Annotated in this window: 813 protein-coding genes, 1 tRNA gene, 17 pseudogenes and 6 riboswitches (1 of these 837 only partly in view); of the genes and pseudogenes, 370 read left to right on the top strand and 461 right to left on the bottom strand. The window is 72.2% G+C overall.

Translation table 11 applies throughout. The features are described 5' to 3' along the window. From argH to AMK25_RS09425, 9 genes are all read right to left on the bottom strand, one after another. A protein-coding gene (gene argH, locus AMK25_RS09465) for an argininosuccinate lyase (protein ID WP_073827734.1) crosses the window boundary here: on the bottom strand, window positions 1-716 show its 5' portion. Its footprint begins 748 nt before the window's first position; the window shows 716 of its 1,464 coding nt (coding positions 1-716); the start codon lies at window positions 714-716; the stop codon falls past the left edge of the window. 14 nt (window positions 717-730) lie between these two features. Then, the gene (locus AMK25_RS09460) at window positions 731-1,936 is read right to left on the bottom strand and encodes an argininosuccinate synthase (RefSeq protein WP_073827733.1); all 1,206 of its coding nucleotides are present in this window, start codon (window positions 1,934-1,936) and stop codon (window positions 731-733) included. Further along, window positions 1,933-2,445 carry an arginine repressor gene (locus AMK25_RS09455; RefSeq protein ID WP_073827732.1) on the bottom strand — a complete coding sequence of 171 codons (513 nt, stop codon included), beginning with the start codon at window positions 2,443-2,445 and terminating at the stop codon, window positions 1,933-1,935. Before AMK25_RS09455 ends, AMK25_RS09460 begins: the two co-directional genes overlap by 4 nt. Further along, the gene (gene argF / locus AMK25_RS09450) at window positions 2,442-3,368 is read right to left on the bottom strand and encodes an ornithine carbamoyltransferase (protein WP_073827731.1); all 927 of its coding nucleotides are present in this window, start codon (window positions 3,366-3,368) and stop codon (window positions 2,442-2,444) included. The genes AMK25_RS09455 and argF overlap by 4 nt, the downstream gene beginning before the upstream one ends. After that, entirely contained in the window at window positions 3,365-4,597 is a 1,233-nt protein-coding gene (locus AMK25_RS09445; RefSeq protein WP_073827730.1) for an acetylornithine transaminase, read from the bottom strand. Before AMK25_RS09445 ends, argF begins: the two co-directional genes overlap by 4 nt. Beyond that, window positions 4,594-5,481 (bottom strand): acetylglutamate kinase, encoded by an 888-nt coding sequence (argB, locus tag AMK25_RS09440; RefSeq protein ID WP_073827729.1) that lies wholly within the window; start codon window positions 5,479-5,481, stop codon window positions 4,594-4,596. Before argB ends, AMK25_RS09445 begins: the two co-directional genes overlap by 4 nt. After that, a complete protein-coding gene (gene argJ, locus AMK25_RS09435) occupies window positions 5,478-6,650 on the bottom strand; it encodes a bifunctional glutamate N-acetyltransferase/amino-acid acetyltransferase ArgJ (protein WP_073827728.1) in 1,173 nt (390 codons plus the stop codon). The genes argB and argJ overlap by 4 nt, the downstream gene beginning before the upstream one ends. Next, window positions 6,647-7,648, bottom strand: coding sequence for an N-acetyl-gamma-glutamyl-phosphate reductase (argC, locus tag AMK25_RS09430; RefSeq protein WP_073827727.1), 1,002 nt, complete (start codon window positions 7,646-7,648; stop codon window positions 6,647-6,649). The genes argJ and argC overlap by 4 nt, the downstream gene beginning before the upstream one ends. Window positions 7,649-7,738: 90 nt before the next feature. Beyond that, window positions 7,739-9,019, bottom strand: a complete 1,281-nt coding sequence (locus AMK25_RS09425; RefSeq protein WP_073827726.1) for an amidohydrolase — start codon at window positions 9,017-9,019, stop codon at window positions 7,739-7,741. A gap of 148 nt (window positions 9,020-9,167) precedes the next feature. On the opposite strand from AMK25_RS09425, the gene AMK25_RS09420 reads away from it, so the two are divergent. Further along, window positions 9,168-9,344, top strand: a complete 177-nt coding sequence (locus AMK25_RS09420; protein ID WP_073827725.1) for a thiazolylpeptide-type bacteriocin — start codon at window positions 9,168-9,170, stop codon at window positions 9,342-9,344. A gap of 82 nt (window positions 9,345-9,426) precedes the next feature. Here AMK25_RS09420 and AMK25_RS09415 read toward each other — a convergent pair whose 3' ends face one another. Genes AMK25_RS09415 through AMK25_RS09365 form a run of 11 tightly spaced genes read right to left on the bottom strand, consistent with a single transcriptional unit; the run spans window position 9,427 to window position 25,672 of the window. After that, window positions 9,427-11,358 (bottom strand): TOMM precursor leader peptide-binding protein, encoded by a 1,932-nt coding sequence (locus AMK25_RS09415; protein WP_073827724.1) that lies wholly within the window; start codon window positions 11,356-11,358, stop codon window positions 9,427-9,429. Next, window positions 11,355-12,110: an ABC transporter permease gene (locus tag AMK25_RS09410; RefSeq protein ID WP_073827723.1), complete on the bottom strand. Its 756-nt coding sequence runs from the start codon at window positions 12,108-12,110 to the stop codon at window positions 11,355-11,357. The genes AMK25_RS09415 and AMK25_RS09410 overlap by 4 nt, the downstream gene beginning before the upstream one ends. Next, window positions 12,107-13,018, bottom strand: a complete 912-nt coding sequence (locus tag AMK25_RS09405; protein ID WP_073827722.1) for an ABC transporter ATP-binding protein — start codon at window positions 13,016-13,018, stop codon at window positions 12,107-12,109. The genes AMK25_RS09410 and AMK25_RS09405 overlap by 4 nt, the downstream gene beginning before the upstream one ends. Before the next feature lie 2 nt (window positions 13,019-13,020). Continuing rightward, window positions 13,021-14,205, bottom strand: a complete 1,185-nt coding sequence (locus AMK25_RS09400) for a peptidase M50 (protein WP_073827721.1) — start codon at window positions 14,203-14,205, stop codon at window positions 13,021-13,023. After that, window positions 14,202-15,254, bottom strand: coding sequence for a lantibiotic dehydratase C-terminal domain-containing protein (locus AMK25_RS09395; RefSeq protein ID WP_073827720.1), 1,053 nt, complete (start codon window positions 15,252-15,254; stop codon window positions 14,202-14,204). The genes AMK25_RS09400 and AMK25_RS09395 overlap by 4 nt, the downstream gene beginning before the upstream one ends. Further along, window positions 15,251-17,971, bottom strand: a complete 2,721-nt coding sequence (locus AMK25_RS09390) for a lantibiotic dehydratase (protein ID WP_073827810.1) — start codon at window positions 17,969-17,971, stop codon at window positions 15,251-15,253. Before AMK25_RS09390 ends, AMK25_RS09395 begins: the two co-directional genes overlap by 4 nt. Before the next feature lie 8 nt (window positions 17,972-17,979). Then, window positions 17,980-19,575 (bottom strand): nitroreductase family protein, encoded by a 1,596-nt coding sequence (locus tag AMK25_RS09385; RefSeq protein ID WP_073827719.1) that lies wholly within the window; start codon window positions 19,573-19,575, stop codon window positions 17,980-17,982. An 8-nt stretch (window positions 19,576-19,583) separates the two neighbouring features. After that, the gene (locus tag AMK25_RS09380; protein ID WP_073827718.1) at window positions 19,584-21,458 is read right to left on the bottom strand and encodes a TOMM precursor leader peptide-binding protein; all 1,875 of its coding nucleotides are present in this window, start codon (window positions 21,456-21,458) and stop codon (window positions 19,584-19,586) included. Continuing rightward, on the bottom strand, window positions 21,455-23,614 hold the full coding sequence (locus AMK25_RS09375; protein ID WP_073827717.1) for a TOMM precursor leader peptide-binding protein: 2,160 nt from the start codon (window positions 23,612-23,614) through the stop codon (window positions 21,455-21,457). Before AMK25_RS09375 ends, AMK25_RS09380 begins: the two co-directional genes overlap by 4 nt. Beyond that, a complete protein-coding gene (locus tag AMK25_RS09370; RefSeq protein ID WP_083664673.1) occupies window positions 23,611-25,362 on the bottom strand; it encodes an AfsR/SARP family transcriptional regulator in 1,752 nt (583 codons plus the stop codon). Before AMK25_RS09370 ends, AMK25_RS09375 begins: the two co-directional genes overlap by 4 nt. A 49-nt stretch (window positions 25,363-25,411) precedes the next feature. Then, window positions 25,412-25,672: a hypothetical protein gene (locus tag AMK25_RS09365; protein ID WP_073827715.1), complete on the bottom strand. Its 261-nt coding sequence runs from the start codon at window positions 25,670-25,672 to the stop codon at window positions 25,412-25,414. A gap of 397 nt (window positions 25,673-26,069) precedes the next feature. Here AMK25_RS09365 and AMK25_RS09360 point away from each other — a divergent pair, with 397 nt between their 5' ends. Beyond that, window positions 26,070-26,987 carry a LuxR C-terminal-related transcriptional regulator gene (locus tag AMK25_RS09360; protein WP_083664687.1) on the top strand — a complete coding sequence of 306 codons (918 nt, stop codon included), beginning with the start codon at window positions 26,070-26,072 and terminating at the stop codon, window positions 26,985-26,987. Between the two features lie 62 nt (window positions 26,988-27,049). On the opposite strand, the gene pheT is transcribed toward AMK25_RS09360, so the two are convergent. From pheT to rpe, 18 genes are all read right to left on the bottom strand, one after another. Then, the gene (pheT, locus tag AMK25_RS09355; RefSeq protein ID WP_073827713.1) at window positions 27,050-29,596 is read right to left on the bottom strand and encodes a phenylalanine--tRNA ligase subunit beta; all 2,547 of its coding nucleotides are present in this window, start codon (window positions 29,594-29,596) and stop codon (window positions 27,050-27,052) included. Between the two features lie 26 nt (window positions 29,597-29,622). After that, window positions 29,623-30,684, bottom strand: a complete 1,062-nt coding sequence (gene pheS, locus AMK25_RS09350) for a phenylalanine--tRNA ligase subunit alpha (RefSeq protein ID WP_073827712.1) — start codon at window positions 30,682-30,684, stop codon at window positions 29,623-29,625. A 167-nt stretch (window positions 30,685-30,851) separates the two neighbouring features. Further along, on the bottom strand, window positions 30,852-31,736 hold the full coding sequence (locus tag AMK25_RS09345) for a TrmH family RNA methyltransferase (protein ID WP_073827711.1): 885 nt from the start codon (window positions 31,734-31,736) through the stop codon (window positions 30,852-30,854). A gap of 32 nt (window positions 31,737-31,768) precedes the next feature. Next, entirely contained in the window at window positions 31,769-32,161 is a 393-nt protein-coding gene (gene rplT, locus AMK25_RS09340; protein WP_043324928.1) for a 50S ribosomal protein L20, read from the bottom strand. Window positions 32,162-32,193: 32 nt separating this feature from the next. Beyond that, window positions 32,194-32,388, bottom strand: a complete 195-nt coding sequence (rpmI, locus tag AMK25_RS09335; RefSeq protein WP_026267805.1) for a 50S ribosomal protein L35 — start codon at window positions 32,386-32,388, stop codon at window positions 32,194-32,196. Window positions 32,389-32,407: 19 nt separating this feature from the next. Continuing rightward, window positions 32,408-33,055, bottom strand: coding sequence for a translation initiation factor IF-3 (infC, locus tag AMK25_RS09330; protein ID WP_073827710.1), 648 nt, complete (start codon window positions 33,053-33,055; stop codon window positions 32,408-32,410). A gap of 324 nt (window positions 33,056-33,379) precedes the next feature. After that, window positions 33,380-33,853, bottom strand: a complete 474-nt coding sequence (locus AMK25_RS09325) for a PH domain-containing protein (RefSeq protein ID WP_198937476.1) — start codon at window positions 33,851-33,853, stop codon at window positions 33,380-33,382. After that, window positions 33,850-34,812 (bottom strand): DMT family transporter, encoded by a 963-nt coding sequence (locus AMK25_RS09320; RefSeq protein WP_073827709.1) that lies wholly within the window; start codon window positions 34,810-34,812, stop codon window positions 33,850-33,852. Before AMK25_RS09320 ends, AMK25_RS09325 begins: the two co-directional genes overlap by 4 nt. Beyond that, window positions 34,809-35,654, bottom strand: a complete 846-nt coding sequence (gene hisG / locus AMK25_RS09315; RefSeq protein WP_073827708.1) for an ATP phosphoribosyltransferase — start codon at window positions 35,652-35,654, stop codon at window positions 34,809-34,811. The genes AMK25_RS09320 and hisG overlap by 4 nt, the downstream gene beginning before the upstream one ends. A gap of 43 nt (window positions 35,655-35,697) precedes the next feature. Beyond that, window positions 35,698-35,961: a phosphoribosyl-ATP diphosphatase gene (locus AMK25_RS09310; RefSeq protein ID WP_013285536.1), complete on the bottom strand. Its 264-nt coding sequence runs from the start codon at window positions 35,959-35,961 to the stop codon at window positions 35,698-35,700. Between the two features lie 64 nt (window positions 35,962-36,025). Further along, window positions 36,026-36,718 carry an alpha/beta fold hydrolase gene (locus tag AMK25_RS09305; RefSeq protein ID WP_198937475.1) on the bottom strand — a complete coding sequence of 231 codons (693 nt, stop codon included), beginning with the start codon at window positions 36,716-36,718 and terminating at the stop codon, window positions 36,026-36,028. Between the two features lie 124 nt (window positions 36,719-36,842). Beyond that, entirely contained in the window at window positions 36,843-37,340 is a 498-nt protein-coding gene (gene ribH, locus AMK25_RS09300; RefSeq protein ID WP_073827707.1) for a 6,7-dimethyl-8-ribityllumazine synthase, read from the bottom strand. A 4-nt stretch (window positions 37,341-37,344) separates the two neighbouring features. Next, entirely contained in the window at window positions 37,345-38,610 is a 1,266-nt protein-coding gene (locus tag AMK25_RS09295) for a bifunctional 3,4-dihydroxy-2-butanone-4-phosphate synthase/GTP cyclohydrolase II (RefSeq protein ID WP_073827706.1), read from the bottom strand. Next, window positions 38,607-39,302 carry a nicotinamide riboside transporter PnuC gene (gene pnuC, locus AMK25_RS09290; RefSeq protein WP_073827705.1) on the bottom strand — a complete coding sequence of 232 codons (696 nt, stop codon included), beginning with the start codon at window positions 39,300-39,302 and terminating at the stop codon, window positions 38,607-38,609. The genes AMK25_RS09295 and pnuC overlap by 4 nt, the downstream gene beginning before the upstream one ends. Then, the gene (locus tag AMK25_RS09285) at window positions 39,302-39,913 is read right to left on the bottom strand and encodes a riboflavin synthase (protein ID WP_073827704.1); all 612 of its coding nucleotides are present in this window, start codon (window positions 39,911-39,913) and stop codon (window positions 39,302-39,304) included. The genes pnuC and AMK25_RS09285 overlap by 1 nt, the downstream gene beginning before the upstream one ends. A 1-nt stretch (window position 39,914) precedes the next feature. Beyond that, complete coding sequence (ribD, locus tag AMK25_RS09280) at window positions 39,915-40,976, bottom strand: bifunctional diaminohydroxyphosphoribosylaminopyrimidine deaminase/5-amino-6-(5-phosphoribosylamino)uracil reductase RibD (RefSeq protein WP_073827703.1); 1,062 nt, start codon at window positions 40,974-40,976, stop codon at window positions 39,915-39,917. 169 nt (window positions 40,977-41,145) lie between these two features. Continuing rightward, window positions 41,146-41,318, bottom strand: a riboswitch (FMN riboswitch). A gap of 73 nt (window positions 41,319-41,391) precedes the next feature. Further along, window positions 41,392-42,348: a response regulator gene (locus AMK25_RS09275; RefSeq protein WP_073827702.1), complete on the bottom strand. Its 957-nt coding sequence runs from the start codon at window positions 42,346-42,348 to the stop codon at window positions 41,392-41,394. Window position 42,349: 1 nt separating this feature from the next. Beyond that, window positions 42,350-43,030, bottom strand: coding sequence for a ribulose-phosphate 3-epimerase (gene rpe, locus AMK25_RS09270; RefSeq protein WP_043324939.1), 681 nt, complete (start codon window positions 43,028-43,030; stop codon window positions 42,350-42,352). Window positions 43,031-43,291: 261 nt separating this feature from the next. Here rpe and AMK25_RS09265 point away from each other — a divergent pair, with 261 nt between their 5' ends. After that, window positions 43,292-44,179 (top strand): septum formation family protein, encoded by an 888-nt coding sequence (locus tag AMK25_RS09265; protein ID WP_073827701.1) that lies wholly within the window; start codon window positions 43,292-43,294, stop codon window positions 44,177-44,179. Between the two features lie 69 nt (window positions 44,180-44,248). Further along, window positions 44,249-45,139 (top strand): septum formation family protein, encoded by an 891-nt coding sequence (locus tag AMK25_RS09260; protein WP_073827700.1) that lies wholly within the window; start codon window positions 44,249-44,251, stop codon window positions 45,137-45,139. A gap of 42 nt (window positions 45,140-45,181) precedes the next feature. Here AMK25_RS09260 and AMK25_RS09255 read toward each other — a convergent pair whose 3' ends face one another. The 20 genes from AMK25_RS09255 to pyrR all read right to left on the bottom strand — a co-directional run bounded on the left by AMK25_RS09255 (window position 45,182) and on the right by pyrR (window position 69,356). Further along, window positions 45,182-46,930, bottom strand: a complete 1,749-nt coding sequence (locus tag AMK25_RS09255; RefSeq protein WP_073827699.1) for a M28 family peptidase — start codon at window positions 46,928-46,930, stop codon at window positions 45,182-45,184. Between the two features lie 157 nt (window positions 46,931-47,087). Beyond that, a complete protein-coding gene (locus tag AMK25_RS09250; RefSeq protein WP_073827698.1) occupies window positions 47,088-48,593 on the bottom strand; it encodes an RsmB/NOP family class I SAM-dependent RNA methyltransferase in 1,506 nt (501 codons plus the stop codon). Further along, a complete protein-coding gene (gene fmt, locus AMK25_RS09245; protein ID WP_073827697.1) occupies window positions 48,590-49,516 on the bottom strand; it encodes a methionyl-tRNA formyltransferase in 927 nt (308 codons plus the stop codon). Before fmt ends, AMK25_RS09250 begins: the two co-directional genes overlap by 4 nt. A gap of 5 nt (window positions 49,517-49,521) precedes the next feature. Next, window positions 49,522-50,082 carry a peptide deformylase gene (gene def / locus AMK25_RS09240; RefSeq protein ID WP_043324943.1) on the bottom strand — a complete coding sequence of 187 codons (561 nt, stop codon included), beginning with the start codon at window positions 50,080-50,082 and terminating at the stop codon, window positions 49,522-49,524. A gap of 42 nt (window positions 50,083-50,124) precedes the next feature. Then, entirely contained in the window at window positions 50,125-51,357 is a 1,233-nt protein-coding gene (locus tag AMK25_RS09235) for a cytochrome P450 (RefSeq protein WP_443189904.1), read from the bottom strand. Between the two features lie 124 nt (window positions 51,358-51,481). Beyond that, on the bottom strand, window positions 51,482-52,462 hold the full coding sequence (locus AMK25_RS09230; protein ID WP_073827695.1) for an AAA family ATPase: 981 nt from the start codon (window positions 52,460-52,462) through the stop codon (window positions 51,482-51,484). A 229-nt stretch (window positions 52,463-52,691) separates the two neighbouring features. Then, window positions 52,692-54,686, bottom strand: a complete 1,995-nt coding sequence (locus tag AMK25_RS09225; protein ID WP_073827694.1) for a primosomal protein N' — start codon at window positions 54,684-54,686, stop codon at window positions 52,692-52,694. A gap of 59 nt (window positions 54,687-54,745) precedes the next feature. Beyond that, window positions 54,746-55,951: a methionine adenosyltransferase gene (metK, locus tag AMK25_RS09220; protein ID WP_073827693.1), complete on the bottom strand. Its 1,206-nt coding sequence runs from the start codon at window positions 55,949-55,951 to the stop codon at window positions 54,746-54,748. Window positions 55,952-56,032: 81 nt separating this feature from the next. Continuing rightward, the gene (gene coaBC / locus AMK25_RS09215; RefSeq protein ID WP_073827692.1) at window positions 56,033-57,241 is read right to left on the bottom strand and encodes a bifunctional phosphopantothenoylcysteine decarboxylase/phosphopantothenate--cysteine ligase CoaBC; all 1,209 of its coding nucleotides are present in this window, start codon (window positions 57,239-57,241) and stop codon (window positions 56,033-56,035) included. A 14-nt stretch (window positions 57,242-57,255) separates the two neighbouring features. Next, on the bottom strand, window positions 57,256-57,522 hold the full coding sequence (rpoZ, locus tag AMK25_RS09210) for a DNA-directed RNA polymerase subunit omega (RefSeq protein ID WP_025617742.1): 267 nt from the start codon (window positions 57,520-57,522) through the stop codon (window positions 57,256-57,258). A 3-nt stretch (window positions 57,523-57,525) separates the two neighbouring features. Beyond that, complete coding sequence (locus AMK25_RS09205; protein WP_073827691.1) at window positions 57,526-58,077, bottom strand: guanylate kinase; 552 nt, start codon at window positions 58,075-58,077, stop codon at window positions 57,526-57,528. Between the two features lie 25 nt (window positions 58,078-58,102). Then, window positions 58,103-58,420, bottom strand: a complete 318-nt coding sequence (mihF, locus tag AMK25_RS09200; protein ID WP_013285515.1) for an integration host factor, actinobacterial type — start codon at window positions 58,418-58,420, stop codon at window positions 58,103-58,105. A 175-nt stretch (window positions 58,421-58,595) separates the two neighbouring features. Beyond that, on the bottom strand, window positions 58,596-59,435 hold the full coding sequence (gene pyrF, locus AMK25_RS09195) for an orotidine-5'-phosphate decarboxylase (RefSeq protein ID WP_073827690.1): 840 nt from the start codon (window positions 59,433-59,435) through the stop codon (window positions 58,596-58,598). An 85-nt stretch (window positions 59,436-59,520) separates the two neighbouring features. Continuing rightward, window positions 59,521-60,795, bottom strand: a complete 1,275-nt coding sequence (locus AMK25_RS09190) for an adenosylmethionine--8-amino-7-oxononanoate transaminase (protein WP_073827689.1) — start codon at window positions 60,793-60,795, stop codon at window positions 59,521-59,523. 155 nt (window positions 60,796-60,950) lie between these two features. Further along, the gene (locus AMK25_RS09185) at window positions 60,951-61,964 is read right to left on the bottom strand and encodes a quinone-dependent dihydroorotate dehydrogenase (RefSeq protein ID WP_073827688.1); all 1,014 of its coding nucleotides are present in this window, start codon (window positions 61,962-61,964) and stop codon (window positions 60,951-60,953) included. A gap of 94 nt (window positions 61,965-62,058) precedes the next feature. Continuing rightward, the gene (gene carB, locus AMK25_RS09180) at window positions 62,059-65,406 is read right to left on the bottom strand and encodes a carbamoyl-phosphate synthase large subunit (protein ID WP_073827687.1); all 3,348 of its coding nucleotides are present in this window, start codon (window positions 65,404-65,406) and stop codon (window positions 62,059-62,061) included. Beyond that, the gene (carA, locus tag AMK25_RS09175) at window positions 65,399-66,571 is read right to left on the bottom strand and encodes a glutamine-hydrolyzing carbamoyl-phosphate synthase small subunit (protein ID WP_198937490.1); all 1,173 of its coding nucleotides are present in this window, start codon (window positions 66,569-66,571) and stop codon (window positions 65,399-65,401) included. Before carA ends, carB begins: the two co-directional genes overlap by 8 nt. 3 nt (window positions 66,572-66,574) lie before the next feature. Further along, entirely contained in the window at window positions 66,575-67,852 is a 1,278-nt protein-coding gene (locus AMK25_RS09170; protein ID WP_073827685.1) for a dihydroorotase, read from the bottom strand. Further along, on the bottom strand, window positions 67,849-68,775 hold the full coding sequence (locus tag AMK25_RS09165) for an aspartate carbamoyltransferase catalytic subunit (protein ID WP_073827684.1): 927 nt from the start codon (window positions 68,773-68,775) through the stop codon (window positions 67,849-67,851). Before AMK25_RS09165 ends, AMK25_RS09170 begins: the two co-directional genes overlap by 4 nt. Further along, on the bottom strand, window positions 68,772-69,356 hold the full coding sequence (gene pyrR / locus AMK25_RS09160) for a bifunctional pyr operon transcriptional regulator/uracil phosphoribosyltransferase PyrR (RefSeq protein WP_073827683.1): 585 nt from the start codon (window positions 69,354-69,356) through the stop codon (window positions 68,772-68,774). The genes AMK25_RS09165 and pyrR overlap by 4 nt, the downstream gene beginning before the upstream one ends. A 287-nt stretch (window positions 69,357-69,643) precedes the next feature. On the opposite strand from pyrR, the gene bldD reads away from it, so the two are divergent. Further along, on the top strand, window positions 69,644-70,132 hold the full coding sequence (bldD, locus tag AMK25_RS09155) for a transcriptional regulator BldD (protein ID WP_013285505.1): 489 nt from the start codon (window positions 69,644-69,646) through the stop codon (window positions 70,130-70,132). A gap of 70 nt (window positions 70,133-70,202) precedes the next feature. Here bldD and nusB read toward each other — a convergent pair whose 3' ends face one another. The 4 genes from nusB to aroB form a co-directional block, all read right to left on the bottom strand. Beyond that, entirely contained in the window at window positions 70,203-70,613 is a 411-nt protein-coding gene (nusB, locus tag AMK25_RS09150) for a transcription antitermination factor NusB (protein ID WP_174534511.1), read from the bottom strand. Window positions 70,614-70,636: 23 nt separating this feature from the next. After that, window positions 70,637-71,194 carry an elongation factor P gene (gene efp / locus AMK25_RS09145; RefSeq protein ID WP_073827682.1) on the bottom strand — a complete coding sequence of 186 codons (558 nt, stop codon included), beginning with the start codon at window positions 71,192-71,194 and terminating at the stop codon, window positions 70,637-70,639. 86 nt (window positions 71,195-71,280) lie between these two features. Continuing rightward, window positions 71,281-71,721 (bottom strand): type II 3-dehydroquinate dehydratase, encoded by a 441-nt coding sequence (aroQ, locus tag AMK25_RS09140; RefSeq protein ID WP_030502505.1) that lies wholly within the window; start codon window positions 71,719-71,721, stop codon window positions 71,281-71,283. Next, window positions 71,718-72,794, bottom strand: a complete 1,077-nt coding sequence (aroB, locus tag AMK25_RS09135) for a 3-dehydroquinate synthase (RefSeq protein ID WP_073827681.1) — start codon at window positions 72,792-72,794, stop codon at window positions 71,718-71,720. The genes aroQ and aroB overlap by 4 nt, the downstream gene beginning before the upstream one ends. Before the next feature lie 92 nt (window positions 72,795-72,886). Here aroB and AMK25_RS09130 point away from each other — a divergent pair, with 92 nt between their 5' ends. Next, entirely contained in the window at window positions 72,887-73,429 is a 543-nt protein-coding gene (locus tag AMK25_RS09130; protein ID WP_073827680.1) for a DUF2243 domain-containing protein, read from the top strand. Then, the gene (locus AMK25_RS09125) at window positions 73,426-74,214 is read left to right on the top strand and encodes a cytochrome c oxidase assembly protein (protein WP_073827679.1); all 789 of its coding nucleotides are present in this window, start codon (window positions 73,426-73,428) and stop codon (window positions 74,212-74,214) included. The genes AMK25_RS09130 and AMK25_RS09125 overlap by 4 nt, the downstream gene beginning before the upstream one ends. A 155-nt stretch (window positions 74,215-74,369) precedes the next feature. On the opposite strand, the gene AMK25_RS09120 is transcribed toward AMK25_RS09125, so the two are convergent. The 13 genes from AMK25_RS09120 to AMK25_RS09060 all read right to left on the bottom strand — a co-directional run bounded on the left by AMK25_RS09120 (window position 74,370) and on the right by AMK25_RS09060 (window position 94,448). Then, complete coding sequence (locus AMK25_RS09120) at window positions 74,370-74,879, bottom strand: shikimate kinase (RefSeq protein WP_073827678.1); 510 nt, start codon at window positions 74,877-74,879, stop codon at window positions 74,370-74,372. Further along, the gene (gene aroC, locus AMK25_RS09115) at window positions 74,876-76,054 is read right to left on the bottom strand and encodes a chorismate synthase (protein WP_073827677.1); all 1,179 of its coding nucleotides are present in this window, start codon (window positions 76,052-76,054) and stop codon (window positions 74,876-74,878) included. The genes AMK25_RS09120 and aroC overlap by 4 nt, the downstream gene beginning before the upstream one ends. A gap of 161 nt (window positions 76,055-76,215) precedes the next feature. Next, on the bottom strand, window positions 76,216-76,719 hold the full coding sequence (locus AMK25_RS09110; RefSeq protein ID WP_073827676.1) for a hypothetical protein: 504 nt from the start codon (window positions 76,717-76,719) through the stop codon (window positions 76,216-76,218). Between the two features lie 18 nt (window positions 76,720-76,737). Further along, window positions 76,738-82,863, bottom strand: coding sequence for an RHS repeat-associated core domain-containing protein (locus tag AMK25_RS09105; protein ID WP_241826289.1), 6,126 nt, complete (start codon window positions 82,861-82,863; stop codon window positions 76,738-76,740). Between the two features lie 258 nt (window positions 82,864-83,121). After that, window positions 83,122-83,946 carry a shikimate dehydrogenase gene (locus AMK25_RS09100; RefSeq protein WP_073827674.1) on the bottom strand — a complete coding sequence of 275 codons (825 nt, stop codon included), beginning with the start codon at window positions 83,944-83,946 and terminating at the stop codon, window positions 83,122-83,124. Further along, window positions 83,946-85,145 (bottom strand): endolytic transglycosylase MltG, encoded by a 1,200-nt coding sequence (mltG, locus tag AMK25_RS09095; protein ID WP_073827673.1) that lies wholly within the window; start codon window positions 85,143-85,145, stop codon window positions 83,946-83,948. The genes AMK25_RS09100 and mltG overlap by 1 nt, the downstream gene beginning before the upstream one ends. Beyond that, window positions 85,142-85,603 carry a Holliday junction resolvase RuvX gene (gene ruvX, locus AMK25_RS09090; RefSeq protein WP_073827672.1) on the bottom strand — a complete coding sequence of 154 codons (462 nt, stop codon included), beginning with the start codon at window positions 85,601-85,603 and terminating at the stop codon, window positions 85,142-85,144. Before ruvX ends, mltG begins: the two co-directional genes overlap by 4 nt. A gap of 127 nt (window positions 85,604-85,730) precedes the next feature. Further along, the gene (gene alaS, locus AMK25_RS09085; RefSeq protein WP_073827671.1) at window positions 85,731-88,412 is read right to left on the bottom strand and encodes an alanine--tRNA ligase; all 2,682 of its coding nucleotides are present in this window, start codon (window positions 88,410-88,412) and stop codon (window positions 85,731-85,733) included. Then, window positions 88,409-88,714: a hypothetical protein gene (locus AMK25_RS09080; protein WP_073827670.1), complete on the bottom strand. Its 306-nt coding sequence runs from the start codon at window positions 88,712-88,714 to the stop codon at window positions 88,409-88,411. Before AMK25_RS09080 ends, alaS begins: the two co-directional genes overlap by 4 nt. Window positions 88,715-88,745: 31 nt before the next feature. Next, window positions 88,746-89,207 (bottom strand): DUF948 domain-containing protein, encoded by a 462-nt coding sequence (locus AMK25_RS09075; protein WP_043324962.1) that lies wholly within the window; start codon window positions 89,205-89,207, stop codon window positions 88,746-88,748. A 146-nt stretch (window positions 89,208-89,353) separates the two neighbouring features. Beyond that, on the bottom strand, window positions 89,354-89,971 hold the full coding sequence (locus AMK25_RS33070) for a hypothetical protein (RefSeq protein ID WP_073827807.1): 618 nt from the start codon (window positions 89,969-89,971) through the stop codon (window positions 89,354-89,356). Window positions 89,972-92,673: 2,702 nt separating this feature from the next. Further along, window positions 92,674-94,161 (bottom strand): replication-associated recombination protein A, encoded by a 1,488-nt coding sequence (locus tag AMK25_RS09065; protein WP_073827669.1) that lies wholly within the window; start codon window positions 94,159-94,161, stop codon window positions 92,674-92,676. Window positions 94,162-94,235: 74 nt separating this feature from the next. Beyond that, the gene (locus AMK25_RS09060) at window positions 94,236-94,448 is read right to left on the bottom strand and encodes a hypothetical protein (protein ID WP_013285485.1); all 213 of its coding nucleotides are present in this window, start codon (window positions 94,446-94,448) and stop codon (window positions 94,236-94,238) included. Between the two features lie 144 nt (window positions 94,449-94,592). Between AMK25_RS09060 and AMK25_RS09055 the strand changes: the two genes are divergently transcribed. Then, window positions 94,593-95,333 carry a GNAT family N-acetyltransferase gene (locus tag AMK25_RS09055; protein ID WP_073827668.1) on the top strand — a complete coding sequence of 247 codons (741 nt, stop codon included), beginning with the start codon at window positions 94,593-94,595 and terminating at the stop codon, window positions 95,331-95,333. A gap of 591 nt (window positions 95,334-95,924) precedes the next feature. On the opposite strand, the gene AMK25_RS09050 is transcribed toward AMK25_RS09055, so the two are convergent. The 4 genes from AMK25_RS09050 to aspS form a co-directional block, all read right to left on the bottom strand. Then, complete coding sequence (locus AMK25_RS09050) at window positions 95,925-97,337, bottom strand: MFS transporter (RefSeq protein ID WP_073827667.1); 1,413 nt, start codon at window positions 97,335-97,337, stop codon at window positions 95,925-95,927. Continuing rightward, window positions 97,334-97,948 (bottom strand): winged helix-turn-helix domain-containing protein, encoded by a 615-nt coding sequence (locus AMK25_RS09045; protein WP_073827666.1) that lies wholly within the window; start codon window positions 97,946-97,948, stop codon window positions 97,334-97,336. Before AMK25_RS09045 ends, AMK25_RS09050 begins: the two co-directional genes overlap by 4 nt. 61 nt (window positions 97,949-98,009) lie before the next feature. After that, on the bottom strand, window positions 98,010-98,819 hold the full coding sequence (locus AMK25_RS09040; RefSeq protein ID WP_073827665.1) for a sugar nucleotide-binding protein: 810 nt from the start codon (window positions 98,817-98,819) through the stop codon (window positions 98,010-98,012). Between the two features lie 62 nt (window positions 98,820-98,881). Continuing rightward, complete coding sequence (gene aspS, locus AMK25_RS09035; protein WP_073827664.1) at window positions 98,882-100,687, bottom strand: aspartate--tRNA ligase; 1,806 nt, start codon at window positions 100,685-100,687, stop codon at window positions 98,882-98,884. A gap of 2 nt (window positions 100,688-100,689) precedes the next feature. On the opposite strand from aspS, the gene AMK25_RS33065 reads away from it, so the two are divergent. Next, on the top strand, window positions 100,690-101,355 hold the full coding sequence (locus tag AMK25_RS33065; protein WP_338013371.1) for a DUF998 domain-containing protein: 666 nt from the start codon (window positions 100,690-100,692) through the stop codon (window positions 101,353-101,355). A 58-nt stretch (window positions 101,356-101,413) separates the two neighbouring features. Here AMK25_RS33065 and AMK25_RS09025 read toward each other — a convergent pair whose 3' ends face one another. Both AMK25_RS09025 and AMK25_RS09020 read right to left on the bottom strand, forming a co-directional pair. Further along, on the bottom strand, window positions 101,414-102,463 hold the full coding sequence (locus AMK25_RS09025; protein ID WP_073827663.1) for a S1 family peptidase: 1,050 nt from the start codon (window positions 102,461-102,463) through the stop codon (window positions 101,414-101,416). 230 nt (window positions 102,464-102,693) lie between these two features. Further along, a complete protein-coding gene (locus AMK25_RS09020) occupies window positions 102,694-103,167 on the bottom strand; it encodes a winged helix-turn-helix transcriptional regulator (protein WP_073827662.1) in 474 nt (157 codons plus the stop codon). Window positions 103,168-103,222: 55 nt separating this feature from the next. Between AMK25_RS09020 and AMK25_RS09015 the strand changes: the two genes are divergently transcribed. Continuing rightward, window positions 103,223-103,723, top strand: a complete 501-nt coding sequence (locus tag AMK25_RS09015) for a PaaI family thioesterase (protein ID WP_073827661.1) — start codon at window positions 103,223-103,225, stop codon at window positions 103,721-103,723. 110 nt (window positions 103,724-103,833) lie between these two features. Here the strand turns inward: AMK25_RS09015 and AMK25_RS09010 are convergent, their stop codons facing one another. Genes AMK25_RS09010 through AMK25_RS09000 form a run of 3 tightly spaced genes read right to left on the bottom strand, consistent with a single transcriptional unit; the run spans window position 103,834 to window position 106,944 of the window. Then, the gene (locus AMK25_RS09010) at window positions 103,834-104,778 is read right to left on the bottom strand and encodes an acyl-ACP desaturase (RefSeq protein ID WP_073827660.1); all 945 of its coding nucleotides are present in this window, start codon (window positions 104,776-104,778) and stop codon (window positions 103,834-103,836) included. A gap of 51 nt (window positions 104,779-104,829) precedes the next feature. Further along, window positions 104,830-106,170 (bottom strand): histidine--tRNA ligase, encoded by a 1,341-nt coding sequence (gene hisS, locus AMK25_RS09005; RefSeq protein WP_073827659.1) that lies wholly within the window; start codon window positions 106,168-106,170, stop codon window positions 104,830-104,832. A gap of 54 nt (window positions 106,171-106,224) precedes the next feature. Continuing rightward, a complete protein-coding gene (locus AMK25_RS09000; protein WP_073827658.1) occupies window positions 106,225-106,944 on the bottom strand; it encodes an MBL fold metallo-hydrolase in 720 nt (239 codons plus the stop codon). A 236-nt stretch (window positions 106,945-107,180) separates the two neighbouring features. Between AMK25_RS09000 and AMK25_RS08995 the strand changes: the two genes are divergently transcribed. Both AMK25_RS08995 and AMK25_RS08990 read left to right on the top strand, forming a co-directional pair. Continuing rightward, window positions 107,181-108,050, top strand: a complete 870-nt coding sequence (locus AMK25_RS08995) for a peptidylprolyl isomerase (protein WP_073827657.1) — start codon at window positions 107,181-107,183, stop codon at window positions 108,048-108,050. Window positions 108,051-108,142: 92 nt separating this feature from the next. Next, window positions 108,143-108,985, top strand: coding sequence for a peptidylprolyl isomerase (locus AMK25_RS08990; protein WP_073827656.1), 843 nt, complete (start codon window positions 108,143-108,145; stop codon window positions 108,983-108,985). Between the two features lie 76 nt (window positions 108,986-109,061). Here the strand turns inward: AMK25_RS08990 and AMK25_RS08985 are convergent, their stop codons facing one another. The 8 genes from AMK25_RS08985 to ruvC form a co-directional block, all read right to left on the bottom strand. Beyond that, the gene (locus AMK25_RS08985; RefSeq protein ID WP_073827655.1) at window positions 109,062-111,533 is read right to left on the bottom strand and encodes a RelA/SpoT family protein; all 2,472 of its coding nucleotides are present in this window, start codon (window positions 111,531-111,533) and stop codon (window positions 109,062-109,064) included. A 223-nt stretch (window positions 111,534-111,756) separates the two neighbouring features. Then, on the bottom strand, window positions 111,757-112,323 hold the full coding sequence (locus tag AMK25_RS08980) for an adenine phosphoribosyltransferase (RefSeq protein WP_073827654.1): 567 nt from the start codon (window positions 112,321-112,323) through the stop codon (window positions 111,757-111,759). A 97-nt stretch (window positions 112,324-112,420) separates the two neighbouring features. Beyond that, entirely contained in the window at window positions 112,421-113,614 is a 1,194-nt protein-coding gene (gene secF / locus AMK25_RS08975) for a protein translocase subunit SecF (protein ID WP_073827653.1), read from the bottom strand. 1 nt (window position 113,615) lies between these two features. After that, window positions 113,616-115,517: a protein translocase subunit SecD gene (gene secD / locus AMK25_RS08970; RefSeq protein ID WP_198937474.1), complete on the bottom strand. Its 1,902-nt coding sequence runs from the start codon at window positions 115,515-115,517 to the stop codon at window positions 113,616-113,618. Window positions 115,518-115,740: 223 nt separating this feature from the next. Continuing rightward, window positions 115,741-116,085: a preprotein translocase subunit YajC gene (yajC, locus tag AMK25_RS08965; protein WP_073827651.1), complete on the bottom strand. Its 345-nt coding sequence runs from the start codon at window positions 116,083-116,085 to the stop codon at window positions 115,741-115,743. A gap of 140 nt (window positions 116,086-116,225) precedes the next feature. Next, on the bottom strand, window positions 116,226-117,290 hold the full coding sequence (ruvB, locus tag AMK25_RS08960; RefSeq protein WP_073827650.1) for a Holliday junction branch migration DNA helicase RuvB: 1,065 nt from the start codon (window positions 117,288-117,290) through the stop codon (window positions 116,226-116,228). A 13-nt stretch (window positions 117,291-117,303) separates the two neighbouring features. After that, window positions 117,304-117,906 carry a Holliday junction branch migration protein RuvA gene (ruvA, locus tag AMK25_RS08955; protein WP_073827649.1) on the bottom strand — a complete coding sequence of 201 codons (603 nt, stop codon included), beginning with the start codon at window positions 117,904-117,906 and terminating at the stop codon, window positions 117,304-117,306. Next, on the bottom strand, window positions 117,903-118,430 hold the full coding sequence (gene ruvC / locus AMK25_RS08950; protein ID WP_073827648.1) for a crossover junction endodeoxyribonuclease RuvC: 528 nt from the start codon (window positions 118,428-118,430) through the stop codon (window positions 117,903-117,905). Before ruvC ends, ruvA begins: the two co-directional genes overlap by 4 nt. Before the next feature lie 184 nt (window positions 118,431-118,614). Here ruvC and AMK25_RS08945 point away from each other — a divergent pair, with 184 nt between their 5' ends. Together AMK25_RS08945 and AMK25_RS08940 are read left to right on the top strand one after the other, a co-directional pair. After that, window positions 118,615-119,397 carry a 3-hydroxybutyrate dehydrogenase gene (locus tag AMK25_RS08945; RefSeq protein ID WP_073827647.1) on the top strand — a complete coding sequence of 261 codons (783 nt, stop codon included), beginning with the start codon at window positions 118,615-118,617 and terminating at the stop codon, window positions 119,395-119,397. A gap of 14 nt (window positions 119,398-119,411) precedes the next feature. After that, a complete protein-coding gene (locus tag AMK25_RS08940) occupies window positions 119,412-121,331 on the top strand; it encodes a helix-turn-helix domain-containing protein (RefSeq protein ID WP_073827646.1) in 1,920 nt (639 codons plus the stop codon). 25 nt (window positions 121,332-121,356) lie between these two features. Here the strand turns inward: AMK25_RS08940 and AMK25_RS08935 are convergent, their stop codons facing one another. The 3 genes from AMK25_RS08935 to AMK25_RS08925 form a co-directional block, all read right to left on the bottom strand. Continuing rightward, the gene (locus AMK25_RS08935; RefSeq protein WP_073827645.1) at window positions 121,357-121,962 is read right to left on the bottom strand and encodes a TetR/AcrR family transcriptional regulator; all 606 of its coding nucleotides are present in this window, start codon (window positions 121,960-121,962) and stop codon (window positions 121,357-121,359) included. 11 nt (window positions 121,963-121,973) lie between these two features. Then, window positions 121,974-123,539, bottom strand: coding sequence for an MFS transporter (locus AMK25_RS08930; RefSeq protein WP_073827644.1), 1,566 nt, complete (start codon window positions 123,537-123,539; stop codon window positions 121,974-121,976). A gap of 157 nt (window positions 123,540-123,696) precedes the next feature. Continuing rightward, entirely contained in the window at window positions 123,697-124,764 is a 1,068-nt protein-coding gene (locus AMK25_RS08925) for an FAD-dependent monooxygenase (protein ID WP_073827643.1), read from the bottom strand. A 54-nt stretch (window positions 124,765-124,818) separates the two neighbouring features. Between AMK25_RS08925 and AMK25_RS08920 the strand changes: the two genes are divergently transcribed. Continuing rightward, window positions 124,819-125,376: a TetR/AcrR family transcriptional regulator gene (locus AMK25_RS08920; protein WP_073827642.1), complete on the top strand. Its 558-nt coding sequence runs from the start codon at window positions 124,819-124,821 to the stop codon at window positions 125,374-125,376. 12 nt (window positions 125,377-125,388) lie between these two features. Here the strand turns inward: AMK25_RS08920 and AMK25_RS08915 are convergent, their stop codons facing one another. The 4 genes from AMK25_RS08915 to AMK25_RS08900 all read right to left on the bottom strand — a co-directional run bounded on the left by AMK25_RS08915 (window position 125,389) and on the right by AMK25_RS08900 (window position 129,334). Continuing rightward, a complete protein-coding gene (locus tag AMK25_RS08915; protein WP_241826287.1) occupies window positions 125,389-126,030 on the bottom strand; it encodes a transcriptional regulator in 642 nt (213 codons plus the stop codon). Between the two features lie 89 nt (window positions 126,031-126,119). Further along, window positions 126,120-127,196: an alcohol dehydrogenase catalytic domain-containing protein gene (locus AMK25_RS08910; RefSeq protein ID WP_241826286.1), complete on the bottom strand. Its 1,077-nt coding sequence runs from the start codon at window positions 127,194-127,196 to the stop codon at window positions 126,120-126,122. After that, on the bottom strand, window positions 127,193-128,635 hold the full coding sequence (locus AMK25_RS08905) for an aldehyde dehydrogenase family protein (protein ID WP_073827641.1): 1,443 nt from the start codon (window positions 128,633-128,635) through the stop codon (window positions 127,193-127,195). Before AMK25_RS08905 ends, AMK25_RS08910 begins: the two co-directional genes overlap by 4 nt. A 45-nt stretch (window positions 128,636-128,680) precedes the next feature. Further along, window positions 128,681-129,334 carry a TetR/AcrR family transcriptional regulator gene (locus AMK25_RS08900; RefSeq protein WP_073827640.1) on the bottom strand — a complete coding sequence of 218 codons (654 nt, stop codon included), beginning with the start codon at window positions 129,332-129,334 and terminating at the stop codon, window positions 128,681-128,683. Between the two features lie 87 nt (window positions 129,335-129,421). Between AMK25_RS08900 and AMK25_RS08895 the strand changes: the two genes are divergently transcribed. Next, complete coding sequence (locus AMK25_RS08895) at window positions 129,422-130,594, top strand: acyl-CoA dehydrogenase family protein (RefSeq protein WP_073827639.1); 1,173 nt, start codon at window positions 129,422-129,424, stop codon at window positions 130,592-130,594. A gap of 38 nt (window positions 130,595-130,632) precedes the next feature. On the opposite strand, the gene AMK25_RS08890 is transcribed toward AMK25_RS08895, so the two are convergent. Further along, window positions 130,633-131,670: an aminotransferase class V-fold PLP-dependent enzyme gene (locus tag AMK25_RS08890; RefSeq protein ID WP_073827638.1), complete on the bottom strand. Its 1,038-nt coding sequence runs from the start codon at window positions 131,668-131,670 to the stop codon at window positions 130,633-130,635. A gap of 367 nt (window positions 131,671-132,037) precedes the next feature. Next, a complete protein-coding gene (locus AMK25_RS08885; RefSeq protein ID WP_073827804.1) occupies window positions 132,038-132,913 on the bottom strand; it encodes a hypothetical protein in 876 nt (291 codons plus the stop codon). 847 nt (window positions 132,914-133,760) lie between these two features. Here AMK25_RS08885 and AMK25_RS33215 point away from each other — a divergent pair. Next, complete coding sequence (locus tag AMK25_RS33215; RefSeq protein ID WP_443189903.1) at window positions 133,761-134,711, top strand: golvesin C-terminal-like domain-containing protein; 951 nt, start codon at window positions 133,761-133,763, stop codon at window positions 134,709-134,711. 28 nt (window positions 134,712-134,739) lie between these two features. Here the strand turns inward: AMK25_RS33215 and dnaE are convergent, their stop codons facing one another. Continuing rightward, complete coding sequence (dnaE, locus tag AMK25_RS08875) at window positions 134,740-138,273, bottom strand: DNA polymerase III subunit alpha (RefSeq protein ID WP_073827636.1); 3,534 nt, start codon at window positions 138,271-138,273, stop codon at window positions 134,740-134,742. A 184-nt stretch (window positions 138,274-138,457) separates the two neighbouring features. Between dnaE and AMK25_RS08870 the strand changes: the two genes are divergently transcribed. From AMK25_RS08870 to AMK25_RS08855, 4 genes are all read left to right on the top strand, one after another. Next, the gene (locus AMK25_RS08870) at window positions 138,458-138,799 is read left to right on the top strand and encodes a PadR family transcriptional regulator (RefSeq protein WP_073827635.1); all 342 of its coding nucleotides are present in this window, start codon (window positions 138,458-138,460) and stop codon (window positions 138,797-138,799) included. Next, window positions 138,796-139,740, top strand: coding sequence for a permease prefix domain 1-containing protein (locus AMK25_RS08865; protein ID WP_073827634.1), 945 nt, complete (start codon window positions 138,796-138,798; stop codon window positions 139,738-139,740). Before AMK25_RS08870 ends, AMK25_RS08865 begins: the two co-directional genes overlap by 4 nt. Before the next feature lie 139 nt (window positions 139,741-139,879). Then, a complete protein-coding gene (locus AMK25_RS08860; protein WP_073827633.1) occupies window positions 139,880-140,419 on the top strand; it encodes an RNA polymerase sigma factor in 540 nt (179 codons plus the stop codon). After that, window positions 140,412-140,966, top strand: coding sequence for a hypothetical protein (locus AMK25_RS08855; protein ID WP_073827632.1), 555 nt, complete (start codon window positions 140,412-140,414; stop codon window positions 140,964-140,966). Before AMK25_RS08860 ends, AMK25_RS08855 begins: the two co-directional genes overlap by 8 nt. Before the next feature lie 9 nt (window positions 140,967-140,975). Here the strand turns inward: AMK25_RS08855 and AMK25_RS08850 are convergent, their stop codons facing one another. After that, entirely contained in the window at window positions 140,976-142,328 is a 1,353-nt protein-coding gene (locus AMK25_RS08850) for a serine/threonine-protein kinase (protein WP_073827803.1), read from the bottom strand. Window positions 142,329-142,447: 119 nt separating this feature from the next. Between AMK25_RS08850 and AMK25_RS08845 the strand changes: the two genes are divergently transcribed. After that, window positions 142,448-143,029 (top strand): hypothetical protein, encoded by a 582-nt coding sequence (locus AMK25_RS08845; protein ID WP_073827631.1) that lies wholly within the window; start codon window positions 142,448-142,450, stop codon window positions 143,027-143,029. A gap of 51 nt (window positions 143,030-143,080) precedes the next feature. Here the strand turns inward: AMK25_RS08845 and AMK25_RS08840 are convergent, their stop codons facing one another. After that, window positions 143,081-143,641: a GNAT family N-acetyltransferase gene (locus AMK25_RS08840; protein WP_073827630.1), complete on the bottom strand. Its 561-nt coding sequence runs from the start codon at window positions 143,639-143,641 to the stop codon at window positions 143,081-143,083. Between the two features lie 87 nt (window positions 143,642-143,728). Here AMK25_RS08840 and AMK25_RS08835 point away from each other — a divergent pair, with 87 nt between their 5' ends. The 4 genes from AMK25_RS08835 to AMK25_RS08820 all read left to right on the top strand — a co-directional run bounded on the left by AMK25_RS08835 (window position 143,729) and on the right by AMK25_RS08820 (window position 147,725). Further along, complete coding sequence (locus tag AMK25_RS08835) at window positions 143,729-145,018, top strand: sensor histidine kinase (protein ID WP_073827629.1); 1,290 nt, start codon at window positions 143,729-143,731, stop codon at window positions 145,016-145,018. Beyond that, on the top strand, window positions 145,015-145,692 hold the full coding sequence (locus AMK25_RS08830; protein WP_073827628.1) for a response regulator: 678 nt from the start codon (window positions 145,015-145,017) through the stop codon (window positions 145,690-145,692). The genes AMK25_RS08835 and AMK25_RS08830 overlap by 4 nt, the downstream gene beginning before the upstream one ends. 81 nt (window positions 145,693-145,773) lie before the next feature. Further along, the gene (locus AMK25_RS08825; protein ID WP_073827627.1) at window positions 145,774-146,667 is read left to right on the top strand and encodes an ABC transporter ATP-binding protein; all 894 of its coding nucleotides are present in this window, start codon (window positions 145,774-145,776) and stop codon (window positions 146,665-146,667) included. After that, window positions 146,664-147,725 carry an ABC transporter permease gene (locus AMK25_RS08820; RefSeq protein ID WP_073827626.1) on the top strand — a complete coding sequence of 354 codons (1,062 nt, stop codon included), beginning with the start codon at window positions 146,664-146,666 and terminating at the stop codon, window positions 147,723-147,725. Before AMK25_RS08825 ends, AMK25_RS08820 begins: the two co-directional genes overlap by 4 nt. Window positions 147,726-147,795: 70 nt before the next feature. Here the strand turns inward: AMK25_RS08820 and AMK25_RS08815 are convergent, their stop codons facing one another. Both AMK25_RS08815 and AMK25_RS08810 read right to left on the bottom strand, forming a co-directional pair. After that, entirely contained in the window at window positions 147,796-148,545 is a 750-nt protein-coding gene (locus AMK25_RS08815) for a YebC/PmpR family DNA-binding transcriptional regulator (RefSeq protein ID WP_073827625.1), read from the bottom strand. Between the two features lie 230 nt (window positions 148,546-148,775). Then, entirely contained in the window at window positions 148,776-149,072 is a 297-nt protein-coding gene (locus tag AMK25_RS08810) for a hypothetical protein (protein ID WP_073827624.1), read from the bottom strand. Window positions 149,073-149,174: 102 nt separating this feature from the next. On the opposite strand from AMK25_RS08810, the gene AMK25_RS08805 reads away from it, so the two are divergent. Beyond that, window positions 149,175-150,029 (top strand): helix-turn-helix transcriptional regulator, encoded by an 855-nt coding sequence (locus AMK25_RS08805; protein WP_073827623.1) that lies wholly within the window; start codon window positions 149,175-149,177, stop codon window positions 150,027-150,029. A 21-nt stretch (window positions 150,030-150,050) separates the two neighbouring features. On the opposite strand, the gene pdxT is transcribed toward AMK25_RS08805, so the two are convergent. The 6 genes from pdxT to pgsA all read right to left on the bottom strand — a co-directional run bounded on the left by pdxT (window position 150,051) and on the right by pgsA (window position 155,076). Beyond that, the gene (gene pdxT / locus AMK25_RS08800) at window positions 150,051-150,656 is read right to left on the bottom strand and encodes a pyridoxal 5'-phosphate synthase glutaminase subunit PdxT (RefSeq protein WP_073827622.1); all 606 of its coding nucleotides are present in this window, start codon (window positions 150,654-150,656) and stop codon (window positions 150,051-150,053) included. Between the two features lie 73 nt (window positions 150,657-150,729). Beyond that, the gene (gene pdxS / locus AMK25_RS08795; RefSeq protein ID WP_073827621.1) at window positions 150,730-151,641 is read right to left on the bottom strand and encodes a pyridoxal 5'-phosphate synthase lyase subunit PdxS; all 912 of its coding nucleotides are present in this window, start codon (window positions 151,639-151,641) and stop codon (window positions 150,730-150,732) included. A gap of 125 nt (window positions 151,642-151,766) precedes the next feature. Beyond that, complete coding sequence (locus AMK25_RS08790; RefSeq protein ID WP_225980512.1) at window positions 151,767-152,261, bottom strand: hypothetical protein; 495 nt, start codon at window positions 152,259-152,261, stop codon at window positions 151,767-151,769. 92 nt (window positions 152,262-152,353) lie between these two features. Further along, window positions 152,354-153,514: a glycosyltransferase family 4 protein gene (locus AMK25_RS08785; protein ID WP_073827619.1), complete on the bottom strand. Its 1,161-nt coding sequence runs from the start codon at window positions 153,512-153,514 to the stop codon at window positions 152,354-152,356. 12 nt (window positions 153,515-153,526) lie between these two features. Beyond that, the gene (locus AMK25_RS08780; RefSeq protein ID WP_073827618.1) at window positions 153,527-154,459 is read right to left on the bottom strand and encodes a phosphatidylinositol mannoside acyltransferase; all 933 of its coding nucleotides are present in this window, start codon (window positions 154,457-154,459) and stop codon (window positions 153,527-153,529) included. After that, window positions 154,456-155,076, bottom strand: a complete 621-nt coding sequence (gene pgsA, locus AMK25_RS08775) for a phosphatidylinositol phosphate synthase (RefSeq protein ID WP_073827617.1) — start codon at window positions 155,074-155,076, stop codon at window positions 154,456-154,458. The genes AMK25_RS08780 and pgsA overlap by 4 nt, the downstream gene beginning before the upstream one ends. A 252-nt stretch (window positions 155,077-155,328) precedes the next feature. On the opposite strand from pgsA, the gene AMK25_RS08770 reads away from it, so the two are divergent. After that, the gene (locus tag AMK25_RS08770) at window positions 155,329-157,485 is read left to right on the top strand and encodes an elongation factor G-like protein EF-G2 (protein ID WP_073827616.1); all 2,157 of its coding nucleotides are present in this window, start codon (window positions 155,329-155,331) and stop codon (window positions 157,483-157,485) included. A 122-nt stretch (window positions 157,486-157,607) separates the two neighbouring features. On the opposite strand, the gene AMK25_RS08765 is transcribed toward AMK25_RS08770, so the two are convergent. The 4 genes from AMK25_RS08765 to thrS all read right to left on the bottom strand — a co-directional run bounded on the left by AMK25_RS08765 (window position 157,608) and on the right by thrS (window position 162,040). Further along, window positions 157,608-158,609: an aldo/keto reductase gene (locus AMK25_RS08765; RefSeq protein WP_198937488.1), complete on the bottom strand. Its 1,002-nt coding sequence runs from the start codon at window positions 158,607-158,609 to the stop codon at window positions 157,608-157,610. Between the two features lie 182 nt (window positions 158,610-158,791). Beyond that, window positions 158,792-159,415: a CG0192-related protein gene (locus AMK25_RS08760; protein ID WP_073827802.1), complete on the bottom strand. Its 624-nt coding sequence runs from the start codon at window positions 159,413-159,415 to the stop codon at window positions 158,792-158,794. Between the two features lie 32 nt (window positions 159,416-159,447). Next, window positions 159,448-160,008 carry an HIT family protein gene (locus AMK25_RS08755; protein ID WP_030504554.1) on the bottom strand — a complete coding sequence of 187 codons (561 nt, stop codon included), beginning with the start codon at window positions 160,006-160,008 and terminating at the stop codon, window positions 159,448-159,450. Window positions 160,009-160,018: 10 nt separating this feature from the next. Continuing rightward, window positions 160,019-162,040 (bottom strand): threonine--tRNA ligase, encoded by a 2,022-nt coding sequence (gene thrS / locus AMK25_RS08750; RefSeq protein ID WP_073827614.1) that lies wholly within the window; start codon window positions 162,038-162,040, stop codon window positions 160,019-160,021. A gap of 202 nt (window positions 162,041-162,242) precedes the next feature. On the opposite strand from thrS, the gene AMK25_RS08745 reads away from it, so the two are divergent. After that, window positions 162,243-163,445 carry a YcnI family protein gene (locus AMK25_RS08745; protein ID WP_241826284.1) on the top strand — a complete coding sequence of 401 codons (1,203 nt, stop codon included), beginning with the start codon at window positions 162,243-162,245 and terminating at the stop codon, window positions 163,443-163,445. Window positions 163,446-163,831: 386 nt separating this feature from the next. Here the strand turns inward: AMK25_RS08745 and AMK25_RS08740 are convergent, their stop codons facing one another. Further along, window positions 163,832-164,761 carry an ADP-ribosylglycohydrolase family protein gene (locus tag AMK25_RS08740; RefSeq protein ID WP_073827613.1) on the bottom strand — a complete coding sequence of 310 codons (930 nt, stop codon included), beginning with the start codon at window positions 164,759-164,761 and terminating at the stop codon, window positions 163,832-163,834. A gap of 73 nt (window positions 164,762-164,834) precedes the next feature. On the opposite strand from AMK25_RS08740, the gene AMK25_RS08735 reads away from it, so the two are divergent. The 3 genes from AMK25_RS08735 to AMK25_RS08725 all read left to right on the top strand — a co-directional run bounded on the left by AMK25_RS08735 (window position 164,835) and on the right by AMK25_RS08725 (window position 167,446). Beyond that, window positions 164,835-165,524, top strand: coding sequence for a response regulator transcription factor (locus AMK25_RS08735; RefSeq protein ID WP_064448739.1), 690 nt, complete (start codon window positions 164,835-164,837; stop codon window positions 165,522-165,524). A 29-nt stretch (window positions 165,525-165,553) separates the two neighbouring features. Next, window positions 165,554-166,945 carry a HAMP domain-containing sensor histidine kinase gene (locus tag AMK25_RS08730; protein ID WP_198937473.1) on the top strand — a complete coding sequence of 464 codons (1,392 nt, stop codon included), beginning with the start codon at window positions 165,554-165,556 and terminating at the stop codon, window positions 166,943-166,945. Between the two features lie 225 nt (window positions 166,946-167,170). Next, the gene (locus tag AMK25_RS08725) at window positions 167,171-167,446 is read left to right on the top strand and encodes a hypothetical protein (protein WP_073827612.1); all 276 of its coding nucleotides are present in this window, start codon (window positions 167,171-167,173) and stop codon (window positions 167,444-167,446) included. On the opposite strand, the gene AMK25_RS08720 is transcribed toward AMK25_RS08725, so the two are convergent. Both AMK25_RS08720 and AMK25_RS08715 read right to left on the bottom strand, forming a co-directional pair. Beyond that, on the bottom strand, window positions 167,403-168,428 hold the full coding sequence (locus AMK25_RS08720) for an adenosine deaminase (protein ID WP_073827611.1): 1,026 nt from the start codon (window positions 168,426-168,428) through the stop codon (window positions 167,403-167,405). The genes AMK25_RS08725 and AMK25_RS08720 overlap by 44 nt on opposite strands. Further along, window positions 168,425-169,216: a trans-aconitate 2-methyltransferase gene (locus AMK25_RS08715; RefSeq protein ID WP_073827610.1), complete on the bottom strand. Its 792-nt coding sequence runs from the start codon at window positions 169,214-169,216 to the stop codon at window positions 168,425-168,427. Before AMK25_RS08715 ends, AMK25_RS08720 begins: the two co-directional genes overlap by 4 nt. Window positions 169,217-169,300: 84 nt before the next feature. Here AMK25_RS08715 and AMK25_RS08710 point away from each other — a divergent pair, with 84 nt between their 5' ends. Both AMK25_RS08710 and AMK25_RS08705 read left to right on the top strand, forming a co-directional pair. After that, window positions 169,301-170,284, top strand: a complete 984-nt coding sequence (locus tag AMK25_RS08710; RefSeq protein WP_073827609.1) for an aldo/keto reductase — start codon at window positions 169,301-169,303, stop codon at window positions 170,282-170,284. Between the two features lie 82 nt (window positions 170,285-170,366). After that, window positions 170,367-170,558, top strand: a complete 192-nt coding sequence (locus AMK25_RS08705; RefSeq protein ID WP_073827608.1) for a hypothetical protein — start codon at window positions 170,367-170,369, stop codon at window positions 170,556-170,558. A 92-nt stretch (window positions 170,559-170,650) separates the two neighbouring features. On the opposite strand, the gene AMK25_RS08700 is transcribed toward AMK25_RS08705, so the two are convergent. The 7 genes from AMK25_RS08700 to AMK25_RS08670 all read right to left on the bottom strand — a co-directional run bounded on the left by AMK25_RS08700 (window position 170,651) and on the right by AMK25_RS08670 (window position 174,969). Beyond that, entirely contained in the window at window positions 170,651-170,854 is a 204-nt protein-coding gene (locus AMK25_RS08700; protein ID WP_007075740.1) for a cold-shock protein, read from the bottom strand. 288 nt (window positions 170,855-171,142) lie between these two features. Beyond that, window positions 171,143-171,415 (bottom strand): DUF4235 domain-containing protein, encoded by a 273-nt coding sequence (locus tag AMK25_RS08695; protein WP_073827607.1) that lies wholly within the window; start codon window positions 171,413-171,415, stop codon window positions 171,143-171,145. Next, window positions 171,412-171,753, bottom strand: a complete 342-nt coding sequence (locus AMK25_RS08690) for a DUF3618 domain-containing protein (protein ID WP_073827606.1) — start codon at window positions 171,751-171,753, stop codon at window positions 171,412-171,414. The genes AMK25_RS08695 and AMK25_RS08690 overlap by 4 nt, the downstream gene beginning before the upstream one ends. Continuing rightward, a complete protein-coding gene (locus tag AMK25_RS08685; RefSeq protein ID WP_073827605.1) occupies window positions 171,750-172,184 on the bottom strand; it encodes a phage holin family protein in 435 nt (144 codons plus the stop codon). Before AMK25_RS08685 ends, AMK25_RS08690 begins: the two co-directional genes overlap by 4 nt. 260 nt (window positions 172,185-172,444) lie before the next feature. Then, window positions 172,445-173,644, bottom strand: a complete 1,200-nt coding sequence (locus AMK25_RS08680) for a mechanosensitive ion channel family protein (protein ID WP_073827604.1) — start codon at window positions 173,642-173,644, stop codon at window positions 172,445-172,447. Between the two features lie 78 nt (window positions 173,645-173,722). Continuing rightward, window positions 173,723-174,544, bottom strand: a complete 822-nt coding sequence (locus AMK25_RS08675; protein ID WP_073827603.1) for a DUF1206 domain-containing protein — start codon at window positions 174,542-174,544, stop codon at window positions 173,723-173,725. 65 nt (window positions 174,545-174,609) lie between these two features. Beyond that, window positions 174,610-174,969 carry a hypothetical protein gene (locus AMK25_RS08670; protein ID WP_073827602.1) on the bottom strand — a complete coding sequence of 120 codons (360 nt, stop codon included), beginning with the start codon at window positions 174,967-174,969 and terminating at the stop codon, window positions 174,610-174,612. Window positions 174,970-175,070: 101 nt separating this feature from the next. On the opposite strand from AMK25_RS08670, the gene AMK25_RS08665 reads away from it, so the two are divergent. Next, window positions 175,071-176,297 carry a cysteine desulfurase-like protein gene (locus tag AMK25_RS08665; RefSeq protein ID WP_073827601.1) on the top strand — a complete coding sequence of 409 codons (1,227 nt, stop codon included), beginning with the start codon at window positions 175,071-175,073 and terminating at the stop codon, window positions 176,295-176,297. Further along, on the top strand, window positions 176,294-176,581 hold the full coding sequence (locus AMK25_RS08660; RefSeq protein WP_073827600.1) for a GNAT family N-acetyltransferase: 288 nt from the start codon (window positions 176,294-176,296) through the stop codon (window positions 176,579-176,581). The genes AMK25_RS08665 and AMK25_RS08660 overlap by 4 nt, the downstream gene beginning before the upstream one ends. Window positions 176,582-176,626: 45 nt before the next feature. On the opposite strand, the gene AMK25_RS08655 is transcribed toward AMK25_RS08660, so the two are convergent. After that, window positions 176,627-178,126, bottom strand: a complete 1,500-nt coding sequence (locus AMK25_RS08655; RefSeq protein ID WP_073827599.1) for a glycoside hydrolase family 3 protein — start codon at window positions 178,124-178,126, stop codon at window positions 176,627-176,629. Window positions 178,127-178,265: 139 nt separating this feature from the next. On the opposite strand from AMK25_RS08655, the gene AMK25_RS32960 reads away from it, so the two are divergent. The 4 genes from AMK25_RS32960 (at window position 178,266) to AMK25_RS08640 (ending at window position 181,893) form a co-directional block, all read left to right on the top strand. Beyond that, window positions 178,266-178,388, top strand: a complete 123-nt coding sequence (locus AMK25_RS32960; RefSeq protein ID WP_255358596.1) for a hypothetical protein — start codon at window positions 178,266-178,268, stop codon at window positions 178,386-178,388. A 124-nt stretch (window positions 178,389-178,512) separates the two neighbouring features. Further along, entirely contained in the window at window positions 178,513-180,144 is a 1,632-nt protein-coding gene (locus tag AMK25_RS08650) for a RecQ family ATP-dependent DNA helicase (RefSeq protein WP_073827598.1), read from the top strand. Window positions 180,145-180,207: 63 nt separating this feature from the next. Beyond that, entirely contained in the window at window positions 180,208-180,711 is a 504-nt protein-coding gene (locus tag AMK25_RS08645) for a hypothetical protein (RefSeq protein ID WP_073827597.1), read from the top strand. 126 nt (window positions 180,712-180,837) lie between these two features. Further along, the gene (locus AMK25_RS08640; protein WP_073827596.1) at window positions 180,838-181,893 is read left to right on the top strand and encodes a helix-turn-helix domain-containing protein; all 1,056 of its coding nucleotides are present in this window, start codon (window positions 180,838-180,840) and stop codon (window positions 181,891-181,893) included. 163 nt (window positions 181,894-182,056) lie between these two features. On the opposite strand, the gene AMK25_RS08635 is transcribed toward AMK25_RS08640, so the two are convergent. Genes AMK25_RS08635 through AMK25_RS08600 form a run of 8 tightly spaced genes read right to left on the bottom strand, consistent with a single transcriptional unit; the run spans window position 182,057 to window position 190,753 of the window. After that, window positions 182,057-183,046: a DNA topoisomerase IB gene (locus AMK25_RS08635; protein ID WP_073827595.1), complete on the bottom strand. Its 990-nt coding sequence runs from the start codon at window positions 183,044-183,046 to the stop codon at window positions 182,057-182,059. Then, window positions 183,030-183,989, bottom strand: a complete 960-nt coding sequence (locus tag AMK25_RS08630; protein WP_073827594.1) for a glycosyltransferase family 9 protein — start codon at window positions 183,987-183,989, stop codon at window positions 183,030-183,032. Before AMK25_RS08630 ends, AMK25_RS08635 begins: the two co-directional genes overlap by 17 nt. After that, entirely contained in the window at window positions 183,986-184,687 is a 702-nt protein-coding gene (locus tag AMK25_RS08625; RefSeq protein WP_073827593.1) for an SDR family oxidoreductase, read from the bottom strand. The genes AMK25_RS08630 and AMK25_RS08625 overlap by 4 nt, the downstream gene beginning before the upstream one ends. Window positions 184,688-184,730: 43 nt before the next feature. Next, the gene (locus AMK25_RS08620; protein WP_073827592.1) at window positions 184,731-186,227 is read right to left on the bottom strand and encodes a PfkB family carbohydrate kinase; all 1,497 of its coding nucleotides are present in this window, start codon (window positions 186,225-186,227) and stop codon (window positions 184,731-184,733) included. Further along, window positions 186,224-186,916: a D-sedoheptulose-7-phosphate isomerase gene (locus tag AMK25_RS08615; RefSeq protein ID WP_073827591.1), complete on the bottom strand. Its 693-nt coding sequence runs from the start codon at window positions 186,914-186,916 to the stop codon at window positions 186,224-186,226. Before AMK25_RS08615 ends, AMK25_RS08620 begins: the two co-directional genes overlap by 4 nt. Beyond that, window positions 186,916-188,133 (bottom strand): glycosyltransferase, encoded by a 1,218-nt coding sequence (locus AMK25_RS08610; protein WP_073827590.1) that lies wholly within the window; start codon window positions 188,131-188,133, stop codon window positions 186,916-186,918. The genes AMK25_RS08615 and AMK25_RS08610 overlap by 1 nt, the downstream gene beginning before the upstream one ends. Beyond that, window positions 188,118-189,092: a glycosyltransferase gene (locus AMK25_RS08605; RefSeq protein WP_073827589.1), complete on the bottom strand. Its 975-nt coding sequence runs from the start codon at window positions 189,090-189,092 to the stop codon at window positions 188,118-188,120. Before AMK25_RS08605 ends, AMK25_RS08610 begins: the two co-directional genes overlap by 16 nt. Then, complete coding sequence (locus AMK25_RS08600) at window positions 189,089-190,753, bottom strand: HAD-IIIA family hydrolase (protein ID WP_073827588.1); 1,665 nt, start codon at window positions 190,751-190,753, stop codon at window positions 189,089-189,091. The genes AMK25_RS08605 and AMK25_RS08600 overlap by 4 nt, the downstream gene beginning before the upstream one ends. Window positions 190,754-190,936: 183 nt before the next feature. Between AMK25_RS08600 and AMK25_RS08595 the strand changes: the two genes are divergently transcribed. Together AMK25_RS08595 and AMK25_RS08590 are read left to right on the top strand one after the other, a co-directional pair. Next, a complete protein-coding gene (locus AMK25_RS08595) occupies window positions 190,937-191,383 on the top strand; it encodes an SRPBCC family protein (protein ID WP_073827800.1) in 447 nt (148 codons plus the stop codon). A gap of 91 nt (window positions 191,384-191,474) precedes the next feature. Then, window positions 191,475-192,242, top strand: a complete 768-nt coding sequence (locus AMK25_RS08590; RefSeq protein ID WP_073827799.1) for a polyprenol monophosphomannose synthase — start codon at window positions 191,475-191,477, stop codon at window positions 192,240-192,242. A 625-nt stretch (window positions 192,243-192,867) separates the two neighbouring features. Here the strand turns inward: AMK25_RS08590 and AMK25_RS08585 are convergent. Then, window positions 192,868-194,460 (bottom strand): phytoene desaturase family protein, encoded by a 1,593-nt coding sequence (locus AMK25_RS08585; protein WP_073827587.1) that lies wholly within the window; start codon window positions 194,458-194,460, stop codon window positions 192,868-192,870. Window positions 194,461-194,532: 72 nt separating this feature from the next. On the opposite strand from AMK25_RS08585, the gene AMK25_RS08580 reads away from it, so the two are divergent. After that, complete coding sequence (locus tag AMK25_RS08580; protein WP_073827586.1) at window positions 194,533-195,966, top strand: aldehyde dehydrogenase family protein; 1,434 nt, start codon at window positions 194,533-194,535, stop codon at window positions 195,964-195,966. 60 nt (window positions 195,967-196,026) lie between these two features. Here the strand turns inward: AMK25_RS08580 and AMK25_RS08575 are convergent, their stop codons facing one another. After that, complete coding sequence (locus tag AMK25_RS08575) at window positions 196,027-196,431, bottom strand: ChaB family protein (protein WP_073827585.1); 405 nt, start codon at window positions 196,429-196,431, stop codon at window positions 196,027-196,029. A 140-nt stretch (window positions 196,432-196,571) separates the two neighbouring features. On the opposite strand from AMK25_RS08575, the gene AMK25_RS08570 reads away from it, so the two are divergent. From AMK25_RS08570 to AMK25_RS08550, 5 genes are all read left to right on the top strand, one after another. Beyond that, window positions 196,572-197,624: a YihY/virulence factor BrkB family protein gene (locus AMK25_RS08570; RefSeq protein WP_073827584.1), complete on the top strand. Its 1,053-nt coding sequence runs from the start codon at window positions 196,572-196,574 to the stop codon at window positions 197,622-197,624. 57 nt (window positions 197,625-197,681) lie between these two features. Continuing rightward, complete coding sequence (locus tag AMK25_RS08565) at window positions 197,682-198,098, top strand: DUF2795 domain-containing protein (RefSeq protein ID WP_073827583.1); 417 nt, start codon at window positions 197,682-197,684, stop codon at window positions 198,096-198,098. Between the two features lie 56 nt (window positions 198,099-198,154). After that, window positions 198,155-198,616 carry an SRPBCC family protein gene (locus AMK25_RS08560; protein WP_073827582.1) on the top strand — a complete coding sequence of 154 codons (462 nt, stop codon included), beginning with the start codon at window positions 198,155-198,157 and terminating at the stop codon, window positions 198,614-198,616. Window positions 198,617-198,717: 101 nt separating this feature from the next. Further along, window positions 198,718-198,981, top strand: coding sequence for a hypothetical protein (locus AMK25_RS08555; RefSeq protein ID WP_073827581.1), 264 nt, complete (start codon window positions 198,718-198,720; stop codon window positions 198,979-198,981). A gap of 164 nt (window positions 198,982-199,145) precedes the next feature. Then, a complete protein-coding gene (locus AMK25_RS08550; RefSeq protein ID WP_073827580.1) occupies window positions 199,146-199,358 on the top strand; it encodes a hypothetical protein in 213 nt (70 codons plus the stop codon). Window position 199,359: 1 nt separating this feature from the next. Here AMK25_RS08550 and AMK25_RS08545 read toward each other — a convergent pair whose 3' ends face one another. Beyond that, window positions 199,360-199,806, bottom strand: a complete 447-nt coding sequence (locus AMK25_RS08545; RefSeq protein WP_073827579.1) for a hypothetical protein — start codon at window positions 199,804-199,806, stop codon at window positions 199,360-199,362. A gap of 162 nt (window positions 199,807-199,968) precedes the next feature. Here AMK25_RS08545 and AMK25_RS08540 point away from each other — a divergent pair, with 162 nt between their 5' ends. Further along, window positions 199,969-200,331 (top strand): DUF6401 family natural product biosynthesis protein, encoded by a 363-nt coding sequence (locus tag AMK25_RS08540; protein ID WP_073827798.1) that lies wholly within the window; start codon window positions 199,969-199,971, stop codon window positions 200,329-200,331. 96 nt (window positions 200,332-200,427) lie between these two features. Here the strand turns inward: AMK25_RS08540 and AMK25_RS08535 are convergent, their stop codons facing one another. Then, window positions 200,428-201,288, bottom strand: a complete 861-nt coding sequence (locus tag AMK25_RS08535) for a mechanosensitive ion channel family protein (protein ID WP_073827578.1) — start codon at window positions 201,286-201,288, stop codon at window positions 200,428-200,430. A 200-nt stretch (window positions 201,289-201,488) separates the two neighbouring features. On the opposite strand from AMK25_RS08535, the gene AMK25_RS08530 reads away from it, so the two are divergent. From AMK25_RS08530 to AMK25_RS08520, 3 genes are all read left to right on the top strand, one after another. After that, the gene (locus tag AMK25_RS08530; protein WP_073827577.1) at window positions 201,489-203,645 is read left to right on the top strand and encodes an ATP-binding SpoIIE family protein phosphatase; all 2,157 of its coding nucleotides are present in this window, start codon (window positions 201,489-201,491) and stop codon (window positions 203,643-203,645) included. Window positions 203,646-203,654: 9 nt separating this feature from the next. Then, complete coding sequence (locus tag AMK25_RS08525) at window positions 203,655-204,332, top strand: HAD family hydrolase (protein ID WP_073827576.1); 678 nt, start codon at window positions 203,655-203,657, stop codon at window positions 204,330-204,332. A gap of 99 nt (window positions 204,333-204,431) precedes the next feature. Further along, the gene (locus tag AMK25_RS08520) at window positions 204,432-205,721 is read left to right on the top strand and encodes a cation:proton antiporter (protein WP_073827575.1); all 1,290 of its coding nucleotides are present in this window, start codon (window positions 204,432-204,434) and stop codon (window positions 205,719-205,721) included. Between the two features lie 12 nt (window positions 205,722-205,733). Here the strand turns inward: AMK25_RS08520 and AMK25_RS08515 are convergent, their stop codons facing one another. Beyond that, the gene (locus AMK25_RS08515) at window positions 205,734-206,672 is read right to left on the bottom strand and encodes an NAD(P)/FAD-dependent oxidoreductase (RefSeq protein ID WP_198937486.1); all 939 of its coding nucleotides are present in this window, start codon (window positions 206,670-206,672) and stop codon (window positions 205,734-205,736) included. Between the two features lie 101 nt (window positions 206,673-206,773). Here AMK25_RS08515 and AMK25_RS08510 point away from each other — a divergent pair, with 101 nt between their 5' ends. Continuing rightward, a complete protein-coding gene (locus AMK25_RS08510) occupies window positions 206,774-206,998 on the top strand; it encodes a DUF3072 domain-containing protein (protein WP_013474820.1) in 225 nt (74 codons plus the stop codon). A 4-nt stretch (window positions 206,999-207,002) separates the two neighbouring features. On the opposite strand, the pseudogene AMK25_RS08505 reads toward AMK25_RS08510, so the two are convergent. Together AMK25_RS08505 and AMK25_RS08500 are read right to left on the bottom strand one after the other, a co-directional pair. Continuing rightward, window positions 207,003-207,502: pseudogene (locus AMK25_RS08505) on the bottom strand (metallophosphoesterase family protein). 85 nt (window positions 207,503-207,587) lie between these two features. Further along, window positions 207,588-209,390, bottom strand: coding sequence for a glycoside hydrolase family 15 protein (locus AMK25_RS08500; protein ID WP_073827573.1), 1,803 nt, complete (start codon window positions 209,388-209,390; stop codon window positions 207,588-207,590). Between the two features lie 112 nt (window positions 209,391-209,502). Here AMK25_RS08500 and AMK25_RS08495 point away from each other — a divergent pair, with 112 nt between their 5' ends. Further along, entirely contained in the window at window positions 209,503-210,090 is a 588-nt protein-coding gene (locus tag AMK25_RS08495; RefSeq protein ID WP_073827797.1) for a general stress protein, read from the top strand. A gap of 53 nt (window positions 210,091-210,143) precedes the next feature. Here AMK25_RS08495 and AMK25_RS08490 read toward each other — a convergent pair whose 3' ends face one another. Beyond that, window positions 210,144-210,728 carry a DUF1684 domain-containing protein gene (locus AMK25_RS08490; protein ID WP_073827572.1) on the bottom strand — a complete coding sequence of 195 codons (585 nt, stop codon included), beginning with the start codon at window positions 210,726-210,728 and terminating at the stop codon, window positions 210,144-210,146. Window positions 210,729-210,830: 102 nt separating this feature from the next. Here AMK25_RS08490 and AMK25_RS08485 point away from each other — a divergent pair, with 102 nt between their 5' ends. Next, window positions 210,831-211,313 (top strand): MarR family winged helix-turn-helix transcriptional regulator, encoded by a 483-nt coding sequence (locus AMK25_RS08485; RefSeq protein WP_073827571.1) that lies wholly within the window; start codon window positions 210,831-210,833, stop codon window positions 211,311-211,313. Between the two features lie 11 nt (window positions 211,314-211,324). Then, a complete protein-coding gene (locus AMK25_RS08480; protein ID WP_073827570.1) occupies window positions 211,325-212,311 on the top strand; it encodes a pirin family protein in 987 nt (328 codons plus the stop codon). 44 nt (window positions 212,312-212,355) lie between these two features. On the opposite strand, the gene AMK25_RS32955 is transcribed toward AMK25_RS08480, so the two are convergent. After that, a complete protein-coding gene (locus tag AMK25_RS32955; RefSeq protein ID WP_255292629.1) occupies window positions 212,356-212,484 on the bottom strand; it encodes a hypothetical protein in 129 nt (42 codons plus the stop codon). Between the two features lie 140 nt (window positions 212,485-212,624). Between AMK25_RS32955 and AMK25_RS08475 the strand changes: the two genes are divergently transcribed. Next, complete coding sequence (locus AMK25_RS08475) at window positions 212,625-214,214, top strand: phospholipase D family protein (RefSeq protein ID WP_073827569.1); 1,590 nt, start codon at window positions 212,625-212,627, stop codon at window positions 214,212-214,214. On the opposite strand, the gene AMK25_RS08470 is transcribed toward AMK25_RS08475, so the two are convergent. Further along, window positions 214,163-214,900: a hypothetical protein gene (locus AMK25_RS08470; RefSeq protein WP_073827568.1), complete on the bottom strand. Its 738-nt coding sequence runs from the start codon at window positions 214,898-214,900 to the stop codon at window positions 214,163-214,165. The two genes, AMK25_RS08475 and AMK25_RS08470, sit on opposite strands and share 52 nt — an antisense overlap. A 289-nt stretch (window positions 214,901-215,189) precedes the next feature. Here AMK25_RS08470 and AMK25_RS08465 point away from each other — a divergent pair, with 289 nt between their 5' ends. Then, complete coding sequence (locus tag AMK25_RS08465; RefSeq protein ID WP_073827567.1) at window positions 215,190-216,011, top strand: SigB/SigF/SigG family RNA polymerase sigma factor; 822 nt, start codon at window positions 215,190-215,192, stop codon at window positions 216,009-216,011. A gap of 132 nt (window positions 216,012-216,143) precedes the next feature. Beyond that, on the top strand, window positions 216,144-218,756 hold the full coding sequence (gene hrpB, locus AMK25_RS08460) for an ATP-dependent helicase HrpB (RefSeq protein ID WP_073827566.1): 2,613 nt from the start codon (window positions 216,144-216,146) through the stop codon (window positions 218,754-218,756). A 3-nt stretch (window positions 218,757-218,759) separates the two neighbouring features. Here the strand turns inward: hrpB and AMK25_RS08455 are convergent, their stop codons facing one another. Beyond that, window positions 218,760-219,485 (bottom strand): PP2C family protein-serine/threonine phosphatase, encoded by a 726-nt coding sequence (locus AMK25_RS08455; protein ID WP_073827565.1) that lies wholly within the window; start codon window positions 219,483-219,485, stop codon window positions 218,760-218,762. Window positions 219,486-219,699: 214 nt separating this feature from the next. Between AMK25_RS08455 and AMK25_RS08450 the strand changes: the two genes are divergently transcribed. Next, a complete protein-coding gene (locus tag AMK25_RS08450; RefSeq protein ID WP_073827564.1) occupies window positions 219,700-222,306 on the top strand; it encodes a glycoside hydrolase family 9 protein in 2,607 nt (868 codons plus the stop codon). A gap of 44 nt (window positions 222,307-222,350) precedes the next feature. Further along, on the top strand, window positions 222,351-222,671 hold the full coding sequence (locus tag AMK25_RS08445) for a DMT family transporter (RefSeq protein WP_069089914.1): 321 nt from the start codon (window positions 222,351-222,353) through the stop codon (window positions 222,669-222,671). 12 nt (window positions 222,672-222,683) lie between these two features. Here AMK25_RS08445 and AMK25_RS08440 read toward each other — a convergent pair whose 3' ends face one another. Beyond that, on the bottom strand, window positions 222,684-223,214 hold the full coding sequence (locus tag AMK25_RS08440) for a DinB family protein (RefSeq protein WP_073827563.1): 531 nt from the start codon (window positions 223,212-223,214) through the stop codon (window positions 222,684-222,686). A 381-nt stretch (window positions 223,215-223,595) separates the two neighbouring features. Between AMK25_RS08440 and AMK25_RS08435 the strand changes: the two genes are divergently transcribed. Together AMK25_RS08435 and AMK25_RS08430 are read left to right on the top strand one after the other, a co-directional pair. After that, complete coding sequence (locus AMK25_RS08435; RefSeq protein ID WP_083664670.1) at window positions 223,596-224,927, top strand: MFS transporter; 1,332 nt, start codon at window positions 223,596-223,598, stop codon at window positions 224,925-224,927. A 23-nt stretch (window positions 224,928-224,950) separates the two neighbouring features. Further along, on the top strand, window positions 224,951-225,484 hold the full coding sequence (locus AMK25_RS08430) for a GNAT family N-acetyltransferase (protein WP_073827562.1): 534 nt from the start codon (window positions 224,951-224,953) through the stop codon (window positions 225,482-225,484). Window position 225,485: 1 nt separating this feature from the next. Here AMK25_RS08430 and AMK25_RS08425 read toward each other — a convergent pair whose 3' ends face one another. Genes AMK25_RS08425 through AMK25_RS08405 form a run of 5 tightly spaced genes read right to left on the bottom strand, consistent with a single transcriptional unit; the run spans window position 225,486 to window position 230,053 of the window. Beyond that, window positions 225,486-225,743 (bottom strand): UBP-type zinc finger domain-containing protein, encoded by a 258-nt coding sequence (locus tag AMK25_RS08425; protein WP_073827561.1) that lies wholly within the window; start codon window positions 225,741-225,743, stop codon window positions 225,486-225,488. Then, entirely contained in the window at window positions 225,740-227,320 is a 1,581-nt protein-coding gene (locus AMK25_RS08420; protein WP_073827560.1) for a Na+/H+ antiporter, read from the bottom strand. The genes AMK25_RS08425 and AMK25_RS08420 overlap by 4 nt, the downstream gene beginning before the upstream one ends. 37 nt (window positions 227,321-227,357) lie before the next feature. Next, window positions 227,358-228,332, bottom strand: a complete 975-nt coding sequence (locus tag AMK25_RS08415) for a TIGR03885 family FMN-dependent LLM class oxidoreductase (protein ID WP_274534151.1) — start codon at window positions 228,330-228,332, stop codon at window positions 227,358-227,360. A 32-nt stretch (window positions 228,333-228,364) separates the two neighbouring features. Continuing rightward, window positions 228,365-229,777 (bottom strand): NADP-dependent succinic semialdehyde dehydrogenase, encoded by a 1,413-nt coding sequence (locus tag AMK25_RS08410; RefSeq protein ID WP_073827558.1) that lies wholly within the window; start codon window positions 229,775-229,777, stop codon window positions 228,365-228,367. Window positions 229,778-229,789: 12 nt separating this feature from the next. Beyond that, the gene (locus AMK25_RS08405; protein ID WP_043325060.1) at window positions 229,790-230,053 is read right to left on the bottom strand and encodes a DUF6343 family protein; all 264 of its coding nucleotides are present in this window, start codon (window positions 230,051-230,053) and stop codon (window positions 229,790-229,792) included. Between the two features lie 173 nt (window positions 230,054-230,226). Here AMK25_RS08405 and AMK25_RS08400 point away from each other — a divergent pair, with 173 nt between their 5' ends. Continuing rightward, a complete protein-coding gene (locus AMK25_RS08400) occupies window positions 230,227-230,820 on the top strand; it encodes an antibiotic biosynthesis monooxygenase (RefSeq protein ID WP_073827557.1) in 594 nt (197 codons plus the stop codon). Window positions 230,821-230,920: 100 nt separating this feature from the next. Continuing rightward, window positions 230,921-231,763 (top strand): GDSL-type esterase/lipase family protein, encoded by an 843-nt coding sequence (locus AMK25_RS08395; protein ID WP_073827556.1) that lies wholly within the window; start codon window positions 230,921-230,923, stop codon window positions 231,761-231,763. 38 nt (window positions 231,764-231,801) lie between these two features. Here the strand turns inward: AMK25_RS08395 and AMK25_RS08390 are convergent, their stop codons facing one another. From AMK25_RS08390 to AMK25_RS08385, 3 genes are all read right to left on the bottom strand, one after another. Beyond that, complete coding sequence (locus AMK25_RS08390) at window positions 231,802-232,542, bottom strand: EcsC family protein (RefSeq protein WP_073827555.1); 741 nt, start codon at window positions 232,540-232,542, stop codon at window positions 231,802-231,804. A 39-nt stretch (window positions 232,543-232,581) separates the two neighbouring features. Next, complete coding sequence (locus AMK25_RS32365) at window positions 232,582-232,728, bottom strand: hypothetical protein (RefSeq protein WP_166456378.1); 147 nt, start codon at window positions 232,726-232,728, stop codon at window positions 232,582-232,584. Window positions 232,729-232,821: 93 nt separating this feature from the next. Next, a complete protein-coding gene (locus AMK25_RS08385) occupies window positions 232,822-233,679 on the bottom strand; it encodes a peptidase M23 (RefSeq protein WP_073827554.1) in 858 nt (285 codons plus the stop codon). A gap of 393 nt (window positions 233,680-234,072) precedes the next feature. Here AMK25_RS08385 and AMK25_RS08380 point away from each other — a divergent pair, with 393 nt between their 5' ends. The 3 genes from AMK25_RS08380 to AMK25_RS08370 all read left to right on the top strand — a co-directional run bounded on the left by AMK25_RS08380 (window position 234,073) and on the right by AMK25_RS08370 (window position 236,249). Continuing rightward, complete coding sequence (locus AMK25_RS08380; protein ID WP_073827553.1) at window positions 234,073-234,993, top strand: proteasome assembly chaperone family protein; 921 nt, start codon at window positions 234,073-234,075, stop codon at window positions 234,991-234,993. A gap of 103 nt (window positions 234,994-235,096) precedes the next feature. Next, window positions 235,097-235,894, top strand: a complete 798-nt coding sequence (locus AMK25_RS08375) for an exodeoxyribonuclease III (protein ID WP_073827552.1) — start codon at window positions 235,097-235,099, stop codon at window positions 235,892-235,894. A 40-nt stretch (window positions 235,895-235,934) separates the two neighbouring features. After that, entirely contained in the window at window positions 235,935-236,249 is a 315-nt protein-coding gene (locus AMK25_RS08370; protein ID WP_043325067.1) for an antibiotic biosynthesis monooxygenase family protein, read from the top strand. A gap of 176 nt (window positions 236,250-236,425) precedes the next feature. Here the strand turns inward: AMK25_RS08370 and AMK25_RS32360 are convergent, their stop codons facing one another. Both AMK25_RS32360 and AMK25_RS08360 read right to left on the bottom strand, forming a co-directional pair. Next, window positions 236,426-237,127, bottom strand: coding sequence for a class F sortase (locus AMK25_RS32360; RefSeq protein ID WP_198937485.1), 702 nt, complete (start codon window positions 237,125-237,127; stop codon window positions 236,426-236,428). 404 nt (window positions 237,128-237,531) lie between these two features. After that, window positions 237,532-238,113, bottom strand: coding sequence for a hypothetical protein (locus AMK25_RS08360; RefSeq protein ID WP_073827550.1), 582 nt, complete (start codon window positions 238,111-238,113; stop codon window positions 237,532-237,534). Between the two features lie 83 nt (window positions 238,114-238,196). Between AMK25_RS08360 and trmB the strand changes: the two genes are divergently transcribed. Continuing rightward, entirely contained in the window at window positions 238,197-238,883 is a 687-nt protein-coding gene (gene trmB / locus AMK25_RS08355; protein ID WP_073827549.1) for a tRNA (guanosine(46)-N7)-methyltransferase TrmB, read from the top strand. 88 nt (window positions 238,884-238,971) lie between these two features. Further along, the gene (locus AMK25_RS08350) at window positions 238,972-241,476 is read left to right on the top strand and encodes a DEAD/DEAH box helicase (RefSeq protein WP_073827548.1); all 2,505 of its coding nucleotides are present in this window, start codon (window positions 238,972-238,974) and stop codon (window positions 241,474-241,476) included. A 27-nt stretch (window positions 241,477-241,503) separates the two neighbouring features. Here AMK25_RS08350 and AMK25_RS08345 read toward each other — a convergent pair whose 3' ends face one another. Next, a complete protein-coding gene (locus tag AMK25_RS08345; RefSeq protein WP_073827547.1) occupies window positions 241,504-242,229 on the bottom strand; it encodes a nucleotidyltransferase domain-containing protein in 726 nt (241 codons plus the stop codon). A gap of 166 nt (window positions 242,230-242,395) precedes the next feature. On the opposite strand from AMK25_RS08345, the gene AMK25_RS08340 reads away from it, so the two are divergent. After that, a complete protein-coding gene (locus tag AMK25_RS08340; RefSeq protein WP_073827546.1) occupies window positions 242,396-243,043 on the top strand; it encodes a hypothetical protein in 648 nt (215 codons plus the stop codon). 19 nt (window positions 243,044-243,062) lie between these two features. On the opposite strand, the gene AMK25_RS32185 is transcribed toward AMK25_RS08340, so the two are convergent. Then, the gene (locus tag AMK25_RS32185; RefSeq protein ID WP_158070666.1) at window positions 243,063-243,221 is read right to left on the bottom strand and encodes a hypothetical protein; all 159 of its coding nucleotides are present in this window, start codon (window positions 243,219-243,221) and stop codon (window positions 243,063-243,065) included. A gap of 219 nt (window positions 243,222-243,440) precedes the next feature. Here AMK25_RS32185 and AMK25_RS08335 point away from each other — a divergent pair, with 219 nt between their 5' ends. Further along, complete coding sequence (locus tag AMK25_RS08335) at window positions 243,441-244,700, top strand: Nramp family divalent metal transporter (protein ID WP_073827545.1); 1,260 nt, start codon at window positions 243,441-243,443, stop codon at window positions 244,698-244,700. Window positions 244,701-244,757: 57 nt separating this feature from the next. Here AMK25_RS08335 and AMK25_RS08330 read toward each other — a convergent pair whose 3' ends face one another. The 4 genes from AMK25_RS08330 to AMK25_RS08315 form a co-directional block, all read right to left on the bottom strand. Then, entirely contained in the window at window positions 244,758-245,702 is a 945-nt protein-coding gene (locus tag AMK25_RS08330) for an ABC transporter substrate-binding protein (RefSeq protein WP_073827544.1), read from the bottom strand. Between the two features lie 32 nt (window positions 245,703-245,734). Then, window positions 245,735-246,607, bottom strand: coding sequence for an ABC transporter ATP-binding protein (locus AMK25_RS08325; protein WP_073827543.1), 873 nt, complete (start codon window positions 246,605-246,607; stop codon window positions 245,735-245,737). Further along, a complete protein-coding gene (locus AMK25_RS08320; RefSeq protein WP_073827542.1) occupies window positions 246,604-247,599 on the bottom strand; it encodes a FecCD family ABC transporter permease in 996 nt (331 codons plus the stop codon). Before AMK25_RS08320 ends, AMK25_RS08325 begins: the two co-directional genes overlap by 4 nt. A 146-nt stretch (window positions 247,600-247,745) precedes the next feature. Further along, window positions 247,746-248,792: a FecCD family ABC transporter permease gene (locus tag AMK25_RS08315; RefSeq protein WP_073827541.1), complete on the bottom strand. Its 1,047-nt coding sequence runs from the start codon at window positions 248,790-248,792 to the stop codon at window positions 247,746-247,748. A gap of 104 nt (window positions 248,793-248,896) precedes the next feature. Between AMK25_RS08315 and AMK25_RS08310 the strand changes: the two genes are divergently transcribed. After that, on the top strand, window positions 248,897-249,256 hold the full coding sequence (locus AMK25_RS08310) for a YciI family protein (protein ID WP_073827540.1): 360 nt from the start codon (window positions 248,897-248,899) through the stop codon (window positions 249,254-249,256). A gap of 26 nt (window positions 249,257-249,282) precedes the next feature. Here the strand turns inward: AMK25_RS08310 and AMK25_RS08305 are convergent, their stop codons facing one another. Beyond that, window positions 249,283-249,756, bottom strand: a complete 474-nt coding sequence (locus AMK25_RS08305; RefSeq protein WP_073827539.1) for a cytidine deaminase family protein — start codon at window positions 249,754-249,756, stop codon at window positions 249,283-249,285. A gap of 137 nt (window positions 249,757-249,893) precedes the next feature. Between AMK25_RS08305 and hrpA the strand changes: the two genes are divergently transcribed. Continuing rightward, a complete protein-coding gene (gene hrpA / locus AMK25_RS08300; protein ID WP_073827538.1) occupies window positions 249,894-253,889 on the top strand; it encodes an ATP-dependent RNA helicase HrpA in 3,996 nt (1,331 codons plus the stop codon). A 36-nt stretch (window positions 253,890-253,925) separates the two neighbouring features. On the opposite strand, the gene AMK25_RS08295 is transcribed toward hrpA, so the two are convergent. Further along, entirely contained in the window at window positions 253,926-255,581 is a 1,656-nt protein-coding gene (locus tag AMK25_RS08295) for a D-glucuronyl C5-epimerase family protein (RefSeq protein ID WP_073827537.1), read from the bottom strand. Window positions 255,582-255,682: 101 nt separating this feature from the next. Further along, window positions 255,683-256,621 (bottom strand): LysR family transcriptional regulator, encoded by a 939-nt coding sequence (locus tag AMK25_RS08290; RefSeq protein WP_073827536.1) that lies wholly within the window; start codon window positions 256,619-256,621, stop codon window positions 255,683-255,685. 83 nt (window positions 256,622-256,704) lie between these two features. Here AMK25_RS08290 and AMK25_RS08285 point away from each other — a divergent pair, with 83 nt between their 5' ends. From AMK25_RS08285 to AMK25_RS08270, 4 genes are all read left to right on the top strand, one after another. After that, on the top strand, window positions 256,705-257,388 hold the full coding sequence (locus tag AMK25_RS08285; protein ID WP_073827795.1) for a succinate dehydrogenase cytochrome b subunit: 684 nt from the start codon (window positions 256,705-256,707) through the stop codon (window positions 257,386-257,388). A 1-nt stretch (window position 257,389) separates the two neighbouring features. Continuing rightward, window positions 257,390-259,324: a fumarate reductase/succinate dehydrogenase flavoprotein subunit gene (locus tag AMK25_RS08280; protein ID WP_073827535.1), complete on the top strand. Its 1,935-nt coding sequence runs from the start codon at window positions 257,390-257,392 to the stop codon at window positions 259,322-259,324. Beyond that, a complete protein-coding gene (locus tag AMK25_RS08275) occupies window positions 259,321-260,073 on the top strand; it encodes a succinate dehydrogenase/fumarate reductase iron-sulfur subunit (protein WP_073827534.1) in 753 nt (250 codons plus the stop codon). Before AMK25_RS08280 ends, AMK25_RS08275 begins: the two co-directional genes overlap by 4 nt. Before the next feature lie 129 nt (window positions 260,074-260,202). Continuing rightward, complete coding sequence (locus AMK25_RS08270) at window positions 260,203-260,910, top strand: TetR/AcrR family transcriptional regulator (protein ID WP_073827533.1); 708 nt, start codon at window positions 260,203-260,205, stop codon at window positions 260,908-260,910. On the opposite strand, the gene AMK25_RS08265 is transcribed toward AMK25_RS08270, so the two are convergent. Genes AMK25_RS08265 through AMK25_RS08250 form a run of 4 tightly spaced genes read right to left on the bottom strand, consistent with a single transcriptional unit; the run spans window position 260,896 to window position 265,051 of the window. Next, on the bottom strand, window positions 260,896-262,029 hold the full coding sequence (locus tag AMK25_RS08265; protein ID WP_073827532.1) for an acyl-CoA dehydrogenase family protein: 1,134 nt from the start codon (window positions 262,027-262,029) through the stop codon (window positions 260,896-260,898). The genes AMK25_RS08270 and AMK25_RS08265 overlap by 15 nt on opposite strands. 21 nt (window positions 262,030-262,050) lie before the next feature. Beyond that, window positions 262,051-263,079, bottom strand: a complete 1,029-nt coding sequence (locus tag AMK25_RS08260) for an LLM class F420-dependent oxidoreductase (protein WP_073827531.1) — start codon at window positions 263,077-263,079, stop codon at window positions 262,051-262,053. Next, complete coding sequence (locus tag AMK25_RS08255) at window positions 263,079-264,236, bottom strand: CaiB/BaiF CoA transferase family protein (protein WP_073827530.1); 1,158 nt, start codon at window positions 264,234-264,236, stop codon at window positions 263,079-263,081. Before AMK25_RS08255 ends, AMK25_RS08260 begins: the two co-directional genes overlap by 1 nt. After that, window positions 264,233-265,051: an enoyl-CoA hydratase-related protein gene (locus AMK25_RS08250; RefSeq protein WP_073827529.1), complete on the bottom strand. Its 819-nt coding sequence runs from the start codon at window positions 265,049-265,051 to the stop codon at window positions 264,233-264,235. Before AMK25_RS08250 ends, AMK25_RS08255 begins: the two co-directional genes overlap by 4 nt. Before the next feature lie 16 nt (window positions 265,052-265,067). On the opposite strand from AMK25_RS08250, the gene AMK25_RS08245 reads away from it, so the two are divergent. Continuing rightward, window positions 265,068-265,748 carry a GntR family transcriptional regulator gene (locus AMK25_RS08245; RefSeq protein WP_073827528.1) on the top strand — a complete coding sequence of 227 codons (681 nt, stop codon included), beginning with the start codon at window positions 265,068-265,070 and terminating at the stop codon, window positions 265,746-265,748. Between the two features lie 5 nt (window positions 265,749-265,753). Here the strand turns inward: AMK25_RS08245 and AMK25_RS08240 are convergent, their stop codons facing one another. Beyond that, window positions 265,754-267,241, bottom strand: a complete 1,488-nt coding sequence (locus AMK25_RS08240) for an aldehyde dehydrogenase family protein (RefSeq protein ID WP_073827527.1) — start codon at window positions 267,239-267,241, stop codon at window positions 265,754-265,756. Window positions 267,242-267,317: 76 nt separating this feature from the next. Between AMK25_RS08240 and AMK25_RS08235 the strand changes: the two genes are divergently transcribed. Continuing rightward, entirely contained in the window at window positions 267,318-268,469 is a 1,152-nt protein-coding gene (locus tag AMK25_RS08235) for an acyl-CoA dehydrogenase family protein (protein WP_073827526.1), read from the top strand. A 53-nt stretch (window positions 268,470-268,522) separates the two neighbouring features. On the opposite strand, the gene AMK25_RS08230 is transcribed toward AMK25_RS08235, so the two are convergent. Then, entirely contained in the window at window positions 268,523-270,670 is a 2,148-nt protein-coding gene (locus tag AMK25_RS08230; protein ID WP_073827525.1) for a 3-hydroxyacyl-CoA dehydrogenase NAD-binding domain-containing protein, read from the bottom strand. 9 nt (window positions 270,671-270,679) lie between these two features. Continuing rightward, window positions 270,680-271,894, bottom strand: coding sequence for an acetyl-CoA C-acetyltransferase (locus AMK25_RS08225; protein WP_073827524.1), 1,215 nt, complete (start codon window positions 271,892-271,894; stop codon window positions 270,680-270,682). A 183-nt stretch (window positions 271,895-272,077) separates the two neighbouring features. Between AMK25_RS08225 and AMK25_RS08220 the strand changes: the two genes are divergently transcribed. Both AMK25_RS08220 and AMK25_RS08215 read left to right on the top strand, forming a co-directional pair. After that, window positions 272,078-273,286, top strand: coding sequence for a TetR/AcrR family transcriptional regulator (locus tag AMK25_RS08220; RefSeq protein ID WP_073827523.1), 1,209 nt, complete (start codon window positions 272,078-272,080; stop codon window positions 273,284-273,286). A gap of 101 nt (window positions 273,287-273,387) precedes the next feature. Continuing rightward, window positions 273,388-274,551 (top strand): TetR/AcrR family transcriptional regulator, encoded by a 1,164-nt coding sequence (locus AMK25_RS08215; protein WP_192900137.1) that lies wholly within the window; start codon window positions 273,388-273,390, stop codon window positions 274,549-274,551. A gap of 12 nt (window positions 274,552-274,563) precedes the next feature. Here the strand turns inward: AMK25_RS08215 and AMK25_RS08210 are convergent, their stop codons facing one another. Then, window positions 274,564-275,781, bottom strand: coding sequence for an oxygenase MpaB family protein (locus tag AMK25_RS08210; protein ID WP_073827521.1), 1,218 nt, complete (start codon window positions 275,779-275,781; stop codon window positions 274,564-274,566). Window positions 275,782-275,932: 151 nt separating this feature from the next. Between AMK25_RS08210 and AMK25_RS08205 the strand changes: the two genes are divergently transcribed. Continuing rightward, window positions 275,933-276,904: an oxygenase MpaB family protein gene (locus AMK25_RS08205; protein ID WP_073827520.1), complete on the top strand. Its 972-nt coding sequence runs from the start codon at window positions 275,933-275,935 to the stop codon at window positions 276,902-276,904. Here the strand turns inward: AMK25_RS08205 and AMK25_RS08200 are convergent. Then, a complete protein-coding gene (locus tag AMK25_RS08200) occupies window positions 276,812-278,674 on the bottom strand; it encodes an AMP-dependent synthetase/ligase (RefSeq protein WP_073827519.1) in 1,863 nt (620 codons plus the stop codon). The genes AMK25_RS08205 and AMK25_RS08200 overlap by 93 nt on opposite strands. 208 nt (window positions 278,675-278,882) lie before the next feature. Continuing rightward, the gene (locus tag AMK25_RS08195; RefSeq protein ID WP_073827518.1) at window positions 278,883-279,650 is read right to left on the bottom strand and encodes an SDR family NAD(P)-dependent oxidoreductase; all 768 of its coding nucleotides are present in this window, start codon (window positions 279,648-279,650) and stop codon (window positions 278,883-278,885) included. Window positions 279,651-279,786: 136 nt separating this feature from the next. Between AMK25_RS08195 and AMK25_RS08190 the strand changes: the two genes are divergently transcribed. The 7 genes from AMK25_RS08190 to AMK25_RS08160 all read left to right on the top strand — a co-directional run bounded on the left by AMK25_RS08190 (window position 279,787) and on the right by AMK25_RS08160 (window position 286,576). Further along, window positions 279,787-281,016, top strand: coding sequence for an oxygenase MpaB family protein (locus tag AMK25_RS08190; protein ID WP_241826283.1), 1,230 nt, complete (start codon window positions 279,787-279,789; stop codon window positions 281,014-281,016). A 5-nt stretch (window positions 281,017-281,021) separates the two neighbouring features. Continuing rightward, window positions 281,022-281,651, top strand: coding sequence for a molybdopterin cofactor-binding domain-containing protein (locus AMK25_RS08185; RefSeq protein WP_241826282.1), 630 nt, complete (start codon window positions 281,022-281,024; stop codon window positions 281,649-281,651). Between the two features lie 72 nt (window positions 281,652-281,723). Beyond that, the gene (locus AMK25_RS08180; RefSeq protein WP_073827517.1) at window positions 281,724-282,908 is read left to right on the top strand and encodes a zinc-dependent alcohol dehydrogenase; all 1,185 of its coding nucleotides are present in this window, start codon (window positions 281,724-281,726) and stop codon (window positions 282,906-282,908) included. Beyond that, window positions 282,905-283,849 (top strand): SDR family NAD(P)-dependent oxidoreductase, encoded by a 945-nt coding sequence (locus AMK25_RS08175; protein WP_073827516.1) that lies wholly within the window; start codon window positions 282,905-282,907, stop codon window positions 283,847-283,849. Before AMK25_RS08180 ends, AMK25_RS08175 begins: the two co-directional genes overlap by 4 nt. Before the next feature lie 153 nt (window positions 283,850-284,002). Next, on the top strand, window positions 284,003-285,148 hold the full coding sequence (locus AMK25_RS08170) for an MBL fold metallo-hydrolase (protein ID WP_073827515.1): 1,146 nt from the start codon (window positions 284,003-284,005) through the stop codon (window positions 285,146-285,148). An 85-nt stretch (window positions 285,149-285,233) separates the two neighbouring features. Further along, complete coding sequence (locus tag AMK25_RS08165) at window positions 285,234-285,935, top strand: sugar transferase (RefSeq protein ID WP_198937471.1); 702 nt, start codon at window positions 285,234-285,236, stop codon at window positions 285,933-285,935. Then, entirely contained in the window at window positions 285,932-286,576 is a 645-nt protein-coding gene (locus tag AMK25_RS08160) for a NeuD/PglB/VioB family sugar acetyltransferase (protein WP_073827513.1), read from the top strand. The genes AMK25_RS08165 and AMK25_RS08160 overlap by 4 nt, the downstream gene beginning before the upstream one ends. A gap of 7 nt (window positions 286,577-286,583) precedes the next feature. Here AMK25_RS08160 and AMK25_RS08155 read toward each other — a convergent pair whose 3' ends face one another. Together AMK25_RS08155 and AMK25_RS08150 are read right to left on the bottom strand one after the other, a co-directional pair. Continuing rightward, entirely contained in the window at window positions 286,584-288,095 is a 1,512-nt protein-coding gene (locus AMK25_RS08155) for a deoxyguanosinetriphosphate triphosphohydrolase family protein (protein ID WP_073827792.1), read from the bottom strand. A gap of 48 nt (window positions 288,096-288,143) precedes the next feature. Beyond that, on the bottom strand, window positions 288,144-289,598 hold the full coding sequence (locus AMK25_RS08150) for a D-glucuronyl C5-epimerase family protein (protein ID WP_073827512.1): 1,455 nt from the start codon (window positions 289,596-289,598) through the stop codon (window positions 288,144-288,146). A 209-nt stretch (window positions 289,599-289,807) separates the two neighbouring features. On the opposite strand from AMK25_RS08150, the gene AMK25_RS08145 reads away from it, so the two are divergent. Beyond that, on the top strand, window positions 289,808-292,333 hold the full coding sequence (locus AMK25_RS08145) for a Tex family protein (RefSeq protein WP_073827791.1): 2,526 nt from the start codon (window positions 289,808-289,810) through the stop codon (window positions 292,331-292,333). A gap of 324 nt (window positions 292,334-292,657) precedes the next feature. Further along, entirely contained in the window at window positions 292,658-293,092 is a 435-nt protein-coding gene (locus tag AMK25_RS08140) for a hypothetical protein (protein WP_073827511.1), read from the top strand. On the opposite strand, the gene AMK25_RS08135 is transcribed toward AMK25_RS08140, so the two are convergent. Next, on the bottom strand, window positions 293,055-294,065 hold the full coding sequence (locus AMK25_RS08135; protein WP_073827510.1) for a DUF389 domain-containing protein: 1,011 nt from the start codon (window positions 294,063-294,065) through the stop codon (window positions 293,055-293,057). The two genes, AMK25_RS08140 and AMK25_RS08135, sit on opposite strands and share 38 nt — an antisense overlap. Before the next feature lie 215 nt (window positions 294,066-294,280). Here AMK25_RS08135 and AMK25_RS08130 point away from each other — a divergent pair, with 215 nt between their 5' ends. Genes AMK25_RS08130 through AMK25_RS08120 form a run of 3 tightly spaced genes read left to right on the top strand, consistent with a single transcriptional unit; the run spans window position 294,281 to window position 297,836 of the window. Continuing rightward, window positions 294,281-295,411 carry a DegT/DnrJ/EryC1/StrS family aminotransferase gene (locus AMK25_RS08130; RefSeq protein WP_073827509.1) on the top strand — a complete coding sequence of 377 codons (1,131 nt, stop codon included), beginning with the start codon at window positions 294,281-294,283 and terminating at the stop codon, window positions 295,409-295,411. Then, window positions 295,408-296,616, top strand: coding sequence for a glycosyltransferase family 4 protein (locus AMK25_RS08125; protein ID WP_083664669.1), 1,209 nt, complete (start codon window positions 295,408-295,410; stop codon window positions 296,614-296,616). Before AMK25_RS08130 ends, AMK25_RS08125 begins: the two co-directional genes overlap by 4 nt. Beyond that, entirely contained in the window at window positions 296,616-297,836 is a 1,221-nt protein-coding gene (locus tag AMK25_RS08120) for a glycosyltransferase family 4 protein (RefSeq protein ID WP_073827508.1), read from the top strand. Before AMK25_RS08125 ends, AMK25_RS08120 begins: the two co-directional genes overlap by 1 nt. Before the next feature lie 46 nt (window positions 297,837-297,882). Here AMK25_RS08120 and AMK25_RS08115 read toward each other — a convergent pair whose 3' ends face one another. Genes AMK25_RS08115 through AMK25_RS08090 form a run of 6 tightly spaced genes read right to left on the bottom strand, consistent with a single transcriptional unit; the run spans window position 297,883 to window position 304,621 of the window. Continuing rightward, on the bottom strand, window positions 297,883-299,241 hold the full coding sequence (locus tag AMK25_RS08115) for a glycosyltransferase (protein WP_073827507.1): 1,359 nt from the start codon (window positions 299,239-299,241) through the stop codon (window positions 297,883-297,885). 54 nt (window positions 299,242-299,295) lie between these two features. Next, window positions 299,296-300,618, bottom strand: a complete 1,323-nt coding sequence (locus AMK25_RS08110) for an oligosaccharide flippase family protein (protein ID WP_143194710.1) — start codon at window positions 300,616-300,618, stop codon at window positions 299,296-299,298. After that, window positions 300,615-301,904 carry an O-antigen ligase family protein gene (locus tag AMK25_RS08105; RefSeq protein WP_073827505.1) on the bottom strand — a complete coding sequence of 430 codons (1,290 nt, stop codon included), beginning with the start codon at window positions 301,902-301,904 and terminating at the stop codon, window positions 300,615-300,617. Before AMK25_RS08105 ends, AMK25_RS08110 begins: the two co-directional genes overlap by 4 nt. 38 nt (window positions 301,905-301,942) lie before the next feature. Then, window positions 301,943-302,950, bottom strand: a complete 1,008-nt coding sequence (locus tag AMK25_RS08100) for an SDR family NAD(P)-dependent oxidoreductase (protein WP_073827504.1) — start codon at window positions 302,948-302,950, stop codon at window positions 301,943-301,945. Window positions 302,951-302,999: 49 nt separating this feature from the next. Beyond that, window positions 303,000-303,896: an NAD-dependent epimerase/dehydratase family protein gene (locus tag AMK25_RS08095; RefSeq protein WP_073827503.1), complete on the bottom strand. Its 897-nt coding sequence runs from the start codon at window positions 303,894-303,896 to the stop codon at window positions 303,000-303,002. Beyond that, window positions 303,893-304,621: a sugar phosphate nucleotidyltransferase gene (locus tag AMK25_RS08090; RefSeq protein ID WP_073827502.1), complete on the bottom strand. Its 729-nt coding sequence runs from the start codon at window positions 304,619-304,621 to the stop codon at window positions 303,893-303,895. Before AMK25_RS08090 ends, AMK25_RS08095 begins: the two co-directional genes overlap by 4 nt. A gap of 146 nt (window positions 304,622-304,767) precedes the next feature. On the opposite strand from AMK25_RS08090, the gene AMK25_RS08085 reads away from it, so the two are divergent. After that, window positions 304,768-305,697, top strand: coding sequence for an NAD(+)/NADH kinase (locus AMK25_RS08085; RefSeq protein WP_073827501.1), 930 nt, complete (start codon window positions 304,768-304,770; stop codon window positions 305,695-305,697). A 3-nt stretch (window positions 305,698-305,700) separates the two neighbouring features. On the opposite strand, the gene pgm is transcribed toward AMK25_RS08085, so the two are convergent. Together pgm and glgC are read right to left on the bottom strand one after the other, a co-directional pair. After that, complete coding sequence (pgm, locus tag AMK25_RS08080) at window positions 305,701-307,344, bottom strand: phosphoglucomutase (alpha-D-glucose-1,6-bisphosphate-dependent) (protein WP_073827500.1); 1,644 nt, start codon at window positions 307,342-307,344, stop codon at window positions 305,701-305,703. Window positions 307,345-307,378: 34 nt separating this feature from the next. Beyond that, window positions 307,379-308,611, bottom strand: a complete 1,233-nt coding sequence (gene glgC, locus AMK25_RS08075) for a glucose-1-phosphate adenylyltransferase (protein ID WP_073827499.1) — start codon at window positions 308,609-308,611, stop codon at window positions 307,379-307,381. A gap of 94 nt (window positions 308,612-308,705) precedes the next feature. Here glgC and glgA point away from each other — a divergent pair, with 94 nt between their 5' ends. Beyond that, a complete protein-coding gene (glgA, locus tag AMK25_RS08070) occupies window positions 308,706-309,899 on the top strand; it encodes a glycogen synthase (protein WP_073827498.1) in 1,194 nt (397 codons plus the stop codon). Between the two features lie 96 nt (window positions 309,900-309,995). Here glgA and AMK25_RS08065 read toward each other — a convergent pair whose 3' ends face one another. Both AMK25_RS08065 and AMK25_RS08060 read right to left on the bottom strand, forming a co-directional pair. Beyond that, on the bottom strand, window positions 309,996-310,451 hold the full coding sequence (locus AMK25_RS08065) for a type II toxin-antitoxin system VapC family toxin (protein WP_073827497.1): 456 nt from the start codon (window positions 310,449-310,451) through the stop codon (window positions 309,996-309,998). After that, window positions 310,441-310,680: an AbrB/MazE/SpoVT family DNA-binding domain-containing protein gene (locus tag AMK25_RS08060; RefSeq protein WP_073827496.1), complete on the bottom strand. Its 240-nt coding sequence runs from the start codon at window positions 310,678-310,680 to the stop codon at window positions 310,441-310,443. The genes AMK25_RS08065 and AMK25_RS08060 overlap by 11 nt, the downstream gene beginning before the upstream one ends. A 61-nt stretch (window positions 310,681-310,741) precedes the next feature. On the opposite strand from AMK25_RS08060, the gene AMK25_RS08055 reads away from it, so the two are divergent. The 7 genes from AMK25_RS08055 (at window position 310,742) to glgB (ending at window position 320,304) form a co-directional block, all read left to right on the top strand. Further along, on the top strand, window positions 310,742-311,470 hold the full coding sequence (locus AMK25_RS08055; RefSeq protein ID WP_073827495.1) for a class I SAM-dependent methyltransferase: 729 nt from the start codon (window positions 310,742-310,744) through the stop codon (window positions 311,468-311,470). An 89-nt stretch (window positions 311,471-311,559) separates the two neighbouring features. Next, a complete protein-coding gene (locus AMK25_RS08050) occupies window positions 311,560-312,156 on the top strand; it encodes a TetR/AcrR family transcriptional regulator (RefSeq protein ID WP_198937470.1) in 597 nt (198 codons plus the stop codon). After that, the gene (locus tag AMK25_RS08045; RefSeq protein WP_073827493.1) at window positions 312,153-313,382 is read left to right on the top strand and encodes an NADH:flavin oxidoreductase; all 1,230 of its coding nucleotides are present in this window, start codon (window positions 312,153-312,155) and stop codon (window positions 313,380-313,382) included. The genes AMK25_RS08050 and AMK25_RS08045 overlap by 4 nt, the downstream gene beginning before the upstream one ends. 14 nt (window positions 313,383-313,396) lie before the next feature. Next, complete coding sequence (locus AMK25_RS08040) at window positions 313,397-315,112, top strand: 3-ketosteroid-delta-1-dehydrogenase (protein ID WP_073827492.1); 1,716 nt, start codon at window positions 313,397-313,399, stop codon at window positions 315,110-315,112. A 110-nt stretch (window positions 315,113-315,222) separates the two neighbouring features. After that, window positions 315,223-316,107: an SDR family oxidoreductase gene (locus tag AMK25_RS08035; RefSeq protein ID WP_073827491.1), complete on the top strand. Its 885-nt coding sequence runs from the start codon at window positions 315,223-315,225 to the stop codon at window positions 316,105-316,107. Between the two features lie 4 nt (window positions 316,108-316,111). After that, the gene (locus tag AMK25_RS08030; RefSeq protein WP_073827490.1) at window positions 316,112-318,214 is read left to right on the top strand and encodes an alpha-1,4-glucan--maltose-1-phosphate maltosyltransferase; all 2,103 of its coding nucleotides are present in this window, start codon (window positions 316,112-316,114) and stop codon (window positions 318,212-318,214) included. Beyond that, window positions 318,202-320,304, top strand: coding sequence for a 1,4-alpha-glucan branching protein GlgB (gene glgB, locus AMK25_RS08025; protein ID WP_073827489.1), 2,103 nt, complete (start codon window positions 318,202-318,204; stop codon window positions 320,302-320,304). Before AMK25_RS08030 ends, glgB begins: the two co-directional genes overlap by 13 nt. 90 nt (window positions 320,305-320,394) lie before the next feature. Here glgB and AMK25_RS08020 read toward each other — a convergent pair whose 3' ends face one another. After that, window positions 320,395-321,471 (bottom strand): App1 family protein, encoded by a 1,077-nt coding sequence (locus tag AMK25_RS08020; RefSeq protein WP_073827488.1) that lies wholly within the window; start codon window positions 321,469-321,471, stop codon window positions 320,395-320,397. Between the two features lie 82 nt (window positions 321,472-321,553). Here AMK25_RS08020 and AMK25_RS08015 point away from each other — a divergent pair, with 82 nt between their 5' ends. The 4 genes from AMK25_RS08015 to AMK25_RS08000 all read left to right on the top strand — a co-directional run bounded on the left by AMK25_RS08015 (window position 321,554) and on the right by AMK25_RS08000 (window position 325,737). Continuing rightward, a complete protein-coding gene (locus AMK25_RS08015) occupies window positions 321,554-323,158 on the top strand; it encodes a hypothetical protein (protein ID WP_073827487.1) in 1,605 nt (534 codons plus the stop codon). A 16-nt stretch (window positions 323,159-323,174) separates the two neighbouring features. Then, window positions 323,175-323,978, top strand: a complete 804-nt coding sequence (gene yaaA / locus AMK25_RS08010) for a peroxide stress protein YaaA (protein WP_083664685.1) — start codon at window positions 323,175-323,177, stop codon at window positions 323,976-323,978. 109 nt (window positions 323,979-324,087) lie between these two features. Beyond that, complete coding sequence (locus AMK25_RS08005; protein ID WP_073827486.1) at window positions 324,088-324,741, top strand: hypothetical protein; 654 nt, start codon at window positions 324,088-324,090, stop codon at window positions 324,739-324,741. 54 nt (window positions 324,742-324,795) lie between these two features. After that, entirely contained in the window at window positions 324,796-325,737 is a 942-nt protein-coding gene (locus AMK25_RS08000; protein WP_143194709.1) for a TAXI family TRAP transporter solute-binding subunit, read from the top strand. Between the two features lie 47 nt (window positions 325,738-325,784). Here AMK25_RS08000 and AMK25_RS07995 read toward each other — a convergent pair whose 3' ends face one another. Both AMK25_RS07995 and AMK25_RS07990 read right to left on the bottom strand, forming a co-directional pair. Beyond that, entirely contained in the window at window positions 325,785-327,254 is a 1,470-nt protein-coding gene (locus tag AMK25_RS07995; protein ID WP_073827484.1) for a sensor histidine kinase, read from the bottom strand. A gap of 10 nt (window positions 327,255-327,264) precedes the next feature. Beyond that, window positions 327,265-327,921, bottom strand: coding sequence for a response regulator transcription factor (locus AMK25_RS07990; RefSeq protein ID WP_073827483.1), 657 nt, complete (start codon window positions 327,919-327,921; stop codon window positions 327,265-327,267). Window positions 327,922-328,004: 83 nt separating this feature from the next. On the opposite strand from AMK25_RS07990, the gene AMK25_RS07985 reads away from it, so the two are divergent. Together AMK25_RS07985 and AMK25_RS07980 are read left to right on the top strand one after the other, a co-directional pair. After that, window positions 328,005-328,343, top strand: a complete 339-nt coding sequence (locus AMK25_RS07985; protein ID WP_073827482.1) for a DUF952 domain-containing protein — start codon at window positions 328,005-328,007, stop codon at window positions 328,341-328,343. A 65-nt stretch (window positions 328,344-328,408) separates the two neighbouring features. Beyond that, on the top strand, window positions 328,409-328,951 hold the full coding sequence (locus tag AMK25_RS07980) for an acyltransferase (protein WP_073827481.1): 543 nt from the start codon (window positions 328,409-328,411) through the stop codon (window positions 328,949-328,951). A gap of 56 nt (window positions 328,952-329,007) precedes the next feature. On the opposite strand, the gene AMK25_RS07975 is transcribed toward AMK25_RS07980, so the two are convergent. The 3 genes from AMK25_RS07975 to AMK25_RS07965 all read right to left on the bottom strand — a co-directional run bounded on the left by AMK25_RS07975 (window position 329,008) and on the right by AMK25_RS07965 (window position 333,787). Further along, window positions 329,008-330,756: a CDP-glycerol glycerophosphotransferase family protein gene (locus AMK25_RS07975; protein WP_073827788.1), complete on the bottom strand. Its 1,749-nt coding sequence runs from the start codon at window positions 330,754-330,756 to the stop codon at window positions 329,008-329,010. 185 nt (window positions 330,757-330,941) lie between these two features. Continuing rightward, window positions 330,942-332,225, bottom strand: a complete 1,284-nt coding sequence (locus AMK25_RS07970) for a nucleotide sugar dehydrogenase (protein WP_073827480.1) — start codon at window positions 332,223-332,225, stop codon at window positions 330,942-330,944. After that, window positions 332,222-333,787 carry a glycosyltransferase family 2 protein gene (locus AMK25_RS07965; RefSeq protein ID WP_073827479.1) on the bottom strand — a complete coding sequence of 522 codons (1,566 nt, stop codon included), beginning with the start codon at window positions 333,785-333,787 and terminating at the stop codon, window positions 332,222-332,224. The genes AMK25_RS07970 and AMK25_RS07965 overlap by 4 nt, the downstream gene beginning before the upstream one ends. 322 nt (window positions 333,788-334,109) lie before the next feature. On the opposite strand from AMK25_RS07965, the gene AMK25_RS07960 reads away from it, so the two are divergent. Next, window positions 334,110-335,276, top strand: a complete 1,167-nt coding sequence (locus tag AMK25_RS07960; protein WP_073827478.1) for a hypothetical protein — start codon at window positions 334,110-334,112, stop codon at window positions 335,274-335,276. Window positions 335,277-335,285: 9 nt separating this feature from the next. Here AMK25_RS07960 and AMK25_RS07955 read toward each other — a convergent pair whose 3' ends face one another. Together AMK25_RS07955 and AMK25_RS07950 are read right to left on the bottom strand one after the other, a co-directional pair. After that, window positions 335,286-337,163 (bottom strand): hypothetical protein, encoded by a 1,878-nt coding sequence (locus AMK25_RS07955; protein WP_073827477.1) that lies wholly within the window; start codon window positions 337,161-337,163, stop codon window positions 335,286-335,288. An 11-nt stretch (window positions 337,164-337,174) separates the two neighbouring features. Next, the gene (locus tag AMK25_RS07950; RefSeq protein ID WP_073827476.1) at window positions 337,175-338,635 is read right to left on the bottom strand and encodes a hypothetical protein; all 1,461 of its coding nucleotides are present in this window, start codon (window positions 338,633-338,635) and stop codon (window positions 337,175-337,177) included. Between the two features lie 176 nt (window positions 338,636-338,811). Here AMK25_RS07950 and wecB point away from each other — a divergent pair, with 176 nt between their 5' ends. Continuing rightward, window positions 338,812-339,900: a non-hydrolyzing UDP-N-acetylglucosamine 2-epimerase gene (gene wecB / locus AMK25_RS07945; RefSeq protein ID WP_073827475.1), complete on the top strand. Its 1,089-nt coding sequence runs from the start codon at window positions 338,812-338,814 to the stop codon at window positions 339,898-339,900. Window positions 339,901-339,976: 76 nt separating this feature from the next. On the opposite strand, the gene AMK25_RS07940 is transcribed toward wecB, so the two are convergent. The 4 genes from AMK25_RS07940 to AMK25_RS07925 are packed head-to-tail and all read right to left on the bottom strand — an operon-like array spanning window position 339,977 to window position 343,764. Next, window positions 339,977-340,582 carry a hypothetical protein gene (locus AMK25_RS07940; RefSeq protein ID WP_073827474.1) on the bottom strand — a complete coding sequence of 202 codons (606 nt, stop codon included), beginning with the start codon at window positions 340,580-340,582 and terminating at the stop codon, window positions 339,977-339,979. Next, on the bottom strand, window positions 340,579-341,961 hold the full coding sequence (locus AMK25_RS07935; protein WP_073827473.1) for a glycosyltransferase: 1,383 nt from the start codon (window positions 341,959-341,961) through the stop codon (window positions 340,579-340,581). Before AMK25_RS07935 ends, AMK25_RS07940 begins: the two co-directional genes overlap by 4 nt. Continuing rightward, complete coding sequence (locus AMK25_RS07930; protein ID WP_073827472.1) at window positions 341,958-342,521, bottom strand: hypothetical protein; 564 nt, start codon at window positions 342,519-342,521, stop codon at window positions 341,958-341,960. The genes AMK25_RS07935 and AMK25_RS07930 overlap by 4 nt, the downstream gene beginning before the upstream one ends. Window positions 342,522-342,549: 28 nt before the next feature. After that, window positions 342,550-343,764 (bottom strand): glycosyltransferase, encoded by a 1,215-nt coding sequence (locus AMK25_RS07925; protein WP_241826280.1) that lies wholly within the window; start codon window positions 343,762-343,764, stop codon window positions 342,550-342,552. A gap of 119 nt (window positions 343,765-343,883) precedes the next feature. On the opposite strand from AMK25_RS07925, the gene AMK25_RS07920 reads away from it, so the two are divergent. After that, window positions 343,884-345,530 carry a glycosyltransferase gene (locus AMK25_RS07920; RefSeq protein WP_073827471.1) on the top strand — a complete coding sequence of 549 codons (1,647 nt, stop codon included), beginning with the start codon at window positions 343,884-343,886 and terminating at the stop codon, window positions 345,528-345,530. A gap of 43 nt (window positions 345,531-345,573) precedes the next feature. Here the strand turns inward: AMK25_RS07920 and AMK25_RS07915 are convergent, their stop codons facing one another. The 3 genes from AMK25_RS07915 to AMK25_RS07905 form a co-directional block, all read right to left on the bottom strand. Beyond that, on the bottom strand, window positions 345,574-346,614 hold the full coding sequence (locus AMK25_RS07915) for a Gfo/Idh/MocA family protein (RefSeq protein WP_073827470.1): 1,041 nt from the start codon (window positions 346,612-346,614) through the stop codon (window positions 345,574-345,576). A gap of 17 nt (window positions 346,615-346,631) precedes the next feature. Beyond that, window positions 346,632-347,741 (bottom strand): DegT/DnrJ/EryC1/StrS family aminotransferase, encoded by a 1,110-nt coding sequence (locus AMK25_RS07910; RefSeq protein WP_073827469.1) that lies wholly within the window; start codon window positions 347,739-347,741, stop codon window positions 346,632-346,634. 149 nt (window positions 347,742-347,890) lie between these two features. After that, the gene (locus AMK25_RS07905; RefSeq protein ID WP_043325115.1) at window positions 347,891-348,523 is read right to left on the bottom strand and encodes a TetR/AcrR family transcriptional regulator; all 633 of its coding nucleotides are present in this window, start codon (window positions 348,521-348,523) and stop codon (window positions 347,891-347,893) included. Between the two features lie 154 nt (window positions 348,524-348,677). Between AMK25_RS07905 and AMK25_RS07900 the strand changes: the two genes are divergently transcribed. The 4 genes from AMK25_RS07900 (at window position 348,678) to AMK25_RS07885 (ending at window position 353,676) form a co-directional block, all read left to right on the top strand. Next, complete coding sequence (locus AMK25_RS07900; protein ID WP_073827468.1) at window positions 348,678-349,580, top strand: ABC transporter permease; 903 nt, start codon at window positions 348,678-348,680, stop codon at window positions 349,578-349,580. Further along, entirely contained in the window at window positions 349,573-350,373 is an 801-nt protein-coding gene (locus AMK25_RS07895; protein ID WP_073827467.1) for an ABC transporter ATP-binding protein, read from the top strand. The genes AMK25_RS07900 and AMK25_RS07895 overlap by 8 nt, the downstream gene beginning before the upstream one ends. 104 nt (window positions 350,374-350,477) lie before the next feature. After that, entirely contained in the window at window positions 350,478-351,980 is a 1,503-nt protein-coding gene (locus tag AMK25_RS07890) for a bifunctional cytidylyltransferase/SDR family oxidoreductase (RefSeq protein ID WP_073827466.1), read from the top strand. A 19-nt stretch (window positions 351,981-351,999) separates the two neighbouring features. Beyond that, the gene (locus tag AMK25_RS07885; protein WP_073827465.1) at window positions 352,000-353,676 is read left to right on the top strand and encodes a CDP-glycerol glycerophosphotransferase family protein; all 1,677 of its coding nucleotides are present in this window, start codon (window positions 352,000-352,002) and stop codon (window positions 353,674-353,676) included. Between the two features lie 7 nt (window positions 353,677-353,683). On the opposite strand, the gene AMK25_RS07880 is transcribed toward AMK25_RS07885, so the two are convergent. The 5 genes from AMK25_RS07880 to AMK25_RS07860 form a co-directional block, all read right to left on the bottom strand. Further along, complete coding sequence (locus AMK25_RS07880) at window positions 353,684-354,430, bottom strand: alpha/beta fold hydrolase (RefSeq protein WP_073827464.1); 747 nt, start codon at window positions 354,428-354,430, stop codon at window positions 353,684-353,686. A 210-nt stretch (window positions 354,431-354,640) separates the two neighbouring features. After that, window positions 354,641-355,474, bottom strand: coding sequence for a C39 family peptidase (locus AMK25_RS07875; protein ID WP_073827786.1), 834 nt, complete (start codon window positions 355,472-355,474; stop codon window positions 354,641-354,643). Window positions 355,475-355,678: 204 nt separating this feature from the next. Further along, a riboswitch (cyclic di-AMP (ydaO/yuaA leader) is annotated at window positions 355,679-355,819 on the bottom strand. Window positions 355,820-356,127: 308 nt separating this feature from the next. Continuing rightward, a complete protein-coding gene (locus tag AMK25_RS07870) occupies window positions 356,128-356,892 on the bottom strand; it encodes a hypothetical protein (protein ID WP_073827463.1) in 765 nt (254 codons plus the stop codon). A gap of 140 nt (window positions 356,893-357,032) precedes the next feature. Further along, window positions 357,033-357,356, bottom strand: a complete 324-nt coding sequence (locus AMK25_RS07865) for a hypothetical protein (RefSeq protein WP_073827462.1) — start codon at window positions 357,354-357,356, stop codon at window positions 357,033-357,035. A gap of 80 nt (window positions 357,357-357,436) precedes the next feature. Continuing rightward, a complete protein-coding gene (locus AMK25_RS07860; RefSeq protein WP_073827461.1) occupies window positions 357,437-358,645 on the bottom strand; it encodes an acyltransferase family protein in 1,209 nt (402 codons plus the stop codon). Between the two features lie 156 nt (window positions 358,646-358,801). On the opposite strand from AMK25_RS07860, the gene AMK25_RS07855 reads away from it, so the two are divergent. The 3 genes from AMK25_RS07855 (at window position 358,802) to AMK25_RS07845 (ending at window position 362,241) form a co-directional block, all read left to right on the top strand. After that, complete coding sequence (locus AMK25_RS07855; protein ID WP_073827460.1) at window positions 358,802-360,127, top strand: polysaccharide pyruvyl transferase family protein; 1,326 nt, start codon at window positions 358,802-358,804, stop codon at window positions 360,125-360,127. Window positions 360,128-360,166: 39 nt separating this feature from the next. Then, window positions 360,167-360,805: an alpha-ketoglutarate-dependent dioxygenase AlkB gene (locus AMK25_RS07850; RefSeq protein ID WP_073827459.1), complete on the top strand. Its 639-nt coding sequence runs from the start codon at window positions 360,167-360,169 to the stop codon at window positions 360,803-360,805. A 95-nt stretch (window positions 360,806-360,900) separates the two neighbouring features. After that, window positions 360,901-362,241, top strand: a complete 1,341-nt coding sequence (locus AMK25_RS07845) for a uracil-xanthine permease family protein (protein ID WP_073827458.1) — start codon at window positions 360,901-360,903, stop codon at window positions 362,239-362,241. Between the two features lie 594 nt (window positions 362,242-362,835). On the opposite strand, the gene AMK25_RS33060 is transcribed toward AMK25_RS07845, so the two are convergent. The 4 genes and pseudogenes from AMK25_RS33060 to AMK25_RS07830 form a co-directional block, all read right to left on the bottom strand. Further along, the gene (locus AMK25_RS33060) at window positions 362,836-365,163 is read right to left on the bottom strand and encodes a DNA topoisomerase (ATP-hydrolyzing) (RefSeq protein WP_338013370.1); all 2,328 of its coding nucleotides are present in this window, start codon (window positions 365,161-365,163) and stop codon (window positions 362,836-362,838) included. A gap of 423 nt (window positions 365,164-365,586) precedes the next feature. Next, a pseudogene (locus AMK25_RS33055) lies at window positions 365,587-366,375 on the bottom strand (LAGLIDADG family homing endonuclease); the annotation flags it as partial. Further along, window positions 366,364-366,624 (bottom strand): annotated as a pseudogene (locus AMK25_RS33050) (DNA gyrase subunit A); the annotation flags it as partial. The pseudogenes AMK25_RS33055 and AMK25_RS33050, both read right to left, overlap by 12 nt. Window positions 366,625-366,656: 32 nt before the next feature. After that, window positions 366,657-368,771 carry a DNA gyrase/topoisomerase IV subunit B gene (locus AMK25_RS07830; protein ID WP_198937468.1) on the bottom strand — a complete coding sequence of 705 codons (2,115 nt, stop codon included), beginning with the start codon at window positions 368,769-368,771 and terminating at the stop codon, window positions 366,657-366,659. Between the two features lie 290 nt (window positions 368,772-369,061). Between AMK25_RS07830 and AMK25_RS07825 the strand changes: the two genes are divergently transcribed. Further along, on the top strand, window positions 369,062-370,318 hold the full coding sequence (locus AMK25_RS07825; RefSeq protein ID WP_073827455.1) for a hypothetical protein: 1,257 nt from the start codon (window positions 369,062-369,064) through the stop codon (window positions 370,316-370,318). Between the two features lie 82 nt (window positions 370,319-370,400). Here the strand turns inward: AMK25_RS07825 and AMK25_RS07820 are convergent, their stop codons facing one another. Beyond that, entirely contained in the window at window positions 370,401-371,033 is a 633-nt protein-coding gene (locus AMK25_RS07820; protein WP_073827454.1) for a class I SAM-dependent methyltransferase, read from the bottom strand. Next, on the bottom strand, window positions 371,033-371,470 hold the full coding sequence (locus AMK25_RS07815; protein ID WP_073827453.1) for an RrF2 family transcriptional regulator: 438 nt from the start codon (window positions 371,468-371,470) through the stop codon (window positions 371,033-371,035). The genes AMK25_RS07820 and AMK25_RS07815 overlap by 1 nt, the downstream gene beginning before the upstream one ends. Before the next feature lie 155 nt (window positions 371,471-371,625). Here AMK25_RS07815 and AMK25_RS07810 point away from each other — a divergent pair, with 155 nt between their 5' ends. The 5 genes from AMK25_RS07810 to AMK25_RS07790 all read left to right on the top strand — a co-directional run bounded on the left by AMK25_RS07810 (window position 371,626) and on the right by AMK25_RS07790 (window position 376,496). Further along, entirely contained in the window at window positions 371,626-372,837 is a 1,212-nt protein-coding gene (locus AMK25_RS07810) for a globin domain-containing protein (protein ID WP_073827452.1), read from the top strand. Window positions 372,838-373,152: 315 nt separating this feature from the next. Next, the gene (locus tag AMK25_RS07805; protein ID WP_073827451.1) at window positions 373,153-374,370 is read left to right on the top strand and encodes a glycosyltransferase; all 1,218 of its coding nucleotides are present in this window, start codon (window positions 373,153-373,155) and stop codon (window positions 374,368-374,370) included. An 80-nt stretch (window positions 374,371-374,450) separates the two neighbouring features. Beyond that, complete coding sequence (locus AMK25_RS07800; RefSeq protein ID WP_073827450.1) at window positions 374,451-375,308, top strand: alpha/beta hydrolase family protein; 858 nt, start codon at window positions 374,451-374,453, stop codon at window positions 375,306-375,308. 70 nt (window positions 375,309-375,378) lie between these two features. Further along, complete coding sequence (locus tag AMK25_RS07795; protein ID WP_073827784.1) at window positions 375,379-376,008, top strand: hypothetical protein; 630 nt, start codon at window positions 375,379-375,381, stop codon at window positions 376,006-376,008. 104 nt (window positions 376,009-376,112) lie between these two features. Further along, the gene (locus AMK25_RS07790) at window positions 376,113-376,496 is read left to right on the top strand and encodes a hypothetical protein (protein ID WP_073827449.1); all 384 of its coding nucleotides are present in this window, start codon (window positions 376,113-376,115) and stop codon (window positions 376,494-376,496) included. A gap of 9 nt (window positions 376,497-376,505) precedes the next feature. On the opposite strand, the gene AMK25_RS07785 is transcribed toward AMK25_RS07790, so the two are convergent. Together AMK25_RS07785 and AMK25_RS07780 are read right to left on the bottom strand one after the other, a co-directional pair. Further along, entirely contained in the window at window positions 376,506-376,715 is a 210-nt protein-coding gene (locus AMK25_RS07785; RefSeq protein WP_073827448.1) for a GTPase activator, read from the bottom strand. A gap of 36 nt (window positions 376,716-376,751) precedes the next feature. Continuing rightward, window positions 376,752-377,642, bottom strand: a complete 891-nt coding sequence (locus AMK25_RS07780) for a DUF72 domain-containing protein (protein WP_073827447.1) — start codon at window positions 377,640-377,642, stop codon at window positions 376,752-376,754. Window positions 377,643-377,786: 144 nt separating this feature from the next. On the opposite strand from AMK25_RS07780, the gene AMK25_RS07775 reads away from it, so the two are divergent. After that, window positions 377,787-378,479, top strand: coding sequence for a hypothetical protein (locus tag AMK25_RS07775; protein ID WP_073827446.1), 693 nt, complete (start codon window positions 377,787-377,789; stop codon window positions 378,477-378,479). 24 nt (window positions 378,480-378,503) lie between these two features. Then, window positions 378,504-379,235, top strand: coding sequence for a Pr6Pr family membrane protein (locus AMK25_RS07770; RefSeq protein ID WP_073827445.1), 732 nt, complete (start codon window positions 378,504-378,506; stop codon window positions 379,233-379,235). Between the two features lie 56 nt (window positions 379,236-379,291). On the opposite strand, the gene AMK25_RS07765 is transcribed toward AMK25_RS07770, so the two are convergent. Both AMK25_RS07765 and AMK25_RS07760 read right to left on the bottom strand, forming a co-directional pair. After that, on the bottom strand, window positions 379,292-381,370 hold the full coding sequence (locus tag AMK25_RS07765) for an amylo-alpha-1,6-glucosidase (protein ID WP_073827444.1): 2,079 nt from the start codon (window positions 381,368-381,370) through the stop codon (window positions 379,292-379,294). After that, window positions 381,367-381,741, bottom strand: a complete 375-nt coding sequence (locus tag AMK25_RS07760; RefSeq protein ID WP_073827443.1) for an SCP2 sterol-binding domain-containing protein — start codon at window positions 381,739-381,741, stop codon at window positions 381,367-381,369. The genes AMK25_RS07765 and AMK25_RS07760 overlap by 4 nt, the downstream gene beginning before the upstream one ends. Before the next feature lie 133 nt (window positions 381,742-381,874). On the opposite strand from AMK25_RS07760, the gene AMK25_RS32650 reads away from it, so the two are divergent. Then, the gene (locus AMK25_RS32650) at window positions 381,875-382,099 is read left to right on the top strand and encodes a hypothetical protein (protein WP_241826279.1); all 225 of its coding nucleotides are present in this window, start codon (window positions 381,875-381,877) and stop codon (window positions 382,097-382,099) included. Beyond that, a complete protein-coding gene (locus tag AMK25_RS07755; RefSeq protein WP_338013369.1) occupies window positions 382,027-382,662 on the top strand; it encodes a glycoside hydrolase family 88 protein in 636 nt (211 codons plus the stop codon). Before AMK25_RS32650 ends, AMK25_RS07755 begins: the two co-directional genes overlap by 73 nt. On the opposite strand, the gene AMK25_RS07750 is transcribed toward AMK25_RS07755, so the two are convergent. Further along, window positions 382,649-383,155: a mycothiol transferase gene (locus AMK25_RS07750; protein WP_073827442.1), complete on the bottom strand. Its 507-nt coding sequence runs from the start codon at window positions 383,153-383,155 to the stop codon at window positions 382,649-382,651. The genes AMK25_RS07755 and AMK25_RS07750 overlap by 14 nt on opposite strands. A gap of 101 nt (window positions 383,156-383,256) precedes the next feature. Here AMK25_RS07750 and AMK25_RS07745 point away from each other — a divergent pair, with 101 nt between their 5' ends. After that, on the top strand, window positions 383,257-383,772 hold the full coding sequence (locus tag AMK25_RS07745) for a 2'-5' RNA ligase family protein (RefSeq protein ID WP_073827441.1): 516 nt from the start codon (window positions 383,257-383,259) through the stop codon (window positions 383,770-383,772). Between the two features lie 590 nt (window positions 383,773-384,362). Here the strand turns inward: AMK25_RS07745 and AMK25_RS07740 are convergent. Further along, window positions 384,363-384,836 (bottom strand): GNAT family N-acetyltransferase, encoded by a 474-nt coding sequence (locus AMK25_RS07740; RefSeq protein ID WP_241826278.1) that lies wholly within the window; start codon window positions 384,834-384,836, stop codon window positions 384,363-384,365. A gap of 175 nt (window positions 384,837-385,011) precedes the next feature. On the opposite strand from AMK25_RS07740, the gene AMK25_RS07735 reads away from it, so the two are divergent. The 9 genes from AMK25_RS07735 to AMK25_RS07695 all read left to right on the top strand — a co-directional run bounded on the left by AMK25_RS07735 (window position 385,012) and on the right by AMK25_RS07695 (window position 395,917). Beyond that, the gene (locus AMK25_RS07735) at window positions 385,012-386,121 is read left to right on the top strand and encodes a hypothetical protein (protein ID WP_073827783.1); all 1,110 of its coding nucleotides are present in this window, start codon (window positions 385,012-385,014) and stop codon (window positions 386,119-386,121) included. A gap of 23 nt (window positions 386,122-386,144) precedes the next feature. Beyond that, window positions 386,145-386,972, top strand: coding sequence for an MEDS domain-containing protein (locus tag AMK25_RS07730; RefSeq protein WP_073827439.1), 828 nt, complete (start codon window positions 386,145-386,147; stop codon window positions 386,970-386,972). After that, complete coding sequence (locus AMK25_RS07725) at window positions 386,969-387,931, top strand: anti-sigma factor RsbA family regulatory protein (protein ID WP_073827438.1); 963 nt, start codon at window positions 386,969-386,971, stop codon at window positions 387,929-387,931. The genes AMK25_RS07730 and AMK25_RS07725 overlap by 4 nt, the downstream gene beginning before the upstream one ends. A gap of 135 nt (window positions 387,932-388,066) precedes the next feature. Beyond that, window positions 388,067-389,539 carry a hypothetical protein gene (locus AMK25_RS07720; protein ID WP_073827437.1) on the top strand — a complete coding sequence of 491 codons (1,473 nt, stop codon included), beginning with the start codon at window positions 388,067-388,069 and terminating at the stop codon, window positions 389,537-389,539. Window positions 389,540-389,662: 123 nt separating this feature from the next. Continuing rightward, window positions 389,663-390,037 (top strand): hypothetical protein, encoded by a 375-nt coding sequence (locus AMK25_RS07715; RefSeq protein ID WP_073827436.1) that lies wholly within the window; start codon window positions 389,663-389,665, stop codon window positions 390,035-390,037. A 46-nt stretch (window positions 390,038-390,083) separates the two neighbouring features. Continuing rightward, complete coding sequence (pip, locus tag AMK25_RS07710; RefSeq protein ID WP_073827435.1) at window positions 390,084-391,088, top strand: prolyl aminopeptidase; 1,005 nt, start codon at window positions 390,084-390,086, stop codon at window positions 391,086-391,088. Then, window positions 391,085-391,909: a metallophosphoesterase family protein gene (locus AMK25_RS07705; protein ID WP_073827434.1), complete on the top strand. Its 825-nt coding sequence runs from the start codon at window positions 391,085-391,087 to the stop codon at window positions 391,907-391,909. The genes pip and AMK25_RS07705 overlap by 4 nt, the downstream gene beginning before the upstream one ends. Before the next feature lie 191 nt (window positions 391,910-392,100). Next, window positions 392,101-394,362 (top strand): catalase, encoded by a 2,262-nt coding sequence (locus tag AMK25_RS07700; protein WP_073827433.1) that lies wholly within the window; start codon window positions 392,101-392,103, stop codon window positions 394,360-394,362. Between the two features lie 181 nt (window positions 394,363-394,543). Continuing rightward, a complete protein-coding gene (locus AMK25_RS07695; RefSeq protein ID WP_073827432.1) occupies window positions 394,544-395,917 on the top strand; it encodes a glycosyl hydrolase family 18 protein in 1,374 nt (457 codons plus the stop codon). Window positions 395,918-395,960: 43 nt separating this feature from the next. On the opposite strand, the gene AMK25_RS07690 is transcribed toward AMK25_RS07695, so the two are convergent. Then, window positions 395,961-396,938, bottom strand: coding sequence for a DUF2804 domain-containing protein (locus AMK25_RS07690; protein ID WP_073827431.1), 978 nt, complete (start codon window positions 396,936-396,938; stop codon window positions 395,961-395,963). Window positions 396,939-397,008: 70 nt separating this feature from the next. Further along, window positions 397,009-397,767, bottom strand: coding sequence for a peptidylprolyl isomerase (locus AMK25_RS07685; RefSeq protein ID WP_073827430.1), 759 nt, complete (start codon window positions 397,765-397,767; stop codon window positions 397,009-397,011). 219 nt (window positions 397,768-397,986) lie between these two features. Here AMK25_RS07685 and AMK25_RS07680 point away from each other — a divergent pair, with 219 nt between their 5' ends. The 5 genes from AMK25_RS07680 to AMK25_RS07660 all read left to right on the top strand — a co-directional run bounded on the left by AMK25_RS07680 (window position 397,987) and on the right by AMK25_RS07660 (window position 401,560). Further along, window positions 397,987-399,141, top strand: coding sequence for an RNA ligase RtcB family protein (locus AMK25_RS07680; protein ID WP_073827429.1), 1,155 nt, complete (start codon window positions 397,987-397,989; stop codon window positions 399,139-399,141). Then, entirely contained in the window at window positions 399,138-399,743 is a 606-nt protein-coding gene (prfH, locus tag AMK25_RS07675; RefSeq protein ID WP_073827428.1) for a peptide chain release factor H, read from the top strand. The genes AMK25_RS07680 and prfH overlap by 4 nt, the downstream gene beginning before the upstream one ends. Before the next feature lie 94 nt (window positions 399,744-399,837). After that, window positions 399,838-400,077 carry a hypothetical protein gene (locus AMK25_RS07670; RefSeq protein WP_073827427.1) on the top strand — a complete coding sequence of 80 codons (240 nt, stop codon included), beginning with the start codon at window positions 399,838-399,840 and terminating at the stop codon, window positions 400,075-400,077. Next, window positions 400,074-400,703, top strand: coding sequence for a hypothetical protein (locus tag AMK25_RS07665; RefSeq protein ID WP_073827426.1), 630 nt, complete (start codon window positions 400,074-400,076; stop codon window positions 400,701-400,703). Before AMK25_RS07670 ends, AMK25_RS07665 begins: the two co-directional genes overlap by 4 nt. Window positions 400,704-400,732: 29 nt before the next feature. Continuing rightward, complete coding sequence (locus AMK25_RS07660) at window positions 400,733-401,560, top strand: DUF72 domain-containing protein (RefSeq protein ID WP_143194717.1); 828 nt, start codon at window positions 400,733-400,735, stop codon at window positions 401,558-401,560. A gap of 37 nt (window positions 401,561-401,597) precedes the next feature. Here the strand turns inward: AMK25_RS07660 and AMK25_RS07655 are convergent, their stop codons facing one another. Continuing rightward, entirely contained in the window at window positions 401,598-402,392 is a 795-nt protein-coding gene (locus AMK25_RS07655) for a DUF3152 domain-containing protein (protein WP_073827425.1), read from the bottom strand. Between the two features lie 136 nt (window positions 402,393-402,528). On the opposite strand from AMK25_RS07655, the gene AMK25_RS07650 reads away from it, so the two are divergent. From AMK25_RS07650 to AMK25_RS07640, 3 genes are all read left to right on the top strand, one after another. Further along, on the top strand, window positions 402,529-403,032 hold the full coding sequence (locus AMK25_RS07650) for a SigE family RNA polymerase sigma factor (RefSeq protein ID WP_073827424.1): 504 nt from the start codon (window positions 402,529-402,531) through the stop codon (window positions 403,030-403,032). A gap of 5 nt (window positions 403,033-403,037) precedes the next feature. Continuing rightward, window positions 403,038-403,757: a hypothetical protein gene (locus AMK25_RS07645; RefSeq protein WP_241826300.1), complete on the top strand. Its 720-nt coding sequence runs from the start codon at window positions 403,038-403,040 to the stop codon at window positions 403,755-403,757. A 574-nt stretch (window positions 403,758-404,331) separates the two neighbouring features. Next, window positions 404,332-405,378 (top strand): zinc-dependent alcohol dehydrogenase family protein, encoded by a 1,047-nt coding sequence (locus tag AMK25_RS07640; protein WP_073827423.1) that lies wholly within the window; start codon window positions 404,332-404,334, stop codon window positions 405,376-405,378. A 64-nt stretch (window positions 405,379-405,442) separates the two neighbouring features. On the opposite strand, the gene AMK25_RS07635 is transcribed toward AMK25_RS07640, so the two are convergent. Together AMK25_RS07635 and AMK25_RS07630 are read right to left on the bottom strand one after the other, a co-directional pair. Beyond that, window positions 405,443-408,673, bottom strand: coding sequence for an Ig-like domain-containing protein (locus tag AMK25_RS07635; RefSeq protein ID WP_073827422.1), 3,231 nt, complete (start codon window positions 408,671-408,673; stop codon window positions 405,443-405,445). Window positions 408,674-408,882: 209 nt separating this feature from the next. Further along, complete coding sequence (locus AMK25_RS07630) at window positions 408,883-409,437, bottom strand: winged helix-turn-helix domain-containing protein (RefSeq protein ID WP_073827421.1); 555 nt, start codon at window positions 409,435-409,437, stop codon at window positions 408,883-408,885. A 261-nt stretch (window positions 409,438-409,698) separates the two neighbouring features. Here AMK25_RS07630 and AMK25_RS07625 point away from each other — a divergent pair, with 261 nt between their 5' ends. Beyond that, window positions 409,699-414,096, top strand: coding sequence for a S8 family serine peptidase (locus AMK25_RS07625; protein ID WP_073827420.1), 4,398 nt, complete (start codon window positions 409,699-409,701; stop codon window positions 414,094-414,096). A gap of 178 nt (window positions 414,097-414,274) precedes the next feature. Here the strand turns inward: AMK25_RS07625 and AMK25_RS07620 are convergent, their stop codons facing one another. After that, on the bottom strand, window positions 414,275-414,793 hold the full coding sequence (locus AMK25_RS07620) for a winged helix-turn-helix domain-containing protein (protein ID WP_073827419.1): 519 nt from the start codon (window positions 414,791-414,793) through the stop codon (window positions 414,275-414,277). Between the two features lie 159 nt (window positions 414,794-414,952). Between AMK25_RS07620 and AMK25_RS33210 the strand changes: the two are divergent. Continuing rightward, window positions 414,953-415,279 (top strand): annotated as a pseudogene (locus AMK25_RS33210) (hypothetical protein); the annotation flags it as partial. A 30-nt stretch (window positions 415,280-415,309) separates the two neighbouring features. On the opposite strand, the gene AMK25_RS07610 reads toward AMK25_RS33210, so the two are convergent. Beyond that, window positions 415,310-416,344, bottom strand: coding sequence for a sigma-70 family RNA polymerase sigma factor (locus tag AMK25_RS07610; RefSeq protein ID WP_073827417.1), 1,035 nt, complete (start codon window positions 416,342-416,344; stop codon window positions 415,310-415,312). A 95-nt stretch (window positions 416,345-416,439) separates the two neighbouring features. Between AMK25_RS07610 and AMK25_RS07605 the strand changes: the two genes are divergently transcribed. Both AMK25_RS07605 and AMK25_RS07600 read left to right on the top strand, forming a co-directional pair. Further along, on the top strand, window positions 416,440-417,267 hold the full coding sequence (locus AMK25_RS07605; RefSeq protein WP_073827416.1) for an alpha/beta fold hydrolase: 828 nt from the start codon (window positions 416,440-416,442) through the stop codon (window positions 417,265-417,267). 66 nt (window positions 417,268-417,333) lie between these two features. Beyond that, on the top strand, window positions 417,334-417,561 hold the full coding sequence (locus AMK25_RS07600) for a hypothetical protein (protein WP_043330397.1): 228 nt from the start codon (window positions 417,334-417,336) through the stop codon (window positions 417,559-417,561). Between the two features lie 48 nt (window positions 417,562-417,609). Here the strand turns inward: AMK25_RS07600 and surE are convergent, their stop codons facing one another. The 3 genes from surE to AMK25_RS07585 are packed head-to-tail and all read right to left on the bottom strand — an operon-like array spanning window position 417,610 to window position 419,626. After that, window positions 417,610-418,440, bottom strand: coding sequence for a 5'/3'-nucleotidase SurE (gene surE / locus AMK25_RS07595; RefSeq protein WP_073827779.1), 831 nt, complete (start codon window positions 418,438-418,440; stop codon window positions 417,610-417,612). After that, the gene (locus tag AMK25_RS07590) at window positions 418,430-419,371 is read right to left on the bottom strand and encodes a 1-phosphofructokinase family hexose kinase (RefSeq protein WP_241826277.1); all 942 of its coding nucleotides are present in this window, start codon (window positions 419,369-419,371) and stop codon (window positions 418,430-418,432) included. Before AMK25_RS07590 ends, surE begins: the two co-directional genes overlap by 11 nt. Window positions 419,372-419,413: 42 nt before the next feature. Further along, on the bottom strand, window positions 419,414-419,626 hold the full coding sequence (locus AMK25_RS07585; RefSeq protein WP_073827415.1) for a hypothetical protein: 213 nt from the start codon (window positions 419,624-419,626) through the stop codon (window positions 419,414-419,416). Between the two features lie 195 nt (window positions 419,627-419,821). Here AMK25_RS07585 and AMK25_RS07580 point away from each other — a divergent pair, with 195 nt between their 5' ends. Beyond that, a complete protein-coding gene (locus AMK25_RS07580; protein WP_073827414.1) occupies window positions 419,822-420,526 on the top strand; it encodes a hypothetical protein in 705 nt (234 codons plus the stop codon). 40 nt (window positions 420,527-420,566) lie between these two features. On the opposite strand, the gene AMK25_RS07575 is transcribed toward AMK25_RS07580, so the two are convergent. Next, on the bottom strand, window positions 420,567-421,106 hold the full coding sequence (locus tag AMK25_RS07575) for a hypothetical protein (protein ID WP_073827413.1): 540 nt from the start codon (window positions 421,104-421,106) through the stop codon (window positions 420,567-420,569). A 63-nt stretch (window positions 421,107-421,169) separates the two neighbouring features. Continuing rightward, window positions 421,170-422,114 (bottom strand): FAD-dependent oxidoreductase, encoded by a 945-nt coding sequence (locus AMK25_RS07570; protein ID WP_073827412.1) that lies wholly within the window; start codon window positions 422,112-422,114, stop codon window positions 421,170-421,172. 147 nt (window positions 422,115-422,261) lie between these two features. Between AMK25_RS07570 and AMK25_RS07565 the strand changes: the two genes are divergently transcribed. From AMK25_RS07565 to AMK25_RS07540, 6 genes are read left to right on the top strand one after another with little or no spacing between them, the layout of a single operon-like run. Continuing rightward, the gene (locus tag AMK25_RS07565; RefSeq protein WP_073827411.1) at window positions 422,262-422,675 is read left to right on the top strand and encodes a YbaB/EbfC family nucleoid-associated protein; all 414 of its coding nucleotides are present in this window, start codon (window positions 422,262-422,264) and stop codon (window positions 422,673-422,675) included. Next, a complete protein-coding gene (locus tag AMK25_RS07560) occupies window positions 422,672-423,001 on the top strand; it encodes a hypothetical protein (protein WP_073827410.1) in 330 nt (109 codons plus the stop codon). Before AMK25_RS07565 ends, AMK25_RS07560 begins: the two co-directional genes overlap by 4 nt. A 3-nt stretch (window positions 423,002-423,004) precedes the next feature. Continuing rightward, window positions 423,005-423,499: a WXG100-like domain-containing protein gene (locus AMK25_RS07555; RefSeq protein WP_073827409.1), complete on the top strand. Its 495-nt coding sequence runs from the start codon at window positions 423,005-423,007 to the stop codon at window positions 423,497-423,499. Next, complete coding sequence (locus AMK25_RS07550) at window positions 423,492-424,019, top strand: endonuclease (RefSeq protein WP_073827408.1); 528 nt, start codon at window positions 423,492-423,494, stop codon at window positions 424,017-424,019. The genes AMK25_RS07555 and AMK25_RS07550 overlap by 8 nt, the downstream gene beginning before the upstream one ends. Next, complete coding sequence (locus tag AMK25_RS07545; protein WP_073827407.1) at window positions 424,016-424,552, top strand: hypothetical protein; 537 nt, start codon at window positions 424,016-424,018, stop codon at window positions 424,550-424,552. The genes AMK25_RS07550 and AMK25_RS07545 overlap by 4 nt, the downstream gene beginning before the upstream one ends. Then, the gene (locus AMK25_RS07540) at window positions 424,549-425,085 is read left to right on the top strand and encodes an SUKH-4 family immunity protein (protein ID WP_073827406.1); all 537 of its coding nucleotides are present in this window, start codon (window positions 424,549-424,551) and stop codon (window positions 425,083-425,085) included. Before AMK25_RS07545 ends, AMK25_RS07540 begins: the two co-directional genes overlap by 4 nt. Before the next feature lie 24 nt (window positions 425,086-425,109). On the opposite strand, the gene AMK25_RS07535 is transcribed toward AMK25_RS07540, so the two are convergent. Next, window positions 425,110-425,724, bottom strand: coding sequence for a dihydrofolate reductase family protein (locus AMK25_RS07535; protein WP_073827405.1), 615 nt, complete (start codon window positions 425,722-425,724; stop codon window positions 425,110-425,112). A gap of 160 nt (window positions 425,725-425,884) precedes the next feature. Here AMK25_RS07535 and AMK25_RS07530 point away from each other — a divergent pair, with 160 nt between their 5' ends. Further along, a complete protein-coding gene (locus AMK25_RS07530) occupies window positions 425,885-426,262 on the top strand; it encodes an ADP-ribosylation/crystallin J1 (RefSeq protein ID WP_073827404.1) in 378 nt (125 codons plus the stop codon). 5 nt (window positions 426,263-426,267) lie between these two features. Here AMK25_RS07530 and AMK25_RS07525 read toward each other — a convergent pair whose 3' ends face one another. After that, window positions 426,268-427,005 carry a VOC family protein gene (locus AMK25_RS07525; RefSeq protein WP_073827403.1) on the bottom strand — a complete coding sequence of 246 codons (738 nt, stop codon included), beginning with the start codon at window positions 427,003-427,005 and terminating at the stop codon, window positions 426,268-426,270. A 144-nt stretch (window positions 427,006-427,149) separates the two neighbouring features. Here AMK25_RS07525 and AMK25_RS07520 point away from each other — a divergent pair, with 144 nt between their 5' ends. Further along, window positions 427,150-427,575 carry an iron chaperone gene (locus tag AMK25_RS07520; RefSeq protein ID WP_073827402.1) on the top strand — a complete coding sequence of 142 codons (426 nt, stop codon included), beginning with the start codon at window positions 427,150-427,152 and terminating at the stop codon, window positions 427,573-427,575. A gap of 8 nt (window positions 427,576-427,583) precedes the next feature. On the opposite strand, the gene AMK25_RS07515 is transcribed toward AMK25_RS07520, so the two are convergent. Both AMK25_RS07515 and AMK25_RS07510 read right to left on the bottom strand, forming a co-directional pair. Next, a complete protein-coding gene (locus AMK25_RS07515) occupies window positions 427,584-427,877 on the bottom strand; it encodes an FAD-dependent oxidoreductase (RefSeq protein ID WP_241826276.1) in 294 nt (97 codons plus the stop codon). Window positions 427,878-427,963: 86 nt separating this feature from the next. Further along, entirely contained in the window at window positions 427,964-428,707 is a 744-nt protein-coding gene (locus tag AMK25_RS07510) for a hypothetical protein (protein WP_241826275.1), read from the bottom strand. A 160-nt stretch (window positions 428,708-428,867) separates the two neighbouring features. On the opposite strand from AMK25_RS07510, the gene AMK25_RS07505 reads away from it, so the two are divergent. The 5 genes from AMK25_RS07505 (at window position 428,868) to AMK25_RS07485 (ending at window position 431,372) form a co-directional block, all read left to right on the top strand. Further along, entirely contained in the window at window positions 428,868-429,329 is a 462-nt protein-coding gene (locus tag AMK25_RS07505; protein WP_198937467.1) for a MarR family winged helix-turn-helix transcriptional regulator, read from the top strand. Further along, entirely contained in the window at window positions 429,326-430,141 is an 816-nt protein-coding gene (locus tag AMK25_RS07500; protein ID WP_073827399.1) for an NAD-dependent epimerase/dehydratase family protein, read from the top strand. Before AMK25_RS07505 ends, AMK25_RS07500 begins: the two co-directional genes overlap by 4 nt. Before the next feature lie 85 nt (window positions 430,142-430,226). Next, window positions 430,227-430,559: an ArsR/SmtB family transcription factor gene (locus AMK25_RS07495; protein WP_073827398.1), complete on the top strand. Its 333-nt coding sequence runs from the start codon at window positions 430,227-430,229 to the stop codon at window positions 430,557-430,559. Beyond that, a complete protein-coding gene (locus tag AMK25_RS07490) occupies window positions 430,556-431,032 on the top strand; it encodes an SRPBCC family protein (protein ID WP_073827397.1) in 477 nt (158 codons plus the stop codon). Before AMK25_RS07495 ends, AMK25_RS07490 begins: the two co-directional genes overlap by 4 nt. Next, complete coding sequence (locus tag AMK25_RS07485) at window positions 431,010-431,372, top strand: nuclear transport factor 2 family protein (RefSeq protein WP_073827396.1); 363 nt, start codon at window positions 431,010-431,012, stop codon at window positions 431,370-431,372. The genes AMK25_RS07490 and AMK25_RS07485 overlap by 23 nt, the downstream gene beginning before the upstream one ends. On the opposite strand, the gene ftrA is transcribed toward AMK25_RS07485, so the two are convergent. Continuing rightward, window positions 431,345-432,337, bottom strand: a complete 993-nt coding sequence (gene ftrA / locus AMK25_RS07480; protein WP_073827395.1) for a transcriptional regulator FtrA — start codon at window positions 432,335-432,337, stop codon at window positions 431,345-431,347. The genes AMK25_RS07485 and ftrA overlap by 28 nt on opposite strands. Before the next feature lie 62 nt (window positions 432,338-432,399). Between ftrA and AMK25_RS07475 the strand changes: the two genes are divergently transcribed. Then, window positions 432,400-432,864, top strand: coding sequence for a rhodanese-like domain-containing protein (locus AMK25_RS07475; RefSeq protein ID WP_073827394.1), 465 nt, complete (start codon window positions 432,400-432,402; stop codon window positions 432,862-432,864). A 54-nt stretch (window positions 432,865-432,918) separates the two neighbouring features. Then, window positions 432,919-433,497: a dihydrofolate reductase family protein gene (locus tag AMK25_RS07470; RefSeq protein WP_073827393.1), complete on the top strand. Its 579-nt coding sequence runs from the start codon at window positions 432,919-432,921 to the stop codon at window positions 433,495-433,497. On the opposite strand, the gene AMK25_RS07465 is transcribed toward AMK25_RS07470, so the two are convergent. Continuing rightward, window positions 433,479-434,189, bottom strand: a complete 711-nt coding sequence (locus tag AMK25_RS07465; RefSeq protein ID WP_073827392.1) for a helix-turn-helix domain-containing protein — start codon at window positions 434,187-434,189, stop codon at window positions 433,479-433,481. The genes AMK25_RS07470 and AMK25_RS07465 overlap by 19 nt on opposite strands. 21 nt (window positions 434,190-434,210) lie before the next feature. After that, a complete protein-coding gene (locus tag AMK25_RS07460; protein WP_073827391.1) occupies window positions 434,211-435,086 on the bottom strand; it encodes a sulfotransferase domain-containing protein in 876 nt (291 codons plus the stop codon). 240 nt (window positions 435,087-435,326) lie between these two features. Here AMK25_RS07460 and AMK25_RS07455 point away from each other — a divergent pair, with 240 nt between their 5' ends. Then, window positions 435,327-438,599 (top strand): hypothetical protein, encoded by a 3,273-nt coding sequence (locus AMK25_RS07455; protein WP_073827390.1) that lies wholly within the window; start codon window positions 435,327-435,329, stop codon window positions 438,597-438,599. A 3-nt stretch (window positions 438,600-438,602) separates the two neighbouring features. On the opposite strand, the gene AMK25_RS07450 is transcribed toward AMK25_RS07455, so the two are convergent. Further along, window positions 438,603-439,592 (bottom strand): BtrH N-terminal domain-containing protein, encoded by a 990-nt coding sequence (locus AMK25_RS07450; protein ID WP_073827389.1) that lies wholly within the window; start codon window positions 439,590-439,592, stop codon window positions 438,603-438,605. Then, window positions 439,589-440,734: a DUF3800 domain-containing protein gene (locus tag AMK25_RS07445; RefSeq protein WP_241826274.1), complete on the bottom strand. Its 1,146-nt coding sequence runs from the start codon at window positions 440,732-440,734 to the stop codon at window positions 439,589-439,591. The genes AMK25_RS07450 and AMK25_RS07445 overlap by 4 nt, the downstream gene beginning before the upstream one ends. 93 nt (window positions 440,735-440,827) lie before the next feature. On the opposite strand from AMK25_RS07445, the gene AMK25_RS07440 reads away from it, so the two are divergent. After that, on the top strand, window positions 440,828-441,769 hold the full coding sequence (locus AMK25_RS07440; RefSeq protein ID WP_073827388.1) for an ATP-binding cassette domain-containing protein: 942 nt from the start codon (window positions 440,828-440,830) through the stop codon (window positions 441,767-441,769). Next, window positions 441,766-442,512 (top strand): ABC transporter permease, encoded by a 747-nt coding sequence (locus tag AMK25_RS07435; RefSeq protein WP_073827387.1) that lies wholly within the window; start codon window positions 441,766-441,768, stop codon window positions 442,510-442,512. Before AMK25_RS07440 ends, AMK25_RS07435 begins: the two co-directional genes overlap by 4 nt. On the opposite strand, the gene AMK25_RS07430 is transcribed toward AMK25_RS07435, so the two are convergent. The 9 genes from AMK25_RS07430 to AMK25_RS07390 all read right to left on the bottom strand — a co-directional run bounded on the left by AMK25_RS07430 (window position 442,496) and on the right by AMK25_RS07390 (window position 453,291). Next, window positions 442,496-445,633 carry a BTAD domain-containing putative transcriptional regulator gene (locus tag AMK25_RS07430; protein ID WP_073827386.1) on the bottom strand — a complete coding sequence of 1,046 codons (3,138 nt, stop codon included), beginning with the start codon at window positions 445,631-445,633 and terminating at the stop codon, window positions 442,496-442,498. The genes AMK25_RS07435 and AMK25_RS07430 overlap by 17 nt on opposite strands. A gap of 52 nt (window positions 445,634-445,685) precedes the next feature. Then, the gene (locus AMK25_RS07425) at window positions 445,686-446,372 is read right to left on the bottom strand and encodes a hypothetical protein (RefSeq protein ID WP_073827385.1); all 687 of its coding nucleotides are present in this window, start codon (window positions 446,370-446,372) and stop codon (window positions 445,686-445,688) included. Continuing rightward, entirely contained in the window at window positions 446,369-447,190 is an 822-nt protein-coding gene (locus tag AMK25_RS07420; protein ID WP_073827384.1) for an ATP-binding cassette domain-containing protein, read from the bottom strand. The genes AMK25_RS07425 and AMK25_RS07420 overlap by 4 nt, the downstream gene beginning before the upstream one ends. After that, entirely contained in the window at window positions 447,187-447,525 is a 339-nt protein-coding gene (locus AMK25_RS07415; protein ID WP_073827383.1) for a PadR family transcriptional regulator, read from the bottom strand. The genes AMK25_RS07420 and AMK25_RS07415 overlap by 4 nt, the downstream gene beginning before the upstream one ends. A 136-nt stretch (window positions 447,526-447,661) precedes the next feature. Further along, window positions 447,662-448,798 carry an acyl-CoA dehydrogenase family protein gene (locus tag AMK25_RS07410; protein WP_431899935.1) on the bottom strand — a complete coding sequence of 379 codons (1,137 nt, stop codon included), beginning with the start codon at window positions 448,796-448,798 and terminating at the stop codon, window positions 447,662-447,664. Between the two features lie 38 nt (window positions 448,799-448,836). Further along, entirely contained in the window at window positions 448,837-449,784 is a 948-nt protein-coding gene (locus tag AMK25_RS07405) for a hydroxyacid dehydrogenase (RefSeq protein WP_073827381.1), read from the bottom strand. An 8-nt stretch (window positions 449,785-449,792) separates the two neighbouring features. After that, window positions 449,793-451,220, bottom strand: a complete 1,428-nt coding sequence (locus AMK25_RS07400; RefSeq protein ID WP_073827380.1) for an aldehyde dehydrogenase family protein — start codon at window positions 451,218-451,220, stop codon at window positions 449,793-449,795. 2 nt (window positions 451,221-451,222) lie between these two features. Continuing rightward, complete coding sequence (locus AMK25_RS07395) at window positions 451,223-452,257, bottom strand: ABC transporter ATP-binding protein (protein WP_073827379.1); 1,035 nt, start codon at window positions 452,255-452,257, stop codon at window positions 451,223-451,225. Further along, window positions 452,257-453,291 (bottom strand): ABC transporter ATP-binding protein, encoded by a 1,035-nt coding sequence (locus AMK25_RS07390; RefSeq protein WP_198937466.1) that lies wholly within the window; start codon window positions 453,289-453,291, stop codon window positions 452,257-452,259. The genes AMK25_RS07395 and AMK25_RS07390 overlap by 1 nt, the downstream gene beginning before the upstream one ends. 120 nt (window positions 453,292-453,411) lie before the next feature. Here AMK25_RS07390 and AMK25_RS07385 point away from each other — a divergent pair, with 120 nt between their 5' ends. Genes AMK25_RS07385 through AMK25_RS07370 form a run of 4 tightly spaced genes read left to right on the top strand, consistent with a single transcriptional unit; the run spans window position 453,412 to window position 458,027 of the window. Then, a complete protein-coding gene (locus tag AMK25_RS07385) occupies window positions 453,412-453,942 on the top strand; it encodes an Lrp/AsnC family transcriptional regulator (protein WP_030499629.1) in 531 nt (176 codons plus the stop codon). A 19-nt stretch (window positions 453,943-453,961) separates the two neighbouring features. Further along, window positions 453,962-454,909, top strand: coding sequence for a nickel ABC transporter permease (nikB, locus tag AMK25_RS07380; RefSeq protein ID WP_073827378.1), 948 nt, complete (start codon window positions 453,962-453,964; stop codon window positions 454,907-454,909). Then, entirely contained in the window at window positions 454,899-455,804 is a 906-nt protein-coding gene (locus AMK25_RS07375; RefSeq protein ID WP_225980496.1) for an ABC transporter permease, read from the top strand. The genes nikB and AMK25_RS07375 overlap by 11 nt, the downstream gene beginning before the upstream one ends. A gap of 36 nt (window positions 455,805-455,840) precedes the next feature. After that, window positions 455,841-458,027 carry a thiamine pyrophosphate-dependent enzyme gene (locus tag AMK25_RS07370; RefSeq protein WP_443189902.1) on the top strand — a complete coding sequence of 729 codons (2,187 nt, stop codon included), beginning with the start codon at window positions 455,841-455,843 and terminating at the stop codon, window positions 458,025-458,027. 62 nt (window positions 458,028-458,089) lie between these two features. On the opposite strand, the gene AMK25_RS07365 is transcribed toward AMK25_RS07370, so the two are convergent. The 16 genes from AMK25_RS07365 to AMK25_RS07290 form a co-directional block, all read right to left on the bottom strand. Next, window positions 458,090-459,070 (bottom strand): D-2-hydroxyacid dehydrogenase, encoded by a 981-nt coding sequence (locus AMK25_RS07365; RefSeq protein ID WP_083664668.1) that lies wholly within the window; start codon window positions 459,068-459,070, stop codon window positions 458,090-458,092. Next, complete coding sequence (locus AMK25_RS07360) at window positions 459,067-459,267, bottom strand: tautomerase family protein (RefSeq protein WP_018786431.1); 201 nt, start codon at window positions 459,265-459,267, stop codon at window positions 459,067-459,069. Before AMK25_RS07360 ends, AMK25_RS07365 begins: the two co-directional genes overlap by 4 nt. 1 nt (window position 459,268) lies before the next feature. Further along, window positions 459,269-460,135 carry a tetratricopeptide repeat protein gene (locus AMK25_RS07355; RefSeq protein WP_073827376.1) on the bottom strand — a complete coding sequence of 289 codons (867 nt, stop codon included), beginning with the start codon at window positions 460,133-460,135 and terminating at the stop codon, window positions 459,269-459,271. A 64-nt stretch (window positions 460,136-460,199) separates the two neighbouring features. Beyond that, window positions 460,200-461,813: an ABC transporter substrate-binding protein gene (locus tag AMK25_RS07350; protein WP_158070665.1), complete on the bottom strand. Its 1,614-nt coding sequence runs from the start codon at window positions 461,811-461,813 to the stop codon at window positions 460,200-460,202. A 31-nt stretch (window positions 461,814-461,844) separates the two neighbouring features. Beyond that, the gene (locus AMK25_RS07345) at window positions 461,845-462,900 is read right to left on the bottom strand and encodes a dipeptidase (protein WP_073827374.1); all 1,056 of its coding nucleotides are present in this window, start codon (window positions 462,898-462,900) and stop codon (window positions 461,845-461,847) included. A 310-nt stretch (window positions 462,901-463,210) separates the two neighbouring features. After that, on the bottom strand, window positions 463,211-464,638 hold the full coding sequence (locus AMK25_RS07340) for an NAD-dependent succinate-semialdehyde dehydrogenase (protein ID WP_073827373.1): 1,428 nt from the start codon (window positions 464,636-464,638) through the stop codon (window positions 463,211-463,213). Continuing rightward, a complete protein-coding gene (locus tag AMK25_RS07335) occupies window positions 464,635-465,912 on the bottom strand; it encodes an iron-containing alcohol dehydrogenase (protein ID WP_158070664.1) in 1,278 nt (425 codons plus the stop codon). The genes AMK25_RS07340 and AMK25_RS07335 overlap by 4 nt, the downstream gene beginning before the upstream one ends. Next, window positions 465,905-466,678, bottom strand: coding sequence for an SDR family NAD(P)-dependent oxidoreductase (locus AMK25_RS07330; RefSeq protein ID WP_073827372.1), 774 nt, complete (start codon window positions 466,676-466,678; stop codon window positions 465,905-465,907). Before AMK25_RS07330 ends, AMK25_RS07335 begins: the two co-directional genes overlap by 8 nt. A gap of 180 nt (window positions 466,679-466,858) precedes the next feature. Beyond that, entirely contained in the window at window positions 466,859-468,874 is a 2,016-nt protein-coding gene (locus tag AMK25_RS07325; protein ID WP_143194708.1) for a nuclear transport factor 2 family protein, read from the bottom strand. Window positions 468,875-469,148: 274 nt separating this feature from the next. Next, the gene (locus tag AMK25_RS07320; protein WP_073827773.1) at window positions 469,149-471,182 is read right to left on the bottom strand and encodes a nuclear transport factor 2 family protein; all 2,034 of its coding nucleotides are present in this window, start codon (window positions 471,180-471,182) and stop codon (window positions 469,149-469,151) included. Window positions 471,183-471,548: 366 nt separating this feature from the next. Continuing rightward, window positions 471,549-472,262, bottom strand: a complete 714-nt coding sequence (locus AMK25_RS07315) for an IclR family transcriptional regulator (protein WP_158070663.1) — start codon at window positions 472,260-472,262, stop codon at window positions 471,549-471,551. 106 nt (window positions 472,263-472,368) lie between these two features. Continuing rightward, entirely contained in the window at window positions 472,369-473,442 is a 1,074-nt protein-coding gene (locus AMK25_RS07310; RefSeq protein WP_083664664.1) for an extracellular solute-binding protein, read from the bottom strand. 162 nt (window positions 473,443-473,604) lie between these two features. Beyond that, complete coding sequence (locus AMK25_RS07305; RefSeq protein ID WP_073827368.1) at window positions 473,605-474,738, bottom strand: ABC transporter ATP-binding protein; 1,134 nt, start codon at window positions 474,736-474,738, stop codon at window positions 473,605-473,607. A gap of 7 nt (window positions 474,739-474,745) precedes the next feature. Then, window positions 474,746-475,603, bottom strand: a complete 858-nt coding sequence (locus AMK25_RS07300) for an ABC transporter permease (protein ID WP_083664663.1) — start codon at window positions 475,601-475,603, stop codon at window positions 474,746-474,748. Beyond that, complete coding sequence (locus tag AMK25_RS07295; protein WP_073827367.1) at window positions 475,600-476,466, bottom strand: ABC transporter permease; 867 nt, start codon at window positions 476,464-476,466, stop codon at window positions 475,600-475,602. The genes AMK25_RS07300 and AMK25_RS07295 overlap by 4 nt, the downstream gene beginning before the upstream one ends. Before the next feature lie 40 nt (window positions 476,467-476,506). Beyond that, the gene (locus tag AMK25_RS07290; RefSeq protein WP_073827366.1) at window positions 476,507-477,289 is read right to left on the bottom strand and encodes an IclR family transcriptional regulator; all 783 of its coding nucleotides are present in this window, start codon (window positions 477,287-477,289) and stop codon (window positions 476,507-476,509) included. 360 nt (window positions 477,290-477,649) lie between these two features. On the opposite strand from AMK25_RS07290, the gene AMK25_RS07285 reads away from it, so the two are divergent. The 7 genes from AMK25_RS07285 to AMK25_RS07255 all read left to right on the top strand — a co-directional run bounded on the left by AMK25_RS07285 (window position 477,650) and on the right by AMK25_RS07255 (window position 483,524). After that, entirely contained in the window at window positions 477,650-478,573 is a 924-nt protein-coding gene (locus AMK25_RS07285) for a DUF6282 family protein (protein WP_073827365.1), read from the top strand. Beyond that, window positions 478,570-479,502 carry a 3-keto-5-aminohexanoate cleavage protein gene (locus AMK25_RS07280; RefSeq protein ID WP_073827364.1) on the top strand — a complete coding sequence of 311 codons (933 nt, stop codon included), beginning with the start codon at window positions 478,570-478,572 and terminating at the stop codon, window positions 479,500-479,502. Before AMK25_RS07285 ends, AMK25_RS07280 begins: the two co-directional genes overlap by 4 nt. A 30-nt stretch (window positions 479,503-479,532) precedes the next feature. Continuing rightward, a complete protein-coding gene (locus tag AMK25_RS07275) occupies window positions 479,533-480,450 on the top strand; it encodes a hypothetical protein (protein WP_198937464.1) in 918 nt (305 codons plus the stop codon). After that, window positions 480,447-481,247 carry an HpcH/HpaI aldolase family protein gene (locus AMK25_RS07270; RefSeq protein WP_073827362.1) on the top strand — a complete coding sequence of 267 codons (801 nt, stop codon included), beginning with the start codon at window positions 480,447-480,449 and terminating at the stop codon, window positions 481,245-481,247. Before AMK25_RS07275 ends, AMK25_RS07270 begins: the two co-directional genes overlap by 4 nt. Before the next feature lie 8 nt (window positions 481,248-481,255). Beyond that, window positions 481,256-481,714, top strand: coding sequence for an acyl-CoA thioesterase (locus AMK25_RS32180; protein ID WP_073827361.1), 459 nt, complete (start codon window positions 481,256-481,258; stop codon window positions 481,712-481,714). A gap of 20 nt (window positions 481,715-481,734) precedes the next feature. After that, the gene (locus tag AMK25_RS07260; RefSeq protein WP_073827360.1) at window positions 481,735-482,712 is read left to right on the top strand and encodes a cyclase family protein; all 978 of its coding nucleotides are present in this window, start codon (window positions 481,735-481,737) and stop codon (window positions 482,710-482,712) included. A 176-nt stretch (window positions 482,713-482,888) separates the two neighbouring features. Beyond that, on the top strand, window positions 482,889-483,524 hold the full coding sequence (locus AMK25_RS07255; protein WP_241826299.1) for a helix-turn-helix domain-containing protein: 636 nt from the start codon (window positions 482,889-482,891) through the stop codon (window positions 483,522-483,524). Between the two features lie 80 nt (window positions 483,525-483,604). On the opposite strand, the gene AMK25_RS07250 is transcribed toward AMK25_RS07255, so the two are convergent. The 19 genes from AMK25_RS07250 to AMK25_RS07160 all read right to left on the bottom strand — a co-directional run bounded on the left by AMK25_RS07250 (window position 483,605) and on the right by AMK25_RS07160 (window position 506,248). Beyond that, window positions 483,605-484,696, bottom strand: coding sequence for an alpha/beta hydrolase fold domain-containing protein (locus tag AMK25_RS07250; RefSeq protein ID WP_241826273.1), 1,092 nt, complete (start codon window positions 484,694-484,696; stop codon window positions 483,605-483,607). Between the two features lie 5 nt (window positions 484,697-484,701). Then, window positions 484,702-485,700, bottom strand: coding sequence for an LLM class flavin-dependent oxidoreductase (locus tag AMK25_RS07245; protein ID WP_073827357.1), 999 nt, complete (start codon window positions 485,698-485,700; stop codon window positions 484,702-484,704). Beyond that, window positions 485,697-486,026, bottom strand: coding sequence for a TIGR04076 family protein (locus AMK25_RS07240; RefSeq protein ID WP_073827356.1), 330 nt, complete (start codon window positions 486,024-486,026; stop codon window positions 485,697-485,699). Before AMK25_RS07240 ends, AMK25_RS07245 begins: the two co-directional genes overlap by 4 nt. Next, the gene (locus AMK25_RS07235; RefSeq protein WP_073827355.1) at window positions 486,023-487,027 is read right to left on the bottom strand and encodes an NADPH:quinone oxidoreductase family protein; all 1,005 of its coding nucleotides are present in this window, start codon (window positions 487,025-487,027) and stop codon (window positions 486,023-486,025) included. Before AMK25_RS07235 ends, AMK25_RS07240 begins: the two co-directional genes overlap by 4 nt. Next, window positions 487,024-487,437 carry a nuclear transport factor 2 family protein gene (locus AMK25_RS07230; RefSeq protein WP_064447407.1) on the bottom strand — a complete coding sequence of 138 codons (414 nt, stop codon included), beginning with the start codon at window positions 487,435-487,437 and terminating at the stop codon, window positions 487,024-487,026. The genes AMK25_RS07235 and AMK25_RS07230 overlap by 4 nt, the downstream gene beginning before the upstream one ends. Further along, a complete protein-coding gene (locus AMK25_RS07225) occupies window positions 487,434-488,699 on the bottom strand; it encodes an amidohydrolase family protein (protein WP_073827354.1) in 1,266 nt (421 codons plus the stop codon). Before AMK25_RS07225 ends, AMK25_RS07230 begins: the two co-directional genes overlap by 4 nt. Continuing rightward, entirely contained in the window at window positions 488,696-490,366 is a 1,671-nt protein-coding gene (locus AMK25_RS07220; RefSeq protein WP_073827353.1) for a hydantoinase B/oxoprolinase family protein, read from the bottom strand. Before AMK25_RS07220 ends, AMK25_RS07225 begins: the two co-directional genes overlap by 4 nt. Next, complete coding sequence (locus AMK25_RS07215; RefSeq protein WP_073827352.1) at window positions 490,359-492,047, bottom strand: hydantoinase B/oxoprolinase family protein; 1,689 nt, start codon at window positions 492,045-492,047, stop codon at window positions 490,359-490,361. Before AMK25_RS07215 ends, AMK25_RS07220 begins: the two co-directional genes overlap by 8 nt. Further along, window positions 492,044-494,095, bottom strand: coding sequence for a hydantoinase/oxoprolinase family protein (locus AMK25_RS07210; RefSeq protein ID WP_073827351.1), 2,052 nt, complete (start codon window positions 494,093-494,095; stop codon window positions 492,044-492,046). Before AMK25_RS07210 ends, AMK25_RS07215 begins: the two co-directional genes overlap by 4 nt. Beyond that, complete coding sequence (locus AMK25_RS07205) at window positions 494,092-496,125, bottom strand: ABC transporter ATP-binding protein (protein WP_073827350.1); 2,034 nt, start codon at window positions 496,123-496,125, stop codon at window positions 494,092-494,094. Before AMK25_RS07205 ends, AMK25_RS07210 begins: the two co-directional genes overlap by 4 nt. A gap of 2 nt (window positions 496,126-496,127) precedes the next feature. Further along, entirely contained in the window at window positions 496,128-497,015 is an 888-nt protein-coding gene (locus tag AMK25_RS07200) for an ABC transporter permease (RefSeq protein ID WP_073827349.1), read from the bottom strand. Further along, on the bottom strand, window positions 497,015-498,025 hold the full coding sequence (locus AMK25_RS07195; protein ID WP_073827348.1) for an ABC transporter permease: 1,011 nt from the start codon (window positions 498,023-498,025) through the stop codon (window positions 497,015-497,017). The genes AMK25_RS07200 and AMK25_RS07195 overlap by 1 nt, the downstream gene beginning before the upstream one ends. 15 nt (window positions 498,026-498,040) lie before the next feature. Beyond that, window positions 498,041-499,696 carry an ABC transporter substrate-binding protein gene (locus tag AMK25_RS07190; protein WP_073827347.1) on the bottom strand — a complete coding sequence of 552 codons (1,656 nt, stop codon included), beginning with the start codon at window positions 499,694-499,696 and terminating at the stop codon, window positions 498,041-498,043. A gap of 312 nt (window positions 499,697-500,008) precedes the next feature. Beyond that, entirely contained in the window at window positions 500,009-500,797 is a 789-nt protein-coding gene (locus tag AMK25_RS07185; protein ID WP_073827346.1) for an ATP-binding cassette domain-containing protein, read from the bottom strand. Continuing rightward, window positions 500,797-502,053 carry an alanine racemase gene (locus AMK25_RS07180; RefSeq protein ID WP_073827345.1) on the bottom strand — a complete coding sequence of 419 codons (1,257 nt, stop codon included), beginning with the start codon at window positions 502,051-502,053 and terminating at the stop codon, window positions 500,797-500,799. The genes AMK25_RS07185 and AMK25_RS07180 overlap by 1 nt, the downstream gene beginning before the upstream one ends. Before the next feature lie 19 nt (window positions 502,054-502,072). Beyond that, entirely contained in the window at window positions 502,073-503,053 is a 981-nt protein-coding gene (locus AMK25_RS07175) for an ABC transporter permease (RefSeq protein WP_073827344.1), read from the bottom strand. Continuing rightward, the gene (locus AMK25_RS07170) at window positions 503,054-504,031 is read right to left on the bottom strand and encodes an ROK family protein (RefSeq protein WP_073827343.1); all 978 of its coding nucleotides are present in this window, start codon (window positions 504,029-504,031) and stop codon (window positions 503,054-503,056) included. It lies immediately after the preceding gene. Beyond that, on the bottom strand, window positions 504,031-505,023 hold the full coding sequence (locus AMK25_RS07165; protein WP_073827342.1) for a phosphotriesterase family protein: 993 nt from the start codon (window positions 505,021-505,023) through the stop codon (window positions 504,031-504,033). Before AMK25_RS07165 ends, AMK25_RS07170 begins: the two co-directional genes overlap by 1 nt. Window positions 505,024-505,132: 109 nt before the next feature. Then, window positions 505,133-506,248, bottom strand: coding sequence for a substrate-binding domain-containing protein (locus tag AMK25_RS07160; protein WP_073827341.1), 1,116 nt, complete (start codon window positions 506,246-506,248; stop codon window positions 505,133-505,135). Between the two features lie 371 nt (window positions 506,249-506,619). Here AMK25_RS07160 and AMK25_RS07155 point away from each other — a divergent pair, with 371 nt between their 5' ends. The 12 genes and pseudogenes from AMK25_RS07155 (at window position 506,620) to AMK25_RS07100 (ending at window position 522,649) form a co-directional block, all read left to right on the top strand. Further along, complete coding sequence (locus AMK25_RS07155) at window positions 506,620-507,807, top strand: ROK family transcriptional regulator (RefSeq protein ID WP_073827340.1); 1,188 nt, start codon at window positions 506,620-506,622, stop codon at window positions 507,805-507,807. A 355-nt stretch (window positions 507,808-508,162) separates the two neighbouring features. Further along, complete coding sequence (locus tag AMK25_RS07150) at window positions 508,163-509,494, top strand: cellulose binding domain-containing protein (protein ID WP_073827339.1); 1,332 nt, start codon at window positions 508,163-508,165, stop codon at window positions 509,492-509,494. 284 nt (window positions 509,495-509,778) lie between these two features. After that, complete coding sequence (locus tag AMK25_RS07145; protein WP_073827338.1) at window positions 509,779-512,208, top strand: ricin-type beta-trefoil lectin domain protein; 2,430 nt, start codon at window positions 509,779-509,781, stop codon at window positions 512,206-512,208. 125 nt (window positions 512,209-512,333) lie between these two features. Then, window positions 512,334-514,073 (top strand): family 43 glycosylhydrolase, encoded by a 1,740-nt coding sequence (locus tag AMK25_RS07140; RefSeq protein WP_083664682.1) that lies wholly within the window; start codon window positions 512,334-512,336, stop codon window positions 514,071-514,073. A gap of 11 nt (window positions 514,074-514,084) precedes the next feature. Then, complete coding sequence (locus AMK25_RS07135; RefSeq protein ID WP_073827336.1) at window positions 514,085-515,209, top strand: RICIN domain-containing protein; 1,125 nt, start codon at window positions 514,085-514,087, stop codon at window positions 515,207-515,209. Window positions 515,210-515,316: 107 nt separating this feature from the next. Beyond that, window positions 515,317-515,736 (top strand): PPOX class F420-dependent oxidoreductase, encoded by a 420-nt coding sequence (locus AMK25_RS07130; RefSeq protein WP_073827335.1) that lies wholly within the window; start codon window positions 515,317-515,319, stop codon window positions 515,734-515,736. A 43-nt stretch (window positions 515,737-515,779) separates the two neighbouring features. Next, window positions 515,780-516,370, top strand: a complete 591-nt coding sequence (locus AMK25_RS07125) for a DinB family protein (RefSeq protein WP_073827334.1) — start codon at window positions 515,780-515,782, stop codon at window positions 516,368-516,370. Between the two features lie 88 nt (window positions 516,371-516,458). Continuing rightward, a complete protein-coding gene (locus AMK25_RS07120) occupies window positions 516,459-518,243 on the top strand; it encodes a hypothetical protein (RefSeq protein ID WP_073827333.1) in 1,785 nt (594 codons plus the stop codon). 61 nt (window positions 518,244-518,304) lie between these two features. Beyond that, window positions 518,305-519,288, top strand: a pseudogene (locus AMK25_RS07115) (glycosyltransferase family 2 protein); the annotation flags it as partial. A gap of 216 nt (window positions 519,289-519,504) precedes the next feature. Next, window positions 519,505-520,653, top strand: coding sequence for an SPFH domain-containing protein (locus tag AMK25_RS07110; RefSeq protein ID WP_241826272.1), 1,149 nt, complete (start codon window positions 519,505-519,507; stop codon window positions 520,651-520,653). A gap of 46 nt (window positions 520,654-520,699) precedes the next feature. Next, complete coding sequence (locus AMK25_RS07105) at window positions 520,700-521,788, top strand: hypothetical protein (RefSeq protein ID WP_073827331.1); 1,089 nt, start codon at window positions 520,700-520,702, stop codon at window positions 521,786-521,788. A gap of 162 nt (window positions 521,789-521,950) precedes the next feature. Continuing rightward, window positions 521,951-522,649, top strand: a complete 699-nt coding sequence (locus AMK25_RS07100; RefSeq protein ID WP_073827330.1) for a DUF4386 domain-containing protein — start codon at window positions 521,951-521,953, stop codon at window positions 522,647-522,649. A gap of 6 nt (window positions 522,650-522,655) precedes the next feature. Here the strand turns inward: AMK25_RS07100 and AMK25_RS07095 are convergent, their stop codons facing one another. Further along, window positions 522,656-523,453, bottom strand: coding sequence for an SDR family NAD(P)-dependent oxidoreductase (locus AMK25_RS07095; RefSeq protein ID WP_073827329.1), 798 nt, complete (start codon window positions 523,451-523,453; stop codon window positions 522,656-522,658). Window positions 523,454-523,539: 86 nt separating this feature from the next. Between AMK25_RS07095 and AMK25_RS07090 the strand changes: the two genes are divergently transcribed. After that, on the top strand, window positions 523,540-524,379 hold the full coding sequence (locus AMK25_RS07090; RefSeq protein WP_073827328.1) for a helix-turn-helix transcriptional regulator: 840 nt from the start codon (window positions 523,540-523,542) through the stop codon (window positions 524,377-524,379). Between the two features lie 107 nt (window positions 524,380-524,486). Here the strand turns inward: AMK25_RS07090 and AMK25_RS07085 are convergent, their stop codons facing one another. Then, window positions 524,487-525,758 (bottom strand): cellulose-binding domain-containing protein, encoded by a 1,272-nt coding sequence (locus tag AMK25_RS07085; protein ID WP_073827327.1) that lies wholly within the window; start codon window positions 525,756-525,758, stop codon window positions 524,487-524,489. A 411-nt stretch (window positions 525,759-526,169) separates the two neighbouring features. Between AMK25_RS07085 and AMK25_RS07080 the strand changes: the two genes are divergently transcribed. Both AMK25_RS07080 and AMK25_RS07075 read left to right on the top strand, forming a co-directional pair. After that, window positions 526,170-527,675, top strand: a complete 1,506-nt coding sequence (locus AMK25_RS07080) for a TldD/PmbA family protein (RefSeq protein WP_073827326.1) — start codon at window positions 526,170-526,172, stop codon at window positions 527,673-527,675. Continuing rightward, window positions 527,672-529,045, top strand: coding sequence for a metallopeptidase TldD-related protein (locus tag AMK25_RS07075; RefSeq protein ID WP_073827325.1), 1,374 nt, complete (start codon window positions 527,672-527,674; stop codon window positions 529,043-529,045). Before AMK25_RS07080 ends, AMK25_RS07075 begins: the two co-directional genes overlap by 4 nt. Here the strand turns inward: AMK25_RS07075 and AMK25_RS07070 are convergent. The 16 genes from AMK25_RS07070 to AMK25_RS06990 all read right to left on the bottom strand — a co-directional run bounded on the left by AMK25_RS07070 (window position 529,029) and on the right by AMK25_RS06990 (window position 549,296). Beyond that, window positions 529,029-529,811, bottom strand: coding sequence for a hypothetical protein (locus tag AMK25_RS07070; protein WP_073827324.1), 783 nt, complete (start codon window positions 529,809-529,811; stop codon window positions 529,029-529,031). The two genes, AMK25_RS07075 and AMK25_RS07070, sit on opposite strands and share 17 nt — an antisense overlap. A gap of 11 nt (window positions 529,812-529,822) precedes the next feature. Beyond that, complete coding sequence (locus AMK25_RS07065) at window positions 529,823-531,550, bottom strand: ABC transporter substrate-binding protein (RefSeq protein WP_073827323.1); 1,728 nt, start codon at window positions 531,548-531,550, stop codon at window positions 529,823-529,825. Next, entirely contained in the window at window positions 531,547-533,259 is a 1,713-nt protein-coding gene (locus AMK25_RS07060) for an ABC transporter substrate-binding protein (protein WP_073827322.1), read from the bottom strand. Before AMK25_RS07060 ends, AMK25_RS07065 begins: the two co-directional genes overlap by 4 nt. Beyond that, window positions 533,256-534,488: a DUF885 domain-containing protein gene (locus AMK25_RS07055; RefSeq protein ID WP_073827321.1), complete on the bottom strand. Its 1,233-nt coding sequence runs from the start codon at window positions 534,486-534,488 to the stop codon at window positions 533,256-533,258. The genes AMK25_RS07060 and AMK25_RS07055 overlap by 4 nt, the downstream gene beginning before the upstream one ends. Beyond that, entirely contained in the window at window positions 534,485-536,179 is a 1,695-nt protein-coding gene (locus tag AMK25_RS07050; protein ID WP_073827320.1) for an ABC transporter substrate-binding protein, read from the bottom strand. Before AMK25_RS07050 ends, AMK25_RS07055 begins: the two co-directional genes overlap by 4 nt. After that, entirely contained in the window at window positions 536,176-537,513 is a 1,338-nt protein-coding gene (locus tag AMK25_RS07045; protein ID WP_073827319.1) for an aminotransferase class V-fold PLP-dependent enzyme, read from the bottom strand. The genes AMK25_RS07050 and AMK25_RS07045 overlap by 4 nt, the downstream gene beginning before the upstream one ends. Window positions 537,514-537,874: 361 nt before the next feature. Then, on the bottom strand, window positions 537,875-538,528 hold the full coding sequence (locus tag AMK25_RS07035; protein ID WP_073827317.1) for a hypothetical protein: 654 nt from the start codon (window positions 538,526-538,528) through the stop codon (window positions 537,875-537,877). Window positions 538,529-538,591: 63 nt separating this feature from the next. Then, window positions 538,592-539,494 carry a homocysteine S-methyltransferase family protein gene (locus AMK25_RS07030; protein WP_073827316.1) on the bottom strand — a complete coding sequence of 301 codons (903 nt, stop codon included), beginning with the start codon at window positions 539,492-539,494 and terminating at the stop codon, window positions 538,592-538,594. Between the two features lie 38 nt (window positions 539,495-539,532). Beyond that, window positions 539,533-540,672, bottom strand: a complete 1,140-nt coding sequence (locus AMK25_RS07025) for a trans-sulfuration enzyme family protein (protein ID WP_073827315.1) — start codon at window positions 540,670-540,672, stop codon at window positions 539,533-539,535. A gap of 22 nt (window positions 540,673-540,694) precedes the next feature. Then, window positions 540,695-541,972 carry an aminotransferase class V-fold PLP-dependent enzyme gene (locus AMK25_RS07020; RefSeq protein WP_073827314.1) on the bottom strand — a complete coding sequence of 426 codons (1,278 nt, stop codon included), beginning with the start codon at window positions 541,970-541,972 and terminating at the stop codon, window positions 540,695-540,697. A gap of 248 nt (window positions 541,973-542,220) precedes the next feature. Continuing rightward, window positions 542,221-542,925 carry a winged helix-turn-helix transcriptional regulator gene (locus tag AMK25_RS07015; protein ID WP_073827313.1) on the bottom strand — a complete coding sequence of 235 codons (705 nt, stop codon included), beginning with the start codon at window positions 542,923-542,925 and terminating at the stop codon, window positions 542,221-542,223. 103 nt (window positions 542,926-543,028) lie between these two features. Further along, on the bottom strand, window positions 543,029-544,315 hold the full coding sequence (locus AMK25_RS07010; protein ID WP_073827312.1) for an ABC1 kinase family protein: 1,287 nt from the start codon (window positions 544,313-544,315) through the stop codon (window positions 543,029-543,031). Window positions 544,316-544,320: 5 nt separating this feature from the next. Next, window positions 544,321-544,962, bottom strand: coding sequence for a hypothetical protein (locus AMK25_RS07005; protein WP_073827311.1), 642 nt, complete (start codon window positions 544,960-544,962; stop codon window positions 544,321-544,323). Further along, on the bottom strand, window positions 544,962-545,858 hold the full coding sequence (locus AMK25_RS07000; protein ID WP_073827310.1) for a 50S ribosomal protein L11 methyltransferase: 897 nt from the start codon (window positions 545,856-545,858) through the stop codon (window positions 544,962-544,964). The genes AMK25_RS07005 and AMK25_RS07000 overlap by 1 nt, the downstream gene beginning before the upstream one ends. Before the next feature lie 128 nt (window positions 545,859-545,986). Then, the gene (locus AMK25_RS06995) at window positions 545,987-547,186 is read right to left on the bottom strand and encodes a DUF6004 family protein (protein WP_073827309.1); all 1,200 of its coding nucleotides are present in this window, start codon (window positions 547,184-547,186) and stop codon (window positions 545,987-545,989) included. A gap of 205 nt (window positions 547,187-547,391) precedes the next feature. After that, window positions 547,392-549,296 carry a BTAD domain-containing putative transcriptional regulator gene (locus tag AMK25_RS06990; protein WP_073827308.1) on the bottom strand — a complete coding sequence of 635 codons (1,905 nt, stop codon included), beginning with the start codon at window positions 549,294-549,296 and terminating at the stop codon, window positions 547,392-547,394. A gap of 368 nt (window positions 549,297-549,664) precedes the next feature. Between AMK25_RS06990 and AMK25_RS06985 the strand changes: the two genes are divergently transcribed. After that, on the top strand, window positions 549,665-552,148 hold the full coding sequence (locus AMK25_RS06985; protein WP_073827307.1) for an ATP-dependent Clp protease ATP-binding subunit: 2,484 nt from the start codon (window positions 549,665-549,667) through the stop codon (window positions 552,146-552,148). On the opposite strand, the gene add is transcribed toward AMK25_RS06985, so the two are convergent. Together add and AMK25_RS06975 are read right to left on the bottom strand one after the other, a co-directional pair. Beyond that, complete coding sequence (gene add / locus AMK25_RS06980) at window positions 552,139-553,128, bottom strand: adenosine deaminase (RefSeq protein WP_073827306.1); 990 nt, start codon at window positions 553,126-553,128, stop codon at window positions 552,139-552,141. The two genes, AMK25_RS06985 and add, sit on opposite strands and share 10 nt — an antisense overlap. Further along, on the bottom strand, window positions 553,128-553,928 hold the full coding sequence (locus tag AMK25_RS06975; RefSeq protein WP_241826297.1) for a helix-turn-helix domain-containing protein: 801 nt from the start codon (window positions 553,926-553,928) through the stop codon (window positions 553,128-553,130). The genes add and AMK25_RS06975 overlap by 1 nt, the downstream gene beginning before the upstream one ends. Window positions 553,929-554,342: 414 nt before the next feature. Between AMK25_RS06975 and AMK25_RS06970 the strand changes: the two genes are divergently transcribed. Genes AMK25_RS06970 through AMK25_RS06925 form a run of 10 tightly spaced genes read left to right on the top strand, consistent with a single transcriptional unit; the run spans window position 554,343 to window position 567,770 of the window. Then, window positions 554,343-555,314, top strand: coding sequence for a DUF1702 family protein (locus AMK25_RS06970; RefSeq protein WP_073827304.1), 972 nt, complete (start codon window positions 554,343-554,345; stop codon window positions 555,312-555,314). A 4-nt stretch (window positions 555,315-555,318) separates the two neighbouring features. Next, window positions 555,319-557,271: a CRTAC1 family protein gene (locus tag AMK25_RS06965; RefSeq protein ID WP_073827303.1), complete on the top strand. Its 1,953-nt coding sequence runs from the start codon at window positions 555,319-555,321 to the stop codon at window positions 557,269-557,271. Next, window positions 557,268-558,239 (top strand): enediyne biosynthesis protein, encoded by a 972-nt coding sequence (locus AMK25_RS06960; RefSeq protein ID WP_073827302.1) that lies wholly within the window; start codon window positions 557,268-557,270, stop codon window positions 558,237-558,239. The genes AMK25_RS06965 and AMK25_RS06960 overlap by 4 nt, the downstream gene beginning before the upstream one ends. 32 nt (window positions 558,240-558,271) lie before the next feature. After that, on the top strand, window positions 558,272-564,049 hold the full coding sequence (locus AMK25_RS06955; RefSeq protein WP_073827301.1) for a type I polyketide synthase: 5,778 nt from the start codon (window positions 558,272-558,274) through the stop codon (window positions 564,047-564,049). 1 nt (window position 564,050) lies between these two features. Beyond that, window positions 564,051-564,500, top strand: a complete 450-nt coding sequence (locus tag AMK25_RS06950) for an acyl-CoA thioesterase (protein ID WP_073827300.1) — start codon at window positions 564,051-564,053, stop codon at window positions 564,498-564,500. Next, window positions 564,493-565,056, top strand: coding sequence for a flavin reductase family protein (locus AMK25_RS06945; RefSeq protein ID WP_073827299.1), 564 nt, complete (start codon window positions 564,493-564,495; stop codon window positions 565,054-565,056). Before AMK25_RS06950 ends, AMK25_RS06945 begins: the two co-directional genes overlap by 8 nt. Next, window positions 565,053-565,616: a hypothetical protein gene (locus AMK25_RS06940; protein ID WP_073827298.1), complete on the top strand. Its 564-nt coding sequence runs from the start codon at window positions 565,053-565,055 to the stop codon at window positions 565,614-565,616. The genes AMK25_RS06945 and AMK25_RS06940 overlap by 4 nt, the downstream gene beginning before the upstream one ends. Beyond that, entirely contained in the window at window positions 565,613-566,311 is a 699-nt protein-coding gene (locus tag AMK25_RS06935) for a copper resistance CopC family protein (protein ID WP_073827297.1), read from the top strand. The genes AMK25_RS06940 and AMK25_RS06935 overlap by 4 nt, the downstream gene beginning before the upstream one ends. 26 nt (window positions 566,312-566,337) lie before the next feature. Continuing rightward, the gene (locus AMK25_RS06930) at window positions 566,338-567,231 is read left to right on the top strand and encodes a class I SAM-dependent methyltransferase (RefSeq protein WP_073827296.1); all 894 of its coding nucleotides are present in this window, start codon (window positions 566,338-566,340) and stop codon (window positions 567,229-567,231) included. Further along, window positions 567,228-567,770, top strand: a complete 543-nt coding sequence (locus tag AMK25_RS06925) for an EF-hand domain-containing protein (protein ID WP_030503321.1) — start codon at window positions 567,228-567,230, stop codon at window positions 567,768-567,770. The genes AMK25_RS06930 and AMK25_RS06925 overlap by 4 nt, the downstream gene beginning before the upstream one ends. Window positions 567,771-567,825: 55 nt before the next feature. On the opposite strand, the gene AMK25_RS06920 is transcribed toward AMK25_RS06925, so the two are convergent. From AMK25_RS06920 to AMK25_RS06910, 3 genes are all read right to left on the bottom strand, one after another. Next, complete coding sequence (locus AMK25_RS06920) at window positions 567,826-569,169, bottom strand: cytochrome P450 (RefSeq protein WP_073827295.1); 1,344 nt, start codon at window positions 569,167-569,169, stop codon at window positions 567,826-567,828. An 85-nt stretch (window positions 569,170-569,254) separates the two neighbouring features. Then, window positions 569,255-569,800: a pyridoxamine 5'-phosphate oxidase family protein gene (locus tag AMK25_RS06915; RefSeq protein WP_073827294.1), complete on the bottom strand. Its 546-nt coding sequence runs from the start codon at window positions 569,798-569,800 to the stop codon at window positions 569,255-569,257. 73 nt (window positions 569,801-569,873) lie between these two features. Further along, window positions 569,874-570,983 carry a DegT/DnrJ/EryC1/StrS family aminotransferase gene (locus AMK25_RS06910; RefSeq protein WP_073827293.1) on the bottom strand — a complete coding sequence of 370 codons (1,110 nt, stop codon included), beginning with the start codon at window positions 570,981-570,983 and terminating at the stop codon, window positions 569,874-569,876. A 474-nt stretch (window positions 570,984-571,457) separates the two neighbouring features. Between AMK25_RS06910 and AMK25_RS06905 the strand changes: the two genes are divergently transcribed. Next, window positions 571,458-573,212: a hypothetical protein gene (locus tag AMK25_RS06905; RefSeq protein WP_083664659.1), complete on the top strand. Its 1,755-nt coding sequence runs from the start codon at window positions 571,458-571,460 to the stop codon at window positions 573,210-573,212. 110 nt (window positions 573,213-573,322) lie between these two features. On the opposite strand, the gene AMK25_RS06900 is transcribed toward AMK25_RS06905, so the two are convergent. The 5 genes from AMK25_RS06900 to AMK25_RS06880 all read right to left on the bottom strand — a co-directional run bounded on the left by AMK25_RS06900 (window position 573,323) and on the right by AMK25_RS06880 (window position 578,369). After that, entirely contained in the window at window positions 573,323-574,438 is a 1,116-nt protein-coding gene (locus tag AMK25_RS06900) for a nucleotide disphospho-sugar-binding domain-containing protein (RefSeq protein ID WP_073827292.1), read from the bottom strand. A gap of 101 nt (window positions 574,439-574,539) precedes the next feature. Beyond that, window positions 574,540-575,526 (bottom strand): NAD-dependent epimerase/dehydratase family protein, encoded by a 987-nt coding sequence (locus tag AMK25_RS06895; protein WP_073827770.1) that lies wholly within the window; start codon window positions 575,524-575,526, stop codon window positions 574,540-574,542. Then, complete coding sequence (locus AMK25_RS06890; RefSeq protein ID WP_241826271.1) at window positions 575,523-576,275, bottom strand: class I SAM-dependent methyltransferase; 753 nt, start codon at window positions 576,273-576,275, stop codon at window positions 575,523-575,525. Before AMK25_RS06890 ends, AMK25_RS06895 begins: the two co-directional genes overlap by 4 nt. After that, a complete protein-coding gene (locus tag AMK25_RS06885) occupies window positions 576,272-577,504 on the bottom strand; it encodes a class I SAM-dependent methyltransferase (RefSeq protein ID WP_073827291.1) in 1,233 nt (410 codons plus the stop codon). Before AMK25_RS06885 ends, AMK25_RS06890 begins: the two co-directional genes overlap by 4 nt. A 40-nt stretch (window positions 577,505-577,544) precedes the next feature. After that, entirely contained in the window at window positions 577,545-578,369 is an 825-nt protein-coding gene (locus tag AMK25_RS06880) for an SAM-dependent methyltransferase (protein WP_073827290.1), read from the bottom strand. A gap of 160 nt (window positions 578,370-578,529) precedes the next feature. Between AMK25_RS06880 and AMK25_RS06875 the strand changes: the two genes are divergently transcribed. The 3 genes from AMK25_RS06875 to AMK25_RS06865 are packed head-to-tail and all read left to right on the top strand — an operon-like array spanning window position 578,530 to window position 580,887. Then, on the top strand, window positions 578,530-579,534 hold the full coding sequence (locus tag AMK25_RS06875; protein ID WP_073827289.1) for an ATP-binding cassette domain-containing protein: 1,005 nt from the start codon (window positions 578,530-578,532) through the stop codon (window positions 579,532-579,534). After that, a complete protein-coding gene (locus tag AMK25_RS06870; protein WP_073827288.1) occupies window positions 579,531-580,355 on the top strand; it encodes an ABC transporter permease in 825 nt (274 codons plus the stop codon). Before AMK25_RS06875 ends, AMK25_RS06870 begins: the two co-directional genes overlap by 4 nt. Window positions 580,356-580,410: 55 nt before the next feature. After that, window positions 580,411-580,887 (top strand): SRPBCC family protein, encoded by a 477-nt coding sequence (locus AMK25_RS06865; RefSeq protein ID WP_225980486.1) that lies wholly within the window; start codon window positions 580,411-580,413, stop codon window positions 580,885-580,887. A gap of 44 nt (window positions 580,888-580,931) precedes the next feature. Here the strand turns inward: AMK25_RS06865 and AMK25_RS06860 are convergent, their stop codons facing one another. Beyond that, window positions 580,932-582,335: an NDP-hexose 2,3-dehydratase family protein gene (locus AMK25_RS06860; protein ID WP_073827287.1), complete on the bottom strand. Its 1,404-nt coding sequence runs from the start codon at window positions 582,333-582,335 to the stop codon at window positions 580,932-580,934. 91 nt (window positions 582,336-582,426) lie between these two features. Between AMK25_RS06860 and AMK25_RS06855 the strand changes: the two genes are divergently transcribed. Together AMK25_RS06855 and AMK25_RS06850 are read left to right on the top strand one after the other, a co-directional pair. Further along, entirely contained in the window at window positions 582,427-583,155 is a 729-nt protein-coding gene (locus AMK25_RS06855) for a DUF899 family protein (RefSeq protein ID WP_073827286.1), read from the top strand. 17 nt (window positions 583,156-583,172) lie between these two features. After that, window positions 583,173-584,981, top strand: a complete 1,809-nt coding sequence (locus tag AMK25_RS06850; RefSeq protein ID WP_143194705.1) for a hypothetical protein — start codon at window positions 583,173-583,175, stop codon at window positions 584,979-584,981. Between the two features lie 33 nt (window positions 584,982-585,014). Here the strand turns inward: AMK25_RS06850 and AMK25_RS06845 are convergent, their stop codons facing one another. Together AMK25_RS06845 and AMK25_RS06840 are read right to left on the bottom strand one after the other, a co-directional pair. Then, on the bottom strand, window positions 585,015-585,878 hold the full coding sequence (locus AMK25_RS06845) for a DUF6745 domain-containing protein (protein WP_073827284.1): 864 nt from the start codon (window positions 585,876-585,878) through the stop codon (window positions 585,015-585,017). Then, complete coding sequence (locus AMK25_RS06840) at window positions 585,875-587,113, bottom strand: hypothetical protein (RefSeq protein WP_241826270.1); 1,239 nt, start codon at window positions 587,111-587,113, stop codon at window positions 585,875-585,877. The genes AMK25_RS06845 and AMK25_RS06840 overlap by 4 nt, the downstream gene beginning before the upstream one ends. Before the next feature lie 128 nt (window positions 587,114-587,241). Between AMK25_RS06840 and AMK25_RS06835 the strand changes: the two genes are divergently transcribed. Next, on the top strand, window positions 587,242-588,813 hold the full coding sequence (locus tag AMK25_RS06835; RefSeq protein WP_073827283.1) for a nucleotidyl transferase AbiEii/AbiGii toxin family protein: 1,572 nt from the start codon (window positions 587,242-587,244) through the stop codon (window positions 588,811-588,813). A 97-nt stretch (window positions 588,814-588,910) separates the two neighbouring features. On the opposite strand, the gene AMK25_RS06830 is transcribed toward AMK25_RS06835, so the two are convergent. Then, entirely contained in the window at window positions 588,911-589,807 is an 897-nt protein-coding gene (locus AMK25_RS06830; RefSeq protein WP_073827282.1) for an alpha/beta hydrolase, read from the bottom strand. Between the two features lie 44 nt (window positions 589,808-589,851). On the opposite strand from AMK25_RS06830, the gene AMK25_RS06825 reads away from it, so the two are divergent. Then, on the top strand, window positions 589,852-590,568 hold the full coding sequence (locus AMK25_RS06825) for a TetR family transcriptional regulator (RefSeq protein WP_158070662.1): 717 nt from the start codon (window positions 589,852-589,854) through the stop codon (window positions 590,566-590,568). Here AMK25_RS06825 and AMK25_RS06820 read toward each other — a convergent pair. Together AMK25_RS06820 and AMK25_RS31850 are read right to left on the bottom strand one after the other, a co-directional pair. Beyond that, entirely contained in the window at window positions 590,555-590,821 is a 267-nt protein-coding gene (locus AMK25_RS06820; protein WP_241826269.1) for a hypothetical protein, read from the bottom strand. The two genes, AMK25_RS06825 and AMK25_RS06820, sit on opposite strands and share 14 nt — an antisense overlap. A 919-nt stretch (window positions 590,822-591,740) precedes the next feature. Next, entirely contained in the window at window positions 591,741-592,370 is a 630-nt protein-coding gene (locus AMK25_RS31850) for a hypothetical protein (RefSeq protein WP_143194704.1), read from the bottom strand. Window positions 592,371-592,649: 279 nt separating this feature from the next. Between AMK25_RS31850 and AMK25_RS06815 the strand changes: the two genes are divergently transcribed. The 5 genes from AMK25_RS06815 to AMK25_RS06795 all read left to right on the top strand — a co-directional run bounded on the left by AMK25_RS06815 (window position 592,650) and on the right by AMK25_RS06795 (window position 599,540). Then, window positions 592,650-594,404: a hypothetical protein gene (locus AMK25_RS06815; RefSeq protein ID WP_073827280.1), complete on the top strand. Its 1,755-nt coding sequence runs from the start codon at window positions 592,650-592,652 to the stop codon at window positions 594,402-594,404. Further along, window positions 594,401-596,056, top strand: a complete 1,656-nt coding sequence (locus AMK25_RS06810; protein WP_073827279.1) for a hypothetical protein — start codon at window positions 594,401-594,403, stop codon at window positions 596,054-596,056. The genes AMK25_RS06815 and AMK25_RS06810 overlap by 4 nt, the downstream gene beginning before the upstream one ends. After that, window positions 596,053-598,575 carry a hypothetical protein gene (locus AMK25_RS06805; RefSeq protein WP_073827278.1) on the top strand — a complete coding sequence of 841 codons (2,523 nt, stop codon included), beginning with the start codon at window positions 596,053-596,055 and terminating at the stop codon, window positions 598,573-598,575. Before AMK25_RS06810 ends, AMK25_RS06805 begins: the two co-directional genes overlap by 4 nt. Before the next feature lie 180 nt (window positions 598,576-598,755). Continuing rightward, window positions 598,756-599,034 carry a hypothetical protein gene (locus AMK25_RS06800; RefSeq protein WP_073827277.1) on the top strand — a complete coding sequence of 93 codons (279 nt, stop codon included), beginning with the start codon at window positions 598,756-598,758 and terminating at the stop codon, window positions 599,032-599,034. A 101-nt stretch (window positions 599,035-599,135) separates the two neighbouring features. After that, window positions 599,136-599,540: a DoxX family protein gene (locus AMK25_RS06795; protein WP_073827276.1), complete on the top strand. Its 405-nt coding sequence runs from the start codon at window positions 599,136-599,138 to the stop codon at window positions 599,538-599,540. Between the two features lie 36 nt (window positions 599,541-599,576). Here the strand turns inward: AMK25_RS06795 and AMK25_RS06790 are convergent, their stop codons facing one another. Together AMK25_RS06790 and AMK25_RS06785 are read right to left on the bottom strand one after the other, a co-directional pair. Continuing rightward, window positions 599,577-600,704: a glycoside hydrolase family 53 protein gene (locus tag AMK25_RS06790; protein WP_073827275.1), complete on the bottom strand. Its 1,128-nt coding sequence runs from the start codon at window positions 600,702-600,704 to the stop codon at window positions 599,577-599,579. 11 nt (window positions 600,705-600,715) lie between these two features. Continuing rightward, a complete protein-coding gene (locus tag AMK25_RS06785; RefSeq protein WP_073827274.1) occupies window positions 600,716-601,897 on the bottom strand; it encodes a cellulose binding domain-containing protein in 1,182 nt (393 codons plus the stop codon). Window positions 601,898-602,073: 176 nt separating this feature from the next. On the opposite strand from AMK25_RS06785, the gene AMK25_RS06780 reads away from it, so the two are divergent. From AMK25_RS06780 to AMK25_RS06770, 3 genes are all read left to right on the top strand, one after another. Then, the gene (locus AMK25_RS06780; protein ID WP_073827273.1) at window positions 602,074-602,352 is read left to right on the top strand and encodes an FmdB family zinc ribbon protein; all 279 of its coding nucleotides are present in this window, start codon (window positions 602,074-602,076) and stop codon (window positions 602,350-602,352) included. A 21-nt stretch (window positions 602,353-602,373) separates the two neighbouring features. Next, window positions 602,374-603,627 (top strand): formamidase, encoded by a 1,254-nt coding sequence (fmdA, locus tag AMK25_RS06775; RefSeq protein WP_073827272.1) that lies wholly within the window; start codon window positions 602,374-602,376, stop codon window positions 603,625-603,627. 98 nt (window positions 603,628-603,725) lie between these two features. Then, window positions 603,726-604,055 carry a cupin domain-containing protein gene (locus AMK25_RS06770; protein WP_073827271.1) on the top strand — a complete coding sequence of 110 codons (330 nt, stop codon included), beginning with the start codon at window positions 603,726-603,728 and terminating at the stop codon, window positions 604,053-604,055. A 15-nt stretch (window positions 604,056-604,070) separates the two neighbouring features. On the opposite strand, the gene mraY is transcribed toward AMK25_RS06770, so the two are convergent. Beyond that, window positions 604,071-605,174 (bottom strand): phospho-N-acetylmuramoyl-pentapeptide-transferase, encoded by a 1,104-nt coding sequence (mraY, locus tag AMK25_RS06765; protein WP_073827270.1) that lies wholly within the window; start codon window positions 605,172-605,174, stop codon window positions 604,071-604,073. A gap of 174 nt (window positions 605,175-605,348) precedes the next feature. On the opposite strand from mraY, the gene AMK25_RS06760 reads away from it, so the two are divergent. The 7 genes and pseudogenes from AMK25_RS06760 (at window position 605,349) to AMK25_RS32645 (ending at window position 611,213) form a co-directional block, all read left to right on the top strand. After that, a complete protein-coding gene (locus AMK25_RS06760; RefSeq protein ID WP_073827269.1) occupies window positions 605,349-605,558 on the top strand; it encodes a hypothetical protein in 210 nt (69 codons plus the stop codon). Between the two features lie 917 nt (window positions 605,559-606,475). Next, a complete protein-coding gene (locus AMK25_RS06755; RefSeq protein ID WP_158070661.1) occupies window positions 606,476-606,775 on the top strand; it encodes a transposase in 300 nt (99 codons plus the stop codon). Between the two features lie 626 nt (window positions 606,776-607,401). Continuing rightward, window positions 607,402-608,832, top strand: coding sequence for a group II intron reverse transcriptase/maturase (ltrA, locus tag AMK25_RS06750; protein WP_073827767.1), 1,431 nt, complete (start codon window positions 607,402-607,404; stop codon window positions 608,830-608,832). Between the two features lie 54 nt (window positions 608,833-608,886). Beyond that, window positions 608,887-609,741 carry an IS3 family transposase gene (locus AMK25_RS06745; RefSeq protein ID WP_143194703.1) on the top strand — a complete coding sequence of 285 codons (855 nt, stop codon included), beginning with the start codon at window positions 608,887-608,889 and terminating at the stop codon, window positions 609,739-609,741. Between the two features lie 120 nt (window positions 609,742-609,861). Continuing rightward, window positions 609,862-610,596 (top strand): annotated as a pseudogene (locus AMK25_RS06740) (transposase family protein). A 57-nt stretch (window positions 610,597-610,653) separates the two neighbouring features. Continuing rightward, window positions 610,654-610,815 (top strand): annotated as a pseudogene (locus AMK25_RS33205) (IS3 family transposase); the annotation flags it as partial. 167 nt (window positions 610,816-610,982) lie between these two features. Then, window positions 610,983-611,213, top strand: coding sequence for a hypothetical protein (locus AMK25_RS32645; protein WP_241826268.1), 231 nt, complete (start codon window positions 610,983-610,985; stop codon window positions 611,211-611,213). Between the two features lie 15 nt (window positions 611,214-611,228). On the opposite strand, the gene AMK25_RS31840 is transcribed toward AMK25_RS32645, so the two are convergent. From AMK25_RS31840 to AMK25_RS06720, 3 genes are all read right to left on the bottom strand, one after another. After that, window positions 611,229-611,936: a hypothetical protein gene (locus tag AMK25_RS31840; protein ID WP_143194702.1), complete on the bottom strand. Its 708-nt coding sequence runs from the start codon at window positions 611,934-611,936 to the stop codon at window positions 611,229-611,231. Between the two features lie 344 nt (window positions 611,937-612,280). Further along, window positions 612,281-614,287: a hypothetical protein gene (locus AMK25_RS06725; RefSeq protein WP_143194701.1), complete on the bottom strand. Its 2,007-nt coding sequence runs from the start codon at window positions 614,285-614,287 to the stop codon at window positions 612,281-612,283. Between the two features lie 217 nt (window positions 614,288-614,504). Continuing rightward, the gene (locus tag AMK25_RS06720; RefSeq protein WP_073827266.1) at window positions 614,505-615,095 is read right to left on the bottom strand and encodes a toll/interleukin-1 receptor domain-containing protein; all 591 of its coding nucleotides are present in this window, start codon (window positions 615,093-615,095) and stop codon (window positions 614,505-614,507) included. A gap of 546 nt (window positions 615,096-615,641) precedes the next feature. On the opposite strand from AMK25_RS06720, the pseudogene AMK25_RS33200 reads away from it, so the two are divergent. Continuing rightward, a pseudogene (locus AMK25_RS33200) lies at window positions 615,642-615,842 on the top strand (helix-turn-helix domain-containing protein); the annotation flags it as partial. A gap of 210 nt (window positions 615,843-616,052) precedes the next feature. Continuing rightward, window positions 616,053-616,937, top strand: a complete 885-nt coding sequence (locus AMK25_RS06715) for a hypothetical protein (RefSeq protein WP_241826267.1) — start codon at window positions 616,053-616,055, stop codon at window positions 616,935-616,937. A gap of 559 nt (window positions 616,938-617,496) precedes the next feature. Here the strand turns inward: AMK25_RS06715 and AMK25_RS06710 are convergent. The 6 genes from AMK25_RS06710 to AMK25_RS06685 form a co-directional block, all read right to left on the bottom strand. Next, entirely contained in the window at window positions 617,497-618,126 is a 630-nt protein-coding gene (locus tag AMK25_RS06710) for a response regulator (protein ID WP_073827264.1), read from the bottom strand. A gap of 2 nt (window positions 618,127-618,128) precedes the next feature. Beyond that, window positions 618,129-619,391, bottom strand: coding sequence for a sensor histidine kinase (locus tag AMK25_RS06705; protein ID WP_073827263.1), 1,263 nt, complete (start codon window positions 619,389-619,391; stop codon window positions 618,129-618,131). A gap of 3 nt (window positions 619,392-619,394) precedes the next feature. Beyond that, window positions 619,395-620,135: an ABC transporter permease gene (locus AMK25_RS06700; RefSeq protein WP_073827262.1), complete on the bottom strand. Its 741-nt coding sequence runs from the start codon at window positions 620,133-620,135 to the stop codon at window positions 619,395-619,397. 9 nt (window positions 620,136-620,144) lie between these two features. Further along, entirely contained in the window at window positions 620,145-621,053 is a 909-nt protein-coding gene (locus tag AMK25_RS06695; RefSeq protein WP_073827261.1) for an ABC transporter ATP-binding protein, read from the bottom strand. Between the two features lie 145 nt (window positions 621,054-621,198). Beyond that, entirely contained in the window at window positions 621,199-622,413 is a 1,215-nt protein-coding gene (locus AMK25_RS06690; RefSeq protein ID WP_073827260.1) for an MFS transporter, read from the bottom strand. 101 nt (window positions 622,414-622,514) lie between these two features. Beyond that, complete coding sequence (locus tag AMK25_RS06685; protein ID WP_198937462.1) at window positions 622,515-623,378, bottom strand: aldo/keto reductase; 864 nt, start codon at window positions 623,376-623,378, stop codon at window positions 622,515-622,517. An 87-nt stretch (window positions 623,379-623,465) separates the two neighbouring features. Here AMK25_RS06685 and AMK25_RS06680 point away from each other — a divergent pair, with 87 nt between their 5' ends. Next, window positions 623,466-623,879, top strand: a complete 414-nt coding sequence (locus AMK25_RS06680) for a nuclear transport factor 2 family protein (protein WP_073827259.1) — start codon at window positions 623,466-623,468, stop codon at window positions 623,877-623,879. Window positions 623,880-623,887: 8 nt separating this feature from the next. Here the strand turns inward: AMK25_RS06680 and AMK25_RS06675 are convergent, their stop codons facing one another. Together AMK25_RS06675 and ygiD are read right to left on the bottom strand one after the other, a co-directional pair. Continuing rightward, entirely contained in the window at window positions 623,888-624,871 is a 984-nt protein-coding gene (locus tag AMK25_RS06675) for a phosphotransferase (RefSeq protein WP_073827258.1), read from the bottom strand. A 134-nt stretch (window positions 624,872-625,005) separates the two neighbouring features. Next, a complete protein-coding gene (gene ygiD, locus AMK25_RS06670) occupies window positions 625,006-625,851 on the bottom strand; it encodes a 4,5-DOPA dioxygenase extradiol (RefSeq protein ID WP_083664656.1) in 846 nt (281 codons plus the stop codon). 220 nt (window positions 625,852-626,071) lie between these two features. Here ygiD and AMK25_RS06665 point away from each other — a divergent pair, with 220 nt between their 5' ends. Both AMK25_RS06665 and AMK25_RS06660 read left to right on the top strand, forming a co-directional pair. Continuing rightward, window positions 626,072-627,160 (top strand): epoxide hydrolase family protein, encoded by a 1,089-nt coding sequence (locus tag AMK25_RS06665; RefSeq protein WP_073827256.1) that lies wholly within the window; start codon window positions 626,072-626,074, stop codon window positions 627,158-627,160. A gap of 415 nt (window positions 627,161-627,575) precedes the next feature. After that, window positions 627,576-628,370, top strand: coding sequence for a matrixin family metalloprotease (locus AMK25_RS06660; RefSeq protein ID WP_073827255.1), 795 nt, complete (start codon window positions 627,576-627,578; stop codon window positions 628,368-628,370). Between the two features lie 181 nt (window positions 628,371-628,551). Here the strand turns inward: AMK25_RS06660 and AMK25_RS06655 are convergent, their stop codons facing one another. After that, complete coding sequence (locus AMK25_RS06655; protein ID WP_073827254.1) at window positions 628,552-629,448, bottom strand: hypothetical protein; 897 nt, start codon at window positions 629,446-629,448, stop codon at window positions 628,552-628,554. Beyond that, a complete protein-coding gene (locus AMK25_RS06650) occupies window positions 629,445-629,828 on the bottom strand; it encodes a PadR family transcriptional regulator (RefSeq protein WP_030503351.1) in 384 nt (127 codons plus the stop codon). Before AMK25_RS06650 ends, AMK25_RS06655 begins: the two co-directional genes overlap by 4 nt. Before the next feature lie 91 nt (window positions 629,829-629,919). Here AMK25_RS06650 and AMK25_RS06645 point away from each other — a divergent pair, with 91 nt between their 5' ends. Further along, on the top strand, window positions 629,920-631,167 hold the full coding sequence (locus tag AMK25_RS06645) for an FAD-dependent oxidoreductase (protein WP_073827253.1): 1,248 nt from the start codon (window positions 629,920-629,922) through the stop codon (window positions 631,165-631,167). Between the two features lie 8 nt (window positions 631,168-631,175). Beyond that, the gene (locus AMK25_RS06640) at window positions 631,176-631,652 is read left to right on the top strand and encodes a MarR family transcriptional regulator (protein ID WP_241826266.1); all 477 of its coding nucleotides are present in this window, start codon (window positions 631,176-631,178) and stop codon (window positions 631,650-631,652) included. 167 nt (window positions 631,653-631,819) lie between these two features. Here AMK25_RS06640 and ileS read toward each other — a convergent pair whose 3' ends face one another. Continuing rightward, window positions 631,820-634,939: an isoleucine--tRNA ligase gene (gene ileS, locus AMK25_RS06635; RefSeq protein ID WP_073827251.1), complete on the bottom strand. Its 3,120-nt coding sequence runs from the start codon at window positions 634,937-634,939 to the stop codon at window positions 631,820-631,822. Window positions 634,940-635,371: 432 nt separating this feature from the next. Here ileS and AMK25_RS06630 point away from each other — a divergent pair, with 432 nt between their 5' ends. Further along, window positions 635,372-636,136, top strand: coding sequence for an aminoglycoside adenylyltransferase domain-containing protein (locus AMK25_RS06630; RefSeq protein WP_073827250.1), 765 nt, complete (start codon window positions 635,372-635,374; stop codon window positions 636,134-636,136). Between the two features lie 8 nt (window positions 636,137-636,144). Here AMK25_RS06630 and AMK25_RS06625 read toward each other — a convergent pair whose 3' ends face one another. Together AMK25_RS06625 and AMK25_RS06620 are read right to left on the bottom strand one after the other, a co-directional pair. Continuing rightward, window positions 636,145-638,616: an ABC transporter permease gene (locus tag AMK25_RS06625; protein WP_073827249.1), complete on the bottom strand. Its 2,472-nt coding sequence runs from the start codon at window positions 638,614-638,616 to the stop codon at window positions 636,145-636,147. Next, window positions 638,613-639,362: an ABC transporter ATP-binding protein gene (locus AMK25_RS06620; protein WP_073827248.1), complete on the bottom strand. Its 750-nt coding sequence runs from the start codon at window positions 639,360-639,362 to the stop codon at window positions 638,613-638,615. Before AMK25_RS06620 ends, AMK25_RS06625 begins: the two co-directional genes overlap by 4 nt. 244 nt (window positions 639,363-639,606) lie before the next feature. Here AMK25_RS06620 and AMK25_RS06615 point away from each other — a divergent pair, with 244 nt between their 5' ends. Beyond that, the gene (locus tag AMK25_RS06615) at window positions 639,607-640,137 is read left to right on the top strand and encodes a hypothetical protein (RefSeq protein WP_241826265.1); all 531 of its coding nucleotides are present in this window, start codon (window positions 639,607-639,609) and stop codon (window positions 640,135-640,137) included. Between the two features lie 44 nt (window positions 640,138-640,181). Here AMK25_RS06615 and AMK25_RS06610 read toward each other — a convergent pair whose 3' ends face one another. After that, window positions 640,182-640,865 carry an ABC transporter ATP-binding protein gene (locus AMK25_RS06610; protein ID WP_073827246.1) on the bottom strand — a complete coding sequence of 228 codons (684 nt, stop codon included), beginning with the start codon at window positions 640,863-640,865 and terminating at the stop codon, window positions 640,182-640,184. Further along, window positions 640,862-641,953: an ABC transporter permease gene (locus AMK25_RS06605; RefSeq protein ID WP_073827245.1), complete on the bottom strand. Its 1,092-nt coding sequence runs from the start codon at window positions 641,951-641,953 to the stop codon at window positions 640,862-640,864. Before AMK25_RS06605 ends, AMK25_RS06610 begins: the two co-directional genes overlap by 4 nt. A 172-nt stretch (window positions 641,954-642,125) precedes the next feature. Here AMK25_RS06605 and AMK25_RS06600 point away from each other — a divergent pair, with 172 nt between their 5' ends. The 3 genes from AMK25_RS06600 (at window position 642,126) to AMK25_RS06590 (ending at window position 645,234) form a co-directional block, all read left to right on the top strand. Beyond that, on the top strand, window positions 642,126-643,346 hold the full coding sequence (locus AMK25_RS06600) for a sensor histidine kinase (RefSeq protein ID WP_073827244.1): 1,221 nt from the start codon (window positions 642,126-642,128) through the stop codon (window positions 643,344-643,346). Continuing rightward, complete coding sequence (locus AMK25_RS06595; RefSeq protein WP_073827243.1) at window positions 643,343-643,981, top strand: response regulator; 639 nt, start codon at window positions 643,343-643,345, stop codon at window positions 643,979-643,981. Before AMK25_RS06600 ends, AMK25_RS06595 begins: the two co-directional genes overlap by 4 nt. Before the next feature lie 149 nt (window positions 643,982-644,130). Beyond that, window positions 644,131-645,234, top strand: a complete 1,104-nt coding sequence (locus tag AMK25_RS06590) for an FUSC family protein (RefSeq protein WP_073827242.1) — start codon at window positions 644,131-644,133, stop codon at window positions 645,232-645,234. Between the two features lie 20 nt (window positions 645,235-645,254). Here AMK25_RS06590 and AMK25_RS06585 read toward each other — a convergent pair whose 3' ends face one another. Then, entirely contained in the window at window positions 645,255-646,328 is a 1,074-nt protein-coding gene (locus tag AMK25_RS06585; protein WP_073827241.1) for an XdhC family protein, read from the bottom strand. 116 nt (window positions 646,329-646,444) lie between these two features. On the opposite strand from AMK25_RS06585, the gene AMK25_RS06580 reads away from it, so the two are divergent. The 8 genes from AMK25_RS06580 to AMK25_RS06545 are packed head-to-tail and all read left to right on the top strand — an operon-like array spanning window position 646,445 to window position 654,621. Further along, window positions 646,445-647,317 carry an FAD binding domain-containing protein gene (locus AMK25_RS06580; RefSeq protein WP_073827240.1) on the top strand — a complete coding sequence of 291 codons (873 nt, stop codon included), beginning with the start codon at window positions 646,445-646,447 and terminating at the stop codon, window positions 647,315-647,317. Window positions 647,318-647,319: 2 nt separating this feature from the next. Next, complete coding sequence (locus tag AMK25_RS06575; RefSeq protein WP_073827239.1) at window positions 647,320-647,868, top strand: (2Fe-2S)-binding protein; 549 nt, start codon at window positions 647,320-647,322, stop codon at window positions 647,866-647,868. Next, a complete protein-coding gene (locus tag AMK25_RS06570) occupies window positions 647,865-650,255 on the top strand; it encodes an aerobic carbon-monoxide dehydrogenase large subunit (protein ID WP_073827238.1) in 2,391 nt (796 codons plus the stop codon). Before AMK25_RS06575 ends, AMK25_RS06570 begins: the two co-directional genes overlap by 4 nt. 11 nt (window positions 650,256-650,266) lie before the next feature. Further along, window positions 650,267-651,133, top strand: coding sequence for an XdhC family protein (locus AMK25_RS06565; RefSeq protein WP_073827237.1), 867 nt, complete (start codon window positions 650,267-650,269; stop codon window positions 651,131-651,133). An 8-nt stretch (window positions 651,134-651,141) separates the two neighbouring features. Continuing rightward, window positions 651,142-651,714: a nucleotidyltransferase family protein gene (locus tag AMK25_RS06560; RefSeq protein ID WP_241826263.1), complete on the top strand. Its 573-nt coding sequence runs from the start codon at window positions 651,142-651,144 to the stop codon at window positions 651,712-651,714. Then, window positions 651,711-652,580 (top strand): AAA family ATPase, encoded by an 870-nt coding sequence (locus AMK25_RS06555; RefSeq protein ID WP_073827235.1) that lies wholly within the window; start codon window positions 651,711-651,713, stop codon window positions 652,578-652,580. Before AMK25_RS06560 ends, AMK25_RS06555 begins: the two co-directional genes overlap by 4 nt. Then, window positions 652,577-653,389, top strand: coding sequence for an SRPBCC family protein (locus AMK25_RS06550; protein WP_073827234.1), 813 nt, complete (start codon window positions 652,577-652,579; stop codon window positions 653,387-653,389). The genes AMK25_RS06555 and AMK25_RS06550 overlap by 4 nt, the downstream gene beginning before the upstream one ends. Next, window positions 653,386-654,621, top strand: a complete 1,236-nt coding sequence (locus AMK25_RS06545; protein WP_073827233.1) for a vWA domain-containing protein — start codon at window positions 653,386-653,388, stop codon at window positions 654,619-654,621. Before AMK25_RS06550 ends, AMK25_RS06545 begins: the two co-directional genes overlap by 4 nt. Here the strand turns inward: AMK25_RS06545 and AMK25_RS06540 are convergent. After that, window positions 654,546-655,502, bottom strand: coding sequence for a LysR family transcriptional regulator (locus AMK25_RS06540; RefSeq protein WP_073827232.1), 957 nt, complete (start codon window positions 655,500-655,502; stop codon window positions 654,546-654,548). The genes AMK25_RS06545 and AMK25_RS06540 overlap by 76 nt on opposite strands. Window positions 655,503-655,968: 466 nt before the next feature. Between AMK25_RS06540 and AMK25_RS06535 the strand changes: the two genes are divergently transcribed. Then, a complete protein-coding gene (locus AMK25_RS06535; RefSeq protein ID WP_073827231.1) occupies window positions 655,969-657,030 on the top strand; it encodes an SMP-30/gluconolactonase/LRE family protein in 1,062 nt (353 codons plus the stop codon). A gap of 27 nt (window positions 657,031-657,057) precedes the next feature. Then, complete coding sequence (locus AMK25_RS06530) at window positions 657,058-658,797, top strand: PQQ-dependent sugar dehydrogenase (RefSeq protein WP_083664655.1); 1,740 nt, start codon at window positions 657,058-657,060, stop codon at window positions 658,795-658,797. 478 nt (window positions 658,798-659,275) lie between these two features. Here the strand turns inward: AMK25_RS06530 and AMK25_RS06520 are convergent, their stop codons facing one another. Beyond that, window positions 659,276-660,499: an MFS transporter gene (locus AMK25_RS06520; RefSeq protein ID WP_073827229.1), complete on the bottom strand. Its 1,224-nt coding sequence runs from the start codon at window positions 660,497-660,499 to the stop codon at window positions 659,276-659,278. 165 nt (window positions 660,500-660,664) lie between these two features. Here AMK25_RS06520 and AMK25_RS06515 point away from each other — a divergent pair, with 165 nt between their 5' ends. Continuing rightward, window positions 660,665-663,940: a BTAD domain-containing putative transcriptional regulator gene (locus tag AMK25_RS06515; protein WP_241826262.1), complete on the top strand. Its 3,276-nt coding sequence runs from the start codon at window positions 660,665-660,667 to the stop codon at window positions 663,938-663,940. Between the two features lie 47 nt (window positions 663,941-663,987). After that, window positions 663,988-664,632, top strand: coding sequence for an NAD(P)H:quinone oxidoreductase (gene wrbA / locus AMK25_RS06510; RefSeq protein WP_073827227.1), 645 nt, complete (start codon window positions 663,988-663,990; stop codon window positions 664,630-664,632). A 308-nt stretch (window positions 664,633-664,940) separates the two neighbouring features. Here the strand turns inward: wrbA and AMK25_RS06505 are convergent, their stop codons facing one another. Next, window positions 664,941-665,309 carry a winged helix-turn-helix transcriptional regulator gene (locus AMK25_RS06505; protein ID WP_073827226.1) on the bottom strand — a complete coding sequence of 123 codons (369 nt, stop codon included), beginning with the start codon at window positions 665,307-665,309 and terminating at the stop codon, window positions 664,941-664,943. 64 nt (window positions 665,310-665,373) lie between these two features. Between AMK25_RS06505 and AMK25_RS06500 the strand changes: the two genes are divergently transcribed. Continuing rightward, window positions 665,374-665,997, top strand: a complete 624-nt coding sequence (locus tag AMK25_RS06500; RefSeq protein WP_073827225.1) for an NADPH-dependent F420 reductase — start codon at window positions 665,374-665,376, stop codon at window positions 665,995-665,997. Window positions 665,998-666,170: 173 nt separating this feature from the next. Here the strand turns inward: AMK25_RS06500 and AMK25_RS06495 are convergent, their stop codons facing one another. After that, window positions 666,171-667,100, bottom strand: coding sequence for an NmrA family NAD(P)-binding protein (locus AMK25_RS06495; protein ID WP_073827224.1), 930 nt, complete (start codon window positions 667,098-667,100; stop codon window positions 666,171-666,173). Window positions 667,101-667,194: 94 nt separating this feature from the next. On the opposite strand from AMK25_RS06495, the gene AMK25_RS06490 reads away from it, so the two are divergent. The 4 genes from AMK25_RS06490 to AMK25_RS06475 all read left to right on the top strand — a co-directional run bounded on the left by AMK25_RS06490 (window position 667,195) and on the right by AMK25_RS06475 (window position 670,380). Then, the gene (locus AMK25_RS06490; protein ID WP_073827223.1) at window positions 667,195-667,791 is read left to right on the top strand and encodes a TetR/AcrR family transcriptional regulator; all 597 of its coding nucleotides are present in this window, start codon (window positions 667,195-667,197) and stop codon (window positions 667,789-667,791) included. Window positions 667,792-668,027: 236 nt separating this feature from the next. Beyond that, the gene (locus AMK25_RS06485) at window positions 668,028-668,900 is read left to right on the top strand and encodes an SDR family NAD(P)-dependent oxidoreductase (RefSeq protein ID WP_073827222.1); all 873 of its coding nucleotides are present in this window, start codon (window positions 668,028-668,030) and stop codon (window positions 668,898-668,900) included. Window positions 668,901-668,919: 19 nt separating this feature from the next. Then, the gene (locus tag AMK25_RS06480; RefSeq protein WP_073827764.1) at window positions 668,920-669,393 is read left to right on the top strand and encodes a MerR family transcriptional regulator; all 474 of its coding nucleotides are present in this window, start codon (window positions 668,920-668,922) and stop codon (window positions 669,391-669,393) included. 216 nt (window positions 669,394-669,609) lie between these two features. Then, window positions 669,610-670,380, top strand: a complete 771-nt coding sequence (locus AMK25_RS06475) for a hypothetical protein (protein WP_073827221.1) — start codon at window positions 669,610-669,612, stop codon at window positions 670,378-670,380. Window positions 670,381-671,040: 660 nt separating this feature from the next. Here AMK25_RS06475 and AMK25_RS06470 read toward each other — a convergent pair. Next, the gene (locus tag AMK25_RS06470; RefSeq protein WP_240925884.1) at window positions 671,041-671,940 is read right to left on the bottom strand and encodes a hydroxymethylglutaryl-CoA lyase; all 900 of its coding nucleotides are present in this window, start codon (window positions 671,938-671,940) and stop codon (window positions 671,041-671,043) included. Window positions 671,941-672,018: 78 nt separating this feature from the next. Here AMK25_RS06470 and AMK25_RS06465 point away from each other — a divergent pair, with 78 nt between their 5' ends. Next, on the top strand, window positions 672,019-672,675 hold the full coding sequence (locus tag AMK25_RS06465) for a GntR family transcriptional regulator (protein ID WP_073827219.1): 657 nt from the start codon (window positions 672,019-672,021) through the stop codon (window positions 672,673-672,675). A 79-nt stretch (window positions 672,676-672,754) separates the two neighbouring features. On the opposite strand, the gene AMK25_RS06460 is transcribed toward AMK25_RS06465, so the two are convergent. The 18 genes from AMK25_RS06460 to hydA form a co-directional block, all read right to left on the bottom strand. Then, window positions 672,755-673,714 (bottom strand): ABC transporter ATP-binding protein, encoded by a 960-nt coding sequence (locus tag AMK25_RS06460; RefSeq protein ID WP_083664654.1) that lies wholly within the window; start codon window positions 673,712-673,714, stop codon window positions 672,755-672,757. Next, a complete protein-coding gene (locus AMK25_RS06455) occupies window positions 673,711-674,742 on the bottom strand; it encodes an ABC transporter ATP-binding protein (RefSeq protein WP_083664653.1) in 1,032 nt (343 codons plus the stop codon). The genes AMK25_RS06460 and AMK25_RS06455 overlap by 4 nt, the downstream gene beginning before the upstream one ends. Continuing rightward, the gene (locus AMK25_RS06450; protein ID WP_073827217.1) at window positions 674,739-675,605 is read right to left on the bottom strand and encodes an ABC transporter permease; all 867 of its coding nucleotides are present in this window, start codon (window positions 675,603-675,605) and stop codon (window positions 674,739-674,741) included. Before AMK25_RS06450 ends, AMK25_RS06455 begins: the two co-directional genes overlap by 4 nt. Next, complete coding sequence (locus AMK25_RS06445) at window positions 675,598-676,611, bottom strand: ABC transporter permease (protein ID WP_073827216.1); 1,014 nt, start codon at window positions 676,609-676,611, stop codon at window positions 675,598-675,600. The genes AMK25_RS06450 and AMK25_RS06445 overlap by 8 nt, the downstream gene beginning before the upstream one ends. Beyond that, entirely contained in the window at window positions 676,611-677,246 is a 636-nt protein-coding gene (locus AMK25_RS06440) for an isochorismatase family protein (protein ID WP_073827762.1), read from the bottom strand. Before AMK25_RS06440 ends, AMK25_RS06445 begins: the two co-directional genes overlap by 1 nt. A gap of 11 nt (window positions 677,247-677,257) precedes the next feature. Next, the gene (locus AMK25_RS06435; protein WP_043330443.1) at window positions 677,258-678,469 is read right to left on the bottom strand and encodes a CaiB/BaiF CoA transferase family protein; all 1,212 of its coding nucleotides are present in this window, start codon (window positions 678,467-678,469) and stop codon (window positions 677,258-677,260) included. A 155-nt stretch (window positions 678,470-678,624) separates the two neighbouring features. Then, window positions 678,625-680,046, bottom strand: a complete 1,422-nt coding sequence (locus AMK25_RS06430) for an FAD-dependent oxidoreductase (RefSeq protein WP_073827215.1) — start codon at window positions 680,044-680,046, stop codon at window positions 678,625-678,627. Next, a complete protein-coding gene (locus AMK25_RS06425; protein ID WP_073827214.1) occupies window positions 680,043-680,849 on the bottom strand; it encodes an alpha/beta fold hydrolase in 807 nt (268 codons plus the stop codon). The genes AMK25_RS06430 and AMK25_RS06425 overlap by 4 nt, the downstream gene beginning before the upstream one ends. A gap of 1 nt (window position 680,850) precedes the next feature. Continuing rightward, entirely contained in the window at window positions 680,851-681,372 is a 522-nt protein-coding gene (locus tag AMK25_RS32355) for a BMC domain-containing protein (protein ID WP_241826261.1), read from the bottom strand. Window position 681,373: 1 nt separating this feature from the next. Further along, complete coding sequence (locus AMK25_RS06415; RefSeq protein WP_043325403.1) at window positions 681,374-681,661, bottom strand: EutN/CcmL family microcompartment protein; 288 nt, start codon at window positions 681,659-681,661, stop codon at window positions 681,374-681,376. 20 nt (window positions 681,662-681,681) lie between these two features. Continuing rightward, a complete protein-coding gene (locus AMK25_RS06410) occupies window positions 681,682-682,314 on the bottom strand; it encodes a hypothetical protein (RefSeq protein WP_073827212.1) in 633 nt (210 codons plus the stop codon). A 1-nt stretch (window position 682,315) separates the two neighbouring features. After that, window positions 682,316-683,476, bottom strand: a complete 1,161-nt coding sequence (locus AMK25_RS06405; RefSeq protein WP_051611136.1) for a class I SAM-dependent methyltransferase — start codon at window positions 683,474-683,476, stop codon at window positions 682,316-682,318. Continuing rightward, the gene (locus tag AMK25_RS06400; RefSeq protein ID WP_051611138.1) at window positions 683,473-684,240 is read right to left on the bottom strand and encodes a hypothetical protein; all 768 of its coding nucleotides are present in this window, start codon (window positions 684,238-684,240) and stop codon (window positions 683,473-683,475) included. The genes AMK25_RS06405 and AMK25_RS06400 overlap by 4 nt, the downstream gene beginning before the upstream one ends. Window positions 684,241-684,274: 34 nt before the next feature. Beyond that, on the bottom strand, window positions 684,275-684,574 hold the full coding sequence (gene eutM / locus AMK25_RS06395; protein ID WP_104114777.1) for an ethanolamine utilization microcompartment protein EutM: 300 nt from the start codon (window positions 684,572-684,574) through the stop codon (window positions 684,275-684,277). Window positions 684,575-684,664: 90 nt separating this feature from the next. Beyond that, window positions 684,665-686,686, bottom strand: a complete 2,022-nt coding sequence (locus AMK25_RS06390; RefSeq protein ID WP_073827211.1) for a hydantoinase B/oxoprolinase family protein — start codon at window positions 686,684-686,686, stop codon at window positions 684,665-684,667. Further along, window positions 686,683-688,743 carry a hydantoinase/oxoprolinase family protein gene (locus AMK25_RS06385; protein WP_198937461.1) on the bottom strand — a complete coding sequence of 687 codons (2,061 nt, stop codon included), beginning with the start codon at window positions 688,741-688,743 and terminating at the stop codon, window positions 686,683-686,685. The genes AMK25_RS06390 and AMK25_RS06385 overlap by 4 nt, the downstream gene beginning before the upstream one ends. Window positions 688,744-688,877: 134 nt before the next feature. Next, the gene (locus AMK25_RS06380) at window positions 688,878-690,491 is read right to left on the bottom strand and encodes an ABC transporter substrate-binding protein (protein WP_083664652.1); all 1,614 of its coding nucleotides are present in this window, start codon (window positions 690,489-690,491) and stop codon (window positions 688,878-688,880) included. A gap of 145 nt (window positions 690,492-690,636) precedes the next feature. Further along, entirely contained in the window at window positions 690,637-692,016 is a 1,380-nt protein-coding gene (gene hydA, locus AMK25_RS06375; RefSeq protein ID WP_073827208.1) for a dihydropyrimidinase, read from the bottom strand. A 292-nt stretch (window positions 692,017-692,308) separates the two neighbouring features. On the opposite strand from hydA, the gene AMK25_RS06370 reads away from it, so the two are divergent. Beyond that, window positions 692,309-693,097, top strand: a complete 789-nt coding sequence (locus tag AMK25_RS06370) for a cupin domain-containing protein (protein WP_043325411.1) — start codon at window positions 692,309-692,311, stop codon at window positions 693,095-693,097. Then, window positions 693,094-693,552 (top strand): dimethylsulfonioproprionate lyase family protein, encoded by a 459-nt coding sequence (locus tag AMK25_RS06365; RefSeq protein WP_143194697.1) that lies wholly within the window; start codon window positions 693,094-693,096, stop codon window positions 693,550-693,552. The genes AMK25_RS06370 and AMK25_RS06365 overlap by 4 nt, the downstream gene beginning before the upstream one ends. A 40-nt stretch (window positions 693,553-693,592) precedes the next feature. On the opposite strand, the gene AMK25_RS06360 is transcribed toward AMK25_RS06365, so the two are convergent. The 7 genes from AMK25_RS06360 to AMK25_RS06330 all read right to left on the bottom strand — a co-directional run bounded on the left by AMK25_RS06360 (window position 693,593) and on the right by AMK25_RS06330 (window position 699,109). Beyond that, window positions 693,593-693,976, bottom strand: coding sequence for a hypothetical protein (locus AMK25_RS06360; RefSeq protein WP_073827206.1), 384 nt, complete (start codon window positions 693,974-693,976; stop codon window positions 693,593-693,595). A 101-nt stretch (window positions 693,977-694,077) separates the two neighbouring features. Continuing rightward, entirely contained in the window at window positions 694,078-695,370 is a 1,293-nt protein-coding gene (locus AMK25_RS32350) for a signal peptidase I (protein WP_083664651.1), read from the bottom strand. An 11-nt stretch (window positions 695,371-695,381) separates the two neighbouring features. Further along, complete coding sequence (locus AMK25_RS06350) at window positions 695,382-695,999, bottom strand: SipW-dependent-type signal peptide-containing protein (RefSeq protein ID WP_073827761.1); 618 nt, start codon at window positions 695,997-695,999, stop codon at window positions 695,382-695,384. A gap of 24 nt (window positions 696,000-696,023) precedes the next feature. Then, window positions 696,024-696,641, bottom strand: a complete 618-nt coding sequence (locus tag AMK25_RS06345; RefSeq protein WP_073827204.1) for a SipW-dependent-type signal peptide-containing protein — start codon at window positions 696,639-696,641, stop codon at window positions 696,024-696,026. Window positions 696,642-697,058: 417 nt separating this feature from the next. Then, complete coding sequence (locus AMK25_RS33045; protein ID WP_073827203.1) at window positions 697,059-697,385, bottom strand: hypothetical protein; 327 nt, start codon at window positions 697,383-697,385, stop codon at window positions 697,059-697,061. After that, window positions 697,382-697,720, bottom strand: coding sequence for a hypothetical protein (locus AMK25_RS33040; RefSeq protein WP_073827202.1), 339 nt, complete (start codon window positions 697,718-697,720; stop codon window positions 697,382-697,384). Before AMK25_RS33040 ends, AMK25_RS33045 begins: the two co-directional genes overlap by 4 nt. 177 nt (window positions 697,721-697,897) lie before the next feature. Continuing rightward, window positions 697,898-699,109 (bottom strand): helix-turn-helix domain-containing protein, encoded by a 1,212-nt coding sequence (locus AMK25_RS06330; protein WP_043325416.1) that lies wholly within the window; start codon window positions 699,107-699,109, stop codon window positions 697,898-697,900. A 578-nt stretch (window positions 699,110-699,687) separates the two neighbouring features. On the opposite strand from AMK25_RS06330, the gene AMK25_RS06325 reads away from it, so the two are divergent. From AMK25_RS06325 to AMK25_RS06290, 8 genes are all read left to right on the top strand, one after another. Then, window positions 699,688-700,395 carry a GntR family transcriptional regulator gene (locus tag AMK25_RS06325; RefSeq protein ID WP_083664649.1) on the top strand — a complete coding sequence of 236 codons (708 nt, stop codon included), beginning with the start codon at window positions 699,688-699,690 and terminating at the stop codon, window positions 700,393-700,395. Window positions 700,396-700,634: 239 nt separating this feature from the next. Then, a complete protein-coding gene (locus tag AMK25_RS06320) occupies window positions 700,635-701,525 on the top strand; it encodes a dihydrodipicolinate synthase family protein (protein WP_073827201.1) in 891 nt (296 codons plus the stop codon). Continuing rightward, on the top strand, window positions 701,525-702,526 hold the full coding sequence (locus AMK25_RS06315) for a proline racemase family protein (protein ID WP_064447291.1): 1,002 nt from the start codon (window positions 701,525-701,527) through the stop codon (window positions 702,524-702,526). Before AMK25_RS06320 ends, AMK25_RS06315 begins: the two co-directional genes overlap by 1 nt. Further along, window positions 702,523-703,929 (top strand): aldehyde dehydrogenase family protein, encoded by a 1,407-nt coding sequence (locus AMK25_RS06310; protein WP_073827200.1) that lies wholly within the window; start codon window positions 702,523-702,525, stop codon window positions 703,927-703,929. Before AMK25_RS06315 ends, AMK25_RS06310 begins: the two co-directional genes overlap by 4 nt. Continuing rightward, entirely contained in the window at window positions 703,926-705,341 is a 1,416-nt protein-coding gene (locus AMK25_RS06305; RefSeq protein WP_043325422.1) for an aminopeptidase P family protein, read from the top strand. The genes AMK25_RS06310 and AMK25_RS06305 overlap by 4 nt, the downstream gene beginning before the upstream one ends. Further along, window positions 705,317-706,486, top strand: coding sequence for an NAD(P)/FAD-dependent oxidoreductase (locus AMK25_RS06300; RefSeq protein WP_073827199.1), 1,170 nt, complete (start codon window positions 705,317-705,319; stop codon window positions 706,484-706,486). The genes AMK25_RS06305 and AMK25_RS06300 overlap by 25 nt, the downstream gene beginning before the upstream one ends. Beyond that, complete coding sequence (locus AMK25_RS06295) at window positions 706,473-706,727, top strand: (2Fe-2S)-binding protein (protein WP_073827198.1); 255 nt, start codon at window positions 706,473-706,475, stop codon at window positions 706,725-706,727. Before AMK25_RS06300 ends, AMK25_RS06295 begins: the two co-directional genes overlap by 14 nt. Next, window positions 706,724-708,109, top strand: a complete 1,386-nt coding sequence (locus AMK25_RS06290) for an FAD/NAD(P)-dependent oxidoreductase (RefSeq protein ID WP_073827197.1) — start codon at window positions 706,724-706,726, stop codon at window positions 708,107-708,109. The genes AMK25_RS06295 and AMK25_RS06290 overlap by 4 nt, the downstream gene beginning before the upstream one ends. Window positions 708,110-708,148: 39 nt before the next feature. Here the strand turns inward: AMK25_RS06290 and AMK25_RS06285 are convergent, their stop codons facing one another. The 5 genes from AMK25_RS06285 to AMK25_RS06265 form a co-directional block, all read right to left on the bottom strand. Next, window positions 708,149-709,519 carry an L-serine ammonia-lyase gene (locus tag AMK25_RS06285; protein WP_073827760.1) on the bottom strand — a complete coding sequence of 457 codons (1,371 nt, stop codon included), beginning with the start codon at window positions 709,517-709,519 and terminating at the stop codon, window positions 708,149-708,151. 106 nt (window positions 709,520-709,625) lie between these two features. Further along, the gene (locus tag AMK25_RS06280) at window positions 709,626-710,552 is read right to left on the bottom strand and encodes a proline dehydrogenase family protein (RefSeq protein ID WP_073827196.1); all 927 of its coding nucleotides are present in this window, start codon (window positions 710,550-710,552) and stop codon (window positions 709,626-709,628) included. Window positions 710,553-710,644: 92 nt separating this feature from the next. Next, the gene (gene glyA / locus AMK25_RS06275; protein WP_073827195.1) at window positions 710,645-711,913 is read right to left on the bottom strand and encodes a serine hydroxymethyltransferase; all 1,269 of its coding nucleotides are present in this window, start codon (window positions 711,911-711,913) and stop codon (window positions 710,645-710,647) included. 6 nt (window positions 711,914-711,919) lie between these two features. Next, window positions 711,920-712,297, bottom strand: a complete 378-nt coding sequence (gene gcvH, locus AMK25_RS06270) for a glycine cleavage system protein GcvH (protein WP_064447286.1) — start codon at window positions 712,295-712,297, stop codon at window positions 711,920-711,922. A gap of 32 nt (window positions 712,298-712,329) precedes the next feature. Continuing rightward, window positions 712,330-713,268, bottom strand: coding sequence for a glycine cleavage T C-terminal barrel domain-containing protein (locus AMK25_RS06265; RefSeq protein WP_274534154.1), 939 nt, complete (start codon window positions 713,266-713,268; stop codon window positions 712,330-712,332). On the opposite strand from AMK25_RS06265, the gene AMK25_RS06260 reads away from it, so the two are divergent. Together AMK25_RS06260 and AMK25_RS06255 are read left to right on the top strand one after the other, a co-directional pair. Then, window positions 713,169-714,161: a cytochrome d ubiquinol oxidase subunit II gene (locus AMK25_RS06260; protein WP_274534153.1), complete on the top strand. Its 993-nt coding sequence runs from the start codon at window positions 713,169-713,171 to the stop codon at window positions 714,159-714,161. The two genes, AMK25_RS06265 and AMK25_RS06260, sit on opposite strands and share 100 nt — an antisense overlap. Next, window positions 714,158-714,928, top strand: coding sequence for a hypothetical protein (locus AMK25_RS06255; RefSeq protein ID WP_043325455.1), 771 nt, complete (start codon window positions 714,158-714,160; stop codon window positions 714,926-714,928). The genes AMK25_RS06260 and AMK25_RS06255 overlap by 4 nt, the downstream gene beginning before the upstream one ends. A 345-nt stretch (window positions 714,929-715,273) precedes the next feature. Here AMK25_RS06255 and AMK25_RS06250 read toward each other — a convergent pair whose 3' ends face one another. Continuing rightward, complete coding sequence (locus AMK25_RS06250) at window positions 715,274-717,751, bottom strand: ATP-dependent Clp protease ATP-binding subunit (protein ID WP_069088804.1); 2,478 nt, start codon at window positions 717,749-717,751, stop codon at window positions 715,274-715,276. A gap of 600 nt (window positions 717,752-718,351) precedes the next feature. Between AMK25_RS06250 and AMK25_RS06245 the strand changes: the two genes are divergently transcribed. Next, entirely contained in the window at window positions 718,352-719,050 is a 699-nt protein-coding gene (locus tag AMK25_RS06245; RefSeq protein WP_198937459.1) for a DUF1345 domain-containing protein, read from the top strand. A gap of 87 nt (window positions 719,051-719,137) precedes the next feature. On the opposite strand, the pseudogene AMK25_RS06240 reads toward AMK25_RS06245, so the two are convergent. The 3 genes and pseudogenes from AMK25_RS06240 to AMK25_RS33195 form a co-directional block, all read right to left on the bottom strand. Next, window positions 719,138-720,385 (bottom strand): annotated as a pseudogene (locus AMK25_RS06240) (IS3 family transposase). A gap of 96 nt (window positions 720,386-720,481) precedes the next feature. Next, complete coding sequence (locus AMK25_RS06230) at window positions 720,482-721,675, bottom strand: low temperature requirement protein A (RefSeq protein ID WP_158070659.1); 1,194 nt, start codon at window positions 721,673-721,675, stop codon at window positions 720,482-720,484. 274 nt (window positions 721,676-721,949) lie between these two features. Continuing rightward, window positions 721,950-722,453, bottom strand: coding sequence for a DUF892 family protein (locus AMK25_RS33195; RefSeq protein ID WP_073827194.1), 504 nt, complete (start codon window positions 722,451-722,453; stop codon window positions 721,950-721,952). Between the two features lie 871 nt (window positions 722,454-723,324). Here AMK25_RS33195 and AMK25_RS06220 point away from each other — a divergent pair. The 4 genes and pseudogenes from AMK25_RS06220 to AMK25_RS06205 form a co-directional block, all read left to right on the top strand. Then, window positions 723,325-723,426, top strand: a pseudogene (locus AMK25_RS06220) (helix-turn-helix domain-containing protein); the annotation flags it as partial. 136 nt (window positions 723,427-723,562) lie between these two features. Continuing rightward, window positions 723,563-724,311: pseudogene (locus AMK25_RS06215) on the top strand (ABC transporter ATP-binding protein). Between the two features lie 150 nt (window positions 724,312-724,461). Then, the gene (locus AMK25_RS06210; RefSeq protein WP_143194696.1) at window positions 724,462-724,746 is read left to right on the top strand and encodes a hypothetical protein; all 285 of its coding nucleotides are present in this window, start codon (window positions 724,462-724,464) and stop codon (window positions 724,744-724,746) included. A gap of 345 nt (window positions 724,747-725,091) precedes the next feature. Further along, on the top strand, window positions 725,092-726,348 hold the full coding sequence (locus AMK25_RS06205) for a PP2C family protein-serine/threonine phosphatase (RefSeq protein WP_051611149.1): 1,257 nt from the start codon (window positions 725,092-725,094) through the stop codon (window positions 726,346-726,348). A gap of 30 nt (window positions 726,349-726,378) precedes the next feature. Here AMK25_RS06205 and AMK25_RS06200 read toward each other — a convergent pair whose 3' ends face one another. Both AMK25_RS06200 and AMK25_RS06195 read right to left on the bottom strand, forming a co-directional pair. After that, the gene (locus tag AMK25_RS06200; protein ID WP_069088806.1) at window positions 726,379-727,188 is read right to left on the bottom strand and encodes a SigB/SigF/SigG family RNA polymerase sigma factor; all 810 of its coding nucleotides are present in this window, start codon (window positions 727,186-727,188) and stop codon (window positions 726,379-726,381) included. Between the two features lie 179 nt (window positions 727,189-727,367). Continuing rightward, window positions 727,368-727,817, bottom strand: coding sequence for a MarR family winged helix-turn-helix transcriptional regulator (locus AMK25_RS06195; protein ID WP_051611151.1), 450 nt, complete (start codon window positions 727,815-727,817; stop codon window positions 727,368-727,370). 194 nt (window positions 727,818-728,011) lie between these two features. On the opposite strand from AMK25_RS06195, the gene AMK25_RS06190 reads away from it, so the two are divergent. Both AMK25_RS06190 and AMK25_RS06185 read left to right on the top strand, forming a co-directional pair. Beyond that, window positions 728,012-728,677 (top strand): NAD(P)-dependent oxidoreductase, encoded by a 666-nt coding sequence (locus tag AMK25_RS06190; RefSeq protein WP_052166232.1) that lies wholly within the window; start codon window positions 728,012-728,014, stop codon window positions 728,675-728,677. Window positions 728,678-728,784: 107 nt separating this feature from the next. Continuing rightward, window positions 728,785-729,009, top strand: coding sequence for a hypothetical protein (locus tag AMK25_RS06185; RefSeq protein ID WP_043325461.1), 225 nt, complete (start codon window positions 728,785-728,787; stop codon window positions 729,007-729,009). A gap of 347 nt (window positions 729,010-729,356) precedes the next feature. Here AMK25_RS06185 and AMK25_RS06180 read toward each other — a convergent pair whose 3' ends face one another. The 5 genes from AMK25_RS06180 to AMK25_RS06160 form a co-directional block, all read right to left on the bottom strand. Then, the gene (locus AMK25_RS06180; RefSeq protein ID WP_030275063.1) at window positions 729,357-729,617 is read right to left on the bottom strand and encodes a hypothetical protein; all 261 of its coding nucleotides are present in this window, start codon (window positions 729,615-729,617) and stop codon (window positions 729,357-729,359) included. Window positions 729,618-729,622: 5 nt separating this feature from the next. Beyond that, on the bottom strand, window positions 729,623-729,811 hold the full coding sequence (locus tag AMK25_RS06175; RefSeq protein ID WP_082931188.1) for a Fe-Mn family superoxide dismutase: 189 nt from the start codon (window positions 729,809-729,811) through the stop codon (window positions 729,623-729,625). A 223-nt stretch (window positions 729,812-730,034) separates the two neighbouring features. After that, window positions 730,035-730,814 (bottom strand): precorrin-6A synthase (deacetylating), encoded by a 780-nt coding sequence (gene cobF / locus AMK25_RS06170; RefSeq protein ID WP_030275065.1) that lies wholly within the window; start codon window positions 730,812-730,814, stop codon window positions 730,035-730,037. Continuing rightward, on the bottom strand, window positions 730,811-734,410 hold the full coding sequence (cobN, locus tag AMK25_RS06165; protein ID WP_073827193.1) for a cobaltochelatase subunit CobN: 3,600 nt from the start codon (window positions 734,408-734,410) through the stop codon (window positions 730,811-730,813). The genes cobF and cobN overlap by 4 nt, the downstream gene beginning before the upstream one ends. Continuing rightward, entirely contained in the window at window positions 734,407-735,051 is a 645-nt protein-coding gene (locus tag AMK25_RS06160) for a (2Fe-2S) ferredoxin domain-containing protein (RefSeq protein ID WP_013476143.1), read from the bottom strand. The genes cobN and AMK25_RS06160 overlap by 4 nt, the downstream gene beginning before the upstream one ends. 90 nt (window positions 735,052-735,141) lie before the next feature. Then, window positions 735,142-735,322, bottom strand: a riboswitch (cobalamin riboswitch). Between the two features lie 45 nt (window positions 735,323-735,367). Here AMK25_RS06160 and AMK25_RS06155 point away from each other — a divergent pair. Genes AMK25_RS06155 through AMK25_RS06145 form a run of 3 tightly spaced genes read left to right on the top strand, consistent with a single transcriptional unit; the run spans window position 735,368 to window position 738,407 of the window. Continuing rightward, a complete protein-coding gene (locus AMK25_RS06155) occupies window positions 735,368-736,246 on the top strand; it encodes a sulfite reductase subunit beta (protein ID WP_043325467.1) in 879 nt (292 codons plus the stop codon). Next, on the top strand, window positions 736,243-736,908 hold the full coding sequence (locus AMK25_RS06150) for a precorrin-8X methylmutase (protein ID WP_013476141.1): 666 nt from the start codon (window positions 736,243-736,245) through the stop codon (window positions 736,906-736,908). The genes AMK25_RS06155 and AMK25_RS06150 overlap by 4 nt, the downstream gene beginning before the upstream one ends. After that, window positions 736,905-738,407 (top strand): precorrin-2 C(20)-methyltransferase, encoded by a 1,503-nt coding sequence (locus tag AMK25_RS06145; RefSeq protein ID WP_013476140.1) that lies wholly within the window; start codon window positions 736,905-736,907, stop codon window positions 738,405-738,407. The genes AMK25_RS06150 and AMK25_RS06145 overlap by 4 nt, the downstream gene beginning before the upstream one ends. Here AMK25_RS06145 and AMK25_RS06140 read toward each other — a convergent pair whose 3' ends face one another. Both AMK25_RS06140 and AMK25_RS06135 read right to left on the bottom strand, forming a co-directional pair. Next, window positions 738,408-739,163: a cobalt-precorrin-4/precorrin-4 C(11)-methyltransferase gene (locus AMK25_RS06140; protein WP_013476139.1), complete on the bottom strand. Its 756-nt coding sequence runs from the start codon at window positions 739,161-739,163 to the stop codon at window positions 738,408-738,410. Then, window positions 739,160-740,368, bottom strand: a complete 1,209-nt coding sequence (locus AMK25_RS06135) for a bifunctional cobalt-precorrin-7 (C(5))-methyltransferase/cobalt-precorrin-6B (C(15))-methyltransferase (protein ID WP_064448784.1) — start codon at window positions 740,366-740,368, stop codon at window positions 739,160-739,162. The genes AMK25_RS06140 and AMK25_RS06135 overlap by 4 nt, the downstream gene beginning before the upstream one ends. A 54-nt stretch (window positions 740,369-740,422) precedes the next feature. Beyond that, window positions 740,423-740,566: riboswitch (cobalamin riboswitch) on the top strand. 47 nt (window positions 740,567-740,613) lie between these two features. On the opposite strand from AMK25_RS06135, the gene AMK25_RS06130 reads away from it, so the two are divergent. From AMK25_RS06130 to AMK25_RS06105, 6 genes are all read left to right on the top strand, one after another. Next, window positions 740,614-742,596: a magnesium chelatase subunit D family protein gene (locus AMK25_RS06130; protein ID WP_013476137.1), complete on the top strand. Its 1,983-nt coding sequence runs from the start codon at window positions 740,614-740,616 to the stop codon at window positions 742,594-742,596. Beyond that, a complete protein-coding gene (cobO, locus tag AMK25_RS06125; protein WP_069088809.1) occupies window positions 742,596-743,210 on the top strand; it encodes a cob(I)yrinic acid a,c-diamide adenosyltransferase in 615 nt (204 codons plus the stop codon). Before AMK25_RS06130 ends, cobO begins: the two co-directional genes overlap by 1 nt. Continuing rightward, window positions 743,204-744,565, top strand: a complete 1,362-nt coding sequence (locus AMK25_RS06120) for a cobyrinate a,c-diamide synthase (RefSeq protein ID WP_069088810.1) — start codon at window positions 743,204-743,206, stop codon at window positions 744,563-744,565. The genes cobO and AMK25_RS06120 overlap by 7 nt, the downstream gene beginning before the upstream one ends. 13 nt (window positions 744,566-744,578) lie before the next feature. Then, window positions 744,579-745,601 carry a uroporphyrinogen-III C-methyltransferase gene (cobA, locus tag AMK25_RS06115; protein ID WP_069088811.1) on the top strand — a complete coding sequence of 341 codons (1,023 nt, stop codon included), beginning with the start codon at window positions 744,579-744,581 and terminating at the stop codon, window positions 745,599-745,601. Beyond that, window positions 745,601-745,741: riboswitch (adenosylcobalamin (AdoCbl) riboswitch) on the top strand. It overlaps the preceding gene by 1 nt. Beyond that, entirely contained in the window at window positions 745,740-745,949 is a 210-nt protein-coding gene (locus AMK25_RS06110; protein WP_013476133.1) for a CbtB domain-containing protein, read from the top strand. Its footprint overlaps the riboswitch before it by 2 nt. A gap of 111 nt (window positions 745,950-746,060) precedes the next feature. Further along, window positions 746,061-746,843, top strand: a complete 783-nt coding sequence (locus AMK25_RS06105; protein WP_069088812.1) for a CbtA family protein — start codon at window positions 746,061-746,063, stop codon at window positions 746,841-746,843. A 22-nt stretch (window positions 746,844-746,865) separates the two neighbouring features. On the opposite strand, the gene AMK25_RS06100 is transcribed toward AMK25_RS06105, so the two are convergent. From AMK25_RS06100 to AMK25_RS06075, 6 genes and pseudogenes are all read right to left on the bottom strand, one after another. Continuing rightward, window positions 746,866-747,594, bottom strand: a complete 729-nt coding sequence (locus tag AMK25_RS06100; RefSeq protein ID WP_013476131.1) for a cobalt-precorrin-6A reductase — start codon at window positions 747,592-747,594, stop codon at window positions 746,866-746,868. Window positions 747,595-747,725: 131 nt separating this feature from the next. After that, a pseudogene (locus AMK25_RS32640) lies at window positions 747,726-747,920 on the bottom strand (nucleotide-binding protein); the annotation flags it as partial. Next, window positions 747,878-748,285 carry a hypothetical protein gene (locus tag AMK25_RS32635; RefSeq protein WP_069088813.1) on the bottom strand — a complete coding sequence of 136 codons (408 nt, stop codon included), beginning with the start codon at window positions 748,283-748,285 and terminating at the stop codon, window positions 747,878-747,880. The gene AMK25_RS32635 and the pseudogene AMK25_RS32640, both read right to left, overlap by 43 nt. 484 nt (window positions 748,286-748,769) lie before the next feature. Beyond that, window positions 748,770-749,277: pseudogene (locus tag AMK25_RS06085) on the bottom strand (ABC transporter ATP-binding protein); the annotation flags it as partial. Then, the gene (locus tag AMK25_RS06080; protein WP_073827192.1) at window positions 749,277-750,314 is read right to left on the bottom strand and encodes a FecCD family ABC transporter permease; all 1,038 of its coding nucleotides are present in this window, start codon (window positions 750,312-750,314) and stop codon (window positions 749,277-749,279) included. The pseudogene AMK25_RS06085 and the gene AMK25_RS06080, both read right to left, overlap by 1 nt. Window positions 750,315-750,340: 26 nt before the next feature. Then, window positions 750,341-751,324 (bottom strand): ABC transporter substrate-binding protein, encoded by a 984-nt coding sequence (locus tag AMK25_RS06075; RefSeq protein WP_069088814.1) that lies wholly within the window; start codon window positions 751,322-751,324, stop codon window positions 750,341-750,343. Between the two features lie 42 nt (window positions 751,325-751,366). Further along, a riboswitch (cobalamin riboswitch) is annotated at window positions 751,367-751,550 on the bottom strand. A 588-nt stretch (window positions 751,551-752,138) separates the two neighbouring features. Between AMK25_RS06075 and AMK25_RS06070 the strand changes: the two are divergent. Continuing rightward, window positions 752,139-752,378: pseudogene (locus AMK25_RS06070) on the top strand (MFS transporter); the annotation flags it as partial. A gap of 224 nt (window positions 752,379-752,602) precedes the next feature. On the opposite strand, the gene AMK25_RS06065 reads toward AMK25_RS06070, so the two are convergent. Together AMK25_RS06065 and AMK25_RS06060 are read right to left on the bottom strand one after the other, a co-directional pair. Beyond that, entirely contained in the window at window positions 752,603-754,672 is a 2,070-nt protein-coding gene (locus tag AMK25_RS06065) for an N-acetylmuramoyl-L-alanine amidase (RefSeq protein ID WP_073827191.1), read from the bottom strand. Between the two features lie 20 nt (window positions 754,673-754,692). Then, window positions 754,693-756,141 (bottom strand): FG-GAP repeat domain-containing protein, encoded by a 1,449-nt coding sequence (locus AMK25_RS06060; RefSeq protein WP_073827190.1) that lies wholly within the window; start codon window positions 756,139-756,141, stop codon window positions 754,693-754,695. Window positions 756,142-756,382: 241 nt separating this feature from the next. Between AMK25_RS06060 and AMK25_RS06055 the strand changes: the two genes are divergently transcribed. Continuing rightward, a complete protein-coding gene (locus tag AMK25_RS06055; protein WP_013476124.1) occupies window positions 756,383-757,447 on the top strand; it encodes a LacI family DNA-binding transcriptional regulator in 1,065 nt (354 codons plus the stop codon). Here AMK25_RS06055 and AMK25_RS06050 read toward each other — a convergent pair. From AMK25_RS06050 to AMK25_RS31820, 7 genes are read right to left on the bottom strand one after another with little or no spacing between them, the layout of a single operon-like run. Then, window positions 757,437-759,071 (bottom strand): fucose isomerase, encoded by a 1,635-nt coding sequence (locus AMK25_RS06050; protein WP_043325476.1) that lies wholly within the window; start codon window positions 759,069-759,071, stop codon window positions 757,437-757,439. The two genes, AMK25_RS06055 and AMK25_RS06050, sit on opposite strands and share 11 nt — an antisense overlap. Then, window positions 759,068-760,621 (bottom strand): FGGY-family carbohydrate kinase, encoded by a 1,554-nt coding sequence (locus AMK25_RS06045; protein ID WP_051611156.1) that lies wholly within the window; start codon window positions 760,619-760,621, stop codon window positions 759,068-759,070. Before AMK25_RS06045 ends, AMK25_RS06050 begins: the two co-directional genes overlap by 4 nt. A 14-nt stretch (window positions 760,622-760,635) precedes the next feature. After that, window positions 760,636-761,631 carry a substrate-binding domain-containing protein gene (locus AMK25_RS06040; RefSeq protein WP_073827189.1) on the bottom strand — a complete coding sequence of 332 codons (996 nt, stop codon included), beginning with the start codon at window positions 761,629-761,631 and terminating at the stop codon, window positions 760,636-760,638. 26 nt (window positions 761,632-761,657) lie between these two features. Further along, a complete protein-coding gene (locus AMK25_RS06035; RefSeq protein ID WP_198937458.1) occupies window positions 761,658-762,752 on the bottom strand; it encodes an ABC transporter permease in 1,095 nt (364 codons plus the stop codon). Next, entirely contained in the window at window positions 762,749-764,362 is a 1,614-nt protein-coding gene (locus tag AMK25_RS06030) for a sugar ABC transporter ATP-binding protein (RefSeq protein ID WP_073827188.1), read from the bottom strand. The genes AMK25_RS06035 and AMK25_RS06030 overlap by 4 nt, the downstream gene beginning before the upstream one ends. After that, window positions 764,359-766,482 (bottom strand): family 43 glycosylhydrolase, encoded by a 2,124-nt coding sequence (locus AMK25_RS06025; RefSeq protein WP_073827187.1) that lies wholly within the window; start codon window positions 766,480-766,482, stop codon window positions 764,359-764,361. Before AMK25_RS06025 ends, AMK25_RS06030 begins: the two co-directional genes overlap by 4 nt. Next, the gene (locus AMK25_RS31820) at window positions 766,482-769,766 is read right to left on the bottom strand and encodes a DUF2961 domain-containing protein (protein WP_143194695.1); all 3,285 of its coding nucleotides are present in this window, start codon (window positions 769,764-769,766) and stop codon (window positions 766,482-766,484) included. Before AMK25_RS31820 ends, AMK25_RS06025 begins: the two co-directional genes overlap by 1 nt. A 395-nt stretch (window positions 769,767-770,161) precedes the next feature. Here AMK25_RS31820 and AMK25_RS31505 point away from each other — a divergent pair, with 395 nt between their 5' ends. From AMK25_RS31505 to AMK25_RS33035, 3 genes and pseudogenes are all read left to right on the top strand, one after another. Beyond that, complete coding sequence (locus AMK25_RS31505; RefSeq protein WP_198937457.1) at window positions 770,162-771,688, top strand: VCBS repeat domain-containing M23 family metallopeptidase; 1,527 nt, start codon at window positions 770,162-770,164, stop codon at window positions 771,686-771,688. Window positions 771,689-771,703: 15 nt separating this feature from the next. After that, the gene (locus AMK25_RS06005) at window positions 771,704-772,699 is read left to right on the top strand and encodes an alpha/beta hydrolase (RefSeq protein ID WP_043325481.1); all 996 of its coding nucleotides are present in this window, start codon (window positions 771,704-771,706) and stop codon (window positions 772,697-772,699) included. A gap of 153 nt (window positions 772,700-772,852) precedes the next feature. Continuing rightward, window positions 772,853-772,930 (top strand): annotated as a pseudogene (locus tag AMK25_RS33035) (type B 50S ribosomal protein L31); the annotation flags it as partial. A 155-nt stretch (window positions 772,931-773,085) separates the two neighbouring features. On the opposite strand, the gene AMK25_RS06000 reads toward AMK25_RS33035, so the two are convergent. Continuing rightward, complete coding sequence (locus tag AMK25_RS06000) at window positions 773,086-773,733, bottom strand: response regulator (protein ID WP_069089884.1); 648 nt, start codon at window positions 773,731-773,733, stop codon at window positions 773,086-773,088. Window positions 773,734-773,742: 9 nt separating this feature from the next. Then, window positions 773,743-775,014 (bottom strand): sensor histidine kinase, encoded by a 1,272-nt coding sequence (locus tag AMK25_RS05995; RefSeq protein WP_041784246.1) that lies wholly within the window; start codon window positions 775,012-775,014, stop codon window positions 773,743-773,745. A gap of 141 nt (window positions 775,015-775,155) precedes the next feature. Between AMK25_RS05995 and AMK25_RS05990 the strand changes: the two genes are divergently transcribed. The 9 genes from AMK25_RS05990 (at window position 775,156) to AMK25_RS05945 (ending at window position 788,414) form a co-directional block, all read left to right on the top strand. Then, window positions 775,156-775,950, top strand: a complete 795-nt coding sequence (locus AMK25_RS05990; RefSeq protein WP_013476112.1) for a hypothetical protein — start codon at window positions 775,156-775,158, stop codon at window positions 775,948-775,950. Window positions 775,951-776,683: 733 nt separating this feature from the next. Next, window positions 776,684-778,108: a PepSY-associated TM helix domain-containing protein gene (locus AMK25_RS05985; protein WP_083664647.1), complete on the top strand. Its 1,425-nt coding sequence runs from the start codon at window positions 776,684-776,686 to the stop codon at window positions 778,106-778,108. Window positions 778,109-778,756: 648 nt separating this feature from the next. Then, the gene (locus tag AMK25_RS05975; RefSeq protein ID WP_030274719.1) at window positions 778,757-779,461 is read left to right on the top strand and encodes a tryptophan 2,3-dioxygenase family protein; all 705 of its coding nucleotides are present in this window, start codon (window positions 778,757-778,759) and stop codon (window positions 779,459-779,461) included. Window positions 779,462-779,519: 58 nt separating this feature from the next. After that, a complete protein-coding gene (locus AMK25_RS05970; protein WP_073827184.1) occupies window positions 779,520-780,791 on the top strand; it encodes a tryptophan 2,3-dioxygenase family protein in 1,272 nt (423 codons plus the stop codon). Continuing rightward, window positions 780,792-781,970: an aminotransferase class V-fold PLP-dependent enzyme gene (locus AMK25_RS05965; RefSeq protein WP_043325486.1), complete on the top strand. Its 1,179-nt coding sequence runs from the start codon at window positions 780,792-780,794 to the stop codon at window positions 781,968-781,970. After that, the gene (locus AMK25_RS05960) at window positions 781,967-782,998 is read left to right on the top strand and encodes a methyltransferase (protein WP_083664646.1); all 1,032 of its coding nucleotides are present in this window, start codon (window positions 781,967-781,969) and stop codon (window positions 782,996-782,998) included. The genes AMK25_RS05965 and AMK25_RS05960 overlap by 4 nt, the downstream gene beginning before the upstream one ends. A 601-nt stretch (window positions 782,999-783,599) precedes the next feature. Next, window positions 783,600-785,786 (top strand): hypothetical protein, encoded by a 2,187-nt coding sequence (locus tag AMK25_RS05955; RefSeq protein WP_143194694.1) that lies wholly within the window; start codon window positions 783,600-783,602, stop codon window positions 785,784-785,786. Between the two features lie 243 nt (window positions 785,787-786,029). Then, window positions 786,030-787,202 carry an IS701 family transposase gene (locus AMK25_RS05950; RefSeq protein ID WP_443189901.1) on the top strand — a complete coding sequence of 391 codons (1,173 nt, stop codon included), beginning with the start codon at window positions 786,030-786,032 and terminating at the stop codon, window positions 787,200-787,202. Window positions 787,203-787,475: 273 nt separating this feature from the next. Continuing rightward, window positions 787,476-788,414, top strand: coding sequence for a hypothetical protein (locus AMK25_RS05945; RefSeq protein ID WP_083664645.1), 939 nt, complete (start codon window positions 787,476-787,478; stop codon window positions 788,412-788,414). Window positions 788,415-788,454: 40 nt separating this feature from the next. On the opposite strand, the gene AMK25_RS31805 is transcribed toward AMK25_RS05945, so the two are convergent. After that, the gene (locus AMK25_RS31805; RefSeq protein WP_143194692.1) at window positions 788,455-788,703 is read right to left on the bottom strand and encodes a hypothetical protein; all 249 of its coding nucleotides are present in this window, start codon (window positions 788,701-788,703) and stop codon (window positions 788,455-788,457) included. 19 nt (window positions 788,704-788,722) lie between these two features. Between AMK25_RS31805 and AMK25_RS05940 the strand changes: the two genes are divergently transcribed. Then, entirely contained in the window at window positions 788,723-789,034 is a 312-nt protein-coding gene (locus AMK25_RS05940; protein ID WP_073827181.1) for a hypothetical protein, read from the top strand. Between the two features lie 99 nt (window positions 789,035-789,133). On the opposite strand, the gene AMK25_RS05935 is transcribed toward AMK25_RS05940, so the two are convergent. Then, window positions 789,134-789,544 (bottom strand): SMI1/KNR4 family protein, encoded by a 411-nt coding sequence (locus tag AMK25_RS05935; RefSeq protein ID WP_083664644.1) that lies wholly within the window; start codon window positions 789,542-789,544, stop codon window positions 789,134-789,136. Window positions 789,545-789,831: 287 nt separating this feature from the next. Here AMK25_RS05935 and AMK25_RS05930 point away from each other — a divergent pair, with 287 nt between their 5' ends. Both AMK25_RS05930 and AMK25_RS05925 read left to right on the top strand, forming a co-directional pair. Beyond that, window positions 789,832-791,628: a hypothetical protein gene (locus AMK25_RS05930; protein ID WP_073827180.1), complete on the top strand. Its 1,797-nt coding sequence runs from the start codon at window positions 789,832-789,834 to the stop codon at window positions 791,626-791,628. A gap of 151 nt (window positions 791,629-791,779) precedes the next feature. After that, entirely contained in the window at window positions 791,780-792,475 is a 696-nt protein-coding gene (locus tag AMK25_RS05925) for a hypothetical protein (protein ID WP_198937456.1), read from the top strand. Between the two features lie 130 nt (window positions 792,476-792,605). Here AMK25_RS05925 and AMK25_RS05920 read toward each other — a convergent pair whose 3' ends face one another. The 7 genes from AMK25_RS05920 to AMK25_RS05890 form a co-directional block, all read right to left on the bottom strand. Further along, entirely contained in the window at window positions 792,606-793,136 is a 531-nt protein-coding gene (locus AMK25_RS05920) for a hypothetical protein (protein ID WP_073827179.1), read from the bottom strand. Between the two features lie 380 nt (window positions 793,137-793,516). Beyond that, on the bottom strand, window positions 793,517-794,653 hold the full coding sequence (locus tag AMK25_RS05915; protein WP_073827178.1) for a tyrosine-type recombinase/integrase: 1,137 nt from the start codon (window positions 794,651-794,653) through the stop codon (window positions 793,517-793,519). A gap of 63 nt (window positions 794,654-794,716) precedes the next feature. Continuing rightward, window positions 794,717-795,019 carry a helix-turn-helix domain-containing protein gene (locus AMK25_RS31500; protein WP_083664643.1) on the bottom strand — a complete coding sequence of 101 codons (303 nt, stop codon included), beginning with the start codon at window positions 795,017-795,019 and terminating at the stop codon, window positions 794,717-794,719. 80 nt (window positions 795,020-795,099) lie between these two features. Next, window positions 795,100-795,582, bottom strand: a complete 483-nt coding sequence (locus tag AMK25_RS05905) for a hypothetical protein (protein ID WP_241826259.1) — start codon at window positions 795,580-795,582, stop codon at window positions 795,100-795,102. A gap of 148 nt (window positions 795,583-795,730) precedes the next feature. After that, entirely contained in the window at window positions 795,731-796,276 is a 546-nt protein-coding gene (locus AMK25_RS05900) for a DNA cytosine methyltransferase (protein ID WP_073827177.1), read from the bottom strand. 108 nt (window positions 796,277-796,384) lie between these two features. Next, window positions 796,385-797,383 carry a TRM11 family SAM-dependent methyltransferase gene (locus AMK25_RS05895; RefSeq protein WP_073827752.1) on the bottom strand — a complete coding sequence of 333 codons (999 nt, stop codon included), beginning with the start codon at window positions 797,381-797,383 and terminating at the stop codon, window positions 796,385-796,387. Continuing rightward, window positions 797,367-798,287: a hypothetical protein gene (locus AMK25_RS05890; RefSeq protein WP_073827176.1), complete on the bottom strand. Its 921-nt coding sequence runs from the start codon at window positions 798,285-798,287 to the stop codon at window positions 797,367-797,369. The genes AMK25_RS05895 and AMK25_RS05890 overlap by 17 nt, the downstream gene beginning before the upstream one ends. A gap of 828 nt (window positions 798,288-799,115) precedes the next feature. On the opposite strand from AMK25_RS05890, the gene AMK25_RS05885 reads away from it, so the two are divergent. From AMK25_RS05885 to AMK25_RS05815, 14 genes are all read left to right on the top strand, one after another. Continuing rightward, window positions 799,116-800,000, top strand: a complete 885-nt coding sequence (locus AMK25_RS05885) for a hypothetical protein (RefSeq protein ID WP_073827175.1) — start codon at window positions 799,116-799,118, stop codon at window positions 799,998-800,000. A 642-nt stretch (window positions 800,001-800,642) separates the two neighbouring features. Next, entirely contained in the window at window positions 800,643-801,035 is a 393-nt protein-coding gene (locus AMK25_RS05875) for a pilin (RefSeq protein ID WP_013285002.1), read from the top strand. 2 nt (window positions 801,036-801,037) lie between these two features. Further along, window positions 801,038-801,952 (top strand): conjugal transfer protein TrbL family protein, encoded by a 915-nt coding sequence (locus AMK25_RS05870; RefSeq protein ID WP_073827174.1) that lies wholly within the window; start codon window positions 801,038-801,040, stop codon window positions 801,950-801,952. Further along, window positions 801,949-802,911, top strand: coding sequence for a PrgI family protein (locus tag AMK25_RS05865; protein WP_073827173.1), 963 nt, complete (start codon window positions 801,949-801,951; stop codon window positions 802,909-802,911). The genes AMK25_RS05870 and AMK25_RS05865 overlap by 4 nt, the downstream gene beginning before the upstream one ends. Beyond that, window positions 802,908-804,749, top strand: coding sequence for a VirB4 family type IV secretion system protein (locus AMK25_RS05860; protein ID WP_073827172.1), 1,842 nt, complete (start codon window positions 802,908-802,910; stop codon window positions 804,747-804,749). Before AMK25_RS05865 ends, AMK25_RS05860 begins: the two co-directional genes overlap by 4 nt. 62 nt (window positions 804,750-804,811) lie before the next feature. Beyond that, window positions 804,812-807,259 (top strand): type IV secretory system conjugative DNA transfer family protein, encoded by a 2,448-nt coding sequence (locus tag AMK25_RS05855; RefSeq protein WP_443189900.1) that lies wholly within the window; start codon window positions 804,812-804,814, stop codon window positions 807,257-807,259. A 373-nt stretch (window positions 807,260-807,632) separates the two neighbouring features. Then, a complete protein-coding gene (locus AMK25_RS05850; protein ID WP_241826258.1) occupies window positions 807,633-808,472 on the top strand; it encodes a replication-relaxation family protein in 840 nt (279 codons plus the stop codon). A 469-nt stretch (window positions 808,473-808,941) separates the two neighbouring features. Next, window positions 808,942-809,745: a hypothetical protein gene (locus AMK25_RS05845; RefSeq protein ID WP_198937455.1), complete on the top strand. Its 804-nt coding sequence runs from the start codon at window positions 808,942-808,944 to the stop codon at window positions 809,743-809,745. Between the two features lie 408 nt (window positions 809,746-810,153). Further along, window positions 810,154-810,990 (top strand): hypothetical protein, encoded by an 837-nt coding sequence (locus AMK25_RS05840; protein WP_073827169.1) that lies wholly within the window; start codon window positions 810,154-810,156, stop codon window positions 810,988-810,990. Window positions 810,991-811,001: 11 nt separating this feature from the next. Next, entirely contained in the window at window positions 811,002-811,304 is a 303-nt protein-coding gene (locus AMK25_RS05835) for a hypothetical protein (RefSeq protein ID WP_143194690.1), read from the top strand. Between the two features lie 259 nt (window positions 811,305-811,563). Next, complete coding sequence (locus AMK25_RS05830) at window positions 811,564-812,715, top strand: FAD-dependent monooxygenase (protein WP_073827167.1); 1,152 nt, start codon at window positions 811,564-811,566, stop codon at window positions 812,713-812,715. Window positions 812,716-812,747: 32 nt separating this feature from the next. Next, window positions 812,748-813,098 carry a histone-like nucleoid-structuring protein Lsr2 gene (locus tag AMK25_RS05825; RefSeq protein WP_013284992.1) on the top strand — a complete coding sequence of 117 codons (351 nt, stop codon included), beginning with the start codon at window positions 812,748-812,750 and terminating at the stop codon, window positions 813,096-813,098. 177 nt (window positions 813,099-813,275) lie between these two features. Next, window positions 813,276-814,274 carry a hypothetical protein gene (locus tag AMK25_RS05820; RefSeq protein WP_073827166.1) on the top strand — a complete coding sequence of 333 codons (999 nt, stop codon included), beginning with the start codon at window positions 813,276-813,278 and terminating at the stop codon, window positions 814,272-814,274. A gap of 95 nt (window positions 814,275-814,369) precedes the next feature. Beyond that, complete coding sequence (locus tag AMK25_RS05815; RefSeq protein WP_073827165.1) at window positions 814,370-815,014, top strand: GGDEF domain-containing protein; 645 nt, start codon at window positions 814,370-814,372, stop codon at window positions 815,012-815,014. A 234-nt stretch (window positions 815,015-815,248) separates the two neighbouring features. Here the strand turns inward: AMK25_RS05815 and AMK25_RS05810 are convergent, their stop codons facing one another. From AMK25_RS05810 to AMK25_RS05800, 3 genes are all read right to left on the bottom strand, one after another. After that, window positions 815,249-816,265: an EcsC family protein gene (locus AMK25_RS05810; protein WP_073827164.1), complete on the bottom strand. Its 1,017-nt coding sequence runs from the start codon at window positions 816,263-816,265 to the stop codon at window positions 815,249-815,251. Between the two features lie 615 nt (window positions 816,266-816,880). Further along, entirely contained in the window at window positions 816,881-817,399 is a 519-nt protein-coding gene (locus tag AMK25_RS05805) for a hypothetical protein (RefSeq protein ID WP_073827163.1), read from the bottom strand. Between the two features lie 172 nt (window positions 817,400-817,571). Next, on the bottom strand, window positions 817,572-818,120 hold the full coding sequence (locus tag AMK25_RS05800; RefSeq protein ID WP_030501690.1) for an aspartyl/asparaginyl beta-hydroxylase domain-containing protein: 549 nt from the start codon (window positions 818,118-818,120) through the stop codon (window positions 817,572-817,574). 660 nt (window positions 818,121-818,780) lie between these two features. Here AMK25_RS05800 and AMK25_RS32535 point away from each other — a divergent pair. The 12 genes from AMK25_RS32535 (at window position 818,781) to AMK25_RS05745 (ending at window position 829,494) form a co-directional block, all read left to right on the top strand. Continuing rightward, entirely contained in the window at window positions 818,781-819,152 is a 372-nt protein-coding gene (locus AMK25_RS32535) for a hypothetical protein (protein WP_241826257.1), read from the top strand. A 69-nt stretch (window positions 819,153-819,221) separates the two neighbouring features. Further along, on the top strand, window positions 819,222-820,211 hold the full coding sequence (locus AMK25_RS05795; RefSeq protein ID WP_241826256.1) for a hypothetical protein: 990 nt from the start codon (window positions 819,222-819,224) through the stop codon (window positions 820,209-820,211). A 111-nt stretch (window positions 820,212-820,322) separates the two neighbouring features. Continuing rightward, a complete protein-coding gene (locus AMK25_RS05790) occupies window positions 820,323-821,393 on the top strand; it encodes a M23 family metallopeptidase (protein ID WP_073827161.1) in 1,071 nt (356 codons plus the stop codon). Between the two features lie 118 nt (window positions 821,394-821,511). Next, complete coding sequence (locus tag AMK25_RS05785) at window positions 821,512-822,183, top strand: hypothetical protein (protein WP_073827160.1); 672 nt, start codon at window positions 821,512-821,514, stop codon at window positions 822,181-822,183. A gap of 77 nt (window positions 822,184-822,260) precedes the next feature. Then, a complete protein-coding gene (locus AMK25_RS05780; RefSeq protein WP_073827750.1) occupies window positions 822,261-823,358 on the top strand; it encodes a DUF4314 domain-containing protein in 1,098 nt (365 codons plus the stop codon). 56 nt (window positions 823,359-823,414) lie between these two features. Continuing rightward, window positions 823,415-823,897 carry a hypothetical protein gene (locus AMK25_RS31495; protein WP_083664642.1) on the top strand — a complete coding sequence of 161 codons (483 nt, stop codon included), beginning with the start codon at window positions 823,415-823,417 and terminating at the stop codon, window positions 823,895-823,897. Window positions 823,898-824,249: 352 nt separating this feature from the next. Continuing rightward, window positions 824,250-825,425 (top strand): AAA family ATPase, encoded by a 1,176-nt coding sequence (locus AMK25_RS05770; RefSeq protein WP_073827159.1) that lies wholly within the window; start codon window positions 824,250-824,252, stop codon window positions 825,423-825,425. Window positions 825,426-825,455: 30 nt separating this feature from the next. Then, window positions 825,456-827,093, top strand: coding sequence for a VWA domain-containing protein (locus tag AMK25_RS05765; RefSeq protein WP_073827158.1), 1,638 nt, complete (start codon window positions 825,456-825,458; stop codon window positions 827,091-827,093). Window positions 827,094-827,389: 296 nt separating this feature from the next. Beyond that, window positions 827,390-828,001, top strand: a complete 612-nt coding sequence (locus AMK25_RS05760) for a hypothetical protein (RefSeq protein WP_073827157.1) — start codon at window positions 827,390-827,392, stop codon at window positions 827,999-828,001. Next, window positions 827,998-828,537 carry a hypothetical protein gene (locus tag AMK25_RS05755; protein ID WP_073827156.1) on the top strand — a complete coding sequence of 180 codons (540 nt, stop codon included), beginning with the start codon at window positions 827,998-828,000 and terminating at the stop codon, window positions 828,535-828,537. Before AMK25_RS05760 ends, AMK25_RS05755 begins: the two co-directional genes overlap by 4 nt. A gap of 104 nt (window positions 828,538-828,641) precedes the next feature. Beyond that, window positions 828,642-829,040 (top strand): hypothetical protein, encoded by a 399-nt coding sequence (locus tag AMK25_RS05750; RefSeq protein ID WP_073827155.1) that lies wholly within the window; start codon window positions 828,642-828,644, stop codon window positions 829,038-829,040. Beyond that, window positions 829,033-829,494, top strand: coding sequence for a DUF4262 domain-containing protein (locus AMK25_RS05745; RefSeq protein ID WP_073827154.1), 462 nt, complete (start codon window positions 829,033-829,035; stop codon window positions 829,492-829,494). The genes AMK25_RS05750 and AMK25_RS05745 overlap by 8 nt, the downstream gene beginning before the upstream one ends. A gap of 336 nt (window positions 829,495-829,830) precedes the next feature. Here the strand turns inward: AMK25_RS05745 and AMK25_RS05740 are convergent, their stop codons facing one another. The 8 genes from AMK25_RS05740 to AMK25_RS05705 all read right to left on the bottom strand — a co-directional run bounded on the left by AMK25_RS05740 (window position 829,831) and on the right by AMK25_RS05705 (window position 844,500). Continuing rightward, on the bottom strand, window positions 829,831-830,580 hold the full coding sequence (locus AMK25_RS05740; RefSeq protein WP_073827153.1) for a hypothetical protein: 750 nt from the start codon (window positions 830,578-830,580) through the stop codon (window positions 829,831-829,833). A 182-nt stretch (window positions 830,581-830,762) separates the two neighbouring features. Beyond that, window positions 830,763-831,776: a DUF2637 domain-containing protein gene (locus AMK25_RS05735; protein ID WP_083664641.1), complete on the bottom strand. Its 1,014-nt coding sequence runs from the start codon at window positions 831,774-831,776 to the stop codon at window positions 830,763-830,765. After that, entirely contained in the window at window positions 831,773-834,796 is a 3,024-nt protein-coding gene (locus AMK25_RS32950; protein ID WP_143194688.1) for a BTAD domain-containing putative transcriptional regulator, read from the bottom strand. The genes AMK25_RS05735 and AMK25_RS32950 overlap by 4 nt, the downstream gene beginning before the upstream one ends. A gap of 540 nt (window positions 834,797-835,336) precedes the next feature. Continuing rightward, window positions 835,337-837,451, bottom strand: a complete 2,115-nt coding sequence (locus AMK25_RS05725) for a family 16 glycosylhydrolase (protein ID WP_073827152.1) — start codon at window positions 837,449-837,451, stop codon at window positions 835,337-835,339. Window positions 837,452-837,460: 9 nt separating this feature from the next. Further along, the gene (locus AMK25_RS05720) at window positions 837,461-838,120 is read right to left on the bottom strand and encodes a glycosyltransferase (protein WP_241826255.1); all 660 of its coding nucleotides are present in this window, start codon (window positions 838,118-838,120) and stop codon (window positions 837,461-837,463) included. A gap of 266 nt (window positions 838,121-838,386) precedes the next feature. Then, complete coding sequence (locus AMK25_RS05715) at window positions 838,387-840,018, bottom strand: carbamoyltransferase C-terminal domain-containing protein (RefSeq protein ID WP_083664638.1); 1,632 nt, start codon at window positions 840,016-840,018, stop codon at window positions 838,387-838,389. 650 nt (window positions 840,019-840,668) lie between these two features. Beyond that, window positions 840,669-842,615, bottom strand: a complete 1,947-nt coding sequence (locus AMK25_RS05710; RefSeq protein WP_143194687.1) for an AfsR/SARP family transcriptional regulator — start codon at window positions 842,613-842,615, stop codon at window positions 840,669-840,671. 46 nt (window positions 842,616-842,661) lie between these two features. Beyond that, a complete protein-coding gene (locus tag AMK25_RS05705; RefSeq protein WP_073827150.1) occupies window positions 842,662-844,500 on the bottom strand; it encodes an Hsp70 family protein in 1,839 nt (612 codons plus the stop codon). 203 nt (window positions 844,501-844,703) lie between these two features. On the opposite strand from AMK25_RS05705, the gene AMK25_RS05700 reads away from it, so the two are divergent. Further along, on the top strand, window positions 844,704-845,654 hold the full coding sequence (locus tag AMK25_RS05700; RefSeq protein WP_143194686.1) for a DUF6745 domain-containing protein: 951 nt from the start codon (window positions 844,704-844,706) through the stop codon (window positions 845,652-845,654). Between the two features lie 193 nt (window positions 845,655-845,847). Here the strand turns inward: AMK25_RS05700 and AMK25_RS05695 are convergent, their stop codons facing one another. After that, window positions 845,848-846,522, bottom strand: a complete 675-nt coding sequence (locus AMK25_RS05695) for an HNH endonuclease family protein (RefSeq protein WP_073827148.1) — start codon at window positions 846,520-846,522, stop codon at window positions 845,848-845,850. A gap of 272 nt (window positions 846,523-846,794) precedes the next feature. Between AMK25_RS05695 and AMK25_RS05690 the strand changes: the two genes are divergently transcribed. Continuing rightward, on the top strand, window positions 846,795-847,739 hold the full coding sequence (locus AMK25_RS05690) for an endonuclease/exonuclease/phosphatase family protein (RefSeq protein ID WP_083664636.1): 945 nt from the start codon (window positions 846,795-846,797) through the stop codon (window positions 847,737-847,739). 423 nt (window positions 847,740-848,162) lie between these two features. On the opposite strand, the gene AMK25_RS05685 is transcribed toward AMK25_RS05690, so the two are convergent. The 4 genes from AMK25_RS05685 to AMK25_RS05665 form a co-directional block, all read right to left on the bottom strand. Beyond that, a complete protein-coding gene (locus AMK25_RS05685) occupies window positions 848,163-848,471 on the bottom strand; it encodes a hypothetical protein (protein ID WP_073827147.1) in 309 nt (102 codons plus the stop codon). A 224-nt stretch (window positions 848,472-848,695) separates the two neighbouring features. After that, the gene (locus AMK25_RS05680; RefSeq protein ID WP_073827146.1) at window positions 848,696-851,098 is read right to left on the bottom strand and encodes an ATP-binding protein; all 2,403 of its coding nucleotides are present in this window, start codon (window positions 851,096-851,098) and stop codon (window positions 848,696-848,698) included. Between the two features lie 28 nt (window positions 851,099-851,126). Next, window positions 851,127-851,972: a formyltransferase family protein gene (locus AMK25_RS05675; RefSeq protein WP_073827145.1), complete on the bottom strand. Its 846-nt coding sequence runs from the start codon at window positions 851,970-851,972 to the stop codon at window positions 851,127-851,129. A 766-nt stretch (window positions 851,973-852,738) separates the two neighbouring features. Further along, the gene (locus tag AMK25_RS05665) at window positions 852,739-853,071 is read right to left on the bottom strand and encodes a hypothetical protein (RefSeq protein WP_198937454.1); all 333 of its coding nucleotides are present in this window, start codon (window positions 853,069-853,071) and stop codon (window positions 852,739-852,741) included. Between the two features lie 334 nt (window positions 853,072-853,405). Between AMK25_RS05665 and AMK25_RS05660 the strand changes: the two are divergent. After that, window positions 853,406-853,594, top strand: a pseudogene (locus AMK25_RS05660) (IS256 family transposase); the annotation flags it as partial. A 312-nt stretch (window positions 853,595-853,906) separates the two neighbouring features. On the opposite strand, the gene AMK25_RS05655 reads toward AMK25_RS05660, so the two are convergent. From AMK25_RS05655 to AMK25_RS05615, 9 genes are all read right to left on the bottom strand, one after another. Further along, a complete protein-coding gene (locus AMK25_RS05655) occupies window positions 853,907-854,551 on the bottom strand; it encodes an N-acetyltransferase (protein ID WP_143194685.1) in 645 nt (214 codons plus the stop codon). A gap of 147 nt (window positions 854,552-854,698) precedes the next feature. Further along, complete coding sequence (locus tag AMK25_RS05650; protein WP_198937453.1) at window positions 854,699-855,517, bottom strand: hypothetical protein; 819 nt, start codon at window positions 855,515-855,517, stop codon at window positions 854,699-854,701. 97 nt (window positions 855,518-855,614) lie between these two features. Continuing rightward, complete coding sequence (locus tag AMK25_RS05645) at window positions 855,615-856,364, bottom strand: class I SAM-dependent methyltransferase (RefSeq protein ID WP_073827142.1); 750 nt, start codon at window positions 856,362-856,364, stop codon at window positions 855,615-855,617. A gap of 61 nt (window positions 856,365-856,425) precedes the next feature. After that, a complete protein-coding gene (locus tag AMK25_RS05640; protein WP_073827141.1) occupies window positions 856,426-857,571 on the bottom strand; it encodes a class II histone deacetylase in 1,146 nt (381 codons plus the stop codon). Between the two features lie 42 nt (window positions 857,572-857,613). After that, window positions 857,614-858,822: a histidine decarboxylase gene (locus AMK25_RS05635; RefSeq protein WP_073827140.1), complete on the bottom strand. Its 1,209-nt coding sequence runs from the start codon at window positions 858,820-858,822 to the stop codon at window positions 857,614-857,616. Then, window positions 858,819-859,589, bottom strand: coding sequence for a hypothetical protein (locus AMK25_RS05630; protein ID WP_241826254.1), 771 nt, complete (start codon window positions 859,587-859,589; stop codon window positions 858,819-858,821). The genes AMK25_RS05635 and AMK25_RS05630 overlap by 4 nt, the downstream gene beginning before the upstream one ends. 232 nt (window positions 859,590-859,821) lie before the next feature. Further along, the gene (locus AMK25_RS05625) at window positions 859,822-861,267 is read right to left on the bottom strand and encodes an APC family permease (RefSeq protein ID WP_073827139.1); all 1,446 of its coding nucleotides are present in this window, start codon (window positions 861,265-861,267) and stop codon (window positions 859,822-859,824) included. Between the two features lie 11 nt (window positions 861,268-861,278). After that, window positions 861,279-861,566 (bottom strand): hypothetical protein, encoded by a 288-nt coding sequence (locus AMK25_RS05620; protein WP_083664635.1) that lies wholly within the window; start codon window positions 861,564-861,566, stop codon window positions 861,279-861,281. Between the two features lie 212 nt (window positions 861,567-861,778). After that, window positions 861,779-862,609: an N-acetyltransferase gene (locus AMK25_RS05615; RefSeq protein WP_198937452.1), complete on the bottom strand. Its 831-nt coding sequence runs from the start codon at window positions 862,607-862,609 to the stop codon at window positions 861,779-861,781. 1,013 nt (window positions 862,610-863,622) lie between these two features. Here AMK25_RS05615 and AMK25_RS05610 point away from each other — a divergent pair. The 4 genes from AMK25_RS05610 to AMK25_RS05595 all read left to right on the top strand — a co-directional run bounded on the left by AMK25_RS05610 (window position 863,623) and on the right by AMK25_RS05595 (window position 866,930). Further along, a complete protein-coding gene (locus tag AMK25_RS05610) occupies window positions 863,623-864,513 on the top strand; it encodes a helix-turn-helix domain-containing protein (protein WP_073827136.1) in 891 nt (296 codons plus the stop codon). Then, window positions 864,510-864,728: a DUF397 domain-containing protein gene (locus tag AMK25_RS05605; protein ID WP_073827135.1), complete on the top strand. Its 219-nt coding sequence runs from the start codon at window positions 864,510-864,512 to the stop codon at window positions 864,726-864,728. The genes AMK25_RS05610 and AMK25_RS05605 overlap by 4 nt, the downstream gene beginning before the upstream one ends. 307 nt (window positions 864,729-865,035) lie before the next feature. Continuing rightward, a complete protein-coding gene (locus AMK25_RS05600; RefSeq protein ID WP_073827134.1) occupies window positions 865,036-866,349 on the top strand; it encodes a hypothetical protein in 1,314 nt (437 codons plus the stop codon). Between the two features lie 2 nt (window positions 866,350-866,351). Then, complete coding sequence (locus AMK25_RS05595) at window positions 866,352-866,930, top strand: GNAT family N-acetyltransferase (RefSeq protein ID WP_241826252.1); 579 nt, start codon at window positions 866,352-866,354, stop codon at window positions 866,928-866,930. 967 nt (window positions 866,931-867,897) lie between these two features. Here AMK25_RS05595 and ribD (AMK25_RS05585) read toward each other — a convergent pair. Together ribD (AMK25_RS05585) and AMK25_RS05580 are read right to left on the bottom strand one after the other, a co-directional pair. Beyond that, complete coding sequence (ribD, locus tag AMK25_RS05585) at window positions 867,898-868,785, bottom strand: bifunctional diaminohydroxyphosphoribosylaminopyrimidine deaminase/5-amino-6-(5-phosphoribosylamino)uracil reductase RibD (protein WP_073827133.1); 888 nt, start codon at window positions 868,783-868,785, stop codon at window positions 867,898-867,900. Beyond that, on the bottom strand, window positions 868,785-869,771 hold the full coding sequence (locus AMK25_RS05580) for a hypothetical protein (protein WP_073827132.1): 987 nt from the start codon (window positions 869,769-869,771) through the stop codon (window positions 868,785-868,787). The genes ribD (AMK25_RS05585) and AMK25_RS05580 overlap by 1 nt, the downstream gene beginning before the upstream one ends. Before the next feature lie 642 nt (window positions 869,772-870,413). Here AMK25_RS05580 and AMK25_RS05575 point away from each other — a divergent pair. From AMK25_RS05575 to AMK25_RS05550, 6 genes are all read left to right on the top strand, one after another. Continuing rightward, complete coding sequence (locus AMK25_RS05575) at window positions 870,414-870,548, top strand: FxLD family lanthipeptide (RefSeq protein ID WP_073827131.1); 135 nt, start codon at window positions 870,414-870,416, stop codon at window positions 870,546-870,548. 109 nt (window positions 870,549-870,657) lie between these two features. Further along, on the top strand, window positions 870,658-873,675 hold the full coding sequence (locus AMK25_RS05570; RefSeq protein ID WP_073827130.1) for a lantibiotic dehydratase: 3,018 nt from the start codon (window positions 870,658-870,660) through the stop codon (window positions 873,673-873,675). Beyond that, entirely contained in the window at window positions 873,672-874,934 is a 1,263-nt protein-coding gene (locus AMK25_RS05565; RefSeq protein WP_073827129.1) for a lanthionine synthetase C family protein, read from the top strand. The genes AMK25_RS05570 and AMK25_RS05565 overlap by 4 nt, the downstream gene beginning before the upstream one ends. Window positions 874,935-874,948: 14 nt before the next feature. After that, the gene (gene fxlM, locus AMK25_RS05560) at window positions 874,949-877,030 is read left to right on the top strand and encodes a methyltransferase, FxLD system (protein WP_073827128.1); all 2,082 of its coding nucleotides are present in this window, start codon (window positions 874,949-874,951) and stop codon (window positions 877,028-877,030) included. A 132-nt stretch (window positions 877,031-877,162) separates the two neighbouring features. Then, window positions 877,163-878,248 carry a hypothetical protein gene (locus tag AMK25_RS05555; RefSeq protein ID WP_073827127.1) on the top strand — a complete coding sequence of 362 codons (1,086 nt, stop codon included), beginning with the start codon at window positions 877,163-877,165 and terminating at the stop codon, window positions 878,246-878,248. A 263-nt stretch (window positions 878,249-878,511) separates the two neighbouring features. Continuing rightward, window positions 878,512-878,949 carry a hypothetical protein gene (locus AMK25_RS05550; protein WP_241826251.1) on the top strand — a complete coding sequence of 146 codons (438 nt, stop codon included), beginning with the start codon at window positions 878,512-878,514 and terminating at the stop codon, window positions 878,947-878,949. 672 nt (window positions 878,950-879,621) lie between these two features. Here the strand turns inward: AMK25_RS05550 and AMK25_RS05545 are convergent. Then, window positions 879,622-882,564 carry a tetratricopeptide repeat protein gene (locus AMK25_RS05545; protein WP_158070658.1) on the bottom strand — a complete coding sequence of 981 codons (2,943 nt, stop codon included), beginning with the start codon at window positions 882,562-882,564 and terminating at the stop codon, window positions 879,622-879,624. A gap of 518 nt (window positions 882,565-883,082) precedes the next feature. On the opposite strand from AMK25_RS05545, the gene AMK25_RS05540 reads away from it, so the two are divergent. The 12 genes from AMK25_RS05540 (at window position 883,083) to AMK25_RS05485 (ending at window position 895,474) form a co-directional block, all read left to right on the top strand. Further along, entirely contained in the window at window positions 883,083-883,574 is a 492-nt protein-coding gene (locus tag AMK25_RS05540; RefSeq protein WP_073827125.1) for a hypothetical protein, read from the top strand. Between the two features lie 238 nt (window positions 883,575-883,812). Continuing rightward, window positions 883,813-885,813 (top strand): KAP family P-loop NTPase fold protein, encoded by a 2,001-nt coding sequence (locus AMK25_RS05535; protein WP_073827124.1) that lies wholly within the window; start codon window positions 883,813-883,815, stop codon window positions 885,811-885,813. Continuing rightward, window positions 885,813-886,529 (top strand): hypothetical protein, encoded by a 717-nt coding sequence (locus tag AMK25_RS05530; RefSeq protein WP_073827123.1) that lies wholly within the window; start codon window positions 885,813-885,815, stop codon window positions 886,527-886,529. The genes AMK25_RS05535 and AMK25_RS05530 overlap by 1 nt, the downstream gene beginning before the upstream one ends. A 1-nt stretch (window position 886,530) precedes the next feature. Then, window positions 886,531-887,868 carry a Qat anti-phage system QueC-like protein QatC gene (qatC, locus tag AMK25_RS05525; RefSeq protein WP_198937451.1) on the top strand — a complete coding sequence of 446 codons (1,338 nt, stop codon included), beginning with the start codon at window positions 886,531-886,533 and terminating at the stop codon, window positions 887,866-887,868. After that, on the top strand, window positions 887,865-888,602 hold the full coding sequence (locus AMK25_RS05520) for a TatD family hydrolase (RefSeq protein WP_073827122.1): 738 nt from the start codon (window positions 887,865-887,867) through the stop codon (window positions 888,600-888,602). Before qatC ends, AMK25_RS05520 begins: the two co-directional genes overlap by 4 nt. 357 nt (window positions 888,603-888,959) lie before the next feature. Then, window positions 888,960-889,976, top strand: a complete 1,017-nt coding sequence (locus AMK25_RS05515) for a DUF4238 domain-containing protein (RefSeq protein ID WP_073827121.1) — start codon at window positions 888,960-888,962, stop codon at window positions 889,974-889,976. A 262-nt stretch (window positions 889,977-890,238) separates the two neighbouring features. Next, on the top strand, window positions 890,239-890,523 hold the full coding sequence (locus AMK25_RS32615) for a hypothetical protein (RefSeq protein WP_241826250.1): 285 nt from the start codon (window positions 890,239-890,241) through the stop codon (window positions 890,521-890,523). A 526-nt stretch (window positions 890,524-891,049) separates the two neighbouring features. Beyond that, entirely contained in the window at window positions 891,050-891,469 is a 420-nt protein-coding gene (locus tag AMK25_RS31790; protein ID WP_143194683.1) for a hypothetical protein, read from the top strand. After that, a complete protein-coding gene (locus tag AMK25_RS31785) occupies window positions 891,462-892,019 on the top strand; it encodes a hypothetical protein (protein WP_143194682.1) in 558 nt (185 codons plus the stop codon). The genes AMK25_RS31790 and AMK25_RS31785 overlap by 8 nt, the downstream gene beginning before the upstream one ends. Before the next feature lie 693 nt (window positions 892,020-892,712). After that, the gene (locus AMK25_RS05495) at window positions 892,713-893,522 is read left to right on the top strand and encodes a hypothetical protein (RefSeq protein ID WP_073827118.1); all 810 of its coding nucleotides are present in this window, start codon (window positions 892,713-892,715) and stop codon (window positions 893,520-893,522) included. A 54-nt stretch (window positions 893,523-893,576) separates the two neighbouring features. Then, window positions 893,577-894,305 (top strand): TIGR02391 family protein, encoded by a 729-nt coding sequence (locus AMK25_RS05490; protein WP_083664631.1) that lies wholly within the window; start codon window positions 893,577-893,579, stop codon window positions 894,303-894,305. 149 nt (window positions 894,306-894,454) lie between these two features. Continuing rightward, the gene (locus AMK25_RS05485) at window positions 894,455-895,474 is read left to right on the top strand and encodes a hypothetical protein (RefSeq protein ID WP_143194681.1); all 1,020 of its coding nucleotides are present in this window, start codon (window positions 894,455-894,457) and stop codon (window positions 895,472-895,474) included. A 284-nt stretch (window positions 895,475-895,758) separates the two neighbouring features. Here the strand turns inward: AMK25_RS05485 and AMK25_RS05480 are convergent, their stop codons facing one another. Both AMK25_RS05480 and AMK25_RS05475 read right to left on the bottom strand, forming a co-directional pair. Further along, the gene (locus AMK25_RS05480; protein ID WP_073827116.1) at window positions 895,759-897,450 is read right to left on the bottom strand and encodes a GNAT family N-acetyltransferase; all 1,692 of its coding nucleotides are present in this window, start codon (window positions 897,448-897,450) and stop codon (window positions 895,759-895,761) included. Window positions 897,451-897,669: 219 nt separating this feature from the next. Next, window positions 897,670-899,520 (bottom strand): hypothetical protein, encoded by a 1,851-nt coding sequence (locus tag AMK25_RS05475; protein WP_073827115.1) that lies wholly within the window; start codon window positions 899,518-899,520, stop codon window positions 897,670-897,672. Window positions 899,521-899,725: 205 nt separating this feature from the next. On the opposite strand from AMK25_RS05475, the gene AMK25_RS05470 reads away from it, so the two are divergent. The 4 genes from AMK25_RS05470 (at window position 899,726) to AMK25_RS33185 (ending at window position 902,321) form a co-directional block, all read left to right on the top strand. After that, window positions 899,726-901,675 carry an exodeoxyribonuclease VII large subunit gene (locus AMK25_RS05470; RefSeq protein WP_073827114.1) on the top strand — a complete coding sequence of 650 codons (1,950 nt, stop codon included), beginning with the start codon at window positions 899,726-899,728 and terminating at the stop codon, window positions 901,673-901,675. A gap of 109 nt (window positions 901,676-901,784) precedes the next feature. Next, the gene (locus tag AMK25_RS32340; RefSeq protein WP_198937450.1) at window positions 901,785-901,973 is read left to right on the top strand and encodes a hypothetical protein; all 189 of its coding nucleotides are present in this window, start codon (window positions 901,785-901,787) and stop codon (window positions 901,971-901,973) included. After that, window positions 901,931-902,071 (top strand): alpha-amylase family glycosyl hydrolase, encoded by a 141-nt coding sequence (locus AMK25_RS33190; protein ID WP_198937478.1) that lies wholly within the window; start codon window positions 901,931-901,933, stop codon window positions 902,069-902,071. Before AMK25_RS32340 ends, AMK25_RS33190 begins: the two co-directional genes overlap by 43 nt. Next, a complete protein-coding gene (locus AMK25_RS33185) occupies window positions 902,016-902,321 on the top strand; it encodes an alpha-amylase family glycosyl hydrolase (RefSeq protein ID WP_198937477.1) in 306 nt (101 codons plus the stop codon). The genes AMK25_RS33190 and AMK25_RS33185 overlap by 56 nt, the downstream gene beginning before the upstream one ends. A gap of 396 nt (window positions 902,322-902,717) precedes the next feature. Here AMK25_RS33185 and AMK25_RS05455 read toward each other — a convergent pair. Further along, window positions 902,718-902,789: transfer RNA gene (locus AMK25_RS05455), tRNA-Val, on the bottom strand. A 50-nt stretch (window positions 902,790-902,839) separates the two neighbouring features. Beyond that, entirely contained in the window at window positions 902,840-903,379 is a 540-nt protein-coding gene (locus AMK25_RS05450) for a TIGR02611 family protein (protein WP_198937449.1), read from the bottom strand. Between the two features lie 274 nt (window positions 903,380-903,653). Between AMK25_RS05450 and AMK25_RS05445 the strand changes: the two genes are divergently transcribed. Continuing rightward, on the top strand, window positions 903,654-904,085 hold the full coding sequence (locus AMK25_RS05445) for an SsgA family sporulation/cell division regulator (RefSeq protein ID WP_007457244.1): 432 nt from the start codon (window positions 903,654-903,656) through the stop codon (window positions 904,083-904,085). Between the two features lie 71 nt (window positions 904,086-904,156). On the opposite strand, the gene AMK25_RS05440 is transcribed toward AMK25_RS05445, so the two are convergent. After that, complete coding sequence (locus AMK25_RS05440; protein WP_073827738.1) at window positions 904,157-904,933, bottom strand: RhlG family 3-oxoacyl-ACP reductase; 777 nt, start codon at window positions 904,931-904,933, stop codon at window positions 904,157-904,159. A gap of 155 nt (window positions 904,934-905,088) precedes the next feature. Here AMK25_RS05440 and AMK25_RS05435 point away from each other — a divergent pair, with 155 nt between their 5' ends. Both AMK25_RS05435 and AMK25_RS05430 read left to right on the top strand, forming a co-directional pair. Then, on the top strand, window positions 905,089-906,006 hold the full coding sequence (locus AMK25_RS05435; protein WP_073827112.1) for a helix-turn-helix transcriptional regulator: 918 nt from the start codon (window positions 905,089-905,091) through the stop codon (window positions 906,004-906,006). Window positions 906,007-906,013: 7 nt separating this feature from the next. Further along, complete coding sequence (locus AMK25_RS05430) at window positions 906,014-906,469, top strand: RrF2 family transcriptional regulator (protein WP_073827111.1); 456 nt, start codon at window positions 906,014-906,016, stop codon at window positions 906,467-906,469. Here AMK25_RS05430 and AMK25_RS05425 read toward each other — a convergent pair whose 3' ends face one another. From AMK25_RS05425 to AMK25_RS32175, 7 genes are all read right to left on the bottom strand, one after another. Beyond that, window positions 906,470-907,081 carry a malonic semialdehyde reductase gene (locus AMK25_RS05425; protein ID WP_073827737.1) on the bottom strand — a complete coding sequence of 204 codons (612 nt, stop codon included), beginning with the start codon at window positions 907,079-907,081 and terminating at the stop codon, window positions 906,470-906,472. Then, window positions 907,078-907,641: a flavin reductase family protein gene (locus tag AMK25_RS05420; protein WP_073827110.1), complete on the bottom strand. Its 564-nt coding sequence runs from the start codon at window positions 907,639-907,641 to the stop codon at window positions 907,078-907,080. Before AMK25_RS05420 ends, AMK25_RS05425 begins: the two co-directional genes overlap by 4 nt. Further along, a complete protein-coding gene (locus AMK25_RS05415; protein ID WP_073827109.1) occupies window positions 907,638-908,972 on the bottom strand; it encodes an LLM class flavin-dependent oxidoreductase in 1,335 nt (444 codons plus the stop codon). Before AMK25_RS05415 ends, AMK25_RS05420 begins: the two co-directional genes overlap by 4 nt. An 11-nt stretch (window positions 908,973-908,983) precedes the next feature. Beyond that, a complete protein-coding gene (locus tag AMK25_RS05410; RefSeq protein ID WP_073827108.1) occupies window positions 908,984-909,835 on the bottom strand; it encodes an ABC transporter permease in 852 nt (283 codons plus the stop codon). Then, window positions 909,828-910,646 (bottom strand): ABC transporter ATP-binding protein, encoded by an 819-nt coding sequence (locus tag AMK25_RS05405; protein ID WP_073827107.1) that lies wholly within the window; start codon window positions 910,644-910,646, stop codon window positions 909,828-909,830. Before AMK25_RS05405 ends, AMK25_RS05410 begins: the two co-directional genes overlap by 8 nt. Then, window positions 910,643-911,671, bottom strand: coding sequence for an ABC transporter substrate-binding protein (locus tag AMK25_RS05400; RefSeq protein WP_073827106.1), 1,029 nt, complete (start codon window positions 911,669-911,671; stop codon window positions 910,643-910,645). Before AMK25_RS05400 ends, AMK25_RS05405 begins: the two co-directional genes overlap by 4 nt. 135 nt (window positions 911,672-911,806) lie before the next feature. Beyond that, window positions 911,807-911,947 (bottom strand): putative leader peptide, encoded by a 141-nt coding sequence (locus AMK25_RS32175; RefSeq protein ID WP_157539073.1) that lies wholly within the window; start codon window positions 911,945-911,947, stop codon window positions 911,807-911,809. A 201-nt stretch (window positions 911,948-912,148) separates the two neighbouring features. Here AMK25_RS32175 and AMK25_RS05395 point away from each other — a divergent pair, with 201 nt between their 5' ends. Both AMK25_RS05395 and AMK25_RS05390 read left to right on the top strand, forming a co-directional pair. Next, window positions 912,149-912,322, top strand: a complete 174-nt coding sequence (locus tag AMK25_RS05395) for a DUF4236 domain-containing protein (protein WP_064498970.1) — start codon at window positions 912,149-912,151, stop codon at window positions 912,320-912,322. Window positions 912,323-912,436: 114 nt separating this feature from the next. Next, window positions 912,437-912,955, top strand: coding sequence for a potassium channel family protein (locus AMK25_RS05390; RefSeq protein ID WP_073827105.1), 519 nt, complete (start codon window positions 912,437-912,439; stop codon window positions 912,953-912,955). Here AMK25_RS05390 and AMK25_RS05385 read toward each other — a convergent pair. Then, window positions 912,921-913,823, bottom strand: a complete 903-nt coding sequence (locus AMK25_RS05385) for a hypothetical protein (protein WP_073827104.1) — start codon at window positions 913,821-913,823, stop codon at window positions 912,921-912,923. The two genes, AMK25_RS05390 and AMK25_RS05385, sit on opposite strands and share 35 nt — an antisense overlap. Window positions 913,824-913,869: 46 nt before the next feature. Further along, the gene (locus AMK25_RS05380) at window positions 913,870-914,391 is read right to left on the bottom strand and encodes a VOC family protein (protein ID WP_043325531.1); all 522 of its coding nucleotides are present in this window, start codon (window positions 914,389-914,391) and stop codon (window positions 913,870-913,872) included. 50 nt (window positions 914,392-914,441) lie between these two features. Here AMK25_RS05380 and AMK25_RS05375 point away from each other — a divergent pair, with 50 nt between their 5' ends. After that, entirely contained in the window at window positions 914,442-914,912 is a 471-nt protein-coding gene (locus AMK25_RS05375; RefSeq protein WP_073827103.1) for a MarR family winged helix-turn-helix transcriptional regulator, read from the top strand. A 48-nt stretch (window positions 914,913-914,960) separates the two neighbouring features. Then, window positions 914,961-916,559, top strand: a complete 1,599-nt coding sequence (locus tag AMK25_RS05370; RefSeq protein WP_073827102.1) for a tetratricopeptide repeat protein — start codon at window positions 914,961-914,963, stop codon at window positions 916,557-916,559. 4 nt (window positions 916,560-916,563) lie between these two features. Here AMK25_RS05370 and AMK25_RS05365 read toward each other — a convergent pair whose 3' ends face one another. Then, entirely contained in the window at window positions 916,564-917,964 is a 1,401-nt protein-coding gene (locus AMK25_RS05365; RefSeq protein ID WP_073827101.1) for a sensor histidine kinase, read from the bottom strand. Next, window positions 917,961-918,617, bottom strand: a complete 657-nt coding sequence (locus AMK25_RS05360; protein ID WP_073827100.1) for a response regulator transcription factor — start codon at window positions 918,615-918,617, stop codon at window positions 917,961-917,963. Before AMK25_RS05360 ends, AMK25_RS05365 begins: the two co-directional genes overlap by 4 nt. A gap of 95 nt (window positions 918,618-918,712) precedes the next feature. Between AMK25_RS05360 and AMK25_RS05355 the strand changes: the two genes are divergently transcribed. Together AMK25_RS05355 and AMK25_RS05350 are read left to right on the top strand one after the other, a co-directional pair. Further along, window positions 918,713-919,834, top strand: a complete 1,122-nt coding sequence (locus tag AMK25_RS05355) for a LolA family protein (protein ID WP_073827099.1) — start codon at window positions 918,713-918,715, stop codon at window positions 919,832-919,834. A 241-nt stretch (window positions 919,835-920,075) separates the two neighbouring features. Further along, window positions 920,076-922,295 (top strand): HelD family protein, encoded by a 2,220-nt coding sequence (locus tag AMK25_RS05350; protein WP_241826292.1) that lies wholly within the window; start codon window positions 920,076-920,078, stop codon window positions 922,293-922,295. Between the two features lie 109 nt (window positions 922,296-922,404). Here the strand turns inward: AMK25_RS05350 and AMK25_RS33180 are convergent. Then, window positions 922,405-922,560, bottom strand: a pseudogene (locus tag AMK25_RS33180) (IS30 family transposase); the annotation flags it as partial. Window positions 922,561-922,746: the final 186 nt, after the last annotated feature.

Genomic DNA, 922,746 nt, shown 5'->3' with positions numbered 1-922,746 from the left:
AACGAGGTGCGGAATCCCAGCTCCTTGGCGACCGCCACCGGGTCCAGCGGCAGGCCCGAGCCGGCCAGCGCGCCCGCGCCGAGCGGGCTGATCGCGGTCCGCTCGTCCCAGTCGCGCATCCGTTCCAGGTCGCGCAGCAGCGGCTGCACGTGGGCCAGCAGCCAGTGCCCGAACGTCACCGGCTGGGCGTGCTGCAGGTGCGTCATGCCCGGCGCGGCGGTGTCCACGTGCCGCTCCGCCTGCTCCACCAGCGCATCGGCCAGCTCGACCAGCCGGGCCGCCACGCCGCGGGCGTGGTCGCGCAGGTAGAGCCGCAGGTCGGTGGCGACCTGGTCGTTGCGGGAGCGGCCGGCGCGCAGCTTGCCGCCGAGGCTGCCGAGGCGCTCCAGCAGGCCGCGCTCCAGCGCGGTGTGCACGTCCTCGTCGTCCACGGTCGGGCGGAACGCGCCGGAGGCGCACGCGGCCTCCAGGTCGTCCAGCGCGGCCAGCATCCGGCCCAGTTCGTCCGGGTCGAGCAGGCCGGCGCCGGCGAGGACCCGGGCGTGCGCGCGGGAACCGGCGATGTCGTACGGGGCGAGGCGCCAGTCGAACTGGACGCTCACCGACAGCCGCGCGAGCGCCTCCGCGGGGCCGCCGGCGAACCGGCCGCCCCAGAGGCTCGTCCGGTTGGCGGGGGCGCTGTTCTCAGTCAGGCTCTTGTCGTCCACCCCACCCATTGTGGTGCCCCCCATCAGGCTCCTCCCATCCGGGCGTCCCGCGCCGCGGCCATCCGGCTGGGCAGACCCCACAACTGCACGAAACCCTTCGCCAGCGACTGGTCGAACGTGTCACCGGTGTCGTACGTGGCCAGGCCGAAGTCGTAGAGGCTCGCCTCCGAGCGCCGGCCGGTCACCACGGCCCGGCCGCCGTGCAGCCGCAGCCGCACCTCGCCGCAGACGTGGCGCTGGGCATCGTCGATGAACGCGTCCAGCGACCGCTTCAGCGGTGAGAACCAGAGCCCGTCGTAGACCAGCTCACCCCAGCGCTGGTCGACGCCGCGCTTGAACCGGGCCAGGTCCCGCTCGACTGTGACCGCCTCCAGCTCCTGGTGGGCGGTGATCAGGGCGACCGCGCCGGGCGCCTCGTACACCTCGCGGCTCTTGATGCCGACCAGCCGGTCCTCGACCATGTCGAGCCGGCCCACGCCGTGCGCCCCGGCGCGCCGGTTCAGTTCCCGGATCGCCTCGTACGGGGTGACCGTCTCGCCGTCGATCGCGACCGGGACGCCGGCGTCGAACGTGATCACCACGTCGTCCGGGTCGCGCTCCGACGCCGGGTCGACGGTGTACGCGTAGAGGTCCTCGACCGGGGCGTTCCAGATGTCCTCCAGGAACCCGGTCTCCACCGCGCGGCCCCACAGGTTCTGGTCGATCGAGTACGGCGACTTCGCCGACACGTCGATCGGCAGCCCTTTCTCCTCGGCGAAGGCGATCGCCTTGTCCCGGGTCCAGGCGAAGTCCCGGGCCGGGGCGATCACCTTCAGGTCGGGCGCGAGCGCGCCCAGGCCGACCTCGAATCGGACCTGGTCGTTGCCCTTGCCGGTGCAGCCGTGCGACACGATCGTGCCGCCGTGGGCGCGGGCCGCAGCCACCAGGTGCTTGACGATCAGCGGCCGGGACAGCGCGGAGACCAGCGGGTAGCGGTCCATGTAGAGGGCGTTGGCCCGGATGGCCGGCAGGCAGTAGTCGGCGGCGAACTCGTCGCGCGCGTCGACCACCTCGGACTCGACCGCGCCGCAGTCGAGCGCACGCTGCCGGATCACGGCCATGTCCTCGCCGCCCTGGCCGACATCGACAGCCACCGCGATCACCTCCGCGCCGGTCTGCTCGGCCAGGTACGGAATGGCGACCGAGGTGTCCAGGCCCCCGGAGTACGCCAGCACGACCCGCTCGGTCACGTGGTGCTCCCTTCTGCGTTGTCGTCCCGGCGGGCCCAGGCGGCGAGCCGCTCGCCCAGCGCCGCCCCGCCGTCGGCCTCGCGGGCCACGACGAGGATGGTGTCGTCGCCGGCGATGGTGCCGACGATCTCGGTCAGGCCGGCGCGGTCCAGCGCGCTGGCGAGGTACTGGGCCGCGCCCGGCGGGGTGCGCAGCACCGCGATGTTGCCGCTGGAGTCGACGCCGTTGAGCAGCTCGCGCAGCAGCCGGACCAGCCGGGCCGGCGCGCCCTCGGCGTCGCGCAGCGGCCGGTGCCCGTCCTCCGGGATCAGGTAGACGCCCCGCCCGTCACCGCCGCGCGCGGTCACCGCCCCCAGTTCCTTCAGGTCCCGCGACAGCGTGGCCTGGGTGACCTGGATGCCGTCCCCGGAGAGCAGGTCGGCCAGCTCGGTCTGCGAGTGGATCGGGGTGTCGCGGATCAGCTCGACGATGCGGGCGTGCCGCGCGGCGCGGGTCAGCGGAGCGGTCATGCGGATTCCTCCAGGAGAAACGTCAGCAGCGCCTTCTGGGCGTGCAGCCGATTCTCCGCCTGGTCGAACACCGCGCTGTGCGGGCCGTCGAGCGCCTCGTCGGTGATCTCCTCGCCCCGGTGGGCGGGCAGGCAGTGCAGCACGATCACGTCGGTGTCGGCGTGGCCGAGCAGCTCGGCGTTGACCTGGTACGGCAGGAACGGCGTGATCCGGTCCAGCCCGTCGGACTCCTGCCCCATCGACGTCCAGGTGTCGGTGGCGATGACGTGCGCGCCGCGTACCGCCTCGGCCGGGTCGGTGAGCACCCGCACCGAGCCGCCGGTGGTGGCGGCGATCTTCTCCGCGCGGGCCACGATCTCCGGGTCCGGCTGGAACCCGGCCGGGCCGGCGGTCCGCACGTGCATCCCGGCGGTCGTGCCGGCCAGCAGGTACGAGTGGGCCATGTTGTTCGCCGCGTCGCCCACGTACGCGAGGGTCCGCCCGGCGGTGCCGCCGAAGCGCTCGCGGACGGTGAGCAGGTCGGCCAGCAGCTGGCAGGGGTGGTACGTGTCGGTGAGCGCGTTTACGACCGGCACCGTGGCGTGCGCGGCGACCTCGGCGATCCGGTCGTCGCCGTGGGTACGCAGCACGATCGCGGCGACGTAGCGGGACAGCACCCGGCCGGCGTCGGCGAGCGTCTCGCCCCGCCCGAAGTGGGTGACCTGTGTGTCCACCACCAGCGGGTGCCCGCCCAGCTCGGCGATGCCGACGTCGAACGAGATCCGGGTCCGCAGGCTCTGCTTGTCGAACAGCACCGCCACCGACTTCGGCCCGGCCAGCGGCTGGTGGCCGTACCGGTCGGTCTTCATCCGGGCGGCGAGGTCGAGCACGGCGGCCTGCTCGGCGGGCGTCAGGTCGTCGTCACGCAGGAAGTGGCGGATCATGCGGGAGCCTCCGTCGGAGTGGTGGCGGCGGGCGCGGCAGCGTCGGCAGGGGTGGCGTCGGCGGGCGCGGCGGCGGACAGCGCGGCGGGCAGGGCGGCGACGAAGGCGTCGGCCTGCGCCACGGTGAGGATCAGCGGCGGGGCGAGCCGGACCACGTCCGGCTGCACCGGGTTCACCAGGAAGCCCGCCTCGCGCAGCGCGGCCGTGACCGGGGCGGAGACCGGCTGGTCGAGCACGATGCCGAGCAGCAGGCCGGCGCCGCGCACCTCGCGTACCAGCGGGTGACCGAGCGCCTCGACGCCGCGCCGCAGCCGCTCGCCGACGCGCTTGACGTGGTCGAGCAGGCCCTCGTGCGCGATCGTGGAGACGACGGCGAGCGCGGCGGCGCAGCTGATCGGGTTGCCGCCGAACGTGGTGCCGTGCGAGCCGGGGGTGAGCAGGTCGGCGGCCCGGCCGAAGGCCAGGCAGGCGCCCAGCGGCAGCCCGCCGCCGAGGCCCTTGGCGAGCGTGATCACGTCCGGCTCGACGCCCTCGGCCTGGTGGGCGTACCAGTGCCCGGTGCGCCCGACGCCGGTCTGCACCTCGTCCAGCACCAGCAGCGCGCCGTGCGCGGCGGTGATCCGCCGGGCCGCGGCCAGGTAGCCGGGCGGCGGGACGACCACGCCGTTCTCGCCCTGGATCGGCTCGATGATCAGCATGGCGGTGTCGTCGGTGACCGCCTCGGCCAGCGCGTCCGCGTCGCCGAACGGCACGTGGGTCACGTCGCCGGGCAGCGGACGGAACGGGTCGGCCTTCGCCGGCTGCCCGGTCAGCGCGAGCGCGCCCATGGTCCGGCCGTGGAAGCCGCCCCGGGTGGCGACCACGTGCCGGCGGCCGGTGAGCCGGGACAGCTTGAACGCGGCCTCGTTGGCCTCCGCGCCGGAGTTGGCGAAGAACACCCGGCCGGGCCGGCCGGCCAGCGCCAGCAGCAGCTCGGCCAGCGCCACCGGCGGCTCGGCGACGAACAGGTTGGACACGTGCCCGAGCGTCGCGACCTGCTTGCTGACGGCGGCCACCACTGCCGGGTGGGCGTGGCCGAGCGCGTTGACGGCGATGCCGCCGAGCAGGTCGACGTACTCCCGGCCGGTCTCGTCGGTCACGACGGCGCCGGAGCCGGAGACGAGCGCCAGCGGCGGCGTGCCGTAGTTGTCCATCATGGTGGCGTGCCACCGCTGCACCAGCGTGCTCATGAGTCGATCACCATGGTTCCGAAGCCCTCCGACGTGAACACTTCCAGCAGCGTGGAGTGGGCGACCCGGCCGTCGACGACGTGCGCGGCCGGCACTCCCCCGCGCACCGCCCGCAGGCAGGCCTCCATCTTCGGGACCATGCCCGACTCCAGGGACGGCAGCAGCTTCGCCAGGTCGTCCGCGGTGATCTCGCTGATCAGGCTGGACGTGTCCGGCCAGTCGGCGTACAGGCCCGGCACGTCGGTCAGCACGACCAGCTTGCGGGCGTCCAGCGCCACCGCGAGCGCGGCGGCGGCAGTGTCCGCGTTGAGGTTGTGCAGCACCCCGTCGGCGTCCGGCGCGACTGTCGAGATGACCGGGATCCGGCCGGCGGCGATCAGGTCAGTGACCGCCGAGACGTTCACCGACTCCACGTCACCCACCTGGCCCACGTCGACGGCTTCCCCGTCCACGTACGCGGGGCGGCGCACCGCCGTGAACAGGCCGCCGTCCTCGCCGGAGAGGCCGACAGCGAACGGTCCGTGCGCGTTGATCAGCCCGACCAGTTCCCGGCCGACCTGGCCGACCAGGACCATCCGGACCACGTCCATCGCCTCCGGCGTGGTGACCCGCAGGCCGCCCCGGAACTCGCTGGTGATGCCGAGCCGGCCGAGCATCGCCGAGATCTGCGGGCCGCCGCCGTGCACCACTACCGGCTTCAGGCCGGCGTAGCGCAGGAACACCATGTCGGCGGCGAACGCCCGCTGCAGTTCCGGTTCGACCATCGCGTTGCCGCCGTACTTGACCACGACCGTCGCGCCGGAGAAACGGGCCAGCCAGGGCAGCGCCTCGATCAGCGTGGCGGCCTTGGTCTGGGCCCGGGTGAGGTCAGCGGAGAGGTTCATGTGGAGTAGGCCGAATTCTCGTGTACGTACGCGTGGGACAGGTCGTTGGTCCAGATGGTCGCGGCGTCGGCGCCGGCGTGCAGGTCGATCCGGACGGTGACGCCGCGGCCGGTGAGGTCCACCTTGGCGCGGTCCTCGGCGGCGGCCCCGCCCCGGCACACCCAGACGCCGTTCACCGCGACGTCGACGCCGTCCGGCTCGAACACGGCGGCGGTGGTGCCCACGGCGGCAAGGATGCGACCCCAGTTCGGGTCGTTGCCGAACAGCGCGGTCTTGACCAGGTTGTTGCGGGCCACCACGCGGCCCACCTCTACCGCGTCGTCCTCGCTGGCCGCGCCGACCACCTCGATCGCGACCTCCTTGGTCGCGCCCTCCGCGTCGGCCAGGAGCTGCTGGGCCAGGTCGTGGCAGGCGGCGGTGACCGCGGCGGTCAGCTCCTCGGCGGTCGGCTCGATGCCGGACGCACCGCTGGCCAGCAGCAGCACGGTGTCGTTCGTGGACATGCAGCCGTCGGAGTCGATCCGGTCGAACGTGATCCGGGTCGCGGCGCGCAGCGCGGCGTCCAGGGCGTCCGGCCCGGCCACCGCGTCGGTGGTGAGCACGCAGAGCATGGTGGCCATGGCCGGGGCGAGCATGCCCGCGCCCTTGGCCATGCCGCCGACGGTCCAGCCCGTACCCTGCGCCACAGTCGTCTTGGGCCGGGTGTCGGTGGTCATGATGGCCTCGGCGGCCGCCGGGCCGCCGTCGCGGGACAGGCCGCGCACCGCCTCGCGTACGCCGGGAAGCAGCTTGTCCATCGGCAGCCGCTCGCCGATCAGGCCGGTCGAGCACACAGCGACCTCGCCGGCGCCGACGATGAGCCGGGCGCTCGCCGCGGTGAGCGCGGCGGCGGTGTGCTCGGCGGTGGCGTGGGTGTCCTGGAAACCGGCCGGGCCGGTGCAGGCGTTCGCGCCGCCGGAGTTGAGCACCACGGCGCGCACGACGCCGCCGTGCACGACCTGCTGGCTCCACAGCACCGGCGCGGCCTTGACCCGGTTGGCGGTGAAGACACCGGCGACACCGGCGTCCGGGCCGTCGTTGAGCACGAGGGCGACGTCGGCGGCGCCGGAGGACTTCAGTCCGGCGGCAACGCCTGCGGCGCGGAAGCCACGAGGGACGGTGACGCTCATGGGGCCACTCCAAACACGGACAGACCGGTGGTCTCGGGGAGACCCACCATCAGGTTGGCGTTCTGCACGGCCTGGCCGGCCGCGCCCTTGCCCAGGTTGTCGATCGCGCTGACCACGATCACCCGCCCCGAGTCGACGTCCACGGTCGCCTGCAGGTGACAGGAGTTCGATCCGGCGGTGGCGGCGGTGTGCGGCCACGCCCCCTCGGGCAGCACGTGCACGAACGGCTCGTCGGCGTACGCGGCGGCCAGCACCGCGCGGGGGTCGGCGTCGCCGGTCGGCACGGCGGTGACTGTGGCCAGGATGCCCCGGGGCATCGGCGCGAGCACCGGTGTGAAGGACAGGCCGGTCGCGCCGGTGGCCTGCTTGATCTCCGGCACGTGCTGGTGCGCGCCCACCTTGTAGGGCGACAGGTCACCCATCACCTCGCTGCCGAGCAGGTGGGTCCTGGCGGCCCGGCCCGCGCCGGAGGTGCCGGAGGCGGCGACCACCACCACGTCGTCGGGGCGTACCGCGCCCGCCGCGATCAGCGGCGCCAGCGCCAGCGTGGTCGCCACCGCGTAGCAGCCGGTGCTGGCCACCCGCGTCGCGGCGGCGATCCCGGCCCGCCGGCCGGGCAGCTCGGGCAGCCCGTAGGTCCAGGCGCCGGCGTGCTCGCCGCCGTAGTAGCGGGACCAGGCGTCGGCGTCGCGCAGCCGGTGGTCCGCGCCCAGGTCGACCACCTTGACCGTGTCAGGCAACGCCGCGGCGAGCGCCGCGGACTGCCCGTGCGGCAGGGCCAGGAAGACCAGGTCCGCGTCGGCGAAGGTCGCCGGGTCGGTCGCGGCGAACACCAGGTCCAGGCCGGCGAGCTGCGGGTGTACGGCGGTGACCGGTTGACCGGCCTGGGTGTGCGCGGTGGCGGTGATCAGCTCGAACTCGGGGTGGCCGGCGAGCAGGCGCAGCAGTTCGCCTCCGGCGTACCCGCTCGCCCCGGCCACCGCTGTTCGAATGCCCATACTAACCTCCGCATGAATATGCGGAGAGATTACCAGCGAGCGCGGACCGGATGCAAGTTCATACGGTCCGTTGCATGATGCTTCGGCCGGTCACTCCGGCGCCAGTGCGGTGAGCGCGCCGGACGCGAGCGCCTCGACACCGGCCGGCAGCGCCAGCCCCGCGTACGGCGCGAAGGACGGGCTGTGGTTGCCCGGCAGGGCGGCGAGCTTCTCGGCGGCGCTGCCACCGGGCGCCGCCCGCCACTGGCGCGGGCCGACGACACCGAGCATCCAGTACCCGCTGGGGATCCCGTCGGCCAGCAGCGGGAAGTCCTCGGCCGCCAGCGACGACGGCCACCAGGCCACCCGGTCGGCGCCGAACGTCCGCTCGTGGGCCGCGCGCAACCGCGCGGCCACCTCCGGATCGCCCCGGTAGGCCGGGGTCCGCGACACCACCCGCAGCACCGGCTCCACCGGGCTCCCCGCGGCCTCGCAACAGCCCCGCACCGTCCGGACCACCCGGTCCCGCACGTCGTCCAGCACCCGGTCGGACAACGCCCGGATCGTGACGCCCAGCGTGGCCTCCTCCGGGATCACCCCCGGATGGTGGCCCGCCCGCAGCGAACCCACCGTCAGGGTCACCTGCTCGGCCGGCCCGACCTGCCGGGACACGACGGTCTGCAACTGGACGACGACCGTGGCGGCGAGCACCACCGGGTCGACACACAGGTGCGGGGTGGCGGCGTGCCCACCGCGGCCGGTCACTGTCACCTCCAGGGTGAGGCAGCCCGCCGTCATCGGACCGGACCCGTGCGCGACCATGCCCGCGGGCAGCGGCGCCGCGTGCTGCGCCAGCAGGAGGTCCGGCCGGCCGAACCGCTCGTACAGCCCGTCCGCGATCAGCGCCGCCGCGCCGGTCAGCGTCTCCTCGGCCGGCTGCCCGAGCACGAGCAGCGTCCCCCGCCAGCGGTCCCGGAAGCGGTCCAGGTGAGCCGCGGCGCCCACCGCCGCGGCCAGGTGCAGATCGTGCCCGCAGGCGTGCATCACCGGCACCCGGCGCCCCTCGCCGTCGAGGGCGCCGGCCGTGCTCGCGTACGGCAACCCGGTCCGCTCCGCGACCGGCAGCGCGTCGAGTTCGGCGCGGAGCATCACCGCCGGACCGACGCCGTTGGCCAGGACACCGACGACGCCGTGCCCGCCGATGCCGGTGGTGACCGCGCAGCCGGCCTCGCGCAGCGCGGCCGCGAACCGGGCCGCGGTGCGCTCCTCCCGCCCCGACAGCTCCGGGTGGGCGTGCAGGTCGCGGTAGAGCGAGCCGGCCCGGGCCAGGACACCCGCGTCGAGGGCCGGGCCCGGAGCGCGGGCGGTAGCGAGCGGGCCGGGTGACACCATGCCGCTGAGCCAACCGCAAACCGCTGTCACACCGCTCACCGCCGGTGACAGCGATCGGGGGTCCGGACGACGGCGATCGGTGAGCGCCGTGCGGTCTGCTTGTCCCAGGCCGGAGGAACCGGCCGGACCCAAACCCCTTGGAGTCATCATGGCGCCCGAAACCGACCTCAACGCCCTCGCCGAGGAAATCCTCGAGCTGGAGTCCGAGACCTTCGCGATCTCCGACTACGCCGACGCCTCCGAGGCGATCCTGGCCTCCTGCTCCTCGTCGGGCACCACCTCGACCTGCAGCAGCACCACCTCGACCACCAGCTGCAGCGCCTGAGCGGACCGGTCACGACGTAGGGCCGCCCCGGCAGCGGGGCGGCCCTACGTGCGCGTGTCCGGCCGCCGGCGCGGCGGTCGGCTCAGGGGAACGGGTGGGGAACGCGGCGCAGGTCGTCGTCGGTGAGCACCGCCCCGGCCAGCCCCGCCGCGTACGGGGCGGTGCGCAGGCGCGGCAGGTGCAGCGCCCGCTGTCGCAGCCAGCCGAAGTCGATCGGCAGCAGGCCGGGCACCACCACGCACACCGACCGCAGCCCGGCCGCCTCCTGCTCCGGGCTCGTCTGGTCGACCAGGATCGCCCGGTGACCGCGCCGGTGCAGGGTGTCCAGGACCCGGCCCAGGTCGTCGAGGAGGTCCCGGGCGCCGGCCTCCCGGTGACCGGCGAAGACGCTCGCGACGTCCCGCGCCGCCGCGTCGCGCAGGTACGTCGCGGCGTGCCGGGCCATCCGGGGCAGGCCGAACAGGGCGGAGTGGTCCGGCAGCCGGCGGACCAGGCCGTAGTCGTCGGCCATCCGCTCCAGCTCGCCCCGTCGCCGGCGCACCGTGGCCGGCTGGTGCGGAATGTAGGTGAGCGCCTCGGCGACCGCGCCGGCCACCGCCTGCTCCGGGTCGACGTGCGCGGCTGCCGCGAAGGAGAGCAGTCCGGGCCCACCGTCGTGGCGGACCGCCAGGCTGGTCACCACCGGCACGTCCAGGTCGATCCGGTTGTCGAAGGCGTGCAGCGCGTAACCCTGCAACTCGGCACGGTCGGCCATCGCCCGTACCGCCGGCGAACAGCTCGCCAGGTCGATCCTCGGCAGCGTCAGGTTGCCGTACCAGCCGAGCAGGAAGGCGTCCCGCTCGATCAGCTCCAGCAACCCGAACAGGGCCGCCTCGGCCAGGCAGCTGCCGGTGGCGCAGCCGCTGGAGGACGAGAGCACGAACGTGTCCCCGGCCGCCGGGGAGCTGTAGAAGCAGAGCCGCCGGGGCACCAGCACCGGCCGGCCGGTGCGCAGGTCCCGGCCCCACACCCAGGGGATCGGCCGGTCCGGGTCGAAGCGGCGCAGGATCGGGTCGTGGTCGTACACCTCGTCCGGATAGCTGCCGCACTCGTCCGGGTGCAGGGCGTGCTCGGCGACGTCCGCGTACGCGGCGACGACGGGGATGAGGTTGCGCCGCCGGTGGGTGCCCGCGTGCCGCTCCAGCCCCTCCAGGTACGCCAGCGCGTGGCTGGCGTCGTAGCCGGTGGACTGGCCGCTGAAGGAGACGTCGAGCAGCCCGCCGTAGCCCCGGATGAAGACGCTGCCGGTGACCGGGGCGGTGGTGGGTGAGGTGATGGTGAGCTGGGTGCCCGCGCCGAGCGCCCCGCAGACCGGGTTGACCAGGGCGGCGCGGGGCAGCGGGTAGTCCCCGGGGGCGCGCAGCCGGTAGGCGTCGGCGGCCGGTTTCGGCGCCGGCCCGTCGAGCTCCGGCACCTCGGCCGGCGAGTCGGGACGCGCCGTCGAGCACGTCGGGCAGCGCGGCTCCGCCAGCACCGGGTGGGTGCGTACCCGCAGCGTGTTCAGCTCCAGCCGGCTGACCCGGGCCAGCCGCCGGTCCGGGTCGTCCCACGTCGGCGGCGCGGGCCGGGCCGGCGTGGCGTGCACCGCGCGGTACAGGTCCCACACCGCGTCGAGCTGGTAGGCGGTGAGCCTGGGCCACGGCCCGACAGCTGTCGGAACGCCACCGGTCTCCAGCGCGTCGCGTTCGCTGCGGCCGCGCAGCCGCTGCCACCGGATGGCCAGGCAGTGCCCGCAGGCGGCCCCGGGCTGGGCGCCGGCGACCGGGCCGACCAGCACCGCGTCCGCGCTCAGGTGCACAGTGGCGTGCCGCCGGTGCGGCGCCGCCCCGGCCAGCGCGTCGCCGGCGCCCAGTGTGACCACCCGGGGCGCCGGGCCCGCCGGCCGCGCCGTCCATCGCCGGCGCAGGTGCGCGTCGAGCCGGGCCGCGGCGGCGGACAGCGGGACCGGGGGCGCCGACGCCGCGGGTGCGGTCACGAGCTGTGGCTCCACCGGAAGGTACGCACGCCGATGATCGCGAACACGACAGCGAAGCCGACCAGCGCGCCGCACGCCACCAGATAGTCGGTCATGGAGCCGAACCCGGTGAAGGCGTACGCCATGCCGTCGTTGACGTAGCGCAGCGGCAGCGCCCGGGAGATGCCCTGCAACCACCCGGGCATCAGCTCCAAGGGATAGAACGACCCCGACAGGAAGGCCATCGGCACCACGATGCAGTTGGCGATCGCGGCCACCGCCTCGGCGGTGTCCGCGCGCGAGCCGACGATCAGGCCCAGCGCCAGGAACGTGGTCACCGCCAGCAGCATCATCGGCAGGGCCAGCGGCCACTTCCCGTCCGGACGCATGCCCAGGAAGGGCAGCATGGCCACGCCGACGAAGAGCAGGCTCTGCGCGACGCCGATGGCGAGCGCGACCGCGTAGCGGGAGCCGACCACGGACCAGATGCTCGTCGGCGACAGCCGGATGATGCGCAGCAGGTCGTCGTTGCGCCACTGCATCAGCGTGAACGACACGCCGAACAGCGCGGCGCTGGCCAGGCCCCACGACAGCACACCCGGCGCGATGAAGTCGATGTATCCGTGGCCGGTCTCGGCGACCTCCTGGTTGCGGAAGATCAGTCCGAAGATGACCAGGAAGACCAGCGGGAACGCGAACGTGAAGAACAGCGTCGTGGCGTCCCGGACGCTCGCCTTGTAGCTGGCCCGGGCCAGTGCGGTGTATGCGCTCATGCCTGCGGCGCTCCCATCAGTTGCAGGTAGACGTCTTCCAGGGTGGCCGGGCGGGTCTCCACCTCGTCGAGGCCGCCCTCGGCGCCGAGGGCGGCCAGCACCCGCGCCGTCTGGGTGGTACGCAGGACGACCGCGCCGTCCTCGAAGTCGATCCCGTCGACGCCGTCGATCCGGCCGGCCTGCTCCGCGCTGAGCCGGCCGGCGGGTACGACGAGACGGGTGCCGACGCCGGATCGCGCGATCAGCGCCCGTGGGCTGTCCAGGGCCAGGACGCGCCCGGCGGCGAGGATGGCGACCCGGTCGCACAGCGCCTGCGCCTCGTCCAGGTGATGGGTGGTGTAGACGATGGTCTTGCCGCCCGCCTTCAACTCCCGCAGCAACTGCCCGAGATCACGTCGGGCCTGCGGGTCCAGGGCGGCGGTCGGCTCGTCCAGGAAGATCACCTGGGGGTCGTGCACGATCGCCGAGGCGATGGCGAGGCGCTGGCGCTGTCCACCGGAGACGTTCGTGACCCGGATGTCGGCCGAGTCGGTCAGCCCGACCAGCTTCAGCGCCCGGTCCGCGGCGGAGGGGGGCAGGCCGTAGAGCGCGGCGACGGTCACCAGGTGCTCCCGGGCGGTCAGCCGGGTGAAGAACGCCGACCGCTGGGTCTGCACGCCGATCTTCGGCAGCAGGTCGAGGTTGCGCGGCGTCGGCGACATGCCGAGCACCCGCACGGTGCCGCTGTCCGGGGTCCGCAGACCTTCGATCATCTCGATAAGTGTCGTCTTGCCCGCGCCGTTGGGCCCGAGCATGCCGAAGAACTCGCCGCGGCCGATCGAGACGGTGACGTCGTCCACCGCTCTCACCTCGCCGTACGACTTGCTCACGGAGTCCAGCACGATGGCCGGATCGTCGGTGGCTGGCATGGTCACGCCTTTCGCTTGTGGGCTTCGATGTGCTGCTGCTGTGACGGGGAGGAGCGACCCGCGGGGCCGGCACGCCGGGGCCGCGCCAGCCAGCCGGCGAGCGTCAGCGCGACGACCGCGGCGGGCAGGACGTGTCCGAACACGCCCAGTGTGGACTCCAGGAGCGCGCCGGCGAAGTAGACCACACAGGCGGCCACCGACGCGGCGGCGAACAGCCACCACAGGCCGTACAGACCGAGGCGTACGGCGGCCCGCCTCGGGTAGCGGACACGGCCACGGCGGGGCAGCCGGCCGAGGGCGGTGTACAGGTAGCGGCGGCTCTCCGGCGCCAGGTCCAGCGTGTCCAGGAGGTGGCTGGTCATCTTGTAGCCGTCCAACGGCGGGAGCGGAACGAAGTTGACCACTGTCTGCACGGCGGCGACCAGCACGTACGCGCTGAACAGCCGGCCGGCGAAAGCGCCCGGCAGGGCGGCGAGGAGCGCGCCGGCGAGCAGCAGCACCATCCCGTTCGCCACCCCGCCGGCGGCGGCGATCACCGCCTGGTCCCGCCGCCTCGGCAGGAAGGCGTAGTCCTCGATCCGGCAGGTGAGCGTGACCAGGTTGATCCGCTTGACGGTGGCGCCGAGACGGACCGCGGTCAGCGCGTGCGCGAACTCGTGGACGGCCGCGCCCGCCCAGGCGAGCAGCCCGAGCAGGAGCAGGCTCAGCGGGTCCGTGAACGCCGGGCGGGCCGCCTGCCACAGCGGGCCGACGTGCCAGGCGACGGCCACCAGCAGCGCCGCCACCAGCAGGCCCCACCCGGCGACCGACGCCGGGCTCAGCAGCCGACCCAGCAGCCGGGCCGACCTGTCGAGCCGGTCGTGACGCGCCACCGGCGCCGCCTCCGGCTCACCGGGTCCGCCGACGAGCAGGCCCCGCTGGTGCAGCAGCCACAACAGCCGCACCCAGTGGTCGTCGCCGAGCCGGCGGCCGTACGCGACCGCGTACTCGTCGCCCACCTCCCCCAGGGAACGGACCCCGTCCAGCCGGCGCACCAGGAACCGTTCCTTGTCCGACAGCTCGAACGCCCGGCCGTTGCGACGGTCCTTGACCAGGTGGACGGTGGCCGGGCCCCGGTTCAACGGGCGGGAGAAGAGCAGGTCGTCGCGCAGGCGGGGACGCTTGCCGAGCAGCGCCGGGCTGGTCACGCCGCCACCGCCGGCTCCCGCAGCACCCGGGCGAGCAGGTAGGACAGATACGCCTCGTCGCGGATGGTGGCGTGCAGCCGGTTGTTCGTCATGTGCAGGTACGGCGACAGGAGCGCGGCCAGCGCCTCGGCCGGGTCGGTGACCACCCGCTCCCCGCTGCCGTCCCACGACCGGAGCGTCAGCCGGCCGGACGCGGCCAGCCCGAGCACCCGCTCCCGAAGCTCCCCGGCGTGCTCGGCCCAACCGCGCAGGAAGCCGGGCAGGTGCGCGACATCCCCACGCGCCACGAGGTCGAGGATGCGTTCGACCCGCGGTCCCAGCTCCGGCGCGACCCCGTCGTACATCCGGCGATACTCCTCGGCCCCGATCAGCTCGGTGCCGGCGAAGGCCCGGTGCCAGAAGTGGTGGTAGCGGTCGAGGAAGTCGACCAGCTCCGCCCGGTCCGGCAGGAACGTGCCGGCCAGCACCGTCATCAACTGGGCGGCAGTACCAAGCAGCACCGGTCGCAGGTGCAGGTTCATCGTCGCGAGGGCTCGCAGCACGACGTCGCTGGAGTGCCGGAAGTGCCACTCGGCGACCTCGATGCCGTCCGGCCCGCCGTACTTTCCGTACTCCGGCTCGTAGGGCCGGTAGCTGACCGAGTTGTTGGGTTGCAGCAGCATCTGGCCGTTGTCGTCGACCAGTTCCGCCGGCCGTCCGCCCGGGAACTCCAGGGCGAACAGGATGTCGTAGAGCTCGCGCAGATAGCCGGTGCCCATGGCGTACAGGGCGGGGCGGGTGCTGAGGAACCGGTGGATCGCCGCCTCGGCCAGGGCCCGCACCGCCGGCTCGTCCGACGGGGTACGGGGCCGCAGGCGCAGGCGCACGTGCGGCCCCTCCAGCCAGTAGTTGATGAAGAAGTGCCCGGCGAGCAGGTTCCGGTCGGTGAGCTCGCGGATCAGTGGCGCCACACACTCCACGAGCAGCGGCTGCGGGTTGGCGGCGTAGAACACGTGCAGCGCCAGCCAGTCCCCGCGGGGGTCGGTGGGCGCGGCGGCCGACACGGTCATCGGATCCTCCCAGGGTCGGTGCGGAAGGTCTCCACGGCCAGCTCACAGACGTGGCCGCCGTGCTCACCGCGGGCCGTCAGCTCGTCGGCGGCCGGCAGCATCTCGCGCAGCACCACCCGGTCGTCGGGGGCGTCGAGCGAGGCCCGCAGCGCCTGCAGCGACAGCGGGCTGTCGAAGTCCACGTACTGCGGTTTCGGGTTGGTCCCGGCGCGGGCCGCGCCGGCCGGGTGGACGGTGGCGAAGACCCGGGCCGGCACGTCGTGCTCGGCCCGCCACCGCCGCCAGCGCAGGAATGCCTCGGCGTCGGCGCCCGGGTCGTCGGTCTGCGGCAGGTCGCTGGCGCGCGCCGACCAACTGCGGCGGCTGAGCACCACGTTGCCGGCGCGCAGCCGGGGCCGGGTCGTCACGCCGGCGCGGGCGGGTCCGGCGGGCACGCCCCGCCACGGGTCCAGCCGCACCATCGACGCCGGCGAGAGCAGCAGCAGGGTACGCGGGATCTGCGGCAGCGCCATCGGCACCAGATAGCCGAGATAGACCGGGATCACCTCGCGGTTCAGGCGGGTGGAGCGCAGCACCACCCGGTCCGTGTCGGGGTCGTGCACCAGGTGCAGGTCGTCGAGGGTGACCTGCCGGTCCGCCTCGACGTCGCTGGTCTCCCCCGGGCAGACGATGACGTGGTCGGTGAGCCGGTCGTGCAGGTTGAGGTTGGTGGTGGCCGCCCCGCCGGTCAGCTCGGCGAAGACCGCGCCCGGCGGTGCGACGGACCGGGCCTGCGCGCGCAGCCGCTCGGCGAGACTCGGCGCGTCCCCGGCGAAACAGTGGGTGAACCGGCTGAACGGGAAGGACAGCCCGCCGAAGGACTGGTTGAGCACCAGCAGCGGCTCCGATCCGCGCGACGCCACCTGCACGAAGTGCCCCTGCGGGCGGAACCCGCCGGCGGCGCCACCGAGCAGTTCGCCCACCTCGTCGAGGAGCGCCTCCGGCAGCGGCAGCTCGGTCCGTCCCGGGTCCGCCGCGACCATCCGGCGCAGCCGGTCGGCGAACGCCTGCCGGGCCGCGTCCAGCGCGGTCATCTCGGGCCGGCCCAGCCAGTTCTCCTCCGGCGTGTAGCTGCCGTCCTCGGCGAACGCCCGGCGGCCGGAGACGTAGGAGGCGTACTGGTCGTAGAGGTCGTCGTGGAAGTCCTCCACCAGACGCAGCAGGTCGTCGCACCGGCCGCCGACGCCGAACCGGGCCAGGAAGAAGCCGTGGAACATGATCCGGTGCGGCAGGTTCTGGTCGAAGGCGGGCAGCACCCGCTCCACCGCGGCCAGCCCGTCGCCGACCAGCCGACGCCAGGCCGACGTGCTCACCGGCAACGGCGCGCCGCCGATCCGGCTGTCCTCGTAGAGCAGGGTCTGCGGCAGCTGCGGGTCCGGTTCGCCGAGGTCCACCATGATCGCCCGCACCGCCGAGCGCAGCTCGTGCGTCACCTGCCGGCGCCGGGCCAGGTCCCCGTCCCGGTAGGCGTCCACCAGATCGCCGATCGCGGTGAGACGGGCGGCGGTCCGGGCCGCCCACTGACGGTCCAGGCCGGACAGCACGCCGGCCAGCGCCCGGACCGGGTCGGCGCGGTGCACGTCGACGTCCAGGCCGACCAGGCGCAGCATGCCCAGGCGCAGCAGGGTGGACAGGTACGCCTGCCCGTCGGCCCGCTCCGCGCCGGTCAGCTCGCACAGCCGGTCGACCAGTTCGCCCCCGCGGATCGTGCCCCGCCGCTGCAACAGCGCGGTCAGCTCGTCGAGGACCCCGCTGCGCCGCAGGAAGAACAACCCGTCCCGGACCGAGTCGAAGCTGACCGCGACGCTGTCGTCGCCGGCGGTCACCCAGTGCCGCACGTAGCGGATCCGCTCGGCGTCACGCCGCCAGCCCGGGCTCAGCGCCACCGGCAGGTCGCCGCGCCGCACCGGGTCGGCGCTGATCAGGTCCGCGATCCGGCCGACCAGCACGACGTTGAGCCGCACGTGCCGCTGCCACCGCTCCCCCACCTTCAGCCCGAGACCCTCGGCGGCGTCGTCGAACCGGCCGAGCGCGACCGCGGTGAAGGTGCTGAACGGGCTGGTCTTGCAGGCGGTGCGATAGAGGTAGGACAGCAGTGAGCGCTCGACGCGGCGGGCGCGCTTGTTCGCCGGGCGGGCCGGATCCGGCGGGACCCCGGTGGCGAGCTGCTGGTCCAGGGTGGGAGAGGCGAGCTGGAGCCCGCCGCGCAGCCGGGGCTCGTCGGCCAGCTCCCACAGCCGCCGGCGGGACCGGGCGACGTCGGCGGCGAACACGGCGGTGCCGTCGTGTTCCAGCCGGGCCAGCCGCTGCCGGCCGGCCAGCCACCGCCGCAGGTCCGACGCGGCCCCGGGCCGGAGGCGCTCGACCACGGCGAGAGCCGGCCCGGGGTCGGCGGGCAGCACGTTGTTGTGCACCTGCCGGCGCAGGCCCAGCAGCCGGCGGCGGGCCTCCTCGTCGTCGTTGCCCTTGATCAGGTCGTGCAGCAGGTCGCCGACCCGGGCACCGTCGGCGGCGAGCCGGTCCCGCAGCGCGAGGACCTCCTCGGCCCAGTCGGCCGCGCGGGGGCACCGCAGACCGTCGACTGTGGACAACGGCAACCCGGCGATCCGGGCGATGAACCAGTCGCCGGTGCGCCAGTCACTGGTCGCGGCGGACGTCCACGCGCTCGGCGCGGGCACGGTCGCCGTCACGACAGCTCGTAACGGTAGTCGCCGAGCCCTGGCCGGTCGTGCCCGGCCAACATGATCAGCAGCGGGAACTCACCGGTGTCCTCGAGCGCCAGTTCCTCCACGTAGGAGACGCTGTCGAAGCCCAGCGCCACCCCGGCGCCGAGGCGCAGCGCGGCGGCCGTCGTGTAGAAGGTCTGCGAGATCGCCCCGACGGTGGCGTTTACGAGGTTGTAGCCACGGTCGCCGGTGGCGTCCAGCACCGCGTGGGTGCGGACGGTGGGCACCAGGACGACAGCGGCCTGCTCCAGGTTGTAGTTGGCCAGGAAGTAGTTGCGCTGCAGGAACCGGCCGGGTGGCCCCTCGGTGACCGGGAGCAGGGCGTGGCTGCCCCGGTCGTACTCGTAGCCACCGGCGGGCACGCCGTCGACGTGGTTGACGAACGCGTAGAGCTTCGCCAGCGGCCGGTCCGCCGGGCCGTCGATCTCACTGGGCACCGTGGTGGCGGCGGTCGCGCTCAGAAGCGCGGCGAGCTGTCCGGCGGAGATTCGCCGGCCGGCCAGGAACCGGCCGAAGCTGCTGCGCCGACGGGCCAGGGCCGCGCCGACCGGCATGTCCATGGGCGCCGCGGGCGGCAGCGCGAGACGTCCGGCGCGGGTGGGCGCCGGATGCGCGCCGGCGTCGGCGAGCGCGCCGGCCGGCGGTCGCCGCACCGCCGCGGCGGCGGTGCTGCGGTTGACCCGTTGCAGGATGTCGAAGTCGAGCCGGGTACGCGAGCGATCCCGGTCGGTGTGCCGGACCCGGACCGGGCCCGGTGGCGCCCCCTCGGCCCGGTCGGCACGGTCGTGATCCGCCCAGGTGAGCGGCACGACGGCGAACAGCGCCTCGGCGTCGGGGTCCAGGCCGAGCAGGTCGGCGACGGCGGCCTGGTCGAACCAGAGGACCGGCCGGATCCGCCGGCCCTGGCCCCCGGCCCACAACCGCCAGGTCTGCAACACGGTGCCCACGTCCATCGACACGGCGTGGTACGAGAAGTTGTTGTACTTGAACGCGTTCTGCCAGAACTTGACGCCGATCACCAGGAACTGGGTGGCCGGCTCCGGCCGGTCGATCGCCGCGTTGAGCCGGTCGGTGACGTCCCCGGCCAGCAGCCGTTGCATGGCCTGCCGGGCGTGCGCGTAGTAGTAGACGCCGGGGACGACACCCGCCCCCGGCCCGGCGATCCAGTAGACGCTGCACGGGTAGAGACCGCCGCCCGAGGCGGTGCCCCGGTGCCAGTTGGCGTGCGCGTACGAGGGAAGCCCGGCCAGGTCGGTGTTGGCCTGCACGCCCAGCCGCCGGCCGAGCAGCCCGTAGGAGTCGCGCAGCATGCCGGCGAGCAGGCGCGTGGTGAACGGCTCGTCGGCGTCGCCGTCCGGCCGTAGCGCCGCATCCAGCGGGGCGTCCGCCGACGCCGGTTCCGGCAACGGAAAGGCTGCCGCGTCCGGGTAGTACTTGCCGCGGCGGGGCGCGTCCGCCCAGTCGGGGATGAAGTCGGCCGGGGGCATCGGCACCCGGCCGCGGCGCAGGATCGCCGTCGCGTACGCGTGGGCGTAGCCGGCGGGTTCGGACGTCATGGCGCACCTCACGGGAACGGGTGGGGAACGGAGTGGATCTCGTCGTCGCGCAGGTCGCGGTCGAGGAGTCCGGCGGCGCGGAAGGCGGTACGCAGCCGGGGCGCGTGGGGCGCGCGCTGGCGCATCCAGCCGAAGTCGATGGGCAGCAGGCCCGGCACCAGCACGCTCGCCGTGGCCAGCCCCAGGTCGTGCTGCTCGGGTGTGGTCTGGTCGACGGCGATCACGTCGAACCCGTGCCCGGTGACCGCCTCGAGGCAGTACTCCAGGTCGTCGCGCAGGTCGGCGGAGACCGGCGGGGCGGGACGGTCCGGCCCGTACAGTTCGGTCATCGCGACCGGCGGGCGGCCGTTGTCCAGCAGGAACCCGGCGTGCCGTCGCATCTCCGGCAGCCCGTACAGCAGCGGGTGGTCGTGCAGGCCGCGCACCTGGGAGAAGTCGTCCACCATGGTCCGCAGCCGCGGTTCGTCGGCGCCGGCGCGCAGCCGCACCATCACCGAGTCGGTGGCGATCTCGCACAGCGCCGCGGTGACGGCGGCCTGCGGGTCGAGGCTCGCGCCGCCGCCGAAGGCGAGGGCGCCGAGGCCGCGGTCCTCCCGCACGGCGACCGCTGTCACCACCGGGATGTCGAAGGTCATCCGGGCGTCGAAGAACCGGGCCCGGTAGCCGTACATGGCCAGCCGGTCGATCATCAGCCGGGTCTGCCGCCGGTCGATGGTGGCCGCGTCGATCTCCGGCAGGGCCCGCCCGCCGTACCAGGCCAGCAGGAACGCGTCGCGTTCGATCGCCTCCATCAGGCCGTGGTAGACGGCTTCCACCAGAGAGCCGCCCGACGCGCACCCGTTCGAGGTCTCCTGGACGAAGCGTTCCTCGACGCTGGCGGCGTGGTAGTAGACCAGGACCTCGGGCACCAGCACGGCCTGCTGGTCGCGCAGCGACCAACCCCAGACCCAGCTGATCGGCCGGTCCGGGTCGAAGCGGTGCACGTACGGGTTGGCCCGGTAGAAGTCGTCGGCGTAGACGCCGCACTCGCGCGGGTCGAGGGCGTCGTCGCCCAGCTCCCGCAGGGTCGCGGTGACCACCGTGCGCTTACGTCGCGGGCGCAGCCCGGCGGCGCGTTCCAGTCCCTCCAGCACCGCGACGCGGGCGCTGCGACGGAAGCCGTCGGTGTGTCCACCGTAGAGCGTCTCACGCAGGTACCGGCCGCTGCGCAGGGTGAACGAGCCGATCGCCGGCGCGGTGGACAGCGAGGTCAGGTCCTGCCACAGCGTCGAGCCGAGCGCCCCGCACACCGGGTTGGCGAAGGCCTCCACGTCCAGCGGGTAGTCGTCGAGGTTCCGGCCCCGGAAACCGGCCGGGTCGCTCTTGGCGGTGGACGCCAGCTCGATCGGGGCGAGATCGCGGGTGTCCGGGACGGCGCCGCCGCAGGCCGGGCACTGCGGGTCCGCGACCAACGGAACCCGGCGCACCCGCAGGGTCTGCAGGTCGACCTGGAGCACCACGGCCGGGCCGCCCGCCGCCGGGGCGCCGCCGTGGTGGGCCGCGACCAGGGCGGCCAGGAGGTCCGCGACGAGCGCGATCGCGTACGGCCACGGACCGGCCGCCCGGGTGTCACCGCCCAACTCGACAGCGTCCCGCAGGTCACTGTGCCGCACCGCCTGCCAGCGCCGCGCCAGGCAGGTCGCGCAGGCGCCCGAGGACGCCGCCGGGCCGAGCAGGACCACATGCCCGTAGACCAGCAGGCGGGGCCCACCGGCCGGGCCTGCCGGCGCGGCCAGCTCGTCCCGTACGCCCAGGGCGACCACCTCGGCGGGGCAGCCGCGCTCGGCCAGCAGCCGCGCCAGCCCGGCGCAGACCAGCTCGTCGGTCTCGGCGGTGTGGCTCACCGGCCCTCCTGGGCGGTCAGCAGCACCTTGACCGCGACCAGCCCGCCGGCGGCCAGGTCCGCGCCGCCCACCGACGCCACCAGCACGTCGTGTCCCCGCTCGCGCAACCCTTGGCGCACCTGTGACCAGCTCAGCGTGGCGCCGTCGGCCGGCGTCGGGTCCCCCACCGCGAGGGTGCCCGCGTCGAACTCGTCCAGCAGCGCGTCACCGGTGTCCGGCGTGATCGCCGGATCCTGTGCCCGCAGCGCCGCCAGGCCCAGCACGTCCCGCAGCGCCGCTCCGGCCGCGACCGCGTGGACCGGGTCACCCGCCACGGCGTACCGCCAGCGGCCGTCCGTCTGGTCGGGGTAGCGGGCCAGGAGCACGCTCAGCCCGCCCTCCGCCGCGCCGGAGAGGTCGAGCAGTTCCACGGCGATCCCCAGGTTCGCCGCCGACTTGCTCAGGAAGACCAGTTCCGGATCGGCTCCACGGGTGTCCAGGCGTACCTGCCGCGCGGCGGACCGGCCCTCGACGACCGCACGCAACGCGCGGTACGCCAGCGCCGAGGCCAGACCGCACCGCACCGCCTCGGCGAGGTCACCGCCGGCGCCGCCGCCGGCACGGGTCGGCTCCGCGCCGCGGGCACGGTTCGCAGCGCCGAACGGCTCCAGCACCGCGGCCGGCACCGCCGCCGCCGCGCCGGTCAGCAGTGAGCGGGCCGCCGCCCAGCCGCCCCCGTCCGGCTCGGCCCAGCCGGAGTCGAGGCCGAGCCGGGCGGCGTCCAGGCGCGGCGCGTCGGCGGCGGGCGGCCGGAGGACGGCCGCCTGCCCGGTGACAGTCACCGCGGCGGCCCGCAGCGCCCGCAGCCGGGCCGCGGCGACGTGGTGCACGTCGAACGCGTGGACGGTACGGCGGCGACCGCCCGGATCGGTGAGGTCGACCGCGCCGATCTTGAGCGGGGTCTGGTCCCAGCGTTCGTCGTCGTAGCGACGGAACACGCCCACGTGCGGCTGGAGCAGCGGCTGGTGGGCGGCGAGCCGCGCCACTGCCGCCTCGGCCCGCGCCGACTCGTCGGCGGCGTCGGCGGCCGGCTCGTCCAGCGCGAGATCCACAGTGGACGGTTCCGGCGACTCAGGCCGGCAGAAGGCGCAGCGCGGGTGGGTGAGCAGCGGCTCGGTCAGCACGTCGAGCGAGGCCAGGTGCTGCACGATCACCGCGCCGTCGGTCTCCCCGGGCAGCGCGCCGGTGGTGAGCCGGAAGACCTCGTACGCGAGCAGGTTGCCGACCATCGCGGCCAGCGGCCCGTCCGGCTCGGCGGCCACCGGCGCGGACCCGGCGGGCAGGGCGGCGGCCCGCCACACCGCAGCCGCCGCGCCGGTGTCGTCGTTGTCGGTGAGCCGGTTCATCGCGCAGCACCAGCACCCCGGGTGTCCTGCGCCCTGCACCGGGCCGACGAGCATCCGTTCCCCGCTGACCCAGGCCGGCAGGAGCAGCCGGCCGGCCGGGATCCCCGCCGCGAGCAGCCGCAGCGTGTCGCGGGGCGCGCCGTCACCGGCCGCCACCACCACGAGGTCGGCGTCGAGGTCGGCCCAGCCGACGTCGCCGTCGGGCAGTTCGTCGACGGTGGCCGGACATCCCGCCTCGGTCAGCGCGGCCAGCTCGTCGGCGAGGCCGGGCGCGACAGTGGCCCGCACTGTCACCCCGGCGGCGCCGTTGCGCAGCAGGGCGGTGGCGCAGGACCGGGCGACGGGACCGTCGCCGAGCACCGCCACCCGGGTGTCGCGGAAGGCGGCGAAGCGGTGCGCGGGCCGGTCGACGTAGTGGTCGACGTAGGCGACCTGGGCGGCGAACGCCCCGGCCACGGCCGGGTCGAGAACCGTCTCCGGATCCTCCTCGACCGGTACGTCCCGGGCGAAGCCGCGCCCGTAGAGCGCGTCGACCAGCTCGCCGATCATGTCGCGTTGCGCGGGCGGCAGCGGTCGGCAGATGTCGGCGACCCGGTTGCGCCCGTTGAGGTGCGGCACGAGCAGCGCCGCCAACCGGTAGGCGGTGCCGGAGGACAGCCGGAAGCCGCTGCTGGCGTTGTGGAACAGCACTCCGTCCTCGGTGCGGGTGAACAGCACGTCGTGTCGCATCCGCGGCCGGGTCTGAGCCACCGTCTCGTAGGCAGTGCTCATCCGTGGGTTCCCTTCTTCACTCGATCGGGGGTCGTTCTCCGGCCGGCCACGCCGAGCGCGTGCCGCCGCAGCAGGCCACGGATCCGGTACTGGTCCGCGGCCTCTTCCATCAGGCTCTGGTCGACGAGGTCGTCGAGCAGCTCACCGGCGCGGACCTGGTCGACGTCGAGCAGCCCGGCGGCGGCCGGGACGGTGATCGTCCCCGGCGCTTCGGCCAGCCGGAGGAAGACGTCGGCGAGCACGTCGCCGGCCCGGGTCAGCGCCTCGTCGAGGCGGCCGGCCAGGGACATCTCCGGGTCGCCGGGCAGGCTCAGCCGTCCGATCGGATCGGCGCTCAGCCATCCGACGGCCTCGTCGAGGCTCATCCGGGCACGCAGCAGGACGCGGGTGGCGGCGATCCGCAGCGCCAGCGGCAGGTGTTCGCAGAGCGCCGCGAGCTCGGCCGCGGCCGATGACTCGGCCTGCACCCGTTCCGCTCCCAGCACGACCCCGAGCAGGTCCAGTGCCTCCTGCCGGTCGAGCGGCTCGACCCGGTGCAGCCAGCCGCCGAGCCGGGCGACCAGGGCGGACAGGCTGGGCCGGCTGGTCACCAGCAGCACGTCGTCCGGCCCCAGCACCTCCGGCAACCGCCGGGCCAGCGTCGCGTCGGCGACGTCGTCGGCCAGCAGCAGCCGGCGGCCGGTGGAGGAGACCGCGGGAGCGGCGGCGTCCGGGTCGCTCGGCTCCACCTGCCGCACGCCGCCGGGGAAGTCCTCGGCGACGAGGCCGGCGACGTGCTGGGCGATGGCGGTCTTGCCGACGCCCGGCAGCCCACTGAGCACCACGATGCGGGTTCCCCCGCGCAGCCGGTCGGCGAGGGTGCCGCACAGCGCCGCCCGGCCGACGAAACCCGCGACGGAGGCGGGCGGACGGACGGATACCGCCGGCATGGGCCGGGGCGTCACCGTGACCACCGGCGCCGGCGCCTCTCCGCGCAGGATGGTCAGCTCCAGCCGCCGCAGCCCCGCGCCCGGGCCGACGCCCAGTTCGTGGTCGAGGTGCTCCTTGATCCGGCGCACCTCGGTGAGCGCGTCGGCCTGCCGGCCGGTGCGGTACAGCACCTCGACGAGCCTCGCGGCGAAGCGCTCGTTCGCCGGATAGAGGCGGGTCGCGGTCCACAGGTCCACCAGCACCGACCGGTCACGACCCAGCCCGATCTTGAGGTCGCAGAGTCGTTCGATGACCCGGACGCGTTCCTCGTTCAGCCGGGGTACGACGTCGCGGTGCAGCGCCTCCGACGGCACGTTCGCCAGCATCGGCTCGCTCCACAGGGCGAGCGCCTCCTCCAGCGTCGCCAGTTCCGTCTCCGGATCCGTCTCGGCGCGGGTCCGGCCGGTCAGCTCACGGAACCGCATCAGGTCGACGCTCTGCGGACCGGCGGTGATCCGGTAGCCGCCGGGCACCGTCCTTATCGCGTTCGCTGTCAGCCCGTGCCGCTGGAACAGCTGACGCAACCGCAACGCGCAGGTCTGCAACGCGGCCCGGGCCGAGACCGGCGGGTCGTCGCCCCAGATCGCCTGCTGCAGCATGGCCACGGACACCACCTCGTCGGGGTGCAACAGCAGCGCCGCCAGCAGACAGGCCACCTTCGACGGCGGCAGCACCAGAGCGTCGGCGTCCGTGGTCAGGGTCAGCGGGCCGAGGACGCGGAAGGCGACGGCCGGCGTGGACGCCACCGGCTCCGGATCACACCGGGGCGGACTCGCCACTTGCGCTTCCACCGTGATCCTCCCTTCGGGTTCATCCGAGGAGCACCGATCAGGTGACCGTCCACCCGCGTAACGCGGGTACGCTCCGGATCGCGCGCTCACAGACGCGCTGCACGATGTAGTCGGAGATCGCCTGTTCGGAGGCGACTGTGAAGACCGCTACGGCGAGCCGTCCGGCAATCTCACGGGCGTGGATGTGGCGGATGCCGTCGGCCACCGTGGCGTTGAGCCACAACAGGTCCGTCAGCTCGCCGGCGGAGAGGCCGCGGTCGTCATCCGGCGGCCGCAGCGCGAGCCGGGTGAGCAGCACGGCAAGCCTCCGGTGAGCCGGACCGCCCGGGTTCGCGCCTCGACGTCGCCCATCGTCGGCATGTCCGCATCGACGCCCCTTCCGCATCGCCCCGCCGGCCGGCGGGTGTTGCATCGAGAGTGGTACCTGGCAACCGGCGCGTCACGTCCCCGCGTACCGGCGGAACCGGCCGTGGCCGGTTCCGCCGCGCAGTCAGCCGCATAAATCCGGCATTTTCTGTCCGACCTTGTAGATGCCCCTGTCTAATGGCGACCATCACTGGAGTTAATGCCACGTACATCGATCTGTTATCTATCCCGAGGCTCGGCCTCCATTAGTGTGACCATCGACTCCGGGGGGAGGGAACGTGATCGAGAGATTGGGGCTGTCGGCCACCGACGAGGCCGTCTACTGGGCGATGGTTGACAATCCGACATGGGATGTCGAGGACCTCGTCACCGGCCTGGACATGCCGGAGACCGCGGTCCACGACGCCCTCGCCGCGCTTGCCGACCACGCGATGATCCTGCCCTCGTCGAACCGGCCGGGCAGCCTGCGCGCGGTGAGCCCGCAGCTCGGCCTGCTCGTCCTGCTCGACCAGGCGGAGCGGCGGACGGTCGCTGAGCAGGCCAGGATCCAGGCGACCCGCGCTTCGGTGCTGGCCCGCGCGGCCAGCCGGGACGACAACGAACGGGAGGAGATCGTCCGCCTGAAGGGGGTCGACGAGCTGCGGGACCGGCTGTCCGAGCACGCCCGCACCGCCACCGAGAGCGTCATGATGCTGACCGGTGGCCCGGCAATTCCGCCGCAGATCAGGGAAAGTGGCGGGGCGCTGAGCCGGATGGCACTGGATCGCGGCATCACCATCCGGCACATCTACCAGGAGACCGTTCTTCAGGACCCGGCCTCCTGCGCCTATGCCGAGGAGATGGCCAAATGCGGGGAGGACAGCCGGGTCCTGCCGGGGTCCCCGGTGCGGATGACGCTCGTGGATCGCAGAATCGCTCTCCTGCCGATTGAATCGCACCTCGGTAGGGGTGCGGTGGAAATCCGCAGCGTGCGCCTGGTTTCCGCGCTCTGCCTGTTGTTCGACCTGTTGTGGGAGAAGGGCGTCCCGTTCTCCCGGTGGGCCGGCAGCAGCATGGACGGGCTGACCAAGCAGGCGAGCGCCATCCTGCGGCTGCTGCGCTGCGGGCGTACCGACGAGGCGATCGGCCGCCAGCTCGGCCTGTCCGAGCGCACCGTGCGCCGTACGGTCGCCGACATCATGAAGCGCCTCGACGCCGAGAGCCGATTCCAGGCCGGTGTGGAAGCGGCTCTGCGCGGCTGGATCTGACCGCGCCGGCGGGCAACCAGCTCCGGGAGCCGGTTGCCCGCGACCTGCGGGCGGCGGGCCGGTCAGGCCCCGCGCAGGGTGGCGCCGAAGCGCTCGGCGGCGACAGCCACCGCCGCGTCCCGCGCGGCCACCGCCTCCTCGCCCGCGAGGGTCCGGTCCGGGGCCCGGAACGTCAGCTTGTACGCCAGCGACTTGCGCCCCTCGCCGAGCTGCTGGGAGGTGTAGACGTCGAACAGCCGGACGTCCTCCAGCAGCGGGCCCGCGCCCTCGACCAGTGCCGCCCGCACCTCGGCGGCCGGCACCGAGTCGTCCACCACAAGCGCCACGTCGATCAGGGCCGGCGGGAACGTGGAGATGGTCGGCCCGGCGGCCAGCGGCGCGGCGGGCAGCGCGTCCAGGTCCAGCTCCATGGCGCTGGTCCGCCGGGGCAGCTCCAGCGCGGCCAGCACGGCCGGGTGCAGCTCACCGGCGTGGCCGACGACCACGTCGTCCACCACCAGCTCGGCGCAGCGGCCCGGATGCCAGGGCGCCCGCTCGCCGGACCGTACCGTCACCCGGTCGGCGGGGATCCCGGCGGCGTCGAGCACGGCCCGGCCCGCCTCGATCGCGTCCGCCCAGCCGGCCGTGCGGCCCGCGCCCCACCAGCCGGCCGGCTCGATCTCGCCGGTCAGCGCGACCGCGACGTGCCGCGGCTGGGCGGGCACCACCGCGTCGGCGGCGGCGAACTCCTCGTCGGTGGGCCGCCGGTCCACGCCCATGGCGGGCGGGGCGCCCGCGCCGGGACGCGGGTGGAAGACGGTGCCGATCTCGTAGATCGCCACGTCCCGCTGACCGCGGCCGACGTTGCGCTTGACGATGCCGAGCAGCGGGCCGAGCAGCGTGGTGCGCAGCAGCGGCTCCTCCTCCGACAGCGGGTTCGCCAGGCGTACCGCCGGGCGGCGGGGGTCGTCGGCGGGCAGGCCGAGCTGGTCGACCAGTTCCGGCGCGACGAACGGCTGCGCCAGCACCTCGACGTAGCCGCGCTCCGCGAGGGAGCGGGCCACGGTGCGGCGGCGCTGCTGCTGCCAGGTCAGGCCCCGGCCGGGCGGCGCGGTGGGCAGCACCGACGGCACGCGGTCGTAGCCGTCGAGGCGTACAACCTCCTCCACCAGGTCGGCCGGGTCGGTCAGGTCGGGCCGCCAGCTCGGCGGCGTCACGGTCAGCACCTCGGCGGCACCGGCGGTCGTGCCGACGCTGCCCGGGTCCTCGGCGAGCCGGTCCGCGCCGCGGGTCACGGTGCAGCCGACCTGCTCCAGCAGCTCGACCACGCGGTCCGGCGAGTAGGCCACGCCGACGCGCCGCGAGGGCAGGTCCACCGGCAGCGTCACCGGCGTACGCGGCGCGACGTGGTCGATGTCGAGCACCTCCGCGCCGGCCGTGCCGCCCGCCAGGTCGGTGAGCAGCCGGACCGCCTTGTCCAGCGCGACCAGCGGCAGCGCCGGATCCACACCCCGCTCCCACCGCTTCGCTGCCTCGCTGAACAGCTTGTGCCGCCGCGCGGTACGCCCGACCGTGGCCGGGTCCCAGTGCGCCGCCTCGAACAGCACGTTCGTGGTGGAGGCGAGCACCTCGCTGGTCTCGCCGCCCATCACCGCCGCCAGCGAGATCGGACCGGTGTCGTCGCAGATGACGAGGTCCTCGGCGGACAGGGTACGGCTCACCCCGTCCAGCGTGGTCAGCTTCTCCCCCGCCTCGGCGCGGCGCACCACGAGCGCCCCGGCGATCCGGTCCGCGTCGAAGGCGTGCATCGGCTGGCCGAGCTCGAGCATCAGGTAGTTGGTGATGTCGACTGCGAGCGAGATGCTGCGCACCCCGGCCGCGGTGAGCCGCTGCCGCATCCAGCCCGGCGTCTCGACGGTCGGGTCGACGCCGCGCACCATCCGCGCCGCGAACCGGTTGCAGCCGACCGGGTCACGGACCTCCACCGGGTACGCCGGCTCGGCGGTCGCGCCGGGCGCGGGCGCGTCGGCCGGGTCGCGGAACGGCACGCCGAGCGCGTGCGACAGCTCCCGGGCGATGCCGCGCACGCTCAGCGCGTACCCGCGGTCCGGGGTGATCTCCATCTCGACCACGACGTCGTCCAGGCCGACGACGGGGCGCGCGTCGTCGCCGGGCTGGGCCTTGACGTCCTCGGGCAGCACGACGATGCCGGAGTGGTCGTCGCCGAGCCCCAGCTCCTGCGCCGAGCAGATCATGCCGTGGGAGTTGCGCCCGTACGTCTTGCGCGCGCCGATCGCGAACCCGCCCGGCAGCACCCCGCCGGGGAGGATCACCACGACCTTGTCGCCCTGGGCGAAGTTGCGCGCACCGCAGACGATCTCCTGCGGCTCGCCGGTGCCGTTCGCGGCGCCGACGTCCACCCGGCAGAAGCGGATCGGCTTCTTGAAGCCGGTCAGCTCCTCGATCTCCAGGACCTCACCCACCACCAGCGGGCCGGTGACCGACTCGCGCAGGTCCACCACGGACTCGACCTCGATGCCGAGGTCGACCAGCGCCTGCTCCAGGTCGCCGGTGGGCAGGTCGGCCGGCAGGTCCACGTACTCCCGCAGCCAACTGACAGAAACTCGCATGACTGTTAAACCACCGTTCCCGTAGCTCAGGCGCCGAACGCGCGGGTGAACCGCACGTCGCCCTCGGCCATGTCCCGCATGTCGCTGACGCCGTGCCGGACCATCACGGTCCGGTCGATGCCCATGCCGAACGCGAATCCGGAGTAGACCTCCGGGTCGATGCCGCAGGCGCGCAGCACCCGCGGGTTGACCATGCCGCAGCCGCCCCACTCGACCCACTGCGGACCGTCCCGGTGCTCCGGGAACCAGACGTCGAACTCCGCCGACGGCTCGGTGAACGGGAAGTAGTGCGGCCGCCAGCGCGTCTTCGCGCCCTCGCCGAACATGGCCCGGGCGAAGTGGTCGAGCGTGCCGCGCAGGTGCGCCATGGTGATGCCCTTGTCCACCACCAGGCCCTCGACCTGGTGGAACACAGGCGCGTGGGTGGCGTCCAGCTCGTCGGTGCGGTAGACCCGGCCGGGCACCACCACGTAGATCGGCGGCTTGCGGCTGAGCATGGTGCGCGCCTGCACCGGCGACGTGTGGGTGCGCAGCACCAGGCCACTGCCCTCGGGTGCGATGTGGAACGTGTCCATCAGACCGCGCGCCGGGTGGTCGGCCGGGATGTTGAGCGCGTCGAAGTTGGTCCACTCCAGCTCGACCTCGGGGCCCTCGGCCACCTCGTAGCCCATGCCGATGAACAGGTCGCTGATCTGCTCCATCAGCACGCTCAGCGGGTGGCGGGCGCCACGCGGCCGGCGGTCGTAGGGCAGGGTCACGTCGACGCGTTCCTCGACCAGCACCCGCGCGGCCCGTTCCCGGTCCAGGATCTCCTGCCGGGCGGCGTACGCGGACTCGATCGCCCGGCGGGCCTCGTTGACCCGCTTGCCGGCGTCGGCCTTCGCGGCCGGCGGCAGCGCGCCGATCTCCCGGCGGGCCAGCGACACCGGGGACCGGTCACCGAGGTGCGCGGGGCGCAGCGCGGTCAGCGCGTCCGGGTCGGCGGCCCCGGCGAACGCCTTCTCGGCGTCGGCCACTGCTCCGGCCAGGGCGGCCGGGTCGAGCAGGGCGACCTGCTTCGGGTCGTACGGATCGTTGCGGTAGCTCATGGTGAACGGGCACTCCCTCACGGCGGCGCCGACCCTCACGGGTGGCTAGGCGAGTCTACGGACGCGCGGCTTCGCCGCAGCCCGCCGGTGGGGAGTCGTGCAGGGGGAAGGTCAGGCCCGCCGCCCGCCGACACCGGCGGGCTGGCTAAACGAACGCCGTGGCGCGTTCATGACGAGGCGGACTCCCCTGCTGTGTCTCGCGTGCCCCGGGGGACACGCAGTGCTCTGGCGGAAGAATACAGGCACACGGCCGCAGCCGCAGCCAGGTTCAGGCTCTCCGCGCGCCCGTGCAGCGGCACCCGGACGCGGGCGTCGGCGGCGGCGGTCAGCTCGTCGGGCAGGCCGTGCGCCTCGGAGCCGAACAGCCAGGCGGTCGGGGCGGACAGCCTTCCTGCGTCGGCGAGGTCGTCCAGGTCGCTGTCGCCGTACCCGGTGGTGGCGAAGATCTCCAGGCCGGCGGCCCGCAGCGCCTCGACGGCCGCGAGCGGGTCGGCGGCGCGGACCACGTCGACGTGGAAGAGGCTGCCGGCGGAGGCCCGCACGCACTTGCCGTTGTACGGGTCGACCGCCTCGCCCGCGAAGATCACCGCGCCCGCGCCCGCCGCGTCGGCGGTGCGCAGCACGGTGCCGGCGTTGCCCGGGTCGCGGATCCCGGCGAGCACCGCGACCAGGCGCGGCCCGCGCGCCACGGCCGCCTCCAGCGGTACGTCGAGGTGCCGGCAGAGCGCCACCAGGCCCTGCGGGGCGACGGTCTCGGTGAGCGCGGCCAGCGCGTCGTCGGTCACCTCGGAGACCGGCACGTCGGCCCGGGCGGCGGTGGCGGCGAGGTCGGCGTACCGGTCCAGCGCCGCCGGGGTGCCGAACAGCTCGACCACGGTGCCGGCGCGGGCGAGCGCCTCCCGGACGGCCTGCGGCCCTTCGGCCAGGAACCGGCCGGCCTGCTCGCGGTCGCGCCGGCGGTGCAGCCGGCGGGCCGCCGCGACCCTGGGGGTACGCGTGGTGAACAGGCCGGGAACGGCGTCGAGGCGCCTCCCCTGCGACTGTGACTGCATGGGAGACGCCTCGATCTGCCGTACGGGGTGGGTCAGGCGGCCTGAGCCGCGGCGCCACCGGTGCCCTCGGCCGCCACGGCGGCGCGGGCCAGCTCGACGATCGCCGCGAACGAGGCGGCGTCGTTGACGGCCATGTCGGCCAGGATCTTCCGGTCGACCTCGATGCCGGCCAGGCGCAGGCCCTGGATCAGCCGGTTGTAGGTCAGGCCGTTGGCCCGGGCGCCGGCGTTGATCCGCTGGATCCAGAGCTGCCGGAAGTCGCCCTTGCGGTCGCGACGGTCCCGGTAGGAGTACTGCATCGAGTGCAGCACCTGCTCCTTGGCCTTGCGGTAGAGCCGGGAGCGCTGACCGCGGTAACCGCTCGCGGTCTCCAGCAGGGTACGACGCTTCTTCTGGGCGTTCACAGCCCGCTTGACGCGTGCCATCTCAACTCCTTCTTCGGTTCAGGTGGCTCGCGTCAGCGGCCGAGCAGCTTCTTGATGCGCTTGACGTCGGCCTTGGCCAGCTCGACGGTGCCGGTCAGCCGACGGGTCTGGGTGCTGGGCTTCTTCTCCAGGTTGTGGCGAAGGCCGGCCTGCTGGGCAACGATCTTGCCCTTGCCGGTCACCTTGACCCGCTTGCCCATACCCGTGTGGCTCTTCATCTTCGGCATTGGAACGTCTTCTCCCCTGTTACTGGCCGCTGGTCTCAGCGGTCGTGCCGGTCTCGCCGGCTGCTGCGGTCTCGCCCGCCGGGGTCTCGCCGGTCGCCGGAGCGCCCGATTCCTCCGCAGCCCGGTCGCGCGGTCCACCGCGGGACGCCGTGGCGGCGACCGCGGAGGCCTTCACGGCCCGGTGCGGAGCGAGAACCATGATCATGTTTCGGCCGTCCTGCTTCGGCGCGGCCTCGACGTATCCCAGTTCCGTGATCTCGGACTCGAGCCGGCGCAGGAGCCGGTAACCCAGCTCCGGGCGGCTCTGCTCCCGACCGCGGAACATGATCGTCACCTTGACCTTGTCGCCCGCCTTGAGGAACCGCACCACGTGACCCTTCTTGGTCTCGTAGTCGTGCGGATCGATCTTCGGCCGGAGCTTCATCTCCTTGATGACGGTCTGCTGCTGGTTACGCCGCGCTTCGCGCGCCTTGAGTGCGCTCTCGTACTTGAACTTGCCGAAGTCCATGAGCTTGCACACCGGCGGGCGCGCCATCGGCGCAACCTCGACCAGGTCCAGGTCGACGTCCGCGGCCAGCTGCAGGGCGCGCTCCAGCGGGACGATGCCCACCTGCTCACCCTCAGGACCGACCAGTCGGACCTCACGTGCCCGGATCTGCTCGTTCACGCGTGGTTCGACGCTGATGGGGCCTCCTCGAGTCGAGTCTTCTCCGTGCCGACTCCGCGGGCTCCCGGGCGGGAGCCGACCCGGAAAGCAGAAGGCCCCGGCGTATGCCAGGGCCCACTCGACCGGTCGGCACGATCACAGGATCGCGCATCCGGCGTCGGGACGTGCCCGAAACCGGGGACCGGACCCGGCCACCGTGGCGGCGACTCGGGTGGGAGCGGGCGCTCCGCTTCAAGACCGCCCGCGCGTCAGGGACGGGGGCAGTCTGGTCGACTCCGCAACACTACACCCTCGGCCCAGGCCCGCCCAAACCGGGCTCCCTGGTCAGCGGGGTGTCGACTGGCCGGCGGCCAGCGCCGCCAGGTGCGCCTGGTGCAGGCGGCGCAGCGCGCGGACCGCCTCGACCGCGCTCTCCTTGTCGGCGGCCTGCAACGCGACCATCGGCAGCAGGTCGTCGTCGTGCAGCTCCAGGCTGGCCCACGGGGCGCCCCTGTCGAACCGGACCCCGCGGATCACCTCCCAGGGCAGGTCGTACGAGCTGATCACGTTGCGGACCCGCACCCCCTTGGCGTCGGCGGTCACGCGGGGGCGGGTGAACAGCAGGAAGCCGAGCGCGCCGAAGACGCCCAGGCCGATCATGGCGAACTGGTCGCCGCGCTGGAACGTGCCGTAGCCGTTGCCGGTAGCGCCGGTCAGCGACGTCGCGACGAGGCTGAACACGACGAACAACGTGACGGCCGACACCCAGCAGACGACCCGGACGCGGCGGGGTCGCACGGTCACCACGGAATCGCTCACCCGACCAGTCTGCCATCCGGTTCGCGCGCGCCTTCGGCCGCCACACGGTCCGGGCCGCGCCGGCGCAGCCCGGTGACCACCACGGCGAGCAGCGTGAGCAGGGCGCCGGCCAGCACCGGCAGCCGGACGCCGGGGCCGCCGGGCAGGACCAGGTCCAGCAGCAGCGCGCCGCCGAGCTGCCCGGCCACCAGCGCCAGGCCGGTGCGCAGCACCCCGGCGGCGCGTACCCCGACCAGCAGCGAGAGCACGATGCCGACGCCGAGCAGGCCGCCGACGTAGAGCCACCACTGGCCGGGCCAGCGGGGCGCAGTGACGAGCGCGCCGGTCAGCGCCGCGACCGCGCCGATCACCACGGTGCTGACCGCGAAGTTGACGGCGAGGCCGGCGGCCGGGCCGACCGAGGCGGCGACCCGGCCGTTGAGCGCGGACTGCGTCGCCACCGCCAGCCCGCCCAGGACGCAGAGCAGCACCAGCCCGATCGCCAGGTCACCGACCGGGCGGCCGAGCTGGGCGAGGGCCACCGCGCCGACGCCGAGCAGCGCCCCGCCGACGCGGGGCACTGTGAGCGGCATCCGGCCGGTGGCGGCCAGCCCGGCCCGGTCCACCGCCAGGCCACCGAGGCTGCCGCCGGCCACCTGGGCGATCGTGAACACCGCCACCCCGAGCACGGGCACCACCACCGGCGCGACCAGCACGATCACCGCGCCGCCCACCCCGCCCAGGTAGGTCCACCAGGGCAGCCCGGAGCGGCGCAACGCGGCCAGCCCGGCGCGCATCGAGGGCAGCGCCACGATCCCGGCCAGCACCAGCAGGCAGCCGCCGAGGTTGTTGACCACCGCGCCGAGGACCGGATCGCCGGTCCGCTCCCCCAGCTCGGCGTTGACCACGCCCTGGGCGGCCGAGGCCATGCCACCCAGGACGACAACGCCCAGCGCGGCCGGGAGCGGCAGCGGCCTCACAGCCGGCAGGCGTGGATGTTGGTGACCAGGATCGCGCGGGCGCCCAGCTCGTACAGCTCGTCCATGATCCGGTGCACGTCGTCGCGGAGCACCATCGCCTGCACCGCGACCCAGCCCTCCCGGTGCAGCGGCGAGACGGTGGGCGACTCGATGCCGGGGGTCAGCGAGCTGGCCCGGTCGAGCAGTCCGGCCGGCACGTCGTAGGCGAGCATCACGTAGCGCCGGGCCACCAGGACGCCGTGCAGCCGGCGCTGCAGCTGCTCCTGCTGGGCGCCGGCAGGCGCGCCGGCGCGGCGCACCAGCACCGCCGAGGAGCGCAGCAGCGGCTCGCCGAAGACCACCAGGCCGGCCTGGCGCAGCGTCGCGCCGGTCTCCACCACGTCGGCGACCACGTCTGCCACGCCGAGGCGGATGGCGTTCTCCACCGCGCCGTCGAGGCGGATCACGTCGGCCTTGACGCCCAGCTCGGCCAGGTGCCGCTCGACCAGACCGGGGTACGCGGTGGCGATGCGGTGCCCGCCGAGCTGCTGGACCGAGGCGACGTCGTCGGGCCGGGCGGCGAACCGGAACGTGGCCCGCCCGAAGTTGAGGTCGACGATCTCCTCGGCCGGCGCGCCGGAGTCGATCAGCAGGTCGCGCCCGGTGATGCCGACGTCCAGGTCGCCGGAGCCGACGTAGGTGGCGATGTCCTTGGGGCGCAGGTAGAAGAACTCGATGTCGTTCTGCTCGTCCCGGCAGACCAGGTCCTTCGGGTCGGTGCGCTGGCGGTAGCCCGCCTCGCGCAGCATCCCGGCGGCCGACTCGGCCAGGGCGCCCTTGTTGGGTACTGCGACACGCAGCATGGGAGTGCTCCTTCGTTCGATCGGATGATCAGCGGACGGGCACTCACAGATGTCGGTAGACGTCCTTCAGTTCCAGACCGGTGGCGAGCATCAGCACCTGCGCCTGGTAGAGCAGCTGGGAGATCTCCTCAGCGGCCCGCTCCGGGCCCTCGTGCTCGGCGGCCATCCACGACTCGGCCGCCTCCTCGACGACCTTCTTGCCGATGAAGTGCACGCCCTTGGCGAGCGCCTCGACGGTGCCCGAGCCCGGGGTGCCGGCAGCGGCCTTGGCCTGCAGCTCGGCGAACAACTCCTCGAACGTCTTCACGGAAGGCGATTCTTCCAGCCTGCCTGGGTGAGCACGCCCACCGGGTCCACCCGCAGGGCCTGCCTCACCGGGGAAGCACGGCGAGGAAGTCCCGTACCGCGGTGGCGAACTCGGCAGGGCGCGCGGCCGGCACCGCGTGACCGGCCTCGACTGTCACCAGGCGAGCAGCGGGGATCCGGGCCGCCATCCGCGCCAGCTCGTGCTGCGGCAGGTGGCTGGCGGGGCCACCGGCCACCACCAGGGTGGGCGCAGTGATCTCGGTCAACTCCTCCCACCACGTGGGAGGCGGGGCGTTGAGTTCGGCGACGACCGCCTGCCGGGCAGCCCAGTCGTAGGGCAGCGGCCCGTCCGGCCGGGATGGCAGCCGAAGGCCGAGCGGCACCGGTGGAGGCGGCTCGACGAGCACCAGCGCCGCCACCCGGTCCGGATACGCTCGGGCGAACAGATGGGCCGCCACCGCCCCCGAGGAGTGGCCCAGCATCACGACCCGGGGCAGCGCCAGGGCGTCCAGAAACGCCAGCACGTCGTCGCGGACCAGTTCCAGCGAGTACGCCTCGGCAGGCCCGGTCGCGCCGTAGCCGCGCAGGTCGGGGGCGTACGTGCGGGTGGTCGAGCCGAGCGCCGCCGCGAGCGGGGCCCAGGTCTCCCCCGATCCGGCACCGCCGTGCAGCGCCACGAGTGGACGGCCGTCGGCCCGGCCCCAGGCCCGGTACGCCATCCGCAGCCCCGGCAGGTCCGCGTACCCGCTCTCCGTCACCGCGCTGCCCTCCCCGCACTCCCCGCAACGCGCCGATCATGAAGTTGGCGGCAATCGCTGTCCTTTTTGTCTCCGTCAACTTCATGATCGCCGGACTGGGCGCTCGCTCCGGAACGCCTGTGGGTCAGGCGAAGCCGACGCGGTGGACGGACTGGGCGTCGAGGGCACGCACGGCAAGGGCGGCGTCCAGCGCTGCCACCGTGGCCGACCAGCCCTTGTCCTCGGCCGAGCCGGGCAGCCCGGCCCGGTCCCGGGCCTGCTCGATGGTGTCGACAGTCAGCACCCCGTGCGCCACCGGCTTGCCCTCGTCCAGCGCCACCCGGGTCAGCCCTTCGGTGACCGACTGGCAGACGTAGTCGAAGTGCGCTGTCGCGCCGCGTACCACCACGCCGAGCGCGACGACCACGTCGAAGCGGCGCGCCATCGCCTGGGCCACCACCGGCAGCTCCACCGAACCGGCCACCCGGGCCACCACGGCCCGCGCCCCGCACGCCTGCGCGGCGGCCACCGCCCGCTCGGTCATGTGGTCGGTCAGGTCGCCGTGCCACCGGGCGGCCACCACGCCGACAGTCATCCCGGCGGCGTCCACCGCGGTCACGCCCGGCTCACCGAAACCCGCCATCGCCCTACGCTCCGATCTCGTCACCGGCGACCGGGCGGCCCATCGGCGCCTCGGTCACCTCGTCCAGTCCGTCCAGCAGGTGCCCCATCCGGTCCCGCTTGGTGCGCAGGTACCGCACGTTCTCCGGGTTGGACCGCACGGGCAGCCCCTCCCGCCCGGTCACGGTGAGCCCGTAACCCTCCAGCCCGGCCCGCTTGGCCGGGTTGTTGGTCAGCAGCCGCATCGAGCGGACACCGAGGTCGTAGAGGATCTGCGCGCCGGTGCCGTAGTCGCGGGCGTCGGCCGGCAGGCCCAGGTCGAGGTTCGCGTCCACGGTGTCGCGGCCCTGGTCCTGGAGCTGGTACGCCTGCAGCTTGTGCAGCAGGCCGATGCCCCGGCCCTCGTGACCGCGCACGTAGAGGACGACGCCGCGGCCCTCGGCGGCGACCCGGGCCAGCGCGGCCTGCAACTGCGGCCCGCAGTCGCAGCGCAGCGAGCCGAACACGTCGCCGGTGAGGCACTCCGAGTGCACCCGCACCAGCACGTCCCGCCCGTCGCCGAGGTCGCCCATGACCAGCGCGACATGCTCGGCCGGGTCGTGCTCGGCGCGGTAGCCCAGCGCCCGGAACACGCCGTACGGGGTGGGCATCCGGGCCTCGGCGGCCAGCTCGACCTGCTTCTCGGTGCGCCGCCGGTAGGCGATCAGGTCCGCGATGGTGACCAGCGTCAGGCCGTGCTCGGCGCAGAACTTCTCCAGGTCCGGCAGGCGCATCATGGTGCCGTCGTCGTTCACCAGCTCGCAGAGCACCCCGGCCGGGCGCAGCCCGGCCAGCCGGGTCAGGTCCACCGCCGCCTCGGTGTGCCCGGGGCGGCGCAGCACCCCGCCGGCGCGGGCGCGCAGCGGCACCACGTGACCGGGCCGGGCCAGGTCGGTCGGGCCGGTGGCGGCGTCGGCGAGCAGCCGGATGGTGTGCGACCGGTCGGCGGCGGAGATGCCGGTGCTGACGCCCTCCCGGGCGTCCACCGTCACCGTGTACGCGGTGCCGCGCCGGTCCTGGTTGGTGTGGTGCATCGGCGGCAGGTCCAGCCGGTCGCACTCGTCCTCGGTCAGCGGCACGCAGATGTAGCCGGAGGTGTAGCGGACCATGAACGCGACCAGCTCCGGCGTGGCCAGCTCGGCCGCGAAGATCAGGTCGCCCTCGTTCTCGCGGTCCTCGTCGTCGACCACGACCACGGGGCGCCCGGCGGCGATGTCCGCCACCGCCTGCTCGATCGAACCGAAAGTGGTCATGCCACTGCCTCCGAGTACGTCGCCGGGATCGGGGCGGGCGCGGTCGCGACGGCCCGGGAGGTGCGCCACCAGCTGTACAGGCCGGCGGCGCAGAACGCGCCGTAGACCAGGTACATGGCGGCAGACGGGTAGAAGCCGCCGCGCAGCAGCAGCGGCACGCCGACCGCGTCGACGGCGATCCAGATCAGCCAGAACTCGACCCACCCGCGGGCCATGCCGTAGGTGGCGAGCAGGCTGCCGACCAGGATCCAGGCGTCCGGCAGCGGGCCCCACGAGCCCAGCGCGGCCAGCACCGGGTACGCGGCGGCGGTGCCGACGACGGCTGCGACGAGCAGGCCGAGCCGCTCCCGCCAGGTGGCCCAGCGCGGCACCACGGCCGGCTCGTCCCCGCCGCCCGCGCGCCGGTTGCGCGACCAGCGCCACCAGCCGTACACGCTGACGGCGAAGAAGAAGACCTGCCGGCCGGCCTGGCCGTAGAGGTCGTGCGCCTGCGGGGTGACGAAGACGCCGCCGAGGAACACGGTGAGCAGCAGCGCGTTGCCGATCATGCCGACCGGCCAGGCCCAGACCACGCGGCGCAGCCCGAGCAGCGCCGAGGCGAGCCCGAAGCCGTTGCCGACGATCTCCCGGACCAGCACCGGCGAACCGGCCACGTGCACCTGGGCGTCGAGCAGCCAGCCGAGCGGGCCCATCACCGCACACTCCCCGCGCCACGGTCGCCGAGCAGCCGTTCGACGTACTTGGCCAGCACGTCGACCTCCAGGTTGACCGGGTCGCCGACCTGCTTCGTGCCGAGCACGGTGAGCTTCAGCGTGGTGGGGATCAGCCCGACGGAGAACCAGTCGTCGCCGGCCTCCGCCACGGTCAGCGACACGCCGTCGACGGTGATCGAGCCCTTCTCCACCACGTACCGGGCCAGGCCGGCGGGCAGGCGGAACCGGACGGTCTCCCACTGCGCGGCCGGCTCCCGGGCGACGACCTCGCCAACGCCGTCGACGTGGCCCTGCACCAGGTGCCCGCCGAGCCGGCTGTTGAGCGCGGCGGCGCGTTCCAGGTTGACCGGGTCGCCGGGGCGCAGCGCCCCGAGCGCGGTGCGGCGCAGCGTCTCGCCCATCACGTCGGCGGTGAACACGCCGCCGTCGACGTCGACCACGGTGAGGCAGACGCCGTTCACCGCGATGGAGTCGCCGTGGCGGGCGTCCGAGGTGACGAGCGGGCCGCGGATCGCGACCAGCGCGGAGTCGTCGCCGGTCTCGGTGCTCCGGACGATCTCGCCCAGCTCCTCGACGATGCCGGTGAACATGTCAGGCCTCCCTCTTCCGGGGCAGCGCGGTGATCCGCAGGTCGGGACCGACCCGCGTAACGTCGGTGATCTCCAGGTCGATGGCGTCGGCGATGGTGCTCACGCCGGCGTCGAGCAGCGCGGTGGGACCGGCGCCGAGCAGCTTCGGCGCGACGTACCCGACGATCCGGTCGACCAGGCCGGCGGCGAGGAACGCGCCCGCCAGCGTGGGGCCGCCCTCCAGCAGCGCGGCCCGCACGCCCCGGTGGTGCAGCTCCGCGAGCAGCGCCGCCAGATCGACCCGGCCGTCCGGCCCGGCGCCGACCTCCGCGGCCGTGGCCACCCACGTGCGTGCGGCGCCGTCGCGGACCCGGGCGTCGGCCGGGGTACGCCCCGAGCTGTCCACCACCACCCGCAGCGGCTGCCGGATGGCCATGGTGCCGTCGCGCAGGTTGCGGGCGGTGAGACGGGGATCGTCGGCGAGCACGGTGCCCACCCCGGCGAGCACCGCGTCGACGGTGCCACGCAGGGCGTGCACGTCCATCCGGGCCGCCTCGGAGGTGATCCACATGCTGGTCCCGTCGGCGGCGGCGGAGCGCCCGTCGAGCGTCGCCGCGTACTTCCAGATCAGGTACGGCCAGCCGCGGCGCATCGAGGTGAGCCAGGCGACGTTGCCGGCCTCGGCCTCCTGGGCGCGTACCCCGAGGGTCACCTGGACCCCGGCGGCGCGCAGCGTGGCGGCGCCGCCGGAGGCGACCGGGTTGGGGTCGGGCACGGCGACCACGACGCGGGCCACCCCGGCGGCGATGAGCGCGTGGCTGCAGGGGCCGGTGCGGCCGGTGTGGTCGCAGGGTTCGAGCGTGACGACTGCGGTGCCGCCGCGGGCGCGGGTGCCGGCCTGGGCCAGCGCGACGATCTCGGCGTGCGGGCCGCCGGCGTACGCGTGGAAGCCCTCGCCGACGACCTCGCCGTCGGCGTCGAGCAGCACGCAGCCGACGACCGGGTTGGGGCTGGTGGCACCGAGGCCGCGCGCGGCCAGTTCGATGGCACGACGCATCGCCTCGTCGATGGAGACGCTCGCCATGGCCGCCTGTCCTCCCGCTCGCCGGTCGCGCGCGGGCGGGTTCGGGAGGAACGGCCACGAAAGCCGCGGACACGCGGCGGCGGAGAACCCGGGGACGGCGACGCCGACCCCGGGGAGCCCACGCGGCGGCTGAGGGTGCTCAGCGGCCGGCAGGGGCCTCCCCCGTTCCGCGCGCTGTCTCCCATCCGGACTGTCTGGGGGCGGACGAGCCGCACCCCAACCGTCGGCCCCGGATTCTCACCAGGTCCACCGTCCGGCCGAAGCCGTCCGGGTCGCGGGCTTACCACGGTCGGACCGTGGATCACCGCCGGTTCGGAATTTCACCGAGCCCCGCCAGCGCGTGGTGGGTACACGGGAAGTCTTACACGTTCCGCCCGGGTGCGCGCCACAGAGGCGAGCTACCTCACAGACGCGCTCAGGTGACGCCGCGGCGTCGGTCCACCGCCACGTACGACCCGGGCTGGCTCTTGGCCACCGTCTTCATCTCCGAGGCCACCGCGATGGCCTCCAGCGGGTCGGTGAAGCGCTTGCCGGAATCCGACAGCGACACGCCGATGGAGAGCGTCACCAGCGCGGCGCGGCGGATGTTGCCGCGCCGGTCCTTCAGCTCGACGAAGCCGCGTTCCCGGTCGGTGGCGTCGTAGAGGGCGTCCGCGGCCTTCTCGAAGTCGACGACGGCCCGGCTGGTCAGTGGCCGCACCTGGCTGGGGGTGCAGACGATGACGAAGTCGTCGCCGCCGACGTGCCCCAGGAAGGCCGGCGGCAGCCCGATCGACACCACCGCCCGGTGCAGGCTGCGGGCCAGCGCCGAGATGAACTCGTCGCCGCGCACGAAGCCGTACCGGTCGTTGACGCTCTTGAACCGGTCGATGTCGATGTAGCCGACGGCGTAGTCGACGCCGTTGCGGACCCGGTCGCTGATCTCCCGCCGGATGCGGCTGTTGCCGGGCAGGCCGGTCAGCGGCGAGACCTCCCGGAACTCCTTGTTGCGCCGCAGCGTGGAGTTGACCCGGGCCACCAGCTCCAGCGTGTCGAACGGCTTGACCAGGTAGTCGTCGGCGCCGACGCTCAGCCCGTTGACCTTGTCCTGGGTCATCCCCTTGGCGGTCAGCATGATCACCGGCAGCGCGGAGGTCATCGGGTCGGCGCGCAGCCGCCGGGTCAGCTCCAGGCCGTCGACGCGCGGCATCATCAGGTCCACCACCGCGAGGTCGGGCCGCTGCCGCTCGATGATCTCCAGCGCCTCCTGGCCGTCGCTGGCGTGCAGCACCTCGAAACCGTGCAGGCGCAGGTTGAACTCGACGAAGCGGGCGATGTCCTCGTCGTCGTCGACGACCAGGATGACGTCGGGTCGCTCGTCGGCAGCGTCCACCTCAGGCCCCGGTCATCGCACGTTCCGCCAGGCCACGCAGGCGGCGTACCGCCTCCGCGGGATCGTCGGCGCCGTAGACGGCGGTGCCGGCGACGAACGCGTCGGCGCCGGCCGCGGCGGCCTGCTCGATGGTGTCCGCGGCGATGCCGCCGTCGACCTCGATGCGCAGCTCCAGGTGGCCGCTGTCGACGTGCCGGCGGGCGGCGCGCACCTTGTCCAGCAGCTGCGGCAGGAAACGCTGCCCGCCGAAACCGGCCTTGATCGTCATGATCAGCAGCGTGTCGAAGCTCGGCAGCAGCTCCAGGTACGGCTCGATCGGGGTGTCCCGGTCGATCGCCAGGCCCGCCTTCGCACCGGCCGAGCGCAGATCCTTCGCGAGCGCCACCGGGTCGTCGCACGCCTCGGCGTGGAACGTGACGTTGTACGCACCGGCGTCGGCGTACCCGGGCGCCCAGCGACGCGGATCGGTGATCATGAGGTGCACGTCGAACGGGATCTCGGTCACGGCGCGCAGGCTCTGCACCACCGGCAGCCCGATGGTCAGGTTGGGCACGAAGTGGTTGTCCATGACGTCGACGTGCAGCCAGTCGGCGGCGGGCTCCACGGCACGGACCTCGTCGGCGAGGCGGGCGAAATCGGCGGCCAGGATGCTCGGCGCGACGATCGGCGGCGGTACGGTCACCGGGCCAGTGTACGAACGCGGTGATCCGGAGGTCGCGGCACGGCTCCCGGAACGACAAGCGGTGATCCTTCCGTCACCCCCGGTGCACCATCCGGCCGTCCGGAGCAAAAATCGGCACGAATAGTCGCCGGTGACTGGCCGATCGATTGAAAGATGACGAAACTCCTACAGGGACGGTCACGTATGCTGCACGCCCGGGCGCGGGGGACGCCGGTCGGGCCTGTGGCGACCGGCTGTCATCTCTCCCGGAAGGGGCGGACGATGCGACGGTGGCTCCACGTGCTCGCGCTGGCCGGCGCCGCGACGGCGGTGCTCGCCGGCTGTGTGCAGGCGCACCGGGCCGACGGGGATCTGATCGACGACTGGGCGGCGCTGCCGGCGCCACGACTGTTCGTCCCGGCCACCGACGCGTGCCTGCCCCGCCTCACCACAGTGGTGGCCGCCGCCACGTACGAGACTGTCGACTGCGCGGGCAGCCATCTGGCCGAGACGGTGCACGTCGGCACGTTCACCGGGCCGGCCGCGCTCGGCGCCCGCCCGGAACCGGGCACCCCGGCGCTGCGGACCGCGCGCGCCGAGTGCGACCAGCGGGCCCGCGAGATGATCGGCGGGGACTGGCACGCCGCCCGGCTCACGCTGAACATCGCGCTGCCGACCGTCGCCGCCTGGGGCGCCGGCGCGCGCTGGTTCCGCTGCGACCTGGCCGAGACCGACAGCATCGACAACACCCGCCCGGTCAACCGGGTGGGCAGCCTGCGCGGCGCGCTGGTCGGCGACAATCCGCTCGTGCACAGGTGCTTCGACCCGAAGCTGATCGGCCAGAACCTCAACTACATGGCCCCGGTGCTCTGCACCGAACCGCACCGCGCGGAGTTCGTCGGCGTGTACGAGGAACAGGACATGAGCTGGGCGGAGTTCACCAAGGGCGCGCCCTCCACGCACCGGCGCTGCATGACGCTGATCGCCGCGTTCGCCGACGTGCCGGACAACGCGGAGCTTCCGTACCGGGCCGGGTCCATCTTCTACCCGCCCTCGCAACGGGAGTGGGAGGAGGGCGACCGGGGAGTGCGCTGTTTCCTGTGGAGCGACGACCGCAAGCTCAACCGCTCGGTACGCGGCGCCGGTCCCGAGGGACTCCCGGTGACCTGATCGACTGCCGTATGCTGCACCGCCGAGGCGTACCGGTCGGCTCCGGACGCGCGGGGGAGGTCGGTCGCGATGCGGCGTTGGTGGGTGGCGGTCACCGTGTCAACGGTGGCGGCGCTGGCGCTCGGCGGGTGCGCCGCGCCGGCCGGGGTGGACCGCGACCTGACCGACGACTGGCCCGCGATCGCCGCGCCGGTCGGCTTCGTGCCGCAGAGCGGCGCCTGTCACCCCACCGTCGCCGACGTCGGCTACCTCAGCGGCTACCAGCCGGTCGACTGTGCCGCCACGCACCGCGCCGAGACGCTGCACGTCGGCACGATGAGCGGCCCGGAGGCGGAACGTTCCGCTCCGCCGCGGGCCGGCTCGGCCGGGATGCGCGTCGCGCACGGCGACTGCGCCCGGCAGGTCACCCGGGCCCTCGGCGGGGACTGGCGCTCCGGGCGGCTGCGGCTGTCCGTGGTCTTCCCCTCCGCGCTGGCCTGGTCCGGCGGGGCCCGCTGGTACCGCTGCGACGTCGCCGAGGTGACCGACCTGGACCAGGGCGACGTGGCCGAGCGCACCGGCAGCCTGCGGGGCTCGCTGAAGCCCGGCTCGAAGCTGGCGCTGGGCTGCTTCAACCCGAAGATGAGCAAGAACGACGTGCAGGCGATGCGGCCGGTGTCCTGCACCGCGAAGCACCACGCCGAGTTCGTCGGCGTCTACCAGGCGCCGGACATCAGCTACGCCGAGTTCGAGCGCACGCCGCTGCGCACGCACAAGGCGTGCCGCGGGCTCATCGCCAAGTACGCGAAGCTGCCCAACGACGGCAACATGCAGTACCGGGCCGGCACCATCATCTACCACCCGTACGAGGAGCAGTGGCGCGACGGCGACCGAGGCGTGCAGTGCTTCCTCTGGGTCTCCGAGCGGGCGCTGACCCGCTCGGTGAAGGGCGCGGGCGCCAAGTCGCTGCCGATCACCTGAGCCACGGGCGGGGCGGCGTTCGCCCACCCCGCCCGTGTCCGCTCAGCCGACCTGCAGCGTCACGTCGTCCACGACGAAGCTGGTCTGCAACGAGGAGTCCTCGACACCGGTCCACTTCAGCGTGACCGTCTGCCCCGCGTACGCGGCCAGGTTGAAGGTGCGCTGGGTGTAGCCGGTGGCCTTGTTCAGGTTGGAGTACGTGGCCAGCGTGGTCGAGCCGACCTGCACGGTCAGCTTGTCGTACGCGGTCGAGCTGGTCGTCTCGGCCGTGTCGATGTGCAGCCAGAACGAGAACGTGTAGCTGCTGCACCCGGCCGGCAGCGTGACCGACTGCGACAGCGTGTCGGTACGCGAGGAGCCGTACCCGTTCAGCCACGCCTTGTACGACCCGGTGCGGGCCGCCTGGCTGGAGCTGTTGGTGATCACGCCGGAGCTGGCCGTCCACGGCGTGGTGCCGGACTCGAAGCTGCTGTTGCCGATGAGCTGCCCGCCGGTGCAGCCGCCGCTGCCGCCGCTCACGGTGATCGTGTAGCTGGCGGTGCGGGTGGCCGAACCGGTGCCGGTCACGGTGAGCGTGAACGTGCCGGTGGTGGCCGACGACGAGGCGCTGACCGTCATCGTGGACGAGCCGCCCGAGGTGACCGAGGACGGGCTGAAGCTCACCGAGACGCCGCTCGGGGCGCCGCTGGCGGACAGCGCCACGGTCTGCGCACTCCCGGAGGTGGTGGCGGTGCTGACGGTGGCGGTGGTGGAGCCGCCCCGGGCGACGCTGCCGGAGGTGGGGCTCACCGAGACGGAGAAGTCGTTGGCCGGGGTGCCGCCGCCGACCGCGAGCGCCCAGATCGTGTACGCCACGCCGTCCGCGGCCCGGTTGAGGATCGTCGTGTTGATGTTGCTGGTGTTGTCGCAGGACCGGTGGTAGCAGCCGTCGTACGCCGCGCCCGCGGTGCCGCCCCACTTGCTGGCCTGCGCCGAGGTCTTGGTGTAGCTGGCACCCGCCGCGTAGCCGGAGGTCTGGATGCCGGCGTTGGCGAACGAGTAGTCGTCGGAGCGGCCCTGGCCCTCGGTGTTCTCCTCCGGCGAGATGCCGAACGAGTCCCAGTACGCCTTCAGCGGCGCGGCGGTGGCCGAGGTGATCCGGTTGATGAAGTAGCCGCCGTTGGGCGAGCCGACCATGTCGAAGTTGTAGTAGCCCTTGATGTAGCCCCGCTGGGTGGAGCTGAGCTGGTTGACGTAGTGCTTGGAGCCCTGCAGGCCCTGCTCCTCGCCGTTCCACCAGGCGAACCGGACCCGCTTGGTCATGGTCGGGTTCTGCGCGGCCAGCACCAGCGCGTTCTCCAGCAGCGCCGACGAGCCGGAGGCGTTGTCGTTGATGCCCGGCCCGGCGGCCACGCCGTCCAGGTGGGCGCCGAACATGACGACCTGGTCCGACGGGCCCTGCGGCCACTCGGCGATCAGGTTGTTGCCCGGGTAGGTGCAGGTGGAGCAGTTCTGCTCGGTGACCGTGTAGCCGGCCGCCTGGAGCTTGCCCTTGACGTAGTTGACCGACGCCGTGTAGCCGGCCGAGCCGGAGCGCCGGTTGCCACCGTTGCTGGTGGCGATGGAGTTGAACTGGCTGAGGTGGGCCTGGATGTTGCTCAGGGAGACGTCGGGGGCGGCGAGCGCGGCGACGGCCGGGGCGGGGGCGGCGGCCGGCGCGGGAGCGGCGGAGGCGGTGCCGGCCAGGCTCGCCGTCGTCAGGGTGGCGACGAGGGCGAGCGCGAGGCTCGTGGTCGGCGTTCTGCGTCTCATGGAGACTCCTCGTGGGGGTTCGGCGGGCGGGATGCCGGGACCGGTGATCGGAACAGTTACATGTATCGATCGCACAGTCAACGGGCTGTCACATCCCACCGGCCCCCTCCCCCCACAGGGATGCCGCCCGCGCCCCTCCCCTTGCCTCGGCGGCGGGTCAGTTCCTGCGCAGGAGCGCCAGGAACATGGCGTCGGTGCCGTGGCGGTGCGGCCAGAGCTGCACAGTGGGGCCGTCACCCAGACCCGGCATGCCGGCCGGCAGCATCGGCCGCGCGTCGACGAAGTCGACGGCGAAGCCGCAGCGCCGCGCCGCCTCGGTCACCGTCACATGGGTCTCCACCACGTGCGGCGAGCACGTCACGTACGCGACCAGGCCACCGGGCCGGGCCGCCCGCAACGCGGCGGTGAGCAGCTCACGCTGCAACCGGGTCAGCGGCGGCAGGTCCGACGGCTGGCGGCGCCAGCGCGCCTCCGGCCGGCGGCGCAGCGCGCCCAGCCCGGTGCACGGCGCGTCGACCAGGACCCGGTCGAAGTGCCCCTCCGGCAGCTTCGGGTCGCTGCCCACGTCACGCCCGTCGGCGTGCAGCACCGTCACCGGCAGCCCGCGGGTGGCCTGCTCCACCAGCCGCGCCCGGTGCTCGGCCACCTCGACCGCGGTGAGCCGCGCCCCCCGGGTCGCGGCCAGCGCGCCGAGCAGGCCGGACTTGCCGCCCGGACCGGCGCACAGATCCAGCCAGCGGCCGTCCGGGCCGTCCAGCGGAGCCGCCGCGAGCGCGTCCGCCACCAGCTGGGAACCCTCGTCCTGCACGTGCGCACGGCCGTCGGCCACCGCCCGCAGGTCACCCGGCGCGCCGCCGGGCAGGTAGACCGCGTACGGCGAGAACGCGCCGGGCGCGCCGCCCACCTCGTCGGCCAGCGCCACCGGATCGGCCAGGCCCGGCCGGGCGCACAGGTGCACCGGCGGGCGCTCGTTGTCCTCGATGAGCAGCCGGGCCGTCTCCCCCATGTCCCCGCCGAGCGCCTCGGCGAACGACCGCACGATCCACTGCGGATGGCTGTACGCCAGCGCGAGGTGCCCGACCGGGTCGGTCTCCTGCGCCGGGGCGAGCTTCGCCACCCAGGCGTCGGCGTCCCGGCTGGTGATCTCCCGCAGCACCGCGTTGGCGAACCCGGTGGCGCCCGGCCCGACGGACCGGACCAGGTCGACAGTGGACGACACCGCGGCGTGCGCGGGCACCCGGGTGTGCAGGATCTGGTACGCCCCGAGCCGCAGCGCGTCACGCACCGGCGGGTCGATGCGCTGCACGTCCCGCCCGGCCGCGTCGGTGACGATCGCGTCGAGCGTGCCGGTGTGCCGCAGCGTGCCGTAGGTCAGCTCGGTGGCGAACGCGGCGTCCCGGCCGCTCAGCCCGGCCTCGCGCAGCATCGCCGGGAGCACCAGGTTGGCGTACGCGTCGTCGCGGTGCACCGCGGCGATCGCCTCGTACGCGACCTGCCGGGGCAGGTCCACGGCCGGACGGGCCGGACGGCGCGGACCCCGCCGGTCGCCGCCGAACCGGTCACCGCCACGCCGGTCCGCCCCGGGCCGGTCGCCGCGCTCACGCGCGTACCCGCGGGGACGCTCCCCCTCGGCGGGCCGGTCCGGGCGCGACGGCCCCGTCACGCGAACACCTCGCCGGCGGTGACCCGGGCGCCGCGCGCCCAGTCGCCGGCGGGCATGGCCTTCTTACCGGCGGCGCGCACCTCGCCGAGGCGCACCGGCGTGGTGGCGGTGCCGACGAGCACACCGGACTTCGCCACGTGCAGCTCCCCGGGCTTCAGCTCCGGGCCGTCTGCCACCGGCGTGACCGGGCCGAGCTTGACCCGGTCGTCGCGGAACGTGGTCCACGGGCCGGGCGCGGGCGTGCAGGCGCGGATGCGCCGGTCCACCGCGAACGCGGGGTCGCCCCAGCGGACCCGGGCGTCCTCCACCGTCAGCTTCGGGGCGAGCGAGACGCCGTCGGCGGGCTGCGGCACGGCGCGGGCGGTGCCGGCGCCGATCGCGTCGAGCACCGCCACCAGCAGCCCGGCGCCGGAGTGCGCGAGCCGCTCCAGCAGGTCGCCGGAGGTGTCGGCCGGGCGGATCTCGTCGGTGACCGTGCCGTAGACCGGGCCGGTGTCCAGCCCTTCCTCCAGCTCGAAGACACTGGCCCCGGTCAGCGCGTCGCCGTGCAGCACCGCGTGCTGCACGGGCGCGGCGCCCCGCCAGGCGGGCAGCAGCGAGAAGTGCAGGTTGATCCAGCCGTGCGCGGGGATCTCCAGCGCCACCGGCGGCACCAGCGCGCCGTAGGCGACCACCGGTACGCAGTCCGGCGCCAGCTCGCGCAGCCGGTCGAGGAACTCCGGCTCGCGCGGGCGGGCCGGGGTGAGCACCTCGACGCCGTGCGCGTCGGCCCACGCGCCGACCGGCGAGCGGACCAGTCCCCGGCCACGACCGGCCGGGGCGTCGGGACGGGTGACCACGGCGAGCAGCTCGTGGCCGGAGGCGGCGATCGCGTCCAGGGCCGGTACGGCGACCGCCGGCGTGCCGGCGAAGACCAGGCGCATCCGGGTCACCGCCCCAGGCCGAACGGGTTGCCGGCGGCGTGCGGGCTGAGCTTGACAGTGGGCGGGGCGGCCTGGTCGTACCACTCGGCCTGGCGGATCGCCTTCATGGCCTCCTTGCGGCCGGCCGGGTCGAGCCGGTCGACGAAGAGCACGCCGTCGAGGTGGTCGGTCTCGTGCTGCACGCAGCGGGCCATCAGGCCGGTGCCGACGATCTGCAACGGGTCGCCGTAGCCGTTGAAGCCCTTGGCGATCACGTTCTGCCGGCGCTTGGTGTCGAAGTAGAGCCCAGGGATGGACAGGCAGCCCTCCGGGCCGTCCTGTTCCTCCTCGTCCGGGAACTCCAGCACCGGGTTGACCAGGTGGCCGAGGACGTCGTCGACGTCGAAGGTGAACACCCGCAGGCCCACCCCGAGCTGCGGCGCGGCGAGGCCGGCGCCGCTCTGCTCGCGCATCGTGTCGGTCAGGTCGGCGATCAGCTTGCGCAGCTCGGCGTCGAAGTCGACGACCGGGTCGGCCGGCGTGCGCAGCACCGGATCGCCGAACAGACGGATGGGCTGGACGGTCACTCGGCGTGGCTCCTTGTCTGGGTCGAACGATGCGCGTCCAGTCTACGGAGTCGGCCCGGCCGCGCCGGGTGGCGTACCGGGAACGGTGACCGGGGACGCCTCCCGCCCGACGCGCACCGGCAGCGTGGCGTGACCACGCAGCGTGAGCCGCACCCGCCGCTCGGGCCGGCCGGCCACGGCGAGCCCGGGCAGCCGGCGCAGCAGCAGCGGGAACGCCACCTGCGCCTCCAGCCGGGCCAGCGCCGCGCCGAGGCAGTAGTGCGGCCCCGCGCCGAAGGACAGCGGGTGCACCTGCGGACGCCACGGGTCGAAGCGGGCCGGTTCCGGATAGCGGCGCGGGTCACGGTTCGCCGCGCCGAGCATCACGATCACCCAGCTCTCCGGCGGCAGGTCGACGTCGCCGTACCGGGCCGGCGCGGTGCTCATCCGGGACGTGAGCTGCACCGGCGAGTCGTAGCGCAGCAGCTCGTCGACGTAGCCGGGGGCGAACTCCGGGTGCTCGGCCAGCGCCGCCGCGGCGCGCGGGTGCTCCAGCAGCGCCACCAGGCCGTTGCCGAGCAGGTTGGTGGTGGTCTCGAAACCGGCCACCAGCAGCACGATGAGGTTGGCCAGCAACTCGTCGCCGGAGAGCCGGTCACCGCCGTCGTGCGCCTGCACCAGCGCGGTGGTCAGGTCGTCGGCCGGCGCCCGGCGGCGGGTCGCCACCAGCTCGGTGAAGTAGGCGCGCAGCTCGCTCGCCCCCCGGTCGGCGACGGCCAGCTCCTCTTCGGTGATCTCCGGTTCGAGCACGCCGGTCAGGTCGGTGGCCCAGCGGCGGAACAGCGGCCGGTCCGCCGCCGGCACGCCGAGCAGCGCGCAGATCACCCCGACCGGCAGCGGGTACGCGAACGCGGCCATGAAGTCGACCGGCCCTTCGGCGGCGAGCATCGCGTCGATCAGCTCGTCGGCCTGCGCCTGCACCACGTCGCGCATGGCGGCGATCCGGCGCGGGGTGAACGCGCCGGCCGCCAGCCGGCGCATCCGGCTGTGGTCGGGCGGGTTGGTGCGCAGCATCGACCGGGAGATCGACAGAATCGCCGGGCTCTCCCGCCAGCCGGGCATGAACTGGTCGCGCAGGGCGTCGTCCATCACCCCGAACCGCGCGTCGCGCAGGATCGCGTCGGCCTCGGCGTACCCGGTGACCGCGAAGAAGACCGGGCCGGCCTGGACCACCGGGCCGTGTGCGCGCAGCCGCTCGTACGTCGGATAGGGGTCTACGCGACCCTCGGGGGACATCAGCAGTGCGAGCGCGTCGGCAGGGTCCACGATCCGCCTCCCCAGGCATCGGAGACCCTCATCATGCTCCGTGCCGCCCGACCGTGGTCAACCCGTCACGGCGAGGTGGCGGTGTCCCCGGCTCTCAGGCCCCCGCGCCCGGCTCCCCGGCCAGCACCGGGCCGCCGTCGAGCAGCGCGTGCTCGGGCAGCGGCAGCGCGATGCCGTGGGCGTCCTCCCAGTCGTGGATCAGCCCCGGCCGGGTCTGGGCGGTGAAGAAGTCGACAGCGCTCATCCCGCCGACCACCGGCTCGTCCACCTCGGCGACCAGCCGGGCGGCGACCATCGGCAGTCCGGCGCGCACCGCCGCGCTGAGCCGCCGGTGCCCGTCGACGACGAAGAAGTACTCGCCGGTGTAGCCGATGCTCAACGGCTCCGGCTCCTCGCCGCTCTCGGCCAGCTCGGCGGCGAGGTCGGCGTCCCAGAGGCCCCGCAGCGCCGACACGTCCTCGGTCGGGTAGACCCGGTTCGGGTCGAGCAGCAGCAACGGCTGACCGGCGCGCAGCACGTCCGCGCCGAGCCGGCCCTCGTAGACGTCGATCACGTGCTGGATGACCTGTTCCGGGTTGGCCCGGGTGGTGTCGCAGATCAGGTCGTAGTTGCGCAGGCGGGCCTTGTCGACGCCGTAGCGGACGATGAACCGGCCCCGCTCGCTCTCGCTGCGCTCGCGCAGCTTGGCCCGCGCCTCCTCCAGCGAGGTGTAGCTCTCAGCCGGGCCGGACGGGCGGGCCAGCACGCGCCGGGCCGCCTCGGTCGGCTCGGTGATCATGTGCACCTTGAGCGCGTCGGTGAAGAAGTGCCAGGCCAGGCGGGAGTCCATGACCAGCGACTCGCCGGAGGCGGCGATGTCGCGCTGAAGCTGGTCGACGTAGCCGTCGACGGCCTGGTCCAGCTCGGCGTGCAGGTTGAGCTGCAGGGCGGTCATCTGCCGCTCCTGGGCCATCTGGCGGTAGAGGTCGCCGACGCTGACCCGGCGCAGCCCCAGCCGCTTGGCGATCTCGACCGAGACGGTGCTCTTGCCACTGCCGAGGTCACCGTTGAAGACGATCGACTGACGAACGGTCACGACTGGTCCACCCCTGCTCACCGGCTGACTGACGACATCGAATCCGTGTCGGCCCGACGTGCTCTGGCACCCGCCGCGCCGCGTCCCGCACGGGGAAAACCGCGCGCCTGGCATGACGGGCGATGCTATCACCGCCCGCTACCCAATTGCCGGACCAGGTGTGCGGCAAACCCCAGCTCACGACCGTGCGCGAAGGGCCGCGTGCGCAGTGTCACGCGGCTGCCGGCGGTCAGAACAGGACGAGCGGATCGACCTGCAGGCGTACCGGATCGGCGGCCTTGCGGGCGCTGCGCTGCCCGGCGGCGGCGTGCAGCGCCTCGGCCAGCGCGGCGGCCCGGGACCGCGGCACCCGCACGAGCATCCGCTCCCGGCCCTCGTCGGCCGGCACCGGACCGAGCACCTCGGCGTCGCCCGGCAGCCGGGCTCCGGCGAGCAGGTCGGCCACCGCCTCGGCGACGCCGGTGACGCTCGCCATCCGGACCGCCGGGGGGAAGCCCAGCTCGCGCCGCTCGGCCAGTTCGCGGGCGGCGAACCAGGCCGAGTCCCAGCGCAGCAGCGCCTGCACCGGCGCGAGCGCGCCGTCGGCGACCACCACCACCCGGCCACCGGCCGTACCCGGCCGGGCCAGCGCGGCGGCGGCCATCCACCGCCGCAGCGCCTCCTCACCGGCCCGCAGGTCGGCCCGGGTCAGCAGCGCCCACGAGTCGAGCAGCAGCACCGCGCCGTAGCCGCCGTCGGCCACCGGCTCGGCGCCCGGCGTGGCGATCACCAGCCCGGCCCCGCCCGGCACCATGGCGAGCACCTCCTCCCGCCCCGAGGTGCGCACCGGCACGCCCGGGAACGCCCGGCCCAGCTCCTCGGCCGTGCGCCGGGCGCCGGTGACCGAGGCGCGCAGCCGCCGCCCACCGCACTCCGGGCAGGCGTACGCGGCGGTCACCCGGCCGCACCAGCGGCAGGCGGGCGTGCCCTGCGCCGAGGGCAGCGCGAGCGGCCCGGCGCAGTGCGGGCAGCGGGCCGGGGCCCGGCAGTCCGCGCAGGCCACCGACGGCACGTAACCGCGGCGCGGCACCTGCACCAGCACCGGCAGGTCCGCGCGCAGCGCGTCCCGGGCGCTGGTCCAGGCCAGGCTCGGCAGCCGCGCCGAGGCCGCGCCGGGATCGCGGGCGAGTTGCGGGTCGTCGCCGGTGGGCGCCATGGCTGGGGTACGCGCGCGCACCACCGCCCGGTCGGCCACCACCTCCCGGGCCCAGGACGTCTCCACCAGCAGTTGCGCCTCGGCGCTGCGGGCGTACCCGCCGACGAGGGCGGCGGCGTCGCCGAGGTGCGCCCGGGTGAGCAGCACGTCCCGGGCGTGCGGGTAGGGCGCGCGGGGCTCGGCGTGCAGATCGTCGCCGTCGTCCCAGATCGCCACCAGGCCGAGCCGGTCCACCGGGGCGAACATGGCCGCGCGGGTGCCGATCACCACTGCCACGTCGCCGCGCCGGGCGGCCAGGAAGGCCCGGTAGCGGCGGGCCGGGCCGTCGGCGGCGGTGAGACGCACGTGCCGCCCCGCGCCGAGCACCGCGGTCAGGGCGGCGTCGAGCCGGTCCAGGTCACGTGCGTCGGCCACCACGACCACGGCGCCCCGGCCGCCGGCCACCGTGGCGGCCACCGTGTCGGCGTACCGGTCGGCCCAGTCCTCCCCCGGCAGCGCCGACCACACCGCGCGCGCGGGCCGGCCGTCGGTGAGCGCCCGCAGCAGCGCCGGCCCGGCCGGGTAGTCCCGCCAGCCGCGCGGATCCACCTCCGCCCGGGCGTCCGCGTCGGCGGACGCGGGGGCGGCGGCGGACGGCGCGGGGGCGGAGCTGCCGTCGGGTGCGGGGGCGTCGGTGGGCGCGGTGGCGTCGGCGGACGGCGCCTCGGCGGTGACGGCCTTCTCGGCGCGGGCGTGCCGGGGCGGCACGGCCAGCCGGAGCACGTCGGCGAGGCTGCCCGCGTACCGGTCGGCGACCGCGCGGGCCAGCCGGGCCACCTCCGGGGAGAGCACCGGCACCGGCGAGACGACCTTCTCCAGGTACGCCAGCTTCGGGTGCTCGGAGGACTCGGCGCGCTCCAGCAGCCAGCCGTCGACGAGCTGCCCGGCGAAGCGCACCTTCACCCGTACCCCGGGCTGCGCCTCGGCGTCGAGCGCCGCCGGCACCAGGTAGTCGAACGGGCGGTCCAGGTGCGGCAGGGGCACGTCCACGCAGACGCGCGCGACCGGCGACCCCTGCGCGGGTCGCCGGTCGCGGCGCGTGGCGGCGGTCAGGCTCCCGCGGCCGACTTGAGGTCGGCGGCCCGGTCGGTGCCCTCCCAGGTCAGGTCCGGCAGCTCCCGGCCGAAGTGGCCGTACGCGGCGGTCTGCTGGTAGATCGGGCGGAGCAGGTGCAGGTCCCGGATGATGGCGGCCGGGCGCAGGTCGAACACCTCGGCGACGGCCTTCTCGATCGAGGCCACCGGCACGGTCTCGGTGCCGAACGTCTCGATGAACAGGCTCACCGGGTGGGCCTTGCCGATCGCGTACGCGACCTGGGCCTCGCACCGCTCGGCCAGCCCGGCGGCGACCACGTTCTTGGCCACCCAGCGCATCGCGTACGCGGCCGAGCGGTCCACCTTCGACGGGTCCTTGCCGGAGAACGCGCCGCCGCCGTGGCGCGCGTACCCGCCGTAGGTGTCCACGATGATCTTCCGGCCGGTCAGGCCGGCGTCACCCATCGGGCCGCCGATCTCGAAGCGCCCGGTCGGGTTGACCAGCAGCCGGTAGCCCTCGGTCTCCAGGCCGAGGCCCTCCAGCTCCGGGTTGATGACGTGGTCCCGGATGTCCGGGGTGAGCAGCGACTCCAGCGAGATGTCGGCCGCGTGCTGGCTGGACACGACAACTGTGTCGAGCCGGACCGGGCGCAGCCCGTCGTACTCGATGGTGACCTGGGTCTTGCCGTCCGGCCGCAGGTAGGGGATGGTGCCGTCCTTGCGGACCGTGGCGAGCCGGCGCGCCAGCCGGTGCGCCAGCGCGATCGGCAGCGGCATCAGCTCGGGCGTCTCGGAGCAGGCGAAGCCGAACATCATGCCCTGGTCACCGGCGCCCTGCGCGTCCAGCGCGCTCTCCGACCCGCCGGTACGCAGCTCGAAGGCGTTGTCGACGCCCTGGGCGATGTCCGGCGACTGGGCGCCGATGGACACGCTGACGCCGCAGGACGCGCCGTCGAAGCCCTTCTTCGACGAGTCGTACCCGATGCCGAGGATGGTCTCCCGGACGATGGTCGGGATGTCGGCGTACGCCTTCGTGGTCACCTCGCCGGCCACGTGCACCTGGCCGGTGGTGATCAACGTCTCCACCGCGACCCGGCTGTGCGGGTCCTGGGCGAGCAGCGCGTCGAGAATGCCGTCACTGATCTGGTCGGCGATCTTGTCCGGGTGGCCCTCCGTGACCGATTCGGACGTGAAGAGACGTGTCACGGCACTCCTAAGCATGTGAAGACTTTTAAAGGTCGCTCGGCGGCAGTTTAGCCATCCCGTTCCGCCGTGACCCCCTGATCGCGGGCCGACCAACCGTCAGGAACGTGACGGCAGCCGCGGACAGACGAGGTCCCAGACGGCGTCGGCCAGGGCCTCCTTGGGCTGCTCGGCCAGCCGGTGAACGGCGCCGTCGGCGGCGATCACGGTGGCCGCGTTGGTGTCGGCGCCGAAGACCTTGTCCACGCCGACCTCGTTGACGACGATCATGTCAGCCCCCTTGCGGGCCAGCTTGGCCCGGCCGTTGGCCTCCGCGTCGTCGGTCTCCGCGGCGAAGATCACCAGCACCTGCCCGGGGCGGCGGACGCGCCCCAGCTCGGCGGCGATGTCCGGGTTGGTGACCAGCTCGATGGTCGGCGCGACACCGTCGTCGGACTTCTTGATCTTCCCGGTGGCGTAGCTGGCCGGCCGGAAGTCGGCGGGCGCGGCGGCCATCACCACGGCGTCCGCGTCGGCGGCGGCCGCCAGCGTCGCCGTGCGCAGCTCCTCGGTGGTGCCCACCCGGACCAGGTCCACCCCGGCCGGGTCGGGCAGCGCCACGTTCGCCGCGACAAGCGTAACGCGGGCGCCCCGGGCGACGGCGGCGCGGGCGAACGCGTACCCCTGCTTGCCGGACGACCGGTTGCCCAGGAACCGGACCGGGTCCAGCGGCTCCCGGGTGCCGCCGGCGGTGACCACGACGTGCCGGCCCGCCAGGTCGGCCTCGGCGCCGGCGCCGCGCGCCAGGGCCCGGCGGGCGACCGCGAAGATCTCCGCCGGGTCGGGCAGCCGGCCCTTGCCGGTGTCCCGCCCGGTGAGCCGGCCCACGGCCGGCTCGATCACCCGGACGCCGCGCGAGCGCAGCGTGGCCACGTTCGCCACGGTGGCCGGGTGCTCCCACATCTCGGTGTGCATGGCCGGCGCCAGCAGCACCGGGCAGCGCGCGGTCAGCAGCGTGTTCGTGAGCAGGTCGTCGGCGAGGCCGTGGGCGGCCTTGGCGATCAGGTCGGCGGTGGCCGGGGCGACCACGACCAGGTCGGCGTGCTGCCCGAGCCGCACGTGCGGGACCTCGTGCACGTCGGACCAGACGTCGTCGGCCACCGGCTGGCCGGACAGGGCCGCCCAGGTCGGCGCCCCGACGAAGCGGAGCGCCGAGGCGGTCGGCACCACCCGGACCCGGTGACCCGACTCGGTGAAGAGCCGGAGCAGCTCACACGCCTTGTAGGCGGCGATGCCGCCGCCGACCCCGAGGACGATCTCGGCGGGCATCGGCGCGGGCGCGGTTACGGCTGGTCGGTCGGCTCGGCGGTGAGCAGGCCCGAGTTGATCTCACGCATGGCGATGGAGAGCGGCTTCTCCTGGGGGGTGGTCTCCACCAGCGGGCCGACGTACTCCAGCAGGCCCTCACCGAGCTGGCTGTAGTAGGCGTTGACCTGACGGGCGCGCTTGGCGGCGAAGATGACCAGCGCGTACTTCGAGGTGGTCTTCTCGAGCAGCTCGTCGATCGGCGGGTTGGTGATGCCCTCGGGGTTGGTGGCGATGGATCCCACGAATTAAACCTCTGCGTCTCGTGCGCCGCCCGCGGGCGGTCGGGCCGGAGCCAGGAAGGACGAACCGAGCAATCCTACCAGTTCCGCCGCGGCGCGCTCGGTGCGGTCGTGCGCCACGGCGTGGGCGAAGGCCGCCGCGACGTCCGGGTCGGCCCGGTACGCCGGCGGCGCGAGCAGCACCAGCCGGGCGTCCGGCGCCGCCGCCCGGACCGTCAGCGCGCCGGCCAGGTCCAGCGGCAGCAGCACCGGAGATCCGCCGGCGAGCCGGGCCCGCACCGGCGCGCGGGGCACCCCCCGGCGGTACGGGCCGATGCGGCACCACTCCAGCAGCTCGCCCGCGGCGATCAGACGGTCGAAGCCGACCGGGTCGAGGAAGACGCGGTCCACGCCGTCCCGCTCGTCCGGGCGCGGCGGCCGGGTGGTGGCGACCACCGGCACCCAGACAGACGCAAGGCGCGCCCGGACCGCCTCGACCACACTGCTCCGGCCGGCCCCGGAGGGACCGGACAGGACAGTGAGCCGAGCCGCCGAGCGCGCCTCGTCATCCGTGCTCACCGCTTGTTTCTACACGGCGGGCCGTTCAGTTCGCGGCGAACTCTCCGAGCAGAGCCTTGCGCTGCTGCTCGCCGAGGCCGCGCAGGCGACGGCTGTCCGCGATCTTGAGCTTCTCCATGATCTGGGTGGCCCGGATCTTGCCGATGCCCGGCATCGCCTGGAGCACGGCCGAAACCTTCAGCTTGCCCACGACGTCGTCGGACTCGGCCCGCTCGAGGACGGTGGCGAGGGTGGTCTTGCCCTGCTTGAGCTGCTCCTTCAGCTCAGCGCGGGCCTTGCGGATCTCCGCGGCCTTCTCCAGCGCGGCAGCGCGCTGTTCGGGGGTCAGTGACGGGAGCGGCACCAGTTCTCCTCAGGTCCCTAGTACGGCGGGCGGAGCGCCCCACCGCATCTGTGAAACGTGGTGTCGCTGGCAACCAAAGGGGTCCGTGGTTCCCAGCGCGGGGAAAACTAGCGGTCAACGGAGATTTCGGCAACGTGGGCGCGCGATGATCAACGGAAAGTGACCGAGCCGTCAGTCAGCCTACGGCGTTCAGGGCGGTCCGGCACTCCGCCAGCGCCCGCTCGGCGGCGGCGCGCAGACCGGCCGGGTCCGGTCCCGCGCCGAGCACCTCCCGGGAGTACGACGGGAGCACCGACGGCAGCGCGGCGCCGAAGACGGTACGCAACCCGGCGGGCGTGCCACCCTGCGCGCCCAGGCCCGGCGCGAGCAGCGGACCGTTCACCGAGCCGAGGTCGTGACCGGTCTCACCGACCGTCGCGCCGACCACCAGACCGAAGCTGCCGAGCGGCTCCGCACCCCGGTTGAGCTGGGAAATCTCGTCGATCACGGTCTGCGCGACGGTGCGCCCGTCGGCCCCGACGGCCCGCTGCACGGAGGCACCCTCCGGGTTCGAGGTGAGGGCCAGGACGAAGACCCCGCCACCGTGCTCGGCGGCGGTGGAGAACATCGGCGCGAGTGAACCTACTCCCAGGTAGGGGCTCGCGGTCACCGCATCGACATACATCGGGCTGGATGGATCGAGGTACGCCGAGGCGTACGCGGCAACCGTCGATCCGATGTCGCCGCGCTTGACGTCAAGCAGAACGAGCGCTCCCAAATCTCGCAACTGTCGGATAGTTGACTCAAGCACCCCGACCCCTCGCGAGCCGAAGCGCTCGAAGAACGCCGACTGCGGCTTGACCACCGCCACCCGGTCCCCGATCGCCTCCACCACCGTGCGGCAGAACCGGTCGAGTCCGTCGACGTCGTCGGGCAGCCCCCAGTCGGCCAGCAGCCCGGGGTGCGGGTCGATACCCACGCAGAGCGGTCCCCGGTCCGCCACGGCCCGGTGCAGTCGGGCGCCGAACGTCTCCATCGCGTCTCTCCTCTCCCCGCGGCCCCGGGCCGCCTGGGCGTCTGGCGACGGCCTTCCCGTCGCGCCCTGTCGAACTCGGCCGGGCTCAGCCGGCCTTCACCGCCGCGGCGACCCCGGCCGCGATCCGGGCCACGTCCGCGGCGTCGCAGACGTACGGCGGCATGGTGTAGACGAGATCCCGGAACGGCCGCAGCCACACCCCCTGCGCCACCGCTGCGGCCGTGGCGCGCGGCAGGTCCACGTCGTGGTCGAGCTGCACCACCCCGATCGCGCCGAGCACGCGTACGTCGGCCACGCCGGGCGCGCCACGCAACGGCGCCAGGCCGGTCCGCAGGCCCTCGGCGATCCCCGCCACCCGGCCGGCCCAGTCCCCGGCCCGCAGCAGGTCCAGGGAGGCGTTGGCGACCGCGCAGGCGAGCGGGTTGCCCATGAACGTCGGTCCGTGCGCCAGCACCCCGTCGGCGGAGATCGCCCGTGCCACCTCGGGCGTGCACAGCGCCGCGGCCAGCGTCAGGTAGCCGCCGGTGAGCGCCTTGCCCACGCAGAGCACGTCCGGGGCGACCCCGGCGTGCTCGGCGGCGAACATCTTCCCGGTCCGGCCGAAGCCCGTGGCGATCTCGTCGAAGACGAGCAGGATGCCGTGCCTGCGGGTCACCTCGCGCAGCACCCGCAGATAGTGCGGGTGGTGGAACCGCATGCCCCCGGCGCCCTGGACCACGGGCTCGACGATCACCGCGGCCAGCTCGTCGGCGTGCCGCTCCACCGCGTCCACCAGAGCCGCCTCGTACGCCGGGTCCGGCGGCGCGTCGAAGCCGGGCGGCGGCGCCGGCGCGAAGACCTGCCGGGGCAGCACGTCGCCCCAGAGGTGGTGCATGCCGCCCTCCGGGTCGCAGACGCTCATCGGGTGGAACGTGTCGCCGTGGTAGCCGCCCCGCCAGGTGCCCAGCCGGCGGCGCTGCGGGCGTCCCAGCGCCCGCTGGTACTGCAGGCACATCTTCACCGCGACCTCGACGCTCACCGAGCCGGAGTCGGCCAGGAAGACGTGTTCCAGGCCGTCCGGGGTCAGCTCGACGAGGGTGCGCGCCAGGCGTACCGCGGGCTCGTGGGTGAGGCCGCCGAACATCACGTGGCTCATCCGCCCGAGCTGATCGGTCACCGCGGCGTCGAGCACCGGGTGCCGGTAGCCGTGGATCGCCGCCCACCACGACGACATACCGTCGACCAGCTCCCGCCCGTCCGCCAGCCGCAGCCGCACCCCTTCGGCGCTGTCGACCAGGTACGGCGAGCTCGCGGGCGGCATCGCGGCGTACGGATGCCACACGTGCCGCCGATCGGCTTCCAGGATCTCCTCAGGCGTCATGACTCCTCCTCCGTCCCCACCCCACCCCCGCCGCCGCCCCTCCCCCTCTCTCCCCCGCGATCTTGCGGTTGCTGCCCCTGCCGCGCCCGGAACGGGTGGTATGCCGGGGCGGAAAGTGCAAGATCGCGCGGGGAGAGAGGGGGTGGCGGGGTGGGTCAGGGGTGGGTGGTTCGGGTTATGGCTCTCGTGAGGGCGGGGCCGCGGTAGATGAAGCCGGTGTAGAGCTGGACCAGGGACGCGCCGGCGTCGAACATGCGGGTGGCGTCGTCCGGGTCGAGGATGCCGCCGACGCCGATCACCGGCAGCCGTCCCCCGGTCTCCCGGTGCACGAAGGCGACCATCTCCCGGGCCCGTACGGTGAGCGGCCGGCCGGACAGGCCGCCCGTCTCCGCGCCCCGCGCCCGGTCCGCCGGGGCCAGGCCGTCACGGGCGAGCGTGGTGTTCGTGGCGATGACCCCGGCGGCGCCGCGGTCGAGGCAGACCTCCAGCAGCTCGGCCACGGCCGGCTCGGTGAGGTCCGGGGCGATCTTCACCAGCACCGGCTTCTCCCCCACCAACGCGGCGAGCAGCGCGTCCAGGTGGGACCGGTCCTGAAGCGACCGCAGCCCGGGGGTGTTCGGTGAGGACACGTTCACGGCGAAGTAGTCGCCGTGTCCCTTGAGCGCCCGGTAGGAGTCGAGGTAGTCCTCGACGGCCTGATCCAACGGGGTCACCTTGGACTTGCCGAGCGAGATGCCCAGCGGCACGCCGAGCGGGCGTGGCAGCGCCGCCAGCCGGTCGGCGAGCGCCGCCGCGCCCGCGTTGTTGAAGCCCATCCGGTTGACCACCGCTTCGCTGTCGCGCAGCCGGAACAGCCGGGGCCGGGGGTTGCCCGGCTGGGCGTGCGCGGTCACGGTGCCGACCTCGACGAAGCCGAAGCCCAGCGCCGGCCACGCGGGCAACGCGAGTCCGTTCTTGTCCATCCCGGCGGCCAGCCCGACCGGGTTGGGAAACCGCACCCCGAACACGGTGCGCGGCGCGGACCGGAAGTACGCCGCGCGCAGCGCCGCCAGAAGCGCGGGCCGCCGCGACACCGCCGCGAGCCGCGCCAGGGTCCACTCGTGCGCCCCCTCGGCGTCCCCGCCCGCGAGCGAGAACAGCCGGGGCCGCACCACCTTCTCGAAGATCACGCCCCGGCCCCCGGCCCGGTGATCATGAGGTTGGCGGCGAAGTGGATCTCCGAATCCGCCGCCAACCTCATGATCGACGCGTGGAGGCGCGCTGTCACTCGCCCGCCCGGAGGGCGGCGTGCAGGTCCTGCAGCGGGCGGACCTTCAGGTCGCCCCGGATGCGGGCCTCGATGCCCATGACCGCGGCGGCGGCGCCGGGCACAGTGGTCACGCACGGAATGTCCACGCTCACCGCCGCGCTGCGGATCTCGTACCCGTCCGAGCGGGCGCTCGCGCCGGAGCCCTGCGGCGTGTTCACCACGAGCGCCACGTCCCCGCCGAGGATCAGCGAGACCGCGTCCGCGCCCTCACCCGACTCGTAGTGCTTGCGGATCTGCTCGCAGGCGATGCCGTGCCGGCGCAGCACCTCGGCCGTGCCGGTGGTGGCCACGATCTCGAAGCCCAGGTCGGCCAGGCGCTTGATCGGGAAGATCATGCCGCGCTTGTCCCGGTTGGCGACCGAGACGAAGATCTTCCCGGCGGTGGGCAGCGACCCGTACGCGGCGGCCTGGGACTTGGCGAACGCCTGCCCGAAGCCGGTGTCGATGCCCATCACCTCGCCGGTGGACTTCATCTCCGGGCCGAGCAGCACGTCGATGCCCTTGCCGGAGGGGGTGCGGAACCGCTTGAACGGCAGCACCGCCTCCTTGACCGCGATCGGCGCGTCGGCCGGCATGGTGCCGCCGTCACCGGTGGGCGGAAGCATCCCCTCGGCACGCAGCTGCGCGATGGTGGCGCCGAGCGCGATCCGGGCCGCCGCCTTGGCCAGCGGCACCGCCGTGGCCTTCGAGACGAACGGCACGGTACGGGAGGCACGCGGGTTGGCCTCCAGCACGTAGAGCATGTCGCCCTGCAGCGCGTACTGGACGTTGAGCAGGCCGCGCACCCCGACGCCGCGGGCGATCTCCTCGGTGTAGCGGCGCACCTGGGCCAGATGCGAGCCGGCCAGGGTGATCGGCGGCAGCGCGCACGACGAGTCGCCGGAGTGGATGCCGGCCTCCTCGATGTGCTCCATCACGCCGCCCAGGTAGACGTCGCCCTCGGCGTCCACGAGCGCGTCCACGTCGATCTCGATGGCGTCGTCCAGGAACCGGTCCACCAGCACCGGGCGGTCCGGCGAGATGGCGGTGGCCCGGCCGATGTAGTCGCGCAGCGTGGCGTCGTCGTACACGATCTCCATGCCGCGCCCGCCGAGCACGTACGAGGGGCGGACCAGGACCGGGTACCCGATCTCGTCGGCGATCGCCTTCGCCTCGTCGTACGACGTGGCCATGCCGTGCGCCGGCGCGCGCAGCCCGGCCCGGGACAGCACCGCGCCGAACGCGCCGCGCTCCTCGGCCAGGTGGATCGACTCCGGGGAGGTCCCGACGATCGGCACCCCGGCGTTCTTGAGCCGCTGGGCCAGGCCGAGCGGCGTCTGCCCGCCGAGCTGGACGATCACCCCGATGACGCCGGGCCCGCCGGCGGCCTTGCCGGAGGAGTCCTCGGCGTGCCAGACCTCCAGCACGTCCTCGAACGTCAGCGGCTCGAAGTAGAGCCGGTCGGCGGTGTCGTAGTCGGTGGAGACGGTCTCCGGGTTGCAGTTGACCATGACGGTCTCGTAGTCGACGGCCCGGAGCGCCTGGACCGCGTGCACGCACGAGTAGTCGAACTCGATGCCCTGACCGATCCGGTTCGGCCCGGAGCCCAGGATGAGCACCTTCGGCCGCGCCGAGGGCGCCACCTCGGTCTCCGAGTCGTAGGTCGAGTAGTGGTACGGCGTGGTCGCCTCGAACTCGGCCGCGCAGGTGTCCACCGTCTTGTAGACCGGCCGGACGCCGAGCCGGTGGCGCAGCGTGCGGACGCCGTCCTCGGCGGCCAGCTCGGGACGCAGCGCGGCGAGCTGCCGGTCGGACAGGCCGGCGCGCTTGGCCCGGCGCAGCAGGCCGGCGTCGAGCACCGGCGCGTCGACGATCTCGGCGCGCAGCTCCACCAGCGAGGCGATCTGGTCCAGGAACCACGGGTCCATGCCACCTGATGCCTCGGACACCTCGGCGATCGACGCGCCCAGGCGCAGCGCCCGCTCGACGGTGTAGAGCCGGCCGTCGTGCGGCGTCCGCAGCGCCGCGAGGGTGTTCTCCTTCGTGGCGCCGTCGGGGTCCGGAGTCGTCCAGAAACCGGATGCCTTGGTCTCCATCGAGCGCATCGCCTTGTTCAGCGCCTCGGTGAAGTTGCGGCCCAGGCTCATCGCCTCGCCCACCGACTTCATGGTGGTGGTCAGCTCCGGGTCGGCGCCGGGGAACTTCTCGAACGCGAACCGGGGGATCTTCACCACCACGTAGTCGAGCGTCGGCTCGAACGCCGCAGGCGTCTTGAGCGTGATGTCGTTCGGGATCTCGTCCAGCGTGTAGCCGATGGCGAGCTTCGCGGCGATCTTCGCGATCGGGAAGCCGGTCGCCTTCGATGCCAGCGCCGAGGAACGCGACACGCGGGGGTTCATCTCGATCACGACGATCCGGCCGTCGGCCGGGTTGACCGCGAACTGGATGTTGCAGCCGCCGGTGTCCACCCCGACCTCGCGCAGCACCGCGATACCGAGGTCACGCAGCCGCTGGTACTCCCGGTCGGTGAGCGTCATCGACGGCGCGACGGTGACGCTGTCGCCGGTGTGCACGCCCATCGGGTCGACGTTCTCGATCGAGCAGACCACCACCACGTTGTCGTGGCGGTCGCGCATCAGTTCGAGCTCGTACTCCTTCCAGCCGAGCACGCTCTCCTCGATGAGCACCTCGTGCACCGGGCTGGCCGCCAGGCCCGAACCGGCGATGCGCTCCAGGTCCTCGTCGGTGTGCGCCATGCCGGAACCGAGGCCGCCCATGGTGAACGACGGCCGGATGACCACCGGCAGGCCCAGGTCGGCGACCGTCTCGCGGACCTCGTCCATCGAGTGGCAGACCCGCGAGCGGGGCACCAGCGCGGACGGATCCGCCAGGCCCAGCCGTACGCCGGCCTTCGCGACGATCTCCTTGAACAGCTGCCGGTCCTCGCCCCGGTTGATCGCCTCGATGTTCGCGCCGATCAGCTCGACGCCGTACTTCTCCAGCACGCCGGCCTCGTGCAGCGCGACGGCGGTGTTCAGCGCGGTCTGCCCGCCGAGCGTCGGCAGCAGCGCGTCGGGGCGCTCCTTGGCGATGACCAGCTCGACGAACTCCGGGGTGATCGGCTCGACGTACGTGGCGTCGGCGAACTCCGGGTCCGTCATGATCGTCGCCGGGTTGGAGTTGACCAGGCTGACCCGGATCCCCTCGCTGCGCAGCACCCGGCAGGCCTGGGTGCCGGAGTAGTCGAACTCGCAGGCCTGTCCGATCACGATCGGCCCGGAGCCGATCACCATGACGTGCTTGAGGTCGGTCCGCTTAGGCATTCCTGCCGCCTTCACTCTGCTGCCGGTCGAAGCCACGGCCTTCGATCAACTCGGCGAAACGGTCGAAGAGGTAGTCCGCGTCGTGCGGGCCGGCCGCCGCCTCCGGGTGGTACTGGACGGTGAAAGCGGGGACGTCCACGCCCCGCAGCCCTTCGACCACGTTGTCATTGAGGCAGACGTGTGACACCTGGACACCGCCGAACTCGGTCTGGATCACCTGATCCGGCACCACGGCGCCGTCCCCGGCGCCCGGCACCTGCACCGCGAAACCGTGGTTGTGGCTGGTCACCTCGACCTTGCCGGTGACCCGGTCGAGCACCGGCTGGTTGATGCCGCGGTGGCCGTACCCGAGCTTGTAGGTGCCGAAGCCGAGCGCCCGGCCGAGGATCTGGCTGCCGAAGCAGATGCCGAACAGCGGGATCCGCCGGGCCAGCACCTCCCGGGCCAGCGCCACCGGGCCGTCGGCGGTCGCCGGGTCGCCCGGGCCGGGCGAGAAGAAGACCGCGTCCGCGCCGGTGGCGAGCAGGTCCTCGATCGTCGACCCGGCGGGCAGCACGTGGGTGGTGACGCCGCGGGCGGCGAGCCGCCGCGGCACGTTGCGCTTGATGCCCAGGTCCACGGCGGCCACCGTGAACCGGTGCTCGCCCTGCGCCTCGACGACGTACGGCTTGGCGGTGGTCACCTCGTCGGACAGGTTCGCGCCGATCATCTGCGGCGAGCGGCGCACCCGCTCCAGCAGGGCGGCCGGGTTGTCCTCGACGCTGGAGATGCCGACCCGCATCGCGCCGCGCTCGCGCAGGTGCCGGGTCAGCGCCCGGGTGTCCACCCCGCTGATGCCGACCACGCCCTCGGCGGCGAGCCGGTCCTCCAGCCCGCCGGTGGCGCGCCAGTTGGAGCTGATCCGGGCCGGATCGCGCACCACGTATCCGGCCACCCAGATCCGGTCGGACTCGTCGTCCTCACCGTTGACGCCGGTGTTGCCGATGTGCGGCGCGGTCTGCACCACCACCTGCCGGTGGTAGGAGGGGTCGGTGAGCGTCTCCTGGTAGCCGGTCATGCCGGTGTTGAAGACCGCCTCGCCGAAGGTCTCCCCGACGCTGCCGTACGCCTCGCCGTGGAACGTGCGCCCGTCCTCCAGGACGAGAATCGCCGATCTACGCTTCACCATTTACTTGACAGCCTTTCCGTCCAGGACCGTCGGCTCGCCGCGCAGGAAGGTCGCCACGATGCGACCCGGCAGCGTCATGCGGGCGTACGGGGTGTTGCGACTGCGGCTGGCCATCTCCGCCGGCTCGATGAGGCGGCGGGCGGCCGGGTCGACCAGGGTCAGGTTGGCCGGCACGCCGGGCGCCGGGTCGAGGCCGTGCCCGGCCAGCCCGGCGATGCGGGCCGGCGTGCGGGACATCCGCTCGGCGATCAGGTCCCAGCGCGGGCCGAACACGTCGAGCGCGATGGACAGCGCCGTCTCCAGGCCGAGCATGCCCGGCCGGGCGTACGCCCACTCGCACTCCTTGTCCTCCACGGCGTGCGGCGCGTGGTCGGTGGCGATGATGTCGATCACGCCCTCGGCCAGCGCCTCCCGCAGCGCGGCGATGTCGGCGGCGGTGCGCAGCGGCGGGTTGACCTTGAAGACCGGGTCGTAGCTCTCCGCCTTGGCGTCGGTCAGCAGCAGGTGGTGCGGGGTCACCTCGGCGGTGACCCGTACCCCGCGCGCCTTGGCCTGGCGCAGCACCTCGACGCTGCCGGCGGTGGAGACGTGGCAGACGTGCAGGCGGCTGCCCACGTGCTCGGCCAGCAGCACGTCCCGGGCGATGATCGCCTCCTCGGCGACGGCCGGCCAGCCGGTCAGGCCGAGGCGGGTGGACACCTCGCCCTCGTGCATCTGCGCGCCCTCGGTGAGCCGGGGCTCCTCGGCGTGCTGGGCGATCACGCCGTCGAACGCCTTGACGTACTCCAGCGCCCGGCGCATCAGTCGCGGGTCGGCCACGCAGTGCCCGTCGTCGGAGAAGATCCGCACCCCGGCGGCCGAGTCGGCCATCGCGCCCAGCTCGGCCAGGCGCTCGCCGGCCAGCCCGACGGTGACCGCGCCGATCGGCTGCACGTCGACCAGGCCGGCCTCCCGGCCGAGCCGCCACACCTGCTCGACCACGCCGGCGGTGTCGGCGACCGGCGAGGTGTTCGCCATCGCGCACACAGCCGTGTAGCCGCCGAGCGCCGCGGCCCGGGAGCCGGACTCGACGGTCTCGGCGTCCTCCCGGCCGGGCTCGCGCAGGTGGGTGTGCAGGTCGACCAGGCCGGGCAGCGCGACCAGGCCGGTCGCGTCGATGACTGTGGCGTCGTCGGCGGCGAGGCCGTCGCCGACGGCGGCCACCACGCCGTCGCGGATGAGCAGGTCGATCGGCTCGCCGCCGACCACACTGACGTTAGTGATGAGGTACGCGGTCACCGGTTGTTCCCTCCGAGCAGCAGGTAGAGCACGGCCATCCGCACGGAGACCCCGTTGGCGACCTGTTCGACGATGGTGGAGCGGGGCGAGTCGGCCACCTCGGGCGTGATCTCCATGCCCCGGTTCATCGGCCCGGGGTGCATGACGATCGCGTGCTCGGGCAGCCGGCGCATGCGCGGCCCGTCGAGCCCGTAGCGGCGGGCGTACTCCCGGGCCGACGGGAAGTAGGAGTCACCCATCCGTTCCCGCTGCACCCGCAGCATCATCACCACGTCCACATCTGGGAGAACGGCGTCGAGGTCGTAACAGACGTCGGTGCCGGGGGCCAGGGCGGCGGCGATGTCGACCGGGATGAGCGTGGGCGGGCCGATCAGGGTGACCTTCGCGCCGAGCGTGGACAGCAGCAGCACGTTGGAGCGGGCCACCCGGGAGTGCAGCACGTCGCCGACGATCGCCACGTGCAGGCCGTCGAGCCGGCCCAGCCGGGACCGCATCGTGTACGCGTCGAGCAGCGCCTGGGTGGGGTGCTCGTGGGTGCCGTCACCGGCGTTGACCACCGACCCGTCCACCCACTCGGCGAGCCGGTGCGGCGCGCCGGAGGCGGGGTGCCGGACGACAACCGCGTCCGCGCCCATCGCCTGCAGCGTCAGCGCGGTGTCCTTCAGGCTCTCCCCCTTGGTCACGCTGGAGCCCTTGGCGGAGAAGTTGATCACGTCGGCGCTGAGCCGCTTGGCGGCCGCCTCGAACGAGATCCGGGTCCGGGTGGAGTCCTCGTAGAAGAGGTTGACAACGGTGCGCCCGCGCAGCGCGGGCAGCTTCTTGACCTCACGCCCGGCCACCGTCGCCATCTCCGCGGCGGTGTCCAGAACCAGGGTGGCGGTGGCGGCGTCCAGGTCGGCGCCGGAGAGCAGGTGCCGGATCATGCGGGCGAACCCCCGTACAACTTGACCTCGTCCGTGCCGTCGGTCTCGGCGAGGGTGACCTTCACGTTCTCGGCCAGCGCGGTGGGGATGTTCTTGCCGACGTAGTCGGCGCGGATCGGGAGCTGACGGTGACCGCGGTCGACCAGGACGGCGAGTTGCACCGAGGCCGGGCGGCCGACGTCGCTGAGCGCGTCGAGCGCGGCCCGTACGGTGCGGCCGGAGAACAGCACGTCGTCGACGAGGATCACCCGCTTGCCGTCGATCCCGCCGGACGGCAGGTCGGTCGGCCCGACCGCGCGGGTGGCGTGCCGGCGCAGGTCGTCGCGGTAGAGCGTGATGTCGAGCACGCCGACCGGGACCGTCACGTCCTCGAAGGTGCTGATCCGGTCCGCGAGGCGGCGGGACAGCGGCACACCCCGGGTGGGGATGCCGAGCAGCACGGTGTCGGCGGCGCCCTGGGTCTTCTCCAGGATCTGGTGGGCGATGCGGTCGACCACCCGCGAAACGTCGGCAGCGGCGAGGATCACCTTCACCGAGGGTTGTCGCGGCGGTGACGAATGGGCAGCCGGTGGGTAGGCCACGGCGGACCTCCTTCCCCGCCTCACGGGACGGGTCGTTAAAGGACGTCTGGGTCGGCTCCGGGGGCCCGCGCGGGGCCCGGACCGGGGCTTCACGCCACGTTACCAGCGGTCACCGGACCGCCCGCCGCCGGTCCTGACCTGCTGGTCAGCCCGCAGAAATGCGGACAAGCCACACGAGCGCCCCGGGCCCGGTGGACACCACCACTTGACCACGTGTCGCAATCCCCGTACCGTCACGCTCCGTAGCGATAGCTGGGAGAACCCCGAGCAGCACTGGGAGTGTCCGAATGCCCTCTGAATACGCCAAGTCGCTGGGCGCCCGCCTGCGCTCCATCCGCCAGCAGCAGGGTCTGTCCCTGCAGGGGGTGGAGGAGAAGTCGAACGGGCGGTGGAAGGCCGTGGTGGTCGGCTCGTACGAGCGTGGCGACCGCGCCGTCACCGTGTCCCGCCTGGCGGAACTGGCCGACTTCTACCGTGTTCCCGTCTCGGAGCTGCTGCCCGACGGCAGCGGGGTGCGTCACGAGCCCACCAGCAAGATCGTGCTGGACCTGGAGCGGCTCTACGACGAGGCCTCCGAGGACCTGGCCTACGTCGCCCGCTACGCGCGCGCCATCCAGCAGCAGCGCGGCGACTACAACGGCCGGGTGCTCTCCATCCGCGCCGACGACCTGCGCGCCCTCGCGATCGTCTACGACGCCTCACCGTCGGGGCTGATCGAGCGGCTGACCGAGCACGGTGTGCTGGTCGCCGACCCCCGGGCGTTCTTCGCGTCCTGACATCCCGTACGAGAAGGGCCCGTGCCGTCCGGCACGGGCCCTTTCGTCGTCGCGGCGCGGAGCGCGGGGCTCAGCGGGAGGCGTACTCGGCGATCCGGCCGAGGATGCCGTTGAGGAACCGGGGCGAGTCGTCCGTCGACATCTGCCGGGCCAGCTCCACCGCCTCGCTGATCGCCACCGCGTCGTCGATCTCGTCGACGTAGAGCAGCTCGTACACAGCGATCCGGGCCAGGTTGCGGTCGACCACCGGCATCCGGTCCAGCGTCCACCCCTCGGCGTAGCTGGCGATCGTCTCGTCGATCCGGTCAAGGTGCGCCGCCACGCCCTCGACCAGCCCGACCGCGTAGCCGAGGTGGTCGGGGCGCGGCTGCTCGATCCGCTCCAGGTAGCCGGCGAGCACCTCGACCGGCGGGCGGTCCCGCAGGTCGGCCTCGAAGAGCACGTCCAGCGCCCGCTTGCGCGCCTTGCGACGCGCCGGCATCTGCTGCTTGGGGCCCTCGGCCATCAGGCTCGGCCGAGGTAACGGCCGTCGCGGGTGTCGACCTTGATCTTCTCACCGGTGGTGATGAACAGCGGCACCTGCACTGTGGCGCCGGTCTCGACGGTGGCCGGCTTGTTGCCGCCGGTCGACCGGTCGCCCTGCAGGCCCGGCTCGGTGTAGGTGACCTCGAGCACGACCGAGGTCGGCAGCTCGATGTACAGCGGCACGCTCTCGTGGGTGGCGACAGTCGCCTCGGCCTCGGGGAGGAGGTAGTTGGCGGCCTCGCCGACGGTGGCGCCCGGGACGGTGATCTGGTCGAACGTCTCCAGATCCATGAAGACGTAGTCCTCGCCGTCGGCGTACAGGTACTGCATGGTGCGCTTGTCCACGGTCGCGGTCTCGACCTTGGTGCCCGCGTTGAAGGTCTTGTCGACCACCTTGCCGGACAGCACGTTCTTCAGCGTGGTGCGCACGAAGGCACCACCCTTACCAGGCTTGACGTGCTGGAACTCGACGACGGCCCACAGCTCGCCGTCCAGGTTGAGTACCAGGCCGTTCTTCAGGTCGTTGGTGGTGGCCATTTCCTGCCTTGATCATCAATTGGCGGACAGACCGTCCAAGTCTACTCGCCCTGTCGAATCGGACTCGCGCCGCGGAACGGGCCGGCTCAGGCGCCTGCGGCGAGCCGGGCGGCCAGGTGGTGCAGGGCCAGCCGGTAGCCGTCCACGCCCAGCCCGCAGATCACCCCGGTCGCCACCGCCGAGATCACCGAGTGGCGCCGGAACTCCTCCCGGGCGTGGATGTTGGAGATGTGCACCTCGACCAGCGGACCACGCAGCATGGCGCAGGCGTCCCGCACCGCGACCGAGTAGTGCGTCCAGGCCGCCGGGTTGAGCACCACAGCCGCTTCCTCGTCGGCCGCCGCGTGCAGCCAGGCCAGCATCTCGTGCTCGGCGTCGGTCTGCCGGACCACCACGTCCAGCCCCAGCTCCCGGCCGTGCCGCTCGCAGTCGGCCACCAGCTGCGCGTAGCTGGTCACCCCGTACACGTCGACCTGGCGGGTGCCGAGCCGGCCCAGGTTCGGCCCGTTCAGCACGTACACCCTCATGAGCTGATCTCCTCGTACGCGGCGGCCAGCAGGTCGTCCGGCGGCGCCTCCAGGATCGCCGGGCGGGCGAGGCCGTCGAGCACCACGAAGCGCAGCCGGCTGCCCCGGGCCTTCTTGTCCACCCGCATCGCGGCCAGCAGCTCCGGCCAGGCGTCGGCCCGGTAGCCGGTGGGCAGGTCGAGCGCCGTCAGCACGCGGCGGTGCCGCTCGGCGTCGGCCGCGTCGAGGCGGCCGGCGAGCCGGGCCAGCGTGGCCGCGTAGACCAGGCCCACCGACACCGCGTGACCGTGCCGCCAACGGTAGCCCTCCACCTTCTCGATCGCGTGCGCGAGCGTGTGCCCGTAGTTGAGCACCTCGCGTACCCCGGACTCGCGCAGGTCCCCGGCGACCACGCCGGCCTTCACGCGGACCGCGCGCTCGACCAGCTCCCGCAGCACCGGCCCGGCCGGGTCCAGCGCGGCGGCCGGGTCCCGCTCGACCAGGTCGAGGATCACCGGGTCGGCGATGAACCCGCACTTGACCACCTCGGCCATGCCTGCGGCCAGGTCGGCCGGGGGCAGGCTGTCCAGCGTCGCCAGGTCGGCCAGCACACCGGCCGGCGGGTGGAACGCGCCGACCAGGTTCTTGCCGGCGGCCGTGTTGATCCCGGTCTTGCCGCCCACCGCCGCGTCGACCATGCCGAGCAGCGACGTGGCGACCGGCACCCAGCGCACGCCGCGCAACCAGGTAGCGGCGACGAAACCGGCCAGGTCGGTGACCGCGCCCCCGCCCACCCCGACCACCGCGTCGGTACGGGTGAACCCGGCGTCGCCGAGCCGGTCCCAGCAGGCCGCCGCCACGTCGACGTGCTTGCCCGCCTCGGCGTCGGGCACCTCGATCAGCAGCGGCGTCACGCCGCCCTCGCGGACCGCGTCGGCGAGCCGGTCGGCGAGCGCCTTGAGTGGCGGCGCGTGCAGGAAGGCCACCCGCTCGGCGCCCGGCAGCAGCCGGGGCGGCGGGCCCAGCAGGTCACGTCCCACCAGCACGTCGTACGGCCGCTCGCCGCCGACCGGGATCCGGGTCACCTCGTCCATCGCGGGCAGCCTAGTGCAGGACGGCGCCCTCGCGGGGCGACTGTCCACTGGCTGGGTGTTTGACCGGTCGCGCACCGGGTAGGGCGGCCGGAATGAGCGAGACGACGGCACACGCGACCCGACCGGAGTCCGCGGCGGGCATCCGGCTGCCCGCCACGATCCTCGGCGTCGGGCTGGGCGGCTTCGTCGACGGCATCGTCCTGCACCAGGTCCTCCAGTGGCACCACCTGCTCAGCAGCACCGGCAGCGACCGGGTCGGCATCCGCGAGTACCCGGTGGACACCGTGCCCGGGTTGCAGATGAACACGCTCTGGGACGGCCTGTTCCACGTGGTCACCTGGGTGGCGGTGCTGACCGGCCTGGCCCTGCTCTACTCCCGGGTGACCAGCTCCCGGGGCCGGCTGTGGCGCTCGCCGATGCTGTGGGGCTGGGCGCTGATCGGCTGGGGCCTGTTCAACCTGGTCGAGGGCGTCATCGACCACCACCTGCTCGGCATCCACCACGTCCGCAGCGGCCCGGACCAGCTCTGGTGGGACCTCGGGTTCCTCGCCCTGGGCGTGGTGCTGATCGCTGTGGGCTGGGCGATTCAGCGCCGGGCCCGGGCGGTCGATCTCTGCGCGCCGGAGCGCCGGTGAGCCTGGCTCACGCCGGGCACGTCGACGGCGGCTTCCCGGCGACCGCGCTGGTCCCGGCGGCGCTGTTCTGGGCGTACCTGGCCGCCGCGCTGCGGCTGCGTGACCCGGGCGGGCCGGGCTGGCCGTACGCCCGGACGGCGAGCTTCGGGCTGGGCGCGCTGCTGCTGGCGGCGGGGCTGCTGTGGCCCGCCGGCGACTTCGTCGGGCACATGTGGCAGCACCTGCTGATCGGCATGCTGGCGCCGCTGGCGCTGGTGCTCGGCGCGCCGGTCACGCTGCTGCTGCGCACGCTGGACCGGCGTACCGGCCGGGCCCTGGTCCACCTGCTGCGGCATCCCGTCGCGCGGGTGCTCGGCCACCCGGTGACCGGGCTGCTGCTGACCGCGGGCGGACTCTGGCTGCTCTACCTCACCCCGCTGTACCGCGCCACGCTGGACAGCCCGGTCCTGCACACGCTCGTGAACGCGCACTTCCTGCTCAGCGGCTGCCTGTTCGCCTGGTCGATCGCCGGGCCGGACCCGGGCCCGCACCGCCCGCGCGTACCGGTGCGGCTGGTGGTGATCGGGTTCGGGGTGGCCGCGCACGCCACCATCGCCCAACTGCTCTACGCCGGGCTGTTCGTGGACGTGCCGGCGACCGCCGCCGAGCTGCGGGCCGGGGCCACGCTCATGTACTACCTCGGCGACCTGGCCGAGATCGCGCTGGCGCTCGCGCTGCTCGCCACCTGGCGACCGGAGCGGAGCCCTAGCCGCCAGGCGGCCGGGACCGTTGCGGCCAACGCCTGACCGTCCACCTTGCGCCGGCGCGCCTTCTCACCCGCCCACGGCGTTCCACCCACCGGCGTCATGCACGCCGACTGGAACACCACGGGTGCCAAAACGCTCGGGAGACACCCACGGCGTTCCACCGAGGGAGCCGGACCCGGCGGGGCGGGCGGTTGTCAGGGCTTGAGCAGCGCGGCGATCTCCGCCGCCAGCTCTTCCGGGGTACGCCCGTCCGTCACCACGGTCGCGGTCGCCACCTCGGCGTAGAGCGGGCGGCGCTGGTCCATCAGGTGCTTGAGCGTGGCGCGCGGGTTCAGCGCGAGCAACGGACGCCCGGCGCCCAGACCGACCCGCTTGACCGCGTCCGGCAGCTCCACCGACAGGTGCACCACGGTGTGGCCGATCAGCGCGGCCCGGTTCTCCTCGGCCAGCACCGCGCCGCCGCCGAGCGCGAGCACGCCCGCGTGCGACGCGAGCGCCGCCGCCACGGCGGCCCGTTCGAGGGTACGGAAGTGCTCCTCCCCCTCGTCCACGAAGATCTCCCGGATGGGCTTGCCGGCGAGGTTCTCGATGTCGGCGTCGGTGTCCCGGAAGTCGACGCCGAGCGCCTCGGCCAGCGCCGTGCCGACAGTGCTCTTGCCGGAGCCAGGCGCACCGACCAGCACGCAGACCGGCCGCGTGCTCACTTGATCACCAGGCCGTCGAGGTAACCGGTCAGGTTGCGGCGCATCTCGGCGACCGAGTCGCCGCCGAACTTCTCCACCGCCGCCTCGGCCAGCACCAGCGCCACCATCGCCTCGGCCACCACCGCCGCCGCCGGCACCGCACACACGTCGGAGCGCTGGTTGATCGCGGTCGCCGGCTCGCCCGTGGTCACGTCGATAGTCGCGAGGGCCCGGTTCAGCGACGAGATGGGCTTCATGGCCGCCTTCACCCGCAGCGGCTCCCCCGTGGTGATGCCGCCCTCCAGGCCACCGGCCCGGTCGGTGATCCGCCGCACGCCGGTGGCGGTGGGCACGATCTCGTCGTGCGCCTCCGAGCCGCGCGATCGGGCCTGCTGCCAGCCGTCGCCGATCTCCACGCCCTTGATCGCCTGGATCGACATGAGCGCGGTGGCCAGGCGGGCGTCGAGCTTGCGGTCCCACTGCACGTGGCTGCCCAGGCCCGGCGGCACCCCGTACGCCAGCACCTCGACCACGCCGCCGAGCGTGTCGGCGGCCTTCTTCGCGGCGTCGACCTCGGCGACCATCCGGGCGCTGGCCTCGGCGTCGAGGCAGCGCAGCGGGTCGGCGTCGATGCGCGCGGCGTCCTCCGGCGTGGGACGCAGCCCCGGCTTGACCGCCACCGGGCCCAGCTCGACCACGTGCGAGACGATCTCGATGCCGAGCGCCTGGCGCACGAGCGCCTTGGCGACGGTGCCCACCGCGACCCGGGCGGCGGTCTCCCGGGCGCTGGCGCGCTCCAGGATCGGCCGGGCGTCGGTGTGCCCGTACTTCTGCATGCCGGCCAGGTCGGCGTGACCCGGGCGGGGGCGGGTCAGCGGCGCGTTGCGGGCCTGGCTCGCCAGCTCCTCCGGGTCGACCGGGTCGGCGGCCATCACGGTGCGCCACTTGGGCCACTCGGAGTTCCCGACCCGGATCGCCACCGGGCTGCCGAGCGTCACCCCGTGCCGGAGCCCGCCGATGATCTCGACCTCGTCCTGCTCGAACGCCATCCGGGCACCCCGGCCGTAGCCGAGCCGGCGCCGGGCCAGCTCGCCGGAGATCTCCCCGGTGGTCACCTCGATGCCGGCGGGTACGCCCTCCAGCATCGCGACGAGGGCGGGTCCGTGCGATTCACCTGCAGTCAGCCAGCGCAACACGACGTCAGTCTGTCACGCGCCGTGGCCCCGTCCGTGCTCTGCCCACCGCGTCCCGCCCTGCGGACACCATCGGACACACGCGCACAGCAGGTGCCGCCGGCCCTACGGCCGACGGCACCTGTGCGGGCGACACCGTTGTCGCACGTCGAGCGGTCTGCCGACTATCCGAGGATCTCGATCGCGCCCCTCGGGTTCAGGTCGGCCCAGAGTTCGACCGCCCCACGGTCGATGTCACGGATGACCACACCACCGTCCCGGTCCAGTTTCGGATGGTGCCGGGAGCGGACCAACCTCAGCGACAGCTTGCCTGCCAGCGAGAATGCCGTGAGGGCAAGAGTCAGCACCAGTGCCACGGAAAGCAGGTGCGGGCGGTCGACCACGACATCGACGACAGCGATCAGCAGGATCAACCCGGCTACGGCGAGGATGCCGGGGGCAACCCTCCGACGCCACATCGACGCCCACCGGCAGGTGCGTGCGAACCGGGCGGCGGTGGCCTCGTCCACGACGAGACTCACCTCCAGCCGGCTCACCCCACCGGACGAAGTCAGGCAGCACGTACGCACCGCATGTCCCGTCCCCGTGCCGTCGATGATCGAGACAGGCGGCGGCAGCAAGTTCTTCGCCGCCTCCCGCGCCAATCGCACGTTCACCTTGGTTCTCATCCCTCAGCCGCATTCCACTTAATTGCAGTACCAACCACGGTACGAAGCACTGAAATGATGATTCCGCCAGTTCCGGTCGTAGTAGATCCGGAGGCGCCCCTTGTAGGTGGCCCCCTTTCCGCGACACCAGTGGTCATAGTGCAGATACATGACCGCAAGGATGAAGGCGGCGATGGCATAGGCCGCCGCGAACCATCCGGTGAGGCCGCTGGCGATCAGCCCGTAAGCCAATCCGTACGTGCCGAGCCAGGCGAAGTCGCGGTGGCTGAGATAGCAGCTGAAGTCGGTACTGTACCGTCGGCCGCCGTACTGTCCCCACCAGTAGTACCAGTTCGACCAGTACTTGTTGTAGCGCCAGCACGACAGAGCGCCAGAATGGTCGTGCTTGTTGACCGGGTCACCGGTGGAGTACTCGTAGGAGTTCGCGTTGCCGCCGTAAACCGGGTCGTTGGACAGGAACCGCCCCGTGGCGGGGTTGTAGATGCGGGCACCCATCAGCACGACCCCACCCGGGGTGTCCGCGGCCCGCTGGGCCGAGCCCTGCCAGCCGTACCGCCGGCTGCCCGCATCAGCGCTGTTGCGTGCCAGGCCGTACTCCGTGTAGCCGCTCGTGTAGGCCAGACCTGTACCCGTCTCGGTCATCCCCGCCACGTTGTCGCCGTTGACGTTGACGATGGTCCAGGTGACGCCGGTCGTGTTGGCGAAGGTGCCCGCGACACCGGCGAGGCCGGCCACCTGGCGGGTGCTGTTGCCGTTGCCCTCGTCGGTCCAGGCGGGCTTGTCCCCCTCGTTGCTGTAGTGGTGCCGCTTCACCAGGCCGGTCGCCGTGTCGGTCCAGGACCGGAACCGATTGCTCAGCACGTCCAACGTGTATGTCGCCTGCCGGCTCCCCTGGACTGCCGTACGTGCCATGTCGTTCACGTAATACGTGAACTGTGCAGTTCCGCCTCCCGGTACCGCCGAGTCGGTTGCCGGCTGCATAAGCGTCCGACCCAGAGCGTCGTAGGTGTACCCCGTCCCGACGAGCCGGTCCGCGGAGTCGTGATCCCACGTCTGGCTGGTCAGCGTCGTGGCGGCCTGGCAGGCCCCACCGGTTCCGGCGCCGAAGGTGTTGAGGTCGACCCGGTTGGTTGCCTGGTCGAAGCCGTAGGCCCTGGTGGTGCACTGGCCGGACAGGGTGTCCTGGACCTTCGTGACCCGACCGGCCGCGTCATAGGTGTACGCCTGACCGGAGAGCGTCGAAGTGCTGACCCGCCGCTCTTCGCCCCCGCTGTAGCTGAGGGTTTCGGCGTACACCGTGCAGTCGCTCTGACCGCAGCCCGGCTTGACGTAGCTGAGGTTGGTGATGAGCGCGGCCTCGTTCACCTGCACCGACGTCACGAGCCCGTTCGGCGAGTTCTGGGTGGCCAGCACCCCGTCGGCATCGTAGCTACCGACGAAGTTGCCCGACTGGCTGTCGGCGAGCTGCGTCGGAAGGCCACGACGCTCGGCGCCCCCGTCGTAGGTCAGCGTGCGGGTTCCCTTACCGTCGTTGATCACGCTCGGACGGGACGCGATGTCGTAGGTGGTCGTGGACACGTTGCCGTCCGCGTCCGTGTAGGAGATGGACCGCCCCAGGGCATCGTATCCACGGACGACCTGTGCGGTGACCACGCCCGACCCGTTCAGCGTCTCCGTACGCGACAGCTGCGCAGTGGCCTGGTCGTACACGTTGCGCCGCTTCTCGATCGGCTCGCCGGACGACACCGGGCCCGTGACGGTCGCTTCGGACTGACGGCCGGCGGCGTCGTAGGCGAATGTGGTCGTCCGCTGGGCGCCTGAGGAGTTCTGCTCGGTCACGGTCCGCTGCTGGCCGTAGAAATCGTAGGTCGTGACCCTCGACAGCAGTTGCTGACCCTGCTCCGGCTGCCCACCGGCGCTGGTCCGGCAGACAGCACCGGCCCACTCGGCATGGCCACCGCACTCCGGGTAGGTGGCATTGGCCGCGGTCGTGTAGTAGACCGTCTGCCGGGTGGAGGGTGTCGTCGTCGAGTCGCCGCCACCGGGACTCGTCTGGGAGACGACCGCGCCACGGGCGTCGTACGCCGTCCGCGTGGTCAGGTCCAACCCGTCGGGATCGACGATCTGGACCGTGGGCTGCTTCAACGTCCAGTCGTACCGGGTGGTGGAGGTCCGGGTGTCCGCGTCGACGGTCTGGCCGCCGTCGATGTAGCTGACCGAGACCCGTTCGGTGGTGCCCAGGTTGTAGGGCCCGCCGGTCCCCGGCGCTCCCTCGTCGTAGGTGTACCGGGCGTGGGTCCGACCGCGGACGACAGTGCCGGTCGACAGCATCACGTCGTGCTCCGGCCCGAAGGTCTCCAGCAGCCGCTGCCCGTCGCCGGAGTAGACCGATGTCTCCCGCAGTTTCGCCGCCACCTGGGCCTCGGCGGTGGCGTTGTCGGTGGTCGAGGCGTCGAGGGCTCGCTTACGGTTCCCCGCGCTGAGGTCACCCACCGTGTTGCCGTAGCCGTCGTACCAGGTCGTGGTGAGATAGCCACCCGGCTGCGCACTGTTGACCGTCCGCGCGTTCGCGTCCAGGTAGGTCACCGTCGCCCGCTCGTACGACCCGGGCAGAGTGCCGGTGCTCGGGTCACCGGTCGGCACCTGGGTGGCCGGGAATACGGCGGTGGCGTCGGTCGGCGGCTCGGACTGCGCCCACCGTGCGGTCTGCGCTCCGGACAGGTCGTAGGGCGCTCCGCTCCCGGATGTCGGCACCTGGTAGACGACGGTCTCCACGGCGGTTCCGGCGGTCAGCGCCGACCGGGTGACCTTGTAGAGCCGCCCCTTGCCCGGGTCGCTCGGCGTGGTCGTGTACGAGAACTGCCACGGCTGCTGAGCCGGCGGGGTCAGCGAGACGATGATGCCGTTCGAGTCGTAGAAGTAGACGGTCCGCAGCGAGTGCGCGCCGGTGCCGTCGGTGTAGTCCAGCCGGGGGTCCGCGAAGCTCCGCAGCCGGCCGCCGTTGTCGTAGGTGTACCGGGCCAGCACGACGGTCCGCATCGCCGGCGTGGCCAGGTCCGGATCCCAGGCGGTGTAGGAGATCTGCTTCACCCGGCCGACGTAGTCACCCCACTGGCCGTCACCGAGGCCGGTGGCAGTGGTCGTGGTGGCGTAGGTGAAGGTCAGCGCGCGGCAGCCGCGGACAAGCGTGGTGCAGCTGACGCCGGCCGGCACCGGGGCCAGCAGGCGGGTGGGCCGCATGATGTCGTTGGTGCCGAGGGTCACCTTCTCCCAGGAGTAGGTGGTGGTGTTGCCCGATCCGGGCGGGGTGACCGAGGTGGGGGTGTAGACGTTCGCCGGGTCCGTCGCGGTCCGGGTGAACTTGACGACGTTCCCCTTGTCGTCGGAGAGGGTGAAGGTGCTGGTGGCCGAGGCGAAGGTCAGGGAGTAGGACTCGGCGCCGACCTGCGGCTCGTAGTTGACGCCGGCGCTGTCGACCTTGGTGAAGCCGATCGACGAGTCGTCCGGTAGCCGGACCTGTACCAGGCTGCCGTAGGCGGTCAGTTTGGTGTAGGGCGCGTCCGCGTCGGATACCACCAGGCCGGAGACCCAGCCGGGACCGAAGAGCGGGTCCAGGCCGAGCGGCTGGCGGCTGTTGACGGTCCGCGAGATGGACAGCCCGGCGACCGAGACGTCGGAGGCGGAGAGCTGGTAGTTGCCGGTGATCAGGTTGACCGAGCCGGGCCCGACCTGGGCGGTGTCGGCCGAGGCGAGGTTGCGGTCGAAGCGGAACTTGACCAGGTCGGCGGGCGCACCGTAGTTGCTCAGGTTGAAGAACGGCCGGACCTGTACCGGCCCGTCGCGTGGGATGCCGGCCGCGTCCACCGAGGCGAGAGTGGCGGAGACATCCCAGTTCAACCTCGGCGCGATGCCACTGGCGAGGGCCACCGGCCAGGTGACCGCCCCGCCGCCGACGGCGTACGTGACGTGGCCGGCCGGGATGGTGACCCAGCTGTCGGATCCGGCCCGCCGCCACTGGTAGGTCACGTCAGCGAAGGACGGCGCGGCGGTCGAGGCGAGCGCGACCTTGGCACCGCTGACGTCACCGGCCCTCGGCGAGTCCTGCGAGCCGGAGCCGACCTTGAACGGGTAGCTGCGCAGCGCGGTGACGTTGCCGGCCGAGTCCCGGGTCCGGGCCCAGATGTTGTGCCAGCCGGGGGTCAGCGGCTTGATGCTCACGGTCGCCGGCGCGCCCGGGGCCGGGGCGTTTACCACCTTGTTCGGCGGTGACACGTCGAGGCTGTACTCGTACGCGGCGGCGTCGGCGATGCCGTTGGGGTCGAAGGTGAAGTTGGCGGCGACGTTGGCGTCACCGCCCCACTGGTTCTCCGGGTAGGTGGTGGAGCTGACGATGGGCGGGGCGCCGATCGAGGTGTCGACGGTGAACTCGCAGAACGGCGACCAGGCGCCGTCGACGCTGCCGTCGTTGCCGCGTACCCGCCATTTGTAGGACGATCCGTTGACCATCACGCCGGCCGGGACGCTGGCGGTGAAGGTGCTGCCGGAGGCGGCGGTGCCGGTGATGGTGCTGCCCAGCTTGGTGGTGCCGGTCAGCGTCCACCACTCGATCTCGGCCTTCACGGTCGAGCCCTCGCCGTCGGAGATGACCGACTTGAGCTGGGGGGTGGCGGTGTTGACGGTCGGCCGCGCTGTGCCGGTGACGCAGGCGGTCGACGGCACCGTGGAGCGCGTTCCGACCGTCGGGTACGAGTTGTACGTGACGACCGCGTACGGCACCTGGCTGCTGTCGGCCGCGTTGCGGGAGCGGAACTGCTTGAAGCTGTTCGTGTTCGTCTCGTCCGTGCCGCGCACGCCCATGTAGGCGGTCGACTGCCCGGCGGTGGCGGCCCGCTGGAAGAAGCTGGTCCCGCTGATGTTCACCCAGCCGTCGTCACAGGCTGACGAGAAGCCCTTGGTCTGGGTGGAGGTGGCTTCCTTCTGGATCCAGGTCGGCTGGGTGCCCCAGCGGGTGGCCGAGGAGGCCGCGCCGGTGCTCCAGATCTCCCAGGAGTTGGCGGTACAGGTGTTGGACCAGAAGTTCCAGAAGTAGACGGTCGCCGACGTGATCTGCTTGCCGGCGAGCGCGGAGACGGGCCAGTGCACGAACGCCCGGGACTTGACGTTGGGCGAGCCGGCGAGCAGGCCTAGCTGGAGGTCGTTGGCGCCTCCCCGGTCGACGGTGTCACCCTCCTTCACGTACGTGTCGAAGGAGGTGTAGAGCGGGTTGACCTGCGGGTCGATGGTCACCGGGTACTGGGTGGCCGGGTCCTTCAGCCAGGTCAGGTCCGGCTGCAACCGCATGGTGAGGCCGTTCGCGGCCGCGCCGCGGTTCGCCGCCGCGGGCCGTTCCGCCTTGGTCCGGACCATGGTCCGGCGGGTCGGTTCCTCCGAGCCGGGGGCGCGCCGGGCGTCCCACATCTGCGGGGCCGGAACGGTGGCCAGCGGCTTGCCCTTGGCGTTGAGCAGGGTCAGACCACCCGCCGAGTCCTGGGTGAAGGAGGCCAGTCCCTTGCCGGTCAGGGGCAGCGCCAGCGACGGCAGGCGGTCCACCGCGTCGCGGCTCTTGACCGTGAGGAACTGCGAGAAGCCGGTCCGGGTCGCCTCGACCACGAGGTCGATCCCGGGCGCGATCTCGGGGTACGTGGCGCGGTTCTGGTCGAGGACGGGCGTGGGCAGGGCACCCGGCCAGCCGAGCGCGAACCGGCCGTCGCCGACGCCGACCGCGGCGAGTTCGCCCGCCCCGGAGCGCTTGCCGGAGATCCGCAGGTCGAGCGGGTGCGCCACTGCCTGCACGGATCCGTCGGCGGCGGGTTGCAGCCTGAGGTCGATCGGCACCCACTTCTGGTTCTGCCGCATCCGGACCGGACCGGCGTGGACGGTCGCCTTGATCTGCCCGTTGGGATGGGCGATGTACTCGGCGGACTCGGTGGTCATGCCGGTGACGCGGACGTCTTGGCCGGTCATCCGGGCGGTGATCAGCGCCGCCATCTCGTCGGGCCGTTCCAGCACCTCGGCCGGTTTGGGCTTGGGCGCCGCCTCCGCCCGTCGGACGGGAACGTCGGAGAGCGTCATCGCCATCGTGGCGGCCAGGGCGGCCACAGCCACCTGTCCCCACCTGGATCTCACCCGTCTGTCTAATGTGGACAGTAATCGGGCTTTTCGCACGCGCGCAGGAGCCACCAGGGCCCTCCCCCGTGAACTAGGGCTGATAGTGGGGGGAACGCTACGGTCGGTAAGAGATGAACGTCAATCATGATTTTGCGTCACCGCAGGCTGACGCATATCAATACTTCTGACCAGCCAAGACTCTCGCAGGCCGGACCCGGCGATCACGATCCGTGAGCCTGCCGGAGTCGGCGAGGCTCAGGGGCGACGATCGGCGGCCATCGCGGCGGCCATCGCGGCGCGGGGCGCCGGAACACCGGTGAACTGCTCGAACTGGTCGAACGCCTGGGCCAGCAGCAGGTCCAGCCCGGAGACCACCCGGCACCCGGCAGTCAGCGCCGCCGCCGCGAGCGGCGTGGGCCACGGGTCGTAGACGACATCGAAGAAGACGGACTCCGGCCGCCAGTCGAAGTTGTCCGCGAGGGGGTCGGCGACGCCCTTGGGCACCGTGGAGATCACCAGGTCGGCGCGGGCGTGGGCGGATGCGCCGTCCCACTCGGCGCCGGCCAGTGGCACGCCGGCGGCCGCCGCGACCGGGCGCAGCTCGTCGACCGCCTCCGGGCTGCGGGCCACCACTGTCACCTCGGCCGCACCGATCCGGGCCGCCGCCGCGATCGCGGCCCGGGCGGTGCCACCCGCGCCGAGCACGGTGACCACCGCCCCGGCCGTGCAGCCTGCACCGGTGAGCACCTCGACCATGCCGGTGACGTCGGTGTTGTCCGCGTACCAGGTGCCGTCGGGGCGGCGTACCAACGTGTTGGCGGCGCCGACGGCGGCGGCGACCGGCGAGACCTCGTCGGCCAGCGCGAGCGCCGCCTCCTTGCCCGGCATGGTCACCGACAGCCCGGCCCACTCGGGGCCGAGGCCCGCGACCAGTCCGGGCAGCTCGTCGGCACCGGCTTCGATCCGGGTGTACGACCACCCGGTCAGCCCGGCCGCCGCGTACCCGGCGGTGTGGATCACCGGGGAGAGCGAGTGGGCGATCGGCTTGCCGACCACCGCGGCGCGGCGGGGATCTGCCATCAGATGATCCCGGCCTCCTTGGCCTTCCGCTCGTTGCGCAGTTGCTCGTCGTAGGTCTCGGCGAACGCGGAGCGACCGTCCTTGCTGATCGCCACGAAGTAGAGCCACTTGCCCGGCGGCGGGGCCAGCGCGCCCTCGAGCGCCTCCTTGCCCGGGTTGTTGATCGGTGACGGGACCAGCCCGCGCAGCTTGCGGTTGTACGGGTTCTTCGGGTTGTCCAGCTCGGCGGCCGTCATGTCCTTGGACGCCTTGGTCTTCTGCCCGGTCAGCTCGAAGTAGTAGTTGACGGTGACGTCCATCTCCAGGCAGTTGCAGGGGAACTCGCCGTAGACCCGGTTGTAGGCCACCCGGGCGACCTTGCCCAGGTCGGCCTTGTTGCCGGCCTCCGCTTGGGCCAGCGAGGCGACGATCAGCGCCTCGTACGGGGTGATGCCGCCGCGTTCCTTCTGCACCTTCTCGGCGTACTGCATGTTCGAGGTGACGGTGAGGAAGTTGTTCACCATCAGCTTGAGCACGGTCTCGGCGGTGGCCTTCGGCGGGATCTCGTACGTGTCGGGGAACAGGAAGCCCTCGATCGACGGCTTGACCGTCTTGCCGTCGGAGCGCTTGAACCACCAGTCCGGTACGCCGAGCGCGATCGGGTCCTTCGCCGCCGCCTCGAAGTCCTTGACCGGGATGTCGGTCTTCTCGGAGAGCCGCTTGTAGACCGTCTTCGCGGTGAGCCCCTCGGGGATGGTGATCCCGTTCACGATCCGGTTCTTGAGGTCCAGCATCGCCGCGATCGCCGCGTCGCCGCTCATCTGCTTGCGCAGCTTGTACGTGCCGGGCTGGATGTTCTTGCTGCGCGAGTTCTCCTCGGCGGCCTCGATGAACGCCTTGGTGCTCTTCACCACGTCGGCGGCGACCAGCGCATCGGCCATGTCGGCGAGCAGCGCGCCCTGCTTGATCTCGACGGTCACCTCGCCGGTGCCGGAGCCGTCGTAGTCGGGCGTGACGAAGTAGTTCTGGACCCGGTCGAAGCCGTAGAACGCGCCGCCGCCGATGCCGCCCAGCAGGATCAGCGCGAGCGCGAGGGCGAGCAGGGTCTTGCCCCGGCCGCCGCCGGACTTGCCCTGCCGTCGGCGCACCGCGCCGCGCCGGTGCCGGCCCTTATCCCCCCTGTCCTGCTCGTCGAAGCCCAGGTCAAGGTCGTCGATCATCGCGTCCGCCTCCGCTGTGCGTCCAGCCAGCTCTGCAGAATCTCCACCGCGGCGGCCTGGTCGACCACCGCCCGTTGGCGCTTTCCCCGGACGCCCCGTTCGGCCAGCCTACGACTCGCGACGACGGTAGACATCCTCTCGTCCGTCAGCGTCACCGGAATCGGCCTCATTACATCAGCCAATCGGCTGGCATATGCCGATACGTTCGCCGCCGCCGGCCCGTGCTTTCCGGCGAGGTTGATCGGCAACCCGACCACGATCCCCACCGCCTCGTGCTCGGCGGCGAGCCGGACCAGCTCGGCCATGTCGGCGGGCACGGCGTCCGGTTCGGCGGTCAGGTCGCGGGCCAGCGTGACCAGGGGCGTGGCGAGGATGCCGTGCGGATCACAACGGGCCACCCCCACCCGGACCTGGCCCACGTCGACGCCCAGCCGGACGCCACGGGACAGCTCGGCCACTATCGGGCACCTCCCCGCCGGTACGGGCCAGGGCGGACCGGGTGGTCCGCCCTGGCGTCGATCGGTGCGCTCATGCCGTGCCGGCTGGGCATGCGCTCACGGCCCTCGCTCCGCTCGGTGCGTTCGCTCATGCCGTGCCGGCGACCGCCTGCTCGACGGTGACCAGCAGCTTCGGCGCCTCCGCCGCGGGCAGCCCGCCGCCCTGGGCGAGGTCGTCGCTGCCGCCGCCCCGGCCGGAGAACGCCGCCTTCACGAGGTCCTTCGCGCTCAGGCTCCGGCCTCGGGCGGCCTGGTTGACGGCCACCACCAGGGACGCCTTGCCGTTGGCCCGGGCTGCCACCGCGACCACCGCCGGACGGGCCGGGTCGATCCGGCCCCGGATCTCCTGGGCGAGCGTCCGCACGTCGTTCGCCGCCGCGCCCTCCGGCGCCTCGGTGCCGACGTACGCGACACCGCGCACGTCCTTCGCCTGCGCCGCCAGGGCGCCGGCCCCGCCGAGCACGAGCTGGGCGCGCAGCTTCTCCAGCTCCTTCTCCGCGTCGCGCAGCTGGGTGACCGTCTGCTCCACCCGGTCGGCGACCTGCTCCCCGGGCACCCGGAACAGCTCGGCCAGCCGGGACACCAGCAGGTGCTCACGGGCCAGGAAGCCGAACGCGTCCATGCCGACGAGCGCCTCGATCCGGCGTACCCCGGAGCCCACCGACGCCTCGGAGAGGATCTTCACCAGGCCGAGCTGGGCGGAGCGGGCCACGTGCGTGCCGCCGCACAGCTCACGGGCGTAGTCGCCGACCTCGACGACCCGGACCCGCTCGCCGTACTTCTCGCCGAACAGGGCCATCGCCCCGATCCGGCGCGCCTCCTCCTGGCTGGTGACGAAGGCGTGCACCTCCAGGTCGGCCAGCAGCACCTCGTTCACCTGCTGCTCCACGTCGTGCAGCACGCTCGGCGCCACACCCGTCGGGGTGTTGAAGTCGAACCGCAGCCGGCCCGGCGCGTTCAGCGAACCCGCCTGGGTGGCCGACTCGCCGAGGAAGTTGCGCATCGTCTGGTGCACCAGGTGCGTGGCGGTGTGCGAGCGGGAGATCGCCCGGCGGCGGGACACGTCGATCTCGGCGTACCCGGTCTCGCCGGAGCGGACCTCGCCGCGCACCACCTTGGCGCGGTGCACGATCAGGCCGGGCACCGGCTGCTGCACGTCGAAGACCTCGACCTGGCCGCCGCCGACAGTGATGAGGCCCTGGTCGGGCTGCTGCCCGCCGCCCTCGGCGTAGAACGGGGTGGTGTCGAGCACCAGCTCGATCGTGTCCCCCTCGACCGCGGCGGAGACCGCCGCGCCACCGGCCAGCAGCGCACGCACCCGGGACTCGCGGCTCAGCTCCGTGTAGCCGGTGAACTCCACCGGCCCGCCGCCGTCGAGCACCGACCGGTACGCCGACACGTCGGTGTGCCCGGTCTTGCGCGCCTGCGCGTCGGCCTTGGCCCGGCTGCGCTGGTCGGCCATCAGCCGGCGGAAGCCCTCCGCGTCGACCTGCAACCCCTGCTCGGCCGCGATCTCCAGGGTCAGGTCGATCGGGAAGCCGTACGTGTCGTGCAGCTGGAACGCCTTGTCACCGGAGAGCGCCGCCTTGCCGGCCGACTTGGTCTCCGCGATGGCGGTGTCCAGGATCGTGGTGCCGGCGCGCAGCGTGGCCAGGAACGCGTCCTCCTCGGCGTACGCGTACTGGGAGATCCGGCCGAAGTCCTCGGCCAGCTCCGGGTACGAGGGCGCCATGCAGTCCCGCGCCACCGGCAGCAGCTCCGGCAGCGCCCGGTCGGAGTAGCCGAGCAGCCGCACCGCCCGGATCGCGCGGCGCATGATCCGGCGCAGCACGTACCCCCGGCCCTCGTTCGACGGGGTCACGCCGTCGCCGATCAGCATCAGCGAGGTCCGGACGTGGTCGGCGATCACCCGCAGCCGCACGTCGTCCGGGTGCGACTCGTTCGCCGCGTGACCGGAGTGCACGCCGTAGCGCTTGCCGGTCAGCTCGGCGGCCCTGTCCAGGATCGGCCGGACCTCGTCGATCTCGTAGAGGTTGTCCACGCCCTGCAGCAGCGAGGCCATCCGCTCCAGGCCCATGCCGGTGTCGATGTTCTTCGCCGGCAGGTCACCGAGGATCGGGAAGTCCTCCTTACCGGTGCCCGGACCGCGCTCGAACTGCATGAAGACGAGGTTCCAGAACTCCAGGTAGCGGTCCTCGTCGACCTCCGGACCACCCTCGCGGCCGTAGGCCGGGCCGCGGTCGTAGTACAGCTCGGAGCACGGACCGCACGGGCCGGGGATGCCCATCGACCAGAAGTTGTCGGCCTTGCCCCGGCGCACGATCCGGTCGGCCGGCACGCCGGTGGCTCGCCAGATGTCGTACGCCTCGTCGTCGTCCAGGTAGACGGTGGCCCAGATCCGCTCCGGGTCCAGCCCGAAACCGCCCGCCTCGACCGACTTCGTGGCCAGGTCCCAGGCGAGCGGGATCGCCCCGGACTTGAAGTAGTCACCGAAGGAGAAGTTGCCGTTCATCTGGAAGAACGTGCCGTGCCGGCTGGTCTTGCCGACCTCGTCGATGTCCGGCGTACGGATGCACTTCTGCACGCTCGTCGCCCGCGCGTACGGCGGGGTCTGCTGGCCCAGGAAGTAGGGCACGAACTGCACCATGCCCGCGTTGATGAACAGCAGGTTCGGGTCGCTGATGGCGGGCAGCGGAGCGGACGGCACCACGGTGTGCCCGTTCGCCTCGAAGTGGGCGAGGAACCGCCGCTTGATCTCCGCCGTCTTCATCGCTGGTGGTCCTCCGGGAAAATCTCTCGATCGCCGATCCGCGGGTCCTCCCGCAGCTCGGCGAACTGGTCGTCGTACGCCTCGCCGCGGGCGAAGGCCTCGTGGATCTCCTGCTCACGCTCGGCCATGCCGACCCGGACGTCGTCCACGAACGCCCGCAGCGACTCGACCAGACCGCCGGCGGACTCGGACAGCCCGCTCGCGATGCCCGCCGGGGTGTACGCCTGCGCCGTCCGGGTGGCCTTGCGCACCACCAGGACGCCCACGGCCAGCCCGATGCCCAGCCAGAACAACCGCCTCATGCTCTCATCCTCCCGCGTACGCCGGTCGAGGTCAGCGGTTGCCGCGCTTGGCGGCCCGGCGCTGCTGCTTGATGGTGTCGCGCACCTCGCGCTCAGTCTCGGCGTGCCGGCGAGCGGACGCGGCCCGGCGCACGCCGTACCCGAACGCGGCCACCTTGACCAGCGGGTTCGCGGCGGCGGCCGAGACCACGGTGGCCAGGTTCGCCACGTTCGCGGTGACGTTCTGCGCGTGGCTGGTCATGGTGTCCACCTTGGCGAGCTGCAGGTTCACCCCGTCCAGCGAGGTCTGCACCTGCTCCAGCGCCACGTTGACGTTCTTCACCGTGGTGTTCACGTCACCGAGCAGCGGCGCGGTGCGGTCGTTGAGCTCGTTGATCATGCGCGTCGTCGCGTCCACGGTGTGCCGCAGCCGCAGGATCGGCACCGCCAGCACGAGCACCAGCATCAGGAACGCGCCGGCCAGGACCAGCCAAGCGACCTCGCTACCGTTCACGCGAACGTCCTCCTCAAGCAGTGTCCCGGGACCCGACGCCCCGGAACGCGCGACCGTACCTACCCACTTCGCGCCACGCCGACCCGGTCACCGGGCGCGGACGGGCGTGCCAGCCCCAGACCCTACCGTCCGTGATGAAAGTCGGCTCACGACGGTGAGGGAGTCGCCTCGCCCAGCGGGTCGTCGGTCAGCGTCGGGAACGGGTCCTCACCGGTGAGTGACGGATCGGTGGTCGGCGTCGGCCCGGTGCGCTCGTCGTCGATCGCGTTGCGCACCTTCACCGACACCAACGAGCCGGTGCACGCCGCCGCTGCGGGCGCGGGCGGGGCCGACGGCGCGGGCGCGCCGTCGATCGGCGGCGGCGTGCAGGCCGGGTCGCGTACCCACAGGTCCAGCGTGAGTTCGTCGCGGCGCCAGCAGGTGTAGCTGCCCTCGACCTTCTCCTCCGGGCAGCGTTCGACGCTCCACCGCCGCCAGCCGTCCTTGGCCAGCGCCTGCTCGTAGACGGCGACCGTCTGCTCCCACCCCTGCTCCGACTCGACCGCGCGTTCGCGCAGCCGGCAGTCCTGCAGGCACCAGCGACTGCCGCTGACGTTGTCGACGGTCTTGGTCTCGGCCCAGGCGGGCACGTCGAGCGTGTCGAGGGTGTCGAAGACCGGATCGCGGCTGAGCGTCCGCATGCCGAAGTAGAGCGGCACCGCGCCCAGCAGCACGAGACTCACCAGCGCGAGCACGCCCATCCGCAGGCGGCGCCGCTCGCGCATCTGCCGCCGCAGCTCGGACCGGGCGCCGCGCAGGCCACCGGCCTCCGCCTCGGCCTCGTCCACCCCGGGACCGGCGGGTCGCGGCGCCGGCATGCCGTCCGCGCCGGGCCGTGTCCCCGAAGGCTCCCCCTGGGGTACGACAGCAGCCGCCCGCGCCACCGCCGGAGCGCCCGGAGGCGGCGCCATGCCGACCGGGTTGCCCGGTCCACTGCGGTCCGGCTCCGGTCCGGGGCCGGCCGCCCGTCCGGTGGTCCGCTCGTCCGGTCCGACCGGTCGCGCCACACCCGCAGCCGCGCGGGCGGCAGGCGCCGGTCCGGCGGCCGCGCCCCGGGCGCCGGGCGCCATCGGCGGACGGGGTGCGCCACCGGGCGGAGGTGCCTCACCGGGCCGGGCCGGGCCGGCTCCGCCCGGCCCCTGCCGGGACGGATGCGGGCCGGGACCGCCGGGCCCTTGCCGGGGCGGATGCGGGCCGGGACCGGTACGGCCACCGTCGCCGCCGGGCGGGCGGCCCGGAGCGCGGACGGCCTCGTCGGAACGACCACCGGGACGGCCACCGCCGATCGGCACACCACCGGTGCGCTCGACGTCGCCCTGCGGGCCGGCGCCGGGCGGGCCGGCCGGGCCGCCACCGGGTCCCGGCGGTACGCCGGGGCGGGCGGCCCCTCGGGCCGGGCCGGGGCGGCCGGGCTTCGCGGGCGGGGCGGGCATCGGAGGGCCCGCCGGGGGCATGCCCTGGCCGGACTGGTCGGGCCGGGCCGGCGGAGCCGGGTGGCCGGCCACCGCGCCACGCCCGGGCACGCCCGGTCCGGCCTGCCCGGGCCGCCGGGACGGCACACCCGGATCAGCCGGTTCGGGACGGACCGGTGGGACGGCGGCGCCGGTACGGCCGCCAGGCCGGCCGGTCTGCTCGTCGGCCGGGCGGCGGGTCACCGGCATGGCGGGGTCGGTGTGTGGCGTGCGACCCGCCTGCCGCAGCCAGTCGGCGGGCCGCTGAGGGCGCGGATCGCCGGTGTCGTCGAGGGCCGCGCGACGCCCGGGTCGCGCCGCGTCGCCGGGGCCGGTGTCGGCCGCGCCGTCGGGTACGGCCCTGCGGCCGTCCGGCGCGGCGCGGCGCGGGCCGTTCGCCGGGGCGCCGGACACGGGCGCGCCGGGCAGGTCCGGCGCGTTTCCGCTCCGCGGCACCACCGGCGGGCGGTCCGGCTCCGGGGCGGCCCGGCGGCCACCCGGCGGGGACACCGCAGCGGACGCCGCACCGGGGACAGCGGCGCGGTGGCCGCCGGTGGGCTCCTCGTGCCGGGATCGTCGCCCGCCACCGGGGGCAGGGGTGGCATCGGGGACGGCCCGCCCGGCCGGCCCGCCGGGGACGACGCCCTCCGGGGCGGCGCGGCGGCCGGCGCCGGAGACGGGACGCGTGCCGGGCGGGACGTCGTCCGGCCGCGCACGGCGGCCCGCGTCCGACACGGGCCGCACGCCGGGCGGAACGTCGTCCGGCCGCGCACGGCGGGGCCCGCCGGAGACCGGCTGGACGCCGGCGGTGTCGTCGGGCCGGGCCCGGCGACCGCCGGGCGACGGGGTGACCGGCGGGGCGACGGCGGCCTGGTGCGCACCCTCAGGCGCGCCGACGCCGTGCCGGCCGCGAGGTGTCGGCGGCCGGTGCTCGCCGTCGACGGGCGGCCGGCCCGGATCGGCAGGTACCCGGCCGTGCGCAGGCGGCCCGGCGGGCGGACCGGGCGGCGGCGTGACGCCGGTGACCGGCGGCTGCTGGCCCGTGGGGCCGTCCGGGCTCCGGCGGACGGGTGGTCCCGCCGGACGACGGGCCTCGGGCACGCCGGGCCAGGGGCCGTCGGCAGGCGGCCGCGGTGCGCCGGCCTCGGGGCCGGGCCGTACCGGCGGCGCGGCCGGGCCGGGCTGGTCGGGACCGCGCCGGGTCACCGGAGGACGCGGACCGGGCCTGCCGCCGGGCATCGGGTGCGGCGCGTCAGCCGAGCCGCCGGGCGGCATCTCCGGGCCGCGCCGGGCGGTGCCCGCGTCCACACCGGGACGTCCGGCGACCGGGGGTACCGGTACGTCCACGCCGGGCCGGCCGCGACCGGGCGCGGCCGGTCCCCCGCGGCCCACGCCCGGAGGCGCCGCCGGGCCGGGACGACCGGAAACGGGCGGGAGCGTCGGGTCGGTGCGGCCGTCCGGCGCGGGCCCGGTGGGTTGGGTCCGGCCGGAGGGCGGGGGCGCGGCGGCGGGAGACGGCGCACCGGGCCTGCCCGCCGAGGGCGGTGCCGCCGGGCTGGGACGACCCGAAACAGGTGGCTGCGGACCCGGGTGACCGGAGGTGGGTGGTTGCGGGCCCGGGTGGCCGGGCACGGGTGGCTGCGGGCCCGGCGCCGGGGAACGCGGGGCGGGCCGGGCGGCGGGCGGAGGCATCCCCGGCGCGGTGGGCGAAGGCGCCCCCGGCCCGGGGGCCGGGCCCGGCGCGGCGCCCGGCCGGCCGGGCGCGGGCGCGGGCGCGGCGGACTCCCCCTCCGGTCCGAGTTCGCCGCCCTGCTGCTTGGCGGTGCGCAGGTCGTCGATCCAGCCGAGTTCCTCGCCGACGACCGTCGGGTCCAGCTCGGGCTCGGGCCGGCCGCGTCCCCACCGGCGGCCCTTTGCCCGCGGGTCGCGCCGCTCGTCGGGGCCGTCCGCCGGTCGCTCCGGACCACGCGCCATCACTACTGACCCCCCTCGGCGGCGTCGCTGCCGCCCTCACTCGCCCCGCTGGCCTGCTCGCCGCCCCCCACCCGGGCCCCGTTCACGGCGGCCGGGGCGCCGGCCTCCCGGGTCGTCGGTGCCGGCAGCCCACGGACGATCCGGCGCAGCAGCGGCAGCCGGGTGGCCACCGCCCGCTCCGCGCCGTGCCCGCTGGGCTGGTAGTAGTCGGTTCCGACGAGGTCGTCCGGAGCGTACTGCTGGGTGACCACCCCCCGGTGGTCGTCGTGCGGGTAGCGGTAGCCGGCCCCGTGGCCGAGTCCGCGCGCGCCGGAGTAGTGGGCGTCGCGCAGCCCGCGCGGCACCGGGCCGCCGCGACCGGCGCGTACGTCGGCGACAGCGGCGCCGATCGCGGCGGTGGCCGAGTTCGACTTCGGCGCGGTGGCCAGGTGGATGACCGCCTGGGCCAGGTTGAGCTGCGCCTCCGGCAGGCCCACGTACTCCACCGCGTGGGCGGCGGCGGTGGCCACCGTCAGCGCGGTGGGATCGGCCATCCCGACGTCCTCGCTGGCGAAGATCACCAGCCGGCGGGCGATGAACCGGGCGTCCTCCCCGGCCACCAGCATCCGGGCCAGCCAGTGCAGTGCCGCGTCCACGTCGGAGCCGCGCATGCTCTTGATGAACGCGCTCGTCACGTCGTAGTGCGCGTCGCCGTCGCGGTCGTAGCGCACCGCCGCCACGTCGACCGCCTGCTCGGCCACGGCCAGGTCGATCCGTTCGGCGCCGATCGCGGTCGCGGTGGCCGCCGCCGCCTCCAGCGCGGTGAGCGCCTTGCGCACGTCGCCCCCGGCGAGCCGGACCAGGTGGTCCTCCGCCTCCTGCGCCAGCACCAGCGCGCCGCCGAGGCCGCGCTCGTCGGCGACCGCGCGGCGCAGCAGCCCGCGTACGTCGTCGTCGTCGAGGGCCTGCAGGGTGAGCAGCACGCAGCGCGACAGCAAGGGCGAGATGACCGAGAAGTACGGGTTCTCGGTGGTCGCCGCCAGCAGCGTGACAGTACGGTCCTCGACGGCGGCGAGAAGCGAGTCCTGCTGGGTCTTGCTGAACCGGTGCACCTCGTCGATGAACAGCACTGTCGGCGGGCCGCCGGAACGCCGCTGCCGCCGCGCGGTCTCGATCACCGCGCGCACGTCCTTCACACCGGCGGTCAGCGCGGACATCGCCACGAACCGCCGGTCGGTGGCCCGGGCCACGAGATGGGCGATGGTGGTCTTGCCGCTGCCCGGCGGGCCCCAGAGGATGACCGACATCGGCGCCGCGCCCTCGACCAGCTGACGCAGCGGCGCGCCCGGCGCGAGCAGGTGCTCCTGCCCGACCAGCTCGTCGATGCCGGCCGGCCGCATCCGCACCGGCAGGGGCGAGTCCGCCCGGGCGTCGGTGAAGCCGTCGGCGCCGCCCGCGCCCGCGGGTGCTCCGGCGGGCTCGCCGAGGGTGAAGAGGGCGTCCGATTCCATCACGAGAACAGTACCGGGCCGGGCCGACGGCGCCGGAATCGCGCCGCCGACCCGACCCGGGTGGTCGTTTCCGGTCAGCCGCGACCCGGCCGCCGGCCCCGGTACCAGCGGCCGCCACCGCCGCCGCGCGGGCCGGAGCCGACGCCGGCCAGGTAGAGCGAGAGCAGCAGGAAGCCGATGAGCATGAGCGTCGTGGTGCTGAACAGATCGGGCGCGCCGAGGTCGGTGTTCATGAAGTCGAGCAGCAGCGCGAAACCGAACACGATGGCCGCGAGAATGGCGAGCATGTCGTTCCTCCGGTGGGGGTTCCCAGCAGGTCGGCGACGGATGTACCCAATCGGTCTGTTCGTCAATCTCCACCGTGGAACACGTCCCGGCAGTCGGGCCACACCGGGGCGGATCGGGCGCGCCGGCGCTCGTAGGCTGGCAGCGTGATCACTGTCGACGAGGCGCTGACCGGGCGCGAGGCGCTGCTCGCCGCGGCCGGCAACCACCCGTACGCCCGGCACGCGCTCCGGGACGACCGGGCCGTACGCGGATGGCGGCACGGCGGCACGGTCGGGTGGCTGCTCCCGCCGGGCGAGTGGTCGGCCGGCGGCGCGGTCGGCGTCCCCGGCCCGGCGCTCGACGTCTTCGCCGCCCAGCGCGCGGACGGCACGCTACAGGCCGGCCACTCGATCAACGTGTCCCGCGCCGAGCCGGCCGAGGTGGCCGCGCGGCTGCCGGTGGCCCGGCTGATCGAGTGGGACTTCCTCTGGACCACCGGCCCGGTACCGCGCCAGCCGGAGCAGGATCGGGTGGAGCGGCTCACCGAGGCCGACCATCCCGCGCTGGCCGCGCTGATCGAGGAGGCGTTCCCGAGCACCACCTCCCGGCCGGGTGAGCCGGGCATCGTCGGCTGGTACGGCATCCGCGACGGTGACCGTCTGATCGCCTGCGGCGCGGATCGCAGCCGCGGCGACATCGGCTTCCTGGCCGGGTTGACAGTCGCGCCGGGGCTTCGCGGCCGAGGGCTGGGCGCGGCGCTGACCGCCGGAATGACGGGCGCCCTGTTCGCCCGGTACGACACCGTCGCGCTGGGCGTCTACCCGGACAACGTGGGCGCGATCCGGCTCTACCGGCGGCTCGGCTTCACCGCCACCGAACGCCGCACCTCGATCAAGCTGGCCTGACGCTGCCGGCACACCCACCGCCATGGCTCGACCGGCCGTCGCACGCCGCACGCCGCACGCCGCACGCCGCACGCCGCACGAGATCTTGGTACGAAACGGCCCCTGCCGGGGCGCCCACTCACCAAGATCTCCCCGCGTCCCACGTCGCGGACTCCGCCTCCCAGAAACGAACGCGCCCGCCGTAGCGGGCGCGTTGAACCGGTGAGTGGAACGTCATGGGTGTCAAACGGGAGCCGAGACACCCATGGCGTTCCACCCACGGCGGGCGGTGACCCGCACGGCGATGCCGGGAAGGTTGCTGCCGAAGCGGCTGCGGCTCGCACCCGGCGCCGCGCCGACGGGTGCGAGCGGGCACCACTCAGTTGGCTGGGCGACGCCAGCACCGCCGCCGCCGGACAACGTCAGCACCACGCGGCCGCCGCCGGACGACGCCAGCCGCCGGACAACGCCGACACCACTGGGCCGCCGCCGGCACCACGCCAGCCGCCAAGCAAGGCCAGCACCACGCGGCCGCCGCCGGACGCCGCCAGCCGCCGGGGACGCCGGGGACGCCGGGACGACCCAACCGCCGCCGGACAACGCCCGCAGAACTCAGTCGCGGCCGGGTGACGCCGGCACGACCACCGGCCCGGGCCCGCCCGTGACGGCAGCCGCGTCCGCGCCAACGGCGACGCCACGGTCGGCCGGGTCGAAGGGCGGCTCGGACGCCAGGCCGGCGTGGCCGGGTCCGCCGCCCGTCACCTCCGGTGCCACCTCGGCCTCGGCGGAGGTACGGCGGGCGGCGCGCCAGGCCGGCAGGTAGAGCGGCGCGGCCACGGCGAGCACCACCCCGCCGACGATCATGGCGACGCCGACGCTCGTGGCGTCGGCCAGCGCGGTGAGCGTGACCGCGCCGAGCGCGCCGGCCGGCTGGCCGGCCATCGAGTTGAGCGAGAGCACGCTGGTGCGGTACGGGCCGTCGACCTGCCGGTGCAGCAGTCCCATGTGCAGCGGGTTCGACGCGCCGTGCACGGTGTAGCAGGCCAGGTACGCGATGAGGATGCCGACCGGACCGGCCAGCAGGCCCATGCCGACCACTGTCACGCCTTGGAGGATCCGCATCAGCGCGGCGGCCGGGGCGGCGCCGAGGCGGCGCAGCAGCAACGGGGTGAGCGCGGCGCCGGCGGCGTTGGCGAGCCAGGCCGCCGTGCCGGCGGGGCCGAGCAGCGCCGCGGCGCGGTCCGGGTCACCGAGCACCTCGGCGAGGCGTACCGGGAGCAGCGACTCGAAGGTGACCATGCCGAAGCCCCAGAACAGCTCGACGGCGACCAGGGCCAGCAGTACCCGGTTGCGGCGCAGCAGCCCGACGGCCTGCCCGACCATGCGGGGCGCGTCGACGACCGAGGCGCGCAGCGCGGCCGGGCCGGACGCGGGCCGCCGCTCGGCCATCAGCGCCAGCAGGGCCACGATGGAGACGGCCTGGAGAACGGCGGCGACGATCACCGGCAGCGCCAGTGCGCTGACCGGGCCGATCGGGCCGAGCGCGACCAGGCCGCCGCTGAGCAGCGCGCCGGCGCCGATGGCGACGCCGACCACGGTGCCCGCCCAGCCGAGGCCGCGCTCGTACTCGGCTTTCGGGTCGGCGGCGAGCGTGGCGTCGACGTACCAGGATTCCAGCGGGCCGCTGTCGAGCGCCCGGTAGATGCCCTGCAACGCCCAGACCAGGAAGAACATCCAGAACGAGTCGGCCACCGCCATGAGCGCCAGCGAGCCGAGGCCGATGGCCCAGGCGGCGACCAGCACCGGCTTGCGGCCGAGCGCGTCGGCGAAGCCGCCGGTGGGCAGTTCCAGCGCCAGCACGACGAGGCCCTGGGCGGTGGCGACCAGGCCGATCTGGGACAGCGTGAGGCCGCGCTCCTGCATCAGCAGGATCATCACCGGCATGAGCAGGCCACTTGGTAGCCAGCGCAGGCCGTACAGCGTGAGGTAGCGGATCCGGATCTGGCGTACGGACAGCGCGGTCACGGCTTCTCCTCGGCGGGGGGCGGAGTGGACCGCGGGTAGGCGGCGTCCATCGGGAGGGCGGCGAGGTAGAGCTGCACCGTCTCGGCGTCGGGGTCGTCGGGGTCGGTGGCGTCGCGGTGCCGCTCGAAGACCGCGAAGACCTCCTCCTGGATCGCCTTGAGGCGGTCGACCGGAATCCGCATGAAGAAGTCGCCCATGCCGAACGCGTCGCGCCAGGCCGGCGACCACCGGTGCCGCTGGGCGAACCAGCGTTCGGCGTGCTGGGCGAAGAAGCGGACGTAGTCCGCCTCGATCCACTCGATGGCCGCCCGCGCGTCGGGGTCGTCGTCGAAGTCGCTGGACTCCCAGTTGGTGACGTCGTGCGCGGCCCGCCAGTAGCGCTGGCGGCCGGTGCCGAGGGTCGGGTCCTCCACCACGAGGCCCACCTCGGCGAGTTGGCGCAGGTGGTAGCTGGTCGCGCCGCTGTTGGTGCCGAGCGCCTCGGCGAGGGCGGTGGCGGTGGCCGGGCCGCCCACGCGCAGCGCCCCGACCAGCCGCATGCGCAGCGGTTGGGCCAGGGCACGAACCTGGCGGTGGTCGATGTGTACGGTGCGCTCCGTCTTCCCTTCCATGCGACGCACAATATCTGTGCACACTTCATATGCACAAGCTCCTTGCAAAGAAACTGTGCAACTAGCCGTACAGCTCGGTGATCCCCCGCAGGCGGGTCCGCAGCAGCCCGGCGGCGCGGGCGGAGTCCAGCACCACCTCACCCGGGCGGTGCAGCCCGGCGGCGGCGATCGTGGTCGTCCGCAGCCCGCCCGCGTCCACGCCGTCGTGCCGGGCCACCAGCAGCCCCAGCTCGGCCCGGCTCACCGCGTCCGGCCCGGCCACGTTGAGCAGCCCGGCGTAGTCGCCCGGCACCAGCTCCAGCACCGCGGCGGCGAGGTCGGCCACGTGCACCGGGCAGCGCAGCTCGTCGGTGAACAACGCGGCCCGCCCGGCCAGCGCGTCCCGGCAGAGCTGGATCTGCTTGCTGCCCTCCCCCACGATCAGCGACGTGCGCACCAGCGCCGCGCCCGGATCGACCGCCCGCACGGCAGTCTCCGCCGCCGCCTTCGCCGCCCCGTACGGGTGCAGCGGCGTGGGCACGTCCTCGTCCGCGTACGCCTTCGGCCGCCCGGCGTGCAGCGCGTCGCTGGACAGGTGCACCAGCCGGGCGCCCACCTCGGCGGCGGCCACCGCGATGTGGGCCGCCCCGTCCGCCGTGACCGCCCAGTCGTCGTACCGGTAGGGGGTGGCGACGACCGCGTCGGGGCGTACCCGGGTCAGCAGCTCACGCACGGCGGCGCGGTCGGTCACGTCGAGCCGGTGCGGCGCGACGCCGGGAACCGTGACGGCGGCGCGGTGGTACGTGCCGGCGACCCGGTGCCCGGCTGCGACCGCCTGCCGGCACACCTCGGCGCCGAGGAAGCCGCTGGCTCCCACCACGAGCAGGTGCATCTGTCCCCCTGAGATCGAAAAGGCCCGCGTCATCATGACGCGGGCCTTTCGACAGGGCTGGATCAGGTGGGGTCGGCCACCGGGGCGGCCGGGCCGGCGGTGCCGGCGTGCGGACCGGCCGGGGCCTTCGGCTTGGCGTCGATGCCGGCCTCGGCGCGCTGCTGCCCGGTGATCGGGGTGGGCGCGCCGGTCAGCGGGTCGAAGCCGCCCCGGGTCTTGGGGAACGCGATCACCTCGCGGATCGAGTCCGCGCCGGCCAGCAGCATGCAGACCCGGTCCCAGCCGAACGCGATGCCGCCGTGCGGCGGGGCGCCGTACTTGAACGCCTCCAGCAGGAAGCCGAACTTGTCCTGCGCCTCGTCGGCGGTGATGCCGAGCAGGTCGAACACCCGCTGCTGCACGTCGCCGCGGTGGATACGGATCGAGCCGCCGCCGATCTCGTTGCCGTTGCAGACGATGTCGTACGCGTACGCCAGCGCCCGGTCCGGCGCGGACTCGAACCGGTCCACCCACTCGGCGTTCGGCGAGGTGAACGGGTGGTGCACGGCGGTCCAGCCGCCGTCGTCAGTGCGTTCGAACATGGGCGCGTCGACCACCCAGCAGAACGCCCAGGCGCTCTCGTCGACCAGGTTCGACCGCTTGGCGATCTCGATCCGGGCCGCGCCGAGCAGCTCCTGCGCCTCGCGGGTGTTCGTGCTGGCGGCGAAGAAGATCGCGTCGCCGGGCTTCGCGCCGACCGCGTCGGCCAGGCCGGACAGGTGCGCCTCGGACAGGTTCTTCGCCACCGGGCCGCGCGGCTCGCCGGTCTCGGCATCCAGCACCACGTACGCCAGGCCGCGCGCGCCACGCGCCTTGGCCCAGTCCTGCCAGCCGTCCAGCTCCTTGCGGGTCTGCGCCGCGCCACCGGGCATGACCACGGCGCCGACGTAGCCGCCCGCGTCGATCGCGCCGGCGAACACCCGGAACTCGGTGCCGCGCAGGTACTCGGTCAGCTCGGTCAGCTCCACGCCGTAGCGCAGGTCCGGCTTGTCCGAGCCGTACCGGGACATCGCGTCGTGCCAGGTGATGCGCGGAATCGGCCGGGTGATCTCGTAGCCGGCGAGGTCCTTCCACAGCGCCGAGACGATCGCCTCGCCGAGGTCGATCACGTCGTCCTCGGTGACGAACGACATCTCGATGTCGAGCTGGGTGAACTCCGGCTGCCGGTCGGCGCGGAAGTCCTCGTCGCGGTAGCAGCGGGCGATCTGGTAGTACCGCTCCATGCCGCCGACCATCAGCAGCTGCTTGAACAGCTGCGGCGACTGCGGCAGCGCGTACCAGCTGCCCGGCTGCAGGCGCACCGGCACCAGGAAGTCGCGGGCGCCCTCCGGGGTGGAGCGGGTCAGCGTCGGCGTCTCGATCTCCAGGAAGTCCCGCTCGTGCAGCACGCCGCGGGCGATCTGGTTGGCCCGCGAGCGCAGCCGCATGGCCTTGGCCGGGCCGCCCCGGCGCAGGTCCAGGTAGCGGTACTTGAGCCGGATGTCGTCACCGGCCTCGATCTGGTCGTCCACCGGCAGCGGCAGCGGCGCGGCCTCGGAGAGCACCTCCAGCGCGGACGCGGTCACCTCGATCTCGCCGGTCGGCAGGTCCGGGTTCTCGTTGCCCTCGGGGCGGCGGGTCACCTCGCCGGTGACCTTGACGCAGAACTCGTTGCGCAACGCGTGCGCGTCCTCCTCGCGGAAGACCACCTGCACGACGCCGGAGACGTCGCGCAGGTCGACGAAGATGACACCGCCGTGGTCGCGCCGGCGGGCCACCCACCCGGCGAGCGTCACCGTCGAGCCGGCGTCCGCGGCGCGCAGGCTTCCGGCATTGTGGGTACGGATCACGGCTGGCGTCTCCTCAATCTGGTCCACGACTGCTTCCCGCATTCTGTCAGGGCGGGCGGGCCCGCTCCCGGGCACCCGTCGAGCCCGGCCCGTCCCGGGGACGCGGCGAAAGCGGGTCGAGGGCCCGGTCCGGCGGTTTACCGTGGCCGGGTGCGTGCCGTACCGAGCTGGGCCGTGGCCACCGCGGCTGCCGCGCTGCTGGTGGCGGGCTGTCGAGCCGTTTCCTGCTCGCGCTCGGCGGGCTGGCCACCGTCGCGCTCATCGCGTTCCCCCGCCCGCAGGTGGGTGGCTCCCCGGCGCACGGCGTGACCGCCACAGTGGCGGTGCTCGCGTTGTCGCTCTGGCCGGCCGGGTCGGCGCTGCGCCTGCCCCGGAGAGTGCCGCGTGCGGTGGCCGCCTCCCCGGCGGGCCGGCCGCCGTGGGCGTTCCGCCGGCCGGTGGCGCTGGCCGCGACAGCGGTGCTGCTGGCGTTGTTCGGCTGGTCGGTGGTGGAGGTGACGGGCGGCTCCCGGACCGGGCTGGCCGAGCGGGTGGCAGCGCTCGCGGTGACGCTCTGGCCGCTGGCGGCGGTGCTGTCCGCGCGGCGGGCCCACCGGCACTGGACGGCCCGGCCGCCGCGCCCGGACGGGCCGCCGGTCAGCCCGGGCCGCCGGGAGGCGGGCGCCTGACCGGGTACGCGGAACGGGCCGCCGGTCACCCGGCGGCCCGTTCACTGCGTTGTGCGGATCAGAAGACGCTCACGCCGTAGCGGCTGAGGGCCTCGGTGACCGGCTGGAAGTAGGTGGTGCCACCGGTGCGGCAGTTGCCGCTACCACCGGAGGTGAGGCCCAGCGCGGTGGTGCCGGCGAACAGCGAGCCGCCGCTGTCGCCCGGCTCGGCGCAGACGTTGGTGCGGATGAGGCCGGAGACGCTGCCCTCGGCGTAGTTCACGGTCGCGTTCAGCGCGCTGACGCTGCCGCTGCGCAGGCCGGTGGTGCTGCCGGAACGGCGGACGGACTGGCCGACGTACGCGTTGCCGGCCGAGGTGATGTCCTGGAAGCTGCCGTTGTACAGCGACACGTTGCCGGCCGCGTTGGCCGAGTTGTTGTGCCGGACGATGCCGTAGTCGTTGCCCGGGAAGCTGGTGCCGGTCCGGGTGCCGAGCAGGCTGGTCTGCCCGGAGTTGCTGTACCAGCTCGACGAGATGTTGGTGCAGTGGCCCGCGGTGAGGAAGTAGTAGGTCGAGCCGCTGCGGACGTTGAACCCGAGCGAGCAGCGGCCACCGCCGCCGGCGTAGATCGCCTGACCGCCGGAGATCCGGGTGCTCAGCACGCCGGCCTCGGCCTCGATGCGGATCGCGCCGTTGTGACGGGCGGCGGCGGCCTTGACCCGCTCCAGCTTCGCGCCGGTGACGGTGCTGTCGACGGAGACGACGACCTGGTTCGTGGCCGGGTCGGTCCACCAGGCGGTGCCCGGGATCTTGGCGGAGCGCTCCAGCTCGCCGGTGGCGGCGTTGAGCTTGTCCGCGCCGCGCGCCACGATCTTCGGGATGGCGCCGGCGGCGCGAACCTGGCGGGCGGTGGCGGTGTCGGTCACCGTGACGATCATGGCGCCGCTGGCGTCGGCGTACGTGCCGGCCGCGCGGGCGCCGAGCTTCTCGACGAGGGTGGCGGCGGCGTCCGGCGAGAGGGCCGCGGGGGCGGCCTGCGCGGGGGCGCTGAGCAGCGAGCCGGTTACCAGGGTGCCGGCGACGGCGACTGCGGCGGCGCGGCGGAGCGTGGACCTCGTGGGTCGCATGTAACAACCTCCGAATGGGGGTGAACGGGCGCTGTCATGGGGGCGCGCCCGAGGGCAACCCGGGCGACCTGGGGAAACCGCCCGAGTGCCCAAAGTATTCACACATTTAAGATCGTAAGCAAGACATGGCTTTGCCCTAATTCGCACCCGCGCTCGATGTAACGCCTGAGCAACAACATCGACTCAAGGTGTCAGAGCCTGTGATCGACCCGCGTCGACGTGCCGAGCGGTCAGACGCGACGGCGGGCGCCGGGGCCGGGACGGGGCAGCACGTCGCGCGCCTCGGTGATCTCGTGCCCTTCGGCGCAGCGCAGCTCGACCCGGACCTCGGCGCCGCAGTCGCGGTGCGCCACGCTCAGCGGGGAGCCCTCCGGATCGGCCAGGTAGCGGTCGCCCCAGCCGAGCACGGCGACGAGCACCGGCCACAGGTCAAGGCCCATCTCGGTGAGCCGGTACTCGTGGCGCGGCCGACTGCCCGGCTCCCGGTACGGCTCGCGGCGCAGCACGCCGCGCTCGACGAGCATGGCGAGCCGGTTGGCCAGCACCTGGCGCGGGATGCCGGTGCGCACCCGCATGTCGTCGAACCGGCGTACGCCGTTGAAGACCTCGCGCAGCACGACGAGGGTCCACCGCTCGCCGAGGATCTCCATGGCGCGCGCGATGGTGCAGTTCTCCACCGACCAGTCCAGTGCCGCGGGTCTCATCCGACCAGGCTAGGTCTGATTGACAGACTCAGCAACGCGCTGCGAGGCTGAGTCCATGACGCAGACGCAGGAACGCTCCCGCACGTTCACCTGGTCCGACCCGGCCGCTGGGGCCGCGCACCTGGGCCGGCGCAGCGGCCTGGAGCTGATGCAGGCGATGATCGCCGGCGAGCTGGCCGCGCCGCCGATCATGCACCTCATCGACATGTCCCGCATGGAGGCCGAGGACGGGCGCGTCGCGGTCGAACTGCTGCCGCAGGAGTTCCACTACAACCCGCTCGGCACCGTGCACGGCGGCGTCCTCTCCACGCTGCTGGACACCGCCGCGGCGTGCGCCGTGCACACCACGCTGCCGGCCGGCGTCGGCTACACGTCGCTGGACCTCAACGTGAAGTTCCTGCGCCCGGTCACCGTCGACACCGGCACGCTGCGCTGCGAGGGCACCGTGCTCCAGCGGGGCCGCCGCACCGCCCTGGCCGAGGCCCGCCTGACCGACCCGGCAGGCCGCCTGGTAGCCCACGCCACCTCAACCTGCCTGATCTTCCCCCTCCCCTGATCCGCCCTGCCCCCTTCCTCGCGCGATCTTGCAGTTACGGCCCCCGCAAACGCCGTGAAACGGGCGCCGTGGGGGCCGTAACTGCAAGATCGCGTGGGAGAGGGCGGGGGTCAGGGCTGGGGGGTGGTGGCGGCTACTCGGGCGGCGCGGGCGGCGCGGCGCTCCTCGAAGCGGGACGCCTGGGTCTCCAGGGTGTCAATGTGGGCGGCGATCTGGTCGCGGGCGGCCTCGCCGTCGGCGTTCAGGCCGGTCACGTCGAACAGGTTCCACTGGCGCAGCACCGGCATCACCACGTCATCGCGGTGCTGGCGCAGGTCGTAGATGCCGGCCAGCGCGATCGCCACCGACTTGCGGGCGAAGCCGTCGATGCCCACGCCCGGCATCTGGAAGTTGGCCAGCACGTCGGCGACCGCGCGCATGGCCTGCGACGGCGCCAGCTCGAACGCCGCGCCGAGCAGGTTGCGGTAGAAGACCATGTGCAGGTTCTCGTCCGCGGCGACCCGGGCCAGCAGCGCCTCGCACGTCGGGTCGCCGGTGGCCCGGCCGGTGTTGCGGTGCGAGATGCGGGTGGCCAGCTCCTGGAACGACACGTACGCCAGCGAGTGCAGCATCTCCTGGTCGTGCACGTTCTGGTAGCCCGCCGACATGTGCACCATGCGGGCCCGCTCCAGCGCCACCGGGTCAACCGCCCGGGTCACCGTGAGGTAGTCGCGAATCGCCGTGCCGTGCCGCCCCTCCTCCGCGGTCCACCGGTGCACCCAGGTGCCCCACGCGCCGTCACGCCCGAACAGGGTGGCGATCTCGTGGTGGTACGAGGGCAGGTTGTCCTCGGTGAGCAGGTTGACGATCAGCGCCGTCCGGGCCACCTCGGGCAGCGTCGAGTCCTCCGGCGACCAGGCCTCGCCGCCCAGCGGGCCGTCGAAGGTGCGGCCCTCGCTCCACGGCACGTACTCGTGCGGGAACCACTCCTTGGCCAGCGACAGGTGGCGGTCGAGGTTCTTCTCGACCACCGGCTCGAGTTCGGTGAGCAGAGCGGTCTGGCTGAGCACGGTCACGACGTTCTCCCTACGGTGGCGTAACTTACGCCACCGTAGGTCGAAACGTCTTCAGGCGCCAGTGCCGGCCGGGCCGACCAGCGGCTTCAGGTCCGCCCGGGGCGGCGTCCACTCCCCCGCCGAGGCGGCCACCTGCTCGCCGGAACGGATGTCCTTGACCTCGTCGCCGTCCGCGCCGGGGAACCAGACGTACGGGATGCCGCGCCGCTCGGCGTACCGGATCTGCTTGCCGAACTTGGCCGCCGACGGGGACACCTCGGTCGGCACACCCCGCGAGCGCAGCGCCGCCGCGACCGCGTCGCTGGCCGCCCGGTCCTCCTCGGCGGTGACCGCCACCAGCACGCAGGTCGGCACCGAACGGGACACCGACAGCGCCTCGGCGCCGAACAGCAGGCCGAGCAGCCGGGTCACCCCGATCGAGATGCCCACCCCCGGGAACCGGACGTTGCCGGAGCTGGCCAGGTTGTCGTACCGGCCGCCGGAGCAGATCGAGCCGAACCGCTCGTAGCCGATCATCTGCGTCTCGTAGACCGTACCGGTGTAGTAGTCCAGGCCCCGCGCGATGCGCAGGTCGGCCACGCAGAGGCCGGGCGCGTGCGCGGCGGCGGTCTCCACCACGGCGGCCAGCTCCGCGACGCCCTCGTCCAGCAGCGGATCGCTCACCCCGAGGCCGCGCACCGCGTCGGCGAAGGAGGCGTCCGGCGCGGAGATCTCGGCCAGCGACAGCACGGCCTTGGCCTGCGCCTCGCTCGCCCCGGCGGTGCTCGCCAGCAGCTCCGTCACCTTCGCCGGGCCGATCTTGTCGAGCTTGTCGACGGCGCGCAGCGCCGCCTCCGTGTCGGTCAGCCCGATGCCCCGGTAGAAGCCCTCGCAGATCTTGCGGTTGTTGACCTGGATACGCACCGGCGGGATCGGCAGCGACCGCAGCGCGTCACCGATGACCAGCGGCATCTCCGCCTCGTAGTGCGCCGGCAGTGTGTCCCGGTCGACGATGTCGATGTCGGCCTGGAGGAACTCCCGGTAGCGGCCCTCCTGCGGGCGCTCGCCCCGCCACACCTTCTGGATCTGGTAGCGGCGGAACGGGAACTGCAGCTTGCCGGCGTTCTCCAGCACGTAGCGGGCGAACGGCACGGTCAGGTCGAAGTGCAGGCCGAGCGCGTCGTCACCGGCCGGCCCGTCGGCGTCGGCCTGCAACCGGCGCAGCAGGTACACCTCCTTGGAGGTCTCCCCCTTGCGCAGGAGCTGATCCAGCGGCTCGACCGAGCGGGTCTCCAGCGGCGCGAAGCCGTACAGCTCGAACGTGGCGCGGATCCGGTCAAGCACGAACTGCTCGATCATCCGCTGCGCCGGCGTCCACTCGGGGAAGCCGGAGATGGGCGTGGGCTTGCTCATGGCGTACTCCTCGATCCCGCGCGGCGCGCGGGCGAAACGTCGTGGTCGCGGCGGTCAGAGGCCGCGGGTGGGCGCGGCCGGGCGCGCGCCGCCGGTGCCCGCCACCTCGACGAGGTACGGGTTGGTCGCGCGCTCGCGGCCGATAGTGGTCGCGGGGCCGTGGCCGGGCAGGATGACTGTGTCGTCGGCCAGCGGGAGCACCTTGTCCCGCAGGCTCGACAGCATGCGGGGCATGCTGCCGCCCGGCAGGTCGGTGCGGCCGATCGAGCCGGCGAACAGCACGTCACCGGAGAGGCAGATCTGCTCGGCCTCCCAGGGCGAGCCGGCGCCGGGCAACCGGAACAGCACCGACCCGCCGGTATGGCCGGGGGCGTGGTCGACGGTGATCTCCAACCCGGCCAGCGACAGCGTCGCGCCGTCGGTCAACTCGGCCACGTCGTCCGGCTCGGCGTACGGCAGCCGGCCACCGAACAACTGGGTCAGGTCCATCGACAGCGCCTTGCTCGGGTCGGCCAGCAGCTCCCGGTCGTCCGGGTGGACGTAGGCGGGGATGCCCCGCGCGCCGCAGACCGGGGCGACGGAGAAGGTGTGGTCCAGGTGGCCGTGGGTGAGCAGCACGGCGGCCGGGTGCAGGCGGTGCTCGGCGAGCACGGCGTCGAGCCGGTCGAGCACCCCGATGCCGGGGTCGACCACCACGCACTGCTCCCCTGGAGCGGTCGCCACCACGTAGCAGTTGGTGCCGAAGGCGTCCGCGGGAAAGCCGGCCACGAGCACGTCGCTCCCCTTTCCGTCCGGTCGTCGTCCCGTTCAGCCTAGTCGTAGCGGCCAGCGAGTTCCGTCCGCCACCGCCACCGCCCAGCCGGCCCCGGCTGAGACGGCGGGACCTCGTACACGACATTCACAGTCGCTACCCGTACACTCTGGCGGGCGTGTGGCGTGGCGCACCCCGACCGGAACGGCGGCCGGCGCCCGGCGCCGGCGGCGATTCAGGCAGAGGAAGGGGAGCGCACGTGGCTTCCAGCAGGGACCGGCAGCGCAAACTGGCGCGGGCCAAGCTTGACCGGCAGCTCGCCCGACGGGCGGCGGTCGCGAAGCGCCGCCGGCAGATCCGGGCCGGTGTGGGCGCCGCGGTGGTGCTCGTGCTGATCGTGGCCGGTTCCGCCTGGGCGCTCGGCGCGTTCGACTCGGAGCCGAAGAAGCAGGCCGCCGAGGACGTCTGCCTCTGGACCGCGCAGGACGGCGCCGTCAACACCAACCTCAAGGACGTCGGCGAGCCGCCCACCACGGGCCTGCCCACCTCCGGCACCCGCCCGATGACGATCACCACCAACCAGGGTGGGCCGATCACGGTCGAGCTGAACCAGACCGACGCGCCGTGCGGCGCGGCCAGCCTGAGCTACCTGGCCGGCCGCTCGTTCTTCGACAACACCACGTGCCACGAGATCACCGCCGAGGGCGCGCTGCGCTGCGGCGACCCGACCGGCACCGGCCTCGGCGGCCCGACCTACTCGTTCTTCGACGAGAACGTCCCGAGCGCGCCGGAGCCCAGCCCGTCGGCCTCCCCGGCCCCCGGGCAGCCGGCGACGTACCCGAAGGGCACGGTCGCCATGATCGGCAACCCGCCGGGCAGCAACGGCAGCCAGTTCCTGATCTTCTTCAAGGACGCCAGCCCGGCCAAGCCGGCCTACTCGGTGGTCGGCAAGGTCACCGGCGGGCTCGACGTGGTGGAGAAGATCGGCGCCATGCCGACGGTGGACAATGGCAACGGCGACAAGGTCAAGCCCAAGACGCAGGTCCTTGTGCAGAGCGTCACCGTCGGCGAGCCCGGCGCGGCTCCGGCCGGCAGTCCCGCGCCCTCGCCGAGCGCCAGCGCGGGCTGAGAACAGAGGCGAGCCGGCGGCGTGCCGCCGGTGCGATCCAGACGTGACCCGGCGCGCGCGCCGACCCCATACGCAGCAGGTGAGGAGTGACCGTGACGTCCACCAGAGACCGCCAGCGCGCGGCGGCGCGAGCCAAGCTCGAGCGGGAGATGGCGGAGCGGGCCGGTAAGGCCCGCAAGCGCCGGCAGACCCAGGCGATCGTCGGCGCCGCGGCCGTGCTGGTGCTCGTCGTGGCCGGCACGGTGTGGCTGGCCACCTCGCTCGGCGGCGACGACGACGAGCAGACGGGCGGCGCCACCGCCGCCGACGCCGTGCAGTGCGCGTACACGGAGGTGCCCAAGGAGGGCCGGCCGCCGCAGATCAAGGACGTCGGGCTGCCGCCGACCCAGCAGGCCGGCAAGGGCTCCCAGACGATGACTATCGACACCAACCTGGGCCCGATCACCGCCAAGATCGACCGCGCCGCCGTGCCCTGCACCGCCGGCAGCTTCACCCACCTTGCGGAGAAGGGCTTCTTCGACAACACCAAGTGCCACCGGCTGGTGACCCAGGGCATCCAGGTCCTCCAGTGCGGCGACCCGAGCGCCACCGGCAAGGGCTGGCGGGACACCGACGGCACCGGCGGGCCGAGCTACAACCTGGCCGAGGAGAACCTCCCCACCAACAAGCGCCCGCCGTACCCGGAGGGTGTCATCGCGATGGCCAACTCCGGGCAGCCGGGCAGCACCGGCAGCCAGTTCTTCATCGTGTACGGCGACTCGTCGCTCGACCCGAACTACACGGTGCTGGGCACCATCACCGGTGGCATGGACGTGGTGAAGCAGGTCGCCGCGGCCGGTGACGACGGCGCGTTCGCCAAGCAGGCCGGCGGTGGTCACCCGAAGAAGGAGATCACCATGACCAAGGTGACCATGAGCCCGATCCAGGGCGGCTGAGCCCTCCGGGGTACGACGACGAAGCGCCCGCCGGCTGGATCCCAGCCGGCGGGCGCTTTCGCGTGCGTGGGGCGGCTCAGGCCCCGGAGGTGACCCGGTACGCGTCGAACACGCCGTCGACCTTCCGGACGGCGGCCAGCAGGTGCCCGAGGTGCTTCGGATCGGCCATCTCGAAGCTGAACCGGCTGACCGCCACCCGGTCCCGGGTGGTGGTCACGGTCGCGGAGAGGATGTTCACCCGCTCCTCGGACAGCACCCTCGTCACGTCGGCGAGCAGCTTGTGCCGGTCCAGCGCCTCGACCTGGATGGCGACCAGGAACGTGGAGGCGGAGGTGAGCTTCCAGCTGACCTCCACCACCCGCTCGGGCTGGGCGCGCAGGTCCTCGGCGTTGGCGCAGTCGTCCCGGTGCACGCTGACCCCGCCGGAGCGGGTGACGAAGCCGAACACCGAGTCCGGCGGCACCGGCGTGCAGCAACGGGCCAGCTTGATCCAGACGTCGCTGACGCCGCGGACCACCACGCCCGGGTCGGCGCTGCTCTGCCGGCTGCGCGGCGGCCGGGTGGCGACGGCGGTCTCGGCGATGTCCTCCGCCGCGCCCTCCTCGCCGCCGTAGGACGCCATCAGCTTCTGCACCACCGACTGCGCGGAAACCTGGCTGTCGCCGACCGCCGCGTACAGCGAGGCCACGTCGGCCAGGTGCAGGTCCCGGGCGATCGCCATCAGCGCGTCCGAGGTGAGCATCCGCTGCAACGGCATGCCCTGCTTGCGCATCGCCTTGACGATCGAGTCCTTGCCGGCCTCGATCGCCTCCTCGCGCCGCTCCTTGTTGAAGTACTGGCGGATCTTCGTACGCGCGCGCGGGCTCTTGACGAAGCCGAGCCAGTCCTGCGTCGGGCCGGCCGTGTCGGACTTCGACGTGAAGATCTCGATCACGTCGCCGTTGGAGAGCGTCGACTCCAGCGGCACCAGCTTGCCGTTGACCCGCGCGCCGATGCACTTGTGCCCGACCTCGGTGTGCACCGCGTACGCGAAGTCCACCGGCGTCGACCCGGTCGGCAGCGGGATGACGTCGCCCTTGGGCGTGAAGACGTACACCTCCTGGCTGGACAGGTCGAACCGCAGCGCGTCCAGGAACTCGCTCGGGTCCGCCGCCTCGCGCTGCCAGTCCAGCAGCTGCCGCAGCCAGGTCATCTCGTCGATGTGCGCCGGCGGGCCCACCACCGGGGTGCCCTTGTGCTCCTTGTACTTCCAGTGCGCGGCGATGCCGAACTCGGCGGTGCGGTGCATCGCGTACGTGCGGATCTGCATCTCCACCGGCTTGCCGGTGGGCCCGATGACAGTCGTGTGCAACGACTGGTACATGTTGAACTTGGGCATGGCGATGTAGTCCTTGAACCGGCCCGGCACCGGCTGCCAGTTGGCGTGGATGACCCCCAGCGCCGCGTAGCAGTCGCGCACCGTGTCGACCAGGATCCGCACACCCACCAGGTCGTAGATGTCGTTGAAGTCGCGCCCCCGCACGATCATCTTCTGGTAGATCGAGTAGAGGTGCTTCGGCCGCCCGGTCGTCTCCGCCTTGATCTTGGCGGCCTTCAGGTCGGTGGACACCTTCTGGGTCACCTGGCGCAGCAGCGCCTCGCGCTGCGGCTGGTGCTCCCCGATCAGCCGGTTGATCTCCTCGAACCGCTTCGGGAACAGCGTGCCGAAGGCGAGATCCTCCAGCTCCCACTTGATCGTGTTCATACCGAGGCGGTGCGCCAGCGGCGCCAGGATCTCCAGCGTCTCCTTGGCCTTCTGCTCCTGCTTCGGGCGCGGCAGGAAGGTCAGGGTCCGCATGTTGTGCAGCCGGTCGGCCAGCTTGATCACCAGGACCCGGGGGTCCTTCGCCATCGCGACGACCATCTTGCGGATGGTCTCCGCCTTGGCCGCGTCGCCGAGCTTGACCTTGTCGAGCTTGGTGACGCCGTCCACGAGCAGCGCGACCTCGCCGCCGAAGTCGGCGCGCATCTGGTCGAGCGTGTACTCGGTGTCCTCGATGGTGTCGTGCAGCAGCGCCGCGACCAGCGTGGTGGTGTCCATGCCCAGGTTCGCCAGGATGGTCGCCACCGCGAGCGGGTGCGTGATGTAGGGGTCACCGGACTTGCGGTACTGCCCCGAGTGCCACCGCGCGGCCGTGTCGAAGGCGCGCTGCAGCAGCCGGGCGTCGGCCTTGGGGTGGTTCTCCCGGTGGGTGGCGATCAGCGGTTCCAGCACCTCGCTGACCTGCGAGGTCTGCCAGGGCGCGTTGAACCGGGCCAGCCGGGCGCGTACCCGCCGGCCGGTGGGCGCGTTGGAGAGCGCGAACCCGCCGCTGGTCGACGGGTCACCGGAACTCTCGGTCGGGAACGGCACCACGACCGCCCCGCCGTCGGCAGTCGCGTCGGGCGCGCCGCCGGTGGCGCCGGTCGCCCGGGCCTGCGGGTTGCCGCTGCGCTCGGTCACCGAGCCGTCCGCGTCGCCTGTCGGGTGCACCGTGCCCTCCACCGGAGGGACGACATCGTGGGACACCGGCCTCCTCACCGCTCGCCGGGATGCGCCGGCCGTTCGGCCGACGTCTCGTTCAACCGGCCCGGGGGCCGGTGTTGTTCCGCGGCTCCGGGGCCGGGCCCCGGCGCCTGCGCCGCCCCGGACACCTCGGCCGGGTCGGGCAAAGCGCAATGCTACCCGTACGCAGGGTACGCCACCGCTCCCCCGGACGGTCGGCGCCGACCGGCCCGACGGCCGGTCGGGATCAAACGGTCAACAGGGCGTGCACCGGGCGCGGCGCGAGTCGCTTGCGGCCTTCGAGGAAGCCCAGCTCGAGCAGCACGGTGAACCCGGCCACCGTCCCGCCGGCGCGTTCCACCAGGTCGAGCGTGGCCTCGGCGGTCCCGCCGGTGGCGAGCACGTCGTCGAGCACCAGGACCCGGTGGCCCGCGGTGAAGGCGTCCTGGTGCACCTCGAGCGTCGCCTCGCCGTACTCCAGCGCGTAGGAGGCGGAGTGCGTGGCCCGGGGCAGCTTGCCGGCCTTGCGCACCGGCACCACGCCGACCCCGGTGGCGTACGCGACGGCCGCGGCGAGCACGAACCCGCGCGCCTCGATGCCGGCGACGGTGTCGAACGAGTCGCGCCCGTGGTACGCGATGATGCCGTCGATCACCGCACGGAACGCCGCGCCGTCGGCGAACAGCGGCATCAGGTCCTTGAACATGACACCCGGCTTGGGGAAGTCCGGCACGTCCAGCAACCGGCTGGCGACGAGCTGGGCGACCTCCGGGCCGCTGTCTCCGCGTACGCCCGTGGTGTGGGTCTCCGTCACAGTGCGTCCCATGTCCTCTCGAAACGACGACGGCGTCCGTCATGCCGTGACATCAGCATGACGGACGCCGTCGTCGCGATTGCGTCCGGCCCTACGGTCAGCGGCGCTTGCCGCCGGGCCGGTTGCCGCCACCCCCGGCGGGTCGGCCGCCGCGGGCACCGCTGGGACGCTTGCCGGCCGGGCGGGCGCCGACCTTGGGGGCGGCGCCGGCGAGCGCGGCGGCCTCCGGGTCGATCGGCGCGTCGGCGTCGGCGGCCGGGGCGGCGCGCGTGGCGCCCTTCGGGGTGATCTCGCCCCGGGCCAGGGCGGCCCGGCGGGACAGCACCCGCTTGTTGTGCGCGCTGATCCGCGGGTCCATGTTCTTCAGCAGCACCAGCAGCGGGGTGGCCAGCACGATCGAGGTCAGGAACGCCACCGCCATACCGACGAACAGCACCAGGCCGAGGTCCTTCAGCGTGCCCGCGCCGAGCAGGCCGGCGCCGATGAAGAGCAGGCCGCCGACCGGCAGCAGCGCCACCACCGAGGTGTTCAGCGACCGCATGAGGCTCTGGTTGAGCGCCAGGTTGGACGCCTCGCCGTAGGTGACGTTGTTGTTCGCGGTGATGCCGCGTGTGTTCTCCTGCACCTTGTCGAAGACCACCACCACGTCGTAGAGCGCGAAGCCCAGGATCGTGAGGAAGCCGATGATCGTCGACGGGGTGACCTCGAAGTTCACCAGCGAGTAGATGCCGGCGGTGAGGATCAGGTTGGTCAGCAGCGAGATGATCGCCGCGACCGCCATCCGCCACTCGAAGCGCAGCACCAGGTAGATCGACACCACCGCGATGAAGATCAGCAGACCGAGGAAGGCGCGGGAGGTGACCTGGCTGCCCCACGCCTCGGAGACCTGGCTGCCGCTGATCTGGTCGGCCTGGATGCCGAACTCCTCCGCCATCGCGGCCTTGGCCGCGTTGGCCTGCTCGGCGCTGAGCTGCCCGGTGCGCATCTCGTAGAACTCGCCGCTGGTGCTGCCGACCTTCTGCGCGCTCACCACCTCGACGCCGGGCGCCTCGTCGGCCAGCACCTCGTCGACTGTCTGCTCGGCCCGGTCCAGCGTGCCGACGCTGGCCGGCACCTGGAACGTGTTGCCGCCGGCGAACTCGATGCCGAGCTTGAAGCCGCTGATCGCGAAGCTGAGCACCGCGATCAGGACCAGGACGCCCGCCACGCCGAACCACAGGTTCCGGCGGCCGACGATGTTGAGATCCGCCTCGCCCCGGTAGAGCCGGGCGGCCAGACCGTTCTTAGCCATCTCAGGCCTCCTTGACACGCGGGTTGCGGGCGGTGCCCGACTCGGCCGACCGGGCCGGCAGCGCCCGGCCCAGACCGCTGACCCGCGGCGACAGGAACGCCCGGGTACGGGCGAACATCGTCATGATCGGGTGGCGGAAGAGGAACACGACGACCAGGTCGAGCACTGTCGCCAGGCCGAGCGCGAAGGCGAAGCCCTTCACCGCGCCGACCGACACGATGTAGAGCACCACTGCCGACATCAGCGTGATCGCGTTCGCCGAGATGATCGTCCGGCGGGCCCGAATCCAGGCGCGCGGCACCGCGCTGCGTGGACTGCGGCCCTCCCGGATCTCGTCCTTCAATCGTTCGAAGTAGATGACGAACGAGTCCGCCGCCACACCGAGCGAGACGATCATGCCGGCGATGCCGGCGAGCGTGAGCGTGAAGCCGATCGAGCGGCCGAGCACCACGAGCGCGCCGAAGACGAGCAGCGCGGAGAGCACCAGGCTCAGGAAGATGACCGAGCCGAGCAGCCGGTAGTAGAAGAACGAGTAGATGATGACCAGCAGCATGCCGATGCCGGCCGCCAGCAGACCCGCCTTGAGGTGGCTGTCGCCGAGCGTCGCGGTGACGTTCTGCTGCTCCTGCGGCTCGAACGTCACCGGCAGCGCGCCGTAGCGGAGCTGGCTGGCGAGCGCGTTCGCGGTCTTGTTGTCGAAGCTGCCGGTGATCTGCGAGTCACCGGTCAGCACGCCCTGGATCTCCGGGGACGAGACGATCGCGTTGTCCAGCACCACGGCGACCCGGCACTTGCCGTCCTGGCCGAGCGCGGTCTGGTCGCAGGCCTGGCCCTCGTTGTTGAACGCCTCGCGGGTCAGCGCGGTCCACTTCTCCTGGCCCTTGCCGGTGAAGTTGAGGCTGACCACCCAGGAGCTGGTCTGGTCGAGCTGGGCGGAGGCGTTCTTGACGTCGGTGCCCAGCACCTTCGCCACGTCGAGCAGGTACTTCGCGCCGGACTCGCAGGCGACCGCCTTCTGCTTCTCGTCCTTGATCGAGGCGGCCGGGCGCTTGTCGAGCTGTGCGCAGGTGATGGTCGGGACGTTGAACTGCATCTCGACCGGCAGGACCGCGATCTCCTGCGGGGTGAGCGTGCCGAACGGCTTGAGCTTGTCGGCGAGCGTCGGGTCCGTGGTGAGGTCGGCCGGGGCCTGCAGGCCCGAGGCCGCGGCCCAGGCGGCCGCGCCGACCTTCTGCTCGACGGCCTTGCGCTGCTGCTCGATGCTCTGCGGCACCGGCTCGGCGCTGGCGCTCGGGGAAGCGGCGCTCGGCGTGGCCGACGGGGTGGCCGGGGCGCTGGCGCTCGGGGTCGGAGCCATGCCGCCCTGCCCGCCGGCGCTCGGCGACCCGCTGACCTTGGGGCTCGTGGTCGCCTGCGGCGACGCGCTGCCCGACGGCGCCGGGCTGGCGGTCCCGGACGGAGCGGCGCTCGGGGTCGGCGCGGGCGCGGCGGCGGCGCCGCTGCCGTCGGTGGCCTTGAGGACCTTGCGGAAGCGCAGCTCGGCGGCGCTGCCGACGTCGGTCAGGTCCCGGTTCTGGCCGGGCAGGGAGATGACGATGTTGCGGTTGCCCTCGGTGACCACCTCGGCCTCGGCCACGCCGTACGCGTTGACCCGGCTCTCGATGATCTGGCGCGCCTCCTCGAGGTTGCCGGCGGTCGGCGGCTTGCCGTCCACGGTGTTTGTGGCCTCGAGCGTCAGCCGGGTGCCGCCGACGAGGTCCAGGCCGAGCCGGGGCTCCAGCCGGTCCTTCCAGCCACCGCTGGCGCCGCCCGAGAAGAACACCAAAAGATAGAGGACGACGAAGATGAGCCCGAGCACGGCGAGCTGCCGCCCGGGCCGCATCTGTCCCTGAGGTGGTGCCACGGCTGTCCTGTCTCCCTGTACGGTCGCGCCGCTTTCGCGGCGGCGACAACTGTCGGGCCGGGGGTGTCCGCCCGACTGCTCCGGCGGGTCGGCACCGGCTGACGGCACGCCGACCGGGGCGCGGCACGGGGGCGCCGCACGGCCTGGCCGGGTGCCGGCGCCGGGCGCCGACCCCAACTATCCACTTGTACCGATGATTCCGCTGCCCCGTCCGGGGCGGCAGTCACTCCTTGACCGGCTCGGCTTCCTCGGTGATCGTCTCGGCGGCCGGCGCCTCGGCGCGCTTGATCACGCGGGCGACGGCCGGGCGGGCGTACCGGGTCTGCACGCCCGGGGCGACCTCCAGCAGGACGGTCTCGTCCTCGACCGCGGTGACAGTGCCGTGCAGGCCGCCGATGGTGACCACCTCGTCGCCCGGGGCCAGGGCGGACTGCATCTGCTCGGCCTCGCGGCGGCGCTTCTGCTGCGGCCGGATCATCATGAAGTACATGACGACGAAGAGCAGAGCGATCATCAGGATCGGCGTCAGACCGCCGGCTCCCCCGCCACTCGCTGCTGCGTAAAGCACGGTGTAGACCTTCCGGTTGGCCTCCGTCCCGGCGCCGGAGGGCGCCGCAGCGGAAGCAGATTCTCACGTCCTGTACAAACCGCGGCGAAGTCTAGTCCCTGCTCCTGAGAAGACCGAATGCGGCACAGATCACGAACGGATCACGGCTGGTCGGTCTGCACCGAGAAGAGATCGGGCCCCGGAGAGGTATCCGCACCAAATGTACCATTCGGCGGGTTGCGACCCAGATGGTGCCAGGCGGCCTCCGTCGCCACCCGCCCGCGCGGCGTACGCGCCAGCAGGCCGGCCCGCACCAGGAACGGCTCGCAGACCTCCTCGACCGTGTCCGGCTGCTCCCCCACCGCGACCGCCAGCGTGGACAGGCCCACCGGGCCGCCCCGGAACGAATCGACGAGCGCGGTGAGCACCGCCCGGTCGAGCCGGTCCAGGCCGAGCGCGTCCACGTCGTAGACGGTCAGCGCCGCCCGCGCGGTCTCCAGCGTGACCACGCCCTCGGCGCGCACCTCGGCGTAGTCGCGCACCCGGCGCAGCAGCCGGTTGGCGATGCGCGGGGTGCCCCGGGACCGGCCGGCGATCTCCGCCGCGCCGTCGGCCGTGATCGGCACACCGAGGATCCGGGCCGAGCGGTGCAGCAGCGTCTCCAGGTCGGCCGGCGCGTAGAAGTCGAGATGCGCGACGAAGCCGAAGCGGTCGCGCATCGGCCCGGTCAGCAGGCCGGAGCGGGTGGTGGCGCCGACGAGCGTGAACGGTTCCACGTCGAGCGGGATGGCTGTCGCGCCCGGCCCCTTGCCCACCACCACGTCGACGCGGAAGTCCTCCATGGCGCTGTAGAGCAGTTCCTCGGCCGGCTTGGCGATCCGGTGGATCTCGTCGATGAACAGCACGTCGCCCTCGGCGAGGCTGGTCAGGATCGCGGCCAGGTCGCCGGAGCGCTCGATGGCCGGGCCACTGGTCACCCGGATCCCCGCTCCCAGCTCGGCGGCGACGATGTTGGCCAGTGTCGTCTTGCCGAGGCCGGGCGGCCCGGACAGCAGGATGTGGTCGGGCGGCGAGCCACGCCGCATCGCGCCCTGCAACAGCAGGTCGAGCTGGTCGCGGACGCGGTGCTGGGCGATGAACTCGTCGAGCCGCTTCGGCCGGACGCTCGCCTCCGCGTCCCGCTCGGCGTCGCTGACGTACGCCGAGACCAGGTTCTCGCCGGTCATCCGCGCGGGCCCGTCATCGGGTCCGGCCCAGGAGGCGGATCGCCTGCTTGAGCAGGACCGGCACCGGCGGCGCCTCACCGTCGACGGTCTCCGCCACCGCGGCCACCGCCTGCTCGGCCTGGGCGGCCGTCCAGCCCAGCCCGACCAGCGCCTGACGTACCTGATCCGGCCAGGCGCCGCCGGTCACCCCGGCCGCGCCGTCGGCGCCCACCGGCACCGGGCCGATCCGGTCGCGCAGCTCCAGCACCAGCCGCTCGGCGCCCTTCTTGCCGATACCCGGCACCCGCGTCAGCGCCGCGGTGTCGGCGTTGGCGACGGCCTTGCGGACCGCGTCCGGCGTGTGCACGGCGAGCACCGCCTGGGCCAGCCGGGGACCGACCCCGCTGGCGGTCTGGAGCAGCTCGAACAGCTGCTTGGCGTCGTCGTCGGCGAAGCCGTAGAGCGTGAGCGAGTCCTCCCGGACCACCAGGCTGGTGGCCAGCCGGGCCGGCTGGCCCACGCGCAGCTCGGCGAGGGTGCCGGGGGCGCACTGCACGGCCAGGCCGATGCCGCCCACCTCCACCACCGCGTGATCCGGGCCGGTGGCGGTCACCGTGCCGCGTACGCTCGCGATCATCGCGTCCCTCCTCGTCGGGCCCGTTGCGCGGCCGCGGCCAGCTTGGACCGGGTGCCGCCGCGCCACACGTGACAGATGGCCAGCGCCAGGGCGTCGGCGGCGTCGGCCGGCTTCGGCGGCTCGGGCAGCCGCAGCAGCCGGGTGACCATCGCGGTCATCTGCGCCTTGTCGGCCTGGCCGGAGCCGGTCACCGCCGCCTTCACCTCGCTCGGCGTGTACGTCGTCACCGGCAGCCCGGCCCGGGCCCCGGCGAGCACCGCGACGCCGCTGGCCTGCGCGGTGCCCATCACGGTGCGGACGTTGTGCTGGCTGAACACGCGCTCCACGGCGACCGCGTCGGGACGGTGCTCGGCGACCAGGTCGGTGAGCGAGCGGTCCAGGTGCAGCAGGCGCAGCGGCAGGTCGTCGGCCGGGTCGGTGTAGACCACGTAGTAGGCCACGAGCGTGCAGGGGCGGCCCGGCACACCCTCGACCACGCCGACCCCGCACCGGGTCAGCCCCGGGTCGACGCCCAGCACCCGCACGCCGCCTCCTCCCCGAGCCGCCAGCAGTACGTGTGTTCGACACACCCTACTGGTGCCCGCCGACGCCGGGTCGGCCGGACACGCCGGGCTCGGGCGGTGACGCGGCGCACCACACACGCAGGCGGTGGAGTATGTGCCGCCGCCCCATGTGCCCGGCGGCACCCGGCTCGTACGTTCATGCGCCATGACGGCAGAACCCGTGGTGGTCCCCCACGTCGTACACGTCGACCTGACCGGCCGCACCGCGCTGGTCACCGGCGGCGGCAGCGGCATCGGACGCGCCTGCGCCCTGCGCCTGGCGGCGGCCGGCGCGACAGTGGTGGTGCTGGACCGCGACACGGCTGCGGCCGAGGCGGTGGCCGCCGAGGCCGGTGGCCGGGCGGTGGGGATCGACCTGGCCGACCCGGCGGCGGTGGACCGGCTCGACGTCGACGCCGACATCGTGGTCAACAACGCCGGCCTCCAGCACGTCTCGCCGGTGCAGGACTTCCCGGTCGAGCGCTTCGAGTACATCCAGCGGGTGATGGTCGAGGCGCCGTTCCTGCTCGTGCGCCGGGCGCTGCCCCGGATGTACGCGAACGGCTGGGGCCGGATCGTCAACATCTCCTCGGTGCACGGGCTGCGCGCCTCGCCGTTCAAGGCCGCGTACGTCTCGGCCAAGCACGCGCTGGAGGGCCTGTCCAAGGTGGTCGCGCTGGAGGGCGCCGCGCACGGCGTCACTGCCAACTGCATCAACCCCGCGTACGTGCGCACCGCGCTGGTGGAGAGCCAGATCGCCGACCAGGCGGCCACGCACGGCATCGGCGAGGACGAGGTGATCGAGAAGATCATGCTGGCCCGGGCGGCGATCAAGCGGCTGATCGAGCCGGAGGAGGTGGCCGAGCTGCTGGCGTACCTGTGCTCCCCGCCCGCCGCGTTCCTCACCGGCGCCTCGATCGCCCTCGACGGGGGCTGGACGGCGAACTAGTGGCGCCCCGCACAATGTCGGTCATGTCGTCGCCGGTCGAGTTCCTGGAGTTGCTGGCGCGCGAGGCAGCCGCGGTCGAGTTCGAGGGCCCGCTCGTCGCCGCGCGCGCCGCCGGGCTGCCCGCCGAGCGGCTGGCCGAGCTGGAGCAGGCGAAGGTGGTGGCGCTGCGGGTGCGGGCGCTGCTGGCCCGCCGGCGCCGCCGGGAGACCGAGCTGTCCGGCCTGTACGACACCGCGAGCGACCTGGCCGGGCTGCGCGACCTGGACGACGTGCTGCGCGCGATCGTGCACCGGGCGCGGATCCTGCTCGGCACCGACGTGGCGTACATGACGCTCAACGACGAGGAGCGCGGCGACACGTACATGCGGGTGACCGACGGCTCGATCTCGGCCCGGTTCCAGCGGCTGCGGCTGGAGCTCGGTGACGGCCTGGGTGGCCTGGTGGCGCAGACGGGCACGCCGTACGTCACCTCGAACTACCAGGAGGACGAGCGGTTCCGGCACACCGGGGAGATCGACGGCGGGGTGGGCGAGGAGGGCCTGGTGGCCATCCTGGGCGTGCCGCTGCGGCTGGGCTCCAGCGTGATCGGCGTGCTGTACGCGGCGAACCGCTCGGCCCGGCCGTTCGCCCGGGAGGAGGTGTCGCTGCTGGTGTCGCTCGCGGCGCACGCGGCGGTGGCGATCGACACCGCGCGGCTGCTCGCCGAGACGCGGGCGGCGCTGGCGGAGCTGTCGGCGGCGAACAGCACGATCCGGGCGCACAGCAGCTCGGTGGAGCGCGCCGCCGCCGCGCACGACCGGATGACCGCGCTGGTGGTGCGCGGCGGCGGGATGGAGGACGTGGCGGCGGCGGTCACCGAGGTGCTCGGCGGGGCGCTGCTGGCGCTGGACGCCGAGGGCCGGCGGCTGGCCCGGGTCGGCGAGATCGAGGAGCCGGACCGGGCGGACATCGTGGAGGCGGTGGCCGCGTCGCGTACCGAGGGACGCAGCGTGCGCCGGGGTCCGCTCTGGTACGCCGCGGTGGTGGCCGGCGCGGAGAACCTGGGCGCGCTGGTGCTGCGCCCGGACGACGAGCTGGTCGACGCCGACCAGCGCATCCTGGAGCGCGCCGCGCTGGTGACCGCTTTGCTGCTGTTGTTCCGCCGCACGGTGGCCGAGGCGGAGGGGCGGGTCCGCGGCGAGCTGCTGGACGACCTGATCGCCCGGCCGCTGCGCGACGCCGACGCGCTGCGGGCGCGGGCCCGCCGCATCGGGGTGGACCTGGACGCGCCGCACGTGCTGGTGGCGGTCGGCGACGACGCGTTCGCCGAGACCGGCTCGGCCCGGCAGCGCGTGCTGTCCTGGGCCACCACGTACGCCTCGACCCGCGGCGGCCTGGCGGCGGCGCGCGACGGGCGGGTGGTGCTGATGCTGCCCGGCCAGGACGCGGGCGGCGCGGCCCGGGCGGTGGCCCGGGACCTGTCGCGGCTGACCGGCCGGCCGGTGACCGCCGGGGCGAGCGGCCCGTCGACCGGGCCGGCGTCGCTGGCCGTCACATTCGCCGAGGCGGAGCGCTGCCTGTCCGCGCTCGGCGCGCTGGGCCGGGCCGGGCAGGGGGCGAGCACCGCCGAGCTGGGCTTCGTCGGGCTGCTGCTGGGCGCGGTCGGCGACGCCGGGGACCGGGACGTGTCCCGGTTCCTCACCGCGACAGTGGGTCCGGTGGTGGACTACGACGCGCGGCGGGGCACCGCGCTGGTGAAGACGCTGGAGGCGTACTTCGGGGTGGGCGGCAGCCTGGCCCGGGCCGCCGAGCAGCTGCACGTGCACGTGAACACTGTCACCCAGCGGCTGGAACGGGTCGGGCAACTGCTCGGCGCGGACTGGCAGCGGCCGGAGCGGGCGCTGGAGGTGCAGCTCGCGTTGCGCCTGCACCGCCTGCGCACGCCCGCCCGCTGAGCGGGCCGGGCACGGCGACCCGGGGTCAGCGGACGCGCAGGCCGTCCAGGACGGTGTCCACGATCCGCTCGGGCAGCATCCGCTCGTCCCCGGCGTGCCACTGCAGCATCCGCTGGGTGAGCATCGGCGCGGTGAGCAGCGCCATGGTCACCTCGACGTCGATGTCGGCGCGGAGTTCGCCGCGGTCGATCGCGCGGCGAAGCACCTCGCGCAACGCCTCTCGGCGGGGCTCGACGATCGCCTCGTACGCCTGCCGGTGGGCCGAGCTGCGGTTCACCTCGGGCACCAGGCACGGCATGATCTTGCGGGCCCGGGGGTCGGCGTGCTGGCCGACGGCGCCGACGAGCAGCACCAGGTCGTCGCGGACGGAGCGTCCGGCGCAGTGCGGCGCGGGCCCCTTGAGCGTGCGCAGCGCGTCCAGCAGCAGCGCGTCCTTGCCCGGCCAGCGGCGGTAGATGGTGGCCTTGCCGACTCCGGCGCGGGTCGCGATCGCCTCGATGGTCAGCGCCTCGATGCTGTTGCCCTCGGCCAGCAGGTCGAGGGTGGCGTCGACGATCGCCTCGTCCGCGCGGGTGCTCCGCGGTCGCCCGGGCGACCGCGGAGCATCCGCCGTGGAAGTCATGTCAGACATTGTCCACGAACCTATGCGGCCCCGGCCAGCTCCCGGTCCGTGGCGGGCGTCGCGCCGGGGGCGGCGGCCGGCCGGCCCGGCATCCACCGCAGCACGATGACGAGGCCGAGCGCGGCCACCACCGCGGAGACGCCGGCGGCCCAGTGCATGGCCGAGACGAACGAGTCGTTCGCCGCGTCGATGAGCCGCGGCGCGGCCGGGCCGAGCCGGTCGGCGACGGCGTACGCCCCGGAGACCGACTCGCGGGCCGCGTCGCGTACCGGGGCGGGCAGCGCGGCCACCGCCGGGGCGACCTGGTCGCGGTAGACGGCGGAGAGCACCGAGCCGAGCACCGCCACGCCGAGCGCGCCGGCCACCTGCCGCACGGTGTTGCTGACGGCCGACCCGACGCCGGCCTTCTCCCGGGGCAGCGACGACATGATGGACTCGGTGGCCGGGGGCATGATGTTGGCCATCCCGGCGCCCTGGAGGAACCCGAGCGCCGAGAAGATCCAGATCGGGGTGTCCGCGTCGATGAAGACGAACGCGCCGAGCGCGGTGGCGGTGAGCAGCAGTCCGACCGCCGCCACCGACCGGCCGCCGTAGCGGCGGACCATCGCCGCGCTGCGCGGGGCGAAGATCAGCTGGGCCACCGCGAACGGCAGGAACAGCAGGCCGCTCTCCAGCGGGCTGTAGCCGCGCACGAGCTGCAGGTAGAAGGCGCCGAAGAACATCACGCCCATGGCGGCGAAGAAGACCAGCCCGACCAGGGCCACCGGGGCGGCGAAGCGGGGCACCCGGAACAGCCGTACGTCCAGCGACGGGTGGTCGCTGCGCAGCTCGTGGACGATGAACCAGCCGAGCACCGCGAGGCCGCCCAGCACGGCGACCCACACCTGCGGCCGGTCGAAGCCGTGCTCGCCGCCGTCGATGATGCCGTAGGTGAGCGCGACCAGGCCGACCACGGACAGCAGCACGCCGGGCACGTCGACCCGGCCGGGCTTCGGGTCGCGGGACTCCGGCACCAGGGCCGCGACCAGCACCACGCCGAGCGCCACCACCGGCACGTTGATCAGGAAGACCGAGCCCCACCAGAAGTGCTCCAGCAGCGCGCCGCCGAGCACCGGGCCGATCGCCACGCCGAGGCCGACCGCGCCGGCCCAGACGCCGATCGCCTTGGCCCGCTCGCGCGGGTCGAAGACGTTGGAGATGATCGAGAGCGTCACCGGCATGATGGCCGCGCCGCCGACGCCCATGAGCGCGCGGGCCGCGATGAGCTGGGCCGGGTCCTGCGCGTACGCCGACAGCAGCGAGGCCAGCCCGAACAGCGCCAGCCCGAGGATCAGGAAGCGGCGGCGGCCGAGCCGGTCACCGAGCACGCCGAAGGTGAACAGCAGCCCGGCGAAGACGAGCGTGTAGGAGTTGATCGCCCATTCCAGCTCGCCCTGGGTGGCGCCGAGGCCGTGCACCGGGTCGGCGAGGGTGCGCAGCGCGACGTTGAGGATGGTGTTGTCGAGGACGACCACGAGGAGGCTGATCACCAGCACCCCGAGGATCGCCCACCTCCTCGGGTGTCCGGTGTTCTCGTGCGGTTCCACTGCGGTTCTCCCCCCGCTTCACCCGAGTCGAAATACGATACGGGTCAGACTCGTAACGCAGCCGAGCGTAGGTGAACCGATTTCGATACGGAACGGTTTCGTATCGGATGTGAGCCAGGTCACGGCCGGACTCGCGGGCCCGCGACCGCGCCCCGCGTCAGGCCGGCGGACCGGTCGCCAGCGCCACCCGCAGCAGCGCGTCGCGCACCGGCAGCAGCCGCCGCACCCCGGAGAGCCGCCCCGCCCAGCGCGCGCCCGCCGCGATCCGCTGCGTGGGCCGCCGCCGGCGCCTGTCGTACGCCAGCAGCGCGGCGTGCAGGTCGCCGGCCTCGCGTACGCAGTCGGCGAGCGCGACCGCGTCGATGAGCGCCTGACAGGCGCCCTGCCCCAGGTCCGGCGTCATGGCGTGCGCGGCGTCGCCGAGCAACGCGGTCCGGCCGGCCACGTAGGAGGGCAGCGGCGTCAGGTCCCGGATCTCGTGCCGCAGGACCCCCTCCGGAGTGAGCGCGTCCAGCACCTGCGGCACCGGCCGGTGCCAGTCGCCGAAGAGGCGGCGCAACTCGGCGCGGTCGTCAGGGGGCGCCGGATGCCCCTCGGGCAGCCGCACCGCGGCGTACCAGTTGGTGCGGCCCGGCCCGGCCGGCGTGAGCCCGAACTTGCGCCCCCGCCCCCAGGTCTCACCGCCCTCGCCCGGATCGAGGTCGAGGTCGACAACGCCGCGCCAGGCCACCGCGCCCGCGTAGCGCAGCGGGTAGCGCCCGCCGTGCATCGCGGCGCGCACCACGCTGTTGATCCCGTCCGCTCCGACCACCAGGTCGTACGCGTCGAGCAGCGGCCCCGGGTCGGTCACCGGCTCGCCGAGGCGCAGCGCCGCTGCGGGCAGCGCACCGGCCAGGGCGGCGAGCAGCACCGGCCGGGTGACCAGGTGGACGGGCTCGCCGTGCCGGCGTTCCAGCCGGTCGACGTCGATGGTGGCGATCCGGCTGCCGTCCGGGCGCCGGATCGATCCGCCGGACTGGCGGCGGCCCCGGCGGCGCACCTCGTCGCCGACGCCGAGCGCGTCCAGGGCGCGCATCGCGCCGGGCCAGATGCCGAGCCCGGTGCCGCTGTCCGGCAACGCGGCGGACCGTTCCAGGACTGTCACCTGCCAGCCGGCCGCCCGCAGGCCGATGCCCGCCGCGAGCCCGCCGATCCCGCCCCCGACCACGACCGCTCGTCCGCCCATTCCGCCACCGTACTACAGATGTAGTCGGCTGCACTACGGCTGTAGTCTGGCCGGGTGACCGATCGCCGGCAACTCCTGCTCGACGCCGCCATCCGGGTGCTCGGCACCGGCGGGCCGCGGCATCTCACCCACCGGGCCGTGGACGCCGAGGCGGGCCTGCCCGAGGGCTCCGCGTCCAACCGGTTCCGCACCCGGGAGGCGTTGGTCACGGGCGTGTTCGACCGGCTGGTCGAGGTGGAGGCGCTGGCCTGGCAGCGGCTCGCCGTGGACCTGCCACCCGGCGACGTCGCCGCGTTCGCGCAGGTGCTCGGCGAGCTGATCCGGGAGTTCACCGATCAGCGGCGGGTGGTCACGCTGGCCCGGTACGCGCTGTTCGTCGAGGCGGCCGTGCGGCCCGACCTGCGCCCGGCGATCGAGGCCGGGCGGGCGCGGCTGGCCGAACGGGGAGAGCCGCTGCTCGCCGCGCTCGGCTCGACCGATCCGCCGGCCCACTTCCGGATGCTGCTGGCGCTGATCGAAGGGCTGCTGAGCAACCAGCTCGCCTGCCCGGAGGACAACTTCGACCCGGAGTCCGCGGTCGCCGTGCTGCTGCGCGGCTTCCGCGCCGCCTGAACGCGCCGGGCGTCAGGCAGGGCTCACGCCGCGCAGGCAGGCCAGCGTGGCCTCGCCGAGCGTGGTGAGGCGCTGCGGCACGGCCGAGGTGGGCGGGAACGGCTCGATCCACCCCGGGCCTGCGGCGAGCACCCGTACCCCCGGCAGGTCGCGACGCAGGCGGACCAGGCGGTACGCGCGGCCGGTCACCGGGGTCTGCGACCAGACCACCACCACCCGCGGCCGGACCCGCTCCGCCGCGCTGGCCAGCGCGGACCAGGGCAGGGCCGGGCCGAGGTACAGGGCGCCGCGCCCGCGCTCGCGCAGCGCCGCGGCGAGCGCGTGCAGCCCGAGGCAGTGCGTCTCGTGCTCCGCGCCGGCCAGCAGTACGCCCTGGGCGGGCAACGGCCGGGTCGGCTCTCGGCCGAACACGTCCAGCCCGACCCGCAGCCCCTCGGAGAGGGCGTGCTCCATCGCGATCTCGGCGGCGCCGTCGCCGCGCAGCGCACCCAGCAGCGGCAGGCAGACCTGTTCCCAGACGGGCACCACCCCGGCCTCGGCGGCCAGGTCGAGCAGCAGCCCGGCGACCTGGTTGTCGTCCAGGTCCTCGGCGGCTGCGGTCAGCCGTTTGCGGGCCGTCTCGGCGGCCCCGGCCGGCATGTTCTCGGTCAGCAACGGACGTACCCCCGGGTAGCTCTCCTACCCAGGGTTCGCTCGCACCTGCCGATCCGGATGCGCGGACGGCGGATCCGGTCGCCGCAGGGTCAGTCCGGGAAGGTCACCACCCAGCGGGCGCCCTCGCCACGGGCCAGCCGGGAAAGCGCCGCGGGCGCCTCCGACAGCGGCACCGTGCCGCTCACCAGCGGCCCGAGGTCCAGGTCACCGGCGGCGAGCGCGGCGGCCAGCTCCGGCACCTCCCGGTCCGGGTCGGTCGAGCCGTACACCGAGGAGCGCAACGTGCGGGCGGAGTGGAAGATGTCCAGCGCGGAGAGGCTGAGCATGTCGTCGCGGGCGCCCATGCCGACCACTGTGACCGCTCCCCCGCGCCGCGTCGCCCGCCAGGCGGCGCGGATGGTGGCGGAGCGGCCGACGCACTCGAACGCGTGGTCCACCCCGCGCCCGTCGGTGCGCGCCCGGATCTGCTTGCCGAGCGTGTCGTCGGAGCGCAGGAAGTCGGTGGCCCCGGCCGCGAGCGCCAGGTCCCGCTTGGCCTCCACCACGTCGACGGCGAGGATCGGCGACGCGCCGGCCCGCCGCGCGGCGGTCAGCACGGCCAGGCCGACCCCGCCGAGCCCGATCACCGCTACCGACTCGCCGGGCGCGACCCGCGCGGTGTTGCGGACCGCGCCGACGCCGGTGAGCACCGCGCAGCCCAGCACCGCGGCCTGCTCCGGCGGCAGTCCGGCGGGCACCGGTACGGCGGCGCGCTGCGGCACCACCACCTCCTCGGCGAGCGCGCCGAGCCCGAGCGTGACCTCCAGCGGCTCACCGGCGGCCGTCTCGCCCCGGGGCGTGGACGGGTTGGGATTGGCCGCGCAGAGCCACGGCTCACCGTGCCGGCAGTGCCAGCAGTCCCGGCAGGCCGGCGCCCAGTTGAGCACCACTGGCGTGCCGACCGCGATCGTCGTGCCCGGCCCGGCCTCGGCCACCACGCCGGTCGCCTCGTGGCCCAGCACCAGCGGGTACGCGGGCGCCAGCGTGCCGTCCACCATGGCCAGGTCGGAGTGGCAGATGCCGGCGGCACGGATGCGTACCCGCAGCTCGCCCGGGCCGGGCGCGGGCAGGCGTACGTCCTCGACCGCCGGTGTCTCGCCCCGGCCGCGTACCACGAGCGCCCTCACCGCTGGATCGCCTTCAGCTCGGTGAACTCCTCCACGCCGTACGCGCCCAGTTCCCGGCCGAGGCCGGACTGCTTGTAGCCGCCGAACGGGGCGAGCGGGTTGAACGCGCCGCCGTTGATGTCCACCTGGCCGGTACGCATCCGCCGGGCCACCGCCAGCGCCGCGTCGGAGTCGGCGGACCAGACCGCGCCGGCGAGGCCGTACCGGGAGTTGTTGGCGATGGCGACCGCCTCGTCGGTGTCGGCGAACGGGATGACCGCGAGCACCGGCCCGAACACCTCCTCCTGGGCGAGCGCGCTGTCCGGGTGCACGTCGGCGAAAACGGTGGGCGCCACGAAGTGGCCCTGCGGCGGCAGCGGCGCGTCCGGGCCGCCGGCGACGAGCCGGGCGCCGTCGGCGAGCGCCCGGTCGACGTGGTCGCGTACCCGCTGGGCCTGCGCGGCGGAGGCGAGCGGGCCCAGCCGGGTGGCCGGGTCGAAGGGGTCGCCGAGCCGGTAGCCGGCCACCGCCGCCGCGACCAGGTCCAGGGCCTCGTCGTAGCGGTCGCGGTGCACGAGCATCCGGGTCCAGGCGGTGCAGGTCTGCCCGGAGTTGAGCAACGCGTTGCCGACGCCGACCTTGACCGCTGTGGGCAGGTCGGCATCGGCCAGGACGACGTTCGCGGACTTGCCGCCGAGTTCCAGCGACACCCGGGCGATCCGCTCGGCGGCCAGGTGGGCGATGCGCCGGCCGGTGGCGGTGGAGCCGGTGAACGAGACCAGGTCGACGTCGGGGTGCGCGGCGAGCGCCTCGCCGACCACCGGGCCGGTGCCGGGCACCAGGTTCACCACGCCGGGCGGCAGGTCGGCGTCGGTGATCGCGTCGAAGAGCAGGTACGCGGTCAGCGGCGTCAGCTCGCTGGGCTTGAGCACGACTGTGCACCCGGCGGCGAGCGCGGGCGCGACCTTCGCGACCACCTGGTGCAGCGGGTAGTTCCACGGGGTGATCGCCCCGACCACGCCGACCGGCTCCCGGACCACGAGCGAGTTGCCGACCGTCTGCTCGGCCGCCGGGCGGGCGGCCAGCTCGACCATGCTCCGCAGCACGGTGAGCGGCAGCCCGGCCTGGACGCGGGTGGCGAGCTTGAGCGAGGTGCCCAGCTCGGTCGCGACGGTGCGGGCGATCTCGTCGGCGCGGGCGGCGAGCGCGGTGTGCAGCCGGTCCAGGTGCGCGGCCCGCTGCTCGGGGGCGGTGGCGGCCCAGCCGGGGAACGCGGCGCGGGCGGCGGCGACCGCGCGGTCCACGTCGGCCGGCGTACCGGCCGGCACCTCGCCGATGATGCTCGCGGTGGCCGGGTTCTCCACCGGGATGGTGTCGTCCGACGACGGGTCGGCCCAGTCACCGGCGATGTGCAGGTGGCGGCGCGTCAGCAGGGCGGGCGGGGCGGCGGCGAGATCCATGGCGTCCTTCGGGGGCGGCGGAAACTAGCGGTGGGAGTTTGGACGCTACTCCGGACCGCCGACCCGTTCCAGCGGGGCGACGGTGGCCGCGTACTCGGCGGCGAGGCCGTGCAGCAGCGCGTCCAGGCCGAGCGCGAACGCCCCCTCGTCCACGCTGCGCTGGTGGCCGGCGAGGCGGTGCGCCTGGTTGAGGTGCGGGTGCGCGGCGTAGAGCGAGGGGTCCTCGACGAAGCCGCGGGCGAACGAGCCGAGCGCGGACCCGGCCACGAAGTAGCGCATCGCGGCGCCGATGTGGGTGGCCCGCGCGGGCGGCCAGCCGGCCCGGACCAGCGCGCCGTAGACCGCGTCGGCCATGGCGAGCGCGGCCGGACGGCGGCCCGGCCCCTGCGCCAGGTACGGCACGATGTTCGGGTGCGCGGCCAGCGCGGCACGGTACGAGCGCGCCCAGCGGCCGAGCGCGTCGAGCCATTCGCGCTCGTCGAAGACACCGATGTCGACAGTTGCCGCGACGCCGTCGGCCACCGCGTCGAGGATCTCCTCCTTGGTGGCGAAGTGGTTGTAGAGCGAGGGGCCGCGTACGCCCAGGGCGGCGGCGAGCCGCCGGGTCGAGAGCGCGTCCAGCCCGTCGGCGTCGATCAGCGCCAGCGCGGTCTCGACGATCCGGTCGCGTGTGAGCAGGGCTTGTCGGGGTCGGGGCACCTGATCATCATCCTCCTTTCGACATCGGGTCTGGACGCGGGAAAACTTCCAGCGCTAGTTTATAGCCAGTCGACCTGAGGGGGCACCGTGGACTTCGCACTGTCCGACGAGGAACGCGCGATCCGGGACACCGTTCGCACGTTCGTCACCCGCGAGGTGATGCCGCTGGAGGCGGAGGTGCTGCGCCGCGAGCGCGCCCACCAGCCCGGCCTCGACCGCTCCGAGCTGCGCGAACTCCAGCTCAAGGCGAAGAAGTTCGGCTTCTGGGGGCTGGCCACCCCGGAGGAGTACGGCGGCATGGCCCTGCCTGCGGTCATGCAGTCGCTGATCTGGACCGAGCTGGGCCGCAGCTTCGTGCCGTTCCGCTTCGGCGGCGAGGCCGACAACATCCTGTTCCACGCCACCGAGGAGCAGAAGCGCGAGTTCCTGATCCCCACCATCGAGGGGGAACGGATCTCCTGCTTCGCCATCACCGAGCCGGGCGCCGGCTCCGACGCGGCCAACATCAGGCTGCGGGCCCGCCGCGACGGCGACGACTGGGTCCTCGACGGCGAGAAGACGTTCATCACCAACGGCAACGACGCCGACTTCGCCATCGTGGTCGCGGTGACCGACCCGGAGAAGGGCGCCCGCCGAGGCGGCGCCACGGCGTTCCTGGTGGACCGCGACATGGGCTGGCGGTCGGAGTTCATCCAGACCATGGGCGAGGGCGGTCCCGCCTCGCTGATCTTCGACGGCGTACGCGTGCCGCACCGCAACATCCTCGGCGAGATCGGGCAGGGCTTCACGCTCGGCATGGAGTGGATCGGCAAGGGCCGCTACACCATCCCCTCGCACGCCATCGGCATCGCCGAACGCGCCCTCCAGATGGCGATCGACTACGCCAACACCCGGGAGACGTTCGGCGCGCCGATCGCCACCAACCAGGCCATCCAGTGGATGATCGCCGACTCGGAGACCGAGCTGGAGGCCGCCCGCTGGCTGATCCTGCGCTCGGCCTGGACGGTCGACCAGGGCCTCGACCCCCGGCACGCCTCCTCGATGGGCAAGCTCTACGGCGCCGGCATGGTCAACCGGGTGGTGGACCGGGTGCTCCAGATCCACGGCGGCATGGGCTACACCCGTGAGCTGCCGATCGAGCGCTGGTACCGGCAGGTCCGGCTGTACCGGATCTTCGAGGGCACCGACGAGATGCAGCGGCTGATCATCTCCCGGGACCTGCTGCGCGGATACACGAAGATCGGCGGCCACCTGGCCTGAGCGGCCTGAGTGGCCTGGGCGGTCGCCGGGCTGAGCCGTCAGCCGGTCAGCGCCTCGACCGCCCGGTCCACGTCCTCCTCGGTCGTGTACAGGTGGAACGAGGCGCGGACCCGGCCGGCCCGGACCGCCGCGCGCACCCCGGCGCGGGCCAGCCGCTCGTGCGCGTCCGGCACGTCGACGGAGACGATCGCGCTGTCGCCGGGCGGGCGGCCCAGCCCGGCCAGGAACCGGTTGGCCAGCCCCACGTCGTACGCGCGCACCGCCTCCGGGTCGAGGTCGGCGAGCAGCTCCAGCGCCGGCGCCGCTCCGACGTAGCACAGCCAGGACGGGGAGATGTCGAAGCGCCGGGCGTCGTCGGCCAGGCGCAGCGGCAGGCCGTAGTAGGAGGCGTGCGGGTCCTTGCCGGCGTACCACCCGGCCGCGTCCGGGCGAATCCGCTCGCGCAGTTCCGGCGCCAGGTAGGCGAAGGCCGCGCCCCGCGGCGCCATCAGCCACTTGTACGCCCCCACCACCACCGCGTCGGCCCGGTCCGCGGCGAACGGCAGCCACCCGCACGCCTGCGTGGCGTCGACCACCACGAACGCGCCGTGCGCGCGGGCCGCCGCGACGATCTCGTCGTACGGGGCCACAGTGCCGTCGGCGGACTGCACCACGCTGAACGCCACCAGTTCGGTGTCGGCGTCGATCGCGTCCACCAGGCCGGCCGGCGGGACGGTGCGTACGCGCACACCGCGCTCCTGCTGGACCAGCCACGGGAACAGGTTCGAGGTGAACTCGACCTCGGGCACCACCACAGTGGCGCCCGCCGGCAGGCTGGCCGCGATCGGCGCGACCATCTGCGACACGGCGGAGCCGATGCTCACGTCGGCGACGTCCACACCGGCCAGCCGGGCGAACGCGGCCCGGGACCGCCCGACCGACTCGTCCCACACCTCGAACGACGCCCGCCCGCCCCGCCAGTCGGCGAGCACCCGCTGCACGGCGTCCCACACCGGCTCGGGCGGCAGCCCGTAGGTGGCGGTGTTCAACCAGCCCGGTTCCGGCTGCCACAACTTCCGTGCCTGCTCCAGCTCCATGCCCCCGACGCTAACCACCCCCACCGCCCCCTAGACACCGCCAATCCCACCCCCGTGGCCCCCCGCACCCGCACCCGCGCCCGCGCCCGCGCCCGCGCCCGCGCCCGCGCCCGCGATCTTGCACTTTCGGCCCCGGCGAATCGGGGCAAACACGCGTCCCCGAGGGCCGAAGCTGCAAGATCGCGCGGCGGAACGAGGGCGTGGGGCGGAATGTGCAAGATCGCGGGGTCGGGCGGGGCGCGCCGCACCAACTCCTCACCCGGTCGATCATGAAGTTGGCGGCATTTACGGTCCGATTTGTCGCCGCCAACTTCATGATCGTCGCGGTGGGGGCGGGCGCGGTGGGGGTGGGGGGTGGGCGCGGGGGTCAGGGCGGTGGGGGGAGGTCGGGGAGCGCGACGGCCAGCTCCGTGCGGACCCGGGGCAGGGGCCAGGTGGCCAGGTCGCGCAGGGAGTGGTGGCGGCGCAGGTGCCGGACCGCCGCCAGGCCGACCAGGTAGCCGCACCGCTTGGGCAGGCCGCCGGCCAGCGGCGAGTCCCGCATCAGGAAGTACGGGGCGTAGTGGTCGGCGTCGGTGGCGTCGAGGTCGGCGCGTACCCGGCGCAGGATCTCCGGCCACCGGCGGCGGCACTCGTCGAGCCACTGCCGGTGCCCGGGACGACCGAACCAGAGGTACTCCTCGTCCGGCCGGCCGGGGTCCAGCTCCGCCGTGACCTGGGTGGCGAGCCCTTCGGTGAACAGCGCGTTCGCCACCCCGCACTCGGGCCAGTCGCGGATCGCGGCGCCGCGGTCGTGCACCACGTGCGCGGCCTCGTGCCGCACCAGCAGGTCGACGTCCTCCGGTGGGCCGAGCTGTTCCACGGCGAGGAAGAGCGCGTACCTGCCGTCCAGCTCACCGGCCCAGCCGTTGGCCTGGTTCAGCCCGACCAGCACCACGCACTCGACCGGCCCGCCGTCACCGGACCAGCCCAGCGCCCCGGCCACCGCCGCGACGCCGTCCGGCAGCGCCGCGCGTACCGTCTCGGCTCGTGCCGCCAGGTCGGCGGCCCGGTCGCGGAGCCCGTCCAGGGCGGCGGCCACGCCGGCGGCGTCGGACCAGTCGCCGTCGCGACGCAGCGCCCGCACCACGTCCGGATGCCCGGCCAGGTAGCGAGAGGTCCAGGGCTGCGGCGGGCCGGCCTCGGCGCAGCCCAGGAAGTCGGGCACCAGGTCACGGACGCGCAGCAGGTCGGTCGGCGGCATCCGCACGATGCTGCCCGGCCGTGGCGCGCCGGGCAAGACCGCGACGGTACGGGGACAGCTCGCGCCGACCTGGCCGGGGCGCAGAGGAGGGCGGGCGGCGCGGCTGCCGCACATGCCACAGTCCTGAAGGAAGTCTTCATCAATAAGGCTCACTTTGCAAGGTATCGACATAGACGAACGTCACGCTATAAGGTGCGGCGAACCGGCGACGGGAGCCCAGTCGCCCAAGTAGTCGACGAGGAGTGACGTGACAATTCGGAGACCCTCGCGTCGGGTGAGCACCCTGCTCGGCGGCGCCATGATCCTCACGATCGGCCTGACCGGCCAGCCGGCCCAGGCCGCGCCTCAGCACCGCGCGCAGCCGCTCGCCGCCGCCTTCGACAGGGCCGCCACTAGCTCCGACGTGCCGCGCGACCTGCTCGCCGCGCTCGGGTACGCCGAAACACGTCTGGACGGCCACGGCGGGCAGCCCAGCGCCTCCGGCGGGTACGGCGTGATGCACCTGACCAGCAACCCGAAGGTGCGGACCCTCGACGAGGCCGCGCGCCGGACCCGGCTGGACCGCGCCGAACTGCGTACCCGGGACGCGGCGAACGTGGCCGGCGCGGCGGCGGTGCTGCGCTCCTATGCCGACGAGGCCGGGCTGACCGCGGCGCAGCGCGACGACGTCAACCAGTGGTACGGCCCGATCGCCCGCTACGGCGGCTCGACCGACGAGGCCACCGCCCGGCTGTACGCCGACTCCGTGTACGACCTGCTCGCCCGGGGCTTCATCGCGACGACCGCAGGCGGCGAGGTCAGCGTGGACGGCCGTCCGGTCGCGCCGCAGCGGGGCCGGTACGCCGACGTGGCGCCGCTGGGCACCGGCGACTTCGGCACCCTGAGCACCGACTACGGCCCGGCGGCCTGGGTGCCGGCCAACTCGTCCAACTACACGGTCTCCAGCCGCGAGTCGGCGTACCCGATCAACTACATCGTCATCCACACCATGCAGGGCAGCTACGCCGGCTCGATCAGCTGGTTCCAGAACGCCGCCGCCGGCACCAGCGCGCACTACCTGCTCCGCTCCTCCGACGGCGCGGTGACCCAGATGGTGCGGGACAAGGACATCGCCTGGCACGCCGGCAACTGGACCTACAACACCCAGTCGATCGGCATCGAGCACGAGGGGTACGTCGACAACGCCTCCTGGTACACCGACGCGATGTACCGGTCGTCGGCGGCGCTGACCCGGTTCCTGTGCGACAAGTACGGCATCCCGAAGACCCGGAACAACATCATCGGGCACAACCAGGTGCCGGGTGCCACGCACACCGACCCGGGTTCGAACTGGAACTGGACCTACTACATGCAGCTCGTCACCGGCGGCACCACGCCTCCGCCGACCGACTGGTCGACGATCGTGGACAACACCACCGCCGGCCGGTTCACCGCGAGCGCCAACTGGGGCACCTCGACGTACTCGGCGCAGCGCTACGGCGCCGACTACCGGTACGCCAACCCCGTCGCGGCCAGCGACACCGCCTGGTACAAGGTGAACATCCCGGCGACGGCCACCTACCGGGTGGAGGTCTGGTATCCGGCCGTGGCCGGCTACAACACTTCCACGCCGTACATCGTCGCGACCACCAGCGGCAACCAGACGGTCTCGGTGAACCAGAGCGCCAACGGCGGTGCGTGGCGCTCGCTGGGCACATTCACCCTGGCCGCCGGGGACGCCAACAAGGTCGGCGTCAGCAGGTGGTCCGGCAGCACCGGGTACGTGATCGCCGACGCCATCCGCGTCACCCGCGTCTAGCGGTACGTCCCGCGGGCGCTCGGCCCGGTCAGCTCACGTTGGCCGGGCCGAGCACGCTCTTCAGGTCACCCATCAGCGCGGTGGTGGGCGCGACCCGGAACGGGCCGAGGCGCAGCGTGGTGACCTTGCCGCCGTTGAGCAGCTTGACGTGCACCTCGGTGTCGCCGGGGTGCAGCACCAGCGTCTCCTTGAGCCGTTCCACCAGCGGCGGCGTGCAGCGGTGCACCGGGATGGTGAGGGTGACCGGCTTGTTCGCCGGGTTGCTGGTGACGTCGGGCATGGACATGTCCATCGCCATGATGCGCGGGGTGTCGTCGCGCCGGTCCACCCGGCCCTTGACCACCACGATGGCGTCCTCGGCGATGTACTGGCCGATCACCTCGTACGTGTTCGGGAAGAACAGCGTCTCCACGCCACCGGCGAGGTCTTCCAGGGTGGCCGACGCCCAGGCCCGGCCCTGCTTGGTGACCCGGCGCTGCACACCGGAGAGGATGCCGGCCAGGGTGACCACCGCACCGTCGGGCACTGTGCCCTCCTCCGACAGCGCGGCGATGGTGGTGTCCGCGGCGGCGCCGAGCACGTGTTCCAGGCCGAACAGCGGGTGGTCGGAGACGTACAGGCCGAGCATCTCGCGCTCGAACGCGAGCTTGTCGCGCTTGTCCCACTCCCCCTCGCCGATGACCGGCATGACTGTGGTGGTGCCGCCGGTCTCCGCCTCGCCGAAGCCGGCGCCGAACAGGTCGTACTGGCCGACCGCCTCCTTGCGCTTGACGTCGGCGTACGCGTCGATGGCGTCGGCGTGCACTGCCAGCAGGCCCTTGCGCGGATGCTTGAGCGAGTCGAACGCCCCGGCCTTGATCAGCGATTCGATGGTCTTCTTGTTGCAGACGACGGCGTCGACCTTGGACAGGAAGTCGTAGAAGTCGGTGTAGTCGCCCTTCTCCTCGCGGCACCGCATGATCGAGGAGACCACGTTCGCGCCGACGTTGCGCACCGCGCCGAGACCGAAGCGGATCTCCTCGCCGACCGGGGTGAACGGCCCGGCCGAGGTGTTCACGTCCGGCGGGAGCACCTGGATGCGCATCCGGCGGCACTCGGACAGGTACATGGCCATCTTGTCCTTGTCGTCACCGACGGAGGTGAGCAAGGCGGCCATGTACTCGGCCGGGTAGTGCGCCTTGAGGTACGCGGTCCAGTAGGAGACCAGGCCGTACGCGGCGGAGTGGGCCTTGTTGAACGCGTAGCCGGCGAACGGCACCAGCACGTCCCACACGGCCTGGATGGCCTGGTCGGAGTAGCCGCGCTCGCGGCAGCCGTCCCGGAACGGGATGAACTCCTTGTCCAGGATCTCCTTCTTCTTCTTGCCCATCGCCCGGCGCAGCAGGTCGGCCTGGCCGAGCGTGTAGCCGGCGAGGATCTGCGCGGCGCGCTGCACCTGCTCCTGGTAGACGATCAGGCCGTACGTGGGCGCGAGGATCTCACGCAGCGGCTCCTCCAGCTCCGGGTGGATCGGGGTGATCTCCTGGAGGCCGTTCTTGCGCAGCGCGTAGTTGGTGTGCGAGTCCACGCCCATCGGGCCGGGCCGGTAGAGCGCCAGGACGGCGGAGATGTCCTCGAAGTTGTCCGGCTTCATCAGCCGCAGCAGCGAGCGCATCGGCCCGCCGTCGAGCTGGAACACGCCGAGCGTGTCACCGCGGGCCAGCAGCTCGTACGCCGCCTTGTCGTCCAGCGGCAGGCCGAGCAGGTCCATCTCCCGGCCGTGGTTGAGCTGGATGTTCTTCACCGCGTCGTCGATGATCGTGAGGTTGCGCAGGCCGAGGAAGTCCATCTTCAGCAGGCCGAGCGACTCGCAGGTCGGGTAGTCGAACTGCGTGATGATGACGCCGTCGGAGTCGCGCCGCATGAGCGGGATGTGCTCGATGATCGGCTCGGCGGACATGATGACGCCCGCGGCGTGCACACCGGTCTGCCGGATCAGGCCCTCGATGCCCTTGGCGGTCTCGATGACCTTCTTGACGTCCGGGTCGGACTCGTAGAGGCCGCGGATCTCGCCGGCTTCGGCGTAGCGCGGGTGCTTCGGGTCGAAGATGCCGGACAGCGGGATGTCCTTGCCCATCACCGCCGGGGGCATGGCCTTGGTGATCCGGTCGCCGACCGCGTACGGGAAGCCGAGCACCCGGGCCGAGTCCTTGATCGCGGCCTTCGCCTTGATCGTGCCGAACGTGGCGATCTGCGCGACCTTGTCCTCGCCCCACTTGTCGGTCACGTACTTGATGACCTCACCGCGCCGGCGCTCGTCGAAGTCGATGTCGACATCCGGCATGGAGACACGCTCGGGGTTGAGGAACCGCTCGAAGATCAGGCCGTGCGGGATCGGGTCGAGGTCGGTGATGCCCAGCGCGTACGCCACGAGCGAGCCGGCCGCCGAACCACGCCCGGGGCCGACCGCGATGCCCTGGCTCTTGGCCCACTGGATGAAGTCGGCGACCACGAGGAAGTACGACGGGAAGCCCATCTGGATGATGACGCCCAGCTCGTACTCGGCCTGGACGACGTGGCCCTCGGGGATGCCGTTGGGGAAGCGGCGCTTCAGCCCGGCGAACGTCTCCTTGCGGAACCAGGACTCCTCGGTCTCGCCCTCGGGGATCGGGAACCGCGGCATCAGGTTGTGGAACGTGAACATGCCGGCCGGGTCGACCTTCTCGGCCACCAGCAGCGTGTTGCGGCAGCCCTGCTGCCACAGCTCGGATGAGTCGACCGCGCGCATCTGGTCGGCGGACTTGACGAAGTAGCCGCCGCCCTCGAAGCGGAACCGGTTGGGGTCGGCGACGTTGCTGCCGGTCTGCACGCAGAGCAGCACGTCGTGCGCCTCGGCCTGCGCCTCGTGGGTGTAGTGCGAGTCGTTCGTGACCACCGGCGGGATGTCGAGCTTGCGGGCGATCTCGGTGAGCCCCTCGCGGACCCGGCGCTCGATGTCGAGGCCGTGGTCCATGATCTCCAGGAAGTAGTTGTCCTTGCCGAAGATGTCCTGGTACGCGGCGGCGACCTTGAGCGCCTCGTCGAACTGGCCGAGCCGCAGCCGGGTCTGCACCGCGCCGGACGGGCAGCCGGTGGTGGCCATGATGCCCTGGGCGTGCTCGGCGATCAGCTCCATGTCCATCCGGGGCCACTTCACGTAGTGGCCCTCCATGGAGGCGCGGGAGTTGAGCTTGAACAGGTTGTGCAGGCCGTCGCGGTTCTTCGCCCACATGGTCATGTGGGTGATCGCGCCGTTGCCGGATACGTCGTCGCTCTTCTGCTCGGGGCGCCCCCACTTGACCCGCGCCTTGTGGAAGCGCGACTCCGGCGCGACGTACGCCTCGACGCCGAGGATGGGCTTGACCCCGGCGTCCATGGCCTGCTTGTAGAAGTCGTTCGCGCCGTGCATGTTGCCGTGGTCGGTGATCGCCACCGCCGGCATGCCGAGCCGCGCCGCCTCGGCGAAGAGGTCCTTGAGCCGGGCCGCCCCGTCGAGCATCGAGTACTCGGTGTGTACGTGCAGATGCGCGAACGAATCGCCCATGCGTGGCGCCCCCCGGGTTGTGGATCAAGCTGCGTCGGAGTCGACCGACCCACCCTACCGAGGTGATCGTGCGGGCTCCACCGTCCGCGCCGAGGGTGGCCCGGGTCTCTCCGACCGGCCGGTGTGCGGCACGCGATGTTCTTCTCTATTGCAATGGTGTGTGACACACACTATCGTGTTGGACATGGTCAGCGAAGAGGTCCTCCGGACCCACCTCCAGGAGCTACGGCGCGGCACGGTCGTGGTGGCCAGCCTGGTCGCCCTGCGCCGCCCCGACTACGGATACGCCCTGCTGCAACGGCTGGCCGCGCACGGCTTCGCGGTCGACGCCAACACGCTCTACCCGCTGCTGCGTCGGCTGGAGGACCAGGGCCTGCTGACCAGCGAGTGGAACACCGAGGAGAGCCGGCCGCGCAAGTTCTACCGGACCAGCGACGACGGCGAGGCCGTCCTGAACCGCCTGCTCGACGACATGACCGCGGTGCGGGCGTCCGTCACCGACCTGATCGAAGGAGCGGAACGATGAGTTCCCTGACCGACCGTTACGTCGCCGCCACCATGCGGGCCGTGCCCGCGCAGCGCCGCCTGGAACTCGCCGAGGAACTGCGCGGCTCCATCGCCGACATGATCGACGACCGGACCTCGGGCGGGCAGGACCACGCCTCCGCCGAGCGGGAGGTGCTCACCGAGCTGGGCCACCCGGAGAAGCTCGCGGCCCGCTACAGCGACCGCACGCTGCAACTCATCGGCCCGCGCTACTACCTGACCTGGTGGCGGCTGCTGCGGCTGTTGCTCACCTGGATCCCGGCGATCGTCGGCGTGCTCTCCGGCCTCACGAAGGCGCTCGTCGACGGCGAGCCGGGCGCGGCGATCGGCACGGCGGTCGTGGCCGCGATGCAGACCGCGGTGCAGATCGCGTTCTGGGTGACGCTGGTGTTCGCCGTGCTGGAACGCACCCGCACGCCGCTCGGCCTGCCCGAGTGGACAGTCGACCAGCTTCCCGAGGAGACCCGGGAACGGCAGATCAGCCACTCCGACAGCATCGCCTCGGTGGTGTTCCTGCTCGCCACCATCGGCCTCCTGATCGGCCAGCACTTCCAGCGCTGGACCACCGACGACGGCACCCGGCTGCCGGCGCTCGACCCGGCGCTCTGGAGCTTCTGGCTGCCCGCCCTGATCGTGGTGCTGCTGGCCACCGTCGGCCTGGAGATCGCCAAGTACCGGTCCGGCCGGTGGACCTGGCCGCTGGTGGCGGTCAACGCGGTGCTCAACGTCGCCTTCGCCGCCCCGGTGCTCTGGCTGCTCGCCACCGACCGGCTGCTCAACCCGGAGCTGGTCGAGCGGTTCGCCTGGCTGCGCGACGGCGGCACCGTCGAGTTCGCCCGGGTGGCGGGCGCGGTGGTCGTGCTGGTCGCCATCTGGGACGTGATCGACAGCGCGGTCAAGGCCGGCCGCGCCACCCGCTGAAGCCGGCCGATCCTCCGGCCGCCCCGGCACCCCTCGGTGCCGGGGCGGCCGGCCGTCGGCTGCCCGACTCAGCCGCGGCGGCACGGCCACGCCGGGCATAACCTGGTCTCCCGCACCACCGGCGAGCACTGGACCTCTGATGCCCCTCCCCGACGGCACGGACGAGCTGGCCCGCTCGGCCGCACGCGGCGACCGGCGGGCACTCGACGCCCTGCTGGCCGCCGTCCGGCCGGACGTGCTGCGCCAGTGCGGCCGCCTGCTGCCCCACCGGCAGGACGCCGAGGAGGCCTGCCAGGACACGCTGCTCGCGCTCGCCCGCGGCATCGCCGGATTCGAGGGACGCTCGTCCTTCGACACCTGGCTGTACCGGATCACCGCCAACCGGGCCCGGTCCACCTACCGGGCGCTGCGGCGACGGTGGCAGCGGGAGGCCGGCGGCGTCCCGCTGCCGGACCCGCCCGACCCCCGCCGGACCAGCGTGGTGGCCGGCACCCGGCTCGACCTGCTGGACGCGCTCGACGCCGTCCCGCCGGACCTCGCCGAGACGGTCACCCTGCGCGACGTGCTCGGGATGAGCTACCGCGAGATCGCCGGCCTGCTCGACGTGCCCGAGGGCACCGTGAAGTCCCGCGTCCACGAGGCCCGCCGGCAGCTGCGGCGGCGGATGTCCGATGCGTGAGCCACCCCGCCGCCGCGCCGCGGTGGTCGCCACGCTCGCCGTCCTCGCCGGGACGCCCGCATGCGCCGACCGCCCGGTCTCGCCGCTGCCGGTACGCCCGCCGGTCACCAGCGCCGCCGCGCCGTCCGCCGCGACGACCCCGCACGCCCTCACCCCGGCGCCCGGCGTCAGCGGGGTCTCGGCGCCGTCGCGCGCGACGCCACCGAACTCGCCGGCCCGGTCACGGCCACCGGCCGCGCCCCGGACCACGAGACCCACCCCGCCGGTACGCACCACGCCACCGGCCGCGTGTCTCGGGCCGGTCCGGTACGACCTGGTCCTCGCCGAGACCGAACTGGCGCTGCTGAAGTCCCTCTGCTTCGCCGCCGGAGGGGTGCTGCGCATCCAGGGGATCGGGCCGGGTGAGGTCACTGTGGACCGCGAGGACCTCGTCTCGCGCAACTACGAGGCCGGTGTGGTGGACATCCGGTTCGTGCGTACCGGGACCGTGGTGGTCACCATTCCGCAGGACGGCCGCGCGTACCCGATCACGGTCGTGGTGGTCTGACCGCGCCGGCTATCCGGCGCGCACCCCGGTGAGCACACCGTCGACGAAGTCCGCGCCCGCGCCCGCCGGCGGGACGAGCTGGACGTAGAGCAGACCGGCGCGGCCGGGGGCCAGCCCGGCGGCCTCGACGATCACCGGGCGGCCGGTGGGGCAGGTGAACGTGACGACAGTCCACTCGACGCCGCCCTGCCGGCTGTGCCGCGGCGGCGCCCCGGCGCAGTCCGCGTGCGGCCGTTCGGCGAGGAAACCCGCCGGGCCGGTACGACGCGCCGTACCGGCGGAGAGGCCGACGAAGGCCCCGGGCAGGCCCGGGTCGACCGCCCAGCTCCCCGGATCCGGGGAGATCACCAGCGCCGGTTCGAGGTCACCGTCGTCGCCGTACTGGCCGGCCCAGCCGGTGCCCTCGGCCCGCCAGCCGGCCGGCAGGACCACCGTCAGCGGGCCGCTGCGCCCCAGCGCGCCGGCCGGGTGCGGACGGGCCGTGTCCCCCGCTCCCGTACCGGCGACGGCCAGCGCCACCGCGACCCCGGCGACCAGCCGGCCCGGACGCGGCGCCCGCCGCGCCCGCACGAGCGCGGGCCCGCCCGCCACCGCGCGCCGCAGCGCCTGCCGGAACGCGTCCGCGTCCGGGTAGCGGTCGGCCGGGCGTACGGCGGTGGCCCGCCGCAGCACCGAGTCCACACCGGCCGGCACGCCGGCACGCAGCCGCGAGGCGGCCGGTTCTGCGTCGGCCCGGCCGCCCCGGCCGAGCAGCCGCAGTCCCAGGCGGCCCAGCCCGAACACGTCGGCCCGGGTGTCGACCACCGCCAGCGGCTCGTTCTGCTCGGGCGCCATGTAGCCGGGCGTGCCGGCCCGCGCGGTCAGCCCGGAGGCGGAGGCGAGCGCCTTGGCCAGCCCCAGGTCGGCGATGAGGACCCGCTCGCCGTCCGGCCCGGAGTGGAACAGGACATTGCTCGGCGTCAGGTCGCGGTGCACCACCCGGTGCCGGTGCAGCACCGCCACGCCCGCCGCGATCTCGTCGAGCACCGTCAGCGCCCGGCCCACCGGCAGCGGACCGTGGGCCAGCCGATCCCGGAGACTGCCGCCGTCCGCCCAGGCCAGCACCGCGTACGGGCGCCCGTCCGGCAGCTCCCCGACGCCGTGCACCCGGACCAGGCGGTCGTCGTCCAGCCGCCGCAGCAGCCGGGCCTCGTCGAGGAACCGTTCCCGCACCCGCAGGTCGTGGCTCCAGTTCTCGGCCAGCACCTTGACCGCGACCCGGTCGGCGAGGGCCGGGTCGTAGGCCAGCCAGACCGTGGCGAAGGACCCCGCCCCGAGCAGACGCTCCACCCGGAACGCCCCGATCCGCGTCGGCGTGGTCATCGGCATCACCTCCGGGACCGCCGCCACGATCACCGTCACGTCGACGGTAGACGATCCCGAACCGAACCGGACCGGCCGGAGACCAACAGGACAGGAGAACCGACCGAAGGAGAACCGCAATGAACCGAATCCCGTCCACAGTCCTCGCCGGCCTGCTGGCGCTGGCCGCTGTCGTGCCGGTCACCGCCGCCGCGCCGGCCGCCTCCGCCGCGCCCGCGCGCACCGCCGCCGACGCCGCGCCCGTCCGGCCGGCTGTCGCGCAGAACGAGGTGCTCAGCGTCCGCGGCGCCGGCCCGTTCCGGATCGGGGCCCGGCTGGACCGGTTCGTCGCGGCCGGGCTGATCGACTGGACCGCGCCGGGCTGTCCCGGAATCGTGCACGCCGGCGTCACCGGCTCCTGGGCCGGGGCGATCATGCTGACCTTCCGGGACGGCCGGCTCGTCTCGGTGGGCACTGCCACCGCCCCGCCGCGCTCCCCGGCCGGCGGGTCGGTCGGGATGTCCTTCGCCGAGCTGGAGCGCATCTACGGGCCGCGCGGCCGCATGATCCGCAACGACGCGGGGGACGCCGACGCCTACCTGGTCCGGTTCGGGTCGCGGGTCGAGCTGTTCAGCGACCACCCGATCCGGCCCGGGGTCGGCTTCTACGAGGCCGGTCTGGCGTCGTACGTCGAGCGGTCGTTCCGGCGGGGCTGCTGCTGAGTCACCGGGAACCCGCCGGACGCGGGCCCGGCCGTCACGCCGGGCCCGCGCTCAGGCCGCCGCCCGCCACTCGCGGGCCAGCAGCGCGTAGACCACCTCGTCGGCCCACTCCCCCTTGACGAACTCGTTCTCCCGCAGGTGCGCCTCCCGGCGCATGCCGAGCCGCTCCAGCACCCGTGCCGAGGCGGTGTTGCGGGCGTCCAGCCGGCCGACGATCCGGTGCAGGCCCAGCCCGCCGAAGCCGATCCGCAGCAGTTCCCGGGCCGCCTCGGTGACGTAGCCCCGGCCGGTGTGCGCCGGGTGGGCCACGTACCCGATCTCGCCCTGCCGGTGCTCGCCGCTGGTCCAGCTCAGCAGCACGTCGCCGACGAACTCGCCGGTGTCCGCGAGCGTCACCGCGAGGTTGAGCACGTCGCCGGGGGCGCGCAGCGCGGTCCGCCGGACCAGCCGCTCGATCGCGGCCCGGGCGGCGGCGTCGTCGTACGGCTCGTGGTAGAGGTAGCGGGTGACCGCCGGGCGGCCCCGGTAGTCCCGGACCACGGCGAGGTCGGCGGCGGTGAAGGCGCGCAGCAGCAGACGCTCGGTACGCAACGGCAGATCGGGCACGAACACCCCGGCAGGCTACGTCGGCACTGTCGTCCGGCCCACCCGATTACGCCCCGGCCACCACGGCGGTCCGGTCGGTGGCATGGTCGTACGGTGAGCACCGCACCCACCACCGCCTGGCGCCGGCCGGCTCCCACGGCCGCGCAGTTCCGCGCCGACCTCTGGGTCGGGCTCGCGGTCACCGTGCTGGCCCTGTTCGAGCTGACCCTGGCGTACAGCACCGGGGCGTTCCTGCTCGGGCCGCCGCCGAGCGTCGCCGAGCAGATCTGGTGGACCATCGCGGTGACCGCCCCGCTGGCGGTACGGCGGCGGTGGCCCGCCACCGTCGCGGTGATCGTCGCCGTCGCCTTCGTCGCCGGGCAGGCGCGGGCGGTCCCGCTGGCGCAGCTCCCGTCGGGCGCGCTGTTCGCCGCCCTGTTCACGCTCGGCGCGTGGGGCGCCGACCGGCGGCTGGCCGGGCGGCTGCGGGCCGGCATCATCGTGGCGATGTTCGGCTGGCTCGCGCTGTCCCTCGCGCTGCGGGCCGACCAGATCTCGGCGGCCTCCTTCGCCGACGCCGCCGGCCCGGTGCCGCCGGTGCTCGCCGCCGTGGTCAACGGCGTGCTCTACAACGTGCTGTTCTTCGGGTTCGCCTACTACGCCGGGCAGACCGCCTGGGTGGCCGCGCGCCGCCGGCACGAGCTACGCGAGCAGGCCGAGCAACTGCGCCGGTCCCAGGCGGAGGCGCGCGAGCGCGCGGTGATGGGCGAGCGGGTCCGCATCGCCCGTGAGCTGCACGACGTGGTCGCCCACCACGTGTCGGTGATGGGCGTGCAGGCCGCCGCGTGCCGGCGCGTGTTCGACCGCGACCGGGACAAGGCGCGTACCGCCCTGGCCGCCATCGAGGAGACGGCCCGCACGTCGGTCGACGAGCTGCGCCGGATGCTCGGCGTGCTGCGCGACCCGGACGCCGCGGCCGGTACGGTCGCCGCGCCGGAGGACACCGCCGGCATCGACCAGGTCCGCGCGCTCGTCGACCGGGCCCGGGAGACCGGGCTGCGGGCCGACCTCGGGGTGTACGGGGAGCCCGTGCCGCTGCCGCGCTCGGTGTCGCAGGCGGCGTACCGGATCGTCCAGGAGGCGGTGACGAACGTGGTCAAGCACGCCCACGCCGCCACGCTCGACGTGCGCATCCGCTATCTGGCGAGGGAGTTGGAGATCGACGTGAGCGACGACGGACAGGGCGGCGCGCCGGCGGCCGGGACCGGGCTCGGCCTGATCGGCATGCGGGAGCGGGTCGCCGCGCACGGCGGTGAGGTGGAGGCCGGGCCGCGCCCCGGCGGCGGGTTCCGGGTCCGGGCCCGCATGCCGCTGCCGGTCGAGGCCGCCGGGCGGGCGGCGTGAGCGCGCCGGTACGGGTGCTGCTCGTCGACGACCAGCACCTGGTCCGGACCGGTTTCCGGGTCATCCTCGAAGTCGAGGACGACATCGAGGTGGTCGGCGAGGCCGCCGACGGGCAGCGCGCCGTGTCGATGGCGTCCGCGCTGCGGCCGGACGTGGTGCTGATGGACGTGGAGATGCCCGTCCTCGACGGGCTGGAGGCCACCCGCCGGATCACCGGCGACACGACGCCGGGCGGCCCGGCGGTGCTCATCCTCACCACGTTCGACAGGGACGACTACCTGTTCGCCGCGCTGCGCGCCGGGGCGAGCGGCTTCCTGCTGAAGAACGGCACGCCGGAGGACCTGGTCGAGGCGGTACGGGTGGTGGCGCGGGGCGAAGGGCTGATCGCGCCGGCGCTCACCCGGCGGGTGATCTCCACGTTCGCCCGGCCCGGCGCGGCGCCGCCGGACCCCCGGCACGACGCGGCGACGGCGGACCTGACCCCGCGCGAGCGGGAGGTGCTGGAACTGGTCGCGAGCGGGGCCAGCAACGCCGAGATCGCGGACGTCCTGCGTGTCGGCGAGGCGACGGTGAAGACCCACGTCAGCCGCGTGCTGGCCAAGCTCGGGCTGCGCGACCGGGTGCAGGCCGTGGTGTTCGCGTACGAGCACGGGGTGGTCCGGCCCGGCGGATGACGCCGGTCCGTCGCAGGGCGGACCACGTGATCGTCCCGCGGTGGGACGACGGCTGCGGGCGCCGGCCGTAGCGTCGGGATCATGACCAGCGTGCTCCGCCTCGACGGCGTCGACCGCAGCTTCGGCGGCCGTCAGGTGCTCAAAGACGTCTCCTTCGACGTGACCGCCGGGCGCATGACCGGATTCGTCGGCGGCAACGGCGCCGGCAAGACCACCACCATGCGCATCATCCTCGGCGTCCTCGCCCCGGACGCCGGGCAGGTCACGTGGCGGGGACACCGGCTCACCCGGGAGGACCGGAGCCGGTTCGGCTACATGCCCGAGGAACGCGGCCTCTACCCCAAGATGACGCCCCGCGAGCAGGTGGTCCACCTCGGCCGCCTGTACGGGCTGGACGCCGCCGGGGCCCGCCGCCGCACCGACGCGCTGCTGGAGCGGGTCGGTCTCGGTGAGCGGGCCGACGACCTGCTGGAGACGCTGTCGCTGGGCAACCAGCAGCGCGCGCAGATCGCCGCCGCGCTGGTGCACGACCCGGAGGTGCTGATCCTGGACGAGCCGTTCTCCGGACTCGACCCGCTCGCCGTCGACATGGTGGTGGCGGTGCTGCGGGAACGCGCCGCCGCCGGAGCGCCGGTGCTGTTCTCCAGCCACCAGCTCGACGTGGTGGAGCGGCTCTGCGACGACCTGGTGCTCATCGCCGGCGGGACGATCCGGGCTGCCGGCGCCCGCGAGGAGCTGCGCGCCGCGTACACCCTGCCCCGGTTCTCGCTCGTGGTCGACGGCGACGCCGGCTGGCTGCGCGACCAGCCCGGCGTGCGGCTGGTCGACCTCGACGGCGCGCGCGCCGTGTTCGAGGTGGACCCGCCCACCGACGACCAGGCGGTGCTGCGCGCGGCGCTGGCCCGCGGCCCGGTGCGCGCGTTCGGCCCGGTCACCCCGTCCCTCGCCGAGATCTTCCGAGAGGTCAACCAGTGAACACGTTCCAGGCCACCCGGCTGGTCGCGGCCCGCGAGATCAAGGTCAAGGTCCGCGACAAGACGTTCCTCTACAGCACGCTGATCTTCCTGCTGCTCGCCGTCGTCGCCACTGTGGTGCCGGCGATGCTGAGCAGCGGCCCGTCGACCGTGGCGGTCACCGCGGCCGGCGCCGAACCGCTGCGCGCGGCCGGGCTGGACGTCCTCGTGGTCGCCGACGACGGCGCCGCCGAGCAGGCGGTACGCGACGGCGACGCGGACGCCGCGGTGGTCACCGGTCCGGTCGTGGTCGCCGACGAGCGGGCCCCGGACGACGTGGTCTCCGCGCTCAGCGCGGCGCCGCAGGTACGGCTGCTGGACCCCGACGCGGTGGACCCGCTCGTCGCGTACCTGGTGCCGTTCGCGTTCGCGTTCGTCTTCTTCTTCATGTCCCAGACGTTCGGGTTGCAGATCGCGCAGAGCGTCACCGAGGAGAAGCAGACCCGGATCGTGGAGATCCTGGTGGCCGCAGTGCCGGCCCGGGCGCTGCTGGCCGGCAAGATCCTCGCCGCGGGGGCGCTGGCGCTGGGGCAGATCACCCTGATCGCGGCCGCCGCGCTGATCGGGATGCGCCTGACCGGCGGCGGTGAACTGCTGAGCCTGATCGCGCCCGCGGTCGGCTGGTTCGTGCCGTTCTTCCTGTGCGGCTTCCTGCTGCTGGCGGCGATGTGGGCGGCTGCCGGGGCGCTGGTGAACCGGCAGGAGGACATCGCGGGGGCGTCCACCCCGGTGCAGCTCGCGGTGATGGCGCCGTTCTTCGCCGTGGTGTTCCTCAACGACAACGCCACAGCGATGCGGGTCTTGTCGTACCTGCCGATCTCGTCGCCGACCGCGATGCCGGTACGGCTGTTCACCGGCGACGCGGCGACGTGGGAGCCGTTCGTGTCGCTGGCGCTGCTGCTGCTCGCGGCGGCCGGGTTCCTGCTCGCCGGGGCCCGGGTCTACGAGGGCTCGCTGCTGCGCACCAACGGGCGGACCTCGGTGCGGGCGGCGTGGCGGCAGCGCGAGCCGATCGGCTGACCGCCCGCAACGCCAAGCGCCGGCCACCCCCGCAGCGGGGGGGGCCGGCGCTCGGCACGTCGGGCCGGGGTCAGCCGACCGCGGCCATCACCTCGTCGGAGACGTCGAAGTTGGCGTAGACGTTCTGCACGTCGTCGCAGTCCTCCAGCACGTCGATCAGCTTGAAGATCTTGCGCGCGCCCTCCTCGTCCAGCGGCACGTTCACGCTGGGGATGAGGGAGGACTCGGCCGACTCGTACTCGATGCCGGCGTCCTGCAGCGCGGTGCGGACCGCGATCAGGTCGCCCGGCTCGGAGACCACCTCGTACGCCTCACCGAGGTCGTTGACCTCCTCGGCGCCCGCGTCGAGCACTGCCATCATCACGTCGTCCTCGGTCGTGCCGCCCTTGGGGACGATCACCACGCCCTTGCGGGAGAACATGTACGACACCGAGCCCGCGTCGGCCAGCGAGCCGCCGTTGCGGGTCAGCGCGGTACGCACCTCGGTGGCGGCACGGTTGCGGTTGTCGGTGAGGCACTCGATCAGCATCGCCACGCCGCTCGGGCCGTAACCCTCGTACATGATCGTCTGCCAGTCGGCGCCGCCGGCCTCCAGGCCGGAGCCGCGCTTGACCGCGCGGTCGATGTTGTCGTTCGGAACCGAGTTCTTCTTCGCCTTCTGGATGGCGTCGTAGAGAGTCGGGTTGCCGGCCGGGTCGCCGCCGCCGGTACGTGCGGCCACCTCGACGTTCTTGATCAGCTTGGCGAACATCTTGCCGCGCTTGGCGTCGATGACCGCCTTCTTGTGCTTGGTCGTCGCCCACTTTGAGTGGCCGGACATCTGTTACCTCCGTTGCTACCCGCCGTCTGCATCGACCGCACCGCACACGCCCCGCTCCCCCGCCGGCGCACGTCGAGGTGCTGTGATCTTCGCTGGGAGCCGCGGCGGGCTGATGGCCCTGCCGAATCTCGGCAATCCTACCGGCGGCGGGCGGTCGGCTGTCACGCGCCGCACGGCAGCGGCCCGCCCCAGACCGCCCGAACCGGCGCAACCAGGGACGGACCGGTCACTCATTCTCCGAAGCCGTACGACAGCGCCACCGTCGGCTCGAACGTCTCCCGTTCCTCGCAGCGCTCCTCCAGCCCTGCCCGGTAACGCCGGAACGACTCCAGCCCGGGCAGCGGCCCGGGCAGCTCCGGCGCCGTGGCCACCTCGACGAAGCTGCGTTCGTCGTCGAGCCGGTACGAGACGTAGCGGAAACCGGACGGGCGCAGCCGGGCCAGCTCGTCGTGGACGGCGCGCAGCAGGCGCAGGTGCTCGGTCAGGCGCTCCGGGCGGACCCGGTAGCGGATCAGGATCATCCTCATGCCGGGAATCGTCCGTCCGGTCGCCGCCGGGCCGGGAGACCGGCGCGAGGCTGGCCCTGCCGGGGCCACCCGGCGGCCCGCCGCCGGTGCGAGACTGGGCCGATGATGGACGGCGAGCTGGGGGCGTTTCTGCGCAGCCGCCGGGAGGCGCTGCGCCCGGCCGACGTGGGGCTTCCGTCGGGTCCGCGCCGCCGCACGCCCGGTCTGCGCCGGGCGGAGCTGGCGACGCTGGCCCAGGTCAGCGTCGAGTACCTGACCCGGCTGGAGCAGGGGCGCGACACCCGGCCCTCGCCGGAGATCCTCGCGGCGCTCGCCGACGCCCTGCTCCTCGACGACGCCGACCGGGACCACCTGCACCAGCTCGCGACCGTCGGCCACAGCCGGCACCTGTGCCCGCACGAACGGACGTCCGTCGCCCGCGCCGTCCGCCCGACGGTCCGGGCCGTACTCGACGGGCTGCGGGACACCCCGGCGTACGTCGTCAACCAGCTCAGCGACGTGCTGGCCTGGAACGACGCGTTCGAGCGGCTGGGCGGGCCGCTCGGTCTGCTCGACGGCAGCCCGCCGAACCTGCTCTGGTTCACCTTCGCCGACGAGCGTGCCCGCGACCACTTCCCGCAGTGGGCGGAACTGGCCGACCAGCAGGTCGCCGAGCTGCACCGGCTGCGGCGGGGCGACCCGGTCGCGGACGCGTTCGCCGAGCGGCTGGCCCGCACCGTGGGCGCGCCGTTCACCGACAGGTGGCGGCGGCGTCCGGTGGCCGCGCCGCGTACCGGCGTGCGTGGGCTGCGGCACCCGCAGGCCGGTCCGTTGCGGCTGGCCTACGAGACGCTGGAGCTGGCCGACGCCGCGCACCAGCGCATCGTCGTCCACCTGCCCGCCGACGCCGCCTCCGCGTCCGCCCTGGACGGGCTGCTCGGCCGGCGACCCGGTCGGCTGCGCGCCGTCGCGGGCTGACGGCCCGGGTGCGTCGTCCGATCAGGACGTGGCCCGGACCAGCTCCACGAAGTGGCGGTGCAGGCGCAGGTCGCCGGTCAGCTCCGGATGGAACGAGGTGGCCAGCAGGTTGCCCTGCCGTACCGCGACGATCCGGTCCGCGGCCGGGCCGCCTGTCACCCGGCCGAGCACCTCGACGTCCGGGCCGACCCGCTCGACCCAGGGCGCGCGGATGAACACGGCGTGGAACGGGCCGCCGTCGACGCCGGTGAGCGTCACCGGCGCCTCGAACGAGTCGACCTGACGGCCGAACGCGTTGCGCCGCACCGTCATGTCGACCCCGGCGAAGCCGCGCTGGTCGGGGCGGCCGTCCAGCACCTGCGCGGCCAGCATGATCATGCCGGCGCAGGAGCCGTAGACCGGCATGCCGGCGGCGATCCGCTTGTCGATCGGCTCGCGCATCTCGAAGATGTCCACCAGCTTGCTGATCGTGGTCGACTCGCCGCCGGGCACCACCAGCGCGTCGACCGCGTCCAGCTCGCCGGGGCGCCGCACCGGCCGGGCGTCGGCGCCCGCGCCGGTCAGCGCCGCGACGTGCTCGCGTACGTCGCCCTGAAGCGCGAGCACGCCGATCACCGGTCCGGCCACGATGTTCCTTCCGGGGTGTTAACAAGGGGCCCCGCCTCTACCGGGGGCGTTAACAGGGGGCCCTTCCTTGCACTCACCAGCCGCGCTCGGCGAGGCGGTGCGGCTGGGGGATCTCGTCGACGTTGATGCCGACCATCGCCTCGCCCAGCCCGCGCGACACCTTGGCCAGCACGTCCGGGTCGTCGTGGAACGTGGTCGCCTTGACGATCGCGGCGGCCCGCTGCGCCGGGTTGCCGGACTTGAAGATGCCCGAGCCGACGAAGACGCCCTCGGCGCCGAGCTGCATCATCATGGCCGCGTCGGCAGGGGTCGCGATGCCGCCCGCGGTGAACAGCACGACTGGCAGCTTGCCCTGCTCGGCGATCTCCTTGACCAGCTCGTACGGGGCCTGCAGCTCCTTGGCCGCGACGTACAGCTCGTCGTCGGGCAGCGACTGGAGCCGGCGGATCTCCTGCCGGATCTTGCGCATGTGGGTGGTGGCGTTGGAGACGTCCCCGGTGCCCGCCTCACCCTTCGAGCGGATCATGGCGGCGCCCTCGGTGATCCGGCGCAGCGCCTCGCCCAGGTTCGTCGCCCCGCACACGAACGGGACGGTGAACGCCCACTTGTCGATGTGGTTGGCGTAGTCGGCCGGGGTCAGCACCTCGGACTCGTCGACGTAGTCGACGCCGAGCGCCTGGAGGATCTGCGCCTCGACGAAGTGGCCGATGCGGGCCTTGGCCATCACCGGGATCGAGACGGCCTGGATGATGCCGTCGATCATGTCCGGGTCGCTCATCCGGGACACGCCGCCCTGCGCGCGGATGTCGGCCGGCACCCGCTCCAGCGCCATCACCGCCACCGCGCCGGCGTCCTCGGCGATCTTCGCCTGCTCGGCGGTGACCACGTCCATGATCACACCACCCTTGAGCATCTCGGCCATGCCGCGCTTGACGCGGGCGGTGCCGACGGTTGTGGCGGGGGTCGGGGCTGCGGACTCAGACACGGGACATCGCTCCTCGGCGTGCTCGGGAGGTGACTGCGCAGGAATGCTACGACCGTCCCGGCGCCGCTCCGAGCGCCAATCGAACCCCCGGTGGCCTGCCGTGTGGCCCCCGTCACGACCGCCGGTCAGCCGGTGGTCACGTCCGCCGGGGAGGCCAGCGTCGGGTCGTCGATGTCGAAGTAGCGGGGCCACTCCCGGCCCCGCCCCATCCGGAACAGCCGCACCACCGGACGCCCTCGCGCCGAGCGGGCGTCGCGGACCAGGTCGGTGTGCACCTGCCGGGCCAGCGCCAGCCGGCGGCTCGCCGCGATCACCGCCGCGCAGCCCGGGTCGTCCGGGTCCAGCCGCACCGCCCGCAACTGCCGGGTCAGGTCGTTCTCGGCCGCCTCACGCTCCTCCGGGGCGGCGTCGAGCGCGATCCGGGCGGCGGCGTACAGCTCCACGCCGTACCGCTGCTCGGCCAGGACCGCGGCGGCGGCCGCGCGGCGCAGCAGGTGCGCCTCCAGCGCGCGGGCCGCCGAGTCCGCGCGGACCTGCAGCCGCTGCACCCGGCCGGAGGTCCAGATCAGGTACGCCGAGACCACCCCGACTACCAGGACGGCGCCCACCACCCACCACATGCCCGGCATCGTAGTGCTGCTCCTCATCCCGCCCGGCCGGCGCGGGGCACCGGTCGACGCGCTCGTCACAGCGGCCGCACCGGCCACCGAAGTCAGCCCAGTCCCGCCCACTCCTGGTCCATGACCCGGCCGTCGGTGGCCTCGATCGCGGCTGCGTATACCTCCAGAACGCGGCGGGCAACCACGGGCCAGTCGAAATTCGCCACCACCTGGTCGCCGCAGGCGGTCAGCCCGGCCCGCAGGCCGGCGTCGTCCAGCAGCTCGGACAACGCGACGCCGAGCGCGGCCGCGTCGCCGGTCGGGAACAGCCGCCCGGCCCGCCCGCCGTCGAGCACCCGGCGGAACGCGTCCAGGTCGCTCGCGACCACTGTCGTCCCGGCGGCGAGCGCCTCGGTGAGGATCATCCCGAATGATTCCCCGCCGGTGTTCGGTGCGACGTACAGGTGCGCGCTGCGCAGCATGCGTGCCTTGTCCGCCTCGGAGACCAGGCCGAGGAACGTGACCCGGTCCCGCAGGTCGGCCGGGAACCGCCCGTACAGCTCGTCGGCGTCGCCCGGCCCGGCGACCAGCAGCCGCAGCCCGGGACGCCGCGGGGCGAGCGCCACGAACGCGTCGCGCAGGATCGGGAAGCCCTTGCGCGGCTCGGTGAACCGGCCGAGGAAGCCCAGCGTGCCGCCCGTGCCCGGGGCGCACTCCCCCGGCCAGCCCGGCAGCGGCGGCACCCCGGCGAACTTCGCCACCGCCACCCCGTTGGGGATCTCCACCGCGCCGCCGTCCATGTGCTCGACCTGCACCTTGCGGGCCAGCGCGCTCACCGCGATCCGGGCGGTGATCCGCTCCAGCACGATCTGGAGCGCGCCCTGCGCGGCCGACAGCACCCGGGAGCGGGTCATCGCGGTGTGGAAGGTCGCCACCACCGGACCGCGGGCGCAGAGCACCGCAAGCATCGACAGGCTCGGGGTGAGCGGCTCGTGCACGTGCAGCACGTCGAAGTCGCCCCGGGTGATCCAGCGCCGCACCCGGGCCGTGGAGACCGGGCCGAACGCGATCCGGGCCACCGACCCGTTGTACGGCAGCGGCACCGCCCGGCCGGCCGACACCACGTACGGCGGCAGCGCCGAGTCCTCGTCGGCCGGCGCCAGCACGCTCACCTCGTGGCCGAGCCCGAGCAGCGCCTCGGCCAGGTCCATGACGTGGTTCTGCACCCCGCCCGGCACGTCGAACGAGTACGGGCACACGATGCCGATACGCACTGCGCCCTCCCCCTAGACCGTCCCGGTGATGGCCGGCGGCTGCGCCGGCGTTGGCGCACCGTCCCGGCCCTGGTCCAGCCACATCCGCTGCAACATGTGCCAGTCTTGCGGATGCCGGGCGATGCCCGCCGCCAGACCGTCGGCAATCCGCTGGGTCACCACGCGGACCCGCGCGTCCAGCGGGGCGCTGTCCGGGTCCGGCAGCGGCAGCGGGCCTTCGAGCGAGGCGCACGCCGCGTCCGGCTCGTACCACATCGAGGCCACGTAGAGCGGCGCGCCGGTACGGATGGCGAGCAGCGCCGGGCCGGCCGGCATCCGGGTCCGCGCGCCGAAGAAGTCGACCTCCACGCCCCGGGCCGACAGGTCCCGGTCGGCCAGCAGCGGCACCACGTAACCGGCGCGCAGCCGGTCCACCAGCACGTCGAACGCGGGCCGCGGACCGCCGGTGTTGGGCAGGATCTCCATCCCCAGCCCTTCCCGGAACGTCACGAACCGCTCGTAGACGCCCTTCGGGAGCCGCTCCGCCACAGTGGTCATCGGCCAGCCGGTTGCCGCCACCCAGGCGCCGGCCGCGTCCCAGTTCCCGGCGTGCGGCAGCGCCACCACGGCGCCCCGCCCGGCCGCCACGTCGGCGGCGAGCATCTCCTGCCCGTCCAGGCGGAACCCGGCGAGGATCTCCGCCCGGCTCAGGCCGGGCAGCCGGAACGCCTCCATCCAGTAGCGGGCGTACGAGCGCAGCCCGGCGCGCACCAACGCGTCCAGCTCCGCGTCGGGCAGCTCCGGGCCGACCACCCGGCGCAGGTTGGCGCGCAACCGGCGCGTACCCCCGCCGTCCTTGCGGTGGGCGCGGTCGGCGCCCGCCCGGAAGGCCGCGGCCGCGACGGGCCGGGGCAGCGCGCGGATCAGGCGCCAGCCCGCGACGAAGCCCGCCTCGGTGAGGTTCACTCGACGCCGACCCGCTGGGCCTGGCGGTACACGTGGGCCATCCGCTGCCCGACGGTGAAGATCGAGACGGCGGCGAGCAGCCAGAGCGCGATCTCCAGCGCGAGCGGTACGCCGACGCCGGCGAGGATGCCGCCCACCCCGACGATGAGCAGGCGCTCCGTGCGTTCGGCGATGCCCACGTTGCAGGTCATCCCGAGGCCCTCGGCGCGGGCCTTGACGTAGGAGACCAGCCCGCCCGCGGCCAGGCAGATCAGCGCCGCCGCCACGCCCGAGTAGTCGTGCTCGGTGGCCAGCCAGTACGCGACGGCGCCGAACACCGCGCTGTCGGCGACCCGGTCCATGCTCGAGTCGAGGAACGCCCCGAACCGGGTGGACCCGCCGCTCATCCGCGCCATCGTGCCGTCGAGCAGGTCGGTGAGGGCGAAGACCGTGACGATCAGCGCGCCGGCGACCAGATGGCCGCGCGCGCCGAAGCCGAGCGCGCCGATGAGCACGCCGACGGTGCCGGTCACGGTGACCGCGTTGGGGGACACGCCCGCACGCAGCAGCGTACGGGCGATCGGCTCCACGACGCGGGTCATGCCCGCGCGGGCCGTCACTTGGAAGATCTTCGCCATGGCGGTCCCACGATAACGGCCCGCAACCGCCGGGGACACAGCCGGGCGCACGACCCGCCCGACGGCCCTTGTGCCCGCACCCGCGCGGGTGTGAGATCGAGCCAGGAGGTGAGCCGGATCACCGGATCACCGGTCCGCGTTCCCGGCCAGCATGAGATCACCGGAAGATATCGCCGCGGCGCCCGTCCCGGGTCCGCTCCCCCGTCGCCCGCGGCGGTCGCCACCACCACCGGTTGAGGGAGGTGCGCCGCGATGGCGCAGAAGAACGAGAAGGGTGTCACCGGCGGCGCGCCGGTGGTGACCGAGCCCGGCAGGGTTCGCAACGTGGTGCTCGTCGGGCACTCCGGCGCCGGCAAGACGACTCTCGTCGAGGCGCTGCTGGCGGCAAGCGGCACGATCAGCCGGGCCGGCGCCGTCACCGAGGGCACCACGGTCTGCGACCACGACCCCGCCGCCGTACGGCAGCAGCGCTCGGTGAGCCTGGCCTGCGCGCCGCTGACGCACCGCGACGTCAAGGTCAACCTGCTGGACACGCCGGGCTACGGCGACTTCGTCGGCGAGCTGCGCGCCGGGCTGCGCGCCGCCGACGCGGCGCTGTTCGTGGTCTCCGCCGTCGACGGCATGGACGCCGCCACCGCCGCCCTCTGGGAGGAGTGCGCCGCCGTCGACATGCCGCGCGCGGTCGCGGTCTCCCGGCTGGACCACCCGCGCGCCGACTTCGACGAGGCGGTGGCGCTGTGCCAGCGGGTATTCGGCGACAACGTGCTCCCGCTCTACCTGCCCATGCTCGGCGACGACGGCGAGTCGGTGGCCGGCCTGATGGGCCTGATCACCCGCCGGGTGTACGACTACTCCGCCGGGCTGCCGCCGGAGGTGCGCGAGCCGGACCCGCAGCACCTGCCGGCCATCCAGGAGTCCCGCGACGAGCTGATCGAGGGGATCATCGCGGAGAGCGAGGACGAGACCCTGATGGACCGCTACCTCGGCGGTGAGGAGATCGACCCCGAGGTGCTCATCACCGACCTGGAGACGGCTGTCGCCCGCGGCCACTTCTACCCGGTGGTGCCGGTCTGCGCGGAGACCGGCGTCGGCCTGGACGCGCTGCTCGACGGCCTGGTCGCGGCGTTCCCGTCCCCGCTGGAGCACGACCTGCCGGCGGTCACCGGGGTGGACGGCTCCCCCCGCCCGCCGCTGACCTGCGACCCGGACGGCCCGCTCGTCGCCGAGGTGGTCAAGACGACAGTCGACCGGCACGTCGGGCGGGTCTCGCTGGTCCGGGTCTTCTCCGGCACGCTCCGCCCCGACCAGGTGATCCACGTGTCAGGTCACGGCATGGCCGAGCGCGGCCACCCCGACCACGACGCCGACGAGCGGGTCGGTCACGTCTACACCCCGCTGGGCGCGACGCTGCGCGAGGTGGCCGCCTGTGTCGCGGGCGACCTGTGCGCGATCACCAAGTCGGGCAGCGCGGAGACCGGCGACACCATCTCGGCCAAGGACGACCCGCTGCTGATCGCGCCCTGGGAGATGCCCGAGCCGCTGCTGCCGGTGGCGATCGTGGCGCGCAGCCGGGCCGACGAGGACGCGCTGGCCCGCAACCTGTCCCGGCTGGTCGCCGGGGACCCGACGCTGCGGCTGGAACGCAACGCGGAGACCCACCAGCTGGTGCTCTGGTGCATGGGCGAGGCGCACGCCGACGTGGTGCTGGACCGGCTGCGCGGCGGCGGGGTCGAGCTGGACACCGAGCCGGTCCGGGTGCCGCTGCGCGAAACGTTCACCGCCGCCGCGCGCGGGCACGGGCGGCACGTCAAGCAGTCCGGCGGCCACGGCCAGTACGCGGTCTGCGACATCGAGGTGGAGCCGCTGCCCCGGGGCGCCGGCTTCGAGTTCGTCGACCGGGTGGTCGGCGGCGCGGTCCCGCACAACTACATCCCGTCGGTGGAGAAGGGTGTACGGGCGCAGATGGAACGCGGGCTGGTCGCCGGCTGCCCGGTGGTGGACCTGCGGGTGACGCTCGTCGACGGGAAGGCGCACAGCGTCGACTCCTCCGACGCGGCGTTCCAGACCGCCGGCGCGCTGGCGCTGCGCGACGCCGCCGAGAAGGGCCAGCCCACGCTGCTGGAGCCGGTGGACGAGATCACCGTGCGGGTGCCGGACTCGTCGGTCGGCGCGGTGATGGGCGACCTGTCCGGGCGGCGCGGCCGGGTGCTCGGCACCGAGCCGGACCCGGAGGCCGAGGGCCGCACGCTGGTCCGCGCCGAGGTGCCCGCGACAGAGTTGCTGCGATACGCGGTAGAGCTGCGCTCGATGACCGCCGGCACCGGCACGTTCCGCCGCGAGTTCGCCCGCCACGAGCCGATGCCCGCCCACCTGGCCGACCAGGCCCGCAAGGAGTCCACCACCCGCTGACCCCCGCCCCCGCCCCCGCCCTGCCCTCTCGGCGGCGATCTTGCACTTGCGGCCCTCGCAAGGTGGGCATTCCGGTCATCTCAGGGGCCACAACCGCAAGATCGGCGCCGAGAGGGCAGGGGTCAGGGGCGGACGGCGGGGACCGGGGGCATCGGCCAGTACGGGCGGTCGGCGTCCCGGAGGGCGGCCGAGCGTACCGCCGCCAACTGCCGCTCCACCTCGGCGAAGTGGTCCGGGGCGAGCGGTCCCCAAGCCAGCGCTGCCGCGTTCTCCTCGACCTGGGCGACGGTACGGGCCCCGGGGATCGGCACGGCGCGGTCGCTGCGCGCCCAGATCCACCCGATCGCCCCCTGCGCGAGCGTACGGCCGTCGGCGGTCAGCGCGTCGCGGACGGCGGCGACCCGGCGCAGCCACTCCGGCGCGGGCCGGCCGCTGCGGAACCACTCCAGCCAGGTCGGCCCGAGTCCGCGTACGTCGTCGCGGGGAAGCGTCGACGCCGGCGTGTACTTGCCGGTGAGCAGTCCCATCCCGAGCGGCCCCCGGGCCAGGCTGGCCAGGTCGTGCTTGTCGCAGGCGTCCAGCATGGCGGGGGCGTCCCGGAGCACCGACAGCGCGTGCTGTACGGCGGCGGCACCCCGGGCGACCTGCGCGAACGCGGCGGCCCGATCGGCCCGGTCGGTGCTCCATCCGTACGCCCGGATCAGGCCGTCGTCCGTCAGGTCGTCGAGCGTGCCGATGAGCGCCTCGGCCCGGGGCAGCGGCAGGTCGCCGAGGTGCAGTTGATAGAGGTCGATGTGGTCGGTGCCGAGCCGGCGCAGTGAGTCGGTCACCGCCCGGCGCAGGTAGTGCGGCGAGGCGTTCTCCCCGGTTGCCTGCCGGGCGCTCTCGTCGAACGTGTAGCCGAACTTCGTGGCGATCACGGCCTCGTCGCGCCGCCCGGCGAGCGCCCGGCCGAGCACCCGCTCGCCGTGCCCGGCGCCGTACGTGTCGGCGGTGTCGAACAGCGTGACGCCGAGGTCGAGCGCGCGGCGGACGGCACGTACCGACTCGTCGTCGTCGACCTGACCCCAGCCCAGCGGGCGGGCGCCCTCGGCCCAGGGGCCGCCGATCGCCCAGCACCCCATGCCGAGGGCGCTCACCTCGATGCCGCTGCGCCCCAACTGTCGCTTGTCGACTGCCACCGCCGCATCCTGTCATCTTCCGGGCGGCCGCGGGCCGGTTCCAGGCTCCTGAGTACGGTCACGGTCACGCCCCGTGACGGCAGGAGGTGGGCGGTCGCGGTGAACGCCGCAGCCGGGGCGAGCCGTCAGCGCGCGTAGGCCAGCAGTACCGGCTCGTCCTGGCCCGGCCAGGTGCCGGCGAGGCCGCCCGCCGCCGGAACGTCGGCCGGTACGGGCCGCCGGACCACCGCCAGTTCGACGTCCCCCACCCGGACCACCGTCACGCCGTCGTCACCCGGACCGGCCGAAACCGGACCCGTCGGCACCGGACGGCCGGTACGGCTGCCGGTCAGCGTCATGCTCGCCGGGCGCGCCTCCCGCTTCCCGTCGACCTCGAAGTACTCCTCGGCCTGCCCGGCGTCGGCGAGCACGGCGGCGGCCAGCAGCGGCGGGTACACCGGGTCGCCGCAGGCGTCGTACGCCCAGCGGCGGCCGAGCACCGAGTGCTCGATGACGCCCACCAGGTGCTCGTCCGCCCCGGCCAGCGGCGCGCCCCGGTAGGTCAGCGGCACCTGGAGCACCGGGCCGTCACCGGCGCGCACGAGCAGCGTCTCGACGCCCACCTCACCGGCCGGGTCGTCGAACCGGTACGCCGCGACGCGGCTGACCGGCGCGCCCGCCTCGCCGGCGAACCACTGCCGCCCGGGCAGCCAGCCGGCGAGCAGTTCCAGTTTCGAGGGGCGCAGTTCCGCGCGGTGCAGGAGAGCCATGCGCGAGATCGTACTGTCGGGGCGGGCCGCCGTCAGGCCGCCGCCCACGCCTTGGCCAGCAACTCCCGGGTGTCGGCGAGGAGCTGGGGCAGCACCTTGGTGCGGCCGATCACCGGCATGAAGTTGGCGTCGCCGCCCCAGCGCGGCACCACGTGCTGGTGCAGGTGCGCGGCGATGCCCGCGCCGGCCACGCCGCCCTGGTTCATGCCGAGGTTGAAGCCGTGCGCGCTGGAGACGTGCCGGACGACCCGCATGGCGGCCTTGGTGAACGCGGCCAGCTCGACCGTCTCCGGCTCGTCCAGCTCGGTGTAGTCGGCCACGTGCCGGTAGGGGCAGATCAGCAGGTGGCCGGGGTTGTACGGGTAGAGGTTGAGCACCGCGAAGACGTGCTCACCGCGTGCCACCACCAGGCTCTCCTCGGCGGGCAGCCCGGGCGCCAGGCAGAACGGGCAGCCGGCCGGCTTCTCGTACCCGCCCTCGGGCCGGTCCTCGCCGGAGATGTAGGTCATCCGGTGCGGCGTCCAGAGCCGGTCCAGCCCGTCCGCCAGACCGTTGTCGCCGCCGTACCCGGTGTCCCGCTCCGCCCCTGTCACACCGGCGATCCTACGATCCGGCCCGCTCGGCGGCAGGACCGGCGTTGGTGCGCGACTCCACCACCTCGCGCACGTGCGCGACCGCTTCGTCGACCGGTACGCCGTTGCGCTGCGAGCCGTCGCGGTAGCGGAACGAGACGGTGCCGGCGGCCACGTCGTCGTCCCCGGCGATCACCATGAACGGGATCTTCTGCTGCTGCGCGTTGCGGATCTTCTTCTGCATCCGGTCGTCGCCCAGGTCGACGTCGGCGCGGATGCCGTGCCGGCGCAGCGTCGCGGTGAAGTCGGCCAGGTAGTCGCCGTGCTCCTCGCGGATCGGGATGCCGACCACCTGCACCGGCGCCAGCCAGGCCGGGAACGCGCCCGCGTAGTGCTCGGTGAGCACGCCGATGAACCGCTCGATCGACCCGAACTTGGCGCAGTGGATCATCACCGGCTGCTGCCGGGTGCCGTCGGCGGCCTGGTACTCCAGCCCGAAGCCCTTCGGCTGGTTGAAGTCGTACTGGATGGTTGACATCTGCCAGGTGCGGCCGATCGCGTCCTTGGCCTGCACGGAGATCTTCGGGCCGTAGAACGCCGCGCCGCCCGGGTCCGGCACCAGCTCCAGGCCGGTCTCCAGCGCGCACTGCTCCAGCACGGCGGTGGCCGTTGCCCAGTCGGAGTCGGAGCCGACGAACTTGTCCGGCCGGGAGTCGTCGCGGGTCGACAGCTCCAGGTAGAAGTCGTCGATGCCGAAGTCGCGCAGCAGGCTGAGCACGAAGCCGAGCAGGTGCTTGATCTCGGCCGGCGCCTGCTCCTTCGTGCAGTAGGAGTGCGAGTCGTCCTGGGTGAAGCCACGCACCCGGGTCAGGCCGTGGATCACGCCCGACTTCTCGTACCGGTAGACCGACCCGAACTCGAACAGCCGCAGCGGCAGCTGCCGGTAGGACCGCCCGCGCGACCGGTAGATCAGGTTGTGCATCGGGCAGTTCATGGCCTTGAGGTAGTAGTCGCTGCCCTCCATCTCCATGGGCGGGAACATCGTGTCCTTGTAGTAGGGCAGGTGTCCCGAGGTGTGGAAGAGACCTTCCTTGGAGATGTGCGGCGTGCCGACGTAGTCGAAGCCCTCCTCGATGTGGCGCGCCCGGACGTAGTCCTCCATCACCCGCTTGAGCACGCCGCCCTTGGGGTGGAAGACCGGCAGACCGGAGCCGATCTCGTCGGGGAAGCTGAACAGGTCGAGGTCCGCGCCGAGCTTGCGGTGGTCGCGGCGGGCGGCCTCCTCCAGGAGCTTCAGGTACGCCTTGAGCTCGTCGCGGGTCGGCCACGCGGTGCCGTAGACGCGCTGGAGCTGCGGGTTCTTCTCCGACCCGCGCCAGTACGCGGCGGCCGAGCGCATCAGCTTGAACGCGCCGATCAGCCGGGTGTTCGGCAGGTGCGGGCCCCGGCACAGGTCGGACCAGCAGACCTTGTCCTCGTTCGCGGCGAGGTTGTCGTAGATGGTCAGCTCGCCGCCGCCCACCTCCATCACCTCGGAGGAGTCCAGCCCCTCCCCCTTGACGTCGATCAGCTCCAGCTTGTACGGCTCGGCGGCCAGCTCGGCCCGCGCCTCGTCCAGGTCCGCGAACCGGCGACGGCGGAACCGCTGGCCGGACTTGACGATCTCCTGCATGCGCTTCTCGAGCTTGGTCAGGTCCTCCGGCTGGAACGGCTTGTCGACGCCGAAGTCGTAGTAGAAGCCGTTCTCGATCGGCGGGCCGATGCCGAGCTTCGCCTCCGGGAAGACGTCCTGCACCGCCTGGGCCAGCACGTGCGCGGTGGAGTGGCGCAGCACGTTCAGCCCGTCCGGGCTGTCCAGCGCGACCGGCTCGACAGCGACCTCCTCGGCCGGACGCCAGTCCAGGTCGCGCAGCTGGCCCTGCGGGTCGCGGACCACCACGATCGCCTTCGGCCCGCTCATCGGCAGTCCGGCCGCGGCCACCGCGTCGGCCGCCGTCGTCCCGGCGGCGACGACGACGGGGTCGGCCACGACGGGGGTACGGGGTGCGGACACGGTGACTCCTAGTCGTCGACGGTACGGATGGGCCGGTGACCGGCCCCTGCGATGCTATCGGTCGCCCCGGCGCGGGCCGCCGCCGACGCCGCTGCCCGCCGGTAACGAGTTCGGCAGGCGTTGAACCTTTTCGCCCCGCCGCCCGAACTACCAGGTGGGGCCGGAGCCGGTACCGGCCCCGTCGAGATGGATGGGGGCGACGATGAGGATGACCCGTCAGGGCCGGTGGGCGGCGGCGCTGCTGGCCGCCGTGCTCGCCGGAGCGGTGAGCTGGCCGGGCGCGGCGAGCGCGGCCGGGGTGACCGTCACGACCTCACCCGCCGAGGTACGCCAGGGCGACGCGATCCAGTTGTCGGTGGTGGTGCCGGCGGACCGGCCCGGCAGCCGCACCACCAAGATCGAGCTGACCATGCCCCCGGACGCCCCGATCGGCGAGGTGTACCCGCTGTCCGTGCCGGACTGGGCGCCCACCATCACCACCCGCACCCTGGACCAGCCGGTCCCCGGCATGCACGCGGCCGAACTGAACCAGGTGACCCATGCCGTGACCTGGCTGCGGGTGCCCGGCACCGGCAGCGGAGCGGCCCAGCTGCCACTCGGCATGGGTCCGATGCCCGCCACCGACCGGCTCACGTTCACAGTGGTCCAGACGTACGCCGACGGCACAGTCGTGCGGTGGGCCGACCCGGCCGGCGGCAAGCACCCGGCGCCGACTGTCGAACTGCTGCCGCCGCTGCCGGGCACCATGACGCACAACGGCGACCCCGGTACGAACGGCGGCGCGCACAGCGGTCACGGCGCGGCGGGCGGCGCCCAGGGCGGTGTTCCGGGCGGTGTCCAGAACGGCGCTCCGAACGGCGCGGCGCCGGCGGCCGGCGCGGCAGACGACGGGCCGAGCGCGGACCTGCTGCTCGGCGGCGGCCTGCTCGCCGGACTGGCCGGCGGGGCGGCGATCGGCTGGCTGCTCAGCCGCCGCCGGCGTGACACCATGACGCTGCCGCCCGACGACAGCCCTACCCCGGACGACAGCCTTTCCCCCGACGCGCCCGCCGCGACCGAGCGCCCGGACGAGGACAACCGCTCCGACTCCCCCGAGCGTGCCGTCGCCCCCGCCCCAGCCGCCGACCCCCCAGCGCACGACTCGCCCTCCAGCGGCCCGTCACCGGACTCGCCCTCCAGCGGCCCGTCACCGGACTCGCCCTCCAGCGGCCCGTCACCGGACTCGCCCCGCAGCGGCCCGTCATCGGACTCGCCCGTCGGCGACCCGGCACCCGATTCACCCCACGGCGGCTCGGAACCGCATTCGTCCGGCGGCGACCCGGCACCGGATTCGCCCGATTCGGGGAGCGCCGCGCACCCGCTCGGCGAACCCGTCCCCGCTGGTGGTGCGCGCCGGAAGGCATGATCGACTCCACTTCGCCGAGGTGGCTGCATCCCACCCCCGTCGACCCCGCCACCTCCCCGAGGTGGCGCGCGTCCCCGGTCATCACCGACCGTGACCCACACCTGTTCGGGGAGATTGCCGCAACCTGCACCCGTTGACCCCGCCACCTCCCCGAAGGGGCCCGCGTGCCCGGCCACCACCAACCATGATCCACACCTGCTCGGGGAGGTTGCCGCATCACGCTCCCCTTGACCCCGCCACCTCGCCGAAGTGACGCGCGTGCCCCGGCCACCACCAACCGTGATCCACACCAGCTCGGGGGAGTTGCGACATCACGCACCCCTCAAGCCCGCCACCTCGCCGAAGTGGCCCGCATTCCCGGTCAGGACGAACGGAAAGGCGGGCGGTCAGGCGGGGGTGGTGACCCAGCCGGGGAGCGGCTCGCGCGCGGTCAGCCAGTCCTCCGGGACGCCGCCGGGCCCGCCGACCCCGGTGTACGCGGCCACGGTCCCGCCCACGATCGCGGCCGTGGTGTCCACGTCGCCGCCCGCCTCCACGCAGGCGCGGATCGCGGCGGGATAGTCGTGCAGCAGCGTGGCGGCGACCCAGAGCGTGAACGGGACGGTGTCCTGCGCGGTGACCCGCGAGCCGTTGCCGAGCGCGTCGGCCACCTGGGCGGCCGGATGACCGAGCAGCGTGGCGGCCCGGCGTACCCCCCGGTGCACCTCGCCGGCCGGGTCGAGCGCCCCGGCGACGGCGGTGAGCAGCCGGGCCGGCTCGGGGCGGTCGCCGTCGAGGCGGGCGCGGGCGGCCAGCGAGGCGGCCACCGCGACCGCCACCGCGCCGGCGACGCCCTCCGGGTGGGCGTGGGTCACCTCGGCCGAGGCGCGGGCCTGCTCGGCGGCGCGCCGGGTGGAGTCGGCGTGCCAGGCGCCGAGCGGCGCGACGCGCATGGCCGCGCCGTTGCCGCAGGAGCCCTGCCCGTCGAACGCGGACGCGGCGGCCACCGGCCACGGCGTGCCGGTGCGGATCAGCCGCAGCACCGTCACCGCGCCCGGCCCGTACCCCCGGTAGGGCTCGCAGCGCTGCGCGAACGCCAACGCCAGCCGGTCGGAGTCGATCCGCCCGGCGGCGGCCAGCTCGGCCACGACGGAGCAAGCCATCTCGGTGTCGTCGGTCCACTCCCACGGCGGCGCGGGCAGCCGGCCGGCGGCGAGGTCGTCCGGGCGCCGGCCGGGGACGAAGAACTGGGAGCCGAGGGCGTCGCCCACCGACAGCCCGGCCAGCGCGTCGCGGGCGAGCGTGAGGCGGGTGTCGGGGAAGAGCGTGAACGTCATCGCCGTCCCAGCTTGCCCGCTTCGCCGGACCGCCGCAACGCGACCGGCTTGCCACACCTTGTACGGTGCTGACGTGGCAACCGTCCTGCTGGTCGAAGACGACCACGTCGTGCGCGGCGCCATGCTGCGGTCGCTCACCGACCGGGGGCACGCGGTGCACGCCGTCGGCACCGCGCTCGACGCGCTGCGCCGGGTCGCCGCGGAGACGCCCGATCTCGTGGTGCTCGATCTCGGCCTGCCCGATCTGGACGGCTCGGACGCGCTGCGCATGCTGCGCGGCATCACCGACGTGCCGATCATCATCGCCACCGCCCGCGACGACGAGCAGTCGGTGGTGCGGCTGCTGCGGGCCGGCGCGGACGACTACATGGTCAAGCCGTTCACCGGCGCTCATCTGGACGCCCGGATCACCACTGTGCTGCGCCGGGCCGGCCGGGCCAGCCGTACCGTCGCGCCGGCCGTGCACACGGTCGGCGGCCTGCGGGTCGACGTGGGTGAGCGCAGCGCGGTGCTCGACGGGGAGCCGCTGGCGCTGACCCGCAAGGAATTCGACCTGCTGGCGTATCTCGCCGCGCGTCCCGGCCGGGTAGTGTCCCGGCGGGAACTCTTGGAGGAGGTATGGCGGCAGCCATCGGTCGGCGAGGACCAGACCATCGACGTGCACCTGTACTGGCTCCGCCGCAAAATGGGCGAGTCCGCGGCGAAGCCGCGCTACCTGCGCACCGTGCGGGGGGTCGGCTTCCGGCTGGTGGCGCCGGACTGAGGCTGTCGCTGGCCGCGCTCACGGCCGGCATGTGCAGCCTGGTCGCGCTCGCCTTCCTCATTCCGCTCGGGCTCACCCTCGCCGACCGGTCCCGGGAGGCGGAGCTGGCCGACGCCGCGCGCCGCGCCGCGCTGGTGACCGGCGCGCTGGCGGTGAGCACCGACACGGCGGCTGTCGAACGGGCGGTGGTGGCCGCGGCCGGCGGCGACCCGGCGCTGCGCCCTGTCGTGCACGGCATCGGGGCGGACGAGTCCGCCGGCCGGGCCGACGCGGCAGCGCTCGCCGACGCCGCCGAGCAGCGGCGTTCGGTGGTGACCGAGGTGGACGGCGGGGTGCTGCGGCTGGACCCGGTGGTGCTCGGTGAGCGGGTCGCCGTGGTGGAGGTCTTCGTACCCGACGAGGTGCTCGACGACGGCGGCGGCGGACGCTGGCTGCTGCTGCTCGCGGTGGCGCTGGCGCTGGTCGGCGCGGCGGTGGTGGTGGTCGACCGGGTGGCGGCCCGGGCCGTGGACGCCACCGGCGACCTGGTCAAGGCGGCGCTCGCGGTCGGCGACGGCGAGCTGGGGGTACGGGTCGAGCCGACCGGCCCGCGCGAGCTGGCCGAGGCAGGGCACGCGTTCAACCGGATGACGGAACGGCTGGTGGCGTTGCGCGCCGACGAGCACGAGCTGGTCGCCGACCTGTCGCACCGGCTGCGTACGCCGCTGACCGCGCTGCGGCTGGACGCCGAGGCGCTGGAGTCCGACGACACGAGCATCGGCACGTTCAGTGAGGCGGAGCTGGACCGGCGGCGTGGCATCCGGCGGATCCGGCAGGCGATCGTCACGCTGGAGGGCGAGGTCGACCAGCTGATCAAGACGACCCGCAAGGCGGTGAGTCAGGAGTCGGCTCCGGCGTCGTGCGACGTCAGCGAGGTGGTGCGGGACCGGATGGTGTTCTGGTCGGCGCTGGCCGGGGACCAGAACCGGCCGCACCGGGTGGTCGGGGCGCAGTTGCGCATCCCGGCGCCGGTGCCCCGCGCAGAGTTGGCCGCCGCGCTGGACGCGGTGATCGGCAACGTGTTCCGGTACACGCCGCAGGGCACCGCGTTCGAGGTGGCGGTGAGCCGCCGGGACGGCTGGGTGGCGATCCGGATCGACGACGCCGGGCCGGGCATCCCGAACCCGGACCGGGCGCTGCGCCGGGGCGAGAGCGACCAGGGCTCCACCGGGCTCGGGCTGGACATCGCCAAGCGGGTCGCGTTGCAGGCGAACGGTTCGGTGAGCATCGACCGGGCCCGGCTCGGCGGGGCCAGCGTGGTGATGCTGCTGGCCGACCCGGACGCGGCGCCCCGGCCGGTGAACCGGTTCGGGCTGGTCGGCCGGATGGCCCGGGACGCCCGCGAGCCGCGTGCCGGACGGCGCTGGCCGCGCCCGCGCTGACGCCCTGGCTGTGGGGCGGCGCAAGTTCTCCTTAAAGGTGGTTTAACGACGGCCGGGAAACCGCCGTGAACTGCCAGGATTACCGACAGAACCCATCAGTTCCGTCGGCCGGGACGCCCCGTAACACCTTTCGGCCGACGGATCGGTGCGCGCGACGGGAGTTCGGTCCCCCCACACCTCGCTCCCGTCGCGCGCTCTCCCGTCGCTCCGGGTGAGGTGACCGTCATGACGCCGACCGTCGGCCGTCTGCTCCGCTGGGCCGCCGTTATCGGCCTGGGCGTCGCCCTCACGCTCGCCTTCTGGCAGGACCCGGTGCTCGCCCACGGCCCGGTCCGGCCCGCGGCTGTGGCGTCCGGCCCCGCCGCCGCGCTGTCCGCGCTGGCCCTGGCCGGGGTGATGCTGACCGCGCGGCGCCGGCCGCCGCGGGGATCCCGGCGACCGACGCCCGTACGGCCGCTCAGCGTGCCGCGCTCGCCCGGTACGCGTCGATCTCGGCGCTGATCCGGGCCTGCTCGGCCGGGGCCAGGAACGCCGCGGCGACCGCGTCGCGGGCCAGCGCGGCGACGCCGTCCGGGCCGAGTCGCAGCAGCCGGGCGGCCACGGCGTACTCGTCGTTGAGGGTGGTGCCGAACATCGGCGGGTCGTCGGAGTTGATGCTGACCGGCACGCCGGCCTCCACGATCCGGGGCAGCGGGTGCGCGTCGAGGCTGGGCACGGCCCGGGTCCGCACGTTGGAGGTCGGGGAGATCTCCAGCGGGATCCGCCGCTCGGCCAGGTAGGTGAGCAGCGCGGGGTCCTGCGCGGCGGAGATGCCGTGGCCGATCCGCTCGGCGCCCAGCTCGCGCAGCGCGTCCCAGACGGTTTCCGGGCCGGTGGTCTCGCCGGCGTGCGGCACCGAGCGGAGCCCGGCCGCGCGGGCCTGGTCGAACCAGGGCTTGAACTGCGGCCGGGGCACGCCGATCTCGGGGCCGCCGAGGCCGAAGCTGATCAGCCCGTCGGGCCGCTCGTCGAGCGCGATCCGCAGCGTCTGCTCGGCGGCGGGCAGGCCGGCCTCGCCGGGGATGTCGAAGCACCAGCGCAGCGCGATGCCGAAGTCGGCCTCGGCGCGCTTGCGGGCGTCCTCGATCGCCTCGCAGAACGCCGGCGCCGGGATGCCCCGGTTGACGTGCGAGTACGGCGTTACCGTCAGCTCGGCGTACCGGACCTGCTGGCGGGCCAGTTCCCGGGCGACCTCGTGGGTGAGCAGCCAGACGTCGTCGGCGTCGCGGATCAGGTCGACGACGCTGAGGTAGACCTCGATGAAGTGGGCGAAGTCGCGGAACGCGAAGTAGTCGGCGAGCGCCTCCGGGTCGGCCGGCACCGGGCTGCGCCCCTCGTGCCGGGCCGCCAGCTCGGCGACGATCCGGGGCGAGGCGGAGCCGACGTGGTGCACGTGCAGCTCCACCTTGGGCAGTCCGGCGATGAAGGTGGGCAGGTCGGTCACGAGTTCTCCTCTGCGCGGGCGCCGGTGCGGGCCACCATGAAGATCCGGCGGAACGGGAAGTACACCAGACCCTGCCGCACCGGGTACGCCTGCGCGAGCCGTACCCCCAGCTCGGCGCGGAAGGCGTCCCAGCCGGCGGGGTCCAGCGCGGCGCGGACCGGGCGCAGCGCCGTGCCCTCCATCCAGGCCAGCACCGGGTGGTCGGCGCCGGCGGCGGGCAGCAGGTGCACGTACGTAGTCTCCCAGGTGTCGGCCGCGCAGCCGGCGTCGGCGAGCAGCGTGGCGTAGCCGACGGGCTCGTCGACGGGCGCCTCGCGCAGCTTGCCGGCGAGCGCGTCCCGCCACCGGTCCTGGGCGGCGACGGAGCGCAGCAGCCGGTGCGAGGGCGCGTCGAAGTTGCCTGGTACCTGGAACGCCAGCCAGGCGCCGGCCGGCAGCTCGGCGGCCCAGCGGCGGAGCAGGTCGCGGTGTTCCGGCACCCACTGGAGCACCGCGTTGCCGACCAGCACGTCCACGTCCGGCCCGGGCCGCCAGTCGCGGAGGTCGGCGACGGCGTAGCCGGCCGGGCCGCCCTCGGCGTTCGCCCGCGCGATCATCTCCGGGGAGGAGTCGAGGCCGGTGACGCGGCTGCCGGGCCAGCGGTGGGCGAGCGTGGCGGTGAGTGTGCCGGGGCCGCAGCCGAGGTCGACCACGGCGCGTGGCCGCTCGGCGCCGACCCGGGCCAGCAGGTCGTGGAAGGGCCGGGAGCGCTCGTCTCCGTAGCGCAGGTAGGTGTGTGGGTCCCACATGACAGCCTCCAAACCGTACGTACGTCTTGTTGGACCGTACGGCCCGCCGCGCGCCACGGCAAGCGGCTCACTAGGCTCGGCCGGGTGGAACAGCGCAGCTTCGACCGGCTCGGCCGGCACGTCGGCATCATCGGACTCGGCGCGTGGCAGCTCGGCGCGGACTGGGGCGAGGTCAGCGAGGACGCGGCGCTCGCCGTGCTGGCCGCCGCCGTCGACGCCGGCGTCACCTTCCTGGACACCGCCGACGTGTACGGCGACGGACGCAGCGAGGCGCTGATCGGCCGGTTCCTGCGCTCCCGCCCCGGGCACGGGCTCACGGTGGCCACCAAGATGGGCCGCCGGGTGGAGCAGACGCCGGAGGCGTACACGCTCGACAACTTCCGGGCCTGGACCGACCGGTCCCGGGCCAACCTCGGCGTCGACACGCTCGACCTGGTGCAGCTGCACTGCCCGCCCACCGCGGTCTTCGCCGACGACCGGGTCTTCGACGCGCTGGACACGCTGGTCGCCGAGGGGCGCGTGGCCGGGTACGGCGTCAGCGTGGAGACCTGCGACCAGGCGCTCACCGCCATCGCCCGGCCCGGCGTGGCGAGCGTGCAGATCATCCTCAACGCGGTCCGGCACAAGCCGCTGGAGCAGGTGCTGCCGGCCGCCGCTGCCGCCGGGGTGGGCATCATCGCCCGGGTGCCGCTCGCCAGCGGTCTGCTCTCCGGCCGCTACGACGAGAACACCACGTTCCCGGCGAACGACCACCGCACGTTCAACCGGCACGGCGAGTCGTTCGACGTCGGCGAGACGTTCTCCGGCGTCGACTACGACCTGGGCCTGGCCGCGGTGCGCCGGCTCGCGCCGCTCGTCGGCGACGACCGCACGATGGCGCAGTTCGCGCTGCGCTGGATCCTCGACCAGCCCGGCGTGACAGTGGTGATCCCCGGCGCCCGCTCGCCCGAGCAGGCACTGCGCAACGCCGAGGCGGCCGGCCAGCCGGCACTGACCGAAGTGGAGCTGGCCGCGGTGCGGGCCGCCTACGACGAGCTGATCCGCCCGCAGGTGCACGACCGGTGGTGAGCCGGACGGCCGGCGCGGCGTCGCCGGCCGCCCGCGCCGCCGGGCATGCTGGAGCGGAACTGTCGTCGTCGGAGGGGGAACGATGAGGGGTTGGTTCCGGCTCACAGTGGGGCTGCTCGCCGTGGTGCTGGGCGCGTTGTGGACGGTGCTCGGGCTCGGGTACGTCGAGGGCAGCGTCCTGAGCGACGAGCGGAGCTGGGTGTACGTGGGCGTGGCGCTGATCCTGATCGGACTCGCCGGGCTGTGGTGGGGCATGCGGGCCCGACGTCGCTGAGGCGGCGCGGCCGGGCACGGCGAAGCCCCGCCTCCCGTGCGGGACGCGGGGCTTCACGACGCTCCAGCCGGCGTGACCGGCGCTGCGTCAGCTCAGATGGGGCGGACCTGCTCGGCCTGCGGACCCTTCTGACCCTGGGCGATCTCGAACTCCACCCGCTGGTTCTCCTCCAGCGTGCGGTAGCCGCTGGTCTGGATGGCCGAGAAGTGGACGAACACGTCAGCACCCCCGCCGTCGACGGTGATGAAGCCGAAGCCCTTGTCAGCGTTGAACCACTTCACGGTTCCCTGCGCCATGTCTATCTCCTTCTAAAACTGGCGGCCGAGCACGCCGTGCGGCCGATTGGCCGTTTTCGAGCAGCGGCGCCTGAGACAGCCCCCAGTACCGGAGACTTCGCTCAACCCACGCGTCTCGCAACAGCGTGAGAAAGCAAACCACGTACGCAAAAACTTCGCACAGCCTAGCCGACGAAATTCTCCGACATGTGACCTGAAGGTCGCGCCGACAGCGCTGCGCGGCCCCGCCGGAGCCATGCGAAAGGCCCCTTCCCCGCGCTCGGGAAAGGGGCCTTTCCGGCCTTTTTCTCAGTCCGGCCAGCGACCGGTGAGCCGGCGTACGCCGACCGCTCCACCCCTGTCGACGGCGGCCCGCACCACCGAGAAGATCGCCCCCTGCAGGGCCGCGGCGGCGAGCACTTCGCCCCAGCGGCGCTCCTCGTCGGTGGCGCTCGGCGCCTCGCCGTCGCCCGCCGTCAACTTCCAGACCTGGCGGAAGATCATGCCGGCGACGGTACCGGCGGCCAGGCCGAGCAGTACCCCCACCGGCTTGTACGCCGCCTTGCCGACCTTCCCGCTCACCTGCGCCTCCCTCGGACGATCGCCAGCACCACCACTGTCACCAGTGCGCCGGCCGCGATGGCCGCCCACGGCAACGGATTGCGCCCGACCGCCTCACCCTTCTCGTACGCCTGCGCCCGGACCAACCGGGCCCGCTGGGCCGCGCGACCGCGCACCCGGGCCGCGGTCAGCGACGCCTGCTCGCGCATCCGCGCCTTCGCCTGCTCCGCGGAGTGCCGCACCAGCGCCTTCGGGTCGGCCCTGGCCGCGAGCAGCTCCACCGTCTCACCGAGTTCCACCCGGGTCCGGCGGATCTCCTCCCGGAGCGCCGCCACGTCCCCGGTTCCGTTGCCGGTCATGCCCGTCTCCCGTCCTTCACCGCGGCGGTGACCGTGTCGACGTCCGCCCGCACGCTGCGGACGGCCGCCTCGGGCACCGGCGGGACGGCACGGCTGACCTGCTTCTTGCCCACCAGCGCCAGAATCCCGGCGAGCAGGAACAACGCCACCGCCACGATCAGGGCCGCCAGCCACGCCGGCATGACCAGCGCCAGCAGCAGGATCACGGTGGCGACCAGGGCGCCGGCGCCGTAGAGCGCCATCACCCCGCCGCCGCCGAACAGACCGATCCCGATCCCGGCGTGCTTGCCCTTCTGGGTCAGTTCCGCGCGGGCCAGCGCCAGCTCGTCCCGTACCAGACGGGTGACCTGCTCGGTGGCGCGCTGGACCAGTTCCGCGGTGGACGGCTCGTGCCCGGTCCGGGACGTGCTGCGACTCGCGACGTCAGCCATGCTGTCCTCCTTTCGTCATCACCGCGCTGTATGCCCGGAGTCGCCGCCCGTCAATCCTGCGCGGCGCGGCCGGTCCGCCCGGCCGCGCGCCGCCGGAGCCCGGTGCCCACGAGCACCGGATCCGGGGCGTGCGCACCACGTCCCCCGCAACGGGCCGGGCAAACCCGTCCGGCCCGAAAGTCCCCGAAAGCTCCCCCTCCGCACGCGGGGAGCCCTCGGCGCCGGTGGGCGGCCGAGGGCTCCGATCGGGGTACGCGAGGTCAGCGACGCGCCTCGGCGTGCTCCTCCCGGCTGCCCACGAACACCTCGCTGCGGGCCTCGCCGTCGTCGCTGCCGCCGAAGACCCGCGCGTCGTCGGGCGCCTCGGTGCCGGCCGGGCGGCGGACCGGGCGGCGCGGCTGCGCCGCCTGCCAGGGCAGCGGGCCTGCGGCGTCGCCCACCTCGGCGCGCAGCCGGGGCAGGGCGGTCGGGCGCTGGTCGCGTACCCAGGTCACCAGGTGCTCGCGGACCAGGCAGCGCAGGTCCCACAGGCTGCCCGCGTCGGCGGCGCTGACCAGCGCGCGGACCTTGACCATGCCGCCGGTGGCGTCGGTCACCTGGAGCACGCAGACCCGCCCGTCCCACAGCTCGGTGCCCTCGCACAGGCGGCGCAGCTCCTCCCGCATCGCCTGCACCGGGATGGCCCAGTCCAGGTCGAACTCGGCGGTGCCGAGCACCGCCGCCTCGGTGCGGGTCCAGTTCTGGAACGGCCGGCTGGTGAAGTACGAGGTGGGCAGGATCAGCCGGCGGTCGTCCCAGATCTGCACCACCACGTAGCTGAGCGTCAGCTCTTCGATCCGGCCCCACTCCCCCTCGACCACCACCACGTCGTCGAGCCGCACCGCGTCGCTGAACGCGAGCTGGAGACCGGCGAAGACGTTGCCGAGCAGGCTCTGCGCGGCCAGCGCGGCGACCGCGGCGATCACACCGGCGGAGGTCAGCACACCGGCGCCGACGCCGCGTACGGCCGGGAACGTCATCAGCATGACGCCGACGGTGAGGATCACGATCACCGCGATGGTCAGCCGGCGCAGCAGCACCACCTGGGTACGCACCCGGCGCGCGTGCCGGTTGTTGGGCACGTCCACCCGGAACCGGGCCAGCGCGGTGTCCTCCGCCACCACCAGCAGCGAGGCCACCAGCCAGGCGGTGGCGGCGATCATCGCCAGCACGAGCGTGTGCAGCACGAACTGCCGCCACGGGCTGCCGACCGCGTACAGGGTGGTGAACCGCACCGCGATCTGCACCGCGACCACTGTGGCGGCCACCTGGAACGCGCGGTGCGAGTGCTCGGTCAGCTCGGTCATCAGCAGCGAGCGGCGCCCGAGCCGGCGGGTGACCCGGTGCACCACCTGGGCCAGCACCAACGCGATCGCCGCCGCGGCGAGCGCGGCGGCGATGGTCACGACGTAACTCTGCACTAACTCTCTCTCCCTCCGACCGGGCGGAATCGGGCGCAAAGGCCCAATGGTGCCCGGCGGCCCGGGTATCGACCAGGATCAGACCTTGCGGTACCGGGACTGGAAGAAGCAGTAGACGCCGAACGCGGCGATGCCGAGCGCCATGAGCGCCAGCAGCCACGGCCCGTACGACTGGTCGCGCAGCGTCCGCAGGGCGGCATCCAGGCCGCGCGCCTTCTCCGGGTCGTAGTTCACCGCGGCGACGACGACCAGCACGCCGGCGATGGCGAACACGCCACCCCGGGCGGCGTACCCGGCCATGCCCAGGCGGCGGGTGAGCTGGCGGGTCTTCGGGCTCATCTCGCCGGTCTTGAGGTTGCGCTCGAACTTCTTCTTCAGGCCGTAGATCACCATGCCGACGCCGAGCGCGGCGAGCGCCAGGCCGGCCAGCCCGACCAGCCACCGGCCGCCGTCGGAGGCCATCAGCTTCTCGGAGAGCTGCTGCTGCTGGTCCGAGGCGTTGGAGCTGGCGTCCTGGAAGACCTGGATCGCGGTCCAGCCCAGCCAGACGAAGACGACCACCCGGACCGCCGAGGCGATCCGTTCGAACAGTCGTTCCTTGCCGGTCTTGGAGACGTGGCCGGAGATCGCTTCGAATGCCTGCCAGATCGCCATGGCGAACAGGCCGACAGCGACGGCGATCAGGAGGAACTTCCCGAGCGGCTGTTCACCGAGGGTGCGCAGCGCGCCGTTCTGGTTTCCCTCCTCGCCCGAGTTACCGAAGGCGATCTGCAGCGCCAACCAGGCGAAGAGGAGGTGCACCACCCCGTATCCGATGAATCCGGCACGGGTCAACAGTTCGAGCCACCGGCTGTTTCGAGCCTGGGAGGCGGTGGCTCCGGCATTCCGGGTGAGAGACATGAGCCCTCAATCTCCCGGCGGGCGATTTTCCAAACGTCTCCCCCGCCGGGAGCGGCCGAAACGGATCAGCCGTTGAGGTCGCGGGCGACCCGCAGCACCACCTGCTGGTCGGTGACGCTGTCCAGGCTGACCTGGAAGCCGGCGACCTCGGTGGCCTGCTGGCCGACGGTCAGGGAGAGCTGTTCCCCGGCGACCTCGACGGTGACCTGGTCGCCCTGGGCGCTGACCAGCTTCGCCTCGACGCCGAGGATGCGGGCGCTGGCCTCCACGCCGCGGTCGAAGGTGATCGTGCAGGCGTCGAGGCCGCAGTCGGTCTCGGCGCCCTCGGAGCTGCATCCGGCGAGCAGTGCGGCGCCGAGCGCGAGCCCGGCGAGCAGACCGGCGGCGCGGCGGGCGGGGGCGGAGGTGGCGCGTCGGAGGGTCACCCGTCCAAGGATAGGCGGCATGCGCCACCGTGCCGTCGCGCCCCGGGGCCCGCGACGGCCACGCCGGGCGGTGTCTGCGAGGTGCGCGCTAGGGTGCCGGAATGGCTTTCGACGTCGCCCGGGTCCGGGCCGCCTATCCCGCTCTGGGCGAGGGCTTCGTCCACTTCGACGGCGCCGGGGGCACCCAGACCGCCGCCGGCGTGATCGAGGCGGTGACCGGCGCCATGCGCGCCGCCACCGGCAACCGCAGCACGGCCTTCGTGCCCGGCCGCCGGGCCCTGGAGCTGGTCGCCGGGGCGCGGGCCGCGGTCGCCGACCTGCTCGGCGCGCAGCCGTCGGGCGTGGTGCTCGGTCCGAGCGCCACCGCGCTGACGTACACCCTGGCGCGGACGCTCGGCGCCGGCTGGCGGCCGGGCGACGAGGTGGTGGTCTCCCGGCTGGACCACGACGCGAACGTCCGGCCCTGGGTGCAGGCCGCGCAGGCGGCCGGCGCCACGGTGCGCTGGGCCGAGTTCGACCCGGTGACCGGCGACCTGCCCGCCGGCCAGTACGCCGACCTGGTCACCGAGCGCACCCGGCTGGTCGCGGTGACCGCCGGCAGCAACGCGATCGGCACGGTGCCGGACGTGGCGGCGATCGCCAAGACCGCGCACGCGGCCGGCGCGCTGGTCTGCGTCGACGGCGTGCACTCGGTGCCGCACGGCCCGACCGACCTGGCCACGGTCGGCGCGGACTTCCTGGTGACCAGCGCGTACAAGTGGTCCGGGCCGCACCTGGCGGCGATGGCCGCCGACCCGGCGCGGTGGGAGCAGCTGCGCCCGGCGAAGCTGATCCCCTCCGCCGACGCGGTCCCGGACCGGTTCGAGTACGGCACGCCGAGCTTCCCGCTGCTGGCCGGGGTGACCGCAGCGGTGGACCACCTGGCCGGCCTGGATCCGTCCGCGACCGGCGACCGCCGGGAGCGGGTACGCGCCGGGCTGGCCGCCGCGCAGGCGCACGAGGAGGCGGTCTTCGACCGGCTGCTCGCCGGGCTGACCGGCCGGTCGTTCGTGACCGTCTACGGGACGCCGGCCCGGCGCTGCCCGACGGTGTCGTTCCGGGTGGCCGGCCGGTCCCCGGCCGAGACGGCGGCGGCGTTGGGCGAGGCGGGCCTGTGCCTGTCGCACGGCGACTACTACGCCTACGAGTACTTCCGCACCATGGGCCTGCGCGCGGACGGCGGCGCGGTCCGGGCCAGCGTCTACCACTACAACACGGTCGAGGAGGTGGACCGGCTGCTGGCCGAACTGGACCGGCTGGCCGGCCCCGGAGGGAGAATGATCCGGTGAGCTTTCAGGTCGAGGACAACCCCGCCAAGCGGCGCTTCGAGATCCTGGTGGACGACGCGCTGGCCGGGTTCGCCGCGTACACCCCCGGCGACGGGGTGCTGGTCTTCACCCACACCGAGGTCGACAACCGGTTCCAGGGTCAGGGCGTCGGCGCGGCGCTGGTCCGGGGCGCGCTGGACGAGGTCCGCGCCCGGGGCGGCCGGATCGTGCCGAGCTGCCCGTTCGTGGCTGCGTTCGTCAAGCGTCACCCCGAGTACGCCGACCTGGTGGTCGACCCGGAGTGAGGCCCGGGACGGCCGGGGGACCTCCCCACCCGGCCGGCCCGGGAGTCAGCGGGCGCCGGTGAGCACTTCGGCGGCGGCCCTCGCCGCGGCGGCGGTGGCGCCGTGGGTGGCCAGGTGCACCGCGCCGGTGACCAGCTCGGGCACGCCCAGTTCGACGACCACCGCGTCCGGGCGCGCGGCGAGCGCCCGGCGCACCGCGTCCCGCATCCAGTCGTGCCGGTGCAGGTCGCGCACCACCAGCACGAGCGGCCGTCCGGCCGGCACGTCGCCCGGGTCGGCCGGTACGGCGTCGGCGGCGTAGCGGGCGGTGGTGGTGCCCGGCGCCAGGTGGGTCAGGGGCGCGGCGATCCCCCACGGCGTCTCCTCGCCGATGGCGATGTTGCGTGGCGGCGCGAACTCCACCACGTGCGCCGGCCCGGCCAGCGGCAGCAGCGCGGCGTCGCCGCTGACCCGTACCGCCCGGCGGGCGGCGGCCAGCCCGATCGGTGAGCCGTCGGCCGGTGGCGTGCCGGTGACCCGGCGGGCGCGGGCGGCGACGCTCCAGGCGGCGAGCTGACCGACGCGCTTGGCCGCCTCGGCGAGCCGTTCCTCGGGCAGCTCCCCGCTGATCACCGCGGCGACGATCGCGTCGCGCAGCTCGCGGGCGTCGGCCTCGGTGGCCCGTTCCCCGCCGACGCAGATCGCGTCGGCGCCGGCGACGAGCGCGCGCACCGCCGCGCCGGTGAAGCCGTACCGGTCGGACACCGCCCGCATCTCCACCGCGTCGGTGACCACCACGCCGCCGAAGCCCATCTCCTCGCGCAGCAGGCCGCCCAGCACGCGCGGGCTGAGCGTGGCGGGCAGCTCCGGGTCCAGCGCCGGCACCAGCAGGTGGCCGGTCATCACCGCCTGCGCCCCGGCTGCCACGGCGGCCCGGAACGGGGCCAGCTCGACCGCGTCGAGGCGGGCCCGGTCGCCGCCGATGCGGGGCAGGTCGTGGTGCGAGTCGACCCGGGTGTCGCCGTGTCCGGGGAAGTGCTTGGCGCAGGCGGCGACGCCGCCGGACTGCAGGCCGCGTACCCAGGCGGCGGTGTGCCGGGCGACCAGGTCCGGGTCGGCGCCGAACGCGCGTACGCCGATGACGGGGTTGGCCGGGTTGGAGTTGACGTCGGCGTCCGGGGCGTAGTTCAGCGTGACGCCGACGGCTGCCAGTTCGGCGCCGAGGTCCCGGGCGACCTCCTCGGTCAGCGCCGGGTCGTCGACCGCGCCGAGCGCGTAGTTGCCGGGCCGCGAGCTGCCCCGGGCGGATTCGATCCGGGTGACGTCGCCGGCTTCCTCGTCGATCGCGACGATGACGTCCGGCCGTTCGGCGCGCAGGTTCGCGGTGAGCGTGGCGACCTGCTCGTGGTCGACGACGTTGCGGGCGAACAGGACGACCGAGCCGAGTCCTTCGCCGAGCCAGCGGCACACCCACGGCGGCGGCGTGGTGCCGACGAACCCCGGTTGCAGGACGGCGGCGGCGAGCGCCGCCAGGTCTCCGGTCGATCCCTCGGTCCGCTCGCTCATGTGCTGTCGTACCCCCGTCTCCCCCACGGACCCGCCGGGGCCGGCGGGTGCTGCCATGGTCACACCGCGCAGCTAAATAGTCAACAATCCTTACTGTTAGCCGCTGGCGCCCCGCGACCACCCGTGGGAGAGTTCCCACATGTCCGCCCTGCCGCTCGCCGACGCCACCAGCGCCGCCGACATCCCCGGCGTACGCCTGCTCGGCCTGATCGTCGGCGGCCTGTTCCTGCTGATCGCGATCCGGGCCATGTTCCGCCGCTGAGCCCGCGCCGGCCGGGTCGGGTCCGCGCGCCCAGCCAGGGCGCGGGCGGTGGCCACGGCTCGCGCGGGGCGTGAGCGGCGGTAACGGTTTCGCGCGGGATCGCCGGGGGTAGCTGAGGCGCTTGATGAAACTGACCACGCACTCCTCCAGCCTGCGCCGGGCGGCGCGGAACCTGTTCGGCTGGACCGCGCTGCGGCCCAACCAGCTCGCCGCCATGCGCGCCGTCATGAAGCGCCGCGACGCCCTGGTGGTGCTGCCCACCGGCGCCGGCAAGTCGGCGATCTACCAGATCCCGGCCAGCCTGATCCCGGGCCCGACGGTGGTGATCTCCCCGCTGCTGGCGTTGCAGCAGGACCAGATCGCCGCGCTCAACGAACGGCAGCGTCCGGAGCTGCGCGCGGTGCGGATCAGCTCGGACGAGAGCGCAGCCCAGCAGGCCGAGGCGATCGAGGACATCCGGGCCGGGCGCGCGGAGTTCCTGTTCATCACGCCGGAGGCGCTGAGCAACCCGGACCGGCTCGCCGAGGTCCGCGAGCTGAAGCCGGCGCTGGTGGCGATCGACGAGGCGCACTGCATCTCCGCCTGGGGCCACGACTTCCGGCCGGACTACCTGGCGCTGGGCCACCTGATCGACGGCCTGGGCCGACCGCCGGTGGTGGCGCTCACCGCCACCGCCTCCCCGCCGGTACGCGACGACATCATCGCCCGGCTGCGGCTGCGCGAGCCCGAGGTGGTGGTCTCCGGGCTGGACCGGCCGAACCTCTTCCTGGAGGTGGCCCACTGCCCCACCGACGACTACCGGTGGCGGCGGCTGATCGCGTTGCTGCGCGACGACGAGCGGCCCGGCATCATCTACGTGCCGACCCGCCGGGCAGCCGAGGAGCTGGCCGAGCGGCTCACCGGCGCCGGTTTCCCGGCCGAGTTCTACCACGGCGGCATGCCCACGGCGGCCCGGCACGAGCTGCACGAGGCGTTCCTCGCCGACCGGGTGCCGATCATGGTGGCCACGTCGGCGTTCGGCATGGGCATCGACAAGCCGAACATCGCCTGGGTGGTGCACATGGCGCTGCCCGACTCGCCGGACAGCTACTTCCAGGAGATCGGCCGCGCCGGGCGCGACGGGTCGCCGGCCCGGGTGCTGCTGCTGTGGCGCGCCGAGGACGTCGGCCTGCAGCGCTACTTCAGCGGCGGACTGCCGGACGAGAAGGAACTGGCCGAACTGGCCGCGGTGCTGCGCGGCAAGGCCCGCAACCGCAAGGAGCTGCGCGAGCTGACCGGCCTCGGTCCGCGCAAGCTGGGCCAGTACCTGTCCCTGCTGGAGCAGATCGGCGCCGCCGAGCCGCGGGCCGGGCAGCGCATCGGCGCGCCCCGGTACGCGCCGGAGGCCGCCGAGTCGGGCCGCGCGGCGCTCGCCGAGGCGGAACGGCAGCAGACAGTGACCCGCTCGCGTACCGACATGATGCGCGCCTTCGCCGAGACCACCGGCTGCCGCGGCCAGGCCCTGCTGGCGTACTTCGGCGAGCAGATGCAGAAGGTCTGCGGGCACTGCGACAACTGCCACGCCGGCACCAGCGTGGCCGCCGACGGCGCGGTCGGTCCGTTCCCCGTGCACAGCCAGGTGCGCCACCCGGAGTGGGGCGCCGGCCTGGTGCTCAGCTACGAGGAGGACCGGATGACGGTGCTCTTCGACGAGGTCGGCTACAAGACGCTCTCCGTGCCAGTGGTGTCCGAACAGGGACTGCTGGAACTCGACTAGCCTGACCCGGGCGCCGCGGCGGCGCCCGTCGACAACGACGACCACGGCGAAAGGGGCCTGATCGTGATCGAGCAGCCGGCGTACACCCGGTTCGGCGTCTCCGACGAGGAGTGGGGGCTGCTGGTGGGACTGCCGCAGTCGGTGCTCACCGCGGCGGCCGCCGCCGAGTCCGACGGCACCCGCCGCACCATGGCCGAGAACGCCGCCGGGCTGGAGACCATCGCCGCCGGCCGCGAGTCGGCGAGCCCTCTCGTCGCCGCGGTGGCCGGCGAGATCGTGTCCCGGGTCGGCGACCCGGAGACCGGCGCGGAGCTTCCGGTGCTCACGCCGCAGGACCCGAAGGCGATGATCGAGGACGTGCTGGCCCGGGCCGGTCAGGCCGCCGCGCTGCTCGCCGCCCGGGTGGACGAGGGCCAGGCCGGGGCGTACCGGCACTGGCTCGTGGACATCGCCGAGCAGGTGGTGGGCGCGGCGTCCAGCGGCGGCCTCCTGGGCCTCGGCGGCGACACGGTGACCGACTCCGAGCGCCGGTTCCGCGACCGGCTGGCCCAGGTGCTGAACGACTGAACGGACTGCTAACAGAAGGCTCGCCCGTCCGTCAATGACGGACGTCACGGCCCCACGGGTGTCGCTTTCCGGCCCCGTGGGGCGTCCTGGTTTTAACAGGTGTGACAAAACCACGGGGGTGGGTTGATGGACGGCAGGCTGCGCCGGCAGGTGCTCGACACGGAAGTTCTGCCACCACGGGAGCGCTTCGGCACGTGGCTGGACATGATGGCCAGCAGCCCGACGCCGCTGCGGGTGCACACCGCGCACGCCGACGACTTCGTCGCGCGGGCCGAGTTCGTCGAGCTGGGCCGGCTGCGGCTCATCCGCTACCGCTATCCGTCGGTGGACTGCGTCCGCACCTCGAAACTGATCCAGCGCTCCGACCCGGACTACTACCTGCTCGCGCTCACGCTCACCGGGACCAGCCAGGCCGACCAGGCGGGACAGCGGGCCCGCTGCCGCCCCGGCGACCTCACCTTCTACGACTGTTCCCGCCCGCACGAGGTCAGCCACCACGCCGACCCGGCCGGGCCCGCGTACGCCCGCTCGATCGTGGCCCTGATGCCGTACAACGCGCTGCCGCTGCCGCGCCGCCGCCTCGCTCCCCTGTTCGCCGGGCGGATGTCCGGCTCCGAGGGCGTCGGCGGCCTGCTCGCCGACTTCCTCATCCGGGTCACCGGTCACCCTGAGCAGTACCACGCGGCCGACGCCGAGCGGCTGGGCGGGATCGGCCTGGACCTGATCGCCACGCTGCTCGGCCGCAACCTGGTCTCCGAGGAGGCGGTACCCACCGAGATCCGGCGGCGCGCCCTGCTCGCCCAGGTGCGCTCGTACGTGGAGCAGCACCTCGGCGACGCCACGCTGGACCCGGGCCGGATCGCCGACGCGCACCACATCTCGGTGCGCTCGCTGCACCGGCTCTTCGAGGACGAGGAGACCACTGTCGCGGCGTACATCCGTGACGAGCGGCTGGCCCGGTGCCGCCGCGACCTCGCCGACCCGGGCCTGAGCGACCGTTCGATCCAGCTCATCGCCGCCCGCTGGGGCTTCCGGGACAAGGCCCACTTCAGCCGCGCGTTCCGGGCCGCGCACGCGGAGACGCCGCAGGCATACCGGACCCGTCACCTGGAACCGGCACGGATCGTCAACACCACGGCATCCGCAGTCAACTCGGCGCGGACATACTTGACGCAGGGCTGACACCGCTCATGGCGGCAGCCCACGGGTAACGGGGGGCCGTGGCGTGGCGTCCGCGGCGGCCCGGCCGCGGGCGGCCGCCAGACGGCGGTCTCCCGCATCCGCGCCCGCCGAGGTTTCCGGCCCCGTCGCGCTTCCCCCCAGGACCGACGGGGCCGGTCAGCGGTCAGCCGGCCTCCTCCTCCAGCAGCGCCAGCACGGACTTCTCCACCGCCTCGCGCGGCATCTCCGGCTGCACCGGCGCCAGCACCCCGTCGTGGTAGAGGTCCACCACCCGCGGGTCCACGTAGGAGGCCCGCGCCACCGTCGGGGTGTTGCCGAGCAGCTCGGCCACCGAGCGCATCACCGCCGCCACCGCGCGCCTGCGGGCGGTGGCGGAGCGCTGCGGGCCCACTGTGGCCAGCTCGGCCGCGGCCAGCACGGTGGCGTGCCAGGTGCGGAAGTCCTTCGCGGTCATCTCCCCGCCGCTGGCGTCGCGCAGGTAGTCGTTCACCTCGTCGCTGCGCACGTCGCGCCAGGACCGGCCGTCCCAGTAGCCGAACAGCCGCTCCTGGGCCCTCCGTCGCCGGCGCAGGTTGAGCAGCACCCGGCACAGCTCCGCGTCCTCGATCCGGCGGACCTGCTCGATGCCGCCCTTGGCGGGGAACTCGAGGACCACGCACCCGCCCCGGGAGCGGGTGTGCTCGGGGCGCAGCGTGGCCACCCCGAAGGTCGGGTCGTCGCCGGTGGCGTACTGGTCGCTGCCGACCCGGAAGGCGCCCATGTCGAGCAGCCGGGCGACGGTGGCCAGCACCCGCTCCCGGCGCAGGCCGCGCAGCGTCAGGTCGTGCGTGACCCGGTCCCGCAGCGCGGGCAGCCGGTGCGCCACCTCCAGCACGTGGTCGAACTTCGCCTCGTCGCGCTTGCGCCGCCAGTGCGGGTGGTAGAGGTACTGCTTGCGGCCCGCCGCGTCGATGCCGATGGCCTGGATGTGGCCGTTCGGGTACGGCGAGATCCACACGTCCTGCCAGGCCGGCGGGATGACCAGCTCCCGCAACCGGGCCAGTTCCTCGGCGTCGCGCACCGGCTCGCCGGCCGGGTCGAGGAACAGCCAGCCCTTGCCCCGCCGCCGGCGCGCGTACCCCGGCCGGCCCGGATCGCTACGCCGCAACCGCACCGGATACCCGTTCCACAGCGGCCACCGCAGCCACCACCTCGTCGATCCCGATGGCATTCAATGTCGGGTGGCTTCCTACCCCGCGTGACCCGGTCAAATCGCGGTTGACGGGGGTGGCCTCGATCGCACCCAGCGCGCGGTGCCGGGGCCGGTCCGCCGGTGGACCCCAGTGCGCGGCCGGCACCGGCCCGAACAGCACCACCGAGGCGGTGCCGTAGCCGGTGGCGAGGTGCGCCACGCCGGTGTCCCCGCTGACCACCAGCCGTGCGCCCGCGACGAGCGCGGCCAGCTCGGCCAGCCCGGTCCGGCCGGCCAGCACCGCCTCCGGCGGCAGCCCGCCGTCGCGGGCGACCCGCTCGGCCAGCGCCCGCTCGCCGGCCGCCCCGGTGACCGCCACCCGGTGGCCCCGCGCGGTCAGCTCCCGGGCCAGCCCGGCGAACCGCTCCGCCGGCCAGCGCTTCGCCGGGATCTTGCCGCCCGGGTGCAGCAGCGTCATCCCGGCCGGTACGCCCACCGCCGCCGGGCGGCGCAGCGCCAGGTCTCCCGGGTCGGCCGGCAGGCCGTACGCGTGCAGCAGCCGGCACCACCGGCGGACCTCGTGCTCGTCGTCGTCCCAGGCCGGGCCGTCCGGATGACCGGCCGCCGGATTGCGGTAGGCGAGCGTCCGGGCGGGCCGGACGGCGGCCAGCGCCCGGTGCGACTGCGGTCCCCGCCCGTGCAGGTTGACAGCCACCTCCGGCGGTGGCCCGGTCCACCCGATCCGGTCCGGCCCGGTGGTCGGCAGGACCCGGTCGACCGCCCCGGTCAGCTGCGCCAGCGGCGCCAGCCAGTCCGGGGCGGCGAGCACGAGTTCCCGGCCCGGCAGGCCGGCGCGCAGGCCGCGCAGCGCCGGCACGGCGGTGGCCAGGTCGCCGACGCCGAGCGCCCGCAGCACCAGGATCACGGGTACGAGGACTCCTGCGCGGCGCAGACGACCATCTCGCGTACCGCGCAACCGGCCGGCTGGGACAGCGCGAACATGACCGCGGCGGCGGTGTCGGACGGCTCGTTGAGCACCGCGTCCGGGCCGGGGCGGTACTGCGCGTCCCGCTCGTCGAAGAACGCGGTGCGCATCCCGCCCGGGATCAGCAGCGTCACGCCGACCGCGCCGGCCAGCTCGGCGGCGAGCGCCCGGGTGAAGCCCACCACCCCGAACTTCGCCGCGCAGTACGCCGTCGCGTCGCTCACCGCCTTGACGCCCAGCGTCGAGGCCACCGTGACGATGTTGCCGCGGGACGCCTCCAGCCAGGGCAGCGCGGCCCGGATCACCGCGGCCGTGGCGAGCAGGTCCACGGTGACGATCCGTTCCCAGGTCTCCGCCGGGACGTCGGCCAGCTTCCCCGGCACGTCCATGCCGGCGGCGGTGACCACGGCGTCCAGCCCGCCGGAGCGTTCCGCGAGATCGCGGGTGGCGGCCTCGGCGGCGCGGGTGTCGGCCAGGTCGCACTCGGCCCAGGGCACCCCGTCGGCGGGACGCTGCCGGTCCAGCACCAGCGGGCGTCCACCGGAGCGGGCCACCGCGGCGACCACCGCCGCGCCGAGCCCGCTCGACCCGCCGGTGACCAGGACCGAGGGCCCGGCTCCGGGAGCGGGGGCGCTCATGCCGCCGCCCGCGCGACCGCGCCGGAACGGATGCGTCGCTCGTTCATCGTGCTCCCTTCGCCGTGGACCGGGCCACCGCCTGCGCGACGGCCTCCGCCGGGTCGACCGCCGCGGCCGGCCAGCCGGCGCTGCCCCGCCCCGCCCGCGCCGCCGCGATCATGTCGGTGGTCGAGCGCCCGTCGAGGTACGGCACGACCACCGTGTGCCCGCCCCAGCGGGCCAGGATCTCCGACTCGGGCAGCGTCTCCGCGCCGCCGCCGCTGGCGTAGTCGCCGCCCTTGACCCAGATGTCCGGGCGCAGCCAGGACAGCGCCGCCTCCGGGGTCGGCTCGTCGAAGATCAGCACCGCGTCGACGCAGCCGAGCGCGGCGAGCAGCCGCCCCCGGTCGCCCTGCGGCACGACCGGGCGCTCCGGTCCCTTCAGCCCGGAGACGCTGGCGTCGGAGTTGAGGCAGACCACCAGGCAGTCGCCGAGTTGCCGGGCCGCCTGGAGCGTCGCCACGTGTCCGGCGTGCAGCAGGTCGAAGCAGCCTCCGGTGGCCACCACGGTGCCGCCGGCCGCGCGTACCCGGGCCACCACCTCACCGGCCGCGCCGGCGCCGATCCGGTCGCCGCCGCCGGTGACCACCGCCGGGGCCACCGCCCGCACGGGGGCCGGCAGCGCGCTGGCCACCCCGCCCCCGGCCACGTACGCGGACGCCTGCGCGACCGCCTCCTGCACCGCCTCGGAGACCAGCGCGCCCCGGGCCAGGGCCAACGTCGCCGTGGACGCGAACCGGTCCCCCGCCCCGCAGGTGTCCCCCTCGGCCGGTGGCGCCGGCACCACCAGGGGCGTGGATCCGGCGTGACAGAGCAGCGCGCCGTCCCCGCCGAGCGTCACCGCGACCGCGCGCGCCTGCCAGCGGCGGCGCAGCGCCTGCGCGCTGCGGGACGCGGCGGCCAGGCGGGACCCGCCCGGCGGCGTCTTGGCCAGGTCGCGGGCCTCCGGCTCGTTCGGGGTGGCCAGGTGCACCCCGGGCACGGCGGCCGGTCCGCGCGGATGCGGATCCCAGACCACCGGCGCCCGGGTGGCGGCCAGCGCGGCGCGCAGCGCGGGATGCCCGGCCACGCCCCGGCCGTAGTCGCTCACCAGCACGGCGGACGCGTCGGCGATCAGCCGCAGCACGGCGTCGCTCGGCTGACCGGGCACGCCGGCCGCCCCGCCCCGGTCGTGACGCAGCAGCACCCGGCCCCGTACCCGTAGCCGGACCTTCTCCGGCGTGGCGCCGGCCAGCGGCAGCGCGTACAACCGCACCCCCGCGGCGGCGAGCAGCGTGCCGAGCCGGGCCCCGCCGGCGTCGTCGGCGACGGCGGTGACCAGCGCGACCTCGGCGCCCTGGGCGGCGGCGAAGACCGCGGCCAGGCCGGCGCCGCCGGGACGGTCGACGGAGGACGTCTCGTCCAGCACCGGCACCGGGGAGTCCGGGCAGAGCCGGTTCACCAGACCTTCGACGTCGCGGTCCAGCAGCGTGTCCCCGAGCACCACCACCGGCCCCGTCATGCCCGGCCTCCCGGTCCGGCGGGCGCCGCCGGGTCCGGGTCGCCGAGCACCACCTCGACGCCGGTACGCACCGGTTCGGCCGGCGGCGGGGCGGCGAGCGCCGCGGGCAGCGCCCGTTCCATGTACTCGCAGAGCACGTGCGAGGCCACCAGGTGCAGTTCCTGCACCACCTGCCCGTCCGGCGAGTCGATCGCCAGGTGCTCGTGGCAGAGGTCGGCGAGGGGGTTGGGTGCGGGTCCGGTGAAGGCCCAGCAGCGGAGGCCGGTCTGGTGGGCGGCGTGGGCGGCGGTGAGGAGGTTGGTGCTGGTGCCGCTGGTGGTGAGGAGCAGGAGGATGTCGTGGGGTCGGCCGTGGGCGCGGACTTGTCGGGCGAAGGTTTCGTCGTATCCGTAGTCGTTGGCGATGGCGGTGAGGGCGCTGGTTTCGGCGTGCAGTGCGATGGCGGACAGGGGTTGGCGGTCGTGGCGGAGTTTGCCGACGAGTTCGGCGGTGAGGTGTTGGGCTTCGGCGGCGCTGCCGCCGTTGCCGGCCACCAGCAGCCGCCCGCCGGCGGCGAGCCGCTGCGCCAGTTCCTCACCCCAGCGGGCCAGCGTCCGCTCCGACTCCCGCAGCGGCAGCAGCGCGGCGGCCAGCAGCGCCAGGTGGTCCTCCAGCAGCGTGCCGCCGGCGGCCGGCGGGGTCGCCGCCATCAGGCGACCACCCGGGTGGGGCGGCCGACGGTGGCCACCTCGCCGTACAGCTCGGTGAGGCGGTCCGCGGCGTTGGCCCACGAGTAGCGGGTGCGGGCCCGCTCCAGCGCCGCGGTGGCGTAGGCGAACCGGCGGATCCGGTCGCCGAGCAGGCCCCGGATCGCCGCGGCGAGGGCGGCCGGATCACGGGCCGGCACCAGGTCGCCGGTGCGGCCGGGCACCACCGTGTCGATGAGCCCGCCGACGGCGGTTCCGACCACCGGCACGCCGCACGCCATCGCTTCCAGCGGGGTGAGCCCGAACGGCTCGTACCAGGGGGCGGCGACGAGCACGTCCGCCGACCGGTACCAGCGGCCCATCTCCTCCCGGGGCACCGCGCCGACCAGCCGTACCCGGTCGGCGACGCCGAGGGAGCGGGCCAGCGTCCGCAGGCGCAGCGCGTACGGGTCGGTCTCCAGCAGCCCGGCCGGCGGGCCGCCGACCACGACGCACTCCGCGTCCGGCACCTCGGCGACGGCCCGGATGACGTCCTGGAAGCCCTTGCGCTCGACCAGGCGGCCGACGGTGAGGATGCGGGCCCGGCCGCCGTCACGGTCGGCGACCGGGCCGAGCGGGGAGAACGTGGACAGGTTCACCCCCGACGGCACGACTGTCATCCGGGAGCGGGGCACACCCATCCGGACCAGCTCGGCGACCTCGTCCTGGCACTGGGCGACCACCCGGTCCACCGAGCGGCCCAGCTTCCGCTCGTGCTCGACCCGGCCCGGCGGGCTGGTGTCCTGAACGCCCTGGTGGCGGCGCTTGACGGTGCCGAGCGCGTGGTAGGTCTGCACCACCGGCACGCCCGCGCGGCGGGCCGCGGCGAGCCCGGCCAGCCCGCTCATCCAGAAGTGCGCGTGCACCACCTCGGGCTGCCAGTCGCCGGCGCGCCACCGGTCGGCCAGCCAGTCCCCGAACGCCGGCATGTACGGCAGCAGGTCGTCCTTGGCCACCGGCTCGGCCGGCCCGGCCGGTACGTGCACCACCTCGTACCCGTCCGGGGCGCGGACGCTCGCCGGCAGGTCCACCGCGTCGAGCCGGGTGTAGACCCGGACGTCGTGACCGGCTGCCGCGAGCGCGGCGGAGAGCTCCGCGACATGCGTGTTCTGGCCGCCGGCGTCCTCCCCGCCGAGGACGGCGAGCGGGCTGGCGTGCTCCGAGATCATCGCGATGCGCATACTTCCTCCTCCAGCAGCCGGTCCCAGTCGGCGAGGAAACGCTCCAGGCCGTAGCGGCCCCGGGCGGCGGCCCGCGCCGCGGCGCCCGCCCGGCGGGCGGACTCCCTGTCGTCCAGCAGGCCACGGGCGGCGTCGACGAGCGTGTCGACCCGGGTGGAGAGCGCGCCCGCCTCCGGCGGCACGGCTTCCACCGCTTCCGTGGCGGCCAGCGCCACCACGGGCATGCCCATGGTCATGGCCTCGACGAGGCTGAGGCCCAGTGAGGTCCAGCGGCACAGGTGCAGGTAGGCGCGCCGCTTGGCGAGTTCGGCGTGCATGGCGTGCTGGGGTACGTCGTCGTGGCTGGTCAGCCGGTCCTCGGGCAGCCCGAGGTGGGCGGCGAGGCCGGCCACCTTCATGCCGTAGACGTCGAGCGGGGCGACGGCGGCGAACCGGGCGAGCAGGTCGGTGCCGGTGACCCGCCAGCGGCGTACCGGCTCGTTGATGACGACGGCGAGGCGGTCGAGCTCCCCGGTCCATTCGACGGCGGGCGGTACGACACCGTGGTCGACCACCGTGGTGCGGGTCGTCCCGTTGTCCCAGAACAGCTCGTTGAAGGCGGTGACGTGGGTGAGCAGCAGGTCGTCGCGGTCGGCCATCGGGTGCCGGGTGTTCGGCACGTCGCCTTTCGGCGTGTTGTGCTCGACGTAGATCGCCGGCAGGTCGCGGCCGGGGCGGCGGCCGAGCCACTCGGCGGCGAGGTCGAGCTCCTCGGGGCGCTGGAGGACGACCAGGTCGACGTCGGTGTCCCGCAGGTCCTCGGGAGTGACCTCGACGGCCGTGTCCGGCCACGGGTAGGTGCGCGCCCGGCCGAGGCCGTAGGGGCCCCGGTCGGGGGTCACCGGCACGAGGTAGCGGTGCTTGCCGTGCACGAAGGACGTCGTCCAGGAGCCGTGCACGTGCCACAGCAGGATGTTCATCCGACCACCCCGCCCGGGACCGGCGCCGGCACGCCGAGCAGCCGCAACGCCTCCAGCACCCGGCCCGGCTCGACAGCCGACAGGCACGGGTGCCCGGGGACCGGGCAGACGGTGGCGCGGGTGTCCCGGCAGGGCGCCGCCGCGTCGCCGAGGCGCACTGTCGGCACCCGGTAGGGCCCCCACTGTCCGAACGGCACCGTCGGCGCGAACAGGCTCACCACCGGCACGCCGAGCGCCGCGGCCAGGTGCGCGGGCCCGGTGTTGCCGACCACCAGCGCGCCGGCTCCGGCGACCACAGCGGCCAGCTCCGCCAGCCCGGTACGCCCGCCCAGGTCGACGCCGCCCGCCGCGGCGACCCGCGCGGTCAGCCCTCGCTCGTCCGGCCCGCCGGTGACCACCACCCGGTGACCGGCCGCGCCGAGCACCCGGACCACGCGGGTGGCCAGTTCCTCCGGGCAGGCGCGGGTCTCCACCGAGGAGCCGGGGTGCAGCACCACGTAGCCGCCCGCCCCGGCCTCGGCCGCGGGCAGCGGAAGGCGGTCGGTGCGGATGCGCAGGGCGGGTTCGTCGTGGTCGGGCAGCGCGTAGCCGGCGGCGGCGGCGAGGGACAGTGCGCGTTCGGGTTCGGGTACGCCGGCGGGGACGCGGTGGCGGACGTCGAGGAGGCTGCCGGGGTAGTCGTCGCTGATGGCGCTGATCCGGGGCACGCCGGCCAGTCGCAGGAGCAGGGCCAGGGGCAGGGGTGACTGGTGGAAGGAGGTGAACACGACCGCTTCGTCGGCGCGTACGGCCGCGAGCCGGTCGGTGAGCGCGCGCATGGCGGCGGGGTCGACGGGTGGCGCGGGCGCGTCGATCCAGGGCAGCGGCGCCTCGATGATCTCGTCCACGCCGGGCAGCAGTTCGGCCGCCGCCCGGCCGCGTGGCCCGCACAGCAGCACGACCCGGTCCGCTCCCGCCGCGACCGCCCGGATGCCCGGACCGGTCACCAGCACGTCCCCGGCGGCGTCGCTGCGCACGACGAGGACAGTTCCCCGGCGGCTGCGGCGCGCGCGTTCCGGCGCGGCTGTCAGGCGCATCCTTGCCAGCACGGTGCTCACCGCGTCCGGCAGGTCGGCGGCGACCGTCGGCGCGGCGGCCACCTCGGCGGCCCGGGTGGCCGGCGTGGGCACCATGATCGCGGCGGCTCCCGCGGCGGCGGCGGCAGCCGTGTCCGCGCCGATGTCCCCGATCAGCACGCACCGGGTGGGTGTGGTGCCGAGCGCGGCAGCGGCCTCGTGCACGAGGCCGGGCGCGGGCTTGCGGCAGGCGCACCCGTCGGCTTCCGCGTGCGGGCAGATCGCCCAGTGGTCGAAGGGCCCGAGCAGCTCCTCCACCCGGGCGTTGACCAGGCGCAGCTCGTCGGCGGTGAAACAGCCGCGGGCCAGGCCGGACTGGTTCGTCACCACCGCCAGCCGCAACCCGGCCGCCCGCAACCGGTCCAGCGCCTCCCGGGCACCCGGCACCGGCCGTACCTTCTCCGGGTCGCCGTTGTACGGCACGTCCTCGACCAGCGTGCCGTCCCGGTCCAGCAGCACCGCGTCGTACAGGCCGGACGGGAACCGGTCAGCACCCGGGTCAACCCGGGCTGACCTGCACTGATCCCGCTCCTGGTCCCGTCGCACGGGCGGCGGGTTCCCGAGCCCCCGAGGAGTAAACGTCGACGTCGGCGCCAGGCGCGCCCCCGCCGGTGCCGCACGGCCGGCGCACACTTGCCACGACCGGCCCGGTCCGGCGATACCCGCCGCCCCCGAGAAGCTAACCCGCATCCCCGTTAGCGGCGGCCCGTGCCGGGGTACCGGTTGGTGATGGCGGTTGTGGAGAAGGTGATCGACGCGCCCCCGGAGCAGGTCTTCGAGGTGCTCGCGGACGGGTGGACGTACAGCGACTGGGTGGTGGGCACCGCGCACGTGCGGGACGTGGACGACGCGTGGCCCCGCGTCGGCAGCAACCTGCACCATCGGGCCGGGCCGTGGCCGTTCTCGCTCCAGGACAAGTCCACCGTGCTGGAGTGCCAGGCGCCGCACCGGCTCGTGCTGCGCGCCGGGTTGTGGCCGGCCGGCGAGGCGATCGTGGCGTTCGCCCTGGAACCGCTGGAGGACGGCCGGACCCGGGTGACCATCGGCGAGGACTTCGCCGCCGGGCCGCTGCGGTGGGTCCGGACCAAGCTCAACGACCTGGTGCTGCATCTGCGCAACCGGGAGACGCTGGCCCGGCTGTCCGACATCGCGACGCGACAGAAGCCGGAGCGGTGATCGATCCCTCGGCGGGGCGTCTGTGCGGCCGACGCGCGGCCCACTGGATACCCTCTCAGGTGAACCTGTCGGCTGACCGAGGATGTCCGTGATGATCGAACCCGTGCAGTTACCCTCCCCGTGGGGGGATGCGCGCCTGACCGTCGTCGTTCCGACCTACAACGAGGCGGGCAACCTCCCGGTGCTGGTCGAGCGCCTCCTCGCGTTGCCTCTGCCGGGGCTGAAGGTGCTGGTCGCGGACGACAACTCCCCGGACGGCACCGGTGAGGTCGCCGACAAGCTGGCCATCGAGCACCCGGAGCGGGTGATGGTGGTGCACCGCCCGGGCAAGGAGGGTCTCGGCCGGGCGTACGTGGACGGCATCGGCCGGGCGCTCGACGACGGCGCGGACTTCGTCGCCCAGATGGACGCCGACCTGTCGCACCCGCCGGAGGCGCTGCCCGGCATGCTCGGCGCGCTGCTGTCCACGCAGGCGTCGGTGGTCATCGGCTCGCGGTACGTGCCCGGCGGTGAGCTGGACGAGAACTGGCCGCTCTACCGGCGCGCGCTCAGCGGCTGGGCCAACCTGTACGTGCACACGCTGCTGCGGGTGCGCATCCGTGACCTGACCGCCGGTTTCAAGATCTGGCGGGCCGAGGCGCTGCGCGAGATCGGGCTGGACCGGGTCCAGTCGAACGGCTACAGCTTCCAGGTGGAGATGCACTACCTCGCCACCAAGCTGGGGCACACCATCCTGGAGGTGCCGATCCGCTTCGAGGAGCGCCGTGACGGCGATTCGAAGATGACCACCGCCACGAAGATCGAGAGCGCGTTGATGCCGTTCAAGCTGCGCAGCCGGCACCGCAACCTCGACTCCTGACCTATTCGCACGCCGCAACGCGCCCTCACGCCGCTGTCACCGCGCGTGAGGGCGCGCTGGCCCCGCCACATCCCCCGCCGCGCCGCTTTGCTCTGCCGCCACCGGCGCAGCACGGCCTTGAGCTGGGCATTCTCCCGGGCCACCGCCCGCGCACCAACCACGCCGGGTAACCAGCCGTCGTGCCTCACAGCTCCACCCCCACGGAGCCGCGATCTTGCAGTTTGGTGCCCGGCAAAACCCGCAAAGCGGGCATCCCTGGGGCACCAACTGCAAGATCGCATGGGACGTAGGGCGTGGGGCGTGGGCCGAGGTGCGGCGGCCGGGCAGGCCCGCCAGTTGGGGAAGATGGCTGGATGCCGGGCGCTCCGTTGCCGCCACTTCGCCGTGGTGGTGGCCCGGTTCGCCAGCTCGGCGAAGTGGCTGAATCCGGGGCCCTTCGTTGCCACCACATCGGGGAAGTGGCGGCCCGACCTACACCGATCCCGGGATGTGGGCTGCCGATCTCGGTTTCCGAGATGCGAGACGAGAACGGGAGGCGGTATCCCCGACGAATGCAGCAGGGGCGCGGAGATCGGCGGGGACGGTGGCGGTTGGCTGGCGTGCGGCCGTACGGGTGCGGTCGCGGTCAGCGGTAGACGGCGCGGTGGGCGGCGGCGATCGTGCGGGCGTACACCGCTCCGGTGACGGCCCGGTCGCGGGACAGCGCGGCCCGCGCCGCGTTCGCCCCCGGCGCGCCGTGGACGCCGCCGCCGGGGTGGGCGGAGGCGCTGGCCAGGTAGAGCCGGTCCACCGGAGTGTCGGCGCGGCCCAGGCCGGGGATCGGCCGCAGGAACAACTGCTGGTACGCGGCAGCGGTGCCACCGCCGAGCGCGCCGCCCACCAGGCTGGGCTGGGCGGCCTCCAGGTCGGCCGGGCCGGCCACGTGCCGCCCGACGATCGACGCCCGGAACCCGGGTGCCGCCGCCTCCAGCACCTCCTCCATCCGCTCCACGTGCCCCGCCACGTCCTCGGCCCGCCAGTCCCGGCGGAACGGCAGGTGCGTGTAGGACCAGAGCGACTCGGTGCCCGGCGGGGAGTGGCTCGGGTCGGCCACCGACATCTGCCCCACCAGCAGGAACGGGTCCCGGGGCAGCTCGCCGCGGGCCAGCTCGGCCGCGTACGTGGTCAGGCCGTCCATGTCGGCGCCCAGGTGCACGGTGCCGGCGCCGGCCAGTTCCCGGTTCTTCCACGGCACCGGCGCGGACAGCGCCCAGTCGACCTTGAGCGTGGAGCCGTCCCACTTGAAGTGCGCCAGGTCCTCGACCATCCGGGGCGGCAGCGCCGCCGCGCCGACCAGGTCGAGGAAGAGCGCCGGCGCGGGCACGTCGGCGAGCACCGCGCGGCGTGCCCGCCAGTCGGCTCCCCCGGCGGTGCGTACGCCCATCGCGCGGCCCCGGGCGGTGAGCACCCGCTCGACCCGGGCGCTGTACTCGATCCGCCCGCCCCGCTCGACCAGCCGGGCCACCAGCGCGTCGGTGATCCGCTGCGCGCCGCCGACCGGCACCGGCCAGCCCACCTGCTGGCCGAGCATGGCGAGCAGCCAGCCGTACACTCCGGAGCCGGCCTCCTCCGGAGACAGGTCGGTGTGCAGGGCGCAGCCGGCCAGCAGCACGGGCCCGCCCTCGCCCTCGAACAGCTCCGCGCCGAGCTTGCGTACCGGCAGCACGAGGCGGCGGGCGAGCCGGAGCGCGCCGCCGATCCGGAGCTGCCGCAGCAGGCCCAGCCCGCCGCGTACCGGCGGGAACGGGGTGGTGATGCTCTGCAGCATCGGCTCGGCGACCTGACGCCAGTCGGCGTACGCGTGCCGCCAGCGCTCCCCGTCGCCGGGCGCGAACGCCTCCAGCGACGCGGCTGTGGTGTCCAGGTCGCGGTTGACCACCGCGGCCCGCCCGTCCGGGAGCAGGTGCGCCAGCACGTCCGGGGCGTGCGTCCAGGCCAGGCCGTGCCGTTCCAGGCCCAGCCCGTCCAGCACGGGGGACGCGTAGCCGAGCGGGTAGAAGGAGCTGTAGAGGTCGCTGAGGTAACCGGGCGCTGTCACGTACGCGGACCGCACGGCCCCGCCGGGCGCCTCGGTGGCCTCCAGCACGGTGACGTCCCAGCCCGCGTCCACCAGCAGGTTCGCGGCCACCAGGCCGTTGTGCCCGGCTCCGATGACGACGGCATCGGCGGTGGAGGTCATCGGATCCGCCTACCCGGCCGGTCACCGGGCGAAACGCGTTTGTCCCGCCCAGGCCGGGGCAAGCACGGCCGCATGTACACGGTTGCGCAGCTCATAGGTGGAGTGTGGGGCGCCGGTGGCGAGGGCGGCGAACTCGTCGTCCACGATCCGGCGGACGGGTCGCCGGTGAGCCGGGCGCCGGTGGCGACTGCCGACGAGGTGGCCAAGGCGGTGGAGGCGGCCCGGGGCGTCGCGGCGGAATGGGCGGCGACCTCGCCCGCGGACCGGGCCGCGGCGCTGCACCGGGCGGCGGACGCGGTCGAGGCGGCGGCCGAGGACCTGGCCCAGGCCACCACCGCGGAGATGGGCAAGCCCCTCGACGACGCGCGGGGTGGGGTGGCGGCGGGCATCGGCACGCTGCGACAGTACGCCGAGCTGGCGCCGGTGCGGGGGGGCCGGACGCTGCACGGCGGACACGACGCGCTGGACTTCATGGCCCCCGAGCCGCGCGGCGTGGTCGCGGCCATCACCCCGTGGAACGATCCGGTGGCGGTGTCCTGCGGCCTGCTCGGCGCGGCACTGGTCACCGGCAACGTGGTGCTGCACAAGCCGAGCGAGCGGACCCCGGCGACCGGCTGGCTGCTGGCCCGGGCGCTGGACTCGGCGTTGCCGGCCGGGGTGCTGTCGCTGCTCACCGGCGGCGGCGAGGTGGGCGCCGCGCTGTCCGGGCAGGACGTCGACGTCGTCGCCCACGTCGGTTCCACAGCCACCGGCCGGGCGATCGCCGCGGCGGGCGCGCGGACCGGCGCGAAGGTGTTGCTGGAGAACGGCGGCAGCGACCCGCTGGTGGTGGACGCGGACGTCGACCCGCTCTGGGCGGCCGAGCAGGCGGCGCTCGGTTGCTTCGCCAACGCCGGTCAGATCTGCGTGGCGGTCGAGCGGATCTACGTGCACCGGGACGTCGCCGAGGGCTTCACCGACGCGCTCGTGGCGCGCGCCGAGGCACTCACCGTGGGCCCCGGTCGTGACCCGGGCACGCAGCTCGGCCCGCTGGTCGACCGGCGGCACCGGGACCACGTGCACGGGCAGGTCACCGCCGCGGTGGCCGCCGGCGCCCGGGTACGCGCCGGGGGCACGCTGCCGGACGGGCCGGGCGCGTTCTATCCGGCCACCGTGGTCGAGGGCTGCCGCCACGACATGGCTCTGGTCCGCGAGGAGACGTTCGGGCCGGTCGCCCCGGTGGTGGTGGTCGACTCGTTCAGCGAGGGGCTGCGCTGCGCGGCCGACTCCCCGTACGGCCTGGCCGCCACCGTGCTGACCGGCTCGATGAGCCACGCCCAGCGCGCCTGGCGGGAGCTGCCGGTGGGCACCGTCAAGGTGAACGCGGTCTTCGGCGGGGCGCCGGGCGGCGCCGCGCAGCCGCGCCGGGGCAGCGGCCACGGCTTCGGGTACGGCCCGGAGCTGCTGGACGAGTTCAGCACCGTGAAGGCGGTGCACCTTCAGGCACCGGGCGGCGGCCACTGGTGAGACGGCACGAAGCGAGCCCGGGACCGAGGCGGTCCCGGGCTCGACGCGTACCCCCAGGGGTCAGCGACCGCCGCGGGCCTTGCGGGTCGCGTTGTTGTTGGCCTTCTCGATCGCCTTGACCAGTTCCGGCTTGGTCATCCGGGACCGGCCGCGCACGTCCAGTTTCTTCGCCACCTCCATGAGGTGGTCCTTGGTGGCGTTGGCGTCCACCCCGCCGGCCGTGTTCGCGCGCCGGGCCGGGCCGCCGCCTTCGGCCTGCTTGTCGCTGGGACCCTTGCGGCCCTTGGGCTCCCAGTGGTCGCCCACCTTCTCGAACTCGTGCTTGACGGCGGCGAAGGCGGTGCGGTGGGCCCGCTCCCCCTCGCCGTAGGTCTCGACCGCCGAGTCGTGCGTCTTCTCCCAGGTCCGCTGCGCCTTCGCCGGCGAGCGCCGCAGCGTGCTGGGCAGTACCTCGCGCCCGGGCATCTCGTCCTCCTGGAGTCTCGATCGTCTGTCTTGCCTGGTTCCCTGCCGCACGGCGGGCAAACCGGTGCCCCGGTTTGTCGATTTCCCCCGGGGGGTACCGCCCGGCCACGCCCGGCAGCGGGGCGGTGAAGGAGGCGGACATGACCGTGACGACACCACAGGCGGTCGGCGGCCGGACGCGGTCCCGTCTCCCCCGCCGGATGCGGCAGCTGAACTGGCGCACCTGGCGGGGCGTGCTGGTGCGCAGCGGCAAGGGTTTCGTCACCGACAACTGCGCCGACTGGGCGGCCGCGCTCACCTACTACGGGGTGCTGGCGCTGTTCCCGTCCACGATCGTGGTGGTGGCGCTGGTCGGTTTGGTCTCCGACGGCCCGCGCACCGTCGACACGGTGATCGACCTGGCCCGGGAGATCGGCGCCGGCTCGGTGGTCGGCAACGACGCGTTCGTGGGCGTGGTGCGCAACGTGGTCGAGCAGCAGGGTTCGGCGAAGGTGCTGCTCAGCTTCGGTCTGCTCGGCGCGCTCTGGTCCGCGTCCGGCTTCATCGGCGCGTTCACCCGCGCCTCCAACGCGATCTACGGGGTGCGGGAGGGCCGGCCGTTCTACCGGCTGCGTCCGTTGCAGATCGGCATGGCCGCGGTGACGATCGTGCTGCTCGCAGTCGTGGCCACCGGGCTGATCGTCAGCGGCCCGGTCACCGACGCGGTGGGCGACCTGCTGCACGCCGGTGCGGTGGCCCGCACGACGTGGTCGGTGGCGAAGTGGCCGCTGCTCGCGGTGGTCGCCATGACGCTGCTGTCGCTGCTGTTCTGGATCGCGCCGAACGTCCGGCAGCCGCGGTTCCGCTGGCTCACCCCGGGCGGCGCGCTGGCGCTCGTGGCCTGGGTGCTCGCCTCCTTCGGTTTCGGCCTGTACGTGGCCAACTTCGGCTCGTACGACGTCACCTACGGCAGTCTCGGCGCGGTCATCGCGTTCCTGGTCTGGCTCTACCTGTCCAACTGCGCGCTGATGCTCGGCGTGCAGGTCAACGCAGAGCTGCAACGCGGGCGGGTGATGCAGGCCGGGGTCGAGGAGCCGGACGACCCGGTGCTGCCGCCACGCGCCCCGGCCGACGAGGACAAGACCGACACGGACAAGACCGCCGCGGACAAGACCGACGCGGACAAGACGGCCGACCGGTTGCCGCCCGGATGACCGCCTCCCCCGGCCGGCCCCGGTTTACCGGCGGTCCCCCGGGGCATCTCCCAAGGCATGGAACGTGGCAGCAGCAAGCACTCACCCAGGGTCGACGACCAGATGAGCAGCGAGGTCAGCGGGCTCGTCCAGGGCGCCGGGACCGGCGGCTCGCGGGCCGAGGAGTTCCGGATCCCCGAGCCGGCCGGCGAGGACCAGCCGGAGGCCACCACGGCCCCGGCGGGGGAGCTGCGCAGCGGCACGCCGCAGGGCATGAGCTCCGAGGACGTGGAGGCGCGCAGCCGGCTGGGACGGTTCATCACCATGACGGCCCTGCCCGGTGACCGGGAGACGCTGCTGGCCAACGCGCGGGAGAACGAGGCGCCGGCGGACCTCGTCGCCGCCCTGGAGACCCTGCCCGAGGGCACCCGTTACCGCACGATCTCCGAGGTGTGGGCCGCGCTCGGGCACAAGAACGAGACGACGCGCTGGTGAGCGGGGCGGCCCACGGCCCGCGCGAGACGTACCAGCGGAACAGGAGGAACCCCGACATGAGTGGTGTTACCGAGCATGTGGACGTGGACGTCCCGATCCGGACCGCGTACGACCAGTGGACCCAGTTCGAGGAGTTCCCGCACTTCATGGAGGGCGTGCAGGAGGTCCGGCAGCTCTCGGACACGATGACCCACTGGACCGTCGAGATCGCGGGCGTGAAGCGCGAGTTCGACGCCGAGATCACCGAGCAGTTGCCGGACGAGCGGGTGGCCTGGCGCTCCACCGGCGGCACCCAGCAGGCCGGCGTGGTGACCTTCCACCGCCTCGACGAGGGGCACACCCGGGTCACGCTGCAGATGGAGTTCGAGCCGCACGGCGCGGTCGAGAAGGCCGGCGACAAGCTCGGCGTGGTCGACCGGCGCGCCAAGGGCGACCTGGAGCGGTTCAAGCAGTTCATCGAGCGGCGCGGCCAGGAGACCGGCGCGTGGCGCGGTTCGGTCGACCGGCCCGTCCCCTGAGCCACCTCCCCCGTACCCGAGTCTCGATGGCCGCCGGCACTGTCGGCGGCCATCGCCGTGTCCGGCCGTTTGCGATCATCCGGTCCGGGTACCGCAGGGGAATGACCGACAACGACCGCCACGTGTGGCGCGACGAGGACCGTACTCCCCTGCACGAGCTGGACCAGGCCGTCGCCCGGTCGGCGATGGACGGCCAGGGCGACGACGTCACGGCCAACGACGCCGGCGAGGAGGCCGCGTTCGGCCACGGCCCGGAGGCGGTGGACCGGGGCGCCGGTCCGGAGGCCGAGCGGCGCGAGATGACCGATGCGGACCGGGCGTACCGGCCGTCGACGATCGGGCGGACCGGCCCGGACAGCATGTGATCCCGGGCGGCTGCGGGCACCGGTGCCGATGCCCGTAGCCGCCGGATTCATGCTCGACCGATACGACAAAAAGTGCGGTACGGACAGCCAGGAAAACGGACAGCCCATCCAGAATCGGCCGAACGGCTGACGGCACTCCCCCTGTCGCGCGCAAGACTTTCGGAATGCAACAGGGCTCCGGTTTCCTCTCCAACCGTCAGCGCAAGCTCGCCTGGCTGGGCTTCCTGCTCGCCGCGATCCAGGCTCCGGTCTCCGCCCGGTTCACCGAGGACAGCTCCTGGCTGTTCAGCCTGGTGGTGGCGCTGATGGTCGCGACCGTGATCATCGCCGACGACGGCGCGCGCCGCCGCCCGGCCGACGCCCGCCCCTCCGACTGACTCAGCTCGTGCCGGGACGCGCCTCGTGCCCCGGCACCCCCCGGCTGCGGCGGCGTTCCTTCATCTCCGCCTCGTAGAGGTGCCGCCGTCCCTCGACCAGCTCGTCGCGGGCCTGCCGGTCCAGCTCCCGGAAGAGCGCGTAGTACCCGTCGTCGAAGTCCTCGACGATCTGGAACGTCCACCGTCCGGCGATGACATTGCGTCCGAGCAGCTCCCGGTCGATGCGCTCGGCCAGGGCCGGGTGCCCGGCGGAGCGGAACATCTCCACGGCGTCGTCGAGCATCAGGTCGGCATGGCCGATCAGCTGGTGCAGCTCGTAGAGGTGCCCACGCGCCCGCTCGACGCACTCCAGGGCCTCGCTGAGCTTGCCCAGCGCCTCGACCGTGGCGTCACTCACTCCCTCCGGGCGCCGGTGAGCCCGGTCCGGTCCGTCGGCCTGGTGTCCCATGATGTCCCTCCGTGGGCCTGCTGCGTGGTCCTCGTGCCGGACTTCTGCCCCCGCACGGGCGACTCAATCCCCGCGGACGGGGTGGCCGGTCCCCCGGACGACCCGGCAATCCGCCGGTCGGCCGAGGTCGGCCCGCGCCGGGCGGCGTTAGCCTCGGACACCATGCGCGTGCCGAACAACCGGGTCGCGACCCGCTCCGCGGCAGTGGCCGCGCGGTCGACCCTCACCACGCTGACCACCGCCGTCGGCACCGCCGGCCTCGCCGCGGCCCACGCGAACCCCGGGCTGCTCGCCGAGGTCGACCAGCACGCCGCGGGGGTACGCGACAGCCTCGACGGCGACCGCCACCCGCTGACCGTGGCGGCGCTCGCCGGATACGCCGAGGGGCTGCGCGAGGCGGCGGCGGAGCACGGCTGGACGCCGCCGGCCGAGCCGGTGGACTGGTCCGCGCCGGACTGGGTGCTCACCCGCCTCCTGGCGGTCTGCCTGCTGGCCCGCGCGCTCGACCCGCGTCACCTGGCCTGATCCGTACACCCGGCCTGACCTCGACGGCCGGCCTGCCCCGGACACGGCTTCGGGGTGCCCGCGATCACCCCGCGGACACCCCGTCACCCGTTGCCGTCAGCCTCCCGGCCGGCGGAACTGCTGCGTCTCGTCGCCCATCTCGCCGGAGCGGTACGTGCCCGCGCCCGACATCGACGACTGCGGCGCGGCCGGCGTCGGTTGCCCGCCCCGGTCGGCCATCTTGCGTTCGTAGTCGCCCCGGCCGGTCTGCTGCGCCTGCCGCTGCTCCCGGAACGCCCGGGACTCCTCCGCGGCCCGGTGCAGCCACCCGTCCCAGCGGTCCTGCATCGGCTTGATCAGACCACCACCGACGCCGACGATCAGGATGCCGGCCACTGTGGCGAGGAAGGCCACGAGCACCGGTGTGGTCACCGTGGTGGCGATACCCACCTGGTTCAGCGCGGCGATCACGCCGAGCGCCAGGATGAAGATCGCCGTCACGTCGGCCAGCACCCGGCCGTACGAGAGCCCGCCGAGCGCGCCGGAGACCAGGTCCCGGACAGCGTTGGCGATGGCGGCGGCGATCACCACGATCACGATCGCCACGAAGGCTCGCGGAAGCCAGGACACCACCCCGCGGATCAGGTCGCTGATCGCGTTCGGTCCCCATACCCCGAAGGCGAACTGCAGGGTGAACAGCAGGACCGCGTAGTAGGCCAGTTTGGCCAGGATGTCGCTGGCGTCGTACTTCGTGCGTTCCAGGGCTCGTTTGATACCGCCGCGTTCCACGGCGCGGTCGAACCCCACCCGTTCCAGTGCCGCGTCCACGATTTTGAGTACGGCTCGGGCGATGAGCCAACCCACGACGAGAATCGCGATGAACGCGATCGCCCGCGGTACGAAGAGCAGCACCGACCTCCAGAAGTCGGTCCAGGCCGCACCGATGTCGACCTGCCCGACCGCGAGGGTTTTCGGCATGATGTCCCTCCTGTCGCGTGAACTGCGCCGCCCGCATACCCGGTGACCAGGGCAGCACTCCGGGCCGGGCCGGGCCAATTTCCCGACATGGGTGATCGAACCGGCCCTGACCTGCCCGAACGCCCACGCGGCCGCAATCCGGGCCCCGCCACGAACGCATGATCGGAACCAGCCCGCCACGCTCCGGTTAGGCTGCGGTCATGCCAGGCACCGTCGGTCGGGTTCCCACACCGCCCGCCCCCGCACCGGGAGCGCCCGCCGATCCCGTCGTCCACGGGCCGCCCGCGCAGACCGATCATCCGTGGGCCGGCACGCCGCTGGGCGCCCCGCAGGGCTGGGATCCGGCGGTACGCGCCGTGATGGACGTGGTGCTCGCCTCCCCGGTGCCGATGGCGCTGCTCCTCGGCGACGACCTCGTCGTCTTCTACAACGACGGGTACGCCGAGCTGATCGGCGACCGGCACCCGCACGCGCTGGGCCGGCCGGCGGCCGAGGCGTTCGCCGAGGTGTGGCGTGATCCCGGCGCCGGCGAGGCGCTGGAGCGCGTCTACCGGCACGGTGAGCCGTTCCTGCAGCGGGAGGCGGTGCTGCCCGCCGACCGGCAGGGCCCGGCCGAGCCGGCCGTGTTCACCCGTGGGCACTGCGCGGTACGCGATTCCACCGGCCGCATCGTCGGCGTGCTCACCGTCTCGGCGCAGACCACCCAGCTGACCCAGCAGTTGCAGAGCCTGAGCGACTTCGCGGCGGCGCTGTCCGGCACGCTCACCCTGGACGACGTGGCCCGGGTGACGCTGCGCTACTGCCTGCACTCCTTCGACGCGGACCGGGTGTCGTTCGCGGTGGACGAGGGCAGCGCCTGGCGGCTGGTCCGCCGCATCCGCGGCGAGCTGCTCGACGAGGCCGACGAGCGGCTACCCCCGCTGTGGCGGCGGATGTCCGCCGAGTCGGCGCTGCCGGCGGTGGTGTCCGCGCGCAGCGGCGTGGCCTCGTTCACCGCCGACGGGCAGCCGCTGCGCGGCGTCGCGGCGGACCGGCACGACGAGAAGATCCGCGCGCTCGCGGCGCTGCCGCTGCGCACGAGTGTGGTCCGTGGCTCGCTCACCATCGGTTACCGGGAGCCGCGTCCCTGGTCCCCCGCGGAACGGGCGCTGCTCGCCGCGTCGGCGGAGCTGGTCGGCCAGGCCGCCGAGCGGGCCCGCCGCTTCGAGACCCAGCACGGCACCGCCCAGATGCTGCAACGCAGCATGCTGCCGGAGCGGCTGCCGGACCTGCCCCGGCTGCGTATCGCCGCCCGGTACGACCCGGGCGTGGACGGCAACGCCGCCGGCGGCGACTTCTACGACGCGTTCCTGCTGCCCACCGGGGCGCTCGGGGTGGTGCTCGGCGACGTGGCCGGGCACGACGTGCAGGCCGCCGCCCGGATGGGTCAGGTGCGCGCCGCGCTGCGCGCGCTCGCCCTGGTCGACCCCCGCCCGGACGCCGTGCTCGACGGCCTGGACCGGCTGGTGGCCAGCCTCGGCGTGGAGGGCGGCACGCAGGAACTGTTCGTCACGGTGGTGTTCGGCGTGGTCGAGGCGGACCGGGAGCGGGTCACGCTCGCCAGCGCCGGGCATCCCGCGCCACTGATCCGGCGCGCCGGGCCCGGCGCGGCGGCGGTCGCCGAGTTCGTGCAGGTGCCGCCCGCGCCGCCGCTGGGTCTCGGCGGGCGCGCGCGTACCGCGAGCGTGCCGTTCCACCCCGGCGACACTCTGCTGCTCTACAGCGACGGCGTGGTGGAGCGGCGCTGGCAGGATCTGGCCGCCGGGCTGGCCGGGCTGGGCGCGGCGGTCACCGGGGCGGCCAGCGGGGACCCGCGTGCGCTGTGCGCGGTCGCGACCGCCGCGGTGCCGGGCGCCACCGAAGACGACGTGGCGGTGCTCGCGGTGGAGTACGCGGTCCGGCCGAGCCGGTCGGCGAGCATGGAGGTGCCGGCCGAGCCGACCGCGCCGAGCCGGGTCCGGCACTGGATGACCGCGCAGCTCACCGAGTGGCAGGTGCCTGAGGCGGTGATCGGCGCGGCGGTGCTGTGCACGAGCGAGCTGACCACGAACGCGCTGCTGCACGCCGGCACCGCGGCCCGGGTCGAGGTGGACCTGTCCGCGGAGCGGCTGCTGGTGTCCGTGGCCGACTCGGGCACCCGGGGTCAGGTCACCCGCGCCCAGACCGACACGCTCAGCAGCCGGGGCCGCGGGCTCGGCCTGATCGAGGAGCTGAGCGACGCCTGGGGCACCGACCCGACCGTACGCGGCTCGACTGTGTGGTTCGAGATCCTCATTCCGTCGGACGGGTCGCGCGTCGGCGACGCCCGGGCCGGGTAGGAGCCGACCATGACCGACGACAAGCGCCGCGGTGTCCTCTTCGACGTGGACGGCACCCTGGTCGACACGACGTACCTGCACACGGTGAGCTGGTGGGAGGCGCTGCGCCAGGCCGACCACCGGGTGCCGATGGCGCGGATCCACAGGTCTATCGGCATGGGCTCGGACAAGCTCCTCGACCACCTGCTCGGCGCGGAGCGCGACCGGGACGCCGACGGCCGGCTGCGTGACGCGCACGACGCGCTCTACGGCGAGTACTGGGAGCGGCTCACGCCGCTGCCCGGGGCGCGGGAGCTGCTGCGCGCCTGCGCGGAGCGCGGGCTGCGGGTGGTGCTCGCGACGTCGGCCGCCGAGCACGAGGTGACCGCGCTGCGGGCCGCGCTGGACGTGGACGACGTGATCGACTCGGTCACCTCGTCGGCCGACGCGCAGGAGAGCAAGCCGGCGCCGGACATCCTGGTCGCCGCGCTGGAGCAGTCGGGACTGGCCGCCGAGCGGGTGGTGTTCGTCGGCGACTCCGTCTGGGACGTCGCCGCCGCCGGCAAGCTGGACATCCCCTGCATCGGGCTGACCTGCGGCGGCACCGGCCGCGCGGAGCTGGCCGGCGCGGGCGCGGTGGCGGTGTACGACGACCCGGCCGCGCTGCTGGACGCCCTGTCGGACAGCGCCGTCGCGTCGCTCGGCTGACCGGCCTCGACCGGCAGGCACGCGCAGGCATAGCCGGGCCCGCTTCGGGGCACTGCTGGACTCCACCGCCCGGGCGACGGGCGTCGGAAGGGTGGTGCCGTGGAACCGGTCGATGTCGCGTTCGCTCTGCTGGGCGTCGGTGCGCTGCTGGCCGGGGTGCTCCCCCGGGTGCTGGAGAGACGGCCGCTGTCGATGCCCATCGCGTTCCTCGGGCTCGGCATGCTCGTCTTCCTGCTGCCCACCGGTCTGCCCACACCGGATCCGCTGCGCTGGCCGGAGCTGACCACCCACCTCACCGAGGTCGGGGTGATCGTCGCCCTCATGGGCGCCGGCCTGAAGATCGACCGCCCGTTGAGCTGGGCCCGCTGGTCGTCGACGTGGCGGCTGCTGGCCATCGCCATGCCGTTGTGCATCGCCGCGGTGGCGCTGCTCGGCTGGTGGTGGGCCGGGCTGGTACCGGCCGCGGCGCTGCTGCTCGGCGCGGCGCTCGCGCCCACCGACCCGGTGCTCGCCTCCGACGTGCAGGTGGGCGAACCGACCGATGTGGAGGACTCGGAGGACGAGGTGCGCTTCGCGCTCACCTCCGAGGCGGGCCTGAACGACGGGCTGGCCTTCCCGTTCGTGTACGCGGCCATCGCGATCGCCACCACCGGTCTCGCCCCGTCCGGGTGGTTGGCCGAGTGGTTCGCGGTGGACGTGCTCTACAAGCTCGCCGCCGGGGTGGGCGGCGGGCTGCTCGTCGGCTGGCTGCTCGGCAAGCTGTTCTTCCGCGCCCCGAGCAAGCTCCGGCTGGCCCGGCACTCCGAGGGGTTCCTCGCGCTGGCCGCGACGTTCCTCGCGTACGGGCTGGTCGAGGTGATCGGCGGGTACGGATTCCTGGCCGTGTTCGTGGCCGCCCGCGCGATCCGGGCCGCCGAGCGCACCCATGAGTTCCACTCCGTGCTGCACGACTTCGCCGAGCAGGTGGAGCGGCTGCTCACCGTGCTGTTGCTGCTGCTGTTCGGCGGCGCGGTGATCGGTGGGCTGCTCGCCCCGCTGACCTGGCCGGCGGCGCTGGCCGGGCTGGCCCTGGTGCTGGTGATCCGGCCGCTGGCGGGGTGGCTGTCGCTGCGCGGGGCGCCCGGCAAGCCGGCCGAGCACTGGGTGATCTCGCTGTTCGGCATCCGCGGCGTCGGCTCGTTCTACTACCTGGCGTACGCCACCAGCAAGACCGACTTCCCGCAGGCGGATCTGGTCTGGGCCACTGTCGGTCTCGTGGTGGTGGTGTCGGTGGTGGCGCACGGGATCGCCGCGACACCGGTCATGCAGTTGCTGGACCGGGAGGGCGAACGCACCGGCGAGGAGACGCGGGCCGGGTCGGCGGCTCAGCCGGTGGGCGCCACCGGCTGAGCGCGCCCCGGGTCAGGCCAGCCGGGCGGCGAGCGCGCGGCCGAGGTCCCGGCCGGAGCGCCAGGCGGTCTGCACGCGCGGGCGGCCGAACGCGTCGCCCGCCAGGCCGATCCCGTCGTGGTCCAGGTGGAAGGTCGCGCCGTCGGCACGGGCCGCCGGCGTCGCGTACGTCCAGCGGTGCACGTGGGTCGACAGCGCCGGCTCGGGCAGCCCGAGCAGGTCGCGGACCGCCTGCTCGACGGCCTCTCGGGCCCCGGTGGGCTGGAGCAGGTGCCCGGCGGCGAACCCGGCGGTGGTGTGCGCGACGAGCACCGGCGCGCCGTCACCGCGCCGGTCGCCGTCGTCGCAGACCAGGCTGAGCACGGGGTGGTCGTTGACGAACGCGCCCCGGAAGTCCGCCCAGCGGCGGGCCGGGAAGTGCAGCACCCCGCTCAACGCGGACGACCACCGCTGCGCGGCCACCGCCCGGGTCGCCTCGGCCAGCGCCGGGTCCAGCAGCAGCGCGGCCTGCGGGCCGGGCATGGCGAGCACGACCGCCTCGGCCTCGGCGCCGTCCACCCGGGGGCCCGGCTCGACGCTCATCACCAGCCGGTTGTGGGTCACCGGCAGGTCGCCGGCCAGTTGTTCGACGAGCGAGCGCAGCCCTCGCGGGGCGGCCCAGCGCATCGGGCCGCTGACCTGCTCGCGGCCGCGCGGCCCGTACGCGACGAGCGTGTCGGTCCACTCCCGCGCCAGCCCGGCCGCCCGCCACCGGTCCACCACGGCGGCGAAGTCCGGGTCGTCGACTGTGAAGTACGCGGCGCCCAGGTCGGCCGGGCGGCCGTCGAAACGCTTGCTGGCCATCCGCCCGCCGGTGACCCGGGCGCGCTCGCGCAGCCGTACCGGGATCCCGGCCCGCGCCAGCTCGGTCGCGCACGCCACTCCGGCGATGCCCGCGCCGACCACCACCACGCCCGCCCGGTCCGCCGTCACCAGGTGATCGTAGGCGGCGGCCGGCATGAACCCGGCGGGCCGGGGGTAGTGGAACACCTGTTCGAGGAGAGGTGATGAGCATGGCCGACCGCGCCAACACCAACGGCAGGAACGTGAACCCGGACGCCGCCGTCAAGGACCCGGACGACTGGGTCACCGGCGACGAGCCGCCCACCGCCGCCCAGGAGTCGTACCTGCACACGCTGGCCCAGGAGGCGGGCGAGCCGGTGCCGGAGGGCCTGACCAAGGCCGAGGCGTCCCGGCGGATCGACGAGTTGCAGGCGGAGACCGGCCGGGGCCGCTGAACGGTCAGCGCGGGGGCAGGCGGTGCAGCTCGACCCGGTCGAGCCGCCCCGCCGCCACCCGCGCGGTCAGGTACGTGGCGTGCGGCTGCGCCCGCCGGTCGGTCGGTGAGCCGGGGTTGAGCAGCCGCAGGCCGCCCGGCGCGACGCTGTCCCAGGGGATGTGCGATGCCCGAAGACGAGCAGGTCACAGTCGCCGTACGCGGCGGCGCAGCGCTCCTCGCGTCGGGTCTTCGGGCCGGTCTCGTGCACCACGGCGACCCGCAGGCCGTCCAGCTCGACCCGGGCCACCTCGGGCAGCCGGGCGCGCAGCGCCGGTCCGTCGTTGTTGCCGTACACCCCGACCAGCCGGCGCGACCGCTCCTCCAGCGCGTCCAGCAGCGCGACATCCACCCAGTCCCCGGCGTGCACCACCACGTCCGCCGCCTCCACCGCCGCCCACAGCGGCGCGGGCAGATCCCGTGCCCGCTTCGGCACATGCGTGTCCGCCATGATCACCAGATCCACCCCCTCATCCTCCCCCACCCCACCTCTTCTCCCGCGTCGATCATGAGGTTGGCGGCATTCAGGGAGATCGACTACACCGTCAACTTCATGATCGACGCGAAGACGGGGCCTCGGCGCGGGCGGCGGCGTCGGTGATGCGGCCGGCGGCGATGATCAGGCCGATGTGCGAGTACGCCTGCGGGAAGTTGCCGACCTGCTCGCCGGTGTCCTGGTCGATCTGCTCGGCGTAGAGCCCGAGGTCGTTGGTGCGAGCGGCCACCTGCCCGAACAGCCGCCGGGCCCGGTCCAGCTCGCCCGCTTCGGCCAGGCAGGCGGCCAGCCAGAACGAGCAGATCACGAACCCGGCCGGGTCGCCGTCCCAGCGCCGCAGCAGCCCGTCGCGGGACAGCCGGTGCTCGATGACGTCCATCGTGGCCCGCATCCGCGGATCGCTCGCGGGCAGGAAACCGACGAGCGGCATGAGCAGCACCGAGGCGTCCAGGTCGTCGGAGCCGAAGACCCCGGTGTACGCGCCGACCCGCTCGTTCCAGCCCTGGGTGAGCACCGCCGCCCGTACCTCGTCGCGGGCTGCCGCCCAGCGGGCCACGTCGGCCGGCTCGCCGATGCGCGAGCCGAACCGGACCGCCCGGTCCAGCGCGGTCCAGCACTCCACCTTGGAGGAGACGTAGTGCCGCTCCGGGCCGCGCCCCTCCCACATCCCGGAGTCGGGCAGGCGCCAGCCGCGCACGGCCTGGTCGGCGAGCATCCGCAGCAGGTCACGCACCTCGGGTGACATCGGGTCGAGGTAGTAGCGCAGCAGCCAGGCCGCGTCGAGCACCTCGCCCAGCACGTCGTTCTGCCGCTGCCGCCAGGCGTTGTTGCCGACGACCACCGGCCGGCTGCCGGCGTACCCGGCGAGGTGGTCGAGGTCGTGCTCGGTCAGGTCCCGCTCACCCTCGACCCCGTACATGATCGGCACCGGCTCGTCGCCGATCCGCCCCATCGCCCGCGCCACCCAGGTGAACTGCCGGTCCGCCTCGTCCGGGCAGGCGGCCCGCCAGAGCGCCTGGAGGGTGAGGCTGAAGTCGCGCAGCCAGACGAAGCGGTAGTCGTAGTTGCGGTCACCGCCGGGCTTCTCCGGCAGCGAGGCGGTGGCCGCCGCGACGACAGCGCCGCTGGGCCCGTACGTCATGCCCTGCACGGCGAGCGCGCTGCGCCGCACCTCGTCGCGGAACTCGCCCTGGTAGTCGTGCAGGCCGGACCAGGAGCGCCAGCCCGCCACCGTCTCGGCCACCACGTCGGCGGCGTCGGGCAGCGCCGGGGCGGCGCCGTCGTACGTCGGGGCGTACCCGAGGGTGAAGCGGTGCCTGCTGCCGGGGCGTGCGGTGAACCGCCCGACGGCGGTCCCGCCGTCGAGGCTCAGCGGGACGTCGCAGCGCAACTCCAGGTGGCACGCCCCGGCGGTGGCGCCCACCACCCCGTCGCGTTCGGTGAGGTAGGCGCCGACGCGGCCGTACTCGAAGCGCGGCGCGTAGTCGACGCGCATCGGCACCTCGCCGGTGAGCCCCTCCACCACCCGGACGAGCACCCGCGGCGAGCGCAACCCGATCTCGTGCCCGCGCGCGCCGGGCTCCAGCGCCAGCGCGTCGGTGACGGCCACCGTGCCGGTCCCGGTGGCGAAGACGGTCCGCAGCACGAGCGTGTCGTCCAGGTAGGAGCGCGTGCTGGTGGCCTCGCCCTCGGGGCGGATGCTCCAGTGCCCGGCGTCGGAGTCGAGGAGCCGCCCGAACACCGACGGCGAGTCGAAGCGGGCCGGGCACCACCAGTTGACGGCGCCCTCCCGGTCGACAAGCGCCGCGCTGCGCCCGTCGGCGAGGAAGCCGTGCTCGCTGATCCGTCCGGTCCGCACGACTGTGGCTACCCGGCACGAGTGCCGCCATGCCTTTCCCGCATCGGTGGCGGTCGCCGCGTTACCGCTCGCCGCGGGCGGGAACGCGGCGAGTTGACGAAGGAGGATGCTCATGACCAGACCCTCGACTCCGACCGCGGCCTGGCAACCCGGAATGCCGGGCAGCGACAACCTCCCGTCCGGCCCGGGCGGTCGCCCGACGCCGCCGAGCGGGGACGGGCACGGACCGCAGGCCGGTTCGGCGACCGTCACAATCGGCTCGTACCCGGACTATCCGTCCGCCCAGCGCGTGGTGGACTATCTGGCCGACAACCGGTTCCCGGTGGAACGTACCTCGATCGTCGGTACGGACCTCACGCTCGTGGAGACCGTGATGGGACGGCTCACCACGGGCCGGGCGGCCCTGCTCGGGGCCGGCACCGGCGCCTGGTTCGGTTTGTTCATCGGGTTGCTCTTCGGCATCTTCACCGCCGGGAACTGGCTCGCGGTGATCCTGGTCGGGCTGGTGATCGGCGCGATCTGGGGTGCGGTGTTCGGCGCTGTCGCGCACGCGATGAGCGGCGGTCAGCGTGACTTCACGTCGGCCAGTTCGCTGCGGGCCGCCCAGTACGCGGTCACGGTGGACGCGGAGCTGGCCGGTCAGGCCCAGCAGTTGCTCAGCCGGATGCACCTGACACCGACCGGCGCCACCGCCCGCTGACCGGCGGTACGCGACATCGAGGGAGGGCCCCGCCGGGGTCCTCCCTCGCCGCATCAGTGGTACGCCCGCTCACCGGCGCGCAACGGCACGTCCACCCGGTTCTCCGGCGGGGCCAGCGGGCAGGCCCACCTGTCGTCGTAGGCGCAGCTGGGGTTGTAGAGGTAGTTGGCGTCCAGGCGGACCCGGTCACCGGGCAGCACGGTCAGGCCCCGCCCGAACGTGCCCTTGACCGTGTCGGTGAGATACCGGCCCCCGCCGTACGAGCCGTCGCCACAGGTGCCGTCGCGCAGGGGCAGGAACAACCCGCCCCCGTACGCCTCGATCCACCAGAGCGTCAGCGGTCCCCACGGCGTCTCGGCGACGGCCACCCGCCGGTACGCGACCACGCCGTCCGGGCCGCCGGTGTCGATGCGCAGCTCACCGGAGGCGGGCCGCAGCGGCGCCTCGACCACGGCCGCCGGCTCAGGCGGGTACCACCGCAGCCCGGTGAAGCCGGGCCGGTCGGCGGGCGGCACCGGGCTGCTGGGGTGGGTGCGGAACAGCTCGTCGCGGGCGGCCCGGAAGCCGGTCAGGTCGAGGTCGGACAGGTAGAGCCGGGCCACCCGCTCCCGCCAGTCGAGCAGGTCGAGATCATCCATCCCCCGACCCTATCTTCAGTTTTCAAGAAGAGCCGCGAACGGCCTGCGCCACACACGGCAGGGACACTTGTTTAAATTTTAAGTAGTGCTACTCTCGGAGCCATGACGGAGAGCCTGGACGCGGAGCGGATGGCCTGCTGGCGCGCGTACATCGAGTCGAGCCAGCGGCTGTTCACCCGGCTCGAGGACGACCTGCGCGCCGACAGCGACCTGAGCTTCGCCGACTACCACGTGCTGGTGCTGCTCTCCGAGGCGCCCGGCCAGCGGTTGCGCATGGGTGAGCTGGCCGACCGGCTGGTGTTCTCGCCGAGCCGGCTGACCTACCAGGTCACCACGATGCAGAAGCGCGGCCTGGTGGCGAAGGAGGCGTGTCCGGCGGACCGGCGCGGCAGCGAGGCCGTGCTCACCGCGGCCGGCCTGCTCGCCCTGCGCGAGGCCGCGCCGCACCACCTGCGCTCCGTGCGCGCCCACCTGATCGACGACCTCGACGACGCCGAGGTCGCCTGCCTCACCCGGGTCTTCGAGCGGCTCGGCCGGCGCCTGCGCGCCGACCGCACCGCGTCGTCCACCCCGGCCGACAAGTAAGGAGCCCCGCGATGCCCGCGATCACCGTCGACGACGTCCTCGTCCTGCCCCGCCTGCCGAAGCTCGGGGAGGCTACCGAATACCGCTCGGTCCGCCGGGTCACCACCGCCCCCAGCGGGTACGAGGGCGAGGGCTTCCCGGTCCGCCGGGCCTTCGCCGGCGTGCCGATGACCGAGCTGGACCCGTTCATCCACCTCGACCAGATGGGCGAGGTCGACTACGCGCCGGGCGAGCCGAAGGGCACCTCCTGGCACCCGCACCGCGGCTTCGAGACGGTGACCTACATGATCGACGGGATCATGGACCACCAGGACTCGACAGGTGGCGGCGGCACCATCACCGACGGCGACACCCAGTGGATGACAGCAGGTAGTGGCCTGTTGCACATCGAGGCGCCGCCGGAGCACCTGGTGATGAGCGGCGGGCTGTTCCACGGCCTTCAGCTCTGGGTCAACCTGCCCCGGGTGGCCAAGATGAGCGCGCCCCGCTACCAGGACATCCGCGGCCGGGAGTCGGCGTTGCTGACCACGCCCGACGGCGGCGGCCTGATCCGGGTCATCGCCGGCGAGGTCGCCGGGCACCGGGGCCCGGGCTCGACGCACACGCCGATCACCATCGCGCACGTCACGTTGCAGCCCGGCGCCGAGCTGAGCCTGCCGTGGCGGTCGGACTTCAACGCGCTGGTGTACGTGCTGGCCGGCCGCGGCACCGTCGGCACCGACCGGCGGCCGATCCACCTCGGCCAGCTCGCCGTGCACGGGCCCGGTGAGGCGCTGCGGATCACCGCCGACCGGACGCAGGACTCCAACGCCCCGGCGCTGGAGCTGTACCTGATGGGCGGTCAGCCGATCCGCGAGCCGGTGGCGCACTACGGCCCGTTCGTGATGAACACCCGCGCCGAGCTGATCAAGGCGGTCGAGGACTTCCAGGCCGGCCGGCTCGGGGTGATCCCGACCGGGCGGGTGCCGCACAGCGACGGCCAGGGCGACCGGCCCTGACCTGCCACGGGCGCCCCGGTCCGCCGGGGCGCCCGGCCGCGGTCTCAGGAGACGGCGAAGATCCCGGCCACCCCGAGGATCACCATCAACAGGACCGCCACCAGCGCACCCCGCTCCCCCTCCACCGCCTGGTCGCGGTCGTCGGTCACGGTGTTCGTCGTCTCGGCGGGCATGTCGGTGCCTCCTCGGTTTCGCGGTCCAGGGGTCCGGCGCACCCCAGACGCGCGCACCGACGCCGACCTGCTGCTCGACGTGCGGGGCCCTGCCGGGGGTCCTACCGTGTGAGGACGTCGTCGACCTCGGGGGGTGGAACGTGACTCTGCGGGACTGGTTCCTCACCGCACAGGAACGCGCCAACCCGGGCTCTGAATTACCCGTCTGGACCGATGGAAACCTCGCCGAGCCGCTGATTCACGGTGCCGCGTACTTCGACCGCCTGGTCAGCGAGGTGGAGGCGCTGTCGGCGGGCGACCACCTGTTCTTCACCGACTGGCGTGGCGACCCGGACGAGCGGATGCGCCCGGACGGCCCGACCGTGGCGCAGTTGTTCGCCCGGGCCGCCCAGCGCGGCGTGATCGTCAAGGGCCTGATCTGGCGTTCCCACCTCGACGCGCTGTCCTACAGCGAGGCGGAGAACCGCGACCTCAGCGAGGCGATCCGCGCGGCCGGCGGCGAGGTGCTGCTCGACCAGCGGGTCCGGCGCGGCGGCTCGCACCACCAGAAGCTCGTGGTGCTGCGCCGGCCCGGCGACCCGAGCCGCGACATCGCGTTCGCCGGCGGCATCGACCTGTGCCACAGCCGCCGCGACGACGCCGGCCACGCCGGCGACCCGCAGCCGATCGGCATGTCCCCCCGGTACGGCCCCACACCGCCCTGGCACGACGTGCAGCTCGCGGTGCGCGGGCCGGTGGTCGGCGCGCTCGACACGACGTTCCGGGAGCGGTGGACCGACCCGATGCCGCTGGACTCGGAGAACCCGATGGCGTACCTGCGGGACCGGATGCGCGGCTCGGACCTGCGCCCGGACCCGCTGCCCGAGCAGCCCGCCGACCCGCCGCCCTGCGGGCCGCACCACGTGCAGGTGCTGCGCACCTACCCGGCGGTGCGGCCCCGCTACTCGTTCGCCCCGGACGGCGAGCGCACCGTGGCCCGCGGCTACACCAAGGCGGTACGCCGGGCGCGGCGGCTGATCTACCTGGAGGACCAGTACCTCTGGTCGACAGAGGTGGCCGAGCTGTTCGCGCAGGCGCTGCACGAGCACCAGGACCTGCACCTGGTGGCGGTCGTGCCCCGGCACCCGGACGTGGACGGCCGGCTCGCGCTGCCGCCGAACATGGTGGGCCGGGAGCAGGCGCTGTCGCTGTGCCACCGGGCCGCGCCGCAGCGGGTGCACGTGTTCGACGTGGAGAACCACGACGGCACGCCCGTCTACGTGCACGCGAAGGTCTGCGTGGTGGACGACGTGTGGGCCAGCGTGGGCAGCGACAACTTCAACCGCCGGTCCTGGACGCACGACAGTGAACTGTCCTGCGCGGTGCTCGACGACACCCGGGACGAGCGGGCCCCGGCCGACCCGGCCGGGTTGGGCGACGGCGCCCGGGTGTTCGCCCGCGACCTGCGGCTGCGGTTGTGGCGCGAGCACCTGGACCGCGATCCCGGCGGCGCGCAGGACGACGACCTGATCGACCCGGCGGACGCGGTGGCGGCTATCACCGCGGCGGCCGACGAGCTGGACCGCTGGCACGCCGGGGGCCGGGCCGGTCCCCGTCCGCCGGGCCGGCTGCGGCCGCACCGCCCGGAGCGGCTGCCCTGGCGTACGCGGCTCTGGGCGCTGCCGGCGTACCGGCTGGTCTACGACCCGGACGGCAGGCCGCTGCGGGCCCGGCGGGCCGGCACCTGGTGAAGGCCGGTCACCTCGTCGGGCACGTTCGGGCGGGCCGGGTACGCGAACGACACGCGCGGCGAGTAGAAGCCCCAGCACACGTGCAGCGGGTTGGCCGGCCGCAGCGCGTGGACCGGGTGCTCCGGCGCCGGAAACTCCACCGACTCGACCTCGAACGGTGACACCGGCTCGGCCACGTACGGGTAGTCGGTGACGATCAGCTCGCCGTCGAGACGAGTGAGGTAGCGGTGGTGGCCGTTGTGCGCCTCGGTGCCCGTGTGCCCGACCCGGGCGGTGACCCGGATCAGCGGCGTGCCGTCCGCGGCCCGGGTCTCGGAGGTGAGCCGGTCACCCCGCACGTTTACCCGGGTCTGCCCCTCGACGGCCGGCGCGCCGCGCGCGGCGGCGTACTGCCGGACCCGTTCGCTGGAGGCGAGGTAGTGCGTCCACCAGCCTCCGGGCGTCCCGCCGTCGGGTGGGTCCATGTCCGCGAGCGAGACACCGATGTAGGTGAGTGAGTACGCGCCGAAGCCGGAGGTCTGCGTCTCGTCGTCGACCACGTACTGGTTGACGAAGACCTGGCGCTGCGGGTGCGGGCGCAGCCCGGCCGGAACCAGCGTCTCGACCGCGCCGGGATCCGCCGGGAGCCAGCTGAACAGCAGCGTCCGGGCGTTGATGACGAGTTGCGGCGCGGCGGGATCCAGCACGGTGCCTCCGTTGACGTGTCGCTACGGACGGTACGGGCGGTCCCGTCGGCGGGACAACGACAGAAAGGCGACACTTCGCCCACCTGTCGGATTCCACGTTGACCAGCCGGGGCGCGCTATGCACCGAAAAAAGGGCTCCATACCCGCCTACACCTTAAGTACATCGTACTTTCGGCTAGATTTCCGCAGCACGATCGGGCTATGGTGGCTTCCGAACGTACTACCGTCACCTAAACCTAAGCGTCACGTCTTTTTTCTTCCGTGGACGAGGTGCAGGGAGGAACCACCCATGACCGCTCCCACGATCAGCGCCCCGGCGACCACGCCGGCCGGCTCCGCTAAGCTCGACCCCCGCTCGCTCACCGACAGCGCCGCCGACCTGCTCGACGCGATGGCCGCGCTGCCGGCCGACCACCCGTCGCGGCCCGCGCTGCGCGACCGCGCCATCGAGGCCTGGCTGCCGCTGGCGAACCACCTGGCCCACCGCTACAGCGGTCGCGGCGAGCCGAACGACGACCTGGCGCAGACCGCCGCGATCGGCCTGATCAAGGCCATCGACAAGTTCGACCCGTCGCGCGGCGTCGACTTCGCCGGCTACGCGATCCCCACCATCATCGGCGAGCTGAAGCGCCACTTCCGCGACCGCACCTGGGACATCCGCGTCCCCCGCCGGCTGCAGGAACTGCGCCTGGCCATCTCCGACGCCAACAGCACGCTGCTGCAGACGCTCGGCCGCTCGCCGACGGTCGCCGACATCGCCGCCCACCTCAAGCTCACCGAGGAAGAGGTGCTGGAGGGCCTGGAGGGCGCCCGCGCGTACAACGCGGTGTCGCTGTCCACCCCGACCGGCGACGGCGAGCGCGCCACCGAGCTCGGCGACCTGATCGGCGGCGAGGACGGCGAGTTCGAGCTGGCCGAGATGCGGGTGGCCCTCGGCCCGGCGCTGGCCACACTCGACCAGCGCGAGCAGAAGATCCTCACGCTGCGCTTCTACGGCAACCTGACCCAGTCGCAGATCGCCGAGCAGATCGGCGTCTCGCAGATGCACGTGTCCCGGCTGCTGGCCCGGGCCCTGACCAAGCTGCGCGGGCAGCTCGACGGAACGTACTAGCAGGTGGCGGCGGCCGGGTCGGCGGACCCGGCGCAGCGGTCCACCCGGCCCGGTCGGCGGTGCGCCGGCCGGGCCGTTCCGTGTTCCGGGGGCAGCGCGGACCGTCCGGCGGCGCGGTGCGAGAGTGGGTCCGTGCTCGCCGACGTCGCCCTCGACCTGCCGGTCCGGCCGGTGCTGCCGGCGCTCGTCGAGGCGCTGCGCGCCCGGGGCGCCGCCGTGCTGGTGGCGCCGCCGGGCACCGGCAAGACCACCACCGCGCCGCTCGCGGTCGCCGACGCCGTCGCCGGGCGGGTGGTGATCGCCCAGCCCCGGCGGGTCGCCGCCCGTGCCGCCGCGCACCGGATGGCCGGGCTGCTCGGCGAGCGGGTCGGCGACCGGATCGGCTACGCGGTGCGCGGCGAGCGCCGGACCGGGCCACGTACCCGGATCGAGGTCGTCACCACCGGCCTGCTGGTGCGGCGGTTGCACCACGACCCGGAGCTGCCCGGCGTGGACGCGGTGCTGCTCGACGAGTGCCACGAGCGGCAGCTCGACGCCGACCTGGCGCTGGCGTTCAGCGTCGAGGCGCGCGGCACGCTGCGCCCGGACCTCTGGCTGCTGGCCATGTCGGCCACCCCGCAGGCGGACCGGTTCGCCGCGCTGCTCGGCGCCGGCGACCCCGCGCCAGTGGTACGCGCCGAGGCCGCCCTGCACCCGGTCGATCGGGTGTGGGCACCGCCGCCGCGCCCGGTGACGCCGCCCGGCGGCGGCCGGGTCGATCCGGCGCTGCTGGACCACGTGGCCGCCACGGTCCGCCGGGCGCTGCGCGAACGCGACGGCGACGTGCTGGTCTTCCTGCCCGGGGCGGGCGAGATCGCCGCGGTCACGGGCCGGCTGGCCGACCTGCGTGAGCACGTCGCCGTCCTGCCGCTGCACGGCCGGCTGCCCGCCGCCGCCCAGGACGCGGCCCTGACACCGGCCGCCGGGCGGCGCGTGGTGCTGGCGACCGCAGTGGCGGAGAGCAGCCTGACCGTGCCGGGCGTGCGGGTGGTGGTCGACGCCGGCCTGAGCCGCGTACCCCGCACCGACCTGGCCCGAGGGCTGGGCGCGCTGGTCACGGTGCCGGTGTCCCGGGCGGCGGCCACCCAGCGGGCCGGCCGGGCCGGACGGGAGGCGCCGGGCGCGGTCTACCGCTGCTGGTCGCAGGCGACACACGAGCGGCTGGCCCCGCAACCCGAGCCGGAGATCGCCACCGCTGACCTAACCGGGTTCGCGCTGGAGCTGGCGGCCTGGGGTACGCCGGACGGCGGCGGCCTGGCGCTGCCCGATCCGCCGCCACCGGCCGCGCTGGCCGTGGCAAGGGAGACCCTGCGCACGCTCGGCGCGGTGGACGACGACGGCCGGATCACCGCGCGGGGCCGGGCGGTCGCTGCGGCAGGCACCCATCCCCGGCTGGCGCGGGCCCTGCTGGACGGCGCGCTCCTGGTCGACGCGGACCGGGCCGCCGAGGTGGTGGCGGTGCTCTCCGACGACACGCTGGGCGGGTCGGGGGACGACCTGCCGGCCCGCTGGCGCCGCCTGCGCTCCGGCGCCGACCCGTCCGCCACCGCACGCTGGCGCGCCGAGGTACGCCGGCTGCGTGCCGCCCTGCCCACCGGCGGCGCGGACGAGCGCCCTGGCTCACCCGTCGGCCCGGCGGACCAGCGACAGACCGGCGCGCCTACCGGCCGGGCGGCGCAGCGGCGCGACGCCGGGCGGCCGCCGGGAGACGAACGGAAGCGCCTGCCCGACGATCTGGCCGCCGGGCTGCTCGCCGGACTCGCGTACCCGGAACGGCTGGCCCGGGTGCGGCGGCCGGGCGGGTCCGCGTACCTGATGGCCGGCGGGACCGCAGCGGAGCTGGCGCCCGGGTCCGGGCTGGCCGGGTCGGCGTGGCTGGCCGTCGCGGTGGCCGACCGCTCCCCCGGCGCGCCGGCCGCCCGGGTGCGGCTGGCCGCGCCGATCGACGAGGCGACCGCCCGGGAGGCCGGGGCGGCGCTGCTGCGCTCCGGGCGGGAGGTGGCCTGGTCCGGCGGGGACGTGGTGGCCCGGGAGGTGGTCCGGCTCGGCGCGATCGAGCTGGTCGAGCGGCAACTGACCGCGCCGGCGCCGGACCTGGTCGCGGCGGCGCTGCTGGACGGGCTGCGGCAGGAAGGGCCGGGACTGCTGCGCTGGACGCCGGAGGCGACCGGGCTGCGTCGCCGGATGGCGTTCTGCCGCCACGCGCTCGGCGAGGACTGGCCGGACGTCTCCGACGCGGCGCTGCTCGACCGCGCGCCCGACTGGCTCGGGCCGGAGCTGGTCCGCGCCCGCCGCCGGGCCGACCTGGGCCGGGTGGACGTGGCGGCGGCGCTGCGCCGGCTGCTGGACTGGCGGCAGGCCGCCCGGCTGGACGAGCTGGCCCCGGAGCGGCTCGCGGTGCCGAGCGGGTCGCGGGTACGTGTCGACTACGCCGATCCGGCCGCGCCGGTGCTGGCGGTGAAGCTCCAGGAGACGTTCGGCTGGCGGGACGTGCCGCGGATCGCCGACGGGCGGGTGCCGGTGCTGCTGCACCTGCTCTCCCCCGCCGGGCGGCCGGTGGCGGTCACCGCCGACCTGGCGTCGTTCTGGCGAACCGGCTATCCGCAGGTACGGGCGGAGCTGCGTGGCCGCTACCCGCGTCACCCGTGGCCGGAGGACCCGACCACTGCCGAGCCGACCCGTCGGGCCGCCCCGCGCCGACGGTGAGGGCTACTCCTCGACGACGTCGGCGATCACGACTGTGATGTTGTCCGGGCCACCGGCCCGCAGCGCCAGGTCGATCAGCCGGGCCGCGCAGGCGTCCCGCTCCAGCTGCTCGTTGAGCACCTCGGTGAGCGTGTCCGCGCGGACCACGTTGGAGAGGCCGTCGCTGCACAGCAGCCAGCGGTCGCCGGCGCGGGGCACCATCGTCGCGTACGACGGGGAGACCTGGTCGCCCTGCAACGCCTGGGTGACCACCGCCCGCCGGGGGTGGCTGCTGGCCTGCTCGGCGGTGATCACGCCCTGGTCGACGAGCATCTGCACGAACGTGTCGTCGCGGGTGACCTGCTTGAGCACGCCCTCGCGGAACAGGTAGGCGCGGGAGTCGCCGACGTGCGCCAGCGCCAGGCAGCTACCGGTACGGGCGAACAGCAGCGCGGTGAGCGTGGTCCCCATGCCCTGACGCTCCGGGTCCTCCTCCACCGCCTGGCGGATCCGCGCGGTGGCCAGCTCGATCGCGCCCTGCAGCGCGGCGACTAGTGCGTCCTCCGGCGTCTCCACGTCCAGCGGGGCGATCGCGTCGATCGCGATGCGGCTGGCCAGGTCGCCGGCCGCCATGCCGCCCATGCCGTCGGCGACCGCGACCAGCCAGGGGCCCGCGTGCTGCGCGTCCTGGTTGCCGCTACGAATCAGCCCACGGTCGCTCGCTCCGACGGAACGAAGCTTCAGGGTCATGGGTCGCAGCCTGCCAGGTCGAGGGCTCGGTTGTCTGTAGGAGATCACCGACATCGTACGTGGCGCGCCGGATCCCTCCGCGAGCGGGCGTTCGGCCGAGCATCGGGCCAGATCGATTGACAGCGACGGAACGCGGTGGAAACATCGCCCTGATATTGGGAGCGCTCCCAGCTCCCGTGGTCCCCCACCACCCCCGAGCACGGAAGGAACCTCCGTGACCCGATCCCGTCGTCGGCTCGCCGCGCTCGCGGCCACCACGCTGGCGCTCACCGGCCTCTCCGCCGGCCCGGCCCTTGCCGAGGTGCCGCCGGACGCCCCCGAACAACTCCGTAACGGCGACTTCAGCGCCGGTGTCTCCCCCTGGTTCTCCTACGGCACGGGCGACCTCGCGGTCGTCGACGGCCGGCTCTGCACCACAGTCGCGGCGGGCACCGCCAACCCCTGGGACGCCGGCATCGGCCAGGACGCGGTGCCGCTGACGCAGGGCGCCGAGTACGAGCTGTCCTTCGACGTTTCCGCCACCCCCGGCGCGGCCGTCAAGGCGGTGCTCCAGCTCGGCAGCGCCCCCTACACCACGTACGCGAGCGTCGACGCGACCGCCACCGGCACCGCGAAGCGCGTCACCACCACGTTCACCTCCCCGGCCGAGAACCCCACCGCCCAACTGATCTTCCAGGTCGGCGGCAGCGCCGAGGCGCAGACGTTCTGCCTGGACAACGTGTCGCTGCGTGGCGGGGAGCCGGCGCCGCCGTACGAGCCGGACACCGGGCCCCGGGTCCGGGTCAACCAGGTCGGCTACCTGCCCGGCGGGCCGAAGCACGCGACTGTGGTCACCGAGGCCACCGAGGCGCTGCCGTGGCAGTTGAAGTCGGGCAGCGGCGCGGTGGTCGCCAGCGGGCAGACCACGCCGCGCGGCACCGACGCCGCCTCGGCGCAGAACGTGCAGACCGTCGATTTCTCCGCGTACCGCAAGCCGGGCACCGGCTACACGCTCACCGTCGACGGCGAGACCAGCCACCCGTTCGACATCTCCGGCGCGCTCTACGACCGGCTGCGCGCCGACTCGCTGCAGTTCTTCTACGCCCAGCGCAGCGGCATCGAGATCGACGGCGACCTGATCGGCGAGGAGTACGCCCGCCCGGCCGGCCACCTCGGCGTCGCGCCGAACCAGGGCGACACCGACGTGCCGTGCCAGGCCGGCGTCTGCGACTACTCGCTGGACGTGCGCGGCGGCTGGTACGACGCGGGCGACCACGGCAAGTACGTGGTCAACGGCGGCATCGCCACCTACCAGCTCCTGAGCACCTTCGAGCGGACCAAGACCGCCGAGACCGCCGGCGGCGGCGCCGCCCTGGGCGACTCCACGCTGCGGCTGCCCGAGCGCGGCAACGACGTGCCGGACGTGCTCGACGAGGCCCGCTGGGAGCTGGAGTTCCTGCTGCGCATGCAGGTGCCGGCCGGCAAGCCGCTGGCCGGGATGGTCCACCACAAGATCCACGACCGGAACTGGACCGGCCTGCCGCTCTCACCCCAGGACGACCCGCAGCCGCGTGAGCTGCACGCGCCGTCCACCGCCGCCACGCTGAACCTGGCCGCCGTCGCGGCGCAGTGCCAGCGGCTGTACGCCCCGTACGACGCCGCGTTCGCCGCGCGCTGCGGCACCGCCGCGAAGACCGCGTACGCGGCGGCCAAGGCGAACCCGGCGATCTACGCCCCGGCCAGCGACAGCACCGGCGGCGGCGCGTACGACGACACCAACGTCAGCGACGAGTTCTACTGGGCCGCGGCCGAGCTGTGGCTGACCACCGGCGACAAGGCGTACCTGGCCGACGTCACCGGCTCGCCGCTGCACACCGCCGACGTGTTCGCCCCGAACGGCGCGTTCGGCTGGCAGAGCGTCGCCGCGCTGGGCCGCATGGACCTGGCCACCGTGCCCAACACGCTGCCCGCGGCGGAGAAGACCCGCATCCGCGAGTCGATCACCGCCGCCGCCGACAGCTACCTGGCCACGATCGCCGGCCAGGCGTACGGGCTGCCGTTCCCGGGCAGCGCCGACGCGTACGTCTGGGGCAGCAACAGCAACCTGGTGAACAACGCGATCGTGCTGGCCACCGCGTTCGACCTGAGCCGGGACGCGAAGTACCGCGACGGCGCGGTGCAGGCCGCCGACTACCTGTTCGGCCGCAACGCGCTGAACATGTCGTACGTGACCGGGTGGGGCGAGCAGCACGCCCGCAACCAGCACAGCCGGATCTTCGGCCACCAGCTGAACCCGGACCTGCCGCGACCGCCGGCCGGCTCGCTCGCCGGCGGCCCGAACGCCGCGCTTCAGGACCCGTTCGCGGCGAACCTGCTCGCCGGATGCGCGCCGATGTTCTGCTTCGTCGACGACATCAACTCGTACGCGACGAACGAGGTGGCGATCAACTGGAACTCGGCGCTGGCCTGGCTCGCGTCGTTCCTGGCCGACCAGGGTGACGCCCGCGCGGTGCCGGCGCCGTCCTGCGCGGTCACGTACACCACGCACGGGAGCTGGCCGTCCGGCTTCACCACCCAGGTGACGGTGCGCAACACCGGCACGTCGGCGGTGAACGGGTGGAGCCTGCGGTGGGCGTTCCTCGGCGACCAGAAGGTGGACCACGCCTGGTCGGCGCAGCTCGGCCAGAGCGGCGCCACTGTCACCGCGAAGAACCTGTCCTGGAACGCGAAGCTGGCGCCGGGCGCGTCCACCACGTTCGGCTTCAACGGCACCGCGTCCCGCTTCCCCAACCCGGATCCGGGGCTGGTCACCCTGAACGGAAAGGCCTGCACGGTCTCCTGACCGAGCTGACCGGGTGCCATCGCAGGACCGGGTACGGTCCTGCGATGGCGTACCTCTTCCTGCTCGGCGCGATCACCGCCGAGGTGATCGGCACCAGCCTGCTCAAGGCCACAGACGGTTTCACCCGGCTCTGGCCCACACTGGGCCTGGCGGTGGCGTACCTGTCCGCGTTCGGGCTGCTCTCGCTGGCGGTGAAGGACATCCCGGTCGGCGTCGCGTACGCGGTCTGGTCCGGCCTCGGCACCGCCGCCATCATGGCGATCGGCGCGGCGTTCCTGGGCGAGCCGCTGAGCGTGGCGAAGGTGGTCGGCGCGGGGCTGGTCATCGCCGGGGTGGTGGTGCTCAACCTCGGCGGCGCCCACTGAGCACGGCCCGGCTCAGACCGGCCGCCCCGCCGCACGCAGCAGCCGCAGCTGCCCGATCTCGGCCACGTTCTTCATCAGCTCGGCGTTCACCCACGCAACCAGGTGCGCCACGGTGAGCCCGGCGTCGGCGGGCCAGGGGTACGCGGCCGGCCGGTCCAGATCGTCGCCGGTCAGCCCGTCCAGCGCGTCCGTCCACTCCGTCCGCAGCTCCCGCAGCCAGGCGACCGTCTCCGCGCCCGGCCCGGGCCAGCGGATGTCGTCGCGTTCCCGCGCCGGGCGCTGCCGCACGTGGTCGGCCGCGACCGACCACCACCAGCCGACGTGCCAGGTCAGCCAAGCAACGGTGGGCGCCGGGACCGGGTCCGGCTCGCTGTCGGCCCAGTCGGGACGCCACCCGCCGGCCGTGCCGGGACGCATGGTCCAGCACAGCGCGGCCGGCTCCCAGAGGAAGTCCGCCGGCTCCAGCCGGTCGAGGTGGTACTCGGCGAGCGCCCAGGTCAGGTCGAACTGCCAGCGCAGCACGCCGGTCACGGAGGCAGGCATCGCGCGATCGTGGCACGGCCCGCGCCCCCGGTCGACCGGTTAACCGCCCTCCCGGCGTGTCGCCTCGGAACAGAAGAGTTGCCCTCGGGCGTTATGCCTCTGAGTCATAAATATGACTGAGAGGCATAACGCTCGGAAGCTCATCCTTCCCGCGGGAGCTGCCGGCCCCGATGAGGTGCACCTGGCCGCGGTGCACAGGGTGCTGCGGGCGCAGGACTTCCGGCCTGGAGCCTCGGCCCACTTCCGGCTCCGCGCGGAACGCCTCCCCGAGGCTTCTCCCGGCCGAGCCCTCGGGTTGTGACGGGCGTCGCCGGTTCCGGGGCATCGCCACCGCCGGCCCACATCTAGCGTCGATCGCATGGCCCTCGCCGGACCCCGCTGATGGGGCGCGTCTCGCCGCTCCCGCCGCCCGGGCCGCTGCGCACGCTGGCCTACGCCACGCTGGTCAACAGCGTCGGCGCGGGGCTGTGGCTGGCTGGCGGGGCGCTCTACCTGACCCGGGACGTGGGCCTCTCCGCCACCTCGGTGGGCGCCGGGCTCACAGTCGCCGGGCTGGTCGGGCTGACCGCTAGCGTGCCGCTGGGCGCGCTGGCCGACAGGTGGGATCCGCGTACGCTCCGGGCCGTCCTCCAGGTGGGACAGGCGGTCGCCGCGCTGGCGTACCTGCTGGTCGGCTCGTTCCCGGCGTTCCTGGCGGTGGCGGTGCCGGAGGCGCTGCTCGCGGCCGGCAACCTGGCGGTACGGGCGGCGCTCGTCGCGGCGGTGGGCGGCCCCGACGGCCGGGTGCACGCCTTCGCCACGCTGCGCGCGGTGGCGAACCTGGGCATCAGCGTCGGCACCGCGCTCGCCGGGATCGCGCTCGCGGTGGACACGCACCGGGCGTACCAGGTGCTCGTCGTCGGCAACGCGGCCAGCTACCTGCTCTCGGCGGCGCTGCTGCTGCGCCTGCCACCGCAGCCGGCCGCCGCGCAAGAGGGCTCAGCCGGCACGCGGCGAGCAGCCGACGCGGGCAGGGCCACCGTGCCCGAGGCGACGGCCGGACCGCTGACGACCACCCGCACGCGCCGGGCGCTCGGCGCGCCGCGCGGCGGGCCGCTGCGGAACGGCTGGTTCCTCGCGGTGAGCGGCGCGTCGGCGGTGCTGAGCACGCACGTGACGGTGCTCGTGCTCGTCGTGCCGCTGTGGACGGTGGGCCGGGCCGGCGCCCCGCCGCCGGTGGTGTCGGCGGTGCTGCTCGCAAACACGGTGCTCACCGTGCTGCTCGCGGTCCGGCTGAGCCGGGGCGCGGAGCGAGCCGCGCCGGCCGCCCGGAAGCTGCGCCGGGCCGGGCTGGTGCTCGCGGCGGCGACACCCCTGTACGCCGTGACCGGCGTCCTGCCGGTGCTTCCGGCGGTCGTGCTGCTGCTCGTCGCCACAGCGGTGTGGACGGTGGGCGACCTGTGGCACAGCGCGGCCGGTGCGGGGCTCGCCTACGACCTGGCCCCGCCCGGGGCGATCGGGGCGTACCAGGGCGCGGACGGCCTGCTGGCCGGGTCGGCCCAGGCGCTCGGCCGGGGCCTGCTCACGCTGCTGGTGCTCGGCGGCGGTCCGGCCGGCTGGCTGGTGCTCGGCGGGGTCTTCGCCGCCGCCGGGCTGGCCGCCCCGGCGCTGACCCGCCGCGCGGTGGCGAACCTGCCGGCGCCGCAGGCCCGACCCGCCGGCGTGCCCGGCTGAGCGCGGTGTAGCAGCATGGCGGGATGACCGACCAGTCCTCCCTCACCATCCGCCCCGGTGGACCCGGCGACGCGCCCACCCTGCTCCGGCTGCTCGACAGCGCCACCGCCTGGCTGGCCGAGCGCGGGCGCACCGACCAGTGGGGCGCCGAGCCGGCGTCGATCGACCCGCGCCGCATCGCCCAGGCCGACGCGTGGGCGGCCGGGGACGGCCTGTACCTCGCCGAGATCGACGCGACGGCGGTGGGCGCGCTGGTGGTGGGCGCGGCAACGGACTACGTGCCGCCGGCCACCGAACCGGAGCTGTACGTGAACCTGCTGGTCACCGACCGGGCGTACGCGGGGCGCGGGGTCGGTGCGGGGATGCTGGCGTACGCGGCGGAGCGGGCCCGCGAACGCGGCGTCGGCCTGCTGCGGGTGGACTGCTTCCGCAGCCCGGACCGGGCGCTCGTGCGGTTCTACGAGAGCTGCGGGTTCACCGCCACCGAAACGTTCATCGTGGAGCGGACCGGCCGGAAGCCGTGGACCGGGCAGGTGCTGGAGCGCCGGATCGGCTGAGTCAGCCGATCTCCTCGTCCACGAAGCACCAGCGCCACGACTCCCCCGGCTGGACCGACCGCATCACCGGGTGCCCGGCCGACTCGAAGTGCTTCGTGGCGTGCTGGTACGGCGAGGAGTCGCAGCAGCCCACGTGCCCGCAGGTCAGGCAGGCGCGCAGGTGCACCCAGTCCGGATTGCCGATGGCCACGCAGTCCGGGCACTCGGTCGTGGTGGCGGGCTCGGCAGTGCCCGCCTCGGTCAGGTGCTGGCAACTCATTCGACGATCTCCTGTCGCAGCAGTGACTCCTCCAGATCCAGGTCACGATAGGCGCGGGTGAGCACCTCCTCCGGGATCTGGCCGGAGTCACGGGCGGCCCGGAACACCTCCCGCTCGGCGTCGATCATCTCCTGCCGCAGGCGCGCGTACGCCTGGGAGGGGGTTTCCCGTTCGGTGCCGCCGAGCCGTTCCCAGGCCAGGTTCGCGCGGGAGGTGACCAGCCCGCGCAGGCGTTCCACGACGGCCTCCGGCGCGGTCCCGGCCAGTTCGTCGAGGCGTTCCCGGGCCGCCCGGCTGGCCCGCTGCTGCACCCCGGCGGCGGACAGCGCGTCCTGCACCGGGTCGTCGGGGGGCAGCCGCAGCCGCCGGGCCAGCCACGGCAGCGTGGCGCCCTGCCCGACCAGCGTCGCCACGATCACCGCGAACGCCAGCCAGATCAGCAGCGCGCGCGGGTACGGCGCGTCGTCGGCGAGAGTGAGCGGCAGGCCCAGCGCGGCGGCGAGTGTCACCACGCCCCGCATGCCGGCCCAGCCGATGACGACCGGGTACTGCACCGGCGGCGCCGCGTCACGGTGACGGATCCGGGGCACGAGCCGGCCCAGGTAGGTCGCCGGGAACACCCAGACGAACCGGGCCAGGAAGACGGCCGCCAGCACCGCTGCGGTGATCGCGACGAGCGAGCCGAACGGCTCCTCCAGGTCGCGCACCACCTCCGGCAGTTGCAGGCCGACCAGCAGGAACACGAGCCCTTCGAGGAGGAACCGGATCAGCCGCCAGAACGCTGTCACCTGCAGGCGGGAGGCGGCCGACATGAGCGTGGGCAGCTTGTGTCCGATGCCGAGGCCGGTCACCACCACCGCGACCACGCCGGAGGCGTGGATCTCCTCGGCGGCGAAGACCACGGCGAACGGCACGATCAGCGACAGCGCGTTGTCCAGCACCGGGTCGGTGGCGCGCTTGTGCAGGTAGCCGAAGACCACCACGCCGAGCAGGCCGACCAGGATGCCGCCGCCGGCCGCGACCACCACCTCCCGGGCCACGTCGGCGACGCCCACGCCGCCGGTGGTGGCGGTGGCCGCGACGATCGCGACCCGCAGCAGCACCAGCGCGGTGGCGTCGTTGACCAGGCTCTCGCCCTCCAGGATGGTGACGATCCGCCGGGGCAGGCCGACCCGGCGGGCTACCGCGGTGGCGGCGACCGCGTCCGGCGGCGCCACCACCGCGCCGAGGGCCAAGCAGATCGCGTACGGCAGGTGGGGCAGGAACCAGTGCACGACGGTGCCCACCACGAACGCGGTGAAGATGACCAGCCCGACCGCGAGCAGCAGGATCGGCCGCAGGTTGAGCCGGAACGCCGGCACCGACGTCTCCACCGCCGCCACGTACAGCAGCGGCGGCAGGATGCCCACCAGCACCAGGTCCGGGTCCAGCCGCACGTGCGGGAAGAACGGCAGGAAGGACAGCGCGAGACCGAGCACCACGAGCAGGATCGGCGCGAGCAGGCCGAGCTTGCGGGCCAGCGCCGCGCCGAAGGTGGCGATGGCCAGGAAGACCACCACCTCGAACAGAGCATCCACGAGCGTCGAGCCTATGCGCCGCGGCGTCGATGTGTGATCAGGCGGCGGAGCGTAGCTTCGGCAGCACCTCCGCGCCGAACGTGTCGATGAACGCGCGCTGCTCCTGCCCGACGTGGTGCAGCGCGATCTGGTCGAAGCCCAGCGCCACGTACTCCTCCAGCCAGCCGATGTGCCGGCCCAGGTCGGCGGAGACGTTCACGGTCTCGGCGACCTTGGACATCGGCACGTCGGCGCTGACCACGTCGAAGTGCTCGGGGGTGTCCAGGTCCCAGCAGACCGGCGGGGCGAAGACGTTGCTGCGCCACTGGTCGTACGCGATCGCCTCGGCCTGCTCCTGCTCGGGCGCCCAGCTGACGTGCACCTGCAGGTGCAGCGGACCGCGCCCGCCGGCGTCCCGGTAGGCGTCGATCATCCGGCGCAGGTGCTCGACCGGCGCGTTGACGGTGATCAGCCCGTCCGCCCACTCGGCGCACCACCGCGCGGTGGCGACGCTGACCGCGGCGCCGACCAGTGCGGGCGGCTCCTCCGGCCGGGTCCACAGCTTCGCCCGGTCCACGGTGACCAGGCCGTCGTGGCTGACCTCCTCGCCGGCCAGCAGCGCCCGGATCACGTCGACGCACTCGCGCAGGCGGGCGTTGCGGACGTCCTTGCGCGGCCACACCTCGCCGGTGATGTGCTCGTTGGCCGCCTCGCCGCTGCCCAGCGCGGCCCAGAACCGTCCCGGGTACATGGCGCCGAGCGTGCCGATGGCCTGCGCGATGATCGCCGGGTGGTAGCGCTGGCCCGGCGCGTTCACCACGCCGAAGGACAGGTTCGTGGCCTGGAGCGCGGACCCGAGCCAGGACCAGGCGAACCCGGAGTGGCCCTGCCGCTCGCTCCACGGCGAGAAGTGGTCGGAGCACATGGCCGCGTCGAAGCCGGCGCGCTCGGCGTGGATCACCGCCTCCAGCAGCCGGGCCGGATGGATCTGCTCGTGGGATGCGTGGAAGCCGAACGCCGTCATGCTCGCCACTCCTACCCGTGACGGCGTCCGGTCAATCGCGTCTACTCGGAGTGCGCGCCGGCGCCCGCGCCCGCCTCGCCCTCGCCGATCCACACGGTCTTGGTGTTGCAGAACTCGCGCATGCCGGCGGCGGACAGCTCGCGGCCGTACCCGGAGTTCTTCACGCCGCCGAACGGCAGCTCCGGGTACGAGGTGGTCATCCCGTTGACGAACACGTTGCCGGCGTCCAGGTCCACGGCGAAGCGCTCCTGCTCGGCCGGGTCGTTGGTCCAGGCGTTGGAGCCGAGGCCGAAGCTGGTGCCGTTGGCGACAGCGATCGCCTCGTCGTACGAGCCGACCCGGAAGAGCCCGGCGACCGGCCCGAACACCTCCTCGCTCCACATGCGCATCTCCGGGCGCAGGTCGGTGACCACTGTCGGCGGGTAGTACCAGCCGTCGCCGGACGGCTTCTCGCCGCCGCAGAGCACCGTCGCGCCCTGCTCCACCGCGTCGGTGACCTGGGCGTGCACCTCGTCCCGGCCGCGTTCGCTGGCGAGCGGGCCGACGTCGGTGCCGTCGTCCATCGGGTCGCCGACGCGCAGCGCCGCCATCCGGGCGGCGAACTTCTCGGCGAACGCGTCGAAGACGTCGGTGTGCACGATGAACCGCTTCGCGGCGATGCAGGACTGCCCGTTGTTCTGGCAGCGGGCGGTGGTGGCCACCTCGGCGGCGGTGTCCAGGTCGGCCGAGGGCATCACCACGAACGGGTCGCTGCCGCCCAGCTCCAGCACCGTCTTCTTGATCTCCCGGCCGGCGATCTGCGCGATGGAACGCCCGGCCGGCTCGCTGCCGGTGAGCGTGGCGGCGCGGACGCGGGGGTCGCTGAGGATCCGGTCGACCGCGTCGGAGCCGACCAGCAGCGTGGTGAACGCGCCCTCGGGGAACCCGGCCCGCCGGAACAGGTCCTCCAGGTAGAGCGCGGTCTGCGGCACGTTCGAGGCGTGCTTGAGCAGACCGGTGTTGCCGGCCATCAGGGCCGGGGCGGCGAAGCGCATGACCTGCCACAGCGGGAAGTTCCACGGCATCACCGCGAGCACCGGGCCGATCGGCTGGTAGCGCACGTACGCCCGCTTCGCCTTGACCGCGGCGGCGTCGGCCGGCTCGTCGGCGAGCATCGCCGGTGCGTTGTCGGCGTAGAAGCGGCAGGCGGTGGCGCACTTGGTGACCTCCGCCTTCGCGGCGGCGTACGTCTTGCCCATCTCGGTGGTCATCAGGCGGGCCGTCTCGTCGCGCTCGGCGTCGAGCCGGTCGGCGGCGGCGGTGAGCCAGCGGGCCCGCTGCGCGATTGTGGTCTCACGCAACTGCCGGAAGGCCAGGTCGGCCCGCTCGATCGCGGCGTCGATCTGCTCGTCCGACATCGCCTCGTACGTCTTGAGCACCTGTCCGGTGGCGGGATTGGTGGTGGCGATGGGCATGTCGTCCTCCTGTCACTCGAACAGCGAGTGCCGTACGCCCGGCTCCTCCCGGCGGCGCGCGGCGCGGCGGCGCTGGATCACGACCAGGTCGACCACCGCCACGACGGCGAGGAGCGCGCAGACCACGCCCAGCCAGGCGATGCCGGCGGCGAACGCGAGCACCGCGAAGACGGTCATCACGACCAGACCGAACGTCGCCAGCACGAGTCGCAGGTTCAGGGCGCTGTTCGCGTGGCCGACCGTGCCACGGGCGCGCCGGGGTTGTGATCGGGTCATTCCTGGGGCCTACCCCGGAACGGGCGGGCTAACCGGCCGCTACCGGTACGGCCCGGGCCGTACCGGTGATGCGGGACACCCGGCGGGCGGTCGCCGGATGCGGCCGGCGGGCGGGTGCGTTACTTCGGGTGCCGGTTCCGGCGGAGATCCCGCGGGCCGGTGGAGAGGATGGCATGACCACGACGCAGGCCGTACCCGTGACCGTCGCCGTGTCCCGGCGCGCCGACCCCGCGCGTACCGACGAGGTGGTGGCGTGGATGCGGGCCGGGACGGCGCTCGCCGAGAGCTTCCCGGGCTTCCTCGGCGCCGGTTTCGTCCGCAGCGCGCCCGGTTCCGGCGAGTGGCACGTGATGTACCGCTTCGCCGACGCGGACACGCTGCGCGGCTGGGAGGACTCGCCGCAGCGGCGCTGGTGGCTCAGCTCGGCGCAGGGCATCGTCGAGCACACCCGGGTGGAGCGGCGCACCGGCATCGAGGGCTGGTTCGACCCGCCGGTGGACCACGTGGTCGAGACGTTCGGCGAGCCGGAGCCGGCCGCGCCGCCGCGCTGGAAGCAGGCGGTCACGATCTGGCTGGCGTTCTTCCCGCTCAGCCTGGCCGCCACGCTGCTGACCACCCGGTTCCTCGCCGACGTGCCGCTGGCCGGGCGGACGCTGCTGATGACGCTCGTGCTCACCCCGCTGATGACCTACCTGGTGCTGCCCCGGATCACCCGCGCGCTGCACAGGTGGCTGCACGGCCGACCTGCGCCGACCCGACAGATGTGAACGACAGGGGTCGATGCCCGATAGCCGACAGAACCGCTTCCGGGGCCCCGCCGGGGCATAGGGTCGACGCGCCCGTTGCCGCCGCCGGACGGGGGAACCGATGCCTCGACGCTGGATCGCCGCGCTGGCCTGCCTGGCGGCGCTCGTCGCGCTGGCCTGTGACGGCTCCGGCGAGGCGTCGCCCCGGCCGTCCGGCACGCCCCGGCCCGGCGAGCCCCGGGTGCTGGTCGCGCTCGGCGACTCGGTGAGCACCGGCTACGGCTCCTGCCTGGTGCTGGTGAGCTGCGAGCGCAACTCCTGGTCGACCGGGGACGGCCTGCGGGTGGAGAGCCTCTACCGGCGGCTGCGCGCCGACGCGCCGGGCCTGCGGGCGTACAACCGGGCGGTGCCGGGGGCCCGCGCGGCCGGGCTGGCCGGCCAGGCCCGGTCGGCGGTACGCGACAAGGCCGACCTGGTGACCGTGCTGATCGGGGCGAACGACGCCTGCCGGGGCGACGTCGACGACATGACCGCCGTCGCGACCTTCCGGGAACAGGTCGACGCGGCCCTGGGCGTGCTGCGCGAGGGCCGGCCGAAGGCGCGGGTGCTGGTGGTAAGCATCCCCGACCTGCACCGGCTCTGGCAGATCGGGCACACCGAGCCCCGCGCCGTGCGGGCCTGGTCGCGGGGCGTCTGCCCGGCGCTGCTGGCCGACGCCACGTCGACCACGCCCGCCGCGGCGGCCCGCCGGGCCCGCGTCAGGGACCGGATCGAGGCGTACGACGGGCAACTGCGTGCCGCCTGCCGGGCGTACGGGTCACGCTGCCGCTGGGACGGCGGCGCGGTGCACCGCCACCGCTTCACCCTGGACCAGGTGAACGCGCTGGACTGGTTCCACCCGAACGCGGCCGGGCAGGGCCGGCTGGCCGAGGTGGCCTGGAACGCCTCCGGCTGGGCGAGCTGACCAGCCGCCCCGGGTGGAGCGGCCGGCGCAATTGCTCGTCAGGGCTGACGCGGACCGGGAAGCGGCCGGGGACCGCCGGTCCGGTAGAGGGCGCGCGTTCGGTCGGCCAGCTCCTTCGTGGCCGACGAGTTGGCCCAGGTGCCGAGCACGATCGCGGCGCCCGGCACGACCTTGGCGAACATCCGCTTTGCGGCGCGCACCCCGGCCATCCGGGCCAGCCGGACGCCTAGCTGGAGCATCACCCGGCCCAGCGCCCGGTCGGCGGCGGAGCCGAACAACGCGCCGGCCCGCTCACGACCGGCGGCCACCCCGAGCGCCAGGCGGGCGGTCTGGGCGGCCTTGTGCACGCGCTGGAGCACCAGCAGGTCGGTGGCCCGGTCGACGTGCGTCGGGTCGGCGCCGTACGCGGCGGCCACGTGCAGCACCAGCCGAGCCTGGGTCCAAGCCAGCACGCCCACGTCGATCACCGCGCCGGGCAGTCCGGCGGCGCCGGACACCGCGCCGGAGAGCCGGGCGTGGTTGACGAACTTGCGGACCGCCTGGTCGGCCAGTTGCTCGGGCGGGGCGTCCGGCCGCAGGGCCCGCTCCCGGGCGGCCCACTGCGCGGCCTCCGGCCCGAGCCGGCGTACCGCCTCCAGGGCCAGGTGCTCCGGCGCGTACTGCGGGTCCTCCCGCATCCGGTCCCAGAGCTTGGCCGGTGGCGCCTCGGGCACCTCCACCGGCGGAACGGGGGCGGCGGGGACGGCGTCGGGCTCCCCGACGGGGGCGGGGTCGGTCACGAAGGGCTCCGAGGGCTCGTGCGGCGGGGGTGACGCGGGTCAGCGCCGGCGCGACTGCAGCCGGGTCGCGATCTGCCGCAGCCGGGCCTGGTTCTCCGGCTTGGACATCTCACGCCGGCCGCGGTCGACCAACTGCTGGCCCCGCGGCGACCGCAGGAAGGCGGTGATCCGTTGCATCAGCGACATGGTGTCCTCCGTCCCGCGGTCCCCTTCATGTGTACCTGGGACCGGCAAGCCCTTGATACCCGAATCGCCGCTTCGGCAACCACCCCTCGCGGGTCAGCCCAGGATCTCGGCCACCACCTCGCCGGCCCGCCACTCGTGCTGGGCGTACGCGTCCGGGAACGCCGAGATCTGCACCGCCTGGGCGGCCACGGACAGCGGCAGGTCCTGCCAGCCGGGGATCTCGTCGAGCGCGGACAGGAACGCCTTCGTCGCGTACTCGGGGTCCATGAGCTGCTCGACGGTGCCCCAGCCGCTGCTCGGGCGCTGCTGGAACAGCCCGACCGAGTCGTGGTCCCAGCCGATGGCCTGGTGCGGGTAGTTCTGCGACTCGGGCAGCACGCCGCTGGCGTAGTTGAGCAGCGTGCTCTCCTGCATCGCGGTCGCCACCGCGATGACCAGGGCCCGGCGCGGCACGCCCATCTCCTTGCCGGCCTGCACGATCTTCTTGGCGTTGTTCATCTGGGTCCGGTCCAGGCCGGCGACCGGAACGATCTGCCGGGCCGTCTTCGTGGGCTTCGGCTTGGGCTTGGCGGTCGCCTTCGGGCTCGCCGTCGCCGACGGGGCGGCGGTGGACGGCGCGGTGCTCGGGCGGGCGCTCGCGCGGGAGGCGACGTCGGCCTCCGCGCGCTCGGCGACATCCGCCGAGGGCGCCGGGGCGGCCGCGCGCTCCGGCGCGCCGAAGCCGGCCTGGCTGACGCCGACCAGGCCGAGGCAGCAGGCCGCGCCGGTGGCGACCGCGAGCTTCGTCCGGCCGGGCCGGGGGTTCATCGGCGCGTTCATCGGCGCCCAGAAGCGGGTACGCCGGATCAGGTCCCGAAGCCTGGCCGACCGGTTGGTGGAGGGGGTATCGTCCGAACGGTCAGCCGGGCGGCCGGGGCCGTTCGGGTCGTCGAGGGTGCCGTCGCTACGCATCCGACGAGGCTAGGCAGCACAAACCGGGATCATCCAGGCCAGAAGGGTGGCCCTCGTCACACTTTGTGCGGCCCGGGCCGGACACTCGTCGCCTGCCGGACCCAGCCGGCGACGGACCTCGGGAACCGGGCGAATCGCCCGCCCGCCACGGGCCGAATCTCCCCCGGCACGAACCTCGCAGGTCTCCCGCTCCCGCCCGATGATCGACTAACTCGTCCGTTCGGACGATCCGGATGTCCGCCGCCGGACCGGGGCGTAGCCGAATCGTGATCACCATCCGGGCATCGGAGGTGTCCGTAACGGAATGGACCACACCCCCCGGTACGTTGGCCGAACCGGGGAGACCGCACGTTCGGCGCTCCCCCGTACGCGTCGACAGGGAGGACCCCACCGGTGCTCGATCCACACGAGCTCTACGAACTCACCGACGAGCTGCCCGAGCTCGGCCAGCCGGTGCTGATCCAGGCGCTCACCGGCTTCGTCGACGCCGGCAACGCCACCCGGCTCGCCCGCGAGCAACTGCTCACCTCGCTCGACGCCCGGACGATCGCCCGCTTCGACATCGACCAGGTCTTCGACTACCGCTCCCGCCGCCCGGTGATGACGTTCGTCGAGGACCACTGGGCCGACTACGACGCCCCGGCCCTGGAGCTGCACGCCCTGCGCGACGACGACGAGACGCCGTTCCTGCTGCTCACCGGCCCCGAGCCGGACCTGCAGTGGGAGCGTTTCGTAGCAGCCGTCGCCGGGCTCTGCGCGCGCCTCGACGTCCGGCTCACCGTCGGTCTCAACTCGATCCCGATGGCGGTGCCGCACACCCGGCCCAGCGGCGTCACCGCGCACGCCACCCGCAAGGAGCTGATCGTCGGCCACGAGCCGTGGCTGCAGAAGGTGCAGGTGCCGGCCAGCGTCGGTCACCTCCTGGAGTACCGCCTCGGCGAGCAGGGCCGCGACGCCCTCGGGTTCGCCGCGCACGTGCCGCACTACGTGGCCCAGACCGAGTACCCGGCCGCAGCCGAGGCGCTGCTGTCGGCCGTGTCCCGCAGCACGGGCCTGCTGCTGCCGGTCGAGGACCTGCGCACCGCCGCCGAGGCGGTCCGGGTCGAGATCGACCGCCAGGTCACCCAGACCGAGGAGGCGGCCACGCTCGTGCAGGCGCTGGAGGAGCAGTACGACACGTTCGCCCGCGGCCGGGGCGAGAAGAGCCTGCTCGCCGGTGAGACCGGGCCGCTGCCCACCGCCGACGAGCTCGGCGCCGAGCTGGAACGCTTCCTGGCCGAGCAGACCCGCCCCGGCGACACCCCGGAGCGCTAGGCCCGGCGCCGCCCGACCGGCTCGGCGGCGCGCCCGGCTCCGCGCGGGACCTGACCGGCGGGCCGGGCGGGCGGGGCGGCCGGGGATGCGGCAGGCTGGGCACATGCGCCTGGCGACCTGGAACGTCAACTCGGTGAAGGCCCGCCTGCCCCGGCTGCTCGACTGGCTGGCCACCACGAAGCCCGACGTCGTGTGCCTGCAGGAGACCAAGTGCCCGGACGGGGCGTTCCCGGTCGCCGAGGTCGGCGAGCTGGGCTACGAGGTGGCCAGTCACAGCGACGGCCGGTGGAACGGCGTCGCGGTCCTGTCCCGGGTCGGGCTCGCCGACGTGGCCGTCGGCTTCCCGGGTGAGCCCGGCTTCCCCGAGCCCGAGGCCCGCGCCATCTCGGCCACCTGCGACGGGCTGCGGGTCTGGTCGGTGTACGTGCCGAACGGCCGCACACCGGACGACCCGCACTACGCGTACAAGCTGGCCTGGTTCGCGGCGCTGCGCGACGCCCTGGAACCGGAGGTGGCCGGGCCCCTGCCGGTGGCCGTCTGCGGCGACTTCAACGTCGCGCCCACCGACGCCGACGTCTGGGACCCGGCGCTGTTCGTCACCTCCACCCACGTCACCCCGGCCGAGCGGGCCGCCCTGGCCGCGCTGCGTGACCTGGGGCTGGAGGACGTGGTGCCGACGCCGATGAAGGGGCCGCACCCCTTCACGTACTGGGACTACCGGGCCGGGATGTTCCACCAGAACAAGGGCATGCGGATCGACCTGGTGTACGCGAGCGCGTCGTTCGCCCGCGCGGTCCGCTCCGCGTACGTGGACCGGGAGGCCCGCAAGGGCAAGGGTCCCTCCGACCACGCCCCGGTCGTGGTGGACGCCGACCTGGCGCCGGCCGTCGAGACGTTCTGACCGCCCGCTGCCGCGCGGCGGCGCTCGCTAGGGTGGACACATGGCAGTCGTGAAGATCAACGCGATCGACGTCCCGCCCGGCGCCGGCGAGGAGTTGGAGAAGCGGTTCGCGGCCCGGGCCGGCGCGGTGGAGAACTCCCCCGGTTTCCTCGGCTTCGAGTTGCTGCGCCCGGTCGCCGGGGAGAGCCGCTACTTCGTCTACACCCGCTGGGAGAGCGAGGAGGCGTACCAGGCTTGGGCGCAGGGCCCGTCCCGGGCCGCGCACGCCGAGGGCGGCGAGCCGCGCAAGCCGGTCGCCACCGGCGCGAACCTGCTGGAGTTCGAGGTCGTCCAGCAGGTCCCCGCCAAGCCCTGACCCGCTCTCCCGGTTGATCATGAGGTTGGCGGCACCCGCCGTCCCTTTTGTCCCCGCCAACCTCATGATCGACGCGGGCAAGGCCCGGCCTCGCGGAGATCTTGGAAGATTCGCGCCCCCATAGGCCGTTTCCTACCAAGATCTCCTACGGCCCTGGCGCTCCGGCGCGGGAGCGGTCAGCGAGTGAGGGACGCGAAGACGATCACGTTGTCCTGGTAGCCGGTGCGGCCGCCGACCCACTCGCCGCCGCAGGTGATCAGGCGCAGCTCGGCCGGGCCGGAGTCGCCGTAGACCCGCGCCGCGGGCAGGTTCGCCTTGTCGAAGTACTCGACGCTGTCCACCTTGAACGTGACCACGCTGCGGTCCGCCCGGGTCACCGTGATCCGGGCGCCCGGCTTCAGCGAACGCAACCGGTAGAAGACGGCCGGCCCGCTCTTGGTGTCGACGTGGCCCACGATGATCGCCCGGCCGGGGTCGCCGGGCACCGCTCCCCTGTCGTACCAGCCGGTCTGGTTGTGCTCGGTCAGCGGCGGCACGTCCACCGAGCCGTCCTTCGCCTGCCCCACCGGGGTGACCGGAGCGTTGACCTTGATGGCCGGCACCGACAGGCGTACCGGCCGGCTGGCCGGCTTCCGGGCCGGGGCGGCAGCGCTCGCCGGGGCCGCCGCCGCGCCCGAACCGCCCGATCCGCTCGACTCGGTCGACGCGTCGGCGAAGTCGAACGGCCCCGCCGTGCGCCCGAGCCCGGCCCCGGTGGCGAACACACCGATCAGCACCAGCACCACGGCCAGCGGCTTCGTCCACGAGCCCCGGCCCCGCCCGCCCGCCGACGCCGGTGGCGGCTGGACCGGTGGCGGCCCGGCGGGCCGCGGGCGCAGGGCCCGCGCATCGGCCGACGGCGGATCCCACGGTCGCGACGCGGCGGGCGGCGGCAGCCACGGCCGCGACCCGGAGACCGGTACGGCCGGAGATCCGGTCGCGGGCGTCGGATCCGTGCCGGAGGCCGGGGCGCCGCCCGGCCGCGAGCCGGAGACCGGTACGACGGACGATCCCGTCCCGGCGGCAGGCACGTCCCCCGTGCGCGAGCCGGCGCGGGGAGCAGCGGCCGGATCAGCCCGGGACAGCCGGGCCGCATCGATGGACGGCGCGGCGGGAGGACCGGTCCGGGACGGGCGGGTCGCGGCGGTGGGCGGCGCGGCCGGAGGAGGCAGGGCGAGGAACGGCCAGCCGGAAGGCCGGGGCCCGGCGGGCGGCGGGACGAAGTGCTCGGCCATGGCGGGCCTCAGCGTCCGGCGGCGCCGCGGGCGTGGCGGCGGGACGCGGCCACACCGAGCCCGGCGCCGACCATGGTCACCGCCAGTCCGACCGGCACCAGCAGGCCACCGAGGCCGGGACCGGCGGTGCCGCCGAACCCGGTCGCCGGGCCGCGACTGGGCAGGTGACTGGGCCTGTGGGTCGGCTGCCGGGTGGGCTGCCCCTGCTTGACCACCTGGAGCATGGTGGAGGCGGTCTCCCCGCCGGGGCACTCCAGCTTGACCCGGTAGTTGCCGGGCCGGGTGCGCTCGTGCACCATCGGCGAGGCGGTGAGCAGGCCGCGCTGCGGCTGCACCTGGATCTTGCCGAACGCGTCCGAGGTGACGATCGCCGGCACCGTGTTGTTCCGGCAGCTCGCCCGGATGCCGACCAGGTAGCCGGGCGACACGGTGCCCGGGGTGACCTCCACGAAGATCACGTCGGCCGGGGGCTGTTCCGGCACCGGCTCGGCGGCGCGCGGCGCGGCCTGGGCGGTTGCCGCGCCGACCAGCGGGGCGGCGCACGCGGCGACCGCGACCAGCAGCGCCTCACGTACCCTGAACGACCCCATGACCCCTCCCGGCGTACGGGATGAATCCTCTCACCCCCGGCCGCACATCACATCCGATCCGGGTGGCGTAGGCTCGGGTCGTTGTGACCCTCACCGACCTCCCCGCCGCCCGCATCCGCACCTTCCATCCGCGTCGCGGGCGGATGAGCGAGCGGCAGCGCGACGCGCTGGACCGGCTCTGGCCCGCGTACGGCCTCAGGATCGCCACCCTCGACGGGCCGTGCGATCCGGCGGCGCTGTTCGGACGGCGGGCGCCGCTGGTGCTGGAGATCGGCTCCGGCATGGGCGACGCCACCGCCGCCATGGCGGCGGCCGACCGGGACCGACACTATCTGGCGGTCGAGGTCCACACGCCGGGAATCGCCAACCTGCTTGAGCTGGTCGAACGGCACGGTCTGGACAACGTGCGGGTGGCCGAGGGGGACGCGCTGGACCTGGTCCGGGCCATGCCGGAGGGATGCCTGGACGCGGTGCACGTCTACTTCCCCGACCCGTGGCCGAAGACCCGCCACCACAAGCGGCGGATCATCGCGCCGGCGCACGTGGCGCTGCTGCGCTCCCGCCTGGCGCCCGGCGGCACGTTGCACTGCGCGACGGACTGGGCCGAGTACGCCGAGTCGATGCGCGAGACGCTCACCGCCGACCCGGAGCTTGTCGACGTGCACGGCGGCTACGCGCCCCGGCCCGAGTACCGGCCGGTGACGAAGTTCGAACGCCGCGCGCTGACCGCCGGCCGGGAGGTCTTCGACCTGATCCACCGGCGGCGCTGAAGCCGGTGCGCTGAACCCGGTGCGTTGAAGCCGGTGCGCTGAACCCGGTTGGCGCGGCGTGGTGTGATCCAGGCACGATGGGAGCGCCATGACTCTCACCGCCGCGCTGCCGAAGACCGCCGACCCCGACACCCTCTACGACGCGTTCGCCTCCTGGGCGTCCGAGCGCGGCCTGAGCCTCTATCCCCATCAGGAGGAGGCGGTCATCGAGATCGTCTCCGGCGCGAACGTGATCATGAATACGCCCACCGGCTCGGGCAAGAGCCTGGTGGCGATCGCGGCGCACTTCGCGGCGCTCGCCGATGACCGCACCACCTTCTACACCGCGCCGATCAAGGCGCTGGTCTCGGAGAAGTTCTTCGCGCTCTGCGAGGTCTTCGGCGCCGAGAACGTCGGCATGCTCACCGGCGACGCCAGCGTCAACGCGGACGCGCCGATCATCTGCTGCACGGCGGAGATCCTGGCCAACCTGGCGCTGCGCGAGGGCACCCGCGCCGACGTCGGCCAGGTGGTCATGGACGAGTTCCACTTCTACGCCGAGCCGGACCGGGGCTGGGCCTGGCAGGTGCCGCTGATCGAGCTGCCGCAGGCCCAGTTCGTGCTGATGTCCGCCACGCTCGGCGACACCACCCGCTTCGTCGACGACCTGAGCCGGCGCACGGGCCGGCCGACCGCCGTCGTCCGCTCGGCCGAGCGGCCGGTCCCGCTCCTCTTCTCGTACGCGACCACGCCGATGCACGAGACCCTGGAGGAGCTGCTGCAGACCAAGCAGGCCCCGGTGTACGTCGTGCACTTCACCCAGGCCGCCGCGCTGGAACGCGCCCAGGCGCTGATGAGCGTGAACGTCTGCACCCGCGCCGAGAAGGACATGATCGCGCAGGCGATCGGGAACTTCCGGTTCACCTCGGGCTTCGGCAAGACGCTGTCCCGGCTGGTCCGGCACGGCATCGGCGTGCACCACGCGGGCATGCTCCCGAAGTACCGCCGCCTGGTCGAGACGCTCGCCCAGGCCGGCCTGCTCAAGGTCATCTGCGGCACGGACACGCTCGGCGTCGGCATCAACGTGCCGATCCGTACCGTGCTGTTCACCGGGCTGAGCAAGTACGACGGCACCCGTACCCGGCTGCTCAAGGCCCGCGAGTTCCACCAGATCGCCGGCCGGGCCGGGCGGGCCGGGTTCGACACGCTGGGCCGGGTCGTGGTGCAGGCGCCCGAGCACGTGATCGAGAACGAGAAGGCGCTCGCGAAGGCCGGTGACGACCCGAAGAAGCGCCGCAAGGTGGTGAAGAAGAAGCCGCCGGAGGGCTCGATCGGCTGGGGTGAGCCGACGTTCCAGCGCCTGGTCGAGGCCGAGCCGGAGCCGCTCACGTCCAGCTTCCAGGTCAGCCACTCGATGCTGCTCAACGTGATCGGCCGCCCCGGTGACGCGTTCGCCTCGATGCGGCACCTGCTCACCGACAACCACGAGGACCCGGCCGCGCAGCGCCGGCACATCCGCCGGGCCATCGCCATCTACCGGGCGCTGCGGGCCGGCGGCGTGGTCGAGGAGCTGCCCGAGCCGGACGAGACCGGCCGCCGGGTACGCCTCACCGTCGACCTCCAGCTCGACTTCGCGCTCAACCAGCCGCTGTCACCGCTGGCGCTGGCCACCGTCGAACTGCTCGACCGGGAGTCCCCGTCGTACGCGCTCGACGTGCTCAGCGTGATCGAGTCGATCCTGGACGACCCGCGCCAGGTGCTCTCCGCGCAGCAGTTCAAGGCACGCGGCGAGGCGGTCGCCGCGATGAAGGCCGAGGGCATCGAGTACGAGGCACGCCTGGAACTGCTCGACGAGGTGACCTGGCCCAAGCCGCTCGCCGAGCTGCTGGAGTCCGCGTACGAGATGTACCGGCAGGGCCACCCGTGGGTCGCCGACCACCAGCTCTCCCCCAAGTCGGTGGTCCGCGACATGTACGAGCGGGCCATGACGTTCCCCGAGTACGTCCAGTTCTACGGGCTGTCCCGCTCCGAGGGGCTGGTGCTGCGCTACCTCGCCGACGCGTACAAGACGCTGCGCCAGACCGTCCCCGAGGACGCGAAGACCGAGGAGCTGGTCGACCTCATCGAGTGGCTGGGCGAGCTGGTCCGCCAGGTCGACTCCAGCCTGATCGACGAGTGGGAGCGGCTGCGTAACCCGTCGGACGTGGCCGAGGTCGCCGCCTCGCTGGACGACCGGCCGCCGGCCGTGACCCGCAACGCGCGGGCGTTCCGGGTGCTGGTGCGCAACGCGATGTTCCGCCGCGTCGAGCTGGCCGCGCTGCGCCGCTGGGACCTGCTCGGCGAACTGGACGCCGGCGACGGCTGGAACGCCGACGCCTGGGCCGACGCGCTGGAGCCGTACTTCGAGACGTACGACGCGATCGGGGTGGGCCCGGACGCGCGCGGGCCGGCGCTGCTGATGATCGAGCAGGGCCGCGAGACGTGGACCGTACGGCAGATCCTGGACGACCCGGACGGCGACCACGACTGGGGCATCAGCGCCGAGATCGACCTCGCCGCCTCCGACGAGACCGGCGCGGCGGTGGTCCGGATCACCGACGTGGGTCAGTTGTAGCGGCGGCGCGCTGAGGCGGCCCGCCGCTCAGCGGACGCGTCGTGCGTGGGCGACCGTTCGGCGGGCGTCGCGCCAGGCGACGAAGGCCGTCCGTATCCGGGGCGGGGAGACGTCCTCGCCCCGCCGTCTGCCAGCGAGCCGATCGATCAGCCAGGCGGGTGCGTGCGCCTGGCTGATCGCCTGCGTCTTGGTGAGCAGCGCGCCCTCGCGGAGCGCGTGCCGGCCCCGCGCCATCGAGGTGAGACCGAGCTCGGCGACGGTGGGGTCCAGCCACAGCCATGGACGTCGGGCGGCCCAGGCCCAGTAGCCGGTCAGTTCGGCGCGGGCCGCCGCTCGTATGTCGTCGGCGGAGACCTCGGGGAAGACGTCCCCCGGCGAGCGCCCGAGGACCGCGTATCCGTGCCGGACCAACTCCGCTCTGGTGACCCGGGAGAGGACGCGGTGGACGAGCCGGCCGTGGGTCCAGGTCGGATGCCGCAGGTCGAGGTCGGGAACGGTGGCGCCCTCGACGTACACGCAGCCGAGCTTGAGTCCCTCGCCGCTGCCGCCGTCGAGGCGACGATGAATCGCGACGAGTGCGTCCTGCCGGCCGGCGTCGACCGGTCCGTCGACGAGCGCGACCAGGTCGAGGTCGCTGACGCCCGGCACGTAGTCGCCGGTGGCAAGTGAACCCGCGACCATCAGGTCGCTGACCCAGCCCAGCCCTCTCAGCTCGTCGCCGAGGTCTGCGACGACAGCAGGTGACGCCACCATGCGGCGAGTATAGAGAGCGGCCGGCGTCGATGCCGGAGTCCTGCGCCGACCGGCCCGGCCGACCACCGGCGGGCAGGCCGAGAACGTCCGCCGAAGCCCTGGGCGATGTCAGACCCGTCGATTAGAATGTATGTACTAATCCAGTCGTTGACCTGGGAGGACGCCAGTGACCGCGCCCACCTCCGCCGCCCCTGTCACCCCCTACGCCACCCTCCTCGGCTTCACCCGGTACGTCGACCGCACCGGGCCCACCAAGGCCACCTTCGTCGGTGGGCTGCGTCGGCAGCGGGCCAGCCGGCACGGCTTCAACCCGCACGGCCAGTTCGTCAAGGCGCTCAAGGCCGACGTCGCGTTCCACACCGGCGGCACGCACCTCGCGCAGGTCGCCGACCTGGTCAAGCCGCGCTGGCGCCCGCTCTACGAGGCGCTCGTGCCCGGCGCGACCCGCTGGCTGCACTCGCTGGGCGAGCCGGCCGGTGTCGACCTGGCGCAGACCCGCGACGCACTGGCGATGCTGGGTGACCTGCCCGTGAAGATCAACCCGCAGTTCGGCGTCCGGTACGCCGACGGCCGGGCCGAGGCGATCCGGCTGCACTTCGACGAGGCGCCGCCGAGCGAGGAGGCGACGCTGGCCACGCTGCACCTGATGTCCCGGCACATGGACGCGGTGCTGCCGCACGCCGAGCCGGTCCTGGTCGACGTGCGGCGAGGCGAGGCGCACCGGATGCCCGCCGACGTCAAGCCCGAGCAGATCGAGCAGTGGCTCGCCGGTGAGGCCGCCGCGTTCCGCGCCATCTGGTCCACCGCCGCCTGACCGACCGATCCGATCTGGCTCACCGCCGCCCGACCGAACGGCCGTCCCGCACCTGGGACGGCCGTTCGGTGTTCTGCGCCCGGGGCGACCCGCCGGGCCGGAGGAGCCGCCGCAGCAGGGCGGCGGTCGTCACCGCCCGGCCGGCAACCACCGCGAGCCGGGCGGCACCGTCCCTCATGTGCGCTTTCCCCTCCGGGCTCAGGTTAGTGGCATATGTGAGTAATAGTCGGGAACAACCCGGCATGGCTGTGGTCTCCATGACCTCGTCGCGCTGGTCCCGTTCGCGGACGCGCTGGAGCGCAACCCGGCGGCGGCCCGGCACGAACCCGCCTGACTCCGCCTCGCCCCCGCCGATCGTCGTCTCGTCCCGCCGCCCGTCGTCCGTCGAGGAGCACCAGTGGTAACAAACGACTCGCCCGTCGTACCCCCGCTGCGGACCGCCCGCGCCCCGCGCCCGGCACGCGGCCGCCTCATCCTGCTCGGACCGGCGTTCGTGGCCGCGGTGGCCTACGTCGACCCCGGCAACTTCGCCACCAACTCCACCGCCGGCGCCCGGTACGGGTACCTGCTGGTCTGGGTGGTGGTGGCGGCGAACCTGGCCGCCATGCTGGTGCAGACGCTCACCGCCAAGCTCGGCCTGGCCACCGGGCGCAGCCTGCCCGAGCTGTGCCGGGAGCACCTGCCCCGGCCGCTCAACCGCTTCATGTGGGCGCAGGCCGAGCTGGTCGCCATGGCCACCGACCTGGCCGAGGTGATCGGCGGGGCGGTCGCCCTGTACCTGCTGTTCGGCGTCCCGCTGCTGCCCGGCGGCCTGATCGTCGGCGCCGCCTCGTTCGCCATCCTGGCGCTGCGCTCCAGAGGCTTCCGGCCGTTCGAGATCGCCATCGCGGTGCTGCTCGGCGTGATCGTGCTGGCGTTCGCGGTCAACGTGGTCACCGCGCAGCCGGACGTGTCCGACGCCGCGGCCGGGCTGCTGCCCCGCATGCAGGGCACCGACAGCATGCTGCTCGCCGCCGGCATCCTGGGCGCGACGGTGATGCCGCACGTCATCTACGTGCACTCGGCGCTGACCCCGAACCGCCTGCCCACCGAGGGCGAGGCGCAGCGGCGGGTGGTCGCCAAAGGGCTACGCGTCGACGTGCTGATCGCGCTCGGCGTCGCCGGGGCGGTCAACCTGGCCATGCTGCTGGTGGCGGCGAGCAGCTTCCACGGCACGTCGATCCCCGGCACCGACACCCTCGAAGGTGTGCACGCCGGGCTCGCCACCACGCTCGGCACGGCAGCGGCGGTCGGCTTCGCGGTCGCGCTGCTCCTGTCCGGCCTCGCCTCCACCAGCGTGGGCACGTACGCCGGCGAGGTCATCATGCAGGGCTTCCTGCGCCGCCGGATTCCGCTGCTGGCCCGCCGGATGATCACGCTGCTGCCCGCGCTGGCCGTGCTCGCGATCGGCGTCGACCCGACCCGGGCGCTGGTGCTGTCCCAGGTGGTGCTGAGCTTCGGCATCCCGTTCGCGCTGATCCCGGTGGTGATGTTCACCCGCCGCCGGGACCTGATGGGCAGCCTGGTCAACCGCCGGGCCACCACCGCGGCGGCGGTGGCGATCACCGCGTTCGTGGTGGCGCTCAACGCGTTCCTGCTCTGGCAGCTGGCCGCCTGAAACACACCAGCGCCCGCCCGGCCTCGTGCGGCTGGACGGGCGCGGGTGTGCCGGGGCTCAGGCGGCCAGGTACTTCTCCAGGTCGTCCAGGATCTTGTTGGCGGCGCCGACGCCGATGCCGGTCATCCAGATCTCGTCGGAGACCACGTGCGCCTTGCCCGCCTTGACCGCCGACAGGCCCTTCCACAGCGTGCCGCCGGTGACCTTCGCCTGCTCGGCGGCGGCCTTCTCGCCGTACGCGGTAACGAACACCACGTCGCCGTCGGCCTCGGCGATGCGCTCCGGGCTGACCCGGTCCATCCGCTTGTCCTCCTTGCCGGCGAGCAGCTGCCGCTCGGGGCGGCCCAGGCCGGTGTCGCCGACGACGATGCCGGAGAACGAGTCCGGCCCGTACAGGCGGATCTCGGTCGGCATGAAGCGCACGATGGAGACCTTGCGGGACGCCGCGTCGCCGAGCTTCGCGCCGAAGTCCTCCGCCCGCTTCTCGTACTCGGCCAGCAGGTCCTTGGCCTGCTGCTCCTTGCCCAGCGCCGCGCCGTCGAGGAGGAAGTTCTCCTTCCAGGTGATGCCGACCTTCTCCGTGAAGACGGTCGGCGCGATCTTGGAAAGCTCGTCGTAGAACTTCTCCTGCCGGAACTTGCTGCCCAGGATCAGGTCCGGGTTGAGCGCGTTGATCGCCTCCAGGTCCGGCTCGGTGAGCACGCCGACCTCGGTGATGCCGGCGAGCTTCTCCGCGCCGAAGTAGGTGGGCCAGCTCTTCGCCTCACCGGCGGTGGCGGCGCCGACCGGGGTGACGCCGAGCGACAACGCGGTGTCGATCTTGTCGGTGTCGAGCACGACCACGCGCTTCGGCTCGGCGGGCACCTTCGTGGTGCCCATGGCGTGGGTGATCTCCCGGGTCTCCCCGGTGCCGGCGTCGCCGACGGGATCGCTCTCCCCGCATGCGGTGAGACCGACGCCGAGGGCGAGCGCGGCGGTGAGTGCGACGGCGAGACGACGCATGGTGTTCCTTTCGGTGGTGCGGGTCGGCGCGCTCAGGCGTCGCCGACGGGGACGCCGGCAGTGGCCGGCGTGGCGGCCGGAACGGCCGAGGTCTGGGTGGTTGCTTTTTCGGCGCGGGCGCTCTGGGTGAGGGCGGGCACCACCAGCGGCGCGCCGCTGACCGGGCAGGGCACGACCACGCAGTCCAGCCCGAACACGTCCCGGACCAGGTCCGCGGTGAGGATCTCGCGCGGCGGGCCGGCGGCGACCACCGCGCCGTCGCGCATGGCGATCAGGTGACCGGCGTACCGGGCCGCCTGGTTGAGGTCGTGCAGCACGGCCACCACGGTCCGGCCCCGCTCGGCGCGCAGCCGGTGCAGCAGGTCCAGCACCTCCACCTGGTGGGCCAGGTCCAGATAGGTGGTGGGCTCGTCCAGCAGCAGCGCGTCGGTGTCCTGGGCCAGCGTCATGGCGATCCACACCCGCTGGCGCTGGCCGCCGGAGAGCGTGTCCACCGCCCGGTCGGCCAGCCCCGCGACGTCGGCCAGCCGCATGGCCTCATCGACCGCCCGCCCGTCCTCGGCCGACCACTGCCGCCACCAGCGCTGGTAGGGCTGCCGGCCCCGCCCGACCAGGTCGGCCACGGTGATCCCCTCGGGCACCAGCGGGCTCTGCGGCAGCACGCCGAGCCGCCGGGCCACGTCCCGGGTGGGCAGGTCACGGATCGCCGCGCCGTCGAGCAGCACCGCGCCCCGCCGGGGGGTGAGCAGCCGGGCCATGGTGCGCAGCAGCGTCGACTTGCCGCAGGCGTTCGGGCCGACGATCACGGTGAACGTGTCGGCCGGCAGGTCGAGGTCCAGTCCGTCCAGCACGGTCCGGCCCTCGTACCCGACGACCAGGTCGCGGGTGGACAGCAGCGCGGTCACGAGCGCCTCCCTCGGGTGCGCAGCAGCACGAAGATCAGGTACGGGCCGCCGATCGCCGCGGTCAGCACGCCGGCCGGCAGTTGGGTGGGCGCCAGCAGCCGCCGGGCGCCCAGGTCGGCGAGCACCAGCAGCAACGCGCCCAGCAGCGCGGCGCAGAGCAGCGGCGGTCGCTCGGTCCGGGCCAGCCGGCGGGCCACCTGCGGGGCGACGAGCGCCACGAAGTCCACCGCGCCCACCTGGGCGGTGACCATGGCGGCGGCCAGCACGCCGGTGCCGGCCAGGCCCATGCGCCGGGCCACCGGCCGCAGGCCGATCCCCCGCGCGGTGTCGTCGTCGAGCGTGCTGCTGCGCAGCGCCCAGCCGGCCCAGAGGAGCACCGGCAGCAGCACGGCGAGCGTGCCGGCGATCCAGGCCGCCTCGCTCCACCCCTTGCCGGCGAGCGTGCCGATCAGCCAGATCTGCGCGCGCAGCCCGTCGATCGGGTCGGCGGTGAGCATGACGACCTCGATCAGCGCCCGGAACGCGAACGCCACCGCCACGCCTGCCAGCACGAACCGCTGGGCGGCCAGGCCGTGCCGGGCGCCCAGCGCGAACACCAGCACCGCCGCGGCCAGGCCGCCGAGCAGCGCCGCGGGCGCCACCAGCACCGCTGCCGCCCCGCTGGTCAGCGCGATGGTGGCGGCCAGTCCGGCGCCCTGGGTGACGCCGATGACGTCGGGGCTGGCCAGTGGGTTGCGGGCGACGCTCTGGATCAGCGTGCCGGCCACGCCGAAGGCCGCCCCGGCGACCGCCGCGAGGACCGCGCGGGGCAGTCGCAGGTCGCGCACCACGAGGTCGTACGGGGTGCCCGCGCCGGAGAGCGAGCGCACCACGTCGACGGGGGCCACGTACGGCGTCCCCAGCGACAGGCTGACCACCACCGCGAGGCAGAGCAACACGAACAGCACCACTGCCAGAACGACGGGCCGCCACCGGAACGGCACCACCACCATCGCCCCGACCCGCAGAACCCCGCGCCCGGTCCCCCGAGGCCCGCGTCGTTGATCTTGCACTTGCTGCCCCGACGGCGCCGGGATCGCCCCTTTCGCCGGGGCAGCACCTGCAAGATCGCGGGAAGCCGGGCTCGGGACCGGGGTGGTCATGTCGTCACCGTTTTGGCTCGGTGGACCAGGTAGGCCAGGAGGGGGGCGCCGAGCAGGGCCGTGATGATGCCGGCGGGGATCTCGCCGGGCGGGGCGACCAGGCGGCCGGCCACGTCGGCCGTGAGCACCAGCGCGGGGCCGAGCAGCGCGGCCACCAGCAGCGTCCACCTGTGGTCGGCGCCCACGAGCGCCCGGGCCAGGTGCGGCACCGCGAGCCCGACGAAGGCTATCGGCCCGGCGGCGGCCACCGCGGCGCCGGTGAGCAGCACGCCACCGCCGCCGGCGGCGAGCCGGACCAGGGCGACCCGGTGGCCGAGTCCCCGGGCCACGTCGTCGCCGAGGGCCAGCGCGTCCAGGCCGCGGGCGGCCAGCAGGGCCAGCACCACCCCGGCCGCCACGAACGGGAGCACCTGGCCGGCCACGCCGACGCCCCGGCCGGTCAGCCCGCCGACCACCCAGAAGCGGTACTCCTCGAACGTGCGGGCGTCGATGCTGAGCAGCGCGTACACGATGGCGCCGAGACCGGCGTCGAGGGCCGCGCCGACGAGCGCGAGGGTGACCGGGCTGGCGCCGTCGCGGGCGCGGTTGGCCACGGCGAACACGAGCAGCCCGGTGAGCAGCGCGCCGGCGATGCCGAACCAGACGTACCCGGCGAGCGTGCCGACCCCGAACACGGCGATGGCCAGCACCACGCCGAACGAGGCCCCGGCGCTGATGCCGAGGATGCGCGGCTCGGCCAGCGGGTTGCGGGTGACCGCCTGGAACAGCACCCCGGCCAGCGCCAGCGCGAGGCCGACGACCAGCCCGAGGACGGTACGCGGCAGCCGCATGTCCCGGACGACCGTGGTCGCGTCGCCGCCGTCCGGGGACACCAGCGCGTGCCACACCTGGTCGACGGGGAAGTGCCGGCTGCCGAGCGCCAGGCTGGCCAGCAGCGCCAGCAGGAGCAGGAGCGCCGCCGCCACGGTGACCGCGACGCGGCGGACGGTGCCGCGGCGGACGGGAGCCCCGGCCCGCGCGGGCCGGACGGCGACGGTGGTCACGGGGGGATCCTGGCCTTCCAGTTAGGTGCGCCTTACCTTAGCTGACCTGGTAAGGCGCGCCTAACCCGCCGGTGTCGATGCCCGGCAACCCCTAGCCTGAGGGCATGCGATTCGACAGGCACACGGTGGTGCTCCTGGTCCGCCCGGACGACGCGCCGGACCTGCCGCCCGACGCCCTCGACCGGATCCAGGACGCCCACCTGGCGCACCAGGCCGGGCTGGTGGAGCAGGGCGCGGTGCTCGCGGCCGGGCCGTTCCTGGACGGCGACGACGGGCGGGTCCGCGGCTTCGCGGTGCTGTCGGTGGACCCGCAGATGGCCCGTGAGCTCTACGCCAACGACCCGGCGGTACGCGCGGGCCATCTGGTCGCGCAGGTGAGCAGCTGGATGGTGCCGGAGGGTCAGGTCCGCTTCGAGCAGGTGCCGGTGCCCCGCTCGATGCTGGAGGCCGCCGCCGGCGACTGAGCGTCGCGGCTCGGCCGGAGCGCGGGTCAGTCCTCGGCGGCCTGCCGGACGCCCGGCACCACCGGTGTCGGCCACAGCGGGGCGCGCGGCCCGGCCGGCACCTCGACCTGCTGGTCGGACCAGACGTACGTCTCGGGCAGCAGGTCGGTCACCGGCACGGCGCGCAGCCCGTCCGGCGGCCCGACGATCACCTTGATCGACGGGAAGTAGTCGAGCAGCACCTGGCGGCAGCGCCCGCACGGCGGGATGACGCCGCGGCCCCGGTCCCCCACCGCGACGATCGTCTCCAGCTCGCCGGCGCCCTGTGTGGCGGCGGCGCCGATCGCCACCACCTCGGCGCACGGGCCGCCGGTGAAGTGGTAGACGTTGACGCCGCTGAACACCCGGCCGTCGGTGCTGCGCACGGCGGCGGCGACTGTGTGGTTGTCGCTGCGGCAGCGCAGTTTGGCCACGGCGGTGGCGGCCTGCACGAGCGCCCGGTCGGTGTCCCGCATGATCATCCCCGCCCCTCGTCGGCCCCGTCGGCCCCCGTCGGCGGCAACTTTATCCCCGTGGGGGCGGCCCGCCGGTGACGGCGCGCCCGTCGCCGGTAACCCGGGGGCGGTCCGCCGCGCGGCTGCCTATCCTTGGCGACGACATGCAGAATCCAGCCGTACCCGCCGCCCCTGACACCGCCCGCGACCTGCACCGCCGCCTCGCCCCGCTGATGTTCCGCGACCAGCGCCGCCTCCAGCGGCGGCTCGACGGCGTGCGGCGGCTGCGTGACCCGCAGCGGCGGGACGCGGCGCTGGCCGAGATCACGGCCGAGGTGACCCGCGCGGAGGCCCGGCTGGAGTCGCGCCGCGCGGCCGTGCCGGCGATCACCTACCCGGCGCAGTTGCCGGTGAGTGAGCGCAAGGACGACATCGCCGCCGCGATCCGCGACCACCAGGTGGTGATCGTGGCGGGTGAGACCGGCTCCGGCAAGACCACCCAGCTGCCCAAGATCTGCCTGGAGCTGGGGCGCGGGATCACCGGCCTGATCGGGCACACCCAGCCCCGCCGGCTGGCGGCCCGCACGGTCGCCGACCGGATCGCCGACGAGCTCGGCACCGAGCTGGGCGACGTGGTCGGCTACAAGGTGCGCTTCACCGACCAGGTGGGCGAGAACAGCCTGGTCAAGCTGATGACCGACGGCATCCTGCTGGCCGAGTTGCAGACCGACCGGATGCTGCGGCAGTACGACACGCTGATCATCGACGAGGCGCACGAGCGCAGCCTCAACATCGACTTCATCCTCGGCTACCTCAGGCAGCTCCTGCCCCGCCGGCCCGACCTCAAGGTGGTCATCACCTCGGCGACCATCGAGACCGACCGGTTCGCGAAGCACTTCGCCGACGCCGAGGGCAACCCGGCGCCGGTGGTCGAGGTGTCCGGGCGCACCTACCCGGTGGAGGTCCGCTACCGGCCGCTGGTCGAGGTCACCGAGGCCGAGGAGGAGGACGAGGCGGACGAGGAGAACGTCCGCGACCAGATCCAGGCCATCGGCGACGCGGTCGAGGAGCTGGCCGCCGAGGGACCGGGCGACATCCTGGTGTTCCTCAGCGGCGAGCGGGAGATCCGGGACACCGCCGACGCGCTGGGCAAGCTGGTGCAGTCCAAGCGGTCGCTGCTCGGCACCGAGATCCTGCCGCTGTACGCCCGGCTCTCCACCGCCGAGCAGCACCGGGTCTTCGCCGCGCACAGCAACCGCCGGGTGGTGCTGGCCACGAACGTCGCGGAGACCTCGCTGACGGTGCCGGGCATCAAGTACGTGGTGGACCCGGGCACCGCCCGGATCTCCCGCTACTCCAGCCGGCTGAAGGTGCAGCGGCTGCCGATCGAGCCGGTCTCGCAGGCCAGCGCCAACCAGCGCAAGGGCCGCTGCGGGCGTACCTCGGACGGCATCTGCATCCGCCTCTACGACGAGCAGGACTTCGACTCCCGGCCCGAGTTCACCGACCCGGAGATCCTGCGCACCAACCTGGCCTCGGTCATCCTCCAGATGACGGCGATCGGGCTCGGCGACGTGGCCGCGTTCCCGTTCATCGACCCGCCGGACCGGCGCAACATCACCGACGGCGTCAACCTGCTGCACGAGCTGGGCGCGCTCGACCCGGCCGAGACCGACCCGGCGAAGCGGCTCACCGCGCTGGGCCGCCGGCTGGCGCAGCTCCCGGTCGACCCCCGGCTAGCCCGGATGGTCCTGGAAGGCGAACGCAACGGCTGCGCCACCGAGGTGGTGGTGATCGCCGCCGCGCTGTCCATCCAGGACCCGCGCGAACGCCCGGCCGACAAGCAGGCCCAGGCCGACCAGGCGCACGCCCGGTTCGCCGACAAAGAGTCGGACTTCGTCGCGTACCTGAACCTGTGGCGCTACCTGCGGGAGAAGCAGCGGGAGCTGTCCTCCAGCGCGTTCCGCCGGATGTGCAAGGCCGAATACCTCAACTACCTGCGGGTACGCGAGTGGCAGGACATCGTCAGCCAGTTGCGCCAGGTCCTGCGTACCTCGGACAAGGGTGAGGGCCGGCGCGGCGCCGGCGCGGACCTGCCGGAGGAGATCGACACCCCGAAGGTGCACCAGTCGCTGCTGCCCGGCCTGCTGTCGCACCTCGGCCTCAAGGACGCGCAGAAACACGAGTACCTCGGCGCGCGGGGCGCGAAGTTCGCCGTCTTCCCCGGGTCCGCGCTGTTCAAGAAGCCGCCGCGCTGGGTGATGGCCGCCGAGCTGGTGGAGACGTCCCGCCTGTGGGGCCGGGTGGCCGGGCGGGTCGAGCCGGAGTGGGTCGAGCCGCTGGCCCAGCACCTGGTCAAGCGCAGCTACAGCGAGCCGCACTGGGAGAAGAAGCAGGCCGCGGTGATGGCCTACGAGAAGGTCACGCTGTACGGCATCCCGCTCGTCACCTCCCGCAAGGTGAACTTCGGGCGGATCGATCCGGCGCTGAGCCGGGAGCTGTTCATCAGGCACGCCCTGGTGGAGGGCGACTGGCAGACCCACCACCACTTCTGGCGGGACAACCAGCGGCTCCTGACCGAGATCGAGGAGCTGGAGAACCGGGCCCGGCGGCGCGACATCCTGGTCGATGACGAGACCATCTTCGCCTTCTACGACCAGCGTATCCCCGCCGACGTGGTCTCCGGCCGGCATTTCGACTCGTGGTGGAAGAAGACCCGCCGGGAGCAGCCGGACCTGCTCACGTTCACCCGCGAGCTGCTCGTCAACGACGGTCGCGGCGGGGTGGACGAGGAGGACTACCCGGACGAGTGGCGGGCCGACGGCGTGACGCTGCCGCTGACGTACACGTTCGACCCGACCGTGCCCACCGACGGCGTCACTGTGGACATCCCGTTGCCGCTGCTCAACCAGGTGCCGGCGGAGAGCTTCGACTGGCAGGTGCCGGGGCTGCGCGAGGAGCTGGTCGTCGCGCTGATCCGGTCGCTGCCCAAGCCGGTGCGGCGCAACTTCGTGCCGGTGCCCGACTACGCGCGGGCCGCGCTGGCCGCGATCACGCCGGGCGAGGAGCCGCTGCTGGCCGCGCTGACCCGGCAGTTGCGCCGGATGACCGGGGTGACCGTCCCCGCGGACGCGTGGGACCTGGACAGGCTGCCGCCGCACCTGCGGGTCACGTTCCGGGTGCTCGGCGAGGACGACAAGCCGGTCGCCGAGGGCAAGGACCTGCCGGCGCTGCAACGCGAGCTGCGCCAGGAGGTACGCCAGGTCGTGGCCGCCGCCGCGCCGGACGTGGCACGTTCCGGGCTGACCGAGTGGTCGATCGGCGCGCTGCCGCGCACCATCGAGCAGGTCCGCGCCGGCTTCGCGGTGACCGCGTACCCGGCACTGGTGGACGAGGGCGCCACCGTCGGGGTGAGGGTGTTCGACTCGGCCCCCGAGCAGGAGGCCGCGCACTGGGCGGGCACCCGGCGGCTGCTGCGGCTGACGCTGCCGTCACCGGCGAAGTTCCTCCAGGGGCGGCTGAGCAACGAGGCGAAGCTGGCGCTGTCGCGCAACCCGCACGGCAGCGTGCCGGAGCTGATCGAGGACGCGGCCGGGGCGGCGATCGACAAGCTGATCGGCGACGCGGGTGGCCCGGCCTGGGACGCCGAGGGCTTCGCCGCGCTGCGCGACACCGTGCGGGCCGACCTGGTGGACACTGTGGTCGAGGTGATGGATCGGGTCCGGCGGGTGCTGGCCGCCGGGTACGCGGTGGAGCAGCGGCTCGGCGCGACCCGGAACCTGGCGGTGGTGGCCGCGCTGGCCGACATCCGCAACCAGCTCACCGGCCTGGTGCACAAGGGCTTCATCACCGAGGCCGGTTACGCGCGCCTGCCCGACCTGCTGCGCTACCTGACCGCGATCGAGCGGCGGCTGGACCGGCTGCCCGGCAACCCGCAGCGGGACAAGCAACAGCAGGACCGGGTCGCCGTGGTGCAGAAGGAGTACCAGGACATGCTCGCCGCGCTGCCGCCGGGCCGCCGCCAGGAGACAGCGGTCCGGCAGATCCGCTGGATGATCGAGGAGCTGCGGGTGAACGTGTTCGCGCAGGCCCTCGGCACCCCGTACCCGGTCTCCGAACAGCGCATCTACCGGGCCATGGACGACGCCGAGGGCCGCTGAGCCGCCGCGCCGGCCGACGCCGGCGCGGCGGTCCGGTCAGCGGCGGATCACCGCGCCGAAGCCGAGCCAGCGTCCGGCGTACGGACCTTCGACGAGGCGGACGTGCTCGCGGCCGTTGAGCACCGAGCGGCCGTCGATGGCTACCGGGTCACCGACCCGGTAGGTGGTGGGCACCGACTTCATCAGCCCGGCGGCGTCGATCGAGTACGCCGGTGGGGCGTCGACAGCTATCGTGCCGGGCCGGTGCAGCTTGTAGCCGAACCCGGCGCAGATGCCGACCTGGTACCGGTAGGGCGAGTACTCCTGCACGTAGTAGCCGGTCAGGGTGCCGGCGGTGATCGCGTACCAGATCCCGGTCTGGCGCATGATCTTCACGCGGTCGCCGGACGGCGCGGCGCTGGCACGGGCCAGCGTCATCTTCGTCCGCGCGGTCACCGTGCCGGCGCTGTTGAACTTGTACGCGGTGTGCGTGCCGTTGGAGAACCGGATGTTGCCCTTCACGCCGTAGGGCGGATAGTCGGTGTACCAGAGGTCGGCGAGCTGGGCCAGGTACGTGTCACCGGTGATGGCGTACTGCTGGACGAACTGGAACATGTGGGTGGAGTGGTACTGGCCGGCGTCGATGCCGTGGGTCAGGCAGTAGCGGCTGCGCCAGTGCCGCACCCGGGCCTGCTCCCACACGTCCCGGTAGGTGGTGATCGCGCCCTGCAGCATCAGCTTGGCATCGGCGTTGCGGGTGAGCACCCAGTAGTCGTAGAGGCCGTACGCGGAGAACATGTGCCCGTTGTAGGTGCGGTCGCCGCGGACCGCCTTCGGGTGCGGGTACTCCTCCAGCCACAGCAGACCGTCGACCACGTACACGCCCCACGGCTGGCCGGCCGCCGCGGGCAGCAGGTACGAGGCAAAGGTGGCGTCCGCGGCGCCCTTCCACTTCGTCTCGCCGGTGCGCTGGTAGAGCCGGGTGAACAGGCTCAGCGCCTGCCCCTGGGCCATCATCGAGTACCACGGCGCCGGGTAGAGGTCGGGGCCGCCGTGCAGCCGGTGGTCGAACGGGTACGGATAGAACCACGCGCCGGAGCGCAGGGTGCGGCGGTCGATCAGGCGCTGCGCCTGCCGCTTCGCCCGGTCCAGGTACGCCTGGTTGCCGGTGATCCGGTGGGCCTCCATCAGGTGCAGGCCGTACTGCGCCTGCGCGACCGGGTGGTCGTAGAGCCGGCCGCCGAGGCGCACCATGCGCACCCCGGTGGAGTCGTGCACGCCGGGATCGACGAGCGGGACCGGCGAGGTCATGTGGTAGGGCTCGATGCCGATCGGCAGTTCCCGGATCTCGAAGTCGTCGTACCGGAACTGGAACGGCACCGACGCCGCGTTGGCGTACCGGCGGGTCGGTCCGCCGACGCGGCCGGCGCCCGGCGTGGACGCCGCGCGCGGGGCGAGCCGGGGCACGTCCCGGGCCGGGATCGCGGACACCTCCGGCAGTGGCTCGACCGGCCCCGGCGGGCCGATCTCCAGGGCCGGGTCGATGACCGGGTCCGCCGGCACCAGGAGCGAGGTCGTCGGGGACGCCGCGGCCCAGGCGGGGCCGCCGCCGAGCAGCGGGACCGAGGCGGCGGCCAGGGAGCCGGCGACGACGGCGCGCCGGCTCAGTTCGGGTGTCGGGCCGGCGGTCTCGGACGGGTCTTGATGGCGCATGCGAACCTCCCGTGTCTTCACATGCTGGGCATCAGCCTTCCCATGCTGTTCCCGTCGACCGGGACGAGCAAGGACATTCGTTCCGACATGTCGGAGATCCGTCAAACAGCCGGTAACGGCTCCACACCGGGCGGGAGCTGGTCGGCGGCGGTGGCGTCGTGGACGTACTCCAGGAGGATGCGGCGCAGCTCGCGCCCGGCATGGGTGGGGACCACGTCGCGGCGGCGGGCCACCGCGATGGTCCGGCGGACTCCGGGCGGCACGAGCCGGGTGACCCGGATGCCGGCGCGGCGGGCCACCACGATGCCCGGCACCAGCGCGACGCCGAGCCCGGCCTCGACGAAGCTGAGCACCGCGTCCATCTCTCCGCCGTCGACGGACAGGGTCGGCTCGAACCCGGCCGCCCGGCACGCCTGGAGCGTGGCGTCGCGCAGGTCGTAGCCCTCGCGGAACATGACCAGCGGCTGGTCGCGCAGGTCGGTGATGGACAGCTCGCCGGTGGCCGAGGCGCCGGGGAGCGGGTCGACGGAGGCGACCACCAGGCTCTCCCGCAGGATCGGGTCGGCGCGCAGCCCCGGGTCGGTGCCGGCCGACGGCATGATGATCAGGGCGAGGTCGAGGCCGCCGCGAAGCAGGTCCCGGACGAGGTCCTGCGAGCCGCCCTCCTCCACGCGCAGGTCGATCGTGGGGTGCGCGTCACGGAACCGGCGCAGCACCGGCGGCGCGAGCGAGGTGGCCAGACTGGGCGTGGCGCCGAGCCGGACCCGGCCACGGCGCAGCCCGACCAGCTCCTGCACCTCGCGGGTCGCGGTGTCGACGTCGGCCAGGATCCGCTTGGCCAGTGGCAGCAGCACCTCGCCGGCCGCGGTGAGTGTGATGTTGCCCCTTACCCGCTCGAACAACGGGGCCCCCAGGTCGGTCTCCAGCGCGTGAATTTGCTTACTCAACGAAGGCTGGGTTATGCCGACAAGATCGGCCGCCTGGGTGAAATGTCGTACTTCGGCGACCGCTACGAAGTACCGAAGCTGATGGAGCTGCATCTACATAGCCTACGGCTATCAACGCTGCGATTTCGATGCATTGGACGCCTGATCGAAGTGCTCCTAGCGTCGTTCGCGTGGTAATCACGAAAACTCGGTCGCCCATCCGCTCGAACGTCGGCCTCAAGGCCGTCATGGCGGTGACGGGCATCATCCTTGTGCTGTTCCTGATCCTGCACATGCTCGGGAACCTGAAGATCTTCACGGGCGAGACGTCGTTCGACCACTACGCGCACTGGCTGCGCGACATCGGCACGCCGCTGCTGCCCACGACGTGGTTCCTGTGGATCCAGCGCACCGTGCTCACCGTGGCCGTCCTCGGGCACATCGGCGCGGCCACCATGCTCGCGATGCGGTCCCGCGCCGCCCGGCCGGTGAAGTACGCGCACCGCCGCAAGATCCACGTGAACTACGCGGCCCGCACGATGCGCTGGGGTGGTGTGATCATCCTGCTCTTCGTGATCTACCACATCCTCGACCTGACCACGGGTCACCTGAACCCGCAGGGCGACCCGGCCAACCCGTACGGCAACGTGGTCGCCGGCTTCGCGCCGGAGCGCTGGTACGTCACGCTCTTCTACACCCTCGCGCTGGTGACCCTCGGCTTCCACCTGCGCCACGGCGCGTTCAGCGCGTTCCGCAGCCTCGGCCAGCAGACCCCGAAGGGCGAGCGCCGGGCCAAGATCGCCGCGCTCGTCTTCGCCGTCGCGCTCGTCGGCGGCTACCTGCTGGTCCCGTTCGCCGTGATCACCGGATTGGTGTCCTGACATGGATCTCTACAGCGAAGGCGACCCGATCGCCGACACCCGGGCCCCGGACGGCCCGATCGAGACGCGGTGGGAGCGCCACCGCTTCGAGATGAAGCTGGTCAACCCGGCCAACCGCCGCAAGATGACGGTGATCGTGGTCGGCACCGGCCTGGCCGGCGGCTCCGCCGCCGCCACGCTGGCCGAGCAGGGCTACCAGGTGCGGTCCTACTGCTACCAGGACAGCCCGCGCCGGGCCCACTCGATCGCCGCGCAGGGCGGCATCAACGCCGCCAAGAACTACCGCAACGACGGCGACTCGGTGCACCGCCTCTTCTACGACACGGTCAAGGGCGGCGACTTCCGCTCCCGCGAGTCGAACGTGCACCGGCTGGCCGAGGTGTCGGTCAACATCATCGACCAGTGCGTGGCCCAGGGCGTGCCGTTCGCCCGCGAGTACGGCGGCCTGCTCGACACCCGTTCCTTCGGCGGCGCGCAGGTCCAGCGCACCTTCTACGCCCGGGGCCAGACGGGCCAGCAGCTGCTGCTCGGCGCGTACCAGGCCCTGGAGCGGCAGATCGGCCTGGGCAACGTGGAGATGAACGCCCGCCACGAGATGCTCGAACTGGTCATCGTCGACGGCCGGGCGCGCGGCATCGTGGTCCGCGACATGGTCACCGGCGAGATCAGCACCGAGATGGCCGACGCCGTCGTGCTCGCCTCCGGCGGGTACGGCAACGTCTTCTACCTCTCCACGAACGCCAAGGGCTGCAACGTCACCGCCTCCTGGCGGGCGCACCGCAAGGGCGCGTACTTCGCCAACCCCTGCTACACGCAGATCCACCCGACCTGCATCCCGGTCTCCGGCGACCACCAGTCGAAGCTGACCCTGATGAGCGAGTCGCTGCGCAACGACGGCCGGGTGTGGGTGCCGAAGGCCAAGGGCGACCAGCGCAGCCCCCGGGAGATCCCCGAGGACGAGCGGGACTACTACCTGGAGCGGATCTACCCCTCCTTCGGCAACCTGGTCCCCCGCGACATCGCCTCCCGCGCCGCGAAGAACGTCTGCGACGAGGGACGCGGCGTCGGCCCGAGCGGCCTCGGCGTCTACCTCGACTTCGCCGACGCGATCGACCGGCTCGGCCGCAAGGCCATCGAGGCCAAGTACGGCAACCTCTTCGAGATGTACGAGCGGATCACCGGCGAGGACCCGTACGAGGTCCCTATGCGGATCTATCCCGCCGTGCACTACACGATGGGCGGCCTCTGGGTCGACTACGACCTGCAGTCGAGCATCCCCGGCCTGTTCGTGATCGGTGAGGCCAACTTCTCCGACCACGGCGCGAACCGGCTCGGCGCCTCGGCACTGATGCAGGGCCTTGCGGACGGCTACTTCGTGCTGCCGAACACGCTCGCCAACTACCTGGCCTCCGGCGCGCTGGAGAAGGTCGACGCGAGCCACCCCGAGGCGGTCGCGGCGCGTACCGACGTCGAGGACCGGATCAAGCGGCTGCTCGCGATCAACGGCGACCGCACCGTGGACTCGTTCCACCGCGAGCTGGGCCAGATCATGTGGGAGCACTGCGGCATGGAGCGCTCCGAGGCCGGGCTGCGCAAGGCGATCGACGAGATCCGCGCGCTGCGCGAGCAGTTCTGGCAGCGGGTGCGCGTGCCGGGCGACGGCGAGGGGCTCAACCAGTCGCTGGAGAAGGCCGGCCGGGTGGCCGACTTCTTCGAGCTGGCCGAGCTGATGTGCATCGACGCGCTGCACCGCGAGGAGTCCTGCGGCGGCCACTTCCGGGCCGAGCACCAGACCCCCGACGGCGAGGCGCAGCGCGACGACGACCGGTTCGCGTACGTGGCGGCCTGGGAGTACACCGGCACCGGTGAGCCCGTGCTGCACAAGGAAGACCTGACCTTCGAATACGTTCACCCCACGCAGCGGAGCTACAAGTGAACCTGACCCTGCGCATCTGGCGCCAGCACGGCCCCGAGGACAAGGGTCGGATGGTGACCTACCCGGTGCAGGACGTGTCGCCGGACATGTCCTTCCTGGAGATGCTCGACGTGCTGAACGAGCGGCTGATCCTCGACGGCGAGGAGCCGGTCGCGTTCGACCACGACTGCCGCGAGGGCATCTGCGGCATGTGCAGCCTCATGATCAACGGTGAGGCGCACGGCCCGCAGCGCGGCACCACCGCCTGCCAGCTGCACATGCGGCAGTTCTCCGACGGCGACACGATCGACATCGAGCCGTGGCGGGCCCGGGCCTTCCCGGTCGTCAAGGACCTGGTGGTCAACCGCAACGCGTTCGACCAGATCATCGCGGCCGGCGGCTACGTCACCGCGCCGACCGGCAGCGCCCCGGAGGCGCACTCGGTGCCGGTGCCGAAGGCCGACGCGGACGCCGCGTTCGAATCGGCCGCCTGCATCGGCTGCGGAGCCTGCGTGGCGGCCTGCCCGAACGGCTCCGGCATGCTGTTCACCGCCGCGAAGATCACCCAGCTCTCGCTGCTGCCGCAGGGCCAGCCGGAGCGCTACACCCGGGTGATCGGCATGGTGGACGCGCACGACGAGGCCGGCTTCGGCGGCTGCACGAACATCGGCGAGTGCGCTTCGGCCTGCCCGAAGGGCATCCCGCTGAACACCATCGGCCGGCTCAACCGGGACTACCTGAAGGCGACGGCCAAGCGCGCCGGCTCCTGAGCACCGCACGACGGCCGCGACCGCCGCGCCCCGCACCCGGGAGCGCGGCGGTCGCGCTTTGCCGGGGTACGCCCCGGCGGTTGGTACGGTGAAGCGCCAGTCGCGTCACCGTCTCTCCCGGGAGGGCACATGGCCCGGACCGCCCCCGCGCAGGCGTCCTCCCCCCAGGCGGGTCACGGCGGGCCGGCCGGCCCGCCGGAGTCGCTGCTGGAACGCGCGTTCACCGAGGCGCTGCAGAGCGCCGACGAGACCGACGAGGTGGCCACCCGGATCCTCGACGCCGCCTACGAGCAGTTCTGCCGCATGGGCATCCGGCGCTCCACGATGGAGGACGTGGCCCGCCGGGCCGGCGTCTCCCGGATCACCGCGTACCGCCGGTTCGCCACCAAGGACCGGCTGGTCGAGCAGGTGGTACGCCGGGAGTTCCGCCGCTACTTCGACCAGTTCCTCCTCGACATCCAGCGGGCGGAGACCGTCGCTGACCGGGTGGTGCTGGGCTTCGTCAGCGCGCTGGGCGCGATCCGCCGCAACCCGCTGATCGGTGGGCTGATGAGCGTCGAGCCGGACGTGCTCATCCCCTCGATGATCAGCGACGGCGGGCGGACGCTGGCCACCGTGCAGCGGTTCGTCGCCGGGCAGCTGCGCCGCGAGCAACGCGCCGGCACCATCTCCGGCGCCGTGGACGTCGAGGTGGTGGCCGAGCTGATGACGCGGCTGTCCTGCTCCTTCCTGCTCACCCCGAGCCACGTCATCGACCTGGACGACGACGACGCGCTGCGGGAGATGGCCCGCCGGTTCCTCGTACCCATGCTGGAGACCGGCTCACAGGCCCAGTGACCGGCCGATCACCTCCTTCATGATCTCGGTGGTGCCGCCGTAGATGGTCTGGACACGGGCGTCCAGGTAGGCGCGGGCCACCGGGTACTCGCGCATGTAGCCGTAGCCGCCGTGCAACTGCAGGCACCTGTCGACGGTGCGCTTCTGCAACTCGGTGCACCACCACTTCGCCATCGCCGCCGTCTCCGCGCCGAGGTCCGGCGCCACCAGGCAGTCGTCGACGAAGACCCGGCCCAGTCGCAGCTCGGTGGCGAGTTCGGCGAGCACGAACCGGTTGTGCTGGAAGCTGCCGATGGGACGGCCGAACGCCTGACGCTGCTTGCAGTACTCCAGCGTCTGCGCGAACACCGTCTCGGCGCCGGCGAGCGCCGCGACGGCTATCGACAGCCGTTCCAGCGGCAGGTTGCGCATCAGGTAGGCGAAGCCCTCCCCCTCCGCGCCGAGCAGGTTGGCCGCCGGCACGCGGACGTCGGCGAAGAACAGCTCGGCGGTGTCCTGCGCCTTCTGCCCGAGCTTGTCGAGGTTGCGGCCCCGCTCGAAGCCCGGCATGCCCCGCTCGACCACCAGCAGGCTGATCCCCCGCCGCCCGGCGTCCGGGTCGGTACGGGCGACCACGACGACCAGATCGGCCAGGATGCCGTTGCTGATGAACGTCTTCTGCCCGTTGAGCACCCAGCCGTCGCCGTCGCGTACCGCCGTGGTGGTGATGCCCTGCAGGTCGCTGCCGGCGCCCGGCTCGGACATGGCGATGGCGGTGACGATCTCGCCGGAGCAGAAGCCGGGCAGCCAGCGCTGCTTCTGCTCCTCGGTGGTCAGGTCGGTCAGGTACGGCCCGATGATGTCGTTGTGCAGGCCGAACGCCGGGCCACTGGCACCGGCCCGGGCCAGTTCCTCGGTCAGGACGGCGTGGAAGCGCCGGTCGGTCACCCCGGCGCCGCCGTACCGCTCGTCGACGAAGAAACCGAGCAGGCCGGCGGCCCCGGCGGCCCGCCACACGGCGCGGTCGACGATGCCGTCGGCCTCCCAGCGCTCGTGGTGCGGGGTGATCTCCTTGTCGATGAACGCGCGCACCAGTTCGGCGAACGCGAGGTGGTCGGCGGTGAAGATCGCGCGGTCCATGTGTCAGCTCCCTACCCTGCGCTACCGGGCCATGTCCGCGACGGCGGCAACGAGACGCCGGGGATCGTCGCCCAGCGGCGCGACGTTGAGGACGGTCACGCCCGCGTCGCGGAATTCCTGCACCCGGTCGCGCACGTAGCTCTCCGGCCCGATCAGGCTGGTGCGTTCCAGCAGTTCGGCCGGCACCGCGGCGGCGGCCTCGGCCTTGCGGCCGGCCAGGTAGAGGTCCTGGATGCGGTCCGCCTCGGCCGGGTAGCCGTAGCGGCACAGCAGGTCGTGGTAGAAGTTGCGGCCCTTGGCGCCCATCCCACCCACGTACAGCGCGATCAGCGGCCGGGCCAGGTCGCGCAGCCCGGTCACGTCCGGGCCGATCGCCAGCGGGCCACCGGCCACCACCTCCAGCGGCCCGAGATCGGCGGGCCGTTTCGCCCGGCCGGCCGCCAGCGCGTCACCCCAGACGTCGCCCGCGCGCTGCGGGTCGTAGAGGAACGGCAGCCACCCGTCGGCGATCTCGGCGGTCATCCGCACGTTCCGGTCGCCCAGGCTGGCCACGTGGATCGGGATGCGGTCGCGGACCGGGTGGGTGAGGATCTTCAGCGGCTTGCCCAGCCCGGTGCCCTCACCGGGCGGCAGCGGCAACCGGTAGAGCCCGTCGTTCGTCAGCGTCTCGCGCCGCCACACCCGCCGGCAGATGTCGATCACTTCCCGGGTGCGGGCCAGCGGCCGGTCGTACGCCACGCCGTGCCAGCCCTCGATCACCTGCGGCCCGGACGCGCCCAGACCGAGGATGGCGCGGCCACCGGACATCGCGTCCAGGCCCGCCGCGGTCTGCGCCAGCAACGCCGGGGTACGCGAAAAGATCGGCAGGATGGCGGAACCGATGTGCACCCGGCTCGTCCGGGCGGCCAGGTAACCCATCACAGTGGGCGCGTCGAAGCCGTACGCCTCGGACACCCAGACCACGTCCAGGCCGTCCTGTTCCCAGGCGGCCACGTCGTCGGCCCCACCGCGGGGGTCGGCGGCGTAGGCGAGCGTCGTCCCGATACGCATCAGCGAACTCCCTGTCCCTGGCGGACGGCGCCGCCGTCGCGCCACCGTCGTAGGTGTGTGCCCAGTCCCCAGTCGGTGAGGGCGGGCTCGGTGTCCGCGCCGGGCGCGGGCGGCGGGCCGCCGACCCGGCCGGGTGTCCCGGACAGGCGGGGCGCCACGGCGGGTTGCCGGACGCCGAAGTGCTCCTCGTACGTGCCGCGCGCCACGAGGTGCGGGTGGTGTTGCGCCTCGGTGAGCGAGAGCACCGGCGCGACGCAGGCGTCGGTGCCGTCAAACACCGCTGTCCACTCGTCGCGGGTACGGCCGGCGAACACCTCGGCGAAGCGGGCACGCAGCACCGGCCATCCGGCGACGTCGTGCTGTGCCGGCAGGTCCGCGTCGGCGAGGCCGAGCAGGCGCAGCAGTTCGGCGTAGAACTGGGGTTCCAGCGCGCCCACGGCCATGTGCCCGCCGTCGGCGGTGGCGTACACGTCGTAGAACGGCGCGCCGCCGTCGAGCAGGTTGCGGCCCCGCTCGGGTCGCCAGGCGCCCTGCGCGAGCAGCCCGGCGAACGGGGTGGTGAGGTGGGCCGCGCCGTCCACGATGGCGGCGTCGACGACCTGCCCGCGCCCGGTGGCGCCGGCCACGTGCAGCGCCGCCAGGATGCCGACGACCAGGTAGAGCGCGCCGCCGCCGAAGTCGCCGACCAGGTTGAGCGGGATCTGCGGTGGCCCGCCGGCGCGGCCGATGGGGTGCAGCGCCCCGGCCACGGCGATGTAGCCGATGTCGTGGCCGGCGGCGCGGGCCAGCGGCCCGTCCTGCCCCCACCCGGTCATCCGTCCGTAGACCAGGGCGGGGTTACGGGCCAGCGCGGCCTCCGGTCCGACGCCGAGCCGCTCGGCCACGCCGGGACGCCAGCCCTCGATCAGGATCGCGGCCCGGCCGGCGAGTTCGAGGACCACCTCGGCGCCGTCGGGGTGCTTCAGGTCCACCACCACCGAGCGCTTGCCCCGGTTGAGCAGGTTCCGCCCGGGCTCGCCGGCGGCGAACGCGCCGGGCTCCGGCCGGTCGACGCGCACCACGTCGGCGCCCAGGTCGGCCAGCAGCATGGCGGCGAACGGGCCGGGCCCGATCCCGGCCAGTTCCACGACCCGGACGCCGGCGAGCGGGCCGCTCACGCGCCGGCCCGCGGGGCGAAGCGGGGTGCGCGTCCCTGGGCCCGGCTGAGCAGGGCCTCGCCGAAGTCGGCCCCGGCGAGGGAGGCGGTCATGAGCCGGACGGCGTCGCCGGCCGCCTCGGCTGCCCCGGTCTCCAGGCCCGACCAGACCTGCTGCCGGATCACCGCCATGGAGGCCGGTGAGCAGTGCTCGGCGAGGTCCGCCGCATAGGCTTGCGCCTCGGCCAGCACCTCCTCGTGTGGGAGCACGCGTTGCACCAGCCCGATCCGGTACGCCTCCGCCGCGTCGACCTTGCGGCCGGACAACAGCAGGTCCAGCGCGTTGCCGACGCCGATCAGCCGGGGCAGCAGCCAGGCGCTGCCGTACTCGCCGACGAGGCCGAGCCGGCTGAACGAGGTGGCCAGGCGCGCCCGCTCGGACAGGAACCGCACGTCGGCGTAGAGCGCGTGGACCAGGCCCAGGCCGGCCGCTCCGCCGTTCACCGCCGCGACGATCGGCGTACCGAGCGTCAACGGCAGGTGCGGTGGGAAGCCGAACCCGTCTGCCAGCAGGTCACGGTTGTGCCCGTCGAGCAGCGCGACGAGCGCCTCCGGGTCGGCGCCGGCGCAGAACCAGTCGCCGGCGCCGGTCACCACTATCGCCCGTACCTGCGGGTCGGCGTCGGCGGCCACCAGCGCGGCGTAGTAGTCGCGGAACATCTCCAGTGACATCGCGTTGCGCCGGTCGGGCCGGTCGAACCAGATGGTGCGGATGCCACCGGCGGTGGCAGCCCGCAGGCCGTCACCGACCGGCTCGACTTTTGTGACATTTGACATTTGATACCCTTGTCCGGTGGCGGAACGTGGCAAGACCCCGAGCGTGTCCCAGCCCCAGCTCTCCGAGACGGTGGCGGGCCTGCTGCGTGACCGGATCATGTCCGGCCAGCTGCGCCCCGGCGAACGGATCCGGCTGGAGGAGGTCGCCCAGGAGACCGGGCTGAGCATCACGCCGGTGCGTGAGGCGCTGCTGATGTTGCGCGCGGAGGACATGGTCGAGCTGCAACCGCGCCGCGGGCACGTGGTCGCGCCGCTGTCCCGGCAGGACATCATCGACGTGTTCGGCCTCCAGGGCCACATCGCCGGCGAGCTGGCCGCCCGGGTCGCCCTCAGCATCACGCCCGACCAGCTCGACGACCTGCGGCAGCAGCACGAGCGCCTGCGCCGGGCCGCCCAGGCCCGGCAGGTCAGCCGGGTCGAGCAACTGGAGTACGAGTTCCACCGTCGGATCAACCGGCTCGCCGACGCGCGCAAGCTGTCCTGGCTGCTGCGGACCGTGACCCGCTACACGCCCTCGCGCTTCTACGCCGCCGACCCGGAGTGGCGGGCCGGCATGGTCGCCGATCACGAGGCCCTGCTCGACGCGCTCGAAGCCCGCGACCCGGAGACCGTCCGACCGGTCATGGCCCGCCACTTCACCGACGGCGCCGAGCGGCTGGTCAAGCACCTCGACGGCCTCGGCGTGTGGAGCGAGTGAGTCACTCACCGGCCATGACGCCTGGCGAACATCGCCAGCGACCGGCGCATGGCGGCGGCGGACGGCTGCAGCGTCATCACGTCGATCGCGGGCCGGAACCGCTGCCACGTGACCGACCGCGCCCGGCTGAACTCGCGCAGTCCGTCCGCGCCGTGGACCCGGCCGAACCCCGAGTCGCCCACACCGCCGAAGGGCAGTGACGGCACGCCGGCGTACCCCAGCACCGAGTTGACCGACACCGCGCCGGCCCGCAGCCGCCCGGCGAGCGCCAGGCCACGGCGGCGGTCGCGGGTGAAGATCGAGCCGGAGAGCCCGTAGGTCGTCGCGTTCGTCCGGCGTACCGCCTCGTCGGCGTCGGCCACCGGGTTGACCACGAGCACCGGCCCGAACGTCTCCTCGGTCACCGCCGCGCTGTCCTCCGGCACCTCGGCCAGCACGACCGGCTCCACGAACGGGGGCCGTACCGAGTTCGCGTCACCGACCACGGCCCGGCCGCCCCGCTCCAGCGCGTCGGTGACGTGACGCCGCACGACGTCCGGCTGGGCGGGCGTGGTCATCGGCCCGTACGGCGCGTCCGGCTCGGCGCCCGGACGGACCTCCCGCGCCAGCTCGGTCAGCCTGGCCAGGAACGGCTCGTACACCGGTTGTTCGACGTAGACGCGCTCGACGCCGGCGCAGGTCTGCCCGGCGTTGCCGAGGCCGCCGAAGACCGCCGCCCGGGCGGCGGCGTCGAGGTCGGCGTCGGCCGTGACGATGAGCGCGTCCTTGCCGCCGCCCTCGATCACCACCGGCGTCAGGCTCTCGGCGCAAGCGGCCATCACCACGCGCGCCGTCGCGGCCGACCCGGTGAACGCGACCTTGTCGACCCCCGCGCGGCACAGCGCCGCGCCGGTCGTGCCGTCGCCGGTGACGACCTGCAGCACCGGGTGGTCGGGGAACAGCGCACGCCAGCGCTCGGCCAGCCACACCCCGACGCCCGGGGTGAACTCGCTGGGCTTGAACACCACCGCGTTGCCGGCCGCGAGCGCGTGCGACACCGCGCCCAGCGGCGTGTAGACGGGATAGTTCCACGGGCCGATCACGCCGACCACGCCGTACGGCACGTACTCGACGGAGGCGGCCTGGTTGAACGCGAGCAGGCCGGAGGAGACCGACCGCCGCCGGAGCACCCGCCGGGCGTGGCGCGCCGCCCAGTCCAGGTGCTCGACGGCGAGCATCACCTCGAGCTGGGCCCCGGCGAGGCTCTTGCCGGTCTCGCTCCGGATGATCCCGGCCAGTTCCTCGATGCCGCCGGCGACCGCCGCCTTGTACGCCAGCAGGTGCCGGCGGCGCTGCCGGGCGTCCAGGCCCGCCCACCAGCCGGCCGCTTCGCGGGCCCGCTCGACGGCGGCGCGTACGGCTTCGTCGTCGGCCATCTCGTAGTCGGCGCGGTGCTCCCCGGTGACCGGGTCGACGACGCGCAACCGGCGAGGGCGCTCCACGAGGGACGTCATCGGCAGCCTCCTGACATTTGATATTCGATAGTCTAGCCTTGCTGTCAATCCCTGCTGACGCGCTGGAGGTACCGCAGTGGAGTGGAGCGACGAGCAACGATCCCTGGTCGAGGCGGTGCGCGACTTCTGCCGCCGCGAGGTGGGCACCCGCGAGCAGCGGCAGAACCTCACGAATGGCGGCCGGGAACCGCACAGCCCGGAGCTGTACCGCAGGATGGCCGACCTCGGCTGGCTGGGCCTGTCCCTGCCGGAGGAGTTCGACGGCGGCGGCGCCGGCATCACGGAGCTGTGCCTGTTCCTGGAGGAGACGGCCCGCGCGATGGCCCCGATCGGCGGCTTCACCACCTCGATCATCGTGGCCGCCACCTACCAGCGGTTCGGCACACCGGCGCAGAAGAAGCTGATCCTGTCCGGGGTGGCCCGTGGCGTCATCGAGGCGGTGGCGATGTCCGAGCCCGAGGCCGGCTCGGACGTGGCGAACCTGAGCTGCCGCGCCGAGCGCCGCGGTGACGGGTACGTCGTCAACGGCCAGAAGACGTGGTGTTCGAACGCCCACCTGGCCGAGCACATCCTGCTGGTTGCCCGTACCTCCGGCCGGGCCGGCGACCACCACGGCCTGACCATGTTCCTGGTCCCCGCCACGGCGCCCGGCCTGACCGTCTCCGGCATCGACACCATGGGCGGCCGGGAGGTGAACGACCTCTACTTCACCGACTGCGTGCTGCCCGCCGACGCCGTGGTCGGTGAGGTCGACAACGGCTGGCGGCAACTGATGGCCGGGCTCAACATGGAGCGGCTGATCCTCGCCAGCATCATGCTCGGCACCGCGCAGCGGGCGTTCGACGACGTCGTGGAGTACGTCAAGAACCGGCGGCAGTTCCGCCGGCCGATCGGGTCGTTCCAGGTGATCCGGCACCGCCTCGCCGACCTGGCCACCGAGATCGAGTGCGCCCGGCTGCTGGTCCACGACACCGCCGCCGCCGTCGACAGGTCCCCGGACACGATGCTGCCCCGGGAGAGCTCGATGGCGAAACTCAAGGCCACCGAGACCGCCCGCCGGGTCGCCCTCGACGCGATGCAGATGATGGGCGGCTACGGCTACACCACCGAGTTCGACATGGAGCGCCTGGTCCGCTCGTCGATCGTGTCCACCGTCTACGGCGGCGCGAGCGAGATCCAGCGCGAGATCATCGCGAAGACGTACGGGCTGTCCGACCGGATGCCCTGACGTGCGACGGCCCGGCCGGAGGGTGAGCCCTACCGGCCGGGCCGCGTCGTCGCCTACTCGAACCGCTCGCCCCGCTCGGCCATCGCGCACAGCAGCGGCGGCGGGTCGAAGCGCTCGCCGTAGCGCTCGGCGAGCACGCGGGCGCGGGCGACGAAGCCCGGCAGCCCGCCGTCGTACTGGTTGACGTACTGCAGGACGCCGCCGGTCCAGCTCGGGTAGCCGATGCCCAGGATCGAGCCGACGTTGGCGTCGGCCACGGAGGTCAGCACGCCCTCGTCCAGGCACCGCACCGACTCGATCGCCTCGATGAAGAGCATCCGCTCCTTGAGGTCCTCGAAGGGTGTGTCCAGGTTGGTGCCGCCGAACTGCTCCCGCAGCCCCGGCCAGAGCCCGGCTCTCTTCCCGTCGCGGTAGTCGTAGAAGCCGGCGCCGCCCGACCGCCCGGTCCGGCCGCACTCGTCGATCATCCGGTCGATGACCGCGTCGGCCGCGTGCGGATGCCAGGTGCCGCCCGCGGCGACTGTGGCCGCGGCCGTCTCCTGCCGGATCCTGCGGGGCAGTGTGAGGGTCAGCTCGTCCATCAGCGCGAGGACCGGCGCGGGGTACCCGGCCTGGCTGCTGGCCTGCTCGATGGTCGCCGCCGGGATGCCCTCGGCGAGCATCGCCACGCCCTCGTTGGTGAACGTCCCGATGACCCGGCTGGTGAAGAAGCCCCGGCTGTCGTTGACGACGATCGGCGTCTTGCGCAGCGCGCGGACGACCCCGAGGGCGCGCCCCAGCGTGGCCTCGCTGGTCCGCTCCCCACGGATCACCTCGACCAGCGGCATCTTGTCCACCGGGGAGAAGAAGTGCAGCCCGACGAACTCCTCCGGCTTGCTGACGCCCTGGGCGAGCAGCGTGATGGGCAGCGTGGACGTGTTGGAGGCGATCAGCGCGTCCGGCGCGACCTGCTCGATCTCGGCGTACACCTTGTGCTTGAGCGCGGGGTCCTCGAAGACCGCCTCGATGACGAGGTCGACGCCGGCGAGGTCGGCGACGTCACCGGTTGCCTGGATCCGGCCGAGGATCTCGTCGCGCTTCTGCGGCGTGGACCGGCCCCGGGCGACCGCCTTGTCGAGCAGACCGGCCGAGTACGCCTTGCCCCGTTCCGCCCCCTCGACCGTCACGTCCTTGAGCACGACGCGCATTCCGGCGCGGGCGCAGACGTACGCGATGGCGGCGCCCATCATGCCCGCGCCGACGACGGCGACGCCGCGCACCGGCTCGTGGTCGCCTCCGGCGGTGCGGGACCGGGCGGTCTGGAGGTCGAAGAAGAGCGCCTTGATCATGTTCTTGGCGACCTGGCCGGTGGCCAGCTCGGTGAAGTACCGCCCCTCGATCGTGAACGCGGTGTCCAGGTCGACCTGGGCGCCCTCGACGGCGGCGGCGAGGATGTTGCGGGGCGCCGGGTAGGGCGCGCCCTTGAGCTGCTTGCGCAGCAGCGCCGGCATGGCCGGCAACTGCGTCGCCAGCCCCGGGCTGGACGGGGTGCCGCCGGGCATCCGGTAGCCCTTGCGGTCGTACGGCTGGGTCGGGTCCGGGTTCGCGGCGATCCAATCCCGGGCGGCGGCCATCAGGGCGTCCCGGTCGGCGGCGAGTTCGTCGACCAGCCCGTGCGCGAGCGCGTCCTGCGGCCGGCGGCGCTGGCCGCGCAGCAGCCAGTCGGTCAGCGCGGCGGTGACGCCGAGCAGCCGGACGGTACGTACCACGCCGCCGCAGCCGGGCAGCAGGCCGAGCGTGACCTCGGGGAAGCCGATCTCGATGGCGGGGTCGTCGAGGACGATGCGGTGGTGGCAGCCCAGGGCGAGCTCCAGTCCTCCGCCGAGCGCGGATCCGTTGATCGCGGCGACGACCGGGCGGCCGAGCGTCTCCAGCCGGCGTACGGCGTGCTTGAGCGCGGCCGCACCGGCGGCTGACGTCTCGGCGTCGGCGGGGGTCAGCCGCACCAGGGTCTCCAGGTCGCCGCCGGCGAAGAACGTCTTCTTGGCCGAGGTGACGATCACGCCGGTGATCCGGTCGCGTTCGGCTTCGAGCCGGTCCACAGTGTCCGTGAGGCTCGCGCCGAACTCCGCGTTCATCACGTTCGCCGAGCGGCCGGGGTGGTCGAGGGTGAGCAGCACGATGCCGTCGTCGCCGTGCTCCCACCGGATGGTGTTTGCCATTCGCGCTCCTCAGATTCGTTCGATGACTGTGGCGATGCCCATGCCGCCGCCGGCGCAGAGCGTGGCCAGCCCGTAGCGGCCGCCGCGCCGTTCCAGCTCGTCGACGAGCGTGCCGAGGATCATGGCGCCGGTCGCGCCGAGCGGGTGCCCCATCGCGATCGCGCCGCCGTTGACGTTGACGATCTCCGGGCTGAGTCCGAGGTCGGCGACGAACCGCAGGACCACGGCGGCGAACGCCTCGTTGATCTCGACCAGGTCGAGGTCCTCGACGCCGAGGCCCGCCCTGGCCAGCGCCTTGCGGGCGGCCGGGGCCGGACCGGTGAGCATGATGGTGGTGTCGGCGCCGCTGAGCGCTGTCGCGACGACGCGGGCCCGGGGCGTGAGCCCGGCGGCGGCGCCGGCCGCCTCGCTGCCGATCGTGACGAGCGCGGCGCCGTCCACGATGCCGGAGGAGTTGCCCGCCGTGTGGACGTGCTCGATGCGCTCGACCCAGTGGTACTTCTGCAACGCGACCGCGTCGAAGCCCGCCTGCTCGCCGATCCCGGCGAACGAGGGGCGCAGGGCGGCGAGACTCTCCGCCGTCGAGTCGGCCCGGATGTGCTCGTCACGGTCCAGGACGGTGAGCCCGTTGCGGTCACGCACCGGCACGACCGAGCGGCCGAAGTAGCCGTTCGCCCACGCCTTCGCGGCCCGCGCCTGCGACTGGAGCGCGTACGCGTCGACGGTCTCGCGGTCGAAGCCGGCGATCGTGGCGATCAGGTCGGCGCTGATGCCCTGCGGCACGAAGCCGGTGGTGTAGTTGGTCTCCGGGTCCAGCGCCCACGCTCCCCCGTCGGAGCCCATCGGTATCCGGGACATCGACTCGACGCCACCGGCGAGGACGAGATCCTCCCAGCCGGAGCGCACCTTCTGCGCGGCGATGTTGACCGCCTCCAGCCCGGAGGCGCAGAAGCGGTTGAGCTGGACGCCGGCCACGGTGTCGGGCAGGCCGGCGGCGACAGCAGCGGCGCGGGCGATGTCCGCGCCCTGGTCGCCGAGCGGGGACACCACGCCGAGCACGACGTCGTCGATCAGCGCCGGGTCCAGGCCGGGCATCCGCCGCAGGGTCTCCTCGATCAGGCCGGTGACGAGCGAAATCGGTTTGACCCCGTACAGGGCCCCGGTGGGCTTGCCTCGCCCGCGCGGTGTGCGCAACGCGTCGTAGATGAACGCCTCGGTCGTCATGCCAAGCTCCTCATTGCTCACCCGCATGCGAATTTCGCCTAACTTTTCTTGAGCCCACCGCAGCTTGTCAAGAAGCGTCGATGCCCGAAGAGCGCTGGCCGCCATCGACCCGGCCCGGATTCGGCGGCCGTTGAGACGCCGGGGTGACACGGAGATGCCGCGAGGTGGCGCTAACGTGTAGGGGTGCGACAAGCAGCGAGCGACACCGCGCCGGCACCTGCCAGACGGCCGAAGGACCGCAAGGCCCGCATCGCGCTGGCCGGCGCCGAGCTGTTCTGCGAGCGGGGCTACCACGGGGTGTCGGTGGACGAGATCGCCGCCGCCGTCGGCATCAGCGGCCCGGCCGTCTACCGGCACTTCCCGAACAAGTACGCGATCCTCGTGCACGCCACGCGGGAGGTCGTCGGCGCGCTGCTCGCCGCCACCGAGGAGCCGTCCGCGACCGACCCGCGGGCGCGGCTCGACGAACTGCTGCACGCGCTCGCCGGGGCCGCGGTGAGCCGGCGACGGGTGGCCGGGCTGTACCAGTGGGAGGGCCGGTATCTCACCGCCGAGCACCGGCAGGAGTTCGCCGCGAGCATGACCACGCTCGTCGGCCGCCTGGCCGGGCCGCTGCGCGAGCTGCGCCCCGAGCTGACGGCCGGGCAGGCGGACCTGCTGACGAACGCGGCGCTGAGCGCCTTCGGCAGCGTGACCACCTACCGGGCCGCGGCCACTGGCGCCGACACCGAACGCCTGCTCACCCGCGTCGCCTGGACCCTGCTGCGGACCGACGCTCCCTCGGTGCCGCCCCGCCCGCGCGCCACGGCGGACCCGGCGCCCGTCGCCGCGCCGGTGCGTCCGGCGTCGCGCCGCGAGCTGCTGCTGGTCGAGGCGATCCGCCTGTTCCACCGCCACGGCTACCACGCCGTCGCCGTCGAGGACATCGGGCGCGCGGCAGGCATGCAGGCATCCAGCGTGTACCGGTACTTCCCGAGCAAGGCCGACCTGCTCGCGGCCGCCTACTACCGCGCCACCGACCGCCTGACCGGAGCCACGACCGCCGCGATCGCCGAGGCGGGCGACAGGGCCGACGCGCTGCGCCGGGTGGTGCGGGCCTACGTCGACTTCACGTTCACCCAGAGCGACCTCGTCGCGGTCTACCTGGCGGAGAACAACAACCTGCCCGACCAGGACCGGCACCAGTTGCGCGGCGCGCAGCGCCTGCACGTCGAGGAGTGGGTGGGCCTGGTCCGCGCCGTGCGACCGGACCTGCCCGCCGGGGACGCCCGCGTCCTCGTGCACGCCGCGCTGAACGTCGTCACCGACGTCGGGCGGATCGGCCGCTTCGACCGCACCGAGGGCTACGACACGCAGACCGCCCGGCTCGCGCTCACGGTGCTGCACGCCTGACCGGCGTCGCCGGCCCGCGTCGACCACGCGGGCGATGTGAGGCGCTGTGATTGACTGACACGCATGGTGCTGTGCCCGCCCGCGGCCGATCGGCCGGCCCGGTGACCACCGGGCCGGCCGCTGCCACCCGGCCACGCAACCGCAGGCAGGTCATCGTCGAGTCGGCCGGGCAGGTGTTCAGCGAGCGCGGCTACCACGGCGCGTCCATGGAGGAGATCGCGGCCGCCGTCGGGATCAGCGCGCCCGCGCTCTACCGGCACTTCCCGAACAAGTACGCGCTGTTCGCAGCGTGCGCCAACGTCATGGTGGACAACCTCGTCGAGGTCGTCGACGAGTGGCCGCCCGACGCGGCGCTGGCCGACGTGCTCCTCGCCCTCACCCGGGTCACCGTGGCGCACCGCGCCTCCGGCGGCCTGTACCGGTGGGAGGCCCGCTACCTCGGCCGCGAGGACCGCCGCCTGCTCCGCACGAAGTTCGACCGCGTCGTGGGCCGGGTCACCGAGACGGTACGGCGGGAGTATCCGCTGCCCGACGAGCGCCTGCGCGCCGTGGCGGCCCTCGGTGTGATCGGCTCGGTGACGATGCATCACACCTCGATCGCGCAGCGCCGGATCGAGGATCTGGTGCTCCGGTCCGCGATGCGCGTGGCGGCCACCGACCCCACGACGGCGGCCGGCACCGCGCGGCTGGTCGAGCTGCCCGCCCAGCCGGTGCCCCGGACCCGGCGCGCGCAGATCCTGGCCGCCGCCGTCCCGCTGTTCGCCCGCGACGGGTTCGCCACCGTCACGAACGCGCAGATCGCCCAGGCCGTCGGGCTCGCGCCGTCCGCCCTCTACCGCCACTACCCCGGCAAGGTGGACATCCTGGTGGCCGCCTGTCTCCAGGCGGCGGAACTTCTCGCCCAGGCGGTGGACCGCAGCCTCCAGCGGGCGTCCGACCCCCGGCAGGCGGTGGTCGCGCTGGCGGCGGCGTACGTGGCCTACTGCTTCGAGCACAACGCCCTCAACAGTGTCGCCGAGGCCGAGGTGGCCGGCCTCCCGGCCGACGTGCGGCGCCCCCTGATCCTCGCCCAGCGCGAGCACATCGCGGTCTGGGAGCAGCAGTTGCGGGCGGTCCGCCCGGACCTGGACCGGCGGCAGGCCCGGCTGCTGGTGCACGCCGGATTCGGGGTGGCGGTGGAGGCCGGGCGCGCCCTGCGCTGGCAGGACTCGCCCGGCCACCGGGACGCCGTCACCGCGCTGGTCACCGGCGCCCTGACCCGGTGAACCGCCAGCGGCTCAGGTGCCCGGCCGGTTCATGACCGGAATGGTGATCGGGGTGTGCGTCGCGGACGAGCCGTTGTTGAGGAACAGCATCGCCAGCCCGCGGATGAACCTGTCGAACAGGCCGAACGTCTCCGGCACGAGCGGCGAGAGCCCTTCGCGGAACATGACGTACGTCGGCCAGCCGGCCTCGATCACGCCCCGGGAGATGTAGTCGCGGGGCAGCCGCAGCCAGTCGCCGATCCGGTCGGTGAGCACGTAGCGCGCAAACTCCCGCTGGAATCCCCGGGTGACACCCAGGTCCACCGAGGACGTCAGGTTCAGCAGGACGTCGGCCAGGTCGATGCCCTCGCGCGTCGGCGCGAGGAGCGGCGTCAGCGCGTACCGGGACTGCTCCTCGGCGGCGGCCCAGCTGTTCGGGATGAACTCGTCGCGCACCCCGAGCAGGTGCAGCGCGACCTGCCACATGTGCAGGTAGGCCTCCTCCTCCGCGGCCGACATCCGCAGCCCCCAGCGGCGCCAGTCGAGCAGCTTGCGGTGCACGTACGTGCCGAGGCTGTGGAAGGTGATGAGGATGTCGCCGTTGCTGATCGGGATCGGGTGGTCGGTGACGCCGCGCCACGGCGCGGACTGCGGCAGCAGGTGCCGCACCGCCGCGTGGGTCAGTCGCGTCTTGTGCGAGGTGACGACGAAGCTGCCGGTGGCCTTGAACGCGTCGGGGGCACTCAGGTCGTAGCCGTAGGTGAAGGTCTTCGCGGCGCGCGACTTCATGTCCGCGCCGCCCTCGGACCAGTACACGTTGCGGGCCTCGCGCGGGATCACCGTGCTCATGATCCCGCTGCCCAGGCCGTAGAGCAGGAACAGGTACATGCTCATGCGCTTGTTGAACTGGGCGGCGCGGTCCAGCTTGGCCTGGTCGGCCCAGGACGGCAGCGTGTTGACCCGCCGCAGGTAGGTGGACAGCGCCGGGGGCAGGCCGGCGGGCAGCGCGTCGCCGTTGCGGATCCAGGAAGCGAACGCGGTGTTCACCGCCGGGATCTGACCGGCGTCCAGCAGCGAGGCGACGAGCGGGTCGGTGTCGTCGTCCCAGACGTCCCACGGGTCGGTGACCGTGTCGGTCCCGGCGATCGAGCCGGACGACGACCACGCCCACGCCTCGGGGGTGTCGGTCACGGCGACCAGTCCCAGCGCGGCACCGAGGGTCAGGAGGCTACGTCTACTGAGATTCTCCATTCGCACCACTTCCCGGTTCGACCGGACATCGCCCTGAACACCGGCTCGTGAGGTGCGCACGAGCAGGTTTCGAGTTATCCGGGGATGTGATTTTCTATTAACATAGAGGAGCTTGACTTCGTCGGCAAGGGTGGGTGGTGAGGTGGTCGGAATGGCTGGTGGCGGGCGTTACCGCTGGTTGCGACGGATCGAGCAGCTCGATCCGGTACGCGACCATCACGAGATCTACCGGCTCTCGGCCGGGTACGAGTTCCCCTTCGACTACCAGCGCGCGCTGGAACTGGCGCTGCTGCGCACGTACTGCGTGCCGAGCATCTCCGCGCTGCTCGACGCGACCGGCGAGTTCCGCGTGCGGGCACAGCAGCGCTACGACGACACCGCGCTGCTGATGGCGGAGATGGTCGAGCACGGGTACGACTCACCGCGCGGCCGGGAGGCGCTGCGCGTGATCAACCGGGCGCACGGCCGGTACGCGATCTCCGACGACGACATGCGGTACGTGCTGTCCACGTTCGTCTACGAGCCGATCGACTGGCTGGACCGGTACGGCTGGCGCCCGCTGCACGAGCACGAACGACTGGCCGCGTTCCACTACTACCGCGCGGTCGGCGCGCGGATGGGCATCCGGGACGTCCCGGCGGACTTCGACGCCTTCCGCGACTTCAAGCGCGAGTACGAGCGCGCGAACTTCCGCTACGCCCCGAGCAACGAGCGCGTCGGCGCGTCCACGCTCGACCTGTTCGCGTCCTGGTACCCGGCGCCGCTGCGCCGCGCGGCCCGGCTCGGCGTACTCGCGCTGCTTCCCGCCGATCTGCGGGCCGCGTTCGGCTTCCCGGCCGCGCCGCGCTGGCTGTCCGGAGCGCTCACCGCCGGGCTGCGCGCCCGGGCGGCGGTGGTGCGGCTGCTGCCCGCGCGGACCACGAGCCGGCTGACCCGCGCGTCGCGCAACCGCACCTATCCCGGCTACCCGCGGGGGTACCGGCCCACCGACCTCGGCGCGCCGCCACCCCCGCCCGGCATCGACCCGGCGCTACTGCGTGACGGGCTCCGCCGCCGCCCCGGCCGCCGTGTAGAGGGAGTCGATCCGGTCGCCGTACCTGTCGACGATGATCCGGCGCCGTAGCTTCAGCGTCGGGGTCAGCTCGCCGGACTCCGGCGTCCAGGCCGACGGCAGCACCTGGAAGGACTTGACCTGCTCGGGACGGGCGAGCCGGGCGTTCGCCGCGTCCACGGCGGACTGGATCTCGGCCAGCAGCACCGGATCCGAGGCCAGGCCGGGCATCTGCGGGTCGCTGATCCCCTGCGCCCGCGCCCACTGGGGCGCCACCTCCTCGTCCAGCACGATCAGCGCCGTGACGTACGGCCGGCGGTCGCCGATCGCCACCGCCTGACCGATGAGCGGGTGCGCCCGCAGCAGGTTCTCGATCTGCGCGGGGGAGATGTTCTTCCCGCTGGAGGTGATGATGAGTTCCTTCTTGCGGTCGGTGATGGTGAGGAAGCCGTCGTCGTCGAGCGTGCCGACGTCGCCGGTGGCCAGCCAGCCCTCGGCGTCGACGACCGGCTCGACGCCGCCGTCCTCGCGCAGATAGCCGGAGCACACCAGCGGACCCCGGACGAGGATCTCGCCGTCGTCGGCGAGGCGCACCTCCATGCCCACGTTGGGCCGGCCGACCGTCCCGGTGCGGAAGCGGTCGGGGGTGTTGAGGGTGGCGGTGCCGGTGGTCTCGGTCAGGCCCCACACCTCCAGCACGTCGACGCCGAGCCCGGCGAGGAACCGCAGCACGTCCACCGGGATCGGGGCGGCGCCGCTGCCGGGCCAGACCATGTTCTGCAGGCCGAGCGTGGACTGCAGGGGCCGGAGCACAGTGGCCCGGGCCTGCTCCACCCGGGCGGCCAGCTCGTCGGGCACCGGCTTTCCGGCCGCGCGCAGCTCGTACGCCTCCAGCGTCACCGTGCTCGCGGCGGCGACGGCGGCGCGTACCGCGGGCTCCGCGCCGGCCAGGTGGGCCTGCACGCCGGCGGCCATCTTCTCCCAGACCCGCGGCACCCCGAAGAACGAGGCGGGACCGACAGCGCGCAGCGCCGCGACGAGTTGCGTGGCGTCGGGGCAGATGGTCACGTGCCCGGCGCGGTAGATCGCGTTGTAGATGCCGAGGAACCGTTCGGCGATGTGCGCGAGCGGCAGGTAGGCCACCGTCGGCGCGTGGTCGGGGACGGACACCATCGCGTCCAGCGCCACCGCCTGGTAGATCACGTTGTGGTGGCTGAGCACGACGCCCTTCGGGTTACCAGTCGTCCCGGACGTGTAGAGCAGCGTCACCGGCTGCTCGGGGCGAATCGTGCGCCAGCGCCGCTCGAAGGCGTCCGGGTCCGCCTCGCGCGCGGCCCGGCCGAGGGTACGCACGCGCGACAGCGGCACCGCGTCGGCGGCCGGTTCGCCCGGCGCGTCCACGAGCACCACCCGGAGCAGGTCCGGCAGGTCGGCAAGGATCGGCCGCCAGCGTTCCAGTTCGGCCGGCCCTTCCAGCACGAGCACCTGCGCGGCGCTGTGCCGCGCCAGGTAGCGCATCTGCTCGGCGCTGAGCGTCGGGTAGATCGTGGACGGCACCGCGCCCAGGTGGACCGCGGCGAGGTCGACCAGCCAGTGCTCGGCACGGCTGGACATCATGATCAGCATGTGCCGTCCGGCCTCCAGGCCGATCTCGGCCAGGCCGCCGGACAGCTCGGCGACCTCGTCGCGCAGCTCGGCCCAGGTGCGGGTGTCGTCGCGGCCGAGCGTGGTCAGCGCCGGCAGGCCGGCGAACTCGGTGGCGTTGCGGTGCAGCAGCGCCGGGACGGTCAGGTCGGCGGCTTTCCTGGCGCATTGGTCGGCAAGGACGTCGGCGGGGTCCATGGGGGTTCTCCTTCGCACGCAACCGGGCCTGGTGGTGGCAGGGCTGGCCGCACCCCTCGCCGTGGTGCCGCGGGGCTCCGCAGCCGATGGCAGCACTGTAAACGAGGGTTAACTTCCTGGGAAGAAGCAGCGGTCGATACGTGCTCATCACGACCGGATGCGCGCCCGAGGGGAGAACGCCGGCTAACCACGCGGGCGGCGCCCCGGGTCACTGCGCGGTCCAGCCACCGTCCACGTGCAACACACTGCCGGTGACGTAGCCCGCCGCGTCCGAGGCCAGGAACAGCACCGCTCCGACGACCTCCTCGGGCCGGCCGAACCGGCCCATCGGGATGCGCTCGCGCAGCCGCTTCGACCACTGCTCGTGGCCGCGCAGTCCCTCCGTCATCGGGGTCTCCAGGTAGCCGGGCGCCACCGCGTTGACGCGTACGCCGGCCGCCGCCCACTCCAGCGCCAGCGTCCGGGTGAGCTGCTCGACCCCGCCCTTGCTGGCGCTGTACGCGGCCAGGCGCGGGAAGCCGACCTGACCGTGCACCGAGGACATGTTGACGATGCTGCCCGCGCCCTGCTCGATCATGACGGCGCCGGCCGCGCGGGCGCAGACGAACACCCCGGACAGGTTGGTGTCGACCACCCGCTGCCAGTCCGCGAGGTTCAGCCGCTCGCTGCGGTGCAGCGCCGGGCTGATGCCGGCGTTGTTGACCAGGACGTCCAGGCGCCCCCACCGCTGCCGCGCCACGGCCACGACCGCGTCGGCGGCGGACTCGTCGGCGACGTCCCCGGCGACCACCTCGGCCGTGCCACCGGCGGCCACGATCCGGTCCCGCACCGCGGCCAGCGCGTCCGCGCGCCGGGACTGCAGGATCACCGACGCGCCGGCCCGCGCCAGCCCCTCGGCGATCGCCGCGCCGACGCCCTGACTGGCCCCGGTCACCCACGCGACCTTGCCCGACAGCGTTTCTCCGACCACCGCCACGGTGGACTCCCCTCTGCTTGATCCATCGACAGTTGTCACCGCGAGCCTTGTGGACACCGTTACGGCGTGCTCTCATGTGATACACGGGCGCAACATTTGTTTCACCGTATCAGCGGCCTCGACCCCCGAGGAGTAAGTGGACGTGGAACCAGTCAGCAGGCGCAAGATGTTGAAAGCCGGCGGGGCGCTGGGCGCGCTCGGCGCGTTGAGCGTCGCCGCGCCGGCCCAGGCCAGGTCGGCGTGGACCTGGTCGCCCCAGGGCTCGGTGGCCGGAGCCGGGGCGGGCGTCGACCCGCGATGGGTGTGGGACGAGGAGGCCGACCCGCTCGTCGCCTCGCTCCTCGACCGGGGCGACGCACCACTGGTCAACCAGTTGCTGCGGACGTGGACGAAGAACGGTCAGCCGCTGCCGGCCGGCCTCCCGGCGGACGTACGCCAGTTCATCGAACGCGCGCGCGTGCTGCCGTCCTGGGTGGACCAGGGCAAGCTGGCCACCGCCGTGCGCTTCAACGAGAAGCGCGGGCTCTACCTCGGCGTGCTGTACGGCCTGGCCAGCGGCATGATGAGCACCGTCATCCCGAAGGAGGCCCGCGCCGTCTACTACTCCAAGGGCGGCGCGGACATGAAGGACCGCATCTCCAAGACCGCCAAGCTCGGGTACGACATCGGCACCGCCAACGCCTACCAGCCCGACGGCTCGATGATCGTGACCGCCGTCAAGACCCGGCTGGCCCACGCGGGCGTCCGTCACCTCCTGCCGCAGTCGCCGGACTGGGCCGAGGTCGCGCCGGAGGACATCCCGATCAGCCAGCGGGACCTGATGGTCACCTGGCACAGCCTGCCCACCACGGTCATGCGGAAGCTGACCGACTGGCGCGTCCCGATCCCCGCCGCCGAGTCGGCCGCGTTCCTGCACCTGTGGCAGGTCGCCGCCCACATGCTCGGCATCAAGGACGAGTACATTCCCGCCTCCTGGAGCGAGGCGAACGCCCAGGCCGCCGAGGTCCTCGACCCGGTGCTGGCGCCCACCCGCGAGGGCAACGCGCTGGCGGACATCCTGCTCGGCCTCGGCAGGGAGATCGACGCCGGGCTGCTGAGCAAGCCCATCCTCGGCTCGTTCACCCGGTTCATGCTCGGCAACCAGATCGCCAACTGGCTGCAGATCCCCCGCGACCTGCTCTGGGACACGCTGCTGCGGACGAGTTGGGGCCCGTTCATCGCGGTCCGGGAGGCACTGCTGCCGTTCCCGCTCGCGCCGGAGTGCTACTGGCTCTTCGACGAGTTCCTGCGCAAGCTGGCGCTGCTGTTCCTGTCCGAGGGACAGTCCATCAACATCGAGATCCCGCTGGGCAACCGCGAGTTCTGACCACCGTGTCCCCGGCTCACCTGCGCGCCGCGCGGGCCACGACGAGCGCATCCGTCCCCCGGTTCCTCGGGTACGTGCTGGCCGCGCCGGTCCTCGTCACCGCGGCCGAACTCGCGGCGGCGTACCCGAGGGCCGCCCGGCTGCCGTCGCCGGACGTGACCGGCCTGCTCGGCCTCGGCCACGTCCTGACCGCGACGGCGCTGCCTGCGGCGGAACTGCTCTCCGTCGAGGTCGGCCCGGACGGCACCGTGTCGCTCACGTTGCCGCCGGGCCGGATCGGGCACGGCGGCGACGCCTCGGCCGCCGAGCTGATCGCCGAGGAGCTGTCCCTGCCGCGCCGCCGCGTGCGCGTCCCACCGGCCGACGCGCGCCCACGACCGGCGGCCGGCCGGGGGCGCGCCGGACCAGGGCCGGCCGTGGCCACCCGTACCCCCGTGCTGGTCGCCGCGGCCGTGGCCCGCCGCCGGCTGCTGGAGGCCGCGTCGGCGACGCTCGGCACGCCCGTCGCCGGCCTGCGGCTCGCTGCCGGTGCCGTCACCGACGGTGCCGGCCGCCGCCTCGACATCGGCGCCCTCGCCGTCACGGCGGCCACCACCAGGACGATCGCCGTGGCCGTCGACCTCGCACCACGGTGATCGGCAGCCGATTCAACGGTCCCGTGCCGGGTAGCAGTCCCATGGACGGCACCGGAGAGGGGACATACGGGCATGAAGGCACTGACCTGGCACGGCAAGCGGGACGTTCGCGTCGAGGACGTCCCGGACCCCCGGATCGAGGAGCCGACCGACGCGATCGTCCGGATCACCTCGACCGCCATCTGCGGTTCCGACCTGCACCTGTACGAGGTGCTCGGGCCGTACCTGAAGCCCGGCGACGTCCTCGGGCACGAGCCGATGGGCATCGTCGAGGAGGTCGGGTCCGGCGTGACCCGGCTCAAGAAGGGTGACCGGGTGGTCGTCCCGTTCAACATCTCCTGCGGCTCGTGCTGGATGTGCGAGCGGCAGCTCTACGCCCAGTGCGAGACCACGCAGGTCAAGAGCCAGGGCAAGGGCGCGTCCCTGTTCGGCTACACCTCGCTGTACGGCTCGATCCCCGGCGGCCAGGCCGAGTACCTGCGCGTGCCGCAGGCCCAGTTCGGCCCGATCACGATCCCGGACAGCGGCCCGGACGAGCGCTGGCTCTACCTGTCCGACATCCTGCCCACCGCCTGGCAGGCCGTGAAGTACGCGGACACCCCGCCCGGCGGCACGCTCGCCGTGTTCGGGCTCGGCCCGGTCGGGCAGTTCAGCGCCCGGATCGGCCGCCACCTCGGCGCCGGCCGCGTGATCGGGCTGGACCTGGTCCCGGAGCGGCTGGAGATGGCCCGGCGCCACGGCATCGAGGTGCTCGACGTCAGCCAGCTCGACGACGTGCCCGGCACGCTCATCGACCTGGTCGACGGGCGCGGCCCGGACGCGGTGATCGACGCGGTCGGCATGGAGGCGCACGGCGCGCCGCTGGGCAAGATGGCCCAGACCGCCGCCGGGCTGCTCCCGGACAAGCTGGCCCAGGCGATGACCGACAAGGCGGGCGTGGACCGGCTGGTGGTGCTGCACGCCGCGCTCAAGGCCGTGCGGCGCGGCGGCACCGTGTCGATCTCCGGCGTGTACGGCGGCGAGCAGGACCCGATGCCGCTGATGGAGATGTTCGACAGGGGGATCCAGCTGCGGATGGGGCAGTGCCACGTGCGGCGCTGGGTCGACGACATCATCCCGCTGCTGGAGCGCGACGACGACCCGCTGGGCGTGGAGGACCTTCGCACCCACCGGCTGCCGCTGACCGACGCGCCGCGGGCGTACGAGATGTTCCAGAAGAAGGAGGACGGCTGCGTCAAGGTCGTGCTCGCGCCGTGACCCGGACGGTGGTCGTCACCGGCGCGACCAGCGGGATCGGCCGGGCGACCGCCCTTGAGCTGGCGGGCCGCGGGGACCGGCTGGTCCTCGCGGCCCGCTCCCCCACCACGCTCGCCGAGGTGCGCGAGGAGTGCCGGGCCGCGGGCGCGGCGGCGATCACCGTACCGATGGACGTGACCGAGCCCGGCGCGGTGGCCGCGCTCGCCGACGCGGCGCAGGCCGAGTACGGCGGCGTCGACGCCTGGGTGCACACCGCCGCGGTGATGTCCTACGGCCGCTTCGACGAGACCCCGGCCGAGGTGTTCGAGCAGGTGGTCCGCACCGACCTGCTGGCCGCCGCGGCCGTGGCCCGGGAGGCGCTGCTCCGGTTCCGGGCCGCCGGCGGTGGCACGCTCGTGCTCACCGGCTCGGTGCTCGGGCACATCACCGCGCCCTACATGAGCGGCTACGTGGCGGCGAAGTGGGGCCTGCAGGGGCTGGCCCGCACGCTCCAGCAGGAGGCGCGGGAGACACCGGGCATCGCGATCTGCCTGGTCAACCCGGGCAGCGTCGACACACCCGTCTACCGGCAGGCGGCCAACTACCTGGGCCGGATCGGCCGGCCGCCACCACCGATCGCCGCACCCGAACGGGTGGCCCGGGCCATCGCCGGATGCCTCGACCGGCCCCGCCGGGAGGTGTCGGTGGGCCGGCTCAACGTGGTCATGCGCTTCGGCTTCACCGCCCTGCCCGGGGTGTACGACGTGCTGGTCGGGCCGCTGATGCGCCTGGCCGGACTGACCCGGCAGCCGGTCGCCGCCCACCGGGGCATCGTGTTCACGCCGAACCCGGCCGGCGAGGCGGTCCGGGGCGGATGGGTGCCCGACGTGTCCCAGGTGGTCCGTGCCGTCGGCGGGCGCGCGGCGACCGTGGCGTCCGCGGTACGCCGCCGGCTGCCCTGACCGGTCGCGGCGGATCGCGTCGGTGGCTGTCGTGCGGGCGGACCGTAGGCGGGCAGTCGCGCGGGCGGGCTGTCCCCGTGGGCGGGCCGTCGCGCGGGCGGACCGGGACGAGGGTCGTTACCGTGTACGGCGGGACACGGCGGAGGGATGAGCATGGGGCAGGCAACGGGGCAGGGGCCGGACCGGACGCGTGGCGGGCGGATGTGGACACTCGCCGGGCTGGCCGCCGTGGCCGGGCTGGCCTGGGCGGCACGGGACGTACCGGCCCAGCTCGGCGGCCGGCTCACCGGCGACCGGGCGGAACGGGCGGCCCGGTCCCCGCGGTTCCGCGACGGCACGTTCCACAACCCGGCCGGCGCCAGCGCCACCATGGTCGCCGACCCCGGCCGCAACCTGCTCCGGGAACTGATCTTCGGCAAGCAGAAGCGGCGGCCGGGCAGCCCGGTGCCGCTGCTGCGCCCCGGCGCCGCGCCCGCCGCCGACCCGGCCCGCGAGCTGAACGTGATCTGGTACGGCCACGCCTCCACGCTCGTCGAGATCGAGGGGCAGCGGGTGCTGCTCGACCCGGTGTGGAGCGACAGGTGCTCCCCGTCCGGGCTGGTCGGCCCGCGGCGCATCCACGAGCCGCCGGTCCGCCTCACCGACCTGCCTCCGCTGGACGCGGTGCTGATCTCGCACGACCACTACGACCACCTCGACATGGACACCGTCCGCACGCTGGCCGATCTCCAGTCCGCGCCGTTCGTGGTGCCGCTCGGCGTCGGCGCCCATTTGGCCCGCTGGGGCGTACCCGAGCACCGCATCGTCGAGCTGGACTGGTCGGAGAGCCACCGGGTCGGCGCTCTGACGCTCACCGCCACCGCCGCGCAGCACTTCTCCGGGCGCGGGCTGCGCCGCGACGGCACGCTCTGGAGCTCCTGGACGATCACCGGCACGCACCGGAAGGTCTTCTACACCGGCGACTCCGGCTACTTCGACGGGTACGCCGCGATCGGCGCCGAGCACGGGCCGTTCGACGTGACGCTGATGCAGATCGGCGCGTACGACAGGGCGTGGCCGCACATCCACATGTTCCCGGAGGAGGCGGTCGCCGCCCACCTCGACGTCCGCGGCGGACTGCTGGTGCCGGTGCACTGGGGCACGTTCAACCTGGCCCTGCACGACTGGTCCGAGCCGGTGAACCGGCTCTGGGCCGAGGCGAAGGCCCGGGACGTGCGGCTCGCAGTGCCGCGCCCCGGCGAGCGGGTGGTGGTCGACGAGCCGCCGGCGGTCGACGGGTGGTGGCAGTCGGTCGCCTGAGCCACGCCGAAAAAATCGGACAAGGCATTCTTCTGCCCATATTTGCGTACTCTGTTCGCTGACGAGTCAGCGGCCGGAGGACAGCATGCAGGTTCGCCTCTCCCCAGGCGTGGAAGACCCCCGCACACCCACCCCGCCGACGGGCGTCGCCGCCGCCGTCAAACGGGGCGTCGACGTCGCCGTCTCGGCGACGGCCCTGCTGGTGACGGCACCGATCCTGGCCGTGGTCGCGGTCGCGGTGCTGCTCGGCATGGGCCGACCGGTCCTCTTCCGCCAACGACGGATCGGCCGGTACGGCCGGGAGTTCACCATTCTGAAGTTCCGGTCCATGGCGGGTGGCGGCGAGGGCTTCTCCCCCGGCGACGACCAGGCACGGCTGACGCCCCTGGGACGGTGGCTGCGAGCCACCAGCCTGGACGAGCTGCCCAGCCTCTGGAACATCCTGCGCGGCGACATGAGCCTGGTCGGCCCGCGCCCGTTCCCGACCAGCTACCGCGACCTCTACACACCGGAGCAGTTCCGCCGGCACGACGTCCGGCCCGGCCTCACCGGGCTCGCGCAGGTCAACGGCCGCAACGAACTGGGCTGGGCGGACCGTTTCGCCTACGACCTGCGCTACGTGAAGCACTGGAGCCTGCGGCTGGACGCCCGCATCCTGGCCCGGACCGCGGTCGCGGTGCTGCGGCGACAGGGCATCAGCGCGCCCGGCGCCGCCACCGCGCACGAGTTCCGTGGCACCGCCGCGGAAGAGGCGGTGGCGGCGACCGCGGGAAGCGGTTCCCGGTGACCCTCGACCTCGTCGTCGTCGGGTGCGGCGGCCACGGCCGGGAGATCGCCCAGATCGTGGCGGCGGTCAACGAGTCCTCCGCGCGGCCGCCGTGGCGGCTGGCCGGTTTCGTCGACGACAACCCGTCCGAGCGGAACCGCAAGCGCGCCGAGTCGTGCGGCGCGCCCTACCTGGGGACCGTGGCGGCGCTCGGGCAACTACCGCCGCAGACCCACGTCGTCCTCGGCCTGGGCGACCCACGGGTCCGGCAGAAGGTGGCCGCGCGGATCGACACGTACGGCAGGCCGGCGGCGAGCCTCGTCCACCCGGACGCCACCGTCTGCCCGGACCTGGTGGCGGCCGAGGGCCTCGTGGTGTTCGCCGGTGGCCGGATCACCACGAACGTCACCGCCGGGCGGCACCTGCACGTCAACCAGAACGCCACGCTCGCGCACGACTGCGTGGTCGGCGACCACGTCTCCCTGCATCCGCTCGCGGCCGTGTCGGGCGACTGCCGCCTCGGCAGCGCCGCGCTGATCGGCGCGGGCGCGGTGGTGCTCCCCGGCCTGCGGGTCGGCGCCGGCGCGACGGTCGGCGCCGGTGCGTGCGTGGTACGCGACGTGCCGCCGGAGATCGTGGTCAAGGGAGTGCCGGCCCGCTGAGCGGTCCTCAGAGCACGAAGGCGTCCGTCCAGAGCGCGCCCGAGCGGCCCGACAGCGCGTCCAGCATGGCCACCGCCTGGCCGTCGGTGAGCTGCGCGACAAAGTCGATGATCGCCCGGCCCCGGGCCCGGCCGATCCGGTCCGGGGTACGCGGGTGCAGCTCCGCCTCGGCCAGCTCGACCAGGTCGTGCAGCCGGCGCGGCAGCCGCGACTCCTCGTCCGGGTCCAGCAGCCACTCCCAGAGCGCCTCCACCAGCGTGCCCAGCAGCCGGGCCTGGCCGCGCTGGTGCAGCGCCAGGTCCGGGCGGGCCAGCACGAACCGGTGGTGGACGAACTTGAGCACCTGCACCTCGTGCCACTGCGCCTTGGTCAGCAGCACGTACCCGGAGCGGACGTGCGGCTCCGGGGTCACCGTGATGGCGTCCACGAAGCGGGTGGTCCAGCGGGCGGAGAACCGGGCGACGTACTGCTCCGCCTCGATCGAGCCGTCGAACGGCAGCGCCAGCAGACCCTCCACCAGTTCCTCGCGGACGTGCTCGACAGCGGCGGCGAACGCCTCGTCGTCGGCGATCCAGCCGTCCTTGCGGTGCAGTTGCCGGCGCAGCCGCTCGATCGCGGCTCCCGGCCGCCGGCCCGCCGCCTCCAGCGCCGGGGCGGTGATCGACCGCAGGTGCCCGCACTCGCGCTGCCAGGCCATCAGCTCGGCCGCCACCGCGCCCTGCTGGAGCACACCGACGCGGTAGAAGTCCTCCACGTCGTGGATCGCGTACGCGATGTCGTCGGCGGTGTCCATCACCGACGCCTCGGGCGTCTGCTGCCAGTCCGGGATCCGCCCGGCGAACGGCTCCCGCGCCTGGCGCAGGTCGTCCAGCTCGGTGCGGTACGCGCCGAACTTCACCGACCCGCTCTCCGGATCCTCCGGCGGCGCCGCCGCGCCCCGGGGCGGCGGGTCCAGATAACGCGGGTGCGGGTCGGGGTGGTCCAGCCGGGTCCACGGGTACTTCAGCATCGCGGCCCGGACCGCGGCGGTCAGGTCCAGCCCCGTCGTCGCCGCGCCGCGGATCTCGGTGCTGGTGACGATCCGGTACGACTGGGCGTTGCCCTCGAAGCCGTCGGCCAGCCCGAGCCGCTGCCGGGCCAGCCGGTCCAGCACCCGCTCCCCCAGGTGCCCGAACGGCGGGTGGCCGAGGTCGTGCGCGAGCGCGGCCGCCTCCACCACCTCCGGGTCGCAGCCGCCGAGCTTGTCCAGCAGGTCCCGGTACGCCGGATCGGCCGTCAGCCGCTCCGCGATCGCCCGGGCCACCTGGGCGACCTTCAGGCTGTGGGTGAGCCGGTTGTGCACCAGCAGCCCCGATCCGCCGGGACTGATCACCTGGGTGACACCGTTCAGCCGGGCGAAGAACGGCGAGCCGACGATCCGGTCCCGGTCGGCCCGGAACGGGCCGGCGGCCAGGTCGCCGAGCGCCCGGGCGCTGCCCCCGAAGAGCCGCCGGGCCCGCGGATCCGCAGGTGCCTCCATGATCGCCACGCTAGCGCAGCGACGCGTCGGACGCGCCACGACCTGCGCCTAGGGCAGCGAGGGCGCGTCCCCCAGCACCAGACCGGGAGCCGCCGGCAGCCAGTAACCCAGGTAGGTGCCGGCGGTGACCTGGTAACTCAGGCGGCCGTTCACCCAGGCGCTGGCGCCGAGTGGCGCGCCAGAGGTGCGCGGGAAGGTGACGGTCTTGGACCCGACGACCTGCCACCTGCTGTCGTAGGCGTAACCGGTGTAGGTGCCGGGCTCGACGGTCAGCAGCCGGGTGGGCGCGTACGTGTGCTGGACGAACTTCCCGGCGAGCCACCGGTTCTCCGCGTCCTCCGCGACGAACATGCCGGCGAACACGCCGTTGGCCATGCGGTAGTACACGCCCCGGCCGGTCACCCGGACGCGCTGGTCGGCGGTGGCGGTGGAGAACCGGATCAGATTGATCGACTTCTGCGCGACGATCCGGCCTGCCGTGTCGAACTGGTAGGCGACGTGGGAGCCGGGACCGAACCACACGATGCCGTCGACCGGCGGGTACGGATAGTCGGCGCGCAGCACGTCGGCGTACGCGGCGAACACGCCGGCATGGGTCAGCTGGTGCAGCGAGAGCATCTGCTGGGTGTGCACCTGGTGGTAGCTCGGGTAGGAACGCGCGCAGCCGACCGAGTACCGGCTGGCCCACTGCGGGACGCGCAGCGTGGCCGGCACGTACCGCCGCACCGTCGTGGCCGTCCCGTCCATCAGGCTCACCGCCCGGCTGTCCCGGGTGATCCGCCAGTAGTCGTACACGCCGTAGAACGCGTAGATCATGCCGTTGAGGACCCGTTCCCCGCGCACCCCCGGGCTGTCCGGGTATTCCTCCAGCCACAGGTAGCCGTCCGCGTCGGTCCAGCTGACCCAGGGCACGCCGAGCTGCGGCCCGAGCGTGAGGCTGAGGAACGTGCGGTCCGCCGCCGTACGCCAGGTGGCGTCGCCGGTCACCTCGTACAGCCGGACGAACAGGCTGAGGAGTTCCCCCTGCGCCATGGCGCTGTACCAGGGCGCCTGGAGCACCAGCCCGGTACACCGGGGCAGGTCGAAGGGGTACGAGTACCACCACGCCCCGCGGGACTCCACCTTGCGGTCCAGGTTCCGCCGGGCCTGCGCGATCGCCCGGTCCAGGAAGAAGCGGTCACCGGTGACCTGGTAGGCGTTGAGGTTGTCCAGTCCCCAGTCGGCCTGGACCACCGGGTGGTCGTAGAGGACGCCCTGCCAGTTGAAGAGCCGTACCCCGGAGGCGTCGTGCGCCAGCGGGTCGGTCCGCGGGACTGTCATCTGCCGCGAGGTCGGTGAGACCGAGCCGGGCAGCGGGCGCGGCAGGTAGCCGTCCCGGGCGTACGCGGTGAGCGTCGCGCTCCGCTCGGGGAGGGCGGCCGCCGCACCGGTCACCGGCGTCCCCGCCAGGCCGAGGGCGAGCACCGCGGCCACCGGCGCGCGCCAGGACAGGCGGATCCTCATGGGACCTCCAAGGTCGGGAGTGTGCCCCCATCCCAGCAACCGCTTGTCGCTTTTGCCAGCCTCATTTCATCATGCGTGGAATAGACGTACATAACATGAGTATTCGTGACTGTCGCGGATCCCCCGCCGGGCGAGGGCGGGCGCGGACGCCGTCGTCGCACCGGGACGGCAGAATGCACGGGAACCCACCCGAGAAGGCGGATCAGATCGTGACCCAGTCAGTGCACCAGCGGATCGCCGAGGAACTCGGCGTCGCCGAACGTCAGGTGCGGGCAGCAGTCGAGCTGCTCGACGGCGGCGCCACAGTGCCGTTCATCGCCCGCTACCGCAAGGAGGCCACCGGCCTGCTCGACGACGCGCAGCTGCGCACGCTGGAGGAGCGCCTGCGCTACCTGCGCGAGCTGGACGAACGGCGCGCAGCGGTGCTGGAGTCGATCCGCAGCCAGGGCAAGCTCGACGAGGCGCTGGAGGCGCAGATCCTCGCCGCCGACTCGAAGTCGCGCCTGGAGGACATCTACCTGCCCTACAAGCCGAAGCGGCGCACCCGCGCGCAGATCGCCCGCGAGGCCGGGCTGGAGCCGCTCGCGGACACGCTGCTGTCCGACCCGACGCAGGACCCGAAGGCCGTCGCCGCCGGGTTCGCCGACCCGGACAAGGGCGTCGCGGACGCCGCGGCCGCGCTGGACGGGGCGCGGGCCATCCTGATCGAGCGCTTCGCCGAGGACGCCGACCTGATCGGCACGCTGCGCGAGCAGATGTGGTCGCGGGGCCGCCTGGTCTCCCGGGTACGCGAGGGTCAGGAGACCGCCGGGGCGAAGTTCGCCGACTACTTCGACTTCGCCGAGCCGTACCCGAAGCTGCCCTCGCACCGCATCCTCGCCATGTTCCGGGGCGAGAAGGAGGGCGTGCTGGAGCTGACCATGGACCCGGAGGCCGACGGGGACGCCGACGCGACCACCGGCCCCAGCCGCTACGAGGCCGCCGTGGCGGGACGCTTCGGCGTCAGCGACCAGGGACGGCCCGCCGACAAGTGGCTGGCGGACACGGTGCGCTGGGCCTGGCGTACCCGGATCCTCATCCACCTCGGCGCGGACCTGCGGATGCGGCTCTGGCAGGTGGCCGAGGAGGAGGCTGTGCGGGTCTTCGCCACCAACCTGCGCGACCTGCTGCTGGCCGCGCCGGCCGGCGCGCGTCCCACCATGGGCCTGGACCCGGGCCTGCGCACCGGTGTGAAGGTCGCAGTCGTCGACGCCACCGGCAAGGTGGTCGCCACCGACACGATCTACCCGCACGAGCCGCGCCGGCAGTGGGACGTCTCAGTGCACACGCTCGCCACGCTCGCCGCCGCGCACGGCGTCGAACTGGTCGCGATCGGCAACGGCACCGCCAGCCGGGAGACCGACAAGCTCGCCGCCGACCTGATCAAGCGGCACCCGGAGCTGAAGCTGACCAAGGTGGTGGTCTCCGAGGCCGGCGCGTCGGTCTACTCCGCCTCCGCGTACGCCTCGCAGGAGCTGCCCGGCCTGGACGTCTCGCTGCGCGGCGCGGTGTCGATCGCCCGCCGCCTCCAGGATCCGCTGGCCGAGCTGGTGAAGATCGACCCGCGGTCGATCGGCGTCGGGCAGTACCAGCACGACCTGTCCGAGGTGAAGCTGTCCCGCTCGCTCGACGCGGTGGTCGAGGACTGCGTCAACGCGGTCGGCGTGGACGTCAACACCGCTTCCGCGCCGCTGCTCACCCGGGTCTCCGGCATCGGCGCCGGGCTGGCCGAGAACATCGTGCTGCACCGCGACGCCAACGGGCCGTTCCGCACCCGGGCGGAGTTGAAGAAGGTGTCCCGGCTCGGCCCGAAGGCGTTCGAGCAGTGCGCGGGCTTCCTGCGCATCCCCGGCGGCGACGACCCGCTGGACTCCTCCAGCGTGCACCCCGAGGCGTACCCGGTGGTGCGCCGCATCCTGTCTTCCACCGGGCAGGACCTGCGCGCGCTGATCGGCAAGTCCGCCATTCTGCGCGGCCTGCGCGCCACCGACTTCGTCGACGACACGTTCGGCCTGCCCACCGTCACCGACATCCTGGCCGAGCTGGAGAAGCCGGGCCGTGACCCGCGTCCGGAGTTCCGCACCGCCACGTTCGTCGAGGGCGTGGAGAAGATCAGCGACCTGACGCCGGGCATGGTGCTGGAGGGCGTGGTCACGAACGTGGCCGCGTTCGGCGCGTTCGTCGACGTGGGCGTGCACCAGGACGGTCTGGTGCACGTCTCGGCCATGTCGCACACGTTCGTCAAGGACCCCCGTGACGTGGTGAAGTCCGGCGACGTGGTCAAGGTTCGGGTGCTCGACGTGGACGTGCCGCGCAAGCGGATCTCGCTGACGCTGCGGCTGGAGGACGAGGCGCCGGCCGGCGGCGGGCGCCCGGCGGGCGGCGAGAGCCGGGGCGGCCGGGGCGGCGCCGGTCCCCGGCCGGGCGGCCAGGGCCGGGGCGGCCAGGGCGGCGGCCAGGGTCGCGGCGGCCAGGGCGGCGGCCAGGGCCGCGGTGGCCAGGGCGGCGGTGGCCAGGGCGGCGGTGGCCAGCGCGGCGGCTCGGGCGGCGGGCAGGGCGGCGGCGGACAACGCGGTGGCGGGCAGGGCGGCGCGTCACGCGGTGGCCAGCAGCAGCGGCCGGGGCGCGGTGGCGGCGGTCCGGCCCCGGTCAACGACGCCATGGCGGAGGCGCTGCGCCGCGCCGGGCTGGCCTGACACGTCCCGCTGCCGGGCTGAGGTCACGAACGGCTCAGCCCGGCAGCGCCCGCCGGGAAAACCGCGACGTGCCGGCCCGTGCCGCGCTCACGCGGCCCGGCAGGATCACCACCCTTGATCAACATAATCTCGCCGAGGTGGTGGCATCAGAGGCTCCGCGACACCACCACTTCGGCGAGCTGGAGTTGGTCACGCCGGGCGGCGCAGCGCGCCGGGAAAGGGTTCGACTGACACAAACCCCTTGATCACCGCAGCCTCGGCGGTGCGCCCCGGTCCCGGCGGCCTCTGCGCCGGGCGGCACCGGTTCCGCGTACCCTCGCGGGCGTGGGTGGCGAGGACGACGAGCTGTGGCGGGAGCGGCAACGCCACGCGGTGCGGGCGCACGCGGAGGCCGCCGCCCGCGAACGCGAGGCCGAGCAGGCGGAGGCCGCGGAGCTGGTGGCCCGGTTCGCCGCCGAGGCGCTGCGCCGCGGGCTGCGCGCCGACCGGCTGACCGCGACCGGCCACGACGGGCGCGGTCGCTACCGCACGCGGATCACCGGCTGGTACGTGGACCGGGCGCACAGCCGCGCGGTGGACACCGACGGGCGCTTCTACCTGCTCACCGTGCCGCCGGGCCTGCGGGCCCGGCTGCTCGGGGCGGACCCGCGGCCCAGCGCGCCGCCGCTGGTGGTCGGCCGGGGCGGCCGTGACGGCGAGTCTGTGCCGCTGGCGACGCTGCTCAGCCGTCGTCTCGACGCGGGCGACGACTGGCGCTGACCGGGGACGGCGGCCGGTCCGCCCGCTGCCGGGGCACCGCGTGCGCGGCCCGCCGGGCGACATGCCGCCACCAGCACATCTGGACCACGAGCGTGAGCAGCCCGGCGAGCACGATCGCGGCCAGGTTGATCACCAACTGGAGGGCGGAGCCGGCCGCCTCGTGCCACACGCCGTACGCGGACGCCACAGCCACGTTCGCCGCCGCCGGCACTGTGGTCACCGAGATCAGCACACCCACGAGCGAGCCGGACTTCTTCGAGGTCAGCGACAGCATGCCGGCCACGCCGGCGAGCAGGCCCACCACCCAGGACAATGCGTCAGGCCGCCAGATGAAGTCGGTCATCGGCCGTTCCGCGAGCAGCATGTCCCGGCCGACAAGGCCGGCCGCGGTGAGCGCCCAGGTGCTCAGCACGGTGGCCGCCATGGCGACGAGGAAACCGACCGTCAGCGCCTTGACCGAGTGGCCGACCACGCGCGGCTGACGCCGCAGCAGCGCCACGCAGAGCGCGGCGAGCGGGCCGAACTCGGGGCCGACCACCATCGCGCCGACGATCAGGATCGGCTGGTCGAGCAGCACGCCGATCCCGGCGATCATGGTGGCGACCACGATCAGGGCGAGGAACGTGCCGGTGAGCACCGTCTGCTCGCCGGTCTTCGCGGCGATCTCGTCCCACACCACGGCGTCCTCGCCGTGTCCGGGCGCCTCCTCGGCGGCCCGGTCGGCCGCCTCGGACAGGGTCAGCTCCACGTCGTCGGCGGCGATCGCGCCGTGCGCCTCGACGCCGAGTTCCTGCAGCCGGCTCAGCACGCCGTCGGCGCTCTCCCGGACCACGTCGCAGGTGACGTAGTCACCCGCGGGCTGGCGGGCGGCGCCGGGCAGCACCACGAGGTGCGTGACGCCTGGTTCGGCGGCCAGCAGTTCGACGACCGCTGACGACTGGTCGCTCGGCGCGATCACCCTCAGGTGCAGCACTCGTGGCTCCCCTGATCGTTGATTTCTGGCAGGGCCGCCGAACTCTACTCGTTCCCTGGCTCAGCGGTTCCCGGCTCGACGGCGTCGCGAGGCACGATCGTGTGCTTTTCGGCACGAACACGGCGTACGCCATCACCCCTCGGCGGGTTGTCCCGTTTACCGTCCGTGACCCTTCGCTACCACGACCGTGATCCCGCTGCGGGGACGGAGGCTCGATGACCGGCCGGATCTACCTGTCCCCGCCCGATGTCGGGCCCCTGGAGGAGTCCTACGTGCTCCGCGCGATCCGCTCGGGTTGGGTCGCGCCGCTCGGGCCCGAGGTGGAGGCGTTCGAGCGGGAGGTCGCGGACCGCGTCGGGACGGCTCACGCGCTGGCGCTGAACTCCGGTACGTCTGCGCTGCACCTCGCCCTGCTCACGCTCGGTGCCGGGCCGGGGAGTGTGGTGGTGGCGCCGACGATGACGTTCGCGGCCACCGCCAACGCCGCCGTCTACACCGGCGCCGAGCCCGTCTTCGTCGACTGCGACCCGGCGACCGGCAACATGGACGTGAGCGCGCTCGGCGAGATGCTCGACCGGCTGGGCCGGGCCGGCGAGAAGGTCGCAGCGGTACTCATCGCGGACATGTTCGGCACCTGCGCCGACTACGACGAACTGCTGCCGGTGTGCGAGGCGGCTGGTGTGCCGGTGGTCGAGGACGCCGCGCAGGCGCTGGGCGCCACCTATCGCGGGCGTCCCGCCGCCTCCTTCGGGCGGCTCAACGCGCTGTCGTTCAACGGCAACAAGATCATCACAACGTCCGGCGGGGGGATGCTGCTCTCCGACGACGAGGCGTTGCTCGCCCGCTGCCGGCACCTGGCCACCCAGGCACGCGAACCCGTGCCGCACTACGAGCACGTCGACGTGGGTTACAACTACCGGCTCAGCAACCTGCTCGCCGCGCTGGGCCGGGCCCAGCTGCACCGGCTGGACGGGATGATGCGCCGCCGCCGGCTGCTGCGCGAGCGCTACGCCAAGCTGTTCTCCGGCGTGCCCGGGGTCCGGCTGCTCGGCGACGGGGACGAGGGCTCCAACTGCTGGCTGACAAGCATCGTGGTCGACCCCGAGCGGACCGGGTGGTCGGCGGCGGAACTCGCGGCGCACCTGGCCGCGCGAGACATCGAGACCCGGCACGTGTGGAAGCCGATGCACCGGCAGCCGGTGTTCGCCGGGTGCCGCGCGGTCGTGACGGGCGCCTCGGACCGCCTGTTCGCCCAGGGTCTCACCCTGCCCAGCGGCTCCGCCCTGGACGACGACCGCCTCGCCCGGGTCGTCGGCGCGGTCGAGCAGTTCCTGGACGCCCGGTGACGGCCGGCGCGGGCATGCGCCCACTGCGGATCGTCGTCCTGCTGAAGACCGACCAGGGCGGACTCTGGATCATCCCGCAGGTGGAGGAACTCCGCCGCCGTGGGCACGAGGTCGTGGCGGTCCTGCCGCGCGAGACCGGGCGGCTGACCGAGGAGCTACGGCGGCGAGGTGTCGAGGTGCACGACTCGCCGTTCGACTTCCGCTTCCGGCCGCGGCCGTCGACGCTGCGGGACCTGTGGCGGCTCCGCCGCCTCATCAGCCGGCTCCGCCCGGACGTCCTCAAGTACCACCTGTACGCCTCAGCGCTCGCCGCCCGCTTCGCGAGCCTGCGCCTGCCGCTGCGCCGGGTGCACATGGTGGCCGGGCCGCTGTACCTGGAGTCTCCGCTGATCAAGCTGGTCGAGCGGGCGTTGTGGCGGCTCGACGACGTCACCATCTGCGGCACCGGCCACACCTCCGGCCTCTACGGCGCGCTCGGATGTCCCGCGCCCCGGCGCCCGGTCGTCACCTACGGCGCCCGGACCGCGCACTTCGCCGACCTGGAGGGCTCGGCCGGCCGGCGGGAGGTACGGGCCAAGGCGCGCGCCGAACTCGGCATCGAGGAGGGTGCGTTCGTCGTCATCATGGTCGCCTACGTCTATCCACCCCGGAAGCTGGTCCATCAGGGCCGTGGCATAAAGGGCCACGACGTGCTGCTGGCGGCGTGGCGTGAGTTCCGCGCCGACCACCCGAACGCCCGGCTGCTCCTGGTGGGCGCCGGCTTCTCGGCGGCCGGAGAGAAGCACCGGCGCGAGTTGATCCAGCGCTTCGGGATCGACCGGGACCCGAGCGTCACATGGTTGGCCTCGGTGTCGGACGTGCGCGACTGCTACCGCGCCGCCGACGTGAGCGTCAGCCCTTCCCTGTCCGAGGGACACGGTGCCGCTTGCGAGGCGGGCGCCACCGGGGTGCCCAGCATCGTCAGCGACGCCGGCGGTCTGCCCGAGACAGTCGACGAGACGACCGGCTGGGTGGTGCCGCGCAACGACGTGGCGGCGCTGGTCGCCGGGCTGGAGCAGGCGCACCAGGAGTTCACCGACGGCCGGCTTCGGCTGCGGGGTGAGCGGGCCCAGCGGTTCGCGCTGCGGCACTTCGACAACACGGTGGCGGCCGCCGACGTCGCCGACGTGGTGGAGGCCGCCTGCCGGACCGGCGGGAGAGCCTGATGCGGGTCGTGGTGACGTCGGAGTCGCGCTTCAGCCGCACTCCGGACGGCGCAGTGTGGGTCGAGGCCGGCCCGGACAACGCGATCTGGCGGCGGTACCTGGCCGCTTTCGACAACGTCCGCGTCGCCGCCCGGGTCCGGGACGTCGCACAGCCGCCGGCGGCCGCGTCCCGGGTCGACGGGGACGGCGTCGAGGTCTGGGCGTTGCCGTACTACGTCGGGCCACGGGGTTACCTGCTCGGGCGGCGGGCGATCGCCGCGGCGGTGACCGCCGCGGCGGAGCCTGAGGACGCGGTGGTGCTCCGGGTGCCCTCGCCGATCGGCTCGCTGCTGGCGCGGGCACGGAACCGGGCCCGTCTCCCGTACGCGCTCGAAGTGATCGGCGATCCGTACGACGTGCTCGCCCCGGGGGTCGTCCGGCATCCGCTGCGGCCGCTGCTGCGCACGCTGTCCACCAGGACGCTGCGCCGGCAGTGCCGCGAGGCCGCCGCGGTGGCGTACGAGACGGATCGGCGCCTACAGCTCCGGTATCCCACGTTGCCGACCACGCCCACGGCCGGCATCTCCAGCGTCGACCTGCCGCCGGCGGCGTTCGTGCCGCGGGCCCGGCCGCTCCGGCAGCTCCCGGACGAGGCGACACTGGTTTCGGTCGGCTCGCTCGAACAGCTCTACAAAGGGATCGACACGCTCATCTCCGCGTTGGCGCTGATGCCCGCCGAAGGCCCCCGGGCCCGGCTCGTGCATGTCGGCGTGGGCGCCTACCGTCCCCAGCTGGAGCAGTTGGCCGACCGGTCGGGAGTGGCCGACCGGGTGCGCTTCACCGGTCCGCTGCCCGACGCCGACGCGGTCCGCCGCCAACTGGACGCGGCCGACCTGTTCGTGATGCCGTCCCGCACCGAGGGCCTGCCCCGGGCGCTCATCGAGGCGATGGCCAGGGCGCTCCCGGCTGTCGGTTCGACCGCCGGTGGCATTCCGGAACTGCTCGAACCGGAGTGCCTGGTCCCACCGGACGACCCGGCCGCTCTCGCCACCACGGTCACCGCGATGCTGGCCGACCCGGACCGGCTCGCGGCAGCCTCGGCCCGCAACCTGCGCCGGGCCCATGACTTCTCCGCCGAGACGCTGGACGCCCGCCGGGCGTCGTTCTACCGGACCGTCGCCGAGACCGCCGCCGGCCGGGTGGGCCGGAGAGCACCGGCCCCGCTTCCGTCCCGACGCTGACGTCCGGCGCCCCGCACCTGATGGTGCGGGGCGCCGGAGGAACCGGTCAGCGGACGAGACGACGAGCAGGCCCGCCCGCGTCTGCGGCTTCCCGGAGGATGTCGAGGTAGCGGCCGAGCTGATCCTCACGGAACAGTCCGTCCAACGCGGCGGCCGGCACGGCCGGCACCCGCCCGGTCCGCTCCTTCACGGTCAGCCATTCCCGCAACTGGGACGCGATCGCGGCCGAGTCGTTCGCCACGACGCCCGCGCCCCGTTCGCGCAGCAGGCGTGCGGCCACGCCGTTCTCGTAACCGAGCAGCAGGACGGGGCGGCGGGCCTGGAGATAGTCGAAGATCTTGCCGGTCATCGTGCCGGCGTCCCGCGGATCGTTCCACATGAGCAGGACCAGCGCGTCCGCGTCGGCCTGGATCCGCCACGACTTCTCCGGCGAGACCGGGCCGAGCAGCGTGACGGAGTCGGCCACGCCGGCCCGCTCCGCGGCGGCGCGGGTGATGCCGTGGTCCTCCCCCGCGAAGATCACGTGCACCCGTGCGGCGTCCGCGCCGAGCAGGGCGATCGCGTCGACGAGCGGGCCCGGGTCACGCCTGCCCGGATAGATGTAACCGGTGTGCGCGAGCGTCAGAGTGGCCGCCGACGCATCGACGCCGACGGGAGTCGCGGCGGACTCCGCCGGCACCGGCCGACGGTCGATGCCGTTCATCACCACATGCGTCCGCACTCCGAACGTGCGGTGGATCGTGTCGGCCAGCGGCTCCGAGACCGTCACGCACGCCGCGACCGTCCGCAGCACTCGCCGCTCAAGCCTCTTGTCGACAGCTCGACGTAGCGCCGTCCGGACCCAGTGGTCGTTGCCGACCGACCACAGATCCCGGTAGTCAGCGACCCAGGGCGCCCGGAACCGCCGGGCGAGCGTCGCGGCCACCACGAACCCGGAGAAGGGCGGACCGGATGCCAGGATGACGTCCGGGCACCAGCCCGCGGCGGCCCGGTCGAAGTCGCGCACCGGCGGCCGGATCCAGTTGAGCTGCGGGTCCGGCAGCAACAGCTCCATGCCGACCTTCACCAGGAGGCGGTCGGCGCCGGTGCGGATCCGCCGGAGCCGGGATCGCGACGCGGCCCCGCCGCCGCCGCCGCCGCCGGTCGCCGTGCCGCCTCCGCTGCGGCCGGGCCGCGGCAGCCGCGGTGACGGCGCGGCCCGGATCAGTTGCTCCTCGGGCACCGGGACGGGAACCGTGCCCTGGTTCGCCCCGACCGCTGTCAGTACCCGGACGTCCCACCCCTGCCGTGCCGCGAACGCCGCGAGGGCCGCGGGACGGCGGGCGCCGACGGTCTCCGCCGGTGGGAAGTGATACGAGACGATCAGCAGGCGCGGTGCCGGCTCCTGATGTGGGTCGTTCGTCATGCAGGGATAAACGATTTCTTCCCGGACAAGAAATGACGAAAGGCGTCGAACGCCTCACCCCTGCGACACGAGTTGCGGCGCGGGGCGGGGACGACCGCGGTCCCGGCCGGCCGCCGTCACGACCCGCAGCGACATCAGCCACCCGACGCCGTACGCCAGCGCGCCGGACACCCCGAACGCCCACACCGCGGTCAGCGGCGACCCGCCCGTCAGAGCCACCACGGACACGGCTCCCGCCACCAGCGCGACGCGGCCCGCGTCCCAGGCGAGTTGAAGACCCTGGCGTTCGAACACGACAAGCGTCTGCGACAGCGGCGAGACGACGAGCTGAGCTGCCATGAAGACGGCCAGGGCCTGGGCGTAGGCGCCGCTGCTGTGCCACTGCGCGCCGAAGACCAGGCTGAAGGCCGCGGGCGCGCCGACCACCACGAGGAGCGCGCCGGGACCCGCGACCAGGGCCAGCTTCCGGCTGGCGTCGAGAAACGCGCGCCGGCCGCTCCGGGGCTGCTCCCTGGCGATCCGGGCGATCTCCCCCAGGTAGACCTGGGCCACCGCGGACGCCACGAGCGCGGCGGGCATGGCGAGCACCCGCTGGGTCAGTCCCAGCCAGCCGGCCACCGCCGAGCCGTACCAGTAGGCGATGAGCAGCACCGGCAACTGCATGCCGAGGACGTTGAGCAGACCGGACGGGGCCAGGAGGAACGGGAACCGCCGGTACCGGCGTGCCACCGCCAGCAGGCGTGGCGGCCGCCGGCCGGCCCGGGCACTCGCGCCGCGCCGACGGGCGTCCCCGAGCAGGACCGCGGCGGCCGCGACCTGACCGAACCCGAAGCCGAGCGCCAGGCCACCGGGGCGAAGCCCCGCCACCCCGGCCACGATCTGGGTGACCACCACCGCCACGGACTGGAAGAGGTTGCGCCGACCGATCGCGCCGTACCGACGGTGCCGCACGGCGAACTGGTTCAGCACGAGGACGACACCCATCGCGGCGGCGGAGGGCGGCGCCACCCAGAGCCAGCGGGCCAGCTCGGGCTGACCGAACCAGAGCGCCGCCCGGTCCCCCGCCAGCAGGACGACCGCCGATGCCAGGATCGCCGTGCCGGCGGCCGCAACGAGGCCGAGCCGCACCAGCGCGCGTGCATCCTCCTCCCGCTCGGGAAGCGGAACGGCCATCTCGAACCGGAGCGCGGCCACCGTGCCCACCGTGACCACGAGCGCGGCGACCACGGCGAGCACGCCGAAGTCCGCCGGGCGGTAGAGCCTCGCCAGTAACGGGACCGCAGCCAGCGCCAGCAGTTGACCGCCGGCCGACCCGGCGGCGATGCCGAGCACTCCGCGCCGCCCGCTCGACATGGCGAGCCGGGCCCGCCACCTCACCCAGCGACCCCCGGGCGGTCGACCGGCCGCGCCCGCCCGGCGCGAGCCCGTACCCCGGCGGGCAGCGTCGCCCCGGCCAGCACGAGCACACCGAGGGCCATCGCGGCGAAGAGCGGACGCCCAGCGTTCACGTCCCCGGACGTCGACACCGCCACCACGTTGAACGCCAGCACGGCCAGGACGAACCCGGCGACCGGATCACGCCGGGTCGCGCGCCAGAGCCCCGCCGCGACGACCACGGTGGCCAGGATGAAGGCCCCGCCGACCAGCCAGCCCGCCTCGGCCGGCAGTTCCAGCCACAGGTTGTGCGGATAGTTGTGCACGAGCATGCCGGAGTAGTCGCCCCAGTTGCCGTAGCCGACCCCGCCCGGATTCTCGGCGATCATCGGCACGCTGACCTCGCGCATCTCCGCTCGGGCGGTGCCGAACATCTCCTCGCTCGGATCGACCAGGAGCGCGTACACGCGGGGCGGCAGCAGCGACGGCAGGGCGATGACGGCGAGCACCAGGCCGCCCATCAGGCCCAGACCGACCCACTCACGCCGGCCCCGCCGGATCTTCAGGCGGAACCCGGCCAGCACCAGGACGAAGAGGGCCACCACGGTGGCCAGCAGCGGTCCCCGGGAGCCGGTCGCCAAGAGACCGAGGCCGAGGAGCACCGCCAGGCCCGCCGCCCACCACGCCGCCACCCGTTTGCTCAGGTAGAGCCAGGTGAGAGCGACGAGCGCACCGCCGATGGCCCGGGCCAGCCAGATCGGGTTGGAGCCGAAGCCGTCGGCCCGGCCGTCCTGCGGATCACCGTTGAGCGTGGCGATCGCGAGCACCACCCCCGACAGGACGAAGACGGCGGCGAACATCTCGACGTCACGCCGCCCGCGCAGCACCGCCACCGCCGCCGTGGCGAACACGGTCAGCGTCATGAGCAGCAGGAACTTCTGCCGGCCGTAGTCCGTCTCCGGCGGGTGCAGAACCCCCGGCAAGGCGAGGACGCCGAAGACCACAAGGGTCCAGAAGATCACTGTCCGGGCCCGCGAGGCCGGACGGAGGAACTCGTGCAGGAGCAACGGGGCCGCGAGCACCACCGCGGCGATCAGGAACCCGCGGCCGACCATGCGCGGGAACTGGTCGAAGTTGAGCACCAGCACCACGGCGGTGGCGCGCAGCACCGTCGAGACGAGACCGCCCGTGCGCCGTACCGGCGTCTCCGGTCCGGCGGGCCCACCGGGCCCACCGGGGCCGCGGACCGTGCCGATCGCCGACGACCGGCGGCTGTCCTGCATCACCATCACGTTCGAGCCTCCTGCGGCACCGAGCTTGGAACCCGTCACACCGCCCGGTCGGAGCGGTAACGCGCGAGATTGGCCGGATCGAGGAACCACTCGACTGTCGCCTTCAGCCCCTCGTCGATGCTCGTGACCGGCTGCCACCCGGTCCGCGACCGGAGCAGGCCGGCGTCGCCGAGCAGACGTTCCACCTCGGACTCCGCCGGGCGGAGCCGGGACTCGGTGACCACCACCTCCGGCTGGGCGCCGAACATCGCGGCGATCTTGCGCACCAGGTCACCGACCGAGGTCTCCCGGCCGGTCGCGGCCTGGAACACGCCGCCCACCACGGCGTCGTCGGGTGCCGTGCCGACGGCCTGGAACGCGGCCACGGTGTCCGTCACGTAGAGCAGGTCCCGGGTGGTACGCAGCGCGCCCAGCCGGACCACCCCGTCGTCCTTCGCCAGCTGGCTGATGATGGTGGGGATGACCGCCCGGGTGGACTGCCGGGGGCCGTACGTGTTGAACGGCCGCAGCGTGACCACCGGCAGGCCGAAGCTGAGGTGGTAGCTCTCGGCCAGCTTGTCCGCGCCGATCTTGGAGGCCGAGTACGGCGACTGCCCGCGCAACCGGTGCTGTTCGGTCATCGGGACCGTGGTGGCCGTCCCGTACACCTCGCTCGTGGAGGTGACCACGACCCGGCCGACGCCGGCCGTCCGCGCGCTCTCCAGCACGTTGAGCGTGCCGGTGATGTTGGTGTCCACGTAGGACTGCGGCGCGAGATACGAGTACGGGATGCCACCCAGCGCGGCCAGGTGGTAGACGGTGGAGGCGCCGTCGACCAGCCGCTGCACCATCCCCCGGTCGCGGATGTCCCCCGCGACGACCTCGACACCGGCCAGCTGGTCCGGGCCGAAGGTGTCCAGCCAGCCGTGCGATCCGGCGCCGTTGTAGCGCACGAGGGCGCGCACCGGGTGGCCCGCGGCGGCGAGCGCCTCGACCAGGTGGGAGCCGATGAAGCCACCGGCCCCGGTCACCACCACCGGGCCGCCGGACGAGTGTGCCGTCATGGTTCGCTCCTCCTCTTCGCCGGTCCGGCCGTACCGGTACCGGGTCGGCTCAACGAGCCGGCGCCGCCGCCGGAGCCACCTGGCTCCACAGCGCGCCGACCGAGTCGTGCAGGTCGTGTTCGGGCGTCCACCCCAGGACCGAGGCCGCCCGGCCGACGTCGGCGCGTACCCAGCCCACGTCGGCGGAGCGGGGGGACGGCGGACGGTCCTCCCGGACGCGGACCGGCCGGCCGGCCACCGAGATCAGCAGGTGGACGGCGTCGCGCACCGGCACCGCCCGGCCGCTCGCCACGTTGAGGACACGGGCCCGCGGCGCCGTGACGGTCACCGCCCGCCGGACCGCGGCGGCCACGTCCCGCACGTCCACGAAGTCCCGGTACGCGTCGAGCGGGCCGGTACGCAGGTCCTCGCCGGGCGCGAGGCCGGACAGCAGCGCCGCCACCCGGCCGAGCAGCGTCGTGCGGGGCATGCCGGGGCCGACGGGGTTGAACACCCGGAGCACGACCGCGTCCACCCGGCCGGCGGCGACCGCCAACTCGACGAGCCGGGTCGCCGCGGCCTGACTCACGCCGTAGGCGCTGACCGGCGCCGGGGGATGATCCTCGGCAGCCGCGGCGCCGAACCGAACGGAACCGTACTCGGCGGCGGAGCCGAGGCGAACCAGGCGGGCGCGGGGCGCGGCGTCGGCGACCGCGTCCACCAGCTTGGCGGCTGCCAGCGTGTTCGCCCGGACGAGATCCTCGGCGGCGCCGCTCACCGCTCCGGCGCAGCTGACGACCGCGTCCGGCCGGACCGTGTCGAGCAACGCCCGTAACGTCTCGGGCGCCGCGGCGACCAGGTCGCACTCGTCGCGCGACGGGCACGCGACGTCCGCCGTGGCGGCCAACTCCCGTCGTACGTGAGCGCCGATGAAGCCGGAGGCGCCGAAGAGGAGTACGCGCATCATGCCCCGGCCGGGGCGCCGGCGGGCAGGAGCAGGTCCCGGACCTCGGCGAAGCAGCGGTTGGCCTCGTCATAGTCCTCGGGGCGGCCGATGTCCAGCCAGTAGCCGTCGAACTCGTAGCCGGCCGGTGGTTCGCCCCGGCCCAGCAGGTCCAGCACCAGCTGGTCGAACCCGAACGGCTGCCCTGCCGGGTAGTGGGCGATGGTGCTGCGGGAGAGGCCGTAGACGCCCATGCTCACCCGATAGTGCAGGACCGGCTTCTCGGAGAAGGATGTGATCTTGTCGCCGACCAGCTCCAAGACCCCGAAGTCGATCTTGACGGTACGCCGGTAGGTGGCCACCGTCAGCGGCGCGCCCGACCGCGCGTGGGTGGCCAGGAGGTCGGCGTAGTCGAGGTCGGTGAGCACGTCGCCGTTCATCACCAGGAAATGCTCGGGCAGACGGTGCCGGATGCCGAAGAGCGGGCCGATGGTCGACAGCGGCCGGTCCTCCTCGACGTAGTCGACGGCCAGGCCGAACCGGGATCCGTCGCCGACGAAGGCCCGGATCAACGCGCCCAGGTGGTTGATCGCCAGGGTGACGTGGGTGAAGCCGCGATCGGCGAGCTGGCGCAGGACGATCTCGAGGATCGCGTAGCTCTCGCCGATGGGCACGAGCGGCTTGGGCAGGGTGGAGGTGTAGGGACGCAGCCGTACCCCCGCGCCACCCGCCATGATCACGACATGCATCGGCTCTCCACTCGTCCCCGCCCTACCTCGCGTCCAACGAGCCGGACCCACGCGGGGGTACGGAAATCACCTGTTCGTGGGCACTTCCCCGGCGTCGCGCCCGCGGGTGGGCCCGGCGCCGTGCGCCGCTGTGGTGAGCTGTACCGGTGGCGGGAGATGTGCTGGGGCTGGTGCTGCACCCCACCCGGGACGTCTCCGAGGTGGTGCGGATCATCGTGGACTGGGCGGCCCGGCACCGGATCACCCTCGCCGTACGCGCCGAGGACCGTGCACGCGTGCCGGCCGCGGTGGAGGCGATCGCCGCGGAAGAGCTGGCCGACCGCTGCGCCGCGCTGATCAGCATCGGCGGCGACGGCACCATGCTGGGCGCGCTGCGGATGGCCGTACGCGACCCGAAGCCGGTGCTCGGCGTCCACCTGGGCCGGCTGGGCTTCCTGGTCGAGGTGGAGCCGCCGGACCTGCCCCGGGCCCTGGAACGGCTGGTGGACCACGACTTCACAGTCGAGTCGCACGCCTGCCTGGCCTGCGACGTCTGCGGTGACGACGTGGTGGCGTTCAACGACATCGCCCTGGTCCGGCAACCCGGCGCCGGCTTCGTCACTGCGACCCTGGCGGTGGACGGCCAGCGGTACGGCTACTACCGCTGCGACGCGCTGGTGGTGAGCACGCCGACCGGGTCGACCGCGTACAGCTACGCAGCCGGCGGCCCGCTGATCTCACCGGCCACGGAGGCGATGGTGGTGACGCCGTCGGCGCCGATGGCCGGGATCTCCCGCTCGGTGCTGCTCTCCGCGCACGAGACGGTGCACCTGGAGCTGCGCGCGGACTCGGCGCCGGTGGCGGTGGAGATGGACGGGCTGCTGATCCGCGAGGCCGCGACGGAAGGCTCGGTGCACATCCGGTACGTCCGCGACGCCGGCCGGGTGGTCCGCCTCGACCCGCGCCGCTACCAGGAGCGCAATCAGCTCAAGCTGAGCCTGCTGGACCTGCCGCTGTTGCCCGACCAACTCCGCGAGCTGCTGCCGGACGGGTTGCGGGAGCAGTTCAACCGCCGGGAGCTGCCCCCGCCCCGGTGACCGTCAGGACGCCCCGAGCACCCCGTCGACGAGCGCCTTGGCCTCCTCCTGGATCCGGGCCAGGTGCTCCGGGCCCTGGAACGACTCGGCGTAGATCTTGTAGACGTCCTCGGTGCCGGACGGGCGGGCGGCGAACCAGCCCGACTCCGTGGTCACCTTGAGGCCGCCGATCGCGGCGCCGTTGCCGGGCGCGGTGGTGAGGATCGCGGTGATCGGCTCGCCGGCCAGCTCGGTGGCGGTGACCTGCTCCGGCGAGAGCTTCGCCAGGACCGCCTTCTCCTCCCGCCCGGCCGGGGCGTCGATCCGGGCGTACGCGGGCGCGCCGAAGCGGTCCGCCAGCTCGGCCCAGTGCTCGCTGGGCGTACGGCCGGTGGTGGCGATGATCTCGGCGGCGAGCAGGCAGAGCAGGATGCCGTCCTTGTCGGTGGTCCAGGTGCTGCCGTCGCGGCGCAGGAACGACGCGCCGGCGCTCTCCTCGCCGCCGAAGCCGACGGCGCCGTCGAGCAGGCCCGGCACGAACCACTTGAACCCGACCGGGACCTCCAGCAGCGGGCGGCCGAGGTCGGCCGCGACCCGGTCGATCATCGAGGAGGAGACGAGCGTCTTGCCCACCGCCGCGGCCGGGCCCCACTGCTCCCGGGTACGGAACAGGTGGCCGATCGCGACAGCCAGGTAGTGGTTGGGGTTCATCAGGCCGCCGTCGGGCGTGACGATGCCGTGCCGGTCGGCGTCGGCGTCGTTGCCGGTGGAGACCGCGTAGTCGTCCCGGGCGGCGATCAGCGACGCCATCGCGTTCGGCGACGAGCAGTCCATCCGGATCTTGCCGTCGCCGTCGAGCGTCATGAACCGCCACGTCGGGTCCACGAGCGGGTTGATCACGGTGAGGTCGAGGCGGTGCCGCTCGGCGATCTCGCCCCAGTACGCCACGCTCGCCCCGCCCATCGGGTCCGCGCCGATGCGCACCCCGGCGTCGCGGATCGCGTCGACGTCCAGCGCGGCGGGCAGGTCGTCCACGTACCGGGCGAGGAAGTCGTACTCGCCGGTGGTGTCGGCGGCGCGCGCCCGCGCGTACGGGATGCGTCTGACCTCCTTGAGCCCGGCGGCGAGGATCGCGTTCGCGCGGTCCTGGATCCACTTGGTGGCGTCGGTGTCGGCGGGCCCGCCGTGGGTGGGGTTGTACTTGAAGCCGCCGTCGGACGGCGGGTTGTGCGACGGGGTGATCACGATGCCGTCGGCGAGGCCGCTGGTCCGCCCCCGGTTGTGGGTGAGGATGGCGTGCGAGACGGCGGGCGTCGGGGTGTAGCCGTCGCGGCTGTCGCGCAGCACCGTGACGTGGTTGGCGGCGAGCACCTCCAGCGCGTCGGCCTCGGCCGGCGCGGACAGCGCGTGGGTGTCCCGGCCGAGGAACAGCGGCCCGTCGAGGCCCTGCTCGCGCCGGTAGTCGCAGAGCGCCTGGGTGACGGCGAGGATGTGGTCGGAGTTGAACGCGTGGCGCAGGCTCGACCCGCGGTGGCCGGAGGTGCCGAAGGAGACCTGCTGCGCCGGGTCGTTCGGGTCCGGGTGCTCGGCGTAGTAGGCGGTGACCAGCCGGGGCACGTCGACCAGATCGTCGGGCTGCGCGGGCTGGCCGGCACGGGGGTGGGCCACTGCGGGATCCTCCTCGGGTTGCGGTGGGGACTGCTCAGGGCTCGACGCGCTGGCCCTTGCCGATGACGACGATGCCGTTGTCGGACACGGTGTAGCGCTGGCGGTCCTTCTCCAGGTCGACGCCGATCTCGGCGCCCTCGGGAACGTGGACGTTCTTGTCCAGGATCGCGCGCCGGACCACGGCGTGCCGGCCGATCTGGACACCCTCCATCAGCACGGCGCCGTCGACGTGCGCCCAGGAGTGCACCTTCACCTTCGGCGACACGATCGAGTTCTCCACCAGCGAGCCGGAGATCACCGAGCCGGGCGACACCATCGAGCTGACCGCGCGGCCCACCCGCTCGCCCCAGGCGTGCACGAACTTGGCGGGCGGGTACGGCGGCTGCTCGGTGTAGATCGGCCAGTCGAAGTTGTAGAGGTTGAACACCGGGTGCACGTTGATCAGGTCCATGTGCGCGTCGTAGAACGAGTCGAGCGTCCCCACGTCCCGCCAGTAGCCGCGGTCGCGGTCGGTGCTGCCCGGCACCTCGTTGTCCTTGAAGTCGTAGACGTTGGCCTCGCCACGCTCGACGAGCATCGGGATGATGCTGCCGCCCATGTCGTGCTTGCTGGTCTTGTCCGCCGCGTCGCGCTCGACGGCCTCGCACAGCGCCCGGGTGGTGAACACGTAGTTGCCCATCGAGGCGTAGATCTGGTCCGGCGCGTCGGGCAGCCCCACCGCGTCGGTGGGCTTCTCCCGGAACGCGCGGATGCGCTTGCCGTCCTCGCCGACCTCGATCACGCCGAACTGGTCGGCCATCGACAGCGGCTGGCGGATGCCGGCCACCGTCACCCCGGCGCCGGAGGCGATGTGGTCGTCGACCATCTGCCGGGGGTCCATCCGGTAGATGTGGTCGGCGCCGAAGACGATGACGTAGTCGGGCTGCTCGTCGTTGATCAGGTTGAAGCTCTGATAGATCGCGTCGGCCGAGCCGGCGAACCACCACGGGCCGCGGCGCTGCTGCGCCGGCACCGGCGTGACGTAGTTGCCGAGCAGCGTCGACATCCGCCAGGTCTTGGTGATGTGGCGGTCCAGCGAGTGCGACTTGTACTGGGTCAGCACGACGATCTTGAGGAAGCCGGCGTTCGCCAGGTTGGACAGGACGAAGTCGACCATGCGGTACATCCCGCCGAAGGGGACGGCGGGCTTCGCCCGGTCGGTCGTCAGGGGCATCAGGCGCTTGCCCTCCCCGCCGGCCAGGACGATCGCGAGCACCTTGGCAGCCATGCTCAGACGCTAACGACCCGGAACCGACTTCACCACTCGGACGCCCACACTTGCGCACCGCGTGCGACACGCCGCTCTGCACTAGGGTGCGGGCATGGCACCGATGCGCGTCGACCTGCTCACCCGCGAGTACCCGCCGGAGGTGTACGGCGGCGCCGGAGTGCACGTGGAATACCTCGCCCGCGAGCTGCGCCGGCTGGCCGACGTGCGGGTGCACTGCTTCGGCGCGCCGCGCGACGAGAAGGGCGTCACCGCGTACGCCGAGCCGGCCGCGCTGGCCGGCGCGAACGCCGCGCTGCGGGTCATGGGCGTCGACCTGGAGATGGCCGCCGGCACGGCCGGCACCGACGTGGTGCACAGCCACACCTGGTACGCCAACCTGGCCGGGCACACCGCGAAGCTGCTGCACGGGGTGCCGCACGTGGTGACCGCGCACAGCCTGGAGCCGCTGCGCCCGTGGAAGGCCGAGCAGCTCGGCGGCGGGTACGCGCTCTCTTCCTGGTGCGAGCGGACCGCGTTCGAGGCCGCCGACGCGATCATCGCGGTGAGCGCGGGGATGCGCCGCGACGTGCTCACCGCGTACCCGGCGGTGAACCCGGACCGGGTCCGCGTGGTCTACAACGGCATCGACACCGCGCAGTACGCGCCGGACCGGAACACCGACGTGCTCGACCGGCTCGGCATCGACCCGTCCCGGCCCAGCGTGGTCTACGTCGGGCGGATCACCAAGCAGAAGGGCCTGCCGTACCTGCTGCGCGCGGCCCGGGAACTGCCCGCCGACGTCCAGCTGGTGCTGCTGGCCGGCGCGCCGGACACGCCGGAGATCGGCGCCGAGGTCGAGGAGCTGGCCGCCGAGCTGCGGGCGAAGCGGTCGGGGGTGGTGTGGGTGGCGGCGATGCTGCCCAAGCACGAGGTGATCCAGGTGCTCACCCACGCCACGATCTTCGTCTGCCCGTCCGTGTACGAGCCGATGGGCATCGTCAACCTGGAGGCGATGGCCTGCGAGACGGCGGTGGTGGCGACCGCCACGGGCGGCATCCCCGAGGTGGTGGCCGACGGCGAGACCGGGCTGCTGGTGCCGATCGAGCAGGCCGGTGACGGCTCCGGCACCCCGCTGGACCCGAAGCGTTTCGTGGCCGACCTTGCCGCGCGTATGAACGAGCTGCTGGCCGACCCGGAACGGATCGCCGCGTTCGGCGCGGCGGGGCGGCGGCGCGCGGTGGAGCACTTCTCCTGGGACGCGATCGCCCGCCAGACGATCGAGGTCTACCGCTCGGTGGGGGTGTAAGGAAGGGCACCTTCTTAACGCCTCGGGTAGAGGAAGGGCCCCTTCTTAACGGCAGCCCGGCCGGGTACGACCTCGGCTGACAACCGCGGCCGGACGTCAGTCGTCGGGTGCGATCAAGGTCAGTCCGGGAAAGTAACTGCGGTAGCGGCTACTGTCGCGGGTCAGCAGACGGTAGTGGCAGACCGCTGCGTGAGCGCCGATGTAGAAGTCGGCGATCGGCGAACCCTTGGCACCCCCACGCGACCGGTACCGCGCGTACGCCTTGCCGGCCAGGAAACCGGCCGGGTAGGGCAGTTCCTCGCGGAGAAAGTCGCTGGCCGGCAGCGCGTCATCGAGGTCCTCCACGCGCGCGAAGCGCACGGACACCTCCGCGTAGACAATCGGGTTGATCACCAGGAGGCCGGCGTCACGCGCGGCGGCCAGGGCCTCGCTCGACCAGTCGGCCCACTTCGGGTCGTCGGTGAAGATGTCGAGCAGGACGTTCGTGTCCACCAGAGTGGCGACCGTGTCGTTCGCCCGGCCCGCCACGGCTCTGATCCGCTCACTCGCCACGGAGCAGTTCCATCAGCTCATCTGTCGACATGCCCTCGACCTCTCGAGCAGCGCCGCGCCCACGCATGCGCCGGACCAGGCGACGCCCACGGGTTTCCGCGTCATCGACGCGCACGATGCGCAGGGCGCCGCCCTCCTCGATCACGTCCACCTCGTCGCCCTCGTGCAGGTTGAGCCGAGCGCGCAGCTCAGCCGGGATGGTCACCTGCCCCTTACTGTTCAACCTCATCGCGGCCCTCCCGTCACGTAATACAGATGATACGTGTCACAAGCCTGGGTAGGGTCGCGCGATGCCCGATGCGATCTTCGCCCATCCGCGCCTCGCGCCGGTCTACGACGCCTTCGACTCCGACCGGGACGACCTGGCCGTCTACCTCGCGCTCGCCAGGGAGCTGGGCGCGCGCACGGTGCTCGACGTGGGCTGCGGGACCGGGTCGCTGGCGGTCCTGCTGGCCCGGCACGGGCACGCGGTCGTCGGCGTCGACCCGGCCGAGGCGTCCCTCGACGTCGCGCGGGCCAAGGACGAGGCCGGCACGGTCCGCTGGATCCACGGCGAAGCCGCGGCGCTGCCCTCGCTCGACGCCGACCTGGTCACGATGACCGGGAACGTGGCGCAGGTCTTCCTGACCGACGCCGACTGGGGACGGACGCTCCAGAGCATCCACGCCGCGCTCCGGCCGGAGGGGCATCTGGTCTTCGAGACCCGGCGTCCCGAACATCGCGCCTGGGAGCAGTGGGCGACGGATACCGGCCCGGTCATCCGCTCCGTCCCGGGCGTCGGACGGGTGGAACGGCGTTTCCGGGTCACCGCGCTCGACCTGCCGTTCGTCTCCTTCCGCTTCACCTACCGGTTCCTGGCCGACGGGGCAGTGGTCACGTCGGACTCGACGCTGCGGTTCCGCGAGCGCGACGAGGTCGAGTCGAGCCTGACCGTCGCCGGATACCGGGTGCTCGACGTGCGGGAGGCGCCTGATCGCCCCGATCGGGAGTTCGTGTTCGTCGCGCAGCGGACGAGCTAGACACGGAGCGCGTAGTCGGCCGGCCGCCGATTATTGACGCTTCCTGACAAAAATGCTTCACTGGTCACATGGCCTCGGACCCCCCGCCCGTGCGACGCCGACGTGGCCGGCCCACAGTGCTCGATCCCGAAGCGGTCGGCACCGCGGCCCTGCGGCTCTGGGCCGAACGCGGCTACGGCGCCACCGGCTGGGACGACATCTCCGCGGCCACCGGCATCAGCGCCCGCACCCTCATGCGGCACTTCCCGTCCAAGGCCGCCCTCGCCTGGGTGGGGGTGCCCGCCGCCACCCGGCGGCTGACCGAGGCGTTCCGCACGCTGCCCCTCGACATCCCGCTGTCGGACGCGCTGCGCGCCGCCGTTGTCGCCTCCGTCTCCGACGACGCGCTCGTGCTCAGCGCGGGCGGGTACTGGATGCGGGTCGTCGCCGAGGAACCCGAGCTGGCGGAAGCCTCCACCCGCGCCTACGCGCCCTGGACCGAGGCCCTCGCCCGGGAGATCGCCCGGCGTCGACCGGGAGCGCCGACGGCGATCTACCACGCCGTCGCCGCCGCGTACCGCGAGGCGGCCCAGGCCGCGCTGTACGACTGGGCCCGCGGCGGCCCCGACGGCTCGCCCGCTGACGCCGTCGACGCCCTGCTGCGCCGGCTGGACATCCGCATCACCACACCCGAGGAAGCCCCGTGACCACCACGCGCCCGATTCCCGACCCGCTCGCCCCCGCCACCCTCGGTCCGGTGCGCCTGCGCAACCGGGTCATCAAGTCCGCCACCTTCGAGGGGGCGACCCCGGACGCCCTGGTCACCGACCGCCTGATCGAGTACCACACCGCCGTGGGCCGCGGCGGCGTCGGCATGACGACTGTCGCCTACCTCGCCGTCGCGCCCGAGGGGCGCACCGAACGGGGCCAGATCTACTGGCGGCCCGAGGCGTTGCCCGGGCTGCGGCGGCTGACCGAGGCGGTGCACGCCACCGGCGCCAAGGTCAGCGCCCAGATCGGGCACGCCGGGCCGGTGGCGAACTCCCGCTCGAACGGGCTGCCCTCGCTCGCCGCGTCGGCGCGGTTCAACCCCCTGGCGATGGGCCTCGACGGCGCCGCGACGCACGACGACATCCGCCGCGTCGTGGCCGCACACGGCAGCGCCGCCGCGGCGGCGCGCGAGGTGGGCTTCGACGCCGTCGAGGTGCACCTGGGCCACACCTACCTCGCCGGATCGTTCCTGTCGCCGAAGCTCAACCGACGCCGGGACGAGTTCGGCGGCGCGCTTGCCAACCGCGCCGAGTTCCCGCGCCGGATCCTGGCCGCCGTCAAGGAGGCCGTCGGCGACGACGTGGCCGTCATCGCCAAGATGAACATGAGCGACGGCGTACGCGCCGGTTTCGACCTCGACGAGTCGATCCCGTTCGCCCGGATGCTGCAGGCCGACGGGCACCTGGACGCCCTGGAGCTCACCGGCGGGTCCTCGCTGCTCAACCCGATGTTCCTGTTCCGGGGCGACATCCCGCTCGCGGCGATGGCCGCGCCCCAGCCGCCGCTGCTGCGGCTCGGCATGAAGATGTTCGGCCGGTTCCTGTTCCGCGACTACCCCTACCAGCCGCTCTACTTCCGGGACCTCGCGCTCCAGTTCCGCCGCGAGCTGTCCATGCCGCTGATCCTGCTCGGCGGCGTCACCGACCTCGACGGGATGCGCACGGCCATGAGCGACGGCTTCGAGTACGTCGCGATGGCCCGCGCCCTGCTCAGGGAGCCGGACCTGATCAACAAGATCAGCCGCGACGCCGCCACCCGGTCGCGCTGCACCCACTGCAACCTCTGCGCCGCCAGCATCTTCACCGGCACCCACTGCCCCCTGGACGCCGAGGGGACGGCGGCGCTCGTCGCCGCCGGCACCCGCCCCGTCGTCGCCCCGTAGCAAGGAGTTTCCTGATGTCCGTACCCCGGCAGCCCCGGCCGACCTCGGTCGACCTCGTCGTGATCGGCTCCGGCACCGGCCTCGCCGCCGCGCTCAGCGCCCACGAGGCCGGCCTCTCCGTCGTGGTCGTGGAGAAGTCGCGCTGGGTCGGCGGCTCCACGGCGCGCTCCGGCGGCGCCTTCTGGATCCCGGCCAATCCCGTGCTGGCCGCCGAGGGCTCCGGGGACACGCCCGAGCGCGGCGCGGCGTACCTGGAGGCCGTCGTGGACGGCTCCGCGCCCGAACAGCGCTGGCGCAGCTTCCTCGAGCACGGCACCGCCACGATCGAGATGCTCACGCGGACCACCCCGATGCGGTTCCTCTGGGCCCGCGGCTACTCCGACTACCACCCGGAGCTGCCCGGCGGCACCGCCGCCGGCCGGAGCTGCGAGTGCCGCCCGCTGGACCTGAAGCTCCTCGGCGCCGACCGCGCGCGGCTGCGTCCCGCCGTCCTCTCCGCACCAGTGCCCATGCCGGTCACCGGCGCGGACTACAAGTGGCTCAACCTGATGGCGAAGACCCCGGTTCGCGCGCTGCCCCGCATCGTGACCCGCCTCGCCCAGGGCCTCGGCGGCCTCGCGCTCGGGCGCGAGTACGCCGCCGGCGGCCAGGCCATCGCCGCCGGCCTCTTCGCCGGCGTCCGCCGCGCCGGCATCCCGGTCTGGACCGAGACGGCGCTGGAGCGGCTCCTGGTCGAGGGGGACCGGGTCGTCGGGGCCGAGCTGCGCCACGGGGAGACGACGTTCGCCGTACGGGCCGAGCGGGGTGTCGTGCTCGCCACCGGCGGCTTCGACCACGACCTGCCGCTGCGGCACGCCCACCACCACCGCGACCTGGGCGACTGGAGCCTCGGCGCGGACAGCAACACCGGCGACGGGATCCGCGCCGGCCAGGAGGCGGGCGCCGGCACCGACCTGATGGAGCAGGCGTGGTGGTTCCCCGCCGTCGCGCCGGTCGGCGACGGCGCGCCCTCGGTGCTCCTCGCCGAGCGTTCCCTGCCCGGGTCGCTCATGGTGGACGGCACGGGCCGCCGGTTCGTCAACGAGTCCTGCGACTACATGACGTTCGGGCAGCGGGTGCTCGGCCTCGCCCACGAGGGCGGAGCGCTGCCGGCCATGTGGCTGGTCTTCGACCAGCGGTACCGCAACAGCTACGTCTTCGCCGGCACGCAGTTCCCCCGCGCCCCGCTGCCGAAGTCCTGGTACGCGGCGGGCATCGCGCACCGCGCGGGCACCCCGGGTGACCTCGCCCGGTCGATGGGCGTGGACGCCGACGCGTTGAGCGCCACCCTGGCGCGGTTCAACCAGCTCGCCGCCGCCGGCGTCGACGACGACTTCGCGCGTGGCGCCAGCGCGTACGACCGCTACTACGGCGACCCGACGGTGACGCCGAACCCGAACCTGCGGCCCCTGGCCGGCAACCTGTACGCCGTCCGGGTCGTCCTGTCCGACCTCGGGACCTGCGGTGGGATCCGGGCCGACGGCCTCGGCCGGGCGCTGTCCGACGCGGGGAACCCGGTCCCGGGGCTGTACGCGATCGGCAACGCCGCCGCCAACGCCTTCGGCCGCACCTACCCGGGGGCCGGGGCGACCATCGGCCAGGGCCTGGTCTACGGCTACATCGTCGGGCGGCACGCGGCGGGCAAGCTCCCCGCCGCCGACCAGGCCCCGGCCCGCCGGACGGCGGAATAGGGACGGTTTTGTCGCGATCGCCGCACCCGGGGCCGCCCGGCGTGCCAGCATCCGGCAGGACGCACGGGGCCGGCCCGGGCCGACCGTCGGCGAAGTGGAGAGGAACCGACATGGGTACGTACGCGGTGACCGGCGCGGCCTCGGGCATGGGCCGGGCGTCCGCCGAGCGGCTGCGGCGCGACGGGCACACCGTCGTCGGCGTGGACCTGCGGGACGTGGAGGTCGTCGCCGACCTCTCCACGCCAACCGGGCGCGCGGCGGCTGCGACCGAGGTGCTGGAGCGCGCCGGAGGGCGGCTCGACGGGGCGGTCTGCGCCGCCGGGCTCGGCGGCATCCCCGGCCGGGACCGGCTCGTGCAGCAGGTCAACTTCTTCGGCGTGGTGGAGTTGCTCGAGGCGTGGCGACCGACGCTGGCCGCCGCCGGCAACAGCAAGGTCGTGGTGTTCGGCTCGAACTCCGTCACGCTCACCCCGATGGTGCCGGAGCGCGCCGTACGGGCCCTGCTCGACCGCGACGCCGACCGGGCGCTGCGCGTGGTGGGGCGCTTCGGCAAGCGCTCGGCGCCGTTCGCGTACGCGAGCTCGAAGCTGGCGGTGACGCGGTGGGCACGCCGCGCCGCGATCTCGCCGGAGTGGGCCGGCGCCGGCATCCGGGTGAACGTCCTGGCCCCCGGCATCATCGCCACTCCGCTGCTGGAGGAGCAGATCGCCCGGGGCGAGAAGGAGGCGGTCGAGGGGCTGCCGGTGCCGATCGGCGGGCGCGGCCGGCCGGCGGACGTCGGCGACTGGGTCGCGTTCATGCTGTCGCCGGCCGCCGACTTCCTCTGCGGTTCGGTGATCTTCCTGGACGGTGGCTCGGACGCCTACTTCCGCACCGACGACTGGCCCGTCTCCACCGGGCCGGCCGGGGTGTTGCGCTACATGCGGCGCGCCAAGGCGTGGCGCCGTGGAAGCAGCGCGCAACCGAGCGCGAAAGGATCTCGCGCAGTAGGTTGAGCGGGTGACTGGACGGTTCCCGATCGAAGACGTCTCCCCCGTCGTCTCCTGCGGTCGCTACCCGGCCAAGGCGGTGGTCGGCGAGGTCGTGCCGGTGTCGGCGCGGGCCTATCGCGAGGGCCACGACGCGCTCGGGTGCAACGTGGTCTGGCTCGGCCCGGACGGCGCGGCCCGCCCGTTCACCCGGATGCGCCCGGGCGAGCCCGGCCAGGACCGCTGGCACGCCACCATCCGCCCGGACGCGGTGGGCCTGTGGCGCTTCGCCGTGGAGGCGTTTCAAGATCCGTACCTCACCTGGCAGAACGCGGTCACCAAGAAGATCGCCGCCGGCCAGGGCGCGGCCGAGCTGGCGAACGACCTGGCCGAGGGCGTACGCGTGCTGACCGCCGCGCTCGACCTGGTGCCGAAGGCCGACCGTGATCGCGTACGCGAAGCCGTGCGGGCGCTGACCGACGACGACCTGGACCTGCCGCGGCGGGTGGCCGCGGCGCTGGATCTGGCCGACCTGCTCTGGGAGCACCCGGTACGCGAGCTGGTCACCACCGGCGAGGAGCGCACGCTGTGGGTGGACCGGCCGCGGGCGCTCTTCTCCGCCTGGTACGAGTTCTTCCCCCGCTCGGAGGGCGCGATCCCGGCGACTGTCGACGCGCCCGCCCGTTCCGGCACGTTCGCCACCGCGATCCAGCGGCTGCCGGGCGTCGCGGCGATGGGCTTCGACGTGCTCTACCTGCCGCCGATCCACCCGATCGGCCGGGTCAACCGCAAGGGCCGCAACAACGCGCTCACCGCCGGGCCGGACGACGTGGGCTCGCCGTGGGCGATCGGCGCGGCCGAGGGCGGCCATGACGCCATCCACCCCGATCTGGGTACGCCGGAGGACTTCCGCGGCTTCGTCGCCGCCGCCGCCGAGCAGGGCCTGGAGGTGGCGATGGACCTGGCGTTGCAGTGCGCGCCGGATCACCCGTGGGTCACCGAGCACCCGGAGTGGTTCACCACCCGGGCCGACGGCAGCATCGCGTACGCGGAGAACCCGCCCAAGAAGTACCAGGACATCTATCCGCTGAACTTCGACAACGACCCCGAGGGCATCCGCGCCGAGATGCTGCGGGTGGTGCTGCACTGGGTCGGCCAGGGCATCCGGATCTTCCGGGTGGACAACCCGCACACCAAGCCGTTCGACTTCTGGCACTGGCTGATCGCCGAGGTCAAGAAGGTGGACCCGGACGTGCTGTTCCTGGCCGAGGCGTTCACCCGGCCGGCGATCATGCACGGGCTCGGCAGGATCGGCTTCACCCAGTCGTACACCTATTTCACCTGGCGCACGACGGCCGCCGAGATGCGGGAGTACTGCGAGGAACTGGTCGCCTCGGTCGACTGGATGCGGCCGAACTTCTGGCCCAACACGCCGGACATCCTGCACTCGTCGTTGCAGCACGGCGGCCCGCCGATGTTCAAGATCCGGGCGGTGCTGGCGGCGCTGCTGTCCCCCTCGTGGGGCATGTACGCCGGGTTCGAGCTGTTCGAGCACGTGGCCCGCCCTGGCGCGGAGGAATACCTGGACAACGAGAAGTACGAGCTGCGCCCCCGCGACTGGGACGCGGCGCTGGCGCAGGGCCGGTCGCTGGCGCCGTTCATCACCACGCTGAACCGGGTACGCCGGGACAACCCCGCCCTGCACCGGCTGCGCAACCTGCGGTTCCACGACATCGACAACCCGGCGCTGCTGTGCTGGTCGAAGCACGACCCGGACATCGGCAACACGGTGATCGTGGTCTGCTCGTTCGACTCCCGCGAGGTGCAGTGGGGCAACACCACGCTCGACATGCCGGCGCTCGGCCTGGACTGGCACGAGCGGTTCACCGTGCGCGACGAGCTGACCGGCGCCGAGTACGACTGGGGGCAGCGCAACGCGGTGCGCCTCGACCCGTACCTGCAACCCGCGCACGTGCTCACCGTGCGCCGCCCGGCCGCGCCCGAGCCGGAGCAGCCGGCCGTACCGGAGACCGCCGCGCCCGACCTGACAGTCGAAGACGTACCCGCCGACCTCTCCGGCGGCACCGCCCCGACCGCACCGGCCGACAAGGACGACGCCCGATGGACCAGCTGATCACCGGCGAGGTACACGACCCGCACGCCGTGCTCGGCGCGCACCCGGCCGGCGGGAGCACCACGATCCGGACGCTGCGCCGGGGCGCTGGTGAGGTGGCGCTGCTCGTCGACGGCGAGGCGCACCCGATGAAGCGGGTGCACGACGCCGGTGTCTTCGAGGCGGTGCTCCCCGGCGAGGTGCTCGACTACCGGGTCGAGGTGGACGGCACCGCGCACGACGACCCGTACCGTTATCCGCCCACGCTCGGTGAACTCGACCTGCACCTGATCGGCGAGGGCCGGCACGAGCGGCTCTGGGCGGCGCTCGGCGCCCGGGTCTTCGACGAGGGCGTCGCGTTCACCGTCTGGGCGCCGAACGCACGGGCCGTGCGGCTCGTCGGCGACGTGACCGGCTGGGCGCCGGACGACGGCTGGCCGATGCGGTCGCTCGGGTCCAGCGGCGTGTGGGAGATCTTCGTGCCGGGTATGCCGGTGGGCGCCCGCTACAAGTACCGCATCCTGGGCGCGGACGGCAGGTGGCGGGACAAGGCCGACCCGATGGCCGCGCGCACCGAGGTGCCGCCTTCCACCGCGTCGGTGGTGCACGAGTCACGGTACGAGTGGGGCGACGCGGACTGGCTCGCGCGCCGCTCGCGGCAGGCGCCGCACCAGGAGCCGATGAGCGTGTACGAGGTGCACCTGGGCTCCTGGCGGCCCGGCCTCGGCTACCGGGAGCTGGCCGAGCAGCTCACCGCGTACGTGCTGGAGATGGGCTTCACCCACGTGGAGTTCCTGCCGGTGATGGAGCACCCGTTCGGCGGCTCGTGGGGTTACCAGGTCACCGGCTACTACGCGCCGACCGCCCGGTTCGGCGACCCGGACGACTTCCGGTACCTGGTGGACCGGCTGCACGCCGCCGGCATCGGGGTGATCCTGGACTGGGTGCCGGCGCACTTCCCCAAGGACGAGTGGGCACTCGCGCGCTTCGACGGCACCCCGCTGTACGAGCACCCCGACCCGCGTCGCGGCGAGCACCCCGACTGGGGCACGTACGTCTTCGACTTCGGCCGCAACGAGGTCCGCAACTTCCTGGTCGCCAACGCGCTGTACTGGCTGGACGAGTTCCACATCGACGGGCTGCGGGTGGACGCGGTTGCCTCGATGCTCTACCTGGACTACTCCCGCTCCGACGGGCAGTGGGCCCCGAACGTGCACGGCGGCCGGGAGAATCTGGAGGCGATCGCGTTCCTCCAGGAGGTGAACGCCACCGTCTACCGGCACCACCCGGGCGTGCTGATGATCGCCGAGGAGTCCACCGCCTGGCCGGGCGTCACCAAGCCGACCTCCGACGGCGGGCTCGGGTTCGGGTTCAAGTGGAACATGGGCTGGATGCACGACACCCTGCTCTACACCTCGAAGGACCCGATCTACCGGCAGCACCACCACCATCAGCTCACGTTCTCCCTGGCGTACGCGTGGAGCGAGAACTACGTGCTGCCGATCAGCCACGACGAGGTGGTGCACGGCAAGGGCTCGCTGACGGGCAAGATGCCCGGCGACACCTGGCAGCGACTGGCCACCACGCGGGCGCTGCTGGCGTACATGTGGGCGCACCCGGGCAAGCAGTTGCTCTTCATGGGCTGCGAGCTGGCCGACGACCGGGAGTGGAGCGAGGAGCGCGGCCTCGACTGGTACCTCACCCACGATCCGGCGCGCGCGGGCGTGCAGCGGCTGGTCGCCGACCTGAACCGGGTCTACCGGGAGACCCCGGCGCTCTGGGCGCAGGACACCGACCCGGCCGGCTTCCGCTGGATCGCCGGGGACGACGTCGCGAACAACGCGGTGTCGTTCATCCGGATCGCCCCGGACGGGCGGACGCTGGTGTGCGTGGCGAACTTCTCCGCGCTGCCGCTGGAGGACTACCGGATCGGCCTGCCCGCGGCCGGTACGTGGGCCGAGGCGCTGAACACCGACGCCCACCACTACGGCGGTTCCGGCGTGGGCAACCTGGGCGAGGTGCACGCCGAGAACGTGCCGTGGCACGGCCTGCCCGCGTCGGTCGCCCTGCGCGTCCCCCCGCTCGGCGTCCTCTGGCTCCGCCCGGCCTGACGGCGTCGCCCGGGTGGCCGGCCGACCCGATCGGCGGGACTACGCACCGTGTTGAGCGACCGCCCGTCGGCGCGGGCGCGACCGCAGGAGTCAGACCAGGTCGGCTTCGCGCAGGAGCTTCCAGAGGCCGGCGCCGTCGGGGGCGCTGAGCCACTTCTGGCCGATCGGGCCCGACGAGGAACGTCCGGGCGGTGCCGGGAGGCTGCCTGCGAGCACCGACTGCGTCGGCGACAGCTGCCGGATCGCCACCCCGGCGACGTGGTCCGGGTGCGCGGCGGCGAACTCCCGGTAGATCTCCGGGTCGTGCTGCCCGTCGTCGCCGATCAGCAGCCACCGCACCTCGGGGAACTCCCGGGCCAGCCGGGCCAGCGTGGCCCGCTTGTGTTCCCGGCCGCTGCGGAACCAGCGGTCCGCGGTCGGCCCCCAGTCGGTGAGCAGCAGCGGCCCGGCCGGGTAGAGGTGCCGGGACAGGAACCGGGTCAGCGTCGGCGCGACGTTCCAAGCGCCGGTGGACAGGTAGAAGACCGGCGCGCCCGGGTGGGCGGTGGCCAGCCGCTCGTACAGCACCGCCATGCCCGGCACTGCGGTGCGGGCGTGCTCGTCCAGCACGAACGTGTTCCACGCGGCCAGCAGCGGCCGGGGCAGCGCGGTCACCATGACCGTGTCGTCGATGTCGGAGAGGATGCCGAAACGGACGGCCGGGTCGAGCACGCGGACCAGCGCCTCCACCGGCTCGGCGTCGGCGACGCTGAGGCGTACGCAGCCCCAGCCGGGGGTGAAGTCGGCCTCGATCACGGTGTCGACGAACCCGCTGCGGTCCGCGGTCACCTCCTGGCGCACGCCGTCGGCCTCGATGGTCACCTTCACGTGCTTCGCGGGCAGCGTGGCGAAGCTGCGCCAGCCCCGCACCTTGTCCAGCCGGCCCCGCCGCCGCGTGTCCGGGCGGCCGAGCAGCACCCGGCAGAGCACGCGCGCCCAGCCCGGGGCGCCGTAGCCCGCGTACGCGATGATGTTGGGCTGCCATCCGGTGCGCCGCAACCGGCGTTCCACCAGGCCGTGCACGGCGTCCTCGAAGCGCGCGGCGCGGTGCAGTTGCGGAACGGCCAGCTGGTCCGGTGGTGTGGGCGGCACACGGCAACAGTGCCACAACCGGAGCGGCCGGGCCACGCGAGTGATCCACGCCGATCCGCCCCGGCGCCGGGCGGCGCCGTGACAGACTGCGGTCGGGACGACGACGGGGGCGTTGGTCGTGTCGACGACGAAGCGGGACCGGGTACGGCCGCGTCCGGACGCGCCGGCGCTGGTGGCGCTGCTGCTCGGCGTCGCGGGGGTCGGCTACCGGCTGGTGCTGACGCTGCTCACGGTGCCCGCCTCGAACAGCGACGAGGCGACGTTCGGTTTGGCCGCGCTGCACATCGCGGAGCGCGGTGAGCGGCCGGTCTTCCTCTACGGCCAGCGCTACATGGGCGTGCTGGAGTCCTACCTGGCCGCGCCGCTGGTCGGCTGGGCCGGCCCGAGCTGGCCGGTGCTGCGGCTGCCGCTGGTCGCGCTCTTCGCGGTGTTCCTGTGGCTGGCGTACCGGCTGACCCGCCGCCTGTTCTCCCCCTGGCTCGCCGTGGTCGTGGTGGGCCTGCTGGCGCTCGGCTCGGAGCGGGTGGTCCGCGACCAGCTCACAGTGGTCGGGGGCCGGCCCGAGGTGAAGCCGGCGGTGCTGGCGATGCTGCTGCTCGCGGTCGCCCTCGGTGAGGACCGGGTCCGGCACCGCTGGCTGGCCACCGGCACGTTCGGGCTGCTCGCCGGGCTGGCGCTCTGGTCGGACTGGCTGATCACGCCGTACCTGCTGGTGGCGGGCGTGGTGCTGGTCCTGGCGGTGCCCCGGGAGCTGATCGGCTGGCCGGGCGTGCTGCTGGTGGCGGGCTTCGCCGCCGGGATCGCCCCGGTGGTCAAGGACAACATCGTCGCGCCGACCGGGCAGGACTCGCTGTCGGTGTTCCGCGAGATCAGCACCAAGGAGGGCGTCGCGCCGTCGCTCGCCGAGCGGCTGCGCGGCGGACTGCTGGAGGGGGTGCCGCTGGCGTCCGGCCTGTGCCCGATGGACGGCTGCGCGCGCTGGGCGCAGTGGTTCGGCCTGCTCTACCCGGTGCTGCTGGTGGCCGCCGCCGCGCTCGGCCTGCTCGCGTACCGCCGGGCCGCCGACCACGCCGCGCGGGTCCGGGCCGCGGCGATCCTCGCCCCGGTCGTGGGCGCGGCGCTGACCCTGCTGGCGTACGTGCGCAGCCCGCTCGCCGCGACCGACCCGCTGGGCAACGCCCGCTACCTGTCGGTGCTGCAGATCTCGCTGCCGGCCGTGCTGTGGCCGCTCTGGCTGGCCGCCGCGCACGCGCTGCGAGGCACCGCCGGGTGGGCGGCCCGGCTCGGCGGCGCCACGGCGGCGGCGGTGCTGGCCGGGCTGACCGCCGCGACGCTGGCCGGCACCGTGGCGTTCCTGGCCGGCGTGCCGGGCGTACGCGCCGAGGAGCAGGCGGCCCGGCGGCTGGCGGACACGGTCCGGCGGGCCGGCCTGCACGAGGTGTACGGGGACTACTGGACCTGCAACCGGCTGATCTTCAACACCGGGGAGACTGTCGCCTGCGGCGTGCTCGACGGCGCGCTGACGCCGGGGCAGAACCGCTATCCGGCGTACTGGCAGCGGGTGGCGCGCGCGGCGCGGCCCGGGTACGTGCTGGACGTCGGCTCCCCCGCCGAGCGCACGCTGCGGCGGCTGCTGGGCGAGCGCGCCGACGCGGCGGTGGTGGCCGAGGTGGGCGGCAGTCGCGTGTACCACCCCGACCGTGCCGTGCGGCCGTGGCGCTGAGCCCGGCCCGTACGCTGTGCCGGTGCTCATCCTGCTGCCCCCGTCGGAGGGGAAGGCCGAGGCCGGCACCGGCCGCCGGCTGGACCTGTCCCGGCTGTCCCTGACCGAGCTGAACCCGGCCCGGGAGGCGGTGCTGACCGCGCTCGTCGACCTGTGCGCCGGGCCGGACGAGGCGGCGGCCCGGACCGCGCTGGGCCTGACCGAGGGGCAGCGCGGCGAGCTGCGGCGCAACGCCCGGCTCCGGGAGGCGGCCACGGCCCCCGCCGGGCGGCTCTACACCGGGGTGCTCTACGAGGCGCTCGGGCTGGACACGCTGCCCGCCGACGCGCAGCGGGCGGCCCGCCGCCAGGTGCTGATCAGCTCCGGCCTGTGGGGCACGGTACGCCTCGCCGACCGGATCCCGCCGTACCGCTGCCCGATCGGGGCGCGGCTGCCCGGGCTCGGGGCGCTGTCGGCGTACTGGCGTTCCGCGCTCGGCCCGGTGCTGGAGCCCGCCGCGGGACGCGGCCCGGTGCTGGACCTGCGCTCCGGCGCGTACGCGGCGACCTGGACGCCGGGCGGCGCGCTCGCCGAGCGCACGGTGACGGTGCGGGTACTGCACGAGCGGACCGTGGACGGCACGCCGACCCGGTCGGTGGTGAGCCACTTCAACAAGGCGACGAAGGGCCGCCTGGTGCGGGACCTGCTGCTCGCCGACGCCCGGCCGCGCACCGCCGACGCGCTGGTGGGCGCGCTGCGGGACCTCAAGTACACGGTCGAGGAGGCACCGCGGTCGGCCGGGCGGCCGCGGCAGGTCGACCTGGTGGTCACCGAACTCTGACGGCGGGCTTCCCGCAAATTTTGCTCAAGGCTCGGCCGCATCGGTTCCCGGCCCGGCGGTTGGCGACGACGGTAGAGGTACCCCGACTCTGACCCGAGGAGCTGAGCCGATGCTCGCCGAGCCCACCTCGCTGCTCGACCGCCCCCGCCCGTCCCCGCCGCTGGACTGGCTGACCCTGACCGACGCCTTCGAGATCGCCTGCATGGTGCGCTGCACGCCGCCGCCGGCCGCCGACGTACGCCGCCTGGACCCCGGACCGCACCGGGGCGGGATCGCCGAGTTCAACCGCGAGGACGCGGCGCACCGGATGCGGCAGCTGCTGGGGCGGCTCGACGTGCCGGTGCGGCACGAACTGACCACCGGTGGCCTGCGCCGCCGGTACGAGCTGCACCGGCTGGCGGTGCCGCCGCAGCACCGGGCGGCGTACGCGAATCTGCTCACCACCGGCTGGCGGCAGGGCCGCCGGGAGCTGCTCGGCGGGCCGTTCCCGGGCGCCTCGGCGGCACGGCGGCTCTGGCGGCCCCGGCTGGCGGCGGCGGCCTGGCGGGCGGCGCTGCTCGCCGGTGGCCGGCACGTACGCCGGCACTGCCTCGGCATCCGGCTGGCCGACCGCGACCTGGCGGCGGTGCTGGTCCGCAGCGCGGCGCTGCTGGAGGTGCCGGCGGCGCTGCGGCCGGGTGCGGGCTGCTTCCTGGTGATCGTGCCCAACGGGGAGTACCGGACCCGCATCACCGAGAGCGCGGAGCTGGCCGCGGCCGGCTGACCGGCCCGGCGGTGGGCTTGCGCGGCGGCGGGTGCACGGCGCAGAGTGCAGCCCGTGAGCCGACACTGGCCTGTGCGCGCCGCCGCCCCGCTCGTGCTGGCGCTGCTGCTCGTCTCCGGCCTGGCCGGATGCCGGGACGAGCCGGCCGAGCCGACCCGCATCCGCATCGCCACCGGCAGCCCGACCGCCGTCTACCACGCCTTCGGCCAGTCGCTCGCCGCCGTGCTCAACCGGGAGCTGCCCGGGGTACGGGCCGAGGTGGTGGTCACCGCCGCCTCGGCGCAGAACGTCCGGCTGGTCGGCTCCGGCGCGGCGGAACTGGGCTTCACCCAGGCCGACGTGCTTCCGCCGCGTGAACCCGAGCACCCGTCCGTGCTCGCCGTGGCCCGCGTCTACGACGACCTGCTGCACCTGGTCACCCGCGCCGGCGGGCCGATCCGCACGCTCGCCGACCTGCGTGGCCACCGGGTCTCGGTGGGCGCCGACGGGTCCGGCACCGAGATCACCGCCACTCGCCTGCTGAAGGTGGCCCAGCTCGACGGCAGCCGGATCCGCCAGGAGCACCTCGGGTTGGACGACTCGATGACCGCCCTGCGGGACGGCCGGATCGACGCGTTCTTCTTCTCCGGCGGACTGCCCGTACGCGGCGTCGCCGACCTGGCCGAGCGGACCTCGCTGCGGATCGTGGACCTGGGCGAGTGGACCGAGTCGCTGCGCCGCGGGTACGGGCAGGTCTACGTGACCCGGGACATCCCCCGCTCCATGTACCAGGCGGAACCGGTCAGCACCGTGGCCAACCCGAACTACCTGATCGTCCGCGCCGACCTGCCCACCTCGCTGGTGCGTGACGTGACCCGGCTGCTGATGGAGCGCAGGGCGGAACTGGCCGCCGCCCACCCGGCGGCGGGACGGATGAGCCCCCGGTCGGCGATCGTCACCACCCCGCTGCCGCTGCACCCGGGCGCGGCGCAGTGGTACCGCGCCGCCAAGCCCTGACCCGGGCGCGGTCCGCTACCCGGCTGTGGGCTGCGGCCCGGGCGCGGTCAGCGGCTGACCGGCTCGCCGTCGCGCCGGGCGCCCACCGTGCCGCCGGCCTCGGCCGGGCTGTCCGCCGCGGCCTTGTCGCCGGCCTCACCCGGGTCGCCGGCCGGCGCCGGGAACCACAACTCGGCGACCAGACCCCGGGGCTCGCCCTGGCGCATGGTGAGCCGGCCGTCCGAGGCGTCCACGAGCACCGCGGCGATGGTCAGCCCGAGTCCCGCGCCGTCCACGTTCTGCACGTCCGGCGCCCGCCAGAACCGCTCGGTGGCCTGGTCCAGCTGGCTGGCCGTCATGCCCGGGCCGGTGTCCCGGACGGTGAGCGCCGTACCGCCCTCGGCGGCCCGGACGGTCACCGTCACCTCTCCCCCGACCCCGCTGAACTTCACCGCGTTGTCGATCAGGGCGTCCAGCGCCTGGTCGATGGCGGTGGGAACGGTGCGGGCGTACACCGGCGTGCCGTCCGCGTCGAGGCGCAGCGCGACCTCGCGGTGCCGGGCCAGCGGCAGCCAGGCCGCCACCCGGGAGGCGGCCGAGGCGGCGGCGTCCACGGTGACCCGCTGGTTCTCCTCCCGCTCGGCGCGGGCCAGGGTCAGCAGCGCGTCGAGCACGGTGGCCAGGCGGTCGGTCTCCTCCAGCGCGAGCCGGTGCTCGGCCCGCCCGTCGGCGTCGCCGAGGCTGGGACCCAGTTCCTCCACCCGCAGCCGCAACGCGGTCAGCGGGTTGCGGAGCTGGTGGCTGGCGTGCGCGACGAACGCGCGCTGCCGGTCCATCACGTCGGAGACCGCGTCGGCCATGTCGTTGAAGCTCGTCGCGAGCCGGCGCAGCTCGGGTGGCCCGAGCCGGGGGCGTACCCGCGCGGTCCGGCGGCCCTCGGCGATCTCGTGGGTCACCGCGTCCAGCTCGGTGACCGGGCGCAGCACCCAGCCGGCCAGCCCGAACGCGGTGGAGACGCAGGCCAGCACCGCGAGCAGGCCGATGCCGGCCAGCAGCAGCCACCATGTGCTGACGGTACGGCGTACCCCGTCCGCCGGGCTGGTGGTCACCACGGCGCCGAGCACCTCGCCGCCGTCGTTGATCGGCACGGCCGTCACCACCGGCCCGTCGCCCCACGGCCAGACCGACTCCGGCCCGCTGAACTGCTGCCCGGACAGCGCGGTGTCGAGCGCCGGGCCGGTGCCCGCGCCCGGCTCCCAGGCCGACGAGGCGGCCACGGTACGGCGCTCCCGGTCCACCACCGCTGCGCCGATGTTGTAGAGGGCATCGTAGGCGGCCAGTTCCCCGTCGAGCGGGCCGGGACTGCCGCCGCGCAGCGCCGGGCCGGCCAGCGAGGCGAAGCGGGTGGCGTCGGCGAGGCGGTCGGCGCGTACCCGGTCGGTTTCCCGGGAGGCCAGCGTGAACGCCAGCGGCGTCTCCAGGGCGATCAGGACGAGCACCATCAGCAGCAGGTAGCTGATCACCAGCCGGCGACGCACGGGCCCCTCCTCACGCGCCGCGGAGCCGGTAGCCGACCCCGCGTACGGTCTCCACGAGTGTCGCGTCGCCGAGCTTGCCGCGCAGCGACCCGACGTGCACCTCCACCGTGTGCCGGTCGGCCCAGGTGGTGCCCCACACGTCGAGCAGGATCCGCTCGCGCGGCACCGCCACCCCCGGCTGGCGGGCCAGCGAGAGCAGGATGTCGAACTCCTTGCGGGTCAGCGCCACGTCCCGGCCGGCCACGCTCACCGTCCGGCCGCCGACGTCGATGCGCACCGACCCGGCCTCGATGAGGTGACGCTCCGGGACGGTGTGCGCGGCGCGGCGCAGCACCGCCTCGATCCGCGCCTGCAACTCCACCATCGAGAACGGCTTGACCACGTAGTCGTCGGCGCCCAGCCGCAGGCCCAGCACCCGGTCGCGTTCCTCGCCGCGCGCGGTCACCGCGATGATGCCGAGCTGGCTGCTGCGCCGGCGCAGCTCGCGGCACACCTCGGTGCCGTCGCCGTCGGGCAGCGTCAGGTCGAGCAGCACCAGGTCGCAGGGGGCGGCGGAGAGCGCCGCGGCGACTGTGGCCGCGTGTTCCACCTGGTAGCCGCGCCGGGTCAGCGCGGACGACAGCGCGGCGGCGACCCGACGGTCGTCCTCGACCAGGAGGATCCGCACCCGTTCCTCCCTCCGCTCGACAAGTGCCCTGCGAATGGTGGCAGACGCGCCGCCGGGACGCGAGCGCGCTCTAGGCTGCTGCCGTGATCTACAAGATTCTCTCCGACGACGAGTGGGCCGGGGCACGGGCCGCCGGGCGGTTCACCGGCACCGCGATGGACCGGCAGGACGGCTACGTCCATCTCTCCGCCGCCGACCAGGTGGTGGAGACGGCCCGCCGGGTCTTCGCCGGGGTCACCGGCCTGACTCTGCTCGCGGTGGACGAGGCGCGGCTCGGCGACGCGCTGCGCTGGGAGGTGTCCCGCGGCGGCGCGCTGTTCCCGCACCTGTACGCCGCGCTGCCGGTGGACGCGGTGGTCGCCGCGCATCCGCTGCCGGCGGACCGGCCCGCCGCCGACGCGGTGGCCGAACTGCTCGGGTGAGCGCTCGTTATGCTGCGTCGAGCCCGCCCGACGGCGCGACGCGCCCTGCCACGATGCGAGTTGAGATGACTGACAGCAACGACCGGTCCGCCTCCGTCTTCGTCCACCCGACGGCCGACGTGGAGGACGGCGCCAAGGTCGGCGACGGCACCAAGGTCTGGCACCTGGCGCACATCCGGTCGAGCGCACAGGTCGGCGCCGGCTGCGTGATCGGCCGCAACGTCTACGTCGACGCGGGCGTCACGGTGGGCGACCTGGTGAAGATCCAGAACAACGTCTCGGTCTACCAGGGCGTGACCCTCGAGGACGAGGTGTTCGTGGGCCCCTGCGCGGTGTTCACCAACGACTTCCGCCCGCGCGCGCAGAATCCGGACTGGACGATCACCCCGACGCTGGTCCGCCGCGGCGCCTCGATCGGCGCGAACGCCACGCTCGTCTGCGGCATCGAGGTGGGCGAGTACGCGATGATCGCGGCCGGTTCGGTGGTGACCCGCGACGTCAAGCCGTACCAGCTGGTGGCCGGCAACCCGGCCCGGCCGAAGGGCTGGGTGGACGCCAAGGGCGAGGTCGTCTCCCGCGACGTCGACAGCCCGCCGCACCAGGGCTGAACAGGCGACGAGGGGCGACGACCACGCCGGTCGTCGCCCCTCGTCGTCGGTACGTCTCAGCCGCAGAGCCGGCCGATCTCGTCCCGGAAGCGGTCCATCGGGTTCGACCCGGCCGGGCCGAGCAGGTACTCCTTCAGCTCCCGCCGCGCTCCGGTCAGCGGGTCGTCGCCGGCCCGGGTCACGTCGAGGATCTTCGCCAGCTCACCGCAGTCCGCCGAGAGCAGGTACGCCGCCCGCGCGGTCGGGAACTGCCGCCGGAACTCGTCCTCGGGCAGGCCGGCCGGGTTCGCCACCACGTACGGCCGCTCACTCTGCACGAAGTCGGAGACCACGCTGGACACGTCGCTGACCAGCAGGTCGGTGACGTTGAAGCAGTCGAACAGCCCCGGCGTGCGGCCGGTGACCACCAGGTGCGCGGTCCCGTCCAGCGAGGACGGGTCGGTCTCGCCGCCGGCCGCCTTGATCCGGCCCACGATCCGCTCGTGCACGGCCCGCGCCTTCGCCGACCGGCTGCCGGTCAGCGGGTGCGGCTTGTAGATCACCCGCACGTCCCCGGCGGCGAGCAGCCCGGAGACGATCCGCTCCCCCATCAGCACCAGCGAGGTGTGGTACGGGTCGTCGTCGAGCCAGCCCTCCCAGGTGGGCGCGTAGAGCACTGTGAAGCGGTGGTCGGCGGCGCCGGAGCCGAACGTGTGCACCCCGGCGAGCTGCGGCCGGCCGACCTCCACGATGTCCCGGTCCAGCACCCCGACGTCGGCGCGCGCGTACCGCTCCCGCCCGGCCGGCCCGGCCACCCAGACCTCGTCGTACACCTTGCTGTACGGGTTCACGCTCGCCTGCTTGTCGCTGTCGCCGTGGCCGACGAAGACGTGCTTCACGCCCGGTTCGCGCAGCAGGTGGATGTTGGCGCCGACGTTCGCGGCGTACAGGGCCACGCGCAGCGAGCTGAGGTCGAGGTTCATGAAGTCGACGCCGGCCGGCACGCAGACCACCGGCAGCCGGGTGTCGGCGAGCTGCTCGAACGCGTCCGCGGCGCGCAGCAGCACCACCGCGCGGCGGCCGGTCGCCTCGACCGGCGCGAGCCACATGTTGGCCTGGTAGACGTCCTTGGCCGGGCCGGCGAAGTAGAGCGCGACCTCGGGCCGTTCCCGGGCGAGCCAGTCGTGCACGGCCGGCAGCACGCCCGGCTGGCTGCCCCGGCCGCGCAGCGCGGTCAGCGCCAGCACCGCGGCGGTGAGCAGGCCGACAGCGAGCGTCACCAGGCCGGTGACCACCACCGGGGTGACCTGGTCGAGCGCGGCGGCGACCACCGCCGCCGGCACCAGCAGCACGTTGAGCAGCGGCATGCGCAGCCCGGCCATCCGCCGCGCCCAGCCCGGCGGTACCGGGACGCGGCGCAGCCCGCCGAGGTCGATGTTGCGGGTGTACGCCGGGGGGTCCACCCGCCCGTCCATCACCTTGGTCACCGCGTTCGTGGCGACCGCCACGGTCCAGAGCGCGGCGGGCAGCAGCAGCACCGCGATCGTGCCGGCCACGCCGGGACGGGCCGAGACGACCACCAGCAGGACCATCGACAGGTCCCGCACCAGCCGCCGGAAGGTCTCGCCGAGACCGGCCTTGTCGAGCAGTTCGGCGGTCCCGCTGTGCCGCCCGGCCAGGGCCAGTTCACCGGCGATGGCGACCACGGCGGCCACCGCGTACGGCACCACCAGGCCGAGCACTCCGGAGAGGACCATGACCGCGTAGCCGAGGAGCGTCGCGCCCACCGCGGCGAGACCCTGCTGGCTGCGAATTCTGCTCAACAACGACACGCTCCCTGTCTGCCCCGACCTCGGCCAGGTTCGATTCGGACCGCTGCGACCCTAAACGGGCCACATGACACAAGTATTGCCGGGGTGTCCGGCAGGTGAACGGCGGACCACGATCTCCCGACGGCGGCACGCGACGGGCCCCGGCCGTGAGCACGGCCGGGGCCCGGGTGTCGGTGCGGTCAGCCTCCGATGACCACCCGGCGCACGCCGGTCCAGCGCGCCGGGTCGGTGACCCGCCGGCCGTCGACGAGCACCGTCACGCCGGGCAGGTCGGCCGGGGAGAGCGTGCGGTACTCCGCGTGGTCGGCCTGGATCACCGCGGCGCCGAGCGGCTCGCCGTCGTAACCGGGCAGGCCGTGCGCGGCCAGCTCCTCGTTCGTGTACATCGGGTCCGACACGTACGGCACCGCGCCCCGGCGGCGCAGCGCCTCGACGGTCGGGAAGACGCCGGAGAACGCGGTCTCCTTGACGCCACCGCGGTAGGCGGCGCCGAGCACCAGCACGCCGGCCCCGGTCAGGTCGCCGTACGCGGCGGCGAGCAGGTCGACCGCGTACTCCGGCATGGCAGCGTTGGCCTCGCGGGCCGAACGCACCACAGTGGCGGCCGGGTCGTTCCACAGGTACATCCGCGGGTAGATCGGGATGCAGTGGCCGCCGACCGCGATGCCCGGCGAGTGGATGTGGCTGTACGGCTGCGTGTTGCACGCCTCGATGACCTTGGTGACGTCCACGCCGACGGTGTCGGCGAAGCGGGCGAACTGGTTCGCCAGGCCGATGTTCACGTCCCGGTAGGTCGTCTCGGCGAGCTTGGCCAGCTCGGACGCCTCGGCCGAGCCGAGGTCCCACACGCCGTTGGGGCGGTCCAGGTCGGGCCGCTCGTCGAAGTCGAGCACCGCCTCGTAGAACCGGACGCCGTGCGCGGCCGACGTCTCGTCGATGCCGCCGACCAGCTTCGGGTAGCGGCGCAGGTCGGCGAAGACCCGGCCGGTGAGCACCCGCTCGGGGCTGAACACCAGGTGGAAGTCGGTGCCGGCGGTGAGGCCGGAACCCTCGGCGAGCATCGGCGCCCAGCGGTCGCGGGTGGTGCCGACCGGCAGCGTGGTCTCGTAGCTGACCAGCGTGCCCGGCTTCAGCCCACGGGCGATGGCCCGGGTGGCGTCGTCCATCCAGCCGAAGTCCGGCACGCCGTCGGCGTCCACGAACAGCGGCACGACCACGACGACCGCCTCCGACTCGGCGACCGCGGCGGCGGTGTCGGTGGTGGCCGACAGCAGGCCGGCGGCGACCGTCTCCTTCAGCTTGACGTCCAGGTCCGCCTCACCCGGGAAGGGCACCGCACCGTCGTTCACCAGCTGGACGACCCGCTCGGAGACGTCGGCGCCGATCACCCGGTGCCCCTTGGACGCGAACTGCACGGCCAGCGGCAGACCGATCTTGCCGAGCGCGACGACGCAGATGTTCATGAACTACTTCCTCCTCGGGGGAGCCGGCGCCGAAGACGGGCCGCGACCCGGCGAAGCGTCACCGGCCAGACGGTGAACGCCAAGTGACCTTTGTGGTTGTTGTTGATCGTGACCAGATGCAGTCGGGTGCCGTCGCGGTACACCACCCGGTGGATCAGCGGCGGCCGGAACCCCCGCACCGGGACGGCGGCGCTGTCGGCCACCCGGACGCGGACCGCCCGGGTCGTGCCCGCCGGGCCGAGGTCGGCCGCCAGATCCTGGAGCCGGAACGTGGCCTCCACTGTCGTGCCCATCGGGTCGGCGGGCAGCAGCCGCACCGCGGCGTCCGCCTCACCCACCCGCACGGACATGTCCCCGCCGACCAGGTCCGCGAGATCCGGCCGGGGACTGCGGGCGAAGATCTGGACCCGCCGGTCACCGTCGGGCCCGGTCACCGAGCGTACCGAAACCGCGGTCAGGGCGGCGAGCCAACGGCTCGCGGCCGGCTCCAGCTCGTACCATTCGTCACTCAGGCCACCCGCCTCGCCGAAACCCGGGAACGCGGCGAACCAGCGCTGGTCGCGGACCACTGTCGAGGGCAGGCCGTCCGTCGCGGTCAGCCGGATGATCGCCAGCAGGTCCTCCGGCCGGCCGTACGCGGCGGTGCCGACGAGCACGCGCGTGGCCGCGTCGAGCCGGGCGCGGATGCCATCGGTGAGGTACTCCCGGACCAGCTTGCCGACCCGCGCCCGGACCTGCTCCCGGGTCTCGGCGTCGAGCTTGAGGTAGTCGGGGCGGAACAGCTTGGCGATCTCCCAGGCGAAGTGGCGCCGCAGCACCGCGTCGCGCCGCTGCCCCGGCTCCACCATGTCGGCCACGAACCGGACGATGCGCTCCACGCACTCCAGCCGGGCGAGGTGGTCGCTGCGGTAGGTGATGTTCGTGGAGTTGAGCCGCTTGACCGCGAAGTAGTAGTCGTAGTCGGCGAGCACCGAGATGCGGGCCGCCCGCAGGCACGCCTCCAACGTGAACGGCTGGTCGCTGCCGACCGCCATGTCCTCCGGGAAGCGCAGGTGGTGACGCTCGACGAGGTCCCGCCGGAACAGCTTCGTGTTCGACAGCGAGAACGGCAGCGGCGAGTCGAACAGGTCGATGTCGGAGCGGGTGCGGTCGTAGATCTCCTGGTGCACGTAGCGCTTGTTCACGCCGACCATGCGGCCGAGCACCACGTCCGAGCCCCAGCGGTCGGCCGCCGACACCAGCCGCTCCAGCGCCTCGCGGCCCAGGTGGTCGTCCGCGCCGATGAAGAACACGTACCGGCCGGTGGCCAGGTCGAGCGCCCGGTTGCTCGGGGCGGCCGGGCCGCCGGAGTTGGGCTGGTGCACCACCGTCAGGACCGAGGGGTACGCCGCCGCGAACCGGTCCAGCTCCGCGCCGCTGCCGTCGGTGGAGCCGTCGTCGACCGCGACGATCTGCAGCCGGTCGTGCCCGATCGTCTGGTTGACGAGCGATTCGAGGCAGGTGGTGAGGTCCGGCATGGTGTTGTACACCGCGACGACGACCGTGACGTCCGGTCGGCTCACCGCCCGGCCGCCGTCCGGGCCGAGTTGTCGATCGTGACGGCGCCCCGTGCCGCGGCTGCCGCCCCCAGGTCCGCCGCAGAGATCGCCCCGTCAGAACCCATGCCCGTCCGTCTCCGTGTCAACCAGCGTCGCACGTGCGACCCGAGCGAGTGTACGACAAGCGCCGCACGGGAGGCCGGTGCCCGGCCGCGCCGGGAAACCGGTGTCGCCGTTGCTACCCTGCACCCGGCTCCGGGCGTGCACTCCCGCCGGTTCCGGAGCCGGTCGCCGACGCCCCGGACGCCCGACGCCGGGGGCGAAGATCACTCGGACAGGACCACGCATGACCGCACCGACGCGCGGCCAACAGCCGCCCGCGGAGACGGTTTCCCAGCACCGGGCCTCCTTCGGGCACCGGCTGGCGACCGCCTTCCGCAACGCCCTGCCCGCGCTCGTCGGCTACGCCGCCGTCCGGGCCGTCGGGCTGGTCACGCTCTGGCTCTGGGCCCGCGCCACCGGGGCCCGGCCGGCCGCGCTGCTCACCGAGTCCGACGGCGTGTGGTACCTGCGGATCGCGCGCGAAGGCTACGACGGCTACGCCCGGGTCCAGAGCGACATGGCCTTCTTCCCCCTCTACCCACGGGTGGTCGGGGCGCTGGAGCCGTTAACCCCGCTCGGCGCGCGCGCCACCGCGCTGGCTGTCGCCGCGCTCGCCGCGCTCGCCGCCGCGTGGGGCCTGTTCGCCGTCGGCGAGTGGCTGTACGACCGTCGCGTCGGCATCCTGCTCGCCGTGCTGTGGGGCGTGCTGCCGCACAGCATCGTGCAGAACATGAGCTACAGCGAGGGGATCTTCACCGCGTTCGCCGCGTGGTCCCTGTACGCCCTGCTGCGGCGCTCGTGGCTCCTCGCCGCCGTGCTCAGCCTGTGTGCCGGACTGACCCGGCCGACCGGCTCCGCGCTGCTCGCCGTGGTCTGTCTCGCCGCGCTGATCGCGGCGCTGCGCCGCCGCGACGGCTGGCGCCCGTGGGCGGCGCTGGTGATCGCCCCGGCCGGCTGGCTCGGGTACCTGGCCTGGGTCGGCCGGCAGACCGGGCGGCCGGACGGCTGGTTCCACATCCAGGACGCCGGCTGGGGCACCACCTTCGACTTCGGCGCCGACACGGTCCGGGTGGCGCAGCGGGTCCTGGCGCAGCCCTCGGCGCTGACCATGTACGTGGTGACGCTCGTGGTGCTGATCGCCCTGGCGCTGTTCGTGCTCAGCGCCCTCGACCGGCAGCCCTGGCAGCTCCTGCTCTACAGCGGCCTCATCCTGCTCACCACGCTCGGCGCGGCCGGCTACTACCACGCGAAGGCGCGCTTCCTGCTGCCCGCGTTCCCGCTCCTGCTACCAGTCGCCGTCGCGCTGGCCCGGGCCGGCTGGGCCCGGGCGGTCACCGTGCTGGCCCCGCTGCTGATCCTCTCCGCCTACTTCGGCGGCTATGTCCTGATCATCTGGAACCGGTCGCCGTGACCGCCCCGCTCAGCTGCTGAAGGGCCGCACGTCCCAGAGCCACACGTCGTCGACCTGGCGGCCCGGCCCGTACAGGGCGTCGAGCACCACGCGCAGGTCGTCCTGCCGGCGGTGCTTGGGCAGCGCCACCGCGTCCGCCCGCCAGTAGCGGGCGTCGGCGCGGGCCTGGGCGACCTCGGCCGGCGTCACCGCGGTGCCGCGCTTGCCCTCCGCGACCAGCGTGAGCAGCTTCGCCGTCGGCTGCGGCTCGACGCCCCACCGCCCGGTCGGGTCGTCCTTGGACGTGGGAGCGAGAAAGTAGCCCTGCGGGACCGCGAACTCGGCCAGCGCGGCCGAACCCCAGTAGACCGAGGTCATGTTCGCCACCGGCACCGGCACCAGGGTGCGGCCGGGAGCCACATGGTCACGCCAGGTGCCGGCGGTGACGAAGTCCGGCACCGCGGGACGGCCCTGGGCCGGCAGCGGGGTGGGCAGGATCGGCACCAGAGCGGCAGCGACCGCGACGGCCGCGATCCGGGCCGGCAGCCGGTCCCCGGCGCGCGCGAGACGCGCCACCCGGTCCAGAGCCAGCGCCAGCAGGACACCGACGGCCATGGTGGTGATGAACCCGAAGCGGGCCACCACCACGGCGTCGAAGACCGGAAGGTGCTGCAGCAGCGCGAACGGCGCCGGGATCGTGGTTCGCTCGGTGCCCCAGGTCCAGGTGGTGCCCATCGACAGCAGCGCGCACACCACGGCGACCAGGGTCAGCACCCGGACGGTGATCTCCCTGCGCAGCCACCACGCGGCGGCGACCGCCACCACCACCAGCGACCAGCCGTAGAAGCTGACCTGCTCGGTGGTGTTCGGGCCCCACCCGCCGGCGCTGGTCGGGCTGCCGGCGATCGACTCGGTCGCGTAGCGCACGTAGGAGCCGAGCTTCAGGGCGTACACGTCGGGGCCGCCGGGGTGCCCCATCCGGTGCTGCGGCCCGAAGAACTGCATCCACAACGGGTACGCGGTGACGACAGCGACCAGCGCTCCGGCCACCCCCAGCCCGCCCAGCAGCCGGGGGGCGCGCCGCAACGCGACCTTCGGCGCCAGCGCGAGATGGGCCAGCGCGGCGAGCAGGCAGCCGAGCGCGAGCAGGAAGAGGATCTCCACGCTGATGAAGAACTGTGCCGCGATCAGCGCGCCGAGCACCAGCCCGTCCCGCAGCACCCGACCGCCCCGGGCCAGCGCCAGCACCCGCCAGCCGATGAGCGGCACCAGCCACTGCGCGGTCATGTGCGGGTGCCCGTTGCTGTGCGACACCAACGCCGGCGCGAACGCGCAGAACAGGCCGCCGACGAACGCGGCGGCGCGGGACCGCACCACGTGCCGGGACAGCACGTGGTACCAGGCGTAGCCGGTGCCGACCAGGTTGAGCGTCATCAGCAGCACGTACGCCGTCGGGGCGCCGAACAGCAGCGTCACCGGCGACAGCAGGATCCCGGGCAGCTGCATGCCGACGTTGGTCATCAGGTTCACGCCGTCGGGGGCGTTCTGCGCGGTGGTGAAGAACGGGTTCTCCAGGTGCCGGACCGCGTGCGCCGCGTACGCCAGCATCCACTCGTTGAACCCCTGGTCGTCCGGGCGGCTGCCGAGCAGGCGCCCGTCCGGGTTGCGCCACCCGCGGGCGGTCACCAGGAGCGCCCAGGCCAGATAGATCGCCGCGACCACGGCGTCCCACCGGCTCCACCGCCGCACCGGCCGGTCACCGGCCCCGTCGCCGGCCTCGGCGCGGCCGCCGTCGTCCGTCGCGGTCTCCGCCGGCTCCGGCGCCCGGCTCACCGCCGTGTCGCCGGGCGAACTGTCGCCGGGAGTGGCCGCAGCGGGGTCGGTGGGACGGGTGTCCGGAACGGTCATGAGGCAGGAGTTTACGGCCGCACGGCGTCGTCGCCCGGCACCCCCCGGGCCGCCCGCCCGGCGCGTCTCCACGGCCTGGTCAGCGCCGCGTCGAGCGCCGCCACGGCCAGCACCACCAGGCTGATCCGCAGGTAGATCGCCTCCTGGATGCCGAACCGGCTGTACTCCCCGGCGGACAGCATGAGGCTGGCGAGCACACTGACCAGGCTCACCACCACACCGAGCACGCCGGCCAGGACGAGCCACGGCCGCCGGCGGACCGCGCCGGTGAGCACGCACGCCAGCACCATCGCCACGACGGCGCCGGCGAGCAGCGGCAGCACCAGGCCACGGCGCGGGTACCAGACCTTCTCAACCGCTTCCGGCAGCATCGACACCGGGCGGCCGTACGTGTGCAACTCGGTGCTGCCCAGCGCCATCGGCAGGATCCGGCCGACCATGATCTCGCGGTAGTGATCCGGCTCGGCCACCGCGTACCGGAAACCGATGGCCATCTCGTGCTCCTCGGCCCACCGCTGCAGCTCCGGGCAGTTCGCGTACGCCTCGGAGAACTTGCGGACGTTCCACCGCCGGACCAGGCTCGGGTCCTCGATCGCCACGCACCGCGGCATGCCGAGCTCACGGTGGTAGACCTGGCGCATCTCCGGGTCGCGCTGCACCTCGACCATCAGCCGGTAGAGGAACGTCTCGTCGGTCTGCGAACGGCCCGAGGCGCTCCACTTGGCGAACGTCTCGTCGGTGGGGCCGAGCAGCGCCGCGTTCCAGCCCAGCCCGGCGCCGATCGCGACCAGCGCCACCACCGCCGCCCAGCGGTGCGGACGGCTGCGCCACGCCAGCACCGCCAGCACCGCCGGCACCAACGCGATGAACAGCAGCATGTCCTGCCGGACGAACATCCACCACACGGTGACCACTACCGTCGCGGCGAGCAGCGGCCACGACCGCCGGCGCACCCAGAGCACCAGCAGGCCGAACGCGAGCAGGCCGAGGCTGATGGACAGCGACTCGGCGGTCAGCGTGTGGTCCCACACGTAGACCGCCCGGGTCAGCGCCAGCACGAACAGCGCGACCCCGGCGCAGACCCGGGTGGTCGTGCCGCGCAGCAGCGTCCACAGCGCCAGCACGAGCACCACCCACGCCGCGGTGCTGATCAGGGCCTGCGCCCACGCGCGGGCGGGATCGCTGCCGGCGAGCGTGTAGAGCAGCGGGGTGCCCCACAGGCGCGGCGCGTGCCCGGTGAAGGAGAGCGTCGCGGTCGGGTTCGGCCCGTCGAGCAGCCCGGCGTACGACCGGGTGTCGAAGGTGCGGAACGCCTCGGCCCGCGCGGCGATGCTCAGCCGGGCGGCGACGAACGCGACGACCAGCCCCGCGAGCACGAGCTGCGCGGGGCGCGGCCGGGAACGCGACCGCCGGGCAGCGGACGGCTCAGCCGGCTCCTGCGGGCGCTCTTGAACGACCGACGACTCGACCATGACGGGATTTCCTCGCGCTCGTGCCGGCCTTGTCGGCGTCCAGAAGCGGAATGCCCCGATGTTAGCCTGGATCGCCCGCGTGGGGGTTCCCCTCACCGGCCGGCTCAGCCGGTTCCGCGGGGCGCCCACGGACGCCGCCCCGGTCGGACGGACAGTCAATCGGAGGGATCACCCACATGAAGGTCGTCAGCATCGTTGGCGCCCGGCCCCAGCTGGTCAAACTCGCACCGATCGCCGCGGCGTTCGCCGCCACGGAGCACGAGCACGTCATCGTGCACACCGGGCAGCACTACGACGCCGACCTCTCCGACGTCTTCTTCTCCGGGCTCGGCATTCCCGACCCGGACGTGCACCTGGGTATCGGCTCCGGCAGCCACGGCGTGCAGACCGGCAAGACGCTGGCCGCCCTGGACCCGGTGCTCGCGGCCGAACGACCCGACTGGGTGCTGGTGTACGGCGACACCAACTCCACGCTCGCCGGGGCGCTGTCCGCGGTGAAGATGCACCTGCCGGTGGCCCACCTGGAGGCGGGGCTGCGCTCGTTCAACCGCCGGATGCCGGAGGAGCACAACCGGGTCCTCACCGACCACTGCGCCGACCTGCTGCTGGCGCCCACCGAGGAGGCGGTGCGCCACCTGTCGGCCGAGGGCCTGGCCGCGCGTTCGGTGCTGGTCGGCGACGTGATGGTCGACGTGTGCCTGCGGGTACGCGACGCGGTGCTGGCCGGTGACCAGCCCCGCCCCGAGCTGCCGGCGGGCATCGACCCGGACGCGCCGTACCTGCTGGCCACGCTGCACCGGGCGGAGAACACCGACGACCCGGCGCGGCTGGCCGCGCTGGTGGGCGCGCTCGCCGAGCTGCCGGTGCCGGTCGCCCTGCTGGCGCACCCGCGCCTGCTGGCCCGGGCCGAGGAGCACGGCATCAAGCTCGGTGGCGGCGCGCTGCACGTGGGCCGGCCCCTGCCGTACGGCGGCATGGTGGCCGCGGTGCTCGGCTCCGTCGGTGTGGTGACCGACTCGGGCGGCCTGCAGAAGGAGGCCTACCTGCTGGACCGGCCCTGCACCACGCTGCGCCCGGAGACGGAGTGGGTGGAGACGCTCGCCGACGACTGGAACCGGCTGGTGCCGGACCCGTCGGCGCTGGGCTCCGCCGGCTGGGTGCAGACCGCCACCCGGGCCCGGCCGTCCGCCGCGCGGGGCAACCCGTACGGTGACGGCCGCGCGGCCGAGAACGTGGTCCGGGTGCTCGCCGAGCACGCCCGCTGAAATCGGACCGGCCCGCCGGACGCCGTCGCGATCGACGGTGTCCGGCGGGCCGTTTCCGATGGTGCCGCGGACGGCGTCAGGCCGCCGCGGTGAGCTGCGCCAACGGGGGCGGGTCGAGCGAGGTGGTGGCGACCACCTTCGGGAAGCGGCGGGCCAGCCGCCAGCCGAGCGTGATGGACAGCGCGTCGGAGGCCACGATCAGGTCGACCGGGTCGCGCTCCAGGTCCAGTTCGGACAGCCGCTTGTCGGCCAGCCGGGACAGCACCAGCGGGCGCACGTTCGAGTACGCCTTCATGAACACCCGCTTGTGGAACGCCCGGCTCAGGCGCTCCTGCCGCCGGCTGAGCCCGCTCGCCGGGCCGCCGCCGGCCAGCCGGCTCAGCCCGCGGGCCACTCGCCGGGGCCCGCTGGTGACCACGATCCGCTCGGTGCGCAGCAGCGGGTGCCGCTTCTCGGCGGCGCCGAGGGTGAACAGCCGCACGTTGGGCCGGCCGGCCAGGTCCGCCCAGTTCGTGTCGCTGAGGACCACCACGTCCAGCCGGGCGCCCTCGTCGAGGAGCCGCTCGGCCAGCGCCACGACCTTCTCGTGCGGTTTGTGGTTGAACGCCAGCAGCAGCGCCCGCGGCGTTCGGGGCGCGCCCACAGTGGGCGGCTGGTTCCCGGTTGCGTCGTCGAACGTCACGATGCGATCCTTCCCGCCTCGATCTTGCGCCTGACCATCGAGCGCAGCCTGGCCTCCAGCGGGGCCGTGACCGCCTGCCGGGTGAACGTGTCGGCGTGCGCGCGCGCCTCGGCACGCTGCTTCGCCGACATGTCCCGGGCCGCCTTGCCTGCGGCGATCATCGACTCGGCGATGTCGTGCACGTCGAGGCTCTCCGGGTTGAACCAGAGGGGATAGCCGGCCAGCACGTCCTGCGCGGCGATGCCGGGCGCGTGCACCGAAACGATCGGGCTGCCGCTCGCCATGTACTCGAAGATCTTCCCGGAGGTGACGTACCGCGCGCCGCCGGCCAGGAAGACCAGCACGTCGCTCTCCTGGTAGACCCGGCCGACCTCGGTCTTGGAGACCGGGCCCCGGTAGTGGATGCCGTACTCGGGCAGCGCGTGCCCCTGCTCGCCCTCGACCAGTCCGAGCCGCGCGATGAGGTCGGTCTTGCCCTGCTTGAAGTAGCCGAGGTGACCGTGGATGTTCAGCTCCGCGTCGGCCAGGTCGGGATGCCGCCGGGCGATCTGGAACGCCTCGGCCAGTTGCTCCACCGGCTGGGTGCTGTTCATCGTGCCGAGGAAGCCGAAGCGCAGCGGACGGTCGCGGTCCGACTCGGACGGCGGCGCGGGCGCGTCGAGCTGGGTCAGCAGGTCCGGGTCCCAGCCGTTGGGGACAACCATCATCCGGTCCGCGGCGTTCGGGTAACGGTCGGCGTACCAGGACAGCAGCGGCTGGTTGACGAAGATCGAGGCAGAGGCGTCGCGCAGGATCCGGCGCTCCCAGCGCCAGGCGGGGTGTCCCGGCTCGTACCCCGGCTCCTCGGTGAACATGTTGAGCGTCCAGGCGTCGCGGTAGTCGACGGCGAACGGCACGCCGGTGGCCTTGTGGATCATCCAGGCGGCGGCGAACGAGGCGAACGGGTTACCGGTGGCGAGCACCACGTCGAAGCGCCGCCGGGCGTGCATCCGCAGCGCCTTGCGCACCGACGCCAGCGCCCAGGACAGGTAGTGCTCGGGGAAGAACTTCTTCAACCCGAAGTTGTAGAGGTTGCGGGCCAGGATCGGCGACATGCCCCGGAACCGGCCGTAGGCGTGCAGGTCACGTTCCCAGGCGAAGTGGCTGATGTTCGGCCGCTCCACCTGGATCGACGGGTGCACGGTCTCGGCCAGCTGCTCGTCGACCGAGCCGATCACGCGGTGCAGGAACGACAGCGGCGACGCGAAGGCGGTCACATCCCAGCCGTGCTCGGCGAGGTAATTCGCGGTGGCCCGGGCCCGGTACACGCCGCTGGCCCGCGACGGCGGAAAGTAGAAGGACAGGTACAGGATGCGCGGTCGGCGCGTCGGGCGCGTCATGAATTGTCCCCCTGGGCGGAATCCGGGTCGGGTCGGTTCTGGCCATCGGTCGCCATTCCAGAGTAGTCGTAGCTGAAGCAGACCCTCGGGCTCGCGTGACCGCGTCGACGCTCGAGCAGGCGCACGGCGTACGGCATCGCCACCGGATCGGTGACGACGAGCACATCCACCGGGGAGCGCGAACAGGCGCGGGCGAGAAGCCGGTCACGCTGGTCGCCGCGCATCCGCACGAACGCCCGGTGCGCCGGGTCGGCGAGGCGCCGCTGGAACGCCCGCTCGGCCCGCTTCGACACCTTCCGCAGCGGGCCGCGGCCGATGGTCCGCAGCAGCTTGCGGGGCGCCTTGTACAGCGCCGCCTGCTCGACCCGGTCGGCCGGCAGCCGACGTTGCAGGGCGGCCAGGTCGATCACCCGCACGCCGGTGGCGAACGTCTCACGACTCCAGGGGCCCATCTTGTCGACCACCACGGTGGCAGCGCCCCCGTCGGCGATCACCTGGCGGGACTCCTCCACGACCGCGCGCCGCCGGACCGACCCGACGGACAGGAAAAGGACGTGCATCTCACTCCATCAGCTGCGGCGCCCGGCGTCAGACCGCCGGGTCGGCCTCGTCGGAGAACCACAGGCGGCGGTGCGTCTCGGCGACGGCGGCGTAGCCGTACCGGTCGGCGAGCGCCTTACGGGCGTGGGCCGGTTCGAGGTCGTCGGGGAACCGGGACCGCAGCCGCCGGTATCCGGCGACGATCGTCTCCGGGTCGTCTGTCACGTCGATCATCTGACCGGCGGCGTCCTCGATGCCGGCCAGCGTCCGCTCCGGACCGCCGCACCGGGTGACCAGGACGGGCAACCCGGCCGCGATCGCCTCGATGACCGCCACCCCGAAGGTCTCGCGGCGGCTCGGGTGCACCAGCAGGTCGTGCTCCCGCATCAGCTCCAGCGCCCGCTCGGGCGGGACCGCCCCGGTGAACGTGACAGCGTCTGCCACCCCGAGCTCGGCCGCCCGTGCGGTCAGGCTCGCCAGCAGCGCGCCCTCCCCCACCAGCGTCAGCGTCAGGGCCGGGTCGTCCTGCCGGCACCGCGCGAACGCCTCCAGCAGCAGCGGTACGCCCTTGAGCTCGGAGAGCGCGCCGACGAACAGCCACCGGCGCAGCGCGGTGATCGGCGTGTGGCGGGGCCGGTCGAAGGAGATCGGGTTGGCGATCGCCCCGATCCGGTCCGCGTGGTGCGGGAACGCCTCGACCAGCGGGGCACGGACGCCCTCGCCCACGGCGAGGAAACCGGCGCACCGGTCGAGCACCTCGTCGTACATCTCCCGGCCACGGGCGGTCTCGAGCACCTTGTCCAGGAAGCTGGCGTGCTCGGTCACGTAGACCCGGGTGTCCGGTCCGGCGTTGCGGATGGCCGCCCAGCCGCTGGGCAGCCCGACGTGGGCGTGCACGACCGGGGCGGTGAGCGGACGGCCGCCGAGGGCCGCGCGCAGCGCCTCGTCGTGCCGGTCGGCGATCTCCGCGTGCCCCAGCCCGCGGGGCACCGGCACCGGCACGTAGACCAGGTCGGCGCCGCCGACGGTCGGGGTGCGGTGCCGCGCGTGGCCGAGCAGGACGCGGTGGGCGTCGCGGACCCGGCGCTCAGCCGCCGGATCGAGGGCGGCCACCCAGGCGTCGCAGTGATAGACGGTCATCCGGTCGGAAACCGGTGCGGTCGCGTCGACCATCGCCTGGACGAACGAGCCGCGGAAGGGCAGTTCGCGGGTCGGGAACCAGGGCGTGATGACGACGACGTCCCGTGCAGAAGTTGCCGGCACCCGAACCTTCCTCGCCGCAAGTAGGGACCGCGCCACGTTAACATGCACGAACCGCGCTCGCCGACCACGCGGGTCGGCGTTGCGGCGCCCGCCTCCGCGATCGGAAGGACCCAGCCCAGATGGGCAGCAAGCTCGCAACCGGCGTGCTCCGTCGCGTCACCGCCCCCCGGGTGGTGCGTCACCGCGCGGCGGCCCGTCTGATCCACGGCCTGGCGGCCGCGCCGCTGCTGCCGGCCGGCGCGCGGTCGTCGCTGGCCCGCCGCCTGCGCGCCGGAATGGTCCGGGCCGGCTGGCCGGCGGCGGAGTCCCGGGCCGCGCTGGCCGCGGTGGCCGCCGGCGTGGGCCCGGCCGCCCGCGCCGACCTGCTCGCGCAGGAGGCCGCCGACGAGATCGCCGAGGGGCGCACCCCGGCCCACCTGACTGCCGCCGTCGAGGCCGACCTGGCCGAGGCGGACCGGGCGTACGCCCGGGGGGACGGCGAGGCGGCGGCCCGGCGGCTGCACCGGGTGCTGCACACCCAGTTCCACCGGGTGATCCACTTCGACCAGCTCGGCTCGCCGCTGGTGGACGATCCGGCGGCGTTCCTCGCGCCGCTGCACGGCAGCGCCGTGGGTCGGGCGCTGCTGACGCCGCGCGGCCGCCGGCAGCCGGCCGCGCCGCCGCCGACGGACCGGCCGCAACGGGTGCTGCTGCTGCTCAACGGAAGCGCCCACTTCGTGCAGGCGATCCGGGAGCGCTACGCCGCGCACCCCGGTGTGGAGCTGCGCTACGTGCGGCTGGACGACGACCCGGTGGCCGGGCCGCTGATCCGGGCGTCCAGGCGCATGACCGCCGAGGCGCTGCTGCGCGACACCGAGTACGGCAGGCAGGTCGAGGCCTGGCTGCGGCCGCATCTGGACTGGGCGGACACGGTGTTCGTCGACTGGGCCGTGGCGACCGCTGTCATGGTCGGCCTGGTCGATCCCGGCGACACCCGGGTGGTGGTCCGGCTGCACAGCTACGAGGCGTTCGGCAGGTGGCCGAACCTGATCGACTTCAGCCGGGTGGACGACGTCGTCTTCGTCTCCGAGCACCTGCGTGACTTCACGCTCCGGGTGGCGCCCGGGCTCACCGGCGCGCACGCGCCGCGTACCCACGTGTTGTGCAACGCGATGGACCTGGCGCCGTTCGCGCGGCCGAAGGACTCCGCGGCGCGGTTCACGCTCGGCCTGGTGGGCACCAGCGCGGTCGCCAAGGACCCGCGGTGGGCGGTCGAGGTGCTGCGGCTGCTGCGCGCCACCGACGAGCGGTACCGCCTGCTGCTGGTCGGCGGTGGCATCGACACCGGGCTCAGCCGGGCGGCACGCGACTACGCGGCCGAGCTGGAGGCGGAGCTGGCCGAGCTGGCGCCTTCCGGCGCGGTGACCCGGCTGGGCCACACCGACGACGTGCCGGGGGTGCTGACCGGCGTCGGCGTGGTGCTCAGCAGCTCGGTGCGGGAGAGCTTCCACTGTGCCGTGGTGGAGGGCGCCGCCAGCGGCGCGGTGCCGGTGGTGCGGGACTGGCCGTTCTTCGCCGGCGGGGAACACGGCGCGCGTACCGTCTTCCCGGCCGACTGGGTGGTCGGGACGCCGGCCGAGGCCGCCGCCCGCGTCCGTGCGGTCACCGCTGACGAGCAGGTCTGGCGGGCCGCCGGCGAGGCCGCGGCCAAGCACGCCGCGGCCACCTGGGACTGGTCGGTGAACGCACAGTGCTTCGACAGTCTGCTGGGGATCGACGGGGTGTGACAGGGCCCGGCCGGGCATCGGTGACGCCCGGCCGGAGCCGGTGTCAGACCGAGGCCGGCTGCAGGCCGCGCCCGTCACGGTCGGCGGCGGCCGGGCCCACGGCCACGGTACGGCCGTCGGAGGCGGCCTCCAGCAGGGCGGCGGCGACCTGGACGGTACGCAGACCCTGCCGCAGGGTGACGATGTCGCTCTGCTTGCCCTCCACCGCGTCGCGGAACCGCTCGTGCTCGACCAGCAGCGGCTCCCGCTTCGGGATGGCGTAGCGGACCATGTCGCCCTCGGCCACGCCACGGAACGCGCGCAGCGCCTCCCACTCGGTGTCGATGGCGGCGTTGGCGTAGAACGTGAGGTCGGCGGTGAGCGTGTCGGCCACGAAGCAGCCCTTGTCGCCGGTGACGACAGTGGACCGCTCCTTGAGCGGGCTCAGCCAGTTGACCAGGTGGTTGACCATCGTGCCGTCGGCGAGCTGACCGACGACAGCGACCATGTCCTCGTGCAGCCGGCCGCTGCGCGAAACCGTGCGGGCGGAGACCGAGGTGTACTCCTGGCCGGTCACCCAGGCGGTGAGGTCGATGTCGTGGGTGGCCAGGTCCATCACCACGCCGACGTCGGCGATCCGGTGCGGGAACGGGCCCTGTCGCCGGGTGACGACCTGGAACACCTCGCCCAGCTCACCGGCCTCCAGGCGGGTGCGCAGGCTCTGCAGCGCCGGGTTGTAGCGCTCGATGTGGCCGACTCCAGCGACCAGGCCGGCGGCCTCGAACGCCTCGACCAGCCGGGTTGCCGCGTCGACGGACTGCGCGAGGGGCTTCTCGATCAGCGCGCAGACGCCGTTGGCGGCCAGCTCCATGCCGATCGGCTCGTGCAGCGCCGTCGGGCAGGCCACCACCGCGTAGTCGACGCCGAGGGCGAGCAGGTCGCTCAGCTCGGGTACGACGGGCGCGCGCAGCGTGCCGGTCACGTCGCCGGCCGGGTCGACCACGCCGACCAGCTCGACGCCGTCGAGGTTGGACAGCACCCGGGCGTGGTTGCGCCCCATGGCGCCGAGGCCGATCAGTCCGGCCCGCAGCTTGCGTCCGCTCACTGAGCTCTCCTTCGCGCTCACCGGGCACCGCCGGCCAGGTTCGCGCCCTCGGCGATCCGCTCCAGCTCGGCCTGGCTCAGCGACGGGTGCACCGGCAGCGAGACGACCTCGGCGGCGGCCCGCTCGGTCTCCGGCAGGTCCCACGGGCCGGGCGTGCCGGCCTCGGTGAGGTAGGGCTTGAGCCGGTGGATCGGGGTCGGGTAGTAGACCGCGTTGCCGATGCCCAGCTCGGTGAGGCGGGCCTGGGCGGCGTCCCGGTCGCCCCGCACCCGCACCGTGTACTGGTGGTAGACGTGCTTGGCGCCGTCGGCGACCGGCGGGGTGACCATGCCGGTGATCGCCGAGTCGAGGTACTTGGCGTTGGCGCGGCGCTGCTCGGTCCACTCGCCGAGCTGAGTGAGCTGCACCCGGCCGATGGCGGCGGCCACGTCCGTCATGCGCATGTTGGCGCCGACGATCTCGTTGGCGTACCGCTGCTCCATGCCCTGGTTGCGCAGCAGCCGCAGGGTGCGTGCCAGCTCCGCGTCGGCGGTGGTGATCATGCCGCCCTCAAGGGAGTGCATGTTCTTCGTCGGGTAGAAGCTGAAGCAGCCGGCGGTGCCGAAGGCGCCGACCGGGGTGCCGTTCAGCTCGGCGCCGTGCGCCTGCGCGGCGTCCTCGACCACGGCGAGGCCGTGCTGCTGCGCGATCGCCATGATCCGGTCCATCGCCGCGGGGTGACCGTAGAGGTGCACCGGCATGATGGCGACGGTCTTCGGCGTGATCGCGGCGGCAACCGCCTCCGGGTCGACGCAGAAGCTGCCCGGCTCGATGTCCACGAAGACCGGCTCGGCGCCGACCAGCCGGACCGCGTTGCCGCTGGCGGCGAAGGAGAACGACGGGACGATGACCTCGTCGCCCGGGCCGAAGCCGAGCGCCATCAGCGTGAGCTGCAGCGCGGAGGTGCCGGAGTTGACGGCGACGCAGTGCCGGCCGGCGACCAGGTCACCGAACTCCTCCTCGAACGCGGCGACCTCGGGGCCCTGCACGACCCGGCCGCTCCGCAGCACCCGGACGGCCGCCTCGATCTCGGCTTCGCCGATGATCGGCCGTGCGGGGGGAATGAACTCTGGATGCGGCCCGGCCATGGGGCTTCCTCCTGTCGACGCGTGGTTCATGGGAGACATTTCGGGGGATGGTACCGCTCTGTCAGGAAAACAGCCGGGTCGCACTGATTGTCCGACTGGATGTGACCTTCTGTTCATGATCGACGACGACCCTCCGGGGGCGACCCGGGTCAGACTTCCACCTCGTCGCGCACAGGCCCCACGCATGCTACCCGCAGGGCGGCGACTATCGCGGCCGCCATCCGGGGCACCTCGGCGGGCTCCAGCGGGGCCCGGGAGATCGCCATCCGCCAGTAGACCGGCCCCACGATGAGATCGACGGCGGCGCGCCGGTCGGTGTCCGGGGACAGCTCGCCGCGCTCGACCGCCCGGCCGATCAGGATCCGGCCCACCGCCTGCTGGTAGTCGTCCAGGGCGGCCTGCAGCTTCTCCGCGATCTGCGGGTTGCGGGCCGCCTCGGCCAGCAGGTCCGGGATGATCTGCGCGGCCAGCCGGTGACGCAGCGCACGCGCCATCACGTGCAGCAGGATCTCCAGGTCACCGAGCAGGCTGCCGGTGTCCAGCAGCGGGATGTTGCGGCCCGCCACGGCGGAGACCATGTCCAGCACCAGGTCGAGCTTGGACCGCCAGCGGCGGTAGATGGCGGTCTTGCTCACACCGGCCCGGCGGGCCACCGCCTCGATGGAGAGGCGACCGTAGCCGACCTCGGCCAACTCCTGCATCACGGCGGTACGGATGGCGCTGGTGATCTCCCCGCGCAGCACCGCCGCGCCGGCCGGGGCACGCCTCTTCTCGGTCGTCACGTGGAACAATGTAGCGCAACGACGGTACGGTTGCGTCCCGACGTTCGGTGGACTACCTTCCATGCAGCAGCGAGGCGGCTCCTCCCCGCCGGGCCACGCTGGATCTGTTCACCGCACTGCTCCCCATCAGCACGAAAGATCGGAGCGCCTGATCATGGCCAACACCGCGGTGGCCGACCCCGAATCCGGACTCACCCGGGCCCAACTGGCCCGGCGGTACGGGTTGCGGGTGGCCGGGGAACGACCGCCCCTGGGCGAGTATGCCCGCCGTTTGTGGGCGTACCGGCACTTCATGACCGCGTACTCGCGGGCGAAGGTCGCCTCCTCGCTGAGCAACACACAGCTCGGGCAGCTCTGGCAGGTGCTGACACCGCTCACCAACGCGGCGGTCTACTTCCTGATCTTCGGCGTGATCCTGTCGCAGAGCCGGAACGTGCCGAACTTCATCGCGTACCTGTGCACCGGCGTGTTCATCTTCATGTTCACCCAGACCGCTGTGTCGAACGGCACCAGCGCGATCACCGGCAACCTGGGCCTGATCCGGGCGCTCCAGTTCCCCCGGGCCGCGCTGCCGATCACCGTCACCCTGGTGCAGCTCCAGCAGCTGCTCATGTCGATGGTGGTGCTGGCCGCCATCGTGCTGTTCACCGGCGAGCCGGTGACCTGGCGCTGGATCCTGCTCGCCCCGACGCTGCTGCTCCAGTCGATCTTCAACGTCGGCCTCACCATGATCATGGCGCGGATCGGCTCCAAGGTCACCGACCTGAAGCAGATCATGCCGTTCGTGATGCGCACCTGGCTGTACGCCTCCGGCGTGCTCTACCCGGTGGCGCTGTTCCGCCAGCACCTGCCGCACTGGGCCGCGAGCCTCCTGGAGTGGAACCCGCCACTGGTCTTCATCGAGCTGGCCCGCTTCTCGCTGCTCGACTCGCACCAGGCCAACCTGGTCAGCTCGCCGCCGAAGCTCTGGGCGCTGGGCCTGTTCTGGGCGGTCGTCATGGGCATCGGCGGGTTCCTCTACTTCTGGCGCGGAGAGAAGGAGTACGGCCGTGGCTGAGCAGACCCTGCCGCTGAACGCCGGCCCGGTGACCGACTCGGGTCGCATCCCCACCGTCGTGGTCGACGACGTGCACGTGATCTACCGGATCCACAAGGGAGCCAGCGGCGGCACCACACCGGTCTCCGCGCTCAAGCGGATCGTCTCGCGCACCAAGGCGCCGAACATCCGCGAAGTGCACGCGGTCAAGGGCGTGAGCTTCACCGCGTACCAGGGCGAGGCGATCGGCCTGATCGGCAGCAACGGCTCCGGCAAGTCGACGCTGCTGCGGGCCATCGCCGGGCTGCTCCCGCCGGCCCGCGGCGCGGTCTACACCAAGGGCCAGCCGTCCCTGCTGGGCGTCAACGCCGCGCTGCTCAACGACCTGTCCGGCGAGCGCAACGTGGTGCTCGGCTGCCTCGCCATGGGCATGCACCCGGACGAGGTCAAGCGCCTCGCCCCGGAGATCATCGAGTTCTCCGGCATCAACGAGCGCGGCGACTTCGCCTCGCTGCCGATGCGCACCTACTCCTCCGGCATGGGCGCCCGGCTGCGCTTCGCCATCGCCGCCGCGAAGAAGCACGACGTGCTGCTCATCGACGAGGCGCTGGCCACCGGTGACCGCAAGTTCCGGTCCCGCAGCGAGCAGCGGGTCCGCGAGCTGCGGGAGAGCGCCGGCACCGTGTTCCTGGTGAGCCACTCGATCGGCTCGATCCGGGACACCTGTGAGCGGACCATCTGGCTGGAGAGCGGCGTCCTGAAGATGGACGGCCCCACCAAGGAGGTCTGCGACGCGTACGAGGGCCAGAAGTAGCCCGCCGGAGCGCACCGGTCCCGGGATCGCCCGGATCGGTGCGCTCCGCCGTCCGCGTTAAGGTTTTCGGACCCATCCCCTTTCACCCAGAGTGAGGTACGGCAATGACGCAGGACCACACCACCGCACCGGACGCCGCGCCGGCGAGCCCGGCACCCTGGCGCCCCGCGCGTACGGTGGCCGTGATCCTCGCCGGGGGGACCGGCACGCGCCTCGGGCTGGGCATCCCGAAGCAGCTCCTCAAGATCGCCGGTAAGCCGATCATCGAGCACACCCTCGCCGTCTTCGAGGGCGCGCCGGAGATCGACGAGATCATCGTGCTGATGGCCACCGGCCACGTCGACGACGCGCGGCGCATCGTCGCCGACGCCGGCTTCCGCAAGGTCACCAAGGTGATCGAGGGCGGCGAGACCCGCAACGACACCACCCGGATCGCGCTCGACGCGGTCGGCGAGGGCGACGTCAACATCCTCTTCCACGACGCGGTCCGCCCGCTGGTCAGCGCCCGGATCGTGCGCGAGTGCGTCAACGCGCTCTGGACGTACTCGGCGGTCGACGTGGCCATCCCGTCCGCCGACACGATCATCCAGGTGGACGCGGACGAGTGCATCACCGACATCCCGGTCCGCTCCCGGCTGCGCCGCGGCCAGACCCCGCAGGCGTTCCGCTCCGGCACCATCCGCGAGGCGTACCGCCGCGCCGAGGGCGACCCCGACTTCGCCGCCACCGACGACTGCGGCGTGGTGCTGCGCTACCTGCCCGGCACGCCGATCAAGGTGATCGACGGCTCGGACGAGAACATCAAGGTCACCCACCCGGTCGACGTGCACCTGGCCGACAAGCTGTTCCAGCTCGCCGCCGCCCAGGCGCCCCGCCTGACCGACCACCGCAGCTACGCCGAGGAGCTGACCGGCCGGACCATCGTGGTCTTCGGCGGCAGCTACGGCATCGGCCACGACCTCGCCGAACTGGCCCGCTCCTACGGCGCCCAGGTCTTCCCGTTCAGCCGCTCCACCACGGGCACCCACGTCGAGCGCGCCGAGGACGTGACCGCCGCCCTGAAGACCGCGTTCGAAGCCACCGGCCGGATCGACCACGTGGTGGTCACCGCCGGCATCCTGGAGAAGGGCGCGCTCGCCGAGATGGACTCCGAGACGATGGACCGTCTCCTGCACGTCAACTTCGTCGGCCCGGTCACCATCGCCCGCCAGTCGCTGCCGTACCTGCAGCAGACCAAGGGTCAGCTGCTGCTCTACACGTCCAGCTCGTACACCCGGGGCCGGGCCCGCTACGCGCTCTACTCGGCCACCAAGGCCGCGCTGGTCAACCTCACCCAGGCGCTCGCCGACGAGTGGGCCGAGTTCGGTGTACGGGTCAACTGCGTCAACCCGGAGCGCACCGCCACCCCGATGCGAACGCGGGCGTTCGGCGAGGAGCCGGAGCACACGCTGCTCTCCTCCGAGGCGGTCGCGCAGGCGTCCCTGGACGTGCTGATCTCCGAACTGACCGGCCAGGTGGTCGACGTGCGCCGGGCCCCCGGCGAGCAGGCCGCCGCCGTACCGGCGCAGCCCGGCGCCGACCGGTCCGAGCTGTCCACCGGCGCCTGAGACCGACGGGACGTGTCAGATGCGTGGTGACCTGGTCCGCAAGCTGCTCGCCCGGGTGCTGACCACCGGGCTGGCGGTGCTGGCCTTCCTCGTCGTGGCGCTCACCGGCGCCACCGGCTGGGGCCTGGCCCTGGCCGTCGCGGCGCTCGCCGCCACCGCCTGGGAGCGCCGCGTCCGGCCATCGGCCGACGGTCTCGCCGAGACGGTGCTCGTCGCCGCCGGCATCCTCGTCGGCTACGCCCGTCGCCTCGACGACGGCTTCGACCCGGCCCTCGCGGCCACCGCGCTCGTCCTGCTCGGCCTGGTGCTGCTGGTCGGCCCGCTGCGGCAGGCCGGCGCGCTGGAGATCCGGGCGGCCAACCTCCCGGTCCGCACGTGGACGCCGCTGGTCGCCGCCCGGCTCGGCGACGCGCTGCTGGTGCTGCTCGCCCTGGTGGCGCTCGCCGCCGTCCTGACCCTGCCCGCCTGGTCGGCGCTCGCCGCCACGCTGCTCGTCGGCGCCGGCTGCGGCGCGGTCGCGCTCGACCTCGCCCGGCGCCGGTTCCGGCCGCCCGCCGGCGGGGGCCCGGTCGGCCGCGCGCTGCGCCGCCACCAGCCCGAGTTCGTGCTGCACTTCTCCGCGCCGCCCGGCTCGGAGTACCAGGTCACCATGTGGCTGCCGTACCTGGAACGGATCGGCCGCCCGTACGTGGTGGTGCTGCGCGAGCCGGAGCTTCTGCCCGCGGTGGCCGCCGCCACCCGCGCCCCGGTGGTCCTCTGCCCCACCCTGAAGGCGCTCGACGAGGCGCTGGTGCCCAGCCTGCGGGTGGCGTTCTACGTCAACCACGGCGCGAAGAACGCCCACCTGATCCGGTTCAACCAGCTCACCCACGTGCAGCTGCACCACGGCGACAGCGACAAGGCCCCGAGCGCCAACCCGGTCTCGGCCATCTTCGACAAGATCTTCGTGGCCGGGCAGGCCGCGATCGACAGGTACGCCCGCGCCGGCGTGGAGATCCCCGCCGACAAGTTCGTCGTGGTCGGCCGGCCCCAGGTCGAGGCCATCGAGGTACGCCGGGAGCCGGTCGCCGCGTCGGCGCACCCGACGGTCCTCTACACCCCGACCTGGACCGGGCACCACGCCGACGCCAACTACTGCTCGCTGCCGGTGGCCGAGACGCTGATCCGCCGGCTGATCGACCGCGGGGCGGCGGTGATCCTGCGCGCCCACCCGTACACCGACAAGAACCCGGCCTCGGCCCGCCAGCTCGCCCGGCTCACCGAGCTGCTCGCCGCCGACCGGGCCAAGACCGGCCGCCCGCACCTGTGGGGCGCCGCCGCGGCCCGCGAGCTGACGCTCACCGAGTGCGTCAACCGGGCCGACGCGCTGGTCTCCGACGTCTCCGGCGTCATCTCCGACTGGCTCTACTCCGGCAAGCCGTACGCGGTCACCGACACCGGCGCCGACGGCGAGCACTTCGTCGAGCGGTTCCCGCTCGCGGCCTCCGGCTACGTGCTGCGGCGGGACATGTCCAACGTGGACGAAGTGCTCACCGACCTGCTCGACGCCGACCCGAAGGCCGCGCAGCGCTGGGCGGCGCGCACCCGCTACCTGGGCGACTTCCCCGCCGACGCCTACGCCGAGGCGTTCCTCGCCGCCGCCCGCCGCGAGCTGGAGGCCGACTGGGCGGTCCCGGCGCAGCGCGCGGTCGTGTAGACCCCGCTCAGAGGTACGTGTCGAGCAGGGCGAGCACGGCGGCCGGGTCCTCGACGTGCGCGTTGTGGCCCAGACCGGGCAGGGTGGCGACCGGTACGCCCAGCTCCTTGAGCTGCTCGTCGCTCACCATCGGGTCCTGCTCGCCGCGGGCCAGCAGCACCGGCACGCCGGTGGCGGCCAGCAGCGCGGGCAGCCGAGGCTCACCGACCGCGAACGCGGCCGGGTCCATCGCCAGCCGCCAGCGGCCGTCCACCCGCCGCAGCCCCGCCTCCACCACCGGGTGGTCCGGGGCGAACAGCCCGGCGAGCCCGGAGACGCGCAGGTAGCGGCGGGCCGCCTCGTCCCGGGTGGCGAACCAGGTGACCGGCCGGGCGGCCAGCTCGCCGGCCTTCGCCAGCTCGGCCGGGGACCAGACCGCCTTGATGCCGAGCCCCACCACCGCGTCGATCGGAAGAGCCCGCTGCCGGGCCGCGAGCGCCAGCGCCACCACCCCGCCGAGCGAGTGCCCGAGCAGCACCAGCCGGTCGTGCGGGCCCAGCCGGACCGGGCCGAGCCCGTCCGCGACGCGCTGGGCCAGGGCTTCGAACGAGTAGCCGTCGAGCGGCGGCGACCAGCCGTGGCCCGCCAGGTCGGGGGCGAGCCAGCGCCCGGGCCAGCGGCGCTCCAGCAGCGGCGCCCAGGGCAGCCACACCTCGCCGGTGGCACCCATGCCGTGCAGGAGAATCAGGTGCCGGTTCCCCGTCGCTTCACCCATTGGCGCAGTCTGCCACCGCCCGCCCCGGACACGCGAGACCAAACCCGCCCGACCCGCCCCCACGCCCCACGCCGCCCGCCCTCGCCCTCGCCCTCGCCGCCGATCTTGGAGTTGTGGTGCCTTCCATAGCGGGCGAGCCGGGCATACCAGGCGCCACAAGTCCAAGATCGACGCGCCGAGAGGGCGGCGGGCGAGGGCGGGTGGGGACGGTCAGGCGGAGTAGCCGCGGCTGGCGATCCAGTGCGCCAGGTCGATGGTGGTGAGCCAGTACGACGGCAGCGACGGGTCGGCCGAGTCGGCGATCCGGACGGTCCGGCCGTCGTCCTTGTAACCGATCACCGCGACGTAGTGGCCGCCCGGGAACGAGTGCCAGCCGCCGTTGGTGTCGGTGGCGGTGCCGGCGACGTTCGCGACGACCCCGCGGCCGTTGCTGATCGCCTCGACCACGTCGGCCTGGAGCCGGTCCATCTGGGCCGGGCTGGCCGAGCCGGGAATCATCCGGGTCCGGTACGGGTTGCCCTTGACCTGCTGGTTGAGCACGCGCGTGGTGTCCTCGGCCGAGTTGGTGCCCATCTCGGTGGTGCCGAGCGGGCCGGCCAGCGCGTCCTGGCTGCGCTCGACGCCGGTGGCGCTGAGCGCGTTGCGCACGGCGGCCGGGCCGCAGTAGTAGTAGTTGATCTGCGCCTGGTAGTCGTAGTCCAGCGTCCTGCTGGACGGCGGCTTCGGCGCGGCCTTGGTGACGTCCGGGTCCGCCGCGGCCTTCTTCGCCGACGGGGAGGCGCTGGGCGACGCGCTGGGCGTGGCGCTGGGCGACGCCGGCGGGACGACGATGCGCGCCTCGCCGCGGCTGGCGGGCTCGCCGAGCCGTGCGCCGAGTTCGGCGACCGAGGCGGTGTTCTCCTGGTGGACCGGGGCGTCCTCACCGGCGGCGAGGGCGGTGCCGGCGCCGGCGGCCAGTACGAGCGCCGCGGCCGATCCGGCGATGATCTGGTACGGGCGCTCGGTGGCGATGCGCCGCAGCTGACGCTTCAGGTGGTGCTTCACGAAATCCTCCACGGGGGCGTGATCGGCACACGCCGGCCCGGCACGCGGAGGGATCCACACGTGCTGGCAGGGCCGGATGGGCCGGGGGGCGGTACGCCCGTGATGCCGGGCGCCCAGGGGCGGTTTGCCGGTCGCGTCAGGCGAGCGCGGGCACCGCGGAGCCGTGGAGGCGGGGGGACGATCGAGGGGTGGGCACGAGGATGGCACTCCTTCCGTGGCCGCCGACCGGGTTAGCTGACGGATTCGGGCGGGAAGTACGCCCTACCGCGGCAGTGGCCGCGGATTCACCCCGATGGTGCTCATGGTTCCCCGGTTCGTGTTGACACGATTAGGCGGGTCGGCGCGGCGTCGCCTTCTGCGATCGGTTACCGCACCGGACGCGCCGACACTACCGGTGGGTATTGCCCCTGCCAAGCGCTCCCACCTGCGTAAACGTGATCCTCGGTAACGGATTTCGGAACAGCCGGTTACTGACTTCACTCAATGGGACAAGCGGTGGTGGCGTGACCTGGCGGCGGAAAGGGGACAGACGGCGAGCCGGTGACCGGCAATTGCGCGGTCGGCTGCCCTGTTCTGCGCCGGACGCCCGTTTCCGCGTCCCGGGTGAGCGGGGTCACCACATTCCGGGTAACAATTCGGTCGCCACCGGCGGCTCAGCCGACCCGGGCCGGACGCCACCGGGCGGTGCGGACGGACGCGCCGACGGGCAGGGGCATCGTCGCCGCGCCGCGGGGCACCGCGGCGGGCCGCAGCGCCAGGGTGGCCGCGTACGCCTCGGCGGCGAGCGTCCGGGCGGCCTCGGCGGCCAGTTCGGCGTCCCGCCAGGCCAACCGCTCCCGCTCGGCGGCGCTCTCCCACCCGGCCCGGCGCCGGTCCCGGACGGTGCGGGCCAGCACGATCTCCTGCTCAGCCGGGTGCCGGCGCGGGTCCCACCCGTTGCGGCGCGCCAGCACGTCGGCGAGCTGCCGGGCGGACAGGTCGCCACGCCAGTGCGCCGTCATGGCGGCGTGGTGCAGCCAGCGCTCCCGGGCCGCGTACTCCGCAGGGGTGCGCGGGGTGCGCGGGGCGGCCAGCGCGGCGGCCCCGGCCAGGCGGCGGGCGGCGGTGTCCGCCTCGTCGTACGCGGTCCAGGCCCGCTCCGCCTCGTCCTGCGCGGCCAGCCACCGTTCCCGGCAGCGACGGGCCGTCTGGGCGGCCCCGGTGGCGGCCACCGCCACCTCCTCGGCGTACCGGACGAGGTCGTCACGGCGCGCGGCGTCCGCGTCCACCGGATCGGCGGCGGCCTCGGCGGCACCGTCCCGCTCGGGCCGGGCCACCAGCACGGCGAGCAGGCCGAACGCGAGCAGCATCAGGAAGGACCAGATGGCGGCGGCCTCGGGGACCGCGGTGAGGAAGTGGTAGAGAGCGGTCTGCGACATGGTCGGCACCTCACGGGAAGAACCTGGCGGGAGACTCCGCACGGCCGGTCGGGGCGGGGCGCGCGTGCGCCGGGCCGTCGAGGGGCGGGTGCGGGATGACGTTCGGTGGGTGCGGTGACGGGCGAGCGCCCGCGGGCGGATCAGCGGGCGGGCGGGGCCCGCAGGCCGACCGGCGCGGTGATCCGGCCGGCCGGGACCGGCTGTGGGCCGGCCGGGAGCGTGTCGGTCGCCCGTGCGGCGGGCGCGGGAGCGGGACGGGCCTGCCGCTCGGCGGTGCGGTCGTGTTCCGGTCGTGGGGCGGCCGGCGTGCTCACGTACGCCGGGCCGGCTGCGGCGGCCGGGGCGGCGCCCGGCAGCGTGGCCGCGCCGAACGAACAGGCGACGACCACGGCGAGACTGGCGAGCATCCGGGCGGTCCAGCGCGCCACCCACCACACGGGGCAGGTGAGCGCGATCGGAAGCACGGGTACAAATTACCGCCGAACCCCCACCAATGCACCGCCGCACGGCGTGTCGCGGATCGACCGGCCGACGTGTGCGCGTGTCAGTCCGGGCGACGCCGCCCGGCGTACTCGATGCCCTCGGCCGGACCGGCGACGGGCGTCGCGCCGCCGTCGGCGGCCGCGCCCTCGGCGGGCCCGCGCGGAGCCGGCACGGCCGGTGCGCGCGACGCCGCGCGGGCCCGGCGGGACGGACCGAGCAGCCGCATCATCGGCAGCTCCACCCAGCGGTGCAGCGCGGCGGCGAGCGCGAGCGTGAGCAGCAGGAAGCCGAGCACCGCGAGCGGCCCCCGCCAGCCTGGCAGGCCGGTGCCCCAGTCCCCGGTCAGCCTCAGCACGGTGACCATGACCAGCACGTGCACCAGGTAGAAGGCGAACGAGACCTCACCGAGCCAGATCATCGGCCGGGACCGCCAGGGGGTGGGCCGGCCGCGCACGTCGGCGTCCGCCGCCGCGGCGATGACCAGCAGGTACGCCACGGCGAGCAACGCCGCCCAGAACTCGGCCGGGATCCACAGCGCGGCGACCACCCAGGTGGTGACGAACAGGCCGGTGGCGACCGCGAGGTTCGGTCCGCGCCAGCGGTTGCGGCGCATCAGCTCGGCGGCGGCCACTCCCATCCAGAACTCCAGCGACCGGGTCACCGGGAAGATCTGGGTGAACCACCACCGCTGCTCCTCCGGCACCAGCTCCTGGCCCGGCCACAGCGCCAGGATGAGCAGCGGCGCCGCGACCAGCACGGCCCGGAGCACCCCGGTACGGGCCCGGCGCAGCCGCGGCACCACCAGCGGCAGGCACAGGTAGAAGGCCAGCTCGCAGGAGAGCGACCAGCTCACGTTGTTGACGCTGTAGAAGTAGCCGTTCAGCGGGATCCACGCCTGGACCAGGAAGAAGTTGCCGATCGCCGCCCATGGCAGGACCGGGTCGGCGAACCACGCCGCCACCGCGAGCGCCGCCACGAACGTCACCACGTGGTTGGGGTAGATCTTGGCGAGCCGGCGGCGCAGGAACGTCCACGCCCGCTCCCCGTCCCGGTACGACCAGACCAGCACGAACCCGCTGAGGATGAAGAAGAACTCGACGCCGGACAGGCCGAGGCTGAACGCCTTGTCCACCACCGCCTTGAGGTGCGGCTCGGCGACGATCCCCATGGTCCCGGCGTGGAAACCGAAGACCAGCAGCGCGGCGACCCACCGCAAACCGGTCAGCGACGGCAGACGCGGGGCACGGGTGACGGTCGGCGCGCTGGTCATTCCGGGCACCCTACCCCGGAGTACCGGGACGTTCCCGGCGAGCCGACGGCCGCCGGGTCACTCAGGGACGGCGGATAGGATTTCCGTTCCTGCACGCGCGAGCGCCCGACCGGCGCCCGCCGGCACGCCGTGCCGTACGGAAGGTGAGCGAACCGGATGCACCAGCGGATCCTGCTCCGCGCCCGCAAGGGCCCGTTCGACGTCCTCACGCCGGAGGAGACGTTCGCCGGCAACTGGATCGGGGACAACAGCGGAAACCTGGTCTTCAGCCACGCCGCGCACAAGCTGCTGGCCACCTCCACGGCGGAGATCACACCGACCCGCACCCCGGCCGATCCGCGCGTCGCCGACGAGATCAACGAACGGTACGACGTGTTCGTCGTGCCGCTGGCGAACGCCTTCCGCCGCAGCTTCGTGCACCGCCTCACCCCGCTGACCCGGCTGATCGAACGGCTGAAGATCCCGGTGGTGGTGCTCGGCGTCGGCGTGCAGACCAACGTCGACGGCGACCGCGAGTACCTGCGGCCGATCGACGAGCCGGTGCGCGCGTTCTGCAAGGCCGTGCTGGACCGGTCGCACAGCATCGGCGTACGCGGCGAGGTGACCCAGAGCTACCTCAACACGCTGGGCTTCTCCGACGTGGAGCAGATCGGCTGCCCGTCGATGTTCCTGCACGGCGACACGTTCCCGCTGGAGAAGATGCAGCCGGAGCTGACCGCCGAGTCGAAGGTGGCGCTCACCATCTCCCCGTACGTCCGCTCGATGGCCTCGGTGGTCCGCCACCACCACGAGCGCTACCCGAACCTGTGCTACGTGCCGCAGGACCTGCGTACCCTCGGCACCCTGCTCTACGGCGACGCACCCGAGCACCGGGGGCAGAGCAGCGACATCCCGCTGCACACCTCGCACCCGCTGTTCGTCGAGGACAAGGTGCGCATGTTCGTCGACCCGTGGACCTGGATGTCGCACCTGTCCGGCTACGACTTCGCGTTCGGCACCCGCATCCACGGCACCATCACCGCGCTGGCCGCCGGCACGCCCGGCTACCTGTTCGCGCACGACTCGCGCACCCTGGAACTGGCCCGTTACTTCGACATCCCGCACCGGATCATGCGCGACGTGCCGGCCGACGTCGACGCCGCCGACCTCTACGCGGAGGCCGACTACACCGCGCTCACCGACGGCCACAAGGCCCGCTTCGAGACCATCACCGCGTTCCTGCGCAAGCACGACCTCGGCATCTCGTTCGACGACGACGAAAGCGCCGCCCGCTTCGACCGGCGGGTCAGCGAGACGGTGTTCCCGCCGGCCGTCCGGCCCGCCGCCGCCACCCCGCCGGCCGAACTGCTGACCCGCATCGAGCGACTGCGCGACGAGAACGCCAAGCTCACCGAGACCATCGACGCGCTGCGCTCGCAGCAGCTGCGCGAGCGGATCAAGCAGGCCGTCCCGGGCAAGGTCCGCCGGATGCTGCGCCGCTGACAGTCGTACGCCTGTTCTAAACAGGGTACGATCGGCGGCGTGTCCGACGTCGCGTACCAGCCCTCGATGCTCGACCTTGCCGAGCAGGGCCCGACCCTTGGCCCGCTCGCCGGGGCGGTGCGCCGCCACGAGCTGAGCCGGGGCGCCTGGGTCGACCACCTGCCCGGCTGGGTGCGGGGCTCCGACGCGGTGCTCGACACGTTGCGCCACGACGTGCCCTGGCGGGCCGAACGCCGCACCATGTACGACACCGCTGTCGACGTGCCCCGGCTGCTCTGCTGGTACGCCGCCGGCCGGCCGCTGCCGCACCCGGTGCTCACCGCGGCCCGCGACGCGCTCACCCGGCACTACACGCCCGAGCTGGGCGAGCCGTTCGTCACCGCCGGCATGTGCCTCTACCGGGACGGGCGCGACAGCGTGGCCTGGCACGGCGACACCCTGGGCCGCTCCGCGCACACCGACACCATGGTGGCGATCGTCTCGTTCGGCTCCCCGCGCGCGCTGCTGCTGCGGCCCCGCGGCGGAGGCGGCGGCAGCCTGCGGTTCCCGCTCGGCCACGGCGACCTCGTGGTGATGGGCGGCTCCTGCCAGCGCACCTGGGAACACGCGGTGCCGAAGACCACCCGCCCGGTCGGTCCCCGCGTCAGCGTCCAGTTCCGTCCCACCGGCGTCGCCTGAGCCCGGGCCGGGCCCACATCTGCGCTGGGCACGTGCTAGAAACAACTCCCAGGGTCGATCACGCCCCCGTCACCCGATGACGCGAAGGGCGACCGATGACCCAGTCCCCCACCTCCTCCCGCTGGTCCCCGTGGACGCTGCACGGCGACGGCCGTCAGGTAAGCCCCGGCGACGTGGTCCAGCCCGACGAACGGCTCTCCTGGCCGCGCACCGTCGGCGTGGGCGTGCAGCACGTGGTCGCCATGTTCGGCGCCACCTTCACCGTCCCGCTGATCACCGGGTTCCCGCCCGCCACCACGCTGCTCTTCTCCGGGCTCGGCACGCTGCTGTTCCTGCTGATCACCGGCAACCGGCTGCCCTCGTACCTCGGCTCGTCGTTCGCGTTCATCGCGCCGGTGCTCGCGGCGAAGACCGACGGCGGCATCGGCGCGGCCCTCGGCGGCATCGTCGTCGCGGGCGTCGCGCTCGCGCTCGTCGGCGTGGTGGTGCAGGTGGCCGGCTCCCGCTGGATCGACGCGCTGATGCCGCCCGTGGTCACCGGCGCGATCGTCATGCTGATCGGCCTCAACCTCGCGCCGGTGGCCTGGGACGGCGGCGGCGCCGGCACCGGCGTCAAGGCGCAGCCGCTGATCGCCGTGGTCACCCTCGCCGCGATCCTGCTCACCACAGTGCTCTTCCGCGGCTTCGTGGCCCGGCTGTCGATCCTCGTCGGCGTGGTGGTCGGCTGGGTGCTCGCCGCGCTGACCGGCAACCTCGACCAGCAGGCCGTACGCGGGCTGCGGCAGGCCGCCTGGGTCGGTTTCCCCGAGTTCCACACGCCGAGCTTCGACGCGCGCGCCGTCGTGCTGGTCATCCCGGTGATCCTCGTGCTGATCGCGGAGAACGCCGGGCACGTCAAGGCGGTCGCCGCGATGACCGGCCGCAACCTCGACCGCGACATGGGCCGGGCGCTGCTCGGCGACGGCGTCGCCACCGTGCTGGCCGGCTCCGGCGGCGGTTCCGGCACCACCACCTACGCGGAGAACATCGGCGTGATGGCGGCGACCCGCGTCTACTCCACCGCCGCGTACTGGATCGCCGGCGCCACGGCGATCCTGCTCGGACTCTGCCCGAAGTTCGGCGCGCTGATCCTGACCGTCCCGGCCGGCGTGCTGGGTGGTGCCACCACCGCCCTGTACGGCCTGATCGCCATCCTCGGCGCCCGGATCTGGATCGAGAGCCGGGTCGACTTCCACGACCCGATCAACCTGTTCACCGCGGCGGTCGCCGTCATCATCGGAGCCGCCAACTACACGCTGACGGCCGGTGACCTGTCGTTCAACGGCATCGCGCTGGGCACGGCGGCCGCCCTGATCATCTATCACGGCATGCGCCTGATCGCCCGCCTGCGCGGCACCACGCCCGAGTCCCGCCAGTCCCCCGACCCCGAACTCTGACCCCTCTCCCTGCCCTCTGTTCCCTTCCCGCCTCCCGCCGGACCCCGCCCGACCTCGCCCGGCCCCGCCCGACCTCGCCCGACCTCGCCCCGTTGATCATGAAGTTAGCGGCACAATTTGCCCGATTCCCGCCCGCCAACTTCATGATCAACGGACTGCACGGGCCCGATCGGGCAAGATCGCGCGGCGTGGACCCCTCGCCGGCGGGCCAGCCCCGCCCAGCTGCGTCGATCATGAGGTTGACGGTACTCAGTGTCCGTTTTGTCGCCGCTAACCTCATGATCGACCGTGCGGGAGCGGGGCGCGGCCAGCCAGATGCCCGAAATGCCCCAGCAGGCGGGGACACCCAGTGCGGTGATCAAGGAGTTTGAGGTCGGCAGGAGGCGCGAAAGGGCCGCAAACTCCTTGATCACCACGCGATGGGGGTGCCCTCCGGGCAGGTTCCGGTCAGGAGGTCCGGAGCGGCCTGCGCTCACCTCGGTGATCAAGGAGTTTGAGGGGCGTGGAGGGCTTGGGGAGCCCGCAAACTCCTTGATCACCGAGGTGAGGAGGCCGGAGGGCGGGCGTGCCTAGCCGCCCGCCCTCGGGCGGTGGTCAGTCGCGGTCGATGTGGTGGCCCACCACGGTGGGGCCGAGCATCACGGCGAAACCGGAGCCGTCCCGGCGCGGGTCGGCAGGCGGCAGGTCCACCGGGTCGCCGGTCGCGGTCGCGCCCACCGGCCGCGGGCCGATCCAGGCCACCGACAGCTCCAGCTCACCCTTGAGGAACCGCTGCGCGCGCACGCCGCCGGTCGCCCTCCCCTTCGCCGGGTACGCCTTGAACGGCGTCACCTTCACCGTGGCTCCGGTCGAGGTGACCACCATCGGCTCACCGTGCTTCGCGTCGTCGGTGCGGATCGCGCCGAAGAACACCGCCCGCCCCCCGGCGGGCAGGTTGATGCCGGACATGCCGCCGCCCTTGAGCCCCTGCGGGCGTACCACGGAGGCGGCGAAGCGCAGCAGCGACGCCTCCGAGGAGACGAACGCCAGTGTCTCGGCGCCGTCGGTCAGCCACGTCGCGCCGATCACCTCGTCGCCGTCACGCAACGAGATCACCTCGAACTCGTCGGAGCGGACCGGCCAGTCCGGCGCGCACACCTTGACCACGCCCGCCCGGGTACCGAGCGCCAGCCCGGGCGACCCCTGCGCGGACGGCCCCAGCGGGACCAGGCCGACGACTGTCTCGCCCGGCTCCAGCGGCGCCAGTTCCGCCGCCGACATGCCGCCGCGCAGCGACACCGTGCCGGACTGCTCGGGCAGCACCGGCAGCGGCAGCACGTCGATCTTGAAGGCGCGGCCGGCGCTGGTCACCAGCAGCACGCGCCCCCGTGCGGTGGAGTGCACCACCGCGCGTACCGCGTCGTGCTTGACCCGGCCGCTGCGCCGGCGCGCCTCGGCGGCCTCCTCCGACTCGGCCGCGGTCCGCGCGACCAGCCCGGTGGCGGAGAGGATCACCTGGCACGGGTCGTCGGCCACCTCCAGCGGGCCGGCCGGCACCGAGGCGGCGAGCACCTCCTTGAGGTCACCGTCGACGAGCGTGGTGCGCCGCGGCGCGCCGAACTGCTTCACCACGGCGGCCAGCTCGTCGGAGACCACCTTCCGCAGCACCTTGGAGTCGTCCAGGATCTTCGACAGCTCGGCGATCTCGCCGCGCAGCTTCTCCTGCTCGGCCTCCAGCTCCAGCCGGTCGTACTTGGTCAGGCGGCGCAGCGGGGTGTCCAGGATGTACGCGGCCTGGATCTCGGAGAGCTTGAACTTCTGCATCAGGCCGTCCTTGGCGGCCTGGGCGTCCTCGCTGGCCCGGATCAGCTTGACCACCCGGTCGATGTCGAGCAGGGCGATCAGGAGACCGTCGACCAGGTGCAGCCGCTCCTCCCGCTTGCGCTTGCGGAACGCGGTGCGCCGGGTCACCACCTCGTAGCGGTGCGCCAGGAACACATCGAGCAGCTCCTTGAGCCCGAGCGTGCGCGGCTGACCGTCGACGAGCACCAGGTTGTTCACGCCGAAGGACTGCTCCAGCGGTGTGAGCCGGTAGAGGTCGGCCAGCAGGGCCTGCGGGTTCACGCCGACCTTGCACTCCACCACCAGGCGGGTGCCGTTCTCCCGGTCGGTGAGGTCCTTCACGTCGGCGATGCCGGTCAGCCGCTTGGTCTTGTTCACCTCGTTGGTGATGGCCGCGATGACCTTCTCGGCGCCGACGCCGTACGGCAGCTCGGTGACGGTGATCGCCTGCCGGCCGCGGCTGCCCTCCAGCGGGCCGATCTCCACCCGCCCACGCATGCGCACCACGCCGCGCCCGGTCTCGTACGCGCGGCGCACCTCGTCCAGGCCGAGCAGCAGCCCGCCGGTCGGCAGGTCGGGGCCGGGCACGAACTCCATGAGCTTGTCGAGCGTGGCGTCCGGGTGGTTGATCAGCCAGCGGGCGGCCTGGACGACCTCACCGAGGTTGTGCGGGATCATGTTCGTGGCCATGCCGACCGCGATGCCGGATGCGCCGTTGACCAGCAGGTTCGGGAACGCCGCCGGCAGCACGGTGGGCTGGGTCAGCGAGCCGTCGTAGTTCGGCTCGAAATCGACTGTGTCCTCACCCAGCTCGCCGGTGAGCAGCATCGCCTCCCGGGACATCCGGGCCTCGGTGTATCGCGCCGCGGCCGGTCCGTCGTCCGGGCTGCCGAAGTTGCCATGCCCGTCGATCAGCGGGACGTTGAGCGAGAAGTCCTGCGCCAGCCGCACCATAGCGTCGTAGATGGCGGTGTCGCCGTGCGGGTGGTACTTGCCCATGCAGTTGTGCACCACGCGGCCCTCCGCGACGAACGCATGTTCGTCGGAGCCGACCTGGATATCGTACGTGGTGTCGGCAGGAATCCGCTCGACCGACGCCACCCGCAGGAAGGAGCGGCCCGAAAGCGCCTCGAGCCGACTCGCGAGCGGAGACCCGATGCGCCGGAGTTTACGGATCCATCCATCCCGCTCGGCACGCCAGAGCGGGAATGAACGCTCCGACAGCGGCACGCCGTTACGGTCCTTGCCGTAACGGATCTGGCTACCCGCGCCCGAGAGTGATGATCGGAACGCCTTGCCGGCCTCGTCCCGGAACCACCCGCCCCCCTGGTGGGCGTCGGCGAATTCCTTGATCACCCGCGCGTACGGCAGCCGGTCGTTACCCTGCTTGCCGCCGTACTGATAGGTCAGGCCCACCACTTTCTCCAGACCTGCCGTCTTGTAACCGATCCGCACCCAGGGCAGCAGAATCTCGGCCAGAGCGGCGGCATCCCGCCCGCTGAAGGACAGGCCGAGAAGGCGTTGAGAGCCGTCTCGCGCGCTGGTCCAGTAGTGCCCGTGCAAGCCCAGGTCGGCCAGCATGGAGTTGATCTGCCGCACGAGCGTCTCGCTGGTACCGACGAAGACGATCTCCCGGAAGCGCTTGCGGACATAACCGTCGCCGTCGAAGAAACCGGCGAGGAAGGGGGCCCATGCCGAGCGGTTCTCGAGGACATCACTCGGCACACGCTTGGCACTGCTCAGCGGTCCCCCCGCTTCGAGCAGGCCCTCATGCCTCGCGAACGTGACGATGTGCTGATCGCGGTGCCGCGGATCAGTCGCCGTCCGCTTGCCTCGGCTGACGTTGAGCCCGTTGGCGGTCGCCCAACCATGTGCGACATCGAGTGGTTCGACGTCACACATGTGCAGGCGTACACGACCGTCAGCCGAGCGAGCCCGGTCGACGGCAAAGCCCTCCGCCACCACCAGCCCGCGGACGTAGTCGTACGGAGTGCCGCCGGGGGCGGCGGCTTTCCTGCGGGCACCGCCATACCCGAGCGTGAGATGCCCGGTGAGTTCGGACGCCTCCACCCAACGAACGGACAGGTCCTCGTCGACCACGCGGAAACGCTGACCGGGCGTGACCGACATGGTGTGCCCGTTGTCCCAGGTGACCCGAACCAGCTCCGACTGCGGGTTTCGATAGACCGCGACGACCGGGGTGGCGACTCCGTCGCCGTCGAGCACCGTGTCGCCGACCTGGATCGACTCGATCGGCCGAAGACCGGTCGGTGTCGACACGAGCGTCCCCGCGACGAAGCAGTCGCCGACGATGCGGGCGCTCTTGACGTGGGCGCGGTCCGGGCGGTGGCCCTGCTCGTGCATGGACCAGAGGATGCGCCGGTGCACCGGCTTGAGCCCGTCGCGCGCGTCGGGCAGCGCGCGGGAGTGGATGACCGAGAACGCGTACTCCAGGTAGGAGTCCGAGACCTCGGTGACCAGCGGGTTGTCGAAGACCCGGGCGCCGGCCTGGTCGAAGGCGGCCAGATCCGCTTTCGCGCGGTCGTCCTTGCGGCGTGCCATGGTGCGGTTTCCTTCCGAAACGAACCCGGTGGTCAGGCGTCGATGGCGTCGCGGTCGACCCGGTCGGCGGAGTCGATCAGCCAGTTGCGGCGGGGCTCGACCTTCTCCCCCATGAGCAGTTCGAGGATCCGCTCGGCGGCGTCGACGTCGTCGAGCGTGATGCGGCGGACCGCCCGGGTGGCCGGGTTCATGGTGGTCTCCCACAGCTCGTCGGCGTTCATCTCACCGAGGCCCTTGAAGCGCGGGATCGGCGTGACGATCTGTTTGCCGGCCTTCTCCAGCTTGCGGACCGTCGCCTCCATCTCGGCCTGGGTGTAGGTGTAGACGGTCTGCGCGTTGCGGCCCTTCGTGGTGATCTTGTGCAGGGGTGGCATCGCCGCGTAGAGCCGCCCGGCCTCGATCAGCGGCCGCATGTACCGGGCGAACAACGTGATCAGCAGCGTACGGATGTGCGCGCCGTCGACGTCCGCGTCGGCCATGATGAGCACCCGGCCGTACCGCAGGGCGGACAGGTCGAACGTGCGCCCCGAGCCGGCGCCGAGCACCTGCACGATCGCGGCGCACTCGGCGTTGTCCAGCACCTGCTGGAGGTTGGCCTTCTGCACGTTGAGGATCTTGCCGCGGATCGGCAGCAGCGCCTGGTATTCCGACGAGCGGGCCATGCGGCTCGTGCCCAGCGCGCTGTCGCCCTCCACGATGAACAGCTCGCTGCGCTCCACACCGGTGGCCCGGCAGTCGACCAGCTTGGCCGGCATGGCCGCGCCCTCCAGCGCGGTCTTGCGGCGGGCGGCGTCCTTCTGCTGCTTCTGGGTCAGGCGCACCCGGGCGGCGTCGACGATCTTCTGGAGCACCGTACGGGCCTCGGCCTTGGTGCGCCGGTCGTCCAGCCAGCTCTTGAGGTGCGCCTCGACCAGGCCCTGGAGCACCTTGGTGATGCCGGCGGTGGACAGCTCGTCCTTGGTCTGCGAGGTGAACTGCGGCTCGGGGATGCGCACGTGCACCACGGCGGTCATGCCCTCCAGGACGTCGTCCAGGGTGGGCGCGTCCTCCTTGGGCTTGAGCAGGCCGCGGGCGTTGCGGGCGGCGTCGGCGAGGGTACGCGCCAGCGCCCGCTCGAAGCCCTTGCGGTGGGTGCCGCCGTGGGCGTTGCGGATGGTGTTGGTGAAGCACTCGACGGTGCGCTCGTAGCCGGTGCCCCAGCGGAACGCCACCTCGACCTCGGCGCGGCGCTGCACGTTGGACTGCATGACGCCGTTGGCGTCGGCGGCGTTCTCCCGGTAGGTGCCCTCGCCGGTGACCAGCAGCGTGCCGGAGACCGGCCGGTCGCCGGCCGGGGCGAGGTATTCCACCATGTCGGTCAGGCCGTCGGGGAAGTGGAAGCGCTCCTCGACGGGCTCCTCGCCGGTCTCGTCGAGCAGCCGGTAGGCCACGCCGGGGACGAGGAAGGCGGTGTTGCGCAGCTTGAGCCGGACCGCCTCGGTGTCGAGCGCGGCGCCGGTCTCGAAGTAGCGAGGGTCGTGCCACCAGCGGATCGAGGTGCCGGTGCGCTGCCCGCGCTTCATGGCGCCGACGATCTGCAGGCCGGGGCCGGGGGTGAACGCCGCGTCGGGGCCGTCTGCGTCGAAGACGCCCGGTACGCCGTGGCGGAACGACATGGCGTGGATCTTGCCGCCGCGCCGCACGGTGACGTCGAAGCGGCGGGACAGCGCGTTGACCGCGGAGGCGCCGACGCCGTGCAGGCCGCCGGAGGTCTTGTAGCCGGAGCCGCCGAACTTGCCGCCCGCGTGCAGGCGGGTGAGCACCAGCTCGACGCCGGAGATGCCGGACTTGGCGTGCACGTCGGTGGGGATGCCCCGGCCGTCGTCGTCGACCTGGACCGACCCGTCGGCGTGCAGGATCACGTCGACAGTGGTGGCGTGACCCGCGACACCCTCGTCTGTCGAGTTGTCGAGGATCTCGTTGACGAGGTGACCCACGCCACGGCTGTCGGTCGAGCCGATGTACATGCCGGGGCGCTTGCGGACGGCGTCGAGGCCCTCCAGGTGCGTCAGGTCGTCGGCCCCGTAGAGGGTCTCAGGCTGTGCGGTCAACTGGTCGTACTCCCAGGTCTCGGCGGTGTGGTGCCGTTCACCGTGTGACTCCCCCACGATGATCGCCGGGCGCGGCGCGCCGGAGCGAGCCTAGCCGGATGCCCTGACAGGTCGGCGGTACCGGGGCGGTGCGTTGCGCGATCGACCTCGCGTCCGGGTCCGCGCCGCCGCCGCGTGCGGCGGCCGGGCGGGGCGGACGGGGCGTCCAGGCGGCACAACGACCCGCACACCCGATGTCTTCCCCGACGAAGGTTCCCAGGTGTCAGGGCATTGACGTCCGTCACACGCGCGTGATCTGATCGCCATCCCAAAGAATCTTTCACATTTCGATGTCTGGGAGGTCGGGCATGTCCGTGTTCCGTCGTTCCGTGCTCGCGGCGGCGCTGGCGCTCGCCACTGTGGCGTTACCCGCCGCAGCGGCGCCCGCCCGGCCGGCCGCCGCAGCGCTGCCCACCGCCGCGGTGGCGCTGGGTGACAGCTTCATCAGCGGCGAGGGCGCCGGGGCGTACGCGCCGGTGGTGGACGTCAACGGGGTGGCCCAGGGCTTCCCCGGGTGGTCCGCCGCCAACGCCAACGCCTACTTCTGCCACCGCTCGCCCAACGCCTCGCTGTTCCAGGCCGACCTGCCGGGCATCTCCGCGCGGTTCAACCTGGCCTGCTCGGGCGGGCAGCCGTACGACATCGCCGGCGCCTCGGCCGCCCGGGCCAAGGGACGGCAGGTGGCCGCCCAGCTCGACCAGCTCCGGACGGTGGCGCGGACCCACGACATCGACCTGGTGCTCGTCGGCCTCGGCTCGAACAACAGCTCGTTCACCTTCGGCAGTGTGGCGGAGAAGTGCGCCAACCGGTTCATCGCCGACGCCTGGACCGGCTGGTGGGAGTTCTGGGCGTACCTGGGCGGGCCGGTGGAGCAGAAGCCCTGCACGGACGCCGACCTCGGCACGGCCGCGCAGTTCGCCGCCGCCACCGCGGAGACCACCACGGCGCTGCGGCAACTGCTCACCACGCTGGACGAGATCGACGCCGACGGCCAGCACCGGGTCGTCTTCCAGGACTACACCAACCCGCTGCCGCCGGAGCTGGACCAGAGCTACTGGACCGAGGACAGCCGGGACGACACCCGGGACAAGTTCCGCGCGCTCGGCGCCGAGCGGTACGCGGCCGGCTGCCCGATTCACCGGGCCAGCCTGGCGCCCGGCCACCGTTTCTCGCAGGGACTCGGCACGCTGGTCAGCTCGGTGCGCGGCACGCTCGCCGGTGAGTTCCCGCAGGACGACCTGGTCTACCTGAACGTGCAGCGCGCGTTCGACGGGGCCCGGCTCTGCGAGTCGGCAGGCAGCCCGGGCAACGCCCTGGCCACGCCGATCCGGCTGATGGACGGCCCGACCGGCACGTTCGTCACCAGCCTCTCCGGGTACGACAAGCTCGACATCCAGCGGATCGCCAACGCCTGCGGCACGTACTTCCAGACCTGCCAGGAGTCGTGGCACCCGAACGCGGCCGGGCACAAGGTGCTCGGCCGGTGCCTGGCCGGCGCGGCGGCGACCGGCGCCCGCGCGGTCTCCTGCGTCCGCGCACCGGACGGCACGGTGCGGGTGAGCTGACAGCGACGTCCGGCGCCCCCGCAGCCCGGGGGCGCCGGACCGAGCCCGGCCGGAACGCGGGGCCCGGCCCGGTCCGGCCGGGTCAGGCCCGGATCGCGGTGCCGAGCACGTGCGGCGACGCCGGCGCCGGCAGCCCGGTCGGCGGGAAGCGGAACCGGTCCAGCCGGGTCACCGTGAACCCGGCCGCCCCGATCGCGGCCACCGTGTCCCGGGCGGTGTGGCAGCCGGCGCAGAACAGCGGCCAGAGCGTGGCGTCGGCGAGGCGCTGGGCCCGGCGCAGGCCCGGCGTCTGCGCCACCACGTGTTCGTAGAAGCGCAGCTCGCCGCCGGGCCGCAGCACCCGGCGCGCCTCGCGCAGCGCCACCGCCTGGTCCGGCACCGAGCAGAGCACCAGCGACAGCACCACCGCGTCGGCGGCGGCGTCGGCGACCGGCAGTTCCTCGGCCAGTCCGGCGGCGACTGTGACCGGCACCGGGGCGGTGGGCGCGGCGGCGCGGGCCAGCGCGCGCAGGCGCGGTTCCGGCTCGACGGCGAGCACGCCGGTCACGCCCGCCGGGTAGTGCGTCAGGTTGCGTCCGTTGCCGGCGCCGACCTCGACCACCCGGCCGCGCAGCCCGGCGACCAGGCGGGCGCGGTGCTCGGCCATGCCGGCCTGGTCCATGGCGACGCTGGCGCGGGCGAAGAGCCGGGCGAAGATCGGGTGGGAGACGGCCATCAGCGACCGGCCGGTGGGGCGCCGAGGCTGAGCAGGAGCGGGCCGGCGGATCCGTCCACCAGGGCGCCGAGGCGTACCCCGTCGAGCACGGCGAGGAAGGCGTCCTGCGCGCGGCGCAGCTCACCGCGCAGCCGACACTCGGCGATCAGGGGGCAGACCGGCTGCGCGCAGTTGACCACCTCGCCGTCGCCCTCGAAGGCGCGGACCACCTGGCCGACGGTGAGGTCACCGGCGTGTTCGGCGAAGGCGACGCCGCCGGAGCGGCCCCGGATGGTCACCAGGACGCCGATGCGTTGCAGCCGCTGCACCACCTTGGCGACGTGGCTGCGGGGCAGCGCGAGCCGGGTGGCGAGTTCGTCGACTGTGGCCCGGACCGGGGACGCGGCGGTGAGCATGGCGATCCGCAACGCCATGTCGGTCGACCGGTTGAGCCTCACGCACCGACCCTAGCCATTCGGTGCCGTCCGCGACACAAGCAGATTCACGGTGACCCATGCCACCGCGCTCCCGGGACCTTCGACCCTAAAAGAGGAATCCGTGAATCCTGTTTCGTGGGGATCGACCTGTTCGAGCCCCGGAAGGAGATTCGGTAGTGCTCACGGAATCCTCAGCAGCGGTCGTGACCGCCACCCTGCCCGTCGTACGGGCACACGGCGAGGCCGTCACCGGCCGCTTCTACCAGCGGATGTTCGACGCCCACCCGGGCCTGCTGGACCTGTTCAACCGGGGCAACCAGGCCACCGGGGCGCAGAAGGCCGCCCTCGCCTCGGCGGTGGTCGCGTACGCGGCGCACCTGACCGGCGACACCGGCATGCCGTGGGGGCCGGTCCTGGACCGGATCGCACACAAGCACGCCTCGCTCGGCATCACCGCCACCCAGTACCCGATCGTCGGCCGGCACCTGCTCGCCGCCGTCGGCGAGGTGCTCGGCGACGCCGTCACCCCGGCGGTGGCCGCCGCCTGGGACGAGGTCTACTGGCTGCTGGCCTGTGAGCTGATCGCCCGCGAGGCGCGGCTCTACGCGGGCGCCGGCGTACCCGAGGGCGGCCCGGTGTGGCGGGACTGGCGGGTGACCGGCCGGGCCCGGGAGAGCGCCGACGTCGTCTCGCTCACCCTCGCGCCGGCCGACGGCGGCGCCGCGCCCGGCTTCACCCCCGGCCGGTACGTCTCGGTCGCTGTCGACCTGGACGGCGGCCGGGGACAGCAGATCCGCCAGTACAGCCTCTCCGGCCGCCCCGGCGCGCAGGAGTGGCGGATCACCGTGAAGCGGGTACGCGGCGCGGGCGGCGCGCCCGACGGGATGGTCTCCGGTCACCTGCACGAGCGGGTCGCGGTCGGTGACACGCTGCGGCTCAGCCCGGCGTTCGGCGAGGTGGACGCGGCCGGCGGCGACGGACCGCTGCTGCTGGTCAGCGCCGGCATCGGGCTCACCCCGGCGATGGCGGCGCTGGCCCACCTGGCCGACCGGGACCCCGGGCGACGGGTGACGCTGGCGCACGCCGACCGCGCCGCCGAGGCGCACGCGCTGCGCCAGGAGCTGCCCGCGCTGCAGCAGCGGCTGCCGAACCTGGCCGTCCACCTCTGGTATCTCGACGCCGCCGGAGCCGACCTGCCGGGCCTGAAGGCGGAGGTGTCCGCCGGGCTGATCGACCCGGACCGCGTCCCGCTGCCCGCCGGGGTGACCGCGCACCTGTGCGGCCCGGTCGCGTTCATGAACCTGGTCCGGGCCAACCTGCTGCGCCGGGGTGTGCCGGACGAGCAGATCGCCTACGAGGTGTTCGGCCCCGGGATGCTGCCGGGCTGACGGCCCGCGGCCAAACAGGACTCCACAGACCCGTTTTCGGTACCGGGACACGCGCCGATGCCCTGGCCAGGGCCGGGAGCCTCCACAGCGGAGGAGGCGGGCCCGCGGAGAAGTCGACGATCTCCTGGTTAGGGGCGCAAGCCGAGGGTACGGGTCCTCCATGCGCATCGACACGCCCGTGGAGGCGGCGCGCCGGCTGACCGAGGACGCCGACGCCGCGTACCGACTCGGCGCACGGGCGCGCGAGGTGGCGAAGGAGCGGTCCGGTCCGGACCGCTCCTCGCCGACTGGGACCGGATCCTGGAGGACGAGAACATGCGCATCGCGATGATTTCCCAGCACGCCAGCCCGCTCGCCGCACCCGGCGGGGAGGACGCGGGCGGCCAGAACACGCACGTGGCGGAACTCGCGTCCGCGCTCACCGTTGCCGGCCACGACGTCCGCGTCTACACCCGCCGTGACTCCCCCGCGCTGCCCGAGGCGGTCGACGCGCCGGACGGCTACCAGGTGTGCCACGTGCCGGCCGGTCCCGCGCGCCGGGTGCCGAAGGACGACCTGCTGCCGTACACGGGCGAGTTCGGGAGCCGGCTGGCCGACACCTGGCGGCGCGGCAGCTGGACCCCGGACGTGGCGCACGCGCACTTCTGGATGAGCGGGCTGGCCACCGTGCACGCGAGCCGTCGCACCGGCGTGCCGACCGTGTTGACGTACCACTCGCTCGGCGCGGTCAAGCGTCGCCACCAGGGCGTGCGGGACACCAGTCCCCCAGGGCGCGCCGGTTACGAGCGGGCGCTCGGCCGGGCCGCGGACCGGATCGTCGTGCAGTGCTCCGACGAGGTCGCCGAACTGGTCCGGATGGGCGTACCCCGGTCCCGGATGGCCCTCGTGCCGTCCGGCGTCAACGAGGCGGTGTTCCGCCCGGACGGCCCGGTCGCGCCCCGCGACCCGGTCCGCCCTCGCATCCTCACTGTCGGGCGGATGGTCGAACGCAAGGGCTTCCTGGACGTGGTCCGGGCGCTGCCAGCGGTGCCGGACGCGGAGTGCGTGGTGGTCGGCGGCCCGCCGGCCCACCTGCTGCCCGCCGACACGTTCGCCCGCCGGCTGTCAGCGCTCGCCGACTCGTGCGGCGTGGCCGACCGGGTACGGCTGCTCGGCGGCGTGCCGCGCGAGGAGATGGCCGCCTGGTACCGGTCGGCGGACGTGCTCGTGGCCGCCCCCTGGTACGAGCCGTTCGGGCTCACCCCGCTGGAGGGCATGGCCTGCGGCGTGCCGGTGATCGGCACGAACGTGGGCGGCATCGCCGACAGCGTGGTGGACGGGCTCACCGGCGACCTGGTGCCGCCGCGTGACCCCCGCGCGCTCGGCACCGCGCTGCGCCGGCTGCTCGGCGACAACGTGCGCCGGTTCGCGTACGCCACCGCCGCGCTCGACCGCGTCCGCAGCCGGTACTCCTGGAGGCGCTGCGCGGAGCAGCTCGTCGCCGTCTACGGCGCGCTGACGAACGCGGCCCGGCCCGCACCGGCGGTGGCGTGAGGCCGCGCACGTGTGCCGGCGCAACGGGTCCGGCCACCCTTGCTACCCACCGGTAAGGTCCGGGCCGTACCCTGATCCGGGTGAGCGGGGACTACACCCAGGAGTTCGTGGACGTCGACGGCGCGCGCATCGGTGTGCAGGTCTACCCGGAGCCGGCCGGTCCGCCCGGCGCGCCGGTGGTGCTGATCTGGCCGGCCATGGGCGTGCGCGCCCGCTACTACCGGCCGTTCGCCGCCGCGCTGCGTGACGCCGGGCTGGCGGTGATCGTGGCCGACCTGCGCGGCACCGGCGAGAGCACCCCGGCGCCGTCGCGCGCCTGCCGGTACGGCTACCAGGAGATGGCCGCCGACGTCGGCGCCGTGCTCGACGCGCTCAAGCCCCGGCTGGACGGGCGGACCCGGCTGCTGCTCGGGCACTCCCTCGGCGGTCAGGTGGCGGTGCTGCACCAGGCGCTGCACGACGCCGACCGGGTGGACGGGCTGGCCCTGGTGGCGGTGGGGCTGCCGTGGTGGCGGCGGTACCCGGGTCTGCGCGGGTGGGGCGTGCTGCCGTACACCCAGGGGATCGCCGCGACGGCGCGGCTGCTCGGCGTCTGGCCCGGCTGGGGTTTCGGCGGCCGGCAGGCCGCCGGTGTGATCCGCGACTGGGCGCACACCGCCCGCACCGGCCGGTTCCCGGCGCTGGACGGCGTGGACACGGAGGCCGCCGTGCGGCGGATCCGCACCCCGGTGCTCGCGGTCAGCGTCGACGACGACCAGTACACGCCGCACGAGACGCTCGACCACCTCTGCGAGAAGCTGGCCGAGGCCCCGGTGACGCGGCACCGCTACACGGTCGCCGAGGCGGGCGCGCCGCTGGACCACTTCACCTGGGTACGCGCATCGGCGCCGCTGGCCGCCCGGATCGCCGCGTTCGCGGGCACGCTCCCCCGGCGGTGAGCCACGCCCGGGCGTGAGTCGCCCGATCGTGGGTATGCCGCACCGCCCGAACACGGCGGAGGGGGATCTGATGTCAGAACGGCACACCACGCTGCGCTCGATGCACGACCTGGGCCTGGCGGCCTGGTTCGGCGGTTCCCTGATGGGGGCGCTCGGCGTCAACGGCGCGGCGGCACGGATCAACGACACGACCCAGCGGCTACCGGTGGCCTCGGCCGGCTGGGCACGATGGACGCCGGTCAACGCGGCGGCGATCGGGGCCCACCTGGCCGGCGCGGTCGGCGAGCTGGTCACCGAGAGCCCGCGGATGGCCCGCCAGGCGGGCGTGGGGAAGATCAGCGCGGTGAAGACCGCGCTGACGCTCGGCGCGCTGGCGGTGACCGGTTACAGCCGGATGGTCGGCAGGCGGCTGGAACGGGCCGGCGGTCCGCCGGTCGAGGGGATCACCGAGCCGAACCACCACACACCGGCGAACGTCGCCGCCAGCCAGCGGCAGATGAAGCTGCTCCAGTGGGCGGTGCCGGCGATGACCGGCGCGCTGGTCGTGGTGTCGGCGTACATGGGTGAGCAGCAGAAGCCGGGGCAGGTGTTCCGGGGGATGCTGGACCGCGCGGGCGGACTCGTGTCCGCGCCGAAGAACATCGGCAAGGTCGCCGCCGTCGGCGCGGCCGGCCGTCATCTGGTCGGGGCCGCCCGCTGACCACCGCGCGGCCGACGGCCCACATCGGGGTGGGCCGCCGGCCGCGCGGTGCCCCGGGACCGGACCGGCCACGCCGGTGGCCAGGCAGCCAAGGTGAGGTGACCATGACCAGCAGGGACCGCACGGGTACGGGCGACGGGCGCGGGCCGGAGTCGGCCGCGCCGTGGGGCACCACCGGCGGCTTCGACGCCGACGCGCCGTGGGGCGCGGGTGACGACGACCCGATGGACGAGGGCAGCGAGGAGACGGCAGTGCCCGAGGGGCGGCTCGGTGAGCGCCGGGCGGCCGGTGCCGGACCGGGCGGGCCGAAGGCGGGCCGGCACGGGTTCGGCACCGTCGAGCCGACCCGGACGCCGGAGGCCGGACCGGGCGCGCCGCCGGATCCGGCCCCGTCGGCGCGGACGTTCCCGGACGACCGCGCGGACGGCGACCTCGGTGACAACGCGCTGGAGGAGGCGACCGGGATGCGCCCGGAGACCCGCCCCTGAGCGCAGCCGTCAGGACCCGGTGCCGTCCTCGCCCGGCCGGCCCGGCGCCGACGGCTCGTTGTCCGGCACCGGCGACTCCGCCACCGGGTGCCCGGTGTCGTCCACCAGGCCCGGCGCCATGCTGCCGCCGTGGGCCTCCTCGGCCTCCCGGGTCGCCCGCGGGTCCCGCTCGTCCTCGCCGCGCCGCTGCTCCACTGATCCCCCTTCGTGGTCGTCCACGAACCCGGCGGTACCCGGGGGGAAGCCGGGAAAACCTCAGGCGCGCGCGGCGGCGGGCGCCACGCCGAGCAGGTCGGCCAGGCTCGCGGCGTCGCGCTGGGCCTGGTCGCCGCAGCAGTTGTTCATCAGCACGTGCAGCTCGGCGCACTGGCCGGCCAGCTCGCGCAGCAGCACCGACCAGTGCCGCAGCTCCCGCTCGCCGTAGGCGTAGCGGAATCGCTCCTGCTTGTCCCCGCTCTCCCAGGCCGTGCTGTGCCCGTGGAACCGGATCACGGCCAGGTCGGTGGTGGCGACCAGGATCGGCGGCACCGAGGAGACGTGCCCCTGCGGCATGTCCACGCAGGCGTACCCGAGGTCGTTCTCGCGCAGGAACGTCACGGTGTCGGCCATCGCGTCCTCGGTGAACCAGGAGGAGTGCCGCAGCTCGACGGTGACCGGCCAGGGGCGGCAGCGCCGCGCGGCGTCCAGGATCCGCCGCCGGGCCGCGTCGGTGCGGGCCAGCCACGGCGGGAACTGCAACAGCACGGCGCCGAGCCGGTCGGCCGCCGCGAGCGGCGCCAGCGCCGCGTGGAACCGGTCCCACAGCTCGTCGTACGCCCCGGCGGGCAGGTCGCGCCACCGGACCCGGTTCGGACCGCCGGCCGGGCGCAGGTCCTTGGGCAGCGCGTCGACCGGGGTGTGGTGGCCGGTGAAGAGGCGGAACGCCTTGACGTCGAAGGTGAAGCCGGGCGGGGTGGCCGCCGCCCAGCCCGCCGTGGTCTCCGGCGCCGGCACCGCGTAGTACGACGTGTCCACCTCGACCAGGCCGAAGCGCTCGGCGTAGAAGCCCAGCCGGCCGGCGGGCGTGTTGACCCCGCGCGGATACCACCCGGAGCGGACCAGCATCTGGTCGGCCCACGAGGACGTGCCCACCTTGATGACACCCATGTAATTCAGTTCACCGCGACCGCCGGACATCGGCAACCGGAGATGCGATCCGGGCCGTGACCGGCACCGGGGTGACCGACCTCACCGGCGGTCCGCCGGGCGAAGTGTGACGCGGGGCGGGGTGGCGGCGCTGAGGGTCACGAGATGGACGCATCCGGCCTGGACCAGGAAACCGTCGAGCGGCTGCTCGCCGGCCGCCCCGGCGACACGTCGTCCGCTCCGCCGGGGCTGATGGCCGTACTGGCCGCCGTCCGGACCGCGCCCGGCACGGGCGAACTCGACGGGGAGGCGGCAGCGGTCGCGGCGTTCCGGAAGGCCCGGCGCGCACGCCGTCGCCGCCGCGTCCGTTTCGGTGTCCGGGTGGCCGTGTCCGCGCTCGCCGCATCCCTCACCAGCGGCGTCGCGCTCGCCGCGACCGGGAACCTGCCGCACGCCGCGCGCCCGGCGGCGCCGCCGGTCGGCACCGCGCCGCCCGCGCCGTCGGCCCGCCCGGCCCTGCCGGCCGTCTCACCGGCGACCCGGGCGCCGCAGCAGTCCGCGCCGCCCGGCCTCTGCGTCGCGTACCGGGCCCTCGTCGAAGCGGACCGGGGACGCGCCCTGGCCACACCCGCGTTCAGCGACCTCGTCGCCGCGGCCGGGGGCCGCGAGCGCGTGCCGGACTACTGCGCCGCGCTGCTGGGCGACGACGACCCGCCGGGGAAGGCCCACGGCGGGCGGGGCGGCGGCAGATCCGCTCACCCGGTCCAGCCGTCCGGCGTCCCGCCGGGCACGGACGTCCTCCCGCCGGGGCAGGCGAAGCGGTCCTCCGGCACGCCGCCCGGGCGGCATACCGGCTGACGACCGGCTGGTAGCTTCTGCCCGGTGACCCCCCGGCGTCGCCGACCGGCGATCCTCCTCCGCGTCGCAGTGGTGCTCGCCGTGCTGGCCGGCATCGTGCTCACCGCGCTCGGCCCGGCCACGCTGACCGGCCTGCTGCCGTACTTCACCATCCAGAGCAACGTGGCGGTCGGCGTCCTCGCCGGCTACGCCGCCTGGTGCGCGCTGCGCGGCCGGCCGGAGCCGCCGAGCGTCCTCAAGGGTGCGGTGACCCTCTACATCACCATCACCGGCACGGTCTACCACCTGGTGCTGGCCAACCCGGCCAGCCCGTTCGCCATGGCGCAGCCGGACCGGCAGCCGGGCGAGTGGTGGGGCAACCAGTTCCTGCACACAGTGGTGCCGCTGCTGGCGGTCGCCGACTGGGCGCTGTTCGACAGGCGCGGCCGGTTGCGCCCCCGCTACGCCGCCTGGTGGCTGGCGTTCCCGCTGGCGTACCTCGGGTTCGCGCTGGTACGCGGCCTGGTGGTGGACCGCTATCCGTACCCGTTCCTGGACGCGGGCCGCCTCGGGTACGACGGGGTGGCAGTGAGCGCGGTCGGGTTCGCCCTGGCGTTCTGGCTGCTGGGCCTGCTGTTCGTGGGCGTGGACTGGCTGCTCGCCCGGACCGGCCGGTCCGGGGCGGCGCAGTCCCCGCCGGCCGCGCCGCCGCCCACGCCGGCGGATTCGCCGGTGCCGGTCCGGCCGGCCTCGCGGGAGCCCACCGGCTCGGGCTGACCGCTGTCGGCCGGTCGGACGCGGCGCGGGCACGGCCACGCCCGGGGGTGGGCGGGTCAGGCGGCCCGCCGCGCGTCCTCGCCCGCCCGCAGCCGCCGGCTCCTGCTGCGCTCCCGGCCGTAGGCGTCGGCCCGTCCCCACCGGCCCGGCACGTCCAGCAGCTCGATCCGCCCGTAACCGGCCGGGACCGCCGGGCTCACCAGCAGGTTGGGGCCGCAGGGGCGCAGCCCCAGCATGGTCGAGAGCAGCATCAGCAGACCCCCAGCGGCCCACGACTGCGGCCGCCCGGCGTCAGGCATCTGAACCGGGTACTTGGTGACCCCGCGCGGGTAGCCGGCGAAGGCCTCCGGGATCGAGCCACCGAGCGTCTCCGCCGCCGCGAACATGCCGGCGGCGATGTCGCCCGCCTCCGCCTCGTAGCCGTACCGCCGCAGGCCCGCCGCGACTATCGCGTTGTCCCACGGCCAGACCGCGCCGAGATGCGCGCCCACCGGGTTGTACGGCGTCTGCCCCTGGGCGTAGGTGCGTACGCCCCAGCCGGAGTACAGGTCCGGTCCGCACAGGTGCCCGGCCAGCGAGTCGGCGCGTTCCGGCTCGACGATGCCGCTCCACAGCAGGTGGCCGAGGTGGGAGGTGAGCGCGTCGACGGGCTCGCCGTCCGGGGTGAGGGCCAGCGCGTAGTAGCCCCGGTTCGGCAGCCAGAAGTCCCTGTCGAACCGCTCCCGCAGCCGTGCCGCGTCGGCCTCCAGCCGGTCGGCGTAGCCCGGGTCGCCCCAGAACTCCCGGGCCAGCCGGGCGCCGCGGATCCGCGCGTCGTACGCGTACCCCTGAAGCTCGCAGGTGGCCCGCGGGTGCGGCGGCACGACGCCGTGCCGGTCGACCACCGAGTCCGGGGAGTTGCGCCAGGTCTGGTTGGTCACCCCGCTCGCCGTGTTGCGCGGGTGGTAGCGCAGGTAGCCGTCACCGCACAGGTCGCCGTAGCGGGTCAGCCAGTCCAGCGCCATGCGGGCCGGATGACGCAGCTCGTGGACCAGGTCGACGTCGCCGGTCCACCGCTCGTACTCGTCGAGCAGGATCACGAACAGCGGCGTGGTGTCCGCCGCGCCGTAGTAGAGCGCGGTGGGCTGCTCGTCGAACGCGGCCGCCTCGCCGTACCGCAGCTCGGCGAGGATCTTGCCGGGCTCCTCCTCGCGCAGGTCGTCGAGCCGGCCGCCCTGCAACATGGCCAGCATGTGCAGCGTGGCCGGGGTCAGCTCGGGCGTGAACGGGAGGGTCTGGAGGCAGGTGATCAGCGCGTCCCGCCCGTACAGCGTCATCGCCCAGGGCAGCCCGCCCACCGGCACCTGGTCGACGTACGCCAGCGGCGTGTACCGCAGCGCGGCCAGGTCGCTCAGCGCCTGCCGGTACGCGGCGGTCAGCGCCGGCCGGTCGGTGACCAGGTGCGGCGCCCGGTCGAACCAGCGCCGCATGTCCTCGCGCATGTCCTGCCGGACCTGCTCGCGGTGGGAGTCGATGTTCGCCCGCAGGTCCCGTCCCCGGGCCCCCTTGATGATCATGGCGACGTGCAGGTCGACGTGCCACGTGTCCTGCGGCTCGACGCGGATCCGGAAGGTCATCCCGTTCCGGTCCACCTGCGCCGGGGCCGAGCTGGAGACGCACGTCTCCCGGGTGAACCGCCCGCGCTCGTACCGGATCCGCAACCGCTGCCCGGCCGGGTCGGTGATGATCGTCGGACGGCGCGGGCCGGGACGCAGGATCTCGGAGGTGTCGGCGAAGTCGCTGCCCATCTCCAGCCGCACCGTGTACTCGGCGGGCTCGGGTGAGTGGTTGAGCACCGTGATGCTCTCGTGGTACGCCTCGTCGATGAAGCGGTGCCGGATCACCGACACGTCAGCGTCGACATAGTGGCTGGCCGCGCCGGGCACCAGCACGAAACGGGTCTCGAAGTAGGTCAGGTCGTCGCGGGACAGCGCGTGCAGCCGCTCACCGTCGACGGTGAGCACCCAGTGGCTGAGGAACCGGGTGTCGAAGGAGAAGAGGCCGATCGGAGCGGTCGGGTCGATCTCCATGTCGCCCTGCGCGTCACTCACCGCGAAGGCGTTTCCGGCGAGGACGTGGATCAGCTCCTGCCTCATCGGGTCACCGCCCGCCCGGCCGCCTCCCGGGGATGCCGGGCGTCCGGGTGCCCGGGGAAGATCCGGCGCAGCGCCATCAGCAGCTTGAGGTCGCCCTCCACGGCGATGTCGTTGCGCAGCAGCGCGGCGGCCGGATGCAGGAGGCCCGCCGCCATCCGGTCGAACACCTCCCGGTCCGCGCGGACCACCAGGTCCGCGTCCGCGGAGAGCCGGTCCACCCGGACGTCCTGACGGTCGATGGTCAGGTACCAGTGCTCGGTGCGGCCGTCGTCGTGCAGGTCCAGGCGAATGGTGCCGCAGGTGGTCTCGGGCAGCTCCGGGTTCCGGCCGGCGGCGGCCCGGGTCAGGTGTTCCGCGGCCGAGACGCTCATCGGGCCTCCTCGTCGGTCGTCGCGGCCACCCGCCTGACGGCGCCGCCCGTGCCGCGAGGATCCCCGTGCCCCGGGTGAGGCGAACTCACCCGGTCCGGGTGAGGCGCGGCGGCGCGCCGGGTAACCACCGGCCATGGTGACGACCGGGAACGCCGCCGCCGACCGGGTGCTGCTCGCGCTGCTGACGATGCAACGCGAGTCCTGGGAGCAGGGCATCCTCGGCCAGGCCCTGCTCGACCTCGGCCTGGACGAGGCCGCCGGGCGCCCCGGGCCGCCGACGGCACGCTGTTCCACCTGCTCGACGGCCGCCAGGTCTGGGCGGACACGGTCTACATGGTGGTGCCGCTGCTGGCGCTGACCGGGCACGCCGGACCGGCCGCCGCGCAGGTGGCCGGGCACCGGGAGCGGCTGCACGACAGCCGCACCGGCCTGTACGCCGCCCGCTGGGACGAGGACCGGGGCGAACTGGACCGGCCCGAACCATGGGGCACCGGCAACGGCTGGGTGGTAGCCGGGATCGCCCGCGCGCTGCGCCTCGCGCCGGACTGGCCGGGCCCGCTCCGCGCCGAGCTGGCCGCGCACGTCGAGGAGGTGCTGACGGCCTGCCTCGCGTACCGGGGCGCCGACGGCCTCTTCCCCGACGTGCTCGACGACCCCGGCGCGTTCCGCGAGGCGAACACGGCCCAGCTGCTCGGGTACGCGGCGCTCACCGGAGTGGCCGACGGATGGCTGCCCCGGTCCTGGTTCGACGTGGGAGCGGAGCTGCTGGCCGCCGCCGGCCGGCGGGTCGACGGGTACGGCCGGGTGACAGGGGTCAGCGGGGCGCCGGACTTCGCGGGACCGGGCACCTCCCCCGAGGCGCAGGCGTGCCACCTGCTCGGGCACGCCGCGCTGCGCCGGGCGGCGCTCAACCCAGGATGAGCCCGCGCACGTAGGCGGCCTGACCGACGTGCTGGAAGTCGTCGTCGAGCACGCTGACCAGCCGCACCCCGAGCGTCACCGGCGGATCCCAGTTCTCGTCCACCACCCGGTCCAGGTCGGCCGGGCGCAGCCCGCGCAGGTAGCCCAGGCTACGGTCCACCACCGCCCGGTGGTAGTCGAGCAGCACGCCGCCGCTCTCCGGGCGTACCGCGGCGATCTGCTCCGGGCCGTGCCCGAAGCCGGTCTCGGCGGGGTCGGGTCGCAGAGAGCACCGCGCCGCCCAGTCGCCGCCGGCCCAGAGCTGCGGCTCGCCCATCACGTCGGCGACGTGGTCGTCCTGGATCCGGGTCAGGTGCCAGACCAGCCAGCCGACCGGATTCGCCCCCTCGGCCGGCGCCCGCCGCAGCTGGGCCGCGTCGAGCCCGTCGAGCGCCCCGGCGACCATGTCGGGCAACCGGCCGTACGCCTCGATCAGCACGTCCGTCGCGTCCACGCGGCCTCACTCCCCTCGCTCGTCTGCTGCCGTTCCCCGGGCAGTACCGCCCAGCGTGCCCGGCAAACCTCGTCGCGGGACCCGACATCTAGGGTGATCGGGTGGTCGCGGCGCTGGAGCTGTATCTCGACACCGACGCCACCCGGCGCATCCGGGTGCTGTGGGACCTCCTGGAGTCCGACGGGGTGCCGAGCCTGCGGTCACTGCTGGCGCAGCGGCACCGCCCGCACGTGTCGCTGGCGGTGGCACCCCGCCTGGACCCGCACCGGGTCGCCGAGGCGCTGTCCGGAACCGTGGTGGCCGCGCCGCTGCGGCTGGAGTTCCAGCACGCCGGCCAGTTCGTCGGGCGGGTGCTGTGGCTCGGGCCGGCGCCGACGCCCGAGCTGCTGGCGCACCACGCCGAGGTGCACGACCGGCTGGCGCGGGCCGGTGTCGAGGTGGTGGAGCACTACCGGCCGGGACGCTGGGTGCCGCACTGCACGCTGTCCATGCGGGTGCCGAACCCGCTGATGGGCGCGGCCGTACGCCGATGCCTGGAGGTGCTGCCGCTGACCGCGACGGTGGTCGGCGCGGCGGTGGCCGACCACGCCCGCGACATCTCCCACCCCCTCCCCTGACCCTCTCCCCCAGCTCTCCCCTCCCCCGGGCTCCCCTCCCCCGGCTCCCACGCCGGCTCGGGGAGGTGGCTGCATCAGACCACCTCCGATGTCCCCACTTCCCCGACCTGGCGTCGATCATGGGCATCCCGCACCGAAGCGGGGACCCGCTCGCACCACCACCCGCCGAGCGCCTGGCCCCACCCCGGCCCACCACGAGCCACCTCGCCGAGCGACCCGGCCCGGCCCGCGGCCGTGATCCACACCAGCTCGCCGAGGTGGTGCCATCCCGACCCATGATCAACACCAGCTCGGGGAAGTGGGGGCATCAGAGGCCCTCCGATGCAGCCACTTCCGCGAACTGGTGACGATCTTGAGGCTCGACCCCGCGCGGCAGCCATCGCAGCTACGCGAGCAACAGCCAGCCGACACCAACCAGCCGAGGCGCGCACCTCTCCCACCGCCAACAACTCCCCCGACGTCCGTGATCCACACCAGCTTGGCGAAGTGGTGCCATCCCGCTCCAAGATCAACACCAGTTCGGGGAAGTGGGGGCATCAGAACCCATCCGATGCAGCCACCTCCCCGAACTGGTGACGATCTTGGGCGGGTCAGTGCGGGGTGGGGTCAGTGCGGGTGAGGTCGAGCAGGAACGTCGGGTGGTCGGGCTGTGGGCACGGGTCGCCCCGGTGGCCGAGCCGCTCGTAGAACGGCGCCGCCCGCTCGTGGTGGGCCTGCCACTCCAGGTGCCGCGCCCGGCCGGCCGCCCAGCGGCGGACCGCCGTGAACAGCACTCGGCCCACCCCGTCACGCCGACGGTCTGGACGGACGTACAGGTCGTGCAGGCGTACGGTGCGGTGCGCGTCGCCGGAGCGCAGGTGCGGGCCGTGGTCCTGGGCGGCGGCGTACCCGATCAACCCGTCGGCGCCGGTGGCGCCGAGCAGCGCCCAGCGGGGGTCGGCGAGCAGCGCGGCGAAGCGGAGCCGGTGGGCCTCCGGCGGCTCGTCGCCGACGCCCATGTCCCGCATCATCGGCCAGAGCGCCGGCCAGTCCGGCACGCGCAGTTCCCGCACGCTGATCGACATCGGTCCAGGATGCGGGCGTGACAGCGTGGCGGCGACCGGGTTTCGCGCCATCTGCGGCTGCCCTGACGATCGCGGCCGAACCGACGCAAGCTGGTAAAAGCGCAGGTCAGAGCCATTCTGGCCACCCGAAGACGTGCGGCTGGAGCGGCAGCGAAACACGTCGAAGGAGATCCTCATGGCCGCACCCGTCGTCCGCTCCGTCACCGCCGACCAGACCGTCCTGCTGCCCGGGCAGTCGACCACCGTACGGGTCGACGCCTACCACCCCGACTCGCGGCTGCTGACGCTCGCCGGCCGGGTCAGCGACCCCACCGGCGTCACCTGGGACAGCCCGGTCCGGGTGGATCTGAGCGTCCCGCTGACCGTCCAGCTCGCCAGCGCCTCGCCCGGGGTGACTGTCACACCGGCCGGCGCCGAACCGGGCCGCTTCACAGTCACCGTGCTGGCCGGCCGGGGCACGGTGACGCTGACCGCGACGGCGCGTGACGGCGCCGGCCGCACCGGCACGGGCACCACCACGCTGACCGTGCCGCTGCTGGTCGGGATGAGCGCCGAGAAGGGCGCGCGGACGCAGCGGGCGGTGGCCGACTTCCCGGGCATCCGCTACATGCGCGACTTCGGCACCGACGGTCCGGACGCGGACACGCTGCCGGAGCTGCCCGCGCTCAACACCGGGAAGTTCGCCGACGCGCCGTCGGCCGTCATGCACGTCAGCTGGAAGGACGACGTCGAGCAGCTGGCCGGCTGGCTCGACGGCGTGAACCGCCCGATCTACCTGACCTGGTACCACGAGCCGATGGGCGACGTGGCCCCGGCCACGTACCGGGCGACGGCCAGCCGGGTGACGCAGATCGTGGCCGCTCACCGCAACCGGCGCTGGGTGCTCGGGCACGGCCCGATCGTGACCCGCTACTGGCTGGACGAGGGACGCGGCAACCCGACCGACTGGGGTTACCCGGGCATGACCCACTACGGCGTGGACTGCTACTCGCGGGACACCGCCGCGTACTGGCCGGCCTCGCGGATGTTCGGCGTGGCCTTCGGCAAGGTGCGTGCCGCGTACCCGGGTATCCGGTTGCTGGTCCCGGAGTACGGCCTGAGCCGCACCGCCGCCGACACCACCGGCGCGGGCCGGGCGCGCACCGTCCGGGAGCACGTCACCTGGCTGCGTCAGCAGAACGACGTGGACGCGATCGCGTACTGGAACAACTGGGCCGAGTTCGAGCTGGGCGACCCGCCGCCCGAGGCCACGGCCTGGCGGGACCTGCAGGTGGGCACGGCATAGACTGGGCCCATGAGGCAGAGCCGGTGACCAGCGGGGGCGTGTCGTACCCGGGTTACACCCACGGCTGCCTCACCTACGAGGATCCGGCCACGCTGCGCGCGCTGGCGGTCGAGCAGGTCACCGCCGGCCTCGCCGCCGGGGAGCAGGTCTGGGTGGTGGGCCCGCAGGATCGCGCCACCATGGCCGGCTGGCTGAGGTCGGTGCCCGGGGTCGACGCCGCACGCCGGCGGGACGCGTTGCGCCTGCTCCCCGTCGGCGAGGCGTACCGGCACGACGAGATCGTCGACCCGGAGCGGCAGGTCCGGGCGTACGCGCGGGCCACCACCGAGGCGCTGGCCGCCGGTCACACCGGCCTGCGGGTGCTGGCCGAGGCGACCAGCCTGGTCCGCACCCCCGCCCAGCGGGACGCCTTCGCCCGCTACGAGCACCGCATCGACCACTGGATGCGGCACCGGCCGATGTCGGCGGTCTGCGCCTACGACCGCCGGCAGCTCGGCGACGCGGCGATCGAGGAGCTGGCCTGCCTGCACCCGCAGACCAACGCCGATGTGCTGTTCCGGCTGCACTCCGGCGGGGGTGACGCGGTGGTGGCGCTCGGCGGCGAACTGGACCCGTCGAACCACCGGGGCTTCGCGGTGGCGCTGGAGCGGGCCGACCCGCGGCCGGTGGCCGGCCGGCTCGTGTTCGACGCCGCCGAGCTGCGTTTCGTGGATCACCGCAGCCTGCTGCACCTGCGTGACCACGCCCGCCGCCACGACGCCGTCGCGGTGCTGCGCACGCCGCACCAGGCGCCGGCCCGGCTGGTCGAGCTGCTCGGCCTGACCGAGGTGCGGGTGGAGGTGCTCAGATGAGGACCGGCGCCGCCTCCGGTCACGTGGGCTACTTCCACGAGGCGTTCCTCTACGACTCCGACGAGGAGCTGCTCGCCGTGGCTGTGCCGTTCCTGCTGGACGGGCTCGCCGCGGGTGAACCGACGGCGGTGAACCTCGACGAGCCCAACGCCGAGCTGGTGCGCCGGGCGCTGCCCGCCGGCGCCGACGTCACGTTCCTGCCGGTCGGCGACCTCTACGCCCGGCCCAGTGTCGCGCTGCGCGCCTACCGGGAGCGCCTGGCCTCGTACATGGCGGAGGGAGCGGCGCAGATCCGGGTGGTCGGCGAGCTGCCGCCGGTGGTGCTCGGCGCGACCTGGGACTGGTGGGCCCGCTACGAGTCGGCTATCAACCACGCCTACGACGACTTCCCGCTCTGGAGCATCTGCGCCTACGACCGCCGCAGCACCCCCGCGCGCGTGCTGGCCGACGTGGCGCGTACCCATCCCCGGGTGGCCCGGCCGGACGGCGGGCACGAGACGGTCGATCTCTACACCGACCCGATGAGCTACCTGACCGAGCCGCGTCCGGCGCCGCTGGACCCGGTGCAGCGGACGGCGCCGCTCGTCGATCTGATCGACCCGACGCCGGCCCGGGCCCGGGCGGAGGTGCGCGCCGCCGACAACGGCCTGCTCCCGCCGGACAGCGCCGACGGGCTGGTCATCGCGGTGAGCGAGGTGGTGAGCAACGCGCTGCGCCACGGCGAGCCGCCGGTGCGGATGCGGCTGTGGCGCGCCCCCGACCGGATCGTGGTCACCGTCCACGACCGGGGCCCCGGACCGAAGGACCCGTACGCCGGGCTGCTGCCCGTCGGCGACGGCTCCGACGGCGGGCTGGGTCTCTGGATCAGTCACCAGAGTTGCGACCACGTGACGCACCACCGCGACGCGAGCGGCTTCACCATCCGTCTGACGGCGGGGAACCCGCACTTCCCGGTCTGACCGCGACGCCGGTCGGCGGGCAGCGGGCGGGGCGGGGCGAGACGCGCGCGCGGACGCGGTACCGTAGCGCCTCATCGTGCCCTGCGGGGCGGTCATCCGCCGGCCTGGCGCTGGCGAACCGACGGAGGATGGCGCATGTCCAACGGCGACGATCCGTTCGCTCCCCACGACGACGTGTCCGCGCGCCCGCGCTTCGATCCGGCGCTGCGCGGCTACGACAAACGTCAGGTGGACCGGTACGTCGAGCAGGTCGACGCCGAGGTCAGCGCGCTCACCACCGCCCGGGACCGGGCGTACGCGCAGGTGCGTGAGCTGACCGCGCAGGCGCAGCGGGCGCAGGCCGAGGCGGCCGAGCTGCGTGAGCGTCCGGCGGCGGCGGTGGACCGGGCGTCCTTCCGGGACCTCGGCCCGATGGTCGACCAGATTCTGGACCTGGCCGAGAAGCAGGCCGGGCAGATCACCGAGGTGGCCACCCGGCGGGCGGACGAGTTCCAGTCGCAGGCGGAGAAGCTGCTGGCCGCGGCGCAGGAGCAGGCCGCGCGCGAGCGGCGCGAGCTGGACGAGGAGTTGTCGGCGCGCCGGGCCGAGCAGGAGCGGGTGGACGAGGAGCGACGGGCCGCCGCGCAGGCGGAGCTGACCGCCGTGCGGGAGCTGGCGGAGAAGCTGCGCGTCGAGGGGCAGGCCGCGCACGACCGCGCCCAGCAGGAGGCGAAGCGGGTCAGCGAGCAGAGCGCGCAGCAGGTCGAGCAGGCGCGTTCGGCGTCCGAGGCGCTGGTGAAGGCCGCGCGGACGCAGATTCAGCAGGAGGTCCAGGCCAACCGCAGCAAGGCCCAGCAGGAGCTGGCCCAGTGGCAGGCCACGATGGCCAAGGAACTGGACGAGCGGCGGGCCGCCGCCGAGCAGGAGCTGGCCGACCGGGCCGCGGCCGCCGAGAAGGACATCGCCGCGCTCGTCGCCGAGGCCCAGCAGTACGCCACCGAGGTCCGTGACCGGGCCGACGAGGAGACGGCGGCGCACCAGGAGCAGCTCGCCGGCGTGCAGCGGGAGATCCAGCAGCGGCAGGAGACGCTCACCGGGCTCAAGGCGGAACTGGAGACGGTCTCCCGGAAGCTGGAGGAGACCCGGCGGGAGATCGGCACGATCGAGCGCGACGGCGCGGACCTGGAGGAGCGGCTGGTCGGCGTGCGCCGGGAGCTGGCCGCCGAGACCAGGCGGCTCGACGAGGCGCGGCGCGCGGCGGACCTGGCCGAGCAGCACGCCAAGGACACCCGGGCCCGGGTGCAGCGGGAGGCCAAGCGGGTCGCCGACCTCGCCGCGGCGGCGGTCATGGCGGCCGCCGCGGGCGGCGGGGAGACCGCCGAGTATCCGCAGGTGTCGGTGCGTTCGGCGGTCGCCGCCGACGCGGACGCGGCGGCTCGGACCGTGGACGGGCGGATCGAGGCGGACGCGGGCGAGCCGGACCGGTCGGAGCCGCCCGCCGTGGAGCCGATCGTCGAGCGGCTGGACGGGCCGAGCTTCGACGCGTTCGCGGTCCGCACGCCGGCTCCGCGCGGGGTGCCCGAGATCGAGACAACGGGTACGGACAACGGCGTGCCGGCCACCGCCTGAGCGATCGGTGCCGCCGGTCCGGCCGGTCCGGCGGCGCCGCATCTTGCCCATCGACCTTGCTCTATGCAAATATTTGGATCGATCTGCTGGTGCATCTCGATCTTTATCCGGGGGTTGACGGGTATGCGGAAGATTTCCTCGATCGGTGCCGCCGTCGTCCTGACCGTCGCCACGGCGGGCGCCGTGGTGACCGCCACGGCCGGACCGGCGAGCGCCGGGTGCAGCCACTCGCACTCCAACGTCGACAGCAAGTTCGGCCAGCTGTTCAACGCGACGAACGTCAACATCCGCACCGGCCCGCACACCACCTGCGCCTCGCTGGGTTACGGGCAGCTCAACCACAACGTCGACTTCCACTGCTTCGCCAGCGGCGACCGGGTCACCGCCAACGGCAAGACCACCTACACGTGGACGTACCTGCGGGATGTCACCACGGGTGTCTCCGGCTGGGTCGCCGACGCGCTGCTGGACAACCTCGGCGGCAACGTCGCCTGCTGAACGACGGGCCGCCGGGCGCCGGCCGCGGCGGGCAGAATGGCAGGGCATGACCGGCCTGCACCCGCCCGCCGAACCGTACGTCACGCACCGGCTCCCGGTCGGTGACGGCCACGTCCTGTACGTGGAGGAGGTCGGGCGGCCGGACGGCGTACCCGTGGTGTTCCTGCACGGCGGGCCCGGCGGTGGGCTGGTGCCGGCCGCGCGCCGATTCTTCGACCCGGGGCGCCACCGGGCGGTGCTGTTCGACCAGCGCGGCGCCGGCTGCAGCACCCCGCACGGCGAGGTGCGCGCCAACACCACCTGGCATCTGGTGGCCGATCTGGAGACCATCCGGCAGCGGCTGGGCATCGCCTCGTGGCTGGTGTTCGGCGGGTCGTGGGGCACCACGCTCGGCTTGGCGTACGCGCAGGCGCACCCGCAGCGGGTCACCGGCCTGGTCCTGCGCGGCGTGCTGCTGCTGCGGCGTAGCGAGCGGGACTGGTTCTACCAGGGCGGGCTGCGGCACCTGCAGCCCGAGGAGTGGGAGCGGTTCGTCGCCCCGGTCCCGCCGGGCGAGCGCGACGACGTGCTCGGCGCGTACCACAGGCGGCTGCACGGCCCGGACGAGGCGCGGGCCCGGGAGTACGCGCGGGCCTGGGGCCGGTGGGAGGCGGTCAACTCGGCGCTGCGCCCCGACCCGGAGCTGCTCGCCCACTTCACCGCCGACGAGCACGCGCTGCCGGTGGCCCGGATCCTGTCGCACTACGCCGTGCACGGCGGCTTCCTCGGCGAGGGCCAGCTGCTCGACGGCGTGGACCGGATCCGGCACCTGCCCGCCGTAATCGTCAACGGCCGCTACGACCTGTGCTGTCCGCCGGTGTCCGCGTACGAGCTGGCCCGCCGCTGGCCCGAGGCGACGCTGCGCATCGTGCCCGACGCCGGGCACTCGGCGGCCGAGCCGGGGGTGACCCGCGAGGTGCTGCGCGCGCTGGACGAGGTGACCGCGCGGGTCGAGAGCCGGGACGGCGAGCCTGGTCATCCGGGAGCGCCGCTGGCAGGATCGGCCGGGTGACGGGTGCGCTGTACGCGGTCAGTGACCTCCACGTGTCGTACGCGGAGAACCGCGCGGTGGTGGACGGCCTGCGGCCGGAGACGGCGGACGACTGGCTGATCGTGGCCGGTGACGTGGGCGAGGTCTTCGCCGACGTGGAGCGGACGCTGCGGCTGCTGCGCGACCGGTTCGCCACTGTGGTGTGGGCGCCCGGCAACCACGAGCTGTGGACCCACCCGAACGACCCGGTGACGCTGCGCGGCGTGGCCCGCTACGACGCGCTCGTGGCGATGTGCCGCGAGCTGGGCGTGCTGACCCCGGAGGACGAGTACGCGGTGTGGCAGGGCGACGGCGGCCCGGTCACCGTGGCGCCGCTGTTCCTGCTCTACGACTACTCGTTCCGCGCCCCCGGCACCACCACAAAGGAGGAGTCGCTGCGCGCGGCGTACGACGCCGGTGTGGTGTGCACCGACGAGATGCTGCTGCACCCCGACCCGTACCCGGACCGGGAGTCCTGGTGCCGGGCGCGGCTGGAGGCGACCCGGCGGCGGCTGGCGGCCACCGACCCGGCGCTGCCCACGGTGCTGGTGACCCACTGGCCGCTGGTGCGCCAGCCCACCGAGGTTCTCTGGTTCCCGGAGTTCGCCCAGTGGTGCGGCACCGATCAGACGGCCGACTGGCACGTGAGCCACCGCGCGGCGGTCGCCGTCTACGGCCACCTGCACATCCCGCGCACCACGCACTACGACGGGGTGCGGTTCGAGGAGGTGTCGCTGGGTTACCCGCGCGAGTGGCGGCGTCGCGGCGGCGAGCCGGCGCCGATGAGGCGGATCCTCGGATGATCGGGGCGCTGCTGCCGGCCGGGGCGCCGGCGGCCCGCCGCTGACGTCCTGGACGGCCGCTGGCTGCTCACCGCCGTGGCCGTGCCGCGCCGGTCCTGAGCAGCGATTTCGCGATTGTTCCGGTTTGCCCGCCCTGAGCTGGGGTACGGCCGAAGGGGCCTGGACATTTCGCTGTAGGAGGACAGGTCCTGATGGAATCCAGCAAGCCCACCCAGATCGTCAAGGGTGTCGTCGAAGCCGCCGTCGAGAAGGTCGGCGACGCGCTGACTCCGGACGTGCCGGGCGCTCCCGGCAGCGCGCCGCCGCCACTGGAGGAGCCGACCACGCCGCACGGGCCGCTGCCGCCCAAGGACGAGCAGGGCGCGCCGGACACCCGGACCCCGACCGGCGCCGAGACCGGCGTGCCGAAGATCGCCAAGGGGCAGCAGGGCGCGTACCTCACCACCGCCAACGGCGCCCGGCTGCGCGACACCGACCACTCGCTGAAGGCCGGTCCGCGCGGCCCGGTCCTGCTCCAGGACCACCACCTGCGGGAGAAGATCACCCACTTCGACCACGAGCGGATCCCGGAGCGGGTGGTGCACGCCCGGGGCGCGGGCGCGCACGGCACGTTCGTCGCGTACGGCACCGCCGAGGAGGTGACCCGGGCCGGGTTCCTGAAGAAGGGCCGCGAGACGCCGGTCTTCGTCCGTTTCTCCACAGTGCTCGGCTCGCGCGGGTCGGCCGACACGGTCCGTGACACCCGTGGCTTCGCCACCAAGTTCTACACCGACGAGGGCACGTTCGACCTGGTCGCCAACAACATCCCGGTGTTCTTCATCCAGGACGCGATCAAGTTCCCGGACGTCATCCACGCCGGCAAGCCGCACCCGGACCGGGAGATCCCGCAGGCGCAGAGCGCGCACGACACGTTCTGGGACTTCGTCTCCCTGCACACCGAGGCGCAGCACCACACCATCTGGAACATGTCCGACCGGGGCATCCCGCGGTCCTACCGGACCATGGAGGGCTTCGGCGTGCACACGTTCCGCCTGGTGAACGAGGCCGGGGCGACGGTGCTGGTCAAGTTCCACTGGAAGCCGAAGCTGGGCGTGCACTCCCTGACCTGGGAGGAGGCGCAGCTCATCGGCGGCATCGACCCGGACTACCACCGCCGCGACCTGTACGACGCGATCGAGGCCGGCGCGTACCCGGAGTGGGAGCTGGGCATCCAGGTCTTCCCGGACACGCCGGAGGAGACGTTCGCCGGGATCGACCTGCTCGACCCGACGAAGATCGTGCCGGAGGAGCTGGCGCCGGTGCAGCCGATCGGCAAGCTCACCCTGAACAAGACGCCGCGCAACTTCTTCGCCGAGACCGAGCAGGTGGCGTTCCACGTCGGGCACCTGCCGCCGGGCATCGACGTGACGAACGACCCGCTGTTGCAGGGCCGCCTCTTCTCGTACGTGGACACGCAGCTCACCCGTCTGGGCGGGCCGAACTTCACCCAGATCCCGATCAACCGGCCGCACGCCGACGTCAACGACATGTTCCGTGACGGCTTCCACCAGCACGCGGTGCACGCGGGCGTGGCGCCGTACCGGCCGAACTCGCTCGACGGCGGCAACCCGTTCCCGGCCGGCGACCGGGAGCACGCGTTCGTGGACACGCCGGTGACGGTGGCCGAGGCGCCGAAGGTGCGGGCCGCGCCCGCCTCCTTCGACGACCACTACAGCCAGGTACGCCTGTTCTGGCAGAGCATGTCGCCGGTGGAGAAGGAGCACATCATTCGGGCGTACACGTTCGAGCTGGGCAAGTGCTACCACCAGGCGATCAAGGAGCGGCAGCTCCAGTGCCTGGCGAACGTGGACCCGGTGCTGTGCGAGCAGGTGGCGATCGGCCTGGGCCTGCCCGTGCCGCAGCCCACGGCGCCGCTCGCCGACGTGCAGCCCAGCCCGGCGCTGTCCCAGGTGGGCCGGGAGTGGCCGGCCGACGGCCGGATGGTCGGCATCGTGGTCGACGCCCAGGCCGACCTGGGCGACGTGCACGAGGTACGCCGGGCGGTGTTCGCCGCCGGCATGGTGCCGCTGCTGATCGCCGCGCACGGCGGCACCGTCGACGGGCTGCCGGTGCAGCGCACGTTCGCCACCGGCCGCTCGGTCGAGTTCGACGCGGTGCTGCTGGCCGGCGCGCCGGCCCCGGCGCCGGACGCGCTGCCGGCCCGCGACGCCAAGGCGGGCAAGCCGGGGTCGGCCACCGTCGACCCGCGGGTGCTGCTGCTGGTCGAGGAGGCGTGGCGGCACGCCAAGGTGATCGGCGCCTGGGGCGCGGGCGCCGAGGTGCTGAGCCAGGCCGGCGTCGCCGGCACGCCGGGCGTGGTCACCGGTGGCTCCGGCGCCGAGGTGCTCACCGAGGTGCAGCGGCTGATGGCGGCGCACCGGGTCTGGGAGAGGTTCCCGGCCTCGGTCGCCTGATCCCGTGTCCCGTGCGTGGGGGCGGTCCCGGATCCGGGGCCACCCCCACGCCGTGCGTATGCGGCCGCTCACCACTGGTTACCCATCGACGCTCATCGTTGACGGCTTAGTTAATACTCTTTAATATTTGGGCCACCTCGAGGAAGACCCCCATCCGCCCCCGTCCCCGGGAAGGCCCTCGATGCCCAGACCTCACCTCCGGCGGCGCCTGGCCGCCGGTGCGCTCGCGCTGGCCACCACCGCCGCGACGCTCACCCTCGCCCCGACCGCCGCCGAGGCGGTGGTGCTGCCGAACAACTTCAAGAGCGTCGGCTACATGCCGTCCTGGAGCGGCAACGTCAACACCATCCAGTACGGCAAGCTCACCCACATCAACTACGCGTTCGTGCTCCCCAACGGCGACGGCAGCCTGCGCCCGGTGGAGAACCCGAGCAAGCTCTCCTCGCTGGTGTCGCTCGGGCACGCCAACAACGTCAAGGTCTCCATCGCCGTCGGCGGCTGGAACGACGGCGACGACTCCGCGTTCGAGTCGCTCGCCGCCAGCTCCGGCGCGCGTACCGCGTTCGTCAACAACCTGATCGCCTTCGTCAGCCAGTACAACCTCGACGGCGTCGACATGGACTGGGAGTATCCCGACCCGGGCGCCTCGGCGAACAACTACACGCTGCTGATGCAGCAGCTCGGCAGCGCCCTGCACAGCCGCGGCAAGCTGCTCACCGCCGCCGTGGTCTCCGAGGGCTACTACGTCGACGGCGTGCCCACCGCCGTCTTCGGCTCGGTGGACTGGCTGAACATCATGGCGTACGACGGCGGCAGCCCGCACGCCAACTACGACTGGTCGATCGCCAGCGTCAACAGGTGGAAGTCACGCGGCCTGCCCGCCGCCAAGGCGGTGCTGGGCGTGCCCTTCTACAGCCGGCCCGGCTACTACACCTACTCCGCGCTGGTCGGCATGGACCCTGCGAACGCCAACCGGGACTGCACCACGGTGGGCGGCGCGCAGCAGTGCTACAACGGCGTACCGACAGTCAAGCGCAAGACGCAGTGGGCCATGGCCAACGCCGGCGGGATGATGAACTGGGAACTGTCGCAGGACACCACCGGTTCGACCTCCCTGGTCAGCGCGATCTACGACACCGTCACCGGCGGTGGCACGCCGCCGCCGTCCGGGCGCACCGGGCCGATCACCGGCATCGGTGGCGCCTGCGTGGACGTGGCGGCCGCGAGCACCGCCAACGGCACCGCGATCCAGCTCTACGGCTGCAACGGCACCGCCGCGCAGAGCTGGACCGTCGCCGGTGACGGCACGCTGCGCGCGCTGGGCAAGTGCCTGGACGTGACGAGCGCCGGCACCGCGAACGGCACCACGATCCAGCTCTGGGACTGCAACGGCACCGGCGCCCAGGTGTGGCAGGCGCAGAGCAACGGCACGCTGCGCAACCCGGCCTCGGGGCGGTGCCTGGACGCCACCGGCAACAGCTCCGCAAACGGCACCCGGTTGCAGATCTGGGACTGCTTCGGCGGCGCCAACCAGGTCTGGCGGCTGCCGGCCTGACCGAGAGGTTCCCGCCGGGCCGCCCGGCCCGGCGGGACCGGCCTCACCAGCGGTTGCGGGCCTCCTCGGCCCAGCCGACCAGGCCGTCGAGGTCCACGCGCTCGCCGTCGTCGGTCGCGGCCCAGCCGGTGAAGTGCCCGAAGCACTGGTGCGTCTCCCCGGCCAGCACGACCAGATTGGTACGCGCCACCCGCTCGTGGAACGGGTGGAACGTGACGTCCACCCGGTCGCCGGTGATCCGCCACGGCCGCAGCCAGTCTGCGCGGTCGTACTCCCAGGTCAGATCCGCGCCGATCTTGTGCAGCCGCCCGTCGACGAAGACCGCGTTCTCGGTCGAGCCGGTGCCGTCGGTCCACTTGCCGCCGAGCTGGATCGACCGGCCCGGCCCGCTGCCGGCCGCCCAGTTCCACCGCACCGCGTACCGCCACTTGCCCCGGCCGTGGTCGAGCGCCGCGTACGACCCCTCCCCCACCGGGTACGCCGTGCCGTCCACGGTGATCGTGCCGTGCACCGGGCGGCCGATGTCCTTGACCGTGTACTGGAAGCGGCGGGTGCTCCACGGCACCACCACGCCGAGCGACTCGTGGCCGGGCGGCAGCGGCACGGTCAGGTCCACCTCGACGCCGGGCGCGCTCGCCCGCAGCGTACTGCCGTCCGGGCCCTGGTCCACGGCGATGGTGAGGTTCCCGCCCCGGGCCCGGACCGGGCCGTCGCCGCTGACCGGGGGCAGCACCGTGCCCCGGGCGAACGGCACCACCGCCTCCGCCGTGGTCTCCCGGCCGGTGCGCCGGTCGAGCAGGTAGAGGCTCTGCACCCCGGCGTAGTCCAGCGACGACGCGACCAGGCCGAGAATGTGCGTCGGGGTGACCACACCCCAGTGCTCCCACCGCTTGGCCCGGCCCCAGCCGCGCAGGTTCGCCCGGTGCAGCGGCCGGCGACTCCAGCCGACCGCCGCCGGGTTCAGCCGGCCGTCCGGCCGGCACAGGTCCACCGGCTCGGTGATCTCCCGCTCATGCGTCATCGCCGCAGGCTACCGGCGGCGACGCGGGCCCGGCGGGCGGCCTCGTCAGCCGTCCCGCCGGGCCGTCGCGTCAGCGACCCTGCTTGGCGCGGCAGATCTCCACCGGCACCGCCGGCGCGCCGTCGACCGGAGCCGGGTCCTCCGGGGTGGGCGCGATGCCGCCGGCCGAGATCCGGTCCAGCGTGGCCAGCCCGGCCGCGTCGACCTGGCCGAACACGGTGTAGTTGGGGCGCAGCGCAGAGTCGGCCTGGACCAGGAAGAACTGGCTGCCGTTGGTGTCCGGGCCGGCGTTGGCCATGGCCAGCGTGCCGCGCGCGTACAGGCGGCGTACGCCGGTCGGGTCGGTCGGCGCGGGCGGCAGGTCGGTGGGCAGCTCGTCGCGGTACCGGTAGCCCGGGCCGCCCTCGCCGGTGCCGGACGGGTCGCCGCACTGCAACACCGTCAGCGTCGGGTACGCGGTGAGCCGGTGGCAGGGCGTCCGGTCGTAGAAGTGCTTGCGGACCAGGTGCAGGAAGCTCTGCACCGTGCAGGGCGCCTGCTCGCGGTCCAGCGTCAACCCGATCGGCCCCTGGTTGGTGCGCAGCGTGACCCGTACGGTGCCGCGGTCCGGCGTCCGGCGCGGGTCCGGCGGCAGCGACACCGGCCGCGCCGCGGGCTCGTCCGGCGTGGGCGTGTACGCGCACGGCCCCTTGGTCGGCGCGGGGTCGGCGGCCGGCGCCGCGGTGGCGGCGACACCTGCGGCGGCGACGATCGTCGCGGCGGCCACGCTCACCCCGGCGAGGCGGGCCAGCAGGGGTAAGGCGGCGTGCGTTCGGGTTTCGCTCGACACGGTGGTCCTCCCTGGACTCGTGGTACCAGAACGACCGGAGTCTATGGATCGGGTCACCCGATGTCGACGCGGGCGCTCGGCGGGTCGAAAGTCGGTTGCCGGCCCGAGCCGCTTCCGAGAAGGTGAGCGGCATGACGTTCTGACGGATCGCATCCCAGCCCGCAGGCCCTCAGCGCCGCCTGCCGTTCCCGCTTCTCTTTTCCGCAGAATCGAGCGTCTGTGTCCGCGTACCCCTCCGGGCGGGCCGTCGTGCCCGCCACCGTCTCCGTCTTCTCCTCCCCCGGCAGCTGGATCGAGTCCGCCGCGCTCGACCAGTGCCGTCAGGTCGCCGCCCTGGACGGCATGATGCACGTCGCCGCCATGCCCGACCTGCACCCCGGCAAGGGCGCGCCGATCGGCGCCGCCATGGCCTCGACGGTGCTCTACCCGTTCCTCGTCGGCTCCGACATCGGGTGCGGCATCGCGGTGTTCCCCATCGCGCTGCGCCGGGTCGTACCGGAACGGCTCGCGGCCCGGTTCCCCGACCTGGACCGGGCGCTCGACCCGGATCGGGACGCGGACGACCCGGCCTGGTCGGTGCTGGACGGCGAGGTGCCGGCCGGGCATCTCGACGGGCTCGGCACGGTCGGGCGCGGCAACCACTTCGTCGAGCTGGCCCGCGTCGGGCCGATCCTCGCGGCAGAGCACGCCACGCGGCTCGGGCTGGACGCCGGTGACCTGGTGCTCGTGGTGCACTCCGGATCGCGTGGGCTGGGCGAGCGCATCCTGCGCGAGCACACCGAGACGCACGGCGCCGGTCCCGCGCCCGACCCGGACGCCTACCTGGCCCGGCACGACGCGGCGGTGCGCTGGGGCTCGCTCAACCGGCGGCTGCTGGCGGCACGGGTCGCGTACGCGCTCGGCGCCGAACCGACCGAGCCCGTCGTCGACCAGTGCCACAACCTGGTCGAGATCCGCGACGGGCGCTACCTGCACCGCAAGGGCGCGGCGCCGGGCGACGGGCGGGACGTGCTGATCGCCGGCACCCGCGGCACGCCCTCCTACCTGGTGGCCGCGCACGCCGGGCCGGACGCCGGCTACTCGGTGGCGCACGGCGCCGGGCGCAAGATGTCCCGCGCCGACGCGCTGCGGCGGGGCCGGGCCAAGCACACCGTCGAGGAGCTGCGGCGTACGCCGGTCGGCTCGATCGTGGTGTGCGGCGACCGGCAGCTGCTGTTCGAGGAGGCGCCCACCGCGTACAAGCGCATCGAGCAGGTGATCGGCGACCTCGTGGCGCACGACCTCGCCACGCCGATCACCACGACGGTTCCGCTTGTCACGTACAAGACGCCGGACGTGGGCCGGCGCGACGAGCGCCGCAAGGGCCGCCGGTGACCGAGCTGCTGCTGTCCGCCGGGCGCGGACCCGCCGAGTGCGCGTGGGCGCTCGCCCGGCTGCTGTCCCGCCTGGAGCGCGAGGCGACCCGGCTGGGCCTGCGTACCGAGCGGGTCGAGACGGTGCCCGGCGACCGGGCCGGCACCTACCGGTCGGTGCTGGTCCGGATCACCGGCGCCGGAGCGGAGGGCTTCGCGGCCGGGTGGACCGGCACGCTCTGCTGGCAGGCGCCCAGCCCGTACCGGACCGGTCACGGCCGCAAGAACTGGTACGTCACCGCGCGCCCGTGCCGGACCGAAATGGTGGTCACGCCGTTCCACGAGGCGGACGTCGAGTTCGTGCCGTGCCGCACCGGCGGGCCGGGCGGCCAGCACCGCAACAAGGCCAGCACCGCCGTCCGGGCCACGCACCGACCGTCCGGCCGGACCGTGGTGGTCGACACCGAACGGCACCTGCACCTCAACCGCCGTATCGCGGTCGAGCTGCTGCGGCAGCGGATCGCGGCCGACGACGAGGCGGCCCGGCGCGCGGGTGTCGACGCCCGCTGGCGCGTCCACGACGACCTCGTGCGCGGCGACCCGGTACGGGTGGAGCGGCCCTGACGCGGCCCGATCCGCCGCCGCTGACCGGTCCGGCTACCGTGGGCGCGGCGGACGGGCGGCCCCCGCCCGCCGACGTGGCGCGCGAGGAGGACGGATGCGACGGAGAAGGACCGGTCTGACGGCGGCGCTGGCGACAGGGGTTCTCTTGCTCGCCTCCTGCGGCGGGGATGCCGGCACCGATCCCGAGACCTACCTCCGCGACGCGATGCGCGAGGCCGTGTCCGTCAAGCAGGAGACCGGGCAGTTCCCCCGGGGCGTGAGCGACCTGTCGGTCGGGGACGCCGACCCCGGACAGGTCACCGAGGGCGCCTGCGACATGGACCGCGTCCGGTGAACCCGCTCGTGCAGCGCTTCCGCGCCGTGGTCGCCATGTGGATCTTCGTCGGCGGGGGCGGGTTCCTGCTGGCCGGGTTCCTCGGCCTGGCCCTGCTCACCCAGACGGGTCCGTTCGCGGCCGCGTCGACCTTCTCCGCCGCCGCCGAGTTCGCCCCCGGCGCCGAAATCAAGGTGCGGGACACCGGCGTACGCCCCGGCAACATCCTGATCCTCGCCACCCCCGCCACAGTCGACCCCGCCACCGTCCGGTGCACCACGAAGAGCCGGGTCTACTCCACCGGCGAGCAGCGGACCAGGGAGCTGACCGGGGCCCGGCCCGAGGGGACCGCGGCGGTGATGCGCGATCGCGGCGACCCGCGGCAGTTCACTCCGGTGCTGGCCACCGAGGGCATCGGCTGGATGGAAACCGACTTCGTGAGCTGCACCGGCGCCGGTGCGGAGGCGTTCGCGCTGACCACCGCCAAGGGCATCCAGAGCGACAGGTTCCGGCTCGGCGCCGGGCTGCTGCTCATGCTGCTCGCCCCGGTGCTCGCCGGGCTCGGCTGCCTCGCGCTGTACTTCACCCGGAAGTGGAACCGGGAGGCGGCGCTGCGCGGCGGCTCGACGAGCTGGCCCTACCGGTGACCGGGCTGCGCCTGCACGTGGGCTGTGCGATGTGGACGCACAAGTCCTGGTCCGGCCGCTTCCTGCCGCATCCGCTGCCCGCGCACGAGCGGCTGCGCGCGTACGCCGGGTGGTGCGACGCCGTGGAGGGCAACACCACGTTCTACGCGACGCCGGCCCGGGAGACGGTGGCGTCCTGGGCCGAGCAGACCGATCCGGGTTTCCGTTTCCTGCCGAAGCTGCCGAAGGTGGTCACGCACGAGCGCCGGCTCACCGGCGGCGAGGCCGAGCTGCACGCGTTCCTGCACGCGATGGAGCCGCTCGGGCCCCGGGCGGACGCGCTCTGGATCCAGTTGCCCGGCTCGTTCGGCCCCGGTGACGTGCCCGACCTCGACCGGTTCCTGCGCACGCTGCCCGCCGGTCACCGGTACGCCGTCGAGGTCCGCCACCCCGCCTTCTTCACCGAGGCCGGTGCAGTACACGCGCTGGAGGCCACGCTGTACCAGCACGGAGCTGAGTGGGTCCCGTTCGACACCACAGCGTTCTTCCGGACGCCGCCGACCAGCGACGCGGAACGGGAGGCGTGGACACGCAAGCCGCGCCTGCCGCTGCGTACCCGGGCGCTGACCGACCGGCCCATCGTGCGTTACCTGGGCCGGGACGACCCGGCCCGCACCGTCGAGGGCTGGCAGCCGTGGCTGGATGTGGTCACCGGCTGGCTGCGGGAGGGCCGCTCGCCGACGGTGTTCGTGCACACGCCGGACAACGCGGACGCGCCCGAGCTGGCCCGTCGCTTCCACGACCAGGTCCGCGAGCGGGTGCCCGGGCTCGCGCCGCTGCCGGAGCCGGAGCCGGTCGGCCCGGCCACGCTGTTCTGAGCGCCGGACTGCACGGACCCGGCTCCGGACCGGGACGTCAGCCCGGCCGGCCACCCTCGGGCGGGGGCAGGCGATCGTCGTACGCGCCGGACCGGCCCGCGTACCGCTCGCCGCGCAGGAACGGCAGCGGGTTCGGCGTGCAGCCGTGCAGGCCGAGCGTCTGCTGCTGCATCACCGGCGCCGGACGCCCCCGCCCCGGGCAGCGCTCGTGCCCGTGACCCAGGCGGTGGCCGACCTCGTGGTTGACCACGTACCGGCGGTACGCGGCGAGGTCGCTCCCGTACGCGGGCGCGCCGAGCACCCAGCGGGCCACGTTCACCACCACCCGGTCCCCGCTGCGGCAGGACGTGTACCGGTCCGGCCCGTCCCCGCACAGGTCGTCGCGCGTACCGGGGGTCGCGAGGTAGACGGTGAAGTCGGCGGGGCCGCCGGCGCCGACGCGGCGCAGGGCGATCCGTCCGTCAGTCGTCCAGCCACCCGGGCCGGCGAGGATGCCGGTGACCTGCGCCGCGAACTCGGCCGGTGGCAGACCCGTGATGTCGCGCTCCACAGCCACCCGGTAGCGCAGCAGCCGGCCCGTACCCCTTGTGGTGGCCGGCTCGGCGGCGGCGAACCGCCATCGGCTGCCGCCCTCGGCGGGATAGCCGATCCGCGCCGGCCGGGATCGGACGGGCGCCGCCGCCGACGCGGCCGGCGCGGCAGCGGACGGCCCGGCCGGCCCGGACAGCGCGACTGCGGGCTGGTCGGTCACCGCCGGTGTGCAACCGGCCAGCGACACCGCCAGCGCGAACACCGCCGCGCCGCCGCGTGTCCGGTCCACGGTCCTGGTCATCTCGTCTCCCCTCGGCGCCCGGTCGGGGGCGCGGGGATGAGGACGGGTGACCCGTCGCGAAAGTTGGTGCGGCCGGGACTCAACCTTTTCCGCTTCCCGCACGTCCCTACCTGGGTGAGAGGTGCAGAGGACCGGCATGGCCCGGGGTGACGCGGAGTTCGTCGAGTTCGCGCGGGCGTCCTCCGCGCGGCTGACGCACGCCGCCTTCCTCATGACCGGCAACCACCATCACGCCGAGGACGCCGCCCAGACGGCGCTCGTGCGCACGTACGCGTCCTGGTCCCGGATCCGCAACGGCGACCCGTACGGCTACGCCCGTTCGGTGCTGGTGAACCACCTCGTCGACACCTGGCGGCGGCCGATCCGCGAGTACCCGAGCGACGACCTCCCGGAGCGGCACGGCGGCGACATGGCCGAGGAGGTGGCGACGCGGCGGTGGCTGGTCACCGCGCTCGGCACGCTCACCGCGCGCGAACGCGCCGTCGTCGTCCTGCGTCACTACTTCGACCTGCCGGAGGCCCAGGTGGCCCGCGAACTCGACGTGTCCGTCGGCACCGTCAAGAGCACCTCGTCCCGGGCGCTGGAGAAGCTGCGTACCGCCGGTCTGTCCACGCCCCGACCGCAGGAGACGTGCCGGTGACCGAGATGGACGAGCTGCGCCGCGCGATGCGGGCGACCGAACGAGCCGACGGCCTGGACATCGCGGACATCATGCGCCGGGGACGCCGCCTGCGCCGCCGCCGGCGGATCGGCGCCGGAGTCGCGGCGGCGGTGGCGACGATCGCGGTGGCGGTCGGGGTCGACGCCGTGGCGACGCGGCCCGGCCCGCCGGACCTCCCGGCCGGCGAGCCGGTCGCCACCGCGTCCGCCGCCACTCCCCCGCCCTCGCCGACCGCCGCGCCGGCCCCGACCGAGGCGCCGCCGCGACCGCTCGGGACCGTCGTGGACAGCGGCATCCGGTACGGCGCCGACCAACGCGTGTTCTTCATGGTCCCGGTCGACGTGCCGGAACTGCCGCGTGTGACGATCGGCCTCGTCGCCGGACGGCGCGCGCCGGACGGCCGCCTGACCTCCGACTTCCTGGTGAACGACGTCTCCGGCAGCGACCGCCGGCCGGGGTTCCACGAGATCGGGTACGACCAGCAGCGGGTGCCCACCGACACGTCGATACCGACGTTCGGCTACTTCGTCGGCCCGGCGGCACGCATCGTCGGGACAGTCGACGGCCGGCAGGTCGAGGCGAAGCTGGCCAGGTGGAGCGAGGACCTCCAGGTGGTGATCTTCTGGTTCGACCCGAAGACCCTCACTCCGGGAATCCCGCTCGACGGCATCACCGCCCGAGACCCCCAGGGCCACCGCCTGTAGCCCGCACCCCCTTTCCCCCGGTGATCAAGGAGTTTGCGGGCTGACACCGCGCTGGTGAGGACACAAACTCCTTGATCACCGACGTCAGGGGGCGAGGCGTGAGAGCCGAACCCGCTCCGAAGTCCTTGAGTCGCTGCTCCGAGCCGCCCCGCGCACCCTCCCCCGCACCGGCTGCCCGAGCCGCCCGAGCTGCCCGAGCCGCCCGAGCCGCCCGAGCCGCCCGAGCCGCCCGAGCCGCCCGCAGATCTTGGTACGAAACGGCCCCTATAAGGGCACTTTCCTACCAAGATCTACGACAGCTCCCGGGATACGGACCACGAATCTCAGGTCACGGGAGACATGGCGCCTGAGACGGGCAGGCGAGGCGGGCACCGGCGGCTGGCGCGCTCCCTCGCCGACGATCTTGCGCTTTCTGCCCGGTCGGATGGGACATTCACGGCATCGACGAGGCCGCAAGTGCAAGATCGCGGAGCGCGGGCGCGGGCGGGGGCGGGAGGCACGGAGGGCGGGGCGGGGGCGGGAGGGGCGGAGGGCGGGGCGGAGGGCGGGTGGGGTGGGTGTGAGGATCGGGGGCATGCGTGCTGTGGTGTTCGAGCGGTTCGGGGTGCGGCCGGAGGTCCGGGAGGTGGACGACCCGGCGCCGGCGCCGGACGGGGTGGTCGTCCGGGTCGGCGCGACCGGGTTGTGCCGCAGCGACTGGCACGGCTGGCAGGGCCACGACCCGGACATCCGCCTGCCGCACGTGCCGGGGCACGAGTTCGCCGGTGTCGTCGTGGCGGCCGGCGCGGACGTACGCGGCTGGCGGCCCGGTGACCGGGTCACCGCGCCGTTCGTCTGCGCGTGCGGGCGGTGCCCCTCGTGCCTGGCGGGCGACCAGCAGGTCTGCGAACGGCAGACCCAGCCGGGCTTCACCGGGTGGGGCTCGTTCGCCGAACTGGTCGCGGTGCGGCACGCCGACGTCAATCTGGTCCGGCTGCCGGACGAGCTGGACGAGGCGGCCGCCGCCGCGCTCGGCTGCCGGTTCGCCACCGCGTTCCGGGCCGTGATCGCGCAGGGCCGGGTGGCGGCCGGCGAATGGGTGGCGGTGCACGGCTGCGGCGGCGTCGGCCTGTCCGCCGTGATGATCGCGGCGGCGAGCGGGGCGCGGGTGGTGGCGGTGGACGTGTCGCCCGGCGCGCTGGAGATGGCCCGCCGCTGCGGCGCCGCGGTCTGTGTGGACGCGAGCGCGCTGGGCGGGCCGGGCGAGGTGGCCGCCGCGATCCGGGACGCCACCGGCGGGGGCGCGCACCTGTCGCTGGACGCGCTGGGCGCTCACGCCACCTGCGTGGCGTCGATCGAGGGTCTGCGCCGGCGGGGCCGGCACGTGCAGGTCGGGCTGCTGCCCGCCGCGCAGGGCCGCCCGGCGCTGCCGATGGACCTGGTGATCGCGTACGAGCTGGAGCTGCTCGGCAGCCACGGCATGCCGGCCCACGCGTACCCGAAGATGCTGCGGCTGGTCACCGCCGGGGTGCTGCGCCCCGCCGAACTGGTCACCCGCACCGTCGACCTGGCCGCCGCGCCGGACGCCCTGGCGACGATGGACCGGCCGGCCGTCGCCGGGATGTGCCTGATCCAGCCCTGAGAACGGGCGCGGGCCGGCCCGGCGCCGGGAGACCCGGCGCGGACCGGCCCGCGAGGCGGCCCGATCAGTCGGTGACGGTCACCGTGACGGTGCGGGGCGGCTGCTGGTACTGCCCGCGGTTGTCCATGCCGCGGATCGTCACCGTGTACGTGCCGGCCGGGATCACCGGCGACGTGTACGCGAAGTTCGACCCCGGCGAGCCCGGGCTGGTGAGGAACGTGGCGATCCACGGCCAGTTGCTCGGCGCGCCCGCCCGGCCGAACGTGCCGGCGGAGTTCATGCCCTGCCCGGCGCTGTTGCCGATCTGCACCTCGACCTTCTGCATCCCGCCGTCGTCCACCGCCCGGCCGGTGATCACGATCCGGCCACCGGTGTACGCCTGTCCCTCGACCGGCGTGATGCTCGGCTCCAGCGTCGGGTCGGTGTCACCGGGGTAGACCAGGTAACGGGCGGTCGCGCCACTTGTCGAGTTGTCCTGCTGGCCGGCGGTGTCCACGGCCCACGCCTCGACGCTGTAGGTGCCCCGGGTGGGCAGGTCGATCGAGAGCGTGAATCCGGTGCTGGTCGCGCCGGGCGAGGCGAGCGTCGCGTCGACTGTGGCGAACGCGGCGGCCATGGTGCCGTTTGGTTGCACGTACCGGCCGGTGTCCAGGTCGCGCAGCGCGATCCGGACCGCCCGTACGCCCTTGTCGTCGGTGGCGGTGCCGGCCAGGTCCAGGTGCAGCCGGTCGATGTCCTGGTTGGTGCCGGTGAAGCTGAGCAGCCCGTTGGGGAAGGCGTCGCCGGGCACCTGAGCGGTGACGGTGAGCCGGCCCATGTTGTTGCTGGACGTGGTCAGGCCGAGCTTGTCGGTCGCCCGTACCCGGAAGTCGTAGACGCCGGGGGTGAGCGGCACCGTGGTGAACGACCAGTCGAACGTCGCCGCGTCGAGGTTGGTCGGGGAGATCCGGTGGTAGCCGGCGACCGAGTCGGCGCCCCAGGTGCCGTCCGTGGCGAGCGCCTCGCGGGTGGTGTTGTTGCGCAGGTAGATCTCGACCGACTTGAGGGCGTCGTCGTCGCTCGCCGTACCGGCGAACGTGATCGTGCCGCCCGGTGCGACGGTGAGCGGCGCCGGGTTGCCCGGCGGGGTCATCGCCACCGGGGAGGTGATCGCCACTGTCGGCGGTACGCCGTTGGCGGAGACGGTCCAGTCGCGGGTGTCGCCGCGCAGGTCGCTCTGCCCGGTCGTGTCGACGGCGGTGGCGGTCATCTTCCACTGCCCCTCGATCGGCAGCGTGACCTCGTACTGCCAGGTGGCGGACGTCGCGCCGATCACGTCCGGCTCGCCGCGGAAGGTGTTGTAGACGGCGGCGACGGTGCCGTCGTCCTGGAGGTACCTGTTGTCCGCCGTGCGGAACGAGTAGATCAGCGAGTTGACGCCCTTGTCGTCGGTGGCGGTGCCGGAGGCCACGAACGTCTGCGTGGCGAGCAGGCCGGCCGACGGTGAGCTGATCCGGGTCGACGGCGGCAGGTCGTCGAAGCGGAACGTCTCGATCTTCTTGACCGCCTTGGTGGTGTCGCCGGCGCCGTTGCGGTCGAACGTCTTGGCCTGCAACTGGTAGACGCCGGCCGGCAGCGTCACCGGCAGGCTCCACGTGGTGGAGGTGGCGTTCGGCGCGGCCACCGTCGTGTTGATCGCCTTGAACTCGCCCCAGGTGGTCAGGTCGGCCTGGAGGTACCTGCCGCTGTTGCGGTCCTGGATCTCCAGCTGGACCCGGGCCACGCCGGCCGGGGCGAGCGCCTGGCCGCTGATGGTGAACTCCTCGCCGGCCGGCTTCACCGCGCCCTCGATCGGCGTGGTGACTGTGGTGTCCAGCGGCGCGGGCGCGGGCTGCTGGGAGAGGTCGAAGAAGGCCACCCGGCCGGTGGTCTTGCTGCCCTTGACGTTGCCGTCACCACCGACGAGCAGACCGCGCGAGGTGGCGAGCATCGCCTTCTCGCCCTCGTACGAGTTGGAGCCGGGGTTCCACTCCAGCGCGGTGCCGGTGAGCGGGTCCAGCGCGCCGAGGTGGTCGCGGCGGACCACCTGGTCGCCGAGGCCGTAGCCGCTGAGCCCCTGGCCGGTGCCGTAGCCGACGTTGTCCAGGCCGGGCCAGGGCACGTTCGACGTGGGCGACTCCTGCCAGCTGAAGTGCCCGCCGACGTAGACGGCGGTGTCGGTGATCGCCACCGAGTAGATGCTGTCGAAGTGCCGGGAGATCCAGAGTGGCTCGACGTTGTCGTTTCCGGTCAGCGGGTACGCGATGGCGGTGTCGTTGATCGGCGGGCGGTCGCCGCCGGAGCCGCTGGTGACCACGAAGTACGAGTCGTCGGGCGCGATGTCGCCGGCGAAGACGCGCTGGATGCCGCCGACGAAGGAGAGGTTGTCCTCCCACAGCCGGGTACGCCACGGCAGCAGCGCCTTGCTCGCCGTACCGATCAGGGCCACGCCGTAGCGGTCCTGGCCGGCGATCTGGCGGCCGGTGTGCACGACCAGCAGCTTGCTGCGGTCGTGGGTGAGCTTGAGCTGCTGCACGGTGAGCATGCCGCCGACGCCGATGCCGCCGGTGAGCGGCAGGTTGAAGCCGGTGTCGACGGCGCCGGTGGTGGGGTTGAGCGCGGCCAGGCCGCTGCGGCTGACCCCGTTGACGGTGGCGAACTGGCCGCCGACGTAGACGGCGTTGGCGCTCACGGCGAGCGCGGTGGCCCGCGCGTTCGCGGTGGCGGTGAACGCGGCGACCGGCGCGCCGGTGGCCGGGTTCAGCCGGGCGATCTTGCGCTTGGTGACGCCGTTGATCGTGTTGAACGAGCCGGCGATGTAGAGCGACGAGCCGTCCGGCGACGCCTCCACCGCGGCGACCGCGCCGTCGATCGTCGGCTTGAAGGCGGTGTCCACCTTGCCGGTGTCCAGGTTGTACGACGCCAGGGACTTCTGTGCGATCGCGGTCCCGCCGACGTTCGAGATCGAGGTGAACGTGCCGGCGACGAAGACCCGGTTGCCGATCACCTCGATGTCGGTGATCTCGCCGTTGGTGATCCGCGGCGTGTCGGTGCGGGGCGTGGTCGGCATCAGCCGGGTGTCCCCGGGGGTGACCAGCGCCCGGGTGGCTGTGGTGCGCGCGGCGCCGAGCGCGGCGCTGCTCCCGGTCGCCTGGGCGCCGGTCCGGCCGGCCACGCCGGCGTCCCGCACGACGACGGTGCCGGCGAGCGCCGGTACGCCCACCACCACGACCGCGCCGGCGGCGAGCACCGCCACCGCGCGACTCCAAACTCGCATCGAGACAACTCTCCCTGTCCGCCGGGACGGCCCCCCTCGGGTGATTCCCGGGTCCCTCCGTCCGCGTGCCGGACGCCACCGTAGGAGGCAAAGACATCTCGCGATACGTGCCGCACCGGTAATCGACCGGTCGCCATCAATTCCGGCCACACCGGCAGCCCCGCTCCTCCGATCGGGTCACCCGCGCCGCCGTCCGGCCGCCGCGGCGGTCAGTCGCCCCGCACCCGGGGGTCACGGTGGTCGGTCAGCCGCAGGCCGACACCGCGTACCGCCGCGATGGTGACGCCGGTGCCCAGCTCGTCGAGCTTGCGTCGCAACCGCTTCACCAGGGACTGCACGTCGGCCCGGCCGTGCGTCGGCGCGTCGCGCCAGACCGCCCGGTGCAGTTCGGCGTAGCTCCACACCCGTACCGGCTCGGTGGTCAGGCAGGTCAGCAGGTCGCGCTCCAGCCGGGTCAGGGGGATCGCGCGGTCGCCCCACCGGGCGGTGGAACGGGCCGCGTCGATCACCAGGGCGCCGTCCGGCGCGGGCTTCTGCTCGGGTACGGGCGGACCCGGCGCGTCGGCCGGGGCCGGCGTGTCCGCCGTGATCAACTCGCGCAGCTCGTCCAGATCGGCGACCATCAACAGGGGCGCGACGCCGTCGAGCAGCTCGGTCAGCCGCAGCCGCTCGGCCGGGGACGACGTCACTCCGATGACGAGCGAGAAGGGCCGCTCCGGCGGCTCGGTGCCGGAGTTCGCCGCGTTCGTGCCGTCAGTCGTCACCGCGCCCCACCGTGACAAAAACTGTCAACAAGCCATCCGATCCGGGGGCCTGTTGGTGACATGTTGCTCACGTACGGTCATTGATCGTTCCCTCATGTCGATCATAGTGTCCATTCAGGTGACCGGCGCAGACCCGCACGGACGCCTAGGGGGCCTGGGGGGTTCTTGTAATACCGGTGCGACCAGTCGGGAGAGCACATCTCCTGGCCCTTCTGCCATGGCTCGATCATCCGCGGGTCATCGGAGTAGGAGGCAGCACCGATGCTGAGACGTCCACACAGATGGGGCCCGGCCCGGCGGCTGGTGAGCGCAGGCGCCGCCCTGGTGCTCGCCGCGACCGCGCTGGCCGCCACCGGCACGGGAGCGCAGGCCGGCACGGGCGCCGGCGCGTCGGCCGACGACAAGATCCGCCCCGAACTCACCCGGCAGCTGCAGGGCAAGAGCGAGGGCGACTTCTGGATCCACTTCTCGGGCAAGGCTGACCTGGGCAAGGCCGCCGCGACCAAGGACTGGAACGAGCGCGGCGCCGCCGTCGCGGCGGCGCTGAAGAAGACCGCCGCGGAGAGCCAGGCCAAGATCCGCGCCGAGCTGGACCGCTCGGGCACGAAGTACCAGAGCTTCTGGGCCACCAACGCCATCAAGGTCACCGACGGCTCGCTGACCATGGCGCAGAACTTCGCCGCCCACTCCGAGGTGGACGGGCTGTACGCGCCGGTCGAGTACAAGCTCCCCGAGACCACCCCGGGCACCGACGAGAAGTCGGCGAACGCGCTGGAGTGGGGCATCGCGAACATCAACGCCGACGACGTCTGGTCCCAGTACGGCGTCAAGGGCGCCGGCATCACGGTGGCCAGCATCGACAGCGGTGTGCAGTTCAACCACCCGGCGCTGGTGAACTCGTACCGGGGCAACAACGGCGACGGCACCTTCGACCACAACTACAACTGGTTCGACGCCGCCGACGAGTGCGCCACCGCGCCGTGCGACTCCGACGGCCACGGCACGCACACCATGGGCACCATGGCCGGCGCCGACGGGGCCAACCAGATCGGTGTCGCCCCCGAGGTCAAGTGGATCGCCGCGAACGGGTGCTGCCCGACCGACGCCGCGCTGATCTCCTCCGGCCAGTGGATGCTGGAGCCCACCGACCTCAACGGGCAGAACCCGGACGCCAGCAAGCGGCCGAACATCATCAACAACTCGTGGGGCACCACGGCACCGTCCAACCAGCCGTTCATGGAGGACGTCACCAACGCCTGGACCGCCTCCGGCATCTTCGGCGTCTGGTCCAACGGCAACAACGGCCCGTCCTGCCAGACCAGCGGCTCACCGGGCAGCCTGGCCAGCAACTACTCGACCGGCGCGTACGACGTCAACAACAACATCGCCAGCTTCTCGTCCCGGGGCACCGGGCAGAACGGCGAGATCAAGCCGAACATCTCGGCGCCCGGCGTCAACGTCCGCTCCAGCGTGCCGACCAACTCGTACGCCAGCATCAGCGGCACCTCGATGGCGGCGCCGCACCTGGCCGGCGCGATCGCGCTGCTCTGGTCGGCGGCGCCCACCCTGGTCGGCGACATCACGGCGACCCGCGCGCTGCTGAACGACACGGCGATCGACAAGGCCGACGCCCAGTGCGGCGGCACCACCGACGACAACAACGTCTACGGCGAGGGCCGGCTGGACGCGCTCGCGCTGCTCGCCGCCGCCCCGATCGGCGACAACGGCACGCTGGCCGGCAAGGTCACCGACGCCGCCACCGGCGCGGGGATCGCCGGCGCCACCGTCACCCTGTCCGGCGCGGCGGACCGTACGCTGACCACCGGCGCCGACGGCACGTACTCCTCGCTCCTGCCGGCCGGCGACTACCAGGTCGCCGTCTCGTCCTTCGGGTACGCGACCCGCACGCTGTCCGCGACCGTCACCGCGAACACGACCACCACGGTGGACGTCGCGCTCACCGCGGTGCCGAGCGTGACGGTCAGCGGGCAGGTCACCGACGGGTCCGGGCACGGCTGGCCGCTGTACGCGAAGGTGAGCGTCGAGGGCACGCCGATCTCCGACTACACCACGCCCACGACCGGCCGCTACAGCCTGTCGCTGCCGTCCGGGGCGACCTACCGGCTCACTGTCGAGCCGCAGTACGCCGGCTACCTGACCACCACCAAGGAGGTCACCGTCGGCTCGGGCAACGCCGTCGTCAACATCGCCGTGCAGGCGAACCCGGAGGCGTGCGCCACCGCCCCCGGCTACACCGTCAGCTCCGACGGCGAGTACGAGACGTTCGACGGCACGGGCGTGCCGGACGGCTGGACCGTGGTGGACAACGCCGGCACCGGCCAGGTCTGGGAGTTCACCGACGCCGGTGAGCGCGGCAACCTGACCGGCGGCAGCGGCAACTTCGCCGTCATCGACAGCGACAACTACGGCAGCGGCGGGCGGCAGGACACGTCGCTGGTCAGCCCGGTCGTCGACCTGACCGGCGTGACCGCGCCGGTGATCCGGTTCAACCAGGACTACAACTGGCTCAACAGCGACCGCGCGGACGTCGACCTGAGCCTCGACGGCGGCACCACCTGGAGCAACGTGCTGCGGCAGGCGGCCGACGTACGCGGCCCGCGGGTGACCGAGGTGCCGATCCCGCAGGCGGCCGGCCAGTCGCAGGTGCGGGTGCGCTTCCACTACTACGAGGCCAGCTGGGAGTGGTGGTGGGAGGTCGACAACGTCCTCATCGGCAGCAAGCTCGTCTGCAAGCCGGTGAACGGCGGCCTGGTCCTCGGCCACGTCCGTGACAAGAACGACAACGGCTACGTCAACGGCGCCACGGTGACCAGCAAGGACCGCCCGGCGGAGAAGGCCACCACGGTGGCCACGCCGGACGACACCGAACTGCCCGACGGCTTCTACTGGATGTTCTCGTCGCTGACCGGGACGCACCCGTTCACCGCCAGCGCCGGCAACTACGTGAGCCAGACCAAGCAGGTCACGGTCGAGGAGGACTGGGCCACCGCGGCCAACTTCCAGCTCGCCGCCGGCCGGCTGTCGGTGAAGCCGACCTCGATCACCGGCACGGCCCGGATGCCGAGCGGCAAGGTCAGCAAGACCTTCACCGTGACCAACACCGGCGGGGCGCCGGTCACCGCCGAGTTCAGCGAGCGCGACGGCGGGTTCGTGCTGCAACGGGCCGACGGTTCCCAGTTGTCCCAGCAGGCGCTGCTCGGCTCGACCGGCGCGCCGGTCCAGCGGCTGACCGCCGCGACGTCGTTCGCCGCCCGCTCGTCCGGCAAGTCGTCCACCGCGATCGCGGCGGCGGCCCCGCAGGCGGACCCGTGGACCGCCATCCCGGGCTACCCGTCGAACGTGATGGACAACCGGGTCGTCACCGTCGACGGCAAGGTCTACTCCATCGCTGGTGGCGACGGCACCGCGTCGAGCGCCAAGAACTACCGGTACGACCCGATCGCCCAGACGTGGACCGGGATCGCCGACCTGCCCGGCGCGCGTAACGCCATGACGGTCGGGGTGATCGACGGGAAGATCGTCGCCACCGGTGGCTGGGGCGCCGCCGGACCGGACGTCGCCACCTTCTCGTACGACCCGGCGGCGAACACCTGGACCCGCAAGGCCGACAACCCGGCGCCGCGCTCGGCGGCGGGCCAGGCGGTCGCGGGTGGCAAGTTGTACGCGATCGGCGGCTGCACCACTGCCAGCTGCACGCCGATGTCCAACTCGGTGGTCCGCTACGACCCCGGCGCGGACACCTGGGAGACGCTGCCCGCGTACCCGAAGTCGGTGGCGTTCCTGTCCTGCGGCGGGATCGACGGCACCGTCTACTGCACCGGCGGCAACGACGGCACCACGTCGCAGAAAGTCGGGTACGCCTTCGACCCGGCCGCGAACGCCTGGACCGCCATCCCGGACGCGCCGGCCGACAGCTGGGCCTCCTCGTACGCGGTGGCGAACGGCAAGCTCCTGGTCGTCGGCGGGTCGCAGGGCGGCGCCATCACCAACGCCGGCTTCGCCTTCGACCCGGCGACCAACTCGTGGGCGAACCTGCCCAACGCCAACACCGCCCGCTACCGGGGTGGCGCGGCCTGCGGGTTCTACAAGGTCGGCGGCTCGTCGGGCAGCTTCACGGCCACCAAGGACAGCGAGGTCCTGCCCGGCTTCTCCGAGTGCTCGGAGGCCGCTGCCGACGTGAGCTGGCTGACCGTCGACAAGTCGAAGGTCACGCTGGCGCCCGGCGAGAAGGTCACTGTGACTGTCGTGATGACCGCGAACGTCGACCAGCCGGGCACGTACTCCGCGTCGGTGGCGATCAAGGAGGACACCCCGTACACCGTGGAGCCGGTGGCGGTGACCATGATCGCGCAGCCGCCGACCACCTGGGGCAAGCTGTCCGGCACGGTCTCCGGCAAGAGCTGCCAGGGCGCCACGGCGCCGCTGGCGGGCGTGACCGTGCAGGTCGACTCCTGGGCGAACTCCTACACCTTCACCACCGACGCCGAGGGCCGGTACGCCTACTGGATGGACCGGCGCAACAACCCGCTCACGTTGATCGTCGCGAAGGACGGCTGGAAGCCCCAGACGCGCCAGACGAAGATCAACAGCAGCACGCCCACGGTAGAGGACTTCACCCTCTCCCCCACCCGCTGCTGACCTCAGCACCTGACAAGGGCGGCCCGCCCGGTGCTCCGCACCGGGCGGGCCGCCCCACGCCCCCGCGATCTTGCACTTACCGCCCCGACAAGGCACACAAAAGCCCCACCCGAGGGGCCGCAAGTGCAAGATCAGCGGCGCGAGGCAGGGCGGGGCGAGGGGCGGTGGGGAGGGTGGGTCAGGGTGGGGTCAGGCGGAAGCCGACGCCTCGGACGGCGTGGATGGTGGCGGGGACGTTGAGGCGGGCCAGCTTGCGCCGGATGCGGCGTACCACCGAGTGCATGTCCGAGCCCCGGCCCATGTGGTCGTTGCCCCAGACCTCGCGGTGCAGCCGGGCGTACGTCCACACCTGACCGGGCGTGCCGGCCAGGCAGACCAGCAGGTCGTGCTCCAGCGGCGTCAACCCGACCTCCCGCTCCCGCCAGCGCAGCACCCGCCGGTCGGAGTCGACACCCAGCTCCAGCCCGGACGACGGGCCAAGCGACGGGCCGGACGACGGGGCGGGCGGCTCGTCGGCGGGCTGCGGCCGGGGCGCCTGCGGGCCGGCCGGACGGCGGACCAGGTCGAGGAAGCGGCGGGCCTGGTGGACGCTGGAGACGATCAGGAACGCCTCGGTGCCGCCGAGCAGCTGGGCGAGCTGCCGGCGCTCGGCCGACGAGGACGCGACGCCGATGACCAAGGACGGCATCCCTGTCATCCGTTCCCACCTTTCCGGCAGGTTGAACCGCAACGCGGGGCGGTCGCCAGGCACGACGAGGCGGGGCACCTGGCTTGCGGAGTTCGACCCGAGGGGTGCGGGAGCTGCGGTTTCGTGAGGCTTCGGGGTGAACTACCGGGATCATATAGCCGAGCACCGATGATTGGTATAGCAGTTAACGTCGATGTAACTGCATGCGACAACGTGACCGGGGCATGTCGCGCAGGGTCGGGTTTCGGCACGCGCGTACCGATGAGAGCCGGGACGTACGCCGGTCCAATGCGTGTGATCACGCACATGCTCTCCCTGGCCGGCGGGACGCCGACCCGCGCGGACATCGCCGCCCGCTGCGCCGAACTGGCCGAGGCGCTGCGCGGCCGCGACCGGGGGGTGGTGGTCTGCGACGTGTCCGCTGTGGCCGCGCCGGACCTGGTAACGGTCGAGGTGCTGGCGCGGCTGCGCCTGACCGCGCGGCGGTTCGGCTGGGGGCTGGAGGTACGCGGCGCGGGCGACGACCTACGCGAGCTCGCGGGTCTGCTCGGGCTGGCCGGCGCCCTCCTCCAGCCGGGCGGGCAGCCCGAACAGCGGGAACAGGCGGTCGACGTCGAGGAAGTTGTTGAGCGACGTGATCCGGCCGCCGGAGACGCCGATCACGATCAGCGCCCACGGCACGTGCCCTGAGCCGTCGGGGTCACGCCGGTAGTGCCCGAACGCGGGCATCCCGTTGGCGGCGGTCGGCACCAGCCGGGAGCCGCGGCAGCCGCTGCCGGTGCCGGCCATCCAGGCCGCGATGTGCTCGGGGCCGCGCAGCCACAGCGGCAGCGGCGGCATCGACAGCGTCGCGTCCTCGTGCAGCAGCGCGGTGAGCGCCGTCAGGTCGTACGCCTCGAACGCGCGCACGTAGCGGGCGAGCAGCGCCTGCTGCTCGGAATCGAGCGGACGGCTCGCGTCCGCCTCGGTGTCGGCCGAGGCGATCGTGGCCCGCGCCCGTTGCAGCGCGCTGTTGACGCTCGCCACCGACGTGTCGAGCAGGTCGGCGACCTCCTGGGCCGACCAGGCGAGCACCTCGCGCAGGATGAGCACGGCCCGCTGCCTGGGCGGCAGGTGCTGCAACGCCGCGACGAACGCCAGCCGCACCGACTCGCGGCCGGCCACCACCTCGGCCGGGTCACCGGCCTCGGGCAGCACCCGGTCGTCGGGCACCGGGCCGAGCCAGATCTGCTCCGGGCGCGGCTCGCCGGGATGGGTCGCGGTGCCGACGCCCGCCGGGCCGAGGTCCATCGGCCGGATCCGGCGCTGCGCGCTGGTGGCCATGGTGAGGCAGACGTTCGTGGCGATCCGGTAGAGCCAGGTCCGCAGCGCGGAACGCCCTTCGAACTTGTCGAAGTTGCGCCAGGCCCGGACGAAGGTGTCCTGCACCGCGTCCTCGGCTTCGAAGGCCGAACCCAGCATCCGGTAGCAGTAGCCGGTCAGCTCCGACCGGTACGCCTCTAGTTGTGCCTCGACGGGAACGCTCGCCACCTCGCTCACCCGGCTGAAACTAGCCCACATGCTGCATGAACGCGAGTACCCCGGGCGCGCGGCGATGAGTACGCCCCGTTCGCCCGGTCCACCGGTGGTCAGGTCAGCACATCCGAGGAGCACCGATGACCACCACGCAGCGCGACGAGACCCACGCCCCCGGGCGGTACGCCGACGTCAACGGCGTACGCCTCTACCACGAGACGCACGGCAGCGGACGGCCGATGATCCTGCTGCACGGCGGGCTCTGCTCCGGCGAGATGTTCGCGCCGATCCTGCCCGCGCTGACCGCGAAGCACCAGGTGATCCTGGTGGACCTCCAGGGCCACGGCCGCACCGCCGACGTGGACCGGCCGCTCGACATGGCGCTGATGGCCGACGACGTCGCCGCGCTGATCGACCACCTCGGGCTGGACCGGCCGGACATGGTCGGCTTCTCCCTCGGCGGCGGCGTCGCCCTGCACGTCGGGTTCCGGTACCCGGAGAAGGTCGGCCGGCTGGTCGCCGCGTCCGCGCACATCCGCCGCGACGCCGTCTACCCGGAGCTGCTGGCGCAGCAGGGCCAGGTCGACGCCGCGGCCGCCGAGTACATGAAGGACACCCCGATGTACGAGCTGTACCAGCGGGTCGCGCCGCGTCCGGAGGACTTCCCCCGACTGCTCGACAAGATCGGCGAGGCGATGCGCAAGGACTTCGACCTCAGCGACCACGTGCGTGCCCTGCGGGTGCCGACGCTCGTGGTCGCCGCCGACGCCGACATGGCCCCGCCGAGCCACTTCGTGGAGGTGTTCGAGCTGCTCGACGGCGGCCGGCGCGACGGCGGCTGGACCGGCGAGGGCCGCCCGGCGGGCGGGCACGCGCTGGCGATCCTGCCCGGCCTGACCCACTACGACATCGACCAGTCGCCGCTGTTCGCCGCAGTCACCCTGGACTTCCTCGACCGGGACCGCTGACCCGCGCGTGTGCCGCCTTCCGTACCGGGGTACCGCTGAGTCAGGAACACCGGTGAGGAGGGCGAGATGACCGACCCCAGGTACGCACCGATCGGGCTGGCCACCGCCGGGCAGCTGGTCCCCGACGACGGACAGACCGGCGGCGGTGAGGTCGTCGGCGCCGACGACGCGGCGGCGGACGCCGCCCGGGCCGGCGCCGACGTGGACCTGTCCGGGGCCGACCGGGACAGCGATGGCACCCCGGTGGGCGCCGCCGATGCCGAGGCCGACCGCCGGCGCGCCGCCGGCGAGTGACGCGCTCCGCCCCGCCACCGTCGTACGGATGGCGGGGCGGAGCCGTCCTCAGCCGTCGACCGGCAGCTCCACGTCGGGCAGGGGCCCGAGCGCCCGGATCGCGGTGACCGCGGCGTACCCGTCGGCCAGCCAGGCGATGTCGGTGCCGGGGACCGCGCGGACCGCGTTCTCCTCCACCGCCGTACGCACGAACCCCTCACCGCGCTCGGCGACCGACACCTGCACCTGGCCGAACGGCGCCAGCGTCGCCTGGCGCAGCCCGGCCACCTGATCGGCCGGCAGGTCGGGCACGTTGAGGTTGAGCACGGTGCCCGGGTCCGCCCCGGCCAGCCAGGGCAGCAGCCTCCCGGCCAACTCGGCGGCCGTCGACCAGTGCCGGGACTCGTCGTCCACGGTGTCCAGCACCGCGATCGCCGCGCCACCGCTGCCGGCGCTCGCCGCCGCCGGGGTGAGCACGTCGAGCGACACGGCGAGCGCGCGGATGCCGTTGTTGCCGGCGGTCAGCGCCGCGCCGACGGTGCCGGAGTGCAGGACCGCGTGGCCCGCGTTCGCGCCCCGGTTGATGCCGGACAGCAGCAGGTCCGGTACCGGCCCGAACACCCCGAGCCCGGCCAGGATCGCGATGTACGCCGGTGAGGCGGCCACCGCGTACGCGGGCACGCCGGGCAGCCCGTCCAGCTCGGTCTCACCGAACACCAGCCGTCCGTCGTCGGTCACGGCGGACAGCGCCGCGCTCATCCCGCTCGCCTCGTGCCGCGGCGCGGCGACCACCACGTCCAGCCCGCGCTCGTACGCGGCCCGGGCCAGCGCGCGGATGCCGGGCGCGTGCACGCCGTCGTCGTTTGTGACCAGCACCCGGGGCGGCCGGTCAGCCGTCATCGTCGCCACCGTCCAGCGGGGTCAGCCGGACCCGGCCGGCGAGTTCCCGTACCGCCTCGGCGCGGCCGGTGCCAAGCCCGTGCCGGGTCACGTTGAGCGCGCCCGCGGCGGCGCCGACGTGCAGCGCCTCCCGCATGTCCCCGCCCCGGGCCAGCACCGCCGCCACCCCTGCGGTCATCGAGTCACCGGCGCCCCGGTGGTCGGCCAACTCCAACGGCGGGGCGTGCACCAGCATCGCCTCGCCGTCCTCCGGCAGCGCGAGCGCGGGTTCCCCGGCGCGGCTGATCAGCACCGTCCGCGCGCCCCGCTCCTGGCACCGGCGACCGGCGTCGCGCAGCGCCTCCACGCTGTCGTCCTTGGCCAGGCCGTCGTCGAGCAGTTCCTCGTGGCTGACCTTCAGCACGCTCACCCCGCCGTCGAGCACCGCCTCCAGGTACGGCCCGGACAGGTCGGCCACCACCGTCCCGCCGTTGGCGCTCAGGTCGGCGGCGAGCCGGCGGTAGATGTCCGGGTCCACCACCTGCGGGTCGGCTGGTCCGCTGAGCACGCTCACCGGCGCGCGCAACCCCTCGGTGAGCGTCACCGTGTACAGCTCGTCGATGTCGTGACGCACCATCGGCACGCCCGGATGCTCGGCGATCTCGGTCCGCTCGCCGTCACGCCGGTCGTGCACGTACCAGCCGGTGCCGGACTCGCGGCGCACCATCCGTACCGTGACGTCCTCGTCGTCGAGCAGCTTGCGGACCGCGTCGCCGACCTCGCCGCCGAGGCCCACGCATATGGTCACCGGCACGCCGAGCGCGGCGATCATCCGGCTCTGCCACACCCCCTGACCGCCCGGGTGCAGATGCAGCTCGGTCGCCTCGCCCTGCTGCTCGATCGTCACCGTCAACAGCGGGGCCGGGGCGAACACCATCACCTTCTGGTCCATCCGCCAGTGTTGCCCGCTGACCGGCCCCGGTAATCCCCCAGGTCAGCGCGGACGCGCGGCGGCGCGGCGACGCCGCAGGTACGGCAGCGCGAACAGGTAGAGGCCGCTGACCAGGAGCAGGGCGAGCGGGAGCAGCGGCACGTAGGAGACCCACACGATCGGGTCCTTCTGCGCCAGCGCGACGAAGGTGATCACGACGGTCACGGTGAAGGCGATGGAGAGCCAGCGGTGCAGCTGGCGGATGCGGAGGTCCATGGGTCGGTGCCCTTTCCCCGGTGGCCGCCCCGGTGGGCGGCCCGTACCGCAGACGCTAGGTCCGCCCATCCGCGCGAGGCTTCTCGATTCCTGACCGGTCCGCGCCGCCGCTCGGCGGCCCAGGCGCGGGCATCGGTCGGGTTGCCCGGCGCGCCTACCCTGCCGTCAACAGCGGCCGAGCCACGGGGGGCAGGCATGCAGATCATCGAACACAGCGTCGTCGGTACCCGGTCCGCCGTTCTCCGCCTGCGCCGTCCCGGCAGCCAGTTGCAGTTCCTGGTGTTCCCGATGCTGCACGTGGCGAGCCCGCGGTTCTACGCGGCTGTGACGAAGCGCCTGCGCGAGTGCGACCTGCTCGTTGTCGAGGGCGTCAGCGGCCGGTCGGTGGTCGGCTCGGCGTTGACACTCACCTACCGGGCCATGCCGGCCAACCGGCGCTCCGGCCTGGTGACAGACCCCATCCCGTACGCGTCCCTCGGCGTCGAGGTGATCAACCCGGACGTGACGGCGGCGGAGTTCGGCCAGGGCTGGCGGACCATGCCGCTGCGGTACCGCCTCCAGATCTGGGCGCTGATCCCGGTCGTGATCGTGATCCAGTTCTTCGGCGGCACCCGGTGGCTGCTCTCGCCCGAGGTCGAGGTGAGCGACCTGCCGTCCCCCGCCGACGAACGGCACGCCGACGACGAGGTCACCGAGCACTTCGACCGCACGCTCGGCGGTGAACGCGACGAGCGGCTGCTCGCCGCGTTGTCCGAGCTGATCCGTACCCGGTCGGCGGAACGCATCGACGTGGCGGTCGTGTACGGCGCCGGGCACGTGCCGGCGATCGTGCGCGGACTCCTGGAGCTGCACGGATACCGCCCGCGCTCCGCCGAATGGCTCACCGTCCTGGAGCGGTGAGCACGACGCTCAATCGGCGGTCAGGACCTGAGCGGACAGCTCACTCTCGTCCCGCCGTGCCCGCGGACCAGTCGTCCACCCGCATCCGCGACGGCGGCCTCGCCGTCTCAGAGCGCCGCACGAACCCGGCGACGGCGAGCGCGCTCATCGTGGTGGCCGCGGCAGCGGCGAGCACCAGGAGGGTGGTCTCCACCTGCACCGTACGCATGTACTCGCCGCCGTTCGCGGCCGCGGACGCGTAGCGCACGGCCGCGAGCGGGTTGAGCAGCACCGCGGCGATGCCGGCGGTCCAGGCCGCCCTCGGTAGCCGCTCGCCGCCGGGACGGACGGTCCGCCGGGCGGCCCAGCAGCCGAGGGCCGCGAACGTGACGAGCAGCGTGACCGGCAGCAGCCAGAGCATGGCGGGCAGCAGGTCACGGAGGGGCACCACGGCGTCGAGCAACTCCACCAGGAAGCCGGAGCCGTCGTGGGTCACCAGGCCGATCCGGTGGCTGTACGCCGCGAGCGCAACCAGCGTGCAGCCGATGTGGACGGTGATCAGGGCGACGAGGGCGGACAGCGCGGCGCGGCGGGCGGACACCGGGCCGAGGTTACCGGCTGCGCGCTCCGGCGGTGGGCCGCCAGCTCGCCCGCGCCGGGAGCGTCAGACGCCCAAGGCGAGATCGGCGACCTCGGCGGCGCAGCCCCAGGACAACGTCATCCCGGCGCCGCCGTGCCCGTACGCGTGCACCAGCCGCCCGTCCGCCGGGTCCACCTCGACCCGGGGGCCGCCGTGCCGGGCCGGCCGCAGCCCGATCCGCTCCCCCAGCACCGGCGCGTCCGCGAGCTTCGGCACCAGCGCCACGCACCGGCGCCGGATCGCCGCCGCCTCCTCGGGGTCAGGGCGGGTGTGCCCCACCCCCGCCTCGTAGGTGCCGCCGAGCACCACGTCGTGGCGGCGCGGATGCACGTACGTGATGCCGGCCGGGTCGTCCTCGTCGCGTACCGAGACGGTCAGGCCGGGGTTCGCCACCAGCACGACGTGCCCGCGCGCCGGGTACACGGCCGGGTCGGCGGCGAGCCGGCCGGCGGCCAGGCCGGTCGCGTTGACCACGACCGGCGCGACCTCGTACGCCTCGGCGAGCGTGCCCAGCGCACGGCGGACGACCCGGCCGCCGCCCGCCTCCAGGCGATCCCGCAGCCAGGCGAGATAAGGGGTCATCTCCACCGACGGGGCGGTGAACCGCAGCAGCGCGGTGTACGGCGGCTCCGCCGGCTCGGCCACCAGGTCGCCGCAGGCGTCGGCCCACCAGGGCGGCCCGGCGTAGCGGTGGCGCAACCACATCCGGGTGGGCCGGTCGACCACCCCCGGCACGCCGTCGGCCGCCTGGCGGCGCAGCTCGGCGTGGGTGTCCCGGGCCCAGCGCAGCACCCTCGGGTCCTCCTCGGTGTGGCTCGGGTACCAAACCGCGGCGGCCACCGTGGACACCGTGTCGGCTGGCTCGTGGGCGGTCAGCACGGTGACCCGGGCGCCCCGCCGCTGGAGGGTGAGCGCCGTGGTCATCCCCACGACGCCACCGCCGACCACCACCACGTCCGCCTCGGTCATGTTCAGCTCCCGTCACCCGTACCGACGTGTTCCTGCCGATGGTGGCCGCCGGGGCGCGCGGTGTCCAAGACGGATCGGGCCGCGCACGGGGCGAATCGCTTTGTCCGTCTCGGTTACGCTCGGGGCGTTTGGCCTTGGGGAGGGCTCATGAGTGCGGATCCTTCGATGAGCGGCGACTTCACCCGCATGCTCGACGCGACGATGGCGGCGCTTCGGACGGTGGGTCCACCGCCGGCCGACGAGGCGGAGACGCCAGTGGTCGGCGAGGCCGCCGACGGGCAGGTACGCGCCGAGATGGGGCGCGACGGCAAGCTCCACGCGCTGCACGTCGAGCCGCGGCTGATGCGGCTCGGCTCCGAGGAGCTGACCGCGCACGTCGTGACCGCTGTCAACGCGGCGATCGACGGGTTGCGGGCCGGTCCGGCCCCGCAGGTGGCGGACATGTCGCAGTTGCGGGAGCAGTTGCAGGAGGTACGCGACACCGCCGTACCCCGGCTCGGGTCGTTCCTCGACGCGCTGACCGAGGCGCAGGAGCGGATGGCACGCGGCGGGCAGCGATGAGCGGCGGCGGCTTCGAGGTGCACCCGCCGCTGATCCGGGCCGCCGGGCGCGGCGTCAGCGACCTGGCCAAGCGGTTCAACGGCGAGCTGGAGGCGTTCGAGGCGCGGATGCGGGGCTACGGCGAACCGTGGGGCGCCGACGACATCGGGTCGTTGATCGGCATCGCCTACACCGAGGTGGCGAACTACATCTTCGACTGCGTCGGCATGGCGGCCGAGGAGTTCACCTCGGCGGGCGCCGACATCGCCGGGATGGCCGACGCGTACGAGCGGGTCGACGAGGACGGCGCGGGCACGATGCGCTCGCTGGCCGGCGGGCTGGGGTGAGTCATGGGACTGCAACTACCCGGTGAGCTGATCACCGCGCTCGGCTGGATCGGCTACACCTGGCCGCAGGCCGACGAGGAGAAGCTCTTCGAGATGGGCCAGGCGTGGCTCGAGTTCGGTGGCCGGATCGGTGCGGCGGCCGGTGCGGCGGACGCGGCGGCCGCGCAGGTCTGGACGCAGAACGTCGGCCCGGCGATCGCGGCGTTCCAGAAGTGGTGGGGCGGCGAGCAGAACGGCCCGCTCGTGCTGCACGACAGCATGCCCGCGGCCATGCTGCTCGGCGCCGGGCTGATCATCTGCGCGGCGATCGTGCTGGCGCTGAAGATCGCGGTGATCGTGCAGCTGGCCATCCTGGCGTTCCAGGTCGCCCAGGCGATCGCCACCGCCGTGGTCACGTTCGGCGCCTCGCTGGCCGAGATCCCGATCTTCCAGATCATCACCCGGGAGATCGTCGGCGCGCTCATCGACCAGGTCATCGGAAGACTGCTCGATGCCTAGCCCGAGGCGCGGTCGCGGCGCCGCCGCGAAACCGGCGGCCGGCAAAATCGTCCGCAAGGCGGTCGAGAAGCTGGAGAAGCCGATCGTCCGGGTCACCGGGCCCAACCGGAGCCTGCCCACGAAGGTGATCCGGGTCGAACGCCGAAACTTCCACGCCACCGCCCAGTTCCGGCGCAAGATGGCCGCGCTGAAGAAACTCAGCGACGAGGGCAAGCTCTACAAGGCCACCAACCCGGTGGCCCGCGACAAGAGCATCACCGACGGGTACAAGGAGCGGATCCGGCAGAAGATCTGGGACAAGTACTGGCCGCACGACAAGGATCTCGCCAACCGGCTCAGTCAACGGCTCAGCGACTACCATCCCGACCACGTGTGGGAACTGCAGCTCGGCGGGCCGGACACCGTCGACAACCTCAAACTGCTGCATGGTAGAACGAACACGGACATCGGCTCCCAGATCTGGGGGCAGATCCAGAATCTGCCGGACGGAACCCCGATCCGAATAGAGGTAGTGGATTGACTTCCGATCTCGCGCAGCTTCTCGACGAACTCCGCGCCGACCTGGCCGCGGACGAGCCGGCCAGTCTCGCGTACGCGCAGATCGGCGACCCCGCCGACGACGGTGACGTGCCGGCGGAGCTGCCGGCCGGCCTGCGCGAGTTCCTGCTCGCCGCCGACGGCCTGCGGGCCGGCGCGTTCGAGCTGGCCTCGACCGCCCGGCTGGCCGGGGTCCAGTACTTCCTCGACTACGCGCCCGACTTCTCCCCCGTCGGCCAGGACAAGACCGGCTGGCTCGTGGTCGGCACACGCAGCGACGAGCCGATCTTCCTGGAGCGCGCCACCGGCGCGGTGTGGCACTTCCCGCCCACCGGCACCGAGTGGTTCATGGGCGACGCGTTCGAGGAGCTGGCGCCCGACCTGGACTCGTTCGTGCACTACTACGTGCTCGGCCCCGGCTACGCCGAGCTGGTCACCGACGACGACGGGTGGTACGCGTTCCTGGACCGGCAGGGCCTGCTCGACGAGACGGACGAGGACGAGACGCAGCCGTGACCGTCACCCGCGAACAGCTCACCGCGCTCTGGGGTGAGCGGGGCGTCATCTACTTCCCCGACCAGCGTTTCGACGCGATCCTCGGGCCGCTCGGGCCGGCGGTCTTCCCGCCCGACGGCGCGCTGCCGGTCGAGGTGCCGATCCTGTTCACTGTGGACGTCTCGGTGCCCGAAGTCGAGCTGTTCTCCACGCTGTCGATCGAGCTGGGCGACCAGGGCCCCCGCCCGTACATCGTGCTGGGCGCCTCGCCGGAGGACCCGGCGCTGCTGTTCTGCCTGGACGCGGGCACCGGCGCGGTGATCCTGCTGGACCTGGAGACGCCGAACCTGGAGACGGTGAACAGCACGTTCGCCGCATTCGTGGAGTTCCTCTACCGGCTCGGGCAACTCATCGCCACCGACCCGGGCGGCCGGGAACGCGCGGCCCGGGCGGCGGCGATCCGCGACGACCTGCGCCCGGTCGACCCGGTCGCGTTCGCCGAGCCGGAGTCGTGGTGGAACATGGCCTTCGACGAGCTGGAGTCGACCGCCTGAGGCCGCCGCGCCGCCCCGTGATCGTCAGTTGCCGGCCGGCACCTGGTCCTTGACGTCGTCGTAGCCGACCGCGCCCGGCGCCGGTGCCGGGGTGTAGATCACCCGGATCACGCCGGTCGGGTACGTCTCGGTCCCGGCCACCCGCAGGTGGTACGGCGCGTCGCCCTCGTCGAACAGCCGCCGGCCCTTGCGGGCGGCGACCGGGTGCACCAGCAGCCGCAGCTCGTCCACCAGGCCCGCGGCGAGCAGTTGCTGCACCACCGAGATCGACCCGGGGATGAGGATGCCCTTGATGCCGGCGTCGGCCTTGAGCGCGCGCACGGCGTCGGTCAGGTCACCCTGGATCAGCTCGGAGTTGCGCCAGGAGAACTCCAGCGGCTGGCGCGAGACGACCACCTTGCGCATGTCGCCGAGCTGCTTGGCGAACGGCGCGTCCGCACCGCCGGCGGCCTCCCGGTCCGGCCAGGCGCCGGCGAAGCTGTCGTACGTCTCCCTGCCGATCAGCAGCACGTCGGAGGTGTCGTAGTCCTCTGTGACGGCGCGGCCCATGTTGTCGTCGAAGTACGGGAAGTGCCAGTCGGGGTCGATCTCGGCGACACCGTCGGCCGAGATGAACAGCGTGGAGATGACAGTGGCCATCGCGGTGCTCCCTACCTGTCTGTCTGGGGATGTCGACGGGTGGACCGCCGACGCTTCGCGAACTCATCGCACCCGCTGTCGATTCTGCTGCCGAAACCCGATGGCCGGTCGCGGCGCGCCGCCGGTACGGTGCCACGACCGTCGCAGAAGGGGGTACGCGATGACGGAGACGACGACGCTGTGGCGCCCGACCGGGCCCCGGGAGCTCGACCTCGTCCGCGCCTCCGGCTGGCGGGCCTGGCCACCGCGCCTGCCGGACCAGCCGATCTTCTATCCGGTGCTCAACGAGGAGTACGCCGTCATGATCGCCCGGGACTGGAACGTGCCGGCGTCCGGCGTCGGCTACGTGACCCGTTTCCACGTCGACCGGGCCTTCGCCGCCCGCTACCCGATCCGGCAGGTCGGTGGCCGGGACATCCTGGAGCTGTGGGTGCCGGCCGAGGAGCTGGACGAGTTCAACAGGCACATCGTCGGGCCGATCGAGGTGGTCCACGAGTTCCGGCCGGACGGGACGGGCCGGCCGACCGCCGGCCCGTGATCCCGTCAGCCCGGGGTGAGGACGCAGAACTCGTTGCCCTCCGGGTCGACGAGCACCCGCCACGGAATGTCGGCCCCGCCCAGGTCCGCGTCGGTGGCGCCCAGCGTCCGCAGGCGCGCGGCCTCGGCGTCCAGGTCGTCCGACGGGTACGGGCGGACGTCGAGGTGGACCCGGTTCCACCCGGTCTTCGCGTCGGCGCTGCGGACGAACCGCAGGTAGGGGCCGACGCCCTGAGCGGAGCGCAGCACCGCCTGCTGGTCGGTCACCTCGTGCACGGTCCAGTCGGTGGCGCGGCCCCAGAAGTCGGCCATGGCGCGCGGGTCGGCGCAGTCGACCACCGCGGCGCCGATGAGGCCGGTGTCCGCGTACAGCGGGTTCGGCTCGCGTACGCAGAACTCGTTGCCCTCCGGGTCCGCCAGGACCGTCCACGGCACGTCGCCCTGGCCCACGTCGGCGGGGGTGGCGCCGAGAGCGGTCAGGCGCGCGACCAGCTCCGCGTGGTGCGCGGCCGAGGTGGTAGCGAGGTCGACGTGGACCCGGTTCTTCGCCGTCTTGGGCTCGGCGGAGACGACCAGGTCGACGTACAGGGTGCTGGGGTCCGGGTAGGTGAGGCCCTCGGGTTCGAGGTTGGTCACGCCGGGGCCCTCGCTGGACATCTCCCAGCCGAGCACCTTCGCCCAGAAGCCGCCGAGCGCCACCTCGTCGCGGGCCTTCATGTTGATCTGTACGAACCGGGTTGCCATGGCGGCGATGGTAGGCGGCACGCCGGGTCGCCGTGGTCCCGACAGGTGATCAGGAATCGAGAAGCACACCGTCACCGCCGCGCTCTAGCGTTGTCGTCGGGCGGTCGGCACCACGCGGACCGCGAGTCACGAGGGGGAATCGAGATGTCCGACGGGTTCAGCGCCGAGGAGCGCGCCGCGATGAAGGAGCGCGCCGCCGAGCTGCGCGCCGAGGGCAGGAAGGGCGCGAAGAAGGCCGACGACCTCCAGGCGGTGCTCGACCGGATCGCGCAGATGGCGCCGGAGGACCGCGAGCTGGCCGAGCGCGTGCACATGACGATCACCTCGGCCGCGCCGGAGCTGGCGCCGAAGACCTGGTACGGCATGCCCGCGTACGCCAACGCCGCCGGCAAGATCGTCGTGTTCTTCCAGGACGCGGGGAAGTTCAAGTACCGCTACTCGACGGTGGGCTTCCAGGAGGCGGCGAACCTCGACGACGGCGACATGTGGCCGGCGTCGTTCGCGCTGGTGCGGTGGAGCCCGGAGGTGGAGAAGAAGCTCACCGAGCTGGTGCGTACCGCCGTGTCCTGACCGTGCCGTCAGGCGGGCGGCGCGGTGCCGAGGGCGAGCGCGGCGGCGGCGCGCGCGCATCCCCAGGACAGCATCACGCCGTTGCCCGCGTGGCCGTAGTTGTGCACGACGAGCGCGTCGCCGCGCCGCTCGGCCGCCACGCGGGGTGCCGCCCGGCCGGGGCGCAACCCGACGGTGTGTTCGAGGACCTCGGCGGCGGCCAGGGCGGGTTCGATCGCGACGCACCGGGCGAGGACGTCGGCCTCCTTGGCCGGATCGGGGGTGGTGTCGTCGCTGCGTCGCTGGCCGCCGCCGAGCACCACGTGGTCGCCGTGCAGGAAGATCGACGCCCAGGCCGGCGGCGTGGCCTACCTGCTCGTACGCCGGGTGGCGCGACGCGGTTAGGCGGTCAGCGCTGCCAGGAGTCGAGGCCGCGGACCGCGGCCGCGGCGATGTCGTCGGTCAGGGCGGGGTCGTTGCTCGTCCCCTCCCAGCCCTGGTCGTGCACGACGGTGACCGCGTCGGCGACCCGGATCACGATGATCTGGCTGGTGGCCTGCCCGTCGGCGGGGCTGCCGTCGAGGCCGGTCGCCGGTCGGGTGACAGTCACCAGCAGCGCCTCGTTCCCGGTCCGGGCCATCGGCTCGGACCGGACGGTGACGGTGCCGCCCGCCTCCTTGAACGACTGGCAGGAATCCATCGCACCGCGGACCCGGCGCAGGTAGTCGGCGGCGCCGGTGCCCTCGAAGGCGAAGACGGTCTGGTGCAGCGTGCCGTAGGGGACGTTCTCCGGCGGGTCCTTCGGCTGCTTGTAGGCGCTCGTCATGGCGGCGCTCGCGGTGACCGACCGTCCGCCGCTGCGGAACTCCTGGTCGCACAACTCGGGCAGCGCGTCGGTGACCTCCATCGGCTGGGCGTCGGTCTTGCGCAGTTCCGGCGGCAGGTCGGCGAAGGCGGACGTCGGGATCGTCACGCGCCCGCCGGACGACTGCGACGCCTGCGGCGTCGCGGGGGTGGTCGCCGGGGTCGCGCCCGGGTCCGCGGCGCCGCCGTCGTTCCCGCCGCCGTCGCCGCCGCCGCAGGCGCCGGCCAGCAGCGTGGTGACGAGCAGGGGTACGCCAAGCATCCGCCACCGGCGACTCGGTGTCCTCATGTCGACCTCCGTCCCGTGCCCGTCCCGACGACGTTCCCGATGCCATGCCGCCCGAAACGGCGCGCCCGTCCCCCTGCTCCCCCAACTGCCGGGCACGCCGCCGCGTTCCGGTGCGCACGCGCCTCTTGACATCTCGTTAGGCACCTGACAATGTTGTCAGGTGCCTAACGAAATGAACGCCTACGAGCTGGACGCTCCGGGCGTCTGGGCGAAGAAGTACTTCCTCGCCAGCCGGGCCCTCATGGAGTCCGTGCTGCGCCCCTACGATCTCGGCAACACCCAGTGGTACGTGTTGTACCGGCTCAGTGAGGGCCGGCCGGTCGGCCAGCGCACCCTCACCCGCGAACTCGAGGTCGAACGGGCGACCCTCAGCGCGGTCATCGCAGCGCTCGTACGCAAAGGGCTGATCGAACAGGTGCCCGACCCGGACGACCAGCGCCAGAAACAGCTGCACATCACGCCGGCCGGCGTGAACCTGTGGAACTCGCTCCCCGATCCGATGGCGTTGATCGCGGAAGTCGCCTTCGGCGGAGTCGACCCCGCGGACATCGAGACCATGAATCGCGTCCTCAGCGGCGCGACCAGACGACTCGTCGACTACCGGAAGGAGCACGGATCATGACCGTTCTCGTGACCGGCGGAACGGGCCTCGTCGGCCCCCGCCTGCTCGGGCGACTCACCGCGGCGGGTGTCGAGTGCCGCGCCCTCGTCCGTCCCGGAAAGGCGGTACCCCAAGGCGTACAGCGCGTCGAGGGTGACGTCCTCAGCCCCGAATCCCTGCCGGCAGCCATGGAAGGCATCACCGCGATCATCCACCTGGCCGCCGTCTTCCGCACCCGCGACGACGACCAGATCTGGACCGTCAACCGGGACGGCACCCGCAACCTGATCGCCGCCGTCGAGAAGCACGCGCCCCAGGCCCGGTTCCTGCTGGCCAGCACCTCCAACGTCTACGGCGCCGACAGCACGCACCCCGGGCGTGAGGACGACCCCGTCGCGCCGACGCTCGCCTACCCCGCCAGCAAGATCGAAGCCGAGCAGCTGCTTCGGGCCAGCGGGCTCACCTGGGGCATCCTGCGGCTTCCCTTCATCTACGGAGACCGGGACGGGCACCTCGAATCGTTGCCCGAACTCGCCGCAGGCATGGGCTGGCACCCGGCACAGAGGCTGAGCGTCTGCCACCACGCCGACATCGCCACGGCGTTCGCACTGGCCCTCACGGGCGCGTTCGACAACCGCACTGTCAACATCGCCGACGAGTCGCCCCTGAGCATCCACGAGGTGTCCCAGCTCGTCGGCTACTCCTACGGCTCCTCCGCCGAACCGCTCAGTCAGCCGTGGAAGGGGCAGATGGACATCAGCCTCGCCCGCAGCCTCGGCTTCACACCGACGATCAGCACCATCTACGAAGCCGTCCGCATCGGCGCGCTCTGACGCCACCCGCGCCGCGGCTAGCCAGTGGAACGCTCATCCGCAAAGCATTGCTTGCGCAAACGGATGTTTGCGGTAGCGTGAGGGCATGCAGTCCGATCCGGACCTCGACCTCGCCTTCGCCGCGCTCGGCGACCCGGTCCGCCGCGCCCTGGTGACCCGGCTCGCCCGTGGTGAGGCCACCGTCGGCGAGCTGGGTGAGCCGTTCGACCTGACGCCGCAGGCCATCTCCCACCACGTCGGCGTCCTGCGCCGGTGCGGGCTGGTCGAGCAGCGGCGGGAGGGCACGCGGCGGCCCTGCCGGCTGCGCGTCGACCGGCTCACCCGGCTGAGTACGTGGATCGACGAGCAGCGCCGGGCCTGGCACGACCGTCTCGACGTGCTGGAGGAGCACCTCGCCGGACCGGAGGCGACCCGGTGAGGGCGCGCACCGAGCGGCACGGCGACGAGCTGATCGCCCGAAGGCACCTGCCCGCCGCGCCCGGACGGGTCTGGGCCGCCTTCACCTCACCGGCGAGCATCGCGGCGTTCTGGGGCGGTTCGCACGCCAGCGTGCCGCCGGACTCGGTGACCGTCGACCTGCGGCCGGGCGGGGAGTTCGCTCTCGACACACGCGCGCCGGACGGCCGCACCGGGCGGCTCCGGTTCGTCTACGTCAGCGTGGACCCGCCGCGCGAACTGGTCTTCGACGAGCCGGTCACCGGCCTGCGCACGACAGTCACGCTCCGGCCCGCGCACGACGGCACGGATCTCACGGTGCACCAGCGCAAGCTTCCGCCGGAGCTGCGTACCGACCAGGCGGCCGACGGGCTCGCGTCCATCCTCGACGCGCTCGCCGCACATCTGCGACACCACGACGATGGAGACGCCAGTGACCCGAACAACCCAGCGTGACCTGGTAGCCGAGTACTTCGCCGGCTTCCGGGCGAGCGACCACGAGCGCATCCTCGCCACCCTCACCGACGACGTGGAGTGGGTCATCCACGGCCACCGGACCACCCGGGGCCGGGCGGAGTTCGACGGCGAGATCGAGAACCCGGCCTTCACCGGCAGCCCGCGGCTCGACGTCGAGCGCGTGATCGAGGACGGGCCGGTCGTCGCGGTCACCGGCGAGGGCCGGGGCGTCAGCGTCGACCACGGGCCGTTCCGCTTCGCCTTCAACGACCTGTTCACGTTCCGGGACGGGCTCATCGCCCGCGTCGACTCCTACGTCGTCCCGCTGCCCGGGGCGTGAGCACCGCCCGACGCCCCGGTGAAGGCCCGGCGGTACGCCGACGGCGAGGTCCGCATCGCGGCGGCGAAGTGGTGCCGGAACGTCACAGCCGTCTCGAACCCCACCGCGGCGGCGATCTCCTCGATCGGCGCGCCTGACGTCTCCAGCAACGGAAGGCTGGCCTGGACGCGCCGGTCGATCAGCCAGCGGATCGGGGTGGTGCCGGTGGCCCGCGCGAAGTGCCGCAGGTACGTGCGGGGTGACATGTGCGCCTGCCGGGCCAGGCGGGCCACGGTGATCTCGGCGGTCAGGTTCGCCAGCGCCCACGACATGCTGGCGGCGAGCCGGTCGTCGCCGGGGTCGTCCGGGACCGGCGACTCGATGAACTGCGCCTGGCCGCCGTCGCGGTGCGGCGGCACGACCAGCCGCCGGGCGACCGCGTTGGCGATCGTCGGCCCGTGGTCGCGGCGTACCAGGTGGACGCAGAGGTCGAGACCGGCAGCGCTGCCCGCGCCGGTGAGGACGTCCCCGTCGTCCACGTACAGCACGTCCGGGTCGACGCGGACCGCCGGGTGACGCCGGACGAGCAGGTCGGCGAACCGCCAGTGGGTGGTGGCGCGGCGGCCGTCGAGCAGGCCCGCGCCGGCCAGGGCGAACGCCCCCGAGCAGATCGACACGATCCGTGCGCCACGCCGGTGGGCGGCACGCAACGCGCCGGTCAGCCGGGGTGACGGGTCGGCGTGCACGTCCGCGACGCCGGGCACGATCAGCGTGTCGGCGGCGGCGAACACGTCGAGGCCGTGGTCGGTGTGCAGCGTGGCGCCGCCGACCAGTCGCACCGCGCCGGGCGTCTCCGCGCAGACGGTCAACTCGTACCAGCCGACGTCGAACTCCGGGCGGGGCAGGCCGAAGACCTCGGTGACGATCCCGGTCTCGAACACCGACATGCCCTCGTACGCCAGCACCGACACGGTGGCACGGTTCATGGCGGGATGTTAGCGAAGGGCGGCGCTCACGCCACTGGGGCGGCCGGACGACGGTCGGCACGATGGGTGCCATGTCGAACGTCCTGCGCATCCCCGCCGCCCGCCCCGCCGACGCCGTCGCCCACTACGCGGCCCGGCTCTCCTTCCAGGCCGACGTCAGCGACGTGCACGCCGACCTGGAAGCGGGCGTGACCGGCCTGGTCCTGGTCGACTCCCGCTCCCTTCCGGCGTGGCGGCAGGGGCACATTCCCGGCGCCGTCCACCTGCCCACCTCGGAGGTCGCCGCCCGGGCCGCCGAACTGATCCCGGCGGACGCCACAGTGGTCACTTACTGCTGGGGACCGGGCTGCGACGGCGCCACCCGCGCGGCGCTGGAGTTCGCCCGGCTCGGCCGGCCGGTCAAGGAGATGATCGGCGGATACGAGTACTGGGTGCGGGAGGGCTTCCCGGTACGCACCGGGGCGGGGCTGATCCGGCGGCCCGCCGACGACCTCACCGCGCCGGCCGGGGCGTCGTGCGGCTGCTGAGTCGTGTCGGTTCCGTACAAGACACCACGTCGAGCGCGTTCCTAGCATGGCCGCATGCGTGATCTTGTGTACACCGGATTCATGTCGCTCGACGGCGTCGTGGACTCCCCTGGCGGCGGGCCGGGCGAGGAGCACCGCAGCGGCGGCTGGGTCGTCAAGGACGTCGAGTTCCTGCCGGAGGCGTTCTCGCTCAAGGGCGAGGAGCTGGCGCAGACCGGCGCGCTGATGTTCGGCCGGCGCAGCTACGAGGCGTTCGCGCCCACGTGGCGCGACTCCGAGGACCACGCCGCCTACCGGGACCTGCCGAAGTACGTGGTGTCGTCCAGCCTGCCCGACGACGCGCTGATCGACGGGTGGGGACCGCTGACGGTCCTGCGCTCGACCGCCGACGTCGCCGCGCTCAAGCAGGGCGAGGGCGGCGACATCTTCGTCCACGGCAGCGCGGAGCTGGCCCGCCGTCTCGCCGAGGCGGACCTGATCGACAGGTACCACCTGCTCGTCTTCCCGGTGCTGCTCGGCGCCGGCAAGGGCCTGTTCAGCCGGGCGGACCGGGACCGGCAGACGCTGCGTCTGCGCGACAGCGCCGCCTACCCCAACGGCGTGGTCAAACTGATCTACGACGTGACCCGCTGAGCCGGGTCCAGCGCTATCGCGCCACCGGCGCCCGCGCGCAGCTCACCGGCCGTCCGTCCGACGTACCGGCGCAGCGCGCGGGCCAGGTGCGGCTCGTCCACGTACCCGAAGGTGGAGACCGCGTCGGCGGGCGGGCCGCCGGCGGCCAGCAGCACGGCGGCGCGGCGCGCGCGCTCGATCTGCCGCACCGCGCCCCTGGTCAGCCCGGTCGCCGCGCGGAAGCGGCGTTCGAGGGTCCGTTCTGAGGCGGGCGGACGGCCGCCGCGCAGGGTCTCGGTGACGAGCGGGTCGCGGACCACCACGCCGGCGCGGACCAGCCGCTCGACCAGGGCCTCGGCGTCGTCCGGGCCGGGTGTCTCCCACCGCCCGCCGTCGAGCCGGAACGTCCGGCGGCTCACGTCGGGCAGCTCGGCGCCGCGGTCGACAAGCTCGGGCGTGGGTACGAGCCGCAGCGAGGTGCCCACCGCGAACTCGATGCCGACGAATGTGGCGCCCTCGGGCACCGGCGCGGTGCCGGTCGCGGTCTCGGGCCCCGAGACGGCCGCGTACGAGCGCCCGTCGCGCTGCCAGAACACGAGTCCCCAGCACGGCGTCGCCACCGAGGTCATCTCGTCGACCCGGTCGCTGACGCAGGTCCAGACGGTGTCGATCCAGGCCGAGTCGGACGCCCGCGTGGTGAACCGCAGCTCCACGGCAGGAGCATACGGCGATCGTCAGCGGGCGGGGGTCTCGTCCCGGGCGGGGTAGCCGAGGATCTCGGCGAGGTCACCGGCGGCGGCCGTGTACGCGGCGTAGATGTCGTCGTCGAAGTGGTTGCGCCAGTCGCCGGACGCGCCCTTGCGGTAGTGGGAGATCCGCCCCGGGGTCTCCTTCGACTTCTTCATCTTCGTGAAGCTGTAGCGGTTCAGCAGGGCCTCCAGCTCGGCCGGCGGCAGCGTGATCCCGCAGTGCCGCAGAAGCTGGTCGACCTCTTCGGCCTGCCGCTCGCCGGTCAGGTCCTCGTAGCGGAACAGCCGGAACGTCTCGTCGCTCGGCGCGACCGCCCAGGAGCGCATCTGCCCGAACTGCTTCTTGTCGCGCAGCCGGTCGATGACGTAGAGCATGCCCTCCTTCTTCGGCAGCTCCTGGAGGGCCTTGCGCGCCTGCGGGATGTCGCCCATCGGGGCGTGCGAGTTGCGCAGCGAGAAGTAGCTGGACACGACCACGTCGCGCGGGTCGCGGATCACGAAGAACGCGCGGTAGCTGCCGGCCTTGGGCACTGCCTCGAACCGCGTGTGGGAGAGGAAGATGGCCAGTCCGACACGGCCGGCCGGCACCGGCGCGGTCGCCCCGCCGGAGTAGAAGCGCGGGTCGTAGGGCAGCAGCCCGCAGTGGCGGTAGACGGCCGGGTCGCTGAACAGCGCCTTGATCCACTGGCTGCCGGTCTTGCGGACGGTGCAGTGGAAGATGTTGTCGAACTCGCTACGGGCCACCACCGGAACGGTGAGTCGCATACGGGCGTTGCGCGCTTCCATCTGCGCCCGCCGGGCCTTTACGCGCAGAGAATTCGGCGAATTGTGCTTGGCGAATTCGACGGCCCGATTAATCATTTCCCAACCTCATCCGGACCCCGCGGAGCAGGGGCAGCACGAACACCTTTCCGCACGTCACGCAGGTGAAGTCCGCAGACCTCGCCTGCTCCGCCCCGCGCCCCGACGCGCCGCTAGGAATATCCCCGACGGTCCGATTGATGTCAATCCCGGGCGGCTGAGAGAACGCTGAAAATCTACAATTTCCATAGGAATTGCGGAATAGGCACGGGCACCCGCGGCGACTCGCGCACCGGCACAATGAGCGCCGTGCTCACCGCCACCCGCGATCTGCTCACCGCCCTCGACCCGCTGCCCCACCGCGACCGGACGCGGCGCCTCGTGACGTGGGCACGCACCGCGCCCGACCGTGCGCAGGTCTGCGCCGACCTGCGCCGACACGGGCCCTACGAGCGGCATCTCGCGCTGCTCGCCGCGCTGGCGACCCGGGACACCGCGGCCGTCCTGGCCGCGACGTTCGACCCGGAGCCCTCGATCGCCGCCACCGCGCTGACCGCCGCCGTGCGCGCCGGCGTGACGCCCGCCGACCTGACCGACCGGCCGGCGCACGCGCGGCGGCGCGTCTACCGGGCACTGCGCCGCAACCCGGCGCCGGCCGTCGCCGACGCGCTGATCACCGCGGTGCGCGACCGGTTCGGCGACCACGAGGCCCTCGCGCTGCTGCCGGCCTGCGGCCCCGAGACGGTACGGGCCTGGCTGCCCGACCTGGAACACGCGCTGAACCCGGAACGGCTGATGCGGGCACACCCCGGCATCGTGCTGGCGCGCGCCGGTGAGCGGCTGGCCGCGGCCCCGCCCGAGTCGCGCGGGCGGATCTGGGCGGAGGTCGCCGGCGCGGTGCTGCGGGGTGACCCGGCACAGGCGCTGGACCTGCTCGACCGGTACGCGCCCGAGGAGTCGCTGCCCGGCCCGCTCGTCGCGTACGGGCGGCTCGCCGCACACGACGCGCACCGGGTCGTACGCCTGCTCACGCCGCCGGCCCGGGCGGCCTGGCTGGCACGGACCACGCTGCCCCGGGCGCTGCTGCGCCGCCTCGCCGCGCTGCCCACGGGCGAGCTGGTCCCGCTGGCCGCCCGGCTGCGGGAGCACGATCACGCGCTCGCCGCGTTGCTGCGCGCCGTCGCGCCGAGCCGCCGCGCCGAGCTGTACGACGGGGCGCTGGCCGACACCGACACCACGGCGCTGCTCCCCGGCGCCGCGGTGATGGAGGTGCTGCCTTCGGAGGTGCGGGCGCGCGAGGCGGCCCGGGTGCTGACCCTGCCGGCGGTACGCGAGCGGGAGGAGCAAGTGCGGTTCTGGAGCGCGTACCTGCCGTGGCCGGCGGCGTCCGCGTCGGCCAGCGCGGCGCTGCGCTCGGGCGACGCGGACGACCGGGCGGACGGCTGGCGGCTGCTGGTGGCGGCCGCGCGACGCTCCCGTGACCCGCGCACGGTGGCCCAGGTGGTGGTCCGGCTCGGCCGGCTGCGCAACGAGCAGGACCCGGTACGCGCCGCCGCGCTCACCGCGCTCGCCACGGTGGCGCCGCTGCTCACCGCCACGAACGCGGGCGGGCTGACCGGGCTCACCACCGACGTGGTCGACGCCCGGGACACCTCGGCGGCCACCACCAACGCGTTGAGCCGGCTCGCGGCCGACGCGCTCACCTACCACGTCGACGTGCCGGAACTGGCCGAGTGGGCGCTGCTCACGATCGACCTGGTGAGCAGCGACGCGAACGTGCCGATCCTGCGCCGGCTCGACACGGTGCTGCGGCGCGGCCAGGAGACTGTGGTGTTCGACCGGCTGCGCGGCCGGCTCGAGGCCGGCATGGCACGCGCCCGGTACGGGCTGCTGTTCGCGCTCACCCACACGCTCGGCCGGCGGGCCTGGCACCTGCCGGAGCTGCAGGACCTGCTGCGCCGGGCGATCGGGCCGGACACGCTGCCCGCGGTGGCCCGCACGGCGGTCGGGCTCTGGCTCGCCGATCCACGTACCCGCTCGCGGCGCGTCGCCGAGGTCCTCGACGTCGACGCCTCAGCGGTCGCGATCCACGAGGTGTGGACGACGATCTGCGCGTCCCGCACCGACCTGCTGGACCGGGTGCTGGACCGGCCGCCGCGCGGCCGGTTCGTGGAGAAGGGAAAGCGGTGGGTGCCCGGCCCGGCGCCGCACGCCCAGCGGTGGCTCCCTCGCCAGCAGGAACGCTTCGTGGCGCTGCAGGCCCGCGTCATCGCCGACTCCGGTCACCGGGTGTGGCAGCGGGCGGCCGCGATCCAGGCCGCCGCCGGAGCCGGCCCGGCCGGGCGCGAACTGGTGCTGCGCCACCTCGACGCGCCTGCGGTGCCGGTCGCCGAGGCGGCGCTCGGCGCGCTGGTCCGGACCGACCGGCCGGACGAGGCGTTCCCGGTGCTGCTCCGGTACGCCGACGGCGACCGGGCGCGCGTCGCGCTGTACGCCGCCGGGCGGGCCGCCCGGCACGTCCCGCCGGCCCGGCTCGCCGAACCGCTGGGCGGGGTACTGACCGGCGCCGCGAAGGTCACCAGCCGCAAGGAGGCCGCCCGGCTCCTGGCCCGCTACGCGCCGGTGGACGTGCTGGCGACGCTCGCCGAGACGTACGCCGACCCGGGGACGCACCGCGACGTGCGCGCCGCGATCGTCTCCGCCGCCCGGCAGCGGCTCGGGCCCGGGGCGAGCTGGACCGTGCTGCGCACGGCGGTGCACGCCAGCCGTGAGGAACGGCGGGCGGTGCTCGGCGCGTACCCGTCCGGGATCTCGGAACGCCACCGCCGCGCCTACGCCGCGCTGATCGTGACGGCGTGCCGGGCCGACGACCGGGAGGTCCGGCGCGCCGCGTTCGCCGCGCTCGGGGAATGGTGGCCGTGGCTGACCGGCGTCACCGATCTGATCGTGGACCGGCTCACCGACCCGGACGAGACGACGCCGAGCATCGGGGTGGCGAACCTGCTGCGAGCCGGCGGTGACGAGGTGTTCCGGGCCGCGCTGGAGCGGCTGGTGGAGCGGGACGCGGCCGACGACGACCCGGGCGGACCAGCCGCCGACCGGCCCGCCCGGCGGCGCGTCGACCTGCTCGCGGCCGGCGCGGCACTGTGGTCCGCCGGCCGGCCCGCCGACGCCGACCGGGCCGGGCTGGTCGCGGCCGCGCGGTGGCTCGCCGGTCAGGACGGCTTCCTGGGTACGGCCACCCGGCTGCTCGTCGACCTCGGCCGGCTGGACAACCTGGACGAGGTCGCCGCGCTCTGCGCGGACCGGCCGGTGATCGCGGCCCGCACCGCCGAACACGTCGGCCACCGGCTGCGCGACATCCGGCAGCGGCCCGACCCGGCGGTCCTCGCCGGCACGGTGGCCCACCTCGGCGGGCGCGGCGACCTCGCCGGCGGGCTGTTCGCGGTGGCGCTCGTCGCACACGGGTCGGTCTTCGGCTGGAAGACACCGTGGCGGGACCTGCTCATCGGGCTGCGCCGTCACCCGGACGCGGACGTGCGGGAAGCCGCGTACACGCTCGACATGAGCTGACGCCTACCCGGCGTCGACGGCGGCCAGCACCGTCATCGCCTCGCGTTCGCGGACGGCCAGGTCGGCCAGGACCGCCGACGCGCGGGTCAGGTGGGCCGCGTCGCCGGTCCGCCCGGCGGTGGCGATGTGGTCCGCGACGGCGGTCCACAGCGGCGCGATGTCGGCGTACATCAGCTGCGCCCGGCGCAGCCGCGCGTCGCCGGTGACGGTGGCGGCCTCGGCGAGGAAGTCCCGGTACATGGCGCGGAACAGCGCGCCGCCGGTGCCGCCGCGTTCCATGAGCGTCGCGGCGAGCGGCAGGTCGCGTGCCGGGTCGGCGGCGCGGTCCAGCCAGCGGGTCACCCGGGCGGCGGCGGTGGCGATCCCCCGGTGGCCGAGGTTGGCGATCGGCGGGTCGAGGAACGCCCCGGCGTTGGCGCGTACCGCCGCGCGGACGGCGGCGGCCAGGTCCGGCGGGCCGCCGGGCGCGGTGAGCGTGTACGACAGGTGGCGCGCGGTCATCGGCCCCCGCGCGGCGCGCGCCCGGGCGAGGCTGTCCAGCGTGGTGGTCACCGCGCCACCCTGCTGGGCGGTGTCGACCAGGTGGGCGTGGGTGTCGTCGTAGCCGTACATGGCGACGGTGTGCCCGCCGAAGTGGACCCGGGTGGTGAAGTAGTCGAGGTGGTACGAGTCCAGTTGCAGGCCGACCGGCTGCCCGGCGTCCAGCGCCTCGGTGACGTCGCGCCACGCCCTGGCCGCCGACGTCGTCTCCCGTACGCGCAGGTCCAGGCCGAGGCGGTCGGCGGCGGCCCGGGTCACGCACAGCGGCTTGGTACGCCCGCCGAGGAACGGCACGTCCATGCTCCTGGCGTCCCAGTAGACGAAGCCGAGCCCTTCGCCGAGGCCGAACAGCATGGGCTCGGACAGGTCCAGACCGGCGTGCCGGGTCAGCACGCCGAGCGTGGTGGTCTCGCAGTGCAGTCCGGGGCGAGGCGTCACGCCGTCGAGGATCACGCGGGCTCCTGTTCCGTCGGCACGCCGACGGCGTTCGGGTCGGGCCCGGCGGGCGGGGACAGCAGCGGGCGCAGCGGCCCGTCGCCGGGGGTGCGGGGCATCCGGCGGGCCACCCCGGCGAGCAGGTCGGCGGCCTGAACGCGCGGGTCGTCGCGCGAGTCGGTCATCACCAGCCCGGCCAGCGGTGACGGGTGGGCCGGGTCGCCGGCGGCCAGCGCCGCCTGGAGGCGGCGCAGCCGGTCCTCGGTGAGCGCGCTCTGTTCGTCGTGGATCACCAGCACCCGCCGCCGGCCAGCGCTCCAGTGCAGGACGGTCTCGGCCAGCGCCGGCAGCAACGGTTCCAGCGGCGGCGGGATCGTCCGGTCGCCCGCGTACAACCGGGCCTGCACGGCTGCCACCCGGGCCGGGTCGAGCGCGTCGAGAACCGCGCCGGCCCGTGCGTCGCCGACGTGGCGCCGCAACGCGTCCCGCGCGGCGAAGAACCGTGCCACGCTCCGGTCGTCCGCCCGGTCCCGCCGCTTGGTGCGCAGCATCTCGACCACGGCGGCGAGGAAGACCGCCCAGTCGGGCCCGGCCGCCCGCCCGGCCCGGTGCAGCGCCGTCGCGGCCGGACGCCGGTCACCGGCGAGGCGGGTGCCCGCCGCGTACGACGGTTGCGCCAGCAGCAGGTCGACGACCCGGGTCGCGAGGAAGAACTCCTTGTCGACCAGGTGCACGTGCGCCCGGCCGCGCAGCGCCGACAGGAACCACTCCACCGCCTCGGCGGCTTCGCGGCGGCGCAGGAACTGCCGGGACTTGACCTCGTCGGGCGAGAACCGGAACCCGGACCGCAGCGTACGGATCAGATCGGCGGCCTCGTCGCGGCTCAGGTCGACACTCGCGTGGACGATCACCGGGGTGGCCGGGTCGAGCAGGTTGGTGCCGGAGAAGCCGGACTCGTCACAGGCGATCTCCAGCACCGCGCCGGTCAGCGCCGCGCCGGGTGGCAGCCCGCCCTGCAGCGGCAGCCTCGCACCCGTCGATCCGGCCATGCCGACATGCTCGCCGACCGGGCGCGCCGGGGCCAGCCGATTCGGCCACACCGGGACAGGAGCAGCGCGGTCGGCGGCGTCGAGCGCCTCCCCGAACGTCTCCCGATCCACGGCGGGACCGTACGCCGGCCCACCGACAAGCTGTCAGCGGCCGTGTCAGCGCCGTGTCAGGGCGGTGGCGGCACGGCCGCCCATGGTGGTCGCATGACGAGTTCAGCGATAGCGGTCTCCGGACTGCGCAAGGCGTACAAGGACCGGGTGGTGCTCGACGGCATCGACCTGGACGTTCCCGCCGGGACGATCTTCTGCCTGCTCGGGCCGAACGGGGCCGGCAAGACGACAGCCATCAACATCCTGACCACGCTGATCCGCGCCGACGCCGGGTCGGTGCGGGTCGCCGGGCACGACGTGGTCACCGAGGCCAGGGCGGTCCGCGCGGCGATCGGCGTGACCGGGCAGTTCGCGGCGGTGGACGAACTGCTCACCGGGCGGGAGAACCTGCAACTGATGGTCGACCTCGGCCCGCGCAACCGGGTGACCGGCAAGCGGGTCATCGCCGAGCTGCTGGAACGGTTCGACCTGGTCGAGGCCGCCGACAAGCTGGTGTCGACGTACTCCGGGGGCATGCGCCGCAAGCTGGACCTGGCGATGACGCTCGTCGGCGAGCCGCGGATCATCTTCCTGGACGAGCCGACCACCGGGCTGGACCCGCGCAGCCGCCGCACCATGTGGGCGATCATCAGGGAGCTGGTGGCCGGTGGCGTGACAGTCTTCCTCACCACCCAGTACCTCGACGAGGCCGACCGCCTCGCCGACCGGATCGCGGTGCTCGACCAGGGCCGGCTGGTCGCCCAGGGCACGCCGGAGGAGCTGAAGCGCCGGATCCCCGGTACGCACGTGCGGTTGCGGTTCGGCAGCGTCGCCGAACTCGACGCGGCCGCGCGGGTGCTGCCCGACGCCGTACGCGACGAGGAGGCGCTGGCCCTGCGGGTGCCCGGCGACGGCGGAACCGCGTCGCTGCGCGCCCTGCTCGACCGGCTCGACGCGAACGCGATCAGCGCCGACGACCTGTCCGTGCAGACCCCCGACCTCGACGACGTCTTCCTGGCCCTGACGGGCCGTACCCCGGAGGTGGCCGCCAAATGAGCCAGAACCACTCGGTCGTCATGCTGCGCCGCAACCTGACGCACCTGCGCCGCAACCCGACCTCGGTGTTCAACGCGGTGCTGATGCCGATCATCGTGATGCTGATGTTCGTGTACATGCTCGGCGACGCGTTCTCCGTCGGCGTCGACTACGTCGACTACGCGACGCCGGGCCTGATGCTGCTCGCGGTCTGCTACGGCCTCGGCGGCACCGCGACGTCGGTCAGCTCCGACATGACGAAGGGCATCATCAACCGGTTCAAAGTCATGCACGTCTCCCGGGGCGCAGTGCTGACCGGGCACGTCGTCGCCACCGTGCTGACGAACGTCCTCGCGGTGGCGGCCCTGGTCGGGGTGGCGTTCCTGCTCGGCTTCCGCCCGGCCGCCGAGCCCCTGCACTGGCTCGGCGTGGCCGGCGTGGTGGTGCTGCTCAGCGTCGCGGTCAGCTGGTTCACCGTCGCGCTGGGCCTGTTCGCCAAGTCGCCGGAGTCGGCGGGCATGGCCGCCGTGCCGCTGGTCCTGCTGCCGTTCTTCAGCAGCGCGATCGTGCCCGCCGACAAGATGGGGCCGGGACTGCGGCAGTTCGCCGAGTACCAGCCGTTCACGCCGATCATCGAGACGCTGCGTGGCCTGCTCGACGGCGCGCCGTCGGCCGGCGACGTGATCCCCGCGCTCGCCTGGTGCGCGGGCATCGCGGTGGTCGGCTACCTGTGGGCGCGGTCCACGTTCACGAAGCGAGCGTGACCTCGACCAGCCGCTCCCAGCCGGCCTCCCGGCCCTGGGCGACCGCCTCGGCGTACCCCGCGTCGCCGAGGCGGTCGCGGGCCGCCGCCTCGATGCGGGGCACGTCGGGGTGGGTGCGGTCGGGCTGCCCGCGTACCGCGGTGGCGGCGCCGAGCAGCCGCGCCGCCTGGTCCGGCCGGTCCAGCCGCACCGCCAGGTCCGCGACGCCCACGAGCACCTGCGCGGTCAGCGGCGCGTAGCCACCCTCGCGCGCCGCCCGGCACGCCGCCGCCCGATGGGTACGCGACAGCTCGACGTCCTCGGCCAGGTAGCCCAGCAGATCCTGGGTGCCCGCCCGGACACTGGCCAGGTCCGCCTCGTCGCCGAGCAGCGCCGACACGGACCGCAACTGCGCGTACGCCTCGTCCGCGTCGCCGTCGTGGCGGGCCAGGTACGCCCGGACCAGCGCCAGTTCGGCCAGCGCGCCCGGCCAGGCGACCCCGGCGGCGAGCCGGTGCGCCTCGGCCAGCGCGTCGGTGCTCGCCGCCTCGTCGCCGCCGAGCCGGTACAGCCAGGACAGCCGCGCCCGCATCCGGATCACGTCCTCGACGGCGCCGACCTCGGTTACCGCCGTGACCGCCTGCTCGTAGTAGTCGCAGGCGGCGGCGACGTCACCGCGCACGGCGATCAGCTCGGCCAGCTCGCTGAGCGCGAACGAGATCCCGAAGCGTTCGCCCACCGCCCGGAACTCGGCGAGCGCCTGCCGCAGGCACGCCTCCGCCTGTGCCGCCTCGATACCGAGAATGACCCGCAGCTTGCCCAGGTGCAGCCGGGCCAGCGCGCGTACCCACGGGTCCTCGTGGTCGAGCAGCGACTCCCAGGCGGGCAGCAGCGCGTCCGGCTCCCGCAGCATCCGCTCCATCGGCACGACCAGGGCCAGCTCCGGGTGGCCGCCGCGGCCCTCCCCGCTCAACCGGTACGCCTTGTGGATCCACTCGGCCGCGTGCTGCGCGTCGCCCGGCCCGGAACTGAGGAACAGCACCACCAGCGCGTACACCACGGCGCGGGTGTCGTCGGGCACCTCGCCCGGCGTCGCGGTGGCCGCGACGACCAGCTCCATGCCCTCGGTGCGGTGGCCGCCCAGCCACCAATACCAGCCGGCGCCGGCCGCCAGCCGCATCGCCTCGCGCCCCTCACCCGCGGCGAGCGCGCCACGCATCGCGGCGGTGATGTTGTCGTGCTCGGCTTCCAGCCGCGCGAGCCAGGTGAGCTGGTCGGCGCGACGCAGCCGCGGCTCGGCCGTTTCGGCCAGCTCGGTGAAGTACGCCAGGTGCGCACGGCGCGCCGCGTCGGCCTCCCCCGCCTCGGCGAGCCGCTGCGCGGCGTACTCCTTGATCGTGCCGAGCATCCGGTAGCGCGGCCCGGCGTCCCCGGCGGCTACCAGCAGCGACTTCTCGGTCAACGCGGCGAGCAGGTCGAGCACGTCACCCGGCTCGACGGCGCCCCCGGCGCAGGCCCGCTCGGCCGCCTCCAGGCTCGCCCCGCCGGAGAAGACCGACAGGCGGCGCAGGACCGCGCGTTCGGCGTCGGTGAGCAGTTCCCAGCTCCAGTCGACCATCGCGCGCAGTGTCCGCTGCCGGGGCTGCGCGGTCCGGCTGCCGCCGGTGAGCAGGAGGAACCGGTCGTCGAGCCGGGTGGCGAACTGGTCGACGGACATGGTGCGCAGCCGCGCCGCGGCCAGCTCGATGGCCAGCGGCACGCCGTCGAGCGCGCGGCAGACACGCGCCATCGTCGCCGCGGTGCGGGCGTCGAACACCAGGTCGCGGCGTACCGCGCCGGCCCGGTCCCGCAGCAGGCGCACGGCGGGCGAGGACGCGATCTCGGCGGGCCCGGCGTCGGGGTCCGGCAGGCCCAGCGGCGCGACCGGCCACAGCGCCTCCCCGGTGATGCCGAGCGGTTCCCGGCTCGTGGCCAGGATCCGCAGCCGCCGGCACTCGCCGAGCAGCCGGTGGGCCAGCGCCGCCGCCTGCTCGACGACGTGCTCGCAGTTGTCCAGGATCAGCAGCATGTCCCGGTCCCGGATCGCCGCGACCAGCCGGTCCACCGGTTCCGTGCCCGGTTGCTCGCCCAGCAGCGCGTCGCGCAGGCCGAGCCCGGTCAGCGTCGCCTGCACCACGTCGCCGTCGGCGCCGATGCTGGCGAACTCCACGAGCCACACGCCGTCCGGCAGGTCGCCGGTCATCCGGCGCCCGGTCTCGGTGGCCAGCCTGGTCTTTCCCGAGCCGCCCGGGCCGGTCAGGGTGGTGAGCCGGTGTTCGGTCACCAGGGCCCCGACCGCGGCGAGATCGTCGTCGCGGCCGACGAAGCTGGTCAGCTCGGCGCGCAGGTTGGTCCGGCGCGTCCGGTCCCGGCGTCCCGTCTCGCCGCGCAGCACCGCGACGTGCAGCGCCGACAGCTCCGGTGACGGGTCGACGCCGAGCGCGTCGGCGAGCGCGTCCGCGGCGCGCCGGTAGACGAGCAGCGCCTCGCTGTCCCGGCCGCTCGCGGCGAGCGCGCGCATCAGCGCCATGGCGAGCCGCTCGCGCACCGGATGCGCGGCCACCAGGTCGGTCAGCTCCGCGATCAGGCCGGTCTCGTCGCCGAGCCCGATCTCCGCGTCGAACCGGTCCTCCGTCGCGGTCAGGCGCAGCCGTTCCAGCCGGGTGGCCGCCGCGTCGAGCGCCACGCTGCCGGTCAGGCCGACGTCCCGCAACGCGTCGCCGCGCCACAGGCCCAGCGCCTCACGCAGCAGCCGCACCCGCTGCGGCCGGTCGCCGTCGCGGGCCCGGAGCAGGAGACGTTCGAACCGTACGGCGTCGACGGCGTCGGGCTCGACGGCGAGCCGGTAGCCGTCGGGCAGCCCGTCGACGGCGCCCGCCGGCAGCGCCTTGCGCAGCCGGGAGACGAGGCGTTGCAGCGCGTTCGCGGCGTCGGCGGGCGGCTGCTCACCCCAGATCCAGTCGACGAGCGTCGCCTTCGGGACCACCTGGCCGGGGTGGAGCGCGAGGGCGGCCAGCAGCCCGCGCAGCCGCGCGCCCGGCACGTCGGCCGGGACGCCGCCGTCCGTGGTGACCTGGAACGGCCCGAGCAACCCGATCTGCACCCGCCGATCCTGCCACGCCCGGCGACCCGGTCCGGTCCGCCGCCCCCGCCGGTCAGGTGGCCAGGCGCAGGTGCCGGCGCTGTCGCAGCCGCACCGCGGCGGCCGCCACGACCAGCAGCGTGAGCGCGACAGCGAAGACCAGCCCGTGGGTGAGGCCGCGGGTGAGGTAACCGCCGTCGGTGTGGTCGACAGCGTACGTGGCGAGCTCGCGGCTGAACCAGAACGGCAACGCGCGGGTGGCGCTGCCCGCCGGGTCCATCACCATCTGGAGACCGACCACTGTCAGCAGCACCAGCGTGCCCTCCAGCTCGCGTGGCAGCACGGCGCTCAGCAGCAGTCCGAACGGCACCGACACGAACACGGTCAGCGCCATGATCAGCGCGATCGCGCCGTACCGCACGTCGCGCTGGTCGGCCAGGACGAGCAGGAAGTACGGGGTGGAGAGCAGGACGCCGACAGTCCAGAGAGCGAGCAGCCGGCCGAGCACCAGATGCCGGCTGCCGTAGCCGGAGAGCCGCAGGCGGGGTTCCATGCCCCGCGCCGCGCTGCTCGCGAACAGCGCGGCGGTGCTGAGCGCCCAGGCCAGGCCGAGACAGACGAAGCGGATCGACTGCCCGAGAAAGTCGCCGCGGCGGCTCAGGTAGAAGGCCAGCGGCATCAGCAGCAGGATGACCAGCACGGTACGGCGGCGCAGCAGCTCGCGCAGGGCGGCCTCGGCCACCACGAGGGTCCGGCTCACGCGTAACGCTCCCCGGAAAGATCAAGCACGACGTCGACGCGGTCGAGCTGGTTGAGCAGGTGGGTGACGACCACGACGGCCTTGCCGGCGTCGCGCCACCGCCACACCTCGTGCCAGAAGTCGAGGTAGGTGCCCCTGTCGAACCCCTGGTAGGGCTCGTCGAGCAGCAGCACGTCCGGCTCGCCGAGCCGGGCCAGCACCAGGTTGAGCTTCTGCCGCGTGCCGCCGGAGAGGTGCCGGGCCTGGGTGCGCCGCGGCGGTGTCCACTCCAGCCCGGCCGCCTCCGCGCGCCCGGCCCGCCGCGCCGCCGTCCGGCCCAGCCCTCGGCCGGCGCCGATCAGCACGAAGTGCTCGTCCGGGCTGAGGAACTCGGCGGTGCCGCCGTCCTGCGGGCAGTAGCCGAGCGTGCCGTGGACCTCGACGGTGCCGGCGTCCGGGCTGAGCAGGCCGGCGCAGATCCGCAGGAAAGTGCTCTTGCCGGCCCCGTTGGCGCCGACCACCGCCGCGATCTCGCCCGCCCGGACGGTGAGGTCGACCCGGTCCAGGACGGTCCGCCCACGATAACGCTTCGTGATGCCCCGGGCGGCGAGCCGTACCGGGCCGGGCTGGCGGCGCGGCGGCCGTACGTCGGGGCCGCCGAGGCTGTCGACCACCGCACGGGCGTACGCCTGTGGCGCGCCGAAGACCCGCAGCGGCGGCTCCCCGCTGTCGAGCAGATGGGTGGCCGCCTCGGCGACGACGTGACCGGTCAGATCAGGCCCCACCCCGTGCCGGCGCAGCTCGCCGGTGAGGGCGGCGAGCCAGAGGTCGTGGTTCACCGCTTCGGCTCCTCGCTCAGTATCGTGCCCACGCTCGACGCGAAGGCGCTCCAGTCGATCGCGGCCGACCGCAACGCCGCGCTGCCTTCCGGGCTGATCCGGTAGTACTTCCGCGCGGGGCCGGTGCCGCCCTCCCGCCAGTGCGCGGTGAGCAGGCCGGAGCGCTGCAACCGCAGCAGCACCGGGTAGAGGGTGCCACCCTGCACAGCGCCCAGGCCGTGGGCCCGCAGCGCCTGGGACAGCTCGTAGCCGTAGGACTCGCCCCGGCTCAGCAGCGCGAGCACGCAGAGGTCGAGCACCCCGCGCAGCCACTGCGCCCGTCGTTCCTGGTTCATCCCGCTCCTGACGCGACGTCTACACCGGACGACGGTAGCGTCGCCACCTAGGTAGCGCAACCACTTAGTGCGGGCATCCCCGGGCAGCGGATCCTGACAAGTTGCGCGCTCACGCGGTCACCGGCGGCGCTGCCGGTCAGCGGAAGGCCGCGTGACCGGTGAGCGTCTGCCCGATGATCAGCTGGTGCACCTCGGAGGTGCCCTCGTAGGTGAGCACCGACTCCAGGTTGTTCGCGTGCCGCAGCACCGGGTAGTCGAGCGTGATGCCGGCCGCGCCGAGGATCGTCCGGCACTCCCGGGCGATGGCGATGGCCTCCCGCACGCTGTTGAGCTTGCCCAGGCTGATCTGCCGGTGGTCCAGCGTGCCGGCGTCCTTCAGGGCGCCGATCTGCATCGCCAGCAGCATCCCCTTGCCCAGTTCCAGCGCCATGTCGGCGAGCTTGAGCTGGGTGGCCTGGTACGCGGCGAGCGGCTTGTCGAAGATCTGCCGGCTGCGGGCGTACGCGACAGTGGTCTGCAGGCAGTCGTGCGCGGCGCCGAGCGCGCCGAAGACGATGCCGAAGCGGGCCTCGTTGAGGCAGGTCAGCGGCCCGGACAGGCCGGCCGCGCCGGGCAGCATCGCGTCGGCGGGCAGCCGGACGTCGTCGAGGACCAACTCGGAGGTCACCGAGGCACGCAGGGAGAGTTTGCGGGTAATCTCCGGCGCGGTGAACCCGGGCGTGCCGGCCGGGACGACGAAGCCCCGGATGCCCTCGTCGGTGCGGGCCCACACCACTGCGACGTCGGCGACCGAGCCGTTGGTGATCCACATCTTGGTGCCGTTGAGCACCCAGTCGCCGCCGTCGCGGCGGGCCCGGGTGAGCATGCCGGCCGGGTCCGAGCCGAAGTCCGGTTCGGTCAGCCCGAAGCAGCCGATCGCCTCGCCGGCGGCCATCCGGGGCAGCCACTCGCGCTTCTGCTCCTCGGAGCCGAACCGCCAGATGGCGTACATGGCCAGCGAGCCCTGCACCGAGACCAGGGACCGCAGGCCCGAGTCGCCCGCCTCCAGCTCGAAACAGGCGAGGCCGTACGCGACGGCCGAGGTGCCGGCGCAGCCGTAGCCCTCCAGGTGCATCCCGAGCACGCCGAGCTCACCGAGTTCCCGGGCCAGTTCCCGCACCGGCAGCCGGCCCGCCTCGTACCAGCCGGCGACCTCGGGCCGGATCCGCCGGTCCACGAAGCCGCGCACGGCGGCCTGGAGTTCCCGGGTGTCGTCGTCGACGAGCGTGTCCACACCGAAGTAGTCGAGGGCGGACGCGGGGACGGTCAGTGTCACGTACGGGTTCCTTCCAGGTGGGCGAGGACGCCGCGCGCCACGGCGACGGCCATCGCGTCGAGCGCGTCGGTGGTCATCGCCGCCATGTGCGGGGTGGCGAGGACGCGGGGGTGGCGCAGTATCGGGTCGTCGGCGGCGGGCGGTTCGGGCGCGAACACGTCGACCGCGTAGCCGCGCAGCCGGCCGGCGTCGAGCGCGGCGAGCACCGCCGCGCCGTCGACCACCCCGGCCCGCGCGGTGTTGACGAGCAGCGCGTGCGGCCGCATCCGGGCCAGCGCGGCGGCGCCGATCAGGCCGGTGGTCGACGGCGTCTGGGGCACGTGCAGGCTGACCACGTCCGATTCGGCGAGCAGCCGGTCCAGGTCCACCAGGTGTACGCCGTCCGGCGGCTCGGTGACCGCCACGTCGTACCCGAGGACCGTCATGCCCATCCCGCGGGCGCGGGCGGCGACGCCCCGGCCGATCGCGCCGAGGCCGACGAGTCCCAGCGTGCGGCCGGTGAGCATGGTGCCGGTCAGTCCGGCGGCGACGACCGAGCCGGGCAGTGACCGGCCGGGCGGGAAGCCGCCGGCGGCCAGCGTGGCCACGGCGGGGGTGAGCTGACGGGCGAGCGCGAGCGCGGCCAGCACGACGAACTCGGCCACCGACTCGGCGTTGGCGCCGGGCGTGCCGACCACCGGGACGCCGAGCCGTTGCGCGGCGGCCAGGTCGATGCCGTCCAGCCCGGCGCCGTGCCGCCCGACGACCTTGAGCCGGGGGGCGGCCTCCAGCATCGCGGCGGTCACCGGTGAGGAGCGCACCACGAGCGCGTCGGCGGTGGCGAGCGGCCCGGCGGCGAGCGCGGCGGGGTCGGTGAGGTGGGCGACGCGTACCTCACCGGCGGCGTGCAGCAGCCGCATCCCGGCCTCGGCGATGGGCTCGGTGAGCAGGATCTGAGGGGACATTGCCGTCCTTACCAGCCGGTGTAGCAGGTCACCGGCACGCTGTAGAAGTCGCGGGCGTAGCCGCCCTGCTCGCGGGGGCCGTGGTTGGAGGCCCCGGTACCGCCGAACGGCAGGTGCAGCTCGGTACCGGCGGTGGGCAGGTTGACGGTGACGATGCCGGCGCGGGCGTCGCGCTTGAACCGTTCGGCGGCGGACAGGGAGGTGGTGACGATCCCGGCGGACAGCCCGTAGTCGGTGTCGTTGGCCAGCTCGATCGCCTCGTCGAGGTTCTCGGCGCGGATCACGCAGGACACCGGGCCGAAGATCTCCTCCCGGGCCACCCGCATGTCGTTGTGCGCGCCGACGAGCAGGGTGGGCCGCATGAACTGCCCGTCGTGCGTACCGCCGGCCGCCATCGCCGCGCCCTCGTCGCGTCCGATCCGGACGTAGTCGAGGTTCTGGTCGAGCTGGCCGGCGCTGACCACCGGGCCGAGCTGGCTGTCCGGGTCGAGCGGGTCGCCGACGCGCAGCGCCCGCGTCGCCTCGGCCAGCGCCGCCACGAACCGGTCGTGGATGCCGGCCGTCACGATCAGCCGGCTGGAGGCGGTGCAGCGCTGGCCGGTGCTGAAGAAGCTGCCGTCCAGGGCGCAGCGCACCGCCACGTCCAGGTCGGCGTCGTCGCAGACCACGAGCGGGTTCTTGCCACCCATCTCCAGCTGGAACCGCTTGTTGCCGTGCGCGATGCAGCGCTGGGCGACGTGCGCGCCGGTGCGGGTGCCGCCGGTGAACGAGATGCCGTCGAGTCCGTCGCTGGTGAGCAGTTCCTCCCCGACCACCGAGCCGGCGCCGACGACCAGATTGAACACGCCGGGCGGGACACCGGCGTCGGCGATGATGCGGGCGAGTTCCCCGGCGCTGGCGGGAACCAGCTCGGCGGGTTTGAGCACGACGGTGTTGCCGTACGCGAGCGCCGGCGCGACCTTCCACGCCGGGATCGCCAGCGGGTAGTTCCACGGCGTGATGATCCCGACCGCGCCCAGTGGACGGCGGCGGACCTCGGCGTGCACGTTGCGCCGGGTGGAGGCGTAGACCTCACCGGTGGGCTGGAGCAGCTGGTGGGCGTAGTAGCGGAAGGTCTGGCCGGCGCGGACGACCTCGCCGCGGGCCTCGGCGAGCAGCTTGCCCTCCTCGCGGGCGAGCAGCGTGGCGAGTTCGTCGGCGCGGTCCAGGATGGTGTCGCCGATCCGGTCCAGCATCCGCATCCGGTCGCCGACGGGCAGCTTCGCCCATCCGGGACCGGCCCGGCGGGCCGCCTCGACCGCCGCACGGGCGGTGTCCCGGTCGGCCACCGCGTACTCGCTGACGACCTCGCCGGGGCGGGCCGGGTTCAGGTTCGGCCGGCGTTCGCCGTCGACCCACTCGCCGTCGACCAGGTTGCGGTGGTACGGAACCGACACGTCTACCGCCCCGCGCCGGCGGCGGCGACCGGCTCGCCCCGCGGGTCGGTGTTCTCCGGGAAGTGGCAGGCGACCTGGTGGCCGGCGCCGGTGAGCTTCGGCGTCTCGGTCGCGCAGATGTCCTGCGCCTTCCAGCAGCGGGTCCGGAAGCGGCAGCCGGACGGCGGGTTCAGCGGGCTGGGCACGTCACCGCTGAGGATCACCCGCCGGCGCTCGGTCTCGACCAGCGGATCGGGGATCGGCACCGCCGAGAGCAGAGCCTGGGTGTACGGGTGACGCGGCCGGTCGTACATGTCCTCGCACTCCCCCACCTCCACGACCGAGCCGAGGTACATCACCGCGATGCGGTCGCAGAGGTGCCGTACGACGGCCAGGTCGTGGGCGATGAACATCATGGTCAGGCCCAGTTCCTCCTGGAGTTCCTCCAGCAGGTTGACGATCTGCGCCTGCACCGAGACGTCGAGCGCGGAGACCGGCTCGTCGGCGACGATGAACTGCGGGTTGCTGACCAGGGCACGCGCGATGCCCACGCGCTGGCGCTGGCCGCCGGAGAACTCGTGCGGGTACCTGTCGTGCCACTTCTCGCTGAGCCCGACCATCTGCATGGTCTGCAGCGCCTTGGTCCGCCGCCCGGCCGCCGGCAGGTCGGAGTGCACGAGCAGCGGCTCCTCGATCAGCTCGCCGACGGTCATCCGGGGGTTCAGCGAGGCGAACGGGTCCTGGAAGATCATCTGCATCTGCCGGCGCATGGCCCGCATCCGCCGCCGGTCCAGCGTGGTCAGTTCGGTGCCGTCGAACGTGACGGTGCCCTGGCTGGGCTTGAGCAGTTGGAGAATGGCCCGGCCGGTGGTGGACTTGCCGCAGCCGGACTCGCCGACCACGCCGATGATCTCGCCGCGCCGGACGTCGAGGTCCACGCCGGAGACCGCGCGCAGCCGGGCCGGCAGCAGCGAGCCGCGCACCGGCACCTTGAAGTCGACGGCCAGGTCACGCACGCGCAGCAGCGGGTCCGGGGCGGTGTCGGGGGTGGGGGTCATCAGCGCACCTCCGCGCTCTGGTCGGCGAAGCGGTCCTCGGTGGTCAGCCAGCCGCCCTGGTCCGCCGGGCGCATGCCCCAGCAGCGGGTGAGCTGGTCGCGGCCCGGCACGGTGGTCAGGCCGGGCGCCTTGTCCTGGCAGGCGTCGCGGGCGTGGACGCAACGCGGCGCGAAGCGGCAGCCGGGCGGGATCTCCGACAGCTCCGGCGGGCGGCCGGCGATCGGGCGCAGCTTGCCGCCGCGGGCCTGGTCGAGGCGGGGCACCGAGCCGAGCAGACCCCAGGTGTACGGCATCTGCGGCTGGTGGAACAGGTCGACGGTCCCGGCGCGCTCGACGATCTGGCCGGCGTACATGACGTTGACGCGCTCGGCCATGCCGGCGACCACGCCGAGGTCGTGGGTGATGAGCAGGACCGCGGTGCGCGTCTCCAGGGCCAGTTCCCGCAGCAGGTCCAGCACCTGCGCCTGGATGGTGACGTCGAGCGCGGTGGTGATCTCGTCGGCGAGGATCAGCCGCGGCCGGCAGGAGAGCGCCATGGCGATCATGACGCGTTGCCGCATGCCGCCGGAGAGCTGGTGCGGGTACGAGCTGAGCCGGGTCTCCGCCGCCGGGATGCGCACCATGTCCAGCAGCTCGACCGCCCGCTTGCGCGCGGCCCGGCGGCTCATGCCGAGGTGCAGTTCCAGCGCCTCGGTCATCTGCCGGCCCACAGTCAGCACCGGGTTCAGCGAGGTCATCGGATCCTGGAAGATCATCGAGATGCCCTTGCCGCGCACCGCGCGCAGGTCCCGTGCGGACAGTCGCAGCAGGTCGCGCCCCTCGAAGAGCACCTGGCCACCGGTCACCTGGCCGGCCGGCGGCACGATCAGCCCCATGATGGACTGAGCGGTCGCCGACTTCCCGCAGCCGGACTCGCCGACGAGGGCGACCATCTCCCCCGCGTCGACAGTGAACGACACCCCGTCCACCGCCGTCACCGAGCCCCGCGCGCCGCGGAATTCGGTGCGCAGGCCCCGGACCTCCAACAAGGCCATCGATCCCCCTGAGTTAGACTCCCGAACGCCACCATTCGTCATCCGGGAGTGTTGCACAGACGATGTTCGTCGTCTAGGCTCCCGGCAGCGACGAATTCCGTCACTAAGAGTTGGAGCGAGATGGCATCCAAGAGCTCGATCGAGAAAGATCGCAGCATCATCCGGGAGCTCGTTCAGGATCCACGGCAGACGAACGTCGCACTGGCGGCGAAGGTCGGCCTCTCCGAGGGATCCGTACGACGCCGGGTGGAACGGCTTGTCACCGAGGGTCAGCTGCAGTTCGCCGCGATTCCCAGCGCCGCCTTCATGGGGCGGCCGGTGCACACGCTGTTCGAGATCCAGAGCGCTCCGGGTGCCACAGAAAGGCTCATCGACAAGCTCGCCGGGATGCCGGAGATCGCGTACGTCTACCACGTGACCGGCCAGTTCGACATCATCGCCGTCGGCTACTTCGCCTCCAGCAACGCCATGCGGCGGTTCTGGACGGAGCGGCTGGGCAACCTCGACGGGGTGATGGAGAGCCGGTCGGTGATGGTGCTACGGGTCGCCAAGCGCGCGCACGAATGGGCGCGCGACATCGCCGTCACGGGGGACGAGGAAGCCGGCTGGGACGCGGAAGCCGACCCCGGCACACCCGGCGCTGACACCTGACCGACCGGAGAAACCCGCAATGCTGCGCATCACGTTGACCCGTCTCTTATCGGTTATTCCAGTCCTTTTCGGGATCTCGGTGATCTCATTCCTGGTCATCCGCATGATCCCCGGCGACGTGATCAGCTCGATCATGGGTCAGGACTTCGGCGACCCCGCGATCGAGGCGGAGATGCGCCGCTACTTCGGGCTCGACATGCCCGTGTACGAGCAGTTCCTGAGGTGGCTGGGCGCCCTGGTCCAGGGCGACTTCGGCACCTCGATGCGCACCGGCCAGCCGGTGCTCGAAGAGATCATGCAGCGCCTTCCGTCCACGCTGCTGCTGGCCGTGTCGGCGCTGCTGGTCTCGATCCTCATCTCCATCCCGCTCGGCGTGCTCAGCGCCACCAAGCGCAACGGGCTGCTGGACGCCACCACCCGGGTCGGCTCGCTGGTCGGGCTGTCGCTGCCGAACTTCTGGCTCGGCATCCTGCTGGTGTACGTCTTCTCGGTGTCGCTGGGCTGGCTGCCGTCCCAGGGCGCGGGTGAGGGTGAGGGCTTCTGGGGCACCCTGAAGCACCTCATCCTCCCCGCCGTGACGCTCGGCTCCAGCCTCGCCGCGATCAGCATGCGGATGACCCGCTCCAGCATGCTGGAGGTGCTCAACCAGGACTACGTGCGCACCGCCCGGTCCAAGGGCCTCGCCGAGCGCGTGGTCATGAGCCGGCACGCGCTGCGCAACTCGCTGATCCCGGTCGTGACGGTGCTGGGCATCCAGGCCGGCGCGCTGCTGGGCGGCACGGTCATCGTCGAGCAGGTGTTCGCCTGGCCGGGCCTGGGGACGATGGTCATCCGCGGCATCTCCCAGCGCGACTACCCGGTCGTCCAGGGCACCCTGCTCTTCCTGGCCTTCTTCTACGTCGTCGTCAACTTCCTCGTAGACCTCATCTACACCTACCTGGATCCGAGGTTGCGCAGTGGTCACTGACACCGCCCCCGACCGCCGCCCCGCCGAGGCGGCGTCCACTCGCAAGACCTCCCGCAACCTGGAGGTGCTGCGCCTGATCTGGCGCGACCGGGTGGGCGCCATCGGCCTGGTCATCGTGGTGCTGATGGTCGCCGCGGCGGCGCTGGCCCCGCTGATCGCCCCGTACGACCCGACCGCCATGTCCAACCAGCGGCTCGCCGCGCCCGGCGGCGACTTCCTGCTCGGCGCCGACGAGGCCGGCCGCGACCTGCTCAGCCGGGCCCTGTACGGCGCACGCACCTCGCTGACCGTCAGCCTGATCGTGGTGACCTGCGCGGGCGCGATCGGCGTCCTGCTCGGACTGCTCGCCGGCTTCTACCGGGGCTTCCTCGACGCGATCATCACCCCGGCCACCGACATCATGTTCGCCTTCCCCACGCTGCTTCTCGCGCTGGCGGTCGTCGCCGCCCGGGGCCCCGGCACGGAGAACCTGATCCTGGCCCTGATCCTCGTGTTCATCCCGAGCTTCGCCCGCGTCGTACGCGGCACGGCGATGTCGGTGCGCCGCGAGCCGTACGTGGAGTCCGGCCAGGCGGTCGGGCTCACCAACACCCGGCTGATCTTCAAGTACATCCTGCCCAACTCGGTCGCCCCGATCGCGGTGCAGTTCACCACGAGCCTCGCCACCGCCATCCTGGTCGAGGCGTCCCTGGGCTACCTCGGGCTCGGCGTGCAGCCGCCCCAGCCGTCCTGGGGGTCGATGCTCTCCAGCGGCAAGGCGTTCATGGAGATGTCGATCTGGCCGTCCGTCGTCCCCGGCGTCTGCATCATGATCGCGGTGCTGGGCTTCAACCTGCTGGGCGACACCCTTCGCGACGTGCTCGACCCGCGACTGCGCGGCCGTTCCGGCCGCTGACCCCTCGCACCCCCGGCAAGGAGCAACGTGGAAACCATCGACGAACACCTGGTTCGTCAACTGTCGGAATGGTCGGCGGGCGCCGCGGCGCCCGCCGACCCGTCGCCGGACGTCGAGGTCGACGCCGGTCTGCTGCTGGACTACTTCGACGCCCAGATCCAGAGCCGCCACCTCGACCTCGCGCTGCGGTGGCTGCAGTCGAAACGGGAGGGCTTCTACACGATCGGGTCCAGCGGCCACGAGAGCAACGCCGCTGTCGCGCTGGCCCTGCGCCCGACCGACCCGGCGCTGCTGCACTACCGGTCCGGTGGCTTCTACGCCGCCCGGGCCGGCCAGGTCCCCGGCTCCACCCCGGTCACCGACGTGCTGCACTCCGCCGCCGCGTCCCGGCGGGACCCGATCTCCGGCGGCCGGCACAAGGTCTTCGGGCACCGGGCGCTGAACGTCATCCCGCAGACCTCCACCATCGCCTCGCACCTGCCCCGCGCGATGGGCATGGCGTTCGCGCTGGACCGGGGCGCCGGCGACACCGGTTACCCGGCCGACGCGGTGGTGGTGTGCAGCTTCGGCGACGCCTCGGCCAACCACTCCACCGCGGCGGGCGCGCTGAACGCCGTCGGGTGGGCCGCCCACCAAGGACTCGGGATGCCGGTGCTGTTCGTCTGCGAGGACAACGGCATCGGCATCAGCACCCGGTCCCCGCAGGGCTGGGTGGACCGGATGCTGTCCGCGCTGCCCGGCCTGGACTACACCGCCGCCGACGGCACCGATCCCGCGCGGCTGCTCGCCGTCGCGGGCGAGGCGGCCGATCGGGTACGCGCCGGACGCCGTCCCGCCGTGCTGCACCTGCGCACGGTCCGGTTCATGGGCCACGCCGGTTCCGACGCGGAGCTGGCGTACCGGTCCCGGTCGGAGATCCTCGCCGACTACGCCCGCGACCCGCTGCTGGCCACGGCGGCGGTGCTGGCCCGGCGCGGCATCCTCGCCCCGGCCGAGAGCCTGGCCCGCTACGAGCAGGCCCGCAAGCTGGTCATGGACCAGGCCGAGGCGATGCTCGGGCGGGTCGAGCGGTTGCCCGACGCGGCGGCGGTGACCGGGCCGCTCACCGGACGCCGGACCGACCGGGTCGCCGCGGCCGCCGCACGGGCCGGCGGCGGGCGGGAGAAGGTGTTCGGCGGCCGGCTCCCCGAGTCGCGCGGGCCGCTCACGCTCGCCCAGTCGGTCAACGCCGCCCTGCACGACGCGCTGCTCACCTGGCCGCAGGCGCAGGTGTTCGGCGAGGACGTGGCGCGCAAGGGCGGCGTCTACGGCGCCACCCGCGGGCTGCGCAAGGCGTTCGGCGCGAACCGCGTGTTCGACACGCTGCTGGACGAGCAGACCATCCTCGGGGTGGCGCTCGGCGGCGCGCTGGCCGGCACGCTGCCGATCCCGGAGATCCAGTACCTCGCCTACCTGCACAACGCCGAGGACCAGCTGCGCGGCGAGGCCGCCTCGCTGCGGTTCTTCTCCGACGGGCAGTACGGCAACGGCATGGTGGTCCGGATCGCCGGGCTGGCGTACCAGAAGGGGTTCGGCGGGCACTTCCACAACGACAACTCGGTGGCGGTGCTGCGGGACATCCCCGGCCTGGCGCTGGCTGTCGCCTCCCACCCGGCCACCGCGCCGGCGCTGCTGCGGCAGTGCCTCGCGCTGGCCGAGCAGGAGAAGCGGGTCTGCGTGTTCCTGGAGCCGATCGCGCTCTACCACACCCGTGACCTGCACACCGACGGCGACGGCGGCTGGCTGGCCCGGTACGCCCCGCCGGACGGGTGGGCGGACGCGGAGATCCCGCTCGGACAGGTCCGGACCGTACGCGACGGCGGTGACCTGGCGCTCGTCACGTTCGGCAACGGCGTGCCGATGAGCCTGCGGGTGGCCGAGACGCTGGCCGCCGAGCGGGGCGCCGGCACCCGCGTCGTGGACCTGCAGTGGCTCGCACCGCTGCCGGCGGCGAGCATGCTCGCCGCCCTCGACGGCGTACCCCGGGTGCTGGTGGTCGACGAGACCCGGGCCGGCGGCGGCGTCTCCGAGGCGGTGGTGGCCGCCCTGGTCGACGCCGGTTACCCGGGGCGGATCTCCCGCGTCAACAGCGTCGACAGCTACGTCCCGCTGGGCCCCGCCGCCGACCACGTCCTGCTCGGTGAGCACGACGTGCTGACTGCGGCCCGCGCGCTGCTCGACTGACGTACGGCACGACGAAGGCGGCCCACCGGATGATCCGGTGGGCCGCCTCTCGTTCGGCCGCCTCAGTACCCCAGGTCGGGCTGCCGCTTCAGGCCGGCCAACTGCTCGCCGGCCAGGTAACGCTCCAGGTTGACGCAGAAGTCGGCGTAGAGCCGCTGCAGGTTGCCGGTGCCGCGGAACGACGTGTGCGGGGTGACGGTGGTGTTCGGCAGGTCCCACAGCCGGTGGTCGGCCGGCAGCGGCTCCTCCTCGAACACGTCCAGCACCGCGCCGGCGATGCGGCCGGACCGCATCGCGTCGACCAGGGCGTCCTCCACCACGAGGGCGCCCCGCCCGACGTTCACCAGCACCGCCGACTCCTTCATCGCCGCGAAGTGCTCGGCGTCGAAGAAGTAGCGGTTCTCGGTGGTCAGCGGCATGGCCAGGACCACCGAGTCGGCCTCCGGCAGCACCGTCATGTGCTCGGCGTACGGGATCACCCGGTCGAAACCCTCGGCCGGAGTGCCGGAGCGGTTGACCCCGATCACGTCGACTCCGAGGGCGCGGGCCCGCCAGGCCACCTCGCCGCCGATGCCGCCGGTGCCGAAGACGAGCATCGTGCTGCCGATGAGGTCCCGGCCGGTGATCCGCACCCACTCCCGGCGCTCCTGCGCCTCCCGGTGTTCCGGGAACGCGCGGAAGCGCATCAGGACCGCGCCGATGGCGTACTCGGCGATCGGCACGTTGTAGGAGTTGGGCGAGCGGGTGTAGAGCAGCCCCTCGGCGAGGCGGCGCTGCATCAGCTCGCCGCCCACCCAGTCGAACCCGGCCGCGGTGATCTGCACCCACCGCAGCCGGTCGCACTTGGCCAGCAGCTCGTCGAAGGTGTCCTCGTTCATCGCGCTGCGCAGGATCACCTCGGCGTCGAGCCACTCGTCGCGTACCGGCTCACCGTCACCGACCGGGCTGAACCGGCACTGCGGGAACCGCTCCCGCAGCTGCGGGAGCAGGTCCGACAGGTTGGGCGTGAGCAGGATGTGCGGTCCCGCCGCGGCGCCGGTCACGAGGACTCCTGCGCACGCTTCCGGTTGTTGTACGTCACGCCGCCCTTGGCCCAGTTGTCGTACGACACCTCGTAGAGCAGGACGTGGGTGTTCTCGCGCGGCGAGCCGTACTTGACCAGCACGTCGGTCAGGTCGGCGATCATCGCTTCCTTGGTGGCCTGGTCCCGCTTGCCGATCTCGGCACGGATGATTGCCATCTCAGTTCTCCCTGCTAGTGGTCGCGAAGTCCGGGTTGCGTTCGTACTCGGCCTTGACGGCGAGGTACGCGAAGGCGTGCGTGACGCGGGTCTTCAGCACCCCGTCGAAGACCTCGCGCGCCTTCTCGACGTCACCGTTGTAGTAGTGCCAGTTGCCGAGGCCGTACCCCTGGGTGACGGTCTTGAGGCTGTTGCCGTCGCACATCGCCCACAGCTCGTCCGGGCCGATCTGGCCGGTGTAGAGCTTCATCCGGCCCTCGTAGCCGACCAGGTGCGGCTCGTCGACCAGGTCGACAGTGCGGAACCGGTCGAGCACCTTCTCGGCCTCGGCGGTCCGGCCGAGGCGCCGCAGCGCCATGTACTGCCAGTCCTGCGACGCCACCAGGCCCTCCTGGTGCCGGGACGCCTTCTCCGACTCGGCGAAGCTGGGCAGGCAGCCCTCCAGGTCACCGGCGAGGTACTGGGCGACGCCCAGGTGGTACCAGACGGAGGCGTGCAGCGTGGTGTTGTAGCGGCCGAGGATCTCCGGGGTCGCGGCGGCGTCGGTGTCGCTGAGGTGCTGCGGGCGCACGTCCTCGGGCCGGCCGAGGATCAGGCTGACGACGTCCTTCTCCACCTCCGGCTGGTACATCTCGTACTCGTCCTCGACGCCGGCGAGCTGGTCGGCGGCGGCGCGCAGGTCCGCGATCGCGCCGGCGTAGTCACTGATGGAGATCCGCCGGTGGCCGCGGAAACGCAGCAGGCGCGGGCTGTTCGGTTCCAGTTCGAGCGCCTCGGTGAGCAGCGCCACGGACTCCTCGTGCTTGCCGAGGTAGCCCTTCAGCCGGGCGGCGATGACGTAGCGGTGGGTCAGGGGTACGGCCGTCATGGATTGCCTTTCGTCGCGGTGCGGCGGAGGGGACGCCGTGCGCCGGCGTCCCCTCCGCGACTCGTCAGCGGTCCAGCCAGAGGTGCCGGTAGAAGCGGTAGGTCGGAGTGGGGTCACCCCGGTAACCCATGACGTCCTTCTGCACCACGTCGAAGTCGGCGTTCAGGAAGGTCATGGCCACCGGGCCCCGCTCGGCCAGGATCTTCTCGGCCTGCTGGTAGAGCTGGGCGCGCTTGTCCTTGTCCATCTCGGAGCGGGCCTTGACGATCAGGTCCTCGTACTCCGGGTCGGACCAGTTGCCGTAGTTCAGGCCGCCGCCCTTGAGGAAGCTGGCGGTGAACCGCTCGTCCGGGTCGTAGGTCAGGCCGAAGCCGGACTGGTACATGTCGAAGTCACCGGACTTCGTCTTGGTGTCGGCGATGGTGGACTCCACCGACTCCAGCGTCACCTTGATGCCGATCTTGGCGAGCTGCTGCTGCTCCACCTCCGCCGAGCGCACCTGGAACGCCGAGGTGGCGATCACCATGAGCTTGGCGTCGAAGCCGTTCGGGAAACCCGCCTCGGCCAGCAGCGCCTTGGCCTTCTCGATGTCGGGCTTGCCGTACACCGGCTCCTTCAGCGCGCCGAACCGGTCCGGCGGCAGGTAGCCGGCGTTGAGCGCGGTGCCGAAGCCGGAGTTGGCGACGTTCAGGATCTCCTGCCGGTCCAGCGCCAGGTAGATGGCCTGCCGCACCTTGACGTTGTCGTACGGCGCCTTCGAGGTGTTCAGCCGCAGGTGCAGCGACAGCGAGCCGGAGCCGCCGTACCACTTGAGCTTCTCGTCGCGCTTGAGCGCGTCGATGAACTCGGGGGCGGGGCGCCACAGGAAGTCGACGGTGCCGCTGCGCACGGCGGCGGCGCGGGCGTTGTCGTCCGGGTTGAACGTGAAGTCCAGCCCGTCCAGGTACGGAACCCCGGACTCCCAGTACTTGTCGTGCTTGTCCAGCTTGATGGCCTGGCCGGTGGTCCGGGCGGCGAGCTTGAACGGCCCGCTGCCGCCGTCGACGCTGCCGTTGAGGTCGCCCTGCTTCTCGACCACGGTCCGGTCGACGATCGACGACGCGGCGGTGGACAGCAGGGTCAGGATGGCGGCGTTGGGCTTGGCGAGCTTCATCACGACGGTGCGCTCGTCGGACGCCTCGACCGAGGTGATGCCCTCGTAGCTGCGGGCGCGCGGCGCCCGGGTGGCCGGGTCCTTGATCCGCTCGATCGAGTACTTCACGTCGGCGGCGGTCACCTTGCGGCCGCTGTGGAAGTACGCGTTGTCGCGCAGCTTGAACGTCACGGTCAGGCCGTCCGCGCTCAGCTCCCACGACTCGGCGATCGCCGGCTTGATCTCGCCCCGGTACGACTGCACGAGCGACTCGTAGATCTGCTCGTTGATGACGAAGGCCGAGGTCTCCGACATCCGGTGCGGGTCGAGTTCGTTGGCGTCCAGCCGGATCATGATCCGCAGGCGGCCGCCGGACTTCGGCGTACCGGCGGCCTGCGTCTCGTCCTCAAGCTTGACGTTGCCGGTGAGGCCGTCGCTGGCGTTGCCACCGGACTTGCCCGACGGCGGCTCGCCGCCTCCGCAGCCGGCCGCGAGCGTCGCCACGACGCCCACCGCCAGCGCTCTCATCAGAATTCGGGTACGCATCAGTCTCCTTGGCAGTGTCACGATTAGCGCTTCATCGCGCGGCCGGCTTCCATGCCTCCCCATAGACCCGAAGCCAGTTGCCGCCGAGGATCTTGGTCACGTCCTCCGGCGAGAATCCGCCGGCCAGAAGCGCCTCGGTGATGTTGGGGAAGTCCGCGGCGTCGTCCATGCCGATCGCCCGGCGTTCCTCCCATCCGAAGTCACCGAGCAGGTTCTGGTGCTCCTTCGAGTTCGCCTGCGCGATGCTCTTGAGCTGCGCGATCCGCATCTCCTCGGTCCACGTCTCGTCGTAGTCGGTGGCGACGGCGACGTGGTCGACGCCGGCCACCTCCACCACACGGCAGACGTGCTCCACGAAGCGGGTCAGGTCCGGACGACGGGACGGGTCCTCCGGGTGGTACAGGAACCCCGACAGGGTGGTGATGCCCATGACGCCGCCCTGCTCGGCGAGGCGCCGCAGGTATCCGTCCGACTTGGCGCGGATGTGCGGCGACAGCGCGTCGCAGAAGGCGTGCGTGACGACGACCGGCTTGTCCGAGGCGTCCATGGCGTCCAGGCCGGTGCGCTCGCCGCTGTGCGAGACGTCGACCAGCACCCCCAGCTCGTTCATCGCCTTGACGAAGGCACGGCCCCGGTGCGTCAGCCCCGAGTCGGTGTCCTCGCCGCAGCCCGCGCCGAGCAGGTTCTGCCGCTGGTAGGTCAGCTGAAGGATGCGGACGCCCAGGTCGTGGAACGTGCCGAGCAGGTCGAGGTCGCCCCCGATCATCTCGGTGTCCTGCGGGCCGAGGATGACGGCTTCCTTGCCCTCGGCCTTGGCCCGGTGGATGTCGTCCACGGTCAGGGCGAGCAGCACCTCGTCCGGGTGGGCGTCGATCCACCTGCGGCAGCGGTTGACCTCGCGCAGGGCGGTGACGGTGTCCGCGTACGGCCGGGTGACCGTGTGGTTGACCGCGGTGACGCCTCCTCGCCGGATCCGATCGAGGTGGGCGTCGCTCAGCTCGATCACCGTGCTTCCGTCCACCACTGTTGCGGCGGCGTGCAGGTCGGCGGCGGAGCGAACGGGATGGGCGGTGGCGGCAGTCTTCACGTCATCTCCAGATCATCAGAAGATGCCGAGACTCTACGAGCCACGCAAGTTGTTGTCCATAAAATCTCAGCAACTCGTCGGTAGATAGCTTTGGAGCGACGAATTTCGTCGTTCTAGCTCTAGCAAACCGATCGAGGGTGCCCGGTCCGGCGCGAATCCGCCATAGCGCTAGAAGACCCTTAAGAACGACAAGTACGGCACGGCCGCGACGGGCACCCGCGCCGGAGCGCGCACAGTGGACCGGCACGGGTCACCGGAACACGAGAAGCGCCCGGCCGGAGCCGGGCGCTTCGTCGAGAGGTTCGGGCGGTCACGCGGTGAGCGCGATGTACTTCTCCTCCAGGAACTCCAGGATGCCCTCGGAGCCGCCCTCCCGGCCGAGGCCGCTCTGCTTGACCCCGCCGAACGGGGCGGCCGGGTCGCTGACGACACCCCGGTTCACTGCCACCATCCCGGCTTCCAGACGCCGGGCGACGGCCATCGCCTCCCGTTCCTCACCGAAGACGTACGCCATCAGGCCGTAGACGGTGTCGTTCGCCATCCGGACCGCGTCGTCGACGTGGTCGAACCGGACCACAGCGGTGACCGGCCCGAAGATCTCGGTAGTGGTGATGGTGGAGCCGTGCGCCACGCCGGTCAGCAGCGTCGCGTCGTAGAACGCGCCGTGGGCCGCGGACCGTCCGCCGCGTACCACTGTGGCCCCTTCCGCGACAGCGGTCCGGACCAGGTCCGCCACCTTGTCCCGTTCGGCCACCGAGACGAGCGCGCCGAGGTCGTTCGCCCGGTCGAGTCCCGGCCCGACCGACACCGCGGCGAGGGCGGCGTCCATCCGGGCGACGAACTCGTCATGTACGGAGGAATGGACGTAGAAGCGGTTGGCCGCGGTGCAGGCGGACCCGCCGTTGCGCATCTTGGCCAGCAGCGCTCCCTCCACGGCGGTGTCCAGGTCCGCGCCCGGCAGCACGACGAGCGGGGCGTTGCCGCCGAGCTCCATCGACGTGCTCACCACGCTGTCGGCGCAGGCGTGCAGCAGCTCGCGGCCGACCTCGGTGGAGCCGGTGAAGGAGAGCTTGCGGACCTCGGGGCGGTCGATCATCCGCTTCACCAGCGGGCCGGTCGGCACCGGAGTGACCAGGTTGACCACGCCGCGCGGCACGCCGGCACGGCGCAGGACCTCCACGACGTAGGCGGCGGTCAGCGGCGTCTCCCGGGCGGGCTTGAGAATCGTCGTGCACCCGGCCGCCAGCGCCGGGCCGAGCTTGCGCGTGGCCATCGCGGCCGGGAAGTTCCACGGCGTGACCAGCAGGGACACGCCGATGGGCTGCCGGTCCACGACGATCCGCTTGTCCCCCGCCGGGGAGAGGCGGTAGTCGCCCGGCACCCGGACGGCCTCCTCGGCGAACCAGCGGAAGAACTCCTTGGCGTAGTTGGCCTCGCCGATCGCGTCCGCCCACGACTTGCCGTTCTCGCGGACCATGAGCTCGGCGAAGACCTCCACCTCGTCGGTGAGGATCTCGTACGCCCGGCGCAGAAGCTCGCTGCGCTCGCGCGGCGCGGTCGCGGCCCAGGCGGGCTGGGCCGCCGCCGCGGCGTCGACAGCGGCCATGCAGTCCCGCTCCGTGGCGACGGCGAACTGGGCGATGGTGGAGAGGTCGGCGGGGTCGGTCACGTCGAACCGGCGGCCGTCGGAGCCGGGCCGCCACTGCCCGTCGATGAAGAGGTCCGCGAGCAGGTTCACCTGAGACTCCCATTCGCCAGGGCGCCGCCGTGGGCGCGTTCCAGGATGTCGAGCAGCAGCTCGCGGGACGGGTCCACCGGCGCGGCCGCGATCAGCCGGGTGGACCTGAGCCCCAGCTCGGCGATCTGCGGAAGCTGGCCGCGCGTCAGCCCGATCTCGGCGAGCGTCCGCGGCACGCCGATCTCCCGGTTGATCTCGACCACCCGGGCGAGCGTCCGCGCCGCGGAGGCGTCCGCGGCCGGGATCGCTTCGAGCGCCGCGCCGAGCGCCGCGAGCCGCTCGGCGACCGCCGGCTGCGCCATCAGCGTGTCGATGACGTACGGGAGCATCAACCCGGTGCCGAGCCCGTGCGGCGTCTTCGTGAGCGCGCCGATCGGGTACTGCAGGGCGTGGCACAGGTGGGTGCCGGTCGCGCCGAACGCCATCCCGCCGAGCAGCGAGCCCAGCGCCACCTCGTGCCGTGCCCGCCGGTCGCCGGGCTGGTGGACCGCGACCGGCAGCCACGGACCCAGGCGCGCCGCCGCCTGCAACGCGACCGACTCACTCAGCACGTTGCGTCCGGTGAACACCGGGAGCACGCCCGACCAGTCGAGGTCGAACGGCCGGGCCGTGAACGACTCGACCGCGTGCACCAGCGCGTCGATGCCGGACCAGGCGGTCACCGTCGCGGGCGTCCCGAGCGTGAACTCCGGGTCGACCACAGCGGCCGAGGGCACCAGGAAAGGGCTGGAGATGCCCACCTTGAGTTCGCGGCCGGGGTCGGACACGACCGCGACGGGTGTCACCTCCGACCCGGTGCCCGCCGTCGTCGGCACCGCGACCAGCGGCACGATCGGCCCGGGCACGAGGTTCTCGCCGTAGTAGCGGTGCGCCGGGCCGCCGTAGGCCGACAGCAGCGCGATCAGTTTGGCGGCGTCGAGCGCGCTGCCGCCGCCGATCGCCAGGACCACCTCCGCGCGGTAGTCGCGGGCGGTGGCGACCGCGGCGTCGAGGGTGTCGACCGGGAGTTCCGGCGTGATGTCGGAGTGGACCAGCACGTCCAGCCGGGCCTCGGTCAGGGCGTCCACCGTCTCGCGGAAGATCGGCGTCCGCACCAGGAACGGGTCGACCACGGCGAGTACGCTCCGGCCGTGCACCCGGACGACCTCCGGCAGGTGCCGGCGGGCGCCGTACCCGAAGTGGATCCGTGGGGGAAGGCGGAGCGTGCCGACGGCGGCGGAGCGGAGGTCGTCGCCGGCGCCGGTCGGCGCGGCCACCGCGGTCTCGTCAGGCACTGAAGCCACCGTCCACCGGGAGCACCGCCCCGCTGATGTGGCTCGCCCGGTCGCTCAGCAGGAACGACGCGGTCGCGCCGACCTCCGTGCCGGTGCCCGCCTTGCGCAGCGGGGTCGCCGCGATCCGGGCCTCGACCCCGCCGGGAATCGCCAGCCGGGTCTGGGCCAGCATCGGCGTCTCGGTGGGACCGGGCGCGATCACGTTCACCCGGATCCCGAGCGGGCCGAAGTCGTGCGCGGCGGTACGGGTCAGGCCGATGACCGCGTGCTTGGTCGCCTGGTACGCGCCCAGGCCGGAGCTGCCGCGCAGCCCGCCGATGCTGCTCACGTTGACGATCGAGCCGGCACCCCGGCCGAGCATGACCCGCACCTGCTCGCGGACGCACAACCAGGTGCCCTTGACGTTCACCGCCATGATCCGGTCGAAGTCCTCCTCGGGGACCTGGTCCAGCCGGCCGCCCTGCGTCATCGCGGCGTTGTTGAAGGCGCCGTCGAGCCGGCCGAACCGCTCGACGGTCCGGTCCACTACGCGCGCGACGTCGCGGGCGACGGAGATGTCACCGGTGACGTGGTCGACGTCGTGCCCGGCCGAGGCGAGTTCCAGGGCGATCTTCTCCAGTGGCCCCTCGGAGCGGGCGACGAGCATCAGCGAGGCGCCGTCGGCGGCGAACACCCGGGCGGCGTCGGCGCCGATGCCCGCGCTGGCGCCGACGACGAGGACGACCTTGCCCGCCAACGGGAGGGGGCGGTTCTGCGGGTCCGGCATGGCTTCTCTATCCCTCTTCTCGACGGCTGCCGGTGAGCAGCAATGTTCGGATAGCGCAACCGAAGTTCATATTACGGAGCGCGGTCTTGTGTGTCCACAGTCGTCGTGACGGCGGAGCGCCCCTCCCGACCGGAGTCGGAAGAGGCGCTCCCCCCACTGACGGCGCGGTGTCGCCCCGGGTCAGCCCAGGTCCACCCCGTCGACCTGCGGGCCGAGCGGCGGCTGCTGCCAGCCGTGCTCGGTCATCCGCCAGTCCGGCCGCACCTCGCACGGCGCGCACTGCGGCCAGTAGAACTGCGGCTCGCGCCCGCTCACCGGGTTCTTGTAGTGGAACCACATCGGCACGATCCCGGGCCACGCGATGTAACCGGGGGAACCGCCCTGGAACCCGCGCGAGCGCTCACCCATGCTGCTGAGCAGCACGTCCGGCGGGTACCGGGTCACCAGCGTGCTGGGTGCCGGGTCCGGCAGCTCCGGGTTGCGCGGGTTCGCCGCGGCCCAGCCGCCGGCCCAGTTGGTCGACTGCCAGTAGAACTCGTCGATGGTCAGGCTCCAGATGCGCCAGATGCCGTTCTCGAGCACGAACTCGTCGTTGTACATCGCGCCGTTGAACGCACCGGCGTTCGTCCTCGACGTCCGCGGCTGGAGCAGCCGGGCGCGCATCGTCGCCGACCGTCCGTCCTCGGACACGAGGATCACCGGTTGCGGCCGCCAGTGGTACGAGATGCTGGCGCGCATCGTCGACGGGTTGGTTCCGTAGACCGTCACCCCGGCCTGCCGGATCCGCTCCGGGCCCTGGAAGTAGCCGGCGAACGGCGACAGCTTGTGGCCGAACTCGGCGTGGATCTGCGCCATGTCGTAGATCCGGAGGTCGTCCAGGTAGGCGGTGTACGCCATCGAGACGTTCTCCGCCCCGTCGAACGCCAGCGAACGGGACAGCCGGCGGTCGAGGTCGGCCAGGTTCCGGTTGGACGACGCCGCGCCGCCGGCGTTCTTCTGGCTGCGCGCCTCCACGTCGAGGAAGGCCGGCACCCGGGTCGGCGCCGGCGCGATACCGCCGTCACCCCAGCCGGTGGAGTACGGGGCGATCACCAGCGGCGTGATGTTCATGTCCTTGAGCTTCCACAACCCGCCCTGCTTGACGAAGTGGTTGTGGAACACGGAGATCTCCCACGACGCCGCGCGGGTGTTGGCGTCGCCGACCATGGCGAACTCGATGCCCCGGGCGGTCGCCTGCGTGCCGCTGGTGTGCACGTCGACGATCGTGTCGAACTGGATCCGCTCGTTGAGGATGCCCTGGCTGAGGTTCTCCGGGCCCATCCGCTCCATCGCCTGGCGGACACCGGCGGCGCCCCGGAACGTGCCCACGTTGTCGATGGACACCGTGGCGCCGTTGGCGAACAGGTCGACCACGTCGGACCACATCCGGCGGTCGACGTAGTAGCCGTAGGCGTGCTGCAGGTTGCGGACCGCGTCCTCGCTGTTGAGCTTGTCGATGCGGGCCGCCACCTTGTTGACCGTCGTGCCGGCCCGTGGGGCCGGGCCGACCGGCTCCGGGATCGGCACGCCGGCCTCGTCCGGGGTGAAGTGGTACGGGACGATCGGCAGCAGCGCGAGGTCCTTGTTGCGCCAGCCGGTGGCGTAGTCGCCCTCGTACTGCGGGTAGTAGTGCAGCAGGGAGATCCGCCAGCGGCCGTTCTCGAACACGTACTCGTTCTCGTAGATGCCGCCCTCGATCCGGGCTGCGCCCGCGCCGTCGCCGAGGAAGCGGAAGCCGTTCCAGCGCGCCTTCGCGGACAGGCCGTCGACGGAGAGGTTCACCAGGGGCTGGTCGACGATGACGGTGTGCAGTGAGCCCGGGTTGACGCCGTTCATCGCGCCGGCGTCGGCCTCCAGCCAGTTGCGGATCGCGGGCCGGCCGGTGACCGTCTCGTCGCCCCAGCGGAACGTGGCGTCGGTGCTGAACAGCGCCGCCATGTCCGACCATCTGCCGTACTGCGCCAGGTGCGCGTACGTGCGCTGCACGTCCTTGACCTCGCGCAGCGACTCGACGCGGACGAGGTCCCGGGCGAGCGTGTCGAGGGTGATCGTCGGGGTGGTGGCCGCGGCCGGGGGCGCCTGGAGGGCGACCATTCCGGCGGCGACCAGCAGCAGTGCGGAGGCTGTCGCGGTCAGCCGTCTTGTCAGACGTCTCATCTTCACATCCCTGTCCGTTGCTGTCGTATGTGGAATCCCCGTGGGTCGGCGGGCGGCCGTGGAGTTCACGACCGGAGGCAGTTGCCGGAAACGTACGGGACATGTTCGAAGGGCGCAAGAGCAGTTACGCCAGATGAACTTTGCCCAACCCGCACCATCTCGCCATCGACTGGGGGGACGCCCGAGTGCGGCAGGCACGCGGAGGCGCCCCTCCCCGCCGGATGCGGGAAGAGGCGCCTCGGGACGGTCGCGACGGTCAGCCGTCAGGGACGGATCAGCCCACCTCCAGCCCGTCGATCTGCGGTCCGGTCGGCGGCAGCTGGTAGCCGTACCGCGTCATGCTCCAGTCCGGCCGCACCTCGCAGGGCGCGCAGTCGTACCAGAAGTGCGGCGGCACCCGCCCGCTCACCGGGTTGCGGTAGTGGAACCACATCGGCACGATGTCCGGCCACTGGATGTATCCGGGACTGCCGCCGCGGAAGCCGCGGGACCGCTCGCCCAGCGCGCTGTGCAGGACATCCGGCGGGTAGGTGTTCACCAGGTTGCTCGGCGGCGGGTCGGGCAGGCTCGGGTCACGCGGGGCCACGCCACCCCAGCCCTGGGCCCAGTTCGGCGACTGCCAGTAGAACTCGTCGATGTCCAGGCTCCAGATCCGCCAGATGCCGTCCTCCAGCACGAACTGGTCGTTGTACATCGCGCCGTTGATGTACCCGGCGTTGACGGTCGAGGCGTTGACGTGCATGAGCCGGGCCCGGACCGACGCCGACCGGCCGTCGTGCGAGACGTCGATCACCGGCTGCGGCCGCCAGTGCAGCACCAGGAAGGACTTCTGCGTCGGCGGTGGCGTGTTGCCGTACGTCGACACCACCGAGCCGAGGATCCGCTCGCGCGTCACGTTCCAGCCGGCGAACGGGGACAGCTTGTGGCCGTCCACAGCGTGCACGGCCGCCATCTCCGGCCACCTACTGTCGTCGATGTAGTAGCTGTACGCCGCCGAGACGTTCTCCGCCCCGTCGAACGCGACCGAGCGGTTCAGCCTCCGCTGCAGGTCGGCCAGGTCCTCCTTCGGCCCCTTCGGACCACCGGCGGCCTTGCCGGGCTTCGGCGCGGGCGTACGGCCGGCCACGTCGAGGAACTTCGGCGGCTTCCCGGAAGCCGCCGGGCCGGTGCCGCCGTCGCCCCAGCCGGTGCCGTAGGGCGCGGTGACCAGCGGCGTCAGGTGCATCTCCTTGAGCTTCCACAGCCCGCCCTGCTTGACGAAGTGGTTCGTGAAGACGGAGAACTGCCACGAGGCGCCACCGGAGTCGTTGAGCATGCCGACCTCGATGCCCCGGGCGGTCGCCTTCTTGCCGTTGTCCTCCACGTCGACGATCGTGTCGAACAGCGGCCGGTCGTTGAGCACCCCCTGCGTCAGACCCTCCGGCCCCATCCGCTCCATCGCCTGGCGCACACCCACGGCGTTGCGGAAGACACCCACACCGTCGATGGTCACTTTCGCGCCGTTGGTGAACAGGTCGACCACGTCGCTCCACATCCGCCGGTCGACGTAGTAGCCGTACGCGTGCTGCAGGTTGCGCACCGAGTCCTCGTCGTTGAGCGCGCCGATGCGGTCGGCCAGCTCCTTGGCGTTGAACCGGGTCTTCGGCGCCGGCCCGGTCGCCGCGGGGATCGGCACGCCGGCGACATCGGGCGTGAAGTGGTACGGCACGACCGGCACCGGCTGGCGGTTGATCGTCCGGAAGCCGGTGGCGTAGTCCCCCTCGTAGAGCGGGTAGTAGCGCAGCAGCGAGATCTTCCACTCGCCCTTCTCCAGCACGTACTCGTTCTGGTAGATGCCGCCGTCGATGCGCGCCGCGCCGGCCCCGTCGCCCAGGAACCGGATGCCCGACCAGCGACCCTTCGCAGTGCGGCCGTCCGGCGAGAGGTTCACCAGCGGCTGGTCGATCACCGTGGTGTGCAGCGCGCCCGGCCGGGCGCCGTTCATGTCCCCGGCCTCCGCCGCGAGCCACCCCTTGATGGCGTGGTGGCCGCTCACCACCTGACTGCCCCACTGCAACGTGCCGTTCGCGCTGAACAGCTTCGCCATGTCCGCCCAGCGCCCGAACTGGGCCAGGTGGGCGTACGACCGCTGCACGTCCTTGACCTCGCGCAGCGACTCGACCCGTTCGACGTCCCGGGCGAGCGAGTCGATGCTCACCGGCGCGTTCCCGCTCGCCGCCGCGTGCGGCGCCCGCACCGCGACGTTCACGCCGGCCACCAGCAGAAGCCCGGTCACCGTTGCCGTCAGCCGTCTTGTCAGAGGTTTCATCGTCACATCCCTGTCCGTTGATGCCGTGCGGAATCCCGCGCGGAATGGGTGGAGGGAGAGCTCTGGCATCGCCAGGTCCGGCCGGAGGGCGATGCGGTGAACGTACGTGACGTGTTCACCTGCCGCAAGAAACATTCCGGCATACGAACTTCTCGCCCGACGTGGGGCGCGCCCAATGCCGTCGATCATGAAGTTGACCGCGAGTTTCGCCCGTTTTCTCCCGGCCAACCTCATGATCACCGCGCGTGTCCTCGCGCTCGGCCGCTGTGGAGCGCGCCGCGCTGCCGGTGATCAAGGAGTTAGGGGTGTGGGCTGGAGCCGGGGGTGGCGCGGGCGTCGACGGCGGCGCGTGGGAGAGCCGGGCCGCTACTCGTCGACGTTGGGCGCGCTGTCGGCGGGGGCGCCGAGTTCGTTGGTCAGGGTCGTGGCGGTCGCCACCAGCAGCTCGATGGCGGCGGACAGCTCGGCGACGTCCCCGGCGCCGAGGAGGGCGACAGTGGCGCACAGGCCCTTCTCGTCGAAGACCGGGGCGGCCACCGCGAACAGGCCGCCGCTGTGCCGCGCCACGCTGTACCCCTGCCGGCGCGCGGCGTAGACCTCGGAGTCCAGCCGGGCGCGCTCGGCCGGGGACATGTCGGCTGCCAGCAGATCCATCACGGCCGCGTCGGCGTACGCGAGGTACACGTGCGTCTGCGCGGCGCTCGCGTCGAGCTTGGTGCCGGGGTGCACGGTGACCACGACCTGGCGGCTGGTGTCCTCCTCGACCAGGGTCACCACCGGCCCCTGGGCGCCGCGGACGCTGAGCACCGCCGTCATCCGCGCGTCGGTGCTCAGCTTCCGCAGGTGGGGCCCGGCGATCTCGACGATCCGCTGGCGTCCCAGCGCCCGAATTCCCAGTTCCAGCATCAGTCCGCCGAGGGCGAACGTCCCGCGCCGCGTCCCCCGTTCGAGAATGCCGGCGGCAGTCATCGACGCGCAGTAGCGGTAGGCGGTGGTGCGGTTCAGACCCGTCCGTTCGGCGACGTCCGCGGCCGTGAGCTCGACGACCCGGGGACCGAAGAGCGCGCAGATCTGGCCCACGCGCGCAACCGCCCGGATGTCCGAGTTCGAGGCTTCGTTCGGATCAAAGTTCGCCACCCCCGAAGCGTAGTTCACATGACGGACGAATCGCTACCTGGGGGTCACCTCAGCCGGCGAGCCAGTTGGTGAGCTTGGCGGTGACCTCGTTGAAGTTGTCGGCGTACCACTGGACGTCCTGCAGCACGGTCTTGCCGGTGTTGGCGTCGCCGTAGACTTCGACCTTCTTCGCGTTCTCCGACAGGTTCGGCTTGGCGGCGAGGTTCACCGGCGCGGTGCCGAGCGCCTCGGAGATGCCGGCCACCGCCTCCGGGCTCACCACTGTGGACAGGAACCGCTCCGCGACCACCTTCTTCGGCGACCCCTTCGGTACGGCGAAGCAGTTGATCGAGGCCACCGTCACGTCCCACACCACGGTGATGTCCGCGCCCTCGTCCATCAACGGCACGAGCCGCGCGTCGGCGAGCAGGAACATGTCGACCTGCTTGGCGCCGACCGCCTGCTGGAGCGCGCCGACGTTCGGCGCGAACGTGGTCACCTTGCGGATCGTGTTGAGCTTCTTCAGTGAGCGATCGACGTCGAGCGGGTAGAGCGCGTCGGGCTCCACACCGTCGGCGAGCAGCGGGTATTCAAGGATGCCGTTCTGCAGGTTGGTCAGGATCCCGCGCTGGCCGGGGAAATTCTGGACGTCGAAGAAGTCCTTGATGCTCTTGGGCGCCTTGCTCGGGTCCGGGAACGCGTCGGTGCGGTAGGCGAAGGGCGAGGCGTTGATGAAGTTGCCGATGTAGCACTTGCCGATCGTGCCTTCCGCCAGGTTGCTCTTGTCGACGCCGGAGAAGTCGAGCGGCTCGAAGAGCGTCCCGCAGTTCTGGGTGGCGGCGGCCGGCGCGGTCGCCACCACGTCCCAGAGCACCGCTCCGCTCTCGACCTGGGCCTTCACCTGCGCCACGTCGGGCGGCGAGGTGTTGGTGAAGGTGACGTTCGGGTGCGCCTTGGTGTAGGGCTCCTGGTAGTGCTTGATCATCGCTTCCTGGCCGACGCCGCCGTAGGCGACGAACGTGAGCTTGACGTCCCCCTCGGGGTCCACCGCGGCGGCCGGTTCGTCTCCGCCGCAGGCGGCGGTCATCGAGACCACCGCGGTCGCCACGAGGACCGCGAGGACGCGGGATGTTCTCAACACCATGTCACTTCCTTCGGCTATGGCCCGCCAACGCGGGCTGACTGTTCGGAATATGGATTGGTGCTTCGTATAGTGAACAGTAGCGAGGGCGTAACGTGCCCAACAAGAGCGTGGAACGAGTTCGTTACCAAAGCGTGCGGTCGAATGTGCGCATGGTGAACGCAGCTAGCCTGCGACGATGCGTTGCCGGTCCACTCGCCACCAGGCGACCACGGGCTGGCCGATCCGTAGGTCGCTCTCCAGCGCGTCCAGCCGGGCCCGGCCCATCACGTCGCCGGCTCCACCGAGCGACAGCATGGCGGTCCGGTAGGCCCCCATGTACTCGATGTCGCGGACGATCGCCGCCGCGCAGTTCGCGTCCGGCGGGACCGCGTCCCGGTCGGCCGCGATCCGCACGTCCTCCGGCCGCACCACCAGGGCGGCCGGGCGGCCCTCACGCACCAGGCCCGACACGGTACGGCTGTCGACCGACCACACCTCGCCCTCCCAGACCGCCGTCGTACCGGTCGCCTGCGACAGCGTGAAGACCGTCGAGTCGCCGAGGAACCGCGCGGTGAACAGCGTCTCCGGCGACTGGTAGAGCGCCTCGGGATGGCCCAGCTGCTCGATCCGCCCGTCGTTGAAGAGCGCGATCCGGTCGGACAGGTTCATCGCCTCCTCCTGGTCGTGGGTGACGAAGACGAACGTCGAGCCGACCTCCCGGTGGATGCGGCGGATCTCCAGTTGCAGCGTGGCGCGCAGGTTGCGGTCCAGCGCGCCGAGCGGCTCGTCCAGCAGCAGCGCGGTCGGGCCGAAGACGATGGCCCGGGCCAGCGCGACCCGCTGCTGCTGCCCCCCGGACAGCTGCGCCGGGTAGTGCCCGTCCCGGCCGGTCAGCTGGACGAGTTCGAGCACCTCCGCGACCTTGCGCGCGATGTCCGGCTTGGACATGCGGCGCTCCCGCAGCGGGTAGGCGACGTTCTGGGCGACGGTCATGTGCGGGAAGAGCGCGTAGTTCTGGAAGAGCATGCCGAGGTTGCGCCGGTGCGGCGGCAACCGGCTCACGTCCACGCCGTCGAACGAGATGGCGCCGGTGGTGAGCGTCTCGAACCCGGCGATGAGGTTGAGCGTGGTGGTCTTGCCCGAGCCGCTCGGCCCGAGCAGAGTCATGAACTCGCCCGGTTCGATGGTCAGTGAGACGTCGTCGACGGCCGGGTGGCTCAGTCCGAAGTCCTTCGTCACGTTACTGAGCCGGATCTGGGTCCCGGCTGCCGTGGACGTCGGCGTGGGCGCGGCCGTGCGGAACGTGGATGCGGACATGATGCTCCTATCGGCTCTTTCGGTTGCCCACGAACAGCACGAGGCAGATGACGGTGACCGCGACGACGACCAGGCTGGACGACGCGGCGATGGTGGGGTCGATCTCGACGGTGACGCTGTTGTACATCTGCACCGGCAGCGTCTGGAACGTCGGAGCGCGGAGGAACAGCGCGATCACCACCTCGTCGAACGAGGTCACGAACGCGAAGATGGCGCCGGTGACGATCCCCCGGCTGATCAGCGGCATGGTCACGAACAGGAAGGTCCGCATCGGCGTCGCGCCCAGCGACGCCGACGCCCGCAGCAGCTTCGGGTCGAAGCCGCTGAGCGCGCTCGTCACCGACACCAGCACGAACGGCACGCCGATCGCGGCGTGGGCGAACACGTAACCGCTCAGCGTGCCGACGAGGTGCCACTTGAGGAACGAGATGTAGACCGCGACCGCGATCACGATCGACGGCGTGACGATCGAGACCATCAGCAGCGTCCGCGCGAGCCGCGCGAGCCGCCCGGTCAGGCTGTGCAGGCCGATGGCGGCGGCGGTGCCGACCACCGTGGCGAGCGACGCGGCGAGCACGCCGACCAGCACCGAGGTACGCAACGACGCGAGCCAGGTCGGGTCGGTGAAGAAGTTCTCGTACAGCTTGAGCGAGAAGCCGGTGGGCGGGAACTGGAACGTCGACGCCGTGCTGAAGCTCATCGGGATGACGAACAGGGTGGGCAGGATGAAGTACAGCGCCACCAGGGCGCCGACGAGCTTGAGCCACCAGGGGATCGGGTCGACGGTGGTGGCGCGGCGACGCCGGCGGGCCGGGGCGGGTCGCCGGGGCGTACGCGGAGGTTGGTCGGTCTTCGTCGCGGTCATGGCTGGTCCTTCGTCCTGGCGGCGGCGACGACGCCGATCGCCGAGATGGTTCCGCCGAGGCGGTTCGCCCAGGCGACGAGCACGAGGGTGACGACGAGCACGAGCATCCCCAGCGCGCCGGCGCCCGAGAAGTCGAGCAGCAGGGTGGTGCGCTGGCCGAGCAGTTGCGCGACGAGGGACTGCTGCGGCGACCCGAGCAGGGCCGGCGTGACGTAGAAGCCGAGGCTCAGGGTGAACACGAGGATCAGTCCCGCGACCACGCCGGCGCGCGACAGCGGCCAGTAGATCTTCCAGAACGCGACCAGTGGGTGGGAGCCGAGACCGCGCGCGGCCAGCAGGAGCCGCCGGTCGATGCCGGACAGCGCGCTGAACAACGGCAGCACCATGAACGGGAGCAGCACCTGGCTCATCGCGACCGTCACGCCGGCCACCGTGCCGTAGAGCACGACGTCCAGGCCGAACAGTTCGAAGAAGGAGTGCACCGGTCCGTTGCGTTGCAGGATGACGATCCAGGCGTAGTTGCGGGCCATGACCGAGGTCCAGAACGGGATCAGCACGATGACCAGCAGCACGCCCCGCATGCGCGGACCGACGCGGGTCATCAGGTAGGCGTAGGGATAGCCGAGCAGGAAGGCGATGACGGTGACCGCCGCCGCCGTCATCGCGGTGCGGAGGAGCACCCGCATCGTCACGCCGTCGGTGAAGAGCGACTCGTAGTGCCGCAGGGTCCAGTCGCCGTTGCCGACGCTGCGCAGGAAGCTGTTGCCGAGCGGCACGAGCAGGATCCAGGCGAGCAGGGTGAGCGCCGGCACGAGGAGCAACCACTGCGGACGCGGCCGGAGCCGCCGTAGGAGACCTGGCATTTCTGTTTCCGCCTTCCGCCCGGCGTCCCGGGCTCGCCTGTCATGCATGGCTGGTCGCGATCATGGAGCCGAGGGTCTCGGCCGCCTGTTCCAGCGCGGCGACGCGCGCCGAGGGCCGGTCCGCGGGGTTGAGCATCTCGGTCGTGCCGAGCAGGCCCATCGCGGCCTGCACGTCGTAGGTGGCGAAGATCGGCACCGCCACCGAGGCCAGGCCGGCCCGGTCCAGGTCCGCCCAGGCGATGCGGTGCCGCCGTACCCGGGCCAGCGCCTGCCGCTCCACTGCCGCCTCGGCCGGGGTGAGGCTCGCGTGGGCCCGCGTCACGGTGGCCGGATCGGCCTGGAAGGCGAGCAGGACGCGGGTCTGCGCGGCCTTGAGCTCCAGCACCGTCCCGACCCGGGCGGTCAGCACGATGGTGCCCTGGTGCGGCTCCTCGACGAGCGTCACCACCGCGCCGGAGCGTCCGAGGAAGCTCAGCACTGTGGTGAGGCCGGTCGTGTCCGAGAGCTGTCGCATGATCGCCGGCGCCAGCGTGAGGAGTTGCTGGCGGACCGAGACGAGGGCGAAGAGCTGGTCGAGCAGCGGGCCGGGGCCGAACGACGCGCTCAGGAAGCCGGCCCGTTGCAGGGACTGGAGGTAGCGGTGCGCGGTCGTCCGGTTGAGGCCGAGGCGCTCGGCCACCAGACCCGGGGCGAGACTCCGGGTGTGCTGATCGAGCAGCGCGAGGACGTTCGCGGCCCGGTCGATGGACTGGATCATGGTGCGATCCGTGTCCACTGTCGCCGGAACGGGGCTGGTTCGCTGGTCGTCGGGATCGGCGCTCATCGTCACCTCCTTGCCGGACGCATCCTTCCGGGGACCCGGTCCAGGGCAAGCAAAAGTTCACATGCGAGCAGAGCCATGCACGATGCGAACGAAGGCTCTTCCGCTCGACGCCTCGACGGGCACGCCGACGAGGCGCGAGCGCTGGGCGGATCCGGCACGACCGATGGTTGACCCGAGACCGGGCGTTCGTTTTGCGAGCTACCGCTTTCGGTATGCGGACGATAACCGGTAACCCGCGCGCAACACAATGGTCCTTTCGCGGGCCCGGCGCAGCCATTACGCCGTTCGGCGGCCCATGGACACGAGCTGTGCTCGTCCGTATGCTGAACGACAAGTTCATGGGACGAACAGGAGGAGTCGATGGGCGTCTCGAAGGATGGCCAGCCGGTCCCCCCAGGGCTGTTGAAGGTCCTGGACGGCACGGTTGACCTGCACTGCCACTCCGGCCCGAGCCCTTTCCCGCGGCGGATCAACCACGTCGAGGCGTCGTACGACGCCGCACGCATCGGCCTGCGGGCGCTGCTGGTGAAGTCGCACCACCACAACACCGTCATGGACCTGCTCGCCATGGGCCCCTGGCTGAAGGAGGCGCCGACACCCGTCTACGGCGGCGTCGCGCTGAACTCCGAGGTCGGCGGCATCAACCCCTCGGCCGTCGCGATGAGCCTGCGGATGGGCGGCCGGTGCGTGTGGGCGCCCACCGTGTCCGCGCGCCAGCACATCGAGCACCACAGCCACGAGCACGGATTCCCGACCTCGGGCCTCGACCTGCTGGAGAGCGAGGTCTCGGTGTTCGACGACACCGGGTCCGTCTCCGCGCAGACCGAGCAGGTCGTCGAGGTCGTCGCGGACGCCGGCGCGCTGCTGACCGGCGGCCACCTCGACGCCGAGTCGATGAAGGCGCTGTTCACGGTCGCCGTCGACAAGGGCGTGCGCCGGCTTCTCGTCCAGCACCCCGACTTCATCGTGGGCGCCTCGGACGGCGACATCGAGGAGCTGCTGCGACTGGGGGCGTACGTCGAGCACGAGATCGCGATGTACCACCCCGGCGTCCCGAAGCCGGGCTGGCCGATCGAGCAGCTCGTGCGCTGGATCGAACGCGTCGGGCCCGAGCGCACCACCATCGGCTCGGACCTGGGCCAGCAGGGCAACCCGTTGCCGGTCGACGGCTACATCTACATCGTGCAGCGCCTGCTCGACCACGGGGTGGCCGAGAAGGACGTCCGGCGGATGATCGCCGGGAACCCGGCCTATCTGCTCGGCCTGGAGGACAGCCCGTCGTGATCAGGGCGGACAGGGTCATCATCAGCGCGGCGGTCACCGGGTCCGTGCACGTGCCCTCGCAGAGCGACCACCTTCCGCTCTCCCCCGAGCAGGTGGTGCAGTCCTCGCTGGAGGCGGCTCGGGCGGGCGCCGCGGTCATCCACCTGCACGCGCGGCACCCGGACGGGCGGCCCGCGTTCGAACCGGCCACGTTCGAGGAGATCATCCCGCCGATCGTCGATCAGTGCGACGCGGTCATCAACATCACCACCGGGGGCGCCTCGTCGATGACGATCGAGGAACGGCTCGCCGCCGCGGCCCGGTTCAGCCCGGAGCTCGCCTCGCTGAACATGGGGTCGATGAACTTCGTCTACTCCGGCATCGCGGAGCGGGTCAGCCGATGGAAGCACGACTGGGAGAAGCCCTACGTCGAGAACACCTACCGGCAGCCCTTCATCAACACGTTCGCCCAGATCGAGTACGCGCTGCGCGAGATCGGCGAGAAGGGCGGCACCCGGTTCGAGTACGAGTGCTACGACATCGGGCACCTCTACACCCTGGCCCACTTCGTGGACCGCGGTCTCGCCCGGCCGCCCCTGTTCATCCAGGGCGTCTTCGGCATCCTCGGCGGCATCGGCGCGGACCACGCCAACCTGACCCACATGATCGCCATCGCCGACAAGCTGTTCGGCGCCGAGTACCACTTCTCCGCGTTCGCCGCGGGCCGGCATCAGATGCAGTTCTGCACCCACAGCGCGTGGCTGGGCGGGCATGTCCGGGTGGGTCTGGAGGACAACCTCTACATCGGCAAGAGCGAGCTCGCCACCAGCAACGCGCAGCAGGTCCGCAAGGTCCGGTCGGTCGTGCAGGACCTGGGTCGCACGATCGCGACGCCCGACGAGGCCCGGGCGATCCTCGGCCTCAAGGGCGGCCAGAACATCAGCCGTTGACGCCACCGACACTTCGCAGGGACTGATGACATGACCATGTATGCCAAGGACGACATCCGGTCGCAACTGGCGGCGGCTGCCCCGTCGCGCTCTGTGGACCCGTCCACGCCGGTCCGGCCGGCCCAGTACCTCGCGCTGTACGACATGGCGCCGACAACGGTCAGCGACGCGGGCAGCCGGACGTGGCTGGTACGCGGCCAGCACCTCGTGCTCTCGTGGACCGAGGCGGTGGCCGGCGACCGGTTCGCCCGGTCGGCGCAGCCGGACGAGTACGCGGTGCTGATGTACTCCGGCAGCGCCCCGGTGCGGGTGAGCGCCGACGGCGGTTCCGCCGAGGTGGCGCACGAGGCGTTCGTGGTGGTGCCGCCCGGCGACAGCGTGGTCGAGGCGCTCGCCGACGGCCCGGTGATCCGGGTGTTGTCGACTCTCGCCCCGGACCTGGCCGGGGCGGCCGCCAACGCGGCCGCCTACCGCGAGCCCGACCCCCGGTGCGCGCCGCTCGCCGCCTGGCCCGACCCGGTGGACGGGTTCCGGCTGCGGGTGTACCCGCTCGCCGAGCACCCGATCGAGCCGGGCCGGTTCGGGCGCATCTTCCGCACCACGAACATGATGATCAATTTCCTGGCCGAGGAACCGACGCCGCGGGACCCGCTGCGCCTCTCCCCGCACTCGCACGACGACTTCGAGCAGCTCTCGTTCGGCGTCAAGGGCGAGTTCGTCCACCACATCCGCTACCCCTGGGGACCCGACTCCACCCGATGGCGCCCGGACGACCACGGCCGCCTCGGCGTGCCCTCGCTCTGCGTCATCCCGCCGCCGACGGTGCACACCACCCAGGGCGTCGGCGACCACCAGCAGCTGATCGACATGTTCGCGCCGCCGCGCGCGGACTTCTCCGCCAAGACCGGGTGGGTGCGCAACGCCGACGACTACCCGATGCCGGCATGAGCACCGACGTGGCCACCCCGAGGCGCAGCCGGTTCCGGGCCGCGCTCGCCCGCCCGGACGCCCCGGCGCTGGGCACGTGGGTGAAGCTGCCGGTGATGGAGAGCGTGGAACTGCTCGCGCTCGCCGGATTCGACTTCGTCGTCGTCGACCTGGAACACGCCCCGATCGACCTGCAGACGGCCTATCAGCTGATCGGGACCGCCAACCATCTCGGGCTGGCCCCGATCGTCCGGATCCCGGCGCTCGACCCGGGCATCACGCAGCGGGTCCTCGACGCGGGCGCCGAGGGCGTCATGGTCCCGCACGTGGACACCGTCGAGCAGGCGCGAGCCGCCGTCGCGGCGGTCCGGTTCCCGCCGCTCGGCGCCCGCGGCGTGGGCAGCACGAGCCGGGCCGGCGCGTGGGGCGCCATGCCCCGCGCCGAGTACCTGCGCTACGGACAGGAGGAGGTCGTGCTCGTCGCCCAGATCGAGAGCGCCCGGGCCGCCTCGTCGGCCGGGGCCGTCGCGGCGGTGCCGGGTGTCGACGCGCTGCTCGTCGGGGCCGCGGATCTGTCCACGTCCGAGGGCACGACCGAGGACGATCCCCGGGTCGTCGCGCTCGTCGCCGCCGCCGTCAAGGACTGCCTCGCCGCCGGCGTACCCATCGGCAACGCCGGCGGGGCGGACGCCGACGCGGTCCGGCGGGCGGCCGACGCCGGTTTCACCTTCACCCTGCTGAGCAACGACGCCAGCCTGCTCGGCGCGGCGGCCCGGGCCGCCGTGCAGGCGGGCCGCGCCGTGCGGCACCGGCGCTGAGGCACGCCGTGGCACCCCTCACGACGGCGCTGCACCTGCGGTGGGCCGACACCGACCACTACGGCCACGTCAACAACGTCACCTGGCTGCGCTACGTCGAGGAGGCCCGGATCCGCACGTTCGGGCTGCCGGACCTGCCCGGCACGTTCGATCCGGCGCGGCCGCCGGCGCTGGCCGTGCTCGGCGCCGCGACGTTCACCATGACGGCGGCGGCCCGGCTGGAGTTCACCGGCGAGCTCGCCTACCACGGGCAGTCGATCCTCGCCGACGCCTGGCTGTCCCGTACCGGTTCCCGCAGCCTCGACCTGAGCTTCCGCTTCGTCGACGAGGCGCGCACGACGACGTACCTGCTCGCGCAGACCACGCTCGTGGTCTGCGACCTGGCCGACCGCCGGCCCCGGCCGCTGACCGGCGCCGAGCGCGAGGCGCTGGCGCCCTACCGGGGCGATCCGCTGACCTTCCGTTGAGCCGCCCGAAAGGAATCACCGTGCCGACCTACGACGAGCTCTCCACGGCCGCGGTGCCCGGCGCCGCCTGGGACGTCTTCGGACCGGGCGATCAGCTCGGCAGCATCAACCGGCTGACGCCGGAGCGGGTGACCGCCGCCGCCCGCCTGGTCCGCCGGGGCGAGCGGTTCAACCTCGACTACCCGGTCAACGCCTTCGAGCCCTACCCGACCGGCACCCGGCGTCCCGCCGAACACCACGTCTTCGCCAACAACCCGCTGCACCGCGACGACTGGATCGACTCGTTCTACCTCCAGTCCACCTCGCAGCTCGATTCGCTGCGCCACATCGGGCACCCCGCCCACGGCTTCTACGGCGGGCTGACCGCCGCCGACAACAACCAGGACTCGACCGCGCTCGGCATCCACCACTGGGCGGAGGCCGGGATCGCCGGACGGGGCGTGCTCCTCGACATCCCCCGGCACTTCGCCCGCGAGGGCCGCCCGTACGACTGCGAGCAGACGATCGCGCTGGACGAGACGGTGCTGGACGCCGTCGCGCGGGCGCAGGGCGTGTCCTGGCGTGGCGGCGACATGCTGCTGCTGCGTACCGGGTGGGCCGGGAACTACCTCGCCAAGTCCGTCGAGGAACGGGTCGAGTTCAACACCCGCAACCGCTCCCCCGGGCTGGCCCAGCGCGAGTCGGTGCTGCGCTGGTTGTGGGACCACGAGATCGCGCTCGTCGCCGCCGACAACCTGGCCGTGGAGGCGGACCCGGTGCTGGAGTCGGACTTTCGCTCGCCCCACGACCGCCCGCCGGAGCGCGGGGTCGACCACAGCGGCATGCTGCACCGGCCGCTCATCGCGCTGCTCGGGATGGCCTTGGGCGAGCTGTGGAAGCTCGACGACCTCGCCGACGACTGCGCCGCCGACGGCGTCTACGAGTTCTTCCTCACCTGCAAGCCGCTGAACCTGCCCGGCGGGGTCGGGTCGCCACCGAACGCGCTCGCCGTCAAGTGAGCGGCCCACGACGGCGGCCGGAGCGCCCGCGCCGCCGTCCACCAGGGATGACACCGCCGGAGCCGACCGGAAATGCCCCCCGGCTACCCCTCGCACAAGTGCGGGCATGTTCGATAGGATCGAACATCCCGGGCGGACACCCCCCGCCACCGCAACAGGAGGTCCTCGTGCGGTCCATGGACAGTCAGCCGCCGTCGGAGCAGGCCGCCCTCGGTGGCGCCGCGGACGAGAGCACCCCGGCCGGCGTGGTCGGCGCCCGGATCCGGCGGTACCGCAAGGAGCGCGGGCTCACGCTGCGCGGCCTCGCCTCCCGCTCCGGCCTGTCGATCGGCTTCCTGTCCCAGGTCGAGCGCGGCATCTCCTCCATCGGCCTGACCGCGCTGGGCAGTGTCGCCAAGGCCCTCGACAAGTCGGTGGCCGACTTCTTCGACGCCGGCAACGGCACGTCCGACAGCAACGTCTCCCAGCTTCCCCGGCACTTCACGCTGACCAGGGCGGAGACGTCGGCCACGCAGTACGTGTCGGGGCAGCAGACCTACCGCATGCTCTCCGACCGGGGGCCGGAACTGGTGCTGGAGCCGATGCTCGTGCACATCGCGCCCGGCGGGCGGCGGGAGAACGCGTACGGCCACCGGGGCGAGGAGTTCGCCTACGTCATCTCCGGTGAGCTGCTCTACGAGGTCGAGGGCGTGGAGCACCGGCTGTGCCCGGGCGACAGCGTGCACCTGCGCTCGTCGGTGCCGCACCAGATGTACAACGACACCGACTCGGTGACCACAGTGGTCTCGGTGGTCACGCCCCGCCTGTTCTGACAGGTGCCCCTGGGCGCCACGAATCGCCCTCCGGTTTCACGCAGGTGAACACGGATGGCGATTCGGTGGAGGGCGAGGTGTCAGCGACCGAGGCGGGCGTCCACTGCTGTCATCGTGTCCCGCCAGATGACCGACGCCGGGTCGATGACGGCGAAGTGGTCGCCCGGCTGTTCGAGGTGGCGGATGTCGTCGCCCGCGTCTGCTGCCGCCGCGGCGTAACGCCGGTTGGCGTCGACCAGGTCGAGACTGTCCGCCGTCCCCTGCACGAGGAGGGTCGGGACACCGACGGGCAGCCGGAGCATCGGGTCGCTCTCGGCGTACCGGCGCGGGGCCGTTGCCGGTGAGCCGCCCAGAGCCGCGGAGATCGCGCCGTCGCCGAGGAAGCGCCGCTCGCCCTCGGTGAGGTCGAGCACCCCGGCCAGCGACACCGCGAGCGCGACACGCGGCCCGCCCGTACGCGTGGCGAGGTCCGCCGCGGCGCGCAGCGCGAGCTGCCCGCCGGCCGAGTGGCCGAAGACGACGATCCGGTCGAGGTCGAGCGGCCGGTCGGCGGCGAGGTCCCGCAGCCCGGTGAGGCCGGCTTCGACATCCTGTGTGGTCGCGTCCCAGCCGTGCCGGTCCGGGCGCCGGTACTCCAGGTTCCAGGACGCCCAGCCGCGGGCGGCCAGGTCGACGGCGAGGGCGTCCATCAGGTCCGCTCCCCAGATCGACCGCCAGAACCCGCCGTGCAGCAGCACCGCGACCGGCGCCGGCCCGGTGCGCGGAGCCGACGGCAGCCGCAGGTCGCCCCACTGCTCCGGGTCGGGACCGTAGGCGATCCGGTCGGCCGGCGCGCGGAAGCGGTGCACGGCGTGCCGGATCGCCCAGGTCACGCCCCACAGCCCTCGGCCGGCCAGATGGACCGCGCCGGGCGCCGGCGTCTCGACGGTGAGGTCGTACCAGACCGCGTGCGGCGGCTGCGCGCCGATCAGCGCGCGGGCCGGTGGGGTGGGGCCGGGCAGCACCACAGCCGGGCCCTGCGCGGCGGCGAGCAGCGACCGCAGCTCGTCGGCCGAGGCGGCGGTGACGACCTCGCCGGTGACGTCCAGCTCGGCACAACTGGTGGCGACGAGCGACGCCAGCAGCTCGGTGTCGGCCACCAGCCCGGGGCCGACCACGACGGTGAGCCGCACCAGACTCACCTGCGCAGCAGGGGCAGGACGGCGGAACCGAGCAGGTCCACGCCGCGCTCGTCGGTCAGGCCGTGCGGCGTGCCGAACTCGACCCGACGCACGCCGGCGTCGATGAGGGCCTGGGCCTGCGCGGCGACCTGCTCCGGGGTGCCGGAGAAGGCGAACCGGTCCAGCACGTCGTCCGGGATCAGCCGGCCCGCGGCCTCGTCCTCGCCCGCGTCGACCAGGTCGCCGACCCGCTTCACCAGGTCGTCGGGGAGCACGACTGTCGGGTCCAGTTCCGCCACCACCGCCAGGTACATCGCCACCTCGGTGCGGGCCTTGGCCCGGGCGGCCTCACCGTCGGTGTCGACAACCGTCACCGCGCCCAGCACGATCCCGACGTCGGAGACGTCCCGTCCGGCCTTCTCCGCGCCGGCCCGCAGCCGCTCGCGGATCACCGGCACCATGTCCGGGTTGGCGCTGCCGCCCACCTTGATCTCGTCGGCGATCCGGCCGGCCAGGGCCGCGCCCTGCGGACCCCACGCGCCGAGCAGGAGCGGCGGGTCGGGCCGCTGCACGTCGTAGCGCAGCGCGGTGCCGGCCTCCAGCGAGAAGACCCGGCCGGTGAAGCCGCTGCGGTCGCCGCGCAGCAGGCGGTAGACGACCTGGGCGGCTTCCTCGATGGTGGTCAGCGGTCGCGGCTGCGGCAGGCCGACCGCCCCGAGCCAGGTCCCCCGGGCCAGCCCCAGGTAGGCCCGTCCGTGCGAGGCCAGGTCCAGGGCGGCGAGCTGACCTGCGATCTCGTACGGGGCCATCGAGTACGGGTTCAGGCAGGCCGCGCCGAGGCGTACCCGTTCGGTCGCCTGCGCCATCTCCAGCAGCGGGAAGATCGGCGGCTGGTACATCAGGTCGCCGAAGACGGTGAGCACGTCGAAGCCGTGCGCCTCGGCGGCGCGGGCCAGCCGGGCGTACGCGCCGGCCGGCTTGTCGCTCTGCAGACCGAGTCCGATCTCGACTGTCATGTCAGGTCCGCCGAGTTCATCGTGCGCCGGCAGGTCCGTTCCACCTTCATGACGAGCCGCTCCTCCGGGTCGGGGCAGATGAAGTGGGAGTCCTGGGCCAGCCAGTCCCCCGGCGCCAGGTCACGCTGCTTGGCGGCGAGGAAGGGCAGCACCGACGCGAGCGCGTACACGCAGAAGTGCTTTCCCTCGGGCAGCCGCAGGTGCGCGCTGTTCGTCAGTTCGAAGTGATCGCCGACCGCCATGCCGCACACCGACCGGCCTTCGATCCGGTCGACTGTCACCTTCAGGTCGTAGATCTCCATGTCGCCGTCGGCGGTGTCGCTCACGGCCCCTCCCCTTCGTCGATCCGTACGATGATCTTGCCGGTGGTCCGGCGTTCGGCCAGCTCGGTGAGCGCCGCGGGCGTCTCGTCGAGCGACACGACGCGGCTGACCGGCGGCCGGACCGCGCCGGAGGCGCACATGTCGAACAGCTCCTGGTAGGCGGCCTCGACCGCGGACGGGCGCTGCCACGGGTACTGCGAGCCCCAGGACAGGCCCACCAGCGTCGCGTTCGCCGCCATCAGCCGCAGCGGGTCGACGGGTGGCGGCGCGCCACCTGCCGCGCCCACCGCGACCAGGCGGCCCTCGAAGGCGAGGCACTCCCAGGAGCGGGCGAAGACGTCGCCGCCCACCGGGTCCACCACGACCTCCACGCCCCGGCCGCCGGTGGCCTCCCGCACGGCGGCCACGAAGTCCTCCGCCGTGTAGTCGATCGCCACCTCGGCGCCCTGGTCGCGGCAGATCGCGGTCTTGGCCGGGCCACCGGCGGTGGCGAGGACCCGGGCGCCGCGGGCGACCGCGAGCTGGATGACGGAGATGCCGACACCGCCCGCGCCGGCGTGCACCAGCACCGTCTGCCCGGCGGTGACGCCCGCCCGTTCCAGCGCGAACCACGCGGTCTGGTAGGTGACCGGCAGCGCCGCCGCGGTCACCGGGTCGACAGTGGACGGCCGCGGCACGACCACCGCGGCGTCCACCGTCACTGTCGTGCCGAGCGCGCCGCGCGGCAGCGCCGGGCAGGCCAGCACCTCCTGACCCAGCAGGTGCCCGGCACCGTCGCCGGCGGCGACGACCCGCCCGGCCGCCTCCACCCCCGGCGTCATCGGCGGGTCCGGCCGCACCGGGTACTCGCCCCGGCAGAGCATGACGTCCAGGAAGTTCAGCCCGACCGTACGGACGGCGAGCCGCACCTGGCCGGGGCCGGGCGGCGGGTCATCGGGCAGCTCGGCGACCGACAGCACGTCCGCCGGTTCACCGGTCCGCTCGGCGACCAGCCGCCGGATCATGCCGCGCCCACCGGTTCCCGGACCAGCTCGGCGTGGTGGTGCACGATCACCCAGCGGCCGTCGACCCGGCGTACCACGTCGGTGACCCGGGTGATCTCCGGCTCGTCGTCCGGGCCGAGCTGCGCGACCAGCTCGTACCGGGCCACGCCGAAGTCGTCCCACACGTCGATGCGCTTGCCCCGCGCGGCGAGCACCGCCAGCCGGGGCCGCTGACCGGCGGCGTCCCGCTGGGCGCGGTACTCGTCCAGCTCGGCCCGGGTCCGCAGCGGTCCCGGCAGGTGCGTCTCCCAGGTGGTCACCTCGGGGTCCAGGTGCGTGTCGAACCGCTGCTGGTCCCCGGCGAGGAACGCGTCGTACATGTCGTCGATGCCGGCGGCGATCTCCGCCGCGCCTGCCTGCGCGAAGGTCATCGCGTCTCCTCCTGGTTACGGTCGTCGCGGGCGATCTGCCCGCCCTTCATCACCCACCGCACGTCCCGGAAGGCCGAGGTGTCGGCCAGCGGGTCGGCGTCCGTCGCGATCAGGTCGGCCAGCTTGCCGACCTCGACAGTGCCGAGGTCGGACTCCGCGCCGAGCCACCGGATCGGGCCGAGCGTGCCGGCGTGGATGGCCCGCGCGGCGCCGATCCGCTCGGACATGTACTCCAGCTCCCGGATCGAGGCGGTGGTGCCCTCGAACTCCCAGAACGGGGGCATGTCGCTGCCGAGCAGGACCTCCACCCCGGCAGCGATGGCCATGTCGAAACTCTCCAGGTGCCGGGGTCCGGCGCCGAGCGAGCGGCACTGCATCCACTCCGGCACGCCCAGCTCGTCGAAGAACTCCTTGCAGCGGGTCACCAGCAGCGTCGGCACGAGCGCCGTGCCGCGCTCGGCCATCCGCGCCGCGACCTGCGGGGTGAGCTGGTAGCCGTGCTCCACGCAGTCCAGACCCAGCTCGACCGCCGCGCCGATCACCTCGGCGGGCCCGGCGTGCGCCGTCACCTTGCGGCCCCACGCGTGCGCCGTCTCGATCACCGCCGTCATCTCGTCGGCGAACAGCTGCGGCGTGTGGATGCTCTCGTGCTCACCGGCGATGCCACCCGAGATCATCACCTTGATCAGGTCCGCGCCGGCCTTGATCTGGCTGCGCACGCCGTGGCGGAAGCCCACCGGGCCGTCGCACTCGAGCGTGTCGTTGCTCTCGTGCCCGTGCCCGCCGGTGCACACCAGCGCCCGGCCGGCGGTGTAGATGCGCGGACCCGGCACGCGCCCGGCGTTGACCGCCCGCCGCAACGCGAAGTCGGCGTGGTCCTTCTCCGCCACGCAGCGCACCGTGGTCACACCGGCGTGCAGCGTGCGCCGCGCCCCGTCGGCCATGTAGTGCGCCAGGTCGTAGGGGCCCATCCCCTTGACGTTGTCGCCTCCGGAGCCGGGCAGCGACAGCGAGAAGTGGGTGTGCATGTTGACCAGGCCGGGCGTCACGTACGCGCCGTCGAGGTCCACCTCGGTCAGCCGGCCGGCGGCACGCGCCTGCGCGGCCACCTCGGCGTACGGGCCGACGGCGGCGATCCGGTCACCCCGGACCCACACCCCGGCGCCGGTCACCGGCGCCATGCCGTCCACCACTCGGGCATCAAGCACTGTGCAGTTGCCGAGCAGCATGCTCGGCTGCTCGGGCGAATAGGCGGCACTCACGCGATCACTCCATAAACGTCTCGGGCGGCCCGGGCGGAGACGTAGCCCTCGGCCACGTCCCGTCGCACCGCCTCTGGATCCCGACTCCCCGGGTCACCGTGCCCGCCGCCACCGGCGGTCAGCAGCGTGACCCGATCCCCCACCGCCACCGCGGTACGCCGGGTGCTCACCCGGTGCTCGCGGTCGGTGCCCGGAAAGACGACCACCTGGTTCGGCTCCGGCTGCGACCCGCCGGCCAGCGCCCACGGCGCGCTCTTCGTCTTCTTGATCACCGTCAGGAACTCACCCGGCGTCACGAACCGGATGTCCCGCCGCAGGCCGCAACCGCCCCGGAACCGGCCCGCGCCACCGGAGTCGGTACGGATCTCCACCCGTTCGAAGAACATTCCCGTCTTCGACTCCAGCACCTCGACGGGCGTGTTGCGCGCCTGGGTCTGGCACAGGTGGTTCGCAGGTCCGATCCCGTCGTGCCGGGGTGTGCCGCCCCAGCCGACCGGGTCGTTGTTGCTGACGGCGAACATGTCGCCGGTGTCCGGGTGCCGGCCGACCATCATGAAGCCGGGCACGTCACCGCCGGAGGAGGCTGCCAGCCGGTCCGGCATGCCCTGCGCCAGCGCCTTGAGGATCAGCTCCAGCGCGACGGTGCCGGTCCACTGGGTGAACGTGGCGGCCGGGTACTGCGCGTGGAACAGCGTGCCGGGCTCGGCGCGTACCCGCAGCGGCGCGAAGTGCCCGGCGTTCGTCTGCTCGTGCGGCGTGGTGACGCCCTTGAACGCGACCCGGCAGGTGGCGATGGTGGCGCCCAGCGGCAGGTTCACCGGTCCGGGCACCGCCGGCGACGAGCCGGCGAAGTCCACTGTGAACCCACCGTCGGCGACGGTGACGGTGACCCGCATGAGGATCGGGTCGTCACTGACGCCGTCGTCGTCGAGCCAGTCCTCGGCGGTCCAGCTGCCCTGCGGCAGCGCGGCCACCGCCTCCCCGGCGCGCTGCGCGGCGACGTCGATCACCCGGTCGACGACCGCGTCCACCACGGCCGTGCCGTAGTCGCGGTACAGCTCGGTCACCCGCCGCTCACCGGTACGCAGCGCGGCGATCTGCGCGTTGAGGTCACCGATGACCAGTTCCGGCATCCGCGAGTTGAAGCGGATCAGCTCGTGGATCTCGCGCATCGGCTCGCCCCGGTCGTACACCTTCGTGCCGGGGAAGATGATCCCCTCCTGGTGCATGTCCGTGGAGTCGAGCACGTACCCGGGATCCTTGGCACCCAGGTCCATCCAGTGCGCCCGGATGCACAGGAAACCGATCAGCTCCTCGCTGCCGGGCAGCACGACCGGCGAGAACATCGTCGCGTCGTACGTGTGCGCCGCGTTCCAGTACGGGTAGTTCAGCAGCACCACGTCGCCGCGGCGCAGGTTCTCCCGGCCGACGTACTCCACGCCCTTGCGCAGCGAGTAGTCGTTGGCGCCGAGGAAGCGGGACAACCCCGTCGACTCCGCGACCAGCCGCAGATGCCGGTCGTAGATGGAGATGCCGAAGTCGTACACCTCGTAGATCACCGGGTTGAACGCGGTGCGCACGAGCGCGGCCCGCATCTCCTCGGCGGCCGAGACGAGATGGCTGCGGACGACCTCGACGGTTGCCCCGTCGACCGTCGGCTCACCCATCGACGTCCACTCCGTAGACGTCCCGGGCTGCCTCCCGGGAGACGTAGCCCTCGGCCACGTCCCGCCGCACCGCCTCCGGGTCGCGGCTGCGCGGGTCGCCGTGGCCGCCGCCACCGGCGGTCAGCAGCGTGACCCGGTCGCCCGCGGCCACCACAGTGCGCTTGGTGCTCACCCGGTGCTCGCGGTCGGTGCCCGGGAACACCACCACCTGGTTCGGCTCCGGCTGCTCGCCGCCGGCCAGCGCCCACGGCGCGCTCTTGGTCTTCTTGATCACGGTGAGGAACTCGCCGGGGGTCAGGAACCGGATGTCGCGGCGCAGGCCGCAGCCGCCCCGGAACCGGCCCGCGCCACCAGAGTCGGCGCGGATCTCCCAGCGCTCGAAGAACATCCCGGTCTTGGCCTCCATGACCTCGATCGGGGTGCCCCGGCCGGTGCTGCCGGAGACGTGCGTGGCGGCGTCCATGCCGTCGTGCCGCGCGGTGCCGCCCCAGCCCACCAGGTCGTTGTTGCTGACCGCGAACATCTTCCCGGTGTCCGGGTGCAGGCCGACCATCATGAAGCCGGGCACGTCGCCGCCGGAGGAGGCGGGCAGCAGGTCCGGCATGCCCTGGGCCAGCGCCTTGAGGATCAGCTCCACCGCGACGATGCCGGTCCAGAGCGTGAACGTCGGCTGCGGGTAGACGGCGTGGAACAGGCTGCCCGGCTCGGCCCGCACCTCCAGCGGCGCCACGGTGCCGGCGTTCGACGGCTCGTCCCGCGACGTCAGCGACTTCAGCACGACCTTGCAGATCGCCTCGGTCGCGCCGAACGGCATGTTGATCGGGCCGCGGGTGGCCGGCGCCGAACCGGCGAAGTCGACGACGAAGCGCCCGTCGGCGATGGTCACGGTGACGCGCATCTTCACCGGGTCGTCGGTGATGCCGTCGTCGTCCACCCAGTCCTCGGCGGTCCAGGTGCCCTGCGGCAGCGTCGCCAGCGCCGCGCGGGCGCGGGCCTCGCCGTCGGCGATGATCCGGTCGACCGCCTGGTCGACGGTGTCCCGGCCGAACTTCTCGATGATCTCCAGCATCCGGCGCTCGCCGGTGCGCAGCGCGGCGATCTGCGCGTGCAGGTCGCCCAGCACCGCGTCGGGCATCCGCGAGTTGAAGCGGATCAGCTCGTGGATCTCGCGCACCGGCTCGCCCCGGGACACGACCTTGGTGCCCGGGAAGATCAGCCCCTCCTGGTGCATGTCGGTCGAGTCCAGCACGTAGCCGGGGTCCTTGGCGCCCAGGTCCATCCAGTGCGCGCGGACGCAGAGGAAGCCGACCAGGTCGCCGTCCGCGTCGGGGTCGGACTCGTCCGGCCGGAACACCGGCGCGAACAGCGTCGCGTCGTACGCGTGCGCCGCGTTCCAGTACGGGTAGTTGAGCAGCACCACGTCACCGCGGTGCAGGTTCTCCCGGCCCACGTACTCCACGCCCTTGCGCAGCGAGAAGTCGTTCGCGCCGAGGAAGAACGTCAGGCCGGTGGCCTCGGCGACCAGCCGCAGGTCGGCGTCGTACATCGACAGGCCGAAGTCGTGCACCTCGTAGATGACCGGGTTGAACGACGTACGGATGAGGGTGGCCCGCATCTCCTCCGCGGCCGACAGCAGATAGCTGCGGACGACCTCGACCTGGGCTCCGTCCAGCGTGGTCATGCGGCTTCCTCCAGGGTGACGAGCAGGTATCCGTGGTCGTCGACGGTGACCCGCTGGCCGCTGGGCACCACGGTGGTGGAGGTGCCCTCGTCGATCAGCGCCGGTCCGTCGAAGGTGTCGCCCGGCTCCAGGTGGGCCCGGTCGTAGACCGCGAACGGCACCACCGCCTGCTGCCCGAAGTCGTACGCGTCGCGGTGGGTCAGCAGCGCCTGCGACGGGTCGCCGTCGCCGCGCGGGCGGGTCTGCAGCTCCGGCCGGTCGGTGCCCCCGATGCCGCGCACCCGCAGGTTGAGGATCTGCAGCGGGTTGCCCATGGTGTGGCCGTACCGGGCGCGGTGCGTCTCGTCGAACGCGGCGCGGATCGCGTCGCGGTCCAGCTCGCGCCCGACGGTGACCATGAGGCTGTGCTCCTGGCCCAGGTAGCGCAGCTCGAACTGCCGCTCCAGCACCGCCTCGCCGGCCGGCACGCCCTGCGCCACCAGCGACGCGACCGCCTCGGCCTCGACCGCCTTGAACAGCTGCTCCAGCTCCGCCAGGTCGGCGTCGTCGAGCGTGGCCATCACGGTACGGCTGAAGTCGTTGACGATGTCGGCCGAGAGCATGCCCCAGGCGGAGAAGCCGGACGGCGCGAACGGCACGATGACCTCGCCGATGCCCATCTCGCGGGCCAGCAGCGGGGCCAGCAGCGGCCCGGCGCCGCCGAACGCGAGCAGCGCGAACTGCCGGGGGTCGTGACCCCGTTCGACGGTGATCTGCCGGACCGCGCCGACGGTACGGGCCAGCAGCACGTCGAACACGCCGGCCGCCGCGTTCTCCACGGTGAGGCCGAGCGGCTCGGCGAGCTGCTCGGCGATCGCCGCGCGCGCCTCGGCGTCGCGCAGCCCCATGGTGCCGGCGAGGAAGCGCTCCGGGTCCATGTAGCCGAGCACCACAGCGGCGTCGGTGACCGTCGGCCTGGTGCCGCCCCGGCCGTAGCAGACCGGTCCGGGGTCGGCCCCGGCGCTCTGCGGGCCGACCTTGAGCAGGCCGTGGTCGAGCCAGGCGATCGAGCCGCCGCCGGCGCCGATGGTCCGGATGTCGTACGTCGGGATGAGCAGCGGGAAGTGCTCCAGCTGGGCCTCGTACGCGGCGACCGGGTTGCCGCGCTCGATCACGCAGGCGTCCAGCGAGGTGCCGCCGATGTCGAACGTGAGCACGTTGTCCCGGCCCAGCTCGGAGGCGACGTACGCGGCGCCGACGATGCCGCCGGCCGGGCCGGACAGCACGGTGTGCGTGGGTGCGGTCTTGGCGACCGCGCTGGTCATCGAGCCGCCGCCGGACCGCATGATCAGGAAGCGCCCGGAGAAGCCGCGCTCGGCCAGGCCGGCCTCCAGCTCGTCCACGTACCGCTCGAAGATCGGCCGGATGTACGCCTCCAGCACCGTGGTGCTGGTCCGCTCGTACTCCCGGTACTCGCGCACGATGTCCGTCGACAGCGACAGGCTGACCTCGGGGAACTCCTCGTGGATCAGGCGCGCGGCCTCTCGCTCGTGGCTCGGGTCGAGGAACGAGTGCAGGAAGCAGATGGCGATCGAGGTGACCTGCTGGTCCACCACGAGCGTGCGGGCGGCTTCCCGGACGCTGTCCGGGTCCAGCGGCTCCACCACCCGGCCCCGGTAGTCGAGCCGGCCCCGCACCCCGGCGGTGAAGCGGCGCTGCACCAGGCTCTCCGGCCGCTGGTACTGGAAGTCGTACATGTGGTCGGACGGCACGTTGCCGCGACCGATCAGGAAGATGTCCCGGAAGCCCTCGTTGGTGATGATGCCGGTGCGGCCACCACGGCGTTCCAGCACCGCGTTGAGGCCGAGCGTGGTGCCGTGGATGAACAGCTCCACCTCGGACAGGTCGGTGCCGAGCGCGGTGATCGCGTTGAGGACACCGTCCGCGGGCCGGGCCGGGGTCGTCGCCGCCTTGCGGAAGCGGACCCGGTTGGTGCGCGTGTCGAGCTCCATGGCGTCCACGAAGGTCCCGCCGATGTCGACGGCGAGCCGGATGGGGCGACGGGTCATGGCGTGACAGCCTGCCTTCCGATGAGGGCGGGAAGCTCGGGAACGCGCCAGCAGGCGGCCCGGCTCTCGCCGTACGACTGAAGCTCCTGCTGCTCCGATCGGCACCGGTCGGTGACGAACGGGCACCGGGCGGCCAGTGGGCACCCGGTTGCGGCGTCGGCTTCCTCCAGGTCCTTGACCAGCTCGACGGCCTCGCCGTCGGACCCGGCCGTCCCGCCGAGGCGGGGGGCGCTGCCCAGCAGCGCGCGGGTGTACGGATGCCGGGGCGTGTCGAAGACGACGTCCACCGGACCCTCCTCGACAATCCGGCCGAGGTAGAGCACCACGACGCGGTCGGCGAAGCCGCGCACCGTGGCCAGGTCGTGGGAGATGAAGACCGAGGCGCGGTCGGCGTCGGCGGCCACGTCGGCGATCACGTCGAGGATCTGCGCCTGGACGGTCACGTCCAGGGCCGACGTCGGCTCGTCGAAGACGATCAGGTCCGGCTCGCCCACCAGCGCGCGGGCGATGCCGATGCGCTGGGCCTGGCCGCCGGACAGCTCGTGCGGGTACCGCTGCAGGATCGAGCGGTCCAGCTCCATCCGGTCGAGCACGGCGGCGACACGCTCGGCGCGTTCCGCCGGGGACAGGCCCGCGGCCCGCAGCGGCTCGGCGATGGAGTCGCCGACGGTCCGGCGCGGGCTCAGCGAGCCGATCGGGTCCTGGAACACCAGTTGGGCTCGGGTTCGTGCCCGGCGCAGCGCCCGGCCGCGTGGGCGGGACCGGCCCGGCTGCCTGACCAGGGCCTGACCGGCGACTGTGACAGTGCCGGACGTGGGCGCGACCAGGCCCATGACGAGCTTGGCCAGCGTGCTCTTGCCGCAGCCGCTCTCGCCCACCACGCCCAGCGTCTCACCCGGACCGAGCCGCAGCGTGACGCCACGCAGCGCGTGGTGCCCGCCGGCGCCGAACCGGCTGCGATAGACGACGTGCGCGTCCTCGATCTCCAGCACGGCGGGCTTCGGGTCGGCGCCGGCCGGCTGGGCGCCGCCCGCGTCCGGCGTGTGCGGCGCGGACGGCACGTCGGCGTCGAGCGGCCGGGTCTGCGGGTGGAAGCAGGCCAGCGACCAGTCGCGGCCGCCGGGAATCGGCTGGGTGCCCGGCCGCCGGGACGAGCAGGTGCGGTCGGCGTGCGCGCAGCGGGCGACGAACGGGCAGTTCTCCGGCGCCTGGGTGAGCAGGGGCATGGCGCCGGGGGTGGCGACGACCGGCCGGCCGCCGACGTCCGGCACCGACCGCAGCAACGCCCGGGTGTACGGATGCGCGGGCTCCCGCAGCACCTGCGCCGCCGGTCCGCTCTCCACCACGGTGCCGGCGTAGAGCACCACCACCCGGTCGCAGACCTCGGCGATCGAGGCGAGGTCGTGCGAGATCAGCAGCACGCCCCGGCCGTCGGTGTCGGCGGCGTGCCGGAACTGGCGCAGGATCTCCCGGGTCAGCGTCACGTCCAGGCCGGTGGTCGGCTCGTCGGCGATCAGCAGGTCCGGGGCGCAGCCGGTGGCCAGCGAGATCATCACCCGCTGGGCCATGCCGCCGGACAGCTCGTGGGCGTACGCGTCGAGCCGCCGCTGCGGGCTGCGGATACCGACCGCCTCGAACAGCTCGCGCGCCGCCTCCCGGGCCCGGTCGCCGGACATGTCCTGGTGGGTGGCGAGCCGGTCGACGAGCTGCTTGCCGATGGTGCGGGTGGGGCTGAGCGCGCCCCGCGGGTTCTGGAAGCAGATCGCCACCCCGCGCCCGCGGTGCGCGGCGAGCGCGGCGTCGTCCATGCGCAGCACGTCGGAGTCGCCGAAGAGCACCCGGCCGGTGGCGTGCGAGCCGCCGGGCAGCAGCCCGACGATGGCGCGGGCCACCATGCTCTTGCCGCCGCCGCTCTCCCCGACCAGGCCGACGACCTCGCCGGGGCGTACGGCGAAGGTGACGCCGCTGAGCGCGGCCACCTGCCGGCCGGGTCGCCGGATGTTCACCGAGAGGTTCTCGATCGACAGCATGGTCACCGCCGCTTCGCGTTGGCGCGGTCCTGCAGGCCTTCGCCGAGCAGGCTGAACCCCAGGACGCAGACGAACAGGGCCAGACCGGGTGGGACCGAGGTCCACCACCGGCCGCCGACCACGTCCGCGGCGCCCAGGCTGATCATGGCCCCCCACTCCGCGTCGGGGATGCTGACGCCCAGGCCGAGGAAGGAGAGCCCGGCCAGGGTGAGCATCGCCCAGCCGCAGTTCAGCGGCGCGATCACCCGGACCGGGGTGAGGCTGTTGGGCAGCAGGTGCCGCCAGAGCACACCCACCGGCGACGCCCCGGAGGTGATCGCGGCGTCCACGAACGGCAGTTCCCGCAGCGTCCGCACCTCGGCGCGGACCAGCCGGGCGTACGCCGGCGCGTTCACCGCCGCGATCGTGATGATCAGGTTGATCGTGCCGTTGCCGAGCAGGGCGGCCACCGCCAGCGCCAGGATGAACGTGGGGAACGACTGGAAGATGTCGACCACCCGCATCAGCACGTCGTCGAGCCAGCCGCCGAAGTAGCCGGCGACCAGGCCGAGCAGCGTGCCCACGACCACCGCGAGCGCGACAGCGGCCAGGGCGATGCCCAGGTCGAGCCGGGCGGCGTAGAGCACCCGGCTCCAGATGTCCATGCCGTTGCCGTCGGTGCCGAGCAGGTGGTTGCCGCCCGGCGCCACCAGGGTGTTCGCCGGGTCGATCTCGGTCTCGCCCCACGGGCTCAGCAGCGGCGCGAACACCGCCACCAGTGCCACCACCGACAGGATGGTGGCACCGACGATGATCATGCGGCGGGCGAACCGGCTGTCCCGGTCGCCGCCGGCGACGACCACCGGCGTCTGTGCGGAGTCGCCGCTGACGGCGGCGCGCAACTCGGCCATCAGAGCCTCACTCTCGGGTCGAGGATCGCGTGGACCACGTCGGCGATGAGGAACACCAGCACGTAGCACAACGCGATGACCAGCACCGACGCCTGAACCACCGGGTAGTCCCGGTAGAGCAGGCCGCGCAGGGCCCACTGGCCGAAGCCCTGCCACGAGTACACGTACTCGACGAGCACTGTGGAGCCGATCGCCGTGCCGAAGACCAGCGCCGCCAGTGACGGCAGCCGGACCAGCGTCGCCCGCAGCAGGTAGCCGTAGTGCAGGGTCCGGTCGCGCAGCCCGTGCGCCTTCGCCGCGGCGTACGACTCCGAGTGCAGCACCTCGAGCGCGGAGGCCCGGACGCTGCGCAGCAGCGGCGCGACCACGCCGACCACGAGGGTCAGCACGGGCAGCACCAGGTACGCCGCGGCGGAGGCGATCGCCGGTCCGTTCGCGGTGAGCACGCCGTCGACCAGATCGGCCCCGGTGAGCGGGGTCAGGTCGGTGTCCGGGTCGACCCGCCCGTTCGGCGCCGGGAACCAGCCGAGGATGCTGTAGCCGACCAGCACCAGCACCAGGCCCAGCCAGAACTCGGGGATCGAGTTGCCGACCAGGGCGAACATCCGCACGCTGTGGTCACCGACCCGGTTGGCCCGCTTGGCCGACCAGATGCCCAGCACCGTCGCCACGACGAGCGCGATGCTCACGGAGATGACGACGAGTTCCAGGGTCGGCCCCACCCGGAGCGCCATCTCCGAGCCCACGGAGTTGCCGCTCTGGATGGAGGTCCCGAAGTCACCGGTGACCAGTCCCCTGAGGTAGTCGAGGAACTGCTGCCACAGTGACTGGTCAAGCCCGAAGCGGGCCCGGGCGGCGGCGGCGTCCTCCTCGGTGGCGTTCTGCCCGAGGATGCTGCGGACGGGATCACCCGGCAGCACCCGGACCAGGAGGAACGCCAGGACGACCACTCCGAGCAGAACGGGGATCAGCTGGAGCAGTCGCCTGACGACGAAGCGGAAGATTCGCATGGGCGGTTGACGTTCCTAGGCCGACGCGCTCAGGTAGCGCAGGCGGGCGAGGCCGTCCATCGGCTGCACCCAGCCTGCGACGGCCTCCCGGACGGGCAGGTTGAAGTTGGGCTGGCAGATGACCACCCACGGCACGTCGGCGGCGAGGATCTCCTGGACCCGCTTCCAGAGCGCGTTGCGGGCGGCCGTGTCGACAGTGGTGTGCGACTTCTCGTAGATCTGCTCGATCTCCGGGTTGCTGTAGTTGGAGTAGTTGAGGTTGGCGCCCTTGACGAAGCTCGTGGCGAGCATGTACTCGACGTCGTCCACCCAGAGCTGCCCGGAGGTGATCTGCAGCGGGATGTTCTTCTTGGTCCGCCGCTCACCCAGGGTGGCCGGGTCCAGCGGGGTCAGCTTGAGCCGGATGCCCGCCTTCGCCGCCTCGCTCTGCACCTGGACGGCGATCTTCTGCTGCTCCTCGTTGTCGGCCTCGAAGACCAGCTCGGAGTCGAGCGACGCCTTGCCGGCGGCGGCCATCGCGGCCTTCGCCTTGTCCAGGTCGTGGGTGAACGGGTAGCCGACCTCGTCGTACCCGGGCATGTCCAGCGGCACGGGGCTCTTGGCCGCGCGGGCGTCGCCGCCGTACACGTTGGTGATGATCTGCTCGTAGGGCACCGCGTAGGCGAGCGCCTTGCGCACGTTCACGTCGTTGAACGGCGCCGCCGTGACCGACATCTGGATCGCGACCTGGCGGTTGCTGGCCGCCGAGATGACCTTGATGCCCGGGGTCTTCTTGAGGTCCTGGATGTCGCGCTGGCTGATGCCCAGGGCGATGTCGATGTCACCGGCCTGGAGCTGGAGCCGCTGGTTGGAGGCGGCCGGCACGACCGAGATCCGGATGGTCGGCGTCTTGGCCGGGTCCGGGCCCGGGTAGTCGGTGTTCGCGCTGAGCTCGATCTCCTGGCCCTGGGTGGCCTTGGCGACGTTGAAGTAGCCGCCGGTCGGCGGGTTCTTCGCGAACCACTCCTTGGCCCAGGGGTCGCTGGAGCTGGCGCGCTTCTTCGCCTCGACCGAGTCGAAGACGTACAGCGAGATCGCCTGGATCTGGCGGGTGAGCGCGCTCGGGAACGCCTGGTGGAACTCCACCGTGTAGTCGTCGACGACCTTGACCTGGTCGGCGCTGGTCAGGCCGATGGTGCGGTAGACGCCCGCGACGTTGGCCTGGGCGGCGAACGCGCGGTCCTTCGACCACTTCACGTCCGCGGCCTTCATCTCGTTGCCGCTGGCGAACTTCACGCCGCGGCGCAGCTTGAGCGTCCACACCTTCTGTTCGGCGTCGGGCTCGAAGGACTCGGCGAACGTCGGGGTGATGTTCTGGGTGTCGAGGATCTGGCTGCCGCCGGCGTTGGTGACGCCGTAGTCGATCAAGTACGGGAACACGTTCTTGTAGAGCATCAACGCGGTCAGGTCGAAGCCGACGAAGTCCTGGTCCCAGCTCGACAGGTAGCTGGAGACGGCGATGCGCAGCGTCTTGGCGGCGGCGCCGTCGGACTTGCCGTCCTTGGACTTGTTGCCGCTGTCCGCGGCGCAGGCGCTGGTGGCGAAGAGGAGCGCGACGCTGCCCCCCAGCTGCAGGACGCCGCGGCGGGAGAGCGCGGGCGAGGAGGCGCCCGGACGGGGTGAACGAGCCATGAAAAGTCCTCCTAGAAGCACGAGGCAGATGGCCCGAGCAGCGGACCTACCAGGAGTTCTACCGGATTTAGCAGCAGTGAACAATAGGGTGAACGTCGTTCACCGCTCCCTCACGGACTCGGCTTGATAACGCTCCCGAACTGCGGGACAACGCACGAACTGGCGTTCACACAAGTTCACACGACCGTTACGCAGGGCCCGTCCGCCATCGGCGTCGATCATGGAGTTGCCGCCCCGGCGAACCGGACGTGGAACGCCGATGACCCCGGGAGGGACACCCGGGGTCATCGTGCGCGCGGCTGGCCGCGCGGTTCAGGGGCGGGCGGTCTCCTCGGAGGCGCCGGTGATCATCGAGACGATCTCGTTGCGGCTGGTCTCGGTGATGCCGCGGACGCCGACCTGGCGTCCCCGGCGCAGCACCGCCACCCGGTCCGCGATCCGGAACACCTGGTCCAGGTTGTGGCTGACGACGAGCACGGCGGCGCCCCGCTCCCGCAGCCGCATGATGAGCTGCTCCACCTTGGCGGTCTCGGCGACGCCCAGCGCCGCGGTCGGCTCGTCCATCAGCACCAGGCCGCTGGCCCAGTGGGTGGCGCGGCAGATCGCCACCGCCTGCCGCTGGCCGCCGGACAGGTCCCGGATCGTCGCCTTCGCGCTGGGGATGCGTACGTCCAGCGCGTCCACCAGATCCTGGGTCTCCCGGGCCATCCGGCGCCGGTCGAGCAGGCGCAGCGGGCCACGTGTGAGTTCCCGGCCCAGGAACATGTTCATGTAGACCGGCTGCGAGTCGGCCAGGGCCAGGTCCTGGTAGACCACCTCGACGCCCTGCCGGCGGGCGTCGGAGGCGTCCCGGAACGTCACCGGCCGCCCGTGCATCTCCAGCTCACCCTCGGTGGGCTGGTACACGCCGGAGATGATCTTCACGAGGGTCGACTTGCCGGCGCCGTTGTCGCCGACCAGGGCGGTGATCTCCCCGGCGGCCAGTTCCAGGTCGAAGCGCTCGATCGCGACGACGCCCCCGAACTGCTTGCGGATGCCGCGCAACCGCAGCGCCGGGGCGCCCGCCCGGGTCGCGTCGTCCTTGTGGCTGACGGTGCTCATCATGCCCTCCCTGCGCTGCGAGCCGCCTGGTTGCCGGGGCCGTCGCCCGCGGCGATGTCGTCCAGCCCGATCGGCGCCGAACCGTCGGCGGCGTACACGCCGGGCACGGCCGGAGCGCCGGACCGGACGCCGGTCACGCCTGCGGTCAGCGCCCGGGTGACGAACGCCTGCGGCCGGAAGCCGAACAGGACCGTGTCACCCGGAGCGCACCCCGGCGCCGCGGTGACGTCGGCCATCGCGTAGTAGTCGATCGCCTCCGGCGCGGGCATCTCCACGTCGACCAGGTACGCGTCGTCGAGACCACCGCCCCGGGGCACGATCAGCGCCCGGGTGCCGCCCAGGCCGAGCACCGGGTCTACGTAGAGGCCGCCGCCGAAGACGTACGCCCGGCCGTCCCACAGGTGGGACACCTCGCTGACGTAGAGCACTGCGGGCTCCTCGACCAGGTCGGTCACCGCGTGCCAGGGCGTGGTGCCGGTGAGCCCGTGGCCGGGCTCGACCTGCGTCACGCCCGCCTCGGCCAGCGTCGCCAGGATCGCCGTCGACGTCGTACCCGGGGCGTTGATCTCGACGTGGGACCGCCCGGCGGCGCGCAGCGCGGCGGCGGCGCGTTGCAGGGTGCCGAGGTTGGGCGTCGGCACCACCCGTCCGGCGGCCGTGTCGAACAACTGGGTCGGGAAGCTGGTGACACCGGCGAACCGGGCGCCGGGAAGGGCGTCGAGCCGGTCGGCGACCGCGACGATCTCGTCGGCCGCCCAGCCGCCCTCGTGGCCCCGGTAGAAGCGGTCGCCGGGCGCCGCGATCCGGGCGAGCAGCGCCTGCTCCCGCCCGGCCGCCACGCTCGCGGCCGCCGCCTCGGCGGCCTTGGTGTCGTTGAAGACCGTCCAGTACGCGGGCGCGAGCGCGGCGGCGACGGCCGCCTCGTGCCGGGGGATCTGCACCAGGTGGCCGAGGTGACCGATGCCGAGCCCGCCGTGCCGGTCGGCGAGCGCGCACTGCAGGTCGACGCCGACCGCCTCGGTGATGCCCGCGTCGCGGACCGTCCGGCAGAAGTCGGGGTTGCGCCCGACCTGCTTGGTCATCGCGTAGACCGAGAGCCCGAACCGGTCGGCCTCGTTCCGGATGGCGGCGGCGTTGGCCGCGACCGTGTCCAGGTCCAGCGCGTAGCAGTTGGCCGGCAGGTCACCACTGGCGTGCAGGCTCGCGGCGGCGGCCAGCAGGCCCGGGTTGCGGCGTCTCAGCAGGTCCAGAAACATGCGGTTGCTTCCTTCCGGGTCAGCTTCGCCGCTCGCGCAGCGAGAGGGAGACGGCCACCAGGATGATCACGCCGCGCGCCATCATCTGCTGGGACACGGACAGTCCGGCCAGGATCAGGCCGTTGTTGAGCATGCCCATCAGCAGGCTGCCCAGCACCGCGCCGATGATCGAGCCCTTGCCACCGAAGAGGCTGGTCCCGCCCACGATCACGGCGGCGATCACGGACATCAGGTCGGCCTCGCCGAGGGTGTAGCGGGCGCCCTGGAGGCGTCCGGCGTACAGCAGGCCGGCCAGGGCTGCGCACATCGCGCTGCCCATCAGCACCATGATCTTGACGCGGATCACCTTGATGCCGCTGACCCGCGCCGCTGCCACGTTGTCGCCGATGGCGAGCGTGTGCGCGCCGTACCGGGTCTGCCGCAGCACCAGGTACCCGACCACCGCCGCCGCCACCGACCAGAGCACCAGCCCGGGGATGCCGAAGATCTCGCCCTGGCCGAAGAAGGACAGGAACGCGTCGTTGCTGACCGGCACCGACTGCAGGCCGGTGACCTCGCGGGCCAGGCCGGCCACCGCGCCCATGGTGGCGAGCGTGACCAGGAAGGAGGGCAGCCGGACGAGGGTGACGAAGACGCCGTTCACCAGGCCGACCGCCGCGCCGGCGGCGAGACCGGCGGCCACGCCCAGCAGCATGCTGTCGGTCTCGCGCAACGTCACCGCGCCGACCAGCGCGGAGAGCGCGACGACCGAGCCGATCGACAGGTCGATCTCGCCGGCGGCGAGCACGAAGACCAGCCCGACCGCCATGATCGTGATGGGCGCGGTCTGGATGACGATGTTCGTGAGGTTGCTCGTGGTCAGGAAGCCGTTGCCACCCTGGGTGATGGCGAAGAACAGGAACACGACCGCGAAGCCGATGTAGACCACGTAGTCGCGCCAGTTGATCCGGCGCCAGGCCGGGACGGCGCTGGTCTTCACCGCCGCATCGGTGTGGGTCATCTATCGTCCCTCCGCTGTCTGGAAAGAGGTGTTCCGGTCCGCCGGCTCGCCGTCGTGGACGCCGGCCTCCCGGCGGGCCACCGCGATGGCGCCGAGCAGGCCGGCCCGGTCGGCGAGCTGGCTGGTCTTGATCAACGGGACGTCCGCGCTCAGCGCGGCGACCCAGCGCCGGACCGGCTCGACGAGTTCGATCCGGGAGCCGATGCCGCCGCCCAGGATCACCGCCTCCGGGTCCAGGACTGCGGTGACCGCGACGACGGCCAGCGCGATCAGCCGGGCCTCCTCGTCGATGGCCGCCAGGGCGAGCGGATCGCCGGCCGCGGCCCGGTCGAAGACGTCGGGCACGCTCGCCTGCTCGCCGCTGACCGCCCGGTAGCGGGCGGCGAGGGCGGCGCCGGCGACTGCTTCCTCCAGCGCGCCCTTCACCTGGTTGCCCGGGTCGAACGGGTCGGTGCCCAGCGGCAGGTAGGAGATCTCCCCCGCCGCGCCGCGCGCGCCGCGGACCAGCTCCCCGTTCGACACGATGCCCATGCCGACACCGGTGCCGACCGCCACGAACACGAAGTGCCGGTGGGTACGCCCGCTGCCCAGCCACCGCTCCCCGGCGGCGGCCATGTTGACGTCGTTGTCCAGCACGACCGGATGCCCCAGGCGGCGCGTCAGCTCGGCCCGGACGTCGAGGGCTTCGAGGTCGGAGACGTTCGGCGACAGCTCGATGGCGCCGGTCGACGGGTCGGGGACGCCGGGCAGGCCGATCGCGCTGGCCCGCACGTCGGACCAGTCGACACCGGCCCGGGCGGCCAGCTCGCGCAGCAGCGTGTCGATCTGCGCGGCCACCGCCACCCCGCCCCGGGGGTCGGTCGGCTGTACCTGCTCGTTCACGATGAGACCGTCGAGGTTCGCCAGCGCGGCCCGCAGCTTGGTGCCGCCGAGGTCGACACCGGCGACGTGGCCGGACGGACGCGGATGCGCGGACATCAGCCGACCGTCAGGAGTCGGGCCGGGTTGGCCGCCAGCATCTGGTCGATCGCTTCCGGCGGCACACCGAGGCGGGCGAGACCGGGCACGATCTCCCGGCCCAGGTACGAGTAGCCGAGCCGGCCGTGCGTGCGCGGGTTCAGGTACGCCTCCGCGCCGGTCAGGTCCATCGAGAGCAGGATCCGGTCGGCGTACCCGTCGCGGACCAGCCCGGCCAGCATGGCGAGCCGGGCGCGGTCGGGCCGGTGGTACGCCCGCTTGCCGAACTCGCCCTCCGGCGGGTTCTCCGGCAGCGGGGCGAGCACGAAGTCCCAGAACTGCTTGCCGAGCGTGTCGAAGGCGATGTTGACGCCGGTCGCCAGCACCGCCCGCAGGTAGTCCGGGTCGGGGTTGATGTCCAGGTGGCCGATGACGACGCGGGAGGGGTCCATCTTCTCCTCGCGCAGGATCTCGACCTGCTCCAGCGCCATGGTGCCGTGGGTGGTGTGCGTGTTCAGCGCCAGGCCGGTGGCGACGGCGGCGCGGGCGGCGGCGCGCAGGCACTTCTCCTCGTGCGCGGTGATCTCGTTCAGCCCGGTGGCCTGCTCGCCGAAGATGCCGACCTTGACGCCGGTGTCCCCGACGCCGACCGTGGCGTCGGCGACGAAGCGTTCCCGCATCTCGTCGACGCTCGCGCGCAGCGCCCAGCCGGGCGAGTACGGCTCCAGGTAGATCGCCGATCCGGCGACCACGTGCAGGCCGGTACGCAGCGCCACCTCGCGCAGCAGCGTCACGTCGTGACCGACCACCTCGTACGGGGACAGGTCCACGATCGTGCCGAAGCCCAGCTCGGGCAGGTCGCGTACCGCCCCGGCGGCGAGGTCCGCGCGGTCGTCGGCGGCGCCACCGGACAGCCACGGCCCGGGCACCAGCGCGCCGAGGTGCTCGTGACTCAGCACCCGGCCGAGCGACTCGGGAGGCACCGGTCCGAGGACTGTCTGGACGTACCCCATGTGCTTCTTCCTCTCGTCTCGCGGTGCTCGCGCACCCGGCGGTGGGCCGGGTCGCGCCCGGCGAGGTCCGGGGCCCGTTCGGGGAGGCCCCGGACCTCGCCGCCCGGCGTCAGTTGCCGAGCACCTCGGCCGGGGGCTCCTGGCCGTAGTCGTCGCGCCAGGCGTCGGCGATGTTGTCCTTGGTCGCGGCCATCGGCGATCCGACGACCAGCTCCGGGGCCTTCTTGCCGAGCAGGCCGTACGCGGCGACGACGCCCAGGTTCTCGCCGAGCCGGGTCGAGCCGTTGGCGACGATGCCGGCGACGTTGCCGCCCTTGACCATGTCGGCGGCGAGGTTCGCCTCCAGGTCGTTCGTGACGATCTTGACGTCGGTGCGGCCCTGCTGCCGGGTCGCGGCGAGCACGCCCTCGGCGGCGGTGGCCCAGGCGACGTAGACGCCCTTGAGGTCGGCGTGGCGGGTCAGCATCGCGGTGGCGATGTCCTCGGTGCGCGCCGGGTCGGAGAACCCGGCCTCCTCGACGATCTCGATGTCCGGGTAGAGGTAGCCCAGCCAGTCCTTGAACGCCTTGTCCCGCTGGTTGGTGAACCAGAAGTCGGCGTCGTGGTAGACGTAGCCGACCTTGCCCTTGCCGCCGAGCGCCTTGCCGAGCATCTCCGCGTTGGCCTTGCCGAACGCGGTCAGGTCGGCGGTCACGATGCCGACGATCTGCTCCCCGGACTTGTAGTCCTTCGGCGGGGTGGTCATCACGACGAGCTTGACGCCGGCGTCCACGGCGGGCTTGAAGGCCGCGGCCGCCGCGGTCGGGTCGACGGCGATGGTGACGATCAGGTCGGGCTTGAGCGCCAGCACGGTCTGCACGTTGTTGGCCTGCCGGGCCGCGTCGAACTCGGCGCTGGTGCTGGCGAGCACCTTGATGCCGAGCTGGTCGAACTCCTTGCGGACGCCGGACTCCACGGCCTTGGTCAGCGCGGAGCCCTCGTGCCAGACGAAGGCGGCGGAGTAGTTGCCGTCCTTGACCTTCTGCCGCTCCTCGTCGGTCAGCGAGATCTGGTCGGCGGCGGTCGGCGTCTCGCCGCCGGGGCCGACGAACGACAGGCTGGGTTCGGTACGCGGGCCGCTCGACGCGCCGCCGCTCCCGGAGGTCTCGTTCGAGCAGGCGCCGACCATGAGCGCCAGGGCGCAGAGCGCGCCGAGCGCGGCGCCACGTCTACGGCTGAGAATCATTGCTCTTCCCTTCACAGCAACGGGGTCCGGAACCGGGATTCCGGACTGACACGGGGGTCCGATGCGACCGGCACGGCACGTACGGGGGCACGCGCCGCCGTCCCTGGGGCCGGCGGCCTCTATTTCCGTTCAGGGTGAAAGTATTATCGCGGACGTCACACTCCGTCAAGAGTGCTGGTCAGAGATTCCTCCCACTCGCTCCGATCCGCCTCCATAGCGCTTGACCTGGGCTTTCACGCCCGCACGGGGCCGCGGGAGGACGGGTTTCGATGTCCGCCGGGCACCGACGCCGGATGACACGCCCCGGGTGGTTGCCGGGGAGGCGGTCCGGCTTTAACATTCGGTCGGAAAGAAAATCGGCGGAGGTGGGCGTGGAATCTCGAGCACCACGGGCGGCGAACCGTTCCACAGTGCTGGCCCACGTGCTGACCCACGGTCCGGTGAGCCGCACGGCCATCGGCCAGGAGACCGACCTCTCCCCCGCCACCGTGTCGCGGATCGTGGAGCAGCTGCTCGACGAAGGGCTGCTGACCGAGACCGACGGCGCGCCGACCACCAGCCGGGGACGGCGGGCGACCCAGGTCGCGATCGCCGCCGGACGCGGCGTGGTCTGCGGCGTCGACGTCGGCGGCTCCAACGTCCGGCTGGTGGTCGCCGATCTCGCCGCCCGGCCGCTGACCGGCCGGACAGTGCCCACACCCGCCCACTACGACGCGCCCCGGCTGGCCCAGTGGCTGGCCGACCTGATCATGCGGACCGTCGGCGCCGACCGGGAGCGGCTCGACTGCGTCGCGGTGGGCCTGCCCGGCGCCGTCCGGCAGGGCGACCGCGCCGTCTCCAACGCCCCGAACCTGCCCCAGGTGGAGGACCCGCTGTTCCTACGGCTGCTGGAGAAGCACCTGGGCGCCGCGGTCGAGGTCGACAACGACTCCAACTACGCGCTGCTCGGGGAGCTGCGCTTCGGCGCCGCCCGGGACGCGCAGACAGCGGTGATGCTCACCATCGGGGCCGGACTCGGCGCCGGCGTCGCCATCGACCGCCGGCTGTTCCGGGGCCGCAGCGGCCTGGTCGGCGAGTTCGGCCACCTGCCGGCCGGCCCGCTCGGCGCGCCGCTCGAACGGATCATCAGCGGGTCCGGCATCCTCGCCCGCGCCCGCGAGCTCGGCCTGTCGTTCGACAACGCGGCTGACGTGTTCCGCTCGGCCGACCCGCGCCTGGCGCCGGTCAAGCAGTACGTCGAGCAGGCGCTGCTGGTCGTCCTCACCGCGGCGGTGGTCGCCTACGAACCGGAGGTGATCGTCCTCGGCGGCGGCGTCTCCCACGCGCTCACACCCGACCTGGTCCGGCTGCGCGGCCGGCTGCACGAGATCGTGCCCGCCGCCGCGGCGACGGTGCACGGCGCGGAACTCGGTGACCTCTCCGGCGCGCTGGGCGCCGTGGTCGCGGCGCTGCACACCGCGTACCGGCGGCTCGGGCTCGCCGAGGCGGACCTCGCCCGCGTGCCCCAGCCGGACGCCCTCGCCGGCTGCGACCTGCCGGCCCTGGCCGACCGCGCCTGAGCAGGCGGCAGCGTCCCCGCCGGGCGCCGCTGTGAGCGTTCACCCGGCGGCCGGCCCGCTCCCTTTCCGGAACCGACCGGTTGAACATGTTATCGATAACCTGCTATGTTCCGGCACGGGAGCGAAGGGCACGCTCCCCGTCACCCCCGCAATCGGCACGGCGCACGAGGGCCCCCCTCGCCGTCCGGCCGATCGGTGACCAGTCCGGGCCGCTCCGCCGATGCACGCCGACGCAGGCGGCCACCGGACGACTTCGGCCCCGGCCGCACGCGCGGCTCCGCGCCCTCTTCGCAGGCGACGTCGGCATCGACGGACGGTTCGGCCTGCACCACCACCCAGGGCAAGGAGTCCAGCAATGGCGAAACGAACATCCCTTCTCTCATCCATCGCCGCCGCGGCCGTGCTCCTCGCGGCGGCGGCCGGCGGCGCGCTCAGCGCCGACCTCGGCGAGACGGCGCAGGCGTCGACAAACGGCACGCTCGCGGCGACCGCCGGCTGCGGCAAGGCGCCGACGCTGTCCAGCGGGACGCGCACCATCTCCAGCGGCGGCCAGAACCGCAGCTACATCCTGCGCATCCCGGACGGGTACGACCGCAACCGCCAGTACCGGCTGATCTTCGGGTTCCACTGGCTGAACGGCTCGGCCAACAACGTCGCCTCGGCCGGCTACTACGGTCTGCTGCCGCTGTCGAACAACAGCACGATCTTCGTCGCGCCGCAGGGCATCGACAACGGCTGGGCCAACACCAACGGCCGGGACCTGACGCTGTTCGACGACATCTCCCGGCAGATCGAGAACGACCTCTGCGTGGACACGTCCCAGCGGTTCGCGCTCGGCTGGAGCTACGGCGGGGCGATGAGCTACGCGGTGGCCTGCGCCCGGCCCAACATCGTCCGCGCGGTCACCGTCATCTCCGGCGCCAACCTCAGCGGCTGCAACGGCGGCACCCAGCCGGTGGCCTACTTCGGCATCCACGGCATCTACGACAGCGTCCTGAACATCTCCATGGGCCGGTCGCTGCGCGACACGTTCGTCCGCAACAACGGTTGCACAGCGCAGAGCCCGCGCGAGCCGAGCCGGGGCAGCCTCACCCACATCACCACCACGTACTCCGGCTGCCGCGAGGGCTACCCGGTGCAGTGGGCCGCGTTCGACGGCGACCACACCCCCAGCCCGGTCGACGGGTCGTCCAGCCCGAACGACTCCCGGACCTGGACCTCGGGGGAGATCTGGCGGTTCTTCAGCCAGTTCGCGTCCACCACGCCGCCGACCACGGCGCCGCCGACCACCGTGCCGCCGACCACCGTGCCGCCGACCACGCCGCCGGTCACCACCGCGCCGCCCACGACTCCGCCGGTCACGACGCCGCCGCCGGGTGAGCCGGGCGCGTGCACCGCGACCTACCGGACCGTGAACACCTGGCCGGGCGGCTACCAGGCCGAGGTCACGGTGGCCAACAACGGCGCCACCACGCTCAACGGCTGGACCGTACGCCTGACCCTGGCCTCCGGCCAGGCGATCAGCAGCCTCTGGAACGGCGTCAACACCGGCACCTCCGGCTCGGTGTCGGTCCGCAACGCCGACTACAACGGCACGGTCGGCGCGAACGGCTCGACGACGTTCGGGTTCACCGCCACCGGAAACGGGGCCGCCGCGCCCAGCGGTGTCAGCTGCACCAGTCCCTGACCCCGCCGGACCCGCGGATCCCCGCACGGGGAGCCGGGCCGGGGTGGCATGTCGCCGCCCCGGCCCGGCACCAGCCGGAACAGCCGATGTCCCGCCGGACGGCGGGATGTGCTCTAATTAACACTGGTCGATGTTTGCGCTAACATCCACGACTCCGGCAGCCACCACCACCACCACCTCGGGGCCGTTGCGCCACCGCTGTTAGCGTTGACACCGACGGCCACCCACAACTCGTGAGGCACCGTCCGGACGGTCGGGTGCCCGCGCGTACCCGAGGAGCCGTCATGGTGATCCCCCGTCCCCGGCCCGTCCGATCCGGGCCGTCCCGTCTCGCTGTTCCCGCCCTGGTTCTCGCCCTGGCCGCCACCGGCGGCGGCCTGACACTCACCGCGAGCCCCGCACAGGCCGCCACCACGATCACCGTCAACGGCGCCTCCGGCGGCCAGACGTTCGACGGGGTGGGCGCGGTGAGCGGTGGCGGCGGCAACAGCCGGCTACTGATCGACTACCCGGAGCCGCAGCGCGGGCAGATCCTGGACTATCTGTTCAAGCCCGGATACGGCGCCGCGCTGCAGATCCTCAAGGTCGAGATGGGCGGCGACACCAACTCCACCAGCGGGTCCGAGCCGAGCCACGAGCACGTCCGCGGCGATCTCAACTGCAACCGCGGCTACCAGTGGTGGATCATGGAGCAGGCCAAGGCCCGCAACCCCGCCATCAAGCTGGCGGCCCTGCCGTGGGGCGCTCCCGGATGGATCGGCAACGGCAACTTCATGTCCCAGGACATGATCAACTACTTCGTGGACTGGCTGGGCTGCGCGCGGCAGCACAACCTGACCATGGACTACATCACCGCCGCCCAGAACGAGAAGCGGACGGACGCGAACTGGACCATCAGCCTGCGCCAGGCGCTGAACGCCAACGGCTACAGCGGCGTGAAGATCATCTACGGGGACGACTACCCCGGTAGCTGGGGCCCGGCCAACGCCGTCGCCAGCAACGCCACGCTGCGCAACAGCATCGACGTGCTCAGCGGCCACTACCCGTGCGGCTACCTCAGCGCGCAGACCACCTGCACCGTGTCGTCGACAGCCACCTCCACAGGCAAGACGCTGTGGAACAGCGAGGGCGGCTCCCAGGACTACAACGACGGCGCCAAGCCGCTGGCCCGCGGCATCAACCGCGGCTACATCGACGGCCGGATGGTCGCCTACCTCAACTGGGACCTGATCGCCGCCATCACGCCGAACCTGCCCTGGTCCACTGTCGGGCTGATCCTGGCCAACCAGCCCTGGTCCGGCTGGTACTCGGTCGGCAAGAACACCTGGGCGCTGGCGCACACCACCCAGTTCACCGCGCCCGGCTGGCGCTACCTCGACTCGGCCTCGGGCTACCTGGGCGGCAATCGGAACAACGGCAGCTACGTGTCGCTGCGCTCGCCCACCACCGGCGACTACAGCACCGTCGTCGAGACCATGGACGCCACCGCGGCCCAGCAGGTCACCATGAACATCACCGGCGGGCTGTCCACCGGCCAGGCGCACATCTGGGCCACGAACCTGAACTCGACCAACCCGAACGACTTCTTCGTCCGCACCGCGGACGTCACCCCGTCGGGCGGGTCGTTCTCGTTCACCGCCCAGCCCGGTCACCTCTACACCGTCACCACCACGACCGGGCAGGGCAAGGGCACCGCCACCAGCCCCGCCCAGGGCACGCTGGGCCTGCCGTACCGCGACGACTTCGACAGCTACGCCAGCGGGCGGTTCCCGAAGTACCTCCAGGACATGCAGGGCGCGTTCGAGATCGTCGGCTGCGGCGGCGGCCGGTCCGGCATGTGCCTGCGCCAGATGTCCGCGCAGGCGCCCATCACCTGGAAGACCCTCGCCGACCCGGCGACCTACGGCGGGAACCTGAGCTGGGGCAACTACACGGTCTCCGCCGACGTCCTGCTCGAACAGTCCGGCTACGCCCAGATCCAGGGCCGCGTCGGCAGCACCAACCTGGACCCCATCGGCCGCTACAACGCCTACTTCCTGCGGGTCACCGACTCCGGCGCGTGGTCCATCCTGCGCAACAACACCGCCGGGCAGCTCACCACGCTGCGCAGCGGGAACGTCGCGGCCCTGGGCACCAACCGCTGGCACAGCCTCGCGCTCGGCTTCTCCGGCACCACCATCACCGCCACCATCGACGGCACGACGGTCGGCACGGCCACCGACTCCACGTTCGGCACCGGCCAGGTCGGCTTCGGCACCAGCCAGGGCGAGACCGCGCAGTTCGACAACCTGTCGGTGGTCGCCGGCCCGGGCGGCAACCCCGGCGGTACGAGCGGCGCATGGCTCAACCCCAACTCCAGCCGGTGCCTCGACGTGCCGAACCAGTCCCAGACCAACGGCACCCAGGTGACGTTGTGGGAGTGCAACGGCGGGACCAACCAGCAGTGGACGGCGACGTCGGGCCGGCAACTCCAGGTGTACGGGAGCAAGTGCCTCGACGCCGAGGGGCAGGGCACCTCGTCCGGCACCCGGGTGATCATCTGGGACTGCAACGGCGGCACCAACCAGCAGTGGAACGTCAACACCGACGGCACGATCACCGGCGTCCAGTCCGGACTGTGCCTGAGCCCGAACGGCGGCGGGACCGGCAACGGCACCTCCGTCGTCCTGTCCGCCTGCACCGGCGCGAACAGCCAGAAGTGGAGCCGGGCGTGACGGCCCGACCCTCGCCGACCACACCCATCCGCCGCGGCGCGGCCTACCCCGGGAGAAGACCTGTGACGTCAACGCTATGGAGAACCGACCGCCGGACCAGACGATGGCTCGCACTGGCGGTGACCATGCTCGCCCTGCTCGGGCTGGCCCCGGCCATCGCCGGCGGGCTGAACCCGACCGCCGCCCGGGCGGACAACCCGATAGTGCAGACCATCTACACGGCCGACCCGGCCCCGCTCGTGTACAACAACCGGGTCTACCTGTACACCGGCCACGACGAGGACAACTCGACCTGGTTCACCATGAAGGAGTGGCGGGTCTACTCGTCCGACGACATGGTGAACTGGACCGACCACGGCTCGCCGCTCAGCCTCGCCACGTTCAGCTGGGCCAAGCAGGACGCGTGGGCCGGCCAGGCGGTCCACCGCAACGGAAAGTTCTACTGGTACGTGCCGATGGTCGTGCGGGCGACCGGCCAGATGGGCATCGGGGTGGCGGTGGCGGACAGCCCAACCGGGCCGTTCCGGGACGCCATCGGGCGCCCGCTGGTGAGCAACGGCGAGATCGACCCCACCGTGTTCATCGACGACGACGGCCAGGCGTACCTGTACTGGGGCAACCCTCGCCTGTGGTACGTCAAGCTCAACGCGGACATGATCTCGTACTCGGGCAGCCCGACCCAGATCCCGCTGACCGCGGCGGGCTTCGGGGCGCGGACCGGTGACGCGAACCGGCCGACCCTCTACGAGGAGGGTCCGTGGGTGTACAAGCGCAACGGCCTCTACTACATGGTCTTCGCGGCCAAGTGCTGCTCGGAGTTCATCGCCTACTCGACCGCGCCCGGGCCGCTGGGGCCGTGGACGTACCGCGGCACCGTCATGCCCACCCAGGGCAGCAGCTTCACCAACCACCCCGGGATCACCGACTACAAGGGCGGCTCGTACTTCTTCTACCACAACGGCGCGCTGCCCGGCGGCGGCGGTTTCACCAGATCGGTGGCGGTGGAGAAGTTCTCCTACGGCGCCGACGGCTCGATCCCGACGATCAACATGACCACCACCGGCGCACCGCAGATCGGCACGCTCAACCCGTACATCCGGCAGGAGGCCGAGACGAGCGCCTGGGCGTCCGGCGTGGAGACCGAGCCGGCCAGCGGCGGCGGGATGAACGTCGGCTTCATCGACAACGGCGACTACCTCAAGATCAAGGGTGTCGCCTTCGGGTCCGGCGCGACCTCGTACACCGCCCGGGTGGCCTCCGCGGGCAGCGGCGGCACCATCGAGCTGCGGCTGGACGGGACCAGCGGCCCGGTGGTGGGCACCTGCCGGGTGCCCGGTACCGGCGGCTGGCAGACCTGGGCCGACACGACCTGCGCGGTCAGCGGCGCCACCGGCACCCACGACCTCTACCTGCGGTTCACCGGCGGCAGCGGCTCGCTGTTCAACATCGACCACTGGCGGTTCACCCCCGCCGGGAGCACGCCGCCGCCCACCGACCCGCCGACCACCACGCCGCCGCCGATCGATCCCCCGCCGACCACTCAGCCGCCCACCACGCCGCCGCCGAGCGGTGACGCCTGCACCGCCACCTACCGCACCACGAACTCCTGGTCGGGCGGCTTCCAGGCCGAGGTGACCGTCACGGCCGGCGCCGCGGCGCTCAACGGCTGGTCGGTGCGGTGGAACCTGGCCGGTGGCCAGAGCATCAACCAGGTCTGGAGCGGCACGCTGAGCACCAGCGGCTCCACCGCGACCGTCAGCAACGCCGCCTACAACGGCTCGGTGCCCGCGTCCGGCTCCACCACGTTCGGCTTCATCGCCAACGGCTCGCCCACCACCCCGTCCCTGACCTGCACCACCCCGTGAGAGGAGCAGTCATGCGTACCACTGTGCGGAGATGGCTCACCGCGGGCGCCGCGCTCGCCGTGCTGGCCGCCGGTGTGCTGACGGCGACCGGACCGGCGGCCGCCGAGTCCAACGGCGGCACCCGGGTGATGCCGCTCGGTGACTCCATCACCGAGGGCACCCAGGTGCCGGGCGGCTACCGGATCGGCCTGTGGCAGCGGCTGGCCGGCGGCGGCTACCGGGTCGACCTGGTCGGCTCCCAGTTCAACGGGCCGGGCAACCTCGGCGACCACGACCACGAGGGCCACCCCGGCTGGCGCATCGACCAGATCGACGCCAACATCACCGGCTGGCTGAACGCCTACCAGCCGCGCACCGTGCTGCTGCACATCGGCACCAACGACATCCTGCAGAACTACAACGTCTCGACCGCGCCGAACCGGCTCTCCTCGCTCATCGACCGCATCACCAACACCGCGCCGAACGCGGACGTGTTCGTCGCGCAGATCATCCCGCTCGCCAACTCCGGCCAGGCGGCGGCGGTACGCACGTTCAACGCCGCGCTGCCCGGCATCGTGCAGTCGAAGGTGAACGCCGGCAAGCGCGTCCACCTGGTCGACCAGTACTCGGCGCTGACCACCGCCGACCTGATCGACGGCATCCACCCGACCGCCACCGGCTACGACAAGATGGCGGCGGTCTGGTACCGCGCGTTGCAGTCGGTGTCCGGGAGCATCGGCACCCCCGGCAGCGGCGGCGGCACGTACCAGAACGTGCAGCTCGTCGGCGCCGGCTCGGGCCGGTGCCTGGACGTGCCGAACGGCAGCACCACCAACGGCACCGCGGTGCAGTTGTACGACTGCTGGGGCGGCACGATGCAGCGCTGGACCTACACCTCGGCCAAGGAGTTGCAGGTGCTCGGCAACAAGTGCCTCGACGCCAGCGGACGGGGCACCGCGAACGGCACCAGCGTGATCATCTGGGACTGCAACGGCCAGCCCAACCAGCAGTGGAACCTCAACGCCAACGGCACGATCAGCGGCGTCCAGTCCGGGCGCTGCCTGGACGCGGCGGGCTACGGCACCGCCAACGGGACGAGGATCAACCTCTGGGACTGCCACGGCGGCACCAACCAGCAATGGAGCGCGCGCGCCTGACCGGCACGCGACGGGCTCCCCGGCGAACCACACCGCCGGGGAGCCCGCCGGGCCGGTAACCGCCGCATGACCAGCGACGGGCCCGGCGGGTACGTAGAGTGCGAACCATGTCGAAGCCGCCGCTGCCCGAGCCCGCCGTCGCCATGCTGCGCAAGCCGAACCCGGCCGTCATCGCCACGCTGCGCGACGACGGTCAGCCGGTGTCCGCCGCCACCTGGTACCTGTGGGAGGACGGCCGCGTCCTGGTGAACATGGACGAGGGCCGCCGCCGGCTGGCGCACCTGCGCCACGACCCCCGGGTAACCCTGACCGTGCTGGACGAGCAGGGCTGGTACACCCACGTCAGCCTGATCGGGCGGGTGGTCGAGCTGCGCGACGACGAGGAGATGGCGGACATCGACCGGATCTCGCAGCACTACACCGGACGGCCGTACCCCCGGCGGGACCGCAAGCGGGTCAGCGCGTGGATCGAGATCGAGCGCTGGCACGGGTGGGGCGCGCACAAGGACAACAACCAGACCGGCTGACGGTGCCCCCACGATGTCCGACCCATGCGGAAGAGTGTCGGGCATGAGTGAGCCGTACGACCCCAAGGCAGCGCTGCACCACTACCTGCGCGCGATCCGGGAGAACCTGATCTGGAAGCTCGACGGGCTGAGCGAACGCGAGGCCCGGCTTCCCCGCACCGCGACCGGCAACAACCTGCTGGGGTTGCTCAAGCACTCCCTGAACGTCGAGGCCGGCTACTTCGGGCCCACGTTCGGCCGCGAGTTCCCCACACCGGCGGAGCTGGTCGCCGCCGAGACGTTCGACGCGGACCCGCAGGCCGACTGGTACGCCCGCGAGGACGAGACCAAGGACGGGCTGATCGACCTGTACCGCCGCGTCGCGGCGTTCGCGGACCAGACGATCGACACGCTGCCGCTGGACGCGCCGGGGCGGGTGCCGTGGTGGCAGCCCGGCCGGCAGGACGTGACGCTGCACCAGGTCATCGTGCACGTCTGCGTCGACCTGGCCCGGCACGCCGGGCACGCCGACATCCTGCGCGAGCAGCACGACGCCGCGATCGGGCTGGGGCGGGAGAACCGGAACGTCCCCGAGGGCCACGACTGGCCGGCGTACGTCGACCGGCTGTCGACTCTCGCCGACCGGTTCGCGTAGGCGGTTTTCCGGTAATGCGGCCGGAAGTTTCAACCACATTTCGGACAGTGGATCGACAGGACCAGCAGCATCGTGAAGCATCTATCCCATGAACATCCGGTCCGCCGCCGCTCCGCCGACCGCTGACGACGCCAGCTCCGCCCAGCCTCCCGACGACGTGCCGTCGGAGCGCACGCGCCGATGGCGCCGGCCGAACCCGGAGTGGACGCTGGCGATAGTGGGCGGCCTGCTGCTGGCGGTGGTGCTGACCTGGCCGACGATGCGGCACCCGGCGACCACCATCCCCGGCGACCTGGGCGACCCGACGTTGCAGGCGTGGCAGGTCGCCTGGTCGGGGCACGCCCTGCTCAACGACCCGGCCAACCTCTGGCACTCGAACACGTTCTTCCCGGAGCGCTACACCTACGCCTACAGCGACACCCTGCTCGGCTACGCGCCGTTCGGGATGGTCGGCTCCGGCTTCGAGGCCGCCGTGATCCGCTACAACGTGCTCTACGTGCTGCTGCACGCGCTGGCGTTCCTCGGGGCGTACGCGCTGGCCCGGCAGCTCGGCGCGAACCGCTGGGGCGGCGCGGTCGCCGGGATCGCGTGGGCGTACGCGCCCTGGCGGCTGGCGCACTCCGGCCACCTGAACATCCTGTCCAGCGGCGGGATCGCGCTGGCCCTGGCGATGCTGGCCCGGGGTCACGGCTGGTCGCTGCGCCACGGCTACCGGCCGGAGCGCCGCCGTCCGGGCTGGGCGGTGGCCGGGTGGCTCGTCGCCGCCTGGCAGGTAACGCTCGGCTTCGGCATCGGGCTGCCGCTCGTCTACTTCCTGCTGGCCGCCGTGCTGGTGGCGGCCGGCTTCTACGGCTGGTCCTGGTGGCGCAAGCGGGAGCGTCCGCCGTTCGGCCGCCGGCTGCTGATCGCGGACCTGGCCGGTGGCGCGGTGTTCGGCGGCGTGACGCTGCTGCTCGGCCTGGTCTACCTGCGCGTCGTCGACCTCAACCCGCAGGCCGTCCGCTCGCTGGACTGGACCAAGATGTTCTCCCCTCCCCTGATCGGGTTCATCACCGCGCCCGGCGACTCGTGGCTGTGGGGGGAACGGCACGCCGCCGCCCGGGAACAGCTGACCTGGCCGCCGGAGATGGCGCTGCTGCCCGGGATGACGCTGATCGGGCTGGCCGCGGCGGGGCTGTTCGTCTCGTCGTTCCCGGTGCGGCACCGGGTCGCGCTGGGGCTCGGCGTGCTCGGCACCGTGCTGCTCGGTCTGGGCGCCACCCTCGGCGGGGACGGCGACCCCGGCTATCTGACGCTGTCCACGCTCCTGCCCGGCTGGGACGCGCTGCGCACGCCGGGCCGGATGATGCACTGGACCAGCCTGCTGCTGGCGGTGCTGGCCGCCGGACTGGTCACGGCGCTCGCCGAGTCGTGGCACCGCCCCTCGGCCCATCGCTGGTCGCGGGCCGTGGCGCCGCTGGTCCTGCTGGTGCCGCTCGCGCTGGTGACGCTGGAGGGCGTCAACCGCACGCCGCACCCGGTCGTGCCGACGCCCCCGGCGGCGATGCGGACCGCGCCGGAACCGATGCTGGTGCTGCCCGCCGGCGGGATCGGCGACCTCAACTACATGCTCTGGTCCACCGACGGGTTCCCCCGGATCACCAACGGGCTCGGCGGTTTCGAGCCGGTCACCCAGGCGCAGACCCGGGTCGCCGTGGCGACGTTCCCCGACTCGGGCAGCGTGGCGTACCTGCGCGGGATCGGCGTGCGGTCGGTCGTCGCGGTGCCGAGCCGCGCGGCGGGCACGCCGTGGGAGGGCATCGAGAACCGGCCCGTCGACGGACTGGGCATCACCCGGGAGGAACTCGATGGCACGCTCGTCTACCGGCTCTGACGCCGCCGGCGCCGGCGCCGGAGCCACCCGCCCGGGCCCCGGGCCGGGTGGGGCGACGGCGATACGGCTGTCGGTGGTGGTGCCCTGCTTCAACGAGGAAGAGTCGGTGGAGCGGCTGCACGAGATGCTCAGCACCGCGCTCGCCGAGCTTCCCGACGTGGACGTCGAGGTGGTGTACGTCGACGACGGCAGCGAGGACGGCACGCTCGCGGCGCTGCGCCGGCTCGCCGCCGCCGACCCGACGGTCTGCTACACGTCGCTGAGCCGCAACTTCGGCAAGGAGGCGGCCATGCTCGCCGGGCTGCACCGGGCCACCGGCGACGCGGTCGTCATCATGGACGCCGACCTGCAGCACCCGCCGCGCCTGCTGCCCGAGATGGTCGCGCTCTACCGCCAGGGCTTCGACCAGGTGATCGCCCGCCGCGACCGGCGCGGCGACCGGTTCATCCGGATGGTCGCCTCACGCTCGTTCTACCGCCTTGTCAACTGGTGGATAGACGTCCGCCTGCTGGACGGCGCGGGTGACTTCCGCCTGCTGTCCCGGCTGGCGGTGAACGCGATCCTGGCGATGCCCGAGTACAACCGCTTCTCCAAGGGCCTGTTCTCGTGGATCGGCTTCCGCACGGTGGTGGTGGCGCACCGCAACGAGAGCCGGCAGGCGGGGCGGAGCCGGTGGACGTTCGGCAAGCTGTTCAACTACGCGTTCGACGGGCTGCTGTCGTTCAACAACCGGCCGCTGCGCCTGGCGATCTACGGCGGGCTGTTCCTCACGCTCATCGCTGTGGGCTACATGGCGTGGGTGGTCGCCGACGCCGTGGAGAAGGGCATCGACGTGCCCGGTTACACCACCATCATCGTCAGCGTGATCGGCCTCGGCGGCATCCAGATGATGATCCTGGGCGTGATCGGCGAGTACATCGGCCGGATCTACTACGAGACCAAACGCCGGCCGCACTATCTGGTGCAGGAGACCGAGCGTCCGGTCCCGGAGACCGGCGGCCCGCCCCGGCTGCCGAACCAGCGCGCGGCGTGGTCCACCGACCGGGGTCCACGCGCGGCGCCGGCTTGGGAGGATCCGTCCCGAGATGCCTCCCGGCGGCCCGCGGGCGGGGAATCGATGAGCGGCGACGCCGGCTGAACGACGGCGATCGGTGAGCGCCGATCAGCGCACAATCGTTCTCTTTTCGCAGGTGGCGGGGGGTTGCTATCGTCGCCCGCGACGCCGGAGACCGGCGCCGAGGAAAGGGTTGCGATGGGGCTGATGGACAAGCTCCGGGGCGAACTCATCGACATCGTCGAGTGGCTGGACGACAGCCGGGACACGATCGTCTGGCGGTTCCCCCGGTATCAGAACGAGATCAAGATGGGCGCCAAGCTGGTCGTCCGGGAGTCCCAGACGGCGGTGTTCGTCAACGAGGGGAAGATCGCCGACGTCTTCCCGCCGGGAACGTACACGCTGGAGACCCGCAACCTGCCGATCCTGTCCACCCTCAAGGGCTGGAAGTACGGCTTCAACTCGCCGTTCAAGGCCGAGGTGTACTTCGTCAACACCCGGCAGTTCACCGACATGAAGTGGGGCACCCAGAACCCGGTGATCCTGCGCGACGCCGAGTTCGGCGTGGTCCGGGTACGGGCGTTCGGCGCCTTCGCCGCGCGGGTGGTCGACCCGGCGCAGCTGCTGCGCGAGCTGGTCGGCACCGACCCGCAGTTCCGCACCGAGGAGGTGCAGGAGTACCTGCGGCAGCTGATCGTGGGCCGGCTCGGCGGCGCGCTCGCCACGGCCGGGGTGCCGCTGCTGGACCTCGCCGCGCACCAGGACGCGATCGGCCGGCGGCTGGCCGCCGTGCTGACCGAGGAACTGGCCGAGGTCGGTATCGCGATTCCCAAGTTCGTCATCGAGAACGTGTCGGTGCCGCCGGAGGTCGAGCAGGCGCTGGACAAGCGGACCAGCATGGGAGCGGTCGGCGACCTGGACCGGTACACCCGCTTCCAGGCCGCCAACGCGATGGAGGCCGCGGCGAACAACCCGGGCGGCGAGGCGGGCGCGGGCATCGGCCTGGGCCTGGGCATGGCGATGGGCCAGCAGATGGCCCGCACCATGGGCGGCGGCGGGGTCACGCAGCCGGCGCCGGCCCCCGCACAGCCAGCCGCCGCGCAGCCGGCGACCGCGCAGCCGGGCGCCGCCGAGCCGCCGCCGCTGCCGGGCCAGGCCCAGTGGTACGTCGGCGTCGGTGGCCAGCGGCAGGGCCCGTACGACCTCGGTGGGCTGGCCGAGCAGGCGGGCGCGGGCGCGCTCGGCCCGGAAACGCTGGTCTGGCGTGCCGGGATGGCGCAGTGGCAGCCCGCCGGACAGGTGCCGGAACTGGCGTCGGTGCTCGCCAGCGTCCCGCCGCCGCTGCCGCCGCAGTGAGCGCGCGTCAGCGGGTGAGTCGTCCCCGCAGCGGGCAGGTGCCGGCATGAGCGACACGACTGTCTCCCCGCCCTCGTACCGGTGCGGGGGTTGCGGGGCCCGGGTGGAGTTCGCGCCGGGCACGACGACGCTCAGTTGCCCGTACTGCGGGCACCGGCAGGAGATCGCCGGCGCGGGCCGCGAGGTGCGCGAGCACGCGTACGCGGATCTGGCGTCGCTGCCCCGCAAGCCGGTGGCGAGCGTCGGGGCGCACACGTTCGTCTGCCCGGGCTGCGGCGCCCGGACGGAGAGCGACGTGCTGGCGCAGCGCTGCCAGTTCTGCGCCACGCCGCTGGTGGCCGACGCCGCGGCGGGCGAGCTGATCGCGCCGGAGGCGGTGCTGCCGTTCGCTGTGGACCGCAACGGCGTACGGACGGCGCTCGGCGAGTGGTGCCGCAGCCGGTGGTTCGCGCCGGGGAGCCTGAAGAAGATCAGCGAGGCGGAGACGCTGAAGGGCACCTACCTGCCGCACTGGACGTTCGACGCGCGGACCGTGTCGGACTACCAGGGTCAGCGGGGCGAGTACTACTACGTCACCGAGACGTACACGGTCACAGTCGACGGCAAGCAGGAGACGCGGACCCGGCAGGTGCGGCACACCCGGTGGCACCCGGCCGCCGGCACCGTCAGCCGGGACTTCGACGACGTGCTGGTGCCCGCCACCACCCACCTGCCCACCGAGCAGCTGGACAAGCTGGCGCCGTGGCCGCTGACCGAGGCGGCCGCGTACCACGGCGACTACCTGGCCGGATACCAGGCCCTGCGGTACGACACCGAGCCCGAGGCGGGCCTGACCGAGGCGAAGGCGCGGATGGCGCCGGTCATCGAGGGGGACTGCCGGTCGGACATCGGCGGTGACGAGCAACGGGTGTCCGCAGTGGACACCACGTACTCCGACGTGTCGTACAAGCTGATCCTGCTGCCGGTGTGGATCGCCGCGTACCTGCACGCCGGCCGCTCGTACCAGGTTCTGGTGAACGCGCGCACCGGTGAGGTCATCGGTGAGCGGCCGTACAGCGCCGCGAAGATCGCGGCGGCGGTGTTCGCCGCGCTGGTGCTCGTCGCCATAGTGGTGGCGTTCATGACGAGCCGTTAGCGTCGCTGCCCCGTCGAACGCCCACGGGCCACCGGTATCCGTTACCGGTGGCCCGTGCGCATCGCGCGAGGAGACTGACCGAGCGGCCGATTCGCCGCCGCGCCGATCCACGTGAGAGTGAGGGCACGACCACCACCGGCCGAGCGGCGGAGGGCAGCCCCGATGGACTCACTGCGCAAGACGTCGCTGGTCGCGGGCGGGTTCTACCTGCTCACCTTCGTCTCCATCCCGACCCTCACGCTGTACGCCCCGATACGCGAGGCGGACTACATCCTCGGCACCACGCCGGACACCCCGGTCGTCGTCGGCGGCGTCCTGGAGGTGATCGTCGCCCTCGCCTGCATCGGCACCGCGATCGCGCTGTACCCGGTGCTCAAGCGGCAGGGTGAGGCGCGGGCGCTGGGCTTCGTCGCCGCCCGGGTGCTGGAGGCCGCCGGCATCTTCATCGGCGTCGCGAGCATCCTGACCCTGGTCGCCCTGCGGCGGACCGGGGCCGAGCCGGACGCGCTCGTCACCGGCCAGACGCTCGTCGCGTTCTACGACTCGGTGTTCCTGCTCAGCCAGGCGCTCCTCCCGGCCGTGAACGCCCTGCTGCTGGGCTCCCTGCTGTACCAGTCCCGCCTCGTGCCGCGCTGGCTGCCGATGCTCGGGCTCGCCGGAGCGCCGCTGCTCGTCGCCTCCGACCTGGGCACGCTGTTCGGCGCCTGGGACCGGCTGTCCCCGGTGGCGGCGGTCGCCGCCCTGCCCATCGCGGTGTGGGAGTTCTCGCTCGGCGTCTACCTGGTCGTCAAGGGCTTCCGGCCCTCCCCCGTCACGGCCGGCGCGGTCGAGCCCCGCCCGGTCCAGGACGCCACCGTCTGAGCCCGGTCAGGCCCGCGCGCCGCCGTCGACCCGCAGCACCGTCCCGGTGACGAAGGAGGCGCGGTCGCTGAGCAGCCACGCGGCGGCCTGGGCGATCTCGTCCGGTTCGGCGGCCCGGCGCAGCGGGCTGGCGGCGGCGAGCCGGTCGATGATGCCGGGCGACTCCGCGTCCCAGGCCCGCATCATCTCGGTGAGCGTGCTGCCCGGGGCGATCGCGTTGACCCGGATGCCCTCCGGCCCGTAGGTGATCGCCGCGGACTCGGTGAGGCTGTTCACCGCGCGCTTCATCGCCCCGTACGCGGGCAGTGCGGGGTTGCCCATCAGGCTGCCGACGCTGGAGTTGTTCACGATCGCGCCGGTGCCGGCGGTGGCCCGGATCGCCGCGACCTCGGCGACCATGGCGAGCCACGATCCCTTGAGGTTGACGGTGTAGACGTGGTCGAAGTCCTCTTCGCGCACCCGGTCCATCGGTCCGGGCGGCACGATCGTCGCGCCGTTGTTGAAGGCGACGTCGAGGCGCCCGTACACCTCGACCGTGCGGTCCACGGCGGCGCGCACGCTCGCCGCGTCGGCCAGGTCGCAGACGACGTACTCGGCGGTGCCGCCCGCGGCCCGGACCTGCTCGGTGACCGCCTTCAACTGCTCCTCGGTCCGGGCGGCGAGCAGCACCCGGGCGCCCTCGGCGGCGAACAGCCGGGCCGCCGCGGCGCCGATGCCGCGCCCGGCGCCGGTGATGAAGGCGACCTTGCCGGCCAGCAGGCCGGCGGTCGGGTGGACGGTCGTGTCGGTTCGTGTGGTTTCCATGCGGCAAGCCTGCGGCCGGTCGCGGAGCCCATCCAGGCACCGGCGGTACCTGGCTACGAGCCGCTGCGCACGGGCACACTGGGGTCGTGGACCGACGTGAGCTGGCAGTGTTCCTGCGGAGCAGGCGGGAGCGGATCACCCCGGCCGACGTGGGCCTGCCCGCCGGACGGCGCCGCCGCACGCCGGGGCTGCGCCGCGAGGAGGCGGCGCGGCTGGCGTTCATCTCGACCGAGTACTACACCCGGCTGGAGCAGGGGCGGGGTCCGCGGCCGTCGCGGGAGGTGCTGGCCGGGCTGGCCCGCGCGCTGCGGCTGTCCGACACCGAACGCGACCACCTCCACCATCTGGCCGGGGAGTCGCCCGCACCGCCGCCCGGGCCACCCCGGGAGGTACGGCAGAGCGTGCTGGACCTGCTGCACCGGCTGCCGCAGGCGGCGGCGTTCGTGACCTCGGCGACGTTCGAGGTGATCGCCTGGAACGACCTCGCGGCAGCCCTCATGGAGGACTTCTCCGCGGTGCCCCGGCGGGACCGCAACCTGGTCCGCCGGGCCTTCCTCGGCCCGCACCTGATGTACGGCGTGTCGGACGCGAGCGAGTTCGCCCGTCACTCGGTCGGGCGGCTGCGCGCCGCCGCGGCCCGCTATCCGGACGACCCGGAGATGGCCACGCTGATCGCGGACCTGCTCGCCGGCAGCGCGGAGTTCGCCCGCCTGTGGGCCTCCCACGAGGTGGACGGCGCCCGCACGCTGAGCAAGACGTTCCGGCACCCGCAGGTCGGGCCGGTGACTGTCAACTGCGACGTCCTCGACATCACCGACCGCGACCAGCAGGTGGTCATCTACACCGCCACGCCCGGCTCGCCCTCGGAGGAGGCGCTGCGCCTGCTCTCCGTGATCGGCACCCAGCGGATGACCGTCGAGCACTGACCCCGCGCCGAGCCGGCCGTCCACGGGCCGCACCGGCTCGGTGGAACGTCATGGGTGTCAACTGGACGCCGAGACACCCATGACGTTCCACTCGCCGGTGTGCCGCGTCAGCAGCCGATCCGGGTCGACCCCATCGCCACGTCGTCGTACCAGAGGGTGTCGGCCCCGCCGCCGTAGCTCTCCCAGCCCAGCTTCAGGTCGGTGAGCTGCGGCCGCCAGGTGCGGTTGTACCACTGGCCGTCGATGTCGTGCGTCGGCACGCCGTCGGCGGTCAGCCCGGTGACGGCGACGCCGTCCAGCCAGGTACGGAGCTGGCCGGCCGAGCCGTCCACCATGAACTCCAGGCAGGCCCAGCGGTTGGTGGGCAACGGCACGCTCTGCGCCACCCCGGCCGGGCTCTGCTCGGGCAGCGTGGCGTCGTCGGAGGCGCGGTTCCACTGCAGAGCGCCGTTCTGGCCGCCCAGCCGCAGGTCCCGGTTGCCGTCCGCGGCGTCGGACATGGTGATCATCGTGGTGTGGTCGGTGGGCTGGGCGGTGGTGTGCCGCACCCAGATCCGGGCGTACCGGACGCTGCCCAGGCCGCTGAGGTTCTTCGTGGTTCGCACGAACACGTGGTTGCAGTAGCCGGCGGCGCCGTTGATCCGGATCGCGCGGCTGCCGCTGTGCGTAGTGGTGGTGTCCACCGTGGCCGTGCCGGCGCCGGAGCAGTCCGGGCTCACCACCGTCCAGTCGCCGGACGGCGTCGAGCCGGTCTGGTTCTCGAAGCCGTCGCAGAGCACCGCCCCGGCGCACCCGCTCGGCGGCGGGGTCGTCGGGGGCGCGCTGGTCGGGGGCGCCGTCGTGGGCGGCGCGCTGGTCGGGGGCGCGGTGGTCGGCGGGGCGGTGGTCGGCGGGGCGCTCGTCGGCGGGGCGGTGGTCGGGACCGCCGTGGTGGGCACGACGGTCGGGGACGGCGCGGCGCCGTTGCACGGCACGCCGTCGAGCGTGAACCCGCTCGGCGCGCCGCCGGCGGCGCTGAACGTGCCCTGCACGCCGAACTCGGTGGAGCCGCCGGCCGGGATGCTGCCGTTGTACGACATGTTGCGGGCGGTGACCGTCGAGCCGGACTGGCTGACGGTGGCGTTCCAGCCGTTCGTGACGCGCTCGTCGCCGGCGTACGTCCAGGTGACCGTCCACCCGGAGACAGCGGTGTCGCCGGGTGAGACCTTGACGCTCGCGGTGAACCCGCCGGGCCACTGGTTGGGTGTGTAGTCGACCCGGCAGCCCTGCGCCGCCGTGGCCGGGCCGGCGAGCAGTGCCGTCGCGGTGGCCGCCACGACGGCGGCCAGCGCGGTCACCGCCGCCAGGGCCGGGCCGGAACGGGTACGGAGAATCGTCATGGGAAGTCCTTCTGCGTCGGGCGGCGCGACGCGACGACGCGCGTCCGGACGGACGGCGGCGCGGCGACGCGCTCGGGTGGCGGCGCGGCGATGCGCCACTGTGAGAAGTCGGTACGGACGACCGACGTGCCCGGCTCGGCGTGGACCTGTCAGCCGCCGACGGCCCGATCGTGCGGGCCTCGGCGGCGCCCGCCCTCAATCTATTGAGCGACGCCGATCCAATCAAGCGCCCCGGCACGGGCGTGGTCTTCTTCCCGATTGCTCTGTTGCGCGGCGACGGCGCTGGTCGGCCGCCCGGCCGCCACGCGGGCCCTGTGCGCCGCCGGAACGCCGCACTAGTCTCCTCACCGCAACCCCCGGGCCGCCGTGCCACGGCACGGACGGCGGCACCCCCGGCGACCGGAGGCGCGTGTGCCCGACGAGATAGACGACTCCTTCCTCGCCCTTCCAGTGGCCCGCCTCGCCGACGCCGCCCTGTCCCGGGCCCGGCAGCGGGGCGCGCGGTACGCCGCGCTGCGGGTGCAGCGGGTCCGCTCCGGGCGCACCGTCGTGCACGACGGGGCGCTGCGGGCGAACGAGGAGGAGACCGAGACCGGCCTGGCGGTACGGGTGCTGCACCGGGGCGCGTGGGGCTTCGCCGCCACGCCGGAGCTGACGCCGGAGGCGGCGGTACGCGCCTGCGACGACGCGCTGGAGCTGGCCCGGGCCTGCGCCGACGTCGGCGGCGCGCCTGTCGCGCTCGCGCCCGAGCCCGCGTACCCGGCGGCGACCTGGCGCTCGCCGTACCGGATCAACCCGTTCGAGGTGCCGGAGAGCGAACGCGCGGAGCTGCTCAGCCACTGGTGCGCCGGGCTGCTGGCGCACGACTCGGTGGCGCACGTGCTGGCCCGCGTCAGCGCCGCCCAGGAGAACACGTACTACGCCGACCTCGGCGGCACCGGCGTCACCCAGCAGCGCGTCCGGGTGCACCCGCAGGTGCTGGCGGTGGGCCGGCACCCGCGCGACGGCGGCGTCCAGACGCTGCGGACGGTCGGCCCGCCGGTGGCCCGCGGCTGGGAGTACCTGCACGGCGAGGGCTGGGACTGGGCCGGCGAGCTGGCCGAACTGCCGGCGCTGCTGGCCGAGAAGACGCAGGCGCCGCCGGTGCGACCGGGCCGGTACGACCTGGTGATCGACCCGTCGCAGCTCTGGCTCACCATCCACGAGTCGGTCGGGCACGCCACCGAGTACGACCGGGCGCTGGGCCACGAGATGTCGTACGCGGGCGGCACCTTCGCCACCCCCGAGTCGGCCGGGCGGCTGCGGTACGGCTCGTCGCTGATGAGCGTGGACGCCGACCGGTCGGCCGCGCACGGACTCGCCACCGTCGGGTTCGACGACGAGGGCGTGGCCGCGCAGTCCTGGCCGCTGATCGAGGCGGGCGTCCTGGTCGGCTTCCAGCACGACCGGGCCTCGGCCGCGCAGGCCGGCCTGCCACGTTCCGTCGGCTGCGCGTACGCCGAGTCGTACCGGCACACGCCGATGGCCCGGATGCCGAACGTGTCGCTGCGCCCGGCGGTAGGCGGGCCGGACACGGCGGCCCTGATCGCGGGCGTGACGGACGGCTTCTACCTGGCCGGCTCGGACAGCTGGTCGATCGACATGCGCCGGCGGCAGTTCCAGTTCACCGCCCAGCGCTGGCACCGCATCCGCAACGGGCGGCTGGCCGGGCAGGTGTCCGGCGCCGCGTACCAGGCGGAGACCACGGCGTTCTGGTCCGCGCTGTGCGGGCTGGGCGGCGAGGGCACCTGGCTGCTCTCCGGCGCCGACATGTGCGGCAAGGGTCAGCCGGTGCAGGCGAGCGCGGCCAGCCACGGCTGCCCGGCCGCGGTGTTCCGCGGCATCGACGTCGTCGACACCGGAGGGCGGGACGGGTGAGCGGGATCCAGGACGCCCTGGAAGCGGCGCTGCGGCACCGGCGCGACGCCGACGAGCTGCTGCTGATCGCCGACGAGACGGCCGCCGCGCACCTGCGCTGGGCGGGCAACGCGCTCACCACGAACGGCAGTGTCCGGTCCCGCCGGGTGACGGCGGTGGCGGTGCGGGACGGCGCGGCAGGCGTACACGTCGGGCTGGTCGGGCACGGCGGCGCGCTCGGCGACGCGCTGCCCGGCCTGGTCCGCGCGGCCGAGCGGGCCGCCCGCGACGCCCCACCCGCCGCCGACGCCACGTCGTTGCCCGAGCCGTGGCGGACGCCGTCCTGGGCGGAGCCGCCCGGCGACACCTCGGTCGACGCGTTCCGCGACGTGCTGCCCGGCCTGGCCGAGGCGTTCGCGGCAGCCGGGCGGCGGCGCCTCTACGGCTACACCGAGCACCGGGTGGTCACCACCTACCTCGCCGCGTCCACCGGCGCCCGCCTGCGGCACCCGCAGTCCACCGGCCTGTTCGACCTGAGCGTGCGCGACGGCGACGACTCGGCCTGGGCCGGTGTGACGGCGCCCGACCTGACCGGGCTGGACGTGCCGGCGCTCGCCGCGGAGCTGTCCGCCACGCTGGCGCGGCCCGGCCGCCGGGTCGAGCTGCCCCCGGGACGCTACGAAGTGCTGCTCACCCCGAACTGCGTGGCCGACCTGATGCTCCACCTCTACCTGGCCGCCGGGGCGCGCGGCGCGCTGGACGGGCGCACCGCGTTCAGCCGCCCGGACGGCCGCCTGCCGATCGGCGAGCGCCTCACCGCGCTGCCGCTGACGCTGCGCAGCGACCCGGACCATCCGCTGCTGCCCTGCGCCCCGTTCACGGTCAGCCGGGGCACCGACGACCTGACCGCCGTGGTCGACAACGGGCTGCCGCTGCGGCCGACCCGGTGGATCGACGAGGGCGTGCTGACCGCGCTCGTGCAGACCCGGCACACCGCCGCGCGGACCGACGCGCCGCTCACCCCGATGGTGGACAACCTGGTGCTGGAGGGCGGGCCGGACGCGCCGACGCTGCCCGAGATGGTGCGCTCCACCCGGCGCGGCCTGCTGCTCACCTCACTGTGGTACCTGCGCGACGTCGACCCGGCGTCGCTGCTGCTGACCGGCCTCACCCGCGACGGCGTGCACCTGGTGGAGGACGGCGAGATCGTCGGCACGGTGCACAACTTCCGGTTCAACGAGAGCCCGCTGTCGCTGCTGGCCCGGGCCACCGAGGCCGGGCAGCCGGCGCCGGCGCTGCCCCGGGAGTGGGGCGACTACTTCACCCGGATGGTGATGCCGCCGCTGCGGGTGCCCGACTTCCTGATGTCGGCGGTCAGCCCCGCGACGTGAACAGCGCGGCGAACCGGTCCAGGGTGCGCCTGTCGTACACGAGCTGCTTCTGCGGCGGGTACGGACGCCGTGGCGGCGGCACGTACCCGGGCTCGCCGCGCCGGGGCAGCGTCCCGTCCGGGCGGCGCAGGTGCGGGCCGTGGAAGAACCAGCAGAGCTGGCCGACCAGCTCGGCGAAGACCAGCGGGTGCAGGTCGGCCGGGTACATCGCGAGGTGGCAGCGGGTGGCCCGGAACTCCCCGCGCGGCCCGAACGTGTTGCCGAACAGGACGTGCCCGAAGACGTCGTGCACCGCCCGGAAGATGTCGTTGTGCAGCAGCTCCTCGCCGCCGGCCCGGACTCCGGCGGGGGCGCGCAGCGGATGGTCGCCGCCCGCGCCGGCCGGTCCGTGCCCGTGGCGGGTGAGGAAGACGTGCAGCAGGCCGGTCGAGCGGACCCGCGCGACCAGGTCCCGCGAGTCCCGGTACGGCTGCCCCGGCCCGGTCCACGGCAGCACCCGGATGCCCGCGTCGCCGATCAGCCGGAACTGCCGCAGGTTCTCCTCGGCCAGCCGGGCGTACCCGCGCTCCGTGCCGGTCGTGACCATCGGGGCGGCGTCGTAGCGGTCGGCCACCTCCCGGCAGAAGTCCTCGTCCAGGCGCAGCGGCTCGGCGGCCAGCCGGTCCAGCCGGACGGCGGGCACGCCCGCGCGCGCCGCCGCCCGGTCGGCGTGGGCCTGGGCCAGCTCGCCGAGACGTACGGTGAGACGGTGGTCGTCGCCGCTCATCGGCCCGGGCGTCAGTCCTCCCCCAGCCACAGGTTGGTCAGGTCGCCGTTGAGCACCGGGTACGGCAGCCAGTTGCGCACCCGGTGACCGCGCAGCCAGTACTGGTGGGCGAAGAGGATCGGCACCACCGCGCAGTCACGCAGCACCTCCCGCTCGGCGGCCCGCCAGTGCTCGTTCGCGGTCGTCTCGTCGGCGCAGCTCAGCGCCGCGTCGATGTGCTCGTTGACGACCGGGTTGTGATAGTGGCCGAAGTTCGACCCCCAGTCGTCGTTGTCGGAGACGCCGGAGCTGTCGAAGAGCGCCTGGAGGTAGACGCGGGCGTTGTTACCGTGCCAGTCCGGCTCCCAGCCGGACAGCGCCACGTCCCAGCGGCCCTCGCGGGCCCCGTCGGCCCGGCCGAGGTACGTGCCGAACAGCTCGGTGATGCCGGCCGGGACGAGGTCGAGGGTGATGCCGGCCCGGGCGGCGGCGGCGCGGACCACCCGCGCGGTCTCCGGGTGGATGTCCCGGTCCCGGTAGACAAGCTTCAACGTGAGCCCGTCGGGGTAGCCGGCGTCGGCGAGCAGCCGCCGGGCCCGCTCCGGGTCGCCGGCGCCGTCGTTCGCGGCGTACGGGGCGAACGGCCGGTGCGCGCGGCACAGCGGCGGCAGGATCTGCTCGGCGATGTCGTTGAGGCGCGGCCCGCCCCAGACCTCGGCCACAGTGGTCTTGTCGATCGCGTACTGCAACGCCTCCCGGACCTCGCGGCGGGCCAGCGCGCCGCCCTCGTTGGGGCTGAGCACGTTGATCACCAGGTACGGGCTGAACAGGCCGGCCGGGCAGACCTCCAGCCGGGGATCCCCGGCGGCGAACATCTCCGGCAGCCGCTCGGTCAGCGGCTGGATGTCCCACATCATGTCGGCGTCGCCGGCGATCACCATGTCGTGGCAGGTCTTCTCGTCCAGCCCCTGCCGCACCTCGATCCGGTCCACGTGGGCGGCCCGGACCGGGTCGGTGGCCGGGTCCCAGGTGCGGCTGCGCTCCAGCGTGATGCGCCGGTCCGGCTCGTAGCCGGTGATCCGGTACGGCCCGATGGAGCCGATCCGCTGGTCCAGCTCGGGGCTGCCGGGCACGAACCACAGGTATTCCTCCGGCGCCGGGGAGGCGAACGGCAACGCCAGGATGTTGAGGAGGTCCGGGGTGGGGCGGCGGGTGGTCAGCTCCAGCGTCCGGTCGTCGAGCACCCGCAGCCCGGGCACCTCGGCGGCCTCCAGGTAGGGCGCCACCACGTTGAGGTCGCGGGGCAGCGTGAGCAGGTCGTCGCGGAACTCGGCGAGCCCTTCGACGGTGCTCAGGTAGTAGGGCAGGCCGGGGCTGGGCGCCATCGGGTGGGCCAGCCGCTTGATGCCGCGTACCACGTCCGCGGCGGTCAGCGGCCGGGACCCGTTCGGCAGGTCCCAGCGCAGCCCGTCGCGCAGCGTGAACCGGTAGCGGCGGCCCTCGTCGTCGTACGGACCGTCCGCCGCCACCGCCAGGTCCGGCACCAGGTCGCCAGCTCGCCGGTGGTCGCGCGTCGACGGGTAGGTGACCAGCTGCCGGGTGTACGCGCGGATGATCCCCCGGGTCACCGTGTGGTACGCCAGCGCCGGGTCGAGGTGGTCGACGTCGCCCGCGCCGACCAGGGTGAGCGTGCCGCCGCGACGCGGTCCGGCCCCGCCGGAGGTGTGCGCGGCGGCCGTCGGCGTGCCTGCTGCGGTCATGCGGACTCCTCCAGCCAGAGGTTGGACAGGTCGAACCAGCGGTCCACAGTGGGCATGGCGATCGCGTTGCGGACCCGCCGGCCCTTGCGGTGCGGGATGGTCGGGGCGTGCACGAGGATCGGCACGATCGCGGCGTCCCGCATGACGTGCAGGTCGACCTGGTGCCACAGCTCGGTGGCGCGGGCCCGGTCGGTGGCGCCGAGCGCCTCCTCGATCAGCCGGTCGACCTCCGGGTTGCTGTATCCGCCGTAGTTGCTGGTGCCGCGGGACGTGTTCGTCTGGAACATCGGCTGGACGTAGGTGCGCCCGTTCGGGCCGAACCAGTCGGGCGTCCAGGACGGCGCGGAGATGTCCCAGGCGCCGGCGCGGGCGTTGGCCGGGTCGCGCAGGAACTGGTAGTACTCGGCGTGGCCGAGCGCGACCAGGCGCACGCTGATGCCGCCCTTCTCCAGGTCGGTGGCGTAGGAGCGGGCCACCTCCGGGTTGGCGTCCACGTCCCGGTGCACGGCGGTGAGGGTGAGCCCGTCCGGGTAGCCCGCCTCGGCCAGCAGCGCCCGGCAGCGCTCCGGGTCGCCCCGGTCGCCGGGCGTGGGATACAGGTTGAAGTCGACGTGCCCGTCGTTGCCCGGTGGGATCGCGGTGTGCCCGGGCAGCATCACCGTGCCGGCCTCCAGGTCGTGGTAGATCTCGGCGATCGCGGCCTTGTTCATCGCGTACGCGATGGCCTGGCGCACCTTGAGCTTGCTCATCGCCCGGTCGGCGTTCGGGCTGAGCAGGTTGAACACCAGGTACGGGTTGAGCGCGTAGCCGAGGTCGTTGCCCGGGTCGGTGGGCGGCACGTCGTACGGCTCGGTGATCGGTGACGCCCAGGACAGGTCGGCGCGCCCGCTGTCGATCACCTCACCCACCTGCTGCGGGGTGGCGATCTCCATGGTCACCTCGACCCCGTCCAGGTACTGCTGGCGTACCGGGTCGGACGCCTTGCGCCACACCGGGTTGCGCGCCAGCCGCACCGACTCGCCGTGGACGTAGTGGGTGACCCGGTACGGCCCGTTGGAGCGCACCCGCCGCCGGAACTCCGCGCTGTCCGGCAGCACCTCGTCGTACTCGACCGGGGCGGCGGAGGCGAAGTGCAGCGCCAGGATGTGCAGGAAGTCCACCGCCGGGCGGATCAGGTCGAACACGATCGTCCGGTCGTCGACGGCCCGCACCCCGGCGATCTCGTGGCTGTTCTGGAACGCGGCCAGCTCGGCGGCGCTCGGCTCGGCCGAGGTGATCGCGGCGTCGTACGCGTCGCAGTACTCGGCCATCCCCCGGATGGTGCTGGTGAAGTAGCCGATCCCGCCGGCCCGCAGCACCGGGTTGGTCATCCGCTTGAAGCCGCGCACGAAGTCCCCGGCGGTCACCTCCCGGGGCGGGTCGGTGTCCCAGTACACGCCGGGGCGCAGCCGGATCGTGTAGCGGGTGTGGTCGGCGCTGATCCCGCCGTTGTCCACCGTCGGCACCGCCTCGGCCACGTCGGGCACGGGCGTGACGGCCGACGGGTCACGCAGGTCGGCGACCGGCCGGTAGGTGAAGAGCTGCCGGGCGAAGAGCCGGATGATCTGCCCGCCGAGCATGTAGTAGGCGCAGGCCGGATCGAGATGGTCCATGCTGCCGGGCCCGTAGAGCCGCAGGGTTCCCCCGTACCGGGGCTGGCCGCCGTTCATCGACACACACCTTTCGTCGTCTCTGCGGTCCGCGCCACGTCGGCCCGCAGCTGCGACGGCAGCAGCGGCTCCCGCAGCAGCGTGGTGAAGCGGTCGGCGAGGCTGGTGCCGGGCTCGCGGGCGGCCAGCCAGGAGTCGACCAGCCGGCCGCCCTCGGAGTAGGTGACCGAGTACGCGCGCCACAGCGGGTCGGCGAGGAACGTCACCATCTGCTCGGCGCGCTCCGGTGGCAGCAGCATCCACCGCCGCAGGTACGCCAGCGCCTGCGCCCGGTCGCCGCCCTCGTCGTGCAGCAGCAGGGCGGCGTCCACCCGGGCCGGCAGGAGGCGTACGACCAGGCCGCGCATCCGTTCCACCCGCTCGCCCTCGACATGGACGCCCTCCGCGGCGAGGATGCGCGCCGTCCACTCCCCCCAGCCGGGGCCGAGCACCGCGTCCACCGCCGCCTCGGCCAGGCCCTCGGTGACCAGGCACCGGGGCGTGTCGACCAGGGCGATGGTGTGCTCGTCCTGGCCACCGTCCCGGACCAGGCCGGCCTCCTTCAGGCAGTGCTCGGTGTGGTGGCCGGGGTACGACTCGTGCGCCACGATGATGGGCAGCGCGGCCACCGACCGTCCGCTGGCCGCGTTCAGCGCCACAGCGGAGCGGAAGCCGCCCAGGTAGCGGTTGTACGCGTTCCACGGCGCGTCCCGGACCACCGTGTACTCGACGCGTTCGGTCCCGGGCAGGCCGAACCGGTCCCGGGTCCGCTCGCGCAGCGCGTCGGAGACCGCCTGCACGCAGCGGTGCAGCCGCTCCGGCGGGACGGTGTTGCGCCGGTAGAACTCCTCCACCCGATCCACAAGCGGTCCCGGGCCGGGCAGCAGCGCGTCGATCTCGTCGTGCACCGCCGCGTACCGCTCGGGCGCGGTGCGGGTCACCTCGACGTCGAAGTAGGCGCGCACCTCGTCCTGGAAGGACATCGGCGTGCCGGCGACCCGGTCGGCGACCGCGCGCAGCGCGGTGAGCTGGGCGGTGAGGTGCCGCCGGCGGGCCGGTTCGAGGTCGCTGCCGGGGAGCGCGGCGAGCGTCCGGCCGGCCTGGCGGGACAGCTCCCGGGGGTCGGGCGGCGGTTCGGCGGCGACCTGGTCGCGCAGCGCCGGGTCACCGTAGTAGCAGTCGACGAGTCCGTCCACCAGCCGGCCCAGGCGCAGGCCGAGCAGCAGGTAGTCGCGTACCAGGGGGTTCACCCGGCCACCTCCGGGCGGGCGGCGGTCAGGTCCACCGCGTACCCCTGCGGGGGCAGCGGCACCAGCCCGTCGACCCGGTCCGGTTGCCTCGGCGCGGCCACCGGCGCCCGGTGCAGGATCGGCACCACAGCCACGTCGGCGACCGCACGCTCCGCCGCGGCCCGCCAGGCGGCGTCGGCCCGCCACGGCTCGGCCGCGTCGAGCGCCCGCTCGATCAGCGCGTCCACCTCGGGCGAGGCGTAGCCGCCGTGGTTGGCGCCGCCGGGCACCGGGTTCGCCTGCAGCATCGCCTGCGCGAAGACCCGCCCGTTGTGCTCCAGCCAGTCGGGCACACGCGCCGCCACGGCGAGCTGCCAGCCGCCGGCGGTGGCGGGCGCGCGCAGCGCCTCGGTGTACGCGGCGTCGGCGAGCCCGACCGCCCGGGTCGGCAGGCCGGCCCGGGTGAGGTCGCTCGCGCAGGCGTGCGCCACCTCGGGCCCCAGGCCGGAGTGCGGGTGGATCAGGACCAGCGGCGTGCCGTCGGCGTGGCCCGCCGAGGCGAGCAGGTCGCGGGCCCGCGCCGGATCACCGGTGGGGTACGGATCGGCCGTGTCGTGCCCGGCGTTGCCCGGCGGGATCAGCGAGCCCGCCACCCGCACCGGCACGCCGGGACGGTGACGCCGGTACAGGTCGGCCACCGCCGCCTTGTCCACGGCGAGCGCCGCGGCCTGCCGTACCCGAAGGTCGGCCCAGACCGGGTCGCGCAGGTTGAGCACGAGGTACGGGTCGAGAGCCCAGCCGGGCGCGCCGTCGCCGTCCACCGGCTCGGCGGCCGGCAACCCGCCGACGGCGGGCGCGATCGACACCTCGGCCAGGGCGTCGGCCGCGTCGGCGCGGCCGGCGCCGTCGCTCAGGCGCAGCTCCACCCGGTCGGCCTCGGCCCGCCGGTACGGGTCGGCGGCCGGCTCCCAGGCCGGGTTGCGGACCAGCTCGGCCCATTCGCCGGGCCGGTGCCGCCGCACCCGGTACGGCCCGTTGGCGCGCAGGTGGGCGGCGGCCTCGGGGCTGCCGGGGACGAACGCGTCGTGCTCGACGGGCACCGCCGAGGCCGCGGGCAGCGTGAGCATCTGCACGAAGTCCAGCGCCGGCCGGGCCAGCTCGATGACGAGCGTCTCGTCGTCGAGCGCGAAGACGCCGGAGATCTCGTGCGCGTTCTGGTACGCGGCGAGCGTCGCCGCGTCCCCGGCCCGGTGGGTGGCCTCCGCCGCCCACGCGGCGGCGAACTCGGCGAGGCCGCGCACCGTGCCGGCGAAGTACGCGAGCGACGGCGAGGGCCGGACCGGGTTGCACATCCGCTTGAAGCCACGGACCACGTCGTGCGCGGTGACCGGCCGCCGGTCGGGGGTGTCCCAGCGGACGCCGGGGCGCATGTGGAACACGTAGCTGCGGTGGCTGGCGCCGAGCCCGGCGTTCCAGGTGGAGGGGACCTCCAGGGCGAGGTCGGGCACCGGCGTGACGGCCTGCCAGTCACGGACGTCCCGGGCGGCCTGCCAGGTGACGAGCTGCCGGGTGTGCAGCCGGACGAACGGGGCCGCCGACGCCGGGGCGCAGCTGGGGTCGAGCGGCGCGGCGGCGGTGGGCGCGACCACCCGCAGCGCGCCGCCGCAGCGGTGCGGGACGGCGGTGTCCGGCCGGTACGGGGCGACGGTCATGACAGCTCCCGTACGAGGTCGGCGATGGCGTCGACGGCGAGGTCGACCTCCTCGGCGGTGTTGTAGAGGTGGGTGCAGATCCGGGCGGCGTAGTGCTGGTGCGGTGAGCCGGCCACGTCGAACTCGGTCCACCGGGTCCAGATCCGGTGCCGGCTCTCCAGCTCGTCGACGAGGCGGGCGAACTTGGTGATGTTCCAGCCGTCGGCCCGGTCGGGGAACGGGTTGAACGCCACCAGCGGCGCGGTCAGCCGGTCGTCGGTGAGCGGGGAGTACAGGGACTCGACGCCGAACCGCTCGACGATCCGGGCGCGGGTGTGCTCGCCGAGCGCCACCGCGTGCCGCTCGATGCGGTCCCGGCCGATCCGGTCCCACAGCTCGCACGCCTTCGCCAGCGCGGCGCCCCGGGCGATGCTGGCGCTGCCGGCGCTCTGCAGGTAGTCGCCCATGTTGTAGCTCTCCACCCGGGTGGTGGTGCGCGGCGGCGGGGCGCCCATCATCGGGTACCAGGTGGAGATGACCGGCCAGAACGTCGGCAGCGGCAGCGGGTTGTGCTCGGGGTGGACCTTGTTGCGGACGTACAGCAGCCCGGTGCCGAGCGGCCCGCACTGGAACTTGGAGCCGGAGCAGGTGACGAAGTCGGGTCCGAGCGCGCGCAGGTCGGTGTCGAACAGGCCGGGCAGCAGCGCGCCGTCGACCACTGTGGTCAGGCCGTGCCGCTGGGCCAGGTCGCAGAGCTGGCGCACAGGCATCCGGGTGCCGGTGAACAGCGTGACGGCGGCGAACGCCAGCACCTTCGTCCGCGGCGTGATCGCCCGGGCGAACATGTCGACGATCTCCTCGGCGGTGACGTCCGGCCCGACCGGCGGGGTCAGCACGGTGAGCGTGATCCGGTGCCGGTTGCGCAGCAGGTTGAAGTTGGACAGCACCGAGTAGCACTCGTGGCTGGTGGTGATGACCTCGTCGCCCTCGTGCAGGTCGAGCCCGTTGATGACCCGGGCCACCCCCTCGGTGGCGTTGTGGCAGATCACCATCTCGTCCTGGTCGACGCCGAACGCCCGGCCGATGGCGGCGCGGTGCTCGGGGTACATGCCGGGCGGGTAGACGTTGCGCAGCCCGCCGTTCCACTCCCGGGTCACCCGGTCGTTGACGTCCAGCACCTCGTACGGCATCACGCCGATGGTGCCGGTGTTGAGGTGGACCGCGTCGGGCTCCACTGCGAACAGCGACCGCAGCTCCGCGAAGGAGGCGGTGCGCAGCGGGTCGGCCGGTGCGGTCGGCCCGCCGGTACGGGAGGCCGTCGTGGTCGCGGGGTCGTCGGTCACGCTGACGCGCATGGCGTCCCTCCTGTCAGGAGCTGGCACCCGCCAGCGAACTTACCATATGATTCTCAAGTAAATACCCGTCCCGCTGCCCGCCCCGTCCGACCGCGCCGGGCGCTCCGGCGCGTCCCCACCGCAGAGCAGGGAGAAGCGATGATCGCGTGCCACACCGGCGGTTGGCCGGACACCGAAGCGCCACAGCGGACGGAACGGGCCACCGCATCCGGCTGCTCCTGCGGCTGCGCCGGCCACTGCCGGCCGCCGTCGGCCGACGCCCGCGGCGACCGCGACCGCAGGCAGGACCAGTTCGACGCGCGCGACCGGGTGCCCTGACGCCGGCGGGTGGGGGCGGCCGGGACCGCCCCCACCGGGCCGGTCAGCCGCCGAGCACGTCCGGCAGCCGGACCGCCTTGAACCGCCGGTCGGCGAAGTCGCAGTACCAGACCAGCTCGCCGTCCCAGGCCAGCCCGGTCGGATGCCCCGGCAGCCGCACCGTGGCGACCAGCCGGCCCGACTCCGCGTCCACCGCGTGCAGCAGGCCGTCCTCGAACTCGGCGTAGAGCACATGACCCTCGGCGTACGTGAGGCCCGAGGGCGACCCCACGACCGGGTGCTCCCGCTGCACCGTCATGGTCTCGAAGTCCCGCAGCTGGATCACCGCGGGCGCGCGCAGGCAGAGCCACACCCCTTCCGGCCCGGTCTCCATGCCGGTGACCCGGCCGTTGGAGGGCCGCACCGGCTTCGAGCCGACGGTCTGGCCGGTGGCCGGGTCGATCAGCAGGATCCGCTTCGGCCGGCCGCCGATCTGGCACAGTTTCCCGTCGGCGTACCCCAGGTCAGCCCGCACGTCCGGGTACGCGAACCACCGGCGTACCGCGCCGTCCGCCGGGTCGATCGCGAAGATCCGCGCGGCGTCCTGATCGGAGTGCCAGAGCCAGGTGCCGTCCCAGGTCAGGCCGCACATGTAACCGGCCGGGCCGGGCAGGCTGCGCACCACCTCGACCGGCGGTGCGATCGTCGAGCCGCTCACCGTCTCGTTCTCCCTTCGTTGGCTGACCCGGCCCGCGCCGGGCCGGCGGACCTGCGGGCGGCGTCAGTCGACGGCCGCCACCGGGGCGTTGCGCCGGGCCGCCAGCGCGGCGATGTGCTCCGGCGACGCGCCGCAGCACCCGCCGGCCACGGCGAGCCGGTACTCCACCGCCCACCGGGCGACCAGGTCGCCGAACTCCTCCGGGTCGAGCAGCGGTCGCGGCCCGGGCGCGCCGTCGCGGCGGTCCTCCAGATTCGGGTACGCGCCGAGCGGGCCGTCGTCGGCGTCGCGCAGCGCTCGCAGGCACCGCTCGGTCGCCTCCGGGGCGGTGCAGTTGACCAGCACCACCTCGGCCCCGGCGGCGCGCACCGCGCGGGCGGCGTCCACCAGCGAGTCGCCGGACAGCAGCCGGGCCTGGTCGTCGCAGACGAAGGCGGCCCAGGCCCGGGCACCCACCTCACGCACCTGCTCCACCGCGATCCGGGCCTCGCGGGCGGTGTTCATGGTCTCCACGAGCACCAGCTCCACACCGGCCCGGACCAGCTCCACCGCCAGCCAGCGGTGTTCCTCGCGCAGCTCGTCGTCGGCCGGCACCAGGTCCGGCCGGTAGCAGTCCTCGACCGGCGCGATCGAGGCGGCGATCCGGGTGCCGGGTGCGCCGGCCGCGTTGCGGGCGGCGAGCGCGACGCCGACGGCCGCGTGCACCATCCAGCCGAGCCCGGCGTCCTCCAGCCCGGCGCGGCGCAGCGCCCGCAGGTTGCAGCGCAGCGTGTTCGCGGTGAGCACCTGCGCCCCGGCGGTGAGGAACCGCTCGTGGACGTCGCGCAGCACGCGCCGCCGGCTGTCCGCCAGCAGCGCAGCGGTGCCCCACCACGGGGCCTGGTAGGGCAGCCCGGCGCGCTGCAACTCGGTGGCGAGTCCTCCGTCGAGCACCACCGGGGCGCCGCCGGTCGTGAATGCGGACATGTCTCCTCCTTCGCGGGGCGGTAATGCCGGTCAGCGGGTCAGGCGCCGTCGCGCAGCGCGGTGACCAGGTCCTCGACCAGGTCGGCCGGGTCTTCGATGCCGGGTGAGATCCGGATCAGCCGGTCGGTCAGCCCGAGACGCCGGCGCACCTCGGGCGGCACCGGGCGGTGGGTCATCAGCGCCGGGCACTCGATCAGGGAACGGACGCCGCCGAGGCTGACCGCGGCGGTGAACAGGCGTACCCGGTCGAGCAGCTTGGCCGGGTCGCCGCGGTACTCGAAGGCGGCGAGCGCGCCGGGCGCGGTCATCTGCCGGGCCGCCACCGCGTGCTGCGGATGCGCGGGCAGCCCCGGATAGCTGACCCGGTCGACGCTCGGCTCGGCCAGCAGCGCCGCCACCACCGCCCGGGTGTTCTCCACCTGCCGGGCGGTACGCAGCGACAGCGTCTTCAGGCCCCGGTGGGTGAGGTAGCAGTCGAAGCCGCCGGGGGCGTTGCCGGCCACCGTGCGGTACGCCAGGAACCGCTGGTGCAGCTCCTCGTCCTGGTAGACGAGCGCGCCGCCGAGCACGTCGAGGTGACCGGCGACGGACTTGGTGGTGCTGTAGAGCGTGATGTCCGCGCCGTGGGCGAGCGGTCGTTGCAGCACCGGCCCGGCCAGCGTGTTGTCCACCACGACCAGGGCGCCGTGCCGGTGCGCGAGGTCGGACACCGCGGCGATGTCGGCGACCTTGAGCAGCGGGTTGGTGGGTGTCTCCAGCCACACCATGGCCAGTTCCGGGCCGCACTCGGACAGCGCGCGGTCCCGCTCGGCCGGATCGGCGAGGTCCACCTGCCGTACCGTCACGCCGCGTTCGGCGGCGGCGGCGAGCAGCTGGTGGGTGCCGCCGTAGACGTCGTCGGAGGCGAGCACCAGCCGGCCGGGCGGCACCAGCGACAGCGCTGTGGTCGCGGCGGCCTGCCCGCTGGTGTAGACGGTCGCGTGCCGGGCGTCCTCCAGCGCGGCGAGGCACTCCTCCAGCGCCTCCCGGTTGGGCTGCTCGCCCCGGGCGTAGAAGTAGCGCGGCGGGTCCTGGGCGGTGCGGTCGTAGGTGGTGCTGAGGTGGATCGGCGGCACCACGGCGCCGGTGCCGGGCACGGGTTGCTGGCCGACGTGCACCAGCCGGGTGTCGAACCTCATGACGCTCCCTTCCGGGCGCTGCTCAGAGGAACCGGACGTCGGGGTGGTCGGTGGTCCAGGGCCCCGGTCGTACGCCGGCGAGCAGCTCGCCGACGAGGTCGATCTCGGCGGTGGTGTTGTAGACGCCGAAGGAGAGCCGGACGGTGCCGAGCAGCCCGAGCGCGTCGAGGAAGGTGCTGGCGCAGTGCACGCCGCAACGCACCGCCACGCCGTGCCGGTCCAGGTGCGCCCCGACGTCGTACGGGTGGATGCCCTCGACCACGAACGAGACGATGCCGCTCGGGTCGGCGGCCGGGTCGCCGACCACCCGCACCCCCTCGACTGCGGTGAGCACGTCCACGGCGTGCCGGACCAGCGCCCGGTCGTGCCGGCGGATCGCGTCCCAGCCGAGGTCGCGCAGGTAGTCCAGGGCGGCGGCCAGCCCGACCGCGCCGGCCACGTGCGGTGTGCCGGCCTCCCACCGGGCCGGCCCGTCCAGGTAGCGGACCGGCTGGTCGGCCGCGACGCCCTTCACGGTGCCGCCGCCCACCTGGTACGGCGGCAGCCCGGCGAGCAGGTCCCGGCGGCCGTGCAGCACGCCGACGCCCATCGGCCCGTACGCCTTGTGCCCGGAGAAGCAGTAGAAGTCGGCGTCGATCTCGCGCACGTCGACCGGACGGTGCGGTACGGCCTGGGCGCCGTCGACCACCACGAGCGCGCCGGCCCGGCGGGCGGCGGCGGTCATCTCCCGTACCGGGTTGACGGTGCCGAGCACGTTCGAGACGTGGCTGACCGCCACCAGCGCGGTGTCCGGGCCGAGCGCGGCGGCGAACCGGTCGGCGTCGACCCGCCCGTCGGGTCCGGCCGGCACCACTGTCAACGTGGCGCCCGTCCGGTCGCAGAGCCGGCGCCAGGGCAGCAGGTTGCTGTTGTGCTCCATGCCGGTCACCACGACCCGCCGGCCCGGCCCGGCCACCCGCTGTCCGGCGGTGTCCGCGACGAGGTTGACGGCGGCGGTGGTGCCGGCGGTGAAGAGCACCTCCTCCGGCTGCGCCGCGCCGATCGCCCGCGCGACGCTCTCGCGGGCCTGCTCGTACCGCTCGGTGGACTCCAGGCCGAGCCGGTGGTAGCCGCGCCCGACGTTGCTGTTCGCCCCGGTGTAGTAGTCGGTGATCGCGTCCAGGACGACGCGGGGCTTCTGCGTGGTGGCGGCGTTGTCCAGGTAGGCGACGAGGTCGCCGGAGCGGCGGAGCAGCAGGGGGAAGTCGTCCCGTACCGCCCTGGGCAGCGCCTCCGGATCGTGTCGCACCGTGTCCGTCATGCCGGCTCCTGTCGCTTGACGGCCGGTCGTCGGTGCCGGCGCACGCGCCGCGCGGGGTTCGCCCCGCGACGCGCACGGCGCCGTCTGGCGCTCGGGCGACGAAAGGGGCGGACCGGTCGTCCCCGTGGGACCACATGCTCGGGAGGGGCCGCACGGGCGCGGCGTGCCGGACGACGACGGGCCCCGACGAACGCCGAGGCTAGTTCAGAATAATATAGTGATCCGGTCCCGTCACCCCCTGGCGCGGGTCAGTGACCGGAGACCGCCTGGGCGGCGGGCGCCGCGCCGGCGTCCAGGCCGAGCAGCTCGCAGCAGCGCAGCACCGCGTCGATGTCGCCCTCCAGCTTGAGCTGGCCCCCGACCATCGCCATGAGCGGCGTGACCCGGCCGGCGCCGATGCGGACGAACGTGGCCGCGTCGGTGGTCGCCACCATCGCCGCGTTCTCGGACGGCCCCTTCGCCACGCGCGGCACACCGTCTGCGACGTCGATGCGGAAGACCTCGTCGTCGACCTGGAACTGGTAGCTCTCGTCGATCGGGGAGATCTTGTCCCACTGGAACATCGCCTCGACGGCGAGGAAACCCCAGTGCGGGCGGACCGTGTCCTCGGCCCTCAGGTCACCGACGAACTCCAGACCCCAGTGCGCGAGCCCGAGCACCATCGGCCGCAGCGCCTGCCCGGTCGGGGTCAGCTCGTAGGAGAGCCGGCCGCCGGTGCCGTGCACGTCGACCTGCCGCAGCACGCCCGAGTCGACGAGGAACTTGAGCCGGTCGGCGAGCAGGTTCGTGCCGATGCCGGGCAGGTCCGCGAGCAGCTCGCTGTAGCGCCGGGGGCCCATCAGCAGCTCACGGATGATCAGCAGCGTCCAGCGCTCACCCAGCACGTCGAGCGCGGACGCGAGCCCGCAGTACTGGTGGTAGGAGCGCTTGCCGGCGAGGCCAGTCTGTGCCATTCCGCTATCGTATATTTTAGTCGGCTGTTTGCGCAGGTAGGGCCGCCCGGTCGAAGCGACCGGCCAGGCCCGGTCGACCGTTCGGTCAGCGCACAGGTGGCGCTCAGGCGGCGGCCCGGCGGCCGAAGAGCCCGCGCATCAGCACCGGCTTGGCCAGCTCCTGGAAATCGAGGTCGGGGTCGAGCTCGCGTACCGTCCCCTCGATCACCAGCAGCGAGAGCAGCGGGAAGATGAGTTCCGGCGCGGCGTGCACGCCGTGGCGGCGTTGCAGGTCGAACATCTCCGCGGCGAACGCGATCAGGCTGAACTCGCGGGCCGGCAGCCCGTGGCTGCGCTCCACCAGGTCGGCCATCTTGACCAGGAACGTCTCCACGTCGGCGTCCGGCCGCAGCCCCGTGCCGCTGCGCACCACGATCTCGGCGCAGTACCGGCCGCGCCCGATCGACATGTTCATGAAGAACTCGGCGAAGAGCCGGCGCAGCTCCTCGGTGAGCTGCACGCTGAACCCGGCGTCGAGCACCACCACCTGGGCGCCCCGGGTGAAGTAGAGGTTGCCCGGGTGCATGTCGCAGTGGACGAATCCGTCCACGAAGAGCATGTGGTAGATCGCCGTCATCGCGGAGGCGGCGAACCGCTTGCGCACGGCCGCCGACATCGACCGCGCCACGTCCACGTCGAGGTCGGGCACGAACTCCATGACCAGGCAGCGCGGACGGCAGGCGTCGTCGCGTACGCCGGGCACCCGGACCCGGGGCACCACGGCGAGGTTCTCCTTGAGCCGGCGCAGGTTCTCCGCCTCCCGGGCGAAGTCGAGCTGGCCGAACACCGCGCCGCACATGTTCTCCACGACTTCCCGCACCGGGACGCCGCGCAGCATCGGCAGCCGGGCCATCACCCGGGCGCCGCGCCGCATCAGCGCGAGGTCGAGAGCCATCGTCGACTCGATGCCGGGACGGCGCAGCTTGAGCGCCACCTCGGCGCCGTCGGGCATCCGGCCGCGGTAGACGCAGGCCACGCTGCCGCTGGCCACCGGCGTCGGGTCGATCTCCGCGAACTCCGCGGGGGTCTCGCTGCCGTACGCCTCGGCGAGCGCCCGCCTGGTCTGCTGGGGTGTCATCGGGTCGACCCGGTCCTGGAGCACCGACAGCTCGTCGCAGAGCGCGGCCGGCAGCACGTCGCGCCGGGTGCCGAGCACCTGCCCGGCCTTGACGAACGTGGGGCCGAGCCGCATCAGCAGCGTGGTGAGGCGGCGGTACAGCAGCCGGCGGGCCGCCGCCCGGTCACCTCGGGCCGCCTTGACCAGCGCCGGCGGCAGCGCCGGCAGCAGGTGGGCGGCGCCGACCGCGCCGATGCGGGTGGAGCGGGCCAGCAGAGCGCGCGTGGTCACCATGGACGTCAACCCTTCGTGATGCCCGGCACCTCGATCGCCCGGAGTTGCAGGGTGGTGAAGTCGCAGTACCAGATGCGGCGGCCGTCCCAGGTGATGCCGGTCGGGTTGCCCGCGACCGAGTAGGCGGCCACCTCCCGGCGGGCCGCCACGTCGTACAGGTTGATGGTGGCCGCGTCGTGGTCGGAGTAGACGAGGTAGCTGTCGGAGACGGTCACGCCGGCGATCGGGTGCCGGACCGGGAACGTGTCGATCAGCCCGAAGCCGTCCGGGTCGCGCAGGTCGACCTGGCGCAGGTCCTCGTAGCCGAGCCAGAGCCCGTGCCGGGTCGCCTCCAGCCCGCACAGCACGTTGCCGGGGCGCGGGTTGCCGAACTCGCCGAGCAGCTCGCCGTCCTCGGGATCGACCAGCCGCAGCACGCGGTCGTCGCCGGCCACCTGCAGCAGCCGCCCGCCGATCGTGGTCAGGTCGGTGCGTACGCCGGGGCAGTCGAGCCGGCGGACCACCTTGCCGCTGATCGGGTCCAGCGAGGCGATCTGGCTGGAGACCGCCTCGGAGAACCAGAGGCACTCCGCGGCCCAGGTCAGGCCGCAGAGCTTGAGAGCGCCACGGACGGGAATGTCGCGGACGGTACCCACCGCGAAGGGCATCAGGACCTCCTCTGCCGGGACAGGCCGCACTCCAGCCGCCAGTCGGTCACGGCGCGGACGTCGCGCCGGGCCGGGCGGCGCAGGGCGACGGACAGCTCGTCACCCTCGGCCACGTCGGTGTGCCGCAGCGGCCACACCCAGACCGCCCAGTTGCATCCGGGGTACGACGGAAAGTTCGACAGCGTGACGTCGTCGGTGAAGTCGGCGGTGAAGAAGCCGAGCACGGCGTGCAGCCGGCCCGGCGTGGTGACCGGCAGCCGCTGCCGCAGCGTCTGCCGGGACGGTGACCGGCCGTCGAGCGTCTGGTCGAGCACCACTGTGGGCTCGGTCAGCAGCGTCGGCGGACGCTGGAAGAAGTGCAGCTGGGCCGCCGGGGCCACCAGCTCCTGCACCGGGTCGAGCCGGTAGCCGTAGAAGTCGGCGCCCCACAGCCCCCAGCCCTCGTCGGCGAACTCGGCCGCGGCCAGCCAGGTCCGCAGCCGCCGGGGCACCACCCGGCCACCGGGGCGCAGGTGGCGGCGGGCGATCACGTGCAGCACCTCGGCCATCTCCTCCTCCGGACCGAGGTTGCCCATCATCTCCGAGACCAGCACGTCCGCCTTGCGGGGCAGCCGGACCGTACGGGCGTCGCCGGTGACCAGGGTGAGCCGTCCCTTGAGGTCGTTGGCCTCGATGATGCGGGCCGCCGCCGCGGCGGTGGCCGGGTCGGCCTCGACCGCGTACACGTGCTCGGCGCCGTGCCGCAGCGCCAGCAGGGAGAGCGCGAGCAGCCCCGCGCCCACGTCCACCACCACGTCGCCGGGGGTGACGGCCTCCTCCAGCGCCCTGTCGTACGCCCGCAGCCGGGGCGCGTCGCCGAGCATCATCTGGTGCATGAGCAGCAGCCGCTGGTCCACGCGGTACCCCCTGAGCGCGCGTCCCTCCCGACCGCCGTAGCAGCCGGGAGGGACATCGTGACGGTACGTTGCTATTGGTTTTACTAGTAGAACCTCTGGCCGGCAGGCCCGTCAAGCGGACCCGTCGGTCAGGCGTTCACCGCGGCGTGCTCGCCGACCAGCGCGTCCCGCATCACCAGGTTGACGCCGGTGAGGCGGGCCTTCGGCTGCTCGTCCACGGTGACCAGGGCGGTGTCCGAGCCGTCCAGCTTGAGCTCGGTGCCCGTGGCCTCCATGCCGCGCATCTTGCCGTTGACGTGCACGGAGTTGGCGGCGTAGAGCGTCTCGTGCGGCGTGACCAGCTCGAACTCGGCGTCGATGTGCAGGTCGCCGGGGAACTTGAGCCGGCTGAGGCTGTCCTCGTTGCCCTCGCCCAGCGTGCCGCCGGAGACCCGCGGCCAGCTCGCCCGCAGCATGACCCGGCCACCCAGCTCCGGGCTGTGCCCGACGACCGCGACGCGGGCCAGCTGGGCGAGCACGCCCGGACCCTCGTCGTGCTTGTCCGGGCCGAAGAGCAGCACCTCGGCGCCGGCCGCCTTGCGGTAGTCCCCGGCCAGGTCGACACGCACCGTCTTGCCGTTGATCTCGACCTCGATCTGCCCCTCCAGCGAGGTCTGCATGATCATGGACGGGTCCACCAGCATGGACATGCACGGGCCGGCGCTGGGCGCGAAGAACAGGTTCGGCGTGATGCCGACCGGCTGGTTCTCGTCGTTGGCCGGGTACCACGCCTCCGGCAGCGTGGTGCCCTTGACGACGTTCGGCGCGGCCATCACGTCGAAGGGACCGTCACCGCGCGGCTTGCCCAGGTAGGGGCCGGTCAGCGGCTTCTTGAACGGCGGGACGCTGTCGACCACGCCGTAGATGTCGATGACGTTGCGGTGGGCGAGCCGCAGCGTGCTCGACTCCAGGATGCCGAAGCGGCGGATGTAGAACTCGGCCGGGAAGTTCTTGCCCGGCACGATCTGCCGCACGTGCCCGCTGTTGGGCAGGAACGGGTTGGACAGGACCTGGATGCGGTCGTCCAACTCGTAGCTGAACCCCTTGATGCCCACCTCGGGCGCGCTGATCAGCTCGGTGGCGAACTGCGCGTAGCCGTTCTCGTCGACCTTGTGCTCGAAGCCCGGCATGGGCCACTTGTTGAGCTGCACGAAGCCGGACAGGTTGATCGTCTCGCGGCGGCCCGAGTAGTAGTCCTCGCCGAAGACCACGGTGGCCGCGGCGAGGATGTGCGGGCGGATCGGCTTGGGTTCGAGGTTCAGGGACTCGTAGGTCTCTCTGGTGCTCAAGCCAGACACCTCCAATGTCTGTCGGCAGGGGTCAGCGGCGGTCTGAGGGCCGCTGGTGGACCGGACCCGACCGGTCCCGCCGAACTTCAAGCTATGTGTTTTTAAAGCGTGCTGTCAATGCCTGCGGCATCGTCAGGTGTCACGCCCTGCAGAACACGACGGCCCGCTCCCCCGTCGGGGAGCGGGCCGTCGTGGTGGCCACCGGTCAGTCCGGCACGGCCGCCACACCGGCCGGCAGCAACGGACGGGACAGCGACAGGGGCAGGTCGGGGGCGGGACTGGTGGCCGCCTCCGGGGCGCCCGTCTCCAACGCCAGCCGGCGCAGCAGGCGCAGCATCCGGTACCGCCCGCCGGTCGTCCCGACCGGCATCACCAGGGACTTGTCCACCAGGGCGGCGAGCACCACCCGCACGTCGGTGGGACCGGACGGATGGGGCCGCCAGAACCGCTGGGCGGCCGCCAGGTCGAACACCCCCGGCAGCAGCGCGACGCGCTGGAAGAGACAACGTTCGACGACGTCGAGGCGCTGGACGCTGCGGTCGAGCATCGCCCGCAGCGACGTGTGGCGCGGCTCCGGTCCGGCGACGGGCGGTCGCAGTCCCTCCAGCGGTCCCTCCAGCTTGCGCAGCACCCCGTCCAGACTGTCGGTGGACAGGCACGCCGCCGCCATCTCCAGGGCGAGCGGCAGGCCGTCGAGCCGGCGGCAGATCTCCACCGCGATCTCCGCGTCCCGCCGGTCGAGGCGGAACCCCGGGCGGGCCTGGGCCGCCCGTTCGGCGAGGAGGGCGACCGCCGGATTGGCCAGCACCGACGGCCATCCGCCCGGCTGCGGCACCGGGAGCGGATGCAGGCGCTGGACCCGCTCGTACGGCAACCCGAGCGGCTGGCGCGAGCCGGTCAGCACCACCACGTCCGGGCACGCCAGCAACAGCCGGTCGGCGACCACCGCGCACGCGTCGACCAGGTGCTCGGCGTTGTCCAGCACCACGAGCGTCGGCTGGTCGCGCAGCAGTTCGACCGGATCCTCGGCGCCGTTGCCTCCGAGCATCCGGGCCAGCCGGCGCTCCAACTGCCGCCGGTCGCTGAGGTCGAGCGTGTCAACGGTCAGGACCCCGCCGGTGAAGACGCGGGCGGCCTGGTGGGCGGCGCGCAGGGTCACCGCCGACTTGCCGCAGCCGGGCGCGCCGGTGACAGTCACCGCACGGTACTTCGCCAGCAGGGCCGCCAGCTCGGCGATGTCGCCGGCCCGCCAGTGCAGCGGCCCGGAGATGGGTCCGCAGCCGGGCCTGCGCCGCGCGGCGGGAACCGCCGGCGCCGGCCGGGGCACCGGTGGGCGGCCGGCCGGACGCACCAGCGCCCGGTGCACCGCCCGCAATTCCTCCCCCGGGTCAACGCCCAGCTCGGTCCGGAGCCGCTCGGTGATGTCGGCGTACCGGTGCAGGGCGACGGTCCGGTGCCCGCTGCTGCCCAGCACGGCCAGGTAGTCGGCCTGGATCGCCTCGTGCAGGGGTTCCAGCCGGGCCAGCCGGGTGGCGATGTCGAGCACCGCCGCGGCGCGTCCCAGCCGCAGCCCCAGACCGACGTAGCTGTGCGAGGTCGCCACCCAGGCCGCGCCCAGGGCCTCCACCTCGATGTTGTCGTGCAGCAGCGAGCGCAACTCACCGAGAGTCGAGCTGCGCCACAGGTCCAGCGCCTTCCCGAGCAGGTGGAACGCCTCCTCGCGGCAGCCCTCACCGATCCGCTTCTCGGCCTCGGCGGCGTACCGCCGGAACCGGGCGACGTCCGTCTCGACGGTCTCGGCGCGCAGCGAGTACCCGGAGACGGTCGAGGCGATGACCCGTACCCGGCGCCGTGGCGGATGCTCCGGTTCGAGGACCTGGCGCAGCCGGGCCACGTACGTGTGCACGAGCGACCGGGCGCTCGGCGGGACCACTCCGCCCCAGACCGCCTCCTCCACCTCGCCCACCGGGACGCTGTCGCCCAGGCGTAGCGCGAGAAGGGAGAGGATCGCCCGCTGCTTGGCCGGCCCGGGCTCCAGTCGATGCCCTTTTCGCCGCACGTGCAGCGGACCCAACAGGTCGACCCGGTAACAGGCGCGAGTCTCCGTCATCTATCCCCCCAGGCTCAGCGTGAGCCGAGACTGGCACATCCGGTTACCACGTTGCCACACTCAGCTATTACCCAGGAAACTCGGCAGGCCAGGTCACCGACCCGCCTGAGCAGCGTGATCACCGCCTGGGACGTGCGTAAAGACCGCCGGGCGAAGCACCGGCAGCCGAGAGTTCTTTTTCATATGGCGAAGCTATTGATGGAAGTTGCGGTTCGTGCCTGGCGGCGCGACCCAGCCCCGATGAAGACGCACCCTGAAAGGGATGCCGCCCGCCGGGCCACCCGCGCCACTCACCCACGATAGACAGAACGCTATATAAAATCTTAGTATTCGTGTGGCCGGATGACTCAGGTGAGGAGCACGAGGGCATGTTCGAGCGGTTCACCGACCGAGCGCGACGGGTTGTCGTCCTGGCCCAGGAAGAGGCCCGGATGCTCAACCACAACTACATCGGTACGGAGCACATCCTGTTGGGCCTGATCCATGAGGGTGAGGGTGTCGCGGCGAAGGCTCTGGAGAGTCTGGGCATCTCGCTGGAGGGTGTGCGTCAGCAGGTCGAGGAGATCATCGGTCAGGGTCAGCAGGCGCCGAGCGGGCACATCCCGTTCACGCCGCGGGCGAAGAAGGTGCTGGAGCTGTCGCTGCGTGAGGCGTTGCAGCTCGGGCACAACTACATCGGCACCGAGCACATCCTGCTCGGCCTGATCCGCGAGGGCGAGGGCGTCGCCGCGCAGGTCCTGGTGAAGCTGGGCGCGGACCTGAACCGGGTGCGTCAGCAGGTCATCCAGCTGCTGTCGGGCTATCAGGGCAAGGAGCCGGCCGCCGCGGGTGCCGCGCCGGGTGAGGCCGCGCCGTCGACCAGCCTGGTGCTGGACCAGTTCGGCCGGAACCTGACCCAGGCTGCTCGGGAGGGCAAGCTCGACCCGGTGATCGGGCGCGAGAAGGAGATCGAGCGGGTCATGCAGGTGCTGTCCCGCCGCACCAAGAACAACCCGGTGCTGATCGGCGAGCCCGGCGTCGGCAAGACCGCCGTGGTGGAGGGCCTGTCCCAGAAGATCATCAAGGGTGAGGTGCCGGAGACGCTGAAGGACAAGCAGCTCTACACCCTCGACCTCGGCGCCCTGGTCGCTGGTTCGCGCTACCGCGGTGATTTCGAGGAGCGTCTGAAGAAGGTGCTCAAGGAGATCCGCACCCGGGGCGACATCATCTTGTTCATCGACGAGATCCACACCCTCGTCGGTGCGGGCGCGGCCGAGGGCGCGATCGACGCGGCGAGCATTTTGAAGCCGATGCTGGCCCGTGGTGAGCTGCAGACCATCGGCGCCACCACGCTGGATGAGTACCGTAAGCATTTGGAGAAGGACGCCGCGTTGGAGCGTCGTTTCCAGCCGATCCAGGTGGGTGAGCCGTCGCTGGCCCACACCATCGAGATCCTCAAGGGCCTGCGGGACCGCTACGAGGCCCACCACCGCGTCTCCATCACCGACGCCGCCCTGGTCGCCGCCGCGACGCTGGCCGATCGGTACATCTCGGATCGGTTCCTGCCGGACAAGGCGATCGACCTGATCGACGAGGCCGGTGCCCGGATGCGGATCCGCCGGATGACCGCGCCGCCGGACCTGCGGGACTTCGACGAGCGCATCGCCCAGGTGCGCCGCGACAAGGAGTCCGCGATCGACGCGCAGGACTTCGAGCGCGCCGCGCAGCTGCGGGACACCGAGAAGCAGCTGCTGGGTCAGAAGGCGCAGCGGGAGAAGGAGTGGAAGGCCGGCGACCTCGACGTCGTCAGCGAGGTTGACGACGAGCAGATCGCCGAGGTCCTCGGCAACTGGACCGGCATTCCGGTGTACAAGCTGACCGAGGAGGAAACCTCGCGGCTGCTGCGCATGGAAGACGAGCTGCACAAGCGCGTCATCGGTCAGGAAGACGCGGTCAAGGCGGTCTCGAAGGCGATCCGCCGTACCCGGGCGGGGTTGAAGGACCCGAAGCGGCCGTCCGGGTCGTTCATCTTCGCCGGCCCGTCCGGTGTGGGTAAGACCGAGCTGTCCAAGGCCCTCGCCGAGTTCCTCTTCGGCTCCGAGGACGCCCTGATCCAGCTGGACATGTCGGAGTTCCACGACCGGTACACCGTGTCCCGCCTCGTCGGCGCCCCTCCCGGGTATGTGGGGTATGACGAGGGTGGGCAGCTGACCGAGAAGGTGCGCCGCCGGCCGTTCTCGGTGGTGCTGTTCGACGAGATCGAGAAGGCCCACCCGGACGTGTTCAACACGCTCCTGCAGATCCTGGAAGACGGCCGTCTCACCGACGGTCAGGGCCGGATCGTGGACTTCAAGAACACGGTCATCATCCTGACCACCAACCTCGGCACCCGCGACGTCGCCAAGGCGGTGTCGCTGGGCTTCCAGGCGTCGGAGGACTCCGAGTCGAACTACGACCGGATGAAGCAGAAGGTCAACGACGAACTCAAGCAGCACTTCCGGCCCGAGTTCCTCAACCGCATCGACGACACCATCGTCTTCCACCAGCTACGCCAGAACGAGATCCTCTCGATCGTCGACATCATGATCGCCCGCATCGAAACCCAGCTCCGCAACAAGGACATGGGTCTGGAGCTGACCGACAACGCCAAGAAGTACCTCGCCGTCAAGGGCTTCGACCCCGTCCTCGGCGCCCGGCCACTGCGCCGCACCATCCAACGCGACATCGAAGACAACCTGTCCGAACGGATCCTGTTCAACGAACTGACCCCCGGCCAGATCGTCGTCGTGGACTGCGAAGGCGACCCCGACAACACCGACACGTCCACACTCGTCTTCCGGGCCGGCAAGCCGGTGCCGACGAGTCAGCCGTAGGCCCGCCGGCCCACCGCCACCAGATGATCACGCGTCGCGTCGTCGCAGAGCGCCCCGGCCACCCCGGCGGCGTACGCCCGCTCGGGCCCGAGCCCGAGACGCGCCGCCAGCTCGTGCTCACGGCCCAGGTCGGTACCGAACATCGCCGGGTCGTCGGTGCCGACCGAGCAGCGCAGACCGGCCGCGACGAGGCGGGGCAACGGATGCGCGGCCTCGGACTCCACCACCCGGGTCCGCAGGTTCGACGTGGGGCACACGTCCAGCACCACCCCCCGGTCCCGCAGCTCGGCGAGCAGGCCGTCGTCCTCGGCGGCCCGGATGCCGTGCCGGATCCGGGCCGGAGCCAGCTCCAGCAGCTCGCGTACCGAATCCGGACCGCCCGCCTCACCGCCGTGCGGAACGAAGGCCAGACCGCCGTCGCGGGCGATCGCCACCGCCCGGGCGAACGCCTTCGCCGGCGCGGCCAGCTCCGGCCCGCCCAGACCGAACCCGACCACGCCCCGGTCCCGGTACCGCACGGCCTGGCGGGCGCACTCCTCGGCGTCGGCCGGCGCCAGCTCGCGGTCCACGTCGGGCGTCAACAGCACCCGTACGCCGTGCCGCTCGTACGCCTCGGCCGCGCCGTCGGCGTACCCCTCGAAGATGTCCGTCCAGCCGACGCCCCGGCGCACCCGCTCCGCCGGCGAGAAGATGCCCTCCAGGTAGACAGCACCGTGCGCGGCCGCCTCGGCGGCGTACGCGACCACGATGCGCCGGAAGTCGTCGGCCGTACGCAGGCAGTTGGTGGTGAGCACCCAGGTCCGAACGAAGTGGGCGAAGTCGGTGAACTCGTAGAGCGGACGCAGACCCTCGACCGTCTCCGCGGGCAGCCGCTCCCCGTTGCGCCGGGCGATGACCAGCAGCGTTTCCGGCCGTACCGTCCCCTCGAAGTGGACGTGCAGTTCGATCTTCGGGGACGGCCCGGCCCACGGCACGGGCATCAGGCGGTTCGGAGCGCGCGCCGCTCAGCCGTCACCGGCGCCCGCCCCCGCCAGCCGGCCTGCGACACGCCCAGCAGCCAGCGCAGCGGCGTGGCCGAGAGCAACGGCGGATCGGTGACCCGCACCTGCCGCACCGGCACCGTGAGCGTGGGCCGCGCGGTGCGCCGGGCGTCGCCCGCCTCGGCCGGTATCCGCAGGTCCGCGTCGCCGATCAGGAAGCTGTCCGGCGCGCCGTCGACGAGCGCCGAGGTGGCGTCCCGGTCCGGCCGCAGCAGCAGGACGCGGGCGCGGTGCTCGCCCGGCGGTACGGTGGCGGGCAGCGCGGCCGGCAGTGGGCGCGGCGCGGCCGTCCACCACTCGTTGCGCCCTCCGTCGTGCGGTGCCACCGCGGCGAGCAGCAGTCCCGGCAGGTCCACTGTGTCAAGGTGCATCAGCGCCCGGGGCCCCTGGCCGGCGACGATCGCGCGGCCCCGGATCACCGGCAGCAACGCCGCCACCGACACGCCCGCCAACTGCCGGGCGAGCTGGCGGAACCGCTCCGGCGGCAGGCTCACCCAACGCCGGAACTGGGTGGTGAACGTGCCGACGCTGGAGTACCCGACCTGGGCGCTGATCGCCGTGACGGTGAGCGAGGAACGCAGCAGCAGCCGGCGCGCCTCGGCCATCCGCAGGGCCGCCAGAAAACGTGCCGGTGTCATCGAGGTGGCCTGCTTGAACACGCGATGAAAATAGAAGGGGCTGAACGGGGCGAGGCGTGCCAGCGTTTCCAGCGGCAACGGCCTGCCGAGTTCTCTTTTCATGTGCTCAATCACCCGGATAATGGCGGCCAGCCGGCCGTCATGTTCCTTGCAGTCGGCACCTGAAAACTGCCCCATGGCCCCTCCATCGCTACGCGGAAACCGTGACCAATAGTGCGGTGCGGCTCTTGAACGAGTCTTGATTGGCCGCGCTTCGGCAGCTCCGAAGCCCTCGTACGCTGTTGATACGTCCTGGCCGGGCCGGGTGCGCAACCGGCTTCCCGGCCTGCGCGCACCCGGCCTCGCCCGCCCCGCCGGACCGGCGCCGCCGGCCGCCGGAGGCAACACAGCAACCTGCGAGAAGACAGCCCCCGAGGCGTTCCGCAAGTATTGGCCAGAGCGGGCACGCCAATCGAAGAACTTCTCCGCAGGCGGGCAGGATCCGCATGCGTACACCCACGGCGAATTGGACTTGCCATGGCCCGAATATTGTTGGCACTGCGACAACGAATCCTGACTCCGGATAAGCGCGAGGCGTTGTTTGACGTACGCGGCTTCCATGTCAAGAACGACGCCGCGCGGCAGGCCCTGGAAAGTGCCGGGCTGAGTTTCATAGGCGGTTTCGGTGACGCCGCCGGGGCGCCGGAGCCCCGGGCCGCCGAGGAGCTGCTGGAACGCCGGCCGGCGCCGCTGCGCGGCTTCGCCTACGAGGGCGCCGCGATGGCGTACGCCCTGATGGACGGCCTTCGCCCCGGCGGCGGCCGGGGCATGGCCCGGTTCCTGGCCGGGCGCGGCGCCGCGCACGTCTACATGGCGCACGTGGGCGCCGGCTGGGCCATGGCCCGCCTGCCCCGCTGGCGCTGGCCGGCGATCCTTCCGCCCGACCCGCTGCTGCGCTGGCTCGCCCTCGACGGCTACGGGTTCCACCAGGCCTACTTCCACACCGGCCGGTACGTCCACGAGCGGCACCGCGACCCGGCGCACATCTGGCCGGCGGAGCTGCGGCACTACGCGCCGCACGCGGTGGACCAGGGCATCGGCCGGGCGCTGTGGTTCGTCGCCGGCGCCGACCCGGCCGAACTGGTCCGGCTGCTCCACAGGTTCCCCGCCGACCGGCACTCCGACCTGTGGAGCGGGGTCGGCCTGGCCGCCAGCTACGCCGGTGGCGCCGATCTGACGGAACTGCGAACGCTCCGCGAGGCGGCCGGCGAGCACCGGGCGGCGCTCGGCCAGGGCGCCGCGTTCGCGGCCAAGGCCCGGATGCGGGCCGGGCACGTGCCGACGCACACCGCTGTCGCGGTCGGCGCGTTCTGCGTCACCAGCATCGAGCAGGCCGCCGCGATCACCGATGCCGCCCTGACCGATCTGACCGACTCGGCGTCGCTGCCCGCCTTCGCGGTGTGGCGTCAGCGGATCGCCGACCATCTCGTTCTGCTGGGGAGGTGCTGACCGGGTGTCCATGATCCTGGGTTGGGGCCGACGTCATCTCGCCGGGCTGACCGCCCTGCTGCTGATCGTCGGCCTGTTCCTGATCGCCAAGCCGGCCACTGCTACCGACGAGGAACGGCGACGGGTGGCCGCGGGCTACCGGTTCACGCCGCTGTCCATCGCGATCCCGGGTGGCCTGCCGCAGCAGAGCATCCGCCGGGTCAACAAGGAGTACACGCACATCGACGCGTGGATCTCCTCGGTCGGCGCCGGGGTCGCCATGAACGACATCGACGGCGACGGCCTGGCAAACGACCTCTGCGTCACCGACCCGCGGATCGACCGGGTGGTGGTCACCCCGACGCCCGGCGCGCGCCAGGAGCGGTACCAGCCGTTCGTGCTCGACCCGGCGCCGCTGCCGATGGGGCCGCACATGGCACCGATGGGGTGCGCGCCCGGCGACTTCAACGAGGACGGCCGTACCGACCTTCTGGTCTACTGGTGGGGCCGGACGCCGGTGATCTTCCTGGCCCGACCGGACGCCACCGGCCTGTCCGCGGCGGCGTTCCAGCCGGTCGAGCTGGTCCCCCGGCCCGCCGCCGCCGACGGCGGATACACCGGGCCGCGATGGAACACCAACACGGTGAGCGTGGCGGACTTCGACGGCGACGGTCACGAGGACGTGTTCGTCGGCAACTACTTCCCCGACGGCCCGGTGCTCGACCACACGGTCAGCGGCGGCGTGGCGATGAACCGGTCCATGTCGGCCGCGTACAACGGCGGGCGCGACCACATCCTGCGCTGGACCGGCGCGACCGCCGGCACCGTCACCTTCGCCGACGTGCCGGACCTCTTCGACGACGACGTCTCCCGGGGCTGGGCACTCGCGTCGACCGCCACCGACCTCGACGGCGACCTGCTGCCCGAGCTGTACGTGGCGAACGACTTCGGCCCCGACCGGCTGTTGCACAACCGCTCCACGCCGGGCCGGGTGCGGCTGGCCCTCGTCGAGGGCGAGGGCAGCCGGCTCACCGTGCCCAAGTCGAAGATCCTCGGGCACGACTCCTTCAAGGGCATGGGCGTGGACGTCGGCGACCTGGACGGCGACGGCCTCTACGACATGTACGTCGGCAACATCACCACCTCGTTCGGCATCCAGGAGAGCAACTTCGCCTTCGTCAACCAGGCCCGGGACACCGACGACCTGCGGCAGCGGCTCGCCGACGGCCGGGCGCCGTTCGTCGACCGCAGCGCCCCGCTCAACCTGGCCTGGAGCGGCTGGAGCTGGGACGTCAAGATCGCCGACCTGACCAACAGCGGCCGGCCCGACATCGTGCAGACCAGCGGTTTCGTCAAGGGTGAGGTGAACCGGTGGGCGCAGCTGCAGGAGCTGGCCACCGCCAACGACACGCTGCTGGAGCACACCTCGTCGTGGCCACGGGTCCGGGAGGGCGACGACATCGCCGGCGGCCAGCCACTGCGTCTGCACGCCCAGATGCCCGGCGGCGCCTACGCCGACATCGCCGGCCACCTCGGCCTGGCCGTGCCGATCCCGACCCGGGGCATCGCGCTCGGCGACGCCGACGGCGACGGCCGGCTGGACATGGCGGTGGCCCGGCAGTGGGACGCGCCCGTGTTCTACCGCAACGACAGCCCCGGCACCGGGTCGCAGCTGTCCCTGAAGCTGAACCGGCCGCCGACCGGCGACGCCGGCACCGGCTCCCCGGTGATCGGCGCGGACGTCACCGTCCGCACCCCCGACGGCCGTGTGCTGCGCGGCCGGGTCGACGGCGGCAGCGGCCACTCCGGCCGGCGCAGCTTCGAGGTGCACATCGGCCTCGGCGACGTCACCGGGCCGGTCCAGGTCGACCTGGCCTGGCGGGACCGCACCGGCGCGCCCCGCACGCAGACGGTGACGCTCACCCCCGGCCGGCACGCGCTCACCCTCGGCACCCAGGCACAGGAGGCGAGTTCATGACGAAGCCACGCGACCCGCGAGTGACAGCGCTGCGCCGCTTCGCGATCTCGATCAGCGTCCTCAACATCCTCGGCTACACGGTCCTCGGCTTCGAGCAGCCCGCGCTCTGGCCGGTGTACGCCGTGCTCACCGCGTACGCCGCCGAACTGCTGCTGGAGGCGGTGGGCGCCCGGGGTGAGGGCCGCGCCCCCCGGTACGCCGGCGGCGTGCGCAACCTGGTCGAGTTCCTCTTCCCCGCGCACATCACCGCGCTGGCGGTGAACATGCTGCTCTACACCAACGACCGGCTGCTGGTGATGCTCTTCGGCGTGCTGGTGGCGATCAGCGGCAAGTGGCTGCTGCGGGCGCCGGTCAACGGGCGGCTGCGGCACTTCATGAACCCGTCGAACTTCGGCATCGCGATCGTGCTGCTGCTGTTCCCGTGGGTCTCCATCGCGCCGCCGTACCACTTCACCGAGAACCTCTCCGGTCCCGCCGACTGGGCCATCGTGGCGGTGATCCTCGTCCTGGGCACGATGCTCAACGCCAAGCTCACCCGCCGGATGTGGCTGATCGCCGGCTGGCTGTCGATCTTCGTGGTGCAGTCCGTGGTCCGGGGCCTGGTGCTGGACACGTCGATCGCGGCCGCGCTGGCCACCATGACCGGCACCGCGTTCGTCCTGTTCACCAACTACATGATCACCGACCCGGGCACCACACCGAGCCGGCCCGCCGCCCAGTTCGCGTTCGGCGGTGGCGTGGCGCTGGTGTACGGCGTGCTGACCGGCGCCTCGGTGACGTACGGGCTCTTCTTCGCCACCGCGATCGTCTGCCTGGTCCGCGGCACCTTCCTCTGGTCGCTGCACGCCTCGCGCCGCGAGCAGCGGCGCCGCGAACAGGACCACCCCGTCTCGCCCGCAACGCCCGGGACACCGGCCACCGCCGGTCCCGTCTCCGCGGACAACGGCAAGCGGCCCGTGCCCGCCTGATCCGCGAATCGCACAACCCCAGGAGTGACGACATGAGCAGAATCGCGGTCGTCGGCATGAGCTGCCGCTACCCGGAAGCCGATTCGGTGGCCGACCTGTGGCGCAACGCCCTCAGCGGACGCCGCGCGTTCCGCCGGCTGCCGCCGGAGCGGATGAGCCTTGAGGACTACTGGGACGCCGACCCGGCCACCCCGGACCGGTTCTACAACCGGCACGCGGCCGTCATCGAGGGGTACACGTTCGACCGGATCCGCCACCGGATCGCCGGCAGCACCTACCGCTCCACCGACCTCACCCACTGGCTGGCGCTGGACGTGGCCGGCGAGGCGCTCGCCGACGCCGGCTGGCCGGACGGCGCCGGACTGCCCCGGGAACGTACCGCCGTGGTGGTCGGCAACACCCTCACCGGCGAGTTCTCCCGCGCCAACGTGTTGCGGCTGCGCTGGCCGTACGTGCGCCGGGTGCTGGCCGCCGGGCTGCAGGAGCAGGGGTGGCCCGACCGGCGCATCGCGGAGTTCCTGGCGGTGACCGAGGAACGGTACAAGAGCCCGTTCCCGCCGATCGACGAGGACACGCTCGCCGGTGGCCTCTCCAACACCATCGCCGGGCGGATCTGCAACCACTTCGACCTCGGCGGCGGCGGGTGGACAGTGGACGCCGCCTGCGCCTCCAGCCTGCTGTCGGTGGTCACCGCCGCGCGCGCCCTGGCCGACGGGGAGGTCGACGTCGCCGTGGCGGGCGGGGTGGACCTGTCCATCGACCCGTTCGAGATGGTCGGCTTCGCCAAGGCCGGCGCGCTGGCCCGCGACGAGATGCGGGTGTACGACGAGCGGTCGCAGGGCTTCTGGCCGGGCGAGGGCTGCGGCATGGTCGTGCTGATGCGCCACGACGACGCGGTGGCGCAGGGGCGCGCCGTGTACGCGACGATCGCCGGCTGGGGTGTCTCCTCCGACGGGCGCGGCGGGATGACCCGGCCCGAGGCGCAGGGCTACCGGCTGGCGCTGGACCGGGCGTACCAGCGGGCCGGCTTCGGCATCGGCACGGTCCCGCTCTTCGAGGGACACGGCACCGGCACGGCGGTCGGCGACGCCACCGAGTTGCGCGCCCTCTCCGCCGCCCGGCGCGACGCCGGGGCCACCGACCCGGCCGCCATCGGCTCGATCAAGGCGCTCATCGGGCACACCAAGGCCGCCGCCGGCGTGGCCGGGCTGATCAAGGCGACCATGGCGCTGCGGCACGCGATCGTCCCGCCCACCGCCGGTTGCGCCCGTCCCCGCGCGGAGCTGACCGCCGCGGACCGTACGCTGCGCGCCGCGCCGGTGGCCGAGCCCTGGCCGGACGGTGCGCCGCTGCGCGCCGGGGTCACCGCGATGGGCTTCGGCGGGATCAACACCCACCTGGTGCTGGAGGCCGGCCCGTCCGCAGTGCCGGAGCGGATCCGGCGGCAGCAGCTGCGGCTGGCCCGGCACACCCAGGACGCCGAGCTGCTGCTGCTCGACGCGGCCGACCCGGCGGCGCTGCGGGAACGGGTGGCCGCGCTGCTGCCCCCGCTGGCCCGGCTGTCGTACGGCGAGCTGACCGACCTGGCCGGCGCGCTGGCCGGTGAGGTACGCGGCCGACCGACGCGGCTGGCGGTGGTCGCCGCCTCCCCCGCGGAGGCGGTGGACCGGTTCGAGCGTGTCCTGGCGGCGCTCGACCGGGGCGAGGAGGAACTGTTCGCCGACGGGCTGGCGTTGCGGCGCACGCTGCGGCCGGCCCGGCTCGGGTTCCTCTTCCCCGGCCAGGGCTCCGGCCGCAGTGTCGACGGCGGCGCGCTGGCCCGGCGCTTCCCGGCCGCCGCCGAGGTGCACCGCCTCGCGGCGCTGCCGGCCGACGCGGACCCGGTGGCCACCGAGGTGGCCCAGCCGCGCATCGCCGCGGGTTCCCTCGCCGGCCTGCGGGTGCTCACCGAACTGGGCGTCGAGGCACGGGTGGCCGTCGGGCACAGCCTCGGCGAGATCACCGCGCTGCACTGGGCCGGCACCGTCGACGCGGAGGCGCTGCTGCGGATCGCCGCGGCCCGCGGCGCGGTCATGGCCGGCTGCCGGGAACCGGGCACGATGGCCGGCATCGCCGCCGACGACATCGCCGCCGCCCGGCTGATCGGCACGGAACCGGTGGTGGTGGCCGGTTACAACGGGCCGCGGCAGACGGTGGTCGCCGGCCCGTCCGACGCGGTCCGGCGGGTGTGCGAGCGGGCCACCGAGGCCGGTGTGCACTGGGCGGACCTGGCCGTCTCGCACGCGTTCCACTCCCCCCTGATGGCGTCGGCCGCCCGCGAGTTCGGCGACTGGCTGGAAGGGGTCCGGCTCGCCCCGCCGCACCGGCCGGTGGTCTCCACGGTCACCGGCGCGGAACTGCCCTCCGGCACGGACCTGGCGGCGTTGCTGCGCCGGCAGATCACCGAGCCGGTGCGCTTCGCCGCCGCGGTCACCGAGGCCGGCAAGCGGGTGGACGCGCTGGTCGAGGTCGGTCCCGGCCAGGTGCTCGCCCGGATGGCCCGGGAACTGGTCGACGTGCCGGTGTTCGCCACCGGCACCGACGCGCCCACGCTCGCCGGCTTCCTCGGCACTGTCGGCGCGCTCTGGACGCTGGGCGTGCCCGTCGACCACGCCGCGCTGGTCAGTGACCGTCCGATCCGTCCGCTCGACCTGGCCGCACGGCGGCGCTTCTTCGCCAACCCGTGCGAAGCCGCGCCGGCGGTGGTCGTGGCGGCGGCGTCCCCGGCCGGGGACGAGACGACCCCGGCGGCCGGCGACGCCGAGCGACCCGTGACCGGCGACGCGACGGCGCCGGCCGGGCCGGCCGCCGATCCGCTGGCCGTGCTGCGCCGGCTCGCCGCGTCCCGCGCGGAGCTGCCGGCCGAGAGCGTCGGCGCGGACACCCGGCTCCTCGACGGCCTGCACCTCAGCTCGATCGCGGTGGGACAGCTGGTCAACGAGGCCGCCCGGGAACTCGGCCTGCCGGCGGTGCAGGCCCCGACGAACTTCGCCACCGCCACGCTGCGGGAGATCGCCGACGCGCTGCGGGAGCTGGACCCGGCCGCCGCGCCCGCCGACCGGCGGGTGGACGGGGTCGCCCCGTGGGTGCGCGGCTTCACCGTCGAGCTGGCCGAGGAACCGGTGGAGCGGATCACCGCCGGTCCCACCGGACCGGGCGGCTGGCAGCTGTACGCCCCGGCCGGCCACCGGTACGCGGGGGCGCTGCGCGACGCGCTCACCGGTGCGGGCGTCGGCGGCGGCGTGCTGCTCTGCCCGGACGACGAGGTGGACCTGGACCTCGCGCTGCGCGCCGTCCAGGCCGCGGTGGCCCAGCCGCCGGGCAGCCGCCTGGTGGTCGTGCAGCACGGCCGGGGCGTCGCCGGGCTGGCCCGTACCGCCCGGCTGGAGGGCACGGGCCTGCACGTGACGCTCGTCGAGGCGGCCCCCGCCGACGACCTGGTGGACCGGGTGGTACGCGAGGTGGCCGCCACCGACGGGTACGCCGAGTGCCACCTCGGCGCGGACGGCACGCGGCGCGTCCCCCTGCTCCGGCCGCTGCCGCCACCCGGCCCGGTACGCGAGGGGCCGGCCGGTCCGCCGCTGCGCCCGGACGACGTCCTGCTGGTGACCGGCGGCGGGAAGGGCATCACCGCCGAGTGCGCGCTCGCGCTGGCCCGGGACACCGGCGCGCGGCTGGCGCTGCTGGGCCGGGCGGACCCGGCCGCGGACCCGGAGCTGGCCGCGAACCTGACCCGGATGCGGGAGGCGGGGGTGCGCCTGCGGTACGTGCGCGCCGACGTCACCGACCCGCAGGCGGTACGCGCCGCCGTGGCGCAGGTGCGCGAGAACCTGGGTCCGGTCACCGGGATCCTGCACGGCGCCGGGGTCAACCGGCCGGCCGCCCTCGGCGCGCTGGACCAGGACACCCTGCGCGCCACGCTCGCGCCGAAGGTGGACGGCCTGGCGAACGTCCTCGCCGCGGTCGAGCCGGACGAACTGCGGCTGCTGGTGACGTTCGGCAGCGTGATCGGGCGCGGTGGCCTGCCCGGGGAGGCGCACTACGCGCTGGCGAACGACTGGCTGGCCCGGCTCACAGCCAAGACCGGCCGACGCTTCCCCGGATGCCGCGCGGTCTGTCTGGAGTGGTCGGTCTGGTCCGGCGTCGGCATGGGCGAGCGGCTCTCGGCTGTCGAGTCGCTGCTGCGCGCCGGGATCACCCCGATCCCGCCGGACGAGGGCATCCGCCTGCTGCGCCAGGTGCTGACGCTGCCCCGGCTGCCCGCCTCGGTGGTGGTCACCGGCCGTACCGACGGGCTGGACACGCTGCGCCACGAGCGGCGCGAGCTGCCGCTGCTGCGTTTCCTGGAACGCCCGCTGGTGCAGTACGACGGCGTGGAGCTGGTGGTCGAGGCGGACCTGTCGGCCGAGAGCGACCCGTACCTCGCCGAGCACGACCTCGACGGCAACCTCCTGCTGCCCGCCGTGCTCGGCATGGAGGCGATGGCGCAGGTGGCCTCCGCGCTCAGCGGCGCCACCGGTGTGCCGGTGCTGACCGGCGTCAGCTTCTCCCGGCCCGTGGTGGTGGCCCGCGGCGGGCGCACCACCGTCCGGATCGCTGCGGTGCAGACCGAGGCGGGCGTGGTGGAGGTGGCGATCCGCAGCGACGAGACGGGCTTCGCGGTCGACCACTTCCGGGGCACCGTCCGCTTCGAGCCGGACGAGGGCGACCGGGAGGCGCCGGGCGTGACCGGCGGGCTGCCGCCGGTGCCGCTGGAGCCGGGCCGGGACCTCTACAGCGACCTGCTCTTCCAGGGCGACCGGTTCCGCCGGCTGGTGCGCTACCACCGGGTCGCGTCCCGGCGGGCCGAGGCGGACGTCGCCACCACCGAGGATCTGCGCTGGTTCCACGCGTTCCTGCCGCAGCGGCTGCTGCTCGGCGACGCGGGCGCGCGGGACGCCTTCCTGCACGGCATCCAGGTCTGCGTGCCGGACGCGACGCTGCTGCCGGTCGCGGTGGACCGGGTGGAGCCGGCGGGACCGAAGCTCGCCGCCACCGAGCAGGTCCGCTTCGTGGCGGTGGAGCGGGAGCACCGCGACGACACTTACCGGTACGACGTGACGGTCCTCGGCGCGGCCGGGGTGGTGGTGGAACGCTGGCTCGGTCTGCGCCTGCGCGCGGTGCGTCACCGCCCGGCCGCCCTGCCGTGGCCGCCGGCGCTGCTCGGACCGGCGCTGGAGCGGCGGCTCGGCCGGCTTCTCGACGCCGATCTGGCGGTGGTGGTGGAGCCGCGTCCGGACGGGACCGGCGGGGCACGCCGGGAGGTCACCGCCACCGCCGTCGGGCGGGCCGTGGGACGGCCGGTGCGGCTGCGGTACCGGCCGGACGGGCGGCCCGAGGAGGTCAACGGCCGGCACGTCTCCGCCGCCCACAGCGACGTCGCCAGCCTGCTGGTGGCCGGCGCCGGGCCGCTCGCCTGCGACCTGGAGGTGGTCCGGCCCCGGCCCGCCGAGGTCTGGGCCGACCTGCTCGGCCGGCACGCCGGGCTGGCCGGGCAGGTCGCCGCCGACCTCGGCGAGGACCCCGACGTCGCCGCCACCCGGGTCTGGTGCGCCAAGGAGTGCCTGGTCAAGGCGGGGCTGCCGGTGGACGCCCCGCTGACAGTGGCCGGCACCGACGGCGAGTGGGTGCTGGTGCGCAGCGGCCGGGTCACGGTGGCCACCGGCCCGGTCCGACTCACCGGCGAGCCACAGCCGGTGGTCGTCGCCGTCCTCACCGCGACGGGGGTGTGACATGTCCGCCTGGTACGAGTACCGCCACGTGGTCGGGTTCGAGGAGACGAACCTCGTCGGCAACGTCTACTACGTCAACTACCTGCGCTGGCAGGGCCGCTGCCGGGAGATGTTCCTGCGCGAGCACGCCCCGGCGGTGGTCGACGACCTGCGCGCCGGGTTGAAGCTGTTCACGCTGCGGGTGGACTGCGAGTACCTCGCCGAGCTCGACGCGTTCGACGAGCTGCGCATCCGGATGAGCCTGACCGAGCTGACCCAGACGCAGCTCGGCCTGGCCTTCGACTACCTGCGCGACGGCCCGGGCGGGCTGGTCCCGGTGGCCCGGGGTCACCAGCGGATCGCCTGCATGCGGGAGGTCGCCGGGCAGGTGGTGCCGACCCGCGTGCCGCCGCCGCTGGTGCGGGCGCTGGCGCCGTACCGGGCGGCCGAGGGGGTGTCCGGCCGTGCCTGAGCGGGCCGTGGGCGCGCCGCCGGCCGCCGCGGCGCTGCGTGCGGTGCTCGGCGAGTTCGTCACCGGCGTGACGGTGCTGACGGTGGGTGGTCCGCTGCCGCACGGGATGACCGCGAACTCGTTCACCTCGGTCTCGCTGGACCCGCCGCTGGTGCTGCTCTGCGTGAGCCGCGACAGCCTGATGTCCGCCTGCCTGGCCGACGCGGACGGGTTCGGCATCTCCGTCCTGGCGGCCGGTCAGGAACACCTGGCCCGGCACTTCGCCGACCGGCGCCGGCGGCCCGGGCGCGCGCAGTTCACCACTGTCGGCTGGTCGCCGGGCGAGCAGACCGGCGCGCCGCTGCTGCACGGGGCACTGGCCTGGCTGGAGTGCCGGCCGTGGCGCTGCCACAACGGCGGCGACCACGTGATCGTGGTGGGCCGGCTGGTCGCCGCGCGCACGGCCGCCGACAGCGACGCCCTGATCTTCCGGCGGGGCCGGTTCGACAGGTACGGGAAACCCCACCCGGCCGCCGGCCGCCGGCACATCCAACCGCTCCTGAAGGAGGCGCAGTGACCCTGTCGGAGAAGCGCGACGCCGGCGCTCCGGGGCTCGATCTGAACGGCAGCCGGCACCGGGCGGCCCTGCAGATCTTCCTCGTCGTCGTCATCGCACACTGGGCCGAGCACCTGGTGCAGGCCGCCCAGATCTGGGTGTTCGGCTGGTCCCGGCCGGAGGCCCGGGGCGTGCTCGGCATGCCGTTCCCGTGGCTCGTGGAGAGCGAGTGGCTGCACTACGGGTACGCGCTCGTCATGCTCGCCGGTTTCTGGATGCTGCGCGGCGGCTTCGTCGGCCGCGCCCGGACCTGGTGGACGGCGGCGCTGCTGATCCAGGTGTGGCACCACCTTGAGCACCTGCTGCTGCTGGTGCAGTCGCTGACCGGCAGCAACCTGGCCGGGCAGCCGGTGCCGACGAGCCTGCTGCAACTGGTGGCGCCCCGGGTGGAGCTGCACCTGTTCTACAACGCGGTGGTGTTCCTGCCGATGGTGGTGGCGATGTACCTGCACCGCACGCCGCTCGCCGACGAGCTGGCCCGGATGCGGTGCAGTTGCCGCCGGGTGGCCGAAGTCCGGTGAGGCGCGGGCCGGGGCTGCGGTGGCTGGCGGCGGGACTGCTCACGCTGCTCGCGCTCGGCCTGGCCGGGCTGACCCTGGCGGCGCAGCTGCGGCCGGCGCGGTTGGTGAGCGCCGACCCGCCGGCCGGCACCCGGCTGACCACGGCGCCGGCGGCGGTGACGCTCACCTTCAACGGTCCGCTCGACGGCGAGCGGACCCATGTGTGGCTGGTCGGCCCGGGCGGGGCGTTCGCCGCGACGGGCGCGCCCCGGTATCGCGGCAACGGCGTCGAGCTGCCGGTCACTGTCGCGGGTGACGGGCGCTACCGGGTCGGCTACCACGCCCAGCTCGCCACCGGGCAGACCGCCACCGGCGTGGTCCCCTTCACCGTCGCCGCCGGGCTCGTCGCGCCGCCGCGGGCGGCCCCGGCCGTGTCCCCGCCGGTCACCGCGCCGCCGGACGGCTCCGCCGGGGGCGGCCACCACGGGGGTACGGGCGGAGCGGCCGGACTGGCCCTGTTGCTGGCGCCGGTGGTGACCGGAGCGGTCCTGCTCGTGCTGATGGCGCGTGGACGGCGTGACCGGCCCGCCGGTGGCCCGCCCGGCTCGTCGGCCGGTCCCGGGCCGGGCGGGCGACGGCGGGCCTGGGTGCTGCGGGAACCGGAGGACGCCGACGACCGGCCGGCCGACCGCGAACCGGCCCGGCCGGGCGGGTGACCTGACGGACCACAGGAGGAGGAGCGATGTCCGTATCGACAGATGCCGCCGCCGTGAAGGCCGAACAGCGACGGACCTGGGACGCCGTCAGCGACGGCTGGACCCGCGAGTGGGAGACCTTCGAGCGGGGCGGCGCGGCGCTCACCGCGCGGCTGCTGGCCCTGGGTGGCGTACGGCCGGGGCATCGCGTCCTGGACGTCGCGACCGGCCCGGGGGAGCCGGCGCTCAGCGCCGCCGACGTGGTCGGCCCGGCCGGCACGGTCACCGGTGTCGACCTCTCCCCCGCCATGCTCGCCGTGGCCCGCCGCCGCGCCGAGGGCCGCCGCAACGTCAACTTCCTCGTCGCCGACCTGGAGACGGTGGAGCTGCCGCCGCACGCCTTCGACGTGGTGCTCAGCCGGCTCGGCCTGATGTTCGCCGTCGACCCCGGCGCCGCGTTCGGCCGGATCGCCCGGCTGCTCGTCCCGGGCGGCGTGCTCGCCGCGGCGGTGTGGGCGCCACCACCGCGGGTGCCGCTGATGTCGCTCGGGTACGGCGTGCTCGCGCGACGGCTGGACCTGCCGTCCGGGCCACCGGACGCCCCCGGCCCGTACCGCCTCTGCGATCCGGCGGCGCTGGCGGCCGGGCTGACCGACGCCGGCCTGCGTGACGTGACGGTCGAGGAGTACCCGGTCCCGTTCCGGTTCCACGATCCGGCCGAGTACGCGCGGTTCACCCGGGCGGTGGCCCCGCCACCGGTACGCCGCCGGGTCGACGCGCTCGACCCGGCCGGGCGGGACGCGCTCTGGGCGGAGGTGGCCGCCGCCGCCGAGGGACGCGCCGGCCCGGACGGCGGGGTCGACCTGACCTCGACCGCGCTCACCGTCCGCGCGGTCGCCCCGCACCGACCCTCATCCATCACGACGGAAGGAACGAGATGACCACCGAACTGCAACGCCGGAAGCTGGAGAAGGTCTTCGCCTCGTACGACGCCGACGGTGACGGCGTCATCGACGGGCTGGACATCACCGCGATGGCCCAGATCTGGTGCGACACGTACGGCGTCGCCCCGTACTCGCCGGGCTGGCGGCGTATCCACGGCGCGGCGGCCCGGATGTGGCGCGGGATGCGCGGCAGCGACGGGCCGGACGGCGAGAAGCGGGTGACGGTCGCCGAGTGGGTGGCCTGGGCCGACAAGCCGGAGTTCCCGGAGTTCGTGACGAACGCGGCGGTGCCGTTCAGCCTGGCCGTCTTCGACGTGGCCGACGCGGACCGGGACGGGCGCATCAACCACGCGGAGATGTTCGCGGCGCAGAGCAAGAGCGGCATGCGGTCGGAGGACACGCAGCGGATCTTCGACCGGCTCGACACCGACCGGGACGGCTATCTCACCAGCGAGGAGTACGGCCGGGCGGCGCACGAGTTCTACCTCAGCGCCGACCCGGACGCGCCGGGCAACGTGATCGCCGGGGAGCTCTGAGCGACCGGACGCCCGGCCGCCGGTCCGTGTGGGCCGGTGGCCGGGCGTCCGCCGGTCAGCGGGTACGCAGACGCGCGGTCATCGGCAGCGCGTCGACGGGCATGGTCATGGCCGGCACGGGCTTCGGCTCGTGGCCGGGCACCGGCTCCAGCCGCCAGCGGGCGGCGATGCTGGCCAGCGAGACGATCATCTCGGTCCAGGCGAACTGGTCGCCGATGCAGCCGTGCACGCCGGTGGCGAACGGCATGAACGCGCCGCGCGGCAGCTCCCGGGCCCGCTCCGGCAGCCACCGGTCCGGGTCGAAGCGCTCGGGCTCCGGATAGATCAGCGGGTTGTGGTGTACGGCGTGGAAGCTGTAGAGCACGTCCGAGCCGGCCGGGATCAGGTAGCCGCCCAGTTCGGCGTCGCGGGCGGTGACCCGGTTGTTGAACAGGCCCTGGGTGCGCAGCCGCAACGTCTCGGAGAGCACCTGGCGGGTGTACTCCAGCGCCGCCACGTCGGCGTAGCCGGCGGCCCGTCCGTCGAGCACCCGGTCGACCTCGGCGTGCAGCCGCCGCTGCACCTCGGGGTCCGCGCCGACGTGGTGCAGCGCCCAGCAGAGCGTGTTGGCGATGGTGTTGCTCCCGGCGATGAAGAACGTCATCACCTCGTCGTGGACCTGCTCGTCGCTCATCGCGGGCCGGCCGTCCTCGTCGCGGGCGAAGAGCATCATCGACAGCAGGTCGCCGTGGTCGGTGCCGGCCGCGCGGTACTCGGCGATGACCCGGCGGATGGTGGCCCGCAGGTACTCGGCCGCGGCGTCGTAGTCGCGGTTGGCCTGGGTGGGCAGCCGGGTCAGCACGCCCGTCACGTCGGTGATCCGGCGGAACAGTCCGCCCAGGACGGTGGTGGTCGCGGCCATGAACCGGGCGCGGTCGAGGCGCCGGTCACCGGCGAAGACGACCTCGACGACGTTGGTGAGGGCCAGCTCGTCCATCTCCTTCTCGACCGCGAGGCGCTGGCCGTCGCGCCAGGAGTCGAGCTTGCCGGCGACCGTCCGGCTCATCAGCTCCGTGTAGTGGATGACCTTGTTGCGGTGGAAGGCGGGCTGGATCAGCGCCCGCTGCCGGCGGTGGAACTCGCCCTCGGAGATGCCCAGGCCGTTGCCGAACATGGACCGGAAGCGGTCGGTCATGGGCCCGCCCCGGACGAAGGTGTCGCCGTCGCGGAGCAGCTCGCGCATCAGGGTCGGGTCGTTCACCACGTACGCCGGGCGCTTGCCGAGCGCGATGGTGACGACCGGCTCGCCGGACTGGAGTTCGAGCAGGAACTCGGCGGGTCGTCGTTTCATCTGCAGGCCGTGCCCGAGCACGGGCAGGCGGCCGGGCGCCGACGCGGGTGTGCGCAGGGTGCTGGTCATGGTGCGTTCCCTCGGTGTCGGGCCGCGCGGCTCGCCGCGTCGGCGGTGACGGGCCGGCCCGGGTGCGACGGCGGCCCGGTCGGGATCAGCGGGAGAGCAGCGCGCCGGTGGACGCGGGCCGTCCGGCGGCGTGCCAGACCCGCGACGAACCGATGGTCTGGCCGTTGGCCAGGTCCTGAAGGGTGATCTGGACCCGCCAGGGGTCGAACTGGAGCACCTCGAAGCCGGCGTCGGTGGGGCCGTCGGGCCAGACCGCGTACGGGTCGAAGCCGCGCTGGGTCGCCTCGGCGGCGACCAGGTCCCAGACGTGGCGCTTGGTGTCGCCCGGCTCCAGCCAGGTGGCGCGGCAGTCGACGAAGACGGCGTCGTGCGCGGGTGTCCAGTAGCTGCACGAGACGTACGGGTTGCGAGCGAGGTGGGCGGTCTTGACCGGGGTGCGGGAGGTGCTGACCCATCCGGTCGGGCCGGCGTCGCCGACGTCCCAGGAGACGTGCATGATCCGGCTGCGCGGCCGGTCGCGTCCGTCCACAGTGGCGACCGTGCACCAGCCGATCTCGGTGGTGAGCCGCAGGAAGTCGTCACGGAGGTCGGCGAAGTCGCCGACCGGGGTGCTGAAAGTGGAAGGCTCCATGTCGAGATGGTAGATCCGCGCGAGCGCAGTTTGCTATATGATTCTCAATTCTTGCGGTGCCCGCTTCGGAGCGTCACCAGGCCCGCAGAATCGTGCGCAGCGCGTCGATCACCCGGGCCTGGACGGCCTCGTCGAGCGACGGGTACATCGGCAGCGAGAAGATCTCCCCCGCCAGCCGCTCGGTGACCGGCAGTGACCCCTCGGAGTAGCCGAGGTGGGCGAAGCCGCGCATGGTGTGCACCGGCCAGCGGTAGCTGACGTTCAGCTCGATGCCGTGCGGGCGCAGCTCCGCCAGGATCTCGTCGCGCCGCGGGTGCCGCACCACGTAGAGGTAGTAGACGTGCTCGTTGCCGGGCGCGGTGACCGGCAGGACCAGGCCGGTGCCGGCCAGCCCCTCGTCGTAGCGGCGGGCGATCGCGCGCCGGGCGGCGACGTAGCGGTCCAGCCGCCGCAGCTTGCGGCGCAGGATCTCCGCCTGCACCTCGTCCAGGCGGCTGTTGCGGCCGGGCGTCTCCTCGACGTAGTAGCGGTCCTCCATCCCGTAGTACCGCAGCCGGCGCAGGCGCCGCTCCACGTCCGGGTCGGCGGTGATCGTCGCGCCGCCGTCGCCGTACGCGCCGAGCACCTTGGTGGGGTAGAACGAGAAGGCGGCGGCGTCACCGAGCGACCCGGCCACGAGGCCGTGGTGGCGCGCGCCGTGCGCCTGCGCGCAGTCCTCCAGCACGGCGAGGCCGTGCGCGGCGGCGAGCGCCCGCAGCGGCGCCATCTCGACGCACTGCCCGTAGAGGTGCACCGGGAGCAGCACCCGGGTACGCGGCGTGATCACGTCGGCGACCTGGTCGACGCGCATCAGGCAGGTCGCCTCGTCCACGTCGACGAAGACCGGCACCGCGCCCACCGCGTCGATGGCGAGCACTGTCGGGGCGGCCGTGTTGGCGACGGTGACCACCTCGTCGCCGGGGCGTACGCCCAGCGCCCACAGGGCCAGCGAGATGGCGTCGGTGCCGTTGGCCACCCCGACGCAGTGCGGTACGCCGTGGTAGGCGGCGAACTCCCGCTCGAAGCCGCGCACGCTCTCGCCGAGCACCAGCCGGCCGGAGGAGAAGACCTGTTCCACGGCGCCGAGGACGTCCTCGCGCTCGCTGGCGTACTCGGCCAGGTAGTTCCAGACTCCGACGGTCATGGCGGCGGACCTCCCCGGGGGCGCGTCGTCGCCGCGGTGCCTCACCCCGGCATCACCACCTCGCATCCTAGTCGCCGACGGCACCGGCCAGCTACACGTTCGTCAACCGGTGTCGGTACCCCCGGCTCCCGCCCACTGGCCCGAACGGACGGAATCGCGCTCTCGACGACGCCACCGCTCCGGGCTTGACACCAGCCCGGCGAGGCGCGCGAAAACCCTTGCCCGGCAAGCCTTGACCTCCGCCGTGACCTGCCACGACATCGGCTGCCGTCGACCGCTGCGACCCCTCCCTCGACCGGTGGGAATTGCGCGGAGTGGATCTCCCCGCAGTCGACTTCCCGTCAATTGACAGTTGCAATTCGCATAGTAGGCTCGCTGCCGCGGGCGCCGCTCTCCGGCCCTTCTCCGTCTCCCTCCGACCGCGACGCCTGGCATGTTCCGGCCTCAATCCCGCACGTGACCAGGAGGACGTCCATGCCCCGTGGACAACTGCGCGGCCCGCTCCGGCGTGCCGCCCACATCGGAGTGATCGCGCTCGTCGCAGTCAGCAGCGGCCTGGTGCCGCCCCCGGCCGCGGCCGGGGCGTCCGTGCGACGGATCACCTCGACAGTGACCGGCAGCGACGGCCAGCCGTACCGGATCACCAATCACCTCACCCGCACGGCTCAGGCCGCCGAGCGGGCGGGCGCGTCCGCCCGCCAGTGGCTGCTGGTGTGGACCGGCGACGCCGCCCCCGGCCCCGACGGCAAACCCGACCCCGACTTCCTCGCCGTCGTGGACGCCACCCCCGGCTCACCCGACTACGGCCGGGTGGCGAACACCGTCACCGTCGACTCGGTCTTCGGCAACGAGCCGCACCACATGCAGTACACCTGGCGCAAGGGCGACAAGGTGTACGCGGGCGGCCTGCTCAGCGACACCGTCTTCGTCTTCGACGTCAGCCGGCTGCCCCGGGTCTCGCTCAGCGGCGTGACGCTGCCGCACGACACCCCGTGCGGCTCGGTGCCGGACGCGTTCACCGTCCTGCGCGACGGCACGGCGTACGGGTCGTACATGGGCGGACCCGACGTCGCCGGCCCCTGCACCTACTCCGACGGGCAGACCCGCGTGGGCAACGGCTTCGCCGGCTCCCCGGGCGAGGTGGTCCGGCTCGGCGCCGACGGCCGGGTGCTGGCCGAGATGCCGGCGGCGAAGAAGGAGGCCGAGGACCCGGTCTCCTGCCCCAACCAGCCGGCGCTGCCGGTGCCGACCTGCGCCAACCCGCACGGCATCGCGCTGCGCGAGGACCTGAACCGGCTGGTCACCAGCGACTTCGTCGAGGTGCGGCACGTCGTCGCCGGCCTGGTGACCGACCCGAACCTGCAGCGCCGCACGGTCCGCACGTACGACATCAGCAACCGCAACCGGCCCCGCCTGCTGTCGCTGTCGTACCTGCCCGACGGGCCCCGGGTCGACGACGAGTTCAGCCGGGAGGGCCTGCTGGCCATGGAGCCCGCGGTGACGAACAAGCCCCGCAACAAGGGCGCGTTCGTGGCCACCGGGATGGGCGCGGTCTACTACACGCCGGACATCACCAAGCGGGAGCTGACCTGGCGGCAGGTGTTCGACGACGCGACCGCCTTCCGCCGGATCTACCCGCGCGACACCCCGACCAGCGCGGCCGACGGCGGCAGCTGGCTCATGGTGAGCCCGGACGACCGCTTCCTGTTCCACACGGTGATGTTCGGCGGCAACAACTCACCGGCCGTCAACGCCGAGTCCGGCATGGTGTACGTGCTGGACATCCGCCGGCTCCTGGCCGCCGGAAGCCGGACCTCGTGCCAGATCGACACGATCGCGGAGACCGTACGCGGCGGCGCCGAGCCGGACTGTCCCGCGCTGGTCAGCGCGCTGCCGATCGTGGACAACACGCTCGGCGGCCCGCACTGGGGGGCGCTGGACACGTTCCGGCCGGTGGCGGGCGGGAAGCACGTCCGCCAGACCGACCAGGTCTCCCGGGTGGTCACCTCGAACTACTTCGTGGCCCCCACCGGGCTCGACGGTGACGCCCGGATCTGCATGGCCCTGGTCGACCCGGCGGGCCGGCTCACCGAGGACCGCACGTTCCGCGACGAGCACACCGGCCGGCGCTGCGTGAGCTTCGACCGGACGAGCTGGCCGCACGGCGACACCGGCAAGGCGAACCCGCACGGGCTGCTCTTCGCGGTGGCCGACGCGCAACTGCGCTGAGCACGACGGACCGGCGGCGGGCGGCGACGAGCCGCCCGCCTGCCGGGGCCTGCCCGGGTCGCCTTCGTCACGCCGGGACCAGGGCCGTGCCGCACCGAAGCTCGGCGGGCTCACGCCGGCGCGGCCAGCCGGGGCACCACCTCGGCCGGGGACGGCAGCGCCGCGATCTCGGCCCGCACCTCACCTGTCACCCGACCCAGCTCCGTGTCGGTGAGCAGCCTGTCGATCACGGCGGCGCCCAGCTCGTCCACCGAGTCCAGCACGTGCGCCAGCCCTCGGGCGCGCAGCAGCTCGCCGGTGACCAGCTCGTCCGGCGAGCCGGGCAGCACCAGTTGGCGGACGCCGAGCGCGGCGCAGGTGAGCGTCGTGCCGTCCCCGCCGTGGTGGATCGCGGCGGCGCAGCCGCGCAGCAACTGGTTCAGCGGCACCCAGCCGGTGGTACGCACGTTGGCCGGCAGGTCGGCCGGGACTGCCGACTCCCCGATCGCCAGCACGAACTCGGCGTCCAGCCCGGAGGCGGCGGCGAGCACCCGCTCGATGCCGGCGGCGAACCGGTCCGGCCCGCCGAGGGTGCCGAAGGTGACAGCGATCCGGGGCCGGTCGACCGGCTCCCGGAGCCAGTCCGGCAGGATCCCGCCGCCGTTGTACGGCACGTAGCGCATGGAAATCTCGGCCGGTCCGCCCTCGACCAGGCTGGGCGGGGCGATGTCGACGGTCCGGATGCCCTCGGGCAGCGTCACCCCGTGCCGGCGCATCGCCACCGCACCGGGCAGCTCGCGCAGCAGGTCGGGGGTGAACCGGGCCAGCCCGAGGCTGTGCGCCACCGCCGGCACCTTCAGCCGGGCGGCGACGACCGGGCCGACCGCGAAGATCGGGTCGTACACGACCAGGTCCGGCTGCACCCATTCGCCGAGCGCGACGTGGGCGTCCACGAACGGGTCCCAGGCCGCGACGATGTACGGCTTTCGCTCCTCCATCTCCCCGATCGGGTCGGCGCCGATCGGCTCGAAGAGGCGCGGCACGTCCCTGATGAACTGGGCCTGCATGTCCGAGGTGGTCCGTCCGGGCACGGCGTCCAGGACCGGCAGCCCGGCCCGGGCCACCGCCAGCGCGTCACCGGCGGTGACGAAGACGACCTCGTGCCCGGCGGCGCGGAACGCCCACCCGAGCGGCACCAGCGGGAACGCGTGGCCGATGGCCGGACCCGGCATGAACAGTACGCGCATGACTCCTGCCCTCCCTGTCGCCGAGGCGGCACGGCCGACGCCGTACCGCCGAGCCGGTGACGCCGGTCGCGCCACCTGTCGATTCGCCGCCCGCACCGGCGCTACGGCGCCCGCTGTCGCGGCTTCCCCGCGGTCGCCGGTTCCCCGGTGCCGGAGTGCCGGCGCAGCTCGTCGTGCCAGAAGTCGGTGACCGCCTTTCGCAGGTCGCGGCGGGGCCGCCAGCCGAGCGCGGCAGCGGCCGGCGCGGGGTCGACGCACGACCACCGGGTGGCGGCCCGCCACCCGGCCGGCCCGGGGCGTTCCACCACCGTCGTGGGCACCCCGCTGACCTCCACCAGGAGCCGTACCAGCGACCGCACCGGCACCGCCTCACCCCGGCCGATGTCGAGGACGCGGCCGGTCACCGGGCGTCCCGCGGCGGCCAGCACGGCGTCGGCGGCGTCCCGGACGTCGACGAAGTCGCGCCGGGCCTCCAGCGGGGCGAGCGTCACCCGCACGGGGACGCCGGACCGCGCGGCCGGCGCCAGCGCGACGGCGACCCGGCCCAGCAGGCTGGTCACGGGCAGCCCCGGGCCGAGCGCGTTCACCAGTCGCAGCACCACCGCGTCGACGTCACCGGCGTCGGTGGCCGCCAGCACGGCACGTGTCGCGGCGAGCTTCGCCCGGCCGTAGGCGGTTTCCGGTGCGGGCGTACGGCGCGGCTCGGCCGGCTCGGCCGGCTGCGGGCCGTACTCCAGCACCGAGCCGAGGTGGACCAGCCGCGGCCGGCAGGCGGCGCGGCGCAGCGCGTCGAGCAGCAGCCCGCTGAGCCGGGTGCAGCGCTCCGCCATCCGGCCCGGGTCCAGTCCCCAGCTGCTGCCGGTGGCGTCGACCACGGCGACCGGGCCCTCGGCGTCCAGGAGCCGCGCCAGCGTCTCCGGGTCGGTGCTGCCGAGGTCGAGCGCGGTGAACCGGTGCCGGCGGCCGGCCGGGGCGCGGCGGGCCACCGTGAGCACGTCGTAACCGGCGTCGGCGAAGGCGTCCGCGACGTGACCGCCGACGAACCCGGTGCCGCCCAGCACGACCGCCCGGGGCCGGTCGCCGGTCACCGGGCACCCGCGGGCCGGGCGATCCACAGGCCCCAGCGGAACGGCGGCGCGGTGACGTGCGCGGCGGCGAGCCCGGCGCGGGCGAACGCGGCGGCGAAGTGCTCCGGCCGGAACAGCGTCAGTTCGGTCGTCGCGGTGTCGTGCCGGATGCCCGTGTCCGGGTCGGCGTACGCCTGGTGCACTGTCATCCGGATCCGGTCGCGCGCGCCGTCGAGCCACGTCGAGTGGGAGAGCCGGACCACCACCCGGTCCTGCTCCTGCACCATGTCGCGGGCCACGTAGCCGGGGACGAACGTCTCCGGCGTGTACCAGGGCTCGACCGCCAGCACGCCGCCCGGCGTCAGGTGGGCGGCCAGCCGCGCGACGGTCCGGTCCAGCTCGGCGACGCCGCGCAGGTGCGGCACCGCGAAGAGACAGACCACCACGTCGAAGGCGGCGGCCAGGTCCAGCTCGCGCATGTCGCCCTCGTGCAGGGCCACGTCCGGAACCCGGGCGCCGGCGCGGGCGAGCATCTCCGCGGACAGGTCCACCCCGGTCACCGGGGCGAAGTGGGTCCGCAGGTGTTCCAGGTGCAGCCCGGTGCCGCAGGCCACGTCGAGCAGCGAAGCGGCGGCCGGGTTCCGGCGCCGGACCATCCGGGCGAGCGTGGCGGCCTCGGCCGTGTGGTCGCGGCCCCGGTGCCGCATCACCAGGTCGTAGATCTCCGGGTATCCGGCGCGGTAGAAGCCGCGCGCCACCGATGCCGTCACCGTACGCGCACGGTGGGCACGTAGTGGATCCACCGGCCTCCGGCGGCCCGGAAGCCGGTCTCCTTCGCCATGATCTCCTCGGCGTGGTTCCAGGCGAAGAGCACCGCGTAGTCCGGGTACGGGTCGGCGAAGGCGGCCGGCGGGCGGACCGGGATGTGCGCGCCCGGGGTCAGCCGGCCCTGCTTGGCCGGGGTGGTGTCGCAGACGTACGAGATCAGCTCCGGCCCGAGCCCGCAGTAGTTGGTGACGGTGGCGCTCTTCGCGGTGGCCCCGTAGGCGGCGACGGTGCGGCCCTCCTCCTTCAGCGAGCGCAGCAGCGCGACCAGGTCGGTCCGGGTACGCGCGACGTCGGCGGCGAACCGGCGCAGCGCCGCCGCCCCGGTCACCCCGCGCTCCCGTTCCTGACGCAGCAGGTCGGCGACGGCCGGGGACGGGGTACGCGCCCCGGCGTGGGCGAGCGTGTAGCGCACCTCGCCCCCGTGCACTGGTAGCCGGCGTACGTCCACGAGTTCCAGCCCGAAGCGGGCCGCGGCGGCGCGTACCGAGTGGGCGGTGAAGTAGTAGAAGTGCTCGTCGTAGATCTGGTCGAAGGCGGTCCGGGCGAGGATGTCGTCGAGGTACGGGTCCTCGAAGACGAGGACGCCGCCGGGGGCGAGCAGCAGCCGCGCCCCGCGCAGCACCGAGTCCAGGTAGGGCAGGTGGCAGATCGTGTTGGCGGCGTAGATGACGTCCGCCGGCCCGTCGGTGGCGAGCACGTCGGCGGCGGTCTTCTCCTCGAAGAAGTCGGTGCGTACCCGTACGCCCTGCCGGCGGGCCAGCTCGGCCACCCCGGCGGACGGTTCGAAGCCGAGGTGGCGTACGCCGGCCTGCGCCACGGTCCGCAGCATCACCCCGTCGTTGCAGCCCAGCTCGACGCAGAACGCGCCGGGCCGGGTCAGTTCGGTGGCGAGCAGCTCCCGGCCGGTGCCGGTGAAGTGCGCGCGCATCACCGACGACAGCGACGAGCGGTACGGGTAGTCGTGGTGGAACATCCGCTCGCGGGGCACCTCCTCGACGAGCTGGACCATCGTGCAGTCGGCGCACCGGCCCAGCGCGAGGCGGTAGAAGAACTCGCCGGCGAGGTCGGCCGGGCGGGGGAACGCGTCGGAGAGGGGCTGCCGGCCGAGGTCGAGCATCTCGGTCACCGGGCCGCCGCAGATCCGGCAGCCGCTGACGGCGGGGGCGGTCATGTGCCTGTTTCCTTCGGACACCGGTGCGCCGCCGGCCGGTTCAGCGCGGCTTGTGGGCGGCGATGACGACGCAGCCGACCTTGGTGCGCAGGACGTCGAGCACGGCCGGCATCTCGGCGAGGAAGGCGTCGATCTTCTCGGCCCCGTGCGCGGCGGCGAGCGTCTCGCGCCGCTGCTGCACCCGCTCGTGGTACGCGGGGAACGAGCGGCTGATCTTGTCGCCGCAGCTGAGGAACTCGTCCACCACGAAGCCGGCGTCGCGGACCATGTCGAACGCGGCCATCGGCGGGCCGGGCGGGGCGAGTGTGAAGTCGGTGAGGATCTGCCGGTCCCGCTCGGTGAGCGGGGCGTCCTCGGCGAGGTCGGTGAGCACGAGCCGGCCGCCCGGCTTGAGCACGCGGCGGATCTCGGCGAGCCACTGCCGGCGGTCCTGCGCGTGCACCAGGGACTCGAAGGCGAGCACCTTGTCGAAGGAGGCGTCCGGGTAGCTCAGCGCGGCGGCGTCGCCCAGCTCGAAGCGGACCTGGCCGCGCAGCCCGGACTCGTTCACCCGTTCCCGGGCCCGCTTGAGGTGCTCGGTGCTGTTGGTGATGCCGGTGATGTCGGCGTCGCTGCGCTGGCCGAGCCGGATCGCCGGCTCACCGGCGCCGCATCCGACGTCGAGCAGCCGCTCGCCCGGGCGCAGCGCGAGCCGGTCGCCGACGATGTCGGTGAACCGGTTGATGGCCTCCAGGAAGGGCGTGCGGTCGTCGTCGTCCTCCCACCAGCCGAAGTGGATGTTCCCGCCGAGCACCTCGACGGCCCAGGCGCCGTCGTCGTAGATCTCCGCCACCTCGTCGATGTCGGTCAGCTCGCGTGTGGACACGTCCGCTCCTCACTCTCGCGGCAACTTGCTGCTTGAGAATGCTATAGCTATCGACCGGCGGGTGTCCATGCGAGGATCACGTGGCAAAGGAACGCGCGACGCGCGGATCAAGGGGCGTGACCGGAGCGAAACGTCCTGCTACTATATGTTTGTGAACACAATGTCGCGTACGGCTGGCTTGTCCGCACAGCAGACCGACAGTCCCGCCATCGAGGTCACCCGATTGCGCAAATCCTACGGTGAGGTGCGCGCGCTCGACGGAGTCGACCTGCGCGTGTCGGCCGGAAGCGTGTTCGGGGTGCTCGGCCCCAACGGCGCCGGCAAGACGACGATCGTCCGCACCCTCGCCACGCTCGTCCCGCCCGACAGCGGCGAGGTCCGCGTGCTCGGCCACGACGTGGTGCGCGAGGCCGGGGCGATCCGCGACCGGATCGGGCTGACCGGGCAGTACTCGTCGGTCGACGAGGAACTGTCCGGCCTGGACAACCTCGTCCTGCTCTCCCGGCTGCGCGGCTTCTCCTGGGGCGCGGCACGCCGCCGCGCCGGGGAGCTGCTCGCCACGTTCGACCTGGAGGAGGCCGCCGGCCGGCTGGTCCGGACCTACTCCGGCGGCATGCGCCGGCGGCTCGACATCGCCAGCAGCATGGTCGTGACGCCCGACCTGATGTTCCTCGACGAGCCGACGACCGGGCTCGACCCGCACAGCCGCAACCAGGTGTGGGAACTCGTCCGGGGCATGGTCGGCGAGGGCGCCACGGTGCTGCTCACCACGCAGTACCTCGACGAGGCCGACCAGCTCGCCGACCGGATCGCGGTCGTCGACCACGGCCGGGTCATCGCCGAGGGCACGCCGGTGGAGCTGAAGCGGTCGGTCGGTTCGAGCGTGCTGCGGGTGCGGTTGCGCGACGCCGGGGCGCGGGAGACGGCCGAGCGGATGCTGGCCGAGGCGCTGGGCGCCGCGGTGCACGCCGGCGCCGACCCGCTGGAGCTGACCGCGCAGGTGTCGGCCGAGGAGGAGGCCACCAGGGCGCTGGCCGCCCTCGCCGGGGCCGGCGTCGGGCTGGCCGAGTACGCCTTCGGCCACGCCACCCTGGACCAGGTGTTCCTCGCCCTCACCGGGCACCGGGCGGACGGCCCGCGGACCGAGACCGAGGAGGCGGCGTGAGCAGCGTGGTGGAGGCCGGCACCGGCCGTGGGGTGTCGGCGCTGGCCGCGGCGCGGCCGGCGCGTCCCGGCGCGTTGTCGTCCACGCTCACCTTCGCGTGGCGGGCGGTGCAGAAGGTACGCCGTGACCCGACGCAGATCCTCGAGGCGCTCGGCGTGCCGATCATGTTCACGCTCGTCTTCGGCTTCCTGTTCGGCGGCGCCCTGGCCGGTTCGACGTCGAGCTACATGCAGTTCTACATCCCGGGCATCGTGGTCTTCACCGGGATCATGATCAGCATGCGGATCGGCGCGGTGGTCAACCTGGACAACTCCCGGGAGGTGACCGACCGCTTCCGCGCGCTCGCCATCTGGCGTCCCGCCGCGATCGTCGGCACGCTGCTCGGCAACAACGTGCTCTACGTCGTCGGCTGCGCGGTCGCCGTGGCGGTCGGGCTCGCGGTCGGTTTCCGGCCCGACGGCGGCGTGCTCGGCGTCCTCGCCACGATCCTGATCACCCTGGTGTTCGTCTTCTCCTTCTCCTGGGTGTACGTCGTCTTCGGGCTCGCCCTGAAGTCACCGACCGCCGCGCTGAGCGCCTGCCAGGCGATCGTCTTCCCGGTGTCGTTCGTCAGCAACTTCTTCGTGCCGCAGGAGACTCTGCCCGGCTGGCTGCAGGCGGTGGTCGGCCTGAACCCGTTCGCGTTGACCATCACCGCCGCGCGCGGTCTGGCCCACGGCACGGCGACCGCCGGTGAGGTCGGCGCGGCGCTGGCCGGCTGCGCGGCGCTGGTGGCCGTCTTCGCGCCGCTCTCCATGTTCCTCTACCGCCGGCGGGCCTGACCCGCCACCGTTTGTACGCAGTGCCGATGACACGAGAAGGGAACACGGCTGACCCGTGGACAGCGACCGTTTGACCCAACCGCCTGCCGTCACCGCGCAGATGCTCATCCGCAAGCCCGTCGCCGAGGTCTTCCAGGCGTTCGCGGACCCGGCGGTGACCACGAAGTTCTGGTTCACCAGGAGCAGCGGCCGGCTCGAGCCCGGCGCCACGGTCACCTGGGACTGGGAGATGTACGGCGTCTCCACAGTGGTGACCGTCAAGGACGTCGAGGAGAACAGCCGCATCCTTGCCGAGTGGGACCCGGAGTCCCCCACCCAGCTCGAATGGCGGTTCCTGCCGGGCGAGGGTGACACGACGCTGGTCCGGATCACCGAGACCGGTTTCACCGGCACCGCCGACCAGGCCGTGGGGAAGGCGATCGACTCCATGGGCGGGTTCACCATGGTGCTCTGCGCCTGCAAGGCGCTGCTGGAGCAGGGTGTGCTGCTCAACGCGGTGGGCGACGCCCACCCGGCCGGCTTCGGCGACTGACCGCCGTGGCGGCGGGCGGACCGGGAGCGGCCCGGTCCGCCCGCTCAGCCGGCGTCGAGCAGCCCGCGCAGGCAGGCGACCAGGCTGCGCGCCGAGACGTTCACGTAGTTGCTGTGCCGCAGCAACTCCGAGACCTGGTGCAGGGTCACCCAGCGGTACTGGTCGCTCTCCAGGTCGGCGTCGTCGGTCTCCACCACGAGATAGCTGCTGCGGGCACGGTAGAGCCGTCCGCCCTCCTCGGAGAGGACCGCGCGGAACCGGACCCGCTCCGGCGGCGCGCCGAGCACCTGGTCCAGGAAGGGCGGACGCGCCGCGGCGGGCAGGTAGTCGAGCGTGGCGGGCGTGCACTGGACCGTCGGCGCCAGCTCCACGACGTCGACGAAGCCCGCTTCGACCCGGGCGTGCGCCAGCACGTGCAGCACACCGTCGAGGCGGGTGGCCAGGAACGCCACCACCCCCTGGCCGCAGGGCCGCAGCATCGGCTGCGACCAGCTCGCCACCTCGCGCCCCTCGGCGTCCACGTCCACGCCGATGACCTCGAAGAACAGCCCGCTGTCGTGACGCAGGGAGACCTCGCCGAGATGCCACGCCGCGCGTCCGCGCAGCGCCGTCCGGTCGGCGCCCACCTCGGTGCGGCTGCGGACGTCGGTGATCCAGTGCAGCAGCTCGCCGGTGCGGTGCCGGCTGCCCGTACCGGGCCGGCAGGAGCGGCGCAGCGCGGCCGTGAAGGCGTCCTGCGCCGGGCCCGCCGCCCGGGCCGTCAGCTCCGCCGGCAGGCACGAGAGCACGGTACGGGTGTCCATGTTGACCAGGTCGTCGTGGCGGAGGAGCCGGTGCAGCTGGGCGAGGCTGAGCCAGCGGAACCCGGGCGGCGGCACGATGTCCTCGTCGGTGAGGACCACCATGTTGCGGTTGCGTTTGCGCAGGAACCAGGACCCGTGCTCGGACTGGCGGACGTCCACGAGCACCCGACGCGGGTCCGGGTCGCGGAAGTGGTGCAGGAACGGCACCGGGCGGCCGCCGTGCACACCGGTCCAGTTGCTCCGGGTGGCCTGGACGGTGGGCGCGATCTGGTGGCCGTCCTGGTTGCCGGGCTCCGCCTTGGCCTGCACCAGCACCCGCAGCGTGTCGCCGTCGCGGCGGGCGAGCAGACCGAGGATGCCCACTTCCGGCTGGTGCAGCACCGGCTGGTCCCAGCGGGGCACGGCCGCGCCCGGCACCTCGACGGAAAGCCCCTCCACCCGGAAGAACCGGCCGCTGCCGTGGGCCAGGACTCCGGTGTCGGCGTCCTGGTGCCAGCCGCGCAGGCCGGCCAGGGGCACCACGTCCACGCGCATCCCGGCCCGGCGGCGCCACCCGGCGAGCCACTCGTGGATGTCGGCGTCGGGGTCGGCAGTGGCGAGCGGGTCGTGCTGCGGCAGCCATGTTGGCGCGGTCGTCTCCGTCACGCATGCCCCCTTTGTCGACACCTACCCGTAATTCACTTCTATATTCTATAGCGAATGACCGGCGTTGGTGCGGGTCGAGGAAGGACGGAGAATGACCGACGACGGGACCGGACCGCCGCCGCTGCCGATGTGGCCGGACGGCGCCGACGCCGGGTACGTGGCGGCGCGGCTGCGCCTGGCCGAGGCGGAACGCCGCCTGCGTGACGAGGTCGAGCGGGTCGCCGCCGCCCGGCGGGAACTGCCGCCCGGCGCGCCGGTGGCAGACGTCGCGCTCACCGAGGGACCGGCCGACCTGACCGCGCCCGGCCCGCTGCGTCCCGTCCGGCTCTCCGCGCTCTTCGGCGCGCACCACACGCTCGTCGTCTACCACCTGATGTTCCACCCGGAGGCCGACGCCGCCTGCCCGATGTGCTCGCTGTGGGTGGACGGGTTCCACGGCGTCGCGCACCACATCCAGCAGCACGCCGCGTTCGTGGTGGTCGGCAAGGCCCCGGCGGCGAAGCTGCGCGCCTGGGGCGCCCGGCGCGGCTGGGACGGCCTGCGGCTGCTCTCCAGCCACGGCACCGGCTTCAACGCCGACCTGCGCGCCGAGCACCCGAACGGCGACCAGCGCCCGATGGTCAGCGTGCTGATCCGTGCCGGCGACGGCATCCGGCACTTCTACAGCCAGCCGGCCAACTTCGTCGACGGCGCCGAGCGCGGCATCGACCTGCTCTCTCCGGTGTGGAACGTGCTCGACCTGCTGCCGCAGGGCCGCGGCGACTGGTACGCCGCGAACACGTACCCCCGGGTGGCCGCCCCGGCCGATCGATCCGTGTGACAGCCGAGGAGCCACGAGTGCCCGACCGCACCCCGACATCACGTACCGCCGACTGTCGGCGGGGCGTGCCCCGCGCGGCCGGACGGCTTGCCGGCGCGGCCCTCGCCGGAGTGGCGGCCATGCTGCTCGCGGCGGGGCCGGCCCACGCCGCGGACGGCGGCGGCGTCGCGCCGGCCGCCACCGGGTTCGCCGCGCTGCTCGCCTTCGCCGCGACGGCCACCACGGCCGGACTGGTGCTGCTGCGACCGCTCGGCGCTCCGGCACCACGCCACCTGACCGCCGCAACGGTGACCGCCGCCGTCGCGCACCTGCTCACCCTCGGCCTGGGCGGTGACGCGCCCGCCGCCGGGACGCTCGCGCTCGCGGCGGCCTGCCTCGCCCTGCTGCCGTACGCGGGGCGGCGCGCGGTCGGCGTACCCCTGGCCCTGCTCGTGTGCGCCGGGGCCGGCCTGCTGGCGCTGCCCACGGCGAGGGTCGCGGAGGCGGTGGCCGCCGCCGGACACGGGGTCGCCGCCGCGGTGCTGCTGGGCGGCGTCGCCACAGTGCTCGGCGCGCAGCCGGCCCGGCGGCGCGTCGCCCACCGGGCCGCGCCCGTGATGCTCGCCGCCGTCACCGCCGAGGCGGCGGCCGGCGCGGTGCGGCTCGGCGCCGGCCAGGGCGCCCTCGGCCCGGAAGGCCCCGGATGGGCCGGCCCGGCGCGCTGGGTCTGCCTCGCGGTCGCCGTGGCCGGGGCCGTGGGCCTGGGCGCCGGCCTGCGACGCCGACGGCAGCCGGACCGGACGTTGCTGCCCGGGCAGGCGGTCGTGCTGCCGGCTGTCGTCATCCTCGCCGTCACCGCGACCGCCGTGGTGCTGCCCGCATCACCCGGCCGTCCCGGCGCGCCCCTGCTCGTCGCGCTGGACAACGGCGACCGGGGCATCCCGCTGATGGTGGTGCCGCAGCGACCCGGCTGGAACCTCGTGCACGTCGGCGCCGAGGGCGTCTCGGTCGGACTGCGGCCGGACCGGCTCTCCCCCGTGACCCGGCTGCCCGGCGCCACGAACGGCTGGTCCCTCGTGCACCTTCCGCCCGGCCCGAGCCGGCTGCACGTCGCGTACGGGGGACGCGACGCCGTCGTCCGGCTGGACGCCGGAGCGGCCGGCGGCGCCGGTCCCGACCTGCGCGGCCCGGACGGGCCGGAGTGCGTCAGCGCAGCCCTCGGCGCACTGCTCCGGGGCGGCTCGCAGCCGCTGTCGCGCTGCCCGGCGGACGCCCTCTCCCCCGGCGACCGCGAAGACCTCGACGCCACAGTGGCCTTCCTCGCGCCCCGGGCCGAGGGCGCCGTCAGCGTCGTCGGCGACACCTCGGCCCGCTCCGTCGCGGCGGTCGCCGCCGTCACCGCGGCCGCGCGGCGCGCCGGGCTGCGGGTCGTACCCCCGGGGACCGGACGGCATCCGACGCTCGTGGTCACCGGCTGGGCCGCGGCGGAGGCGGCGCTGCGCGACGCCGCGCGCGGGCCGGGCGCGACGCTCGGCACCTACCTGGCCCCCTGGCTGCTCACCGCCGGGGTGCTGCGCCCCGCCACCGGGCAGATGCTCGCGCTCCGGTTCGACCCGCGCGCGGAGCCGGTCTCCCGGTACGTCACGGAGCTGGCCCGCCGCTTCCCCGGCGAACCCGCCACCGTCTCCGGCTACCTGGCCTGGCAGGGTGGCACCCCCGCCGGACCGGCCCGGATGTACGCGGCGGCAGCGGTCTCGCTGCCCGGCCCGGTCGCGCACGGCGGGCACGGCCGGTCCGGCTTCCTGCCCGGCGGCACGGTGACCGCGGTGACCGGCCCGCTCGGATAGGGACGCGCCGGACGTGAGTCCCGGCTGTCGATGTCACGTCAGTGGTTGCCAGCCGTCGCGGTAGCGCAACCCGCCCGGTCGCAGCCGGATCTGATCGTGCGCCGTACCGGGCACCGGTTCGGTTCGGACCGCTTCGGGTCGTTCCACGACGACGCAGACGTCCTCCCCCGGCCACCACCAGCCGCAGGAGCGGGCCAGGCCGGCCCAGGTGTCGAGGTGCTCGGCCTCGCCCGGCCCGTACCCGGCGAGGCCGAGCCGGCGTAGCACGTCGTAGTAGGCGATCCACGATGCGTCCTGCTGCCCGTACCAGCACACGGGCACCGGGCCGTCGCTCGCCAGCGCCCCACGCACCGGCAGGTAGAACCCGTGCGCGAGGCTCCGGTGCAGCGCCGTCCGTACTCCCTGGTGCAGCACGACCGCGAGCGGTACGCCGCTGTCCAGCGCCCGCAGCGGCGCCAGCTCGGGCCACGGCACCTTGGCCTTGCCCGTACGCGCGGGTGACAGCTCGGGATCGGTGTGCGCGACGCCCGCCCCCAGCGCGCCCCGGAGCTGGGAGACGATCATGGCGATGTCGCTCGCCAGCAGGGGTGTGCGGGGCGGCCGTGCCGCCCGGATGCGCTCGTAAAGGTGGTCGAGGTTCGGCCAGCCGCTGACCAGCGGCATCGCCTTCTCCGGCGAATCGACCCATTCGAACCGGGGCCTCGGCCGCGACGCCCTCGCGTAGACGGCGGTCAGGCACCGCTCGGCGGCCGGCCTGTCGGCCGGCTGCGTGGACAGGGCGTGGTCGAGCCATTCCTGGCGGATCCGGACGGCCTGCTGCCACAGGTTGTGCGGGTCACCGCTGCGAACGGTCTGCGGGGTCTTCGCGGCGCCGTCGCGCCGCGCGGGGGCGCTCATCGCGCCGGGGCGTCGCCGCCCTTCCGGTTGGAGATCATGGAACGACTCTGACTCACGTCGCGGCGCCGCTCAAGCGAATTCCGGCCCTCCCCGGTCATCCGCTCGTGGCCTATCGCGCCCACGAGCTGCGCCAGTTGCGGGTAGTCGCCGCGGGCCGCGCGGAGAAGGTGGTCCGCGTCGGCGTGGTTGCCGAGGTACGACTCGGCGGCCGCCCGCAGAAGGAGCGCGACGGCGCAGAGGTCGGCCGGTTCGGTGCCGGGGCGAACGTCGAGAAGCAGCGATCGCGCATCCTCGGGCCGCTGGTTGAGCAGATGAGCCAGGCTCATCGCGATCCGGGTGGAAAACACGCGCGGCTGTGTCCGGGCGGCGATCCCGGCGAGTTCCGAGATCTCCCGCACCTCCCGGCGTGCCACCGGCGAACCGGTCACCACCGCGGCGTACAGGTACCACAACCCGAACTGGACGCTCAGCATCTGCCCGATGGCGGCGGCCGCCGCCGGATCGGTGCTGCCCGCGCGAGCCAGCGCCGCGAGCCGCTCGGCCTCCTCGACCAGTTCCGCCGGCTGCATGTGCGCAGTGCTCAGCCTCTGCTGGTAGGCAGCGAGGGCCAGGAGCGGATCGCTGCCGGGGCGAGCCTGAATCCCGACCCGGTGGACGTCACCACCCGCTCGGGCAACCGCCCGCAGTGCCCTAACCACCTCCTCCTGGTAGTAGCCCGCTCGCAGCCCGTCACGGGCGGCTGCCGCAGCCCGGAGCCAGCGGAGCAGGTTGTGGCCGTCGCTGCGGGTCGAACGCTCGGGAACGAGGTTGGCCACGCCGAGCAGCGCCCCGACGAACGCGGCGCCGAGCAACGTCGACCGCGTCAAGGCCGTACCGGTGGACGCCGACGCGACGACGAGTGCCGCCGCGGCGCACAGGTTGGTCAGCGGGCCACCGAGGTAGAACAGCACCATCCGCAGCGGTAACGCCGTCATCGTCGGCGAAGGCCGGACCGACACCTCGTTGCGCCAACCGTTGAAGGGCGCGATACGGACCGCGATGACCGGCAGACCCAGCAGCTTCGCCACGACGAGGTGTCCGCACTCGTGCAGGACGAGGTGCAGCCACAACGACAGGCAGGTGAGGCCGGCGGCGACGATCGCACCCGTCACGGACTCTGTGACGAGCAGCGCGAACGCCATCGCCTCCACCGCCAGGAGGAGTGACACGGCGACCAGCCGACGGCGGAGCTTCACCGGGAGATGGTACGGCCGGACGGGCGGCGGCAGGGGTACACGCACCCTCGCGCCCGGCGACACCGCAGCCCGGCGGTACGGCCGTAAAGCCGCGGCCCGGGCTGGACGATGTGTCGTAGGCTCCGCTGATGCCTGAGGTGTCGGGGGATTTCGAGATCCATGTGACGGCCCAGCCACACGCGACGGAGGCGCTGTCCGCCTTCGCCGCACGGCACGGGCTCAAGTTCGTCCACATCGTCCTCGACCGCGGCGCGTACGCCTCCCAGCCGATGCTCACCGTCACCGGGCGCGGCACGCTCGCCCAGCAGGAGGCCACGGCACAGCGCTGGCACGACGAGTTGCGGGCGGCCGGTGTCCACGTGAGCCGCACGAAGATCGAAGCGGCGCCCTGGTGTGCCGGCGTGCCCCGGTCGGACGAGCAGGCAGCGGCCGAGCCGGACGGCCGGTACTTTGAGCATCACGTCAAACTGCTGCTGCCCGCGCCGACGGTGGCGCAGCTCCTGGCGCTCACCGACCTGGTCGAGCCGCACGGGGCACGGCTGTCCCGCAACGCACGCCGGGAACGGGCCGACGGTGTGCAGGAGCGGTTCGTGACCCAGCGCTGCCGCGGCGTCGGGCTCACCACGGCCGAGCGGCGCCTGGCCGACCTCGTCGCCGCCGTCTCCGCCGCCGGCTTCGAGGTCGCGGCGGTGGAGCAGGAGTACGTGGTGTTCGACAGCAGCCCGGTCTGCGACTACGGCTGGTTGGACGTGCCGCAAGGCCGGATCGACCGGTGGGCGGTGGAGCGGGAGAACACCATGAGATCCGCCCCGGCGGGCTCCCGGGACTTCCCGCCGACCTACCGGCCCCTGCCGGCCGGCGCGCCCGTCCGCCAGCGGGCGGCGTTCGATCCCGCCCTCAAGCACTATCCGCACGCGTACCGGGCCGGTGAGCCCGACTTCCTCGTGCCCGCCACCGGCGAGCGGTGGACCGCCGGCCGGCGCGCCGCGCTCGCACACGTGCTGGCGGCGATCGCTGCGACGCCCGTGAGCCGCCACCTCGTGCTCCGGGGCAGCGTCCTCATGGCCGCCCAGGTCGGCGCCGCCGCCCGCGAGCCGGGCGATGTCGACTTCGTCGTCGTGCCGCACACGGTCACCAGCGACAGCGCCGACGCCCGCGCGCTGCTCGACGACGTCAAGGCCGCGATCCGGTACGCGCCCGGCGCCGGCCTGCGACCGGACCGGATCAGCGAGGCGGCCATCTGGACGTACGAGCGAGCCGACGGTCGCCGCCTCGTCGTCCCGTTCCGCGTGGACGGCGCGCCGGACGGCCACGTACAGATCGACGTCGTCTTCGGCGAGCAGCTCCCGCTCCCGCCGGAGACGGTGACGCTTCCGGGCGTCGCCCGACCGGTGCTGGGCGCGCCCGCCGAGCTGGCGCTGGCCTGGAAGCTGATGTGGCTGGCCACCGACGCGTACCCGCAGGGCAAGGACCTCTACGACGCGGTCCTGCTGGCCGAGACCACGAGCGTGGACCGGGACCTCGTCCGCCGGCTGATGCGACCGGAGCTGGGCGCCGAGGCCGACGCCCTCACCGCCGAGACCGTGCTGACGTGGGGCATCGACTGGGAGAACTTCGTCGACGAGTACCCGGGCGTCGAGGGCACCGCCGAGGAGTGGACGAGGCGGCTGGCGCTGGCCCTCGAACGCGCCTGGGCCTGACCGCGCCGTCCCGGGCCTGACCGGTCGTGTCGTCGGCTCCTGACGGCGTCCGGCCGGCCGCGACGTCGGACGGGGGATCCAGCTCCGTCGACGACCTCTACGGGAGGGCGAGCGCCTCCCGGATGAAGGCGATCTGGTCCGACGCGACTGCCTGCCGCGTCCGCGGGTCGGTGTAGAAGGAGAAGTGCGTACCCGGATAAACCTTGAGCCGCCCGCGCGGGGCGCGATCGGCGAGCTGGCTGCTCAGCTCCTGCGGCGTCTCCGCGTCGTCGGCGGCGAGGCAGACCAGCAGCGGCACGGTCAGCCGCGCCGCCGCGTCCGCCGGACGGTAACGCATCATCCGCAGGGTCGCGCGGGGTGCCACCTGGTTGCGCCACAGCGAGTCCCCGCCGGCCAGCGTGCTGATGTGCTCCTTGGCCTCCGCCGCGTTGGTGATCGCGATCTCGCCCGGTTCACCGACGAGTGGGATGTAGTGCGGCGCCAGGCCGAGCCTGCCCCGTAGCGCGTCCCGCAGGATGGCCGCCGTGAGCCGCAGGCTCTGCGCCGTCGACCGGCCCTCGACGCGGCGCGGGAACCCGTTGAACGGGATCTGCGCCACCACTGCGGCGATCCGCGGGTCGTCGGCCGCCACGGTGATCGCGTGGGCTCCGCCGAGGGAGTTGCCCCACAGGACGACCCGGTCGGCGTCGACCGCACCGCCGGCCCGGGCACAGGCCACCGCCGCGCGCACATCGGCGAGCTGGCCGTCGATGTCGACGACCTGCCGCGGATCGCCGTCGCTCCGCCCGAAGCTGCCGTAGTCGAACACCATTGCCGCGAGCCCGGCGGCGGCGAACACCTCGGCCCAGCCGGACAGCCGGTCCGCGGTGCTGCCGAAGCCGGCGCACATCACGACGCAGGGCGCCGGATGCGATCCCTCCGGCCGGTACAGGCGGCCGGCTCGCCGGCCACCGTTGCTCGCGAAGGACACGTCGACAGCAGTAACCTGACCCACGGTCAGAATGATAGCAACTTTACTTACCGATGGTAGGGAGCGGCGTGACGAGGCAGCGGATCCTGGCGGTCGCGGCGGCCCTGTTCGCCGAACGCGGATACCGGGCCACCTCCATGCAGGAGATCGCCGACCGGGTCGGCATCACGAAGGCCGCGCTCTACTACCATTTCGCCGCCAAAGAGGACGTGCTCCACGAGCTGACCGGCCCGGTGCTCGACGAACTGGAGCAGGCGCTGAACGAGGCGGAGGCCGCCGGCGACCCGGAGACGGTGCGCTGGCGTGCGATCGAGGCGTTCCTCGACGTGCACCTGCGCCACCGGGACACGCTGCTCATGCTGGTCCGCGACATGACGCTGCTCGTGCAGGCGCCGGTCGCCGACCGCTTCCGGGCCGCGATCGCCCTGGCCAACACGCTCGTCAGCGGCCCCCGGCCGGCGCTCGCCCAGCGCGTACGCGCGGCTCAGGTGGTCGCCGGGCTCGCCGATCCCGTGGTGTTGTTCCGGGACGTGCCACCTGCCCGGCTGCGGCGGCTGATCCTCGACGGCGTCCGCACGCTGCTCGCGGCGGAGGACCCGGCCGCGGGCGGCGTTCCCGAGCCGGGTACGCCCCGCCGGGCCGGCGGCCGGCCGGCGGCGTTGACGGCCGCGGACGCGCAGGAGGTACGCCGCCTGCGGGAGACCGGCCGGCTCGGCGTCGACGAGCTGGCCGATCGATACGGCGTCTCGCGCGCCACTATCTACCGGGTTCTCAAAACTCGGTAGGGTTTCGCAACACAAGTTTTGAGACAGTGCCGCCTGCCCGTGCCGCCGCCAGGAGAATGCCGTTGAGGCCCTCCTCGAAGAGCACGTCGTCGTCCCATCGGGCGCCGTCGAGATGGCCGGAGGCGTCGAGAGTCGGATAGGCGCCGGCGTTCGCGGCGACATGGGCGCGGGCCGCGGCTCTCGCTTCGGGGTCCGCGAACCGATGCCAGGTGGCTTCGGTGAGCGCGGCGCCGATGACGTAGTTGGCCACCATTCGCGTGGCCACCGCGAGCGGAAGTCCGCTACAGCCGCCGCGCACCAGCGCCGACTGCAGGAACTCGGTACGGGCCAGGACGTTTCGGTCCGAGCATCGGACGCCCGACCAGCCCCGGTGCCCAGGGATGGTCCAGCATGGCACCACGTGCAACTGCTCTACGACGTCGAGGTCTACTCCGACACGGTCCTCTGAGCACCCCGCGCTCGCACCACGCAGACGGCGACGGAATCTCATAAAGGTCACTTGAGCTGGCAGAGGAAAAGGATGAAACGGGCTCAATAAGATGACCCGTCGCCTCACTGGGATCATGCTGCCCGCCAACCCTTCGGGTACGCCTGTTAGCGGCGCGCGCGTAAACCTGACCGCTGTTGTCGGATCGCGGTCAGCCACATTGACTTGGATGGCACCACATGGCTGATCGTTGAGGTGGCGATGAGTCTTGCCGCGCTGCCGCCCGACCTGCCTTCTCGCGTCCGTGCCGTCACTTCTTGCCGCACTGGCTCACGAGCTAGTGTCGGGCTTACTAGACAAGTCGGAAACTCCTAGTACGACTTGATGCCGCGACGACCCCTCGCAGGGTCTGAGGTCACTTGCGCGGGCAGTTGCGCTTATCGTGCCCGTGGTAGTAACACACGCTGCAACGCCCAGCGTTGGGCGAGACTCCGCACGACCGCTTGTCGTGACCTTGTTCACCGCACCAAGAGCAAGTGCGGGTGCCGCTCGCGCTCATCTTAGTCCTTTTTGTCACCCTAGCTCGCCACACCGCATGGCGACTAACGTCGCTGCATGTGTTCAGCGTGTTCGCGGAAGGAACTGTATCGTTTGCGCGGCTCGCGGCCAAGAGGTTGCCCGGACTTCTACGCGGTCTTCGTTTCCTCGCCACCTTGGGTGCGGCGCGGCACCGCTACGTAGCCTGTCATTCAGGCGGGATGCTGTATGGAGCTTGGCGGCCTGCAGGATCGTCGGTGGAACCTTCGGGCAGTTTTAGGTTGAGCTTTCCGGCAGCCGACAGTGCCTTCAGGGTCGCCAAAACCGCGTGATCGCGGTACTGCTTGTTCGCAGCGAGTCTCACGACCCTGTCAACTACATCCCGCACGCCATAAACTTCAATCAGTCCACCCCCCACCACCTGGTTTGCGCACCAGCCCCGGATCCGCTCTTCGTCGATACCCCGAGTAGGCCCAGCAAAGCGGCCAACATAAAATCGGAGGTATACCTGGGATGGGCTGTACCCGTAACTTTTGGCGGCGGCGAGGATCACCGCTTCTCGCACCACGAGGTCGTTGAGCAGCGCGTATAACTTGCGGGCCCGAATATTGTCGGTCGACCCGAGAACATGGTCGGCGACGACTCCACGAGAGCCGAACGCCGACTTCACGGAAGCGAGGACAAGGCGATCTGACCGCGCACCCACAAGGTCGACCTCATAGCCGTGAGTTTGCAGACCGCTGGGCGTCTGACGAGACACCGGGAACTTAATCGCCCCGGACACCACCAGTTGTTCGTCCTCGAGGGCAAGCGCCACCATGGACTCGAACGCTTCCATGAAGGTGACCCTACTGCCCTGACCAACCTCGCGAGTCGCGAGGATCTCAGTCGTGTCGCGATGGGGCGAATCACTCGCACCTCTGGCCAACAAGCACGAATACCCACCATTTCACCGCCGCCGACGTCCTCGTAGGCCCGTTACAGGTGCGGGTCAGACCCGCGGCGTCATCTCCGACTGCGATCACCTCGCCGCCTCCGACTGCCGACGGCCGACTGGCACGCACCTGACAGCGACATCCGGCGCGCATCCGTACGCTTCTGGCGGAGGTGATCCGCTGTGGTGAACCAGCTGGAGATCCTCACCCGGGCCGCGGACGACCTCGCCGAGGTGCTCGACGACGCCCGCCTGACAGTGGAGGACCCCGACTACTGGGGCTCCGAGTGGTTCGAGTTCTGGCGGGGCAATCCCCTGCTCCCGACATGCGTCATGGTCGACTTCCTCGGCAACGTGCTGCACGTACGCCGGGAAGCGACCACATTCGCCGACGAGCGGCTCACCCTCACGTACCTTCCCTCGTGGTTCGCCGCGGCCCTCGACGCCGTGCCGGCCCGGGCGCTCGCGCGGCTGCGCTCCGGTCCGGGCGCCGAGACCGTCGTCGCGCAGGTCAGTGACCGCGACCTGGCGGTGCCGCTGCGGGTCGAGGTGCGGGTCGAACACGCCACCGCCACCCGTATCGAGCTGTTTTCCGCGGGCGTGGCGCCACCGCCCGGGATCAGCGTCCGCCACGCGGTGCCGCCGCAGATCAGCTACGACGCGCGACCGTCGCAGGGCGCCCTGACCATGCGCGACGGGGTCGATCCGCAACTGCTGGCCGACGGTTCGCCGGAGGGGTACGCGGGCGTCAAGCGGGTCCACTGGATCGCCCCGTCGCTGCGGATCTCGGCGGCGCCGGGGGTCCGGATCGTGCCGGCGGAGCTGTTCCCGGTCGTCGACACCGGGTTCGACCCGCTGTCGCTCGACCTCACCTCGGGTGGCGTGGCCGCGCTGGCGTCCTCGCCGTTCTGGGGGTGGTTCGTGATGGACGCCGCCCGCCGCCGAGACGACACGACCCGCGCCCGGTCGCCGGCTGTGGTGACCAGCCAGCAGACGCTGGATCTCCAGATCGAGCGTTTCCAGAACGTCGAGGCGCTCCCGCCGCCGGGCGCGCCGAGACGGCGCAGCGGGGCGCCCGAGGCGGAGTTGTCCGCCGGCGAGTGGACGGCCGGCCCGCGGATCGAGGAGATCACCCGGCCGGACGGCGTCGACCTGCTGTTCCTCACCCCGGAGGCGGCACTCGACCTGAACCGGGCCCGCGGCGACCCGATCGCCGCGCTGGCCGCCGAGGTCGCCCCGTACGTCGCCGGCGTCCGGGGCGCGCTGCCGCCGAACCCGGCGGTGCCGGTCCACATCCGGGTAGATCCGCAGAGCCCGGACGACAGGTTCGCCTACTCGGTGACCTACCTGGACGGCGGCGAGCCGGTGGACCGGCCCTGGCTGGCGGGCCGCACCGGGAGGCGGTTCCGGCTGAGCGTGATCCGCACACCGGGGGTCTCGGTACGGGCCGGGCTGTTCTTGGGCCCGGAGGGTGCGGCACAGATCGGCGAGGTGGTCGACTTCCGCGAGCAGGAGGTGGCGGACCTCGCCGCGGTTCCGGTCGCGATCGTGGACCACGGCGCGACGCTGCGCGCGGGATCGCTGCCACCGCGCGCGGTGACACCCACCGAGATCGCCGACCTCACCGTCACGGCGATCGGGCTGCTTCCCTGGCCACCCGCGCAGGTGGTGGCGGACCTGAACGACTACGCCACGATCCTGCGGTACCTGTACGACGGCAAGGACCTCCTCGGCCGCGACATGACCCGCCTCGACCTCGCGCTGACCTGTGGCGGCGTACTCCTGCCCGAGGTGCTCGAAGTCGTCGCGCGCAAGGTCGCCCACCTGGTCACCGCCGGCGACTCCCCGGCGCGCCGCCTCGCTGCCGCGTTCGCGGCCGTCGAACCGGCCGGGCTGGCGGCGGCGACGGAGGCGGTCGCCCGGGAGGTCGCACCGTGAGAGTCGACGAGCTCGCCACTGTCGTCCGGCGCGGGCTGCACCGGGATCTCAGCGAGGCGCTGATGCACCCGGTCCTCGCGCACAGCCTCGACCAGGTCGGTGCGGTGTTCACCCGCAACGGTCACGACGCGCTCGTCGACTTCCACCGCTTCCTGTACGAGCCGTTCGAGCGGGCCAGGCGCGCCGACCCGGGCCGGTACCTGACGTTCCGGGAGTTCCTGCTCGGCGACCCCGCCGCCCGGGAGGCCCTGGAACGCATCGTCGGCCCGGACTACTTCATCCTCGCGACCGAGCAGTCCGGCCGGCGGTACTTCGACGCCCGTACGCGGCTGCTGCGGTCGCTGCGCTACGACCAGCCGGCGGTCGCGCAGTGGCTCGCCTGGGGCCAGTGGGGGCGCGACCCGGTGACCGTCGACGTCTTCGCGGACATGCCGGGGCTGCTGCCGGTGGACTTCCCGCAACGCAAGCGGATCACCCGGGGGCCGCACGCCGGCAGCGAGCGCTGGGGCTACCCGGACTGGGAGACCGGGCGTACCCGGCTGTTCCAGAACCTGGCGTACGCCGAGCTGGCGCACCGGCTTCCCGACACCGCGATCCCGCTCGACCTCAACGGGCCGGCGCTGCTCACCGCGCTGCGGCTGCCGCACGATCCGACGCCACGCCCGTTCCGCGGCATGGGCGTGCTGACGATGAGCGACCTGCAGGTGGCGCAGTTGCTGGTCGAGGGCCGCTCGCCCGCGTACCGGTCGATGCTCGTGGCGCCCGGCGCGAGCCCGCCGACGGGTTTCCTCGTCTCCCACGGGTCGGGTGGGCGGGCCGCCCGGGACGCCCGCTGGGAACTCGCGGGCCGGCTGGACGAGCCGGGCCTCCTCACCTCCAGCGAGACGCGGTTCGAGGGGCTGGTCCAGCAGCACCCGGACGCGGCCGACACGGCCCGGCCGGTGATCGGGAATCCGGACCATCCCGTCACCACGCTGAGCAATGCCGAGCTGGTGGCGGTCGCCCTGTACCGGCACGGCTGCCCCGCGATCGCGGTCCAGGCGTTCGAGGTCGAGCACCGGCGGGTGCAGCGCATGGTGTACCAGTTGGAGCGCCTCTTCCGGCGGCTGGACCAGGTCGTGGACGCCGACCTGCTCCGCCACATGTGCGGCCTGTGCGACCCGCACAACCTGCGGGTGCTGACCCCCGAGGGGCACGCCGCCGAGGACTTCTTCGCCGCGTTCTCCGGCTACCACCCGGACGCCCGGCGCGGCCTGCAGCCGGCGCGGGGAAACCGGTGGGTGCCCAACCGGGCGCGCGCCGCCGCGCTGTTCGGCGCGCCGCCGCCGTCGCCGGCCCCGCTCGCCGGGCTGAACCGGCGCGACCTCGTCGAGCCGCGCACCTTCCGGCTCGACTACGACTCGCATCGCGACATCACTCGCGCCATGAACGGGTTCTTCGGCTTCTCGCCGTACTACCTGGAACCGGTGGCGAACCTGTTCCGCGACGCCGGCGTCCGGCGAGCGCTCGGCGACCTGTTCGGGGAGCCGAACGGCGACGAGAGCATCGCCGTCTACAACGGCTTCGCCGGCTGCCTGAACGCCGCCATGCGGGCGTACGGAATGGATCCCGAGCTCATGCCCCCGCTACTGACAGACGGGAGTTGGCGATGACCGACACCACGCCACAGGCCCTGTTCCGCTTCGTCGCGGTGCGCCGGCCCGCACCGGCCGAGCCCGTACTGCCTCCGCCGTCTGTGGAGGTTCTGCTGCGCGCGTTCGACTACACCGACGCGCTGCTGCCAGTGGCCGCGCAGGCGATCCGCGAGCGCGACCGCGAGACCGCAACGGAGCTGGCGCGCGGGCTGCTCGCTGACCTGCCGTCACCGCTCGCGGTAGCGGCCCAGCGGCTGCGTGAGGTACGGCGCCGCGCCGCCGTGGACGAGACGCTCAGCCTGGGTGACCTGCGGCCCGCACCGGACGACGGCCCGCACCGCGAGGCGCTTGCCGACGTGGCCCGGCGGGCGACAAGCGTGGTCGTGCTGAACCGGTGGCTCGGCGCGACCGGTTCCCCGGCCACCACCCGGGCCACCGCCCTGCTCCGCGGCGCCACGGTGCTTCGCCTGGCGGCGCTGCCGCTCGACGACGGTTACCGGGTACGGGACCTCGTACGCGGTCAGACCCTCCGGTTGCCGGCCCTGCCGCCGTCCGCCCGGGCGGACGGTCCCGGCGAGAGGATCGCCTCGACGCCCACGCCGACGCCGACACCCACGCCGAACCCGGTGCCGGTGCCGCTTCCCCCTCCCGCGTTGCCGGTGTTCGAGGCACGGGCCCGCGTGCTCGGCCGCGGTGACCTGATGGTGGTGCGGACCGAGCACCTGCGCTACGACCTCGGCGAGATCGCCTACATCGAGAATGTGCTGCGGTCCGAGGTGCGCGGCCGGACCACAGTCGTCGACACGACCACGGGTCAGAAGGTCGTCGAGACGACCGACCTGTCCAGCGAGACCAGCCGGGAGCTGACCACCGCCGAGCGGTTCGCGCTCCAGGAGGCCGCGAGCACGACGAACACGGCCACCACCAGCCTCTCGGCGGGGGTGAGCGTGTCCGGCGGGTTCGGCCCGGTCAGCGTCGGGGTCGACGTGAACGCCAGCAACTCCACGAGCACCACCCAGAGCAACAGCTCCTCCTCCACGTACGGCAAGGACGTCACCGACCGGGCCACCGAGAGCATGCGCAGCCAGGCGTCCACGCGGACCGTCACCACCAGCCGGACCCAGGTCACCGAGACCAACAAGCACGACTTCGACAACCGGGAGGGCACGGACCACGTCCGTGGCGTCTACCGGTGGCTGAACAAGGTCGACCGTGCGCAGGTCTACAACTACGGCGAGCGGCTGCTGCTGGAGTTCGTGGTGCCGGAGCCGGCCGCGCAGCACGTCCACCTCGCCGGGGCGGCCGCGTCGGCGAACGAGCCGGTGGCTCCGCGCGCGCTGGACTTCGGTCCCGAGGACGTCACCGAGAACACCTTCGTCACGCTCGGCCGGCGCTACGACGCCACCGGGCTGCAACGGCCCCCGGACAAGGTCGTGACCGTGCCGGCGACGTTCACCTTCGCCCCGTCGATGACGACGGAGCCCGTCCATTACGACCCCGAGACGGCCCCGCCGGCGATGCTCGCCAACGGGGTCACCACGTCGCAGGTCACCATCCCCGACGGGTACGCGGCCGGCCGAGTGACGGTGTCGGTGGTGTACGGCGGGCAACTGGCAGTCGGCGACAAGCCGGATCCGGACGACGTGCCCGCGTCGACGTTCAAGCAGGCTCCGGTCAACGTCGCCGTCGGCGGCCGGCGGATCTCGATCGTGGCCGGGGACGCCGCGGAGTCCCACACCGTCGAGCTGGAGCAGCAGCTGACCGGACATCTGCCGGTGGCGATCGGATCACAGCAGGTGAACGGGCAGGCGATCGCGGTGCGGGTGATCGCCTACCGGACCCCTGAGGCGTTCAAGGCGTGGCAGCAGTCCACGTTCGACCTCATCCAGCAGGCGTTCCTGTCCCTGCAGTCCGCCTACGACACCGCCGTGTCGGTGGCGCAGGTGCGGCAGGGCTACGCCGCGAGCGCGCCGCCGGAGGTCAACCGGGCGGTCGAGGTCCGGGAACTGACCCGCGGCTGCCAGACCATCCTCACCGGGCAGGACTTCGACCAGTTCGGCGCCCTGGACACCCCGCCGGACGAGGCGCCCCGGATCGACCTCGACGAGTCGTGGGCCGAGGCCGACGCCATAGCGTTCTTCTCCGACGTCTTCGACTGGTCGCTCATGACGTACCTGTTCTACCCGTACCAGTGGGCCGGCCGGCACCGCTGGGCCGAACTCACCGCGCGCACCAGCACCGACCCGTTGTACGAGGCGTTCCTGCAAGCGGGCGCCGCGCGGGTGGTCGTGCCGGTACGGGAGGGCTTCGAACGCTCCGCCGTCCGCTACCTGCAGACCGGCAAGGTCCCCTCCTGGGGGCCGAAGCCGTGGCGCGGCGAGCCGACCAGATATCCGATGGTCGACGACCTCATCGCGGACGCCAACGACCGGCCCGACGGTGAGGTAGCTGTCGACGAGCCGTGGGAGGTGGTCTCCCCCACCTCCCTCGTCTATCTGCAGGAGGACGCCGAGCTGAACCCGGCCGTCCCCGGGTAGTGGCCGGGGAAGGCCCTGTCGACCGCTGATCGGCCCATTGGCTGGCCCCTGAAATCGGATGCGTGGCCCGGTCCATGATCAGCAGAATGAGGGCGTCCACCGGCAATGGGAGGTGATCGGCATGCCAGAGAGGCGTTAGTCCCGCGCATGGTGCGCGGGCGGCCGGAGGGCGGTCGTCACATGGCCCGTACCGACATCCACCGACACCACCGGGGCGCCTGCGACCTGGCCGAGTTCCTCGCCTCGCCCGAGTGGATCCGCACCCGTTGCTACCGCGAGGTGTCGACGCAGGCTCCCAACCTCTGCGGCTGCCGGCTCTGCACCTTCCAGGCGCACCGCAGGCTCGGACGCCGCCAGGAACGCGTCGCCTGGCGTTCGGTCCGCCGTCGGCTGCTCGCCGAGCACCGGGGCGGCGAGCGCGATCTCGACGTGCCCCCGATCCGCGGCAAGGCCTGGTAGCCGTGCGCCGGATCAGCGATGAGTTCGCCTGCCCCGGCCGGTCTGAGCTGGTGCATCCGATCGGATGCGCGAACCGGCCGACCGTCAGGAGGACGAGAGCCATGAGCGTTGTCGACACCACTCCCCCGCCCGTCGCCCGTGGGCTGCACCGCACGCTGTGGGTGCTCCAGGGCTTCCTCGGCGTCTTCTTCATAGTCGCCTCGGCCGGCCCCAAGCTGTTCGGCGAGGCGAACGCTGTGCAGTCCTTCGAGGACATGGGCGCCGCGCCGTGGTTCCGCTACTTCGTCGGCCTGGTGGAGCTGGCCGGGGGCATCGGGCTGCTGGTGCCGCGGCTCGCCGGGCTGGCCGCCGTCGGGCTGGCGCTGCTCATGATCGGCGCCGCCGTCACCCAGGCGTTCATCCTGGACGGCGGCGCGCTGGTCCTCACACCGGTGGTGCTGTTCGTGCTGTTCGTGTTCATCGCCTGGGGGCGCCGCGACTCGATCGGCCGTCTCCTCAGGCGATAGCGGGGCGGTCGACCAGGGGGTGCGTCCCGCGGCCGGTCAGGGCGTCCAGCGCACCCCCGGGTTCACCCGCCCGAACCAGTCGAAGACGGCCATGTTGTCCCACCCGTTCCCGGTGCCGTTGATGTTCGCCGGGTCCCAGCCGTTGCCGCTGACGGCATACCAGGTGGGTTCCCAGTAGAAGACCCCGATCGCGCCGGCGTTGCGGGCGGTGTTCTGGACCCAGTCGAACTGCTGGGCCTGCCCGGCCCACGTCGCGCTGATGCCGTCACAGGTGGCGTCGCCGATGACGTTCGGCTGGCCGTCCGCGTCGTCCCGGGTGAAGGGGTACGCGGTCTCCACGATCACCACCGGCTTCCCGTAGCGGTTCCGCAGGTCGACGATGTTGTTGTAGAGGTTGGCCAGGCTGCCGTGCCACATGCAGTAGTACGACAGGGCGGTGATGTCCCACTGCACGCCCTGGGCGCGGATGCCGTCGTAGAACCACCTGGCGTTGGCGTTGCTGTCGGCGTTCGCGGTGTGGATCATCACCGGGATGCCGCCACCACAGGCCTTGACCGCGTTGTAGCCCTGTTTCAGCAGGCCGGCCAGCGGGGCGAAGTCGTTGTTGACGACCTTCCCCTCGTTCCACAGCATGCCGACGTTGATCTCGTTACCGATCTGCACGCTGTCCGGCAGGGTGCCCTGCCCCCGCAGGGCGGCGCAGACGTCGTACGTGAAGGCGTACACGTCGTTGCGCAACTGGCTCAGGCTGTGACCGGCCCAGGCGGCCGGCTTGTACTGCTTGCCGGGGTCGGCCCAGGTGTCGGAGTAGTGGAAGTCGACGAGCACCTTGAGGCCCTTGGCCTTCGCGACGCGTGCCTGGGCCAGTACCTTGCTCTTGTTGTTGTAGCCGCTGGCCGGGTTGTTCCAGACGCGCAGCCGGACGTAGTTGACGCCGGCGGACCTGAGGATGTCCAGCGGGTCACGGGCGACCCCGCCGGCGTCGTAGTACTTCGCCCCCAGGTCCAGGCTGCGCTGCAACGACGACACGTCCGCGCCCCGCATGCTGAGCGTGTTCGCGGCGGCCACGGGCGCCGGCGTACCCCCGATCGTGGTGGTGAGGGCGAGGACGACGGCCGTGACGGCCCCGGCCAGGGTCCGGCGGCGGTGGTGGGGTGTGCTCACGGGATTCCCTCTCAGCCGACAGTGCAGGCAGCGCCGTTGAGCGAGAACGCGGTCGGCGGCGCGTCGCTGGCGCCCCACCGGCCCTGGAAGCCGAAGGTCGCGGATCCGTTCGGCGCGATGACGCGGTTCCAGTCGACGTTGCGGGCGGTCACCGTGGCGCCGGTCTGCCCGACCGTGGCGTTCCAGGCGTTGGTGACCTGCTGGTCGCCGGGGAATCCGAACGTGACGATCCAGCCGTCGACCGGCGCCGTCCCGGTGTTCTGGACCGTCACCGTGGCCACGAAGCCGCCGGCCCACTCGGACTGGTTCCGGTAGGTCACCCGGCAGGTTGAGGGCGGCGGTGGCGGCGGAGTGGACGTCGTGGGTGCGGTGACCGTGTTGGAGGCGATCGACACGTTGCCGGCGGCGTCCCGGGCCCGCACGTAGTACAGGGTGCGCAGCGGCGTCGACGGGGGCAGCGGCCCGGTGTACGTGGTCCCCGGCACGGTGGCGACGAGCGTCGAGGTGAACCAGCCGTCGAACCGGTAGACGTTGTACCCGAGCACGCCGACGTTGTCCGTCGACGGCTCCCAGGACAGCGTGGCGGCGGAGCCGGGCACCTCGCTGACGGTGAGGTTCTGCGGCGCGCTCGGCGGGGTGGTGTCCGGGCCGGTGTCCGTCACCGGGGTGACCACCTTCAGTTCGTCGGTGGCGGCCGAGCGGCGGCCGTCGCCGTCGCGGGCCGACACCCGGAACGAGTACTGCTGGCCCGGCTGGATGTAGTTGGTGATCGTCACGGTGGTGACGTCGCCGAGACTGAGGCTGTAGATCACGTCGTTGAACGCCTGGTAGTAGGTGATGTCGTACCCGACGACGGGGCAGCAGCCGCGCGTGGCCGCCGTCCAGGTCAGGGTGACCGACGTGGTCCGCACCTGGGTGGCGGTCAGGTTCGTGGGCGGGCTCGGCGGGAACGGCGTGGTGCTGGGCGGGTCGGGCGTCCTGGGCGTCGACGTGGGCGTCACAGTCCCGGTCGGGTCCGCGAGGGGCGCCGCGGCGCCGCCGGGCGCCGGCGCGGCAACGGGGTACGCGGTGCCGGCGCCGGCCGACGGCGCGGCGATCAGGGCGGTGCCGAGCAGTGCGGTGGACAGCACGACGGCGGCCGGCAGACCCGGCCGCAGGCGGCGGAACAGCGAGGACGACGAGACGGCAGCCATACGTCGACGATGCGCCAATACATCGATGATCGCCAACGTGTCCCACGACTCGGTCGGCGCGGTGGTCCGTCGCGAGGCCCAACCTCTGCCTCATTCGTCGTTTTCCGCCGCCTATCTGAGTAATCAGCCACAATCGGAGAGACAGGAACCGCACGCGCGACTGGACGGAAGCGGCGATGGCCACCTTCGAGTACCGCTGCCAGCAGGACGGCAACTTCGACGTCACGCTGCCGGTCGGCACCGCGGGCCCGTCGACGAGCTGCCCCCGGTGCGGGTCCCCGGCGGCACGGGTGTTCTCCGCGCCACGGCTGGCCCGCATGCCGGCGACGCTGCGCGCCGCCATGGACCGGACCGAGCGCAGCGCGGAACAGCCGGAGGTGGTCGGGCGGGTGCCCGGCCGTCGCCCGCCGCGCCGCTCGACGAACCCGGCCCACGCCCGCCTACCCCGATGGTGACCACGAGAAGGGCCCGAGACCGTGCCTGAACTGCTGTTCTCCCTCGACTCCGCGAAGAGGTTCACCGACCAGGAGAAGGTCGGGCACAACCGCTGGCATCCCGACATCCCACCCGTGGCGACGGTACGGCCCGGACAGTCGTTCCGCGTCCACTGCCGCGAGTGGTTCGACGGCGCGATCCACAACGACGACTCCGCCGAGGACATCCGGGACGCTCCGCTGACCCGGGTCCACGCGCTCAGCGGCCCGTTCGCGGTAGAGGGCGCCGAGCCGGGCGACCTGCTCATGGTCGACATCCTCGACATGGGCCCCATCCCGCAGGAGTCAGGTCCGCTGGCCGGCCAGGGCTGGGGTTACACGGGCATCTTCCCCACCGGCAACGGCGGCGGCTTCCTCACCGAGCAGTTCCCCGACGCCTACAAGGCGGTCTGGGACTTCTCCGGCCGCAAGGCCACCTCCCGGCACATCCCCGGAGTCTCGTTCACCGGGATCGCCCACCCGGGGCTGATGGGCACCGCCCCGTCCGCGTCGCTGCTGGCCACCTGGAACCAGCGGGAGGGTGCGCTGATCGCCACCGCGCCCGACCGGGTGCCGCCCCTGGCCCTGCCCCCCGAGCCGCAGGACGCGATCCTCGGCCGCCTCACCGGCGCCGACTTCGACCGGGTGGCCGCGGAGGCGGCGCGGACCGCTCCACCCCGGGAGAACGGCGGCAACCAGGACATCAAGAACTTCACAGTCGGCAGCCGGGTCTTCTACCCCGTGTACCTGCCGGGAGCCAACCTGTCCCTCGGCGACCTGCACTTCTCCCAGGGCGACGGGGAGATCACCTTCTGCGGCGCGATCGAGATGGGCGGCTTCGTCGACCTGCACGTGGACCTGATCAAGAACGGCATGCAGACGTACGGCGTCGCCGAGAACGCGATCTTCATCCCGGGCGACACCCCGCCGCAGTTCTCCCGGTGGCTGGCCTTCTCCGGGATCTCCGTAACCCTCGACGGCGAACAGCGGTACCTCGACTCGCAGCTGGCCTACCAGCGCGCCTGCCTGCACGCGATCGACTACCTGACCCGCTTCGGCTACCAGCCGGAACAGGCGTACCTGCTGCTCGGCGCCGCACCGATCGAGGGCCGGCTCTCCGGCGTGGTGGACATCCCCAACTCCTGCGCGACCGTCTACCTGCCCACCGAGATCTTCGACTTCGACATCCGCCCCTCGGCCTCCGGCCCGGCCCGCATCGATCCGGGCAGCGGCGCCCCGAAGGCCACCATGAGCTGAGCAGGTGACCCCGAAGGCTGGTAGTTCGGCGACGGGCGATCACGCTACGGTTCCCGGATGAGCATCGTGCCCGGCGCGACGAGGAGATGGGACACGTCATGCAGAAGTCATCCCTGACCGCGCTGGCCCGCGAGCAGCTGGAGCGCGCGCACACCTCCTCCAGCGGCCGCAGCAGCTCCACCGTCTACGGCGGTCACGAGCACAAGCTCCGCCAGACGGTGATCGCACTGACCGCCGGCCAGGTGCTCAGTGAGCACGAGAACCCCGGCGAGGCCACCGTCCACGTCCTGCGCGGCCGGGTCCGGCTCGGCGCCGGCGAGGCGTCCTGGGACGGCGCACCCGGCGACCTGCTGATCGTGCCGGACCGCCGGCACACGTTGGAGGCGCTCGAAGACTCCGCCGTGCTGCTCACCGTCGCCAAACGCTGACGGATACCGGGTCCCTCATCCGACGGCCGCCAGGAAGTCCGAGTAGAACAGGCCCAGGCCCGCCGCGACGCAGACACCGGCCACGATCCAGAACCGGACCACGATGGTGGACTCGCTCCATCCGGCCAACTCGAAGTGGTGGTGCAACGGCACCATCCGGAAGACCCGTCGGCCGGTGGTCCGGTACGAGACGATCTGGATCACCCACGTCGTGGTGATGAGGACGAAGAGCCCGCCGATCAGGATGGAGAGCAGCGTGGTGCGGGTCACCACCGCGAGCCCGCCGATCAGGCCGCCCAGCCCGAGCGCGCCCACGTCACCCATGAAGATCCGCGCCGGGGAGGTGTTCCACCAGAGGAAGCCCACGCAGGCGCCGGCCGCCGCCGCCGCGATCATGGCGATCTCCAGGGGGTCGCGGACCTGGTAGCAGTACTCGTTCACGCGGGCGTACCCGTCGTCGGCGCACCAGTGCCGGTACTGCCAGAAGCCGATCAGCGAGTACGCGCCGAGCACCAGGATCGACGCGCCGGTGGCGAGACCGTCGAGGCCGTCGGTGAGGTTCACGCCGTTCGACATCGCCGTGATCACGAATACGAAGACCAGGACCGCGCCGACCTTGCCGACGTCCAGCCAGCTGATGTCGCGGATGAGCGAGATGTGCTCGCTGGCCACCGTCTGCCCGTTGGTGCTGGGCACGTACAGCGCGGCCATGCCGAACCCGCCGCCGACGAGTGCCTGGCCGAGCAGCTTGCCCTTGGCGGACAGCCCGTCGGAGTTGCGGCGGCGCACCTTGAGGAAGTCGTCGAAGAAGCCGACCGCGCCGCAGAAGACGAACAACCCGAGCAGCACCAGGGCCGTCATGGTCGGCCCTTCCTGCGCGATCTGCCGCTCGGGCAGCGTGGTCAGGGCGAGATGCCCGGCGACGTACGCGAGGACCGTCGCCACGATGAAGACGACGCCGCCCATCGTGGGCGTGCCCTTCTTGCCCTCGTTGCTGGCCAGCCCGATGGACCGGATCGGCTGACCGGCCTTGAGCGCGCTGAAGACGCGGATCGCCACCGGCGTACCGAACAGGGAGATCACGAACGCGACAGCGGCCGCGACGATGACGGCCCTCACCGGCGGACGTCCGCGAGATCCGGATTTCGTATCGCGTCCCCACCGCTCTTCGCGAAGTCATCGATCACGACACGTGAGCTTGCCATCCGGAGGCGCACGGAGCAGCCCTTGAACCTCGCCGCGCCGCTTTTCGCAACCCGCCGGCGCTGGCGCGCACGCCGTAGCGTCGACGGCATGACGACGATTGTGGTGTCGCTCGTGGTGGCCCTGGTGGTGGTACTCGCGCTCGTGTTCTTCGTGGCCCGGCGGGACCGGGCGAGGCGCTCGCCGGACGAGGACTCGACTGCGGTCCGCCAGGCCGCCGCCGACCGGAGCAGGCATGACGCGCAGCGCCACGCCGCGTCGGGCATCGCGGACCGGCACCGCAACCCGCCGAGCACGTAGGCACCACCGCCGGGTGCGGTTGCGCGTACACCGGATCCCGAGCGTATGGGCGACGCCGAGACGCTTGCCGGAACCGAGATCGGCTGGTTGCAAGACCGTAACCGGGCAGCAGTAGTCGCTGCTCTGGCCATGCTGCACGCACGCGGTCCTGGCGGCATGGGCCGGGTGAATACGCCACACGGGCTCGCTTCCGCCCGGCGCCGAGCCGCTGAAGCGGGCGGTGCACGCCGCCCTGTGCGAATCTGTCGGCCCCGGGGAACTCGCCCAGCAGAAGCGTGTGCAGCGAGCGCTTCGCGACGTGCGACGGAGCCTGACCGAGCAGGGCTTCGCGCAGTCGCCCAGCCGACGGGTGCTGCTGCCGATCCGCTGCCGCCGGCGTTGCTCGTGAACCTGGTGGCCGCGGGAGTGGTCGGCGTGACCGAGTGACTGGCGGCCGCTGTGGTTCTTCTAGGAAGCGCGGTCTGGTGGCTGCCCCGCCGTACCGTCGCCGGAGCGCGGGCCCTGCCGCCGTCCGGGTTCGGCACAGCGACCTCGTCGAGCGATCCGATCTGAAACCGGCGGACGTCGGATTGGCGGTAGTGCTCTCGGCACCCGCGCGGCGCAGGCGCTGATGCCGAGGTTCACCTGGGACACCGGTCTGCTCGACGGCGGCCTGTCCTCACACCAGGTCGACAGCCGCCTCGATTGGTCGCCGTGGGGCACGGACACCAGCAGCTTCTGGAACTGAGCAGCCCTTACCCGCGACCACGGCCGCCGCTTGGTCGTCGACGCCGGGTTCGCGTACGCGTGTAGCAGGTCGGATTAATCGGTGGCGGCGCGGGCAGCCAACCTCGCAGAATCATCCGGTGGCTGAGGTTCCCCCGGTAGCTCGGAGGCTTTCGATCGTGGTCTTATAGGCCCTGACCAGGAGGTTCTCTGTGCCCGCCCCTCGTAAGTACCCGGACGAGTTGCGCCAGCGTGCGGTGCGGCTCTACCGGGAGTCCGACCCCAAACCAGTGATCAAGCGTCTGGCCGAGCAACTCGGTGTGCATCCCGAAGCTTTGCGTAACTGGATCCGCCAGGACGAGGCCGATCACGGTGAGCGCTTCGACCGGCCCACCTCCGACGAGGCCGAGGAACTGCGCCGGCTGCGCAAGGAGAACGCCGAGCTGCGCAGAGCCAACGAGATCCTGAAGGCCGCCTCGGCTTTTTTCGCATCGGAACTGTGCGCCACGTAGCGCTGATTGATCGAGGAGGGTGAGAGACCTTCCCGTCGGGCCGTCGCAGCGGTCCGGTTGAAGCCTGGGGGCAGCCTGAACTGCGCAATGGCGGGGAAGGTGGCAAGCGGCCCTGACAAAGGCGGGACGTGCCGGGACTGCCAGACGGTGCGGGTTCGTCGAGGCGAGGCCAGAAGGTGTAACGCGAGTGAACCAGTGATTGACGCTCCGTAACAGCGAAGCCGGCTCCAATCTGGTGGATACGGGCCGGTGAGCAGCGCACGACCCCGAGGGCTTCGGTCGCCGGGGTGGACTCCGAAGCCGTTTAGCTCCGGCGGTGGGGAGGCCATGGTGAAGGCCTGCGGCGTAGCCGTGGCGATGCTGCCGGAGTAGAGCTGGGCACCTCCCTGGCCGATCGATCGATGTGGTGAACGTGGGAACCGACCGGTGTCCGCCGGGTTTCCGTCCTTCCAGGGCGGGGCTGGGCAGGTGTGTTGCCGCTGATGGGTGACCGGTCGGGGCGGAGGCCTCGTAGTAGTCGCGGGCGTGACGACCCGCCGCCGGGGTCCGGGAGAGCCGGACACAGGGCGAAGGGGGCCAGCAAGTCAGGCAGGGCGGATGCTGGAATGCCAGGAGGGATGTCGCCGGTGAACACCGACGATCCGGAGTTGGCCCTGTTGCGGGCTGAGGATCGGGTACTGGAGATCCAGACCAAGCTGCACCGTTGGGCTCGTGATGGTCCTCATCGCCAGTTCAGTGACCTGTTCAACCTTGTCACCGATCCCGCGTTCCTGTTGGTGGCGTGGGGTCGGGTGCGGAGCAACAAGGGTGCCAAGACCGCCGGAGTGGACGGCCGGACCGCGCTGTCGATCGTGCTGCGTGTCGGTGTCGAGGAGTTCCTCGACGGGCTGCGGGCCTCGTTGAAGGACCGCAGCTTCCGGCCGCTGCCGGTGCGGGAGAGGATGATCCCGAAGCCCGGCGGCAAGCTGCGCCGGTTGGGGATCGCCACGATCACCGACCGGGTGGTCCAGGCATCTGTGAAGCTGGTGTTGGAGCCGATCTTCGAGGCGGACTTCCTCCCATGTTCTTATGGGTTCCGTCCGGGGCGCCGGGCTCATGACGCGGTGGCCGAGATCCGTTACCTGGCCACGAATCCACGCAGGTACGAGTGGATCGTGGAAGGCGACATCAAGGCCTGCTTCGACGAAATCGACCACACCGCCCTGATGGTCCGGGTGCGTGGCCGGATCATCGACAAGCGCGTCCTGGACCTGGTGAAGGCGTTCCTGAAAGCCGGGATCCTCGGTGAGGATCGGCAGCTTCGGGAGACGAACGCCGGAACCCCGCAAGGGTCGATCCTGTCCCCACTGCTGAGCAACCTCGCCCTGTCGGTGCTGGACGAGCACATCGCTAGGCGGCCCGGGGGTCCGGGCTCCAGCCCGGGCGAGAGGGCTGGGCGGCTGCGGCGCGGTCTGCCGAACTTCAAGTTGGTCCGGTATGCCGACGACTGGTGCCTGATGATCAGGGGCAGCCAGTCCGACGCCGTGGGCTTGCGGGACGAGATCGCCGGGGTGTTGTCGACGATGGGTTTGCGCCTGTCGCCGGACAAGACTCTGGTCACCCACATCGATAAGGGACTGGACTTCCTCGGATGGCGCATCCAGCGTCATCGCAAGAGGGGGACCAACCGGTACTTCATCTATACCTATCCGGCCAAGAAGTCACTGAAAGCGGTGATGGCCAAGGTCAAGGCGCTGTGCCGGCAGGTCGAGGTGAGCCAACCGCTGGACGAGCTGATCCGTCGGCTCAACCAGGCAGTTCGCGGCTGGTGCGCCTACTTCCGGCCCGGAGTGTCGTCGGCGACCTTCGCCTACCTCAGCCACTACCTGTGGCAGACGGTATGGCGATGGCTGCGACGTAAACACCGCCGGGCCACCTGGAAGGAACTGCGCCGTCAGTATTGCGGCGGTGGTTGGTGGCCGCGCGGGCAGCGGGAACTGTTCGACCCGGAAACGCTGGGCACGACCCGGTATCGCTACCGCGGCTCGATCATCCCGTCGCCCTGGCCGACCGCGTGACGAGGCACACCACCAGCACTATCGGGACTTGTGGAGAGCCCGGTGCATTGAAAGGTGCACGCCGGGTTCGGGAAGCGGCCCGCAGAAACAGGCCGACCAAGGTCGGAACTGCGCTGCGGGCCGACTTCACCGACCCGACCCGGCGACGGTCATGACGCTTGTCAACGAGCTGAAGGGCCGCTTCGGGTCGAGCCCATCCTCCGGGTCCTGAACATCGCGGCGTCGACCTACTACGGATGGCTGGCCCGAGACGCCGCTCCCGGACCGCGGGAGGTCGAGGATCGCGGTCTGCTGTCAGAGATCGTCGACATCCACGACCGGTCCGGGCAGACCTACGGCAGCCCGCGCGTGCACGCCACCCTCGCCCGCCGGGGCATCCGCGTCGGCCGCAAGCGCGTCGAGCGGCTGATGCGTGAACACGACCTGCACGGCGCGTTCCTACGCAAGGGCTGGCGGGGCGGGTCCACGAAGCAGAACCCGAAAGCCGATCCGGCGCCGGACCTGGTCAACCGGAACTTCACCACCGACGCCCCGAACCGGCTGTGGGTGGCCGACGCCACCCGGATCGTCACGGGTGACGGGGTGTTGTGGCTGGCCGCGGTGCGTGACGCATTCTCCAACCGAATCGTGGGCTGGAAGACCTCCGACCGGTGCAACACCGACCTCGTCCTGGGCGCACTCGAGTACGGGATCTGGTCACGTGACGTGCGCGACGGACAGTTGATCCACCACTCGGATCGCGGATCGACCTACACCGCGATCAAGTTCTCCGAACGCCTGGCAGACAACGGCATCCTGCCCTCGATGGGCTCCGTCGGCGACTCCTACGACAACGCACTGAGCTCTTTTCATCGTGATCAAGGGCGGTTGAGCAGGCAGGCGGGGGCGGCGTGTCGATTGTCCGGATAGGACGAAGCTCCCGGTAGGACAGCAGTCGACCAAGACGCACTGCCCAGCACGGGAGCTTCGTTGCTGACCTGTCCTGCCAGCATCCCGCTGTCCACGCGCAGCCTGACCCGCCTGACCGAGATGATCCGCGACCGCCGACGTGCGCTCGGCGGCCGCTGGCGGAGGCTGCCTGCGCAGCAGCAGGCGCTGATGGCCCTGGCCCATCTGCGCAACGGCGACACCCTCACCCGCCTCGCGGCCGGCTTCGAGGTGTCGGTGGCCACCGTGTGGCGGTACCTACGCGAGGCCGTCGACCTGCTCGCCGCCTGCGCCGACGACCTCACCGCCGCCATGCGTCGGGCTGCCCGGTTGGCGTACGCGATCCTCGACGGCACGCTGATTCCCATCGACCGGGTCGCTGACCAGCGGCCGTACTACTCCGGTAAGCACAAGCGCCACGGGGTGAACGTGCAGGTCCTGGCCGACCCGGCCGGGCGGTTGGTCTGGGCGGTTGGTCTGGGCGTCGGCCGCGCTGCCCGGCGCGGTCCACGACCTCACCGCCGCCCGCGCCCACGGCATCATCGAGGCGCTGACCAGGGCAGACGTGCTGACCTTCGCCATTAGGGCTATCAGGGAGCCGGCGGAAGCGTGCGCACGCCGTTCAAGCGCCACCGCTACCGACCGAAGCTGTCCCGCCGCCAGCGGGCCGTCAACCGTGGTCATGCCCGGCTCCGCGCCCGCGGCGAACGAGCCATCGCCACGCTGAAGACCTGGAAGATCCTGACCAAGCTGCGTTGCTGTCCCCGCCGCGCTACGGCGATCGTGCAGGCCATCCTCGTCCCGCACCGCGTCGAGACCAGCCGCTACTCAGGATGAAAACGGCTCACTGATGGAGAACTTCTTCTCCACCCTGAAGATCGAACTGTTTACCGATGCTCGTGGCGCACCCGCGACGAGGCGGAGAACGCGATCTTCACCTACATCGACGGCTGGTACAACCGCGAACGCATCCAGAAAGACCTCGGCTGGCTGTCCCCGGACGCGAGTACGAGGCTGCCTGGTACGCAAAGAACATCGATCCAACGAACCCCGTAAACACCACCCGTGAGCAGGCCGTAGCCTGCTAACCAGCCCTCCGCGTTATCGGGGGAACCTCAGGCATCACCCCAGATGGTTCTGTCCGACCTCCGTGAGGCGTGGCGCCGGGCAACCGACTCCTGGGCCTCTACCTGCACGGATCGTTGGTAGCCGGCGACTTCGCCGTGAACCGCAGTGACCTCGACCTGCTCGCGGTACTCGTCGATGATCCGGACGAGAAGCTCCTCGACGTACTCGCCGAACTGCAGTCGGACCTCGACCGGCGGCACCCGCAGTGGGCAGGCCGGATCGAGGTGGATTACGTGTCGCTGGACGTGGCGCACGGCGGCGCCAACCGGGACCTGTTGTTCATCATCAGGCCCACGACGAGGGCTACGTACAGCGCCTGGATTTGAACATGTTTACGACGCTTACGAACGCCGGGGCGCGTTGGCGGACGGCCCATCTACACCAGGTCGGGGCGGCACCGTGCTGGCGGGTTTCAGCTTCACAGGCGAAAGAACGGGAGGCTCCATCCAACCAGCAGGGGCAGGACGTTTGCGTGACACCGCCTCACGTATACGATCCGTCAGCTCATCTCTGAACCGCTCGATGTCGACAGCTTGCATCACACCTTTGTCAATAAGATATTTGAGCAACTCTGATGACCGCGCGTCGCGCGCCTCGTCACGATCAATGCCAGTCTTGCAAAGCTGCAAGATAAGGTCAAAGAACCCTCCCGTGTCCTGCGGGTTCGCGGTCAAGTGCGCGAGCATTAGCTGGTAGGGGTCCAGATCCAGTCCACCAACCGCCGCCAAGGCTTCCTTTTGCCTTTCCAGCTCGCCCGCGTGTTCAATACACTTGATCTCATTAGCACGCACGGCGGCCAACTTCGCCTGCTCATGTTGCTCAGCCTCAATCTCCCTACGGCGTTGCGAATCTCTACACTCGGCCAGATACTGACGCGCAGCAGGGTCGGGGACCAGCTGTGCGTTCATGTGATAAATGCTAATTCCTTCAGGAAGGACGATCCCTTTGGCGTATTCACGATTGAACAGCTCCTCGGCGAGATGAGTCTCATCGAGTTCGAACTCGCGCACCGTCGCCCTAAGCGCTGCTGCGACGTAGTTGAGAATCACGGAGGCACCGTAGGTGATGTTGCGACGGACCACCTCAGCCGGATCCGTAACACGGAACCCGATATTTAGAGTCGCCTCCAGATAATGAGCGTGCCTCGCAGTCGGCAGGTCCAGTTCTCCCAGTTTTGCGACCCGCCGATGGTCGGCTACGTCTACCTCGTATCGCGTCCAGCCGAACAACGGCACCTGACGGCCCCGCTTGAGGCCAGCAGTGGCCCGATCGGTTACTTCACCAGCAGCGTTTGAGTACACAACAGCTACCCCCGGCATCGAGGCAGGGGTGCGCTGCCACCCGGACCAGAGGACAGGCGCCGAGCGAATGATAGGTTGAAATCCACGTGCCACTATTTTTGCTCCAGGTTCGTGCCGTCAGTCTCGAGTCGGTAGAGATATACATCGATGGCGCCTACGGTTCTCTCCAGCGGCTGCAGGTGATCGGGACTGCGCCAGCGATCGACTAGGTGGCGTACCGTTTGCCGCATCCGCTCGTCTTGCTGATATAAGGCACCGACAAGATATGTGAATGCCAGCCGCATCGTTTGATTTTTTTCCGCCATGACCGCCCAGCCGGTAAGAGTTGCGACGGCTTGACCGCCGAAAGTCCAGGACTGCAGCGCATTTGCCCACAAGAGACGCAGTCTGCCTCGCAGCCCTTGGTCGCCATCGGCGAGGACGAGCAGGATCGGCCATAGCTCCGGCACTCCGCGTTGGTCGTCACCCATTTCGGCAACCAGCGAGCCTGCGGCTTCGAGGAACGCCCACTGCGCTGCCGGCTCTCGGCGGTAGTTCGGCAACCAGTCGCACAGCGCCGACAGGACCGGGCCCACGAGCTGGCAGTCAGCCCGCCCAGCAAGATCGGAGAGGCTACGCCCGACAGAGATCAAGACCTCGAGATCGTCGACCGCGGCAAGCCTCCCGAGCCGGTCGATCAACCACACTGGGTCGATCGAGGCGAGGCTTACGCCGTACGCCCGGGCCGCCGTAGCCCGCGTTCGAGAGTTGGCTTGGGCTCCACCATGCCATTCCTCGACGAGACGTACCACATTCGCCGCTGTGGAAGCGGTCGCCGCAGGCACCCGGAGTGCGTTAGCGACCGCTTCTCGGCGCAGGTAGTCCTCGTCCCGGGCCCAAGGGGCGAACATGCGGTGGTGGAGATAGTCAAAGTTTTGGACAGAAAGCAGCCCGAGGACTGTTGCAGCACGGATGCGGACGCGCTCCGACTGCTCCCTGGCAGATGCCATCTCGAGTAGCCATTTGGCGATCGCCTCGGTGAGCCGGGTCCGGCGCCAGAAGTGCTGAATGACGCGGCGGGGATACGTCCGTTCGGAGTACTCAACGACGCGCACGACGGTGCGCCCGAAGGAGCCTCGGGTGTACACCTCCCGCAGACACGCGCGGAATTCCTCCAGCCGGTCCTGGTCACCGACCCGCCCGACGTCCATCTGCTTTTTTTTCGTGGCATCCAGTCTCGACATCAGCGCTCGCCCCGTCTCCGCCACCGTTTCATGAGGCATTCCGTCAAGCACTGAGAGGGCCACCGCGAAGCAGATATCCTCGGGCTCGATAAACCCGTCAAGCCAGATGCTGAAGTCGTCGGCGTTCCGGCGGGCCATTCTTTCTCGAACGAGCAAAACGTTGGCCTTGCCGTTTTGGGTAGCGCGTTGGACGAGTTCGGCGAAAGTGGCTGCCCGTCTGCGCGGCAACCGCGGCACCAGGTCGTTGATGGCCGTTCCCATCCCGTCCTGCTCAAGTACCTGCTCCGCCTGGCTACCGAGGCGCCAGCGCAAGTGACTCTCCACTATGGCTCGGTGTGTTGGGGGATCGAACTCTGGAAGGCGGTAATCGAGCGCCTCCTCGTCCGCGAGCCGAGCATCCGGCCCGACAATGATGACGAGCCGAGCCTTGGCCTCCATGAGAAGTTGATCCAGGCTTCGCAGTTGTCGCCCCGAGACAACTATCGCGGCCTCCGGCTCGACGACGAGACCAGCGCCCCTGATGCGGCCGTCCGGCTGCCGTCTTTCCGCCTCAATCGCGCTGGCGAGTAGCGCTAGATCCACGGCCGGGTCCAGAACGTAGATCGTGTCATGGGACGTCTCCAACAAAAGCCTGATCGCGAGAGTCGTTCTGCCGTATCCAGCCGGCGCCTGCATGAGAGAGGTGTTTCGTGCCTCGAAGTCGGCCCGCAGCTTTCCCATACCTCCTGGCGGAACGAACGCAACGCGGGCCGGCTCCAGAAGCAGAGGAGACAGACGATGCATTCGCGCAGGTGTCTCGCTCCGACCGAAGGTGATCATATATTTGTCGCCGCCGACCAGGTCGCCTTGAATGAGCACCTGCTCCGCTTCTTCCAACCACTGTTGTCGCCTAGTCGCGCCCCCGGACTCAGTCTCTGTCGTCGCGTCTGGCGCGGCTCCTGTATCTGCCCGTCCCGTACGGCCATCCACCTTATCCGCGGCGCCGGCAGCTCGGCCCGCGCCCGAGGCTGTGATGTCGCTGCTGGCGGCGGCCGTCTCCTGGGCCTGAACTCGCTCGTCCGGTCCGGAGCCGTCCGCAACCGCGGCCGGAGCCTCACTCATTTGAGGTCACATACTTGGAGCCATTGACAATGTCTCCGCCGACTCGTACACGGCCGTTGAAGGTAATTCCCCCGGCAGCAGGTGCAGTGTCCGCATGCTTGGCGCCGGTGCTACGGCCACTGCTTGCCAGCACAAGCTCGTGGACTCGGTCGAGCAGACACCCAAGGTCCCGGTCCGCGCTCCGATGGCGCAGGGTTAGGTACTGCCGGTGCTCAAGCCCGGCGAGCGACGCTGGCAAAGTATCACCGGACGGCCTTGCGGCACCTCCCACTAACACAGGGATGATAGGAATCCCAATCTTGAGGGCGAATTCTATTTCCTGCCGTACGAAGTCGTCCGTGCGATCTACGCGACGCTTGCCATCCGCATCAGGGGCCAGCCATCTGGGGCCGATAACGACTACCATCGCCGCAGACCGGGCGAGCTGACCCCACAACGCAGGTCGGAAATCTACTCCGAGCGGGATTGATTTGCTGTCGAGAAAAGATGCGCCCTCCCCCAGTCGCTCATCGATGCTCTGCGCCAGCAGGACGGCGGCCGATGGATCATCGCTGTTACGATAACTGATGAAGATCTTTGCCATTGCATTCCAATCCCGAGGTATATCTTCGCCTATTCCGAACACCCGGATCGGCACTCGGTAATATACCCGTCGGACTTCCAGTTAGGGGTACCTCGACGCTCCACCTGCCCTGACGAACTCACTCCCATGGACGATCGGCTGGCGGAGCGGGGAAGTCCAGACGGTGCCCGCTGCCCGCCGAGGGGACAACAGGACACACCGTCTGGCATTCCCATACGCCTGGCCCTCGATCGTGCCCCGACGGCCATGCCGGCTGCAGCCGTCCAGCCGATCGCGGCTGCGGACGCCAGTTCGGGCCACCGCAGGGCTACCGAGCTGGCCGCGATGCCGAGCACAACGGCACCACAGCGCCGCATCAAACCGAGGCAAATGAGCTTCGTTGTCACCCTCATCCAATCCTTGATGTCGATCACTGCTTCGACTCTTCCGTCAAGTCGATTAACTCGTGTAGCCTCGCTAGCAGGTCACTAATAGCAGCATGCACCACCTGAGGGTCGACGGACAGTTGTTGCCCAGCCAGTAACGCCCTAGGCAACGGGAGACGAAATGCGTCGAAACGCCGATAAGGAAGCGCAGTCATTTGGGCCCGCATTGCGGGAACGTCGTAACGCAGCGGGACTTTCACTCACAGAACTGAGTCAGCTGGTTCATTACAGTAAGAGCTACCTCAGCAAGATCGAGACTGGGTTAAAGGTTCCGAGCCTAGATCTGGCGCGCAGGTGCGATGCGCAGTTGGGTGCCAGTGGTGCCCTAGCCGCGCTCGCGCCGCACACGCAACCGAACCCCTCCCCGCCGCCGGCGGGTACAGCGGATGTCTGGGCGATAGGGCTCAATCCCGACGGACACAGTGAGTTCAGTGGAAGGCACCGTCAAGGTCCTCACACCACCGGGGTAGCCACCGTTTACACGTGGAGGTTGCGGCCGACCTCCGGCCCGCGGCACACTGAAGGCGAAACCTTGCCCGCTTTCCTGACGATATTTCAGGAGTCACGCCGTCTCGGACAGACCATCGCACCTGCGGCGCTAATCCCCATGTTGATCGCACAAACCAACGCCCTCCGAATCATGGCGCCGCAGGCGAAATCCGACGATCGAGCTCGCATACTCACCCTCGCGGCGCGCTTCGCCGAGTACACGGGCTGGATGGCTCAGGAGGCCGGCGACGACGGGGCGGCGATGTGGTGGACAGACCACGCTTGTGACCTCGCTGAGGCAGCGGGCTACCACGATCTAGCGGCATACGCACTTGTCCGACAGGCGCTAATCACGATGTATCGTCACAATGCCCCGGACACGGTCGAGCTTTCGAAGCTGGCTCAGGAGCAGACTCAAAATCCCAGGATCTGCGGGCTTGCCGCGCAACGTGAAGCCCAGGGGCACGCCATCGCCGGTGATTACGACGCCTGCCTAAGGGCTCTTGATCGCGCCCGCAACTTGCTGAACGTGCCCGGCGAAGACGATGAACCCATCATCGGCACGTCAACCATCGAGGATCCGGTCACCCTCGCGACGGCTTGGTGCCTCCACGACCTCGGACGTCCCGAAGCAGCGGTCGAAATCTTCGATGCCGCGATCCGCCGCATCCCCGCACACGCGCACCGCGCGAAAGCCCGATACACGGCCCGGTGGGCACTTGCGTTGGCCGCCACCGGAGAGGCAGAGCGGGCATGTCTTGAAGTAGAGCCCGTCCTAGAGGCTCTCGCTCGAGCCGACTCCGCCACAATCCGCGTGGACCTCCGTCGGCTCGCCCAGGAACTTGCGCGGGCACACCACAAGGCAGCAGTGCGGGAACTGGCGCCCCGGCTTGCCTCAGCCCTCCACACTGGCATACTTCACGCTTAATCACCCGCGGTCCCAGACCAGCCGGTTGACTGGCTCCGGTCTGAGCCCTACCTGTGAACGAAGGTCGCCGTGGGGTGACCAGATGGACTCCACTGAATCAGGCCTACCGAGGGCCGTTACTGGCTCGATGCAAGCGGGCGACAGCTGCTGCGCCGCACTCGGCAGGTTGGCAATGCCACTACACCGACTACTCTCTAGCTCGCTCTGAAAGGGCCTCATTGCCCTTATACCCGAGCCGCTGTAACCGACGCCTGACGACCTACAGCCATCCATTTTTCCTAATCCGCCGCCGCGAAGGACTTTTGACGGCAGGAATTTCGAAGCTGACTTGGATGCACAACAGACCAACGACGGCAAGAGCCTTCCTACCGGCCGTCGGATGGGCTGCGCACCACCTCCGACAATGCGGTCGTCACCTCGGACAGCTCACCGGGCCTCATGCCCGCTCAGAGCTAAGTGGCGGTCGTCCACGAATGCGGCCGGCGACCAGCCGTTGCCTCATCGGTGCGGCGATCCGGCTGCGGCCACCAACCTAGTGCGGCCGAGGCGACCACCGTCCTCACCGCCCGGGGGTCAGGTACCCCCGGGAGAACGCCGCCGCCACGGCCGCCGCCCGGTCGTTGACGCTGAGTTTCGCGTACGCGTGCAGCAGGTGCGTCTTGACGGTCGCCTCGCTGATGAACAACTGCCGCGCCGCCTCGCGGTTGGTCGAGCCCCGGGCGACCAGCTCAAGGACCTCCAGCTCCCGCTGCGACAGCGGCTCGGAGGCGGGCTGCCGCATCTGCCGCATGAGCCGCGTCGCGACCGCCGGGGACAGCGCCGCCTGCCCCTGCGCGGCCGCCTCCACCGCGCGGAACAGCTCCTCGCTCGGCGCGTCCTTGAGCAGGTAGCCGGTGGCGCCGGCCTCGACGGCGGGCAGCACGTCGCTGTCCGTGTCGTACGTGGTCAGCACCAGCACGCGGGCCGGCACCCCTCGTCTCGCCAGCTCCCGGATGGCGGTGACACCGTCGACGCGCGGCATCCGCAGGTCCATGAGGATCACGTCCGGCCGGAGCGCCTCCGCCGCGACGATCGCCTCCGCGCCGTCACCCGCCTCGCCGAGCACCTCGAAGCGCGGGTCGGCGCTGAACATTCCGCGTAGCCCGTTGCGTACCACGGGGTGGTCGTCGACGATCAACAGGGAGATCACGATCAGGCTCCGGCGGGGATGGCCGGCACGGTCGCCGAGATCGCCGTACCGCCGCCGGGCTCCGACTCGATGTCCAGCCGCCCGGCGAGTCGCTGCACCCGCTGCCGCATGCCGGCGAGGCCGAAACCCCCGTCCCCGGCGCCGTCGGCGCGCCTGGCGCCGAGCTCGAAACCCACCCCGTCGTCGCGTACGTCGAGCGTCACCAGATCCTCCATGTACGACAGGGTCAGCCCGACCCGGCTGGCGCGGGCGTGCTTGGCCACGTTGGCGAGCGCCTCCTGCGCGGCCCGCAGCAGCGTCACCTCGACGTCGGCGTGCATCGGCCGCGGGTCGCCGGTGGTGGTCAGCACCGCGTCGATGCGGTGCACCTGCGACCAGCGCCGGGTCACGTCGCTTATCGCCTCCGGCAGGCGGGCCTCGGCGAGCACGTCCGGCTGCACCGCGTGCACCGTCCGGCGAGCCTCGGTGAGGCTGTCGCGGGCCAGGTTCCTGGCGTTGTCCACGTGCCGGCGCCACGCCTCGGCCCGGTCGGCGTGCTGCTCGGCGGCCTGGAGCTGGGTGAGGATGCCGGCGAGTCCCTGGGCGAGCGTGTCGTGGATCTCCCGGGCCATCCGCTGCCGCTCGTCCTGCACGCCCGCCTCGCGGGCCTGCACGAGCAGTTGGGCGTGCAGACCGGCGTTCTCCGCGAGCGCCGCCTCCAGCTTGACGTTCGCCTCGTGCAACTCGGTGAGCGCCCGCTTCTGCCTGTGGTTGCGCCGGTCGTCCAGTTCGGCGAAGCGGAAGAACGCCGCGGCCAGCACGATGATGACCAGGGACAGGACCAGCCACTCGTCCACTGTGGCGCCGGACAGGCCGCCGGTGGACGACGCGGCCTGGATCACCGCCGTGGCGGCGACTCCGGCGTACCGCCAGGCGCCCTTGAGGAACAGGAACGCGTGCACGTAGCCGATGAAGGTGAAGATGCCGTACCAGGGGGCGAGCGCCACCACGCTCGCCCCCAGCACGATCAGTCCCACGTAGTACAGGCCCGTCAGCGAACCGCTGTGCCGCCAGCGCGGGTGCCCGTGGAACCCGGCCGTCCAGAGCGCGAGCGCGGCAGTGAGCCCGAGCACCACCGGGAGGTTCAGCGACACGTCCCAGAACGGCAGCACCAGCGTGATGAGCGTGCAGATCGACAGGAGGGCGTACGGCAGGACGGCGAAGAACACCTTCTCGTTGCGTTCCCAGCGGTCGAACTCCGCCCGTAGCTCGGCCTCGATGCTCACGACCTACTCCCAGCGGAAGTACCGCGCGGCCAGCCCGCCGGCCACGATCGTCCACCCCAGCATCACGGCCACGGGCAGCATCTGCGGCCACTGACCGGCGGTGGCGTCCTGCAATGATTGCACGCCCGCGCCGAGCGGGGTGAAGTCGCTGATCGCCCGCAGCACGCCGGGCATGCTGTCGCGCGGGAGCCACAGGCCGGCGAAGAACACGACCGGGAAGAAGAGTACGGTCCCGACCGCCCCGGCGCTCTTGCCGCTGGGCGCGAGCGCGGCGACGAGCAGCCCGATCGCGAACATCGTCACCGCGGCCAGCACGTAACTCGCCAGGTACGCCGGCACGTGCCGGGGCAGCCGTACGCCGAACGCCAGCCGCCCGATTGCGAGCGCGACCAGCATCGTCACCACGGACAGGGCGGTGGACATCAGCAACTGCGCGCCGAGCATCGCCTCCGGCCGGACCGGCGTGGTCCGCATCCGTCGCAGCACACCCTTCTCCCGGTAGGTGGCGAGGAGCTGGCACAGGCTGTTGAGCGCGAACATGGCGAGGCCCAGCGCGACGATGATCGGCACGTACAGATCGATCGTCCGTAACCCGCCGAGGTCCGCGTCGGGCTCCCGGAACGCGGGGATCGCTCCGAAGATGACGAGCAGCAGCGGCGGGAACCCGAGCGCGAAGAAGACGATCATCGGCTCGCGGAAGAACAGTCTGGTCTCGGTGGCGGTGAGCCGGAACAGCGCGGACACGTTGTCTCCTCAGGCGTCGATCGGGCGGCCGGTGAGCGCGACGAACGCGTCGTCCAGCGAGGTCTGCTCGACCCGCAGATCGGCCGCGACGACCTGATGGCGGGCGAGCACGGTGGTCACGGCGAGCAGCAGATTCCCCGTACCGGTCACCACGAGCTGGCTGCCGGCCCGCTCGACCGACGTGACCTCGGGCAACGCGGTGAGCAGGGCGTGGTCCAGCGGCGCGGAGGGCCGGAACCGGATCCGCTGCCGGTCGTCGACGCGCGCCACCAGCCCGGCCGGGGAGTCGAGCGCGACGAGGCGGCCGGCGTCGATCACGGCGAGCCGGTCGCAGAGCCGCTCCGCCTCCGCCATGAAGTGCGTGACCAGCAGGACCGTCACCCCCCGCTCGCGGACACCCTCGATGAGATCCCACGTGTCGCGCCGCGCCTGCGGGTCGAGGCCGGTGGTCAGCTCGTCGAGCACCGCCACCGTCGGGTCGCCGACCAGCGCCAGCGCGATCGACAGCCGCTGCTTCTGCCCGCCGGAGAGCCGCCGGAACTGTGTGCCGAGCTTGTCGGTCAGGCCCAGCGTGTCGACGAGCGCCCGCCAGTCGGCCGGCCGGCGGTAGAAGGAGCTGTACAGCTCCATCGCCTCGCCGACGGTCAGCTTGTCGGGCAGCTCGCTCGCCTGGAGCTGCGCGCCGAGCAGGTGCCGCAGCTCGCCGGTGTCGCGTTGCGGGTCGATCCCGCAGACCCGGACGGTGCCGCCGTCCGGGGTACGCAGCCCTTCGAGGCACTCGACAGTGGTGGTCTTGCCGGCCCCGTTCGGGCCCAGGATGCCGAATATCTCGCCCTGCTCGACGGCGAAGCTGACGCCGTCCACAGCGGTGTGCCCGCCGTAGCGCTTGACGAGGCTGTCCACCTCGATGATTGCCATGGCAGAAGCGTGCCGTCCGGCGCCCGCACCCCGAATCGACTGCGCGGCGAGGACCGTTGCGGAACGCGGTGGGTGCGGCGGTCAACCACCTGGTTGATGCCGGCGTCAGCCGGGCCCGCCACCGTCCCGCGACGAAGCCGCCTGGCTAGACGGCTTCCGCCAGGTCCGGACGCGTCCGTTCGCCCCATCGGACGACCGCCGGGGCGACCAGGCCGACCGCGACGAAGACGGCGCCCATCAGCAGCCAACCCGGGGCGCCCCAGGTGATGCAGAGCAGGCTCAGGACGGAAGGGGCGGCGACGTTGGCCAGGCCCGTGCCGAGCCCGGCGACTCCCGTGTACTGCCCCTGCGCGTGCGGGGGCGCGAGGAGGAACTGCAGTTCGAGCGAGCCCGCCGTGTGCCACAGCTCGCCCACCGTGTGCGCGGCGACTCCCATCGTCATCACCGTCACGGCGAGCCATCCGGGCATCGTCGACGTGGCGGCGATCAGGGCCATCCCCACCAGGAACGCCAACCCGGAGCGACGCATGGCCCGGCCGGCCGCCGGACCGGTGTCGATCCCCCGGCTCGCCCTGACCTGGAGCGCCGCCACGAGCGCGGTGTTGACGAGTACGGCTGCCCCGACGAACCAGCGCGGCGCGTCGGTACGCGAGATGATCCACACCGGCAGCGCGAAGATCAGCACCTGACCCTGAATTCCCATGACGGCGTCGAGCACGGTGACCGCCATGTACGGCTTGTCCTTCAGTGCGACCCAACGTCCGGTCATGTGGGGCACCGCAATGGGCGGCAGTGACGGCAGCCGGGTGATGACGGCGGCGCACGCCACGAAGCTGACGGCGTTGCCGACGATCAGGGTCAGGTAGGCGGCGCGGGTGTCCAGTTGCACGGCGGCGCCGGCGACGAGGGCGCCGCAAGCTCCGGCGAGGTTGGCGACCGAACGGAGATAGGCGCGGAACTGGGCCAGGTCCGTGCCGCCGAAGCCGCGTACCAGCGGGCCGCGTGACGCCCCGCCTGCCGATTGGGCGAGCTGGTTGAGGCAGACCAGGACGACGAACGGCCAGAACGTGTGGACGAAGATCAGGGCGGCCGTGGTGACGGCTCGGACGACCAGGGTCAGCAGGTATATCTCGCGCGGGCCCCGTCGGTCGGCGAGATGCCCCGTCGGGATCCCGGCGAGCATCCCGACGAGCGCCGCGATGCCCATGCCCAGAGCCACCTGCGCCAGGGGAAGGCCGACGGAGCGGGTGAAGAAGAGCACGGCGCTGGTCATGAAGACGCCGATTCCGACCATGTTGACGAAGGTCGCGACGGCCAGGACGCGCCGCGGGCCGCGCTCGGGGACGAGTCCTCGGGCCACGAGCCATGAGCTGTGCGGCGGAGGAGCGGCGAGGGACGAGACTGCTGCCCGCACAGGGTGGGACCTTCCGTCGAGAGTCGTGGACCCGTGGCAGGACGCAGCTAGTCGAGGCCGGCCAGTTCCTCGGGGGACAGACGCAGCGCCCCGGCGGCCAGGTTCTCGACCAGATGGTCGGGGTTGCCCGTGCCGGGGATGGCCAGCATGTGCGGCCCGCGACTGAGGGTCCACGCGATCCGCACCTGCGCCGGCGTCGCCCCGTGGGCCCGGGCGACGGCCGCCACCGCCTCGTTGGTCGCCACGCCACCGGCCTCACGTCCGTCGCCGGCGAGCGCGAAGAACGGCACGAAGGCGACACCCTGCTCCCCGCAGGTGCGCACGAACTGGTCGTGCACGCGCCGGGTGTCGACGCCGTACGGGTTCTGCACGCAGACCACCGGGGCGATCGCCTGTGCCTGCGCGAGGTGCTGCGGGCGGATGTTCGACAGGCCGAGATGCCGGATCAGGCCGGCGTCGCGCAGGTCGGCCAGCGCGCCGAAGTGCTCCGCGACCGACTCCAGCCCGTTCTGGCGCAGGTTGACGACGTCGAGGTGGTCACGGCCGAGCTGGCGCAGGTTCTCCTCGACCTGTCCGCGCAGTTGGTCGGGCCGGGCCAGCGGCAGCCACTCTCCGGAGGGATCGCGGCCCGGCCCGACCTTCGTGGTGATGACCAGTTCGTCGGCGTACGGCGAGAGCGCCGTGTTGATGATCTCGTTTGCCGAACGCAGCGGCGAGAAGTAGAACGCCGCCGTGTCGATGTGGTTGACCCCGAGTTCGACCGCTCGGCGCAGCACGCCGATGACGCGTTCGCGGTCGCTCGCCACACCGCCGTTGCCGGTCAGGCGCATCGCGCCGAATCCGATCCGATTGACAGTCAGGTCGCCGAGCGTCCAGGTGCCTGCGGACGCCGCAGTAATCGTGTTGGGCACTGGGCGAAACTAGCCATCCCCGATGACCTGCGCAGCCGGTCATCTGCCCGATACCGGTTCCCGGAGATCGCTGTTAACTTATTTACAGTGAAGGACGATGGATTTCCCGTTGGGACCGGCGACGCGGACAGCGCCACGGTCGACGAATTGCGCGCCGCTGAACGGCGTCTTCAGCGCGCCCAGCTGTCCTCAGATGTCGCGGCGTTGGATCGGCTGATCGACGACCGCCTCGTGTTCACCGGGCCTGACGGCCGTCTCTACTCCAAGCAGGACGACCTGCACGCGCACCGATCCGGCCAGCAGACGATGACCCGGGTGGACGAGGAGGACCTGGCGGCGCTCGTGGTCGGCGGCACCGGTGTGACGTGGTTCCTCGGCACGTTGGAAGGCACCATGGGCGGCGAGCCGTTTCTCGCCCGCGTCCGCTACACGCGCACATGGGTCCTCGACCAGGACGAGGAATGGCGCCTGCTCGCGGCGCACGTCGGCCCGGCCGACTGAGGCTGCCGTCAGGTCGCGGCGAGCGCCTTGGTGATGTTCCACTCGGCCAGGTCCAGCATCCACTGCCGGTCCGGGAAGTCGGTGTCCGCGATCCGTAGTGGCCCCTCGATCAAGGACAACGTCTGCGCGTACCGGTAGAACTCCAGCCGGTGGGGATCGAGATCGACCGGGCGCAGCGCCGGATACGACTCGCCGAAGCGCATCTGCAGCCAGGCGTGGTCCCATTCGACATCGAAGTACGCCAGCCCCTCGAAATCGATCATGACGGCTTCACCGGCCGGTGTGACGAGAACGTGATCCGGGCCGAGTTCACCGTGCACCAGCCCGTACTCCTCGCGTGGGGTGACCGCGCTCCTGAGGTGGCGTACGTGGGCGGTGATCCGTTGGTGGGCATCGGCCAGCCGGGCGTCGCGGGCCGCTGCCGCGTCGAGGTGGCCGAGCGCCCGGTCGACGATCACGTCCTCCGCGCGCCGGGCCCGGGACGCCTCTCCCCCGGTAATGGCCGCGACCTTGCCGTAGTGCGGACCGAAGGCGGTGTGCATCCGGCGCAGGGCGTCACCGAGCGCGGCCAGCGGCGCGGCGGCGGTGGCGGTGGCCGGATCGTGTTCCAGCAACGCGTCCAGCCGCAGCGCGCCGGCGTCTTCGACAAGCGCGATGTCGGCGTCGAGGTGACGGCCCTCCCGGTCGATCATCATCAGATGCGGGACACGCACTCCCACTGCGGTGAGCGCCGCATGGCTGGCGGCGAAGAGATCCGCGCCCGACGCGTCGGTGAACGGGTCGTCCGGGACTGTCGGTGACGGTGGCCAGTAGTTCTCGCCCGCGGCCCACACGTACAGCATCACGGTTGTCCCGTCGTCCAGCCGAAGCCGGTAGACGCCCTTCTTGGTGCCGCCTGTCAGCCGGTCCAGGGCAGCGAGTCGCCGGTCGGAGCCGAACTGTTCCGACACCAGGCCGTGCAGGTCGTCCGGCTGCAAAAACGTCCGCGTCATGGTCGCCTCTCGTCAGACCGAGGCGGCCAGGCTGTCAGGCCGGGCAGCGGCGCACAACCGAGTTGACGCACCGGACCTCGCGGACCGACCCGCCCCGGTGCTGGGTCATGAGCATTCGACCAGCCGGCGCTTGCTCAGATGTTGGAGCCGTCCGGCGGCAGGCCGGGCGGTGGCTGCGGGGATCCGCCTCGTCCGTCAGCCGGTGGACAGGACATGCCCAGGGTGTAGGCCGTCATGGACAACGAGCCGTAGGCGTAACCGTCGACGAGGACCTCGGTGTCAGGGGTGTCCATGGCGGCGGCCAGACCGGCGAGATACAACGCGGGGATGAAGTGATCCGGTGTCGGTACCGCACGGCGGAAGTCCCCGTGAGCGTCGAGGGTCGCGTACTCACCCGGGTCGGTCAACATCCGGGCCTTGGCGTCCTCGTCGAAGCGTTGCGCCCAGTCGAAGCCGTCGTCGGTCAGCGCCCAGTCCATGCCGCGCAGGTTGTGCACGACATTGCCGCTCGCCACGATCAGCACACCGCGCCGGCGCAGTGGAGCGAGCCGGGCGCCGAGTTGAAGGTGGTAGTCCAACGGCTTGTCGGCGTTGATGCTGAGCTGGACGACGGGAATCGTCGCGTCCGGAAAGGCGTGCAAAAGCACCGACCAGGTGCCGTGGTCGATGCCCCAACTGTCGACGTCCGCCCCGACCCAGGTCGGATGGACGACGTCACTGACCTCCTCAGCCAGCTCGGGCAGCCCCGGCGCCGGGTACTGCACCTCGAACAGCTCCTGCGGAAACCCGTAGAAGTCGTGAATGGTCCTCGGCCGGGGCATCGCGGTGACGGCCGTGGCGTTGATGTACCAGTGGGCGCTGACCACCAGGATCGCGCGGGGACGCGGTACCGCGGCGCCGAATGCCTTCCACGCGGAGGTGTACCGGTTGACCTCGAGAGCGTTCATGGGGTTGCCGTGGCCCAGGAACGCCGCGGGCATCAAGACATCCATGCCCGGATGTACGTCTGAAGGCACGTGAACTTCCCTCCCTGGAGGACCGGTTCGCACGGCGCGGCCTGCCGGACCTGAATGTCACGATAGTGCCACCTCGCAGCGGTTCCGGCCTGAATCACGCTCCTCCGGGGGAGCGGAGATCGGATCTGCAGCCTGCCCGTTCGGGCGGCTGCCGAGTGACTCCTTGCGATGGAATCATGATCAGGTGACGCCCTTCCACATCGATGTGCCCGAAGCCGTCCTGGACGACCTGCGGGCTCGGCTTTCGCGGACAAGGCTCGCGCCAGCCGCCCCAGGTGAGCCGTGGGCCGCCGGCACCGACCCCGGGTACCTGGCAGGTCTGGTGCGGTACTGGCTCGATGGATTCGACTGGCGTGCGGCCGAGCGTGCCCTCAATCGGCACCCTCAGTTCGTCACCACGGTCCGAGGCACGCCGATCCACTTCGTTCATGTTCGCTCGGCATCGCCTGACGCCACGGCGCTGATCCTGACCCATGGCTGGCCCAGCACGTACACGGAGATGCTGCCCCTGGCCTCCCGGCTCGCGGACTTCGACCTCGTCATACCGAGCCTGCCCGGCTTCGTCTTCTCCGGACCACTCGCCGAGGGCCCCACGACCGAGGCGGCTGTCGCGGACGTGTGGGCTGAGCTGATGACCCGTTTGGGCTACGACCGCTTCGGCGCCTACGGCGGCGATATCGGGTCCGGCGTGTCGACGTGGCTCGGCGCCCGCCACGCAGATCAGGTCATCGGGGTCTTCTCGCAGCACATCAAGTTCCCGCCGGCGGACCGCAGGGGCGACCTCAGCCCGGCCGAGGAGGCGTTCATCGCCATGCTCGACGCGAAGGCCCAAGATGACTGGGGCTACGGAATCATCCAGGAAACACGGCCCGACACCCTTGCGGCAGCCCTGAGCGACTCGCCGGCCGGACTGGCCGCATGGATCATCGAGAAGTACCAGCGCTGGAGCGACTGCGGCGGCGACATCTCCCGCCGGTTCGGCTCCGACGAGCTGCTGACCACCGTGATGCTGTACTGGGTCACCAACTGCATCGGCACGTCCTTCCGGCCCTACCGGGACGACCGCCTGGCCCCACATCTGCCAATGGTCGACGTGCCCGCCGGTATCACGGTCAGCGTGGAGGACGCCGGCCTGCCCCGGTCGTTCGCCGAACGCACCTACGCCAACCTCACCCACTGGCGCGAGCCCGGGGTCGGCGGCCACTTCTTCGCCCAGGAAGAGCCCGACGTGCTCGCTGCCGACCTGCGCGCCTTCTTCAGCGCGCTGCGGTGATCCAGTCGCCGCGCGGAAATGGCGGGCGGGCATGCTGCTGTCTGACCGACCTTCGCCAGGCCGAGGAGCTCGAGGCCGCGCACGGTCGAAGGACCTGAATCTTGACTAAGGAAACCTGGCCTCGTAGAGTATCCAGACATCCAAAAATTTAAGACCATGTTTCTCAACGGGGGTTGGGTGTTCCATGACTCGAAAAGAAGGCCGTAGTCGGTCAGTTGGCACCGTAATCGCATTAACCGCTTTGATGCCTGCGGTCGCTTTGATGCCGACGACGCCGTCGTTCGCTGCCGAGATTCCATGCAGCTCGACCCTGTCACCAAGCGAAATCAAGTCGGTCGGCATTTCTTGCCAATTGGCTTCGGACACAGTCGTCCGAGTCGCCGAGGGTCTCGAGGTTGCAGTTCCGGAGCCAGGCATGATCGCCATGGTGCAGGTTCTCCGGACGCCCGGCTCGACGGGCCCGAGCGCTGCGTCCGTCTATCGGGCGACCGACGGTCAGCTGGCGTTGCAAATCGACGAGACGCCCGCGCTGGGATCCACTGCCACAGCGGGCGCTCTCAAGCGCATCCTCGCCAAGCGCGCAGAACCAGCCGCCAAGCACCCAGAGCCAGCTGGGGCAGCGAAGACTCAGTCCTCTGAGCTCGCAGCCGTGCCCGCATACTGTGGGAGCTCCAACCAATACAACTTCTCTGGCGGCGTATGGCAACAATCTGTGTTTCCGTGGACCTACAACAGCCGGTCCCAGCCGGCCTCGGACGCGCTTCAAGCCATCAAGTACGGCTTCCAATTCATAACCGACACCTCTTCCGTATGCGGCACGTACTACACGTTCGCCTTCGCCGACTATCGAGGGTCAACCACCCGCTACACGTGGGGAACGAGGGACAACGGAAATGTGGTCGGGTGGGCCGGATTTGACCCCCACATCTTGGGAGCCACCTACTCGTGGGTCGACAGCGCCGGCCTCAGAGTCGAGGTCGACATAGCATTCAACAACCGGGTTACGAACTGGTTCACCGGCCTCTCTGGAACTGTCCCCGCGGGACGTGTCGACCTCATCTCCGTTGCCACGCATGAGGCTGGACACGGCTTTGGCTTGGCGCACTACGAGGCCAGCTCTTATCCGGTGATGTTTCCGACGCTCGGCACGGGAGTGAATAAGCGAGTCAAGCGAAGCGGTGATCTTACCGGGATGGGCACCTTGTACTGACAGGCAAGCCGTAGCACTCCGGCGTCGCTCGACTCGGCGTTGGGTGTGGCGAGCCATGAGGACGGCCACCGCACGTTCATCGATGGTCTGAGGACCACTGATGAACGTGCGGTGGCCGTGTGCCACACAGTCGGCTGCAGATCCCTACTGGCCGCCGGTCCTGCGGACCGCCCGCCAGTGGTCAGGCGCGGGTGCGCTGCCGCTGCCGGGTCCAGACGACCGCGCCGACTGCCATGAGGACCGCGACGACCAGGGACGGCAGGGCGTCGGGCCGGCGCAGCAGTTCGCCCGTCAACCCGCCGTTGTCCAGTTGGTAAAGCGTGCCCAGCAGGAGGGTGGGGACGACTGCGATCAGCAGCCGCTGGTCGGCCGTCGCCACCCACAGGAAGACGGCCGCGCCGGCGATCACCATGACGGCGGCAACGATCCGCGCGCTCGTGTCGACCATGCGGAAGCCTCCCGCAGGGATCAGGTGCAGGGCGAGGATTCCGGCGGTCACCAGAACGGCGTTGGCCCGGGGCGTCGGCGGCACGTCCGCCGGACGCCGCAGGCCCAGAATGATCAGGGGCGTGGCGACGACCGGCGCCCACCACTGCGGCAGGCCGTTGAGGAACAGGTACTGGGAGATCACGGTCGGCACCACCGCCGCAGCCACCGCCAGAACGGCGGCGGTACGGGCGCGGCCCGCGACGAGCGCCACCAGCGCGGCGATCACCATGACCTCGTGGACGCCCTGATTCCGCAGGACTGTCAGGGGGTCCGAGAATCCGCCGAACTGAAACGCCTCGACGATGTCGTCCAAGCCGATGAGCGCACCCAGCGCCAGCACCGCCATGGCGCCCAGGTGGATGCCCTGCCAGAACAGCACGGCGGTGGGCCGGGGCGCGGTGCTGCCACCGTGCACCCGTAGGGCGCCCCGGATCAGCGATGCCGCCTGCCGGAAGCTGGGCCAGCGGCGGGTGGTCGGTTCGTCGCCGATCAGCGTGTCGATCAGCTCGTCGGCGCGTTCGCGGCGGTAGTCGGCGGGGTAGGCCCGCAGCAGCATCCGGTAGCGCTTCTCCAGAACATCGGAACTCATGCTGGTCTGATCCTCGCGGTAGAAGGTTGACGGGCGCTTGCCTGCGATGCGACCCGGCGTGGCAGGCGGTCCATGACCACCCGGGCGGCCTGGGCGAGCCGGTCGGCCTCTTCGGTGAGTACGCGACAGCCCTCGTCGGTGAGCCGGTAGTAGCGACGGGCACGCCCGTTGACGATCTCCTCACCGTCGGCGGTGACGAGCCCTTCGCCGAGCAGCCGGTCGATCACGGAGTACAGCGATCCGGCGGCGAGGGTCACCCGCCCGTCGGACAGCTCATTGACCCGCTTGATCACGGCATAACCGTGGAGCGGTCCGCCGAGCAGGGCGGCAAGGACGAAGTAGGACGGTTCCCGTAGCGCGGGACGCGAAGCTGATCCCATGAGCCGAATATACAAGCTACTTGAGTATCCGTCCAAGGTGACTGTTCACAGTGATCCTTGCCCGAATCATCTTAATGATTAAGATAACTGCATGAGTGCATCGACGGACTTCTCGGTGGCGATCGCCGGCGCCGGCCTCTCCGGCCTCTGCCTCGCCCAGTACCTGATGCGCGCCGGCATCGACGTGCACGTCTACGAGCGGGACCCGGGCCCCTTCATCCGGCGGCAGGGCTACCGGATCATTCTCGACCGGTACGGGCTGGAGGCGCTTCGCGAGAGCCTGCCCCGCTCGCTGTACCACCTGGCGCTGGCCACCGGCGACGAGCCCGGCGGGCACCTGCGCTTCACCAACAGCCGGCTGCGGGACGCCTTCACCATCACGTTCAAGGACGAGCCGGGGGCGACCCGCCAGGTCGACCGGCTGACCCTGCGGTCCATCCTGCAGTCCGGGCTGAACGGGCGCATCCACTACGGCAAGGACGCCGTCGCGGTGGAGAGCGGCGGCCCGGCAGGGCTGCGGCTGCGGTTCTCCGACGGTGGGGCCGCCGCGGCAACCGTCGTGGTGGGCGCGGACGGCGTCGGCTCGGCCCTGCGCCCGCAGCTCATGCCGGACGCGGACCCGGCGAACACCTCGATGGCGGGCATCTACGGCCGGTCGCCGCTGCTGCGCAACGGCGAGAGCGTCATCCCCGACGCACTGCGCACCAGCGGGGTCCTGGCCATCGCCGACCGGCCGGGCAGCGCCTTCTTCTTCACCTCCATGCGGTTCGGCGAGAGCCCACAGGAGGCGTTCGCACGCCTGGCCCCGGGCAACTACGCGCCCACCGGCGACGACTACGTCATGTGGGGCCTGCTGCTCCGGCAGGAGGAACTGCCGACCGACGTCCGCGGGAACCTGCTGGCGCTGTGGAAACTGGCCGACCGATTGAGTACGGACTACCACCCGCTCATCCGGCGGCTTGTCGACACCGCCGAGCTGGACGCCACGGTGCTCAACCTCTTCGCCACCGGCCGACGCCCGCAGCGGTGGGCCGTGCCGCGGGCCACGATGATGGGCGACGCCGTACACGTCATGCCGCCGTTCGGCGCCCACGGCGGCAACACCGCGCTCCGCGACGCCGCAGTGCTCGGCCGCCGGCTGGTCGAGGCGCGGGCCGGCGCCACCTCGGCGGAAGAGGCGATCGCCGCCTACCAGGACGAGATGACGGACTACGCCTTCCGCGCCGTCGACACCGCCGCCGGGCTGATGCGCCGCCTCACCGGGGGCGCGGCCGCACCACACTGGGTGCTGACCCGCGTGTTACCTCGGCTGCACCGGGTCACCGTACCGGAGGCATGATTGCCGGCATGCCCGACGAGACGGCCCATACGTCCGCGATCGCCGACCTCATGCGCGCCGGGCGGGAGATGTCGCGGCTGTCCATGGTGTTCCGGTACGCCATCGCGGAGCGGCTGGGCCTCACCGTGAGCGACCTGGAATGCCTGGACTACCTGGCGGACAGCGGCTCCGCGTCCGCGGGGCAGATCGCCGAGCGCACCAACCTCACCACCGGGGCGGTCACCAGCATGCTCCGGCGGCTCCAGCAGGCAGGCTACGTGACGGCCGAGCGCGATCCGGCAGACCGGCGGCGGGTCATCGTGACCCTGCGGCCGGAGCGGGTCGCCGACCTGGAGCGACCGTACGAGCGTTTCGCCGAGCGGGCGGAGCGGCTCGTCGAGGGCTACAGCGCCGAGGAGGTCGGACTGCTGGTCCGGCACTACGACCGCATGCAGGCGATGTACCTCGCCGAGCTGGACCACCTCCGCGACCATGGCACCGCGTAGCCCGGCCGTCGCCCGCGACGACGGCGCGCCGATGACTCCACCGCCCTTTCCGATCAGCGTGTGACGGCTTTCGCTGACCCGCCGCTTCGCCTGCCGCCCGCCGATACGAAGGGCCGGGGCCACGACACACGGCCGAACGGGCGGCGTGCTCGTGGCCCCGGCTCTCCTCATGCCTTACGCAGCCAGAACGTCAGGCCGAGCGCCTCGTCGGTGAAGGACGTCGCGTCTGCCCACGTCGGCCGCCCGAGGGTGAAGTCCGTCGCGAGCACCTCGTCAGCCACCAGCTTCTGATGCTCCGTCAACGCCGTCAGGGTGTCAGCGGTCGCCTCGTAGCGGAGTTCGATGCGATCGGCGACCTCCAGGCCGGTGGCCTTGCGGGCCTCCTGGATCTGGCGGATCACGTCCCGCGCGATCCCGGCGAGGCGGAGTTCCGGCGTGATGTCCAGATCCAGCGCCACCGTCGCACCGGCGTCGTTGGCGACCGCCCATCCGGCGCGTGGAGTCTCGGTGATGACGACCTCGTCCACCGTGACGACCACCGCCTCACCGTCCACGTCGACGGTCGCCTCACCTCTCGTACGGAGGACTTTGGCGAGGGCGGTCGGCTCGGCCGCCAGAATCGCCGCGGCGACGCCTTGGACCGCCTTGCCGAACCTCTTGCCCAGGGGGCGGAAGTTCGCCTTCACCGTCGTGTCCACGAGTGAGCCGCTGGTGGCCGTGATGGGTGCCACCGAGACGACATTGAGCTCCGACGCGATCTCGGCGAGGAGCTCCGCCGGCAGGTCGGCGAAACCTGCCGCGGACACGACCGCGCGAGACAGCGGCTGGCGCGTCCTGATGCCGGAGTCGGCGCGGGCGGAGCGGCCGAGTTCGACGAGCCGACGCACGAGAAGCATCTGCGCCGACAGTTCCGGGTCGATCAGGGACAGGTCGCCGGTGGGGTATGCGGCGAGGTGCACGGACTCCGCAGCACCGGGCGTGACCGGAACCACCAGGTCCTGCCAGACCCGCTCGGTCACAAACGGTGTGATCGGCGCGAGGAGGAGCGTCAGGGTGGACAACGTCTCGTGGAGCGTGGCCAGGGCGGCCGGGTCGCCGTGCCAGAAACGCCGGCGGCTGCGGCGAACGTACCAGTTGGAAAGATCGTCGATGAACGTGGACAGCAGCCGGCCGGCCTCGTGGGTGTCGAAGCGCTCCATCGCGGCGTCCACGTCGCGTACCAGGCTGTTGAGCTCCGACAGCAGCCATCGGTCCAGCAGCGGGCGGCTACGGGGCGCGGGATCTGCCGCCGACGGCGCCCAGGCGGCGGCACGGCCGTACAGCGCCCCGAAGGACACGGTGTTCCAGTAGGTCAGAAGAGTCTTGCGGACGACCTCCTGAAGCGTGTTGTGCCCGACGCGCCGGGCCGACCACGGGGAACCGACAGCGGCCATGAACCAGCGCACCGCGTCGGCACCGTGCTCGTCCATCAGCGGGATGGGTTCGAGGATGTTCCCCAGGTGTTTCGACATCTTGCGGCCGTCCTCGGCGAGGATGTGGCCCAGGCAGACGACCGTTTCATAGGCCGACTTGTCGAAGATGAGGGTGCCCACCGCCATGAGGGTGTAGAACCATCCCCTGGTCTGGTCGATCGCCTCCGAGATGAAGTTCGCCGGGTACCGCTTCTCGAAGAGTTCGACGTTCTTGTGCGGATACCCGAATTGCGCGAAAGGCATCGAGCCCGAGTCGTACCACGCGTCGATGACTTCGGGCACCCGGCGCGCGGTGGCGCCGCATCGGCAGTCGAAGGTGACGTCATCGATATAGGGACGGTGCGGATCCAGCTCGGACAGGTCAGTCCCGGCCAGCTCGCTCAGCTCGGCCAGCGAGCCGACGCAGGTCAGGTGGTTGTCCGCGCAGCGCCAGATAGGCAACGGCGTGCCCCAGTACCGACTGCGGGACAACGCCCAGTCGACGTTGTTGTTCAGCCAGTCCCCGTAGCGGCCGTACTTGATGTTCTGCGGCTGCCAGGTCGTCGCCTCGTTCTCGCGCAGCAGCGCTTCCCGGATGGCCGTGGTGCGGATGTACCAGGACGGCTGCGCGTAGTACAACAGCGCCGTGTGACAACGCCAGCAGTGCGGGTAGCTGTGCTCGTACGCCTCCTCGCGGAAAAGCAGTCCCCGCTCGGCGAGATCCGCCACCAGGACCGCGTCGGCACTCTTGAAGAACGTGCCGCCGACGAGCGCGAGGTCGGACTGGAACGTGCCGTCCGGACGGACGGGGTTGACCATCGGAAGACCATACGCACGGCACGCGGCGAGGTCGTCAGCGCCGAATGCCGGCGCCTGGTGCACCAGGCCGGTGCCGTCCTCGGTCGTCACGTACGTCCCGAGGATGACGAAGTTCGCGTCCTCGACCTGGACCAGGTCGAATGGCCGCCGGTAGGTCCAGCGTTCCATGTCCTTGCCACTGAAGGAGTCGCCGACGACGGTCCATCCCTCACCGAGTGCGCTGCCCGCCAGCGCCTCCGCGACAACGAGCTGCTCCTGGCCGTCGGTCGCCACGACGTAGGTCACGTCGGGATTGACCGCGACCGCGACGTTGGAGACCAGCGTCCATGGGGTCGTGGTCCACACGAGCAGGGAAGCCTGGCCCGCCAGAGGGCCCGAGGTGAGTGGGAACCGCACGAACACCGACGGGTCGGTGACCACCTCATACCCCTGGGCGAGCTCGTGATCGGACAACCCCGTCCCGCAACGGGGACACCAGGGCGCCACGCGGAAGTCCTCGACGAGCAGCCCTTTTTCGAAGATCTGCTTCAGCGACCACCACACCGACTCGATGTATTCCGGGTCCATCGTCCGGTAGGCGTCGTCCATATCGACCCAGTAGCCCATGCGTTCGGTCAGCCGGGCGAACTCGTCGGTATGCCGGGTCACCGACTCGCGGCACCGGGCGTTGAACTCCGCTATACCGAAGGCCTCGATGTCGCGCTTACCGGAAAAGCCGAGTTCGCGCTCGACAGCCAGTTCCACCGGAAGTCCGTGGCAGTCCCAGCCGGCCTTCCGCGCGACATGGAAGCCCTTCATCGTCTTGTACCGGGGAAAGACATCCTTGAACACTCTGGCTTCGATGTGGTGCGCCCCTGGCATGCCGTTCGCCGTTGGGGGCCCCTCGTAGAAGACCCATTCCGGCCGCCCCTGCGATCTTTCCAGGCTGAGGGCGAAGACCTTACGATCACTCCAGAATTTGAGGATGCCGTGATCGATATCGGGAAAGCTCGCCTGCGCGGGCACAGCGCGGTACATGGATCCTCCAACGAAGCGGTTACCGAACTTCGGTGGAGGGACGAGGCCCGGGCCCCGCGGTACCACCCTCCTTGGCCACAGCGCGCGGCCCTCTCGTTAAGTTGTGGTCGGGTCTACTCGGCGTGACGCCTTTCTTCCGACGGCTCCAGGGTGATCTTCCCGCTGCGCACACCCCCGGGCTTCCACCATCCCCGGGTCTCTGCTGGCTGCGTGCAGTGGTACTCGTCCCTATCGACGCCTTTCCGGGCCAGTGTAGTCCTGTCGGCTCTCACCGAATGTTGCCACTCCATCGGCGGACAGCCGCCTCGGTTCGTCGCCGTGGGGCGCGAACACCAGCAGCTTCCGGAACTGAGCGCCCGCCGTCGCCCGCACCGGCGGCGAGGGTCGGCATAATCGGTGGCCCCGCGGCGACCCACCGCGCAGGATCACCTGATGCTCCCACCCGACACGGTTGTCTCCGACCTCCGCGAGGCGTGGCACCGCACGCTGGCGGACAGCCTTCTCGGCCTGTACCTGCACGGCTCGTTCGTGGCAGGCGACTTCGACAGCAACCGCAGCGACCTCGATCTGCTCGCGGTGCTCATGAGTGACCCGGACGAGAAGCTCCTCGACGTCCTCGCCGAGCTGCACGTGGACCTCGACCGGCGGCACCCGCTGTGGGCGGGCCGGATCGAGGTGGAATACGTGTCACTGGACGCGGTACGCCTCGTTCCCGGCCGGGACCACGTGATCGCCCGGATCAGTCCCGGGGAGTCGTTGCACCTGCTGCCCGCCACCACCCACCGCGTCGTGACCTGGGCCGCCGTGCACGACTACGGTCGTACGCTGCTCGGACCGCCGGCCGGCGAGCTGCTGCCCGCCGTCGAACCCGGCCTCGTCCGCGCGGCTCTGCTCGACCACGTCCGCGACTGGCCGGCCTGGGTGCTCGAGATGACACCACCCGGAGCCCAGTCCTACGCGGTGCTCACCCTCTGCCGGGCCTACCAGCGCCTGCGCAACGGCCGGCAACTGTCCAAACAGCAGGCCGCCGAGCCGACCGCCGCCGCCCTCCCGCAGTGGGCGGACCTGATCGTCTGGGCGCGCGACTGGTGGTACGACTCCGGCCTCGACACCGACCCCGGCAGGTTCGACGACGTCCGGGCGTTCGTGCACGAGGTCAGCGCCGCCATCCTGGCCGAGAAGCCCGACAGGCGGTGACACCACTCCTACTCCTTCAGGCCGATGTTGTCGATCGGAGAAGCGCTGAGCAGCCGCCGGACGGGCCACACCGTGCTCACCAACGCCAGCAGTGTCGTACCGCCGAGCACCGCCGCCCACCCGAGCGGCGGGATGTACGGGATCGGGCTGCCGGTCAGTCCGTTGACGATCGCGCTCAGCGTCAGCACCGCGATCGTCGCGCCGATCAGCACCGCGGTGCCGAGCAGCCCGGCCTGTTCGGCCCGGACCATCCCGCGAATCTGACGGCGGGTGACCCCGACGAGTTGCAGCAATGCCAGCTCGCGGCGGCGGGCCAGCGCCGCCATCACCATCGTGGTGGCTGCCGCCAGCGCCGCGTACCCGACCATCACGCCGATCAGCAGCCGGTTCAGCCAGGCGCCGAGCGCCAGATCGGTGCTGAGCAGGCGCGTACGGGTCGCGGCGTCGAGAATCTCCGTGCCGGGCCGAGCCGCCGCCCACGTGGCCAACGCGGTGTCGGCGTCCGGGCCGCCGCGGACCAGCACCTCGTCGACGGTGTTCGCCGCCGTGTGCCCGGCGACCGTCTCGGCAGCCACTGTGACGTCGCCGAAACCGAGGCCACGGTCGTAGATGGCGATGACCTTCAACGTGACCAGGGTGCCGTCGCCCAGCCAGAGTTCCGCCTTGTCGCCGACGTCCCAGCCGGACGAGGACGCCTGCATCGTGGACAGGGCGACCGTACCGGCGCGCAGGTCGGCCAGGGTGCCCTTGCGCACGGCGAGGTCCATCGTCGACGTGACGTCCGCCGGGTCGACCGACTGCGCGCCGACCGGCTCGATGCCGCCGAGCGCCCGCACCACGACCTGGGTGCGGCGTACCCCGGTGGCCGCCTGCACCCCGGCGACCTCGCGGATCTCCCGCGCCGTGTCGGCGGGCAGTCCGCCCGGAGCGACGAGCACCCGCTCGGCGAGCGTTCCCGCGCTGCTCTGTGTGGCGGTCTGCCGTTCCAGGTTGTCCTGCAGGAACCAGACCGAACCGCCGAACCCCACGGACAGCACGAGGGCGGTCAGGACGGTCGCCATGCCCTGCGCGTTGGCCCGCAGGTTGGCCGCGGCCAGGTAGCCGCCGGCCCGCCAGATCCGCGGCAGCACCGGGGTGAGCAGGCGTGCCGCGTACGCGTTGATGTTCGGTGCGAGCAGCGCCACCGCGATGACGAACAGGTAGAGCATGCCGACCGCGCCGGCCAGCGCCCCGGCCGACCCGGCGGCGCCGAGCGTGAACGCCCCGGAGCTGCCGGCCGCCATCAGCGTCAGCACGCCGGCGATGAGCCGTACCGGGCCGCTGCGCCGAGGTTCGACAGCGATCTCGCCGAGCGCCTCGATCGGCTTGATGGCGGTGACCCGGCGGGCGGCGATCAGCGCGGCGACCACCGCCACGAGGACCGCCGTACCGATGGCGGCCGGCACCGCGAACAGACCGCCCGTCATCGGGAAGCCGGCCGGCACGAACCCGCGCCCGACCAGCTCGCCGTGCACCCAGCGGGCCGCCAGCAGGCCGGCCGGGCCGCCGATCGCGGAGCCGGCCAGGGCGAGCAGCGCGGCCTCGGCGACCAGCATGCGGCGCACCTGCCCCGGCGTGGCGGCCACCGCCCGCAGCAACGCCAGGTCACGCCGGCGGTGCCGGACGGACAGCCCGATGGTGCCGGCGACCACGAACACGATCAGCAGGACGACGTACCCGCCGAAGGCCGCCCCGGCCTCGACCAGCAGGCTCCGGGCGGCCTGGTTCTCCGACTGCTCGGCCTTCCCGCGGTCCTTCCCGGCGTACGTCGTGGCGCCGGCCGCCGTCGCGATCTCGCGCACCGTGCCGAGGTCGGCGCCGGGCGCCATCCGTACGCCGATCGCGTCCACCCGGCCCGGGTGGGCGGACAGGCGCGCGGCCTGCGCGTCGGTGAAGAACACCGCCGCCGAACCGGTCTCGGCGGTTCCGCTCACCCGGTACGACCGGTTGACCCCGCCGACGACCAGCTCGATGCGGTCGCCGGGCGACGTCCCGAGCCGGGTGTCGACCACCACCTCGCCGTCGGTCCGCGGCGCGGCGCCGGCGGCGAGGGGACGACCGGTGAAGACGTACGTGTCCCAGCCGTGTCCCACGGCGGCGGGTGAGCCGATCAGCACCGCGTCGTCGCCGGTGACGGCCACGACGCCCGGCACCCGGCGGATCCGGTCCACCAGGTCGGCGTCCACGGTGCCGCCCTCGGGCAGCGTCACGGTGCTCGTGGTGGTGTCACCGTCGAACTCCCGGAACGTGTGGCTGATCGTGCGGTTGGCGACGACCACGTCGGCGCTCGCCCAGAGCCGCGGCTCCGGGCGGAAACGCAGCCCTGATTCGACGAGCGTGCCCATCGCCACCAGGATCAGCACGCCGAGGATCAGGGCCAGCAGGGTCGCGGCGGCGGGGCCGGTGCGGTGCCGCAGCAGGCGGGCGGCGAGGCCGGTCATCGGAGGACCCGCCCGTCCAGCGACGCCAGGTGCTCGGCGATCCGGACTGCGCCGAGCTGCGGGAGGTCCGCGACTATCGCACCGTCGGCGAGCACGAGCACCCGATCCGCGTACGACGCGGCGATCGGATCGTGGGTCACCATCACCACCGTCTGCCCGTGCTCGTCCACGACCGCGCGCAACAGCGTCAGCACCTCCGCCGCGGTCCGCGAGTCGAGGGCGCCGGTGGGCTCGTCCGAGAAGATCACCTCGGGGCGGGTGGCCAGCGCCCGGGCGATCGCCACCCGCTGCTGCTGACCGCCGGACAGCGCCGCCGGCCGGTGGTGCAGCCGGTCGGCGAGGCCGACCCGCTCGACCACGTGGGTCAGCCAGGCCCGGTCCGGACGGACGCCGGCCAGACGCAGGGGCAGCACGATGTTCTCCTCGACGGTGAGCGCGCCGATCAGGTTGAACGCCTGGAAGACGAATCCGATCCGGGTACGACGCAGCTCGGTCAGGCGCGTCTCGGACAGCCCGGACAGGTCGGTGCCGCCGACGACCACCCGGCCGTTCGTGGGGCGGTCGAGGCCGGCCGCGATCTGCAACAGCGTGCTCTTGCCGGAGCCCGAGGGCCCCATAACCGCGGTGAAGGTGCCCCGGCCGAAGCCGACATCGACGCCCGCGAGCGCGGTCACCTGGTTGCGGCCGGTGCCGTACACGCGGGTGAGTTGTTCGACGCGTACCGCCGGTTCGACGGTCTGTCCCATTCTGGTGGCCTCTCTCCGTGTGCTCGGCAGGAACTGCGCGCACCAGAAACGCTATTGAGCTGTGGGAACAGCGACCATCCAGCGGGCTGCCCAGTTCGGGTACAGCAGGCACTACCACCGACCCTCCGGCCCTGGGCAGCGCCCACTGGCGCGTTACTCCATACGGCTACGGCGGCCGGGTCGCTACGCTCCTCGGGTGATGAATGGTGCCGGTGTCGCACTGGGTGTCGAGGCCGCTCGGCGGTTGGCACAGCTGAACCTGGTGGACATCCAACCCGGGCTCACGGACGCCGAGTTCGCCGGCATCGAGCGACGGTTCAGCTTCGAGTTCGCCGACGATCACCGCACCTTCCTCGCGGCCGGGCTGCCAGTCTGGACACCTGGCCACGATGACCACTCCGACAGGGCGAGTTGGGGTTGGCCGAACTGGCGCCGGCTCGACTCCACCGATCTGCGGGAGCAGGTCGACTGGCCGCTCACCACCGCGCTCGACCACATCCGGCACGGCGAGTGGCCGCCCGGCTGGGGCAATCGCCCGCGCGACCTCGCCCGGCGCATGGCCAAGGCGGAGCGCCTCATCGCGGACGTTCCCCGGATGGTTCCCGTGTACGGCCACCGCTACCTGCCGGCCGGCCGCGGCTCCTTCGGGCATCCCGTGCTGTCCATCCACCAGCTGACCGACACCATCGTGTACGGCCACGACCTCGCCAACTACGTCGATCAGGAGTTCCGGCAGCCGAGGGTGACCGCGCCCCTCTGGCGTGACTACGTGTGAGACGCGAAGGCCGACACCCGTCAGCTCCTCGCATCGGCCGTACCTCAGCGGGCTGGTGCCGGAAGGTGGAGGCGACCGTCGTGGACTTCGGCGATCTGGTCGACGGCGGTGAGGTGCGTGCGGTCGTGGGTGACCAGGACGGTGGCGGTGGTCTGCTGGTGGGTGAGGCGGGTGATCAGCTCGATGACGGCGGCGCCGCGTTCGTGGTCGAGCGCGCTGGTGGGTTCGTCGACGAGCAGGACTGTGGGGTCGTTCATCAGCGCGCGGGCGATGTTGACGCGCTGGCGCTGGCCCCCGGAGAGCTGGTGCGGCCGGCGGTCGGCCTGACCGGCGAGGCCGACCGCGTCGAGGAGTTCCACGGCGCGGGTACGGGCTCCGGCCGGTGGGCGGCCGTCGATCTGGGCCATCACCTGGAGCTGCTCGGCGGCGGTGAGGGAGGGCAGCAGGTTGGGCTGCTGGAAGACGATGCCGATCTTGTGGCGGCGCAGGTCGGCGAGTTCGCTCCGGTTCATTCCGGTGGTGGGGGTGCCGTCGATGGTGACGGTGCCGGAGTCGGGGGTGATGAGGGTCGCGGCGACCGCGAGGAGGCTGGACTTGCCGGAGCCGGAGGGACCGATCACGGCGGTCAGGCTGCCCTTGGGTACGTCCAGGGTGACGCGGTCGAGGGCGGTCAGGCGGCCCTCGCCGTCGGGGTAGGTGAGGGTGATGTCGGTCAGGTTCAGGCTCATCGGGCGCTCCCCAGGGCGGTCAGCGGGTCGACGGAGGTGATGCGGCGGATGGCCAGAGCGGCGCCGAGGGCGCCGAGGACGACGATCACGGCCGCGGGAAGGAGGACGGTCACCGGGGTGAGGAGGAACGGCACCGTGGACCCGGCGACGAGGGCGCCGAGCGCGGCGGCGATGCCGGTGCCGAGCAGGGTGCCGCCGGTGAGCAGGACGACGGCCTGTCCGAGGGCGTCCTTGAGGAGGTTGGCGGTGGGGGCGCCGAGTGCCTTGAGCACTGCGACGTCGCCGCTGCGCTGGATGGTCCAGACGGTGAAGAAGGCCCCGATGACGAGGGCGGAGATGGCGAACAGGAAGCCGCGCATCAGCTGCAGGGAGCCGTTCTCGGAGGCGTAGGAGCCGATCGCGGACAGCGAGTCGGCCACGGAGACCGTCCTGGTGCCCGCCTGCCGGTCGGTGGCTCCCAGGTCGGCGTCCGAGGTGGTGGTCAGGGCGACGACGGTGGCCGTCTGGCTGCCGTCACCGGTGCCGGTGGGAGGCGCGCTCTTCTGCCACACGTCCAGGCTGATCCACACCACGGGGGTGTGGCCGAAGGAGGCGTCGCCGCGTACGGCCGCCACCGTTAGTCGCTGCCCGGCCAGGGTGACGGAGTCGCCGGCCTGCACACCGAGGTCGTCGGCGGCCTTGGTGGACAGCACTGCCGAACGGTCGTCGATCCGGCCGCTGTCGGGGGCCAGGTGGGAGCCGGGCCGGACGCCGAAGGCGGAGACCCCGACGCTCCGGTTTCCGGCAGTGGCCCTGGTCGTGGTGATGCCCAGCGGTTCGGCGCCGGTGACCCCGGGGGCCTCGGCCCACTGCTGCCACTGCTTCTCGGTGACAGTGGAGTTGGAGTAGGACACGTCCTGGCCGTCGCCGGGCGCCTGGAAGGCGATCTTGTCGACGGGCAGGTCGGTGATGGCGGAGATGTTCTGCCGGCCCAGTCCGGCCGTCAACCCGGACAGCAGCCCGACCAGCAGGGTGATCAGCACGATGACGGTCCCCATCAGGGCGAAGCGTCCCTTGGCGAACTTCAGATCTCTCCAGGCGACAGACACGGCAGCGGCCTGTCCTTTCGGGCGGTGGAAGCGGTACGACTCCACCATCGCGCCCGGCGCCCGTGTCCGCGTCTGGCGTAGGCAGGCACTTCGCGGGCCGAAAGGCGGCGCCCGGGTTCTAACTTTCGATAGAGGCCCCCGGGCCGCCGGCGTCGGTAACGTGGGACGCACTGTGAGCACCGCTGCCCCTGCCCTGACCCCGACCACCCGAGCCCTGGCCTGGTGCCTGCACCTGCTGATCGTCGGCCTGCTCGTCCTGGCCGCGGGCCGGGCGGTGGCCGACGACCGGCCCCACGCCGGATCGATCGTGGCCGTGGCGGTGGCGTGCGGTCTGGCGTACGCCGTCGGACCGCTCCTCCCCCGCATCCGGCGCTCGCGGCGGGCCGCCGCGTGGTGGCTGGCCGCTGTCGGCGCCGTGTGGCTGGTGTTGCTGGGCCTGTCCCCCGACGCGATCTGGGTGGCGTTCCCGCTGTACTTCCTCCAGCTCCACCTGCTGCCGCGCCGCGCCGGCCTGGCCGCCGTGATCGTCACCGCCGTGGCGGCCGTCGCCGGTTTCGGCGCCCACACCGGCTCCTTCACCCCGGCCACGGTGATCGGTCCCGCGCTCGGCGCCGCCGTCGCCGTCGGGGTGGTGTGGGGATACCAGGCCCTGTACCGGGAGAGCGAACAGCGCAGGCAGCTGATCGAGGAACTCACCGCCACCCGCGCCGACCTGGCCCGGGCCGAGCACACCGCTGGCGTACTCGCCGAGCGCGCGCGTCTGGCCCGCGAGATCCACGACACCCTCGCCCAGGGCCTGTCGAGCATCCAGCTGCTGCTGCGCGCCGCCGAGCGCGCCCTGCCCGGCCGGCCCGGTGCCGCCTCCGGTCACGTCGACGCGGCCCGTCAGGTCGCCGTGGACAACCTCGCCGAGGCCCGCCGCTTCGTCGCCGCGCTCACCCCGCCCACCCTGGAAGGCACCACCCTGGCCGGGGCCCTGGAACGCCTGTGCACCACCACCAGCGGCCGCCACCGCCTCGCCACCCGCTTCCACCTCGTCGGCGACCCCGTGTCGCTGCCGACCGCCCACGAGGTGGCGCTCCTGCGTATCGCCCAGTCCACAGTCGCGAACACGGTCCGCCACGCCCAGGCCGCCACCGCCGAGATCACCCTCAGCCATCTCGGCGACCGCATCGCCCTTCACGTCGTCGACGACGGGAGCGGCTTCGACCCGGAACACCTGCCCGCCCCCGGCGTCGACGGCGGCGGCTTCGGCCTGGCGGCCATGCGCGCCCGCATGGCCGCCCTCGGCGGCACCCTGGCCGTCGCGTCCGCGCCCGGCCGGGGCACCGCCGTGACCGCTGAGCTTCCCCTCACCCCGCCCACCAGCACCGAGCCCGAGGCCCGGCCGTGACCGACGACGTCCCCATCCGCCTCCTCCTGGCCGACGACCACCCGGTCGTACGGGCCGGACTGCGCGCCGTGCTGGAAACCGAACCCGGCCTGGTCGTCGTGGCCGAAGCCGCCACCGCCGAGGAGGCCGTCACCCGCGCCGCCGCGGGCGACATCGACGTCGTGCTGATGGACCTGCAGTTCGGCAAGGGCATGGGCGGCGCCGAAGCCACCGCCCGGATCACCGCCGGCCCGGAGGCGCCGCGCGTGCTGATCGTCACCACCTACGACTCCGACGCCGACACCCTGCCCGCCATCGAGGCCGGCGCCACCGGCTACCTCCTCAAGGACACCCCACCCGAGGACCTGGCCGCCGCCGTCCGCACCGCCGCCGCCGGACGCACCACGCTGGCGCCCACCGTCGCGAACCGGCTGATGAACCGCCTGCGTACGCCGGGCACCACCCTGACCCGGCGCGAGACCGAGGTCATCGCCCTGGTCGCCGACGGTCTGTCGAACCACAGCATCGGCGCCCGCCTGCACCTGACCGAGGGCACCGTCAAGTCCCACCTGGCCCGCATCTACGCCAAGCTCGGCGTCGAGTCGCGTACCGCCGCCGTCGCCACCGCCACCGAACTCGGCCTCATCCGCCGCTGACCCCGGCAGGTGCGGGTCGTCACGGGGCGTCGGCCACGCCGGCTGCCGGCGTCAGCGATTGAGCAGGTCACAGCCGGGGTAGTGGGCCTCCTCGCGGAAGATCAATCGGCGGCCGGGTCCCGGCCTGTCCGGCGAGAGGGGTACGTCCGGTGCGGAGCTGGGTACGCGACGCCGTCGCGCGGTTGCGCGGCGACGGGATGACAGTGGTCGAGCTGACCGCCGCCGCTGTGGTCGCGTGGATCGTGGCGGCGGTGGTGATCCGTCACCCGGACCCGTTCTTCGCGCCGACCGCCGCGCTCGTCGTGCTCGGCGAGTCCCGCGGGCGACGGCTGCGGCAGACCGTCGAGATCCTGCTCGCCGTGGCAGCCGCCGTGCTCGTCGCGGAGCTGCTGGTGTACGCGCTGGGCCCGGGCACCGAGACGGTCCTGCTGGTGCTGCTGCTGACCACCACGACGCTCGTGGTGATCGGGGCCCGCCGTGCCCTGGTCGTGCAGGCCACCGTCTCGGCCATGTACCTGGTCGTGGTCTCCGCGCCGAACGGGACGCTGATGCCGTTCCGCTTCGTCGACGCGCTCATCGGCGGCGCCGTGGCGCTTGCCGCCAGCCAGCTGATGGCCGCCCGTGACCCGCTGGCACCACTGGTGGCCCAGGCCCGGCGTAGCTACACCGACCTGGCCGACCTGCTCGACCAGGTCAACGCGGCGCTGCGCGGCTGCGACGAGGACGCCGCCCGCGCCGCGCTGGACCGGGCGCGACAGGTGGACGACTGTGTGGCCGAGATGCAGGCCGCGGTGCTCGCCACCGGCGAGACGCTGCGGCTGGGGCTGCGCCGCCGGCACCTGGGCAAGCTCGTCGAGGTGGAGGCCACGCTGCGGCAGCTCGACTACGCCGCCCGCAACATCCGCGTGCTGGCCCGGGCCGGCGTGACCCTGACCCGCCGGCACACCGCCACGCCGCCGGAGCTGGCCGCCGCGATCGGCGCGCTGACTTCCGCCGTACGGTCGGCTGGTGAGGCCATGGCCCACGACCTCACCGGCGCCGACGCCGACCGGCACGCGCAGCGGGCCGACGCGGCGGCGCTGGAGGCGGTCCGGATCGCCGCGGGCCTGCTGCGGACCGATCCGCCGCTGCCGGTCACCATGATCGTCGGCCAGATCCGGGCGACCGCGATCGACCTGCTGCGCGGGGTCGGCCACGACGACGTGACGGTGCTGGACCGGGTGGACGAGGCGCTCGGCCTGACCCGGGGGTGACGAGCATGCCGCTGACTCGGTCAGCGGTGGTGGATCGGGGTGTCCAGTTCCGTCAGCCGGCGGCCGGACCCTCCCGCGGCCAGGGCGACGAACTCGGCGGCGATCGCTACGGCGGTCTCCTCCGGCGTCCGCGCCCCCAGGTCGAGTCCGATCGGCGAGGAGAGCCGGGCGAGGGCGGCCTCGTCCACTCCGGCCTCGCGCAGGCGGCGCAGCCGGTCGGCGTGGGTACGGCGGCTGCCCATCGCGCCGATGTAGCGGGCCCGGGTGCGCAGGGCGACCTGGAGCAGCGGGACGTCGAACTTCGGGTCGTGGGTGAGGACGCAGAGCACCGTCCGCTCGTCGACGGCCGTCGACTCCAGGTATTTGTGCGGCCACTGGACGACGAGGTCGTCGGCATCGGGGAAGCGCTTGCGGGTGGCGAACACCGGACGGGCGTCGCACACCGTGACGTGATAGCCGAGGAACCGGCCGATCCGGGCCACCGCGACGGCGAAGTCGATCGCGCCGAACACGATCATCCGGGGAGGCGGCAGGTACGACTGGACGAAGACGGACACCTCGTCGTGCCGCTGCTGCCCGCGCGTACCGAGTTGGATGGTTCCGGTGGTGCCGAGGGCGAGCATGCCCTCGGCCTGCTGCGCCACCGCGCGGTCCAGGTCGGCGTCGCCGAGGGTGCCGGCCACCCGGTCGGGCCAGACCACCATCTGGGCCGTCCCGGCGGACGCCGTCGCCACCGGCGCACCCGCGCGGATCGCGGCGAGCACCGCGTCGGGTTCGGTCAGCACGACGTCCGGCTGGACCAGGACCTCGATGGTGCCGCCGCAGGTCAGGCCCACCTCGAAGGCGTCGTCGTCGCCGACACCGTAGGTCTCGGTGCGTGCCTGGCCGGTGCGTATGGCCTCCCGGCAGAGCTCGTACACTGCGCCCTCGACGCACCCGCCCGAGATGCTGCCGACGACCTCACCGTCGGCGCCTACCGCCATGGCCGCGCCCGGCGGTCTGGGCGCCGACTTCCAGGTACGGACGACCGTCGCTACGGCGAACCGGACGCCGGCGGCACGCCACGCGGTCAAGCCGTCGACGATGTCTCGCATTGCCGCACGATCCGTGAGCAGCAGCGGCGCCGTCAACGCCGACCTAAGGACTTGCTTAGGTCGGCGTTGACTTCCGCGGGCACCGGCACCACATTGACGACTTCCGGAGGTGCGATATGCAGGTGCCGGCGCCGTTCGAGTACGAACGAGCCACCAGTGTGGACCATGCCATCAGCCTGATGGAGCGGCTGGGCAGCACGTCGCGGCTGATCGCCGGCGGGCACAGCCTGCTGCCGATGATGAAGCTGCGGCTGGCCAGTTTTGACTATCTCATCGACATCAACGATCTGCACGACGAGCTGGGCTACATCGAGGCGGGCCCGGACGAGCTGCGCATCGGGGCGCTGACCCGGCATCGGGAGCTGCTGGAGTCCGCCACTCTGACGGCGGCTTTCCCGATCTTCGCCGACGCCGAACGGGTGATCGCCGATCCGATCGTGCGCAACCGGGGCACACTGGGCGGCTCCCTGTGCCAGGCGGACCCGTCGGAGGATCTCTCCGCGGTCTGCACCGCCCTGGACGCGAGCTGCGTGATCCGCGGGCCGGGCGGCGCCGAGCGGGTGGTGTCCATGGAGGAGTTCCACGTCGGGCCGTACGAGACGGCCGTCGGCGACGGGGAGATCCTGGTCGAGGTGCGGCTGCCGGTGCGGCCCGGCTGCGGCAGCGCCTACGAGAAGGTCGAGCGCCGGGCCGGCGACTGGGCGGTGGTGTCGGCTGGCGCCGCGGTCTGGCTCGACGGCGGCGTGATCTCCGACGCCCGGGTCGGGTTGGCCGCGGTGGGCCCGAACACCACTGGCATCCCGGAGATCTCGGCGGCGCTGCGTGGGCAGGAGCCCAGCGAGAGCCTCTTCGAGCAGGCCGGTGCGATCGCCGCCCGTAGCTGTGATCCGGCCACCGACCAGCGGGGCAGCGCGGACTACAAGCGGCACCTTGCCGACGAGCTGACCAGACGGACCCTGCGCCGGGCCGTGGAACGGGCGAGGAGCTGAGCATGCAGGTCACCATGACCGTCAACGACGTCGAGGTCACCAGGGAGATCGAGGGTCGCCTGCTGCTGGTGCACTTCCTGCGTGACGTGCTGGGCCTGACCGGCACGCACTCGGGCTGCGACACCAGCAACTGCGGCACCTGCGTGGTCTGGCTCGACGGCGAACCGGTGAAGTCGTGCACCGTGTTGGCCGCGATGGCCGGCGGCCACGAGGTGCGTACCGTCGAGGGCCTGGCGAAGGGCGCGGAGCTCGACCCGGTCCAGCAGGGCTTCATGCAGTGCCACGGCCTGCAGTGCGGCTTCTGCACGCCCGGGATGATGATGACTGCTCGCGCGCTGCTGAACCGCAACCCGGACCCGAGCGAGGAGGAGATCCGCGAGGCGATCTCCGGTCAGATCTGCCGCTGTACGGGCTACGCCACCATCGTGCGCTCGGTGCGCTGGGCCGCCGTGCACGAGGCGAACGCGGCCGCTGCGGTCACCGAGACCACCGAATCACCCGAAGCCGGCGAGATCGACAACGCCGGCCAGCCCGCCGGGAGCGTCGCATGACGACCGTGCACGAGCGCGTGGACACCTTCCACGACAACGACCAGAAGCCGGTGGGATACGGCCGCATGCTGCGGAAGGAGGACCCGCGGTTCGTGCGCGGCCGGGGCCGGTTCGTCGACGACGTCCGGCTGCCCGGCATGCTGCACCTGGCCATCCTCCGCTCGCCGGTGGCGCACGCGCGGATCCTGAGCATCGACACCAGCGCCGCCGAAGCCTCTCCCGGCGTCAAGGCTGTCGTGACCGGGGCGATGCTGGCCGAGCAGGGCCTGGCCTGGATGCCGACGCTCTCCAACGACGTGCAGGCCGTGCTCGCCACCGACAAGGTGCGCTTCCAGGGTCAGGAGGTGGCGTTCGTCGTCGCCGAGGACGGGTACGCGGCGCGGGACGCACTGGAGCTGATCGACGTCGAGTACGACGTCCTCGATCCGGTCGTCGACGCCCGCCGCGCGCTGGAGCCGGACGCCCCGGTGATCCGCGACGACCTGGAGGGCAAGACCGACAACCATTGCTTCGACTGGGAGACCGGCGACGAGGCGGCCACCGCCGCGGTGTTCGCCCGGGCCGACGTCGTGGTCAGCCAGGACCTGGTCTATCCGCGGGTGCACCCGGCGCCGATGGAGACGTGCGGGGCGGTCGCCGACTTCGACCCGGTCGACGGCAAGCTGCGCCTCTGGTCCACCACCCAGGCGCCGCACGCGCACCGCACCCTCTACGCCCTGGTGGCGGGCATCCCCGAGCACAAGATCCAGGTGATCTCGCCGGACATCGGCGGCGGCTTCGGCAACAAGGTGCCGATCTATCCGGGGTACGTCTGCGCGATCGTCGCCTCGATCGTCACCGGGAAGCCGGTGAAGTGGATGGAGGACCGCTCCGAGAACCTGATCAGCACCGGCTTCGCCCGCGACTACATCATGCGTGGTGAGATCGCGGCGACCCGCGACGGCCGGATCCTGGCCATCCGCACCAACGTCCTCGCCGACCACGGCGCCTTCAACGGCACCGCCGCCCCGGTGAAGTACCCGGCCGGATTCTTCGGCGTCTTCACCGGCAGCTACGACATCGAGGCCGCGTACTGCAAGATGACGGCGGTCTTCACCAACAAGGCGCCCGGCGGCGTGGCGTACGCCTGTTCGTTCCGCATCACCGAGGCCGTCTACCTCGTCGAGCGGATCGTCGACTGCCTCGCCGACGAGCTGGGCATGGACCCGGCCGAGCTGCGGCTGAAGAACTTCATCCGGCCGGAGCAGTTCCCGTACACCACGAAGACCGGCTGGGTGTACGACTCCGGCGACTACGAGCCGACCATGCGGCTGGCGATGGAGATGGCCGGCTACGCCGACCTGCGGCGCGAGCAGCAGGAGAAGCGGGCCCGGGGCGAGCTGATGGGCATCGGCATCGCGTTCTTCACCGAGGCCGTGGGCGCCGGTCCGCGCAAGAACATGGACATCCTCGGCCTGGGCATGGCCGACGGCTGCGAGTTGCGCGTGCACCCGACCGGCAAGGCCGTGGTGCGGCTCAGCGTGCAGTCCCAGGGCCAGGGGCACGAGACGACGTTCGCGCAGATCATCGCCGAGGAGATCGGCATCCCGCCGGACGACATCGACGTGGTGCACGGCGACACCGACAACACGCCGTTCGGTCTCGGCACGTACGGCAGCCGGTCCACCCCCGTCTCCGGCGCCGCGGCGGCCCTGGTCGCCCGCAAGGTCCGCGACAAGGCCCGGATCATCGCCTCCGGCATGCTGGAGGTCTCGGTCGCCGACCTGGAGTGGGACAAGGGTTCCTTCCGGGTCAAGGGCGACCCGGGCAAGAGCGTGACGATCCAGGACATCGCGATGCGCGCGCACGGCGCCGGCGACCTGCCCGAGGGCGTCGAGGGCGGGTTGGAGGCGCAGATCTGCTACAACCCGTCGAACCTGACGTATCCGCACGGGGCGTACATCTGCGTGGTGGACATCGACCCCGGCACCGCGCAGGTCAAGGTGCGGCGGTTCATCGCCGTCGACGACTGCGGCACCCGGATCAACCCGATGATCATCGAGGGGCAGGTGCACGGCGGGCTGGCCGACGGGGTCGGCATGGCCCTCATGGAGATGATCGCGTTCGACGAGGACGGCAACTGCCTCGGCGCGTCGCTCATGGACTACCTGATCCCCACCGCGCTGGAGGTGCCCGACTGGGAGACCGGCTTCACCGTCACCCCGTCCCCGCACCACCCGATCGGCGCGAAGGGTGTGGGCGAGTCGGCCACCGTCGGCTCCCCGCCCGCGATCGTCAACGCGATCGTCGACGCCCTCGAGCCCTTCGGCGTACGGCATGCCGACATGCCGTTGACGCCGTCGCGCGTCTGGGACGCGATGCGCGGCAACGCCCGCCCGCCGATCTAGGGGAGGTGGCCATGACGACGATCGCCCGCCGTACGCAGGATCTGACCGCCTCGCGCGCGCCGTTCGTGCACGCCACTGTGGTGCGGGCGCAGGACCCGACGTCGGCCCGGCCCGGCGACGACGCGGTGATCCTGCCGGACGGCACCATCGAGGGTTTCGTCGGCGGGGTGTGCGCCGAGAACTCGGTGCGGGCGGCCGCCCTGGACGCCCTCCGCGACGGCAGCGCGCTGCTGCTGCGCGTCCTGCCGGACGGCGCGCCCGCCTTCCCCGACACGCCGGGGGCACGGGTCGTGGTCAACCCGTGCCACTCGGGCGGGGCGTTGGAGATCTTCCTGCGCCCGGTGCTACCAGTACCCGTGCTGGGTCTGGTGGGCGACACACCGATCAGCGCGGCGGTGGCCACCCTGGCGGCCTTCCTCGACTTCGAGGTGGCCACGTCCGGTGACTACGCCGGCGCGACCGCCGTCGTGGTGGCCGGCCTGGGCAAGGGCGAACAGGACGCCATCCGCGCCGCACTGGACGCGGGAGTGGGGCACATCGCGCTGGTCGCCAGCCGAAAGCGCGGGGCGGCGGTGCTCGACGAACTGGCGCTGTCCGACGCGGAGCGCGCCCGGGTCCGGACCCCGGCCGGGCTGGAGATCGGGGCGCGCTCACCGCAGGAGATCGCGCTGTCGATCATGGCCGAGGTGGTACGGGCGCTGCGGGTGGACGGCCTCGCCTCCTCCCCCGCACGACCCGCGGCGCTCCCCCAGCAAGCAGTCGACCCGGTGTGCGGGATGACAGTCCTGGTCGGACCGGACACCCCGCACGTGCGGATCGACGGCACCGACCACTGGTTCTGCTGCCCCGGCTGCCTCGACCGGCACGTGGCGGCGTAGCCGTGTTCGTGACCGGCTTGGTGCTGGCCGCCGGGGCCTCCGTGCGCCTCGGCGAGGCCAAGCAGCTGCTGCCGTACCGCGGGCGGACGCTGCTCGACGCCACCCTCGACCTGGCCCGTTCGTGCGCCTTCGACCAGTTGCTGGTGACCCTCGGCGGCGCCGCCGACCTGGTCCGCGAACGGGTGGACCTGGCCGGGGTCCAGGTCGTCGAGAACGCCGAGTTCAGCACCGGTTGCGGCTCGTCGGTCCGCGCCGCGACGCAGGCGGTGGACCCGCGCGCCGACGGGCTCGTGCTCCTGCTCGGCGACCAGCCAGGCGTACGGGCCGCCGACGTACGCCGGGTCGCGGCGGCGACCACCCCGCTCGCGGTGTGCCGGTACGCCGACGGTCTGGGGCACCCGTTCTGGTTCGCCCGCGACGTCCTGCCGGAGCTGCGTGTCCTGCGCGGCGACAAGGCGGTGTGGAAGCTGCTGCACTCCGGCCGGTACCCGGTCACGGAGATACCTGTGGACGGGCCGGTGCCGATCGACGTGGACACCCGCGCGGACTACCGGCGGCTGCTCTCGGGCGAGGCGCGGTGAAGGACCCCCTGGCCGTCCGGCGCCGGCTCGATGCCGTCGACTACCTGGCCGACGACGGCATGGCGATGGCCGTCTTCCTCGCGCTGGAGCTGGGCAAGCCGCTGCTGCTGGAGGGCGAGCCCGGCGTCGGCAAGACGGCGGCGGCGAAGGCGCTGGCGCGGGCGCTGGACACGACGCTGATCCGGCTGCAGTGCTACGAGGGCCTGACCCCCGGCGAGGCGCTGTACGAATGGAACTACCAGCGGCAACTGCTCGCCATCCGGCTGGCCGAGGCCCGGGGCGCGTCGCTCACCGACGCCGACCTGTTCGCCGCGGAGTTCCTGCAGGAACGGCCGATCCTGCGGGCGGTACGCCACCCGGGCCCGATCCCGCCGGTGCTGCTGATCGACGAGATCGACCGGGCCGACGACGAGTTCGAGGCGCTGCTGTTCGAGTTCCTCGGCGAGTCCGGGATCACCATTCCCGAGCTGGGCACGTTCACCGCGACCACGCCGCCGGTCGTGGTGCTCACCTCCAACCGCAGCCGCGACCTGCACGACGCGCTGCGCCGCCGCTGCCTGTACCACTGGATCGAGTTCCCGGAGCCGGGCCGCGCCACGGAGATCGTCCGACGGGCCGTGCCGGGCGCGGCCGAGCGGCTGATCCGCACGGCGACCGCCTTCGTCGGCGACGTACGCGCCCTCGGCCTGGACAAGGCGCCCGGCATGGCCGAGGCCATCGACTGGGTCGCCGCGCTGTCCGTGCTCGGCGTCGCCGACCTCGCCGCCGACGACGTCGTCCGGACCATCGGCACCATCGCCAAGACCCCCGACGACCGCGCCGCCGTCGCCGCCGCGCTCGCCGCACACCAGGAGAGGCCGGCATGAAGATCACCAACGAGTTCACCGTCGACATTCCGATCGCGCAGGCGTGGGCGGTCCTGACGGACCTGGAGGGCATCGCGCCGTGCCTGCCGGGCGCCCAGCTGACCGGCGTCGACGGCGACGTCCACCAGGGCACGGTGAAGGTCAAGGTCGGGCCGGTCGTCTCCGAGTTCGCCGGCACCGCACGCTTCGTCGAGAAGGACGAGGAGCGGTACCGGGGGGTGAGCGAGGCGAAAGGCCGCGACCGGCGGTCGGCGGCGAACGCGTCCGCCCTGGTCACCGCCCAGCTACGGCCGGACGATCAGCGCACGGTCGTCAGCGTGGACACCGATCTGAAGATCTCGGGGCGGCTGGCCCAGTTCGGCAGCGGCATGATCAAGGAGGTGTCCGGCAAGCTGCTCGCCCAGTTCGTCGCCAACCTGGAGACGAAGCTGGCGGCCGAGAGGACCGGCGACAGCACGGCCGGCGACCCGCACACGGCCACCGCGCCGGACACATCCGAGCCCGCATCGGCCGTCGCCGCCACGTCCGCCGCGACCACGTCCGACGCCTCCACTGCCATGCCCCGTACCCTCGCGGCCGACGCGGACGCCGCCTCGCCCGCCGCATCCCGGTCCGCCACCCCGGCCGGGACCACCGCGGCCGCGCCGGCGTCCACCGGTCGACCGGCGACCGACGGCCCCGCCGAGCCGGCGACGTTGGACCTGCTCGACATCGCCGGTGGCGCCGTCGTCAAGCGCCTCGTGCCGGTGCTCGTCGGGATCGTCGTCGTAGTCGGCGCGGTGATCGCCTGGCGGGTCGCCCGCCGGTGAGCGACGGTCTGCTGCGCGGCGTCGACCGCGCGGCGTTCGCGACCGCGTTCGCCGGACGGCTGCGGCGGGCCGGCGTGCACGCCGGGCTCACCGAGGCCGGTGACTTCGCCCGGGCGCTCGCCGTGTGGACGCCCGGGGAGACGACGACGCTTTACTGGGCCGCCCGGATCAGCTTCGTGCGGCGGCACGCCGACCTCGCCGCCTTCGACCGCGTCTTCGCCGCTGTCTTCGTCGACGCGCCGCCGCTGCCGCTCACCCGGTCCGCGGCCCCGCCGGGGACCCGGGACGACGTACACCTGCCGGTGCCCTCCGACACCGACGCCACCGGCGACGGTGGCGGACTGCCGTGGGCGACGCTGCCGGCGCCCGTCGCCGAGGCGGAGCCCTCCGACACCGGGGTGCGGCTGCCCGAGCGACGCCCCAGCGCCCTCGCCGGGCTCGCCGACCGGCCGTTCGAGGACCTCGACGCCGCCCAGGTGGAACTGCTCGGCGACACCCTGCGCGAGGTCGTCGCCCGCTGGCCGACCCGGCGCACCAGGCGGCACGCCGTGGGCCCGGCCGGGCGGCGGGTCGCGCTGCGCCCGACGATCGCCCGGGCCCGTCGCACCGCCTGGGAGCCCGTCGAGGTCGTCCGCGAGCGACAGGTACGCCGACCGCGCCGGATCGTGCTGCTGTGCGACCTCAGTGAGTCGATGCGGGCTCAGGCCCACGCGTACCTGCACCTGCTGCGGGCCTTCGCGGTGGTCACCGACGCGGAGGTGTTCGCCTTCGCCACGACGCTCACCCGGCTCACCGTCGCGCTGCGGCACACCTCGGCGTCCGCGGCGATCGCGCACGCCAGCGCCGCCGTGACCGACCGGTTCGGGGGTACGCGCATCGCGACGAACCTGCGGGCGCTGCTCGCGTCCCCGCACGGCGACGCGGTTCGCGGGGCGGTGGTGCTGATCGGCTCGGACGGCTGGGACAGCGACCCGCCGGACGAACTCGCCGCCGTGATGGCACGGCTGAGCCGCCGCGCCCACCGCATCGTCTGGCTGAACCCGCGGGCCGGTGCCCCCGGCTTCGCTCCCCTGGTGGCAGGCATGGCCGCGGCCCTGCCCTACTGTGACCGGCTGCTGCCGGCCGCGACGTTCCGGGACCTGCTGGACGCCGCCGCTCAGCTCCAGAGCGTCACGTGCACCGAGGGCCGGAAACGGTTCACCGCGACGCCCACGCCGCGCATCATCGCCTGAATCGCCCGGGGCGTCGACGCGAAGCGGCACAGCTCCGCCGCCACGGACGGCGTGCCGGGAGTGACGAGCACCAGCGAATGCCACACCGCCTCGGCCGTGGCGTGCGGCCCGGACAACGCCACGAGCTGGCCGCCGCGCAGGTCCGGCGCGACGGTGAACGACAGCGCCGGGGCGATCCCCCGGCCACGCTGCGCCTCACCCAGCGCCGCCGCGTGGCTCTGGAAGATCTGCTGCCGCTCCTCGGGCACTCCGAGCCGGCGCAGCATCGCCGGGACCGCGCCCAGGGTGTTGGTGGCCGACGGCCCGAGCAGCCAGGTCTGGTCGCGCAATTGCCCCGGTGACGCCGCCACACCGGCCAGCGGATGATCCGGGCCGACGACAGTCACGAGCCGGTAGTTCATCATCGGCCGGCCGGAGATCGCCGGATCAGCCACCGTCGGTAACGGCCCCATCGCGACGTCCGCGGCCCGGGTCAGCAGCAGCGACTCGAAGGAGCCGGGGTCGCAGACGCTCAGCTCGACGTCGAGGTCGGCGGCGCGTCTGGCGAACAGCTCGATCAGTCTCGGCGCGGCGAACTCGGCGAACTCGCTGGACGCGGCGACCCGCAGCAGCCGGCGGCCGTGTGCCGCCGAACTGACCTCCAGAACCGTACGGTCCTGCAGGCCCAGCATTTCGGCCGCACGGCTGGCGAGCCGCAGCCCGCCGGGGGTGAAGGCCAGCCCCGCCGCCGTCCGGGTGAACAACTGATCTCCGAACTCCCGCCGTAGCTGGCCGATGAGCAGCGAGACCGCCGACTCGGAGACCTCCAGCTGCGCGGCGGCCTGCTTGACGGACCCCAGCCGGACGACAGCGACGTAAGCCCGTAGCTGCGTCGGAGTCATCGTCGACCCGCCCTTCTGCGGCGCCGTGGACTGCTGCGGGCAGCCCGCGGTGTACCCCGATCATTCCCCGCCGATCGCACCGCCGCCAGGGACAGCGCACCTCGGAGCGATCCGACCGGTACGCGGGGTGAGGGCCCGTCCTGCGCCATGACGCCCTCGTGCCCGGTCCACGCGCGTCCGCTTCTCGGCATGAGCGCACACGGCCGGTCGTGAACACGAACCGCAGGCGCCGAACCCGGTCAGGCCGGCGTCGTTCCACTTCTGGAGCGGCGCCACCGTGACGTACCGGGTGACCAGGTCTGGGCATGCGCCGAAGGTGATCGTGGGGAACTGATGCGAGGCGCCGCTTCCTCGCCTAAGCTGCGTCATATATACATTGATGATGATCAATAGAAGGTGTCGGCGGTCGGGGCCGGTCCAGGCAACCGTGGTGCCTCGCATTTACCGACACCGATTGGAGTACCCGATGACCTGGCGTCCAACCATCGCCGCACTCACCGGCCTGTGCCTGGCGCTCACCACCGCACCAGGCCCCGCCGGTGCCGCACCCCCGGTATTTCGGGACGCCGCTCATGTGAACGTTCACACCAACCTGCTCGCCGGCCCACCCGGCGCGCCCCCCGGGGTCTGCCCGGGCGGCACCGGGTACGGCCCGCCCCTGCCAGCCGGCTCCGTGTCCGCGACGAAGATCCAGAGCGGGTTCTCGTTCCTCGAAGGACCGGTCTGGATCGCCGACGGCGGCTACCTGCTGATGTCCGACATGGCCGCGGGCACCGGGCCGAACAACGTGCAGCCCTCCACGATCCGCCGGTTCACCCCGCCGGCGACCTTCGACACCTTCATCGCCAACGCAGGCAGCAACGGCCTGGCACTCAGCCCCGACGGCCAGCAGATCATCGCCGCCACCCACGACCAGCGGAACGTCTCCGCATACCGGCTGAGCGACCAGACCCGCAGCACCGTCGCCGCCGACCACCAGGGCCGGGCGTTCAACTCACCGAACGACGTCACGGTCCGTTCCGACGGCGTCGTCTACTTCACCGATCCCAACTTCCAGCGCGGCAACCGACCCGACCAGATGAGCGGACGTACCAGCGTCTTCCGCGTCTCCGGCGGCCAGGTGTCGCTGGTGGACGACCGGCTGCGGCAACCCAACGGCATCGCGCTCTCCCCGGACGGCGGCACGCTCTACGTGGGCGCCTACTCCGAGAACAAGATCTACAAGTACGTCGTCCAGCCCGACGGCAGCACCGGCGCCCGCAGCGTCTTCGTGAACCATCTCGGCGGCCCCGACGGGGTCACCATCGACTGCGCGGGCAACGTGTACTGGGCCTCCGGCTCGGACGGGCTGATCCACGTCTACTCGCCCGCCGGCGCGCAGCTCGGCACGATCCGCTCCGGCGGCGCCGGCACCACCAACGTGGCGTTCGGCGGACCCGACCGGCAGACCCTCTACATCACCTCCGGCCGAACGAACGACTCGGGCCTGTACAGCGTGCGGCTCAACGTCCCCGGCTACCCGTACTGACCAAGAACCCCGGGAAGGAAAGCACCCGTGCGGATCAATCCCCACCAGCTCCGACACCGCGTCCCGCTCGCCCTGCTGGTCTGCGCCGGCACCATCGTGACCGGCGTACCCGCAAACGCCGCGCCGGCCGCACCGGCGACCGGCAGCCGGCAGCCGGCCCGGCTCGCCGCCGACACCAGCCCGCCCACCCGGCCGACCGGCCTGCGCAGCAGCCGGCTGACCTGCCAGTCCGTCACGCTCTCCTGGTACGCCTCCCGGGACAACGTCGGCGTCGCCTTCTACGACATCTACCACGACGGCCAGCTCGTCACCTCGGTCCCGGGACAGACGCGGACCGCCACGCTCAGCGTCGTGCAGGGTGTCACCTGGGGCTGGTACGTCAACGCCCGCGACGCCGCCGGCAACGTCTCGCAGGCCAGCTCCACGCTCTCGGTCACCCCGCCGTTCTGCCAGCAGGACACGTCTCCGCCCAGCACGCCGGCCAACCTGGCCGCGACGGTCAACGGCACGGCCGTGACCCTCACCTGGTCGGCCTCCACCGACAACGTCGCGGTCACCGGCTACACCATCCTGCGCAACGGTACGGCGGTCGGCTCCACCACCGGCACCGCCGGCAACCCGCCGGCGACCACGTTCACCGACACCGGGCTGACGCCCGACACCGACTACCGGTACACCGTGACCGCCCGGGACGCCCAGGGCAACGTCTCGGGCGCGAGCGCCGCGGTCACCGCGCACACCGGCTCGGGCTGCACGAGCCCGGTCTGCGGGGCCACGGCGATCACCACCGAGAAGGACCTGCCCTGGGGCCTGGTGCAACTGCCCGACGGCACGGTCCTCTACGGCCGGCGCGACCTGTTCGACATCGTCGCCATGAACCCGGACGGCACCGACAAACGCAGCATCGGCACCGTGCCGAACGTCGCCGGCACCAACGGCGAGGGCGGCGTGCTCGGGCTGGCCGTCTCGGCCACCTTCACCACCGACCGCTGGCTGTACATCTACCACACGACCACGACCGACAACCGGATCGTGCGCATCCGCTACGACGGCACGCTGCAAACAGACACCAGGCAGGTGCTCGTCACCGGAATCCCGCGCAACAAGTACCACAACGGCGGCCGGCTGCGCTTCGGCCCCGACGGCAAGCTCTACGCCGCCGCCGGTGACGGACAGAACCCGGACGTGGCCCAGGACACCAACAACCTGGGCGGCAAGGTGCTGCGTCTCAACCCCGACGGCACCGTCCCGGCGGACAACCCCTTCGGCAACCACGTGTGGAGCTACGGCCACCGCAACCCGCAGGGACTCGCCTTCGACTCCCAGGGCCGGCTCTTCGAGCAGGAGTTCGGCAACAACGTCATGGACGAGACCAACATCATCGTCAAGGGCGGCAACTACGGCTGGCCCGCCTGCGAGGGCACCTCCGGCGACTGCGCCAACCCGAACTTCAGAGCCCCGATCCGGACGTACCCGGTGGCCGAGGCCTCGTGCAGCGGCATCGCGATCGTCCGGGACGCGCTCTACATCGCCTGCCTGCGCGGCAACCGGATGTACCGTGCGGAGATCAGCGGCGACACGCTCACCAACGTCCAGCAGTACTTCGTCGGGACGTACTTCCGGCTGCGCACCGTCGAACCGACCCTCGACGGCAACCTGTGGCTGACCACGAGCACCGGCGGGGACAAGGACAGCACCCCGAACAACAGCAACGAGAAGATCCTCAAGGTGACCCTCGGTGGGGCGGCGTCCGGCCCCACGAGCTGAGGGCGAGCCGGGAATCCGGCACCGCCAGCCCTCGGAGGGTGCCCGCGTCGCGCGGGCACCCTCCGAGGGGTCTGTCAAACGAACGGTGCAACTGACCCGCACCGTTCCAGGCAACTCACGGGTGCCAGGATCGAGGATCTCGCTCCTCGACCAGGCCCACACCGGCACGCCTACCGCGGCCCCCAGGACAGTGGCTCCTCCAGCAACGCATCACGGCCGCGCGAGCCCTGTTGGAGGAGACCGAGCTGCCTGTCCGGCAACTCGAGAGCGGGCGACCCTCTCGCCCGTCGTCCGGCCCGGCACCGCGGTTCCGCGGGCCCTGGCGTCTCGAACCGCCTCGCGGTGGCCACCTGGGCCTCCGCCTCGAGGTGTACGCCGTCCAGCGTCCGCCTCGGCGACCGCCAGGGGCGATGGCCCCCGTGCGGCTTCTTCGGGGCCACCGATGAGGCGGCCGACGTTGAACTGCACGTCGGGGTCTTCAAGCGGTCGGGTGCGAGAGCGGCACGGCAACCACTGGTCCGATCGCGACGCTGAGCAGGTAGGCGAGGTTGAACAGGCCCAGTGCTTCGGCCCGGTGGGAGGCGGATACGACGCCGGCCGCGTGCAGGGCGAGTACGCCTTGGCCGGTCGCGGCGGCCAAGGAGCCGAGCGTCATCGCCGCAAGCAGCAGCGGTACGGCGGTGGTGACCGCCGCCAGCAGCAGCGCGGCAGCGCCGGTGACGAGCAACGTGGCGGCCGCGACGCGGCGTGACACTCGCACGGATGCCGCGACCAGGAACCCGGAGCAGATGCCGCCGATCAGGTACGGCGCCAGCAGCACGATCCCGCTCAGGGTGCCCGCCCATCCCGCGTGCTGTCGCAGCAGGTCCGGTGCGGCGTAGAGCAGGGCGAAGTTCCCCACTCCCAGCGTGAAGGCCAGCGCGCACGCCGCGAGGAACCGGCCGTTCCGTGCCACCGCAGCAGGCAGGAAGCCGTCCGGACGGACCTTGGTCCAGGCCACCAGCAGAGGCAGCAGCACGACGGTGGCCGGGCCGGCGACCAGCGGTCGGTGCGGAATGAGGACGGCTGCGGTGACCAGCATGGCCAGGATGGTCATCCCGAAGAAATCGAACGGCGCCGGCACCGCGTCCGGTGCGGTGGTGCCGCGGCGAGCCGCGGGCACGGCGAGCACCGCCAGCAGCGGTAACGCCAGCGCCGCCTGCCACGAGGAGAGGTCGGCAATCAGTGCGCCGGTCAGCGGACCGGTGGCCCCGACGACCGCCAGCGACGCGGCGACCACGCCCATCTGCCGGGCCGAGTCGGCCAGTTTCATCGCGGTCACGGTGAGGCCGGCAGACCCCAGTCCCTGCACCGCCGCACCGGCCACCATCGCCGACACGCTCGGGATCAGCACGAGGATGAGCGTCCCCGCGGCCACCAGCGCGGACGCGGCGGTCAGGACCGCTTGTACGCCGCGACGGGCGAGCAGCGCCGCCAACAGCGGCGTCCCCAACGCGATCCCCCAGCCGAAGGCGACCACCCCGGCGGCTGCGGCCTGTTCCCCGCTACCCGTTGCGCGCGCCAGGTCGTCGAGGAGCAGTGCCGGTGCGGCAATCCCGAACGACAGCGGACCGGCCAGCAGGGCGAGCCAGGGTGTGGCCACCCGCCCTGGTGCGAGCTGCCTGTGGCGGTGACCGGCTCGGCGCCGCTGTAGCTGATCCATGTCGTTCCTCCGGTGTCGGCTCGGTTCAGCCTGCCCGGGGCTCCTTACCACCGGCTGATGGCCGGCTGACGTACGCGTCGGCGACCCCGCGCCGCCTCCCGGCGAGCAGACCGACGGTCGGCGGACGTTCGCGGGGCGGGACAGCCGGCTGGCTAGGGTGAAGCGATGAGGTTCGGAGTGCTGGGCGACGTTGCGGTGTGGACGTCGGACGGCACACCTGTCGCCGTGCCCGGCCTCAAAGTGCGTGGTCTGCTGGCTGACCTGCTGGTTCACGAGGGGCGCCCGGTGACCGCCGACCGGCTGATCGAAGATCTCTGGGGCGACGAGGCACCCGGCAACGCGCTCGGGGCGCTCCAGACCAAGGTGTCGCAGTTGCGCCGCGCGCTGGGGGCGGGCGAGGCGGGTGGCCGTGCGCTGATCGAGTCCGGTGAGGCCGGCTACCGGCTGCGGACGCCGTCGGAATCGGTCGACGCCGGTCGCTTCGCCGCTCTGTTGGTACGTTCGGGCGCGCAGCGGGAGCCGGCTGTGCGGGCGGCGACGCTGACGGAGGCCCTGTCGCTGTGGCGCGGTTCCCCGTACGCCGACTTCAGTGACGAGCGATTCGTCCGCCAAGCGGTCGAGCGGCTCAACGACCAGCGCCTGACCGCGCTGGAGGAGCTGGCCGAGGCCCGGCTCGGTCTTGGTGAGCACCACCTGCTCGCCGGGGAACTGACCGACCTGGTCGCACGCCACCCGTGGCGTGAGCGGCTCCGGGCCGCGCACCTGCGCGCCCTGTACGGCTCGGGACGCCAGCATGAAGCGCTGTTCGCCTACGAGCAGTTCCGTCGGCAGGCGCGCGACGAACTCGGCATCGATCCCGGCAGGGAGTTGGCCGAGCTGCATGGGGCGATCCTGCGCCAGGATCCCGCCCTCCAGCCGCCGGCACCGTCGTCGACTCCGGCCCGGACCAATCTTCCGGCGCCTCTGTCGCCTGGTCCGTACGGCGGACTGATCGGACGCGACGCGGCCGTCGAGGCGGTACGGGAGCGGCTGACGAACGAGCGGCTGGTGACCCTGACCGGTTTGGGTGGGGTGGGAAAGAGCAGGTTGGCGCTCGAGGCCGCTCGTGTGCTGGGTGACACGTTCCCCGCTGGAGTGTGGCTTGTCGAGCTGGCCGGCCAGCCGTACTGCGGTGACCACGCGACCTGGACCGAGATCGTCGACATGGTGGCGGCGACTCTCGACATCCGGGACGACAGCCCGCCCGGCCTGCCCGGTGATCGACCACCACGCGAGCCGATGGACCGGCTGGTCGCCGCGCTGCGAGGTCGGCGAATGCTGTTGCTGCTCGACAACTGCGAACACGTGGTGGCACCGGTCGCTCAACTGACCGAGAAACTTCTCGGCGCCGCGGCCGACCTGCGCATCCTGGCGACGAGCCGCGAGCCGCTCGGGATCCCCGGCGAAGTCGTCTTTCCGGTGCCGCCGCTGGCCCTGCCGGAGCCCGGAGCCGGGGCGCGGCAGACCGCCGAGGCTCCGGCGGTTCGGCTTTTCGTAGCCCGCGCCCGCGCCACCGAGCCAGGGTTCACCGTCGATCAGCGGAACACGGACGCGGTCGCCGTCATCTGCCGGCGTCTCGACGGCGTACCGCTGGCACTGGAACTGGCCGCGTCCCGTCTGGCCGTTCTCGACCCGAGCGAGCTGGCGGCGCGGCTCGACGATCGCTTCCGGCTGCTGTCATCCGGCCGGCGCACCGCGCCCCCGCGTCAGCAGGGGCTTCGCGCCGTGATCGACTGGAGTTGGGAGTTGCTGTCGCCTCCCGAGCGCGCGGTGCTGCGCCGGCTTGCGGTCTTCGCCGACGGCGCCACCCTGGCCGCCGCCGAGCAGGTGTGCGGGGGCGGGCAGGTGGCATCGGACGAGGTCCTGGATGTGCTGGCACGCCTGATCGACCGATCGCTGGTCATGGTGCGGCACGGCGAGAGTCCGCGACGTTTTCGGCTGCCGGAGACAGTGGCTGCCTACGGTCTGGAACAGCTCGACAGCGCCGCCGAACTGGCCGCAACTCGTCGCCGTTACGCCACGTGTTTCGCCCGTCTCGCCGAGCAGGCCGCCGGGCGGCTACGTGGTCACGATCAGAGTCGTGCGCTACGCGAGCTCGACGCCGAGAACGCAAACCTCCGGGCGGCACTCGACGTCGCCGCCACCGACGGTCAGGCCCGCGTGGGCTTGGCGCTCGCCACCTCGTTGTCCTGGTACCGGCTGCTCCGGGGTCGATTCGGAGAGGTGAGCCGGTCACTGCGAACGGCGTTGGACATCGTCCCGAGGAGCGAGGACGACGTCGCACCGGACGGCCTGCGGCGACATGCGGAGATGTGGCTGACCGCTCTCGCCACCCGGGACGGCGATCCGACCGCTCCCCGGCAGCGGATCCTGGAGAGCTACCAGGACACCGAGGGGCCGGAGAAGGCGTTCGCGCAGTGGTTGTTCGCCTCCATGATGCTCGGCTCCGCAGATCCGGGCGAGGCCGCCGTCCTGGTCGACGCGGCGCTGGCGGCGTTCCGCGCCAGCGGGGACCGGTGGGGCATCGCTGCCGCCTGCGCCATCCGAGCGGACCTCGCGCTCGTACTCCGCAGCGACCTGCCCGCGGCGCAGCGTGACTGCGAGACCAGCCGGTCGCTGTTCGGACAGTTGGGCGACCGCTGGGGCCAAGTGCATCCGACGAGTCTGTTGGGAACCCTGGCCGAGATCCACGGCGACTACGATCGTTCCGCCACGCGCTACCGGGAGGCACTGCGCATCGCCGAACACCTGCGGCTGTGGACGTCGGTGTCCCGGCAGCTGGCATGCATCGGCCGGCTCGCCATCTTGAAAGGCGACCTCGACGAGGCCGCCGTCAGTCACGACCGCGCGCTACAGGTGGCCCAGGAACAGTCGAGCCGCTCCGCCGTCGCCTTCGCCGGCACGGGCCTGGCAATGATCGCGCGACGGCGGGGCGACCTCGACGCCGCCGAGACCCAGCAGCGGGAATTGCTCGACTGGAACCGCCGCGCAGGCTTCCTGCCAGGCTGCGCGCTCGCGCTGGCCGAGTTGGGGTTCATCGCGGAGCACCGCGGTGATGCTGTCCTGGCTGAGCGCCGCCACCGTGAGTCGCTCGACGCGGCGCGCGCTACCGGTGATCAACGGGCTGTCGCCCTGGCTCTCGAGGGCCTGGCCGGGGCCATCAGCCTTGGCGGTGACAGTCGCCCCGCCGCGCGGCTGCTCGCCGCGGCGCGGACGCTGCGCGAGTCTGCCGGAGCGCCGCTGCCTCCCGGCGAGCAACATGACGTCCAGCGCATCACCGTCCGCCTCCGGGAGGCGCTCGGCAGCGACGAACTCGCTGCCGAGATGAGCTGCGGCGCACAGCTTGACCTCGACGAGCAGCCGTTCAGCGGCGTCGGTAAGGGGATGGTCAGCGGACGGTAAGCCTGCTCGGCACGGTTGACCGAAACCGAGCCGACCCAGGAGGCACCATGCAGACCGATGCCAGGATCGCCGTCATCTACTACTCCGCCACCGGCACTGTGCACCGGCTCGCGCAGGCATTTGTCGACGGAGCCGCCGACGCCGGCGCGGAGGTCCGCCTGCGCAGGGTGGCGGAGCTGGCGCCGGAGCACGTCATCGATGCCAAGCCGCAGTGGCGAGCCCACCTCGACGCCACCGCCGACATCCCGGTCGCCACTCTGGACGACCTCAGGTGGGCCAACGGGTACGCCTTCGGCACGCCGACCCGTTTCGGGAACATCTGCTCCCAGCTGCGCCAGTTTCTCGACACCACGACCGTCCCGTGGCAGGCGGAGGAACTGGCCGACAAACCGGCGACCGGCTTCACGGCCACCTACGAGGAACACGGCGGCCAGGAGGCGACCCTGCTCAGCCTCTACCAGACCTTCCACCACTGGGGGTCGATCATCCTCCCCACGGGCTATCTGAACTACGACACCGCTCACGTCGCTGGCGGAAACCCGTACGGCGTCAGCCAGGTGGAGAGCCGCGCCAGCCGGGATCCCGAGTACGCCAAAGCTGTCCTCGAGACGGCCTGCTTCCAGGGCGCACGCCTGACCCGGATGGCAGCCGCTCTCGCCGCCGCCCGCACGGACGGGGGACTGTCCGAGTAACGGCCCGGTGTCAAGATGACCCTCGGCGGGCGGCGTCCAGCCCCACGAGCTGAGGGCGAGCCGGGAATCCGGCAACCGCCAGCCCTCGGAGGTTTGCCCGCGTCGCGTGGGCACCCTCCGAGCGGGGCGGGCTGGTACTGCAACGGCGGCAGGCGAACTGAGTTTGAGTGACCCCCTGGCTTGGCACGCCGAGGAGGATCAACTCGATTCAGGGCCGGCCGGCCCGCTCTGAGTACCTGGACTGCTGACCGCTGCTCCGGGCGGTTCAGCGGGTGGGGGTACGCGAACGGCCCGGGCCGGGCGCGGTGCTACGACGCGCTGAGCCGCTCCTGCGCCTCGAACAGTTCGTCGCCATGCTCGGTGACCCAGGCGCCCAGCGCCCGCATCGGGCCGTCGGCGAAGCTGCGGCCGAGATCGGTGAGCGCGTAATCGACCCGGGGCGGCGCCTGGGGGAAGAACCGCCGCTCGATCAGGCCGTTGCCGACCAACCTGTGTATGGCCTCGGTGAGCGCCTTGTCGCTGATTCCTCCGATGCGTGCCCGCAGTGAGCAGCGACGGCGGGCGCCCTCGGCCAGCGCGGCCAGTACGACCGCATCCCACGTGTGCGCGAACAGGTCCGCCGCCATCCGCATCCGGCAGTCAGCTACGAGTTGCTCGCAGAAGTCGCCGTCACCCATGCGCCCATCCTGGCACGCTCGACATGCACCGTCCGGTGCGCATCGACCTGCCTAGCGTGACGGTATGCGTATCGGAATCCTCGGCACCGGCAACCTCGCCACGGCATTGGCCACCGGCTGGGCCCGGGCCGGACACGACATCATCATCGGCGGTCGCTCGACGGCCGCCGCCGAAGCGATCGCGAACCGGATCGGCGGCACCGCGCGGCCCGTATCGGCGGTCGCCGCCGGCGCCGACGCGGTTCTGCTGGCGGTCCGCTGGGACGGCGTCACCGAGATGCTGACAGCGGCCGGCGGGCCCGCCGGTGCGCTGGCCGACCTCCCCCTGGTCGACCCGACGAACGCCGTCGAGCACGGTGTCGGCGCCCTCCAGACGGAACCCGCCCGGTCGGCCGCCGGCCACATCGCCGCCCTCGCACCCGGCGCGCACGTGGTCAAGGCTTTCCATCTATTCCCGGCCGAGCGGTGGGTGACGCCCGATGCCGGACCGGTCACGGTCGCCATGTGCGGTGACGACGAGCGCGCACTCGATGTCGTCGGGTCGCTCGTGCGAGACGTCGGTGGAGTTCCCGCGGTCCTCGGAACGCTCGACCGGGTACGACAGTTGGAGGAGGTCGCCGGCTTTGTCATCGGGCTGGCGTTCGCCGGGGTCGACCCGCAATCGGCGATTCCGTCGGTTCCCCGCTGACGTGTGTCCGACAGGCCGCTGGTGGAGGCGGGCGGTCCCCCTGGAGCCCCTCTGCTCTCCCACCCCTCGATCTCGCGCTTGTCCAATTCCTACCGAACAAGTAGGATTTCAAGCCCCGGAGCCACGCGGCACCGCGTGGCTCCGGGCACGTCCGACGGAATGACTGGTCAGCGTCAGCCCTGACGGAGGGGGCGCAGGTGGCGGTCGGCCCACTCGGCGAACGGAGTCAGGGGAATGCCGAGGGCGCGCGCGAACTCCGGCCGGGCCGGCTGCCCGGCGACGTTCAGGAACTCGTGGGAGGTGGTGGCCCACGGCGGCATGCCGGCGGCAACCGCTTCCGCCTCGGTCATGTCGGGAGCGGTGCCGTCGATGCCGAGCGACTCACCGATGATCTTCGCGATTTCTGTCATCGGCAGGTGGTCGCCGGCCAGTTCGAGTTCGACGCGGTGGAAGCGGTCGGGGTCGGCGACGGCCGCTGCGGCCGCTCGGCCGATGTCGTCGACGGCGACCAGCGACAGGTGGGTCTGCGGCCGGAGGACCGTCGCGAGCCCGCCCGCGATGCCCCGCGGCAGCAGGTAGGCCAGGTCGGGCAGGAAGTTCTCCATGAAGAAGCCCGGCTTGATCAGCGTCCACCGGTCGAAGCCTGCGGCCCGGACGCGTTCCTGCATGCCGGCCTTGGGCAGGAAGACGCGCTCCATCGCGGCCCAGCGCCCGTCGGTCCAGCCGGGGGCTTGCTCATGCTGCCCGGCACCGGAGACCGAGGTGTGCACGAACTGCGGGACCCCCGCCGCCAGCGCGGCCTCGATCAGGTTGACACCCTGGGCGAGTTCGCTCTCGAAGTCCCAGGTGTCGCCGCGCAGCTCCGGCATCTGCACGGAGAAGACGGCGCGGGCGCCCCGGGCCGCCGGGACCAGCGATGCGGGGTCGCGGAGATCGCCGGTGACCAGCTCGGTGCCGAGGGCGGCGACCGCGGCGGCCTTGGCGGCAGCAGGGTTACGGACCAGGGCGCGCACCGGCACGCCGGCGGCGAGCAGGGCACGGGCGGTTGCCCCGCCCTGCTGGCCGGTAGCGCCGGTGACCAGGACTGGTGCTCGATCTGACATGGACACACTCCTCGACCCAAGAAACGGCGGGGCCCGCCGTTTAAGCTTGCTAAGATACGGCGGACCCCGCCGCTTAGCAACGCCGAGGTGAGACATGCGCGCAGACGCCCGCCGCAACTACGAACTTCTGCTCGCGGTGGCAGCAGAGGCGGTGGCCGAGCACGGGGCCGACGCGTCGCTGGAACAGATCGCCCGGACCGCCGGGGTGGGCTCCGGCACGGTCCGCCGCCACTTCCCGACCCGGCACGCGCTGCTCGAAGCCGTCTTCCGGGATCGCATCGACGCCCTCTGCGCCCGCGCAGGCGAACTAGCGGGCGAACCGGACCCCCGGGCCGCGCTCGTCGAATTCCTGATCGAGATGACGCGGGCCGCCGCGACGATCCGGGGCCTGGCCGAGGCGCTGAACCGCGGCCGCACCGAAAGCGTCTACTGCGCGTCCGACCAACTGTCCGAGGCGGGTGAGCCACTGGTACGCCGGGCCGCCGAGGCCGGAGTGCTGGCACCCGACGTCACCTTCGCCGACCTGTCGACGCTTGTCACCGGGATCGCCCTGGCAACCGAGGACGACCGCAACCCCGCCACCACAGCGACGCGCCTGCTCTCGCTGGCCATGACGGGGTTCACGGTGACACCGCAGGAACCCACACAACAGAGCCCACTTCCGAGACCAGGACGTGATCGCAAGCCGTAGCTCGGGCGGGCTCCGCCGGACCAGATGGCGGTCCGCGCTACGGCTCGCGGGACTGCCCGGCCGAACGGCGCCTCGCCCACGGCGACCACCTGCACCGGTACGGCGCGCTCCCCGGCGTGCACCGCGTCGAAACCGAGATCGTCGCACAGAGGGGCGAGCGGGCAGGACCACTCGTCGCCTCCGGAGCCTGAGCGCGGCTTGCTTTCGAGCGCGCTCGAAGCTTTAGCGTCGGGGCCGTGACCACGACAGCCGAGACGAGAACATGGATCATCACGGGCGCGAGTTCAGGCCTCGGTCTGGGGCTCGCCGAGGCGGCACTCCAGGCTGGCGAGCATGTGATCGGGACCGCGCGACGGGCCGACCGCTTCGACGGGCTCAAGGCGCGGTACGGGGATGGGCTCCTCGCCGTCGAGCACGATGTGCGCGACACGGCCGGAGCGGCCGGGGTCGTGCAGCGGGCGCTGGAGGTGTTCGGGCGCGTCGACGTGCTCGTCAACAATGCAGGCGCCGGACAGGTCGGCGCCGCCGAAGAGATCACGGACGCTGCTCTGCGGGCCATGCTCGAGCAGCACCTGTTCGGCCCGGCCGCCTATGTGCGTGCCGTGCTGCCCCACATGAGGGAACGTCGCTCTGGTGCGATCGTGCAGATGAGCAGCCAGGGCGGGCGGATGTCGTTTCCCGCCGTCGGCAGCTACTCAGCCGGCAAGTTCGCGCTCGAGGGCTGGTCGGAGGCGCTGGCGGGCGAGGTCGCACCGTTCGGCATCCGCGTCCTCATCGTCGAGCCCAGTCGCTTCCGCACCGCGTTCAACGCCGCGGACGTGCTCAACACGGCGCGGCAGAGCTCGATCTACGACGGGGTCACCGGTGCCGTGCGCGCGAACATGGAGGGAGCCGACGGCATCCAGGAGGGCGACCCGGCACGAGCCGCCCGGGTGATCCGGGACATGCTCGACACACCCGACGCGCCGCTCCGGCTTCCGCTCGGCGCCGAGGCGGTTCGCAACCTCGCCCGCGTCTACCGTGCGGCGCTCGACGACGTCGAGAAGTGGGCGCCGGTGAGCGAGTCGGCGGACTTCCCAGGCATGCCGCCCGCGGTTCGCGCGTTCTGATCGCCGTACGCTGATGGCCATGGCCACCGAAGCGCTGATCGAACGGATCCTCGCTGCCAGCGACGGGCCGTCCTCGTCGACGATCGACGCGCTGCACGAGCTGCTCGACGACGCCACCATCGAGGCCTCGACGGCGCCCAGGAGTGTCGCCGAGGCGGCCCGGCTTGTCGGCCTGTCGACGCACACCCTCCGCTACTACGAGCAGGAGGGGCTCGTGCGGCCCGCCCGCAACACCTCCGGGTACCGCGAGTACGCCGCCTCCGACCTGCGCCGCCTCGTCTTCCTCACCCGGATGCGCCTGTCCGGCATGACCATGACCGACCTCAAGCGCTACATCTCACTCGCCGAGCAGGGCCCGAGCACCGTCACGGAACGCCGACGCATCATGCGCGACCAGCACGACCGGATCACGCGGCAGATCCGTGAGCTCAGACTGGCGCTGGAGGCCACCGAGTACAAGATCCGCGTCTACGACGGGCACCCGGAAGGCTGACCCACTCAGCCACCGTCGGCTGCGGAACCTGAACAGCGTTCTTCTTGTCTGCCATGACGCGGACCTTCCCGGGGCGTTGAGCACGACCTGCAGCCGGATGGCGAACCCGCACCATACCGATGACGTGCAGGCTTGCCCGACCGCAGCCGGGACGCGCAGACTTGGCGGATGCGCCCGGGGATGGCAGACGGTCGCCTATCAGTGGCTTCACGTGCTGTGACGCACCCGGCTGTCTGGTCGGTGCCGGCGATGGCGCTGCTGGTGCTCGTGGCCATGCCGTTCAACGACGCGTTCTACGACTTCTGGGTCAACTACGACGCGCAGGGTGACGCACAGCAGTACGAGCTGCTCCACACCACGCGCATCTTCCAGTACACGTCCGGCGTCCTCTGCGGACAAGTGTTGGCGTTGCTGGCCGGGGCCGCCCTAGCCGGCCGCTACACACAGGCGAGGGCGCTGGTCGTGGCGGTCCCGCTCGCGCTGCTCCTGGCCAGTGTGGCCGTCGCGGTCGCCTACCCGCTCGCCCGCGCACGCGAGGGCGTCTACTTCACGACCCCGGCACTCGATGACCCGATCCTGGTGCGGGTCCTCCTGTGCGAGCTGGCCGCCTTCCCGCTCTATGCCGCTGCCGGCGTCGGTCTCGGCGCGCTGCTTCTGGGGCACCTGCGGCGAGCCGCGACGCGCTGGCCGCTCGTGTTCCTGTTCCTGCTGGGCTGGTTCGCCGCCACCCTGGTCGGGCTGCTGCAGGACGACCGGTTCGCCGCGCCGTACGCGCTGTTGTGGGCCGTCCCACCGATCGCGGCCGGCACGGCGATCGCGCTGGCCGGACTGTCGACGGATGTCTGGGCCGTACCGCCCGTGCCGGTGGGTGACTGGGGGCGCGGCAGCAGCGCCGCCCTGCTGGTGAGCGCCGCCGCTTACGCCCTGGGGTTGAACCTGCTGGCCCGCTGGGCCGGTCGCCGGGCGCCCCGCCCGACGAAGGGGTGACCGTGGTCGCCCTCGGCGACGACAACGCGGAAGCCCGTTACCGGCGAACCGGTGACGGGCTTCCTACCTGCGTATACCTGTGGTGGGCGATACTGGGATCGAACCAGTCCCGTCGCTTTGCAAGTTCTCATCACATCGTCCAACGGGTCCGTCCGCGACCTCGGGCTACTTTCCGCGCCCGGCCGCTGGCGACCATCCTCGTCTGGATCGATGGCTGTAGCCGTTGCTGTCGAGAGCCGGCCAGGGCAACCAACGGGCGCTCAACGAGGTACGCCCGCCTTCCAGCTCGCGAGGTCCGCAAGCAGTCCCTCGTAGCGTTCTGATGCGGGAACCGTGCCGCCGTCGCGAAGGCGGTTTACGCCAGCGCGGCGCCTTCGGACCGGCGTCCGAACCTGGGTTCCGTCGCACAGCTGCAACCACAGCCGCTCCGGTGAACCGCCCCGAAAGCGAGCGACCAGGAAGGCCCGCTGAACGACACCTGGGCGAACGACGAGCACCTCGGTCTCGACGCGGGTAAGGCGTCGGGCCATCAGGCGATCCCTCCAGTACAACCATGCCCGCCCGCTAGCTAGTGCGACTACGTGGACGCACCATGGATCGGTGGGTGGCCGCCGCGCCTCAGTGAAGGGCGGGCCGGCCCACAGCCATGTCCCGATGACCTCAGGCCGGCTCGTCCGGGAACCAGCCGGCCCGGCCGAGGGCACCCGGCAGGCTGGCCTTGCCGAGCCGGTCACCGATCCAGGCCGCCGTCTCGATCACCGCACGCGGGTCGAGGCCGGTCTGGTGGCCGGAGCGGTGCAGGGCGTAGACCAGGTCCTCCGTGGCGACGTTGCCGGTGGCCGCCGGGGCGAAGGGGCAGCCACCGATGCCGCCGACGCTCGCGTCGAGCACGCTCACGCCGGCCTCGACAGCAGCCAGAGCGTTGGCGATTGCGGTGTTGCGGGTGTCATGCAGGTGCAGGCGCAGCGGTACGCCCGGCGCGGCCGCGCCGGCTGCGGCCACCAGGTGCCGCACCTGGGCGGGCACTCCCACACCAATGGTGTCGGCCAGAGCGATCTCGTCCGGCTCGCCCTCAGCGAGCCGGGCGACGAGCTCGCCGACTGTCGACGGGGCGACGTCGCCCTCGAAAGGGCAGCCGAACGCCGCAGCGACGGTGACGCTGGCCCGACGGCCGGCGGCGTGGGCGGCTGCGGCAATGTCGGACCAGGCCTGGACCATGGTGTCGACCGAGGCGCCCTGGTTTCGCTGGCTGAACGTCTCGGTGGCGACCACGACGCAGTTCACCTCGTCCACCCCGGCGGCGAGGGCACGGTCGAGCCCGCGTCGGTTGAGCACCAGACCGATGTACGATACGTCGCTGCGGCGCGGCACCTCGGCCATGACGGCTTCCGCGTCGGCCATCTGGGGCACCCGGTCGGCGCGGACGAACGACACCGCCTCGACCCGCCGCGCTCCGGCCTCGACGCAGCGCCGGATCAGCTCGATCTTGCTCGCTGTCGGGAGGACCTCGGACTCGTTCTGCAACCCGTCCCGGGGGGACACTTCCACCACGCGCACCATCATCTGTATACAATCTCAGAGCGGCAGGCGGTCGGCAAGGTACCGGTCGCGACATCGCTTCAGACCACGGAGGCACGGGTGACCAATGCCGGGCAGGACGCCTACGAGGCGTTGCGGAGCGCGATCCTGAACGGATCCATCCGCCCGCGGGAGCGGCTGGGCGAGGTGGAGCTGTCCTCGCAGTTCGGGGTGAGTCGGACCCCGATCCGGGAGGCCCTGCGCCGGCTCACCGCCGAGGGCCTGGTCGTCTTCCAGCCCAACCGGGGGGCCAGGGTGGCCGAGTGGTCGCTCAGCGATCTGGAGGACACCTACGAGATCCGGGCCCGGCTGGAAAGCTACGGCGCGGCCCTGGCCGCCCAGCGCATCGACGCCGACTGCCTGCCGAGGCTGAGCCTGCTCTGCGATCAGATGGATCAGCGGGCGCAGCGGATGACCCCCCAGGATCTGGACGACATCGCCGACCTCAACGCCGAACTGCACGGTCTGGTCATCGGCGCTGCCGGCAGCCCTCGACTGACCTCCCTGCTCTCGGCGGTGGTGGAGGTCCCGCTCGTGGTTCGGGCGTTCCGCCTCTACACCCCGGAGGCGCTGGCCCGCAGCATGGCCCACCACCGTGACCTGGTGGCAGCCCTCCGCGCCCGCGACGCCGAATGGGCGTCGAGCACGATGCGCGCGCACGTGCTGGCCGCCCGGCGAGTGCTGCTGGACGCCATGTCCGACAACCCGGATCTCTGAGCGCTCGGGCGCGCCGATCCGACCGCGGTCCAGCCTCCGGGCCCGGTGGCCCGGAGGCTGGACGGGCCACCGGGCCCAATCAGCTCCCGGGTGCGCCCGGCTTGATGCAGGCCACCGCGCGGTCGGCGTCGAAGGGGGTCAGGCGCACCTCGTTTTGTACACACCGGTCCTCGCCGACCGGGCACCGACCGTAGAGGACGCAGCCGCTCACCTTCTTCGTCGGGCTCACCGGGTCGCCGACCAGGCGGGCCGGCGGCAGCTCCTGGTCGGGGTCGACGGGCAGCGCTGCGGCCAGCAGAGCGCGCGTGTAGGGGTGCTGCGGGTCGGCGAACACCCGCTCCGACGGGCCGGTCTCCACCACCCGGCCCCGGTACATGACCGCGATCCGGTCGCTGACGTAGCGAACGGTGTGGATGTCATGGGAGATGAACAGATACCCCATGCCGAGTTCGGTCTGCAGGTCGGCCAGGAGTTGCAGGATCTGGGCGCGGACCGACAGGTCGAGCGAGGAGGTGGGTTCGTCGAGGACGATCAGGGAGGGCTCGGTGACGATGGCCCGCGCGATGCCGACCCGTTGTTGCTGTCCCCCGCTGAGTTCACCGGGAAATCGGCGGGCCATCTCGGGTGCCAGCCCCACCTGGTCGATGACCCTGGCGACCCGGCTCCGGCGGTCGGCCGCCGGGGTCTTCGGCTGGTGGATGGCGAGTGGCTCGCCGACGATGTCGGCCACCCGCATACGCGGGTTCAGCGACTCGAACGGTTCCTGGAAGATGATCTGCGCCTTGGCGCGCAGCTGGCGCAGTCCGGCTGCGGGCAGCGCGAGCATGTCGGTGCCCTGGAAGTGCACCGAGCCCCGGGTCGGCTCGATCAGGCGTAGGGCCAGCCGGCCCAACGTCGACTTGCCCGACCCGCTCTCGCCGATGACGGCCAGTGTCTCGCCGGCGTTCACGGTCAGCGACACGTCGTCGAGGGCGTAGACCGTGGTGGTCCCGCCGACGGAGAACTCCTTGCTGACGTTGGTCAGCTCCAGCAGGCTCACCGAACGGCCTCCCTCTCCTGCGGCAGGTGACACCAGTACGTCCGGCCCGACGCAGAGGTCGTCGGCTCCGGGAACACCTGCCCGCAGGGCTCGAAGGCGTGCGGGCAGCGTGCCTGGAAGGGGCAGCCGGCCGGATAGTCGACGAGATCCGGCAGCCTCCCGGTGAGGTGCACCAACGGATGGCCCGGCCGGGGAACGGCCCGGACCAGCGCCTGCGTGTACGGGTGCTGCGGGCTGGTGAGCACGTCACGGACCGAGCCGTGCTCGATCACCTTGCCGGCGTACATCACGACCACCCGGTCGCAGTACTGGGCCACCACGCCGAGGTCGTGGGTGACCAGCAGCATCGAACGGCCGTGCTGCTGGACCAGGCCCCGGACGAGGTCGAGGATCTGCCGTTGCACGGTCAGGTCGAGGCCCGTGGTCGGCTCGTCGGCGATGACGAAGGCCGGGTTGAGCAGCATGGCCATGGCGATGACGACGCGCTGGGCCATCCCGCCGCTGAGCTGGTGGGCGTAACCGTCGAGGACCCGGTCCGGGCCGGCGATGCCGACGTCGGCCAGCGCGTCGCGGGACCGGTCCCGGGCGATGGCGTCGGAGCGGATGCCGTGCGCAGCAAGGATGTTGGCGAACTGCCGGTGGATGCGCATCACCGGATTCAGCGCGCTGAACGGGTTCTGCGCGATGAAGCCGATCTCGGCGCCGCGCAGCCGGCGCAGTTCGGCCGCACGCAGGCCGAGCAGGTCGACGCCGTTGAATCGGGCGGTGCCCTCGACCACCCGCCCCGGGGGGCGGACCAGGCCGAGAATCGACCGGATCGTCACCGACTTGCCGCATCCGCTTTCGCCGACCACACCGACGATCTCGGCCCGGTCGACGTGGAAGTCGACGCCGTTGACCGCGTGTACCAGCCCGTCGGGGGTGTCGAAGCGGGTGGTGAGGCCGCTGACCTCCAGCAGGCGGGGCTCCCGGTCCGCGCCCTGGCCGGTGTTGGTGGGGCGGCTCAGCGCCTGGCGGGGGGCGCTCATCGCTGCCTCGCCCGTCCGAAGGAGTCCTGCAGCTCGTCGCTGATGGCGTTGAAGCAGAGCACGGTCAGGAAGATGGCGAGTCCGGGGAAGACCGATACCCACCACTGGCCGGTCGTCATGTTCTGCGCTCCTGTCTGGATCATCGCTCCCCAGCTGGCGTCGGCGGCGTTGATGCCGATGCCGAGGAAGGACAGCGAGGCGATCACCACGATCGAGTGGGCCACCGCCAGCGACGCCTGGGCCAGGATGATGCCGGTCATGTTCGGCAGCACGTGACGGAACATGACCCGCGGCCCGGTCGCGCCGATGGCGTGGGCGGCCTCGACGTAGCGGCTCTCCCGGATGGTCAGCCCTTCGCTGCGGACCAGACGGACGAACCGGGGGACGTTGATGATGGCGATGGCCACCACGACGTTCTCGATGTTGTTGCCCATCAGGGCGACCAGTGCGATGGCCAGGACCAGCAGGGGGAAGGCCTGGAAGACGTCCAGCGCGCGGACCACGCGCTCTCCCCACGGCCCTCGGTGCAGGGCGGCCAGCCCGAGCAGTACGCCGACCACCAGCGAGATCAGCATGCCGGCGAGGGCCAGCGGGATGTCCACTCCGGCCGAGGCCACCAGGCGGCTGAAGACGTCGATGCCGAACTTGTCGGTGCCCATCCAGTGCTCGCCGTCGGGTGCGGCGAGGGTGTCGGGCAGCGGCTCGGCCGGGTCGTAGGGCAGCGGCGCGAGGTAGGCCGCCGCCAGCATGCCGGCGAGGATGCCGCTGGGCACCCACAGGCGCAGGCGGCGACGACCACGGCGGGGCTTGCGGCCCTTCGGCGCGGTGACCGTGGTGGGATCGGCGGCCAAGGTTTCAGTCATAGCGCACCCTCGGATCGAGCACCGCGACCAGGATGTCCAGTGCGGTGAAGGCCAACAGGGTTCCCAGGCCGGCGGCGAGGATGAAGCCCTGCACGGCCGGCATGTCGAGCTGGAGGATGGAGTCGATCGCCCACTCCCCGAAGCCACCCCACGAGAAGATCGTCTCGATGATCGCCGCACCGCCGAGCAGAGCGGCCAGCAGGATGCCGCCGTAGGTGAGGATCGGGGTGCGGGCCTGACGGAAGGCGTAGGCCAGCACGGTCCGCTCGGGCAGACCGCAGGCCCGGGCGAATTCGACCTGCTTGGACTCCAGGGCGGGCACCAGCGAGGCGTAGGTGCTGCGGGCGAAGTACGCCGAGTAGTAGATGCCCAGGGTCAGCACCGGCAGCATCGAGTGCGCCACCGCCGAACGGAAAACCGTCATGTCACCAGCGATCAGCGAGTCGACCAGCAGTGCCCCGGTCACCGCCGGCGGCGGCTCGTCCATCAGACCGAGCCGGCCGACCGGGGCGGGAGCCCACCCGGCGAGATAGAAGCAGATGTAGATCAACAGGAGGGCGAGGAAGAAGTCGGGGATCGACTGGAAGGTGGTGACCACAAATCGGGAGCCCCGGTCGGCCAGCCTGCCCTTGTGGTACGCGCCCAGGGTGCCCAGGCCCACACCGAGCACCGCGGCCACGATGAGCGAGAGGATCACCAACTCCAGGGTGGCCGGGGCGAAGCGCAGGATCTCCGACAGGATCGGCCGGTCGGTGTAGTACGACGATCCGAGGTCGCCGCGGACCAGGCCGCCGAGGTAGTCGACGAACCGCTCCCACAGTGGCCGGTCCAGACCGAGGCGTCGCTCGATCTCGGCCAGTTCCTCCGGGCCGGCGGCCGGCCCGGCGATGACCCCGACCGGGTTGCCCGGCAACGCGTTGACCAGGAGGAAGGCCAGCACGACGACCGAGAGCAGCCCCACGGGCAGGAAGAGCACCCGCCGTCGGGCGTAGCCGAGGACCCGCATCACAAACCTCCCGGTCCGAGCAGCGCCGTGGCTTCGTCCAGAGCCAGCACTTCGGCGTACTTGGCACCGAGGTCGAACAGGGCGGCCTGGTGCGGTCGCGGATCGCGGTCCAGGCATGCCTCGGCGACGACGAGGGGGACGAAGCCGTGCTGCAGGGCGTCCACCGCGCTGGCCCGGATACAGCCGCTGGTCGACGCGCCGCCGATGACGAGGGCGTCCACCCCCAGGACACGCAGGGTGCTGGCCAGGCTGGTGCCGAAGAAGGCGCTGGCGTACTGCTTGGTCACCACCGTCTCGCCGGGCGCCGGGGCCAGGCTCGGCGGGGCGTCGGCGAACGCGCTGCCGTGTTCGAGGACCCGCAGGGCGGGCACCTTGCGGGCGAAGAGGCCACCGTCTACCCCGCCCGGGCTCAGTTCCACCCGGGTGTGGATCACCGGCACGCCGTTGCGGCGCGCGGTGTCGAGCAGTGCGGCGCAGGCCCGCAGGGCCGGCGGGTCGGTGTCGCCGGCGTAGAGCGGTGAGGCCGGGTCGAGGTAGGCCCGGACGAGGTCGACCAGGAGCAGGGCTCGACGTGATCCGCGACCCAGGTCCCCGCCGAAGCCGGCCCTGCGGTAGTCGCCCTGGAGGTCATCCACCGTGTCCACCCCTAGATGACGCCGCTGGTTCGCAGCGCGTCGATCTCGGCGGACTCCAACCCGACGATGTCGGTGAGCACCTCGTCGGTGTGTTCCCCGAGCCGCGGCCCGGCCCACTTGATCCGCCCCGGGGTGGCCGACAGTCTCGGTACGACGTTCTGCATGGGGAACTCGCCGAACTCGGGGTGGGCGACCCGGACGATGGCTTCCCGGGCGGCGAAGTGCTCGTCCTCCAGCATCTCCGGGGCGCGGTAGACCCGGCCGACCGGGACGTCGTGCTTGACCATCGTGGCCATCAGGTGCTCGGTGTCGTGCTGCGCCGACCAGGTCGCGATGATGGCGTCCAGTTCGACCTGGTGGCGGCCCCGGGCGGAGTGCGTGGCGAAGCGCTCGTCGGTGCCGAGTTCGGCCATGTCCATGGCTGCGGCCAGCCGCCGGAAGACGGTGTCCTGGTTGGCCGCGATGAGCACCAGTCCGTCGTCGCGTGTGGGATAGACGTTGGAGGGGGCGATGTTGGGCAGGATGGCACCGGTGCGTTCGCGCACGTGACCGGCCAGGGCGTACTCCGGCAGCAGCGACTCCATCATCGCCAGCACCGCCTCGTAGATCGCCGAGTCGACCATCTGGCCCCGGCCGGTGCGGTCGCGGACCCGCAGCGCGAGCAGGGCCCCCAGGGCGGCGAAGGTGCCGGCCAGGGAGTCGCCGAGGCTGATGCCGACCCGGCTGGGCGGCGTCTGCGGGTCGCCGACGACGTAGCGCAGGCCACCCATGGCCTCGCCGACGGAGCCGTAGCCGGGGCGGGCGGAGTAGGGACCGTTCTGACCGAAGCCGGAGACCTGGACCATGACCAGCCCGGGATTGGTTTCGGACATCTGCTCGTAGCCCAGGCCCCAGCGCTGCATGGTGCCGGGCCGGAAGTTCTCCACCACCACGTCGCACTGGGCGATCAGCCGCTGGGCCACCGATTGGCCCTCGGGGGTGCGCAGGTCCACGGTGATGGACTTCTTGTTGCGCGCCACGATCGGCCACCACAGCGACTTGCCGTACGGCTTCTCCCGGCCCCACTCGCGCATCGGGTCGCCCTGGCGCGGGGGTTCGCACTTGATGACCTCGGCGCCGAAGTCGGCCAGGAGTTGGCTGCAGAACGGCCCCGCGAGCAGGGAGCCGAACTCGACCACGCGTACGCCGTGCAGCGGTCCCTCATGGTGCAGATCGCTAGACATGAACACCTCTCATAGCAGCCACTCAGTGGTCGTTGTATACAACAGGGAGTCGGGGCTCGCTGTCAACAGCAGTTTGGGCCGATCAGCGGCGCACCACCGCGCTCACATTCCCACGTTTCTGCATACAGAAGTGGCCCGGGCGACCCCGACGCCTGTCACGCCCGTGCGCCCAGCCGACGGCCGAGCAGCCGCCCGAACGCCAGCGCCGGCGTCACCGCCATCCCCCCGCAGAACGCCGCGCCACTGGTGGCCCCCATGCCGATGGCCTCACCGACGGCGTACAGCCCGGGCACTATTGCGCCACCGGGCCGCCGGACCCGCAATTCGGTGTCCACGTCCAGTCCGCCGAAGCTGCACAGCAGCGCGGCCACCGAGCGAAGCGCGTAGTAGGGCGGCCGGACCAGGGGATGCGCGGGAGCCCGGCGGCCCAGCGGGTCCACCCCTTGCCGCACCGCGAGGTTGTAGGACCGCACGGTGTCGACCAGCCCTTGCGCGTCGATGCCCGCCCGGCGGGCCAGTCCAGGAAGGTCGTCGGCGACCCAGGCCACGTCCCCCCGCTGCGCCTCGACCCGGAACCGCTCGTGCCCCCAGGCCGGTACCAGAGGCGGCCCCGCCGCCAGGGCTTCGGAGTCGCAGACGATCCAGAACTCGCCCCCCGGCTGTTCCTGCACGGCCCGCTCGTGTCCGGTGACGTCGTCGAGGTCCTCGGCGACGAACCGTTGCCCGGCCGCGTTGACCCAGATCTCCCGGGGCGGGCGCTCGACCGGTGCGAGGTGCGCCAACTCCGACCAGAAGTCCACCCGCCCCGGCTGGGAGCGGCGTTCGAGCAGGCCGAGCCGGGGCGTGTGCAGATCAGCGAAGCGGACCTCGGCCCCCAGGGGCCTGGCCATCTCGATCGCGGCGCCGGTGGAGGTCGGCACCGCGTTGGTCACCAGCCGAGGGCCGCCCGGGGTCAGCGCGCGGAACAGCTCCGGGTTGGCGCCGTACCCGCCGCAGGCCAGCACCGTGACCCCGGCGCGGACCTCGCGGGGGCCCTCGGGGGTGTCCAGGAGCGCGCCGGTGACCGTGCCTGCGGCGCTGGTCAGCCGGGTGGCCCGCGAGCGCAGCCGCAGGGCGACCCGGCCCGCGGCCACCTGCTTGTCCAGCAGCGGACGCAGCGTCTCTCGGATCGACCGACCGTGCCCGATCCCCCAGTAGGTCCGCGGCCGGGAGTACGGGGAGTGCCCGTGGTAGACCACAGGTGTGCCCGGGGCGAACGGGAAACCATGCTCGTCGAGCCAGTCCACGACGCCGGCCGCCTCGTCGACCGCCAGCCGGATCAGCGCCGGGTCGCCGCGGTGATGACCGATGCGCAGCACGTCGGCGTAGTGCCGGTCCGGGTCGTCGTCGATACCCGCCTGGCGCTGCCGGCGGGTGCCCGCGGCACTCATGTGCCCGGCCGAGACGCTCAGCGTGCCACCGATGTCGGTGCCCCCGTCGACCAGCTCGACGCGGAGCCCGGCCCGCGCCGCCTCGATCGCGCAGGGCAGGCCGGCGGTGCCGGCCCCGATCACCAGCAGGTCGACCTCGCCGCTCATCGCGCGCTTGCCCGGTCGGATACCAGCCGGCCCGTGGTGACGAAGGACGACAGCACCGCGGCGAACTCCTCGGGCACCCGCCAGGGCAACTGGCCGGTGGTGTCGGTCAGCCGCACGGCGACGGCGTCCGGACGGATTGCCTGCGCCAACGCGTCGCCGTCGGCCAACATGTCCCGGGCGGCGGTCAGCAGCAGCACCGGGCAGGGCAGGGCGCGCAGCGGCTCGGTCGGGTCGTAGGCGAACGCGGCCCGGTACGCCCAGTTGTACCGTTCGAAGACCGAGGCGATGTTGGCCACCGCGAGGTTCACCAACTCCGGAGGCCCCTCCCAGATGTCGAGGTAGCGGGCCCAGAGATCCTGCAGGTGCCGGCCGGCCGGGTCGATCGGCTTGTCCGGCGCCCAGGAGGCGCCGAGGCGCTCCCGCTCGGCCTGGTCCAGCACCAGCCCCGACAGGATGGCGTGAGTGACCCGGTCCGGCCCGGCGAGTTGGGCGACCGCCAGGGCCAGCGAGGCTCCGGTGTGCTGTCCGGCGACGGCGAACTCGGTGATACCGAGGGCGTCGACGGCGTCGAGCAGCAGGCGGGCGTAGCCGGGGATCTCCAGTGGGTCGCGGGGCGGGTCGGACAGCCCGTACCCGGGGGTGTCGAAGGCGAAGGCGCGCAGTGTGCGGCCGAGGGCGGGCAGGGCCGGGGCGAAGACGTTCGATGCCTGCGGCGACTCGTGGAACAGCACCAGGGCAGGCCCGCCGGTGCCGGCGGTGCGGTAGTGGATCTGCCCGCCGGACGGGCCGACGTATCCGCGCATGTCACTTTCCTCGGGCTCGGGGGGCGGGGGGTTCGGGTGGTGGCTCGTACGGCCCGGCGGCGGGCGGACGCCGTTTCGGGGCGGTCGAGCGCGCGGCGCGCCGGGTGGGGCTCCCGCCGGCCTTTTCGGCCGATCGGCGGGCGGGCACGGCGGGCGGCGCCGCGGCGGGTCCGGGCTCCAACTCGGCCCCGCCCGCGGCGGACGGTGGAGCGGTGGCCGGTGGCTTCGGCGCCCCGCCTGTCCGGGGCTCGCGCAGCAGGTCCGTCGGCACGGTCGGTCGACCGATCACGGTCGTCACGACAGTCCCGCCGATCGCAGCCACGGCCTGCCGGGCGCTCTCCACCGCGGACGTGACCGAGGCCATGTCGCCGACGAGGGAGACCGTGACAATTCCATCGCCGATGCGTTGCACGCCGATCAGCCGTACCTCGGCCGCCTTGCCCATCACGTCGACGGCGACGATCGAGGCGGTCAGCCCTTGTGTCTCGACCATGCCGAGCGCACCCGCATCCCACAGATCCACGTCAGTCCTTCACGTAGTTGAGCCACGCCTCGGTCTCCAGCCGGTCGACGATCGCGACGATGCTGGAGTCCACGGGCGCCTGACCGGGTTGCCGCAGCGCCAGCCGCGCGGCGCCACCCGTGGCGACCAGGACGACCTCTCCCCTGCCGGCGCCGACGGTGTCGACGGCGACGTAGGGCTCTCCGGCGGGCGCATCGCCCAGCGGCGCGACGACGAGCAGCTTGGCCCCGGTCAGCGCCTCCGACTTGACGGTGCTGACCACCGAGCCGATCACGCGGGCGACACGCATGCCGACACCACCTCGTTTCTCTAGCGTCGGTGCGACCAGGGCTTCGTCTCGAACGCTCGACGGACCGCGTCGCGCGCCGCCTCCACCTCCGAGTGCAGTCCGGAGATCCACAACCTGCCGAACTGGCCCACGCCCCGGACGTCGATGATCTTCACACTGGCGGACTTCTCCACCTCGTTGCCGACAGCGGAGATGTAGGCGGCGGGCTGACACTCGACCACCAGCATCGACTCGCCGGCCACCAGCAGGGAGCCCTTGCGGGAACGGTTGACCAGCTGCGCCTGGTAGGCGTCGATGTTGGAGACGATCTTCGCCGAAACCAGCTCCGCCGGCTGCGCGTCGGCCTCGGTGATCCCGAGCAGGTCCAGGATGGTCTGACCGGCTTGGCGCACCGCGTCCTGCGACATCGAGTGCAACTCGGTCATGCCGTACTGCCGCTCGACGACCTGAGAGCCGGGGCGCACCCCGGTGGCCTTGACGGCGGCGTCGACCAGGGCGTACACGTCGCTGCCCGGGGAGATCTCCAGGTAGAGCTCGGACATGCCCTCGACCACCGGGTCACCCGACATCACGCTGCCGAGCAGGGCGGCCATCTGCGGTTGGAGTCGGTCGACGAACGCGAAGGTACGCAACTCGACATCGTTGTGGGCCATGTCAGCGCCGGCCCACGAGCAGCGCGAGGGTGCCGCTGCTGCGCCGCTCACCGCTCTGCAGCACCCGGCCGGTGGGGGTGGAGACCTCCTCGACGCACTCCCGCTTGCAGGACAGTTCGGTGCAGTCGCCGGTGAACCCGGCGTCCCGGGCGGCCTGGACCAGGTCCATGTCCCGCATCGGGCCCCAGAACGGCTCGTTGTTGTTCCAGGTGTCCCAGTCGATGAGGAACTGCACCAGCGGGTCCAACCCGGCGTAGCCCGGGAAATCCGCGTGGATCATCATCCCGCCCGGGGCGAGCAGCCGGTGGCATTCCCGCAGGACGGCGCGGACCGCCTCCGGTGGCATCTCGTGCAGCAGGATGTGCGAGACGACCAGGTCGAAGTGCCCCGACGGGAAGCCCGTGTCCTCGCCGTTGCGCTGCGCGAAGTGCACCTTGCGGCCCAGGGACTCCGCCCGGCCGTGGGCGTAGCGCAACAGAGCGGCACCGACGTCGATGCCGTGCACCTCCGCCTCGGGATAGGCGTCGACGTAGGGCAGCGTGGAGTTGCCGACTCCGCAGCCGATCTCCAGGATCCGCCTGGGGCGGAAGTCCTTGTGCACGGTCTTGAGGTAGTTGTTCACCACCGACTGGCCGTAGTCGTCGTTGAGCTCGCCCATCTGGCCCATGGCGTAGACGTAGACGCCGCGGTCGTAGAGCGCCCCGGCGGTGACGTCGCCGGGGACGTACTCGCCCCGGTAGCCGCCGGGCATGGCGTGGATGTCGATGCCCCAGAAATACCAGGGCAGGACGAAGTCGGGATCCAGCTCCAGCGAGCCGAGGGTACGGCCGGTCCGTTCCGCCCTGGCCCGCAGGTCGTCCAGTTGCCGGCCGATGCTGTCGGCCACCACGTTCCAGAGCAGGTCCTGGCTCGCCCGCCGCACCGAGCTCCAGAGCTGGTAGTACGGCTCGGGCTCCATCGCCCGGCGGACCGTCTCCCGGTCCCGGGGCGGGACGCCCATCTCCTGCTGGTACCTGGGCAGGACGCGGTGCGCGTACAGCTCCCGTACCCCCGGGGTCACCTCGGTGGAGATGTGCGACTTCAGGGCCCGGACGAACGTCTCCCGGGCCAGTTCGTCGTGGTTCTCCGTCGGCAACAGGCCGTGTCGCTGCTGCTGTTTCACTTGTCCTCCCCCACCTGTGCGAAGGCCCGCCGGATGACCTCCCGGTAGGACTCCGGGGTCTCCTCCCGCACGATCTCTTCACGCCACTCGTAGAAGACCCGCAGCACCCGGGCGACGAACGCCGCCGCCTCGGCGTCTCTGGTCTCGGCGTCCTCGGCGGAGAGCGTGAAGCCGTCCACCGCGCCCCCCTCCACAACCCGCCGGTCGGCCAGCAGTTGTTCCAGGGTCATCACCCGCTCACGCAGCACCCACACCTCCGAGGTGAGGGTCACCATCGTCGAGACCAGGGCCTCCATACCCGGCTCAGCGAAGAACTGAGGGCGGGCGCCCTTGGCCTTCTTGGGCAGCAACTGTCCGGGCAGCGGTTGGGCCTGCTCGGGGCTGCCCACCCCGGGCCCGCCGTAGGCGCCGAGCGCCCGCAGCGTCTCGGTGGCGACAGTGGAGGCGTCCGCGTCGGGGTTGGCCGACACGACCGCGGCGGCGATGGTACGGATGGTCCGCTCCGCCTCCTCCGCGGCCTCGCAGCCACACGAGCAGCCGTCGGCGTCGTCGCAGCCGCCCTGGGGCTCGCCCCCGCCGGGGCCGGCCCCGGCGGGGGCGGCCGGCGCCGGTGCCGCCGACCCGCGCCGGACGTCGATGCCCAGCCCTTGGGCGATGTCCTGGGCGTGCGGGGAGATCAGGTCGCCCGGGCCCAGCAGGACTTCGCGCGGTCCGTCCGACCGGGCGATGTCTTCGATATCGACTGCAGTCCACACCCGACTCATGTCTCAGCTCCTTCGATGAGCACGCGGGCTCCGGTCAGGACTTCGTTCCGCCTCGACTCGAACCGGTCGGCAGGATCGCCTCGACCTCGTTGTGCGGGCGCGGGATGACGTGCACCGAGACGACCTCACCGAGCCGGGAGGCGCTGGCCGCACCGGCGTCGGTGGCGGCCTTGACCGCGCCGACGTCGCCACGGACGACGACGGTGACCAGGCCACCGCCGATGTACTCGGTGCCCACCAGGACGACGGTGGCGGCCTTGACCATGGCGTCGGCGGCCTCGACCGCCGCGACCAGGCCCCGGGTCTCGATCATGCCCAGCGCGGACATCTGCAGGTCAGCCATGACAGTTCTCCTTTGCGAGTTGGTTGGCGTGCGGGTGCCCGCCGTTGCCCAGGACCGTGGTGGTCTGGAAGTGGGGTGGTCTCATCGCACGGTCACCTGCCGGGCGATGTGGTGCACGAGCGCCTCCAGCGGGGACTGCGCCGGTCGCTGGGCGCGGGCGGGCCGGTCGCTGCCGCCTGCGGGCCCGGCGTCGCGATGGCGGGCCGGCGTCGCACCGGGCCGTGGGCCGGGAGGCGCCGGCTCCGGCCGCGCCCCGGCGCCCGCCGGTTCCCGGGGTGGGGTCAGTCCGGTCTCGGCGAGGCAGCGCGCCCGGAGTTCCTCCACGGTGCCGCCCCGGTTGAAGCGGGGCAGGTCGCCTCGGCCGGCGGCGAGTTCCGCGCGCCGGGTCCGGGTGCGCTCGGCATCGACCCGGCCGTCGACCAGGACCACTCCGTAGCGCCGGGCGCCGTCGACGGTGACCAGGCCCCGCTCGACGTCGTGGCGGACCTGCTCCGGGTCGCGCTCGAGCGGGTCGCCCCAACCGCCGCCGCCCCAGGTGACGAAGTGCAGCAGGTCGCCGGGGCGGACCGCGACGTGGTCACACTTGGCCGGGACCACCTGCCGGGAGCCGTCGGCGCGTTCCAGGATCTTCGTGCCGCGTTCGCCGGGCTCGCCGCCGAGCACGCCCCAGGGTTTGGTGAACCATCTGTCGTCGTGGATCGAGACCTCACCCGGTTCCAGGAACCGGTAGCCGACCCGGATGCCGTTGCCGCCCCGGTGCCTACCGATGCCCCCGGAGTCGGGGACCGTCTCGTAGGACTCGATACGCAGCGGGTAGTAGGCCTCCAGGTACTCGTTGGGCACGTTGGTGAACGAGGGCCACATGGAGTGCCCGTCGAACCCGTCACCGACCGGTCGGGCGGGCACACCGCCGAAACCGATCTGGTAGAGCTGGAACCACTTGCCGTGCCGATCCAGGCCGGAGTACATCAGGTGCGGGCTGGAGGAGAACCCGGCGGCGGCGAGGAAGTCCGGCTGACACTGCCCCAGCAGTCCGGCGAGCACGTCGAAGAGCCGACCCAGGGCGTGGGTACGACAGGAGACGGCCGCCGGGCGCCGGGGCTTGAGCAGGCTGCCCTCGGGGATGCGGACGTCGACCAGGGGGTAGAACCCGTCGTTGAAGAGGATCATCGGGTCAACGGCCATGATGGTGTAGACCCCGAAGAACATCCGTAGGACGTTCTCGTTGAGCAGGAAGTTGATCGACCCCTCGGCCTGCTCGCTGGTACCGGTGAAGTCCAGCACCACCCGGTCGCCCTCGCGCCACAGCGAGCAGCGGATGCGGAACGGTCCCTCGCCGCGTCCGTCGTCGTCGACGAAGTCCTCGAAGGTGACCGGCTGCTCGGGCACGACCTGGCGGAACAGCTTCGCCATCGCCTGCCGGTTGCGCTCCAGCAGCAGCTCCAGGGTGGACAGGTAGGTGTCAGCGCCGAAGCGCTCGCAGAGTTCACGGACCCGGGTCTCGGCGGTGCGGCAGGAGGCCAGGACCGCGTTCAGGTCGGCGCGGTTCCAGCTCGGCAGGCGCACCTGGTTGAGCACGGTGTCCAGGAGCTGTTGGTCGAGGGTGCCGCCGCGGAACAACTTCACCGGCGGGACGATGACGCCCTCCTCGTGGATGGACACCGCGTCGGTGGGCAGGCTGCCGGGCACCTTCCCGCCGACGTCGCTCATGTGACCGAACATCGCCGCCCAGCCGACCAGCGCCTTCTCGAAGTAGATCGGCAGCAGCACCAGCCAGTCGTTGGCGTGGCTGATGGCGCCGTCACAGGCGTACGGGTCGGAAGTGAAGAAGACGTCGCCCTCCTCGACCGTGCCGTCGTATCCGGAAAGAAAGCCGTCGATGAAGGAGCCGAACTGTCCGGCGACCATGCGCCCGCGCCGGTCGGCGATCAACGGGAAGGCGTCGTGCTGCTCGCGGATGCCCGGTGACATCGCGGTACGCATCACCACCGCGTCCATCTCGAAACGGGCGTTACGCAACGCGTTCTCGACGATGTCGAGCACCGCGGTCTCGACCTCGACGCCACGCTCCGGGCGTACTGTCTCGACGATGACCGCACTCATCGTTTCCCTCCCTGCTCGGCGGGCAGGATGAGCAGGTTGCCCAGCCTGTCGACGCGCGCGACACAGCCCGGCAGGACCAGGCTGGTGGAATCCATCTCGACCACGATCGCCGGCCCGGACAGCTCGTTGCCGGCCCGCAGGGCGGTGCGGTCGTAGAGGGTGGCCTCCTGCCAGCCGCCGTCGACGTAGACCTGCTGACGGCCGACGATCGCCTGCGCGGCGTCGCGGTCACCGGATTCGATCTCGACCGGGGTGATCCGTTCGGCGTGGGAGATCCCGACCGCCCGGATGTTGACGATCTCGTGCCGCTCATCCAGTGCGAAGCCGAACAGGCGCTGGTGGGCCTCGTCGAAGCCGCTGCGCAGGTCGGGGATCACAGCCATGCCTCGGCCCGCGTCGACCTCGACGGAGACCTCGAAGCCCTGGCCGTGGTAGCGGACGTCGGCCTCGTATCGCACCGACCGGGCGTCGCCTGGCACCCCGGCCCGGTCGAACTCGGTGTCGATCTGGGCGGCGAGGTCGGTGAACTCGCGCCGCAGCAGTTCCTCGTCGACGTCGTCGAGAGGGCGCACCAGGGACCGGTTGGCCTCGGCCCGCACACCTGTCGAAGCGTCACCGTAGGCGCAGAGCACCCCGGGCGACTGCGGGATCACCACCGGCCAGGAGCCGAGAAGCTTGGCGAGCGCGTTGACGTGCAACGGGCCGGCGCCGCCGAAGCCGAACAGCGCGAAGCGCCGGGGGTCGTAGCCGCGCTGCACCGAGACCAGCCGCAGCGCGCCGAGCATGTTCTCGTTGACGATGTCGATGATCGCGGCGGCGGCGGCCTCCACCGACACCCCCAGCCTGCTCGCAACGGTGCCGACCGCCGTGCGGGCCTTCTCCACGTCCAGCGGCATGGCGCCGCCGAGCAGGGCGTGCGGCAGGTAGCCGAGCACGACGTTGGCGTCGGTGACGGTGGGCAGTTCGCCGCCGCGTCCGTAGGTCGCCGGACCGGGCAGGGCACCCGCGCTGGCCGGGCCCACCCGCAACGCACCGGTCAGCTCGGGGACGTGGGCGATGGAGCCGCCGCCGGCGCCCACGGTCTGTACGTCGATCGACGGGGCGCGGACGGCGAGGTCGGCCACGGTCGTCTCGCGCCGGATGGCCGGGGTGCCGTTCTCGATCAGCGCTACGTCGGTGGAGGTACCCCCCATGTCCAGGGTGAGCAGGTCCGGGTGGCCGGCGGCCGGGCCCAGCGCCACGGCGGCGGCGACCCCGCCGGCGGGTCCGCTCATCAGCAGACTGACCGGGATGTCCTCGGCCCGCTCGAAGGTCATCAGTCCGCCGTCGGAGCGCAGCACGCGGCGCTCGCCCAGGAGTCCCTCGGCGACCAGTTTCGCGCTGAGGTTGCTCAGGTAGGAGCTGACGCCGGGGCGGACGTAGGCGTTGGCGACGGTGGTCAGGGTCCGCTCGTACTCCCCGAGCTCGGGCAGGACCCCGGCGGAGGTGGAGACCGGCACACCAGGGGCCTCGGCGGCGGCGATCTCGGCGGCCCGCTGTTCGTGGGCGGGGTTGGCGTAGGAGTTGACGAAGCCGATGGCGAGGGCGTCCACGCCCTGGTCGACCAGCTGGCGGACCGCGGCCCGCACGGCCGCCTCGTCGAGGGGCTCGACCTGCTCGCCTCGGGCGTCCATGCGGCCCCGGACCTCGCGGACGTCTTCGAGCGCGACCATCTCGGCCGGCCGGTCCCAGACGATCCAGCCGCCCAGACCGCCGGGAACGAACGAGCGGGCGATGTGCAGGACCTGCCGGTAGCCGACGGTCACCACCAGGCCCACCCGGGCGCCCCGGCGTTCCAGGACGGCGTTGGTGGCCACCGTCGTGCCGTGCAGGAACTGGCGGACGTCCGCGGCGCGGGCCCGGGCATCGGTCAGCACCCGGGTTACGCCCTCGATGACGCCGACGGACTGGTCCTGAGGCGTCGAGGGCACCTTGGTCCGTCGGGTCTTCCCGGTCGCCTCCTCGATCAGAAGAACGTCCGTGAACGTGCCACCGACATCGACTCCTAGGCGGTACATCAGTGCACATCCTGCTTTCTCGAGTGCCGGCTCTTCTCGGGTTGCCGTTCTGCGTCGTCGCTGCGTGGTCCCCGGCCCCTGGGGTGCTGCCCACCGGGGCCGGGGATCACCGCGCCGGTGGGACGCCGGCGAGGTCAGGAGCCGCTGATGTCGTAATAGTTGACGTGGCCCTGGGAATAGCTGACGAACCCGGTCACGCCCTTCTTGAAGACGTAGTACTTCTGGGAATCGACCAGCGGGATGGCCGGCATGTCACCCACCAGGAAGTCGTTGACCTGCTTGATCAACGCGTCGCGGTCGGGACCCGGCTGGGTTTCCAGGATCTTCCGGGAGAGGTCGTCGAGGGTCGGCGAGCTGTAGTTCTGCAGGTTGGTCAGCCCACCCGTGGAGTAGAAGACCTGCAGGTAGTAGGCGGGGTCGGGCACCAGCGGGGTGCTGGTGGCCAGCCAGCTCTGCAGCTTGCCTTCACGCTTGGCGGTGTCGAAGTCCGCGCCGGAGGCGACGTTGTTGAGCTTGACCTGGATGCCCACCTTGGCCAGTTGCGAGCGCAGCAGGACGGCGACCTGCTCGCTGTGCGCTCCGACGTTGGCCGCGTTGTAGGCCAACTCCATCGGGAAGCCGTTTGGCAGGCCGGCCTCGGCCAGCAGTTGCTTGGCCCGGTCGAGGTTCTGGGCGAAGGGCTGGCTGGCCGCCGGGGCACCGAAGTCGTCGTGGATGAAGTCGTTCGAGGGCGCCGAGTAGCCCTGGTACGCGGAGTCGACGATCGCCTTGCGGTCGACGGCGTAGGAGATGGCCTCGCGGACCCGCTTGTCGTCGAAGGGCTTGGCCTTGAGGTTGGGCACCAGCACGTCGATGTTCGGGTAGAGCACACGCTCCAGCCGGGCCTGGTCGCTCTCCTCCAGCGAGGAGAGCTGGTCGAACGTCATCGCGGTGGCGACGTCGACCTGCCCGCTCTGGGCCAGCTGGAGCCGGTTGGAGGTGTCGGGGACGGCGCGGACCACCACGTCGGTGACCTTGGGCTTCCCGCGGAAGTAGTTCTCGTTGGCGGTGAGCCGGACCTCCTTGCCGGGGTCGAACGAGCGCACCTGGTACGCCCCGAAGGTGGCGGTGTTCTCCCCGAGCCACTTGTAGGCGTACGGATCGTCGGCGGTGGCGTGCTTCTTGGCCTCCACCGAGTCGTAGATGGTCATGAAGAAGGTGCTCAGGATCGACACGCTCACCGCGTTGGGCTTGGCGACGTTGATCGTGAACTTCTTGTCGTCCGTGACGGTGATCGGGTTGGCGGTGTCCCAGCCGCCGACGCCCATCAGGATCTTGGCGATCGGCACGCCGGTGCTGTTCACCATCCGGTCCACCGACCACTTCACGTCTTGCGAGGTGATCGGGTTGCCGAACTGGCTCTTGGCCTCGCGCAGCGTGAACGACATCTTCCTGCCGCCGTCGTCAAGCGTCCAGGACTCGGCCAACTCGGGCTCGATCTGGTCCGGCGTCTGAAGTTTGGTAGCGCCGGCCTCGGGCTTCTTGAAGCGCACCAGGGTCCCGGCGGTGTTGGGAAGCAGGTCGATCGAGATGAAGCCCTGGTAGCGCTCGGAGTCGAGACTCGACAGCACCCCGGGCGCGGCGATGGTCAGCGCCTGGCCGGTGCCGGCGTCAGACTTCCCCGCATCGTCGGCGCCGCAGGCCGCGAGCGACACGCTCGCCACGGCGAGCACTGCCACGGCTCGCACCCGCACGGAACGTATTCCCATGCCGACACCTCCAAATTGTGTGCAAGCTTGAATAGGTCTAGCGCAACAACCCAGGTAGGGCGACTAACACGAGCGATGCTTGTATACAAACTTGACCCTGTCAAGGCTCCGAGCAGTCAGATCCCGCAGCCAGCCGCGTCGACACTCACGCCCGGCGACGGGCCAGGAACCGACCAGCGTCCTGCCGGCCGACAAATCGTCCACGCTGGGCGATCAGCTCCCCGCGCAGATAAACCGCTTCGACCCGGCCGGGCACGTGCCACCGCTCGAACGGCGTGTAGTCACAGTTCTGCGTCATCGTCCGGGCGAGCACGACGGAGGCCGCCTCCGGGTCGAGCACGACCAGGTCGGCGTCGGCGCCCCGCCTGATGACCCCTTTTGTCGGGTACAGCCCGAACCGGCGGGCCGGCTCGGTGCAGGCCACCTCGACGAAGCGCGACAGACTCAGCCGCCCGGGGCGTACACCGTGGCCGTAGAGCAGGGGAACCCGGTGTTCGATGCCCGGCGCTCCGTTGGGGATCCGGCGAAAGTCCTCGGCTCCCAGGCTCTTCTGCCCGGCCATGCAGAACGGGCAGTGATCCGAGCTGACGACACCGAGGATGCCTTCCCGCAGCCCTTGCCAGAGCGCCTCCCGGTGCTCGGCGGTGCGCAGCGGCGGGCTAACGACGTACTTGGCCGCCTCGAACCCGGGCTGGTGGTAGAGGTCGGCGTCGAGCAGGAGGTAGTGGGTGCACGTCTCGCCCGCGACCGGGCGGCCGGCCCGCTGGGCCTCGGCCACGGCGGCGACCGCCCCGGCGGTGGACAGGTGCACGAAGTACAGCGGGGCGTCGGCCAGGTCGGCGAGCGCGATCGCGCGGCGTACCGCCTCCACCTCGGTCTCGGGTGGCCGCGACAGCAGGTGCGCCAGCGGTCCGGTGCGGCCGGCCCGAACCAGCCGCTCGGCGAGGACGTCGATGACGTGACCGTTCTCGGCGTGCACGCAGAGTGTGGCGCCCAGGCGGGACGACTCGGTGAGGATGGAGAAGAGCTCTCCGTCGTCGAGCATGGCCAGACCCTTGTAGGCCATGAACACCTTGAAGCTGGTCACACCGTCGGCCACCACGAGCGCCATGTCAGCCACCATGCCCGGGTAGGGCGAAGTGACAGCCAGGTGGAAGCTGAAGTCGATGGCGGAACGACCGTTCGCCCGCCCGGCCCACCGGGCCAGCACCTCCGGCAGACGCTCACCGGCGCGCTGAAAGGCGTAGTCGACATACGTCGTGGTGCCGCCGACGGCAGCGGCCCGGCTGGCCGAGGCGTGGTCGTCGGAGGTGACCGTCCCCATGAAGGGCGTATCCATATGTGTATGCACATCGACGCCACCCGGAATGATGATCTTTCCTCGGGCGTCGACCTTCTCGACATCAGCCGATGGCGGAATCCGGCCGACACTTTCGATGCGGCCGGAGTCAACGAGCACGTCAGCGCGGTGGACACCGTCCTCGGCGACCACCGTGCCTCCGACAAGACCAAACCTTCGGGGCATCTCTTCCCCGTTCGCTGCAGATGAGGAAACGCGAGTGACAGGCGGGCTAGGCAGTGGACCGTATACAACTCGACGGGACGGCACAAGGAGTCGACTCAACCCCAACCCGACGCCGACCACCGGGAGGCAACTCCTGCCCGCAAGCCAGCCTTAGGCATTTTGCATACATTACGCCTCGATGAGGTCAGCGGCGGTGGCCGACTTTGCTGCTCAGGCCCGAGTATTCACGACGACGCCCTAGACGAGCTGCGCCAGATTACATACAGTCTGGCGCAACCTGAAGGAGGTCGCCATGGCTCATTCCGGCAAGCGACGGGTCACCATCGAACAGGTACCCCAGCGGGTGTGGCGGGCATCGGGCCTGCCCTTCGGCCTACTCGTGCGGCAGATCAACGCCGACCCGGAGACCGGCGCGCAGACGCTCGTCGTCGACGTTCCACCCGGCTGGCAGATGCCCGAGCACTGGAACAGCGCCGACATCGAACTCCTGGTCCGCGACGGCGACCTGAGCATCGCCGGACGCCAGTGCCGGCGCGGGCACTACCTCTTCCTGCCCTCCGGCACCGAGATCGGCCCGGTCTCCTCGACCGAAGGCGCCACGTTGATCTTCTGGACGGACTCGCCGTTCGAGGTCCGCACGGACGAACGACCCCCGCCGTCGAAGCCGCTCGGAGAGACCGTCGACCTGTTCGACCCGGCCAACTGGCGACCCGTCCAGGAGGCTTTCGCGGGAGTGACCGACACCAGCAGTCACGGCGACCTCGATGTGCCCACGCAGTGCATCCGGTTGCGCAAGGTGGAGGAGACCGGCAAGGACACCATCCTGTTCGTCCTGCCACGCAACTTCGCCAAGACCGCGTTGGAGTTCCACCACAGCACCGAGGAGATCTTCTTCCTCGGCGGCTGGTGCGCCACCGACCCGGAGCACGTCTACCGTGCCGGTGAGTACCTGTGCTGGGAGCCGGGCGTCATCCACGGCGTCGTGACCGGCTGGGAGGCCATTTGCCTGTCCAAGCATCACGGACCGCTGACCAGCCCACAGATCCCCCTCGGGGCGACAAGCGTGGACGCCGAGCGGTGACGGCATTGCCCGGCCGTGGACGCCGGATCGCCGCCGGGGACGCCGGGGCGGGCGCCGTACGCCCGGCGTTCGTCGTGCACCGCGACGAACTCGCCTACGAGCTGATCTCCAGCCTCAACCACAACACCGACGACGAAGGGCTGGTGCATCGCCTCGTCGACCGGCAGCTCACCGGCGACCCGGACTGCGAGTTCCTCAATGGGGTCTACCGCATGGAGCCCGGGATGACCCACCCGCTGCACCTGCACGCCGAGTCGGCCGAGTTCTACTACGTGCTGTCCGGCACCGCGCTGTTCCGAGTGGCCGACGAGGAATTCGAGGCGGGCCCGGGCACCGCGATGTACATCCCCGCCGGTGTCGCCCACGCCATCACCACCGGCGGCGGGCACGCCATGGAGTTGCTCTACTCCTTCAGCACCCCGGACCTCAAGGAGATCGGCACCAGGTGGCTGTAGCCGCCGACTGCGGAGCGGCTCCCCCTGCCTACGTCCACCACTAAGGGACGCTGCAGAAGTAGAGCTCATCCGTCAGCATGCCGAGCGAACCGGTGACCGGCGCCGACGTCCAGCCGCCAGGGCCGTTCGCGTACAGGGTGAAGGTGCCGGTGCCGACAGCCAGCAGCGCGCCGGGAACGACGATCGAGGTGTCGTCTGGGCCGAGAGTGCCGCCTCCGGAGAAGCCGTCGCTCAGGGACCAGGTGAAGCCACTGCGGGCCAGGCCACCGGCGGGCAGGTTCCAGGTGAAGGTGGGCGGGGTGAGCTGGCCCGCCGTGCACGCCAGGTCGGTCGGTGGGTCGACCGTGCCGGCGGCGAGGGCAGTGCTGCCGTGCTCGGTGTCGTTCCAGGCGGCCAGCGTCCACTGGGCAGGTGCGAGCGCCATGACATGGATCCAGAGCGAGAGGGCGAGGACACCCGCGAGCCGGCGTCGCCGGGCCCGGCTCTTACGTCGCCAGCTCGGCGTAGCGGGGATCCCTACGCGCCTCACGGCTGTTCCTGCCTGATCCGGTTCCTGCGCGTGGTGCGCACGAGCAGCAGACCGACGAGCAGGGCGCCCGCACCGGCGAGCATCGGCGTCCGCAGGTCGGTGCCGGTGCGTGGCAGCGTGTCGACCTTGCCGCCTGTCGCCGCCTTGTCGCCGAGCCCGGTCGCCGTGAGGATCAGGTCGGCCGAGCCCGCGGCCGTGGAGTTCGGGAGCAGGCTCGCGGTGACGAGTACCCAACGCTGTTCGTCGGAGCGCATCGTGCTGATGGGGACCGGGCGTTCGGCCAGTCTGGTGGCGGGGCCCTCGGCGAGAACCTGCTCTCCCCGCCCGCCGGGACAGGCGCCGTTCACCCAGCGGATGGCGCAGACGGCGGCCATGACCTGGAGTCCGTTCGGCGAGACCACGAGCGGGCCCAGCGCCGACAGCGTGATTGTCACCGTGCCCGGGTGCGGGGCGTGCGCGGTGACGCCCACCTGCCACGGCACCGGCTCCTTCGGTGTCATCGATGTCATGCGGGCCTCGTCGCGGATCGATATCAGGGTGAGGTACCTGCCCCGGATGACGTCCTCAGTCGGTTCTGCCCGTGCCTGACCGGGCGTGGCCAGGACCGCGGCGGCGACGCCCGGCAGCACGGCCACCATGACGAACAACCGCCGGGCGGTCGATTCGACGTGCGCCGCTGTCCGGCCCGGCGGGGCGCCGGCCTCGGGACCTGTTCCCGCCTCGTCAGGCGTCGGAGGGCCTGTTCGCCGTCGGCGCCACGCCGTACGCCGCCGGGTCGGCGGTTCCGTGGCGCGCGGCCAGAACGCCCAGGTGACGATCACGGCGGTCCCGACCGTGATCGCACTGGTCGCGTACGGGTTCGACACGGCCCGCACCGTGTACCCGAGCCCGGGCACCGACCAGGTGACGAGCCGTACGCGGGTCACCGCGTACGGCGCGGAGTCGTTGGAGTCGTTCGCGTCCCCGCGCAGGGTGAGCAGACGGGTGGGCCCACCACCGTCGGCGATCTGAACGACCCGGTGGGTGATCGGTGGAAGCGGCGTGCGGTCGACGGTGACCACGTCGCCCACCTCGACCTCGGACGCGGGGATCTCACGCACCACCGCCAGCGACCCGGCGGGAATGGTGGGGCTCATCGATCCGGTCTTGAACAGGATGAGTGAGATGTCGAAGAAGAACGCCAGCGGGACGAGGACGACGCACACCGTCCCGCCGACGGCGAGCAGGGTCAGTGCCAGGTCTCCGACGCGGGCGATGACGCCTCGCCCTCGACGTGCTCGTCTCATCATGTGCAGGACCCTTACGTAGATGTGGCGGTGAATTCCCAGGTGACGGTGGCGCTCGTGCCCTGGTACGAGTTGTCTGCGCCGGCCTCGATCCGCACCTCGAAGCAGAACCGCACCTCTGGCGTCGCGCCGTCGGGAGTGGTGAGGACGGACGACACCGGTGAGCCGGGAACCGAGGTGACGTCCAGGTAGCCGGGGCCGGCGATCCACGTCGGCGAACCGGTGAAGGCGGTGGCGGAACAGGCGCTACCGGTGTCCGGGGTACGCACCGCGCGGTATTCGAGCACCGGAAGCAGGGCCCCGGAGCTGTCCGAGGAGCTCGTCAGCGCGACCGTACCGTCGACATTCGTCATCGTGGTCGTGCGGATGTCGATCCAGGCGTACGACGAGTCCGTGGGGGACATCGCGGTCGCGTTGAACGCCAGTGTCGCGGCGTTTCCCACCGGATTGTGGCTTGCCCAGGCACTGGACGCGGTCTGCGACTCGGTACCGAAGACGCTTGCGGTGAACGACCCGGTGCCGTACTCGCTGTCGGTCCACGCCGCGAGCGTGGACGTCGTGCCCACGCCGAGGACGAGGGCGGCAGCGAGTACGGCACGGGTCCGGAGGAGCCGTGGTGATCCGGCCGGCACCCGGCGGTTGACCACGGCTGCCACCTACACGGACTCGGCGAGGAGCTGCCAGGTCTCCGTGACCGACGAGCCCTGCACCAGAGCGGCGTCCGCCGTCACGACGAAGCACAGGTACGCCGGAGCGCCAGGCGTCGTGGGAGGAGTGCCCTGCGTCAGGTTGAACGGCACCGCGCCGGCCACCGAGTCGAGCGCCGTGCCCTGCGCCACGATCCAGGTCGGGCTCGTGGGGGTCGCGCTGCAGTCCGCGAAGGTCGGCACGGTCGCGATCCCGTAGGTGAGCCCGGTGAAGGCGGGCAGGTCGGGAGTGGCCGAGGCCACCGCGACGGTCGCGTCGTACGTGGTGGCTGCGGTCAGGCGGACGGCGAACGGTGCCGCGACCACGTCGCCGGGGCTGATGTTGTCGAAGCCGGTGCTGAAGGCCAGCGCCGCCGCCGTGCCGGACGTGGAGTGCTCCGCGTAGGTGGTGTCGTCCGTGCTGCCCTCGATGCTGAAGGAGCCGGCGGTGAACGTCCCCGTGGCGTACTCCGAGTCGTTCCAGGCGGCGAGGGAGATCGTCGCGCCGACGCCGAGGGCGAGCCCTCCGGCCAGGACGGCCTTGAGCTTGCGACGCCTTCCCGGGCTGCTCGATCCGCCCGATGTCAATCTTGTCGATCCAAACAACGTGTCCTCCTCGTGCGACGCTGTGGGCTGGCCTGGGGCCGGTGACAGCCGTGCGGTGGCGGTCCGGCCGGCTGGTGCCGTCGTGGAACCGCCGTGCGAACGGGATGACCCGGCTGGGCTGTCACGCAAGAGACACGATAGGTCTCAAACCAGACAAAGCGGGCGAAAGTGTCCAAATCACCTGGCGAACCGGGCCATGTTGGCCCGGCGCGCGGCGCTGCACCCGGCCCCCGCCTTCCGGGCGGAACCTCATTGCGGTTCCCCTCGTAGCGTGGAGGTCAGAGCTTGAGGGATAGAGGTTCATGGCTGAGCCGAGACGCTAGTTCGATTCGGAGTTCCGGGCGGGCGCGGTGCCCTCTTCGGTGTGAACTGTCGGCGGCGGGCGAAAGGCCGGCCGGATCAGGCTCGACGCGAGGTCAAGGGGCCTGGTGAGGGTTTGTCTCGACCGGGTTCGGCTGGCACGGTTGCTGCACCTCGCTGCTGCACTACCGGCATGAGGTTGCCGCTTTCCCTGGTCCAGCCGAGGAAACGGCGGTGCAGCACGCCCGCCGGCGTCCACGGCATGTCCTCGGTGGCCTGGACGAGGTAGGCACCGAGGTAGAGTGCCAGCGACATCGGAGCGCCCGAATACTCCGCGCACAACTCCCGCTTCCGGGTTGGGCATGGCCAGGGCAGGTCGCAGCCTCCGCAGCTCCAGACCGGCATGACCGGGCCGTGGGTCGTCACCGCACACCCTCCAGGAAGCGCGCCGTGATCGCCCGCGCCTGCCGGCTGGTCGCCCATTCCACCTGCCAACAGGGGTACGGAGTCAGCCGCGCCCACCACGCCCGGCACCCGGCACACATGCCGTCGAGCCCTGGAATGTGTACCGCGAGGATCGCCTGTTCCTGCCCGCCGGTCACCGCTCGCCCTCCTGTGGCCAGTGGCCACGATTGATCGGTATCCGGTGCCGAGCGCGGCAGGGCAGGTCGGACCCGCAGCGGCAGATGCGCCGCCAGAGCCGCCACGACCACACCGGCCGGTGCCTGCGAGCAAGAGTCAGCGCGGTGGCAGAAAGGTATTCGTCATACGAGACGCGCCGCACGGACCCTCCCTCGCTCACGAACGAGGGCGGTCTCCTGCCCCCGAATCTGAGGGGGACGCGGCGACCAGGCGATACCCGCACCGCCCGCCGCATCCCGTAAGCAGGACGCTACGGTCAGTCGCGGAGCGAAATGGGTAGGGTTCCTACCCCTGGATCACGAGAGCAACCCGACCTTGACCGCGAGGTCACGGGCGTCATCACGGCTGGAGCGTGGGCCGTCGAGCAGGTCCAACGTGATCTGGCGGGCGTACCCGTTGAAGCGGATCGTCTCCGGGGCCCACTCGTACGCCTGCCGCAGCGTCGTCACGGCCGCTTCCTTGTCGTCCTTGCCGTAGTGCGCCCGCGCCACCTCGATGAGATGGCGTGCCCGGCGCGGTCTCGACGGGATAGCCGCCGAGTCGTGGCGGCGCGCCTGCCGCACCGCCTCACCGGACTTCTGCAACTCCACCGCCACCGTCACCGCATGGGCGCCCATGATGACCCGGGAGAACGACGTCTGCGGCTGATAGAAGCCCTCCGGCAGACGCTGCGCCACCCGGTCCGCCCGATCCCTGTACCGCCACGCCCGGCCTTCCTCACCGGCACGCGCGGCGGTGTAGGCGGCTTCGAAGTTGAGCGCACCCCACAACGCCAGCAGATTCGTGCCCCCGTCGACCGCCCTCGGCTCCAGAGCCGACAGGACGTCGTGCGTTACCGCCATGGCGGTGTCCCAGTCCCCCGCGTCCCGATGCACCTGACACAGGAACCATGCCGCGAGGGCCACCGCCTCCGGGTCACCGGAATCCTGCGCCGCCACCATCGCCCGGTCCGCGACCCGCCACAACAACTCGGCAGCCGGCTGGTACGCAAGGAACATCTGCGTCAGCCCGAACGTCTCCGCCAACAGCGACTGTGCATGCCGACGCTCAACGCCCTCATACAGCAGCGCGGCGCGCTGCACGTCGTGCAGAAGTCTCGGCAGCAGCCCACCGAGCACCGTCCGGTGATCCGACGCCTGATGACGCGCCCGCCACGCCACCGCAAGCCGCTCACGCAAACCGACCAACGACTCCGGCTCAGCATCGTCGGCGAGCACGACGCGGTTCACGGCGTCCCGCACCGACGCCAGCGCCGGGTGTTCCGGCCCGTTCACCACAGCCGACCGGTCGCTCAGCTCGCCGGCCAGAGCAGACACGTCGACCTTGAGCGCACGCGCGATGCGATCCAGCATGTGAATGCGCGGAGGCAGGATCCGATCGGTCTCCACCGCCTTGACCCACTCGGCACTACGACCGACCAGCCCACCCAGCACCGCGCGAGTCTTCCCGGACCGCTCCCGGTAGACCTTCAACCGCTGACCGAAGGTCAACTCCGGCAAGGATTCCATCCCGGACCTCCTCATAGCGCGGGATGCGCCACCGGCCTCTTAGCCGCCGTGGCACCAACGCTACCGAGCTGCGTGCGGCCGCATAACCCCGAACACACCGGCATGCTGTCCGGAGCCCTCGTGATGGCTCCACCTAGACGTACGTCCACTTCACCTGCGCTGGTCCGCTCGACGCGCTGGCCGCGCCACGTCGCGGCCTCACATCGTTGGTCGCTGGTCGGCGAGGCTTCACGCCGTCTTGTGCCCCGGGTGTGCCCCGGGCCCGGCGAACGGTACTTCCTCCAGCGCCGAAACCCGCCCGCGTCATCCCGCCGCCAATCGCCCCCCAACAACGCCTCGACTACGACAAAGGCCCTCCGGCGAGCTGATCGATCCGGCCACGCCGTCGCGTAGCAGGCTGCGACCCACCGGCTGTCGCCCGGTAGATGTCGAGGCGATACCCACTGGGTAGGCTCCGAGATCGGCGCGGTGGTTGACGGTGGCGCTCAGAGACAGGGCCGCCGTCAGCAGGGATGAAGGGCGGGCCCCGGGCGGCTTGTTCTCAGGGTTGGCTCGACGGGACCGGAGCGGATGCAACTGTGAAAGGCAACCAGCGGGCTGGCGATGCGAGCGCTGCCGCATCCACGCTGGACCTGAACCCGCTTCAGAGTCGGCAGAGCCTACGCGAGGACGTAGCGCACGCCCTGCGCGCGGCTATCGTGGCTGGCAGCTTGAGGCCGGATTCGACCTACTCCGTCCCGATGCTGGCCGGACGCTTCGGCGTCTCGCCCACGCCGGTTCGCGAAGCGATCCTCGACCTGGCCAAGGAGGGCTTGGTCTCGATCGTCAAGAACAAGGGATTCCGCGTCAAGGCCCTCAGCGAGCGGGATCTGGACGAGATCACTCAGATTCGGGAGCTTCTCGAGATTCCGGTGGTGGCCGACCAGACGGGCAGACTGTCGGAACCGCAGGTGCGGGAACTGCGGAGGTTGGCGGACAACATCGTTTCTGCTGCGGGACGTGGGGACCTGGTGGCGTACATCGAATCGGACAACGCCTTCCACCTGACACTGTTGCGTGCCGCCGGGAATCAACGGCTGGTCGAGACGGTTGCCGACCTGCGCAATCACACCCGTTTGTACGGTCTCGACGCACTGGTGGAGAGTGGAGGTCTGGTCGACTCCGCGAACGAGCATCTCGAGTTGATCGAGCTCATCGCCGGGGGTGACCGTGAGGCCGTGGTCGGCCTGATGCGACACCACTTGCGGCACGTCCGGGGCATCTGGGCGGCCCGTCGTGAAGACTAGGACCACCGTGCTCTGTTAGCACGTCCGCCATGCTGGCTGCCGCCCCCGGCCGCCAGCATGGCACCTCGGGGCCACACCTACTGTGCTCGCCGGCAGCAGCCGGCCCGTCATCGCATGCGGTCACGCCCTCAGCACGTCATCGACTGACCTCGAACGCGCCAGGGCCGGGCCGATTCACCTCTTGACGGGGCGGGCGCAGCCACTATGGTGCTATGTAACATATTACTGATGGAGGCCGCATGGAAATGGCGCCGTGGCGTGGGGTTCTCGTAGCGACCGCTCTACCGTTCCACGCCGACCAGGGCATCGATTTCGGTGCTTACGCTGCACATGTCGGGTGGCTCGCTGACAACGGCTGCCATGGCGTTGTCCCCAACGGTTCCCTCGGTGAATACCAGGCGCTCAGCAGCGAGGAACGGGCTTCGGTGGTGCGAACGGCGGTGCAAGCCGCCCCTGATGGGTTCGCCGTCGTACCAGGCGTCTCGGCCTACGGTGCCGACGAGGCACGGCGCTGGGCCGAGCAGGCTGCGGAGGAAGGCTGCCCGGCCGTCATGTTGCTGCCACCGACGGCGTACCGCGCTGACGAGGCAGCAGTGCTGGCCCACTACCGGGAGGTGGCGAAGGCAGGTCTACCGATCGTCGCCTACAACAATCCGATGGACACGAGGGTGGACCTGACACCCGACCTGCTGCGGCGTCTACACGACGAAGGTTTGATCGTCGCGGTCAAGGAGTTCAGCGGCGACGTCCGCCGGGCGTACCAGATCGCCGAGACGGCGCCTGGTCTCGACATCCTCGCCGGCGCGGACGACGTCGCGCTCGAATTCCTGATCGCGGGCGCAGTGGGATGGATTGGCGGTTACCAGAACGCCATTCCGGCAAGCTGCGTTCGCCTTTACGAGGCCGCGACGGCGGGTGATCTCAGGACGGCAGTCCTCCTCTACCGGGCACTGCATCCGCTGCTCCGTTGGGATTCGCGCACTGAGTTCGTTCAGGCGATCAAGCTTTCCATGGATGTAGCCGGTCGTCCCGGCGGCTTCACGCGCCAGCCGCGCCAGCCACTGGCCTCCACCGACGCCGCGGTCATCCGCACCACGACCGAACGGCTGCTCGCGGCAGGGCACCGCTGATGCGCAGTAGCCGTCTCATTCACGTCGTCGACTCCCACACGGAGGGAATGCCCACCCGGGTGGTGACCGGAGGCGCGCCGCTCCTGCCGGGCGACACCATGGCGCAACGTCGGGAGTACCTGACGAACCACCGCGATGACCTGCGCACGTTTCTGATGTACGAGCCGCGCGGGCACTCCGCCATGTCGGGTGCGATCCTCCAGCCGCCCACCCGCCCGGACGCCGATGTCGGTGTGGTCTTCATCGAGGTGTCGGGGTGCCTGCCGATGTGCGGACACGGTGCGATCGGTGTGGCTACCGTACTGGCAGAGACCGGGATGGTGCCGGTCACCGAGCCGGTGACCACGATCCGCCTCGATACGCCGGCCGGACTGGTGGTGGCGTCTGTCAAGGTCGAGCAGGGCCGCGCCACCGCTGTCACCATCCAGAACGTTCCTTCCTTCCTGGTGGAACAGGACGCGCTGGTCGACGTCCCCGGCTACGGCCACGTCCGTTACGACCTCGCGTTCGGCGGCAACTTCTATGCGATCGTCGACCTGCCCGAGCTGGGCCTGCGACTGGATCGCACGGACAAACAACGGCTGCTGGAGGTGGGCCTCGGCGTCATGAGAGGCGTGAACGACACCGCCCGGCCCGTGCACCCCGAACAGCCGCACATCTCCGGATGCCACCACGTCTACCTGACGGCGGAGGGGGCGACCGCCCGGTTGTCACGCCACGCCATGGCCATCCATCCCGGCTGGTTCGACCGATCCCCTTGCGGGACCGGCACGTCGGCGAGGATGGCGCAGTTGCACGCCCGCGGGTTGCTTCCCCTCGGACAGGAATTCGTCAACGAGTCCATCATCGGCAGCCGGTTCTCCGGTCGGCTGGTCGATACGACCACCGTCGCCGGTCGGCCAGCGGTGGTGCCGACAGTTACCGGGCGGGCGTGGCTTACCGGTACCGCCCAGTTCTTCCTCGACCCCGAGGATCCTTTCCCGGCGGGATTCATGTTGTGAGTCTCATTCAGAGCCGTTCTCCTCAGAAGCCGGACGATGTCGTCGCGGAGCGTGCCCCGGTCACTCCTGATCGGGTGCGGAAGCTCGCCGATTCGGTCCGTGTCGCGCAGGACGCCTGGCGCCGTCGGGATCCCTCCGGCCGCGCCGCCGCCCTGAGCGGGGCGGCGGACCGGCTGCGGGCTCGGGCCGGTGAAGCGGCTGCCCTGATCGTCCGTGAGGTGGGCAAGCCGGTCGTGGAAGCGAACGCCGAGGTCAGCCGGGCCGCTGCGATCCTCGACTACTACGCACAGTCCTGCTTCGCGGCGATCGGCGACCTGCTGGCGCCGACGCTGCCGGCGAATCAGCCGGGACTGCTGTTCACCGAACGTCGGCCGCGGGGCGTGGCCGGTCTGATCACGCCGTGGAACTTTCCACTGGCCATCCCCCTGTGGAAGGCCGCACCGGCCCTCGCCACTGGTAACGGAGTGCTGCTCAAGCCGTCACCCGAGGCGCTGGCTTGCGGCGAGTTGGTGGCGGGCCTGTTCGACGGGCTGCTGCCCGACGATCTGCTCCATGTCGTGCCGGGAGGGGCGGACACCGGACAGGCCGTCGTCGAAGCGGCTGACGTCGTGTCCTTCACCGGCTCCGCGACGGTCGGCAGGGGTGTCGCCGCCGCCGCCGTTCGCGCCGGGCTGCCGGTTCAGGCGGAGATGGGCGGACAGAACGCCGCGGTCGTGCTGCCGGACGCCGACCCTGCCACCACTGCCACGATGCTGGCAGGTGCCGCCATGGGATATGCGGGCCAGAAGTGCACCGCGACCCGGCGGATCATCGTGGTGGGCGATGCCACCGCGCTCACCGAAGCCCTGGTGGCCGCGGTGGCGGGGCTACGCGTCGGCGACCCGGCCGATGCCGGCGTCGCAGTCGGTCCCGTCATCACCGACGCCGCGCGCCGTCGAGTTCTGGACGGCGTCGCGGCAGCCCGCGCGGCAGGAGGCCGGGTTCTCACCCGTCTCACGTCCCCGGGTGACGGCCTCTATGTGGCGCCGGTGCTGCTCGATTCGGTCGACCCCGGCCATCCGGTCGCGTGCGAGGAGACGTTCGGCCCGCTGGCCAGCATCTTCACCGTGCCGGACCTGCCCGCCGCGGCCGCTCTGGTCAACCATGTTCGGTACGGGCTGGTGACGTCCGTCCACGGCCGCGACATCGGCCGGTTGTTCGAGGTGGTCCGGGCCGTCGACACCGGTCTCATCCGGGTCAACACGCCCACTACCGGAGTCGATTTCCATGCGCCGTTCGGCGGGGAGAAGGCGTCCAGCCAGGGCCCTCGAGAACAGGGCACAGCTGCACTGGACTTCTACACCTCGTTGCGCACCATCACCCTCTGCACTCCCCCACCCAACCCCGCCGAGGAGGCCGCATGAAACGGGTCGACCTGCACACCGGTAGTCATGATCTGCCGGTCAGCCCCGCGCTGGAGAAGTTCATGCTCTCCGGGTGGGCGGACAGCGAGCAGTACGTCACACAGGTCGACGAGGTCGCCGGCTGGGCCGCGGCACGCCGGAGACAGCTGCACGGCCGTTTCTCCGGGGAACGGCTCGTCGTCCCGGCCGGAAGCTTCAAGAGGCGTTCCAACGACCAGCACTATCGGTTCCGCCCGCATTCTGCCTATGTCTGGCTGACCGGCGACCAGTCCTCAGACGGGGTCCTGGTCATCGAGCCGGACGGCGAGGAGATGCTCTATCTTCGCCCCCGATCCGACCGGAGCACGCCCGAGTTCTTCCGTGACCGGATGTACGGGGAACTGTGGGCCGGACGCCGGCCCACCTTGGGAGAGAGCCGTCGGCGGCTGGCTGTGACGACCCGTCATCTGGCCGAGCTGGAATCGGTTCTGTCCGGGCGGGGCGTTCCGACCCGCGTGCTGCGTGGAGTCGACGTGCACGTGGATGGGCTGACGGCCGACGCCGCGGGGCCGGGCGACCTGGAGTTCGCCGCGGTACTGGATGAGATGCGGCTGGTCAAGGACGACTGGGAGATCGGCCAGCTGGAAGAGGCGGTAGCCATCACCACCCGCGGTTTCGAGGACATGGTGCGTGCCTTGCCGATGGCGAAGCGTACGTCCGAGCGTTACCTGGAGGGGGTGTTCTGGCAGCGAGCCCGCCTGGAGGGCAACGACGTCGGATACCACTCGATCGTGGCCGCCGGTGCGCACGCCGCCACCTTGCACTGGATCGACAACGACGGCGCGGTCCGCGACGGGGACCTGCTGCTGCTCGACGCCGGTGCCGAGACGAGGTCGCTCTACACGGCAGACATCACTCGTGTTCTACCGGTGTCCGGCCGGTTCAGTCCGCTGCAACGCGATCTTTACGAGTTGTGCCTGAAGGCGAACGACGCAGCTCTGGACTGCCTCAAGCCGGGCGCCGACTGGCGTGCGTTCCATCAGGCGGCGATGACCGTGCTGGCGTACGGCCTCGCCGACCTGGGCGTGCTGCCTGTGTCGCCGGAACGCGCCTTGACCGAGGAGTCCGGGCTCTACCGGCGGTGGACGCTGTGTGGATCAGGCCACATGCTCGGTCTGGACGTCCACGACTGCGCGGCTGCCCGCGCTGACAGCTACCTGCACGGACGGCTGGCTGCCGGCCAGGTTCTCACTGTCGAGCCCGGCCTCTACTTCCAGCCTGACGACGAGTTGGTTCCGGCTGAGCTGCGCGGAATCGGGATTCGGATCGAGGAGGACGTTCTCGTCACCGACAACGGCTGTCGAGTCCTCTCCTCCGGGCTACCCCGACGTCCCGACGAGATCGAGGCATGGATGCACCGGGTGTCGTCGTGATCGACGCCGGCGCCGACGTGGTGGTGATAGGCGCCGGGATGACCGGTGCCGCCTGCGCCTACTACGCCGCCCGGGCCGGCCTGACGGTGACAGTGGTGGACCGGACGGGCGTCGCGTCCGGCACCACCGGGGCCGGCGAAGGCAACATCCTCCTGTCCGACAAATCACCCGGACCGGAACTCAGCCTGGCGCTTCATTCCGTCGCGCTGTGGCGCGAACTGGGCGAGACGGTGGGCGATGCGCAGATCGAACTGGAGCGTAAGGGCGGACTGGTGGTGGCGGCCTCGGCGACAGAGCACGACACGCTGTCGGCGTTCGCGGACCGCCAGCGTGCTGCGGGCATCGAGGCGCACGCCGTCGCCTCGCATGAGTTGCCCGGCTACGAGCCGCACCTGTCCCCCCATCTCGTCGGTGCGGTGCACTATCCCCAGGACATGCAGGTCCAGCCCATGCTCGCCGCCGCACACCTGCTCCGTGCGGCCCGGGCAACGGTACTGACCGGCACCTGCGTCGTCGGCCTGCTCCGGGACGGCACCGGGGGGATTCGAGCTGTGCGGACTGATCATGGCGTGCTGTCAACGACCAGGGTGGTGAACGCCGCCGGCGTATGGGCTGGCAGAGTCGCCGCGTTGGCGGGCGTCGAACTGCCGATCCTGCCTCGACGTGGCTTCGTCCTGGTCACCCAGCCGCTGCCAGAGCTCGTGCGGCACAAGGTCTACGCCGCCGGCTACGTTGCGAACGTCGAGCGCAGCACCGCTGGGCTGGAGATCTCCCCGGTGGTGGAGGGGACTCGCGCCGGCACGATCCTGATCGGGTCCAGCCGGGAGCATGTCGGCTTCGACCCGGCCATGTCTCTGCCGGCGCTCAGAGGGCTCGCAGCGGCTGCGATACGCCTGTTCCCGATCCTGGCCGGCGTCTCCGCGATCCGCGCCTACCGGGGTTTCCGGCCGTACAGTCCGGACCACCTGCCGATCATCGGCGCGGACAAGAACGTGCCGGGGCTCTACCATGCCACCGGCCACGAGGGCGCCGGTATCGGCCTCGCCCCGGCGACCGGGCACGCCATCGCGGCACTGCTGACCGACCGCCGCCCGCATGTAGATCTACGACCGTTCGCACCGGAGCGTCACCATGTTCACCTTTGACGGCCGCTCGATCCCTCACGACGGGCGGCAGAGCGTAGCCGCGGCTCTTCTGGCCGCCGGGATCCGATCCTGGCGGAGCACACGCGTCGAAGGACGACCCCGGGGGGTCTTCTGCGGCATCGGCGTCTGCTTCGACTGTCTCGTCACGGTCAACGGTGTGCCGTCGCAGCGGGCCTGTCTGGTGGTCGCCCGCAGCGGTGACGTGATCGAACCTCAGGACGAGCGGCGGGAGAGGACATGAGCACGTACGACCTGGTGGTGATCGGTGCAGGACCGGCCGGTCTGGCCGCGGCGGTCACGGCGGCCGACGCCGGCTGCCGGGTGGCCGTCCTGGATGCCGGGCCGCGTCCCGGCGGACAGTACTGGCGGCACCGATCCGGAGCGGACGCCCACAGCCACACGGACTGGGCGGTCTTCGCCGGTCTGCGCGCACGGTTCGACCAGCTCCATCACCACCCCGACGCGGCACTGTGGTTCGTCGAGTCTCGCCCGGACGACGTCGGTCCGCAGTTCGCCGTCCACACGCACTCCACGGTCGTGTACGGCCGGCGACTCGTCATCGCCACCGGAGCTCATGACCGGGTTGTCCCTTTTCCAGGTTGGGATCTGCCGGGGGTGGTCACCGCAGGTGGAGCTCAGGCCCTGCTGAAGGGTCAAGGGGTGGTGTTCGCGCGACGCATCGTCGTCGGGGGTACCGGACCGTTTCTGTTGCCGGTCGCGACCGGCTTGGCCGACGCCGGCGCCACGGTGGTCGGCGTGTACGAGGCGAACGACCCTGTCCGGTACGCACGGCATGTCGGTGCGGTTCTCGGCGCAGCGAGCAAGTTGACCGAGGCAGGCCGGTACGGCTGGCGCATGCTGCGCCGTCGGGTGCCGTATCGGCGGCGTACGGCTGTGGTGGCCGCGCACGGCGACGAGCAGCTGACCGGGGTGACGGTGGCGGCGATCAGCCCGCTGGGCTCGGTGGTGCCCGGCAGCGAGAGACACGTCGGCTGCGACGGTCTCGCCGTCGGCTTCGGCTTCACCCCGCAGGTGGAGGTGGCTGTCGCCCTGGGATGCGAGACATTCATGGACCGCGACGGCAGTCTCGTGGTGAGGATCGGGCCGGATCAAGCGACCTCGGTACCGGGCGTGTATGCAGCGGGCGAGGTGACCGGCGTCGGCGGGGCGAAGCTGGCGCTCGTGGAAGGGCACCTCGCCGGGGACGCGATCGCCCGGTCTCTCGGTCGTGCGGAGCCGCTGCGTGCGGGTGAGCGCAGCCGGCTGCTACGGATCCGGCGTCGACTGCGTCGTTTCGCGGCGGCTCTGCACGCGGTTCATCCCGTGCCGGCGTTCTGGCCCGACCTGTGTGACGACCAGACGCTCGTCTGTCGGTGCGAGGAGGTGTCGGCAGGCGCTGTTCGGCAGGCGGTGCGTGAACTGTCCGCGAGCGATGCCCGGGGCACGAAGCTGTTGACCCGCGCCGGCATGGGCTGGTGCCAGGGGCGAACATGTGGTTACGCCACAGCATGCCTCACCGCCCGAGAAGCGGGACGGCCGGTGAGTTCGGTGGATCTTCAGGGACATGCGTCTCGTACGCTGATGCAGCCGATCACGCTTGCCGACCTCGCCGGCGACGACTGATCTCGCGCACGACGAATCACGGCCGGCGCGGAGGTGCCCTCAGCATTCGATGACGTTGACGGCGAGGCCGCCCCGCGCGGTCTCCTTGTACTTGACCTTCATGTCCGCGCCGGTCTCCCGCATGGTCTTGATGACCTTGTCCAACGACACGTGGTGCACCCCGTCGCCCCGCAACGCCAGCCGGGCCGCGGTGATCGCCTTGATGCTCGCCACCGCGTTGCGCTCGATGCACGGGATCTGCACCAGGCCACCCACCGGGTCGCAGGTCAGCCCCAGGTTGTGCTCCATGCCGATCTCGGCGGCGTTCTCCACCTGCTCCGGTGTACCGCCGAGCGCCTCGGCCAGCCCGGCCGCCGCCATCGAGCACGCCGAACCGACCTCGCCCTGGCAGCCCACCTCGGCGCCGGAAATCGAGGCGTTCTCCTTGAACAGCACGCCGATCGCGCCGGCGGCCAGCAGGAACCGGACCACACCGTCCTCGGACGCGCCGGGCACGAACCGGGTGTAGTAGTGCAGCACGGCCGGGATGATCCCGGCGGCGCCGTTCGTCGGCGCGGTGACCACCCGTCCGCCGGCCGCGTTCTCCTCGTTGACCGCCAGCGCGAACAGCGTCACCCAGTCCATCGCGCGCAGCGGGTCCTGGCTGCCGGTCTCCGCCTCCAGGCCGCGCCGCATCTCGGCCGCGCGCCGCCGGACCTTCAACCCACCCGGGAGTACGCCGTCACGCGTGCAGCCGTTCTCCACGCACTCGCGCATCACGCGCCAGATCTCCAGCAGCCCCGCCCGGACGTCCGCCTCGCTGCGCCAGGACAGCTCGTTGGCGAGCATCACCTCGCTGATCGACAGCCTGGTCCCGGAGGTGACCGTCAGCAGCTCCGCGCCGGTGAGGAACGGATGCCGTACCCGGGTGGCGTCCGCCTTGATCCGGTCCGCCCCGGCCGCCGCCTCGTCCACCACGAACCCGCCACCGACCGAGTAGTACGTGCGTGACCGCACCTCGTTCCCGGCCGCGTCGTACGCCGCGAACGTCATCCCGTTCGGGTGGTACGGCAACGAGCGCCGGCGGTGCAGCACCAGGTCGGCGTCCGGGTCGAAGTCGATCCCCTGGCTGCCGAACAGGTCGAGCCGCCGCTGCGTGCGGATCCGCTCGACGCGCGGCCCCACCGAGTCGGTGTCGACGGTCTCCGGGACCTCGCCCTCCAGCCCCAACAGCACCGCCCGGTCACTGCCATGCCCATGCCCGGTCGCACCGAGCGAGCCGAACAACTCCGCCCGTACGCGCGCCACGTCGGCCAGCTGCCCGTCGGCCTTCAAACCCGCCACGAACGTACGAGCCGCCCGCATCGGCCCGACCGTGTGCGAGCTGGACGGCCCGATACCGACACTGAAAAGATCGAAAACACTGATCATCGCGCGCATGCTCCTGTCATCGCCATGGACGACGGTCTTCGGTTCCGCGTGACCGCCCATGGCTGCCTGGTCCGCGGCGAACGATGCCGGAAGCTCCGCGTCGCGCTCAGTCGGCGGCGCCAGGCTTGAAGGATCGAGCCAGGAGGAGCAGGTTCGCGGGCTTCTCGGCAAGCCTGCGGGTGAAATATGCGTACCAGTCCTGTCCATACGGCAGATACACCCGCACGCGGTACCCCTCCCCCGCAAGCCGCCTCTGCTCGTTGGCGCGGATGCCGTACAGCATCTGGACCTCGAAATCGGTGGTGCTCCGGCCACCGGCGCGGGCGAGCCCGATGGCGCTGTCGATCAGGCGGGGATCGTGGGTCGCCACCATGGGATAGCCCTGGCCCTGCATCAGGATCCGCAGGCACCTGTCGAATGCCTCGTCGATCTGACGCCGTCGCGTATATGCCACTGACGCCGGCTCCGCGTAGGCTCCCTTGACCAGGCGCACCCGGCTCCCTGCGTACGCGAGGCGCTGGCAGTCCGCCGGGGTACGGTGCAGGCACGCCTGCAGCGCCACGCCCACCCAGGGAAATTCGGTACGCAGTTCGTCCAGCACGGACAGCGTCAGCTCAACCGTGGTGTGATCCTCCATGTCGAGGGTCACCGTGGCGCCGGCGGCAGCCGCAGCGGCACAGATGTCGCGCGTCAGCCGATACGCGTGTCGGCGACCGTCGTGGGGCAGCGCGCTACCGAGCGCCGACAGTTTCACCGACACCTCGGACGTACCGGGCATCCGCATCTCGGAGAGCAGGCTGAGATACGCGTCGCGTACGGCGGCAGCCTGCTCGACTGTCGTCGTTCCTTCGCCGAGATGGTCGATCGTCACCCGCATCCCGGATTCGACGATGCGCCGCGCCACTGCGATCGCCTCATCGTTCACCTCGCCGGCAACGAACCGTTGCACCACACCCCGGGTCAGGGGGGATCCGGCGACGATTCTCCGGAGTCGGTGACTGCCGGCCGCCAACAGCAACAGCTTGTTCGGCAATTGGGGTCCTTTCTCGGGGCTGCCGTCGCCCTCAGGCAGCAGAGCGTGACGAAGCGATCTACCACCCGCGGAAGCTCGGGTTCCCCGTACGGTCAGGAGGTGTGGCCGGGATGGAGGGGGTGCCGATCGACGAGGCGAGCCACCCGCGTGCGTAGCGACGTGTCAGCCTCCCTGGCGGTCAGAGCAGCGGCGATGATGTCGGCCACCTCCATGAAGTCCGCTTCGGAGAACCCTCGGGTGGCGAGACCGGAGGTGCCGATCCGTAGCCCGGAGGTGACCATCGGCGGGCGGGGGTCGAACGGCACGGCGTTACGGTTGACGGTGATCCCGACGCCTTGCAGCAGCCGCTCCGCCTGCGCGCCATCGAGATCCGCGTGGCTCAGGTCGACCAGCACCAGGTGCACGTCGGTGCCTCCGCTGACCACCCGGATGCCGGCCTTCGCGACCTCGGCGGCGCAGAGACGATCAGCAACGATCTTCGCTCCGGTCAGGGCTCGCCGCTGCTGATCCTGGAACTGTGGTTCTCCGGCGATCCGAAAGGCCACCGCCTTCGCGGCCACGACATGCGCCAGCGGACCACCTTGCTGGCCTGGGAAGACCGCCGAGTCCAGCCTCCGCGCGAGATCGGTGTACGCGCTGAGGATGGCGCCGCCCCGAGGGCCGCCGAGGGTCTTGTGCGTGGTCAGGGTGACGACATGGGCGTGAGGCACCGGGTTGGGATGCAGGCTGGCCGCGACCAGCCCGGCGAAATGGGCCATGTCTACGAGCAGGTATGCACCCACCTGATCGGCGATCCGCCGGAATCGGGCGAAGTCGAGCGTTCGAGGGTAGGCCGACCAACCGGCGATGAGCAGCTTCGGCCGATGCTCGCGCGCCAGTTCTTGGACCTCATCCATGTCGATCAGGTGGTTCTCGGCGCCTACCCGATAGCTCACGGCCCGGTACAGCCGCCCCGAATAGTTGATGCGCATGCCATGGGTCAGATGACCGCCGTGAGCGAGGTCGAGCCCGAGGATGGTGTCACCCGGCTGGATCAGAGCAGCCATCACGGCGGCGTTCGCCTGCGATCCGGAATGCGGCTGCACGTTCGCGTAGGTGGCGCCGAACAGCCGCTTGGCCCGGTCGATCGCCAGGAGCTCGATGTCGTCGACATGCTCGCATCCGCTGTAGTAGCGCCGCCCCGGGTAGCCCTCCGCGTACTTGTTGGTGAGGGCCGATCCCTGCGCCTGGAGGATGGCTCGGGGCGCGAGATTCTCGGAGGCGATCATGCCCAAGGTCTCGTGCTGCCGGCGTAGCTCCCGGCCGATCGCCTCGGCGACGGCGGGGTCGAGGTCGGCCAGATCATCGTCGATGGCTGCCATCGGGGCCTACCGCGACTCGTCGGAGAAGGCGCGGTACTCGTCCGGCGACATCAGGGAAGGCACCTGCGCCAACCGGACCCGCAGGAGCCAGCCTTTGCCGTACGGATCGGCGCCGATCAGGCCCGGATCGGCGATGACCGCCTCGTTGACGGCGACGACCTCTCCACTGACCGGGAGGTACAGCTCCGCGACCGACTTCGTGGATTCGACCTCTCCACACACGTCACCGGCAGTGAGCTGGCTCCCCGGCTCGGGCAGTTCCACGTAGATGACATCACCGAGCGCTTCGGCGGCGAAAGCGGTGATGCCCACTTCGGCCGGCTGAACCGAGTCGTTGACCCACTCGTGGTTGGGGCTGTACTTCAGGTGTTCCGGTACGTTCATGACGCTGAACCCTCGCAAGGAATGGCCGCGGATCACCGCGGACGACGGTAGAACGGAAGAGGGACGATCTCGACCGGCTCGGTGGTCCCCCGGACCTGCACGGCCAGCCGGATGCTGTCGCCAGTGCCGGCACGGATGCTGGCCATCGCGATCGGCCGCTTGAATGTGGGTGAAGGGGCGCCGCTGGTGATGAGGCCGACCGGATCAGCGCCGTGGCCGTCGTCGGTCAGCGTCACCACCTGCTGGCCCGCTCGGGGAATTCTCTGCCCGGACGCGACGAGGCCGACAAGCCGACGGGTGACACCGCTCTTGTGGGCCTCGGCCAGTGCGGCTCGTCCGACGAAGTCGCCTGGTTTGACGAAGGACACCACCCGCCCCAGCCCGGCATAGAACGGGGTGACGTCACGGCCGATCTCTGCGCCGTACAACGGCATTCCAGCCTCGATGCGGAGGGTGTCGCGGCACGCCAGCCCCGTGGGCGTCAAGCCGTGACGCCGACCGGCCACAAGCGCTGCTTCCCACGTGCGGACCGCGTCTTCGGCGTGTACGAGCAGTTCGAAGCCGTCTTCGCCGGTGTAGCCGGTACGAGCGACGACGGCTGGACGACCGTCGATATCCAGTAGCGCTGCGGTGTAGTAGCGAAGTCGGGTGAGTCCCGTACCGGTCAGGGCTTCCACGATGGGGGCGGCGCTCGGCCCCTGCACCGCGATGATCGCCCGCTCGTTCGTGCGGTCGGCGGCCCAGGCCGCGTAGTCCGCACAACGGGTCCTGATGGCCTCATAGACGACGCGTGTGTTGATGGCGTTGACGACCAGCAGGTACCGGTGCGATGCGAGGCCGGCCGATGACCGTCGTCGACGTCCTGCTCGGGGTGCTGCTGGCCGGTCTGACGCTCTACACCCTGCTCGCCGGCGCGGACTTCGGCGCCGGGATCTGGGACCTCCTCGCCGGCGGGGCGCGCCGCGGCGCAGCCCGCCGGGAACTGATCGCGCACTCGATCGGCCCGGTGTGGGAGGCCAACCACGTCTGGCTGATCCTGGTGATCACCCTGTTCTGGACCACCTTTCCGCCCGCGTTCGCCGCGTTCGCCTCCACCCTTTACATCCCGCTGACCCTGGCCGCGCTGGGCATCATCGGTCGTGGCGCGGCCTTCGCCTTCCGCAAGGCCAGTCACACCCTCACCGAGCAACGCCTCTACGGCGCCACCTTCGCGCTCTCCTCGGTGGCCACCCCTTTCTTCCTCGGCTCGATCGTCGGCGCAGTCGCCTCCGGTCGCGTCCCGCCCGGCATCGCCGAGGGTGACATCTGGCGCAGCTGGCTCAATCCCACCTCCATCTACGGGGGACTGCTCGCGATCGGCGTGTGCGCGTACCTCGCCGCGGTCTACCTCATCCACGACGCGCGCCGCGCCGGTGCCGCCGACCTGGTGGCCCAGTTCCGCCGCCGCGCCCTGGTCACCGGCATAGTGGTGGGCGTCGGCGCGGCGGCCGGGCTGGCCGTCGTCGCCGCCGACGCGCCGGACCTTTTCGCCGATCTTCGGGGCCGGGCGCTCGCCCTGGTGCTGCTCTCGTTCGCCGCGGGGCTCGGGTCGCTGGTGCTGATCGCCACCGGCCGCTACCGGGCGGTGCGGGTGACCGCGGCCCTCGCGGTCGCGGCCGTCCTCTGGGCCTGGGGCGCCGCCCAGTACCCAGACCTGCTGCCGCCCGACCTGACCGTCACCGAGGCGGCCGGTGATCCCACCGTGCTCGCCACGGTGCTCGCCGTCCTCGCGGTCGGAGCGCTGCTGCTGGCGCCCTCCCTGCTCTGGCTGTTCGGCATCTTCCAGCGCTCCAAGCCGGCCGCCGGCAACCCACCGCCCCGGTGACGCTCACCCGGGCGGGCAGCCTGTGGGCGGCGCTGGCGGCGGCGGTGGCGCTGGGAGCCCTGCACCTTCTCGCGCCGGCCATCCGCCGGAGACTGCCGGTGCCCACCCACGCGGCGACGTCCCTCGGTGGCGGCATCGCCGCCGCGTACGTGTTCCTCTACCTGCTGCCGCGCCTCGCGGAGGGCAACCAGGCGGTGGCCCACGTCCTGGAGGAGGAGATCAGGCCCACCCCGGCCCGCGGATTCGTGCTGTTCCTCGTCGCGCTGGTCGGCTTCTTCACGTTCTACGCCCTGGAACGTGTCACCCACCGCTCGCAGCAGCGCCGGCAAGAGGCCACCCGGCTGGTCTTCGGGTTCCAGCTCGGCTTCTTCGCCCTGTACAGCGGCCTGATCACGTACACCCTGGCGACTAAGCTGGACGCGGGGCTCGGGCCGGCGGTGCTGTTCGCCGTCGCCATGGGGCTGCACGTGCTGGCCACCGACGGCGTCCTGGCCGAGCACTTCCCGGTCAGCCTCACCACCGGGTGGCGCCTCGTCCTGGTCGCCGGCGCCGCCGGCGGCTGGGTGACCGCGGTCGCCGTCCAGCCCACCGGCGTGCTGATGAACGTGCTCACCGCCTTCCTGGGTGGCGGGATCCTGCTCAACATTTTCGTCGACGAACTGGCCCCCGAAAGGCACTCCAGCTTCACCTGGTTCACCATCGGCCTGGCCGCCTACTCCGGCCTGCTCGCCTTCGCGACCTTCACCACCGACGTCGGCGCTGCCTGAGGACGATCACCGGCCGCCTCCAGATGGCCAGCCGGTGATGGCGGCCGGTTGTCAGCGACTGACCGTCACGTCGACCGTTCCGGCGCTCACGGTGCCGTCGTTCAGTGGGGTGCAGCGGATGCCGCCCGTGCGGCGCAGCGCCTTCTACGCATTGGGGGCCGATGGCGACGTCCTTCAGGCACAGGGGGTTGGCCGGGCGGTTGTTCCGCAGGCTGACCGGCCTGCGCCGGCGTCGTCGTCAAGCCCTCCCAGCACGGCCGCGGTTTGGATGATCTGCTGCAACAACTCGCCGGGGTGGAGCCCCCGGGACACACCGCGACGGCTCGCCGAGCTGCTCGTCGGGTGTCACGTGCCAGCCGGTACGGCGGCGGGCCGGACCGAGAGGTCGAGCTCGCCGCCGACGACGTTGACCTCGATGGTGTCGCCCGGATTCGCCCCGTCATCGAGCAGCAGGGTCGACAGCCGGTCTTCCAACTCGCGCTGGATGCTGCGCCGCAGTGGCCGCGCCCCGTACTCGGGCTGGTAGCCCCGGTTGGCCAGCCACTGCGTGGCGTCCGGGCTGATCTCGAGGTTGATGTTCTGTGCGTGCAACCGACGGCGGGTGCGGTCCAGCAGCAGGCCGGTGATCTCAAGGAGCTGGTCCCGGTCCAGGCCGGTGAAGACGATGATCTCGTCGATCCGGTTGAGGAATTCCGGCCGGAACCGCTGCCCCAGCAGCCCCATCAGTTCCTCGCGCTGGTCGTTGACCGGACGCCCTGCCGCCTGCGCGGCCAGAATGCGGTCCGCGCCGATGTTGCTCGTCATGATCAGGATGGTGTTGCTGAAATCGACCGTGCGGCCCTGCGCGTCGGTGAGGCGACCGTCGTCGAGCACCTGCAGCAGTGCGTTGAACACATCCGCATGCGCCTTCTCCACCTCGTCGAAGAGCAGCACCGAGTATGGCCGGCGCCGGACCGCCTCGGTGAGCTGACCGGCCTCCTCGTACCCGACGTAGCCCGGGGGCGCTCCGACCAGCCGGCTGACCGTGTGCTGCTCCTGGAACTCGCTCATGTCGAAGCGGATCATGCTGGACTCGTCGCCGAAGAGCGCCGCGGCGAGGGCTCTGGCCAGTTCGGTCTTGCCGACGCCGGTGGGTCCGAGGAAGAGGAACGACCCGTCGGGTCGCTGGGGGTCACTCAGCCCGGAACGCGATCGGCGTACGGCGGCCGCCACAGCCCGTACGGCCTCGTGCTGGCCGACCACGCGCTCGTGCAGTTGCTCCTCGATGCGCCTCAGCCTCTGCTTCTCCACCTCCGTGAGCTGGGTGACGGGAACACCGGTACGGCGGCTGACCACCTCGGCGATGTCGCTCATATGCACCTCGGGCACCGGAGGCGTGCCCTCCTGCGCCGCCGCCAGGTCCCGCTCGGCCGCACCGATCTCGGCTTTCAGCGCACCCGCGCGTTGATAATCCTCGTTCGCCACCGCGCTGTCCTTCTCCCGGCGCAGCTGGGACAGCCGCTTCTCGATCTCCTTCTTGTCCGGAGCGGGTGTGCGGGAACGAAGCCGGACCCGGGCCCCCGCCTGGTCGAGCAGGTCGATGGCCTTGTCCGGCAGAAACCGGTCGGTGATGTAGCGGTGGGACAGTTCAGCGGCGGCGTCCAGCGCTTCGTCCGTGTAGCGCACCTGATGGTGCGCCTCGTACCGGTCACGTATGCCCTTGAGGATCGCGACGGTGTCCTCCACGCTCGGCTCCGACACCAGGATCGGCTGGAACCGGCGCTCCAGCGCAGGATCCTTCTCGATGTAGCGACGGTACTCGTTCAGTGTCGTCGCACCGACCACGTGCAGTTCGCCGCGGGCCAGGGCGGGCTTGAGCATGTTGCCGGCATCCATCGCCCCCTCGCCACCGCCGCCCGCGCCGACAACGGTGTGCAGTTCGTCGATGAAGAGGATCAGCCCGTCCTCGCCCGACGTCACCTCCTGGATCACGTTCTTCAGGCGCTCTTCGAACTCACCGCGGTACTTGGTGCCCGCCACCATCCCGGACAGGTCGAGTGCGACCACACGCCGGTTGGCCAGGGTTTCGGGCACCTCGTCGTTGACGATGCGCTGCGCGATGCCCTCGACGATCGCCGTCTTGCCGACGCCCGGCTCGCCGGTGAGCACCGGATTGTTCTTCGTACGCCGGGAGAGCACTTCGATCGTGTCGTCGATCTCGTCATCACGGCCGACGACCGGATCGAGCCGACCGGCCCGGGCGTCCTCGGTGAGGTCCCGCCCGTACTGGTCAAGGGTGGGGGTGCTGCTGGCCCCGCGCCCGTCGGCACCGCCCGCCGGCGGCGTGGGCCCGGTGACGGCCCCACCGAGCGCCCGCAACGCCCGGCCCGCGGTCGTCTCCGGGTTCGCGGCGATGCCGAGCAGGAGGTGTTCGGGGCCGATGTACGTCGCGCCGGACCGTCGCGACTCGCGGTGCGCGTCGAGCAGGGCGCGCTTCGCCGCCGGCGCGAGCGGAGGCGTGTCCTCGCGTGGCCTGCCCTTGGGGACGGCCGACTCTATCTGGCGGGCCAGGTCGTCGGGGTCGGCGCCGCTCGCGCCGAGCATCCGGCGGGTGGGGTCGGCCTGGGCTGCGGCCCACAGCAGGTGCTCGACATTGAGGTACGGGCTGCCCCACTCCGTAGCCTGCTCGGCTGCCCGTTGCAGCAGTTGCCGCGACTCGGTGGAGAGCAGCCGGGACAGGTCGACCCGCTCCACCGGACGTCCCGCGAACGGATCTCCCCCGAAGAACCGACTGATCAAGTCGTCCAAGGAGCCGCCAGGGATGCGGAACGCGTCGAGCGACATCTCATACCCTTTCTGCCGGTGGGGTGGGTCCTCGGCACAGGCCCACCTGAACGCTACGCACCTTTCGCCCACAGAGTTGGCCTTATGGGTTTCTGGGGAGGCCAGGGTTTGTACTCGCTGCGGGTGCAGGGCAGCCACTGAGGGTGGTTGTCGCGGAGGTCGCACCGGAGCGTCCCAGGCGCTGGGCCCCGTCGGCGCCTGCGGCCTGCCCACCATCGGATCGGCGCCTTGACCGGCAGGCCGGGAGGCGCGGGACCCCGGTACCCGCGGACCCTGCGGTCTGCCCTCACGAGCGCTGCGTTGTTACCGGTGGACTTGACCCAGGCGTCCGGCAGGCGTCCGAGTTTGGCCATCGGCGGGGGACCGACTTGCGCTCAGTGTTCCGACAGCACCACGCTCTCCGCCGTCTTGCGCCCCAGACATCTCCGCCGAGTTCGGGCGGCGAAGGCGTGATCGAAAGGCGGCGGTGTACTTGCGGTCGCGGATGAGGAACCCTCCCCGCAGCACACCGGCCACCCCGCCCCACCCTCGATGCGGCCCGATCCGGTGATGGCTCCGGGTTTCCGCTGGCCGGCCCGGTTGATCCGGAACGCTGAACGGGTGGAGCAGCGATCGGGACGTGCGCCGGGACGCCTGCTGTCCGTCAGGCGTGCGCTGTGGTCGTTGGCCGCCGGTGTCGTCGCCGGCACGGCCACCGCGCTCGTCGGGGCGTCGGAGCTGACGCCGCTGGTGGTCTGGACGATCGCGGCGGGCACGATCCTCGTTTGGGTGTGGCGGGCCTGCTGGTCGGCGAGCCCGAAGCGTACCGAGCAGCTTGCCGAGGCGGAGCAGCACTCCCGTTCCACCGACTCGGCGATCCTGATCGCGTCCGTTGCCAGTCTCGCCGCCGTGGCCGAGGCGCTCGTGCGCGCCTCGAACCAGCATGACGCAGTGGCAGTCACGCTGGTGATCCTCAGCGTCATCGCGGTGGTCCTGGCGTGGGCGCTGGTGAACACGGTCTTCGCGTTGAAGTACGCCCGGCTGTGCTACCGCGACGACGGCGGTGGCATCGACTTCAAGCGGGAAGATCCACCGGCGTACGCCGACTTCGCGTACATCGCCTTCACGGTCGGCATGTCCTATGCCCCGGGCGAGAACGAACGACGAGTAACCACATGCGCCGGATCGCGCTCGGGCACGCACTGCTCTCGTACACCTTCGGAACCGGCATCCTGGCCGTCGCCGTTAACCTGGTCACCAACCTTGGTCAGTCATGACCCACGAGCGTTAGAAGCAGGACTGTCTCGCTACAGATCTTGAAAGGCCAGGTTTGTCCGCTGTGGCTCGGTGTGTCGGCGTGAGCTTCGCCGATGATCGTTGTATGAACCGCCCCGGGTTTGATAGCGGCTAGATGGGTTGGGACTTCGGCTGGTCCAGCCGGTGTTCGGTGGGATCGTAGAGGGCTTCGAAGGCGGCTGGTGGTAGGTCCGCCGCGCCGCTGTGCGGGCGGCGGTGGTTGTACCAGTCGACGTATTCCAAGGTGGCGATCTCGACGTGGTCGCAGGTCCGCCACGGCCCCCGCGGTTTGATCAGTTCGGTCTTGAACAGGCCGATCGTCGACTCGGCCAGAGCGTTATCGTAGGCATCGCCGACCGAGCCCACCGAGGGATCGACGCCGGCGGCGGCGAGGCGTTCGGTGAACGCGATCGACGTGTACTGGCTACCAGCGTCGTTGTGATGCACTAGCCCGGCCAGATCCGTGGCGCCCTGGCGGCCGCGGGCCCAGATCGCCATCTCCAGGGCGTCCAGCACGAGGCTGGTCTTCATGCTGGTCGCGGCCCGCCAGCCGACGATGCGGCGGGAGTAGGCGTCGATGACGAACGCGACGTAGACCATCCCAGACCAGGTGGGCACGTAGGTGAAGTCGGCGACCCACAGCCGGTTCGGGCGCTTCGGTGGTGAACCGGCGTTGCACCAGGTCCGCCGGCCGCATGGCGTGTTCGCCGCCGATCGTGGTGCGTCGGGTCTTGCCCCGCACCACTCCGCGCAAGCCGAGCTGGCGCATGAGCCGCTCGACGGTGCACCGGGCCACCGAGATGCCTTCTCGGTTGAGGGTCAGCCACACCTTCCGAGCCCCGTAGACGCCGTAGTTCGCCGCGTGCACCCGTCGAATCTCGCCGGCGAGCCAGGCATCGCGGCGCGTCCGGGTCGAGGGCATGCGCCGGCAGGCAGCCCGGTAGGTGCTGGCCGCGATCTGCCAGCCGTGCTCGCGCAGGACACGGCAGATCGGCTCGACGCCGAACACCTGCTTGTGCTCGTCGATGAACCTCACGAGCGTGGCTGTGGCCGGTCGAGCTCGGCCGCGAAGAAAGCCGACGCCGCCTTGAGGATCTCGTTTGCCCGGCGCAGTTCGGCATTCTCCCGGCGCAGCCGCTTCAACTCGGCCGACTCGTCCGTGCTCACTCCGGACCGCTGGCCGGCGTCGATCTCGGCCTGGCGGACCCACTTGCGCAGCGTTTCGGCGGTTCCGATGCCCAGCTTGTGGGCGACGGCGTCGATCGCCGCGTGCTCCGACTCGTAGTTCGGCCGCACCTCAGCGACCATCCGCACCGCTCGCTCACGCAACTCACGCGGATAAGGGGAAGGGCGTGACATGGCTCGATCCTCCACAAGAGGTCGGGCAGCTATCAAACCCGGGGCGGTTCAAGCCTTGTTTACGAAGTATGGCGATCCTCAGTCTGCCGCCCATGGTCAGCCCGGCGGCGTGGGTGCCTCAGCAGGCTTCCCGGCTGCCCGGCGTGCGTCGGCGACGGCGATCGCGAGCAGCACCACGGCCACTACGGTGACCACCACCAGCGGCGGGGCGAAGGCCAGCGGCACGGCGAGCAGCAGCAGGGCAGCAATGCCGAGCAGCCGGGGCCGGGACACGCGGGAGAAGACCACCCACTCCAGCAGCGTGCGGCCCGCCACGAACAGAGCCGGGCCGCCGAGCATCAACGCAAGCCAAGACTTGAACGTGTGGCCGGTGGGGTGCTTCTGCACCAGTTCATTGCCGATGGCGGCGGCGGCAACCCCGAGGATCATGAGCAGATGAGCGCTGCCGGCTACTCGGCCCAGCCTGGCGGGATTGGCCGCCGACTTGACCGCCGATCCGAACACCTCGCCCGCCCTGTAGAAGTAGATACGCCACAGCAGCACAGCGGTGATGAACGCGATCACCAGCCCAAACGTCTGCGGAAAGCGCAGGCTCCCGGACGCCTCGGTGTAGGCGATCCCGACCGCGAGGATCGTCTCCCCGAGCGCAATCAGCACCAACTGTTGATACCGATCAGCGAGATGCCCGGCAGCGGCCTCCCAAGCCAAGATGCGCTCTGGCTTTTGCCACGGCACCCACCAGCCCAGCCGCGCCGATCCGTACTCGATGACGATCGCGAGCGACCAAAGCAGCATCCTGGCCGTATCGTGGGCGACGGCACCGAGCAGCCACGCCACGGCGGACACGCAGAACCAAACCAGGATTCCCCAATAGAGGCGCTGTAACCAATGTGACCGCAACGCCACAGCAACCACCAGCGCCCGGCCGGCCTGGAGCGCGACGTAGACGCCGGCGAACATCCACGCACTGCCGCCGAACGCCTTCGGCGTGACGACGCCCAGGAGCAACACACCGAAGGCTGTCACCAGCACCATGACCTGCACCGCCAGGCGGCGGGGCTCGAAGCGCGCCGTGCTGTAAGCCGTCATTGACCAGACCCACATCAGCGGCAGGATCAGCAGCAGTGCCTGCAGTAGGCTCGCCCACCGCCCTGCACTAGAGGGGGAAGACGCCAGCTGCGACGTGCTGGTAGCCACCACCCGGTTGAGAGCAAAGACCAGCACAAGATCGAAAAAGAGTTCGACAAAACTCGCTTCCTGCTTGCTCCACTCCCCCCGGAGGAGCCTCACCCCCAAACCCCTGGCCGCACCAGCACCTTCCATGCGAGCCATTCAATGCCGAAATGCCGCCGCGCGTCGGACGATTGCGGGTATCTGAGGACTCATTCCTGAGCACGGCCCTCGGCTGGCCTAAAACTGGCTGGCCGGCGTCCCCGCCTAGCCGGCATGTGGACAGGATGATCACAGGCAAGAGCGAGAGGATGACCTCCTCATCGGACGGCTGCAGACCTTCCAGCCTCCCTGTCTCCGGAGGCTGGTAGCCCCTGTGGTGCCCGACGTAAGCTCACGCGGGCCGAGCGACGGGGGTTAGGAGTCGTACGCCCAATTCGTGGCCGTACCGTTCAATTTCAGCCGCACTCTCCTGCTTCTGGACGAGGTTGGCGTGTAGATACTGCACACACTGGGCCTCACCCATAATAATCGCCCAATCAAAAAGGGTCTTGTGTGCCGCAATGGTGAGGTATAGGAACCGAATCAGAGTATCGACTGCGAATTGATCAACGAGGTCGACTGAGGGGTTTGTGCGTACGAAGCTTTCAAATCGCCCATACATGCCTTCAACAGTTTCGGACCGGGTTGAAAGCGGGGAGGTGCCGAATGCCTTGGCGCAGGAGTTGATGTTGTGATTCCACTGCACACATTCCTGTTGCTTGCGCCGTACGATCTGCCCGAGATCGTCACTAACTCGATGGGCCAAGAAGTCGAGTACCCGCCGCCCGGATATCTCCATTTCACCTAGTATGCCTAGCTCATATATGAACAGGTCACGCGTCGTATTAATCGCCATGTGCTCCTCCTGACCTCGCTGGCGAGCCGCCACGGCCTACCCGTTCAGAAACCACCAAAACGCGGCAGGCAAGCCAGCAGGAAGGGTGTAAATTTGCGCATGTCGAACGAGAGGCCGAGAAGGATGAATGAGCCATCCCTGTCTGCCATCGACCCGCCCCTCCTGGGGAGCGAGCCGCCGCCCGGCCCGCCACGTCAAGCGGGCCTTGACGCGCGTACGGACGCTGTCGGAACAGACTGAGTCGGCTCTCGTGTCACGGACCGCGCCCCCGGCGGACATCGCCACAGTGGCGCAGTTGACCCAACCTTGCCCGGCACGGACCCGGCTTCCGGGGTCGGAGCTGACCACCAGCGGCCACCCCTCCCCCTCCCAGGTGAGCAGTTGACCTGACCCTGCACGGCTGCGAAGCCGGCTCCTGGACGACCGACATGCCTTCGCGCGGACACCGCCCCCAAGCTTGGAGCTTGCCGCGCGGACCCGACGCGCCCTCCCTTCGCCGCGCTGCTCAGGCGCGGCGCGGCCGGCTGCCGGCGAGAACCCCCACCACTCTCCCCGCTATCCCGTCTGTGGCGGCTCCGGGGCTCCCCGCTGTCCGCGCCAGCCGCCGGGCGTCAGGCGTGACGGCCGCAGAGCGACAGCGGCAGCGGCCGGCGCGCGCCCAGGCGGCGGCGCGTGCGGCCCGTTGCGGGCCGCCTTGAAGACGTACAGAAACTTTGAACAGCCTCGTCGGGACATCGTCGGGACATCGTTGTCGGGACATCGTCGGCACGTCGTCGGCACGTCGGCACGTCGGCACGTCTGTCCGACTCCGGTTGATGCGTTGCACGGTGGCTTCACTTGATGGGTGACACTCCGCCGAGTGCTGGTGGAGTTGAGTGTGACCGGGCAGCGCTATCGCGCAGTGCTGGAAGTTGAAGCTGGCCTGTCCGTGACGGAGGTCGCCGAACGCTTCGGCGTCTCGCGCCGGTGGGTGTGATCACCGGCGTTCTCGGCGCCCCGTACCTCATCTATCTGCTCGTCCGCACGAACCGCGCGGGAGGCTCGCTGTGACCACCGACCATTCACTGGCGGTCGAGAAACTGACCGTCGGCTAGGGCGGCCGCGTCGTCATCGAATCACTCGATCTGCTCGTCCCGCCCGGCCGGATCACCGCGATCGTCGGTGCCAACGCGTGCGGGGAATCGACGCTGCTGCGGTCGATGTCGCGGCTACTCGCCCCGCGAACCGGCCACGTCATGCTGGACGGCCGCGAAGTACACAGGATGCCGGCCAAGGAGCTGGCCCGAACGCTCGGCCTGCTCCCCCAGTCACCGATCGCGCCCGAGGGCATCGCCGTGGCCGACCTGGTCGGCCGGGGCCGCAACCCGCACCAACGCCTGCTGTCACGATGGAGCAGGGACGACGACCGGGCGGTGGCCGCCGCCCTCGACGCCACCCACATCGCCGACCTGGCCGACCGGTCGATCGACGAGCTCTCCGGGGGGCAGCGTCAACGGGTGTGGATCGCCATGGCGCTGGCCCAGCAGACCGAGCTGCTGCTACTCGACGAGCCGACCACCTTTCTCGACGTCAGCCACCAGGTCGAGGTGTTGGACCTGCTCACCGACCTGAACCTCACTCGCGGCACCACGATCGTGATGGTCCTGCACGATCTGAACATGGCGGCCCGCTACGCAGATCACCTCATCGCCCTCGCCGACGGCGGCCTGCACGCAGCAGGTGCGCCGACCGATGTGCTGACCGAGGACTGCGTCCGCGCCGTCTTCGGCCTGGACAGCCAGGTCATCCCGATCCGGTCTCCGGCAAGCCGCTGATGCTACCGATGGGCCGTCACCACATCCGGGCCGCGCAGTCGTAGGCCGACAGCGGCGCATCTCCACGTCCTGCGTTACGCCCCGGCGTCCTGCCGCGTCGCGCCGGCACCAGTTACGACACCCCATAAGATGGTTCACCTCAGCGAGGGTGATCGACTACGGTACGGGTTCGGTCGAGCGGGTAGGTGATCGGCATGGACTCAGTGCGGATGCCCTTCGGCGGTGGTGCGGACAGCGCGCCGGTCCGCCGGGCCGTCCGGGAGGTCCTCGTCGGCTGGCAGGCCACGCACGTCACCGACGACGCGCTCACCGTCATCACGGAACTCGTGCACAACGTCATCAGGCACACCGGTGCCGGGGGCAGGGTCGAGTTGACCCGCAGTCGGACGCGATCCGGATCGAGGTTTTCGACGACTCCGATCGACCACTGCGTCGCTTCGAGCCGGACCCGCACCGCATCGGCGGTCGTGGCCTGCTGATCGTCGACGCGATGGCGCGCAACTGGGGCACGAGAACCACCCCGCACGGCGAGCCCGGCAAAGTGGTCTGGGCGGAGATCTCCCTCGACCGGTCCGCCTGACCGCCCCTCACCGCGAGGCCCGGCCTGCCTCACCTGGCCGGCACCGCACCGCCACCGGCCGCACCGATGACTCGTCCCGGCGGGCCCGTGGCCTGGAGAGGCGCCCCACGGGCGGGCGAGGCGACGCTGTCCTACCCGGCTCGTGCGGGCAGGTGATAATCGACAGGTTTACACAACAGGTGGATGGTGCATCGTGTCGGCGTCACCGTCCGCGTGACGGTCGCGGCCGGAGAGAGGATCTGTCGTGATCAGTGACGCCGACCTGCCGACGGTGCCGCCCACCGGCATGCCGTCGGGGCTGGCGAATCCGGCGTCGTCGCCGACAACCGCGGAGCCGGCGGTCCTTCTCATCGAGGATGACCCCGGTGATGCGTTGCTCACCCGGGAGCTGCTGAGCGACAGCGGAATCAGCAACCGGTTCACCCAGGCGAGCAGCCTGAAAGAGGCCGCGGCCGCGCCGACGACGCCGGACTGCGTGCTGCTCGACCTGCACCTGCCCGACTGCCAGGGGCTGGAGGCGCTCGGCCGGGTGCTGCACCGATGGCCGGACGCGGCAGTGGTGGTGCTCACCGGCCTGGACGACGCGGCCACCAGAACGGCGGCTGTCGCCGCCGGAGCACAGGACTACCTGGTCAAGGGTCACATCGACGGCGCGCTCCTGGGCCGCACGATCCAGTACGCCATTCAGCGCCGACGGGCCGTGGTGACGGAGCGGCAGCTACGCGACAGCCGGATGCAGGCCAGCGAGAACACGCGGCTGCAACGGGGCCTGCTCCCTACGCCACTGGTCACCGACCCCGCGCTGGCGGTCGTCAGCAGATACGTGCCGGGACGGGGACGGTCACTGCTCGGCGGTGACTTCTTCGACCTGGTGCAGGACGAGGATCACACGCTCCACGCCGTCATCGGTGACGTCTGCGGCAACGGTCCGGATGAGGCAGCCATCGGCGTCGGCCTACGCGTCGGGTGGCGCACCCTCACCCTGGCCGGGGTGGAGAAGGCCGCCCGGATGCGGCTGCTGGAGCAGGTGCTCGTCGCCGAGCGGCCACGTGAGTCGATGTTCGCGACCGCCTGCACCATCCGCGTCGTCCCAGACCGCTCGCAGGTGATCATCGTGAGCGCCGGTCACCCCGCGCCACTGGTGATCACGCCCGGCTCGGCCGACCCCGCGCCGATCCGCCACCATCTCGGGCTGGGCATGTTCCCCGGGCGAGGTCGCTGGCAGGAGTCGGTCGTCACGCTCCCGGCGGGCGCAGGTCTGCTGCTGTACACCGACGGCGTCTACGAGGGGTTCAGCGAGGACGGAACCCGCCTCGGCGAGGAACGCTTCATAGAACTCGCCGCCACGCTGAGCACCGTCACGGAACCGGGCGACTTTCTCACCGCCCTGCTCGACAAGATCAGACGCAGCGACGACGGCCGGCACAGCGATGACACGGCCCTGCTCTACCTGACCTGGCCCGCCGGGGCGGACGCCGCGCCGATCGGCCCTGATCGGTGAAGGGCGCGGGCGCAGCCCACACTGCTCTGCTCAGACCTCGGTGAGCTGGCCGCGCAGCTTGGTCAGGGCGCGGGCGAGCAGCCGGGACACGTGCATCTGGGAGACACCGACCCGGGCGGCGATCTCGCTCTGGGTCAGGTTGCCGTAGAAGCGCAGCGTGAGGATCTTCTGCTCACGCTCGTCGAGCGTGGCGAGCGCCGGGCCCAGCGAGGCGCGCAGGTCGGCCAGCTCGTACTCGTTGTCCTCGGTGCCGAGCGTGTCGCCCAGCTCGGTGGCGCTGTCGCCGTCGCCGATCGGGGTGGACAGCGAGACCGCGTTGTACGCGCGGGCGCCCTCCAGGCCCTCCAGCACCTCTTCCTCGGTGACGTCGAGGTGGGCGGCGATGTCGGCGACGGTCGGGGCCCGGTTGAGCGTCTGGGTCAGCGTGCTGTTGGCCTCGGAGATGCGCAGCCGCAGCTCCTGGAGGCGGCGCGGAACCCGGATGTTCCAGGTGCGGTCGCGGAAGTGCCGCTTGATCTCGCCGAGGATCGTCGGGATGGCGAAGCCGGCGAAGTCGACGCCGCGCGAGGCGTCGAACCGGTCGACCGCCTTGATCAGGCCGAGCGCGGCGGTCTGGGCCAGGTCGCCGGCCGGCTCGCCGCGCCCGCTGTAGCGGGCGGCCAGGTGGTTCGCCAGCGGCAGCCACGCCTCGATGACCTGGTTACGCAGGCCGGCCCGCTGCGGGTGGTCGGCGGGCAGCGTGGCGAGCGCCGCGATCAGCTCACTGGCGCGGCTCTCCTCACCGGTCTGCGGCGCGCGCTGCACCTCGGTCGCGGTCGATGCCATGGTCATCGTGGTCATGCTGCCCTTCCCCGCCTTCGTGCGAACTGGCGCCCCAAGCACAGATGGTGAACGAACCATAGACGACACGGCAGCAAGAATCAACCGATCAGCTGATGTACAAAACCTGCCATAAGCATCAAAGCGGATTTCCCCCACCGGCGGCGCCTCACGAGTTCACAGATTGACCGCTTCGCGCCTCAACTGCCCGCTCCGGCGGCGAATCTGGTCAGCAGACGGGCGAACTGGTGCTTCTCCTCGGTCGTGAAGCCTGCCGTCGCCGCACGCAGACGGGCGTGCCGGAACGTCCGGGCCCGCTCGTGCAGGGCGACGCCGTCGGGGGTGAGGCGCACCAGACTCTGCCGAGCGTCGACCCGACCCGCCAACCGCACCACCACGCCGCAGGTCTCGGCGCGACCGACCAGGCGACTGGCAGTCGAAGGTGCAACCTCCAACGCGGTGGCGATCTGACCGACGGATGCCTCTCCGGCCGGCTCCGCTGCGATCGCCGTGACCACCAGCAGAGTGGACAGGTCGACGGATCGATTGTCGTGCTCGAGGGCCGCCGGTGTCCGGAAGAAACGGCGCAGCCGGAGCAGCGCCTCGTCGACCGCTACGAGATCCGGGTCTTCAGCCGGACGAGAGGACATGTGTGTGCGATACACACGTTGGACCGAGGAGGTGCGCGATGGATCGGATTCTCGTGACCGGTGCTACCGGCACTGTGGGATCGGTGGTGGTGCGGCACCTTCGGGCGGCCGACGTCGCGGCTGCCGCGGCGTCGGCGCATCCGCCCGCCGTTCGCGCACCGTGAGCGCCACCACTGGACAACCAGGAGCCCGTCATGAACATCGCCCTCATCGGCGGCACCGGACGCACCAACCGGCTGGTGCTGGACGTCCTCACCGATCGCGGCCACCGGGTCACAGTTCTGGTTCGGGATCCTGGCAGGCTCGGCCGCGCCGCCGACGACGCCGACGCGCGGGTGATTCGCGGGGACGTGCGCGACGTCGAGGCACTCCGGCGGCTCGTCGACGGCTGCGACGTGGTCATCTCCGCGCTCGGGCCGACCGACAAGGAGGCCGATCTGCACACCGACGCCGCGAGAGCACTGGTTGACGTCATGCGGGACGCCGGCGTGAACCGCTTCGTCGGCATCAGTGGCGCCGGTGTCGACGTGCCGGGTGACCGCAAGTCCCGCCGCGACAAGGTCATCAGCTGGTTGATCAACAAGCTCGGCGGCCCACTCGTCGCGGACAAGCCCGCCGAGCTCGCCGTATGGCGGGCCAGCGCCCTGGACTGGACCCTCGTCCGGCTGCCCCGCCTGACGGACGGCCCGGCGACGGGCCGAGTCGAGCACCATGCGAGCGAATCGACGAGCCAGACCAGCACCCGACCGTTCGACTACATCCATCGATGGTCACGATGGCGACGACGACACCAGTACCGCGCCAGAACAGCCCACTACCAGCGAAGACTCCAACTTCACCAGGTGCGGCTGGAGTACTAGGCCAGGTGGCCTTGCTGGCGGGTCCTGTGGGCCAGAGGGTGCGCCGGCGATCCTCTACCGTTCGATCGAGCGGGCCGTCAAGGTTTCAGCCCGCTCAGGGCGTTCGCGTGCAGGACCCTCAGACGAGAGGCATTGCGGACCGGAACGTCCCGGAGTGGGCCGACGCCGCGTACGAGCTGGCCGCGCTGCTCGACGTCGATGACCTGCTCGTCTTCATCCCAGGGACGATCGCCGTCGTGTGTGCCGTTCTCCTCACCGGCGACCGGGCACTAGACAGGGTTATCCGCATCGCGGCGCGTTCTGATGGCAGCAGTGGAACCGACGACGGCTAATCCTCAAGTCTGATTGGGCGCACGGCGTCGAACATCAATCATCCTGGAATACTGTCACCTGTTGCCGCCGCGGGCGGGGCATGTTCTGCCGCGACAACTCGTAGGCCCGGTTTACAGGCACAGCCACACAGACGCGATCTTCGCTGACACACACTTAACGAAGATTACGTCGAGGTATCCCAACACTCTCTGAGCCAGGTTCGCTGGGCCTGAGCCGCCCCGGGTTATGTGGAGACGGCTCTACAAGATCCGGGGCGGTTCATCCGCCGCATCGGGCCTGCCCGAGCTCGGCGGTGACGCTGCGGTTGCCCGCTGGGTTCCGCCTCCGGGCGGAACCCAGCGGACCGTCATGCCGGTTGGGACTGGACGGTGTTGGCCAAGAGTAAGGACAGCTCCCGGACCAGGTCGTCCATCGACTGGCGGCTCTGCGCCTTGACCAGGCCCAGAGCGAGATCGGCCAGGAGGTAGAAGCCGAGGGTGCGGGACTGCTCGGAGCCGAACGCCGACATCAGTTCCTCCGCGCCCGCGAGGTCACCGCGATGCTTGGCCGCGATGACCCCGGCGGCGCGTTGGACGATCTCGGCCGCCTCGGGGGTGTACCCGGTCATCCCGATCAGATCTTCGGGGTGGCGGCGCGGGCGGCGTCGAAGCGGGAGATGACGTCGGTCCAGTTGACCAGGTTCCACAGCCGGTCCACGTAGTCCGGGCGGACGTTGCGGTACTGCAGGTAGTAGGCGTGCTCCCAGGCGTCGAACACCAGGATCGGGGTTGAGCCCTGCCCGACGTTGGCTGGCGCAACCAATTAGACGCGCCCGTACTGAAACGGTCGCCGACATCCGATCATCAACGGATCACTACGCGATCTACTTACTCCGCGTGGAGCACGGCCGCTACAACGGCGATTGTAGTGAAGGAAGGCTCGGCGCAAGGCGTTAGAGCGGCACGCACAGTAACGGGTTGCGGCCAACGATCGCAGGAGTGCGTTCACGGCTGGGTGATCATCGGTGGGTCAAAGGATGTGATTCTCAGGATCGCCGCTCGAGGCTGCCGGCCCGGCGCAACAAATACGTGTCCATGACCCAGCCGCGGCTCTGTTTCGCCGCCGTCCGCCGGGACCAGATTCGGTCGGCGACCTCGTCAAGGTTGCCGGCCACCAGTTGCTCGTCGGACGAGCCGAGGTTCGCGCCCCACCAGATCCGCCAGGCCGACAGTTCGGGGAGCTGGCGACAGGTCAATGCCCCGTCGAGCAGGACGACGAGGTTGTCGTGTGTCGCCGCGTCGTGGAGCAGGCGGCGGCCGGTCGTGATGGTGATCGGGCCGCCGATTGTGTTGAGGACGAGCCGGTGGTGTGCCGCCAGCAGTTGGATGCTGCTGAGGCCGGGTACGACGTCCACGGTGATGTCGACCCGTGCGCGTTCGGCGATGCGGTCGGCCACACGGATCGCCGAGTCGTACAGGGCCGGATCGCCCCAGACGAGCACTGCGGCGTCTCCCGGGTTGTCCAGCAATGCCTGCTCGAACGCCTCGGCCCGTGCCTCGTGCCAGTCGCGTACCGCGCCGGTGTAGTCGGCCGGGCCGGCACGGTCGCGTTCCGGGTCGGGTACGTGCACGAGCCGCCAGGCGCCGGTGACGTGCCGGGCGCAGATCGCCTCGCGCATCGCGATGAGGTCGGCCGTGCCCGGGTGCTGTCCGGTCTTGTCGGCGACGAGGAAGTAGTCGGCCTCGTTGAGTGCCCGGACGGCCTGGGCCGTGACCAGTTCGGGGTCGCCCGGGCCGAGGCCGACCAGGGTGAGGCGCCGTGTCACGCCTGATCCTCCAGGTCTCCCTCGACCTCGAGGTACACGCGGGCCATCTCCGCCATGACCTCGGCGTCCGGTTCGGCCCACAGTCCACGGTCGGCGGCCTCGTTCAGCCGTTCCACGATGCCGCGCAGTGCCCAGGGGTTCGCGCGGCGCATGAACTGCTGGTTCGTCTCGTCGAGGACGTATTCGCGGGCCAGTGACTCGTACATCCAGTCGTGGACGACACCGGCGGTGGCGTCGAAGCCGTAGAGGTAGTCCACGGTGGCGGCGAGCTCGAACGCTCCCTTGTAGCCGTGGCGCTGCATCGCCGCGATCCAGCGCGGGTTGACCACCCGCGAGCGGAAGACGCGGTTGGTCTCTTCCTGCAGGCTGCGGGTGCGTACGGCGTCGGGCGTGGTGGAGTCACCGACGTACGCCCTGGGTTCGGCGCCGGTCAGCGCGCGGACCGTGGCGATCATGCCGCCGTGGTATTGGAAGTAGTCGTCGGAGTCGGCGATGTCGTGCTCGCGGGAGTCGATGTTCTTCGCGGCGACGGCGATGCGCCGGTAGTTGGTTCGCATGTCGTCGGTTGCCGCGATGCCGTCGAGGCCGCGGCCGTAGGCGAAGCCGCCCCAGGCGGTGTAGACGGCGGCCAGGTCGGCGTCGTCGCGCCAGGTGCCGGACTCGACGACCTGGAGGATGCCGGCGCCGTACGATCCGGGCTTCGAACCGAAGATCCGCGTGGTGGCCCGCCGCTGGTCGCCGTGCTCGGCGAGGTCGTGGCGGGTGTGTGCCCGCACGTAGTTGCGCTCATCGGGTTCGTCGAGCCCGGCGACGAGCTGCACGGCGTCGTCGAGGAGTTCGATGACGTGCGGGAAGGCGTCGCGGAAGAATCCCGAGATGCGCACGGTAACGTCGATGCGGGGCCGGCCGAGTTCGTCGAGGCCGATCACCTCCAGGCCGTTGACCCGGCGTGAGGCCGTGTCCCAGATGGGGCGTACGCCCAGCAGCGCCAGCACCTCGGCGATGTCATCGCCGGAGGTGCGCATCGCGGAGGTGCCCCACACGGAGAGGCCGACCGATCGGGGATGCTCGCCGGTTTCGGCGAAATGCCGGGCGACGAGGGACTCGGCCATCGCCTGTCCCGTTTCCCAGGCCAGACGGGACGGAACGGCCCGCGGGTCGACGGTGTAGAAGTTACGGCCGGTCGGCAGGACGTTGACCAGTCCGCGCAGCGGGGAGCCGGAGGGCCCGGCCGGGACGAAACCGCCGTCGAGCGCGTGCAGGACGTTGGTCAGTTCGTCGGTGGTGGCGGCCAGTCGCGGCACGACCTGCTCGGCGGCGAAGCGCAGGACGTCGCGTACCACCGGGTCGTCGTGCAGCGCGTCGATCGCGTCAGCCTGCCAGCTGGCCTTCTCCATCGCCTCGATCAGGGCACGGGCCTGCGCTTCCACGGCGTCGACGTCGGCCGCCGGGGCGTCCTCGGCAAGACCCAGCGCGGCGCGCAGGCCGGGCAGTGCCCGGTTCTGTCCGCCCCAGACCTGTGTCGCGCGGAGCACGGCGAGCACCAGGTTGACGCGTGCCTGTCCGGTCGGCGCCTGGCCGAGCACGTGCAATCCGTCGCGGATCTGTACGTCCTTGATCTCGCACAGCCAGCCGTCGACGTGCAGCAGGAAGTCGTCGAACTCCTCGTCGCCGGGCCGTTCGTCCAGGCCGAGGTCGCGATGCATTTGTGCGGACTGCATCAGCGTCCAGATCTGCTGGCGGACCGCGGGCAGCTTTGCCGGGTCCATCGCGGCGATGTTGGCGTGCTCGTCGAGCAGTTGCTCCAGCTTGGCGATGTCGCCGTAGCTTTCGGCGCGTGCCATCGGCGGCACCAGGTGGTCGACGATGGTGGCGTGCGCGCGGCGCTTGGCTTGGGCACCCTCGCCAGGATCGTTGACCAGGAACGGATAGATCAACGGCATGCTGCCGATTGCCGCGTCCGTGGCGCAGGCGGCTGAGAGCGCGGCGTTCTTCCCCGGCAGCCACTCCATCGAGCCGTGTTTGCCGAGGTGCACCACCGCGTCGGCGCCGAAGCCGTGTTCGAGCCAGCGGTACGCGGCCAGGTAGTGGTGCGACGGAGGCATGGCCGGGTCGTGGTAGATCGCGACCGGGTTCTCGCCGAAGCCACGCGGGGGCTGGATGAGGATGACGACGTTACCGGCGCGCAGGGTGGCCAGCACGATGTCGCCGTCGTCGTCGACGAAAAGCGAGCCGGGAGCCTCGCCCCAGGTCTCGGCCATGGCGTCGCGCAGCGCGGCGGGCAATCCGGCAGTCCAGCGCCGGTAGTCGTCCCGGCTGACACGCACGTGCGACTCGCTGAGCTGAGCCTGCGTGAGCCACTCCTCGTCCTGCCCACCGGCGGCGATCAAAGCGTGGATGAGCGCGTTGCCGGCCGTCGTGTCGGCATCCTCTCCCTCGACCGGGAGCAGCGGGTCGAGCCCGGGAATTGCGCCGGGTGCGCCGAGGTCGTAGCCGGCATCTCGCATCGCGCGCAGCAATCGGATCGCCGACACGGGCGTATCGAGGCCGACGGCGTTGCCGATGCGGCTGTGCTTGGTCGGGTAGGCCGACAGGACGAGGGCCACCTTGCGCTCGGCGGGCGGGACATACCGCAGTCGGGCGTGGTTGACGGCGATGCCCGCGACGCGGGTGCATCGCTCAGGGTCGGTCACGTAGCGGGGCAGGCCGTCGGCGTCGACCTCCTTGAATGAGAACGGGACGGTGATGAGGCGGCCGTCGAACTCGGGGATGGCGATCTGGGTCGCGGAGTCGAGCGGGGTGACGCCTTCGTCGGACGCCTCCCACTCGGCTCTGCCGGACGTGAGCGCCAGAGCCTGCAGCACGGGGATGTCGAGGGCGCGCAGCCGTTCGACGTCCCAGGACTCGTCGTCGCCGCCGGCGCTCGCGGTGGCGGGCCGGGCGCCGCCGGCGGCCAGGACCGTGACGACGATCGCGTCCAGGGTGGCGAGTTCGGCGTACAACTCCTCGGGCGCCGCCCGCAGTGACGAGACGTAGATCGGTACGCCGGCGGCCACGCCGGTGGTGTCGATGGCATCGGCGAGTTCGTGGGCGAACGCGTTGTTGCCGCTCACCTCGTGGGCCCGGTAGTACAGGACTCCGACGCGGGGCCGGGCGTCCGGGGCCGGCTGCCGGCTGACTCCCCACTCGGGCAGCACGGCCGGCGGTTCGAAGCCTTCGCCGGTCAGCAGCACGGTGTCGGACAGGAAGGCGTGCAGTTGGCGCAGGTTCTCCGCGCCGCCCTCGGCGAGGTAGCGGTGCGCCTCGGCGCAGACGCCGATCGGGACGGTCGACAGCCCCATCAACGCGGCGTTCGGCGTCCGTTCCCCACCGAGCACGACCAGGGGACGGCCGGTGCCGCGGATCAGCGCGGCGAGGTCGCGTACGTCCTCGGGCGAGCCGAGCACCCGCAGAACGACCACTTCGGCCTCGGTGGTCAGGGTGTCGCGGCGCTCGCCGGTGAGCCGGGCAGGGTTGGCCCAGGACCAGTCCGCGTTGCTGGCCCGCGCCGAGAGCAGGTCGGTGTCCGAGGTGGACAGCAGGGCGATACGTGTCATGTTTCTCCTTCGGTGACACGGGAGCCGAGGCGCAGGTCGCCGACCGGACGGCCGGCGCGTAGGTGCTCGCCGACGAGGCGTGCCGCGTCGCCGGGTCGCACCGGCCCGTACCAGGTGCCGTCGGGGTGCACGACGGCGACTGGTCCGTGGTTGCACGGGAACAGGCAGCCGGTCTGGGCCATGAGGACGTCGGCGTCGGTGAGCTGCTGCTCGACGAGCGCGCCCACGATCGCGCGATAGGTCTCGTCCGCGCCGCGGGCACTGCAGCGCGGGCCGCGGCACAGCAGTAGATGATGGCGGTACGGCGGCAGGGTGTCCCAGGCCGGTGAGGTGAGTGGCGCCTCGTGCCCGGTGATCGCGCGCTCGCCGAACCGGATGACCGGCGGGTCGATCTGCTGACGGTGCCAGTGGCCGGCCACGCGTCCCACCCACGAACGGGCGAAAGTCAGGTCGTCGGTGCTCACCGGTTCCAGGCGAACCTCCCGGGCGCCCTCGGCGTGCAGCAGGTCGAGCACATGGGTCAGCGTCGGCTCGCCGGCTTGCAGGAAGGCCAGTCGGGCGCCGGCTGCCTCGGCCTGCCCGCGTAGCACCGGCGACGCGGCGTCCGTCAGTGCGGTCGCGACGTGAACGAGGACGCTCACGGGGTCAGGAGCCGGTGATCCGGTGCGATCGGGACACGGGGTCTTCTTTCGTCCGGGGCCTGTGCGCGAGGCCTGGATGGGCACGTGTCGCAGACGGATCTGCGGCCAGCAGGTCTTCGGACTCGGGATCAACCGGACGGGGCGCCTTCCCAGACCGTGGGTCCAGTGGCGTCGTGCCCCGCCCGTCACCCTCACCGCTGCGCGTCAGTCCCGGATTCGCACCGGGTTCCCTGGCTCATGGCTGAGTTTGACTGGCATCACGACGGTAGCACCGACAGCCGGTGTCGCCGGGGACGGGCTCTGGCACCATGTCGCCGTGACCGAGAGGACCCGCCGCGACCTGTGTCCCGGCCTGCTGCGCCCATGGATCGCCGACGACGGCGCGCTCGTGCGGGTGCGCGTCCCCGGCGGGATCGTGCCGACTGCGGCGCTGTGCGCACTCGTGGAGGTGGCCCGTGCGCACGGCGACGGCGCGGTCCACCTGACCAGCCGCGCCAACCTGCAGGTGCGCGGTCTCGAGCACGACGATGGGCGGCTGCCCGAGACCGTCGTCGCCGACGTCATCGCGACCGGGCTCGTACCGTCCACGTCGCACGAGCTGGTCCGCAACATCCTCGCCTCACCGCTGACCGGACGCAGTGGCGGCCGGGCCGATCTACACCCGGTCGTCGCCGGACTCGACGCACGGCTGCGCGCCGAGCCCCGGCTCACCGCGCTGACCGGACGGTTCCTGTTCGTGCTTGACGACGGCCGCGGTGATCTGGTCAGCCGTGACTTGGACCTGGGGTTGGTGGCGCTCGACTCGGACACCGCGCAGCTACGCGCCGGAACCTCGGCGTGGGGGCCAGTCATCCGGCTGGACGAGGCCGCCGCGGCGCTGACCGGGCTCGCCGTACGCTTCGCCGGGCTCGCGGGTGACCGGCCTGACTCACCCTGGCACGTCGACGAGCTGCCCGGCGCCGGCGCCGCGCTGCTGGGCACCGTACTCGACCGTGCCGAGCGGACCCGGGTGAGCACACCTCCACCCGCGCTGGGCAGGATCGTTCAGGATGACGGCCGCGTCACCGCGCACCTCGCGGCTTCCGGCGGCCGAGTGGACGCTCCCCTGCTGGAGGAGATCCGCGCGCTCGGCGCCGGCGAGATCGTCGTCACCCCGTACCGCACCCTGCTCGTCCCCGATCTGGAGAACGCATGAGTCTCACCACACCGGCACGCCGCTACGACTACGTCACCGACGGCGCGGCGATCTACGACGCCTCGTTCGCCACCATCCGTGCCGAGGCCGATCTTTCGGGTGTGCCGGCCGACGCCGAGAAGGTCGCGGTGCGGATGATCCACGCATGCGGCCAGACCGACCTCACCCGCAACCTGGTGATCCACCCCGGCCTGGTGGCCGCCGCCCGCGGGGCGCTGGAGGCGGGGGCGCCGATCCTGACCGACGCGCACATGGTCGCCGCCGGCGTTACCCGCGCCCGCCTGCCCCGTGACAACGAGGTCCGCTGCTTTCTGCACGAACCCGAGGTCCCGGCGCTTGCCCACCGGTGGGCAACGACCCGGTCGGCGGCGGCGGTGTCGCTGTGGACCGACCACCTCGCCGGCGCGGTCGTCGCCTTCGGCAACGCCCCCACGGCCCTGTTCCACCTGCTGGAGATGCTGCGCGACGGCGCGCCACGACCAGCTGCGATCATCGGTACGCCGGTGGGATTCATCGGCGCCGCCGAGTCCAAGCAGGCGCTCATCGACCTCGCCACCGACGCCCCCGGCCTCGACGTGCCCTATCTCGTGGTGACCGGGCGCCGGGGCGGCTCGGCGATGGCCGCCTCCGCGCTCAACGCCCTCGCCCGGGAGGCGGAGTGACCGGGCGGCTGTCCGGCGTCGGGGTCGGCCCGGGTGATCCCGAACTGATCACGCTCAAAGCCGCCCGGCTGATCGGCGCGGCCCAGGTCATCGCCTACCACCAGGGTGTCGGCAAACAGTCCAACGCGCGCCGCATCGCTGCCGGGCTGTTCCCGGACGACGTGATCGAGGAGGCGCTGGTCTATCCGGTGACGACCCAGAGCACCGAGCACCCGGGCGGGTACGCCGGGGCGATGGCCGACTTCTACGCCGAAGCCGCCGAGCGGCTGCGGGCCCACCTTCGTGCGGGCCGCGACGTGGTCGTGCTGGCCGAGGGCGACCCGATGCTCTACGGCTCGTTCATGTACCTGCACGACCGGCTCGCCGGCGAGTTCGACACGCAGGTCGTCGCCGGTGTGCCCGCCTTCGCCGCCGCCACCGCCACCACCGCCCTGCCGCTGGTCCGGCAGACCGACGTGCTGACCGTGCTGCCGGGAACGTTGCCCGAGCCCGAGCTGGCCCGGCGTCTCGCCGACACCGACGGGGCGGTGATCATGAAGCTGGGCCGGACGTTCACCAAGGTCCGCTCGGCGCTCGAGCAGGCCGGGCGCGTCGAGGGCTCCTGGTACGTCGAACGGGCGTCGATGACCGCCGAGCGGGTACTGCCTGTCGCCGACGTGGACCCCGCCACGGTGCCGTACTTCTCGATCGTGCTGGTCCCCGGCGACACCCGGCCCGGAGTGGCCCGTTACGACCTCCCGGCCACCAGGGTCACCGAACCTTATCCCGGTGCCGAGGTCGTCGTCGTGGGCCTCGGCCCCGGTCCCGATCGGTGGCTCTCCCCCGAGGCGTCGCAGGTGCTCGCCGAGGCCGGCCACGTCGTCGGCTACGGCCCGTACGTCCAGCGCGTCGCGCAGCGCCCCGGACTCGTCCGCCACGCCTCCGGCAACACGGTCGAGCTCGAGCGGGCCCGGCAGGCGCTCGAACTGGCGCTCGCCGGTGAGCGCGTCGCGGTCGTCTCCGGCGGTGACGCGGGCGTCTTCGGCATGGCGTCGGCGGTGTTCGAGGCCGCGGAGGACCCCCGCTACGCCGGCGTCGCCATCCGTGTCGTACCCGGGATCTCCGCCGTCCAGGCGGTCGCGGCGCGCGCGGGCGCGCCGATCGGGGCCGATTTCGCGGTGATGAGCCTGTCGGACCGGCTCAAGCCGTGGGAGGTCGTGGTCAAGCGGCTGCGCGCTGTCGCCGAGGCGGATTTGGTGCTGGCCCTCTACAACCCGCGCTCACGCTCACGCACCGAACAGGTCGCGCAGGCCCGGGCCGTGCTGCTGGAGCACAAGTCCCCCCGGACGGTCGTGGTCGTGGGCCGCGACATCGGCCGGGCCGGGGAGAGTCTCACCGTCACCTCGCTCGGCGAACTGGACCCCGGCAGCATCGACATGAAATGCCTGTTGATCATCGGCGCCTCGGCGACGCGAGTCACCGCGGCCGGACGTGTCTGGAGCCCGCGCTTCGTGCCCTGATCAGCCGCGCACGCGGCGCTCGCGACCGGCCGAGTAGAGGAACGACTCGCCGCCACGGACGTCCCCGGCCAGCGCCGGGCCGACCAGGATGACCGCTGCCTGTCGCAGACCGGCCTGCTCGACCCGGCCGCCGATGTCGGCCAGCGTGCCGCGCAGGATGAGCTCCTGCGGCTGCGACACCCGGTGCACCACGACTATGGGGCAGTCGTGGCCGTAGTAGCCGGCCAGTTCGGCGGCCAGCTCGCGGGTACGCGTGACCGCCAGGTGCAGGGCGAGCGTCGCGCCGGTCGCGGCGAACGCGGCGAGCTTCTCTCCCGACGGCATGACCGTGGACCGGGCCTGCGCGCGGGTGAGCACGACCGACTGGGCCAGCTCCGGGACGGTCAGCTCGGCGCCGACGGCGGCGGCAGCAGCCGCATAGGCCGGCACGCCGGGCGTGACGTCCCACGGGACCCGGGCGGCGTCGAGCCGGCGTGCCTGCTCGTGCACCGCCGAGTACAGCGACGGGTCACCGGAGCACAGCCGTACGACCTCGGACCCGTCGGCGTGTGCCTGGACCAGGTGCGTGGTGATCTGGTCCAGGTCGAGGTGCTGGGTGTCGATCAGCCGGGCGTCGTCACGGCAGTGCTCCAGCACCTCGGCGTCGAGGTACGTGCCCGGGTACAGGCACACGTCGGCGGACTCGAGCAGGCGTACCGCGCGGAGGGTGAGCAGGTCGGCGGCGCCGGGCCCGGCCCCGACGAAATGGACGGTCATGAATCTCCCTTGACGATGGACCACTGGCTGACTGCCCGTGCGGGCGTCCAGCCGGTGAAGCCGCCGAGCGGTTCGGCGCGTTCGACGTGCAGGCGGACGAGTTCACCGCCGCGCCGGCTGTGCTGCTTCAGCAGCACCGCCTCGGTCTCGGCGGTGACACCGTGCACGACGAGCCGTCCACCGGCGCCGAGCGCATCCCAGCAGGTGTCCAGCACGCCGGGGACGGTGGCCCCGCCGCCGACGAACACCGCGTCGGGACGGTCCAGGCCGGACAGGGCCCCGGGCGCCGAACCCTCGACCAGACACAGACCCGGCACGCCGAGGGCAGCGGCGTTGCGGTGCACCAGCGCGGCCCGGTCGGAGCGGGGCTCCACCGCGATCGTCCGTGCCGTCGGCCAGGCCCGCATCCACTCCACACCGATCGAGCCGCTGCCGGCGCCGACGTCCCACAGCAGCTGACCGGGCGCGGGCGCGAGCCGGGCCAGGGCACTGGCCCGCAGGTCACGTTTGGTGATCTGCCCGCCGTGCTCGAACGCGTCGTCGGGCAACACGCCGCCCGAGGCCCAGCCCGGACCGGCACCGCGAGCTTCGACAGCGAGAACGTTCAACCGCGGCACGTCGTTCAGGTCCCACCCGGCCGCGGTGGTCGCGGTACACGACTCACCGGCGGCACCGAGGTCACCGAGCACGACCAGCCTGGACTGCCCCCAACCGAGCCCGGTCAGCACCGCGGCCACGGCCGCGGGTGTCGTCTCGTCGCTGGACAGCACGAGCAGCCGGCGCCCGGCCGAGAGCGCAGGCACGATCAGCCGTAGGTCCCGGCCGACCAGGCTGACCGTGGTGACGGACTCGGCCGGCCATCCGAGACGTGCTCGGGCGAGGGCTACCGAGGAGACCCCGGGCACGATCGTCACGCGCTCCGGGCCCAGGACGTCCAGCAGCGTCGTGCCGATACCCGACACGAGCGGGTCGCCGGAGGCCAGCACGACAACCGGCCCTCGCGCGGAGGCGAGCACACCTGGCAGATTGTCCCGCAGCGGCGACGGCCACGCCACGCGCTGCTGGCCGTCGACGGGCGGCACCGCCTCGAGGTGCCGCCGCCCGCCGAGCAGCGTCGCGGCCGCCCGCACCAGCGCCCGGGACGGCTCCGGCAGACCCACCCACCCGTCAGCCCCGATCCCCACCACGGTCACCCGCTCCTCCATGGAGATGCACCCTAGCCGCCCACCGGCCCTTGCCCCGGCCACCGGGGCGTCTATGGTGATGCACAGGTTCGAGGTGCCCCACGACCGTGGTCGCGGGGAGAATCTGGGAAGCCGGTGAGAATCCGGCACAGGGCCCGCTGCGGTGATCCAGGCATTGACCTGGGAAGTCCGAAGACCGGCCTCGATCCGATCCACGGCGCATGCCGCGTCGTGGACCGCCATGGCAGATCGAGCGGGAGCCCTACATGCCAGCGCAGTACCCCTTTTGTGCCGTCGTCGGCGCCGACGACATGACTCTCGCCCTCACCCTGGTCGCGATCGATCCGCTCATCGGCGGTGTCCTGATCCGCGGGGAGAAGGGCACTGCCAAGACCACTACCGTGCGCGGCCTCGCCGAGGTGCTCCCGGCGGTACGGGTCTATGCGGGCGACCGGTTCTCCATCGACCCGGACGATCCCTCGGCGGTCTGCCCCGACGGGCCGTTCGACGTGCCCACGCCCGTCGTCGAACGGCCGGTACGCCTCGTCGAACTACCCGTCGGAGCCGGCGACGACCGGGTGACCGGATCGCTGAAGCTCGATGCCGCGCTGCGAGACGGCGTCGTCGCGTTCGAGCCTGGCCTGCTGGCCCGGGCCCATCGTGGCCTGCTGTACGTCGACGAGGTCAACCTGCTGCCGGACCACCTGGTCGACCTGCTGCTCGACGCCGCGGCGACCGGCCGGGTCAGCGTCGAACGCGACGGTGTCTCGGTCGAGCATGCCTCCCGGTTCGTGTTGATCGGCACGATGAACCCGGAGGAGGGCGAACTGCGCCCGCAGCTGCTCGACCGGTTCGGCCTGACGGTCGAGGTCGCCGCCCCGCGTGACCCCGTCCTGCGGGTGCAGGCGGTCCGCCGCCGGCTCGCATTCGACGCCGACCCGGAGGGCTTCGCCACACGCTGGGCCGGCGAGCAGGAAGCCCTGCGCACCCGGCTGGCCGCCGCCCGGCGCTCGCTGGCCGGTGTCGTGCTCGACGACGAGACGCTGACCAGGATCGCCGAGCTGTGCGCCGCGTTCGACGTGGACGGCCTGCGTGCGGACCTCGTCACCGCTCGCGCCGCCGCGGCGCACGCGGCCTGGCGGGGACGTACGCGAGTGACACTCGAGGACATCCGCATCGCCGCCCGTCTCGCGCTGCCGCACCGCCGCCGCCGCAACCCCTTCGACGAGCCCGGCCTGGACCAGGACCGCCTGGACGACCTACTCGGCCACAACGACCCCGACCCCGGACCCGACGGTCCCGGCGGCGGTCTGCCCGACGACACCGGGCACGACGGATCGGCCGGGGACGTGCCCGGCTCTCCCGGCGAGAGCCCGCCCGTACCGGAGCCCGAACGGCAGGCCGCCACATCGATGGCATCCGCGGGCGAGCCCGCACGTGCCCGCTTGCTGGTCGTGAAAGGAACCGGCGACGGTCAGGCCGGCCGGCGGTCCCGGGCACGAACACCGCAGGGCCGTGTCGCCGGGCAGCGGCGGCGCACGTCCGGCGACGGCCGGCTGCACCTGCCGGGCACCATCACCGCGGCGGCGCCGCATCAGCATTCCCGGGGTGGCTTGACCGGCGGTCGCGGCCTCGCGCTCGTGCCCGGCGACCTGCGCCGGGCCGAGACCGTCGGGCGCGAGTCGAACCTCGTGCTGCTGTGCGTGGACGCGTCCGGTTCGATGGCGGCCCGCCGCCGCATGGAGCAGGTCAAGACCGCTGTGCTGTCGCTGCTGCTGGACGCCTACCGCCGCCGGGACAAGGTCGCACTGGTGACGTTCCGCCGGCACACCGCCGAGGTCGTCCTGCCACCGACCGGCTCGGTCGACGTCGCCTCCCGCCGCCTGGCCGACCTACCGGCCGGTGGCCGGACCCCGCTCGCGGAGGGCCTGGAACGCAGTGGGGAGGTGCTGCGCCGGGAGGCGCTGCGCGACCCGTCCCGCCGGCCCCTGCTCGTCGTGGTGACCGACGGCCGCGCCACCTCCGGCCCGGACCCGCTGGGTCGTGCCCACCGCGCCGCCGCCGCGCTCGCCACCAGCGGTGTCCAGGTCGTCGTCGTGGACTGCGAGACCGGACGATTCCGGCTCGGCCTCGCCGCCCGGCTTGCCACTCATCTGAGGGCCGAGCACGTGCCGCTCGGTGAAGTGACCGCCGACGGGCTCACCGGGGTCGTTCGCACGGCGACCGCTCCGCGGGCGGGGGTGGCCTGATGCCGCAGGGTAAGCCGCTCACCGTCCCGGACGACGGCAGCACCACCCGCCAGCGGCGCAACCGGCCGCTGCTGATGGTCCACACCGGAAACGGCAAGGGCAAGTCGACCGCCGCCTTCGGTATCGCGATGCGCGCTTGGAACCAGGGCTGGGACATCGGGGTGTTCCAGTTCGTGAAGTCGGCCAAGTGGCGCATCGGGGAGCAGACCGTCCTGGAGAGGCTCGGGCTGCTGCACGAGCAGACCGGCGAAGGCGGGCCAGTCGAGTGGCACAAAATGGGCTCCGGATGGTCCTGGAGCCGTAAGAGCGGCACCGAGGCGGACCACGCCGCGGACGCCGCCGAGGGCTGGGCGGAGGTGAAGCGCCGTATCCAGGCGGAACGGCACCAGCTCTACATCCTGGACGAGTTCACCTATCCGATGCAGTGGGGCTGGGTCGACGTCGGCGACGTCGTGGAGACACTGGTCCACCGTCCCGGCCGTCAGCACGTGATCGTCACCGGGCGCCGGGCCGACCACCGGCTGATCGAGGCAGCCGATCTGGTGACCGAGATGCAGCACGTCAAGCACCCGATGGACGTCGGCCAGAAGGGCCAACGAGGCATCGAATGGTGAGCCTTCCGCGGCTGATCGTCGCGGCGCCGGCCTCCGGCCACGGCAAGACCACGGTCGCGACCGGGCTCATGGCCGCGCTGGCCGCGCGCGGGCACACCGTGTCGGGGCACAAGGTGGGGCCCGACTACATCGACCCCGGCTACCACGCGCTGGCCACCGGACGCCCCGGCCGCAACCTCGACCCGCACCTGACCGACCCCTCACTCGTGATCCCGCTGCTGCTGCACGGCGCACGCGACGCGGACATCGCCATCGTCGAAGGGGTCATGGGCCTGTTCGACGGCCGCATCGGCGGCGACGGTTTCGCCTCTACCGCGCACCTCGCGGCCCTGACCGCCACCCCGATCCTGCTGGTCGTGGACGTCTCGCACACCTCGCGCAGCGTAGGGGCCGTCGTGCACGGAATGGGCACGTTCGAGGCCGGCGTCACCGTCGCGGGTGTCGTGCTCAACAAAGCCGGGTCCGCCCGCCACGCCGCCGAGGCGGCCCGGGCGGTGGAATCCACCGGCGTACCGGTGCTCGGGATCCTGCACCGCGACCAGGGTGTCAGCGCCCCGTCGCGCCACCTCGGGCTCGTGCCGGCAGCCGAACGTGAGGAGGCCGCCGCCGCCCTGGACGTGCTGGCCGAGCAGATCGCCCGCCACGTGGACCTCGATGCGGTGCTGCAGGTGGCACGCACCGCACCCGATCTGGACGCCCAGCCATGGGATCCCGCCGCGCACGTCCGGCGGCTGGGCGCCGGATCACCGGTGGTTGCGGTCGCGGCCGGGCGTGCCTTCACCTTCCGGTACGCCGAGACGACCGAGCTGCTGCAGGCGGCGGGCTGCACCGTCGTTCCGTTCGACCCGGCCCGCGACCAGCGGCTTCCCGCCGGGACACGCGGGTTGTACCTCGGTGGGGGGTTCCCCGAGGTACACGCGTCCACGCTGAGCGCCAACACGACGCTGCGCCACGAACTGCGCCAGGCCGTCCTCGACGGCGTCCCCACCGTCGCCGAGTGCGCCGGCCTGCTGTATCTGTGCCGCTCCGTCGACGGCCATCCCATGGTCGGGGCGCTCGACGCCGAAGCCGTCATGACGCCGCGCCTCACCCTCGCGTACCACCGTGCCGCACTCGGCTCGGACCAGCTGCTCGGCGAGCGGGGAACCGCTGCCACCGGCCACGAATTCCACCGCACCACCGTCACACCCGGTCACGGCGAGCACCCCGCCTGGCGCATCGAGGGCCGCAATGCCGGATTCGCCTCCCCCAGCCTCAGCGCGTCCTATCTGCACGTGCATTGGGCTGGGCAACCGCATCTGGCCCAGTCGTTCACCGAGGCCGTACACCGGACGGCTGTCTCCTCAGCACGTTAGGAATCACCGTCACATGCAGCTGAACCTCACCGGCCGTAGCGTGCTCGTCCTCGACGGGAGCGCACCCGCCGCCGTCACGGTCAGTGCGCTGCTGCACAGGCGCGCCCTGGTCACCGTCGCCGCGCCGGCCGTGTGCGCCGCGCTGGAGGACCTCGCCCTCCGCGGGCGCCTGACCTGGGTCACCACCCCGGTCGACGAGAGCCGGTTCGACGTCGTGCTGCGTACCGTCGCACCCTCGGAGGCCGGGGCGCCGGCAGCGGTCCGAACGGCCGGACACGTCACGCTGGTCGGCGCCGGCCCGGGCGATCCAGGGCTGGTCACCGTCGCCGGACGCGCGGCCGTCAAGCAGGCCGACGTGATCCTCACCGACCGGCTCGCCCCGTGGGAGGCCCTGAAGTGGGCGCGCCCGGATGCCGAGATCATCGACGTCACCAAGATCCCGTACGGGCGGAGCACGAGCCAGGAACAGATCAACGCGCTGCTTGTCGAGCACGCCCGCGCCGGACGGCACGTTGTGCGGTTCAAGGGCGGCGACTCGTACGTCTTCGGCCGCGGCTTCGAGGAAGTCACCGCGTGCGCCGAAGCCGGCGTCCCCACCACCGTGATACCCGGCGTGACCTCCAGCATCGCGGCCCCGGAGCTGGCCGGCATCCCGGTCACCCACCGCGGACTCGTGCAAGGCTTCACCGTCATCTCCGGCCACGTACCGCCCGGCCATCCCGACTCGTCGATCGACTACGCCGCCCTCGCCCGCACCGGCACCACCCTCGTGGTGCTGATGGGCATGCGCAACCTCGCGGCCATCGCCGACGCGCTCGTCGCCGCCGGTCTCGACCGGAACACACCATGCGCCGTCGTCGCGGACGCCGCCTCGGCCGGCCAGCGGGTGCTGCGCAGTACCCTCGCCGACGTCGTCGCCGACACCGCCGAGGCCGGCATCGGCGCGCCCGCCGTAACGGTGATCGGCCACGTCGTCGCCCTCGGACCGGCCGCCGTGCAGGCAGTCGCGACAGCGTCGCGTTGCTCCGATACCTGATATGGTCGTGCCACCCTGCTGAAGGAAGCCGGTGTGAATCCGGCGCAGTCGCGCTACTGTGACGCCGCTCGCGGCGAAGCCAGACCCTCCAGCCAGGTCGACCACCCATCGACGGGACGCAGCATCCCAAGGAGTGTCATGCCTCAGGCGACCACGGCCATTCCGGCCGTTCTTCCCACCATTCCCGTTCGCGCGCTCGCCCCCTGGGCGCTGTTCTTCGCGCTGGTCACCGCCGTCGTCCTGTATTTCGTGGGCGCCGAGCAGGGAGCTTTCTCCGTCTTCGAGGGCACCTTCATCCACGAGCTGACGCACGACGCACGGCACGTGCTGGGCTTCCCCTGCCACTGACACCACGCCACGCGGCAGTCCGCCCGGCCCGGCCGGAGTTTTCGTCTTTCCTCGTCACCGGCGCTGCGGGCGTTTCGTGCTGCCCGCGGCCGGCTCCCGAACGGACCCTTGATGACCCCTCGCACTTTTCTCGTTCACGGGCTGTTGGCCGGGCTCATCGCCGGTTTCGCGGCCTTCCTCGTCTCCTACGTCGTCGCCGAACCCCAGGTCGATGCAGCCATCGCCCTGGAGGAAGCCGGTGCCGCCGAGCACCCGCACGACAATGCCACCGCCGAGCAGTCTCACAGCCACGATGAGGAGGAGGCCGAAGTCTCGCGTGGCACCCAGTCCACCGGGGGCCTGGCACTGGGCACCATCCTGGTAGGCGTCGTCCTCGGTGGAGCGACCGCGCTCGCTGCCGCCTTCGCCGCCGGGCGTCTGGGCTCCCTGTCCGCACGGGCCAGCACCGCGGTGGTCGCCGCCGTCGGTTTCGTCGCCACCGCCCTCGTGCCGTTCCTCAAGTACCCCGCCACACCACCGGCGGTCGGCTCCGGTGACACGATCAACGAGCGGACCGCGCTGTACTTCGGGTTCTGGGCACTGAGCCTGGCCGCCGCGATCGGCGCCGTGGTCCTGGCCCGGCGTCTGCTGCCCCAGCTGGGCGCATACTCGGCGGTGCTGGCCGGTGCCGGCGCCTATCTCGTGGTCGTCGTGGTCGCCGGGGCTCTGCTGCCGACGGTCAACGAGGTCGGCGGCTTCCCGGCCGACACACTCTGGTACTTCCGCATCTCGTCGATCACGACCCTGGCCGCGACTTGGGCGGTCCTGGGTGCAGTGCTGACCGGTCTGGTCGGACGCGACGCGGACCGTGCCGCCGAGCGGCTGCGCCGCCAGGAGCTGGCGGCCACGCTCTGAACCTTCCCGGCTGAACCTCGCGTCAGGGTGCGGGCAACGCCCGCACCCACGCCAGGGCGGCGTCCACGTCACGGACCAGCGGCACTCCGGCCGGCGGCCCGGCGCGGCGCACGATCACGACCGGCATCGCCCGCTCGGCGGCGACCTCCAGCTTCGCGACCGTGTGGTCACCGCCGGAGTCCTTGGTAACTAGAACGTCCGTGCCCGCCATCACCTCCCGCTCGTGCGCGAGGGTGTAGGGACCGCGGCTGCGCAGCAGCTTCCACGACACCGGCAGGACGATGTCGGGCTCGTCCACCACGCGAACCAGGCACGCGTGCCGGCGCAACGGTTCGACGAAGTGCGCCAGCGACTGCCGTCCGACGGTGAGGAACGGCCGGTCGCCCAGACCGGCCGCCACCCGGGCAGCTTCACTGTGGTCACCGGCCCAGTACCAGGCCGACGCCTCGGGGCGAGCGGCCCAGCCGGGCCGTTCCAAACGGAGCAGGGGAACCCCGGCGGCCGGGCACGCCGCCGCCGCGTTGGCGCTGATCTTCTCCGCGAACGGGTGCGTCGCGTCGACCACGGCACGCACCCGGGTCTCCGCCAGGTACGCGGCCAGTCCTGCGATCCCGCCGAAGCCACCGACGCGGACCTGCCCCACCGGCAGCCGGGGACGCGCGACCCGCCCCGCCAGTGAGGTCACGACCACGGCACCGTCGTCGACGAGCGAGGCCGCCAGCGCGCGGGCCTCGCCCGTCCCACCGAGCACGAGAATCCTCACGCGTAGGGTCCGATCACCGGCGCCGCGGGAGCGCCCCGCTCGGCTAGGTTCAGCAGCGCGTCGACCTCCAGGTGTTTCTCCGCCAGGTCGGCGAGCAGATCCAGCCGGGCCTGCCGGGCCGGCTCTGCGCCCGCCGCCAGCGCCTGCACCCACTGAGCATGGCCGATCTCCGCCCCACCCGCACACGCCATCGAATTGTTCGCCATGTTCCGTGCCTTGAACGGAGCGACCCGAACACCGCGCCGTGCGAACGCCCGGCACAACGCGGTCGTCACCCGGCTCTTGCCCGCGTCCGACGTCGTGCCCGCCACCATGAGCCGCCCGGTTCGGCGAGCCTGTCCTTCCACCGCCCCAGTATCGCCTGCTGTCCATCCGCCGGACCGCCGGGCTCGGCGTGGGCGAGGTCCAGCCCGGGCTGGTGTCCGACGCTGCCCACCACTTCGGCCATCAGCAACGTGACCTCATGGACGAGTTCGTCCATGCTCTGCCCTGTCTGTGACTGGACCAGGGCCAAGGGCGAGTTCGGCGAGCAGCATGAAACCCGGGTGCGCACGGTCTCGTCGCCGATGGCGCCCAGCAGTTCCTCGGCGCCGGCGAAGGCACCGCGGTGTCTGGCCGCAATGACTCCCGCCGCCTGCTGCGCCGCGAGGAACGCCGGCCCAGCGCCGGCCTCGGTCATCGTGCCAGGATGATCGGGTTGCCGGCGCGGGGCGCGTCGAACCGCCGGGTCACGTCCGACCAGTGAACCGGTGGCCGCGTCGAGCGCCGCGTGCAGCAAACGGTTTCGCGCCGTCGAGGAAACACCTGTGCACGAATACGCCCAGACGCGCGGCCATCTGCTCGGCGAGCTGGTGGATCGTGTCGTGGCCAGCGTGGTGGGTGACCGACCGGGCACCGGCAGCACGTGCCGGGTCATGACGGCGGCCGGAACTCAATGACGGTCCGCCCGTCGTGAACCCGCACGTCTGCGTCGACGCCGTACACGTCGGCGAGCAGCGCCGGGGTGAGCACCCGTGCGGGTGGTCCCGCGGCGACGACCCGGCCGTGGTGCAGCACGACGACGGTGTCGCAGAACATGACGGCCAGGTTGAGGTCGTGCAGCGCGGCGAGGGCGGTGACCTGCGATCGGCGGACCAGGTGCAGCAGCTGAAGCTGGTGGCCGATGTCGAGGTGGTTGGTGGGTTCGTCGAGCAGCAGCAGTTCCGGCTCCTGGGCCAGCGCGCGGGCGAGCTGGACGCGCTGGCGTTCCCCACCGGACAGGGTCTGCCACTTACGGTCGGCGAACCCGGCCAGGTCGACCCGGCCCAGTGCCTCGACCGCGGCGGCATGGTCGCTGCCGGTGTCGGACCAGCGGGTCCGGCGGTGCGGGATGCGGCCGAGCAGGACCACGTCGCGGACGGTCAGGTCGAGGTCGGTCTCGGCGTGCTGGGCCAGCAACGCGATGCGCCGGGCCAGGGCAAGGCGCCGCAGCCGAGTCACGTCGTCGCCTGCGAGTGTGATGTTGCCGGTATCCGGGCGCACCAGGGCGGCGACGGCCCGCAGCAGGGTGGTCTTGCCGGAGCCGTTCGGGCCGAGCAGCCCGACCAGGCTGCCCGCCGGGACGGTGCCGGTGACGTGGTCGAGGATGCGGGCGGCGGGCACCGCCCACGAGACGTCGGAGATCTGAAGCATCAGCCGCGTACCTCCCGGCGGCGCAGGATCAGGAAGAACGCCGGCACCCCGACCAGTGCCGTCAGCACCCCGACCGGCAGCTCACGCGGTTCGAAGACGGTGCGGGCGGCGGTGTCGACCCAGGTCAGGAAGATGGCGCCGGCGAGCACGGCGACCGGTAGCAGCCGCCGGTGGTCCGGTCCGGTGATCAGGCGGGCGGCGTGCGGGAGGATCAGCCCGGCGAACCCGATCGCGCCGCTGACCGCGACCAGCACGGCGGTCAGCAGGGCGGTGCCGACCAGCAGCAGCCACCGCAGCCGGTTCACCTCGACGCCGAGGCTCGCGGCGGCCTCCTCACCGAAGGCGAAGGCGTTGAGGGTACGGGCGTGCCAGCCGACCACCGCCAGCACCACGACCAGCACCGGTACCGCCCAGCCCAGGGCCGTCCAGTCGGCGCGGGCCATTGACCCGGACAGCCAGAACGTGATGCTCTGCGTGGCGTGCGGGTCGGCCACCCAGATGATCACGAAAGAGGTCAGTGCCGCGCACAGTTGTCCCACCGCGACCCCGGTCAGCACCACGCGCGTCGGCGACAATGCCCCGAACCTCCCGGCCAGGCCCACGACCAGCAGGAACGCGACAAGGGCGCCGAGGAAGGCGCCGCCGGTCAGCGCGGCTACGCCACTACCGATGCCGGCCACGACCACCAGGACCGCGCCCAGCGACGCCCCTGAGGAGACCCCGAGCAGGTACGGGTCCGCCAGGGGATTGCGGGTGACGGTCTGCATGACCGCACCGGCCGCGGCCAGGCCCGCCCCCACCGTGGCGGCGCCGAGAACCCGGGGCAAACGTAGGTCCCAGACGATGTGGTCGCGCAGCAGCGGCACGTCCGAGTTCGCGAGTCCCAGGTGGCCGGCGACGACCGTCCACACCGTCCCGACAGTCAGGTCGGCCGGGCCGATGGTGACCGCGACGGCCACCGACAGCACCAGACCGGCGACCAGAGCCAGCACGAGCGCGGCCAGGCCGACCGCCCGCACCGGGCGGTGGGTGCGCACCGGGGCGGGCCGGGTGGTGACGGCGGTCAGCTCGGGACCCCGGACGGCAGCGCGGCGATGCCCTGGGCGAGGGCTTCGACGCCGAGGACGTTGCGGACACCGGCCGTGGTTGACGAGAACGGGATCACCACGTACCACTGCTGTTTGACCGCGGGCAGGTCCTTGAGGGTGCGGTGCCCGGCGAGGAAGGTCTTCTTCTGCGCGGCGGGATCCCAGCTCGCGTCGACGAGCACGATGACCTCGGGGTTGCGGTCGGTGACGGTCTCCCAGCTTGTGTCGCCCCAGCTGCCGGTGAGGTCGGCGAAGGCGTTGGTGACCCCGGCCGCCGACATGATCATGTTGGGGGCGCCGCAGCAGGCGCCGACGCTCGGGGCGTCGCTGCCGCCGTCCCACCACATGACCTTCACGTTGCGGGCGGTGCCTGCGGCCGTGGCGATGCGGCCCTCGTGGTCGGCGATCAGCTTCTCGCCGCGGTCGCTCACCCCGAAGATCGCCGCGAGCTCGCGGATCTCGGTGAACACGTCGCCGATGGCGAGCTTCGCCTGCCGGGTCTGCGCCGGGCACCCGGCAGGGGAGATGTAGGTGCCGACGCCGAGTTTCTGCCAGTCGGCGCGGTCACCGACCCCCTCGTCACCGAACGCGCTGTTGTACGACGCGTACACGAAATCGGGTTCAGCCTCGAGCAGCTTCTCCTTGGTCGGGTACTCCTTGGCCAGCACCGGGATCTTCGCGTAGGCGTCCGCGTAGGCGGGCAGGATCGCGTCGTCGAGGTAGGCCGTGCCGATCATCCGATCTTGCAGGCCCAGGGCCAGCATGATCTCCGTGGCGGCCTGGTTCATGGTGACGACCCGCATCGGTGGCGCCGCGATGGTCACCGGGGTGCCGCAGTTGGTCACCGCGACCGGTCCAGCGGACACCGCCGGTGGTGCGGCAGCAGGCTTGGCATCGGCGCCGCAGCCGGTGAGCAGCACAGTGGACAGCAACAACGGCGCGGCAACGCGCCAGGGCATGGGGAACCGCACAGCGGGACCGCCTTCCAACACCTCGTGGACGGGGACGAACGTGCCGTGGCCGGTCTCCTGGCTGACGGGACAAGCAACCGCCGGCCGGCCTTCCCAGGCATCTCTGCCCAGTGACCTCGCGAAACGACGAGGGCCGACGGTCTCCCGATCACAGTGGCGAGGGCCGCGCCGGCATCACACCGGCTTCCCGAACACCACGGCGTCCCCACCATAACGGCCCGCGCTCGCCGCGGATCCGGTCCGGGCACCCGCTGTGGGAAATCCGACGCGCCGGACCGGCCTCGGCGTGGCTGTCGGCCCGCAACCCATCCGGCTCCTTTCTCGTGCGCGGTGGCTGGGCGAGGGCACGTGATCGACAGTGAGCGCCGTGGCTGAGGCTGAGCAGCAATACGTGAGCGCAGGTGCGAGGCCACGTCCGCCGGCGACCGGCTCCTCGGTCGTGGGCATGAGGCCGGCGATGCAGACGTCGAAGAGCTCGACGAGCGAGCACGGTACTTCGCGATCTGGATCGCCATCCGACCTGCGTTGCCGACGGCGCCGAGGACAAGGACGCGCTGGCCCGCGGTGAAGTTGATGCGGCGCGTCAGCGCGATCCAGGATGACATCGCCCGGGTTCATGGCGGTGGCGATCCGCACCGGGTCCACGCCGTCGGGTAGAACCACGCTGCGCGAGGGTCGATCAGGGTGCGTTCGGCGAAGGTTCCAAGGGGCGTATCGTGCAGGACCACGCAGCGGACGTTGCCCTTCTCGTCGCGTACCACGCCGTCCACGCCGGGGACGAGCGGGAAGATGTTGTTGCTGGTCCCCGGCGATCGGCATCTGGGCGGCGACCAGTGCGCTGGGCTTCGCCGCCGGGCCACCAATCGGCGGACTCGTCCTGGCTCACCTGCCCTGGGGTGCAATCTTCCTGGTGAACGTCCCGATCGTGGTGATCTGCCTGCTCGCCGGCCGGCTACTGGTCCCGGAATCGCGGGACCCGGCCGGTGGACGCCTCGACCTGGGCGGGGCGACGCTGTCCACCGCCGGCCTGACCGCGATCGTCTCCCCGGGTTCCGCCCACGTCCCCGCCGGTCAGGTGGCCAGGCGCAGGTGACGCCGCTGCCGCAGCCGCACCGCGACAGCCCGCCACGACCAGCAACGTGAGCGCGGCAGCGAAGGCCAGCCCGTCGGTCAGGCCTGCCTCCAGCTCGCGCAACGTGGTGGAGCGGTAGGTGGACGGCGAGCGACGCCGGTCCCGATCCGGGCCGGCGTCGCTCGCCGTCGGGCTCAGAGTGTGGTTTCGCTGGTGAGGCCGAAGTAGTCGTGCCATTTGGTGCTGGGGGCGAAGGTGGTGCCGGTGGAGAGTGCGACGTAGATGTCGTTTGTGGTGCTTTTGGTGAAGACGATGAGGTCGTCTTTGCCGTCGCCGTTGGTGTCGGCGAGGTAGGGGAACTCGCCGGTTAGGCAGAAGAAGTCGTGCCACTTGATCGTGGTTCCGGCGAAGGTGGTGCCGGTGGAGGTGGCGGCGTAGACGTCGGCGTCGGTGTTGCAGGTGAAGGTGACGATGTCATCCTTGCCGTCGCCGTTGATGTCGCCCACCCGGGGCTGCTCGGCGCCGACGGCGAACAGGTCGTGCCATTTCTGCGGTGCCCCGAAGCCGTTGCCGGTGGACAGGGCGACGATGACGTCGGCGGCGGTGGCGGGGCCTTGGGTGAAGGTGATGAGGTCGTCGCGGCCGTCGCCGTTGACGTCGCCGAGGGCGGGGAACTCCCCGGCGATGGAGAAGTAGTCGTGCCATTTCACGGCGGTGCCGGTGAAGGAGGTGCCGGTGGACAGGGCGACGTAGACGTCGGCGTCGGTGTCGTGGGTGAAGGTGATGATGTCGTCGCGGCCGTCGCCGTTGACGTCGCCGACGGCGGGGACTTCGGTGCCGGGGGCGAACCAGTCGTGCCATTTCGCGGATGCGGCGAAGGATGTGCCGGTGGACAGGGCGACGTGGACGTCGGCGGTGGTGCCGTGGGTGAACACGATGGCGTCGTCGCGTCCGTCGCCGTTGACGTCGCCGGTCAGGGGGGTCTCTCCGGGCAGGGCGAACCAGTCGTGCCACTTCACCGACGTGCCCGCGAACGACGAACCCGTCGACGTGGCCACATACGCGTCGGCCAGCGCACCGTGGGTGAACGCGACCACGTCGTCCCGGCCGTCACCGGTGAAATCCGTCGGCGAACCACCGAAATAGCGGGCGGTCGGGCCCCCGCCACCCTGGTTCACCAGCGAGAGGTAGTAGTTCCAGTTCCAGTTCGGTCCCGGGTCGGTGTGGTCGTTACCCGGGATCTCGTTGTGCCCCTTGATGCCGGTGCGGTTCTTCGGGATGCCGTACTTGTCGCACAGGTAGCGGGTCAGCGCGGCCGAGGAACGGTACATCGCGTCGGTGAACCAGGCCGGGTTGTCGACGTACCCCTCGTGCTCGATGCCGACGCCGTACGCGTTGCCGGACCGGGCGTGGTACGCGGTGTCGCCCTCGCGGACCATCTGGGTGATCTCGCCGTTGCTGGACTTCACCACGTAGTGGGCGCTGACGCCGGACGACGGGCTCTGGAACCAGCTGACCGTCCCGGCGTACGAGCCCTGGGTGACGTGGAGGATCACAGTGGTGATCCGGCTGGACCGCCCGATGCCGTAGTTCGCGCCGTTCGCGGCGACCCACCGCGCCGCCGGATACTCCGGCACGGCTGCGAGCGTACGGGGCGCCGTGCCGGCGGGGGGAACCGCGGCGTAGCGGCCGCGCTCCGGCTCGACCCGGTACGCCCGGACCGGCACCGCGCCTGGGATGCCCTGCTGCACCAGCTCGTAGATCCCGTCCGCGTACAGGCGGGCGGTGGCGTCGTCGGCCGCGCCGCCGTACCGCGCCACCACCGGATACCAGGCGGTGACCCGGTCCCGGTCCCGCGCGGTCAGCCCCTCGGCGTCGGCCAGCTCGCGCAGCACTGCCGCGCCGCCGCGGATGTTCGCCGGCGTGACGGTCTTCAGACGCGCGACCGGCTCACCGGTCAACGCCGCCGCCCGTTCCAGGCTGTGCCGGACCGGGTTGCTCACCAGGTGCATCACCCCGTAGCCGTTGGCCTGGCTCGGCTCGCCGCCGTGCCCGTCCAGGCGGGACTCGCCGTAGCCGACCGCTACCAGGACGTCCCGGGGCACGTCGTACTCCTGCGCCGCCCGCACGAAGGCGGCGTCCAGCGCGGTACGGCCCGGCGGCGTCGCGGACACCGGCGCGGGCTGCACCGCGACCGCGCCGGCGAGCGCCGCCACCAGCAGGGCGACGCCGGCGCGCCGCCGTCTCCGTCGTGTTCCGGCCACGGGGGCCTCCCATCCTGGCGTCACAGCGTCACCTCACCGGTGAGGCCGAAGTAGTCGTGCCATTTGCTGCTGGCACCGAACGTGGTGCCGGTGGACAGGGCCACGTAGACGTCGTTCGTGGCGCCCTTGGTGAAGACGATGAGGTCGTCTTTGCCGTCGCCGTTGGTGTCGGCGAGGTAGGGGAACTCGCCGGTTAGGCAGAAGAAGTCGTGCCACTTGATCGTGGTTCCGGCGAAGGTGGTGCCGGTGGAGGTGGCGGCGTAGACGTCGGCGTCGGTGTTGCAGGTGAAGGTGACGATGTCATCCTTGCCGTCGCCGTTGATGTCGCCCACCCGGGGCTGCTCGGCGCCGACGGCGAACAGGTCGTGCCATTTCTGCGGTGCCCCGAAGCCGTTGCCGGTGGACAGGGCGACGATGACGTCGGCGGCGGTGGCGGGGCCTTGGGTGAAGGTGATGAGGTCGTCGCGGCCGTCGCCGTTGACGTCGCCGAGGGCGGGGAACTCCCCGGCGATGGAGAAGTAGTCGTGCCATTTCACGGCGGTGCCCGAGAACGACGACCCGGTTGACAACGCCACGTAGACGTCCGCCGTCGCGTTGTGCGTGAACGCGACGATGTCGTCCCTGCCGTCGCCGTTGACGTCACCGACGGCGGCGATCTCCGCGCCGGGGGCGAACCAGTCGTGCCACCGGCCCGGCGACGCGAACGCCGACCCGTTCGACAGCGCCACGTACACGTCGCCGGTGTTGCCGTGCGCGAACGTGACGATGTCGTCGCGGCCGTCACCGTTGACGTCGCCCGTCGACGCGGTCTCCCCGCCGATGGAGAAGAAGTCGTTCCACTTCACCGACGTTCCGGCGAAGCCGGTTCCGGTCGACGTGCTCGCGTACACGTCGGCGGAGGCGTTCTGGGTGAAGGTGAGGATGTCGTCGCGGCCGTCACCGTTCACGTCCGTCGACGAGCCGCCTGCCATGCCGTGGGTACGCGCCGCCTGGTTGAGCAGCGTGCGCGCGGTCCCCGCCACCTGGTCGTACCGGTCGGGGAAGCCCGATCGCTGGACGCACTGGGCGACCTGGCCCGCCGTGTAGCCGGGGTTGTTGCGGTCGCAGGTGATCGCACGCGTGACGTACTGCGTGGTGGCGTAGACCGGGTCCATGATCTGCTCCGGCGTGCCCCAGCCGTAGTCCCAGCGCTGCTGGAACACGCCCAGGCTGGACTTGTCGCCGCAGGGCAGGTTGTTCATGTGGGACTCGACCCAGCCCGCCTCGAAGGTGGAGAGCATGACCTTGTCGTTGACGTTGTACGACCGGGCCACCCGGTAGACGATCACGGTGACGGCGGGGTCGTGGGTGGCCGGGACGGACGGGCAGGCGAGCGTGCCGATCGGTACGGCGGCGGCCGGCGCGCCGGCCGCGCCGGCCGCCGTGACGGTGCAGAGCGCGACAAGCATCGCCAGCAGATTTCGTCTCACCGTGCTCCTCGGGGGTGGGGGTGACCAGCGGCACCGGGCGAGAAATCGATTGCTGACGAGTCTCGTAGTCACCCACATCGATGTCAATAGCGGCGGCGGGACGCGATCGACCCGGTCGGAAATCGATTGCTGGACGGGTATAGGATTCCGTGCGATCTCCCGCGGTGGCGGTCTCACTCCGGTACGTCACCATCCGACGGGGGCCGGGCCGGAGCGCCCGGGCGACGACGACGGGAGCGCGATGACGACCATCTACGACGTGGCGCGTCGCGCGGGAGTGTCGCCGGCGACCGTCTCCCGCGTCCTCAACGGGCGTGCCTCGGTCGACCCGGACATGGCCGCCCGGGTACGGCAGGCCGCGCAGGACCTCGACTACCGCCCGAACGCCGTCGCGCGCAGCCTGCGCCGCAGCCGGACCAGCCTCTGGGCGGTCATCATCTCCGACATCGGGAACCCGTTCTTCACCTCGATGGTGCGCGGTGTCGAGGACGTCGCGCAGGAGGCCGGCTTCTCGGTCGTGCTCTGCAACGGCGACGAGGATCCGGAGAAGGAGGCCCGCTACGTGGCGGCGGCCCTGGCCGAGCGGATGGCCGGGGTGATCATCTCCTCGTCCGGGCGGCCGGCCCTGATCAGCCGCCTGGTGCAGGCCCGCATCCCGGTCGTGGCGATCGACAGGCAACCACGCGGCGTCGAGGTGGACACCGTGCTGGTGGACAACACCCACGGCGCCGAGCAGGCGACCGCCCATCTGGTGGGCAGCGGCTACCGGCGGATCGCCTGCATCACCGGCCCACGCCGGATCTCCACCGCCATGCAGCGGCTGCGGGGCTACCAGCGGGCGCTGAAGGCGAGCGGACGCCAGACCACCGAGGACCTGATCCGGTACGCGGACTTCCGCGAGGAGGGCGGCTACCGCGCGATGGCCTCCCTGCTGGAGACCGCCGAGCCGCCGGACGCGGTGTTCGCGGCGAACAACCTGATGACTGTGGGCGCCCTCGAGTGCCTCGTGGACAACGGCATCGGCGTGCCCGACCCGTTCGGCATCGTCGGGTTCGACGACATCCCCTGGGCGCACCTGGTCCGGCCCTCGCTGAGCACCGTCGCGCAGCCCACCTACGACCTGGGGCGCACCGCGGCCACGCTGCTGGTCGAGCGGATCGCCGACCCGGCCAAGGCACCCTCGACAGTGGTGCTCCACACCGAGCTGCGGGTACGCGACAGCTCGGCACCGTCGGCCGGCCGGCAGGGCCACGCGGTGGGCCGTGCCCGGTCGCGCGGCACTGCCGCCGGCTCGCTCAGATCGTGACGTCCCCGCACAGGTGCACCCGTACGCCCAGCTCGGCGAAGAGGGCGGCCTTGACCCGTAGCGCGCGGTCGGCGGTGCCGGCGTCTGGCGCGTAGACCACGTTGACGTGGTTGGCCTTGTGCCGGGCCATCAACTGGTCGCGGCCCACGCCGTGCAACACGGCGTGCATGATCGGCCATTGCGGTGTGGTGGCGTCCAGCCGCCGCCGGGTCTCCGCCTCGGGCAGCGCCACCACCGTGCCGCGCCCGAGGTCGACGTGCAGGCCGCCGTCCATCACGAACACGCGCGACCAGACGATCTCCCCCGGCTTCGACACGCCGCTGAGCGTGCCGCCGCCGAGCGGGAAGTACATCGGCGGCTGACGCATGCTGTATGACCTGTCGTAGCCGCCGTTGTGCGACGCGGGCACCGCACCGGAGATCTCGAAGACCCAGACGAAGTGCTCGCCGTACTGCTGCCCCCAGCGGATGTCGTGCAGCGTCGTCGCCGGGTCCAGGCCCATCGCGGTCCAGATCCGGTTGGTGACCAGCGAGTCCACGGCGACGCCCTCGTCGACCTCGTTGAAGTGCGGCAGCGCGACGCCCGGGTACAGCTCCCGGGAGCCGTCCCGGCTGGTCACCGGGGGGCGTTCGACGTTGTTCAGCAGCCCCTCGGCCAGGTCGCTGGCCGGCACGGTGTCCTTGAGCCCCTGCTGGTACTGGATCCCGACGGCGTCCAGGCCGAAGTCGTCGGCGATGCGCAGCGCGGCGACGTACATGCGGCACTGGCTGAGCAGTTGGGCGTACGTCAGCTCGGTGGCCTCGTCGGTGCCGGTGTGGAACGTCATCCCGGCCGCCTCCAGCCAGGCCAGCACCGCCCGCGCCTCGGTGTCGCGCACCCGCGCCATCTCCGCCACCAGCGCGCTCTGCGACAGGCGTTCCTTGAAGACGCCGAGCGGGTTGAGCAGCTCGTCGTCGATGATGGCGTTGTACATGCCCATGCAGCCCTCGTCGAAGACGCCGATGACGGCCCGCTCGGAGACGAGCTGCCGGGCCAGCGCCACGCCGAGTTCGACCTCCTCGTCCGGCCGCAGCACAGGCAGCGGGCGTACGTGGCTCTCGTCGTGCGTCACCCGGCCAGTCTCCAGCCACTTCTTCAGGCCGTCGCGCGCCCACTCGTCGGTGAAGTCCTCGCTCCACAGCGTCGAGTACCGCACGCCCGCCTTGGTGAGGCTGCCGGCGAGGTTGAGCAGGCCCACCAGGCCGGGGTACTCGCCGCTCCAGTTCGCCACCAGCAGGATCGGCCCGCGGTGGGCGCGCAGCCCGGCCAGCACGTGGTGGCTGTACTGCCAGACCGCCTCCACCACGACGAGCGGCACGTCGGCCGGGATGCTCCGGAAGACCTCGATCCCGGCGCGCTGGCTGTCGATGAAGCCGTGTCTTTTGCCCGGGTCGACGTCGTGACCGCGCCGGACGTGCCAGCCGAGCGCGGTGACCGCGGCGGTGAGGTCGGCTTCGAGCTGCCGCTGGGTGGGCCAGCAGGTGACGTTCGCGCTCAGCCGCAGGTCACCGCTGGCGACTGTGTAGACGGTGCGGGGCGGGGCGGCCGGGCGCTCGACCGGCACGGGCAGTGTGTAACGGGTCACGGGGCAGCTCCCTCGGCGGGCGGACGGTGGGTGGAGCGGAACGCGCCCGGCAGGCGTTCCTGCCGGGCAGCAAGGGCGTGAACCACAGATCGGCTACCGGCGTACAGCTCGCGGTAGAGCCGGTACAGCTCGTCGTAGTCGGCGGCGGGTTCGGGTCGTGGCCGCCGCACCCCGGCGATCGGGTTCCACGTCTCGATCGAGACGTCCATCACGGTCCGGGCGGCCAGAAAGGCGCCGCCGTAGCTGGCGCCGATGGTCTGCGCCGGGATCTGCTGTTCCCGGCCGGTGATGTCGGAGACGATCTGGGTCCAGAGCCCGCCCCGGGTGCCGCCGCCGACCGCGACGATCCGGCGGATGTCGCCGCCGGCCGCCTCGATCGTCTCGATGTTGTGCCGTACCGCCAGCCCGGTCGCCTCCAGCGCCGCCCGGTAGATGTCGCCGGGGCCGTGCGAAAGGGTAAGACCGGCGATCAGGCCGCGGGCCCGGGGATCGAGGATCGGCGTGCGTTCCCCGGCGAAGAACGGCAGCATCAGCAACCCGCGGGCACCGGCGCCGGAGCGTTCGGCGAGGCGGAGCAGCTCGGTGTGGTCGGTGCCCGCCACCAGGTCGCGTAGCCAGCCGGTGATCGCGCCGGAGGTCGCCATCCCGCCGGCCAGGTTGCGGGTGCCCGGCAGCGCGCCGACGGTGCCCCACAGCGACGGGCTGGTCAGCCGGTGCGGCACGGTGTGCACGAGGAACATGGTGGTGCCGTACATGAGCATCAGGTCGCCCACGCCCTGCGCACCCACGCTCAACGCCTCCGACCAGGCGTCAATCGTGCCCGCCACCACCGGAACGCCCTCCGGCAGGCCGGTCTCGGCGGCGGCCCCGGCCGTCACCTCACCGGCCACGTCGCCGGGCCAGCACAGTGGCGGAAGCTCCAGTCCGGGTGCGAACGGGTCGATCCACGGCCGGTACCAGTCCTGGGCCTCGGTGTCGTAGAACGGCGTGCACTGGCTTGCCGAGTGGTGATCGAGCAGGTAGCGACCGGTGAGCCGGTAGGCCAGCCACGAACTGGGCATGAACAGCCGGCGGGCACGGGCGAACAGTTCCGGTTCGGTGTCGGCCACCCACGCGATCTTCGGGCCCGCCGCCTGGCTGGACAGCGCCGACCCGCACCGCTGGATGATCTCGTCGGCGCCGAACCGCTCGTTCATCCGCTCGATCTGCTCCCCGGCGCGGGTATCCACGCCGTAGAGGACGGCCGGGCGCAGTGGAGTGCCGCCGGCGTCGGTGAGCAGCACGCACGGACCCATGCCGCTCACCCCGACCGCGCACACCCGGACGTCACCCGGAGCCAGCAGATCCCGGCTGAGGGCGACGAACTCCCGCCACCAGATCCGGCCGTCCATCTCGACCCGGCCAGGGCCGGGCCGGTCGACCCGGTGCTCCAGGACCCGGGCCCGGACCAACCGCCCGTCGGGGTCGACGAGAACCCCCTTGCTGCTCGACGTGCCAATGTCCACGCCGAGCACCACCGGCGCCGCCCGCCGCACGCTCGCGCTGCGCATCCCGGCCCCCGCGCTCAGAGGCCACCGAGCTTCGCGTACGCCTCGGCGGCGTTCTCCCTGGTGATCCGCATGGTGCCCAGCGTGGTGGTACGCGGGACGTCCTCGGCGCAGTCGACGAGGATCTTCCGGGCCAGCTCGACCGCCTCCCGGCCGCCGGTGGCGTACTGGAACGTGGCGGCGAGGCGGCCCTGCTCGACGGCCTTGATCCCGCCGGAGGGCACCGGCAGCGCGTCGATGCCGGTGAACTTGATCCGCTGCGCCTTGCCCGCCGACTTCGCGGCGAGGTAGGCGCCCTCGGCCATCGGGTCGTTGTGCGCGTAGATCGCGGACACGTCCGGGTGGGCCTTGATCAGCGCGTCCGCCACCGACTGTCCCTTCTCCCGCAGCCAGTCGCCGGGCTGGGATGCGACGATCTGGATCTTCGGGTTGGCGGCGATGCCGTCGCGGAAGCCCTGCGCGCGCTCGGCGGCGGGGGTCGAGCCGGGTAGCCCGGCGATCTCGATCACCTTGCCGCCGTCGGGCAGCAGCGTCGTGGCGTAGAACTCGCCGGCCGCCTTGCCGATCGCCACGTTGTCGCCGCCGATGAACGCGGTGTACGCCTCCCCCTCGACCTTGCGGTCCAGCACGATCACCGGCACGCCCTGGTCGTACGCCTTCTTCACCACAGCGGTCAGCGGCTTGGCCTCGTTCGGCGAGATGATCAGCAGGTTGATCTTCTGGGTGAGGAAGTTCTCCACGTCGGCGACCTGCTTGCTGTTGTCCTGCGCGGCGTCGGAGACGACGACGCGGAAGCCGGGCACCGACTTCGCCGCCGTCTGCACGTCGTTGTTCATCACCTGCCGGTACGGCTCGGCGTTGTTGGCCTGGGACATGCCGATCAGGAAGTCCTTGCCGCCGCCGCAGGCGCGGGCCTGCCCAGCGTCGTCGGACGGCTTCTCGACGCTGCACCCCGTCGTGATCGCCAGCGCGCCGGTGGCCAGCAGCGCGAGCAGTGTGGTTCGCTTGTCCATCGGGTGGCTCCTCGGAGTCGGTTCGGTCAGGCGATGCCGCGGCGCAGCTTCTGCAGCGCCGCCGCGAGCACGATCACCAGCCCTTTGATCAGCAGCTGGACGTTGGCGTCGATGTTGTTGAGTGCGAGGATGTTGTTGAGGATGCCGAGCAGCAGCGCGCCGGCCAGGGTGCCGCCCATCGAGCCGGAGCCACCGGCCAGGCTGGTGCCGCCGATGACGACGGCGGCGATCGCGTCCAGCTCGTATCCGGCGCCGTCGTTCGGGCTGCCCTGGTTGAGCTGTCCCGCGTGCACCACGCCGGCCACCGCCGCCAGGAGGCCGGCGACGGCGAACACGGCGACCTTGACCCGCGTCACCGGCACACCGGAGAGCCGGGCCGCCTTCTCGTTGCCGCCGATCGCGTAGACGTGCCGGGCGAACGCCGTCGTCCGCAGCACCACCACAGCGGCCACCCCGATCAGGACGAACAGCACCGCCGGCACCGGGAACACGCCGTTTATCGAGCCGTTCAGCAGTTCGAAGGCGGGCGGCGCCTCCTGGGGTCCGTCGCCGTAGGCGATCGGGATGCCGAGTCCGCCGGACCAGATCCGGGCGATGCCCCGGGCAACCTGGAGACCGGCCAGTGTCACGATGAACGACTGGATGCCGAGGCGGGCCACGGCGTACCCCTGGAGCGCGCCGAACAGCGCGCCGATCGCGAGCACGGCGGCGACGGCAGGCAGGATGCCGAGCCCGGAGTCGACCATGAGCGTCGCGGTGCCGACCGCCGACAAACCGAGGATCGCCCCGACCGACAGGTCGATGCCGCCCAGCAGGACGACGAACGTCATCCCGATCGCGATGATGCCGATCTCCGACACCGCGCGGACGATGTTCCCCAGGTTGCTGGCGGTGAGGAAGAGGATCTCGCCGTCGCGGCGCGGGGAGGCGAGGATCGCCACGACGAAGACCACGAGCAGCGCGAAGAGACTCTGCACCGCGAAGAGCCGGTCGGCGAGTTCCCGGCGGCTGCGCGGCCGGCGCAGCCAGTGCGCTGTCGCGCCGCGCAGTCCGGCCGTACCGGCGGCGGGCGGCGCCCCGGTCACGGCCGGCTCGGGCGGCGGCACTCGGGTGTCGGTCATCGGTCGTCCCTTCCGGCGGCCGGGCCGCCCATCGCGGCCGCGAGGATGTCCTCGCCGGTGCAGCCGCCGGTGGCGAGGTCGGCCACGGCCCGGCCGCGGCGCAGCACCACCACCCGGTCGCAGACACCGAGCAGCTCGGGCAGTTCCGAGGAGGCGAGCAGGATGCCCATGCCGTCGCCGGCGAGCCGGCGCAGCAGCCGGTAGATCTCCGCCTTCGCCCCGATGTCGACGCCGCGGGTCGGCTCGTCCAGCAGAAGCAGCCGCGGCTCGGTGAGCAGGTGCCGGGCGAAGACCACCTTCTGCTGGTTGCCGCCGGAGAGCGCGCCGACCGGCGTGGCCGCCGACACCGTCTTGATCGCCAGGTCGGTGACCGACCGCGCGACGGCCGCCCGTTCCCGGCGTCGGCTGACGATCCCGGCCGTGGTCAGCCTGGACAGGGCGGCCAGCACGATGCTCCGGCCGACCGGGTGGTCCAGGACGAGCGCGGAGCGGCGCCGGTCCTCCGGGACGAAGCCGACGCCGGCCCGCAGTGCCGCGCGGGGGCGACGCGGCGCGTACGGGCGGCCGGCCAGCAGCACCGCGCCGGTGCGGCGACCCGCGGACCCGGCGCCGAACAGGGTCTCCAGCAGTTCGGTACGTCCGGCGCCCATCAGCCCGGCCAGGCCGACGATCTCGCCGGCCCGCACGGTCAGGCTGACGCCGTCCGGCTCGCAGCGGCCGGGCCGGGGCGTCCGGGGCCGCACGGCCAGGTCGGTGACACGCAGCAGCGGGCCGCCGCCGGCGGATCCGGGCGGCGGGCCGGGAGCGCCGGCCGTGTCCGCCGGGGCGGGCTCGAACAGCGACGCGGCCCGGCCGCCGACCATCATCGCCACGATCCGCCGCCGGTCCATCCGGCCGGCCGGTACGACACCGGCGACGGAACCGTTGCGCAGCACCGTCGCGCGGTCCGCGACGACCTCGATCTCCTCCATCCGGTGGGAGATGTAGACGACGCCGACGCCCCGGCGGCGCAGGCCGCCGATTGTGGTGAACAGCCGCCGTACCTCCCCGTCGGCGAGCGCGGCCGTCGGCTCGTCCATGACGAGTACGCGGGCGTCCAGGGCGAGCGCCTTGGCGATCTCGACGAGTTGCTGCTCGCCGACGCGCAGCGAGCCCACCGGGCGGCGCGGGTCGATGTCCGCGCCGAGCCGGTCCAGGTGCTCGCGCGCGGTGCGGCCCGCGGCCCGCCGGTCGACTGTGCGCAGCCGGGTCCGGGGCTCCCGCCCGAGCACGAGGTTGTCGGCCACCGAGAGGGCGGGCACCAGGTCGAGTTCCTGGTGGATGGTCGCGATCCCGGCGGCCTGGGCGGCGGCCGGGCCGGTGAACCGTACCGGCGTCCCGTCGACTGCGACTTCTCCGTCGTAGTCGGTGATCACGCCGGAGAGGATGTTGATCAGGGTGGACTTGCCCGCGCCGTTCTCGCCCAGCAGCGCGTGCACCTCGCCCGCCCGTACGTCGAAGTCGACGCCGTCGAGGGCCGTCACGCCGCCGAACCGCTTGGCCACTCCGGTTGCCGCGACCACCACCCGGCCGCTCGGGCCGGGCGCGTCGCGGGTGTCCACGCCGGTCACGGGATCGCGTTGATCGCGGTGTGCGCGGCGTCGGCGAACTGCACGTCCCGCCGGACCCCGCTCGCGGTCAGACGCCAGGTGCCGCCCGCGTACTGGCCCGGTGCCCAGGACAGGCCGCCGGAGCGCCACAGCGGCTGCCAGGCCGCCATCGCGTGGCCGGCGTCGTACCAGGTGTTGTCGCCGCGCCAGGCCGATCCCCACCGGTGCGCCGCGACCACCGAGAGCCCGTCGCCGGTGCTCATCGTCCAGCGGGGCATGCCGGTGACGTCACCTGTCGGCCGCGCCTCCACCGCCGGGTCGCCGACCAGCGGGGACGCGCCGTCGATGTTGAACGCCACCTCCCACACCGCTGCGGTCGGCCACCCGTTCACCGACCAGGTGACGTCGCTCTGCAACCCGGGGCCGGTCCACCGGGGCGTCACGGTGAGCAGCCAGTCGGCGGTGACCGGCTCGTCGCCGAACGGGATGCCGACCAGGTTGATCCGGGAGCCGTCGGCGGACACGTCGACCCGGGCCGGCGCTCCGGCCCGGTCGGTCACGTCGAACCGGCCGACGGCGAGGTACGGCCCGGTGCCCCGGTGCGACGAGTCGAGCGCGGGACGGTGATTGCCGGCCCCGGCCGGGTCGACGGCCAGCTCGGCGATCCGGGCGCTGGGCCAGGTGCGCACGTCGGCGCGCAGGAAACCGGTGGTCACCGTCCAGCCGCGCGCCACCACGCCGGTCGACCAGGTCAGCGGCGCCAGCCAGAGCCCGCCCTGACCCCAGCCGGCGTGGGTCAGGTACCAGTTCGAGCCGTCCACCACGACCTCGGCGGCGTGCGCGTCCAGCACCGTCACCTTCTCCGCGCCGTTGAAGCGCAGCGGGTCGCGGCTGCGGTAGACGGCCGTGCGCCGGTACGCGGCGCCGTAGTCGGTGCCGTCGCAGCAGACGAACAGGTACCACCACTCCCCCCGGCGCACCACGAACGGCGACTCCGTCTGCCCGCCCGCCCGGCCGGTGTGCGGCGAGGTGTACGCGATCGCGCGGCCGCTCCACGAGCGCAGGTCGGTGCTGGTCCGGTACGCCACGACATGGTTGCCGCCGGACGGGCTCGACGTGGCCGTGTAGTACATGACCCAGCGGTCGCCGACCCGGGTCACCATCGGGTCGCGGCCCTCCCACCCGTCGGTGAACAGCGGGTTGGCGGAGCTTCGGGTCCAGGTGAACAGGTCGGTCGAGGTGGCCAGGTGCATGCGGTACCGGGCGTAGTCCGGGTTACCGGCCGCGTAGAACATGTGGTAGACGCCGTTGTGGTGGACGACGTGCGGGGCCCAGATCCACTGCTCCCCGGCCCCGGGGTCGGCGGCCAGCGCCACCGGCCGTTTCGTCCACGGGCCGGTCGGGGTGGGCGCGGTGGCGTGCCCGAAGACCTTCTCGTCCTGCGGCGCACCGGGTTCGGCGTGGGTGATGCCGAACAGGTGCCACACGCCGGTCTGCTCGTGCCGCACCAGCGTGTGGTCGTTGTAGTACCAGGTCGTCGACTCCCCGGCGCTCGGGTCGTAGACGCGTGTGGACGCGCCCCGCGCCGGTGTCTCACCGAGCGTCTCGTACGGCGTGGTGGTGACCGCCGCGAGCGGGCCGACGCGACGCAGCGTCACCGTGTCCAGTCCGGCGAAGAAGCCGGTGGAGGACGCGGACCGGCCGGTCACCGTGACGGTGAGGCGGTGGGTGCCGGCCGTCAGCGACGCCGAGCCCAGCGGCACCGCCCCGGTGCGCTGCACCGCGCCCGCGTACCCGTCGAAGAGCTGGCCCACCGCCACCCCGTCGACGGCGAAGCGCAGCGTGCCGTAGTCGCCGGCCCGGGTGAGGACCGCGCCGAGGTCGTACTGCCCGGCCGGCACCGACGGCAGCGTGAGCGTCACCGCGTCACCGGCGCGGGCGCCCCGGAACCACAGTTGCCGTCCGCCGGACCAGCTCACCCCGCAGCAGTCGGCCTGCGCGCCGACCGGCGCGGTGGCGTAGAGGACGGCGAGCGACTCGGCCTCGAACCGGACCGGGTCGTCGGCCGCTGCCGGTCCGGCCGGGACCGCCACCAGGGCCACCCCGAGCAGGAGCGCCGCGAGGGCACGCCGGGCGCGCATCACGACACGCTCGGGCGGGGCAGGTCGGTGCCGGGGGCGAACCGGTCGTGCCAGCGGTTGCCCGGTGGCCCGAACCCACCGCCGGTGGAGAGCGCGACGAACACGTCGGCGGTCAGCCCCCTGGTGAACGCGACCACGTCGGCCCGGCCGTCGCCGTTGAAGTCCCCCACCCCGGGCAGTTCGTCGCCGAAGGCGAAGTGGTCGTGCCACTTCCAGGAGCTCTGCACGAAGCGGCCCCCGTCGGAGAGCGACACGAACACGTCGCCGGTCGTACCCCTGGTGAACGTCACGATGTCGTCCCGCCCGTCCCCGTCCACGTCGCCCACCGCCGGCAGCTCGTCGCCGGCGGCGAAGCTGTCGTGCCACTTCCAGCCGTCCTCCACGAAGCGGGTGCCGTCGGACAGCGACACGAACACGTCGCCGGTCGTACCCCTGGTGAACGTCACGATGTCGTCCCGCCCGTCCCCGTCCACGTCGCCCACCGCCGGGAACTCGTCGCCGAGCGCGAAGTGGTCGTGCCACTTGACGCCGGGTCCGAAGCCGGAGCCGGTGGAGAGCGCCACATAGACGTCGGCGGCGGCGCCGCGGGTGAAGGTGATGATGTCGGCGCGGCCGTCGCCGTTGACGTCGCCGACCGCCGGGATCTCGGTGCCGACGGCGAAGAAGTCGTGCCACTTGACGCCCGCGGAGTAGCCGGAGCCGGTCGAGAGCCCGACGTAGACGTCGGCGCTGTCGCCACGGGTGAACGTGATGACGTCCGCTCGGCCGTCGCCGTTGACGTCGCCGGTGAGCGGCACCTCCGCGCCGACCGCGAAGAAGTCGTTCCAGGGCCGGCTGTCCGGCACGAACCGGGTGCCGTCGGAGAGCGACGTGAACACGTCGGCGCCGGCGCCGCGGGTGAAGTCGACGGCGTCGTCGCGGCGGTCGCCGTTGGCGTCGCTGGTGTTGCGGGTACGGGTGATGGCCGACACCTCGGCCGAGGGCGCGGCGGCGTTGCCCGACCCGTCGACGGCAACGACCCGGTAGTAGCGGGTCTGCGCGGCCGGCAGCGGACCGTGCCGGAACGTGGTGGCACGTGTGGTGCCGACCAGGTTGGCGGCGGTGATCGCCACCCCCGGGTTCCGGGACACGTAGACGCGGTAGGAGACCACGCCGACGTCGTCGGTGGAGGGGGACCAGGTCAGGCCCAGCGCGTGCACGCGCCCGCCGGACAGGGTGAGACCGGCGACCGGTGCCGGGGCGACGGTGTCGGTGAACGGCGCGATCATGCTGTCGGCCAGGTATCGGGCGGCGGTCCAGGCCGGCGCGCCGCTCGCCGGGGTGAGCTGGACGGTCACCGCCGACCGGCCCGCCGTCAGCGCCGCGGGCAGCACGAACTCGTCGGCCAGCCAGCGCTGCCTGTCGTTGCCCAGCGGCTGGAGCCACACCCCGGCCGGTGTGCCGTCCACCGAAACGGCCGCCTGTTGGTAGCCACCGGCCTGGTCACCGTGGCGGCGCAGCCGTACCCCCTGGTTGGCCGGGTCGATCGCCAGCCGGAAGCGGACCGGGGCGGTGGTGGCGCGGACCTGGCCGGTCTGCGGGACGTTGTCGTCGTCGCCCTCGAAGGCGGCGGTGAGCGCGGTCTGGGTCGCCGCGGAGTCGGTGTACGCGTGCGCGGCGCGGCTGGCGGCGTCGCCGGTGACGACGGCGTCGGTCCGGCGCGTGGTGACGGTGCGCTGGGTGTAGAGGAACGCGGTCGAGGCGTACTCGGCGGGCATGTCGTTGGCCGGTCCGTGCTCGATGCCGAAGCGCAGCGCGGTGCCGTACGCCACCGCGTCGCCGATCATCAGCCGGTACGCGGCGTCGCACTCGTCGGCGCATCCGCCGCCGCGGACCAGGTGCGCGGTGTTGCCGGTGAAGACACCGCTGTACTCGCCACGGTTGAAGTACCAGCCCGACTCGTAGAAGTCCTCGGTGCCGGTGCCGTAGATCTGCGGCGTGGGCGAGCCGTCCACGTGCACCCGCTCGTCGCCCTCCAGGTAGTTGCGGGTGTTGCCGCCGATGATGTGGCCCCGCATGGTCTGCGAGACGCCGACGAACCGGCCCCGACCGGACTGGTCGGCGATGATCCAGTCCGCGCTGCCGACCGTCTCGGCGCGGCGTGACTGGGTGGTGAAGTAACCGGCGCTGCCGTCGGCGGCGAGCTGGGACGTCCACTCGGCGCCGGACGCCGACGTCACCTCGACCTCGACGCCGCCGACTGCGGTGCCCGTCGTGTTGACGAGCGTCACGGCGGCGGCGGTGCGGAACGGCATCGGCCACCATGCGCTGTACCAGCCGCCCGGCGCGGAGTCCATGGCGAACATCAGCGACCGGACGGTGCGCTCACCCAGCCCGGCGCCGAAGAACTCGCCGACCGGGCTGTCCACTGTCGTACGTCCGTCGAACGTCATCCGCAGCCGCAGCCCGGCGAGCGTCGGCGCCCCGGCCGCGGCGTCCGGTACGCGCATCCGCAGCGCGGTGATCGCGCGCGGCCCGGTCAGGGCGGCCAGTGACACCTGCCCCTGCGCCGGGGCGGTGACTGTGGCGCGGATGGTGGTGGCGCCGGCCTGGGCCGGCTTCGGGTCGCGGGTGCCGGCGGCACGCAGCAGCGCGACCACGTCGCTGGCCGGGTCGGCCGGATCGAACCGGGACACCCCTGCCGCGTCGGCGAAGGTGCGGTAGGTGACGTGATGGAACAGCGGGTTGTGCTGGGTGGTGATCCGCATGGACTCCCGGTAGGGCATGGGCACCTTGACCGTGACGCCGCCGGACGTCTGGTCGGCGTTGCTCACGAGCGGCGCGACGAACGGACTGCCGAGTCGCCCGTCCACCAGGTCCTGGAGGTCGGCCTGGACGACCACGACGCCGTCGAGTTCGACGCGGATCCAGCCGGTGGCGCGGACGTTGCCGTCGTCGCGGGTGAACCAGATCGACTGCACCTCGCCCGGACCGCGTGCCTCGGCGATCACACATCCCCCACTCCGACGCAGACACGACCAGGTGCCGACGAAGCCGTCGTCGTTGGAGCCGTCGCGGCCGAAGCTGGAGAACTGGTGGGTACGGGTGCCGGCGGCCAGCTCCGGCAGGCGGTCGAGCCGGCGGTAGGCGTCCCAGCCGATCGGTCCCTTGTCGTCGGCGACGGCGGGAGCGGGAGCGGACGCCGACGTGGCGGCCGGCGCGGCGGCGGACGAGGTCGCGGGCACGGCAACGGCCAGCAGCGCGGCTGCTGCGGCGCCGGCCCAACGGCCGATGCGAAGCCTCATCGGTGTCCCTTCCGAGCAGCCGTAGGAGTCTGAGAAATCGATTGCTGGCGAGTTAACTTCGAGGCTTCCACGGTTGTCAATACTTGCGCCCGGCTTTCCCTCCGGGGCAGGAATCTTCGCGGCGGGTCGGCCTGCACGCCGCGCAGCCAGGCCGGGCGGAAGCGACGCTGAAGGAAGTTTTCCGCCGGCACTCACCACCCCGTCGGGTATTGACAGGCTCCGAAGTCTGCGGTTTCACTTCTCCTCAGCGCCACCGTCCCGCCGATCGGGACGCCAGCCGCCCCTCTCTCCGACGCGAACTGTCAGGGCCCGCCCATCGGCGACACCGGCCCCTGGCTCGACACGCCCACGCGCCGCTCCGACAGTGCATCCCTCTTCCGACGAGGAGTCACCGCATGCCCAGATTCCCGACGAGTCCCGCCCGGCGGGCCCTCGTCGCGCTGCTCACCCTGGCCGCGGCCACCCTCACCGCGGTGACGGTCGCCCCGTCACCGGCACTCGCCGCGCCCACCTTCAAGGCACCGTTCCCCTGCGGGCAGCGGTGGACGTACAGCCACCACAGCGCCGAGGTGCGGCAGGCGCTGGACTTCGTCCGCGCCGACGGCGGTGTCACAGGCGGTACGCCCCAGGTGGCGTCCGCCGCCGGAGTGGCCCGGCGCTACTCGCAGCCCAGCGGCGCCGGCAACTACATCGTCATCGACCACGGCGGCGGGTGGACCACCTACTACTTCCACCTCAGCGCCTACTCGGTGCCCGACGGCGCCTACGTGCAGCAGGGGCAGCAGATCGGGATCACCGGCAGCACCGGCAACTCCTCCGGCGCGCACGTGCACTACGAGCAGCTCTACAACGGCGTCGGCCAGGTCATCTCGATCAACGGCGTCTCGCTCGCGCCGTATCCCGGCCAGTACAACCAGCGGTTCCTGGTCAGCGACAACTGCGGCACGCCACCGCCGCCGCCCGCGCCCCGCTATTTCGGTGGTTCGCCGACGGATTTCACCGGTGACGGCCGGGACGACGTGGTCGCGTTCACCCACGGTGCGCTGGCCGACGCGTATGTGGCCACGTCGACGGGTTCGTCGTTCGCGGGCACGTCGGTGAAGTGGCACGACTGGTTCGCCCTGCCCGGAGAGACCCCCCTGACCGGAGACGTCAACGGCGACGGACGCGACGACGCCATCGTGTTCACCCACGGCACCACCGCCGACGTCCACGTCGCCCTGTCCACCGGCACATCCTTCGCCGCATCCGCGAAATGGCACGACTGGTTCGCCCCCGGCACCGAAGTCCCCGCCGTCGGCGACGTCAACGGCGACGGCCGCGACGACATCATCACCTTCACCCACGACACCGACGCCGACGTCTACGTCGCCCTGTCCACCGGCACCTCCTTCACCGGCACCGCCGTGAAATGGCACGACTACTTCTCCATCGCCGGGGAGTTCCCCGCCCTCGGCGACGTCAACGGCGACGGCCGCGACGACCTCATCACCTTCACCCAAGGCCCCGCCACCGCCGCCGACGTCATCGTCGCCCTGTCCACCGGCAACGGCTTCGGGGCACCGCAGAAATGGCACGACCTGTTCGCCGTCGGCGCCGAGCAGCCCCGGGTGGGCGACATCAACGGCGACGGCAAGGATGACATCGTCACCTTCACCTGCAACACCGACGCCGACGTCTACGCCGCCACCTCCACCGGCACCACCTTCGCCGGAACCACGATCAAGTGGCACGACTTCTTCTGCCTAACCGGCGAGTTCCCCTACCTCGCCGACACCAACGGCGACGGCAAAGACGACCTCATCGTCTTCACCAAAAGCACCACAAACGACATCTACGTCGCACTCTCCACCGGCACCACATTCGCCCCCAGCACCAAATGGCACGACTACTTCGGCCTCACCAGCGAAACCACACTCTGAGCCCCAGGAGGAACCATGCCGCACGACCGGAACATCTCCCCCACCGTGAGCCGCCGGCGGCTGCTCACCGGCGCCGCCGCGGTCGCGGCGACCGGCGCCCTCGCCGGCGCCTTCACCGCGCCGTCCGCGGCCAGTGCAGCCGTCAACGGGTACGGCCTGCGCATCGTCGACCGCAACGAGAACGGCGGCCGGTTGCAGTACTACCGTTTCGCCACCGACGCGATCGAGTGGGATCCGGCGGTGAACGTGCTGCTGCCCGACGGCTACCACACCAGCCGCAAGCGTTACCCGGTGTTGTATCTGCTGCACGGCGGCAACGCGGACTTCCGCACGTTCCACCTCCAGGACAACATCATCAACCTCACCGCGGGCCGCGAGATCATCGTCGTCATGCCGGACGCCTCCACTGGCTGGTACAGCAACCCGGTCAGCACCAATGTCGGGCCGCGCAACTGGGAGACGTTCCACATCGCCCAGTTGCTCCCCTGGATCGAGGCCAACTTCCGCACATTCCCCGAGTACAACGGCCGCGCCGTGGCCGGCTTCTCGATGGGCGGCTTCGGGGCCCTCAAGTACACGGCGAAGTACTACGGCCACTTCTGCTCGGTCAGCTCCCACTCCGGGCCAGCCAGCCTGCGCCGCGACTTCGGCCTGGTCGTGCACTGGGCGAACATCACCTCGGCCGCGCTCGACCTCGGCGGCGGCACAGTGTACGGCGCGCCCCTGTGGGACGAGGCACGGGTCAGCGCGGACAACCCGATGGAGCGCATCGAGAGCTACCGCAACAAGCGGATCTTCCTGGCGGCCGGCACGTCACCCGACCCGGTCAACTGGTTCGACTCGGTCAACGAGGGCCAGGTACTGGCGGGCCAGCGCGAGTTCCGGCGAGCGCTCAGCCGGGCTGGCATCCCGCACGAGTGGCGCGAGGTGCCGGGCGGCCACTACTTCCGCCACGAACTGTTCGTCCAGGACCTCGCCGGCATGCTCGGCCGGCTGCGCCGCGCCGGCTGACCCACCGGACCTGCGGCGCGTGGCAGGCCGCCACCAATCCGGCGACGGCCTGCCACGCCCGGTCGGCGGACCGCACGCCGCGCGTCCAAGGGGGCTCAGCCCGATCATGAAGTCATCCTCCGCCACCGCGCCGAGGCTACCGACCGCTCAACACGCCTTCTCGACACGGCGGGCCGGGTCGAGAAGTTCCGCGCCAAGTACGCCCGTCGCGAGCCCCGGGAGCCGCGCTGACCGAGGCGCGCATGCTGCTGCGCGCCGGGTACGCGATGCGCGGCGTCCGTCCGTCCACGACGAGGTTGCTGGTCGAGATCGTGGAGAGGTATCCCCGCCCCTGGTACGTGGTCGCGGCTGACGCGACGCCGGCTGGATACTGCCCAGGTGCGGGCTCAGCGGCCGGGACCACCCAGGTCGAGCCGGTCCTCGCGCACCCGGTCGGCCAACTCCAACTTCGTCCGGGTCGGGCGGCCCACCTCGGCATACTTGCGTTTGACCCGTTCCAGATACTCGCGCGCGGTCCCGTAGGCCACGCCCGCGCGGCGCGCGGCGGCCGCCAGGGTGGCCCCGGAGGCGTACGCGGTGAGCACCGCGCGCTCCTGCGGGGACAGCCGCGGCCGGTCGGCGCGGGCGTCGCGGCTGAGTACGAACGCGAGTTCCGGACTGATCGCCGACCCGCCGGACGCCACCTCGCGGATCGCCTCCACCAGCACGTCCAGGGGATGGCTCTTGGTGAGGTAGCCGGCCGCCCCGGCACCGATCGTGGCCAGCACGCCGTCGGCGTCGGGGACCGCCGAGACGACCAGCACCCGCCCGCCGCCGGCCCGGACACGCGCCACGTTGTCCGCCGGGTCGGATCCGTCGCGCAGGTTGAGATCGAGCAGGACCACCCGGGGCGCGTCCGCACCGCCGAGTCGGTCGAGATAGCCGTCGACCGTGGCGGCGACCTGCACCAGGCGGACGTCCTCGACCGGTGCCAGCCAGGTACGCAGCCCGTCGAGCAGCATCCGGTCGTCGTCGATCGCGGCGACAGTGATCATCCGGCCCTCTCACCCAGCCGCCGACGTCCACGCGCCGGGCGGCCAGCTCATCTCGACGGTGGTGCCCTGACCTGCTCCGCTGTCCACCAGCACCTCGCCGCCGGCCTCACCGATCCGCGCGCGCACCGACCGGGACAACCCTAGCCCTGGCCGGATCCGGTCCGGGTCGAAGCCGCGCCCGCGGTCCGCCACCGTGACCCGCAGCCTCGCCGGGTCCGGATCGTCCGTCCCCGCCGCCGGGCCGGCCACCGTCACCAAGGCGGTCGAGGTGCCGCTGTGCCGGATCACGTTGTTGAGCGCCTCCCGGACCGCGCCGGTGAGCGCTCGCACCACGGCCGGCGGCACGTCCGGCGGGACGTCGGTGACCCGCAGGTGCACCCGCAGGCCGGTCGGCGCCAACTCCCGGATGACCGTGGTGAGCTCGCCGACCAGCCGCATTCCGACCGCGGAACCGGCGGACGCGATCAGGCCACGCAGATGGTCGGCGTCAGCGGCGAGTCGACGCCGCACCACCGGATCACCGGTGTCGACCGCGCCACGGGCGACCGCGTCCAGCGTGGACAGCACGGTGTCGTGCAACATGCGGTGCTGCTGTGCCACCTCCGAGGCGTAGGCGGCGTGCGCCGCGATCCGCTGCCCCGCCTCGGCCAACGCCGCCTCCGCCTTCACCGCCCGTACGGTCGCCCGGTCGGCGCGCAGTGCGGCCTGCCGCAGGGCACCGACCACCAGGCCGGCGGCCGCCGGCACACCCACCAGTGCCAGCAGGTTCCCCGCCGCCCCGGACAGCGCCGCCGGACCCAGGGAGACCGTGGCGTGCACCCCGAGCAGGTAGCCGACCGCCAGCGCGGCGTACCAGGCGAGGGCCTGACGACGCGACAGTGCCAGCGCGACGGTCAGGCCCGCGCCGATCGCGGCCGGCAGGGCCGGATGGCTGAACCCGGTGCCGTGGCCCGGCCGGGTGAGCAGGCCGCCGGCCACGAGGGCGACCAGCGCCACCGTCGCGTCCAGCCCGGCGACCCCCCGGCCCACCGCGCCCTGTCCGTGGACCCACACCAGCACGCCGACCACCGCGAGAGTCTGGACCGCGTACACCGTCACCGCCGCCGGCACCGACCGCAGTCCGGCCGTGCCGCCGGTGAGGACCGCGACCGGCCAGGCGGCGACCTGGCAGATCCGCACCACGACGAACAGCCCGATCAGGCCGGTGGTCAGCGGAATCGCCGGGGAAGGGCCGGGACCGGAGCGGGAAGCGGGCGGAGCGACGGCGGCCGTGGCAGTCATGGCACTCAGCATGCCGGACCGGGCCGGACCGCTGTCGGCAGGACTGCCGACAGCAGTTCGTCCGTCGTGCGGGGGTGCGACCGCACCAGGCATGATCGGGACGGCTCCACCGAATCCTGGTACGACCGGAAGGACAGGCAGATGAGATGTCTCCAGCGGAAGCTACCCGCGCTGGCCGGGATCGCGCTGCTGATCGCGGCGCCCGGTTGCGGCAACCCGGCCGTGCCGGTGAGCGGACCGGACAGCGCCACCCCCACGAGCACGGCTGCCCCGGCGAGCCTGCCGGGCAGCGACCAGGGCGACCGGGTCGAGGTGGACGGCCGGACTGTCGCCGGGGTGGCACCGGGGCTCGGGTTCCCCGCCGGCAGCAAGGTCGACACCGCGTTCGGCGACCCTGGCTCGGCCACGGTGATCCTCACCGCTCCTCCGCCCGAGCAGGTGCTCGCCCACTACCGCCAGGCGGGCCCGCCGGCCGGATACCCGGTGGGCACCGACACCGGTCAGACTCTGCACCTCGACGGACGCGGGTGGACCGTCGAGGTCATCGCCACCTCGCGCGACACCACAGTCACGTTCGCCCGCAACCGGCCGGCCGAGCAGTCGACCGCGCCGCCACAGGCGGAGGAGCCGGCGCTGACCGGCCGGGATCTGGGCGTGACGAACCTGCCGTTCAACTTCCGGTTCCCGCCGGGCAGCCAGGTGCGCGACCTCTCCGACACCGCCGCCGGCGCCCGGCTCACCCTGGTCGAGCCCGACCCTCAGCGGGTACTCGCGTTCTACCGCACCGCCCTGCCCCAGGGATTCTTCGACGTCACGGGCGACCGCACGACCGGCGGGACCACCATCATCACGTTCGAGAAGGACGACGGTGAGTGGACCGGCACCATCGAGGCTACGGACGACCGGGTCACCGTCAGCACGGTCCATCGTCGATAGGACGACCCTTCCGGCGGCCGGCACGTTCCCGTCCGACGGGCTTCGACGACGAACCGGGGCGGTGAAGGGCAACCGTCGGTGGCGTCAGCTGCGGGGGCCCGGACCGGCCACCTGCGTACCCTGGTCGCGCCGTACCCATCTGGCATCCTTCCGGGACACCCTGCGATCGACGAGCGCCAGCACCGTTGCGGGCCGGGCGAGGGCGAGGGCGGTTGGTCGAGCCGATGCTCATGCTCTGGCCTGCGAACGATGGCGTCGCCAGACGGCAACAACCCCCCGATGTGAGCCCGATCATCGATGCACGAGCACCCTATCCGACTGGGGAGTCGAGGAGAACTGGAGCGCTCCGGGTACGCGCTGCCCTCGAACCGGCGGCGTTCGCCACCGGTCTGGGTGTCGTGACCGCACCGCACGGCCGGCGCGTCCCGGCCGGACGGGGCAGGTCCGGCCGGGGGTCACCACGGGTTCGCCGGCGCCACCAGCAGCAGGCCGGTCGCGGGCAGCCCGGTGGTACCGCCCGTGGTACGGCCCGCCGTTGTCGCGCCGGCCTGCCGGGGCCGGTTGGCCTCACCCGGCTCGACGGCGTGCCCACGCTCGTCGTCTTCTGATCGTCCGCGGCCGTGGGCCGCTCTGCCTGCTCGGCTCCCCGCTCGCGCCTGTCCAACGTGTGTCATGCCGACTCGACTGTGAGGATGATCGGGTGCTGCCCGGTGCTCGGGTCTGACTCCTCCTCCTGGTCGCCGCCCTGACCGGCCTGGCGTACACCATCACCCCACAGCTGGACCAGGCCCTCTACGGCGACCAGCTGGCCGTGGCCGCCGTCGGCGACCAGCCGACGACCCTCGCCCAACAGGTCACCGCCGCACGGGCCGCGCACCCCGACGGCACCATCGCCACCGTGGCGCCCGGCGCAGGCGACCGGACCACCCGGGTGGTGTTCTCGCTCGAGAAACTCGGCGACAAGCAGCACACCGTCTACGTCGACCCGTACACCGGCGAGGTCACCGGGCAGCTCACCACCTGGTTCGGCTCCACCCCGGCCACCACCTGGCTCGACGACCTGCACCGCAACCTGCACCTCGGCGAGGTCGGCCGGCACTACTCCGAGATCGCCGCCAGCTGGTTGTGGGTCCTCGTGCTCGGCGGCGTCATCCTGTGGTGGCGCCGCCGCAGCGCCACCCGCGCCCGGACGACACACCTGCTCATACCGGACCTGAGCGCCCGCAAGGGAGTCCGGCGTACGCGGGGCTGGCACGCCACCACCGGTGTCTGGCTCGCGGTCGGCCTGCTGTTCCTCTCCGCCACCGGCCTGACCTGGTCCCGGTACGCCGGCGCGAATTTCGGCGCCGGCCTGGACGTCCTGCGCGCCGGCACTCCGGAACTGTCCACCACCCTCGACGGCGTGCCCCCGCCCGCTAGTGGTGGTGGGCACCAGCACGGTGGGGCGGTGACCGGCACGGCGGACAATCCGGCGTCCTTCGACATCGTCCTGACCTCCGCGCGCGGCGCCGGACTCTCGGGGCCGGTGGAGATCAGCCCTGCCGCGGAGTCCGGCCAGGCATGGACCGTCGCCCAGGTCGACAACACCTGGCCGGTCGCGAAGGACCGGATCTCTGTGGACCCCACCACCGGCGGGGTCACCGACCGCAGCGACTTCGCCGACTGGCCGCTCCTCGCGCGGCTCAGCAGCCTCGGCATTCAAGCCCACATGGGAATCCTGTTCGGCCCGGTCAATCAGATCCTGCTCGCCGCGCTCGCTCTCGGCCTGCTCTGCGTCATCGTCTGGGGCTACCGCATGTGGTGGCAGCGCCGCCCCACCCGCGCCGGTCGCCGCGCACCGCTCGGCGCGCCGCCCGCCCGAGGTGGGGTCCGAGGGCTTCCGTGGTGGGCGCTGCCGCTCGGTGGACCGGTCACCGTGGCACTCGGTTGGGTACTGCCCTGGCTTGGCGTCACTCTGCTCGGCTTCCTCTTCATCGACATCGCCCTCGGCATGCTCACCCGTCGGCGCGGTCGGCCGATACCCCGTCTCACCCGCCCCCGGCCGGTAGCTGACCCCGCACCGCTGTCCGGCCGCCACCGCTGCGGGGCGGCCGGACAGCGGTGGTCGCGTGTCGGTCAGCGGGGCCGGGAGCCGGTCACCGGCGGAATGGCCCGGTGATCTCCGAACCGCTCTGTCCGGTGGTCCGCACGAAGACCGAGATCTTGTCGTCGGGCGTGATCATGCAGATCTCCATGTTCCGGCAGTAACAGCAGGGGTCGGCGCGGCACGGACTGCCCGATCCCTCCGGGCGTGCAGGACCCCTTCGGCGGCTCGGCGCGGGCGACAGCGCCGGACGTGACGGTCCACGCCGTCGTGGTCGTGCCGTTCTCGGCCGTCGGCCGGTAGCGCCCAGACTCGACGGGGAGTTCATAGGTGGCACCGCGAATCCGGCTCCTGCCGCGCCGGCCCTAACCTCGACGAGCACCAGCGCCCGAAGGCCCGGTGAGCACCTGGCCCAGCCAGAGCAGGTCCACCTCGCGGCTGATCAGCAGGGGCGCCGCCACCCCGCCCGCGCCCGGGCCGGCCACATCGCAGCTTTTCCCCGGCTGCATCGGTGGACGGCCTGCCGACCCACCGCACACGTACGGCCAAATCTCGCCCTGCCCAGCCTGACCGTTTTCAAGGGCGGAAAGGAGGTTTTACGCTCTCAGATCGATCGGGTTGAGATATAGCACATTGTCGTTTGCCGTTGCATAATGTCCGCTGCACGCATGGTCGCACCATCGGTTTCCGATGCAGCGACGTCGACCGAAGGGAACCGATTCCGTGAAGCAGGACCACTCACCTGTGCTGCCCGGCGACGGCGCCACGGACTATGCGCGCTACATGCGACTGAACACGCTGCTCGCCCTGCAACGACGGCCGGACGAGATGATGCACCGCGACGAGTTGCTCTTCCAGGTGGTGCACCAGTCCACCGAGTTGTGGCTGAAGCTCATCGCCGCCGAGTTGGCCGAGGCGGTCACCCGGCTGCGCGTCGGCGAGCTGGCGGTGACCGAGTCGCTGCTAACCCGGGCGACGTTGGGGATCCGACTGGTCACCGACCAGCTGGAGATGTTCCGGCACCTGTCCCCGGCCGACTTCCAGGCCATGCAACCGGCGCTGGGCAAGGGATCCGGGGCCGAGTCACCCGGATGGCGGCAGGTCCACGCTATGAGCCGGCAGCTCGGCCGGGCGTTCGCCGAGCACCTCGAAGTCCGAGGAATTGAACCGGCCGCACTGGGTCGGCCGGATCCCGCCGACCCCGTCCAGCGGCTCGCCGAGGCGCTCATCGAGTGGGACGAGCGGGTGTCGCTGTGGCGTATGCGGCACTACCGGGTCGCTCTGCGCGTCGGGGGCCACGATCCCGGCGGCGCCGAGGCGACGATGCTCGCCAAGCTCGTCGGGCACCGGTTCTTCCCTGCACTGTGGCGGGCCCGCCTGAAGCCCTCCGACGGATCCGCTAACGAATCACAGGCCGACCAACGTTGACAATCCTCGTTCACCAGTAATTGTCAATTTTTCCTCACCCACCTGCGTAGCGACCGAAATGTCGAGGTGCGGTTTCGTGCGCGAACTGACGAGTTGGCTGTCCGGCGGCGGTCAGACCTGCCGTTTTCCGTACTCCGCCGTGCTGGCGGAGTTTCACCGGGTCGGTAAACACTTCGTCGAAAAGGAAGTGCTGGCTCTGCTCGACCAGGCCCGTACGCAGCTGACGGTGCCGGCGACCGCGCGGGAGCCGCAGGCCCGGCTGCTGGGTGACTTCCTCGACGTCGCGCTCGATAAGTGGGACGGCCGGTACGACTACCGCAGCTATCTTGCGCTGCGGCTGCTCCGGCTGCCCGGCGGGGGCGACGTCGCCGGCCCGTTCGGTGCGCGACGGGACCGGGACCGGCTCCTCGTTCGCCTGGTCGCCGACGTGCTGGCCTTCGAGTTGACCGCCGCCTCCGGTGCCACCGACCTGCTGCCCGAGCGGCGCCCGAGCCGGGACGTGGTGTCCAAGCGCTACCGGCTCGGCGTGCGGGCCGTGTCACCCGCTCTCGCCCGACTGGGCATCGCCGGGATGGTCCCCGGCCGGGAAGCTGTGGCGACCCCGGACGAGCTGCGGGCCGTCGCCGCCGACGCCGATCCCGCCGGCGAGTTGGTCCTGCGGCTGAGCATGCTGCCAGTCCATGTGTCGCACGACGAGTACCTGTTCATCCGGGTGCTCCAGTCGTACGAATGCCTCTTCGCGGGGGTCGCCGAGGAGCTGCGCGCCACCATCGCCGCCCTGACCGCCGGCCAGGCGGGGCGGGCGACCGAACGGCTGGCGTACGCCCGACAGCAGCTCACCGCCGCCGGGCCGCTGTTCGCGCTGCTGGCGACGATGCAGCCGGAGGCGTTCCGGACGTTCCGGGAGTACACCGCGGGGGCCAGCGCCATCCAGTCCCGCTCCTACAAGCTCATGGAGTCGCTGTGCCGCACACCCGAGGGGTCGCGATTGGACTCGGCCGCGTACCACCAGGTCCCGGAGGTACGCGAGCTGGTGCACGCCGGCCAGCCGTCGATCGACGACGCGTTCCGGGCGGCGGTGCGTGACGGCCTGCTCGCCGCGCCCGAAGGCGGGCGGGTCGAGGAGGAGATGCGGTCGTTCGCCGCCGCGGTATTCCAGTGGCGGCGCACGCACCACCGGCTCGCGACCCGGATGCTCGGCCCGCGGGCCGGCACCGGCTACACGGAGGGCACGCCCTATCTGGCCGCCGCCCGATCCATCCCGGTCTTCACCTCCGTCGCCTGCGAGCCCCGACCCGTCCCCCATCGAGCCGACCAGAGGCAGCCCTGAGTGAGCCCACCGCACCGGAACTCCGACCTCGATACGCCCGAGTGCCTCGACGCCAGCGCGCACGCCGCACTGCGCGCCGAGTTCCCCCTGCTGAGCACCGGCGTCTACCTGAACAACAACTCGACGGGCGCGGTGCCGCGAGGCGCGGAACAGGTGCTCACCGGCTACTGGCGGACGCTGCGGAACTGGCGGGACGAGGTCTGGCAGGACTGGCACGCCGGCCTCGACCGGTACGCCGACTCCGTCGCCGCGTTCATCGGCGCACCGCCGGGCAGCGTGGTCACCGACGCGAACCTGAGCACGCTGCTCGCCCGGGTAGCGTCCTGTTTCGACTATCGTCCGCCGCGGAACCGGATCGTCACCACCGATCTGGAGTATCCGACGGTGCCGTTCATCTGGAACGCGTTCCGTCGGTACGGCGCCCGGCTCGACGTGGTCGGCTCGGGCAGCCCGCGGTTCGACGAGGACGCCGTCGAGGCACGGATCGACGAACGCACGCTGCTGGTGTGCATCCCGCACGCCAGCTTCTCCTCGGGGGCCACCGTCGACCTGCCCCGGCTGGTGCGGCGCGCCCACGACGTCGGCGCGCTGGTGGTCGTTGATGCCTTCCAGAGCGTAGGGGTCATGCCCATGGACGTGACGGCGCTCGGCGTCGACGTGGTTCTCGGCGGCGCGCACAAGTGGCTCTGCGGAGTCGGCACTGCCTTCCTCTACGTGCGCCCGGGTCTGGTGCCGCAGCTGGAGCCAGCGGCGACCGGCTGGCAGGCCGGTGACCGGGCCTTCACATTCCAGCCGTCGACAGGCTGGGCCGGTGGGGCCCGACGGTTCGCCGGCGGGACGCCGTTCCCCCTGACCTCGTTGATCTCCCAGGTCGGCCTGGATCTGCTGGCCGGGGTAGGTGCCGGCCCGATTCGACGGCACTCGCTCGCCTGCACCCAACGGATCCTGGAGCGGGCCGCGGTGGCTGGCATCGACGTGGTCAGCCCGACCGAGCCGCACCGGCGCGGTGGCGTCGTGTGCCTGGACGTCGCCGACGGCGAGGCGGTCAAGCGGCGGTTGGTCGCTCGCGACATGGTCTGCAGCTGGCGGGGCTACCTGCGGGTCGGCCCGCACGTCTACAACACCCTCGACGAGATCGACACGTTCATGGACGCCCTGGAAGAGGAGCTGAAACGGTGAAGGTCACGCTGTCCCCACGCGCGCTGATGAGTCTGCTCGCCAACGGGCCGAAGGCCATGGACGTGCTGGAGACCGCGCTCGGCACGGGTCTGCTCGACGCCTTGGAGCCCGGGCCGGCGAGCCTCGGTGAGCTGGCCGCCCGCTTCGACGTGCGGCCCCTGCGGCTCTACAAGTTCCTCGACTGCTTGGAAAGCCTCGGTGTCGTTGAGCGCAGCGAGCCAGGTGACGACATCGCGATGGCAACGTACCGTGCGGTACCCGGCCTCCGGGATGCCGTCATGGCGGTCGTCGGCCCCGGTGCTGTCGAACGTGACCGGGACCGTTACCCCTGGCGGTTGCTGCACGGCCGGCTGGCCGAGAGCCTGCGCGGCGAGGTGAGCATGAGCGACGACGACTTCGCCTGGCCTCCGAAGACCGACGAACAGACCGCCGACTTCGAGCGCAGCATGGCCGTCGGTCTCGGTCCGGTGATCGAGACGATGCATCGCAACGCCAGCCGGCTGTGGTCGGACCGGCGCCGTCTGCTGGACATCGGCGGGGGTGACGGCACGCTCGCCGCGCACATCCTCGACGACGTGCCTGGGTTACGGGTCGACGTGTACAACCTGCCGGCCGTGGCTCCGCTGGTGGAGGCGACCCGGACCCGCACCGGGCATGTCGACAGGCTGGGTTTCGTCGGCGGCGACTTCTTCGCCGAGCCGCTGCCCTCGGGCTACGACGCCATGGCGTTCGTCCGGGTGCTGCACGATTGGCCGAACGACGTCGCCCGCCGGCTGGTCGAGAAGGCGTACGCGGCCCTCGAACCGGGCGGGCTGCTGGTGATCTGCGAGGAGTTCCGCACCCCAGACCGCCTGGCGATGCAGTTCTTCTGGAGCTACTTCCTCATCGGGGTCGACAGTTGCGTCAGTCGGCTGCGGGAGGTGGAGTTCTACACCAGTCTGCTCAAGGAGGTCGGCTTCGACCGGGTGGCCGTGCTGCCCGGCGGCTGGGAGCTGGTCTGCGGGCACAAACCGGTGGCCGAAGCGTGACCCGCCCAGCCGGCGTGACGGTGCGGGCGTGGCCGCACCCGCCGCAAGTCGTCCCGGGCTCACCGTTGCCGGCCGGCGCGCCCGTCCCTGCGGCCGTGACGGCCGATCCGTCCGCCGCATCGGCGCGGAGCTCGGTGTAGCGCACCGCCCACCGTTTCGCCGTCGGTCAGACACGTCCAAGCGCTGTGCGGCACCAGCGACTCCGGCGATACACCTAGGTGAGCGCGTGCACCAGTGCGGTCGCCGCTCCGGCCAGGAGGGCCACCCCCGCGCCGGCACCGACGACGGGCGCTGCCTTACTGGGAGCCGGTGATGCTGGTGGCGGCTGGGCTGATCCGTTCGACGAGCTGTGCGGCTGTCGCGATCACCTCGCGCTGGTGGGGCAGGAAGGGCTCGGCGGTGTACCCGGCGACGAAGATAAATGCACGGCTAGAACAGGGCCGAAGGGTGCAGCTAGTTCGCCGTAGCGCTCGGAGCGTCGCGGCGCCGGAACGGGTGCACCTTCGGTCGGCCGACGACCCAAGTCGCCTGATAAGGCGATGATGGACTGGCTCAAGTGGTCCAGGATGGACTCCACATTGGCGACCTGAAGGCGGGTGACGTGAGCACCAAGGCGGGCAGCCTCACCGCGGACCTAATGGGTCTTGATCCTGAGTCTTTCGCCCTCGGGCTGCTGCGGGAGCGGCCGGACAGCTTCCGCCAGCCCGAGGAGTCCTACCCGGACCTAGCGAGGGCGGCCGCCGGGCGTACTGACGAACTCGCCTTGAGGCTCGCTCCGGAGATCGCCGCGTGTCGTGCCGCCGACGCCGCAGCGTCGTTCACGGCTCAGCGGCGGTACTGGGCTCCCGCCCTGACCACAATCGGCGGGTTGGTCCTAGCCCTCGCCTCCTTCATTACCTGGATCCTGGGCAAGGGAAGCCCTTTCGGGTGGGTCGCGGTCGTTCTCGCTGCGATCGCTGCCGTCGCGGCGGCCCTTACGATGACCGAGTACAGCGCCGCCCAGCAGCGTTGGACGGCCCGGCGCGACAAGTACGGACTGCTGGTCGACGCGTTTGAGGATGCTGTCGCCGGCCTTCTGCGCAAGATCATCCTGGAGCGTAGTCCCGACGAGAAAAAGTACGGTTCGCTGTTCGATTCCCGGTTCGCGCCGACGTTGGTCGGCATCGGCATTGAGAAGGCCACGTCGTCGGCCACCTACCTCGACCTCGTCCGCTTCATCGCCGACCATCCGACGTCGGCGATTGGGATCGCGGGACCGCGTGGGGTCGGCAAGTCGACCATGATGCAGCAGCTCATCGTCCGCGACCGTACCTCGCTCGGCATCCGGGTCCCGGCTCCCAAGCGGTACGAGCCGGGCGAACTGGTGCGCCTCATCCACGGCACCCTGGCCCAAGTAATTCTGCAACCAGGCGCGGGTACGTACGTGTCGACCACGCCCGCTCGCGGACGCCGGAGCCTACTGGTCAACGTGCTCAAGGGATTCCTGTTCGCTGTCGCCCTGGTCGCACTCCTCTTCTTCTGGTCGGAAGAGCGGAGCAGTTCGTCCGGCGCTTCCGAATGGAAGGTCAGTACCCTCACCGTGTTCCTGTTAGTCGGCTTCGGAGCATGGCTCGGCCTTTTCCTCCGATCGCTGTGGCGTGTCCTCGTGGACCTCCGGCGGGGAGCGGACGCTCCGCTTCCCTGGCCAATGACCTCGGCGGAGGAGCTGCGACGGCTGGCCCGGGCCGAGTTGGCGTATCTGCACTTCACCGAGACCACGCAGGCAAAGAACGGCGTCCGGCTGAAACTAGGGCTGTTCACGCTGGCCGGCGAGGACCAAGTTAGCGTCGCCGAACGAACCGCTACCGAAGCCGACGGTGTGGAGCGGTTGCGGCGCTTCCTGCGCGCGGCAGTCCGCGTGACCGGCAGCCAGGTGATCATCTGTGTCGACGAGCTCGACAAGATGGACAGGCCCGAGGACGTCGTCGCCGTCGTGAACGGCATCAAAGACCTCTTTCACGTCCGGTCGGTACACGTCCTGGTATCGGTTTCCACCGATGCCATGCACAGTTTCGCCGCCCGCGGGGTCGTGGTGCGCGACGTCTTCGACTCGGCGTTCGACGAGGTCGTCGAGGTCAGCCGCCTGACTTACCGGGAGTCGGCGGAACTGCTCGCGCTGCGGGCCACTGACTTCTCCTTCCCCGCCATGTACTTCTGCCACACCTGGTCCGGCGGACACCCGCGGGATCTGATCCGGGCGGCACGTGCGTGCGTCACCTATCGGGCGGGACAGAGAGAGGATGGCGGAAAGGCCCGGCGCGTTCCCCTCGCCGAGGTAGTCGACGCGGTCCTCGCCGACGACGTGTTCGCCATGCTCCGGGCGGTGATCGAGAAACTGCGGTCGGAGGACACAACCACGACCCTGGTGCCGGACGTCATCGCCTTCCGGGACCTGTTGGAGGAGCAGGACGGCCCCCTGCACCTCCGCCTCCGGGCCGCGATGAACGTCGCGGACCTTCCGGTCATCGAAGGGCCGGCGTCCGAAGCGACCATGCTGGTGCGGACCCTGTCGCCGTATCTACGGCTAGCCGCCCTGATCAGCGAGTTCTTTGCTCCCGCGCGTCCACCATCCGACTGGCGGTTCGATTCGGCGCCGGACGCACCCGCCACATCAATCCGGAACGCGATCGACGACCTCGCCCGTGCGCGGGTAGCGATGTCCGGCCATCCCCTAGAAGCCGAGCGCGCGACCCGGCGGGCGGCCGCAGCGGTGGCGGCCACGTCACCACCGACCGCTGCGGCGCGGTAACTCGTCGGGCGGGCCACATCAATGGCGAGCCAGTACCCTCACAAGTTGCGCCACCTGCAGAGCCTAGTACTCCAGCCGCACTTTCATGATTCAGAGTTTCAGCAGCTCAGCGGCATGATCGACGTCCGGGTTATGTCGTCCGCGTAGCTGCGGATGTCGATGCTATTGGACGGATGTGTGGCTTGGTCGCACCGTCTGTCTGTTGTGGCCGATCGTACGGGGCAGGCTCCCGTGCTTGTGTTGATCGATGAGATCGTGGGCTGGCGGGCGGGTTTGGATGATCTGCTGGCGCGGTTCGCGCACCGTTTCGGGCGGGCGGAGCCGCGCCGACAGGCGCTGGCGTACCTGGTCGGGTTGCTGTCGCCGTTGGCGAGCAAGAACGGCTGGACCCTCGCCGAGGCCGCCGGAGATACCACGCCGAATCGGATGCAACGGCTACTCAACAAGTCTGCGTGGAACCCGGACGCTGTTCGCGACGACCTGTTCGCCTACGTGGCGGAACATCTCGGCCATGACGACGGGGTGTTGATTGTCGACGAGACCGGGTTCCTGAAGAAGGGGGTCAAGTCGGCTGGGGTGCAGCGTCAGTACTCGGGCACGGCCGGGCGGACGGAGAGCTGCCAGCTCGGGGTGTTCCTTGCCTACGCCGGCCCGCAAGGGCGCGCCCTGGTCGACCGGGAGTTGTATCTGCCCCGCCGCTGGTGCGACGATCCCGCCCGCCGCACCGAAGCCGGCATCCCCGCCAGCGTCGGGTTCGCCACGAAACCCGCGCTGGGGCTGCGGATGCTCGAACGCGCCGTCACCGCGGGCCTACCAGCGAAATGGGTGACCGCTGACGAGGCATACGGGCAGGACTCGAAGTTCCGGACGTGGCTGCAGCAGCAGCGCATCGGTTACGTCCTGGCCGTGCCCTGCAACCAGCGGGTCCCGACCACGGTGGGCAGTTCCCGTCCGGATGTCCTCGCCGCGAACGCGCCGGCACTGGCGTGGAAGCGGCGCAGTTGCGGCGCCGGCGCCAAAGGGCCGCGACTCTACGACTGGGCCGTGGCCTCCCTGCCCGGCACGGTTGACGGCTACGGCCACTGGCTGCTGATCCGACGCAGCATCACCGGCCCCACGGACCTGGCCTACTACCTGTGCTTCGGCCCCGTAGGCACCCTCGACGAGGACCTGATCCGCGTGGCAGGGACCCGTTGGGCGATCGAGGAGTGTTTCCAGACCGCCAAGACCGAGGTCGGCTTGGATCACTACCAGGTGCGCCGGTACGACGCCTGGTACCGGCACATAACTCTCGTTCTGTGCGCCCATGCCTACCTCACCGTCACCGCCGCACAGGCCAAAAAGGGGGCACCGAATCCGATGACGGCCTCATTCCGCTCACCCTCGGCGAGGTCCGCCGTCTCCTGGCACACCTGATCACCACCACCCGACCCTTCGACCACTTCCATCGATGGTCACGATGGCGACGACGACACCAGTACCGCGCCAAAAGAGCCCACTACCAGCGAAGACTCCAACTTCACCAGGTGCGGCTGGAGTACTAAAGGGCTCCACGCCTACGATCGCGTGCGAGTGACGCGTAGCGCAGGGCGAGGCTGTCGGATTCGTGACGGCAACCCGGCAGGGCGTTGCGACGCGCCTACGCTGGGCGCACGTTTCGTCCGGCGACGCTCCGGAAGGAGCCGTTTCATGCCATCCCTCCTCGCCACCGCTTTCCTCGCGGCCGCCTTGACGGCAGCACCCACCGCCGCCGCGCCTGCCGCGCCCGGCGCTTTGGCTGGCTATCGCATGGTGGACCTCGGCACCCTCGGCGGGGAAAGCAGCTACGCCAGCGCAATGAACAACCGCGGCAACGTGGTCGGCCGCGCCCAGGCCGCCGACGGCACCTACCGCGGGTTCCTCTGGCGCCACGGCCGGATGATCGATCTCGGCGCCTTCCACCCCGTCGACGTCAACGACCGCGGCCAGGTCGTCGGCACCCGCGACGACGGCTCCGGCGGGTACGTCTGGCACCGCGGTGTCCTGCGGCCGCTGGGCGCCCCGTCCACCGTGCCCGTGGCGATCAACAACCGCGGCCAGGTCCTCGGCCGCACCGACGCAGGCCCCGTCCTGTGGACGAACGGCCGCGCCCGGCCCTTGGCCCTCGGCGAGGTGTCCGACGTCAACGAGCGCGGCCAGGTCTCCGGCGGGGTGTCCGTGCCGGGCGGCTTCCACGCCGCCCTGTGGCACAGTGGCCGGGTCACCGACCTCGGCGCCGGCCCCTTCGACCGCAGCAACGCCTACGCCCTCAACGATCGCGGCTGGGTGATCGGCTGGCAGTTCTCGGCCGAGCAGTTCGAGCGCGGCATCCTCTGGCGGCACGGCCGCGCTCTGGACGTCGGCACCCTCGGCGGCAGCTTCACCCAGCTGCGGGCGATCAACAACCGCGGCGAGATCCTGGGCAGCTCCCAGGCCACCGACGGAAGCGTCCGCCCGGCGCTGTGGCGGCGCGGCGTCCTGCACGACCTCAGCCTCGCCGGGGTCAGCACGGACGGCGAGGTCGTCGACCTCGATGACCGCGGCCGCATCGCCGCGACGATCCGCCCGGTCTGGGGTGTCAGCCGCGCGGTCGTCTACCACCCGCGCTGACGGGGCCGGTCCCGGGCGGGTGACCGGTCGCCCGCCCGGATTAGCCAGCAAGAAAGGAGTGCAGCACGCACTGCGCGAGGTGCAGCGGTCCCTGGTCGAGCGAGGGCTTGTAAGGTCGACCGGCCGAAGGGTACTGATGCCGGTCCTGCTGGTGACGCTGCCGCCGCCGTTCCTCGCGCAGCTGGTAGCGCTTGAGGTAGTTGGCGTTATCGAAGGACTCGTGGGCGTCGTAGCTGTCGCAGGAATCGCCGTCTGGTTCATGCCTCGACGGGCGGTCCGGATCCTTCAACGTATGTCACGCTCCGGCGGTGACGATCACCAGGCCCATGGTTGCCGGAGCGGTCGTTGCCCTCACCGGGCACGGCCTTGCTGTTGGGTTCACGATCGCCCTGGCCACCGCCGCTGGTGGCGCCCCGAATGCAGACTTGGACGCCGGTGGCAGGTTCGCGGCGCTCTTCTTCGGCGTACTCACGTACGGCATCGCCCAGCTGGTGCTGCTGGGCAGCTGCTTCGCGCTGTCCGGACGGCTCGGCCGTCGGTCATCGTCTGGCCTCGTAGCTGGCTGGATATTGGGACTGGCCACGAGCCTGTCCTACCTGTGCGGCGGGTTCGGCACCTAACGAATGCCCGACCACCTGCACGCCATCACGCATACGGCAGGCGCGACCGAACGCTGCGCCCGGTCAGCGGCAGAAGAGCAAAGGGATCTCTCGGCACAATCAGATCCCGAGGCGTTCGATCAGCATCTCGATGTTGGGCGCAACCTCGATCCAGTCCGCCGCTGTGCTGAGGTAGATCACCGACGGTGCGACCGACGAAGGTCTGTAGTCCAACGCAAACGGCCGGTCAGGTCCGAGGTCACCGATCAGGAGAGACCGGTCGGGATCCACGTCGCCGGGCGGGCTCTGCCGGTCCGGTTGACCGAGGTAGAACCCGCGATAGTCCTCAGAGATGTCATCGAGCCAGCGCCTGTTGGCCGTCATCCGACTCAAAGGAAGGAACTGCGGCGCTACGGCGTCATCACCGAAGACTTCCCGATACGTCGACGACGAGCGGTCTGGAGCTACCCACCGACCCTGCTGCAGCACCAGGAGCAGCGCAGACGGGGCCGACAAGCTGTCAATGATCATGTAACTATCGTCGGTGCTCCGAGCAGTCCCCCACAAGACATCGACGCACACCACCAGCGGCAGAAGAGGAAGCCGAACGCAGCAGTGTGCACCGACGGCAGGTGGCAGCCGTTGACAGCCGCTTAAGTCGACAAGCTGACAATACTGCGCATGACATAGGGCACTATCGTCGATAGCCTCCACTCACGCCATAACGGGACGCTAGCTCTCGCCTTGGCGGTTAACCCAGTTTGAAAGCAGATGTAAAGTTGGCGAAAAATGCGCAAGAGCGGTTCAGGGGCCAGTTGATGCTCCAGATCTCAGCCGGCCGGTTCTTCCGCGCTGGCATACCCATAAACGAGCACCTCCACCGGCACGCCGTCTATAGCAATGGCTGGCTCATCGAGTCCGTCGCAGTAGAGTTGCCCGTCGGAACCATTATCGGCTCCACCGGGATCCATGACATCTCCACCATCATGATCGAAGCAGTCGATCGGCTCGAGGCACAACGGCCAGATGGCACGAATGAATTCATGGTGGCGACCGGAGGATACGAGCTCGTCGATGACATCGCGTACGTGATGACTTTCGTCCTCAACCTGACCTTTTGTCGCAACCACGATCAGGTTCGCAGGCTGGTGACTCGCGTTGGCGGCGTTGGCCGACGTGACGGTGCCGCTAGTTTGTTTCCAGGCCTGTTCGACCCGCGGCAGGTTATCCAGCCCTCGGATTTGAACGAAGTGAAGCGATTTATGGACGAGTTGATCGCCCTTGGTCGCGAAGATTTCGCCCGCGTTATGCGGGTCATACGCAATACGGTAGACGCGACCCGGCGCGCCATTGATGACTCTACGGGCGCATATACTGACCTCGTCGCCGCACTGGAGTCCCTCGGAGACGAACACCTTACGACCCCAGCCAGTTGGGACCGTTACGAGGGCAGAAAGCGAAAGATAATCGACGCTGCGCTAAAAGGTCAAGAAGAGTCATTTGCCGATAGGATGCGAGTTGCGGTCCTAGAAGCTGACCGCGTCGGCCTTAAACGCCGGTTCGTATCGTCGACCCTGGCGCGGGTTTCGTCGGCATACTACCGCGGCGAGGCGGTCGGCCAGGGGCACCCGCCACGGTCCGCAGACCTTGAGCGGCTACTCGGTGTCGCATATGACATTAGATCCAAGAGGAGCCATGTTCTTGAGGACCTGGGCGACGAAGCTTGGGTATTCACCGACGGAGCCGAAACCGTCTTCGAGCCCAATTTTAGCCGCATATTAACCCTCGCTGGCCTTTGGCGGTTGGTCCGGCATGTTGTGCGCCAGTTCGTCGCCGATGCGCCTAAGGTAGCGCCCGAGCCTTGGGACTACCGCAACGCGCTTCCTGGGATAATCCGTGCGCAACTCGCCCCACAGTATTGGGTCTGGCAGGCGGACGGTTTCGATAGCAAGACCGCAGAAAACTGGTTTAATGGTGTTGTCGAAGCACTTGTTGCCCACATCTCAGGCGATACCCGCGAAGGCATTGACCTGTCGCAGGTCATCGGCAAGATTGAGAATCTTGCTCCGAATTTACCCGACGGTGGCTCAAAGACAGCCATGGTCGCCATTTACGCGCTTTGGCACGAATGGGTAGAACCTAAGGAGCGCAGTCCTAGCGCCGCAGCCTTCCTCGACTCCCATCAGGAATGCTTGGAGGCCCCCTCTCCGACTGCCTTCACGCTCGGTCTGCTGTCGAATCGCAGGCGTCCCGCTTGGAGCGCAGACGAGTGGGCTGAGCTCGCAATGACGCGACGAACTGCTCGAATCAAGGGCAAGGAAGCCCCTCTGCCCGCAGCCGTCGATGCCCTGCTTCAGCTCGAAGCCGCTGATCAGTTGGAGGCGGTGGGACGGCACGCCGAGGCTGTACGTTTCGCGTCTAACGCTGTCGAAGAATTTCCTGGGAATGAGGATCTCCTCGCCTGGGAGAGGCGACTGATCGCAGGCGACCATGATCCTGCCTTCAGCGTTCATAAATTTCTTTTCGGCAAAGAGCCGAAGGAGGCGCCCGCAAAGGAAGAATCGACCATCGAAAGCGTGGAAGCCTCGACCCCCGAAGAGTTACAGCAGGAATAAGCCCGTGTGGTGGCTTAGGTGCGGCTGCACTGCTTTCGGCACATCCGGACGCCGACGAACGGCGCCGACGGCACTTGGGTGACGAGCGCTTCGCAGCATGAGCGGCCGGCGTAGCGATACAGGATCGACTAAAGACGATGCGGTCACAGGTATGACCAGCGATGATCGGTCGGTGGGAAAGGTGCGCGGGACCGATGGTCTGCGCGGCCGTTTCGAGGGCGCGTTGCGCGACCTGCGGGGGCGGCGCCTGACGTCGGTCGACTACTGGGACGTGCACAACTTCGGCCCGGAACGCGCGCCATGGGACTATGGCGACTGGCACCACGCCGTCATGGGCGTGCAACTCGGCACCGACCTCGGCGCCGTGACCGTGACCTGGACCGACACGTTCTACCCCTATGGCATCGAGGTCTTCCACGAGCCGATCGGACATCACCTCGTCCTCGGCGAATCCGGTCCGGCCCGCGTCGGCCCGGATGTCGAGGGCCAGAGTCGCTGGGCTCCACTTCTCGGATCAAGGGTGCACAGCACGGCCTGCCACTGGGAGCAGTTCCAGATCGGGCCGAGCCGGCGGGCGAACGGCGGCATCGCCGCGCCGGCGCATTCGGTCGACGTGCCTGTCGCGTTGCGCCTGGATTTCGCCGCAGGTTCGATCTGGTTCGTCGCTGCCATCCCGCAGCTGCCCGACCCGCAGAGCGTCTTCATCCCCGGCGATGAAATCATGTGGTCTTCTCCGCCGAGAAGATGCGAGACCTGGGCTTCGAGGACCCCGCGTTCATTGGCCCATCCCCCTGACCAGCTCGACCAATTCAGCCGAACCCACACCCGTGCCCATAGGTGCGCCTGATCAAGAGGTTCGGTCGGGCGCAGGCGGCGATGTATTGATCAACGACCAGGGCGACGACGGCAACGGCGAGAAGATCCTGGTGGACGACGAAGCCCTTACCCGCCTGGATGACAACTTCGCTCTTGTGCGGTTACTCGGTGTTCAGGGTGACGATGACGCCCTGGTTCGCGCACGCTGTCTGCAGGCCCGACATGTGCATCGTCATTGGGCCCATGAACGCCAGCGCGCCCATCTCCTGCCCATTCGGGATCTGCGACATCTGCCAGGCGAGGTCCATCAGCGCGGTGCCGTGCTCGCGGATGTCGTCGTGGCGGGAGTCCTCGAACACCCTGCGGGCCTGTCGGTACTCGGCTTCGGTGAGCTTGTCATCGCCGCTGCCCTTAGCGCTGCCGTCGGCCTTCTTTCCCTCGCGCATGGCCTTGCAGGCGGCGACGCCGGTGTCCTCGCGGATGAACCGGTCGTACAGGCCGTAGCCGCCGACGGCGAGCAAGAGCACAGCGAGGGCCGCGGCGGCGGCGATCAGCGGCTTGCGGCTGGGCGCGGCCGGCGGTGCCGACGGCGTCATCCCAGCGGCGGTCGGCGGCCACTCGGCCGGCTGGTGCTGGACGGGCGGCTGGCCGTAGACGTCGTGCGGCTGCTGCGCCTGGTACGGGTTGGTCAAGACTGTCTCCCCACGTGACGTGTCGTGTCGATGATGGTTGGGATGCGGCTGCCGCCCTGCCCGTTGTCGGGTAGGTGACCGTGGGTGTGGCCGGTCAGCTGGTGCGGGTCGGTCGGAACGTGCCGACGGTGGCGGCCACATCGCCGGGCTTGTGGCGCCGCTTGTCGAACACGTACGGCTCGAGGAGGGTCCAGCCGTCGGCGCTGAGCTGCGCGAACCAGGCTTGACGGCGGAGTCTCAGGTGCTCTCCGCAGCGGTGCTAGTGCCCGCGAATGCGCGGCACAATCGCCCGCTCAACCAGTGCTCGCTCATGTCCAGTGCTGGGACGAGATGGTGTGGCCCCTATCGGCTGGACACCTATGCGCACCTCAGCAGCCTGATCAAGCGACCGGTCGCAGATGCCGCAGCGTGCTGTTGGGGCGGTCGGGTTGGGTTGTCTCCCAGCGTCGCTGCAGCGCGTCGACCAGGTTGGTGATCATGGGTTCGGTGACGTGGCTGTAGATGCCTCTGACGCCGGCGAGGCGGTGTCCGAGCCGTCGGGCCTGGGCGATTTCGGGGATGCCGTCTTCGATGAGCCAGGTTTTGTGGGTGTGGCGTAGGTCGTGGAAGTGCATGCCGGGCAGGATCGGCGGGATGTCTCGTTGGGGGTCGCCGGTGAGGGCGGGGGTCCAGGCGCGGCGGTTGAAGTTGGAGCGGCGTTGGTGGTAGCCGCGGGCGCCGGGGAAGACGGTGTGGTGGGGGTGTTCGGCGAGGTGGGTGGCGAGGAGGTTGGTGAGGAAGCGGGGTAGGCGGATGTGGCGGACGGAGTCGTTGGTTTTGGGTGGGCCGAGGTACAGCTTGCCTTCGACTTCGTGCAGGGCGCCGGTGTCGGGGTGGACGTAGATGCTGCCGAGGGTGAGGTCGAGGTTGTCTCGGTGTAGGCCGGCGAGTTCGCCCCAGCGCATGCCGGTGTAGGCGGCGGTGAGGATCATGAGGCCGTCGGAGGGCCGGGTTTGGCGGGCGACGATGGCGGCGACTTGTTCGGCGGTGGCGTGGGGTCGTTCGGCGCGGATGCCTTTGGGGATGCGGATTCCTCGGCAGGGGTTGAAGGGGATCCGGCGGTCTTCTACGGCTTCTTGCAGGACCATCGACAAGACCATGATCACGTCGGCGACGGATCGGGGTGCGAGGCGTTTGCCGAGGACGACGGCGAGGGTCTTGATGTGTTGGCGGCGGATGTCGACCAGGGGTAGCGGGCCGAGGCTGGGCAGGATGTGCAGCCGCAGATGGCTGCGGTAGGCGGCCCAGGTGGCGGGGGACGCTTGGTGGGTGGACTCCCAGATGGGCACCCATTCGGCGAGGGGGATCCGTCCACCGCGGGGGTCGATGAAGGTGTCGCGGGCGACTTCGACGTCGATCTCTTTGGCGCGGATGACGGCGTCGGCGCGCCGGTCATGGGTGGAGTCGGTGGTGACGGTGCCGTCGGTCATGCGGAGGCGGACGCGGAACTTCATGCCGCGTTGTTCCACCCAGGCCATGGGTTACTCCATTCGGTGCGGGTGCGGTGCGTCGGTGATGGACGCGTGACTTCGCGGGTCGGATCAAGTCGGCGCTGGCGGGTGGCGCCGCCGGTGGGTGCGGCGGCCGGTGGCCGGTTCTGCGGAGGCGGCGATGAGGGCGGCGAGGTCGGCGGCGGAGAAGCGCAGGTGTTTGCCGAGGAAGGTGCAGGGGATTTGGCGGCGCCCGGCGCGGCGGCGTAGCCAGGATTCCGGGATGCGCAGCAGCGCTGCGGCTTCGGCTGGTGTGTAGAGGCGCGGTTCCTGCTCGTCGTGGTGCCCTGTCGCGTGGGCGGGTGTGGGTGGCGGCGGTGGGCGTCGTCGGGGGCGGTGCGGGTTGTCGCGCACGGTGGGCTCCTCGCAGGCGCGGGTGGGGCGGGCTCATAGCGGGCGGATGTCTGGTCGGCTTGCGAAGAGCCCGCGGGTGGTCAGTGGTGGCGGCACAGCAGAAGGCGCAGGGCGGTCGCCGCTTGGGCGGGGACGACGCCGTTGCCAAGGACGCGCAACGCGCCGGTGCGTGGGAGATCGAGGGTGGGGTCGGTGACCCAGTTGGCGGGTAGGCCCATGAGCCATTCCACGAACGGCGGTGCGAGCACGGGCTTACCGTGCTGGCCGGGCTGGGCGGGCGCGGGAACGGGACGGCCGATCAGAAGCTCCCAGCGTGCGATCGCCGGGGCGTAGATCTGCCACGTGGTCTCGTCGGGTCTTCCGAGCGCGTCGCTGCTGAGCTGGGCGGGGGCGGTGCGTAGGTCGGGGTCCTCGTCGCCATGGTGGCCGGCGCTTCCCGTGTAGGAGATTCGGGGCTTCGATAGGCCAGGCACCAGAGACGGCAGGGGGACGTCCTCGTGGGAGCCACATCGTCCGGGGCAATCCTTCTGCCTGTCCGTCACGCGCGGCGTGGGGAGGAGCACCTGTGACAGCGGCGGTCGGAAACCGTCACCTGCGCGGCGGCCGGGGGTGCCGGTGTCGCTCGCGCGTGGGGTCGGCAACAGCTGGTGGCGGATGCCGCTCGAGGCGACGACGTCGGGCAGACCGCGCTGGTGCCCGGGTCCTTTGCCGTCACGGGCACAGGGCGTCGGCAGCGTTCGTATCTCTTCTCCCCTCTCCGGTGGTGGCGAGCAGGAACAGCCGGTCCCGTCGATGCGGGGCGCCGATGTCGGATGCGCGTAGGCATAGCCAGCTCGTGTCGTACCCGAGCGCGGCCAGGTCGGCGTGGACGACGTCGAGTCCGCGTGTGCGGAGGGCGGCGACGTTTTCCACAAAGACGAGGGGCGGTCGAAGAGCGCGAACAGCGTGAGCGACGCTTGTCCACAGGTTGCTGTGGACACCGGTGATGCCGGCGCGTTTGCCGGCGTTGGAGATGTCCTGGCAGGGGAAGCCTGCGGTGAGGATGTCGACGGGTGGAACGTCGGTCCAGTCGATGGTGCGGATGTCCCCGAGGTTGGGCACGTCGGGCCAGTGGTGGGCGCAGACGGTGGCGGCATGCCGGTCGGTTTCGGCGTACCAGGTGAGCTGGCCGCCGAGCACCAGCTCGACGGCCATGTCGAGGCCGCCGTATCCGGTGCACAGGGATCCGATGCGCAGTGCGGGTCGGTGGTCAATCACGCACCTCCGCCGCGTCGAACTGCGAGGGCTCACCGCGCGCGGCCAACAGCAGACGGCAGCAGCTGTACAGTCCCGCCGCGCGACTCGGGTGTCGGTGGGTAGGCCTACTCACGCGACCATCCCTCCCTCGAGGGTGTCCTTCAGGCTTCCTGAACGCGAGTCGGTCTGGCTCTTGCTGAACACGAGGACGTCCTCGTGTGCGATTAGGTGCATGGGGGTGCCGGCCGCCCGGGCCTTGCGGACGGCCTGGAGTTGGAAGAACGACGGCCGGGCGACGAGCCCGCCGTCGCGGATGGCGGCGAGCAGTGCCACGCACCGGTCGACGGGGGTGAGGCCGGCGCGGATTCCGGCGCCGATGACGGCCGAGGGGAGGTCGACGAGTTCGCCGTGCTTGCGCCACGGGCGGGCGGTCACGACGACGACCCCGCCGGGGCGTAGGAGGGTGTGGCAGCCGGTGAGGATCTGGGCGAACCCGTCGGCGAGGCCGGTGAGGTCGCGGTAGGCGAGGTTTCCGCGGTCGGTGCCGTCGTTGTAGGCGTTGTCGAACTTGGCCACGCCGTCGGTGCCGGGCCGGACGAGGCCGTGCACGGTCGGTCCGTACGGCGGGGAGGTTACGACGAGGGCGATCTGCCCGGTCAGGGCCGCGGGTACGAGCGAGAGGATGCTGGTGGCGTCGCCGCGGATGACGCCGGCCCGGCCGGTCGCGCCCTGGGTGTGGGCATGTTTGATGTTGGCGTCGGCGATGTCGGACCAGCGGGACTCGTACTCCATGCCGATCGCGTCGCGGCCGGCGTGGATGGCCTCGACGAGGGTGGTGCCGATCCCGCACATAGGGTCGAGCACCAGGTCCCCCGGTTGGGTGTAGGCGGTGACGGCGTGCGCGGCGATCGCGGGGAGCATCCGCGCCGGGTGTTGCACGGACTCGCGGACGTACCGGCCTCGGCGCTGGACCGGTCCGGTGGCCTGGGCCGTCGCCCACACCGTCAGGCCCTCAGCGCCAGCAGCAGCCCGATGGCCTCCGATCGGGTCGATGGTGGCGGCGGTCGGTGTGCTCTGCTCGTTGGGGTCGCCGGCGGTGTCTGCGTGGTGCTTAGCCACGGCGACCACCGCCCTCGCGCCCGCCTCGTCCACGCGGGGCGCGGCTCTGGGATCGGCTGAAGACCATCAGGTCCGCGTGGATGCGCAGGTGCGCCATCTGCCACCGCTGGTCGGTGGTGGTGAGGGTGAGTAGTTCCTCGTCGGTGACGTGGTAGACGAAGGCGTCGCCGTCGGTGTCGGCGGTGACGGCGACGAGGTGCTGCAGGTAGCCCAGTCCGACGCTGGCGGCGGCCTGGACCATGCCGGAGAAGTCTTCCGGGCTGGCGGTGGTGCCGGTCGGGACGGTGACGACGAGGATCAGGCAGCCGCCCGGTTGCAGCAGTGCGGCGCAGGCGGTCAGCAGCCACGCCAGCCGGACCCGGTTGGCGGCGGCGTGCTCGTGCAGGGGCCAGCAGGCGACCACGAGACTGGTCGCCTGCTGCAGGGCGTTGTCGGGTGGCGGGTCGGTCGGCGTGTCGGTCGGTGGGTGCAGTTGCGGGTCGGTGAGATCGTCACCGAACCAGGCGCCCATCTCGGGCAGGTCGTCCTGTTCCCCCGGTTCCGCGTCGCCGGTGGTGCCGGCGGACGGGGCTACGGTGGCTGGGCCGATGATCAGGCTGGACGTGTCGGTGAACCACGCGGGGTGGTGACGGCGCGCTCCGGCCGCGCAGGCCTGGGTGAGGGCGTGGTCGATGGTGATGTCGACGACCGCTTCGCCGGGGCGGCTGTAGGCGGCGATGAGGCGGCCGGCCAGTCGGGTGCCGATGCTGCGTCCGGCGTCGCCCGGGGTGTGGGCGGTGCGCCAGACGGTGAGCGGTACCGGCGGGTCGCCGGCGACCAGGTCGATCGCGGTGGGGTCGACCTGGGCCAGCGGGCCGGTGTCGGCGGTGGGGTCGGGATGCGGGTTGTGGTGCTGCGGCGTGTGCTCGCTCATGTGGTGTCGGCTCCGCGCCGCGCCGTGGTGCGCTGACACCCTCAAACCGGTGTTTGTCAGCTGTGGCGAACACCTGCCCCTCTCACGGTGATCTCACGAATCTTTGACAGCCGGTTTCCGTCCGCTTGGCTGTCCTGGGGCTCCGGGATGTTCACGCGGGCGCCGACTCCATGGGTCGGATCACTATCGGGAGGCTGCCAGAGCCGTCGATCGTCCCAGTTTTGTCAGCCGCCCAGTGTCACGGCCACCTCGGCCATGCCAGCGGCGTACGCCAATGACACGGGGTGCTGGCCGGCGTTGTCAGACCGCTGTCCGACTTCGCCGGCCAGCAGCGGCGTCACCGGGGGCGCCGGCTCCGAAGCTGTCATTCGGACGGCGGCTTGTCAGACCGTCACGGCCCGGCGGACGGACGCTGTCAGCCGGGGCACCCCACGCCCCTTGGCCGCCGACAGGCGGCGGGGCGTCCAGCCGATCGCGGTCTGTCACTGTTCGCTGTCCAGCGCTGTGAGACGGGCTGGGAGGCGTCGTCGGACCCGCGCCGCGATGGCGCGTCCTCTCATCCGGCCGCGGCTGCGGAGCGTGTCCGTCCGTCTCTGGTCGTGTCAGAGCGCAGGTCAGCGTGGCGTATCAGAACGGTGCACGTCGACGTCGATCGTCAGTGAGCGGTGGTGTCGCGAGAGGCGACTGATGGCGTCGACCCGGTGTCCATGTCGGCCAGCCTGCGTTGTCAGGGGTCCGTGAGGCCGGGGTGGCGCAATGGCGGTCAGGCGTGCCGGCTGCTGCTCCGGCCCGTCATCGACATTCGTCTCTGACATGGGAGTTCCTGACATGACATCCTCCGCCACCGGCTGGCCCGACTCGCCTCTGGACGCCGTGGACACCGCCTTCGCCGACCTGACCTGCGACCCCGACCCGTTGTCCCTGGACCTCGATTCGCTTGTCGGGCAGCTCGGTGATGACACCGGTCTGCCCAGGGGTGTCATCGCGCTGCCGGCGTTGCGGCAGTGGCTGCTGGAGCATCCCCGCGCCTACAGGGTGCGGGACGTGGTGTGGCGTGAGCTGATCTTGCGCGCCCGCCTCGATGGGCCGGCCTGGGTCATCGCCGCGGTCGCCCTGGCGATGCCGGCGCTGCGCCGCTATGCCGGCCGGCTGCGCACCGGCTGGGCCGGCGACGCCTACGACCTGGACGCCGAGATCCTCACCGGTTTCCTGACCGCGCTGCGCGACCGGGTTGACCTGGCCCGCCCGGCGCCGTACGCGGCGTTGTGCATGGCCGCGTGGCGAGCGGGCCATGAACTGCGGCAACGTGCTGGCGCCGAGGCCGTGCCGGTGGACGACCTCGATCACGTCACCGGCCCGCGTACTCCGAAGCGGCCCTACGGGCATCCGGACCTCCTCGTGCGCCGCGCCGTCGAGGTGGGCATCGTCGACGAGTGCGATGAGCAGCCCTACATCGACCTGCGGCTGGGCCGGCGGGCCATCGAACCCATCGCCGCACGGCTCGGCGTGGAGGTCGACACGCTGCGGCGGCGCGTCGAGCGCATCGACGTGCGCATCGCCGAAGCGCTCGCCGCCGGGCTTCTCACCGAGGTGATCTCATCGCGGGTGCAGGAGGACCTCGCCGCGGCGGCCGAGCGACGCCAGCACATTCGGGCCGCCCGCGGCACCGGTCCGCGACCGGCTGCGGCGCGGGTGAGGCTGGCAGCCGCCTGAGGTGCCGTCCCCGTTGAGCGCCCCGACGCGGGCCCGGCCATCTGGTCGGGTCCGCGACCGTGTGCGGCGAGCCTGCCGTGCCGCAGCGGCCGCCGGTTCCCACCCCCGGGTACGGCGGCGAACCGCCGTGAACCGCTGCGGGGCAGGCTGTCGGGACTCTCACAGCGGCGCTCAGGGGATGTCGAGGAGGCGGCTGTGAGGTTCCGGCGCCGACGCTGAGAGGCGGTTCCGTCACCAGCGGCATGCTCGTCCGGAAAGGCGTTCCGGCCAGGGTCGTTAGAGGTTTGTGAGGTGGTGTTGGAGCGCTGTGGGACCGGCAGGTGTTCGCCAGGGCTCACAAACGCCGGTTTGAGGGTGCGGAACTCCTCCGGCGCCACCACGGCGTCATGCGGAGGTTTGGTTTCGCCCGCCGTCGGGCCGGGACATAGGGCTGACACGGGACCGGGTGCCTCGGGTGCCGCGCCACGTTGATGCGCTGACACCTCATCGATGACCGCTGACCCGAATGGGAGGACGAGCTCCTCCCGAGGTTCACCGCGCTCCCCTGTCCGGCATGTGTCTCCCGCGCCCGGCGGCGGCTCCCCGACCGCCGTTTCGACTATTCGCGCCGGCCGTGAGCCGGTGCGGGAGGTGCAGCCACCCATGTTCCCCACGTTGTGGGCACGGTCTCGTGCTCTGACCATTGCGCTGTCCACGCTTCGCCGCGTCGCCCGGGTCGCCGCGCCCGCCGCGGCTGCCCTCGGGATGCTGGCCGTGCCCGCCGTCGCCTACGGCGACGCCGGTGAGCCGGTCATCCTGGCCGTCAACGACCTGCCCACCGTCATCGCCAACCTGCAGGCCTGGGTGATGGGCATCCTGGCCGCCGTCGCCACCCTGTTCCTGGTCCTGGCCGGGGTGTACTGGGCCACCGCCGGTGGCGACCCCGTCCAGGTCGACAAGGCCAAGGGCGCGTTGAAGAACGCGCTGATCGGCTACGGCCTGGCCGTGCTCGCGCCCGTCCTGCTGAGGGTCGTTCAGGGAATCGTCGGAGGCTGACGATGGCCTGGGCGCTCAACCAGATCCTCGAATGGTTCGCCGGTCTGCTGCTGGATTGCCTGAACGGGCTCATCACCGCGATCACCCGCGCGCTGCTGATCACCCCGGACGTCACCAGCCTGCCGCAGGTGCAGGCCCTGACCGGACGGTCGGTCTGGGTCGTCGACACCGTCTTCGTCCTGGCGTTCGTCATCGCTGGTGTTCTCACCATGGTCGCCGGCGGTGACGAACGTGCCCGCTACACCGCGAAGGATCTCCTGCCGCGGTGCGTGGTCGGGTTCGTCACCGCCCACTTCTCGCAGCTGATCGCGGGCACGCTGATCGAGGTCGCGAACGCGTTCACCACCGCCCTGACCGCGCAGGACTTCAACGGTGACGGGGCCCTCGACGCCGTCAAGACCCACCTGATGGCCGCGCGGGACCAGAGCGCCGGGCTGCTGTTCGTCGTCTGCCTGGCGATCATCGTTGTCCTGCTCGCCGCCACCGCTTGCAGTGTGATCGTCCGCTTCGCGGTCGCGCTGGTGCTCACCGCGGTCGCGCCGATCGCCCTCGCGTGCCACGCCCTGCCGCAAACCGACGGCGTGGCCCGCCTGTGGTGGCGGTCGTACGTCGCCATGCTGGCCATCCCGGTGGTGCAGGCGTTCGTGCTGTTCGCCGGCCAGTGGATGCTGCTGGACACCAGCAGCATGCTGCCGCTGCTGGGCCTGCCGGTCGAACCGGGCGGGACGCTCAACCTGTTCGTCGTGATGGTCCTGCTGTGGACCACGGTCAAGGTGCCTGCGCTGATGCGCCGCTACGCCACCAGCGGCGCAGGCGGGCACGGCGGCAATCCGCTCGGCGCGGTCGTGCGGGTCGTCGTGGTGCAGCAACTCACCCGCGGGCTGCGCATCCCCGGCCTTGGGGCGGTGCGACGATGAACCGCGACCACCGCGACGAACAGCCCGTCACCGCCCGCATGCCCGCCGATGTAGACGCGCCGGACAAGGTGCTCTACGGGCTGACATTCCGGCAACTCGCGATCGTGGCGGTGGCCGCCATCGCCTTCTACGGCGGCGGGAAGGCCCTGCACACCATCGTGCCCGCGCCGGTGCTGCTCGGCGCGGCCGTCGTGCTCGGCGGCCTGGTGTTCGGCCTCGCTGTCGGCCGCCGCGACGGACTGCCCATGGACGTGTGGCTGGCCTGCGCGGTACGCCACTGGCGGGCGCCGCGCGCGTTGTCCACCACCGACACCACCGCGACAACACCCGACTGGGTACAGGCCCCGACGTCGACGGTGCCACTGCCGGCCCCGCTGAGGTTGCCCGCCGACGCCATCGACGACCGCGGGGAGATCAGCCTCGGCGCGGTGAAGGCGGCCATGGTCGCGGCGACCAGCGTCAACCTCGCGTTGCGCACCGCCGACGAGCAGGCCGCCCTGGTCGACACGTTCGGCCGGTGGCTCAACAGCCTGTCCACGCCGACGCAGATCGTGGTGTCGGCGCAGCCGGTCGACCTGCACTCCGCCGCCCACACCGTCGCCCAGGCGGCGGACGCCCTGCCGCACCCGGCTCTCGCGGACGCGGCGGCCGACCACGCCCGGTTCCTCGACGACCTCGCGCAGCGGCGGGATCCGTTGCGCCGGCAGGTCCTCATCGTCACCCGCACCACCCGCGGCGAACGGGGCGAGCACGCGGCCCGGCGCCGCGCCGACCAGACGGTCCGGTCGCTGTCCGGGCTGGGCGTCACCACCCGCGCCCTTGACGGCCACGCGACGACCGCCGCCCTGGCCGCCGCCGCCGACCCGTACCGGCCGCCCCGCCCCGGCGGACTCGCCGCCCCCCACACCACCATCACCGGACCTCCAGTCAGGAGGCCACGCACCAGGAGGACATCGTGATCTTCGTCAGGCGCCGACGCGCCCCGCACGACGACAACCCCAGCGCCAGCCCGCCGTCCGCAGGACTGGCGGCGGCGGTGGCACCGGCTTCGGTGGAGGTCACGCCCCGGTTCCTGCGAGTCGGAGACGGCTACGCCGCCACGCTGGTGGTGACCGGGTATCCGGCCGAGGTCGGGCCGGCGTGGCTGGAGCCGCTGCTGTCCTGGCCGGGCCGCCTCGACCTCGCGTTGCACATCGACCCGATCCCCGCGCCGGCGGCGGCGTCCCGGCTGCGCAACCAGCGCGCCCGCTTCGAATCGTCCCGGCGGGCCGATGCCGAGAAAGGGAAGTTGGCCGACCCGTCCGTGGAGGCCGCCGCCGACGACGCCGCCGACCTCGCCGAACGCCTCGCCCGCGGGGCGGCGAAGCTGTTCCGCGTCGGCCTGTACCTAACCGTGCACGCCCGCACCGAAGCCGAACTCCTCGACGCGTGCGCGCAGGTGAAGGCCGCCGCCGCGTCCACCCTGATCGAGGTGCAGCCCGCGACGTGGCGGCACCTGCCCGGCTGGACCACCACCCTGCCTCTCGCCACCGATTCGCTGCAGATGCGCCGCACCATGGACACCCAAGCCCTGGCGGCCGCGTTCCCGCTCGCGTCGGCGGACCTGCCCGCGCCGCTGCCCGGCGACCCCGCCACCACCGGCGGGGTGCTGTACGGGGTCAACCCGGACTCCCAGGGCATCGTCTGGTGGGACCGCTGGAGCTGCGAGAACCACAACAGCGTGATCCTGGCCCGATCCGGCGCCGGCAAGTCCTACCTCGTCAAACTCGACATCCTCCGCCAGCTCTACCAGGGGGTGCAGGTCGCCGTCGTCGACCCCGAGGACGAATACCTGCGCCTCGCGGACGCGGTCGGCGGCGCCATCGTGCGGCTCGGCGCACCCGGCGTGAAGATCAACCCCCTGGATCTGCCGGCCGGAGACGGCCGCCCGGACGTGCTCACCCGCCGCGGCCTGTTCCTCCACACGTTGATCAGCGTCCTGTTGGGGCAGGTGCCGCCGCCTGCCGAGCGCGCCGCCCTGGACCGGGCGATCCTGCAGGTGTACCGGCAGGCGGGCATCACCGCCGATCCGGCCACCCACCACCGGCCCGCTCCCCTGCTGAAGGATCTGGCCGCGACATTGCGGGCCGACGACAACGGCGCCGCCCACGAACTCGCCGCCCGGCTGGCGCCGTGGGTGGCCGGCTCGTTCTCCGACCTGTTCGACTCACCGACCACGACCCGCCCGGACGGGCACCTCGTGGTCTGGAGCCTGCGGCAGCTGCCGGACGAACTGCGCACCGTCGGCACCCTGCTCGCGCTGGACGAGATCTGGCGGCAGGTCGACCTCCCACCTCAATATCGGCGGCGGCCCCGCGAAGGATCCCGCCCGCAGGGCCGGCGGCTGGTGGTGGTGGATGAGGCGTGGCTGCTGATGCGCGACGGGGAAGGCGCCCGGTTCCTGTTCAAGATGTCGAAGGCCGGCCGCAAGCGCAACGCCGGCCTGTCGGTCATCACCCAGGACGTCGCCGACGTGCTCGGCACCGACCTCGGCCACGCCGTCGTCGCGAATGCGGCCACGCAGGTGCTGCTCAAGCAGGCCCCGCAGGCCATCGACCAGGTCGCCGACGCGTTCGGCCTGACCGCCGGGGAACGCCGGCTGCTGCTGTCGGCCCGGGTCGGGCACGGTCTGCTGATCTCCGGCACGAACCGGACCGCGTTCGAGTCGATCTCCTCCCAGGCCGAACATGTTCTCGCGACCACCACACCGTCCGACCTCGCCGACCTCGACCCCGACGACACGGAGGAGGACCTGTGACACCGTCCCTTGTCGCATCGCCAGCGCCGGCGCCCAGTCCTTCCGGGCCGGGCGCCGGAGTCATTGCCCCGCCGAGCGCGCCCACGCGCTGGGTTCTGCACGCCGCCGATTGGGCGGTGGACCGGCCGTGGCTGCTCGGTGTCGCCGCCGCCCTGCTCGTCGTCTACGTCGCCGGGCGCACCCTGCTCGACGGGTTGCGGCATCGTCGCCACGCTGACCGGGCCCGCCTGGTCACGGTCGCTCCACCGCCGGAGGTCGACCCGCACAGCGCCGCCGCGCTGTGGGCGAACCTGCACGGCACGCTCACCCCGTCGCGCCGACGGCGGCTGCTGTACGGCAGCCCGCACGTGGTGTGGCAGTACACCTGGACCGGCCGGCAGCTCCTCATCAGCATCTGGGTGCCCGGCAGCGTGCCGGCCGGGGCGGTCGAGGCCGCCGTGCGGGCCGCCTGGCCCGGCGCCGCCTGCACCACCGACGACCAGGCGTCACCGCCGATCCCACTGGACGTACCGGCGGCCGTCGGCGGGCACCTCCTGCCGACGGCCGCCGAGTGGCTACCGATCAACACCGACCACGACAACGACCCATTACGAGCGCTGATGTCCGCCGGGTCGCAGCTCAAATCGGACGAGTGCGCCTGCGTGCAGATCCTCGCCCGCCCCGCCGCCCCCCGCCGGGCCGCGCGCGCCCGCCGCGCCGCCGGCCGGCTCCGCGACGGCAAGACGGCCGTACCGGGCATCGATCCCGCCGCGCCGCTGCTGTGGCTGATCGAGGCGTTTCTTCCCGGCCGCACCACCACCGCCCGCAGCGGCGGCCGGCCGGCCGGCCGCCGGGATCCCGGGGTGGAGCGGGACGTGCGGGCGATCCTCGACAAGACCGCCCAGCCGCTGTGGACGATCGGTATCCGCTACGCCGTCGCGAAGAACAACCACCGTGGTGGGTCCCGGCCGCAGGCCCGGCTGCGGGGCATCGCGGACGCGGTCGCCTCGTCGTTCGCCGTGTACGCCGGCCGCAACCGCCTTGCGCACCGGGCGCGGATGGCGCGACCGGTGGCCGTGCTGGCGATACGGCGGCTCGGATCAGGGTTCCTGGCCTCCACCCTCGAACTGGCCGTCCTGGCCGCGCTGCCGCGGGATCTGGCCGTGCCGGGGCTGGATCGGGCGCGGGCGAAGTCCATGCCCGCCCCGGTGGCGGTACCGACCGGCGGCCGAGACACAAAGGTACTGGGCGACGCCGAAGTCGGTGGCCACGCGGTAGCCCTGTCCGTGGCGGATGCGAGGTATCACCTGCATGTGGTCGGATCGACGGGCTCCGGAAAGACGACCCTGCTGGTCAACATGGCCGTCGAGGACATCAAAGCCGGCCGGGGCACCGTCGTCATCGACCCGCACGGCGACATGGTCCTCGACATCCTCGACCGGCTCCCCGCCAGCGTCGCCGGGCGGGTGGTGCTGTTCGACCCCGACCAGCCCAACCCGCCCACCCTCAACCCGCTGTCCGGCGACGACCCGGACCTGGTCGTCGACAACCTCGTGTCGATCTTCGGGAACATCTTCGCCAAGGCGTGGGGGCCGCGGATGGACGACGTCATGCGGGTGGCCTGCCTGACCCTGCTGCGGCACGCCAACGTCACCCTCCAGCACATCCCGCCCCTGCTCAACTCCGCGCAGTTCAGAAGCGCGATGACCGTCGGCCTGGACGACCCGGCCGGCCTGTCCGGGTTCTGGCGGTGGTACGACCAGCTCAACCCGGCCCTGCGCTCCCAGGTCATCGGTCCCGTCCTCGCGAGGTTGCGGGCGTTCCTGCTGCGCGACTTCGTCAAGCGCACCATGCGCTACCCCCGGTCCAGCTTCGACATGGGAAAGGTCCTCGACGGCGGTGCCCTCCTCGTCAGAATCCCGAAAGGCCAGCTCGGCGAGGACACCAGCAAGCTGCTCGGCTCCCTCGTGCTGGCCCAGGTGTGGCAGGCCGCGACCGCCCGCGCCAGTGTGCCCGCGGACAGACGCCGGGACGCCACGTTGATCATCGACGAGTGTCAGAACTTCCTGACCCTCGCCAACAGTCTCGACTCGATGTTGGCGGAGGCGCGGAAGTACCGGCTGTCGATGGTCCTCGCGCACCAGGACCTGGCCCAGTTCCCGAAGGACCTCCTGGCAGCCGCGTCGGCGAACGCCCGCAACAAGCTGTACTTCTCCGTCGCCCCGGAGGACGCCCGTGTCCTCGCCCGGCACACGCTGCCCGAGCTCGACGAGCACGACCTGACCCACCTGGACGCCTACACCGCCGTCGGCCGCCTGGTCGTCGGTGGGCGGCAGACGCCGGCGTTCACCCTCAAGACCCGGCCGCCGAAGCCGGTCGTGGGCGAGGCGACGGCGATCCGGCAGGCCGCTGCGGAGGCGGTTCCGGCGCAGGACACCAGCGCGATCGACGACCTCGTCGACCGGTTCTCGGCCCGACCCGACGACAACCGCCGGTCCCGTGGCAAGAGCGCTCCGAAGGCGAACACCTGAACGCCGCAGGACGCTTGAAGCAAGATCGACAGATCGGTCGACCGAGGTCGACCGCGTCCCGGTCGCCCCTTCCGTGCGGGCTTCACCAGCCCTTCACCACCGATCACCACACCGCACTGACAGATCCGGCCGTCCGGGTCTGTCAGTGCCGCTCACCGGCCGTGTCCAGCCTCCGGTGACCACCTCACCGAACTCAGACACCCTCCCCTCGGAGGGAACTCCTCTTCCGCTTGGAGCATCCACCGTGTCCACCAACAACTCCGTCTCCCGCTCGGCTTCTGCCTCCTCCGCCTCTTCGCCTGGTTCCCGGTCGTCGTCTCGTCTTGCTCGTCTTGACCGGCTTCGTCGGTTGACCGCCCGTGATCATCAGCTGTTGCGGTGGCTCGCCGAGCACTACGTGCTGTCCACCGACCAGATCACTACGGCGCTGTTCCCATCGCGTCGCTCGGCCCGGCTCCGACTCGCCCAGTTGCACCAGATGGAGGCGGTCAGCCGGTTCGTCGACGTCACCACCGGCAGCGGCCAGTACCTCTACACCCTCGGCCCGCTCGGCACCGTGGTCCACCCCACCCAGTTCAACGACCCGAACCACGCCGACGCCCGCGCCCCACGCACCAGCATCGACCGCACCGAACGCATCATCGGCAGCCGCCGCCTGCCCCACCTGCTCGGCACCAACCAGCTGTTCATCGACCTGCTCGGCTACGCCCGCACCGACGAACACGCCCGGCTGGCGCGCTGGTGGTCCGAACAGCACACCACCGCCGCCTTCGCCGCCGCCTCCTACGCCGCCGGCAGCGGCACCGGCGTCCAGCCCGACGGACACGGCATCTGGCACGCCGGAGGGCGCACCGTCGGGTTCTTCCTCGAACACGACAACGGCACCGAACCCCTCGGTACCGTGCTGCGCAAGCTGCGCGCCTACGAGCAGCTCGCCCGCTACGGGCCCCGCTACCCGGTGCTGCTGCGCGTCCCCGGCCGCCGCCGCGAGCAGCACCTCCTCGACGCCCTCGCCGGGGTGCCCACCGCCATGCCCGTGGCCACCGGCCTTCACGGCGAGCACCCCGCCGGGCCTGCCTGGACGCTGACCACCGACCCCGGGCCGCGCCGCTGGCTGCACGAACTGCCCTCCGACCACGGCCCGGACAACCCGGCCACCAACCCGCACCGCTTCCCCGACACCGACCCCAGCGGCCCCGACCCGGAGCCCTGACCTTCACCTTCACCGCACGCGCAGGGGAGCCGTCCACTGTCGTGGGCGGCTGTGAGACCGACCGGATCTCACAGCCTCGCCGTCCCTTGCCCGCGTAATCGAGTGGTCGTCTGACAGTGCAGGTCAACGGCACTACTGACGATCATGACGGCGGCCGGCGCTGACAGATCCGGCCGCTACCTTCATCGGCACCACCTTCACCCATATATCGCTCCACCCGGTCCGGTCCCGCCTCGGGAACCACCGCCGCACCTCACGGTGCGCTCTGCCCACCCGCCCTTGTCGGCCGGTCGGCGCCCGCGCCGCGCGGCGACCCCCAGGTCGCACCGCACCACCCGCACCAACCCGCTCCACCAGCAGCCACTCTGCTGCACCCATCCCTGTTCGTCCCGTGAGTCGACCCATGTACCCGGTGGGCCGGCCGCTTCCGCGCGCCCGACAACGCGCCCTACCGAAGGAGGAACCCCAGATGACCGCAACCAACGGTGCCGCGACCCCGCTGAGCCGCTACGGCACCCGCGTGCCGACGGTGACGCCCCGCCCGGGCCGCAAGCCCACCCCTGCGGCCACCACCACGGCACCCACCAGCCCGGTGGTCACGCCGACCGCGACGATCAACACCATGATCGTCTGCCTGCCCGACGGACTGCCGTCGCAGGCCCTGACCGCCACCCAGCTCGACCGGCACTTCGGCGTGTCCGGCACCCTGCAGCCCCGCTTCTGGGCCATCCCAGACATGTGGCTGTGGCAGCGACGCGACCTGGTCGCACCTCGCAAGGGACGTCCGGTGTACTGCGCCGGCGGACCGGTCAAGCTGCTCGACCTCGCCGCCATGCGCCACGCCGCCGGCGTCGGCGCCGGCATCCGCCATCAACTGTGGCAGCAGGTCGTGCACGGCACCCGGCCGGCCACCCCGTGGCCAACCCTGCTGGCCCGCCACCTGGCGGACCCCGCCCGCTACCCGCGCGAGCGGGCCGAGGCGGACTTCCACCAGCAACCCCGCGTCAACGCGATGCGGATGCACAACGCGGCCAGCTACGGCGCCGCCCACCTCAGCCCAGGTGAGCTGGAGATGTTCCAGGCAGGCCCGATGGCCTACCAGCACTACAGCGCCACCACCGCCGTCTGTGGCGACGCCCTGCTCACGCCGGACGGGCACAAGCTCGCACCCGCGAGCGACGCCCTCACCCACCGGGTGACCTACCTCGAGCAGGCGATGCGGTACCTCGACACCGTCGAGCCCGACCAGCGGCTGCTCGCCGTCGCCCTGTAACACCACCGCACCGGAACCGGTCGGGCACCACCACCCATCCCCTGCTTCCCCGGGGATCGGCGGCGACCCGACCGGCTCCACGCAACTCCGCCCGCGCCGCGCCGACTCCTGGCCGCAGACGCAAGCTCTACCGCCGCGCCCCTGAGGCTTCCCGAGCCCTGCGACGCACACCCCACCACGACCAATGCGGCCACTGCCCCTACGCCACGTCCATTGCCACCTGAACCACGCCCGACCCGCTTCTGCGGGCCACGCGTCGTCGTACCCGCGGGCCAGAGCAGCGTGGCGTGGACTCGCTGCCGGCCCCGTGCGGGCACCGCCCGGCGCCCCGGGCTGGGGCGCCTCGCAAGCCCGGCCAGCGAAGCGGCCGACCTTTCCCTCTTCCACACATCAGGAGGTTTCCCCGCCATGTCCGATCGACTCTGGTTCCGCGTCGACGACGTCCTGCCGCTCGCCGAACACGCCGCCTCCACCGGCGCGCACCGTAGGACCCGGCAGCAGTACCGGGCCGGCGTCCCGGACCAGGCAGCGCTCATCTGGTCCCACGACATCGACGGTGACTGGTTGTCCTCCAACGGCGTCCCCCGCTGGTACGACACCGACGGCGCCGACCACCGCGTCCGCGCCGAAACCTGGACCCACACCGCCACCGGCGCCACCGGCAACCCGATCCCTACCGACGACGGACACGGATTCCTGCCCCTGCACACCGAACACCTCGACGGCCGCCGGGACCTGCTCGACCTGCTCCGCTACGCCCGCCGCCACGGAATGCGCTGGTTCGGGCTGCACCCGGACCCGGCGAGCGACGTCCGCTACCGCATCGTCCGCAGCCGCGGCGACATCACCCCGCCGCTTGCCACCTGGACCCCGGCGACCGTGACCTGCGACGTGGTCGGCGGCGGCGCCTACCGCGCCATGGTCGCCACCGGCTACACCACCCTCTCCCGCGCCGGGGTGCTGTGCCGCTTCCCTCGGTTCGCGGTGCAGCGCATGGCCGCCCACCTCGACGCCCTTCACCCCGGTGACATGTCCGGCGAGCATCCCCGGCTACGGTTCGACGGCGACGAGGTCACCGTCGAGTGGGAGGACGACGACGGCCTGGGCAGTAGATGGGTCGAGGACGACCGGGTCGTCCCGGATGCCAACCGCTGCTACGCCCTCGGCGCCTACCAGTGGCCATGGACCCTCGTCGCGTCCGAGGCGACGACCCGCGCCGCCGAACCGGAGGGCCGGTCGCGGTGATCGTTGACGAGGTGTTCCATCAGCGCGGCCACGGCATCTACGAGCTGACCCGGATGCACCACTCCGACGGGTACGTCCTGCGGGTGCGGGTCTGCCGCGACAGCTACGCCACGCAGAGCACGGCGGTCGCCGAAGTCCTCACCCCGCTGTTCACCTGGACGATCATCGCGAGCAGCCCCGGTAGTGGCTGGCACCGGACGACCCCAGCCACGCCCCCGGACGCGACACCGCTGATCACGGTCGCCGACGAGGTGCTGCAGCGGGCCCGGCGGATCCTTCCCGTGCCGCCTCCGTTCACCACGCCCGTCCGCTAACCCGCCGAGACCACACCTTCCCGCGCCGCCCTGCCGGCCCGGTCGCACCTCGCGCACCAGCGGACGCCGTCCGGCGCCGCGCCGTCCGAGCCTCCATCCGCCCGCCGCATCAAGGCGGCTGGCCTGTGTGTCCGCGGTCCACCGTCGCTGACCCGCCTTCTCACTGGCACCACCTGGCCGATGCCCGGCCACCCGCGCGCTCGCGCGCACCCGGGCACGGCCGTGCCCGGGTTTCCCGCTCTTCAGAAGGGAACCCCTCATGACATCCGCCACCAGGCCGGCCTCCGGTCGGCAGCCCAGCATCGCCGTCATTGGCGGCAGTATCACCGGCCCGGTCACCGCGCTGCTGTTGCTGCGCGCCGGATTCGACGACGTCACCGTCTTTGAGGCGGCGCCGGCGTCCGCGCCTCTGGGCGGCGGGCTCATCGGCCTGGAACACCCGGCCCTCGACGTGCTCGACCGCCTCGACATCGGCCAGAGCGAGTTCGTGGCCCACGACTCCGAGGCCATCGTCCAGATGACCGTCCGCGACCGCCGGCCGGCCGAGACGATTCGGCGTACCTATCCGGGGCGGAACACCACCTGGACGCTGCTGCACCAGGCGCTGATCCGCCGCCTGCCCGCCGGTGTCCTGCACACCGGTATGAAGGTCACGGCCCTGGTCGAGCAGGACGGTCGGCCGGTGCTGCGGTTCCGCGACGGCCACACCGCGGCCGCCGACCTGGTCGTGTTCGCCGACGGCCGGTCCTCCACCGGCCGCCGGCTGCTGGATCCCGAGCGGGCTCTGCGGTACGCGGGCTACGTCGCCCACCGCGGCGTCGCCGACATCGCCCCCGAGCCCGGGCTGCGGGATTTCCTGCGGTTGCAGCCCTGCCCGGGCGTGCAGTTCAACCTCGCCCCGGTAGCCGGAGGATGCGACTGGACCTTCTACCTCAACTGCACCAGCACCGAGTACGCGCAGCGGTTCGGCGCCGACCCCACCCGCCGGGTCTTCGCCCTGCCCCGGCACGTCAGCCCCGCCGCCCGCGCCCACGTCGACACCCACGCCGACCTGCTCCTCCCGGCCGACCACGCCGCCGTCGTGCACGCCACCACCACCCGGATGGCGGTACCGGTCCTCGACATCACCCCACCGCAGCGCATGGTCTGGCCCGTCGGCGCCGGTCACGCCGTTCTGCTCGGCGACGCCCTCGCCCCCGTGCGCCCGCACACCGCGCGCGGCGCCAACAACGGCATCGAGCAGGCCGCCGGCCTCGCCGCCGCCCTCACCCAGCACCGCAAGTACCGAGCTGACCTCACCGCCGCCCTGCACGGCTGGCAACGCCGACACCTGCCCGCCGCCGTCGCCGCTGTGCACCGCGGACCCGTCATCGGCCACCAGCTCGGCCTCGGCACCCACCAGCCCGCCTAGTAACCCACCCAAGAGGAAAGGAGGTGGCCCTCGTGGCCACCAAGACCACCGCCATCCTCATCGACGACCTCGACGGCTCCACCGACGACGTCGCCACCTACCAGTTCGCCTTCAACGGCGTCACCTACGAGATCGACCTGTCCGCCGGCAACTTCGACCGGATGGCCGCAGCGTTCGGCCCGTTCATCACGGCCGGACGGCGCCTGCCGAAACAACCCCGGCCACCACGGCGGCAGGACGACACCGCGACCGGCCGCACCCAGAGCCAGGAGATCCGCACCTGGTGGTGGACCGTCAACTGGCAGGAGCTGAACCTGCCCCAGCCACGAACCGGCGGCGTCATCCCCGCCGCGGTGCGCGACGCCTACCACGCCGCCCACTGACCCCGGTCCCCACCGTGCCGTCCGGCGGGCGATCACCGGGCGACACACCTGGACGCGCCCCGCGGAGTCCCGCATCCCGGGCAGACGACTTGATCAAAACCCGATCCGAAGCGTGCATCAGTGCACGCCTCACTCACCAACCCCTGCCGAGGGCAGGAGAAAGGGGGCCACGCGCCCATGACCAGCACCCCCACCAGCACGACCACCGACACGGCCGCACCAGCGCCACTGGCACCCAGCGTCGAGAAGGTCCTCGCCGCGCTGCACCGGCTCGGCGAGGCCACCGCCGCCGCCATCGCCACCGACGCCGGCCTCGGCTACTCCACCACCACCCCGAAACTGCGCACCCTGGCAAGCGCGGGACTGGCCGAGCCCACCCGAAGCGACACCGGACCCACCCTGTGGCGGCTGACCGACGCCGGCCGCGCGCACACCGAACAGGGCGGACACGGTGAGCCCGCAGCGGAGCCCGCTACCCGCGACACCGACACACCCGGTACCTCCGCCGGTCACGGTCCGATCGGCGACGACAGGCAGGGCACTGGGGAGGCTGACGACAAAGACGGCGACGATCGGCCAGCCGTTGAGGTTGCCGCCGGCGGGCAGCCGAACGCCCTCCAGGAATCGGCATCGCCGGCTCCTGGTGATGCCGACGCGGTAGCCGAGGCGGCCGCTGAGGTCGAGGGCACCGACGCCGAGCACGGCGACGACAACGCCCGCTCGACTGCCGAGCTCGAGGTGCCAATCGCGGCCGACAGCGTCGGCCAGGCCATCGGAGCGACGTCCGCAGCGAACGATGGGGACGCCGAACCGGCCACACCGGATGGTCTGCCTGCCGGCACGGCCACCGACGGCACCACGGGTGAACCCTTCACGGAAGCACCGGCCGCACCGCCGACCACGCAGACGGCGGGCGAGGCGGCACAAGTCCCAATCCGGCGGGCGTCGGGCTCCCTGCGCGGCGCGATTCTCGACGTCCTCGAGGCCAACCCCGGCCGGCAGTACAAGGTCAGTGAGCTGTGCAAGCTGGTCGACCGGGCCAACGAGGGAACCGGCGCGAAGAAGGCCAGCGCGGGCGCGGTCCACAACGCCGCCGTGAAGCTCGTCGGAACCGGGCGAGCGGTCCTGGTCGCCGAGAAGCCCGCCACGTTCGCCCTCTCCGACCCGACCGCCTGAACGGTCCCGCCCTGCCGGTAGCCCGGAGGCGGGCGTCGAACTTCCCGGAACCACGCCCGCCTCCGGTGCTCCTTAGTACAGAAGGAGCGTCCGAAGTGTCTCCCATCCTGACCTCGATCGTCACCGCCGCCGGTGGAGTCCTCGCCGGTCTCGCCCTCGCCGCAGCGCTGCTCTGGCGCCAGCAGCAGGCGCTGACCCGCGCCCGCTACGCCGCCGGCCACGACGACACCACCGGCCTGCCGAACCGGCGGGCCCTTCTCGCCGCTCTCACCCGCGCCACACGCGCCGATGCCCCGTTCGGGCTCGTCCTGCTCGACCTCGACGGCTTCAAAGCCATCAACGACACCTTCGGCCACGAGGCCGGCAACGACGTCCTCACCGAGGTCGGCCGACGGCTGACCGCCCTGCGAGGACCGGTGCGCCTCGCCGCGCGCCTGTCCGGCGACGAGTTCGCCCTGCTGGTCGACGGCGGCCCCGACGACGTCGCCGCCGCCGCTCGCGCCGCCTGGCGGGCGGTCGTCCGCTACCCCGTCGACCTCGGCGAACATGCTCTGGCCGTGCGCGCCAGCGTCGGGCACATCAGCGCCGCCCTCGGTGTCGGCCCGCGTACCCTGCTGCACCAGGCCGACATCGCCATGTATCAGGCCAAGCAAACCGGAGCCGGAGTCCACGGTGCCACCGCCACCAGCCACACCGGGCCGCCGCCAGGTACCCGTCTACGGGACCTGCGGCGCCGCTGACCGCTTACGGACACATCACGAGGGCCTCGCGCCCGTCGACGTGCGCGAGGTCGTCACCGTGTCCCTGCTTCCATCCGCCCGGCCCTTACGTTCTCCGTCAGGGGCAACTGTCGTCGAGAGCCTGTTTGGAGTACATCCGTCATAGCAGCCCCTACCCATACACCCTGGGTGAACGTAACCACCGACCCGGCAGCGGCCCGTGCAGCACGCTTCCGGATCCCTGCCACTCATCAGTTACGTGGCGTCGGCCTCTGGGTCGACGTCGTCCCGGTAGGTGGCCAATGCAGCTGGTAGCGGCAGCCCGTACTTGTCGCAAAGGAATCGGGTTTGGCAGTACCGCTGGGCGTCGGCCGCCACGCTGCCGAGGACTGCCGAATTCATTCCGGCACCGATGAGGACGCCCACGAATGGCACAACCTTGGCGACGTTTTGAACTGGAACCCTGGCGCCGGCCGGACCCAGGTGCTGCAGCAGCTTCTCAAGGGCGGCCACGAGGCGATGGTCGGCGCGGAGCTTGTCTGACCATCTCACGCGGTCCTTGATCGCGCTGGCCGCTCGCGCGGTCTCGCGTAGCGGCCCTACTTTGGCCGCTTGTGCCATGAAGGACCGTCGTACCAGGCGTTCGATGAAGAGCTGCTCGGCGGGATCCTTGGCGTCATAGCCGTAGGAGTACGCGATACGCGATGCGATCGACGCGCTCAGAACCTGGATGACGAGGATGTCGGCGGTCATCGCGACGGGGATCCCTGCGACGGGGACCATGGCCAGCAGGCCCATGGCGCCGCCTTCAACCGCGCCGGCGGTCCGCCACCTGAGTGTGTTGCGGGTTAGCAGCCGGTCGCACACCCTGAGGTCCTGCTGCCGCAGCTCAGCGAAACTGCCGATCTCGAGGCCGCGCTTGCGGGCGACCTTCTCGACGCCCGTCGGGTCGTTGAGCTCCAGGGCCCAGGCGTTGACCAACTCCAGCAGCGCTGCCGCGGCTCCGACGGCCGGTCGCAGGGCCACGCTGGCAACCGCATCGCCCCCGCGACGGACCGGTTCCTTGATCGCCTCCGGCACAGCCCTGGTAGCCCGGGCCGCGGCGTGACGCGCGACATCACCGGAGCGATCGAGCGCAGCGCTCGCCCAGTTCGGCAGACCACGGCGGTTGCTGCGGCGCTCCCAGTGTTCGTTGAGCCTGTCCCACACCTGCCCTTCGTACGCGCTCATCGGGGTGGCGTCGTCAACGAGCGGGTCGATGACAGTGCTCATCGAGGTTTCTCCATCCGACTGCGAATACTGGAGCCATGATGGCACTCCGGCCAGGAGCGTGGCTGATCCCGCTGCTGCCCGCAGTCGCCGCGATTTCCGACCGCGTATGTCGGCCGCAGCACAGTTCAGCCGAAGCGGAAGTCCTAGCCGTTGCGGTCCGGCCGGAACCGTAGGAGTGCGGGTCGGACCGGAGGTCGCCCCGATGCCAGCGGTCATGACCAAGCGAGGTGGCCACAGATCCGGACCGGGATGGATCACAGGGGCGAACCGAGGGCCTCTCCGGCGTTGTCATTGATCCGCTGCGTCGGCACGCACTCATACCGCGACTATCCGGATGGCCCTGCCCCCATAATCCCGACCATGGCGGGCCGGACGGTCCACTTCGTCGCCACGGAGCCCACAGGAGTGCAGCCCTTCACGGTGCTCGTATTCGAGCGTTCACAAGCCGCTCCAGCTATGCCACATCATCAGGATGCAGGAAGCCCGCTGCCAGTACGCACCGGACCGGTACCGACCGCGACGGCATTCTTCTGGCCGCGAGACGGGCCGCGCTGGCCGCGGGATGGGGTGTACCTCGCGCCCCGGACCACCATGCCGTCGAGTTCGGAGTTGCGCTCAGTTCAATCGGTGTCGGCGGTACTGCGGGGAGATCTCGCCGACCTCGATCCCGTTCTCGTCGAGCGCGTTGTAGATCGTCAGCCAACCATCGGCGAATCGCAGACCCAGGGCCACGCTGCCGTCGGCCAAGTCGCCCCCGACGTACTCCAGGAGCTCCACCTCCGTCAGGCGCTGCCCGTGTCGAGCAGCCAACGACGCGGGAGCATCGTCGCGCCACCGCAGGCGAAAGCCATCCGATGTCGGCCATACCGGCGCCCGGGTCACGTCGATCGTGCACCAGGTGATCGAGATGTCGTCGAACTTCTGATGGTTGATCTCCAGGCGTTCCTCATCGAAGTCGAGCACCATCGGGCAGTCGGCGAACCACGAATCGTCGTCGTCATCCCAGACCACCCAGGTGGACGTCAGCCTGCAGCCTACGAGGCCCCGTAGTCGGTGGGCGTGACGGCTGGCGATGTCGGATATTCCGTGGCGCCAGTCTGGCTGGTAGCCGGGGATCCCGAAGTTGAACGTCATCGGGGCAAGGTAGTCCTGGTCCGGGCAGCCATCGACAGGGCATCTGGGTCTACCGCGTAGGGCGCTGCGCGTAGCGTGACGTCCTCAGGTGTTGCAGTGGCCTCGTATGCGGTCGGGTTCCTCGAACCGGCAGGATGAAGCAGGGCCGCGGAGCTGGGCCGGCCTGTCTCGGTCATCCGCCGCGCCGCACGAAGCTTGCCACCGAGGCCGGCAGTTCGTCTTGCGGCATGTCCTCGTAGCCGGGACGGGCGAAGTCGAACAGAAGCACGATGCGGTCGCTGGAGCCGTAGTTCCACGCCTCGTGCGTGACGGTGTCGTCGAAGACGAGGCTCTCGCCCTCGCTCCATTGCCGGGTCTCGTCGCCCACGCGCAGCGCGCAGTCCTCTGGCACGACCAGCCCGAGGTGGGCGCGGTAGACGGTCGTCACCCATCCCTGGTGGGGCTTGATGTGGGTACCAGGAGCCATTCGAGAAAACCCAGCGGTCGTCAGGTGAGGGACCTTCGTCAACGCGGAGGCAGTGTGCGGGCACGCGTCGAGCGCTTCCTCGATCCGTTTCCCGAAGGCGACGAGGCCGTACACGCTCCAGCCCTGGCCGTACATCTCGCGTTGCACCCACGGCTGATAGGTCTCCCGCGGCAGAGCAAGGCACTCGTCCCGGATGACCTCCCACTGTGCCCGAAGATCGGCCAGGAAGGGAAAACGCCGCTGATCCACGAACATGAGACAGCATGATGCACCAACGAGGGGCGATGTGGGCTACGGCACCGCCTCGTGTAGGCGGTCGTGGCAATGGCCCTTGTTCACAGCATTTACAGCTCTAGCCGCACGTTCATGCACGTTCCGGTCGCCGGCCCACAGCGGCCGGTTGCTAGCGAGTAGCAAACCTGGGCCGGTGGCCGGCCGTCGCCACCGCTGGCAAGGCTTCGCGCCTCGACCGCTGCACGTCCGGCGTATCCGGCTCTGCTCCGGAACTCAACCGCCGACACCGATGATGCCCGACGACGGCATCCATCGCGCCTTCATCGACCCGCTCGGCGACAGCAACGGCCAGCCGTCTCCCGGCCGCTGCTCACCACCGTCGACCCCACCCGCGTGCGCCGTGATTGCGCGCAGACCACCTGGGCGGTGACCCCTCGCTGCTGTGAGGGCCGGTGACCTCTCACCTCGTCCAGCACGACTTGACCTCGGTCAAGAGATGAGCGTCGATCAGCGCTGGTCGTCGTCTGTCGTCCGGACGTCAGCATTTCCAAGGGCCCTGGCGTGTGTCGGGCGGCGACCGTGCATGCCCGCGATCCGTCGACCGAAGGGCCACCCGCCATGGCACACCCCGCACACCCTGAGGACCGCAGCCGGCGTCCCAGCGACCGCACCGCGCTACCGGTGGACGTCACCGACAGGCTTCTGTGGGCGCTCGCGGTCGACGTCGCCGCCGCCCACCACCCGGGACCCGACGGTGCCTGCTCGAACCTGCAGTGCCGCGGACAGCAGGGTCCTTGCTGGGCGCTGCGCACCGCCCGGCGCGCCGAACAACGCGCCCGCCGCGCCGCCACCCTCGCCCCGCCGCCTTCGCCGGGTCCGGCCGCGATCGCACGCGGGCGCGCCCCGGTTCCCGCCATGCCGCGTCGCTTGACCGGCTGGTTCACCCCGGCCCATCCGCCGGCACCTGTGATGCGGCCTGCGTCCGTACCGGGCGCGGTGCAGCCGGAATCCCGGCTGGACCGGCGCCCACCAGTGGCGGCGTCGGCCGCCTGAGCACGCACCTGGAGGCAAACCGTGAACTTCCTACCGAACGACACACTCGCCGGTTACGCCCGCACCGCCGTGGACCTGCGCGCCCGCATGGTCGACTATCACCGCAGTCCGCTCGCGGCGCAGTACCTGCAGGCGTTCTTCGGCAGTCGTCTCGCCGACCGCCCCAGTCCCAGTTCGGGGGGCATGGCGAAGGTCCTCACCGCGGTCCGTGCCATTACCGCCAACCCGTGGCGATTCGGCGAGCCGTATGTCATCGCCCCCGCGATGACCGCGATCATCGCCGCCGCCGCGGCGGCCCTCGACCTGACCGGCGAGGTGCTTCCCGCCGACGTCGCCCCCGACGACGGCGGGGTGCTGTTCCTTCCCGAACCGATCTACCACCGCGGCGTCAGCGGTGAGGTGTCCTCGATCGGGGCGATCACCTGGGCCCGCACCACCAACACCAGCAGCGGTCGGTCCTTCTGGGCCATCGCCGGCTGGGCCGACCACCACGACGCGCACGACCCGGCGGTGGTGCGCCGTCGTGCGCAGCTCGCTGACCGGCCCGACCTCGCCCGCCAGTTCGGCCCCTATGTGCTGACCGACTTCACCGAGATCCCCATCGGCCGGCCCGTTGACCCCCGCCCCGACCTGCCGGTCCTCGACGGGGACGACCGCGACTGGGAACCGGCGCCCGACGGCCGGTTCTGTATTGACGAGACCACGACCGCGATGCGGGCCTGCGCCGCTGTCGCCTATGCCTTCTGGCGTATCCAGGCCCAACCCCTCGCGACCGTCGCCGCCGCCCCCTTGGACCGCGCTGCGCGCCGCCGTGCTGTGCGGGCCAGCATCCGCCATGACACCCGTGTGGTCATGCTGCGCCGCACCAGCCCTCTCGCCGAACCGCCCGACGGCGAGCCCAAGTGGCACTACCGGGTGCGGTTCGTCGTCCGCGGCCACTGGCGACGCCTCATCGACCGCGACGGCCACCCCTACCGCATCTGGATCAACGCCCACATCAAAGGCCCTGACGGGGCGCCCTTGCTGCACGGCGAGAAGGTGGCCGTCCTCGCCCGCTGACTCCTGCACCCGCCCGAAGGCCGCGCGCCGCCGCTCCACAGGCCCGCGTGGCCTTCACCGTCCTCGCGACCCGCCGGCCCGCTGCCGGCCCTGCCTCGAAGGAGTCCAGTCATGACCACCCGCATGCTGTCCGGGGTCGCCCTCGCGGTCACCGGCGTCCTGCTGCTGTGCTCCGGGCTGGCCACCACCTTGATCTTCGGCGGCGGGGCGGGCGCGTGCGGGCCGGCTACCAGCGTCACGCCCACCGCTTCGTCGGCCGCGCGCAGCCCTGCTTTGGGTGGGACTGGTCCGATCGGTGACTGGAACGCCGAGCAGGTTGGCAACGCCGCCACCATCACCACCGTCGGCATGGGCCTCGGCGTCCCGCCCCGCGGCTGGGTCATCGCCGTGGCCACCGCGATGCAGGAGTCCTCCCTGATCAACATCCGTGGTGGGGACCGCGACTCGGTCGGCCTGTTCCAACAGCGCCCCTCCCAGGGCTGGGGCACCCCCGAGCAACTGCACGACCCGCGGTACGCGACGACGAAGTTCTACCAGAAGTTGCAGGCCGTCGACGGCTGGCAGGCGATGCCACTGACCGTGGCCGCCCAACGGGTGCAGCGGTCGGCCTACCCGGACGCCTACGCCAGGTGGGAACCCGACGCCGCCAGGATCGTCGCCGCCCTGACCGGGGCCAGCGCCGGCCCGGCCGCCTGCGGCGTGGCGGTCAGCGCGCAGGGCTGGGCCCGGCCGGTGCAGGGGGATGTCGGCTCCGGTTTCCGCACCGCGGGCCGTCCCGGGCACGACGGCGTCGACCTGGTCGTGGGCAAGGGCGCCCCGATTCACGCCGCGTCCGCCGGCACCGTCTCCGTCGTGCGGTGCAACGCCGTTGACGTTCGCACTGGCCGGGACTGGGGCTGTGACCGCGACGGCGATCCCGCTCTGACCCGCGGCTGTGGCTGGTACGTCGACATCAACCACCCCGGTGGGGTGATCACCCGCTACTGCCACATGTTCACCCGCCCCTCCGTCGCCGAGGGTCAACGGGTCGCGGCCGGTGACGTTATCGGCGTCGCCGGCAGCTCGGGCCACTCGTCCGGGCCGCACCTGCACTTCGAGGTGCACCTCGGTGATCACACCTCCGGCACGGCCGTCGACCCGGTCGCCTTCATGGCGTCCGTCGGCGCGCCCCTGAATCAGTAGTCCCGATCGCGGATGCCGGCGGCGGCTCCGTGATCCACCCCCAGCTCCGGCGGTCGGCCCGCCTGGGGACGACCGCCGCAACCCACCCATCCGCACATCCCTTGAGGAGGAGAAGCCCGTGAGCACACCCACGCTCATCGGTGTCGCCGCGTTCCGCGGCAGCTACACCGCCCGTTTGATCCAGTTCGGTGAGAGTCCGGAGGTTCTGGTGCCGCTGTTGCGCCGGATCTGGACCGACACGTTCAGCCGTAACGCCAACGCTATGGCCGCCGCGCTGCTGGCCCACGACTGGTGGTCTCTCGCCGTCAACCCGAAGCCACGGCGTTGGGACCGGCAGCCGCCCGTGCCCGGCCTGGGCTACCCGGTCGTCGCTCAGGACGCCACCGTTCGGCGGGGCGCGCTGCGCGAGGACGTCGGCGGGGCCCTGGAGTGGCTGTATCTGCTGCACCTCGACCAGCGGCGGCTGGTGGTGTACGAGGCGACGATCCACGGCCGTTGGCTGCGGCACAGCGCGCATCACCTCGACCCGGTCGAGGACCTGTTCGTCACCGCGCCCGCCGACGACGGGGGCGGTCCGGAGATGACGGTGTGCACCGTCTGCGGCGCGGTCGACGAGATCGACCACGTCGAGGTGCCGTCCATGGCCGGCTACGGCTACGACACCGTCACCAGTTGCGCCCGCTGCGGTTCCTCGGTCGCCAGCGACCCGATGTTCGGCGATCACGTCACCCGCAAGCCCTGGCCACCGCAGAACCCCACGGCGGGCGATACGGCGGGCGAGACCCGATGAGCACCGACCGCCCGCCGTCAGCGGCCACCGACGATGGCGGCCCTTCCACCGGCCCCGTCGACCGATCGGAGACCGCCATGACCAGCTACGAGGCCGGGCAGCGTGTCGCCCTGGTCCACACCGACGACCCGTACACCCTGCTGCGGCCCGGCGACACCGGGACTGTCCGCCGCCACGACCAGCGACAGAACATCGTGGAGGTCACCTGGGACAGCGGCTCGACGCTGGCGATGTGCCTCGACGTCGGCGATCGCATCGCACCGGCCACCACCACCCCGCCGCCGACCGGTGACCCGGTCGCCGTAGCCACCGGATGGGCCGCCGCGCTGCAACGGATGCGCGCCGCCGGCGCCGAGGCCGGACGCACCGCCGCCGAGTGGTGGGCGCAGGACACCACTGGTGCCCGGGTCGGCGGTGACAGCCGCCTGGCCGCGCGCCGGATCCTGGTCGGCATCGACGACGGCGATCCTGCCGTCCTCGACGCTCTGCCCCGCTTCTCCTCGGTGGGAGAGTCGGTCGACGTCGCCGGGTGGGAGCTGTTTGCCGCCGCCACCGGCGACAGCGCGGGCTGGTTCGGGCTGCGCATCCCGCAGCGCGACGAGGCGGTGGCCGTCTACCGCGACGCCTACGACACCGCCGTCACCGGCCGCGTCGCGGAACTGTGTCATCTCGCGGCCAGCCCTACCGGCACGGATGTGTCCCACCTGCACCCCGACCGGGTCCGGATCGGCGGTGTCGGTGTGTTCGCCGGCGACTGGGCGCGCGCCACCGGCCCTGACGGCGACGACCGGGTCGAGGTCGGGTTCGTCGGCACCCTGATCGATTACTGGAACGGGTGGGCGGTGTTCTCCTGCACCCGCGACGTGGCCGAGGCGATCGTCGCCGACCAGCAGCGCCACCGCGACCGGTACCGCGACAGTCTGCGCGAGCAGGGTGTGCCGGCCGGCGACCTGGACCGGCGGGTCGACGAAGCGTTGGCCGGTCTGTCTTTCGACGGCGACGTCCTCGTCGCCGACCAGCGTGCCCTGTCGGGCGACCCGGACGCCATCGATCGCATCACCGCGGACGGTGATGGCCGGTACGTGGTGATGGGCCGCAGTTGGTGCTGGGAGGCCGTCGATCCGTACGTCTGCGACCGGATCGTCGGCGACCTGCCCGACACGGACAACGCATAGGCCGGCATACCCACCGATGCCCTACCTCGACGGGTGGGCCGACAGAAAGGAAACACGTGACCATCCGCACCCAAGAGGAAATCGTCACCCGGGTCTGGGCTCTGCGCGCCAACCGCGGGGACATCTTCGGCTTCCGGGAGGAGGTGCTCGTGGAGGCACTCGACCTGGACCACGCCCGCCAGGTCATCGCCCCTCGTCAGCCGGGCGAGTGGACCCGGCGGGTCGACCACGAGACCCATGCCCGGGACTACCTGCGATTCGCTATCGGGAAGATCCTCGACCACCGCGGCAACTCGGCGAGCCGGTCGGTGGACAAGCTGAGTGAACTCGCCTGGCTCCTCGGCCGCGACGACGTCGTGGCGGCGATGGAGCACGCCGGCTACCCGATGTACGGGGCGGCCAAGGTCAAGGCGTTCGCCGACGGGTTCGGCTGGCCGTTCCACGATGACCTCGAAGGCGGCGACAGGCTGGCCCTGTCCCGGATGGCCGAGGGACAGCAGTGCGACCCGCAGGGCTGCGAACGGGGCGGCGCCGACTGACCACGACCCCGCCGCCAGCACCACCTCCCGCTGCCACGGTGCACACGTAGTCAGCCGGCGCTCCCGCAATCCCGCACCCGCGCACCCATTCGACTTGATCAATTGGGCTAGCGGAGGTTCCATCGTCGGCGCCGACACCGCGCGCGCGGCCTCGACACCGACCAGCACGCACCAGCGGCGACCCTGCGCGTCGCCGTAACCCTTCAGCAGCACCAGGGGTGGGGTCGCCGACCTGCCCGGGCCCAACGCGGGCCGGGCAGGGGTTGGCCCCACTCGTCTCCGCTGTGCGGTACCCACCGCCCGCGCACCCGGAGACGGGTGCGCGGGCCCGACCCCGAATCGAGGCAATCCCATGACCACACCACACCCGCCTGTCCCCCCGGCCGGTTCACCGCAGAACGACCCGGCCCCGGCCAGCGGCGCCGGCACTCCCACTACCGGGGCGGGCTCCGGCCGGTCCGGCTACCTCTACCGCACAGTCGCCCTGCACCTGGCCGACCACCCCGACCAGATTCTCAAGGTCGGCGAGATCACCCGGGCGATCGGGGCACCCTCGTCCGGGGCGGTGTTCGAGGCGCTGAGGAAGATGGCCGCCGCCGGGCACGCCACCCACCACCGCGACCCACACCGGTTCCAGATCACCCAGGCCGGCATCGACGCCGCCGGCACCCTTCCCGCCGCTGCACCCCGCACCCGATCCAGCGGCAGCAGTGGTGGTGGTGGCCGGCAGGGGCGGCCGGCGCCGGTGCCGCGACCGAACGGGACGCTGTATCACCCGCGGCGGCTCGGGCGGGGCTGGGACGTCGAGGAACTGCGCCGGCTGCGCACCCAGCAGGTGCCCGTGCTGCTGTACGGGCCGCCCGGGACCGGGAAGACCGCGATGGTCGAGGCGGCGTTCCCCGACCTGCTGACCGTCGCCGGCACCGGCGACACCGTCGTCGACGACTTCCTCGGCTCCTACAACCCGGTCCCCGGCGGCGGCTACGAGTTCGTCCACGGGCCCCTCGTCACCGCGATGCGCCAGGGGCGGGTGCTGCTGGTCGACGACGCCACCCTCATCCCGCCCCGCGTCCTGGCCGTGCTGTACCCGGCCATGGACGGCCGCGGCACCGTCACCATCCCCGCGCACGGCAACGAAACCGTGCAGGCCGTCAACGGGTTCTACATCGTCGCCGGCCACAACCCGGGCGTGCACGGCGCGGTCCTCACCGAGGCCCTGGCCTCCCGGTTCACCGTCCACCTGCACGTCACCACCGACTGGGACCTCGCCCGCCAACTCGGCGTCCCCAAGCCGGTCGTGGCCGCCGCGATCGACCTCAACGCCGACCTCGCCGCCGGCAAGACCGTGTGGGCGCCGCAGCTGCGTGAACTGCTCGGCTTCGTAACAGTCCGCGACCAGCTGGGTATGAGCGCCGCCCTGGCGAACCTGGCCGGCATCGCCCCGCAGGACGCCCGCGACGACGTCGCCGCCGCCCTGTCCCGGCACACCGGCACGCCCATCACCGCGCTCGCCCTCGGCAAGCGCTAACCACCCCCTTTTCTGGAAGGAGCCCCTTTCGTGTCCCACCCGCACACCCACCTGCGCCCCGGCACACCGCCGCCGCCAGCCGGTGCCGCCGACTGGCGGGCCTGGTCGCAGGCGTGGACCCAGCACGTTCCGCTGCTGACCGGCCGTACCGATCTCACCGTCCTCGTCGCTCCCGGCGCGGCCGGGGACGCGCCCGAGTGCTTCTACCCCGCCCTGAACCGGATCGAGGTCGACGCCACCTACATCGCCGACAGCCCTGACGTCACCGACCCGGCCAAGGCCCGGCACAAGCGGCTCGTGCCCACTGGCTACGGGCTGCTCGTGCACGGCGCCGCGCACGCCGCGCACAGCCGCTGGAGCACCCCGCCCGGCACCCCGCCGATCCTCGCCACCGTGGCTGACCTGCTGGAGGAATCCCGGGCCGAAGGACGCCAACGCGCCCGCCGCCGCGGCGACCGCCGGTGGCTGCGCCACGTCGTGACAACCCTGCTGCACCCCGACGACGCGGCCGTCGACGACGCGTGGCACGCCGGGCAACTCGCCGCGCTGCTCCTGGCCCGCGTCGACGCCCGCATCGTCACCAGCAAAGACGTCCGCCCCGTCCGGGCCGCGGTCACCGGCGTCCTCGGACGCAAGCGCCTGCGGCAGCTGCGCGACATCTGGCGGGAGGCCCACACCTGCGACGACACCGACGCCGACACCATGATCTGCCTGGCCCGCCGGTGGTGTCAGGTCCTCGGCATCGACCCCGACCAGCAGTACGACCCGCCCGTACCGGACGCCGGCCTGTTCCCCGGCCGCCTCGCCGCGGCCCTCGTCGACTACCTCGCCGTCGCCGCCGGCGTCACCCCAGCCGAGTACGCGACGGCGCTGCTCGCCCACCGGCACAGCCCACCCACCGAGTGGGACCGCACCGACCCGACCGAGCAGGAACACCGCGCCGCCCGCGACCTCGCCAACCGGCTGCGGCAGGCCCGCACCCGCCACACCGAACCCGGCCGGCGCCCCTCGCCGATCCCACCCGGCCGGCTGCGGACCCGCCACGCCATCACCGCCGACGCGCAAACCGCCGCCGGGCAGACGCCGACCGCCGCCCCGTGGCAGCAACGCGCCCAACTGCCTCCGGAGAAACCCCGCCTGCACCTGGCTGTCCTGGTCGACCTGTCCGGGTCGATGGCCCGCTACACGCAGGCGATGTCGTCGGCCGCGTGGATCTTCGCCAACGCGGCCCGCCGCGCGCAGGCGACGACCACCACCATCGGGTTCGGTGACCGCACCACCGTCCTGGTGCCCCCACGCACCTCCCCCCGGCAGGTGCTGCACATGCGCACCGAGCTGGCAACCGCCACCTTCCCGGAAGCGGTCAAGGTCGCCGACCAACTCCTCGACCTGCGCCACGGCCGCACCCTGCGGATGCTCGCCGTCGTCTCCGACGGCTACCTCGACGACATCCCCGCCGGCCAGCAACTCGTCACCACCCTGCACCGCGCCGGCTGCGCCGTGCTGTGGCTGCACCCCGCCGACCCGCCCACCGACGGCGAACCGGCCGACCCGGACCAGATCTGGGGGCACACCTTCACCCACGCCACCACCCTGACCGTCACCGACCCGGCCGAGGCCATCGCGGCGATCGCCGACGCCGCCGTCACCGCCCTCACCCAGGCCTAAACCCCGGCCGGGGCAGGCCCCCAGGCTGGCAGCCGACCAGTCCCACCCCGCGCCGCGGCGCTGCCTGGCCGCTGCCCGGGCGGCGCCGCGCTCCGCGACCTCACGACATACCGGGCCTGGAACGCGGGGCTGCCACAGGCGGCCCTACTCCCATCTCGCGGAGGGCCGATGCCGAACGGCCTCGCTGCCGCCCCCGCGACTTGACCATCCCGCGCCATCGAAGCGTGCATGCATCGCGCCCCGACCGATCCAGATCCCGGGGCGCGGCTACGACGCTGCCCGACAAGGAGTTCCTCATGCGTTACGGCACCGACGACGAACACCCCTTCGACACCGACAACCGCGCCTGGCGGCGCCTGCACGACGTCACCAGCGAACACTTCGACGCCATCACCTGGAACCGGGACCCGGACGGACGGCCGGTCCTGCTCACCCTGCGCGACATGCGCACCGGCGACACCGTCACCCTCGCCGTCCTCGACTCCCTGGAGATCCGCGACCCGCACGCGCTGCTCGCCGTCCACACCAGCGGCGACCTCGACGCCCACGGCCCCACCAGCGGCGCCGACACAGCCCACTCCCACGCCGCCACGCTCGCGCTCGACAGCACCACCCTCGCCGTGACCAGACCCGTGCCACTGCACGACCCCGCCGTCACGGATCTACCCGCCACCGGCTGGGTCGACCTCCCGCCCGACCTCGCCCACGTTCTCCGGCCGGCCCTCGACGACGCCCGCACCGCCGTTCTCGTGCTGCTCGACCGCACCGACGGCAGGCTCGCCGCCGTCGGCCCATTCCCCACCTACGCCGCCGCCGACACGTGGCAACCCGCCGACCGGCCCGGCCGCACCGCCGACCGGCTCACCGTGCCCCTGCACCCGATCCTCAGCGAGCAGGCCCAGCCGTGACCACCACCCGACCACCGGCACACCCCGCCTCCCCCGTCGTGGCCATCGACGTCGACGGCGTCCTCAACCCCGCCAACCCCGGCCGCGCCGAAACACTCGGCTACCGGCCGCACCGCTACAACGGGCCCGCCCCCGACGGCCGGCACGTCACCGGCACCGTCTGGCTGAACCCCGACCACGGGCCCTGGCTGCGAGAACTCGCCGAGCACGCCCAACCGGTCTGGTGCACCAGCTGGAACCACCTCGCCGCCGCATGGATCGCGCCACGGCTGGGCCTGCCGACCACCTGGCCGCACGTCCCCGTCCACGCCGGCGGGATCCGCTTCGGCCACCAGAACAAACTCAGCCCCCTGTACGCCTGGGTCGCGCGGCGGCCACTCGCCGTCCTCGACGACGAGTTCGGCGGCAAGGACCCCACCACCGCCGACCAGCGCACCGCCGACGGCGCACCCACCCTGCTTCACCCGGTCGACCCGCACGACGGGCTGCGCCGCGCCGACATCGACACGGTGCTGACCTGGCTGCGCCGGCTCTGAGCACGCCAAACCGGCACCGCCGAACTCTGTGCATCCGCATTCAGCGGGCCCGCATCCCACGCCTACGCATGCACGTTCCGTGCCGCAACGACAAGGAGCTGACGATGGACAACATGTTCGACGACGCCGACGAACCGGACGTCGACCGGCCACCCCGACTCAGCGTCGGCGACCCGGAACTGCGCAAGACCCGCCGGCTCGCCCGCGAGTGCAACACCTGCATCTTCAAGCCCGGCAACCCGATGCACCTCACCCCCGGCCGGCTCCAGCAAATGGTGCGCGAAGCCCGCGGCGACGCGGGATACATCATCTGCCACTCGACGCTGCCCTACGCCGGCAGCCCGGTCCCGCCCGCGCTCTGCCGCGGCTTCGCCGACCGCTACCGCACCTGGCAACTCCAGGTCATTGAACACCTCTGGGGCTTCGTCGACGTCGAGCCACCCCACCCAGACACGGACCCCGCCCCCAGCGCCGAATTCCTAGGAGACACCGACCATGCGTGACATCAACGAGCTCCTCCGGCGTCAAGAACGGATCATCGACACCATCGGATGGGCCGTCACGTACGTCCTGCCCACCGACGACGGCACCGTCACCACCGCCCCGTTCGCCTACACCGTCGGGCTCACCGCCCACGACTACCCCGAACTGATCACCGCCGGACTGCCACCCGAGGTCGCCCACAGTCTGCTCAACGACCTGGCCCGCCGGGTCTACGACACCGCCGAACGGTTCACCCACGGACAACGCCTCAGCGACGTCATCGCCGGCTACGACGCGATCATCATCGACGGGCCGCCGACCGACGAACTGTTGCCCGGGTTGGCGATCAACCGCTACGGCCGCGACCAGGTCCGCCTCCAGCAGATGGTGTGGCCGGACCAGCAGGGCCGATTCCCCTGGGACAACGGATACCGGTTCGACCCGCGGACACAGCCGCTGATCGGCCGGCTGTAGCCGGACACCCGACCGCCGTCGTCCGCGATCGGCGCCGCCGTGGTGGTCAGCCAACCATATGAGTCGCTGCAGTCCAGCGCGTGATCGGCGAGCTCGTCGTGCACCCGCTGGGCGGCTTCGTCTGTAGAGGCCCGTCGTTACGGGTGCCGGCGGCGCCCGGTCTCCGCCTGCAACAGAAACAGCCGGTACGTGGTGAGAACCGCGTAGGCGTAGGAGAGGGTGCCGTAGCCGAACCCTGGGGTGACCTGGCTGCCCGCTATGCCTAGCGCGCCAGCATCTACCGCGCCTGTCTGGTTCTCATCGCCGCCATCATATGGCTACGGCGATCGACAGAATCTAGCCGGACCATCTGGCGGTAATGGCCTCTTCAACACCGAAGCGCTCGCCGCAGGCCAGGCAGTCCGCTCGGCCAAACACGTAAGTCAGCTTCTCGGCGATGTCAGGATGGTCGTCGGCGATCGCGCGAGCGTGCAGGCGTTTTCCAACACCCGTCAAGTCATCAGGATCAGCGGGCAGCAGTGGCAGCCGCTTGGAGCCGGAGTCGTTCATGTACATGCTGTCCAGCGTGGTAAACGTTCCGTACTGGCCGAACGCGACGAAGATCTCTTCATCGCATTGCAGGCACGCCACCTCGTATTCCTCGTCGTTGAGCCCGTCGAGGTGTCTGCCCCAGACCTCGACACCCTCGAACGCCAGCAGCGCCTGCAACATATAGACGTAGGTGCTGAGGTCGTCATCGGGACCGGAACTTCGGAGCGCTTCCTCGGTCAGCGCTCTCAGTCGAGCGATTTCGTACGGATAAGTAACGTGCGGGTCGAGATCACCGTAGGGCTGATCCACGCTGGACACGATGTCAGCCGCCAGCGCCAGCGGCATCGTCCGCTGCGCGGGCGACCAGCGGCCCGCGATCTCCGTCAGGACTGACAACGCCGGGAAGCTTGCCGGGTACACCGTGCCCTGATGGCACAGCCGGGACCACAGTTCGCCCCAGACCGGGCTGCGCGGGTCCGGTTCAGCCCTCGCCAGCAGACCCGGAACGTCATCTGCCACGCCGTAGGCATGCCTGAGCTGGGACCAGTCCGTCATGCCGGTGATCTAAGCAAGTCCCCACCGCGCCCGCACCACCAGAACCTGCCTGACTCCCCCATGACAAGATCGACAGGATATTGCCTGGGGCTCACTGGCACGCCTTCCACAGGCCCGTCGGCACCCTCCTCATGTAGGGGACAGACATCAAGCGTCTCTACCAAGATCGAGGGCAGTCAGGGTTAAGACGCCCCGGGGACGGTCGGTTGCGGGCCGTCGTGCTGGGCGTTGGCCCGCTGCAGTTTCGCCGGCGGCCAGTACCGGCGCACGGTGCGCTCGGATCTGCCGATCCGCTCGGCGATCTGGGCGGGATGCATCGACGGGTCCCGCTGGTACCAGTACGCGACGGCCGCCGGAGTGGCCGCGGCGACCTGGGCGGCGTTTCCGTGGTCGGAGGGGATCGTTGCTGGGGTCTTCGCGTCGTGGGTTGGCGTCCCGCCGGCGCGATCGCCAGCAGGACGGGACGGCTCGGAATCGCCACGGACGTCGTCGCGGTCGGGCTGAGCCGGGCGGTCTGGTGCCCCATCGCCTTGCGTGCTCGCGGCCTTTCCTCGTGATGGAACCGGGGTAGACACGGCGCCCGGCGACGCAGAGGTGGCCATTGGTTTGGTCTCGGTGACCGTTTCGGCGAGGCGGGGCATTCGCCGCCTGGTGGTCCGGTCGGCGCCGGCCCTCAGGGCGTGGTGTCCTAGCCGCTCCTGAGGGGCCGCTGGTTGCTGCGTGGGCGTGGGCCGGCCGGTGCCGGCGCGGATCCTTCCGGTGATCTCCACGAGGCTGATGCTGGCCACGACGACAAGGCCGTCCACGGAGATCGGCAGCAGGTAGGACGCGCCGGCGTCGATCTCGCCGTAGCGGGCGGCGACACCGACCATGTGCCAGTAGCTGACCCAGCCGGCGATGCCGGCGATCGCGGCGGTGGCCAGCAGCCGCAGGGCGGCCAGGGACCTGCGGTGGCTGGGCACCCTGGAGATCAGTTCCACGGTGAGCAGCAGCGCCAGCGGCGGCCAGGCGGCGATCAGCTGACTGATGAGATTCGGTCGGGCGTGCAGCACATTCGCCGCGATCGACGCGGCGACACCGAGGGTGAGCACGGCACGCACCGCCCACCGCAGCGGCCGTAGACCGACCAGCTGGTCACGGCTGGCCGCGTTCGAAGGGTCACGGTGCGAGGACGGCGAGGTGAAGCTGTCGGTCATGCAGTCGCTCCATCCTCGTCGCAGGAGTGAGGCTGCGCCTGCGGTCGGGGGCGAGGGCGCTGCTGGGCGGCGATGAGCTCGTTGGCCAGGGCGAGGGTGTCCTCGTGTGGTTCGGCGTCGATCTCGGCGAGAGCCCGCGTCAGTGCCCGGCGCAGGGATCGGATCGCGTCTGTCTGGCCGAGGACGGCGCGGGCGCGCATGGCGTGCTGGTAGAGCTCCTCGGTGTAGGGGCTGTGGCGGATCGCCTCGTCGAGCACAGTCAACTGGTGGGCGGGACGGTCGGCGAGGGCGTCGGCGAGCGCGAGGTAGGTGTCGAGGGCCTGCTGCCGTACGGCCTCGCGGTAGGGCTCGATCCACTCGTAGTCGACGCCGTCGGCGAGGTGCCCTCGGTAGGTGTCGACGGCGCGCCGTAACGCGGCGACCCGAACTTGCGGGTCGGTGGCGCGTTCGGCGGCGCGGATCGCCGCGCGCATCCGCCACAGGTCGACGTCAACGAGGGCGGGGTTGAGCGTGTAGCGGTTCTGAGGGTGGGTGAGGTAGTCGCCTGGGCCGCCCGTGTGCCGCAGGACGGCGCGGAGGTTCGACACGTAGGTGTACAGCCGCCCCGGTGCCTTGCTGGTCGGGGCATCGGGCAGCAGGTCATCCAGAATGGCGTCCACGGTCGCTGCCCCGTCGTGGACCGCCAGGTACACGAGCACCTCGAGGGCCTTGGCGCGCAGCGGCGGATGGGACGCGGCGTCGGTGATGCTGGGCGGGCCGAGCACCGATACCTGCACGCGGCGGGGCTGCCGCTGCTCGCCGCCAACGGGGGGCACGGTTTCCCGCTCTGCGGAGGGTGCGGCGTCGTGACCACCGGCGTCGGCCCCGGCGTGCGCGACGGCGATCGGATGGGGCCGGGTGTCGATGATGCCGGTCGATTCAGCCGGCGCGTCGGGGTGGGCGGTAGCCGGGTCGTGGCCGGTGGCCTCGACGGGGGCGGGTGACGTGCTGGCAGTCGTCGGGGTGGGCGTCGCGGCCGTTCCCGGCGTCTCGTCTGGAGTGCTGCGGCGTGCCTTGGTCGAGTTCGCGGTGGCCGGTGGCCGGTCGGCTGACTGCGGCGCGGCGTCAATGGGCGCCGGTGGTTGGCCGGTATGTGACTCGGCGAGGACGCGGAGCAGGGCGAGGGTGTCGGCCGAGGTGAGCACGGCCAGACGCTCCACTGGGACGCGGTGATCGCTCTGGTCGGTGCGGGTGTCGGCGAGGGCTGTGGTGCCGTCAGCGGCGACGGCGACGGTGTCACCGTCGGGCCAGGCGCCGAGCAGGACCCCGTGGATGTCCAGGCGTGTGCCTTGGGTGAGCAGCGCGGCGATGCGGGTGTTCTGCCGGGCTGCGGTGGCGTGGGTCAGCAGCAGCACAGGCGGCAGCGGCTCCCCCGCAGGGTCGAGCGTCCGCAGGTCGGCCACCGTTTCAGCGTCGCTTGCGTCAACGAGACGGCTGCGATGGAGGATCTGCGCTTCGATGAGGTCGAGGGCCTCCTCGACGGTGGTGGTGACCGTCAGACGCGGGGTATGGGGCAGGGCAGCGGTGTCCGTGCCGAGGAGGGTCGTCGCGGTTGTCGCTGGCATCACCACCTGGGTGCGTTCGTGTGGGGCGTCGAGGCCGCCGGTGGCGAGCGCGGCGGTCAGGAAGCCGCGGGCAGCGGCGTCGGCGCCGGGGCCGGTGAGCCCGAGGCCTGCGGGCGGCCAGGTCTCGGCCAGTGGGTGCGCCAGGGACGGCACGGCCGGGCGCGGCGCAGGTGTCGGGTCGCCGCCGGTGTGGTCTTCGCCGTCGAGGGCGGCCGCGTCCCGGCCGGTATTCCCGCCGATGGGGGCTGGGGACGAGTGGAGGTCGTGCCGGTGGTGGCCGGTGGTGGCGGGTGTGGCGGTGCGTGGTGCAGCGCCGCGCAGCTGGCGGCGGATCTGCGTAACCACGGTCGGCATCGGGGTCGTGTCGGTGCCCTCGACGTGGGTAGCGGTCGAGGGCGGGCGCGGGGTGTAGCGGCGACGCCGGTGCGCCCAGACCAGCGCGGCGGCTACGGCGATCGCCGCAGCCAGGCCGACATCCACCCAGCTACCGCCCGGCACCTCGATGCCCGGAGACCGGTGAGGTGTGGGCAATGGATCGCCTGCCGGCGGCTGCGAGGCGCCGCGGGATGGCGGAGTCACACGGGCGGTGGCCGGTGCGCTCGCGGTGGCATCGGGGCCTGTTGGGGGTGGTTGGGTCGCAGGTGCTGTCGGGCCTGCCTTGGTGGTGCTCGTGGGTGTCGGTGTTCCGCCCGAGGAGTCAGGGTTCGTCGGTGGCGCCGGGGCGTCCGGGCGTCCGGATTCGGTACGGGGCTGCTGATCGTGGCGCCGCGGCCGAGTCTGGTCTCCTCTGTGGTTGGCGTCGGCCGGCAGGCGGAGAACCCAGCCCGGGTAGATGAGATCGGGGTTACGCAGGGTGCCGCCGACGTGAGGGAAACGGGCGCCCCGGTTGAGGGCGAAGATCTCCGGCCACCGGTCGGCGTCGCCGAGGGTGCGGGCAGCGATCCCGCACAGGCTGTCGCCGCGGCGCACCGTGTAGGTGGACGGCGGCACGGCCGGCTGGTGGCTCGCAGCGGGACGGTGGGAGACGGGCGATGCCGTCGCTTGTCCGGCCGCGGCTGGTTCATCGGTCGTGGTGGTCGCGGCAGTGGCGTGTGCGACCGCGCCGGTAGTGGTGGTGACGGCGGTCGCGCCGAGCAGCGCCGCAGTGAGGCCCTGGACCGGACCGGGAAGGCGTAGGGCGGGTGCCCGGCGCAGCCGGCGGGCCAGCGACGCGTACACATGGAAAAGGACGGCAGTGGCCAGCAGCAGCCAGAGCGTCACCGCCGCGGCTGCGGCGAGCACGGCGACGATGCCGCTGGTCATCGGGTCGGCCATCCATTGCCGCATGGTGGCCGGCACCGGCAGGTGGGGAGTCCAACCGCTCTGCATCACCATGACGACCGCGATGGCGGCGGTGGACAGGATGCTGGTGGTCAATGCGGCGGTCCGTACTCCTGTGGATGCCACCAGCCCTCCTCCTGCTAGCCGTCCACACCCAGCAGGGCTGCTGGTGGGGCGGTGCAGCGACGCTATGACCCCAGCACGGTGCGGAGGGCAGGTCGGCGGCTGACGGCACCTCACGGCGCCTTACACGACCTCACAACAGCAGATCAGCGAGAAACGACGCATACTGGGCCCATCAGCTACAGCTCCTGCGCACGCGCTCGTCGGCCCTTCTCAGCGCTCCTCGACGATTTCGAACCGCAGTCCCCATTGCGGCACGCATCCGGTGCCGCAAAACACGACCCACGACTGAAAGACCAAATTCTCGGCGAGGTACCGCGGTAGCTGCGCGAACAGCAGTATCCCTGTTCCCCTAGTGGGAATTCCGTCGGCGCGGATCAGGGTGCCAGCGGGAACTGCGTTCTTCGCCCTGGGAGTTCTGCGCCTTCTCGTGGCACCACGACCGCTCAGGGATATCACCTGCGCCAACCGCCGATATCGCGTACGAGCATCGCGCCCATTACGCTGATCATTTCACTCAGTCACGAGCAGGTTCCTGAAGGCAGCGGCCGCGGGCAGCTTGTGCTGGTCGACTTGTCCGGCGAGCTCCTCGGAGCGGGGCGCCCACAGGTTGGCATGAACGCGCATATTCAGGTGGGGGATCGGTGTCGGATCCCAACCAACGCGCTCATGGACTACCCTGCCGTCTACCAGCCAAGTCATCCGGTCTGGCTGCCAGTCGATGGCGTAACGATGGAAGTCCTCGGTGGCGTCGAAGCCGAGATCGATCCGGGATGGCGAGCCGCGGTAGCCGAAGCCCAGGGCTGTTCCGTCGTCGCCGGGATTGAAGTACACGTTGACCAGCATCCGCCGGGGATCGGAGCCAGCGAACTCAATGTCGATCTCCTGCCGTGGTGTGTCGCGATGCAGGAAGAATCCGGTGATGAGCCCCGAGCCTGATGCTGCCCTTATCTCTACCTCAAAGCGCCCGTACAGGAACGAGCGTACAGATGCGAACGCCCCCGACCGGTACGGGCGCGGTCCACCCTCGATAGCGTTGATCACTAGGCGCGCGCCCTCGTCGCTGTGTTGGAGGCCTTCCCGCGCGAACGAAGCCAGGTTGCCCGGGAACGTCTCAACGAGACCAGGGAACGATGTCGACGCCTCTGTCATGGAGGCCTCTGCAATAGCCGAGCCCCCCGTGCGAACGGAATGGCGCAGGTTCTGCGTCGGCCGCCATCCGCTCGACGCAGGAAGGACCCAGGGCGAATCATCCATCGCAAAGTTGTCACGCCGTAGCCGTGCCTGGGGCAAAAGTCGTGCGGTCGGGCGTTGGTCTCGGAACAGGCGGAGGGCTCGTGGAGTTCCGGCGGGAAAGGGTTCGGTAGGCTCAACGAGGCCCAACACGGCACAGAGGAGCCCCCACGATCCGCCGAAGGAATCACGAGGTGCCAGAATCGCTGACCGCGACGGCGGCAGCCGGTCTAGCTCCAAACCCGCTGGTGTCAGTGCGTCCGCCTCAAGGACAACAATTGAACGCTCGTTCGCCATCGCAGCGGCAAGCGCGGCCGGCACGAGCGGAACGTCGACAAGGGCGTCGAATACCCTCAACGCGTCTGTCAGTTCCTGTTGGTGCATCGGTTCCTCGTCACCGTCGAACGCGCGGACGCGCAACCCGAGCATCGACAGCGCCATGGCGAGGCTTTCCCGCTCCCCGCCCGCGGTCCACGCCAGCACTGGACCGAGGCGCGATGGGGCGGGAGGCTTGACCGCGTGCCCCGAGTCGACGATCCCAGCGCGGGCCAGATACGGCAGGACTGAGTAAGCATTGTCGGACGGTCCGTCGTGCCTTTGCGCGATAGCGGGCGAAGTGAGCGCCAGCGCACCGAGTTCTGCAAACCGGTAGTTCATCCATAGGTCAACGGGTCCGACCACAGGCATCGCGCGAAGGAGCGTTGCCGCTCCCGCGCGCGAAAGCACGTAACCCGAGAGGAACCATAAGCCCCGCGCAGGCCGAAAGAGGATGGGGCAAGCATCGTCGCGCGTCGCGGTTCCGCCGGCGTCAGAGTAGGATAGGTAGAGTAGCTTCGGTTCACCTTCGGCTGTGGACCGGTCGAGGGCGGCACGCCATCCGCGGTCGATCACGGCTGGGGCGCCAGGCCTGAACCAGACGTCGTCCTCTAGGACGAGAACGTAGTCCTCGGTCCCCGTCGCGACGGCTTTCCAGACCTCCACATGCGACCGCGCCACAGCCACTTCCTGCCGAGACATCCGCACCGGCTCATCCTCGGCGAAGCACTCTGCAAGTCGGGCGTCGGGTTGCACGTGCAACTGATCGCCGATTCGATACATCGCGTCCACGTCAGCGGTCGCCGCTACGGCACGTCCGTCCCGCGCATCCACTGCTGCGAGCCGCCGTGTTATCGATGTCAAAGGAACGCCTTCGGATGTCCGGAACCGGCTTAGCTCTTTGGTCACGCGCCGCCATCGTCCCGGCTGCCTGTCTAGGTTGATGACGATAATGGCCTTAATCTGGTCTGCGTTTCTGCCGAAAGCCTGAACTCTGCCACCTGGAACAGAGGCGGCCAACGAGCGCCAGGTGCGGAATGCGAGCGCTCGCACTGGACTGGTCATTTTCTTGATGTTCATTAAAGGTCTTCACCGTTCCATGTTGCGCCAGTTGCGGGCGTCGCCGCGATATGCGAGGTCCCAACGGGGCTCCGCGACTTCCTCCCAGTGCAGGAGCAACTCGAAGTCCGGCATGATGCCACTGATCTGCGACTCGCGGGCGTACGCCGCTAGGGCAGCGGTGAGGTTCCCCGGACCAGTCGTCGCTTGAATCTCCGGCGTTGGCTCGCATCCAAGCAGGGAGTTGGTGGCACGTGCGAGCGCACGTCGGAGGATCGGGTGACCGGCGGGTGCGGCGATCGGGTTGTTGTTGACATAGAAGATGCGGCCGTCCGTCGGCAAGTCGGTTCGCCGCAGTTCAGGCCCCGGCACCATTCCGCCGGCATTTACGTCGTAGCACAGGGGGTGGACCTTTAGCGTGCTATCGCGGAAGATGTTGTTCCAGCCATCGCCGAGCAGTACGTCGTCGGCGTCGACGTAAAGGCCGCCCTCCGCTAGCACGAAACACAGGCGCAGGTAGTCGCTGCGCATTGCGGGGTGCCTGCACCGCGCAAACGCGGCAAGCTCCCGAGGGCCGTACCATTTCTCGATGTAGGCCGCTGCCGAGGCGTCGTCGAACATCCGGAACGAGAAGCCTTCGTCGCGCAGCGGATCCCAACTCTCCAGGCATTTGCGGACGTCCGGTGGCACGCCGAAGGGGTCATGCCAAAAGCGCACTAGGGTTCTAGGTATGGAACCCGCACTATTGGGACACCCCCATCTCGAAGGGTTTCGAACGCTTCGTAGTTGCCGCAGCGTCAATTGTCGGATGAAGTCGGAGCGCAGACGGTCGTCCTCTTCGAAGCCTGGCGGGTAGACATCCATTGCCGTGGCTTCGCGCCGATGATCGTCTGCTACGGGAGCGTCATCTGGTGCTGACGGGCTCAACAGCTTCTCTGGATCGCGCCTCGCCGGTTTCATCGACCGCCATCTTCCAGATATGCGACATAACGCTCGGAACTCCGGAGGAGATATGCACGTCCATCGACTACAAAACCGTCCAGTCCGTGGTCCGCGGTGTAGGTATCGAGGTCCGACAGATTGTTGATGAATCCCTTCCCGTTGAAGTTGAGAGACGTGTTGCAAAGGACCCCGTATCCGGTGCGCGCCTTGAATGCATGGAGCAGCTCGTAGAGTTTTGGGTTCGTGCGGGGGCTTACAGTTTGGAGTCGGGCCGTGCCGTTCACGTGCGTTACTGCAGCAAGCGCGTCCGTGTTGGCTCGGAAGGTGAATAGCATGAACGAGCTTTCGCGGTCACAGCCGAACCATCGCGCCGCGTCATCTTCTAGACAGACAGGGGCGATTGGCCGGAACTGCTCGCGTTGCTTGATCTCGTTCAGGCGCACTCTCGTGCTTTCGTGGAAAGGCGCGGCGAGAATGGACCTGTTGCCGAGGGCACGAGGTCCGATCTCATACCTGCCGTTGACCCAGCCGAGGATCAGGCCGCTACTGAGCATGTGGGCGACCTCCTCGTGACTCACGTCTCGGACGTCGTAGCGACCGGGGACGACGGGCGAATCCATTCTGAAAGGTAGCCCGGAATATACGTCCCATTTAATCTTTGCGTTCCCAGTGAAGTGGAGTTGAGCGTCAATCGCGGTCCCGATTGCCGAGCCGGAGTCGTTGGCAACAGGCGGCACGAAGATCTCAGAGAAGATGCCCGCTTCCCTCCATTTCGAGTTCCAGTCACAGTTCAGGCCGCAACCTCCCGCGATGACCAGAGGCAGATTCCTGCGCAAGTTCGCCTTCGCGAAGCGGTAGAAGGTGTCGAAGATTCTGTCGCTAAAAATGCCCGCAAAGTTGCGGAACTCCACGTCGTCCGTGCCTACGTTGTAGTACGCGGAAGACTCCAGCCGCTCATAGAGGTCAAGCTGAACGTGCTCCGAAGATAGGAGGAAGGCCATCAGCTCTTCCTCCTCAGCGGTGGGCGTGTCCCTTGTTGAGAAGGAGGCGAGCGCCATCAGCTTTCCCGCATCGGAGAAGCGGGAGAACGGGGCGTTCTTCGGAAAGGTTGGATCTGCCAATCCGTAGATCGAGGCGTATCGGTCCCCTGGTTCGCTCATCACGTCGGCGATCAACGTTATGTTCATCTCAGGATCGATCTCATAGAACGCGCCGATCGTCCCCTCCCACACTAGGGCATAGCAGGGTGAGCCCTGAGGAAAGGGTGACATACCAAATCCGCAGAGCAGATGTGACCGCTCGTGAGAAGAGGAGAAAAACGGCACCGACTTTCCAAGAACACGGCGATGCTCCACAGTGATTCCGTCTTTAGCGATGCCGCGATACCCAACGTGAGACGATGACCCGGTTGGCTGTGGCTCGCGCGGCCACCACCCGCCAGTACAGATCACGTCAGGCACTGCATCTAGCCGCCCGAAAGCTTCGAGCATGTCGCGACTCGAGACTGGCGTATACCGGTAGTTAGAGTCCTTCTCCGCTTCGACAGAAGAGACAAGGCAGCCGTCGCGAAGGTGGGCGACGGCTCCGTCATGGCCCGGGTTGTACGACATGATCTCCACGCTTACGTGGCCCTTCTCGTTCGGCATGCCAGATGACGGACCGCGACGAGGTCCACCACTGCCCCATCCCAATTTCTCGCGCGGCGGGTGGCTGAGCGGTCCCTCGGTGACTCTCTCGTTTAGCAGCCTCGTGCTCGTGATCAAATGCAACTTACCTGGTTCTCCGCCCCGCAGCAGATCCGCCTTCCAGCGGGGCAAGGCCGACGACCCGACCGGAGTTCGCACCGCCTTTTCACACCCCGCTCACCTGACCGGCTGCTGGTACCTGGGCCAACGTCCCTCACATCTGAGGCGGTTGTCATGATCGACTTTTCGGCGCGTCTTCACAATGTACGATCGAGGTGCCGGCCCGCGACCATGGGTCACGGCGCGACTTGGCATCAGCCTCAACCTGTCTACTACGGACCTACGAATCGGGGCGAAGGGCGGCGTCGGCGACGAGCTGGTGATTGCGCCAGTACAGGCTGAGGCGGCGTGCCACGGGATGGGTGCGGCTGGCTCGCCGAGCGGTGGTTGTCCGTGACCGACCCCGCAAGCGTCCAGGACCGCTTCGTGATTCTCCGCCGTTTCGAGCACACCCTTGTCGTGGACGCTCTTGCCCTGCTCCTTCTTGGTCTGACTTGTCGCCGAGGATTCGTTCGGCCTCGCCGCGCAGCAACCGGTGGGCCTACCTGGGTCTAGCGAGCAGTGATCATGGGTTGGTCGAGGATGCCGGCGAGGCGCAGGCGTTGACGGTGGGTGTGGAGAAGGTCGGCGGCTGCGGCGGAGTCGCCGATCGCGTTCAGTTGATCGGCGGCGAGCTGGTGGAGCTGCTGGTTGTAAGGGTCTATGCGGATCGCGCTTTGCAGCAGACGCAGGCGCTCGTGCGGGTCGGTTTGTGCTGCCGCGACGGTGGTGTGGGCGTCGAGGACCAGGCGGCGTGTGGCCTCACGGGGTGGGTCGATCCATGGCCAGGTGTGGCCGGCGGCGAGGTCGCCGGTGTAGGCGTCCATCACGGTCTGCCAGCCGCCGGGTGCGTCCGTGGTGGCGCTGTGGTGGGCGGCGGCCTGTAGTCGCCATAGGTCCACGTCGATGCATGGGTCGAGGTGGTAGCGGTCCTCGGTGTGGACAACCACCTGGTCGGCGGTGGTGGCGCGGATGGTCGAGCGGAGGTCGCTGAGGGTGGTGTAGAGGCGGCCGGTGACGGTGTGGGCGGGTAGGCCGGGCCAGAGGGCGTGTACGAGTTGCGTGGTGGTGGCGCCGTCGGGGTGCACGGCGAGGAAGACGAGGATTTGCAGGGCGGCGCTGCGGCGGATGGTGACCTCTTTGCTGTCGATGAGCAACGCCGGGCGGCCGAGTACCCGCAGCTGGACAGCGGTCGCTGCGGCTTCGGTGGGCCGCTGCGGTGTGGGCGGTGAGATTCGGTTAACTTGGCGGGGGATCTTTGCCTGTGCACGGTTGATCGGCCGGGCTGGTGCGGACGCGGCGGGGTCGGGTGCTGCGGTGGTGGGTTGGGCCAGGACGGCGAGTAGGTCCGCTGCGGCGGTGCTGTCGAGGACACACATCCGTGGCCGTGGTTGGCCGTTCTGGTGGTCCACGGTGTGGCCGTGGCGGTCGACGCGCCAGGTGGGTAGTGGTGCTGCGGCGTCGAGGGTGACGACACGGGCGCCCGGGAGGTTCGGTGGTGCTGCCGTCGCGGGTTCGGCGGTCAATACGAGGCTGGGTATGCCGTGGTCGGCTGTGGACGAGGGGCTGGACGCAGGTAGCAGGTCGGCGGCCTGTTCGAGGGCCTCGACGACATGCAGTCCCGGGATGGGGACGACGCTCTCGGCGACGCTGGGCAGGAGCCTGGTAAGGGCGTTGCTGGTGACGATCACCGGGGTCGTGTCGGTGGGGTCGCGTAGCGCGGCGAGGAGCCGGGTGATGAGTAGACCTCGGGCGGCGTGGTCGGCCCCGTCGCCGGCGAGACGTATGCCGGCTGGGGGCAGCGGCGCCTGCATGGCGCCGGTGGTGGCTGCTGGTGGCGGTGGTTGGTCGGCGATGGCTGCTTGGACGGCGGTGACGGTGGCGGGTAGGGGTGTCAGCTGGGTGGCGTCGGTGTCGGGTTGGCCGGGTTGGTGGGCGCGACGGCGGCGTAGCCACACCAGGGCCGCTGCGGCGGCGATGTGGTGGGCGGTGTCGTCGGGTATCCAGCCGCCGGGCACGACCACCCCGCGCTGCTCGGTCTGGGGCGTAGCGGAGGGGTGCTGGAGTTTGTCGGCGGTGACTGGTGTCGGCGGGTTCGGTGGATGGGTGGAGGGGGTGTGGGCGGTGGTGAGGGCGGCCGCGCCGGCGATGCTGGTGGCGGCGGCCTGCCATGGGGTGGGTAGCGGCAGGTGGCGTACCCATCGGGCGCCGGCGCGCAGTCGGCGGGCGGCTGTCACGGTGATGGTGTAGGCCATGCCGAGCCACAGCAGCCAGGCCACGGCGATGAGCCCTGTGGTGAGGGTTGCCGGGGTCAGCGGGTCGGTGAGCCAGTCGCGTAGCTGCGCGCTGGTCGGCCAGCCGGGCAGGTGCGCTCGGGTCAGGGTGGTCAGCAGCCACGGCGGTACCGCCAGGACGGCCAGCACGACGGTAGCGCCTGCGAGTCGCCGGCCCCCGTTCACCGCGGCTCCTCCCCCAGGTTCGTCGGGTGGCGACGGGTTGGTGGGGTCATTGCGGCGCCCGGTGGGGGTGGTGGGGGCGTAGGAGGTGGGTCCACATCTGGCGCAGCCACCAGGTGGTCACGGCGATGGCGTAGATGGCGCCGAGGATGCCGGAGGCGGGCCAGGAGACCAGGGCGGCGGTGATGACGGCGAGGGGTGCGCTGAGGATCAGGCGCAGGATCGGCTGGGACACGACGGCCATGACGGTGCCGATGCCCAGGAGCAGGCCTCCGACTCGGCCGGCGAGGTCGATCCAGAGGATCAGGTGGGGCCACCGGTCGGCGGTCAAGCTGTATTGGATGAGCAGCATCCCGGCAGCGGCGGTGAGCACGGATCCGGTGGGAAAGGCGAGCAATTTCGACCATCCGCCCGCGGGGATGCGCCATTGCCGGGCGGCGATGAGGGCCATGACGGCGGCGGCGGTGATGGTCGGGGTGATGGGTAGCAGTGTCCAGCGCAGGAAGCCGTTGACGGGGTAGCCGACGTAGAGGCTTCCGACGACGGCGTACATGCCGCTGACGGCGACGCCGAGGGAGGCTGCGGCGAGGATTCCGGTTCCGGTGTGGATGCCGGGGCTGGTCGGGGTGGTGGTGCGGTTGGCGATGGTGGAGGCGAGGACGGTGCCGGCGCTGAGGCAGGCGATGACGGCGAAGACGGCGGCCATTGTCAGCTCGCCCCAGTTGAGGATCGCTTCGCGGTACATGAGGGAGCCGCGCCACTCAGGTGTGAGCAGGAACTGGGAGACCAAGGCGAGGGACGCGAAGCCGGGGAGGGCGATCGCGGCGGCGCGCCGCACCGGCGGTAGAGGTTCTTCGGGCGTGGTGGGGTCGGTGGTGGTGGCGCCTGCGTCGGCGGCGCCTCGGGCTGCGGCCAGGGTGGGCTGGTCGACGAGGGTGCCGGTGATGCCGGCGTCGGTGAGGGTCTTCGCCAGCAGGGGTAGGCGGGCGGTGCCGCCGACGCAGTAGACGCCGGTGAGGTCGCGGGGTGTGAGTTCCGCGGCGGTGATCGCTTCGGTGGTGAGGTGGGCGATGCGGTGCAGGACGGGCTGGGCGGCTTGGTCGAGCAGGCCGGTGTGGAGCACCACGGCCGGCCCGTCGGGTAGTGGCACGGTGACGGCCGGATGGTCAGTGAGGGCGTGTTTGCCGGCGCGGAGGCTGGCGACCATGGCCCATCGTTGCCCGCCGGTGCCGGGTGGGCTGGTGGTGAGTGTGGTGGTGAGGGCGTCGTCGATGGCGGTGCCGCCGGCGGTCGGGTCGGCGAGGGTGGCGAGGACTTCGAGGCCTGCGGGGCCGCGGCGCAGGACGCTGACTTCGGCGGTGGCGCCGACGTCGCAGACGGCGAGGTAGGCGCCGACGGGCAGCTGCAGGCCGGTGGCGAGCAGGTGCCCGGCGACGGCGGTCGGCGCGTCGATCAACTGTGGTGGTGGGAGGCCGGCGCGGTGCGCGGCGTGGCGCATCCAGGTGCGTCGTCGTGGGCCCCAGCCTGCCGGGACGACGAGCCGTACGTCGTCGATGCCGGTGCCGGCGATCTGGTGGGCTTGCTCGGCGACGTGGCGCAGGGTCGCGGCGACCAGGTCGAGCGGGTCGACGTCGGTGTCGGCGACGGTGAGGCGCTGCTCGGAGGGTTGGCGGGGGTGCGGGATAAACCGGTGCGGTGTGACCGGTGCGGCCCGCCAGGCGTGGTGGCCGGTCACGGTGGTGCCGTCCTCGCTGAGGAGGACGGCGCTGGGCAGGGCGGGTTCGCCGTCGAAGAGCAGCGGCGTCCAGGTGCCGTCCGGCCATGCCAGTACGGCGGTGGTGTCGGCGCTGCCGTAGTCGATCGCCAGCCGCGCCTGCCCCGATCGCATGGATGTCAGTCAAACATGAAGATCTCATTCACGTCATCCCTGAATCACTCACCGCAACCGGCCGCGGCACCCAGCAGGGCCACAACAGTGAACGCCGGGACTGACGATCGGCCGTGCCACCTGCTGGCGGCGTCTGGCCACTTGACCTGCAGCGGCATCGTCAACGGCATGCCGCACCATCGATCATTCGTCAGGAGGACACCATGCATGACTCCACCAATCCGATCTCAGCGCACGGACAAGCCGTGGCGAGCCGATGGACGCAGGCGGCGTTGTCCTGCGAGCCCGCGGACCAGGCGCGCGCGGAGGCAGCCGTCCGCCTCGCCTACCGCAGCGCCGGGCATCCCGAGCCGTCGCGGTTCCTGTGGTGCCCCTCTCCCCCGGCCGCCCTGCAGCAGGTGCGGCAGCTCCTCGACGACGGGCACCCGTCGCTGGTCGCCTCGATCCGCCGCGACGCCCTCAACAATGCGCTGGCAGCAACGCGAGCCCCGATCTGGGAGCAGACCAGCGACCACGACCGGTTCACCGCCTTCGGCGATTTCCACGACTTCATGGAATGGCACGGCTACTACGGCGAGCAGCGCTACGACGGCTTCGAGGCCCGCTACAACCTGATGGAGCACCGGTACCTCTGCAACCCGGTCACCAAGGGCGAGCGATCCGCGCTCACACCGGTACTGCAAGCGGTACGGCAGGTGTACGAGCAGGTGCTGGGCCCAGTCTGGACGGCGATCGACCGCACCCTCACCGGCAGCTACATCATGCAATTCGCCTGGTTCTGGAGCGACGAGCAGACGATCGTGAAGCGCAACGACGAGGGACGCGCCGTGATCCGTTACTGCCTGAATCCTCGCGACTGGTTCTTCGATCCGGCCTGGAACCTCTACCCCGACTGGCTTGTGCTCGCCGCGATCGACACCTACCAGCAGGTGCTCGGCACGGCACCCACCCCAGGGTGGGAGGGATGCCGTGACGTGGCGCTGGCGGCCGGGCCGTGGTGGCCCCTATCCGGGGCGGCCGTGATGATGCAGCGCCCCACCGTTCTGCGACTCACCGACGACGGCCGGCTGCAGGGCGTCAACGAGCCGGCCGTCGTCTGGCCCGACGGCAGCACCCTGTGGGCCCGTCACGGTGCCATCGTCCCACCCGGGTGACCGCCCCGCCGGCGGCACCTACGCCCCTTCCGATTGCGTCTCGGCGCTGGAGGGCGGGTCCGGTGTGGCGACCCGCCCTCCAGCGCGTCGGCGCCGCTATCCGCGGGCGCGCGGGCGGGGCCGACGACGGATGGCTCAGGCGTTGCCGCGCGCCGGCGTTCGCACGGTCAGGCCCCGGAGCCGGTGCGGAAGGTTAGGAGCTGCAGGTGTTCAGCATGCTCTGCAGGGCGGACTTCTCCGACGACTGCAGGCTCAACCCCCAGTTGTACTTCACGGTGATCCACATCTTGCTGTAGGTGCACCGGTACGACGACAACGGCGGCTGCCACGTCGACGGGTCCTGGTCACCCTTGGACTGGTTCACGTTGTCGGTCACGGCGATCAACTGCGGGCGGGTCAGGTCGTTGGCGAAGCTCTGCCGCCGGCTGGTGGTCCAGCCGCTGGCGCCTGAACGCCACGCCTCTGCCAGAGGCACGACGTGGTCGATGTCGACGTCGGAGGCGGCGGACCAGGTCGCGCCGTCGTACGGGCTGTACCAGCGGCCCGAGGTCGCCGCGCAGCTGCTGTCGGTGACCACGGACGTGCCGTCACGCTTGAGGACCGTCTCGCGGGTGTTGCAGGCCCCGCTGATGGTGATCCAGTGCGGGAACAGATCCCGGGAGTACCCACTCGTTGATCCCTCGCTCTTGACCGTCAGGGCGTTGAGCTGCGACTGGGCGCTGGCCTTGGACGGAATGCCGGGAGGTGTCGCCGAAGCCACCGAGGCGTCGACGGCGACCAGGCCGGCGCTGGCGACCATCACCGCCGCTGCGCCGGTCAGGGCACGCCGCGCCAACGCAGATGTGGTGAGTCGTCGGGTGAGTCGCATGAGGGCCTCCTCGGCATCGGTCGTGGACAGCGACCATCTCGCCTCATCATGTCGATCGATGGTCACCACTGTGAAGAGTGGGGAAGGCTCCCGCGAACACTGATCACATCCGTTCCCTGTACGCGCCACCGGCCCCGGGGGCACTCGCCGGTCCGCTGCCTCGCCGCCGATCGTGCCTGTCGAGATGGCGACGAACTGGCGATCAGCGACGATCCGACGCCCTAGAGTGCGACTCTCAGGCTGGCGCTACACCTGCTATTCCGGGAGCGACGGTGGCCAACAACCTGATCGTCATGACATGGAACGTCGAGAACCTGTTCGTACCCGAGGACACCGACACGTCGGCGGCCGACACCTACACCGCGAAACTCACCTACCTCGCCGGTCTGATCGCCGGCACCGGCGCCGACGTCGTCGCCCTCCAAGAGATCGGCAGCCTCCGGGCCGCACAGGACCTGCGGGCTGCCCTCGGTGAGCCCTGGCAGGCCGTCGTGTCCTCCCACCCGGACAGCCGCGGCATCCGCGTCGCCGTCCTCGCCCGGCATCCCCTCACCGAAGAAGCGCAGATCCTCGCGCTGCCGCCCTCCGGGTTGCCTGCGGTCCCCGACGTCGACGGCGACACCCTCACCCACATGGGACGCGGAGCGCTTCAGGTACACGTCGACTGCGGCGGCGCCGGCCTGCGGCTGCTGACCGCGCACCTGAAGAGCAAACTGCTCACCTACCCGGGCGGGCGACGCTACCCCCTCAACGAAGACGAACGCGCTCGCGGCGCCGGCTACGCCCTCCTGCGGCGCACCGCCGAAGCCGTCGCCCTGCGCGTACACCTCAACGAGACCCTCGCCGCGGCCGCCATAGACGGCCAACCGGGCATCCCCACGATCCTGTGTGGCGACCTTAACGACGGCCCGGACGCCATCACCACCGTCCTGCTCGAAGGCCCAGCCGACGGAGACGTCAACCGCCCCGACAAAGGCGACACCGTCCGGCTGTACAACCTCGGGCGACGCCTCCCTCCAGCCCGCGCATACTCCCGCATCTACCAAGGCCGCGGCGAGCTCATCGACCACATCCTGGCAACCCGCGACCTCCAACTCCGCCTGATCACCGTCGACTCCCTCGTCGACGACATCACCTCCATCGGCGCCTCCACCCGCAGCCGAGAGAAGGCCGTCGTACCAGACCACGCCCCCGTCGTCGCCCGATTCCACGGGTAAAACGCGGGCGGCCGGGAAACGCAGCGACCGACGCTGCGCGCCACGATGTCGTCGAGCTCGGCGGCGGTTGCGACGCGATAAATGGCAACGTTAGTTGGGCGAGGGCTGTCCAGAAGGCACGACTGACGCTGCGGCATCTCGCCTGTCAGGGCACATGACCGACCGCTAGCTGATCTTCGAGCTGCCCCGGCAAATGCGGACTGGCCACACACGGTTGAGGAAGTGTGGGGAACGGACGGGAGCCGCTCGGCAATCACCTGGCTTAGCTGCGTCGCTATGCTGGCCGTCACACCTGGAGCTGACCGTAGTTGACGGTCGTCGCCCACCCCATCGGGCATGCAGCGGGCACGTGGGTCGGTTGCAGGGCGTTCCGCTCGGCTGACCCGCCCGGCAAACCGCCGCAGGCTGGTCGAACCGATGCGGCTACCAATACGTCAGACGGAACACATCTCGGGCAACCAGGCCGCCCGGCGGCCGCAACGGGTCGTAGCCGTCACCGAGATACCCCGCTCTCTGATGGGAGCGGAGAACGAGACGATGGCCGGCGAACACCAGGATGCAGCCCACGGCAGCCATCGTCGCCGCCCCCTGTGGGGACATCAGCCGCACACCCGCCGCCCGGAACACCCACGGAGAAACAGCCAGGAGGATCGCCAAACGGTAGACCCAGATCCCCGCACGGTAGGTGAAAAGCCGCCGGCACGCCTCGAACTCGCTGCTGCTGATCGACACCGCGTCAGGTTAGTCCCTGAACGGCTCTCATCGCTGGCCCCGCGGTCGCCGCTGTCCTTGCGCCTTCGGCTGTCGGTCAACCCTCCTCTCCCCGAAGCCCATCTCCGCCGTGTCCGCACATCGTGGAACGGGCCTGGTCCCCCGACGTCAACTCGGCGGTGACAAGTTCGGCCTTCCTGCCCCGCGCCACGCCGGCTAGGCCGCGGTCGCGCATCGGTATGGCATTACTGCTGGTCGCCCTGACCGATGGCGTCGGCGACGTGGTTCCGAAGCTCCTGGGCGGCTGGGTCATCGAACTGCCGGAGGATCTGCTCCGCATCGGTCCATACGTTGGAGGCTTCTGCGTTGCGTCCTGCTGCGCTGAGCGCATCACCGAGATGCGCGAGCGCTACCGCCTGTAACCAGCTGTCTGCGAGGTCGTGGTGCATCGCTGCGGCGCGGTGGTGGAATTCGGCAGCTTCGTCGAAGCGGCCGAGTTGCTGGTAGGCCAGCCCGGTGGCGTCGAGCGCGGTGGCTTCGCGGCTGCGGTTGCCGAGGCGGCGTTGAAGGACGGCCGCGCGTTGGTAGGAGGCGAGGGCTTCTTCTGGCTCTTCGAGGTCTTGCTGGATGCGGCCGAGTTCGATGAAGCCGGCGGCGGTGATGACTTGGTCGTCGGTGTCGGAGGCGATTGTCAAGGTCTGGTTGGCGACGTCGCGTGCCTGTTCGAGTTGGCCTACCTGTCGCAGCATGTCGCATTGCTTGACCAGGACGTCGATCTCGGATGCGCGGTCGCCGAGCTGCCGCATGGTCGCGGCCGCGGCAAGGCTGTGTTGGAGTGCCTCAGCGGGGCGATGCAGTTCCAGCAGCGCCCAACCCGTCAGGTGGCTGGCGAAGGCCTCTTGGTGAGGGTCGTCGAGTTGGCGGGCTGCGGTTTGAGCTTGGCGGAACATCGTCAAGGCTTCATCGAGGCGTCGTAGGCGCAGGCACGCGAGTCCGGCGCCGCAAAGTGTTTCGGCTTCACCGGCAAGGTCGCCGGCTCGCCGTTGCAGGGTGATGGCCTGGGTGAGGTAGCCGAGGCCCTCTTGGTGCCGGTTCGCCTGCGTGTGGGCTTTGCCGAGGCTGTAGAGCAGGAACGCTTCGGCTTCCTGGTTGTGTAGGTGTCGGGCGGATGCTAGGCCGATCTCAGCGGTGGTGAGCCATTCGTGGATCGGGTGGCGGAAGTTGTAGATCTGGTGGAGCAGGGCGGGTAGCTGCCAGGCGTGTTGGTGCATGCCGTGTGCGTTGGCAGCGCGGGTAGCGGCGACGAGGTTGGTGCGTTCGGCCTCGTACCAGGAGATGGCTTGCTCGTGCGTGGTGAAGGTTGCGGGGGTGACGCTGTCGGGGTGTGGCGCGAGGTCGAGGGTGGGGTGTCCGTACATGCTTGCGGTGATGGCGTTGTGGGTGCTGTGGAGGTACCAGGAGAGGATTCTGTCGAGGGCGGCGGCGCGTGATTCGGCGGTTTCGTCGTGGAGGACCTGATCGGCTGCGTAGGCGCGGAGCAGGTCGTGGAACTGGTAGCGGTCGCGGGCCTTTTGTTCGAGCAGGTGCGCGCCGACGAGGACGTCGAGGATGCTGCGGGTGCGGTTGGGAGTTATGCCCGCTAGCGCTGCGGCGGCGCTGGTGCAGAAGTCCGGCCCTGGGTGGAGGCCGAGTAGCCGAAAGAGTGTGGCCGCGTCTGCGGGTAGGGCTTGGTAGGACCAGGCGAAGACGCTGCGGATTTCGCTGGCTTCGTCGTCGTCACCGCTGGTAAGCAGGTCCCACAGGCCGGATTCGTCTCGAAGGTCTTGGATGAGGTCGCCGAGGGCCTGTTGGGGGTAGCGGGAGGCGCGTTCGGCGGCGATCCGTAGGGCAAGGGGGAGGCGGGCGCAGAGTTGGGCGAGTTCGGCGAGTTCTTGGGGGTCGTCTCCGCGCCGGTAGCTGTCGGTGGTGAGTTGCAGGAGTTTGACGGCGTCGGGGTCGCTGAGGACGTCGAGGGTGAGGCGGCGGGCGCCTTCGCGGGCGACGAGTGTGGATAGTCGGCTGCGGCTGGTGATGATGGTCAGGCTCCTGCCTGTACCGGCCAGGAGTGGGCGGACCGCGGTGACGGTGGCGGCGTTGTCGAGGACGACGAGGGCTCGGCGTTCGGCGAGTAGCGAGCGGTAGAGGTCGGTACGGCTGTCGGTGTCGGCGGGTATGTCGTCGTGTGGAACTCCGAGAGCGCGCAGGAAGCGTTCGAGGATGTCGTGTGGTTGGGCGGGCTGACCGGGGTCGTAGCCGCGCAAGTTGGCGTAGAGCTGTCCGTCGGGGAAGTGTTCGCGGACCTGGTGTGCCCAGTGCAGGGCAAGGGAGGTTTTTCCGACGCCTGCGGTGCCGGCGATGACGACGATGACGGTAGGCGTGCTGGTGTCCGCGCTGGAGGCGAGTGAGGCGCCGAGGTGTTGCAGATCCTCGGCGCGGTTGACGAAGTCGGGTACGCCAGGTGGGAGCAACCGTGGGATGGGTCCGGCGGGGTGGTGCGGGGCGTGGAAGTGGACTCCCCCGCTGACGCTTCGGGCTTGCACGACGTCACGGGCCGCGCCGGAGAGCTCGGACCGTGTCTGGTCGCCCCGCTCGGAATGCGCGTCGTGCACGGCGTCCTCCCTGCGCTGCTGCTGCGCCTCAGACAGGCTTGTGGTGAAAAGCGGGCTGGGTCTGCAGAAGGCCGTCGGTGAGCGCCACGATCCAGCCGCGGCTCAGTCTCGCGGTGACGTGGCCAGGCGGGTATTGGTGCTGGCACCGCGAGGCGGCCGTGGCGCGCACCTGGGTCGGGTGCTCGTCGTCGGTGTGCAGGAAGAAGCCCAGCTGCCCGAAGCGGGCATGCAGGTGCAGTGCGTCGGCCACGGTTGCGGTGGCGGCGTCCAGGGTGCGTTCTGCCCGCGGCGGTTCGGGCCAGTAGGAGCCGCCGGCCTGGTTCTGCTTGTTGGCGAAGTAGTGGTCGACGTCGTCGAGGAGGCGCCGCAGTGCGCGAGGCGCGTATGCCCAGAGTTTGAGGAAGATCTCGTCGAATCCGTCGCCGGGATCGCGGTCGAACGGCTCTTGAACAAGGATCGGGCCTTGGTCCAGCTCGGGGGTCATTTCGTGGATGCTCACACCGTTGAGTTGCGGGTAGTCGAACGTCAGGTAGGCCAGCGGGTTGGGGCCGCGTCCCTCGGGCAGCAAGGTGGGGTGAACATTGACCGCGTATCGGACGTTTAGCTCTTCGATCGGTATGCGGTACATGTATGCGGCGCATACCAGCAGGTCGATGCTGATGTCGTTGAACTCGTCGGTTAGGGCCGCGCTCCAGCGACCCGTCCGAACAGGCGTTTGTTGCGCTGCGGCGATCGCGCGGACGTTGTCCGTCGGCTGACCTCCGGGTTCGTCGGTAAGGACGAGCACGAGATCGACGTCCGCGTGCTGGGCTAGCAGCTCCAGACATGAGGAGAAAAAGTCATGGCCGGCGTAGGCAACACGCAACCGCGTCATGGCCCGTCCAATCACTTGTGGGCGACCAAAGTTGTCCGAACAACTTATCGCCTGAGGTCCCTATGGCGCACGCCTGCTGCGATGGATCAATGCCGCGTTGCGCCCTCGGCAACCGGTGTCCACAGCTGGAGACACTGAGGACGAGTTCTATCCGCATTTGCGCCAATCCCATCGATAGAAGTCGAGTCCGCTGCCACATCGCCGCAGGTCAGGACGCTGGACACTACACCAGGCGGGCGGCGGCAGACCTTGACCACGAAGGGTGATGTAACGGATACTTGCCTGAACTGTCCGCCAAGTCGCTACCCGTATAGCGAGGACCTCTATGAAGCTGCGGCTGTTATACAGCACGTCTTCGACTAGCTGCCCAACAATCTACATTGCGGAGGACGGCGATATCGTCGTTCAGGGCCTACGGCTGGACCAAGACACCGAAGGTGAGCTGAGCAATGTCCTGGCGGGAGAGACAGCAGTGAAGATCTCTCCGCAACTGCTACTCGGCGCAGCCGCCGAGTATCAGCAACGCGGTCGTCAGTTGTCGTAATCTGCGATCACCACCCACCATCGGACCTGATCACGACAGCACCGGTCATGGCTTCACGACCTAGCTGATCGGCACCGACCTGCAAGGAGTGCAGTAGAGGACGCGGCAAAGCTGCGGATTGCGCATCACGATGCACGTCCTCACCGCGAGCGGAGAGCCTTCCTGCCGGAGTGCCGGAACGCGTTCGGATTCTCATCTCTGACCGCACTCGCGCCCGGTTGATCAGCCGAAGGTAATAGGTCCGGAGAAGTCCCTTCCCTGGATGGCCGATCCTGCCACCCTGCCGCTGATGGTGTTGCTCACCTGGGGCGGATTCAGCGCAGCTGCAGCCTGCGCGAGAACAGCGTCGAGGTCCGTGGCGAATTGCGCATCGTTGGCGCTGCGGCGTGTCAGCACCTCCGCTAGTCGCTCAGCGACCACGGGATCCGCCGACGTCGCTTCCAGCGCCGCAAGCTCACGCTCACCGTCCGGCGCCGAGGACGGTCCGTCGTTGTCGACAGCGGAAGACGGACGGTGCACCAACGCAGTCAATGCGGTCCACGCCTGCCGACCCATCTCTCCACCCGCGCCGCTGGCCAGGGCCGCTAGCACAGCTGCTGACACCGCGTCCATATCCGCCTCCAAGGCCTCAGCGCGTCGATGCCGCCTCACGCCGGCGACCGGTGCTCGTGCAGGACCGGCGAGTTCTGTCCAGAGTAGAGACGTCCGATGTCACTTGGCGAGCGAACTCCCGTCCTGCCTGCTGCACCAAGCCGCCGGCCGCCGCAGCCCACCCCGCGTGCAAGCGGTCAATGGGACCTGCGGACCGCGGCGACTGCGCTGGGGTGTGGATCTAACAGTGTTTCCGGCCTGATTGCCGGGCGTAGCGCCTGGTCAGGAGGGTGCCGTGATGACCGCGACACTGAACGACCAGACCGGACGGAAGAAGCGGCCCGAGCCACCGGCGGAGGCGAAAGCCGCCGCCGAGCTGGGCCGGACGGCCAAGGAACAGGGCTTGTCGTTGACGGCTCCGGACGGGCTGTTGAAGCAGTTGACCAAGACGGTCTTGGAGACTGCGTTGAACGAGGAGCTGGCCGAGCAACACGCAACAACCGCTGCAGGCCGTCGCCAGACCGTCAAGGAGTCGTCGACCCAGTTGGCCGACGAGGCACCACCTCAGTGGCGACAGCGGGCACGGTGACCACCGGTACGGCCGATCCCAGACGAACACGTGATCATGAGGCGGCTGCCTGCCACGCCGCGGTGACACACAGCTCGTCGACGGTCCAGCGACACCGGGCCGAGCAGCTACGACACGAACTCCACGGACGAGTTTCGCCTTTCGGGTACGGCTGTGTCACGGGGCCGATCCCAGACCCGCAGCTGGCCCGAACAAATTGTCGATCGCGGGTCAAGCTCGGGAATCGTGACGGCGGCCAGCCGGGCGGCGCGCTGCGGTGGCGGTATGGCCGCGCTGGCCGGGGCGACGGAACATCGGTTGGATGGTGACGTCCTCGGCCGGGCGCGCGATCGCGTGGTCAGTGTCGTAGCCGGCCTGGGCGAGGAGGTGTTGCCCGGCGGGGAGGGTGAGTGTCCAGGACGGCAGATCGATGAGGTCGAGCCGGCAGCGCAGGTGCTCCGTCAGCGCCCGGCCCCGGCCGGTCCGCTGGTGCGTGGGGCGCACGGCCAGAAAGGCGAGGTGGTAGTGCGCCGTAGTCGGTTGCCGGCTGTCCATGATGTCGGCCAGGAGACGGAAGCGCTCGGCGTGTGGGCCGGCGGCTGTGGCGAGGCGCGTGGCGTAGTCGGCCGGTGGTGGAACGGGCCCGTACTGGTGGAAGCAGACGGTGGCGGCGGTGAGGTCGCTGGTGACGTGGACGTCGCCGTAGAACATGGCGTGTTCGACCCAGATGGCGGCGACGCCGGCCAAGACCCGGCCTCGTTGTTCCTGGTCGGGTATCAGCCAGGCGGCGATGGGAGTGGGTTGGAGGGCCTCAGCGATCACCGTGGCGACGATGTCCTGTTCGCGCCACCGCGCGGCCCGGATGTGGTGCGGCACCTCGTGCCCTGCCTTTCTCTTGCTGCCTTTGTCGTCGTGCTGGTTGGGGTGGCCGGCGCTAGGGGACGGGAGAGCCGCTGTCGCAGGCCACGAGGGCCCGGTCGCTGCCTTTTTCCTTTGGGTGCGGCGGCCGGTCGGCTTGTCATGTCACCGCAGGCGAGTCACGACTGCGGCCGTGGTAGGTGAGGTGGGCATGTCGGTGCTGCGGGTGTGGGCGTGGGCCAGCAGGAGGGTGTAGGAGTGCAGGCCGGGTCGGCGTCCGCCGTTGATCCATTCGGTCGCGGCGAGCAGGTCGCCGGTGTCCGGGTGGATGAGCAGCGTCGAGGTGGATCCGTCGGCCACGATCTCGAAGGACATGCCGGTCCGGCCGGCCAGGTCGGTAGTCGTGCCTTTGTAGGTGAGGTGGGGGGCCGCTGCCAGGGCGCGCAAGGTCGTCGCTCGTTGCCGTGGGTTGAGGTGCTGGCTGGTGGCCAGTTCGACGATGCCGCTGGTCAGGATCCTGGGGTAGGCGGGCTCGCCGGCCAGCGCGGGCGGCGCGAGCAGTCGGATCAGCTCGCGGGGATTGGCGGGGATGTCCCCGGGGAGGTGGGGGTGCAGGTCACCGATGCCGTGGTGCAGTGTGTGCGGTACGGCCCGGCTGAACTCCTGGCGCTCCTGCGGTGTGGGCTGGTGGTTGAGGCCGTGCAGGTCCGGTGCCCGGCGGATGATCTCTCGGCCGGAGCCGTCCGCGTCGTGCCGCCAGCGCCGTACGTCGGTGCGGACGATCGTGGTGCTCGCGCGTGCCCAGCTCTGCAGGTGCAGGTAGGTGTAGGGCAGTCCGTCGGTGGTGTCGGCGGGGGCGGTGCTGATGGTGTCGGCGAGCAGGTTCAAGCGCTGCTGGGCGGTGAGCCCGGCGACGGTGGCGGCTGCAGCTGGTGTGCTGGCGCGGCGCGGCGGACGCGGTGCCGGCCGGTCGTGGATCGGCATGGCAGCCGGTGAGCAGAACGAGGACGAGGCTGCCGCCGAGGAGCGCGACACGTTGCCGGCGGGCCTTGAGGGTCAGGTGGGTCATGGTTGTCGTGCCTTATCTGCGCGCGCGGGCGTGGATGACCCGGCGTTCGTAGGAGCCCAGGAGTACGCGGGGGTCGGTCATGAGGTCGGCGAACCGGTCCGCGTCCGTGTTGGTGATGTTCAGGCGGGGACGCAGGTGAGTGATGACGTCGGCGAGGAGCCGGCAGCCGGGGTCGGCGCCGGTCCAGGTCTCGGTGGTGGTGTGGATGCAGTGCTGCACCATGCCGTGGCTGAACAGCAGGGTTTCGGGGTCGGCGGTCCAGGTCGCGCCATGCGGGCCGGTGAGGGCGCGGTGGGCCTGCTGCAGGACGGTATGGATGAGGGTGGCGGACTCGTCGTCGGGCGCCCGGTAGATCCGGGGGGCGGTGGTGGTGATGTCGGCGAGGACGAGCCAGCCGCCCGGGCGCAGCCGGGTGGTCATCTGCGCGATCAGGTCCGCGGGGTCGCGCAGGGTGCCGTGGGGCCAGCGGGCGAGGATGTGGTCGTAGCCGGCGGCGTGGCCGGGCACCGGGTCACGGTTCAGGTCCAGCTGGTGGACGTTGATGACGGCGGTGTCGGTGAGGTGGCCGGTGTCGGCGTCGACGGCGGTGACGGACCCGTAGCGGCCGACGAGCCGGGCCAGGAGGGTGGTGCTCTCCTCGCTGGCGCCGACGTCCAGCACCCGATGATTGGTGCGGATATCGAGTCGGTCCAGGACCGCGTGAATGCTCGGGTTCAGCAGTAGGTGTATCGGCCCGGCGTGGGCCGGCAGCGTGGTTGTCATGGCAGTCCTCAAGATGTCGGCGTGGCGGGTGATGCCGGTGGCGTCAGGTGCTGGTGCTGCCTTACTGGGAGCCGGTGATGCTGGTGGCGGCTGGGCTGATCCGTTCGACGAGCTGTGCGGCTGCCGCGATCACCTCGCGCTGGTGGGGCAGGAAGGGCTCGGCGGTGTACCCGGCGACGACGGCGGCGAGGGGGTCGGTGACGTGGGTGGTGGTGCCGGTGAGTTCTTCGAGGAACGCCAGGGCGCAGTAGGGGGTGTAGAAGGGGCTGTAGCCGCCTTCGTGGGCGGCGATGAGCCGGCCGTGGCAGAGCCGGTCGGCGGCGCCGACGAGCAGGCGGGTCATCTCTCGGTAGGAGGCGGCGGTGAGCATCTGCCGGGCGAGGGGGTCGAAGACGTTGGCGTCGAAGCCGTTGGCGAGCAGGATCAGGTCGGGGGCGAAGCGGTCCAGTGCCGGGAGGACGACCTGGTGCATGGCGTTGAGGTAGGCGGCGTGGCCGCTTCCGGGTGGTAGGGGCACGTTGAGGGCGTAGCCGGTGCCGTCGCCGGTGCCGTTTTCGTGGGTCCATCCGGAGTCGGGTGGGAAGCAGCCGGCTTGGTGCAGGCTGATGGTGAGCACGCTCGGGTCGTCGTTGAAGATGGCCTGGGTGCCGTTGCCGTGGTGGGCGTCCCAGTCCACGACCGCGACGCGTGCGAGCCCGAGTTCGGCTTGGGCGTGGCGGGCGGCGACGGCGATGTTGTTGAACAGGCAGAAACCCATTCCCTGGTTGGCGGTGGCGTGGTGGCCGGGTGGGCGGACCAGGGCGTAGCCGTTGGTGATGTCGCCGTGGGCGGCGGCGGTGACGAGTTCGATCAGCCCGCCGGCGGCGAGGCGGGCGATGTCGTAGCTGCCGTGCCCGACCGGCGAGAAGCCGTCTCCGGCGTCACCTCCCCCGCCGCGTAGGTCGCTTTGGGTCTTGATGTGCTGGACGTAGGCGGGGGTGTGCACGCGTGTCAGTTCGGCGACGGTGGCTCGGCGAGGCTCGATGACCATCAGCTCGCCCAGCAGTCCGCAGGCGTGGATCAGCTCGTGGACGCGTCGCTTCGCGTCGGGGTTCTCGACGTGCACGGCGGGTTGGACACCGGCGGTCGGGTCGGCGGGTAGCAGGCCGGCGCTGGTGCCGGTGTCGTGCCACAGGTACTCGGGATGGAAGACGTATCCGGTGGTCATGATGGTTGCCTTTCGTCGGTGGGGTGGCTGGTGCTGGTGTGGTCAGCGCGCGTGGGAGCTGGCGGGAGATGCTGTTGCCGGTCTCGGTCGCGGGATCGGCCGGATTCGCGGGCGGGTGGCGGCGATGTCGGCGACGAAGGCGTCGACCTGGCCGGGGGTGATGCCGGGCATGCAGATGAGGTGGCTGGTGTCGCCGTCGGTGGCCAGGAGCCACTTTCGGCGTACGTGCTCGGGTGGGGTGGGCAGGACGACGGTGAAGGCGTGCGGGTGCCGCCAGGCGGGCCAGCCGACAGCGTTGAGCCGCTCGACGGTGTAGGCAGCCAGCCGGCGGGCCTCGCTGGCCCGCCACCGGTGCCCCTCCCGTCCGTGAACGGCGATGGCATGCCACAACAGCGCAGCCGACAGGCCACAGCGGGAGCCGGTGAGGGTGGTGTCCGCCGTGGCGGTGTAGGCCACCCGGGAACCGGCGGCGCGTAGGTGATCGCGGATGAGCACGATGCCGCACGGCGTCGGTGTGCCGAAGAACTTGTGGCCGCTGATCGCGACGCTGCCGATGCCGCTGGCGTCATCGAGGGACAGCCGTCCGTCGAGGGCCAGGGGGATGCCGGACAGGGCCGCGTCGACGTGCAGTTGCCCGCCTGCGTGATGCTCGTCGAGGACCGCGCGGATGCGGCTGGTGTCGTCGACCGCCTCGGTCATGGTGGTGCCGGCGGTCGCGACGACGATCGCCGGGAAGCGGCGCCGCCGGTGGAGCTGCTCGGCGAGGTGCGCGTAGTCCATCTCCCCATCGGGGCGCGCGTGGACCGGGATGCCGTGCGCGCCGAGCAGGCGCACTACCTTGGCCACGGAGTAGTGGGCGGCGGCTGAGTAGTAGATCCGTGCCGTTGGTTTGCGCCGGTGCGCGGCGTGCAGGGCGGACAGGGTGCCTTCCGTGCCGCCGGTGGTGACGTAGCCCCACCGGTCGTGGGCGGGCATGGCGAGCAGGTCGGCTGTCCACGTGATGACCGCGCGTTCCAGCGCCCGGGTGTGCGCGATTCCGCCCTCGTCGGCGGGGTCGCCGATGTTGTTCCACAGCCTGCCGCCGAGGCGGGTCATGACCTCCGTGTGGTCGAGGTCCACCGCGCCGGGGAACCCGATGCTCGTCGCCGCCGTGGCGTCGGCTTCGCGAACGAGGTGGTCCAGCACGGCCGTGATGTCGATCGGCGCGCGGCTCAGGTCCGCGGCGGCGGCCAGTCTCAGGGTGTGGGTCACGCCGGCCGTCCGCCGTGCAGGTGGGAGGTGAGGGTGTGGTGGAGCATGCCGAGTCGTCGCCACAGCTCGCGGGTGGCGTCGTCGCCCTGCTCGGTGAGGTTGGCGTGCGGGTTGTGCCAGTAGGCGGGCCGGTCAGGGTCGAGGGTCTTGGTGCAGCGGATCCCGTCGACGCCGATGCGGGCCTGGGGGTCACGGTCCAGGTGCAGGGCGGTGCCGTCGGTCAGCAGCACGTAGCACTGGCCTTTGAGGTCGAAGGCCGACAGGTACCGGCCGCCGGATCCGTCCCGGAGGGTGCGGGCGACCTGCTGCCAGCGGCCCTGGTCGGAGTCGAGGGTGCTGACCCCGACGCCGACGTAGGTGGCGCCCGGCGGCGGGCTCATGTCTCCGCCGTTGACCATCGAGGCGTCCGGCCCGAGCGGATGCCACCGCCGCCCGGCGGAGGCGGCGCGGGCGATGTTGGTCCGGACCACCTCGGCTAGGTCGGCCAGGAGCCGGGGCAGGTCCTCGGATTCCGGGGAGGCCAGCCACAGCCGGTAGGCGGTGTGCAGCAGGTAGCCGTGCGGCTCGGCCGGTGCCTCGGAGACGAAGAACAGCATCAGCGCGTGCGGGCCGAGCGCCTCACGGGTGTCATGGCGCTGGTCCGCCTCGACCATGTGGCCGGTGTTGAGCCGCCTGCACCGGTAGGCGACCTGCACGCGCAGATCCGCCCACCGCCGCGCCTGTCCCGGCACCTCGTTCCCGTCGGGCGCAGGCTGGTCCGTGGGCATGTCCGGCGGGGGTACTGCCGCAGGCGGGGTTGGAGGGGCCGGGGGCGTCGGCGGCCGGTGGTGCTCCCCCGGCGCGTGGTAGCCGGGCGGCGTGCCGACAGCCGGGTGGCGGGGGCCCGGTGGCGCCGCCGGAGGGTGTTCCGGCCGCCAGCCGGGATGCAGGGGATCGACGCCGTAGCGTCCGCCAGGCGGGGTCATCGCCGTGTGAGTCCTCATCGCTTGCGCCCCTTTGTCAGATGGAGACGTTGATGGCGTCGGGTACGGCATGGGTGGCCGGTGTGCCACGGCCGATACCGGCGTAGACCTCCGGACGGGACCGGCGCACGTGCCCGGCCCACAACCCGCCCACGACGGCCGTGGCGACGAGGATCGCGGGCAGCAGCAGCGGTGCCCGTGACCCCGGTGGGGCGCCGAGCAGGGAGTCCGCGTTGTCGACCATCAAGGCCAGCACCGCCACCCCGCTCGCCACACCGATCACGGGTGCGAGTCGCCATTCCCATACGCCGGCCCTCGGGCCTCGCAGGCCGGCTGGTGCTCGCACCGCCGCCACCGAGGCGGCTAGGAGCAGGCACAACAAGCCCATCGCGCCCAAGGCCGACAGCCAGGTGAACATCACCGCGACCGGGTCCGCGCCGGACAATGCGAACCCGCCCACCACCACGACGGCGATGCCGGTCTGCGTCAGGGAACCGCCGCGCGGCGCGCTGACGCGAGTCGCGCTGCCGGTCCTTGCGAGCCCGGCAGGCAGCACGCCTTCCCGGGCCATCGCGAACACGTACCGGGCGATGACCGAATGGAAGGCCAGCATCGACGTGACGATCGCGCAGATCAGTACCGTCTGCGCGAGCGGTACCCACCAGCCGCCCAGGCGCTCCAGCACCGACAACGGCAGGCCCGCCGCAGGGTCGGCAGCCAAGTCGGCGACGGATCGGGGACCGGCGGCGATGCCCATCGCCCACGCCGCTGCCGCATACACCCCGCCGAGGACGAGCACCGCGGCGATGGTGGCCCGGCCGACCGACCGGCGGTCGATGGCCTCTTCGACGAACGAGCCCGGCGCGTCGGTGCCCATGAACGCGGCCACGCAGAAGGCGACCGCACCGCCGATACCGCTGACCGCCAGGCTCGAGGCGTCGAAGCCTTCCCAGGACAACCCGCCGTCCGCCGGCTGCGCGAGACCGGCCAGCGTGAACGCGGTGACGATCAGCAGGGATACCGCCACCACGGCGGCCAGCACGCGGGTCGACAGCACGATCGCCCGCACACCCACCACTCCGACCACGGCCACGGCGATGCCCGCCCACACCCACCACGCGCCGCCGAGCTGCCCGGCCATCGTCGCGCCGAACAACCCGAACAGGCTCGTCTGGATCGCGTTGTAGGCGGTCAGGGCGACCAGACCGGCGGCCACACCCCAGCTACGACCCAGACCGTGCGCCAGGATGCCGTAGTACGCCGCCGCGTGCCCCACCTGCCGGGCCATCGCCGTGTATCCGACCGCGAGCACCGCCACGACACCGGCCACCAGCACGAACACCAGCGGCAACGCCTCCACCCCCGTGGTCGCGTACGTGGCGACGATGCCTCCTGCCAGCACCACCATCGGCGCCGACGCCGCCGCCCCGAACACCCACAACCCGAACGGAGTCAACGTCCGCCGGGCCAGGGCCACCTGCACATGCGTCGACCTCACCGCTGCCCCCGATCCAGGGAGTCCGGACAGCGCGAGTGCGCCGGCACATCGGGACAGCCGGTGCGGCGGCAGCCGTCCACCGGGTGACCGTCCACGTCGGTCGCGTTCGCGGCCACGACGTGCACCGCCACGGGCCGTACCGGGCCGCCCCGCCAGTAGTCCTGGTCCCGACCGAGCCGCCGCTGCGCGACGCGAGCGTCCGGCGCGAACCCGAACAAGTCGTGCCTGCCGTCCGGCCACTCCCGCCTGATCGCGTACCCCCAGACGAACTCGCGCGACGTCACAGCTCCCGCGTCCGTGACGGCGGCGGCACCGGCGGGCGCAGCACCGAGCCACGCCAACAGCCACCGGCCGGCATTCGGCCGTCGTTGCCGCGACGGGCAACGGGTCGTAGCAGCCAGCATGAGAAATGCCTCCTTGCATCGAGGGGAAAGGTGTATGCAAACGCCCGCTGGCCGACGGCCAGCAGCCGTGCATCGAGGTGCCGAAACGGCTGTCAGGTCGTGTCGACCCGACCTGGAAGCGGCGGCGCCGCCGACGGCCCTGCGCCGGCAGAAGCCGCCGCGGCCCGGTGCAGCCGCACACGCCGGGGCAGGCCGTCACGCCGCTCCCCGCCGCGCCGCGGCCGGTACATCCGCCACAGCACCGGGCCACCGGACCCCAACAGCAACGGTGACCGCGGCAGGTAGCCGAGCTGGCCAAACAAGCTCTCGCGAGGTTCGCTGCCGCACACCTGCGTGTACGCCGGCAGCGCTTCGGCATCCACGACCCGGTGACAGCTCGCCAGCAACGCCCTCGCCGCCGCGGCCTCCCCGGGACGGGCCGCGAACTGTGCCAGATAGTGATGCGGCGTACGCGGCACCACCGCGTGCAGCACCGCGAATCGCGCCGCGAACGGGCCGAGCAACCGGCGCAGCTCACACCCCCACCCCGCACCGGTCGGCGGTGGCTCCAGCCGCGAAAACCACACCGCGACCACGGCACGATCCTCGGTCGTGTCGACCCGGCCGTGCCGCACCGCATACATCAGTACGAACTCGGCATACCGACGCAGAGCCCTATCGCGCACGGCCGCGTCAGGCACCAGCCACGCACCCAACGATCCGGCCCACAGATCGTGAGCCAACAACGCGGCCAGCACAGGAACGTCGTCGCCGGTCGCGCACACCACCGCCTCACCCGGAACCTGCAAGCCGAGCAGCCGACGAGCAGAATCGCCACGTCCGACCGGCCAGTTGGGAACAGACTGCGAACCTCGCATCGTCAGCGGAGCGTCCATGTCGACCGCCTTCGCCGGCACGTTGTGTCGCGCCGCTGCCACCGTCATGACGGCCCCTCAGCTCGCAGCCTTCCGCCACTGGACGCCGCGACGACGTGCGCCGCAGCCGGGGTCTGCCGGGCCACGCCATCCAGAGCGACCAAGAGCTGGGGACTACCGGGGGTGGCAGCGCTGATGCTCATCGACGTTCTCCTTTTCAGGGTGAGGAGCTGCGGAAAGGGGAGGGATGACCGACACGGCCCGCAGACTTCGCATGCCGCCGGCGACCTGCGCCCGATCACCATCGGATCGATCGGGGCGAAAGACTCCGGGCTGGTACGCGGCGTCGCCAACACGCCCGGGACCACGTGCGCCTGCGGACGCCGTCGCCACAGACCGGACGAGGTGCGCACCTCAGTAGCCGGCCCGACGGTCGACGCGGTGCCCGAGGGGCCGGCTTCTGAGGCAACTCCGCCGTCACGTACGGTCGGCAGGACAATCAGTGCTGCCATAGACCGAACGAGAAGTTCCGCCAACGGACGCGTCCTCGCGGCGATTCCTCGTCTCGCAGCGCTTTCCAACTCCGTCACCTCTGCCCTGGTTCTGCTGGTAATCCAACGTGCCGCTGACCTTCGTGAATGAGCTGGCCGCCGCGAGAGGCCGCTTCGCAGGCGGCGCAGCGAAGAGAACCACCGCAACGGCCACACCACCGTCGAGACGCCCGATAGGTGACCATTCCGGCCAGCCAGCCGACAGCCAGACTGGCCAGGACCGCAATCGCCGATAGCAACACAGCGGCACCGCCTGTCCAAGTGACCGTCAATACCGATCCGCGATGGAGTACTTAAGCTGAACCGTCATTCATTCATGGAGATCATGCCCAGCAGAGGACGGCGCGGGGAATACCTACTTCCGGTCCGACTTGGCATACCGACTTGCGATCCGACCAGTATCTGACCTGCGCAAACAGTTGTGGAGGGCCCGCTGACTCAGACTCCGCCAAGGCGATGATGGGGTTACAGTGAGCGCACCCCGGCCGGCTGCACCGTCGACCGGGCTTGCGTAGTCCCTGGAGGCTGCCGGTGAATCGCTCTAGTCCGTATGTCCGCCGACAATGGCTCGGACGTGAAATCCGCCGACTGCGGGAGGAACATGACGTGACGAGCGAGTCGATCGCCCGTGCGCTGCGATTTCCGAGGCAACAGATCAGCGCGCTGGAGAACGGGCATCTCGGCCCTGACATCGATCTCGTCAGCGGAATCTGCGACTACCTCACGGTCGGCATCAATCGGCGGGCCGCGATTATGGACGCCGCCGCCGACGGTTGGGCGCGTGGGTGGTGGGTGGCCGACGCACAACGGATGGGAACCCGGCAAGCCATATACGCGGATCTGGAAAGCGGCACCAAGACGATAACCGAATTCGCCATCTCACTGATCCCCGGCCTACTCCAGACCCCCGCCTACGCCGCTGCGCGGCTCCGCAGCGAACCGGCCCGCCACGGCGACGGGTTCGATCCCGCTACCGCGGTTGCCGCCCGCGCCCGCCGTCAGAGCCTGGTGCTCGCCGGCGGCGGGCCGCGCTACGAAGCCGTCATCGACGAGAGCGCGATCCGGCGACGCGCCGCTGACCCCGTCGTCGTCGCGGAACAGCTTCGACACGTCATCGCCGTATGCGCGAATCACCCGTCATCCGTGGTCGTCCAGGTGCTGCCGTCCGACACGTCGATCACAGGTCACAGCGCGCCCCGGTCGGCGTACTCGATCTACCGCTATCGCGACCCGCAGGGCTCACGGGCTGTCGCGGTCGACACCCTGACCCGCGACATCATTCACACCGATCCGGCCGAGCTGGACCCCTACGTGAGCCTGCACAGCCGACTCAAGGCCGCAGCGCTCGATCCCGCGTCAAGCATCCGCCTCCTCCGCGCCGCGGCGCAGAGTCTGGCACCCACCGAAGGAGCCTCGATATGACCTACCGGCCCAGCACCCAGCTCACCTGGCGCAAGTCCAGTCACAGCGACGAGGGCAACTGCGTCGAAGTCGCCGACACCCACGAACCGATCCTGGTACGCGACTCGAAGAACAGCGCCAGACCGGTACTGCGATTCGCCCCCGAGCAATGGCGCACCTTTACGCAGGCGGTCCGCGATGGCGGATTCCCGTTTCCGGCCGCAAGGGAGCAGTAGCAGAACCTGAGCATCTCGCGATGCTGCGTCACACGCCCCGGCGGCCGAGATCGGCCTTCCGATCTCGGCGACGCCACTCAGGACCGCCTTGACTCTGCGTGATCCTGACGCCACGATGGCAGCAGCCGGCCGAGCGATGCCAGCGACCTCGACTGAGGACGCCCGGTGAGCTCGCACGTCTGCTTGAGTCCGGTTGGGTCCACGGGAGGGTTCGGTGCCTCGTCATCCGGACACACTGATCACGCCGAACGCGCAACTCGCCCACAAGCGCGCAGGCCTGCCGTCACCACGGCGACCCGGACAGCGCATGTCCCGGACCGAGCTGGCCGACGCCGTGAACACCGCCCTGGCCCAGCTCTACCCAGACCGCGACCTCACCGCCCAATGTGTCGACCACCGGTGGGTCGGCAAGCTGGAACGCGGAGAGCACCGATGGCCCAGCGATGAACGGCGCGCCGCGCTACGACTCGTGCTCGGCGCCGCACGTGACACCGATCTCGGCCTCTACAGCCCACGGCGCACCAGTGCACTGGCTTCTGCCGACCACGACCGCGAGGCCCCAGACACCCCTTCGCTCACCGACGAGACCGCCGAGCCGCTAGCACAGCCGCACGGCGTAACGTCCGGTGATGTGAGGCGAAGAGCCGTAGTGGCGTTAGGTGTGATGGCCGCTCTCGCAGGCGCCGAACAGCGTCTACCAGACTTCACCAACGGCAGGGCACGCAAGATCGGTGTCGGCGACGTGGCGCCGTTGGAACACAGTGTGAGGCATCTGTACAGCCTCGACTATCAGATCGGCGGCGGCAGCCTGTGGCAGGCCGCCGCCGTCAAAGTCCGCGACGGCTACTCGATGCTGGAACAAGGCTCCTACTCCCCCCCAACCGAGAGCCGGCTCCTCAAGGCCACCGCCCGACTGGAGATGTGCACCGGATGGCTCGCCCTGGACGCGGGCGAGCATGTCGTCGCACGCACACGCTTCACCGAAGCCCTGATCCTGGCGCGACAGACGCAGGATCGAGAGGTCGAAACGGCAGCCCTTACCTACCTGGCAGGTCAGGCCAACTCGCTCAACCGACCGCGAGAGGCCCTCCGCTTCGCCTCATCCGCCGCGCAGGTACCGACGATCAATCAGCATCCGCGCTTAGCCGCCATCCCCTGGCTGCGTCTCGCCGTCGCGTCATCACTGACAGGCGATGCGCGAGGCTCCGAGACCGCCATCACGAACGCACGGAGGATCGTCGACCGCGACAGCGAGAAGCCAGCCGCGGAGTGGTGCTCCTTCCTTAGCCACACCGAGATCGACGGACTCCACGGCACATGCGAACTGACACTCGGCCGACCGGCCCGCGCGGAGAAGCTACTCGACGCAGCTGTCCGCGGCTACAGCGACGGTTACGCCCGAAACCGAGCGTTGTACCGCGTCCGGCTCGCCCATGCACGCCTCCTGCAAGGTGAACCGGAAGGCGCGGCCGAAGCAGCGAATGCCGCACTGGACGACATGGTTGGCGAAGTGGCAAGCTCGCGAGTCTCGACAGAAATGACTAAGGCGGCCCACCTTTTCGCAGCCCACCAGGGCATCGCCAAGGTTGATTCCTTTCTCGACCGACACCGAAAGACGTGACCATGGAGATGAGCGAGCAGATTCTTACTGCGCGAATCCGAACATTAAAACAAGATTCCTTCCACGACTACCGGGATGAGCTGATCGAGGTTTACGAGGAGGTCTATGCGGAACAGCTAGACGATCCGTTCTTTTCGTCAGAGAGATACTGGAGTCGACTAATGGCCTACGCTGCAAGGGATGGGTTTCGGGCTGTTGCCGCCGGGGTCGACACAACACTAGTCGGATATGCCCTGGGTTACACACTGCCCGCGGAATCGCGATGGTGGCAAGGGCTGCGATCCGACGTGGACGCCGAGACACTCGTTGAAACCGGCACCAGGACGTTTGCCCTCAACGAAATCATGGTACGAAAGACATGGCGACGTCGTGGAATCGCCCGACAGTTGCATAACGCCCTTCTTGAAGGGGCAAGCGAGGAGAGAGCAACGCTACTCGTACTGCCCGACAATGCTGCCGCCCAGGCGGCATACCGCAGTTGGGGGTGGCAAAGGGTCGGCGAACTTCAGCCCTTCGATGACGCCCCGGTATACGACTCGATGATTCTCGAATTAACCGAGCCACAAACTGCGGCAGACTGACTACGCCATCGATGTCTGAATAAATCCCGCTACTGCCTGCCATGGTGTTGATGGAACCCGCCGCGCAGACCTGGGCGGCTCTGGGGCGTAGGGACTACGGCCCCGAACGGGAGCCGTGTCGCTGACCCTCCACTGCTAGCCAGACCGTGTCGTCCCGCCTCGAATGTCGGCTATCTCGACGCCCCGCGTGAGCTGACCGTCTCGATCGCCACCTAATGGCTGTCACACGGGGCGGTAGACCCGAGCGTCGGCGAGAGGCGTTGCGGTGATGCCGCGGCGGCGTTGAATAATCCGCGGGGTGGATGTTGCCGATCTACTCGCCGGGCTGTGGCCATGGTCCCGGCTGATGTCGTCAATGAGGCCGGCGTAACGGTGGTGGACGTCCGCGAGTACCCCGACCACGACGAGTGGGAGGTTGCGCTCGACCTCCTTGCGGACTTTGACACGGGTTGGCGACCACCGACCGCTTGGTGGGATCGGCTGATAAACAGCGCCGAGATGCTGGGGCTCTCTGATGCTGCCGCATGGTGCCGCTGGGGTCGGTGGGAGAGCATCCACAGAACCGTCCGCGCCGAGTTGCGGCGGGCATCCTCCGACCGCTGTGGGATATCGGCAGGCGCACGGCGGCGGGGCGACCCGGATTTGCTCGTGGCACGCATCTGGGTGGAGTCGGCGCTGGCGTTGCCGCCGGCCGCCACCGGGTCGGTCCGCCTTGGTCCGCTGTCCCCAGCCTCTGGAGGCACCTGCAGCCGGGCATGACGATCAGCTGCACGAGGGCCGGCCCACATTGGGAACGGCCACCATCACCGAGACGTCGTATGCGCGCTGACTCGGCACGACCGAGAACAAGCTCGACCGGAGTGTGGCGGCACTGCGTAGCGCGTCGTCTGACACCCATCGTTAACCCAACACGCTGCTCACCGAAGCCCGCGAACGGCTTCCATCGCCGCGGTGGCCCGAGCAGGGCTCACGCAGAAGACGGCCTCTGTCGGCGGAGGCGAACACGCACGCCCGGATCTCCGGGGAAGATATCGATTAACTCGAAACCCGCGTGCGCGAGGTCTGCGGTGACTGCCGCGAGACCGCCCTGAGGTGGTGCCTTTTCGACAGCAACCACAACCTCGTCTACGCAGTTAAGGTTGTCTCGCAGTACACCGGCATGACGCCCGCCAGTGACGATGGCCGTGCGCGAGCCGGTGGCGTAGCAGGCCGAAAGCCACCGTTGGAGATCATCGCTCGGCTCCCCTGGCAGGGTGAAGTGTTGAGGGGCGTGTCCGCCCGGCCTGCCTTCTTCGATCGTCTTCTCGCCCAGAATGACATCCGTCCTGCTGCGCAACTCCGCAATTAGTTGCTCATAGCCGATGTGGCTGTCCTGGCCCTCGAGAGCGTAGGCCCAGGTCAGGTAGGGGCGGCGTCGGCGGGTGGCGGTGAGCCAGGGGCCGAGAACGGTAAGCGTCTCCTCGGGGAGCACGTTGGTTTCGACGTCGATGCCGTGGGCGGTGAGTACCGCGGCGCCACCCTCGCCTCGGGAAGTCGGGTCGATGAGGCTGATGACGACTCGCGCGATGCCGGCCTCGATGAGTTCCTGCCGACAGGCCGGAGTGACGCCGACATGGTTGCAGGGTTCGAGCGTGACGACAGCGGTACCGCCTAGCGCGGCGGGGCCTGCTGCGCTTAGCGCGTTGACCTCGGCGTGTGCCTCTCCTTTGCGTCGGTGATAGCCCGCGCCGACGGTCACGCCCTCGCGGTCGAGGATGACACAGCCGACGGGCGGGTTCGGGCTTGTCGTTCCCAGACCGAGCGACGACAGAATGATCGCTTGGCGCATCGCCGCGAGTTCGACGGCGGTTGCCATCAGGCGACCTCCTGAAGATCATTGAGGAAGGCGTGAACCTCTGGCAGCTGCTGGTGCCCGCTAACCGTAGCGCCGAGTTGCGCGAGCTGATGCAAGACCCGTCGTGATCCTGCCCGGTGCGCGATGGGCAGCGCTTGGTGTGCCGCTGCCGCTGCCTCATCCGGTTGGTGTGCTTCGGCATGAGCCATCGCCTTGACCAGCAAGGCTGACGCGAAGTCCTGGCGGTGCCGGCGCGGAATCGCCGGACGGGCCTGGCCGAGTACCTCGATCGCATCCTTGGGCCTCTGTGCCAGCCGAAGGCACGCCCCGCGGTGTATTTCGATGTATCCGCTGGTGCAGTAGGAGGCGTGCTCGCCTTCCGGCTTTCCCGGGTAACGGTCCGCTGCCCAGCGGTGCGCGGAGTCGAGCAGCCGCATGGCTGATTGATGCTCGCCCGTCGCGGCGAGGGCGTGCGCGTGCTGCACGCGCAGCGCCGCGCGCATCGGGCGAGGAAGCTTCGGGTCATGCAGCAGCGCGGCCTCTGCCTGCTCAACGGCTTGGGCGGCGCGCCCCGATGCCAGCCATGGTTGGCTGCTGCGGTAGGTGGCCCAGGCGGTCATCGTCGGGTCGGCGATCTCGTCTGCCCAGGCGAGGGCTTGTCGTGTTCGGCGGTGGCCGGCGGCGTGGTCGTTGAGAGATTGGTGAAGCCATGTCGCGGATTCGGCGTACTGGGCGGCGAGTCGAATAACGGCGGGTCGAATGGCTTCGGGCACCCCAGGCAGGGTTTCCTCGATTGTGGCCAGTTGCTTTATGACGCCCATCAGTGCGTACTCGGGACCGAACACCTTGTCGTTCTGTACCAGTAGATGCCACTGCTCGCGCAGGAGGTAGATGGCCTCGTCCCAACTACCCGGCTGAGGCTCGACCGTGGGCCCTTCACCGTCTGCCCCGTCGCTACGTCGAGGGCTGTAAAGATCGAGATCCGCATCGGTGACAGCACCGAGCACCTGACGCAGAGCTGTCCGCCGCGCTTCGCTGGGCCACCGATGCTCACCGCGTTCCAGCCTTGCCGATCCAGCGGGAGTGGACGTACTGGGCGGTGACGTCGCGGTCGGGATAGATCCGATCGAGCGGTGTTAACCGCATCGGCCAGCTCGGTCGCCGTTGTCGCCGTTCGCCACCGCGCCCGGCGCTACGGGACATGCGCTGGCCGGGTCGCACAGGTGAGGGCAGCCGATGCCGGGCGTCGCTGAGCACGGTGTTCGGACTGATCATGGTGTCCGGATGACGAGGCACGAGTTCCCCTTACCCAGCCTGCTGAGCCCTGCCGACTATGCCACCGGCTGTCTCGATCATCCAGCCTTCACGCTGTCGCGCCGCGAGGGGACACGAAGTCGGACCGCAAGTCGGTATTCCCGCACCACTAACCATGAGTGATCGTGTCATGTGTAGCCGGTAAGGCTCTAGGGCGGCAGCCGGCCGCTTCGGAACCGACGTGGAAGTCAGGGAAGGCACGTGTCGCTGCTCGGCCAGCGACAGCAGCTCCCGCTACCCGATCCCGGCTGCGGAGGAAACGCGAAGTAGCCCACGGGCTGGTGGCCGCAAGGTCTGCCTGCCCACCCATCGAAGTCTCGTTGGAGGGACCAGTCATGGAGAACCTGCTCGCCGTCAGCGGTGAACCGTTCCAGCTCGACGTGGAGATCGTCACGGAGGGCCCGGTCGCCGCCGCGCTGCTGGGGGACACGGACGACGGCTGCGACACCGTGAGGGGCGGCGACTGCTAGTCCGACGTACCGGCCGGTTCCGGCCGGTGGTCCCCCAGCCGCCGGCTGGAACCGGCGCCACACGAGGCAGGTCCGCGCAAGGAGACTCATCGACGGCTGGAGGGCGGTCATGTTCCGTGTGGTAGATGCCGCCAGTATTCGCATCGCGGCTCGCGTCTGGCCGGATCGTGAAGCGCCCTGGCCGCACCGGCATGATCCTGCCGGTGTCGAGTCATGGCTTCGAGCGGCCTGGCGTCAGGTAGGGGTCTCGGAAGCGGTCTGGGTGGCAAGTCCCGCACTTGCCGACCGTGTCGAGGCGGCTCTCGCTGACGCGAGGCTCGACGCCGGCCAGGCGTGGCGGATGGCGTTGGCAGTGGCACGGTACCGGGCCCGCGCCCGGGGTCGAGCGACGCCGTTCGGGTTGTTCTCGGGGGTCGCGCCGCTACGCCTCGAGGCGGTAGCCGCCGTGACGCCGTCGGAGCAGTCAGCGATCCGTGTGCGGCCGGACGCGGAGTGGCTGGCGTCGTTGATCGCGCTCCTGGAGGCCGATCCGACCGTGCGCAACGGGCTGTCCGTCCAGGCCAACAACCTGGCGCAGGTGTCGGGGCTTCGGATCGTCGTGCATTGCCGGCCCCACGCCTCCGTGCCCGCCGACGGGATCTCGTCGGTGAGGCGTACCGAGGCGGTGCGGCTGGCGATGTCTCTGAGCGCCGAGCCGGTGCGGTGGGCCGAGCTCGTCGACAAGATCGCTGCCGGCTATCTGGAGTTCCCGCGTGCCTCGGTCGAGGCTCTGGTCGCCGGCCTGGTCGAGCAGGGTGTGTTGATCTCGTCCCTGAGGCCGCCGTCTACCTGCACCGACCCGATCAAGCACCTCCTGGACCAGCTCGACGCAGCCCTCGACGTCGGATCCGTCAGGCAAACGGTCAAGAAGCTTCGGACGCTACACGGTCACCTCGGTGTCACCACGGGCCAGGCGATAGACCTTGGTGGGCTGACCGCTCGGATGCGGGAGCTGGCGGTAGTTGCACAGCCGTTAGCGGTGGATCTTCGGCTCGCGGATCAAGTCGTTGTGCCGCATCAGGTCGCCGCGGAGGTCGTCGCGTCGGTGGAGGTGCTGCGGCGATTGACGCCGCATCCGACGGGGCGCCCCCAGTGGCGCGCCTACCACTCCCGGTTCGTCGATCGGTACGGCATGGCGGCGCTGGTGCCGCTTGCCGAGGTTGTCGATCCGGTGACCGGTCTCGGCTTCCCGGAGCACTTCGGCGATGCTGACCTGGCGGCTCCGCTGTCCGCTCGGGACGAGCGCCTGCTGGCGTTAGCACAGCAAGCGGCGCTCGACGATGTTCGAGAGCTGATTCTCGACGATGCGACCGTGGGGGCGCTCGCCGGCCCCGATCACGCAGGAGGCAGCGTCAGTCCGCATGTCGACGTGACGGCGGAGGTGCGCGCGGTGTCGTTGCGCGCACTGGCAGAAGGCCGGTTCGTTGTCGCGGTGACGGGTATGGGCCGGTCGGCTGTGGCGACGAGTGGCCGCTTCCTCGACGTGCTGCCATATGCCGAGCGGGAGTTGATGCGCGGGCAGTTCGCGCGCCTTCCGGTCGCGGTGGAAGGTGCCATGGCGGCTCAGGTGAGCCTCCCGCCGCGCAAGCTTCATGCCCAGAACGTGCTCAGCTCTCCGCAGGTCCTTCCGTGGCTGGTCAGCATGGCCGAGCACCGCCCGACCGCCGAGGACATGATTGGCCTCGATGACCTCGGCGTTGCTGCCGACGCTGCCCGACTTGTCGTGGTGTCGATGTCGCGGCGCCGCGTGGTCGAGCCCACGGTGGCGCACGCCGGCGCCGTGCACACGATGCCTCTGCTCGCCCGGTTCCTCGTCGAGCTGCCGCGGGCCCTGGACGCGCGACTCAAGCCGTTCGACTGGGGTGCGGCGTCGTGTCTGCCGTTTCGGCCCGCCCTGCGATACGGACGGGTTCTGCTGTCCGCGGCGCGGTGGCGGATCGATCCGGCGCGGCTTCCCGCCGCCGACGCCAGCGACGGCCGATGGTCGGTGGCGTGGGACGGGCTGCGGGAGCGGCTGCGGCTGCCGAGGTGGGTGCAGGTCGGCCGCAGCGACCAGCGGCTGCGACTCGACCTCGATCAGGCCATGGACCGGTCGCTGTTGCGCGCGCACCTGGACGCCAACAGGGACGCGGGGATCACCATCGTGGAGGCCGCCGGGTCAGAGGACTTCGGATGGCTATCCGGCCGCGCGCACGAGATCGTCGTACCGGTCGCCTCCACCGCCGCTGCGGCTGCGGCGCCCGCCTCAGTCGCTGCAAGAGCCTCGTGGCCGCCGTACGCGCCCGCTGACCCGGTGCTGCCGGGAGAGAGCGGGTTACTGTCCGGATCCCTCGCCGTCGACCCGTCGACGGTGGAGTTGGTGTTGCGGCGAGGGCTGCCGGCCCTGTTCGCCGACTGGCCCGAGCCGCCGATGTGGTGGTTCATCCGGATGCGCCGTCCTTACTCACACCTGCGGCTTCGGCTGCACACCGACGACTACGGGCAGGCGGCGATCAGAGTCGGCCGGTGGGCAGTCGCGCTTCGGCGGCAGGGACTCGCGGGTGATCTGCGCCTGGACACCTATCGTCCCGAGACCGGCCGGTACGGCACCGGTCCCGCCATGTCGGCCGCCGAGGAGCTGTTCGGCGCGGACTGCCGTGCCGCCCTAGCCCAGCTGGCAGCGAAGGACTCTCAAATCGCACCGCAGGCGCTGACCGCCGCGAGCATGCTCGACCTGGCCGCCGCAATGCTTGGTAGCCGCGAAAGCGGATGCGAGTGGCTTGTCGCCCGGCCGGAGCACGCCGGACGAGCGCCAATCGATCGGGGCGTCCTGCGCCAGGCGGTCGCCCTCGATCCGACGCTCTTGCCAGACGAGGTTCAGCGTGCGTGGCAGGAACGCGCTCAGGCCGCTGGCCGGTACGCCGATGCGTTGTCCGCCTTCAGCGGACCGCTGACCCCTGCGACGGTACTCACGTCGCTGACGCATCTGCACTTCGTTCGCGCGCACGGCCCGGACGAGGCCGCCGAGCAGGTCACCTATCGGCTCGCCCGCCACATCGCGCTGGCCACGGTCCGTCGCCGTGTCCCTACCCCAGGAGCCGCCCGATGACGGTTACGCCGCTTGCCACGCCGCTCCTACGAGCGGCTGAGACGATGGCCTCCTGCATCAGCGACACCCTGATGGAGCCGCCGGCGCTACCCGACGGGGTCGGCTACGGGCCGCGGAGCACCCGCTGGTACGGCCAATCGCTGTCCAAGGGGGCCGCCGGGGTAGCGATCCTGCACGGGGTGCGCGCGCAGACGGGGCACGGTGAATGGGAACCGGTCCGTGCCTGGCTGCGTCACGCGAGCGCGGAGACGCTGAACAACGGCCACGGAGCGGGCCTGTGGTTCGGTGCACCCGCCGTCACTCACGCGCTGACCACGGCCATGCCGCACGCCCGACCTGCTGCCCTCAACACGCTGGATACCGCCGTCGCGGACCTTACCGAGCATCGGCTCACCGCTGCCGACGCTCGCCTCGCTGCCAGCGCCCGACCTCGGTTGGCGGAGTTCGACCTCGTCCGCGGGCTGACCGGCCTGGGCGCCCACCTGCTACGCCGATCCCCGGACGGTGACCTGCTGCGCCGGGTGCTGGCCTATTTGGTGCGGCTCACCGAGCCGGTCGACGCCGACGACGCCGTAGGCCTGCTCGCGCCGGGTTGGTGGAGCGCGGACCCACCCAGCAACGGCGAGAGCCGTGAGCGCGGCGGACACGCCAACGTCGGCATGGCGCACGGCATCACCGGTCCCCTGGCCCTGCTGTCGCTGGCCATGCGACGCGACATCCGGGTGCCGGGACAGTCCGAGGCAATCGACCGGATCTGCTCGTGGCTGGACACATGGCAGCAGACAGACGCGGCGGGCCCGCGGTGGCCCGAGAAGATAACCGTCGCGGAGTTACGCGCCGGGCGGCCCGCCATCACTGGACCAGCGCGCCCGTCCTGGTGTTACGGCACCCCGGGGATGGCCCGCGCCGTGCAGCTCGCCGGTATCGCCCTCAGTGACACCGACCGGCAGCAGGCGGCGGAGGACGCGCTGGCCCGCTGTGTGGCCGACCCCGTCCAGCTCGGCCGGATCATCGACCCGTCGTTGTGTCACGGCTGGGCGGGCCTCGCCGCGACACTCTGGTACGCCGCCGCCGACGCCCGCGACACCCGCCTACCCGCCTCGGTGCCCTACCTGATGCGTCTGCTGGTCCAGCACGCCACCGACCCCACACCCGCGTCGTCCGGCCTGATCTCGGGGCCGGCCGGCATCGCCCTTGCCCTGCACACCTTCGCGACCGGAACCGACATCCACTGGTCCACGAGCCTGCTGATCACCTAGACAAGGAGCACCTCATGGACCTCGATCCCGAAGCCGATACTGAGGCCCCACCAGGCGTCGCGCCGGTCAGCCGGTGGCGCCAGGTCAATCTGAGCTTCGCGAGCTGGCGAGCCGCTGAGGAGTACGCCGCGACCCGGCTCGCCCCGGCGCTCGCCGTCGCCGAGGACGACGGTGTGACCGCCGCGTTCTGGTTCATCCGCAAGACCGAGACGTGGAGACTGCGACTGCTGCCCGGAGGCCAGCTCAACCGGTTCTACTGGCTGCTCGCCGACATCACCGCCGACGACCGCATCCGAGATGTCGTCGAGCCGGTCTACCGGCCCGAGGCGTACGCCTTCGGCGGCGACCACGCGATGACGATCGCTCACACCCTGTTCCACGCCGACAGCCGCCACATCCTCGGACACCTCGCCGCCGGCGGCGATCACCGACGAGAGCTCGGCGTGCTGCTGGCCACCCGCCTCATGCGCGCCGCCGGCCTGGAATTCTCTGAACAAGGCGATGTCTGGCACCAGGTCGCTGCCCGCCGGCACCAACCGCAGGCACCCACGCCCAGCCCCGGGCTGATCGCCGCCATGCAGCGCCTCCTCACCGCCGCCGACGACGCGCCGCGCAGCCCATTGAGCGCAACCCCGCAGTGGTCGAGGGCTCACGAGCAGGCGGGCCGAGACCTCGGGTTCCTCGACCGGCACGGCACACTGACCCGCGACCTACGCGGCGTGCTGACCCACCACATCCTGTTTCTGTTCAACCGGCTCGGCATTTCCGCGGCCGACGCGCGGCACTTGGCCACAGCCGCCGTGCACGTCACCTTCCACACGTCCACCATCCCGCCCGGCTACCACCTCGCCGGCACGACCGACAGTAGGGTAAAAGCGGTGAAAAACTCCCCAGCCGATCCTGCGGACTTCAGCGCAGCCGAACTGCGCGAGCAGCTCGTCACCACCCTCAAACAGCGCGGTCACCTCCGCTCCGCCCGTGTCGAGCAGGCGTTCCGGACGGTGCCCCGCGAGCGGTTCCTTCCCGGCGTCGATCTGGAGACGGTCTACACCCGCCGCCAGATCGTCACCAAACGCGACCCCACAGGCGCCGCGCTGTCGTCGGCGTCAAGTCCCAGCCTCGTCGCGGACATGCTCGAACAGCTCGACCCGCAACCCGGGGACCACATTCTGGAGATCGGTGCGGCCACCGGCATCAACGCCGCCCTCCTCGCGGAACTGACCAACCCCGTTGGCACGGTCGTCACCATCGAACTCGATCAGGACCTCGCCGACGGCGCCCGCGCCGGCCTCGACCGCGCCGGCTACGACACCGTCAAGGTGATCTGCGGCGACGGAGCCCTCGGCCACCCCGAATCCGCGCCCTACCAGCGGATCATCGTCACCGCCGGCGCGTGGGACATCTCCGCGGCCTGGTGGGACCAACTCGCCGAGCGAGGTCGCCTGGTCGTGCCCCTGCGCGTGCACGAAAGCGGTCTGACCCGATGCTTCGCCTTCGACCGCGCCGACCCCACCACCCTGGTCAGCACCACGGCACCGCTGGTCTGCGGGTTCGTGCCCCTGCGCGGCGCGGCCGAGCACACCGACCAGCACGTCCGCCTCGACACCGATGCGGCCCTCAAACTCGACGCCAACGACCAACCCGACCGCGCGGCCCTCGCCCGCGCCCTTAGCCACCCTCGCTACGAACGCTGGACCGGTATCCAGGTCACCGACGACGACCCCATCGGCCACCTCGACCTGTGGCTCCTCGTCAACGCCAGCAAACCCTTCGGCCGCCTCCGCGCAGGCGACACCGCCCGCACCAGCGGACTGCTCACCCCCGCCTACCGGTGGGCCGGAGCCGCCATCTACGACAGCGGCACCATCGCCTACCTCGCCTTCCAACAGTCCAGCGACGGCCACCACGAACTCGGCGCCATCGCCAACGGCCCAGACGCCGACAAACTCGCCGCGGAACTGACCGACCTGCTCGACCAATGGGACAGTGCGGGCCGCCCGAATCAGCCCATCGTCACCGCCCACCGCACCGGAACCCGACCGGTCCAGACCGGCGACATCAGCCGACCCGACACCATCCTCACGATCTCCTTCTGACCGTGCGCCTCCGGGAAGGGTGGCCCCGCCCCGGAGGCCCGAAGGGAGCGCGGCAAGCGTGCGAAGCGTCACCGCAGGCATCCATACCCTGTCTCGCCCGTGGGGCGGCCACCTCAGCAGATGAGGACAACCATGCCCCCGTCCTTCACCCCTAGCATCGCCACCCGTTTCCCCCTCGTCGCCCGCAGACGCCCGCCAGCCAAACCGCTCGACGCACGGGTCACACGCCTCGCCGGGCTCGCCGAGACCGCCCACCGCGAACACGACCCGGAGAAGGCGTCGATGGTGTTCAACGGCGCCGCTCTCGTCGCCTCCGACTGTGCAGACGCAGAACTCGCCGAACTCTGGTGCCACCATCACGCGCGCCTCTACCTCAACCGCGCCCCCCTCAACGGATACACCGCCCGCTTCGCCCTTGAACCAGTCGTCAATCTCGCCCGCCTCCGCATCCGCGTCGGCGACGGAGAAACGGCGCACCAGCTACTCACCGCGCTCTACCACGCGGTCGCCAACAGCGAACCAATCGTCATCGGAGAGTTGGAGATACATCCTCGGCAGCTCCCCGTACAGGTCGAGGAACGCCAGGAGATCACCAGCTGGCTCCGCAACATCCTGCTCTCCGATGGAACCCGCGCGCTCACCGCCGGCGGGCGGTGGGCCGACGCGGTGAAACATGTCCAACGCTACGACGGGATCGGGGCCACTCTGCACGACGGGCGACAGATCGCCGTCGTAGCCCACCTCATCCACGGCAACACCCGCACAGCTACCGCCATCCTCAACCGCACCACGATCGAGCACCCGTGGGAGGAACTGGTACGCGATCTCCTACACGCCTGGAGCGCAACCACCGTCGGCGATCGAAGCCGAGCCGACCACAGAGAACTGATCGACCGAGCATCAACTATGGCCACCGGTCCCGGGCTCTCGCTATTTCGCACCCGACTAGTCCTCACCGCCCTCGACCTTTCCCCCGACCTTTGCACAGCCGCTGCAACGGCGGTGATCGATCACATGGCCGCAGACGTTTTCCAGGAGCAGGACGCCAACGCCGCGCGTGAACTCCTCAAAGGTCCAGGCGTTGGTCCTGAATACCACGGCCCGCTGAGGCAGATGATCAGCGCGAGCGGCCTCGGCCTTGGACGACTTCCGGACTCGGCCCGCCGGACCCTGTCATCGGCGCTCGCCCTCGCCGGAACCGCGATTCACAGCACCTAAACCGCCCTTTGAATCCTACTTCCGCGCGGAAAACCCGATAAGTCGATTTCACGTCCGCGCGACGGTGAGGCGCGGCGGCAGCCAGGCGCTCGCGGCCTTCCAAAAGGGCGACGGACGGGTCGGCCGGGGACCTCCCACGAGGCGACCGGGCCAGGCGCTTTTTGTCACATGCGCCCGATATCGTCGCCGCGAATCCGCATCCTTCGACGCCCGTTCGCGGAGGTCGACCATGGCTGGTTCTGCGCTCGACACCGTACCTGCCGATGACGCCAGCGCTCGGCTCGTCGACCAACTCCTCGCCGACCAATGGATCACCTCACCGGCGGGTCCGGGCGGCGTTTCACCTGGTGCCCCGACATCTGTTCGCCGCCGACGGCATCAGCCTCGACGTCGCCTACGCCAACGACGTAATCATCACCAGCCGCGGCCCGGACGGGCGCGCGACGAGTTCGATCTCCGAGCCGTGGCTTCAAGCCGCCATGTTGCACGCCGCTCACCTTCAGCTCGGCGCCCGGGTTCTGGAGGTCGGCTCCGGTGGCTACAACGCCGCGCTGATCGCCGACATTTTCGGACCAGGCGGCACCGTCGCCACCGTCGACATCGACGCCGCCGTCATCGACCGCGCCCGCACCACCTTGGACCGTGTCGGCTACCGGCAGGTGACGAGCAGGATGGTCTACGCGGTCATGCGCCGGCGGTGACGCCAGACCTTCATGACTACCGCGAGACGCCGTTACGGGAGCGGTGCCTGGGCGATGGCCCACAGAATGACAATTATGTGCAAAGGATGCCCTGCGATAAGGATCATCTTGAATCACCAGCGAAAGCTGGCCAAGAGGACTGAAAGAGTGCGATGGCCGCAGAGGCGGACCGGGCACGGTGCGACTTCCTGCCCCAGAGCATCTGATCCGTAGTCCGATTCATCGATGATTCGACAAATTGTCCAGCTCAGTCCAACCGCGGTGCACCCAGTCTGAACAGGTCCCCGCAGGTGCGGGATTCCAGCGACACCTACCGATGTCACGGATGGCGTCTCAATCCACACCGGTTCTCATGAATCCGTGCCTGCACTCCGACGCCCGAGCACCCACGGAGCACCCACGGCCCGCACAACCTCCGCCGGACCACATCGCCTGAAGGTTCTGCCTCGATGCGGTGGTGTATCGCGGCGAGCCGCGGCATGAAGCCCGAAACCATCGCCGGGATCTCGGCGATCTCGCTGCTCTGGTGCCTGATCACTCGGCCCGCCGGCATCACAGCACCCGATCGCTGAATGCGTCGAGGACTGCGGCGCAGCCGGTGCCAGCCGCAGTGATGGCGGGTCTAGCCAGCCGACTGACGCCGCAACGCAACAGGGTCTCAGGGCTCGACGGTCAGGCCGGGCGTCCGCCTATCGCGCCTCGGAGTTGGTCGAGGAACTCGTGGGTGGCCTTCGTGTGTGGGTGTTCCGCGCCGAGGGCGATGGTCCGTCCGGTGAGTGTGTTCTGCAGCCACCCGACGGCGTCATCCGGGTATCCGGCATACGCGAGCCACTCACCGAAGTTGTGCATGCTGTTTAACGTTTCGGGAGCAAAATGGCCGAGAATGCGCTCACTCTCATCGATGAGATCCATCCAGGCGTTCGCCGCCTCGTCCGCGTCCATCTCGAGAGACACGCCGAGCAGATAGTTATTGCGCGCGGTTAATGTTTGCGGATGGTCCGAGCCCATTATCCGCACATGGTCAGCCTGCACGGCATTAAGCTCTTCGGCCGCTTCCCGAATCTCTCCGGTCGCTCGGAGTGCTTGGGCGAGGTTGCTTCGAGTCGCGAGTGTGTCGGGATCGTCGGGGCCGAACTTCTGCAAACGTGCGCTGAGTACACGTCGCAGAAGTGGGATGGCCGCCCTCGGTTTACCGCATGCCATGATCCAGCGAGCGTGCGAACCCTGCGCAGTGAGCGTGTCCCGGTGGTCCGGGCCGAAGAATTCGAGCAGGTCGGCGGCCAGCTGGGCGAACATCATGCGGGCCTTCTCGTGCTCCCCGACCTTCCCGTACATTCCGGCAATGTGCCCCCGTGCGTCGAGCGTGTGGATGTTTCGCGGCCCGAAAACCCGCTCGCAGTCGACCAGAATCTGCTTCATCTCTTGGACGCCTCGGGCCAGGGCACCCGCGTTAGCTCGGCAGATGGCTAGGTTGGCGCGAGCCACGATGGTGCCAGGGTCGTCGGGTCCTTTGTGGCGCTCGAAGTCATCGACGAGCTCCTCGTGGATCGCGATGGCGCTGAGGGGATCTCCGGCTGCTGCCCGCCATCGGGCGGCAAGACCGCGGATCTCCAAGATTGTCGGAGGATGGGGCGGCAGATGCTGCATCGCTGAGGCCAGCAGATCGTCGAAGTACTCGGCGGCACCCAGCGGATCTCCGCGTTCGCCTTGACGGACGCCGGCCAGGATCAGTACCGGGTGCACGACTGATCCGATGAGCTCGCCGTGGTCATGACGCCGCAGCGCGTCGACGTTGGCCCGCATCGTCAGGGCGAGTTCCGAACCATGCCCGCCGTTGAGCCAGTACTCAAGCAGCAGATCAGCCGCCGCCCAGACCACCGACGAATGACGGTCGACGTCGAGTTCCTCGCGGGTGACACGCTGCACGAGTGCATGGACCCGGGCGATGTCACCGTCGTGGCGCAGCAGGCTCAGCCGGTGCAGCGTCAACAGCCCGTCCTGAAGTGTGTCGATGTCGATCGACGTGAGGGCACCAGTAGTCCCGACATCCGAGTGCACCGCGTAGGAAAGCCAATTGCGGGCAGCGTGCCCGGTCACGAGGCCGGCCAGGATGCTGTCGGAGTCCAGAACACTGAGCAGCTCCATCAACGGCCGGGCGACACCGGCCGGCGGAAGCCGATCTGCGACGTCCATTGACAGTGACCAAGTGGTTGCGACCGTGTGACGGTGCTCGTCGGGTAGCGCGTCCGGTTCGGGGAGCAGTTCGATCAGGCTCCTGCGTCGGTCCGCGAATCGGTGCCGGTACTGGCTGCACCGTAGCTGCCGATCAAGCATGAACGCTGCGGCCTGAGCAAGTGCGAGCGGCAGTCTTTGCAGGTCGTCGACAACGCCGTCGATGTCGTCAGCGAGGGCATGGCGTTGCTGGAGTGCCGACCGCAAGTAGTCGACTGCCTGTTCGGCGCTGAAGACATCTACGTCGACGATCCGTCGCTGGGATCCGGTAAGGGCGGCGTCACGACGTCTGGTCGTGACGGCGACTTTTCCGGCAGGTCCTCGCGGCCAGAGACCGCGTAGGTCGGCGGTCGTCTGCAGATCATCGAGAACGACAATCCATCCATCCTGGGTGGTTGCCAGCCAGGCGAGGAACCGCTCGGCTGCTAGTTCGACACTGTCCTGCGGGCCAAGCACCTCACGAGCTGCCTCCGCGTAGGTCGTCAGTACCTGGTCCCGAGACGACGCGGTCACCCAGACGATCACGGCAGAGTCCGGGCCGTAGGCGCGGACGAAGTCTGCGGCGAGTTGTGTCTTACCGACGCCACCTAGACCCGTTAGGACAACTGTCTCCCCGGGGCGGACATCATCGTACAACCCGCCACGCGGCTGAAATGACGCCGCGAGGGCAGGCACGAGTCCGACACGGCGTGGTACCGCAACCCGTTGGCCCACAGGGCGCTGTGTCACCGCGGCCGCTGGATCCGAGCCGTGCGGCTCGGGAGAAAGTGCGCGCGTCAGGGTAGCGGTAAGGGCCTGGGCTGTCTCCTGGCCGCAGAAGCGTCCGACCCATGCCCGCCCGAAGAAGTCGTCGACCAGAAGCGGCTGGTCCTTCAAAAGCGTGGAGATTTCCTGCAGACCCCACGGGACGAAGGCAATCCTGAGCCCGGCCAACCGTTCGGTCTGCTCTCGGATCGTGGTGTCGAACTTCTTGTCCCGAAGATCGAATGATGTGGCGAAGTAGAAGGTCACCGTCCGATCGGCCCATTCACCCTTCAACAGGTCATCGACAGCCTTCCTAATCTTGGCGGGGGTCAGCGACCTAACCCTGCGGGACTGCAGGGCGATGTAGTCCCGACCGCCATTCCCATCCGGAGTCAGGTCCATCGGGAGCCGGGCGTAGGCATCGATCCCCGCTTGGGCCTGCCCTCGAACGCCAAAAAGCTTGACGAACTGCAGCGGCTGGACCGTATCCAACAGCCTGACAAACAGACGCTCGGCGTCAGCCCACTGCAGGTCACCTATCGGCAGCACCTGAGCCCGGGTATCAAGCGGCGGCGCCGGAAGGGGTCCTGCAGGGGCAGCGGCCCACGAGAGCGCCTCGGCCCGGTTCGCAACCTTCACCTCGTCAGCGTGAACCATATCGGCCTTCCCTCGGCGTGGCTTGTCGATGGCCCCGACTCTGTCGGGTACCGACCAGCCGCTGGCCAATCTGCCGCATCATGCCCGGAATAACAACGCCTTGGCGACCCTGCCAGATACCGCGTTCAGGGTAACTACCTCTTCGCCCACCGGTGCAAGTGCGTCGATCGACGCCAACGTCACCACCACGTGCTTATACATGCTGAAACGGACGACCGCTCTGCTGCGCAGGGGGATGACGGGAGCGGGTTCCAATCTTCCGCAGCTGGCGATTGACCATGCAGGACGTGCTGTGCTGGTCCTGTTCCGAGCATGCTGGTCAGGTTCCGAACATCCGAGCACCAACGGAGCACCACCACGGCTGGTAACCACCGGCGCGAAGACCCTTACTGGTCGTCGCTGCGAACGCGTACCGAGCGCCGGACGGCAGCGGTCGACGAGCCTCCGTGAGACGTTCACGTTCCGAGGCTAGTTGATCGCCTGCTGTAGATTGCAGTGTCGTGCTTCTCGTGGCAGCGAATCCGGAGCCCGTCGCGCAGCCCACGTTCTGGGAGAACGTCGTCTGCATTCTGTTCTTCTCGTCGGCAGGCGTGCTGTACGTCTGCTATTACTTCGGCTTCAGGATCGACGCCAAGTGTCTCGTCCTCACCAAGACCACACACAAGCCCTGCATGAAGGACGGCAAGGTCCTCGTGGGCTGCCCGAAGCACAAGCGACAGAAGATCGTGGCCTGGGTTCGCCATCTCGGCGCTGCAAGTTGGCTGGATCCTTGGCTTCACCGGATACACATCGTTCCGCCGTCGTTCGCGGCTGTGCCGTCACCTCCGACGCCGGCAGCCGTCCAGGAGGTTGCGTCGCCGGTGGTGACCCAGACGCCTGGCAGACGGATGGCGTTCGAAGCCCGTATCGCGTTGTGGGCGTTGGGCTTTGGCGCCCTCCAGGCGGTCACGGCCCTTGTCGCGCTCGCTGTCGATGTCGCCGCTGGCAAGTAGCGGCTGGCCCTTCCCGGGTTCGCGGCTCCACCCGCATCACGCTACTGGCCTCGGAACGCCTCATGGAGGCCGCCACGGGTGGAGCAGGACATCCGATAGGTGGCCGCCGTGCCGGGCCGGTGGCGGGGCGTCACCCGATCGGCGCGGTTGCCGCTGGCAGGTACCGTGTTCTTGCGCCGCGCCGAGCTGCGTCGCGCCAGAGCGGGTGGGTTGCAGACGTCGTACGGGGGCGGTCGCCATGTGGTCGGACAACGAGACCGACGTGGATTTGCTGGGCTTCGAGTTCCTGCTCGACAGCCTGCTCGTCGTCCTGTCGGAGCCGAAGCTGCTCCCGCTGACCGTCGGGGTGCTCGGCGACTGGGGGTCGGGCAAGAGCAGTCTGATGAAGCAGGCATGCGCCGAGCTCGCCGCCGATCCCGGGCAGGACGCCGGCGAGAAGCGGCGCTACGTATGTGTGCCGTTCAGCCCGTGGCGCTACGAGGACTACGAAGACGTCAAGGTCTCGCTGATGTCCACGGTCTTGAGTCAGCTCGCGGCGGCGGTTCCGGAGCAAGAGGAAGAGCAGGAGGAGATCGGGCGGTTGCGGGCGTTGGCTCGCAAGCTGCGCCGGCCGGCTCGCCGGGTGGCCCGCGGGGGGATAGGGCTGATTCCGGGCTCCGTTCCGCTCGTGGCGGGGACGCTGGATCCGAGCATGGATCCGCAGGTGTTGCAGTTGATGCAACAGGCGGCGCAGGCGGGCGCGGCGGCGGCGGCCCAGCGCCTCGAGGACAGCCCCGCCCCGGCGGCCAACGCGGGCGCGGCGGCGGCCGCGGAGCCGATCACGGAGGTCGACGACTTCCGTGACCGCTTCGCCGCGTTGATGGAGGCCCTCGAGGACGAAGTCGCAGCGGTCGTGGTGTTCATCGACGACCTCGACCGCTGCCTGCCCGAAACGGTCGTGGACACCTTCGAGGCAATCCGGTTGCTGCTGGGCGCGCCTCGTACGGCGTTCGTGCTCGCCGCGCACCCGCAGATCGTCGCGGTCGCTATCGACGCCCGATACCCGGAGCTGCGCGACGACCAACGCGCCTCAGGAATCGGCGCGCAGTACCTCGAGAAGATGCTCCAGCAGAAGATCACCGTGCCCGCGCTCGCGATCCCCGAGGCGGTCACCTACGTCAACCTGCTCCTGGCCGAACTACACCTGGGTGACGACGAGTTCGGGGCGGTACGCGAGCACGTCGTTGCGCAGCGGGCGACGAACATGCTCGAAGTAATCTTCGACCTGGGAACGCTGGCCGACCTCAAGATCGACGCGCCGCCGGAGTTGGTGACCGATCTGCAGTGGGCGGCGCAGATCGCGCCGGTGTTGGCAGGAGGCTCGCGACGCAACCCGCGCCAGCTCAAGCAGTTCCTCAACACGTTGCAGCTTCGGCGCTTGAGCGCGGGCCGGCGCAAGGTGAGCCTCGACGCGTCGATCCTGGCCAAGTTGATGCTCCTGGAGGACCAGCAGTTTCCGCAGTTCCAGCAGTTGTTCGACTGGCAGGTCACCGCCCGGGGGGCGTCATGCCCCCAGTTGGCGGCAGCTGAGCAACTGGTCTTCTCCGAGGGAGATAACGACTCCGATCCGCAGCAGGATCCGCCCGCAACCGACCCAAGCGGGGCCGCCGAGGCTCCGGCCAAGGCCCGCAAGAAGGCCAAGCCCGCCGCGGTGAAGCCCGTCGACGAGACGGTGCGGCAATGGGCCGACAAGCCGGAGATACAGGCGTGGTTGCAGCTGCCCCCGCGCCTGGGAGCGGTGGACCTTCGCCCGTACTTCACCTATTCCCGTGACAGGCTGAGCCTGGACGTGGTGACACTCGGGCGTCTCAGCGGCCGTCAGCAGCGGCTGCTGCAACATCTGCTCGGCGCAACAGGGCTGCGCCGAGCAGCTCTGGAGAAACTGAAGACCGCGCCGCAGGCCGACCACGACGCCGTGATCGAAGCGCTCGCCCGCGAGTTGCTGACCACCCCTGAGAAGGCGTTCACCGCGGTGTGCGAGGCCATGGAGAAACTGCCGGGCTCGCGCGACGCGCTGTTCGCCGCGCTCGGCCGGCTTCCCGTCACTGCGGTGCCAGCCCAGCAGGTTGCCACGGTCGCTGCGCGTCTTCCCGCCGACGATCCGCGGACCGATGCGCTGCTGACCAGCTGGCACAACGCCGACCGGGCGGATCTGACCGGCATGGTCGCGCTCGTGCGTAAAGCCCGAGCTTCGCGCTGATGGGAACCTCGACCGACCGCACCGGCGGCAGCGGCGGAGCATGGACGCCGCTGAAACACGCCGCGACCTCGCTCATGCAGGCAGCCGACTCGGGCCGGCGCAGCCCGACTGCTCTGCGCCGGGTCTTGGCTCGTCACGTCGCCGTTCTCGGCGGCGTCACCGGCGCGGTCGCCGGGGCCAGAGCTGGACGTGTCGGGGCCCAACGCCTCGGTGCGGTACTCGCCGGGATCGGCGGTGCCGGCCTCGGTGAGGCCCTGGACGCTCAAGGCCTCAGCGACCTCGTCGGAGCCGACCGGCTCACGGTCCTGGACGCCTTGGCCAGTTACGTCGCCGGAGACGGCGCCGACCTTGACAGCCAAGCCGCCCGCGACGCGATGTTCGACGTGCTCGCTGAGCTGTTCCCGGACGCCGACAGCTGGGCCGAACTCGACGCCGTGGGCCTGGACGCCGACCACGTTCGGGACCTGCTCGAACTGTTCCTCGCCCGCTACATCTACAACCGCATCCCGGTGATCGCCGAGCGTCTCGCCCGCCTCGACGACCCCGTCAAGACCCAGCAGGCCGAGCAGGACCTGCAGCAGATGGTGCACAGCTTCGTGCACCTCGGCATGCCCTCAGACGCCCTGCAGGTCGATTGGGCCGGACCGCAGGGACGCGCCATCATCGACGAAACGCTGCGCACCGTCTACGAGGCGCTCGACATGCTGGAGAGCTGAGATGCCCACCGCGACGGTGCGGATGCGCATCCGCACAGCGCTGACCGAGCCGGTGCCCGACGGCGTGCACCGCCTGCTGGACTGGGCACCAGGCAGCCGGACGGCGACCATCGAGTTCACGACCGCCTTCTTCGACGGCTGGACACCCACCCGCGCCGGCATCGACCTGTTGCGCTTCGCCGCCGGGGTCTACTGCGGCGACCGGACAGTCCAGCGCCGAACCCAACGTGACGGCTGGACCCGGAGCATGCGCGTCGACGTGCCGGTCACCGACCCAGCCCTGTGGGGCGAAGCCGGATGGGCGCAAACACTCGGCTTCCTAACCGGTGACCAGTGGGACATCCGGGCCCGCCGCAACCGTGCCCCCGCGCCCACGGCCGCCGGCCTCCAGATCGACGCTGTCTCACTATTCTCCGGCGGCCTCGACTCGCTGTGCGGGGTGATCGACCTGCTCGAAGAAGACCCCAACCGGCGACTGCTACTCGTTGGTCACCACGAAGGCGGGCAAGCCTCCACCGCCCAGCGCAACCTCTACAAAATGCTGGAAGAGACCTACGGCGAGCGCGTCCACCTGCGCCGACTGTTCTGCCGACCGGCCCCGCCCGACGAACAGCAAGCTCAACCACTACCCGGCCACCACGAACGCACCACCCGATCCCGGTCGCTGCTGTTCATCTCCGCCGCCCTCGCCGCCGCATCAGCCACCGGCCCGACAATCCCGGTCTTCGTACCAGAAAACGGGTGGATCGGGCTGAACGTACCCCTGACCAGGGCACGCACCGGCTCGGCAAGCACCCGCACCACCCACCCGCACTTGATGACCCTGCTCTCCGAGTCCTGCCGGCGCAGCGGAATCGACAACCCGATCATCAACCCCTACCGGCTACAGACCAAGGGCGAAATGATGAGGAACTGCCGCAACCGGCGTCTACTCGCCCAACTCGCCTCCTTGAGCGTCTCCTGCTCCCACCCCGAGACCCCACGCTGGCGCGAACGCCCCCAAGGCAACTGCGGCTACTGCCTACCCTGCCTCGTCCGCCGCGCCGCCCTGGCCCGCATCCACCGCGACGACGCCGCCACGTACTCCTGGGACGCCCTGCACGACGACAGCCTCCTGCACCCCGACCGCCGCACCGGCGCCGACCTACGAGCACTTGTCCACGGCGTCAACCCCAGCCGCGACGACCTGAACCTGCTGCGCAACTCTCCACTCCCGGCAGGCGAACACCAGCAACACCTGCAGCTATGGCGACGCGGTGCCGCAGAGATCCGCGCATGGCTCGCCAACGCCGACGGTGCTCTCGCAGAGTTGACCACCACCTCCTGGGGAAGCCGATGACCGATCAGCTGCTCGACACCCACTGTCATATCGATGCCTACGCCAACCCCAGTACTGTGCTCGCCGCTGCTGCCGCCGCCGAGGTGCAGGTGGTGGCCGTCACCAACAGCCCCGACGACTACCGACGCATGACGACGCTGCTACCGCGCACCGGCGCCGCCCGTGCCGCCCTCGGTCTGCACCCGCTCCACGCCCACCGGCTCGGCATGAGCGGCGTCCTGCGCTTCAGCCGCCACGCCGCCACCGCCGCCTGGATCGGTGAAGTAGGCCTCGATTTCTCCCCAGCCGGACGCGATACCCGCGACATCCAGCTGCAAGTATTCGACGCCCTGTTGGCCCTGCCGCAACTACGAGACCGCCCAGTCACCGTCCACACTCGCGGAGCCGACCGGATCGCCGTGCAACGCCTCACCGACGCGAAAATCCGGGCGGTCCTGCACTGGTACACCGGCCCGTTAGGCATCGCCGACGACGCCTTGGCCGCCGGTCTGTTCTTCTCCATCAACCCCGCCATGCTTCGAAGCGTCAAGGGACGCACCCTGCTAGCCCGTCTACCTCGAGACCGCGTGCTGTGCGAAACCGACGGCCCCTACACCAGACACGACGGCCAACCGTCGCAACCCGCTGACCTCCCAACACTTGTCGGTGACCTTGCGGAACACTGGGGCCTCGACAATGAGCAGGCAAGGTGCCAACTGCTCGCGAACCAGAGCTTCATCACCGGCACGAAGTAGGTCGCACGGCCTCTGATGGTGCCCGGACCCAGCACGACCGCCGTCATGTAGGCCTAGCGGTAGAGCAGCACATCCGGCGCTGGACGTCGGCCTCAACTACGGTAGGACGGCACGAGTCGGGTGCCCTGAGCGACAGGAGCGGTCAGCATGCCGGTGATGGCGTACGCGAGGAACACTTATCCGAGTGTCCACATGCAGCACATGCCGACTTCAGATGCCCCTGCCGGAGGCAAGTATGGTTCGGACGGATCGGCCTAGTCACGGCACTCTTCACGGGTCGACCGCCGCGCCAGTTCATCTTGGCGCAAGTTGGCGCTCCTCTGTCTCCTCTCGACCGACGAAAAGAATGACAAAGCAATGACTTCCGAGGAGCCTGGGAGACTGAAACCGCGTCTCGGCGAACGTGCGGATGCCGACGCGGCGCAAGTTCCGGGCAGCCGACCCGAAGGTCTCGTCCGAAAACAACACGTCGTTTCACAGGTACTCCTGCGGCAGTTCACCGAACCCGACCAGAACGGCGGGAGGGTGCTGAGATCCTGCAATCTAGAGTCGGGCAGATGGCGCACCAAAGGCACCAGCGTGTGTGGATACTTTGAACACTGGATGCCGGTGTTGTCGGTGTCAATTGAGAAGCTTTGGCAAGAGGTAGAGGTGAAGCTTCGCCATGCGGTCGCCATTGTTGAAGCCGGCGCGGTATTCGACGAACACGATGCGTTAGACATAGTCCGAGACGCTGTCGCCCTTCACCATATTCGCAGCATCCACATGCGGACCGTGGCCCAACGAGCGGCTCGTGAGGTATACCTGAAACTTCGGGGTCGCGCGGTGGACCTACACTCAAACGCCCTTACGGGGACGGCCCGTCATAACGGTGGCCACACTCCAAGGTCCCGCGCCGATCTCGAGGAAATGATCGACGAGCAGGTGAGGCAACGCGGCTTCCCCGAGGTCGACCTTATATTTCGCCACAAGATGGAGGGCACCTACGAACAGGTGAAGGCGATTTTCCGCGATGCCTCAGTTCAGATTCTGGAGCCGCCCGGCAGTCGCGAGTTTCTCATCGCCGATGTGCCTGTCTGCGGCTACCGCTTTGGAAGCAACCAGCTGGGCCCACTAGATGGACTTGGCTTGTATCACACCGGCCACTTCACTATGCCACTTTCGCCCAAGTATGCGACTAGACTTGCGATAAGCAAGCTATCGGGCTATTACCGGCTTAGCGGCACCGAATCCGATAAGGTAAATGCGCGACAGATCCAGCATGCCTATCGCGAGCTATACCTACGTCCGGGCTCCACGACTGAAGAGTTCGTGATGCGAAACATGGCCGCTTGGCGGAAGCCCGCAGCGATTTCCCCCCTCAGTATTGTTTGAGCGTTGATGGCCGCCAACCTCCGCAGCACCAAGCTCTTCAAGGAGCGGCTCGCCCAGCTTGAGGAGGAGACGAACCGACTCGGGGTGGTCTTCGCGCCGCACGAAGCGGCGGACCTCTTGGCGGAGCGCGTCGTCTTCACCGCCGCCCAGCTCGGCATCACCGGCATCACTGAACGCACCGCGCTAGAGCTACATCACCCCGCACAACATCTCGCTGCTGGCGAAGGTTCTCGGCGAGCACGCCGCCACCTACCGCGACGTGATGGCCGAAGCCGAGCCGGTCACCATCACCGTGCCAGACGCGGGACGGGTGATCGCCGCACTCGGCATGGTATGCAAACTGGCCACGGGCCAGATCGAGAAGGATCCCGCCGACGCCGCCGGTCTCCTCATCGATGCCGCAGACGCGATCGTCGGAGTCGGCGCGGAGATCAGGACCGACAAAGGCGACGAGCCGGTGACCATCAGCGGAAGAACGCTGGTGTACTCACGTTCGGTCCTCGCGCGTGCCATCGGGCGACTCACGACTGGCATCTGGGAGTGCTAGTGCCGAGAGGCGCACCGGCCCGGCGGGCGTCCCTGCACTCTGGTGCAACGGCTCCCGGCCGACCTCAACGTCGTCGGTGGCTGGCCGCGCCCAACGAACGGCCGGGCAACCAGCGGTAGACCCCTGAACGGCGACACGTCCCGGCGACGATGGCTATTGCGTTAGCGGTTCGACGGACACGTTAAGCCGCGTTGGCGGCTCAGGTCAGATCGCCTGGGTCAACTCGGTGAACGCTGCGGCGGTTTGCGCTGAGCTGCCACCTCGCCTAGTGACCATTCATGTCAGGCTGGAACTTATGGACGGCGATTACCGCGACCTCGACGCATCACCCAGCGAGCGGGAGCTGCAGGTCTTGCACCTGCTCGCGACGCAGAGACGCAAACTGGAATTTCTGGCAGCGTCTCGCTGCACTCATGACGGGCGGCTCCTGGCTGGCGTCTGCCGGCTATCCGACGGCTTGTGGGCCTGGCACTCGGGCAGCCGCCTGTCGCCAACGGCGAGCCGAACGGAGGTAGCGTCCTGGCACTTGGACATGTTCGACAGCGAAGAGTTCACCCCACAGATCTATCGGCAGGCTGATCACCTGGCCGATGAGATTCTGGGCGACGTCCCCCGTTACGAAAAGCCGGCAACGGTCATGCAGGTCTTCGACTGCGACAGCGACGGTGGCGTGCGTGTAGGACGTTGGCGCGGCACCCCCCATGCACTGCAGTTCTTCGCCGGTGGCCTCCCCTTGTTCGAGCACGCCTCGTGTAACTGCCGTCGGTCGTATCAGGTTCAAATGCTGGCGTTGATCCATGCTGGTGTCAGGGCGGATGCCGGCACTCTCCCGCGGGGGATTCATGTAAAGACTCTGCCAGTGGAGTGTGCCAGAAGATCCGCGGGCGTGACTGGCATGGCGTACCTGCTCACCGACAAGGGAGTGGAGGTGACTCTCGATGAGTGATGACCGCGAAGCCGAAGTCCTCGCTCTGATCGCCCAAGGCCGGCAACGTCTGACCCGGCTGGCGGAGAGCCGCTGTGTCAAGGACGGTCGTCTACTGGGCGCCACCTACCGGCTGCCAGACGGCATCTGGGTTTGGTCCGTAGGACGTCGGCAACCGCCCCAAGCAGTACGCCACGAAGCCGTAGCCTTCCATCTCGACGCTATGGACGACTGCTCGACCGACGAAGAAGTCCGGGGCTGCTACGACAGTGCCATCGAGGCCATGGCCTCCGCCACGAGGCAGAAGGCCAGTCCTTCGGTCATGAAGATCGAACCCGTGGGACCCGGACGATGGTCCTACGGACTGACGCGGCCGTTCGCGATGTCGATCGTCAGCGGCCCTAACTTCACCGTCACCGAGGTGTCGTGCGGCTGCAGGCGCCAGTACTACCTGGACGTCTACGCGCTCGCCAAGGCATCTATCGGCCGCAAGAAGGTTGAGACACCGCCCGTCCACGTCCCACTCCAGCCACCCGACCTACCAGAACGGCATGCCCAAGCTTTGCTATAATCGTCCTCGTAGGCTCGAGCGTGCTTCGCCGTTCCCGTGAGATGAGCACCACGGACTAACCCGAATTGGGGATAGTCGTGCATGCTCTCCTACCCGCGCTGCTCATCGGTGTTATAGCGGTCGCGCCTGTCGGAGCCTTCTTGGTGATCGCTCTGGTCTCCCTACACGGCACCACTCCAGCCGACCGGCCGAGGATCCTCCGTGAACTCGCCGCTATGGTCGCTTGGCGTAGGGGGCAGATTCCGACCGATCGGCAGCGCCAGCGGAAGATCCGCTAGCGCCTCGTCATTTCAGTCTAGAACGAAACCTATTTCCACAGCCGATCATGCGGGCTACTCTGGCCGATCAACCGTTTGCAGGAGGGTTTGGTCAATGGCCAAGGGTGCCTTGCGATCGCAGAACCTGGCTCTCCTGCCGCAGGGTGATCGGGTATTGAACAGGGCGGACGCGCTGCCGCTGGCCGCGAGCACAGCGGCGGGTAGCGGTTGGTGGGCCAGGTGCGTGAATTGGCTGGCCGTCCCTGGGCTGGCATCTCGGGGTCAGTCCCCGCATCGGTCTGGCCGAACAGCCGGACGCGTCTGCGCGGTGGGCCTGTCATCGAGCTCGACCAAGAGACGATCGACGGCTTTGCCGCGGTAGAGCTCGTGACCGAGGCCGGGATGTCGGGTCGTCCGGTGTGGTGCGTCGGGGCAGGTGCAGCTGTGGCCCATTCTGCTGTCCATGAGTACGGTCTCCACCCTGCTGTCCGGTGTCGTCGATGTGCTGCCCCAGATCGTCACCGGCGGGTGCACCCTCGGCGCGGCGTGGCTGACCTACCGGTTCGGTGAACGGCAGCGTGCCCGCGACAAGGTCGCGAGCACGAACAAGAAGATCGAGGAGCTGGGCCAGGAGCTGTTCGAGGCGGTAGGCGCCCTGCACCTGGCGCTGAAGGTTTACGTGCCGGCGCACAACTCGTGGCAGCCGAAGCTGATGACGCTGGGCAGTGCGTTCCTCGAGTACATGGCGGCGAAGACCACCAGCGGTCACGCGCTCGGCGCGGCCCAACTCGGCCGGGTGGCAACTGAGGCCAACCAACGGGAGCTGGCCGCCGCGATGGGTCTGCAGGCGCCGCTGCAGCGGGTGCTCGCGGTCGCCGGCCGGGCGGCGATGCTGGACGATGGCGAGGTCCGCGAAGCTGCGTTGAAGCTCGGTCAGGTCGCGGCCGAGTCCGGCCAGGCGTACGGCCAGGACAATCTGTGGCGGCCGAAGAAGGCCAAGGCCGCCCGGGATCAGGCCGACACCGAGCTGTACGAGGCGATGGACGTGCTGTTGACCGCAGTGAAAGCCCATCTGTCCCCAGCGGTCAAGACACCGCGGCGATCGTGGCGTCCGCGGCTGCGCCGCCCGGCCGTGGTCGCACCCGCGGCCGCCGCCATCCAGGCGACAGTGCCGCAGCCACGTGCCGGCGAGCACGACGAACGCGCGACATCGTCGTTGCCTACCAGGCACGCTGACCCGCGATGACCTGAGCTGGTTCTGTCGTCCGGAGGGGACGCTGCACGCTCATAGACTCGCCCAATGGACGCAACCTGGGCTGCCGATCAACTCAATGAATTCGCTCGAGTAATCGACCGGCTGTCTGAATTGGAGATGAGGTCGCGCAGCGACACCCAAGAGGAGCGCGACGACCTTGACCGCGAGGTACGGCGCCTAGAGCCGATCATGCAGCTGGCCGAGAACGCGATCCGACCGGGCTTGGGTGACTACTCGTCGGAGTACGACGAGTGGCGTGCGCGGTGGTGGAACGCACGCAATGCAGCGCTGCAGGCCGCGGGGTTATACCAGTATGGCGAGGAAGCCCGCCGTCGGTTGCGGCCCGACGCACCAGACCTGGTCGCTGACCAGTTCCATCCGTGGGTCTGGGCGGCGGCGCGTCCGTTCTGGGAGAGTGATAACCGGACCGAGGCCGTTTGGGTAGCTGCGCGGGCCGTCAACGGCCGGCTCCAGCAGAAGCTCGGCCGGCACGACCTTGGAGAGACGAGGCTGTGCCGCAGCGCCTTTAGCACCAGCGAGCCCAAGCCGGGTGAGCCTCGGTTGCGCTTCGCTGGTGACCGAACCTCCGATACGTGGAAGAGTCGGCAAGTGGGAGCCGAGGACTTCGGCGTGGGGTGCTTCAGCGGGATCCGTAACCCCGTCGCGCACGAGTCCGACCTTGTCTTGGACGAGCCGGTAGTGCTCGAACAGCTCGCCGCCCTGAGTCTGTTGGCGCGGTGGATCGACGAGTGCGTCGTGGAACACGTGGCCTAGCGGGCGCTGCGACAGCGATGGCGACAATGGGATACAACCGGACCTCCACAACGCCATCCAGGACACGCTGTGGGCGGCCGAACCGGCCCCCGACATCCCTAAACGCCTCCGCCGCGAGATCGCCCGCGACCTCGACTTGGAGCCATACCTTGCCCGGCTACAACCGCTTCAAGGCGATGCTCCATGACCTGTGGGACCTGAGCGCCGACGCCTTCGGCAGTTTCTTCGGCAACGACATCAGCCTCGGCGGCCAGATCGACCAGCACGTGCGACGCAACCCCGGTGACTGGACGGCGGAGGACCTGTTCGAGAAGCTCGGCGCGTTCGACGCCCTCAACAAGCGGTTCGCGCGGTTTCTGGAAGGCCTGGTCTCTGGCGACGGGCTGCTCGACGAGTCCGCACAGCGCACCGTCGTGGATTCGATCAACCTGCGCCTGAACAGGGCCGGGCTACGGCTGAGCGAAACAGGCGAGCGCGACGGCTACCCCGTCTTCCACCTGATGGCGACCCGGGCCCACACCGGTCTCATCAAGAACCTGTTCTTCGCCTCGGTGGGGAAACCAGACCTACGTATCAGCGACCTGCTTGAGAACAACATCGAGAACGTTCGTGACGACCGGGTCCTCATGCACGAGCGGCCGATCGCACCCGCCGACGGCCTGCGCTGGCGCGACCTGGAAACCTGGTGGCAGGAAACTCGGGGACTTGGCGCCGACGAGGCGAAACGAACCCTGTGGCGGCGGCTCACCCAGAGCCTGCCCGCCTCCTCTCCCCCGCAGCGCCACCTGTTCGAGCTCTACCACGAGATTCACGGGGAACGCGTCTACGACCTTCCGGCACTGCTGCCCGAGGTCTGGCTGCACTGGGACCCGCTGCTACTCAAGGAACGCGGCGCCGAAGCGATGGTCAACCTACGGATGGACTTCCTCATGCTGCTGCCCCGCGGTCATCGCATCGTGCTGGAAGTCGACGGCAAACAGCACTACGCGACCGGCCAGCTCGCCGACCCCACCGCGTACGCCACAACCATGCACGCCGACCGGGACCTCAAGCTCGCCCGCTACGACGTCTTCCGCTTCGGCGCGGCCGAACTGACTGACAAACAGCGGGCTAGGACGATACTCGCCTCCTTCTTCACCGACCTGTTCCGCACCTACCACCTCGCCTGAACCTCGCCAGTGGCTGGACCAGGGCCGCGGTTATGGGCCGTCCTGCCAGCCCTGGAGGGCCATCAGCATCGCGCTGCCGGAGCCTGCAGCATTTCGGGGGAGGGGGCATCGTACCCAGACGGAAAGCCTAGGTGCCAAGATCCAGGTGCATCAAAGCACTGACACCTACAGCCTCCATCTAGATCAAGCGCTGGACGCCTTGCACAACTTTGGATTGATTTATCCGCCCCATACCCGGGTCGGACGCCGATTGGCCACTCTCTCCGACCACCTTGCAGCCCCTATCACTGTTGAGATGTGGTGCGGCCAGTTGGAGACTGAGTGGACTTCGCAGGTGGACCAGCTTCGGCGGCTGGGGTCGGAACTTGGTCAAGGCGCACCGGTCCGCCGGGGAGGTGGATCAGGACGTCGCTGGTTGCCTCGTCGACGTCGATCGGGGCGTCACCGATGGCGTCGAGCAGTGCGGTGAGGCGGGGGAAGGCGGTGCTCTGCCGGATCCGGTCGGCGGCGCCGGCGTCGCGGAACGCTCGCAGGGCCATGGCGGCGAGGTTGACGGCGGCGCGCCGGTACTGGGCGTCGTTGCGGGCCAGCAGCGGCCCGCGCAGCAGTCGGTCACGGTGCTCGGGCTGGACCGGCTGGTACTCGATAAGCAGGTCGGCGCGCTGCACGGCGAAACTGGTCCGGCCGTCGTGCAGCGCGTGCCGGTTCTGCTCGGCGAGCCGCCCGATGACCGGGCCTTGTCGCAGTGCCCGGATCTCGGGGACCTGCTCGATTGTCGGATCGACCAGCTTGTCGTGCTCAGGCAGCAGCAGGATGGTGTGTCCGACCAGGGTGGTTTCGCCGTGCCAGCGCGGCTCGTCGGTGGCGTACTGGGTCCTGCTGCCATCGGGGTGATGGATCACCACCCCGACAGGCATGATCTCGGCGTGGATGCCGAACTGCTGGTAGGCGTGCCGTAGCTGGGCACACGCGTCGATACACGCGTTGGCCCGCTGCCCCTCAGCCATCTTGATCCACAGCATGGGCAGGAACTGGATGGCGAGGAACTCCCCGGAGCCCTGCGTCAGCAGTGCCGGCAGGTGGTCGTCGTGCAGGGCCAGGGTGCCTGGGTCGAACTGGGTGTTGCTGCGCCGTGGCGCCGGCACCCGGCCCGGTCGGCGGTTCGCGCCGGCCTTCTGGTGCCGGACGAAGGTGCGCTCCCCCGGATCGGGACGGATTTCGGCGTGCACGCCGAGAACCACCCACGGGTCGAATCCGCTGTCACGCGGCAGCACGTCGAAGCCGTGGCTGCGGTAGAACCGCTCCAGCGCCGAGGTGTCGGCCATCTGCCCGTAGACGACCCTGTAGCCGCAATGGGCGTACACCTGCTGGCAGCGGTACAGCAACGCGCTGCCGATCCCGCGACCGCGCATCGACTCGTCGACCGCGATCGCCTTGATCCGCACCATCCACATCACGCCGGCCATGACCAGCTGGAACAGCTGCTGACCGCTCGCCCCCGCCCGCCGCTGATGCTCGACGAGCTGCTGAATCACACCGTTCGGCGGGTAGGCGAGCACCGCCCCGATGACGCCATGCTGATCGTGCTCGGCCACCAGCACCAGGGTCACCGGCGGCAGCAATCTCCTCGGATCCATGCCCTGCGGACCGGCGAACCTTTCAGCCATGTGTCGCATGAACGTGTCCGGACCGCCGTCCAGGCCTGCCCGCAACGCGGCCCCACCGTCACCGGCGTCCACGCCGTCAACGACTTGGTCTTCGAGATGGACGCCGGCCAGCGCGGTGAGCCGACGCACCGCGGCCATATCCGCGCTGCCGGCCAGCCGCACGCGCACCTGCTCGCTCACCGGCCAGCCGTCGACCAAGTGCTGCCCGGTCAGGTCGGTGACTCTGTCCGCCGAGGCGGACAGCCGCGCTGGCGGGATCGGACGGCGGATCGGTTCCCTGCGCCGCGACCGGCTGCTGCGCTTGCCCACGAGCGAGCTCCCTCCACCACGACAGACTGCCAATCCGTAACCGTACCGTCACCTTATGACGTTCTTCGATACACGGCATGGGCTCCCTGCGGCTGCCTTCGGACTGAAGGGAATAGCGAGCCCGTCCCGCGCGGGCTGCCGGACTGAGGGGCGCCGCACTCGCCGACGCGGGCTACGAGCTGACCAGTCGCCGACCTCGCCGAAGCCCGGGCTCTCATGTCACAGCGTCGGCCAGGGGTCATCGAGTAGCCACTGGCACCACTGAGCAGGGCCTGACATCGCCTCGGCCGGGATGCCCAGTGCTCCCGGGTAGATGCGGTCGTAGGCGGCGCTGATCGTCGCGGCATCGCGCGGAGATGACAGCAGCCACGACGCAGCCGCCTGATACGGCTCCAGGATGGCGTGCAGGCCGCTGTCGGTGATGCGGCCAGTGACCAGCCCGCGGTCGATCAGCGCCCGCCACAGCGATGCAGTGGGGCCGTGGTGGCGGCCGGGGCCCCAGCCGTCGGTGGTAGAGGCACTGAAGACGTCCAGCCTGAGGGGAAGCGGCTCGACCGTCACCTCGGCGGCCACCAACGGCACCCCGAGCAGCCGCAGCGCGTGGGTGCGGTGGGTGCCGTTGACAGTGACCTTATGGAGAGGGCCGGCCGGGCCGAGGTAGCGGGTCAGGTGCACGTGATCGTCGTCGGTGAGAATCTCGGTCAGGGCGCTGGCGGGGTCGTCGGCCGTGAGTAGCTTGCCGATGATCAGCGCTATCTGCGCGGGACGGTGGCCGGCGAAGTCGTTCCACGCGGCGGCGTTGCTGCCGACGATGGTGTTGGTGGGTACCCAGTCGTTCAGAGTGACCGTCCCGGGGTCGTCGTAGCCGCCCGTCGGGTCGGGGGTATATGACGCTCCTCTGACCAGCGGATGCGCCCTGTCGAGCACGGCCGCCTGCGCCCGGATCTTCCCTCCTAGCTGCGTCCGGGCCACCGGCCACTGGGTGCGGCGCTCGCGCAGTACCTCGGCCAGTTGGGCGAGGGTGTCGGTGCTGTCGAGGACGAACTGGTGGATGCCGCCGACCTCGGCCAGGTCGATGTAGTCCATACGCCGGCCGCGGGGCGCAGCTGGCGGGGCCGTCGTCCACGCCACCTGCGGTCTCGCACCAGGTGGCGTGGACAAGCCGGCCAGCAGCTCGCGGACGGCCTCGCCGGAGACCGCGATGCCCGCCGCGTGGCGGCCGTCGTCGCAGACCGCGGTGAAGCCGTTGCTGCCGTGGGTGGTGGCGCTCCACCGCTGCGGAGCCGGTGGGGCCAGGTGCTCGCGGCGCATCAGCACCTCGTACAGGCCGGCGGCCCATGATGCGTCGTCGTCGGGGTGCTCCTCCTGCGCCGGCGCGGGCTGGGGGGAGGTGGCCCGTCGTGGGGCCGGCACGGTCGGCGCCGGAGACGCCGCCGGCTGTGATGGTGGGGCGACGATGACCTGCGGACGTCGTCGGTGCCGGGACAGTGCTGGGATCGACAGCAGGGACCAGCTCAGGGCACAGATGCCGACGGCTACCCACCGGCCAGGGCCTGTGGTTTCGGCGGCAACCATGGCGGCGGTGCCGATCCCGTACAGGGTCCAGCCGATCCGGGCGCCCGCGGAGCGGACCAGGCTGAACAGCAGCAGCATCCCGCCGGCTAGGCACCAGGTCCGCCACAGGGTGGTGCCGTCCACCGGCAGGCCGGCGGCGTGACTGGCTAGATAGTCCCGCACGGGGTCGAGGACGATGCGCGCGTACGCCTGGCCGTGTGCCCAACCGGTCAGGTCGGCGGCGGCCGCCGCGCCCCATTCCACTAGTGTCCGGATCAGCGGCACGACGAGCAGGCCGAGCACCGCGGCGAGCACCAGAACGGCGAACAGCGGTAGCCACCACGGCGGCCAGCCGTCCCGTTCGCGGTCGCGGGCCTGCTGCCACATCGAGTTGGCCAGCGCGGTCAGCGTCTGCCGGGCCTGGGCGGCGGTGGAGCTCGAGGTGGAGTCGGGCGGGCTGGCCTGCCGCGCCGATAGCCGGTCGGTCTGCTGCTCCTGCTGCTCCTCGGTGTCCACGTAACCGCCTTCGCTCCCTGCCCAAGATTCATCGGGGCAAATAGGTGACCACCATGTCACAGGTGTGTCGTGCTGCCAGGCCCCGGCGGGCAAGCCAAGGGCCGGGCCACGTTCGGACCGTCAACGAGCCTTGGGTCCTGGGGAAGGTGCTTCGGTGCCTGGGGGCAGGTTGCTCAACACCTCTGGGTAGCGGCACGCTACGGACATGACCTCTGTGGGCATGAACATCGCCGGTCTCGGGCTGAGGTGGGCGCCCAACACCGTCGCCGCCGCTGTTGAGGAGATCGGCAGACGCGCCGGTCAGCCCGGTAAGGGCTGGCACGAACTAGCGGAGGTGGTTCTCTACGACGCGTTCATGTCCAACGATGCGGTTGAAGCGTTCAATGAGCTCGACGCGGAGAGGCAACTGGCTCTTCTACGCTCGCTGCCGCCCAGGGCGCTACAGGCGCCGCGGCGTTGGCCGGTGGACCTCGGGTTTGGGCAGGTACCTCCCCGACAGTTGGACGACGGCGCCACCCGCCGCGTGCTGGCGCAGGCACTGAACTGGCTGGAGGAGCGCTGCTATTTCGGTCGGGAGCTTGGGATTAGGTGCGTTGACGTGTACGACGACGGTGAGACCCCTTATCTGATCGAGGTGATTACCCGTCGGCTCAACCTGGCCCCGAGTGACAGCCTCCATCAACTGCTCGCCGAGGTGGAAGTCAGCAGGTTGTCCGACATCCTCGCAGTCGTCCGTGAGTACGTCGCCGTGCCACCCGGTCGGCACTTCCACTCCTGGAATGACTGCGGCTGGCATCCGAGTTCTGGGGCGTGGTCCGCCGAGCTAGGCCGTCGCATTCTCGACGACGTCGTCGCGACGGTCGCCGCGAACAGCGTCCTGGGCGGACTTCTGGTTTCCTCCCGCCAGCTAGGCGCGACAGTCGCGGCACCTGTAATGGTCGATCCCTTGCACCGCACTAGTCCTGCCGCGTACGCGCCGGCTGAGGCCTTCCTTCCTCACGGATCAGTGCTGACCGTCACCCGCTTGGTAACCCGGCTTGCTGCCGCACGCCGCCTTGATGCATTGGAGGCCTTCCTGCGTGCCCACCGTGTCCATATCGAATCAGCGGGCCTCACTACGAGCCCTGACTTCGTGCTGGTGGTAGAGATCCTGGCTGACGACCAGGCTCGGCTGCAGCGCCACGAGGAGGTCATCAAAGAGGCACTTTGCGACCTAGCCGCGCATGGAGCGTGGACCATCCGATACACCCGCCCACCGGAATATCGGTACCCGCCAGAGACCGCCACGCTCGAACCCACCTCGATCGCCACCCGGTTGGAACGGGCAGGGCGTCTTCAGGAGGCGGCCACCGCGCTGCGGTCGAGTTTCCGCTTTCGGCCCCGACCCGGCACCGAAGGCGGAGTGCAGCTCATGACGATCGTCGACGACCCGGGCAGCACCAACGACCAAGTCCTCGACGACGCCGTCTGGCGGGTACATACCGGCCTACGCACTGCCCTCGCGGCGAACGGCCTGGAAGCTGTCCTCCTTGAGGCGCTGCGCCCGTCAGGGCTAAGGGCGATCGAGGAGCGGCGCCCCCGTGTTGCAGTGGTGACCTCACGCGGTCATGTCGGCAGCGACATCGCACCGAAGCTCGACGGCGAGGTGCTCGACGTCGACTACCGCACATTTCCGGCGAACGCCCCAGACGCAGCGACACAGTTAGCTGCGATGCTCCGGACACTCGCCACGGACGCCACCTTAGACGGCGTACTGATCGGTCGCGGCGGCGGCGACCAGTCCGACCTGTCCCGGCTCGTCACGTCAGAGGTCGAGACGGCGATCAGCTCTGTCCGGCAGGCACGGAAGATAGTGGTCCTCGCTATCGGCCACGGCACATTTGCGGCAGAGCTCGAGGTGGATTTCGAGGCCTTGACGCCGGGCGACGCTGCACACGCCCTGCGAGCCATGCTGGTGGATTACCCGACGCGCAGACGCATGGCGATCGCCGAAGCGCAAGAGCGCCTCGCCGCAGCGCCGCCCATCGACGAGTGGCTGCAACTCGTGGAACGGGAGCAGGACTCCCTGCGCATGCGGCTAGCCGCCATTGAGATGGAGCACGAGGCCGCGCTGGCCAGGATGCGCCAGACTCCAGCACGGACACCGGTGCGCTGAGTGCAACTTCTGCTGCAAGGACCCGGCCGAGGACGCCCCGCCCCAGAGAAGTGGCCCACCACCCATACATTTCGCGGTGGTGGTTACGCCTGGCCTCTACCGTCCAACCGTGACGACGATCGAGAGGGGGTTACATCAGATGCTGCACCCCGAGCGAGGCACCGGGTGGCTGCGCACAGCCGTCCTCTACCACATCTACCCCCAGAGCTTTCAGGACACCAACGGCGACGGTATCGGTGACCTCGCGGGCATCGACTGGAGTATCTGCACTGGCTCGGCGTCGACACCATCTGGCTAAGCCCGGTCTTCGCCTCGCCGTTTCGCGACGCCGGGCTACAACATCAGCGACTACCAGCGCATAGCCCCCCGGTACGGAACGGACGAGGACCTGGCTGACCTCGTAGAAAGTGCTCGCCGGCACGGGATCCGGATCCTGCTGGATCCTGTCGCTGGGCACACCTCCGGCGTCCACCCGTGGTTCCGCCAAGCGCTCGACAACCCCGGCGATGACCGCTACATCTGGGCCGACCGTCCCGCACCTGGGTTCGTCGCCTCTCCCGGCCCTCGACCTGGATACTTCTTGCGCAATTTCCTCGACTGCCAGCTCGCCTCAACGGACGTGCTGCCGCGCTGCCTTGTGGGGTAAGGCGTTTACGGCCAACGCCCTCATACGCGACATATCTCGCGCACCGCCCTTGGCGTTCTGACCTCCCGACGACAGAGGGTGCTCCGCCGTTCGAGCTGCTGTGACCGGCGGTCGGCAGGTCCTCCTCACGCCTTGGGGGCACTCCGGCCAGATGCCGGGACTGCAGTCGCTGCGGACCGCAGGAGATGTGTCCAGCTCGTCGCGAGTGGAGTTCACCAACAATCGATCCGAGCGAGCGGACGCCGACGAACGCCCGCCGAGAGCCGAAGGGGATGCCAGGCAACCATAGGGCGGGAGCGCCATGCTCCCAATCTGCTCCCAGTTTAAGGGGTAACAGCGGCGAAGCCCGTTACCGATAGTTCCAGCAACGGGCTTCTGACCTGCATACATCTACGGTGGGCGATACTGGGATCGAACCAGTGACCTCTTCGGTGTGAACGAAGCGCTCTCCCGCTGAGCTAATCGCCCTCAGCGCGCATGACTCTACCCGATCGAGAGCCCGGACCAAAAACCGGGCCTCAGTGCGTCGCGAGGTAGTGCAGCGCCTGCGCCACGACGTCGATGCCGAGGCTGTACTTGAGCGACAGCCACACCACCACGGACACGAACACGAGCCCGACCGCGCCCAACACGAACCGCACTCCCAGTGACTGCCGCTTCACCCACTGCGTCCAGGAGTTGACGTGCCGGCGGGTGAACGCGAGCAGCCGTCGCGCCCAGTGGAACTCCACGGCCCAGACGCCGAGGCCGGCGATGACCAGCAGCCAGCCGGGGCCGGGCAGCGGGATCAGCGCGATACCGATGGTGACCACGAGCGCGCCGAGGATGCCGATGAAGATCTTCAGGGCGACGCGGCCGGTGGGGTTGGCGCGGATGAGTTCGAGCGTGGTGTGCAGGCGCAGCCGCCAGCCACGTCGGCGCCGGCGCTGCTCCATGAGAGCGCCTCGCGACCGCCCTTCCACAGGCACCTCGTACCCCCGACTTTCGGCTGCTCGGGCCGCACCTTTCGGCGAATCGCCAGTGGTCCGCGACGTCACCGACCCGCCCCCCGTGACCATTTCCACCCCCAGTGTCGCGCGGGACCGTCACCCCTGCTGACGACTGGACGTTACCGGAGTAAGTCGACGACTGAACCACCCGTTGCCGGGCGGGACGACGGAGTGGGCGGAACCGGAAATCCTACGCGGGGCCAAGTGGTTCCCGAGGGCTTTCCGAACCCCTTCCCACCACTGGGTGAAGTCAGCGTATGGCGGAGCGTAGCCAGGAGCAGCACCTGAGTATGGGAAAAGCGGGACACGCGCGTTCCGCAGCGGTGCCGGGGGGAGAACGTCCATGAGTGTCATCCGACCGACGACCGTAGAGGTCGAGACGTCGCTAAGGCTCGTCGCGCCTGACGCCACCGCCTTGCCGGTGCGTGCCAGTCTGCGTTACGACCCTGCTGACCCGTATGCGGTCCATGTCCTGTTTCACGCCGAGTCCGCCGGCGGCGAGGCGGTGAGCTGGTCGTTCGCACGCGAACTGCTGGTCACCGGCCTCGACGAGCCGGCCGGCATCGGTGATGTGCGGGTCTGGCCGTGGGCCACACCGCGCGGCGACTTCGTCGCGCTCGCGCTGTCGTCCCCGGACGGCAACGCCCTGTTCGAGGTTCCGCGCAGCGTGCTGGTGCGCTTCCTGCGCCGGACCTACGTCGTCGTCCCGCGCGGCCGCGAGGCCGAGCACCTGGACGTCGACACCGCGGTGAACCGGCTGCTCGCCGGTCGCTGACACGGCAACACCGGGGCCGCGCGGATCTGCCGAGTCCGCGCGGCCCCGGGCCGTCTCACCGGGGGTACGCCTCAGCCGCGCGTGGTGATTCCGCCGTCGACCGGGATGACCGCGCCGGTCAGGTACGCGCCGGCGCGCGAGGCCAGGTAGATCGCCGTGCCCGCCATGTCCTCGGGTCGCCCGATCCGGCCCAGCGGCACCTGCTGCTCGATCGCCGAGCGCGACTCCGGGTCGTCGAGCGCGAACGCCATCATCTTGCTCTCGAACGGGCCGGGCGCGATCGCGTTGACGGTGATCCGCTCGCCGGCGAGCTGGTGGGCGAGGCTGCGGGTGAGCATGTGCACGGCGGCCTTGGTGGCCGAGTACGCGTACACCTCCATCCACGGCACCCGGATGCCGTCGACCGACCCGATGTTGATCACCCGGGCGGGGTCGTCGGCGCCGGCCGCGGCGCGCAGCTGCGGCAGCAGCGCGGTGGTGAGCCGGAAGACCGCCTTGACGTTCACCGCCCAGAGCTTGTCGAAGGCGCCCTCCGGGTACTCCTCCAGCGGCGCGCCCCAGGTGGCGCCCGCGTTGTTCACCAGCACGTGCAGCCGGTCGTGGCGCTCCCGCACGGCCTCGGCGAGCGTCAGCGCGCCCGCGTCGCTGCCGAGGTCGGCCGGGATCGCCTCGCAGTGCCCCTCGGCGGAGAGTTCCTTGGCCACCGATTCGCACACGTCGGCCTTGCGCGACGAGATGATCACCTTTGCGCCGGCCCGCACGAAGCCCTGCGCGATCATCAGCCCGATCCCCCGCGAACCGCCGGTGACCAGCACCGTCTTGCCGTCGACCGAGAACAGTTCCGTCATGCTCATCCCATCGCCGTCGCCCGGCCGGGGGCCGGTCGGCCGACCCGGGGCTTACCGATCGGTAACGTAACGGTCCGCCGTACGTGCCGACAAGACCGGTCCGTGCGGGCGAAACCGTCGAGATGCAACGTGCGGCCGGGCCGGTTACCGTCGGGATGATGGTCACTACCGGTCAGCCCTCCCCGGCCACCCGCACCGGCCCGCCGGAGTCGCGCCCCGGCGCCGACGAGATCCTCACCGGTGCGCTCGACGACCTCGCCGCCGAGCCCGGCTGGCCCCGGCCGGTCCTGCTCGACCGCGACGTGCTGATCCTGGTCACGCACGGTCACGGCACCGCCGAGCTGGACTTCCGGCCGGTGCCCTGCCGGCCCGGCACGCTGCTGCGCGCGTACCCCGGTCAGGTGTTGCGGTGCGTCGGCGCGCAGCTCGACGCGACTGTGGTGAGCTGGCGGCCGGACGCGCTGGCCGGCCTCGACGTCGACCCGGACGCGGTGCCCGCCCACCGCCAGCTCGCCGGCGAAGACGAGGACGCGGTGATCAGCGAGGTCAGCCAGCTGGCTGTGGACGCCGAACGGCACGCGATGGTGCCTCCCGCCGCGGCGCTGCTGCGTCACCAGCTCGCGGTGCTGCTGCTGCGGCTCAGCCTGCTGCCGCATCCGGAGAACGGGTCGGCGCCGCGGGCCGAGACCGACACGTTCCGGCGGCTGTGCCGCGAGGTGGAACGCGGCTACCGGCACACCCGCCGGGTGGAGGACTACGCCGCCCAGCTGGGCTGTTCGGTGCGTACCCTGACCCGGGCCTGCCTGGCGGTGACCGGGCGCAGCGCCAAGCAGATCATCGACGAGCGGGTCGCGTTGCAGGCGTGCCGGCTGCTCGCCGCCACCGACGAGTCGATCGCCCGGATCGGCCGTGACCTGGGTTTTCCCGAACCGACGAACTTCGGCCGCTTCTTCACCCGGGAGGTCGGGGTGAGCCCGGGGACGTTCCGGGCCAACCGGGAACGCCCGCTACCAGTCCGTCTGGTGCGACCCCGGCCGCCCGCCGACTCCCCCGCGCCCACCGGCCAGGCATGATGGCACTGTGCAGATCTCCGCGCGCGGCGACTACGCGGTACGGGCGGCCCTGAGCCTGGCCACCGCGTACCCCACCCTGCTGTCCACCCAGGCCATCGCGGCGGAGCAGGACATGCCCCGCAAGTTCCTCGAGGCGGTCCTGGCCGACCTGCGCCGGTCCGGGATCGTCCGGGCCCAGCGCGGCGCCGAGGGCGGGTACACGCTGGCCCGGCCGCCGCGCGAGATCACCATCGGGCACGTGTTGCGCGCCGTCGACGGTCCGCTCGCCGGGGTACGCGGGCTGCGCCCCGAGGAGACGCAGTACGAGGGGGCGGCGGAGAACCTGCCCCGCCTCTGGGTGGCCGTCCGCGCCTCGGTGCGCCGGGTGGTCGACGAGGTGAGCCTGGACGAGCTGGTCAGCGGCCGGCTGCCGGCACACGTGCGCAAGCTGACCGCCCAGCCGGACGCGTGGGAGCCGCGCTGATCACAGCGTGCTGACCACCTCCTCGTACGGCAGGCGCGGCAGCCGTTCCCGCCAGGCGTCCAGCGCCGGGCGGCCGATGTTCATCAGCAGCAGCACCCGGTGCCGCCCGTCGGGGAAGAACTCCCGTTCCACGCCTGCGGCGTCGAACCCGGCCATCGGCCCGGCGGCCAGCCCGGCGGCGCGTACCCCGACGAGCAGGTAGCCGATCTGGAGCGCGGCGTTGAACCGGGCCTGTGCCTCCCGCCCCGCCGGGTCGCCGGTGAACCAGTCCCGCGCGCCGGGCCGGTGCGGGAACAGCTCGGGCAGCCGGTCGTGCCAGTCCACGTCGGCGGCGAGCACCGCGGTCAGCGGCGCGGCGGCCGTCTTGTCCCGGTTGCCGGCGCTGAGGTACGGCAGCAGCCGTGCCCGCGCCGCCGCCGAGCGCAGCAGCAGCACCCGCAGCGGCTGGGCGTTCATCGCGGTCGGGCCGTACCGGACCAGGTCGTGGATGGCGCGGACCTGCTCGTCGCCGACCGGCTCGTCGGTGAACGCGTTGGCCGTGCGGGCCGCCCGGAACAGCAGGTCCTGGGCGGCCCGGTCGAGCGCGATCAGCTCGTCGGCGGCGGCGGTCACCACGCCTCGGACCAGTCGCCGACCGTGGTGGTGTAACCGCCCCGGTGGTGCAGCAGCGGGTCGCCGTCCTCGCCCGCGCCGAGCGCGAGCGGCTCGCCGAGCAGGATGGTGTGGTCGCCGGCCTCGATCCGGCGGACCACCCGGCACAGCAGCACGGCGAGCGCGTCGCCGATCAGCGGCACGCCGAACGGCCCGGTGGTCCAGGCCGGGTGGGCGCTGAACCGGTCGATGCCGCTGGTGGCGAAGATCTGCGCGATCTCCTGCTGGCCGGAGGCGAGCAGGTGCACGGCGACGTGCTCGGCCTGCTCGACGGTGGGCCAGCTCGACGACGCGCGGCCCAGGCACACCGAGACCAGCGGCGGGTCGAGCGACACCGAGGTGAACGAGGTGGCGGTGAAGCCGGCCGGCGGCAGGTCCGGCCGCATCCGGTTGCCGCGCAGCCCGGGGGTGGTGACCACGGTGACGGTGGAGGCTTGGCGGCGCAGCAGGCCGCGGAACGAGTCGACGTCGACCGGGCGCAGCTCGACGGTTCCGGCGCCGGGCCGGTCCACGGTGGTCACGACGCCACCAGCTCACGGGTCGCGTAGACGCTGGCCGGCCGGGGCAGGCCGTAGTGTTCGCGCAGCGTGCGCCCGGTGTACGCGGACCGGAACAGCCCGCGCCGGCGCAGCAGTGGTACGACGTGGTCCACGAAGTCCTCCAGTCCGTCGGGTAGCAGCGGTGGCATGACGTTGAAGCCGTCGGCGGCGCCCTGGGTGAACCAGAGCTCGATCTGGTCGGCGATCTGTTCCGGGGTACCGACCACGACGCGGTGCCCGCGTCCGCCGCCGAGACGGCCGATGAGCTGCCGCAGCGTGAGCCGTTCGCGCCGGGCCAGCTCGACGACGAGCTGGTAGCGGCTCTGGTGGGACTGCACCGTGCCGGCGTCGGGCAGGTCCGGCAGCGGGCCGTCCAGCGGCAGCCCGCTCAGGTCGAGCCCGGTCATGCCGGAGAGCTGGGCGAGAGCGTGCTCGGGCACGATCAGGGCCTCCAGTTCGTCGGCGAGGTCGCGGGCCTCCTTTTCCGTACCCCCGATGACCGGCGCGATACCGGGCAGCACCTTGACCAGTTCCGGATCACGTCCGGCGTCGGCGGTGGCCCGTTTCAGCGCGGCGTAGAACGCCTGGCCGTCGGCGAGCGTCTGCTGGGCGGTGAACACGGCCTCGGCGTACCGGGCGGCGAAGGCGATCCCGTCGGCGGACGAGCCGGCCTGCACCAGCAGCGGCCGGCCCTGCGGCGGGCGGGGCGTGTTCAGCGGTCCGCGGACCTGGAACCGCTCCCCGGCGTGGTCGATCTCGTGCACCCGGGTGGTGTCGGCGAAGACGCCCGCGGCGGTGTCCAGGACCAGCGCGTCGTCCTCCCAGCTGTCCCAGAGCTTGATCGCCACGTCGACGTACTCGGCGGCCCGCCGGTAGCGGTCGGCGTGCGCCGGGTGGTCGTCGAGGTTGAAGTTGCGGGCCTCCCGGGCCTGGGCGGAGGTGACGATGTTCCAGCCGGCCCGGCCGCCGCTGAGGTGGTCCAGCGAGGCGAACGCGCGGGCCAGGTTGAACGGTTCGGTGTACGTGGTGGAGGCGGTGGCGATCAGGCCGATGTGCTCGGTCGCGGTGGCGATCGCGGCGAGCAGCGTGATCGGCTCGAAGACGGCCTGGATGTTGTGGCGTACGGCCGGTCCGACGGCGAGCCCGTCGGCGAGGAACACCGAGTCGAGCGTGCCGCGCTCGGCGATGCGGGCCAGGTTCTGGAAGTGTCGTACGTCGGCCAGGCGGCTCGGGTCGGCGCGCGGGTGCCGCCAGGCCGCCTCGTGGTGGCCGACACCCATCAGGAAGGCGTTGAGGTGCAGGGTCCGGGACATGGCGGTTCCTCTCAGACGGTGGTGACGTCGACGCGCCAGGTGGAGAAGCGACGTTCCCCGGCGACGAGGAGCTGGTTGACCACCAGCCCGATGGCGGAGATGGTGATGATCCCGGCGTACATGTCGGGGATCGCGAAGTTGTACTGCGCGTAGTTCACGAGGTAGCCGAGCCCGGCCTTCGCGCCGACCATCTCGGCCGCGACGAGCACCAGGATCGAGTACGCCCCGGCGAGCCGGACGCCGGTGAACACGGTCGGCACGGCCGCCGGCAGGATCACCTTCTGGAACAGCCGCAGGTGGTTCAGCCCCATCGAGCGGGCCGAGCGGATCAGCAGCGGGTCGACGCCCTTCACGCCGGCGATGGTGTTGAGCAGGATCGGCCAGGAGCAGGCGTAGACCACCAGGGCAATCTTCGAGGTCTCGCCGAGCCCGAGGATGAGCACGAAGACCGGCAGCAGCGCCAGCGCGGCGGTGTTGCGGAACACCTCCAGCAGCGGGCTGAGCAGGTCCGCGAGCGGCCGGTACCAGCCGATCAGCAGGCCGAGCGGGATGGCGGTGACCACGGCGAGCGCGAGCCCGGTCAGCGAGCGGGTGAGGCTCGCGCCGACGTGGTCGGCGAGCTGGCCCGTGCGCAGCAGCTCCCACCAGGCGGCGAGCACCTCGGACAGCGGCGGCAGGAAGACCCGGTCGACCAGGCCGGCGCGGGGCACGGTCTCCCAGATCGCGGCCAGCGTCAGCAGCGCGGCGCTGCGGTGCAGTGCCCGGCCGCCGAGGCCGAGCAGGCGTGCGGGCCGGCGGGGCGCGACGGCCGGGGCGGGTGGGGCGGCCACCGGCCGGGCCGGCGGTGCGGCGACGTCAACCAACGCGGGCCTCCTCGCGTACGGCGGACTGCGCGGCGCGTACCTCGTCGCGCAGCAGCGTCCAGATCTGGTGCCGGTGGTGGCGGAACGCGCCGGTGGAGCGGACGTCCTCCTCGGCCTCCCGGTCGCCCAGCTCGATGTCGATGACCTGCTTGATCCGGCCGGGCCGGGACGTCATCACGGCGACCCGCTGACCGAGGTGCACCGCTTCGTCGATGCCGTGCGTGATGAACACGATCGTCTTGCCGGTGGCCTGCCAGATCCGCACCAGCTCGTCCTGGAGCGAGTCGCGGGTCTGCGCGTCCAGCGCGGCGAACGGCTCGTCCATCAGCAGCACGTCCGGGTCGTACGCGAGGCTGCGGGCGATGGCGACGCGCTGCTTCATGCCGCCGGACAGTTCGTGCGGGTAGCGGTCGGCGAAGCCGGTCAGCCCGACCAGGTCGAGGTGGTACGCGACCAGGTCGGCGCGCTCGGCGCGGGGCAGGCCCTTGGCCTCCAGTCCGAACGCGACGTTGCCGGCGGCGGTGCGCCAGGGCAGCAGCGCGTACTGCTGGAAGACGATGCCCCGGTCCAGGCCCGGCCCGGTGACCGGGCGGCCGTCCACGAGCACCTGCCCGGCGGTCGGGGTGGCCAGCCCGCCGAGCAGGTCGAGCAGTGTGGACTTGCCGCAGCCGCTGGGGCCGACGACGACCAGGAACTCGCCGGGGTGTACCCCGAGGGTGAGATCGTCGAGCGCGGTGACCGCGCCGCCGCCGCCACGCCGACCCGGGAAGACCTTGCGCACCCGGTCGAAGCGGATCTTGTCGGTGCTCATGCGCCACCGCCGGTGGCCGCGGCGGCGTTGAACCGGTTGGTGTAGAGGTCGGACGGCTTCGGCCGCTCGCCCTTGAGTTCGCCGGTGTCGGCCAGCCAGTCGATCCAGGTGGCGAACTCCCGGTCGGTGATGACGCCGCCGGTCCCGGCGACGCCGCTGGACTTCCAGTACTCGACGAGCGTGGTGTCCTCGTTGCGACCGCGCTTGGCGATGATCGCCTTGAGCCGGGCCACCACCGTCTCGCGCGGCTGGGTGCGCGCCCACTCGATCGCCTTGCCCACCGCGGTGACGAACGTCCGGACGGTGTCCGGGTTACGGGTGAGGAAGTCGTCGCGGAAGACGTAGCTGCCGGCGCTGAACGCGCCGAGCAGTTCGTAGTCGGTGAAGACGGTGCGGATGCCGCCGTTCGCGACCGCCTTGTCGCGGATCACGCCGCCGAGCACGGCGACGTCGATCTGCCGGGCGCGCAGCGACTGTTCGGTGTTGACCGGCGGCAGCGCGACCAGCTCGACAGTGGCGATCTCGGCGGCGGTGAGGCCGCCGCGGGCCAGCCAGGTACGCAGGACGGCCTCGGCGTGCGCGCCGAGCGTGTTCATGCCGACCCGCTTGCCGATCAGGTCGCGCGGGCCGCGGATCGGGCTGCCGTCGAGCACGTAGTAGCCCTGGAACGTCTGCGCGTCGGAGCCGTAGTAGCTGACCACCGCGGTGATCGGGGCGTTCGCGGCCTGGAGCTTGACGATCGCGCCGTTGAACGCGCCGCCGAAGTCGCTCTGGCCGGTGGCGGTGGCCTGGATGTCGGCCGGGCCGCCGGTGACGTTGCCGATCCAGTTGAGCGTGACGTCGCCGAGGTAGCCGAGGTCGGCGGCGAGTTCGGGGAGGGTCACCTGGCCGACCGAACCCTGGTAGCGCAGTTCCTTGGTCTGAGCGCCGTCGGCGGCGTCGGCGCCGCACGCGGTGGCGGTGGTGAGGGCGAGCAGGGCGACGGCGGCGGTGAGGGCACGCCGCGGTGATCGGGTCGAGGGCATGGCGGAGTCTCCTGATCTGTCCACGATGCGGTGGAGGGGGCCCGCGCGGGGCCGGGGAGCACGCCGTACCGCGCCGGGCCACGGTGCGCCGGCTGCGGGAACGGACGGGCGGAGAGGGAACGACGAGCGCTCGGCTCAACAGAGCGCGCTCGCGTGCCGGACCAGGTCGACGTGCACGCGAGCGGTGAGGAGAAGCTCGTCCCGCTGCGACATGCCCTCATGCTGCCGACCGTTCTCCACGCCGGTCAATGCCCTTCCATTCAGTGAGACTTTCATCGCTGGCTTTGTTACGAGCCGCCTCCACCAGCATTTACGACTCCTTAACACCTACCCGTTGGATAGAGATTTTGCCGGGCGGCAGTCCCACCGTCCAGAGCGGACCGGGCAGGGTTTCGCGAATCGTCGATCCGGGCATGTTCGATGCCGCGAAGGCATGCAGACGACTGCAGAGGCAGGGAGACGAAGGAGGCACCCCCGATGGGCGTCCAGTTCCGCAAGCGTAAGAAGTACGGGCCGCTGATCCTCCACTTCACCCAGAACGGCTTCTCGTCGTGGAGCATCAAGATCGGCCGCTGGTCCTGGAACTCGAACACCCGCGCCCACCGCGTGGACCTTCCGGGACCGCTGTCCTGGAAGCAGGACAAGGCCTGACCTTTCCAGACGACGAGCGGGGTGCCGGCACATCGTCGGCACCCCGCTCGTCGTCTGCGGGCCGGGTTCGCGGTTCCGCCCGCCACCGCGTCCCCGTGACCGGAGAATCGCCGCATGACGGACCTGTTCCTGCGGCGGATGCGACGGCGGGCCGTGGCGGCCTGCCTGCTCATGCTCGTCGGCTACTTCCTGGTGCCGGTCGAGGCCGACCCGAACGGCCTGCGGCTGGTCCTGCGCTCGGCGGGCACCGCGGTCCTGGTGGCGGTGATCGCGTTCCTGGTCACCGGCCAGGTCCGCCGCCAGCTCGTCAAGGACCAGCCGACCGGCCGGGACGAGGACCGAGCGCTCACCCGGCTCGCGGTCGCGCTGGTCGCCGGGCTGCTGGTCTTCGCGCTCGGCGACTACGTGGTGGCGAACACCCGGCCCGGCGAGTTCGTCGGGATCCGGACCCGGGTCGACGCGCTCTACTTCGCGCTGGCCACCCTCACCACAGTCGGTTACGGCGACGTGCACGCCCAGGGCCAGATCGCCCGGGTCGCGGTGTGCGCGCAGATGGTGTTCAGCATCGGAGTGGTCGCCACCGGAGCGTCGATAGTGCTCAAGCAGATGACCCAGCGTGCGGGACGGCGCTGATCAGCACGTCCCCGCCGAGCCGGCCGTGCTCGGGATCGCGGGTCACCGCGCCGGAGGCGAGCAGCGAGGCCAGCGCCCGGTTGGCGTCGGCGGCCCGGTAGACGGTCGCTGTGGTGGCGAAGCGGCGCAGCTCGGTGACCGGGCGCGGACCGGAGCGGGCCAGCTCGGCCAGCAGCTCGCGGCGCAGCGGGCCGGGCTCCGGGTCGAGCGAGATGTCGAGCAGTCGTCCCTGCGGGTCGGCCGGGTCGCGGTAGCGCACCCCGGCGTACTCGTCAACCGCCCAGAGCGCCTCCTTGACCGTCTCCAGTCCCCTGTCGGAGCCGGTGGCGTAGCCGAGCAGCCGCGCCGGGGCGTCCCCGTCGGGCACCAGCTCGACCTCGGTGGCGAGCGGAAATCCGGCGGCGCTCAGCGCCGGGCGCAGCGACCGGCCGGGCGCGGTCACGAGCAGCAGTTCGGCCGGGCGCCCGGACGCGGCGGCGGCGAGCAGGGCCGGGTCCGGCTCGGCGCCGTCGGCCACTGTGAGCAGCGGCGCGCCGGCCGCGCCCGCGGCCTTGAGCGCCACCGGCAGCCGGTCCGGCCCGCCGGGCACCAGGTGCACGGCGACGTCGGCCGGCAGGGCGGCCTCGGCCGCGCCGAGCCGCACCGCCAGGTCGGTGCCGTCGTCGGCCACCACCAGCACGGTCAGCCGCCGCCCGCGCAGCCGGTCGGCGAACTCGGCCACCACCCGCAACGCCTCCTCCGCCCCGGTGGCGTCACCTCCGGCGTACGCGAGCGCGAGCGTGGCCCGCCGCGCCCGGTGCAGCGCGGCGGGGAGCCAGTGGTCGAGCTGGCGGACGAGCAGCTCGCGCAGGACGGCGTCGGTCGACATGGTGCGTTTCTACCGCACGGCGCGGCGGCCCGGCCGTGAACCCCGCTCAGACCGGGACGGAGATGCCCACGCCGCCGCGGGTCTGCCCGCCGTAGCGCTGCCGCTCGCGGTCCAGGTCGAGCCGTCCGATGCGGGTACGCGCGGCCAGCGCGGCGTCGTCGAGCAGCTCGGCCGGGACGATCCAGACGATCTCGAACTCCAGCCCGTCCGGGTCGCGGCCGTAGAGGCTCTTGGTGGTGCCGTGGTCGGACGCGCCGACCAGCGCCCCGGCGGCGGCCAGCCGCTCGGCGGTGGCCCCCAGCTCGTCGAGCGTGTCCAGCTCCCAGGCCAGGTGGTAGAGGCCGACGGTGGCCCGGCCGGCCTGGGACGCCCCGGCCGCCGCGCCGATCTCGAACAGGCCGAGGTCGTGGTCGTTGGTGGAGTCGGGCGCCTGGAGGAACGCGGCGCCGCGGAAGCCCTCGGGCGTCATCGGGACCCGGCGGAAGCCCAGCACGTCGCGGTAGAAGGCGACGCTGCGCTCCAGGTCACTGACGTAGAGGACGGCGTGGTTGAGTCGGTGGATGCCCATGTCACCGACCGTACCCCGGTTTTGTTGAGCGTTCAACTATTGCCGCTATGATGGGCGTCATGACCCGGTGGCTGGACCCCGACGAGCAGCGGACCTGGCGCGCCTTCCTGACCGCCTCCCGGGCGCTGATGGACACGCTCGACCGCGAGCTGCAACGCGACGCTGGCATGCCGCACGCGTACTACGAGATCCTGGTCCGCCTCTCCGAGGCCCCGGACCGGCGGCTGCGGATGAGCGAGCTGGCCGACCTCACCGGCTCCTCGCGCAGCCGGCTCTCGCACGCCGCCGCCCGGCTGGAGGCGTCCGGGTGGATCCGCCGCGAGGACTGCCCCACCGACCGGCGCGGGCAGATCGCCGTGCTCACCGACACCGGCTTCGCCACCCTGGCCGCCGCCGCGCCCGGCCACGTCGAGGGGGTACGCCGCCACCTGTTCGACGCGCTCAGCCCGGCCCAGGTCGACCAGCTCCGCCGGATCAGCGAGACGCTCGCCGACCACTTGACGGATTCGGGACCAAACTGATCCACTCCGGGTCTTGTACATACCGTCGCCGGACGAGCACGATGGGGCGTGTCCTCCGGCTTCGCTGACCTGACCGTCCAGGCGCACCAACTGGTGTCCGAAGGCGACCTCACCGGCGCGGAGCGGCTGCTCGCCGACGCGCTCAGCGACGCCGATCCCCGCCCCGGCAACGCCTCCCCCGAACTGGCCGAGGCGGCCGGCCTCCAGGCCCGGGTTCTCGTCGCGCTCGGCGAGCCGCACTCCGCCCGCGGCTGGGCGGCGTTCGCGTACGCGGCGGCCACCCGGCTGCACGGCCGCTCCGACGAGCGCACCGTCACCGCCGCCGCGACGCTGGCAGCGGTGCTGCACCGGGTCGGCAGCGACGCCCGGGCCGCCCGGCTCTACTCCGACGTCATCATCGAGCTGACCGCCCGCGACGGCCCGGAGTCGCAGCGGGTGCTGGCCGCGCACGCCGACCTGGCCACCGTGGAGTACGCGCGCGGCCAGTGCGAGGTGGCCCGCGACCGGTTGCAGGACGCCTGGGAGCTGCACCGGGAGGTCTACGGCGACGGCCACCCCAGCGGCATCAAGATGCTGGCGAAGCTCGGCGCGATGGAACGCGACTGCGGCCGGTACGCCGACTCGCACGAGCACCTGACGCTCGCCGAGGAGCTGTGCCGCCAGCACCTGGACCCCGACGACCCGCTCGCCGCCCAGGTGGCCGGACTCGCCCGCGCCGCCGCCGACCCGGACCACGTCTGCCCCGCGCCCGCGCCCGCGCCCGCCCCGGCTCCCGAGCCGCCGCCCGCGCGCACCACGCCGGTGGTGCCCGCCGCGCGGGTCCCCCCGCAGGCCGAGGGGCCGCACGACCTGCCGCCGTACAGCCCGCCCGCGCTGGACGAACCGGTCGAGACGCCGCTCTACCACCCGCCCGGCCGGGCCGCCGAGACCGCGCACGTGCCGACGCCGCGTACCGCGCCCGAGGACGACGCCGACGGGCTCGGCGACTACCCCTGGCCGCCCGACGAGCCGGCCGAGCAGCCGTGGCGCCCCGGCGCGGACCCGCTGCCGCCCACGGTGGTCGGGCTCACCGGCGACGAGCCGGACGGCGTACGCCGGGTGCCGCAGGCGCCGCCCGAGCCGCCGTCGCGCTACCTGCCGGTGCACGTGCCCCGGCCACCGGCCGCCGAGCGGCGCACGCTGCCCTGGCTGCCGCTCGTGGTGCTCGGCGTGGTGGTGGCGCTGCTGCTCGGCACCATCGCGGTGATCGCCGGGGTGTCCCGGGTGGACGACCGCCGCGACGCCCCGCCACCGGCCACCGGCGCGCCGCCGTCCAGCGCGCCACCGCCCACCTCCGCCGGTCCCGCGCCGTCCACTCCCGCCGCCGCCAAGCCCGGTACGCCGCCCGGCAGCTTCACGCTCACCGACCGGCGCGACAGCATCGTGCTGAGCTGGACGTACCCGCCTGGCGCGGAAGGACCGGTGGTGGTCGCCGGAGGCCGGGCCGGGCAGCCGCAGGGCACGTTCGCCACGCTGCCCGCCGGGTCGGCCGACTACATCGCCTACGGGCTCGACCGCACCACCGACTACTGCTTCACAGTCGCGCTCGTGTGGTCCACCGACACCGTCGCCCGCACCGGCCCGGTCTGCACCAAGCGCCGCCGCTGACCGCTCACTCCGCGTCCGGCTCGGCCAGCGCGGGCAGCCGTACCGTCGCCCGCAGCCCCGGCGCGGCGGCGCCCGGCGTCGCGTCGGTCAGCTCCACCGCGCCGCCGGCCCGGCGCACCAGCTCGCGCACGATGGCCAGGCCGAGACCCGCGCCGCCCGCGTCGCGGGCCCGCGCGTCGTCCAGCCGGGTGAACCGCGCGAACACCCGCTCCCGGTCCGCCGCCGGGATGCCCGGCCCGTCGTCGGTCACCGTGACCAGGTGGTACGCCCCATCCGGCCCGCTCACGGCCAGCTCCACCCCGGTACGCGTGTGCCGCAGTGCGTTGTCCACCAGGTTCACCAGCACCCGGCGCAGCTCCCCCGCGTCCCCCTCGACCCACAGCGGCCCGTCGGGGAGCGTCAGCCGCAGCGGCGGGGACGGGTAGCGGGCCGCCACCGCACGCAGCAGCTCGCCCAGCTCCACCGGGCCCACCGGCGCCGGCCGGGCGTCCTGCTCGTCCAGCCGGGCCAGCAGCAGCAGGTCGTCCACCAGGCGGCTGAGCCGCTCGGTGTCGGCGAGCAGGTCGTCGGCGACCGCCGGCCAGTCGGTGTCGTCGCCGAGACGCCGGGCCACCTCCAGCTCGGTACGCATGTTCGTCAGCGGGCTGCGCAGCTCGTGCGCGGCGTCGGCGACGAACGCGCGCTGCCGGTCCCGGGACGCGGCCAGCCGGTCCAGCATGTCGTTGAGCGTGACCGCGAGCCGGTGGATCTCGTCCTGCCCGGCCGGTACCGGGAGCCGCTCCGCCCCGGCCCGCCCGGTGATCTCGGCGGCGCCGCTGCGCAACTGCTCGACCGGTCGCAGCGTCGCGCCCACCACCCGCCAGGCGACCACGCCGAGCCCGGCCACCAGCAGCGGGAAGCCCACCAGCAGCAGGTTGCGGACCACGCGCAGGCTGTGCCGTACGTCGGTGAGCGACTTGGCGACGAGCACCGTGCGCGGCTCCTGCGGCGTGCCGGCCGGCACCGTGACCACCCGGACCGGGCCGGGCATGCCGACGCGCCGCCCGTCCACCACCAGCCGCTGCCGCTGCCCGGGCCGCAGGTCGCCGGGGCCGAGCATCGGCACGAGGCGGTCCGCGTCGATCGAGGCGGCCCGGATGCGGCCCTGCGCGTCGACCACCTGCACCCGCAGCTGCCCGCCGGCGACCGGCAGCGGGTCCGGCAGCGCGTCCTCGGCGGTCAGCAGCGCCACCGCGTCGGCGGTGCGCAGCGCCTCCTCGTCGACCGAGCGTTGCAGCGTCCAGCCCAGCGCGCCGACCAGCAGCGTCCCGCCGAACGCGAACCCGACCGCCAGCCCCAGCACGCCGAGCGCGAGCAGCCGGGCCCGCAGGCCGAGGCGCGGCAGCGGTCCGCGTACCCAGCTCACGTGGCCAGCCGGTAGCCCGCGCCGCGTACCGTCTCCAGCCGTTCCCGGCCGATCTTGCGGCGCAGGTAGCCGACGTAGACCTCCACCGCGTTCGGGGCGGTGTCGACAGCGGCGTCCCAGACGTGGTCCAGCAGCTCGGTCTTGGAGACCACCTCGCCGGGGCGGCGCATCAGGTAGTCCAGCAGCGCGTACTCGCGGCTGGTGAGCACGACCTCGGCGTCGGCCCGGGTGACCCGGCGGCGGGCCGGGTCCAGGCGCAGGTCGCCGACGGTGAGCACGGTCGGCCGGCGGGGCGCGCCGCGGCGCAGCAGCGCCCGCAGCCGGGCCAGCAGCACCACGTACGAGAAGGGTTTGGTCAGGTAGTCGTCGGCGCCGCAGTCCAGGCCGTCGGCCTGGTCGTACTCGCCGTCCTTGGCCGAGAGCATCAGCACCGGCAGCCAGCGCTGCTCGGCGCGCAGCCGGCGCACCACCTCGTAGCCGGACAGGCCGGGCAGCATCACGTCGAGGATCATCGCGTCGTACTCGCCGTGCCGGGCCGCGTCCAGCCCGGCCGGGCCGGTGGCCGCCACGTCCACCGCGAAACCCTCCGCCGACAGGCCCCGGCGCAGCGCCGCCGCGAGCCGCGTCTCGTCCTCCACCACCAGCAGTCGCACCGGTCCAGGGTGCCACCATGGGGTCACCCGTAGGGGATCTCCTCAGCGTGGTCACAGCGACGATCGCGCAGCATGGTGCGCAGGAGGTGCACACTATGTCCGTGATGAAGAACCGCGTCGTGCTGCGCTGGCTGGTCCCGGTGACCGCGGGGGTCGCCGTGATCGGCGGTGGCGCCGCCGTCGGCACGTTCGCCGCCGGCGCCGACCCGGCGCTGCCGCCGCGCAGCGCCGCCCAGCTCCTGGAAGACCTGCGCACGTCCCGCCTGGACGGGCTCTCCGGCACCGTGGTGCAGCGCGCCGACCTCGGCCTGCCGCCGATCGCCGCGCTCGCCGGCCGGGCCACCGGCAGCGACCTGGCCGGCCTGGTGTCCGGTACGCACACGCTGCGCGTCTGGTACGGCGGCGAGGACCGGCAGCGGCTCGCGCTGGTCGACACGCTCGGCGAGCAGGACATCCTGCGCAACGGCCGCGACGTGTGGACCTGGAACAGCCGGGAGAACACCGCGACGCACCGGGTGCTGCCGGCCGACGCGCCGGACCGGGCCACCGTGCCGGCCACCCCGGCCGACGCCGCGGACCGGGCGCTGGAGGCGATCGACCCGACCACGGCGGTCACCGTCGGCCGCACCGCCACGGTCGCCGGGCGGGACGCGTACGAGCTGGTGCTCACGCCGCGCGACAAGGCGTCACTTGTCCACCAGGTCCGGATCGCGCTCGACGCGAAGGAGCACGTGCCGCTGCGCCTGCAGGTGCTCGCCGACGGCCAGGACGAGCCCGCGTTCCAGGTGGCGTTCACGCAGGTCGACTTCCGCACGCCGGAGGCCGACCAGTTCCGGTTCAACCCGCCGCCCGGCGTGAAGGTAACCGAGGCCACCGAGGGCGAGCGGCCCGGACCGGCGGGCAAGCGGTTCGACCGCAAGGACGCCGAGAAGCCGGACGTGCGTACCGTCGGCACCGGGTGGACCACCGTGGTGGTCGCCAAGATCGGCGATGCGGCGCCCGGCGGCGACGCCAAGCCCGGCGCGAAGCCCGGCGCGGACGCGCCGGACGCGCAGATGCTGGCCGGCGTGCTCGGTGATCTGCCCAAGGTCAGCGGTGACTGGGGCAGCGGCCGGCTGCTCAGCGGCAAGCTGTTCAGCGTGCTGCTGACCGACGACGGCCGGGTGATCGCCGGCCTGGTCACGCCGGAGCGGCTCTACCAGGCGGCCAAGGGCTGAGACATGCCGTATTCGGGGCTCGGCCGGCGGACGCCGACCGGGCCCCGAGTCGTGTCCGGGCTTGGTCGGGTGGCGGTCGACGCGCTATCTTTCTCAGTTCAGGCACAAAAAAGGAATGGCTTCTGAATGCCATTCCTGCGGCAATTTTAGTCAATGAGGAGCCGGATTGTCAACGCACTCCGACGTGTCGGCTGACCTGCGCCAGGACGACGAGATCGGCCGCGAGCAGGAATACGTCTCGATGCTGTACGACCGGCTGGACGGCATGCGGGAACAGGCCGCCCGGCGGCTCGACGAGGAGTTGCGCCACACCGGCGGCACGCAGCAGGCCCGTTCGCAGCGCGACTCGACGGTGGCGATGTACGCCGACCAGGTCGAGCAGTTCTCCGCCGTGGAGAGCGGCCTGTGCTTCGGCCGCCTCGACGGCGACGACGGCGCGGTCCGCTACATCGGCCGGATCGGGATCTTCGACTCCTCCGGCGACTACGACCCGCTGCTGATGGACTGGCGCGCCCCGGCCGCCCGGCCGTTCTACCTGGCCACCGCCGCCAACCCGCAGGGCGTACGCCGCCGCCGTCACCTGCGCACCCGCGACCGGAAGGTGACCGGGCTCAACGACGAGGTGCTGGACATCGCCGCCGCCTCCCCCACCGCCCACGAGGAGCTGACCGGCGAGGCGTCGCTGCTCGCCGCGCTCAACGCCGGGCGCACCGGCCGGATGCGCGACATCGTCGAGACCATCCAGGCCGAGCAGGACCGGATCATCCGCGCCGACCTGCCCGGCGTGATGGTGGTGCAGGGCGGGCCCGGCACCGGCAAGACCGCGGTGGCGCTGCACCGCGCCGCGTACCTGCTCTACACCCACCGCCAGCAGCTCTCCACCCGTGGTGTGCTGCTGGTCGGCCCGAACGCCACGTTCCTGCGCTACATCTCCCAGGTGCTGCCCACGCTGGCCGAGACCGGCGTGCTGCTGCGTACCCAGGCCGACCTGTTCCCCGGCGTGCACGCCCGGCGCGCGGAGCCGGCCACCACCGCGGCGCTCAAGGGCCGCGCGGTGCTCGCCGACGTGCTCGCCGCGGCGGTCCGCGACCGGCAGTGGGTGCCGGACGAGCCGGTCACCATCGAACTGCCGCAGCGGGAGGTGCTGACGCTCGACCCGGAGACCGTGCGGCAGGCCCGCGACCGGGTACGCCGCACCGGCCGCCCGCACAACCTGGCCCGCGCCCTGTTCGACGTGGAGATCGTGCACGCGCTCGCCGACCAGGTGGCCGAGCGGATCGGCGCCGACCCGCTGGGCGGGGAGAACCTGCTCTCCGAGGCCGACCGCGCGGAGATCCGCCGTGAGCTGCGCGAGGAGCCGGAGATCGGGGCCGCGCTGGACGAGCTGTGGCCGGTGCTCACCCCGCAACGCCTGCTCGCCGACCTGTACGCCTCGCCGGAGCGGATCGCCGCCGCCGCGCCGATGCTCACCGACGCCGAGCGGGCCGCGCTGCACCGCGAGCCCGGCGGGTGGACGCCCGCCGACGTGCCGCTGCTGGACGAGGCCGCCGAACTGCTCGGTGAGGACGAGCGCGCCGCCGTGGCGCGCCGGGAACGCATCCGGGCGATGGAACGCGAGTACGCCGAGGGCGTGCTGGAGATCTGGCGCGGCTCCCGCTCCATCGACGTGGAGGACGAGGCCGACGGCGGTGAGATCCTCGGCGTGACCGACCTGATCGACGCCGACCGGCTCTCCGAGCGGCAGGAGGAGTCCGACCGGCTCACCACCGCTCAGCGGGCCGCCGCCGACCGCACCTGGGCGTTCGGGCACGTGATCGTGGACGAGGCGCAGGAGCTGTCGCCCATGGCGTGGCGGCTACTGATGCGCCGCTGCCCCAGCCGGTCCATGACCATCGTCGGGGACGTGGCACAGACCGGCGCGCTCGCGGGCACGCCCTCGTGGGGCGAGGCGCTCGCGCCGTACGTGGCGGACCGGTGGCGGCTGGAGGAGCTGACGGTCAGCTACCGCACCCCGGCCGAGATCATGGCCGTCGCCGCCGACGTGCTGGCCGAGATCGACCCGGCGCTGCGGCCACCCCGCTCCGTACGCACCACCGGCGTACCGCCCTGGGACCGGACCGTGCCGGCGGGCCGGCTCGTGACCGAGCTGGTCGACGCGACCGCCCGGGAAGCCGCGTCGCTCGGTGACGGGCGGCTCGGCGTGCTGGTGCCGACCGGGCGGGTGAGCGAGCTGGGCGGCGCGGTCGTGACGGCGCTGCCGGAGGCTGCCCTCGGCGAGCAGCCCGAGCTGGCGAACCGGATCGTGGTGCTGACCACCGAGCAGGCCAAGGGCCTGGAGTTCGACTCGGTGCTGGTGGTCGACCCGGCCCGCATCGTCTCCGAGTCCCCGCGGGGCCACAGCGACCTCTACGTGGCCCTGACCAGAGCCACCCAGCGCCTGGGCATCCTCCGCACCCTCTGACGTTTCTCCCCCTTCCGCCCTCGCCCCCTGCCCCCCTGCCCCCCTGCCCCGTTGATCATGAGGTTTGGCGGCGTTTTCGATCGGCGGGGTCAAGGGGTGAGTGCAATCGTCAGGTGGTGATGAGTTGTGCGAGGCGTTGGGCTGGTGTGTTCCAGCCCAGCGTTTCGCGGGGTCGGGTGTTGAGTTCGTGGGCGACGTGGTCCAGGCCGCGCTGGTCGATGGTGCGGAAGTCGTAGCTGCTTTTGGGGAAGTACTGGCGTAGGACTCAGCCCCCTGTACGCCTGGGTCGCGCGGCGGCCACTCGCCGTCCTCGACGACGAGTTCGGCGGCAAGGACCCCACCACCGCCGACCAGCGCACCGCCGACGGCGCACCCACCCTGCTTCACCCGGTCGACCCGCACGACGGGCTGCGCCGCGCCGACATCGACACGGTGCTGACCTGGCTGCGCC

The sequence above is a fragment of the Micromonospora sp. TSRI0369 genome (assembly GCF_001905625.1).
Classification (GTDB): Bacteria; Actinomycetota; Actinomycetes; order Mycobacteriales; family Micromonosporaceae; genus Micromonospora; species Micromonospora echinospora_A.
The sequence above is the reverse complement of the archived record's forward strand: the minus strand, read 5'-3'. Positions and strand labels throughout refer to the sequence as shown.

Coding starts and splice junctions, on each gene's coding strand:
- AMK25_RS08305 (WP_073827539.1), bottom strand. CDS start 249,756: ATGATCATGCGGGACACCGACCGGGCGCTCGTGCAGGCCGCCACCGCC.
- AMK25_RS06905 (WP_083664659.1), top strand. CDS start 571,458: ATGCCCCGTGGACAACTGCGCGGCCCGCTCCGGCGTGCCGCCCACATC.
- AMK25_RS32175 (WP_157539073.1), bottom strand. CDS start 911,947: ATGAAAGTCTCACTGAATGGAAGGGCATTGACCGGCGTGGAGAACGGT.
- AMK25_RS08940 (WP_073827646.1), top strand. CDS start 119,412: ATGTCGGTCATGTCGTCGCCGGTCGAGTTCCTGGAGTTGCTGGCGCGC.
- AMK25_RS08540 (WP_073827798.1), top strand. CDS start 199,969: ATGCGCGTGCCGAACAACCGGGTCGCGACCCGCTCCGCGGCAGTGGCC.
- AMK25_RS07010 (WP_073827312.1), bottom strand. CDS start 544,315: ATGGTGACCACGCGCGCTCTGCTGGCCCGCTCCACCCGCATCGGCGCG.
- AMK25_RS07960 (WP_073827478.1), top strand. CDS start 334,110: ATGACCGCACCGACGCGCGGCCAACAGCCGCCCGCGGAGACGGTTTCC.
- AMK25_RS08570 (WP_073827584.1), top strand. CDS start 196,572: ATGACCGTGACGACACCACAGGCGGTCGGCGGCCGGACGCGGTCCCGT.
- AMK25_RS07695 (WP_073827432.1), top strand. CDS start 394,544: ATGCCCAGACCTCACCTCCGGCGGCGCCTGGCCGCCGGTGCGCTCGCG.
- AMK25_RS07105 (WP_073827331.1), top strand. CDS start 520,700: ATGAGCGACACGACTGTCTCCCCGCCCTCGTACCGGTGCGGGGGTTGC.
- cobO (WP_069088809.1), top strand. CDS start 742,596: ATGCCGCAGGGTAAGCCGCTCACCGTCCCGGACGACGGCAGCACCACC.
- AMK25_RS05650 (WP_198937453.1), bottom strand. CDS start 855,517: ATGCCGATCCACGACCGGCCGGCACCGCGTCCGCCGCGCCGCGCCAGC.
- AMK25_RS06045 (WP_051611156.1), bottom strand. CDS start 760,621: ATGCGCAGCGCGAGCGTGCGGCGGGCGGCGCCGGTGGTGCTCGGCGTG.
- AMK25_RS08575 (WP_073827585.1), bottom strand. CDS start 196,431: ATGCCCGGGCGCGAGGTACTGCCCAGCACGCTGCGGCGCTCGCCGGCG.
- AMK25_RS08200 (WP_073827519.1), bottom strand. CDS start 278,674: ATGGACCCCGCCGACGTCCTTGCCGACCAATGCGCCAGGAAAGCCGCC.
- AMK25_RS08360 (WP_073827550.1), bottom strand. CDS start 238,113: ATGGGGTCGTTCAGGGTACGTGAGGCGCTGCTGGTCGCGGTCGCCGCG.
- alaS (WP_073827671.1), bottom strand. CDS start 88,412: ATGAAGACGGCGGAGATCAAGCGGCGGTTCCTCGCCCACTTCGAGGCG.
- AMK25_RS07950 (WP_073827476.1), bottom strand. CDS start 338,635: ATGGTCGAGTCGTCGGTCGTTCAAGAGCGCCCGCAGGAGCCGGCTGAG.
- AMK25_RS05615 (WP_198937452.1), bottom strand. CDS start 862,609: ATGACGGTGGCAGCGGCGCGACACAACGTGCCGGCGAAGGCGGTCGAC.
- AMK25_RS08240 (WP_073827527.1), bottom strand. CDS start 267,241: ATGACGTCCCTCGTGGAGCGCCCTCGCCGGTTGCGCGTCGTCGACCCG.
- AMK25_RS08655 (WP_073827599.1), bottom strand. CDS start 178,126: ATGAGCGAGCGGACCGAGGGATCGACCGGAGACCTGGCGGCGCTCGCC.
- AMK25_RS09060 (WP_013285485.1), bottom strand. CDS start 94,448: ATGCTCGCCATTCTCGCGGCCATCGTGTTCGGTTTCGCGCTGCTGCTC.
- AMK25_RS07585 (WP_073827415.1), bottom strand. CDS start 419,626: ATGGACCTCCGCATCCGCCAGCTGCACCGCTGGCTCTCCATCGCCTTC.
- AMK25_RS08865 (WP_073827634.1), top strand. CDS start 138,796: ATGAGTTCCCTGACCGACCGTTACGTCGCCGCCACCATGCGGGCCGTG.
- AMK25_RS05750 (WP_073827155.1), top strand. CDS start 828,642: ATGGACAACATGTTCGACGACGCCGACGAACCGGACGTCGACCGGCCA.
- AMK25_RS06360 (WP_073827206.1), bottom strand. CDS start 693,976: ATGGCGCTCGCACCTGCCCAGTGGACGCTGGCCGCCTGGAACGACACC.
- AMK25_RS06055 (WP_013476124.1), top strand. CDS start 756,383: ATGACGACCATCTACGACGTGGCGCGTCGCGCGGGAGTGTCGCCGGCG.
- AMK25_RS06470 (WP_240925884.1), bottom strand. CDS start 671,940: ATGGTGCGCGTGGTGGAAGTGTCCCCCCGGGACGGGTTGCAGAACGAG.
- AMK25_RS08310 (WP_073827540.1), top strand. CDS start 248,897: ATGCGATTCGACAGGCACACGGTGGTGCTCCTGGTCCGCCCGGACGAC.
- AMK25_RS08465 (WP_073827567.1), top strand. CDS start 215,190: ATGACCGCTCCCACGATCAGCGCCCCGGCGACCACGCCGGCCGGCTCC.
- AMK25_RS06820 (WP_241826269.1), bottom strand. CDS start 590,821: ATGGTGGCCAACTACGTCATCGGCGCCGCGCTCACCGAAGCCACCTGG.
- AMK25_RS05770 (WP_073827159.1), top strand. CDS start 824,250: ATGACCACACCACACCCGCCTGTCCCCCCGGCCGGTTCACCGCAGAAC.
- AMK25_RS07135 (WP_073827336.1), top strand. CDS start 514,085: ATGCGTACCACTGTGCGGAGATGGCTCACCGCGGGCGCCGCGCTCGCC.
- AMK25_RS08885 (WP_073827804.1), bottom strand. CDS start 132,913: ATGCCGCCGACCGACCTGCTGCGCGTCCGTGACCTGGTGCCCGACTTC.
- AMK25_RS07210 (WP_073827351.1), bottom strand. CDS start 494,095: ATGACCCGTCGCCCCATCCGGCTCGCCGTCGACATCGGCGGGACCTTC.
- AMK25_RS06195 (WP_051611151.1), bottom strand. CDS start 727,817: ATGTCCTCTCGTCCGGCTGAAGACCCGGATCTCGTAGCGGTCGACGAG.
- AMK25_RS07475 (WP_073827394.1), top strand. CDS start 432,400: ATGGGTGCCATGTCGAACGTCCTGCGCATCCCCGCCGCCCGCCCCGCC.
- AMK25_RS05530 (WP_073827123.1), top strand. CDS start 885,813: ATGGGAACCTCGACCGACCGCACCGGCGGCAGCGGCGGAGCATGGACG.
- wrbA (WP_073827227.1), top strand. CDS start 663,988: ATGCAGACCGATGCCAGGATCGCCGTCATCTACTACTCCGCCACCGGC.
- AMK25_RS09360 (WP_083664687.1), top strand. CDS start 26,070: ATGGTTGACAATCCGACATGGGATGTCGAGGACCTCGTCACCGGCCTG.
- AMK25_RS08620 (WP_073827592.1), bottom strand. CDS start 186,227: ATGACGGGGCCGGTGGTGGTGCTCGGGGACACGCTGCTGGACCGCGAC.
- AMK25_RS09420 (WP_073827725.1), top strand. CDS start 9,168: ATGGCGCCCGAAACCGACCTCAACGCCCTCGCCGAGGAAATCCTCGAG.
- AMK25_RS07085 (WP_073827327.1), bottom strand. CDS start 525,758: ATGACGATTCTCCGTACCCGTTCCGGCCCGGCCCTGGCGGCGGTGACC.
- AMK25_RS08330 (WP_073827544.1), bottom strand. CDS start 245,702: ATGCGTCGTCTCGCCGTCGCACTCACCGCCGCGCTCGCCCTCGGCGTC.
- AMK25_RS05840 (WP_073827169.1), top strand. CDS start 810,154: ATGTCCGATCGACTCTGGTTCCGCGTCGACGACGTCCTGCCGCTCGCC.
- AMK25_RS08730 (WP_198937473.1), top strand. CDS start 165,554: ATGTGCAGCCTGGTCGCGCTCGCCTTCCTCATTCCGCTCGGGCTCACC.
- ribH (WP_073827707.1), bottom strand. CDS start 37,340: ATGGCGGGTTTCGGTGAGCCGGGCGTGACCGCGGTGGACGCCGCCGGG.
- AMK25_RS06025 (WP_073827187.1), bottom strand. CDS start 766,482: ATGCGCGCCCGGCGTGCCCTCGCGGCGCTCCTGCTCGGGGTGGCCCTG.
- AMK25_RS06770 (WP_073827271.1), top strand. CDS start 603,726: ATGCAGAAGTCATCCCTGACCGCGCTGGCCCGCGAGCAGCTGGAGCGC.
- AMK25_RS07185 (WP_073827346.1), bottom strand. CDS start 500,797: ATGAGCACCGTCAGCCACAAGGACGACGCGACCCGGGCGGGCGCCCCG.
- AMK25_RS06415 (WP_043325403.1), bottom strand. CDS start 681,661: ATGCGTGTCGCCCGCGTGATCGGCTCGGTGGTCAGCACCGTCAAGTCG.
- AMK25_RS06130 (WP_013476137.1), top strand. CDS start 740,614: ATGCCAGCGCAGTACCCCTTTTGTGCCGTCGTCGGCGCCGACGACATG.
- AMK25_RS06385 (WP_198937461.1), bottom strand. CDS start 688,743: ATGTACCGCCTAGGAGTCGATGTCGGTGGCACGTTCACGGACGTTCTT.
- dnaE (WP_073827636.1), bottom strand. CDS start 138,273: ATGGGCGATTCGTTCGCGCATCTGCACGTACACACCGAGTACTCGATG.
- AMK25_RS07805 (WP_073827451.1), top strand. CDS start 373,153: ATGCGCATCGCGATGATTTCCCAGCACGCCAGCCCGCTCGCCGCACCC.
- AMK25_RS08090 (WP_073827502.1), bottom strand. CDS start 304,621: ATGCATGTCGTGATCATGGCGGGTGGCGCGGGGGTACGGCTGCGTCCC.
- AMK25_RS07200 (WP_073827349.1), bottom strand. CDS start 497,015: ATGGCCGAGTTGCGCGCCGCCGTCAGCGGCGACTCCGCACAGACGCCG.
- AMK25_RS08270 (WP_073827533.1), top strand. CDS start 260,203: ATGGCCCGGACCGCCCCCGCGCAGGCGTCCTCCCCCCAGGCGGGTCAC.
- cobN (WP_073827193.1), bottom strand. CDS start 734,410: ATGACACGTATCGCCCTGCTGTCCACCTCGGACACCGACCTGCTCTCG.
- AMK25_RS07295 (WP_073827367.1), bottom strand. CDS start 476,466: ATGCCAGGTCTCCTACGGCGGCTCCGGCCGCGTCCGCAGTGGTTGCTC.
- AMK25_RS31820 (WP_143194695.1), bottom strand. CDS start 769,766: ATGAGGCTTCGCATCGGCCGTTGGGCCGGCGCCGCAGCAGCCGCGCTG.
- ftrA (WP_073827395.1), bottom strand. CDS start 432,337: ATGAACCGTGCCACCGTGTCGGTGCTGGCGTACGAGGGCATGTCGGTG.
- AMK25_RS07890 (WP_073827466.1), top strand. CDS start 350,478: ATGACGCAGGACCACACCACCGCACCGGACGCCGCGCCGGCGAGCCCG.
- AMK25_RS06540 (WP_073827232.1), bottom strand. CDS start 655,502: ATGACTCCGACGCAGCTACGGGCTTACGTCGCTGTCGTCCGGCTGGGG.
- mltG (WP_073827673.1), bottom strand. CDS start 85,145: ATGATCGACGACCTTGACCTGGGCTTCGACGAGCAGGACAGGGGGGAT.
- AMK25_RS06645 (WP_073827253.1), top strand. CDS start 629,920: ATGAGTGCATCGACGGACTTCTCGGTGGCGATCGCCGGCGCCGGCCTC.
- qatC (WP_198937451.1), top strand. CDS start 886,531: ATGCCCACCGCGACGGTGCGGATGCGCATCCGCACAGCGCTGACCGAG.
- AMK25_RS07720 (WP_073827437.1), top strand. CDS start 388,067: ATGTCCAACGGCGACGATCCGTTCGCTCCCCACGACGACGTGTCCGCG.
- AMK25_RS07220 (WP_073827353.1), bottom strand. CDS start 490,366: ATGGGTGAGCCGACGGTCGACGGGGCAACCGTCGAGGTCGTCCGCAGC.
- glgB (WP_073827489.1), top strand. CDS start 318,202: ATGGACCAGCTGATCACCGGCGAGGTACACGACCCGCACGCCGTGCTC.
- AMK25_RS07570 (WP_073827412.1), bottom strand. CDS start 422,114: ATGACCGAGGCGGACGTGGTGGTGGTCGGCGGTGGCGTCGTGGGGATG.
- AMK25_RS07790 (WP_073827449.1), top strand. CDS start 376,113: ATGACCAGCAGGGACCGCACGGGTACGGGCGACGGGCGCGGGCCGGAG.
- AMK25_RS06625 (WP_073827249.1), bottom strand. CDS start 638,616: ATGACCGGCCTCGCCGCCCGCCTGCTGCGGCACCGCACCGGCCCCGCC.
- AMK25_RS07690 (WP_073827431.1), bottom strand. CDS start 396,938: ATGACGCATGAGCGGGAGATCACCGAGCCGGTGGACCTGTGCCGGCCG.
- AMK25_RS08055 (WP_073827495.1), top strand. CDS start 310,742: ATGCCCGATGCGATCTTCGCCCATCCGCGCCTCGCGCCGGTCTACGAC.
- AMK25_RS07640 (WP_073827423.1), top strand. CDS start 404,332: ATGCGTGCTGTGGTGTTCGAGCGGTTCGGGGTGCGGCCGGAGGTCCGG.
- AMK25_RS08510 (WP_013474820.1), top strand. CDS start 206,774: ATGGCCGACCGCGCCAACACCAACGGCAGGAACGTGAACCCGGACGCC.
- AMK25_RS06180 (WP_030275063.1), bottom strand. CDS start 729,617: ATGACCGGGTACACCCCCGAGGCGGCCGAGATCGTCCAACGCGCCGCC.
- AMK25_RS06390 (WP_073827211.1), bottom strand. CDS start 686,686: ATGAGTGCGGTCATCGTCGAGACAGTACGCCCGGAGCGTGGCGTCGAG.
- AMK25_RS07530 (WP_073827404.1), top strand. CDS start 425,885: ATGACGGAGACGACGACGCTGTGGCGCCCGACCGGGCCCCGGGAGCTC.
- argC (WP_073827727.1), bottom strand. CDS start 7,648: ATGGGCATTCGAACAGCGGTGGCCGGGGCGAGCGGGTACGCCGGAGGC.
- AMK25_RS05385 (WP_073827104.1), bottom strand. CDS start 913,823: ATGTCGACCGACGCCGTCCTGCGCGAGCTGCTCGTCCGCCAGCTCGAC.
- AMK25_RS08205 (WP_073827520.1), top strand. CDS start 275,933: ATGGCTGGTGGCGGGCGTTACCGCTGGTTGCGACGGATCGAGCAGCTC.
- AMK25_RS08410 (WP_073827558.1), bottom strand. CDS start 229,777: ATGCCCATCGCCACCACCAATCCCGCCACCGGACAGGTGCTCAAGACG.
- AMK25_RS06300 (WP_073827199.1), top strand. CDS start 705,317: ATGGATGCACCGGGTGTCGTCGTGATCGACGCCGGCGCCGACGTGGTG.
- AMK25_RS07930 (WP_073827472.1), bottom strand. CDS start 342,521: ATGCACGTCCTTTTCCTGTCCGTCGGGTCGGTCCGGCGGCGCGCGGTC.
- AMK25_RS08640 (WP_073827596.1), top strand. CDS start 180,838: ATGGACGGCAGGCTGCGCCGGCAGGTGCTCGACACGGAAGTTCTGCCA.
- AMK25_RS06925 (WP_030503321.1), top strand. CDS start 567,228: ATGACCACCGAACTGCAACGCCGGAAGCTGGAGAAGGTCTTCGCCTCG.
- AMK25_RS05990 (WP_013476112.1), top strand. CDS start 775,156: ATGAGATGTCTCCAGCGGAAGCTACCCGCGCTGGCCGGGATCGCGCTG.
- argB (WP_073827729.1), bottom strand. CDS start 5,481: ATGAACCTCTCCGCTGACCTCACCCGGGCCCAGACCAAGGCCGCCACG.
- AMK25_RS08925 (WP_073827643.1), bottom strand. CDS start 124,764: ATGGGCGGACGAGCGGTCGTGGTCGGGGGCGGGATCGGCGGGCTCGCG.
- AMK25_RS06370 (WP_043325411.1), top strand. CDS start 692,309: ATGGCTCATTCCGGCAAGCGACGGGTCACCATCGAACAGGTACCCCAG.
- hisS (WP_073827659.1), bottom strand. CDS start 106,170: ATGAGCAAGCCCACGCCCATCTCCGGCTTCCCCGAGTGGACGCCGGCG.
- AMK25_RS09100 (WP_073827674.1), bottom strand. CDS start 83,946: ATGGCAGATCCCCGCCGCGCCGCGGTGGTCGGCAAGCCGATCGCCCAC.
- fmt (WP_073827697.1), bottom strand. CDS start 49,516: ATGCGCCTGGTCTTCGCCGGCACGCCGGCGGTCGCCGTACCGGCCCTG.
- AMK25_RS06330 (WP_043325416.1), bottom strand. CDS start 699,109: ATGGAATCCTTGCCGGAGTTGACCTTCGGTCAGCGGTTGAAGGTCTAC.
- AMK25_RS06785 (WP_073827274.1), bottom strand. CDS start 601,897: ATGGCTGCCGTCTCGTCGTCCTCGCTGTTCCGCCGCCTGCGGCCGGGT.
- AMK25_RS08700 (WP_007075740.1), bottom strand. CDS start 170,854: ATGGCGCAGGGAACCGTGAAGTGGTTCAACGCTGACAAGGGCTTCGGC.
- AMK25_RS08610 (WP_073827590.1), bottom strand. CDS start 188,133: ATGCGCATCGCGATGATCTCGGAGCACGCCAGCCCGCTCGCCGTCCTC.
- AMK25_RS05830 (WP_073827167.1), top strand. CDS start 811,564: ATGACATCCGCCACCAGGCCGGCCTCCGGTCGGCAGCCCAGCATCGCC.
- AMK25_RS05640 (WP_073827141.1), bottom strand. CDS start 857,571: ATGACCACCGGATACGTCTTCCATCCCGAGTACCTGTGGCACGACACC.
- AMK25_RS08890 (WP_073827638.1), bottom strand. CDS start 131,670: ATGGAGCTGGAGCAGGCACGGAAGTTGTGGCAGCCGGAACCGGGCTGG.
- hydA (WP_073827208.1), bottom strand. CDS start 692,016: ATGCCCCGAAGGTTTGGTCTTGTCGGAGGCACGGTGGTCGCCGAGGAC.
- AMK25_RS09165 (WP_073827684.1), bottom strand. CDS start 68,775: ATGATCCGGCACCTGCTCTCCGGCGCCGACCTGGACGCCGCCACCGCC.
- AMK25_RS08265 (WP_073827532.1), bottom strand. CDS start 262,029: ATGGACCGCGCGATCTTCACCGCCGACCACCTCGCGTTCGCCGAACTG.
- AMK25_RS05675 (WP_073827145.1), bottom strand. CDS start 851,972: ATGACGCGGTTGCGTGTTGCCTACGCCGGCCATGACTTTTTCTCCTCA.
- AMK25_RS05845 (WP_198937455.1), top strand. CDS start 808,942: ATGACCGCAACCAACGGTGCCGCGACCCCGCTGAGCCGCTACGGCACC.
- AMK25_RS06425 (WP_073827214.1), bottom strand. CDS start 680,849: ATGCGCGGATACGTCGGCCCGTCCGGCGGGCAGATCCACTACCGCACC.
- AMK25_RS05930 (WP_073827180.1), top strand. CDS start 789,832: ATGCTCCAGATCTCAGCCGGCCGGTTCTTCCGCGCTGGCATACCCATA.
- AMK25_RS08395 (WP_073827556.1), top strand. CDS start 230,921: ATGCCTCGACGCTGGATCGCCGCGCTGGCCTGCCTGGCGGCGCTCGTC.
- AMK25_RS08425 (WP_073827561.1), bottom strand. CDS start 225,743: ATGAGTTGCCAGCACCTGACCGAGGCGGGCACTGCCGAGCCCGCCACC.
- AMK25_RS31785 (WP_143194682.1), top strand. CDS start 891,462: ATGAGTGATGACCGCGAAGCCGAAGTCCTCGCTCTGATCGCCCAAGGC.
- AMK25_RS05445 (WP_007457244.1), top strand. CDS start 903,654: ATGAGTGTCATCCGACCGACGACCGTAGAGGTCGAGACGTCGCTAAGG.
- AMK25_RS07405 (WP_073827381.1), bottom strand. CDS start 449,784: ATGTCCCCTCAGATCCTGCTCACCGAGCCCATCGCCGAGGCCGGGATG.
- AMK25_RS06210 (WP_143194696.1), top strand. CDS start 724,462: ATGGACTCAGTGCGGATGCCCTTCGGCGGTGGTGCGGACAGCGCGCCG.
- AMK25_RS06430 (WP_073827215.1), bottom strand. CDS start 680,046: ATGAGCGGCGAGGTCGACCTGCTGGTGATCGGGGCCGGCACCGCCGGC.
- AMK25_RS07455 (WP_073827390.1), top strand. CDS start 435,327: ATGAGCGCCGTGCTCACCGCCACCCGCGATCTGCTCACCGCCCTCGAC.
- AMK25_RS07980 (WP_073827481.1), top strand. CDS start 328,409: ATGACTGACAGCAACGACCGGTCCGCCTCCGTCTTCGTCCACCCGACG.
- pyrF (WP_073827690.1), bottom strand. CDS start 59,435: ATGGAGACGTTCGGCGCCCGACTGCACCGGGCCGTGGCGGACCGGGGA.
- AMK25_RS32650 (WP_241826279.1), top strand. CDS start 381,875: ATGGTGACGACCGGGAACGCCGCCGCCGACCGGGTGCTGCTCGCGCTG.
- AMK25_RS08150 (WP_073827512.1), bottom strand. CDS start 289,598: ATGAGGATCCGCCTGTCCTGGCGCGCGCCGGTGGCCGCGGTGCTCGCC.
- AMK25_RS07440 (WP_073827388.1), top strand. CDS start 440,828: ATGACGAGTTCAGCGATAGCGGTCTCCGGACTGCGCAAGGCGTACAAG.
- AMK25_RS05570 (WP_073827130.1), top strand. CDS start 870,658: ATGTTCCGTGTGGTAGATGCCGCCAGTATTCGCATCGCGGCTCGCGTC.
- AMK25_RS09395 (WP_073827720.1), bottom strand. CDS start 15,254: ATGACCGTGTCGGCCGCCGCGCCCACCGACCCCCGCGGGGACTGGCTG.
- AMK25_RS07355 (WP_073827376.1), bottom strand. CDS start 460,135: ATGACGGCCGTACCCCTGACCCACCGCTACGTCATCGCCGCCCGGCTG.
- AMK25_RS06075 (WP_069088814.1), bottom strand. CDS start 751,324: ATGCCCTGGCGCGTTGCCGCGCCGTTGTTGCTGTCCACTGTGCTGCTC.
- AMK25_RS07300 (WP_083664663.1), bottom strand. CDS start 475,603: ATGACCGCGACGAAGACCGACCAACCTCCGCGTACGCCCCGGCGACCC.
- AMK25_RS05395 (WP_064498970.1), top strand. CDS start 912,149: ATGGGCGTCCAGTTCCGCAAGCGTAAGAAGTACGGGCCGCTGATCCTC.
- AMK25_RS08725 (WP_073827612.1), top strand. CDS start 167,171: ATGACGCCGACCGTCGGCCGTCTGCTCCGCTGGGCCGCCGTTATCGGC.
- AMK25_RS06900 (WP_073827292.1), bottom strand. CDS start 574,438: ATGCGCGTACTGTTCATGCCGGGTCCGGCCATCGGCCACGCGTTCCCG.
- AMK25_RS08130 (WP_073827509.1), top strand. CDS start 294,281: ATGACCGGCCGGATCTACCTGTCCCCGCCCGATGTCGGGCCCCTGGAG.
- AMK25_RS08590 (WP_073827799.1), top strand. CDS start 191,475: ATGATCGAACCCGTGCAGTTACCCTCCCCGTGGGGGGATGCGCGCCTG.
- AMK25_RS08260 (WP_073827531.1), bottom strand. CDS start 263,079: ATGCGTATCGGGACGACGCTCGCCTACGCCGCCGACCCCCGCGGTGGG.
- AMK25_RS05970 (WP_073827184.1), top strand. CDS start 779,520: ATGTCGAGGTGCGGTTTCGTGCGCGAACTGACGAGTTGGCTGTCCGGC.
- AMK25_RS05885 (WP_073827175.1), top strand. CDS start 799,116: ATGACATCCTCCGCCACCGGCTGGCCCGACTCGCCTCTGGACGCCGTG.
- AMK25_RS06480 (WP_073827764.1), top strand. CDS start 668,920: ATGGCCACCGAAGCGCTGATCGAACGGATCCTCGCTGCCAGCGACGGG.
- AMK25_RS07500 (WP_073827399.1), top strand. CDS start 429,326: ATGACCGTTCTCGTGACCGGCGGAACGGGCCTCGTCGGCCCCCGCCTG.
- AMK25_RS07290 (WP_073827366.1), bottom strand. CDS start 477,289: ATGAGCGCCGATCCCGACGACCAGCGAACCAGCCCCGTTCCGGCGACA.
- AMK25_RS08440 (WP_073827563.1), bottom strand. CDS start 223,214: ATGCCTGCCTCCGTGACCGGCGTGCTGCGCTGGCAGTTCGACCTGACC.
- AMK25_RS07275 (WP_198937464.1), top strand. CDS start 479,533: ATGACCATGTATGCCAAGGACGACATCCGGTCGCAACTGGCGGCGGCT.
- AMK25_RS08445 (WP_069089914.1), top strand. CDS start 222,351: ATGGCGTACCTCTTCCTGCTCGGCGCGATCACCGCCGAGGTGATCGGC.
- aroQ (WP_030502505.1), bottom strand. CDS start 71,721: ATGAGGGTGTACGTGCTGAACGGGCCGAACCTGGGCCGGCTCGGCACC.
- ileS (WP_073827251.1), bottom strand. CDS start 634,939: ATGTACCGCGCTGTGCCCGCGCAGGCGAGCTTTCCCGATATCGATCAC.
- AMK25_RS05820 (WP_073827166.1), top strand. CDS start 813,276: ATGACCAGCACCCCCACCAGCACGACCACCGACACGGCCGCACCAGCG.
- AMK25_RS09345 (WP_073827711.1), bottom strand. CDS start 31,736: ATGCAGTCACAGTCGCAGGGGAGGCGCCTCGACGCCGTTCCCGGCCTG.
- AMK25_RS06550 (WP_073827234.1), top strand. CDS start 652,577: ATGAAGATCACCAACGAGTTCACCGTCGACATTCCGATCGCGCAGGCG.
- AMK25_RS06495 (WP_073827224.1), bottom strand. CDS start 667,100: ATGTCAGATCGAGCACCAGTCCTGGTCACCGGCGCTACCGGCCAGCAG.
- AMK25_RS07015 (WP_073827313.1), bottom strand. CDS start 542,925: ATGGCACAGACTGGCCTCGCCGGCAAGCGCTCCTACCACCAGTACTGC.
- gcvH (WP_064447286.1), bottom strand. CDS start 712,297: ATGAACGTACCGGAACACCTGAAGTACAGCCCCAACCACGAGTGGGTC.
- AMK25_RS08545 (WP_073827579.1), bottom strand. CDS start 199,806: ATGGGACACCAGGCCGACGGACCGGACCGGGCTCACCGGCGCCCGGAG.
- AMK25_RS09375 (WP_073827717.1), bottom strand. CDS start 23,614: ATGAGCACTGCCTACGAGACGGTGGCTCAGACCCGGCCGCGGATGCGA.
- AMK25_RS06150 (WP_013476141.1), top strand. CDS start 736,243: ATGAGTCTCACCACACCGGCACGCCGCTACGACTACGTCACCGACGGC.
- AMK25_RS33195 (WP_073827194.1), bottom strand. CDS start 722,453: ATGGCGATTAATACGACGCGTGACCTGTTCATATATGAGCTAGGCATA.
- AMK25_RS07660 (WP_143194717.1), top strand. CDS start 400,733: ATGTGGACGCACAAGTCCTGGTCCGGCCGCTTCCTGCCGCATCCGCTG.
- AMK25_RS06955 (WP_073827301.1), top strand. CDS start 558,272: ATGAGCAGAATCGCGGTCGTCGGCATGAGCTGCCGCTACCCGGAAGCC.
- AMK25_RS07130 (WP_073827335.1), top strand. CDS start 515,317: ATGTCGAAGCCGCCGCTGCCCGAGCCCGCCGTCGCCATGCTGCGCAAG.
- AMK25_RS06950 (WP_073827300.1), top strand. CDS start 564,051: ATGTCCGCCTGGTACGAGTACCGCCACGTGGTCGGGTTCGAGGAGACG.
- rplT (WP_043324928.1), bottom strand. CDS start 32,161: ATGGCACGCGTCAAGCGGGCTGTGAACGCCCAGAAGAAGCGTCGTACC.
- AMK25_RS06920 (WP_073827295.1), bottom strand. CDS start 569,169: ATGACCAGCACCCTGCGCACACCCGCGTCGGCGCCCGGCCGCCTGCCC.
- AMK25_RS32185 (WP_158070666.1), bottom strand. CDS start 243,221: ATGAGGGACGGTGCCGCCCGGCTCGCGGTGGTTGCCGGCCGGGCGGTG.
- AMK25_RS07565 (WP_073827411.1), top strand. CDS start 422,262: ATGAGTGCGGATCCTTCGATGAGCGGCGACTTCACCCGCATGCTCGAC.
- AMK25_RS05760 (WP_073827157.1), top strand. CDS start 827,390: ATGCGTTACGGCACCGACGACGAACACCCCTTCGACACCGACAACCGC.
- AMK25_RS07520 (WP_073827402.1), top strand. CDS start 427,150: ATGTCCGACGGGTTCAGCGCCGAGGAGCGCGCCGCGATGAAGGAGCGC.
- AMK25_RS08060 (WP_073827496.1), bottom strand. CDS start 310,680: ATGAGGTTGAACAGTAAGGGGCAGGTGACCATCCCGGCTGAGCTGCGC.
- AMK25_RS08105 (WP_073827505.1), bottom strand. CDS start 301,904: ATGGTGATGCAGGACAGCCGCCGGTCGTCGGCGATCGGCACGGTCCGC.
- AMK25_RS06565 (WP_073827237.1), top strand. CDS start 650,267: ATGACGACGATCGCCCGCCGTACGCAGGATCTGACCGCCTCGCGCGCG.
- glgC (WP_073827499.1), bottom strand. CDS start 308,611: ATGGCTGCCAAGGTGCTCGCGATCGTCCTGGCCGGCGGGGAGGGCAAG.
- ribD (WP_073827703.1), bottom strand. CDS start 40,976: ATGGCGAGCGTCTCCATCGACGAGGCGATGCGTCGTGCCATCGAACTG.
- AMK25_RS08430 (WP_073827562.1), top strand. CDS start 224,951: ATGACCGACCAGTCCTCCCTCACCATCCGCCCCGGTGGACCCGGCGAC.
- ruvB (WP_073827650.1), bottom strand. CDS start 117,290: ATGACCGGCGAGAACCTGGTCTCGGCGTACGTCAGCGACGCCGAGCGG.
- AMK25_RS07415 (WP_073827383.1), bottom strand. CDS start 447,525: ATGAACCAGGAACGACGGGCGCAGTGGCTGCGCGGGGTGCTCGACCTC.
- AMK25_RS08745 (WP_241826284.1), top strand. CDS start 162,243: ATGAGGATGACCCGTCAGGGCCGGTGGGCGGCGGCGCTGCTGGCCGCC.
- AMK25_RS08280 (WP_073827535.1), top strand. CDS start 257,390: ATGGATCTCTACAGCGAAGGCGACCCGATCGCCGACACCCGGGCCCCG.
- AMK25_RS09295 (WP_073827706.1), bottom strand. CDS start 38,610: ATGACCACTTTCGGTTCGATCGAGCAGGCGGTGGCGGACATCGCCGCC.
- hrpA (WP_073827538.1), top strand. CDS start 249,894: ATGCAGAATCCAGCCGTACCCGCCGCCCCTGACACCGCCCGCGACCTG.
- AMK25_RS07195 (WP_073827348.1), bottom strand. CDS start 498,025: ATGCGAATCTTCCGCTTCGTCGTCAGGCGACTGCTCCAGCTGATCCCC.
- AMK25_RS31505 (WP_198937457.1), top strand. CDS start 770,162: ATGCCCAGATTCCCGACGAGTCCCGCCCGGCGGGCCCTCGTCGCGCTG.
- AMK25_RS08210 (WP_073827521.1), bottom strand. CDS start 275,781: ATGGAGAATCTCAGTAGACGTAGCCTCCTGACCCTCGGTGCCGCGCTG.
- AMK25_RS09020 (WP_073827662.1), bottom strand. CDS start 103,167: ATGAGACCCGCGGCACTGGACTGGTCGGTGGAGAACTGCACCATCGCG.
- ygiD (WP_083664656.1), bottom strand. CDS start 625,851: ATGCCCGCGGCGTTCCTGGGCCACGGCAACCCCATGAACGCTCTCGAG.
- AMK25_RS09410 (WP_073827723.1), bottom strand. CDS start 12,110: ATGAGCGCATACACCGCACTGGCCCGGGCCAGCTACAAGGCGAGCGTC.
- pheS (WP_073827712.1), bottom strand. CDS start 30,684: ATGAGCTACCGCAACGATCCGTACGACCCGAAGCAGGTCGCCCTGCTC.
- AMK25_RS07360 (WP_018786431.1), bottom strand. CDS start 459,267: ATGGCAATCATCCGTGCCGAGATCGGCAAGCGGGACCAGGCCACCAAG.
- AMK25_RS08760 (WP_073827802.1), bottom strand. CDS start 159,415: ATGGCTCTCCTGCACCGCGCGGAACTGCGCCCCTCGAAACTGGAACTG.
- AMK25_RS05350 (WP_241826292.1), top strand. CDS start 920,076: ATGCTGTACGACCGGCTGGACGGCATGCGGGAACAGGCCGCCCGGCGG.
- AMK25_RS08035 (WP_073827491.1), top strand. CDS start 315,223: ATGGGTACGTACGCGGTGACCGGCGCGGCCTCGGGCATGGGCCGGGCG.
- AMK25_RS07855 (WP_073827460.1), top strand. CDS start 358,802: ATGCACCAGCGGATCCTGCTCCGCGCCCGCAAGGGCCCGTTCGACGTC.
- AMK25_RS06190 (WP_052166232.1), top strand. CDS start 728,012: ATGAACATCGCCCTCATCGGCGGCACCGGACGCACCAACCGGCTGGTG.
- AMK25_RS05375 (WP_073827103.1), top strand. CDS start 914,442: ATGGGCGTCATGACCCGGTGGCTGGACCCCGACGAGCAGCGGACCTGG.
- nikB (WP_073827378.1), top strand. CDS start 453,962: ATGCTGCGCATCACGTTGACCCGTCTCTTATCGGTTATTCCAGTCCTT.
- AMK25_RS06515 (WP_241826262.1), top strand. CDS start 660,665: ATGAGGTTCGGAGTGCTGGGCGACGTTGCGGTGTGGACGTCGGACGGC.
- AMK25_RS06915 (WP_073827294.1), bottom strand. CDS start 569,800: ATGGAGCCTTCCACTTTCAGCACCCCGGTCGGCGACTTCGCCGACCTC.
- AMK25_RS06575 (WP_073827239.1), top strand. CDS start 647,320: ATGCAGGTCACCATGACCGTCAACGACGTCGAGGTCACCAGGGAGATC.
- AMK25_RS07025 (WP_073827315.1), bottom strand. CDS start 540,672: ATGAGGTTCGACACCCGGCTGGTGCACGTCGGCCAGCAACCCGTGCCC.
- AMK25_RS06290 (WP_073827197.1), top strand. CDS start 706,724: ATGAGCACGTACGACCTGGTGGTGATCGGTGCAGGACCGGCCGGTCTG.
- AMK25_RS07285 (WP_073827365.1), top strand. CDS start 477,650: ATGGGCGTCTCGAAGGATGGCCAGCCGGTCCCCCCAGGGCTGTTGAAG.
- AMK25_RS07095 (WP_073827329.1), bottom strand. CDS start 523,453: ATGGAAACCACACGAACCGACACGACCGTCCACCCGACCGCCGGCCTG.
- AMK25_RS05810 (WP_073827164.1), bottom strand. CDS start 816,265: ATGAGCACTGTCATCGACCCGCTCGTTGACGACGCCACCCCGATGAGC.
- AMK25_RS06885 (WP_073827291.1), bottom strand. CDS start 577,504: ATGACCGCCCCCGCCGTCAGCGGCTGCCGGATCTGCGGCGGCCCGGTG.
- AMK25_RS05935 (WP_083664644.1), bottom strand. CDS start 789,544: ATGATCATTGACAGCTTGTCGGCCCCGTCTGCGCTGCTCCTGGTGCTG.
- AMK25_RS07180 (WP_073827345.1), bottom strand. CDS start 502,053: ATGTTTCTGGACCTGCTGAGACGCCGCAACCCGGGCCTGCTGGCCGCC.
- AMK25_RS07215 (WP_073827352.1), bottom strand. CDS start 492,047: ATGACCACGCTGGACGGAGCCCAGGTCGAGGTCGTCCGCAGCTATCTG.
- AMK25_RS07620 (WP_073827419.1), bottom strand. CDS start 414,793: ATGACAGGGATGCCGTCCTTGGTCATCGGCGTCGCGTCCTCGTCGGCC.
- AMK25_RS08370 (WP_043325067.1), top strand. CDS start 235,935: ATGGCAGTCGTGAAGATCAACGCGATCGACGTCCCGCCCGGCGCCGGC.
- AMK25_RS07170 (WP_073827343.1), bottom strand. CDS start 504,031: ATGTCCGCGCATCCGCGTCCGTCCGGCCACGTCGCCGGTGTCGACCTC.
- AMK25_RS08385 (WP_073827554.1), bottom strand. CDS start 233,679: ATGCGTAGCGACGGCACCCTCGACGACCCGAACGGCCCCGGCCGCCCG.
- AMK25_RS07470 (WP_073827393.1), top strand. CDS start 432,919: ATGCGTGATCTTGTGTACACCGGATTCATGTCGCTCGACGGCGTCGTG.
- AMK25_RS05575 (WP_073827131.1), top strand. CDS start 870,414: ATGGAGAACCTGCTCGCCGTCAGCGGTGAACCGTTCCAGCTCGACGTG.
- AMK25_RS05600 (WP_073827134.1), top strand. CDS start 865,036: ATGTCCCGGACCGAGCTGGCCGACGCCGTGAACACCGCCCTGGCCCAG.
- AMK25_RS07255 (WP_241826299.1), top strand. CDS start 482,889: ATGGACAGTCAGCCGCCGTCGGAGCAGGCCGCCCTCGGTGGCGCCGCG.
- AMK25_RS06610 (WP_073827246.1), bottom strand. CDS start 640,865: ATGAGCCTGAACCTGACCGACATCACCCTCACCTACCCCGACGGCGAG.
- AMK25_RS33070 (WP_073827807.1), bottom strand. CDS start 89,971: ATGCGCGAGCGGCGCCGCCTGCGGATGGGCGTGCTCGCGCTGGTGAGT.
- AMK25_RS08180 (WP_073827517.1), top strand. CDS start 281,724: ATGAAGGCACTGACCTGGCACGGCAAGCGGGACGTTCGCGTCGAGGAC.
- AMK25_RS06000 (WP_069089884.1), bottom strand. CDS start 773,733: ATGATCACTGTCGCCGCGATCGACGACGACCGGATGCTGCTCGACGGG.
- AMK25_RS07435 (WP_073827387.1), top strand. CDS start 441,766: ATGAGCCAGAACCACTCGGTCGTCATGCTGCGCCGCAACCTGACGCAC.
- AMK25_RS08945 (WP_073827647.1), top strand. CDS start 118,615: ATGACGGCAGAACCCGTGGTGGTCCCCCACGTCGTACACGTCGACCTG.
- AMK25_RS08480 (WP_073827570.1), top strand. CDS start 211,325: ATGCCCGCGATCACCGTCGACGACGTCCTCGTCCTGCCCCGCCTGCCG.
- AMK25_RS06655 (WP_073827254.1), bottom strand. CDS start 629,448: ATGAGTTCCGATGTTCTGGAGAAGCGCTACCGGATGCTGCTGCGGGCC.
- AMK25_RS05390 (WP_073827105.1), top strand. CDS start 912,437: ATGACGGACCTGTTCCTGCGGCGGATGCGACGGCGGGCCGTGGCGGCC.
- AMK25_RS07740 (WP_241826278.1), bottom strand. CDS start 384,836: ATGTCGATCAGCGTGCGGGAACTGCGCGTGCCGGACTGGCCGGCGCTC.
- AMK25_RS07310 (WP_083664664.1), bottom strand. CDS start 473,442: ATGGTGTTGAGAACATCCCGCGTCCTCGCGGTCCTCGTGGCGACCGCG.
- AMK25_RS05665 (WP_198937454.1), bottom strand. CDS start 853,071: ATGGGTCGGCAGGCGTGGACCGCATTGACTGCGTTGGTGCACCGTCCG.
- AMK25_RS08295 (WP_073827537.1), bottom strand. CDS start 255,581: ATGCGCCATCAAGACCCGTCCGAGACCGCCGGCCCGACACCCGAACTG.
- AMK25_RS07880 (WP_073827464.1), bottom strand. CDS start 354,430: ATGGGTGAAGCGACGGGGAACCGGCACCTGATTCTCCTGCACGGCATG.
- AMK25_RS07725 (WP_073827438.1), top strand. CDS start 386,969: ATGAGGACCGGCGCCGCCTCCGGTCACGTGGGCTACTTCCACGAGGCG.
- AMK25_RS07555 (WP_073827409.1), top strand. CDS start 423,005: ATGGGACTGCAACTACCCGGTGAGCTGATCACCGCGCTCGGCTGGATC.
- AMK25_RS08770 (WP_073827616.1), top strand. CDS start 155,329: ATGGCGCAGAAGAACGAGAAGGGTGTCACCGGCGGCGCGCCGGTGGTG.
- AMK25_RS07145 (WP_073827338.1), top strand. CDS start 509,779: ATGGTGATCCCCCGTCCCCGGCCCGTCCGATCCGGGCCGTCCCGTCTC.
- hisG (WP_073827708.1), bottom strand. CDS start 35,654: ATGCTGCGTGTCGCAGTACCCAACAAGGGCGCCCTGGCCGAGTCGGCC.
- AMK25_RS06320 (WP_073827201.1), top strand. CDS start 700,635: ATGGAAATGGCGCCGTGGCGTGGGGTTCTCGTAGCGACCGCTCTACCG.
- AMK25_RS08525 (WP_073827576.1), top strand. CDS start 203,655: ATGACCGACGACAAGCGCCGCGGTGTCCTCTTCGACGTGGACGGCACC.
- AMK25_RS05450 (WP_198937449.1), bottom strand. CDS start 903,379: ATGGTCACGGGGGGCGGGTCGGTGACGTCGCGGACCACTGGCGATTCG.
- AMK25_RS07775 (WP_073827446.1), top strand. CDS start 377,787: ATGGACGCATCCGGCCTGGACCAGGAAACCGTCGAGCGGCTGCTCGCC.
- AMK25_RS07065 (WP_073827323.1), bottom strand. CDS start 531,550: ATGACCGCAGCAGGCACGCCGACGGCCGCCGCGCACACCTCCGGCGGG.
- AMK25_RS06695 (WP_073827261.1), bottom strand. CDS start 621,053: ATGGCAATCATCGAGGTGGACAGCCTCGTCAAGCGCTACGGCGGGCAC.
- AMK25_RS07150 (WP_073827339.1), top strand. CDS start 508,163: ATGGCGAAACGAACATCCCTTCTCTCATCCATCGCCGCCGCGGCCGTG.
- AMK25_RS06620 (WP_073827248.1), bottom strand. CDS start 639,362: ATGGGACAGACCGTCGAACCGGCGGTACGCGTCGAACAACTCACCCGC.
- glyA (WP_073827195.1), bottom strand. CDS start 711,913: ATGGCAGCCATCGACGATGATCTGGCCGACCTCGACCCCGCCGTCGCC.
- AMK25_RS07760 (WP_073827443.1), bottom strand. CDS start 381,741: ATGAGCGTCTCGGCCGCGGAACACCTGACCCGGGCCGCCGCCGGCCGG.
- AMK25_RS06505 (WP_073827226.1), bottom strand. CDS start 665,309: ATGGGTGACGGCGACTTCTGCGAGCAACTCGTAGCTGACTGCCGGATG.
- AMK25_RS09110 (WP_073827676.1), bottom strand. CDS start 76,719: ATGAGAACCAAGGTGAACGTGCGATTGGCGCGGGAGGCGGCGAAGAAC.
- AMK25_RS06305 (WP_043325422.1), top strand. CDS start 703,926: ATGAAACGGGTCGACCTGCACACCGGTAGTCATGATCTGCCGGTCAGC.
- AMK25_RS05745 (WP_073827154.1), top strand. CDS start 829,033: ATGCGTGACATCAACGAGCTCCTCCGGCGTCAAGAACGGATCATCGAC.
- AMK25_RS06990 (WP_073827308.1), bottom strand. CDS start 549,296: ATGACGGAGACTCGCGCCTGTTACCGGGTCGACCTGTTGGGTCCGCTG.
- AMK25_RS07670 (WP_073827427.1), top strand. CDS start 399,838: ATGCGACGGAGAAGGACCGGTCTGACGGCGGCGCTGGCGACAGGGGTT.
- AMK25_RS05415 (WP_073827109.1), bottom strand. CDS start 908,972: ATGTCCCGGACCCTGCACCTCAACGCCTTCCTGATGGGTGTCGGCCAC.
- AMK25_RS07765 (WP_073827444.1), bottom strand. CDS start 381,370: ATGAGGCAGGAGCTGATCCACGTCCTCGCCGGAAACGCCTTCGCGGTG.
- AMK25_RS05800 (WP_030501690.1), bottom strand. CDS start 818,120: ATGTTCGTGGATCAGCGGCGTTTTCCCTTCCTGGCCGATCTTCGGGCA.
- AMK25_RS08550 (WP_073827580.1), top strand. CDS start 199,146: ATGCAACAGGGCTCCGGTTTCCTCTCCAACCGTCAGCGCAAGCTCGCC.
- AMK25_RS08790 (WP_225980512.1), bottom strand. CDS start 152,261: ATGTGGTGGGTGGTGGGCGCCGTCCTGGTAGTCGGGGTGGTCTCGGCG.
- AMK25_RS07330 (WP_073827372.1), bottom strand. CDS start 466,678: ATGCCGGACCCGCAGAACCGCCCCCTCCCGTTGGCGGGCAAGGTCGTC.
- AMK25_RS07625 (WP_073827420.1), top strand. CDS start 409,699: ATGCTGAGACGTCCACACAGATGGGGCCCGGCCCGGCGGCTGGTGAGC.
- AMK25_RS08530 (WP_073827577.1), top strand. CDS start 201,489: ATGCCAGGCACCGTCGGTCGGGTTCCCACACCGCCCGCCCCCGCACCG.
- AMK25_RS05440 (WP_073827738.1), bottom strand. CDS start 904,933: ATGACGGAACTGTTCTCGGTCGACGGCAAGACGGTGCTGGTCACCGGC.
- AMK25_RS32365 (WP_166456378.1), bottom strand. CDS start 232,728: ATGTCGCTGATGCAACGGATCACCGCCTTCCTGCGGTCGCCGCGGGGC.
- AMK25_RS09425 (WP_073827726.1), bottom strand. CDS start 9,019: ATGGTGTCACCCGGCCCGCTCGCTACCGCCCGCGCTCCGGGCCCGGCC.
- AMK25_RS05595 (WP_241826252.1), top strand. CDS start 866,352: ATGGAGATGAGCGAGCAGATTCTTACTGCGCGAATCCGAACATTAAAA.
- AMK25_RS09045 (WP_073827666.1), bottom strand. CDS start 97,948: ATGGAAGGGAAGACGGAGCGCACCGTACACATCGACCACCGCCAGGTT.
- AMK25_RS06520 (WP_073827229.1), bottom strand. CDS start 660,499: ATGGATCAGCTACAGCGGCGCCGAGCCGGTCACCGCCACAGGCAGCTC.
- AMK25_RS08845 (WP_073827631.1), top strand. CDS start 142,448: ATGAACCGAATCCCGTCCACAGTCCTCGCCGGCCTGCTGGCGCTGGCC.
- AMK25_RS06760 (WP_073827269.1), top strand. CDS start 605,349: ATGACGACGATTGTGGTGTCGCTCGTGGTGGCCCTGGTGGTGGTACTC.
- AMK25_RS05520 (WP_073827122.1), top strand. CDS start 887,865: ATGACCGATCAGCTGCTCGACACCCACTGTCATATCGATGCCTACGCC.
- AMK25_RS07100 (WP_073827330.1), top strand. CDS start 521,951: ATGGACTCACTGCGCAAGACGTCGCTGGTCGCGGGCGGGTTCTACCTG.
- AMK25_RS07700 (WP_073827433.1), top strand. CDS start 392,101: ATGGAATCCAGCAAGCCCACCCAGATCGTCAAGGGTGTCGTCGAAGCC.
- AMK25_RS08170 (WP_073827515.1), top strand. CDS start 284,003: ATGGGGCAGGCAACGGGGCAGGGGCCGGACCGGACGCGTGGCGGGCGG.
- pheT (WP_073827713.1), bottom strand. CDS start 29,596: ATGCGAGTTTCTGTCAGTTGGCTGCGGGAGTACGTGGACCTGCCGGCC.
- AMK25_RS05780 (WP_073827750.1), top strand. CDS start 822,261: ATGACCAGCTACGAGGCCGGGCAGCGTGTCGCCCTGGTCCACACCGAC.
- AMK25_RS09260 (WP_073827700.1), top strand. CDS start 44,249: ATGCGGCGTTGGTGGGTGGCGGTCACCGTGTCAACGGTGGCGGCGCTG.
- AMK25_RS06035 (WP_198937458.1), bottom strand. CDS start 762,752: ATGACCGACACCCGAGTGCCGCCGCCCGAGCCGGCCGTGACCGGGGCG.
- AMK25_RS08585 (WP_073827587.1), bottom strand. CDS start 194,460: ATGACCTCCACCGCCGATGCCGTCGTCATCGGAGCCGGGCACAACGGC.
- AMK25_RS07125 (WP_073827334.1), top strand. CDS start 515,780: ATGAGTGAGCCGTACGACCCCAAGGCAGCGCTGCACCACTACCTGCGC.
- coaBC (WP_073827692.1), bottom strand. CDS start 57,241: ATGCCCGCCGAGATCGTCCTCGGGGTCGGCGGCGGCATCGCCGCCTAC.
- AMK25_RS06910 (WP_073827293.1), bottom strand. CDS start 570,983: ATGACCGTCGGAGTCTGGAACTACCTGGCCGAGTACGCCAGCGAGCGC.
- AMK25_RS05405 (WP_073827107.1), bottom strand. CDS start 910,646: ATGAGCACCGACAAGATCCGCTTCGACCGGGTGCGCAAGGTCTTCCCG.
- AMK25_RS08560 (WP_073827582.1), top strand. CDS start 198,155: ATGAGTGGTGTTACCGAGCATGTGGACGTGGACGTCCCGATCCGGACC.
- AMK25_RS07535 (WP_073827405.1), bottom strand. CDS start 425,724: ATGGCCACTGTCATCTCCACGCTGTTCATCTCGGCCGACGGTGTCGCC.
- AMK25_RS07020 (WP_073827314.1), bottom strand. CDS start 541,972: ATGACGGACACGGTGCGACACGATCCGGAGGCGCTGCCCAGGGCGGTA.
- AMK25_RS06005 (WP_043325481.1), top strand. CDS start 771,704: ATGCCGCACGACCGGAACATCTCCCCCACCGTGAGCCGCCGGCGGCTG.
- AMK25_RS08495 (WP_073827797.1), top strand. CDS start 209,503: ATGACCAGACCCTCGACTCCGACCGCGGCCTGGCAACCCGGAATGCCG.
- AMK25_RS05870 (WP_073827174.1), top strand. CDS start 801,038: ATGGCCTGGGCGCTCAACCAGATCCTCGAATGGTTCGCCGGTCTGCTG.
- AMK25_RS07390 (WP_198937466.1), bottom strand. CDS start 453,291: ATGGCCTTGTTGGAGGTCCGGGGCCTGCGCACCGAATTCCGCGGCGCG.
- argJ (WP_073827728.1), bottom strand. CDS start 6,650: ATGAGCGTCACCGTCCCTCGTGGCTTCCGCGCCGCAGGCGTTGCCGCC.
- AMK25_RS08435 (WP_083664670.1), top strand. CDS start 223,596: ATGGGGCGCGTCTCGCCGCTCCCGCCGCCCGGGCCGCTGCGCACGCTG.
- AMK25_RS08825 (WP_073827627.1), top strand. CDS start 145,774: ATGACCAGCGTGCTCCGCCTCGACGGCGTCGACCGCAGCTTCGGCGGC.
- AMK25_RS09235 (WP_443189904.1), bottom strand. CDS start 51,357: ATGTCCCCCGAGGGTCGCGTAGACCCCTATCCGACGTACGAGCGGCTG.
- AMK25_RS06930 (WP_073827296.1), top strand. CDS start 566,338: ATGTCCGTATCGACAGATGCCGCCGCCGTGAAGGCCGAACAGCGACGG.
- AMK25_RS08935 (WP_073827645.1), bottom strand. CDS start 121,962: ATGTCTGACATGACTTCCACGGCGGATGCTCCGCGGTCGCCCGGGCGA.
- AMK25_RS08100 (WP_073827504.1), bottom strand. CDS start 302,950: ATGACGGCACACTCGTCCGGCGGCCCGGTGGTGGTGACCGGGGCCGGT.
- AMK25_RS09080 (WP_073827670.1), bottom strand. CDS start 88,714: ATGAGGCGGTTGTTCTGGCTGGGCATCGGGCTGGCCGTGGGCGTCCTG.
- AMK25_RS06660 (WP_073827255.1), top strand. CDS start 627,576: ATGATCGCCATGGTGCAGGTTCTCCGGACGCCCGGCTCGACGGGCCCG.
- AMK25_RS06795 (WP_073827276.1), top strand. CDS start 599,136: ATGAGCGTTGTCGACACCACTCCCCCGCCCGTCGCCCGTGGGCTGCAC.
- AMK25_RS06855 (WP_073827286.1), top strand. CDS start 582,427: ATGACCGACGACGGGACCGGACCGCCGCCGCTGCCGATGTGGCCGGAC.
- AMK25_RS31850 (WP_143194704.1), bottom strand. CDS start 592,370: ATGGAAGCGTTCGAGTCCATGGTGGCGCTTGCCCTCGAGGACGAACAA.
- AMK25_RS32615 (WP_241826250.1), top strand. CDS start 890,239: ATGGCCGAAGCCGAGCCGGTCACCATCACCGTGCCAGACGCGGGACGG.
- metK (WP_073827693.1), bottom strand. CDS start 55,951: ATGCTTAGGAGTGCCGTGACACGTCTCTTCACGTCCGAATCGGTCACG.
- AMK25_RS07845 (WP_073827458.1), top strand. CDS start 360,901: ATGACCCAGTCCCCCACCTCCTCCCGCTGGTCCCCGTGGACGCTGCAC.
- AMK25_RS06110 (WP_013476133.1), top strand. CDS start 745,740: ATGCCTCAGGCGACCACGGCCATTCCGGCCGTTCTTCCCACCATTCCC.
- AMK25_RS07160 (WP_073827341.1), bottom strand. CDS start 506,248: ATGATTCTCAGCCGTAGACGTGGCGCCGCGCTCGGCGCGCTCTGCGCC.
- glgA (WP_073827498.1), top strand. CDS start 308,706: ATGGCACCGATGCGCGTCGACCTGCTCACCCGCGAGTACCCGCCGGAG.
- AMK25_RS07175 (WP_073827344.1), bottom strand. CDS start 503,053: ATGACCCACACCGATGCGGCGGTGAAGACCAGCGCCGTCCCGGCCTGG.
- AMK25_RS05695 (WP_073827148.1), bottom strand. CDS start 846,522: ATGCGACTCACCCGACGACTCACCACATCTGCGTTGGCGCGGCGTGCC.
- AMK25_RS08665 (WP_073827601.1), top strand. CDS start 175,071: ATGGCTTTCGACGTCGCCCGGGTCCGGGCCGCCTATCCCGCTCTGGGC.
- AMK25_RS09025 (WP_073827663.1), bottom strand. CDS start 102,463: ATGCGACCCACGAGGTCCACGCTCCGCCGCGCCGCCGCAGTCGCCGTC.
- AMK25_RS05890 (WP_073827176.1), bottom strand. CDS start 798,287: ATGAGCGAGCACACGCCGCAGCACCACAACCCGCATCCCGACCCCACC.
- AMK25_RS06200 (WP_069088806.1), bottom strand. CDS start 727,188: ATGACCACGATGACCATGGCATCGACCGCGACCGAGGTGCAGCGCGCG.
- nusB (WP_174534511.1), bottom strand. CDS start 70,613: ATGCCGGCGCGTCGCAAGGCGCGCAAGCGGGCGCTGGACGTGCTCTTC.
- AMK25_RS07140 (WP_083664682.1), top strand. CDS start 512,334: ATGCTCGCCCTGCTCGGGCTGGCCCCGGCCATCGCCGGCGGGCTGAAC.
- AMK25_RS08350 (WP_073827548.1), top strand. CDS start 238,972: ATGACTCTCACCGCCGCGCTGCCGAAGACCGCCGACCCCGACACCCTC.
- carB (WP_073827687.1), bottom strand. CDS start 65,406: ATGCCTAAGCGGACCGACCTCAAGCACGTCATGGTGATCGGCTCCGGG.
- AMK25_RS07780 (WP_073827447.1), bottom strand. CDS start 377,642: ATGGGTGTCATCAAGGTGGGCACGTCCTCGTGGGCCGACCAGATGCTG.
- AMK25_RS07070 (WP_073827324.1), bottom strand. CDS start 529,811: ATGAGCGGCGACGACCACCGTCTCACCGTACGTCTCGGCGAGCTGGCC.
- AMK25_RS08715 (WP_073827610.1), bottom strand. CDS start 169,216: ATGTGGGACCCACACACCTACCTGCGCTACGGAGACGAGCGCTCCCGG.
- AMK25_RS08095 (WP_073827503.1), bottom strand. CDS start 303,896: ATGATGCGCGTACTCCTCTTCGGCGCCTCCGGCTTCATCGGCGCTCAC.
- AMK25_RS07305 (WP_073827368.1), bottom strand. CDS start 474,738: ATGTCCGCATCCACGTTCCGCACGGCCGCGCCCACGCCGACGTCCACG.
- aroB (WP_073827681.1), bottom strand. CDS start 72,794: ATGGACGAGGTGACCCGGATCCCGGTCGGCGGCGAGCGGCCGTACGAC.
- AMK25_RS08815 (WP_073827625.1), bottom strand. CDS start 148,545: ATGTCCGGCCACTCAAAGTGGGCGACGACCAAGCACAAGAAGGCGGTC.
- AMK25_RS07900 (WP_073827468.1), top strand. CDS start 348,678: ATGGCCAACACCGCGGTGGCCGACCCCGAATCCGGACTCACCCGGGCC.
- AMK25_RS06490 (WP_073827223.1), top strand. CDS start 667,195: ATGCGCGCAGACGCCCGCCGCAACTACGAACTTCTGCTCGCGGTGGCA.
- AMK25_RS08810 (WP_073827624.1), bottom strand. CDS start 149,072: ATGAGGATGATCCTGATCCGCTACCGGGTCCGCCCGGAGCGCCTGACC.
- AMK25_RS05725 (WP_073827152.1), bottom strand. CDS start 837,451: ATGAACATCAAGAAAATGACCAGTCCAGTGCGAGCGCTCGCATTCCGC.
- AMK25_RS07165 (WP_073827342.1), bottom strand. CDS start 505,023: ATGGGGTACGTCCAGACAGTCCTCGGACCGGTGCCTCCCGAGTCGCTC.
- AMK25_RS07860 (WP_073827461.1), bottom strand. CDS start 358,645: ATGACCAGCGCGCCGACCGTCACCCGTGCCCCGCGTCTGCCGTCGCTG.
- AMK25_RS06970 (WP_073827304.1), top strand. CDS start 554,343: ATGGCCCGAATATTGTTGGCACTGCGACAACGAATCCTGACTCCGGAT.
- AMK25_RS08400 (WP_073827557.1), top strand. CDS start 230,227: ATGACCACGACGCAGGCCGTACCCGTGACCGTCGCCGTGTCCCGGCGC.
- AMK25_RS06720 (WP_073827266.1), bottom strand. CDS start 615,095: ATGGCAAAGATCTTCATCAGTTATCGTAACAGCGATGATCCATCGGCC.
- AMK25_RS06640 (WP_241826266.1), top strand. CDS start 631,176: ATGCCCGACGAGACGGCCCATACGTCCGCGATCGCCGACCTCATGCGC.
- AMK25_RS08455 (WP_073827565.1), bottom strand. CDS start 219,485: ATGACCCTGAAGCTTCGTTCCGTCGGAGCGAGCGACCGTGGGCTGATT.
- AMK25_RS05605 (WP_073827135.1), top strand. CDS start 864,510: ATGACCTACCGGCCCAGCACCCAGCTCACCTGGCGCAAGTCCAGTCAC.
- AMK25_RS09255 (WP_073827699.1), bottom strand. CDS start 46,930: ATGAGACGCAGAACGCCGACCACGAGCCTCGCGCTCGCCCTCGTCGCC.
- AMK25_RS07320 (WP_073827773.1), bottom strand. CDS start 471,182: ATGAAACCTCTGACAAGACGGCTGACGGCAACGGTGACCGGGCTTCTG.
- AMK25_RS08675 (WP_073827603.1), bottom strand. CDS start 174,544: ATGTCTCTCACCCGGAATGCCGGAGCCACCGCCTCCCAGGCTCGAAAC.
- AMK25_RS09455 (WP_073827732.1), bottom strand. CDS start 2,445: ATGACCGCTCCGCTGACCCGCGCCGCGCGGCACGCCCGCATCGTCGAG.
- pip (WP_073827435.1), top strand. CDS start 390,084: ATGACCGGCCTGCACCCGCCCGCCGAACCGTACGTCACGCACCGGCTC.
- pgsA (WP_073827617.1), bottom strand. CDS start 155,076: ATGGCGAAGATCTTCCAAGTGACGGCCCGCGCGGGCATGACCCGCGTC.
- AMK25_RS05355 (WP_073827099.1), top strand. CDS start 918,713: ATGTCCGTGATGAAGAACCGCGTCGTGCTGCGCTGGCTGGTCCCGGTG.
- AMK25_RS07230 (WP_064447407.1), bottom strand. CDS start 487,437: ATGACCTTCGCGCAGGCAGGCGCGGCGGAGATCGCCGCCGGCATCGAC.
- AMK25_RS07495 (WP_073827398.1), top strand. CDS start 430,227: ATGCAGTCCGATCCGGACCTCGACCTCGCCTTCGCCGCGCTCGGCGAC.
- AMK25_RS08005 (WP_073827486.1), top strand. CDS start 324,088: ATGCTCGCCGAGCCCACCTCGCTGCTCGACCGCCCCCGCCCGTCCCCG.
- AMK25_RS08290 (WP_073827536.1), bottom strand. CDS start 256,621: ATGCAGCTCCATCAGCTTCGGTACTTCGTAGCGGTCGCCGAAGTACGA.
- AMK25_RS32960 (WP_255358596.1), top strand. CDS start 178,266: ATGTCCGCCCTGCCGCTCGCCGACGCCACCAGCGCCGCCGACATCCCC.
- AMK25_RS06675 (WP_073827258.1), bottom strand. CDS start 624,871: ATGACGCGGACGTTTTTGCAGCCGGACGACCTGCACGGCCTGGTGTCG.
- AMK25_RS07610 (WP_073827417.1), bottom strand. CDS start 416,344: ATGTGGGCTAGTTTCAGCCGGGTGAGCGAGGTGGCGAGCGTTCCCGTC.
- AMK25_RS08490 (WP_073827572.1), bottom strand. CDS start 210,728: ATGGATGATCTCGACCTGCTCGACTGGCGGGAGCGGGTGGCCCGGCTC.
- AMK25_RS05865 (WP_073827173.1), top strand. CDS start 801,949: ATGAACCGCGACCACCGCGACGAACAGCCCGTCACCGCCCGCATGCCC.
- AMK25_RS08765 (WP_198937488.1), bottom strand. CDS start 158,609: ATGGGGTGCTGGGCGATCGGCGGCCCCTGGGCCGAGGGCGCCCGCCCG.
- AMK25_RS08250 (WP_073827529.1), bottom strand. CDS start 265,051: ATGTCAAATGTCACAAAAGTCGAGCCGGTCGGTGACGGCCTGCGGGCT.
- AMK25_RS06250 (WP_069088804.1), bottom strand. CDS start 717,751: ATGTCGCTCGACGCGTTCCGCATCCCTGGCGGCTCCTTGGACGACTTG.
- AMK25_RS06985 (WP_073827307.1), top strand. CDS start 549,665: ATGTTCGAGCGGTTCACCGACCGAGCGCGACGGGTTGTCGTCCTGGCC.
- AMK25_RS05535 (WP_073827124.1), top strand. CDS start 883,813: ATGTGGTCGGACAACGAGACCGACGTGGATTTGCTGGGCTTCGAGTTC.
- AMK25_RS06780 (WP_073827273.1), top strand. CDS start 602,074: ATGGCCACCTTCGAGTACCGCTGCCAGCAGGACGGCAACTTCGACGTC.
- AMK25_RS08555 (WP_073827581.1), top strand. CDS start 198,718: ATGACCGACAACGACCGCCACGTGTGGCGCGACGAGGACCGTACTCCC.
- AMK25_RS07580 (WP_073827414.1), top strand. CDS start 419,822: ATGCAGATCATCGAACACAGCGTCGTCGGTACCCGGTCCGCCGTTCTC.
- AMK25_RS07245 (WP_073827357.1), bottom strand. CDS start 485,700: ATGACAGTCGAGATCGGACTCGGTCTGCAGAGCGACAAGCCGGCCGGC.
- AMK25_RS08905 (WP_073827641.1), bottom strand. CDS start 128,635: ATGGATCTCGCCGCCGCCCCGCCCGCCCTGCTGACGCGCCGCCACCTG.
- AMK25_RS06455 (WP_083664653.1), bottom strand. CDS start 674,742: ATGAGCGCCCCCCGCCAGGCGCTGAGCCGCCCCACCAACACCGGCCAG.
- AMK25_RS05805 (WP_073827163.1), bottom strand. CDS start 817,399: ATGACGTTCAACTTCGGGATCCCCGGCTACCAGCCAGACTGGCGCCAC.
- AMK25_RS05470 (WP_073827114.1), top strand. CDS start 899,726: ATGACCTCTGTGGGCATGAACATCGCCGGTCTCGGGCTGAGGTGGGCG.
- AMK25_RS06875 (WP_073827289.1), top strand. CDS start 578,530: ATGTCGCGTACGGCTGGCTTGTCCGCACAGCAGACCGACAGTCCCGCC.
- AMK25_RS05705 (WP_073827150.1), bottom strand. CDS start 844,500: ATGCGATCGGGGCAGGCGCGGCTGGCGATCGACTACGGCAGCGCCGAC.
- add (WP_073827306.1), bottom strand. CDS start 553,128: ATGCCCGTGCCGTGGGCCGGGCCGTCCCCGAAGATCGAACTGCACGTC.
- AMK25_RS06315 (WP_064447291.1), top strand. CDS start 701,525: ATGCGCAGTAGCCGTCTCATTCACGTCGTCGACTCCCACACGGAGGGA.
- AMK25_RS07350 (WP_158070665.1), bottom strand. CDS start 461,813: ATGCGTACCCGAATTCTGATGAGAGCGCTGGCGGTGGGCGTCGTGGCG.
- AMK25_RS05945 (WP_083664645.1), top strand. CDS start 787,476: ATGCCATCCCTCCTCGCCACCGCTTTCCTCGCGGCCGCCTTGACGGCA.
- AMK25_RS07655 (WP_073827425.1), bottom strand. CDS start 402,392: ATGACCAGGACCGTGGACCGGACACGCGGCGGCGCGGCGGTGTTCGCG.
- AMK25_RS09265 (WP_073827701.1), top strand. CDS start 43,292: ATGCGACGGTGGCTCCACGTGCTCGCGCTGGCCGGCGCCGCGACGGCG.
- AMK25_RS07550 (WP_073827408.1), top strand. CDS start 423,492: ATGCCTAGCCCGAGGCGCGGTCGCGGCGCCGCCGCGAAACCGGCGGCC.
- cobA (WP_069088811.1), top strand. CDS start 744,579: ATGCAGCTGAACCTCACCGGCCGTAGCGTGCTCGTCCTCGACGGGAGC.
- AMK25_RS07525 (WP_073827403.1), bottom strand. CDS start 427,005: ATGGCAACCCGGTTCGTACAGATCAACATGAAGGCCCGCGACGAGGTG.
- AMK25_RS05875 (WP_013285002.1), top strand. CDS start 800,643: ATGTTCCCCACGTTGTGGGCACGGTCTCGTGCTCTGACCATTGCGCTG.
- AMK25_RS07920 (WP_073827471.1), top strand. CDS start 343,884: ATGGGCAGCAAGCTCGCAACCGGCGTGCTCCGTCGCGTCACCGCCCCC.
- AMK25_RS05790 (WP_073827161.1), top strand. CDS start 820,323: ATGACCACCCGCATGCTGTCCGGGGTCGCCCTCGCGGTCACCGGCGTC.
- AMK25_RS06105 (WP_069088812.1), top strand. CDS start 746,061: ATGACCCCTCGCACTTTTCTCGTTCACGGGCTGTTGGCCGGGCTCATC.
- AMK25_RS06135 (WP_064448784.1), bottom strand. CDS start 740,368: ATGGAGGAGCGGGTGACCGTGGTGGGGATCGGGGCTGACGGGTGGGTG.
- AMK25_RS06585 (WP_073827241.1), bottom strand. CDS start 646,328: ATGCGAGACATCGTCGACGGCTTGACCGCGTGGCGTGCCGCCGGCGTC.
- AMK25_RS32350 (WP_083664651.1), bottom strand. CDS start 695,370: ATGATGAGACGAGCACGTCGAGGGCGAGGCGTCATCGCCCGCGTCGGA.
- AMK25_RS06650 (WP_030503351.1), bottom strand. CDS start 629,828: ATGGGATCAGCTTCGCGTCCCGCGCTACGGGAACCGTCCTACTTCGTC.
- AMK25_RS07605 (WP_073827416.1), top strand. CDS start 416,440: ATGACCACCACGCAGCGCGACGAGACCCACGCCCCCGGGCGGTACGCC.
- ribD (WP_073827133.1), bottom strand. CDS start 868,785: ATGGCAACCGCCGTCGAACTCGCGGCGATGCGCCAAGCGATCATTCTG.
- AMK25_RS07870 (WP_073827463.1), bottom strand. CDS start 356,892: ATGTCGCAGACCGCTCTCTACCACTTCCTCACCGCGGTCCCCGAGGCC.
- AMK25_RS05555 (WP_073827127.1), top strand. CDS start 877,163: ATGCCCCCGTCCTTCACCCCTAGCATCGCCACCCGTTTCCCCCTCGTC.
- AMK25_RS07820 (WP_073827454.1), bottom strand. CDS start 371,033: ATGGCCGTCTCCCACCCGATCTTCGCCCGGCTCTTCGCCCGCGCCAGC.
- AMK25_RS08805 (WP_073827623.1), top strand. CDS start 149,175: ATGATGGACGGCGAGCTGGGGGCGTTTCTGCGCAGCCGCCGGGAGGCG.
- AMK25_RS09190 (WP_073827689.1), bottom strand. CDS start 60,795: ATGACGCCTGAGGAGATCCTGGAAGCCGATCGGCGGCACGTGTGGCAT.
- AMK25_RS07825 (WP_073827455.1), top strand. CDS start 369,062: ATGTCCGTGTTCCGTCGTTCCGTGCTCGCGGCGGCGCTGGCGCTCGCC.
- AMK25_RS05925 (WP_198937456.1), top strand. CDS start 791,780: ATGACCAGCGATGATCGGTCGGTGGGAAAGGTGCGCGGGACCGATGGT.
- AMK25_RS08855 (WP_073827632.1), top strand. CDS start 140,412: ATGCGTGAGCCACCCCGCCGCCGCGCCGCGGTGGTCGCCACGCTCGCC.
- AMK25_RS07715 (WP_073827436.1), top strand. CDS start 389,663: ATGCGGAAGATTTCCTCGATCGGTGCCGCCGTCGTCCTGACCGTCGCC.
- AMK25_RS07120 (WP_073827333.1), top strand. CDS start 516,459: ATGAACATCCGGTCCGCCGCCGCTCCGCCGACCGCTGACGACGCCAGC.
- AMK25_RS08690 (WP_073827606.1), bottom strand. CDS start 171,753: ATGACCGGCAACGGAACCGGGGACGTGGCGGCGCTCCGGGAGGAGATC.
- AMK25_RS08320 (WP_073827542.1), bottom strand. CDS start 247,599: ATGGTGGTGGTGCCGTTCCGGTGGCGGCCCGTCGTTCTGGCAGTGGTG.
- AMK25_RS06445 (WP_073827216.1), bottom strand. CDS start 676,611: ATGCGGGTCCTCGGCTACGCCCGACGGCGGGTGCTCTTCCTGCCCGTG.
- AMK25_RS08120 (WP_073827508.1), top strand. CDS start 296,616: ATGCGGGTCGTGGTGACGTCGGAGTCGCGCTTCAGCCGCACTCCGGAC.
- AMK25_RS06960 (WP_073827302.1), top strand. CDS start 557,268: ATGACGAAGCCACGCGACCCGCGAGTGACAGCGCTGCGCCGCTTCGCG.
- AMK25_RS07910 (WP_073827469.1), bottom strand. CDS start 347,741: ATGGCCGGGCCGCATCCAGAGTTCATTCCCCCCGCACGGCCGATCATC.
- AMK25_RS07030 (WP_073827316.1), bottom strand. CDS start 539,494: ATGTCCGCATTCACGACCGGCGGCGCCCCGGTGGTGCTCGACGGAGGA.
- AMK25_RS06570 (WP_073827238.1), top strand. CDS start 647,865: ATGACGACCGTGCACGAGCGCGTGGACACCTTCCACGACAACGACCAG.
- AMK25_RS07385 (WP_030499629.1), top strand. CDS start 453,412: ATGGCATCCAAGAGCTCGATCGAGAAAGATCGCAGCATCATCCGGGAG.
- AMK25_RS06040 (WP_073827189.1), bottom strand. CDS start 761,631: ATGGACAAGCGAACCACACTGCTCGCGCTGCTGGCCACCGGCGCGCTG.
- AMK25_RS06380 (WP_083664652.1), bottom strand. CDS start 690,491: ATGGGAATACGTTCCGTGCGGGTGCGAGCCGTGGCAGTGCTCGCCGTG.
- AMK25_RS07955 (WP_073827477.1), bottom strand. CDS start 337,163: ATGACCGTTCCGGACACCCGTCCCACCGACCCCGCTGCGGCCACTCCC.
- AMK25_RS08345 (WP_073827547.1), bottom strand. CDS start 242,229: ATGGTGGCGTCACCTGCTGTCGTCGCAGACCTCGGCGACGAGCTGAGA.
- AMK25_RS08230 (WP_073827525.1), bottom strand. CDS start 270,670: ATGGCAAACACCATCCGGTGGGAGCACGGCGACGACGGCATCGTGCTG.
- AMK25_RS08685 (WP_073827605.1), bottom strand. CDS start 172,184: ATGGCTGACGTCGCGAGTCGCAGCACGTCCCGGACCGGGCACGAGCCG.
- AMK25_RS08850 (WP_073827803.1), bottom strand. CDS start 142,328: ATGACCACGCCGACGCGGATCGGGGCGTTCCGGGTGGAGCGTCTGCTC.
- AMK25_RS07885 (WP_073827465.1), top strand. CDS start 352,000: ATGCGTGGTGACCTGGTCCGCAAGCTGCTCGCCCGGGTGCTGACCACC.
- AMK25_RS07460 (WP_073827391.1), bottom strand. CDS start 435,086: ATGATTAATCGGGCCGTCGAATTCGCCAAGCACAATTCGCCGAATTCT.
- AMK25_RS07735 (WP_073827783.1), top strand. CDS start 385,012: ATGGCCGCACCCGTCGTCCGCTCCGTCACCGCCGACCAGACCGTCCTG.
- AMK25_RS08870 (WP_073827635.1), top strand. CDS start 138,458: ATGGTCAGCGAAGAGGTCCTCCGGACCCACCTCCAGGAGCTACGGCGC.
- AMK25_RS08705 (WP_073827608.1), top strand. CDS start 170,367: ATGAGGGGTTGGTTCCGGCTCACAGTGGGGCTGCTCGCCGTGGTGCTG.
- AMK25_RS07395 (WP_073827379.1), bottom strand. CDS start 452,257: ATGACCCCCACCCCCGACACCGCCCCGGACCCGCTGCTGCGCGTGCGT.
- argF (WP_073827731.1), bottom strand. CDS start 3,368: ATGATCCGCCACTTCCTGCGTGACGACGACCTGACGCCCGCCGAGCAG.
- AMK25_RS08740 (WP_073827613.1), bottom strand. CDS start 164,761: ATGACGTTCACGCTCTTCCCCGACACCCGCCTCACGCTCGCCCGCGAC.
- AMK25_RS07645 (WP_241826300.1), top strand. CDS start 403,038: ATGGACGAGCTGCGCCGCGCGATGCGGGCGACCGAACGAGCCGACGGC.
- AMK25_RS07110 (WP_241826272.1), top strand. CDS start 519,505: ATGGACAAGCTCCGGGGCGAACTCATCGACATCGTCGAGTGGCTGGAC.
- AMK25_RS05435 (WP_073827112.1), top strand. CDS start 905,089: ATGATGGTCACTACCGGTCAGCCCTCCCCGGCCACCCGCACCGGCCCG.
- AMK25_RS06450 (WP_073827217.1), bottom strand. CDS start 675,605: ATGACTGAAACCTTGGCCGCCGATCCCACCACGGTCACCGCGCCGAAG.
- AMK25_RS05550 (WP_241826251.1), top strand. CDS start 878,512: ATGACGCCAGCGCTCGGCTCGTCGACCAACTCCTCGCCGACCAATGGA.
- AMK25_RS08860 (WP_073827633.1), top strand. CDS start 139,880: ATGCCCCTCCCCGACGGCACGGACGAGCTGGCCCGCTCGGCCGCACGC.
- AMK25_RS09065 (WP_073827669.1), bottom strand. CDS start 94,161: ATGGAATCGGACGCCCTCTTCACCCTCGGCGAGCCCGCCGGAGCACCC.
- AMK25_RS06845 (WP_073827284.1), bottom strand. CDS start 585,878: ATGAGCGCCCCCGCGCGGCGCGACGGCGCCGCGAAGACCCCGCAGACC.
- AMK25_RS07190 (WP_073827347.1), bottom strand. CDS start 499,696: ATGGCTCGTTCACCCCGTCCGGGCGCCTCCTCGCCCGCGCTCTCCCGC.
- AMK25_RS06535 (WP_073827231.1), top strand. CDS start 655,969: ATGACCTGGCGTCCAACCATCGCCGCACTCACCGGCCTGTGCCTGGCG.
- AMK25_RS09445 (WP_073827730.1), bottom strand. CDS start 4,597: ATGAGCACGCTGGTGCAGCGGTGGCACGCCACCATGATGGACAACTAC.
- AMK25_RS05715 (WP_083664638.1), bottom strand. CDS start 840,018: ATGCCGAACGAGAAGGGCCACGTAAGCGTGGAGATCATGTCGTACAAC.
- AMK25_RS09015 (WP_073827661.1), top strand. CDS start 103,223: ATGACGCAGACGCAGGAACGCTCCCGCACGTTCACCTGGTCCGACCCG.
- AMK25_RS06410 (WP_073827212.1), bottom strand. CDS start 682,314: ATGGCCCACAACGATGTCGAGTTGCGTACCTTCGCGTTCGTCGACCGA.
- AMK25_RS06800 (WP_073827277.1), top strand. CDS start 598,756: ATGGCCCGTACCGACATCCACCGACACCACCGGGGCGCCTGCGACCTG.
- AMK25_RS08165 (WP_198937471.1), top strand. CDS start 285,234: ATGCAGGTTCGCCTCTCCCCAGGCGTGGAAGACCCCCGCACACCCACC.
- AMK25_RS07005 (WP_073827311.1), bottom strand. CDS start 544,962: ATGCCCTTCGCGGTGGGTACCGTCCGCGACATTCCCGTCCGTGGCGCT.
- AMK25_RS05400 (WP_073827106.1), bottom strand. CDS start 911,671: ATGCCCTCGACCCGATCACCGCGGCGTGCCCTCACCGCCGCCGTCGCC.
- AMK25_RS06435 (WP_043330443.1), bottom strand. CDS start 678,469: ATGTCTAGCGATCTGCACCATGAGGGACCGCTGCACGGCGTACGCGTG.
- AMK25_RS06285 (WP_073827760.1), bottom strand. CDS start 709,519: ATGATCAGTGTTTTCGATCTTTTCAGTGTCGGTATCGGGCCGTCCAGC.
- AMK25_RS05565 (WP_073827129.1), top strand. CDS start 873,672: ATGACGGTTACGCCGCTTGCCACGCCGCTCCTACGAGCGGCTGAGACG.
- AMK25_RS08225 (WP_073827524.1), bottom strand. CDS start 271,894: ATGACGACCGAGGCGTTCATCTACGACGCGTTGCGCACACCGCGCGGG.
- AMK25_RS32635 (WP_069088813.1), bottom strand. CDS start 748,285: ATGACCGAGGCCGGCGCTGGGCCGGCGTTCCTCGCGGCGCAGCAGGCG.
- AMK25_RS08650 (WP_073827598.1), top strand. CDS start 178,513: ATGAAACTGACCACGCACTCCTCCAGCCTGCGCCGGGCGGCGCGGAAC.
- AMK25_RS09405 (WP_073827722.1), bottom strand. CDS start 13,018: ATGCCAGCCACCGACGATCCGGCCATCGTGCTGGACTCCGTGAGCAAG.
- AMK25_RS05735 (WP_083664641.1), bottom strand. CDS start 831,776: ATGACCGACAGCTTCACCTCGCCGTCCTCGCACCGTGACCCTTCGAAC.
- AMK25_RS09130 (WP_073827680.1), top strand. CDS start 72,887: ATGAGCGAGACGACGGCACACGCGACCCGACCGGAGTCCGCGGCGGGC.
- AMK25_RS07600 (WP_043330397.1), top strand. CDS start 417,334: ATGACCGACCCCAGGTACGCACCGATCGGGCTGGCCACCGCCGGGCAG.
- AMK25_RS05490 (WP_083664631.1), top strand. CDS start 893,577: ATGGACGCAACCTGGGCTGCCGATCAACTCAATGAATTCGCTCGAGTA.
- AMK25_RS08485 (WP_073827571.1), top strand. CDS start 210,831: ATGACGGAGAGCCTGGACGCGGAGCGGATGGCCTGCTGGCGCGCGTAC.
- rpmI (WP_026267805.1), bottom strand. CDS start 32,388: ATGCCGAAGATGAAGAGCCACACGGGTATGGGCAAGCGGGTCAAGGTG.
- AMK25_RS08595 (WP_073827800.1), top strand. CDS start 190,937: ATGGCGGTTGTGGAGAAGGTGATCGACGCGCCCCCGGAGCAGGTCTTC.
- AMK25_RS09285 (WP_073827704.1), bottom strand. CDS start 39,913: ATGTTCACCGGCATCGTCGAGGAGCTGGGCGAGATCGTCCGGAGCACC.
- AMK25_RS05645 (WP_073827142.1), bottom strand. CDS start 856,364: ATGACAACCACGCTGCCGGCCCACGCCGGGCCGATACACCTACTGCTG.
- wecB (WP_073827475.1), top strand. CDS start 338,812: ATGAAGGTCGTCAGCATCGTTGGCGCCCGGCCCCAGCTGGTCAAACTC.
- bldD (WP_013285505.1), top strand. CDS start 69,644: ATGCCCTCTGAATACGCCAAGTCGCTGGGCGCCCGCCTGCGCTCCATC.
- AMK25_RS08605 (WP_073827589.1), bottom strand. CDS start 189,092: ATGAACATCCTGCTGTGGCACGTGCACGGCTCCTGGACGACGTCCTTC.
- AMK25_RS08115 (WP_073827507.1), bottom strand. CDS start 299,241: ATGACGAACGACCCACATCAGGAGCCGGCACCGCGCCTGCTGATCGTC.
- AMK25_RS05515 (WP_073827121.1), top strand. CDS start 888,960: ATGACTTCCGAGGAGCCTGGGAGACTGAAACCGCGTCTCGGCGAACGT.
- AMK25_RS06295 (WP_073827198.1), top strand. CDS start 706,473: ATGTTCACCTTTGACGGCCGCTCGATCCCTCACGACGGGCGGCAGAGC.
- AMK25_RS08625 (WP_073827593.1), bottom strand. CDS start 184,687: ATGAGCGCCCCCGCTCCCGGAGCCGGGCCCTCGGTCCTGGTCACCGGC.
- AMK25_RS07590 (WP_241826277.1), bottom strand. CDS start 419,371: ATGGACCAGAAGGTGATGGTGTTCGCCCCGGCCCCGCTGTTGACGGTG.
- AMK25_RS05915 (WP_073827178.1), bottom strand. CDS start 794,653: ATGGCCTGGGTGGAACAACGCGGCATGAAGTTCCGCGTCCGCCTCCGC.
- AMK25_RS07650 (WP_073827424.1), top strand. CDS start 402,529: ATGGCCCGGGGTGACGCGGAGTTCGTCGAGTTCGCGCGGGCGTCCTCC.
- ruvA (WP_073827649.1), bottom strand. CDS start 117,906: ATGATCGCGAGCGTACGCGGCACGGTGACCGCCACCGGCCCGGATCAC.
- AMK25_RS08375 (WP_073827552.1), top strand. CDS start 235,097: ATGCGCCTGGCGACCTGGAACGTCAACTCGGTGAAGGCCCGCCTGCCC.
- AMK25_RS06975 (WP_241826297.1), bottom strand. CDS start 553,928: ATGAAAAGAGAACTCGGCAGGCCGTTGCCGCTGGAAACGCTGGCACGC.
- AMK25_RS05630 (WP_241826254.1), bottom strand. CDS start 859,589: ATGCCCACGGACCAGCCTGCGCCCGACGGGAACGAGGTGCCGGGACAG.
- AMK25_RS07050 (WP_073827320.1), bottom strand. CDS start 536,179: ATGACCGTCGCCCCGTACCGGCCGGACACCGCCGTCCCGCACCGCTGC.
- AMK25_RS07235 (WP_073827355.1), bottom strand. CDS start 487,027: ATGATCCGGCGGCTGGTCGCCGAGCGGACCGGTGAACCGGCGGACGTG.
- AMK25_RS05740 (WP_073827153.1), bottom strand. CDS start 830,580: ATGACGGACTGGTCCCAGCTCAGGCATGCCTACGGCGTGGCAGATGAC.
- AMK25_RS05995 (WP_041784246.1), bottom strand. CDS start 775,014: ATGACTGCCACGGCCGCCGTCGCTCCGCCCGCTTCCCGCTCCGGTCCC.
- AMK25_RS07270 (WP_073827362.1), top strand. CDS start 480,447: ATGAGCACCGACGTGGCCACCCCGAGGCGCAGCCGGTTCCGGGCCGCG.
- AMK25_RS09040 (WP_073827665.1), bottom strand. CDS start 98,819: ATGCACCTGCTCGTGGTGGGAGCCAGCGGCTTCCTCGGCGCCGAGGTG.
- AMK25_RS06805 (WP_073827278.1), top strand. CDS start 596,053: ATGACCGACACCACGCCACAGGCCCTGTTCCGCTTCGTCGCGGTGCGC.
- AMK25_RS06500 (WP_073827225.1), top strand. CDS start 665,374: ATGCGTATCGGAATCCTCGGCACCGGCAACCTCGCCACGGCATTGGCC.
- efp (WP_073827682.1), bottom strand. CDS start 71,194: ATGGCCACCACCAACGACCTGAAGAACGGCCTGGTACTCAACCTGGAC.
- AMK25_RS07510 (WP_241826275.1), bottom strand. CDS start 428,707: ATGAGGACACCGAGTCGCCGGTGGCGGATGCTTGGCGTACCCCTGCTC.
- AMK25_RS05380 (WP_043325531.1), bottom strand. CDS start 914,391: ATGGGCATCCACCGACTCAACCACGCCGTCCTCTACGTCAGTGACCTG.
- AMK25_RS07205 (WP_073827350.1), bottom strand. CDS start 496,125: ATGCTGTCGATCGAGAACCTCTCGGTGAACATCCGGCGACCCGGCCGG.
- AMK25_RS08565 (WP_073827583.1), top strand. CDS start 197,682: ATGGAACGTGGCAGCAGCAAGCACTCACCCAGGGTCGACGACCAGATG.
- AMK25_RS08155 (WP_073827792.1), bottom strand. CDS start 288,095: ATGGAGGCACCTGCGGATCCGCGGGCCCGGCGGCTCTTCGGGGGCAGC.
- AMK25_RS07060 (WP_073827322.1), bottom strand. CDS start 533,259: ATGAACGGCGGCCAGCCCCGGTACGGGGGAACCCTGCGGCTCTACGGG.
- AMK25_RS07045 (WP_073827319.1), bottom strand. CDS start 537,513: ATGCGCGTCAGCGTGACCGACGACCCCGCGACCACGACGGCCTCCCGT.
- AMK25_RS07935 (WP_073827473.1), bottom strand. CDS start 341,961: ATGACGCGCCCGACGCGCCGACCGCGCATCCTGTACCTGTCCTTCTAC.
- surE (WP_073827779.1), bottom strand. CDS start 418,440: ATGACGGCTGACCGGCCGCCCCGGGTGCTGGTCACAAACGACGACGGC.
- AMK25_RS07325 (WP_143194708.1), bottom strand. CDS start 468,874: ATGAGACGTCTGACAAGACGGCTGACCGCGACAGCCTCCGCACTGCTG.
- AMK25_RS07795 (WP_073827784.1), top strand. CDS start 375,379: ATGTCAGAACGGCACACCACGCTGCGCTCGATGCACGACCTGGGCCTG.
- secF (WP_073827653.1), bottom strand. CDS start 113,614: ATGGCTAAGAACGGTCTGGCCGCCCGGCTCTACCGGGGCGAGGCGGAT.
- pnuC (WP_073827705.1), bottom strand. CDS start 39,302: ATGGGCCCGCTCGGCTGGCTGCTCGACGCCCAGGTGCACGTGGCCGGT.
- AMK25_RS07560 (WP_073827410.1), top strand. CDS start 422,672: ATGAGCGGCGGCGGCTTCGAGGTGCACCCGCCGCTGATCCGGGCCGCC.
- AMK25_RS08580 (WP_073827586.1), top strand. CDS start 194,533: ATGTACACGGTTGCGCAGCTCATAGGTGGAGTGTGGGGCGCCGGTGGC.
- AMK25_RS05700 (WP_143194686.1), top strand. CDS start 844,704: ATGCATGACTCCACCAATCCGATCTCAGCGCACGGACAAGCCGTGGCG.
- AMK25_RS08040 (WP_073827492.1), top strand. CDS start 313,397: ATGTCCGTACCCCGGCAGCCCCGGCCGACCTCGGTCGACCTCGTCGTG.
- AMK25_RS32955 (WP_255292629.1), bottom strand. CDS start 212,484: ATGCCCGCCGAGACGACGAACACCGTGACCGACGACCGCGACCAGGCG.
- AMK25_RS06140 (WP_013476139.1), bottom strand. CDS start 739,163: ATGACCGTCCATTTCGTCGGGGCCGGGCCCGGCGCCGCCGACCTGCTC.
- AMK25_RS07970 (WP_073827480.1), bottom strand. CDS start 332,225: ATGAACATCTGCGTCGTCGCGCTCGGCAAGATCGGTCTGCCGCTGGCC.
- AMK25_RS06120 (WP_069088810.1), top strand. CDS start 743,204: ATGGTGAGCCTTCCGCGGCTGATCGTCGCGGCGCCGGCCTCCGGCCAC.
- AMK25_RS06400 (WP_051611138.1), bottom strand. CDS start 684,240: ATGAGTCGGGTGTGGACTGCAGTCGATATCGAAGACATCGCCCGGTCG.
- AMK25_RS06835 (WP_073827283.1), top strand. CDS start 587,242: ATGCCTGAGGTGTCGGGGGATTTCGAGATCCATGTGACGGCCCAGCCA.
- AMK25_RS08615 (WP_073827591.1), bottom strand. CDS start 186,916: ATGGCGGCGACCCCGCCGGCCGCCGGCGGCACGCTGCTGGAGGACCAC.
- AMK25_RS06580 (WP_073827240.1), top strand. CDS start 646,445: ATGCAGGTGCCGGCGCCGTTCGAGTACGAACGAGCCACCAGTGTGGAC.
- AMK25_RS07635 (WP_073827422.1), bottom strand. CDS start 408,673: ATGCGAGTTTGGAGTCGCGCGGTGGCGGTGCTCGCCGCCGGCGCGGTC.
- fxlM (WP_073827128.1), top strand. CDS start 874,949: ATGGACCTCGATCCCGAAGCCGATACTGAGGCCCCACCAGGCGTCGCG.
- AMK25_RS08405 (WP_043325060.1), bottom strand. CDS start 230,053: ATGACCCGATCACAACCCCGGCGCGCCCGTGGCACGGTCGGCCACGCG.
- AMK25_RS09385 (WP_073827719.1), bottom strand. CDS start 19,575: ATGACGTCCGAACCCGCCGGCTACGCCCACGCGTACGCGACGGCGATC.
- AMK25_RS06630 (WP_073827250.1), top strand. CDS start 635,372: ATGCTCCCACCCGACACGGTTGTCTCCGACCTCCGCGAGGCGTGGCAC.
- AMK25_RS08535 (WP_073827578.1), bottom strand. CDS start 201,288: ATGCCGAAAACCCTCGCGGTCGGGCAGGTCGACATCGGTGCGGCCTGG.